Origin of the sequence: Solitalea canadensis DSM 3403 (assembly GCF_000242635.2) — a bacterium.
GTDB classification, from domain to species: domain Bacteria; phylum Bacteroidota; class Bacteroidia; order Sphingobacteriales; family Sphingobacteriaceae; genus Solitalea; species Solitalea canadensis.
Genome location: NC_017770.1, coordinates 2,825,900 through 3,748,645 on the forward strand (window position 1 = coordinate 2,825,900; position 922,746 = coordinate 3,748,645).

Below are 922,746 nucleotides of genomic sequence, written 5' to 3' on the forward strand. Positions count from 1 at the left end.
CTCCTTGTTGAAACTTTTAAAAGGCTATTATCCTAAAGTCAAATCTGTTAGTCTCATGATTTATGCGTTTAACACACCTGGTTATGATGATTGTGATGTAACGGTATCAACAAAAGATTTGCAAAATATTATTCGAAAAAGTTACCCTGAAAGTTCTCAAAGCAGTTTATCTCTTTTGCCAATTATAACTACAATTGGCCCTTCGGTAATTGAATGACATTGAGAAAAACAGTAGAAATCTTATTTCCTTTTTTTCTGTAAAAAATACCAAATAACCTTCTTACAAAGGGAAGTTGCAAAAGCTATAAAAAAATAGGAATTTACAAACTCGCAAAGCCTAACATTTTAAGTGTTGGGCTTTGTTTTTGAAGATCAAACTCAAAAAAATTTTTTTTATTCTGCGCGTCCATCCAGTACAGACATAAGCCCCCGCCTTCTCTTTGATGGAAAGTGTTTTCATTTGTGTGAAGATCACAAGGAGGTTCAAGCAGAAATCAAGAAGTCAGCTTTTTAAAAAGTAGGGCTGTGAACTTTTGAACACTTCTATAAATAGTGCCTCTGCATCTCAAAAAATCAACTTTCGCTGCTTAAATCCTGATTTTTTAAAAAGCAAAAGCTTCGTCACTCACTGTAATTTTCCACTTAAATTTCTTCACTTATAGTTTAATTCATAATTTGTTTCAATATGAAAACAATTATACAATCAAAAATAATAGCTTGTGGAATTAGCTTCATTATATGTTTGCTTTATTTAGTCCAACAAGCATCAGGACAATCTAAAATTCAAAGTGAAGAGGATTTTTATAAACAATTCTATAAAGGTGTAACAATTCCTCCTATAGATTCATGCGCTATAAGTTTTCTAAAATTGATTTTTGTCACAAACTCATCAGGTAAAGTAATAAAGACAGATGTAGTTGGAAAGTCAATAGTACAAAAAAAAGCTTTTTGGAAATTTATAAATAAAAAGGACTCGACAACTATAATAACGAGCGATACATCATTTAAGAAAATAATAAAATTAGATATCTCATGGCTAAATACATTGGCCAAAGAAAAAAAACTATACAATCATTCAATTGTATTACCTGTTTTTATATCTACTTACAGTGATTTTAATGATTGTCAACTGAATATAAGCTTAAATACTTTATCCAATGATTTAACTCTATTTGACGCATCTACAGGGTCAGAATACAGATTAAAACCATTGTTTTTCAGGCGTCTGAAATCTCAGAGATAGCGCCAAATTAGGAGTAACATGCTTGAATTGCAGATTTTAAATGACAACGAGGCAGCTTTTAAATTACCAGAAAAACTTAAAGAAGCAAATAAATCCATCGGAGTTTTTAAATTTAGTGCCTTATGAAGATGCAGTTAAGACTAACTAATAATATCGATAAGCTTGGTACAACTGGACTTTTCATTACTGCCATATTTTCTCCTTGTTGTTTCCCTCTTTTTGCCTTTGCAGCTTCAGCATTGGGCCTAGGTAGCTTTGAGTTTTTTGGAAGCTGGACAATGTTGTTTTTTCAATTAATGGTTTTAGTAGCTTTAATTGGGCTATATAAATCGTATCAGAAACATCAGTGCTTGTACCCACTATTACTTGCATTGTTGAGTGGGCTATCCATGTTTTACGCAATCCATTTTATTGACAACGAATCTTTCGTCTACACCCTTTACGCAGGAATGTTTGGATTATTAATAGCAACGATTTGGAATTATAAAAGAAACAAAATGAATAGAAATTGGGAAAATTGCACTACATACAATGGTAAGATAGTTGAACTAAATTCAACCATCTCTTGTCCAGAATGTGGATACAAGAAAAATGAGATTATGCCAACAGACTCTTGTGTTTATTTTTACGAATGTGAAAATTGTAAAGCTCAATTAAAACCTAAACAAGGCGATTGCTGTGTTTATTGTAGTTATGGAACGGTAAAATGTCCACCAATACAAGCTGGGGAAACCTGTTGCTAATAATATCACAAATCATCACTTAGTATTTTAACAGAGATAGCTGCATTTAATAGTTATAATTGGAAGAGCCCTGTAGGGACAGCATAAAAAAATGCTCAAATAATATTTTGAGCATTTTTTATTGAAGAAACTGCGAGACAGCCTCAATAATTAACTTCTATTGTAAAGTATTAGGGTAGCTTGGTCAAGGGCTGTTTAAATAAGCCCAATTCAGAAATAGTAGGATTTAAACGCGATTGTTCAATTCTTAACCTTACTTTTTTAGCGGTTATAGGTTCAAATTTAATCAACCGCTTATATCCAATTGTAGTACCCTCAGTTGCCTGTTTCCAATCTGTACCATCCCAATATTCGAATACAAATTTCTCAACACGCTGACCAATCGTAATGTTTTCCTGAAGAGATAGCACATCAAAAGTTTGTGCTGTTTTCCAATCCAGCTCAATTACAGCAGTGGTGTCATTCCCTTTTGTAGTCCAGTTTGTTTTGAAATGACCGTCAAGTAAAAATTTAGTATTTATTCCATTAGCAGATGTAATAACAGCCTCTTTGGCATAGTTCACCTTAAATGTTTCTTCTCTAAGTTTAGTCCACGCTTTTAAACTGTTCAGATCACTTTCATTAATCAATCCTTCCGTATCCGGTGGAATATTTAAAAGCAACACTCCATTTTTACCTACAGAATTGTAATAGATGTCGAGTAGCTTTTCTGGAGATTTAACTTTGTTGTCTTCATCAGGATGATAAAACCATCCCGGTCTGATGGATACATCAGTTTCTGCCGGGTACCAAATCAACCCTTTAGCATCTTTTATCTGCGCTCTTCCGCCAATATCTTGTCCCTCTAAATAGCCGGAGGGCTTAATGCTGATTTCTTTTTGTGAGTTTGCTGATATTTCAGCCTGGTCAAGGTTATCAACTGGAAGTACACTCCATTCTGTTTCTCTGCCGTAGCCTGTTTCAGTACCCACCCAACGTACGTCAGGCCCCATAATGGCGATCGTTGCTGTAGGTTGTAATTTACGGATAAGGGCATACCATCTATTAAAATCATACACCTGTTTTTTACCATTGGGGCCTTCGCCGTTTGCTCCATCAAACCATACCTCATCAACTCTCCCATATTGGGTAAGTAATTCGGTTAACTGAGCTATAAAAAAGTCGTTGTAAGCATCGGTTCCATAAGCAGCTGCGTTCATATCCCATGGAGAAAGGTAAATTCCAAAGCCTATGTCATACTTTTTACATGCATCTGCTACTTCTTTTACCACATCGCCGTTACCATTTTTCCATGGACTGCTTTTTACAGAATGGCTGGTAGTTTTTGTTGGCCATAGGCAAAAACCGTCATGATGTTTGGCTGTTAATATCACTTGTTTAAAACCTGCAGATTTAGTTGTTTTTACCCATTGTTCAGCATCCAGCTTTGTAGGGTTAAATATTTTAGGGTCTTCTTTTCCGGTTCCCCATTCTTTATTGGAGAAAGTGTTTACACCGAAATGAAAAAAAGCAGTTAGTTCAAGCTGCTGCCAGCGTAATTGCCTTGGAGTAGGTGTAATATTGGCGGCTTTTTTAATAATTTCTGTTGGTGTTTCGTTGGGTTTAATGATGGTATAGTTTTGCTGGGCCTGAGCCAAGCTGCTCATTAATATAGCCGGTAAAAGCAGTTGATATGACTTCATGTGAGTTCTTAATTTAATCGCTCAATATCAAAATTATCCAATTGATTTTTGCAGGAAAAGAAGTAAAACCTAATAATTACGAACGCCATCCCAAAAAGCACGTGAGTCTTCGAAAAATTCTGCTAGCTACGCTTAGGGGTTTCTGATTTTACGAATCAATGATTCATTGATTATATGTTTTTAAAGTCGATCCAAATCATGATTTGAAAATATCTGAATTGCGTTTATTTTAGTCAAAGCATACTTTTTAAAAATGATACGTTTTACGACAATATTGATTCTTTTGATAGCCTCTCTTTCTTGTAAAAACCAATCTATTAATGAGATAAGAATAAAGAAAATTGGGCAAGCGCTTATTCAAATTGACGCTACTACCGACAGATCTTCAATTCATGATATTACTTATGTCGGCGAAGGGCTCTTAAACGAAATTTCCCAATTAAAGATTCATTCAAATAATAGATATGAGCATAGCGTCCGTTCAGGAGACATTATCAAACCTTTTGGTGATAATACAGCCGACTGTATTTTAACAATAGACACTGACTATAAGGACATTGAGATACGTTTAGTATATAACCCAGACAACAACAAATACGATATATTAGGCTGGAGGGCTTTAGCTAAAAATAAATAACTGAAACATCTGCAAACTAAATTTTCTCTTTCATCGCCCATTTTTTACTAATAAAATTTAAAAGTTTCCGCTCAGACATTTTCACATCTCAAAAAACTTTATAGTTTTGATATATACAAAATGGCCATGCAACCCTATTTGCTCTAATTCGTCTTTACAGTACTATCTGCTATCAAAAATGATTCATCAATTTGACATACAAGCATTTATTAAAAACTGTATCGGTCTTATTAGTATTTCATTTATTTGTAGTGCACTTTCATCCATCAAAGGCGGTATCATCTTTACACCACTTATTTATGGTTTTTACCTATGTTTCACGTATCCTGAAAAACTTAGGTATAAAAATGTTTCTTTGATTTTACTCCCACTCCTATTTCTTGCATTATTCTTAACCGGAGGGGGAATGTTCTTTGTTATAGACCTTCATGTAAAGTCGCCGGATAAAGATCCTTTACTATTCGCCATCATTGGTATTTGGACCTCGCAAGTTTTACTGGTACTTATTTGGGCTTTATTAAAAATCAAACTAACCATTGGTGGGTTAATTCAGATGGCAATTTTGGTACTTCCCCCCTATCTACTAAAACTACATCCAGTTGAAACCGCAGATAATTCTATCTTCTTGTTTTATTTCCTCTGGCAATCGGGCTTTTCAATCGGATTGTCTACAATACTATCCTTGGCAACAAATAGTAAACAATCCCTAAATTCTAATCATTCTTAAACTATATACTCCCTAAACACTCAAATGAAGAAACAAATCATTCTAACTATCCTTTCTGTTTTAATTAGCAATTTTATAACAGCTCAACCTCAGCCATTTTGGAAATTTAAAACTGCCGGAAAAATTGCCGGATCTCCCTGCGTTTCTAACAATAAAATAATAATCGGCAGTGAAGATGGCTTTTTATATGCCATTGATAAAACTAATGGACAGCAACTTTGGAAATATCAGGGCGATGCTCCAATAAAATCAACTCCTGCGACGGTAAACGGTACAGTGTTTTTTAACAATGCCAATGGCAATATGTATGCTATTGATGCTACTTCTGGTAAAATGTTGTGGAAACAACAAATGCCGGGCGAAAAAATAGTGGATTTTTGGGATTATTATTTATCATCTCCTGTTCTGCATGATAATTTAGTTATCGTTGGAAGTGGCAATGGCGCAGTTTATGCGTTTGACCAAAAGACAGGAAAGCAAGTATGGACGTTTAAAACAGATGGCGTTGTACATGCTGATCCGTTGATTCAAAATAATACTGTGTATGTAGGCAGTTTTGACGGCAATTTTTACTCATTAAATGCTACTTCCGGTCAGTTGTTATGGAAATTTAAAACTGTTGGAGATATGTTTTTCCCTAAAGGAGAAATACAAAACGGTGCTTCATTTTTTAACAATACTGTTTACTTCGGTTCGAGGGATTTTAATATTTATGCTTTAAACGCCGAAAAAGGCACTGGCGCCTGGAATATGAAAGAGCGTGGCAGCTGGGTTATTGCAACACCCGCGATTGCAGATAGTTTAGCATTTTTCGGTACGTCAGATACTCATACTTTTTATTGCCTTGGTGCATTGTACAGTGAAGTAAAATGGAAAATTCCATTGAATATGCGTGTTTATGGAAAGGCCGCATTTTACGAAAATCTTGTTTTGTTTGGTTGCTTTAATGGTAAACTTTACGCAGCCGACAAGAAAACCGGAACAATTAAATGGGAATATCAAACGGAGGCCAGTAAACAAAATTGGCTGACGATATTTGATGAAACCGGACATATCAAAAAAGGGTTTGAGCTCTATGGAGATGATGTCCATATTGCTAACACTGAAAAGATAATTATGAACCTTGGAAGCATTCTTTCATCTCCAATTGTAGAACAAAATATGGTTTATTTTGGCAGTACTGACGGTTATGTATATGCGCTAAAAATGTAACTCTTTTTATGAAAGCATCCATTATAACCCAACCTGGCGGTCCTGAAGTTCTTGTGCTTCAGGAGCGGGAGAAACCTTCTATAAAAGCAACGGAAGTGTTAGTGAAGGTGATTGCCGCCGGAGTTAATCGTCCGGATGTAGCACAGCGAGCGGGACGGTATCCCGCTCCTCCTGGAGCTCCTGCTGATATACCAGGATTAGAGTTAGCAGGTATTATTGTTGAAACCGGAGCCGAAGTAACTACATTGAAGATCGGTGATGAGGTTTGCGCCTTGGTTGCCGGTGGTGCTTATGCTGAATTCTGTACTGTTCCTGCTGAACTTTGTTTACCTGTTCCAAAAGGACTTACAATGGTTGAAGCAGCCTCCCTTCCTGAAACCTTTTTTACGGTTTGGAGCAATGTGTTTGACAGGGGTTCCCTTAAATCGGAAGAATCTTTATTGCTTCATGGTGGCAGTAGTGGAATTGGAACAACAGCAATTCAAATGGCTAAAGCTTTAGGTAATACAGTTTATGCAACAGCAGGATCCGACGAAAAATGCTCTTATTGCGAATCCTTAGGAGCAGACAAATGCATCAATTATAAAACTGAAGATTTTGAAGAAGTAATCAAAACCATTACAAACAATAAGGGTGTCGATGTGATTCTGGATATGGTTGGAGGAAGTTACATTCCTAAAAACCTTAACATTTTAGCCGACGATGGGCGTTTGGTTTTTATAAACGCCATGAAAGGCTTTAAAACGGAAGTTGATTTCCTAAAAGTAATGCAAAAGCGCTTAACAATTACCGGAAGTACTCTTCGTCCTCGACCTAATTCTTTCAAAGCTCAAATTGCTCAAAATCTTATCAAACATGTGTGGCCACTAATTGAGCAAGGCCAAATTAAACCTACTATATACAAGACTTTCCCGCTCGAAAAAGCCAATGAAGCACATGCATTAATGGAAAGCAATGAGCATATGGGGAAGATTGTTTTGAAGGTATCTTAACCCCTAGCCCCTAAAAGGGAATCCATATCGCTAGAAAAAACTAATCTCTGCATTAATAAATGACAGGTAACTCTAACATATGAGAGCGAGCAGAATCCCCTTTAGGGGTTAGGGGTACCCTCCTACAAACTCATTACTTTCTTCATCTCAATGGTAATCCGATCTTGCTCGCGGAGGCGTTTGCAAAGTGTTCGCATAATTCCCTTTAAAATATCGGAGTTAGTGGCAATAACGTCGTAAAATGTCTCTTGTTCTATTTTCAGGAACGTGCAATCAGTAAGAGTGGTTACACTTGCCGATCGTGATTCGGTATCAAGAAGCGATAATTCGCCAAAGATTTCATTTTCAGATAAGGTTACTATTTCATGCTCTTCATCATGAATTAGCACCTTGCCGGAATAGATAAAATACATGCAATTTCCCCTATCCCCTTTATTAAACACTCTTACTCCCTTATCAACCAAATACTCCTGACAGATCGAAGCAATTTCCATTAAATCGGTTTCCCTGCAATTCTTAAAAATTTCCGAATTCTTTAATAATAAGACCTTTTCAATAATTAACATTTAAAATCAGGTTAAAGCGTTTAAAACATATGTGGTTGTTTCCTGCATAACATACGATTGAGAAGGTGTTTCATTTACAGAAAGCTTTCTAATAAAGTCATAATCCTTGTTTTTCCACAAGCTGTAAATAGAAACGGCTTTTGTCCATGGTGTAAACTCATTTGCATTAGTAAAAACGATCTTATCAAACAAATGATTAATCTCCTGTTTCTTATGGATTTTGCGCGTATCATCCGGATCAATAAAATGATCAAACAGCATATTCAATTCCCTTATTACCCGTTGAGGCAACACCATCTCAAGCATTTCCATAGCATTGTAAAGCTTAGAACTATCTTCGGTTTCAAACAATTCTAATATGCGGTTGATTTCCTGCTTATCATATAAAAGGCAGCAAAGCCGTAGACAAGTTTCCAGGTCATTTTGTATTTCGGATCGAAGAGAGTTTTTTACCAATACATGGTTTTTAAACGGCTGAATCGCATAAAAACAATCGATCTTATCCTTGGCACTTAAGAAGCGATCATCCAAAACATGATTAATTAAACCGCTTTCATTGGAGGTGGATGGTCGGTACTCTTTCCTCCATAAAGCATGCACAATTTTATTAATCCAATCAGGAGAGGTACTCAGATGCATTAACAGAAAATTAGTGGACTGCATTCCTTTCATTTTGCCAGCTAATCCAACCAGTTCTGAAGTGTGGTTATTGATAACGGATGGCTCTATATCATCAAACAAATCATCTCCATATTGCAATAGTCCTTGCAAGGCGATGTATTTTCCGGAAGAGTTGGACAGCATTCCCAATATGTCGGGCAAAATGCTCTTTATCTTTAACTTACAGGCCACCATAATAGCATTCCGCTTAACCGAAATATCCTCATCATTAATCAGTTGCTCTATTGCATCGGTAAAACGGACATTTTTAAGTTCACTGATGATATGAATGGCCAGATCACGCTCTTCCGGAACGGTTGACTGAATGAGATTATTCAGTTCATTTCCGGCCTTGAATAAATGGTTAAACTCATCTTGATTGAGTAAACTAATGATCACTACTTTTCGCACGGCATATTCAAGGTGCTCAATTTGTTCGGAAAGCATTTCGAGGTAACCTTTATCGTTACGACAAATTATGGAGGTAAGACTTTGTTTAATTTCACTGTCGCTTTCATGCGCAACCAGTTGCTTCAACAAATCAATATCGGGCTTTTTTATTTTGCTAATTTCAGAAAGCACATACAATTTAACCTCTTTATCCTCTTTATAGAGCTGCTGATAAAGCAGATTCATAATGTCGGGATGGTTTGCTTTTCCCAATAATTTCAGCGCATAGATGATCTCAGATTTCTTACCATTAGCGATTTTATTCAGCAGGATATCAATTGATTTTTGGTCATTCAGATAAACTTCGTCACTATTGAAAATCCCCTTGCTGATAGATCGATGGAGCGTTCGTAAATAGGCCCGTTTTACATACATAATCGCAGCAGCCCAGGCTACCAAATTGATCAACACAATTTTGATTGTTAACAGAATGGTGACCTCTATTCCCATTTTATTTAAAATGATCAGCGATAAACCGACCATGATTAATGATGGAGGCAACATGTATCCTTTCGTGATCAAATGTCCATGTAAACGAACTTTTTCTTTTAATGGCTGAAAAAGGATAAAGAAAATCGGTTCCTGCATGGCCGACCGCAATACTTCGGTTAGCAACACCATCATCCCGAAAACATAAAGAATATATTCGGATTGCTGATCCATTGCAAAAAACACCAAGCTAAACAAGAACAATATTACAGGGGTGATAAAAAGACAAATAACAATCCCCCATCGCTCTATCACTCTACTGGTAATCATCAGTTTAAACACCAGAGCAATGATTCTACCTACTGCAAAAAATGCTGCAATAAAAGCAGCCAGCGAGCCAATATCTTCATATTTTAATTTAACGTGTGATAGGAACGTAAAATCAATAAGATTGAACACATTATAACTAAGAATGGTGAGTATGGAAATGGCAAAAATCAACTCGTTTTTAAAGAGCGAATCCATCAATCCTTTTTTGCGCTTATCCTGCTGCAGATCAATTACCTGATGATCGGCATTATTGCTACGCTTAATGGCTTCCCAATTTGTTTTCTGGATAGCAACATGAAAAAACCATAATCCAATAAGCAGCGATATTACCGACATCCATAGTAAATTGATTAACCCGAAAAATGCAATTAATATAGGGGCAGAAAGGTAGCCGATAAGTTTTGCAGGAATATCTCCCGCGCCAACAATCGAAAACACCCTTTTGCTCTCCCGGATATTAAACAACAGTGATACAATACCCCAGTAAGCATATCCATTTAACATGTAAAAAAGCACTGACCATACCATTAGGGCGAAAATGAAATACTGTCGGTGCCCCCACGATAAACCCAACCATAAACAGATCAGAATTACCAAGGAGAAAAGGATAATATACTTTAACTGACGTAGCGGGGACGACCGATGCTCAAGCTTTTCGTAAGCCACATTCAGCAATAACAGAAACGGTGCAATTGTGAGGTAAGCATAGGGTAAAAGCTGTATGGAAAGCGCCTGCAGAAATAAGGTATAGGCAATAATATTTACATACGAAATTGCCAACCCAATAAATATTTGCACTCGTAGGAGATCAAAAATATAAGCCGATTCTGACGCCTTAATATTAAGAGCATTTAACACCCTGTTTTTCATTAAATTAAATATACAAAACAGAGTTGAGCAATTAATTTATTAACTGTGCTTTTTTGAGAGGTATTAGTGTGGATAAAATGGGAGATGGAAGGTTGAATGCTACAAGATTTATTATTTGATTAGGAGATAGTTGTAGATAGATAGACATCAATCAGCCTAATAAAAAGGAAGACTCTATCTGGCGAGAGCTTAAAAGAATGAATCATCATGCTTTCTGCCTCTGTATTATATTTACTCGAAAGTGACGCTTAACTCCATATCTATTCTTTTTTACTTTTTACCTTGTTCTTGAAGTGTTCATCTAACCGGTCACTTCAAAGCTTTAATAAAATGGTAGACTCTGTCTGGCCCAAAGCTTAAAAGAATCATTATGCTTTCTGCCGGACAGAGTCCTCTGTACTATATTTACTCGAAAGTGACGCTTCGCTTAACATTTTCGAGAACGGAGAACCACTCCACAAGACTTTTACTAACTAATTGTTTAACACCACTTTCTTGTAAGTAAATAAATACTTTGCTGAAACAACCGGAGATTCATTTCCGGAACCAATTGACACAGTAGTTTCTATTGGGTAGGAATCCTCATTGTATTTACTCTCAAAATAATAATTATATTCTGTAGGGACTGTTGCCCCTCCTAGTAAATTCATTATCTGCATTCTTGTTAAATCCTTTTGGAATACGCCTCCAAAAGGCAAAGAACCAGCTATAAAATATTGATTTTTAATATCTTTCATCCAATGATTTTTATCGTTATGAAAATAATGTTGATCTGTGTAGGTAGGACTATAACCATCGAACATATGACTCAGTAGCATATTAAACTCATCGTACTCGTAGTTATAACAATCACGGGTACTCTTTCTCTTAATAATCCAGTTACTATTCCATGTAAAACTAGATACATCATTTGTTACTAATTCCCATACTAAATCAGAGTCTTGATAGTGTCCATTCTGATCAGGTACAGCCCCGGGCTTTGGACTCGCTTCCCATTGCTTAGATATTGATCCAACAATTTTGTTATTTAAATAGGTATATGTTGCAAAGGCATCACCCAGTGTTGACTGATAATGATCCCAAGAGCTTTGAGTTTCACTCAATTTTCCATTAGTGTATGAAAAAATATGATCATAGGTTCTTGGAACGGTGGTTACTTTTTTCAAATCACCTTCATCATTTTCATATTCCAAATAGTACTTAATCGTACGACCTCCAGGGAACTGTATTTGATCAATTTGAATTGGCAAATAGATGGTTTTACTTATTTTATTTTCCTTTTTTATGTCTTCTTCGGTTGGAATATCTTTCTGACAACCATAGACAATCAAAGCCAATAAGGCTAATAGATAGAGAGAGAGCGTTTTCATAGATTTATATTTTAAATATTTGTATAACAGCTATTTAAATATAACTATTTAATTTTATAATGTATTTATGTAACGTACTTGATAACTTATAATCATGATAACCTTGTTCTTTTGAAGCGTTCGTCTAAGCAGTCTCTTCAAAGTTTTAATGAACTGGAAGACTACTAATGAACCGAATATTAAAAAGTAAATCGTCGGTTCATTTACTATTATTTTGGAAGATGTTTCATTGGTGGCTCTGTCTGGCCGAGAGCATAAAACAATCATTTTGCTTTCTGCCGGACAGAATCATCTGTATTATATTTACTCGAAAGTGACGTTACTGATCATTCCGAGAACGGGGAATTAAACAAAGTCGATCATTTGATTAAGTGATAGTTGTAGGCAGTGAACCTACCTAATGTCGGATCATAGAACCTGGCGCCGTAATCGTACCAACCAATTTCCGCTTGTAACTCCTTACCGTTGTAAAGATATTTATTTGTCGGATTAAATGACTTACCCGGTATCTGCATTCCAAAAGCATAATAACTGTCTTCCTGTAAAACTGCTCCTGCTTCACTAATTGTTACACGGGTGTTGCCCAAATGGTCTTTGAGATCATAGTGATAATAGTATGGACTAGTAGTTCCGTTCCAATTGGCTCTGCCTTCTTCTGTTGCCATGAACTTGATCGTAGTGGTAGTTCCAACAGTTTGCAGTTGTAAACCATCCACATAGTCGTCAGTGGTTGTACCTACGGTCTTACGCAGCTTCCTGCCACTTGCATCGTACAGGTAATTGATGGCAGTACCTTCTTTCACTACCATTTGCGGCAAATTCAGGTAATTATATAGGATATTGGTGGTAATGCCTGCATTCTTATCGATCAGCATATTTCCATTAACATCGTAACTGTATTCACCTACCTGTTGGATATCATTTACCTCTTTAAAGCCCTGACTTTTATACGGGATAGCCGCATTGGACTTTTCATCCACATGATCCAGTTGGTTGCTCAGGTTCGGTACCTTGTATAAGGCTGGCTTTATGCTTTCGGCCAGACACAGTCTTCCCTTTTATTTATACTCCGAGGAGACGCTGCGCTTAACTCCTCGGAGAACATCCGTCCGAACACCTACAACAACGGAGTGCTGTAATTGGTTTCTAACTTTTTGCAACTCCCCTTGTTGTTTCTTAATTTGACTTTGTATAAGGGGCAGACCTACAAAACTGTATTTGGTATTGATCACATCTGGGTTTATTAAATGCCTCAGATTCATATAAAGTATCCATTTTTAACATTTTGACTTTATTTAAACTATCAACCATATATAAACAGAAGTCTCTTTAATTGTTTTTGTATGCATGAAACCTCATAGCTCCGCTCCTAACATACTGTTTAAATTTCTTTGTGATTTTGGATTAATATAAAGTTTCTGTATAAAAAACATTAACAATGGAATGAACAACAGAGCTATTATTAGATAAAACTTTTTCATAAGACAGTTCAGATTGATATTCATAGCGATAAAGAAAGATATCAATTTGAAGGGAATTGAATTTTCATTTAATGAAAATTATTGGGAAATCAAGTAGAGTTTTTCAGACTGACTCAGATATTTTAGGTATTCAGCCTAATGTCATTTAGGACTACATACAATAAAGTCTCTGACTGGGTAAAAAGCGTAAAATCGTTATCTTGAATATACGATTCATTGATAATGCTTTATTCCAGTCAGAAACCTCTGTTTTATTTGAAGTTGAAGTCTCTCTTAGGCTAAGACTTTCAACAATAAATGGATTAAATCAAGCTCTTAATTACTTAAGTCAATATCTCTAACATTCCTCAATAAATCCTTTTCATCAAATAAATGTTTATTACTTGATTTAATATTATAAAGTATATTTTGAAAAATATCTGAATAATTAACTCTATCTCTTTCATTGACTTTTAATGTGATATCATAAATAAAACTATTATATGTAAGAAAAAATGAACGTGTAAAAAATGATCTTCCATGTTTTTTCGAAAAGAATTCTCCATAATATGCTTTTCTATTATTTTGAAATGTTAATTCTTTTAGCGTATAACCTTCACAAAGTTCAATCGTATCAGCTGTAAGTTGTCTGTATACCTCTTTTAAATAACCATTTACATCCATTTTTATTTCTTTTTCGTTCAATCTATTCACTACAAAAAATGTCTCGGAATCATTATTATTCAAATAAGAAAAGAAAAAAAACTTATCCTGATTTAATTCTTTCCAATTATTTGGATAACAAATAACATCAGTTGAAATTACTTTACATTTCCATTTAGTTGAATCTAAAGTAATACCTTTTTTGATAGTATGGTCAGTAACATTTCCTGATTGAGAATTTGGAGAATTATTACAACTTACTAAACTCATTATACCTACAGTTACTAAACTTAAATATTTATTACAACTCATTTCGTATTAGTTTTTTCTTCATAAACTTTAGCACCCGCTTTAATTCCGATTGAAAAACTAAATCCTCCAAGATCTAGATTAAAATCTGATTTTATTCCAATGTCAACTTTTGAACTTGTTGCAGTATTTTCATTAGACAAAAAGAATCCTATTTTCTTCTTTCCTACTGTCACTTCAGATGACTGAGAAGTTTGACTTGTTTGTAAATCTTTACTTTTGGTACCAGTTGCTTTAGTATCTACTAAGTTTATTTTTCCTGAAACTTCATATTCTGTTTCATTCGTAATTTTTGTTTCATTACTGAATTTAAAAAGCGGGCCCGCTGGTTTATTATCAACATTTTGCATAAACTCCTTAAAGTTAAACCGTGCCTCTGTTGTATTACTTATTTTCTCAGTATTTGTAACTGTACCTTCTGCTAATCCCAATGAGACTTTTACGTTCGAAATTACATGGGACCCCGTTAAAGTTACACTAGTATATAGATTATCAAGTAAACCAAGCCCCGCTTGCATATATTGTCTCACACCTTCAAGTACGGGATACATAGGGTTTCCTATGTTGGGAACAGGTCCTGGCCCACCAGTTGGTGACATTCCATCCGGATCAATAAACCTAATCGGATTATCGAAACAATAGTTATATGGTGAATGCCTGCGCATCTTTTCTGCAAGCGGATCAACTACACTCCACCTACCCAATGTTGGATCATAGAACCTAGCCCCATAATCATACCATCCTGTTTCCGCTTGTAACTCCTTACCGTTGTAAAGATATTTATTTGTCGGATTAAATGACTTACCCGGTATCTGCATTCCAAAAGCATAATAACTGTCTTCCTGCAATACTGCTCCAGCTTCACTAATTGTTACACGGGTGTTGCCCAAATGGTCTTTTAAGTCATAGTGATAATAATAAGCGCTCGTTGCTCCATTCCAATTGGCTCTTCCTTCTTCTGTCGATATGAACTTAATCGTAGTGGTAGTTCCAACGGTTTGCAGTTGTAATCCATCCACATAGTCATCAACCGTTGTGCCAACCGTTTTACGTAGTTTTCTGCCACTTGCATCGTACAGGTAATTGATGGCAGTACCTTCTTTCACTACCATTTGCGGCAAATTCAGGTAATTATATAGGATATTGGTGGTAATGCCTGCATTCTTATCGATCAGCATATTTCCATTAACATCGTAACTGTATTCACCTACCTGTTGGATATCATTTACCTCTTTAAAGCCCTGACTTTTATACGGGATAGCCGCATTGGACTTTTCATCCACATGATCCAGTTGGTTGCTTAAGTTTGGTACCTTATAGGTGTATATGAGCGAATCAATTAAATTGTTGTCATTCCAGCGTCTTAGCTTTAGGATATTACCCATTACATCATAGCTGTCCACTCGTTCTTCATAATTACCACCTTGCATACTTTGGGCTCTTAACAAACGATTCAGCTTGTCATAAGAAAAGGCATACTCCATCATCGGGGCGCTGAACTTGGTTCCACGCCATAGCATGTTGGAAATATTACCATTGAATTGTGGCGTGCTGCTATTATCGTACTTCAGCTCCATCCCGAATTTATCCGCTTTATCAGCAGATGTAGCCGATATCTGTGCCGGGTCATTGATCTTTTTCAGCCAGCCCCGAATCGTGTACTGGTAATCCAGCACCTGGGCATAGCTTTGTCCCTTATCAATTGAATGCAGCTTTTTAGCCGTCAATTGCCCCAATTCATTGTAGGCATAATCGGCAAGAATCACTGGTTGGGCGGCAGCATTCACCGTTCCGTTGATCACCTTGTGCAGGACTCTTGTTTTTCTTCCCATGTGATCATACTGATACCAGTACAAAAAGGTTTGGGTCCCTGTTCCCTTGTTATTGGTATGTACCCGTTTGACTACCAAAGGTTGTCCAACGAAGCTGTATTTGGTATTGATCACGTCCTTACCACCCACGTAATTCTGGTTATGTTGCTGGATCACCCTTCCTTCCTTATCGTAATAATTCACCGTCCAGAGGAAATCGGCACTACCCAACACATTTACCTTCGTTCCGGTTAACAGGCCGCGAACTATATCACTCCTGGTATTTAAGGTATCGGTCTGGGGTGGATAGGTACTGGCTTGAGGAAACGAATAATCATCGTAATAATTAACCGTATAGACCTGTGCTACGCCGCTGGTTGGGAAGGCAGCATTGGTATAATCGCTGCCAACAGGTCTGCTTTCCCATAGAGTGGTGCTGGCATTCACCGCTGTCACCATCTGGGGTTGGGTTACAACCGTTGCATGAACATATTTACCCGTACTGGTGATCCTGCCCAACGCATCGTACTTAGTATAGGTCCATTCCTTGGCTGCCCGCTGGTTACCATCCTGGGTTAGTACCAATTGATCCAGTTTGTTATACACTAGGTATTCCCAATCTTTGCCCGGGATCTTCTTTTCCACCACCCGCTGGCGGCTGTCATAATGATAACCGTACATCAGGTCTTTGAACAGAGCATCAGTCTCAATAAAGCTGCTAACCGTTACAGCCGGAGGAAGCACGTAACGCAGGTTGCCAAAATCATCGTAGACGTAATAAGTCGAGAGGGTTTCGGTGGTTCCGGCTGGATTCTTATTGAATGTTCGCTTTAATACTACTTTTCCTTCTTTGTCCTTGAATTCTTCTACTTTTCCGGGCAGTCCATCAGCAGGCCTCCAATTCTCATCCATCAGGATGGTTTTGTACAACTGATTAGCCGCGTAATTGGTCGTTCCGGTAGCTCCACTCGCGGTGACCGTCCAGAGTTTCACCTCCGTGGCGGTATTGGTGCCGTATTCAGTCTTTACAGTATTACCTAAAAGCGTACTGGCTCCTGAGGCATTTTTTAAAACCCTGAAAGCTTTGCCCGGAGCGCCTTGTTCGGTCGCCCGGTTTAAAGGTGAAGCTTCCAGCATGGTTTCTGCAAACGGGAAACTGGTCGTATCAATGCTTTGGGTGGCCAGTTTATAATGCGCCCATACGCCTTGACCCGCAGTTAAGGCATTGGTTTTATAACTGCCATCCTGTGATCCGGTGATATTAGAATAAGGCAGGTATTTCTTTACCTCCCGTCCAAAAGCATCGTATTCAAAGGGCTGTACGATATCCTTGGCATTGGTAGTTGCCTGTTTCTGTACTGTTTGTAGTGGTCGACCCAATCCATCATAATATTGGATGGAGGTTTGCTGCTGGGTATAGGTGAGTGCATTTTGCGCTGCTGCCGTGGTTACCGGAACCAGCGGCGTACGGGTTTGCACATAGTTCTGATTGCTGCTCTGGGCATAAAGTCCGAGGCTACAAAAGGTCAATAAAGCACTTAACGCACCTTTACTAGAAAAATGTTTTTTCATATGGCTGGTAGGTTTATTGTTTGTAGTTATAGGTATGGTCTTTTAAAATGAAGCCATCGGCATCCTTAATGTATTTCAACCGCCCAAATTCATCATATTCGTAAAAGGCTGTTTGTCCTTTGACATCCGTAGCACTGGTCATGCCCACCAACGGATCATAGGTATAGCTTGTCATTTGGGCATCAAACGGATACACACGTATATCATCCACATATTGGGTAGTCGTAAAAGCTTTGCTTCCGGTATAGGTTTCTTCTTTATATACCCATTTACTTCCGTCAAATTCAAACCAGCTGATCAGGTAGCTACGGGTATTGGGTTTTGTAAACGAAACTGTAAAATTGCGATTGTAATTACATTTCTTTCCGGTATGAAATTTTACTATTGAAGCGGCTGCATCTTCCTCGAAGCTTTCAAAATAAAACTCATTCTCTGCGGCATTTTTACACTCAGCAAGCAATGATTGATTGGCAGCAGACCATTGATAGCCTATTTTGGCTCCATCCGTAAGCGATTGATTTAATAAATTACCGTAAGTATTATAATTATTGAACTGAACCCGTTTCTCTAGTTCTGCACTTCCTGATTGGGCTTCTATAGTTTCTGGTAAACACAAATTGCTGCTAAATACTTTGTATGATGTTCTTATCTGTTCCAGTTTGGTAGCACCAACATATCTGCTACTTTCCATTAGTGCTGTAATATTGTTTTTAGCAACTAATTGTTGTCTTGCTGTTTCAGCAGTAGCTGATAGTCCGGTAAACGAATCCTGCGGGTATTTAAACTCTGTTGAATACTTAATTTTGTTACTCGCTAATACAGTCTGTTTTGTTTTAAGGAAATGTGCAGGATTTCCATATTCAAACAATTGGCTTGTACTTACGGAATCCGTACCATAATACTGGCGAGTTACAGTTGAATCCAGTCTTAACCATTTAGACTCCAAATGATAATCATTAAAACTAAATGTTGCCGGCGTAAATGATAAACCGGAAGTTCCCGGAGGATTTTTATAAATAATCCTAATGGCCCATCCTCGTAAATATTCATTTGCTTTTAAGCTTTGTGCTGAATAATGAGCATTCCAGAAGTCTTCTTCCTTTTTATCACTGTAATAATTGATCGTTTGACCGATCAATGAAAAATCGTTTGGCGAATTATACTTATACGACTTTTCATTGAGCAATAATCCATTATGCCAATCCTCATTTGAAGTAGGTACTAAAGGGAAGGAATTCTGTATGTTATACGGGGGAAAGAATGAATAATTATAAACTATTTTGCCATTCTCACCGTTTTCACCATTTAATACAGTTACTGTTGTATAGGCAACACTTCCACCTTTAATACTCCCTAATGGAAATATAGAGCTTGTTGCCTGTTTCCAATAATTTGTAAAAGAAATCACATCCTTCATATTGGCATGTGTATACAAATAAGTATACTGAGGCTGAAAATTAATCTTGCCAGTTGAAAGTCCTGTTTTTTCATCTTTGTACAGATATCTTGTCACTTTATTATTAGAAGTAATCGCATCATAATCTGTTTTTCTCTTTACTCTTAAGCCGCCTATTTCCCTGTTTTCAGTAACATTAGTGGATGTTCTTTCTACCACTGTAATGCTAAAATAACCGGACGGATAACTACCGGTAGTAGTTAAATCCATGGTATAAGTGCCTGCAGCAAGCCCTGTTAGCAACTCACCTTGACTAAGTGAACCCCCCTGAAAGCTACTAAAATAGCCATTCGGGCCGCTTAAAGAAATACTGCAAGGCGCATCCATCGGGATTTCATCTCCCGGATTCATCGCAACCGCATTATAAAAAGCCCGGACTGAAAGAACTTGCGCCGGAGCAGGAAGAGTAAACTGTTTAGTTACTGTTTGATCTGCCACACTGTACAGGTTGTTATATTTTTCAACATCAACATTCTTTACCCCCGAATAAACATAATCATTAGGCTCATATTCTAAGATGGTGTACCCTTTGGTAGGATAAATCACTTTCTTTAAAATGGCCATTTTTGCATAATTGAAATCAGGTGAACGATCTGCGCCAGTTGTAAAGCCATATTCAGTGTCTAAAGGCAGTAAGGTATTGTTGGATTTGTTATTATAATAACCCCAATGATCCTGAGAAAAAGACAGGCGTGACGGCAAGCTCACACTTGTTTCATACTCAAACTCATAAGTTTGATTGGTATTACAGATAACTTTATCCAGCTTTAAGCGACTCTCTGTTCCTGAAAAATAGGATTGTCTGAATTCATATGTTTCCTTAGTTTGTCCCTGGTACAAAACTGCGATAGAGGCTAAATTTTTCGTTCCGGGTAGATCCAAACGATCTGTTCCATAGTTGAATTGAACTGTAGTGCCTGTGCTTGACTCAATTTTTGTAATTACCCGTTCTCTGATGGTAATCGTATTAGCCATGTTGCTACATTCCAGAATGGTTGGGCCATACTGCCCGGCAGCTAGTTTGGTTCTGGTTTCAGGTTTCGCTGTTAGTAAAGAATATTGATTATTGACATAGGTAAATGTAATCCAGTTATTATCCGGTAATAGGATTTTTGTAAGTAAAAAATTACCTGTAACAGTTCCTACATTACATGTATTATCATAAACACTCTGATCAACATCTTCAAATGAATAGATAATACCTTTCTCATCCGTAATTTGATACTTACCATCAAAATGTTGAATTTTTAGTGCACTCATAGGAATTGTATGAGCCTGATCATATTGGTCAAAGTAGAATTTGCCTGAATTTCCAGGTATACTGTAATAATGTAGATCAGGTTCTGTATCAGTTGTTCCCTCAGCTGCGTCTACCGCAAATTTATAAAGATCCCCTCCCCCATCGGCGTACCAGTTATAAACATTGTTACTCGGGAAAGGCTGATCCGGAAGTCGCTTCAGTGGATCACTAATTACATTGCAGAAGCCATTCGACTCAAAGTCATTCAAACCATTGACTGAAACAGAAATGTTTCCGCCATAGCTGAGTGCCCACCCTAAACCCACATTAGTGGCTGTTTCTTCCACTTTAATTCCTCCAGTATGATAAGAAATTGCCACAGGGAGTGTGAAATCTTTAATTTTTAAACTATAAATTGGAATTGAAATATCAGCAGTACCTGTAAAGTTACCGACAGGTATGTCTCCATACTTTCCTAAAGCAGAAGCCTGTGGAGATGGCGGCGTTACCTGCCGCAATTTAACTTGTGATTCTTCAGGTTGTTGAGCCCTAAGTATGTATGGAATCAATACAATCAGGCTTACTAAGAAAAATTTATTCATAAAAATACTTTAATAATAAGTAGTGTTTGGATTAATGCTTTATAACTGCAGTTCAAACTCAGCTATAATTGCTGATTATCATTAGGATAGATATTGGCGAATAATTGTGTTGTATAATTACTACTATTTTGTTCAGATTAATTCTTTCATTTTAGTTATAGTCCATTTACTAAGGAAGGTATAAAAGGATCAAAAAAATACTCGAAAAAAACTAATAGGTATTTAATTAGTTTTTAGTTTCACTTTAAAAAAAGGAAATTATTTCAAAAACGGCATGAAAAAGTTAGGCACATGATGTCAAATAGTTATTTAATAATAAAAAAATAGGCTTTGATATTGTTTCATAGATAGATCCAAAGATGTCAAATATTATTTATAATTACTATTCGTAACATTTAATTAAGTACCTACTTTTTGTTTTTAAGAAAAAACTGAAAACAAAAACACAATACTGTATCCTAACAAATAAATACGCAACATTAATGGGGTATAATCGAAAATCCTTTAAACTTATTAATGTATAATAACCTTAAATCCTTGTTTCAACATTTTTTTGAACTTCCTATTTCATAAACTCCATAAAATTGTTAATTTAATATAGTTGTTACCATTTATATCCTTCTAACTACCATTACGTTACAAACGTTATATATTTTTCCTGATTTTCCCGAATTAGCTCTTACCTCCGTACCAATAAATAGACTAGACAAGAATCAAAAAGATTCTGTTAGCACACTTTTAATATTCAATTCTTATGAAAAATTCACCTGGAGGTAGTATTTTATTTAATGTAGGCGTTGTTTGTATTCATTTTTTGTTGTTAATACCCTTTAACCTATTGGGTCAACAACTTGAGGTTAAAAACTTTGTCGTATCGGGAGGTTTCAATCAAAGCTCTCCTCAAACTTATTCAGCTACTCCTTCCCATGCGGTTGTTATCGGAAAAGGCTCCAGTATAACTGGCGGCTCGATTGGTAGTGATCAACTCATTAAAGTACTTGGAAAAGCGTCGATATATAGCAATTTATACAGCAATGGCACTATCTATCTTGGTGATTACACGTTAGTAAAGGGGACAATTGCTGCAGCCAATTCAGGAAAAGAATCTGGAAACGTTTTAAAAACCGGAATTTCGCAGCAATTAAAGGGAAATATTGATGTTAAAGGTTCAGTATACATCCGAAGCGGAAGCGTATTGGGGACGGTAACTATACCGAAAGGAAGTTCATATTATGGCCCTTCACCTTCAGGAGGAAAGAGGTACGCGAGTCCTAAGCTTCCCATATTACCTCAGATGCCTGCAATTACTGAATTTCCAAAAGCAGGAGATAAAAAGATAACCGAAACCCAAGAACTTACTCCGAATTGTTACGGGCCCATGGAATTAACGGGAGGTAAAACCATTACTTTTTCAGGGACCGGAACCTATGTTTTCAGTTATATTAAGAATTCAGGCGCTAGTCCCAACAAGTTTATTTTTGATTTCAAAGGTGATAAAACCGGTGTTATTAAACTATACATTCATGGGGATGTTGACTTAAATATCAGCAATGTAGATATCATTAATGGAGGTGATGCGTCAAGAATTTATGCAGAAACACATGGAACCGGTAATAGTTGCAAACTAGGTAATTATGCATGGACCATGACCAATTATCTTGCAAATAATCGTTGTTCAGAGTGGTTTGGAACAATCTGGGCTCCGTACGGCGGCATTAATATTGGAAGTGGTTCCAGTTCTTCAAGTGTAAAAGGTGCATTACTAAGTGGTACAGTTGTTAATATTCAATGTGGAGTAAAAATAACCTATTGTCCTTTTACTGAATGTACTCCGCCAAAGGTAAATGCAGGTGATGATGTTGAATTTACGTGTCCACAAACTCAAGTTACCTTAAACGGATCCTGCACTACAGCTCCGGTACAAATTAAATGGACTGCATTAAACGGTGGACATATCGTTACGGGAGAAAACACTTTATCGCCAACGGTCAATTCAAAAGGAACATATGTATTAACAGCAACTAAAGATGGCTGTTCGGCTTCAGATACTGTAATCGTCACTTATAAATCTTGTATTTTACCATTCTATCCTCCTCCTGTAAATGGCAAAGATAGTAGTCTTATAGGTGCCGAACTGACGTCGCTGGCAGTATATGGCGACTCGATTCAGGATCCTGAACAGAAAATATTTGTACTTAGTGGTGATAGTGTTTGGGTAGAAGTAATTGCGATTGAGGGGCAGTTTCAACAACTACAGTCCTTATTGCAAACAAACGAATACGGCCTTACCAACCTTATTGACAATGGTGAGTCTCAATTCATTGTTTCGGGTCGCATACCGATTGATAATCTCACTAAATTAAATCAGTTACCGCAACTGATTAATTACTGTCGCCCGTTATTTCCTCCAGTAGGTAGTGCAGGAATTACCACTTCCCAAGGAGATATAGTGATGCGGACCAATTATCTCCGAAATGGATATGAGCTCGATGGAGATAGTATAAAAGTTGGTGTATTATCTGATAGCTATAATACTCGTCCGGGCAACCCGGCACAAACAGATGTAGCCAATGGCGATCTTCCTGGATTAAATAATTCAGCCTATCCTGTACCGGTACAAGTTTTAATGGAATTTCCTTTCGGACGCAGGGTGGATGAAGGAAGAGCTATGCTCCAGATTATCCATGATATTGCACCAAAGGCACAGCTGGCATTCAGAACCGGATTTATTAGTCCGGGAGATCTGGCGCAGGGAATACTTCAACTTGCAGCGACTAACTGTGATGTTATTGTTGATGATGTGACCTTCATCACCGAACCGTTTTTTCAGGATGGGGTGGTCTCCCAAGCAGTAGATCAGGTTAGTGCACAAGGGGTCGCCTATTTTACTTCAGCGGGTAATTTCGGCAACAAATCCTATCAAAGTGTTTTTGTTCCTGCTACCCCTCCGGCTGGGGTTTCGGGACAGGCACATAATTTTAGCGGAACTGGAGACGTGCTGCAAAACATCTCGTTGCAACCTGGAGATTATACGATTGTATTGCAATGGCAAGACGCATTTTATTCGCTTGGACAAACACAAACCGGAACCGTAAACGACCTGGATATTTACCTCACAGACGATAACGGCTCCACCTTATTTGGCTTTAACCGCAATAATCTTGGCGGTGATCCTATCGAAATACTGCCTTTTACCGTTATCTCTCCAACAACCACTAACATTCTGATTACTCGTCCGTCAGGCACGGGATCGGTTTCGTTTAAATACATAATATTTAGAGGTGATGGTACCATTAATGAGTATAATTCAGGCAATTCCACCATTGTCGGACAAGCAAATGCTGCCGGAGCTTTTAGCATTGGTGCGGTTCGTTATACTCAAACTCCTGCTGCAGGTGTAAACCCTCCTTTGATTGAAAGTTTCTCTTCTTGGGGAGGTACTCCTATTAATGGTCAAACCAGGCAAAAACCGGATTTTACTGCTCCCGATGGCATTAACACATCCATTAATTTTGATGCACCTGATCTTGAGAGCGACAGAATCCCAAATTTCTTCGGAACATCGGCCGCGGCTCCACATGCAGCTGCTGTTGCTGCACTCCTCAAACAGGCTCGTAAAAAATACTATAATCAACCCTATAACAACACTGAATTAAGAGAATTACTCAGCAGTACCGCTCTGGATATGAATACTCCCGGATTTGATTTTATAAGCGGTAATGGCTTTATACGAGCCGATGTAGCTATTCAATCTTTAGCGGCGGCTAAGCCAGAACTTATACGATTATTGGTTCCTGAAAATGTGGCTCCCGGAAATGAGCCTTTTACCCTAACGCTGAGGGCCAGTTATTTGAGCGCTACTACAAAGGTGTTGTTCAGAGATGATACGCTTGCCACCAATTATGTGAATGATAGTACCGCAACAGCTCCTATCCCTGAATTTACAGGCAACCCGTCCATCAGGGCGTATACTCCTTCCAAATCGCCAACGGGCAGAGATGGTGGTGTTTCCAATTCCATAACTTTCTTTGAGATTCAGAAAAAGAATGTCAAAATCAAAGCGGAAAACAAAATTATACGTTATGGTGAACAACTACCCGTATTTACGTCAATAATCACTGTGGATAATAAGCCACTGGACAGTTCAGGTTTAACACTTACTGACCTTGGTTTGGATAGTATTACCTACAACACTCCGGCAACAAGTACCAGTAATGTTAACAATTACATTGTAATACCACAGAGGATATTCGATCTCAATAATCCTGTAGATGCGGGGTTCACGGAGTTGTATACTTATACTTTTGAAAACGGTGTGCTCTCTATCGAAAAAATGCCTTTGACCATAACTGCAAGAGATACCACGCTTACCTACGGTGAGAAAATTGGCGATATCAGCTATACTTACCAACTGCCGGATTCAATTAATTTAGACGATTCAATTGATCTTCTCGACAGCATCTATACTTTTCATCATAATCAATTAGCAACAGATGTTATAGGATTGGTAAACGGAAAGGCTGTGACGATTGTAAATGGTAAAGCGGTACCTATCGTAAATGGTCAGGCGGTAACGATTGTAAATGGTCAGGCAGTAACCATTGTGAACGGAAAAGCTGTGCCAATAGTAAATGGACAAGCTATCACAATTGTGAACGGGAAAGCTGTTCCTATTGTTAATAACCTTTCTGAAAGCGAAGTACAAAGCCTAAGTTTTCTTGCTACAGAAAAAACATTACAGGGCGCACGACAAATAACCAATAAAAAGCTGGTAAATGGCAGTGTTATTACCCAAACCAGTAATGTTGTTGATATTACACAAGAGTCGGTGTTAGATTTTAATGTCAATTCGGCTCAAACTTCCATGTTAACCTCAATTACGGCTGTTAGTCCGCGGGGACTTATTGATGATGAGTCTTTCGCAAATAAACAGGCTGTGACGATTGTAAATGGAAAGGCCGTTGCAATTGTAAACGGAATAGAAATTACTCAAGTAAATGGCCAGGCCGTTACTATTGTGAACGGCAAGGCTGTGACGATTGTAAACGGTCAGGCAATTCCGATTGTGAATAGCCAGGAAAAAAATGCAGTTATAATTGATTCGACCGAAATCGGACAAGGATTAACAAGTCCGCTTAAATCATTAAATATGATAACCGGTTCAAGTATCGGCCTTAACTACATTATCCCTGGATCATTACAAAACGACAACTTTGACATTACTTACGAAGTCGGAAAGCTTACCATTTTACCTGCCGCACTCAGCATAAAGGCAAATGATACCAGCAAGGCTTATGGAGCAGCACTAAAACTGGATTCACTGGCCTTTACGATTAGCAGTGGAATCCTAATGTTTGAAGATTCGGTAAAATCAGTTACGCTGACCAGCAACGGCGCCTCTGCATCAGCCGGGGCCGGACAATATCCAATTGTTCCGAGCACTGCTATCGGAGGTGCAAATACGGATTTGAATAATTACCTGATAAACTATGAAAACGGAACATTGACGGTAGGTAAAGGATTGCTCACTGTAAAAGCCAATAATGTAACCAAAGTATATGGCGATCCAAATCCACCATTTACCGCCACATTTACCGGATTTTTAAACGGAGATACTTTTGAAACCAGCCAAATTTCAGGTCAACCGGATTTTACTACAACGGCCGATTTGCTTAGCGATGCTGGTAAATATCCAATCACGGTATCATTGGGATCATTATCGTCGCCTAATTATGATTTTACTTTTATTAATGAAAACTGTTTGCTTACTATCACACAAGCCCCTCTAACAGTTAAGGCACTTGATGAAACGATTACTCAAAAGGACCCTTTCCCTGAATTTAAAGCAGAATTCATCACCCTAAAAGCAAATGAAAGTCCGAAAGTAAAATTTACGGTTTACCCTTATTATAAAGGTAATCCTGGCGAATATGCTATTATTCCATTGCTGGTTGATTTCTACAATGCAAAGAACTATACCATTAATTATGAGAACGGAACACTTTATGTAAATCCGGATTGTCCTCAAACTAAAAAGTTAAGAATATACCTCGATTGTGTTGAAGAGGTAAAAGGTTCAACCTATAAATACATTGCACACTTCTCGTGTATCAACCCAAATAGTGAAACTGTTTACCTCGATAAAGGAGAAGACAATGTGCTGACATCAAGCGGTTCATTTGATGACACCCAGTTACCGGTTGTATTTGTATCAGGAACCACTCGCTTTAGTGTTCCATTTGATGGAAAAACACTGACATGGCAAATTAAAACCATAGAAAGTGGTAAGAAAACGGCTGTAGCTTCAAATGCAAGCGCTACTTCCGCTAGATGTACCAAAGTTTATAACAATACAACAGCTCAACAATCGAGCGGAGCTGACATCTTTAAAAATGATGTTTCAGCAGGGGAAAGCCTATCCGTTTTTCCAAATCCGGCTGCAAGAAATGTTACAGTAAAAGCAATAAACGGCACTTTAACCGTCAGCAGTTCTAATTGCTTATTGTATGATTTATACGGTCAGTTTTATCCTGTTAGAATTACAAAGAAAATATCTGATTCGGAGTTTGAACTGGATGTGTCGGATTTAAGGAATGGGTTGTATTATATTCTTGTAAAGAATACTGATGGTTACAAAACAGGAAGGATTATTAAGGAGTAACACACCTCATCCCCGGCCCTTCTCCTGAAGGAGAAGGGAGTCCTCGGAATAGTCCCTCTCCTGAAGGAGAGGGATTTAGGGTGAGGTATAACTAAACAACTTTGCACTGTCTAAAAGTCCCTCTTCTTAGAGGGATTTAGGATGAAGTATAACTGAAACAACTTTGCACTGGCCCAAAAGTCCCTCTCCTTGAGGAGAGGGATTTAGGGTGAGGTAGGTGAGGTAACTAAATATTATATGAAGTTTAACAAGATCATCATTTGCGCATTACTGATTAGTGTTCCTTACTATGGAATTTCACAAACTGAAAACACTAAAAATCTTGCTGACACCGTTCAGGTTAATAACTATTTGCAGCAAAGCAAGGAACGATTTAATGATAACCCTGCAAAAGCAATCAGTTTAGCCATTGAAGCAAAGAAACTGGCTGAGAAGATAAAATTCCCTAAGGGGCGGGCTTATGCGTTGAAAAACATCGGAATCGCCTATTATTTCCAGGGTAAATATGTGGAAGCATTGGACAACTATACCCAATCATTAAACCAGTTTAAAGAAATAAAAGACAATGTGGGTATTGCCAATTTGTATAATAACATAGGCGTTATTTATTATGATCAGGGGGATGATGCCAAAGCACTCGAAAATTATCTTCAATCATTAAAATATGCTGAACTATCAAAAGATAAACTACGGATTCTTTCTGCTTTAAATAACGTGGGAGGTGTTTATAATATTAAAGATGCTACTTACGATAAAGCATTGCATTATTATTTACTTGCTTTACCCTTATGTGAAGAGTTAAATCGTACGGAAGAGTTGGGGGCTATTAGCGTAAATATTGGCTCTATCTATTTTGATAAAAATGACGACACTAAAGCCTTACATTACTTTAACAAAGCATTAAAGGCTTATGGAAATTCCGAAGGCAGCCTAAATGCCTACAATGCGATGGGCAAGTTGTATAAGCGTGAAAAGAAATATGACCAAGCATTAGAAAATCACCAAAAAGCATTGGCGCTGGCCGAAAATCTGAATATTAAGATCTCCATCATTCAGTCATTAATAGGAATGGGAAATGTGTACCTTGATAAAGGTGATTTTAAAACGGCACTGTACTTTTTTAACCGTGCCAAAATTCCGGCGCTAGAAATCCAGGCCAAGCATGAGATAAAAGATATTTACCAGGTGCTTTCAAAAGTGTATGCAAAAACCAATAACTATGAGAAAGCATTTGAATACCAGTCTCTTTATGCCAACATTAAAGACACTCTTTATAATATTGAAAGTGATAAAAAATTAGGCAACCTGCAATTTGATTTCGATTTGCAAAAAAAACAAGGCGAGATCAATCTTCTTACCAAAGATAAGGCATTACAACAGCTAGCACTGGAACGACAAAAAATTGCTAAAAACTCGTTAATCGCTGTTCTAGGTCTGATCTGCATTATTGGTTTAATTTTGTACCGTGATTACCGCAATAAAATCCGTCTAAATAAGCTACTCGACCAGCAGAAGGTTGAAATTGAAAATCTGTTAGCTAATATTTTACCGGAAGAAGTAGCTAAAGAACTCAAGGAAAAGGGACAGGCAACACCTCGCTATTACGAGAGTGTTTCCGTGTTATTTACAGATTTCAAAAGCTTTACAGCCATTGCCGAAACATTATCTCCACAACAGGTGGTAGCTGAACTTAGTGAGTGTTTTACGATGTTCGATACGATCATTGAACGGAATAATCTTGAAAAGATAAAAACAATCGGAGATTCTTATATGTGCGCCGGCGGTATCCCTACAGTTAATTCAACGCACCCCATCAATATCATGAAGGCTGCTTTTGAAATACTTGGCTTCATGAACGAGATCAATAACAGACGAAAGTTAAATGGTGCCACACCATGGGAAATTCGCATTGGTATTCATACCGGACCGTTAGTAGCCGGTGTTGTTGGCAAGAAAAAGTATGCGTATGATATTTGGGGCAGTACGGTAAATATTGCCAGCCGGATGGAGAGTAATGGAGAACCCGGCCAGATCAATATTTCAGCAGCACACTATGAACTTATTAAACATGAATATGAATGTGAGTACCGGGGAAAAATTCTTGCTAAAAATGCTGGTGAAATAGATATGTATTTTGTTAAGCAGAAAGTCACAGTGCGAAACATTGAAGTTTCTGCCTAAAACCTATCCCAGTTGAAGCAAATACTGATGCTTAATGGGTTCCCGTAATTGCTGAGATGAAATTGTATGGTAATGATGATTTTGCAGAAATTTGATCTGTAATGTCTCCCATTCCTCATCCGAATTTACAATGGAGTAATGCAAAAACTCCTTTCGCAAAGTTTCCCCTATCTTATAAAAATCATCCCGGCCTAAGTAATCAAGATCGGCATCACAAATAATCTGTTCCAATAAATTATGGGGTTGCTGCGGAATTTTAGTCGCCATAATCAACGATGTTATCTGCTCCTTATCTTCCTTACTAAAACCAAAACGATCTGCATCCATTAAAAAAAGGCTACAGCTATAAGTCTCATGGTCTTTATAGGTATTTAAAAAACCAGAATCATGATACAAAGCGGCAACTTTTAGCAAATGAAGTTGATGCTTATCGGTTACACCTTCCCGTTTAGCGATCTGTTCACTTTGAGTTAATACATCGGTTGTGTGCTCTTTGCAGTGATAAGTTAAATGCTCGTCCAGTTTCGAAAGTTTATCAAAGACAAGCACTCGTAACTCCTCAAAAACTTGATCATACATAGCTGTTAGTACAGATTACCTACAATTTATTGATTTTTAATTGGATATTATCCATAATGGAGTAGAAATTATGGTTTTACTTAAATATACTTACATTTACTTTAATAAACATCCTGAAAACATCAATTTTAACACATCAATGAATAATCAACTTGCTGAAAAACTCCATGCTGAAGGCTTGATTAATGATGCGTCTTTTAGCAAGATTAATGAACGCAACAGTAATCCCCTATTTTCAGTTCACTGGGAATTAAAATCCTTATTGTATATCGGGGTAATGTTATTGAGCTCCGGACTTGGAGTTTTGGTTTACAAAAACATTGATACCATTGGTCACCAGGCCATTTTAGCTTTTATAGCGATGGTATGTGGTACTGGTTTTTGGTATTGCTTCAAAAAGAAAGCGCCATTCTCCACAGAAAAAGTTAACTCACCCAACTCCTTTTTTGATTACGTATTACTGCTATCATGTCTGACTTTTTTAACCTTTGTCGGCTATCTTCAATATGTATATACTGTATTCGGCACTAACTACGGAATGGCCACATTCATTCCGATGGTCGTATTGTTTTTTGTGGCTTATTACTTTGATCATTTAGGGGTTTTAAGTTTAGCCATAACCAACCTCGCTTTGTGGATGGGCCTATCCATCACTCCTACCCGTTTTTTGCAAGACAATGATTTTGATAGTGAACGTATTATTTATACTGCTTTACTTTTAGGGGTGATTTTACTATTTGCAGCCTATTTTTCTGAGCGGCAAAACATCAAAAAACACTTCAAATTTACCTATCAGAATTTTGGACTACATATCACTTTTATAGCCTTGCTGGCTGGTTACTTCTATTACTATTTATCAGTTTATGAAGTGGAACTTTCCTATTACCAACCTTTTGCTTTTGCCTGGCTGTTAATTTTAGGTGCTCTTGCTTACCTATATTATATAGATTCAGTAAAAAGCAAATCGTTTTATTTCTTATTGATTATTACCCTCTATAGCTATATTGCTATCAGTTGTTTAGCGGTGCGAGTATTTATGGCAATGGACGACATTGGAGCTGTGTACATGGCGTTTATGTACTTTATTGGATCAGCAGTAGGTATTGTTTTATTTCTAATTAACGTTAACAAAAAACTTAAATCAGCATGATCGTCTACAATAAAACCTGGCTTGATAACTTAAAAATACAGCAGGAAGCTGAACAAGCCAACGATAACGGATACATATCTGCTGAGGAACTAAAAAACATTCAACAGAAATATCCGGTTGGGTTTTACACTCCGAATTTATTTATCAGAATAGGCTTATTTATTCTGACCTGCATCATCATACTTTTTTCCTGCGGCCTGATCGGGTTGATACTGGCTGATGCCATTGACTCTGAAACTGGTTTTGCTGTGTTAGCTATTATTGGAGGTATAAGCATTTATGCAATTTTAGAAAGAGTAATGATAAAAGACAAACATCATTATCGCTCAGGGGTTGATGATGCTTTACTCTATTGCAGTGCGATACTAATTTCATCAGGTGTTTATATTTTGCTTTATAAAATGATGAATGATAATCTGGATGTATATCCGGAAATACCTGCCTTTTTGCTGTGTGTTTTTGCGGCACTTCTCACGCTCAGATTTGCCGATTCATTAATGTGTACGATCGCCTATTTATCTTTTTTCTTTTGCTGTTATAGCATTATCATAAAGAGTTCATCATGGGGAATAGCAATCGCTCCTTTCTTTTTAATGTTGATTTCGGCCTTGGTTTACCTTTGGGCTGCTAAAACAGATAAAAAACAAAAGGCAATGAATTACAGCATTTGTCTTATCATTTTACAAATTGCAAGTTTAACCACCTTATACCTTTCCGGAAACTATTTTATAGTCCGCGAATTAGGAAGCAGTATTTCCGGACTACCTGAAGAAGCTCCGTTACCATTAGGCTGGTTCTTTTGGTTATGGACAATCGCTATTCCTTTTGTTTATATCGGTTGGGGAATTAAGAAAAAGGATGTGGTTTTAATCAGGATGGGATTGTTATTAATAGCCATTGCAGCATTTACGTTCAGAAATTACTACCACGTTATGCCAATTGAAGTTACGTTAACCCTATGCGGAATAGCGGCCATAGGCATTGCATACAGTATTATAAAGTACTTAACACCGTCTAAAAATGGTTTTACTTACGAAGATTCAGATGAGAAGCATTTTATGGATAAGTTAAATGTGGAAGCAGTTGTTATCGCTCAAACGTTCGGTCCTGCCCAAACACAACCATCCGGTGAAACAGGCTTCGGCGGCGGCGATTTTGGCGGCGGCGGCGCCGGAGATAAATTCTAGAATCAACCGCAAAGACGCTAAGACACAAAGAAATAAACTTTGCGCCTTAGCGTCTTAGCGGTTATTTAAATTATTAATGTAGTATTTTCCAAACCAGTTCTTTCATCAGCTCACCTTCTTCCGTGTTGCCGGTACTTCCAACGCCTTTACTCTTTAAATCGTATTGACGTAAAAGACTGATAATCTGCATGGTTTTACCTTGTGGATAATTTCGGGCAGCAATTTCATAGTCGCCCACAAAAAAAGGATTTACTCCCAATGCCGAAGCTACAGCGGGTTTTGACTTATCTTTTAAACAATGGTAAACAAATATCTTACTGAAATATCCGGCTAACGTAGCAAATACCACCACTGCAGGATTTTCTTTTTTATTAGCCGCAAAGTAGTTAACAATGCGGTTTGCTTTAAGAACATCTCGTTTACCTAATGCATTCTGAAATTCGAAAACATTATATTCTTTACTGATACCAATATTTTCCTCGATCTCTTTTGTACCGATTTCAGTTCCTTTAGAAATGTTGATCATCAGTTTTTCCAATTCATTGGAAATCTTTAACAAATCATTTCCTAAATATTCTGCAAGTAAGGCGGTTGCCTGAGGACTTATTCGTACGCCTTGCTCCTGAACGTGTTCCGTGATCCACCCTGGAACCTGGTTGTCGTAAAGTTTTTTGGATTCAAACAGGATACCGTTTTTTTCAATGTTTTTAAACATTTTCAGACGACCGTCGATTTTACCGTGTTTGTAACAAAAAACCAAAACAGTAGATCGTAAAGGATTCTCAATATATGCCGCAAATGGGTCCTGATCCTTATCTCCTTTATCCTTCCCGAACTTTATATTTTGTGCCTCTTTTACAATTACCACCTGATGTTCGCTCATCATCGGATAACGTTTCGCATTATTCAAAATAGTAATGATATCAGTGTCTTTACCGTATAAAACAGTTTGATTAAAACCTTTTTCGGCCTCAGAAAGCACATTATTTTCAATATAATTACCGATTAGGTCGATATAATATTCTTCCTCCCCATGTAAAAAATAGATCGGACGGTATTTTTTGGCTTTTAATTCTTTTATGATTTCCGAAGCAGTCATTTCGTAAAAGTAAGATTTATAAGGATGCTCGCAAAGTCGCGAAGACGCAAAGAAAAAAGATTAAAAATTGCGTGTTTCGAGTTACGAATTATAACAAATTAAACTAATAAGATTCCCTGAAATGATCGGGAATAATCTTAGCGTTTTAGCGTCTCTGTGGTATAAACCGGCACTTCCTGTAAAAACTGGTAGGTTTTGTTTTCGTGATCAATTTCACAGCAATAATGCTCCAACCCATTTGTTAGTACAATGATTCTCGCCTTATGAGTGATATTATATTGCGCCAGTTGATCAAAGGCTTTCTGGGTCAATTTTACCGTATCGGCTTTACATTCTACCAATAAGTATTTTTCTCCTTGTGTGTTAAACAACAAAATATCAGAACGTTTTGCCAGTTCATTCACTTTTAAACCTCCTTCAATATTGATTAACCCCTTTGGATAATTACGTTCTTTAATTAAGTATTGAATAAAATGCTGACGCACCCATTCTTCCGGCGTAAGAATCAAATGTTTCTTGCGGATCTCATCAAATATGTACAGCTTCCCTCCTTCTTCTTTTAGCTGAAAAGGAAATGGAGGAAGATTCAATGCAGGTAATTGAGGCATGGCGCAAAGGTAGGTATTTGACATTTTTGATTTATATCAGTCCGTACTTTTAAATATCATCAAAACAAATATCTTTGCCCGACAACTAATCAGCTACACTAAATTAATGACGAGCTATAAGCCCGGCTTACACATTATTGCCGAATTTTCATCTGCCAAAAACAATCTGCTCTCTGACCATACTTTTTGTAAACCTTTTTTTGATGAACTGATCAACCGTTTTGAACTTTCAAAAGTGGGCGAAGTGTATCATAACTTCGAAAACGGAGGGTTTACAGCTGTAATTTGCTTAACTGAATCACATCTTTCAATCCACACATGGCCTGAGTTTAACCTGGCAACGTTTGATGTTTTTCTCTCCAATTTCAAACAGGTAAACAACCATAAGGTAAAGGCGATCTATGCTGAAACACTTGATTTTTTTGGTGGTTCTGAAATGAATAAACATGAAATTGCACGCTAATGGGAGATTTACTGAATCATAAGCATTTAACCAGCACCGGGTTTGTAAATTGTCCTGATTGCGGCACCCAGTTTAAGGTATTTGATTATACCAATAGCAATCATTTCGGATGTGCAAACTGCCATACCTTTTTCACTTTCCGTATGCAGATCAGATCCTTTAACATAAAGGATTTTGAGGCAAAACCTGCCATACCGATAGGCAGTATCGGAACATTTGAAGGCAATTCGTATACACTTGCCGGATTTATGGTAAAAAAGGAAAAAGGAAATAATTATAAATGGCGCGAATACCTCTTAATTAATGCCGAAAAAGGATATGCGTTTTTATCAGAATTTGACGGGCACTGGAACTTTATCGCTGGTACTAATCATTACCCTGATTTAACTTCAGTAAAAGGCAATAACTATTCGGTTACTTATCAGGACAAGGAATATAAGCTGTTTAATAAATATGAGCCACAGTTGCTTTATGCAGCAGGCGAGTTCGATTGGGATGTTGTTAATGAGCATATTAATGCACGAGAACTGATTGCGCCTCCTTGTATGCTTGTTCGCGAAAACCAGGGAAAGTCAGGCGACTGGTTCCTCGCAACTTATAATACTCCTTCAGAGGTGGCTGAGGCTTTCAAAATTAAGAGAAACGTACTCCCTACCCGTTTTGGTGTCGGAGCTAATCAACCTGCAGCATTTGAAAGACAATTCAACGGCTTAATGATGGTAACTACATTTACAGTTATTCTGATGTTTGCGATCTTATGGGCGTTCAATTTTAATAAGCCCGAAAAAGAGGTCTTTCATGAAAACTACATTCCTCAACGTGATTCTGCCGGTTGGGGAGGCGGAAGTTATAAGACCATTAATACAGGCAGCTTTAAAGTAGATGGCCCTACAGCTTTGAATGTTGAGTTACGTTCGGATGTGAGTAATGAATGGATGGAAGTTCCAATAACACTCATCAATGACAAAACCGGTCAGTTTTATGATTTCAGCAAAGCCATTGAATTTTATCATGGATATGAAGATGGCGAATCATGGACGGAAGGCAGCCGTGATGCCAATGCTGTACTAAGTAATATTCCTTCTGGCTATTATCACCTAAGCATTGAACCTGCATCCGATGGACGCGGAGATGAAGGACTAGAAGTGGTGATCACTCAAAACACCATACTGTGGTCTAACTTTTTCATTTTCTTACTCCTCATTGCAGTTTATCCTATTTTTCAATTTGTAAGAAGGGCCTATTTCGATCGTCAACGCTGGTCGAACAGTGATTATTCTCCTTATGATAGAGACAATTAGATTATGCTACAAAATTTAAAAGAACTAAAATATTACATCCTGCTGCTTATGATCGCATTGGGAGGCTATACGTGGTTAACACTTAACGGAATTAAGCTATTGGGCGACGATAACCAAAGCAAAGAAAACCGGAGTGGCTATACACGTAGTTATTATCACAAATAAAAAACTTAAACTACTACTAATATGACTTTATCTGAACTTATTAACGTAAAATATGTTGTGGCTTCCATTTTATATTCGGGCCTGGGTATCTTAATTTTATTAGTTTCATTCTGGATAATTGAAAAAATCACTCCAGAAAATCTTTGGAAAGAAATCCTTGAAAAAAGAAATATGGCGCTGGCTTTAATGGCTTCTGCCTACATGATCGCATTGGCAATTATCATTGCTTCGGCAATACACGGTTAAATTTTCATCGAAATGAAAAGAATACTAGTGCTCGGAATTCTATTAACAGGAGGTTTCTTTGCCAAAGCGCAGGAAACCGCTGTTCGAATAGCCGAAAATGCCTGTAAATGCATTGAATCGGTGCGCACAATTGAACCCGATTCTTTACAGGCTCAAATCAACCAATGCATTAGTAGCGCATCTGCTTCCGTAATTCTGAATGGACCTGATGAAGAACGAAAGAAATACACCACAGTTCAAGGGATACAATCCTTATTGCAGTCATCGATGGAGGTACTCTTTGAGCAGTGTCCAAATTATCGCAACGCCGTTATAAATATTAAAACGGTGGAGTATTATACCCTTTCAAAGGACGAAAATGCGAACAAGGCCTACTTGAAAGGAAATACATATGCCGAAGTAAAGGAATATGGAGCAGCTATTAAAGAGTACTTAAAAGCAATTGCGATAGATTCTCTGTTCATTTTTGCCCTTGACAATACAGCCATCTGCTATCGGAAAACTTCGGATTACACCAATGCAGAAAAGTATTACAAAAAATCACTGCAGGTTTTTCCACAGGGAGATGTGGCCTTGTTAAATATTGCAGGCATCTGTTTGTTTAAAAAACAGAATGAAAAAGCCCTGGAATATTTTAAACAGTTGCGATTTTATCATCCTCATAATGCTGAGGGTTATTTTGGCATTGCTAAAGTATCTTTTGAAGCTCAAGAATATGAAGAGGCTTTGGATAACGCATTCAGGGCTTACCGGATCTACAGTGAAAACAAATCACCTTATGTGGAAGATGGGAAAAAATTGATTGCCATAATCTACAATACACTTAAAGAGAAAAATAAACTCGACTTATTTAATCAAAAGGCCAAACAATACAATATTTCATTTGAAGGATCTAATTGATCTTTCTGTTAAGCATTAGTTAATACAGTGAACCAAAACCGATTTCACATTTTATTATTACTGTCTGTTTTTGTAGTTGCTACATGCGGCCTCATTTATGAGCTGGTGGCAGGTACATTGGCAAGTTATCTTTTGGGCGACTCCGTAACCCAGTTCTCAACAATTATCGGGGTTTACCTTTTCTCCATGGGAATTGGTTCATGGTTATCAAAACATTTTGAGAAGAATCTGCTATCATGGTTCATTCAAATTGAGTTATTGGTTGGGTTGGTTGGTGGCACCAGTTCTACCCTGTTGTTTTTTTTATTTGAACAAACCGAATCGTTCCGACTGTTATTGTACATGATGGTTATGCTTACCGGAACATTTGTAGGCTTAGAAATACCATTGCTGATGCGGATTCTCGAAAACAGGTTTGAATTTAAAGACCTGGTTTCTAAAGTATTCACATTTGACTATATCGGTGCTTTATTGGCATCAGTAATTTTTCCTTTACTGCTGATTCCCCATTTAGGAATTATCCGTACCTCTTATTTCTTCGGATTATTGAACATTGCTGTGGCAATAATTGTGTTGTGGCAGTTTAAGAAAGAAATTAGCTGGCAAAAACAACTTAAGGTGCAGGCCATTTTATGCATGGTTGTTTTGCTGGCTGGCTTTGTTTATGCGGATAAGATCATGAGCTTTACCGAATCGATGGCTTACCCAGATAAGATCATTTACTCAAAAACCACTCATTATCAGCGCATCATAATCACTAAAAACCAACGTGAATTACGACTTTTCCTGAACGGAAACTTACAGTTCAGTTCGGCAGACGAATATCGTTATCATGAAGCATTGGTTCACCCGGGATTGGCAGCGCTTCCCTACGCAAAAAAAGTATTGGTTTTAGGAGGTGGCGATGGACTTGCTGTACGTGAGATCCTGAAATATCCGAATGTTCAATCGGTAACTTTAGTTGACCTGGATAAAGAAATGACCTCCATGTTCACCAATAACAGCATGTTGTCGGCTTTGAATTTACATTCATTTTCTTCTCCTAAAGTTAAAGTAATCAATACTGATGCTTTTACCTGGGCGAAAAAACAACAAAACGAGCAATATGATTTTATAGTGATCGATTTCCCTGATCCTTCTAATTTCTCAATCGGAAAATTATACAGCAATCGATTTTATTCAGAAATCGAGAAGTTGCTTTCACCCGAAGGTATTGTGGTTATCCAGTCTACCTCACCGTATGTTGCACCAAAATCTTTCTGGTGTATCGATAAAACGTTACAATCGGTTGGATTAAATACAGTTCCTTACCATGTATATGTTCCCTCATTTGGAGAATGGGGATACGTAATGGGCATGAAAAAGCCTTCGTACAATTTACCGGGCCAGTTTCCGGCGGGATTAAAGTTTGTGAATCAGGAAAGCCTTAAACAGATGCTGTATTTTCCCGGAGACATGGCAAAGGTTCCTACAGAAATCAACAAACTGAATAATCAGGTATTAGTGCATTATTTTGAAGATGAGTGGGCAAAGTTCTTATAATAAACCTCGCAATTTGTTAAGTCAGTTAAACCGAAAAGCATTTTTATTAAGGGCCGGAATCGGTTTAACCGCGGCTATTGCCGGCGGATACTTTTATAAAAAAAAACGCTCAAAAAATACCAGATATATTACAGGAAGTATGGTTGGGGCTAATGCCAAAATCGGACATTTACTGCGCGACAAGCTTTCCATTCCTGAGCCATCTGTTAAAGAACAAATTGACTACCTGATTATCGGAGGTGGTATTTCGGGTCTTTCGGCTGCGCGTGAGTTAAAGAAGCACGGCATCTCTAATTTCAAACTTATCGAACTGGATAAGCATATAGGTGGCAATTCTTCAAAAGGGCAAAACGATGTTTCGGCTTATCCCTGGGGAGCCCATTATCTTCCGATTCCTGATCCCGAAGATGCTGAATTGATCCGTTTCTTACAAGAAATCGGAACGATTACAGGTTTTAATCCGGAAGGTCTTCCTGTATTCAATGAATATCAATTATGTTTCGATCCGGAGGAGCGTTTATACATCCGTGGCCAATGGCAAGAAGGAGTCATTCCCTCCATCGGAATAGATGAAAAGGAGAAACAGCAGATAGAACGCTTTTTAAAATTGATGGAAGCTTTTAGAACTGCCAAAGGGAATGATGGCAAATTTGCTTTTACGATTCCTCTTAAAAACAGTTCTCAGGATCAACAGTTTATCCAACTCGACAAAATCAATTTTGCCACTTATTTAGATCAGGAAGACTTTACATCCCCACATTTGCGCTGGTATTTAAATTATGGGTGCAAAGACGATTATGGAAGTACAATTGAGCAGACATCTGCATGGGCTGGGATTCATTACTTCGCCGCACGAAAAGGTAAAGCGGCAAACGCAAAAAATGGCGATCTGTTAACATGGCCCGAAGGCAATGCCTGGCTGGCCGAACAATTGCGCAAACAAGTCGCTGAACACATAATTGTTAATTCGCTGGCATATCATATTGATCATAATGAAAACAATGTAACGGTAAGTGTTTTTGATCCTGTGGCCAACACGAGTAAAGTCATTGAAGCAAAAAAAATCCTATTGGCTTGTCCCCAGTTTGTTAACCAACGTTTATTAAAAACCGTAAAAAGCAACCGGACAGCCGAATTGTACAATCACTTTAATTATGCACCATGGATGATTGCTAACATTACTGTTAATCAATTACCGGAAGCAAAAGGAATTGGTCTTTGTTGGGATAACGTATTATTTGAAAGTGAATCGGTTGGCTATGTAAATGCCAATCACCAACATATCAACCAAAACGAAAAGAAACGCGTACTGACGTATTATTTACCCTTAACTGGTCGTGAGCCTAAAGTACAGCGTTTAGCTGCCTTTATACGCAGTTATGATGATTGGGTACAAATGGTTTGTGATGACTTAGAACGGTCGCATAAGGGCATTACAGCCTTTATTGAGTCGATTGATATATGGATATGGGGACATGGGATGATCCGGCCTGAGCCGGGTTTTATTTGGGGTGAAGAAAGACAAAAAGCAGCCAAACCAATTAACGGACAAATCTTCTTTGCGCATACTGATCTAAGTGGCGTTTCTATTTTTGAAGAAGGATTTCATCAGGGAATAACCGCTGCACAGCAAATGATAGCTACTATATGAGTACAATAACTAATAAACAATCGTGGATATACTCAGCAAAGGCAGATCTGCTTTTTATCCTATCACCACCATTTGTTGCATTATTGGCTATCCTACTTTTCCCAGCTGTGTTTCAACAGGCTGGAAGTATTCCCCTGCTCTACTGGGTGTTTTTAATATTGCTGATTGATGTGGCCCATGTATACACCACCTTATATCAAACCTATTTTAATCCACAGCGATTAAAAAAACATTATTCACTATACATGGCCATACCGGTTGTTTGCTATGTAGTCGGAGTTTTACTGCACAGTATTGATGGAATGTTATTTTGGAGGATTTTGGCCTATCTGGCAGTTTTTCACTTTATCAGGCAGCAATATGGTTTCATGCGACTTTATTCACGTACTGAAAACCAGTCGCCTGATTGGTGTAAAACTATTGACGTAATTAGTATTTATACAGCAACACTTTATCCTTTAGTGTACTGGCATTTATCAGATGATCGTAATTTTAATTGGTTTATTGATGGAGAGTTTTTTCAATTTCATTCCGATCTTTTATTGAGTTTAGTCACGGTCTTGTACTTTCTTGTCCTATGCATTTACCTTATCAAGGAAACGTTCATCATTCTTAAGTATAAACAGTTTAACATTCCCCGCAACCTTATCATCGGTGGCACTTTTTTGTCATGGTATTTCGGAATTGTTTATTTCAATGGAGATATGGCCTTTACAACGCTAAATGTCGTTTCGCATGGCATTCCGTATATGTCCTTGGTTTGGTTTATGCAAAAGAAAGAACGTCCCGATTATAAAGGTTCATTATTAATCCATTTGAAGCGTTCTTATGGCATTCTCATCTTTCTGGGAATAATCGTCGTTCTGGCCTACCTTGAAGAGGGTCTATGGGACGGATTTATATGGAAAGAGCATCAACCCTTTTTTGGAATTTTCAAGCAGCTTCCGACTATTACAAGCAAGGAAACGCTGGCATTGATTGTTCCGTTGCTTTCCTTACCCCAATCAACTCATTATGTTTTAGATGGATTTATTTGGAAGAAAAGTCATGCATAAACATTTTTAAAGTAATTCCCTTTCTTCATCATTTCTTCATATCCTAACAAGATCTTAGTATCATCAAAAAAACAATAAGCATCATGAAAAAGCTATTATTATTTATTGCTGCTTTGGGATTAGGAACAGCAGTAAGTTTTGCTCAAACCGCTCCTGCAACAACTGTAAAAAAAGATACTAAAACGGTAACTGCTTCAGCTAAAAAAACAACATCAGCAACAAAAACAGCAGCTAAAGCTACTACCACAAAAGCCACCGAGACAACCACTAAAACTGCTGCCAAAGCGCAAAAAGATACAAAATCTACTGTTTCGGCAACCGCTCCCGTAAAAAAAGACGGTACTCCAGACATGCGCTACAAAACTAATCAGGAAGCTGCAAAAACTGCAGGACCTAAAAAGAAAGATGGCACTCCTGATATGCGCTATAAAACCAATCAGCCTGCGCCTAAAAAAGCAAACTAATACGTTTTTCTTATATATTTGGTTAGGTCAGAAGCCACTTCTTTTTCGGAGTGGCTTCCTTTTTTTCTACTTCTCACCTGATTAAAATAGCGCAAACGATTGCGTTTCTTTTGTTATTATTCATTCATTAAATAAAATATATCTTCGTCATACAACAACGTAAACTATTTGATGAAGAAGATTTTATTGTTGGGATTATCGCTTTTAGTAGCGGTTTCAACACAGGCACAAAAAACAAAACATACTTTTAAAATTGAAAACGGTGCATTTGTCTACGACGGAAAACCTGTTCAGATTCATTCCGGAGAAATGCATTTCGCACGGGTTCCACAAGAGTACTGGCGTCACCGTTTAAAAATGATGAAAGCAATGGGGCTTAACTCAGTGGCTACCTATGTTTTTTGGAATTACCATGAAACGGCACCTGGTGTTTGGGATTTTAAAACCGGCAATAAGAACATTTCTGAGTTCATTAAAATTGCCGGAGAAGAAGGTTTAATGGTCATTCTTCGTCCCGGTCCATACGCGTGTGCTGAATGGGAATACGGCGGTTACCCATGGTTTTTACAAAACGTAGAAGGCTTAGAAGTAAGGAGAAACAATCCTAAGTTTTTAGCTGCCTGTAAAGAATATATTGATCACCTGGCAAAAGAAGTAAAGAACCAGCAAATAACGAAAGGCGGCCCCATCATTATGGTGCAGGCTGAAAATGAGTTTGGTTCATATGTTGCACAACGCAAAGACATTCCGCTGGCTGAACATAAAGCATACAGTTCTGCCATTAAAGCTCAATTATTAGCAGCAGGTTTTGATGTTCCACTTTTTACTTCAGATGGAAGTTGGTTGTTTGAAGGAGGATCGATTGAGAACTGTTTGCCAACCGCTAATGGAGAAGACAATATTGAAAACCTTAAAAAAGTAGTAGACCAATATAACGGTGGCAAAGGACCGTATATGGTGGCCGAGTTCTATCCTGGATGGCTTGATCATTGGGCCGAACCTTTTCCTAAAGTTCCTACCGAAGATGTGGTAAAACAAACTGAAAAGTATCTTCAAAATAACGTTTCTTTCAATTATTACATGGTTCATGGTGGAACAAACTTTGGTTATACATCCGGAGCTAATTACGATAAGAATCATGATATTCAGCCGGATATGACCAGCTATGATTATGATGCCCCTATCAGTGAAGCAGGTTGGGCCACTCCAAAGTATATAGCGATCCGTGAGTTGATGAAGAAGCACGTTAGCTACAAAATTCCGGAAGTTCCTCAACCTTTACCTGTTATTGAAATTCCGGAAATCAAGTTAACTCAAACCGCTGCTCTATTGGATCTTAAAAATACGATTCAACCCGTTGTGAATGATAAACCATTAACATTCGAAGAATTAAATCAAGGACATGGTTATGTTTTATACAGCAGAAAGTTCAACCAACCAATCTCAGGAAAACTGGAACTAAATGGCTTACGTGATTATGCGCTCGTATACGTAAATGGAGAGAAAGTGGCTGAATTAAACCGCTATTACAAGAATTACTCTTGCGAAATTGATGTTCCTTTTAATGCGACGCTGGATATTTTTGTTGAAAACATGGGCCGTATCAATTATGGAGCAAAAATAACGGAGAACAATAAAGGCATTATTAGTCCGGTTGTGATTAATGGCACTGAAATTTCCGGCAACTGGAAAATGTATAAAATGCCACTCGAAAAGCAGGAAGAAGTGGCCAGCATTAAAGCGAAAGAAGTAAAAAGCCAACCAGTTGTTTTAAAAGGCACGTTCAATCTTACGGAAACAGGAGATACCTTTTTAGATATGGAGGCCTGGGGAAAAGGAATTGTATTTGTAAATGGATATCATTTGGGTCGCTATTGGAATGTGGGACCGCAACAAACATTATATTTACCGGGATGCTGGCTAAAAAAAGGTGCTAATGAAATAACAATCGTTGAATTCAACAAAGTTCCATCAGCAACAGTAAAAGGGGTAAAAACACCGGTTTTGGATAAACTGAAAAGTGCAGATTAAGCAATACAACTAACCATAAAAATAAACTCCCCGATAGCTATTCTATCGGGGAGTTTATTTTAACTATAGTTTATCTAACGAATAATTCAATTTTGATTCGATCATTTTCCGCTCTTTATCAAGCATCACCAACTTATTGCCCTTATTAGTAAATCGTACAAAATAACGTTCTTGTCCGGGTTTATCATAATTCAACACATAAACCGTAGCGTCGTTATCTTTATCATATCCACGTTCAGTATTAATCTTGCCAGTTGATTCAAATGGTTTTCCGTCACCCTTTCCCAAATAAGTTTCCTTTAGTACATAAGTATTGTCCAGATAGATAAATAACTCAGTTTTAATTCCTTCACAATCGGCACAAGGAAGGGTTCCTGAATAAGATCCCATCAGTTTCTTATCCATAACCTCTTCGGTATTTGACGAGTCTGACAAAGCAGAATCAATACTGGCAGCTATACTATCTGCGGCGCTTTCTGCTGCTTTTTGTTTCTGATTAGATTGGCAAGCTGCAAGTAGCATTATGGCTAGCCCTAAGTAAAATATCTTTTTCATAAAGTTTTCGTTAGACTATTATTTAGAAATATAACGAAATGGATATATATAATCATATTTCCATTCATTACATAGTTCTGAAAAATCGCACTAACAAACAGATTGTTACATAGTTACATCAAAAAGAATACCTAGTATCCATATTGATACATCTTCTACAATTGCATTGATACAGCAAAAAACAACTTATTTACAAGCTATTCTATAATTTTCCCTTACCAACAAAAGCTAAAAATTCAGTTCTGTCAAGCTCCTTTTCCTCGGTTATATTGCTGCTTTTGTTTCAACTATTTCCAGACAAATAACTAATTATTATAACCTAATTCTAACATCATGAAAAAGCAACTAATTTCTAAAATCTGCGGATGCATGATATCAGTATTTTTTGCAACTACCGCCACTGCACAAGTACAACTTCCTGAAATTACGGTTACGGAAAAAACTACCAGCACTGTAGTAAATCAAAAAGTTAATGTTGCTTTTGAAACTGCTTTTAAAGGTGCAACCGAAATGAGATGGGTGGAAGTGAACAAACGGTATATTGTCAATTTCATCCTGAATGATCAAAGAAATCACGCCCTGTATTCAAAAAATGGTAAACTACTTTATCATATTATTTACGGCAGTGAAAAACACCTACCAGCACCAATTAAAACACAGGTGATGAAGCAATACACTGATTACAGTATTACTCAGGCGATAAATATAAAGCAAAGTCAACGAGATATGTGGGTGGTAAACCTGGAAAATAAGAACGACTTTATATTGGTAAAAGTACTTGAAGGGGAAATGGAGCAAATGAAGATGCTTAAGAAAGCAAATGAGGCTTTGGTGAGACAGTAGATTAGTTGAGAGTCCGGAGTCTTGAGTTCTGAGTCTGTTTGTCCATATTTATTTGGACCATTGATTCCTTACTCAAGGCTTTGAACTCAAGAACTAAATAAAAAAATAGTCCACAGACCACGCAAATGCTATGGACTATGGACTATCGACCATGGACTCCCGATTCAGGACTCCGGACTAAAAACTTACACCAACGCCGCCAAACTCTCTTCTAACGCTTTGATTTTAGATTCGGCGTCGGCTTTTTTATTACGTTCGTTTTGGATGATCTCAGGTTTTGCATTCTGAACAAAACGCTCATTACTTAATTTCGCATCAACTGACTTTAAGAAACCTTTCAGGTATTCTAAATCTTTATTGATTCGTTCACGTTCAGCTTCAACATCAATATTTGATCCCAGGTCTACAAAAAATTCATCTGTACCAACATGGAATCCTGTTCCAGCTGCCTTTTCGGTTACAAAATCAATTGATGAGGTATTGGCTAATTTACTGATCAAGCCGGTAAACAATTGATAAGTAATTTCACTATTGATCTTAATTGCTAATGGTAATGCCTCTTTCGGACTAATTTGTTTTGAGTTGCGGATATTACGCATCTGTGAAATCACATTCAAAACAGCATCCATTGATTTTAACACTTTAGCATCAAAAGGAACCGATTGTGGATAGTGCGATACAATGATACAATCCATTTCCGAACGCTCTGCGATTTCATGCCATAGTTCTTCTGATAAGAATGGCATAAACGGATGAACCAACTTCAATAAACGCTCAAAAATATCGATGGTTGCATCATAGGTTTCTCTATCGATAGGTTCACCATAAACAGGCTTAATCATTTCGAGATACCACGCACAGAAATCATCCCAAACCAATTTATACGTTGCCATCAATGCATCCGACAAACGGAAAGCATTAAAGTGCTCTTCAATCTCTGCTAATGAAGCATTGAATTTATGCTCAAACCAGGCAATTGCTATCTCATTATTATCGTCGCCACCTTCTTTAATTTCCCAACCTTTTACTAATCGGAATGCGTTCCAGATTTTGTTAGCAAAGTTTCTTCCCTGCTCACAGTAGGCCTCATCAAACATCAGGTCGTTACCTGCCGGAGAAGAAAGTAACATCCCCACACGTACGCCATCGGCACCATATTTTTCAATGAGTTCTAACGGATCTGGCGAGTTACCTAATGATTTGGACATTTTTCGGCCCAATTTATCGCGAACAATTCCGGTTAAGTACACATTTTTAAATGGCACTTCTTTACGAAACTCATTACCCGCCATGATCATACGAGCTACCCAGAAAAACAAGATTTCCGGTGCTGTAACCAAATCATTTGTTGGATAATAATATTGAAGGTCGGCATTACCTTTACTTTCGGAATTTCCGAATACAGAAGGATCAAAAACCGAAATTGGCCATAACCATGACGAGAACCAGGTATCAACTACATCTTCATCTTGTACTACATTAGAAAATGCCTGATTAGCGGCTTTAAACTCAGCTTCTGCTTCTCCTTTTGTTTTAGCAACTACGTATTCCCCATTCTCATTATACCAAGCCGGGATTTGTTGTCCCCACCAAAGCTGACGTGAAATACACCAATCTTTTACATTCTCCATCCAGTGACGGTAGGTATTGATGAATTTATCAGGAATTAACTGAACTTCACCATTTAAAACTACTTCCAAAGCTGGTTGAGAAAGCTCACTCATTTTACAGAACCATTGTAATGAAAGTTTAGGTTCAATAACGGCATCGGTACGTTCCGAAAAACCTACCTGGCTTTTATATTCTTCAACTTTCTCTAGTTGTTCTGCTTCTTCTAATAATTTGGCGATCTTTTTACGAGCAATGAAACGATCTTCACCTACTAAAATTTCGGCTTTTTCGTTCAATGTTCCATCATCGTTCAAAATATCAATAACAGGCAATTTATGTTTAATACCTAACTCGTAATCATTTAAGTCGTGAGCCGGAGTAACTTTTAAACATCCTGTACCAAATTCCATATCCACATATTCATCCAAAATGATCGGAATCTCACGATTAATCAATGGAATGAATACTTTTTTACCATGAAGATGAGTAAAACGCTCATCATTAGGGTTGATACAAATTGCCGTATCTGCCATAATGGTTTCAGGACGAGTGGTTGCGATCATTACAAAACCATCTTCACCTGAAACTTTATACTTGATATAATATAATTTCTGGTTTACTTCTTTACGAATTACTTCTTCATCCGAAACCGCCGTTTTTCCTTGCGGATCCCAGTTTACCATACGCACGCCACGATAGATCCATCCTTTTTTATACAAATGAATGAATGTATCAATAACAGCCTCAGAAAGAGGAGCATCCATGGTAAAGCTAGTGCGATCCCAATCGCAGGAAGCTCCAAGTTTTTTCAACTGGTCAAGAATAATACCTCCGTATTTTTCTTTCCACTCCCAAGCGTATTTCAGAAAATCTTCGCGACTAAGGTCTTTTTTGTTGATGCCTTTTTCTTTTAACATAGCAACTACTTTGGCCTCAGTAGCAATAGAAGCGTGATCGGTACCGGGCACCCAGCATGCATTCTTATTTTGCATACGAGCACGGCGGACCAGCACATCCTGGATGGTGTTGTTTAACATGTGTCCCATGTGTAATACGCCAGTAACGTTTGGTGGCGGAATTACAACTGTGTAGGGTTCACGTTCATCTGGAACTGACTTAAAAAACTTTTTTTCCAGCCAATAGCTGTACCATTTGTCTTCTGTCTCGCGCGGGTTGTATGTTTTTGAAATACTCATTTTGGGATTACACCGATTTATTTAATATACTGATTACCACCGATTCTAAAATGATACAAAATCATTTAGTTCAGGTTTAATCAGAAGTTTGCAAAAATAGGAAATTTAGGGCAGAAATACACCTCATCCCCGGCCCTTCTCCTTGAGGAGAAGGGAGCGCTCGGATCGCTGTTATGTTACTTCAACTCTTTAAAACGTTCTGAGGTTAGCTCCCAACGATTTACTGGCTGCTCAAAATTCAGGAATCCGGGAGTGGTTATGTATTCATTTATAAACCTGAATCCTACTTTGCTTAGTGTTTTATTAGGTGCCAGATTAAGGGCATAAGGTTCACAATAGAGCGTCTTTAGCTTTAGATTTTTAAAGAAATAGGGCAAAGATTTTTTTACCAACTCCACTCCTGCACCATGTTTTCGGTCATGGTTATTCCATAAGTGCAAATGCATGAATGCTTCTTCTCCAAAAATGATCTTATTTACATTGGAATGGCCGACAGGCTTACCGTCGATCTGCCAAATCACACAGTAAGCTTTCTTTTCCTCATAGCTTTGACTCAGCTGTTCTGAAAGCATTCCTCTCCATTGTTCTTTAGTTGGTAGTTTGCTAAGCTCCACACCCATTCCTTTTAAAAAAGCTTCATCAGCTGTTGTCCAGTAGTTTATAATTAATTCAATATCATCGGAGCTTAATTCCCTAACCGATAAGATGTTTTCCATATGAATAAAATTTATACGGTCGAAGTTAGTTTTTTTACCACGAAGACGCTACGGTACAAAGCTTTTCATCCATAATTCTTTGCGTCTTGAAGCCTTAGCGGTTTTAAAAATGCTTAAATTCGCAGTCCAAACAGAAATTACATGCAATTCAGCAACGTTCAATTATTAAAAACCGCGGATGGAAGTTTTACCCTTTTGCAACAAGATCTGATGCAGACTTACCATTCTGTAAACGGGGCGTTGCAAGAAGCTAAGCATGTATTTTTAGAAACGGGCCTCAAGCATTTCAGGATGCAAAGTCAAGTGCAAAAACTAAGCATTCTGGAAGTTGGTTTTGGTACCGGTTTAAATTTTTTAGTTACAGCAGATTATTGTTCAAAAGAAAACATCCAATTGAATTATGTTGGGGTTGAAGCCTTTCCGGTTAAACCAGAAGTAATGCAAAAAATTGAGTTTGAAAATGTAATAAGTGCTGAAATATGGAAGAATTTCCTTACCAATTACCACTTACTCATCGAAGGCAACAACATTGAAATCAACAAAAATACCAGTCTCAGGATGGAGCAAAAAACGATACTTTCAACTTCCCTACCTCCCATCTTCGATATAATTTATTATGATGCCTTCGCTCCCGCCATTCAACCCGAAATGTGGTCGCAGGAAACGATACAGCATGTGGTTTCCTTTCTAAAACCGGGAGGTATATTTGTTACCTATAGCATTACCGGAAACTTAAAACGTATTTTAAAAGGATTAGGGTTTACTATCGAAAAACCTAAAGGAGCTGCAGGAAAACGAGAAATGTTACGAGCAACCTTAAAGCAAGAAGCCTAAATTTAACTAAACAACGTATTAAAAGCCTCCTATCTGCTGATTAAAGCGTTTTACTAAATCATGTTCCTCATTTAATCCATACAGATGCAAATAGATTTCACCAACAGCCTGTTTTAATAGTTCTGCAGAAATCTTAACTGGAGGAATCGTCATTAAAAGCATTTCTTTGGGCGCCCCCTCAGCCAGATTTGGTAAATAATAAATCAGTTTTTCTATTTTCTTAGCTCCATATCGTTCATAAAAAACTAACCTTTTTAAACGCTGTTCAGTATTAGTACCATAGTCAGGATGTTCAATCTCAAATAGAAGTATTTTGTTATGCTCAAGAACCCATTGATTAATAAACTCCATGAACTGCCCACCAATTCCTTGTCCCCGCGTAGAACTTGCAACGGCCAAATAATCTAAGACGATAAAATCAGTACCTTTTAAATCCCAAACCAACGCCATTAGTCCAACCGAATTATTTTCATCAACAGCAACAAAAAGCAGTTCTCTTCCACTTACAATCCGGTCTTCGATCACCTGTTGAGCATGCCTTTCATAGTCGGGAAAAGCCTCCCGGTAAATATCCATAGCTGCTAGAAATTCGCGGCTTCCTACATCCTTTATTTCATAAAATCTGTTCATAACTGTAAGATACATATTTGTATCTCCAAGATTAAAAACAACACAAATTTTAAACAAAACCGAACGAATAATTGTTAACATTATTACACATTACAGTATAATACTTTGACATTTTAAAAAACAATAGAATATTATTTTGAAAAAATATCAAAGTATTTATATTTGCAATGACAATTTAAAACAATCCGGAAAAAGATGGAAAAGCCTCAATTTGATTTAGAAAACAGCAGATATTTTCACCAACTATTGCTTCAATTACCATTGTTTTATTTTCAGGGGCAGTACTATTGTTTTGATGATATCCGTGACATTCCGAATGAGCCTGGACGTTTGCGTTTTGCAGACCCGGAAGAATAATTCTATATTTTCCATCTCCGCTATCATTCTCTCCAAAATCTCCCTTAAATTCTTAATCACGCAAGGTAAAAAGCTTACCTTTGCAGCATACCTGATTAACTAAGTATGCTCAACGATCGCAAAATTACCGCTAACAATCCACAGGAAGCTTTTCAACGTTTACTTAATATAATGGACGATTTACGTGCCGGTTGCCCATGGGATATGAAACAAACCCATGAAAGCCTCCGCCACTTAACCATTGAAGAAGTTTATGAATTAGCCGATGCCATCCTGGAAAAAGATACTGTAGAAATCAAGAAGGAACTTGGTGACATCATGCTTCATTTAGTATTTTATGCTAAAATAGCTTCAGAAACTAGTGACTTTACCATCATTGATGTATTAAACGGAGCTTGCGATAAAATCATTTCAAGGCATCCACACATTTATGGAGATGTTACAGTACAAGATGAAGCAGAAGTAAAGCGGAACTGGGAACAATTAAAACTAAAAGAAGGAAATAAGTCCGTTTTAGAAGGCGTACCTGTTTCTTTACCTGCGTTAGTAAAAGCTTCTCGCATACAAGAAAAAGCGCGTGGCGTAGGATTCGACTGGGAAGAAAAACATCAGGTTTGGGAAAAGGTGGAAGAAGAAATGGCTGAATTTCGTTCTGAGTTCAACGAAGAAGGACCTATCGATAAGGAAAAAGCAGAAGCCGAATTTGGTGATCTATTATTCTCATTAATCAACTATGCCCGTTTTCTGGACATAAACGCTGAAGATGCCCTTGAAAAAACAAATAAAAAATTCATAAAACGCTTCCAACACCTTGAAAAAAGAGCAAAAGAAAATGGTCAACAGCTAAAGGATATGTCATTAGCAGAGATGGACGTTTACTGGAACGAAGCAAAGAAATTATAATTAAATTTAATTAGGCTCATTACATCGAATGAGCCTAATTGCTAAATTAAAATCCTACAAATTCTGTAGATTTTATATTGTAACATAAAGTTTACATTAACTTCATTAAACCTTCACAATCGGTTGATATATAGTGAAATATATTGACAATTCCAATAGTAAATATCATCATATTCGTTACAATGTAATTTGTTTTGTAAAAATACAGATATATATTGCCCTCTCTTAAACACTGTTAAGAAAAGTTATATGAAGAAAAGTTTACTTAGTTTAATTGCTGTGTTGCTCATAGTAGCAAATTCAGCAATGGCGCAAACTCGTACCATAACCGGTACGGTTACTGCGAAAGAAGATGGGCTTCCAATCCCCGGAGTTAACATTCTTGTTAAAGGAAGTTCGTTAGGTGCTCAAACAGATGCATCCGGAAAATACTCCATTGCCCTTCCGGAAGGCAGCAAAATGTTAACCTTCAGTTTTATTGGTTATTATACCAAAGAAGTAACAGTAGGTTCTACTAGCACCGTTAACATTTCACTTGAAATGAACTCAAAACAACTTGGTGAAGTTGTTGTGGTTGGTTACGGTATTCAGAAACGTCAGGAATTCACAGGTTCAGCCGCCACTGTCAAAGGCGACCTATTCAAAGAAATGCCTGTACAAAGTTTCGGACAAGGTTTAACCGGTAAAGCTACCGGTGTTAGCATCGTTCAGCCAAACGGTTTATTGAACAACCCTCCGGTTATCCGTATCCGTGGTGTGAACTCTATTTCATTGAGTTCGTTCCCATTAGTTGTTGTTGATGGTATTCCTATTTCGACCAGTGATTTATCAGTCAACTCTTCAACCAACAATCCATTAGGTGACATAAATCCTTCAGATATTGAAACTGTCGACATCTTAAAAGATGCTGCATCCACCTCAATTTATGGTTCGAGAGCAGCTGCAGGTGTTTTGATCATTACTACAAAAAAAGGTAAACAAGGTAGTGTAAAAGTTAACTATGATGGTTGGTATGGTGTAAACAATGCCGTACGTTTACCAGAAGTATTAAATGCTCAACAATACATTGATCATAAAAATGCTGCTTTAGCAAGAGCTTTAGTATTAAATGCAAATGCGGTTCCTGCTGCTCAACGAGATGCTAATGGAAAAAGTTTTTTCCCTGCTTTTAATGCAGATGGATCACTAATCGATACTAAATGGTACGATCAAATTTATCGCACTGCTTATTCACAAAACCATAACGTTAACGTGTCTGGTGGAACTGATAAAACCACCTACTTTTTATCGGCTGGCTTTACAGATCAGGATGGTTTCTTAAAATCAAATGAATTTAACCGTAAAACCGGAAGGGTTACCTTATCTCATAAAGTTACAGACTGGTTAAAATTATCAACTGGTTTAAGCTATGCAAACAGTTATAATGCTTCACCTAACAGTGGTTCTTCTCCTGGTAGTTCAGCAACTTCTAGTTCTGCTTTTAACTCTTCAGGTTTAGGACGTATTGCTGTTGCAATGGCTCCAAACGTAGCTCCTTATAATGCAGATGGCAGCTATAGTGTGTCTAATAATACAATTGGAAAGGGCAACAACCTGGTGCCAATCACTTGGTCAAATCCATTGGTATTAATAGATAAAGACAAAAATAGCTCAGAATCAAATCGTTTCATTGGTAATTTAGCTGGTGAATTCAACATCTTAAAGGGATTAACATTTAAAACATCTTATTCATTAGATAGAGCTAGTATTGAAAACATTCAATTCTGGAATCCTTTAAACGGTGACGGTTATGCTTATAGTGGTCGTGCTTATAATAATACCGCTAACAGAAATAACTGGAACTGGGTTAACACCTTACAATACTTATTTGCTCTAGATGGCAAACATAATTTCAACATTTTAGTAGGTTCTGAGGCTCAAAAAACAAGAATTGAAAACTGGGGTGCTGCCCGAGAAGGTATTGCAGATCCTTTCTTTGATCAATTTCAAGGCACCTATTCTTCTAACGTATCAGCTGGTAATGACATCAATCAACGTATGCTAGAGGGTTACTTCAGTAGCGTTAGTTACAACTATGCAGGTAAATATTTTGTAAGCGCAAACTTACGAAGAGATGGTAGCTCTGCATTAGCTTCAAACAACCGTTGGGGTAACTTTGGCGGTGCTTCATTAGGATGGACATTATCTGAAGAAGATTTCTATAAAAACTCTTCATTATCGAAAGTTATGTCTTCCGCTCGTTTAAAAGCAAGTTGGGGTAAAGTGGGTAATGCTAATATCAGTAACGATTATGGTTCATATACTACTTATGCTGCAGGTAACTATGGAGGTAATTACACTTGGGCTTTCAACCAAGCAGGGAACAACGAGTTGAAATGGGAAACTAGTAACCAAACAAACATTGGTTTTGATCTAGGTTTCATGAATGATCGTGTAACTTTAGAAGCGAATTACTATTATAACAATGTTTCTAATTTGATTCTTGGAGTACCTCAATCTCCTTCAAAAGGGATTCCTGATAACAAAATCTTATTGAACGTAGGTTCAATGTATAATAAAGGTTTTGAATTTGGCATCAATGCTGTGCCAGTAAGAACCGCAAAATTCTCATGGACTGCCAATCTGAATGTTACACTAAACAAGAACGAAGTTACTGCATTAGTTGATGACAATACACCTATTACACAAGCTACTGGTAACTTAGAAACCTCAAGTATTACTAAAGTGGGTTATCCTGTTTCTAGTATCTATGCAGTTAAAACTGCTGGGGTAAACCCAGAAAACGGTCGTAGAATTTTCATCAATAAAGCCGGTGAAAAAGTACAATACTTACACCATGGTGGAGCTAATGCATGGACTTATTTAGATGGAACTAAAGCAAATCCGGTAAACAGCAATGATGCGCAAATATTAGGGGGAACTCTTCCTACCTGGTATGGAGGATTCAATAACACCTTCCAATATGGAAACTTTGATTTAGGTGTAAACTTCACTTTCTCTGGTGGTAATTACATTTACAATGGTTCGAGAGCAGGTTTATTGGATCAACGTCAGTGGAATAACTCTGTTGATGTGTTAAATGCTTGGTCAACTCCTGGACAGAACGCGGAAATTCCACTTGCTATTTATGGTGACAATGTTTCTAATGGTTCATCTTTCCCAATTGATGCTAACGTTGAAAAAGGAGATTTCTTGCGCTTACAAAATGCTGTATTAGGTTACCGCATTCCTCAAAATGTGTTTGGCAAAATCGGTATTAACTCATTAAGAGTTTATGCACAAGTATCTAATGCATTTATTCTAACTAAGTATTCAGGTGCCGACCCTGAAATTTCAACAAACGGTAACGATCAATTGGCTGCCGGTGTTGAAAGAAATACTATTCCACAAGGCAGATCCTTCACCTTTGGTTTAAACTTAGGTTTTTAATTAATTAATTGAAAAACGATGAAATTATTCAACAATAAACATACATCATATCTTTTGAAGGTGGCATTAATTGCTCTACCTTTAACGGGTACCCTTTCTTCTTGTAAAGAAGATTTCCTTGAAGCTAAGCCTGAGCTTAACTTACCTGCAGATCAAGCTTTTGATACTCCAGCTCGTATTTTATTACAGGTTAATGGCCTTTATAGCTCGGCAAAAAATGGCTCTTTGTTTGGTGGTCGTTACATGATTTATAATGATATCAGAGGTGAAGAATTTGTAAATAACAGAGCAAATGGTGTTACAGGTTACTCTGTATGGCAACAAACTCAAACTGCTGATGACAACTACATAACTAATATTTGGTCTCAAGGTTATCTAACCATTAACCGTGTTAATCAATTTTTAGAAGGCTTAGAGGCTAACTCTTCAAAAATAGAAGCAACTTTAGCTACCAACTACAAAGGAGAAGCAAAATTTATCAGAGCATTAACTTATTTTTCTTTAGTTCAAGTTTTTGCTAAGCCTTATCAATTAGATCAAGGGGCATCAAAAGGATTACCATTGCGACTAAAAGCAGAAACTACAACAGCCAACAATGCACTGAAAAGAAGTTCCGTTGCTGAAATCTATGCTCAAATCTTGAAAGATCTAGATGAAGCAGAAACTGAACTTCCTGACAACTATGGCACTGACGCGGAGAGAAGAACTACCAGAGCTCATAAGAATTCAGCAAGAGCATTAAAAACGCGTGTATACTTGGCTAAAGGAGATTATGCAAAAGTAATTACAGAAGCGAACAAAATCGTACCTGCAACTGCTCCATTTGTTTCTCCGATAGGAGTTTCTAATGCCTTAAACCCATCTGTAACCACAACGTATACTTCATACACTACATTGGAGTCTATTTTCTCATTTCCAATGGCTGTTACAAACGTACCTGGAACTCAAAACCAGTTAGGCTACTATTTTAATACCGGTGGAGGTGCTAATCTTGAATACTTTTTAAACAAAAGTAGTAATGGTATTTGGGGCAATGCTCAATTTAGAGCATCAGACGATAGAAGAACAAAGTTAATCGGTGGTACAGCAGCAAGTCCATGTTTAATTAAGTATTCTAACGTATCTCCGTTCCTTGATTATACCCCAATGATCAGATATGCAGAGGTGTTATTGAACCTTGCTGAGGCTGAGGCTGAAGTTGGAGATCAGGTTCGCGCACGTGCATTATTAGATGCCGTTCACAAACGTTCTGATCCAACTTACGATTTCGGAACCCTTGATAAAGACGCATTAATCATCTCGATCTTAACTGAAAGACGCATTGAGCTCTTAGGTGAAGGTTTCAGAGCTAACGATGCGGTAAGAAGATTACAACCTATTAAGTCACTTGGTGCTGGTGCTGACATTCCGCCTTCGGATGCACGATACAACTTTGCTATTCCGGCTCTTGAAGTACGCACTAACTCTGCTATAAACGACTAAGAAAACTTCTAATTCACTATCTATATTTTAAGAGGAAGGTCCCCCAACGGGGACTTTTCTTTTTTCATTTACCGCTATAATTCTATTAAACACCGCAATTAATTGGCTTTTTAATAAAGCCGTACCCAAAGCCGAACAAAACGTCCCTTACAAAACAGCTTTCGCAATTGGGTTATATATTAAGAACTTAAATGAAATTATTCCGGGCTTGGTTGATCGACAGGGAGATTCTCTTTATTTTAAAACGTACAAATTACAAATAATCGAATCTGACTTTAACCAACGAAATAAACATAAGATTGCGTTAATCTATACCACTGATACTCTTGCTTTAATCGATGCGATAGGCGATTACCTTATTCTTGCTACCACAACTAAAATAACCGCCGAGCCTATCCCTACTTTTATGCTGAAACTGCAACCCAACTTATCCTTTACAAGCTATATTGCAAATAAAAGTTAGGTAAGATAAGTGAAAGATTGATAGAATGCCTTATATTTAATTTTATCAATCTTACTCATTATGAAAACGTTAAAGACTTTTATTCCATTATTTATAGTGTTATTAGCACTCTTTAGTGCATGTGTAAAGCAGTCCAATACCGAAAAATCAACTTCATTAAACGCTGATTATTTTAAATCAACAGATACCGGAGTTCAGACAGGTGGCATTAAAGTAATTCCGATACAAACCAGTAAAGGAAAATTTAACATCTGGACCAAAAGGATTGGAAACAACCCTTCTATAAAGGTTTTGCTGTTAAATGGCGGTCCGGGTGCAACACATGAGTATTTTGAATGTTTTGAGAGCTTTTTTCCCGGACAAGGAATCGAATTTATTTATTATGATCAATTAGGTTGTGGTAATTCTGATAATCCGAAAGACACTACACTCTGGGACCTACCTCGCTTTGTTGAAGAAGTTGAACAGGTTCGTTCTGCTCTTCACCTCGATACAACTAATTTTTACCTATTAGGACATTCATGGGGAGGGATTCTAGCTATGGAATATGCCCTAAAGTATCAATCAAACTTAAAAGGACTGATTATTTCTAACATGATGTCTAGTTGTCCTGATTATGGAAAATATGCTGAAAGTGTTTTGGCCAAACAAATGGACCCAAAAGTGTTGAGTGAAATAAGAGCAATGGAGGCAAAAGGCGATTTTAGCAATTCTCGATACATGGAGTTATTAATGCCCAACTTTTATGCAAAACATATCTGCAGAATTCCATTGGATCAATGGCCGGAGCCGGTTAACCGCTCTTTCAGCAAGCTTAACCAATCACTATATGTAACGATGCAAGGACCAAGCGAATTCGGGCTTTCGGGTAAGCTGGAAAAATGGGATCGTAAGGCTGACCTCAAAACACTTACTGTTCCAACATTGGTAATTGGGGCCACTCATGACACTATGGACCCTGAGCATATGAAATGGATGGCAACCCAGGTACAGAACGGGAGCTTTCTTTTATGCCCAAATGGTAGCCATATGTGTATGTATGACGATCAGAAGACGTATGTGAATGGTGTAATCAAATTCCTTAAGGAAACGAATGAAGGCAAGAAAAAAGTTGAGTTATAGTAAACATCAGCTTACTTCATCAAGTATAATTTTACAAAGAGGTTGTGCGATTCCCACAACCTCTTTATTATTTTGCCAAACTAAAAAACAGGTTATATGAAGAAAAAATTACTTGTTATTGCTTTATTATTAGGAACTGCCCAGTTAAGTTTAGGGCAGACAAAAAAAGCCATAACACATGAAGATCTGTGGCTGATGAAGCGCGTTGCAGCGCCAGAAATTAGTCCGGATGGCAAATGGGTGGTATTTAATGTTACAGACCCTTCTTATGATGAAAAGGAGCAATCAACAGACTTATGGATAGTGGCGTCTGATGGCAGCACCAAACCTCGCAAATTAACTTCAAGCAAAGCAGGAGAATCTGGGTATAAATGGAATCCGGATGGATCAAGCATTGCCTTCTCAGCTAAAAGAGATGCAGATGAAACTGCCCAGATCTATATTTTGAATTTAAAATCAGGTGGTGAGGCACAACGTTTCACGAATCTTTCAACGGGTGCTTCAAATCCAAACTGGAGCCCTGATGGTAAGCAAATTGCATTCACCAGTCGTGTTTACGCCGAAGCACTTACCGATTCTGCTAACAAGAAAATCGCAGAAGAAAAGAAAAAACTTAAATATAAAGCCCGTGTTTACACCTCCTTCCCTATCCGTAGTTGGGATCAATGGGTAGATGAAAAACAAACGCACTTGTTTGTACAATCAACTGATGTCAATGCAAAGGCGAAAGACCTCTTTGCCGGTAAGGAACTGATCAAAAACAAAGGCTTTAATTTTGGAGGCGGTATTGCATGGACGCCGGAAGGAAATTCAATTGTTTTTGTGGCAACCACTAACAGAACTGCGGCTGCATACGAAGATGTGTATACAAACTTTTATAGGGTAACTATTAAAGGCGAAGAACCGGCTCAGATTACCACATCAAAAGATGAAATCGGAGACCCGCAATTCAGTCCGGATGGTAAATACTTGTATTGTACCTATACTAATTCAATCTCCACTTCGGGCAAAGTGTATAATCTTACCCGCCTGGCTCGTTATGATTGGCCATCAATGACTAACTTTAGTATCAGGACACCTGACTTTGACCGTCCCGTTGGAGCTTTCAGCTTTTCTTCAGATGGAAAAACTATTTACCTGAATGCACAGGATCAGGGACACGAACGGGTATTTAGTCTTTCTTCAACTGGAGGTACAGTAAAACCATTAATGGAAAACGCTAAGGGTTGTTATGGTAATGTAAGTGTTTCATCACAAGGAAAAGAGCCTGTAATTGTTGCTGCTTATGAAAGTGCCGTAATGCCAGCAGAAATTGTACGCATTCCGTTAAAAGGTAATCAACATCAACAATTAAGTTTCTTTAATACGGAAAAACTTACCTCACTTGATCTTCCTGAAGTTAAAACATTATGGATGACCAGCAGTCGTGGTAAGAAGATTCATAGTCTGATGGTATTGCCTCCTAACTTTGAAGCTAATAAAAAGTATCCATTGTTTGTGGTAATGCATGGTGGCCCGGCAAGTGCCTGGTTAGATAATTTCGGTTACCGCTGGAACTACCATCTATTAGCAAAGCCTGGCTATGTATTATTACTAACCAACTATACGGGATCAACAGGTTTTGGTGAAAAATTCGGACAGGAAATTGACGGTGATCCGTTCAAAGGCCCTGCTGATGAAATCAACGAAGCCGCAGCAGATGCTATTAAAAACTTCTTGTTTATCGATGGTAGTAAACAAGCTGCTGGAGGTGCAAGCTATGGAGGTCACCTTGCTAACTGGATGGAAGCTTCCACCACTCATTATAAATGCCTGATCAGCCACGCAGGTTTGGTAAACTCCGAATCACAGTGGGGAACCAGCGATGCGATTTATCACCGCGAAATAGGTGCCGGAGGCCCACCATGGTTGCAAGGAGATATATGGAAAACTCAAAACCCTATTCGTTACGCTGCACAGTTTAAAACGCCTATTTTGGTGACTGTAGGTGAACAGGATTTCCGTGTACCTTTAAACAATTCAATTGAGAACTGGTCAGTTTTACAACGCATGAAAATACCTTCGAAACTGATTGTTTTCCCGGAAGAAAATCACTGGATTTTAAAGGCCGAAAACAGCAAATTCTTTTACCAGGAAGTGCAGGATTGGTTGAAGACCTACCTTAATTAAATGGTTCACACAAAGCCACTAAAACGTAAAGGTTTCAAGGCTTAATAATAAAAAAGTAAAGGAGTGTTGAATTTTAGAATTCAACACTCCTTTTTACTTTTATGCCATGTAAAACTTATATTCTTTGCGTCTAAGCAGCTTTGCGTGATTATTTAATCCTTTGCTACTTATGCGCTTTCAAATTGATTTTATCGAGTGTTTCGGTGTATAATTTTTCAACCTGTCGAAGAATAACAACATCCGGTTTTATCTTTCTAAACTCTTCCACCAATTTTTCGGCTTCATTATTTTCATCCTCATACTCTATCACATCTTTAAACTTATCTTCAAGAATTGAAGCAAGTACAAGATCTCTTGTTTTACCTTCATAAGTGTTCAAGGCAATCTTAAATCGTTCTGTGAACGAAGCAAGCTTCGGATTTACATTTACAATTTCGACAAAATCACCAGACAATAGATTTATATACTGTACAAAATAATTACGATAGTTTTGTATAGGCAAACAAGCGTCTGAAGGCTGCAAGCTTTTTTCTTCAAACTGTTTATAATAATGCACATTAATATCCGACCAGGGCATTTCCAGCTCATGTGTAATTAAAGCATTTTGAGTAGGATACTTTAATAAAACCAAGGCCTTTGAAAAGCGACAATCTACCTTTTCCATCATGTCAAAATAACGGATAGAAATATCACCCGGGTCTATATTTTCCATGAAATAAGACCTGGCGTACTCTTTTCTCCTGTCGTAATACCTGAATACAGAATCGTCAAAACTGGCTTCGGGAAGTAATACAGCTTGCGTATAATTTAAATTATACATCTGTATTCTTCTATTTTCCTTCATAAACGGCTTTTGCCTTTCATTATAAGGCTTTATGATCGTAAAATCCTCAATATCAAATGTAAATCGCTTTTCACGCTCCAGTAAATAATTGTTTACTATAGATCCGCAGTTATAATACTTCAACGTGTTGGTGAGTCCTTTCTGAACATCACCGGTCATGTACAAACTATAATCAGGAAAAAGAAATGAACGGATATTCGTATTCTGCCATGCAGGTTCATTACTTATGCTGAAACGAGCCAATGTTGCTTCATGAACAGTTTTTAAGGTATCCTCAAAATGACCGTCATCATGCAGACAAATGCTGTCTCTAATAGGCTCCTTCCCAAAATAACTGTCCCTATCAATAATAAGAAAAGTTCCTGGTTTAGTATTTGAAAATTGACCGCTAATAATTACATATCTCTGTTGAGCATAAATATTTAGAGACAAGAGCGTCATTACAAAGCACAAAATCTTACTCATCATGGTATTTTGGAAACTGCTTCTTTTTACGAGATTACAGTTCAAAGGTTTAGGTTTTTTAAGTTAATCGAACAAAACTTATGCAAAAAGAATGTTATATACTTACGCTAAGCGCGTTTTGTTACTTAATAGTAATTAATATTTCATAATAGATTCGTATTGTAATTAACGATAAAATACAGGCACAAATTGTGGCATTAAAAAAATCTTTACACAAATGTTAATATCATCTCACTAACAATCATTTAACGTCTTAGTTCATCTGGGTAAAATGGATTTAAAACAAAAAAGCCGTATGAATTAAATCATAACGGCTCAGTTAAAACTATGAAGAAAGATTTTTAAATGCCCAGTGCCTTATTTAAAGCAGCTTCAATTGCTTGAGTAGCGCTGGGACGAGGAGCATTGGCATCAATAAATTTTCCATTTTTATCAATAATGACGAAACGAGGTATAGAATTAATACCGTATGATTTAGCAAATAACCCGCCAAATGCGCCCTCTACATACAGAGGCGTTCCTGCAGGATTATTTTTCTGCAAACCAGATTTCCAATCATCCGTTTTCTTATCAATGGAAACGGTAATGAAAATAATGTCTTTACGGTCTTTATATTTTTCTTCCAACGTTCTTCCAAATGGAATTTCACCCACACAAGGCTTACACCAACTTGCCCAAACATCCATGTATACCACTTTTCCTTTATAATCAGATAACTTTATCGGTTTACCATTAATATCGATAGCATTAAAATTATAAGCAACTTTTCCTGCTCCAAACTCATTTAGGTATTCACGCAAGGATAGTAATTGCTTTTTAACAGGCTCAAAAAGTGACGACTTAGTGGCAACTGCAAGGGATTTGCTTAGCAATGCTTCAACTTCAGCAAATTGTTCTTTGGTAATAGTACGTTTATAAGCTTCATTCTTTTCAAACAACGAAGAAGCTCTCACAATATCTCCACAAACTCCTGTCCATGTCGTTTCCGCGTTACTATCTTTTTTTCCAACCAGGTAATTATAATAATTGACCATAAACAAGCGATAGGGCTCTGCAGCAATTTCATTTGCTTCAGATCTTACTATTGCCGGGGTTAAAAATCCATACCAATCTTTGTCAACCTGCACTTCTTCAATTTTCATATGCTTAGCATAGTCATTGTGCTGGCTTTCATACATTAGTTTTGCATCAGCTTCACCATAATTTATTGCAGCTAATTCAGCTTTCTTAAAATCATCAAAATACTTTGCATCAGCCTTCTTAGCAAATTCATTAAGCATGACACGCTGTGCTGAGTAATACTTTGTTACAGTATCATTATAAACTTTGGGTTGTTGCAAAAAAGCCTGAGTATTACCTTTCTGAAGAAGAGAATAATTCTCTCCCTCTGCGTTTTTCCCCTTAAATCCGCCTAACATTGAAACAAAGCGAATTGAATAAAAATCTGTTGAGTTGAAGAAAAACTGCTGCTGTTTCTGCTGCAGATAGGTATTGGCATCAGCCCCAATTCCTGAAAACGAAACATTATCTAAATACAAAGTTCCAAATTTTGCTTTCCCTGTAATTTTAAGCTCATAGCCAGGAGCCAGGAAAAGTTGAGTTCTGGTAACTCCGAATTTACCTTTTTCTGTACTTGTAAGTGTACAATAGGCAGCTTCTGATAGAGAAATCGTTTTATTAAATGATCCATCGGCTAATACAGCAATTGTATCTACCGAAAAAGTCATTGTGCCAATAAGGTCTTTCCGGTAAAGAAATAGTTTGTTGTTTTTTAAACTATCAATTTTTCCACTAATGGTAGCTTGTTGTTGGGCATATGTAGTACATGTACCCAACAAAATAATTACTATTCCTAAAAGGAGCTTTCTCATAAATTGGTTCAGCATTAAATCTGACACTAATACAGAGAGACTGCCCAATTTACCCCAATACCAACCGTAATATAGCTGTTACAATAATTATTTAAATCGAAGGGCCTTTATTGGCGTGATACGGGTTACTAACATTGAAGGAATTAAAAGCATTAGCACACAAGCAATTAATGTTCCGGCATTTAATAGAATAACAACGCTCCAATGAAGTTCAATAGGAACAAAATTCATGTAATACGATTGCTGATCGAGTGTGATAATTCGAAAATGTTGCTGAATCAGACAAAAGCCAATCCCTAAAATATTCCCAATCAGCATACCACGTAAAATCAAGTAGGATGCTTTATATAAAAAGATTTTACGGATAGAAAGATTTTCAGCCCCCAACGCTTTTAACAAACCGATCATATTAGTTCGTTCAAGAATTAAGATTAATAGCGCTGATATCATATTGATTCCGGCAACGAGCAGCATTAGTACCAAAATGACAATTGCATTCACATCTAACAGTGCCAGCCAGTCGAAAATGGCCGGATAACGTTCACGAGCAGAATAAGCGGCCAGGTCTTCGCCGGCATTCTGGAAGATATAACTAGAGATCGTATCTATTTTCTTATAGTCATTAACCGCAATTTCGTACCCACCTACCTCATTCGCTTTCCAGTTGTTCAGTCGCTGAATTACTTTAAGATCACCTAAAACATACATTTTATCCAGCTCTTCGATACCAAGATCAAAAATACCGGAGATTTTGAATTTACGGCGGCGAAGTGGCTCCTGTACAAAATACATCAGAATATTGTCGCCGGTTTTTAACTTTAGTCGATCAGCTAAAAACTGAGAGATCATTACTTCATTGGCAATGCTGTCGTTATTTAAGGTTAGGGTTTTACCGGAAACAAGTTTATCCTTATAAAATTGCCAGTTAAAATCAGTTCCAACGCCTTTTAGTACCACCCCTTCAATTTCATCATTAGCAGAAATAATTCCAGTTTTGGTAGCAAATGATTGTATATGTCCTATTCCAGGAGTTTTGCTAAGCAGTTGAGCTGCATGATCATTTAACTGAATCGGATTGTTTTCAAGAGATGTATTGAGATCATATTTTACCAATTGAATAGCGCCCGAAAACCCGGTAATTTTACTTCTGATTTGTCCCTGAAAACCTGTTACGATAGCAAAAGCAGCGATCATTACGGCAAGGCCAAGTGCGATCCCTGTAATTGCAATAGTGACTATAACTTTTGAAAATGTTCGTTGTGCGGAGGAAGAAATGCGTTTAGCAATAAACAGTTCTAAGTTCAAAATGATCGTTTTTAGCTTTCTACAAATGTGCTTTAAATTGGCGGTTTGTGCAAGTAAATATGTTCAGACAACTTCAACATGTTGCTTTACAATTTCATTTTTTAGCAGTAATTTAACTTCTGCCATACTTATCTGAAGATCCGGAAGTTATCCGGCAAATTACCTTGAACATAAAATGATTTTAAGCTCGCTCTTATGGATTACAAAGATTATTACAAGATTTTAGGGGTTGATAAATCCGCAACTGAGGCCGAAATTAAAAAGGCTTACAGGAAACTTGCCATTAAATATCATCCTGATAAAAACCAAGGCGATAAAGCATCTGAAGAAAAATTTAAGGAAGTAAGTGAGGCTTATGAAGTGCTGGGTGATAAAGAAAAACGTACAAAGTATGACCAGTTCGGTGAAAACTGGAAATATTATGAACAGCAACAAGCTCAAGGTAAGGCTCAGGGTGGTTTCGACTGGTCTAAATGGCAAGCACAGAACCAGGGTGGTGCTTATTCGTACCAGGGCAATATGAATGATTTCTTTGGAGAGAGCGGACAAGAAGGGCATTTTTCTGATTTCTTCGAAAATTTATTTGGTGGCCGATTCACTGGCTCCCGACAACAGCGAACAAGGGCTAGAAAAGGCCAGGATCTGCAGGCAGAAATGGAAGTTAGTCTGGAAGATGCTTATAATGGTTGTGCGAAGCAAATTGAACTCAGCGGGACTAAACTTAATCTAAAACTAAAACCTGGATTATACGACGGACAAGTAATTCGTCTGAAAGGCAAAGGTGCTCCCGGCCTCAATGGTGGCGAACCCGGGCATTTGCTGATTACTTTACATATTACTCCTCACCCTAAGTTTGAATTAAAAGGCAGGGATATTTATACCGATATAGATATTGATTTATACACGGCTGTTCTTGGAGGAAAAGCAACGGTAAAAACTTTAGGTAATAATGTAAACATTACCATTGCTGAACATACCGATAGCGGCAAGGTCTTCCGCCTTAAAGGAATGGGAATGCCGGATTATGATCACCCTGAAACTAAAGGCGACCTGTATGTTAAAACGATTATAAGACTGCCGAAGCACTTTAGTGTTAAGGAAAAAGAACTGTTTCATCAATTATCCACACTAAAATCCGAAAACCATGCTAAAACTGTATAACTATCTGGATGAAGTTATTTTAACTCAGAAAATTACGCAACAAGCGCATCCTCCCTTACAGTATTCATTAAGTGAGCTAATGGAATTACTGGAAATTGAACAACCTAATGAACTTTTAGAACCATTAAAACGCGCCATTAATGTGTGCGTTTCATTACATATTTCGGTAGAAGACAATTTTAAAAAGGTGTACAAGTATGTAGATGGGGAGATGAAACCAGATTGGGAGCTTTCACCTCTGGCAGGTTATTTATTGATGATCAATTGTGATCCAAGTAATCCGATTATAGCTAAAGCACAATTACTGTTTATCCTTCAAAAAAAGATATGAGAAGTAGGCTATTAGCCGTTAGCTGTTGACTATTACTTAGCTAACGGCTAAATGCCAATAGCTAATTCCACCTATCCATATAGGCAGTTGAAAGGTCAACCCGATAACGATCAGGCATTTTATCATTTAACATCCCTCCGGGTTCAACATAAGGGAAGATATCTTCATACGTTCTGATCTCATTCATAAACACACGACGATAAATATGTGAACGAGTAAGATCCCTGTAGTTATCAATACCAGCTGCTCCTATCAATTCAACAAAGTTCTTAACTGTTTCTGCATGATAATTCGCTACACGTTGTTTTTTATCATCAACCACTAAACCAACAGTTAATGATGGATCTTGAGTAGCAACTCCTGTCGGACATTTATTCGTGTTACATTGTAATGCTTGAATACATCCTACAGCCATCATCATTGCACGTGCAGAGTTACAAGCATCTGCTCCAATTGCGATAGCTCTTACAATACTGAAACCAGATAATATTTTCCCTGAAGCAATAATCTTGATATGATGACGGATATTGTAACCCACCAGCATATTATGCACAAAAGCCAAACCATCTAATAATGGCGCTCCTACATAATTTGAAAACTCTTGCGGTGCAGCTCCTGTTCCACCTTCACCACCATCAACGGTAATAAAATCTGGATAACAGTCGAGCTCGATCATGGCTTTACAAATACCGATAAACTCGTTTCCGCGACCAATACACAATTTAAAACCAACCGGTTTTCCACCTGATAGGTCACGTAATTGCTGGATGAATTTTACCAGTTCGAGTGGATTATTAAATGCAGAGTGAAACGGTGGTGATGCCACGGTTGTTCCTGGCTTAATATGACGAATTGCTGCAATTTCAGGTGTATTCTTAGTTGCCGGTAAAATACCCCCGTGACCAGGTTTAGCACCTTGGGAAATTTTAAGCTCAATCATTTTTACTTCCGGACGAGTTGCGTTCAGTTTAAATCCTTCTGCAGAGAAATTACCATTCTCATCACGACAACCAAAATATCCGGTACCAATTTGCCAAATTAGATCGCCACCTTGTCTTAAGTGGTGTGGGCTAACTCCTCCTTCTCCCGTATTATGAGCAAACCCTCCTATTTTGGCACCGCCATTCAAGGCCTCAATCGCGTTTGAACTTAAGGCACCAAAACTCATCGCAGAAACGTTTAACAAGCTTGAAGCATAAGGATGTTTACAATCCTTATTACCAATTACAACTTTAGGATTACGATCTAACTTTGTAAAATCTTTTGGCGCAATTGAATGACTCATCCATTCGTAGCCTTCAGCATAAACATCCATTTGAGTACCAAATGCCATTGAATCAACCTCGTGTTTAGCACGCTGATAAATGGTAGAACGATCAATACGGTTTATCGGGCGTCCATCGATATCAGATTCAATAAAATATTGGTAAAGTTTTGGTCTGAGCGCCTCCATCCAATAACGCATACGGCCAAAAACCGGATAGGTACGCATGATTGAATGTTTAGTTTGGGACATATCATAGATACCAAGGATAGTAAGTGCCACTATCACAATTAATGGAATGTACCAATTTACGTTTACAAAGGCACCTAAGAGTGCACATACAATAATACCTGCTATTGAACTAACTATAAATCCCTTTCGCATATTATTTACTTTCTTTTTTAACAGTTTAGACAAATTGCACTAAGGCCGACGTTTGTTTATTTTTTCAAACGGCAAAATTAGCTTATTCTATATGGAAAGAAAGTTTTTGAATAGTGATTCAAAACGAATGCTTCTAAAAAAGAGTAAATTATCACCTAAACCTGATCAAAATCATGAATTATTCAATAAAAAAGCTTTTGCTTACATTATTTCTCATATTTGTATGGAAAATTTAGCAACCCCTCAAAAGCATGCTTAAACTCAATAAGATTCACCATATCGCTATAATTTGTTCCGATTATGAAAAATCTAAATCTTTTTATTGTGATGTTTTAGGCCTAAGCATTATTCAGGAAACTTTTAGAGCTGAAAGAGAGTCCTATAAATTGGATTTGGCGTTGGGGAGTAATTACGTAATTGAACTATTTTCCTTTCCCGACCCTCCGGTTCGTCGTTCTTTCCCCGAAGCTTGCGGATTGCGTCACCTTGCATTTGAAGTGGATGATATAAAAAGTGCAAAGGAAGAATTAATATCAAAAGGAGTAACTGTTCAGGAAATAAGGATGGATGAACTTACCGGAAAGCAGTTTGCTTTTTTCGATGATCCGGATGGGTTGCCACTTGAGATTTATCAAAAGTAGGCAAATAAAAGATCTGCCGGGTTTTACCCCGGCAGACCTGCAATCAATTATTACAACTATAACTATAGAACCCACTTACCAGCCAGAATAAGCAGGTTAACTAAATAGAATTATTTACAAGTGTAAATGTAGGAGGTTACAGAGGTGTCTGTTCCAACTTTTGAAGTTTCTTTGGTTACTTGTTTATCACCATTAATTTCGTAGGTGTATTCAATAGAATTAGAGCCACCCTCACTAGTGTGAGTTTCTTTTTTTACCAAATTTTTAGAGCCTTTACCCAGGAAGAATCTAATATTTGATCCTGAACCTCTGTTATCTTCTTTATCCGTATAGTACTCGTAGGTACTGTTAGAAACAGATGTGAATGGCATATCTCCAAGTATTTCATTGGTATTTTTTGAAGCAGTAAGATTACCCCCGGTGTACGTATTTTCGGTGGTTAAACGCGACTTAAAAGGTCCAGGGTTTTCAGGATCAGTACTTGTTACGGTTGTTTCCATTACTGATTTAGCCAAGTAACCTGCTCCATCGTATTGGTAAGTTACCACAATTACACCTGTGTAAGTAAAGCCATCTTCTTCGTAGGTTTCGGTCCACTCACCTTTAGAAGCATAACCATTAGCTCCAATGGTATAAGTAAATTCACCTTCTTTTGAATTATCGTCATCAAAATTGGTTACAACTACCTTATCTGTATTATACGCAATCGTTGAGTATTCATCTAATTTTCCGGCATCATCAAAATCTGAAACTTTAGTTAAGCGGTTCTTTGAGTCATACTCGTACTTAATTTCAACATGACCATCACCATCATTTTCCTGTGTAATCAAACAGGTTTTTCCTCCAGGATTTGGATTTGGATTTGGCCCATCACCATCATCATCATTTGAACATGAACCAGCTATCAATAAAAAGCTTAGAGTCAGTGCAGAGAGTGTAATTTTAGAAGTTTTCATTTTTGTGATTTATTTTATTTTAGTTATTAATGTTTCATATTATAATTCACGTAGATATCAGTTGACTGCGCTTAAATAGGTAGTCTGTTTTTGACGATAACAAAACTAAGTCAGCAAAAGCAGGTTCAATTAAGTATAAATACCTAATTTTCAAGATACTGATTAACAGTAATTACGCATCAATTGATAAAAATGCTACAAAAAGAAAATAAAATATTGATTACGTTCATTTAAACATTATCCGGCTTACTACCTTTGCAGTTCATTTATAATATATGAAGATCGTTTTTATGGGCACACCCGATTTTGCGGTAGCCTCACTTAATACATTAGTTGAAAATAATTACGAAATAGCAGCAGTGGTTACTGCACCTGATAAGCCGGCAGGGAGAGGTCAGCAATTGTCGCAATCGGCTGTAAAAAAATATGCAGTTGAAAAACAACTGAAAGTTTTACAACCCGAAAAACTTAAAAATGCAGATTTCCTTACCGAATTAAAGGCCTTAAATGCTGATCTGTTTATTGTTGTCGCATTCAGGATGTTACCTGAGGTAGTTTGGAATATGCCTCCAAAAGGTACTTTTAATCTTCATGGATCATTACTTCCGCAATACCGTGGCGCGGCTCCAATTAACTGGGCGGTAATCAACGGAGAAAAGGAAACGGGAGTCACCACTTTTTTCCTACAACACGAAATTGATACAGGGAACATTATTTTCAATGCTAAAACGGCAATTACAGATGAAGATAATGCAGGCTCAGTTCATGATAAATTAATGAAAATTGGGGCCAATCTTGTTCTGAAAACAGTTAGAGCGATTGAAAACAATGAAGTGAAACCAATTACGCAAGATTTGGTTATCGCTGATTTAGGTATATCTCCTGATGGACTTAAACACGCTCCGAAAATTTTTAAAGATGATTGTAAGGTTAACTGGAATCAGCCTACGGAGCAGATTTTTAACTTAATCAGAGGTTTGAGTCCCTACCCTACAGCTTTTACTGAGTTAGATGGACTCACTTTGAAACTTTTCACAATAGAAAAAGAGATCGTTCAACACAATGAAATGCCAGGAAAAGTGCTTTCCGACGGCAAGAAATTCCTAAAATTCACTACCCAGGATGGCTATATCAATGTTCTTGAATTACAGTTGCAAGGTAAAAAAAGAATGAAGGTGGATGAATTTTTAAGAGGCTATCGGTTGAGTTGAGTTTTTGAATTGCGGATTGCTTATTACGGGTTGCAGATTGCGGGTTACGGATTAAGGGTTGCGGATTACGGGTTGCGTGTTACGTGTTACGTGTTACGAATTCTTGAAAACCAAAGTTCTCTCAAAAAACCCGTAACACGTAACTCGGAACCCGAAATTTAATAATGCCCAAACAAAAACCCGTAACTCGAAACACGCAACTCGTAATCTCAAAAAAAAACTCGTAACACGTAACTCGGAACCCGAAATTTAATAATGCCCAAACAAAAACCCGTAACTCGAAACACGCAACTCGTAATCTCAAAAAAAAACTCGTAACACGTAACTCGAAACCCGAAATTTAATAATGCCCAAACAAAAACCCGTAACTCGAAACACGCAACTCGTAATCCCTAAAAAACTCGTAACACGTAACTCGAAACCCGAAATTTAATAATGCCCAAACAAAAACCCGTAACTCGAAACACGCAACTCGTAACCCCTAAATACGCAACTCGCAACCCGTAATTCAATTCGTAATCAATACTTATAAACTACGTTATTGATCTTAACTTCTGAGTAAGGCTCTTCAAAACCTAACCCTTTTCTGAAGGTAATCGTATGGTCTGCAATAGAACTATACTCCGGATAATCATATTGAAAGACCATAATATCATCTGTCTTTTCCAACACAAGAATCTTTAAATTATTGGGGCTATTAGGACTAGTGGTGCTATAAAATACATCTCCTTTTTTCTTATTGAAAGAAGCAATATGAATTTCTGAAACGAGAGCAAGTGGAGAATCAAAAGCTTGATAAAGGTTATTTTGATCATCAAGACGATAAAATTCACTCCAAGTAACATCACCTCCAACCAATCCATCAAAGTGGAAATATTCTTTTCCTCCTATGGTCACCTTTTCTTTTATATTATAAAAAGTGTGTTCACTAAACTTTTTGTAGTCTCCAATATGCATAGGAAAGAAACCCAAACTCTTATCAAAACTTGGAATAACTTTTTCATTACCCTTATCCTTTTTACAGGCAGATAAAGTGGTGATAGATAGAATAACCAGCGAATAAGCGATGATCTTTTTCATTGTAGTATTTTTAATGATAGATTAATCTTTTATCGCCTATACGTAGTTAGATTATCAATTGTTAATCAATTTCTTACTAAAAATGATCGTTCCTCTTTAATTGCCGATTCAACCAATCTATCTATATTTTGTATGGGTTCTTGCAATAAATAAACGCCAGTCCCTTTTTCTCTTGCGTAGGGATTGGTAACCTCTCCCATCTTCTTTACCGATTTAAATAGATGAAAAGCGTCTTCATCATTATTTCTAACGAAATCAATATAAATCATCGTTTTAAAGGTCGGGTTTGGTGGCATCCATAACATAAAACTGGCATTTAAACTATGAATCTCAGGTAAATTATATTGTTTGCGATAATGATGTAAGGCGCCTGCAAACCCATAATTGCCACAAAAAATGATTGTTTGTTTTTGTTCTTCAGGAGGTAATGAATGATAAACTTTTGCGGCTTTCTCTGCCATCTCATCCCAGCCAAACATATCTGCATAATCCTGTGGAAGTTCATGTACATTTCCATCTTCCCAACGAAACGGACTATCAATACCTTTGCTCACCATTTTATTCTTGTATTCGATCATTTTAGGTAGTGACAGATAGGGTACAGTTATGGGCAGTAACGGATACAACAGCAATAAAACACTAACAAGTAATGCCGGCCGGAACCAAAATGCAAGTTTCGATGAGGTAATTTTCTCAATAAATACTGCCCCACCAGCCATTACCATTGGATAAACCCCAATTGTATAATAACTTTTTCCGCTTGTAATAAGCAACAAAAGGATAACAAACAAAGCTGTAAGTCCAATTAGCTTATAACGTGACCGTGTAAAAATCAATGCATAAAAACCCAGAAGAACAACGGGTAGCGCCGTTATATTCATCAACAATTGATCAACAAAGAAATTGATCGGCTTAACATTTACCAATTGGGTTTCGCGCAGTTCCTTCATGTGATGGACCACCGGAAAATTATAAGAATATTGCCAAAATAAATTGGGAAGGAAAATCAGAAAAGCAATCAAAGCGGAAATCCAAAAGTACTTATTGATCAACAGCTTTCTTTCATTGGTAAACAACATCGCAACACCCATTGAAAAAATAAAAAATGCTGATGAATATTTGTTCATCATTCCTAAGCCAAAAGCTATTCCCAGGTAAATAAGCCATTTTGTTGTTCCTTCATTAATATAGCGGATCAATAAGTAGCCAAATAAAGTCCAGAAGAACACTTCAATAATCACGGGCTGGAATAACAAGCTTACCCTTAGAAATACTAAAGAGAATAAAACGGTAAAACATGCCAAAAATTCACCAAATCGCTTTGCTCCCATTTCGCGAGCCATTAAACCACTTAAGGCTACTATTGCAGCACCAAATAAAGTGGGAAATAACCTAACAGCCTCAATTGAGCTTCCCAATACATTGTTTACTATAAAGGCTAAAATTGATATAAACGGTGGTACTTCCAGATATCCCCAATCCAGGTGATCACCTTCAGCTAGGTATAGAAACTCATCTCTATGAAAACCATAATTATGATTAGTTAGCAAATGAATAAGCAGTTTAAGAACGACAAATGTTAGAATGATAGCATTTCGCTGTAGCCAGGTTGTTTGTTTGTTTTCCATTTTAATGATTGATCGATCACGAAAGATATTAATTTTTGCAGCAATATTATTAAGGCACATTACTTAAAATCGCGCTGGAAATAATCAAAAAAACAATGCTCTCAATAAATCGATAACGACACCCTTCCATTATGTCAATTACCCTGATACATCTACTCAATAACAGTTAACAAATTGATAATTATTAAATTAATCACTATATTAATTGTATACAATTTTTCTTACTATGAAAACATTTCTTCTATTTTTAGCCATGATATTTTTAACCGAGCCTATCTTACTTGCACAGATAGACACGCTTAGCAAATCTTCAAATTACGAATTGGGTGCTAAATACCTGAAGAAAAGCAAAAGTCAGAAGACCATCGGATGGGTTATGGTTGGAGCCGGAACTGCATTAATTATTGCAGGAGCTGCCACCAATTCCAGTTCTTCAGATACCGGTTGGGAAAGCTTAAATACAGATGTTAATCAAGGGATATTAATTACTTCAGGATGTCTTGTTGGTTTGGGAAGTATTCCATTATTTATAGCAGGAAGGAAGAACCGTAAAAAGGCAGAAATATATTTAAAACCTGCAACTGCACTTAATTACATACAACAGAAACCTGCGTACTCAGCCCAGTTAGGTTTAATTATTCGCTTATAAATAAAACTATAGGTAACTCGCAACACGAAACTCGTAGCCATAATCCACACTAAACAGAAAATCTGTTCAGCATTTCGGTAAGCATTTTTGAATAACTATTGAAGAAACGTTTCTCCTGAAAACCAACTACCCAACGGATTCCTTGAGTCGCATTAGTTAAAAATATTTCATCTGCATTGCGTAAAGCTTCTGGCTTAATCTTTACCTCATGCATTTTTAAGCCCGTATGCAAACCCATTTCCAAAATCACTTTGCGCATTACTCCCGCTACACAACCTTCTGTTAATGCAGGGGTGTAAAACTCTCCGTTCTTTACTAAAAACAAATTTGAACTTATGCCCTCTACCAAATACCCTTCATCATTCATCAGAATGCTATCGTCAATTCCCGAATTTTGTTTATGAATAGCTGCTAAAATATAAGGAAGACAATTGCTGGTCTTAATACCCGAAAGCGTATTGTAGTTTTTTCGAACATCCGGAAACACATCAATCAGTACCCCTTTTTTATTAGTTTCATAAACCGATTCGTCTGTTTTCTGCATTTCTACCACAAATAAACCATTATTGCTTTTGGGAGTATACAGACCCTCTCCTTCCCGAAAAACACTAAAACGGATCCGGGCATTGTCAAATATCTTATTGCTTTTGGCTAACTGATGAATTTGTTCATTTAAAAATTCAGCAGTGAAAGATTTATAGTTCTTGTAGCAAAGTGTTTTCATCCCTTCACGCAAACGCTCTGCGTGATAGCTTAAAAACTTCAACTCACCTTTTACCATTTTGATACTCTCAAAAAGACCGTCTCCATATCTGAAAGCACGGTTTTTTGTCGTAAATAAAGGCTCATTTTCAGTAAGTATATTCCCGTTATAATTAATAAAATGATTATGCATTTGTAGTTAAACAGCTTTAGTTCACGATAGTTACAGAGTAGTTATCATAATCAGTCTTCTAATTCTTCTTTTTGCGAAGCATACTTTCTCCATTTTTCTAAACCTTGCTGAAAATCTTCAGGAAGTTCAGTTTCAAAATGGATATATTCTTTTGTTGTCGGGTGAATAAAACCCAACGTTTTAGCATGTAAAGCCTGGCGAGGCAATAGTTCGAAACAGTTTTCGACAAACTGCTTATACTTTCCGAATACAGTTCCCTTTAGGATTTTGTCGCCGCCATAGGTCTCGTCATTAAATAACGGATGACCGATGCTTTTCATATGTGCACGTATCTGATGTGTTCGTCCGGTTTCAAGTTGACACTCAATCAACGTTACATAACCTAAACGCTCCAGCACTTTATAATGTGTTACACTCCATTTACCTTTTTCTTCAGTTTCATAAACATCTTGCACTCTGCGATCCTTCATACTGCGACCAATATAACCGGTTACGGTACCATCTTCCTTTAAATCACCCCACACCAATGCAGTATATTTTCGCGTAATGCTATGATCAAAAAACTGACGGGCAAGGTAGGTCATCGAACGCTCATTCTTTGAGATCAATAATAGTCCTGAAGTATCCTTATCTATCCGGTGAACTAAGCCTGGACGACCATCGTTTCCAGGTAAAGTTGGTAGTTGCTGAAAGTGAAACACCAATGCATTCACCAATGTTCCTGTATAATTCCCGTAACCCGGGTGAACTACCATTCCGGCAGCTTTATTCACTACCAAAAGGTCGTTATCCTCATAAACAATAGAAATCGGCAGATCTTCGGGATAAACTTCCGTATCGCGCGGCGGATGAGGCATCACGATGGAAATCACATCTGCAGGCTTTACTTTGTAGCTAGCCTTTATGGGTTTATCATTTACCAGTACATTATCTGCCTCAATTGCATTTTGAATACGGTTACGTGATGCATTTTCAATTTTATGCATCAAAAACTTATCAATACGCAGCAGCGACTGGCCTTTATCAACAACTATTCGCAGATGTTCATATAAGTCACTCGCGCCTTCGGGTTCATTGTACTCTTCTTCGCTAAATTGGTCGTTTTCCAACATGAGCGCAAAGATAATTGATTTAACATGTTGTGCGATTTAAAATAATTCAAAAAAAGCCTAACAGTGCATAATCAGTTTGATGAATTATTTTCTTCCGCCACTTTCAGCAGGACTCACTTTTTTCATGCAGTGTTTTATTTTAAAGGTATTCAAGAATGCTGCGCATGTTTTTCTTCAGCAAAAAAAGTAAGCAAAAAATGCTCTCGGCTCAGCCGAGAGACTGCGTACAGTTCTCCGACAGTTAATGCGAGTATTTAAATCATCTCTTCCGAACTGCACGAGGCGATTTTGGCTTATATGATAACTTAGGCTTTAAATTCACATATGTGTGGAATCAAATCGCACAACGGGTTGATTTAGCTATATAACTCATTCCTATCAGTAAAGAGCTTCTTCGCTTTTTACAATTAAGGAAAACTTAAAAACGGATAAGTCGTATACAATATACTAAACCAAAAACCATTAAAATTTCACCAAATCCTCAATGATTAATTTTTCATTTATGAACCAAACCCTTACTAAACTTTTCCTTTCTTCGTTACTATTTCTTTCAACATTCACAGCTGTTGCTCAAAGCGATATTGCTGAAATTGTTAAAGCCGGACCACAAAATGCCACAGCTTTAGCCAATGCCTATATTGAACCTGCCTACAAAGGTTTTGGGATGGGATTAAACAGTGGATGGTTTAACACCGCCAAGCCTCATAGTTTAGGTGGTTTTGACATAACCTTTACCGGAAATATTGCTTTTGTTCCTACTGATCAACATTCTTTTGATGTAAGAAGCTTAACATTAGATAACCGCTATATTCAGCCAACGGGGCCAAATTACACAGCTCAAACAGTTGTTGGTAAAGATGAAGAAGGAGCTCATTTTAACGTTTACAACCCTAATGATCCTATTACTGCCAGCAGAATACCGGTTGGCTCATTTAATATGCCGGGGGGAACTGGAATTGGTTTTGTTCCAACTCCTACAGCCCAAATCAATGTTGGTTTAATTAAAGGAACAGAAGTTTCGGTTCGCTTTATTCCTTCTTTCCGCTTTGATAGGGATGAGGGTAAAGTAAATTCATATGGATTCGGACTAAAACATGATATCAAACAATGGATCCCGGTTGTTAAAGATATTCCGTTTGACTTGTCAATTGCCGGATACTATTCATCCTTAAAATTAACCTATAACCAAGAGTTGAATCCTGATATGGGAACTACCCCCGAGAACAGCAATCTTCCAACCGACTTTTCCAATCAGCGTTTAGAAACCCGCTTTAATGCTTATAATATTAATGCTATTATATCTAAAAAGATCTCTGTGATTACTTTCTGGGGAAATGTTGGGTATAATCACATTCATTCAAAAATCGGTTTGTTTGGTAATTATCCAGTAACTACTCGTTTAGTTCCCACTCCGCAGTACACAGTTTATACCGATCCGGTTGTAATTGATAACACAAAAGGCAGTGGAGTTACTGCTCAGGCTGGTTTCAGACTAAAACTCGCATTCTTCACCCTACAAGGAAGCGGAAGCGTTGGTCAGTACCCGACTGTAAATGCAGGTTTCGGATTTAGTTTCAGGTAGAAAAATACTAATTTGCAGACTTTAAACAGCAGTGATAGTCTGTATATATACATAAACTTGTCATGTTGAGGAACGAAGCATCAGGTAGTTTTTAGTTAGTGCTGATGGAACAGATACTTCATTCGTCAACATGACAAACATTGATCTCAAAATTCAATCAATTTGCAACTCTCCATCCATAGTCCGGTTGAACCTATAGAAAATGAGCTATTTAGGCAGAAACAGATCGAAATTTTCATTAAACGTGATGATCTTATTCACCCGTTTATTTCGGGCAACAAATGGCGCAAACTGAAATACACCCTAGCAGACGCCCGAAGTTTGGATAAAACCCATTTAGTAAGTTTTGGCGGTGCATTTTCCAATCATTTACTTGCCTTTGCCTCCGCCGGGGCCAAATTTGGTTTCAAAACTACGGGTATCATCAGGGGCGATGAACCACGCGAATTAAACCATCAGCTTTTTCTTTGCAAACAATTTGGGATGAATTTCGTATTCGTTGCCAGAGATGCTTACAGAAATAAAGAACTGCTTTTTGAAGAATACTTTAAAAATGACCGCAATGCCTATTTTGTAAACGAAGGCGGTTCTGGCCCGTTAGCCCTGCCCGGATGTGCTGAATTACTGGATGAATTACATGAAACTTACGATCACATTTTTTTAGCCTGTGGTACCGGTTCAACCTTGGCAGGCATTGCTCAAGGCGCAATACAAAGAAATCTTAAAACTCAAATCAATGGCATTCCTGTTCTTAAAGGAGCTCATTTTTTAGAAAACGATATCAAAGCACTTATTGGCGATCAAGTTCCATTTACATTGCATTTTGATTACCACCAAGGAGGCTATGCGAAAACGAATCCTGAGTACCTTGAATGGCTTTCCAACTTTAACAGAACAGGCTTATTACTGGATCATGTATACACAGGAAAAATGATGAAAGCTGTTTTCGATCTGGCTGAAAATGATTATTTCCAACCCAACTCAAAAATCCTTACCATACATACCGGCGGACTCATCGGGTTGTTGGGATTGAATAAATGATTTCGGGTTTCGGATTAGATTATAAATTGAAGATTTAAAAGCAACCCTGAATTATTACGATCTTAACACTTCAAAACCAGTAATCTAAACTCAAGAATCCGTAACACGTAATCCGAAATCCACAATAAAACCCTACATACCAAAATTAATTGTAGTTCAAAAACCAACTTTAAACATTTTAAACCAATTTTTATTTCGGTACAAAAACCTTTAATAAAACATTATTTGGCGGTTTTCGAATTGTTTTTTAGATTTGAGAAAACCAATCTCTTATGTATCATTTGAAAATTACGCCTAATGATGTTCATGAAACATTAGGAAAACACATTTTGGCCGACGGCTTCGATTTGATCTTCGACATGCAGAAAAGTCACGGTTGCTACATCTATGATTCAAAATATGACCGTACGTTTCTCGATTTCTTTACTTGCTTTGCATCCGTTCCTTTAGGTTACAATCACCCTAAAATGGTAAACGACGAGGAGTTTAAGAAAAGTTTATTAATGGCTGCCATTACCAATCCTTCTAACTCCGATGTTTATACCCAACAATACGCTGAGTTTGTTGAAACGTTTAGCCGTGTGGGTATTCCATCTTATTTACCTCATGCATTTTTCATTTCGGGAGGTGCTTTAGCTGTTGAAAATGCATTAAAAACGGCAATGGATTGGAAAGTGCAGAAAAACTTTAAGAAAGGACATCGCGTTGAAAAAGGATTTAAAGTAATTCACTTTGAACAATCGTTTCACGGACGTTCAGGATATACATTAAGCTTAACCAATACACTTCCGGATAAAACCAAATGGTTTGCACAATTCGACTGGCCTCGAATAGTTAATCCAAAACTTACGTTCCCTTATACAGATGATCGTCATGAAGCCGTGATTGAAAGAGAATTGCTTGCCATTAATCAAATAAAACAAGCGTTTATTGATAATCCGGATGATATCTGCGCGATTATTATTGAGCCAATTCAATCGGAAGGTGGCGATAATCATTTTAGAAGAGAATTCTTAGAAAAACTACGTGAGTTGTGTGATGAAAATGATGCTTTACTCATATATGATGAAGTGCAAACGGGTGTTGGTTTAACCGGTAAATTCTGGGCTCACGAACATTTTGGTGAAAATGCTCGTCCTGATATTTTAGCTTTTGGTAAAAAAATGCAGGTATGTGGAATTTTGGCGGGAGGAAAAGTTGATGAAGTTGAAACCAATGTATTTAATGTTCCTTCGCGTATTAATTCTACCTGGGGTGGTAATTTAGCCGATATGGTTCGTTCAACTAAAGTGCTGCAAATCATTGAGGAGGATAATTTGCTTACCAATTCAACAATTGTAGGTAATTACCTGCACGAAAAGCTATTCAATATTGCTGAACATTCTGCTATTGTTTCAAACGTAAGAGGACGCGGCTTAATGAATGCGTTTGATTTTCCAACTAAAGAAATGCGTGATAAATTTATTAAACAGGGCATGGAATACAATACCATGTTCCTAGGCTGTGGCGATCGCTCTATACGCTTCCGTCCGGCATTAATGATGGAGCAAAAACATATTGATGAGGGAATGGAAACTGTTGTAACCATCCTTAACAACATGTAAACATACTTACTAAATGGTAACCCCGTTCCGATTAAACCGGATACGGGGCTTTGCTTTATTTAGGAAGAGAGAAGAGAATAATTCATTCTCTAAAGTTCTTAATTACGCTATTGCAGTTGTTGTTTTCCCTTTAGACCCTTCTTTTGATTTTTTCCTTCTACCCCACCAAATCATAAATCCGGTTATCGGCAGACTTGAGGCGACAAGTGACGCACAGAAAGCTAAAATTTTCCCGGGCAAACCCAAAACAGCTCCCACATGAATATCATAGTTCATCCGTTGTATTTTGTCGGCTATGGTTGCATTTTTGAACCGACCATACATATGCTTTACCTCCACCTCTTGTAAGGTATACTGATCGAAATAACGATAATCTCCCTTCCAGTAAGTTGAAGGATCAGGATTAGCCGTTGCGCCAATTGCTGTTGAATCATTTTCAGGAAAATGAACTTCAATAAGTTTTGCATCCTTGTGTTCGACATTCATTTTATGCCATATCAGATCGATTACGGGTGCATCAAGAGTTGATTGCTTTTGTTTTGCTGATAATGGTTCGTAAAAATCAACAGGTTGCTTTCCTCCTGATGAAACCCAGTAAACACTTTTAGCAAACCATTGGAAACCCCAAACTAAACCTGTAATGGCAATAAAAATAGCAATCCAAGTCATGTAAAAACCCAGCACATTATGAAGGTCGTAGTTAACCCGTCTCCATTTTGCATCCCATTTAACAGAAAAACGTTGCTTTCCTGCAGCTTTATTTTTAGGCCACCAAAGCACTAAACCGGAAATCATCATTACCAAAAAGATCAATGTAGCTGAAGCCACAATTGGCTGACCAATTGGTGGAGGTAACCATAAGTAAAAATGACCCATGATAATGATTCTGAAAAAATCACTATTCATATCCTTCACTTTTAATACCTCGCCTGAATACGGATTAATATAAGCGATATAGTAATACTCCGGATCTGCATTATAAAAAGCCACTTGCACTGCATCTGTAGCCGATTGATACGTAACACTATGCGGATGTTTATCGGGTAACGCCTTTTCTGCAATCTTCTGAATTGCAGAAGGCGTTAACACCGCTTTTTGTTCTGCCTGAACAAATCGATATGATTGGGTAAGATCTTCAATCTCACGCTGAAAAGCCAGTATACAGCCTGTAACCCCAAGAAATACAACCAGTAGCCCTGATACAAGCCCCAGCCAGAGATGAAATTTTCCGATCAGTTTTTTAAAGGTCATCTGTGATGATTAGAATTTATAACCAATGCTTAAACGGAAGTTAGTTCCCGGTTCTGTTTGCCAGTAATATTCAGATTTACCGTCAAAATTAACATCGTATGCGGCACCAGAATATAGGTAAGCGTTTAGCAGATTATTAACATTCAGGTTAACATTAAACTTAGTATTTTGCCAAGACAGACCACCGTCTAAACGGAAGTAATTAGGCAGCCCTTGTAAATCGTTGGCTCCCCAAGTCCAGGTTGAACGGTCAATTTGCCATTGGTAACCAGCTGAAGCTCCAAAACCTTTTAACAAACCGTTTATGAAGCGATACGACAACCATGTATTTGTCAAATGCTTTGCGTAACCAGGGATGCGCTGACCTACTAATTCAGGCGTAACATCTTCCGTAATCTCATTATTGGTAAATGCGTAGTTAAACACGAGGTTTAGACCTTTTACAACTTCACCTTTTACATCCAGCTCAACACCTTTTGCACGTGTTTGTCCTAGTTGCAAATAAGTTGGCTTGTTTGGATTTGCAGATGAAGGATCTGCTTGGGCAACTCCTTTTTTCGTAATCTGATATACAGATGCAGTAGTATTCCAACGGCCACCAAACCAGTCTCTCTTAATACCGAATTCAATATTATTACCAGTGTACGGAGTTACAGCTCCTCCATCAGTTTTTGTACCTGATTGAGGAACAAATGCTTCATCATATAAACCATAAACTGAAGTATTTTTATCAATAGATCCACTTAAACCAACACGAGGAGTAAATTTGTTATCATCAGTTGAATGAGGTCCGCTCCAGTCAGTAATATCTTGTTTTACGATTGTATATCTACCGGCAAGTGTTAAACGCAAAATATTATCAAAAAAGCCCACTTCATCTTGCGCATAAAAACCAGCATAACGTAGCAATTCATCGTCACCGGCACGGTCTTTCAAAGGTTTTGATCTATCGAAAGCCGGGAATTGAGCAGTAGTTCCGTACACCGGGTGGTAAATATTAAATATCTGTGAACTGGTTAACTCAAAACTTTGTCCCCAGTCGGCCATATAACTTTTACGACCTAAATCGACACCTCCTAAAAATCGGTGAGAAACCGAACCCGTTTTTACATCTCCATTTACAAAAAATTGCCCTACCGTATTATTTCCCTTAGCATCCCAAATACCAACACTTCTTGTTAAATCTCCATTGGCAGCTAAATTAGAAGGCCACATAGAGCTACCTTGCTGGCCAAAATTAAAATAGGCCAATTGCGTTGTAAACTTCCACTTCGGACTAAATTTATGCTCAAATGTTAAAAAGCTGCTGTGGTCATTAATAGAAGTTGTAGGCAAGTTCTTTTCTGTTGTTGTAAAATCACGAGGCAAATCACCGTAGGTATTCGGAGAGAATACATAAGCAGCACCAATCATTGCCATTTTAGAATACTGATAGGTATATTCAGCAGTGATTGATGTATTATCGTTGAATGAATATTTTAATACAGGGGCAACTGTGTAGCGATCGTTCCAATCAAACTGACGGTGCGATTCTTTTAACTGTCCCATTACATTTAAGCGATATTGTAATTTACCATTCTTGGTAAGATTGCCATCTAAGTCAACTGTTGCACGATAAGTATTAAAGCTACCCAAACTAATATTAGCTTCACCTTTGTTTACTCCAGTAGGTTTTTTGGTAACCACGTTGTAAAATCCACTTGGTTCGCCATTAGACATCATAAAGCCTGCAGGCCCTTTAACAAACTCAATACGATCTACAATACTCATATCCTCAGTTAACGGTCCCCATGGCATTTGTACATTCATACCATTACGAAAAGCGGCAATCTGAGAACCACGCATATTAATAAGAGCATAATTATCCCAATGTTCTAGTTTTAAAGCACCTGAAACGTTGCGGGTAACCCCTTCCAACATATCGAAAATCTGCTGGTCGGAAATTACTTTATTGGTTACAACCTGAATATTTTGTGGTAGTTCTTCTAATGGGGTTTCCAAACGTAATGAAGCCGAAGGATTTTTTACCTTATACTTGTTTTTGTTACCAGTTACCACTACTTCACGTAAAGCACTTGCGCTTTCTTTAAGTGTAAAGTTTAATGTCGCTGTTTCTCCTACTTTAATCGTTACTTCTTTCTCCTGAGTTTCCAAACCCACATAAGAAGCTATAATGGTGTATGTACCCGGTTGAACTCTTTTTAGCTCAAACCAGCCATTTTCATTGGTACTTGTTCCTTTTGTTGCTCCTTTAATTCCTATGCTTACGAAATCTGCAGGCTGACCGTCAGCGGTCTTTACATGTCCTTTGATTGATCCAAAGTTAGCTTGTGCCAGCGCTAATATCGGTAAGATCAGTAAAAGATTAAGTGCTAAAATCTTGTGTATAAGATATTTCATTTCGTTAGTTTATTTAGATTTATTAAAAATAGATCGCAAAAATACTATTATTTTAAATTATTCTAAATAAAAATAGGTTTTGTGATTAATTTTTAGTCAAGCTTAAAACAAGAGAGTTGTTTAGAATTAATCTAAATAAAATACTTAAGTTTGTGCCATTTCCCAAAAGCACACGTTTCGTTTGAAATCGCGCGCTTTCAGGTAGTCCATTAAAAACCTCTTCATAACTAACCTAACTGCCGCCTAACCTTTAATAGCCGGCAGTTTAAACACTTTATCCATGAGCAATAACAGAATGTGTGAAACAAGAAATCTTGCTAAAAGAGAAAATATACTGATTAATCAATGTATAGATTGCAAAACGGTATACCTGTGGTGTAACAACTTGGTTCTGACTTTTACGGAGGAGGAATTTATGGCTTTCGGAGAAGTTATCAACTCTTTTGATTTCAAAAGTCATTCAGTTTTATTTCCTGATAATATTACAAGGGCAATGATCTTCTCTCCTAATCCTGACATCAGCTTTACTTTTACGAGTGAAGAATTATCGGCCTTGAACTCATCCTTAGCAGAAGCTTTTTATATGCTGGAAGTTTATAAGCTGATAGAATGTTAATTTCTATCACTTAAGGACTGTTAGTAATTTATTCCTCAGCTTCTGAGTTTCTGTAAATCGATCAACAATGATTCCATTGGGATCTATAAGAACTTGTGTTGGCAAAGCTTTAACGTTATAACTTACAGCAATTTTGCCATCCTTATCTTTATAGAATGCATTGATTTGCGGCCAGTTCAATTTATCAGCTCTGACAGCTTGCAACCACTGATCAAGATCCTTATCTAACGACACACTGATAAACTCAACACCTTTATCTTTATAAGTATCATACATGGCTTTTAACTGCGAATTATCCGTTCTGCAAGGAGCGCACCAGGAGCTCCAAAAAGTAAGTACGACATATTTACCACGGTAGCCACTTAAATAAATATCCTTGCCATCTATTCCTTTGCGAACAAAATCAGGGGCTTTTACTCCATTTTTTTGCGTTTTATTAGCACTCACCTGCGTTCCCAGCTTTTTACCCCATGATGTTTGTTTTATTTCTGGCATTAATACATTATAACACTCTTCCTGGGCTGTTATTCTTTCTTTCAAAATGTTTCCGGCAAGCCATACACTTAACATATCACCCGGATTTTGCTTGATAAATCGTTCGGTTTGTTCTAGCAGTTTATTGTTAATTCTCTTTTGTTCTTCCTGCAATTCTTTCATTTGATTTGCATCTGCTAGTTTCATTTTATCAACCAATACTTCAAGTTGGTTATTTACAATTTGAATCGCGTTAAGATAGCGGGCATAATCTGCATTGATCATCCCTCCACTCACTTTTGCCTTATCAAGTGAGCCGTATCGACCATCGATGTTAATATTGTACCCATTTTCAATAAAGAATTGAAGGCGGGGTTGTTTTTTAAAGTTGGTGGAGCCAGGAGAATAGTATTCAGATTTAGCCAATAAGTAGGCCATAACAGGTTCAGCAACAACACTGGAAAACACAAAATCACCATTAACTGTATCGGTAGAATCGATCCTTAAATCGCCCGAACGACCTTTATCATAGAAATAAACATAAACTTTGCCATTTCCCACTCCATCTAAATGGCCTTTTATTTTATAGGGGTACACAACCGTTTGAGCAACGGAAAACAGGGACAATAAACAAGTGGTAAATAGAAATAAGAGACGTAAAAGCATAAATTTCTGTAAGAGATTATCTTACAGAAATTTACAATTTTATATTTAGTATAAGAAATAGCGATTAACTCAGATCGAAAAGATTGCTGACACCAATGAATTTTTCTGTCTCAAATCCTTCTCCGTACGCAGCTCCGATTGGTTTACCCAACTCTCTCCCTCTTCCGATTACTGATTCAAAAAATTCTGGTGTAGATATATAGGTTTGAGGTTCTCCTGATTGATCTTCAGGATTATAAAACTGGGTTTTAAATGCCTTTAATGAGGCTATTTTAATATCCATTTCTTCCTGTCCGAAACCAACCACTAAATCAGGTGTAAACAAACGATCCTGCATATAATGGTAAACGGCTTTAGGTCTCCATTCATGTTGAATTTCACCTTCCAAAGATGTATTTACCTTTCTTAAACCAGAATAAAAAATAGCATCACGAACCAGTTGTCCACCACGTCCATGATCGGGATGACGGTCCGCAAGCGCATTAGCTAAAACAATATCAGGACGATATTTACGAACCATTTTTATTATTTCGAGCTGATGTTCTTTATCATTCATAAAAAAACCATCTGCAAAACCCAAATTTTCACGAGCAGACAGACCCAATATTTCCGATGATACTTCTGCCTCAACCTTACGTGTTTCAGCAGTTCCACGAGTTCCCAACTCGCCTCGTGTAAGGTCAACCACACCTACAGTTTTACCCAGTCGAACATGTTTTGCAATTGTACCAGAGCAACAAAGCTCGGCATCATCCGGATGTGCAGCAAAAACTAATATATCAAGCTTCATATGTTGAATTAAGACCCCTAAATCCCCTAAAGGGGACTTTACTAATCTGTTAAATGTTTTTTATTTTTTCTTTATTTCTTCTAGAACTTACTCATGGGTTAAACCCCTAAATCCCCTAAAGGGGACTTTACTAATCTGTTAAATGTTCTTTATTTTTTCTTTATTTCTTCTAGAACTTACTCATGGGTTAAACCCCTAAATCCCCTAAAGGGGACTTTTATTGATCTGATAAATGTTTCTTTATCTCTTTTACAACCAGTTCAATATTTTCAAGTACCTGATTGTTTGAGAAACGAATTACTTTAAGATTACAAAATTCTATATCTTCTTGTCTTGCAACATCGTACTTTACATTTTCAGGCAGCTGATGTATTTCACCGTCTTTTCGACTACTAGTTTTGCTGAATGGCAATAGAAGTCAGCAATATAATTGGCAATTGGATGTTGACGTCGAAACTTTACCCCTAATTGTTTTTTTGAAATCTTCTCCCATATAATCTTCTCGGCAATAGTCATATGTTCCCTAAGATATTTTGCTCTTTCAAAAATTAATGGCCCTGCACCAAAAAACATATCATCTGCCAGTCCCCAGTATTCATTTTTCATAAGTTTTATTCAATACACACAGTCCTTAATGTCTCAAATGCATAGACCATTAAGACACTGCTCATTCAAATTTCTTTGCAATTCCCACGGTCCCAAAGTCCCCTTTAGGGGATTTAGGGGTTATCCTCTCAGAAACGCTCTAATCCCCATCTTAACCCTTGTGTTCAATGGAACGGCCATGTAGCAAAAAACATGTCATCTAATTTGGTTCAATTCCCATGGTCTCAAAAGTCCCCTTTAGGGGGATTTAGGGGTTATCCTCCCAGCAACGCCTTTATCCTCTTCTTCACCCTAGCATTCAATGGTTTTGTTACAGGTAGAAAATAATCTACTACAAACCCTTCTTTATTGACAAGGTATTTATGAAAGTTCCACAGTGGTTTAGAGCTTACTTTCCCATTTTTAGCTTTGTCGGAAAGGAATTTATATAATGGATGAGCATCTTCTCCCTTAACAGCAATTTTTGAAAACAAAGGAAAAGAAACACCATAGTTCACCTGACAAAACTCTTCGATCTGATCTTCAGAGCGAGGCTCTTGTCCGCCGAAATCATTGGATGGAAATCCTAAAATTTCAAAATCTTCCTGTTTAAATTCTTCATGCAATTGCTCCAGGTCACTGAGTTGAGAGGTTAAGCCACATTCGGTGGCGGTATTCACAATAAGCAAAACCTTGCCTTTGTATTTTTCCAGAGAGATCTCTTCACCTTTAATATTTGAGACCTTGTGATGATAGATATTTGTAATACTCATTATAAGCCTGCATATAATCGGGATCACCGACAGATTGAATAATATTTTCTATTTCCCAATCCTCCTTCGGATCATAGTTTTCTTTCAAACTATTGCCAAACACGCTTGCTATCGATTGCCAGAAGAAAGCGGTTAACCCATTTTTTAAGTCTTTCAATAACACATAACTGGTGCGTCCTGTTTCACGGTCAATCAATTTTATTAAAATAGCACCTTGTTTTATGGTCATATTGCGAATATCACGCTCAAAATTTCGCTTAATTTCATCTTCACACTGCTTCACCAACACCTTTCTTTCAGCATCATTCTTTGCCGACTTTAACTGCAATTCAAGTTGCTTATAACGGTACCCAGCATATTTTGCATAAGGCAACACTTTCAGCACGTCACGTTTAAGCTTGTTATATTTCTCTCGCTGACGGTCATTTTTCCAAATACGCAAGTCTGAAACCAGTACTTCTTTCAACCACATATGCGGAATAGTATCACCATTCATGATATAGGCCTGCATTACAATGGTATCATTCTTACTTTTTACCCACTGCTGTTGCGCATTCGCTGTTTTCACAGCGAAGAATAACAAGATCAATACCAGTGGTTTTAACAATTTCATTCGATTTAGAATATCAGCAAAGATAAGAGGATTGCCCTCTAACTTCAATCATAGATTACTTATACGATGTTTAATTCAACAAGTTCAATTATTCAGCCAAAAAACATTACAACGCATCGCCCATTAACTAAAGTATGTTAGGTTAATGATTGTGATTCACATTAAGGTTAAAAACAAGTTAAATTCCGTAAAAAATGAATAACTTTACCCATCCAACAACCCATGAGTTTAGTAACTTTTTTAGGATAAGTTTATCAACTAACCTCGGATCAATTTAAAACAAAAATCCGTTTAAAAACGTATAACTTATATAACTAATTACTAATAACTTACTTAGCCTGTGTTTACCACACACTGTTTAATTTTTTTATTCGATAACCATTGACAGGTTAATTCATTTATGAAGGAATTGGTAATAGACCTTGAAGCAGAGAAAACCGAGATTATTAAACGATACAGAGCTCTTTTACGCGCCTGCAAGCCCACTATGCAAAAAGGTGATAAAAGGGAAATTCGTAAAGCATTTGATATGGCATTGGAAAGCCATAAAGATATGCGACGAAAATCCGGAGAGCCTTATATTTATCATCCCATTGCCGTTGCCCAGATTTGCGCTGAAGAAATAGGTTTAGGTACTACTTCTATTGTTTGTGCTTTATTGCACGACACGGTAGAAGATACACACATGACGCTCGAAGATATTGAGCGTGAATTTGGCAAAAAAGTAGCTTCCATTATTGATGGACTTACAAAAATTGCCGGCGTTTTTGATCACACCAGTTCTATACAAGCAGAAAATTTCAGAAAAATGCTGCTTACCCTTGCTGATGATGTGAGGGTGATCTTAATAAAACTTGCCGATCGTTTGCATAATATGCGTACGATGGAGCATATGCCGCGCGACAAGCAATTAAAAATTTCTTCGGAAACAATTTATTTGTACGCTCCTCTTGCCCACCGTTTAGGTTTATATGCTATTAAATCTGAGCTGGAAGATCTGGCAATGAAATATACCGAAACGGCTACCTACAAATTTATTGCTCAAAAACTTGCGGAACGAAAAACCGAACGCAGCAAATACATAAAAGAATTCATCGACCCAATTAAAACAGCATTAACCGAACAGGGGCTGGTAGCTGATGTGGTGGGTCGCCCTAAGTCTATTCATTCCATTTGGAATAAAATGCGTTCAAAAGGCGTTCCTTTTGAAGAAGTGTATGACCTTTTTGCCATCAGAGTAATTCTTGATAGCACTCCTGAAGTAGAGAAAGCCGATTGCTGGAAAGCCTATTCAGTTATTACTGATCTGTACCTTCCTAACCCAGATCGATTGAAAGATTGGATCTCCAGTCCCAAAAGTAATGGTTATGAATCTCTTCATACCACAGTTATGGGCCCAAAAGGACGCTGGGTTGAGATTCAGATCCGTACGCAACGAATGAACGAAATTGCAGAGAAAGGATTTGCAGCTCATTGGAAATATAAAGAATCATCCAATGAAAGCGGGCTTGATCAATGGATTCAAAAGGTAAGAGAAACCTTGAATAGTACGGAGTCTAATGCGCTTGACTTCCTCGATGATTTCAAGATGAATTTATTTTCTGATGAAGTCTTTGCTTTTACTCCTAAAGGTTCGTTAATAAAACTTCCGAACGGGGCCACAGCATTAGACTTTGCTTTTGAAATTCACACCGACGTTGGCAGCAGATGTATAGGAGCCAAAGTAAATCACAAACTGGTTCCGCTGAGTTACAAGATCCAAAACGGTGATCAGGTAGAAATTCTGACTTCGGCAAAACAAAATCCTAAAGAAGATTGGCTGAATATTGTTATCACAGCTAAAGCCAAGTCAAAAATAAAATCACAATTAAAGGAAGAAAAAAGGAAGGTTGCTGAAGATGGAAAAGAGGTTTTAGAGCGAAAAATGAAATCGCTAAAAATTCCTTTCAATCATGACATGCTTCATAAAATCGCCAACCATTACCGCATACAAAGTATACAGGATCTTTATTACCAGGTTGCCGTTGGTAAATTCGATCAAAACAATCTAAAAGAATATTTAGAGTCCGAGCGAACTCCTGAGAACAAGCCAGTTGAAAAAATTGAACCTCAATCTCTTGAAAATTATGTAAAAAGTATCAAGAAAAAGGTTGATGACACGCTTGTGATCGGTGATGATTTGACAAAAATTGATTATAAACTAGCCCCATGCTGTAATCCGATTCCGGGTGATGATGTTTTTGGCTTTGTTACGGTTAGTGATGGTATTAAGATTCACCGCACTAATTGTCCGAATGCCGTAAAATTAATGTCGAAATTCGGTTACAGAATTGTAAAAGCACGGTGGACTAATCAACAGGAAATTGCATTCCTTGCCGGAATCCGGATCCGAGGAATTGATGATGTAGGTGTAATTAACAACATAACGAAGGTTATTTCTAGCGATTTCAAAGTAAACATTCGTTCAATTACTGTAGATAGTAATGATGGTGTTTTTGAGGGATCGATAATGGTGTATGTGAATGACACCGATCACTTAAATAATCTTATCAAACAACTAAGTGAAGCCAAAGGTGTTTTGAGTGTATATAGGTTTGATCATATGCAGTCATAAAACTTAGTAATCAATACACTGTTTTATAAGTAAAATTAGTATAAGATCGGCTCATTATGTGCCGACAAAAAAGTTATTTACAAGTAACAAATAGCAAGTAACTGATATTTAATTCATAAAAAATTAACTTTAATCAGATAAATACGATATTTTTGGACGCTTTTAAGGAGTATTATGCCATCAACAGCTGAAACAACGCAAACCGTAAGGAAAATTTTTGAAGGATATTTAGAAAAAAACAGCCTTCGTAAAACTCCTGAACGCTTTGCAATCCTCGAAGAGATCTATTCCCGAAACGATCACTTCGATGTGGAGTCTTTATATATCCACATGAAAAATAAAAAATACCGGGTTAGTCGCGCTACCGTTTATAATACATTAGAATTATTGGTTTCGTGCGATTTAGTAACCAAACACCAGTTTGGTAAAAACATGGCTCAGTTTGAGAAGTCATATGGTTACCGTCAACATGATCATATCATATGTTTGGACTGCGGAAAAGTGGTTGAATTTTGCGACCCTCGCGTACAACAAATTCAGGCTATGATGGGTGACCTTTTAAAATTTGAAATCAAACACCATTCATTGAATTTATACGGTGCTTGTACCCGCTTACATGAAGGCGGACAATGTGATTCTTATACAAACAAAACAGCTTAATTTTAGATTAGTTCATAGCTATACATCATTGTTCACGGAAAATCTGTGAGCAAGTACATTCATTGTTAGCTAAAGTAAAATGAACTATTAACCACGAACAATTAACTATTAAAATTTTCAAATAACTATGCGCGTAGATGTGTTATTGGGCCTACAATGGGGCGATGAAGGTAAGGGTAAAATTGTAGACGTACTAAGTCCTGAGTATGATTTGATCGCTCGTTTTCAAGGCGGTCCTAATGCCGGCCACACACTTGAATTTGATGGTAAAAAGTATGTATTAAATACCATTCCATCTGGAGTTTTCAATGAAAACACTTTAAATCTTATTGGTAACGGTGTTGTTATCGACCCTGTTATCTTTAAACGCGAAATTGAAAATTTGCAAAATAATGGCTACGATCCTATTAAAAATGGCAAATTAATGATCGCTAAAAAAGCACACTTGATCTTGCCTACTCACCAATTACTTGACGCTGCTTATGAAAGCAATATGGGCGACAAGAAAATCGGTTCAACATTAAAAGGTATCGGCCCAACTTATACTGATAAAATCGGTCGTAAAGGTTTACGTGTTGGAGACACAACCTTACCTGACTTTGATCAAAAATATCAACGCATTAAAGAACAACATATTAAAATTCTTGACCAGTATAAATACGATTATTCGGATTTAGCTGAGCGCGAAGCTAAATTCTTTGAAGCCGTTGAATTATTAAAAAATATGCCTCAGGTAGATGCTGAACACTTAGTTAACAACTACTTAAAATCGGGCAAAAAAGTACTTGCAGAAGGTGCACAAGGAACATTGTTAGATGTTGACTTTGGTTCTTATCCATTTGTAACTTCTTCAAATACCATTACCGCAGGTGCTTGTACAGGTTTAGGGGTTGCTCCAAACCGTATTGGTGAAGTAATTGGTATTTTCAAAGCATATTGTACCCGTGTTGGCGGAGGTCCTTTCCCTACAGAATTGGATAATGAAGTAGGTGAAGAATTGCGTAAAATCGGACATGAATTCGGTGCTACTACCGGTCGCGCACGTCGTACCGGATGGATCGATCTTCCAGCGTTGAAATATGCGATCATGCTAAACGGTGCTACTGAATTAGTAATGACTAAAGCAGATGTATTAAGTGGTTTTGAGAAGATCTATGTATGTACTCATTATGAATACATGGGAGAAAAGATTGACTATATGCCATATGATATTAATACAGTTGCAGCAAAACCAGTATTAAAAGAATTAGAAGGATGGCACGAAGATCTGACAGGAATTACTAAACCTGAACAAATTCCTGCTAAGCTGAAAACTTATATCGAATACCTGGAAAAAGAACTGGAAGTACCTATTAAATACTTATCTGTAGGTCCTGATCGTGTTCAGACTTTAATATTAAAATAGTTGTCAGATTTGAGATATGCGATTTGAGAAAATTTAATATCGATAACTTGAATTTGTTTAAAACTAAACATATAGAACTTTTTAAAGAAAAAGCCCTTCATTGGGCTTCTTCTTTTAGTACGTGTTGCTATTTGGATTCAAACGGTTATGCTGATCCATATGGTTCGTCCTATAATTGCATTATTGCCATTGATTCAATCGATGAATTAACGGTGACCCATGAAGATGCTTTCGAAGCGTTAAGAACTTTTCAGGAAAAGGTGAAGGGCACTATTTTTGGCTATCTCACCTACGATATTAAGAACCAGCTTGAAGAGTTGGAATCGAACAATCCAGATCATTGCCATTTTCCTTTACTTTTCTTTTTTCGCCCAAGAATAGAACTTTTGATTACAGATGCTACTGTTGAGATAATTTGCAATGACTCATTAATAGAGGCTTCATTCATTTTTGAATCAATCGAAAACCTGGTTATTCCCGCTACGAATCCTTTGCCTAAAACGGTTCACATTGAATCACGAATGGATAAGCAAACCTATCTTAGCAAGGTAGAAAAAGTAAAAGAACATATCCACAGGGGTGACATTTACGAATTAAACCTTTGCCAGGAATTTTATGCTGAAGATTGCAGTATTGATCCCGTACAAACGTGGGAGAAACTCAATATGATTTCTCCTACCCCATTTTCTTCTTTTTTTAAGCGCAAGGATCAATATATACTTTGTGCCTCACCAGAGCGCTACTTGCGTAAACAGGCGGCAGTTGTAATTTCTCAACCCATCAAAGGAACTATTAAAAGAAGCAGTGATGCTACTGAAGATGCCAACCTAAAGGAACAACTTTACAACGATCCTAAAGAACGGTCAGAAAATGTCATGATTGTAGATTTGGTAAGAAATGATCTTACCCGCTGTGCCAGTCCGGGAACTGTAAAAGTGGATGAATTATTTGGAGTTTACAGCTTTAAGCAAGTACATCAGCTTATTTCAACTGTTTCAGCTAGCTTAAATCCAAAATTTACCTATTTAGAGGCGATCAAAGACACGTTCCCCATGGGCTCAATGACAGGCGCCCCTAAAATAAAAGCAATGCAACTGATCGAACGATACGAAGAAAGTTTGAGAGGTGTTTATTCCGGTTGCATTGGATATATTACTTCAACTCAGGATTTCGATTTTAACGTAGTTATCCGAAGTATTGTTTACAATGCAGCTGAGCAGTACTTATCGTTTCAGGTTGGGGGGGCAATTACTACTAATTCTGATCCAGAGAAAGAATATGAAGAATGCTTACTCAAAGCACAGGCAATAAAACAGGTTTTATTAAACCAACGATAATACAACGTTCTTTATTGGTTTTTTATTTTAACTTTAAAGAACGTTGAAAATCTTTACTGCCATATTGCTTGTTACCCTTTTTTCCGTACAACTTACCGGAAGGATAGCTGCTTATATTTATTGTAGTATAAATGCTATTCAATATGTGCATACTACCAATAGCTTTTCTGTTAGGGATTGTGATTGTTCGAAGTACCTTATGGACAATTCTGATAACAAAACCATGGAAAGCCCATTGGCGTTATTGATCCATAAGGATAAAACGGAAGACCTAATAAGTTTCACATTCAAAAGCTACCAAGCACTGTTAACACTTCAATGCATAGCATTTAAAGAACTTAATACGCTCTACAATTACTGCGTATCCGGCTTCGTTTTCCAACCTCCACAGTAAGCCTTTCCTCTCAATTCTGTTTTAATTATTCAACGTTCGTTATCATTTAGATAATTGAACTGCTATTGGATTAACTATCCTATTCTTAACATCAATTTACAATCATTATGAAACTAAACATATCTTTTGCTTTAGCGTGTACCGCTATGCTTATTTCTTGTGCTTCAAATAAACCAGCTTTAAATAAATACAGCTCAACAAAAATGCTTTTGGGCGAATGCCACAGATCAGCCCTTGAAATGCAACCTTATAAAACCTGGTTCGACAGTATTTATGTCAATTATAAAGTTGATACAATCACAGCTAATGAAATCAGCCATAAATGGAAATCAGAGAAATTGGAAATATTTATGGGAACCTGGTGTGGTGACAGTCGCCGGGAAGTGCCGCGCATCTTCAAACTATTAGACTATTGCCGTATCGACCCATCCAAAATTAAGCTCATCATGGTAAGCAATACGGATTCATTATACAAACAAAGTCCGGAACATCAAGAACGAGGTAAGAATATTTTCAGAGTTCCTACATTTATTGTTTACGATAACGGAACAGAAAAGGGACGAATTATCGAATACCCTGTCATATCGCTTGAAAATGATTTAATAAGCATTCTTACCGATACTACCTATCAACCTAACTACAAAGCCGGAACTTATTTAATCAACACGTTAAACAAATCATCAGCATCACTTTCTGATGATAAATTGAATAGTCTTACTGAAAAGCTCAAACCAATGTGTAAAAACGGCGCTGAATTAAACTCATTAGGCAGAATGCTTGCTGCCAATAACGACTTTCCAAAGTCAATAACAACACTCAAGATCAACACAGCGCTGTATCCACAGGTTTCACCTCTATTTGAGACCCTGGCAGATGTATACCTTAAAAACAAGGAAACCGATAGGGCCATCAAAGTCTATCAACAGGCATTAAACCTTACGCCCGACAATACCCGGTTAAAAGATAAACTAAATGCACTGGTAACTACAAAATAGATTTTGATATATTAAACAAAGAAGGGCATCCAAATTGAATGCCCTTCTTTGTTTCTAAGAGATAAACTCTTTATTTTTTATAATACGACAATGCTTCAGGTAAATATTTTTGTATACCTGCAATACGAGTTTCATCACTAGGGTGCGTACTTAACCATTCAGGTGGACGTTGTTGACCCTGACTTGAAGCCGACATACGTTGCCAGAAATCTACAGCTTTACGTGGATCATAACCTGCAACAGCCATAAAGCTTAATCCTAAACGATCGGCTTCTGACTCTTGATTACGTCCGTATTTCAATAAAACAATAGGAGCTCCTACGCCATACAACTGGTTAAATACCTGTTGATTTTGTGTATTCTTAGATAATGCGGTGGAACCGATTGCTGCACCATACTCTACAGCCATTTGCTGCGACATACGCTCAGCTCCGTGGCGAGCAATAGCATGAGCAATTTCGTGACCCATTACTGTTGCCAATCCTGTTTCATCTTTTGTAACCGGGAGAATACCTGTATAAACAACGATTTTACCACCAGGCATACACCAGGCATTTAATTCCTTGCTTTCAACAAGATTTACTTCCCACTTATAATCCTTAATCTGATCGCCATAACCTTTTTCATTCATGAACTTTTTTACGGCTTCGATTAGGTTATTACCTACTTTCTTTACAAAAACTGCGTCTTTACTAGTGTTAGCCACCACCTTGTTCTCTTTTAAGAACTCCGTATAGCTACTTTGTGCTAAAGACAGCATTTGTCCTTCGTCTACTAAGCTGATTTGAGATCTGCCTGTAAGTGGTACCTGAGAGCAAGCTTCCAATATGGTAACCGCAACTACCACTGCAATGATTTTTAACTTCATGGTAAATTTAAACTAACTATTAATTCCGAACCTTTTTCCTAAAGAGATAAGATTTGCTTTCTTTTCCTTTTAATAAGCGTTCTATATTCTTTTGATGAGTAACTAATACCAGTACTGCAACACACACGCCAAATAGTATTACTGATTTGTTTCCTACGTGAAAAGCAAAAATCATTAATACCGGATAAGAAAAACTTGCAACCATTGATCCTAGGGATACATAATGACTGAAAATCAGGATCACCAGGAAAATTATGCAACAACAAAGTGCTGCCTGTAAATGTATGGCCAAAACCATTCCAAACAGTGTAGCAATACCTTTTCCGCCCCTGAACCCAGCAAAGACGGGGAAAATATGACCAACAATAGCAATTATACCCAGTGATAACTGAAAATTGGCAAACTGAATAGAATCAGGATTGTAATTAGAGAACCAATGTGCAAGATAACAGGCAAGCCATCCCTTAAATACATCGATGAGCATTACCGGAATACCTGCCTTCTTTCCTAAAATACGGAAAGTGTTAGTAGTACCTGCATTGCCGCTTCCATACTCCCTTACATCAATTCCGTAAAAAATTTGTCCGATCCACACCGCGGTGGGAATCGATCCAAGTAAGTAGGCGATAAGAAGAGCTATTAACGATTGAGTTGAAATCATCAGAATCGTTTTCTATACAAATTAACTTTAACTAAAATATTAAAAAACGTTGAGTACACAAATTACATTGCTTTTAAGCTCATGTCAAGACTTTTGACAGAATGTGTTAATGCACCCATCGAAATATAATCAACACCACACAAAGCATATTCACGGGCATTTTCCATAGTAATACCCCCTGAAGCTTCGGTTACAAAGTGCTCGTTGATTAGTTGTACAGCTTTGCGCAAATTATCAAAACTGAAATTATCGAGCATAATTCTGTCGACACCCCCAGTATCTAATACTTGCTGTACCTCCTCTAAATTACGTGTTTCAATTTCAATTTGAAGCTTTTTTCCTGTACGATTAAGGTAATCCTGTGCATTTTGAATGGCGTTTTTAATTCCTCCGGCATAATCAACATGATTATCCTTTATAAGAATCATATCATACAAGCCAATGCGATGATTTACTCCCCCTCCTATTCTAACTGCCCATTTTTCAAGGAATCGAATATTCGGTGTTGTTTTCCGTGTATCGAGTACTTGTGTACGAGTTCCTTTTAGCAACTCTGTAACCTGATTGGTTACCGTTGCAATGCCACTCATTCGCTGCATGGTGTTCAACACTAATCGTTCTGCTTTTAAGATAGCATGCACACTACCCGAAACAATTAAAACAATATCCCCATGTTTAACATGAGCACCATCATTAATAAAAACTTCGAGAGTTAAAGTGGGATCTACAGTGGCAAATATTTGTTTAGCAAGCTCAACACCTGCCAAAATTCCATTATCTTTTATAAGCAAACGTGCAGCGCCTTGAGTTCCCGCCGGAATACTTGAAAGTGAAGTATGGTCTCCATCGCCTACATCTTCGGCCAATGCACTAATTATAAACTGTTTAACTACGTCTTGTTCCAAAACCACGCACATTTTAATGCGCCAAGATAAAAAAATGTTCTCATAATTGAGGTAAAACTCATTTTTCTTGCTCTACCCTTAACTCATTTATAAGTGTGGAACCGCCGTTTTGTTTCATATAAAAAAACAGGCGATAGGTATTCGTGGAAGTTTTGTAAGAGCAGATTGCATATTGCATGCCTTCTGGAGAGGAACCAGTATGTTTTAATTTTACCTGAATTGGAGGGTACTTAGAAAAGAAGTTTTTCAAAATCATTTCCGACTGTGTTTTACTATATACATTCTCGTCATTTAAAATGGATAGTATTACCGTAGAGTTTAGGTATTTTGAAATTTCGCGGGTATTAGCTGATTCAATAGATTTTGTAATAGCCTCAACCGTATCGTCCTGATTGGCAGCACCACAAGGCAAAGCAAGGAAAAGAACAGATACTATTAGAAGTATTTTACTCACGAGGCTGACTGAATTTTATTTTTTGCTGTGCAGGAACACAAATAGTGCCAAATATTAACAAAAAAGGCTATTTTTTTGAAAATCATAACATAAATCATACTATTATTATTGCTAAAAAAATATATTTGCAAGGTGGAAAATAACAAAAAAATCGCCCTGATCATCCTGGATGGGTGGGGCTACGGTCGCCAAGACGACTCTAACGCCATTTTCAAAGCAAACACTCCTTTTTTTGATGAAATTATAAAGAAATATCCCAATTCAAAATTAGAGGCTTCTGGTGAGGCTGTAGGGTTACCAGAGGGTCAAATGGGAAATTCTGAGGTTGGCCACATGAACTTAGGGGCCGGACGTGTTGTATATCAAGAACTTGTGCGCATTAACAAAGCCGTTCGAGAGCATGAAATTGACAAAAATCCGGTTTTAGTGGAGGCTTTTAACTATGCCAAAGAAAAAAACAAAAGTGTTCACTTTATCGGACTAGTGTCTGACGGTGGTGTGCATTCACACATCAATCATCTTAAAGGATTGCTTTCAGTTGCTGCTGAACAGCAATTAAAAAATGTATTTGTTCATGCATTTTTAGATGGCCGTGATACCGATCCTAAAAGTGGATTAGGATTTATGAACGACCTTGAACAGCATATCGCTAAAACTACAGGAACTGTGGCAAGCGCTGTTGGACGTTATTATGCGATGGACCGCGATAACCGTTGGGAGCGCGTGAAATTAGCCTATGATGTAATGGTTAAAGGGGTTGGAAAACCTGTAAGTAATATTGAAGCAGCTATTCAGGAATCATATAGTAATGATGTAACTGATGAGTTTTTGAAACCGGTAGTTAAGGTTGATGCAAATGGACAACCCGTTGCAACAATCAAAGAAGGCGATGTGGTTATTTGCTTTAATTTCCGTACCGACCGTGGTCGCGAAATTACCAAAGCACTTACACAACAGGATTTCCCTGAACAGGACATGAAAAAACTTGACTTGTTCTATGTGACCATGACTACTTACGACGAAACTTTCAAAGGTGTTAAAGTGATCTTTACTAAAGATGATCTTGCAATGACCTTGGGTGAAGTTTTGGAGAAAGCCGGTAAAACTCAAATCCGTATTGCTGAAACCGAAAAATATCCTCACGTAACATTCTTTTTCTCGGGAGGTCGTGAAGCTCCTTTTGAAGGTGAAAAACGTTTACTTTGTCCTTCTCCTAAAGTGGCAACTTACGATTTGAAGCCAGAAATGAGTGCTAATGATATCAAAGATGCCATTATTCCGGAGTTACAAAGCAAATGGCCTGATTTTATCTGTCTGAACTTTGCAAACACGGATATGGTTGGACATACAGGTATTTTCAGCGCTGCTATTAAAGCTGCAGAAACAGTAGATGCATGTTTAAAAGCAGTTGTTGAAACTGGTATCGAAAACGGATATTCATTTATAATCATTGCAGATCATGGAAATGCTGATTATATGATCAATGAAGACGGAACTCCAAATACTGCACATACCACTAACCTTGTTCCATGTATTGTAATTGACAATGAGGTTACTGCTGTTAAAAATGGTAAACTGGGCGACATTGCTCCTACTATTTTAAAAATGATGCACGTTCAAAAGCCTGCTGAAATGACAGGTGATGAATTAGTATAGACCCTAACGGGACTTTTCCTGAAAATTATAATTGCGGTTGGTGAAAAATCATCAACCGCTTCTTATTTTTATGGCATGAACAAACTTTCTTATTTACTGATCACTGGTTTAATCCTCATTTCTTTTTCTTGTTCAAATACTGGCAATCGTCAAACCAGCCAAAATGCTTATTTCGACTTAAAGAGTTATTTTGAACAGGAAGCTCATCGTTTAAATGCTGAAAATCCTAAGCTTAGCAAAACAGTAAATGACAATGGTAAAACAGAAACTAAAACTGTTCGGGATACACTTTGGACAAAAGAATTAAGCGTTTTCATTAATTCGAATATCAATAAACCGGCATGGAGTAAAAGCTATAAGGTTGTTAAAACCGATACCTCAGAACTTTATACAGCCATTGACTCTGCATTAAAAACTAAAAGCATTGCTATTCTTCGAGACACTAATGGCCATATCCGCAACATTAAAATTGTAAACAGAACAAGCAATGAGTTGTATGATCTGGATGAATGGTTAACATATGACCCTAATCACTTCTATAAAATTGAAAGAAAACAAAAGGCGAAGCTATTGAAGGAAAGTCATTTTGAGATTGAGGGTAGATTTTTATAGAGGGATTACACCGATTTAATTGATTACATCGATTATTTTTTTGATTATAATTACACTGATTCATGTATAAAAGAAATCAGTGTAATCAAATCATCGGTGTAATCCCCTAAATATTTTATCGGGGTTCGAATTTGTAAACCGGGAAGCTATAGTTATTGTTTTCACTAAAGAAATTGGCACCACAATTCTCCGGTAACGAAGCTAATCCAAAAAGCATGGTTGAATAATCAATTCCCTGTACTTCGTTTGCACGCCATGATGTATTTGATAAGCTATATCTCCACAATATTTTATTTGATGAACCAGGAAGTGTATAAACCCCTTTATTAGCAACATATAAACTGATCAGGTCTTTTTTAGCGCCTTCATTTATCGGAATAAAACCTGCTACGATATGAGGTGAAACAATTTTGCCATTATTGTCGCTAATTCGATCTGCATGATACCCATCAATTGAACTACCTGCTCCTAATCCCCATTCGTATGGCGAAATACCCGGAGTTAAAGACCACCATTTTTTATCGGACTGCATTGAGTTGGTCATAAAGCCTTTATATTGTGAGCTAACAGCATATGGATGACATAAATAGTAACAAAACTGAGGAATAAAATCTGACAAGAATGAACCCGGATTATCTGTTAATACTGAATAACCCAAATAAGTAGACTGTGGTAAATTTGTCGGATTAGCATAAAATTTATTCCACAATGCTGTTGCCGGACCAGCAGTTCCATTTTCAGCTTTGTAAGCTAAGTATGCAACCAACATATATTCATTGTAAACAGCGGTTGTACTACTCCCTTTTCCATCAGCATCAAGAGACAAATAGATGGCGCCCGTTTCCGGATTCGCAATTGCTTTTGACCAGTCAATCGATTTAAACAACTGATCAGCAAGTGAGGCAATTGTTGTATTTTGTTTGAAATAATTCTTGCAGAAGAATGCCCCTGAAACCATCAAAGCAGCGTCTACTGTACTGTACTCAGAATTCCAAGCTCGTGCACCTGTCTCCATATCAACAAAATGGCGTGGGAAGCCTGCTGCATTTACATCCAATTGAAACGAGCCGCTTTTACCCAGCACAGAATTAAGTGTTGTTATTGCTTGCTGCTGGGCATCGGTTGTCCAACCCATTTTATCAGCAACACAAAGAGAAACTAATCCAATTCCTATATTGGCAACAGATGCAGGATGATAATCCGTACCGTTGAATACTTTCGAATCTCTGTAAATACCGTTTGTATTTCGTTGCATTTCATATACCCGAAAGGAATTTCTAAACAGATCAGAAATTATAAGCACTGTGTCAACTGGCTTAGGAGGCTCTGGTGTTGGCTTTACAGTAACTTGCGTAGGGTCATCATTCTTAGAACAAGAAGTAACAATAAGAAATAAGAAAGAAAAAATGATAAACGGGCTCAGTATTTTTTTCATGGTGCTCAATAAAATAATATATCAATGCGAATTAGTTACACTTTAATTCAGCATCAATTATTACTTGTATAATCGACTTAATTCAACCTCAATTAATAGTATTTAATAACCAGAAATGACAACAACAGAAAGTTACTACATAAACTGATTGGTTCAGGTTTGCCTCAAAAACAGAATATAAGGCTGCTAAAGGTATAATTTGTTTACTTCGAGAGCAAATATATTTGTAAAAAATACACTAAGTTAACTTAAGCAGTATTGCACAATAAAAAAAGCTTTAGTGAAGCAAATCACTAAAGCTTTTTTATTTTATTATTTTCAACTTACTTAGTTGAATAGTTTGGAGCTTCTTTCGTTACGGTAATATCGTGCGGATGGCTTTCGCGCATTCCGGCAGCGGTAATACGAACAAACTTTGCTTCTTGTAAATCTTCAATAGTACGCGCACCGCAATAGCCCATTCCTGCTTTTAAACCTCCTACGTATTGATACATTACTTCTGCCAATGTGCCTTTATAAGGAACACGTCCAACAATACCTTCAGGAACCAGTTTTTTGATATCATCTTCAACATCCTGGAAGTAACGGTCTTTTGAACCTTGTTCCATCGCCTCTACAGAACCCATTCCACGATAAGATTTGAACTTACGTCCTTCAAAAATAATAGTCTCACCTGGTGACTCCTCAACACCTGCGAACAATGAACCCGCCATAATAGAACTAGCACCAGCAGCAATCGCTTTTACAATATCTCCTGTTTGCTTAATACCACCATCGGCAATAACCGGGATACCTGTACCTTTTAATGCCTTCGCAACCTCGTAAATAGCTGTTAATTGAGGAACCCCAACACCAGCAATAATACGGGTAGTACAAATTGATCCTGGACCAATACCAACCTTTACTCCATCAACACCTGCATCTGCTAAAGCCAATGCAGCATCTGCTGTAGCAATATTACCTGCAATAACCTGAAGATTAGGGAAAGTAGTTTTTACTTTCTTAACCATATCGATAACACCTTTTGAGTGTCCATGTGCAGTATCAACAGTAATTACATCAACTCCGGCATTTACCAAAGCTGTAACACGCTCAATAGTATCGGCAGTAACGCCAACAGCAGCACCTACTCTTAAACGGCCATGCTCATCTTTACAAGCTGCAGGAAATGCTTTGAATTTCTGAATATCTTTAAAGGTGATCAGTCCGGCTAAAGTTCCATCAGCTTTAGTTACCGGAAGCTTTTCAATTTTATATTTCTGAAGAATTTCTTCCGCTTTTAACAGATCTGTTCCTTCTGGAGCTGTAATCAAATTTTGAGTGGTCATCACCTCTTCAACAGGTAATGTTACATCTTTTTGGAAGCGAAGGTCGCGGTTGGTTAAAATACCTACTAATTTATTCTGACCATTGATAATTGGAATACCACCAATTTTATTATCCTTCATCAGTTTTAAGGCATCGCTCAGTTTAGCCTCAACTGTTAACGTAACAGGATCGATGATCATTCCACTCTCTGAACGCTTAACTTTACGAACAGCAGCAGCCTGATTTTCAATGCTCATATTTTTATGGATCATACCTAAACCACCCGCTTGTGCAATAGCAATAGCCAAGTCAGCATCGGTAACGGTATCCATAGCCGCCGAAATAATAGGAACGTTAATTTTAATTTTGCGGGTTAAATAAGATTGGGTATTTACTTCACGAGGTAAAACTTCCGAATAGGCCGGAATCAACAACACGTCATCGTATGTAAGGCCTTCTAGAACAAATTTTGATGGATCTAAATGCATGGCAAATAATTTTAGGAGTGATTATTTGCCGGGCAAAGGTACTAAGATTTTCTTAAAGTAACAATAGAAATCTAAAAATTATCCTCTATCTTAGTTAGAAACAATATTTCATAGTCAAAAGCAGTATAAACACCGTCCGCATTTTGCTAATCCAATGTTAGCAATAGTTTATTTTTTTCGTCCGACAAACCTTATAACAGAGCCTTCTCCATTATGAAATAGCCCTTCTTTCAATTCGATTTCTTTTTCTTCCAATTCTATAATTTCATATTTATCAAAGTCTGATTTTATTTCATCAATTGAAAATAACATCTCTATATCTTTAGGTCCGCCTACTTTTTCGTTTTTGGAAATGTAGCTAAGGTGGTTTTTACTAAACGCTTCAAAAATAACTAGTCCGCCCTTTTTCAAATACTTGTCAAGCGTCTTGTGATAAAACGATTTAATATCTGCGGGAAAGTGTGCATAAATTAATGCAATTGCGTCAAATTGTTCAGTATTAAAATTCAACGTTTGTAATTCGCCAACTTGATAGTCAATTGACACGTTGTTACCTTCGGCAAGTCGAAAAGCTTTATTCTTTCCTTCAACGCTTATGTCAAAGGCTGAAACTGTCCAACCAAGCTTAGCAGCAAAAATGGCATTGCGTCCTTCACCTTCTGCCGGAAAAAGTATTGTCCCCACACTTAGCTTCTCCAGCTGTTCTTTTAAATAATTGTTAGGTTGTTCGCCATACGCAAATTCTTCTTTACTATATCTGTCATTCCATCTGTCTGTCCAAGCGTCATTCATATTTTTTTGTTTACTGTTAAATAGTCATTTACGGATTCTTTAAATAAAGTTTCAAGTTCATCAACTGAACCTTCTTCAAATACTACACCTCACCCTGTCCTCTTCTTGAAGAATGGACAGGGTGAGGTTACTCGCCTCCTTTAGAAGGGTTGGGGAGGTTACTTCTTCCCTACTACCACTTCAAAAAACTCATCAGCAAAGTACTTATTGGCTAATTGCTGAAGTTGTTGCGGGGTTATTGTTCTAACCGTTTCGAAGAAACGATCATAGTAATCGTAATCTAAACCATAGAATGAAATTCCTTTGAATTTATCGGCGTGCGAAAATGCATTTTCAAGACTTCCTAAAAATGAACCTAACATATAGTTTCTTACCAGACTTAGTTCTTCTTCTGGGATTAGTTCATTTTTTAAAATATTGATTTCTTTATAGATCTCTGTCAACGCATTGGCACAAACATCTGCACCTACTTCCGTGGCTACAAAGAAGTATCCGGCATCTTTCAAGGAAACGATAGCTGAACCAATTCCGTAGGTATATCCTTTATCTTCACGTATGTTCGACATTAACCGAGATCCAAAATATCCGCCTAAAACGGTATTCAATACCTGCATACCCTGAAAATCAGCATGAGTTTTATTGAACAATGGTTTCCCTAAACGAATTGCCGATTGTAATGCTTCCTTCTTTTCAATCAGGTGATTGTAGGATGTAGAAGCAACGAAATTTGGCTGAGATGCTTCAAGCAAGTCATTTTTTAACCAATCCTCACCCCCAAATAATTCAGCGATCAGTTTGCGTTCTTCTTCTTTTACTTTGCCTGAAATAATGATCGTACAATTGCTAGCTGTATATTGCAAATTACGAACAAGCTCCAGTTGACTACGCGTTAGGTTATCGTAATCTTTCACATTTACATTATAACCGTAATAGGCATTGCTGCCAAAGAGTATTTCATTAAATTTTTTACGCGCCGAAAAATCATTCTTTTGTTGATTTACCTGCAATTTCTGTTTGCTGTTTTGAATATAAGTCGAAAGCTCCTGGTCAGGAAAAGAGGCCTCTGTTATGATCTCTTTTATGATTGGCAATGTACTTTTTAAGTGCTTATTTAAGCTATACAGCGTAACACTTGAATGATCAAATCCCGCTTCATGCTGATAAAATGCGCCGTAAAAATCAATTTTATCAGCTAGTTGTGATGCAGTGTAATGAGTAGTACCCTCGTTTAGCATTGAATTGGTTGCACCGATTGCCAAAGGCTGGGAAGCATTCCATTGCGGATTCTTGAAAATGAATTCAACACGAACCAAATCGGCCTCTGACGCATCTATATAATGCAGGCTAATTCCGTTTGAAAGTTTTTCAGTATGTGGACGAATAAGGGTTATATTATCAACAGCCTTAAAATCAGGCTCATTTAATCGGTCTAAAATTTCCATATAAATAGTTAGGTAAACAGATAGTTTAGTATTATTCGCTTAAATAATACAGGGTAGAACAATTGGTGTCAGCAAAAATTGCATTGGCTTGTTCCTGGATCTGTAATGCTGTTACTGCCTGGTATTTCTCTTTCTCCTTATTGTAACTGGCAGCATCACCCATTAACTCATAGTAGGCAAGGTTCATTGCACGATCCAATAAGTTCAGTTCAGAAAATACCATTGTCGACTCAATTTTATTCTTCACTTTTGTTAATTCATCAGCCGGCAATAACTCTGCTTTCATTCTTTCAAGCTCTGTATCAATGGCTTTTTCAGCGGCTTCTATAGTAACACCCTCTACCAATTTACCCTCAACGATAAATAATCCCGGATCCATATCGCCCGATACATAGGCATTTACCTCACTGAACAGTTGCTGTTCTTTTACCAGTGAACGGTATAAACGTGAAGAATCTCCACGGGATAGTATATCCGAAATCAGATCAGTTGGATAGAAGGTATTGCTTTTTCTATCTCCAATATGAAAAGCTTTATAGATAGCATTTAATGGAACTTTGGCTTTTATCGTTTGTGAACGGCCTTCGGTTTGAGTTGGTTCCTGAGGCAAACTGCGTTGATACTTTTCGCCGGCCGGAATTGGGCCAAACCATTTTTCTGCCAGTCTTTTCACTTCATCCAACGTCACTTTTCCTGCTACTACTAAAATAGCGTTCTGCGGATTATAGTGTTTTGCAAAAAATGCCTTAACGTCTTCTAAAGTGGCATCCTCAATATGAGAAAGCTCTTTTCCGATGGTTGCCCACTGATAAGGGTGTTTTTTGAACGCCAAGGGACGAAGGTTTAACCATACATCTCCATAAGGCTGATTTAAATAACGTTGCTTAAACTCTTCACAAACTACATTACGCTGTACCTCAAGGCTTTTTTCTGAAAATGCAAGACTTAACATGCGATCCGACTCCAGCCAAAAAGCTGTTTCGATATTTACAGCCGGAACCTGTATGTAGTAATTGGTAATATCGTTGGTGGTAAAAGCATTATTCTCTCCTCCTACGCGCTGCAAAGGCTCATCGTACGATGGAATATTAACAGATCCACCAAACATCAGGTGCTCAAACAAGTGAGCAAAGCCGGTTTTGGAAGGGTCTTCATCTCTTGCTCCCACATCATACAATACATTTAATACCGCCATAGGCGTAGCCGGATCTTCGTGAACCAACACACGAAGTCCATTATTTAAAGTAAATCTTTCGAAATTTATCATCAGGGTTATGTTTAAACCGGGGGTACAAAAGTAAGATTATACCACTTTAATTTACTAAACAATATTTTAAAGTCTTTGTTGTTCAACAGAAAGAACGAAAAACTGCTAACAAAGCTGGCTTACCGATGGATTATTAGCTGCCTGATTCTTTCATTAGTGAGCTAAGGTTTATATTTGCAGCATTCTTGTCTAACGGTTGAAATTGAATTAACCGAAGTTTTTACCCGGTTGATCAATCGCTTCGTAAGAAGATTATTTTCATTGGAATGAATATCGAGAAATTATTAGAAAAGGCCTTAAATTTTGAATTTTTGACAGCTGAAGAAGGCTTGTTCTTATTCAAAAACGCTTCTACAGCACAATTAATGCATGTTGGCCATCAACTTCGCATGATCCAAAAACCGGATAATATCGTTACATGGATTATTGACCGAAACTTAAATACAACCAATGTTTGTATAGCCAACTGCAAATTCTGTAATTTCTTCCGTCGCCCAGGGCACGAAGAAAGCTATATAACCGATATTGAGACCTATAAAGTTAAGATCGAAGAAACGTTTAAATACGGTGGAGAACAGTTGTTGTTACAAGGTGGTCACCACCCTGATTTAGGCTTAAGTTATTATGTCGATCTTTTTAAAGAACTTAAACGCTTATACCCTACTTTAAAGCTTCATGCTTTAGGCCCGCCTGAAATTGCCCATATCGCTAAGCTTGACAAGCTATCTCATACAGAGGTTTTACAAGCATTAATTGAGGCTGGATTAGATTCATTACCTGGAGCCGGTGCAGAAATCCTGAACGATCGGGTTCGCCGGTTGATTTCTAAAGGAAAATGTAGCGGTCGCGAATGGTTGGATGTAATGCGTGCAGCCCATCAATTGGGGTTAACAACCTCTGCTACCATGATGTTCGGACATGTGGAAACTCTGGAAGAACGATTTGAACATTTGGTATGGTTGCGTGAAGTTCAGTCTGAAAAACCCGCAAATGCAAAAGGATTCTTAGCTTTCATCCCTTGGCCATTCCAGGATGATGGAACATTGCTTCGCAGAATCAGAAATGTAAGAAATACTGTTACAGGCGATGAATACGTACGCATGATTGCATTAAGTCGTATCATGTTGCCAAACGTTAAAAATATTCAAGCATCATGGTTAACCGTAGGTAAACAGGTTGCACAGCTATGCTTACATGCAGGAGCAAACGATTTCGGCTCAATTATGATTGAAGAGAATGTTGTTTCAGCAGCGGGTGCACCACACCGCTTTACTGCAAACGGCATACAGGAAGCTATCAAAGAAGCCGGCTACGAACCTCGCCTACGAAACCAGCAATACGAATTCAGGGAAATGCCTGAAATGGAAGAACAGGTGATTAACTATTAATAAAATCATAAGAAGCTTTTAATTGGTGTCATCCTGACGAAGAAGCATCTGTTTGTGTTGAGCTTTACCATAACAGATGCTTCGTACTCAGCATGACACTTTTTTTAAATTAGCTTTGCGTGATTTTATTCTTCTCTCCTTAACTTATTTATGAAAAAACGTGTTTCAATTATAGGTGGCGGACCCGCTTCATTAATGCTTGCTGCTGAGCTGGATGAACAGAAGTTTGATGTAACTATCTATGAGCGAAATTTTGCTGTTGGACGGAAGTTTTTGGTAGCCGGAAAAGGTGGTTTTAACCTTACCCATTCCGAGCCCGTTGATCAGTTTGTAACCAGATATACCCCTTCTGATTTTCTTGAAAAACACATCCGGACCTTCTCCAACGCTGATCTTATTAATTGGCTAGCGGAAATTGGTATTCCAACGTTTGTTGGTAGTAGCAAACGTGTTTATCCAATAAAAGGAATTACTCCTATTGAGGTTTTAAATGCTGTACTTTTCGTATTAAGAAAGAAACAGGTAAACATCCTAACCCGCCACTATTGGTCGGGGTGGAATGAAAACAATGAACTCATTTTCGAAACAAAAGAAGGGACTCAAACGGTTCAATCAGACCTTGTAGTTTTTGGTTTGGGAGGAAAAAGCTGGAAAAAAACAGGATCTGATGGTAGCTGGAGTACTCGTTTTGAAGAAAAAAGAGTTGAGATAAAACCTTTTCAGCCTTCAAACTGTGCTTATGAAATAAAATGGCCGCAAGCTTTGTTAGCACAAATTGAGGGCGAATCGGTAAAAAATATAGTTATCCGTTGTGCTGATAAAGAGGCTAAAGGTGAGGTGGTAATAACTACATTCGGTTTGGAAGGAGGTGCTATTTATGCTTTAAGTCCACAAATTCGTGAACAATTAAACCATAATCAACATTCCGAAATAGAAATCGATTTAAAACCTACTTTTTCGCTTGAAGAAATCAAACAAAAACTTTCGACAACTTGTAAAAGCTCATGGACAAAGCATATTGAGGGGCAATTAAAACTCAACAAAACCCAATTGTCTCTTTTAAAGAATTGTTTAGGCAAAGAGGAATTTACCAACCTTGAAGTCCTTGCAAAAAAGATTAAAGGGTTGCCTTTAACCGTTGTAAGTGCTGCACCAATTGACGAAGCTATTTCAACTGTTGGGGGAATTGCATTAACTGAAATTGATGATTGTTTTCAACTCAAAAAGTTGCCTAATCATTTTGTTATTGGCGAAATGCTTGACTGGGATGCACCTACAGGAGGTTATTTATTACAGGCCTGCTTTAGCATGGGAAAGTGCCTGGGAAGTTATTTGAATCAGATCTAATCGTAAAATAACGGCAACTATTTAAGCTTTGCTAAAAAACGTATCTTCATTTATTAAACTTTTATATTATGGCTGAATACACCGGAACCTTAACTATAACAGAAAATGCAGATAAAAAACGCTTTGAGACTGAAGTTAACGGTCATTTGGCGTTTGTAGAATACATCAGAACTCAAGATAGTATTTATCTAACCCATACCGAGGTTGCCAAAGCATTAGAAGGCCAAGGCATTGCAAAAAAATTAGTTGAGTCTGTTCTCGATATTATTGAGAGAGAAGGTAAAAAACTGGTTCCACTTTGTCCGTATGTAGCAGCTTACCTAAAGCGTCATCCTGATTGGAAACGCATTTTAGCTGCAGGATATAATGTATAACAAAAACCGCGGGATGTTTTAACTCCCGCGGTTTTTGATTTTATTTCTTTGGAGTGTTGTTGTAAGTATCAATGATTGACTATCAAGTGCAATTCAAGACTAAATCGATATATCTCCTTTTAATCTTTTTTTTCAAACCAAATCACAAAACCATTCCTTTCAATTGTTAAAGAATCAACAATTTTACGAAAGGCAATATCAAGATTTCCTTCAAATACTTCATCTATACGGTCGTAATCTGGTTCAAAAACTATAACCCATTTTTTTTTCAACTCCAGCCAGAGAAGAAAATAGATTAAACAAAATATTATTTTCCTGGAGAATATTTGAATCTATGGAAAGTTCATCTATCAAATTATCAACTCCATCAATTATCGCAACACATTGCCATTGTTCTTTTTGAAAATTATTCGGCAGTAATGAGATGATATGTTCAGGAACATTTGATTTAATTAGCTTAAAATAATTAAACCAAGCTTCTTCCGGACCTTGAGGAAATTTTTCTCCCTGCCCACTCATAAACGGCTGCTCAAACTTGATAGCTGATAGTTTTGACTCTATCGGCAATAAAAACTCAAAACCTACATCCATAGAACTATTCCCCCATTCGCCAATAATCAAGAACCACATCACTTATTTACAAGTTAGAGTTACTAACTTCTTCATTGGGAAAAACATAAAGATCTAAATCAAATTCTATGTTTAATTCTTTTATTAGTTCATTATATCTGGAATCCAAATGAACCCAAGGCGTACTTTCTTCATTACCCAAATACATAAATATTGCACAAGAAAATTCACAGTAATACATTTTACATAAAGCTCGAAAAATATCAATTTTAGATTCAATTATATCTAAGAGAGAATTCATTTGATCTTCAAACGAGGCATATTGACCTAATGGTGAATCTATCATCCATCCATTTTGCTTTATCAAAGGAGACTCTGGATTCTTAGGGTTTCTTCTTTGACCTTTGACACATATTTTTGTAGGATTTACATTCAACAATTGTGTGATTTCCTCAGGAGTAATATCGTTAAAGTCTAATAAAGAAAAGCTTAATATTATTTTATTTTTTTTCATTATTCTTTTGAATTTTAAATATAAAAGGTCGTTTAACATTATTAATATCCATCAACCTTATGGACTTTAATCCTTCCATCTTTGTAAAGAAAGCAATCTATTAATATACTAAACCTCAAAACAATTTTATTACTTAATAATTAAGGCAAAACTGAGGCTCCTGCTAATGAAGCACCTCCTGTTTCAGGCGCTAAAATAATAGCTGCACCCCATTTAAATACTTCATATACAACGACAGCTACTGTAACTCCTACAGCTGTCTTAACAACAGTACTTTTAAGGTCTTTTAGATTATATCCAATTGGTTCCCCAGGACCCTTATTACCTTTTGGTTTTTCGTATACATTTCCTTCTCCATCCTTCCATAAATCTAACCTTCCTCCTCTTTTACCATTCATGGATTTATCACGATGATTAAATCCATTTTTCTCAAGCAATTCAATTTCACCATCACTTAATGGTTTATCCTGAGCGGGATTTCTATCTTTTTCTACTTCTTTTCCTTTATCCTTCTTTCCTCCATCACCACCAGCTTTATAAATAACAGATTTATCATTATCAATCTTAGAAATAATGTCTGGGATAATAATATTCAGACCATTGTCATCGATTTGTGTTCTATCAAAAAATCTTCGATCATGCGGAGATAATCCACAGGAAATAGATCGATCATCATAGTCATTTCTTCTATCAAAAAAAGAACCTGGAGCCATACCATCAGGATCAAGAAACCTAACGGGGCTATCAAATCCGTAATTATATGGAGAATATCTCCTCATTAATTCAGCCAACGGATCTATTATATGCCACCTGCCCAGCACCGGATCATAAAACCTTGCACCATAATCATATTGATTCAGATCAAAGTCATCCTGCTGTTCCTTACCATTGTAAAGGTACTTATTTTTTGCTCCTGACACCCATTCCGACTGAGACATGCCAAATACATAATAACTGCTTTCCTGAATGGTTTCCACGCCCTGAGATCCTTTGATAATGGTGGCTCGGACATTACCCAGATGATCCGTCAGGTTATACTGATACTGATAACTGGATGTAAGGTTTCTTGCAATGCCTTCTTCTGTCTGAATAAACTCCAAAGCTCCGGCCTTATAATGGATACCTCCCACATAGTCAATCGTAACGCCACCACTAACCTTACGTAACTTTCTTCCGATTGCATCATAGGTGTAATCGATAGCCTGATTATTCACCTTAATTTGTTTCGGCAGATTCAGGTAATTATAGGTAATACTTAGATTCCTTGTCTGGTCAGTAGTATTGGAGCTTGCAATCAGGTTACCATTCGGGTCGCTGTAATCATAACTCGTCAGCCCTTTTCGTTGCCCAAAACTGTTAGCTGACTGGTCGTCTACACTTTCCAAGCGGTTCGATAGATTGCCGTTTTTATACGTATAGGTCAGATCATCGATTAAGGAAGTCGATCCTCCGTTACGTTTCAGGGTTTTGATATTCCCCATTACATCGTAGGTTAACACTTCATTAAAGTTACTGCCAATAGTGGAAGTAGCTAACAACAGCCGATTCAGTTTATCATAACCGAATTGATACGCTTTTTGGGTAGTAGCATTGGGATTACGGTTCTTCCAGGTCATTTCAGAAATATTACCATTATACTGAGATGCAGCACCGTTGCCATTATACTTCAACTCCAGACCAAACTGGTCAGTAATATCTGTTAAATTGGCATCATTGATTTTTGTCAGCCAGCCGCGGATATTATAGGCATAATCCACCGTTTGCAGGTAGGAGCTGCCGTTATTTTCGGAATGCAGTTGTTTTTTAATCTGTTGACCCAGTTCATTGTATTTATACGAAGCCAGTAATACTTCTTTGGTGGGGTCAGAACCTATCAGTTCATAAGTATTGATTCTGCGTCCCATGTGATCGTACTCATAACGAGTGGTGATCTCCAGTGGTGCTTTACCTGAAACGATATGGGTACGTTTAGATATTTTGAGCTGTCCAGGAAAATCATAAGTGTTATCCACCACATCTTGCCCCGAAAGGTAATTGGTACTCTTGCTTTGAATCACCCTGCCTTCCTTATCGTAGAAATTCACGGTCCATAAATAGGTAGTGCCGCCATCTAATACTTTTACCTTCGTTCCTGTCAACAGGGTTCTGGTCATCAAACTTTGCTCACCTGTTGGTGCACCAAATGGATTACCGGGAAAGGAATAGTTATCGTAATAGTTAACTATTAATATGTCCACTCTTGAATCACTTGTTAAAGGATAAGCTCTTTCCGTGTAGCCTAACGAGCTACCATCACGATCTTCCCATAGGTTCACTGTTTGACCGTCTACGGCCGGTTGCAAGGTGGCTCTGGTATGGCTACTGTTATTCACCAAGCCAGTCAGGATAACCCTCCCTATAGCATCATACTTGGAAAAGCTCCATTGATTTTTGCCACGTTGAACAGCATCCTGGACTAACACCACCCGGTCCAGTTTGTTGTATACAATGAATTCCCAGCCTTTGGCAGGAATTTTCTTTTCCACAACCCGCTGACGACCATCGTAATGATAGGCATAGACGAGTTCATTAAAAGTCGCATCGTTTTCAGTGATGGTAGTGGCTGTTACTGCCGGAGGAATAACATAACGCAAATTGCCAAAATCGTCGTACACATATTGCGTCGATAATACGGTACCTGCATCATCATAGGTGCGCTTAAGGACCACTCTACCTTCCTTATCCTTGAATTCTTCTGTTGTGCCTTTGGTTCCATTTGCATTTACCCAATTGTCTCTTTTAAAGAATTGTTTAAGCAAAGAGGAATTTACCAATCTTGAAGTCCTTGCTAAAAAGATTAAAGAGTTGCCTTTAACTGTTGTAAGTGCTGCCCCAATTGATGAAGCCATTTCAACTGTTGGGGGAATTGCATTAACTGAAATTGACGATTGTTTTCAACTCAAAAAGTTGCCTAATCACTTTATTATTGGCGAAATGCTTGACTGGGATGCACCTACAGGAGGTTATTTATTACAGGCCTGCTTTAGCATGGGAAAGTGCCTGGGAAATCATCTGAATCAGATCTATCCGTAAAACAGCGGCAACTATTTAAGCTTTGCTAAAAAACGTATCTTCATTTATTAAACATTTGATATATTATGGCTGAATATACCGGAACCTTAACTATAACAGAAAATGCAGATAAAAAACGTTTTGAAACAGAAGTGAATGGACATCTGGCATTTGTTGAATACATCAGGACACAAGACAGTATATATCTTACACATACCGAAGTTGCAAAGCAACTGGAAGGCCAAGGCATTGCAAAAAAATTAGTTGAATCTATTCTCGATATTATTGAGAGAGAAGGGAAAAAACTGGTTCCTCTTTGTCCGTATGTAGCAGCTTACCTAAAGCGTCACCCTGACTGGAAACGCATTTTAGCAGCAGGATATAATGTATAACAAAAACCGCAGGATGTTTTAACTCCCGCGGTTTTTGATTTTTATTTTTTTGGAATACCGTTGCAAGTATCAATCACACATTTATATTCTCCGTTGGGTTGCAACTTCTAAACGTTTACATATGTATGTACGCATATTCTATGCATTGTTTATTTAATTAACTTCCTTTCTCTAAGCAAATTAATATAAAATTCACCTATCAAAGAATCAGGTTCATATGTAATTATTTTAGGCGGAGGCACTCCCGTTAACTTTCTTAAAGCTATCATTTTTGCTTGATAAACGGATATTCCTTTAAATTCTAAGTTGTTTGTAACACGTGAATCATAAGGATCTTTAACCAGCTCTCTAATAAAGGAGGTATCTCTACTTTCTCCTATTAAATAGTAAGCTTTTATATTGTCGCCAACATATGTACTGTTAAGTAATTCTACAATTTTAACTCTATCATTTTTATGACTACAGTTACAAAATATGATTAAAGTTATGATTAACATTATTCTGCTTATTATTATAATATTTTTCATTGTCCAACGATAAAATTAGTCTTTTTTTCAATTAAATCATTGTTTAAAGGGTGACTTAAAATTAATTGAAGTTGATTAGGAGAAATACCTAAACCACTTCTAATAACATTTCATCCGTAGATACAGGTGCTTTAATAACAACACCTACATTTATCAAAGAATTATATTTTAACTCCCGCTTTTTGTTTTTTATTTATTGAAAGAAGCAATGTGAACACTTAAATAATCATAAAACTACTTACAGTACTTTCTCATCAAATTTTGAATTCGTTTTACCTTTTCAATTGGTAGGTTCGAATAAATTCTACATACATTTTTTTTATTTCTGATTATAATGTTTTCCAAATTATCAAAATAACCATCTGCATATTCACCGTCAACAAATTGATTAAGCATTAAATATTTAGGCAAAAAACCATACTTATTATCGGCAGCATTTTTCACTATGACACTATCAATAATTGAAAAATATTTATATGTAGAATCATTAAATGTCAAATTATAATATTCCAGCATTTCTTCACCTGTGGCAGGTATAATAGCTTCTATTGATCTAACAGAAATATTGGCATGACTACTGATACTATCAACAACTTTTGTTAGTTTTTGTAAATAAGTTGGGGGTGTTTCGCCAGAATATGACTTAACTATTAAACTATCTGAATGGTCAGAATATTTTGTCAACCTTGAGTCAGATTTTTGAGGTTGGCACACCAAGGAAAAGATCGATAATAAGAAGATTGTTAATTTGAAATTAATATTTAACATGGATTGATAATTTAAATCTTGCGCTGCCTTATCCATAATACTCAACATCGTCTTTATGCCATTGGCCAGAAAAAATTTTCTGTTTTATTTTGCAGTTAAAAATCCCACTTACGCAAAAATTTTCAACAACAAGCGCAAATTAATTAATGATAAAATATTATAGCCTTCAAATTGAAGGCTATAATACTCGAGATATTGAATCAATCTTGTTAATTTCCTCTATATTCTTTGGTAATAAAATATGAGGAATTTTCATTTACAAGTTCTTTCAGAAGTTCTTTATCTGTACTCAGGAAATCAAGACACAAATGACCTGATATTTTTATAATAAAATATAATTCACTGTGTGAAATATTCAAATCTTTATACAAAAACCATCTTTATTCAATACAGAATATGGATATGAAATTAAATCCTTTGAAAATTTCAACAAATCATCTTTCGTGAAAATTATAGCCCCTTTAAATGTATTTGGAATACCTCTTTCTTTGAATAAGGTTCGTAAACTGATTAAATTATCCTCGTTATTTGGAAGCCACTCTAGGTCTTTGTCCTCATGATTTACAATCCACAAAGAACCATTATCTAATTTTGAAACTACATTTTTAAGCAGACCTTCAAATATTTCAACACTCTTCGCCCTTTGATGCTTGAATGATATCCCATACCATTTTATTGTTGACTCAAAATCTTCATCAAAAAAATCAATATATTCCTGTCTATCATAAGGAAGTACTTTTTCAAATCTCTTTTTAACTCAATCATAATCTTTTACTAACACAATTCAGGGCTATTTCCATAAAAATCACCAAATACAATGAAAAAAAAGTACAAAAGGCAGTAGCCCCGAAATTCAGGGCTACACAAAATGAACTTCCGTCCGTTCTGTCGGTTAGAGTTTTCTTTCAGGTCTTATAAAATTAATCAGTTTTTCTTGCTTTTTAAGGCAGTAATCTTTCAACAACATAAATTACTCGTTCTTTATTTCACAATGCAAAGTTTAATTTGCTCTACCGCTTAAAATAATGGTTTATTTTATTAATCCTAGTGTAACAGAATAAAATGCAACTAAAGATGCAATGATATATAAAATAAAAAAAAACTTACCTTTTCTCCGTCTATCTTTTGAATATTGTTCAACAATCTGAAATATATCTTTTCTTCGATGATAAGTTATAAAATAATTTAGCGAAATAATAATAATTGCACCCAATATAGTCCACATTAAAACAAGATCTTTTGCAATTCTGAAATGAAAAATACAAAATAAAATACGCCCCAAAACAATGAGGTTAAGGTTTTGAAAAAACACTATCCCAAGAAAAGCGTCAACAGCAGGATTTTCATCTTTTCTTATCTTTTGTAAACCTTTATACATCCAATAATAGGCCTCTTTAATCATGTACTTTATAGTTCTTTATATTTGGTAAAATAATATTCGTATTATCAGCTAAATGTTTAATCGGCGTTTCTTGATGAGGCATGTCAGGTAATTCTGTTGTAATTAAAGACCAAAGAGATGCCATTAAAAAATTTGCTTTGGGTCCTAATCTCATTAAGTAAATCCCAATACCGGCAGTTACATTAGCAGCAGTTTTCTCTCCTGATTGATTTCCAGAGATGTACATGGCTCCATCAACCATAAATCCAGTAACTAAAACTCCTTTTCCAACATTTTCAATAACTGCAGTAACTTTGCTCAGAGGTATTGCTGTTATCACACCCTTTGCATTAGTGAAATATAACTCAGAACCTTTGTATGTCGCTAATATTAAAGTTGATCCATCTGCAGCCCAACCAAGTGCCGTCCCTGTTGAGGCTACAGCTTCTATTTGTGCTTTACTTTCTTTATCAGCATGTCGTTTTTTCCTTTTTCCATTTCCCCCATCAGTTGCTATCACATTGGTGGGAGGATAGATATAATTCTTGAGTTTTCTAAATTCGTCATTATTATCTCTTTTATCCATAAGAGACCTTAGAAATGGAGATGATCCAAAAAGAAGAGATTCTTCATCCGAATCATTTTTTCTATCAAAAAAAGGGCTAGGAGCCATACCATCAGGATCAAGAAACCTAACGGGACTATCAAACCCATAATTATATGGAGAATATCTCCTCATTAATTCAGCCAACGGATCTATTATATGCCACCGGCCCAGCACTGGATCATAGAACCGTGCCCCGTAATCATACTGATTCAAATCAAAATCTTCCTGCAGTTCCTTACCATTGTAAAGGTACTTATTTTTTGCACTGGATACCCATTCGGACTGAGTCATACCAAAAGCATAGTAACTGCTCTCCTGAATGGTCTCCACGCCCTGAGATCCTTTGATAATGGTGGCTCTGACATTACCCAGATGATCCGTCAGGTTATACTGATACTGATAGCTGGATGTAAGGTTTCTTGCAATGCCTTCTTCCGTTTGAATAAACTCCAAAGCTCCGGCCTTATAATGAATACCTCCCACATAGTCAACCGTAACGCCACTACTAACCTTACGTAACTTTCTTCCGATTGCATCATAGATGTAATCAATAGCCTGACTATTAACCTTAATTTGTTGTGGCAAATTCAGGTAATTATAGCTAATGTTGAGGTTCCTTGTCTGATCGCTAGTATTGGTACTTCCGAGTAGGTTCCCATTCGGGTCGCTGTAATCGTAACTCGTTAGCCCTTTTCGTTGTCCGAGACTGTTAGCAGACTGATCATCTACGCTTTCCAAGCGGTTCGATAGATTGCCGTTTTTATACGTATAGGTCAGATCATCGATTAAGGAAGCAGATCCTCCGTTACGTTTTAAGGTTTTAATATTCCCCATTACATCGTAGGTTAACACCTCATTAAAGTTACTGCCAATGGTGGAAGTAGCTGACAACAACCGGTTTAGTTTGTCATAACCGAATTGATAAGCTTTTTGGGTAGTTGCATTAGGATTACGGTTCTTCCAAGTCATTTCAGAAATATTACCATTATACTGAGATGCAGCACCGTTGCCTTCATATTTCAACTCCATACCAAACTGGTCAGTAATATCTGTTAAATTGGCATCATTAATTTTTGTCAGCCAGCCGCGGATGTTATAGGCATAATCCACCGCTTGCAGGTACGAGCCGCCATTGTTTTCCGAGTGCAGTTGTTTTTTAATCTGCTGACCCAGTTCATTGTATTTATACGAAGCCAGTAGTACTTCTTTGGTGGGGTCAGCACCTATCAGTTCATAAGTATTGATTCTGCGTCCCATGTGATCATATTCATAACGGGTAGTGATCTCCAGCGGTGCTTTACCTGAAACGGTATGGGTACGTTTAGATATTTTAAGCTGTCCGGGGAAATCGTAGGTGTTATCCACCACATCCTGACCTAAAAGGTAGTTTGTGCTCTTACTTTGAATTACTCTACCTTCATTATCGTAATAGTTTACCGTCCATAAATAAGTATTGCCACCATCCAATACTTTTACTTTGGTCCCGGTTAAAAGGCTTCTGGTCATTGGACTTTGATTTCCAGTTGGCACACCGAAGGGATTACCAGGAAATAAGTAATTATCATAATAGTTAACAGTTAAAACATCGATGGTCGCACCGTCTGTTTTAGGATATGAGCGAGTGGTATATCCCAATGTGTTACCGTCGCGGTCTTCCCATAAAAAATTTATTTGATCATCTACAGCTGTTTGTACTACAGTTCTAGTTTGATTGTCATTATTCACTAAACCTGTGATAATCAATCTACCCATGACATCATATTTGGAGAATATCCATTGTTTTTTATTACGTTGATTGGCATCCTGAGTTAACACTACCTGATCCAGCTTATTGTACACAATGAACTCCCAACCCTTAGCAGGGATCTTTTTTTCCACCACCCGCTGACGATCATCGTAATGATAGGCATAGATCAGCTCATTGAAGGTGGCATCGTTTTCAGTAATGGAAATAGCCGTAACAGCCGGAGGAATTACATAACGCAAATTGCCGAAATCATCGTACACGTACTGAGTCGATAACGCGATACCTGCATCATCGTAGGTACGCTTAAGTACCACTCTACCTTCCTTATCCGTGAATTCTTCTGTTGTGCCTTTGGTTCCAGTTGCATTTACCCAATTTTCATCTTTAATAATGGTTTTATACAACTGATTGGCTTCATAGAAAGTAGCCGTAGCTCCGGAGCCGTCCGCTTTAACCGTCCACAGTTTTACTTCATTGGCGACATTGGTGCCATATTCTGTTTTTATCGTATGGCCCGATTCGGTAATGGATGCATTTAATAACTGCCAGGCTTCGCCTGCAGCTCCCTGTTGCTCTACCCGATTTAATGGCGAGGCTTCAAACTGGGTTTCTGCAAAAGGATAACCAGTACGGGCAATATTGGCAGCTAAAGTGCTGGGATTCGTTGTAGCATAAAAGCTACTCACAGTTGTGCCCGGCACAATGTTTTTATAACTGCCGTTGCCTGTTGCATCCACGTAGGGTAAATACTTCTTCGCTTCCCGGCCAAAGGCATCGTATTCAAACGGCTGGACAATGTCGTTAAGCAAAGGGCTGCCCTTAGTTTGTACTGTTTGCAGCGGACGGCCTAGTCCATCAAAGTACTGGATCGTCTGGCTGATCTCACAGGTACTGCGGTTGGCCAGACCCGTTTCATCTATAATGCCCGGTACTTTAATCGTGTTGGTAAGAATGTAATTCTGATTGGCGCTCGGTGCTGCCGCCAGTGGCACACAGTAAGCAGCTGCTCCACTGATGTAAATCCTTACATTGCTGCTTGCCGGAATGTTCACTCCCGGTAGCAAAGTAACACTTTGGGTCGCCATAATCTCCGACTGACCAGAGTAAGTGGATAAACTCACGTTCGCCTGCTGGGCAAATGTGCTGATACAGGTTATGTTCAGGATAGCTACTAATAGTAGCGTCCTTTTGTTTAAAAATCGTATCATTCGTATTCTACTTGGTAAATGTTATTGGTTTTGGTAATGATAATCCGTTGTTTTCAGGATGTTGCCTTCCTGATCCTTGATCCATTTCAGTCGCTGAAAACCATCGTACACGTAATAGGTAGTCTGTCCCTTGGCATCGGTTGAACTGGTCATACCTACTAACGGCTCATAGGTATAGGTGGTTATTTGAGCATCAGATGGGAATATCCGAATGTCATCTACATAAGCACTTGCTAAGAAAGTCTTAGTACCCGTGTACGTTTCTTCTTTATACTTCCAAAGATTTCCCTCTAATTCAAACCATCCAATGGTGTAAGTACGGGAATTAGGTTTGGTAAATGACACCGTGAAGCTACGACCATAATTACATTTTAGCCCTGTATGAAATTTAACTATTGATGCCGCAGCGTCTTCTTCAAAACTCTCAAAATAAAACTCGTTCTCTGCTGCATTTTTGCATTCAGCAACTGGGTATTGCTGGTTATAACCCCATTTATAGGTGGTAGAAGGTCCCTTTTGTGGAGTAACTCCAAGTAAATTACTTTTAGTATCATACCCATTGAAATTATACACCTGACTGGGGGTTAAGCTACCGTTGTTAAACTTTTCTATGCTTAAAGGAGCAATGAGTGTATTGTTATTCCAAAAACCATAATTGTTCCTGACTTTTGTTAACTCCTTGGTGCTATTAAAGTTGGTTTGCTCAATTACAGAAGCAATTCGATGCTGCTGCGTCATCTTATCATACACCAAAATGCCTGCATAATCTTGCGGATATTTATATTGCTGAGAAATCGTTTCCTTTTTACTATTTATTGCTTCAGATTTGGACAACTGATAGTTTACAGGTGTTTTTTCATAGTAGTACTTTTCGGTCGTCACTGATTCACCGCCATTATCATCGTATAAAGTTGTTGTTTTGGACAATGGTTTATTAAAGCCGGTAAAACGTCTGATATTAGGAACTGTATTTCCATCAACATAATCAACACCATATAGAAAAGAAGCCCGAGTGCCTAGTTCAGGATAACTTTGAGAATAAAAGTCAGGGGGGAGTGTGTCATCAAACCACATAACACTCCTATCACTATAACCCTGCTCGCGCAAATCTTTCATATATAATGCCAACAGTATAGGGTTTGCATAACCCCAGGTAAGTGCCCCGAAACTGATTATATCCGTATTAATTTCATCAACCCAATCTTCTTTATTTATATCCGTTAACGCATGAGGTGACCGATAGTAGTAAGAATAATCTTCCTGCTTGATTATTTTTGAGCCCTTATAATAAGTTTTCTTCAATAGTTGACCTTGTAGCCACTCATCCGGTTCTTGCAATGAAAGTAGCATGTATTTATAAAAACTTGTAAAATAAGGCATGTTGTACCTAAACTGATAAGTGATTTTATGACGATCAGTTGTGTTGAGTACATTCTCATCATACTCAGTTACATATTCATAACCTACATATGAACCTTCTGTGGTTAACAGTGGTAACACGGAATTGGAAAAGTAATATCTATAATGTGTGTGTGGTCTGCTGATATAACCACCCTTCCACTTATTTTGAATATACAGCGGTAGAGCAGCTATTGTCCCCGAACTTTTACCATCAACCGGATTCGTATAATCGTAAGACTTTGCTTTAATTTTGGCCCCGTTATTATCAAAATAGTCAATTTTTTTGATCCGCAATCCTCCGGCATTAACAATATCATCCTCACCTATTTCACGCCAGCTTATTTTAAAATAAGTAAAGTGCGATTGTAAATTATACTCGTGATCGACAGGTATACCTTGATAAGTTATTTTTACTGTCATCTCATATTCTCCTGGAAGCAACTCTAAATATGTTTTATTTTCCTTTACTCTAATAGGGGCATTTTGTGCATTATTAAAGCCTTTTACAGTAACTCTTCCTTCAGGTTTTATTTGCTCTAGTAAAAATTCTACATTACATTGGCCATATGGAATATCATATTTTTTATCGATGTCTCCTTTCACGCCAAAATCAGAAGAACATTCCCATCCATAACCAGGATCAACATAACTATTATTACTAACGGTAAAACGTTTTTTATAACAACGTGCCTTGGTTACAGGATCAATATAATCGGGATCAGGAGCAAAACTACTACGAGGATAACCGCTGATCTGAATTTCTGCTTTCTTCAGCGCCAAATTATCATCAACTAACATATTTATCAGTTCTCTGGAACCTTGAGGGATGTTTTTAACTCTGAAGTTATTGTTCTCATAGGTATATTCAGTTTTTCCTCCTTCCGGCCAAACAATACTTTTCAAGGAGAAAACATTACTTTTTTCGGGTTTTACCGACCGATCTCCTCCATCATACAATGAAGGATCGACACCATCCTTTACAACTATAGATGGAATCATTGAATGGTTCATAATTCCATTAAAATACCCCCAATGATCTTGTGAAAATGAATATTTAGAGGGCATCATATCAAACGTATTGTAATCAAACTTATATTTGATTGGTGAGGTACTTGTTTGTCCCACAATACGCACGGAGTCTAAACGCAAACGTTTAAATCTATAATTATCAGCATAGTTCCAAATTACCGGTGCTGATCGTCCAAGATTTACATCATAATCTTTTCCAAGAAAATAACTGTAATCAAATATGATTTTTCTAATCAGTTGTTGCGCATTATTTAACACCTGAACCTCTTTTAATGCCTTACCTTGCATATCTTCTCTTTCCATGGTGATAAATTTGATTATTCCTTCCGGAAAGCTGATAGTGCTCACTAATGCTTCATCATAGGTATTATTTTCTGACACATAGGTACTTCCAGGATTGGTTAAATTTTCAGTATAAGCGCCTGTTGACTGGATATAATTTTGTCCTGAAATTTTAGGTATTTTGTACGAACTGTTAGTATAAGAATAATTAATCTCCTCATTACTGGTATTTTGTATTTTTTTTACTAACCAGCTATTTCGAGTAGCTCGCATAACGCCTGTTGGATCTGATTGAAAACTGGCTCCATCGGCTCCCAAATCAACAGCAACACCATTATCCAGTAAAAACGAAAAAAGATTTGTGTCTGATAACGAAATATTTATATCCTCTTTGGGAAAAGTCACAAATTTTTTTAGTTCCTGATTAAACATGAATTTTCCTGACTGCCCTACTACGGAATAGTAAAACTCATCCGGCATAAAATCTCTTTGTCCGTTGATTGCAAGTTTTGCCTCAAGCATATTTTGGGTCCTTTCCTGTAAACCTGGATCTTGCGAATAATGTGGTAATGCATTAAAATCTTTAATGGTAGTAAATCCAGTATTTCGGGTAACAGCAGGAATAAAATAATGCTCATCTGGTGCTCCTCTTACATTTCTGGTTACTTGTCCTCCGTAAGAAAGATTCCAGCCTAGACCCACCCAAGAGGCTTCCTGATCAACTCTTATCCCTCCTGCATGATAACTCAAAGTTATTGGAACCATAACATCCTTTATCTTAATCTCATATAAAGGAATACTTATTTGTGGAACGCCAGTAAAGTGTCCAACCGAAGTTTCTATAAAGCGATTAATTGCCGCAACCTGTGGTGAAGGTATATCAACTCTAGTTGGTATTGTTTGACTATGCACGGTGAAATGGCACAGGCATAATATCAATGATAAAAATTTAATTGTTTTCCTTTTCATAAGGCCCATAATCATTTATTATAAATATTGTTGCAATTCATTAAATGCAACAAGCATTTGAATGAGTTAACTTTTCTTTAAATACTTCTGTAGTATTCTGGGATAAGAGATTAAGTTGAATTAAAAACTCTATTTAAGTTTTTTCAATTCAGTTAATTGTGATTCTATTTTCTTGTAGTGCTCTCTTAATTCTATTATTTCATCTGTCTTAGTTTGCAACTGTTTATTCTGTTCTATCAAATGCAACGTCAACTCCTCAATTTTCTGAAGCAATTTTGCATTCATCTCCCCTAAATCAACTCCATTATTTTTAACCTCTTCTGCTGAAGGAATACCAGGGAGGTGTCCTTTTTCTTTGATGTGCTGTTCGGTTTCTTGCAGAGAAGGCAGATTGTAGTTTGGCATGAAAACGTAGTCTGGCCAAGGAGTAGCCTCTACTTTGATTTCTGTCGCACGAATTTTTCCTACAACTGCTAATTTGTAACCTTTGGGATCATTGGTTCCAATTCCAATATTTCCATCTTTCGTAGCAACCATTGATGTTCCGTGCACAGATTGATAGGATTTATAAATACTTACATCTGACAATTGAGTCTCGTAAACTAACTGTGGTTTTGTTCCGTCTATTGCATTCCACCAATCCCCTCTAAAAGTAACTCTTCCTCCTGATCCGGTGATTTCAGCAGTTTTAATGGCTAAGTATGCTTGATTATTATAAGTAACTTTATAAACATTTACGCTTACTGTATTATCTGTAAGCGGAACAACCGAAACATAATTATTTGAATATGCCGCCTGAATTATAACTCTATACTCGGCATTAATATTTCCGGCGGAAGTTGTCCCTCGGTATAACGACAAAGTCCCGCTTAAACCAGCTTGCGGATTAGCGACTCCACTTACAATCATAGGACTCAATAAAATATAGTGAGGAGTATAGCCCTGACCAATATCACTCGTCATCCCTAAGTTATAGGGAGTAACAAATGTTGAACTGGTTAAAATCATGTCAACACCAGATTTGACTTCCAATTTAGTTGCAGGTGTTGTTGTACCGATACCAACATTGCCATAACCTTCAGGAAGTAAATTCATATGCAATCCATCATATTCGAAAACTCGACCGGAAAGCGAAGTACCATCTCCTCGGCCTAAGCCTGAGTTGAATAAAGCAACTGAACGAGCACCTGAGTTCTGATTATCAAAAGAGGATCCTTTGGGTTTATAGGTTAATGCCAAGTGATTATATGTCAACCAGCCACTTCTTACGGACACAGCTTCCGTTCCGTTCCCAAATTTTAAATTTCCAGAAACTGTAAGAGATCCTGTGTTGATAGCGTTTGTAGTTGTATTTCCATTGTCCGTAACAGTTTGAAGAGTTTGAGCAAATGCTCCATTAAACCCAACCATGGCAACTAGTAGAAGTAATTGTTTTCTCATTATTTTAACTTTTGATTTTTTAATTGGTTAATAACATTCCATATTCAGTCAGCTATTCTCTCGATTAGCATCAACTTCATTCTTTCATTTTTTAAAGAATTACTTAGTTTTCTCTCATGTTTGATAGTTTTTACTCTTGGAATAGGTGCAACAGAATCCATAAATCACTGGAGTGGTTGAAAGTTGGTCGAATAAGGTGATGCATCAGCAAATAATTGCTGCACTTAAGAAAACAATCTAAACATAAGATTAATAGGCTTTTATTTAGTTACTTATAGATGCTCATTTATTGAAAAATACATACTATTAGTTATACATTTTTCCATCGGTAATGTTAGATTTAATGCATAGAAATTCTATGATTTTAATCACTTAAGGTAGATTTCAAAAAGTTCAAGCCAACTTTACTCAACAACCAACTGAAACCCTGTATCAAACGCAATCTTTCCGTCAACCTCTGCTTCACTAACTAGTAAGCCTTTGATTTTACCAGTTTTGCCTTTGGTGATTAAGTCAGTTAGGTGTTTGTCGGTTAGTTTTTTGCCGAATGCTTCAAAAGGTAATTTAAAACCACAAACCTGGAAATTGCTACATCCATAGGCTGAATTCCCTTTTTTAAGTGGGTGCTCCTTGCATTTCGGACAGCTCATTTCTGCTATGGAAAGAGTCTCTTTAGGGGCTTTTGGCTTTGGCTCTTTTTTAGGTTTTTCTTTTTCCTTAGGGGCTTCTTGTTCAATTGTAATAATTCGGCCGGTATTATGAATTACTTCGCGTGTAAGCTCCACCACCATTTGAATAAGCTCCTGCTTGAAAGTATCAAGCACGTACTCCCCTTTTTCGATCAGGCGAAGTTTACGCTCCCAATCACCGGTTAATTCGGCACTCTTTAATAATTCATTTTGAATGGTGTCGATTAAGTCGATGCCTGTTTGTGTGGCGAAGATGTTTTTCTTTTTCTTCTCGATGTATTTCCGTTTAAACAACGTTTCTATGATGTTAGCGCGAGTCGACGGTCGGCCGATACCGTTATCCTTCATCAATTCACGCATTTCTTCATCATCGACTTGCTTACCCGCAGTTTCCATAGCGCGCAACAAGGTTGCTTCTGTATATGGTTTTGGAGGTGATGTTTTCCCTTGATGAATGCGTGGTTCATGCGGACCACTCTCTCCTGCTTCAAAAACAGGCATTATTTTCTCTTCTTCCTCCCCTTCTTTTTTCTCTGTTTTATCGTTAGCGTAGAGTTCTTTCCACCCTGGTTCCAATATTTGTTTTCCGCTTGCTTTAAATTCTATCTGTCCAACCTTACCTAAAACTGTTGTGTTAGAAACCTTACATTCAGGATAAAACGCTGCAATAAAACGACGTGTTATTAGATCATAAATGCGCTTTTCATCCGTACTTAGTCCGACAGGCAAAACACCTGTTGGAATAATCGCATGGTGATCTGTTACTTTTTTATCATCAAAAACAGCCTTTAACTTGGGAATAGGTTTCGCCAGAATTGGTGCCGTAAACTGACTGTAATAGGTCAGTTGCTCCATTATTCCGGCTATTTTTGGATGCAAATCTTCCGAAAGATAAGTGGTGTCAACCCTTGGGTAGGTCACAAATTTCTTTTCGTAAAGGTTCTGAATGTATTTTAGCGTTTCATCGGCCGAATATCCATATTTTTTATTCGCATCCACCTGTAACGACGTTAAATCATATAGCCGGGGATTCCCTTCTTTTCCTTCCTTTTTCTCAAACGATGTTACTTCAAAAGGATATTGCTTTAAATATTCAAGCCCTTTTTCTGCTTTTTCAATATTCTTAAGTCGATCGATTGTTGCCGTAAATTCTGTCTCTCGATAAATGGTTTTTAGCTCCCAATATTCTTCAGAAACAAAAGCATTGATCTCTTTTTGTCGTTGAACGATCATCGCCAGGGTCGGAGTTTGAACCCTTCCGATCGATAAAACTACTTTTCCTTGGCCAAACTTCTTAGTGAACAAACGAGTAGCATTCATGCCCAACAGCCAATCGCCAATTGCCCTTGCACTCCCTGCGGCATATAAATTATTGAATTGTTCAGCGTTCTTAAGCTTTTGAAACCCTTCTCTAATCGCTTCTTCGGTTAATGATGAAATCCATAATCGTTTAACCGGAGCTACGCATTTTGCTTTCAAAAGTACCCAGCGCTGAATAAGTTCTCCTTCTTGTCCAGCATCACCGCAGTTAATCACTTCTTCACATTGCGAAATAAGATGCTCAATTACCTTAAATTGCTTTTGAACACCACCATTATCAATCAGCTTTATCCCGAAATTTTTAGGAATCATGGGCAGATCTTCCAATCGCCAGGCTTTCCAACGCTCAGTATAATCGTGAGGTTCTTTTAAGGTACAGAAGTGTCCAAAAGTCCAGGTTACCTGGTATCCATTGCCTTCATAGTAGCCATCTTTGCGCTGCTTAGCACCAATAACTTCTGCAATATCTTTAGCTACACTTGGTTTTTCGGCAATGCAAACTTTCATCTTACTGGATAACGCGTTTTTTTAATTAAGGGCAACAAAAATCGATATTTTTTTAATGTTTAATTAAATAAACAACAATACTCGGCAATAAACAACTAATTACCAGATTTATATGTTTACGACTAAACCTGAATTTAACGTCCATGCGGTTTTCGGTAATTGCTCACTAGTAACCGCTCAATCCTCTGTAAATTGCACATCAATGCATTTAGCTAAAATTCACTTAAACTTTTATTCTTAAAAAACAATACTCCTATCCCAGAACAACACACAATTAACTATAAATAAGCCAATTATAATAATTTCAGATTTTTTTTTGCTGCATAAAGAGATATTCTATTTTTGCGAAAGATGGAGCACATTCAACAACATATTGAAGCACTGATATTTGCCTCTGAACAAAGTATCACTTCTGCGGAAATTGTAGCCTGCTTAAGTTCTGTAGCCGGAACTGACATTGCAGAGAAAGCCGTAGATGAGGCTATTGAAACGATCAGCCAGAAATATGAAGGTGAAGAGCATTTCTTTGAATTAATTGCCCTTAGCGGTGGTTATCAATTTATGACAAAGAAAAGGTTTGCTCCCACTGTTAGTTCATTGATTCAACACCGTAACAAAAAGAAACTTTCTGCTGCTGCGATGGAAACATTGGCGATCATTGCTTATAAACAGCCCATTACTAAAACAGAGATTGAACAAATCAGAGGGGTAAACTGTGATTACAGTGTACAAAAGCTGTTAGAAAAAGAATTAATAACGATTGAAGGAAAAAGTGATGCTCCCGGAAGACCGCTACTGTACGCAACCAGTAAGCTCTTTATGGACTATTTTAGTCTGAATTCTTTAAATGACTTACCACAACTTAAAGACATTCAGACCACTAATGAGAATGAAATTGGAGAGCAAACAGAAAATTAATTTCAAGCTTTCTTTTTTGATTTTAAAAACTTTTTAATTTTGCATAACCAGATTATTTTAAAATAAGTATTCAAAATAATCGAAAAAACTTAGCAAATTCGATCTAAGAATCTATAAGTAGAAAATTTAAATTTGAAGAGGTAAATGAAAACGCCAAAAAAACCAATTAAAAAAACCAGTGGCAAAAGTGCTTCAGAAGATGCGAAGAAAGGCATGAAGCCTCTTAACCCAAAAGATGCGAAAAACGCAAAAAGCCGTTTTGTAGATGACGATGACGACGATGATCTGGGTCTGCCTATGGATGACTTCGGTTCATTTGATGATGTAGAAGATTTTGATGATGACGATAGATTTTAATCTTACTCTATAAAACAAGAAAACCTGCTTTGTATAAAGCAGGTTTTTTTATGTATTTTTCTTACTAAACCGATAATTCAATCCAAACCGGAGCATGATCGCTCGTTTTTTCCCAACCTCTTACATGTCGGTCTACTCCTGCCTTAATTAGTTTACTTTGTAACTGAGGACTTAAAAGAAAATGATCTATACGCAAACCTGCGTCGCGTCCATAAGCATTCCTAAAGTAATCCCAAAATGTATAGATCGTTTCCTCCGGATATAATTTTCGTATTGCATCCGTCCACCCCTGAGCCATTATTTGATGAAATGCATCTCTTGTTTCCGGACGAAACAATGCATCGTCCACCCAACGCTCTGGTTTATAAACATCGTTTTCTGTCGGGATAACATTATAATCACCCGCTAAAATAACCGGTAAATCTTGTTTCAACAGATCTGACGAATGTAAGGCAAAACGCTTCAACCAATTTAGTTTGTAATCAAACTTTGGTCCGGGAGCAGGATTACCATTGGGTAAATACAAGCACCCTATCCTAACATTGTGAACATTGGCTTCAATATAGCGGCTATGTTCATCTTCCGGGTCTCCGGGTAACACTCTGCATATCTCTGTTATTTCTGCATTCCTGGCCAGAATAGCTACTCCATTCCAACTTTTTTGACCATGCCAGATAACATTATAACCGGCATTTAAAATGGCTGTTTCCGGAAAATTTTCTTGTGGAGCCTTTAATTCTTGTAAACACACGACATCGGGCTGAGTTTCCTCCAACCACCGAAGTAATACCGGAAGTCGGCCATTTACACCATTGACATTATAGGTTGCTATTTTAATTGATGACTTATTGTTTAGCATGATTGCAGAAGATTTACAGAAAAGATACCATTTTAATTGAAATAGAAAAAGGTTGACAGTTATCCTATCAACCTTTCCAATCTTATTAACTGTTCAGATTAATTCCAAACCATATCACAACCAACCGGAGCCACTTCTGGATAATCTACATCAATGCCATCTAAAGCAGCTTCTATTGCGTCTTCAAGATATACACGAGTAACCATATTTTCATTCTCCCAGCTGTCGTCAATTGCACCTTTATAGACCAATTCACGTTTTGAGTTGAATAAAAATGCTTCTGGAACTTTGTTTGCTCCAAACGACTTAGCCATTTGTTGATCTTCGTCCATCAAATACAGATGCTCCAATTTTAGATCATCATACATTTTCTTCATTTCCTCAAGTGATTCTGATTCACTGTTTTTGGCCATTGAATTAATACGTACAATCCCTAAATTATCCTCTTCGTATCTCTTTAACAGATTTTTAATGCGATTACGGTAAGCTACCGCAACCGGACAAGAATTATTGGTAAATATTACCAGTAATGCGTAACGATCGGCATATGCATATTGGTTATACATTTCGCCGTCTATTCCTTTAAGGTTAAAAGCAGGAAGTTTATCACCTATGTTCATAAGATTATTGAATGGTTATTTTTGACAAATCTCTGTTTTTTTCACTTAGCCACAAGTCAAATTTTATATTTTTGGCAACACAAAAATTAACTATGCAAATTACAGAGGTAAAAGACACTAAAACAAGAAAAGAATTTTTAGCTGTTGCTCCTATTATCTATAAAAACGATCCTGTTTGGGTACAGCCATTAGACAATGATATTGAAAGCATTTTTGATCCAAAATTCAATAATTTTCATTCTTTTGGTGAAGCCACACGCTGGGTATTAAAAAACGACCAAGGCGAACTTATTGGTCGCGTTGCTGCTTTTATCAACAAAAAAAAGGCATACCACTATGAGCAACCAACCGGAGGCATGGGATTTTTTGAATGTATTGATGATGAAAAGGCTGCTTTTCTATTGTTCGATACCTGCAAAAAATGGTTATTTGAACGTGGAATGAAGGCCATGGATGGGCCTATTAATTTTGGTGAAAACGATGCATATTGGGGTTTATTGATCGAAGGGTTTATTCACCCGTCATTTGGAATGCAATACAACCCTCCATATTATCAAAAATTCTTTGAAAACTATGGTTTTAGTCAGGCGTATCAGCAATTAACAAATATGCTGGCAGTAAAAAATGACCTGCCAAAACGTGTTGAAAAAATTGCTGACTGGGTAATTAATAAACCTGGTTATTCATTTGAACATTTGTCGGTAGCAAAATTCGACAAATTCGCTGCTGATTTTGAAGAAATTTATAACGATGCTTGGTGTGACTTTGAAAACTTTGTTCCTATCACTAAAGAAATATTGTTAGACAGTTTTAGAAAAATGAAACCCATTATGGATGAACACCTGATATGGTTTGCATACATAAATGGAGAACCTGTTTCGTTTATCATTTGCCTTCCGGATGCCAACCAGATTATCAAATACTTGGGTGGTAAAATGAACTTATGGAGCAAATTAAAATTTGTTTATTATAAATGGCAAGGTAAAATGGATAGGATCCGTGTAGTTGTTATGGGTACTAAACAAGCTTATCAAAATCACGGTCTGGAATCTGCTTTATTCAGAAAACTTCAGCATTATGTAATGCCTCAGAATCATTACACGGCAGTTGAGCTTTCATGGGTTGGTGACTTTAACACCAAAATGCAGGCTGTTCATGCCGCTTTAGGGGCAACTAAAGGCAAAGTACATGCAACATACAGAATTATTTTTCCTGACTAACAGGCACTTAATTTAAATTTAAAAAAAGCTGAATATTTAGTTTGGATTAAAAAGTAAAGCCTGTATATTTGCAGTCCCAAAACAAACCGCTCCAAGCGCTTTAAAAGGGGAATGATTCCGTAGCTCAGCTGGTAGAGCAATACACTTTTAATGTATGGGTCCTGGGTTCGAATCCCAGCGGGATCACTAAAACTGAAGTTAAACAGTTCAAAAAAGTAACTAAGATTCCGTAGCTCAGCTGGTAGAGCAATACACTTTTAATGTATGGGTCCTGGGTTCGAATCCCAGCGGGATCACTAAAACTGAAGTTAAACAGTTCAAAAAAGTAACTAAGATTCCTTAGCTCAGTTTGTAGAGCATCCCGATTTATCGGGAGGGTCCTGGCGAAGAATAAGAATCATTGAAATACAAAAAATACTAGATTCCGTAGCTCAGCTGGTAGAGCAATACACTTTTAATGTATGGGTCCTGGGTTCGAATCCCAGCGGGATCACAATACAAGTGATCAAATTCACTAAAACCTCACTAAACGTATGATTAGTGAGGTTTTTATTTTTAAGTTAGCTCCCAAAAATACAGCTACTCGCAATGTTCAGGGGCGTAATTAGGGAGTCATTTTTGAACAGGTAAAAGACGCCCCTAATTTCAATTACCTCACTCCTAATACTTGTGTTAACTGCTAAACATCTTGATTTCAACAAGGGTCAATCTTAAATTAATTAAGGTTTAACCAGTAAAATTGATCTGTGATGAAGCAGCTATTTAATCAAATCTTACTGTTAAAGAAATCCAAGAACAAACAGAATTCGCTGGCTACTGTTTACCTGTTGACGGTAAGCGTACCGAGATTTCCACAGGAAGGCAGTGTGAGATTCAGAAATGGTCACCCAAATCTGGACGACTTTCCGACAAGACCGAAGAAGTTACCAAACATAAAAAACCCTGATCAGTTCGAAACTGAACAGGGCAATACTAACATAAACTATAACTTACTTAACTACAGTAGCTTTGTCAACCAAATAAACGATATAAGTACGGTGAGCTTTTGTCTGCTCATCAGGTGAAGCAGCGGTGGCCATACTTGTTTTAATTTTTTTCAATGTATTGAAAGCAGCAGCTCTTGATGCATTATCAAACCCTGCAGGATTATTTACCACATTGGTTAATCCTTTAACATATTCTGTTTGCAGATTTTGTCTGTATAAATTCACCGAGCTATGTAAATCAGCATTGAAGATAGATTTGGTAAGATCGTTCATTACCTCTGCAACAGAATAAGAATTTCCATATAAACCAGAGTTGTTAATACGACTTAATGTGGTAGGATGAAGGAATTGTCCTAATAAAGCCTGATGTAAAAGAAGCGTAGTATTTTGAGGCTTATAATCTTCGGTATTACCAAAGAAATTAAAACCACGACGCTGCAATTGCATATACGAAAACAAATAACTATCCGTTGCAAAAGCATTCGGAGCAAAAACGTTAGCCGCAATCACTTCCATAGCTTTTTTCTGTTTCTCTTTAGGAACCACAGTAAATGGTTTTGCCTTCGCTTCTTGTCCATAGAAACTTCTATCTACATAAACACCTCCCACATAACGGCTTAACGAAGAAGCCATGATCATACGCTGATTCATCAGTAAACCATAGCGGCTTCTCAACTCATTGAACGACTGATTAGGTTTACTATACCTGTCTTTCAATTTGCCCATCATGGTGTTTACCAGTTTAAAACGATCTTCGGCGTAGGTAACCATGTCATTACTCATATCATTGATCATCACACGAGGATCGATACCATTACCAGGCGAACGCATATCATCGGCATCATTACCAAAAGCCAATTGAGGATCGGTACTTCTGCTTAAGATTTTATCCAAACCCGCTTTCTCTTCAGATGGCGCAAACGGAGTATAGCCAAACTGAATTGCCCAAAGATCATAAGGGCCCGCTTTAGTGGTATAATAATCACCTTGTTTACTTCTGTCGCTTGCCACGTTAATAGCCGGATAATCCATCACCGAACCCTGTAAACCTATTTTGCGGGTAATTTCTTTATTATTTACTTCAGATGGGCTTAACATGATGCTTGCCTTCATGTTGTGATTCAGACCAAGCGTATGGCCCATTTCGTGTAAGATCAGGTAATACAAGAACTGCTTATGCATTTCCTTAATTTCTGAATTTCCGGCACCCATCATTTCAGCCATACTTGCACCAGCGCCCAACTGCATTTTCAACTCGTTAGCCATCGTACAGTGATTAGCACAGCCTTTTACATTTAGAGGTAACTGCTGAGCTTGTTCTGTTCCCGGTACTGAATTGAACAAATCATCGAAAACAGGAGTTGAACTACCTGAACGCCATTCAACAGTAATATCAGCACCAAGAATTTGCCCTGTTTTAGGATTTACGAAACTTGGACCAATAGCACCGTATTGCGGATATGCAGATGAAACCCAACGAATAACGTTATAGCGAATATCAGCAGGATCCCATTTAGCGTCATCTGGCATTATTTTCATTACCACAGCATTTTTGAAACCTGCTTTTTCAAAAGCTTCGTTCCATTTCTCACCTGCTTCAACAATAGTTTGACGATACTCAACCGGAGTAGTATTTTCTACCCACCAAACAATTGGTTCAACAGGTTCACTAATTGCCGCATTTGGATCTTTCTTTACCAGATTCCAACGGTTAATAACATCTTTAAAGTCAGCTACTTTTACAGAGGTAAGATTATCAACCTCTTGTGTAAAGTAACCAATACGTGGATCGTCATAACGTGGACGGTAATCGTTCTGAGGCATTGCAAGGAAGCTGTGCTGCATGCGGATGCGTGTGTAACGAGCATCGGTAATGTCTTTTCCACCTCCATTTAGCGGAGCCGGATTGTCATATGCAAGATCCACCACTACATCGGTATTATCAGGATATGAACGCAACTTCGAATACTTAGATTTGCCTGCATTAAAATTACCAAGGTTAAATATCGCACCCGGAGGAATAGTTGGAGGTAATACTGGTTTTACCTGATCCAATTTATCACTTAGGAATAAACCATCAACCGCAACCAAATAACCGTTGGCATCTTCGGCAACGATTTTATCCGAGAAGAAAACCGACTCAGCCACATCGACATTTTGAGCTTTGCTCACCGCATTATTTGGGTCGTACCAAAAGCTAGTGTTCACCTGTGAAAACTCTAGCTTGTCAAATGCTTTTTGTACTTTGAACACCCATGTGGTACGAATCATGTTTTGGTTAAGGAATAGCGAAGTGGGTCCGCCCATTGAAAAGCTTTGATAGATAAACTCTTTCCCTAACTGATCTTTACGGATATATAGCTGTACAGTACCTTTTGTTGTGTCCTGATAAAGCGTAAATAGTCCTTCGTTTTTTGAATTCCCCTTTACTTTATCATCAATACTGGCTTTAGGAGCTGCTTTTTTTACGGAGTCGGCAGACGCGACGGCACCTTTCTTATCTTTCTTGCTTTGTGCAGCGACATTAATGCTACAACAAGCCGACAATAAGATCAGTCCGACAAGACTTTTAGTAAGTTTCATAGTGGTTGAAGCTGATTGAATTAATAACTAATACTTATATTATAAAAATTTAAGTTAGATATTAGATTTAACAAAAAGAAGTAGTTAAGTAGATATAAACAACCTTGTTACAAGACTTATCTAATTTGCTAAATAAACAGGAGAATTTCCGAATATTATTTTGCTGCATAACATTAATGATCATATATCTTTTCACTAATCAACACTAAGCAAAATCTGAAAAACAATATAAAACCTTGCACGTAGATTAAAAAATTCCGTTCCTATTATCATACACCCAGCCATACTTAAGGCATGCCCCGATCAAAACCTTTACTCCTGCGGGGAGTAAGTCACAATATCAATCCCAACTCCGTTTGGATCCTGGATGGCGAAATGGCGGTCGCCCCAAGGCTCATTTCATATATTAATTTTAATATCCACTCCTTTTTCTTTTAAATCCTTATACACTTTGTCAACGTCGTCTACTTCAATGGTAAAGTACATCCCCTGACCCTGAAATGGCTTTTGAAATAAAGATTGCTGTGATGCATGCTCGGGCAGAAGAAAACTTATTTCCCTTGTTCTTTGAAGTGTTCGCCTAAGCGATCAATTCAAAGTTTTAATAAAATGAAAGACCCTATCTGGCCGAGAACATAAAAGAATCATTCTGCTTTCTGCCGGACAGAGTCATCTGTATTATATTCACTTGAAAGTGGCGTAACGCTGAACACTTTAAGTAACAGAAAGGCTTTATAATACAAGCTCCGCACTATTTAGCTGTGCTATTTTTTTTTCCTCTTTGTTTAGTTCTATTTGTTTTAAAAACTTGTCTCTGTTAGATATGAGTTCTTGTAATTCTTGACGCCACTTGTTTATATCTACATTACAGGCTTTAAAATGACTTATGTCCCAATCTCTTTTATTGATTTGTCCCAATACATTTTGCGCTTCTTCAACACTTTTAAATAGAGCTATTTTGAGTTTTACTTCTTGAATTACGGCCTGCAAATATGAATTAGGAGCTGCGCTCAAAGGTGGTTTTTTTGAATACTCATCTATTACGTTTAGTATTTTCGTTAAAGAAATATTACTATCAAAAGGCAATGGTGATTGCTTTTTCACACTTTCCACTACTTCCCTAAAAAAAGTACTATGTTTTGTATAAGGAATGTTATATTGAAAACCCTTTTTATTGGAATATTCTTGTAACAATATTGGACCAGCAAAACAAGCCTTGACATCATTGCCCATTTTATTTCCGAACAAAGGATAGATAACAAAATGAGGTCTATACTCATCCGTTCTCGGCAGTTTTATTAACTCTAAACCAATTATTATCGGACCAACTATCTTATATAGCCTGTCTTGTGCATACAAAGTCAACTGAGGAAAAGTATTTTGCCAGTCCTCAATCACTTTCTTTTTTATTTCTTTATCTATTGCCATATTAAATTAAGGACTAACTACGTAAGTATGCTTGTATGTTCGCAAAAGCCTTCCTTTTCCTCCTATTGCAGCTTCAGCTTTCTGTACAGCCCTTTGTCACCAACTGAAAATTGGGTAGCAGGAGCCATTGGAGTTCACCTAAGGTCACTTCAAAGTTTTAATAAAATGAAAGACTCCTAGCAATCAGAGCAGGTGACTTTCTTAATAAAAAATCTATATTTTTGCTTCTATACTTTGTTTAAAAAGCTTATTCATACAAGTTGATCAACTCCATACTTTTCTTATAATTAAATATTCTCAATGAAAAATAGCACCATAAGAAATTGATCTCTAAAATGAATAACTCTAGCACTCTTTATGGTTACATATATTGAACACGGAAACATCTTCGATTTATTTGAGATTTCAAATTATGCACACGGTTGTAATTGTGCGGGAGCTATGGGAAAAGGGATTGCATTACAATTCAAAGATAAATTCCCCAAAATGTATCTCGAATACAAAAGACGGTGTAAGGAAGGCCTTTTTTATTTAGGAGATGTTTTTATTTATAATTATAACAATGGCACAGTTTTTAATCTTGGAACTCAAACATCTTGGAAAACCAAGGCTGATATTGTCGCTATTGAAAGTGCTTTAATCAAAATGATGTCATATGCAAATCAAAACGGCATTTTAAAAATTGCATTACCAAAAATAGGAGCAGGCTTAGGTGGTCTAAATTGGAATGACGTAAAATGTGTAATTGATAAAGTTGCACAAAAATTTCCTGGTATTGATTTATTTGTTGTAGAAAATTATAAAAACATATCAATCTAAAAAGCCCTAAAATTAGGGCTTTTAGATTACCGTTCGTTCCAAATCTTATTAAAATGATCTTCCGTAATAAAATCTGTTTCTTCTAAGTCGAGTTCATCAATTGATTGATCATACAGCATTGAATTGTCCTTTTGAGGACTACTCGATGTTAGAAATAATTTTGCATTAGATGTTATTTCAATTTGTCTTATTGCTACACCATTTTGAAAATGTAAGTAAAACAACACATCTCCTTCCTTCCAGTATTTCTTTATAAAAACCTCTTTCATATTATTTAAAATCCTGTTTTTCCTCCTCCTAAAATCCTACCCTTTAAATTTAATGGGGTAGGGGAAGGGTTTAAAAAATTAAATGGTTTATTCTGAATTATATTTAACCCAGAAGTTTCTATTTTAATAAAGTGCGTTAAACGACTACCATTCCAAGGCACCCCAAAAAGTCTGTAAGAAGTTTGTCCTTTTGTAAACATGCCTGGAGCTATATCAGTAAAATACTGTCCTGAACCAAATCTTGCATTTTTTAGGCCAATTGAAGGATTGAGAACCTTTGTATCCATTATGGCATTATATCCAGCTTCACTTGTATAATGATATAATGGAGTACTAGTCTTAGCAATCGCATTTCCAAGCTTTTTAAACAAATACAACTCTACTACCTTTTCGAAAGCATATCCGGCACCATATTCATAATCCGCGGCTGTATAGTTAGGAATATTAGAAGCCAAATCAAATACTTTTTCCCCTAATTGAATGCTCCCATGTGTGCCAAACGTAAAAGTATTTGCAAGGCCATTCAAGTATCCGTTTAGAGTAAATTGGCTTTTTATTCCCTCCCAAGTTCCCAATGCTCCATCTCCAAATCCACTTGCAACATTTGAAGCAGCACTTTTTTCACCCTTTTTCTTTGGGTCATCACCCCCAGAGCCTCCTAAGCTATATTCTTGTTGAACTTGATCCCATTCTACATTTTTTTCCTTTTTACCTTGTTTTCCATCTCCATCTTTATCATCATAATATTGATTAGTAGCCCAATTATAGCGAGACATCATCCCATCCGGATCAATCATTAAGACCGGATTATTATTCCCATATACATACGGACTAAACCCACTTGACATTTCCGCCAAAGGATCCAGCACATGCCACCTGCCTAAAGTTGGATCAAAGAACCTTGCTCCGTAATCATACCAGCCAAGTTCCTTTTGTAACTCTTTGCCATTGTAAAGGTACTTATTATCTCCGCTCGGAGTATAGGATTTTCCCGGCATTTGTAGTCCAAAGGCATAGTAGCTGTCTTCCTGTTCCGATGTTCCGGATTCGTTAACCGTGGCCCTGACATTGCCCAAATGATCGGTCAGGTTATACCGGTAATAATATGGATTACTCGCACCGTTCCAGCTGGCGCGGCCTTCTTCGGTGGCAATAAAGTTTATTGTGGTGGTACCGTTAAAGGTTTGCAGCTGCAGACCGTCCACGTATTCTTCACTGGTGGTGCCGACCGTTTTACGAAGCTTACGACCTGTGGCATCGTACACATAATTGACCGTTGTTCCGTTTTTGGTAATGCTTTGGGGCAGGTTCAGGTAATTATAGCTTATGGCCGTTATCAATCCGTTTTTATCGGTCGAGAGGTTCCCATTGACATCGTAGGTATACTCCCCAGCCTGCTGCATACTTACCGGTTCACTAAAACCCAGATTTTTGTATATGGTGGCTGCATTGGAAAACTCATCCACCTGGTCCAGCTGGTTACTGTTATTACTATTTTTATAACTGTACACTAAAGAATCAATCAGTACATTCCGGCTTCTCCGGCTCAGCTTTTTAATATTTCCCATCAGATCATACTCGTCAATTCGCTCCTGGTAATTATTGCTTAAACCTCCCTGCATGCTTTGGGCTTTGAGCAGGCGATTCAGTTTGTCATACCCAAAGGAATATTCCTGCAAGGTATCCCGGTAGGAGCCTTTCCAGATTATATCGGAAATATTGCCGTTGAACTGGGGTACAGGTCCATTATCGTACTTCAGTTCCATCCCGAACTTATCGGCCGTTCCGGTCAATACACCTGTAACAGCGGCCGGATCATTGATCTTTTTCAGCCAGCCCCGGATGTTGTACTGATAGTCCACCGTTTGAGCATAAGTACTCGCCCCGCTGGCCTGATGCAGTTTCTTGGTGATGAGTTGCCCCAGCTCGTTATACACGTAATCTGCTAGCACGACGGGCTGGCCGCTGGCATTCACCGTTCCGTTAATGATCTTTTCCCGGGTGCGGGTTTTACGGCCCATATGGTCATAGGTGTACCAGGTAAGGAAAGTCTGGGTGCCTGTGCCTTTACTATTGGTATGGATCCGTTTGACGACTAAGGGCAGGCCGGTAAAACTGTACCGGGTGTTCACCAGGTCCTTTCCACCGATGTAATTCTGCCGGTGCACCTGTACCACCTGGCCTTTGGAATCGTAATAGTTCACCGTCCATAAGGAGTCATTGCTGTTGAGTACTTTGACCATGCTGGCGGTAAGCAGGCCTCGGGTCATCAGGCTTTGGGTGTTGAGTGAGTCAGCTACATACGTGTAACCTGTAGGCATGGCAAAGCTGTAATCATCGTAATAATTGGCAACCAGCACTTTCATGGCGGTGGTGGGCAAGGCCCCTTTGGTATAACCATAATGGGCACTTCCCTGGCCCTCCCATAAATTGGCCGTTTGGGCATTTACCTTGGCTTGAAGGGTCGAACGGCGGGCTGTATCGGTATAGATCCCTGTTAAGATCACCCGGCCCATGGCATCGTACTTGGTAAAGAGCCATTCCTTGTTTTTACGCTGGACAGAATCCTGGGTAAAGACCAGTTGATTGATCCTGTTGTACACCAGATGTACCCACCAGGCGCCTGGTATTTTCTTCTGAATCACTCGTTGACGATTGTCATAACGATAGGCGTATATAAAATTATTAAAGACATTATCGGTCACACTTTCGCTGAAACTGGTAGCACTGACGGCAGGTGGGATCACGTAGCGCAAATTGCCAAAGTCATCGTACACATAATAGGTGGACAATGTTTCGGTGGCACCCTGCTGATTTTTGTTAAAGGTGCGCTTCAGCACCACCCGGCCTGCTTTGTCCTTGAACTCTTCAACAGTACCATGCTGCAAGTCAGTCGCTTTCCAGTTTTCGTCCTTAGAGATGGTTTTATACAACTGGCCTGCATTGTAATTGGTAGTTCCCGTGGCACCGTTAGCAGTCAGTTTCCAGAGTTTTACCTCTGTTGCAGTATTGGTACTGTATTCAGTCTTTATGGTATTGCCCAAACTGGTTGTTTTACCTGTTGCATCTTTCAATACCCGAAAAGCTTTACCCGGAGCGCCTTGTTCGGTCATGCGGTTTAGCGGCGAAGCTTCCAGTATGGTTTCTGCAAACGGGAAACTGGTGGTGTCAATACTTTGGGTGGCCAGTTTATAATGGGCCCATACGCCTTGACCCGCAGTTAAGGCATTGGTTTTATAGCCGCCATCCTGTGATCCGGTAATATTAGAATAAGGCAGGTATTTCTTTACCTCCCGTCCAAGGGCATCGTATTCAAAGGGCTGTACGATATCCTTGGCATTGGTAGTTGCCTGTTTCTGTACCGTTTGAAGTGGACGGCCCAATCCATCATAATATTGAATGGTCGTTTGCTGTTGTGTATAAGGCAAACTACTAAGCGTAGCAGGGTCGGTAACAGCAACCATTGGCGTCCGTGTTTGAACGTAATTTTGGTTGCTACTTTGGGCATGCACGTAAATGCTCAACGGCATCAACATACCCAACAATACTATTTTCTTTAAAAATTGATTTTTCATGTTAACGATAGGTATCGATCAATAGCTGTTGTTTATGGCTTATAGTTATAGGTGGACTCTTTTAAAATATTTCCATCGGCATCTTTAATGTATTTCAATCGTTGAAAATCATCGTAGATATAATAAGAAGTATAACCTTTAACGTCTGTTGTACTGGTTATGCCTATTAATGGATCATAGGTGTAGGTGGCCATTTGTGCTTCTACCGGATACAACTTTACGTCATCTATGAATCCGGTACCAAAGAAATTAATAGTTGAAACGTTATTAATTGTTCGTTCGTATAAAGTCCATCCGTTAAGCATTTTCACGGTTACCGGAGTACCTAAAGTTGCTCCAGTAATTTGAAGTGATGTTCCGTTCTTTACCCAATACGAAATAATGTATTGTGCAGATGTGCTTAATGCTCCTTTGCTTATGTATTGAGTAGGAGTAGTACTAAGGGGATAACATTTTTTACCAACCGGCGAGGTTACATCAGTAACTGTTCTTGTAGCGTCAAATATCCAATTTCCTTTTCCGTTCGCCTCAAAACTACTATAAGCTATTGCCGTTGTGTCAGCATTTTTTACTTGAGCTATTGGATATTCATTGTTATAATCCCAGATATAACATACTTTTGGCCCTTTTTCTAACGATAAACAAATTGGATTTCCTTTTGTATCATATTTATAAAACTTTACCCGGGGTTCAAAAATTTCAACTCCATTTTTTACTTCAATAAATTGTGGTAAAAACAAATTCGGATAGGGTTCATAATAATTAACTCTTGTTTGAGCTAACTGTATTCCATTTTCAATTTGTGTTTCTTCAATTTTCAGCGCAATAATATTACGGGTGATCATTTTTTGATAAACACCGGAAGTATCCTTCCCTGTACTTACCATCTCATGAGGATAGGTATATTTCGTTTGTACTATTTTATTGTCACTAGTGCTGGTTTGAGTCAGCGACAACTGAAAATTTAAAGGATTTGAATAAATATATTGTGTTTGGCTCAACAATGGCGACAACCCATTTAAATCATATTCATAAGTACTGGTAGAATCTAAATACACCCATTTTGAATGAAAGCTATAGCTATTCACTTCATATCCTTGAAGCTTTAATGAAGGAAGACCTGTATCAGGGTAATCAAAGTTTTTACTTATAACATATCCTTTTAGTTCATCGCTTGCGGATGCATCAACTTTGTAATGATTAACAATTTCTTTAAGCTTGATGAACGATTCTCCATTTTTTCTAAAATACAACGTGTAGTTCTCTAACCCATTCAACCATCCCGTATTCGTTGCTTTGAGTCCTATCATCAAGTCTTCACCCATTAGCGGTCTTGAATAAGAATCTCTCTGAACAATGTAATTATGCTCAATACCTCCATTTTCAAAATTATCTCCTCCAAGACTTTCCACCACACTTTGATATGATATATTACTTTGTGAGAATTGGTAGGTATTTACTAATGAATTAGAATATGCATTTCTTTGTTTAAAAGAGGTATAATAATGAGTACCGGTAGGTCCTCCACATGCGATAGAATATTTTATATAGGTACTCTTAAACAAAACTGGCTGTAAAGCTATTGTGCCCGATGTTAGATTGAGATTATCTTTTGTGCTGTAATAAATCCTTTTAATTATAGTCTTGCCATTGCCATCATTGGTAATAAGTTTCTCTACACGTACTCCTCCGGTATTTTCATTTACTAAAGTTTGAGATGGAGGACCTGTTACATAAATTACTGAACCTGTGCATCTAACATCAGGATACAATGATTCAATCTGCAAATAATACAGCACTCCTTTGGTTAAACCTGTAATGGGAAAGTTTAGCAATGTTTCTGACAGCTTTAAATTTCTGGTATACATGACCTGATTATCACTTTGTCTTATTACACTTACTGTCATTAAATCTACACTAGGATCTACAGTAGTTGAGCCGTCACTTCCAGTGGCCCACTAAGGTGCCGGCATTTATTTTAATATCGGGTAAAGTTGAATAGTTATCTGAAAATGAAGCTGACGTTCTTATAACATTAATACTCGACTGAGGTAGAATCGATAATGATTTTGTTTGAGTCGGCGGAGGAATGGTTTGGTTTTTAAGGTATGTATTAAGCCCATAAATAATACTGTCGCTTCCTCCTGTAGGATAATTAATTTTAACTAGTATTCCTTTCTTAGTTCCAATTAAATCTACTGTTCTATCTGCATTTGCATCTTTAAAAAGTTGCTTATCTAGATCATTATCGGGAACAGGAACAATATTGGTATTGATTTTCCTGTTATAGTATCCATATAAATCTTGAGAAAAAGATAACCTCTGTGGAAGCCCATTAATATCTTCATATACAAAAGAATGTTTCCTCTGACTCAGTAAATTTGCATCTTTCTCTGTGATATCCATCAAGAATGGTCTTTTCTTTAATTCATCATATTTAATAAAAATATGCTCTAAAGAATTATCAGCAGTTGAGTAGGTGTAGTTAAAATCGATTTGACGAAGCTTCTTGTTATTATCAGTAATGATAATATTTGAAAGAAGTTGTTCAGAGATAACATCTAAACGATTGGTATAATTAAATGAAATAGACGAAGATTTATAAGTAATAGTTCTTAATACTTTTGCCCAAGAACTTAATTCTGTTTTGCACAATCTGTTATCATTCAGTGCTGGAGCAACGGGCATATCGCAAGATCCAGGATCATAAATGTAATTATAAGGCATTGTTAAAACCTGACTTACACCAGCATAGTAGCCTATATATATATCATCATAAGTAAATGAAATTATATCTGTACTAGGCAGCTGAATACTAGATAAATACCATGATGTTGGAATGCGGGATGCAACAGCTCCGTTAGGACTTCCAAAACAATACGCATTAGATGAGGTTAACTCAACTGTTGCAAAAGTGTAAATACTCCCATCAGGAGTGGTGATTGTAAAAGATGAAGTTTCTTGGTCAACAACATTGAACGCTATCTTTAACCCCGTCTTTTGAATTAAAACCGGATTTCTGTTTGCATCTAAAATAAATCTTCCTGAATATCCATTAAAGTTAAATGAAAACTCATCCGGCTCAGTATCCAGAGACTGAGATGCAATAGTATTATCTAGAAAAGTTAAAAAAGATTGATCCATTGCTTGCCAATTAGCCGGAAGACCAGTCCTTGTTGAGCGTTCATCAACCTTTCCATTTACACTTCTTGTAATAACTCCACCCGCGTTTAAAGTCCATCCCATTCCCACCCTTGATGCTATTTGGTCAACTTTTATTCCCGTGGTCGAATATTGTAATTCAATAGGAACGTTTGCCTTACCTGTCGAGAGGGAATAAAGAGGCACTTTAAAACTCAAGGTTCCAGTTTGTAAACCAACGTCTAGCCCTCCGTATTTACCCAATTCTGATGCATTGGGACTTGGTGGTAAAATTTCAGGTAACTTTAAACTAATTGGTTGTTGGGCATACACCCTTACCGTCATCAAACTAAAAAGTAAGATTAATTTTAAATGTTTCATAAATAGATAAATGCACTAAAAATATTTAATATAGAGTAGGCGAGGTATAGATTTTTTTATTAAAGAGCGAGGTAGACAGTTGTGATACTATTGATTTAGATGGCCTCAATATATGATTTTTATTATCACGTCGCAATTTTTTTTCACAAGAAATTCAGCGGTTATTTACAAACTCTACATAATAAATTAAATATCAGCTAATTATTTTTTTAATAGCAGATTCTTTACTTGGTGATTTATTATCCAAAAAATGAATTCATATTTAACCACAGACTCAGTGTTTCCATAAACTGCTGCTATCTTTGACATAATCTAATATTCCCACCGTATTTAATAGGACAAACAGTGGGAATATTTATATTTTATATCAACCATAACAAAAAAGAGCATACCCTCCCAGGCATGCTCTTAATCAGAGAAATAATGAAAAAATCTATCTTATAAATCACCAACCACCTCTTCAGTTAATCCAAATGACAAAGTCATTCCGGCACCTCCCGGGGCGTTAATGATGGTCACTCCTTGTTCCGGAGAATGAATGAACTCTGTTGCTCCATTCGTCATTTTCGCATAGATACCATTCCAGCTTTGCTGCAGGTTCCAGTTTTTAAAATCCGCAAAGGTTTTCAGGTAATCCATAATGTACTGATTGATTTGCGCGCTGTCGAAAGGATCAAAAGTTAATCCGTATTCATGGCTATCACCAATCGTCAATTCGCCTAAATGATTCTGAGAAACCATTACATGGATTCCCCATTTAACCATTTCGGGATACTGATTAGCAATCCGTTCTTTTAAAGCTGCTAATGACGGTGCTATTTTGAATGATTGGTAATGTGTTAAGCTAAGTGCTCCACACAGTGCCGGACCAATACGCCAGTTTTCATCCTGAGCCTCCAAACGCATCATTTGCAGTTTACATTTGGTAATTGGAGCCTGACTGAATGTTTCCGGGTAGAGTGTTTCAAAATCGACGCCGTTACAGATAAAAATATGATCAGCTGACCAGCTCTTTGTTCCACTTATTACTGTTGGGTAGGTAATTGAAGAGATTGCTGTATCCCAATAAAATTCAACATCAAATTTCTTCTGCAGGTAGGCCGCTACCTGATGAACAGCCACTCGCGACTCCACGATCATTTCATCAGCAGAAAATAAGCCACCTAACAATCCTTGCTGAACTGCTGCTGGAGAGTATGATTTAACCTCTTCGGGAGTAAGCATTTTTAACGGTCTATTGCCCTTTTCTGCAGAAACGAATTCTTCTATTACGGCCAATTCATCCTTTTGATAGGCTACGTGCATACTACCAACTTCATCGTACCATATACCGCCTTCTCCGGCAATTTCCTTCCAAATGCTTTTGGTACGAAGTGCACGTTCATAAAGGGTATCCTGAGGCTGACCGACAGGCCAGATCATCCCGAAGTTACGAACAGATGCCCCGGATGCAAATGATCCGCGTTCAAATACTTTTACTTTATATCCTTTTATTGCAAGCGCTCTTGCGGTTCCTAAACCAACAATACCCGCTCCAATTACAATAGCTGTTTTCATTTGTTAAATTAAGTTAAAGAAGCTCAGCCTCTACTTTAGCGTGATGCATATTATTAAATAAATCGGAATCTTCTTTCTTATTTCGTTGATACTTATGATTGAAATAACGCATGGACGCTAATCCCGCTATAAATCCGATTACACTGAATACAATTATGGCTTGTATAAAAAACTGCCCCCAATTGATCGATCCTGCGCCAAATTCTTTCCATGTTAAGACGGACACGCTTCCTAAATAGCCAACAGAATCTGCTATGTAAATCAGAAAACCAACATTGCCCTTTACTTTGAATGCGGCGATCAGGCGATCAAAAAATATAGCGTTATAAGGAATATAAGACAGAAATAATCCGAAACTCACCGTTATCATCCACCAGACCGGATTAGCTTCACCATTTAAGAAAAGCAAGGTGGATAGTCCGGTTAACAAACTACCTCCAATAACAAACAAATGGATAATATTAAGGGCTCGTAAGTTTTTCTTCACCAGGAATAGAAAAGCTACCAACAGCAAAACCGCTATCGTAATGCAGCCATCCACCCATACAAATATGTTGTAATTAGTTACACCGAGCCAATGCCAAATCTCGACTTCGAAATTGTCTCTTACGTCGCGAATTACAGTAAGGATCATGTAAACAAATACGGTTATTACTATACCGGGAAGGAATTCTTTTAAAAAGTCTTTTCGCTGTGTTTTATTCATCGGCCCTCTATCGCTTCTTAGCGCTTTGTCTTCTGCTGTTGGAGGAGGAAGCAGATTCAGCAGAAACAGCGAAATAATTAACGGAACAAAGAACAATGCTCCTACTAAAAATGGCATCCAAAACTCTGAAATAGGTAAGGAAAGCATCCATCTGCCTACCGATTTCACCAATCCCGAAGCAAAAATTAAGGATGAGGCTAAAATGGCTCCTAACACTTCGGTTGTTTTTCGTCCTTCGAGAAAACTAAAAACCAAACCCCAAACCATCCCCAGAGGAAATCCATTTATTAACAAAAATGGGATATTATAAGGAGCTGGAATCAGCGCAAAACCCAAAAGAGCAATCCAGGCTATAACAATACAGGCGATGATCTTTTTGATCCGGCTTTCAGGCTTTACTTCTGCAATATACCTGATTCCATAAAACTTACTGGCTGCATAACCAATTATTTGGGCGAACACCAACCAAACTTTATAATCAATATCCAGGAATTGTAAACCTTCAAAAGTGCCAGCTGTAAAGGATTTTCGGTAGGCATACATAAAAGTATAGGTGCCTAAAGCTCCTAATGCAGCAATGATCGATACCAGCCACGCCGGGGCATCCGGTTTTAACTTGAGCGTTCTCATCCTCACTCTTAATTAAAAAATATCTGCTCCAGCTCTTTCAGACTGTCGATAATATGGGTTGGCTTATAGGGTAAAAGTTCTTCCCTTGTAAAGGCACCCGTAGTTACGCCAATAACATACAAACAACCCGTATTAATTCCCTCATTAATATCAACCTCCGTATCACCAACTTTTGCTACTTCGTTTTCCTTAACACCAGCATTATCCATCATTTTCCGGATCATGTACGGATAAGGCCTCCCCTGTTCCACTTCATCACTAGCCACCAGGTAATCAAATAAATTACGCTCTTTCCACCCTAAACGTTCAACAATTACATCGGCTACTTTTCGAGAAAAACCAGTGTTTAATCCTGCCTTGATTCCCTTTCCTTTTAAGGTATTGAATAAATCTTCTGCGAAAGGGAGTGCATGCAAATCGGGAGTGGTTGCATAAAAATCAACCATGTACTTTTCAAAAGCCTCATGAATTGAATCGATCAATTCAACCGTGATTTTATCCGGATTTGTTTCGTGGATATTAAGCAACTGCAGGATGGCAGTCGTTTTTTTATAACCCATTAAAGGATTAACTTCAGCTAACGTAACGTTATAACCAAAGTCGGCCATCGCTTCTATGAAGGCGGCATGTACATTTTGCCTGTCGACTACTGTAGTCCCGGCCATATCAAAAACACAAAGCTTTAACGACATATTTAAATTTGTTTTAACCTGCCCTTATAAGGCAAAAAATAACATACTTATTGTTTAGCAATACTAAACAAAGTATGTTATTTATAAACAAACTTAGTATTAAGCTTTTGTTAAATAGCTGATAGATTAGACCTTACTCCTGAGGCGAGTAGGTGACGATGTCAATCCCAATACCATTTGGATCTTGTATCGCGAAGTGTCTGTCGCCCCAAGGTTCATTGCGGAGATCGATTTTGATTGCAATTCCTTTTTGCTTTAGTTCTTTATATACCTTGTCTACATCTTCTACTTCAATAGTAAGATACACTCCCTGACCCTGGAATGCTTGTTGAAATAATGGTTGCTGAGAGGCGTGTTCAGGTAGCAGGAAACTTATTTCTGCCTGCTTATTGGGTGTATGTAATAACAGGTAAAACTCATTTTCAAATGTTACCCCGAAGTCCAGAATACTGGTGTAAAAAGCCTTGTTTTCTGCCAGTTTTGTCGTTATTATTCCTGCGTTTAATTTCATGTTGAAGCTTTTGTTAGATGGATTTGATTGTGCGTAATTAGTTAACGATACACCTAGTATTGTTAAGATGATTAGTAATCGTTTCATGATTGTATTGATTTAACAATACAAAAATCGCACTGTTGAGGACCTTAAAATTGTAAAAATCGGACAACTTAATTCAGAAGGCTTTTCCTGGGGTAATGCCGTACAGGTTTTTAAACTCTTTAATAAAATGGGCCTGATCATAATAGCCATTTTCTAAGAACAGCTTATTACCTTTCAAACTTTGCTGGGAGGGTTTAGCTTGAAGAATTTGCTGAAATCTAACAATCTTATTAAATGTTTTAGCGGTATCGCCAATATAAAACTCAAAAAGTCGTCGCAACTGACGTGGACTGATCCCTGTATCCAGCTCCGTTTCTATATTTATTGCTCCTGATTTATTCAGTATAATTTCAATTGCTCCGTACAAGCGGATGTCATTATTGAAAGTTATCTCCGACAAACGTTTCAAAAAATAACGATCAAGTGTTTCTTTTATCTGCTTTGGAGATAATTTTTCCGTAAGGTTATTAGCAATAAATATAGAGGTGGAAGGAATAACCGATCTCAACTCTTCAAACCGGTCACTCAATTCAATTGCACTAATACCAAACAGCTGAGGAAACATGGTTGGCAGAAACCTCACTCCAACATAATTAAACGAATTTTCAAGTGGAAATTCGGTATACTGCTTACAAAATCCCATCACATAGCTGTTATGCGGATTATCCAGCTCAAAATAGATATCAATACAACCATCAGCCACTACCCTGTAAATAAACTCTTCGTTTAGTTTTTCGGTCGTTTTAAGCTGCCAATAGCAATAGATAAGTGGCTGTAATTTAGCATCCGGCAGAAACTCGACGTAACTCACATTGCTGGCTGTTTGCTTAACAGTTGGCTGAACAGGGGCATAAAGTGTCCGGATGTTTGTTATCACTTTCAGAGGTTGCGTTGTGGTAACAAAGGTAAGAGAAAATTAGGTTGATAGTTCATGGTTCATAGTTGAAAATGGTCCATGGTCCATAGTCCATGGTGATTGTATAGTTGCATTACTTAACTTTTTATCTGGATAGTCTCAAAAATAAAATTGATACTCTAGTCTATAGAAAAACTTCTATGGACTATGGACTATGGACTATGAACTATGAACTATGAACTATGGACTATGAACTATGGACTATGAACTATGAACCATGAACTAAAACCCATTCAACTCCCTCAATTTCTCCCGAATGTACTTCCCGGCATCTGTTAACTGATCTGTTGTCCAGTTTCCATTAACAGGGGCTCCCGGCATAAGCAAGGCTGTGGTTTCTTTTTTATCTGTAATGTTCCAGTTGGCCCAGCTGAGTTTATTCGACTCCATCCAATTAAGCCATTCGTTGGTTTTTACTCTGTTGAACTCACCATCGCCGTTTGCTTCGCCAACCCCCCATTCGGTTACAAATAAAGCCAGACCATTTTTAATAGCCAGATCGGCACGGGCCCTTAACATTTCATTATGATTTGGGTCAGAAGCATAAAAGTGAAATGAATAGGCAGTGTTATTAAAACTCGTTATAGGATCTTTGGAGGCAATATCCACATCCTGATCCCAACTCGAGCTTCCCACAACGATCAGCTTATTGGGATCGTTTTTCCTGATTGTTTTGATCACATCCACTGCATACGCTTTAATAGCAGGCCAGGTTTGACGTTCAGGCTCATTCCAAATCTCATAAATGATATTTGGTTTATCGGCGTAACGTTTCGCTACTTTATCAAAAAAGCCTTTAGACTCTTCCAGGTGCTGTTCGGCATTATGGTCATGCCAGTCGATCAATACGTAAATTCCTTTCGCTAAAGCATGATCAATCACTTTGGTTATCAAGGCATATTGTTGTTCGGGCTGCTGAAGATAGCCTCCATCATGCTGAATCGCCATTGATACTCTCAGTAATGATATTTTAAAGTCTTTGATCAACCAGTCGATCACTTCTGTGTTGTAATACTTCTGCCCCTGCCAAATGCTCCACGACAAGCTTATTCCTCTTAATTGAGACGGGACATTATTTACATCAACTATTTTTCCGTTTACAACTTTTAGTGCTCCGTGGTTCTTAACCGGAGCTACCCATTGTGCATTGGAACTACCTATTATGGAAATTAGAAGCAGCAAAGAAACCAATGCTTTTTTTGATATTGATTGAATTACCATTTTTTTAGTTTTTTAAGATAAGCTGTAAGTTCATTGGCGATTTGTAAGTGGTCCTCCAAATCCGGATGATCACCACAGCCGTTGTGATAGCGTTTAGAAAAGAAATAAGAATCGATATTCTCATCTCCGGATTTTTTCACCGCCGCAACAATACTTGTTAGTTGATTTTTAAGTACAGCTACCAGTTTTTCATCCGCCATAGGACTGGTCAGGCAAACGATTGTTGCTTTGGGATAATGAGAACGGAGCTGTGTTATAAATTTCACGTAAGCACTGCAAAATGTAGCTGAATCCTGAATACCATCATTCTGGCCCAGACAAACAGTAACTACATCAGGAACATAATTCTTGAAGTTCCATTTTATGCTATCCTCCCGCATATATATTTTGTCAAACACTTGCGGCATCTTAATAGTGAGGTTGCAACAGCTATGAATAAGTCCAATGCCTGAAACGGAACTTAATTGCCACTGTGCATTTAAAGACCGCGCTGTTATTGCTCCATAACTCAGGTAAGCATTATGCTGATCATACCACTCGCCTTTGTCGCATTTAATTACCGATTCGTCGCTACCCATACCACAGGTTATTGAATTTCCAATAAACTCAATTTTCCGTGAAGGAGCTGGTGCTAAAGGAAGCAACTTTTCACATTTTAAGCCTAAAAACTCCAGATAACCGATCCCAGATTCAGTGGTTTTACAAATAAGAATCTTGTGCGTTTTTTTATTCGTTTTTGCAGTAATAGTTAATGCATTTGTTTTTCCGGTTAGTTTAATCCGTTGTGGCTGCTCATCATCAATAACCACTGTGATGTAATTATGATACTTTCCGTAAAGCATTTCATCATTTAACTGTATTTCACAGCTTTTACCTTCAAAAGCTGCCTCAATATATACGCCGGACGCCCAGAAACGAGGTAGTTTTTCATTGGAAAAATCGATACGACCAGTATATCGGAATAATGAATTATCGGCGGGATAAAAATGTGGGGGTGTTGCCTTTGAACTAAAAGAAATCAACAGGCAAACAAGAATGGGTAGTATTCTTTTCACTGTTCGAGAAGGTTTAATTGTTTATACTTTAACCCAACCCTGTCCCCTCTCAAAAAGGGGAAACCTCATTTCAGAGCAGGGGATTAGGGTGAGTTACCTATTATTACATTACAAACTCGTTATTTTATTAATTCAAGCCTCAATACCACCACGTCACGTGCAGGTACTTTTGTGCTAAAAGGTTTCTTGGTTGTACCTGTTTTTTTCTTCGTCCATAAATTTTTTAGTGTATAGGTTGAAGTCTGCCCATTCAATTCCTTTCCAGAAAGTGAATCCTGAATAATCACTTTTTTCCAATCCAATGAAACTACTTTTTCACTTTTACTTCTGTTGAGAAAACAAATAGCCCAGTCCCCTCCTTTTAGCGGCTTTAACCATGTTTGCAGGCTATCTACAGAAGTATGCTTAAATCCTTGGATACCCAACGAATCTTGGTTAATGGCAATTATGTCTTTATTGGTTAATACTTCAACCGTTTCCTTATCCATGTTACGAATATCATTACCGGCAATCAGTGGAGCAGCCAGCATGGCCCACATGGTAAAGTGTGCCCGATCTTCCCTAGGGGTTAGTTTTCCGTTACCTACCTCCAACATATCAGGATCATTCCAATGGCCAGGCCCGGCATATTTACGGAGGCCATCCTGCATATCTAAAATTTGCATGGTTCCAAACGATTTCCAGGTTCCATGATCTTCGATGCAATCAAAACAGTTATAGATATCACCGGTGGTACGCCATAAATGCCCAACCGTTTTACCCCATTCCCATGGCTTATCATTACCCCACTCACAAATACTCAACACAATTGGACGGCCCGCACGACGCAATGCAGCTGTAATTGTTTTATAAGCACCTTCAGCTTTTAACCCTTCGGTATTACACCAATCGTATTTTAAATAATCAATTCCCCATGCAGCATAGGTCATTGCATCCTGAAATTCATAGCCACGGCTACCAGGTCGGCCTCCACAGGTCTGCGAGCCGGCATCTGAATAAATACCGATTTTTAACCCTTTGGAATGAATATAATCGGCCAGCGCTTTCATGCCCGAAGGAAAACGTTTAGGATCAGGGTGAATAAAGCCTAAACTATCACGATCACCATGCCAGCAGTCATCAATGTTAATGTAGGTATAACCCGCGTCTTTCATTCCCGAGCTTACCATAGCATCAGCGATTGATTTAATCAGGTTTTCATCCACATTACAAGCAAATTTGTTCCAACTGTTCCATCCCATAGGTGGAGTCAGCGCAAGGCCTTCATACTTGGTATAATTCTGAACGTAGTTATTGCCTTGTCCGAAAGCAAAACAGGTTAGGCTTAGCAAGCTGAAGAGTGTAAGAAGTTTTTTCATTATCTATTTATTTTTCTAATGATTATAAAGGGACACACCTCTAACCTCTCTCGATAGGAGAATCAGGTTGTAGTTTCCCCTCTTGAGAGGGGTTGGGGGTGTGTTCTCAACTGTTCTTTCAAATCAGTATCCTATTTCAATTTATACATGCTTCCTATCTTATCTCCAAACATGATATAGGCATCATTCTTAAACTTTATAAAGTCGGATTCAGAAGCATGGCCCTTGTATGGGGTCCAAAATGCATTAGGCGTGTTAGTCCACACCATTGCATAGGCAAGTTCCACCTTTTGTTCTTTTAGTGCCTTTAAAAGCGTTTGGGTATACCAATCCTTTTTTGTTAGGTTTTGCAACCCTGTTTCTGTTAAAGCCGCCAGCTTATTCTGTTTTTTGGCATAATCCGAAATGATTTTAAGCTTATTTGCTGCAATTGATACAGAACCGTCCACCTTCATATCTTCATAATTATCCATTCCGACAAGGTCTACGAAGGCATCACCAGGATAACGCTCCAGGTATTCAGCTTCAGTGGTAAAGTTTCTGTCGGGCGACCATGCATATAGGAAATTATGTACACCTAACTCATCCCGCAGGTAAGTTACCGTAAACTGATACAATGATTTATAATCAGCAGCAGTGCAATGTGCTTTCCCCCACCAGAACCAATCGCCGTCGAACTCATGAAATGGCCTGAAAATAATGGGGACAAGCTTGCCATCAGCTCCGATAAGCGTTTGGGCAAAATCAGCTATTTCTTTAAGGGATTTTTTATAAACTTCATGGTAGGCTCCACCTGGTAATATCTGACTTACTGCCTCTTGCGGCGAATCATTCCAGTAAAAGCTTCCCTTTGAAACCGGATTAGCATAATGCCAGCAAAACGTATTAACTCCGCCTCTGTTATAGGCCTGTACAGCACAATCACGGGCTATTTGCTTCTCATAATCGAACCAGACCCCATCCGCAAAATTGGCTATATGAATAAAATCATGACCATAAACTGCGGGATAGGCTCCGGTAACTTCTTTCACATCCGACCGCGAAAGATCATATGGCATGTTATCTTGTTCATTTTCCCAAGAGTATCCTCGTTTGGTATCATCCTGATGGCCAAATAATACCTTGGTTTTTGAGCTTACTTTCAATTTATAAAACAGTGCAGTAGTTTCTTCTGTAGCTGATTTATCAACCAACCACGTACGAACGGTTGTTAAATCAGGAATTTCTTCAGGTACAACAACCTCTCCTCCATCACCCTCTGGTTTTGGTGAATCTTTTTTACAAGCTCCTAAAACAGTAAAGATGATTAATGGCAGTATCACAATTGCTTTTATCCTCATGATCTTACTTTGGACTTACTGCAAATTGCTTGATTATATTCCAAGTACTTTTATCACTGTCGAAGACCGTATTAAGTCCTTGTTCTTCTTGTGGTGGATCACCCATAAAGTCATCTCCTTCTTTCCAAAATTCCTGATGCGGAACTGGACGGGCGGTACCTCCAAATGCCCAGAAATTACATCCGGCAATTGAATGGTTTTGGAGTACACTGTTTTTCCATTGTGTAAACACGACAGAGTAATAACCATCACGTGCCGCAGTGGTAGTAGTAGGGTCAAACGAATGTTGATCTCTTGGTAAGCCAAATTCCTCTATCACCAATGGCTTATTAAGCTTATCTGCAATTTGTTTTTGTGTTTGAATGTAGCGGACCGTTTTGGCAATTACAGAATCAAGTCCTTGTTCAATTTCTTTACCCTTAAACCAACTCCAGTTTTTTGGCCAGATATGTAGGGTGAGGTAATCAATCTGTGAAGGACGATGAACCTCTTCAAATAATTCGGCTGATTCTTCTGTTCCCATTATCCCTTCTGTACCCAAGGTTACGAGGTGATTTTTATCCAATGATTTAATAAAAACAGCCATTTCTGAGGTCCATTGCTTATAGGCATCTACAGCTGTTGGACGCATTGGACGAGGCTCATTTGCCAACTCCCAGGCCATAATAGCGGGGTCGTCTCTATAGGCTTTTTTAGTATAGCTATTAACCCGGTTCACAATCAATTGAACCTGTTTTTTATAATCTTCAATGCAAGGCTGACATGAGTAAAATTTGCTGGTGTTATCACGCAAATCATCCCAATTCAATTTTCTTTGCATGGTTGAGTCGGTAATAATCTTGTTCCAGCTTAAATATTGAAGAAAACCACCGCTCCACTCCCAATTATTACTCAGAAATAAAACAGCATGCATCTTTCTTTTTCCTATCTCGAACAGCAGAAAATCAAGTCCTTCTAATAATGACTCATCAAATTGTCCTTGCTCTGCTTGTAAAGTCGGTTTTACACGCTCCACTCCATTAACCAACCCTTTACCTTCAGATCCGGCTAAGACACGAAGATTGGTTACTCCATGTGCTTTCAGAAAGTCCAATTCTTTTCTCAGCCTGTCTTTGCCATGTTTTTTATCTTTTACCAACGCCAGCAATCCACCATACCAATAATTAGTACCTATATAATAGTAAGGTTTGTTATTAAGAATGAATTGATGGTTTTTTACGCTGACAAAATTGGATTGAGCCTCGGTTTTGGAACCAAATAATAGCAATGTAAAGAGAAGTATACCAGAAAGAGTTATTTTCATTACAATAGATCATAAAAAAGCCTGATCAATACAGCTGTTGGTAGTTGATCAGGCTTTTAGTTAGTTAATTATTTCACAAAAATCACATCATCAAAATAGAATGACTCGTTTTGTTTATCCGGACCTTCTATCCAGAAACCTAATTGTTTAAATGTATTTCCTTTAGCCCATAGTCCTAATGACGAAAGAGGAATCTTGAAATAAGTCCAAACGTTAGCAGGAATAACTATCGGAGCTGATCTGTCAGAGTTACCATATCCACCCGCACGTTGATCGCCAGTAATGTATAAAACATAGTCAGCTGAAGCGCCTTTTACCCAAAATGATAAGTACTTAAAGTCTGGTGAATAGGCACAACCGGCATTCCAATTAGCAAAACCGTCTGCACTCCAATTTCCTTTGTTATAGGTTGCTTTGAATGATTTGCTACCAGATTTTATGTATTCAGAAGATACCTCCGCAGGGCCCCATGAGCCATTTTCAAAACCATTTTCATAGTTATCGGCGAATATTTTGAATGCTTTATCAAGGTTAACAAATTCCTGAGTAGTGGTTATCGGACCTGTAGGATTGGTTATCACTAAGGAAACAGTGTTTGCGTTTGATGCAGGCATTTTAATTACCAATTGTTTCTTATTTTTTGAAACAATAGTGGCCTCATCACTGCTACCGTTTAAAACAACTGAACTAACATCTTCCAGGTTATTTCCTGAAAGTGTTATTTGAGTACCCTCAACAAAGTTGTAGTTAGACACTGTTGAAACTAATGGCAACGCAATTACATTGAAAGGTACTGAAAACTGCTTACCGATTTTATTGGTAATAATGATATTTTGTTCACCTCCATTAGCAGTATCCGGAACTCTGAAAATAAGTGATTTATCAGTATTGTAAACCGGATTAAACGGTGCAGGAACATCTCCTTTATCAAAAACAATACTGGTAATTTCACCCAAACCGCTACCGGTAAGTGTTAACACTTCATTTCCTTTTGCCGATCCCGGATCTAATTTGTCTGCCTTAGGATTAGCAGAAGCTTCTGCCGCCGGTTCTGCTTCCTGCGTACATGATTGCATAACTGACACACTCGCTATTACAATCAGCAGGTTTCTTAAATATTTCTCTATTTTTTTCATAATCGTACGTGATTAGAATAGTGTGATCAATTATTTATAATAAGGTACTGCAGGTTCCAACAACGCAGGGTCTGATACCGTTTCCGACTGAGGAATAGGCAAGAACAACTGCGATGGAGAAGAAATAGACGCTTTGAAGCTTGTCAATTTTCCGTCTCCGCCAAGTGTACCGCGCTCTTGAGCAGCAATCATCTGCTGTGCTTTCGCAAAACCCTGACGCTGAATATCAAACCAATAATCACCTTCAAAAGCAAACTCTACTTTTCGCTCATGCAAAATGTTGTCAATTGTTAATGAAGTTTTATCTGCTGACACTCCAAAGCCGGCGCGATGGCGTACCATATTGAAATATTTAAGTGCATTTGCATCAGAAGTTGAACCACCTCCTGCTAATATTGATTCAGCATAGATTAATAACACATCTGAATAACGAAGAATGTATGTACACATACTGTTATGGCTATCAGGTGTTACAACTTCACCACTTCTGTTTGGACCAACCACATACTTTTGGATATTGGTACGTGTTGGAGTGAAGATGAAATGGTCGTTGGTAACTTTTCCTGTGGTGTCATAAGTAAATCCTTCAGGGAAGTTTTCATTTACCCATTCAGACTTATGAAATCCATGTTCCATAATTGACCAGCTACGTCTTTTATCGCCAACTTCATAACCTGTTGAAGTATTCAACACATCAAATGAAGGTACTGCCGCCGAATAACCATTACCTCCGGTTGGAAGCGGCTTTAACAAAGGCTGAGGTGCAACGTATAACTGGTAACGGTTTCCACCGTTCCAACCCATTGCTGCTAACCACCTTAATGAGAATAAAGACTCTTTATTATTATAGTTACCAATTACAGATGAGGTGAACATACCGTTGTAATCAGTCAGCAACCCAATTCTTCCGGTAGCTTCAGCATAATCAATAACTTCTTTAGCTTTTGCTTTGGCGTTCTCATAGTCTTTACTGTATAAGTAAATTTTTGCCATCATACCTTTAGCAGAATACCTAGTCACACGACCATCCTGGTAAGCTACTTCAGGTAAGTTTGCTTCAGCATATTTAAGATCTTCCAGTGCAAAACGAAGAACATCTTTCTGAATATAACGAGGAACGTTTCCGTTGCCAGGTTTTGTCAAATCCAAGGGATTATCAACAATCGGAGCATCGCCGAATGTACGTGCGATGTAGAAGTAGGCAAAACCACGAATAAATCTTGCTTCAGCAATACCTAAATTGAGGTACCCTGCATCCACTGCGGTTTTCTTTTTCTCCTCAAACGCCTGAATTAATACAGATGCTTGTCCGGCAGCTTTGTAACATGACTTCCATGTATCCATTACCAAACCATCCGTACTTTGAATATTAAAATTGTAGAATGAGTTATACTGAGCATTACCCTGCATACCGGTAACCGTTCCTCCTAATACGTCACCTACCGATATAAAGGCTTTATCTGACCAATCATTCCATACTGAATTGTACAACAATCCGGTAGCTCCGTTTACTTCCTCAGCATTGGTATAGTAGGTATCAATAGTTGGGTTAGTGGTTGATGGATGATTCAGAAAATCGTCCTTACAAGCACTGCCCATGTATGCTATAACTCCTAAAAGGAATATGATTTTTGCTTTCATGTCTTAATTTTTTCTGATTACTAAAACTCAATATTAGCACCGATTGTATAGGTACGAGGTACCGGATAATGACCGTTATCAACATTTTGGAAAGTAACAGAAGTGTTTACCAAACCAAGCTCAGGGTCATAACCCGAGTAATTAGTGAATGTATACAAGTTCTGAGCAGAGAAGTATACCCTTGCAGATGCTACTTTAATCTTATTCAGCAAATTTGTTGGCAAATTATAGCCTAACGATACATTCTGAATTCTCAAATAAGAACCATCTTCTATAAAACGATCAGAAATCCTAAGGTTATTATTGTGCCATTGGTTATAGCGAGGTAAGGTTCCATTTGGATTAGAAGCAGAATATCTGTCAAGAACAGTAGCAACCTGATTATTCCATGGAGAGTTCATTGCCTCTGTTGAACGACGAGTATAGTTGAAGATGTCGGCTCCGTAACTTGCGTACAAGAATACTGACAAATCAAAACGTTTGTAGTTGAAATTATTGGTAAATCCGGCAGTGAATTTAGGATTTGGGTTACCAATTACAGTTACGTCTTTATCATCAATTTTACCATCATTGTTTAAGTCTTTAAACTTAACATCACCGTAGTATAAGCTACCAGGACCAACAGCTAAACCATAATCAAGTGCATGTAAATCCTCTTCCGTTCTGATCAGTCCATCAGTTACATAACCGTAGAATGCACCTACCGGTTGTCCGGCCTGGCTTAATGCAACCAGCGTTCTGGTTCCATACTCATCATACTCGCCTTTAATAGTAGCGGTTGGGTTATTCAAACGGTTAAGAACGTTTTTATAATGGCTAAATGTTAAAATAGATTTCCAGATAAAGTCTCTTTTTTGGATGTTGTAAGTGGTTAATCCAATATCAAAACCGGTGTTGGTCATTTGACCATCATTTGTTACTGGAGTTTTAATATCATTCCATGCGGTTCCCAAACCTGAGAAGGCCGGTAACTGAGTAGGAAGCAACATTTGAGTAGAAATCTTTTTGTATAAATCTACAGTCAGTTCCACTTTACTATTGAACAGGGTTGCATCAAAACCTCCGTTATAGGTTTCAATGGCTTCCCATGAAAGGTATGGATTGGCAACATTTGCAGGTAAACCACCTCCACCAAATGGAGCTGTCGCAATAAGGTTAATATTTGAAGTATATAAGTTATTACCCGTTACCTGCTGACCACCTACTTTACCATAACCGATACGTAATTTTAAGTAATCAAGGTATTTGATATCTTTCATGAATGCTTCATTGGTAGCGGTCCATGAAGCAGAAACTGCAGGGAATGTACCCCATCTGTTATCCGGACCAAAGGTTGATGAACCATCACGTCTTACTGTTGCGCTAATTGAGTATTTACCATCATAGGTATAACCCACACGACCAAAGAATGAGGCCATACTCCAAGCACCTGCACCGGCACCAATATCCTGAGCATCATCTTTTGCTCCTGCATTTAATGAAGGAAGATTTAATACCAGGTTATTTCTGTTGGCATTGATATAATCATAAGTTGACTCCTGCGCTTCGTAACCGGCAACTGCATTAACTGCATGCTTACCAAAAGTACCATCATAGTTCAGGTAGTTTTTCCATGCCCAGTAAATGCTGTTATTTCTTTGTTCCCTTAATTTACTCGGACTTAAGATAACTGCGCCTGTTTCTGAATTCTTAAGGAAAGGTTGATAAGCTTTACCACTTGTAAGGTTAAAGTTATAGTTACCTTCTGTTCTGAATGTAATTCCTTTATAAATCTTTAAGTCGGCGTATAATGAACCTAAAGCCTGAGTTGCTACCGACTCTACATTACGCATAGTAGTCAACATCACAGGGTTATTGGTTAACGCCACCGAGTTTACCCCAATATTGGTGGTTTGCACAAAGTTTCCGTATGCATCTCTAACCGGAGATACAGGCGTGTTATACAATACGGTACTTGTTACTGCGTCAAAAGCATCGGTTAAACCAACGGTTTGATTGCTACGCGATAAGTTAGCACTAAAACCGGCTTTGAACCAGCTTTTTACTTGCTGATCGATGTTTGCACGCAATGTATATCTTTTAAAGCCTGTTCCGATAAGTGTACCTTTTTGATCTAAAAAGCCACCCGAAAAGTAGTAAGAAGTTTTTTCAGCACCTCCAGAGAAAGCCAACTGATGGCTATTCATTGCACCACTTTGGTAGATTTCATCTTGCCAGTCGGTACCATGACCTAATAACGTCGGATTTCTAAACTCACCAACACTATCAATATAACTACCCGGAACAGCTCTTATCTCATCTACAATTGAATTTGAATATTGCGCATACTGATTCAGGTTCATCACATCTAACTTTTTAGGAATGGTTTGAATACCATAATAAGTATCGTAAGTAACCTTACCTTGGCCCTGACGGCCTTTTTTGGTATTGATTAAAACAACACCATAAGCACCTCTTGAACCATAAATAGCCTGAGCAGATGCGTCTTTTAAGATATCGATGGATGCAATATCCGCAGGGTTTATCGTAGCCAGCACACTTTGTCCGGTCTGACCACCACCACCGCCAAGGAAATCCTGAGAAAGGGTAGTTTTGCTGGTAGCGTCTACGGGAACACCGTCGATAACATATAACGGCTCATTACCATTTACGGTACTGATACCACGCACCCTTACCGAAACACCACCACCAGGTTGTCCACTGTTACTTGTAACTGTAACACCGGATACTTTACCCTGGATAGCCTGGTCGATACCGGCTACCGGTACGTTTTTAAGTTCTTTTTCGCTAACGGAAGCAATTGAAGATGTTACGTTAGCTCTTCTTAGCGTTCCGTAACCGATCACTACAACTTCATCCAGTTTTTTTGTTGCGGGGTTTAGGCTGATATTGATTGTTGTTTGACTACCTATTGTTACTTGTTTCTCTTCCATTCCAAGGAAAGTAAATACAAGTATTGAGTTAGGGGCAGCTTTGATTGTAAACCTACCGTTTACATCAGTTGCGGTAGCCGTTTTGGTATTTTTCACCAAAACTGTGGCACCCGGAAGTGGTAAGCCTTTTTCGTCAGAAACACTACCTGTTATAGTGAGGTTCTGAGCGAATATGAAAGACTGAAAACTCACAATCAGGGATGCGGTAAGCATGACTGCTAGTAGAAATTTTCGCATGTTAATAATAAATTGGTCTAATCAAATATAGAATGCTATCTATCTCTTTTTATAATACTTTTTTATCAATTACTTATATACAAATTTCAATTTACTATGAAATTATTACCTAATAAACTGTATATAAGTCAATAATGAGAGATTGTAAATTCAATATATTTTTTACCATAATTAGAATACTTAATTATCATTATAATTATGCTATTCTTCTCATGATTTCTATACAGGCCCTACTGTTATGATATGGACACTTCCAGAAACCTGCCTTATCCTCGTGTTGCATTAACGAATAATCGCTATGTACTCCCCAGTACCACTCGCCTTTGTCAACATCAAGAATGTATTTTTCAATAAAATCCCAGCTCTTCTCAAATCTTTCAAGAAAAACCTTATCTCCCGTAAGTTGAAATGCATTATAAAAACCCACCAATGCTTCTGCCTGCACCCACCAATGCTTTTCTTCAATGAGATGACCGTTTTCAAATTCATAATTTAACCCGCCATCACCTGACAATCCTTTGGCTGCAGCATTGGCCATTTGGACTGCTATTTCTTTGATTTTGGCGATTAACTCTTCATCATTCGTTACCTCTGCTGCTTCCAGCAGTAACCAGGACGCTTCAATATCATGACCATAAGAAATGATCGTTGATTTTGATTTCCAGTTTTCATCGAAGAACAACTGAAGATGTGCTGTTTCCTTATGAATGATGTGATTAATGAATACGTCGATGAGTTGCTTAATCTGTTTAAGTACCGAGCTTTCCGGCCAAACTCTGTACAAATTGGTATAAGCTTCCAGAATATGCAGGTGCGTGTTCATGGTCTTCTTCTCATTGGCATCTTTAGCACTCAACCTTAAGTCACCTGCAGATGACCAATCGCTGTTAAATGCTTCCAGGTAACCCAATTGAACAGGATCAAAACTGTGTTGCTCTATCAACATATATAAACCAATTGCCACATCAAGCGCTTTTTCTTCCTTACGAACCATGTAATACTCCGTAAGACCGTAAATCGCAAACGACAATGCATAAATCTGTTTTTTAGTATCAAGAGGCTCCCCATTCGAATCCAGCGACCAGTAAACACCTCCGTATTCTTTATCTAGAAACTTATCGATCAGGTATTCATAAGCTTTATCGGCAAACTGTAGATAATCTTCATTTTGGGTCGCTTTGTATCCCGCACAGAACGACCATAATATGCGGGAATACAAAACCGAACCTAACGACGCAAACACATCAACTTGATTTTCATTACCAATCTTACCATAAAACCGGTCGTTCGTTTTATCAAAGGCTACTGTACTCCAATAGCTTAGGATTCGTCCTAATTCTTTTTGATATTTTGCGGCATCAACCATCATTAACAATTAACTTTTACCGTTTTATTTTTATCAATCAACTGATAAATCTGCTGAACAGAAGCTGCAGAGCGAAGACCGTCTTGCGGAGTGTTCACTACATAATCAATCAGTTGATCGACAGTTGTTGTAGCTACATGCATACGTGTATCTGACGAGGCGTAATAAATAAATACATCACCATTATCATCAGCGATCCATCCATTACTAAACACCACATTTGAAACATCACCAACACGCTCTTCACCAACAGGAGCAATAAAGTAACCTGCCGGCTTGTGAATGATTTTGGTGATATCTTTTAAATCTGTCATGAACATGTATAAAACATAACGCAAGCCTGCAGCAGTATTCCGAACTCCATGAGCCAAATGCAGCCAACCTTTTTCCGTTTTTATCGGAGCTGGCCCTTGCCCGTTTTTAGACTCATAAACAGTGTGATACTGCTTTTTATCCAGCAGTTGATCTTCCAGGATTTCTGCATTTTCAATTGAATCAGATAAACCGAACCCAATCCCTCCTCCTTTGCCAGCTTCGATAAAACTATCTTGCGGACGGGTGTAGAAGGCATATTTCCCATTCACAAATTCAGGATGCAACACTACATTCCGTTGCTGTGGTGAACTTGTTTTTAAATCGGCCAGACGCTCCCATTTTACCAGATCCTTAGTCCGCGCAATACCGCATTGAGCTAATGCAGCCGACTGGTCACCCTCAGGAGCCGACGGATCACGACGTTCTGTACAGAATAATCCATAGATCCACCCATCTTCATGAGCAGTTAAACGAATATCATAAACATTGGTATCGGGATTCGCTGTTTCAGGCATATTTACCGGATACTCCCAAAACCGAAAATTATCGATGCCATTCGGACTTTCAGCAACAGCAAAAAATGATTTACGGTCAGCACCTTCTACACGGGCCACCAACACATACTTTCCATTCCATTTTATTGCACCTGCATTAAACGCTGCATTAATACAGATGCGCTCCATTAAATAGGGATTGGTGTCCTGATCCAGATCAAACCTCCAAACCAATGGAGCATGAGCAGCGGTAAGTACCGGATACCTGTACCGTACAAAGATTCCGTTACCCAACTCCTGCTGACTATTTGGCCGACTCACAAGAGCTTCGTGAGCTGCTTTTAACTCCTGTAATCTTGTTTCAAAATCTATCATTACTTTTATAAGTTCGGTTCTAAAAACATATCATTGATCATTGCTATTAATCTTCCAACTTATCCCACCAGGTTCTTTTCAGGATCAACACAATTACTGTAAGAATCAGAATGGTTACTAATAATGGAAGTTTCATCATTAACACGAGGTACATAGGCAAAATGGTTAAGCACAATTGTGCAGTTACGCCTAAAACCACGTTGAACATATCTCTGCCAAAGTTTTTATTGCCCACAAAAGAAGGATCATCGGCTACTACCAGATCATGAATAGGCTTCCAGAAACCCCATGGACGAACAGTGCGGTAAAATTTCTTTAACACTTCGATATCTGTAGGAGGAGCTGCCAGCGTGCCAACAATTGACCCGGTAAGTGACAATAAGAATAAAACAGGGAAGAAATAAAGGAATTCGATTCCTTCGAAGAAGCGGGTAAATACCAATGCGGAAACAATACCGGTTAACATTCCCCAGAAGAATCCGTTGGCATTAAATCGCCACCAGTACCATTTTAGTACGTTTGCAGCAATGTATCCACCATATAAAGCTGACACTATCCATTGAAGGATACTGTTTACATCCTTTGCAAAGAATCCTAAAAACACTCCAACAGCAACTACTAACACCCCTACCAGGTAGTTCATGGAGATTACCTTTTTGGTTGAAGCGTTTGGATTAATGTATTTCAGGTAAATATCATTTACGATGTAAGCTTGTGCTGCATTTAACGTACCGCTGAAGGTGCCCATAAATGCGCCTAACAAACCTGTTAACACCAAACCAATTAAACCGGTAGGTAAGAAATTATTGATGGTAGCGGGAAGAATACGTTCAAAATCAATTACTCCATCAACACCTTTTAAGTTCATTTGGTGGTAATGAAGCAAACCTAAAACGGTTAAACCAATTACCAACGAATAACGAATCGGCAATAAAATAATGGAAACAAAACCGCTCATTTTACTAGCCTCTCTTGGCGAGCGCGTTGACAGGATTTTTTGCATATCGTAATTCGGAGCAGGACCAGCTAGTGCGGCAAAAATCCCTTTGAAGGTCATCATCATAAAGAAAATACCGAACAATGAATAGCCGTCACTTTTTATTTTTTCATTCACATCGGCAATGATCTTCGACCAGTCCATGTCGAGGTGCGCTCCAAAGAATGGGCTATACCACTCTTGTGGTACGTTTAATTCGTTTCCTCTTAAATTGATAACGGCTATAATGGCAATTGAAAAACAAGCAACAGTCATAATTGCGTATTTTATCATATCACCCAACACAATGCTGTGCATACCTCCAAGAATGGAATAAAACATAGCAAAAAGGGTAAATACAATTCCATAAAAATGAGCGACATACTGCGGTGCTACTTCAAAAGGAACATAGGGTCTTACCATATCCCATGGAAGAAATATCTCCACAAACTTTCCTAATCCAACAAACCCGTAAGCAAGGAAACCCAGACAACTTAACAAGGCAAATGCGATTACCACCTTATGTGATAGGCCTACACCTTTGCCAACAGATCCAAAACGTGTTGCCAGCCATTCAGCACCCGTATTGGCATTTGATCTGCGTAGCCATTTTGATAAGAACATCATTAAAAACACCTGGTTAAACACCGGCCATAGCCAGGGAATCCAGATACTTTTCATACCGTACACAAAACAAAGGCTCACCATCCACATGGTACCGCTGATATCAAACATGTCTGAGGCATCGCTTAGCCCCAACTTGTACCATGGCAGCGACTTACCGCCCATTAAATAACTTTCTTTGTTTTCTCTCGCTTTTTTTCTGTACCACAGCCCGATAACCACCGTAGTAAGCAGATACACAACGATGATTGCTATGTCAATGAATTGAAGTTTCATAAAAATAAATTGGTCAATAGAGAGCGAGGGTTTATTTTAATTGTTACTTATAAATTTTTAACGGCGTTAGTTTATCCTGAAACATTATTTTGGGATGATTATAAAACCGAATAAAATCATCAGCACTTACCTGGCCGGGATAAGGTGCATAAAAATGCTCTTTACGGTCGTTCCTCCACATTAATGCATACGCCATATTGTATTTCGAAAGAACTGGCAACAAAGTTTCTGTCCACCAGTTTGCCATCGGAACACGTTCGTAACCGGTTTCTGTTAATGCCGGAATTTTATGATGTTCTTTTGCCACCTCCTGCAGAATCGCCAGTTGCTTGTCTAATTTTGCCTTAAAGAACTCCTGATTGTCGAAGCAATAGATATCAAAACCTACTACATCTATATATTCATCACCAGGATAATACTCCAGGAAATCTTCTTTGGAATTAAAATCAGCCGAAGAGTAGGAGAAAAGCAGGTTATTCAGCTTCTTTGTTTTCGTTAAATAGTCAACAGTAAATCTCCAGAGCGACTTAAACTCTTCGGGAGTACAAGTATTCTTACACCACCAAAACCAACTTCCGGTATGCTCGTGAAAAGGGCGGAAAATTACAGGAACCATCGTTCCGTCAGCAGTTTTTAGGCTGACTAGGAATTTGGCAACTTTATCAAGGCTATTTTTAAAAGCTGTATGTTTTGCTCCGCCAGGGATCAGTTGCTTAACCGAGTGCTCGGTAGTGTCCCAAGCTGATTTTCCATTTACCGGATTCGTTGAATGCCAGCTGATGGTATTAATACCGCCGCGTTCATAAACTTGAACCATAAATCTCCGGCTCATTTCAAAAGGAACACCATCCAGTTCTTTGAGACTATCCAGTTCTATATGTCCGATATCCCAGCCATAAACAGCTGGATAGGAACCTATGACACTTTTCACATCAGAGCGGCCATTTTCAAATTTCCATCCAACACCGTAAGCAAGATCATCCTGATGACCAAATAATGTATAAGTATCCGTCAATTTTTGAAGATTAGCATACAACGCTTGCGTTTTAGCACTTGCTTTTTTATCGGCCGTAACCACCTTTTGAGCTGTGCATGAAGCACTTAACACTGAAGCAGCAATTACAGATAAAGCTATTTTTTTTAGGTGTTTCATTAATACATAATTCGGATCTGTCCGATAAATTGGTTGCATCAAAACTAAATTAGTTTTCAAATAATAATTAATATTTTTTTAACATTTATTTGTATTGATATATCATTTTATGCTGATATTTAGTAGATAATCACAATATATAGGCTATACTATTTTTACCATGTACTATTCATATATTGACAAATAGTATTATATTTATTTACCTTTATACTATGAATAATAACATCATCAGAGAAATAACACCGTTAACGCAGAACGATTGCTTCACCATTTTCTCACGGACTAAGAAAGAATTCGACTTCCCGTTGCATTATCATGAGGAGTACGAGCTAAACTTAATATTAAATGCAAAAGGTGCAAAGCGAATAGTTGGCGATCACATTGATATTATTGATGATGCCGAACTGGTTTTTGTGGGATCAAACCTTTGTCATGCCTGGTTTACTCATCAATGTGAGAGTGAAGAAATTACGGAGGTAACCATTCAGTTCCATAAAGATCTGTTTGATGCTAAACTGATGAAACGTAACCAGCTTAGTTTAATACGAAATATGTTTGAACGTTCTCAAAAAGGCATTTTGTTTTCACCTGAAACTATTGAACGCTTAAAACCCCGAATTTTAACGCTTAATCAAAAAAGTGGATTCGACTCGGTGTTAGAGTTATTGTCTATCCTGCACGATCTTTCTTCATCAAGAAACATGCGCACATTATCGGATGCCAGTTTTAGTAATGAGCAGTTTAATTACAACAGCCGCCGAATTGAGAAAGTGTTTGAGTACATGAATAATAACTACAATAAGCAAATTACGCTTGCGGAGGTTTCAAAAATTGCAAGCATGCCGGAGGTTTCATTTAGCAGGTTTGTTAAAAAACGGACAGGGAATACCTTTATAGACAGTTTGAACGAAATCCGCCTGGGACATGCCACCCGTATGCTGATCGACAGTACCCAAACAGTTGCAGAAATTGCTTATAAATGCGGGTTCAATAACATATCAAACTTCAACCGTATCTTCAAGAAAAAGAAAAACTGCACCCCTAAAGAATTCAGGGATAGTTTTTCAGGAACCAGGATATTTATTTAGGTTCATTTCTGAAGCGATGTGCAAGACTAATTGTCTATCAATTAATAATTGGCAATGCTAAGAATAGGAGCTTTTATCTAAAGTTCCCCTTTAGGGGTTAGGGGTATTTTTCTCTATGCAAATTCCCCTCTTGAGAGGGGCTGGGGCTGTGTAACATAATTTTCTTAAGCACACCTATCACAAACTCCCGAAATCCAACAATTAACATTTTGCGCTGTATAACCAGCAGGCAGTTTAAAAATAACATGTTCGCTCATACATTCCACTTTATTGCATTTCAGGCACCTGAAGTGAAAATGATCATGATCGTGATGGCCTTCCTTGCATTCGGTACATAAGGCAAAGTAGTTTTTCCCTTCATCCGAAACGATTTTATGCACAATACCATCTTCACAAAAACTATTTAAAACCCGATAAATAGTAACCCTATCCACTGTTCCTTTCATTTGCTGCTCAATCATATCCTGACTTAATGCCGAATGGGCATCTTGAAGCATCAACAATATTTCTTGCTTAGCAGGTGTGTTTCTTCGTTGCATAATGATTTATTCTTTAAGCCCAACCAATCCCTGCAACAAAATTGCATTAATAAAATAATACTGACAAGTATTAGTGATTTGCCGAATTTCTTAATGCCAATATTAACTTTCTGTAACATATTTCTTAGGGGAGCGATTATGCTGTTTTTAAGCTCTATTTTTGAATATGACTATGAATAAACAAGAGGAAAACTATCTCGACAATCCGTTTATACATTTCCTGATTGGCTCAAAATGGCGTATAGTACGACATAGCTTATTGATACTTGTGCTGGCCAATATGTTTTTTCTGCAAAATGGAGGTATACAGGTAAAGGTCGGACTGTCTGAACAAGAGAGTTCAACCATCAATTTTTATCTTAATATCCTGTTTTTCATTTTCTTCACTTCCATTATTTACCTGAATATCTATGTGCTGGTTCCTAACTACCTGACCATGAATAAGTATGCTGCGTATCTTCTTGTTTTATCCGGAATCATACTTAGTTTTTTTTCACTTATTTATCTTTTCGACAGATTTTATGTTGCTACCACATTTTCTGAAGGAGACAATCTTAATTTATCTTTTTGGGATTTAATCGGCTTCAGTTTTTTTATTTGCTTGTTCCTTGCAGCTGTAAGCAGTATTAAATTATTTCAGCTGTGGATCGTTAACAATTACAGGATCGGTCAGCTGGAACGCAACAGCCTACGCTCTGAACTGGCTCATTTAAAGAGTCAGATTAACCCACATTTTTTGTTTAATACACTAAATAATATCCATGTACTCATTCGCCGGGATACCGAAAAAGCTTCAGATTTATTATTGAAACTTTCTGAGTTGCTGCGTTATCAACTCTACGATAATACACAGGATAAAGTATTTCTTTCAGCCGATATCAGATTTCTAAAGAATTTGCTTGAATTAGAAAAAACACGCCGCGATCAATTCAATTACTCGATAGAAATTGATGGAAATAGTAATGAAATAATGCTCCCTCCTTTTCTGTTTATTCCCTTTGTTGAAAACGCGATCAAGCATAATGTAACAACAAGTGAAATACCTTTTGTAGCTATTCGTTTTAGGGTAGAAAGTGACGAATTGCATTTCGAATGTATTAACCCGGTTGGAGCTTCAAACAATATAAAACAAACTGTTGGAGGTATTGGCCTTACCAATATAAAAAGGCGTTTAGAGCTTATTTATGCGGATAAGCACACCCTTCAATCAACGAACCAAACTAACCAGTACATTGTTAATCTTGAATTACCTTTATGAATTATATAATTGTTGACGACGAACCAATAGCTCGGGATGGCATACAAATGATGGCTGATAATTTTAATCAGCTCACGTTTTCCGGCTCCTTTAACAATCCGTTGGCGGCGGCAGAGTTTATCAAATCGCATAAAATAGACCTGGTATTTTTAGATATTAATATGCCAGAGCAAAACGGGCTGGATTTTGCAGCCTTGCTGTCTGATAATGTATTAATCATTTTTACAACCGCTTATGCACAGTATGCGGTTGACAGTTATGCGCTAGATGCGATCGACTATTTGGTAAAACCCATTGAACCCAAACGATTTGAAAAAGCTGTCCAGAAAGCTGTTTCTTATTTCGGACTGATTCAATCTAGTGAAAAGCAGAATAGCGTTCAATCCATTGAAGATGATTTTATGTTCGTAAGATCAGATCGGAAATTCTATAAGATCATTTTGAAGGATATTCTTTTTATTGAAGGACTCAAAGATTATGTAATTATCCATTTAGAGGGACAAAATATCATAACTGCGATGAATATCAAAACCATTGGACAGCAGCTACCTGCTAATTTTTACCGGATAGCCAAATCTTTCATTGTTAATGCTAATCAAATAACATCCCTTGATAATAATTTTGCCTATATCAATGAGCATGAAATACCAATTGGCAACAGTTACAGAGATGCCTTTTTTGAGGAATATTTCAAAGGCAAGGTACTACTAAAATAAAGGGCGCCTTAACCAGAAGGCACCCTACTAACAACATTGAAAAACCGAAACAATTAAATTACTTAGCAGAGATACCTCTCGATATCAACTCATCAAGGAGCGAAATAAGATCATCCATAGATTCCTGATTTTTGAAATCACTGTTAACCAAAATAATAGCTCCGACATTAGTTTCTGCATTATACCACATAAAGGCATTGCTTCCGAACATGCTGCCATTATAACCTCCGAGTTTATATTTACCCGGTTTAAAATACTCCCATAGCAAAGCGTGAGCGCTAAGGTCCTTATCCGGACTACTGGGGAATGGTATTTTTTTCATTTCGGCAATGGTAGAGGCTGCATAAAGCTGTTTACCATTAGCCTTTCCGTCCTGAATAACAAGGCTTAATATTTTCGATAGATCAACTACATTAGTATTTAATCCTCCGCTCGGCAAATCAACTAATGAATATATTCCGTAAGGCTTTAGATCCTCATCATAAGGCATGGCCAATCGTTTTTTATCGTAGGATGAAATATGCCATGATGTATTTTGCAAACCCAATGGCCTAAACAACACTTCTTTGCTATAAGTCTCAAAACTTTTACCGCTAACATGTTCAACAACACACCCAACCAGTGAAACAGCTACATTGCTGTAATTGAATGTGGTTCCTGGTTTGTTTGCATCAAAGCTTTTTGGATCATAATATGATCCGTTGACACTGAGCATTTCTTTGCAAAATTCGGTAAGTGGCAAAGGATGATCTTTATCCAACACTACAAAATCCTCTAATAAACGCTCTCTGTAAACCAGATCATTTATTCCTGAGGTATGCGTAAGAATATGACGAAGTGTTATTTTTTCGCTAGGAAAATGAGGGTTGTGAACAGTAAACGACAGATAGTTGTTAATATCCTCATCAAGGTTAACTTTTTTCTCTTCTACTAACTTCAGTAAAACCAATGCGGTTACCGGCTTAGCCACTGAAGCGACTTTAAAGACGGTTTGTTGATCTACGTTGGTATTGGTTTCGATGTTGGCTTTTCCAAACTGCTGACTCCACTGGAGTTTATCATTTTTCACTATCCCAACTGATAATCCCGGGAACTTGTTCTTGTCAACGATCTTTTGAATCATTGCCGGAAGATCCTTAAAGTTATCCTTAGGAGGTTCAATGTCTTTATCATTTTTCTTACAGGCGGTGCTTGTCAGCACTAAAAAAGCCGACAACAAGAGTGCATTTGATACTTTCATGATTTAAATTTTAACCAAAAGTATCGGCGCTCTTCTTAGCGTTTTTTGATTTTATACCAAGTGCATTCTTTCTTATACCAAACTGTAAAAATTAGGTCTGTTTCAAACGAGCTTAAGCTTATAATAAGGCATCTTTTGCCACTGACACCCATTTTGGTGCATCATCAATCTTTTGTCGCAATAACAAATTTAACTGTGCGGTATGATGCTGAATATGACGCATGTTATAAAGTATAACTTCTAGGATGCTGTAATCTCTGTACTCATTAACAAATCGTTTGGCTGCGATTTCATCCGTTAAACCGCTAATCAGTTGTCGTCCTTTTTGACGACCATAGTGGAGATAATCGAGTAATTCTTGTTTGCTATACACCCGCTCGGGCATGGCGCCTTCAGGATCAAACTCCGACAATGTATAGGGTTCGGGAGGGGAAAAATATTGTGGCTCTTCTGTTGAATAGTAATCAAGGTAAAAAATACAGTGATAGGCAATGTACCAAAACTGACTTTCATCATCCCAAACCGTCTCAGGACACATACTAATGGCATTTTCAAGCATATCAATGGCTGCACCTAGTTGCTGCCAGATTACTGTTTTAAAGGAAATATTCATCGTCATTAAAGTTGAATTTCATAAATGAACATTTTACCAGTTAGCGAATCGATATAATAAACGGAACCTTGGTCATCATCAGGTGATTTCCAAGCAATACAATTTCTGCCAGGTTTAAACCATTTAGGAGCATCGCTAGGGATATTTTCGCCTCCGTTACTTTTCTTCAATTTATTGTCGCTTACAAATTTTTTCCGCCATTGCTTTGTAGTTTGTAACTCAAGATAAACAATATACTCTTTTGACCAATGTGCTGATTCCCAAAAGCTACCTGCAATAACTTTTACATCAGTAGGAGGATGAGTTCCTGTCCAAAATTTATAAGCTTTAGCAGCATTATCAGTTTTACGTTCACTACAACCCGTTAATACAATAAACGGGATAAAGAAAATCGTTAGAAGCAAATAGAGAATACTTTTCACGAGCTAATAGATTTTATGCTGAATATAAAGATTAACGTTTTGCACTTGTGATGCAAGCTTTTGCATATCACAATTGATATTTTTCGGGTTTAGTAGAAAGCCAACGTTAGTAGCCATCGGAAAGTTTAGCCCCTAAAGGGGCTATAGATATTATTGAGGTCTTTTTTGTTACCGATCTTTTGTCCCGATGGGACATTAACTCTTCAAGATGTCGACTTATGGGGACATTAATTATTCTGGAACGACTAGCTAATCTTTAACACTGTTTTTATCAAACCCTTATCATTACACTGCCTGATAACTCATCATGAATTGCACGTCTTTCGTTATTACTAAAAACAGTAATAAATGACAGCCATCCCAACGATAATTTAATTATCTGACGAAGTATGGCTTTCACAAAACTTATTTTTTGTGTATTGTCGGCGTGCTGTCTTACTCTGATTTTCTTTACATAATTACCTAATGTACAGCCATTAGCAACACAAATGGGTTCGTAACCAATAATAAGGATAATGAAAAGCGTGCCGCGAATCCATCCTGGTGTATCTTCAAATTGCTCTAATAATGAGAACATACAGATCATTACGATCACAACAAAAATTGCATCAACAAAGGTTGATTGAAATCTGTCGATTAATCTTGGGTATTTGTCGGTCATACTTTTTTAATTAATAAACTTCGAAATTAGAGCTCCTGAAACTAAAAGTCAAATTAATATATTATTAGTTAAATAAATTTTGACCTTGTAATTAAATCTTTTACATGTTGACTTATCGCCTTAGTAGAACGAAGGGTATTCCCTTAAACCAAGGAAGGCAGAAGTTTCTAAACTTCTGCCTTCCTTGGTTTGCTATAAATTATAATACTCCCCGAATATTAACTTTGTGGTAATTGGCTCATGTCTGCGAACATAATTTCCCAATGGTGACCATCAAGGTCGTAAAAACCTCTTGCGTACATCCATCCGTGATCTTGAGGATCACCCGTAATTGCTCCACCTGCTGCTACTGCTTTATTGATCATTTCATCTACTTCTGCTTTTGTTTCAACAGAGATTGTCAGAATTGCCTCAGTGCTTTTTTTAGCGTCGCAGATTTCTTTTTTAGTAAATGTTTGGAAGAATTTCTCTACTAAAAGCATGAAGAAAATATTCTCGCCAACAATCATACATGTTGCTTTTTCATCGGTAAACTGTGCATTAAAAGTAAAGCCAAGTTTGGTAAAGAATTCAACTGTCGCGTCGAGATTCTTAATAGGTAAATTAACGAAAATTTGAGTTGCCATAAGTTTATCTGTTAAATTGTCTAATGCAAACTTACGTTCAAATAGTGAAAGCTGCATTGTATAAATCCGACAAACTCAGGGGTTATTTCCGACAAATTAGGTTGTTGACGAACGTGTTTTATGATAGGCAAGTACAGCTTTAATATCAGCATAAGAAAAATCGGCTCCTAACTTCTCTTTTAATACTCCTAACGAATTACTTCCGACTTCATTAATTGCATTTAATATGACGGGAAGCTTTTCTGCCGCCACCAATTCTTCTATGGTTATTTCTCCTGTTGCAATAAAAGAAGCAAGATGCCCTTCTATCGTGCTTTCAGCCATTTCGCGTTCTGAGGCTATTTCTGTTATTGCTTTTCCGTTTTTATACAGCTCCAGACTTATGCGATGTGAATCACCCTTTTTCTTTTTCTCAGGAGTTTCAGGCTCCGGCTCAACTTTAACCGGATGCTTCACTTGAGCCGCTTCAATCAACTCTTCAGTTTCCTCGCCTGAAGCTAAACCATGTGCAATGCGTTGGGCAGCTTTGATCAATTCAGCTTTTCTTATTAGAAACACCTCCAGCTCCTTTAGCGTTTTCACATACTTTGTCGTACGCTTTTTCTTCCGGGTAACATTAATATGATCTCCGAGTGTGGAGATGATCTCATCCAATGAAGTATTGAAATACTGTTCAGCCTTGTCAATTCGCTCTTTTAATCGCTCATAACCTGCCGATTGTGCTTCGGCAATCAAATTATTCAATTGGGCGATAAATTTATCCGCCGTATTTTTCTGTTCAACACTTATTCGGTACCACTTTTCGGCTAGGGATGCCGCCTCCGACTTATCTGGAACTAATCCCCTGGCAAAATCATTATAATGATATTCCAATCGATCAGTCACTTTTGCCCATTCAAAAGTCTTTACTAACAGACTATGAACAAACTGTTTCCGGTCTTCTTTAAATTGTTCTTCCAGCAATCTTTCTTCAACGCCACTTTTACAAAACTCCAATACCGAACGATCGGCAGTTATGGAACCAGGCTTTATAGGTGATAATAAAACCATTCCTTCCATATTGGTAAGCCTACTCAATGCAACATACACCTGGCCGGAAGCAAAAGAGGCGCCTGCATCAATAACTGCTTTTTCAAATGTTAATCCCTGACTCTTATGAATGGTAATTGCCCACGCTAACCGCACAGGGTATTGTTTAAACTCACCTATTATCTTTTCTTCAAAACTATCATCGTCATTATTGAACTGGTATTTAATATTCTTCCAACTCTCTTTCTCCAACTCAATATCCGTTCCGTCGGCAAACTGAACAACGATACTTTCTGCAGCAATACTTTTAACAGTTGCTAATTTCCCGTTGTAATATCGTCGATTATCTCCTTTATCATTTCTGATAAACATAATCTGCGCATTTTCTTTCAACTCCAGGGCTTCTTCAGCAGGAAATGACTTTTCTCCGAAATCGCCAATAATTTCAGCTTTGAAAGTCCGGATTTCTCCTGATAATTGCTCCAATTCAGTCCGGTTGATTGTATCTGCTTTGGCCGTATGAGAAGTTAACGTAATATAATTTTCTTCTCTGGGTGCTTTAAAATCAGGTTTGTAGTATTTGTGCAATAGATCCAGATCAGACTGCAATACAATACTATTTCGGATATTGTTCAGAATATCAATAAAAACATGATCCTTTTGACGGTAAATCTTGGTAAGCTCAAGATAAAGCGGGGCTGTTTGCTCAATTACCCTTGCGTCAAAAAAGAAGGGTGTTTTATAGTATTGTCTCAATGTTGCCCATTCACCGTCTTTTACCACCGGCGGAAGCTGAAATAAGTCACCAATGTACAATACCTGCACACCACCAAAGGGTTGAGGGTTCTTTCGGATATGACGTAAAGCAGCATCAATGGTATCAAGCAAATCAGCTCTAACCATACTTACCTCATCAATGATCAGTAATTCCATTTCCTGAATCAATTCCCTTCGCTCTCTGCTCACTTTTGCATTTTTCAAAAAGGAATGAATCGTATGAAACTGGCCATTCTCACTACCCCAAAAAGGTTTATTTACCGGAAGGAAAGCCCCAAATGGCAACTGAAAAAAAGAATGAATGGTTACACCACCGGCATTAATGGCAGCAACTCCTGTAGGTGCCACAATAATGGTTTTTTTGGATGTATGATCATGAATATAGCGCAGAAAGGTGGTTTTACCTGTCCCCGCCTTTCCCGTTAAAAATAAATGTCTGTTGGTTTGATTTACAAATTGAACAGCAAGTTTAAAAGTGGAATTCTGATGATCGTACATTGACTGTTATAACCCGTAAAATGTTTCTGATGGGGATGCTAAAATACGGCAATCGACTTACTTTTTTAGTGTTTCAAGATTATTTATACCCAACATAGTTGGATCACTGGCAAACTATCGTTGATCGTCTTGGCACCTGGTTTAAACGCTGTAAAAATAGGTGCAAGTTGAGCATGGACTGAAATTGCTATAAACTGAAAAAAGCATACGCCTATAATGACCTTATAGGTGATGCGCATGTAAATGACATAGGTTTAATAAACAGTAGAAATAGATAATTATAAGCCCCATTTAACGTAAGCCAATAGTTTATCGCATCTTAAGAAATGTAAAACTCTTGTATTGTAGGAGAAATAATTGCTCCAACAATAAGCAGTACATAAAATCAATTGACGTATTAAAAAGATCACAAATAACCCATAGGAGCATACCAATAATTACTGTAGATAATAGTGCTGGTGATAGAAAAAGAAAGAATGGTACGGTATTGTGCCTTCAGTTTTTCAAAATCAGTGCGTAGTGAACAGCCAACACCATAAAACATAACACACTTGCATTAGCGTTTTACCGAATCAATTTCACTTATCATCCCTTTTACCAGAGAAAACGTTTGAGTAAACACTGCGTGAGTAATAATCAATAGCAATGAAAAACAACCGAATATAAACATTAACCCAATCGCCTAAGGAAGCTTGAGGTACTTTACATTGATAAAAGCAAAAATCGCTGAGATGAGCAATAAGAAAGCGATGATGCTAAAAATATCCATAAGTGGTATATATATCCTTAAAATAGCATTTTAATCTATTCTTTTTTGAAGAAAATTGTAATTTCGCCCCCGCATTTATTTAATCGGCTCTCATGAAATCAGTTATTTCTATCACGACTCGAAACCTAATAAAGGCTCAACCGGAAAAAGTTCCAATTCAACTGATTGTTTTTTCAGATACGGAGCCAGTTGGGATGTCATTGGTGAAATTGTTTTTGGGGTATAATGGCATTTATCTTTAGGTGTTTCTAAAAAATTCTAATTCAAGGCTTTAACCTTTGTGAAACTTCTTTACAAAACGGTTAATTTTTGTTAATCACAACATCAATCAATAAACCCTTATTTTAGTTTTTAATTTTTTTTAAAAATATTTTCAAAAATATTTGGAGTTAGTGTATTATTTACACTATCTTTGAGACATATTCATAATACATAAATTGGTTGTGAGGAACTTCGCATCTCCCCGGTCGAAGTTCCTTGTTTTTTATACCTACCTGATCTATTTAAATTCCCATTAAATTATTTAATTCGATTTTTTACATATGCTATTGTATATTATTCAGTTTTTACATATATTTAATGAATAATATTCTGTTTTACTCATGTTTGAATTAGATGATATTGATTTAAAAATTCTCGCTCTTAAACAAGATAATGCATGCATGTCTAATGCAGATCTTGCAAAAAGTTTAGGAATGGCTCCTTCTGCCATGCTGGAACGGGTCCGTAAACTCGAAAAAAGGGGAATAATTCAATCCTACACTACACGGATAAACCCTTTAGCTCTCAATCAACGATTATTAGCCTTTGTATTTATTAAAACAAGTTCGGCACCATGCGACTGTAACCAAGATGAAGCTATTGTTCAGCTTCCAGGAATTCAAGAGGTGCATCATATTGCCGGCGACGACTGTTATTTAATAAAGATCAGGACTGAAAATTCGCAATCGCTGGTTAAATGGATGCGAGAAGAACTGGGCCGAGTCTCCGGTATTTTATCAACCCGGACCACCATCGTTCTGGAAACACTAAAAGAAACAACTCAACTAACAATACCAAATCTTCAAAATGAAAACGATCGACAACAACTATGAGCCATCGAAAGCGCTTGTTATAGCTGCCTTCGCTGCAATTTATATCATATGGGGATCAACCTATTTGGGAATTATGGTTGCCATACAAAGCATTCCTCCTATGTTAATGGGTGGCTTGCGCTTTCTAGTTGCGGGCCTGTTATTGCTTTCGTGGTGTATTTATAAGAAAGAAAAATTCCCCCCCAGATCTACCATTATTAAAAGCGGAATCACAGGCTTAATCCTCTTATTATGGGGTAATGGGGCTGTAATTTGGGCTGAACAATATATTCCAAGCAATATTACAGCAATTGTGGTAGCCGGTGCACCACTATGGATGACGTTATTAGATAAACGCGAATGGAAGAATTCATTCACCAATATGGCAATCGTAGCTGGATTGCTCGTTGGTTTTGCAGGGGTAATTCTTTTGGTTTCGAGTGGAGGTAAGGAAGCTCACTTTTCGTTAAGCGACCCTAAACAGTTTATGGGTTTACTCGTATTACTAAGTGGATCTATCGCATGGGTTGCAGGCTCTTTATTTACCAAATACTCACCTACAGAAGGCTCTACATTAATGAAAGTTAGCATTCAAATGCTGGTAGCAAGTGTAGCATTTTTACTTGTTGCCTTTTCCCGTGGCGAATTCCATACGTATGACTGGTCACAAACCACCACAAAATCATGGGTTGCATTGGGTTACTTAATTACCTTCGGATCATTAATAGGCTATTTATCTTATGTTTGGCTGCTTTCTGTAAAAACACCCGCACAAGTGGGTACCTATGCGTATGTAAACCCTTCTGTTGCTGTATTATTGGGATGGTTGATTATTGATGAACCGATCACAATGATTCAGATATTTGCACTAGTCATTATTTTATTTGGGGTGATGCTGGTAAATAAAGGTAACCAGGTTAGAGCAAAGAAAAATTTAGCAAAGGTGCAAGAACCTACAATAATGGAAAAAATTGAACATGAACGCTCCTTTGTTACGGCAGATAAAGGAATGTTATGTACTGAAGATAAAGCCTGATTAACTAAAAAATGCCTGAAATAATCAGGCATTTTTTTTATCCATTGAGTTTTACTGCTTGCAATCGTCTACCCAAATCATGAACAGCATCCTCTATTTTTTGAACCTGAATAGCTGTTGCCGTTTTTTCGCCTAAAGCGTATTGATGAACAAGTGTAGGATCCAAGCCCGTAATGTGGGCAATTTCTATTGTTTTCAATTCTTTAAACTCATCGAAAAATGCTTCCAGATCGTACTCTACATCAAATCTGACATGCTGATATTCCTGACCGTGAAAGTCGATGGCAAGATTGTGTATTTTAGTTTTTAACTCTTCTTTCGTGTCAGCATAATCTGTTAACAGGTCGTCTTCAATAATTGTACGCCCCCAAAATTGCCCCCCTTGACGCTCTATAACCAGGTTAATCGTTTTCATAGTTATTACAATAAGGTACTTAGCTGACTCCAGCCTGTTTTAATATTAAAAAGTGTACCCAAAGGAATGTCCCCCGAATGAACCGGAATGGTAATTTTTCCAATTTTGGCGGGATGTTTCAACTGTAAATAACTTCTTTTTTGTGTTATTTCTTCCCAACCATGAGCCTTTAGCGTTTCAAGTAATTCTTTACAAGTCATCGGATTACAATTAACAAACAAGGGCGGCAAAAATGCCACCCTTGCCAACTGTGTTTAATGATAAATTTTATCCAAAGGACAGGATTTTATCATATATCTTTTATGACCAAAATCATTTCACTGCTTTCCAAACGTTATTTTCTTTAAATTTATCCGGCGTATAAATATTTCCAACTTCTACAGACGCAATGCCCGAAGCGTATTTATCACTGATAACAAATTCTTTATTTCCTTTTGCCCATACTTCCGCGGTATAATGCTTCTCAATTTTCTTTCCGTCAGAAAGAACTATGGTCAAATAAATAGGAACTGGTAGTCCGCCTTTATTCTCAATAATTACTGAACTTTCAGCATTAGCAGTTGAAACATTCTTGATTGCCAGATCGGGATAATCCCAGCCAAAGAACCAAGCTTTCCAAAACCAGTTTAAATCCTTTCCGGTAGCTGCATTAAAACTATTAAAGAAATCATAAGGGATCGGATGTTTACCATTCCAGTTGTCCATATACTGATGTAACGCTTTAAAGAACAGTTTATCGCCCAACATATTCTGCAATGTATGATAACACAATGCCCCTTTACCATAAGAGTTAGTTATGTAAGCCCGTTCATCATAATATTTAGTATTGGTGATCAATGGCATATCTGCATCAGTACCGGATATATTTTCATATCGGGTTTTACTGTAAATCCCATCATCTTCAGCCTCTCCCATCATAGGAGATAATATCGATTCGCCAATTGTTGCCCAACCTTCATCCATCCATGCATAGGCTGTTTCATTAATTCCCATGTAAAAAGGAAAATAGGTGTGAAACACTTCATGAGAAACTAATTGAACCGCATCCTTACGTGTTTGAGTTGGGTTATCATTTACCATCATCGGATACTCCATCTGATCGGTTCCGTCAACAATAGTAATTTGAGGATAAGGGAATGGAATCGCCGGATAATGATGACTCATTAACTCCACGGATTTATTGGCAATATCCTGCACTTCAAAATAATCATGGTGTTTTTTATTATAAGCAGTATGCACCATTACCCTGCGCTTGGTTACCGAATCAGCAAGTACGCTACTTGCATCCCATAAATAATGATCGCTAAGCGCAAAGGCAAAGTCAGGTACATACTTAGCTTTGAACTTCCAGCTACCTGTTGGATTAGCCGCAAAAACGTTATTTTTTTTATAATCTGTTGAATCAATTACATGAACATTTTTATTAGTAATGGCTGCTGATTTTAAACGTTTTAAAACGGTTGCACTCAAATTATCTGTAGCATTTTGTAATTCGCCGGTGGCCCAAACCACATAGTTTTTAGATGCTGTAATTTCTACATCAAAATCGCCAAAATCATTATAAAACTCCTGGGTTCCTTTATAACTCCAATAATCCCAACCATTTACATCATCATAAACAGACACTCTCGGAAATGAATAAGCAATAAAATAAGAAGTTTCATCAACCGCCCCGGTTCTCATTTGCGAGCCTGTATTTACTGTATAATGCCATTTAATATAAATAGTTTGAACACTTTTTGCCTGAATTGCTTTTGCGGGTGTCAAATACATATTGGTTCCACTACGAACAATTTTCCGTGTATTATTAAATTCATTAATCTCCTCGTTACCAATCCTAACCGCCTCTATGGTAACACCATCATTTTCATCTTTTGGGTCGATAGTTACATTTCGCTCTACTCCTTTTTTATATAGATCAGAATACAAACGAATAGCAACATTATTTAGTGAATCCGGACTGTTATTGTAATAGGTGATGGTTTCTTCACCGCTTAACACCTTTGTTTGAGGATCAAAATTGATCTTCATTTTATAGTCAGCCTTGTTTTGCCAGTAGTTCGAACCCGGTTTTCCATTTTCTGACCGTGTGCCTTTTTCTATCGCAGCCTTCACATTGACCGATTTATAGAGTTCCTGACTATAGGAGTAAAAAGAGAAGAACGTACCCAGACTAAACAAACAGACTTTAATTAGCTTCATAAATTAGTATTGAAATGAATCGCTTAAATTAGCTAATAGCTTTTAGGTTTTAGCTATTAGGCTTTCGCTTTTAGTGAGTTTTTACTTGTAGTATTTTAAATGCAGTTAAATATGTACTATCAAACAAACAGCTACCAATGTGGGTATATCTATTAGGGCTAAGAGCTAATGGCTAAAAGCTAATGACTGATGAACATCAAAGAAGTACATATTTTAACTAACGATTTAAAGAAAACAGCGGCTTTTTATAGTGATTTGTTAGGTTTTACCATCATTGAAAAAGATCTGCAACATGTTTCATTTTCGGTTAACCAAACTATCCTTCGTTTTTCTCTTACGACATCAATTATCAATCCTGTTTATCACCTGGCCTTTGATATTCCTAACAACACTTTTGATGAGGCTTTTACGTGGTTAGCCCCAAAAGCTGAAATCCTAAATGTTACTCCGGAAAGTAAAATAGCGGATTTTGTACGTTGGAATGCCAAGTCGTTCTATTTTTTTGACAGCAATGGAAATATTCTTGAGTTTATTACCCGATACGATAATCATGTTGAAACCACAGCAGCATTTAACGCTTCGGCGGTGCTTTCTGTAAGCGAGGTTGGTATTGTAACAGATAACGTAAACGATACCAGTAACAAGCTTGTTGCTAAATATGATTTACAGTTTTTCTCTAAACAGCCTCCTCTGCCGGATTTTACAGTACTAGGCGACAATAACGGATTATTTATCATCGTTCAGAAAGATAGAGCCTGGTATCCTACCGATAAAAAGTCGTCAGTTTTCTATACAAAAGTTATTTTTGAGGATAAAGGACAACTACAGGAATTTGAATTAACATAGTATCATGATCTTACATGTAAAAAATATGGTTTGTAACCGCTGCATTAAAGTGGTTAATGATGAATTGAATAATCTTGGTTTAAACCCTAAAGAGGTTAAGTTAGGTGAAATTGAGTTTGAAGAAGAATTACAGCCTCAGGCTTTGCAAAAAATAAAATCTGCCCTAGAAGAAAATGGATTTGAACTTTTGGAAGACAAACAAACGCAGTTAATTGAGCGTATTAAAGCTTTAATCATTGAATTGGTACAGGATGAAAAAGGAATTAACCTTAAGACAAACCTTTCGGAATATCTTTCATCAGCTTTACACACGGATTACAGTGCATTAAGTAATTTATTTTCTTCTTTTGAAGGAATCACCATTGAGAAATACCTGATTCTTCAGCGCATCGAAAAAGCAAAGGAGCTTTTGTTATACGATGAGCTTACATTAAGTGAGATTTCATACCGCTTAAACTATAGTAGTGTTGCTCACCTTTCATCACAATTTAAGAAGGTAACTGGCTTAACACCCAGCGAATTCAAAAAGATGCTTGCTCCCAAGCGTTTGCCTTTGGATAGTGTTATCTGATTGTTGATCATATTCCCATTTATACATGTCCGTTGACTGAAGTCAACGGACATGAAGTCTCTGCTTACCGATAACTTTTATCAAGAGCTTCATTTCTCTGTTGACTGAAGTCAACGACAATGAAGTCTTTTTTTATCGATCGCTATTATCAATCATGACAAGAGCTTCATTTCTCTGTTGATTGAAGTCAACGGCAATGAAGTCTTTGCCAACTGATTATTACTATCAATCTTAAAAAGAGCTTCAATAAATTCATTATCAATCATAACAAGAGCTTCATTGCCGTTCCGCTTTAGCGAACGGAAAGAGTAGTTTAGTTTATTATAATTCCTTCCCTTTTAGGATTTTATTCATTTGGCTTTAGCCCCAATTTTCAAAGCTTATAAACCTTTTCCAAAATTATGTAAGTCCCAGGCATAGGAGTGATAGTACATTTGTAATGTAATAATTAATCATAAAGCAATGACAGCTATCACACATACATCAGGAACGAACAAACTTCTAAAACAGATTTTTCCAGTAGATGGGATGACCTGTGCGTCGTGCGCCGTAAGCGTCGAGAGCATGTTAAGGAATACTCCTGGAGTAGCCAAAGCAGATGTAAACTTTGCAGCAAGTTCTGTTACTGTTGAATACGATAACCATAAGACGAATCCTGATCTACTAAAAAAAACAGTACAGTCTATCGGATACGACATACTGATAACAGAAAAGGCTTCGGAAGAACAAGCCGAACAGCAGGAACTGAAATATGAACAGTTGAAAAAGCGAACCATCTGGGCCGGCATCTTTACATTTCCGGTTTTTGTAATCGGTATGTTCTTTATGCATTGGCAACCCGGCAACTGGATTATGATGGTACTTACCGGAATCGTACTGTTTGTTTTCGGAAAACAGTTCTTTATTAATGCTTACAAACAGGCAAAAATTGGCGCAGCTAATATGGACACCCTGGTAGCACTAAGTAGTGGTGTAGCTTACATTTTCAGTGCCATCAATACCCTGTTTCCACATTTATTACATCGTATAGGACAACATACACCGGTTTATTATGAATCCGCAGCCGTTGTGGTAACGTTTATCCTCGTTGGTAGATTACTGGAAGAACGCTCCAAATCAAAAACTTCTTCAGCTATTAAGAAATTAATGGGATTGCAAGCTAAAACGGTAACTATTGACGATAATGGAACGGAAAGAGAGATCTCTATTGATGATGTTCACCCGGACCAGATCATCATTGTAAAACCTGGTGAAAAGATTCCTGTTGACGGAACCCTGATTTCAGGATCGTCATTCATTAATGAAAGTACAATTACAGGAGAATCATTACCTGTAGCCAAAACCATTGATGATAAGGTTTTTGCCGGAACTATTAACCAGCAAGGCAGCTTTAAGTTCAAAGCAGAAAAAGTAGGAAAAGAAACGTTGCTGGGCCAAATTATCCGACATGTAGAAGAAACAATGGGTAGTAAAGCCCCTGTTCAAAAGCTGGTGGATAAAATATCCGGCATTTTTGTTCCTATTGTGATGTTGATTGCTATCACTTCATTTGCTGCATGGATGTTCTTTGGACAAAAAGACCCGTGGTACCATGCCATTACAGCCTTGGTGGCTGTATTAGCCATTGCTTGTCCTTGTGCTTTAGGTTTAGCAACCCCAACTGCACTAATGGTTGGTGTTGGTAAAGGTGCAGAAAATGGAATCTTGGTTAAGGATGCTGAAAGTCTTGAAATTGCCCGTAAGGTGAATGCAATTGTACTTGATAAAACAGGAACAATTACCCGAGGAATGCCTGAAGTAACCGACTTCATTTGGTTAAAAAAGGATGCTGAACAATATGCATCATTTGTTTTAAGCCTTGAGCAACGGTCAGAACACCCGCTGGGTAAATCAATTGTAGAATACTTAAAAGCAAAGGATGTTTCATCCATCGATCCCGATGACATTGAAAATATCTCAGGTAAAGGACTTAAAGGACTATTTAACGACAAAACAGTATTAGCAGGAAATAAGGCTTTGCTGGATCAGTTTTCAATTGCAATAACAGCTGAAGTATTGAATCAGGCTCAACAATTACAGCAACAGGCCAAAACCGTTTCTTACATCGCTGTAGATAAAGAGGTAGTAGCTCTTGTTGCCATTGCCGACCAGATAAAAGAAGGTTCAAAAGCAGCCATTAGTGAATTGCAGGCATTAGGTGTGGATGTTTATATGTTAACCGGTGACAATATGGAAACAGCCCAGGCTGTTGCTAAACAAACTGGCATTCAGCATGTAAAAGCAGGTTTATTGCCGACTGATAAAGCCGCGTTCGTAAAACAATTGCAGTCTGAGGGTAAAATTGTAGCCATGTCGGGTGACGGTATTAACGACTCTCCTGCCCTTGCTCAAGCCGACTTAAGTATAGCAATGGGTAAAGGTGCAGACATTGCCATGGATGTTGCTAAAATAACCTTAATCTCTTCTGACTTACGTCAGATTCCTAAGGCATTACACTTATCAACATTCACCGTTCGAACCATACGCCAAAACTTATTCTGGGCGTTCATCTATAACCTGGTTGGAATTCCATTAGCAGCCGGCTTGTTCTATCCAATTTTCGGATGGCAATTAGACCCAATGTTTGCCGGAGCAGCAATGGCTTTAAGCTCAGTGTCTGTGGTGACTAATAGTTTAAGATTGCAGCGGAAAAGGATTTAATCTTGTTAGGTGTGAGATTTGAGATTTAACTAACTATAATCGCATATTTCAAAATTTAAAATCAGCAGTCGAAGCCTAACATACGCTTATCATCCTGACGCAGGAAGGATCTGTAAGCTAAGTGCTTTAATCTACAGATGCTTCGTTCCTCAGCATGACACAAATCAAAAAAGTCAATCAATTAATAACAATACATATAACACGGGATATAAGAAGTCTCAAATCCCATATCTAAAATCTAAATAAAATGAACACGTTAAAATTTAAAACCAATATCAAATGCAGTGGTTGTATTGCAACCGTAACTCCAAAATTAAACGCATTAACAGCTGAAGAAAACTGGCAAGTTGACTTGACTAGTCCCGACAAAGTTTTATCGGTTGAAGGAGATGTAACTCCTGAACAAGTTGAAAAAGCACTTGCAGAAGTTGGCTACAAAGCAGAAATACTTTAATCTGCTTTAACCATACCAAAACGGCAATGATCTTTGTTTTTAAACAAATAAATCATTGCCGTTATTTGATTGATAACTAATAATCAACTATATTGTTACCAATACAAGGGTAGCAAGTATTGTTTTACCGAAAAGAAATTTTCTATTTTTGTAGTTATGACGAAACGAGTGCTCATATTATGCTTTACCTTCTTATTTCTGCTACTGAATGCAGGAATACCTGTGTATGCGCATTATTGTGGCAAAAAGGTAACGTCGACTGATTTTCAAGAACAAAAGAAATGCTGCTGCAATAAACCGGAAGAAAAACCGATGAAAGATTGCTGCAAGGATGAGGCTAAACTGGTAAAGGTAGAAGATAACTTCCTTAAAATTCATCATGAGTTTAAAGCACCTTTATTAAGTGTCCATTTTGCGATTTCTTTTGTAATTACTTCATTAGGGATACTGACAGATGCTAATGAGCAGTCTGTTTACCTGAACACCTCACCACCCGACCTCCCCGTCGCGCGGTTTATTCTGCTTCAAAACTTCCGTATTTAAATTAATTTCCCTTACTCAAATAAGGATACCTTCCTTATTGTGATTAATTAAGAATTTGGATCATTTCATATCCAAGTTTTCAAATTCTCCTATTCTAAAATTTTCAAATTTAATACATGATTTCAGCCATTATTTCGTGGTCTATGCGAAATCGGTTCATTGTAATCATTGCAACGATAGGATTAACCATTTTCGGTTGGTTCTCCATGCAGGATACACCGATTGATGCAATCCCTGACCTGTCGGAAAATCAGGTTATCGTTTATACAGAATGGATGGGCCGAAGCCCGCAAATTATGGAAGACCAGGTAACATTCCCCTTGGTCACCAATCTGCAAGGTATGCCCAAAGTAAAAGATGTGCGTGCTGCATCCATGTTTGGAATGAGCTTTATCTACGTAATTTTTGAAGACAACGTGGATATTTATTGGGCTCGTACACGTGTGATGGAGCGTCTTAATTCTGCTCAACGTTCACTTCCAGAGGGTGTAACTCCAACCCTTGGTCCCGACGGTACTGGTGTCGGCCATATTTTTTGGTATACATTAGACGCTCCAGGTTATGACTTGGGTGAGCTGCGTGCCTTACAAGACTGGTATGTGAAATTTGCGCTGCAAAACGTACCTGGTGTAAGTGAGGTAGCCTCTTATGGTGGCTTTCAAAAACAATATCAGGTAACTATCGACCCTAATAAAATAAACTACTACAAACTAACACTGATGGATGTGTTAAACACCATCAAAAACAACAATAATGATGTTGGAGGCCGTGTATTCGAAATGAATGGAACCGGCTACATCGTGCGCGGATTGGGTTATGTAAAAAACATCAGTGACATCGAAAACATGACCATTGCCACCAGAAACACTATTCCGGTAAGAGTAAAAGATATTGGCACTGTGCAAATGGGTGGTGATGCCCGTTTAGGAATTATTGAAGAAAACGGTAATGGTGAAGTTGTAGGTGGAATTGTTGTAATGCGCTACGGAGAAAATGCCGATGCCGTGATCAACAGAGTGAAAGAGAAAATGAAAGAGGTGGAGAAAGGACTTCCTAAAGGGGTGAAGTTTAAAGTAGCCTACGATCGTAGCGATTTGATTGAAGCAGCCATCAACAGCCTTAAAAACACCATGATCGAAGAGATCATACTGGTATGTATTGTCATTATCATTTTCTTGTTCCATTTCAGTAGTTCACTGGTGGTAATGATCAATATCCCAATCTCAATCTTATTAAGTTTTATTGCAATCAAATACTTCGGTATTACTTCAAATATTATGTCATTAAGCGGAATCGCAATTGCCATTGGGGTTATTGTAGATGATGGAATTGTAATGGTAGAAAATGCCTACCGTCATTTAACAGAGGAAGGAGGAGATGATCATGCGTGATGTTCGTAAACTTTCAACAGAAGAGCGTATCTCAATCATTGAAAAATCTGCCCGCCAGGTGGGTAAACCAGTGGTGTATTCAACCATTATTATTATTGTATCGTTCCTTCCGGTTTTCCTGTTAACCGGACAAGAAGGTAAACTGTTCCATCCGTTAGCATGGACCAAAACATTGGTAATGCTATCGTCTGTGGTGTTGGCTATTACTTTTGTTCCGGTAATGATGACGTTTTTCCTTAAAGGAAAAATGAGACCGGAAAGCCAAAACCCGATCAGTAATTTCTTTAACCGCATCTATGAGCCCATCTTAAAATGGTGTCTGGAGTGGAAAAAAACCGTTTTAGGAATTAACATTCTGGCGTTAGGCATCTCTGTTCCGATGATTATGGGATTGGGTCGAGAATTTATGCCTCCATTGGATGAAGGATCGTTGCTCTTTATGCCTGTTACACTTCCTGATGTTTCTAACTCGGAAGCTAAACGAATCTTACAGGTTCAGGACAAGATCATTATGTCTGTACCTGAAGTAAAAAATGTATTAGGAAAAGCTGGAAGAGCGAATACCGCTACTGATAATGCTCCTATGAGTATGATCGAAAGTATTATCCTGCTTAAACCACAAAGTGAGTGGCGCAAGGGCAAAACAAAAGATGATATTATTGCAGAGCTTAACGCCAAGCTTCAAATTCCGGGTGTAACCAACGGTTGGACTCAACCTATTATCAACCGCATTAACATGCTTTCTACCGGAATCAGAACGGATGTAGGTGTAAAAGTATACGGGCAAAACCTGGATACGATCTATACCATTTCGCGTGAAATCGAAAAAGCGTTGAAAGATGTTGAAGGTATAGCAGATCTGTACCCCGAGCAAGTTACAGGTGGTAAATTCCTCGATATAAAAATCAAGGAAGCTGAACTGGGACGCTATGGTTTGAGTGTTAATGATGTTAACATGATCGTTGAAAGCGCCTTGGGAGGAATGAATATTACCAATACCGTTGAAGGTCGAGAACGCTATAGTGTAAGCGTGCGTCTGGCTCAGGATTTCAGAAGCAGTATCGAAGATATTAAGCGTACACTAATTCAAACCGCTAACGGACCTATTCCACTTTCTTCGGTAGCTGATGTAGCCATTAAAAATGGCCCTGCCATGATCAATTCGGAAAATGCCATGCTGCGAGGAACGGTATTATTTAACGTTCGCGGTCGCGATTTGGGTAATACAGTTAACGATGCCATCCAAAAACTGAATGAAACCCTTACCCTTCCTAAAGGTTACTACATCGATTGGAGCGGACAATGGGAAAATCAGCTGAGAGCCACTAAAACATTATCGATAATTGTTCCGATCGTGTTAGTGATCATCTTCTTCATCCTGTACATGACCTATAACCAGATGAAAGAAGCCATAATCACCATGTTAAGCGTTCCTTTTGCTTTAATCGGAGGTGTTTTCCTGGTGTATTTCTGGGGAATGAATATTTCTGTGGCTGTTGCCGTTGGTTTCATTGCCTTGTTTGGCGTTGCCGTTGAAACGGGTATGCTGATGGTAGTTTACCTTGATGAGGCTATGCAGAAAATGGTAAAAGAAAAAGGCGCTTCGGTTTCAATTTCAGAACTACGTCATTATGTAATCGAAGGCTCTGCAAAACGTCTTCGTCCTAAATTAATGACTGTTTCGGTTACCTTATTCGGTCTTATTCCTATTCTTTGGAGTCATGGTACAGGTATCGACCTGATGCTCCCAATTGCTTTACCGATGATCGGTGGTATGATCACATCAACAATTCACGTGTTATTGGTTACTCCAATCATTTTTGAGATGACTAAAGAACATGAGTTAAAAAAACATGGAAAAGTGGAGGTGCTCAATGTTAAACATTAAATACAATCGCAAAGGCGCTAAGACGCAAAGAAATTTAATAATGCAGTGTCATCCTGAGAAACGAAGAATCTGTAAGTTCCCGGGCATTTTTGTTAAAGATGCTTCGTACCTCAGCATGACAAGCATATGGTTATTCATCATTTTAACAGGATTTGCTTTAACTGCAAATGCTCAATCGGTTGTACCGTTAAGAGCTGTGCTTGATAGTATTACGGCTAACAATCCCGGGTTACAGAAGTTTGAATATAGCACCAAGGCTAATATTGAAATGGGTAACATGTCAAAGGCTTGGGACGCTCCTACTATTGCAGTGGGATTAGATGAATTCCCATACCCTAGCGAAATGCAAATGGATGGCGCTGCACGAAAAATGTTTATGGTCAACGTCGATCAGATGTTGCCTAATTTCGCTAATCAAAAAGCTAAGTCTGAATATTATAAATCATTCAGAAATCAAAATCAGAACGATTACGAAACACTTAAAAACAAGCTTTTTGCTCAGGCTAAAGCAGCTTACTATACTGAATTAATTAGTGTTAAGCGCTTAAAAGTTATTGAGGAACAGTCTAAAATGTTGGAGTTGCTAATAAAAATTGCGGAGGCACGACTACAATATTCTCAATCAGATTTGCCAACGATTTATAATGCAAAAGCCAAAATAAGCAGTCTTGAATCCATGAAGATCAAGGAAGAAAGTATGATCAAACAATCTCGATCAACGTTGAATTATTTAATGGGCCGGCCATTAACTGATGATTTTAAGGTAGATACTTCGCTTGCATTAAACAGGTACACCGAGCAAATCAGTCAGTATGATACATCCTTTGTAATGCATAACCGAAGTGATATTCAACGTATGAGCAATGATATTGCCAGTATGCGTTTAAACCAAAAAGTGGCACAAACAATGGCTAAACCTATGTTTGGCTTTGGCTTCAAGAACATGCGTATGCAGGATGGCACTTACATGTATAGTGCTATGGCCAGCATGAAACTTCCAATAGTTCCATGGGCATCTAAAGGCTATAAATCAGAAGTAAAAGCCATCGATTATGAAATTAAAGCAATGGAACGAGAACGTACAAATATGGTTCGTGAAACCAGCAGTATGATTAAAAATACAATGCTCGATCTTCAGGCTCAATACAGAGAAGTTGATGTGTACGAAAAGCGTATTCTTCCTGATTATAAAAAGACTTTCGATGTTAACCTGAATGCTTTCGGCGAAAACAAAGGAGATATCTTCCGTACACTTATGGCTTGGGACGACCTGCTTATGAAGCGTATGGATTATTTAAATGTTTTGGATCAAACCTATAAAATGGAGGTGATGTATGAAGAAGCTATTCAGAAATAGGCTTGGTAACCACCAAAACGCAAAGGCGCAAAGAAATAACCTTAGTGTGATTGCGACTTTGCGTACCTCTTCTTTTCGTTGGTTATTCCTTGTGATTGTTGCGCTAGGACTCTTCTCATGTAATTCAAAAAAATCTACAGTAAGCGAAGCCGCTGCCGTTTATACCTGTCCGATGCACCCTCAGGTAGTTCAGGACCATCCGGGAACCTGTCCAATGTGCGGTATGGATCTCGAAAAAAAGGTGGAGGCTTCGGATGTAAGTGATAAGGAGAAGCAAGAATTAGCCGCTCTGGCTCAAGAAGTAAACGAAACAGTTGTAGGAAACTTTAAAACAATCTATCCACGTAAAAGGTCTGCAACTGACACCATCCGCTTGAAAGGATATTTAGGCTTAGATGATCGTGCCAAAAACAAGGTTTCTTCTCGTGTTAGTGGTCGCATTGAAAGGTTATACATAAAATATGAAAACCAAACGGTTAAGAAAGGACAAAAACTATTTGAGATTTATAGTCCGGAGTTATTAGCTGCGCAAAGAGACTTGCTGTATGTGATCAAGAATGATGACCAGCAGCTGGTTTCAGGTTTAAAAAACAGATTAATAAACCTTGGGATGACGTCAGCCGAAGTTAACCAGGTAATTAAAACAGGTAAGCCGATTCAATACATTAGCATATACAGTGCATATAATGGCATTTCACACCAAATTACATCAGGTACTTCAGGTGCTGCTGCCACATCCGGAGGTGCTGCGATGGGAATGGGTGGAGGTTCAGCTGGTGCTACTCCGGCTACCTCTTCTGCCCCATTAAGCAGTATCCGGGAAGGAATGTATGTTAATAAAGGTCAAACACTTTTTGAACTTATGGGACACGGACAAGCATGGGCGCTATTTTCTGCCTATGATAAGGACTTGCCTTTTATTAAAGAAGGAGACAACGTATTGATTACTATACCATCAGAAAAGGGCCACCAAATGAGCGGTAAAGTTGATTTTATACAACCTTACTATGGAGAAAATGAACAAACGGCAACAATCAGGGTATACCTTCCTAATCATCATGAATTAAAAATAGGAACATTGATAGAGGGTGAGATTAGTGGCAAAAATGCCGCTGATGGCTATTTTGTTCCGAAAACAGCTGTTTATAACCTGGGAAAAACAACCATTGTATGGGTTGCCGATAAAGCCGATAAGGTTTTTAAAGCCAGAAAAATAACTATCGGCGCTGCTGCTGGCGATTGGGTTGAAGTTAAAACAGGCCTAAACGCTAGTGAAAAAGTAGCTGTAAATGCAGCCTATCTGGTAGATAGTGATTCGTTTATTCAAGTAGAGGAAGGAGGAACAAAATGAGTAACTATAAAATCTCTCGCAAAGACGCAAGGACGCAAAGTAATTTAAACCTTGGCAGCTTGGCGACTTGGCGTGCAATTTCTTTTTCGCTCTTATTTTTTCTTGTCTCTTGTACTCAAGAGAAACCAAAGGAGCATGATCACGCTGCCGAAACCAAAAATAAAGCTGCTGAAGTATATTCATGCTCAATGCACCCTAATGTACGATCAGACAAACCGGGTAATTGTCCGATTTGCGGTATGCCATTAACAAAGATTGCAGGTTCAGAGGCTAAACATGAAGAACGAACACTTCACCTTGCTCCTGTTCAACTGGTAACTGCCAATATCAAAACCGATTCGATAAGAATGGGAAATCTGAATGCGAATATCACTCTAACGGCTAAAACCAACTACAATCGTCAGGCGCAAGATGTAATAAGTGCACGAGTAGCAGGTCGTATAGAACGAATGTTTGTCCGCAATCCGGGTGAGCAAATTTCCGCAGGTCAAAAATTATATGAGTTGTATAGTGAAGAATTGCAATCGACCCAACAGGAATACCTGATCAGTTTAAAACAGCAAAAAGCTTTTGAAGCTGTTTCAGTTGATATGAGTCGCGCCATTAATTCTCTCGAACGCAAAATGGAGTTATGGGGAATGAGTAAAAGTCAGATCCACCAAATTGCCACATCCGGAAAGGTAAGTCCAACCATTACTGTTTACAGTAAACAATCGGGTACGGTTACCGAAATCCTTAAAAACGAAGGTGAATACGTAGCAGAAGGTGATGCTGTACTTAACCTTGCAAAGCTTAATGAAATTTGGATTGAAGCAGAGGTATTTGACAATGAACTAGCCGTTTTAGCTAAAAAACCTAAAATAGAAGTTGAGCTAGAGGCATTTCCGGGTAAACTCTATCCTGCGAGTGTTGTTTTTGATAACCCTCACATGCGGGGTGTGTCAAATGTTAATTTGTTAACACTAAAAATCAACAATAACCTCGACCTAAAACCAGGGATGTTGGCAAGCGTTCACCTTTCCACAGGAGAAAATAATGAAATAACTGTTCCTAAAAGTGCAATCGCATTTGGAGAACACATGAACCATGCCTGGATAAGGCGCCCGGATGGCAGTTTTGAGCGACGTGAAGTTAAGCTTGGCAAAGAGAACAAACGCAGTGTTCAATTAATCAGTGGAGTGCATATTGGAGAAGTGATCGTTACCTCCGGAGTATACCTCCTAGACAGTGAATACACGTTAAAATTTGGAACAGCAATGGGTCATCAACACTAAAACTAAACTCAATCTCAACTTAAATCAACAATGTTCAATACATTTTTCAGACATATATTAACAGGGCTTTTTCTCCTGTCTCTGTTTTCATTACCGGCTCAGGCTCATAATGGAGAAGATCATGTAAAAGACACTTCAAAAAAAGAAGAAGTCATTAAAAATGACCACCAGCATCAGGGTGAATTGCATGCTAAACATGAGCACTCTCCGGCAGCAGCATCAGAAGCAGCTGCACCAGGCGAATTCCCTCATCTTCATCCATTATTTGTACACATACCGATTTCCTTTATATGCATAACCGCCTTAGTTGTGCTTGTAAACCTATTGTTACGAAAACGTGAGTTTGATTGGCTAATTTTAGGGTTTATAGCAATTGGGGTTATCAGTGCATATATAGCAGGTAAATGGTTCCACCCACACACACGTGGAATAAGTGAGCAGGCAAAACATTTGCTTACTGAACATGATTTTTGGGCCGACTGGACCATTTATCTTGGTTTCGTTGGATTGATCATCCAAATTGTTTATCTGTTCGTCCTTAAAGGAAAGCGATGGGTATCGGCAATTGCCTACTTGTTCATACTAGGTTCGGCTTATGCTATTTTCCATGCCGGACATTACGGAGCCGCATTAGTACATATTGAAGGTGTTGGCCCACAAGGGAAATACCTGGAACAGCACCACAATCATTAATTATAACTATCAATAGAAACCAAAAGAGAATATGAAAACCAAGTTTTATATCGCCGTAGCTCTTGTAGCAGGAGTATTGGCAGCTTGCGACGGACAAGCAAAGAAAGCTGAAAATCACGAAGGTCATGATCATTCGTCGCACGATGGACACAGTCATGAGGCAACTGTTCAAAACACATCTCCAACAGGTCCAAGCTTTAACAGTGATGCATTGAATAATGTATATGGTCATTACATTCACTTAAAAAACAATTTAGTGGCCTCTAATGAAGCTGAGTCAAAAACTGCCGCTGCAGCATTAAAAACTGCTATTGCTGATTTAAAAGATGCAGAAGTATTAAAAGCTGCTGAACAAACAGCCGCTGCTACCAACTTAGAAGGTATCAGAGCGTCATTCAACGATTTGAGCAAGCAAATTGAACGTGTAATAAAAAGCACCGGTGTTAAATCAGGCGAAGTATATGTAGAGTTTTGCCCAATGGCCAACAATGATAAAGGTGGCTTTTGGTTATCAAATAGCAGCGAAATTCAAAACCCATACTATGGTGATCAAATGATGAAATGTGGATCAGTTGAAGAAACATTGAAATAAGAAAATTTCACAAAAGAATGTAAAAAGGCTGCCTTCGGGCGGCCTTTTTTGTTGGTAATTATATTTTAGTATGTTTGAATGATTTTTAATACTGCAACTCACCTATTGATCTTAAAACGTAACAAAAGTTTTCCATTAGTAAACTTTTAGTATTATTTTTGTATGTTTAACATTATTACCAGAAGAACATTAATTGAATATTATAATTTATATCCAGAAGCAAAAAATGCTTTAATTGAATGGTATAACGAATTGATAAAGGCCGATTTTAATAATTTTAATGAGTTAAAGATAGTTTTTGGAAATGCTAGCATAGTAGCTGATAACAGGGTTATATTTAATATAATGGGAAATAAATATCGGCTGATAGTTCGAATCGCATTTGAATTTAGGGCAATTCAAATAAAATGGTTTGGAACGCATAAAGAATACAATGAAATTGATGTTGCAAAAGTTAACTATATACGAAAATGAGACTAAAACCTATTTCAAATGAGTCAGAATATGATTATTGGTTAAACTGGGTTGACGAAGCTTTTGACAAACAAATTAAACCTGGTACCATTGAGGGCGATAAACTCTCCGTTGTTTTACTGTTGATAAAGGATTATGAAGACAAGAATTATTCTATTCCTTCTGCAGATCCAATTGAGGTAATTAAATTAAAAATGGAAGAAAAAGGACTCAAAAACAAAGATCTTACACAAATTCTTGGGCTTGACAAAAGTTATATTTCAGCTATTCTTAATCGCAAAAAACCACTAACACTAACAATTGCTAAACAGTTACATAAACAATTGGGAGTTTCTGCCGAGGCTTTATTAGTTTAAAAACTGTTCTAAAAGCAAGCTATCAAAATCAGGTAGCTTATTTTTTGAAATAAATTTAATCAAATGATTAAATCTTTTGTTTAAATCATTTTTATTTACAACATTTGCCTTATCAAGCACTTAATCATAAAATGAGCAAAAAAAATTCAAAAGAATTAGATAATTCAACGGAAGAAAAAATTAAGGAGGCGGCTAAAAAGCTCTTTATGCAAAAGGGGTTTGCCGCAACCAAAACCCGCGATATTGCGATGGAATCCGGGATTAATTTGGCTTTGCTCAATTATTACTTCCGCAGTAAAGAGAAACTCTTTGAAATCATTATCAGAGAGCGTTTGCAACAGTTTATTCAAGGAATTAAGCTAGTGTTTAACGATGAGTCTACCACGTTCTATGAAAAAATTGAAACACTGGCAGCTCATTACATCGATATGCTTTCTGAACAACCCGATCTACCTTTATTCATTTTAAGTGAACTTAGAGCTCAACCTTTGCAGGTACTAAATAAACTGGGAGTCAAAGATTTTCTTATGAGTTCAGTTTTCATAAAGCAACTGTTTGAAGAAATGAAAACAGGCAATATAACACAGGTACATCCACTTCATTTCATGGCAAATCTTATGGGTTCACTCGTATTTCCATTTGTTGCCAGTCCGATTTTAAAAGGTATTACCGAAATGGATCAGGATACATTCAATAAATTGATGCAGGAGCGAAAAAAACTGGTTCCACAATGGATCATTAAAAGCTTTAGACCCTAATTAATCAGTGCAATCAAAAAATCAGTAAAAATCGGTGTAATCAAAAACTAATCCGTGTAATCCAAAAAAAATGAAAACAACCATCATATTTGCCTCATCCCTCCTTCTACTTGTTTCGTGCAAGCAAAAGGATAATATCTCTGATGCTTCCGGAACATTTGAAACTGAAGAAACGATTATATCAGCTGAGGCGACAGGCACATTAAAACAATTTGACATTCAGGAAGGTCAGACAATACCGGCGGGAACAATGATTGGCTATATCGACAGCCTTCAATTATATCTTAAGAAACGTCAGCTGGAAGCTCAAATAAAGGCCACATTAAGTAAAAAACCGGATATTTCAGCTCAACTTGCAGCTTTGCAGGAACAATTAAAAGCAGCTGAAAGAGACCAGGTAAGATATACCAACCTGTTAAAAGACGATGCAACTACAAGAAAGCAAGTGGATGACATCAATTCTCAGGTGGCCATCTTAAAAAGACAAATCGCTGCACAGCAATCTTCTTTAGCCATCTCAACAGGAAGTATTTCAGAAGAAACCAATCCGCTTAAAGTACAGATTGCACAAACAAATGATCAGCTTGAAAAATGCAGAATCATTAATCCAATTACAGGAACTGTGCTAACCAAATATGCTGAACGTAATGAAATGGCTTCACCGGGGAAAGCACTTTATAAAATTGCAGATCTTTCGTCACTTAATCTTCGCGCCTATGTAACAGGCGATCAGCTTCCTAAAATCAAGTTAAATCAAAAGGTTAAAGTATTAACGGATAACGGAAAAGACAGTTACAAAGAGCAGCAAGGTACTATCATCTGGATTAACGATAAAGCCGAATTTACTCCTAAAACCATTCAGACCAAAGATGAACGCGCTAACCTTGTCTATGCAGTAAAGATCAAAGTACCGAATGACGGTTCTCTTAAAATTGGAATGTATGGTGAGGTGAAGTTTTAGGGGAATTGCGGGTTGCGAGTTAAGGGTTGCGAGTTCTTATTAAATGTTACAATTATTTTATTAGAGATTAATAATGAAGTTTTGAACCCTAATGCATTATATATGAACCAGTAACGCGCAACACGAAACTCGTAATATCAATAAACAACCCGAAAATCGTAAATACAAAAAAATGGTAAACCTGAAAGAACTTACAAAAACATATAACAAAGGGAGCCTGACTGCGGTTGATAAGGTTTCGTTTGAGGTATCCAAAGGTGAGCTATTTGGATTAATAGGTCCGGATGGTGCCGGAAAAACCAGCATATTCCGCATGCTAACCACCCTGCTACTTCCGGATGGCGGATCAGCTACTGTAGATGGTTTTGATATAGTTAAGGATTATAAACAGATCAGGAATACAGTTGGTTATATGCCCGGACGGTTTTCACTGTACCAGGATCTAACTGTTGAGGAAAACCTGAAGTTTTTTGCTACCGTTTTTAATACCACAATTGAAGAGAATTACCATCTCATAAAAGATATTTACATTCAAATAGAGCCTTTTAAAACTCGAAGGGCAGGAAAATTATCCGGAGGGATGAAGCAAAAACTGGCGCTTTGCTGTGCCTTGGTCCATAAACCTACTGTTCTTTTTCTGGATGAGCCCACAACCGGTGTTGATGCTGTTTCAAGAAAAGAGTTTTGGGAAATGTTGAAAAAACTTAAGGAACAAGGCATTACCATTCTTGTTTCAACCCCTTATATGGATGAAGCTACCTTATGTGATCGGATTGCACTAATCCAATCAGGGAAAATTTTATCTATAGATACCCCAGAACAAATTATAGGTAGTTACAAAGGAAATTTATATGCTATTAAGTCGAATAAAATTTATCAACTATTAAAAGATGTTCATCAATATGCAGAAACATTAAGTTGCTATGCTTTTGGCGAATACCTTCATATTCAATTTAAAAACAACAATACTGAAAATGAGACGCTGTTGATAAATTACCTTAAACAGAAAGATCACCGTAATTTGACACTTAAGCAAACCATTCCTACAATTGAGGACTGCTTTATCAAGTTGATGACAAGTTAAATTAACTAGATCATGGATCATAGTTCATTGTTCATAGAATAAACAGCTGACTATCAGCTATGAACCAAGATCTATGATCTATAAACCATAAACTAAACATTATGCAAACAGTAATCCACGCAGAGAAACTAAGTAAGCATTTCGGCGACTTTAAAGCGGTAAGTGAGATTAGTTTTAATGTACAGACTGGTGAGATTTTTGGTTTTCTGGGTGCTAATGGAGCCGGAAAAACGACCGCCATGCGCATGCTTTGTGGCTTATCCATTCCAACTTCGGGAAAGGCTTCTGTGGCAGGTTTTGATGTTTTTAAACAAACCGAGCAAATCAAAAAGAACATCGGTTATATGAGTCAGAAGTTTTCTCTTTATGAAGACCTGACAGTAACGGAAAACATCAGATTCTTTGGAGGAATCTATGGACTTTCCAATGCTGAACTTAAGGAGAAAAGCGAACTTCTGATCAACCAATTAGGGCTACAAAATGAAACCAAAAAGTTAGTTGGTGCTTTACCATTAGGCTGGAAACAGAAACTATCGTTCTCAGTTGCTGTATTACATAATCCTAAAATCGTATTTCTCGATGAACCTACAGGCGGTGTTGACCCTGTAACTCGTCGGCAGTTTTGGGATTTAATATACGAAGCCGCAGAACGTGGAGTAACCATTTTTGTAACCACGCATTATATGGATGAAGCCGAATATTGCAACCGGGTTTCCATTATGGTCGACGGTAAAATTGAAGCATTGGACTCCCCTACTGGACTTAAAGAACAATTTAACGCCGATTCAATGAATGAAGTGTTCTTTGAATTGGCCCGGGGAGCAAAACGAAACGGAGATTAATGAATTGGCTATTAGGTTTTAGCTATTAGCTCCTAAAGATTTACTAATTGATGCTTTAACCTAGTTGCTAAGACTAATTGCTAATAGCTAAAAAACAAAAAAATGAACCAGTTTCTTTCATTCGTAAAAAAAGAGTTTCTGCACGTTTTCCGCGACAGGAAAACACTACTTATGTTATTTGGCTTACCAATAGTACAGATTGTACTCTTTGGGTTTGCTTTAACCAATGAAATCAAAAATTCTAAAATTACGGTGGTTGATTATGCAAAAGATTTAACCTCCCAGGAGCTGATTACCAAAATTGCAGCCAGCAATTATTTTGATATCGATAAATCAGTGCTAGGACCGAAGGAAATTGAAAAAGCGTTTCAGGAGGGGAGAATAAAACTGGTTGTCATTTTCCCTAATAACTTTGGCTCGGATTTACAGCATTTGAAAAAAACCCAGATACAGATTCTGGCAGATGCATCCGATCCCAATACGGCCACTACATTAACAAGCTACGTTTCAAACATTGTTGCAGATTATCAAAAGGAACAACAGGCTCTTCAAGCATTACCTTTAAGTATAACACCTCAAATCAGAATGTTATACAACCCGCAGCTAAAAGGAGCACCTAACTTTGTTCCGGGTGTAATGGCACTCGTTTTAATGTTGGTTTGTGTTATGATGACTTCGATTTCAATTGTTAGAGAAAAGGAATTGGGAACAATGGAGATCTTGTTAGTTTCCCCATTTAAACCCGTCTATGTTATTCTGTCTAAAGCAATTCCTTACTTAATACTTTCACTGGTTAACCTTACAGTTATTTTGCTTTTGAGCAGGTTTGTACTCGATGTTCCCGCAAATGGCAGTGTGTTTTTATTGGTAGCTATCAGTACTTTATTTATTATCACAGCACTTTCATTAGGTTTATTGATATCCACAAGTACTGCTTCACAGCAAACGGCTATGTTACTCTCCTTAATGGGAATGCTATTGCCAACAATGTTATTTACCGGCTTTATGTTTCCGATTGAAAATATGCCATTACCATTACAGATCCTATCTAATGCAGTTCCGGCTAAGTGGTATTATATCATAGTAAAGGCAATTATGATAAAAGGTTTAGGTTTCTCAGCGATCTGGAAAGAAACATTGATTTTATTGGGAATGACACTGTTTCTGCTGGCATTGAGTCTTAAAAAGTTTAATGTAAGATTAGGATAAACCGCTAAGACGCTAAGTCGCAAAGAAAAAAGGCGTACACCTGAGTGACTTTGCGGTAAAAAATACATTATGAGAACGATCTTATTTTTATTGCAAAAGGAATTTAAGCAGATATTCAGGAACAAGGCATTGTTACCTGTACTGTTTGCTGCTCCAATTATACAGTTGATCATTTTACCTTTGGCAGCCAATTATGAAGTAAAGAATATTTCAATTGCGGTTGTAGATCATGATCGTTCACCGTATTCACAAAAGCTGATCTCTAAAATAATAGCTTCCGGTTATTTCAAATTGACAGGATATAATTCATCATTTGCAGAAGCAGATGAATTAATTAAGGCAGATAAAGCCGACTTAATATTAGAAATTCCGGCAAGATTTGAACGCGATTTGGTGAGAAATAATCAACAACAGCTTTTTGTTGCCGTAAATGCCATTAACGGTACAAAAGCTAATTTAGGAGGGGCTTACCTGGGCCAGATCATTGCAGCTTTTAATAATGACATTCGTATCGACTGGATTCAACCATCAAGGGTTAGCCAACAACCAACGATTGAAATTGCAAGCTCCAACTGGTTTAATCCGTTATTAAATTACCGTTTTTTCATGGTTCCGGGCATTCTGGCTGTTTTGGTAACAATGATTGCCGGCTATATGTCGTCGCTAAATATTGTAAAAGAAAAAGAAATAGGAACCATCGAACAAATTAATGTTACCCCTATCCGCAAGCATCATTTTATCTTGGGTAAACTTATTCCATTTTGGGTTCTGGGAATGTTCATTTTTTCATTTGGACTATTTATTATCGCCCGCTTTATTTACGGCATTATTCCGGTCGGAAACATCTTGCTACTTTACGCATTTCTTGCTGTTTATTTGCTGGCATTGTTAGGCTTCGGATTATTAATATCCACTTATTGTGATACCCAACAACAAGCTATGTCAGTAGCCTTTTTCTTTGTAATGATCTTTATGCTAATGAGTGGATTATTTACTCCTATTGAAAGTATGCCCGAATGGGCAAAATGGATTAGCAGATTTAGTCCGGTTACTTATTTTATCGAAGTAATGCGTATGGTTGTTTTAAAAGGAAGTGGATTCAACGACATCAAGTTTCATTTTCTGAAAATTATCGGATTCGCTATTGTATTAAATAGTTGGGCAATATGGAATTATAGAAAAACATCGTAGACGACCTCATTACGGATTGTGAATTTCGTGTTACGAGTTTTAAATTAATGATAACGGATCGATCGGAAAAAGTTGGGAAGGATCGAATTGTATACTCAGAATTTATGACGCTTAAATTATTTAAATCTCTGGAGGAGAATAGCCTTAGTAGATATACATCAGTCTAATACATAAGCCCCGAATGGGCGAAACTAATTCTCGGTTTAGTTTCACTCCATCCGGAGTTAACTTTTCTAATCTTTTATTTTAAAGATGATATTATGGTAACTCATAACACGAAACATGTAATCACCAATTATAAATTTTCAATTCTTTTTTAGCTTATATTCATAAATGGTACTTCCTCCATCATATTTTACCTCTTTTTTAAGGTTCAGATTCTTTCCATCAAATGAATACTCATACTCTCCAGAGAGAATCAGCCCCCAGTCGAAATCGGCTGTCCAGTAATTTTGATCAGCAAAAGCCATTTTACCGAGATTTATAGTACAGGAGCCTGAACCACCGGCTGGAAACCTGTTCGCTCCGGCAGTTGAAGAAAACCGGTTACCTTCAATAGTCAAACTTGTTTTTCCAGTGTGAACAGTTGAGCCATAACTCACTTTAAAATCACCGGAATAAGAACCTTCTTCTACTCTATTCTCCTCTTTTTTACTGCATGCGATAAATGAAACGACAGCAACAAAAACTATTAATGTAAGTAGTGTTTTTTTCATAACTAAACATGTTTAACAACAATACGATACTATAACTAATTATGCTACAAACAGTTTTATCCTTCAAAACCATTTTTCACATGACTACCATCGCAATAAGGTTTATTATGAGAGCCTCCACATCGACAAAACGCTGTTGTTTTATTCTTTATACTTTCATTTCCATCTCTATCTCTCACTTTCAAGGTACCATAAATCAACAAAGGTCCATTCTTTAAAACCTCGACCACTGTTTCCAGCTGTTCGGCCTCTTTGTTTTCTTCACCGTTTATGTAATAACTTAAGGCTCCCGACGGGCACCGCTTCACCTGTTCAATAATTTCTTTGGTTGAGCCTCCTTCAATAGCTATCCAAGGTCGTTTTGTTGGATTAAATACAGATGGTAAACCTGTAAAGCAAATACGTGAATGAATGCATTTGCCACTTTCCCACACTACCGTTACCTCTCCATTGCTATATTTCTTTTTAACATTTTGCTTATCCATGATATTTTACATTAAGGTTAAGAGGGTGTTATAAATTTAACAGTTCTATGTTATCTTTTTGTAAGATTTTTAAAAATCTACCAATAAAAGAAAGCTTAGTATTATATTTGATAGACCCCATAAGCAAAAACTCCTGCTTTTGGCTCGATTTGTGATATTAATTGATATCATAACCAAAACATTCCTTTCGGAATGAGTTAAGAACACGACCTGGATCTACACTCTTAACAATTTTTTACCTGCAATTAATCGTATTTATAATCAAATAACGCTTATCCGTATGAAAATTCATTATTTCCAACACGTACCATTTGAAGGATTAGGTTTTATAGAAAGCTGGATTAAAGAAAAAGGCTTTGAACTAAGCAGCACACATTTTTTCGAAAATCATACACTTCCCGACCTTAATGATGTTGATTGGTTAATAGTGATGGGCGGACCAATGGGCGTTTATGATGAAGATAAATATGAATGGCTAAAAGCAGAAAAGGAGTTTATTAAAAAAGCTATTGAAGCTGACAAGGTTGTTTTGGGTATATGTCTTGGCTCACAATTAGTTGCGGAGGTGTTAGGAGCCAATGTATTTCCGAATAAATTCAAAGAAATTGGATGGTTTCCGGTGGAAGTTTTTGAAGCTACTCACAAATTCAATTTTCCACAAAACAGAATAACAGTATTTCATTGGCATGGAGATACATTTGAATTGCCTGAAGGAGCTACTTTGGCAGCAAGCTCAAGAGCTTGCATTAACCAGGCTTTTAGATTTAAAGACAAAGTGGTGGGACTGCAATTTCATTTAGAAGCGACCCCTGAATCAATTGAACAAATGATCAAACACTGCGGCGATGAATTAGAACCTAATGCTTTTATTCAATCAGCCGAGCAGATCAGAAATAATGCTTCCAACTATTTTGAACAAAACCATACAGCTATGCGACTGATTCTGGAATATATGGAATCATTGGAAGCTGTTAATACCATTTAAAAAGAAACGGGTTCAGTTAATTACTCTGAACCCGTTTCTTTTTTATTGTTTTTCTCTTATTGCCTTAAATTCTGATCCTTCTTTCCATTGAGGCATTCCCTCCTGGGCTGCTAAATGTTTACCCACTTTAAAGAGGAGCTGCAAATCCTCAATTGCGCCCACCAGATTCCATGTGTCATTAAATTCATCTGATGGTCGATGGTATCGTTGAGAAGTGTATTCATCTGATTTCTGCTTTCCAAACTCCTTACCTTTGCCAACCACATCAACACCACTATTTACATACAGAGCAGGAACTCCAACTTTAGCAAAGTTAAAATGATCGCTGCGATAATAATGGCCTGCCTCAGGGTGTGATTCATATGCAATATATCTACCTGAATCTTTTGCATATTCCATTACATAATCTTCCAGATCACTTTGTCCTTTACCCACAACCACTAAGTCGTTGGTTTTTCCATAACCATTCAAACAATCCATATTGATATTGGCCAGGGTTTTATTTAAAGGATAGACAGGATTTTGAGCATACCAAGCTGAGCCCCATAACCCCTGTTCTTCGGCTGTAACTGATAAGAAAACGATTGTACGTTCCGGTTGTTCTTTCATGCTTTTAAAACCCCTTGCCAACTCAAGCAAACCAGCCGTCGCACTAGCATTATCTAATGCGCCGTTATAAATTGAATCTCCCTTTTCATCAGCCTTTCCAATGCCTAAGTGATCCCAGTGAGCAGTATAAATTATGCACTCATCAGGATGCTTTGATCCAGTAATCTTAGCGATCACATTATGCGATTTATTATAAGTGGCTTTCACCTTCAACTTAGCAGAGAGCTGCATATTTAATGATACAGGCTTAAAATCCGGTTTATTGGCTGCAACTAATAAGCTAGAATCTTTACCTGCTGCAGCAAGTATTTTTTTCGCCGCATCTGCCGAAACCCAACCGATCATGTCGCATAGTTTCTCCGATTTTCCGCGATTATCTAATCGCAATCGTGACGTATTCCAATTGTTCTGCACCACTTTAAACGGGTAGCTTGCCGCTGCAGTGTTGTGAATAATTAAACAACCTTTTGCACCTTGCCGGCCTGCTTCTTCAAACTTATAAGTCCAACGACCATAATAAGTCATTGTTTTACCCTTAAACAACGTTGTATCAGCAGAACCAAAACCTGGATCATTTACCATCACCATTACTACCTTCCCTTTTACATCTAACCCTGCATAATCATTCCAGTTATATTCCGGAGCAACTACACCATAACCGGCGAATACGATTTCTGAGTTTTTCAGTTCAATAACAGAATCCGTTTTATCGGTCCAGATAACATAATCATTCAAGCCTTTAAGATCGAACTTGCCCTTACTACTGCTAATTTGCATAATAGGATCTGCCTTGGTCGCAATATTTACCATGGGAACTTCCTGTAAATAACTATCACCATTACCAGGCTCCAATCCTAAGGATTTGAATTGTTTTTCGAGAAATTCAATGGTTTTTGTTTCTCCTTCAGTAAAGGGTTTTCGTCCCATAAACTCATCAGAAGCCAATACCTTAATATTACCGGCTAAACTGTCTGCATTAAAGGCCGACAAACCATCGTCATTATTTTGCTTTTTGCTCTGGCATGCAGTAAACAACAACACCGCTGCCGCAATGAGATAATAATTTGATTTTTGCATATTGGTTTTTAAAGATTGTGGCCAAAAGATAAGGAAAAAGTTTACATCATTTCATTTGCCAAATTGCCAACCACTTCAATCGCATGTTCTACTTGCTGATCAAACGGATAACAACATCCTATTCTGACAAAATGCTGGTGACGTTTTTGAGCCGAAAAAATTGATCCCGGTAAAATTGCCACACCATTTTCTATTGACTTTCGCTGTAATTCAACAGCGTCTAAGTTGGGCGGTAATTCAATCCATAGCACATGACCTCCATGAGGATCCGTGACTTTGGTTCCGGTTGGAAAATACCTGAATATGGCCTCTCGGTATTTTCGCATTTGAATATGATAAGTAAGTCGTAAACCCTTCAGGTGGTTATTATAGCGGCCATTTTCAAGAAAATGAGCAACCGCCTGCTGCATAAGTGAAGGGGCTGCTATATTGGTCATAAATTTTAATCGCTCAACTTTTTCTTTATAACGGCCGGGGGCAGTCCATCCTACGCGCATTCCGGGAGCAATGGTTTTAGAAAATGAAGAGCATAATAAAACTAACCCCTCTTTATCAAATGTCTTTGCGTTCTTAGGCCGATTCTTCCCAAAATAGAGGTCGCCAAGGATATCGTCCTCAATCAAAGGAATCTGACGTTTTGCAAGTAATTTAACCAGACGTTCTTTATCAACATCAGACGTGCAACTTCCCAACGGATTATTAAAATTCAACGTAAACAAACAAGCCGCTATTTTCGTTTTGCCCAACGCTTTTTCCAACTCATCCAAATCAATTCCTTTCTCAGGATGTGTGGCTATTTCCAAAACCTTCATCCCCAAACTTTCAATAGTTTGCAACACACCATAATAAGTTGGCGATTCAATTGCAATGGTATCGCCCTGATTGGCTACCGCACGTAAACAGAGATTTACAGCTTCTAAACAACCATTGGTAATAATGATTTCATCGGGAGACAATGAACCTTGCCAGTTTAGCGACAAACGCGCTATTTGTCGTAAGAGATTTTCATTTCCCGGTGGAAACTCATATTGAAATGAATTGCCCTTATTAGTCCTCAAAACAGCTTGAATAGACTTATTGAGTTTCGCAACAGGCAACATTTCAATCGAAGGTCCGGCAATGGTAAGGTCTATAAATGTGCCTTTATGGGTGGTCTTCACAAAATCCGACACTAAACTATCTACCCGAACATTGATAGGCATTTTCCAGGTAGTGGTTGCTGCGGGTTGTGCTGCTACCCGTTTATAAGGTTTTCGCACATAATAACCTGAACGCGGCCGCGCTTCAATTAAGCCTTTTTTTTCCAGCAGGTAATATGCCTGAAACACTGTCGACATACTTATTTTTTGCTCACGGCTTAAGGTGCGAACAGATGGCATTTTATCTCCTGTTTTTAAAACTTCCTGCTCAATAAGCCGTTGAATATTGAAAGCAATTTTTTCAAAAAGCGTTTCTTTGACGAGTAACACGTTTTCTTGCATGACACCAAACTGATATGGTCAAAAATACAAAAACTGAATCTGTTTTGTTTTTAATTTTTTCTTGACTTTTGTAATGAAGGAAACAGAATATCTAAATGCAGAATAATAATACCAAAGCCTATATCGCCCTTGCCATTATTTGTGTAACATGGGGAACCACCTTTTTAGCAACTCGAGTGGGCATTCAATCGATACCACCGATTTTGTTTGGAGCTATTCGCCAAACAACTGCTGCAGCGTTCTTCTTTACGGTGTTCTTTTTCAAGGATGGAAGATTACCTGCCTGGAAAGACATGCGAATGCAGGTGTTGGCGGGGATGTTAATGATTGCTTTGGGAAATGGTGTTGTTGCCTGGGGGGTTAAATATGTTAGCAGTGGATTAGCCACCATTATTTGTTCGATGATGCCGATCTGGGTTATTATTATTAATCTTTTTACCAATGGCAGTGAAAAGTTGAACTGGAAAATCGGATTAGGCACGCTACTGGGATTTGTTGGTTTGGCATTAATCTTCAGTGATCATCTTGCCGACTTTGAAAACCGCGACTATCTGTTTGGTATTATTGTAATTGTTTTTGCAAGTATTTCATGGACAGTAGGAACAATGATTGCGAAAAAGAACTATAGTGAGAAGGTAAGTCCTTTTTTATCGTCGGGTATTCAGACATTAACAGGTGGCCTTATGCTGTTTCTGGTTAGTCCTTTCCTTGATGATTATAGCTATTTAAGGTTTGACCAAAGCGGCTTGTTGGCTTTAGCGTACCTGGTTATTTTGGGTTCGGCTGTTTCATACACCTGTTATAGTTATGCACTATCCAAGCTTCCTACCTCGGTAGTGGCTATGTATGCCTATATAAATCCGGTTATTGCAGTTATTATGGGCTGGCTCATTTTAGATGAAAAACTGAACAGCATTATTGGTGTTTCTGCTGCAATAATATTATCAGGATTGTATTTAGTGAACCAAGGTTTTAAAACTCAAAAAGTAACTGCGTAATGGAAACGATGATCGTAAATATTATTGACTACACGCCTGCTCATCAGGCTGCTTTTGAAGCGCTCAATAGTGCGTGGATTGAGAAATATTTTTACCTGGAGCCTATCGACAAAGAGGTTTTACGTAACCCCGAAGAACATATTTATGCTCATGGTGGCGTTATTATCATGGCCGAGATTGATAAGCAATCGGTTGGAACGGTTGCTTTGAAACGGGTTGATGATCATGTGTTTGAAATGACTAAAATGGCGGTAGACGAAAAATATCAGGGACATCATATTGGGTGGCAGTTAGGCCAGGCTGTTTTACAAAAAGCCAAAGAGATGAATGCTCAAAAAGTGATACTTTATTCTAACCGGAAATTAGCTCCGGCTATAAGCATGTATCATAAACTAGGCTTCGTTGAAGTTGAATTGGAAAAAGGTTTGTATGTGCGGTCAGATATTAAAATGGAGATTACCATATAGTATATAATTAAACCATATAAGACATATAAGGACATTGAAGGTATACGACTTAAACTTATAGGTCGTATAATTAATAAACCATATAAGACATATAAGAACATTAAGATATAACGACTTAGACTTACATGATCTTATATGTCTTATATGGTTTAAATATTTTTGGACATTGAAGATTATAACCCTTTAGACACTTACATGATCTTATATGTCTTATATGGTTTAAACCCTTATATGGTTAATCACAATTCACTTCCACAAAACTTGCAATACTTTGCATCCACTTCATGGCCTTCCTTATTACAATTTCCACAAACTCTTTTCTCCCCTAACTTATTCCGGTTTCTGAACGCCATTTCAGTTGTCACAATTCCTGTTGGAACAGCAATGATTGCATAACCACAAAGCATCAGCATTGTTGCCAATAATTTACCCACGGCTGTTGCCGGAGAAATATCACCGTAACCAACCGTTGTAATAGTTACTACTGCCCAATAAATACTTTGCGGAATGCTGGTAAACCCATTCTCTCCTCCTTCAATCAGGTACATTAATGAACCTATAATGATGGTGAGGATGATAACAAACAACATGAAAATACTAATCTTACGTAAACTGGCGTAGATGGCTGAAATCAAGAAACGACTTTCATCCATAAAATGCCAAAGTTTAAAAATTCGGAAAATCCTTAACAGTCGTAGAGCTCTAACTACCAACAAATATTGAGAACCTACAACAAAAAAACTGATATAAGTAGGCACAATTGCTACCAAATCAATTATTCCTATAGAACTTACTGCATACGCCATTGGCTTTCGAATGCAGATTAATCGTAGAATGTATTCTATAGTAAATAAAATGGTGAAGAACCATTCAAAACTGTAAAGTAAATTGCCATATTTCTGATGAATACCCGGAACACTATCCAACATCACCACTACAACACTTAAACAAATAGCAATCAGCAAACAAACATCAAACAACTTTCCCTTAAAAGTTCCCGATTCGTAAATAATTTCATGAAGTTCGTATTGCCAGTTTTTGAGTGTTCTCTTATTTTCAGGGAGCATAGTGAGATATAGAATTGCCGTAAATTTATTGTTTATTTATGTTATTTCAATCAATCTATCCGCTAACACCTAACAAGCTAGTTACAAAGCCCGATTGGTTTATTCAGGATTTGATCGCTATTTTCGGAACATAATCAAGCATTGCAATGATCAGCATACAATCAGTTAAACAACAGTATAACGGCTCTGTACAAATTGACTTCCGCAATTGGGAAATTAACTCCGGAGAGCATTGGCTTATGTTGGGAGGCTCGGGAACAGGCAAAACTACTTTATTACACATCATCAGTGGTTTGTTAAAGCCTACTAGTGGAAGCGTTAATATTGAAGGTACCGACCTCTATAATTTGAGAGGAGCCGAACTTGATCATTTTAGAGGAAAAAATATTGGTGTTATTTTTCAGCAACCACACCTGATAAAAAACCTTTCATTGTTAAACAATGTAATGGCAGCGCAGTATTTCGCCGGATTACCGCAAGATAAAAAACGGGCATTGACAGTGCTAGATTCTCTTGACTTGGTCGCTAAAGCCAAATCAATGCCTTCCGAATTAAGCCAGGGACAAATGCAGCGAGTGGCAATTGCACGTGCAATGATTAATCATCCTAAAATTGTTATTGCAGATGAGCCGACATCAAGTTTGGATGATGCAAATACGGAAGCCGTTTTAAAATTATTGGAAGAACAGGCTGATTATAATAACGCAACATTAATTATTGCCACACATGATGAACGTGTAAAAAAACGTTTCGAGAAGCAATATGTACTTTGAGAGTTTGGGAATTTGTGAATCAGATAATTTGAGCATAATAATTCAACAATCCGAAACTCGTAACCTGAAACCCTTAATTAAAAATGAATCTTATCAAGCTAAGCTGGTACAATCTTAAAGCCAATATACTCTCTACTCTATTAAATGTGCTGCTGTTATCTTTTGGTATTGGCATCATTGCATTATTAATGTTGGTTTCAGATCAAATTGGAAAGAAACTGGAAAACAACTCAAAGGGAATTGACGTTGTTGTGGGTGCAAAAGGGAGTCCTTTACAGCTTATTTTATCAAGCATTTATCATATTGATTTTCCTACAGGTAATATAAAACTTTCGGAAGCAGAAGCAATTATGCGCAATCCGTCTGTTAAAATGGCTGTTCCTGTTGGCTTGGGTGATAGTTTTGAACAGTTTCGAATTGTAGGAACCAATCCCAAATTTGCTGAATTATATGAATTAAAGCTTGCCCAGGGCAAACCATTCGACAGCTTGTTTGAAGTTAATATTGGTGCTAATGTAGCCCGTGTAAAACATTTAAAAGTTGGCGATACGTTTCATGGCTCACACGGCTTAAGTGCAGGTGGAGAAGAACACCATGAACATGATTATAAGGTTACAGGAATTTTTGAAGAAAATGGATCAGTGGCGGATAATCTTGTTTTAACTTCAATGGAAAGTATTTGGGGAATGCACGAGTCGGTAGAAACGGCTGATCATGATGCGCACGGACACAAGCAAGGTGAAATTGAAACCGCTAAAAAAGATACAGAAGAGGTCGACGAGATGAAATTGGTTCACGATCAGTTTCATGGTGAAGCCCCATTAACACAAACACCAACACCACACTCGGATGAACCGGAAACTGACGATCATGAAATCACAGCTTTATTGATCAAATACCGATCTCCAGTAAGTGTAGTTACTTTCCCTCGATTTATAAATAATGAAACCAATATGCAGGCCGCCTCTCCTGCACAGGAAAGTGCACGATTATTCTCACTTATCGGTGTTGGCGTAAACGCTTTACAATGGTTCGCAGGCTTAATAATTGTTATTTCAATATTTAGTGTATTCATCAGTCTTTACAATTCATTAAAAGACAGAAAATATGATCTGGCTATTATCAGGACAATTGGAGCTTCCCGTTCTAAAGTATTCCTTTTAATCATCACTGAAGGCTTGCTTTTAGCAGCAATTGCCACAGTTATTGGCTTGTTGTGGTCGCACGGAGCGTTGGAAATCATTGGGAAATATCAGGATGCCGAACAAACTAAGTTAACAGGTTTAGCGTTTGTAAAGGATGAATATAAATTAATAGCCGGAGGATTGATCATCGGATTGATTGCTTCTGTTATCCCAGCGATACAAGCATACAAAACAGATATTTCAAAAACATTGGCAGAGAATTAAATCAGTCCATAGTCAATTGACCATAGACCATAGCTAAAACTGGATAAAAATACCATGGACTATCGACTATGGACCATGGACTCAATCAAACTAAAATGACAAAAAAGAACATATTCACACTCACTTTCATTGCAGCGGTAACAATTGCCAGCTTATCTGCTAAAGCCCAAAAAGCGGAGCGACCGCCAGAGCATTTGGCAATAAAATCAGCTAGCTGGGATATCATAAATGATCTTAGCTATAAGATGGATAAAAGCGGCGATTTTGCACCTGTGTTCAGTGATCGGCTTAAAGATGCCAATGGCAAACTGATGGAGCTAAAAGGTTATATTGTTCCTTTTAAAATGGGAGCAAAACATAAGAATTTCGCGATATCCGTATTACCCATCAGTCAATGTTATTTTTGTGGTACCGGAAATATACCTCCAATGGTAGAAGTGATCATGAAAGATGCGTTGCCTTATACAGATAAGATCATTACTGTTAAAGGGAAGATAAAGCTAAATGCTGATGATTCCACACATATGGAAATCATTCTGGAGCAAGCCGAACAAGTAGATTAAACGGTTAAAGATTTAATAGTGCCGTTAAACATGAACTTTTTAGAACAACTGAAGAAAAATAAGTCTGTATTCCTGTATCTACTAGGGTTACTGGTCATACTCCTTTTGTTTTCAAAAGTGCAATGCAGTTCAATGGGCGAAAACACTTCACCTATTGCCGCATCTTACAATAAAACAATAAGTGAAATTCCTGTTCCGAGAGACACTGCTGCTCTACCAGCACACGAACTCCATAATTTGATTACAAGTGAAATCTGGACAAAAATAGCCTCGTTAAAGTACCGGACTGATACAATTGATGGACAACTATGGCATATTCCTATTTTTACTCCGGAAATTAAAGCATTGGAAGGATCAATTATTCAACTGAAAGGTTATCTAATTCCATTACAACCGGGAAAGTTCCAGCAACATTTCCTTATTTCTGTTTTACCATTTAGTCAATGTTACTATTGTGGTAAATCTGCAGGAATACCGGAAATGGTTGAAGTTGAAATGAATAGTCCGATTAATTATACAGATAAAGTGATTACCGTTAGTGGCATACTCCAGTTAAATGAGTTGGATGAAGAACATTATGCGCTTCGCTTGGTAGGTACGGAGTATATCGAAAAGTAAAATGAAAAAGCTATTAATCCTGACTACCTTACTTTCAAGCAGCTTTATGGTAAAGGCACAACATGTATCTGACATGATTAAATCTCCTGTTTGGGATATCATCGGAACATTGAAAATAAATACCGTTAACCAAAGCAAACAGGTGGCTGTATTTCCCCCACAACTTAAATCTCTTGATAATAAGAATGTCACTCTACAAGGTTATATAATTCCTACAGAAGAAGGGATTAAGCACAAACGATTCCTGCTTTCGACATTGCCTATTAACCAGTGTTATTATTGCGGTAAAAATGGGATTCCGATTATGATTGAGGTGGAAATGGGAGAAGCCATCGATTTCACTTATAAACCGGTAATGATTGCAGGCATATTAAAACTTAACTATGCCAATGCAGCTGAAAATATTCCAATTTCATTAGAAAAAGCGAGCCAGTTAAACTAACTGGCTCGCTTGCTTACTAATTAAAGTTGTTTATAATGTTATCCCGGTTGCAATCAACATTAAAGTATCAGCAACCAGTCTTACCCTCAATAAAACACGTTAATCTTTTAACACCAGTTTATACTCGCGTTTAAAGCTTTTAGGATTCAAATCCTCTAATTCAAAATGATCGGGGTTCTTCACAAACTTTTTAAAGGCTTCTACAGCTTCTACAGTAGTTATGTCAGAAGGTAAATAAATACCTGAGAACTTAACGTTATTAACAAGTGTTTTAAAACTGTGATTAAATTCATAATCGCCTCCGTACGTTAAGGCAATACGGCCATTCCATTGAATGTTAAAACTACCATCTGTATTTCTGTCGGCAAAATTAATCTCATGTTCAGCGCAGGTATCATGTCCTAACAGGTAAATATGGAAAGCAAGCTCATCGTCACTCCAGTCGTCAGGCAATATATTTACACCTTCGGGCAGTTTATCAGCAGTTAAAACAGTAGAGGTAAGTGAATCAAAATCTAACAGCGTATTTTCGGTCGCTATTAATACCCCTCCATTATCCCAATTAGTCGAAGATAGTGTACATTTATGGTAATTACTCCAAACGCCTTTTGAAGTCCAGTCTGATTCAGGATCACTTACATCAGTGCTGTTATCTTCAGCGTAGTAATTTTCAGTTTCAAGATGGAAGTCAAAATAAATCCCTTGACTAGGATCTAAGCGGCCGGACCACACAAATTTCTTTATCGTATGTCCTTTTGGGTAAGGATTCCCTTCAAAAAATATTCTGTTTACAGTTTCCATATTAAAGCAGAGCGTTAGCTATGTGAAATTATTAAAGATTTATGATATTGCTGCTAATAACAAGGCAAATGCATGTCTGCATTTGCCCGTCATTAAAATGAATTTTATAAAGTAGCATTTAATTTCTGGCAGTTTGCGGGGATCCGACGGTGATCATAATACCAATGATCCGTGTTGGAAGTGGTAAACGATCAAGATTCATTTTACGGTACCAACGTTTTGGTATGTCAGATGTGTCCATTACAAAATCTATCCCTTCCCGATTACGTACTATTAAATTTTCTTCCTCCCAACGCGACTCCAGGAAACCATATGCCAGAATCAAATCATCCAGCATCATTCCCACTTTGATGTCGCGTTCCGTTTTGAAGTAAACATTCTTTGCCACAATTTGCCTGATGCTACAGATCGAATCACCGTCGCATTCAGGGTTAATCAACAAAAACTGGCTCGATTTATCTGCAGCTGTAACCTGGTATTGTTCGTATTTATCTTTTGCATCATATACATACACACGATACACGCGATCCTTGGGGAACAACTTTTTGATCGTATCAATCCGCATCCCCAATTTTAATATCCCTACCGAATTCGGCTTGATAAGATCGGGGGCCAATTTAACTACAACCGGTTTCACAGGTGTTTTCTTTGGGTCGACCACAGTTTTACCATCAGGGGTCTTCTTTCCCGCAGCAGCAGCCGTTTTCTGATTAACGGCCGTTTTACCTTTTGCTTTTGATAATGAATCAACCGGTTTAACTGCTTTTTTAGCAGAATCTTGTACAGCTGGCTTCTTAGCAACTCCTGTTTTCTGAGAAGCAGTAGAAGTAGTTTTACCCGTTGATGTAGATTTAGTATCCTTTTTTACCTGAGCAAATGCAGGACCTACACCCAATAACATTACCAGCAAAAAAATTGGCAACACACTATATAACCCTTTCACTTTCATTGCAACACCTTGCTCAAAAACCATTCCTTATATTTACCATTAATTACAAATTACGGCTAAAAAAAGTAATCCTTATTCTTTTTGGCTATAATTTTTGATTTAGTTAGTACGTGTCCAAACGTCGGTTCTTCCAATTATAGAAACACCAATGAAACCACGTACGTTTAAATTGTTCTTATCTTTTAGGGTTAACTTACAATCATAAGTTTTTCCGCTTTTAGGATCATAAATTGTTCCTTCCGACCACTTCTCATCAGACGTATCATATTTAAACGACTTTAAAATCTCAAGTCCGTTTATTGTACGTTTCTTTAAGTTATCATCTGGGTTTTTATCGTCTTTTTTATCCTGTCCTTGTTCATTTTTAGGATTTTTTAACCAGATAATCTTTCCGAAATATTCATTTCCCTTTTTAAAAATCTGAATTTTTGCGTCTTTATCTTTATTAAACCACGTTCCGTTAATAGCATCGGCTCCACTTTGAGCAAAACTTGCTACCGAAAAAAAGCAGGCAACAAGTGTAAATAACAATAGTTTCTTCATAAAAATATTTCAGTAAATCGATTATGTTTTACAAAACTATAATAAAACGCGAGTGTTATGTAATTTTACCACAAAACGTATAAAGTAATATGCAAACGCTATTTATCATTATGACCTTATTCTTTGGAGCCTGTAACAGCCAGGTTGTTAGCAACGATGGCAATACTCCTCCAAAAACCAGTTTTTACGACTTGAAATTTACTTCCATTGATGAAGAGCCGATAAATTTCAGCAAATATAAAGGTAAAAAACTGCTGATTGTTAATACAGCATCAGAATGTGGCTACACGCCTCAGTATGCAGATCTTGAAAAATTAAACGAAGAGTATGGCGATAAGATTGTAATCCTTGGATTTCCGGCGAACAATTTCGGTGGACAAGAACCTGGTTCAAATACTGAAATCAAAGGTTTTTGTAAGAAAAATTATGGGGTTACTTTTCAGATGTTTGAAAAATCATCAGTTAAAGGTGACGACAAGAATGTGGTTTATCAATGGTTAACTGATAAAAATAAAAATGGATGGAATGATCAGGAACCTACCTGGAACTTCTGTAAATACCTAATCAATGAAAATGGGGAACTGGTGAAATTTTTCCCCTCTAAAATTAAACCTACTGACCAGCAGATTCTTTCTTTATTATAAGAAATAGCACATACAACAAAGCCGCTTAAGTTTTTTAAGCGGCTTTTGTCTTTAGTAGAAATTTTGATGTGCCCATTACAGTCAATTACTTTTTCTTGTATGTAAAAAATTTATACCTTAAGTTATCCAATTTAACAATTTATCTTAGTGTATCTATGACTGCATACTTGTATGAATTTATCGGAACAGCAATTTTAATCTTATTAGGCAATGGTGTTGTTGCAAATGTACTATTAGCAAAATCGAAAGGTCAAAACGGAGGATGGATTGTTATCACCTTTGGTTGGGCGATCGCCGTTTTTGTAGCGGTAATTGTAAGTAGCAAAAACAGTGGAGCGCATTTGAATCCGGCTGTTAGCATTGGGTTGGCTATGGCAGGTAAATTTTCATGGCAGCTTGTACCAGCTTATGTATTGGCACAAATTTCAGGAGCATTTGCAGGTGCCGTATTGGTTTGGCTTACCTACAAAAAGCATTATGATGAAACCACCGAAGCCGGGTTAATTGAAGCTACTTTTTGTACCGCACCAGCTATTCCACATACCATCAATAATCTGTTTACTGAAATTGTTGGCACATTTGTCCTAATCTTTACCATACTATACCTAGCCTCTCCACAAGTTGGAATAGGTTCTGTTGATGCTTTACCAGTAAGTCTTGTTGTTTTAGGAATTGGTTTATCGCTCGGCGGACCTACAGGTTATGCTATTAATCCTGCCCGCGACTTTGGCCCTCGTTTAGCACATGCTTTTCTTCCTATTAACCATAAAGGAATGAACAACTGGAACTATTGCTGGATCCCTATTATCGGACCCATTATAGGCTCAATACTTGCCGCACTGGTTTTTAAAGGATTATAAAAAAAGCCTGAAAGATTTACTTTCAGGCTTTTTAATCGTTAATTTAACTTATAATTCTTTTCGTAACCTGGCTACCGGAATGTTCATTTGCTCCCGGTATTTCGCCACCGTTCTACGAGCAATATTATATCCTTTATCTTTTAAGATTTCTGCCAGTTTCTCATCAGCCAATGGACGGCGCTTATCCTCATTGCCAATGCAATCTTCCAAAATTTTCTTTACCTCACGGTTAGAAACCTCTTCCCCACTTTCAGTTTGTATTGCTTCTGAGAAAAATGATTTTAACAAAAAGGTACCAAATTCAGTTTGAACATACTTGCTGTTAGCCACACGCGAAACGGTTGAAATATCCATTCCGATCTGATCAGCAATATCTTTCAAAATCATTGGCTTCAGTTTACGCTCATCCCCTTCCAGAAAATAATCATATTGATAATGCATAATAGCATTCATCGTTTTGATGAGTGTTTGCTGACGCTGCTTTATTGCATCAATAAACCATTTTGCTGAATCAAGTTTTTGTTTTACAAACTGTACGGCTTCTTTCAGCTTTTTATCTTTATTGGTTTGCTTATCGTAGGTCTGAAACATTTCCTTATAATCACGACTTACGCGCAATTCGGGAGCATTTCTTGAATTTAGGGTTAGTACAAGTACTCCGTCGTTGTTTGCTATATGAAAATCAGGAATAACTTGCATTTGCTTTGAGTTCCCGTCGGCATTTGAATCACCTGGTTTTGGATTTAACTTCAGAATCTCATTAACAGCCATTTTTAATTCTTCTGAAGAAATATTTAATGACCGTTCCAGTTTTTCGTAATGCTTCTTGGTAAACTCATCAAGGTAATTTTCTACAATCTCGGTTGCAAGATGTACGATTCGATTATCCTGATCTTTCTTTCGCAACTGGATTAATAAACATTCTTGCAGATCACGGGCACCGATACCTGGTGGATCAAAACTTTGAATGATTTTCAGCATTGCCTCAATCTCTTCTTCAGTGGCATCAATATTTTGAGAAAAAGCAAGATCATCTGTCAGTGAAATAATCGGGCGACGCAAATAACCGTCGTCATCCAGACTACCAATTATTTGCTGTGCGATCAGAAAATTACGATCTTCCAGCTCTACTAAACTTAATTGGAACTGAAGTAATTCAAAGAAAGAACGACTTTCTGCATAAGGCAGCTCTTTTTTATCATCCTCATCCTCTCCGTCATAAGCTAAAGAGGTGGCGTAATCCTTTTCACCGTCATCTTGCAAATAATCTTCTATACTAAACTCTTCTGATGACGATTCATTTTCAGATTCGTTATAATCATCACTATTATCATCATCAAAATTGTATTCGTCCTTTTCTTCGTTATGCGAAATTAAGCTAACATCCTCTAAAGCAGGGTTTTCCTCTAACTCCTCCTTAATTCTCGTGTCAAGCATCACAGTTGGTATCTGCAAAAGCTTAATAAATTGTAGCTGTTGCGGCGATAATTTCTGTAATAACTTTTGCTGTAGGTTCTGTTTTAGCATTATTCAGGCCTTTGGTTTTTGACAAATGTAAATGTAAAAAACGGAAATTTCTTAAAATTCCCGACGTTCTGCACGTGTATTGTTTTAAAACATTGCATCCTAATAACAAAAAATGCGTCAAAAAATTTCCTTTTGGCAATTTTTGGTAGAAAAGTTGCTTATACTTTGAAAAACAGCATTTTATTTAAAAAAAACACACAATACAACTACTTAAATTTGGTTCAGTTTTAAAATACACAATTTCTGGTATTCTACACACCTTGGATTTTTTTACTCAATAAATTTTCTGTTTGATAATATGTTTAAAGAATCATAAATTCAAGTAAATAATGGAAAGTAAACTTTGAATTAATTGTTATGAGCTTTATTAAAGAATTTAAAGAATTTGCCATGAGAGGCAATGTCATCGATCTGGCTGTCGGTGTTGTTATTGGTGGTGCATTTGGCAAAATTGTTACTTCACTGGTTGATGACATTATTATGCCTCCAATTGGTTATTTAATCGGTGGATTTGATTTTAAAGCCTTTAAAATAACCCTTAAAGAAGCAGTAGTTGATGCTGCAGGAAAAGTAACACCGGAAGTAGCTATAAATCTTGGCAATTTTATCCAGGTACTTATTCAATTTGTAATAATTGCATTTGCTATCTTTATCGCAATAAAAGCAATTAATACCTTAAAGAAAAAAGAAGAAGCTGCTGCAGCTCCCACACCTCCTACCGAGGCTTTGTTAGCGGAGATCAGAGATCTTCTGAAGAACAGACCACTTTAGTAAATCGATATATGGCGCCAACTGTTTTAAGTTGGCGTTTTTTGTATATTAAACTTTTATTTAACCAAACTACATGAAAAGTATTCCAACATTATATGAATGGGTGGGCGGAAACGATGCGCTTGAAAAATTAACCGAAGTATTTTATGATAAGGTTTTAAAAGATGACCTTTTATATCCCGTATTCAAAAATATGTCGGGCAATCACAGTAAACATGTTGCCCATTTCATAGCCGAAGTATTTGGAGGCCCTTCTTTATATACTCAGGGTGATAAAGGCAGTCATGCAACGATGGTTGCACATCATCTCGGAAAAATGCTTGATGAACAAAAAAGACAACGCTGGATACAATTGCTATTGCAAAGTGCAGATGAGATTGAATTAGCTAATGATCCGGAGTTCAGGTCTGCCTTGGTTGCTTACCTGGAATGGGGAAGCAGAATAGCCGTTATTAATTCAACCACTACTGAAAATCCTGTTAATGAAAATGAACCTATGCCATCATGGGGATGGGGAGAAACCAAAGGACCTTACATTCCGGATACCGATTAATTTTATTTTCAGACAAAACAACCTATATATAACATTATCAACCAAACATTTAAAACTAATAAAATACCTACTGTATTTCGCTTTTCTCTACGGATTTCATAACAAAAATAGGCTTCCAGTTTTTTTATCTTATTTTTGCGGCATGAGAAAACCGACCGTTTTATTAACTATCGTTTTACTTTTTTGCCTTAAAGCTTTCTCACAAGATGTGGATTCGACCCGCAAATGGACTTTAGGAGGAACCAATACTTTTCAGTTTAGCCAGGCAAGTTTTAGTAACTGGGCAGCCGGAGGACAAAACTCCCTTACCTTTATTACCGCATTCAAGGCTTTTGCCAAAAGAAACACGCCCAAAAATGATTGGGAAACTATTTTTGATGCTGCATTTGGTACGCAACGCTTAGAAGATAACGATTACAGAAAAACAGAGGACCGCTTTGAGCTTAACTCAAAATATGGTATTAAAGCCTCAGATAAATTGTATGCCACCTTCCTGATGTCGTTAAGAAGTCAGTTTTTAGTGGGCTACAAATTTGCGGCAGATGGCTCAAGCACCAAGGTTTCTAATTTCTTAGCTCCCGGGTATTTAACTGCTTCTTTTGGTTTGGACTATAAGCCTTACCAGGGTTTATCGTTATATATATCTCCTTTTGGTTCGAGGACAACAATGGTATTTGATCAAGATCTGGCTGATCAGGGTGCATATGGTGTTAAACCTGCTGATACGGCTAACGGACAAATCTTAAAACATGGAAGCAACATATTTCAGCAAGTGGGTTTAAATGCAAGTTTCCGTTATGATGGAAAACTGTTTGAAAATGTAAAACTAACCACCAAGCTCGATCTCTTTAGTACGTACGAAAATTTAAATGCAATGGACGTTTATTGGGAAGCTTTGTTTGATTGTAAGATCAATCGTTTTCTTACAGCAAATTTGTCTACCGGTTTGATATATGATCAAAAAGTCATGATCAAAAAACCTGAATACGTTAACGGTGTTCTAACAGATGTTTCTCGTCCCAGGGTTCAGTTTAAAGAAATTATAAGTTTAGGGGTTAAGTTCAGCTATTAAATTTTACTGGCTGTTAGTATTAGTTGTTAACCGTTAGCCATTAGAAATTAACTGAAATTACCAGTTCAATAAGATATCCCTATCTATAGGTAATAATAGTAATTAGCCGTTAGCTATTGGAAATTAACTGAAGTTATCAATTCAATAAGATATCCCTATCGGGACACTGGATCGGTAACAATACCTTGTTTGCACTATGTCTATAGCCCTTATGGGCTAAACAACAGCGCAAAAAGCTTCTTTTATAATCGAGGCATTACCGATCTTATACTCCAATGGATTATCATTTAGAACTAACAACTTAGCTTAATTAAAGTTATCAGGTTTTTAGTTTCATTAACTATTTGAAGTTCATAAAATATGAGCATAATCAACTTTCATTGTAGCTACAGCACCTATATTTGCCTCGCTCAAAAAATGAATTATGTTGAAAAGGAATAAATGGTTGATTGCATTGGCCGGAATGATGTTACAGCTATCAATTGGTTCAGTGTATGCGTATAGCGTTTGGATAAAACCAATAAACCTATCAAACGGATGGGATGCACATCAATTGAAACTAGCATTTAGTTTAGCCATTTGTTTTCTCGGGCTTACCGCTGCATTTATGGGCAAGTTCGTTCAAAAGATAGGTCCACAAAAAGCAGGTTTATTAGGCGCTATATTTTGGGGAGCCGGTTTATTAGGAAGCGGTTTTGCTGCTTCACAAGGTTCTTTACCTTTATTTTACTTCTTTTATGGTATAATCAGTGGTATCGGTTTAGGGTTCGGTTATATAACGCCGGTTTCAGTAGTTGTTAAATGGTTTACAGAAAAACCGGGATTCGCGAGCGGACTTGTCATTATGTCTTTTGCTGCTGGTTCCATTATTGCTTCCAAAATAATTCCATCGCTTGCCGCAACATATGGAGTTCCTAATGCTTTTTACATTTTAGGCATCACCTATTTCATATTGATGCTTTTAGCATCCATTTATCTTACTTTACCTGAAACTACAGTCAACAGTAGCTCAAATACAACAACAGTAAAACTTTCAGAACTTTTATCAGACCTTCGTTTTTATAGCCTTTGGCTAATGTTGTTTTTTAATACTACCTGCGGCATTGCCTTAATCGCTATTGCTGCACCAATGGCTAAAGATATCATCCACATAAATGATGCAGCAGCTATTACTTTTGTGGCAACAATAGGATTGTTCAATGGGCTTGGGCGACTTATCTGGTCGAGCATTTCAGATAAAATTGGCCGTTGGAATACCTTTATGGCTTTTTTCCTGATAGGAGCTATTTGTTTCCTTGTACTGAGTAATACACAAACTTCATTCATATTTCAGGTAACTGTATTTATTATCATCAGTTGTTATGGTGGAGCCTTTGCAACCATGCCTGCTTTTGTAAAAGATATTTATGGTACAGATAAGGTTGGTTCAGTGTTAGGCTATGTATTAACAGCTTGGTCAGCAGCTGCCTTTGCAGGTCCGTGGTTAATTACTGTTACCACCAACTATTCAATGATTTTTTACCTATTCGCAGGTTTATTAATCTTAATTGCAGCAATTAGCTTACTGGTTAAGAGTAAGTTACAAAACAAAATTGCCGTTTTAGTCATAAGCTAAGTGTAATTTTTACACATTATATGATTATAGTCATAATTTCAGAAAAATCGACAAGTTACCTTTGTGCTACGCAAACAAATTAAAATTGATTAACATGAAAGCGGATGTCGAAAAAGTTCCATTTACATCTGGCGAATGGAATACCAGCCTAAATGTTTACAACTTTGTTGTAAAAAATATTACTTCTTATACCGGAGATTCGTCTTTTTTAGTAGGACCATCCATTAAGACTACTTACTTATGGAATATCTGTCAAGATACCTTACGCAAAGAGAGAGAGAATGACGGCTGTCTGGGTATTGATACGGAAACTATTTCCACTATGACAGCTTTCAAACCTGGTTTCATCAACAAAGAAAATGAAGTAATTGTTGGGTTACAAACCGATGAATTGCTAAAAAGAGCAATGAAACCATTTGGAGGCATCAAATTGGTTGAATCAGCAGTAAAAGAAAGAGGCCTGAAGGTTTCTGACCGTGTTATAGATGTTTTCAACTATGCAAAAAACCATAATGAAAAGGTATTTGATGCATACGATCAGGAAATCAGAACTTTTCGCTCTAAACATATACTTACAGGTTTACCTGACAATTATGCACGTGGTCGTATTATCGGCGACTTCCGCAGAGTAGCACTTTATGGTATCGATCAGCTTATCAAATTCAAATGGGCTGATTATGATAAAGTTTCAGGTGAAATGACTGAACATAAAGTTCGTCTGCGTGAAGAAATTTCATTGCAGATATCAGCCCTTAAAGACATGCTTTTAATGGCTTCTGAATATGGGTATGATATCTCTCGCCCTGCTGAAACAGCACAAGAGGCCGTTCAATGGGTTTATTTTGCATACCTGGCAGCTGTTAAGGAGCAGGATGGTGCTGCAATGTCATTAGGTAATGTATCCTCATTCCTTGACATCTTTATTGAAAGAGACCTTGAAGCCGGCTTAATGACCGAAAGTGAAGCGCAAGAACTGATCGATCAATTTGTGATGAAACTTCGCATGGTTCGTCATTTACGTCCTGCAGCTTATGATGAGATTTTTGGTGGCGACCCTACCTGGGTAACTGAATGTATCGGCGGTCAGCTTCATGACGGAAGAACAAAAGTTACCAAAACTTCCTATCGTTTCCTTCAAACACTATATAACCTTGGTGCATCTCCTGAACCTAACTTAACTGTTTTATGGTCAGAACAATTGCCTGAAAGTTTTAAACGTTTCTGCGCACAGGTTTCAATTGATACTTCATCGATCCAGTATGAAAACGACGACTTAATGCGTCCTAACAGAGGATCTGATGATTACGGAATTGCATGTTGTGTTTCACATCAGGAAATCGGAAAATCTATTCAGCATTTTGGTGCACGCGCCAACCTGCCTAAAGCATTACTGATTGCCCTTAACGGTGGTCGTGAAGAACACGGAGGAACTCAGGTACTAAAAGATATACCTCAGATCGACGAAGGTGTATTAGATTACGATATCGTTCTGGATCTTTTCAAACGCAGTATGAAAGAGCTGGCCCGCGTATATAGCAAAGCCATGTATATCATTCACTATATGCATGATAAGTACTATTACGAAAGAGCTCAGATGTCTTTGATCGATACCGATCCGCATATTGATATTGCCTATGGGGCAGCTGGTATTTCGATTATTGCAGACTCTTTATCAGCCATCAAATATGCAAAAGTAACTGCTATACGTAATGTAAAAGGTCTGACTACAGGATTCAACATCGAAGGCGATTTCCCTAAATATGGTAACGATGATGATCGTGTAGATACTATCGCTCAGGAAATCACTTCTTACTTTATCGGTGAATTAAGAAAACACAAAGCATATAAAAATGCCACTCCTACCCTTTCATTATTAACCATTACATCCAATGTGATGTATGGAACTAATACAGGAGCAACACCTGATGGCCGTGATAATGGGGAGTCATTTGCACCGGGTGCTAATCCAATGCACGGAAGGGATTGCAGTGGTGCTATTGCATCATTAAACTCTGTTGCAAAACTAAACTATAATGATGCGCAGGATGGAATCTCAAACACCTTCTCAATGATCCCTAAATCATTAGGAGACACAAGAGGTGAACAGATCAACAACCTGGTAAATACGATGGAGGGTTATTTCAAACAGATGGCTCATCATTTAAATGTAAATGTACTTAACCGCGAAACATTGATGGATGCATACGAACATCCAGAAAACTATCCGCAATTAACGATCAGGGTTTCTGGTTATGCGGTTAACTTCGTAAGGTTATCAAGGGCGCACCAGTTAGAGGTAATTGCCCGTACATTCCACGAGAATATGTAACAACCAATATATGTATTATAAATAAAGTCGGGCCATTCCATGGCCTGACTTTTTCTTGTTAACCAATTTTGTAAATTTAACCATGTACTTTCCACTACAGGATATAGAGGCGGCCAAGTTAAACAAGGATGACCCTGAACACTTAAGGATTCATTCACTCGAAACCTTTGGCACACATGATGGCCCCGGCATCAGAATGGTCGTATTTGTTCAAGGCTGCCAGTTCAGATGTGTTTATTGTCAAAACCCTGACACATTAGATGTAACAGGTGGCACATTGGTAACAATTGAAGAATTGGTAAAAAGGGCGGTTCGCCAGCGTAATTATTTCGGCAAAGAAGGCGGCGTTACCGTTTCAGGTGGTGAGCCCTTACTACAAAGGAGTAAACTCACAGATTTCTTTCTTTTATTACATGAAGAGGGAATAAATACCTGTTTGGATACCAACGGACGATTAAATAATAAAGAGGTACACGAGCTGCTTGCTTATACTGATTTGTTACTGCTGGATGTAAAGCATATTAATAATGAAATTCATCACCGACTAACAGGTTTAACTAATAAAAACACACTGGGACTTGCTGAATACCGTGAATCTACAGGTAAACGTATGTGGTTAAGGTATGTACTGGTTCCAGGATGGACAGATCAGCCGGAACACCTTGAAGAATGGGGACAACATTTCGCCAATTATAAAACAGTTGAACGTGTTGAAATCATACCGTTTCATCAACTGGGAGCACATAAGTGGGAGTTGCTTAACATGAACTATCCATTAAAGGATACTCTACCTCCAACCGCAGAGAGTAAAAAGCAAGCATTGGATATATTTCAGAAGTACTTTAAAAATGTAATTCTGAAATAACGTTTAAAACGTTCGTTTTACGCTTGGGTCAGTAACTATAATAAAATCGGCCAATTGGCTAAATTTAGTAAAGTCAGGGTTCTTAAATGAATCATCTGAGAAGCAGCTTATTGTTGTGACTTTTAACCCGGCCTTCTTTAATCGATAGCAAACACCAAGGCATTCGTCAGAATGAAATCGGCCGTTTAACTGTAGTACTTTAAATTCTTTATTTTTAACAATAAATGATGTGATTACATCAGCCATTGATGCGTCCCAAAGATTTTGAGACTGGTATATCTGCATGCCAGGCATATTATGACCGCCTAATGTTTTCAGAAACTTATGGTAATAAGCCCCAGAAAGCGTATCAATTGGTAATGGAGGCAGGAATGTTTTAGATTGATCATTCAGTTCACTTAATGAAGCTAATCCGAGGCGAGTTACCCGGTTTACGTAACGCGATGGGGCATTAGCAGCGATAACAGGAATGGTATTCTTTTTAGCAAACTCAATTAAAGGTTTATAATCCGCATAGTTTTTCCAGGGACGAGCGTCATTCATGAAGTTTTTCTCCCTTATCATATTAGTTAAATATTCATTTATTACAGGCTGAATATCACGCTCAAACATTTCCAGAGATAAGGCAACTTTACCCTTTGACTGAAGAAATAGCTTTTCTAATACAGCCAGCTGAAGTACATGTCCCACTGAATCATTATGTTCTTCTCCAAACACAATTACTTGTGCTTTAATTAACTGTGCAGCCAGTTCATCAATCGTTAGCTGTTTATTTTCTGCTGATGAATAGATTTTGTACGGCAATCCTTTTGTTTGAGCACGACTTACAGCACTAAGCAATTGCACACAAAAACACACAACGGCTATTTTAATCAACAATGAGTAGTTCATATGTAAAGAAGATGGTTATTTTTGCTAAAATTTTTGTAACACAACAACACAGCTTATCAACAGCCGAACATGATTTGCCTTGTTGAAGTTTTGTAATGCAATTTTCATAATAAAAAGGATTTATCAAATTCATTTTGATTTAACAGAAAACAAGCCTATATTTGCAGCCCTGTTAAAATAGTTTATAAACAGCAAAGAAGCATAAAGAGATGAAAAGAACATACCAACCATCGAGACGTAAAAGAAGCAACAAACATGGCTTCCGTGAGAGAATGGCGAGTGCTAATGGCCGTCGTGTATTAGCTTCACGTCGTGCAAAAGGCAGAAAAAGATTAACCGTTTCTGACGAAAAAAGACATAAAGCGTAATTGATATTGGCCCAATGGCCTTCCTGAGGCCGGTTATTTCACTCGGATTTGCCATTTTAGTCCGCATAAAATCCGGTTCCTTATATCAATGAATACTTTCAAAAAAGAAGAACGATTGTGTAGTAAAAAGCTTATTGGTGAGCTTCTACAAAATGGTTCTTCTTTTTTAGTTTATCCCTTCAGAGTTGTATGGGTAAACCAGCCCGCCGACTTACCCCGCCCCTTCCCGGCTCAAATCCTAATCAGTGTTTCAAAAAAACGCTTTAAAAGAGCAAACAAGCGTAATTATATTAAGCGACTTGTTCGTGAAGCCTATCGTGTAAATAAGCAAGAATTTCTTTATCATTCTTTAGAAGAACAAAATATGGCTGTTGCTTTTATGTGCAGCTACATTGGGAACGAGATTTTTACATACACTGAATTAGAAAAAAAACTTAAATTACTGCTCGAACGTTTAAAGAAAGAAGTGGTAAAAAGTTTACCGAAAGTTTAATGCTGAACAGAGTTTTAAATTACATTTTCATAGCACTTATACGGTTTTATCAATACGCCATATCCCCTCTTTTAGGCCAAAATTGCAGGTTTACTCCTACCTGTTCGCAATATGGAGTTGATGCAATAAAGAAACACGGCCCATGGAAAGGTGGTTGGCTAACCATAAAACGTATATCTCGTTGCCATCCCTGGGGAGGACATGGACATGACCCTGTACCCTGAGTAAAAACTATTACAGAAAGGACCATAACTATCAAACGAATTAACTAAATTTAATCTCTCGGAATAATTTTTGAAGCTGTAGGCGAATGTTGAATCATCTTTTCCAATATGTTTAAAAGATATAAAAAAACGCTCTTAGTATTAGCTGTTGCAGCAAGTTCGCTGGGAACAATGGCCTTTGTAGATGATTTCTTTGAAATCTCTAAAAACCTCGATATTTTTTCCGCTCTCTACCGGGAAGTAAACACTAATTATGTGGATGAGGTTGAACCTGCAAAACTCATGCGCACCGGTATAGATGCCATGCTCAAATCACTTGATCCATATACCAACTTTTACTCTGAATCGGAGATCGAAGATGTAAGGTTTATGACCACCGGACAGTATGGAGGAATTGGTGCTACCATCGCTCAGCGAAAAGGTGAAATTGTTGTAAATGAACCTTACGAAGGTTCTCCTGCACAAACTGCCGGCTTACGTGCAGGCGATATTATTGTAGCTATTGATGGAAAATCAACCAAAGGAAAGAACAGTGGTGATGTAACTACTTTTTTAAAAGGCCAACCCAATACCCCGGTTGTACTTACATTACGCCGTCCGGGAGAAAACGCCGATTTTCAAAAAACACTTACCCGTCAGGAAATCAAAATCAAAAATGTACCGTATTTCAGTATGGTTACTGATAATATTGGCTACATCAAACTAACTGGCTTTACCCAAAATGCCGGCAATGAAGTAAAAGATGCTCTTGCCGAGTTAAAGAAAAACGGAGGATTAAAAGCTGTTATACTTGATCTAAGAGGCAATCCTGGTGGTTTATTAAATGAAGCGGTAAATGTTACCAATGTGTTTGTTGATCGTGGACAATTAATCGTAACCACCAAAGGAAAGGTAGCAGATAATAATCGTTCGTATAAGACTTTAAATACCCCAATTGATTTAGCAATCCCGGTAGCAGTACTAACAAACAGCCAATCGGCTTCTGCTTCGGAAATTGTTTCTGGAGCAATTCAGGACCTGGATCGTGGCGTAGTAGTTGGTCAACGTACTTTTGGTAAGGGATTGGTTCAGAACACCCGCCCATTGGCGTTTAACACCCAAATGAAAATCACCGTTGCTAAATATTATATTCCTAGTGGCCGATGTATCCAGGCATTGGATTATACACATCGTAACCCGGATGGAAGTGTCGGAAAGATCCCTGATTCATTGATCAGAGAATTTAAAACGACCAATGGCCGCAAGGTTTACGACGGTGGAGGTGTAACTCCTGATTTCGTTACGGATCAAAATTCCTTAAGCAGCATTGCTATCAGCCTGTTAAGTAAAAGCCTGCTTTTTGATTATGCTACCAATTATCGTAATAAAAATGCAACAATTGCACCTGCCAAAACCTTCACTTTAAGTGATGCAGATTACAACGATTTTGTTAAATACCTATCTGATAAAGATTATGATTATGTAACTGCAAGTGAAAAAACACTTGAAGAATACAAAAACGCTGCGATCAAGGAGAAATATTTCGATGCGATTAAACCTGATTATGAAAAACTTAAAAATTCGCTAAAACACGATAAACAATCAGATTTGGTGAAATTTAAAGATGAGATCAGCGGTTTACTTGAAAGTGAAATTGCCACAAGGTATTACTACCAAAGAGGCAAAATTGAGTCGACATTGAAGAGAGATAAAGATATAAAAAAAGCGGTAGAGGTGCTTACCAATACCAATCAGTATAATACCGCATTAGCAGTTAAAAACTAATCGTTAATACTAACTGATTTTATATTTTTGCAAATCCTTCATCATAAGTTATGGTGAAGGATTTTTTATGGATTACAGCCATAATTTCCGACTGTGATCTTAATCTGAAAATCTGTAAAAGTTAATGGCATTAATCTTAAGCTTAGAAACAGCCACCGCATGCTGCTCCGTTGCACTATCAGAAAATGATAGCATCATTAGTTACAAGGAAGAAACCAGTCCGAATATTCACGCAGGTTCTTTAACACTTTTTATTGAAGAAGTAATGAAAACACCGGGTAAACAACTAACCGATGTAGATGCTATTGCCGTAAGCATGGGTCCCGGCTCTTACACAGGTTTAAGAATTGGAGTCTCAACAGCCAAAGGATTATGTTATTCGCTCGACAAGCCGTTAATCGCAGTGAATACCCTAAAAGCGATGGCTAAAGGATTTCAGCTTACTATTAACAGCAATAAAACCACTTTACTCTGCCCCATGATTGATGCCCGCAGAATGGAGGTTTTCACTGCTATATTCGATCAGCAATTAGATGAGGTTATTCCTACCTCCGCAGTTATTATTGATGCCTCTTCATTTTCGGATATACTTAACGATAAGCAAATTACTTTCTTCGGAAACGGAGCTGAAAAATGTAGTTCAATCCTAACCTCTACTCATGCGCTATTCGACAATGGGTCATATAATTCTGCACGTTTTATTGCTCCACTTGCGTTCGAAAAGTTTTTACGCAACGAGTTTGAGAATGTGGCGTATTTCGAACCGTTTTACTTAAAGGATTTTGTGAGTACTCAGCCTAAAAAATAAGCTTACTTTAAGAAAGAGATTAATTCATCGTTTGGAAGATCGTATTCAAATATCTTTCTATTCTTTAGATCTATATAAATCCATTGTATGGTAGTTTGCATACCATCCAATTCATGGGTTAGCCTTATGGCATAATATTCAGTCCCGCCTCTTTCTTGAGACTCTGCTGTATAGTAGAAATGAGGATCATTGACCTGAGAGGCAATCCAATCTTTATCAACCTTTGTAAGGTAATGAATTACTAATTCGTGAATAGTATCAGCTAAAACATTTTCCGTTTCTTGGTCGAAGTAATAACCCTTCAACTTTTCTTTAAGGATATTTGAGGACTTACCGTCTCTTGTTTTAATAGAAACCATCGAATCCTTTTTCAACATTTCCTCGTGCTTAACCATGGATGTTGCCCCTGCCGAATTTGATGATTTACTAATTGTTTCTTTCTTTTTATCCTTTACACAAGAAATGAACAGTATACCTGCAAACAAAAAAATTAAATGGCTTTTCATAGAACTAGTTTACTCCCCCATCGATCTTGTTCGTGCAACTCGCCTTCTATCTCGTCTACTGATACTCTTATCATCCATAGGAATAGAAATAGCTGTTTCAGAGTAATAGCATTTTCCGAATTTAAATACCAGGCCAAAGTTTACATTCGCTGTAGTTCGGGAATCATAATAGTATTGAGTATCCTCATTGGCAGCCTTAGCTAGCTTAATAGAGCCTAACAAGTTGTCGGAGCCAACAACAAAATCAACTACTTTGGTTTTGATCATAAAATGGGTTCCGACCTGAAACGTATTGTGCGTATTGTATTGTGCTTGTAAAATGAAGTGGAAGTCTTCGTAGAAAAAATCATTGATCAGGGCAATATCAGTTTGCAGATTTTGCAAAGGCATCGAGAAAAACACTGCCGATCTTAAATAATGGGTAATATAACCACTCACTCCTCCTTCTAATCTTGCAGGCAATGATGTCCTGAAGTGTTGAGTGGTAGCTGTTGTGTCATTAAACTTCAAAAGGGTTTTTAAACTGTCAGAAGAATAATCCCGAAGTAATACACCGTTTATATACCGTCTACCGTCATAGACCTTTGCCTTATTATTCTCTTTCCAGTTAATAAACCCGGCATCTTTCAGATACAATGAAGCTTCCCAGTAATCATCTATTCTGGCATTTACTCCCGCGGAAAAAGTTAATCCCGGATTCTTAAAGTTGGGCATAAAATCTTTGGCTTCAAGCGATTCCGTTTTTCCTAAAAGCTTAGATGTTCCGGTAAGGCTAAGATATAATTGATTTTCATCAGGAGTACTCAGGCTTTGCTGAATATCCATACGGGTATTGGTAAATTTTAAGTCACCATAGTTGATCCCGCTTACATAACCTAATTTAATACCTGCCGACAAAAACTCATTAATATCTCTTCTGAAGCCTAAAGCTACCTGTGTGTATGAGCTTCCATAGCTATCGGTAAGAAACTGGTTTGGGTAACTTCCAACTTCTAAATTATTCTTATTGAAGGCACTGACTGCTTCGTTTTTCAAGTCAGCACTCCCATAACCTTTAGTAGATACATCAACTAACAACTCACTTCCTGTACGATAATTGAGTAAAACTTTTGCAGAAAGCCAATTGATTGATGCGATTGCTACCCCATAATTTATTTTTTGAGGATCGTCCAATGGGGGGCGGTTATAAATGGCCCGACTTCCATTTAGTCCATAATTCCTTAGTAAGGTGTCGGCATCGCCAAAATATCTACCATCTGCATTAATTGAAGGTATAAAGCAATTTAACTGAACCGTATTACAGTTTCTGTTCAAAACACCAATTGCCGGATTTTCCAGAGCTTCAAACATAGTCCCTGTTCCGAAAACAGAAATGCGTTGAGCCGAAACGTAGCTACATACTAAGATTAGCAGCGCAAGGAGAGCAATTGGTTTACGATTCATAGATCAGACAAGTCGATTTTATGAGCTCTTTAGGTTACAGTTAATAGGTTGTTATACTATTTCAGCTAAGGATTGTTACAATCCTCAACAGATTAGATTCATCTCCCGATTAAATATAATACAACATCAAAGCATCTACAAACTTGCTAATTCTTTCTGTATATCAACAATTTATACGATGAACCCGTAATAAGGTAATCAGCGTGGTTAGTTGTTGAATAATACTTTATAAATGATGTATTTCCCTTTATCGGGAATCCCGTCGCTACTTCCCCATTTTCATTTAAGATAATCAATTGATCGGCAATTGTTAAATGTAATCCGATAACATTTTTGCCCGAACTATCTTCAAAGAATTGAATCTGAGAAGAAGCTTCACCATCAGGCACATAATCGTAAACCAGTGAACCATTACTAGTATATACGTACAGGTGATTTTTATCGAAGTAAACATATTCAGGAATGGCATCCCCTGTTATATTTTTTAATGCAAAAAAATGTTCGCCTGACCAAGTTCCAAAGCTCTTTGACCGCACTCTGCCGTCAAAAAACACCGTAACAATATTTCCGGCAGTATCGGCGCTTATATATCGGGAATCGACAGCTTTAGTTCCTAAAACAGGATAAAACTGATTATTGACCATTACCGGAAGCTTGCCTGATGCTAACTGATTCCCTTTGCGATCAAAAAAGCTAAACTTATTCTTATCTGTAATTGTAAAAAGAAAGGTTATACCCGACACTTTTGCCATTTGAATCGGATGAGAAACTAATCCAACATTTTGCTTTGGTCTCCAGCCTTCCATACGGTTAGCATCCAGGTCAAAAATAGTAACAGATTTGTCGACCAGCGGAACAACCAATCGGTATTCACCGGCTGAATCATAATCAAAAACGGAAACTGGTGCACTTATTTTCCTTTTAAAACTCAATGGAAATTTAGGGTATGGTTTACCGTTTTCGTCAACAACAAATACCTTAGTGGTTGTATTAAACACCATGTATGGTTTTCCATTAATCTTTATCGGATTAATTAACCCCATCATTGGCTCGGTTAATTTAACTTTCCACAGTAATCTTCCTGTATCATCCAGGTAATATAAACGATTTTGCCTATCAGTTACCGCAAAAGAATGAGTTCCATTACCGTTTTCAATCAAAACCGGATTCCCCGTTAGCTCAGTGTCAAGATCAACAGATTTAATTAATGCATAGGAAGTTGTGTCTTTTAGCTGATCCTCTTTCTTAGGTTCATAAAGGAAGTTCAGATTACTAAAAAATTGCCCTCCACTGGCATTTAACTGAAAAGTTAGACCGTAATAATTAGCAATTCCATGCTTTTCGGATGTATAATCAATTAATCTTTTATTTCCATTATCCGACAGCATAGTATTGCTGTTTGCAAAATTGAGATAGAAATAAACATTCGATTCCGGATTAATATATTGTTTATACTTTTTGTAATTATCAGATTGTTCCAAATTTTTTGAAACTAACAAATCATCAATAAACTGATGTAAAACCGGTTGATACGAAGCAGCTATCAGGTAGTTGTTAACCACTGCCATATATGGCCATTCAATATTCTTATAAACGGTTCCTAATGTTGAACTTAACAGATCAGGATATCCGCAATAAAACATTGAAAAACCTTTATAATTTGCAAGATTACCTCTACTTATTCCTTTCCTTTTATCTGCGATTACAATTTTTTGTAAAAAATCCTTTGCCTTACTGGTATCGCTCAAGGCAATTATTGCTATTTGACTAGCTTTGGCCGTAACACCTTGTGTGTCATAAGCGGCCAGTGCAAATTCGTTACCCATAAACTGTGTCCACTCAGTTTCCAGGTCGAGATTATAATTTTTCTTAAAAGATGACAGCCATTTCTCATGAATATCCGTTCTTTTACTTTGTCCCAAAAATACTTTATGATCTTTTTTAAACTGCTCATAGTCGCTGACACCAAAATCAACAAAAAAAGAAGTTCGATCAGCAAGCAAAGCTGGAATTCTGACCGGCTGAGGCTTTTGATTTATAAACATTGCAAAGTAATCAGCTGAAGAAAGATCTGCATGGGTAATACCGTTAAACATCAATGCATCACTCTTGTAATTCAAATTAAGGGTACTCCATTTGGCTACCCCTGTTAAGAACCCTAAACCTCCTTTATTTTTATCGTCCAAAAAGGCATCAGTTAGTATCCCAAGTTGTTTATAATTGATATATAAAGTTGCTTTTATAGCGGTAGACTCCACATTTTCAACTTTAATTAAAGAACCTACAGAAATATCTGTTGAACTGTGTTGCACATTAATGCTATTTTTCAAAAGTTCTACATCAAAACTTCCAAGTAACAAACCTTTGTAGGAAGTAAATGAAAACGCTTTATGATTATTGCCCAGCCCAACTGTATAAACCTCTGCATCTTCAATTTTAGTAAGTCTGTATTTCAGGGTATTATCCTCCCCTTTCAAATTATTAAAAAACCGATTAAGACGGTCAGTGTTTTTAAGAGGAATGATGAATAAAAGGGATGGTGATTGTTGGCTATTGATATGAACGGAGGTTAAGATTCTTTCGTCTTTTAGTACATTTCGCAAATCTGCATGCTGCAAAAACGAACTATTCAACGATTTAATATCAGCTATTAATTCGGAACTGAATAAATCATCCAGCATTCTATTTTTCTGAAATAGTGATAAAAATTCTTCGGAGTTTCTGAGATCAATAACAACTGCAGCTGATGCAGGAACTGCTTTAAATGGCTGAGACTGGTATCTGCTACTATTTAAGCTTTTAAAATAAAAGAAAACAACCGTGGCTACTGCTGCAACCAACACCACCACTGCCGCCAGGAATTTGTTCATTTAACAATATTTATAATGTTCTCATTTTTAGAGAAACGATCTGATTGATGCTTACTATTAGAAACTTACAGCTCAAAAGAGTTTTTAAAACAGTTTTAAGAGTGTAGGCGCTTTAACAAAAATATAATTTTACTCTTTTGTTTCGTTTAATTGTTGTAAACAGTTGTTAATTTAGATGCTTATTTCGTTATAAGATTAAACTTCCGTTAAATGCAAAAACAAGTATTAATGATAGCATCCATTTGCGGTGCTTTGGCCGTAGCTTTGGGTGCTTTCGGAGCACATGGTTTAAAACCTTTGCTTAATGACTATCAGCTTTCTATTTGGGAAAAAGGCGTTCAATATCAATTTTACCATACTATCGTATTATTAGTTTTAGCTTTTTATCCAAAGCTATCTGTAAAGAAATCTTTTTTAAGAGCCGTATGGTTCTTCCTTGCGGGTATTATCTTATTTTCCGGTTCATTATATTTATTGGCAACACGCGAAGTTATCGGATTTCATAACGCAACCTGGTTAGGAATCATCACTCCTTTTGGTGGTGTAGCTTTTATAATTGGATGGTTATCTGTATTTATTGGAGCGCTTAGAGAACGTTTTTAATAATAAAATGCCCTTTAAGTTTTTTTTTATTAATTTCTGAACCGGTTCAAAAACTTATACCTTATTACCTGTTTACTGGCATCAACAATTGCTAATTGATAAACTATGCTTAAACTTCATTCTGGTGATTATAACGACAGAGTAACACTGTTCGCAGAGGTTGTGCTGCCCTTAGCAATTTCCAGAAACTATACTTATCGCATTCCATTTGAACTCAATCAAACTATCAGGGTTGGGCAACGGGTAATCGTGCAATTTGGAAAGAATAAAGTATACACTGCATTAGTTTATCAGATTACAACTGAAGCTCCAACCCTATACGAGGCAAAGTATATTATTTCTGTATTAGATGATGTGCCACTGGTAACGGAGAATCAGTTAAGATTATGGCAATGGATTTCATCCTATTACATGTGCTACATTGGAGAAGTGATGAATGCTGCATTACCAGCAGCCATGAAACTTGCCAGTGAGACTAAAATCACCTTGAATCGTGAACACGAGTTTGATAAAAGCTTATTGAATGATAAAGAGTTTTTGGTTGTAGATGCATTGGAACTAAAAGAAGACCTCAGTATTAGTGATATTATGAAGGTATTGGGTCAGAAAACCGTAATGCCAGTAATTAAATCATTAAATGAAAAAAGAATCGTTTTAATTTCGGAAGAACTAAATGACCGTTATAAACCCAAGCTCGAAACATTTGTTAAACTACACAAGGTTTATAATAATCCTGATCAATTAAAAGAGCTTTTTAGCATATTAGAAAGGGCCCCAAAGCAGGTGGATCTTTTAATGGTTTACCTACACCTTTCGAAGCTCCGACCGGCACTAACAAAAAAAGAGTTACTGGAAGAAAGCGGTGCTTCTAATGCCATTTTTAATGCTTTGGTAGAAAAGGACATTTTCAGAACCGAAAAAAAAGAAATCAGTCGCTTTTCACAACCTGAAATTGAACTAATAAAAAACTTTAGTCTTTCTGCTGCACAAGAAAAATCGTTGGATGAAATTAAGGACGGATTTGAGGCTAATCTTCCGGTTCTTCTTCACGGAGTTACAGCCTCCGGGAAAACGCAGATTTATATAAAACTCATTGAAGCTTGTCTAAAAGAACACAAGCAGGCTTTATACTTATTACCTGAAATTGCCCTTACGGCTCAAATGATTCAGCGTTTGCAAGCACATTTTGGTGATAACGTAGGAATTTATCATTCAAAATACAATGACAATGAACGGGCTGAAGTGTGGCAAAAAACGCTTAAAAATCAATACAAAATAATTTTAGGCGCACGATCTTCTGTTTTTCTGCCCTTTGCAGATTTAGGGCTAATCATTGTTGATGAAGAGCACGAAACTTCCTTTAAACAATTTGATCCGGCACCTCGCTATAATGCACGAGACACGGCTTTGTATCTCTCCCATTTGCATAAAGCTTCCATTATTTTAGGATCTGCAACACCTTCTATTGAAAGTTATTATAATGCAACCAGCAATCGTTATAAACTGGTTACGTTGACAGAGCGTTTTGGCGGAGTTCAATTACCAGAAATACAAGTAGCCGATTTACAGCAAGAACGCAAGCAAAAAAGCATGAAATCTCATTTTTCGAGCTTGTTGTTCAATGAAATTGAATTAGCACTTAATAAAAAGGAACAGGTAATCTTATTTCAAAACCGCCGTGGCTACGCTCCTATGCTAATGTGTGGCACTTGTGGATTCACTCCCAAATGCATCAATTGCGACATTAGCTTAACATACCATAAACATGATAATAAATTGCATTGTCATTATTGTGGCTTTAAAGACGAGTTGTTTTATCGTTGCCCGGCATGTGGTAGTACCCAAGTAGAACAAAAAGGTTTTGGAACGGAAAAGATCGAAGATGAACTGGCAATAATCCTTCCAACAGCTAGAATTGCGCGAATGGATTTGGATTCAACCCGCAGCAAATACGGGTATCAGCATCTGATCAACGATTTTGAAGACCGAAAGATTGATATCCTGGTAGGTACCCAGATGGTTACCAAAGGACTTGATTTTGAAAATGTAAGTTTAATCGGTGTGCTGAATGCTGATGCAATGCTGAATTTCCCTGATTTCAGAGCTTTTGAGCGCAGCTTTCAGTTAATGACACAAGTGAGTGGCCGGGCAGGCAGAAGAAGCAGCAGAGGCAAGGTAATCATACAAAGCAACCAACCTACTCATAAAGTTATTGAATGGGTTATGTACAATAAATATGAACCTTTCTTTAAAGCGGAGTTAGCAGAACGGAGTGGGTTTCATTATCCTCCATTCTATCGGCTTATACAAATTGATATTAAAAATAAAGACCAAAACCTGGCAAACCAATCTGCCGAGTTTTTAGCCAAAGAGTTAAGAAATCAGTTAGGAAAACGAATATTGGGTCCGGAAATACCACTAATATCTCGGATACGAAACTATTATATCAAAACAATTATGATCAAAATTGAGAAGGAAAATGTCTCAATTGGGAAGGTAAAGCAAGTTGTTCAGGCCGCTATCGATCACTTTTATACACAAAAAGAGAATCGTAACAGCCTGATCAAAATTGATGTAGATCCTTATTAATCTTCGAGTGAACCGAAATTGTACAACAGGGTTAAACCACCCAATGGGTTAAAATAGGTTTCATACCTGGTAGTAGCCGGTACAGATGTTTTAATCATTGTTGCACCTAAAGTATTCTGAATCTTTTCATGGAACCAAATCCCATTAAAGTTAGCCGTTGCAGAAATGGTAATTCTATCCATAGGATAAATTTTTACACCAATGAATGGAGTAAATCCAGCTCCATTGCGAATATTTTCCACAGAACTCAGCACACCTGATGGCGGAACAATTTTCCCATTATACTCTGACCTGAAATAAAAAACGTCAAGTCCGATTACAGGTCTTACGTTGTAATAAAAGAATTCTCGTTCAAAACCAACGCCTACTTTCAGTTGCTCATTAGCTCCTGTATAGCCGGGACAAGTCGGACAATCAGGTGCGGAATTATTGTCTTTTTGCTTAAGATAATCTACTCCGCCGCGAAAAGAGTACATGTTATTTCGTACCTTGAATATAATTCCGGTTACGCTATTTAACTGATAATCATTGTTGTTGAAATCAGAATTAGGTACAGCCATTTGTTCATTGTAACTCAAAATTTTGGCTCCAAGACTGAACCTGTACGGAGAAATGTTTTGTGCTTTCAGGGTATTGGCAAACAACACTGAAAAGAAAATTAATAAGGGAAACTTTAGTTTCATTTTTTTGGGGAGTAATTTTTGATTTAGCTTTTATTTAGATAATTGAACAAATATGCATAATTATTCGACGCCCTTATCAAATATTGAGCCAATTTTATTGTATTTTTGACATTTAATAACTATAATTTAAAATTAATGCTCGATTCGTATAAACATAAAGGATTAAGAAAGGTTTTAGTAAAGCAACTTAAAGAGAAGGGCATTAAGGATGAGGCTGTTCTAAAGGCAATTGAAAAAATACCGCGCCATTTTTTTGTTGAAAAATATGCTGCTGAAGTTGCTTATGCAGATAAAGCTCTGCAAATCGACGCGGGGCAAACGATTTCTCAACCATACACCGTGGCCTACCAAACCGAGCTTTTACACATACAAAAAGGTGAAAAAGTACTCGAGATCGGAACAGGCTCTGGCTACCAAACGTCCATTTTAGTGGAACTTGGTGCTAAAGTGTATACAATAGAACGACAAAAAGAATTATTTGATAAGACATTAAAGTTTCTGCCTACTCTTGGCTACACTGCAAACTTTTACTTGGGTGATGGTTCTAACGGTATTCCTGAAGAGGCTCCATTTAATAAAATACTAGTAACAGCCGGTGCTCCAAGCATTCCGGACACGCTGTTAAAACAACTGGCCATTGGTGGGATTTTAGTTATACCTGTTGGTGATGAAAAAGTACAAACCATGACAACCGTATTGCGGGTGTCTGAAAAAGAATACGAAAAGGTAGAATTCGCTCAGTTCAGGTTCGTTCCTCTGATTGGGGATAAAGCCTGGTAGTTTAGCTACTGGCTATTAGCTGTTAGCTGTTAGAAGTTTCTAATGGCTAAAGGCTAACGACTAAAAGCTAATAGCTAACCTAAAATTTCCTCGCTCTACCCAACTCCACTTTCGCGTCGCGCTCTTTTATACTATCTCGTTTATCGAATTCTTTCTTACCCTGAGCCAAACCAATTTCTATTTTGGCAAATCCACGTTCACTGATAAACATATATAAAGGTATTATGGTTAAACCTTTTTCCTTTGTGCGTTGTAACAGTTTTTTAAGCTCTTTTTTTTGCAATAGCAAAGCTCGATCTCTTTTTGACTCATGATTATAAAATGAACCATGAGAGTATTCTGCAATGTGCATGTTTCTAACATACAATTGTCCGTCAATAAACGCACAAAATGCATCACTAATATTTACTTTACTTTCACGGACAGATTTTATTTCTGTTCCTAACAATTTTATCCCTGCTGTATACTTATCAAGGATATGGTATTCAAAATAGGCTTTCTTGTTCTTTATATTTACGTTATTACCCGACATATTCAAAAAATGTTAGAACAAAGTATTTTGTTTAGATTAATATAAATACTCTTGTTCACTGATTATCTTTCACAATTAATACCGGCACTTTTACTTTGTGCCTTACGGTATCTACAGTTGCCCCAAAGATAACATCTTTTAACGCTTTATGTCCATGTGCACCCATCACTAAAAAATCAATTTCACTATTATTTACAATTTTAGCGATTGCCTTTGCCGGATTACCATATCCAATCTTCCCTTCTACCTTGTACCCCATCTTTTTGATTTCACTCACATACTTGTCAATATTTCGTTCATCACTACGCGTTTCAAAATCATTGATTGATTGTCCCAAATATTGGGCTCCTGCACTCTCTACAATGTGTATAAGTGTGTAATCAGCATCCTTTCCCCCTTGAACTAACGCATTTCTGATAGTGTGGCGATCCATCGCTGAAAAATCAATCGTGATAGCAATATTTTTATATTCGATAAAATCTGGTGAATCAATAGATAATGCAGTTCCATGAGGCACAAAATCATCTTTAGGACTTTTCCTTCTGATAAACGGAACAACTATTACATACAAAAGCAGGCAACCTGTTAAGATGGTTACCGGAAGAACAAGAATGTAAATATAAATTACATTGTCTCCTGCTGATACTAACCAGCCTGTTATTTCTTCGTACACCAGTTTCACGTTTAATGAAATGATTAAAGTAGCACTTATCCACGCCAGCACCTTTACCCAATTTTTAATGGCAAAACCATTCATCTGAGATTTATCACTGCAGAAATGGATTAATGGGATGATGGCAAATCCTAACTGCAGACTTAACACCACCTGACTTAAAACCAGAAGTTCTCCAAGTTTATCCTCCCCAAACCAAATAATTGTTATCATGGCTGGAGCTATTGCAATGATACGAGTGATCAAACGACGCAGCCACGGACGAATACGTAAATTTAAATAACCTTCCATTACAATTTGTCCGGCCAACGTTCCAGTTATAGTTGAACTTTGTCCAGATGCAATCAAGGCAACGGCAAATAATGCAGGAGCTAACGATCCAAATATAGAGGTAAGCAATTCATGAGCATCTTCAATATCTGCAATCTCAAAGTATCCGTTATTATGAAAAGCTGCTGCGGCCAGGATCAAAATTGAAGCATTAACCAAAAATGCAAGATTCAGCGCAATTGTGGTGTCAAAGAAATTGAATTTCAACGCTTCTTTAAGACTCCTTTGTTCATTTTCTATTTTCCTTGTTTGTACCAACGATGAATGAAGGTACAGATTATGAGGCATTACCGTTGCACCAATAATACCGATAGCAATGTATAAAGCTTCGCCACCTAAAATAGAAGGTTTAAAACCTCTAGCAATTTCCTTTACATCCGGCTGCGCAATAAACACGTCGACTAAAAATGCCATTCCAATAATAAAGACCATCGAAACAATAAACACTTCCATTGTTCGAATGCCTTTATTCATGAGGAACAGAATGATCAACGTATCCAATACCGTAATAGATACACCCCATATTAATGGCAAGCCAAACAGCAATTTTAACCCAATGGCCATACCGATAACTTCGGCTAAATCACAGGCAGCAATCGCTATTTCGGCTAATATGTATAATGGAATATTAATAAAGCTTGGGTAAGTTTTACGAGATGCCTGGGCAAGATCCAATCCACGTACAATTCCTAAACGGGCACTTAAACTTTGAAGTAACAAAGCCATTAAATTCGACATCAATAACACCCATATTAACTGATAGCCGAACTTACTTCCTCCTGCAATATCTGTAGCCCAGTTCCCGGGGTCCATATAACCAACGCTTACCAAATAAGCCGGGCCAATAAATGCCATAAACCGTTTCCATGGACTCTTTGATACTGGAATACTTACGCTTGAATGAACTTCGGCTAACGAACCGGAACTGTGTGCCTGTGACATAATTTTATTTTGCTACCAGAATATTATTTGCTACTTCCTTACTTAGAAAAAGCGTTCTACCATCGGCTGTTGAAACAATAACCGATTGATCGTATTCATTTTTTTCTTTGATTGTGATGGATGCGCCTAATCCGAGTTGTTGTTTTTCGAGGTATTGTAGGAAGGTATTGGTGTGGTCAGAAACACCGGCTATTTTTCCGGAATCTCCTTCATCAAGTTTTAACAGCTTATGAAAATTGGTTATGGAAAACACCCCATTTTTAGTAGGAATTGGGTCGCCATGGGGATCATATTTAGGAAAACCCAGGTATTCATCCAATCTATTTATCAATTTATCGGAATTAATATGTTCAAGTTCTTCCGCAATATCATGAACCTCGTCCCATTTAAAATTAAGCTTATTCACTAAAAAACACTCCCATAACCGGTGTTTTCTAATAATTTGAACGGCTATCTCCTCACCCTTTTTGGTAAGGCTGACTCCTTGGTAGCGTTCGTAATTTATTAATTTCTTATCCGCTAGTTTTTTTAACATATCTGTTACCGAAGCTGCCTTAGTATTCATCACTTCTGCAATTGCATTTGTGGTTACATTCCCTACAATGTGCTCGGTAAGCTTATAAATGGCTTTTAGATAGTTTTCTTCTGTAAATGAGTTCATAATTAAAGTCTGTCAAATCTAATATTTTTTTTAGACTAACCTAAATTTTCCAAATTTTTTTTCGGCAGAATATTGTTTGGTGGCAAATAAATTTGCTACTTTGTAGGAAATATAAAACAATGAACGGACATCATCTCGATAAGATAGACCTACACATTATCAAATTACTACAAAAAGACGGACGAATTACCAATTTGCAATTATCCAATGAGATAGGCCTTTCTCCCGCTCCCACTCTTGAGCGTGTTCGTAAGCTTGAAAATCAGGGATACATTAAAAGTTACCATGCTTCAGTTGATGAAGAGTCGTTAGGTTTTGGCGTAAAATGCTTTATTCAGATTACTATTAACCTAAATATTCCTGATGCCAGAAATAAATTCATTCAAAAAATCAATGCGATTGAGGATGTAGTAGAGTGTCATCACGTAACCGGTTCGTCAGACTTTGTTGTAAAGCTGGTTGCTAAAGACATGAAGGGTTACGAACGTATTATTTTGGAGAAACTAAGTAAAATTGAAGAAATTGGTCATCAAAGCTCAATGATGATTTTATCAAGCACCATTAAGCCTTCGTTGCCTATTGTTCTTGAGAAGTAATTTGCCAATCTATGGGAGCTAAACCTTCTTTGGTTAGGATCTCATTTGTTTTTGAAAAATGTCTGCAGCCTAAAAATCCATTATATGCCGAAAACGGTGATGGATGGGCTGCAGTCAAAATAAAATGCTTGTTTGCATCTATTAAAGCTGTTTTAGCTTTTGCATAATTCCCCCAAAGGATAAACACCAATCCTTTTTTCTTTTCAGATAACTTACGGATAACTGTATCTGTAAATTGCTCCCATCCTTTATTTTGATGCGAACCTGCTTGACTTGCCCTTACTGTAAGTGTTGCATTTAATAACAATACTCCTCTTTTGGCCCATTCTGTAAGTGTTCCATGATTGGGCGCCTGAATATTAAGATCTGCATCTAATTCTTTATAAATATTCTTTAATGAAGGTGGAACTGCTACTCCCTTTTGTACCGAAAAACATAGACCATGTGCCTGACCTGCTCCATGGTAAGGATCCTGGCCTAAAATAACTACTTTCACCTCATCGAACGGGGTATAAGTAAAGGCATTAAATATATCGGAGTTACTAGGATAGATTACAGCTCCATTGCTTTTCTCTTCTTGTAGGAAAGCCTTAAGCTTAACCATGTAATCTTTTTCAAATTCATCTTTCAATACAGCAAGCCATGAGGGCTCAAGCGAAACTGACATATAAAAAATTGTTATTTGACGCCAAGATAGTAGTTTTGGCCAAAAATTAATAGCAAAAAAAGGATATCTGCTTTGTCAAGCGTTTTTTATTGCAACTATTCCAACCATTTTTACGTATTAAGTATTGAAAAACAACCGAAGGTCATTTTTCACTTACTGACAATTAAAAACCGAATCTTTCATGAAAAAACTAAGCACATTATTCATAATTCTTTTAGGAGTTTTCAGCATTGTGACATCCTGTAAGGATAATGATGATCCGCAACCATCATTAGATGGTAAATGGTCATTGGTAAAAGCAGATGTAAAAGTTACTGATGGAAATGGAAACGTTGTTAATTCCTTTAATATTCCTATTTCGCAATTTGCTGAAAAAGATAAACTAGAGTTAGAATTTAACAATGGAAAAATCATTTCGCAGGTTGATGCAAATGGAAATGCTGTTGTTTCTTCGGTAAATTACCGTGTTGACAATAACACCCTGTTAGTAAAAGCTAATGATGCCAGTCCGGAAGAGCTCTTTGCCATTTATTCATTATTTAGCAAAGAACTTACACTTACATTTGTTGAAATAAACGATGATGGCAAAATTGAGACTAAGCTTGTCTACAATCGTAAATAAAACATAAGCTCATAAAAGAAAAGCGTCCCTTCTTAGGTTCAACCAAGAAGGGACGCTTTTTTTATTCTAAGTTTGATCTATTCAAACCAAACTTTTACTTCTTCTAATGACGGATTTTTAAGTTCGAGCTTCATTTTCTTTTTCATTCCGCCCATATCATTAAATACTTTATTCGGATTTGCCGCTTTTAACTCTTCTACTGTATTGAATCCCATTTTACGAATTACCTGAACCCAATCAATAGGAATTCCAATAGCAACAAAATCTTCGTCAGTGCTTGCTGTTTGCTTTTTCTCAGGGCGCATTTGGGGGAAAAACAATACTTCCTGGATGGTGCTCTGATTGGTCATCAACATCACCAAACGGTCAATACCGATTCCTAAACCAGCAGTTGGAGGCATACCGTACTCTAATGAGCGTAAGAAATCCTCATCCATTGCCATTGCCTCATCATCACCGCGTGCTGCTAATTTTAACTGCTCCTCAAAACGCTCACGTTGATCAATTGCATCATTCAACTCTGAGTAAGCATTAGCGATTTCTTTTCCGTTTACGAACAATTCAAAACGCTCTACAAGTCCTTCTTCGCTACGGTGCTTTTTAGCCAACGGAGTCATTTCAATTGGATAATCCGTAATGAAAGTAGGTTGAATAAGGTTATGCTCTACTTTTTCACCAAAGATCGCATCAACCAATTTCCCTTTACCCATTGTTTCATCCACTTCAATACTCAATTGTTTACATACATCACGTAATTGAGTTTCGTCCATTTTTGAAACATTTATACCGGTGTATTTCTCAATTGAGTCATACATACTCAAACGTTCATAAGGACCCTTGAAGCTAATATCATTACCCCAGGCATGTACTGTAGTGGTACCATGAATAGCCAAGGCTGTTTTTTCAATAACTTCTTCGGTCATGGTCATCATCCATTTGTAATCTTTGTAAGCTACATAGATCTCCATAGATGTGAACTCGGGATTATGAGTGCGGTCCATTCCTTCATTACGGAACATTTTACCGAACTCATAAACACCATCAAAACCTGCAACGATCAAACGTTTTAAGTATAACTCGTTAGCAATACGCAGAAATAATGGCATATCAAGCGTATTGTGGTGTGTATTAAACGGACGAGCCGCTGCACCACCGTGTATTGCCTGTAAAATAGGCGTTTCAACCTCTAACCAGCCATGCGAATCAAAATACTGACGCATTGTGCTGATTATCCTTGAACGGGTAATGAATATATTCTTGAACTCTGGATTTACCGTTAAGTCAACATAACGCTGACGGTAACGCAATTCAGGATCAGTAAAACCGTCAAAAACATGTCCTTCTTCATCACGCTTAACGATTGGAAGAGGTTTTAATGACTTACTAAGAACAGTTAAAGAACTAACGTGAACAGAAATCTCGCCAGTCTTAGTTAAAAATGCATAACCCTTAATTCCCACAAAATCACCAATATCCAGAATCTTCTTAAATACTGTGTTATAAAGCGTTTTATCTTCACCCGGTGCAATCTCATCACGAGCAATATACACTTGTATACGTCCGGTTGAATCCTGAATTTCGGCAAAAGAAGCACTACCCATAATGCGCTTGCTCATAATACGGCCAGCTAATGACACGTTAGCAAACTCAGTACTTCCTTCTTTGAAATTATCTTTAATTTGTTTGGCGTGGGCATTAACTTCGAATAATTCAGCCGGATATGGATTGATGCCTAACTGGCGTAACTCTTTCAACCCTTCACGTCGTTGAATTTCCTGTTCGTTTAGCATGTTTAAAATCTATCTATTTCTTAAAAAATGGAGTGCAAATATAGGAATTTGAACATTAAGACTGTGAATATGTAGAAAATCAATATTTTTAGGACTTGACCGCTAATCTAATGATCATTAAAAAATTACTTTACCTTTCACTGGCATTGATAAGTTATGCCGCAAAAGCGCAGGAGTACAGTGTTACTTCGCCTAATCAAAAACTTAAACTCGCAATTACTGCGAGCAAAAACTTAAGTTACAGAGTTGATTTTAATAACAAAACTATTATTCAACCATCAGTCCTCGAATTGCAACTTGTTAATGGAAAAACATTTGGTCATTCAGCGGTAACTAAGAAAACTGCAAAATCAGTAAACAACGAAATCAAGCCACTCTATGGAACTAGCTCTTCTTACAAAAACAACTATAATGAGTTGATTATTGATTTTAAAGGTGGTTATTCACTTGCCCTTCGAGCCAATAATGAAGGCGTTGCATACCGGTTTATTGCCTCCTTAAAAGATTCGATTACCATCAAAAATGAACATTTCGAACTAAATTTAGACAAAGATTATAGTTTCACGACATTAGGAAGAAACAAGGATTATCATGGTTATGAAACTGTTTATCAAACTAAAACCATCTCCAAACTCGATTCTTTTTATGCTTGCTTGCCAAGTGTAATAAATGTAGACAATAACATTAAGGTGGTGGTTTCAGAAACTAATTTATACAGTTATCCGGGCATGTACCTGATAAAGAACAATGCAAAAGCCAATTCTTTAATAGCAAAGTTCCCCCAATACCCTTTGGAAACAAAACCAGGAGGTTATAGTAATTTTAATCTCCATGTAAAGAAAACTGCAGATTACATAGCTCATACTGCTGGTACACGAACTTTTCCATGGAGAGTAATTTCGATCACCGATGATGAAAAATCATTATTAAACAATCCGATTGTTTACTTATTGGCAGATGAAAGTGCTAAAGATGATTATAGTTGGGTAAAGCCTGGTAAAGTGGCTTGGGATTGGTGGAATGCAAATACCTTGCAGGGCGTTGACTTTAAATCGGGAGTTAATACAGAGACGTATAAATACTTCATTGATTTTGCAGCAAAAAACGGGATTGAGTATGTAAACCTTGACGAAGGTTGGTCTGATCAGTTTAATTTATTCAAACTTTCAGATAAAATAAACATGCCTGAAATTATAGCGTACGCCCGCCAGAAAAACGTAAAATTGATTTTGTGGATGGTTTGGTATACGTTGGACAGGCAGCTTCCTGAAGCGTTGGATCAATTCCAAAAATGGAACATTGCCGGTATAAAAGTTGATTTTATGGACCGGGACGATCAACCTGTCATGGAGTTTTATGAACGTGTTGCCCGTGAAGCGGCCAAACGTAAATTATTGGTTAATTTTCACGGAGCCTGCAAACCAACCGGATTGGAGCGAAAATACCCGAATGTGATTAATTACGAAGCGGTTTATGGTTTAGAACAAAGCAAATGGGACACCGTAAAACCTAACCATGACACTCATTTGCCTTTTCTTCGGAATTTTGCGGGGCCAATGGATTATACGCCTGGAGCAACCAGAAATGCTTCAATTGAGAATTTCCGTCCTGTTTACCAACGACCAATGAGCATGGGCACTCGCTGTCACGAATTGGCTAAATTTGTTTGCTTCTACGCTCCTTTGCAAATGCTTGCAGATTCACCTACTGATTATGAGAAAGAAACTGACATGTTGAATTTTCTATCTCAGGTTCCGACTGTTTGGGATGAAACCATACCTTTAGAAGGAAAATTGGGTGAGTATCTTGCTGTTGCCCGCAGAAAAGGCAATACCTGGTACATTGCAGCTTTAACAAACGAAAAAAGCAAAGAGTTTGATCTTTCTTTACCTTTTCTAAAAGGCAATCAATACACCATCACCTATTTTGAAGATGGAATAAATGCAGATAGAGTCGGTACCGATTATAAAAAGAAAACTGAAGTAATGACCATCAACCAAGCAACAGTATCTGACACCAACTTACCTTCTGCAAACAAGACTTTACATGTAAAAATGCAGCCTGGTGGTGGTTTTGTGGCTGTTTTAAAAAATGAAAATTAACCCTTATATTAATACATGGCAACAGAAGAAAAAAAATATAAAACGTTCCAGGAGTTTTATCCTTTTTATCTTTCCGAACACCAAAATTCTACAAGTCGCAGATTACATTTTGTAGGAACAGGATTGGTATTTGTGATTTTACTGGCAGCTGTCTTATTCCATAAACCCATTTGGCTATTGTTAATACCAGTTGTTGGTTATGGATTTGCGTGGGTTGGTCATTTTTTCTTTGAAAAGAATAAACCAGCCACTTTTCAGTATCCACTTTACAGCCTAGCAAGCGACTTTAAACTATTTTTTGATATTCTGGGGGGAAAACAACGGTTGTGAGTCTCTTTAGTTCTGAGTCTCTTCTTTAATTTTGAGTCTTGAGTTCTGAGTTTAGCGTTTGAAATATTAGCCTTAATTCCATTAACGTTAGGCTTTACTCAAGACTCAAGACTAAAAAACTACTTCACTTCCTGATCAACTTCAACGCGAAGCACTTTTAAACTCTTCTGAAGATCGTGATATTGATTAACCAATTTTTTCTGGGTTTGATCAAGCATGATTTGATCTGATTGTATTTGCCTTCTTCCTACTTCCAACACCGGAATTTTACTTAAGAATTCTTTATGCTGCTTAACTACCGTTTCCATTGAATCAATTAGTTCACGATGGCGCAACAAGCCTGATTTTGCCCGATTACGCAAAGCCAAATAAGAACTGTCGTTCTCGCTTTTAACTAATTTAATTAAAGAATCCCGTTCTGTAATAGTTCTTACTTGTTGTGTAATCATGAGATTATAAAGAGAATCCATAGAAGCAACCTTAGCTTCGGTAATTTTATGTGCAGCAGCAATCTGTTCTTGGTTCTCTCCACGTGAACATGCTGCCGCTATTATTAATGCAGGATAGAAAAGGAAATGTATTTTTTTCATAAGATATCGGGTTTACTTACTTAAATATAAATTAAAAATTTCTCAAACAATAGAATTTCAATTCATTATAAGTCAGTTTATTTATCAGTCCGACACAAAAAAAGCTGCACGTTTCCGTACAGCTTTTCAAACTATTCTCAATTCTCCATTAAATTCTTCTGCGTTGCTTCTCTTTTACAATCAAACCCAGCTCCCGGCCCATTTGTCCGGCTATAGCTGTATTCTCTTGTGCACGACGGAATAAATAAGGCAATACGGATTTTACCGGTCCATAAGGCACATATTTTACTACGTTATAGTTTGCGTGCGATAAATTGAAGCTTAAGTTATCACTCATACCTAAAAGCTGAGAGAAATACACTTTAGGATTCTGACCTTCAATATTATGTTCTTCCAATAAATTAACTAGGTTCCTACAGCTATTTTCATTATGTGTACCCGCTACAAAAGCAATTCTATGCAAATGCTCCACACAGAATTTCACAGCTTCATCATAATCACAGTCAGTAGCTGCTTTATCCGGCTGAATTGGTGATTCATAACCCATTTCAGCAGCACGTTCACGTTCTTTTTCCATATATGCACCACGAACCAATTTAGCACCTAAATAGTAGTTATTTTCTTCGGCTTCTTGTGCATTTTCCTTTAGGAACGCTAATCTGTCGTGACGATAAATCTGGTAAGTATTATAAACAATAGGATCGATACGATTATATTTTTTCATCATATCAATTGTCATATTATCAATAGGATCCTGAATCCAGGTTTCTTCCGCATCAATCATCACAGGAATACCGGCCTGAAAAGCTGCATGACAAATCATGTCAACGCGAGATTGTACTCTTAACCACTCCAGATTTTCCTTTTCTGACAATTGATCACCTCGTTGAATTTTCTCCAACAACTCCAAACGAGCTAAACCTGTTACTTTAAATACTGAAAATGGAACTTTGTGATCTTTGGTAGCACGGTTAATTGTGGAAATGATTTCATGGCAGGTTTCATCAAAGGCTTTTTCATTATTCTCGCCTTCAATTGAATAATCTAAGATTGTACCAACCTTATAGTTAGCAAGCTGATTAATTGTGTTCTCACAATCTTTGATACTTTCTCCACCGCAAAAATGACTGAATATTGTTTTTCGGATAATACCTACAATGGGTAATCCCAATTTCAATGCAAAATTTGTTATTGGTGGGCCAATTTTCACTAGAAAATTAACATTGATCACTTTAAATAGCCAATAGGCTTTTTTCAGCTCGCTATCCGACATATGCGAGAATGCAATTTCTGTATTGTCGAAAGATAGAGCTGATGGTTTATTGATGGGGCGGCTCTCTATCATGCCCCAAAGATACATTTTTTACAATTTTAGAAACAAATACAATTAAGTTTTAATCAACTAAATGACAGATCGTTAACAAATACTTTTACAATTGAGGGTCGTATCTTCTTCCGATACAACGTCGAATAATTTCATCGGGAAATTGTAATTTGGCCTCATGAATTTACAAGCTATTCAAAGTTCGGGGTATGAAGTTGTTTTTGGCGACGCTTCTGAACTGTTGATCGATTTTCTGCAAAAAAGAAATTATTCAAAAATATTTTTCCTTGTTGATACTAATACCAGCGAACATTGCTATCCGGGTATTGCTTTAAATATTGCAGGTGATATTCCTCATGATATTATTGAAATTGATAATGGGGAGGAAAACAAGAACATCGACATATGTATTGGCATTTGGAAAATGTTGCTTGATTTTGGTGCCGACAGAAAAAGTCTTGTAATCAACTTAGGTGGCGGAGTAGTAACAGACATGGGAAGTTTTGCTGCTGCAACTTATAAACGAGGAATTGACTTTTTACAAATCCCTACTACCCTTCTTTCACAAGTTGATGCATCTGTCGGGGGTAAAACAGGAATCGATGTAGATGCGGTAAAAAATATGGTTGGTACCTTTACCAATCCACAGACCGTTATTATTGATCCATCTTTCTTGTTAACGCTTCCAAAAAGAGAAATTATATCGGGTTTTGCAGAGATCATCAAGCATGGATTAATTGTAGATAAAGAGTACTTTAATGCGATTAAATTCATCATTTTTGATGATATAGACCCGCTTATTATTCATCGTTCTGTAGCGATTAAAAATGAAGTGGTAACAGCTGATCCACACGAAAAAAATATACGTAAAAAATTAAACTACGGACATACGATCGGACACGCTATTGAAAGCTATTCCTTACAGCATGACAAAAATCCTTTGTTACATGGTGAAGCCATCGCTATCGGAATGATTGCCGAAAGTTACTTGTCTCATAAATTTGCAGACTTGCAACAAGAAGAATTAAATGAAATCTGCGATTTCATTTTATCCGTTTACCCAAGCTATAAGGTTGATGAAAATAGCTTTGATGACCTGCTTGCCTTCATGAAAAATGACAAAAAAAATGAGGACGATAAGATCAATTTCACTTTGCTCAATTCCATTGGAACCTCCACAATTAACTATTATTGCAGCGAAGAAGAGATATTAGAATCGATAAAATTCTATAATAATCTTATCAAATAATCAACAAAACATATTTAAGTTTAAATTTTTTACAATTTTTCACAAATATTTTTTGTTTTACACAAAAAGACTTTTACATTTGTGCAAACGCAGACAAAGAAATAACAATGATATTAAACAACGCATATTGGTTCTTCGGTTACTTTTACTTTTTTAGTGAAAGCCGGGACTAGTATGTAGATACTTTAAGATATACTTACATAAAAAGTCCCGGCGCGAAAAGCGACGGGACTTTTTTGTTTACAATGTTTTATGAGCAAAAAAAGAGTAGCAATTCAGGGTACAAGAGCGTCGTTTCATGAGGAAGCCGCTTACAAATATTTCGGTGAAGACATTGAAATTGTGGAGTGTGTGACCTTTAAGCAAACATGCGAAGCTATTAAGAAAGGAACTGCTGATTATGCAGTTATGGCAATTGAAAACTCAATTGCGGGCAGTTTGTTACCTAATTATGCATTGCTGCAAGAGTTTAACTTCCCTATTATCGGTGAGGTTTACTTACACATTCAGCTGCATTTGCTGGCATTACCGGGTGTAAAATTTGAAGATATCAAATACGTTCATTCACACCCTATTGCGATTCGCCAGTGCAATGATTTTTTTGAAGACTTCCCTCATTTACAAGTTTTAGAAAAAACCGATACGGCAGCATGCGCAAAAAATATCAGAGAAAACAACCTGACAGACACAGTAGCCATCGCAAACCTAACGGCAGCTAAAATGTATGATCTGCAGGTGCTTGAGCGTAGAATAGAAACTAACAAAAAGAATTTCACCCGATTCCTGATTCTTGCAAATGAAGCAGTTGAATCATCCAAAAACAATAAAGCTTCAATTTGCTTTCAGGTTGGCAATACAATCGGATCATTAGCTAAGGTGTTGAACATTTTTGTTGAAAACAACATCAACTTAACCAAGATTCAATCAATGCCAATCATCGGAAAACCAAACGATTACAATTTCTACGTAGATTTAGAATGGGGTAAGGAAAGTGATTATGACCACTGTATGCGTAAGCTATTAAAAGCAGTTGTCAATTTAGCCGTAATGGGTGAATACCTGAAGAATCCGATGAAATAATCGGTGTAATCCAAAAAAGTAAAAAACAAACAAATTATAAAAGTTAAACTAAAAAGGACACAACAACATGAAAGCATTCGATGTACTTCCATTAAACGAATGGTTCCCAGGCGGTAACGAGCCATTAATAATTGCCGGACCATGCAGCGCCGAGAGCGAAGACCAGGTTATGGCTACTGCACGTGAATTAAAGAAAACCGGTAAGGTTCGCGTTTATCGTGCAGGCATTTGGAAACCACGTACTCGTCCGGGTGAATTTGAAGGGCACGGTGCTGAAGCTTTGAAATGGTTACAACGCGTTAAAGAAGAAACAGGTTTTCCTGTTACTTGTGAAGTTGCCACTGCAAAACACGTTGAAGAATCATTAGAAGCAGGTGTTGATATTCTTTGGGTTGGTGCACGCACAACAGTTAACCCTTTTTCAGTACAGGAAATTGCTGATGCTTTAAAAGGTGTTGACATTCCGGTTATGATCAAAAACCCAGTAAACCCTGATCTTTCTTTATGGATCGGTGGCATTGAACGTTTATACCGTGCTGGCATTAATAAATTGGTTGCTATTCACCGCGGATTTTCTTCATTCGAAAAATCAGCTTTCCGTAATGAACCAATGTGGGAAATGGCGATCAACCTAAAAACTCAACACCCTGAGTTGCCTATTATCGTTGACCCAAGTCACATTTGTGGTAATCGCGAATTGCTTCCATATATTTCACAAAAAGCGATGGACTTAGATATGCAAGGTTTAATGATCGAAAGTCATATTAACCCTGCAACTGCTTGGACCGATGCAAAACAACAAGTTACGCCAGAAGCATTAGCTCAATTAGTTGGCAACCTTACTTTGCGTAAACCTGAATCACAAAACGTGGAGTTTGTTAGCAAATTGGAGCAATTACGTCAGAATATTGACAAATTGGATGATCAGATTATCCAAAAAATGGCTGAACGTATGCAAATCGTTGAAAAGATTGGTGAGTATAAACGTGATAATGATGTAACAATCCTTCAGGTTAACCGTTGGGAAGAAATCATGGAGAAACGTACTTCATTTGCAAAAGCATTAAACTTAAGTGAAGCCTTTACTCACCGCTTATTAGATCTTATCCACAGCGAATCAATTCGTCGCCAAACTGAGATCATGAATACAAAACCGGTTGAACACGCATAATAGCAAATAGATATTAGTTCATGGATCATGGTTTCAAGGTAGAACTATGATCTATGAACTATCAACCATTAACTATAACATGAACATTCAAATTAAAGCTTCAACCAAAAACATAAATGGTGAAATAATTCTTCCGGGATCAAAAAGCGAAAGTAACAGGGCTTTAATTATGAGGGCATTGTGTAAACAACCTTTCGAAATAAAAAATCTTTCGGTTGCCGACGACACTGTTACATTAGATCACCTTCTTTCCACACAAATACTTTCTTCTTCTCACAATAAAGCAACAATAGATGTAGGGCCAGCCGGAACCGCTATGCGTTTTCTTACTGCATTTTTAGCGGTAACTCCGGGTGAGTGGTTATTAACAGGAACTGCTCGCATGTTAGAGCGCCCAATTAAACTTTTAGTTGATGCGCTGCAAGAGCTCGGAGCTGATATTGAATTTGCTGGTAACGAAGGCTTCCCTCCTTTGAAAATTAGAGGTAAAGACTTAAAGCTGACGAATGAAATTGCTATTGATGGAAGTGTAAGTAGTCAGTACATTTCAGCATTATTGATGATTGCTCCTACCCTGCCTCAGGGTTTGATCCTGAATTTGACTGGTGTTGTTGCTTCAAGGCCTTATATTGAAATGACGCTGGCTATGATGGCTGAATTAGGCATTGAGCATACTTGGTCGGAAAACACAATCATTATAGAAAAACAGGATTACACATCGAATGATCTGTTCATTGAACCAGATTGGAGCGGCTCGTCATATTGGTATTCATTAGCGGCATTATCTGATAAAGCGGATATCAAACTTACCGGGCTAAAAACAAATAGTCTGCAAGGAGATAGTGTAATTTCGGGAATGATGGAAAACTTTGGTGTAAAAACTGATTTCCTAAAAGATGGAATTCGCCTGTCAAAAGTATCTTCCACCGTAACTATTAATTTCATTGATTTTGAGCACTGTCCGGATATTGCACAGACTTTAGCTGTAATTTGTGCAGGGTTAAACCATAATTGTACATTTACAGGACTTGAAAGCTTAAAAATTAAAGAAACCGACCGTGTTGCTGCTTTACAAAACGAATTGGGAAAATTTGGAGTGACGATAAAGCAAGATGGCCTGAATTATCAGTTGGATTGCTCAGGTAGTACAATTGGCAAATCCGACGATGCAGAACCAGTATTTATTAATACTTATCATGATCATCGGATGGCAATGGCCTTTGCTCCTTTAACGTTAAAAGTTGATCAACTTGAAATTGAAGATCCTAAAGTAACGGGTAAATCGTATCCTCATTTTTGGGATGATTTAGATAAAGTAGGAATTCATCAGATTTGAGATGTGAGATTTCAGATTTGAGACATATTTAATTAACAATAATCAGAGATTTATGCAGGATGTAATAATCACATATCTCCTATCCCAAATCTCATATCTAAAATAAAAACATGGCTGGAAATACTTTTGGAGAAGCATTCAGAATAACGACTTTCGGCGAGTCGCATGGCAAAGCTATAGGAGTTATCATTGATGGTTGTCCTGCAGGTTTGGAAATTGACCTTGAGTTTGTTCAATCTGAATTAGATCGGCGTAAACCCGGACAATCAAAAATAACTACCCAGCGTAAAGAATCGGATATCGCACAGTTATTGTCTGGAGTTTTTGAAGGACAATCGACAGGCACTCCGATCACTTTTTTAATTCCGAATGAAGATCAACGTTCAAAAGACTACGATCATAATGTAGGCCCATTTCGACCTTCACATGCCGATTATACCTATCAGGCAAAATATGGCATCAGAGATCACCGTGGTGGGGGGCGTTCATCGGCGCGTGAAACTGCAGCCAGAGTAGCTGCCGGAGCTGTTGCTAAATTATTTCTGAAACAGACAGCTGGCATTGAGATAACTGCTTATGTAAGTGCAGTCGGTACTATGAAAGTTGAAAAACCTTACACTGAGCTGGATCTTTCAACTACCGAAAACAATATTTTGCGCTGTGCTGATCCTGAAAAGGCAGAAGAAATGATCGCTTATATTGACAGTGTAAGAAAGGCAGGTGATACCGTTGGTGGTATTATTACCTGTATCGCCAAAAAAGTTCCGGTTGGGTTAGGCGAACCTGTTTTTGATAAACTGCACGCCGACTTAGGAAAAGCCATGTTATGCATTAATGCTGTACATGGTTTTGAATATGGATCAGGATTTGAAGGAGCTACCATGCTAGGTTCTCAGCATAACGATCTTTTTGAAACCGACTTCTCCACCCGGACCAACAACTCAGGAGGTGTTCAGGGAGGAATTTCAAATGGTCAGGATATTTACTTCAGAGTAGCATTTAAACCTGTTGCAACCATTATGCAAGGACAGGAAACAGTAGATAAAGAGGGGAATAAAGTAGAACTGCATGGAAAAGGTCGACATGACCCTTGTGTAGTTCCGCGTGCCGTTCCTATTGTTGAATCAATGGCGGCACTTGTTTTAGCTGATCATTTCCTTCGAAATAAAAATGCAAAGATTTAGAAAAGAGGCGAAAGCCTCTTTTTTGTTTAAGATCCTTTTATCATAAAAAAAAGTAACTATTAATTATATTTTTGCGCCTCATCAAAATTCAAAAAATGAAGAAACTCTACTTTTTAATTATCTGCCTATTAACTGCAGGAACTTCAATGGCACAGAAGGCTCAGTTTGGTTTAAAATTGGGTGCGAACTTCGCGAACCAACATGCAACCTATCAAAATTTAAGTGCGAATGGATCTACACTCACCAGCATTTACCTAGGTGGGTTTGTAAATACAGGGATTGGAGGAAACTTTTCCTTTCAACCAGAATTCTTGATTTCATCACAAGGAACACAAACGAATTACAACGGTAACACAATTAAGTTTAATACAGTGAATATTAACATTCCGTTGATGATTAAAGTAAACGCAACAGAAGGCCTTAATTTTGAAGCAGGACCACAGTTAGGTTTTTTAGTTAGTGCGAAAGCAAGAAATAAAGGAAACTCCATTGACATTGCAGATGGTTACAATACTGTTGATTTGGGTATAAATGCTGGAGTTGAGTATGTATTCCCTAGCGGTTTCCTTTTAGGCCTCCGTTATTCACACGGTATCACGGATATTCTTAAAGACGATGAAGCTACAACGACTAACAGAGTTATTTTATTAGGAATTGGTTATAGATTCTAAAATCTCTAATTATTTAAATAAGACAAAGAAAGAGCCATTCACCGGCTCTTTCTTATTAAGTAAATGTACTTAATATACAATACCTTGTTATTAACTAATAATTATTGTTTTATATTTGAACCATCAACGTAAAACAAAAAATCGAAAATGAAAAAATTCTACGTATTAATTGCTTCTGTAATGATTGCAGGTGCAGCTATGGCTCAATCACCAGTAAAATTTGGTTTAAAAGCTGGTGGTAACTTTGCTAACATCAACACATCAGTAAGTGGATTTGGTTCTTCAGTTTCACAAAGTGCAAGCTCTGTAACAAGTTTCTATGTAGGTGGTTTAGCAACTATTCCACTGGGTACAAAACTTTCTTTCCAACCTGAGTTATTATTATCATCTCAAGGAGCAAAAGGAGAATCTTTTGACCTTGACGGCAATAGCTATGAAGGAAAATCAAGTACATTGTATTTAAATTTACCATTAATGGTTAGATATAATATTGTAGCTGGCTTACATGGAGAATTAGGTCCTCAAGTTGGTTTTTTATTAAGTGCTAAAGATAAATTTCAAGGAGAATCTTTTGATAGCAAAGATGGCTACAAAAGCTTAGACTTTGGCGTAAATGTTGGCGCTGAATATCAATTCCCTATGGGCTTATTTTTAAATGCACGTTATAACTGGGGATTATCAAACATTGCTAAAGGTATGGAAGAAGCAGAAGACTTCGGTGTTAGTGCAAAAGTAACTAACCGCGTATTATCTTTAGGTTTAGGTTTCAGATTCTAATCCAAAAAGAACTAATATTCTTAAAAAGACTGCTCAATGAGCAGTCTTTTTTTGTTTACAGCCCTCCTATTCAATTTCCATTTATTCTGGCTATATTTAATAAACTACTTATTAATCAATAGTTTACATCAAACCTTATTCATAAGCACATGGATGATCAAAAAACCTTTCACCTGGGCCTGTGCATGGCAGGGGCGGTTTCTGCAGGTGCGTATACAGCCGGAGTAATGGATTATTTAATCGAAACGCTTGAACGTTGGGAGAAAGCCAAGCAGTCTGGAGACCCTTCAATTCCTACTCATACTATTATTATTGATATTATTGGAGGAGCATCAGCCGGAGGAATGACATCCATCATTGCAGCTGCCGCTATGCAAACACAGATTAATCATATTCAACCAACCAATAGGGATGATGAGATTTATAAAAAGAGTAATAAATTTTATGACTCTTGGGTTAATCTGGCTGCTGACGATATGCTTCCGTTAATGTTGAGTAATAGTGATATTGAAAAAAATGGAAGTGTTATATCCTTATTCAACTCTGAGTTTATTGATGACATAGCCGATAAGGCTGTAACAGTTTCAACGGACACACCTTACCTTCGCCCCTATATTTCCCCTGACGCTGATCTTTTAGTCACATTAACCAACTTACAGGGCATTCCATATTCCTTGGGATTTCTATCGTCCAGCAACCCATTGAACTTATATAAAACTGCCTCTCACCGGGACTTTGGTCATTTTGCTCTTTCCGGAAATCCTTATAAAAATGACGGACGCATCCCCCTTTCTTTTATACAAAAAATAAATATTGATATAGCTAAAGCATGTGCTAAGGCTACCGGAGCTTTCCCGGTTGGATTAGCCGCAAGAGAGATTGTAAGAGATAAACAACAGGTTTTTGATAATCCTTTTATCAATTTAATCAACACCATTGAAAAAAATTACAATCAAAACGAAGCCCCTGTAAACAGTTCTGTACTCAAAGACAAGTCGTATCTAAGTGAACTACTTACTCATTTACAGAATGAGGATAAATACACCACATTAAATGTTGATGGCGGACTTATGAATAATGAACCTTTTGAAATAATCAGGGATGTACTTTTAAGAAAAACAGGTGAGAACAAACCAGATAATAATGATTACGACAAATGTAGAAGCAGTATTTTAATGATCGATCCATTTCCATGTGAACCTCCTGCCACAGATTTTAATAATAGCAGTGGATTAACCAATATCGTTACTAAGACATTCGGGGCTATGCGGGGTCAATTATTATTTAAACCTGAAGATATTGAGAAGGCACTTGATCCTAAAAACATCAGTCGCTTTCTGATAGTACCTGAACGAAATGAGGATGGACAAAATATAGCAGGAAGTATGGCGATTGCCTGCGGCTCGTTTGGAGGCTTTGGAGGATTCTTTGATAAATCATTCCGAGTTCATGATTATTTCCTGGGCCGCCGTAATTGTCAGTATTTTCTTCAGGAATGGTTTACTATTCCAGCTGATACCACCAACCCAATTTTTACTCAAAATTATAGTCCTACAGCAATTGAACGTTTTAAAGCTAAAAATGGACATTTGCCAATAATTCCGGATACCAACCGAAAAATTGATGGAACTGAAGAGAAACCATTATATTGGCCAAAGATTGAAGAAAGCAAAGTAAGGAGTTGGGAAAAACTATTTAAAGAACGTCTTAAAGAAGTGTTGTTTAAATTAGCTGACCTGAGAAACCTGGATAAGTTCCTATTAAAGGTCGGTTACGGAATATTAATCGGACGAAAACTAACTGATGCGATTATGAAAATGATCATTAACGACTTGAGAAACCATAATTTAATTAAATAACTAATGAAACGAGTTACCGGTATAGGCGGCATTTTTTTCAAATGTGACAATCCTGAAAAGCAAAAAGAATGGTATCAAAAACATTTAGGTATTAACTCCGGAGATTTTGGTGGCACTTTTGAATGGCGATTAAAAGAAGACCCAGATCATGTAGCTTATACAGCATGGAGTCTTTTCAAATCTGATACTCGTTATTTCTCTCCAAGCGAAAAACCTTTCATGCTTAATTACAGGGTAGAAAACCTTGTGGAACTATTAGACGCACTAAAAAAAGAAGGAGTGCAGGTATTTGATAAAATTGAGGAATTTGAATTTGGGAAATTTGGCTGGATAATGGACCCGGAAGGCAACAAAATTGAACTTTGGGAGCCAAATGACGAAAATTATTTCAACGAATCGAAATAACAAATACGCTCTCCCCTTTGATCGATATTGAACAGATTTTGTATATTAAGGCAATTGAATGCCTTACCTGATATTAGTTACTTTTTATCAGGTAATTATTGTCGTAATTGTTCTTATTAATCTTCTAAACAAAATCAAAGGCTGATACTATGAAGATCATTGTTTTCGGCGCCACCGGGCGCACCGGCCGTAAAATAGTTAAACAAGCTTTAGAGCGGAATTACCATGTAACAGGTTTTGCGCGCAATCCATACAATATCCATTTTCAACACCCTCTTTTAGAAATATTTATGGGTGATGTACTGGATGCAGAAAAAGTGAAGGAAGCCATGCAAGGTCATGATGTGGTTCTTTCAGCCTTAGGCATTCCAGATTCCCAACAACGCTTCCAAGCCTATCAAAACATTATTTCGGCAATGAATGCCTATGAAATGAAACGCATTATTGCAATTGGCGGAATGGGCGTTTTGATGGCTGATGAACATACTCGCGTTGCGCACACGCCTGAATTTCCGGAGCAGTACAAAGAAGTATCAGAGGCTCATTTCAAAGTTTATGAGGAATTAAAAAAAAGCGGCCTTGATTTCACGTTTGTTTGTCCACCTAATATTATCGAAAACGAAAAAACAGGATTGTATATAGTAAAAACTGACCATCACCCCGGAAAAAATTCGATCTCAACCGGAGATTTAGCCGACTTCATGCTAAATGTAATTAATGACGAGACCTTCTTTCGCACCCGAATTGGGATTTGCAACAGTTAATTGAGCTTCTGTGAAAACCTATATTGCAATATTAAGAGGCGTTAACGTAAGCGGGCATAATAAGATCAACATGAAAGAGTTGAAGTCTTTATTAGAAGAACACGGCTATGAAAATGTAACCACCTATATCCAAAGTGGGAATATTGTATTTACTATCGCTAAAGACGTACGACAGCTAGAAAAGAATCTTGAAAAGTTGATGACCGATAAATTTCAACTGACAATTCCTGTCATCGTCAGAACGGCTGATCAGCTAAAATCCATCATTAAAGAAAATCCTTTTTTAAAAGAAACTAATCTAGAAGAATCTAAGCTATATTTTACGCTTTTAGCAGAACCTCCTTCTACAGAAAATATTAAAAAAATAATCGAATACAATTACGAGCCCGACAAATTTGAGGTTACTAAATCGGTTGTTTATGTTTTCTGTCCCAATGGTTATGGAGTTACCAAACTAAGTAATAATTTCTTTGAGAATAAATTAAAAGTGAATGCGACCACACGAAATTTAAACACCCTGAATAAACTTATTGAGCTGGCCGAAAAACTATAAAAAGGCAAAATCACTATAACAATTTTTCAATCCTTTCTCTAACAAATCACGGCGAAGATTCTTACCTATAAAAACAATTTTGCTTGTTCTAACCATTCCCTCTTCCCAATCACTTCCTGGAGTGTACGTAGCATTATTCATCACCGATTGAACTATGTGACGTTCATCTAAACCAGCAAAATTTAAAACACCTTTAATCCGATAAAAACTTTGTCCTTGTATAACCAGCAGCACATTTAACCAATGTCTGAATTTTAATAAATCAAGTGGATGATCGAAAACAAAACTTTGAGAAACCACTTCATCATGAGCAACTTGCTGTCCAATTGGGAAAAACTTAAAACCCTGTTCAACCATTTTTGTAGTGTACGCTTCCATATTCAGCAAATTCACTTCATCCTGCTCACCTTTTACCGCAGTTATTATTTTTGCGTAGTTATTGATTTTTTTAACGATTTCAACAACTCGAGTTAATTGCTCTTCAGTAATTAGATCTGTTTTATTAATGATAATAACATCTGAGAAAGCAATCTGCTTACGAGCCTCTTCCCTTTCCTTTAGCAGTGTCTCCATATTTTGGGCATCAACCAAACAAATAACGGCATCCAATCTAAGATGAGACTGGATGATTTGATCGCCAATAAAAGCGGCAGCAACAGCAGAAGGATCAGCAATACCTGTACTCTCCACTACTAAATGATCAAATACCGGAACATCTTTTATAAGCTGTGCTAAAACATCATTGAACTCGCCACTCATCGAGCAGCAAATACACCCATTAGATATCTCGAATAGTTCATTATCACCTTTAAAAACCAAATCACTATCTATACTTACTTCTCCAAACTCATTTTCCAAAACAATCAACTTTTTATCGGTATTTTTTCGGATAAGATTATTTAATAGAGAGGTTTTACCGGCGCCTAAAAATCCGGTTAGAACAGTTACGGGAATTGGATATTGCATTGCTTAATTACTAGGCCACAAAGGTAGTTAAACCATATAAGACATATAAGAACATTTAAGATTTAATCCCTATTTACTGGCTCACTAAATAGATAGTTATGATACAGACACGATAAGCTTTATATGTTAAAATATATCTTATATTGCATAGACATTTATCTTTGCCCAAAAACAACATATATATGTCTGATCCTATTCTCACAGGAATTTGTTCATTTGGCTATTCAACAAAAGTATTTCACGGGCCTCTGCTTGCTGCAAATCCGAATTTTAAATTTAAAGCCGTAGTTGAACGAAACAAACAAGAATCAAAAGATAGCTACCCTGAGCTTACGATCTATAAAAGTATTGATGAGCTGGTTAACGATGGTTCTCTTGAGTTAATCATTGTAAATACGCCCAATCAGACTCATTACGAGTTTGCAAAAAAGGCGTTATTAGCCAACAAGCATGTAATAATCGATAAGCCTTTTGCCGCAACGGTTGAAGAATGCCAGGAATTAATTACACTGGCAAATGAAAGGAATAAATGTCTAACAGCCTTTCATAATCGTCGTTGGGATGGCGATTTCAAGATCGTTAAAGAAATAATTGAGTCGAACCGACTAGGGCGATTAGTGGAAGCTTCTTTCAGTTTTGAGCGTTTCAGAAGCAAATTAAACCCTAAAAAACATAAAGAAGAACCCGCTCCTGCAACCGGACTCGTGTATGAAATAGGCACACATATTATAGATCAGGCCATTGTATTATTTGGTATGCCCGAAGCTGTTTTTGGGGATATTCGAAAAATGCGGGATGGTTCGCAAGTAGATGATTTCTTTGAACTATTACTTTACTACCCTAATTTTCGTCTTAAGTTAAAAAGTACCATTCTTGCTAAAGAAGAGCTTCCGGGATACATTCTACATGGTACCAAGGGTTCATTCATTAAAAAAAGAATGAACTTACAGGAAGATCAGCTAAAAGTAGGAATGTTTCCTACAGATAACGGCTATGGAGTAGAGCCACCTTCTGAATGGGGTGTACTTTCCATTGAAGAAAACAACGAGTCTTTCCGTAAAATGATACCAACTCCGCATTCAAATTATGGCGATTTCTTTGAGTTAGCCTACCTTCATTTAAGAAAAAACGGACCAATTCCGGTTAATCCGTTTGATGCATTAAATGGGATTAAAATAATCGAAGCTGCATATAAAAGTAATACAAACAAAATCGTTATAGCAATACAATAATTGCTATATTTAGCGAATTTATGTAGAGATTTATTAATAGCGCTCAATCGTAGTTGCGCTCATTTTTTATAATCAATTATGAATAAAAAATTTGCTATTGGTGTAGATATTGGCGGGTCACATATTACTTCTGCAATCATTGATCTTGAAAGTAAAAACATTTTTCAATCAAGTCATAGTCGAATGCGCGTAAATGCGCATGGAACTTCCGAAAATATTATTGACGTTTGGACGGAAAGCATTCAAACCTCCATTGATCATATCGGAAAGGATCATATAATTGGAGTCGGTATTGCTATGCCAGGACCGTTCGATTATGACTTGGGAGTTTCCTTTATAAAAGGTCAGAACAAATACGACGAATTGTATGGTTTAAATGTTAAAAACATGCTTGCTGCATCTCTTGAAATCTCAACCGACAGGATCAGATTTATGAATGATGCAGCTTGTTTCCTTAAAGGTGAGGCATTTTGTGGTGCTGCTGAAGGAGCAAAAAGTGCTATTGGTTTTACATTAGGAACAGGATTGGGCTCCGCCTATTATTTTAATGAAAAAGCTGAAGATGCTCAACTATGGTGCAGCAGATTCAGAGATAATATTGCAGAGGATTATATTTCTGCCCGCTGGTTTGTTAGGCGATACCAGGAATTATCAGGTAGAGAGATCGTTGATGTTAAAGCATTAGCCGATCTGGTAGACACAGATGGTACGGCATTTATGGTTTTTAGTGAATTCGGCGAAACATTAAGCGAGTTCATGATGCCCATTTTAATGGATAAAAAACCTGAATATGTTGTAATCGGAGGAAACATCGCAAATGGATGGAATCTTTTCATCAATAAATTACAAGATGATGTTCACCAGCAACTTCCAGACATTAAAATTGTGAAAGCTCAACTATCTGAAGAAGCCGCTTTAATTGGAGCTGCCTCTTTGTTTTTATAGTAAGAGCAAGGCACATTAATAAAGGAGCTAAGACAAAAGACATCTTTTTGAATCTTCGCTCCTTTATTCTTTGTTCTAAGCTGGGAAGTATTTTTTCATTCGCTCAACTATCTCGTAAACAGCGGGACAAATGGTTGTATTTTTTAGCGTGATATCCAATATTTGTAACATTGGCGAATGGTCAGTATGGGGGTATTCTCTGCAGGCTTTGGGACGATCTTCATATACTGAACAATAATTATCATCACCTAAAAAAGGACAAGGTACCGATCTAAGTACATAATCATTATCCTCATCAATTCGTAAATATCGCTCAACAAAATCACCTGGTTTCAGCTTTAATCTGGAAGCCAGTCTTTCAATATCTCGCTGTGTAAATAAGGGACCGGTTCCTCTGCAACAGTTGGCACAAGTAAGACAATCAGTTTTTGCAAAAACAATTTCATGTTGTTCTGCGAAAGCAAGGTCAACCTCTCTCGATTTTTTATTCTTTAATCGTTCGAAGTATTTTTTATTCTCTTTTTTCCGCTTTTGCGCCTCACCTTTGAGCTGATTTAAATCTATCATTCCAATTCCCCCTAAAACACCTTTACCCCACTATTGTGAGGTAAAGGCAACTATTTTTAATAAATAAGCATGAAATTACGCTCATGCAAAATTTATACTTACTTGTTTTCTTCCTGGTAAGGAGCAAGGACACGAGCAATCGCCATTAAACTCATAACAGCTCCAATTGCAATTAATCCCCAGCAAACCATTGACAATAAATGAGAATCAATGATAAAACGGGCAAAAGTACCAATCATAATGATGATGATAGCCACTGCTAAAAATGCGAAGTCTTTATCTAATTTGCTTTCCATGCTCTTAAAATTTTGCCAAAAATAGGGTTTATAGTGTATTGATGCAAATCATTCAAACTGTTATAAGAAATTTTTCATCAGGAAGACCAACGCCTTTTTTGTAAATCTCACTTATTTTATTGATTTTACAGATAAAGCCTTGATTCTGAAAATAAAAACAAGGTTCATTCGTTTATTTTTAAGATTATTGTAAAGATTTGAAATTAACATTAATAAACAGGCAACATAAACAACAAATTTGCGTACAAAGGGAAAATACATTTAATTACAATCGATTTATCGTTATTAGTAAAAATGAAGCAAGGAATCAACTCAATTAAAGGAAAGTTTACTCTATCGATACTTTTTTCAATCTTTTCAGCAATCAGTTGTCTGACTACAAATGCTCAGGCACCAAAAACCAAAACAATTAAGACCATTATCATAGATCCCGGGCATGGGTACCCTACCCTTAATGCTAAAGGGAGGTATAGCTATGAGGCGGACCTTACATTGAGTTTCGGACAACTTCTGGCAAAAAAAATCCAGGATTCATTACCTGAATGCAAGGTATTGATGACAAGAAACGACAGATATGATGCAGGGGGATTAAGTAGTCCACGTGAGGCTAACCGTTACAGGGCTAAATTTGCAAATGAAAATCATGGCGATCTGTTTATAAGTATCCACTGCAATTGGGCGCCAGGTAGAAGAAATTCTGAAATCGTAAGTTATAAAACATCAACTTATTATACAGGCAAAGGCAAAAACAGGAAAAAGCACACTAAAAAGGTTCCTGTTTATCGTACTTGGTCGAGCCCAAGTGAAGTTAATGGTGTCGAAACATTTATTTGGGCAGTTAACAAAAATGATTCGAAAGTACAATTTGTACAAAGTAATAAGAATGTTGTTGCAGATTCAACAGAGTTACATGGAGAGCATGGTGGAGATGCTCCGGTAGAAGAAATGTTTGATTCTCCCGAAGCTAAAATAATGGCTTCTCTTACCACCCGTAAATTCTTTGATCAAAGCCTTATGCTTGCTGATATGGTTCAAAATGAATTTATTAAACAAGGCAGGGTTAACCGTGGTGTAAAACAACGCAATAACGAAGGTATTTGGGTATTACAGGCCACAGCAATGCCTAGCATATTGGTAGAAGCAGGTTTTGTCTCTAATCCGGAGGAAGAGGACTATATGAACAGTGATAAAGGCAAAGATGAGATTGCCTCTGCTATTTTAAATGCAATTATGGGGTATAAGAAAAACCTGGAATCAGGTTTAATCAAAACAGCTGCAACAAACTTAGCTGAATAACTAAATAGCTATTAGCTATTAGTTGTTAGCATAAATACTATCGACTAATTTTTAATAACCAACTGCTTAATAGCTTGAAATTAAAAAGCCGTTAGCATTACTTTCTAAGAAACTAATGCTAACGGCTAATAGCTAACTACTAACAGCTATCTACTTCCATTTATTTTTCAATGCAGCTAGCATCGAATTCATATCCTGAGGTTCTTCTTTTTCTTTAGGTTTACTTTGCGAAGGTTTGATGGCTCTATCGTTACGCATCTTTTCCTTTTCAGCTTTTGTTCGCTGAACCGGTGCACTTTCATCCTTCATCGTTAGTGCGATACGTTTTCTGTCTACATCCACATCAGTAACTGTTACCCAAACTTTCTGAGCCACTTTTACCACTTCATTTGCATCTGTGATAAAACGGTTTGAAAGTTGACTTAAATGCACTAAACCATCCTGATGAACTCCAATATCGACAAAGGCGCCAAAGTTGGTTACGTTGGTTACAATACCTGGTAAACGCATACCGATTTTCAAGTCAGCAATTTCGTTTACATCATCAGCAAACTTAAATGCTTCAAACTCTTTACGAGGGTCGCGACCTGGTTTATCCAATTCCTGAATAATATCATTTAAGGTAGGCAAACCAACTTTTTCACTAACATATTGTTTCAGATCGATCTTCTTACGCAAATCACGATTGGATAACAAATCTTCCACTTTACAGTTATGATCTGCAGCCATTTTTTCTACAATATGATAGGATTCAGGGTGAACAGAACTTGAATCTAAAGGGTGTTCTCCATTCAGAATGCGCAAGAAACCTGCCGCCTGCTCAAACACCTTCTCGCCCATTCTCGGAACATCCATCAAATCCTTACGGGTTTTAAATGCTCCTTTTTCATTACGGTAATTGATGATATTTTGTGCCAATGCCGGACCTAAACCTGATACATAAGTCAACAATTGTTTACTTGCTGTATTCACTTCAACCCCTACGGCATTCACACATGAAGCTACAACTTCATCTAATTTATTTTTCAAAGCAGCCTGATCAACATCATGCTGATATTGCCCGACACCGATTGATTTAGGATCGATCTTTACTAATTCGGCTAATGGGTCAGCCAAGCGACGGCCAATAGAAACTGCACCACGAACAGTTACATCATAGTCGGGGAATTCTTCACGCGCAACCTCTGACGCTGAATAAACAGAGGCACCTGCTTCATTCACCATTACGACAGTAATAGCTTTCGGAAGATCTTTAATACCATTTACAAAAGCTTCTGTCTCACGACTTGCCGTACCGTTACCAATGGCAATTGCTTCAATTTTGAAACGCTGGCAAAGTGCAAGTACAACAGCCTCAGCCTCCACAATCTTAGCAGCCGATGAAGCAGTAGGATAAATAACTGTATTCTCCAATAATTTACCCTGTGGATTTAACACCACCACTTTACAACCAGTACGGAATCCCGGATCGATTGCCAGAATGCTTTTTTGACCCATTGGCGATGCTAACAACAACTCACGTAGGTTATCCGCAAAAACAACAATGGCTTTCTCATCTGCACCTTTTTTGGTTAACAGACGCATTTCTGTTTCAATAGATGGTGACAATAAACGTTTATAACAATCGTCAATTGCAATTTTAATTTGTTCGGCAGCATCTCCTCTGCTCTTCACAAATTGGTTTTCTATAATATTGATAGCGTCTTCTTTTTCAGGAGCGATATCAAGACTCAGGATCATTTCTTTTTCACCACGACGTAATGCCAGTAAACGGTGTGAAGGAATATTTTTCAGTTGTTCAGACCATTCAAAATAATCACGGTACTTAGCACCTTCTTCTTCTTTTCCTTTCATTACCGATGAAGTGATAACAGCTTTATCTGTATATAAAACACGCATTTTATCACGACAAACAGCATCCTCATTGATCCACTCAGCAATAATATCACGTGCACCTTGTAATGCTTCGCTTTCACTATTGACTTCTTTTTCAGCATCAACAAATTTTGTTGCCTCAGTGTCGATATCTTTGGTATCCTGGGCAAAGATCAATTGCGCTAGTGGCTCTAAACCACGTTCACGTGCAATCGTTGCTTTGGTTCGGCGCTTAGGTTTATAAGGAAGATAAAGGTCTTCCAATCTGCTCATAGTTTCAGCAGAAAGAATATCTTTTTCCAATTCATCAGTCAGCTTTCCTTGCTCACGGATAGAATTCAGGATAGTTTCCCGGCGTTTATCAAGTTCTCTCAAACGCTCTATCTCATCGCGTATAGCACCAATGGCAACCTCATCCAAACTGCCTGTTAATTCTTTACGATAACGAGAAATAAACGGAATGGTAGCACCTTCATTCAACAGCGCAACTGTTGCTTCTACCTGCTTACTACCAATACCCAAATCGTGGGCAATCTTCAGAAAATAGTTTTGTTCTGACATGACTAAAAATTGAGGCTGCAAATATAAGCTTGCGTTTTTAGCAAAGGGAGAGTTTTTTTAAAAAGATAGATAACGATTTTAGTATGAATCATTTGGAGTAAAACTGCAAAAACAGAAAGTGATTCGACTTTGTTTTTGGTATTATTTAAGAGTCAATCCATCGTTTAAATTGGCAAGGCAAATCTCCCCCAGAGCGAATCAGCCCTGTTAAATATGTCCGGTCCTGTTTCAAGAATCGAGTCGTTATGTTTTTTATAGTTTCCGGAACTGCAATGAATTACTTTTATCATAGTTCCATCCTCCACTTCTGAAACAATTCCAACATGTCCAATTCCTGAACCGGCGCCATATACAACTATACAACCCTCTTCCGGAATCGTAATTTTCTCAAAAATCCCTGACTGGCTATTTACATCAGCTACCATCGAATCGGTATAGATCCAACCTCCATGTTGTTTATAAAACGGAATATCCGATTTTCGTGACAACCCTAAAACCCAACAAACAAATCCACTGCAATCACATTCATTGCTATCAGAAGCCGGAAGTGGTGCTCCAGGTTTCATACCCCCTTTACCTAATTTGTATTTTATTTTCTTACCCGTTGCCGAACCCGCCCGCTCCAACAGTTTATTGATTTTCATGGGTTTTACCAGTTTACCATCGTCAGGAATATCATCAAGATTCGGAATAAAGATTAGCTGCCCCGCATAAATATGATCAGGATTCTTAATCTGTTTGTTAAATGACAATATTAAATCAACAGGAATTGAGAATTTCTTCGAAATCTTCGAAAGAGAATCTGCCGCTTTAATTTTGTAATACATACTCCCTATTTTTTAAGTCTTTTATATTGAGATTTTGCTAAATATCTATTCCAAATGCCTGCCGCGCCTTATTCTCATAGGTTTAAATTTGAGATGAGCTAAAAACGTCAAGTATGTTTCTCTGTGAATTGTAACAACTATAATGCTCCAGAATTATTTGGCGGTTTCTGAATTAGCCAAAACTGAATAATAATACCTGGTATCAGAAAAGAAAATTGAGTTAAAAAGGCAGTAGTATGCTAAAAAATTGACCGTAAATTACTAATAAAGAGATACATAAATTCATTTAATTTATAAAAAAATCTATTCATTTAAAAGATTTCAGTTCAATCTGTATTAATTAATTAGTCGAGTTAATTTCAAACATTTTGTCCCTTAAGTACCTTATCTTAGAAACAATATTTAAACCAAGTGGAAACACAACAAACCGGTTCTGTAACAAAAAGTTTTATCATTAGCTTTTACCTCGTACTTGTATTATGGGTTGTTAAATGGGTAGAGATCAAATATGGCTTAAGTTTTGCCAATTTTGGTATAATTCCCCGAACCTATAAAGGCCTTATTGGCATTTTTACAGCTCCATTTATTCATTCCGACCTTGGCCATTTACTTTCTAACTCATTTCCCTTACTAATAACCGGAACTATGTTATGGTATTTCTTCAAAGACCTTGCAATTAAAGTAAGCTTTGGGGTTTATATTTTATCAGGATTAGGTGTTTGGCTATTTGCCCGACAAGCCTATCATATCGGAGCCAGTGGAGTTTTATATGGCCTTGCCGGTTTTCTGTTTTTCAGTGGCTTTTTTCGTCGTGATCATCGCTTATTAGGAGTATCATTCTTAGTGCTATTTTTATATGGAGGATTGATTTGGGGGATGTTTCCCATCATTCCGGAAATTTCATGGGAGTCGCATTTAATTGGAGGAATTATCGGTGCAGCTTTTGCGTTTTTCTTACGCAATAAAGGTCCTCAACGAATGATTTATCCTATTGAAATTAATGAGGATGAGGAAGAGTTTGAAGATGAATATTGGAAGATTGATAACGAAAACGAGGAAAATGAATCTCAGCAAAATAATACTGCGGAAGATCCACATCCACGAGAAGTATTGTAACTTGACTGTTTTAACTATGCTGATAAAGCCTGCCCTAAGCAAGCCTTATTCAGCATTATTTTAACTTATCTTTAGTTACTCTTATACTTTTCAATTAAGTCAGCGGTAACTGTTAGTCCTTCATTTTTAATGAAATCAGTTTCTATTTTTGGTCGTTTTTCATTTTGAGCTACAGGGGCCAATCCCATCGCAGCACGATGGGCAATATAGCGCTCAAAATCTGATTCTTCTTGTTCCTCCTGCTCACTTTTAATCGACCTTTCATCTAAAAGAATCTTTTTGTTTCCTTCTTTCTTTGTAATTAATGATTGATCTTCCAACCAATATTTATAATCAATATTAGTGTGCAAACGTTTTAAGTGATGCTCGTTTAACTTGGGAAGAATTCTCTCCAAATTACTTACCGAAGTAATACTCACCGCTTGAATCTGATCAAACGGCAAAGCATTTTGCATCGTCTTTTCTCCGTATTTTATTTCAATAGTTGTCGGAAATGCAATATCAGGAGTTACACCTTTTAACTGGGTACTGCTCCCATTAACACGGTAATACTTAGCAATTGTAAATGTTAGAAGTCCTAGGTCAGCATCTTTTTGTTTTAAAAGCTCATTAATTGAATAAATACGTTGAACACTACCCTTACCAAAACTCTGCTCTCCAATTAAAACGCCCCGCTGATAATCCTGCATTGCGGCTGAAAATATCTCTGATGCAGATGCACTGTTCCGGTTTATAAGAATTGTAAGCGGACCATCATAGATCTGTTGTGCATCCGGGTCATTCTGAATCATCACTTTATTGTTTGCATCCCGAACCTGCACGATGGGGCCACTGGTAATAAACAACCCTGAAAGTTCAACGGCCTCTTTAAAAGAACCTCCTCCATTATTCCTTAAATCTATCATTACACCGGAAACCCCTTGATTCTTAAAATCAGCTAAAACCTTTTTCACATCATTGGATGTAGAAGCATAATCCTTTTCTCCTTTCTGCATAGCGTCATTATCGAGGTAAAAGTTCGGAATAGAAATGATCCCGACTTTATAATCTCTGTTATTATAATGAACACTATTTATTTCACTCTTTACTTTCTGATCTTCAAGCCTGATTTTATCCCTGATCAGGATAACTTCCTTCATTTGGTTTGCCGGAGAATTGACCGAAGAAAGCATTTGCAAACGTACTTTAGAACCTCTTACACCTCGTGTTTTAGCAACAACTTCTTCTATACTCCATCCAACTACATCTTCAAAACTGCCCTCGTCGCCCTGTGCAATAGCCACGATTCTGTCATTAACTTCAATCTGACCGCTATTAGCAGCCGGACCTCCTTTTACAATTTGCTTAATTACCGGATAGTCATTTTCTATCCCAATTGTAACCCCAATACCATCCATTGATTTGCATAGCGCAGCCATATATCCAACCGCATTTTTAGGAGAGAAATAATTACTATGAGGATCAATGCTCTCAGTAGCGGCATTCATGAATGATTCGAAAGCATTTTCGCTTTTAAACGTCTCAATATTTCGCTTTAACTTTTGATAACGAGCAGTAATGATCTTTAAAGCTTTTTGCTCATCACCATGTTCGTTGATCTTGGATAAGATCAATTCATACCTGATTCGCTTATTCCAGTATTCATCAGCCTCACCTTCGGAGGTAAACCATTTTTCATTCTCCCTACTTCTTAAAAAAGTTTCTTCGGTACTTAATGATTGTGTTTTCTTAAGCTCGTTAAGAGCGAAAGCAACCCGTTCATTCAGTCGGTTTACAAAAGTTGAATAGATCTCAAATACACCATCCAAATTGCCGCTTTGAAGTTCGTCATCAAATTGATAGCGATATTGTTCAAATGCTTTAATATCATTCTCCTGTAAAAACACATGTGATTTATCCAGTTTATTAAGATATTTTATGTAGATACGATTGGATAGGGAGTCGTCAATTCTGGTTTTCTTATAATGATAATTGGCAATTGCATTAGCAATCATCTTCGCAACATTGGCTTGTTGAGGCTCTTGTTTAAAGATGTATTTATCAGGACCTTCAGTTGATAAAGCCATACACTGGCCGGCAACACCTGCCAAAACGGCCGTAATAATTAGTTTAAATTTCATGATTTGTAATCAGGAACATTAAATTCAAAAAAGGTCTTCTCTCTCGAGAAGACCCTGCGTTATATGATTCAGGTATAAATCAAAGGGGCCTTGATTTATGTTTTCAAATATTCAAAGAAGAGCCGTGTACCCTTTACGATTGGAAGTCGACAGAGACACGGTCTTCTTATCTTTTTAGAATTTCTGGACAATATATCCAACAGCTTTTTCCGGAGCCTGTTGATATATGATCCATACTTTCCCGCTTTCAACTTTAATTACTTCTGCTTTTGCACAATCAACTCTAACTGGCTCTATGTTAACATCTTTCGAATAAATAGTAGCTGATTTTTTAGGGCCAACAGAATCAGGACGGCCTTCAAACTCTAAAAAAAAGAATTTCATTCCATCCATTGTTGACCAACCAAATTTCTGTTTAGCATTTCCAAATAACATCCCTTTATCACGATAAGTGAAAAGTGAATCGTTATTATTTTGAAAGTCGATACGACCTCCACCCGAATAACGTAGTGTGCCATCGGCTTTTACTGATTCGTAAGGATCAACAACAGGAGTTGGACCGTCGACCTCCTTACGACAAGAAGCAAACAACATAATACCTGTTGTTACCAGAATCAATGATTTTAATATATTCTTTGTTTTCATGACTTAGGATGATCAAATTATTCAACAATTGTTACCGTTTTCTCAAGAATAAGTTTGCCGTCTGCACTTTGTGCACGGATAACATGTTTCCCGATTTCGTAATTAGCAGGATAAAAATAAATACCACCTTCAATAGCTTTTAACTCTACATCGTCTACAAACCATTTCGTTACCCCTCCACTGCCTTTTCCTTTGGCAACCAGCAATACTCTGGCACTCATTTTTGCATACTGACGGTTTAACCCAAAAATAATTGGCATTAATGACTCCTGAGCAACTGATAGCACTGCTTGACTAGATGCTATGCTAGCGTTAGTATTACTTACCACGCAAGTATAAGCGGCAGCATCAGTCAACGAAATATTCTTTATTTTCAGCTTAGGTAAATTAGCCCCTTCAATATTCATATCACCCTTTTTCCACTGATAATTCAAATTTGTTCCTATAGCTTTCACAGAGAAAATTACTGAGTCTTTTTCAACTACACTTTTACTTTCAGGTTGAGCCGTAATAACAGGAGCCAATAGACTAATCGAAAGTTGAGCAACATCTGAGGTAACAGAACCGGCTGAATTGGTAATTATACAAGTATAATTACCCTGATCTCCAGCCTGCAAATTACTTTTGCTGTAAGCTGTGGTAGTTGCTCCGGCAATGTTTACACCATCCTTTTTCCACTGATAAGTCATATTAGTACCGGTTGCAACAACTGTTAAGACAACATTGCCGCCTTCAGTTATTAATTGGCTCCCAGGTTGAGTCGTAATAACCGGCATTACAATATTCACTTTTAAGGCAGCAGAAGAAGAGGTTAATGTTGCCAGATTATTGGAAATTACACAGCTATAAGAACCGCCATCTGTTAACGCCGCATTTGATTTCGTATAAGTTGAGGATGTGGCACCAGGAATATTAACCCCATCTTTTTTCCATTGATAAGTTAATTCACTTCCCGTTGCTGTAATGGAGAAAGAAATAGTTTCATGCTCATTTAGAGTTATATCTTGTGGTTGTGCCGTAATTGTTGGAACAAGCATACTTACTATTAAAACAGCCGGATTTGAAATGACACTGCCAGCAGAATTAGTTACTACACAGGTATAAGTTCCCGCATCAACTATAGCAGCATTTGATTTAGCATAAGTTGCGGTTGTAGCACCCTGAATGTCAACATCATCCCTTCTCCACTGATAAGTTAAATTACTTCCGGTTGTTGCTACTGTAAAGCTAAACGCCGAATTATCACTAATAGAAATATTTTTAGGTTGCTCAGTTATGGTTGGAGCCAGTATACTTACATTAATTGTAGCGGATTCTGAAGTTACCGTTCCCTTTGAATTGGTAACCACACAGGTATAATTACCTGCATCAGATAGCTGGGCATGGGCAACTGTATATGTTGTAGCGCTTGCTCCTGCTATATCAGTTCCATTTTTTTTCCATTGATAGTTTAGGTTCCCTCCTGTTGCAGTAACACTTAAATTTAAAGCAGCACCTTCATAAATATTCTGGCTTTGAGGCTGTCCGGTAATTACTGGAGTAACTGCTAATGCAATAACTGTTACTGTTATATCATTACTGCTAATAGTAGTACCTCCATTGTAAGAGTTACTTATTTCACATTTATATTTACCCCCATCGCCATCTGCCATTATTTTACTATAAGTTGGAGTTGTCGCCCCAACTATTGCAACACCGTCCTTATACCATTGAAAATTTGAACCATTTGAAACGATCGACAGGCTCAACAATTGCCCTTCATTGAGTATAGTAGTTAAAGGAGGATGACTGGTAATTTCCGGAGGGACTGCTGATGTTATTACATTTAACGGTCTGGCATTTGAGGTAATACTGCCAAAAGAATTTGAAATAACACATCTATAGCTTCCTTTATCAGAAAGTTTTACGTTGGATATTGAAAAAATGGATTTTGTTTCGCCCGGTATACTAACAAAAGGAGCAATTCCATCTGGTGATTTTTCCCATTGGAAACTGGTTGCGCCGGAAACGATTAAAGTATTTAGAGAGAAGCTTCCTCCCTCAGGTATGTTTTGTGTTGAGGTAGGAAAGTTTGTAATAATTGAGGGTACTCCGACAGGGGTATCAATTATTAAATTAGCTTGTCCACTCGGTACACTACCTTTGGAATTTGCGACCAAACAATAATAAGATCCTGCATCCGAAACCGAAACATTATTGATGATGAAGTCGCTTTTATTGCCAGCAGATATAATATTCGCATTTGGGATCAATGTACCATTTGGGTAGTCACCCTTATACCATTGAACGTTAGATGCTCCAGAGCCTGTAGCAGGAGGATTAGGAGCGCCGCTCCACTTTACCGTTAATGTTAACTTTTGCCCTAGACCTAATGATTGACTCGCTATTGGAGAAGCTGTTATTACAGGAGTTCCATCTGCTGGATTTATGATAACATTGCAAGGCGTAGAATACACCGGTGAAGACACATCACTATTAGATACTCTACAACGCCATAAGCCATTATCATTAAGACTAACACCAAACCTGGTAAAGGCGTTTGAAGTTAAACCCGGGATATCCGTATAGGTAAGTCCATTATCTTTGGATATTTCCCATTGGTAATTCAAATTTGTACCTGTAGCAACAATATTGATCGCCAACGTTCCACCTTCATTTTTGATCTGAGGAGAAGCCGGATTGGATGTGATCACAGGCGGAGTATCTGTAGCATTGATGCTAACAGATTTATCTGCTGCATTAACCACTTGCCATTGGACCGATGCAAGCGTTAACATTAGCAGAAAGATAGTTAAATAGTAATTTTTTTTCATGTGGATTAGCTTTCGTTCTGTTTAGAAAATCATATCATTAATTGTTAAAAAGTACTGAAAGAGAGGCATAACCGGCTATACTTTATATAACCCCTAACGTATTCCGGTCAGCCTTCAAAGCTATGAACCTATTAATATTTTATAATAACATACCCCTTCTTCTTGCTTCCGTTTGGTAACTCAAGTACATAGTAATAAGTTCCTGATGGTAATAAATTACCTTTATAAGGGCCAACCGTAGCAATTCCATTCCAGCTATTATTATAATCGACTACTTCATAATGGATTTGTCCTCCTGCATCCAAAACAGTTAGTTTATTACCCGGAAAACGATCTATATTCTGAATATAAAACACATCATTGGAACCATCATTATTCGGAGAAAAACCATTAAAAACATGAATACCTTCATTATCATATGGGGTATCTAAAATCTGAACGGGAATTTGTATGCTTTGAGCTCCATTAAATGCGCTGACAGTGATTACTGCTTCGCCATAAGCATTGGCTTTCACTGCTCCATATTGATCAACACTTACCAGGTTGGGATAATTGCTTTTGTAAGTTGCATTTAAACTGATCCCTTCCGGTTGCAGGATAGATTTAAGATGAAGGGTATCTCCAACTGTTAAAATAAGCCTACCAGGAATAACTTCAAGAACTCCTTTATTTCCAATAAAGCCATCTATTTGCAGGTTTTGTGCATAAACATCACCTGAAAAAATGGTCGAGATCCGCTCATCTCTCCAAGCCATCACAACCTGGTTTCCGGCAATGTCACCTACTGTAAGGCCTGTTTTAACACTGGTTTTGCCCAAATCTGGATGATAATTGGCAACTATTTTTCGCCATACTTCTCCATAATTCATATCAAAACGCACTGCCCTTATTTTACTATTTACATCCAGCGTTTGATAGATCAATAATGAGTGCCCATTTTCAAGTAGAATAGCTTTATTACAGACCAGACCTGTTTCGACAGGATAATTCATCACTGTTTTTCCTACTACATCAGTAACAAAACCGGATTTATTAAACTCCTGTACATCTATGGTTTCTGTTTTCTTAACATTTTCCAATGAAGCATAGAAAACGGTAAGACATCTCTTCTGTTTATTAAAATAGCCCGTTGGATTTGAGTATTCGTAATGCACAGTATCATTCGCAACAAACAATGGTTCCGAATAACTGGCAATTCCTTTATTATTAAAATGTTGAACTTTAATAGCAGATTTACTGGCACGGGTCACATAGGCAAATAACACATATACACCTCCTTCATCATCAGCCACCATCTTCATATCTCCGGCGTTGGGAACTCCTGTTTTAGCATAAACTACCGAATTAAAAGTTCGTTTCAGATTCTCGTCATGTCCAATAATGCCTAACATTCTCGGCACATTACCCCCTGTATTGGCGAAATAACTCGTTATTGTTGATCCTCCAACAGTTGTAATGGTATTCATTTTTAAGTAAGTAGTATCTGTATTGGCAGGCTTGATAGAATCAGTAGCCAGGATAGTCCCTTCTTTTGTAGAAACCTTCTTAAAAACAAACGCCGATGGATTTTTTGCACCGTCGTACAATGTTTCCGACCAGGTAGCAAGCACAGAACCATTATCCAGTACCACGAATGAAGGCAAAACACATCCAACCTTATCTCTTGAGTTATTTAACTGAATACCTTCGCTGTCCCAAACAGACGTCTGATCAGGCGACACTTTATAAATAAACACATCATTTAAAGGCTGAATAGCCGTTTCTGAATACTTAAAGACACGCTGTTTCCTAAGATCTTTGGTAAATAACAGCATATTCCCATCAGACAATCCCTCCATAGAATAGTTATCAGAAAAGGATAAAGAGGGTTTGTCGCATACAATCATCCCATTGCCCGGCCATTGAGGTAAACCGGTTGCAGAAAATTTCTTCAGATAATAGCGTTGTGTTACCTGTCCTCCATCATTTTCAAAAGACAAGCAGGATATATAAGTGGTTCCATCCGGAAATGTATAAACAACCGGACTCGATTGATTACTATAACCCGTAAAAATCGGGGTACTATTAACAATATCGTCTGTCCATTGTGCATTGGCATTAAATGCTATGAAGGCTGTTATGAACAGTAGTATAATTCTTTTCATGTGAATATAATTAGCTTTAAAAGATCAAATGGAATTTGCATGTAGTTTTACTCAGAATATTGCTGAGCCATGCACATTTAATTACTTCTAACAATTATTGACTCTTTTTATGTTGCAAAGCCATACGAATTCCTATCTCGTGAGTAGTTCCGGCTTTTTGTTGCAATTGACCCACTCCTGCCCCAAAAGAATAATTGAAGCTTATCATTTTCTCAACTCTTAACCCCACATTAAATCCAACTTCCTTAGAAGTTCGATAAGCCAGTCCTGTCCAGAAATTATCTTCAAAGAAATACCCTGTTAATGCAGCCTCTGCATTAACGGCTGATGATGTTTGATAACATAACAAAGCTGATGGACGAACTTTTATATTAGTCAGTTCAAAATCATACCCTGCAACCAAATACGTTCTGAACATATTGGCATCAAATAATTGGGATTTAACCGCATCTCCATCAAAGTAATTGTAAAAGAACTGCGGGGCCGATAAGCCAACATAGTACTTATCTGTAGCGTAATAAGCTCCAAAACCGACATTGAACCCATAGGCCCTTCCTGTATTTGCGAACAGAGCTCCTAATTCCTGATCTTTCAACGAAAGTTCATCGTTGTTTTCTTTTAATGATTCAACACCAGTCTGCAAACCAAATAATAGTTTTCCTTTACTTAATGGCAAACTATATGAATATTGTCCCATCAGGTCTACCTTGCTGGAAACGCCATAAGTATTATTAGTTATAAGAAAGCCAATTGCACTCTTTGTATCATACAACGGTTGTCCGATTTGTAAGCGTTGAGCGGCAGGTGCTCCATCGATTCCCATTGCTTGTTTTCTGGCTATTATACCTGCTGTAAATCCTGTATAAGTTCCCATAAAGGCGGGATTTACTACTGCCTCATTATAGGAATAGTTTAGTATAGGAGCATTATTCTGTGCTATACTCTTCAATGCAGCACAGATTATTACCCCAAGAATGAACAAACGTTTCATATTAAAATTCTTAGTACCTGAATTAATGACTTTTTACTTCCAACCTATTCGTCTTTAGCTACATTGTCTCTGCGGGTAGTTTGAAGAACAGTCATGTAATAGCGACTATCTGCTCTTGAAACCAATGTAAATACCGGCTGGTTTAATGAATTATAACCTAATGGAACAATGGTGAAACCTTTAGGATTGGCTAATACATCGTTTATGAACGGATCAACAAATGAGTTTACAGCCAAATTAGCAGACCCTTTAACATATTCATAATACAGTTGATCTTCATTTTTTATAGTTGGCTTTAGGGTAAAGTCGTTATAATCATATATACCGGCATTCACACTTTGGACCATTACATATAAGTTTTGGTCTTTTTTGCCGTTTCTATCCGTCCAGTTTAGGTACAATTGCGATAGATAATACCCATTTAACAGCTTTATTCTTCGCATATACTCACTATCCAGTTTCGGACTAAAGGAGATGATTTCATATTGAACTTCTCCGTCCGTATAAACTTTACCGGAATTCTTATAAATGTAAAGTGAAGTATCAGCCGGTGTGAAAGAGCCCGATAAATGTTCGTTGCCGGAAGTAACAGCCGAAATTGGCAACACATTATTAGCAAGATCTCCAACAACCAATTTGCTCAAATCATCATTACCAACTTTAAAAGGTTTAAGTAACTCGATACCATCTGTAAGCATTTTATAAGGGTAGGTTTCTGTTTTTACCACACCATTATCACGGTAGATAAAAATCATAGTGTTGGTGCTGGCATTAAAAACAGCCGTTCCACTCAGTTTTTTATCAGTTCCGGCATACAGGTCTAATTGCTTAAAATATTTAAGATCTGAGTTCGTAATAAAACCATTAATTACCTTTTGTCTGTCTACTTTTGCATTAAATTCAAGTACATCCTGAGCTGTGGCTTTTTTTAAATGAAAGCGAATGTTTTTATCAACCAAATGAACAGGGTTCAACCAAAATGAACCACTACTATCCGGTTTAATTTCAAACTCAAAGTGTCCTCCTGCATTTTCATATAGCTTTTCAAAAACACTATAGGTAGAAAATGTCAGTTCAGGAAAGATCACTCCTTTCACATCGTACTTAACATTTGCCTGATCCAAATAATTATTAGTTGCAGAAACGTTATAATCAGACTTAATATGCACTGAATCACCGCTAAATACTAAATGCATATTGAATGATCCGGAATTAGCAGCTGGTTTATATTCTATTACCCACCCTAATTCAGCATCAGCTAATGTTTTTTTATACTGAGCGCACACTTCTTCCATGCGAGGCGTGCCGGCCAGAATCAGGTTTTCGGCTTCCTTTGCACAGGAAGCTACTATCACACCCATACCTATGAACAGCAAATACTTATATATATTCTTCATTTCGTTGAATCTCTATTAGTTAACAAACTGATATCCTGTGATTGCCTGACTGATCTGTTCCTGCAACGTATGCACGTCAATACCCATCTTATAGTAGTATTGAAAAACAAGAGCATATTTTTGCTCAAGCTTTGCATTTCCTTTGATTGCTGCCAGGTATTCAGTTTTTGGTACAGAAAGAATACCTTCAACAAACGTGGCAAAATCCTCTTCCTCATTCGACATTCCATAAGGAATCCAGAAACCTCTGCTCCGGGCTACTTCTGTAGAAAAACTTCTGAAACTGGTACTTCCGGCATATAATCCTTTGGAAATATTATCAAAACCCTTCGGACGTCCGTATTTCTTATCCAAAATGTGAGCAAATTCGTGGTGCATCGTTTTGGCCTGCTCTTTCATCCAGGGCTTTGAACCACCTGCAGAAGTCAGCCAGTATGCGTCACTCCATTTAAAATTATTAAGGTCTGTAAGGATGATGCGCGATGCCGAAATAGCCTGTCCGGCTGCATCAAATCCCGATTCCCCCCCTTCATCATATTTAATAGTTGTACCTACCAGTATTATTTCACGAGGCATGTTTTCACGCATAAAACCATTTACCTGGAACTCATAAGGTTTAACCCAAACCTTCTCCATGAAATCAATGTATGGTAAAACGTTCTCAAATTTTGGTGGAGCAACTATTTGTTCTGTTCCAAAAAAACGACGATCCCATCGGTAAATAATATTAGATTGATATTCTCCATTTAGTTCAAAAATCCTTAACGCAGTAGGATCTGTAGGAATTTCTGTCGGTACAGGTTCATCAAGCACAATAGGATCTTCCTTTTTACATCCGGTAAAGATTGCTGTCAACAATAATCCTATAACTGTAAATTGTTTAAATTTCTTCATCTTGGCTTACACTAATTATCGTGGATTTTTGACCATTGCTTTATTTACTGCCAACTCCATGAACGGAATCTGGATCGCATATCTAAGATCATCCGACTGTAATGTCTCTGTTCCTATTTGGGTAGTGTGCTCAACTGATAACTTAAGACGCTTAATATCAAACCACCTCAGTCCTTCATAAGCAAACTCCAAACGACGCTCTGTTATAATACGATCTGATAAAACTTTCTTCAAATCACCTGCTTTTGACATTTCAGTAGCAGTAAGTGCAGTAAACGGACTATATCTTTTTGCCAAAATCTTATTAATATTGGCAATTGCAGCATTGTAGTTAGGTGCTTTAGCCTTCACATAAGCTTCTGCCTGGTTAAGTAACACTTCCTCTACTGAAAACTCAATAATAGTAGAGGCCCGCTGACCGGCACCGATGAATTTTAAAACACCCCAGTTTGGAGTAGTATTCGTAGTGAATGCATAGATTTTTCCGCGATAATCATCAGGTAGGAATAATTCCTTAAACTCATTCGCATAAAATCCCGAACTGTTATATGAATTATATTCAACAGTTTGACTCATTAATAAAATGTTGGATTTAGCATTAGAAGCATAATCGTATCGGAAACCAACAAAGTCATTTTTACCGGGAAGGAAGTTATTGTAATCTGTTACCAGATCCCTTACCGACGAATTTAACACCAATGCTTTATCGGATGCTTCGATACACGCTTCCCACTCTCCTTTGTATAATTTCACGCGTGATAAAAAAGCGTAAGCAGCTGCTTTAGAAAAGTGATATTTCTTGGTATTTCCTTCAACCGATGTTGACGTTGAGATCAAATCATCGTTAATTAATTCAATACCACTCTGAAGGTCGCTCTCTATATATTCATACACCTTAGCAACTGTTTCGCGTGGAAAATCTTCTTGCTGAGCATTTCCAACCTCCTGTTTATAAGGAACTCCTAAATCTGTTGAAGCTGTTGCCGGGTCATAATGCTTTGCAAACAAGTTCACCAACATAAAATGGCAGTACGCTCTAACCAAATAAGCTTCACCTAGAACTGATCTCTTAAGAGGAGAATCTTTGGTGATATTATTTAAGCCTTCAATGGCTACATTGGCAACATTAATATTATTATAATAACTCTGCCATGACTTCTCAGGACCAATTGGTAAGTTCAGATCATAACCGTCTGACCATGTATAAAAAGGTTTGAGCCATGAAACCAATGTAGGCTGATTGAATGAAGGATAATCGTAATATTTAAGATTATCAGTCATTAACTCTGTAAAAACATAGTTGGCCTGTGGATATGCCGGCACGATCATCGCCTGGTAATCTTCAACGGACTGAGGACTTACGCGTGAATCTGGTAATTCATTCAAAAAATCTTTACACCCGGTGTTTCCGATCATCAAAGCCAGTGAAAAGGCAATAATTTGTATATATTTCTTTTTCATTTTTTTCTGATTAAAAGTCAACGGATAAGCCTAATGACACAGTTTTAGGCAATGGTACACTTGTTCCGCTAACTAAAGCTTCCGGATCTTGTCCTTTCAGTTTCTGATCTGCCCATACATAAATATTCTGAGCCAATGCCTGAAGCGATGCTGATTTTACACCAATGCGTTTTAACACATAGGATGGCAATGCATAGCTTAAAGAGATATTTTTCAGACGGATAAATGACCCGTTCGCAACTCTGATGTCGCTACGGTTATAATTAGCAATAGGGTCTGCATTTTTCAAACGCCAGTAGTCATAAGTTTCCTGATCTAAAATGCGAGGAATTGTAGTGTACTGTTCGTCACCCGGGGTAGTCCAACGACTTGCCAGATCTTTGCTTAACGCGGTTGCATCATCATAATATGGTGCATAGAAAGGCAGCAGGCGAATTTTGTTTCCGTATGCGTAAGTAAATAGTACAGAAAGACTTAAAGACTTGTACTTAAAACTATTAGTAATACCACCGGAACCTAAAGGGTCACGGCTACCTTCATATTTTAACGTACCGGTACTGGTTTCATACTTATTGATAAGAGTTGTTACATTACCATCTTTATCATAAAATGTAGGTAAACCCTCATTGCTCAAACCGGCAAACTGAAACGAGTACAAACCATTTAAAGGTCTTCCAATCATAGCACTTCCGGCATCACCCGTTGCTTGCATCACTGTTTGATTGAAATAAGCATCCAACACTTTATTCTTATTATAACCCCAGGTTACGATCGCATTCCAGCTTAAGTCTTTCACAATCGATGCACGATAATTAAGTGTCACCTCGAATCCTGAGTTACGCATACTCGCCCAGTTAACTACTTTTTGAACATAACCTGTTACATATGAAGATGGAACGGTACCAATCAGGTCGAAATTCTCACGATCATAATACTCGATCGTTCCTGTTAAACGATTAAAAAATCCAAAATCGAGGCCCACGTTATAAGCATGCTCTTTTTCCCATTTCAAATCAGGGTTATCCGGAGAGGCGATATTAAGCGTACTTTCATTGGCTTCATTATCAAAACGATTAGTTTTGCCGTAATACACCAACATCTCAGAACTACCAATGTTATTCACGTTACCACGTAAACCATAAGAAGTTCGAAGCTTCAACAAGTTTATCCATGTAGCCTGTTCAAGGAAATTCTCTTTATCAATATTCCATGCAGCACTTAACTGCCACGTTGGGAAAAATTTAAAACGTTGAGATTTACCCATTTTATTGGAACCATCTGAACGCAATGATGCAGAAAAGTTGTACCTGTCGTGTAATGTATAATCAGAATTCACAAACCATGAAAATTCATTATTGATACTTTGATTAGCAGAGTAATAAGAGCCCCCTGCTAACAGGTCACGCTGTACTGCACGATAATCAGGTGATGCAACTTTTCCTCTGTAATATTCATATCCATAACCGTTTGTTGTGCTTGATTCATACTTGCGGTGACGAACTTCTGTACCAACTAATATATTAAAGGCATGTTCTGTTCCAATTGTAGGCTTCCAATTAAAGGAATTTCTGAAGGTATAGAAAGTACCCTGCGTCTCATTCATATACAATAAACCTCCACGTGGCATTACCGAAATCGGATATTGGTCGTCATCGTTCGGGTCATTATATAAGTATGGATTTGAGTTTCTGATATCATTGTTATCCATAGCTCTATAAGCCTGGGCTGTATTGGAAAGCTCAGTAACAATATGATCACTCGCAGCAGTAGTTAAACGACCTGATACTAATGAATTGAAATTCAGATTTTTTAATACTTTATATTCCAGATCACCCTGAACTTTGATTTCACGGGTTTTCATATTAAAAAAGTTATTCTGAAGCTCATGAATGATATTAAACGGAGCGTAATTACTTAAGTAATATTCTAAGTCACCCGTTTTATCATAAGGACGCATTGCACGGCTTGTACTCATTGCGTATGAATATGGGTTTAGATCATATTCACGGGATACAACGCCATTATCACTCGATGCATTGGCTGCACCAAATACTTTTTGATCACGAGAAGAACCAAATAATGTGGTGGTGATCTGTAACTTCTTATTTATATTATAATTGGCTTTAATATTACCTGTATAACGATTGGTATTTTGCCCTTCAGTTTGCCCGTTATCTTTATAGAATGACAATGAAGTATAATACTGAGCCTGATCATTACCTGACGAGAAGCTTAAACTATGCTCCTGAGTAATCGAATTATGAAACAATTCTTTAAACCAATCAGTATTCTGCATTTTATATTCGCGCATCAATTGGTTATAGCGATCATCAGTAATGTCTTTTCTCGCCCACTGCGTATAAAGCTTTCCGAAAGCTCCGTAAGAATTATTCATTGAAACCAGATTAATCTGATTTTTAGCATATAACTCTTCCGAAAACTCGAGCCGCTCTTTAGAATTCATTACATTGAAATCTAAGATCGAGGGAATCATCGACAGTGTCGTATTGTTACGGTAATTAATGCTTATGTCGCCCTTTTTACCTTTTTTAGTGGTAATTACGATCACACCATTTACCGCCTGTGTACCATACATGGCTGTTGCCGAAGCATCTTTCAGGAATTGAATATCTTCAATATCATTTGGGTTTAATCCACTGATGGCAGAACTTAACAGATTGTTAGCGTCACCACTATATAGCTGATTAGGATTTACATTAACAATATCGTCCAAAACAACACCATCTACTACCCAAAGAGGTTCTTTATTGCCAATAATTGATGAACTTCCACGGATACGGATCTTGGCCTTTGATCCGAATGTGCCTGAAGTGTTTTCTACCGAAACGCCGGCAACTTGCCCCTGAAGCATTTTCCCTACATCAGGCATTGCCAATTCTTTGATACGATCTGAACTGATTTTACCAACTGAACCTGTAAACGTGCGTTTGTTCATATTTTGGTAACCGGTTACAACAACATCCTTCAATTGTGTAACCTCTGTTGCTAACGATATATTAAATTCTGATTTTGAACCTATTGCAATTTCTTGTTTTTGAAACCCGGCCATTGAAAAAACAAGAGTTTTAGCGTCATCAGGAATACTTAACTGAAAAAGACCATTTCCGTCGGTTGAAACACCTACCGATGGTTTCTCTTTCAGAAACACACTTACACCAGGTAATGACTGTCCGTCATCTTTGCTGGTAACTTTACCCTTAATAATCCTGTTTACTGCATTCTTTTCAGTCTCATTTACAGTTATTGACGTTTCAGTACTACGTTTCAGCACAATCAGATTGTTTTGAACCGTGTACGATAAATGATAAGGACTTAACAAAGTAGTAAGCACTTGTTCTAATGGCTCGTCCTTTACATCAATGCTGACGGTTTTGGTTGAATTAATGTCATCAACACTGTAAAAAAAACTATACGATGAGTTTCTTTGAATCTTGTGTAAAGCAGTTTCTAAATCTGCGTTTTTAAGTTTTAAACTTATGTTTCCTGTTTGTGAGTACACATTTGCCGAAAGCTGCATTGTCGCAATCAGGATCAGCAAGAAGGATAGTTTCATTGTTCGAAATAAAAGTTTACTTCTTCCCGTGGAAGGGAAAAACCATTTTCGTTTTTTATTCATACTTTCGTATAGTTAAATAGTGTTAACAATGCGCATAAATCCCATTGACCGATGGGCATGCGTGTACTTAGCTCGAACGGAGAGTGTGACCGCACTTTCCGTTTTTTATTGCACGTTTATTTTATTCTGACTGATTCTGAATTTTACTTTCCCTGTATTTTCCAACACCTGAATTATTCGATCATAAGGCTCACTTTTGCTTATCGTTCCGTTAAACTCAAGCTTCTTTAAGCCTTCATTGGCAAAGTCTATTTCGAGACCGTACCAACGCGATATATCATTCATAATATCTTCTAAACGCTGGTGTTCGAATACGAACTTTCCTTCTTTCCAGGCGATTACCGGATTTATCTCAACTGCCTTCACATCTATTTGACCGCTAGATACATAATATGCAGATTGATAACCCGGTGACAACATTGCCGACTGAGATGCATCAGTAGTACTAACCACCTTTGCTTTACCACTAACCAATGTTGTAAGCACCTTTGAGTCTTTTTGATAAGACTTAATATTAAATGAAGTACCTAAATCTTCTACTGCAACCCCGTTAGTTTTTACAAGAAACGGTTGTTGGGCGTTATGCTTAACTTCAAAAAAAGCTTCGCCATCCAATGTTACTTCCCTGTTTTTTCCTGAGAATTCAACCGGATAGGTAAACGTTGTCCCTGCGTTTAACCAAACAATTGATCCGTCTGAAAGAACGATTTTAAAATCTCGTTGCGAAGGCACTACAATGGTGTGCATTTGAGTAGCATTCTCTCCTTCTTTCGCATAAACCAACTCCTGATCGTCACTTGTAGAAACGATAGTTCCATTATCTACCTTCTGAACTTCGTCCAGATTGATCTTCTTTCCTTCAGAAGTAAGAAGGATCACTCCATTGGGAGTTTTTGATACTGCCACGACACTCTCCTTTGGATTCTTCTGCTTACTTTTAAAATAAAAAACAACTCCAATCATTAAAGGAATAGCTAAAATGGCTACATATTTTTGCCATGAATACATTTTACGAATCGATTGACCGTCAATCTGGATACGTTCCATTAATTCATTTAAATGATATTCTGTTTCGAGAGCATCAGCCTGCTCGAGCCGTTTGTTCAGCCCCGCTTGCTGCATAAATTGTTGGTAGAACTTCTGATTCTCTGCATTGACAGATCGCCATTGTTCTAATTCCAACATTTCCTCGTCAGTAATTTCGCCCAACACTTTACGTGATAAAAGCTCACTTACCCGAAGATTTGTGAAAGTTTGGTTTGTCATTTCTTACTTTTATGGTCTTTACAGATACAAGACACTTAGGGATAAAAAACGGGTAGTATTTTTTTTAAATAAATTTCATCTTATCTTAACCCAACCAAACAATTAATCACCCTACGAAGGTTTTACCAAAATAAATTTTATGCTGTGTACTTGTAAATTTTAAATTTATAGTATCTTGGCGCCCTATTTTCTGCTCTCGAAATAGATGATCTTCCCGAAAGATCAGATCGACCAAAACAAAAAAAGTGTAATTAACAGCGTGAGCAGGAAAGAAGAGACAATTAATTTTAAGGAGATTTATAGAACGTATTTTAATTCATTAGTAAACTTTACCCAACGTTTTATTGGTGAGTATGATGCTTCTGTTGATATTGTTCAGGAAACTTTTATCAGTTTATGGAATAGAGGTGAAGAGTTAAGTGAGGTGGAATCAGTTAAATCCTTTTTATATACAACTGCCAGAAATAAATCACTTAATCACTTAAGGCATCTAAAGATTCGCGACAAGTACTATCAGGAGGAATTGTTAGAAAAAGAAAACAACGTTTTTTACGAACATTCTTTAATAGAAGAAGAAACTTATCGTTTGATTATTAAGGTTATCCAAGAAAACTTGAACGAACAATGCCAGAAGGTATTAAAGCTTAGCTTAAAAGGAGCCAAAAACCATGAGGTAGCTGATCTTCTTCACATCTCAGTTAACACCGTAAAATACCACAAAAAGAATGCTTACAAGGTGTTGAAATTAAAACTACAGGATATTTATCTATGGGGAGCTTTTATTTATTTGTTCACCCGATCATAGTTTCACAAAGAGACATAAAGCAAAAAGAGCTGTCCCGGTTAAACCGGGACAGCTCTTTTTGCTTTGTTTTCCTTTTTCAGAAATTACATTCTCTTGCGGCCTTGGTAGCTTTGCATACCAACTTTTTGCATACCCACCATGCCCATTTGTTGCTGCATCATTTTGATCTGCTCAGTCAACATTTTATTTTTATCAAGTTTCTTAGCTTCCGCTAATAAATTTTGGGCCTCACGCTTATTTCCTTTACTCATTGCAACTCCGGCTAAACTTAATTTTGCCATTGCAATATCATGATCCATTCGTAAACCGATAGCCAAGGCCTTCTTATAGTATTTTTCTGCCTGGAAAATGCTTTTCTGAGATTCACATGTTCCAACTAAAAAGTAATAATAAGCTTGCTGTCCTTTCAACAAAACAGATTCCGGATTTTTAATACGCTTTAAAAAATAATACGCTTTATCAAGATTGTTTTTTCTCAGATAGAAAAATGCGGCAACCATGTTCTCATTACGGAAAAACACTAAAACAAAAATCGCTGAGAATAAAATAGCCAAAAGGCCCCACGCAATCTGTCCGATAACAAAAAGATAAATTGCAAGAATAAACGCGATAACGCCTAAAGCTAAACGAGAATACTTTAACATGTATTAATAAGTTACTAAATTGTAAATCACCAGTTTTAAGTTGTACCCTAAAACGAGGTGCAAAATTAATAAAAAAACTAAAGTCCTTCAGTGTTTTGAAGGACTTAGTTAATATTTTGTTTATAAGCATTAAATAAAGCCTTATCCCTTAACTAACGGGACAAAAACTTGCTTAAAATATGTTAGGAAAACGAACCGGATCCACTTCACTCATCATCTCATAAACCGTTTCAACTACATCTTCAATATTAGGTTTTGAGAAATAGTCGCCATCCGAACCATAAGCCGGACGGTGTTCACGAGCGGTAAGTGTACGAGGTTCTGAATCTAAATAACGGAATCCTTTCTGCTCCTCAACCACTTTTTGCAACATAAATGCAGTAGCTCCTCCAGGCATATCTTCATCTAAGAATAATACGCGGTTGGTTTTCTTCAATGATTCAACAATTGAATGATCAATATCAAACGGCAGCAATGTTTGTACATCGATTAGTTCCACTGAAATACCTAATTCTGCTAACTGATGAACAGCTTCATCAGCCACACGAACACATGATCCGTAAGTAACCAATGTAAGATCTGAACCTTCACGCAGCACCTCTGGTTTACCTAATGAAACTGTGAATTCGCCAATATTAGCTGGTAACTTTTCTTTCAAACGGTAGCCATTTAAACATTCAATTACAATTGCAGGTTCATCAGCACGTAACAAAACGTTATACATACCCGCAGCTTGCATCATATTTCGAGGCACACACAAATGCATACCACGTATAGCATTAATCAATACACCGATTGGAGAACCTGCATGCCAGATTCCTTCTAAACGATGCCCACGTGAACGAATGATCAACGGCGCTTTTTGACCACGTTTAGTACGGTATGTTAACGACGAAAGATCATCTGCCAACGGCTGTAATCCGTAATAAATATAATCCAGGTACTGAATTTCAGCAATTGGACGTAAACCACGCATTGCCAATCCAATTCCCTGACCTACAATAGTAGCTTCACGAATACCGGTATCAAAAATGCGGTGCTCTCCAAATTTTTCCTGTAATCCGGCAAAACCCTGATTCACATCTCCGATCTTTCCTACGTCTTCGCCAAAAGCAACTAAACGAGGGTCACGAGAGAAATTAGCTTCAAAGCAAGCCTGTAATACTTCACGACCATCAACAGTTTTTGGCGTTTCAGGAAATTCGGCTTTAACCTCAACAATGTTTAACGGAGATTCGGCAGTATTGCTGAATAAATACGTATTGTATCGATCGTAATTTGCTTCTTTAGCCTCATTGAACCAATTGATCAATTTATCTCTACCCGAGATTTTTTCATTGCGAACAATGCGCAGTACACGACGCAATGCCGACAACACATCTTTACGTGATGGATCGATTGCAGATCGTAATGCATTTTTATAATACTTCACATCTGCCGAATATTGGCTTTGTGATTCAATTTCTTCGAAAATTGTCACTACTTCAGCAATCTCTTGCTTAATAGGTGCGTTAAATTCAGCCCAAGCTTGTTTTTGGATTTCACGTATGTAGCGTTTTGCTTCCTCTTCAATGCCATCTAACTCTTCATCGGTAGCAACTGCAGATTCCAGGATCCACTCACGCATTTTTTTAATACAGTCGTGATTAGCTTCCCACTCCAAACGCTCTTTACTTTTATACCGTTCATGCGAACCAGAGGTTGAGTGTCCCTGAGGCTGAGTAACTTCCTGCACATGCACCAACACCGGAATATGATGTGTACGGCACATCGAAGCCGCTGTTTCGTAAGCTTCAACCAGGCCAGCGTAATCCCAACCTTTTACGCGAATGATCTCAAAGCCTTCGCCTTTTTCATCGCGCTGAAATCCTTTTAATAATTCGGAAATATTTTGCTTTGTAGTCTGATATTTCTGGCTTACTGATATCCCATAACCATCATCCCAAACAGACATTAACATAGGTACTTGCAACACTCCCGCAGCATTTAACGCTTCAAAGAAATGTCCTTCTGAAGTACTTGCATCACCAATGGTTCCAAAAGCGATTTCGTTACCATTATTGGAGAAATGCGTCATGTACGACAACTCTTTGTTCTCGCGATATAGTTTTGAAGCCTGTGCCAAACCAACCAAACGAATCATCTGTCCTGCTGTACATGAAATATCAGCCGAAGAGTTTTTCATTTGGGTAAGATTGTTCCAGTTTCCATTGTCATCCAAACTGCGTGTTCCGAAGTGGCAAGTCATACCACGACCTGCTGTTGAGCTTTCAGCTTTTACATCGGCATGTGCGTATAACTGAGCAAAAAATTCCTTGATGGTGTACATACCTGCCGCAAAGTGGAAGGTTTGGTCACGATAGTATCCCGATCGAAAATCGCCTTCTTTGAAAACTTTCGCCATCGCAATTTGAGCAAGCTCTTTGCCATCACCAAAAATTCCGAATTTAGCTTTACCGGTAAGCACTTCTTTCCGGCCCAACAAACTTGCCTGACGACTCTCCTGAGCCAGTCTGTAGTCGGTGAGAACTTCGCGCTTAAACTCTTCAAAGCTAAGCTCCTTATTCTCTAATAAAGATGTAACCATGTGTTCTTTCTCGCTAATCATCATAAGGGTTAAATTGGAGGGCAAAAATAAGAAAAATCAACGGCTTAAAGTATAATGATCATCAGACCGCAATTTTTATCTTCTTTTAATGCCCTGATATGAATATAACGCGAATTATTTATTCTTCGCTTGTTGAATCTGCTATTTCCTCAAATTTCCTGCAGTTTAATTAATCATTTTTTTAAGTTATATTAGTAGATACAATTGCTATTCTTTCCTTTCTCCCGGTAAATTAAACAGCTATTGAAGATAAAAAGACTCACTAACGACAATTTTCACCATGTTTAAATGATTGCGAAATGTGCTTTTAATAAGTCGGAAATGCATTTTTGTGCATTTTCATAATTAAACTGTTACAATTATAAACCTGATACAATGCAACCATTTGCAAAAGACCAGCGTTTAAACATTAAAATACGTTGGTATTATATTTGAACATTTTTGTATAATTACGACGTTAATACAACTAAAGAGACAACAAAAAAATCGACAACATGAAAAAGTTATTATTGTTAGGTTTAATACTTTTTGCAGGTGCTAACCTTGCAAAAGCGCAGTCAGCAGAGTTTAAATTTGAGAAAGAAGTACATGACTTTGGTAAAATCAAAGAAGGCGTTGTAGCTACTTATGATTTCAAATTTACCAACGTAGGAGATGAGCCATTAATCATTACTAATGTTACTGCTCCTTGCGGATGTACAGTTCCTAAATGGACTAAAGAACCTGTAAAAAAAGGTGAAACAGGTATCGTTACTGTTTCTTACAATAGTGCAGGTCGTCCAATGCCATTTAACAAAAACGTAACTATTACTTCAAATACTAAAACACCTACAAAGGTGCTTTACATTAAAGGTGAAGTTGAACCAGCGACCAAACCTGCCGGAAAATAATTCCAGCATTTGGATTTCGTATTTAATATTAAAAAAATCCTCTGCGGTGCAGAGGATTTTTTATTTTTGGGGCAATGCCAAAAATATCATCCAAAGGGCTGCAAATGCCTGCCTCTCCCATTCGCAAATTGACACCTTATGCTGAGAAAGCTAAGCGTGATGGAAAAATTGTATACCATTTAAATATCGGACAACCCGATATCGAAACTCCCGCCGGAATGATCGATGCCATAAAAAACATCGATTTTAAAGTTTGGGCCTATACCCAATCTGAAGGAACTCCAGAATACCGTAAAAAACTTACAGAATATTATGTAAAAAATGGTTATTCCATCACTCCTGAAGACATTCTGGTTACAGACGGAGGCTCTGAGGCCCTTACGATCGCAATCAGCGCCTGTATGGATCATGGAGAAGAAGTAATTGTTCCTGAACCCTTTTATGCCAACTATAACGCGTTCACTTGTTTAGCAGATGTAGTGGTAAAACCTATTCGTTCAACGATTGAAACTGGTTTTGCCTTACCTCCTATCAGTGAGTTTGAGCGCATGATCACACCTAAGACCAAGGCCATATTGATCTGTAGTCCGAATAACCCTACCGGATATCTTTACTCACGTGAAGAATTGGAAGAGTTAAAACGATTAGTATTGAAATATGATCTGTTCCTAATTAGTGACGAAGCCTACCGTGAGTTTTGCTATGACGGAAAAAAATTCATCTCCCCTGGTCATTTAGAGGGTTTAGAAGATCATTTTATTATGATTGATACCGTTTCTAAACGCTATAGTGCATGCGGTGCTCGCTTAGGCGCTTTGGTAACCCGAAATAAAGAAGTGTTTGCCTCTGCTTTAAAGTATGCTCAGGCTAGATTGGCTCCTCCTGCGGTGGCTCAAATTGCAGCAACAGCGGCTGTTGACACCCCTCAATCGTATTTTGATGAGGTTATTAAGGAATATACTGAACGCCGTAATTTACTGGTTAGTTCATTAAATAAAATGGAAGGGGTTTATTGTCCTAACCCTGGTGGTGCATTCTATGCAGTAGTGCGCTTACCAATTGACGACAGTGACCGTTTTTGTGAGTGGATCCTCGACAAATTCTCTTATGAAAATCAAACGGTAATGATGGCACCTGCCACAGGATTTTATTCAACTGCCGGCGGAGGAAGAAATGAAGTTCGCATGGCTTACGTCATCAATCAGGAGCATCTCAAGAAAGCTATGATTTGTTTGGAAAAAGCACTATTGGAATATCCAGGTAGAATGTTAGATAATTTGAAAACAAACACTATACTTGCATCATAATTATCTATAAAATCTACTTATGAACTTTAAAAAAATCTTAGCTTTTTTGCCTATTGCATTGTGTTTATTAATTGTTTTCGGAGGTCTTTCAATGAGTGGTTGTAAACAGGATACTGTTTACGTAACCAAAATAGATACTCTTGTTTCCTATAAACTTCCAAATGAAGGTCCCGGAAGTACTGCTACTATTGCTGGTAAATGGATGTGTAATACCGACTTTACTGTAGATGGTGTTTGCACCAATTTTACCGGTTGGGATTTTATTAACCATGGCTTACCCTATGGTGTAGAAATTAATCAAAAAGGTGAAGGTCAGTATTTTGACCTAGCGCAGTTCAGTGGTTATAAATTATTTGATATTGCATACGATAAAGAGTCTGGCACAATTGCCATGATTCAAACAAACCCACCTTATAAAGCCGTTTATGCAGGAAAAGTTGTCGAAAACAGAATCAAGGGTACTTGGTACGATGGCAGCGGAAATCAAGGTGACTTTGAATGGATTAAGAAGTAGCCTGAATTACACCAAAATTCATAAAAAAACGTCCTTGTAGAGTCATTACAAGGACGTTTTTTTATTATCCCTGCATTTCTCCCCAAAAGATTTGTTTTTGTTTTAATATATTAGAGTTTACAAAGGACATTCTACCCAAAAACTTAAGGAAACAGACAGTTTATCACTACGACCAATTTTCTTGTAAAATCAATACTACTAATTATGGAGTCAAAAAATAAGATTGCAAGAATTGCCGGACTACTTTATCTGATCGTTGTACTTGCCGGCATATTCAGCTTAATGTATGTTCCATCTAAGGTTATTGTCTGGAACGATCCGTCAGCAACTTATACCAATATTTTAAATTCTGAATCTCTCTTCAGATTAGGTATTGTGGCTGGTGTAATTTGTTATACAGCTTTTCTGGTTTTACCCCTTGTACTTTATAAATTACTTAGTTCGGTTAATAAAACCTATGCTGTAGCAATGGTGGTACTGGCTATAATAAGCGTACCATTATCGTTAGTAAATCTATTGAATAAGGTGAACATCTTGACTCTAATTCGAAGGGCTGATTACATGAAAGTATTTGACACTAGCAAAATACAAGCAGAAGTATTACTCTATCTGGATTTCTACAACAATGGACTTAAAATCACCTCCATATTCTGGGGTCTTTGGCTACTTCCCTTTGGTTATTTGGTATTCAAATCAGGTTTTCTGCCTAAAATAATAGGCATTTTATTGATGGTGGGTTGTTTCGGCTATTTGATAAATTTCTTAGGTGGATTTCTATTTCAACATTATAAGGATCTCGGAATTTCTACTTTTATTTCACTACCCGCTACAATTGGAGAAATTGGAATTTGCTTTTGGCTTTTAATAATAGGAATAAAGCATAAAAAAGAGCCTCAAGTATCAGTTAATAGTCTACCTACACTTTAAATGTCCATGAAAAACCCTACGATCTTAGAAGATTTCAAAATTAATGTAAAGTTTAAACTATCAGCATTATGGGTTTCTGTAATGTTTTGCTATATATATGGTGATTTCTTTTCCTTATTTGTTCCGGGGCGTATCGAAAATTTAATGAATGGTAATTCGGGAGCGGGCTCAACTACTCCGATAAAGATACTGATGTTTGCCATTCTAATGACACTACCTTCTCTTATGGTATTCCTTTCCCTGGCATTAAGACCTAAAATAAACCGATGGATCATCATCATAATGGGTTTATTTTATACGATTGTTATGATTTTGGTAGGATGATGTTTCTGTTGAACAATTTGAAGTGATCGCAGGTGCAATCACTTCAAATTTATACTAAACCTATTTAAATTATTAACTATTGGATACACATTTAAAAGCCGCCGTAAATGGTTCCGGTTCGTATTCCAATGTTCCAGGTATCAGAAAATAAGCTGTACCGCTAATCGTACCTTCTATTATTGCAAATCCTTCATTGGTTTCGGACTTCTTAAATGAACTGATTTTGACCTCACCATTACTAAAGTGCTTGTTGCCTTCCTCATCAAACCAGTATGTTCTACCAAGAGTTTTTCTGTTAAGGTTGTCAAAAAAGGCTCCTTCAACATCTTCATTAAAACTGAAATTATAAGAACCTTCTGCTCCGGTAAAACCCCTATTAACATTTACAATTAATCCTTGAGCATAATTTGAAGGATCATTTTCATCCAAAAAGTCAATCATAGAAATATGGAGCGAATTTGGAGATGTATTCGCAGTAGCTTGTGCAGAGTTTGCTCCTAATGCCGATTTTATATAATTATCCTGAATTATCTTAACCGATTCACTTAAGCGGACTGTTTTTGTTCCAAGCTTAACGTTTACAGCTAATGACACAGGATTTTCTGAAGGTAGGTAGAGTGGGGCCTGATACATTCCGGAATAAGCAGGATCAGAATGGGCAGCGTCAGAAATGTTGCCAACCTCCTCATCTCCTCCTTCTATGTCGTTTGCAAACCAGGCAATAATACCACCTTCTTCAAGTTTTAATGGTCTTAAGCCTCCGACTGCCAGCCAGGTATCTTCCGGATAATTGTTTTTCATTAATGTTTCTACTCCCCAAACCTGGATCTTTATGGGCTGTAATGGCACAATATGGTTGTCGGTTGGAGAAATTACCAGATTCATTTCTACCGAAGCAATAACGGAAAAGTCTCTTTTTACGTTAAACTTGCCCATTGTTATAGAAACAGTCCGGTTAGTTTCGTCGATCTGAGCACCTGATTTTGCAATCCAGATTCTATTACTCAGATCCTGGTAGGCAAGTTTCGGGCCTGCCATTGTAGCAAATTCTTTTTCGCCGAGTTTTAGCTTAATGGTGGAATTGCCTATTTCCTTTCCGGTAACAACACGATAGGCTTTTGCGACACCATTAGGAGATTTATTAGTTATAGGCTGAATGGTTATTTCAGTTGATTCTGAAAGTGCACCAGCAGGTATGACCAAAGAAAAAGCCTTGTCCTCTGATTGTATCGTCCCACCGTCTTTTCCAATTGTTGCTGTAACCCCAGCTCCATTGGGTGCGCCAATTTCTGTGGGATCACCTGTACCTACAGGTTCCTCAACTTCGGGTTCTTTATCAATAATTTTGTCATCGTCTTTTTTGCAAGCATTAAATAAGAGCGAGCATAAGACAAGTAGCCCAAACAGGAGGGTCTTGTTAAGTTTGTTGTTCATGGTGTTTAGTTATTTAGATATTAATCAGGTAGTTAACGTTGTTTATACGTCAGGTTTCTGTTAAAAATCAATAACGTAGCTCCAAGCATAAAAAGTATGGACTCTATTATAATCCATTGACTCCCAAACCCTCCAAGTGGACCGTTAACAAGAATGGTAATTAGTCTCGACAGTGCGTATGAAAACCAAAACAGGGTCAGAAATTGCACCGCAACTATCGCTCTATGAATTAAAAGATAACCTAAACTAATTACGATTGTTAAACCAACACCACCATAAATACCTCTTATAGAGCTTATTGCATCATTGTTTGTTAAACTTACACGCACAAGATCCATAGTAGCCTGCGGGTTAAAAAGTGACAAAAGGCTTACAGAGGTTAAGCCCAGAATTGAAATACCAACAAAGAGATTGTTGCCGATTTTAATTGCTTTTTGTGTTGTCATTGTCTTAAAATTTTTACTTAAGACAAAGCTAGGTCGGATGTAAAAGATAAAACTTGGTAATTACCAAGATTAAATTTTAACTGTGTTCATGAGTTTGCTGAAGTTAGTAGGATCGATACCCAGGTAGTTGGCTAAATATTTCTGCGGAACATATTGCAGGATGTGAGGACTACGTTTTAACAGTTTCCTGAATTTGTCTTCCGACGAAAAACATTGAAGCTCAACAAGTCTTTCTAAAAGTCCACTTATTACATAATTTGTGGCTCTTCTTGTGAACTCTTCAAATTCCGGAAATTGTTTTACCATTGCATTATACTGGTTGTAAGTTGTTTTTAAGAGTACTGAATTAGTCAGTGTTTCAAAATAGTACTTTGAGGGCGATTGAAGTAAAAAAGAATCCAACACACCGGAAAAAGAATAAGGGTAGGAAAATATAAGGGTGGCTTCTCTGTTATGTTCATCAAAGTAATATACCCGTTGAACCCCATCAACAACAAAATAGAGATGTTTCTCAACCTGTTCTGGTTCAGAAATAATCGTTTTCCGTTTAATATCTACCACTTCCCAAATACCTGCAATAGCATTCCAGGTTTCATCTGGTAAGGTAATATTTTGACTAAGTATAATCTTCTTTATATGTTGTGTAAACGCTGAGGCTCCCATCTTTCTTAGGTAAAGGTTTTTATCTATGTTATTTCAATTTAGTGCTGCTAATTTCTTCTTTGCTAACTTTTGCTTCCAACTCGTTAGTATCAATTTCTTTATAAGCATCATCCATATCTTTAAATGCCCATGAGGCCATCGCTTCTATTACCGGAAGCAAACCTTTTCCGGCTTTGCTAAGTTTATAGGTAACAAAGGGAGGTACAACAGGTTTAGCTTCTCTGATGATTAACCTGTCTGCTTCTAATTGCTTTAAGTGTTGTATAAGTACTTTTTCAGTAATTGCAGGAATGGCTCTTTTCAATTCACCATAGCGCTTATCGCCAGTTGATAAATGATAAATAATGATTGGTTTCCAATAACCACCAATCTTTTCCATAACATAGGTAACCGGGCAATTGGCTAAAGCATATTGCTTATTTTCCTGTATGGTCGAAGATTCTTTAATTGCTGTCATTGTACATACTTCAGGGTAAGTACTTGTTAAAAAGTAAGTACAAATATACTTTTGTTTTCATCAACAAAACAAAAATAAAATGAAATTTACTATAACAGGCTCTTTAGGAAACATTGGGAATCCGTTGACCCAATTATTAGTAGCTGCAGGACATAAAGTTATTGTAGTTAGCAGTTCGGCGGATAGAACAGCTGCCATAGAAGCGTTAGGTGCACAGGCAGCTATCGGCTCTGTTAGCGATGCGCTGTTTTTAAAGGATGCATTCAATAGGGCTGACGCAGTTTTTGCGATGACTCCTCCAAATATGGGCGGTCAGGATGTAATTGCCAACACAATACAAGCTGGAAAAGCGCTTGCCTCAGCTATCCGAGAAGCTGGTGTAAAACGGGTAGTGATGTTGAGCAGTGTTGGCGCCGACCTGCCTGGCGGTAACGGCCCTATCGCAAGCTTGCACAACATCGAAAAGCTTTACAACGAACTACCCAATGTGAGTATTACCTTTTTGCGTGCGGGTTACTTTTATACTAATTTTTACAATGATATACCATTGATTAAAGGAATGGGCATTATAGGTTCCAACTTTCCGGCAACTACGCGTATCCCTCTCGTACATCCCAATGATATTGCTGCTGCCGTGGCAGAAGAATTGCAAAAAACGACCACAGGCAAAAATGTTCGCTATATAGTAAGTGATGTTCGTACACCTGCGGACCTTGCAAAGGTTTTGGGTACTGCTATTGGCAAATCTGAATTGCCGTGGGTGGAGTTTACTGACGAGCAGTCGTTACAAGGTTTGATGCAAGCTGGATTGCCTGAAGAAATCGCCAAACTATACACCGAAATGGGTACAGGATTCAGAAGCGGAAAAATTCAGGCCGATTTTGAGCTTAATGATTCACCCGTAACGGGAGCAACCAAACTGGAGGAGTTTGCTCAACAATTTGCCTCAAAATTTTAAGACAAAATCAAAGGTTATTTAACTGAGCTTAAGATTTTTCGCAACAAAAAGCCTCATTCTACATGAATGGGGCTTTGGAATGTCCATATTCAAGTCCTCTCAAAAACAATTACAAGAGAATACTCCAAATCATGAGGAGATTTTAATATAACTCGCGGATGTATTTATAAGGATAGTCGGGATCTACATAATTTCCAGGCTCCTGTCTTTTAGGCAATTTTACCTTTGCATGGTGGATACTTTTATAGGGCACCATACTTAACAGGTGGGTAATAATATTCAGCCTTACTTTCTTTTTATCATCCGAATGCGCTACAAACCAGGGTGCGTGATTGGTATCGGTCGCCAAAAACATTTCATCCCTGGCACGGGAATAATCATACCAACGACTGTATGATTTTAGATCCATTGGTGAAAGCTTCCAGGTTTTTCTTCCATCTCCGATACGTGATTTGAGCCTGATCGTTTGTTCTTTCTGGCTAACCTCCATCCAGTATTTTATAAGAATAATACCTGAATCAACAATGGCCTTTTCTACCAGAGGAACCACTTTTAAGAATTTTTTTGAGGCTTCTTCCGTACAAAAACCCATCACACGCTCAACTCCTGCACGATTATACCAGCTGCGATCGAATATCACAATCTCCCCTGCTGCCGGCAAATAGGGAAGATAACGTTGAATATACATCTGGCTTTTTTCCCGCTCTGTGGGAGCTGTTAATGCAACTATCCGGAAAACGCGCGGACTTACCCGTTCAGTGATGGCTTTTATCGTGCCTCCTTTACCGGCTCCGTCACGACCTTCGAAGATAATGCATATTTTAAGCCCTTTGTCTTTAACCCAGTCTTGCAGTTTAACAAGTTCAACATGTAGTCTGGAGAGCTCCTTCTCATATTCCTTAGCCTTCATCTTTTCCGTTTCCGGTACACTTTTCCCTTTTTTTTCGTCTTCCTCGTTTTTCGATTTCTTTGTCTTAGTTTTCATAAGTTCATCTATTAAAATGTCTTGAAAATTTAATATCTGTATTCAGAATTTAACCATTGGTGATTTCCTGGTATTTCTTTACAGCGAGCTCAACATTAAAGTACATTCGTTCCCTTCCCAACTTCTTTCCCAACTCCGAACGATTGATAACATTTAACACTTCCGTATTAAGCCCAGCCAACCAAACTGATGTTCCTTCACTGCTAAGCCTCTTCTCTGCTTCAATCAACATTTTTAATGCCGTATACTCCAGGTCTGGTACACCACTGAAATCGAGAATTAGCACACGAGGACTAATATTTGCAAGAAATGGCCGGATTTTTTCTCCAAACTGAGCGGCATTTAAAAAGAACACACGCCCTTCAGGCCGCAGAATCAACAATCCCGGAAAAGTTTCATCTTCCGGATGCTCCTTTGATTGCGGACGAAAAACATTGGTACCCGGTTTTCGTCCAAGTACGTGAAGTGCAGGATCAACAATTTGTTGAGCCAAAGCAATAAGGGAAACAATAATGGCCACAATAATGCCTTTAAGTGTACCTAACAGCACAACTGCTACCAGTGCCGACACAGCCCAAATGAACTCAGTCCGTCTTACATTAAGAATTACTCGAAAATCTTTAGGTTGTATCAGTCCGATTGAATACACAATAACAACAGCAGCGAGTGTTGCTTGCGGCATCAAGCCCAGAAGGGGTGCAAGTAGAATCATTGTTAATAATGTTATGCCAGCTGTTACCAGGGAAGCCATTGGAGAGCGAGCGCCAGCAATACGGTTTACTGCTGTTTGCGATGTTCCTCCACCCGAAGGCATTGCACCAAAAAAGGAACTACCTACATTTGCCAAACCCGTAGCTAATAGCTCTTTGTTTGTATAAATAATTGGCTCCTCCCCTTTAGCAAAAGCCCTTCCTGCCGCAATTGTTTCAGTGAAACTCATCAAGGCAATACCTAAAGCTCCAGGCCATAATTGTTGAGCAAGTGCAAAATTGGGCAACTCAATATCTGGCAGTCCACGAGGAATAAAACCCACTTGTTCAATACCATAATTATACAAATGAAAGATACCCATTCCGGCAATACCTGCCGCCACTACAATAAGGGGTGCCGGGGCCTTTGGAAGATAATGTTCTAAACCGATTAGTAAAAAAATCATAACTACCCCTATTATAATGGTAGCTAATGAACTGTGCGGTATGAACTCAACAATGGAGACTAAATTATGTATGAATGTACCTTTAATGAAGTGAATGCCTAGTAATTTCGGGATCTGATCGAGTATAATAACAAGTCCTATTCCTGCTTTAAATCCAATTAATACAGGCTCTGAAATAAAATTAGCAATAAAGCCCAGGCGTAGCAGTGAGGCCAGTAAAAGGATGAAACCGACCAATAATGTTAACGTAACTAACACTGTCATTACTGATAGATTTGCAGCATTTATATTCGAAAGTTCCGCACCGGTAAGAATAGCCAATGTTGTTGTTGTACTTACGCTCAATACACGTGAACAGCCGAATAATGCATAGATTATCATCGGAAACAATACTGTATACAAACCAATCTGAACAGGTAAACCGGCAACGGTAGCATAAGCCATAGCCTTGGGTATTACCACCGCAGCAGTAATTGATCCGGCTGTGAGATCATATTTGAGGTACGCTTTACTATAGGATGAAATCCATTCGGGTACCATATTTACTTTTTGAGCATTACCGTTAATTGCGGACTCTTTCCTTGTGTTCATACTTTTATAAACGCATACTAGTAAAGGGAAGAATTATCTTTTTGTAGGACGGATAGTCCTTATAATTTAACGAAAAAAGGAATAATTAGCAAGAGTGGTATTCTTGTCTCAAAAAGGCAGATAAGGAAGTTGAACAACTAAATTTTCAACGTCATAGAAATTATCACGCTGAAGGAGTAAAATGTATTATCAAATAAACCAGAAGTGCGTTTGACCTCAATTAATTCTTGTCCATATTTCTGTTCTTCCAAGCCAGCTAAATCCAATATATCCTCTCAATTTTAGAGTTTTCTTGTCTGTAAGCGAAAGAATACAATTGTATGTTTTCCCATTGTTGGGGTCATACACCATGCCCCCTTTCCATTGATTCTCACCATCAAATTTGAATTCTTTGAGGATAATTAATCCGATTAATGAGTTTTTCCTTCTAATGGGTTCCGGATTATTAATATCATACTGTTCTTTGCCAGTTCCTCCTTTAATACTTCCATAATATTTATTGCCTCTTCTATAAATAACTATTTGACCTGATTGGTCAGCTGTTAGCCAGGTACCCGTGATAGTGTCATCAATAAGTGATTGCGCATTTATGTCTATGGTCAGACATACCAATATTAAGAGCAGAATCTTTTTCATATTTTTTAAATATTAAATTATCCCAATCTACTGATGGAGAATCAGGTATCTACTGCCTGTAACAGCAACATGTAATACCCTGCACTCTGCCTATTAGGAGTGGGTAATAAACTTAAAATCGCATTTACTACAGCCCGTGACTAAGGTGTTTTCTCTTTTAAATACTGTACTCCATTGGGCTGCCAGTTTATAATCGGCATTGCAAAAGGCTACTGTGCATAATTGAGCGGCGTTGTTTCTTTTAAGGTAGTCACTTACCGGACATTGAATTACATCAAATGAGTACACACCACCCTTTGATTTTATATTTTCCCGTTTGAAGGGTGCTGTCCACAAAAGATTCCAAAGAATTTGATTGATGTAAGCAATTCTTTTTGCCGGTGTAGAACGGACAAAATACGTCAGCTGATTGAGTGCAATTCCCAGAGGTTGAGCTATTTTCCATACCACGTTTTCAGTGAGCTGATAGGCTTCATCTTTTGTGAGTCCAGCTTTTTGAGCCGCCATGAAAAGTAGAAGGCTTTTTTTCGTCAATCTCATCATAAACCAATGCCCAAATGATTGTATCCGTTGACTGCCTTTAATTTTTTTCATCAATTGGTATTCTTTTATCAAACGATTCCCGTTTGCATCCGGAAGATTTCTTGCAGCTATCAGAATCGCTTTTTTAAACGAGTAATTGAAGAAGAAAATAGATTGAATTAACTTAAGTGAAATCATAGCAGGATACTCCTTATTGTGCGATTTAATATTCGAATCAGCATGCTGAGCGGAGTCGAGGTGTTTAGCACTTGCTCGACTTCGCCCATTACTGTTATTGATAATCCGCAGATTTGTTTCTTATCAATTTCTAAATAGTTCTTAATCCGTTACCCGAAGCGAAATGAACTCAGTATGAATATTAACAGGAAGAAAAACAATTGCAGCCCGTTAAAAGACAGTAATCGCTTCTTAACCTTCATTATTGTTGATTGATCAACCTGTTGCAGCGAAAGTATTTTTCGAAAATTAATCATTGCGGGTCTGCCGATGAGCAGTTGGTTTAAAATAATAAGCGCAATCAGTATGAGCTTCAGCGTAAACCAAGGCAGGTGCATCACTGTGCCGTGATAGCCAATCATCATGACAACACCTCCTATGATGACTACTATTGCTCCTATGATTGCAACATAGGATACCTCGCAGTAGCTTCTAAGATCATCTTTGCTTGATCTTTTTTACAGGACAATAATTCAAAAGAATGCAGGTAAACAACAAGACTTGCTATTGTAATACCTATCATCAGGGTAATACCTGCCAGATGCAGGACAAGCCCGCTTTTTATCATTATATAAGGTTCCATTATTGACAGTTTTAATAGTGAATGTGAAAATTTATTAAAAGCAGTTTAGCACAGGTTATACTGTAGCCTTTGCAGGCATTTTATACACTCTAATCAAGTAGTAAATTAGGGCAGCAGCTACAAAAAATTGAAGGACGCCTGTACTTTCAAATATGAAATCATTAGGGGTTTCATAAGTAGGAGCAGGAAAAAAGTGCCTCCATGTATCGAATGGCATTCCTGAAAAGTACAAAATGTCTTTTAGTACATGATTGTATAAGCCCTCAAATATTCCTATGACTAATCCAAAAAAGATGAAGTCGATTAAGGTGTAAAGAATAAGAAAAATCCGTTTCTTATACCGGTTATACAAATACAAGAAAATCAGACAGATCAAGAGAGTAATACCTCCATTTACACCAACATCCTTTCTCCATGGGGTATTATAAACTTCAGCCCCGTAGAAATGATGAAAGGCAGTAACAATAAAGACTGCTGATGTAGCAAAGAAAGAAGTTCGTATAAGACTGCTTTGAGAGTTTGCGGTTGCTAATTGATAGTCCATAACTAAATTTGTTTTATTGAACAATTGTTCGTTAATGAATAAATGTTTACTTTGGCAAATATAACGATGATCTATTGGTACAGACAAGACACAAAAACGATGATCTGTCTGAAATTGTACAAAACCTATTAAAGAGTTCAGAAAATGAAAAGCTATAGCAATGTGCCCTCGAGAGAAGATCGGCGTACACAGAAAACAAAAAAGTCGTTAGCAGATGCGATAAAAGAATTGATACTGGAAAAAGAATATGATGAAATCACGATCCAGGAAATTATTGACCGGGCAAATGTGGGCCGCAGCACATTCTATACGCATTACGAAAGTAAAGAGCAACTTTTAGTAGGAAACATTAATTTTCAGGAGACACTTAATAACACACCGGATGATGATGAGAACTACCCCTTGGGAATTAATATTTCGTATTTATTTAACCATACCAAGGAGCATATACTTCTTTATAAAGCAATGTCAGGCAACAGGAGCATTGATATTCTGGGCAATTATTTTATGGAACTCTGCTCTACTAAGATCATTGACCATTTGAATCGACAACCTTCTTTTAAGGAAAAAAATCAACAAATGCTTCATTATAAAGCAGAAGCTGCTGCTGGTGGTATTATACGCATGATGTTTAAATGGCTGTCGGATGGAGCAACTATACCTTCCGAGGAAATGATTACTTATTCGAAAAAAATTCTGAGTGATTTTTTTGCAGAGGAATAATAAAAATAATTATCTGAAAGATGGTCCGTAAAACAAAACACCCTTGTAAATAACTGATTTACAAGGGTGTTTTTTGTTTTATTGTGGAGCTGGAGGGTATGAGGTCGAACTTTTATTGAGTATTGAAGTTAATAAAGACAATTCACGATCCTCAACTATTAATTTATAAGCATTCCATTGGCTATTTGAGATAACGCTGAGAAATCATTTCAATCATAATAGTAAATAAATTGGAGTAAAAGTATTGCTATCTTCGCCTGAAGAAAAGCCAACTAATTGCACAAATCCAACCCCAAAAAGTTGTATTGAAGCAATTTTATGTCTGACGTAAAGGAGCTTCAATAATTATAAACCTTACTAATTACCAAAAGAATTAGAATGAATGGATAAGATTAATTTATTAATTATTGTGACTGTGATCTCCTTGTTCATTTCATTATTTCTTGCATTTTTTCTGCTTACAGTTAAAACAAAACACAAGATAAGTAATTCTCTTTTTGCTATTTTTCTAATAATAACTGCTATAGATGTTAGCGGAACTTTATTCAACTTAATAGCTGATAGTCCTTCAAATCTGGGAATGCTAAGAAATTCATTTGCTTTCTTACAACTTCCTGTTTTTTATCTATATATATTATCTGTTTGTTATTCCGATTTTAAGTTTAAATCCCAATATTTAATACATCTGCTTCCATTTTTAATTGCGAATGTAATTTTATTACCTCGTTTTTATACTGTAGATGTCGCTTCTAAAATTAAATTTCTTAAAAATTATCAAAGTATGATAGAACTGCAGTTCAATCATATTCTTTTTCATATTCAGGTAGTTGTATATATTATTGCTGTCTTTATGTTATTAAGGAAAGCAAAAAAACTATATCTTGAAAATTATGCAGGCGCGTGTGTTAATTCCTATAATTGGTTGTTTCAATTTACGGTTGTACTCACTATTTTATTTTTAGTCGCCTTTTTAAAAAACATCTTTAAATTTTCTGATTACCCATACATCTCTGAATGGATAAAAATTGGACTTTTGGTATTTCAGCTCCTTATTTTTTGTTGGTATTTATTTAAAGCATTAAACAATCCCGGTTTATTTAGGAATATCGATTCAAAACTAAAACTTGTAAAGGATATAATTTCTGAAGAAAAAAAGAGTGAACAATTAGCAGTAAATGATGAAGAATTGTTGAAATTAAAGAAGTATATGGTAGAAGAAAAGCCATTTCTTAATCCTTCTGTAACAATTCAAGATATTTCGAATGACCTTGAAATTCCTGTTCGAGAATTATCTCTTTTAATTAATCATAAATTAGGGCAGCATTTTTACGATTTTATTAATGCCTATCGAATAGAGAGTGCTATGGATATTTTAAAAGATGTTACAAAAAGTAAGTTAACTGTTTTAGAAATTCTATATCACATAGGTTTTAATTCAAAATCTTCTTTCAATACGGCTTTTAAAAAACATACGGGTAATACACCAACTGCTTACCGTAAAAGTTTGTAAAACAATAGTTTGTAATTATTCGTACTTCTTCTTTAAATTACTCGTACTCATTTTTTGAAACAAATGCGTTCGACTATTTTTATTCGGTCGCATAGCATTTATACCCTCCACATATTTGTATCGAAATAAAAAACACGATACAATGAAAACTTCATTAAACTTTTTAGCAGTGCTTTTATTAATAAGCACCTTTTCTTTTGGACAAGACATCACCAAAAAGATTGATTCAATAATAAAGGATAGTTATCAGAAAAATCCTGATATAGGTATTAGCGTCGGGTTTATTAAAAATAGTGAAGAATACTATACAGCATACGGTAAGTTGAATGCAGAAAGTCAAATGGAAATTAATAGAAATTCCCTATTCGAAATTGCCTCTATCACTAAAATTTTAACCTCAAATTTAATTGCACAAGCGGTTATTGATCATAAAATAAAAACAGATGATTATATAGACGACTTTCTTCCCAAAGCGTATGTATTACATGCAAATCTTAAAAACAAAATAAAAATTTCGGACCTGGCGTCTCATCAATCAGGTTTACCTGATATAGATTTTGGAAAGTTAATAGAATTAGATCCGCAACAGCCAGTAAATAGCGTAACTGAACAAACACTGGCAGCTATTATCAATAATTGTATTGAACTAAAAGATTATGGCAAATATCGTTATTCAACGATTGGATATACTTTGCTAGGACAAATATTAGAAAAGGTGTATGGCAAGAGTTATGATGAAATTATCAGAAGCAAAATAATAAAGCCGCTAAATATGACTAATACATTAACAAAAGATTTTAATGTAAAAAACAGAACAGTTGGTCATAATCCAAATGGTGGTATTCAGGAGTTTTTTAAATGGAATATTACAGCATCTGCCGGACTAGTAAAATCGAATGCTTCTGATATGGTTACCTATTTAAAAGCAGTCTTAAATAACGAAACAGCAATAGGTAAAGCAGCCGTTATTACGGAAAAAATCTTTTATAAAGATGAAAAGAGAGAAATGGGATTAGGAACAAACATCGTAACGGATGAGAAAAATACAATTTATTTAAAAACAGGAGATTCTATGGGACAATCTTCGATTATATGTTACAATAGAACTCAAAATTGGGGTATTATAATACTTCTGGACCAGAGGAACTCAAAAATGAGACAAAACCTGTTGAATCAAATTTATGATACAGTCTTGAAATAAATCCACGAAATAATGAAAAGTACTATTTGCTAATTCTTACGTACAAGCCCTGATAGCTTTAACGCTGTCAGGGCATTTTATTTTTATTGAGTTGTGTAAAATGTCGGAAAGCATAATAAAGACATTTTTTGGTGGATTAAGACTTAACTACTGTTCCAGATAATCGACCGCAAATGCTGCCCAGTCATTACTGATATTCCGTTTCAACTTTTTGTATCAGTTGCTCAAGTGCCTGATTGCAATTACAGTTAGGTGTTTGTCCCTATGATGAATAGGGTGTTATTAAGGCTATAACTAAAATTATTCTTTTCATTGAAAATGTATTGCTGGGAAAAGTGCTAAAATTATAAAAATGTAAAGCCTAAAAGTCACTATGTCATTTCTACCTGGCTCTGCTATTTTCATTTTCCAGAGATGAATTTCTACTCCGTGGTCCTTTCACCGCACTATCCGCAAACCTGTAGGTAAAGTTAAGCCTCACCTGGCGCGATTCATAATAACCATAGTTCCTTAAGTAAAAGCCTTCATAGCTTTGCAAAGAGTTCGATTGGTTTCCTTTATAAATATCATTTACAACCATTCTAAATGTTGCCCTTTCTTTCATGAACTTTCGTTGGAGCCCGATATCCACCTGGCTGACCGCACGGGCTATTTCATTAGCCCCAATAAGCCTTTTACTATTAAAAGATCCTGAAAGTTCTGCCGTGAATTTATAAGGTAATTTAAATGTCTGCTGTAGATTCATACGAGAGGTAGTTCGCTTCAAATTGAAATTTCTGAACTGGTCAAACGCGACGATGTTATGTACCCGATAAACAGTACCGTTAAAACTCAGATTCCACCAGTTATTCACAGTCAAATTTTGCGTCAGGGATAGCGCAATGTTTTTTTGAATTCCCAGATTTAATGGTCTAAAAATAACTATTGAACTACCAGGAAGGCCATCATTTACACGAGTGCTGTATTGGTCGGTATGAGCATATGTAAGTCCGACGATGGATGAGCTTTTATAAACATATTGTAGGGTCGCTCTATGAGTCATTTGAGGCAGAAGGTCAGGATTTCCCTGCCAGTAAGAGACATCATCCAACAAGTAAACAAACGGATTCAGATCCGGATAAGAGGGACGATCAATTCGTCTGGAGTACGCAAGGGAAACTCCAGAGTTTTTATTTGCTTGAACCGATACACTAAAGGACGGGAAGAAATTGGTATAATTTCTTGGAATTTTTTCCATGTTCTCTATCTCGCTTTTCCTATATCGTAATACTCCGCCTGATGATGTGTTCTCCACACGTAAACCTCCCTGAAGGGCCCACTTCCCTAAACTCTTCTTATAATTAATATAGATACTGGTAACTCGTTCAGTATATTTAAATGTGCTGGTCCTGCCCTCATCCACTACGTCACCGGTTGGCGTCCTACGATAAAATCGAGCGTCGTTATCAGACACTATATCTGAATATTTAGCTCCGGTCTCAAGTTTTCCATTAAATAAATTGGTATTGTAATCAAACTTCAAACCTTTGAGATCTATGTCGATATCATTTAATGAGTGGTAAAGATTCTCGCTTAAAACAATATCAATATTACTGGTGTAAACATTTGATTGTCGGTTAGCATTACCCTTATCAAACGTCCCATAATCCAAATCGAAATTAATTACGCGGCCAATGGTATCTTCATATTTATAGTTTACATTAGCAGTATACCGCATGGTTTTCTGTTGGTAATAGTCGTTTTCAGCATCTAAAACCTGGTCGATCTCCTTAACCGTACCCTGTCCAATATTCGTTTTGGTTTGAGTTAACCCTCCTCCAAAAATTGAGGAGGCATTTAATAATACCCCGATGGTGTTCTTTTTGTTGATGTCATAATCGAACCCTAAACGTGAGCCCATAGTCATGCGCTTATCGGTATCATCTGTATGGCTGTCAAACATCTTGTCTTCCTGGATTCGGTATGAATCATAGACATATGTCCGATATCCTAAAAAATGATTATAGCTTCCAAATACATTGGTTTTGTTCTTTCTGTAATTAAATGAAATGTCCTGAACATGTTTTAATGTTTCGCCATAGGTAAGTCCACTGGTTAACGTTCCGTTGAAACCTTTGAATTGTGTTTTAGTGGTTTTTATATTTATCATACCCGCCGCGCCAGATGCATCATACTTTGCGCTTGGGCTATTAATCATTTCGAAAGATTTGATACTGGACGATGGCATAGATTTAAGAAGGTCGATCAATTCTGCTCCTGACAGATAGGTTTGCTTGCCATCTATCGTAATCATTGTGCCTGCTTTACCATTCAGCATTATAGTTCTTTCATTGTCAATGTAGACGCCCGGTGCCTTCCTCAAGGCCTCGAATGCGCTAACGCCTTGAGCATCTATGCTTTTTGTTACGTTGTAAACAATGGCATTTGGTTCAATGGTTATCAAATCTCTTTGGCCTTGAACTACTACTTCTTTTAAATTATGGGTTGATGGTGCTAATGCAATCACTCCAAAGTCTTTATTTTGAAGATCAAATGGTGCTGCCGTAAAATCTTTATATCCAAAACAAGATACTTTTAAAGTATACTTCCCTGCAGCAGAATAAGACATTTTAAATTCTCCCAGGCTGTCTGTGTAAGCTTGGAAAACGCCTTTGTTTTCTGTGTTAAGTAAAGCAATAGTTGCGAATGTCAATGGAGCCTTTGTCTCATCTATGACACGGCCTTGTAAGATTTTTGTGGTCGGCTGGATGTTAGGGGCTGGTGCTAACTCAATCACGCCAAAGTCCTTATCTACCGAATCAACTATCTCTGAAATATAATTATTGTACCCGGAATGCGATATAAAAAGAGTGGAATTTCCTCTGATGGATTTTGACAGATTAAAATGCCCTAGGCTGTCAGTGGTGGCTTTCAAGACATCTTTTTTATCCTTGTCAATTATAGTAATACTGGCAGATCGCACCGGCGCTTTATGCTCATCAATAACCTGACCTTTTAAATTTCTAACAACCGCCTGACAAAAAGTGTCAGCGCTGTTAAAGAGAAATAATAAAACTAGAAGAGTAACTATTTTTTTCATGCTGTTTTTATCAGTTGGAATCCGATGCTCAGGCTTTTTCCAGGTAAAAGTTTTTGCTCTATTAATTCCGTTTATATTCTTATTCCGAATGTCCGAATTTGTTAAAAGCAGATGTATTTTGGCTGAATATAGATTGTGCTTAATTCTATTTTCAGTAAGTGTTGTGGACGCTGAAAGTAAGAAATTACGAACAAAAAACGGAAGCATGGGGAAATAAAAAAGCCTCATTCAGTTATGAACAAGGCTTTTAGCGTTTAAAACAATTCTTTTTTGTGGAGCTGGAGGGATTCGAACCCTCGTCCAAACATGGGACCTGATGCGCCTTCTACATGCTTAGTTGGTGTTTAATTTTCGATCGTAACCTGCCCGCCTACAGGCTAATTACAACTTAGCTTCTTAAATTGTCGGGTTAGCTGCGAAGCGTTACTAACCTTATTCCTTCTTTTCTGTGCCCCCGAGTCGGACGCGGAAGGCTTGCGCTTCCGGGGAACATCTTGCCTCCCACACTATGCGGGATAAAAGTGATCTTTACATCTGTAAAAATTACGCAGCAAGAGCGTAGTTATTTTCGCCGTTTATAGATTGAGGATTTTCTTTTACAGGCACTTCCCACAACGCCTGGCATGCTTACACACAAATCTTCCACCCTGTCAATTCCGGTCAGCCCCTGTGTATAAAGGGTTACAAAGATACAAAACTAACAATGCATTACAAAGTGTTTGTATTCCTTATTAGGACGAGGGTTCGAGTCCCTCCAGCACTACGTAATTTAAGAAATACGTAGTTCTACAGAGAAATTGGCCTTATGTATAAAGGAATTTTGTTCTTTAAATAAGGGCATATGAAAAAAATAACAACTAAAGGGAAGAGTATATATATAATTATCATACTAATTGCTATTTCGCTCTCTTCCTGTAAAAAACCAATTGATTCAGAAATCGAAAAACCGGAAGACAATTCTGGTGCAGTTTCCAAACCTGTGGGACGGTCAAAGGGTGAAACCTATTTTGAAGCCGTAGGTCCTGAAGGTGGAGTTATCAAAAGTCCGGATGGGCGCATCGAAATTACCATACCGCAGGGTGCATTAACTACTTTAACAGAAATTGGCATTGAACCTATTGAAAATACCAACCCGGGAGGCATTGGAAACGGCTTTCGCCTTACCCCACACGGTCAGCAGTTTAAAAAAAGTGTCACCGTTAGTTTCTCCTATAATGGCAGCGAAAGTCGAATAAGCTCAGAAAAAGCTATTCAGCTTGCTTACCAGGACGAAAAAGGTGTTTGGCGCTGTGCCGGTGATGTAACTCAAGATGCGGTAAACAAAAAAGTTTCTATAAAAACGACTCATTTTAGCGACTGGAGCTTTATCGCCACAATGGAGCTTACCCCTTCCATTTCAACAGTTGCACTGGGAGAAAAAGTAAACCTAAAAGCTATTAAGTATATATTTCCTGATACGGAAGATGGATTAGTTCCTCTTGGTTACCCTGAAACCGGTATGGGCGAACCTGATAAACTGGATTCCAAATACATTGTAAAGTGGACGCTCTCGGGCCCTGGCTCCTTAACAAGCAACGGAAATGAAGCGGTGTATACCGCTCCTACGACTAAACCTGCCAACAAAACGGCAACGGTAACGGTAGAAATTAATGTTAACGGGAAACAGGTATTATTGATCGGAACTATTTACATCATTGAAGGCGCACTTCAGTTAAGTTTTGATGATGGCCCATGGACCACTTACCCTGCAATGGCGGCAAAGATGGAGGAAAATAAATACAGTATTGGTAATATCATGCTCTCTACTGATCAACCTCAGATCTCTGTATTATTTTCATCATCAGCAGCCAAAGTTAACAACACCTTTTTCTGGGATATGCTTACCGGTGGTGATGAAGCTACCGTGTTCGAATATTTTGAACCAGGCCGGGAACATGTTTACGCTTCCGTTTATCAGAAGGCTGAGCATGAAACCATTGATAGCCCTGGAATCCTGACCGTTAAAGAAGAAACAATTGATGGAAAGAAATTCCTTACCGGCATGTTTGTTATAGCACGTGCAGGTTATTTTGAAATTTCTATAGATGGCGATCAATTAAAGACAAGTAAGATTGTGGGTGCATTTAAAGTTCCATTGAGTACTGTAAACATACCCTAATCTCCTCAGACTACCTATTAAAAAACGGTTTTAAAAAACCGGCAATTCTATACATCAGACGATCGGCAACAACGCTGATCGTTCTTTTTATTTTTAGACAACTTATTCAAACCTCCATTATTTATTGCACAACTTCTTTATTTCCTCCATTCATTTGTAACCAAAATAATATCCTAACTAACAAATACTAAGCATATTTTTGGTTCGATTTAATCTTTAACCAAATTTTATTCACTTTATGAAAGTTAGAGCACTGCTACTATTCGTAGCATTTGCCTGTACCTTTCAATTTGCCTTTTCGCAAGGTAACTATGAATGGAAACAGGCTTCGGCAGCCGGTTACGCGTACAAGTATGTAACCAATGATCCCATGCAAACACGCTTTTACACACTTAAAAATGGATTGCGTGTAATCTTAAGTGTCAACAACAAAGAACCTCGCATTGCAACCAAAATTGCAGTAAGGGCCGGTAGCAATACCGATCCGAAGGCTCATACCGGTTTGGCACATTACCTTGAGCATTTATTGTTTAAGGGAACTGATAAGTACGGTTCTTTAGACTGGGCTAAAGAAAAACCGTTGTTAGATAAAATTGAAGCATTGTATGAGCAATACAATACCACTACCGATGAAGGCAAGCGCGCAGAAATCTACAAAGAGATCGACCGTGTTTCAGGTGAAGCTTCAAAGTATGCCATTGCCAATGAATACGACAAATTAATGTCGTCAATGGGCTCTCAGGGTACCAATGCGCACACCTGGGTAGAAGAAACTGTTTACGAAGAAGATATTCCATCCAATGCGTTGGATAAATTCTTAACCGTTCAGGCGGAGCGTTTCCGTTATCCTGTATTCCGTATATTTCATACAGAATTAGAGGCCGTTTACGAAGAGAAAAACCGCGGTTTGGATAATGATGGTAATAAAATTAGCGAAGCTATGCATTACTATTTATTCCCTACCCATAACTATGGTCAGCAAACTACCATTGGTACTATTGATCACCTTAAAAATCCTTCGCTGAAAGCTATTCGTGAGTATTATAACAAATACTACGTGCCTAACAATATCGCCATCATTATGGCCGGTGATTTCAATCCTGATGAAGTAATCAAAAAGATTGATCAACAATTTGCTTACATGAAGGCGAAGCCAGTTCAGGAATATAAGCCTGCACCTGAAAAGCCTATGACAGCACCAATTGTTAAAGATATCTATGGACCCAGCGCTGAAAACATGCGCATCTGTTATAGAAGTCCCGCTGAAGGTACGCATGATGCGTTAATGCTTGATCTTATCTCCAGCATCTTAAGTAATGGCAAAGCAGGTTTAATGGACCTTAACCTTAACAAGCAACAAAAGCTGCAAGGTGCCGGAGCAGGAATGCGCCAGTACAAAGATTACGGTATTTTCATTTTATCGGGAAGTCCAAAACAAGGTCAAACACTTGAACAAGTAAAAGACCTATTAATCTCTCAATTAGCACAACTGAAAAAAGGTGATTTTGATGAGTCATTGATCAAAGCAGTAGTTGCTAATGCAAAACTTGGTGAAATTCAGGGTTTAGAAGGCAATGGAAACAGAGCTGAAGCCTTGATGACTGCATTCATCCAGAATAAAGGAGACGGCTGGGACAAAAGTGTTTCGTGGTTGGATGATCAGGCTAAAATTACCAAACAGCAGGTAGTTGACTTTGCCAATAAGTTTTTCACAGATAACTATGTGGCGCTTTATAAGCGTAAGGGAGAAGATAAGAACATCTTAAAAGTAGAAAAACCATCTATTACTCCGGTTGAAACAAACGCAGGTAAACAATCAGCATTTGTAACGATGGTTAACAATATGCCTGCTACAGTTGTACAGCCTCAGTGGATGGACTTTGATAAGGATATTGAAAAAAGCAAGGTTGGTACTGCAGAGGTATTGTACACACAAAATAAAGCCAACCAACTGTATCGCTTGTATTACAGATTTGATATGGGTGGATGGAATAATAAGTTGCTTCCACTGGCCTTCTCTTATCTTTCATTCCTTGGAACTGATAAATATTCAGCAGAGCAAATCAGCAAAGAGTATTATACCATTGCCAGCAACTTTAATGTAGGTGCCAACAACGAAGAAAGCTCAGTAACCATTACCGGTTTACAGGAAAACTTCGATAAGGCTGTTTCATTATTTGAGCATATCATTAAAAACTGTAAGGCTGATGAGAACGCCCTTGCCTCTTTAAAAGGTCGTATCCTAAAATCGCGTTCTGATGCCAAACTTAATAAAGGATCCATTTTAAAAGGTCTTTCGAGCTATGCTGCGTATGGTGCGAAAAATCCCTTCAATTACACATTAAGCGATCAGGAGATTGCAAGTATTACCGCACAACAGTTGGTTGATATATTGCATGACTTAATGAATTATAAGCATACCGTAATTTATTATGGACCTGAATCATTGGGTAAATTCACCACTACGCTGGCCGCACTGCATGCATTGCCATCGACATTTAAAGAGGTTACGCCGGCTATTAAGTTTTCGCGCACGGTGCAAAACAGCAACCAGGTATTATTTGCCAATTATGACATGGTACAGTCGGAGGTTTATTGGTTACGTAATACTTCAACCTATAATGCCGACAAACAACCGGTAATTGATCTATTCAATGGCTATTTTGGAGGAGGAATGGGTTCTATCGTTTTCCAAACCATTCGCGAATCAAAAGCATTGGCGTATTCAACTTTTGCCAGCTACAATACACCAGCTAGGAAGGATGAACCCTATACGGTTATGGCTTACGTTGGCTGTCAGGCTGATAAAATGAATGATGCCCTAAAAGGCATGAATGATTTATTGAACAATCTTCCGCAGGTAAACAAAAACTTTGAATCGGCAAAATTGAGTGAGAAAAAAGATATTGAAACTGAACGTATTACTCAGGACGGGGTTATTTTCTCCTACCTTGCTGCCAAGAAAAAAGGATTAAACTACGACCCTCGTAAAAAGGAGTATGAAGCTTTAGATAAAATCAGTCTGGAGGATATTACGAAATTCCATCAAGAAGAATTAGCCAACAAAGCCTACACTTATTGTGTGGTGGCTTCTGATAAAAAGGTTAATATGGACGACTTGAAAAGTACAGGAGAGTTGAAGGTGTTAACACTTGAAGAGATTTTTGGTTATTAATTAAATAACCGCGAATATCGTTATTATGTTATTGCAGCTGGATGTTAATATCCAGCTGCTTTTTTTTAATTAAAACTTGTTGATAACGCGTTAACCTAAATGGTAACTCCTTCATCCACAATCCGCAGCCATTCCTGATGTCTTTTTAGGTATGCTACTACAAGTGGACAAAGTGGAACTAGTTTGTAATTGTTCTTTTCGATGTAATCCAATGTTTTTTCAATGATGGCAGTAGCAGCACCTCTCCCTTCCAATTCTTTCGGGGCTTCCGTATGTATTAGCCATATTTTTCCGTTTTTTTCTTTATAATCGATAAATGCTGTGTAACCTTCAACAGTCATTTCAAACCGATGAGAAGTTTCATTTTTTACCAGCTCAAGGTTTATATATTCTTCTTTCATATTTATTGAAATTAAGAGAGGATTTATGGATATAAAATTAATACCGGAACAGGTGTGTTTCCAATAATATAGATTAAGAAAATTAAGTTAAGCAAATAAGGATAAATAAGCAGCCAATAACTAAAAATAGCCCTATTCATAAACAAATAAGGTTCTTTCGTTTTAAAAAAATCAACAGCCTAATAAAACACCCTTGTAAATAGTTGAATTTACAAGGGTGTTGTATTGCGTGACCATTCCTGTATCAAAATGTCTAATTCTTAACACTTAATCCAAATAGAAAAAGACGATAGAACGAGATTAAGTTAGCGCTGTTTTGGCTAATGAACCTGAATTTTGAGTAACACTTTGGGATAGTTTTGCCAAAGAAAAAGCACCTATAGCCATTGCCAAATCGCGTACAGCTACATCCAAATAGTTTCCACTGGCAAGCAAACTTAAAGCAATCAAAACCAACCAGGCACATACCAGGTAAGCTCCTTTTTGAGGGTTTATAAAAACAAGAATCCCTGCTACAATTTCTATCACCCCTACTATCATCATAAATACATGAGCACTAAAAGGTAGCATAGCTTCTAATGAAGGATGTAAGTATTTAGACCAGTCCGTTAATAAATTCGTAAATTTATCAGCCCCGGCTACAATTGGGATAATTCCATAACTGAACTTCAATAGCGTTTGAACTCCAGTTAATGTTTTGCTCGAATGTTCCATATTATTTTTGATTTATATCCATTAGAGAGTCGTAACCTCAAAAGGGTTACAAAATTTAATTGATAAATTGTTGTAACCTTTTAGCCATTTAATACTCTATAAGCATATTCCTATTTCGTTTTTTTATGATAACAAAAAAGCAAATCGATAATAACACCTTAAGCGATGAGGAAATTGTGAAAAGGATCGTAAATGGAGAAAGTTACCTATATGAGCACTTGATGCGTAAATTCAACCTTCGTTTATTTAGGATCAGCATGTCAATTATAAATGATGAAATGGAGGCTGATGACGTTATGCAAACTGCTTATATCAACGCTTATATGCAACTTTCCAATTTTCAACACAAATCAAGTTTTAGTACCTGGCTTACACGAATTTTGATCAACGAAAGTTTGTTGCATAAAAAGAGAAAACTAAAACAAACGCAACTATTGGCAGCTCAAACAGATAATGAATACAGTAATGATAATCCACTAAGAAGGCTCATGAACAAGGAACTGAAAGTAATTCTTGAAAAAGCTGTTTCTACCTTGCCCGAGAAATACAGACTAGTGTTTGTAATGCGAGAAATAGAAGAGATGAGTGTTAATGAAACAATGGAAATCCTGAACCTGGGCGAATCGAATGTAAAAGTCCGTTTAAACAGAGCTAAAGAAATGCTGCGAAGCGAGTTGAGCATCTATTATAAAACAAATGAGGTTTTCGAGTTTAATCTTATTCGATGTGACCGAGTAGTGAATTTTGTTATGAATAAGATTAATAAAGAAAGTTAACGTTTATAGCATACCCCTCCCCTTCAGACAGGATTAAAACTAAATCTGTCATCAATAGAAAGAAACTTCTTTCATCTGGTTATACCATCTATATAAACTCCAAATAATCAGCACCTACGGTTCAATCAGCAAAAAACCGTAACTTGTATTGAGGCTTTAAATACCATTTTCTTAACATAAAAATTCTTGCCTCCTTTTTACTGTCAGCTTATTCATCAAAAAAATATTCATTCATTTAGAATCAATCTAAACAATAGTTATAATTAAATGTTAAAGATTATAGATTACTGAATTACCTGATATGAGCACTAACAATAAAGATCTAATTACGGAAATCACCGGTTCGGAATATAAATATGGGTTTTATACCGATATAGAAATGGAATTTGCGCCAAATGGATTGAATGAAGACATCATTCGCTTTATTTCTGCCAAAAAAAATGAACCAGAATTTATGCTTGAATGGCGTTTAAAGGCCTTCCATTATTGGCAAACGATTGAAGAACCAAGGTACTGGCCTAACATTACCTATCCAGAGATCGATTACCAGGCCATCAGCTATTTTGCTGCTCCTAAACAACCGAAGAAATACAACAGTTTAGATGAAGTGGATCCTGTTTTAAAAGCAACCTTTGAAAAGCTGGGAATTTCTTTGGAAGAGCAAAAACGATTTGCAGGTGTGGCCGTAGACGCGGTATTTGATTCGGTTTCCATTGCTACCACTTTTAAAGAAAAACTGAAAGATGCTGGCGTTATCTTCTGCTCAATCAGCGAAGCAATTCAAGAACACCCGGAATTGATAAAGAAATACATGGGAACAGTGGTGCCGCTCACTGATAATTTCTTTGCTTCATTAAACTCAGCCGTATTTACCGATGGGTCATTTGTGTATGTTCCAAAGGGAGTACGCTGCCCGATGGAGTTATCTACTTATTTCAGGATCAACGCTGAAAACACCGGACAGTTTGAACGGACTTTAATTATTGCGGATGAAGGTGCTTATGTGAGTTACCTGGAAGGCTGTACCGCTCCTATGCGTGATGAAAACCAGCTTCATGCAGCTGTAGTGGAACTTATTGCGCTCGATAATGCGGAAATAAAATATTCAACTGTACAGAATTGGTACCCGGGAGACAAAGATGGTAAAGGTGGAATTTTCAACTTCGTTACCAAACGGGGAATCTGTTCAGGTAAAAACTCAAAAATCTCCTGGACACAGGTAGAAACCGGATCCGCTATTACCTGGAAATACCCTAGCGTTATTTTAAAAGGGGATAATTCTATTGGAGAGTTTTACTCAATAGCTGTAACCAATAACATGCAACAGGCCGATACAGGAACAAAAATGATTCACCTGGGCTCCAACACGCGTAGTCGCATTATTTCAAAAGGTATTGCCGCCGGAAAAAGCAATAATACTTACCGGGGACTGGTTAGAGCAGCCAAAAAAGCGGACAATGTGCGTAATTACACCCAATGTGATTCATTGCTGATAGGCGATAAATGTGGCGCTCATACTTTTCCATACATCGAAACTAAAAACAACACAGCTCATATTGAGCACGAGGCCACTACCTCCAAAATTGGGGATGATCAATTATTCTATTGCAATCAGCGAGGAATCGGCCCTGAAGAAGCTGTAGGGTTGATTGTAAACGGTTATTGTCGGGAAGTGTTAAATCAATTACCGATGGAATTTGCAGTTGAAGCCCAAAAACTATTAGCCGTAAGTCTGGAAGGAAGTGTTGGATAATGCTCAATGGGAGCTATGAGATCAGCAGTATTGCTTTAATTAACTAATCTAAAATCAGTTCTGAAATGCTGAAAATTAAAAATCTGAAAGCCGGTATTGGCGACAAAGAAATATTAAAAGGAATTAGCCTTGAAGTGAAGCCAGGAGAAATTCATGCCATTATGGGACCCAATGGGTCGGGAAAAAGCACGTTGGCTTCTGTATTGGCCGGACGAGAAACCTATGAAGTAACAGGTGGTTCAGTGTATTTTAACGATCAAAACCTGCTGGACTTGGCACCAGAGGAGCGGGCAAGAGAAGGGATTTTTTTGGCCTTCCAATATCCTGTTGAAATTCCCGGAGTAAGTTCTACTGTCTTTTTGAAAACTGCCCTGAATGAAGTACGAAAACATAAAGGATTAGAACCTTTGGATGCAGTAGAGTTTCTTAAACTACTAAAAGAGAAAATGAAATTTGTGGAGATCGACAAAGCATTACTTAGTCGTTCTTTAAACGAAGGGTTTTCGGGAGGTGAGAAAAAGCGAAATGAAATTTTCCAAATGGCCCTGCTCGACCCTAAACTGGCCATTCTTGATGAAACCGATTCTGGACTGGATATTGATGCTTTAAAATTGGTCGCGAATGGCGTTAACAAATTGCGTAATAAGGATAACGCATTCATTGTGATTACTCACTATCAGCGGCTACTGGAATATATTGTTCCTGATTTTGTACATGTGTTGCACCAAGGGAAAATTGTAAGATCTGGCACTAAGGAGCTTGCTTTAGAATTAGAAGAAAAAGGATATGACTGGCTTAAAGATGAAGTTCTAGCTGATCCTAAGTAACCCTTAATCTGTAATTTTTACTAAATATGATTACCACAGAGCTAACTGATATAAAATCGAAAGTAATAGCATGGTTTGAGTCTTTGCCTGTTGATCTGGCAAATGCAGAACAGCGTAAAACTGCTTTGTCTAATTTTCTGGAAGGAGGCTTCCCTACTATTAAAAATGAGGATTGGAAATACACGAGCGTCAACAAAATTGTAAACATTCCGTACGAGCTCACAACAACTTCAACTGGTAGTTTTACACAAAAAGAGCTGTCGCAGTTTCCGTTTACTAACCTTGATGTCTACTACCAAGTATTTATCAATGGTCATTATAATGCCCGGCTTTCCAACTTTCCTAGCACAGAGAACGGACTTACTATTTCTCATTTAAGTGATCCTGCAGCAAAGGAACTAGCAAACAAATATTTCAATACGGTGGCCAAAAATGATTCAGGTTTTGCATCACTTAACACCGCATTGACTACCGATGGTACCCTTATCCATCTTTCACCGGGAAAGAATTTAGACAAGCCTTTATTCCTGGTATTTATTGCCGATTCAAGGATTGAAACGCCCTTAATTCAGCCTAGAAATATAATTGTGGCCGAAAAAAATAATGAGCTGCAACTGGTTGAACTCTTTCTATCCATAGGCGAAAATCAAAGCCTGACCAATTCGATAACCGAAGTTCTTTGTGGAGAAAATGCACATATCGACTACACAAAAATTCATCTGGAGGGTGACAATAATTATCATGTTGCTACCACTCAATTCGAGTTGCTTAGGGATGCGTCTGTTTCTTCACATACGTTAAGTATTGATGGGGGCTTTATCCGAAATAACCTGAATTTTGTATTGAAGGATAAAAACTGCAATGTTTTACTCAATGGAATTTACCTTCCCAATAGGCAGCAGTTTATGGACAATCATACATTGGTTGATCATGCATCGCCCGAGTGTTATAGCAATGAACTCTATAAAGGTATTGTAAACGATAGTGGAACAGCTGTTTTCAATGGCAAAATCATGGTACGGCGCGATGCACAAAAAACCAACGCTTACCAGCGAAATATGAACATGTTGTTAAGTACGGAAGGCAGTGTGAACACCAAACCTCAACTGGAAATTTTTGCTGATGATGTGCGATGTACGCACGGGGCAACAACAGGACAAATTGATGAAGAAGCTGTTTTTTACCTTCGGTCGAGAGGACTTTCAGCAGAAAATGCCAAAACACTGTTGATGAATGCCTTTGCCGATGAAATTATAGAGCACCTTAAAGTGGAGGATATCAAAAAAAAGTTAAAGAAATTGATATCGGCTAAATTAACCCAATAGATGACATAAGTGAAGATGAAAGACCAGCTAATTGAATCTAAATTTAACGTGGAGGCCATCAGAAAGGTATTTCCGGTACTAAACCAGGAGATAAACGGTTATCCCTTGATCTATTTTGATAATGCCGCAACCTCTCAAAAACCCCAGCAAGTAACAGACGTGCTTCTGCGTTACTATCATACCGATAATGCAAATATCCACAGAGGCATACATACTTTAGCCGAAAGGGCAACCAGTGCCTTTGAAGAAACACGGGAAGCTGTAAAAGATTTTATTCATGCTGCGGAAGTTGAAGAGATCATTTTTACTAAAGGCACTACTGAAGGAATCAATCTTGTTGCACAAACATTTGGCAAGGCTAACCTGATAGAAGGAGATGAAGTGATTATTTCAACCATGGAACATCACTCCAATATTGTTCCCTGGCAAATGATCTGTAATGAAAAAGGTGCCAAACTCAAAATACTTCCTATTACCAATGAAGGTGAACTGATTTGGGAGACTGCAGAGCAATTGATTACGTCGAAAACCAAAATCGTAGCTCTAGTTTTTGCCTCGAACTCGTTGGGTTCAATAAATCCTGTTCAAAAAATAATTGAATTGGCCCATAATGCGGGAGCAAAAGTATTGTTGGATGCCGCTCAGGCAGCCGCTCACCTCGAAATAGATGTACAGAAATTGGATTGCGATTTCCTGGTATTTTCCGGACATAAAATTTATGGACCTACTGGTGTTGGCGTATTATATGGAAAAAGGGCGCTACTAGAGGCGATGCCTCCTTACCAGGGTGGCGGTGAAATGATTCAGGAGGTAACTTTTGAGAAAACCACCTATAATGAACTTCCTTATAAATTCGAAGCCGGAACTCCCAATATTGCCGATGTAATTGCTTTGCAAGCTGCCATCCATTTTATCAATAAAATTGGAAAGGAGGTGATTGCCAAACATGAGCACCGCCTGATGGTTCGTGCAACGGAAGGATTAAAAAGAATTCCTGAAATTAAGTTGATTGGAACAACCAAAAACAAAATAGGTATTGTTTCATTTCTAATAGAGGGTATGCATCACTTAGATGTAGGTATTGTGCTTGATGCCAAAGGGATAGCGATACGAACCGGTCATCACTGCACACAACCTCTTATGAATTTCCTTAAGATTGAGGGTACCTGCCGGGCTTCATTTGCAGTTTATAATACCGAACAGGAAGTTGATTTCTTTTTAGAAAGCGTAGCCCGAATTGTTGCAAGGAGGAAATGAAAATGCATAAAACCGTAAACGACATACAAGAAGAGATAATCGATGAGTTTTCATTTTTAGGAGACGATAGAGAAAGTGCTGTTTTCTACATGATGGAGCTGGGAAATAAGCTTGCACCTCTTGATGATCGCTATAAAACAGAGGAATTCATAGTGAAAGGCTGCCAATCAAAGGTATGGTTGACAACTGACTTTACGGATGGCAAAGTCATCTTTAAAGCCGACAGTAATACGGAAATCACTAAAGGTTTGATCAGTATGTTGATACGTATCTGGAGCGAGCGAACACCTGAAGAAATCATCAATACTGATTTATATTTTATAGATAAGATTGGGATGAAAAACATGGTGGGTTCGCAGCGCTCGAATGGGTTTGCAGCGATGATTAAACTAATGAAATCATACGCTCTGGCCTACCAAACCAAAGAACGGGTAAATTAGCCTTTAGGGATTAATCCACTTGTCATACTTTAACAAAATACTTTCGACATGGAAACCAATTCAAAAAAAACATTTGTGGAAGTTCAGCTCGAAGCTATTGCCGCTGTGCAAACCTGCTACGATCCGGAAATCTCTGTAAACATTTACGAACTGGGCTTGATCTATGAAATAAACGTCTCGGTAGATCTGGATGTTCAAGTGATCATGACATTAACCTCTGCTTTCTGCCCAGCAGCTCAAACATTGCCACTAGAAGTTCAACATAAGATAGAAGCTATTGAAGGTGTAAAAACTGTAACTGTTGAAATGACTTTCGATCCTCCATGGACACAAGATATGATGAGTGAAGCAGCTAAACTGGAGCTAGGTCTTTTGTAAAAGTAGCTATAATGAAGGACGATTGATATTGTTACCGATCTATTGCCCCGATAGAGACATCTTAAATTGGCAACTTGAGTCTAATTAAAAACGGAAAAGCCTTATTCAATAATGAATAAGGCTTTTCCGTTTTAATTAGGTGTAGATTTATTACCTGCTTTTTGTAAACAGAGAAATCTTCATGTTCAATGATAAGTTACCATCTGTATACGTTCTTAATGCTTTAGTTTCAGATGTATACAATGCAAGCAATTGTATTCTTGAAAGCATGTTAACGCCAAGACCTACCGTATAACTCTTTGTTGAGTGATAAATAGCCTGAATATCAGCCAGGTTACTAGCAACCTTAACATTTACGCCTGCATCCCAAATATCGGTATTGCCTTTTACCATGGTGTATGAAAGCTTTGGCTCAATACTGCTTAGCTCTTCTCCCATATTAATTTTATAGGATGCAGCTGAATAAAGAACCGAGCGATCGATGGTACTGTAGGTTTCTTTCACAATGTAATTGCGAATGGTAGGCATAGCCGCCTGCAGTGTTAATCCACTACCTGTGTAAGCAATACCAAAATCACCGTCCATATAAGCTCCTCTGGAGTTATACTCCTGTAGTGAAGGGTCGTTCTGATCTCCATCCACCTCGTTAATCGGTAAACTGTTATTTTCAACAGCTGCCGATAGACCAAAGTGTAATGTTTGTCCGTCACCACCTACAGGTAAGTGGTAGGCATATGATAATGCCACACGTGTTTTAGTTAACAGCCCCGCTTTTTGGTTCGATAAATTAAGACCTAACCCTACTCTTTTACCTAAATTATAATCGGCAGTAAGCAATTTATTCACCGAAGAGCCCGGCATATCATCATACTGTTTATTATATGACAGGTTTAAATTCAAACTTGAATCTATACCGGCCATTGCCGCATTTGCCTGGTATTGGTTAAAGAAAAATTGAGCCGGACCAGGGTTACGTTGTGCCTGGGCGGAATAGGTAATTCCGCCAAGTAACAAGGTTAGTAAGATCAGCTGTTTGCTTATATTTTTTGTTAATGATTTCATGTCTGATTCCGTTAGTCGCGAACAATGGTGATATAACCTTTATACAATTTTGAACCATTACCTAAATCAATGATATAATAATAGGTGTCTTCATGTAGAGGTTCCCCATTAATGGTTCCATCCCACTCATTTAAATACCCTGATTTAGTATAGATCATTCGTCCTGCTTTGTCAAATATTTTGACAAGGTTGTTAGGATAGCTTTCAATGTTTCTAACTAGCCATTTATCATTGTATCCATCGCCATTAGGAGTAATAACATTGGTAGCATTAAGTTTGAAATCTTCAACCACCTCAATTGTTATCGATTGCTCAACAACACATCCCTTAGCATTATATCCCTTCACTGAATAAGTTGTTGTTTGCATAGGGCGAACCTGTACCATCGGATCATTTTTACTACCTATAATTCCGTCCACGTTTGCCCACTCGTAAGTAGTTGCATTACCTACCGCAGAAAGTTCAACTATGTCTCCTTTGGATATTTTCAATGAGGACACATTGCTCTTAACCGTAAAGATTGGTAATGCATTTACCGTTAGCTTAAATGATTGTTCAGCAAGATCAACTCCCCCATTAGCTACACCTCCATTGTCTTTTACGCTTACTTTAACAATTGCATCACCAACAGCGTTTGGAGCCAACACATAGCGAATAGTGGCTTTTCCGTTACTACCCTTAACAATTACAAGCTTGTCAAAGATGTTTCTATCAGACTGGATACTTAAGGTATAAGTTTGACCAGATTCAGGTCCGGCACTAATTCCAGTAACCGCAATTTGTTCTTCACCGGTAGTATGACAAAGTTCTTTATCACTTAGCGGATCAATTGTAGGTTTTTCGTTCACATCGTTAATCGTGATTACGAAAGTTTTCTCTAACCAAATATTACTTTGCGTGGTTGATCGAACACGAATATTAAATGTTGATTTTTGTTCAAAATCAAAGCTTCCTACTGTATTGATCGCATTACCATTAATAACAAATAATGCATTATCGGTATCGCCAGAACCCGGTACTAACGAATAAGTATACGTTGCAGCAGGATTTCCTGATGTACTGCTCAATGAACCGGCAGATGATCCTGCAGGTCTGTTCTCATAAAGAGTAGCAGTCGCTAATATAATATCCGTTGGTGCCGCAGCTTTTACCTTCATCGTACCACCCACATAAGTAATGGTATAGTTGGTTGATACTGCTCCATTAGCTGTAATAGTGTAATCACCCGTCAAGCTTGCTGACGTTGCTGTGGTCGAAACAGCAGGTTGTGCTGTTAGGCTATTATTATCATCACCGTTTGCAAAGCCATTATAACTAACAGTTAAAGCAGGAACTGCATCACCTTCAAACATTTCTTTATTATCAGCAGTAATTGTCAACTGTTTAGGAGTGATGGCAAAATTATCACCAACATAACTAATAGCATAGTTAGCGCCTGCACTTAAGCTTCCCTGGTTAATTGCATAAGTTGCAACATTTTCACCCGAAGTTCTAGCTAAAGCTCCTGTAAATGAATCTCCGGCAGCTAACGGGCCACCTGTAGTAATGCTATAAGCTAAAACAGGATCAGCTGAGCCATACTCTTTTGTTTGTCCGGCTGTTGCAGTTACTGTAATTGCTTTGGCTGTAATATCTCCGGAAACAGTGAATGTATTAAGAACATAATTGTTATTATCAGCTCCAGATAAAACTAAACCATTAATTGTAACAGGCTTAGCAACACCTACATCCTTTGAATTATACCTAGCAGAAGCATACTGTACCTGAACATCATCCGTTCCGACTAAACCATTTGCTGCGGTGAAGCCATTAAAGTTAACTACCGCTAAATCAGTTCCATCGTACACTTTACTGATTATTCCTGCAGTCGCAGTAATAGGTTTTGCAGTGATTTCACCAGTAGTAGTTGCACTGGTAGTGGTTAAGGTATAATAGTCTTTTTGCAAACCTGAAAGAACAAAACCATTTACAGTTATAGTTTTGCCAGCCCCTGTATTTTTATTATCATACTGAGCTGTTCCGGTAACAGTTACATCATCTGCTCCTACTAAACCATTTAACTGATAATTTGTAACTACAAGACTAGCTTGAGCATCACCATTATATTGTTTTGTGATTACAGGAGCTGCATTTAACGATACTGTAATATCCTTACGGTTAATCGTTAACGTAGCTGTTGTAGATGCTGCAAGATGATTTGCATCAGCAGCCTGTGCAGCTGTTATCGTAACCACACCCGGTTTATGAATAGTAACGGTACTACCAGTTATCGATGCGATTGTGGCATCACTACTTGCATATGAAAATGCCCCTGTACTATTAGATGTTGGTGCATTTAGTGCAAAGTCAACATCTCCGTAGTTTTTGGTTAAAGTAGCAAATCCGCTTAATGTTGCTGGCTCGATAATACTGAATGTTTCAGTATGAATACATCCATTAGCATCGGTTACTGTTACCGTATAAGCTCCGGCAGCAAGACCTGATGCAGTTGCGCCAGTTCCACCGCTTGGTGCCCATGAATAGGTATAGGTTCCTGTACCACCTGTTACATTAACCGTTGCAGAACCATCATTACCACCTGCTGAACTAACATTATTTTGTGACGTACTTGCAGCTAATATAGTTGGCTCAGTAATCATGAAGCTTTGGGTTGTAAAACAACCATTAGCATCAGTTACCGTTACCGTATAAGTTCCGGCAGTAAGACCTGTTGCTGTTGCAGCAGTACCTCCGCTTGGCGCCCATGCATACGTATAAATTCCGGTACCTCCGGTTACATTAACCGTTGCGCTTCCATTTGAACCACCATTACAACTCACATTTGTCTGCGATCCGGCAATAGCCACTAAAGCAGCTGGTTCGGTAATTGTAAAGCTCTGGGTTGCTGTACAACCATTCGCGTCTGTTACCGTTATGGTATAGGTTCCAGCGGCAAGACCTGATGCGGTTGCAGCAGTTCCTCCACTTGGAGCCCATGCATAAGTATAAGTTCCGGTACCTCCTGTTACGTTTACGGTTGCAGAACCATTGCTTCCACCGTTACAAGATACATTGGTTTGTGATCCTGCTGAAGCAACTAATAAAGTTGGTTCGGTAATGGTGAAGCTTTGAGTGGTTGTACAACTGTTCGCATCGGTTACTGTTACTGTATAAGTTCCGGCTGCAAGTCCGGATGCGGTTGCAGCTGTTCCTCCGCTTGGAGCCCATGAATAAGTATATGCTCCAGTACCTCCGGTTACATTAACTGTTGCGCTTCCGTTTGACCCACCGTTACAGCTCACATTTGTTTGTGCTCCGACAGAAGCTACCAATGAAGCTGGTTCGGTAATGGTGAAGCTTTGAGTTGTTGTACAACTGTTTGCATCGGTTACCGTTACTGTATAGGTTCCCGCAGCAAGACCTGATGCAGTTGCAGCAGTACCTCCGCTTGGTGCCCAACTATAGTTATAGCCAGGAGTTCCTCCCGTTACACTCACCGTTGCCGTTCCGTTTGCTCCGCCGTTACAGCTTACATTCGTTTGAGAATTTGCCGTAGCCACTAACGCAGAAGGCTGAGTAATGGTGAAGCTTTGTGTATCGGTACATCCGTTTGCATCGGTTACCGTTACGGTATAAGTTCCGGCAGTAAGACCTGTTGCTGTTGCAGCAGTGCCTCCACTTGGTGCCCATGAATAAGTATAGGTTCCGGTTCCTCCTGTTACGGCAACTGTAGCCGATCCGGTTGCAGAACCATTACAAGCAATATTGGTTTGTGCACTAGCTGTTGCATTTAATACCGCTGGCTCAGTAATGGTGAAGCTTTGAGTTGTTGTACAACTGTTCGCATCCGTTACCGTTACTGTATACGTTCCAGCTGCAAGACCGCTTGCTGTTGCTGCAGTGCCTCCGCTTGGTGCCCATGCATAAGTATAAGTTCCGGTACCTCCTGTTACGTTTACGGTTGCAGAACCATTGCTTCCACCGTTACAAGATACATTGGTTTGTGATCCTGCTGAAGCAACTAATAAAGTTGGTTCGGTAATGGTGAAGCTTTGAGTGGTTGTACAACTGTTCGCATCGGTTACTGTTACTGTATAAGTTCCGGCTGCAAGTCCGGATGCGGTTGCAGCTGTTCCTCCGCTTGGAGCCCATGAATAAGTATATGCTCCAGTACCTCCGGTTACATTAACTGTTGCGCTTCCGTTTGACCCACCGTTACAGCTCACATTTGTTTGTGCTCCGACAGAAGCTACCAATGAAGCTGGTTCGGTAATGGTGAAGCTTTGAGTTGTTGTACAACTGTTTGCATCGGTTACCGTTACTGTATAGGTTCCCGCAGCAAGACCTGATGCAGTTGCAGCAGTACCTCCGCTTGGTGCCCAACTATAGTTATAGCCAGGAGTTCCTCCCGTTACACTAACCGTTGCCGTTCCGTTTGCTCCGCCGTTACAGCTTACATTCGTTTGAGAATTTGCCGTAGCCACTAACGCAGAAGGCTGAGTAATGGTGAAGCTTTGTGTATCGGTACATCCGTTTGCATCGGTTACCGTTACGGTATAAGTTCCGGCAGTAAGACCTGTTGCTGTTGCAGCAGTGCCTCCACTTGGTGCCCATGAATAAGTATAGGTTCCGGTTCCTCCTGTTACGGCAACTGTAGCCGATCCGGTTGCAGAACCATTACAAGCAATATTGGTTTGTGCACTAGCTGTTGCATTTAATACCGCTGGCTCAGTAATGGTGAAGCTTTGAGTTGTTGTACAACTGTTCGCATCCGTTACCGTTACTGTATACGTTCCAGCTGCAAGACCGCTTGCTGTTGCTGCAGTGCCTCCGCTTGGTGCCCATGAATAAGTATATCCAGCAGTTCCTCCGGTTACAGCAACTGTTGCAGTTCCGTTTGTTCCACCGTTACAAGATACATTCGTTTGTGCTCCCGCTGAAGCTACTAATGAAGCAGGTTCGGTAATAGTGAAGCTTTGAGTGGTTGTACAAGTGTTCGCATCGGTTACTGTTACCGTATAAGTTCCGGCTGCAAGACCTGTTGCTGTTGCAGCAGTGCCTCCGCTTGGAGCCCATGAATAGGTATATGCTCCAGTACCCCCGGTTACATTAACTGTTGCGCTTCCGTTTGCTCCGCCGTTACAGCTCACATTTGTTTGCGCTCCTACTGAAGCTACCAACGAAGCTGGTTCGGTAATGGTAAAGCTTTGTGTTGTAGTACATCCATTTGCATCGGTTACTGTTACCGTATAGGTTCCCGCAGCAAGGCCTAATGCAGTTGCAGCAGTACCTCCGCTTGGTGCCCAACTATAAGTATAACCAGGTGTTCCTCCTGTTACGTTAACTTTTGCAGTTCCGTTTGCCCCTGCATGACAGCTTACATTCGTTTGTGTACCAGCTGAAGCGATTAAAGCTGAAGGCTGCGTAATGGTGAAGCTTTGTGTATCGGTACATCCGTTTGCATCGGTTACCGTTACGGTATATGTTCCGGCAGTAAGACCTGTTGCGGTTGCAGCAGTGCCTCCACTTGGTGCCCATGAATAGGTATATGTTCCTGTACCTCCCGTAGCACTAACTGTTGCACTTCCGGTTGCTCCTCCATTACAAGCAATATTTGTTTGTGCTACAGGCGTTGCATTTAAAACAGAAGGCTCAGTAATGGTGAAACTTTGAGTTGTAGTACAACTGTTCGCATCCGTTACCGTTACTGTATACGTTCCGGCTGCAAGACCGCTTGCGGTTGCAGCAGTGCCTCCGCTTGGTGCCCAACTATAAGTATAGCCAGAAGTTCCTCCGGTTACATTAACTGTTGCAGTTCCGTTTGTTCCGCCATTACAGCTTACATTCGTTTGTGCTCCCGCTGAAGCTACTAATGAAGCAGGTTCGGTAATTGTGAAGCTTTGAGTTGTTGTACAAGCGTTACCATCGGTTACTGTTACCGTATAGGTTCCGGTTGCGAGACCTGATGCTGTTGCACCAGTACCTCCGCTTGGAGCCCATGAATAGGTATATGCTCCAGTACCACCGGTTACATTAACTGTTGCGCTTCCGTTTGCTCCGCCATTACAGCTTACATTCGTTTGCGCTCCTACTGAAGCTACCAACGAAGCAGGTTCAGTAATGGTAAAGCTTTGGGTAGCTGTACATCCGTTTGCATCGGTTACCGTTACTGTATAGGTTCCCGCAGCAAGGCCTGATGCGGTTGCTCCAGTACCTCCACTTGGTGCCCAACTATAGGTATAGCCAGGAGTTCCTCCCGTTACGTTAACTTTTGCAGTTCCGTTTGCCCCGCCGTTACAGCTTACGTTCATTTGTGTGCCAGCTGAAGCGATTAAAGCTGAAGGCTGAGTAATGGTGAAGCTTTGTGTATCGGTACATCCGTTTGCATCGGTTACCGTTACGGTATAAGTTCCGGTAGTAAGACCTGTTGCTGTTGCAGCAGTGCCTCCACTTGGTGCCCATGAATAAGTATAGCTTCCGGTTCCTCCGGTAGCACTAACTGTTGCGCTTCCGGTGGCAGAACCATTACAAGCAATGTTAGTTTGTGCTAAAGGTGTTGCTACTAAAGCTGCAGGCTCGGTAATAGTAAAGCTTTGGGTATCAGTACATCCGTTTGCATCGGTTACCGTTACGGTATACGTTCCCGCTGAAAGTCCTGTTGCGGTTGCTCCTGTGCCTCCGCTTGGTGCCCAACTATAAGTATAACTTGAAGTTCCTCCTGTTACATTAACCGTTGCACTTCCGTTTGTTCCGCCATTACAGCTTACATTCGTTTGTGCTCCGGCTGAAGCTACGAGTAAGGTTGGTTCTGTTATCGTGAAGCTTTGAGTGGTTGTACAACTGTTCGCATCGGTTACCGTTACCGTATAGGTTCCAGCCGTAAGACCTGTTGCGGTTGCAGCAGTACCTCCGCTTGGAGCCCATGAATAAGTGTAACCTGAAGTTCCTCCTGTTACACTCACTGTTGCCGTTCCGTTTGCTCCGCCGTTACAGCTTACATCCGTTTTTGATCCGACTGAAGCTACCAATGAAGTTGGTTCGGTAATAGTGAAGCTTTGTGTTGTAGTACAACTGTTAGCATCCGTTATTGTTACCGTATAGGTTCCAGCCGTGAGACCTGTTGCTGTTGCTGCAGTGCCTCCACTTGGTGCCCATGAGTAAGTATAAGTTCCTGTTCCGCCTGTTACACCAACTGTTGCGCTTCCTGTTGCATCTCCATTACAAGCAATGTTTGTTTGTGCGACAGGTGCTGCTACTAAAGCAGCTGGTTCTGTAATTGTGAAACTTTGGGTATCAGTACATCCATTCGCATCGGTTACCGTTACGGTATACGTTCCGGCAGTAAGACCTGTTGCTGTTGCAGCAGTACCTCCGCTTGGTGCCCATGAATACGTATAAGTTCCTGTTCCCCCCGTAGCGCTAACTGTTGCGCTTCCGGTTGCTCCTCCATTACAAGCAATATTGGTTTGTGAGACAGCGGTTGCACTTAATGCTGTTACTGGCTCTACAATAGTAAAGCTTTGAGTATCAGTACATGCGTTTGCATCGGTAACTGTAACCGTATATGTTCCGGCTGCTAGTCCTGTTGCTGTTGCAGCAGTTCCTCCGCTTGGTGCCCATGAGTAGGTATATCCAGCAGTTCCTCCTGTTACGCTAACTGTTGCAGTACCGTTTGCCCCACCGTTACAACTTACATTTGTTTGTGAAGCAGCCGTGGCTACTAAAGGTGATAAAGGCTGATTTACAGCAATAGATCTTGTAATCTGGCAAGAATTATTATCCGTTACTGTTACTGTATAAGTTCCCGTAGCAAGTCCTGATGCAGTTGCTGCAGTACCTCCACTTGGAGCCCATGAATAAGTATATGGTCCAGTTCCTCCTGAAGCCACTACCGTAGCAGTTCCGTTAGTTCCTCCATTACAGCTCACATCTGTTCGTGTAATGGTGCCATCCAATGCCGATAAAGGCTGATTTACAGTAACGGTTCTTGTTATCTGGCAAAGTTTGGAATCTCTTATTGTTACGGTATACGTTCCGGCTGCCAGACCTGTTGCTGTAGCATTTGAACCGCCACTAGGACTCCATGAATAAGTGTATGGGGGAGTTCCGCCTGATGCCAAAACTGTAGCTGTTCCGTTAGCTCCTCCAAAACAACTTACATCTGTTTTTGATGCTGATGCTGTTAAAGCAGAAGGTTCAGTAATAAAGAAACTTTGAGTTGTACTACAGTTATTCGCATCTCTAACCGTTACGGTGTAACTCCCTGCAGGTAAACCTGATGCAGTTGCAGCAGTTCCTCCGCTTGGGGCCCAACTATAAGTATAACCAGGAGTTCCTCCCGTTACATTAACTGTTGCTGTTCCATTTGCTCCTCCATTACAAGAAACATTGTTTATTGTTCCTGCAGAAGCAACTAAAGCTGTTGGTTGGTTGATTGTAAAGTTTTTAGTTATAGATACTGAAGCAGCATCAGTGATTGTTACTGTATAACTTCCTGCTGCAAGATTTGAAGCAGTTGCTCCAGATCCTCCGCTAGGAGACCACGAATAGGCATAAGGAGGAGTACCTCCGGATGCAACTACACCGGCAGATCCCGTGGTTGCTCCATTACACAAAATATCTGTTTGTGAGGTAGTAGCTACCAGTGGTGGCGCTGTTACAGTAAAGACCGGATTATTACCTGGAAACTCTGTTCCATTAGGGTTAAGGTCTTTTACAGCTGCTTCATCTCCAGACCAATTTGCTGTATTACTAATGGCACTTAACAGCTGGGCTTTTGTACCAGACAACGTACCAGTATATACCATGTTATCAGCATGCAATGATACGCCTGTTAAAGCAAGAGCCGTTGTTCCGCTTGTTAACGAGGCTGGCAAATAAGAGGTTGTAGCTGAAACAGTTGCTCCGGCAGTATTAAGCCAAACGCCATTTGTTCCGGTTGACCAGTTGGCAAATCCGTATATAAAAGAAGGAGATGCTTCTGATCCGGAATATATAAACCAATTATCACCTCCACTTGCAATAGGGGCACCAGACCATCCGGAAGGGGTTACTGTTCCATAGGAACTTAATCCACCAGTGACTGCTCCGCCTGCTGCAATGGTTATTTTAATCAATGTACCCGCAGGAACAGTTGTTGTTATGCCCCAGGTAATTAAACCTTCAGCTACTGTGTTACTCTGATTAAAACCACCTGCTTCTAGCCACCCTTTGTCTGTTATATAAACAGTTTGACCAGCAGTAATGCTGGCCAAAGTAACAATAGCTATCTCATCATTAGTTCCATCAGAGTTTACACCTACAATGGCTATATCCCCTGATGTTATTTGTGCATTACTTTCTAAGGCAAAACAAATTGCACATAGAAAGAACACTGTGCTAAAGACTATAGAAAATAGACTGTTTTTTTTCATAATAAATGTTAGGACAAAAACCAGGTTGTTAATTTCTAGAAGGATAGACTCCTTCAAGTGCAATACAGTAGTTCATTGCCAAATAAGGCTGCATATTATTATGTGGTTGACTTCCACCTGCTATTCCTATCGTACTAACTACTGAGCCATTATTTAGTTGAATAGTTGGATTTGTAGCTACAAAGCCATTAGAAGGATCGCCGTTAATATCCATAACCCCACCAATAGAATTACCGGCAACTGGTGTATGTACATTAGCATCTCCTGCATTAACATTAAGAACAGAAGTAGCCACATGATTATGTGCTGGCATTTCTGTTATAATTAAAGTGTGATGCTCTTCTCCACCTATTTCACCTATGTAATGATTAGACAAACCCGGGCCTTGACCTTGACCTATTGCCACCCTACCTTGCAAGTTCGGTAATGCAAAAGTTGTTTGGCCGTTTCCTCCATACGTAGTTCCTAATAAAGAGAAAAGTGCAGTGTTTGAAGAAATAGCTAAAAGTTGTCCATTACAAAGTGCCCATCCACGTGGTGCCCAAGGAAATCCAAAAAGTTGAATCTGTCCGACAAAAGGTTCCATATAATTTATTATAGTTTAAATAGATTTATTATTAATAGCCTAAGTAGAATATGATCACTTCACAACATTTTATTTCTGTTTTAAAAAAATGTGAAAGGCGATATAGTTTTCACAAGAGAGAGAGTAATTCATTGTAATTCAATACAATATTAAAACTTATTTTTTAGTAGGCAAAAAATTCCACATGGGAAATTTTATATACAATTAGTACCTATTTAATTACTGTCAGATAATCAGATAGTTAGACTAGTAAAATTTTATTAATAAAAAATAATAAAAGTCATTATTTATAAACAATTAGTAACTAAATCTTTAAAAACAAAAAAAATTATACTTTTACATCATAAAAATGAATATAACTTAATTAAAATGACTAATAATCGCAGAAAATTTCTTCTAAATAGCGCTCTATTATCGGGTACATTTTTCCTCAGCAATCCATTGAAAACTGTTGCTCAGATTACGAAACGAGCTAACGAATTGGAGAATATCCACGATACATTAACTATCTACCATACGAATGATTTACATGGAGAGTTAGGAAATCAATTAAGTTCAAAAAATGGCTTATCTTTTATTAAGGGGAAATTATCTCAGAATGAAGATTCGGGTTTGATGTTAGATGCAGGTGACTTTTTGAGTGGAACTGGTGATTTAAGTGCAGATAAAAAAATGATCGGTACTATGAATAATACCGGATACCATATTGCTACATTAGGTAATAAGGAACTTGAAAACGGAGAGGAATATCTATCTGATTTGATTTCTTTTATGAATTTCAATTTAGTTAACTGCAACTATTCATTTAATAATTCTTCACTTACATCAAAAGTTAACCCGTATGTAATTTTTAAGTCAGGGAGAATGAAGATTGGTGTAACCGGAGTTGGGGCTGAGTTAACTAATAACAGTATTCATTTTAACAATCCGTATACCAGCGCAACAAAAGTGGCTACCTTATTAAAAAATGAGAAGCAATGCGATATTGTAATCTGCCTTTCTCATTTGGGTATGAATTCAATGGGATTCAATAATAAAGATTTCGCTGCTGCCTCTGAAAATATAGATATCATCATCGGTGGACATGGTGAAAATGCACAACTAAATCCTTATGTATTAAGAAATAAACTTAAGGAACAAGTTATTTTACGCCAGGGATTATCTAATGGTTCTATGTTAGGAAAAATGACCTTTAAGCATAATGATCAGAAAGAAGTAAGGGCTGTGGATTTCAGGAAATTCTTATCTGCTCCTAAAGCTTCTGTTGAATCGATTGTACAGGCATAGCAGTTCGTATTTGAATGCATAAAGATATCACCACTTTATTTGTCGATTTTCTAAAGGAAATTGGCATTGGTGTTTCATTTAAGTCAATAACGGAGCCTACAATTGTACCCGGGGTTACTATTCAAAAGGGAAGTGTGGTTATTGATCAGGAGCAACTTCTTTATCCGGGTGACATTTTACATGAAGCCGGACATATTGCTGTAATGCCTCCCGAGATCAGACCTACTTTAGATGGAACTCTTAATGATTGTGATTTGCATCGTGGAGGTGAATTGATGGCAATTGCCTGGTCGTATGCTGCCTGCATCCATTTAAAAATTGATCCTCATATTGTTTTCCATGAATTTGGTTATAAAGATTCAGGTGCCAATTTAGTGGATAACTTCCAAAAGAAACAATTTGTTGGTGTTTCAACTTTACAATGGTGTGGCATGACGAATGATCCGACTTCTAATAAAGATCTTTCTCTTCCTATGTTTCCGATAATGAAATCATGGCTCAGACCTTAAAAGTTGCTGTATGATAATTATTCAGCTTACCGGACTTTCGGGATCAGGCAAAACTACTATTGCCACTTTAACAAAAGCTCAACTCACCTCGTTAGGTATAAAAACTGAAATTATTGATGGTGATACTTACCGGGAAACCTTGTGCAAAGATTTAGGGTTTTCAGAAGAAGACCGTAAAGAAAATATAAGAAGATTAGGGAACGTTGCTTATACGTTTGCCAAACAAGGGATTGTAAGTATTATTTCTGCTATTTCTCCTTTTGAAAGTAGCAGGCAGGAGTTAACCACCAACTATGGAGCCAAAATCGTTTGGATTAATTGTCCATTAGCATTATTGATTGAAAGAGACACAAAAGGCTTATATCGTAAGGCGTTACTACCACAAGGTAATCCGGAAAGAATTGAAAATTTCACAGGCATTAGTCAACAATACGACACACCCACAAAACCGGATCTGGTAATAACAACTGATTCCGAACCTAAAGAGGAATCTGCATCACGATTAACCAGCTATATTCTTAAAGAACTAAATTTGTTTAATTACCCAAATGTTCCTCTTTCAAAGGAGCTGTCATTATAATAATCAATGAAAGAACTTATTGCAGATACCTTAGAAACAGGAAAAATACCTGCCTATCACTTAAAACGTTTCTGGAGCAAAACCATAAAAAAACGTGAAGGAACTATTGCACAAGATGCTTTTCTTGACGAATGGCAATTAGATAGCTCTTTGTTAAATATTTTGAGCGTAGGAATTGAGCAAACGATTATTTATCTATACCACCATAACCCAAGCTTTGAAAAATTTGAGGATTGGATTTTGGCACTAAATAATAACCAGTTATCGAGTGCTAAGATTGAGCAATTTAATGCTTCTATCTCAAAAGATAACACGCTTGAAACATCAAACATTTTAACGGATTATTTATTAACCGAAGCAGATCTTGCTTTCTGGAGGGAAAATGGTTATCTGATTATTCGTAATGCCATTGCTAAAGAAGACTGCGATGCAGTGATAAGTGCAATTTGTGAATTTATTCAGGTTGATTTAACTAATCCTTCAAGTTGGTATTATGATCATCCGGCCAAACAAGGAATTATGGTTCAACTCTTTCAGCATCCCGCTTTGGAGAAAAATCGAAATTCCCAAAAAATCAGGTCTGTTTATGAACAGCTGTGGAACCGAAGTGATCTTTTTGTAAGTACTGACAGAGTAAGCTTTAACCCGCCTGAATGCGAATACTGGAAGTTTCCAGGACCAAAAATGCATTGGGATGTAAGTCTTGAGCTACCTATTCCATTTGGACTACAAGGCTTATTATACTTGTCGGACACCCAAGCAAATCAGGGAGCTTTTACATTGGTCCCTGGCTTTCAAAATAAGATTGAAGCATGGATCAATAGCTTACCAGCGGGAGTTGATCCAAGATTTCTGAATCTACATGCATTAGGATCTGTACCAATTGCAGCCAATGCAGGTGATTTTATCGTTTGGCACCAGGCTCTCCCACATGGAAGCAGCCCAAATACGGCTAACTTACCACGTATGGTACAGTACATTAACTACGCACCTATTGATGCTGAAATAAAAACTGAATGGAAATAGTTGAGTTAGCCGTTAGTGATTAACCGTAAGCTATTAGAGATTAATTGAAGTTGTAACAGGTTAATTAGCTGTTAGTAATTAGAAATTAACTAAAGTTGCCTGTTCAATGATTTCTCAGTTGTTCAAGCTTATGGTAAAGTTCCATAGCATCAGGTAATCCAGATATAGATAACTCGGTTTCTTGCTTTTCAGCAAATGGCTTATCTGGAAATTTGGAATGGAAACCACTGCGCTCGGTAACCTTTTGCAGAAAATCATCTTCAAGGGTTAATTGAGTAGCTTTGGCTATTTTTTGTACCAGAGTTACCGGACCCTCATCATAATTAACAAGCTGAACACGCGGATCTGCTGCAGCTATTTCAAGGTATTTTTGCTGATATTTAATCAAAACCTTTACTAAATAAGCGTCTAAATCTGCCGTTATAACATCATCCCGCTTAAACCCAAAAAGTTCGGGTTCAATAATGCCTGGTACCGCTTGCATTCCACGAAGTTTTTGATGCGATCTGATTACTTCATCAGGTTTCCGGTAAAGTAAAATAAATGGAACATCCGGATAGAGGGATCGATACATCTCGTAAAAAAAGATATGCCAGCTATCCGTTTTTACAAACAGGCATTCTTCATTAAAACGACGTTTTCCAACTAATGCAATATTCGCTTTTAATGCTTTTTTTACTTCTGGGGCAGTAATATGCGATTGTTTAAATGGGGATCGAAGTATTTCATCAAACAGAGGTACTTCTGCCAGCGATATCCAGTTTTCATTTAATCCCAATAATTGAGATAATAAAGTAGAACCGCATCGGGAAACATGAAAGATTATTGCCGTCGGATGAATGGCATCCACTGTTTCTCCCTGCCAAATCAAGCTCTCATAATCGCTAACCGTTCTTATATATTTGGAGTTATTTGCAAGACTTTTACACTTACCTACTGTCTCATCAAAAAAAGGCTCAATAAATCTTTTATTTTCAAGATAAAGCCATTCAAACATCCATTCTTGTTGCTCAAACCTTAGCTTATACGGTATCCAATCCGCTATCGGGCACTTAGAAATAACACTCATTTAAACTGCAGAACTACGTAATTGATCGATTAATTGCCTGGCTGTATCAGTATCCATACGTTCCAGTTCCGTTATCATTTTTGCCATCGTTTCCGGATCCTGTTTTTTTGATTGCATTTGCTTTTCTAAATCGAAGCAATAACCGCTTTCCGCAAAAACCTCATCAGACCAATTATTCCGTTTACAGTCAATCACTAAATGTATCCGGTTAATTGTCCCCCTGTTGGCTACACTATGTGGCAAGCTAAAATTTGCATACCAACATTCTCCGGGCTTCATTCTCAAATCATTACTATTTACAATAAAGTCAACATCCGGATTTGTTTGAATAGGAATATGAAGTCGAAAATAGCCATCCGAATAACCCAACTCCTGATCAACATGGGTTTTTATAATACTTCCGGGAGTTAATGATAATAATCGTATTGCTTCTTTTTCACAATTGATGGATTCGATCACTTCTGCAAAGTAGGAACACTGCTGTAGCAACGCTGTGTCTTTATACTCAGCACCCGGATGTGCATTAGCATCCGTTATATTTCCACTAATTGATCTTAAGGAAATGCTTTTCCAATCGCCATTATAATCCCTTTGATTAAAATGATCAGTCCAATTGAGCGAAAGGCACTTTTCCAAATCCTTAACTAATTTGTCTTCATCAAAGAAAAAAGGCAAACGAAAAAAGTCATTCATACTTTGAAATTGAAGACCTAAAATAGAAAATAAATCTTAGTACGAATCATAATTCTACAACACCAAAATTACCACTAAACCCACGGAAAACACCACTACCTGTCATAATTTGCTGGTACTTTTGTTATTAATAATAATTGATGATTGTATGGCTATTTCGAAAACACAAGCGATTTTTCAGCAAAAATGCCCTCGCTGTCACGAAGGACATCTATTTGAACATCCTACCTATAGTTTTGGGTATCAGAAAATGCATACCAATTGTCCGGTTTGTGGACTACGTTATGAAATTGAGCCGGGTTTCTTTTGGGGAGGTATGTACTTTAGTTATGCTCTTAATGTTGCACAGAGTGTAATTTTAGGCTTTGCTACTTACTTTATATTCGGTAACCCAACTGCCTGGGTTTACCTGACAATAATTATTGGAGGCATCTTTGTATTTATGCCGCTTAATTTCAGACTGGGACGAGTATTTATGCTACACTTATTCGGATCCATTGATTATGACCCTAAATACAGTAAAGGCAAGATCTTAAAACCCGCGGCAAATCAGTAACCGTTAAATGATTTTTTAAACTCTTCGGGTGTAAGGTTGGTATACTTCTTAAAAAACTTGGTAAAATAGGAGTTATCGGTAAACCCCAGACTGTAAGCTATTGTTGAAATACTTGCATCGAGGTTTACCAATTGCCTTTTTGCTTCCAAAACAATACGCTCTCTAATTATCTCTCCGGCCGATTTGTTTAACAGGTTTGAGCACAGCGTGTTTAAATGATTTGGAGTAATACTTAACATTTCTGCATAATCTTTGGGTAATTTATACTCACTATAATGCTGGTTTACCAACCTTCTAAATCTAAACAAAAGCTGCAGTCCGGGCTTCAACACATCCCCCGCTTTGTTTTTATTGTTTTCGGAACGTCCCGCGAGAATAAACAATGATAACATCAGCAATCGAACTTTATCCTTAGTAAATGGTCGGGTTACCTGTGTTTCATTTACTACCGACGAAAGCAGTTGAATAGCTTCTTTGAGTTCACTCTCATTAAAGGTAACGATATTCTCTCCTGTTACTCCTCCCAAAAAACTAAACCTTTCAAGGTAATGATCATCGGAAAGGAATGAATGAAACAGCTCTTCGGAAAAATTAACGACATACCCGTCCAATTCTCCTTCAAATTCCCAACTATGAACCTGTCCGGGTATCATAAAATAAACCTGTCCGACTTCAACCGGAAACCGCTCAAAATCAATTGTATGAAAGCCAGCTCCTTTGGTAAACAACAATAAATGATAAAATGAATGACCGTGCGGTCGATGCAAATTGGGGTGTTTTTGGAGGTACAGGGAAAAAGGCTCAGCCATAATATCATCATGAAAATGATCGGAGCCCTTAATTGTACAAATATTATAAACAGGAAGTGTGTCCTTAACTTTTTGCATTGTTTACAAATATACCGCTATTGAGGTATTATTTATGGAGGGTTTTAGGTTCTTATAATGGACTGCACTCGAACTATAACACACCCCCAGCCCCTCTCAAGAGGGGAACCTCTCTGCGTAATGGATCAACGTAGTTGATCAAGATTCCCCTCTTGAGAGGGGTTAGGGGTGTGTTACTACCTGAAAGTAATTACTGATTAGCAGTCGATTCCAATCTAAAGATTCAATGCTCCTTGTCCTGACGCAATCAAATAAGCTTCTTTTAATGCCTCTGAATAAGTTGGATGTGCGTAAGAAATCCTGAACATATCTTCATCAGTAGTCTCATAATGCATGCTGATTACAGGCTGAGCGATAAGATCTGCGGCTCTTGGACCGATGATGTGCACTCCCAGAATCTCACCATATTTAGGATCTGTCAGTACTTTTACAAAACCATCTGATTCCATTGCAGCTCGTGCTCTTCCGCTTGCCATAAAAGGAAATTTTCCGACATGATATTCGCTTCCCTGAGCTTTCAGTTCTTCTTCAGTAGCACCGACAGAAGCAACTTCCGGCCAGGTATAAACCACTCCTGGAATTAAGTTATGATTAATATGAGGTTTTTGTCCGTTGATGGTTTCAACTACAAACACTCCTTCTTCCTCTGCTTTATGTGCTAACATCGGCCCCTTAATTACATCTCCGATTGCATAAATATTTTCTTCAGCAGTTTGCAGTTTTTCATTGGTCTTGATTCGACCTTGTTCATCGGTTTCAATCTTCGTATTTTCCAATCCCAAGCCTACTGTATACGCTTTCCTCCCAACAGCCACTAAGCAATAATCAGCTGTAATTTCATTTGGGTTGTTCTTGCTGTCAAGGTATTTAACGGTTACATTTTCACCATTGTTCTGCGCTGATTGAACCTTATGACTTAGCTGTATATCGATACCCTCTTTGGCTAAAACCTTGTTTAACTCTTTCCCTAAGTCCCTGTCCATTGTCGGAATAAGACTATCTGCATATTCCAATATGGTTACCTTAACTCCTATCCGGGCAAAAACAGAGGCCATCTCCACACCTACTACTCCACCTCCAATAATAACCATCGAATTTGGTTTCTCTTTCAATGAAAGTGATTCAGTTGAGGTGATGATTCTTTGTTTATCGATCTCAACTCCTTTAATGCTTGAAGGCTTAGAACCCGTAGCAATAATAAACCATTTGGCGCTCACCTTATTAGTGGTTTCCCTATTAACTATATTGATTTCTTTGTTATTAATAAATGTGGCAGTTCCCTGTAGCACCTCTATTTTGTTTTTCTTCATCAGGTAATTAAGTCCGGAAACATTTTGTGCTACCACCTCACTTTTGCGGTTGATCATTTGCTCAAAATTCAAAGACATTGAGTTGATATCTATTCCATGTGCTTTAAATTTGGTAATAGCAGCATGATAGTGTTCGGTACTATCAAGTAATGCTTTGGCCGGAATACAACCTACATTTGTGCAGGTTCCTCCAAGCGTTTTATATTTTTCAACAATAGCTGTTTTATACCCTAGCTGGGCAGCTCTAATTGCTGCAATATAGCCACCCGGTCCTGAACCAATGACTATAATATCGTAAGTTGATTGAGATTCCATTTATCTAGTTTTTCAATAATTACTTTCGGATAAACAGTTCTATGAGTAGAAATGAATTATAGAATAAGATAGGATTTTTATCTGAAATTTGAGCCGACCCGAAGAACAAAGCGATAGATCTGAAACGGTTTCGATTCTACTTAACAGCGACTTTAATCATGGGTAGTAATGAGTGACGATAAAGATCATTATGAAAACAATAATTGGCACCATCGCCTTATCAATTGTATCATTAATAGTTGGAGCTAACGGCCCTAAATATAAATTTCAAGTGAAAGAAGTTGTGTGGGTGATTAAACTGAATTAAGCGACCTAAAAGATTATAAAATAGGAACGCCTCTTAATTAGGAGGTGTTTTTGATTCCTTATCCATCAACTGTTCCATCTCCTTAACAATAGCAGGATATTGCGCTGATAAATCAGTTGTTTCTCCAATATCTTTTAAAAGGTCGTACAACTCTGTACGAATCGGCTGTGAAGCTTTATAAAATCGAACAGCTTTCCAGTTTCCACTCCGTACAGCTTGCTTAAATCCCCCTTCATTAAACTCCCAATACAAACTTGAGTGTTGTGGTTGAGGTTTAGAAATTAATGCAGGGATAAAAGAAATACCATCTTTTGGAGAAACATTATCCAAACCACTTATCTCGACAACCGTTGGCAATATATCCCAAAACGCACCGGCATAGGAAGATATGGAACCAGGCTTTATGTGATTGTTCCACCTTACAATAAATGGAACCCGAATGCCTCCTTCATACAGATCTCTTTTAATGCCGCGCAATGGACCACTACTCTTAAAAAAAGTAGTGGCGTCCGTCATTTTGCGACCACCTTCTATATGCGTTCCATTATCGCTGGTAAAAACAACAATGGTATTCTTGTCGATCCCATAGGCCTTTAATTGTTGCATTATTTGTCCTACATAATCATCCATGCTGGTGATCATAGCCGCATAAGCTGCTTTGGGGTAAGGTTGTTGCCCATAATGCAGACCAGCTGGCTGCGCTATTTCAGGTGCAAACTTACTGCTACCATCCTTGTTCAAATAAAGTTGCAAGTACTTTTCCGGAACCTTGAGTTCGGCATGTGGTAAGGTGTATGACACGTATAAAAAGAAAGGATGCTTTTTGTTTTTTTGAATGAACTGCAAGGCCGACTGTGTGAATAACTCATTCACGTACACAGTTGAATCGATCATCTCTTTTTTTGATTCGCCATTTTCTATTTTCCAAAGATGATCTGTCTGTTGAAAATGGCCTTCCACATGGTGCAAATGACCTACAAAGAAATCCCAGCCTTTTTTCTCGGGCGCACCGGATGTTCCCTGTAAACCCAAGCCCCATTTACCCACCATTCCATTTACATAACCTGCCTGTTTCAGGTACTGCGACAGGGTACTATCTTGCTGACGCAATGGAAGTTCATCATTGCCTTTGATAAAAGCATGGCCTGTGTGTTGCCCCGTCATCAAACTGGCTCTGGACGGTGCGCATACTGTACTTCCGGCGTAAAAATCAGTAAAACGCATACCCTGGTTTGCCAGTTGATCAATATTAGGCGTTTTAATGAGCTGCTGACCATAACACCCTAAATCTCCATATCCCATATCGTCAGCTAGTATAAATATGATATTAGGTTTTTCTTTTGAGCGTAAATCTTGAGAGAAAAGACAGAAAGGTGAAAAGCAAGAAAAGAATATAAAGGTCCGAATGAGGTTTATCTTTAGTTTAAGCGTGATTACTTTCATGATAATTTTCTTTTACTAAGGTACTATAAGCGCTCTTTACTAACCTTTAACACCTAATAAGCATTGAAATCGTTGTGCGATTTAAAATAACTCAAAAAAAGCCTAATAGTGCAATAAACACAGTTTGGTGAATTATTTTCTTCCGCCGCTTTCAGCGCGACTCACTTTTTTTCTTCAGCAAAAAAAGTAAGCAAAAAATGCCGTCGCTGCGTACAGTTCTTTGACAGTTAGTGCGAGTATTTAAATCATCTCTTCCGAACTGTACGAGGCGATTTTAGCTTATATGATAATTTATGCTTTAAATTCATGTATGTGAAATCAAATCGCACAATGGGTTAAGCATTGAATATAATCCATATACTTTGTAAAAAAATCACGCAAAGGATTGTGTAATTTGTAAATTTTCATGAAGAGGTGACCTGTAAAAAACTGACGACAATTTCGATACACATAAAAAAACCCGGAGATACTCCGGGCCTACTTACTGATCACAAAAAAACTAAACAGGGTATATATATTTTACTGAGTAAACCGATAAACGAACAAAGCATCCTCGTGGTTAACATCATCTTCAGAAAACGTGTAAAAAAGATCTTCACCATCAACCCTTCTAATCTCCCAACGGTAAACATCTGGTAAAAGATCATCGCCTTCGGCCTTCCGTTCGCTTACCCCATTACCCGAAGAACACTTGTCTTTGATCGTTTTGAATGATCCTTTAACCGGATAAAAAGTAAACTTATCTCCTTCAAATACAACCGAACCCTCCATTCGTGTATAAATTTCAGTTACACAACTAGAATAGGTACGCATACCCAAGTATTGCCAGAATTTAATTCTGCCTTTACCGTCCTGGTTGTAAAACAAATACTCTCTGCCTGCCTCATAATCATTTCCGAGATTATGGCCATCACGATCCCAATAAGATATCGCCGAAAGCGTTCCACTAAACCATGAACCGTCAGCTAATTGATCCGAAACTTTGCTGGAAGGAACGTTTTTATACAGATCTTCTTCTTCTTTCTGAATTGGATCATCTTTACAAGCAAATAATCCCAATGTCATCACACATAATAAACCAATTAAATGTTTTTTCATTTTTAGATAATTAGAATAGATGTTTATTACTGATAACTTTTTTCAATTTTTAATTTCTCCTCATAAAACAATGCACTTTCATAAGTGATGTTTTTTGAAACATCCTGTAACTCCACAATTGCTTTCAGCAAACCTTGCTGATAACCTGCTAACTGAGCCAACTCAGCTGTTTCTTTAGCAGCTGCCAATCCTGCTCCATAATTAATTCTTGCGAAAAAATTATCTACAGGCAGCGCCGACCGCTTGTAAGCAGCTATCAACTCCAGCACTTTATCGTGATGGTATTTCAATTTGGCCTCGTAGGTAGTATTTCGGATAGCGTACTCTTTAAGGGTTACCTGCTTCAAGCGTTCACTTTGAGCAGCAGACATATTTGCACCCACCAACCTTTGCAATTTTGATTTTTCAGCAAGTACAGGAGCCAGTAGTTTCTCTTCCTTCTCGTCCAACACTTGCATTTTATTTTCTTTTTCAACTAAAAATCCGGTAAAAGCCTTGGTTTGGTACTCAGAAGTAAACTCACCCATTAGTGTACCAGCCTCAACAGAAGTTTTAAGAGCTTTTTGCGTGTGTGTCCGTTGATTTAAACTAATCGATGATTGCTGATAAGACATTACCAATTGCGCCTTTTGCTCATCGCTCATGGCATCAAACTTTTTCTTAAATGCAGGATCTTCCATCTTAGCTGCCAGGTCCATCATTGAGCTGCTAACCCCGGTCGTTTTTTGCATTTCAGGATTGTCTCTCATATACTGGGCTTTTTCAGCAGTGCTCATTGCGGCAAAATCATCATTATTCGCCTTGTAACCTGTCTTTTTAGCTTTATTAGTTGCAGCAATTTGCTTATCTGTCCGAACGCTTAATTCGTTAGCGATTTTATTTGCTCTATTATAAAAAACAGCAAACATTTGGTTTTCATCCGGACGACCCTCTTTCAAAGATTTAGCATAAGCTTCTTTGGGAGTAAGCGTAGGCAGAATTACAGCTTCTGCTATTTTGGTCATTTCATATTTTACAGGTTGCTGAGCAAAGCAAATGTTGCTCAGCATTAATCCTGATAGAACTATAATTGATTTTACTACTTTCATTTGTTTCGTTATTGTTTGTTGACAGACGTGTATTGTATTGAATCCACTTTTTCGGGATAATTATCCGCCAAAAAAACCTTTACAATTGCTGATGCATACGTCCGTACTTCTTTAGCACATTGTTGTTGCAATTCAATTGTTTTATAATCTACAGGACGCTTAGCTCCTGGAAATTCAACTGTTATTAATCGAATTGCCTTTCGTTTTCTTTCTGCGTAAACTGAATCGTTGACTGCTGTTGTTGCCCAACTTCCCAGAGACACCCCTTGTCCTCTACGACCGGGCAAAGTTGACCCATTAATATTCCGGGGTTGTTTGACTTCGGCAGCTACTGCTACCGGATCTTTCGGATAAGTAGCATTGGCCCGAATGGGCAGCCTGTTACCGTTTACATTTCCACATTGTTTATGTACAAACCGCGCCATATCGATGGCCAAGCAACTATCCGTGTCAAACCCTAATGAAAATCCATGATGATCAGTTCGAGGATCAGCAAAGAATCCCGCATTATTTATATTCCGAATCGCATGAAGATTTACTATTCTGTCTGGCTTAAACTCATCTATTATCTTTAACAAAAGTTGATTCTCGACTTCAATTGATCTGCCCAAATGATCTTTCCCATTACATCTTTCAAATGAAGTTCCTAACGTGGGCATCTGCCGATTAGGATCAACAGCTTGTTTGTGAGTATAGCGACCAATGTTCTCACCGCTTCCAATTTTTTCCGGTTTCGCCAATGCTTGTGCTGCATTATCAGGAAATAAGACAGGTAGCACAATTACATTGTAATATGGTTTTTCACCTTTATTAAGCTGATCAATTACTGATTTCGCCACCTCAATTGCCGACAATTCTGAGCCATGAACACCACCGATAATAAGTGCATTTTTATTACTCGTACCAGGAAAATAATAAGCTGATATCGTTCTATTCTTTACCGTTTTCCCAATAACAACTTTGGTAGCTTTAGTTGTATTTATTAATTGCTTAATGGAATCACTTCCTGAATACTTAGTTTCAGGTTGCCAACTACTGTTACCGTTGCTTAATGATTTTTCTGGTTTTGAGGCGAAAGTGAGGGCAATAAGCCCCACTCCCGCAACAATTTTTATTACCGGTATCATGCTCTCAGTAAGTATCTGATTATAACTTAATGAATTCTACTCTGCGGTTTTTAGCTTTACCCTCAGCAGTAGTATTTGCATCTATAGGTTGAGTTTCCCCTTTTCCATCGGTTTCAAGGCGGGAGGCATCGATTCCGAAATCTGTACTTAATGCTTTTTTCACGGCAGCAGCCCTTCTTTTTGAAAGATCCATGTTTTTAGCTTCATCACCATCGCTGTCGGTATGTCCTATCACTTTTACTTTAACAGTTGGATTCTCTTTTAATACTGTTCCCAGTTCTTTTAAAACCCCGTATGATTCAGGTTTGATCTTATCGGAATTTACATCAAACAGAATCCCGTTGGTAACAAACTTTCCTTCATTGATCAGCTTGTTTCTCATATCCGGAGATCCGATAGCGAATTTTATGTTAGAAAGATAAAGACCAATCTGGTTGTCTTCCTGAATGCCTGAGGTCACTTCCATGTCCATTCTGTTAAATGGAATGTCTGATGGAACTACTTGCGGAATGTCATATACTTTCTCTCCCTCGATCCACATACGCAAACGTTGTTTTTGTACCCAGATAGCCACATGAAATGGTCTGCCGTAATAGCTATCTAATTTTTTAAGACCTTTTTGATCGTTTACAAATTCATTTCTTCCATCACGGTTGCTTTCAAGTCTGATGGAAGAGCCACCCTCTTCTCCAGGACTGAACACAATAACTACATCTCCCTTGCTGTCAAAATTCTGAAGGTATTTTTTTCCGTTAGCATCATCCTTCGGAGAATTGAACAGTTTAAATCTCAATTCGGGATAAACCGATCCGTCGTTAGGAAAGGTTAAAACCATATCAAATTCTACAGTGTAATTTTCAGAGAGGTTTTTCATAGGAGGTGATACAAAATGGCTGGTATGGAACATCCGGAGCCACTTACCAGTCTGTCCGTTTAATGTTACCACTTCTCCCCTATTATTTGTGATCCACTTTAAAGGAAACTCTCCGATTACATCTTGTGAGAAATCTTCAGCATATACGATCTGTTCTCCCGGAACAAAATCATAGCGCGAAAAACTCTTTGCATCACGTGAGGCATAGCTTTGTGAAGCTGTGTTTTCTGAGGCAGTTGATTTTGATTCAGCAGAACCTTTTGACTTTCCGGTTCCTTTTTTAACCTCCCCTTCAGCAGTTTCTTCCGCTTTATCCAAACCTTTGTCCATGGATTCATCCACTTTCTGGTTGGCACGGTCTTTAACTTTTTGCTTTAACCTGTCGAAGACAGAGTTCTGAGCCAGGCTATATTGTGGTATGGCTAAGCATACCAGCGCACTTGCAATTAATAATTTGATCTTTTTCATACCCTTAACTTTGTGTAGTGTTAATAAGATCAAAGTAACCATGTATAAACAGGTAATACATCAGTAGTAAACAGGGTATATGTAATTACGTACTAGTACTTAGCAGGTATAAAACAAAAAAGCCCGATCCGCTCTTTGACCATAAAGATGACGGAATCGGGCCACTGTTAAGGGGTGATATGAAGACCTGAGTATATTGAACCTGTTGTTGTCCCTTACTTTATTATATCAACAGGCAATACTAAAACTGATTTTACCGGATGCCCGTTCATTATGGCGGGCAGCCATTGATTAGGCATTAGTCTGACCACACGGACCGCCTCCATGTTTAGCGCATGACTTGATCCTTTAATTATTTTGTAATCTTCGGTATTCCCATTTTCATCAACAATGAGACTGACGTAAATGCGATCTCCGTTTCTACCGCCGTTGTCGGCAATCATTAAATTTTTCTGAATAATTTGCTGAACCAAATCGTTGCCACCCAACAACATAGCAGCTCTTTCAACAGTAGTATTTATTTCACCCGAGCTTGTAACAACCTTGCACATAACCGGTGAACTATCTACAGCATTATCAGGATAGGTAAACTTGTTAAGCGAATGATCGTATTTATGAACCAACTTCCCTTTTAAATCATAATACTCCCAGGTTCCTTTCTTGATACTATTTTCATAATGGCCCTTACTCAATAATTGCTTTCCGGATGAATATTCGGTCCAACAACTATCGCGCAAGCCATTCTTAAGATACCCTTCAATTTTTAGTTGCTTTTTTTCGTTGTATGCTGCATAATAGCCGCTTTTGGCTTTCTCCTGACTACTTTGTGCACTCACTTTTAGAACTACACTGATCAATAAAAGCGTTATCACTATTTTAGTCATTACTCCTATAATTTGGTTAAAAAACGCCTGATTTGATTGCCCACCTAGATTACAGGCGAACCAAATTCAGGCGCCAATTGGGACGATCACCTTCTGATTATACCGACCAATCCCAATTATGATTAAACCGTGTTACTTTAAACGTTTCACCCTGATTACACCTTCAATACTTGCCACTTTAGGAGTAGCTGTGGATGATAACCACCCTGATTTATTCACTGTAAATGTTCCGATGACATAGTCGCCAACATTACCTGATTGTGTAATATCGAGAGAACCTGGACTAGCCACTGCATTTTCACCTGATATATAGAAATGGTGATATTCACTATCTTTATTAGGTTTATAACTAAAACCAATGATATCTCCCAATGCCCATGGTTTTTCACCTACCACCGGATCTTTCCAGAGAATGCTTACAAACGGGTAAGTAGTATTAGCTTGAGACGACATTATACTATTTGTCCCTTGAACAAACTGGGCTACAGCCGTCGGCATTGTAATCCATTCACCACCATTGACTCTTAGCGATACTCCTTCTGGTGCCACGTAAACTCGTGCTATTAACAATCCAATAGCTGTGGTTCCATTTTTTATCCGTACGCTAATAGTTGCAGGATTTTTTGCCGGAATTTTAGCAGGAGCGGTATATTCGGCCTTCACGCTTTGTGGGGTTAATGTACCCTCTCCTACTAACTTCCATTCATCAATATATTTGCTCTGCAATTCTTTTCCTTCTGTCAGAAATTTTTCTGTTCCGTCTGGCCACAATGGAACTAACATTAATTCTTCACTTTCACCCAGATAATGTGTGAGTTTGAGAGTAACCTTTTCTCCTGGATTTATAAAACTTTTATTAGGTAGTAACTCAAATGCTTCGAAGAAACTCCAGTCACTAAAGTGTGTAGTTTTGGCCGTAATTGTTTTATTAACAGCATCAACAGCTACACCCCCAACTGCTTTCCATCTACCTATATTATCCTGATAAGAAATACCTAGTGCCTCTACACAAGGAACCTGTTCATCTGTATAGTGAAATTTTATGATAGCCGGTTTATTGAACTGTTGTCCGTGCGGAGTAAGGCGGTAAGCCGTTCCTTCACCACATTGATTGGTATTGGTAATAGGTTGTACGGAGATAGTAGTATTAGTAGCTAATGCGCCAGCTGGAATAGTTACTTCTATACCACCATCAGCAGACACGATTGTTCCACCTTCGGCACCTATTATTTTAGATGTTGCTACTCCGGCAATTTCTCCAAGTGGCCTTATTACCCCCTGATTAGTAAAAGGAATCATGGGACCAGGATCGTCGCCAGGTTTGTCAGTACAACTACTTACTATCACCAGAAGCAATAAAAGGCTTCCATAAAATAGTTTTATTGTTGAGCGCGCCTTTTCAATTATTGAGACCATTTCTTTAGAAATTCTTAGATTTTAAGGTATAGTGCACAGGAAAATAGATAATTTCACCATCTTCTCCACCTTCCTCATACCCCATTCCTTCAATTTTTACAATTCCTGTTGCAGGATGAATGTAATGATCTATAACGAGCTCCGGATCATAGGTATTGGTTTGACGAACCTTTACACAATTAGAAAATGTTCCAGCCGGAGTAGTAACTGTTTCAGAGGTCGATATCACTTTATTGGTTATAGTAACATTAGCTCCTAAATCCGAGGCAATACCTTTTACGCTCCAGGAATCACCCACCTTACAGTTCTTTTTATAGATAACCAAACGAAGTTGTCCGAGGGGTCCGTCAGTAGTATTGGCAAAGGCACCATCTTTTTCGTGCCAGTAGATTTCAAAATCAACTCCAATAAACCAATTGACTGTGTAAAAGCCGTTTTTCTCTTTTGAGAGAATTTTGTATTTCACTTCACCAGATGCATCTGCAAGTTCGGATTTATAAACCCACTCATTACCTGCTTTTAAAAATGGTAAAGACTCCTCTGCTTTAGGTTCAGGATTATCTTTCCCTCCATTGCATCCGCTAAAAATTGCGGCAGACACTATTACTATTGCTACTATAAGTACAAAAAACTTTCTATTCATATCTTTAACTTTTAATTAAGAGAGACGTATTGACGTTTGATTACCGCGCCTCAAAAGTCAATACATCTGTAAGCGTTATATTTTGATTATATCCGGTTGCCCAAACATATTTAACCTTTAATAGGGTATTGCTTAATTCCAATATTTCCCAGGTTTTAACGTTCTTTGCGGCATCCGTTACTGAAACTTTAGCGTTCTTCGCATCGAGCACCCATGTCGCCATTGTTGTTTGAGGTTCTTCGTAACATTTAATCACACCAGCATTGCCTTCAAACACTTCCTGCTCTTTAAAAACAATAAAATCATCTTTCATACAATCCGCTCTGTGCGCATAAACATCCTGATCCGGAGTTCCATCTGCATCTAAATCGACTGCTGGTTCACGAGTCTGCGTTATTAGTACCCATTTTTTATTCATTAATGCAGCACTCATATCAATCTGATCAATTACCGGATCTTTTTTCTCACAAGAAGAGATACTAAGCCAGGCAATAGAAATCATCAATAACAGATTTAAAAGATTGTATTTGTTCATGATTAAAATGTTTGTTTGTTAAAACACAAATGCTACTCCTAATTGAAGTGGAGAAATACCGTAACCTAATTCTGCATGGACACCAATTTTATCTGTAAACAAATACCTTACACCAGCATGTAATGCAACATCAATATCCCCTCCCGAAGTAGCAGTTCCGTAATCTTCTAAATCACCGGTATACTTAATTTTGTAATGACGATACAATAACCCGGCACCACCATACACATCAAATTGCGGATTATTGATTTTTAGAAGTTCGTTGAAATGGTAAGATCCTCTGGCACCAAAAACGAGGTAAGAGTATTTAATATCGAAATCGTACTTTGTTTGTACATATGCCAGGTTTACACCTGCACTAATATTATCGGCAAATGTTCTTTCTACTGATGCAGTAAATGGTAATCCACCGTTTCCGGCAAAGCCAAAAGTTCCAACACCAATACCGGCGTTAACAGCATACTTACTTTTAAAAGTTTGTGCATTTGAATTACTATGCTGCAATACCAGCAACAATAACAAAGCAAATAGGGTAAAAATTCTTTTCATGGAAATGATAAATCTGAATGATTATTTAAATTAATTTCTCGACAGCAAAACTATAGGGAGGGCAAGCCTTATTCTTTAGCAGTAACACTGAGTTTAGGATATCAGTAGAAGTACTTAGTTTTAATTAAGTTAGTTGAAATTAAAACTAAAAAAAGCACATTTGTAGTTAATTGGAGAAAGCATTGTATAACTATTAATTAAGATTATTAAAGGAATGAAGTCTATGAAGCAATTCCTCTCCGGAGTTATTTTCCTTACCTTATTATTTCATTATACTGCATCATTTGCCATACCTACACCTGTTATAAAACCAACGCAGGATAGCAACACTGTTAAAAAACTACTGGATTCGGCTTACGTGTTGGAAAGTACAGATAAAGATGCTGCGTTAACTATCTACAGGAAAGCATATACCATCGGCGTACAAATCAATTATATTTTAGGGCAAGCAAAGGCGTTGCATTATAGCGGAATTGTCTATTCTGATAAAAGTCAATATCCGAAAGCTATAGATATGTATCGCAAAGCATTAAAACTATATCATAAGATAAATTATCCTAGAGGAATAGGAGCCTGCTATACTAACATTGGGAATATTTATCAATATGAAAGTAAACTAGATAGTGCGGTTGCCAACTATCAACAGGGTCTGAAAGTTTTTGAAGAATTCTCACTAACAAATGCGCTAGCTCAAGCAAGTGGAAACGTTGGTAATATATTTCAACAAGCAGGACAATTCGAAAAAGCGTACCATTATCATAATCAATCCATTAAATACGCTGAAATCACCAAAGACTCAAGTATTCTAGCAAATTCCCTGATTAATCTGGGGTCAATTCTTGATGCTTTAGACAAACAAGAGCAATCATTTGAAACCCATAAGAGAGCGTTAAAAATTGGAACGCTAACCAATAACTATTATGTCATTCAGCTTGCAAGCATCAATATTGCCGACTACTATAAGGATAAGCAACAATATACTGAAGCGATCAAATATGGACTTAGAAGCCTTCATTATGCCAATAAACTTTCTTCAACTTTTGACATTGCTGATATAAAAAATAGATTAGGTGATCTTTATCTTTTAGACAAAAACTACACTACAGCTGAGATCTATTTTAATGAAGCAATGGCATTGTCGGAACCTTTAAAAACCACCGGACTTACCAGTTCTATTTATAACTCCTTGAATAAATTGTATGCAGCTACTGGTGATTACAAAGAAGCGTACAAATACCTGTCGCTAGCAAAAAACTTAAATGATAGCATCCTTGGTGAAAAACAAATAAAATCTATCAGTGAGCTTGAAGTTAAATACCAAACCGCGCAAAAGGATCAGCAGCTTGTGCAAAAGCAACTGCAGATAGCTAAACAAGACCTTAGAATAAAGCAAAAGACACGCATACTGATGATTACCATTGCCGGAATTATCTTACTACTGATCGCATCTGCCTTCATCTTTATAAATTACCGGAATAAGATGAAATTGCAGACCCAGCACCTGATCCTACTGGAAAAGAAAAAGGAAATAAATATCCTGGAAGCGATGATCAAAGGTGAAGAAAAAGAGCGGAGTCGCATTGCCAAGGATTTACACGATGGCGTGGGAGGTTTACTTTCTGCAGCTAAAATGCAGTTTAGCGTTCTTTCAACTGAGATTTTCCAACTAACCGGAAAAGATCAATTTTCAAAAGCCTTAAATTTATTAGACGACTCTGCCGGAGAAATACGAAAGATAGCACATAACCTGATGCCCGAACTCCTAATCAATTACGGACTTGGCGAAGCGCTTTCGCATTTTGTTAACCGGATGAACAATACGCACCTCAAGATCAGCTTTATCTCTATTGGTGAACTTCCGGAGGTGAATCAGAACTATGAACTAACTATTTATCGAATTGTACAGGAACTAATCAACAACATTATAAAACATGCCGATGCATCTGAAGCGCTTGTTCAGTTAAGTTTTCAAGAGGATGTATTGTCGATTACTGTTGAAGATAACGGAAAAGGTTTTGATTTAACAACCGCCACCAACGGAGCAGGATTGAGTAGTATACAAACACGCGTTGCCGCCTTGGGTGGTTCATTTGAATTAACCGGTAGTATTAATAATGGCACTACGGTATTTATTGAATTTGATCTCGCTGTAAATAATTACGTGTAAGTAACCATTTGCCGATCTAAGTAGTACTACGTAGAAATAATTAGCCATCTTACTGTAAACTTGTTGATTGATAACGCTCTCTTCAGAACCTGATGATCATATCCGCTTTAACTAACACGTTTACAAAAAAAACAGGGAATAATCTGCTAAGTAGCTATCATAGTTGTTTACTGGTACTGTTATTTATTGCGAATAATGTGATTGCTAGTACTAAAATCCCACAAAAAGTTGATGGTTTAATACAAGAAGCAACCTCAAAAGAACAAAAGGGAAATTATAATGAAGCAATAATCTTTTATAAAAAAGCGCTTACTTCACTGCAAAAAAATCAGTCGGCAGAAACAGGGAAAATCTATTTTCTTTTGGGCAATAACTTTTTTTACCTGGGACAAAGCGATTCATCTATCAACTATTATTATAAGGCATTAGCGATCGGAGAAAAACTTAACAATGCTGAAATATTAGCCCGCTCGCATCAGGGAATAGGGAGTATTTATCATGAACAAAAGAAATATGCTGAAGCTTTATTGGAGCGTACCAAGGCTGTTCAGTGGGCTCGCTTAGTCGCTAATAATCCAAGTGTGCTTTCCTCTACATTGGTAGCTCAGGCTTTAAGTAATTTTTGGCTTAAAAATTATACTAAAGCCATGGAAATTTACCAGGAAGTTATTCCTATTGCGCTTAAAATCAATGATTATAAATCATTACGGACAGTTCACATGAATATCGCAGCTATTCATTTAGAATTGAATATCAGGAAACCGATTCTAGGGTATATTAATAAAAGCCTGTATTATTCGGCATTAATGAAAAATCCTTATTATGATTGTGAAACTAATATGCTGGTCGGGATTTTCTACTGGCGTTTAGGCGAACCAGAAAAAGCTATTGCGCAGTTAAAACAGTCTGTTAAAATGGGCAAAAAAATTAATGCCCGTTCGCATCTAAAAAGAGTTTATGACTCATTGGCTGTGATTTATACTAGTAAAAACGACTACAAAGAGGCACTGCATTATTTTAAGCAATCAGCGTCATTAAAAGACAGCATCCAAAGTGAAAAAACGCTAAAACATATAAAAGAGCTGGAGGTTAAGTATCATTCAGTACAAAAAGATAAAGAACTAGCACAAAAACAGTTAATTATTGCTCAAAAAGATCTGCAGTTAAAGCAAAAATCAAAGTGGATTCTTATTCCGGTTATAGGCATTGTTCTTCTGACGATCATATCTGTTTTCATCTTCTTCTATTATAAGAATAAGATGAAGTTTCATCAACAAACATTAATGCTTTTAGAAAAGGATAGAGAAATTAGTTTACTTGAAGCGATGATGCAGGGTGAAGAAACTGAACGGGGGCGAATTGCACGCGATTTACACGATGGTATTGGGGGCCTGCTTTCAGCAGCGAAGATGCAATTTAGTGTACTTAAGAACACAAATGGTACTACCAATCATAAAGCAGAATTTGAAAACGGCCTGCACTTGTTAGATGAGTCTGCCAGTGAAATACGTAAGACTGCGCACAATCTACTTCCTGAATTATTAAATAGATTCGGACTAGAAGAGGGTGTTTTTAATTACTGCCAGCGGGTTAGCACCAATAAGCTCCGGATAGATTTTGTGTGTATGAGTGAAATTCCACGTTTGAAGCAAAGTTTTGAATTAACCATTTACCGGATTATTCAGGAGTTGGTTAACAACTGTATTAAACATTCGGATGCAAGAGAAGCCTTGGTGCAGTTGAGTTGTTATCAGAATTTTTTGGTAATTACTGTTGAAGACAACGGAAAAGGTTTTACCTACCAATTAGGACAAATGGATGGAATTGGGTTGGATCAAATCCATTCAAAAATTAACTCTGTAAATGGTAACATTAAAATAGACTCAACGGAAAAAGGAACTACCGTTTATATCGAATTTGATATTGAAAAATTACTGATTACTAAAGAAGATATTAGCTAAAAATGATAAAGGTTGCGATTGCAGATGACCATATAATGGTTATTAATGGCTTAAAGATGATGTTGGAAAATAATTCGAACATGGAGGTTATTTCGAGCAGTATCAATGCCCGTGAATTATTAGAAACGCTGATTTCGGTACAGCCTGATGTACTATTACTTGATATTCAAATGCCCGGTATGAGTGGTTTGGATCTTTGTCCGATTATTACTAAACAATATCCATCGATCGGCGTGATTGCGCTTACCAATTTTGAACAATCTCATTATGTAAAGCAAATGATCAGAAATGGGGCAATGGGCTATTTACTCAAAAATACTGATCAGGAAACGTTAATTGCAGCTATTGAAGCTGTTCATAATGGTCAACAGTATATTGATCAGCATATTCAGAAACTATTGCTGGAAGAAAGTATTTCAGGACGTAAAACTTCTATTTATGAAATCCCTCTTACCAAACGTGAGAAAGAAATATTGAAATTGATCGCCGAAGAAAAAACGAACCAACAAATAGCCGACTCTCTTTTTATAAGCTTGCGAACGGTTGAGACTCACCGTTTAAATCTTACGCAAAAACTAAATATTAAGAATACGGCCGGGCTTGTAAAAGAAGCGATAAAACGAGGGTTAATTTAGTATCCAGTTTTGCTTTATTTTTAATTATTCAGGATGTCTTTGCTTTACAAGCTTTCATTCTTTTAATTTGCAGCGTTTACGAACGCATTATGATCAAGAAATATTTAAGTTATATATTATTATCAGGAACTGTACTTTTTTACACTTCTTGTCAACAAAATAAACCAGCTAAAGAAGTAAAATCAGGCTCGGATTCAACAAGTACAACTGCTTCTACAGATTCAACCTCCTCGTCTGCACCTACCGATAATACCGGAAAGAAACCTGCAAGTGTTGCAGAAATATTGGCCCGTAAAGAAGTTCCTATTCTTTGTTACCACCAAATAAGAGATTGGAAAGCTTCGGATTCAAAAGTTGCAAAGGATTATATCATTCCGATAAATGCTTTTAAAGCGCATGTTAAAATGCTTGCCGACAGTGGCTATCATACGGTTTTACCAGATCAAGTGTATAATTATTTGGTTTATGGAGATCCGCTTCCTTCAAAACCGGTGATGCTTACCTTTGATGATACAGACGACGATCAATTTGTTGTAGCAAATGAAGAGTTAAAAAAATACGGCTTTAAAGGTGTTTATTTTATCATGACCGTTTCTATCGGTCGCCCGAATTACATGACCAAAGATCAGATTAAGCAACTTTCGGATGAGGGCAATGTAATTGGCAGCCACACTTGGGACCATCATAACGTAAAAAAATACCAGGGTGATGATTGGGTAAAGCAAATTGAGAAACCAACCAAAACACTTGAAACCATTACAGGAAAGAAAATCGAGTATTTCGCTTATCCGTTTGGCTTATGGAACAAACCTGCTTTTCCTGAGCTAAAGAAACGAGGTTTCAAAGCTGCGTTCAGCCTTGCAGATAAAAAAGACCAGGATGATCCGTTGTTCACGATACGCCGCATTATTGCCAGTGGATATTGGAGTGCTAATACCCTGAATAAAGCGATGAATAATAGTTTTCATTGATTTTTGTAGCTATTGGCTTTTAGTTTTTAGCCGTTAGCACTTAGAAGTAGATATAAATAGAGGTAGCCTTCGCTGCCTTTGTTCATTTATGCAGGTTTCTTTCAAAAAACAAAGTAATCTGTAACGAATAATCAGTTTTGAAAAGATTGGCAAGCAGCATTTAGTAATTAGCCAGCTTATTGGCATTATGCATTTAATATAATTTACAAATCAAAGGCAGCTTAGACCGTTTTCTTTTTTAAAAGCTAACCGCTAACAGCTATTGGCTAACAGCTAACTAAACCAAAAAAGATTTCTTATACTGAGGAACAGTTCTGTTTTTAGAAGCTTGTTCATAAGCATAGCCAATACCAATCAACGTTGATTCGCTATAGGCTGGTCCAAAGAATGACAAGCCGATTGGTAAATCATAAACCATTCCACAAGGAACAGTTATATGTGGATAGCCACTTACTGCGGCCGGCATCGTTAAGAATACATTTCCCCAACGATCACCATAGATCATATCAATGCTGCAGGCCGGTCCCATTGTTAAACCGCAAATTGCATCCAGCTTGTTTTTCTGCATCACTTCGTCAAGTAGTTCTTTTACACCGACGTGTGTTTTTTCCAATGCTTCTTTGTATTCTTTAGAATCCAGGCCGCCTTTTTCTTCCGATAATTCAAGTGTTTCCTGTTTAAAATAAGGCATCGCCTTATCGGCATTCTGTTTATTAAAAGCAATCACCTCTTTTAACGATTTCACTTTTGCATTGCTTTTTGACAAGTACTTATTTAAACCAGCTTTAAATTCATACTGCATTACTTTAAACTCTGATTCTCCCAATGAATGAATTTTATCTAAGTAATCTATTTCGACAATTGTGGCGCCTTGAACCTTTAGCAAATCAATAGCTTTTTTTAGCAACGCGTGCATAAACTGGTTATCTCCCTGAGGTTTCTTTTCAATGCCAATTCGCTTTCCTTTAAGAGCATTGGCATCCAAAAATTTAGTATAATCCGTATGAAAATGCCCATTACTTTCATTAGTTATAGAATCATCCGGATCAATTCCTGTTAAAGCGCCAAGCAAAATAGCAACGTCAGTAACTGTCCGTGCCATAGGCCCTGCGGTATCTTGAGTATGCGAGATGGGTATGATTCCCGAACGACTCAACAATCCAACTGTTGGCTTTAACCCAACAACTCCATTGGTAGCAGCCGGACAAGTTATGGAACCATCGGTTTCAGTTCCAATAGCCACCACACAAAGATTAGCCGAAACGGCTACACCCGAACCGGAGCTTGAACCACAAGGGTTATGATCGATGATATATGGATTTTTGGTCTGCCCGCCCCTGCTGCTCCATCCAGAGCAAGAGCTCGTCGACCTGAAATTGGCCCATTCACTTAAATTGGTTTTGCCTAAAATAACAGCCCCTGCAGCCCGCAACTTTTGAATGATGAATGCATCTTTAGCAGCAATATGACCTTCCATCGCTAAAGAGCCGGCAGTCGTTTGCATTTTATCGGCAGTATCAATATTGTCTTTTATCAACACCGGAATCCCGTGCATCGGGCCCCGAACCCTACCTGCTTTTCGTTCACCATCCATTTGCCTTGCAATAGCAACTGCATCCGGATTCAACTCAATAACTGCGGTAAGCCTAGGTCCGTTTTTATCGATTTCATCAATACGTTTCAGGTAAAGCTCCGTTAACTGCTCAGCGGTATAAACACCGTCCGCCATCTTCTTCTGCAAACCTTGAATGGTTTCTTCGTTTAAAACAAATGCCAGCAAATCGTCTATAGCCTGTTTTTCTGGTGCTGCAGTTTTATTTGAATTACAGGAAGTTGAAAGCAAAGTGCTTAGTCCGGCTGTAGCAAGCGTTCCTTTAGTGATGAAATCTCTTCTTTTCATTGGGTTAGATCGATGATGATTAATCAGGCATAATCTACTACAATTTTAGATTTTTTGAAGAGTGTTAGAGGGAACTGCAAGTATTGTTTCTAAAGAAATTTAAAATAATCTGTAACGAAAAGATGGTTCTGCATACTTACTCTATGTAAAACTTAAAGAAACAACATTATGAAAACATTAATCGCAACCATCGTTTTATCAATTGCATCAGTAGTAGTTGGAGCTTACGGCCCTAAAGACAAGGCTCAATTGGAGGAAACAGTGCGCATTATCAGATTGAACTAAATACCTCTCGATTCATATAACGATGAGCACCTCCTTGTGGGGTGCTTCTTTTTACAAGAATCGTTTGCTAATTGCTGCTGGACACAAACAGATGCTTCGTGCCTCAGCATGACAAAGTATGCTGATACACTGATTTGTAATCATTAAAAAGCAGGTAAAACTAATCAATCCGTGGGAACGAAATACCTTTGATTTTACGGTATAGCTCTACCGCATACAAATCGGTCATGCCAGAAACAAAATCCAACACGCACTGTATTTTATCATACGTATTGGTACTTTTCGTGATGAATTGTTTAGGAATAAGCTCGATCAATTTCTTATGATAATGAGTTGTATTTTGTAGAAAGGCAGGCACAAATTCTTCCAACAAACCACCCATCACTTTATAACCTGCAATTTCAATTTCTACAACAGATGGGTAATTATAAATACGTTGAATGGATATCCGTTCAATTTCTTTTAAAGTAGCTTTTAAAGGATCCTCTAATGCATCTACCAAGCTCTTGTTAAAATTGCCATTCAACAGCACCTCTTCATTTTTCAGAAACACCTGCGAACACGCCCAGATCAATGCACTGATTGCTTTAGCCCTTAGCAGACTAATTTTTGCATCTGTATCTTCTATCCCTTTTAAACGGTCGGGTAATCCCGGATCATTACAAAGCTGTAAAAGCAACTCTTCAACTTCTTTGTACGAAAGTATTTTTAACCGATGTGCATCTTCCAGGTCGATAATGCTATAACAAATATCATCAGCAGCCTCAACTAGGTAAACTAAAGGGTGTCGTTTATAAACCAGCGGATCATCCTGCACTTTTATCAACAAAAGCTCATTGGCAATCTTTTTAAAAGCCTCTTGCTCTGATTGGAAAAAACCATATTTCTTGGTATAGATGTTTGTCTTATCGTGTCCGATGATTGAGGCACAAGGATACTTAGTAATAGAAGCCAGCGTAGTATAAGTTAGGGCAAAGCCTCCATCGCCTTTTCCATTATAAGGATGAATAAGCGTACGAAGTGCATTAGCATTTCCTTCAAAGTGCGTCAAGTCGGCCCACTGATCAGCTGTAACCTGATGCTCAAATAATTGCCCCTCACCTGCTGTAAAATAGCTGGAAATAGCCGATTCTCCGGAATGCCCAAAAGCCGGATTGCCTAGATCATGCGCAAGGCATGCTCCCGAAACAATATTCCCAATCTCACTTAAGAAAGGGAGCTTTTGATCAATATCAGTATCTTGCTTTAATTTCTGATCATAAAAAATACGACCTAAAGAACGGCCTACACTAGCAACTTCTAAACTGTGGGTTAATCTATTGTGTACAAAAATGCTTCCGGGTAACGGAAAAACCTGTGTTTTATTCTGTAATCTTCTAAATGGAGATGAAAATATAAGACGATCATAATCGCGCTGAAATTCTGATCGTGCCTCAATCGGACTCTTAGTAGCCCTATCTTCATATCCCCAACGTTTAGCCGACAGCAATTTGTCCCAGGTCATTGTCATACTGCTCATTTTTTAAAATGTAAAGGTAGTTTTTAAGGCTGAGTTTGAAAAAAGTCATTGCTGCTGTTTTCTTATTTAATTTTATTCAAACCTTAATTTTAATTATTAATATTTATTATATTTTATTTTAAGGTAATAATATAATTATATGAATCATCAGAAGTAGTTGCTGAAAATGATCTGTACATTCCGGCAGCAGCAGCACATATCGGATTTGCATTAAATACATCCGACAAGTTTTATCCCACTGTTGAAAATCATAATGCCGATGCATTAATGACCTTACTTGGAGCAGCTAAATCATATGGCAACTACGGACATAAATACAATGTAAAGTTTCACTTGTATAATAATAACTCAACCAATAAAACAGTGAAATTATACCTAGCGTCAAACTCGGTTGATGCTACCAAAACAAATGCAACATGGAACGGAGCAATAAAAATGAACGGATCGGTGGTTAATGTGTATACCACGCTAAATGCACCTCGTCAGCAACGCTCAACATGGACTGTTCCACCGGGTCTGTTCAACGTTACCCTCGACTTTTATGTACCCGGAATGATAACTTCTAATCAACAACTAATTTTCGAAACCAATTAAAATGAGCGGGTTAATCCCGCTCTTCTTATTTATTGCCTATACTTTTATTTTCGTATCTGGAATAAAAACAAAACATTTTAATTTTTTTATTAACTATTTTATTTTTATTAAAAAATATTTTTAATTTCACCGCTGTTATAAAATAAAAAGAATTCAACCATCCATTATAATGAGTTTACATACCATCGACATTGCCATTATCGGCCTTTATCTTTTCCTGACACTGTTCGTCGGGTTTTACATCTCTCAAAAAGCTTCCAAAGATTTGCAATCCTATTTTCTCGGTGGCAATAATATTAAATGGTATTATTTAGGTTTATCAAATGCTTCAGGAATGTTTGACATTTCGGGCATCATGTGGACTGTTTCAATTCTGTTTGTTTACGGATTGAAGAGTGCCTGGATTCCTTGGTTATGGCCGGTTTGGAATCAGGTTTTTGTATTTGTATTCCTGGCAGCCTGGATGCGTCGGTCAAATACGATGACAGGTGCACAATGGATAACGTTCCGTTTTGGTGAAGGCCGAGGTTCTACCCTCTCGCATATCATTATTGTAATCTTTGCTGTTATTAGCGTTATCGGCTTTATCGCCTATTTCTTTGAGGGTATTGGCAAATTCACCACTACCATACTTCCATGGGATCTATCCACCGATATGTTCGGTTTTCATCTTAGTTCAGAACACGCATACGCCTTAATATTATGTGGTATTACTACTGTTTATACCATTAAAGGTGGTATGTACAGCGTGGTAGGTACTGAAGTTGTACAATTTGTTATCATGACCATTTCATGTGTGGTTATTGGTTTTATCGCCTATAACTCAGTAACTCCAGAACAAATAAACGCGGTTATTCCTGCAGGCTGGAAAGATTTGTTCTTCGGCTGGCATTTGAATCTCGATTGGAGCAATACTCCTGTACCAAATGTGAACAATAAAATTGGTCAGGATGGATTCGAGATGTTTGGTTTATTATTTATGATGATGCTTTTCAAAGGTATCTTCTCAAGTTTGGCCGGACCAGTTCCGAGCTATGATATGCAGCGTGTATTATCAACTAAAACAGCTGCCGAAGCTTCTAAAATGAGTGCATCAACAATCCTTGTTCTTTATATGCCTCGTTATTTAATGGTTGCTGCCTTCGCTGTATTAGGATTGGTTTATATCGGTCCTGAATTAGGAAAAATGGGAGCTACCATTGATTTTGAAAAAATTCTTCCGGCAGCTATTCAAAAGTTCGTTCCGATCGGCTGGAAAGGACTATTATTAGCAGGTTTATTGGCTTCATTCATGGGTACATTCTCTGCCTTTGTTAATGCAGCGCCTGCTTATATTGTAAACGACATTTATAAAAAGTATATCAATCCTGATGCAAGCCAAAAGAAATATATACGTCTAAGTTATGTAGCGTCTATTGTATTGGTAATTATTGGTGTTAGTGCAGGTTTCTTTACTAAATCATTAAACTCGCTTACTTTATGGCTTACCTCTGCTTTATATGGTGGTTATGCAGCTGCTAACGTATTAAAATGGATTTGGTGGAGATTTAATGGCTACGGTTATTTCTGGGGAATGTTAGGCGGATTAATTGCGTCAACTACTAAATTATTCCTATTCCCTGAAATTGTAGATATCTATGTTTTCCCTATTATTCTGCTTTGTTCATTCATCGGTTGTTTCCTTGGAACGTTCTTAACAGCTCCGGAAGACGAAGAAACCGTTATGAATTTCTACAAACAAACCCGTCCATGGGGTTTCTGGGGACCAATAAAGAGAAAAGTAATGGAAGCAGATCCTTCATTCTCTCCTAATAAAGACTTTAAACGTGATGTATTTAATATTTTAGTGGGTATCGTATGGCAAATGAGCCAGGTGGTTATCCCTATCTATTTCATCCTCAGAGAAAATTATCATTTAGCAGTTTGGGCTGTCGTATTCTTTGTTACTACCTGGTTATTGAAAAAATACTGGTACGACAAACTCGACGAAACCGAAAACGCTAAAAAAGAAGCAAATGTTAAATTGGTTGACGAAAGCGTTCCCGTAAATTAATGCTTAGGTGTAAAATGAAGAGTACATTGTTAATATCGGCGGGAATTTTGTGTTGTAATTTGGCTGCCCGGGCTCAACAACCGGTAGCGGCCAAGTTCGACACTACTTTCCATACCACTTATTACGATCAAAAACGTTCATTATTCGAACTGTTGCCAGACACAAAAAATGAAATCATTTTTTTAGGAAACAGTATTACTGATATAGGTGAATGGGCAGAGTTATTTCAAAATCCGAGTGTTAAAAACCGTGGTATTTCTTCAGATATCACGTTCGGTGTAATTGATAGATTACCAGAGGTCCTATCCTCTAAACCAGCCAAGATCTTTTACATGATCGGCATTAATGATATTGCTAAAAATATTCCTGATTCGGTTATTTTGGCTAATCATCAGCGCATTGTTTCTATCATTAAGCAACAATCTCCTACTACCAAAATTTACATTCAGAGCCTTTTGCCAACAAACAACGAATTTATTGAATTTAAAAGGCATCAAAATAAAACAGAGCATATTATTGCTGTTAATGATGGCTTACGTGAATTGGCAAAAAGAGAACAGGTTACATTCATCGACCTGTATCCTAAATTCATAGATGAAAACGGAAAGCTGGATAAAAAATATACCAATGATGGTTTGCATTTAAAAGGCGCAGGCTACATCAAATGGGTAAACATTTTAAAGGAGTTGAATTACTGCTGTGATGACACTCCAACCTCGGCAAACGTTTCTGTGTCTGTTTCTTCTGATGTGAATAGAATTGATACCAGTTATGCCAACTCACATTACCGTCAGCGACTGGAATTCTTTAAGCACTTACCTAACACTAAAAATGAAATCGTTTTTCTGGGTAACAGTATTACTGAAATGGGTGAATGGCAAGAGCTTATTCCTAATAAAAATGTAGTTAATCGCGGTATTAGCGGTGATGTTACCTATGGCATTTATGCTCGTTTGGATGAAGTACTCGCATCAAAACCATTAAAACTATTCTTAATGGATGGTGTAAACGACATCAAACGCGGTACGCCTGTTCAGGCTATTGCCGACAATATTCAACGCATTATTGAAAAAATTCAAAAGGTATCTCCTAAAACTAAAATTTACCTTCAAAGTACATTACCTGTTAATGAGTCTGTTAAGAGTAGTGCATACGTGAAGGTTTCAAATGAGAAAATCCAGGAGCTAAATGAGCTGCAAAAAAAACTGGCGAATCAGCTTAACATCACTTACATCGATGTGCAGCACGTTTTATCAGACAGCTTTGGCCAGTTAAAGCGTGAGTATACCTCAGACGGAATTCATTTAGTGGAGATGGGTTATGTGTATTGGGTTAACTATCTGAAAGAACAAAAATATTTATAGCATACGTAACGTAATGAAAAGATCTGTATTAACATGTTTACTTTCCGCTGCTACGATATGGGCTTATGGGCAAGAAAAGCCCATTGACAGCAGCTACGCAAATTCACACTATTTGCAACGCTTAGAACTTTTTAAGCAAATGCCTAATCAAAAGAATGAGATTGTTTTTTTAGGAAATAGCATTACAGAGCAAGGTGAATGGCAGGAGCTTTTTCCGGGAAAACCAATTGTAAACAGAGGTATCGGTGGAGACAATACCTTTGGTTTATTTGCCCGACTGGACGAAGTTTTAGCATCAAAACCGGCAAAGATATTCTTGCTAATTGGTGTTAATGATTTAGGAAGAAATCTTCCTCAAGCAGTGACGTTAAACAATTATCGTCGCATTGTGGGAAAAATCAAGAAAGAGTCGCCTAAAACGCAGTTATATATCCAGAGTATTCTTCCGTTAAATGAAGAAATTCTTAAATATCCTTACATGAAAGGCAAAAACCCGCAGGTTTTAGCTTTAAATGAAAAATTGGTTGAGCTTGCGAAGGAGTTCAATGTACCGTTCGTCAATGTTTTCAGTGTATTTGCTGATGATAAAAATGAGCTTAAAAGTGAGGTTACCTTGGATGGAATTCATTTACGACAAGCTGCTTACTTACAGTGGGCCAATTACTTAAAGAGCAATAATTATTTGTAAAAGATAACGATGAAGATTACAGGAACTTTTTTGGATGAAATATCGCATGATATTCCACATCAGAACTGGGGCAGAAAAGAATGGGATGCCGATTTTCAACACATGAAAAATGTTGGTATCGACACCGTTATTTTAATACGGTCGGGATACCGGAAATTTATCACCTACCCTTCTGACTATTTAATAAAACAGTATGGCTGCTATCAACCACCAGTTGATCTTGTAGAACAGTTTTTGGAGTTGTCAGATAAGCACGGCATGAACTTCTACTTCGGTTTATATGATAGCGGACATTATTGGGACAGCGGTGATATGACTACCGAAATTGACAGTAATCGTCATGTGATTGATGAAGTTTGGCAAAAATATGGCAACCATGAAAGTTTCAAAGGTTGGTATCTGAGCATGGAAATCAGTCGCCGCACAAAAGGTGCCATCGAAGCATTCCAAAAACTTGGACAACAGTGCAAAGATGTAAGCGGAGGGCTTCCTACTTTAATTTCACCATGGATTGATGGTAAAAAGGCCGTTATGGCAGCTTCAGGGCAGTTAACCAAAGCGGATGCGGTTTCATTGAAGGAGCATGAATCGGAATGGAGTGAAATTTTTGATGGAATTAAAGGTGTTGTTGATGCAGTAGCTTTTCAGGATGGTCATATTGATTACCATGAATTGCAAGACTTTTTTGAGGTAAATAAAAAGATGGCGGACAAGTTCGGTTTGCAATGCTGGACCAATGCTGAATCTTTTGACCGTGATATGCCGATAAAGTTCTTGCCTATCAAATTTGAAAAACTAAGATTAAAACTAGAAGCAGCCAGAAAAGCAGGTTATGACAAAGCGATAACTTTTGAGTTTTCGCATTTCATGAGTCCTCAATCATCTTACTTGCAAGCAGGACATCTATATAATCGCTATCAGGAATACTTGAAAGAACTACTATAGTATTTGATTAAAAATCAATGCTTTATAAACGCAAACAATAAAGCAGGTTTTACCATAACAACGAGTTATGCAGGCCACGCCTTTGACTCAAAAAAACTAAAAAAATATGCAATACGCAGAACTATATAAAAATGAACTATTAGAAAACGTTATTCCGTTTTGGTTAAAACATTCTAAAGATGAAGAGGACGGAGGATTTTACACTTGCCTTGATCGTTTCGGAAATGTTTACGACACCGATAAGTTTGTTTGGCTTCAAGGCCGTGAGGTATGGATGTTCTCCATGCTTTACAACAATGTTGAAAAGCGTGCAGAATGGTTAGAAATGGCCGAACATGGTGCCAAATTTCTTAAAACTCATGGCAAAGATGATGAAGGCAACTTCTATTTTTCATTAACTAAAGAAGGAAAACCGTTAATTGAACCATACAATATCTTCTCTGATTGTTTTGCGGCAATGGCATTCGGAGCTTTGCATAAAGCCTCTCCAAATCCTGAGTATGAAAAATTAGCCCGCGATACGTTTAATAATATTGTGGCACGCCAATACAACCCTAAAGGAAAATGGAGTAAAGCTTATCCTGGAACCCGCAATTTGAAAGGTTTCTCATTACCAATGATCTTATGTAATCTTTCATTGGAATTAGAGCATATCCTTGGACCTGATAAAGTAAATGAATTTCTGCCAACAGTTATTCATGAGGTTATGGAAGTTTTCTATCAGCCTGATAAAGGACTTATTCTGGAGAATGTCTATGAAGATGGTTCGTTCTGCGACTCATTTGAAGGCCGATTATTAAATCCTGGTCATACCATTGAAGCAATGTGGTTCATCATGGATCTGGCTGTTCGTATCAATGATAAAAAGCTTATTGATCAGGCTATCAAAATTACCCTACGTACCCTTGAAAAAGGTTGGGACAACGAGCATGGAGGCATCTTCTATTTCCTTGATGTAAACGGACATGCGCCGCAACAGTTAGAGTGGGATCAGAAACTATGGTGGGTACATATAGAAACTATGATCACTCTTGCAAAAGGTTGGAAATTAACCGGAAATGCAGAATGTGAACGTTGGTTTAAAATCGTACACGATTATACATGGAAAAACTTCAGAGATGCTGAGTATGGCGAATGGTTTGGTTACCTGAACCGTCAGGGAGAAGTTTTATTAAATATGAAAGGTGGAAAATGGAAAGGTTGTTTCCACATTCCGAGAGGATTATATCAATTATGGAAAATCTTCGAAGACTTTAACCACGAAGTAGCTGACGAACAACAGTCCGTTTTAAATTCAGCCTCTTAATTTTGTAGCGAAATGCAGTTTTACACTGTTATTCCGTTAAAATGATTAAAGAATCTAATTAAAAAAGAATGAAAAAGTACCTATTACTGCTGTTTGTATCGGTAATTGCCTGTAAATCATTTGCACAGGCAAGATTTAATGTTGTTGAATATGCTGTAAAAAATACAGATACGCTTTGGATGCACCATTATAAACCAAAAGTTAGCAATGGTATCTCCATTTTATTTGTTCATGGAGGAGGATTTGAGGGTGGAAAACCTATAAACCAAGCCCCATTCGCTGAAAAAATGCAGGATTTGGGATACAATGTTTTTGTAATAAAATACCGTTTACTACAGGCAGGAAGAGGTTTCGGTTGTGATATTCCAACCCCTGAAAAATTAAAAGCCATCAGAGCAGCAATTGAAGATGCGGCTGATGCAACAAAATACATTGTAGCACATGCACAGTCTTTTGCTATTGATCCTTCAAAGATTTTCGTATCAGGAAGCAGTGCAGGTGCCGAGGTTGCTTTACAAATCGTTTACAATCCATTCGCAAAGGCTGATAAGGAGCGGTATGCTTTTTTTGACACATTTAAGTTTAAAGGCTTAATGTCATTTGCAGGAGCTGTAGTAGATATTAACCTGGTAACTAAAGAAAAATCAGTTCCGATGCTGCTTGCCCATGGTTCAAACGATCAGGTTGTTCCTTACGGAACCGCTCCGCACCGCATGTGTAATGCTACACAGCCAGGTTGGTTAATGTTCTTTGGAGATAAAACGGTGTATGAAAGAGCAGTGATTTTAAAAATTCCTGCAGTATTATATACTTATACAGGTGCAGGACATGAAATCGCAAGCTTTATGTTCAATGAATTTGCTGCTATGGATGATTTCATGAAAAAAGTAACCAAAGGTGAGACATTAAAAACTCACGAGATCATAAAAAAAACTAAGTGGTAGCAAACTTAGAGGAAATAATTAGTTAAATACTCTTATTAGTCAATTAGGTCAATCCGAGGCCATCTCGAATACCCTTCTTTTCGGAGAGGGGTTACGGGATGAGTTAACAAAAAGTTCAATGAAGAGATTATTTGTATGCTTACTATTGATAGTTCAGGGCCTTGCGACTAATGCTCAAAATGCTCAGCAACAACCTGAACCCATTAAAGGCGTTTGGCTAACAAACGTAGCAAGTGAAGCTTTAAATTCCCGGGAAAATATCCGCTCTGCTGTTGAGCTATGTGTCCAATCTGGCATCAACAATATTTACGTAGTTACCTGGAATAGAAGCCGCACCTTATACCCAAGTAAGATCATGAAAAAGGAATTCGGTATTCCAATCATGGAAAAGTTTGCAGGCAGAGATCCACTAAAAGAAGTCATTGAAGAAGCTCATAAAAAAGGAATTAAAGTGCATGCCTGGTTTGAATTTGGGTTTTCGAGTTCTTACAATGAACAAGGTGGAATGATCCTCAAAAAGCATCCTGAATGGGCTGCTATTGATCCGGATGGAAAACTTGTAAACAAAAACAAGTTCGACTGGATGAATGCTTTTGATCCAAAGGTTCAAAACTTTATGCTCTCACTAATCCTTGAGGTTGTTAAGAATTATGATGTGGATGGTATTCAGGGTGACGATCGTTTACCGGCCGTTCCTTCTCTGGCCGGATATGACAAATACACAGTTTCACTTTACAAGAAAGAACATAACGGACAAGAACCTCCTAAAGATTATAAGGATGCCGCATGGATCGACTGGAGAGCTAACCTGCTCAATCAATTCATGAAACGCTTGCATGATAAAGTAAAATCTGCTAATCCTAAGGTATTGGTTACGATGGCTCCAAGTATTTTCCCATGGAGTAAAGAAGAATACTTGCAAGATTGGCCTACATGGGTTAAGAACGGCTGGGTTGATTATATCATTCCGCAGGTTTACCGTTACAATATCAAAGCGTATGCTGAAACGTTGGAAAGCAATATCAGTTATATGCCTGAAGATAAGCGTTGGATGTTTTGTCCGGGCATTTTGCTTCAGGTAGATAGTCACACTCCGCAGGGAGATTTCCTGCAACAGATGATTGATGAAAATAGGAAGTTGGGATTTAAAGGTGAGGTTTTCTTCTTCTTCGAAGGCTTAAAAAAGCACCCTGATTTCTTCAAGACCTACAAAAATAAGTAGCATACGATTGGAAGTCTTAATTGCACTATTTTATGGGCGGACACAAGGTGTTCGCCTTTTTTTTACCTCATCCCCGGCCCTTTTCCTCAAGGAGAAGGGAGCGCTCGAAATGGCCGCATGGAATGGCTCAAGTAAAAACTTATCCGAGCGCTCGGAATGGCTTTATTAAAAACTTGCCCTAAGAAACTAAGAGGGTGAAACGCTCGGAATAGCATCGGTAGAAACTTATCCTAAAGAAATTAAGAGAAGGTATCGCTCAGAATAGCTTAAGTAAAAAACCTAAAGAAATAAAGAGGATATAAAGATGTAATAGCACTATCGTAAAAGTCCCACTCCTTTAGGAGAGGGACTTAGGGTGAGGTCTTATGTTCTCCAGAACCAACCCTTCTTAGTGGCAAATGAAGCAGTTGCTATTACTAAAATGGTAACAGAAAAAGCCCTTATAATTGCTAAATAAGGATTAATTGCTTTCAGGCTTTCAAACAAATCGGAAATATGAGTAATGGTAAAAATTGGGACAATAAAGAAACCGGCTGCTACATAGGCAACCATTGGGTTTTGACCACATTGAATCAGCGATTTCCATAGAATATTGTTCTTTACAAACTGACAAATAATGTCGAGCAGAATGTAGGTAAAAAACGCTAGTCCGCTGCTAAGGAACCAAAAGCTAAATGATGAAGGATCTTTCTTAATACCGCCTTCATAAGCTTCAAACGCTAGTCCTAGCAATACCCAAAATGTACCCCAACCAAACAGGATTTTATAAAGCTCCTCTTTTGCATTTGCAGGCGTTTTAAGCAACAAAGTACCACCAATACACAAAACTACATCGAGACCCAATGTTAGAAGGACCTGACGCGTATAAAGCCCGTACAGGTTAACAACTAAAAATGAAAAGCAAATCAGACTAAGTAGTACTGAACGAGTTTTATTTGACTCGGTAATTTTAGTTTTAGGTTTGAATGAATAAATAATATCACCCATAATAGAACCTACCAGTACAATGTTCAAATACTTCAAAAAGGCGAAATTATAAAACCAGGAAATTGCAGGATGAAAGTTCCATACCGCCTGATTCCAGCTTCCTTCAATATCATGAGTTAATCGCATCGCTGCAAAAAAAGCAAGAACCCCTATCCTAGCTAGCCAGTTCTTACGCGTGCAAATCCATATTAATGAGCCGATCAAAGCCATATTCGCTAAAACCAACATAATAATATCTGATTTGCCCTTGCTGAATTTAGTATCAGTAAAAGCGGTGTGCAGGCCAATAATAGTTGCTATGATCAAAAAACCGGCGATACGTAAGGCATAAAGCTTCCATTTCTGTTCAAAAGAAAAACGCATAAACACCAGGAAGAAACATCCAAAAACGATTACCCCACTGATCATATTTATCCATTGACCTTCGGCAGTTAAAGAAAATGGCTGAGCATTACGTAATACAATAGCGAAAAACACCAGCAATGCAAAACGCTTTAATACATTTAAAATAACACCTTTTTGATCCCCTTCCTGTATTTTCTTATTCATTGCTAAAGGAAAAGCGGCTCCCATTGAGAACAGGAAAAAGGGAAAAACAAGATCAACCCAAGTGATACCCGGAACTTCAGGAGTATATTTAAAGTCGGGCGGACCAACTTGTCCATGAAACATGTACCCCGGCCATAAGGCTTCATGAGGAAAAACTCCTGAAAAAACCATTCCTATTATGGCCAAGCCACGCAAAGCATCAAGTGCAAATGACCTTGGGGCTTTATCGATTTGTGCTTTTACAAAAGAAGCCTCTGGTTTAGAGGCTTCAATTTCAGTTATATAAGTCATTGGTTTGATTCGATTAGTTTTTGAATCCTTCTTTCAACTCATTCCACCAATTGTTATTGATGATATGAACAATATCAAAGATCATTACACCATCCGATTTCTTCTGACACATTTTCATCGCTCTTACAAACTGCTCTGGATGTCCGTTATACTGATCTACATATAAACCACCATACATAGGCGCTTTACCGTTCATTAACTTAACAGCCAATTCATTAGAACCTTCAACTGTATAGAAATCAGCTGTTCCTTTATGCTGACCAGCTTCTGTACGTTCTTTATTATTTTTGTCGATATGCTTCGATTCTGATTTATCTACTTCATAGTAGTAACAACCGCTTGTATATAAATCCAAAGCTTCTGCATAACCGAATTTATTATACTCAGGCGTTGCCTGGTCAAAGTAGTCTTTAGCGTTGATTTCTTTACTTGCCCAGTTTACACCAACTTCATAATAGGTTGGATACCATGAACCAGTATAATCACCGTAAGAAATTTTTGGATTGATTGCTTTTAATTCTTTGCGAGCCTCCCAGATAAAATCAGAGATAACTTTAGCACGGAACTCAACCCATTTTTTAAACTCTACACCTTCTTTACGAACAGGTTTATCGCCTTCTTTTTCGTATTTATAGATGTCATCAGGGAAGTTAGCCACTTTATGGCCGGCATATTTCTCATAAGCCTCACGTGATTCATTTGAGAAATCAGCTTCAATACCATCGTAACGTACACGGTCCAAAATGATACCATCTAATTTAGGGTACATTCCAATCAATTCTTTCAAGATAGAAAGTTCATATTCCTGCACATCTCTGCGAACCGGGTTCAGCATTGATGAATATTTTTTCTTAATACTGGTGATTGGTTTCAATCCATCAGGAGTATTGTTTAAACTCGCCCAGCTACGTTTGGTGCTATCACTGTAAACAACTCCGCGATCGAAGAAATTATGACCTGCAACAAAAACGTTAGTTGAAGCATGTACAACAAGACCTAATTTGTGGCCTTCTTCAATACACACTGTTAAAAGGTCAAAGTTTTCAGTTTTCTTAAAACCATCCCAATCCTGCATTACAGGAGCAATTTTACTTGGGTATAATACTTCACCGGTAATTGGTTTAACATCAATAACAACATCAGTAACACCTGCATCTTTAGATTTTTTCAGGTAATAGATTACTGAATCTTTGTAAGAAAATCTCTTAAAGTTCGCAGTAGCGTCAAACCAAAGAATGTTTTTACGAGGAAACTTCTTATCTGCAGTAGCCTTACTACCTGAGCCATCACATGACGCAGCAGTTAACATGGCAAATGCACATAATGCAATTACAAGTTTGTTCATTGTCTAAATTGAAATAAGGGTTGGAAATAAGGAGGCTGCCATGAACAGCCCCCTTTTATTTAATTCTACAGCCATAAACTACAGATTGGTTTGGCAACTTATTTTAGTAACCGTTTTGAGTTAGGTTAGGATTCAGGTTACGCTCAGCTTGTGGAATTGGCCACAAATAGAACTTATTATCCCAGAAACGTGAACGGTCACGAACTCTTAATTTACTTCCGTATGCCGAGTAATCTGCTATGTCATTTAAATCATGACGAGCTGATTTTTTGAAACTAGGAACCATATCAGCAGTAGCATTATCATAACCACCACCAACTGGATTACCGCTTGCATCATACACAATTGCCCCATTATTACGTGTTACATCGGGATAGCCATAAGTAGGTGAATCGTTTTCGATATCACCAGTTTTCCATCTGCGCATATCAAATAAGTGCAAACCTTCACGCGCTAATTCCACTTTACGCTCACGACGAACTAATTGACGAGTTTTATCAGCATTACCAATTACTTCAGTTGCTACATCAGGCATTTTAACACGTCTTCTTACAGTATTAATCGCATCATACAAAGTACCATCTAATTCACCTAATTCAGTTTTAGCCTCAGCATAGGTTAACAATACTTCAGAGTAACGCATTAATACCCAGTTATAAGTAGCCTGGTGAATAACTTCATCATCCCAGTTATTGTATTTTTTCCAAAGGAATCCAACACCACTGTTAGCCATACTAGTCCATGCAGCGGCACTGTTGATATCAGCATTTGCTTTACTAGCCCAAGTGTTAGTAGTGTAATTATAGAAAGGAGTGTTGGCTCTGTAAATATCAGCAATGAACTTCACTCTGCTACCACCGTTACCAATTACTGTATCACCATGCGCCCAAACAGTTGCTTTTAATCGAGGATCACGATTTTCAAATGGCTTTTTAGGATTGTACAGTGGAGATTCATCAATACGTTTACCGTCTTTACACTCATAAGTATCAACCAATAATTGAGTTGGAAAACGACCTGACTGTCCATAATTTCTTGAACACTCTCCATAAGAAATATAGTGCATGTTTTTAGACCCTTGATCAGAGAACATTACTTCAAACATGTTTTCACTTCTACTGGCTGCAGAAGCTTGTCCAGCCCTGGTAAATAAAGCATCAAAGTTTGGATTTAGTGTTCTACCTCCATTATCTATTACACTTTTAGCAGCATCACGGGCAATTTTCAAATAATCTGATGATTTTTCACCTATATTTAAACTACCAGCCAAAAGTGCATAACGTGCTCTTAACCCTTGAGCAACGGCTCTGTCTACCCTACCCCATTCTGTAGATTTCCAGGCAAGATCAGAAGAAGCTGACTCAAGTTCACTTAAAATAAAGTCAATTACTTCCTTTTGAGGAGTACGGGAAACTTTCAGGTCATCATTACCTGCAGCTTTTTTAAACAATGGAACATCTCCATAAAGAGATACAAGATTTCCGTACATAAAAGCACGCAGGACTCTCACTTCAGCAACATACTGCTTAGCTTTTGCCGTTAAAGTTGAGGTATATGGCTCTGATCCATCTAAAACTGAATTGCATCTAGCAATTGCTTTATAACAATTTGACCAAACAGTCAAGACAGTACCATTATCAGGGTTTAACCCACCCCCAGCACCTAGTGATGAATTTTCTGTACGTTCAATACCCATAGGTGTGTAATGGTCAAAGAAAACGTACTGCGGAACTAATGTTCCAGATATTTGACAACCAACTAATTGATACGCTCCTGTTGTTCCCTGCTTAATAGCAGCTTCGCTTTTATAGAAGCCCTCTTCAGCACCAGCAGGATAATCTGTTATTGATTCGCGGTCAAGATAATTCTGACAAGAAGACATTAATAGTCCTACAGCAATTAATCCTGTTATATATCGTTTCATGATTTTCGATCTTAAAGTTTACAATTAAAATTTAGCATCTAATCCCAAAGTGATGGTTTTCATAATTGGATAGAATTCACCACCATAGTTTCCGCTAACGCTAATCTCTGGATCATAGCCTTTATAGAAATTACTTAGTGTGAATAAGTTCTGTCCACTCACATAGAATCTTAACTTACTAACTTTAACACGATTAGTTAATGCTGCAGGTAATGTATAGCCTACAACAATATTTTTTAAACGCATGTATGAACCGTCTTTGATCCATTTGCTAGAAGCCTGATAATTAGGAGTAGAAGCTTCATTAATCAATAATAATGGATATTCAGCATTCGGATTTTCAGGCGTCCAGGTATCCAACTGATTGGTATAAATTGTACCACCGGTAAAGAATGGTCTAACACCCATACCAGCGATATATGTATCTTTTTTGCCAACGCCTTGAACAAATACGGTTAAATCAAATCCTTTATATTCAGAAGTTAAATTTAATCCATATTCATAACGAGGGAACGGATTTCCTAAAATTACACGATCTCTTGAGTCAATAACGCCATCAGGTACACCATTTGGACCACTGATATCTCTATATTTTACAAAACCTGGTTTTACTACAGCTCTGTTGCCGTATACAGGGGAAGCATTAATTTCTTCCTGAGTTTGAAAATATCCTTCAGCAATGTATCCGTAGTAAGCACCATAGGGTTCGCCTTCCTTATGAATTGTTGATCCGAAATCGTAAACCTGACCATTTAAATTATCAATTTTGTTCTTAACATCAGATAAGCTCAAAGTAACACCATATTTAAATTCATTAATACGGTTGTTATGTCCTATCGCAATCTCCCAGCCTTTATTTTCCATTGAACCAAGGTTTTGCCAAGATGGATCTAAACCAACGTATATCGGAATCTTTAATTTTTGTAATGAGCGTTCTATTTTACGTACATAATAGTCACCTGTAAATGTTAGCTTCCCATTAAAGAAATCTGCATCTAATCCAATATCCAGCTGAGTCGAACGTTCCCATGAAATAATAGGATTTGATAATTCTGTTGGAGCAAAACCTGAACTTAATTGTTTGTCAAACCAATAACTATATTGAGGATCGGCTATTAGCAAAGAAGTGTATGGATAAAAAGATTCTACTCCATTAAATGTAAGATCTTGATTACCTAATTCTCCATAAGAAGCTCTAAGTTTAATGTTATCAACATATTTTTTAGTAAACTCCATAAAGGGCTCATCACTTACTCTCCATCCAACTGAAGCAGATGGGTAAAAACCCCACCTGTTATCACTACCAAATCTTGAGGAACCATCATAACGTGCATTTAACTCTAATAAATATCTTCCTTTATAATCGTAATTTGCACGACCATATAATGAAGCCATAGCCCATTCAGATTGACCTCCAGAGTTTGAAGCAGTGCTACCCTCTCCATTATTCAGGTCTTCGAAACCAGGGAAGTAATACTTAGACCTACCGGCAGTTGTATACTTAATTGTATTATCCTCAGCTTGTCCACCAGCCATAACTTTAATATTATGTTTATCAATAGCTGTGTTGTATGAAGCTTGAACTCTGTATAAATTTCTTACGATTCTGTTGAATGACTCTGAACCTATTGCATCGCCAGGATAGGTTGAACGGAATGTACCGTTTTCATACGTATCATAAGGAGCGATGAATGTTGAAGTATTCGCTGTGAAAACTCTTTTTGCAAAATTACCTTGTAATTCTAACCCTTTAACAGGATTTACAAACAAAGTTCCATTAAAGGTAACATCAGGAGAGTTTTTCTCTTTTGCACCAGATGCAGCAACTATAGCAGCGGGGTTGTCACCATTTTGTCCATACCCCCAGGTACCATCATTATTAACACCTGAAAATACAGGAACAAAATTTAATGCTTTATTAAAAATGGTTTTCGGAGAAGATAAACCAGGTTCAACAGAGTTACCTTGTTTAACATTTACGTCAAATGTACTCTTAACCCATTTGTTAAATTTAACATCTGTATTTAAGCGTAAGTTAAAACGTTCGTAACTGTTATTATTGATCAAACCTTTTTGCTTCATGTAATTACCACTTGCAAAGTAAGTGATGTTGTCACTTCCTCCGTTTATAGTAAGCGCGTAGTTCTGTAAAGGAACATTTTTCTGAACCACTAATGAACGCCAGTCAGTATCAAAACGAGTCATATTATCAGCTCCTTCATTAATGTACTGATCTATTAATGCCTGAGAATACTGAGGGTTTTCCTTGTTATTTACTTTAGCCTGGTTAACCGCTCTCATATAATCAACTGCAGAAACAGGAGTAGGTAACTCTGTAGGATTCTGAACTGAATAATAAGAGCTAAACCCAACATTTAATCCCTGTTTACCACGTTTGGTAGTGATTAACACCACACCATTTGCTGCACGCGATCCGTAGATTGAAGCCGATGCCGCATCCTTAAGAATAGAGATCGACTCTACTGTATTCATGTCCACATCATCCATGTTGCTTTCTACTCCATCCACTAAAATCAAAGGAAATGTTTTAGAGAACATAGAGCTTTGACCACGAATTCGGATATTACCACCGTCAGCACCTGGCTGGCCAGAACCTTGCTGTACGGTAACACCCGGAGCAATACCTTGTAATGCAGCTGTAGCACTAGTAACAGGTCTTGTTAAAAGCTCTTCACCTTTAATGGCTGTTAAAGCACCGGTAAGATTTTCTTTCTTTTGTTTACCATAACCTACAACAACTACTTCACCCAATTCTTTGGAATCAATTTCCATTGCGATGTTGTAGATATTACCTGAACCAAGTTTAACCTCGCGTGCTTTAAAACCGACAAAGGTAAAAAGCAATGTAGTTCCACTTTCAGGCAACCTGATTGAGTACTTACCATTAGCATCGGTAACTGTACTTGCACTTGATCCTTTTACAATTACTGTAACGCCTGGCAATGGCATGCCATCCTCTTTATCGGTAATTGTTCCGCTGATGATGCGTGTTTGTGCAGACACAAACTGAACTTGACAGATGAGCGAAAACAGTAGGAGCATTAATCCTACAAGTTTCCGTTTTCTTGTAAAAATTTGTTTCATATTTAATTTGTTGGAATGGATGATAACTTAATTTTTTATCGTTCCGTTGAAATCAACAGGGATTTCAAATGGATTTAAATAGTGATCGAGTAATACTGATATGTTTCTTCTGTTTAAGATTAATGAATTGGAAAATTGTTCTTTTAATGATAATGATGACCAATCGGCCTTGATTTTTTCTAAGGATATAGTTGGATTAACTACTTGTAAAATAGCCACTAATGATTCAGGAGTTAATGATTCACCTGATGCCTGCCAGTAGTTTTTATACTGTGAGTAGATTGGTCTTAAGCCCGAAACTAACTCGTACTGACTAACACTGTTTTCTGGGTAGAACCAAGTTTGGTTTGCCCATTTATAAGGAACGCCTACTCCTTTAATAATACCGGTTGCACCGATTTTCTGGATGGTAGCAAAATGAGGATCAGTTGGTTTTACATCAAAAAACGGCATCAAGTAAGCATTTGATGCTAAAAGTGCTTCTTGCACTTTTCTAATGTCGATATCTTTAGGCTGAACATTAGTTTTTGCAGCGGTAGCTGCTAATGCTCCCGCTGCCTGGCCGATTCCTAAAACAACTGGCTGTAAACGAGAAGCCCCATTAACAATATTACTTACACTAATGCTTTTTTCTGCAACGATTAATCCATCCACACCTTGTGGCACTAATGAACCTAATGGAATATTATAAGCCGGAACTTTAATCCGGATAAAGTCGATTGAAGGAGCATCTGGACGCTTTAAGTGGTGGTGATCAATTGGATAATCTCCAACGGCTACACCAGTGCGGTAATAAGCGTCTTTCTGATTATAAGGATCAGCCACATGATTTACGGTTAAAAATGCCATTCCTTTTACTCTGCGCGATTCACGGTGATAAGGAATCATTGGAAGTTTGTCGGCAGTTGGATATTCATCATCCGCAATCCCCAAATTTTTATACCCTAATTCGGTTTGCATATAATAAAGGAAACGGAGGGTATGTAATTTAGCTTCTTTTAAAGCCGCCTCCCGTTCTTCTCTACTTTTCTCGATAATGTTTAAATAAATATCATTACCATCTCTAGGCCAGTTGATCATGTATTTATTATTTGGCAGATGACCATACTGCAACATTTTAAAGCAGTTATTATTCGGATCCTCAAATGACGAAGGATCTGAAACATCGCAACAAATTGCAAACGCCGCTTTATCATAGCCTGCTGGTTTTTTAATGGTTTTATCGGCTCCTTTACCATAATCTTTCAGAGTAACTACATAGGTAATGTCCTGAATAATGTCATTTGCTTTTTCAGGTGCTAATTCTTCACCGGTATCAAAGCGACTATCCATACCTATGGAGTATTTTGCGCCCGCAGCTGCCATTATATCACCAAGTTCGGTTGCATCAATAACTATTTTAGCTTCAATGATCTTAACTTTTTTCCCCTCAGTAACCTTTACAGTCCACTGATTATTCTGATAGATGGTCGATTGAACAATTGTTTTGTACCAAACAGAAAGTTTGGATTCTTTAGCTACCATCTCTTTAAAAATCTTGTTAGCTACAGATGGCTCAAAAAGTGTGTTACTTACCCAGCCTGTTTCTACAGCCTTCGGACCACCATAGTAGTTATACAATTTTTGACGGAACTCTCCCCATAAGCCAGAAGGCATATTATGATTACCATCAATTGCGGTTACACCTGCGGAAGTAAGCATACCTCCTAACCATTCGGTTTCTTCAACTATTAACGTTGAAGACCCCATACGTGCCGACTGGAGTCCGGCCATTGTACCACTTGCTCCTCCTCCAATTATTAAAACATCGGTCTTAACTGACTGTGCATTTGCAAATAATTGAGAAGCGACTAATGTAGTGCTGAGTATTATCCTTACCAGAGATAGCTTAATGTTCATTTTCAATACATAAATATGACACCACTAATTAAAAATTATTTTTATTAAAATAAAAATCTTTTTAATATTATTTTAAAAGTAAGAAATAGAAAATAAAATTATTGACTAACTGTGAAAACAGTTTGCCTGTAAAAGACACTATTGGTAGAATATTTAAGTGATGCTTAAGAAAGTGAGAGGAAAGACTCCGTAAATCTTTTTAATTTTTTTAAAAAATACAACTATCTTCGTCTTTTAAAACAAAAACTTTACATACTCAGGGTACTATAATAATAACGATGATTGCTGCAAACACCTTTTTTGAAGAACTTCACAATGAAAACATTTCAGGGGTAGCATATAAAAACCTTGATCTGAAGAAAAAAACCATAGCACATTTTGCGACTATTGGTAATGCTACCATTGCTGATCTATGCAAAGAACTAAATTCAAGTGCTCCCAAAGTCACTACCTTAATTAATGAACTGATAAAAGATAACCTCGTTCAGGATTATGGTAAAATTGACTCCACCGGAGGTCGCCGCCCTAATCTTTATGGGTTAGCTCCGGAAGCGGGTTTCTTTTTAGGTGTCGAAGTTCGCAAATATCATATTAATATTGGCCTGATTGATATTAAAAAGAACCTTGTAAAGTTATCAGAAAAAATTCCATACAGGCTAAATAATTCGCAAGAATCTTTGGATGAGCTCTGCAACGTTATTCAGCATTTTATAAATGAACTGCCTATTTCAAAGGATAAGATTCTTGGAATGGGAATTAACCTTTCAGGAAGGATCAATTTTGCGACTGGTTATAGTTATAGCTATTTCTATTTTAATGAAGAACCTTTAAACAAAGTAATAGAGGCTCGCATTGGCATTAAAACCCTTCTTGAGAACGACTCACGTGCTATGGCTTATGGCGAGTTTTGTTCAGGAGCGGTGAATGAAGAAAAGAATGTATTATTCATTAACCTGGATTACGGTATTGGTATGGGCGTTTTGATCAACGGTCAGCTTTATTATGGTAAATCTGGTTATTCGGGTGAATTTGGTCACATTCCTTTTTTCAACAATGAAATTATTTGCCATTGCGGTAAAAAAGGATGCCTTGAAACTGAAACTTCAGGAGAAGCGTTGGTTCGCATGTTTCAGAAAAAATTGCAAGAAGGTTCTTCCAGTATTGCCACTGTAACCAAAGCTCCCGAAGAAATTCAGCTGGAGGATATTCTGCAGGCAGCCATTAATGATGACGTTTTATCTATTGAACTTTTAGCTGAAATAGGTGAAAAAATTGGCCGTGGTATAGCTTTATTGATCAATATTTTTAACCCTGAACTGGTAATCATCGGTGGTAGTATTTCTTCAACCGGCAATTATATCCAATTACCAATCAGAAGTGCTTTGAATAAGTATTCGTTAAGCCTTGTAAATAATGATACGCAGTTAAAACTTTCGAAACTGGGATCAAAAGCCGGTATTATGGGCGCATCTCTCCTTGCAAGAAATAAAATATTGTCTTTGAATTAAAACTTATTAATTTTTATTAAAAAGATAGTTTAAATTCCCTGAGTAACTTCAATTTCTCCACCACGACTATTTTTTAAGGTCATGGTAATTGGCTTTTTATCTTTATTGATCTGTCCGGTAAAGGTGGTATTTTTCCTTCTATCATCTGATCCAACAGCATCATCGCTGGTAAAGGTAATAGCTGTATTTTTATAAGTTCCGTTGTACTGATAAAACTGAGAATTGCCATCAGCGTCGTCCCAATTTTCATTAACCGTAATGTTTCCTTCATTTACACCATCCTTCTCAGGAAGAAAAAAGAAGGTTCCCCCTTCCCCTTTGGTGGTGTTCCAATTTCTATCAAAATCGGTAATATAGGTCAGATCCGGAATAACATCCGATCCCGACGAGCAGGCTATCATCAGCAATAAGCCAACAATCCCTGCACTTTTTCTTACAAGATTAGTGTTCCTTTTCATGGCATCTTGTTTTAATTTTTAATTAACAAGCTCTGACTTTTTAATGAGGTCATGAGCGATTGATACTCTCTTTCCAGATAAGCAATCTTATCTGTCATTTCTTCATAATTATAATCCTCCTTCCAATTCTTAAGCTTATCAGCTGCATCTTCATGTTCTTTCTTAAGCATTAATCTGTTTAGCTGTGTTTTTATCGCAGTAAATCGTTTCCAATAATTTTCATGCACATCATGCAATGCAATTGCGGTAATCCGATCATAATTCTTAGCTAATTCCTCACTTTTCCAATACACTTTAATATCTCCCGATAGCGTATGATGTACTCTGTTAAGTTCACCATAAGCATTTCCACAAATCGTTAATGCAGTATTAATACTTATCCGGGCTTCGTTTATATTTTGGATAGCTAAAGGAATGTTCTTACTCAACGACTCTAAGAGATTATAAAAAGAATTAATGTACACTCCTAAAGTGGTATCGATACTTGGAAATACTTCTTCTCTCCCTTTTAGCATATCTGAGGCACTTTTAAGTTCTTTATCATTAAGGGAATACATGTTTTGGAGGTTAACCGCTATTGAATCCAGTCGTGCTTGCAAGTATTCGTTTTGATTAGTTGCAGAAGAAGAAGCCGCATTTAAAACTCTTTTCATCTCCTCCATATTCTTCTTCACACCTATCAAGCCTTCCACAATCTTTTTATCCTGGTTGGGTTCAATTATGATATCAACAATGTTTTCAGTATACTTTGGAGTGATCACCGTACCATTTCTTGGATATACTATTTTATAGGTTGAAGCATTTACCAAGGCCACTTTAAAAGTGGGTGCATTTTCTTTTATTACTGCATAAAATAATCCGTTTGCATCGGCAGGTGAGTCTGAGGCAATGGCATCGATACTAAACTGAAGCGTTTTAAACTGCTTCGCAATTTCTGCAGAAGATGAAATAAACTGGCATTTCACTCGTATTGTTTTTGACTGGCTACTTACCTCCGCAGGCATAAACAATAACAGGCAAAAAACTATTTGATACAAGCGTTTCATTTTACATACATATCAATTGAACTCAGTGGCGATAACCGAAAATGCTTCTGATAAATATTACTATCTGCATAGAAAATCTTTACCAATACCTCATCACCATCGTCAAAGGGAATAGTATGACTAAATAATCCATTGGATTTGACCGAATACAAGCTGTCGTTACCATCAAAATATACACGTACATTTTCCATTGACTTCCCTTTAGGTAATTGTACCTGACCATGTACTTTTAGTCCTTTTGGTATCTTTTTAAGCTGAATAGCTATGGGTTTATCACCGGTGACATCAACTAAAGAATCACCGGAAAACGTATATCCAACTACTCGTGGCCGAATAATCGCCTTGTTCAGGTCATCTGGTATTTGAGCTATAATCACTTGTCCTTTTTCAGAAATACCCTCTTTATAAACCTGTTCGCCAATCAATACATCCAACTGGCCACCGGATAGCAGGTTATTATTTTCATCAAACACATTAATTACTAATCGCTTCTCATTCCTAGAGAAATGGTTTCCCAGAAACATCATGATGATAAAAACTACAATCGGACCAGCAATTGATAATTTCCCTCCATAAACATTGCCGGTATATTTTGCATAGGATCGCATAGCACCCGACAAAAATGCGGTTACTATTAATGAGAGAATAACCAGAAGGATAAAATATTCTTTTGAATTAAAAGAAGTAGATTTATTGTAAAGGATGAATAGTATTAAGAAAACCATAAACACTACAAATCCACCCAATGTAATGTAAACCCATTGTAAAGACTTGTTTTGCTGGGATCTACTGGTGTTTTTCATTTCAGTAGTTATAAATTTACTAAAAATCCAAGCTAAAAACCACTTAATAGACTACAAATAAGATATTTACATGAAAGTCGATTTATAAAATTAATTCATTGTATATAATCCTTTTAGAAAAGAAATGTTAATTTACCGTTATTATTACCCTTAACTATTCTGATTCTGTCCTGATAGATGCAACGCGAAAAACTGCCAACAATAAAAGAGATTGCTAAACGATTAAAAGTTTCCACTTCAACCGTTTCAAGAGCTTTACATAATCATCCGAGTATTGGGTACACGACAACGATGCGGGTACACAAGATTGCACAGGAAATTGGTTATGAACCTAACAAAACTGCTATTTTATTTAAGCAACGTAAGACATTTACGATTGGAGTGTTGCTTCCAAATCTTTCGGAAGATTTTTTTTCAGCAGCAATAAGCGGAATTGAGGATTTTGCTGCAACAAAAAATTACAATGTGCTTCTTGGACAATCATTAGACGATCCTGAGCGCGAAAAACGTATTCTGGAAACGATGAAAACTCACCGGGTTGACGGCATGATAGTTTCTATCTCCAAAAACACCGATAATTATGAGCATTTTGAACAGTTGAAGAAATACCATATTCCAATCGTGTTTTTTGATCGTATTCCTGAGAAAGAAGCTATCAATTATGTTGCGTGTAATCTTGAATCGGGGATGTTGCAGGCACTTAATTTATTAATAGAGCAAGGTCATACCAGAATTGGTTTGATAACCGGACCTGAACAACTTATTGCCAGTGCTCAACGCCGCGAAATTTATATAAAAGGCTTGCAAGAGAAGAACATTCAACTGGATGAAAAATTGATTGTTTCATCGGGTTTATCCAAAGAAGAAAATCACAAAGCAACGAAGAAGCTTCTTTCAGCAAAAAAACGTCCGACCGCTATTATTACTTTTAACGACTACGTAGCATTAGATGCCATTGCCGAAGCAAAGAAACTCGGACTGACAATCAATAAAGATGTTTGTTTTGTGAGTTTCGCCAATTTACCGATTTGGGAATACATGGATAGTCGTCCGATCGCTTCCATTGAACAATTCCCTTATAAACAGGGCGAAAAAGCAACTGAAATTTTGTTTTCTGTTTTAGAAGGAGATGATTCTATGGATGAAGAGACTGAAACTCCCGAAAATCAGGTAATTTTTGATTCAGAGATGCGATTACATTTTTAAATAATTCAATCCTATATAGCTATTCAAATCCGTTGACTGAAGTCAACGGCAATGAAGCCCTATCAATTCGATAAATATTCCATAAGAAATGACTTCATTACCATCTGCTTTAGCTGACGGAACAGGGTGCAAGGCAATGAAGCTCTTATCAATTCGAAAATGGAATCTTCCATAAGGAAATGACATCATTGCCGTCTGCTTTAGCTTACGAGGCAAATAAATGCTTTATGGTAGCTTGCTAAAATCTATTTCCGGTTTTACTTTTTGGGGGACACGGTCAAACGCTTCATTCAATTTTACAAAATCACTAAAGAAGCCGCCATTACGTAAAAAGAAAGCATTTTTTGATGTGGCTAATCCTCCGGCATAGTCTTGTCTAAACCCTTTTCTTGCTGTAAGATCACCCGTAAACTTTGCATTGGTTAATTCATTCCAATTTCCTTTTGTATCACAAACCCATTGATTACCATAGTGAGCCATTCGGTCAACATTCCCCATTTCCGGATCAAAATTCTCCAGGAATGAGTGCAACCTTGTTAAATAAGTGTGAGTTTGCGGACGTTTAAAACTGGCGATTAATAACCATTTTCCTTTTTTAGGATCAAAGAAATAAGAGGTGTAAACCGTATGAGATGGATCTACAGGAGTAGCATGTGTTAAAAAGCGATAAGTTTGTCCGGCCTCCCAGTTATACACCAGATAACTTTGTCCACCCGAACCCTCATTACCAAACTCACCCGTTTTAACATTCGCGCCTTTCTTTAACAGTACAATTTTCATGCTATCAGGAATTGCCGTCGGATCATCGGTATGAAAAGGACTCCATACAGAAAAAAGTATCCTACGTTCCGTTGGTGAATTTACCTGTATGCCAAAATAGCCTTCCTTAAAGCCATTTGCCATAAAATAAGAGCCAATAGGGTCTTTACCTTTCGGAATCGTAATTTCATTATAAAACCATTCAATTTGCTGGCTTATCTTTTCCGGAACTTCATAATTAAGATGTACTGACGGCCCCCTGCGTCCCCAGTAAAAATAATTATCCTTATTATCCTGTGTATAAACAGCCCCTGATTCAACAGGCATTCCGCTGATTGCTATGGAAGATACATCAGCAAAGCATTTTCCTGTTTTGGAAATGCCCTGCAAACGAATGGCAAAGTAACCGGCTTTTTTAAGAACAAATGTGCCTACTTTCCGCATATCGTATGAAGAATTCTTTGCTTCCAGTATCGTTGAGGTGCCGGCAACCTCTACTTTTATTTTACTGCTACCTTTAAGTACTTTTAAATTTAACGCAACAGTTATTTCCCCAGCCTTTGGTGCAAAAACATAGGTACTTACAATACTTTCCTTCGATTGCCAATTTGAAAGCCCATTTTCATCTATCTGCGCTTTATTACCTGTTAAATTATTGGTAATCCAACTATTGCCACCGATTGGAACTGTAATGGCAGGAATAGTTTCTTTGGGGTAAAAGCTTTTTACCGCTCTACCTGGAGCCGCAAAGGTTAAAACCGGCAATAATAGAATTCCGGCAATCAAGGTTATTTTTTGTAAATACATTTGATTTAAGATTGAGAGAAGTGAATGGAAAACCTATATCTCCGGCTCTTTAGAGAGCCGGATCACATAGTCTGTTAACCAATTTATGGGGGGATTACTGATTAGAAACCGCTATCGTCTAACGCAAATGTATTTTTCTTAGTTTTCCATTTGCCGCGGGTAAAGTCAGGAAACTCTTGCGGAGTATTTCCTTCAAGGATTGATTTTTCAGACAGCGGTGTAATTACACTCATTGTTACTGAATCATAAACATCAATCGGGGTTTGTTTTTTCTGTTTTACAGCTTGGATAAATGCATTAAACACAAACCAATCCATACCACCATGTCCGGCACCTTCGGCTTCTGTTGAGTATTTCTTCCAAAGTGGATGATCGTATTTATCGAACCATTGCTGAGCAGGGTCCCAACCGTGAGCCTTGGACTCATGTTCAATATGAACTGATTTATTTACATCCATCCAAATTCCTTTCGTTCCCTGTACACGGAATCCAATTGAGTATGGACGAGGTAAGTGTGTATCATGGCTGATTAACACTGTTTCTCCATTTGCACAATTTAACATGGTGGTAACTACATCACCGTTTTTATAATTGATCTTCGAGTTTTTATGTCCCGGAGCTTGCTCTTCAACATAAGCAGCCAAACCTTTTGCTTTTGACGAGAAAGAAACAAGGTTAGTAAAACGGTTTCCACGGTTAATATCAATGTATTGCATCATCGGGCCTACTCCATGCGTTGGATAAAGATCTCCCTGACGATCCACGTTGTATTGCGTACGCCATTGAGCTTCACTCATTGAATTGGCCTGACCAAACTCTACACCGCCGCCATAAGGTTGTTTTCCATTATTGAATAACACCTGGCGAAGATCATGCTGATAACCACCTTCCAAGTGTACGATCTCTCCGAATAAACCTTGGCGAACCATGTTCAATGCTGCCAACACATCTCGGCGATAACAAACATTTTCAAGTGTCATATACGGAATGCCTGTTTTTTCTGAGGTATCAACTATATCCCAGTGATCTTGAACGGTTAAACCGGCAATAACCTCACAACCCACATATTTACCGGCAAGCATTGTATCGATTGCCTGATCGCGGTGAAACTCCCATGGAGTTGAAATGATTACTGCATCAATATCTTTTCTGGCGATCAGCTTTTTATAAGCATCTAATCCGCCTGTATATTCAACAGGAAGTTTCTTTCCTGCTTTTTTAAATAATTCACGACATCCGCTCAAAGCCCACTCCTGTAAATCACAAACTGCCACAATTTCAACATCATTACGAAGCAAACCCTCCTGGATATGATTTTGGCCTCTTAAACCAACACCAATATAACCCAGCCTTACTTTGTCATTATCCTTTCCGAAAAGCATCCCCGACGGAAGGATCGTTAGACCTGCGGCTGCAAGCGCAGTATTTTTTATAAAGTCTCTACGAAGCATATAATAAAAAAGTTTAGAGTGATAAGCCTCATTCCGAGGGCTCACAAACAAACATATAAAATTGTAAAGCGAAAAAAATTACGCAAACGTTTGTGTAAAAAAATAAAAAATTACGCAAACGTTTGCCTTGCTCCCACCCCCTTGCAGGTTTAATACAAATATGCATCTTGCTTAACAATCAGGACATTTTGGTTTTTATAACAGCACGAAATTGAAACCATAAGTCCTTAATAATGAAGAAGAAAAAAACAACCAACTATCAATATCATGAACAAATTATTGCTTAAACTAATTTGCCTTTGCCTCCTACTCTGCAGCTATGTTGCAAGCGGGCAAACTGTGCAATTGAAGGGAACTGTATCAGATGCAGCAGGTCCTCTTCCAGGAGTAACTGTTTCGGTAAAAAACTCGACAACAGGAGCTCAAACAGATAATAATGGAAAGTTTACGCTTTCTGTTCCGTCCAACGCAACATTAGTTTTTAAACTAATTGGCTATACAGAACAGGAAGTTGCCTTAAATGGTCGTTCTGAGTTAAAGATAACACTTAAGGAAGACTCTAAGCAACTCGAAGAAGTTGTAGTAATGGGTTATACAAGTACTCAATCCGGAAAGGTATCAGGATCGGTAGCGGTGGTAAAAGCAGAGGAACTTCGTGATGTAACCACTAGTGATGTAGATAAAATGTTGCAAGGTAAAGTGAGTGGTGTATTTGTAGGAAATGGCAGCGGCCAGCCGGGTGAAAAACCTACCATCCGTATTCGTGGTAATGGTACCGTAACTGCAGGAGCAGACCCATTATACGTAGTAGATGGTATTATTGGTGGTATTCCTAATCCTAATGATGTAGAATCAGTTACCGTACTGAAAGATGCAGCAGCCACAACATTGTACGGAGCCAGAGCTTCAAACGGTGTGGTTGTTATTACTACTAAAAGAGGTAAAGCTGGTAAAACCAACTTTGATTTCAGAATTAACGGTGGTTTTGCACAACTGAATAATGGAAAGTTTGAATTGATGAACTCAACGCAACTGTATGACACGTATGCAAAAGCTTTAGCTGCAGCGTATACAGGCAATCCATCTGGTTTAAATGCTTACATTGAAAATCTATTACCATCGTCGCGCAAAAACGTAAATACCGACTGGCAAGATGTTGCCTTCAGAAACGGTATTAATACTAACTATGAGCTTGGCATTAATGGAGGTAGTGAAAAAACTCGTTTCTACCTTGGTGGTAATTATTATAAAGAAGAAGGTATTGTAGTAGGTTCAGGGATTGATCGTTATAGTTTCCGCTTAAACATGGATCATAACATCAATGATAAATTTAAACTATCAGGAAATATTGCGAGCACATTTCAAAACAAAGAAAATAGCAGTCCTGATGCCGCACTTTATCAATCTTACACCAATTTACCTTGGGACAGAGCTTTTGACGACAATGGAGTTCCAATAGACCCTAATACTGCCCCTGAATGGTTTGGTCGCGATTTTTCAAATTTTGCGTTTGAACGTCAATACAATTACAACAAGAGTAGAGACCTTAATTTTGAAGGTGTAATTAAAGGTGAGTACTTCTTTACCAACTGGTTATCGTTTTCAACATCGAACCGTGCGGAGTTAGGTAATGGGTTCAATGAAAATTACAATGATATCCGCTCTACTTCAGGAAGTTACACCAATGGCTACTTATATAATTATAACAGTGATTACCGTACTTATTTAACGTCGAACTTGTTAAAGTTTAACCGTACGTTCAACAATCACCAGATCGACGCTTTATTGGGACAAGAGTATCAATATAATACCGATCAGTACAGTGATGTAACTATGAATGGTTTACTGCCAACGCTTGATGTATTAAGCACAGGAGCGCAAGTGGTAAACTCAACCGGATTAAAAAACACTAGCAAATTCTTATCATTCTTCTTACAAGGAAACTATAACTACAAAGGAAAATACTTCTTCACCTCGTCATTCAGAAGAGATGGTTCTTCTCGTTTCGGAAGTAACAACCCTTATGCTAACTTCTACGCATTTGGAGGTTCATGGATCGCATCGGAAGAAGATTTCATGAAAGATATTTCATTTATCAACTTATTAAAAGTTCGTACCAGCTATGGTACTACCGGTAACGCTGAAATCAGACAATATGTTAACGGGTCTTATTCGTTGAATAATTATGGAGGAATTGGATATTACAAGGTGGATGCATCTTACAATGACATGACTGCAGCCTACCCTTTCCAATTGGAAAACAAAGATCTTACCTGGGAAAAAACAGCGTCGTTCGACTTTGGTATTGACCTAGGTGTATTAAACAATCGCATCAGCTTTACGGCCGATTATTACAACAAAAACACCAGCGATTTATTATTTAATGTTTTACAACCATCAAATGTGGGAATTGGTTCAAAAACGTTAAACGTTGGCAGTGTTAGAAACACGGGTATCGAATTTGGTTTAGTAACCAGAAACTTTACCCGTGATTTTAAATGGGATACAGAGTTTAACATCTCATTCAATAAAAACAAGATCACCGAATTATATAACGACCTTCCTTTTGCGTCAAACCAGGCTATTGGTAACCAACGTTTAATTGTTGGTCAGGATATGCATACCTGGTATATGCGCAAATGGGCTGGTGTAGATCCTGCAAATGGCGATCCTCTATGGGAAGTTGTAACCACCGACCCTCAGACTGGCAAACAAACCGTTACCACCACTAATACATACAGTAAAGCAACCTTACAAACTGTTGGTACTTCAACTCCTGATTTCTTCGGAGGTTTACGCAATACCTTCTCCTACAAAGGCTTGGAACTAAATGCGTTCATCAATTTTGTATACGGTAATGATATCTATAATGGAAACCGTGCATTATTTGATAGCGATGGTGCTTACAACACTTATAACATGATGCAACTGCAAGATGGCTGGAATCGTTGGGAAAAACCAGGCGATATTGCTACGCATCCAAAATTGGTTAACGGAGGTAATAAAAATGCGCAACGACCTTCTTCTCGTTTCATTGAGGATGGCAGTTATTTACGTTTACGTAACGTAACACTCTCTTACGCACTTAAAGAATCAATATCTAAACGTATCGGCGTTCGTTCTGCTAAATTTTCTATTGGTGCTGATAACTTATATACATGGACCAAGTTTTCAGGAATTGATCCGGAGGTTGACGACAACGGTTCTGTTGGATTCAAATATCCATATTCAAGAAAATTCATTTTGGGCGTACAACTAGGTTTTTAACCATCTAAGAATTAAGACAATGAAAAAAATATATTTACATCTGTTCAGCCTTAGCGTCCTGTTAATGGGAACTACTGCTTGTTCATTAAATGAGTTACCAACCGATGGCTTGCAAGATAATCAGGTAACTTCAACCGTACAGGGACTCACAGCTGCAACTGCCGGTAATTACTCGTTTGCGTTAAAACAGCAGTTCATCCGTAATCTTTATTATATGAATGAACTTCCGGGAGATAATGTAAGTTTAAGTGGAACTACTACTGATGCCTTATTTTATTCTTATACATATGGCCATTTACCTAACCAGCTTAACTCGTATGAGATATGGCAAGAGTGTTACCGCATAATAGCGGGAGCCAATAGACTGATCCCTAAGATTGACGAAAATGCATCGGAAGAGTTTAGTCAATTAAAAGGCGAAAACATATTTCTACGGGCATGGGCTCACTTAATTTTAGTTGATCTTTTTGCAAAACCTTACACCTTACAAGGCGTAAACCCTGGTACTGAATTAGGTATTCCGGTAGTTTTGAGCTATAATCCTGATGAGAAGCCTGCACGTAATACATTGCAGGAAACCTACAATGCAATTGTTGCTGATCTCCTTAAATCAGCCGATTTAATGGGAAGTGATAAGAGTAGTGTTTACGCATCAAAAGAAGTTGCCTGGGCTTTATTATCGCGTGTGTACTTATACATGGGGCAAAATGATAAAGCAATCGAATACGCTGACAAAGTCATCAATTCAGATCGTTATGAACTGGACAATGCTGATAACTATAAAAAGTACTTCACCATTCAACCTGAAAACAACCCTGAGACCATTTTTGCCATTAAGTTTGCTCAGAAAAATGATTTAGGGTACGGAAGTATTGGCTCTATGTATAATGCTGATGGTGGATATGGAGAGCTGTACGCTTCAGTGCAATACATGAAGCTTTTAAACAAGCATCCGGAGGATTTACGTCACTCTTTCGTAGCTGTTCAATATAAAGCGGGTACTACAGATACTTTGAAAAGGAATGGCGATCCGAAAATTTTTGTTTTCAAATTTTCTAACCAGGGAGCAACCAGTTCTATGTCTTCGCCAGCTATTATCCGTTTAGCAGAAGTGTATTTGAACCGTGCAGAAGCTAATGCTAAATTAGGTAAGAATACTGAAGCTTTGGCAGATGTTAACACTATTCGTTCTCGCGCTGCGATTCCGGCGAGTGCATTATATACCACCGGCGATTTAAAAGGTCAGCCAAGTGTACTAGATGCCGTTTTAGAAGAACGTCAGCTTGAGCTTTCATTTGAAGGATTCCGCCCACGCGATTTGTTCAGAAACAACCGCACATTGGTTCGTGAATATCCTGGATTCCACCCATTAACAGACGGAACAAAACAAATAATTCAACCAACCAATCCACGAATTATTCACCTAATACCAGAACAGGAGATTATTCTAAATCCTAATTTAAAACCTAACTTATAGGGAGATTTAGAGTTTAAGGATTAAGGTTCTTTTGTAAATTTACTGCACAGAACCTTAGTCCTACTCTTGAAGTGTGTTAAAAAATTAATTACACCAACGTTTTCAGGACATCTTATTAACGCTCAATATTTATCAATAAATTCTGATTCATGACTAATAATCAACATACACCTCAACATTTAAGTGCTATTATTGATGCATTTAGTATTGAGGGTACTATTGCAACAATTAAACCGTATGGCTCTGGTCATATAAATGACACTTTTTACCTGAAAAACGAAGATCAAACCCATCCTGATTATTTATTACAACGCATTAATCACGCTATTTTTAAGGATGTTCCGGCCCTAATGGACAATGTAAAAAAGGTAACCGAACATCTTCGAAAAAAGTTAGCTGCAATACCCGACAGTAATCCTAAAAAACAGGTATTAACGATTATTCCATTAAAAAACGGACTGTTATACTTTAAGGACGTTGATGGTAATTACTGGAGAATGTACTTGTACTTAACTGATACCAACAGCTATGATCTGGTTGAAAAGGAAATCCAAGCATTTGAAGGAGGAAAAGCATTCGGCAGATTTCAGGCGCTATTATCGGATATGGATGCCACGTTATTAGCCGAAACAATACCCGATTTTCACAATATAGAAATGCGCTTATCGCGTTTTTATAAAGCATGGAGTACTGATATAGCCAAAAGAAGAGATGAAGTAAATGAGGAAACCGATTTCATTAATAAGCGGGTAGATGTAATGAAGTCGATACTAAATTTAGGAAAAGAAGGCCACCTGTCACTTCGAATTACTCATAACGACACTAAATTCAACAATGTACTGCTAGATGCAAACGATAAGGCTCAATGCGTTATTGACCTTGACACAGTGATGCCTGGTTATGTAGCCTATGATTTTGGAGATGCAATCAGGACTATCATCAATTCAGCTTCTGAAGATGAAAAGGACCTCAACAAAATAAAACTAAATATTCCTTTGTTTGAAGCCTACACTAAAGGCTACCTTTCTGAAGCCGATAAGTTTTTGTCGGCAGTTGAAGTGGATTCACTAATGATGGGAGTTTTGTTGATTCCGTATATGCAAGCAGTTCGTTTCTTGACTGATTATATAGAGGGAGATGTTTATTACAAAACTAATTTCGAAGGTCATAACCTCCAGCGTACACGAGCACAAATTCAGCTACTAAAAGAAATTGAAGCTGAGCATGATACATTAGTAGGAATAATTGATCGTGTTTATAATGAATTGAAAAATGCAACAACACTCATTTCATAGCATGATAAATAATAAAGCCTTCGAAAAGAATCGAAGGCTTTATTATTATTTATAGTCTCTTGCTTTTACTTTAAGAACCTCTCCTATTTTATTAAAAATTATGATTTCCTCGTTCATCTCTTTTGGCCTGTTCAATCCTTTTATCAATGGCTTTTTGAATACCTTTCATTACTTTTTCAGTAAGTTCACTCGTTGCGATTTGATTATAATTTTGTAAAACATAAATTATCATATGCACAAAATCGCCTTGTACAGTTCGGAAGAGATGATCTAAGTACTAGCACCAACTATTAAGAGAACTGTACGCAGCGACGGCATTTTTTGCTTACTTTTTTTTTGCTGAAGAAAAAAAGTGAGTCCCGCAGAAGGCGACGAAAGAAAAAAAACTCTCAAGATTAGGTTCAATGCATTCTAGCGAACGTCTTTCAATCGCACAACAGGTTATTAATAATAGCCCTATTTCGCTACACGAATCATTTTTAAACAAACAGGTTTATCTAACTCCAGCTTTACCTTAGTATCTTCCAATTTTCCTGTCACCTGGTTAATTCTGAAAACAATTATATTATTGCTATCCCGATTTGCCACTAACAAGAATTTTCCGGACGGGTCAATCATAAAATTACGTGGATGTAATCCTGTTTTAAAGTGACCAATTTCAGTTAATTTCCCATCTGCTCCAACTTTAAATGCCGCAATATCATTGGTAGTACCTCTGTTGGTTGCATATAAAAATTTGCCATTTGGAGTTAAATGGATATCGGCAGAACCCTTGTCGCCTGTACCAGGAGATTTGTCAGAGAAAAGCGTTTGAAGCTCCGTTAGATTTCCTTCAAAATAAGAGTAAACCATAATTTTGCCTGAAATCTCATTTAACAGATAGCAATACCTTCTATTAGGGTGAAACTCAAAATGGCGTGGACCGGCACCAGCTGGTAAACTATAAAAAGACGGGGAAGTCTGAGTTAAAACCTCTTTTGTACTTTCAGGATAAAACTTGTATTTATATAAACGGTCATTGCCCAAGTCGGCTGCAAAAAGGTAATCGCCATCAGGAGAAAAATTTGCACTGTGCACATGAGAACTTTCCTGACGACCCGCATATACGCTGCTGCCTTCGTGCTGAAGAGTTTGTACCGCCGGATTTAAATATCCTCCGTCATTCGTTTTAAAAACGACCAGATTACCACTGCTATAATTGGTGGCCACAACATTCTTTCCGGTTGCATCAAGTGTTACATAACAAGGATGATCTCCATTAGTAGGTTGCGTGTTCATAAAATTGATCGAACCTGTTTTATTATCAAAATAGAAAGAACTTACCGCACCCTTCCCTTCACCATTTTCATTTACGGCATATACTTTCTTTTTGTCAGGAGAAACGGCTAGGTAAGAAGGGTTTTCAGATTTCACCTTGCTCACATAAGTAAACTTAACCGTTGCAGGGTTAAAACGATAAACATAAATACCTTCACTGGTTCCGTTCGTATAAGTTCCTACCAATAAATAATACTCTGTCTGAGGCAGTTGTTGAGCTTGTGCTAACCCTGCAATCAACAGAAAAAATAATATGAATAGTTTTTTCATTATAAGAGATTTATGTGCCTCAAAGATAAATCATTTTGTCTGAAAATAGGATGATTAAAAACAGGTCAAAAAAAACAGCGGCTCAAACTTGATGCTTGAACCGCTGCTTCATAAATGGACGAAAATCACTTTTCATCATTCTCATGAATTATCTAACGTCTGGAGAGCATTTCTTCTAAAGCATTGCGTTCAGTCTGCAATTCGCGCGCTAAACGTTTTTCTTTTTCATTTGCTTTTGTTTTGAAGTTCTTAAACTCTTCTGTCAGTTCTTCAAACAAATGAATACGATAATAGGCTTCCTTCTTAAAACCTTTATTTATGAAAATAAAATAAGCTAATGCTCCGGCTAATCCTATTACCAACCCCCACATAATTGTATTGTAGGATTTTTTAGAAATATTGATACCCATCAAACTCAAATTATCAATAAGATTCTGGGTTTCTTGCAAATTCTGATTCTTAGCAGTTAGGTTATTTTGCAGTTCGCTAATTGTTTTCTGTTGAGCTGCAATTTTCACATGTGCTGTTGTTACATTCTTCTTTTCTTTGTTTAGCGAGTCATTCGCGTTGCGCCATAAGGCCCTTAAAGAAGCTTCCTTAATAACTTTGTACTCTTGATAATTATTTGCTTTTTCTACTATAGCAGTATACTGGCTTTGAAGATTAGGGCCACTTTGAAAACTTTCAGCATTAGCACTACTACATAAACATACACCTGCCACTAAAACACGGAAGATCATTCCTTTACTCATACTTAACTTGTTTTTGGATGGTTTAACTAATTGTTTCAAGAGAAACTGAATGAATTACACAAGTAAGTTGCCAAAGTAACCGAAGAGGTTTACCAAGCGTGTTTTTTAATTATCAAAAAGGGGAATGCAGGACAGTTTGCCCGATATTTATCCAATAAGAAAATAGTTATTTCATTAATACTGTGTATAAACTATTATTATAAATTGATAATCAATGAGGTAGATGATACCCAATCTTTGCAAAAAATTTCCTGTTGGTTATAAGAAAGCCCTATCATTTCTGATAAGGCTTATCTTTTATAATTCAATCTTGGTACCGAGTATCTTTAAAAACTCAGCTATCCATTTTGGATGCCCTGGCCAGGCTGGTGAAGTAACCAAATTTCCATCAACAACAGCATCTGTAGCAGCAACATCTACATAGGTTCCTCCGGCTAAGGTAACTTCCGGACCAACAGCAGGATATGCTGTTAGCTTTTTGCCTTTTACCACATTTGCAGCAGTTAAAATCTGTATGCCGTGACAGATCGCTGCAATTGGCTTGTTACTTTCCGCAAAATGCTTTACCAGTTCAATCACCTTTGGATTTAAACGTAAATATTCAGGAGCCCTCCCACCTGCTAAAACAATCGCATCATATGCCTTCGGATCAACATCCGCAAATGAGTAATTCAAAACAAAGCGATGCCCTGGCTTTTCACTATAGGTCTGGTAACCATCAAAATCATGAATAGCTGTTGTAATGTAATCGCCTTTCTTTTTATCCGGACAAACAGCATGAACTTCATGTCCTACCATCAACAGCATTTGAAAAGGCACCATTGTTTCATAATCTTCGGCAAAATCACCGGTGAGAAATAAGATATTCTTTTTCATAAGGAACACAAATTTGGAGTTAAAATCTATAATTATTATATAACGAAATTTCGTTGTGATATATTCTTATGATAGATATATTGCATGCCAAATTAATTAGTGTCTATGAATAACACTCTATCTACTTCACAAAAGCTGAATGCCTTAAAGTCTGAAAATTTCAATAAAAGCGTTAATAGTGCGGTTACTGCCATTATTCTGTTTATCCTAAGTTATGTCATCCTTGTTGGATTAGCAATCGGATTAGCCATTATTTGTGGCTTTGCCGGATTTATGATGATCTCCATGGGAATACATTTTCTTACCATTATGGTTGCCTTAGGCATTATTTGTTTGGGGGCCATGGTTTTCTTGTTTACCGTAAAATTCTTATTTGTTTCTAACAAGGATACTAATCCGCATAGAGTACAGCTTTTTGAAGATGACCACCCTAAATTATTTGCTTTAATAAAAGAAATTGCAAAAGAAACCGGAACATCATTTCCCCAAAAAGTGTTTGTTTCGCACCAATTAAATGCCTGCGTATTTTACAATTCAGGATTTTGGTCGCTTTTCTTTCCTATAAAAAAAAACCTGGAAATTGGTTTAGGATTAGTTAGCTGTATAAACGAAGCAGAACTTAAGGCGATTATTGCTCATGAATTCGGGCATTTTTCGCAATCAAGCATGCGGGTTGGCAACTATGTTTACCGGGTAAATAATATCATTTTCTCTATGGTAAACAGTCATGATAAATGGGACGATCTGTTAATACGTTGGGTCAATACAGGTGGTCTTTTTGCATGGTTTGCCGTTTTCACATCACATATTGCCAACTTCATACGTAAGCTATTAGCGAAAGCTTATCAGCCTATCAATATTCGCTATCTGGCGCTTTCAAAAGAAATGGAATTTCATGCCGACTTAGTGGCCGCGAATGTTGCCGGCAAAAGCGCTTCTATTTCGGCGCTCCGAAGAATAGAATTTGGAGCTATAGTGTTTGATGACCTTGTGAACAAGCTTGGAGAACTTGGAAATGAAGAAAAACGAACAGATAACCTATTTATCAACTTTAAGGAGTTTTTGAGATACCGTGCTCAAAAAAATAGCTTCCAATTAGAAAATGACCTTCCTATCATGGATGACAATAGTTATAGGACAAATATGGTTCATCGTAGAGTAACTTATAATGATAAATGGTCGTCACACCCTGATTTAAAAGAGCGTGTAGCTAACATTTTAAAAGCAGATATTGAACACGAAAATCTATACACTGATCCGTGGAATTTATTTGACAATGCTACATCACTGCAGCTTCAAATTACTACTCAATTATATACTTTGGGTTTCCCCGACAAAAAACTTTCCTGTAATTCCGCAGGATGAAGTTCAAAGCGCATTACTACAACAACCTAAAAACTATAACCTGCACGAGTTCTTTAGACTTTTCTACTTCAATCGTTCGCTAAGTAAGCTCAATCTTGATTCGCTAATTTGTAATCAACAATCGGTTGATAATTTTGAAGACATTTATCCCGTGAGATTTGAAGATCAGTTAAACTGCTTTTATCGTGATTCAAATGATCTCAACACTTTAAATTCCATCAAAGAAGGTCATATAATAGCTAACGAATTTGAATTTGATGACAAGATATATTCGCTTGATCAGGTGGACGACATTATAGCGGAATTACAAAAAGAAATCGATCAACAAACTGAATATTTCAACAGGAAAGATGAACAGGCTTTTTTATACAATTATAAAACAGCTCTCTTGGAAAGTATTGAAAAAGCTGAAGAGTATAAAAAGCTTTATAACAATTTTCAAAATGCAGAACAAGAGCTAAATAATTATAGAACACTTACAACTCGATTCTACGCTTATTCTTCTTACCTGTCCTCGTTCAATTATCTTTCGGACGAAGTATCCAAAAATGCTTGCGAAGTGCTCAATGAGTTGATTCATACACTTAGAACGAACGTTGAAATGAGTAAACAAACTTCGATTTTCGCCATTCAGGATGTTGATCTCTCTGATGGATACTCCAACTATCTACTGCACGATAAACCTACCGTTTCGTCAACTTTAAGCGAGTTTAATGTGCATGTTTATAATAAAACATTTGAAACAACAACCGCAATTTTGGATAAGGTATCAACAGTAAAACAGGAAACTGAACGTATGTTATTACAATTTCAGATGGAATTAGTAAACGAGAAAGCTACCTTTTAGTTCTAAAGAAAACGGCTTTGAGATTACTCAAAGCCGTTTTCTTTAGAATTTTATTAATAATTACTCCGCGATAAGCAGGAAATAATTCTTCTTACCTTTCTGAGCAACAATAAACTTGTTGTTAATCAAACTTGATTGATCGATCAATTGATCTACTCCACCAACTTTTGTTTTATTCAGGCTAACTCCTCCACCCTGGATCATTTTCTTTGCTTCACTTTTTGAAGGAAATACTTTGGCTTTATCACCCAGCAAATCAACAACATTTACCCCTGCCGATAGTTCTTCTTTTGATACCTGGAACTGTTCGATTCCGTCAAAAATACCTAACAAGTTATCATCGCTCAATCCGTTCAAAAAGTCAATTGAACCGTTTCCGAATAAAAATTCAGATGACTTTACAGCAGTCTCATAATCATCTTCAGAGTGCACTCTGATAGTAATATCTTTTGCCAAAGCTTTTTGTACAACACGTAAGTGAGGTGCAACATCGTGTTCTGCATCTAAAGCCTCTAATTCTTCCTTAGATTTTAACGTAAAAATGCGAATCCAGTTTTTAGCATCTTCATCACTGGCATTTAACCAAAATTGGTAAAATTTATATGGAGAGGTACGTGAAGGATCTAACCACACCGCACCGCTTTCTGTTTTACCAAATTTATTGCCATCGGCTTTCTTAATTAGCTGTGTGGTTAACGCAAAAGCTTCTCCTTGAGCCTTTCTACGGATCAGCTCAGTTCCGGTAACAATATTACCCCATTGATCAGAACCACCCATTTGAAGGAAACAGCCTTTATGTTTCCATAAGTAGTAAAAATCGTAACCCTGAATTAACTGGTAACTGAACTCTGTAAATGAAAGACCGCTATCACCTTCAAGACGTTTTTTTACCGAATCCTTAGCCATCATGTAGTTAACGGTAAGGTGTTTTCCTACATCACGGATAAAATCTAAAAAGCTAAATTCTTTGAACCAATCATAGTTATTCACCATTTCAGCACTGTTAGCACCACTGTTGAAATCAAGGAATTTCTCCAATTGTTTCTTAATAGCGGCCTGATTATGGTTCAAAATTTCAGCAGAAAGAAGATTACGTTCCTGCGATTTTCCTGAAGGATCACCAACCATACCGGTTGCTCCACCTACAAGCGCATAAGGCTTATGTCCTGCTTTTTGAAAGTGAATCAATGTCATAATTTGGGTTAAGTGACCAACGTGCAATGAGTCTGCAGTAGGGTCAAAACCAATATAACCGGCAATAACGCCTTCATTCAGTTTCTCTTCAGTACCAGGCATGATATCATGCAGCATGCCGCGCCAACGCAATTCTTCTACAAAATTCATAATTTCTACGATTACTCTGATTTCTAATTTGATTACACCGATTACCCTGTATTGATTACACCGATTTTTCGATTTAGATTACACCGATTAATAACCTAATCCTGAAATAAAGTGCGTTTAGATGAATGGTGAGTGCGCCAAAGATAATTAATTATGATTAATTTGCTTTCTACTTTAAAGGTTTTAACCACATCCCTCTCCTAAACGAGAAGAGTTTACGATCACTCACTCGCCCCGGAAGAGTTCAAGAATCAGTGTTATCAAATAAAAAATCAGTGTAATCAACAAAAGGTGTAATCCCAATAAATGAACTTTCTCTCTCACTATTATTTCGACCAGCAAGCACATGACTCCAACTTTGTATTGGGTTTAGTACTTCCTGATCTTACCAAAAACTTTAATAAAACCTGGAACATCCATCCTCATAAATTTCATGACAAACTTTCGGCAGACCAGTCTTTATTATCAATTTACAAAGGGTGGCAAAAGCACTTAATGGTCGACAAATACTTTCACTCATCCACTTTTTTTAAGAATGAAACTGATAAAGTAAAAGAAGTCATCACCCCACTGCTTGTGGGAACACAGGTGCGTCCGTTCATTCTTGCCCATATCGGATTAGAATTGATATTAGACAGTTTGTTGATTGAAACGCAAAAAATAGATGTTGCCAAGTTTTATACGCATTTAAAACAAGCTGATCGTTCAATCCTGCTTAACTATTTATCGATAAACAACATTCTAGAACCGGCAACGTTCTTCAGTTTCTATGATAAGTTTGTGGAGAATCAATATTTATTTTCTTATACTGATTATCAAAAGTTGGTTTACGCGCTTAACCGTATATGTTATGGAGTTTGGGGTACCCATTTTACTGAAGAAACTAAAGAAGAGCTACAACAGGTTCTTACAACCTATAAAGACACACTCATTGATCATTTTATGAAGATTTTCGATGAAATAGAATCAAAAATTTAATTAGCAATACCTAATTTCGCTTGCTATGCAAATCGAAGAAGCAAAAAAAACAATCGAGGCTTTAACTGCCGAACTCAATCAACATAACTATAACTATTACGTACTTGCTCACCCTACCATTTCTGACTATGATTTTGACCAGAAATTAAAGCAATTAGTAGATCTAGAGCGGGAATTTCCTGAATTGCAGGAACCTGATTCTCCTACACTGAAAGTGGGTGGCGAGATCACTAAAACATTTAAAACCGTACAGCATAAATATCCAATGTTATCATTGGGTAATACTTATTCTGAACAGGATCTAATTGACTTTGATAACCGGATCAGGAAGGCTTTAGGTGATGATTTTGAATATGTTTGTGAGCTTAAGTTCGACGGACTTTCCATGAGTCTGACTTACGAAAATGGCAAATTAGCGCGTGGGGTAACTCGTGGAGATGGCACTAAAGGAGATGATGTTACCACAAACGTTAAAACGATAAAAACCATTCCTCATAAATTAAAAGGAGAAGGTTTTCCTGCTGAATTTGAGATCAGAGGTGAAATATTTATGCACAAAGCAGCTTTTGTAAAGCTCAATGCCGAACGTGAAGAAAACGGAGAACAGCCATTTGCCAATCCTCGCAACTTTGCTTCGGGCACAATGAAAATGCAAGATTCTACAGAAGTAGCAAAACGTCCGTTAGACTGTTTCCTTTACTTTTTGTACGGCGATAATCTTCCTTACAAAACACATTGGGAAAGTTTACAGGCTGTAAAAAGCTGGGGATTTAAAGTATCAGAACACATTAAACTTTGCAAGAATATAAACGAAGTTCTTGACTTCATTCATCTTTTTGAAGATGAACGCTTTAAACTATCGTTTGATATCGATGGAATTGTAATTAAAGTAAATAGCTATGCTCAACAGCAAGAATTAGGGTTTACTGCTAAATCTCCTCGTTGGGCCATTTCTTATAAATACAAAGCACAAGAGGTTGAAACAAAGCTTCTTTCTATCACCTATCAGGTTGGAAGAACAGGCGCCGTTACTCCTGTAGCAAACTTACAACCTGTATTATTAGCCGGAACTACTGTTAAACGAGCAACACTGCATAATGCCAATGAAATTGAACGTTTAGATGTGCGCGAAGGCGATACCGTATTAGTGGAAAAAGGCGGAGAAATTATCCCGAAAATCATTAAAGTTAATTTGGATAAACGTCCAAATGGATTGCCTCCTACGCTGTTTACCACAACTTGCCCTGAATGCGGATCAACATTAACAAGAACTGAAGGAGAAGCCGCTTGGTACTGCCCTAATGATTCTGGCTGTCCACCCCAGATTATTGGTAAAATGCAGCATTTCACCGGACGAAAAGCGATGAATATCGACAGTTTGGGTGATGAAACCATTGTTCAACTCTACAACGCCGAATTGTTGCATAATATCTCTGACATTTATGCTTTAAAAGATAAACGAGACCAACTACGCCAAATGGAGCGTATGGGCGAAAAATCTGTCAATAACTTAATTGAAGGCATCGAGCAATCCAAGCAAATGCCTTTTGAAAAGGTACTTTTCGGATTAGGAATCAGGTATGTTGGAGAAACTGTTGCAAAAAAATTAGCACAACATTTTAAAAATATTGATAACCTTGCAAACGCTAGTTTGCTTGAATTAACTGAAGTTAATGAAATAGGTACACGTATTGCAGAGAGTGTTACCGAATACTTTGCTGAAAACAATCACCGTTTATTGATTGAGCAGCTTAAGCAAGACGGGCTTCAGTTTGAAGTTGAAGAAAAAGAAATTGTGTTGGCAAGCAACAAACTGGAAGGAAAAACTTTCCTTATCTCAGGAGTTTTTGAGGGATTTGGACGTGAAGAGCTGAAAGATCTTATTGAAGCCAATGGGGGAAAAATGTTGAGCAGCATATCATCTAAACTGAATTTCCTGGTGGCCGGAGATAACATGGGCCCATCCAAACTAAAAAAAGCAACCGATTTAAACATTCCGATTATTTCTGATAAAGATCTAATGAGCATGCTGAATTAAACCAACCAAATGAGAACTTTTTTAGCAAATTACTTTTTAAAACGCGAAGCAGCGAAGGTTGCACGCCAGGCAAAACAGTTGGGCCTCGACAAAGCCAACAGCTTCTTGATTTTATACAATGCGTCACAATTAGAAGAAATTAAAGCACTAAAGGAAATTTCTTTCAATTTAGCCCAGCAACAGAAAAAAACTGTTGCCTTATGCCTTATTAGCGAAAAGGATTTGCCTGAATTTCGAACAGAAGCAAGAAATTTTAATTTTATTACACCAAAAGAGCTAAATCTACTATCGTTACCTAAAAAAACGACAGTAAATGAACTTCAATCAACAACGTATGATGTATTAATTAATCTTTCTGCTCAAACTAATACAACTCTTTCGTATTTAGCATTAAAAGCGCATGCAAATTTTAAGATCGCACAATACCTACCCGAAGAAAGTTTTGTATATGATTTCATGATTGATTGTAAAAAAGACACAAGTATTGTTAATTTTACCGCCCAAGTATTACATTATCTTTCATTAATTAAGAATGACTAGAAGACTGAGCGGAACGGGCGTTGCATTGGTTACCCCTTTTAATCCGGATGGAAGTATTGATTTTCCGGGCCTGAGAAACCTGATCGAGCATTTAATTGCCGGAGGTGTTGAATACCTGGTGCCAATGGGTACAACAGGTGAAACTGCTACCCTTTCAAAGGAAGAAAAGCGAAAGATACTTGATTTTGTAGTTGAAGTGAATGCGAATCGTGTTCCTTTGGTTGCCGGAATTGGTGGTAATGATACAGCTGCTGTAGTTGAAGAAGTAAAAAACTTTAAAACTAACGGTTTCTCCGCAATCCTGTCTGTTAGTCCATATTACAACAAACCTACCCAGGAAGGGATTTATCAGCACTATAAACTAGTTGCTGAAAACTCACCTCTTCCTATAATTTTATACAATGTTCCGGGGCGCACTGGGTCAAACATGACTGCTCAAACAACCTTACGTTTAGCTGAACTTTCAAATATCATCGGTATAAAAGAAGCTTCAGGCAACTTTGAACAGTTTATGGAAATCATTAAAAACAAACCAAAAGATTTCCTATTTATTTCGGGTGATGACGGCCTTGCACTACCAATGATTGCATTAGGTGCAGAAGGAGTTATTTCGGTTGTAGGAAACGCCTTCCCAGCTGATTTCTCTTCAATGATTCGCAAATGTTTGGAAGGTAAATTTGACGAAGCTCGCCCATTACATTATAAACTTACTGACATTATAAGTATGCTTTTCGCAGAAGGAAGCCCTGCTGGTGTAAAGGCATTTTTAGAAGAGTTGAATATTTGTGGTAACACGGTTCGTTTACCATTGGTAAATATCAGTGCTGAACTAAAAGCAAAAGTAGTTGCTGCTGTAAAAAACTATTAATTTAAGCCGTCGCGGCTTATAAAAAAGAAATGTCCCGCTATAAGCTAACGGGACATTTTCTTTTAGGTTTTTGGATGAACTATGCTTCAGCCTTGTTTTTTGTTTCCTGGATTTCCATGCGGATTTCCTGAGCTAGGTTTTTCAAATCCTGCATACCTTTACGTACTCGAGTACCGGCAGCATTGTTACCTTTGTTGTAGAACTTATCTGCATCACCTTCTAATGATGACAACAAAGCTTTGAATTCATTAAATTTTTTCATTTTAAGATACTCCTTTTAATGTTTGGTAAATACTGATTAGGTTATTCCATAGCTAATGTAATAGCTTTTGTTTCATAAAACAAAAATTTCAACTACAAAAAAGCGCGTTTAAAGCTGTTTTTTTCCACATTTCCACCATTATAGTTCATTGTAACTGTCTGAAAATCCCCTCAATCAGAGTATAGAAAACATAGCAGTCAATTTCAAACCAAAACATAACAAATTGAAAATCAATACATTACATAATATACTAAAAAGTAATAATTATGCACTAAAATTAGTTCAATAAAACTTTAGTTAAATAACTGAACCATACAGATATATATTTTAATTATCGCTTAAAAGATCACATTAATGTAATTTTATGCATCTTTCATGATAAACTGACAAAAGTCATGAACTCTACTAAGTATTCTTACTAATTTTGTATCGTGGAGAACTGTGCTTAAAGCAGCTATATTATATGCAAATTATCAAAAATGATATAAGTAACTTTTCAGATATACAACTCTTGGTGGATACATTTTATGATAAAATCAAGAACGATAGCCTTTTGGGGCCAATTTTCAATGGTATTATTAAAGATAAGTGGGATGTCCATTTAAAGAAGATGTATAGCTTTTGGAATACTATCTTATTTTCTGAACCAGGGTACACAGGCAGTCCCTTCCCTCCCCATGCAAAACTCCCTGTACAAAAGGAACATTTCGATCATTGGCTCATTTTATTTTCCGGTACTGTAAACAGTTTATTTGAAGGAGAAAAGGCAAACGAAGCGTTATGGCGAGCTCAACGAATGGCAGAAATGTTTAACTTCAAGATTGAACACTTCCGTAATAACGGCAATCTTTCTATATTGTAATATGGCAAAACTAAAGCATTCGTTACCTATTGCAATTACTTTTATCTGGCTTGGATTTGTTTGTGCGATTAGTTTTATGGAAGCTCCTGCTAAATTCACTGCCCCACATTTAAGTTTACAAGTGGGTGTTGAAGTGGGCAGAATCGTTTTTATGGCACTCAATCGTGTTGAAATTATTTTAGCCCTCTTTACGCTTGGATTTGCCTTTATTAACGGATACGGTCGGAAAACCAACATTCTGATCAGTATTTTACTCGGCATCGTTGCCATTCAAACTTTTTGGTTGCTGCCTACATTACATCAACGGGTACAGTTGATCATTGATGGACAAACACCAACTCCATCCAAACTTCATTTATATTACATCAGTTCCGACGTGTTAAAAGTGATTTGTCTTATCGGCTTGGGTATTGGCCAATTTGGTCATTTCAGAGAAAAATGCCTTGAACGTTTTTTTATTAAGGAGAGTGAGTAAAATCGCTTCTCATCAAGATAAAGATTAAAATCGCCTAATTACACCCATAATTTGTCATTCTGAGGCACGAAGAATCTGTTACATCAAAGCACTTTCAAATTCCAACTCCTTCATTCCTCAGCGTGATACATGCTTACTGTCTTAAACTCTCCCTCACCAACTTTCAGATTGATCCAATCCAGCACCGAAGGTGTAATACCTCTGTAAAGAAAAATAATAGCTTAAAGCCGTAAAATTCCAAAATCTTTATTCGAGAATAATACAACTTTAAGCTATCACTTATAATTGAGAAATAACACGTAACCCTCAACCCATAATCAACTACTTCAAATCCAGCACCTGCGGTCTTTCTTTTAACATAGTGATAATTAATTCACCAAATAAGGTATTAGCCCAGGCAAACCACTTACGTGTAAATTTGGCAGGATCATCTTTATGGAAAGATTCATGCATAAAGCCGGTATCTCCATCAGTATCTCTTAATACCTTAATGCAATTTCTTATTTCCTCGTCACTTGAGCTTGTAAAGGCTCTCATAATGATACTCATCGGCCAGATATAATCTAAACCAACATGTGGTCCGCCAATGCCCTCAGCAGCCTTGCCTTTAAAGAAATAAGGATTATATTCAGACCATACCATATTCCGGGTATTGATATAGATGTTTTCATTCTTAGCACAACAGCCAAGATATGGGAGTGCTAATAAGCTAGGTACATTGGCATCATCCATACAAACGTAATTGCCAAACCCATCCACTTCAAAGGCATAGACCTTACCGTATTTCTGGTGATCAACAATTCCGTATTTATCAACTGCTGCTTCAACTTCATTAGCAAGGTTGGTGCATTTAGTAGCCATAGCTTCATCCTTGTACACCTCTTTCATTATCTCTGCAAGTTGACGTAAGGATACAATAGCGAATAAATTAGAGGGGATTAAGTAAGGATAAATTGTTGCATCATCCGAAGGACGGAAAATAGAAACAATTAATCCCACAGGCTTAATTGGAGCCCCATAACCAGCTCCGGCAACTGTATCACTCTGCCATCCGGTAACGCGCTGAAACTTGTAAGGTCCTCTTTCCGTTTTTCGCTGTTGCGCAATCATGGTGTGATAAACAAGTTCCATCGCCTTTTTCCATTCATCACCAAAAACAGCGACGTCACCGGTTGATTTCCAATAACCGTAAGCTAAACGAATAGGATAACAAATTGAATCAAGTTCATACTTACGTTCGTGCAACTCAGGTTTCATTTCCGTAAGATCTTTTTCCCATTCACTGCCCTTCGGGCCATCATTAAATGCATTTGCATAAGGATCTATCAAGATACACTTCGCCTGTCGGTTAATTACTCCAGCCAGTAAAGACTGAAGCTTCTTGTCATTTTTTGCTAAAGGAACATACGGCCACACTTGTGCAGATGAGTCTCGTAACCACATGGCATCAATATCACCTGTAATTACAAAAGTATCGGGCTTACCATCAATTGTTTTATGATAAACAGTAGTATCTAACGTATTAGGGAAACAATTTTCAAAGAGCCAGGCAAGTTTCTGGTCTTTAAGTTTTGAGGTTACCTCTTTAATCTTAGCTTCTACAGCTGGGCTTGTAAAATGTCTTTTAGCCAGCTCAGGCCTTTTAGAGGTGTAAACAGTAGGAATAAAAGAAAATGCATTATTTGCGCCTAATCCAATTCCGGCAAGTGCTAATCCACTTGTTTTTATGAAGTCTCGTCGGTTGGTCATGAATGTAAATATAAATCAACCTAAAATAAGGTGTATTTTGTTAAATCCATAACGAAATTAAAATGAATTTGAAACTTTTTAAATAAAATAAAAAGATATTTCCAAAAATTATAACTGAAAGATTATTAGGAGATTATCAATAAAGAAAGCCGAAATATTAATTTATGTTACCATAAATTAATATTCCGGCTTTCGATCATAGAGTAAGATGTGTATTTGTTTGCTTTCCTGATCCAAAGATAATGAGTAAGCAAAAGCCAACATAGCGTATAACTACGCATTTGTAAAAAAACAAGGCCAACCGTAATGGTTAGCCTTATACCGATTTCATAAAAGAAGCTTTTAAGGGCTTCAACTTATGGATTCTTATTTTTCTTTGTTTTTTAAATCTGTTACTTCTTTACGAATTTCAGAAGCCAGGTTTTTTAGGTCTTGCATACCTTTACGAACACGAGTTCCAGCAGCATTGTTACCTTTGTTGTAGAATTTCTCAGCATCTTCTTCTAATGATGCTAACAATTGTTTGAACTGATTGTATTTTTCCATGGTTAAAATTTTGTCTAACAAGTATAGAAAACAATTAGCGCATACTAAAGTATTTTCTTAAAAATTATCGGTCTATTTCTGCAATATAGTGCTTTTGAGCTGATTCAAGTTGTAAAAAAAGCCCTCGTTTCCGAAGGCTTATAGTAAAAATGAAAAAATTCAGGCACGTATTAAACGGCAGATTTTGTTAGAGGTCGAGAGCAGATTTGAACTACTGTATAGCGTCTTGCGGACACTTGCCTAACCACTCGGCCACCCGACCATTTGGAACTGTTTTAATCAAATAGTAAGCCAATTTTATGATTTGAGACATAGTATTTGATCTTTAAGTAAATTATTAACGGTTTTAAACTCTAAATTGTTTGTTCTTACAAATTATAAAAATTATAAACTATTGGTTTTGAACAGCTTTAATTTAAATCTACCATTAAGCAATATTTGTCTTTTAATAACACTTTTCTGTATATGATTCGCATAAGTGTGTCGAAATAACAGTACAAAAAACTCCTCATTGCTATACATTAAAGAATACAAAAAATCCCGTTCGGGGTAAAACCAGAACGGGATTCCTTATTATCATCAAATTATAAATTAGCGTGGAGCCGCAAACTCTTCTGTTTCTTTGTATTGACCTTCTGCTAATTTTTCTTTCACTTCACTAAATGCCGTTAATGTACGTTTTACATCCTCAAGACTATGAGCAGCTGTAGGAATTAAACGTAACATTAAAACACCTTTAGGAATTACCGGATACGTAACAATTGAACAGAAAATGCTGTAATTCTCACGTAAATCAACAATCAGGTTAGTTGCTTCAGTTAACGAACCATGCATAAATACTGGAGTAACCGGTGTGTTGGTTTTACCAATATCGAAACCTAATTCTTTTAAACCACCTTGCAAAGCATTAACAATTTCCCAAAGTTTAGCTTTTAATTGAGGATTTGTTTTTAGCAACTCTAAACGTTTACGTAAACCTACAATCATTGGCATAGGGATCGATTTTGCAAATGTTTGAGAACGCATATTGTAACGCAAAAACTCTACAACTTGTTCAGTACTTGCTACAAAACCACCAATACCTGCCATTGATTTAGCAAAAGTACCAAAGTACACATCGATGCCTTCAATACAGTTTTGCTCCTCATGAGTACCTGCACCGGTTTTACCCATTGTTCCAAAACCATGGGCATCGTCAACTAGTAAACGGAAGTTATATTTTTCTTTTAGTGCAACGATATCTTTTAAGTTACCTTGTACACCTGACATACCAAATACACCTTCGGTAATTACTAAAATAGCACCAGGAGTACCTTCAACTAATTTTTCTGCACGTTGTAATTGTTTCTCAAGGCTATCCATATCGTTATGCGTATATACATAACGTTTACCTTGGTGTAAACGAACTCCGTCGATGATACAAGCATGAGCCTCAGCATCATACACAATAACATCATGGCGATCAACTAATGTATCGATGATAGATACCATTCCTTGATAACCAAAGTTTAATAAGAATGCATCTTCAAAACCAACGAATTCGGCAAGCTCTTTTTCTAAAGCTTCATGATTATTTGAGTTACCCGACATCATACGAGCACCCATAGGAAGAGCTAAACCATATTCTGCTGCACCTTCTGCGTCTGCCTTACGTACTTCAGGGTGGTTTGCCAAGCCTAAATAGTTATTTAAACTCCATACTAAATGTTCCTTACCACGAAACATCATATGTGGGCCTATTTCACCTTCCAATTTAGGGAAAGCAAAATATCCGTGAGCCCATTTAGAATGCTGTCCAATAGGACCTCTCTTCTCCTTAATCTTCTCGAAAATATCCAATGCCTTAAATTTTAGTGTTTTAAAATCTTTGAAAGTCTGCAAAAATAAAAGTTAATTGCAGATTTATCAACAGGGTTATTTAATAATGGTTTGATTATTATTTCTTTACTTCTAGTAAATATGGCTGCGAAAGTTATAAAAAAATCCCGGTAATGCCGGGATTTTTTTATAACTTTCTACGATACCTAATCTACATTATCGTGCAGGAATGAGTTATTAGGGCGTATTTCTGTTCCATCATTGTCGTCCGACAAGGTAAAACGAGAAATATGTTGTTCCGACGAATGAGGCGTTTCCTTAAGCTTCATATTCTTACGAACATAAGCAGGCACACTCTCTAACTCATTCAACCCCCCATTACTATTCAAACGAATGCTCAGATTTTTGAGTTTCATAATACGTTCTCTCGAAATCTGAAGATTTCTTCTCATAATTTCTTCCTCCGACAGATTTTCGTCCTCCGGAACGTTTACTACTGAAACTGGAGTTTCTGGCTCTGCAATAGGCAAAGGTTCTTCCTGAGCTCTTTTAGAAACACTAAACTCAAATGTATTCGATGACGAATTGCTTTCATCATTAGTTTCAACCCCAAACAAGTCAAACATCGACACCTGGCGAATGTTAGGAGCCTGTTGAGGCTGTACATTTACCTGTGGTTGTTGTTCAACCTTTTTAATTGAAGGCTCCAGTGACTTATTTTTCATCACATTCACCTGCATCATATCTTGTTCAGGCTCTGTTTCCTCATGCAAGCTGATCACTTTTCGCTCAGGCTCTTGCGGAACTGGAGGCGTATCAACCACTTTTGCAGTGGCTTGAGCCGAATAACGTTCAGCTTTGGTATTAAAACCAGTAGCGATTAGCGTTACAGAAATAGCATCGCCCAATGAATCGTCGTTACAGTTACCCCAGATAATATCTGCTGTAGAACCTGCTTTTGACTGAATATAATCCGTTATTTCAGTTACCTCATCCATTAATACCTCATTTGTACCTGAAGTGATATTTAACAGAATATAGCGAGCTCCTTCTATTTCGTTATCATTCAATAACGGAGATGCCATAGCTCCTTCCACCGCTTTACGTGCACGATTTTCACCTTCAGCTGCAAAAGAACCCATGATAGCCACACCGCTATCTTTCATTACTGTTTTAACATCTTCAAAATCTACGTTAATATATCCCGGAACGGTGATAATTTCCGCAATACCTTTTGAAGCTGTAGTCAATACATTATCGGCTTCTGCAAAAGCATTTGACAGTTGCAGATTCCCACACATTTGACGCACTTTTTCGTTAGAGATAACCAAAAGTGTATCAACGCTCCTTTTAAACTCTTCTAATCCTAAATCGGCCTGAGCCATACGGCGCGGACCTTCAAACTTAAACGGTGTAGTTACGATACCAACAGTTAGAATTCCCATTTCCTTTGCCGCTTTGGCAATGATAGGGCTTGCTCCTGTTCCTGTACCTCCGCCCATTCCGGCAGTGATGAACACCATTTTTGTATTTGACCCCAGCATCTCACGGATCTGATCCACATTTTCAATTGCTGAGTTACGACCAACTTCAGGAATTGAGCCGGCACCACGACCTTCAGTTAAACTGGAACCCAGTTGAACCTTGTTAGGAATCGGACTTAATTCCAGCGCCTGGGCGTCGGTATTACAGATAATGAAGTCAACTCCTTTAATACCTTGACGGTACATGTGATTGACTGCGTTTCCACCTCCACCTCCAACACCAATTACCTTGATAATTGATGATTTTTCTTTGTACATTTCGAATTCCATTATCGTGATGTTTAAGCGTCGTAAATTTTTGAATTCAATTTCGCAATGTAATATTAGCTATTTCAATGCCCTTTTTTAAGCTCAGAACAGTTGAATGTGGAAAAACCCAGCCATTGTTGATAACTATTAACACTTTTTCCACCATTACCGTCGTATAAATATGTTTGTTTATTGAAATACTTATCGTTCGTTGTTCTATTTTAAGTAATCCTTGTCGTCAATATCCTCACGGATGAAATCTTTGATCGGATCAATGAATTTTTTAAGCCATTGTTTGCGATCTGCCTGTGGTTGGTGCACTTGTTTATCGGCAGAAACCACATTATCATTCTTCATCCTGTCTTCTTCTAAAGCCTGAAGTCCTTTTATAACCAAACCTATACCTGTTGCATACATCGGACTAACCACTTCCGTTTGGTTTGACTTCGCAATGTGTTCATTCGGATAACCGATACGAGCATCCAATCCGGTAACATATTCCACCAATTGAGGCAAATGTTTCAACTGTGCTCCACCTCCGGTTAATACAATACCTGCGATAAGTTTTTTCTCGTATCCTGAACATTGTATCTCATAATATATGTGCTCAATAATCTCCTCCATACGCGCCTGAATAATGTAAGCAAGATTTCTTACTGATACTTCTTTAGGCTGACGTCCTTTCACCGGACTTGGTATTGAGATGATTTCATTTTCTGCGTTTTCGTCTGCCAGCGTTGATCCGAAGCGAGTTTTAAGTACTTCTGCTTGTGCTTTAAGGATTGCTAAACCTTCAACAATATCATCGGTAACGATATTACCTCCTAACGGAATAACTGCCGTATGACGTATTAAACCACGATAGAAAATAGCTACGTCGGTAGTTCCGCCCCCAATATCCACTAACACTACTCCTGCTTCTTTTTCCTCTGGACTCAATACAGCTTCTGCTGACGCCAACGGCTCAAGAATGATATCATCGTAACCTAAGCTGGCTTTTGTTGCGCACTTAATGATATTTTGAACAGAAGTAACCTGACCGGTAATGATATGAAAGTTAGCTTCCATACGTACACCCGACATACCTACCGGATCTAAAATACCTGGCTCGTTATCAATCACGTATTCCTGAGGCAACACATGGATGATTTTTTCACCCGGATTCATTGCCAGTTTATGCATGTCAGAAATTAGCTTATCCACATCGGCATGGCTAATTTCATCTGTTGTATTGCTACGGGTTAGCATACCTCTGTGCTGATGGCTTTTAATATGCTGACCTGCAATACCAATATTTACTACATTAATTTCAACGTTTGATTTTAATTCTGCTATTTCCACCGCCTCACGAATACCACGTACAGTTTTCTCGATATTGGTAACAGTTCCACGGCTTACACCGGGAGAATCGGCTTTACCCATTCCCAACACCTCTATCTTTCCATGTTCAGTTCTGCGTCCAACAATTACGCAGATCTTTGTAGTACCAATGTCTAATCCAACAACTATGTCTGAGTTCTCCATAACTAATTTATTCTTGTGCTGTCTGTTTTTAATGTATCGGTTGATGTGACTTGCTTTCTTATCAAACTATCTCTGATCCCAATTACCTGGTTCTGGTATTTTATATTGATAATCTTGTATTCATTCCACCCCATTCTAGGTAATGCCTTTTTGTAAAACACCATTAGGTTGTTCATACGTTGCTCCAACCCTTCTGTATTTCCTAACAGGATACGATGATCTCCAACACGAGGTACCAACTCCAAATCTTCATTATCGTTTACATATACCTGCTCAATTTGTGCACTCCAAAACTCATTTTTTTCATTTGTGGTAAACTGAGCTAATTCAAATATTTGTTTTGCTGTAGCTGTTTTTAACGTATCGTTATAAGCAGGCAGCTCATCTATAAACCCGTTCGCAACCATTACCCGCGGCGAGAAATTCAGTGACAATGGCATTTTTCGCCCTTTTTTATCAATATAAAAGCTTTGATAGTTCTTATTGATGATCCGCACGATCGGCTCACGTTGCTGAACATTGATTCTTACTATTCCATCCAGGTCTATAAATATATCTGCACGTTCAACAAATGGATTCATTCGCACTACCTTCTCAATTTCCTCTACCGGAATTTCATCCAACGGGCGTGAAACAAATTGAGGCAACACTTTATTCATGAGTGTAAGAATATCTCCTTTTTCAACCAAAAAGTTTTTGCCCTCAATATTGATCTTAACTCCCTTACAGACCATCTTATCCTGACGATTGGAAACAAAACTCAAAAGAACCATCACTCCCACCAGACTGATCGCCCAGACAGACAGCATGAAGACTCGTTTCCAATTGATATTTTTCATTTGTTTTTTGTCGATAGACCATAGTCCATAGACCATGGTTTCTTATATAATTATTTTTACTAATCTATGGTCCATGGTCTATGGACTATAAACTTATCACACTATGCAAGCTTCTTTCTCAACGGCTCCACCAACGTATCAATGTCGCCGGCACCCACAGTTACCAACACTTCTGTTTCACTTTTATTGATCAGGTTAACCAGATCAGCTTTTGAGCACAGCTTTTTATTGCTGATGGTTACCATATCTAAGATCATTTGTGAATCCACGCCTTCTATCGGAAGTTCACGTGCCGGATAGATATCCAGCAAAATGAGTTCATCACAATTACTCAGGCTTTGTGCAAATTCAGTCGCGAAATCACGCGTGCGTGTGAACAAATGCGGTTGAAATACAACCGTTAGTTTTTTACCCGGATATAATTGACGAACCGAGTTTAAACATGCATTTAACTCTTCAGGGTGATGCGCGTAATCATCAATATAAATCAGATTATCTGATTTAATGATGTATTCAAACCGACGTTTCACTCCTTTAAATGAAGCTAGTGCTTTGCGAATTTTTCCTTCTTCAATTCCTAATTCTAATGCAACCCGAACAGCTGCAACCGAATTCTCAACATTATGTAAACCTGGTAAACCCAGATTTAAATCTTTAATAACACGACCGGCTGAAACATAATCGTAATAATAGTTTCCATTTTCAATGCGAACGTTTTCAGCATTTACATCAGCCGCTGAATTATTAACTGAATAGGAAACACCTTTACGTTGTAATGGCAGATCTTTCTTATGAATTAACAATCCCTTCTCACTTAGCTGAGATGCAAACAAATTGAATGATTCATGCAAATGCGAAGCATCTCCATAAATATCCAAATGGTCGGCATCCATTGAAGTGATAACGGCAATATCAGGATGCAAAGTCAGGAACGATCGATCGAACTCATCTGCTTCCACTACCATTACATTGTTTTCGCCCAACAACAAATTGGTGTTATAGTTTGAGCTAATGCCTCCCAAAAATGCAGAACAGTCATAACCAGTATCTTTTAATACATGTGAAATGATTGTTGAAGTAGTTGTTTTTCCATGCGTACCCGCAACAGCAATACAAAAACTCCCCTGGCTGATAATTCCCAGTACTTGTGATCTTTTTTGCAGATCATAACCTACCGTTCTAAAGAAGTTTAAGATTGAACTATCCTTAGGAATTGCAGGTGTATAAATAATAAGCGTATCAAGTGAAACTGTATGTGCATTAAATGGCTCAATAACGGATGTAGTATCATCAGTATAAGTAACCGGAATACCTTCATTCACTAATTCTTTTGTCAAAGGAGTTTCAGTGCGATCGTAACCCGCAACCACACACCCGCGATGCTTGAACCATCGCGCCAGGCCGCTCATACCAATACCGCCAATTCCAACCAGGTAAACCTTATTTATTGCTTCAAGTTTCATTCTTTTAGATTTGAGATTTGAGTCGTTAGGTTTGAGATAATGCCTCTCTAAACCTCTTTAGCTCTCCTCTTCTTTATTTTATAAGACTTAAAATGCAGACATTTGATAGTTCTCCTGTCTCACATCCCACATCTCCTATCTACTGTATTAATTTCAATATCTCGTTAGCTATCACCACTGCTGAATCTTTTAAACCTAATTCAGCTATGTTATTTGCCAGTTTTTGCTTTTTCTCTTCATTCGCGATTAAACGCATCGCTACCGGAACCAATTCCGTTTTCGCCACTGCATCTTTAACTAAAATTGCCGCTTGCTTGTTAACCAGTGCCATAGCATTTTTAGTTTGATGATCTTCCGCAACATTTGGAGAAGGAACCAATATTGCAGGTTTCTTTACTAAACATAATTCGGAAATAGTGCTTGCTCCAGCCCGGGCAACAATAATGTCTGCAAGAGCATAAGCTAAGTCGACGCGTGATACAAACTCCATCAGTTTTACGTTTGGATATTCCGCCTCGTTAAACTGTTGCTTTAGTGAATTATAATAGAACTTGCCACACTGCCAGATCAATTGTATCGATTGATCTTTGAATTCATGAAGGTGTTCTAAAATGCTCTCGTTCAGTGTACGGGCTCCCAAGCTACCGCCTGTAAGAAAAATTGTTTTTTTCTCTGGAGATAATCCAAAGAATGAAGCTGCTTCTTCCTTCTTCCCTTCTATTGCTAAAATATCCTTACGAACAGGGTTACCTGTTAACATCAGTTTATCAGCTGGAAAGAACCGATCCATGTTTTCATAGGCAACACAGATCTTAGCTGCTCTTTTAGCTAATAATTTATTGGTAACACCCGGATACGAGTTTTGCTCTTGAATAACCGTTGGTACTCCTTTTAAGCTTGCTGCGTATAATAAAGGACCTGATGCATAACCACCAACTCCTACCGCAACATCTGGTTTGAAGTTCTTAACAATGTTGAATGACTTGCGTAATGATTTAATCAAACGAATCGGGAACTTCAGATTTTCAAACGACAGGGAACGTTGCAACCCGCGAATATCCAAGCCGATAATCTCGTATCCAGCCGCAGGCACCCTTTCCATCTCGATTTTACCCAAAGCTCCAACAAATAAAATCTCTGTAGCCGGGTCAATCTTTTTCAATGCGTCAGCAATTGCCATCGCAGGAAATAAATGTCCTCCGGTACCTCCACCGCTTATTACTACTCTCGCCGATTTTTTTGTTTGTTCCACTACTATTTGTTTGATTACACTGATTATTTTTGATGATTACACCGATTACCTTTCACACTATTAGTTCCGATAACTATCGGGGTGATTACATCAATTTGATCAATGGTTAATTTTCACATTCTCCAATTCACAAATTCCCTAAGCTGTTTCTCCTTGTACTCCTGTTTCAGCTTCTTCCAGGTCTCTGCTCACACTCAGGATAATTCCGAATGCGGCACTGGTAAATAAGATGGATGTTCCTCCCATGCTGACCAGTGGTAAAGCAACACCCGTTACAGGGAACAAGTTGGTAGCTACAGCCATATTCGCGAAAGCTTGAATAACGAGACTAAAGCTCAAAGCTGCAGCCAATAATGCCCCGAAAGCCTTTGGACTCCGGGTTACTATTTTTACGCATCTATACAGAAAGACCAGATAGAGTGACAAAATTGCCAGTCCTCCAATCATTCCATATTCTTCGATAATAATTGCATATACAAAATCGGCATAAGGTGAAGGCAAATAGTTACGTTGTGTACTATTTCCAGGCCCTTTACCTGTTATTCCACCTGTTGCAATTGCGATTTTAGCCTGATCACTCTGATAATTTTTATCAGAATGTACCATCTCAGGATGTAAAAAAGCCTCTACACGTGCTTTATAAACCCCTTTACGAGGTCCAAAAAACACCACCATTGCAACCAATATGGCTCCGGCGATACCAACGATGGCCATCTGAGTAAAACTCACACGACCAATCAGCAGTAACAACATGCTGGTTCCGAATACCATTAGTGCTGTTGAAAGGTTTGCAGGTGCAATTAGCCCGCAAACCCCGATAACAGCTATAAAAATTGGCAAGAATCCTTGTTTAAAATCTTTGATCTTTTCCTGGCGTTTAGTTAACTCACGTGCCAGGTACATGAATAAAGCAAGCTTGGCTAAATCCGAAGACTGGAACGTTTGATTAATAATTGGTAGCGTTACCCATCTGCTTGCATTATTGATGCTATTACCGAACAACAATGTGTAAAACAACAACGGAATTGATAGCCACAACAGCAATTGTGCAATACGAGAATAATAACGATGATCAAGCAAATGAGCAAAATACATGATGGCTAAACCGGCCACGATCATAGTGCCATGCTTGATAAGGAAATGAAAGGGATTAACATCGTTTTTATAGGCAAGTGTTCCGGTAGAACTGTACACCGCCAATACCGATATCATCGATAACGCAAACACCACCAGCCATATCCATCGGTCACCACGAGTTTTTTGTAAAATCCAATTCATGAATACCTGTTAATCTATTGGTTCGTAAACAGGCCCGGTTTATTGTTGAGCCTTAAATTGTCAAATTATCTGTTGTTTATTCTAAAAAACTATTAACATTTCCACATTGCAGAGCCGTAATATATTGTGTCTCTACAGTTCTTTTACTGCAGCTTTAAACTGATCGCCACGGTCTTCATAACTTTTGAACAAGTCGAAACTTGCACAAGCCGGCGATAACAATACCGTATCCCCTTTAGTTGCTAAATGATAGGCAACATTTACAGCTTCTTCGGCCGATGCCGTATTTACAATAATTTCAACTTTATCATCAAAAGCATCGTGTATCTTTTTGTTGTCTTTTCCCAAACAAACGATCGCTTTAACTTTATCTTTTACCAACTCATAAAGCATCGAATAATCATTACCTTTATCTACCCCTCCTGCAATCCAAACCACCTTGGTATTCATACTTTCAAGAGCAAACCAAACAGAATTTACATTCGTAGCTTTAGAGTCATTGATGAACTCAATACCCTGAATTCTTGCCACATGCTCCAAACGGTGTGGCACATTTTGAAAATCACCTAAGCTTTCACGTAAACTATCGCTGCGGATCTCCAGGAGTTTTGCTGCAATACCAGCCGCCATTGAATTATTTACGTTATGCTTACCCTGCAATGCTAATTCTGAGATAGTCATGTTAAAATTATTTTTATTGGTTTGAATGTAAATTGTGTCTTCGGTTGCGTAAGCGCCTTGTTCAACTTTTTGTGCTAAAGAAAATGGAAATAACCGCGCTTCAAATTTGTTATTAGCCATTACTTTCATTGTTTCTTCATCGTCGAGGCAATAAATAAATGCATCGGCTGAAGTTTGATTTTGGGTGACACGAAACTTTGAATCAACATAGTTTTGCATCTTATAATCATACCTGTCTAAATGATCAGGCGTAATATTTAGTAGTATGGCGATATCGGCCTTAAACTCATACATATTATCTAGCTGAAAACTGCTTAGTTCCAACACATAATAATCGTAGTTATCTTCGGCCACCTGCTTGGCAAAGCTTTGTCCAACGTTACCAGCTAATCCCACATTTAAGCCCGCTTTTTGCAGAATGTGATAGGTAAGCATCGTAGTGGTTGTTTTACCATTACTTCCTGTTATACAAATTGTTTTTGCCTTGTTATATCTGCCGGCAAACTCAATTTCTGAAACGATTCGAATACCTTTCTCAATAATTTTCTTAACTATTGGTGCTTTATCCGGTATACCCGGACTCTTAATAACTTCATGAGCTGAAAGAATTTCAGCTTCAGTATGCTGCAATTCTTCAAAGCGAATTCCTCTGGCTGAAAGTTGTGATTTATACTTATCAGCAATAGCTCCGAAATCGGATACAAAAACTTCAAAGCCTAGCTTCAGCGCCAGAATTGCACTTCCAACACCGCTTTCACCGGCTCCAAGAATCACTATTTTTTGTTGTTCAGCCATTGATTATCTAAGCTTCAATGTTACAATTGATACGATCGCCAAAATGATCCCAATAATCCAGAAGCGGGTTACGATCTTTGATTCATGATACCCCTTCTTCTGGAAATGGTGATGTAAAGGCGACATCAGGAAAATCCTGCGTCCTTCTCCAAATTTCTTCTTCGTGTATTTGAAATAGGATACCTGCATGATTACTGATAAATTCTCTACTAAGAATATACCGCATAAAACAGGGATCAATAATTCTTTACGGATGATGATGGCGAACGTTGCGATAATTCCTCCTAATGCCAAGCTACCTGTATCGCCCATAAACACCTGCGCAGGGAATGCATTATACCATAGAAAACCAATACACGAACCAATAAATGCTCCTGCGAATACCATCAGCTCACCCGAATTTGGTATGTACATTATGTTCAGATAATCTGCAAAGATCAGGTTACCTGACAGGTAAGCCAGAACACCAAGTGCCACTCCGATAATTGCGGAAGTTCCCGTTGCCAATCCATCAATACCATCTGTAATATTTGCACCATTTGACACAGCAGTAATAATGATGATTACAGCCAGTATAAAAATGAATGGTGTATATTTTTCATAATCAGGAAGGAACTTTAATACCTTACCATAATCAAACTCGTTATTCTTATAAAAAGGCACGTTGGTTTTGGTCGACTTCATATCACTACCAAAATGACTTGAGCTGATAGTTTTAGCATCTGTTCCCAGCACTTGCTGACTCTGAATTTGTTGTTGTGGTAGCTTTTCGCGGATAACCACGTCTTTGTGAAAATACATGGTTACGCCCACAACAAGACCAATAATTACCTGACCAAGGATCTTAAATCTTCCAGCTAAACCTTCTTTATCCTTCTTAAATACTTTGATATAATCATCCAGAAAACCAATACCACCCATCCAAATAGTCGTAATGATCATCAGGATTACATAAATGTTGTTGATCTTCGCAAACAATAAAGTAGGAATCAAAATCCCCCCAATAATAATCAGACCACCCATGGTAGGAGTTCCCTGCTTCTCTTTTTGTCCGGCCAATCCCAAATCACGCACTGTTTCACCAACTTGCAGTCTCAATAAGACATTAATCAATCTACGTCCAAAAACAGTGGTAATGATCAATGAAAGAATAACCGCCATTGCTGTGCGGAATGAGATATATTGAAACACCCCCGCTCCAGGGAAGTCATATTCTTTATCAAGCCAGGTGAACAGATAGTAAAGCATCTACTTTTTGTATTTATATTTTGTTGGTTAACTGTATCCTAATATCCTTTTGTGTCATGCTGAGGAACGAAGCATCTGTTAATCAAAGCGAGTAACCTAAAGATCCTTTGTACCTCAGGATGACAGTATATGTTTAATTCCCAAATTGCGTGAGTAACTCTTCTTTATCATCAAAATGATGCTTAACACCATTTATGTCCTGATACTTTTCATGCCCTTTTCCTGCCAACAGAATAATGTCGCCTGGTTGAGCCAGCATACAGGCAGTTTTAATAGCTTCCCGACGATCAGTAATTGAAACAGTTGAGGTTTTCTTTGATACTGGAATACCCGCTTCCATTTCTTTAATAATGAACTGAGGATCTTCAGTGCGTGGATTATCAGAAGTAAGAATAACCTTATCACTGTATTCACAAGCAACTTTTGCCATAACAGGACGTTTAGTACGATCACGATCGCCTCCGCAACCAATTACTGTTATGATCTTTTCGGTAGGACGACGAATCTCAAGAATCGTTTCCAATACATTTTGAACAGCATCCGGAGTATGAGCATAGTCAACTATCCCAATCCTTTTATCCGGTGCAACGATATAATCAAAACGACCTTCAGCCCCATTGAGGGTACTTAAAACACTTAAAACCTCTTGCTTATCCTGATCAAGTAATGTTGCTGCTGCATAAACAGCTAATAAATTATAAGCGTTGAACTTACCTACCATCTTAAACCATACTTCCTGACCATCAATGTTTAACAACATTCCCGTAAAGTGATCTTCAATCAGCTTGGCCTTATAGTCGGCCATGCTTTTTAAGCTGTAGGTTTTCTTTTTAGCTTTGGTATTCTGCAACATTACCATTCCACGCTTATCATCCACGTTACTTAATGCAAAGGCAGCTGCTGGTAAGTGATCAAAAAATGACTTCTTAGCCTTAAGGTATTCGTCAAAAGTTTTATGAAAATCGAGGTGATCATGGGTAATGTTGGTAAACATTCCACCAACGAATACTAATCCCTCAATACGTTTTTGAGCAAGTGCATGAGAACTTACTTCCATGAAAGTGTAATCACAACCTTCGTTAACCATATCAGCAAGTAAGCCATTTAGGGCAATTGCATCAGGTGTAGTGTGCGTAGCAGGAATCACACGGTCTTCAATCTGATTCTGAACCGTTGATATGAGCCCGCATTTATAACCCAAACCTCTGAACAAGTTGAAAAGCAAAGTAGCACAAGTGGTCTTTCCATTTGTTCCCGTTACACCTATCAATTTCAATCTTGAAGAAGGATGTTCATAAAATGCCGCACCGAGCCAGCCTAAAGCAGCATGACTATCCTCAACTTTCACATAAGTAACATCAGGCAAAAGGGTTAAAGGGAACTCCTCACATAAAATAGCAGAAGCACCTTTACCTACAGCCTGTTCAATAAATTTATGGCCATCAACTGTTGTTCCCTTAACGGCAACAAATAAACAACCTTCATTTACAGCACGAGAGTCAAACGTAATGGAAGAAACCGTTACATCTAATGAACCCTTTATATCAAGTACAGTAATATTTTCTAATATGTTGTTAAGCTGTCTCATAGCCTATCTTAATTCTAATCCTATTGTATTTCCTTTAATGATCTGGGCACCGGCAGCAATTGATTGTCCGACAACTCTACCCTTTCCTCTTGCAACTGTTCTTAATCCAGCATTCTCCAATAAATAAATGGCATCCTGCAATCCCATTCCAATTACGTTAGGCACTGCATTTTCTGGTACATCCACTTCAGCCATCTTAACAGCGTTGTCATATTTGGCAGTATGTATCCATGTACTTTTAGTGTTTCCACTCATGGAAATACCTAACTTGTTATAAATATATTCAGTCTCTGTACGATAACCCACTTTAGCCACAGGCACCATGGTCGTATTTTTAACGTATTGCTTCTCGATACCCGGATTAATTTCCAATTGAGTTGCATATACTTTATCGGCCACTTCTTTAAATACCGGAGCAGAAACTGCCCCTCCATAGTATAATTTATTGGTTGGCTCATTGATCAAAACGATCATTGAATATTTAGGATTATCAGCAGGAAAATATCCACAGAATGAAGCCTGATAACGCAAATTTCCTCTGTAACCCAATTTCCCATTCGCAATCTGAGCTGTTCCTGTTTTACCCGCAATAGGAAAAACAGATGTTTTTAACACTTTAGCTGAACCCTCCTGAACAACGGCCTCCAACAGTTCCTTAGCCTTTCCGAGTGTTCTGTCAGAAACGATCTTATCCGCCAATACTTTGGTATCAAACGATTGTACTGTTTTACCTAAGTACCTGATCTCTTTTACAAATTTTGGAGCCACCATTGTTCCATTGTTGGCAATTGCATTATAAAGCGTTAATGTTTGTAAGGGCGTGATCGTTTGTTCATAGCCTATCGACAACCAAGGTAACGTTGTTCCATACCAATCTTTATCACCCGGATGCTTAAAATGAGGCCTGGCTTCTCCTGGAATTTGTAAACCCATACGTTTACCCAACCCCAATCGCTCCAAACCAGCCACAAACTTAGCAGGATCATTCTTATATGCTTTCCAGATGGCAACTGAAGTTCCTACATTGGAAGACTGCTCGAAAACGGTTTTCATCGTTACCCTACCCTCTTTCAGCGTATGAGAATCCTTCATTACACGTCCACGAAATACTCTATATCCTTTACTCACATCAACGGTATCATCCAGGTCAAATTTCTTATCTTCAATCGCTACTAAAAATGAAGCTAACTTAAATGTGGAACCCGGCTCTGTAGCCGCACCAATTGCTGTATTATATTTCTCTTCGTACTGCCCGGGAGCCACACGCATTAAATTGGCAATAGCCCTAATCTCTCCTGTCGAAACCTCCATTAATATTACCGTTCCACTGGCTGCATTTTGCTCTTTTAGTTGCTTTAACAGTGCATTTTGAGCAACGTCCTGAATATTTACATTAAGAGTTGAAATAATATCGCTGCCATCAACAGGTGCTATTTCCACATCATCATTTACAGGCATCCAGACACCACCGGCAATACGTTGCATCAACCGTTTACCCGTTTTACCTGAGATATATTCATTGTAGGCACCTTCTAAACCTACCGGCTTAACATCCTGAACGTAATACCCAATGGTACGTGAAGCCAATAATTTAAATGGAAGAATTCGTTTATTTTTTTGAAGAACAATTAAGCCACCTTTGTAACGTCCCATATTAAAAATTGGGAAGGTTTTCAGCTCCTTCAATTGATTATAATCGACCTTACGTTGAACCAAAAAATAGCGTTGACCTTCTGATCTCGCTTTCTTCAATGCACGGGTATATTCGGCAGAAGTTTTATCTCTAAAAAGATTGGACAACCGATAGCTTAAGGAATCCACCTTATCGCCAAACACTTCATCTGTAATAGGATCAGCGTTAACATCCATACGCACTTCGTATTCAGGCATGGAAGTAGCTATTAAGCTGCCATCCTCTGAATAAATACTACCGCGTACAGCCTCCACATTCACAAATTTGGTAGTAAGACTGTCGGCCATGCGTGCCCATTTCTTGCCTTGCACAAACTGCAACTGCCAGATACGGAAAACGATAGCAAAAGCGAATAGAAACAGAACAGCATATGCTACGTAAACACGAAGTAATATGTCGGTCTTAATTTTCATTCTTTTTTACAACTATCTTTTTAGGTGGTTCTGTTGATTCTTTTAATCCAAGTTTCTCTGCACGTTCAGCAACTTCCGTTTGCTTACTCAGGAACATCAATTCCGCTTTATTGGTCATGTATTCCCAGCGAAGCTCCTTCAGTTCCTTATTTGCTTTATCTATTTCCCTAACATTACGTTCGGCGAAATGACGGTTAGTTATGTAAAACATAGCGATACCGCCTAGAAAAATAAAGTAGGGAAGCCATGAAACTGCTGTTTGCTGTGATAAGTACTCACCTTTCATCAGCAGGGTAAAGAAATTTCGGGGAAGCTGTTTAGGCTCCTTCGATGATTCCTTCATCCGTGGTTCCAGTTCTTCTTTTAATGTATTTTGAGTCCGATCGTTCATGCTATAACTTCACTCCTATTCTGAGTTTGGCGCTGCGCGCACGATTGTTTTCTTTAATTTCTTCTTCTGTTGGAACAATTGCTTTGCGAGTTAATTGTTCAAAAGGTTTTATTTCATTACCAAAGAAATCCTTCTCCACCTCTCCACGAAACTTACCTTTATTAATAAAATTCTTAACCAACCGGTCTTCTAACGAATGATAAGACATCACTACCAGGCGACCTCCTGGTTTTAATATTTCAGCCGATTGCTCTAGCATTTCTTGCAAAGCCTCCAACTCCTGATTCACTTCAATACGAACAGCCTGAAACAACTGCGCATAATACTGATTCTCTTTGCCGCGCTTTACCAATGGTTTTACAATTTCCTTTAGCTGCGCAATGGTATTAATTGACTCACGTAAGCGAGCTACAACAATCGTTTTGGCAAGTGTCTTTGAATTATGAATCTCGCCATACATCCCGAAAATTCGATGTAGTTCAGCCTCGTCATACTCATTTATCACTTTCTTTGCAGTTAGGTCAGAAGTCTGATCCATACGCATATCCAATTCAGCATCAAAACGAATTGAAAATCCTCTCTTGGCACTATCAAACTGATGAGAGGAAACCCCTAAATCAGCTAATATTCCATCCACCTGTTTAAAACCATTCAGCTTACAGAATTTCTTCAGATAGCGAAAATTCTGAGCAACAAAAATCAATCGGTCATCCTCAGGTGCATTTTTAGCAGCATCCGGATCCTGATCAAAAGAAATCAAAGTACCTTTATCCAAACGCTCTAAAATAGCTTTTGAATGTCCGCCTCCTCCAAAAGTCACATCCACATATACACCGTTTGGATCAATATTTAATCCATCCAAACACTCTTTCAACATTACGGGGTTATGATAACTCATCTTCACTCCTTTCTCCTATTGCACCACCCATCACTTCTTCTGCCAGCATTGCAAAATCTTCAGGTTCTTCATTTAATAAATTATCATAAGCATCTTTCGACCAAACCTCAATACGGTTTGAGTAAGGAAACAATACAAGGTCATTAGTTATTCCCGCATATTCTAATAGCGACTTAGGCAATAAAATACGTCCGTTGGCGTCTAACGATAATTCGGTGGCTCCACGGAAGAAATAACGAGCAAAGTTTCTATTCTTCTGATTATAAAGGTTTAACTTATTTACCTCAGCACTGATCTTTTGCCACTCATTGTAAGGGTAAAGCACTAAACACTTTTCAAAACCTCTATTAATCACAAACTTATCAGCGGCCTCTTCAGGCAATTGCTTCTTAAGCCCAGCAGGGATCATAACCCTCCCTTTGGGATCAATTTTGCAATCATATTCACCGATAAATTGAATCATTTATTGACTTTTGTACAGTATTTCAATGTAAAGGTAGAGATAATTTCCACTTACTCCCACTTTTTACCACAAAAGTTTTCCACAGAAAAAGGCTTATTCACTGACTTTCAAAAACATAGATTTTCCACATTTTTGATATTAATTCGAGGTCTTTTTTATTACTATAGTATAGAAGAACTATTTATTACCCATTCATTTTTAATGCAAACAGGCTGATTTCAGGATGAAGTGGAGAAATGTGGGAGAGCTAAAACAGAAAAGAACAGTACCCGAAAAATAAGCTATCTATTTTTAGAATACTGTTCTTAATTATGAAATGAAGCTATTAGTTAGCTACAATACTAAATACTTTTAACAACCAGTAAAATCCGGCAGCAAACAAGCCTGAGATAGGAATGGTAAGCAACCAGGCCCATAACAGGTTAATGGTAACACCCCAGCGAACAGCTGAAATACGTTTAGTTAAACCTACACCGATAATTGATCCGGTAATAGTATGAGTAGTACTTACAGGAATACCCAATTCAGCGGTGGTAAAAAGGGTAATTGCACCTGCTGTTTCGGCAGCAACTCCCTCAAATGGCGACATTTTGGTAATCTTAGTACCCATCGTTTTTACGATTTTCCAGCCACCGAACAATGTACCAAAACCAATCGCTGAGTAACAGCCCATCACTACCCATGATGGAATATGTTTTATCTTACCTCCCACGCGAATTACTTCCATCCATTGAGGCACACTGTCGGGATGTTGATTAGCGTATACTACCAAAGCAGCGGCTATAATACCCATTACTTTTTGCGCATCATTACCACCATGTCCTAAACTGAATAAAGCGGACGATAATAATTGCAAACCTTTAAATGTATTATTGAGTTTGTAGGGATTCCCTTTCCGGCTGAGCCAGAGCATTATTACCGAAATAATATAGGACACCAGCATACCAATAACAGGAGCAGCAACAATAAACAACAAAATTGGAAGAACTACATCCATTTTTACAACTCCAAAACCAGCATGGGAAATTGCAGCACCTGCAAAACCTCCAATCAGTGTATGAGAAGAGCTGGAAGGAATTCCCATCCACCATGTAATTAAATTCCAGATGATAGCAGCGCATAATCCGGCAAAAATAACTTCAAGGGAAATGGCGTCAGTTTTAACGGTTTTGGCAATGGTATCAGCAACATGAAGTTCAAATATCCAAAATGCCATTACGTTAAAAAAGGCAGCCCAAATAACCGCCTGAACAGGCGTAAGGACTTTAGTAGAGACAATTGTAGCAATAGAATTTGCGGCATCATGAAAGCCATTGATAAAATCAAAAATCAAGGCTAAAACGATGATTATAATCAGCAGAGTCATTCGAAAAGCTTTTCGCTGTTAAGTTTATGAATTCTTTAATACAATTGATGAGATAACGTTGGCAGCATCTTCACACTTATCAGTTGCTAACTCCAACATTGAAAGTACTTCTTTCATCTTGATCAATTCTTTCACGTCTTCTTCATGTTTGAACAAATCTGCCAGAGCTTGGTCTAATACATTGTCAGCTTTGTTTTCAACGCTATGGATTTTAACGATAGCTTCATGAATCAACTTCACATTTTTTAGGTTTTGCAACTCCCTTACAGCAATTTGCAATTGTTGCGCACCTTCATGGATCAAATTAATAAGGTCTTTAATTGATTGTGAGTAATCCATGATATCATACAAAAGAAAATCTTTTGCTGAACCATTTAAGTAATCTGCAACGTCATCAATTTTCGACGCAAGATCATGAATATCTTCACGGTCGAAAGGAGTGATAAAATTGCGGCTAAGCTCAGTTAAAATTGCATGAGTAACATCATCACCAACATGCTCGAGGTCCTCGATTTTACGAATCAGCGCATTACGCTCTTCCACAGTTTTAGAATTTACCAGCTCAATCATTACAATTGACATGTTGGTAAGGTTGGCTGTGGCTTGCTCAAACAGAGGAAAGAATTTTTTGTCTTTAGGAACAAAAAATTGAAAAATTGAATTTAACGACATAAGACAGCTTGTTTTTTAACAGGCTCCGATTTGTTAATATTAAGATAATATAAAAATTCAGTGCAAAAAAAATAAGGAAAACGACCTTTTCGCCGCTTTCCTTACGTACTAAATATTATTCCAAAATTGCCTTTATACCTGGTAATTCCTTACCCTCCAGCGACTCAAGCATTGCGCCGCCGCCGGTAGATACATAGCTTACTTTGTTTTGATAACCAAATTGTTTAACAGCAGCAACTGAGTCGCCACCGCCTACTAATGAAAATGCACCGGCAGCAGTTGCATCAGCAATTGCATCACCTAACGCCTTTGTTCCGGCAGAGAAGTTTTCAAACTCAAAAACACCTAAAGGACCATTCCATAAGATAGTTTTCGATGCTTTTACCACTTCTGCGAATTTTGCTAAAGTTTTTGGACCAGCATCTAAACCTTGCCAGCCTTCAGGAATCGCATCTACATTTGCAACCTGAGTTTTAGCATTATTATCAAATGAATCTGCTGCAATAACATCAATTGGAAGATAAACGTTAACGCCTTTTTCTTTTGCCTGTTTAAGGATGTCAAGAGCAAGCTCCATTTTATCATCCTCGCAAATTGAAGCTCCAACTTGTCCGCCTTGAGCTTTAACAAAAGTATAGGTCATACCGCCACCAATGATGATGTTATTTACGGTATCTAGCATTTTATTAATGATGGTAATTTTTGAAGATACTTTTGAACCACCTAAAATAGCAGTTACCGGTTTTTCACCATCTTTTAATACCTTATTAATGGCTACAATTTCTTTAGCCATCAAATAACCAAAACATTTATCCTGAGGGAAAAATTTAGCAATAATAGCTGTTGAAGCGTGCGCACGATGAGCTGTACCAAAAGCATCATTTACATAAATATCACCTAGTTTTGCCAATTTGCCTGCAAAAGCTTCATCACCATCTTCTTCTTCTTTATGGAAACGAAGGTTTTCAAGTAATAAGATTTGGCCAGGTTTTAATGCTGCAGAAGCTTTCTCAGCTGCTTCACCTACACAATCTTCGGCAAATACAACCTCTGCACCCATTACTTTAGCCACGTGATCTTTTACATGCTTTAATGAGTATTTTTCTTCAGCACCTTTAGGGCGACCTAAATGTGACATGATGATTGGCATTCCGCCATCCGCCAAAATTTTCTTAATCGTGGGAGCCGATTCCTGGATTCGAGTGTCGTCAGTTATTTCAAAGTTGTCGTTTAGGGGGACGTTAAAATCGACACGGATCAACGCCTTTTTTCCTGAAAAGTTAAAATTGTCAATTGTCTTCATGTTTTTTGAATTAACTATATATGGAAAACACGACGCTGAATAACCTTTCATTGTCAATGATTTCCATGGTATGAGCACTAAAATTATGCCCTTTGAACCCCTCCCCGATAGATTCTGAGCGCTGCGAAATTACGATAATCCTGATAGTTTTTTTATGATGAAAGAAGATTTAGATAGTTTTTTCTTAAAATCTATTATTCAGTGCATTAAAACTTAATGTAAATCAGCCCATTTTACCACTAATTCGGCCAAACGGCTTGAATAACCAAACTCATTATCATACCACCCAACAACTTTTACCATGGTTCCAACAACCGATGTAAGTTGTGCGTCAAACACACAAGAGAATGAATTATCCAAAATGTCTACTGAAACAATCGGATCAGTAGTATACTCTAACACTCCATTTAAATTTCCCTTTGAAGCAGCTAAAAAAGCATCATTGATTTCTTCAACTGTAGGAATTACCTTCAATACACAGGTAAAATCCGTTAAAGAACCATTGGGAACAGGCACACGCACCCCCGCACCTCCCAGTTTACCTTCTAAATGAGGAAAGATTGAAGTAATTGCTTTTGCAGCGCCAGTAGTGGTTGGAATAATTGATTGGGCTGCGGCACGTGCTCTTCTCAAATCTTTATGAGGAGCATCATGCAATGACTGATCTCCGGTATATGAATGAACGGTAGTAATATATCCACTTTCAACACCCCATAGATCGTCCAGCACTTTAATCATTGGAGCAAGGTTGTTTGTAGTGCATGAAGCATTTGAGACAATCTGTTCATCAGTTGAAAGAATATGATCGTTTATGCCTAAAACAACTGTTGGAATTTCCTTATCTGGCGATGGTGCCGAAATAATCACCCTTTTTGCACCTGCTAGCAAATGCTTTTCGGCATTTATTTTTGAAGTAAAGCGGCCTGTAGATTCAATGACAATGTCGATCTCTAACTCCTTCCATGGAAGTTGCGAAGGATCACATTCCCTATAAATATTAATCGGATTACCATTAATAATAAGGTGCTTTTCATCTGCATTTACTTCTCCGTTGAAACGGCGATGAATGGAGTCATATTTAAAAAGATGCGCCATGGTAGAAGCATCAGCTAAATCATTAATTGCAACTACTTCGATTTCGTTTTTTAACAAGGCTCTTCTCAAAAACACTCGTCCAATACGACCGAAACCGTTTATTGCCACTCTAATTTTTTTCATACATGTTGGATTACACGGATTTAGTCCCACTCCCAAATAGCTATCGGAATTGGGTTGATTATACTGATAATGGCGATCCATTCTCTTAAAAGAGATTAAAACCTAAAGTGATTTTCAGTTTATTTTAGATTTATTGGTGCTCAAAAATATCTTATTAAAGAGTAAAAACGATTTTTTAAAAAAAGTTTTTATCCTATAATTTTTCTTTTATTTTTGCAGTCCGTTAAAAAAACGACGGCCCATTCGTCTATCGGTTAGGACGTTAGATTTTCATTCTAGAAAGAGGGGTTCGATTCCCCTATGGGCTACCAATTTTAGCTTTTTAACTAACGATAAATTAGCTATTAAAACAATAAATGGCCCGTTCGTCTAGGGGTTAGGACGCAAGATTTTCATTCTTGAAACAGGGGTTCGATTCCCCTACGGGCTACTAAAAACGCAAACCTAAACAGTTTGCGTTTTTCTTTTTTATACCCATCTCGGAACAGGAACAAAAGTTGTGGAGTTTAGGCTAAAAGCTGATTTTTGTGGATCAAAAAAAGAATAATGCACGATTCCTTTCAAGCCCTTCTTCACTTGGTTATTCCCGAAGGTGTTTCAGATTATTTCAAACTGGTTGACCATAAAACGCAGGCCAACTCCATTCATATTTACCTGGAAGAACTCAATAGTATTCCCCTGGAGTACCAGTCCAACCGGCTTCAATCCAAAGGTTTTTTCGATGAAGTGATTTTACAGGATTTTCCCCTCCGTGGCCGGGAGGTGTTCTTGCACGTGAAGCGTCGCCGATGGCTGAATTTAGATAGCAACAAAGTGGTTTTCCGTAACTGGGAGGTGGTGGCCAAGGGAACGCGAATCACCCAGGATTTTGCCGCTTTTTTAAAAGCTATCAGCCGATACCAAGGCACATAGCCTGCAAACGATCGGTTCATTTTACGGCATTAGCGGTAAAAAACTGCAACGCTATTATCGGGATAAGCTTAGTGACTACTCCCTTTGGGAACATAAAGAGAATGCTCGCAAGGGACTTGTTTTTGAACAGAATATGGGACCTTTTCTATCGATTGATGAAACCTCGCTCTCTCACGGAGAGCTCTATACGGTGGTGACCAACAAACAGGCAAAAGGGAAGGCAGGAACTTTAGTGGCCATTATGGAAGGCACTAAATCGGAAACGATCATCCCTTTGTTGCAAAAGCTATCGCCGAAACAACGCAATAAGGTACAGGAAATAACCCTGGACCTGGCGGGCAACATGAGCCTGATTGCCAAGAAGTGTTTTCCCAATGCCACCCGGGTGATCGATCGGTTTCATGTGCAGCAGTTGGCCACAGAAGCCTTGCAGGAGATAAGAATTAAATACCGCTGGCAAGCAATCGATGCAGAAAATCAAGCAATAGAAGATGCTAAAACAGCCCAAGTAACCTACTGCCCTCCGGTTCTCTCCAATGGAGATACGCTCAAGCAACTGTTGGCCAGAAGCAGGTACCTCTTGTATAAAAAAGAGGATAACTGGACTGCCGAACAGGCCCAGAGGGCCGCCTGTTATTTGAAAAATACCCCGATCTAAGAAAAGCCTATGAACTCACTCAAAAACTATCCTGGATCTTTAGTACTACCACAGATAAATTATATGCTTTTGCAAGATTGGCCAAATGGAACGAACTGGTGGAACAATCGGGATTCAAGTCGTTCAATACCCTCTCCAGAACAATTATTAATCACCACCAACACATACTCAACTACTTCGACAACAAAAGTACCAATGCTTCGGCCGAATCGTTCAATGCCAAGATCAAAGCGTTCAGAGCTCAATACAGAGGGGTGGGAAATGTGAATTTTTTCCTTTTCAGGCTGGCTAAATTATATGCTTAGTCCACAGATTTTGGACCTGATCCCTTTATATCCTCCCCAACAATAATTCAAACATCAACAGATCAATTAATTACTAATTATTTTTTAGTAAATTAAATCATCTCAAAATAGAAAAGTCTATGAAAACTAAATTTACGCTACTAACTGTGTTGGGTATTTTCCTTTCATTTACTGTAAAAGCCCAGACATCAGATGCTGAGGCGGAAGCCATGGCTAATTTATTAGGTGTACAAAAAAAGGAAGCTGTAAGTAAACTAGTTCCTGTTAGCGGAAAAGACTCCATTAATTTTTGGAAAATTTATGATGAGTATCAACGCGCCAATATGAATACGATTAAAAAAAGGATTAAATTATATGAAGCAACTGCCAAAGCTTATCAAAACATGACACCTAAAACAGCTGATTCATTAGCACTTCAATATTTCGCTAATCGTGAAGATCAGGAGAAAAGCATTGAAACGTATTATCATAAAATAAAAAACTCCACTAATGCAATTACGGCATTTGAATTCTATCAAGCCGAAACCTATTTATTGACGCAACTTAGAGCTTCCATAATGCAACAAGTTCCTACTTATGGTGAGTTGCAAAAAGCGTTAAAAAAGCTATAAACAAATACGAACCTTCGGTTTAAACCTGTTTCATTTGCTGATCATTGCTACATTGGCTAACAGTGGGAAGATGGCCAGGAAACTTGTTCAAATTAAAGTATTACACTCACCCAGTCATGTCATCATTAGACCCGATCGTTATGATGAAGCGTACTATAAAGTAAATAATTATACCACAAAGTATAACCAATAGGATTACTGTCAAAAGTTCACCTAAAGAGATGCCTTTTAACATGGCATACCCGTAAATAATTAAGACATTAAAGCTGTCTGCTATTATCTTCATACAATAAAGTCCTCACCTAAATTTAGGAAACAACATTGTATACAACATTTTTTTTCAGGAAGATTAATTACTACTTTTCCTCTCAAACCAGAAAGGCTTTTTGATTTCACTTATCAACAACGCTCATTTAACTGCTTTTTACTAATTTTATTTCTGTTAACAACTGTTGAATGAAAATTGAAAAATATACTCCATCACAGGTATTGATACCTTATATAAAGGAGTTTATTCTTATTGAAAGTGGTTTGGAATTCAGTAGCCGAACCATTCCCGACACATCAGTTGTTCTCTCATTCAGGTTCAGAGGTAATGTGTTAAAAATCGATGGCGAACAACAAGATTCTCTTCCAGTAAGCGCCATTGCCGGATTAAGAAAATCATCCCGCCAGTTTATTTATTCCTATCATACCTCCAACCTATTAGTCATTTTTCAGGAAGGCGGAATCAAGGCCTTTTCAAAAATTCCTGCCCATGAGTTATTTGAATTGAGCATATCGACCGAAAACTTGTTTGCCGTTAATCAATTAAATGACTTATTAGAACAATTAGCTGAAGCTCCAACCAACAAACACAGGATAACGATTATTGCATCATTTTTATTGAAAAAGCTCTTATTTAACAAGAAAGATCAATTGGTTATTCAAGCAACTCAATTAATCAGGCAACAATATGGAAATATCCGGATAAAGGAACTTGCTTCATCCCTACATATTAGTCAGGACCCATTTGAAAAAAGATTCAGAGCATTGATTGGCTCTACTCCAAAACAGTACGCATCAATTATTCGATTAAGAAACCTGATAAATAAATATCCTTCCTATCCTTCTCTAACCGAAGCTTCACTGGAAGCTGGTTATTTTGATCAATCACATTTTATAAAAGATTTCAGTCTATTCACCGGACAAACTCCCAAAGATTTCTTTAAATCATCCTTGTATTGGTAAATCAATGATTTTTTTTCAATTCCTGGCTATTAGTCGGAAGCAACGGTTAATAAAAATATCGTATGAATTGGAGTTCGTCTGAGAATTTGCTCTCGTTGAAAACAAAAAAGTTATAAATAGAAGGGAGACAGTACTATTTGCCTTAGCTTTATTAGAAATCTCATAGGCAAGCTTAACGTACAATTTGATAAAGCTTTGCTGAATTTGGTAGCGGTGGAAGCCGACATCCTGTAAACGAACATCCAGCCTGCCGCTTTCCAATCGTATTTCATTATGGTTCTAGAACCATACATTTGGTTTGCATATTACTGGATTCTGCCTCCACCACAAGTGGAGGCAATCCAGTCAATCTACCATTTATAATTAACCATTTAGTTCACAAAATGGGCTATACTAAAATTTAATTTGCTGATTAATTTTTGTCCCACCAAACACGACCAAACATGTCACTTGCACCTTGGCCAAATCCAGGATCCTTTTGCATTTCTTCTAATGCTGACTTATAGTTGTTATAGTTTCTACTAGTGGCATCAGGAACAGGTAACTGAGCTCTTCTCGGAATCTGTTGAACAATACCATCCGATTTAAATATTTCAAATGCTAAAACTGTATTATTGTTAGGCATACCTGTACGCTTATATAATGCCCAAGCCTCATTTGGTTGTTTGAAGTAATTCAAGAACATTTGAACTCGAATTTGCTGAATGGCAATTGCCGGATCAAATGCTACACCTGTGCTTGTAAGATAAGCGTCTATATCAGCAGGTTGAACCGCAGCATAGTTATGAATCCCTGCTGTTTTCGCCATAGCATCATAACTTTGAACTGAAGCTCTGATACCTTTCTCATACCATTCTTTAGCAGAACCAGTACCAATACCATATAACTGTAATAACTCAGCTCGCATGAAACAAACTTCAGCATAGGTTATAACATTGAAGGTTGTTCTTCCATTATCATTACGTTCAAACTCAGATTGCCATAAGCGCTGTTGAACACGAGATAAAGTATCAACAGTGATATCTGCACCACTCGCATCTACAATTCTGATGCTTGCAAATAACCTTGGATTTTGCGAAACTGCATCAGGACTGGCAACGGCGCCAACATATTGGCGAGAGCTCCGCACTGCTGCAGCAGGAAGTTTACCTTGCGCTTTTGCCAAGTCAAAATTCTCTTGACTATAAGCATTCTTGCGGAAGAACAAGGCAAGACGTGGATCCTTTTTATCCCACATAAAATCAATAATAGATTTTGAACCAGCAAAGCCGGTTGGATCGTAATTTCCGTGTGAAGTAAAGCCTGGCCCACCAATAAATGCCCACTCTTCATTAATTCCTGCAAATAAATCACCTGAATTCAAAACTTCGGTAGCAACATCCTTCAATTTTTGCTCATTACGTTTTTGCAATCTGAACGCAATTTTCAAACGAAGTGCACTAGCTGCTTTAGCCCAGCGAGCTGCATCGCCACCGTAATAAAGATCAAATTTTGCAAGTGAAACCTGATTTGCATCCGGGGTGTTTTTCAATGTTGCTGATAGTACTTTAAGCCTATCGATCCATGCATTGAATAATTGTTCCTGAGTGTCATATTTTGGTTGATCAGTTCCTCCATAACGCACTTGAAAAGCTTCATTATATGCAATGCTTCCGTTAATATCCGAAACATAAAATGCCTGGTAGATTTTCAGAATCTCAGCAATAGCTTTCATGTTAGCATATTTTCCTTGCTGATCCTGAGGCATTTTATCAACCAAAACAATCAGGTTTGTTAAATTATTCCCAACATTTCCGTAAAAGGTTCCATAACGGGAATTCATGTTTCCTGAATTGGTTATAAAATCGGTCGTATTACCTGTAATAGGTACTTGTAATTGCATCCATGGCATTATACGACGATAGTTATCATAGAAAGCCTCAAAGCTATTTTCATGGATACCGATAACAGCATTTGTGAAAAATGTTTCTGGAGAAACATCAAGTATAGTTTCAGGGTTAGTGTTTATTTCTGCAAACTCGTTGGTGCAGGAAACCATCATCAACGAAGAAACTGCGATGGCTATATATTTAAGTTTTTTATTCGTCTTCATATTTAACAAATTTTGAATAGATTTCTTAGAGTCCAACATTAATCGAGAAACCAAGTGATCTGGTAAATGGCATTCCTCCGTATTCAAAGGCTGAACCGGCTCTGTTATTGTACAGTCCTTCAGGATTAACATTGCCAGGAGCGCTGTTGTATAAATAGAACAAATTACGGCCAATCAAACTCAAACGAAGATTATTCAACCTTAAACGGTTAGTGATAGATTTAGGGAACGTATAACCCAATGAAAGTTCACGCATTGCAACCCAGGTAGATTCAAATACAGCATGTTCACGAATACCGGTACCCCAAGAAGCTAAATTTCTGTAGTAGTTTTCAGTAGTTATTGGTTGAACAATACCTTGCTTATATGCCTCTTCAAAAGACATACCGCTTACATCATGTTCAACACCTTTTGGATCCTTGATTTTGATTCCCTGAGCAAATACTCCTTCCGGGATCATACCATCATAAAAGGTACCGGTTACATTTCCACTTGCATCAAATGTCTTACGTTCTAAACCGCCAGTTTCTTTATCACGTCCTTTTACGGTTTCTTGTAAAACACCATTCCAAATTCCATAATTATAGGTAGCTGATAGCATGTCTCCTCCTACGCGGGCATCCAACATAAATCCTAAATTGAAGTTTTTGTAGTTGAAGCTATTGGTAAGACTTGATAAGAAGTCTGGCTGCATGTTACCTACCGGAAGATATCCCTGACCCATTGCTTCAGAACGCATATAATATCCATCAGCCTTTAGCACCTTTTGACCATTGCTTGCGTGACTTACAGGATTACCATTAGCATCTTTTTGCTGATATCTTGCATAAGCGTATTTGGTTTTAATTTCACCGTAAGCACTTCCCACCTCAGCAACAGTTTGCACATCATTTCCCATACCCCATTCTAATACATATTGAGATACACCTTCGGTTAATTCAATAATTTTGTTACGGTTTCTGGTAAATGTAAGTGTTGCGTCCCACGAGAATTCCTTCGTTCTAACCGGAGTACCACGTAATAATACCTCTATACCTTGATTTTGAATATTACCGGCATTAATAATTTTTGAAGTTGCTCCACTTTCTTGAGGTATATCCAATTTCATGATTTGGTCATAGGTATTACTCTTATAGTAAGATACATCTAAACCCAGTCGATCATTAAAGAATCTTACATCAGCACCTACTTCAATTGACTTAGTAATTTCAGGTTTTAGATTAAGATTACCGATACCAGGTGAATCAAATCCGTAGCGAGGAATACTATTATCTTCTCTATCTTTATAATTATCTATAAAAATATAGTTACCTATGTTGGTATCGTAAGCTTTGGTATCCTTACCAACTTTAGCCCAAGAAGCACGAAGCTTACCAAATGAGAAATAGGTTGGCAAATGGAATGCTTCCGTAAATACCCATGATAAACTTGCTGATGGATAAAAATAAGAGTTGGTCCCACTACCATCAGTATAGGTTAAGGCCGAAGACCAATCATTACGGGCAGTAAGATCAAGGAAAAGCATTTTTTTATAGGCAAGGTTTGCAAAACCAAATACCGCATTCATGCGTTTTTTTCCATCAACCTTCTCTTCAACCTTCGCATTTTTTACAGAATTTGATAAGGTAAACTGGAATGGAGCTTTTAAACCGCCATCAGAATAAGCCCGAACATGACGGTCATCGTAATTCCAAATTTCGCCGCCGAGACTTGCGCCAAAATCCAAATCATTTGTAAGCTGTTTGTTTGCAGTTAAAATACCCTGAAGTTGATACTGTTTTTTCTCAGCCTGATATTTTTCATAGTAACCGTCTGAAAAGCCAATTTTGGGACCTAAGGTTTGTGTTTCTGTATTTGCATAAAGATTAGCAATATTACCTTTTAGGTTTAAAGTTAACCAGTTTGTTAAATTGCCGGTAATACCCAAGTTGGCCCGAAGGTTATCTTCTTTTTGGAAATTATTATTTTCAAAGAGCTCGAACCAATAATATGCAGCATATGGGTCATTCTCAATTACTCCCCCTTTAGGATCAATATATTGATCACGTTGTAGCCAATAGTTTGTTTGGTAGCTTCTTGGCAACTCATAGGCATATTTAAACATGATGTTATCATTCCCTCCCTGGCGAGCCGGATTGTCGGCCTGACTTCTTACATAAGTGATACCAGCGTCTAATGAAACATATTTAGAAAGTTTATGGGTAGCACGAAGGTTAAAATTGTTCCTATCGAAATTATTCTTAGGAGTAATACCACTCGAGGCAAGGTTTGAATAAGAGAAACGGAAAGTTGTATTCTCATTTCCTCCTTCCATTGAAAGGTTGCTGTTGATTACTTTACCTGTTTCATAAGCGTCCAAGTAATTGTTAGGCTGAGGAGAAAATTTGATGATACTTCCATCTGTTTCACGAACTTCGCGACCGTCCATGCGAGGTCCCCAACTTCTCCAGCTATTATTTGGATCAATTTCATCCATTCCATCAGTACCATTAGCAAATTTTCCTTTTGATCCTGATCCATATATATTTTGAAAATCAAGACCACTGTAGGCATTTTCAAATGATGATGTATTGCTAAAGTTTATTCCAAGACCTTTTCTTGCGCTACCTTTTTTGGTAGTAATTACAATTACACCGTTACCTGCTCTTGATCCATACAATGCTGTAGCTGCAGCTCCTTTAAGAACGGATACTGATTCAAAGTCATCAGGATTCAGGTTCTTCATTTCATTACCAAAATCAGAAGCTCCACCCCACTCTCCAGCACCTGTGGTTACATTATCAATAATAATTCCGTCTACAACAATAGTAGGTTGATTATTACCAGCTAAGGATGTATTACCACGAATATTAATTCTTGAGCTTGACTGAGGACCACCAGCACCCATGTTAATATTCACACCTGCAACTTTACCTTGCAATGCAGCAATTGGGTTAACTTGGTTTGATTTTGCCAACTCATCACCTTTAACTTCAGTAACAGAGAACCCAAGTTTTTTGGTTTCCCTCTTAATGCCCAAAGCTGTAACAACAACTTCACCTAAAGTCTTTTCATCTTCTTCGAGTATAACATTCATTGAAGTCTTTTGGCTTACAGTAATAACCGTTGTTTTGAATCCTATGAAGCTGAAGCTCAATTTTCCATTCTCCGGAACTGAAATAGTGAATTTTCCATTCTCATCACTTACTGTTCCTTGTGCTGATCCTACAACCTGAATACTGACTGCAGGAAGAGGCTGGTAGTTTTTGTCAGTTACCACACCGGTAACTTTCTTGTTTTGTGCCATTGCAAATGTGGAGCACAAGAGCAATGTCAAAAACATCAAGCTTTTTTTTAACGTAAAGGTTGATTTCATAATTTGATAGTTTCGTAAAAAAATTGGTTAAAAATCGATTTAGCTAAGTTGTGAAAGCTCATAAAATGAATTGTTTATAATTAAATTTTCGTTTGGGTTATTTTATTCAAATTGGTTGACAAGGAGCGTCTGGTTTTATAATTTAAAATTTCAGGAAATCAAAACAATATTCGGTTTTGTATTCTGTATACAATTCAAAACAAATAAAACACTTTTTAATTGATTAAAAAAGTTTTTGTAACTTTTTATTTACACAGAATATATGAACAATTGATTTCAATACAGCAAACTATAATTTGACTCAATCTCTTCATAAGAATTTAAATTTTGCAAACACTGCATCAAGCAACACTCCTTCAGCAGAAAAAAATGTGACCAAGTAATACCATTCTTATTTTTCTCCTTGAAATAATCTTTACTCTGAATCTGTATTTACCCGGAAAGTCCACGCCGGTTGTCCTTTTAATTTTGTTACCGCCACCGCAGGAATAGCAATCATCACACCCTCCTCTGCCGGTTTCCAACTCAACGGTTTATCATAACCCAGCAAATAGATTGCTGATTTAGATTTTGGCTTTAAAACAGGGAGAATAATTTCTTTCGGCATTAATTCTTCTTTCTCATCTGCTAAATAAAATGCATAAGCCTGATTACCCTTTTTGCTTTTTGTAAATCTCCATTTTGCAGACTGGTTAATACTGTAAGGAACTGTTGCATAAATGCCTTCGTTGTTGATATCCATCCATGCTCCAATACCTTTCAATCGGTCATAAACTTCCGGAACCAAATCGCCACTTTTATCAGGCCCAATTCCTAACAGAAGATTGCCCCCTTTAGCAACAATTTCGATCAGTGTATGAATGGCCCAATTCACTGATTTGTATTTCTCATTAGGCCCGGTACTGTACCAGTTATCTCCCAGTGTAATGCAGCTTTCCCATGGATAATTTGGAACTGTTGTTGGAATTTGTTGCTCTGGGGTACGGTAGTTTTCAAAATCACCGTGCACAGTTCTGTCGACCATCAAAATACCGGGCTGGTTTTTTCTTGCCATTTCAGCAATACGAGGCATGTTAACATCCTGAATCCAGCGTTTTTTGCCCAACCAAGTTTTGGTTTCTTCAGTTAATGATGACTCCGGACGAACCTGTCCCCCATCTAGCCAAAGAATATCTAATTTGCCGTAGTTTTGCGTTAACTCTTCAAGTTGATTGTAAGTATACTGTTGAAAGCTCTTCCAGCGTTCCGGATACTTTGCCGGGTCGTAATTCACGTTTCTATCCAAAGGAGGAAAATATGGCCACCAGTAATTTTCGTTATGCCAATCAGGTTTTGAAAAATATGCTCCAATGCCAAGACCTTGACTTCTGAATGCACTAAAAACTTCTTTGGCAATATTGCTCTTAGGATTCTTACTGAAAACGCTTCCCTTATCCGTGATTTTATAATCAGTGTACTTAGAATCGTACATACAGAAACCATCATGATGCTTTGTGGTAAACACCACGTATTTCATTCCCGCTTGCTTTGCAGCTGCGGCCCATTTTTGAGGGTTAAATTGAACAGGATTGAACGCTGACCTTATATTTTCATAAGCCTTTTTATACTCGTTATAATTCTCTGCATATGGACCACGGCGAATACACCAATCTTCATCCTCCGGACAAAGACTCCAGCTTTCTACCACTCCCCACTGGCTATATGGCCCCCAGTGAATGATGATTCCAAATTTCCAATCTTGCCATTGCGTCAATTTTTTACTCACTAACGAATCGCCAGGCCAATGGTAGGGAAACTCCTTCTCTTGTGCACGCAACCCACTGATCTGAAAAGCCAGTACAGCGACGAGTGAAAATTTAAGTAAACTACTTCTCATATATAATTTTGGATTTTGGATTGATCAATTTATTGTAAAGCAAACCTGTGATAACGTTTAATTCCCAACTGTAAGAATATCCCTAAGTCTGATGTCTTTTGAAGATGCTCCTATCATAATTCTAAACTCTCCCGGTTCAACCACCCACTTCATTTGTTCGTTCAGCATTTTTAAAAGGTCGGGAGTAATCGGAAAAACAACTTCCTTTTCTTCTCCTGGTTTCAGAGAAATGCGTTGAAAACCTTTTAATTCTTTCATCGGACGAGCAACCGAGGCTAACAAATCACGTACGTACAACTGCACAACCTCTTCTCCTGCCCGGGTTCCGGTATTCTTAACGGCACAATGAACTACGGTTGATTCATTTTTGGCAATCTGCTTTTTATCAAACTTCAAATTAGTGTACTCAAATTTGGTATAGCTTAATCCAAAGCCAAAAGGAAATAAAGGCTGTCCGGTAAGATTTACATAATCATCGGTTCGGCCGGTTGGTTTATGATTGTAAACTAAGGGTAGCTGACCTTCAGCAATAGGAAAAGTAATCGGCAAACGTCCTGCAGGATTATAATCACCGAATAACACATCTGCCAATGCATTCCCACCTTCTTCTCCTGGGTACCAGGCATCAATTACTGAAGAAACATTATCGATCCATTTCGTCATGGTGATGGCGCTTCCTCCAATTAAAACCACAACCACCGGTTTACCGGTTGCCGCAATTTTATTAATCATTTCTTCCTGGTGACCAGGTAAATTTAAATAGGCCCTATCGAGTGATTCACCTTCTTCAATACCAGCAACAACAACAGCAACATCACTATTTTTTGCAATTAATACAGCATCATCAATCTTCTTCTGCCAATCATTGGCCTCTATTACATTCCAAACCAGCTTAAACCATGCAGAACCAGAAGACTCAAAAAACTCTACCTTGATATCATACTCTTTATCCTTTTCAAAATAGTAGTCTGTTAACTTTGTGCTGTACGTTTGGCTCTTCCAATTATCGATCACCAGTTTCCCGTTCAAATACAGTCGATACCCATCGTTACCATCCAAACCGATTTTAAACTTACCAGTAGCTGGCGCTTTTAAATTACCTACCCATCTAACTGAATAGAAATCATAATTGATATCAGGGTGTGGGGAGTATAAAGTCCAACGGAAATTTAATTCCCTATCTACCCTTGTTAATACAGGCTTACCATTTAACCCTATATTATTGAAATACTCAGCGACTAAGCCGCTCTCTATTTTTCCATTTACATTACTAAATAGGTTTTCTGAAGGAATGACAGCAAACTCCGGAGATTGACGACCACAACCGGGAGCATAGTTAACCTTCGTTGCTTTGCCTAGTTTATTTTTGATGCCGTCCAGTATGTTGATTTTTCCATTACCTGGACCACTGTACCCACCTAACCGGGCTTCCTCAGCATCGGTTCCAATAAGAGCTAAAGACTTTATTGATTTTTGCAATGGCAATACATCGTTTTCATTTTTAAGCAAAACGATTGATTTTAGTGCGGCTTCTTTTGCCAAACTTTTATGAACAGGATTTCCATTCCATTTATTTACCTCGCTTTCATTTACATACGGATGTTCAAAAAGCCCCAGTTGAAATTTCACAGTCAGCACTCTCCTTACCGCTTCATCAATAATCTTCTCACTGATTCTTCCATCTAAAAAAGGAGGAATAAACAGTTTATAATGCTCATAGTCCGTTTGAAATATTACATCTAAGCCATTATTAATGGCGTTTGCTGAAGCGTCGGGATAGTCTTTTGCAGTAAAATGTAAAACATTCGCACCACCTACTGCTGAAGCATCTGAAATAACAAAGCCTTTAAAATTCATTTGTTGCTTTAGCTTCTTATTAAGCAGCCAATCATTTGCAGTACATGGGCTTCCGTTTAAAGAGTTATAAGAAGTCATTACACTGCGAGAGCCGCCGCGGTCAAAACAAGCTTTAAAAGGTGGCAAGTACAGTTCTTCCAGCAAGCGCTCATTAAAATCAATCGGATAACTATCGCGACCACCATCGCCACTATTCGCTAAAAAATGCTTTGGGGTAGTAATCACATCCATTTTTTCAAACGCCGAAACAAATGCCACTCCCATTTCTGATGACAAATATGGATCTTCTCCATAGGTCTCTTCCACCCTTCCCCAACGCACATCACTAGCAATATTGACAACCGGAGATAATATTTGCCGAATACCTCTGCTTTTTGTTTCTCTTGCAATGGCTTCAGCCACACGATTCATCATTTGCGTATCCCAAGTTGCAGAAAGGCCAATTGCCTGTGGGAAAGCAGTAGCCCCGTCCCGTACCAGGCCGTGCAATGTTTCATCAAACGCAATGATGGGAATGCCTAAGCGCGTTTCTTCAACAAAATATTTCTGGATAGAATTAATCTTTTTGGCTGTTTCCAATGCAGTTGTTGGAGAACTGTAATTGAGTAATTGGCCTGCGGCATCCGCATTTCCTTTTGAGCTTACCTGAAACCCAAACAAGCCATTTGTATATTTTTCTTTCCCTTCATCCAAGTCCCCGGGTATCATAAACATTTGCCAAAATTTTTCCTCCAGGGTCATTCTTGACAACAGGTCTTTCACCCTTTCTTCAACAGAAAGTTGAGGATTCTTATACGGAAATTGGGTTTGGGAAAAAGAGGAAAGTGAACATGAGCATGCAATCATAAAAACAAAAGATTGTATACCAATTATACTTGTCAAAAACTTATTCATAATCAATGGTTTACACGGCTATATTGTTAATATAATCAACCGAATGAAATTGACAGAATTTTATGAATGAGTATGAAAATCCTGACGATTAGACTATAAATTAAAGTTTATTTAAGCATAAAAAATTTTGTCTAATTGGCCAATTATTAAGCAATATTAACCTGATTATAAGGAAATATTATTTTATGATAAATAAATCGAGTTATAAGCAAAAATTGCTTAATACATTAATAACAAAGACCCTATTACAAGCTTTTTTTCATTTAACAATCGCTTAACTCAACCATTTTTCTTGCTACCTTACCTTTTAAATATCCGAAACTTTAGTATCCATCAATTTTTCAATATTGTGCTTAACAGGAAGCGGAGAAAAGCAACCTATCTTCTAAAGGCATTTTATTAACTCCTACCCTTCTTACGATTCACTAACTGAAGCTTCATTTTATTTGATCAATCACATTTATAAAAGATTTCCGGTTGTTTATCGGACCCAACGCAAAGACTTCTTCAAATCTTCTTTGTACAGATAAATCAATGATTTTTTACAATTCTACCCGCCTTTGGGATTATAGTTTTGATAAAAAATCACACAGATGAAAACAGTTTATTTCTTGTTGGGCATTAACATGATCGGAGTAATCACTTATGCCCAAACAGTTAGTAAAAGTAATTCCGTAACAATAAACAAGGAGGTAGAAATGTCAACTATTGAAAACAACAAAGAGGACCTTTGGGATTTGCAGAACCTATAAAACCATTATTTAAAGCATTTCCCGATATCCACTGGAATCTTGAAGACTTAATCGCAGAAGATAACAAAGTAGTAGTGAAATGGGATTGGAAAGGAACGCATTCGGGTAAGTTTACAACTTTTGTTGCTACTGGCAAACAAATAACGGCCAGCGGAATCGCTATTTATCATTTAAGTCATGGAAAAATAATAAGTACTACTATCCATACCGACAGACTTGGCTTTCTGCAACAGATTAATGCTTTGCCAGATGATCTCGCTTCACTATCTAATGATCCTGTTAATGAAGTACAGTTTATCGATAAATTTCTTGTTCCTGCAGCTGCAAAAAAAGAATTTTATGATAGGCTGGATATTAACAGAAATTTCATCAAAAAATTGCCCGGCTTCATAAGGGATAATGCTTACGAATACACTGATGAAAATGGAAACACCGTTTGTATAACAATTGCCTTATGGAAGGACAAAGAAGCACTATCAGCTGCTAAAACGGCAGTACAGGAAGAATATAAAAAACGGGATTCGATCCGGCTGAATTGTTTAAATGTTTAAATATAACTGCCGACAGAGGCGTATACAAAGCGTTAATAACGGAATAAATAAAAGGCTGCGGTGTTTGCGTCGCAGCCTTTAGTTTAGTTATTATTAGTTATAGAAGTTTTCAGCTTTAACACTTTGTTTTACTCCCGAAGGTGATTCATATTGCAATTGCAATGTGTAACCTCCTCCTCCTTCAATAAACAGGAGTTCAAAAGGATGACAACCTTTCTTCAAGGCTATTTGAGCAGTTTTTTCAGTCGCTGTATGAAATCCATCATTATCAACCAATGTATTACCGCCGATTTTCAGCACACTGCCATCATCTGACCGTAAAAAGAAAGTGTAAACACCAGTTTCAGGGGCATAAAAATAACCTGTGTGTTTAGTTGCAAAACTACCTGCCGTATTGGCAACCGGGATTTCAATTCCTTTAGTAATGTCTTGCTTATCTCTATCTGTCTCTTTTATCTCTTTAACTGATTTATATAGACCAGGATAATAAGAAAACTTCAAACCATTTTTCATCCCCTCCGTATTACCTACAGGCTCCAAGTAGTTTTGCTGTTGGTAGTCAATCGTGTACACGTCGCCATGCCTGCCAGTTGAACTAAAGGCAGCTACCTTAAATTGTGCTGATTGAGTAATATCTATTTTGGCTGGCATCAATTGCGATGAAGCAGTTGGATTTGAACCATCAGTCGTGTACCTTACTTTAAAAGCACTTACAGGATTTATCACTTTTAGTTCAGCTTTATCTACAAAAGCACTTTTCGTGCTAAAACCTCGTAACCCCGGAAATCTGTAATTAATATGCATAGCGTCCAGTAACGGCAACTGGCCGATAAATCGATTCTCAAAATCATTCCAGTCTTTAGAAGAGTTTGACCACGCATTTTCCGCTAAGGCAAGCATTCTTGGGTAAACCATGTACTCATACCTGTTCTCGGTAGAAATGTACTCAGTCCAAACGTTGCCCTGAATTCCACTTACAAATTTCTTATCATCTTCAGTAAGGTTATAATTTAATGGATCAAATGAGTATACTTTTTGAAGTGAATTATCGTCTTGCTGAGCATCAAAATAGCAATACTCCCCAGGAGTCATAATCATGTAATTTCCCTTTTCAGCAGCCATTTTAGGAGCTTGAGGCACCCAGGCTCTCCAATACATTAATGTTGCGGTTGGTGATATACCACCTTCTAAAATTTCATCCCAGCCTATCATTTTCTTCCCTTTGCTGTTCAGAAATTTCTCCATTCGGTGAACAAAATAGCTCTGAAGTTCCTCAACGCCTTTAATTCCTTCCTTTTTCATTAGCTCTGCACATTCCGGACTTTTTTCCCAACTTGTTTTTTCAACCTCGTCGGCGCCTAAATGAATGTACTGACTTGGGAAAAGTGCAGCAATCTCGGAAAAAACATTTTCAGCAAATTCAAAAGTGGTTTCCTTGCATGGACAAAGGGGTTCTGAAAACGTTTTTCCGAAAGCCGCTTGTCCGGATGAGGTTAACCATGGCATTAACTTAGTGGCAGCCATCATGTGGCCGGGCATATCAATCTCCGGAATAATCTCAACTCCTCTGTCCTGTGCATATTTAATCAGGCCTTTCATTTCTTCCTGAGTATAAAATCCACCGTACAATTTAACTCCATTAATTACCTTAAAATGTTTCTTTGGCAATTCATAATCAGGATTATCCTTTGCAAGAGTTAAACAAACCGAATCATGTCTGCTATAAGTTCTCCAGGCTCCTTTCTGAGTTAATTCAGGGTATTTCTTAATCTCAATCCGCCACCCTTCATCATCGGTAAGATGTAAATGCAATTTATTAAGCTTAAAATAAGCCATTCTGTCGATCGTCTTACGTAGATAAGGTAAATCAAAAAAGTGACGGGAAACATCAAAATGCATTCCTCTCCATTGAAAACGGGGATTATCTGTAATTGTAACACAAGGCACCTCAAGCGCCACGACTTTAGTCAAAAACAACGGAGCTCCTGTCAATTGCTTTATTGTACTAACTGCGTTTAAAGCTCCTTCTTCAGTGTTAGCTGAAATAATAATCTGGTCTTTCTTTACAGAAAGTTTATATCCACCCTCCAGAAGAGGCTTCGTTTCATTTTTGAATATAATTGAGCCTGGTTTAGTTGCAGATTGTGAGCATAAACTACTCATACGTTTAAGTTCAGCTATAGCTGCGTTTGCCTCTTTACCAAGGTTATTATTGACAATAGTATTTTTTCCCAATGAGAAAATACCGTCCTGAGTTTCCATACTCTCCGGTTTGGGAATAAGGTAATAATTGGGGAATGATTGCGCATTAGCTTTTGTTACAAACAAAAGCATTATAAACAGAAGGGAGATAGTACCTATTGGCTTTAGTTTCATAATGATCAATTTAGCTTAAGTACAAATTAGTAATCCTTTATGATTTGGTAGCGGTGGAGGCTGACATCCTCTGATGAATATCCAGCCTGCCGCTTTCCAATCGTATTTCGTAGTCTTTTTATTAAAGGATCAAATAAAAAGTAAGTTGACCCAAAAGAGTCGTTTCCTGTAAAATAAGGCAGGACCTCCTGCTACCAGAGGCCTGCCTTTATTATCAACCGTATTTAACTATGAAAAACATTATTACTACTGTTTTTTTAGCTTATTGCTGTTTTGCCCACCATAATGGGGTAAGCACTGCGTCATCTCCGTTCAGGAATGATTTTGCCTGTTCGTACCCTTTAACGTTTGCATTTGGCAAGCTTGAAGGATATTTAATGCGTTGAGGGAAGAATTTAATATTACTTGTCATATAATTTGACGAGTTCAATGCAGGTAAATTCACTAAAGGAGTTTCGATCGCAGGATTTTCAAAGAATGGTAAACCTAATCTTCTTTGATCATTCCAAGCTTCCAATGGTAACCATGGATTCTGAGCGATGAACTTTTGAGTGATAATTTTTGTTAAATGATCATTTCTAACGGTACCGTTTTTATAAAGATCATTTTTAGGGTAAGAAACAGTAACCGTACCATTTGCACCAGTATAACCATTCTGATAGTTCATGGTATAAGTAGCATTTGGTTCAGTAGTATGATCCCAGTTTACTGAAGTTCCAACTCTGTTAAAATCTTGCGAAGCAAGGTAAGTTCCTAAGTAAGACGAAACGCCCCAATAGTCGAAACTTGATTTGATACCAGCTTCATATGCAGCTTTTCCTGATACAGGAGTACCCCAACCACGTTCAGCAGCCTCTGCTAATAAGAAATAAGTTTCCCAAGCAGCAAAGAAAATACGTTTGTTCTTGCTATCTCTGAATTTATTTGATAGACGAGGCATAGTACCTTCATAGGTTACTACCTGGTTTTTGGTACCTTTAGCACCCCAGCTACCTGCTACGCGTGCATTCCATGTATACTTAGCATCAATGGTTTTAACTTTATTACCTGCATCATCCACTAAGTCTCTTACTGTGTTTACAGCATCACCTCCTGAATTGGTGAAATCAGGGTTTGATACATCACCTGGGATAATGAAAGCTTTGTATGCACGAGGATCGATACTGTATGGTAAACCATCGAACCAATAGCCTGCTGAAGGATCATTAGTTTTAGTAGTAAAGTGATCATCAAATTTCTGGCCCATCCAGTTAGCTGGTTTTATGTATGAAGAGAAATCAGCTGACAATTGATCCTGAGATTTAACACCTCCTAAACCTAAATACAGATTGTTCATTGAAGCTGCAATTGGCTGAGTGTTCCAAGGACGGCTCATTACACCTGTTAAGGCATCCCATCCATCTTTCTCTTGCACCTGGAAAGCTTCAATTGGAGTAATAATAAGGTTATCAAGAGTAGTAGCTGCCGCTTCAAACTCTATTTTAGCTTTATTAGCATCCACTTCTGACAATCTCATTGCCAAACGTAAACGCATAGAGTTGGCATATTTTTTCCATCTCTTGTAATCATAACCATATGCAGGATCTAAATCTTTTAATCCGGCAGGGTTAGATACAGTCACATCAAGTTTTTCACTTGCATCTTTTAACTCTGCTAATGCGAAGTAATACACATCTTTTACGCTTGAAAACTCAGGATTTTCTCCTTGGAATGCATTAATTGGAATCGGACCAAAGTTATCTGACATTTCACTCATCAAATAAGCTCTCCAGATACGTGATACCTGAATTAGGTTACTTGTATATGGTTTAGCCTGACCTTTTGATACCTGCTCATTTGCAACTTGAATAGCTGTATTAATTGAATTTAACCAGCCTGAAACCTGGTCATAATAAGCTGAAGTCCAGCCATCGTTATATGTACCACCCGATATGGCAGTTACACTATGCTGGTGGCCAGCTGTTTTCCAATATAAAATGAAAGATCTTTCCGCAACATCAGGATTCATTTGAGCACCAATAATTGAATTATTGATAAAATACTCAACCTGAACCTGATCCGGACTTGCTGCCAAAGGATCTTTGGTATAATCATCAAATTTACTGCATGAGGTTGCAAGCATACCAGCTGCTAACAACACACATGATTTCATTAATATATTTTTCATTGTTAATCTCAGTTAAATTGTTTAGAAACCTAATGTTACGTTAAACAAGAATGTACGGGTTGTAGGAGCACTTGCATTTTCAAATCCAACAGCGTTGGTACCTGTTGCATAAACAGACTCAGGATCAACACCATTCATGTGGCTCTTAATTAACCACACATTGTTACATGTTACACCAAATTTAGCTCTCTGAATAGGTGTTTTAGATAAGAATTTGGCAGGAAGATCATAGCTTAACTGAACGTTTCTCAAACGGATATTTGATGCATCATATAAGTTAGCTTCGGTAATACCTAAGTTACCGCCTGCAACTCTATCCCAGTATAATTGAGGAGTAACAGCTTTAGTATTTGCTTCGTATTTGTTTGTAGTTGGATTTAATACAGCTCCACCTACAACCATGTTATCTCTTGCCCCGTTTACCACAGTTGCAGCAGCTGTTCCTGTTGCTTGCATTGCAGCATTAGTTCCTGAGAAAATTTTACCACCAAAACGACCGTCAAACATAAATGATAGTCCAAAACCTTTGTAGTTGAATGTATTGGTGATACCTACAAGATCAGTTGGTTGCTGATTTCCAAGTCTTACGATCTGCTCATCTCTTTGAGGCAAACCGTTTTCGTCAACCAGTAACTGGCCATTAAAAGGACTTGATGCATCGTTAACGCGTTTGAAACGGCTACCATAGATATCTCCGTATTTCTCTCCTACTACTGCAACAATCTGTACATCATCATAACCACCCAAAGGATAAAGATTAACATCCTGGTAAAGCTCTTTAATAATGTTCTTATTAGTAGAGTAGTTAACCATTAAGTTCCAGTTCAATGACTGTGGATTAGTTAAAATCTTAGCATCAGCAGTTATTTCAAAACCTCTGTTTTCGATATTACCAGCATTGATTTTTTTGTATTTGTAACCACTTAATGGGTCCATTGGAAGGTTGATCAACTGATTGGTAGCATTTGATTTGTACCAGGCAACGTCAAATCCAAAACGACCTTCAAAGAAGCGCATATCACCACCCACCTCAAACGATTTGATCAACTCATTTTTAACACTTGAATCAAACAAAATCTCATTTCTTGAAGCTGTAGTATTTCCGTTCGGATCTTTATCGATTTTATAGGTATTGTATAACTGATATGCATTCATATCGTTACCTACCACTGCATAAGAAGCTCTTAACTTACCATAGCTGATCCAGCTTGGCATATTCGCTCCCATTTTCTCCATCATATCAGTAAATACATTTGAAACGCTTATAGATGGATAGAAGAAAGAACGGTTCTCTTTACTTAATGCTGTAGTCCAGTCATTTCTGAAAGTCGCATCAACAAATAAGTAAGCATCATAATTTACTTGTAATGAACCATAAACAGAGTTGATCTTCTTTTCAGTTCCTAACTGGTCAACAACTGCATTGTTTTTACCGTTACGTAGTGAGAATAAATCTCTTGCATTTAACTCACCAACACTATTGGTTAACGAGCTGAATTTCTGAGACATTAAGTTACCGCCCAAAGTAGCCACACCTCCTACTTTACCGAAAATATTATCCTTTTTCGCGGTAAATAATGTACTGAAGTTAGTTTCCTTAAACGTTTGTTTACCCATACTGTATCTACCTGTAGGAGTAATAGGGCTTCCTCCATATAGTTTTGCTTCGAAATTAGTAGTGTACATATCTGCACCGCCTTTAACCTCAGCATTTAACCAGTTGGTAAATTCATATTTCAAAGATCCATTCATCATCAAACGATCACGAATATCTTGATTGTTATTATATTTACTTGTCCAGTAAGGGTTTACCTGTGAAGTATTACCTCTGTACCAAAGCATATTGTTATTGGCATCTAAAGGATTACTGAACTGAGTAATATCAAGGGATCTTGGAAGCAGATACGAAGTATAGAAAGCATTATCACCACGTGGACCACCTTGAGGTCTGTTTTGTGCATTGCTATTAGTATACTGAACTTTGGTATCTACTGTCCAACGATTTTCCGGTCCAAAATGACTTACTGCTTTTGCCATTAAGTTTAATTTATTCAACTTAACTCCCGGGATCATGCTTTTATCATCCAGATAGTTTAATGAAGAATAAATGGAGGTTTGGTTATAAACTTGTTGGAAGGTTACGTTTTGGTTATATGATACCCCTTGATCAAGATAATTGCCTACGTTATCATAAGAAGCCATAGGTGTGTTTTTCCCATCCCAGGTTTGAACTGACTGACCTTCAATTTTTGGTCCCCAGCTTAGATTTGATTCTTTATTATAGATGTTGTTTTCGCCCTGACCAAAGCTGTTTTGCATTTTAGGATTAGTAAACACATTTTCTAATCCAACAGATGAATTTACAGTGATACCAAGACCATTTTGTTTTTTACCTGATTTAGTAGTAATCAAGATAACACCATTACCAGCTCTTGATCCGTAAAGTGCAGCAGCAGATGGGCCTTTTAATACTGATAGACTTTCAATGTCTTCAGGGTTAATATCTGACATACCATTACCCATATCAAGGGTAGGGTTCCAGAAGTCATTGTTAGTAGCACCGGTGAAGTTATCAACCGGAACACCGTCAACTACTACTAATGGCTGGTTAGAACCAGTTAGAGAGTTATTACCTCTTAACACAATTTTAGAAGAACCGGCAGGACCATTACTTGAACGAACAACCTGTAAACCTGCTACTTTTCCTGAAAGCGCATTTGCTATGTTGTTTTCTCTTGTTTCAACAAGGTTCTCTCCTTTTACTTCCTGTACTGCATAACCAAGAGATTTTTTCTCTCTCTTAATACCTAATGCAGTAACCACAACTTCACCTAAGCTTTTATTCTCAGCTTCAAGTACAATGTTGATAGTTGATTGTCCGGTAAAGGTTACTTCTCTTTTAGCAAAACCAAGGAAGTTAAATGAAATTACTGACTGAAGTGGTACGTTAAGCGTGTAATTACCATCAACATCCGTAGTTGTTCCTTTTGTCGAATTTTTAACACTTATAATAACACCTGGCATCGGCAACCCGTCGGGTGCGGATGTAACTTTTCCTGTTACTTTATTTTGAGCCATAACAACTGTGGAGAACAGCAGCAAAGCAAACAGTAACAAGGCATTCTTTTGAGTAAAGATTGCTCTCATAATTTTAATAATTGATTTTAAATGGTAAGAATTGGATTTTATATTAATAATGGTTGTGTTTCGAAAGCTCGCTTTGGTCATTGTACAAAAATTGGTTTTCTAGTATTTTATTTCGTCCAACCCACATTCCGTAGAACTTCAAAGAAGTGCTATAACGTTTTAGCTAAATATATGTTCGCTATAAGCAATCTTTCAGTATCTTTATAAAACAAAGAAAGTACTTTTTAATTATTTAAAAAAGTTTATTTAACTTTTATTTTACTTTTTTATGTTTACGGCGGTTATTTCAATTAGATGGGAACACTTACTAAAAAAGATAAAAAACAATAATCTGAAAAATAAGATCCTTAAACAGCTGTTTTTCAACCAGTCTCTCTCCTGCCTTGATTTAAGTGAACAGGTTAATAAAAGCATTCCTTTTGTAACCAAGGTCATTAATGAAATGATTGAGGAAAATATAGTAATTGAAGATGGCTACGCTCCTTCCAGTGGTGGAAGACGACCATTGATGTACTCATTGAAGCCGAATGAAATGTTTATTGTTTCGGTTGCAATGGATCAACTCACTACCCGAATTACGATAATAGACTCCTTAAATAATTATGTAAAGCCACTTGAAACCTATGAACTGTTGCTTAAAGATAATGATAATGCTATTCCTCAGCTTATAGAGTACATAAAGGATTACATCCAGCGATCAGGCATTCCTGAGAAAAAAATTATTGGAGTAGGAATTGGAATGCCCGGATTTATAGATACTGAAAAAGGTGTTAATTATACTTTCCTGCCTACTTCGGATAAAAGTTTACAGGAACAGCTTAGCGAAGCTTTGTCGCTGCCTGTTTTTATTGATAATGACTCAAGCTTAATTGCGTTAGCTGAGCTTAAATTCGGTATGGCTAAATCAAAGCAAACAGCATTGGTAATTAATATGAGTTGGGGCGTTGGGTTGGGAATGATTTTAAACGGAGAACTGTTCAGGGGACATACTGGATTTGCGGGTGAATTTAGTCACATCCCGACCTCTGAAAACGACACACTTTGCAGCTGTGGTAAACGAGGCTGCCTTGAAACAGAAGCATCATTGCTACTGGTAGCTCAAAAAGCACTGGATGAAGTTAAGAGCGGAACTGTTACCAGCTTGAGTACTATTTTAGAAATGTCTCCTAAAAATGCAGCCAAGGCTATAATGGAAGCTGCAAATAAAGGCGACCAGTATGCAGTTGAATTGTTTCTGAATGTGGGTTATGCCTTGGGAAAAGGTGTTGCCATATTGATTCATATTATTAACCCAGAGGTTATTATTATTAGTGGCCGTGGTGCTGAAATTGGAAAGATTCTCCTTCCTTCCATTCAACAAGCGTTGCATAAATATGCCATCCCAAGATTAGCTGATAGTACAGCCTTAAGTATTTCATCAATGGGTTTTGATGCTGAAATAATTGGAGCAGCAGCTCTTGTTATTGAAAATCTTGACAAAGCAACCTCAGAGCCTGTGCAAGAACTAATGGATTAAGCTATTTCAATCAACAAAACATAAAAAAATGGCGCTAATAATCAATCAATTAATTAATAGCGCCTATTTTTTAAAATAAAAATATTGATTTTTTGCTTAATAACTTTACCTTTGCACCTCGTTCAAAAGAAATCAATTTTCATAGGAACGAAAGATTGGTTAGTTGAACTGATTTAATCTGAAATAATTAATGCCATTATGGCCCATTCGTCTATCGGTTAGGACGTTAGATTTTCATTCTAGAAAGAGGGGTTCGATTCCCCTATGGGCTACTTTTTTAGCTAATAGCTGTTAGGTTGTTAGCATTTAGGATACCGTTATGGCCCATTCGTCTATCGGTTAGGACGTTAGATTTTCATTCTAGAAAGAGGGGTTCGATTCCCCTATGGGCTACAAAAATCCTGTAAGTAAATACTTGCAGGATTTTTTTGTTTATACACTTTAACAGCCTTACGTTATTTATTCCACCTTATTCTGTAAATATCATAAAGCTGATTTACCTCTATAGTTTCACCACCACCCTTTCAGTCAGGCGTTCAATTTATGATATTCTCAAATATTTTTTTTGAATTGGTTCTAAGTACACTTATTCTTATAAACAATTGTATTATTAGAATAAATGCAAAAATGAATATGAAATAATCTAGGGTAAAACCACACAAAATAAAAGTTGGAATTAAAACAACTTCAACTAGGGTATCTATATAATAAACAAACCTGAGTGTTACTCCATTATTCAAGTCCAAAATTTCAAACTCGCCTTTATCTATTTTCCCAAAAGCTTTTATTCTTGAACCAAACTTCCATACGTTGTTTTCAAAAAACAATTGATTACCAGATAAATAAACAACTTCATACCCATCTTTTTTTACTAATGAAAGTAATCTATCAAACAAAACATAAGGACGAATATTTGTAGGTTTTGAAATCTGATATTTAAACTAAGGTTGACTCTCATAGTTTCTTATATATTTTACCCTAAAATTAAGGCTACCCTTTGCTTACTAATTTCACCATCAATATAATATAATTCACAGCAAGAAACTAAACTTAATCATTAATTATTTTTACACTAACAAAACTTTAGGCTGGTGCATTTATGAAATATATTCTTACGTGTCTTTCTCTAACTTCGCCTAAAATCTCCCATTATGAATACCCATAAAATAATGCAGCTCATCACTCCTATTGTGTCGCTTAATAATCACGAGACAGATAGCTTTATCAGTTGCCTTGCTGTAAAACACTTAGAAAAGAATCAGCATTTTCTACAAGAGGGAAACATCTGTGATGCAATTGGATTCATAAACTATGGAACTATGATCTATTATAAAACGTCTGAAAAAGGCGATGAGATTACAATTGATTTTGCTTTTGAAGGAGATTGGATAACTGATAACTTCAGTCGACTAAAGCAGGCTCCTTCCTTAATTAATATTAAAGCAATCGAAAACACCGAATTACTCGTTCTTAAAAATGACAAGTTAACAGCTCTATACGATGAAATGCCGAAACTTGAGAAACTGGGAAGAATACTCACGGAGCAAGCGTTTCTAAGAATTACACAACTCAGTATAGACTTACAGGTATTATCGGCAAAAGAAAGGTACATTAAACTTCTTCAGCAGTATCCTACAGTTTTTCAAAAAATCTCCCTCTATCATATCGCAAACTATCTTGGAATAGCTCCAAAGTCCTTAAGTAGAATTCGCAATGAAATTGTAAGCAACAAGTAATTTGGTAACAAATGCGGAGTAGTTTCACTGCTTATAATCGGAGTTTTGCTTATGTATTTAAACTCAATGATTATGAAAAGTTATTTTGTGGTATTGATTTTACTGCTGTATACTGCTAAAGTGTTTGCACAAACAGATACCTTAAACACGCAAAACACCAGACTGGGAAATTATAATGTTAAACAAGCCTTTGAAGTGGAAAGTTTGGTACCAATGTTTCTTACCAATGGTTACCATTTTGCGATTGGTTATCGATATCATCAGTTTAGGATCAGGGCCAGCGTAATAAATGGGGGCTCTTATAATGCGGAGCCGGCAGGACTTAAGAATGCTTCAGATGATTTTAAAAGGTTCTATAAAACTTCGCCTGGGATTTTCTTAGGCTATAATATTTGGAAAAATCTTGAACTATATACATTTCTGGAAATGCACACCTTCGCAATTGAACAAAAAAGCACCGGAATTCAACATAACATACGAAGTAATGACTTTGGAGGAGGAATAAGCTACCAATTCTTTATCGGAAGGTATTTTTATGTTCAACCAGGTGTTCATCTTTATCTGAGAGGCAATGAAAGCATGGATTTCAACGGAATTAAATACAACATACCAACTGCGGATTTCTCTCCTGTTTTACGCTTGGGGGTACGTTTATGGAGAAAATATTAGGCTACTAGCAGGAATAAAAGAGTGCATTTTACACACTCTTTTATTCTAACAAACTATAAATGATAGCCTTGTGCTTTCATTTCAGTTGCCGTATAAAATCCATACATTTCATCATTTAGCGGATAATCCCAACAGCCCATTCCATGATGCAAGTCTCCTCCAAATCCGGTTTTAAACTTATACAATCCATACATAGGATGTGATGGATCTGGTCGCGGTGCTACACCAAATAAATCATACTCCGTACACCCTCTTTTTTTAGCAATGTTCATGGCTTCCCATTGCAGTGCATACGTAGCCATATAATTTCGATTCTCGGATGATGATGCCCCATACAGATAAGTCCCCCTATTGCCTGCAATAACCAAAAACATTGCAGCCAATGGTTGTCCGTCGATTTCAGCCAACAAAAGTTCAACATCTGCCGGAGATGAAGTGTCATTTGCCTGTGCGGTTAATACTGTTCTGAAATATTCTAGCTCATTCAAGTGAATATGATTCCGTTTAGCAGTCTCTTTATATAATGCATACCAAACCGAAAGATCCTTTAAGCCAATTTTTCTTACGGCAACTCCCCTTCGGGTCGACAAATTAATATTGTACCTGGTTTTGGGTTTCATTCTTCTCAATAGCGCTTCTTTGTCTTTCCTGAGGTCCAGAAAAACGGTATTAGAAGGAAGAATATCTGAATTCGACTTTTTCAGATTCCAGTTTTGTGTATTAAAGTTAACGCGGAATTCCTGATATCTCTTCGCTGGTGGACCAACCCATACGCCATTCTCATCATAACTATCCTTTTCATGTGCCCATTGAGACTCCCAAGCCAAGTCATACCTAATCATAATGCATTTCTTTGGAAGATATGATCTTAATGATTCGGATAATTCTTCCAGAAATAAGCCTTGATTTTCGGTACATGGCTCAACTTCAGGACCATATGGTACATAAGCAATAGAATGCTCGTTGTCTATTTGTTGAATAAGCACCAACAAATCGCCAACAATTGAAGATTTACTATCTGCATTAAAAAGCGCATCCTCCTTAACTTTAAAATCAAACGCTTTTGAACTGATTCCCTGCTGTTGTTTCACTTTTGACCAAAATGCAGTTTGCTGAATTATAGCCGTTTTGTAAACATCTCTTATTTCTTTCTTTTCAATCTTTACGATCATGTCATTTATAACCTTATTTATAGTCGTTTTAACCCTGATTTATAACCCCAAAATCCTCGAAGATAGCCAACCTAAAGTCAAAAGGAGAATTAGAGTGCAACTGTAATGACAATGATATAAACACAAAGCGCATCGACCTTATAATGGCCAATGCGCTTTTTATATCTTTATTTCAGCTATTATTTAATTTCGGAGGAGGATGCCGCCTGAACTTCTAATCTAACAGTGTCAGCTCTTTGATCAACCAAACGAACCATATCACCCTCTATCTTAAACTTTCCGGTTCCTGCAATTTCCCATCTATCGGATTTACTCATATCACAATCGAAGTAAGCATAATTAACTGTTATCGAATCTCCATTATACATCATATTAATGGAGTCAAACTGGCGGAACCAACTTGTACCATAGGAAACGAAATAACCGTTATTAATTTGTTTCAACAAACCAGGTTCTTTTCTGAACCAATGTTGTAAATAATTCAACTGCTTCTCTGAGCCTTGGTATCCAAAATCAAGTGCATCAATCAACAGGTTTTTGAAACCTGAATAATTGGAGTTGCCTTCCACCTCAGCTATAGCATAATCAGCCCCTGCCATGCGACTATAATATCCGAGCACAGCTCGCACTTCTTTCGGACAAGTATATACGTACTGGCTATTAACAGTAATGGCAACTACAGAATCATTTGATTCTTTCTCAAAATTATTCTGCAACCACAATATCTTAATAAAACCTTCAGGTGTAGGCCCCGGGTCTTTAACCCAAATCAACCCTTTATCAGGAATGGTCGATCTGAAAGTTTCCTTAAGATTTATCGAATCAACTCTTTCAGTTTTTGGGTCAATAAATCCACCTTTCATTTCCCCATTTTCAATATCAGCCTGAACGATGTGTTTTAAGCCTTTTTCAAGTAGTGCACTAGCTTTTAAATGACCTTCTTTGGAGATTTCACCTTCCAAAGGAATTCTCTTACCACTTTTTTTAACCACGGCAAAGCCCTTAACTTTACCATCTTGCGCAGTAAGATTCACAACCACATCTTCCCTGTGGTTAATTTTCCCCGAAAAGGAACGTTTGAAATTTTGATTTTTATCACCCTGTTTTCCGGCAGAGCCCGTCTTTGGTTTATCTATAGATTCTTCATTTTCTTGAGTAACAGCGTTAGATTTATCATTTTTACAAGAGAATAGCGTAAATGTTAGAACGATCGTTAATAATATGTGAGCGTTCTTCATAAGAAATTAGTTTTAAAGAGCTTTAGTTGCACGAATATACACAAATTATATTCCTATTTGCAAACACCTCATTTAAAACATTTTACAATATGTTATAACACATAAATGTAGAGATTATTTCCCATAACAATTAATTAGTTTAATTTCTAAGTAAATATTTAATATTCATTATAGTTATAAAAACTTCATCAATTATTTTCCCTTATAAAATTTCAATCATTTAGGTATCTATGACCTAAATGATAAGTAAATAACCTTTTTCCTCATCGGTCAAAAATCGCAAAAAATCGCTTGGCAACTTACATAAAACCTAACATCCAACTTTAAAAGTATTGATTTACAGACGTACATTGCTATACATAGTACATTGTTGTAACAAATACATTGTATAGCACTTTTGTTACGAAAAAATTTCAGATCGTCTGCAACCTCACTATTACATTTGACGTCAGAAACTTCAAAACAACTGCAGCTCCGGAACTGCAGGATGTGAAAAACAGAAAAATCGATACTAACACTTAACAAAACTAAAATGAAAACACTATTTGCCTTTGCGCTCTCTATCCTAAGCTTTGGCGCATTTACAGCAGTTGCTCAAACAAAGCCTGCATCTACCGGAGTATGTAAAGTAGTTGGTGCTATTAAAGCTCCAGATCAAAAACCTGCAGAATATGTAACTATAGCATTGTTGCGTGCTAATGATTCAGTTTCTGTAAAGGGATTAACTACTGATCAAACCGGAACATTCGAATTTTTTCAGGTAAAAGAGGGTCAATATATACTTTCTGTTACTTCATTTGATTACAAACCTTTTTATACTAAACCCTTTGAGGTTAAAAGTGGCGAAACCAGCAAACAACTGGAAACTATAACATTAGCTGCTTCAACAAAAACACTTAAAGAGGTAACTGTTGTGGGCAATAAGCCTTTAATTGAACAGAAATTAGATAAAACTGTACTAAATGTTGAAAGTAGCATTGTAAGTAGCGGCGGAACTGCCATTGAAGTTTTGCAAAAAGCTCCTGGTATTACAGTTGATAATGATGGTAACATTAGCTTAAAAGGAAAAAGTGGTGTAACTGTATTAATTGATGGTAAGCCTACTTACATGTCGAATGCTGAAGTTGCAGACATGCTAAAAAACATGTCATCGGCAAGTATCAGCCAGGTGGAGATTATGACGAATCCTCCTGCAAAGTATGATGCTGCTGGTAATGCCGGTGTGATCAATATAAAGCTTAAAAAAGGTTCTAATACAGGCTTCAATGGCAGTGTAAATGCTTCGTTTGGACAGGGTATTTATGCCAAAGGAAATGGTGGAATTAATTTAAACTACCGTCAGAAAGCCTATAATGTTTTTGGTACCTACAATTACAGTCAACGTAAAAACATGCAGGAATTAGACTTATCTCGAAGTTTCTTTGCTGCTGGTACTGGAAACCTAAGCCATTCAATGTTGCAAAACGCTGATATGAAAATGCCTTCGCATAATAACCGCTTCAAGGCTGGGATTGATTTATTTCTTAATCCTAAAAGCACATTAGGTTTTATGGTAAACGGTAGCATTGGTACTTGGGAAAGTTTGAATCCTACTTACTCACAAAAAGTAAATCCGGCTCATCAAAGCGAAGGTAGCTCTTACTCACAGAACCATATTACCGAAGATTGGAATAACTTTACTTACAACGTAAATTATAAACTTACACTGGATACAAGCGGCCGTGAATTAACTGCTGATGTGGATTATGCTCAAAATAAGTACGGATCAAACCAGCTTTACAACACCACCTTTTACAACTCACAAGGACAGCAAGATCCTGGAAATCCTCAGTTAATCCAGAAAGGGGTTATTCCTTCAACAGCAACTATTGTAACTGCTAAAGTTGATTATACTCATCCGTTCGGCAAAAAATTAAAGATGGATGCTGGAGCTAAAACAAGCTATGTAAAAACTGATAATGCTATTGATTATTACAATCAGGTTAATGTTAATGAGTGGGCTCATAGCGACAGCTCTTCTAACCACTTTAAATACACTGAAAATATCAATGCTGCTTATATTAATTTTAGTAAAGAATACAAAAAATTCAGTTTCCAGGTAGGATTACGCGGTGAGCAAACCCGTACAGAAGGTGATCAAAGAACAATTGATTCGGTGGTAAAACGTGATTATTTCCAATTGTTCCCTACTGCTTATGTTAAATACGAGATCAATAAAAGCAATACGATACAATTATCATATAGTCGTCGTGTAAACCGTCCTGATTACGAGAATCTAAATCCATTCCGTAATGAGATAGATCCGTATACTTACCAGATTGGTAACCCGTATTTACAACCTCAGATTAGCAACGCTGTTGAATTTAGCCATGTGTTAAAAGGTAAATATACAACAACAGTTAATTACAACCGCACTTCTGATGTAATGACGATGGTTACAGCGCCGGGAGTACGTCCTAACTCAGTGTATGTTACCAACAAAAATTTAAGTACACAGGATAACTATGGTATCAGTTTTAGTACACCAATTACTTTTGCCAAATGGTGGAATGCAAATGCTTATGCAAGCGTTTTTCACAATGGATTTAAAGGAAAATACCTAAATGACGACGTAAACCGTCAGCAAACTTCATTTAGTTTTAATGCACAAAACACGATCACTTTTGGAAATGGCTTTACAGGAGAAGTTAGTGGTTTCTACAATTCTAAAATGATCGATGGTATTCTTGATATTTATCCTATGTGGATGGTTTCAGCAGGTGTTCAAAAATCTATACTTGACAAGAAAGGCACTATTAAGCTAAATGTTAACGACATTTTTAACAGTCATAAATTTAAGGGAGCCATTAAATATTCAGGAATGGATATCGATGTTAAAAATAGATGGGATAGCCGTGTAGCAACATTGTCGTTTACTTATCGTTTTGGAAACAGCAATCTTAAAGTTTCGCAACGTACTAGCAACAATGAAGAAGCAAACAGAGCAAAACAAGGTAAAGATTAATTAATCACCCATTCATTCCCTATTAATCTAGTTAACTCTATCATATATCAGGAAGGCTGTCATTTTTCAACGACGGCCTTCCTTTGTTTTAAATAAAAACATCAAATTTGTATACCCAAACGCAATAATCAACAATAAACCAACTGATTATCTTGATTTTACAAAGGTTTTATCTTATCTTTTTTCTACTAAACAATAAGACCTACGTATATGAAGAATTTTCTACTGCTTATTAGTGCTCTCTTTATTACCAATATTGCGGCTGCGCAATTTACACTTAAAGGCAAAGTAACCGACCTTCAGGGTAACCCTCTTGCCGGAGTCAGCGTTCGAGAAAAAGGAACAACTCACGGAACCACGACAGATAATACCGGAAATTATTCTTTTAAATGTGGCTCGAAAAATGCAACCATCGTTTTTGCTTTTTTGGGTTACATAAGTCAGGAAATACCATTAAGTGGTCGAGAAACCCTTAATGCAACAATGGAAGAAAGCCAAAGCTCTTTGTCGGAAGTTGAAGTGGTGGGCTCAAGAAATCTTAAACGTTCGGTAACCGATTCGCCGGTTCCTGTTGACTTGATTCCTGTTTCCAAAATTGCTAATGCTACTGGAATGGTTGATATCAACTCCGTTTTGCAATACGCTGCCCCATCATTTAATGCGAATCGCCAAAGCGGTTCAGATGGAGCAGATCATATTGAACCCGCTACACTGCGCGGAATGGGCCCAGATCAAACATTGGTGCTTATTAACGGTAAGCGCCGCCACCAATCTTCTTTGGTTAATCTTTATGGCACACGTGGCCGAGGTAATACCGGAACAGATTTAAATGCAATCCCCTCCTCTTCTATTGAACGAATCGAAATTTTAAGAGATGGCGCAAGTGCTCAATATGGCTCTGACGCTATTGCAGGCGTAATCAATATTGTGCTGAAACAAACTGTTGAACAACTTGACCTGAATTTTACAGCGGGTGCTAATAGTACCGGTTATGGTGGTTCATTAGAATCTACTTCAGGCAAATTACTGGCTACGGAGTGGGATGGACAACAATACAGCGGAAATGCTAATTATGGCATTAAAATTGGCACGCAAGGAGGATTCTTTAATATTACAGGAGATGTGGACCATAAAGAAAAAACTAGCCGACCAAATTACACTTCGCTTTATCCTGATAATTACCGTGCTCAATTTGGTGATGCTTCTTACACTAATTATGCTTTAATGCTTAATAGTCGTGTTCCATTGAAAAAAAGCAGTGAGTTTTATTTTTTCGGTGGATTTAATAAAAGAAATGGCGATGCATTTGCCTGGACGCGTGAACCAGAAAGTGAGCGAAATGTTATATCAATTTACCCAAATGGCTTTGATCCTCATATTCAATCAAGTATCAGTGATTATTCTGCATCGGCAGGACTACGTACTATAGTTGGTAAATGGAACGCTGATTTTAATGCCACCTATGGACGCAATCGTTTTGAATACGATGTAGACAGAACCATAAATGCATCATTGGAGACGGCCTCCCCTACCAATTTTGAGGCCGGCGGATTTGCCTTGGGTCAATTGAATTTGAGTGCCAACTTTACACGGTCGTTTGACAATAGCCTTAATGGTCTTAACCTGGCCTGGGGGGTGGAGTACCGGAACGAGCAATATAAAATCTTTGCAGGTAATGAAGATTCATGGAAACAGTATGGTCCTGTAATATTTAGCATAGATACTACTTATGATGATGCAGGTGAAATTGCTTCCATAGATACAACCTTTCGTCCTGGAGGATCACAAGGTTTCCCTGGCTTTCAACCTAAAGACGAAACCAATCAAACCAGAAATAATATAGGAGGATATATTGATGCAGAGTTCGACATTACTAAAAATATGCTGGTAGCGGCAGCTGTTCGACTTGAAAATTATAGTGATTTTGGTTTTACGGCCAATTTCAAGCTCGCCACTCGCATAAAAGTATCCGACAAAATAAACATCAGGGGATCATTAAGTAGTGGATTCAGAGCTCCATCATTACCCCAGATCTATTTTAGTTCAACATTTACCAATGTGGCTGCCGGAAAAATTGTAGACCAGGTGATTGCACCTAATAATAGTCAGCTTGCGAAAGAAGTGGGTATTCCCGAATTAAAAGAAGAAAAATCGTACAATGCGAGTTTAGGTTTCACCTTACGACCTATTAATGAACTCTCATTTACCGTGGATGGCTATTGGGTGAAAGTACAAGATCGGATTGTATTAACCGGCTTATTCGGAAACGATGATGATGTTATTGGCCCTACATTGGAACAAATGAATGTTGGAGCGGCACAATTCTTTACCAATGCCGTTGATACCCGAACAATAGGGCTTGATGTAATTGCGGCATATACTACTCCTATTGGTACTGGTAATCTAAATACAACACTAGCGGCAAACTTTAATGATATGCAGCTAGACAAGGTTCAAACAACTGCTAAACTAGTTGGTAAGGAAGATATCTATTTCGGACCGCGTGAAAAGTCTTTTCTTCTGGCTTCTGCCCCTCCTTACAAAATCAATTTAAGTTTTGATTATAGTATTAAGAGGTTTAATGCCTTTTTACGTTTTAACCAGTTTTCGGGCATAGACCTTACCAACTGGAATGACGAAGTTGACCGTTATTCAGCCAAACTTACAACAGACCTTTCCATCGGATATAAATTCAACAAGTATGTTAATATGACTGTTGGTGGAAACAATATTTTTGATGTTTATCCATCTCATCATGATCCAGGATTAACTGAAAGCGGTGGCATGTGGGATGCTGTCCAGATGGGTTTCAGCGGAGCCTATTTCTTTGGCCGACTCGGTTTTACGTTCTAAAGCCTAAAAACAAAAAGAAGAAACGATAAGCTCGTTTCTTCTTTTTGTTTTTAGAGACTTTCTTAATTTAGAAAGTCCTACACTTATTTATTTGGTTGAGGAGTATAACGCAAATATGGTTTTACAATGCGGTGTCCCTTTGGAAATTTAGCAGGAACATCTTCCGTTGGAATAGAGTTGACGATAATACAATCATCACCGTCTTTCCAATCTACCGGTGTTGCTACACTGTGATTAGCAGTTAACTGAAGCGAATCAATCACCCGCAAAATTTCATAGAAATTTCTACCTGTTGATGCAGGATAAGTTAACGTAAGCTTAATTTTCTTATCAGGTCCGATTACAAATACAGAACGTACAGTTAACGTATCCGATGCTTTAGGATGAATCATTCCGTACAGATTAGCGACATCTTTGTTGGGGTCAGCAATAATTGGAAAATTGACTTCAGTATTCTGTGTTTCGTTAATATCATTAATCCAACCAATATGTGACTCAAGCGGATCAACACTAATAGCAATTACTTTGACGTTACGTTTGTCGAATTCCGATTTCAATTGAGCAGTTCTGCCAAGTTCGGTTGTACAAACAGGCGTATAATCAGCCGGATGCGAATAGAAAACACCCCAACTATCACCTAAATAATCATGAAAATCAATCTCTCCTTCTGTTGTCTGAGCCTTGAAATTAGGAGCAATATCACCAAGTTTTAATTCCATAGTATTTATATGTTTTTGAATTTCAATATAAGCAAATTTAAAAAAATAAACTATAAAAATAGTTAATCTATAAACCAACTATTTTATAGACATCTTTCTTATAGTGTACAAAATACACTATTAAATTTCGTTACAAAATTTTATTTGGCTGCCTCCTTCCACGAAAGTGCAAACAAAAACAATTAATAATCAATATATTAACGTATTTTAATAGTATAATAAACGGCTAATTTTTTCCCGTTTTTGTAACCCTGACGAATATCATTTATTAATATTTATAATAGAATCATCTTTGATACCACAGAATAACTATTAGAAATATGAATTGGTTTGAGTCGTTATTGTTTAAAGATTCAGTTGCTCATGCAGCATTAATATATTGCTTAACAATAGCGTTCGGAGTGCTACTTGGTAGGGTAAAAATATTAGGCATTTCACTAGGTGTAACCTGGGTATTATTTGCCGGAATATTTTTCTCTCACTTCGGACTTATTATTAATAAAGATGTTGAGCATTTTGTAAAAGAGTTTGGACTTATTTTATTTGTTTATACCGTAGGGTTACAAGTAGGTCCAGGTTTTTTCTCTTCACTAAAAAAACAAGGATTAACTTTTAATTTATTAGCAGCCAGTATAGTAGGGCTTGGTGCCTTAGTTACTCTCGCCCTACATTTTTTAACCGGACAACCATTGCATATTCTTGCCGGTGTAATGTCGGGAGCGGTAACTAATACGCCGGGATTAGGAGCGGCACAAGAAGCATTGAGAGATGTTCACGGACCAGCTGCAGCTGCCATGATAAATGAGCTCAACCTGGGTTATGCAGTAGCCTATCCGTTTGGTGTTATTGGTATAATTCTGGTGCTCATTATTATTCAGAAAATTTCAGGCATAAATCTTAAGAAGGAGCTTGAGAACTATAATCAGAAACTCACAGAACATTCGGATTCACTGGCCATATTAAATGTAAAACTTGAAAATCCCAACCTATTCAATCAGCCACTGAGCATACTTTTCAAGACACTAAATCTGCATTTTGTTGTATCAAGAATCCGAAAAGGAAATGAAGTGATAACGCCTAATAAAGAAACGCTGATGCAACAGGATGATGTTCTCATGATTGTAGCATCCAAATCAGATTTTTCGAAACTGAAATTGCTTATCGGCCAGCAAACAGGCGAAGACCTTACTCAAAAACAAGGCAATACAATTGTACAACATATTGTTGTAACGCATGATGAAGTAACTCACAAACCGATCAAAGAATTGGTGTTGAAAGAGAGAGGATATTACAACATCACCAGGATTAATCGTGCCGGGATAGAATTCATTGCCACCGGAAGTTCAACCTTACAAATTGGTGATGTACTTACTGTGGTTGGCGAAACGGAAGCTGTAGGAAGGTTTGCTAATTTATTAGGTAATTCTTTAAAAAGACTGGATCATCCACAATTAGCACCTATATTCTTTGGTATACTCATCGGTATATTATTCGGCAGTATTCCAATTGCCATATCGGGTATGCCAGCTCCGGTAAAGATAGGACTTGCAGGAGGCCCACTAATCGTTGCATTAATCATCAGCCGTTTTGGTTCCCGTTTCCATTTGGCAACCTACGTTACACACAGTGCAAATCTTATGCTTAGAGAAATTGGGATTGTTTTATTCCTCGCAAGTGTAGGTCTTTCATCGGGTGAACATTTTGTCGAAATCCTTTCTAATGGTGATGGACTTACCTGGATGGGTTACGGAGCCATCATTACTGCTGTTCCATTACTGGTCGTAGGATTTGTTTCCAAGTATGTATTCAAGAAAAGTTACTTTGAAATTTGCGGATTGCTATCCGGAGCATCAACAGATCCTCCTGCACTGGCTTTTGCTACTCATGCATCCGGCTGCGACGCTCCTGCTGTAACGTATGCAACAGTATACCCGCTTACAATGATACTCAGAATATTGATTGCTCAATTTATCATTCTTCTTTTCGGGTAAACAATATAATAACCATTAATTGTCCTAATTATAAACACATATAAAACTATTATAAAATGAACACCAGAGTATCTTATCTCAAACATGAGAAGCTAAAAAATTGGATCAAGGAGGTCATTGATCATGTACAGCCAGATGATATTTATTTATGTGACGGATCGAAGGCCGAATATGACCTAATGTGTGATAAACTTGTTAAAAAAGGAACCTTTATAAAACTAGATGAAAAAAAATGGCCTAACAGCTATGCTTGTTTTTCAGACCCGAGCGACGTTGCCCGTGTAGAAGACAAAACGTTCATCTGTAGCAGAACAAAGGAAAATGCTGGTCCAACTAACAACTGGATGGAGCCTAAAGAAATGAAAAAAATCTTAAGTGGCTTACTAAAAGGTTGTATGAAAGGACGTACGCTTTACATTATTCCATTCTGCATGGGTCCTCTTGGCTCTCCTATTGCTAAAATTGGGGTACAATTAACCGACTCTGAATATGTAGTTACAAACATGCATATTATGACTAGAGTGGGTGAAAAAGTACTTGAGCAATTAGGTACAGAAGGAGACTTTGTTAAATGTTTACACACCGTTGGCGCTCCTTTGACAAGTGGACAGGAAGACGTTAAATGGCCTTGTAATCCTACTACTAAGTACATCGTACACTATCCGGAAGAAAGGTCAATTGTATCTTATGGATCTGGTTACGGAGGTAATGCCTTACTAGGTAAAAAATGTCTTGCCTTGCGCATAGCTTCTGTAATGGGTAAAGAAGAGGGTTGGTTAGCTGAACACATGCTGATCTTAGGCTTAGAAGACCCTAATGGAAGGAAAACTTACGTAGCAGCTGCATTCCCAAGTGCTTGTGGTAAAACAAACTTTGCAATGCTTATCCCTCCTGCTGAATTTGAAGGATGGAAAGTAACTACCGTTGGCGATGACATAGCATGGATAAAACCTGGAGCAGATGGAAAACTATATGCAATTAATCCTGAATATGGTTATTTCGGTGTAGCACCAGGCACTAATACCAAAACTAACCCTAATGCGATGAAAGCATTATCTAAAAACTCCATCTTTACCAACGTGGGAGTAACTCCTGATGGCGATATTTGGTGGGAAGGTTTAACAGATAAAGCGCCTGATAATTTAACTAACTGGCAAGGACAAAAACATGATCCTGCAAGTGGCAAACCTGTAGCTCACCCTAACGCAAGGTTTACTGCACCAGCATCTCAATGTCCTTCTATTGACCCAGATTGGGAAAATCCTAATGGAGTGCCGATTGCTGCGTTTGTATTTGGTGGCCGTCGCGCAACTACAGTGCCGTTGGTTTATCAAGCGTTTAACTGGAATTTTGGAGTGTACCTTGCTTCAACAATTGGTTCTGAAATGACAGCTGCAGCATTTGGTGAAATCGGTAAAGTTCGCCGCGACCCATTTGCCATGCTTCCATTCTGTGGTTATCATATGGCCGACTATTTTAACCACTGGTTACAATTTGGTCGCAACCTGCCTAACGCACCGCGTATCTTCTGTGTTAACTGGTTTAGAAAAGACAATGACGGCAAATTCTTATGGCCAGGATTCGGCGATAACATGCGTCCGTTAAAATGGATTGTAGACCGTGTAAATGGTGATGCAAGTGCTGTGGAAAGCCCGATCGGATGGATGCCTCGCTACGAAGACATGGATTGGAAAGGTCTTGACTTCTGCAGAAATGATTTTGAAAAGATTATGGAAGTAGACAGAGAGGCTTGGAAAAAAGAAGTAGCTAACCATGAAGATTTGTTCTTACAGATGTATGACAAATTACCTAAAGAGTTCTTCTTTATGCGTGAGTTGTTACTATCATCATTATGGCGTTCTCCTGAGCACTGGGGATTACAACCAGAAGAAGCTTAAAAATTTTTCATACAATAATAGATTTAGATTTTAATACAGAAAGACTGTTTCGCCCGAAACGGTCTTTTTGCTATTAAGGATTCTAAACAGGAAAGCATGCACGAAATTTCGTATTTTTCGTTTCTAAAATTATCGAATATCTTTTGGAAAAATATTTACAGCTAAACCCCTATGAGTTACGACTGGCACTGGCTTTTTTATTAGGTGCTGTTATCGGAACCGAACGTCAACTTAGGCATAAGATGGCTGGTATGCGGACTAATGCACTGGTAGCAATCGGTGCCGCTATGTTCGTTATTCTTGGAGAGAAAATTATGGGCGACCAATCAAGTGCTGCTCGCGTGGCCGCACAGATAGCTTCAGGTATCGGTTTTTTAGGTGCCGGAGTGATCATGAAAGATAGCTTTAACATCAGCGGTTTAAATACCGCAGCTACAATTTGGTGCTCAGGAGCTGTTGGAGCATTATGTGGTATGGGTTACAGCTATGAAGCTGTTTTGGGGAGTTTTTTTGTTTTAGTCTCGCACTTACTATTACGACCCTTAGGCAAAAAAGTGGTCAACAGATATTCTTCCTATGAAGAAGGTGAACACCGATACACCTTGAAAGTTAACTGCAGTAATCAGGCAGAAAAGAGAATCCGGGAAGAGATATTGATCTACATCAAAAAGTACAATATGCGGGTTATTAATATGAATCTTGAATATGATAAGGTAAAAAATGAGTCCATTATTTCTTTTGCTGTATTAAGTGATAAGGCCGGAGGTAAAGAAGTTATGGAGATGATGCAAACAATTAATGACGATGACGAAGTTTCATCCGCCTTTTGGGAAGTGGAGGTTGAGAATCCGTAAGACTAAAGGCTCGCAAAGTCGCAAAAAAGTATTATAAAAAAAAAAGGTCCTTGTATGCAGATATGCAAGGACCTTTTTATGTAATTAAAACTTTGCGTCTTAGCGAGGGTGGAAAATAAACTGTGTCAAATGTTAGAAAGAATTAAGACCTTTAACACAGTTTTTTATGGAAACACCAGAATTTGATTTAGAGTTTATTAAGAAGAAAGCCTTGGAGCAGTTTCGCTCAGGTAAGTCTCTGTACGGCAAAGAAGGGGCATTCGCACCATTGCTGAAACATTTTTTAGAAGCCGCCTTGCAAGCAGAGTTAGAGGGCCATTTGGATGAGGAGGAACGCAACTCGGGCAATCGGAAGAATGGCAAAGGCCAAAAGCAACTCAAAACGTCCGATGGAACGCTGACCATCGAGACTCCCCGCGACCGAACCGGCACCTTTGAACCCGAACTGATCCGAAAACGGGAAACCATCCTGGCCGAAAGCCTAGAGTCCAAGATACTGGGGATGTACGGCCTGGGGATGAGCTTCCGGGACATCTCCAAACACATCAAGGATATGTATGACACGGACATCTCCCACGCCACCCTGAGCGCCATTACCGACAAGATCCTCCCGCAGATAAAAGAATGGCAAAGCCGTCCTTTGGAAGAACTGTACACTATCGTTTGGCTGGATGCCATGCATTATAAGGTGAAAGAAGATAACCGGGTGGTATCGCGGGCTGTTTACAACATTCTGGGCATCAATCGTTATGGTAAAAAAGAGCTATTGGGCATGTACGTCTCGCAAAGTGAAGGCGCCAATTTCTGGCTGGGCGTACTGACCGATTTAAAGAACCGTGGAGTCAGCGACATCCTGATCGCCTGCATTGATAACTTAAAAGGCTTTGCAGAAGCCATTAACGCTGTTTTTACCGAAACAGAAGTACAAACCTGCATCGTTCATCAAATCCGCAACAGTCTGAAATACGTGGCCTCTAAAGATCAAAAAGAGTTCATGAAAGACCTGAAGCCTGTTTACCAGGCTGTAAACAAAGATCTGGCCGAATTACGGCTGGAGGAACTGGAGGAGAAATGGGGCAGGAAGTATCCGGTGGTCTTGCAGTCCTGGCGCCATAACTGGGAAAAGCTTAGTACGTATTTCAAATACGATGTGGCTATCCGACGTTTGATCTATACGACCAATACCATTGAAGGCTTTCATCGGCAGGTACGCAAAGTGACCAAAACCAAAGGCGCCTTCACCTCGGACACGGCCCTGATCAAATTGATTTATCTGGCCCATGGCAACATCAGCCAGAAATGGACCATGCCGCTGACCAACTGGGCCCAAACCGCCTCTCACCTGGCCATTTGGTTTGATGGAAGAATGAAGTTAGATTTGAACTAACAAACAAAGGTGTTGAAATATGGAAAACTCGAAAAGAGTTTACCACATTCCAACTCCTCAACAATAACAATAATAATGGTTGACACAGTTTATTTTCCACCCTCAAAAGTATTATAAAAAAAAAGGTCCTTGTATGCAGATATGCAAGGACCTTTTTATGTAATTAAAACTTTGCGTCTTAGCGGCTTTGCGTACTGCTTTTTAGTCGTTAATAGCTTTCCACAGCAAATCCTTTAACTCAACAATACCTTTTTGTGCTACGGATGAAATAAACTGATGTGGAATGCCTTTTGGCAGTTCTTTTTCCATTTCAGCAATGAGTTCCTCATCCAACATATCAGCTTTAGTAATTGCCAATACACGTGGTTTATCTAATAATTCCGGATTGAACTGCTTGATCTCATTTAATAAAATCTCATATTCTTTTTTAATGTCTTTACTATCTGCTGGAACCATAAATAGTAAAACCGAATTACGTTCAATATGACGAAGGAAACGAATTCCTAAGCCTTTACCTTCCGCTGCTCCTTCAATAATTCCAGGGATGTCAGCCATTACAAATGAACGATTGCCGCGATAAGCTACAACCCCTAAGTTTGGAACCATCGTAGTGAAAGGATAATCCGCTATTTCAGGTTTTGCTGCTGAAACCACCGACAATAGCGTTGATTTTCCGGCATTTGGAAAACCCACTAAGCCTACATCCGCCAATAGTTTTAACTCAAGCACTTTCCATTCTTCTTTACCAACTTCACCAGATTGTGCAAAGCGTGGCGTTTGATTAGTTGGAGATTTAAAATGCCAGTTTCCCTGCCCACCACGACCACCAGGAGTGATAATTTTTGTTTCACCATCCTGTGTAATCTCTAATAATACCTCATCTGTTTCAGCATCTTTTATAACTGTTCCCAAAGGAACTTCTAATATCTCATCTTTTCCCTGAGCACCGGTTTTCAATGCACTTCCCCCACTCTCACCATTTTCTGCAATAACATGCTTACGATATTTTAGGTGTAGAAGCGTCCATAGTTGGCTGTTACCTTTTACAATAACATGTCCACCACGACCGCCATCACCACCATCAGGACCACCTTTTGCCGTCTTTTTATCACGGTGTAAATGAGCAGAACCTGCTCCTCCAGCTCCAGAACGGCAGCATATACGAACATAATCAACGAAATTGGAACCCTGACTCATAAGATTTCAGATTGTTTGGAAATTAAATTACTTATAAAAGAACAAAGAGTCAAAAGCCAAGATGAATTGCTCATTCCTGACTCTTGACTCTTTAATTTATATTTTAAAAAATTAGTATTTATCTACTACAGCACAAAGATCATTGAAGATCACATCAATCTCACCAATACCGTTTACTTTACTTAACTTGTCTTGAGTTTCATAGTAAGGTAAAACGTGGATGGTTTTCTGAAAATACTCATCAATTCTCTTTTTAAGTTTTTCAGCATCATCATCAGCTCTGTTAGAAATTTTCTTACGTTCTGCGATACGATTGGTTAATTCCTCTTCAGTAACATCTAACGCAATAACACCTGTTATTTTGCTTCCTTTACTTTCTAAATAGGTGTCTAACGCCTCTGCCTGAGCTACTGTACGTGGAAACCCATCAAAAATAAATCCTTTAGCATTCGGATTTTTACCCACCTCTTCTTCCAACATGTCAATAGTAATTGAATCAGGAACCAATTGTCCATCTGCAATTAACTGACTAACTTTTTTACCTAGAGTTGTTTCATTTTTGATGTGAGCTCTAAATAAATCACCCGTCGAAATATGCACCAACTGGTATTTGTCAATTAACTTTTGAGATTGAGTTCCTTTGCCAGCTCCCGGAGGGCCGAATAAAACTAAGTTCAGCATGTCTACGTTGGTTAAAAACTAAAATAGCCTGCCAATTTTGCTGACAGGCTATTGATTGAATTTTTGTGGACCCAAAGGGAGTCGAACCCCTAACCTTCTGATCCGTAGTCAGATGCTCTATCCAATTAAGCTATGGGTCCTTCTTTTTAGTGAAGGCCGCTATCGTTGTAACGGGAGTGCAAATATAAGGACGTTTTTAAGTTTGTCAAAAGTTTTTTCAAAAAAAATAAGGAGCCTTCACTATCTATATTCATTATCAGCCAAATAAATTTAAAATATTTTTCAAAGCATATGAAAAAACCTGCTAAAATCGGTCTTTAGGACTACTCCTAAAGCAACTCTTCTACTATTTTTTATTCAAAAACAGTGAAAATTTAGCAATACACTCCATTCCTTGCTTGAAAAACACATCATCTTTGACTTTCTGTTTTATTAGTCATCATGTATTTTAAATTAAACGATTATTGTTTAACTTAATATTTATTGAAGAAAACAATCATTTCTTAACACCTTACGAAACACATTATGAAGAAGCTCTCTCTAATTTTCCTTTTTTCCCTGTGCCTTACCATAAGTGCAATGGCTCAGAATGTCCGGCTAAATGGTTATGCAGCTTATGTATTTGACGATGCCGTGGACTCCTATTATAGTGAAACTGATTATTTTAGTGGAACAATAAAAGGCGGATTTCAATGGGGGGCTGGAATTGAATACCTGCTACCCTCTCAATTCGGAATTGAACTTACTTACCTTCGACAAGACACAAACGCTCCAACTGATTATATATCTAATCCTGTACAAGGTTTGCAATTTGCCAATTTCGATCTGGGAATAAATTATATAATGCTTGGAGGAAATAAATACGTTAAGGTAAAACCACAAATAGAGCCTTATGGCGGACTTCAGGCTGGTGTTGCAATATTTGACCTTTCCAACCCGGTAAATAACAATAAATCGAATTCTACGAAGTTTGCATGGGGGCTCAAAGGTGGTGTAAACTTTTACGCTTCTCCTAAAGTTGCTATTAAAATACAGGCAAGTCTATTATCATCCGTTCAGGCCGTGGGAGGCACCTTTTATTTTGGCACTGGAGGAACAGGAGCTGGAGTAGGGAGCTATTCATCAATGCTCCAATTTGTAATAGGTGGCGGCTTAACCGTTAACTTGAATTAATATAATTACATGTTACGAGCCGTAAGAATTTATATAACTCGTAACATGTTAATAAGCTTAATGAATATAACTTTCTAAAATTTTAAATGCTGCATTCGTTTTTAATTCAACAATTTGAGTTGATGCAGGTATTAAAATACAATCCCCTTTTGCTACAGCCAATACTTGATCATCAAATTGTAATACGTATGAACCTTCTAAACATACATGAATAACAAAGCTATCTAAGTTACTGTAATCTCTTACTACATTTTTATTGTAGGCCAATACATTAGTAGTAAAGTAAGGGCAATCTACTAACTCCACTACTTTGTTATCTGCTGCAACGTACTGAGTTTTATAATTATCATAGTAATTATAATCAATAGCTGCTAATGCTTCCTGCACATGCAGTTCACGTTTATTACCTTTATCGTCAACTCTGTCGAAATCGTAAATACGATAAGTGATATCCGAAGTTTGCTGAATTTCTGCGATCAATAAACCCTTACCAATAGTATGAACTCTACCAGCCGGTAAAAAGAAAACATCATCAGCTGTAACTGCTTCTTTATTGAGAATATCGTTCAATTTTCCTTCATTAAATTTTTGAACATATATTTCCTCATTTACAGGTTGATTAAACCCTGATATTAGGGAAGCCCCTTCATCGGCTTGGATCACATACCACATTTCCGTTTTACCGAAAGAATTATGACGTTTTCTTGCTAATTCATCATTGGGGTGAACCTGAATAGAAAGGTCGTCATTAGCATCAATAAATTTCACTAATAAAGGAAACTCATTCCCAAATCGTTCATAAACCGACCTCCCTACTAATGCTGCTTTTTTTTCTTCCAATAATGCTGATAAAGAATTTCCCGCCAAAGGACCATTTTCGACAATCGAAACATCACTTTTAACTCCGGAAATCTCCCATGTTTCACCACAGTTAGAAAGCGGAGAAAAATCTTTTCCTAATACTGTTTTTATCTTGCTGCCACCCCAGATCTTATCTTTAAAGATGGTTTTAAATTTTAAGGGATATAATTTGTTCATGGTTCAAAATTAATAAAATAAGCAAAAACGATTTAGCATAAATATATTAATTAATATCTGTTTCGTTTTATAATAGTACAATAAAAAAGCAGTTTATCATTGCATGAATGCATACAATAATAAACTGCTCTAAAAATACTTATTTATTGAGATTTAAAAGCTATTTCTTATCACCTTTAGGTTTTGAAATCGACTCGCGCATTTCAGTGTCCGCTTTCATATTTTGCATGCGGTAGTAATCCATAATTCCCATATTACCAGATTTAAATGCATCTGCCATGGCTTTAGGAATCTCTGCTTCTGCTTCAATAACTTTTGCACGAGCATCTTGTGCTTTAGCACGCATCTCTTGCTCTAACGCAACAGCCATCGCTCTGCGCTCTTCTGCACGTGCATTAGCTACCTTTAAATCTGCTTCTGCCTGATCTGCTTGAAGTTTTGCACCAATATTTTCTCCGATATCAATATCAGCAATATCAATAGAAAGGATTTCAAAAGCAGTTCCAGAGTCCAGACCTTTTCCTAAAACTACTTTAGAGATACGATCAGGATTTTCCAATACTTCTTTATGATTAACAGCAGAACCAATTGTTGTTACGATACCTTCTCCTACACGAGCCAAAATTGTTTCTTCACCGGCCCCTCCTACCAATTGATTAATATTGGCACGAACAGTAACACGCGCTTTGGCCACCAATTGAATACCATCTTTAGCCACGGCTGCTACCGGAGGAGTATTAATTACACGAGGGTTTACTGATAATTGAACCGCATCAAATACATCACGACCAGCTAAGTCAATGGCTGTAGCCAATTTAAAATCTAACGGGATGTTTGCTTTATCGGCTGATATTAATGCTTTAATTACATTATTTACATGTCCGCCAGCCAGAAAGTGAGTTTCAATATCATTACTGGTAATTTTTAATCCGGCTTTAGTTGATGTAATCATCGCATTAACCACCAACGCAGGCGGTACTTTACGCAATCGCATCAATACTAAATTGATCAAACTTACAGGAGCTCCAGATAACCAGGCTGTAAACCATAAGTTAACTGGGAATAAATAAAGGAATACAAAAAGTGCAATTACTGCACCAACTACAAACAATACAATGGTAATTGGTTCCATAGATGAATAATTAATTGTAAAAAGAAGTCTGGATACTGAAATCTAAACTTTAATAAAATAACCCGAAAGTAATAAAATTAATTATGGTTCAATTGATTATTTACAATCTTCAGGCCTTCCTCAAAAGAATGGGGATTATATCCTAATTCCTTAACAGATTTATCTAAAATAAACTCTGTTTTAACAGGTCTTTTTGCAGATTGATTTAAGGTTTCAGCAGAAATTGGAGTGATTAATGATTTGTCGAGGTTCCAAAAATCAGCGACGCGCTCAACAATTTCAAGAATACTCATAAAATCCTTTCCGGATGCATTATAAATACCTTGTGCACGCTTTTCCATTGCTAACACGCATATATCGGCTAAATCTTCGGCTAACGTTGGATTTCTATATTGATCATTCACTACATTAATCTTTTGTCCTTTTTCCAAAGCACCTTTAGCCCATAGAATTATATTACTACGGCTCATATCTTTTACCACACCGTAGACTATAATTGTACGCAGAATTGCATAAGCAATATCGCTATTAATTAAGAGCAGTTCTGATTCCAATTTTGTTTGTCCGTAATAGCTCAATGGATTAGCCACTGCGTTTTCATCATATGGACCATCAGCTCCATCAAAAATGAAATCGGTAGATAAATGAATAAAATGTGCTCCAGTTTGCTTGCACGCCTCAATAAAATATTGAACAGCATCAACATTTAGTTTTTTGCAAAGTTCTTTATCCGATTCACAAGCATCAACATTTGTCATTGCTGCGGTATGAATAACATGATCGGGTTTATGCTTTTGCATAATTGCAATTACTTCCGCATGATTAGTCACATCTAAACTCTCATAGCTATAACCTTCTTCAAGATATCGATCAACGCCCTTTGCAGTTGCAATAACTGTATAAGTTGAATTGTTGCGTAATTTATCTAATAGCTTTTGACCTAATAAACCGTTGCTGCCGGTAATTAATACTTTTTTTGTCACTGTGCTTATATATTCTAAAAATGAAACCTGTGTTGCCTGATTATCTTTTTTATTGGTAAGGTGATAGGTGAATCCCATTGCAGAAATATTTACTATACTTTTTGATCCGTCTTTATAAAAAAATTAAGGTAAACTGCCTCAAAGATACACTTTAATCTATTTTACTAAAGTGTATTAACTGTTTGACTTAGTAGTTTTAACTAATTCGCTATTCTACAATATTTCAACTGAAAAAGAGGTGCAAAAAGAATGTTAAAAAATGATGTAAAAATGGGTTTGATTTTCTTTTAAATAAATTATCTTTGCGACACTTATAATTCAGCCTTAAAACGCTTAATAACAAAGAAAAAAGTTCAAAATTATGCCAAATATTGGGAAAATTGCTCAAATCATCGGACCTGTAGTAGACGTTAGTTTTGCTAATGATGCTACGTTACCTAAGATTTACGATGCATTGGTTGTAACAAAAGACAACGGACAAAAAATTATTTTAGAGGTTCAACAGCATTTAGGAGAAGACCGTGTACGTACTATAGCGATGGACTCAACCGACGGTTTAGTTCGTGGCATGGATGCAGTTGATACTGGCTCGCCTATTAAAATGCCTGTTGGAGACGCTATTAAAGGACGTTTGTTCAATGTTGTTGGTGAAGCGATCGATGGTATTGATCAAGTTTCTAATGCTAATGGCTACGAAATTCATAACAAACCCCCTAAGTTCGATCAATTAAGTGTTGATACTGAAGTATTATTTACTGGTATCAAAGTTATCGACTTATTGGAGCCTTATCCAAAAGGTGGTAAAATTGGTTTATTCGGTGGTGCCGGTGTAGGTAAAACCGTATTGATCATGGAATTGGTAAACAACATCGCTAAAGCTTACTCAGGTTTATCTGTATTTGCCGGTGTAGGTGAGCGTACCCGTGAAGGTAATGACTTATTACGTGAGTTCATTGAATCAGGCGTAATTAACTACGGTGAAGAATTCTTACATTCAATGGAAGCCGGAGGTTGGGACCTTTCTAAAGTTGATAAAAATAAACTTAAAGAATCAAAAGCTACATTAGTGTTCGGTCAGATGAACGAGCCTCCTGGTGCACGTGCTCGTGTTGCGTTATCAGGTTTAACTGTAGCTGAATATTTCCGTGACGGCGATGAGCAATCAGGTGGCCGTGATATCCTTTTCTTCATTGATAACATTTTCCGTTTCACTCAGGCAGGTTCTGAGGTATCAGCGCTTTTAGGTCGTATGCCTTCAGCGGTAGGTTACCAACCAACCCTTGCTACAGAGATGGGTTTAATGCAAGAGCGTATCACTTCAACTAAACGTGGTTCAATTACTTCAGTACAGGCTGTATACGTACCTGCCGATGACTTAACTGACCCTGCTCCTGCTACTACTTTCGCCCACTTGGATGCTACTACGGTATTGAGTCGTAAAATCTCTGAGTTAGGTATCTATCCTGCGGTAGACCCTCTTGACTCTACTTCACGTATCTTAAGTCCTGCTGTATTAGGAGATGCTCACTACGGAACTGCTCAACGAGTTAAGAATATCTTACAACGTTACAAAGAGTTACAAGATATCATCGCGATCTTAGGTATGGATGAGTTATCTGAAGAAGATAAATTGACTGTATCTCGTGCTCGTCGTGTACAACGTTTCTTATCACAACCATTCCACGTTGCTGAGCAATTTACTGGCTTAAAAGGTGTATTGGTTGATATCAAAGATACAATCAAAGGCTTCAACATGATTATGGATGGTGAAGTGGATGAATATCCGGAATCAGCATTCAACCTTGTAGGTACTATCGAAGATGCTATCGAAAAAGGTAAAAAATTATTAGCTGAAGCAAACGCATAATTTTGATTTGAGATATGGGATATGAGATTTGAGACCACTGTCTTCAATTTCATATTTCACGTCTCACATCTCAAATCTTAATACTATGATTTTAGATATTTTAACACCTGATAAAACAGTTTTTTCCGGTGAAATTCTTTCAGTAACCGTTCCAGGCAAAGGTGGTTCTTTCCAGATTTGGGAAAATCACGCTGCTATTATTTCTACATTAGAAAACGGTTTGGTAGAAATCCGCTTGAAAGATAAAACTCAGGAGCTATTCAACATTAAAGGTGGTGTTGTAGAAGTACTTAAAAATAAAGTGGTTTTACTAGCTGATGGTGTTGTAGAAAAATAACAGAGAACATTTCTTGTTAATTATAATAAAAAAGTCCCGTCTCGGTTTAACCGGAACGGGATTTTTTTATCTGATGAATTAATGCTGCTTCAATTCAAAAACTTCTGCTAGCAGCTCATAAGACCGTAAACGATCTTTAAAATCGAGCGTGATATTAGCCAGTATCAGTTCATTCACTTTATAATCTTTTGCCAACTGCTCCAATCGTATTTTTAACTGATCGGGTGTGCCGCATATTAATCGCTGACGATTAAACTGAATTCGCTCCTGTTCAAAAGGTGTATAAACTGCATTTTTTACATCATCATAAGATACCGGATCAAATTTGCCCTTAGTTTCCAGCTGGATAAAACGGTAATCCATGACTTCAATTTGTTGGCGTACTTTTTCTTCATCCTCAGAACAGAATGCAAAAAAAGCTGCATTAGCTTCTGGTTTAGCATTATTTCCATTGGCACTAAAACGTTGTTTATATAATTCAACTGCTTGCGGCCCCCCTATCGGATTAATAAAGTGAGCAAATGAAAATCCTAATCCAAAATGAGCAGCAAAAACAGCACTTTGTCCACTCGAACTTAATATCCATTGCTCGGGTGAAGACTGCGAGTTGGGTGTAACATGAATATTTGCCAAATACGTTCCTGCTTCAGCAGTATCATGCAAATAATGCTGCAGATCTGAAAGTTGCTCTATAAAGTCTTGTTCGCTAAAGTTATTTGAAGGATTTAAAATAGATGCAGTAATACGATCGGTTCCGGGAGCTCTCCCCATTCCCAAGTCAATCCTGCCAGGGAAAATTGTTTCCAACATCCTGAAGTTTTCTGCTACTTTCAGTGCACTATGATTAGGAAGCATAATTCCACCTGAGCCCACTCTTATATGTTGTGTTTGTCCGGCCAGATGGGCTATCAATACTTCTGGTGTTGACCCTGCCAGACTTCTGGTGTTATGATGTTCTGATACCCAAAAACGGGTATATCCTAACTTGTCAGTTAGTTTAGCTAATTCTACGGTTTCACTTATGGCTTGTTCGGCTGTTCCACCCTTTTGTATCGGAGATTGATCTAAAACACTTAAACGTAAAGTCATTCTATTTAAATTAAAATAACATATAGCTTATCTACTATATATCCATTAATGACAACCAAATTGACTATTTTGTTTTAAGCATTCTATAAAGCCTTCTATCCTTTAATTACTTTTGCAATAATTATGAGTAGCATACAGCCCAATAATCCCTTACATGGAAAAACACTTGAAATGATCCTGACAGAACTTGTTAATAGGTTCGGATGGGAAGAATTAGGATACCAGATCAGGATAAACTGTTTTATCAGCAATCCGAGTATTAAATCAAGTTTGACATTTTTAAGAAAAACACCTTGGGCCCGACAAAAGGTAGAAGAATTATATATTAAGAAAATCAAAGCTTAATAACTTCCCTATTCGTTCACCTCAGCATAAGACATTATGCTGACAAATACCTGATCTTCTTTTTTGAAGCGTCCGATATGTGGATAACTAACCTGTAATTTCCTGTTCAATCCCTCAATTTCAACTATTAATAACTCAAAACCACCATTGTATTCTGCTTTTAACACTTTTGCAGGTGTTCCGGAAACGGATGATAGGGTAATTTCATGAGGATGAATCAACACTTTATCTGAGGTATTTACTTCTCTGTTAAATGTGGTAGCAAATGACGAAGCATCAACAATATTTACAGCTCCAAATAAACGAGCTACGTAGGTAGATTGTGGCTGATTATAAATTTGTTTCGGTGAGCCTTCCTGAACAATACTACCGTTTTGCATTACTACAATACGATGAGATAAAGATAAGGCATCAGTTGAATCATGAGTAACCATCAAAATTGAAATACCAGTTTTCTCTACTAATGCTTCCAAATCACGCTTCAAATGGTTCTTAAGAATTACATCCAGATTACTAAAGGGTTCATCCAAAAGCAGTAAATCTGGTCCAGAAGCCAAGGCTCTGGCAATAGCTACGCGCTGTTGCTGTCCTCCGCTCAAGTTAATAGCCTGCTTATCTTTTAGATCAAGGATATTAAGTAGCTCTAAGACTTCATGGATACGTTTCTTTTTATAATCCAGATCAGTATTAGGAAGTACGGGAGCAATATTATCATAAACCTTCGCATAAGGATTAAGATTATAATCCTGCTGCACAAAGTGCATTCCTTTTGTACCAGGCAGTAAGTTTACAGAAGGACCATAGATTGGTTTTTCGTTAAAGGTAATTGTTCCTTCATCTGCATCCAAAATACCATAAATGAGTTTAAGTAAAGTACTTTTTCCACTACCACTTGCACCGACTAAACTAACTATTTCACCCTTATTGATTTGAAGGTTTATATTGCTTAAAAAAAACTGCTCGTTACCGGGATATTTCTTAGAAATGCTATTGATTATTAACATAGGCATTAAAAATAAGCATGCAATTTGATTTTAGCCAATGCTAATTGAAAGTATTATAAAAAAAGAGAAGCCCATCTCACGACGGGCTTCAACTTTTTCGAAACCGGATCCAAAATATATTATTGTCAGATATCGTTAATTCACCGGTTTCTTTCGATTAAACCAAACCATTGTTACAAAAAATCTTTATAGTGCTCAGTTCTGTGCATATAACTGGGGTTCACTTATATATTTTCCTTTCGATAATTTTCTGGCGACTCTTCGCGCCATCGTATTGTTTAATGTTTCATAACCAGCATACAACATTCCGCTCACAACTGATTTTGCCATCCACACTGTTTTGTTTGATTTAACATCATACAAGTAGCTTAAAAACGCTGCGTTAGGATCTTCCGAGACTGATGGTTGACCAAAAATATCAGTCTTTACACTTTTCGAATACCAGTAGTTCTTCATATTAATAATGAGAATGGCATCTACCTCTGCGTTCTGTATTTTAGTCTTAAATTCACCATAGGGTATGTCTTCATTAACTTTGAATATCTCAGTCGACTTAACAATTCGTGTTTGATTGCCGTTAAGGTTTCTACGAAGTGTTTTTTCCAGTTGTTTACGGTAGTCATAATCGCTTAGGTTATTAATTTTTCTTCTAAAATTTTGTTCATATGTAACTGAATCCAGTTGATAAAAATCAAACTCAGCATCAGTATATAAGGTTAAAATCTGGTTATACGGACTGATCGCTTTATCATTTGAAACAGTGCTGATAGAAGACGTTGCACACCCCGATAATAAAAAGCATATTCCTAATGCTCCAATAATTGTTTTCATGTTTTAGATAGGTAGATGTTATTTATGACCCTTAATAGTTTATAGAGAGCGAAATGCTAATCTTAATAGAAACCTGTTAATGAGATACCGAATGAAATATTATTCAACTCAGGCCCCTGATTGGGAGCAAAAACATCATTGAAATAATACTTACAATAGATCGATGCATAGTCATATCCAATACGACCAATAACACCATATCTGAAAGGTTTGAAGTTAAAATCGTCACTTACCTTTACTTTTCCATTTTCATCACTAATCTGTTTGGTACGTGCCCCTAGCAGGTAACCGAAATCCATCCCTCCCTCAACAAAGAATCCTTTATTTCTATTTGCCGATTTAGGTTGAAAATGCAATACCACAGGCATAACCAGGTACTTAGACATTAATTTATTCTTACTTAATGCCACTTCAGAAGGTACATAGGTAAACTGAGGTTGGTTGGCTACAGGAGTAATGTCAGATTTAAAACGATAATTCTGCCAATCGATTCCTAAAGCCGCGTTAAGTTTGAATTTTTTCTTATAGATATTTAAACTTCCTGATACCAGGTTTAATGTAAAGTTGGACGACTTTCCTGTACTTAGTTCAAGATTAGGATCAGAAGTAGTAAAACTTCCATTATCTAACCAATTGGTAAATCCAAAATCAATTCCTCCGAAGAAGGTAAAACGAAAAGGGTTTTTCTTCTCAACATACTGTTCTTCATCGCCAGAACGAATAATAACTGTAATATTATCCTTCGGCCCCATCTTAATAATTGTAGAATCGGCCTTACGCTTTATCGTATCCCGGGCTGTTTCCTGAGCAGCAACAGTATCCATTGCGGCACTCAGAAAAGCAATCATTGCAATTGCAGTAATTATAGGTTTCATCTGTTTATATATGTTTAGTAATAGCACAAGACATCCTTCTCCTTGTTAAAGAACAAGGACATCTCCATTCATTTCAGTTCTGTTTAAAGCTTATTTGCTGGTCTGTTCTTCCTCCGAATCAGTTGGACGTTTACGCTCTAATTTTAATAGCCCCAGGTTAAGAGAGAATGTACGGGCATTTTTATCAACCGCCACAAACTTTTTATCTCTTTTATCCACTTTATCAGCGATATAATTTATCGCATCACCAATTGTTGGTATTCCTTTGCTATTAGCCGGATCGTTTGTATTAACCAATGCCTGATGTAACAGCTTAGGTTGTACTTCCGGAGAGCATTGATCATAGGCAAGAACTTTTGCTCTTGATTTTGATTCCAACGTTGCAGGTTCAGCTACCATTGCAAGACGTGTGTCTTCTGACTCCTCCAACGTTACTGTTGGTTTCACTTCTTTAACCGATTTTTTCTTCACCGGAACTTTTTTCGATTCTTTAGGCTGTTCTACTGTTTGCACAGATTCATTACTTACTTGTGCTTTAGGCGACTGAATCACTACTGCCCTACTTCTGGTTTCCTTGTCTTTTTCCATGCCGTGATCGTTATCAACAGCTACGGCAATTTGCTCACCTGCAAGTTTTTGCTGACGACCCAAATACAAAGCAACAGAAGCCATGCATAATACAACAGAAGCAGCAACCGACCATTTAGCCAGTTTGAGTTTTCTACCGGCAATGCGCTGACGTTCCAGATCATTTTCAACAGCAAACCAAACCTTTGCTGATGGTTCAACAGTGAAATCTTCGAAAGCGTCACTGAAGAGTTTATCCAAATCTTTATCTGATAGTTGCGACATTATTGCCTCCCTCCATATTTAATAACCATTCTTTTAATTGAGTACGGGCTCTTGCCAACTGTGATTTTGATGTGCCTTCACTGATTCCCATCTGTTCAGCAATCTCTTTATGACTAAAGCCTTCTATAGCATACATGTTAAACACCATTCTATATCCGGGTGGAAGTTGTTGTACCAACTTCAAAATATCTTTTGCATTTAGTGTTGAAAGCGGCAGATCATAGCTGGATTCATTTACTGCTTCCTCAATATCTACCACAGGGTACATTCTTGAGTTACGACGATAGAACTCTATTGCCGTATTTACCATAATCCTTCTCACCCAACCTTCAAACGATCCATCACCTTTAAACAAATGCAATTTTTCAAACATTCGGACAAAGCCCACCTGCAACACATCTTCCGCCTCATCTCTGTCCTTAGTATATCTCATGCAAACCCCTAACATCTTTGATGCAAAATGATCATATAGGCCTTGCTGTGCCTTTCGGTTCCCCGATCGACAGCCTGCGATAAGTTCATCAAGCCCTATTTTATGCATCAGTTTCATTTGGTTCATTTATAAGATGATCATGAGCGCTCCATGGTTGCATCTTATTCAAAATTTTGTGTACTTTTTTTCTCATTACTTTCATTTTCCTCTCACAATTAACATAACTACCTAATTATCAACAAACAAAAAAGAAGGATACTAAAATACTTTTTATAATATTTTTCATAATTCTTATTTTTCACCCTACCCATCTTATCTTTAGGGCAGTTAGCCATTATTTATGAAGAAATTATCACTTAAAGATATTGCCAGACTAGCCGGCGCATCACCTTCAACCGTATCCTTTGTTTTAAACGGCAAAGCTAAGGAAATGCGTATCAGCGAAGAATTAACAGCAAAAATAATTGCAGTTAGTCAGGAAGCCGGATACCAGCCTAACCAGATTGCAGTATCCTTAAGAACCGGCCGGTCAAAAATGATTGGAGTGCTTGTAGAAACGATTACCGGCGCATTTTTCAGCACTTTAGCTAAGCTAATCGAAGATGAAATGAATGGCACCGGCTATAAAGTTGTGCATAGTAGTACAGATAATGATGGAAAAAAAGGCTGTGACATCATCAACATGCTTTCTCAGCGACAAGTAGATGGATATTTAATCACTCCTGCTTTGGGTATGGAAAATTCAATACAAGATCTTATTAACCGTAAAAAGCCTGTTGTTTTTATGGATAGTAATTTGCCCGGCTTCGATGTACCTTACGTTTCTGTTGATAATTATTCGGGAGTAAAAGAAGGTATTGAATTATTGATTAGCAAAGGACATAAACATATTGGGTTTGTAACTGTCGACATTGAACTGGATCAAATGGAGCAACGTACCCAATCCTACAAGGATACTTTACAAAACAACAAACTTTCCGGAGATGCGAAATTACTCTTGAAACTCCCATATGGATTTGAAAGAGATGAAGCAGTCGATAAGATAACAAGCTGGATTAAACGTACACCGGAGCTTGATGCCATCTTTTTTGCCACCAACTATTTGGGCATAATGGGACTGGAAAGTTTAATGACACTGAAGAAAAAAATCCCTGAAGATATTGCGGTTATCTGTTTTGACGATCATGATTTGTTCAGACTGTATCCACCGGGCATTACCTGTATTCAGCAACCTATGAAAGATATTGCTAAAACGGCTACCAAATTATTGATGGATCAGATCAATCAAACATCCACTTCTACCGCATCAAAAAGCCCCGTAGTTCAGTTGCCAGTAAAACTGGTTAAGAGAGGCTCAGTATAAAAATGAAAAATTTAACTCAATCGAGTTAATTAGTATTGCAAAATCGGTTTAGCTTTACTATTATTGATTTTCTAAGTATTGCTCTTAAAATCCGGAATATTAATAATTAACTTCCGGATAGCATTAATCCATAACATGCCCGAAAGAGGTTCTTTCGAGCCATTTTTAGTGTTAATACTAAACAGAAAATGAGAAAAGCAGCTTTATTGATTACATCAGTTTTGTTTTGTTCAACTTCGTTTGCGCAAACTCTACCCTCTCCGTCAACAGATCCTGTTGAGTGGATAAACCCGTTAATGGGTACGGACTCGAAAGTAAGTTTATCTAATGGAAACACTTATCCGGCTATTGCGGTTCCATGGGGTATGAATTTTTGGATGCCGCAAACCAACGTTATGGGTGATGGTTGGGCTTATCAATATACTGCTGATAAGATCAGAGGGTTTAAGCAGACACACCAGCCGTCTCCGTGGATGAATGATTACGGACAATTTGCCATCATGCCGGTAACAAAGCGTCTGAAATTTGATCAAAATGCAAGGGCTAGCTGGTTTTCTCATAAAGCAGAAGTTTCAAAACCTTACTACTACAGCGTTTATTTGGCTGATGCTGATGTAACAACGGAAATTACTCCTACAACACGAGCAGCACAATTCCGTTTTACATTCCCTCAAACGGATAGTTCATTTATCGTAATAGACGCGTTTGATAAAGGTTCTTCCATTAAAATTCTACCAAAGGAAAGAAAGATAATCGGATACACTACGCGTAACAGCGGAGGCGTACCCACTAACTTCAGGAATTATTTTGTCATTTATATAGATAAGCCATTTAGTATAGCTTCAACCTGGCATAATAAACAATTAGCCAAAGACACACTTGAATATACAGCCGATCATGTTGGCGCTGTTATTGGCTTCAAAACCCAAAAAGGCGAAAAGGTTAATCTTCGAGTAGCTTCTTCTTTTATTAGCTATGAACAAGCAGCATTAAATCTTAACCGTGAAATTGGTGCCGACAGCTTTGAACAAACCAAACAAAAAGCCAAGGCTTCCTGGAATAAAGAATTAAGCCGTATTACTGTTGAAGGTGGTACTGTTGATCAGTTACGTACTTTCTATTCGTGCATGTATCGGACGTTACAGTTCCCGCAAAAACACTATGAACTGGATGCTGATAACAAAACGGTTCACTATAGTCCATACAACGGAAAAGTTTTACCGGGGTACATGTTTGCAGGAACCGGTTTTTGGGATACATTCAGGGCCTTATATCCTTTCTTAAACCTTATGTATCCTTCTATTAATAAGGAAATGCAGGAAGGTTTGGTAAATGCCTATAAAGAAGGAGGCTTTTTACCGGAATGGTCGAGCCCAGGATTCAGAAATGTAATGGTGGGTAACAATTCGGCCTCGGTGGTTGCTGATGCTTATTTAAAAGGCTTACGTGGTTATGATATTAATACCCTGTATGAAGCCTTACAACATGGAGCCAATAATGAAGGACCAATGTCGGCAGTTGGGCGCGCCGGAGTTGAATATTATAACAAACTTGGCTATGTTCCTTATGATGTTAAGATCAACGAAAATGCGGCCCGTACGCTTGAATACGCTTATGATGATTTTACCATTTATAAATTAGCAAAAGCATTAAATCGTCCAAAAGCAGAACAGGATTTGTATTCCAAACGTTCACAAAACTACCGTAACCTGTTTGACAGTGAGACAAAGTTAATGCGTGGTAAAAATCAGGATGGAACATTCCAATCGCCATTTAATCCTTTTAAATGGGGCGATGCTTTTACTGAGGGTAACAGTTGGCATTATTCATGGAGCGTTTTCCATGACATTAACGGCTTAGCAACTTTAATGGGAGGAAGAGCTCAGTTTGCCAAAATGCTTGATTCTGTATTTGCCATGCCTCCTGTATTTGATGAAAGTTACTATGGAAGTGTAATCCACGAGATCAGAGAGATGCAGATCATGAACATGGGACAGTATGCTCATGGTAATCAACCGATTCAGCACATGATTTACTTGTATAATTATGCTGCTCAGCCTTGGAAAACACAATATTGGACTCGCAGAGTGTTGAATGATTTTTATAAAGCAACTCCTGATGGTTACTGCGGCGATGAAGATAATGGCCAGACTTCTGCCTGGTATGTTTTTTCAGCAATGGGCTTCTACCCTGTTTGTCCGGGTACAGATCAATATGTATTAGGTGCTCCGTTATTCAAAAAAATTACGCTGAAATTGGAGAATGGGAAATCCTTTGTTATTGAAGCGCCTAAAAACAGTGATAAAAATATCTACGTAAAAGCTGCGCTATTAAACGGGAAACCGTATGCTAAGAATTGGTTAAACCATTTTGAAATGCTTAAGGGTGGATCTTTTACAATAGATATGAGTGAAACTCCGAATTTAACTAAAGGTATTCGTCCTGAAGACGAGCCTTATTCATTTAGTAAGGACGAAAAATAAATTAAACTTAAAGCCGCTAAGGAACTACAACTTTAGCGGCTTTATTCTTTCAACTACTCATGTTATGAAACCACTTAGATTCATATTATTTATACTGTTAACAGTATCCACTATACCTTCAAAAGCCCAATGGAAAACCCCTGTATGGCTAAAGGAGGCTATTTTCTATCAGTTATACCCGCAAAGTTTTAAAGACACAAATGGTGATGGTGTTGGAGACCTAAAGGGCGTGGAACAAAGGTTAGATTATTTGCAAAATTTGGGTATTACAGCTATCTGGATGAATCCAATTTTTGAATCTCCATTCAGAGATGCTGGTTACGACGTTAGCAACTTTTATAAGATTGCACCACGGTATGGAACCGATGAAGATTTAAAAGAACTTTTAGCAGCTGCACATAAAAAAGGGATTAAGATCTGCCTGGATTTAGTTGCCGGACATACATCTGATCAGCACCCTTGGTTTAAGGCTTCAGCACTTGCCGATTCAAATGAATATACACACCGATACATTTGGACTCCATCAAAAGAGATAGTTCCGGGTAGTTTTTTCATCAAGAATAACTACCCTCGCAATGGAAGCTACCTGAAAAATTTCTTTGATTATCAACCGGCACTTAATTATGGTTATGCTAAACCGAATAGAGATAAACCATGGCAAGAACCTGTTGATGCACCAGGTCCCAAAGCAACACGTGAAGAACTTAAAAAAATCATTGCTTACTGGATGGATAAAGGTGTTGATGGTTTCAGGGTTGACATGGCATTTTCATTGATTAAAGACGATGAAAACTTAGTAGAAACTAAAAAGCTTTGGACTGAAGTAAGAAGCTGGTTCGAAAAAACTTATCCTGAAGGAGTCTTAATTGCTGAATGGAGCAAGCCGGAGTACTCTATTAGTGCAGGCTTTCATATTGATTTTATGATGCATTTTGGAGTTTCGGGCTATCCATCCCTATTTTTTAATGAAAACGGCACTTTTAAAGGAACAGATGCCTTCTTCGACAAAAATGGGAAAGGAGATTTTCAGCTGTTCTGGCAAAACTATAACCAGCAGTTAACTGCTATCGAAGGCAAAGGTTATATTGTTATCCCTTCAGCTAACCATGATTTTCAACGTCCTAACTGCGGAAACAGAAATTCTACAGAAGAATTAAAAACCGTTATGGCATTTTTGTTTACCTGGCCGGGGATTCCATTTATTTATTATGGTGACGAAATCGGAATGCGATTTATTGAGGATTTACCAGATGTAGAAGGCAGCGTGTTACCCGATGGAAACAATCGTGCCGGCACCCGCACCCCTATGCAATGGAATTCAACTGCACATGCAGGCTTTTCTTCGTCCTCAAGACTTTATTTACCAATCGATCCCGATCCTAACAGACCTACTGTTGAAAAGGAACTTGCCGATAAAGCTTCATTATTGAATTTCGTAAAAAACATCATTGCTCTGCGAAAGGCAAATCCGGCACTTGGTAATGATGGCAAAGTGCAGGCGCTATATATTCATGAGAAAACCTACCCTGTAGTTTACTTACGTACTTCAGGCCATCAACGCTTTGTCATTGCTATTAATCCGTCAGCTACAAAAGTTAAAGCAAAATTCGATCTTCGAAATGTTCGGAAATTACATCCAGTATTTTCTTCAAAATGTTCCTTTAAGAAACAAAATGATGGTTTCGAAATAGAAATGGATGGAGTAGGTTATGGCATTTTTAAAGTTTTATAATTCAGGTTTGTTATTACTTTAGCAGGCTAATGATATTAAGCACATAAGAGCTATAAAAACTGTTCAACCAACGAAAATCCATGAGAAGATTACTACTTGCTATTCTATTATTACCTGTTTTTGCTTTTTCACAGCAAAAGGATCTGATTAAGTATGTAAACCCATTAATTGGTACTCAACGAATGGGGCATACCTATCCGGGAGCAACAGTTCCATTTGGTATGGTACAGTTAAGTCCTGAGACTGACACAATCAGCTATGAAAAAAACGGCAAGTACAATGGTGATGTGTATAAGTATTGTGCAGGTTATCAATATGACGATAAAACTATTACAGGTTTTAGTCATACTCATTTTAGTGGAACCGGACATGCTGATTTAGGTGATTTTCTTATCATGCCGACTACTGGACCTCTTCAATTAAATCCCGGTACTGCAGACCATCCTGAAAGCGGCTACCGTTCTACCTTTTCTCATCAAAATGAATTCGCACAGCCTGCCTACTACAAAGTAAAGCTTGATGAGTATAACATATTGGCAGAACTTACAGCGAGCAACAGAGTTGGATTTCATCAATATACATTCCCTAAGTCTGATCAAGCGCATATTATTTTAGATCTGATGGCTGGAATCTATAATTATGACAATAAAAACGTTTGGACTTTTGTACGGGTTGAGAATGATACATTGATAACCGGATTCAGGCAAACAAACGGCTGGGCCCGTACCCGTACTGTTTATTTTGCGATGAGTTTCTCGAAGCCATTTGTCCAATACGGTCAGCAGAATTTCTCTAACAATGTTTACAAAGGTTTTTGGAGGAAATTTGATCAAACTAAGAACTTTCCAGAGATGGCCGGAAAACAACTTCGAGCCTATTTTGATTTTAAAACGGAAGAAGGTGAAAAGATAAAAATAAAATTTGCCTTGTCTCCGGTTAGTACGGAGGGAGCCCTTCATAACCTGAGAACAGAAATCCCCCATTGGGATTTTGATAAAGTTAAAGAAGATGGTCAGGTATTGTGGAATAAGGAATTGAATAAAATTGATGTTGAAAGTCTCTCTATGGACGAACAAATCAATTTCTATACAGCAATGTACCATGCATTCTTAAGTCCGACTACGTACATGGATGCCGATAGAAAGTATAAAGGTTTAGACCAGAATGTTCACTTGGCTGAAAACTTTACCAATTATACCACATTCTCGTTGTGGGATACTTATCGAGCACTCCATCCGTTTTTTAACATCATCCAACCAAAGCGTAATAGTGATATGATTAACTCTATGTTGGCTCATTACGATCAAAGCGTTCATAAAATGCTGCCAGTGTGGTCGCATTATGCAAATGAGAATTGGTGTATGATCGGCTATCATAGCGTTTCTGTTATTGCAGATGCTGTTATGAAAGGGAATGCTGATTTTGATGTTAATAAAGCGCTGGACGCTTGCATTACAACAGCAAGAAACAGGTATTATGATGGCCTGGAATATTACATGCAGTTAGGCTATATCCCGGAGGATAAAAATTCATCTTCTGTTTCCAAAACCCTGGAATATGCCTATGATGATTGGTGCATTGCCCAAATGGCCCAAAAGCTGAACAGAAAGGATATTTATGATGAATTTATTAAACGATCAGAAAATTACCTGAATGTGTACGATGCGTCAACAGGCTTTATGCGTTCGAAACTAAGTGACGGCACCTGGAAACCCGGTTTCGATGCCTTAAGTACACACGGACAGGGATATATTGAGGGAAATGCCTGGAACTATAGTCTTTATGTTCCACACAATCCTTCAAAAATGATTGAATTAATGGGAGGCAAAACACGCTTTGTAAAGCATCTTGATTCGTTGTTTTCTATGCATTTGCCCGATGAATTCTTTGCTGAAACTGAAGATATTACCAGGGATGGGATTATTGGTAACTATGTACATGGTAATGAGCCGGCTCATCATGTAGCTTATTTATACAATTGGACCAATGAGCCCTGGAAAACACAGGATAAAATCAGGATGATTTTGAAGAAACAGTATCGTCCGACACCTGATGGATTGGGAGGCAACGATGACTGCGGACAAATGAGTGCATGGTATATTTTTAGCTCATTAGGCTTCTACCCTGTCGCTCCAGGATCTACGGAATACTCCATTGGAAGCCCGGCAGTAAAATCAGCTGTTTTACACTTAGAGAATGGAAAAACGTTCAAAGTGGAGACCAAAAATCAAACTGACAAGAATGTGTATATTCAGAAAATTGAGTTGAACGGAACTCTGCTAAACCGCAGATTTATCACTCATAAGGATATAATGGATGGAGGAAAGATCACATTTTATATGTCGGCGAAGCATCCATAATGTTTCTGTTACTGCTGTGCTTAACACTGTAATGGATTAATTTCTGCAATAAAACACACCCCTAACCCCTCTCCAGAGGGGAACTTCCCTGCATAATGCATTAATATCAGCGTTGCTGATACGAATTCCCTTCTAGAGAGGGGTTAGGGGTGTGTTCTATTCTTCAAAAACCTTTATTTTCTTTTTCAACCTAAAGTTACCTCTATAACTGATATACAGCGTTTGAGAATAATCTAATTTCTTTGAGTTGTTCAAATCTATATAAGGCTCAATGCGGGCAGTTAGGTATAGGCTTCCAGCTAATTTGTAATCACCCATAATCCTGAAAAATAACAGATTCCTGTTTTCCTCCGTAAAGCCTTTATCAAGTGTACTCCTGGAAACCGAACTATATAATGGCGCTCCCTCTACATTAATGAATTTATTTCCATTGAAATAACTGGTCATAAACTTGAAATACTTAAAGTCTGCGCCAATATTAAGGTATACAGCAGAGCCAGTTTGGAAAGGCAATAAGTCCCCCGACATTTCCCTTGATATGACAAAATAGTTCTCTGCATATAACCGTTTCAGGAAACTGTCGAATTTATACGATGTCTTAACCCCTATGGCAGCATTATTTATCGTTTGAACGGGTGTGTTTAACGTATCTAACTGCCCTCCGGTATGAAATAATATCAACTGAGCAGGTACACTTAAATTAAACCGTTTTTTAGGATTCAATAGTTGAAACTCCGAAGATATTCCGCCGGTAATTTTTTCGGATGACTCATCTCCCGGGTAAATGAATTTCTCCCAATTAACCCAAGTATCCAAAAATACACGCTTGCTATTGATATGAAATTGGGCACCGTATTCCAGGGATGGATAAATCAAACGTTCGTAATCATACAAGGGTTCAATATACCGGTGATTGATGTTTCCTTCAATTGCACCGAAAACAAAATCAATCATATTCTTCTGATACTTTAATGAAAACACAGGGGCTACCTGACGGTATTTCCCTGATCCAAAATCTCCCTGAACTAAAATACCCGCCCTTAGTGACAGATTTTCATTCGGATAGTAAATCAGCGTTGGTGTAAAACGGGTGCCGAATAAGGTTTGTCCATCAGCAAACTTGTCAAAGTATTCATAATTACGGAAGTAATTGAAACTATTAATATTAAGGAATAAACTTTGAGCTTTTGAGCTGTCGTGCTTAATGCGTTCTTCAAAATTGGAATGGTCTATTTGTGCAAAGGAAGAAATAGATGCCATGAATAAGGCACAAAAAAAGGCGATTTTTTTCATCGCCTCTAAAATACAATTCTGTTGAATGATCTATTCAGATAAGTTCAAAAGACTTTCCAATAGTGAAAATGGAAGAGATCCGTTGTTGAGTATCTTATCATGAAAATTGCGAATATCAAAGTTGACTCCTTCTTTTCTTTGCAACAGTTGTTTCCATTGCAATATTTCCCCTGCGCCATATTTATAAGTAACCACCTGTGCAGGCCACCTTTTTATCCGGTTAATTTCCCGCATGGCAATTGCATCCTGGTTTTTAATATACTTTTTCCAGAATGCCAGCGCTTGCTCATCAGACCAACCATAATAATTAATTCCAACATCTAATGGCACCCGAACCGAACGCACAATATCCCACTCCCATTTTCCCAATTCATCATAAATAGTTTTATACACACCTAACTCTTTACCTAGCTCCTCGGTGTAGGCTGCCCAACCTTCACTGTAACCAGGATACCAGAAAAGCTGCTGTATCGCAGATTCTTTTAAAGCTCCTTCAATAGAAATTTGATAATGATGTCCAGGTATACCTTCATGAATAAAAAGCCAGTCAATTTGTCGTTTACAGTAAGGTTTATCATAAAAATTGAAGTAGAATGTATTTTCATCATAATAACCGGGAGCCTGAACCAACGCATTATTCTTCCCTCGTTCAATCTTTAGATCGGGTATTGATTGCTGGTTAAAAATAGTACTTAAATTGCCTTGAATTGTTGTTTTTGCATGGTCAAACAATTTGGCGATAGTAGCCTCATCATTTACAAAAAACGAAGAGTCATTAAGGTAATTATAAAACTGTTCGTCTGAATATCCTGTTTTCAAGCGTATTACCTCAATTTGATTATTTACACGATCAATTTCCGCAAGTCCCAACTTGTAGATCTGTTCAGGTGTAATAGCTGATGCAACCCATTTCTTTAGAAAATAGGCATACCATTCTTTACCGTTCTTAAGTTGATTAAGTCCGTTCTTCGTAATACTATCAGGTTTATTAGCCACCCACTTTTTCTCCAAAGCCAAACGCTCCAAATTCAAATTGGTCTCATATTGCATTAATTTATAATCAATGAGCTCCTTTTTCCCCAATTCTTCAATTTTTACATGTGAAAGTTGTTTACTTACATTTTTGAAAAAAGAAGTCTGTCTTTCAATAGCCGATTGGTTTGATATTGCTTTCAAATTTTCAGTGTAAGCTAACTGGAGTGGCGGTAATTCAAATGCTTTTACACTATCAACAAACTGCTGTCCAATCTGTTGAAATGTTAGCCTTTGCTGAGCTGAAATAGTTTTTACCCAAAAAAATAAGGCACAAAAAAGGGCGATTTTTTTCATCGCCCTAATATAAATAAAGTGTAATACGTATGCTATTGCTTCGATCTGTATCGTTTATAAATCTTCACAGCCATCATAATAATCATACTGAACAAAATGAGTCCCACGAAGCCCCATATCCACGACACCGCGCTCTTAAGTATGACGATAAAGACAATGGCAAAAAGAAAAATGGTGGCCACTTCATTCCATATACGCAATTTGGTTGAGCTCCATTTATAAACCCCATGTCTAAGCTGTTTCATGATCACCTGGCACTCGAAGTGATACCATAATAAACCCAAAACGAACATAAGCTTGACGATCATCCAAGGCTGATGAAACCATTTATATTCGATCATCATCCATAAGCCGGAGATAACAGTGAGGATCATTGCCGGCGTTGTGATAATATTCCATAATTTGGATTCCATTACCTCAAACTGTTTTTGCAATATTTTCCGTTCCGATTCTTCACGCTCATTTGCTTCCGTATGATAAATGAATAACCTCACCATGTAAAATAAGCCGGCGAACCAGCTTACTACGAAAATGATATGAATAGCTTTGATGTATAAGTACATTCCTACTGCCCCCTAAAGGGGGAATTTAAATTTAGCAATTTCCCTTAGCCTCTTTTAGAGGTTGGGGTTAATACCTGAACTCTTTAATTACTTCAACAGCGTACTTCACATTATCAAACGGAAGATCAGGCATAATTCCATGACCAAGATTGAAAATGAATCCGTTTTCACCACGCATGCGCTCAAACAATCGTAAGATACGTTCTTTAATTACCTTCTTATCAGCATAAAGGATATGTGGATCGAAGTTACCCTGAACAGCAATGTTCGAAGGAAGTCTTTTCTTTATATCTAATAGATCAATATTCCAATCGATTGAGATCACATCCGGATTTGCTTCAGCCATTAAAGGAGCAAACACCGAACTTCCTTTACAGAATGAAATAACCGGGATATCCTTACGATTAAGCTTAGAAATAATTTCAGCAATATAGAAATGCGAAAACTCTTTGTAATCATCCCATGCCAATGCCTGCGCCCAGCTATCAAAAATCTGAATAGCATCAACACCGGCTTCAATCTGCATGTTTAAATAGTCAGCTGTTATAGTAGCTAACTTCGATAACAATGCTTTAGCGGTTTCTGGATCATTATGCAACATTAATTTGGTTAGCTTAAAATCCTTTGAAGATTTTCCCTCTACCAAATAACTCATTACCGTAAAAGGAGCAGCGGCAAAACCAATCAACGGAGTTTTATGAGGTGCCAAACGCTCTTTAATGATTTTAATAGCGTCAGCAACATATTTTAATGATTCCTTAGCAGGTGGCACTTCAAGCGCTTCTACATCTTTCATCGTACGAACAGGGTTGGCAAATTGAGGACCAACACCTTGCTCAAATGAAAGCTCTCCTCCCATTGCTTCTGCAGTAACCAAAATATCTGAAAAGAGAATTGCTGCATCGATTCCTAAAAGATCAACCGGTAACATGGTTACATCAGCTGCAATTTCAGGAGTTTTGCACATCTCAAGGAATGTATATTTATTCTTGATTTCCCAGTATTCTTTCATAAATCGTCCAGCCTGGCGCATCATCCATACCGGCGGACGTTCTGTTGGCCGCGAAAACGCAGCATTTATAAATAGAGAATTTTGCATACAAATTGATTGCTGATTGCGTTAATTAATTTCAATAACAACTTTTCTGAAAACTCGTAACACGCAACCCGAAACACGTAATCAATAAAAGTTAGTCAGTGAACTTATATCCTACTCCCCTCACAGAATGAAAGTAACGAGGTTCTTTAGGGTTTGGTTCGAAATATTTACGGAAAGAGAGAATAAAATTGTCGATAGTTCTCGTTGAAGGAAAAACATCATAGTTCCACACGGTTTCAAGAATCTGTTCCCGCGAAACAACTTCTCCTTTTCTTTCAATCAATAACTTTAATAACATCGCTTCCTTTTTAGTCAGCATGGTAGTAGTGCCATCATCCGAGGTTAGTTCGAAACTGGTAAAATTAATCTCTTTATCCCCAATTTTATAGGTATTCAGCATTTTACCTTCCTCGGTATTTCTTAGGCTACGTTTCACCAGTATACCTACACGAAGAATTAATTCTTCAAGGTTAAATGGTTTGGTAAGGTAGTCATCAGCACCTTTTTTCAATCCCATTACCCGGTCTTCGCTGGTATTCTTTGCAGTTAAAAACAAAATAGGAACATCAAAATTTTGTAGCCTTATTGTTTCAGCCACTTGAAAACCATCAATCTCAGGGAGCATTACATCCAGTAAAACCAGGTTAAAGCGCTCTTCTTTGATTAATTTCAATGCTTTTTTACCATCCATTGCTGTGGTTACATGATAACCTTCCAGCTCAAGATTAAGTTTAATGGCTTCAAGCAAATGCTCTTCATCTTCAACCAATAAAATGCGTGATTGACTCATTTGACGGATGTTTTAAAGTTGTGCAAGTTTATGAATTTTATTGACGCTTTTCTGTAACGCCAATGTCATATCTGGTAATTCCTTAACCTTTAATTTAAGAAAAATAAGGATGATGTGCTATTTATTCAACTTCATCAAACAATTCGGTAAGATCGAGCTGAAAACCTGGTAAAATAGGAGTTTCGATAACATCTCCGGTAATCATGAGTTTTGAGGCCTGATAATTACCATCAACTAACGTATACCTGAAAAAGGTTTTATTTTGAGGAGAAATAATCCAGTACTCCTTAACTCCGGATTCTTCATATACTTCATACTTATTACGAAGTTCCTTATCGTTATTTCCGGGAGACAGAATTTCAATAACTATATCAGGAGCACCGATGCAACCCCTGTCATCTAACTTCTTCGGGTCACAAATCACACAAACGTCGGGCTGAACAACTGTAATTACATCTTTATCATTCTTGGATTTCCGTGGCAGGCGGACATCAAATGGGGCTGAAAACACCTGACAAGACTGATGTCGGAGAAAGTTCCATAATTGTCCGCTGATATTCATTGATAGTTTTTGATGAGCGCGGCTCGGAGCCGGACTCATTTTAAAAACTTTGCCTTTTATAAGCTCAAATCGTGCTTCTATCGTCCATTGAAGGTAATCTGCATAGGAGTAAATACCTCCATAACTCATGTCCGGTTCTTTTACTTCGTTTTCCATGTTATCTGAAACTGTTGGATAATATAATCAATTCTTAGTTTTTAGAGAATAAGAATTGACTGACAGTTACCTATTATTAAACGATGTAATAATTAAAAAGTCACTTCGAATTCACTGCCAACCGGCTGGTTGTTTCTTACTTTAATGGTAGCACCGTGATTATCCAGAACTTGCTTAACAATAAACAATCCTAAACCGGTTCCCTTGGTTTTACGGGTATCTTCTTGTCCGATACGATAAAACTTGTCGAATATTTTAGGTTTTTCTTCATCAGGTATTCCTACTCCCTGATCATTAACCTTTAGAATGACTCTATTATTCTTCTTAAATAGCTCAATATTGATCTCAGTACCTTCTGCAGAATACTTTACAGCGTTTTCTAACAAATTAGAAACAACCAGTAATAGGGTAAATCTATCTCCCCTTATCAATATATCTGGGGTGATATCCGATTTTACAATCCGTTTTTGCAAAATATTCTGATGGCGTTCAACTACTTGCTGAACAGCTTCCGACAGATCAAAGTTTTCTTTAGGATAACTATATGAATTATTCTCAATCTTGGTGGCCATCAACATGTTCTCCACCAGATCATCCAAGCGTTCAATGTCTAATAGTGAATTCCGGATAAATCCTTGTTGTTTTTCTTTATCCAAATCGCGTTTTAAGATGGTTTGAAGGTAGAGTTTGATGGAAGCCAGTGGCGACTTCAACTCATGCGTAACGCTTAACAGAAAATTTTTCTGACGTCGATTTAAGGCAATCTCTTCCTGAATCAGTCTTTTTAAAGAAAAGGCCCCCCAAAAGAGTATGATTACAAAAACAGAAAATTCGCCTATAACCATGGATGTTTTATTAGGCTGCGCCTGAATAAGTAGTTGTCCCCACCACATTAGCTGAAACAACACATACGCAATCAATACATAAAACAGGGTTAACGGGCGAACTTTGCGTTTCATTATATTTTAGATTGAATCCCGATAATTATCGGGATTAACTTTATCTATTTCTTAAAAGCCAGATCCAAAGCTTCAAAAATAGCACGCTTAGCCACTTCAAGATCTATTTTGGTATGAGCCGATGAAATAAAGCCTACTTCATAACCCGATGGACCAAAATAAATACCTCTGTTCAAGCATTCGCGATGGAATATTTTGAATTTTTCCATACTTGTAGGATCGATCTGTTCGGCTGATTGGATTTTTTCAAGATCTGTAAATGCAATCCAGAAAATCGAACCAATCTGTTGCACACGTATCTTATAATTACGAGCAGAAGCAAAACGTTGGATAGACTCAGCAAATTCATGCGTTTTGTTATTGAGCTCTTTATAAAATCCTGAACGGCTTAACTCAGTTAACTGAGCAATACCTGCCGCCATAGCAATCGGATTACCAGACAATGTTCCAGCCTGATAAACAGGACCCTCAGGAGATACATTAGACATGATTTCAACGCTTGAACCATAAGCCCCAACAGGCATACCACCACCAATAATCTTACCGTAGGTAATGATATCCGGTTGAATTTGATAGTAGCCTGCAGCTCCTTCAAAGCCAATGCGGAAACCAGAAATTACCTCATCAAAAATTAATAAGGCTTTTTCTTTTGTTGTGATATCTCTTAATGCTTGTAAGAACTCTGGCTCTTGTAATAATAAACCATTATTAGCAGGTACCGGTTCAATAATTATTGCAGCTATCTGATCTTTATGTTCTGCAAAAGCTTGTTTAACAGCATCAATATTGTTTAACGGAACTACGATAGTTTCTTTTGCGAACGACTCAGGAACACCGGCAGACGTTGTTTCTCCGAAAGTAACTAAACCTGAACCCGCTTTTACCAATAAACTATCAATATGCCCGTGATAGCAACCTTCAAATTTTAAGATTTTATCGCGTTTGGTATAACCTCTGGCTAAACGGATAGCACTCATTACAGCCTCCGTTCCCGAACTTACAAAACGTAATTTCTGGATATATTTGTTGTTCTTAAGAATGAGTTCTGCCAATTCATTTTCAATCGCAGTAGGAGCTCCGAAAGTCATCCCTTTTAAAGCTGTTTCGGCAACTTTTTCACGAATTTTAGCATTATTATGGCCTAAGATCAACGGACCCCATGAAGCACAGAAATCAACAAATTTATTTCCATCAACATCCCATAAATAGGGTCCATCTCCTTTTTCAATAAATAAGGGAGTACCATAAACTGACTTAAAGGCACGAACAGGTGAGTTTACGCCACCAGGGAAATACGTTTTAGATTTTTCGTATAACTCTGCCGATTTTTCTCTTGAAATATCAGGTTTACCCACTGTTGCAACTGCCTGATCACCCTCTGAACTTTTCTTAAACAATCCAAACATAACTGAAACGTAAAATTATTAGATAACTATCCTTTTGAAAGCCCTCGAGCGCTCAAATCTTATACCAAATGACTACAAAAATTTATATCCACTTATTACTTAACATATCCTTAATATGATAAGTAATAATAATGTTGGCCCCTGCGCGAGCAAAAGCATACATATTTTCCATTACCACTTTTTGTTCATCGATCCAACCTTTTGCCGCAGCCGCCTTGATCATTGAGTATTCTCCTGATACATTATAACAAGCTACCGGTAAGTTGGTATTGTCGCGTAAATCACGGATTACATCCAGGTATGCCAAAGCTGGTTTTACCATCAGGATATCTGCACCTTCAGCCTCATCTAGTTCTGCTTCATGCATCATTTCACGGCGGTTGCGGAAATCCATCTGGTAAGCTTTTCTATCTCCTTTATTTGGAGCAGAATCAGCAGCTTCCCGAAACGGACCATAATACGCTGAGGCAAATTTAATAGAATAAGACATTATTGCCGTATTTACGAAACCATTCTCGTCCAATAGCTGGCGAATTGCACCAATACGTCCATCCATCATATCTGAAGGAGCGACCATATCTGCACCTGCCTGTGCATGGCTCAAGGCCATTTTGGCTAAGACAGCTACCGTTTCATCGTTCTGCACATAATCATCTTTCATGATACCGCAGTGCCCGTGAGTAGTGTACGCACACGTACATACATCTGTAGCAACGTAAATATCATCTTTAAATTTTTCTTTTAAAGCTTTTACTGCTGCAAATACTACTGAATCATGTGAATGAGCAGAATGTGCATCCTCACATTTCTCCTCTCCCACACCAAATAATAATACTTTATTAATACCCAGTTTCAAACCCTCTTCTACATCTTTCAATAAGGTATCTACTGAAAAATGACTGATTCCAGGCATTGCATCAATTGGGTGAACAATGTTTTTTCCCGGAACAACGAAATAAGGATACATAAACATATCAGCCGAAATACGAGTTTCAGCGATCATTTCTCTTACAACCGGATTTTTTCTTAATCTGCGAGGACGGTGTAGCATCTTTCTAATTACAATTACGAGTTACGGGTTGTGAATTATGCATTAGTTAAGCTTAACGCATAATCCGCAACCCGTAATACTCAATATTACAATAACCCGTAAACTGCCTCCGAGAGGCCAATTTCATCGGGTGAATAAGGAATTACATAATTGGTGTAGCCAAATTCTTCCAGCTTATTACCAGTTGATGTTCCAATAGCTACTACTTTTTGGTTTAAATAAATGACATTGTCGTTGGAAAGGTAAGCCTCTACATTTGACGGACTGGTAAATACCAAAATATCAGCTGATGATTGCCCGATTTCCTCTTCCTTAATGGTTTCATAAACTGGCAAATCGATACTATTGATCTTTTCCCCTAATTGAACCTGAATAGTACGTAGCGAATCTTTGGCCTGTGGAAATAATACAGTTTGATCTATAACTAACGGTAATAAATCCTCAGCAACTTCACGAATATCGCCTGATTCTCCAACAAAATCAGCAACACGGTTGAAGTGACGTAGTTCATTTTCTGATCCGCGTCCCATTACACCAATTTTCACTCGCTTAGGAATAACAGGTTCTAAACGGAAAAAGTTCTCTACTCCGTTCTTACTGTTGAAGAAAATCCAGTCTACTTTTTTAAGTATATAAGAATCGAAAGTATTGATGATCGGGAATGTTTTGATCAATGAGCGATCTTCAATATCTAAATCGAATTTTTCTAATGAACGACGGAAATAGCTATCTTCATTTAACTCACGCGAAATAAAGATGGATTTAGTTCCGGATTTCTCTTTTTTGAAATGTTCAAAGATTTTTTCGGCCAAGCCTTCAGCAGATCCAGAACGAACAAATAAGCGTTCAGGAAAATCGTCTTCATCCTCCGCTTTTGAAGTCCAAACCTCAAATTTACCGTCTTCTTTCTTACAGAAAACACCTAAAGGCATATGACAGCCGCCATCAAATAAATTAAGCACTTTACGCTCAATTGCAATGGCTTCCGCAACCTCTTTACTGTTTAATTTCTGCAATGCTTCAATCAAGGCAGTATCGTTCGAGCGGGTCTGTAAAGCCAAAACTCCTTGAGCAGGAGCCGGAACCATTTCTACAGGATCGATTTCTTCCACATGAAACTCACTTAAATCAAGTTTCAAACGCTCAACACCTGCTTTCGCAAGGATAATCGCATGAAAATTTCCATCTCGTAATTTTTGAATACGTGAAGGAACATTTCCACGCAATTCTTCAAACTCCACATCCGGACGCAAGCTTTTGAACTGTGCTTTACGACGGTTAGATGAAGTTCCAACAATACCATTATAGCGAACCGAAAACTGCAAACTCAGGTCAACACAATCTTTCAAAATGATCAATAATTCCTTAGGGTCTTCACGTTCAGAAACAGCAGCAATAGTTAAGCCTTCCGGAGATTCGGTTGGAAGATCCTTATGGGAGTGTACTGCCATATCGATCTGGCCCTGTAACAATTCTTCCTCCAATTCTTTCGTAAAAAAGCCTTTCCCTTCAAGTTTGCTGAAAGAAAAATTAAAGAAATTATCACCTTGATTTTTAATGATTTTGATCTCTGATGACACACCTATAGCTTCAAGCTGAGCCTTAACATGGTTGGCCTGCCACAAAGCAAGGTCACTGCCTCTTGAGCCTATAATGATTGTTTTATTCATGCTATATGATTAGAGATGTTAGAGCGAAAATCCCACTTTTTTACTGTTGCATCAATATTTCTTTGGCCATTACCATCGGAACACTGATATATTTTTTTTCAACGTAATTTAGCACTTTTTCAAGTACTTCTCGTGAATTTTCGTCTAATGAATTGATCTCATTAGCAAAAACCGATTCAACAGCTTTTACTTTGATTTCTTTTATTTTTTCCGGAACCTCTCTCATTGCCAATTCTACCCTACGTTGTTTTAGAATTGGAATGAACTCAAGGATATTTTCTTCAATAATTCGTTCGGCATGCACTAACTCTCCTCTTCTCTCTTCAAGATTGCGGCTAGCTATTTCTTGTATCTGTTGAACTGAGATAAATACAGGATTAAACTGTTCTATAACTTCAGGAGCAGTGTCATTAGGAAGTGCCAGGTCTAAAATAATCTTTTTGTCAGTTGAACCATTTACCAATCCTTCAAATATTTCCGGTGTAATAATCGGTTCAGTTGCACCTGTACATGTCAAAATAACATCAAAACCTCCCTTGTAATTTTTCAATTCATCCAAAGGAAGGGCCTTGGCTTTTAGCTCATCAGCCAAAATTTGTGCTTTTGAAAGTGTACGATTAAAAATCACACAATTTTTAAGGTTGTGTTTTTGAAGATATTTAGTAATCAGCTGAATGGTTTCGCCTGCTCCGATGATCAGGAATTTTGCATCCATGTTTACCTGGTGCATGCGTAAACTACGGCATGCTAATGAGGCTACAGAAACAGGTTTTTCAGCAATTTTGGTGTTGGTATATACTTCCTTTGAGGCCTTAACAACTCGGTTCATGATCAGTCGGAAAGAATCTCCGGTCAATCCCCAATCACGACATTCTTCATACATTTCACGAATTTGAGCCAGGATCTCTTTCTCCCCTACCACCAACGACTCTAATGAACACGAAATACGCATTAAGTGTTCCAATGCAGCCATGTTAGCGTACATTGCGGCATTTATAGAATAGTAATCGTGCTGTTCAGCTGTGAAATCAGGAAATAATGATTTGATTATTTTTTTGGCGAAAGACGAATCAAGTTCTTTTTCAGAAGAAAAAATAAATTCAACCCGGTTACAGGTGGCAATGTAAAAAAGCTCACCGAAGTTAAATTTTTCCTTTAATGCTTTTAGCCGCGTCGGACGTTCGCTCTTATCGATAACTAAACTTCCAACCTCGTCTAACGTACAATTTCTAAATGTATAAGCAATAACTTTAAGATCTTTCAAAACAAACACTTTTTTACACTGCAAATATGCCAATAACTGCGTTTTTTATTTGTCACTAGATTGTAAATCGATTTATTTAGAAAGAATTTAAATAACAACAAAAAAACACTTATTTTATTGATAATCAATTACGGGCAACCGGATCAACCCAGTCGCCGTTTTCTTTGATCAGATTGATCAACTCGTCTACTGCGTGTTCGGCCGCTACATTTCGCTTAACCACTTCTTTTTCTTTGTAAAGTGTAATCACTCCTGGGCCTGTTCCTACATAGCCATAATCTGCATCAGCCATCTCACCAGGACCGTTTACAATACAGCCCATGATCCCGATTTTAATTCCTTTTAAATGATCGGTACGGCTACGGATAAGCTGGGTTGTCTCTTGAAGGTCAAACAATGTTCTTCCACATGAAGGACAAGAAATATACTCGGTTTTCGAAATTCGTGTTCGCGTTGCCTGTAGAATCCCAAATGCAGTTGAATTGATTACTTTCGAACTTACAGAATCACACTGAATCCAAAGTCCGTCGCCCAATCCATCTGTCAATAATGCTCCTACATCCGTAGAAGCCTCCAACTGAAAATCTTCTTCTGAAACATCTGCATAGATACGCTTGATAATTACCGGAATATCCAACTGCTGAATCATCAGGTCAAAGATAAACTGACGTTGCTCAGCCATTCCGTGGATACTGTTGGTCTCCAGTATCAGAACAAGTGTTTTATCAGCTGAAAGTGCTTTAATAAACGCATTGTAAATCTGTTCCGTCGACTCAAACAGCACGCTTATAGCTGCTTTAATAAAATTTAACTGGGTGTCTCGTTCTTCGGCATTGATATATTCTTCAACTGAAAAAACCGGATGAGCATTTTGCTGATCCTTCAGTGATTTCCAGGTTGAATAGTTATACAGTTGCTTAAGGTTACCCGGGAATGAAAATGAAGGTAAGGAATCACCCAGATACGCAAAATCGGCGGTTTGTTCAGTCAGATTGTATTTATCCAATACTGCTGAATAATTATAACCAATAGATGAAAGCACAAACGGATCTTTAAGATTTTGCTGAGAAAGATCAACAATTACACGCGGCACATTATGTCCGCCTATATTTTGTACTTCATGCGTTTTTCTCCGCTGATAAGAATATGGGTCGAAATTAGATGGGAACTGAACATCTGGTATAAATTCACTTGCTGATTGATCAATCAGGTGAGTTCGTTTTGCATAACGATCAGCCAATGCTTTTGCAACCGGAGCTTCATATTCAGGTTCTTCTGTTAAAGAAACGCGAATAGTGTCGCCTAGTCCATCTTCAAGCAAGGTTCCAATCCCTACAGCCGACTTAATTCGCCCATCTTCACCGTCTCCTGCCTCGGTAACACCAAGGTGCAATGGATAATTCATTCCTTCTGCAACCATTTTTTCCACCAGCATACGATAGGCTTGCACCATCACTTTAGGGTTGCTGGCTTTCATCGATATTACCAGGTTATGATAATCCAGATCTGAGCAAATGCGGATAAACTCCATTGCCGACTCTACCATACCGATTGGAGTATCGCCATAGCGACTCATGATACGATCGGATAACGAACCGTGGTTAGTCCCGATTCTCATTGCTGTACCGTATTCCTTACAAATAGAAACTAATGGCGAAAAACGTTTACGTATCCGCTCTACTTCCTGTTCGTATTCAAGATCGGTGTAATCTATTTGTTGGAATTTCTTTTTATCTATATAATTTCCAGGATTCACACGCACTTTTTCCACAATACGGGCGGCCAGTTCTGCAGCATTAGGAGTGAAATGAATATCTGCAATCAAGGGAACATTGTACCCTCTGTGACGTAACTCTTTCTTTATCTCTGCCAGGTTTTGCGCCTCTTTCATGCTTGGCGCTGTAATACGAACATATTCACAACCTGCATCTACCATTCTAATGGTTTGCTCAACAGTTGCAAGCGTATCCATTGTATCGGTTGTGGTCATGGATTGGATACGAATGGGATGATGGGCCCCCATTGCAATATCACCGATCGTAACTTCACGCGTTATAAAGCGCGAATAAGTTGTTAACGAATTACAATATTTCCCTTTTAAAGCTTTGATCTGATTAATATCAACTGCAGAATTCATGCTGCAAAGTTAATATTTACCAGAGATAATATGATGTTTACTATAAATGGTATTTTATCGCAACAAAAAGCGCTTCAGTCGTAATGATTGAAGCGCTTAAAAAAATAAGTTTCTGATAGTTAATCAACTCAAGTGCTAGTTCAATAGGATGTCCCCTTTGCGCTATCGATCTTTTACTCCGATGAAATATTCACTTTATAATTAACTACGGGAATTATTCGATCATTTTAGGTTTCTCAGGCATTACCACCCATAAAATAATATAGATTAAAACACCGGTACCTAATCCAAAGAATAAAATCAGAAATATAATTCTTACGATAGTTGGATCAAGATTAAAGTATTCACCCAATCCCGAACAAACACCGCTTATCACTTTATTGTCTGTATTTCTGTAAAGTCGTTTTTCCATGATGATTTTTGATTTTTTATTTAGGGTTATTTGTTATTAAACTTCACCAAGCATTGGTCTGATTAAAATTTCATCTACTACAGCCCCTTCGCTCATTTTACAGGCATTTATAATGGCATTTGCGACATCTTCAGGCTGTACAAATCTTGATTTAGGCATACTTGTTCCCGACCATGAAGCTGTAAGTGTTGAGCCCGGTAATACCGCTGTTACTTTAATTCCCTGATGCATTAATTCTTCTCGCAATACCTTAGTTAAGCCCATTAGTGCAAACTTTGAAATACTGTAAGACCCTGCAGCTACAACCGGTTTTACAGATGCTGTTGAACAGATATTAAAGATATGACCTTTACGTTCTTCTATCATTGCTCCTGCGAAATATTTTGACAAATAATAAGCTGAATACAAATTAGTATTGATCATCTTTTCCAGGTTGCCATCTTCTTCATCCATTATTGAGCCTGGGACATAAAGACCTACATTATTAACCAACACGTCAATCGTTTCGAACTGCTCAGTAACCTCATCTACAAAATCAAGCAAACTTTCTCTATCAGCACAATCAAATGCACTGTAGAAAATGCTGATATTCGGGTAAATAGCTAATAATTGTTCGGATAATTCCGATAAGTCTTGTTCATTTCGAGCACAAATGGCAAGGTCAAACCCCTCTGCTGCAAAAGCTTCAGCTACGGCTTTTCCAATTCCTTTTGATGCCCCTGTTATTATAGCCAACATAACGTAAAAGTAAGTTTTATAGTTAATAGTTTAAATATACAATGGATTTTAATTTTAGCCATTAGCTATTAGGTTTTTAGCTATTAGCGTCCTTAACTAAGGATAGCTAACGGCTAAAATGCCAAGAGCTAAGTAGCTAATGGCTAACGGCTAAAAACCTAATAGCTAATATGTAATATTATATTTAGATTAGCTAAACGACGGCTATCCAAACTTTTCGTTATTTTCGCAAAAATTATTTTATGCTGTTCTACCATTTAGGAAAGTACGTATTATTGATGAAGGCGGCGCTGAAGCGTCCGGAAAAATGGAGTTTTTACTGGAAAGAGATTGCACGTGAGATGGTTTCCATCGGTGTAGGATCTCTTGGAATTATCAGTATCATCTCTGTATTTATGGGGGCAGTAACCTCGGTTCAAACTGCATTTCAGTTAGTTAGTAATCTGATCGCTCCTTCTGTAATTGGACAGATCACCCGTGACAACTCTATACTGGAATTAAGTCCGACAATCGGGGCTCTGGTATTGGCGGGTAAAACTGGTTCAAACATTGCATCACAAATAGGAACAATGCGGGTAACCGAGCAAATTGATGCCTTAGAAGTAATGGGGGTTAATTCTCCGGGATATCTGATCATGCCTAAAATTCTTGCTGGGGTAACTATGATACCGCTGTTGGTTATCATTTCGATTACACTAAGTATCGTTGGTGGTATGGTGGCTGGTTCATTATCAGGTGCTCTTACAGCTTCTGAATATATTAATGGTGTTCAGTCTGAATTTAACAATACAATGCTGGTTGCTGGTATGGTTAAATCTGTGGTTTATGCATTCATTATTACTTCTGTTTCGGCCTACCAAGGTTTTTATACAGCGGGTGGTGCATTGGAGGTTGGTGAGTCCAGTACCAAAGCAGTAGTTGTTAGCTGTATTTTGATTTTATGTGCTGATTACATTGTTGCCCAACTTTTATTATGATCGAGATCAAGAACATTAGAAAATCATTTGATGATAAAGAAGTGTTGAAAGGCATTTCTGCCACATTCAAAGCAGGGGCATGTAATATGATTATCGGCGGAAGTGGTTCAGGAAAAACAACGCTTATTAAATGCATGGTTGGGCTTCACGAAGTAAATTCAGGTGAAGTGCTGTATAACGACCGTGATTTTACGAAATTAAGCTTTGAAGATCGTATTCCTATCCGTAAAGAAATCGGAATGCTATTTCAGGGATCGGCGTTATTTGACTCTTTAACTGTTGAAGATAATGTAATGTTTGCCCTGAATATGTTTACTGATATGGGATATAAAGAAAAACTCGAGCGTGTAAACTTTTGTTTAAACAGGGTTAACCTGGAAAATGTAAACCAAAAATTCCCTGCTGAATTATCGGGAGGTATGAAAAAGCGCGTCGGTATTGCACGAGCGATCGCCATGAAGCCTAAATATCTTTATTGTGATGAACCTAACTCTGGTCTCGACCCTAAAACGTCAATCGTAATCGATAATCTGATTCAGGAAATTACAGACGAGTTTGGTATCACCACTATCGTAAACACCCACGATATGAATTCGGTTATGGAAATTGGAGATAATATCCTGTTTCTTCATAAAGGTGAAAAATGGTGGGAAGGTAGTAATAAAGAAATCAAGCATACCGATAACCCTGAATTGAACGATTTTGTATTTGCATCAAAACACTTCAAAGAGATGCAAAAATAAACAGCTAATAGATTATAGTTAATAGTTCATAGAATAAGTAGCTATGATCTATCAACTATTAACCATGAACAAGATAAAAATGATAGACCTCCTTACTCCTACGCACTGGAAAGATTATGAGTTGATTGACTGCGGTAATTTTGAAAAACTGGAGCGTTTTGGAAAATACATACTGATCAGACCTGAGCCTCAGGCTGTTTGGGACAAACAACTTAGCGAAGGCGAATGGCAAAAGCTTCACCATATAAAGTTTAAAGGTCGTTCCGCTACAAGTGGAGACTGGGTGAAAAAAGGTAATGCACCCGACAGATGGCACATTGAATATAAAACGAAGGACCTGGATTTAAAGTTCCGTCTCGGACTTACTTCATTTAAACATGTTGGGATATTTCCGGAGCAGGCTGCAAACTGGGATTATATTGCGGAGTCTATCAATATGATGAAAACACCGCAACCTAAGTTTCTCAATATTTTCGCCTATACCGGAGGAGCTTCTATTGCTGCAAAAAATGCGGGAGCTGATACTACTCACGTCGACTCGATTAAACAGGTAGTTACCTGGGCCAATGAAAATATGGAGCTTTCAGGATTGAAAGACATCCGTTGGGTTGTTGAAGATGCCCTAAAGTATGTAAAACGTGAAGTTAAACGCGGTAAAAAATATAACGGCATCATTCTCGATCCACCGGCCTATGGAAACGGTCCAAATGGTGAAAAATGGAAACTCGAAGATCAGATTAATGAAATGATGAAAGATATTGTTCAACTACTTGATGAACAAGAACATTTCTTAATTTTAAATACTTACTCCTTAGGTTTTTCATCATTAATTGTAGAAAACCTGGTGAATACTGCATTTCCAAAGGTTAAAAATCTGAGTATTGGAGAATTGTATCTTCAGGCCACGACCGGATGCAAGCTTCCGCTCGGTGTCTGGGGGAAATTCAGATCGTTTTAATCATTGAATACCATTAGGGTTGACCAAAAGTCAACCCTTTTTTATTACACTCAAAATCAATATATTCTACATAACTTCTTAACTATAAAGCTACTTACCATCTAACCTAAACCTCTTGATATTCAACATCAATAGACCTGAAAATCAATCTCAATTCATAGAATAAGAGTATTACTCTGACTAACCTTGGAAGATATTTTTTTATTTCATGAAATCGATGTAACAATATACTCTTCATTTCGTAAAAGTCTATAAACCATTCCAAAAGCCAGACTTTTCATCAGTTTATCAGCGCTTCTCCTGAAGATGCATGAAACAGTTACAGGTTTGCGATAATAGTTTAAACCTCGAAACATGTAGTTAACAAAAAAAACATGCAGTTAAAAAAAATTACTCTCCTTACTTTATTAGTTGCTTCCGCAACTTCACTAGTTTTCTTCTCAAGTTGTGATCGCTCAGGAAAAGTTTCAGCAGCATCAGCATCAGTAAATGGAAAAGCATCAGCAAATGCCGATGCAGAAAATCTTCAGGGTTCATCGGAAGACGAACCGGTTAAAAAAATCGATCCGGAAGCCAACATTCCTTACGAACCAATTAAAATTGATACTAGTGGCAAATGGATTGTTAAAGGTCCAAAACCATTAGAAGGTGCAATTTTACCAGATAAACGTATTATTGCTTTTTACGGCAATTTGTATTCAAAGAAAATGGGTGTTTTGGGTGAATATCCTACACAGGAAATGTTAACCCGTTTAGACACTGAAGTAAAAAAATGGGAAGCAGCAGACCCTAAAACTCCTGTTCAACCCGCATTACACTTAATTATCGTTACTGCCCAGGGTCAACCTGGAAAACAGAATCGTTATAGCTTAAGGATGCCGTACAAGATGATTGATAGCACATTATCAATTGCAAAGAAACGTAACGCTATTGTTTTCCTGGATATTCAGGTAGGTCATAGCACACTGAAAGATGAAATTCCATTATTGGAGCCTTACTTAAAATTACCTAATGTTCACTTAGGTATTGATGCTGAGTTTTCGATGAAAGATGGTTCTGTACCAGGCAAGAAAATTGGAACTTTTGATGCAGCTGATATCAACTATGCAACTGAGTACTTACAAGGATTGGTTAAAGCTAACAATATTCCTCCAAAATTATTGATCGTACATCGTTTTACTCAACGAATGATCACGAACTCAAAAGATATTAAATTAAGACGCGAAGTTCAGGTGGTAATGCACATGGATGGTTGGGGACCTTCTTCGTTGAAAAGAGATACCTACAGAAGATATATTTACAAAGAGCCTGTACAGTATACTGGTTTCAAGTTGTTCTTCAAAAATGATATTAAATGTGGTAAACCAATAATGACACCATCACAAGTGTTAACTATTTATCCACAGCCGCTTTATATTCAATATCAATAATAGTCCAAATCTGAATGAGAGCTATAACTGCTAAAACTCTTTTCAGTTAGATATGAACTTTTGCCGCTTTCAGCGGGACTTACTTTTTTCTTTAGTAAAAAAGTAAGCAAAAAATCTATCGCTTCGTACAGTTCTACAGCAGTTGGTGAGTTAACTTAATTGACGCGCCCGAACTGTACAAGGCGATTTTTCGCATTGATGTTATTTCTAAACATGCAATCGTGCCCTATTGAATTCAATCGAATAATCTTTGTAAGTAAACATTCAAAACGTTTTTCTTAAATTTCAGCAAATTTAAAGCTGATGAGCAAAAAACTATACTTACTTTTTTTTCTCCCTCTCTTCTCTTTTTCTTCCTTTTCTCAGTCTAAAATCAAATTTGACCTTGTTTTAAAGAACGGCCGCATTGTTGATGGGAGCGGCAATACGTGGTTTAGAGGTGATGTGGGTATAAACAAAGGAAAAATAGTTGAGGTTGGTAATCTAAAGTCTGTTAACTATCATAAAACGATTGATGTTCAGGATTTGATTATTGCTCCCGGCTTTATCGATATCCACACTCATATTGAAGACGACGAAAAAAAAACACCTACTGCCGACAATTTCATATATGATGGGGTTACATCTGTTATCACAGGTAACTGTGGCAGCTCCAACATTGATATAAAAGCTTACTTGTCATTTATTACAACATTAAGAACCTCCATAAACATCGGAACCTTTATTGCGCAAGGAAGTGTTCGTTCAGCAATCATGGATGATTCGAACCAAGCTCCTACTGTTGAACAACAAAAAGCAATGGAAAAGTTGGTGGAACGTGGAATGAAAGATGGTGCCATGGGACTATCAACCGGACTTATCTATGTACCTGGCACTTACTCAACCACCGAAGAAATTATTGGATTGGCTAAAGTTGCACAGCGTTATGGAGGTATTTATGTTACCCACATGCGTAGTGAAACTGCGAAGATATTTGAAGCGATTGATGAAGCGATAAATATTGGTAAGTCTGCCAATATTCCTGTAGAGATATCACACCTTAAAATTGGCCGTCCAAATCTTAATCGTTCAGCCGAAGCACTACAACTAATCGCCAAGGCCCGTAGTGAAGGTTATGATGTTACTTGTGATCAATATCCATACACAGCAAGTAGTACTTCTTTGCGTGCATTGATTCCTACTTGGGCACTAACAACCAAAGATAGCACCTATCATGAGAGGCTAACAGATACGGTCTGCCGAAGAAAGATCGTAAATGAGATGCTAGCTGATGCTGCCAAACGAGGCAATAAAGATTTTTCTTATGCTGTAGTCGCTTTTTTTAATGCCGACACATCTTTAAATGGCAAAAGCATTACTCAGATTAATAAACAATACGGCAGGCCCCAAACACTCGAAGCTGAAATAAATACGATGCTGGATATGGTTGATCGTAGTTGGGTACAAATGGTTTTTCATGGTATGAACGAATCTGATATTGAGATTATCATGAAGTATCCGTTTACCATGTTTGCAAGTGATGGAAGTATCCGTGAGTTCGGCAAAGGAATGCCTCATCCAAGAAGCTATGGAACCAATGCCAGAGTATTGGGAAGATATGTTCGGGAGAACCAATACATTACATTGGAAGATGCGATAAGAAGAATGACATCCGCGCCAGCACAACGGTTTGGCCTTAAAAACAAGGGCTCAATTAGAGTTGGCATGGATGCAGATATTGTAGTTTTTGATGATAAAACGGTAATCGACCAGTCTACTTACGATCAACCACATGCTTATTCAACTGGTTTTTCGTATGTGATCGTAAATGGCGCTTTAACGCTTTCAAGTGGAAAACATACTGGAGTAAGAAATGGAAAAGTTCTTTACGGGCCAGGATTAGGACGATAACCTATAGATTCACTATAAAAAATAAGGGTTAAGAAAAATCTTAACCCTTATTTTTTAGTTCTTTTTGGTGGTTTCAGATGCTACTTTTATCACTGAATAAGCAAACAATAGGATTAATCCCATGAGTAAAACTGTGCTTATCAGGATCAGCATATTTGCCCCTGGCAATCCTAAATATTTCAAAAACGACCCGGTTATTAGAGAGAGCAAACAAGCTAATGCTGGAAAAAGTAAAGCATGTTTCATGTTTTTGGTTTTAACTGGTTTAAGATTCCAATTAAGAAATAAAAACAATCAAAAGCAATAGTCAGCAAAACTTTTTTTCAGTTTTTTAACCCTGAATAAAATTTATCTCTTAGCCTTTGAGCTTACTGCAGCAGGTTTTCGGGCTGATTTTTTAGCAGCTTTTTTCTTTACTCGGGTAAATAATCTTAATACCACGAAGATTACACCAAATACAAATAGAAATACCAGGCAAATTCCCCACAATCCGAAGATCAAATTACCGGGGAATCCCATAAAAAGTAACAACAAACTCAACAGCACCATTCCGGCAACTGTTAAAATTGCTGTTTTCTGAATACTCATTGTCATTCTCCAGATTATTTACCGTCTTGTTTCGAAAACACCTTTTTCAACAAATCTGTTGTTCGGTTAATTGGGTCTTTGCGAATTGCCAACTCTTCCTGCTCTACTTTATAAAACAGTCCGTCCATGGCTTTATTAGTTACATAATCTGTAAGGTCTGGATTAACTTTGGTTACCATTGGAACCTGATTATACCGTGTAATAATCTGACTCCAAACTTTTGCAGCGCCTACCTGGTCAAGTGAGTTCTTGATAATAGGATTAAACTCGCTATATAATTGCTGTGATGTGGTTCTTTTCAGGTATTGAGTAGCCGCATTTTTATCACCCATTAAAATACCCATGGCATCTTGAAAGGTCATTTGTTTGATGGCATTTACAAAAATGGTTTTACCTTTTCCTGCGGCATCTTCAGCTGCACGGTTCATTAATTTTAAACCCTCATCAGCCAGTTTACCCATTCCCAAATTACGAAGGGTTTTATCCACCTTTTGTAATTCAGCAGGTAATAAGATTTTAATAGCCTGATCTTTAAGAAAACCATCCGGTTTCGCAACCTGTGCTACAGCAGTATCAATACCTTTATTTAATGCTTGTTTTAAGCCATTTGCAATATCAGTATTAGTTAACTGTCCGTTTGCTGTTGTTTGATTGTAGATATCGGTTACTTGTTTCAGTAAGTTTTGCGATTCACATGATGTGAGTGTTACAGCTAACACAATTGTTAAAGCTACTTTTTTTATCATTTTGGGTTTTGGTTTTGCTTTCTTTAAACTATCTAAACAAGTAATTGGTTATATCAACTTTAAATTATTTTTAAAATAATCCCAATTGAGTATCATCTTCAAGATCGGTGTCTTCCGGATTAGTTATCTCAAAGTCAATCTTCTTGGCAGTCCCATTCTCATTAGTCGGTTTTTCATTGCTTTCGGTTGCATCGTCATTATCATTTTCTTCTTCATCCACCTCCTCTTCCTCGGTAACCAACGGTGCTAATAATTCAACTTTCACAATTTCAAACTGACTTAACCTGTTTCCGTTTGCTTTTAAACCTTTGACATCGATAAACTCCGAAAGGTTTATTTCAGACTGTTCTTTATCTTTCGCTTTACCTTTTAAAATAGTCAGCGAGATCATCGGCTGGTCATCTATACTGATCAGCACTAACTTAGAACCAGCTTCATCGCTTATAAAACTAACCTTTTTACCTACAGCTACATTGTCGGGTACAAAGCGTTTTACAAAGAAGTTTTTTGCTTTTCCTTCATAATGAACAGCTGACAGTACCATCTCCGGATCAAACTTATCAATTACCAATAATCCTTCATCAAAGTGATTACTTAAATCGAAATTAGTGAGTTCGTATTCTCCGGATTTGTAAACCGCTATGATTTTATCTTCGCCACTGAAAGAGCCTAAATACTTACCTCTTCCATCAGCATTTAGTCGTTGCAATACTTCATCGAACCAAATTTTACGTCCGGCCAGCGTTGAAACTCCCGCCGATTTAAGCAAGATTTTTTTGACCGGATACTTGGTTACCACATTTCCTTGTGATCCACGACCTTTAATGGCCAGTTCAGCAAAATTTATATCGAATTGTAGTTTGCGTAATTTAGAATGAGGTTTTAACTGAATGTTAATAGTTTCTGCTTCACCATTTGGATTGGCAGTAAACCATAAAACAGCTGACCCTTTAGCCCCTTTACTAAGGTCATATTCCTTATCTCTGGTAATACCTCCAACAGGGAATCGTTTCATATAGGATGCACCGCTTGCTCCATCGCGATAGATCATGTTATAGATCGTACGGTCATCATTTTTCTTGAACACACCTACATGTACAATTCCTTTACCCATGAAGGCCTTTTCGCTCACTTTAGAAACCAGGAATTTACCATCAGCCCTGAAAGCAATAATATCATCTATATCCGAACAATCGCAGACATACTCATCTTTTTTGAGCGATGTTCCAACGAAACCTTCTTCCTTATTAACATACAATTTAACGTTTGCTAAAGCAACCTGAGCCGCCTGTACGGTATCAAACGTACGCAATTCAGTTTTACGCTCACGACCTTTACCATACTTAGCTCTTAGCTTTTCATAGTAATCAATAGCGTAATCCGTTAAGTGTACTAAATGATGTTCAACCTCGTCAATCTCATCTTGTTGAGCTTTCATTTGCTCATCGGCTTTCTTAACATCGAAGCGAGTGATTGAGCTCATCGGTTTGTCAATAAGCCTTTTATAATCTTCCGGCAGAATTTCACGATAAAACTGAGGGAAGTATGGCTCAAATAGTCGGTTTAAGACTTCAACAACAACATCAAAATTCCCTGAGTTTTCATAGTCAGGGTGTTTATACATCCCCTCTTGAATGAAGATCTTTAATAATGAACTGAAGAAAATCTTTTCTTTTAACTCATTAAGCCTGATCTCTAATTCTTGTTTAAGAAGGTCTTTCGTATGGAAAGTACATTCTTCAAGAATATCATTCACACTCATAAAATGTGGCTTGTCATTTTTAATCACGCAGGTATTAGGTGATAACGACATTTCACAATTGGTGAATGCATATAATGCATCAATGGTAATATCCGGTGAGATACCCGGTGCCAGATGAATGACAATTTCTACATCTTTAGCCGTGTTATCTTCGATCTTTTTAATCTTGATCTTACCTTTATCATTTGCCGTTATAATGCTATCGATCAGTCCGGTAGTTGTGGTACCGAATGGAATTTCATTAATAACAAGCGTTTTTTTGTCTTTTTCAGTAATTTTAGCGCGTACACGTACTCTACCGCCCCGCTGACCATCATTATATTTTGTTGCATCTGCATAACCGCCTGTCGGAAAATCAGGAAGTAAATCTGGACGTTGCCCGCGCAGTACTCCTATGGATGCATCAATTAATTCGATAAAGTTATGCGGAAGAATTTTAGTAGCTAAACCCACGGCAATACCTTCGGTTCCTTGTGAAAGAACCAATGGAAATTTTACAGGAAGTGTAATTGGTTCCTGGTTACGACCGTCATATGATAACTGCCATTCTGTTGTTTGCGGATTAAAAACAACTTCGTTGGCAAACTTACTTAAACGTCCTTCTATGTAACGTGCAGCTGCTGCTGAGTCTCCTGTTACTGGATCTCCCCAGTTACCTTGGGTATCAATCAGCAACATTTTCTGCCCCATACCAACCATGGCATCGCCAATTGAAGCATCACCGTGCGGGTGATATTTCATTGTATTACCAATAACGTTCGCTGCTTTATTAAAGCGACCATCGTCCATTTCTTTCAATGAATGCAGAATACGACGTTGTACGGGTTTTAATCCGTCATACATATTTGGTACCGCACGATCCAGAATTACATATGATGCATAGTCGAGGAACCAGTTTTCATACAGTCCATCAACCTTTATAACATCGTCTAAGTGACCTTGTCCCTGGTTTTCTTCGTTTGGTAAATCGTTATTATTAATTGTCATTTAACCTCCTAAAGTGGGCTTCTATTTTATTAAACCATATGAGACATATAAGAAATATATAAGCTTTATATGACTTGCATGGTGGCTATTTTTATTAAACCATATAAGACATATAAGAAAAATATAAGCTTTTACGATTATATATTAGTCTTATATGATGGCTATTTTTTATTTAAACCATATAAGGCATATAAGAAACATATAAGCTTTATATGACTTGCATGGTGGTTATTTTTATTAAACCATATAAGACATATAAGATCATATAATTTTTTTCGATTATACCTTAAATGTCCTTATATGTCTTATATGGTTATATATTTTTTATTAAACCATATAAGACCTAAGATCATACAAGCTTTTCGATTATACCTTAAATGTCCTTATATGTCTTATATGGTTTAAATTTTTTATGGTTATAATTTCTTAATGGTTTATGCTTCAACCAGTTCTTCTTCCAGGTCTTTCTCGACTCTCAGATTATCGATGATAAATTCCTGACGCTCCATGGTATTCTTGCCCATATAATATTCAAGGATGTTTTTTATATGAGAATCTTTCAGGATAACCGGATCAAGACGCATATCTTCACCAATGAACAACGCGAACTCATCAGGAGAAATCTCTCCCAAACCTTTAAATCGTGTTATCTCAGGTTTATTACCCAGCTTGGCAATTGCAGCTTTTCGTTCCTCGTCACTGTAGCAATAAATAGTTTCTTTCTTATTACGAACACGGAATAAAGGCGTTTGCAAAATATACAAGTGCCCGTTTTTAACCACATCCGGAAAGAATTGAAGGAAGAACGTCATTAACAACATACGAATGTGCATACCGTCCACATCGGCATCGGTTGCAATTACAATATTGTTATAACGTAAACCATCCAAACCATCTTCAATATTTAAGGCGTGTTGAAGAAGATTGAATTCTTCATTTTCGTATACGATCTTTTTTGTTAAGCCAAAGCAGTTTAGCGGCTTACCTTTTAAACTGAATACCGCTTGAGTAGCAACATCCCGGGACTTGGTAATAGAACCCGATGCCGAATCACCCTCGGTAATGAAAAGCGTGGTCGAAAAGCGTCTTTCATCTGCCGATTTAGCATCATCATCGAAGTGAACCTTGCAATCGCGGAGTTTTCTGTTGTGTAAAGAGGCCTTTTTTGCCCGTTCATTCGCTAATTTCTTAATTCCTGCGATGTCTTTACGCTCACGTTCAGATTGCATAATACGCTTTAACAATCCATCAGCGGCATCGGCATGTTTATGTAAGTAATCATCAAGTTCCTTTTTAAGGAAGTCATTGATAAATGTACGAACGGTTGGCCCATCTGGGCCAATATTTAGTGAACCTAGTTTAGTTTTCGTCTGCGATTCAAAAACAGGTTCCTGAACTTTAATACTAATGGCAGCCACAACTGAAGCACGAATGTCAGTTGCATCAAACTCTTTTTTAAAGAACTCACGAACAGTCTTTACCAAAGCTTCGCGGAACGCAGCCTGGTGAGTACCTCCCTGGGTTGTATTTTGTCCGTTTACGAACGAGTAATACTCTTCTCCGTAATGATTGTCGTGTGTTAGTGCAACCTCAATATCCTGACCTTTCAGGTGAATGATTGGATAACGAATAGTTTCTGCATCTGTATTCTTCTCTAATAAATCGTATAAACCTCTTTCTGAAAAATACTTCTTCCCATTAAAATTGATGGTTAAACCCGAATTTAGGTACACATAATTCCAGATCATGTTTTCCACAAACTCCGGAATAAACTTGAAGTTGCGGAAAATATACTCATCAGGAATGAAGTTAATTGCGGTACCGTTTCGTTGAGAGGTTTCCTTTTCCTTCTCTTCCTTAACGATAACACCTTTACTAAACTCGGCAAATTTGGTACGGCCCTCACGATAAGATTGTACGGTAAAATTGGCAGATAAAGCATTAACCGCTTTGGTACCCACACCATTTAATCCTACAGATTTTTGAAAGGCCTTTGAATCGTATTTACCACCCGTGTTTATTTTTGACACACAGTCGATTACCTTACCTAAAGGTATACCACGACCATAATCCCTGATAGAAACCTTGTGATCCGAAATAGTAACATCAATTGTTTTACCCGCTCCCATCACAAATTCGTCGATCGAGTTATCAATAATCTCTTTCAACAAGATATAAATACCATCGTCGTAAGCCGAACCATCTCCCAGCTTCCCAATGTACATCCCCGGACGTAACCGGATGTGTTCCTTCCAGTCAAGGGACTTAATATCGTCTTCGCTATAACCAATTTTTTCTTCAGCCATTGTTGAATGTAATTATTATGTTGAATGATAAATTATCAAATGCACGGCATTCGGGCATCAAGTTAGATTTATAATTCACAATTTCATAGTATGAACTTACAAATCTACTCTTTCTGAGTTGTGCAAGAATGCTAAAAATTTCAACATTTTCACAACTTTCTGATCATCTGATTACTATAATTTTGAGATAATAAAATGAGTTCAGCATAAACAAGTTAAATTTGTTGCAATCTTAAAACGGTATTTTTTATCCGCATCAAGATTGGTATATTTAATAGTATCATCATTTCACCTTAAAAAAAATTAAACGCTTATGAAACGAATATTATTCATCGTAGCAGTTTTATCATGTATTTTATTTTCTTTCCAGACCAGCTCTGCCCAGGAAATAAAACGCAAAACAATAATGGGCACCTGGCGACTTGACAGCATCCTGTATGATAACATCAAGGCTTATTCAACCATCAAAGTTTTTGGCGACGTTGACGCTGGCTGCATGATCAATAGTATATGGACCTTTTATGGTAACTGGGATGGAAAAATTCTTTCTCCGATGGCTGAAGGATGCCCAACAACACCGCAAACCTTAGTTTGGTCGACCGTTAAAGATGGTGATGGCAATGTTTTCGGAATTAAACCTTTACTTGCCGGACAAAAAGGAAAACAAATTACACAAGGGTTCAAAATACCAATTCAATCCATTGACGGAAAAAACATGGTTTGGCATGAAACCGTGAACTTAAACTATAAAACTTCACACGTTACTTATTTCTTTACCAAAACAAGTAATAAGGCGAAATAAGCTTATGGTTCATAGATCATAGTTCATGGCTCAAATTCTACTATGAACTATGATCTATGAACCATGATCTCCTATTTAACTAAAAACTTATACAGCGTTGCGGCTGCCAACTCGTTGCCTTTGGCTGTAAGATGCACCTTATCTGTGGTTAATACTTTTGATTCTTTATTCTCCGTATTGTTAATGAGGTTATATTCCAGGAATGTTTTACGAAAATCACATACCGGAATATTGTTGGCCGCTGCTAAATTTCGGATGATTTGCGAATACTTATTTAAGTCACCATCGAACTGATTGGTATAATCTGTTTTTTCTCCGATAACAGCAGGTGTGCAAACAATTATTTTGATATTTCTCTCTTGCAGTTTCTTGATGATGGCTTTATAAAAGGTTTCAAATTTGTCGGCATCGGTCCCGGTTCCCCATATTTTATGCCATACATCATTAACCCCAACCCAAATAACAACTACATCCGGATTTTTAGCCAGAATGTCATTATCCATCCTTAAATATAAATCGTAAACTTTATTGCCGCCAATTCCGGCACCTATTAATTCATAATTATCTTTTAGGCCATTGCTTTCCAACATTTTTCCTAATCGATTGATATACCCACCTGAATCAACCCCCAATTGTGTAATTGAATCACCAAAGAAGACCACTTTTTTCTTTGGTTGTAAAACTGCAGAACTCATTATAATTAAGATAGACAACAACAAAATGATAGTAACGTGCTTTTTCATATATTTATTTACCTGAGTGAATGATCAGTTGTTTCCTGTAACTATTTAAAATCGCCGATTTTGAGACCAATCCTTTATATTTTCCATTATCGACCACTGGCAGATGCCAGGTTTTAGTTTCATCAAACTTATGCATAATACTCTCCATAGATTCATAAATATTGATGACTGCTGCCGGCTTTTTCATGTACTCTTTAAGCAGTAAAGTGTCTTGATTATCATGGCTAAAAATCTCATCCCTTATATCATCAAAACTTATCATCCCCTCCAATTCCCCTTTTTCATTTACAATTGCAAACCGCTCCTGACGGTTAGTTCTGAACAAGCGAACAAGTTCAGCCAAATTATTGTCAGGGGTTAATGTTTTTTGGCTATTATCCAGAAACTCGGCCATTTTAATAGAAGTAAGCAAGTTACGATCCCTATCGAATGTGAAAATTTCTCCCTTTTCTGCCAGCTTGCGTGTATCCATTGAATAATGATGCGTAGATCTGGCAATGAGATAGGCTGAAACCGAAACAATCATTAAAGGAATCATCAGATCATATCCTCCGGTTGCTTCGGCAATAAGAAAGATTCCGGTTAAGGGTGCATACATTACACCGCTTAAAATACCAGCCATACCAACCAACGTAAAATTGGAGACCGGGAGCTGCCTGTCGAAGCCTAAAAGGTTGAAAAAAGAAGAAAAGAAATAACCCACATACGCTCCCATAAACAATGAGGGAGCAAAGTTGCCGCCGTTACCACCACTACTAATAGTTACTGAAGTGGCAAAAACTTTTACCAAACCTACAATACCTACAAACAAGGTAACTATCCAAACCGTTGAAGGTAACTTAGTTCCCATCCAACTGGTTGCAAATACATCAATTGCTTCCTGATTGGCAAGTTTTTTAACACTTTCGTACCCTTCTCCCATTAGTGGTGGGAAAACAAAATACAAAGCGATTAATATTAAGCCACCGGCAATTGCTTTTAAATAAGGTTTACTATTAGTTTTTTCAAATGCATGCTCAATCTTTCCGGACATGAAAGCATAGTAAATGGATAATAATCCGCAAAAAACACCTAACAATACATAAAAAGGTACATTCCAGTAATTAAATTCCTGAAGTTCTTTAAACTGAAAAAGGATATTCTCGTTAAAAATGATTTTTGTACATAATGCTCCGCAAACTGAAGCAATAATTAACGGTATAAACTCAGTGATTCCAATTCCAGCCAATAAAACTTCTACAGCAAACATAATTCCTGTAACCGGAGCATTAAATGCGCCCGCAATACCAGCAGCTGCCCCTGATGCCAATAATAATGTTCTATCTTTATAATTAAGTCCGTAAACTTTGCCAAAATTTGAACCGATCGCTGATCCGGTAACCGCTATAGGACTTTCTAACCCTGCCGAACCGCCTAACCCAATGGTTAATGAACTTGTGATTATTTGTGAGTACATTTTTGTTCGGTCGACAAGGCTTGAGCGCGTGGCTATATCGTTCAGGATGTTTACAATACCACGGCCATCACGTCCTTTAAAAAAATAAATAGTGATGAAAACACAAGACAGAATACCTAAAAGAGGAAGAAAATAAACCAGGTATCTGTCAGAATTATAAGGAAGGTCAATAGTGAAAAAACGATGCAGGTAATGAACCAGGGTTTTAAGAATAACCGATGCCATTCCGGCAGTTAATCCAACCGCAATACCAGCGAAGATTAAGAATTGATTTCGTGTTAGTTTTTGTTTTAACCAAAGGATTGGCCTGTGGAGCCATTTAATACTAAACATGCTTTAAATTATGAACTTTTGATTTAAAATCTTAAAACAAAATGTCTAAACAGAGAACACTTAAGTCGACAAGAAACTTTAGAAACGATATCATTATAGCAAACCAGGATATCGGACATCAAGGATTAATCACTATTAATCAACCACTTGAAAACATAATCTAGAGAAGAGTTTTTATTCTGAACGGTATTTTGGGCATTGCTGCATAAAATACAGCGCAATTTACTTGTATCAGGATATTTTATGAAATAACTTTGTTAATATTTTTTTGTCGACTTAAACTATATTTTAACTATAAAATAACCAAATAATACAATTAATCATCCTCAAACTGTTTGCAACCATCTTATTTTCAACAGAAAATAAATAACACTTAATTTTAAACAAGGTTTGCCTGATAATTGTATGAATATATAAGATGGATAAGCAATTTCTTGAAATATTATTAGAAAACCACCGCAACACCGGCACCTACCCTTCCAATACGGAGATTTGCCGATTGGCTAAACAATTATTGCGGTTGATGTTTCCGGAGAAAACAAACAAGCATTATATCAGCACAAACGATCTGGCTTCAAAATTCCAAAAACTTGAATTACAATGGATTGAATTGCTAGGTCAGATGCAACATGTACTGCCCGATACTGCCGAAACATTAGTAAAAAAATTTATGTCGCGCCTACCGCTCGTTCATTCGGTTTTATTAACCGACATGAATGCGATCTATATCGGCGACCCGGCTTCTAAGAGTGAATTTGAGGTAATACGAACTTACCCCGGCTTTTTAGCCATTTCGTACTATCGGATTGCACATGAATTGCACAGGCTGCAAATTCCGCTTGTACCCAGAGTTCTTACCGAACATGCGCACTCTAAAACGGGTATTGACATTCACCCCGCAGCAAAAATTGATACACACTTTTTCATTGACCATGGAACAGGAATTACCATAGGCGAAACCTGCGAAATTGGAAAACATGTGAAATTATACCAGGGAATTACATTGGGAGCCCTAAGCGTGAGCAAAGACCTCGCCTCGGTAAAACGTCACCCAACAATTGAAAACAATGTGGTTATCTATTCAGGAGCCACCATTCTGGGTGGTGACACAATTATTGGCCATGATTCTATAATAGGTGGTAATGTGTGGCTAACCTCCAGCATTGCTCCATATTCAAAGGTTTATCATCAAAGCCAGAACAAATACATCGAATTGGGTATGGATGAATAACCATTCGATTGATGAGTATATTTAGATTATAAATGAAAAAAGCTATCGTATTATGTCAACTCATATTAAATCAGAATACATGGAGTCTTCAGCTTTTGGAAGTATTAAAGGTGCCTATACTTTAATAGATCAAATTGGGAATACTCCTCTCGTTGAACTTACCCGTTTAAATCCTAATCCTGATGTAAGGATATTTGCCAAATTAGAAGGTGACAATCCAGGAGGAAGTGTTAAAGATCGTGCTGCATACGGTATGATAAAAGGCGCATTAGACCGTGGAGAGTTAAAACCTGGCATGAAACTTATTGAAGCGACAAGTGGAAATACCGGAATTGCCTTAGCCATGATGGCTCGTTTATTTGATATAGAAATCGAGTTGGTAATGCCTGAAAACTCTACCCGTGAACGGGTATTAACGATGGAAGCTTTTGGCGCCAAAGTTACCCTTACTCCTGCTGAGGGTTCGATGGAAGCGGCAATCGACTATGCGCATGCTCAAGTGGCAAAAGGTGGTTTTTTAATGCTGAATCAGTTTGCTAATCCTGATAATTACGGAATGCATTATAAAACTACCGGACCAGAAATCTGGAAAGATACACATGGTGCCATTACGCATTTTGTTTCGTCGATGGGTACAACAGGAACTATTATGGGCGTATCACGCTATTTGAAAGAGCAAAACCCAAGTATTGAGATCATTGGTTGTCAGCCAACAGATAATTCAAGAATCCCGGGTATCCGTAGGTGGCCTACAGAATATTTACCCAAAATATTTGAACCAGAGCGTGTGGACCGTATCATGGATATTTCGCAAGAAGAAGCGACTGATATCACCCGAAAATTAGCTCGTGTGGAAGGTATATTTGCCGGAATGAGTTCAGGAGGTGCGGTTTCTGCTGCATTACGATTAGCCGAGGAACTTGACAACGGAGTAATCGTATGTATTATTTGTGACCGCGGTGATCGATACTTATCGTCAGATTTGTTTGGCGTATAATCAGTAGTACACAGTTTTGGTTTAATTTCGTAGATTTATAAGAATAACTATCCTAAACATGTTATTGGTTTAGGTTTTCGAAATTTCACCTCTTTGACTATGAAACTAAACTTATTATTTACGCTATTAACAGCTTCGTTCATTTTCTCAGCAGTTGTTTCTAAAGCTCAGGCTGATCCTAAACTTTTAGGAAAATGGCAGGTATTAACCAAATCGGAGAATGAGAAAGACGGGCCGATTGTCATTGAGTCTAAAAACAAAATTTACACTGCTGGACAAAAGACTTATGAGTTTTCAGACAAATCTGTAGTGATTAGTGAAACCGGAGATGAGGTTAAGACTAAAGCTGTGACTTATAGCAATAATTCAATCACCATTGGTGATAACAAGTATACCTACTCTATTGATGGGAAGAAGCTTACTCTGACCGAGGTAGAAACAAAGACCAAGAAAGGTAAATCAATTATTGAAACAGAAGAATATGTTCTTGAAAGAGTTCAATAAATGATACTTTATAAAAATAAATCTACCCGCCTAAAAACCGGGTAGATTTATTAATTTGCTATTTTAATAACGTTTTATGGTTTTTTCGGATAATCCGCCGGCTGCAGTACTACTTCTCCATCGACCTCTTTTTCGAATTTTATTAAGCCTGTTATTAACATTCATTGCTTTTATTCTGTGCAGTTTCACAATTGATAATTACCTGGTAACGGCCGTAATATCCTGGGATGTATTTGCATTTACGTATGTAGGCGCAAGTTGGCTGGTGTTTTTTACTCATTCCATCCATCACATTAAAACAGAAGCCCGGACAGAAGACGGCAGTCGTGTATTTGTTTTTGCCATTATACTTATCACATCATTTGTAAGCATGTTTACAGTGTTAATGCTAATGCTTGCAGACGTATCTAATAGTATGCCTATAGTTTATTACTTACCACTTGTTGTTTCTGCAATTTTGTTATCATGGTCGCTGGTACATACGGTGTTTACCTTTCATTATGCAAATATGTATTACGATGGAGATAAGGAGGATCATAGCAAGCATTTAGGAGGCTTGGATTTCCCTAATGAAACGCATCCGGATTATATCGACTTTGCTTATTTTTCTTTTGTAATCGGGATGACATTTCAGGTTTCTGACGTACAGATCACTTCAAGGGCTATCAGACGCACTACTCTTTTTCACAGCTTATTAGCATTCGGTCTGAATACGTTTGTAGTTGCGCTAACTATTAATATTGTGGCTGGATTAACTAAGTAAGTTGGGCCTACTAAGGCTTGCCCTATTGATTACCCTTTCGGCCCGACTAAAAATCAATTCATTTTCATCAATTTTCTTCCTTTAATCAACACCTTAATTTGCTGTCTTTTTAACGACAGGTTAGCCTTGATTTCCTGATTTTCAGCAATACGGCTTTTATAAGCAGTAAGTACGTCTTTGAAAGAAAGTACACCAATCACGGTGTTTTCTTGCGCAGAAGAAACTACAGGAATTAATTCCTCCTCCCCTTTAGACATTAACTCAAGCGCTTTTGCTAAATTATCAGTGCTTTTTACAAATAAAGAACCCTTTCTTAGAATGGTTGCGAGTGTTGATTCGGAATCAAATTTAGTATTAAAAATAGCTGATAACGCAACCGTCCCGTTAAAATGCCCGTGTCGGTCAACTACAATAAATGTATTTTCTGATTGAACAGTAGTTTCAAAAAAAGACCTGATTTCTTTAATAGAATTCTCGGCACTTAACATTAATGCATCAGCTTTAACAATTTGAGCAACTGTAAGCTTCTTTAAAATATCCGGTTCATAAGAATCAGGAGTGGATACTCCTCTCCTTGAAATCTTTTCGGTCATAATGGTATTTTTCATAAAGAAAAAAGAAACCATGTAAGAAGCAGTACAAGCTCCTAATAAAGGTAGCAATGCATGCGATTGCATAGTAGATTCTAATGCAAAAGCGATGCTTGTTAAATAAGCTCTGGATGCCCCGGCAAACATCGCCGACATACCAATTAAAGCCGCCATAGATATGGATATATCTGATTCAGGAAAAATTCTTAAAATCAATATGCCTAAAATTGCTCCAGCAGCCCCACCAATTGTTAACAAAGGAGCAAGTGTTCCGCCTGAAGTACCACTCCCCAAGGCAACAGACCATGAAAGAAACTTGAAAAAGAATAAACTTAGAATAAGAGCAAGAGGTAAACTGCCTGACAAAACATCGGTTATATTACTGTAACCAACGCCTAAAGTAGCAGGTACAAAATAGCCTACAATGCCAACGACTAACCCTCCTATTGCCGGCCACCACATCCAATGGATAGGTAGTTTCTCAAATTGATCTTCAATAAAATAAACAATTTTTGTAATGGCTAATGATAAAAAACCAACGATAATACCTATAAAGCTATAGGTTCCTAATGCTATATTTGAAGAAATTGACAGATCAGGCATCGGAAAAACAGGGCCTGCTTCAAACAACAAATGATGACCGGCAGCTCCCGTTATACAGGCAAGAGCAACAGGCAAAATCGCCCTTGGAGAAAATTCAAATAGCAACAGTTCGATTGCAAGGAAAATAGCTGCAACCGGAGTTCCAAATATAGCCGACATTCCAGCTGTAGCTCCGGCAGCCAGCAAAATCTTCCGTTCATTAGAGGTAATGTGCATCAACTGGCCAAAAGTTGATCCCAATGCACCTCCGGTAGCGATTATCGGTCCCTCAGCCCCAAACGGCCCTCCTGTTCCTATAGCGATCGCTGATGAAACTGGTTTTAGATAAGTAATAGATGGTTTAATATTACTTTGGTTAACAAGAATCTGCTCCATTGCTTCAGGAATACCATGTCCTCTGATTGCTTTTGATCCGTATAAGGCCATTAATCCAACCAAAACACCACCAATAACTGGAATCAAAATCACCCAAACACCTAAATGGTTAGCTGCGGGAGCGTGTTGAATCAAACTAAACGATCCGAAAAATGAAATATTGGTGACCAAGTTAATAAGGTTGATAAGAAATTTTGCGATAATACTTATGGCTACTGCCACAACCACTGCCAAAAGTGAAATTTTTAAAAGACGCTTTTTTACCCAAAAGCCTCTTTTAAGGTCATCACCTGCATTCGTCATGTAATTTAAGGATGGTGAAATTGGAATCCCGTTGTTAATAATCGTTCTTTTCATGTTTTGTTAAAATTTGATCTTCAGCGCCTTATTGCATTGTAAAATCAGTTGCAATGATACAAATATCGAATCAAATAATATTGTATAAACAATAATAAATTACAATTAAAATGATTAAAATCATAAATTAATATTGTTTATACAATAATTTATTTACTATAGGGCAGGATTTAACTTCTGAAACATGAAACAAAAAACCGGGCTAATTAAGCTTTATTTGTTTTTTTATGTGGCCGGGTTGAGGGCAGATATTAAACAGCATGGCAGCAAGCCAACCTTTTTAAGAATCATACAATTTAATATGTATGTAGTATTATTGCACCTTATTGATATTGCGTTGAGGAATGAAAGAATGTAAAAACAAATGCGATCTGAAAACCTGTTTTTTATGCACGAAAAGCTTGCAGGATTGGCTTCCGGCAATAGATATTCACAGAAAAAACTTCGAAGTAAAAAAGGGGCAAACTATATTTAGCGAGGGTGATCCGGTTACCGGAATTTACTTTATATACAATGGGACCGTAAAAGTTCATAAGAAGTGGGATAAAGAAAAGGAACTTATCATCCGGTTTGCCAAACAAGGTGACATTCTGGGGCACTTAGGACTAGGAAATGATTCATTTTATCCGGTTTCTACCACTGCACTGGAGCCTGTAACGGTTTGCTACCTTGATCTTGCTTTTTTTGAAACGACCTTAAAGGTTAATAATGGTTTTACGTATGATCTCATGCGTTTTTTTGCTAATGAACTGCAAGAGTCGGAAAAGAGAATGCGTAACCTCGTGCATATGTCTGTAAAAGCCCGTATTGCACAGTCGCTGATTACTTTAAAAAATCAATTTGGTGTAAATAAAGACAACACGCTAAACATTGAAATTAGCCGGCAAGATTTAGCTTCTTTTTCCGGTTCTTCTTACGAAACACTTTTTAAAGTAATGAATGAATTTACACAGCAACAGCTCGTTAATGCTGCGGGTAGAGAGATTACCATTATAGACGAAGCTTCTCTTTTAAATCTGATTTTGCAAGACAATCTGTAATCTTTACTTAAGCCGTTGCGCGATTTAAATTGACTATTTACATCAACTCACAATGGGTTAATAAATTAAGTCCTGCGATTAGCTAATTCGCAGGACCTAATGTACCAGCCCTACTGCAAATCGGCTGTATTTACTCTTGATGGTGTATCTTTTCCTTGTATTATGGTTTTAGAACTTAAGGCAATTGCTTTGATAATCTCTACCATATTATCCATATCAAGTGTGCCGATTTCATCACTAAGTTTATGGTAATTAGGTTCTACATCCATTTTAGAAGTTGAAATGGTATGAGCAGGTACGCCCAAACGTGCCAAGGTAGCATTATCGGACCGATAAAATAAGTCTTGGTCGGTATATGGATCTGGGTAGAACTTAAAGTTGGTACCTGTAAGGTTTTTTTCCAATATTTTACCCATATCTGTTTTTTCATACCCAGTAATATAGGCTGAGTTTTTACCCCATTTACTTTCCGTCCCAATCATCTCTATATTAAACATTCCCACCACTTGATTCGGATTAAATTGCTTAGAGAAATACTGGGAACCAAAACCACCAATTTCTTCGGCATCAAAAGCTGCAAAAACCAGTGTTCTTTCGTTATTATTTAATGCTTTAAAATACTTACTCAACATTAGAACGGCAGTAGTTCCGGCGGCATCATCATTGGCGCCATTATAAATGGAATCGATTCCCTGAGGCTGGTTAGTGATACCTAAGTGGTCATAATGTCCTGAGAAAATAACATATTCATTGGGTTTAGATTTTCCAGGCAATACAGCAACTACGTTTTTCATTTTCTGCTCTTTGGCATCCTGGCTAATGGTGAAGCTATAAGTATCCGGAACATCGGAAGTTAAAACGAAGATTAGATTTGAACGTTGTTCAAATACCGGCATCGACTTAAGTCGGCTTAACCTTGGAAATAGTTTGTAGAAAGAAGTATCTACCCAAACAATGTAATTTTCTTCAGCAGAAAGGTATTTAAAGATAATCGATCGGGCATCATCACCCGCTTTTATTCTGGCGGTTTTATAACCGCTTTTCTCTGTAATATTAAGTTGTTTTGCCGGACTTATTACGATTATTTTATCTGCCTCAAGCTTATTATTGTTAAGGGTTAGGTCACTGCTCACAACCTGTGTGGTGAACATTGAAAAGCGTTGAAAATAATCGGCTTTCCCTTTCTCAGGTTTTAAACCTGCCGACTTAAACTCACCGGCTATGAAAACAGAGGCCTTGTCGGCCCCGTTTGTGCCTGCAGCCCGACCTTCCATAGCATCGTCTGAAAGTACTTTTTCGATACGCTCTACTTCGTTCTTATTAATAATCTTATCAATTGACTGTGCAAATGAACCGCCGCAAATGGCTATAAATGAAAATAATAGGGTTAGGTGTTTCATACCAACTAAGATAATAGAATGCTTGAAAAAAACACGCGCTATCTTAGTTGCTCCTTTTTACTTCAACAGGTCAATTAATGCTAAAACACTATCTTTTATCCCCAAAAAGTACGCCCCGCTTTTTAATTGAGGTGTTGCTTTACTAGCTACAATTTCATTGATCTGGGTGTTATTCAAACGATTGGCAATCCCGCTGCCTCCTCTCATAATTAAAGTGCGATGACCTAAAGAAAGTAAAATAATTACTCCATTATCCTTTTCAGGTTTACCAAGTCCCCATTTTTGAGCAACTTTAAGTGCATAACCGTCTAGATCATCTTTACTAACCATTGTGGCATCGACAGTGATAACGGCAATTTCAACTGTTGTTTTTCCCTCAAAATCTGAAATAATTTTATTTAACTCTTTCTCTTCCGAATCTTTAAAGAGATTTTCATAATCGCTTACAAAATTTATGGGCTTGGGCACTCCATCTTTGTAAGCAATCTGCGTGTTTGTGGCTTTAACGTATCCTTCATCCTTTTCGACTCTGGCCAAAAAGTCAGCGGATTGTGCTAATAAAGATTGACTACTAACTAAGGTAACAAGCAACAGTAAATAGGTTGCTTTAACAATTCGGTTCATTTGTGTTAATGGTTGAGCAAGCATACGATCACGACCAAACAGGCAAGATAATATGCAGTAGTGGTTTAATTGTTAATTGGTTTTTCCTTGCGAGAAAATTTCATGCAAATATAACAGTTAGAAACACACTAACGTTTAACACATTTTAACTATTGATTAAAAAAATATCTTTTATAGCCTCATCTACCGTGGAGCTAATTTATGATCAAAGCTGATTGCCCGCCTCTCCTTCCGTTAATGTACATTCTAGTAGTCGATGAGCTGTTTTAAATGATGTTCCAAATGTTCTACGTAGTCGTTGAAGATCCATTCCAATGTATGTCCATTACAAACTTTGGTAAGATTATCCGGCGACATGTGCTTTACAATCTCCAACAAATGTTTGTTGTAAAGGGTCCAAAAACCTATCAGATCCTTACTATTTCGCTCATTATAAAAACTTAACGCATCCATTGATTCTGATCATAATAAAATGATAGATCGTTCTCATATTGTGCGCGGATAAGACGTTGATGATTATTCGTTGCACTATCAATCAGGTGTCCCAAAATTTCTTTCTTACTCCATTTCGTCGGACTAGATTTTTCACTGAAATGTTGTTCTGATATCGATGATAATAACGAAGGAACAATTTCACACAAATAGTTAAGACGTTCTAATTGTTGACTTGGCATGTGGTGAATATTGATAAAAACGAATATAAGCTTTTCATAAGCTAACGTTGGGTATTTGATAAAGATAGGTATCTCTTGCTTCCGTTGCACCTTCAAGAACGATCCGGCCGTCAGGCTCAACAACATGAATGGGGCGCGAATTAAAATTAAGCAAACGAATGTCTAATCGGTTCATGTATTCTCTCCGATTCTGTTTTATTAATTCCGGAAGCATCCGCTGCTCTGCTAATGACAAATCATAAAGGCTCCGATTTTCCAATCCATATCCACGGGGAATAAACGGCAAAAAACTCACTTTCTTCATGCTATTTTCTAAACAAAATTGAATGATCCAATCCATTGCATCCAAATGATTGTGTACAATAGTTGTTTGAACCGAAGTTCTAATACCGTTTCTGATTAATCTTAAAATGGATTCGGAGGTTGAATGAAAAGCATTTTTACCCACTATGTTATTATGATGAATCTCATTGCCATGTAAACTCACTTTAACTTCAGTTTGTGCGAACTTTAATGCATGAATCAATTCATCTGAAACTAAAATCCCATTGGTTGTTAATTTCGACTTCCCTCCTATCATTTTTGTGTAGCTTATTAATTCAGGAAGTTGGTGATGAATAGTTGGCTCACCGCCACAGAAATGCATTGTTTTTACCCCGTTAGCCAGCAACCAATCGACACGATTTTTCAGTTCACTGATTTTAGGATGATTACCACCGTCGGGAGGCGCCAGACAGAAGCCACAACGTGCGTTGCAAAAACGGGTGACCCTGAAACAGATCATTAAAGGCAGATCAAGTTTTGATGCTAAGCTTGCAGGATACCGGGCAGAACCATATGAATTCGCTTGTATATTCATGATCTGTGTTCCAGGTTATTCATAAAATTACGCAGCCAAAAAGTAACGACGGCTGCTCCGCGCTTAACAAGTGCAGTATTCCAATCTTTGCAATGATGAGGAGGAATAATACGATAACAATTAGCGTTTTTCAGTAGGCTTTGATAGTGTTTAACATCTGCTTCACCGGGTTTATTGGCATCAAAGCCTAATAACACTTTTTTTCCGGCACATATGTCTGCCAGCCAAGGAGCGTGTCTTCCAACTGTTGCCAGAGATCCATATCCGCAAACCGCGAGTGATAAGGCATCAAATAACCCTTCAACAATAATGATGGGATCATTCTTTATGCCACCCAACACTTGCACCATTCCACCTCCAGGACCTATGGTAAACATTTTATTTTCATTACCCAGCTGTTGCAAATAACGTCCGTGAACGGAACATAAATTACCATTTAGATCATACATGGGGGTTATTACAGCAGGTCGTCCCTGCCAGTCGGGATCAAAACGTACTCCGGCCTGATCTGCGACTGCTAGTGGAATACTTCGCCGTTCAACATACAATTCCCCCGGGCTTCCTGCTAAGGGTAAGCCTCTGGCCAATCTTTCATGAGGAGTTTCAAGGGTTATTGGCATCAACAACGGATCGTTGAAACGAAGCACTTAGATGTATTTAATCTTTAGATTTCCAAAGATATTATGACAGAAAAATACTAATTAAATTACTGGACTACAATGAATAAACTAAATTATAAAGCTTCTGCAAAATCCAATTTAATGATTTCCCAATACTTTCCTCTCAGGCAGGTAGGATTAAAATCCGATTCTGCTTGTTCAAAATCTTTTAAATTATTAAGTATTAATAGCCGATCATGAGAATAGGGGTATCGAATCTTGTGCAAGTCAAGCATTCTATGTATAGAATAATTATCCAGTAATTCATGTAAATCCCAAAAATCCTTTTTTCGACCACCTCTTTGCACAACATCCATTTTCATCGCAACTATTTCATCTATTGTCGCCATTCGTACATTATCTATAACCAATGCTTCCTGGATAAAGCTATCCGTATAAAAGACATCCAGCTTAATTAAGTTGTACTTGTTATCACCAATGAAATAAGCTCTTCCCATCCCTGGCAGCATTCCCAGAGAACCCTCAACATATTTAAATTGCTGTTTCAAAAAAACATCAATTGCATCAAAATCAATTGATCCATACGTAGCATCTGTAAAAAGATCAATATCAATCGATATACGATGCCCCAACTGAAGACTTAAGGATGTTCCACCAACTAATCTAAAACTAGAAAACTCTTCTGCATTCATTAATAGCATTAAGTATTCTTTCAACAGCTCATTTACTGTATTCCAATGTAACATACAGCTTTTTCATAGATGTAATTTCTTATTTTAATTTGCCAATAACTGATTGAACTGTTTCCAACCCGTAAAATCGAATAATCTCCTGTTTTTCTTCTTCATTACCACGTTCAAAAATCCGTTTAATAACCGCTAATTTTTGTTTTTCCCAGTCTATCTTATCTATTTGAGTATCCCAAAAAATGACAGGGCGAATCAATGAAAGATCCGGATGATTAAAGGTCGAAAAACTTTGCTTTTGTTTTTTAATATCATAATGCAATTGCAAAGTCATTAAAAAACCTTCTTCCATTTCAAGTCTCTCTTCTATTTTAAGAGAGAGTCCTAAATTCATATCTCTTTTTCCTTTGATAATAGCATTTATGGTCTGAGGATATTCATTTAAAGACAAAGCAAAAGGCCCTTGTTTAAGATTCTTTTTCTTTAACTCCCTCTCAAGAATTGCCCCAGGATGGATACCTTTTAAAATGGATATGCTTTCATTCATACCGCAAATATAAACAAATTTGTTTACACAAATCTATTTACAATGTTCTCCTACTTTAACTTTTCTTCCTTATTGGCACCCAAACCTCTTCTTCAGAATCAGGATCATTGTTTTTGTATTTCTCGCCCAATATTTCGAAATGAGGCCTATTATTATCCAATTCAAATTCGGAGTTAGGCAACCATTCATTGAAAATATAATTAAAGGTTGGAGCGAAATCACTCGGCTTTCCTTTATAAAGAAATACCGCGTATAACCCGCCTGCTAACTCAAGGGATTCCATTTCAACCGGAACATTATCCAAGTCGGAAACTTCAATAGCTGCCCATTTATCAAATAATGTGGAGGGATTAAAATCCTTAATATCGAGCTTGCTATCATATACTTGCAATGAATATAAGTTTGAACCGATCGCATTTTCAAGCTCCTTTCTTCTGGGCATAAACCTACTCCATAATTCAAAAGTTAGATTTTTGGCAATGGACATTTGAAGTCGTTGTCCAATAAGTTTTTTAGGCGATAATGTTCTTATTTGAGGTTGCATTTAGAATTAATTTGATTTCAACTTTTTCTGATGTTCATTAATTTTATCCCAGGCTTCCTTGGTTATTACGTTCAATTCATTCTTTGAACAATCCCAAATAGAGATGTATTTTTTTGACATAACGAGATGTTGTTTCCATTTTGCAAAATTTCCATAAAGCATCAGCGTACAAATATCTGTTGATGTTATGTAGTCGCCCGTTTCAGGAAGATGTGAGTGCATCGATAATTCAACATTATGCTCTTCATCTGGTTTAAAGTTTATAGGAATAATATTTTTATGTAAACTTTTCTTTTCGGTTACCTTATTATTTTCATCAAATGAGATTAGGTAATCATTTCCAAAAATTACCACTCCGTTCACTTTAGGTCCGGTGAGAATAAAAACTTTTTTCTGCCCATTCCTTATTAAGGGAATCAGATTTAGGGAAGTATTGCTATAAGATTTAAACAACGTGTCAGCATCAAGAGTTTCAATAGCTTTTTTCCGCAATGCAAAATACTGCTGTTCTCTTGAGGAGAGTGCTCTGTCTTTTCCAATAACCTTTGCATTTTCCACTGAAAAGGTGCTGTCAAAAGAAATTGTTGCCAGAACCGTAGGTTTTTCGCCTTTAGACACAAACACACATTTCGTTATATTTTCTTCATCATATGAAAAATAGCCTCCAAAATTTGCCGTTTTGTCCTTAAAATTTTCAAAAAAGATATCGGTTCCATACCAGGAAGCCATTTCTGATCGGTAAAGTGCTTTCCCTTCATCAACAATGGCGGAAGTAACTTTTTTATCTTGAGCAAAAACATTGATGACGATAAAAAAGGAAAAGAAAAAGGTTAATGTATGTTTCATGTTAACTTTTTTGTTTTCAAGTAATTAATAGATCATAAAAACAAATAACACTATTAAATTAATAGCCCCACTATTTTAATTATTGTAAGCTTCTCAGCTATAAATGATAAACTACTCCAATCAAAAAATTAGTAGAATTAGTCATCACGCTGCCTGAATACTTATTGATATCTACAAGTCCAAGGTTATTTCTTCCTTCAAGTGAAACAGAAAATCTTTCGTTCATCGGAACTGATAATCCTACCCCTGCAGTGATACCAGCATCAAGACATTGATATAAACTTGTGTAATCAATTTTAGAAGTCGGAAATCCAGAAGCTTTTGTTGTTTCTTTCTGACTAATCAAAAAACCAACAAAAGGTCCGGCATTAATGAAAAACTTAACTTTGGAGCCGAATGTTGCTCTGGCAAGTAGTGGAATGGTAAGATAATCAAAGTTTGAATGCGCTTTAAATCCCTGTCCTTCATAAGCCCCTTGAGAGTTAGTTCCTTCAACATTTAAAACAGCACCCTTTCTTTCAAATGATAGATCGGTCTGTAATGAAATAGTATTGTTAATAGTATAATTAAACGATGCTCCAATTAAATACCCCAAAGTTTTCTCATAGTACTTAGGCAGAAAATTTGTACCTCTGATATTTGTTAAACTTGGACTAATAACGACTCCAACACTAATTTTTTGCTTCTCTTGACTAAATGATAAAAAAGGAATGATAATAAGTAGGGATAGTAACGCTTTTTTCATATTCATAAATGTTTGTGTTCGAAGATAGAGTTATTTAGAACCGGACGAAAACACTTTCATCAATCTGATGTTAAGCTCCTGTGTATAAATACTATATTTGTTAAATACACGACCTACTATAAAAATGCTGTTTAAAGAAATTATTCCGGGCGAAAAGTTGCAACCATATGTGAAATGTTTTTGGATATTGGAGTCGGAAACAGATGCAGCATTGGAAGACACCCTATTTCCAAGCGGCTTTATGGAAGTGGCGTTTAACAAAGAACTTCTTTACTTTAAAAAGTCCTGAAGTCGGGACTTTTTAAAGTGTTAACAACCACATTCACCATAAAAATTTAGGAGTATTGTTGAGCCCTTTTTATTCTTTATAATTATTCTACCTCTTTTTAACCAGGTTTCATCACTATTTCGGCCTTCATCTTTGCCTTTAATTATCATTTCGAAGTTGTCACTTTTATAGTATTCAATGAGGCTATTGTCATCATTTTCTTTAACATCAACTTGAGTAAACTTTACTAAACTTCCATTTACTTTCATGTAAGAGGTTTGTTCATAATTGTTTACATAAATGAACCTATTATTCTTAAAATCATTCGTATCAATAGAAAAAACGCAAGAACAGCCATCTATTTCTGGGGGAAGGGTTGAAAATGAACCTATTCTAATTGTATTTCCAGATGAGTCGGTTACTCTCCATTCTTTAACCCTTTTAGAATCATTAGTCGAATAGCTAACTTTGGGTTGGAGTAGTTCAATTTTAGTGAGAACGGAATCAACCTGGATAACATAGTTATGATCATTCCTGGAATATTCATCGGAAATCACAGTTGTCAGATTCAAACCATCCCCCAAAACATTAAAATTGAGATAATTTGATACTGACTGTCCACCATCCCCACCGTTAACAGCAATTAAATCAACTCGTTCTAATTGTTCAGATGATTTATTGTATGTGATATTATAAAAAAGATTGTAGCCAGTTTCATCCATCCATATAATTGAAAATAAAACAGTTTTTCCAGCATCTTTAAAGTCAAAAAAATAATATCTTGAAAATAGATCAAATTTAATCGGATTGCTATTATCATTATCAACCGTTCTTTTATCAAACCATTTTTTAAAGAAACTGGAATCTATGGGAGTTAAGGTTTGGGCATCTAAAGAATCAAGGTTATAGTACTTCCTACGTTCCATCGAAACTTTACGAATATAGTCGATAGGGAATTTTTCTTCAATTGCGTTATTTTTAGCTGCACTTGCTTTTTCATTTTTGCTTGAACATGCAGAAATAACAAACAATAGAATAATACTGGCGATTTGTAGATATTTCATAAGTAGGTTGAAAAAGCATCAGCCCAAACAAGTCTTAAGTTTCCACTTAAAGTTTTGGATATTATCTTTTACTTATCCACATGAGAAAAAGTTTCTTGTGTACAGAATAATCATAGAACTAACTTTTATACTCAAGTGCTCTAGTCAAAGTAACTTCTACCCAATGCATATTGTATCAATCAATACCCAAATCATTCGTAAAACTTTTTTCTGGGGTTATTTCGCTTAATCTAATGCCAGTACAATCGGAAATAATATGATTAATGATTAGCTCAACTTCTCGACGACTTATTTAAACACTCTTATTTATATTCCTATAATTTAACGCCAATACTCTCCGTACAAAATCCCTTATCGTTGCCGGATTAAATTCTGTTCGTTTGAACCTAAGTAAATAAGACAGAACAATCGTAGCTACTATTCCGATAATAGGAAATAGAGTAACTTCGACAATTAAACCTCTGTAAATAATACCAACAATCGCACTACCAAAGATAGAAAGTGAGCTAAAGGTGAATAATGTATAGGACCAAAATTCGGGGAGTACAAGATTCGGAAATTCTAACTCTAAATCCTGCTGAAGTATTTTCCAATTCTCTCTTCTGTTCAATTGGGGAATAATTTTATTCAACTGTACATTAGGATGAAAGTGTTCTTGGTTGATCTTAAAAGTTTCTACAAAGGAAGACCTTAACCGATAAAATAGACTCCTTGATAAACACGATTCGTTTATCTTATTTTCGACGTACTTCCAAACCAGGTCGTGCAAATCGCCAACAGTATAAACTATTTCGGCTTCACGATCAGGTATGGAGATATCAAATGCATTCTCAACTTCAACTAATATTTCTACGCTATCAAGCCCCATGGAGTGTGTTATTATATTGCTAAAAGTAATGTATGTCAACAAAAATTCCTGAAAGAGCAGTTTATCGGACACGGATAGACAGCTATTCTTCCTTAACCGTTTCTAACAACTCACTCTCGAAAATACTGACTGGAGAAATTACTTTTTCATCTTCAGGAATGTTATTTCCATAACGCTCTTTCATCTTTAATTTCAACGCTTTACTGCTTAGGTCAAAATCTTTCAATCTTTCGAGTTTACCAATTTCAATGCTTGTCGCTCGCTGGTAGACTTTCCAAATCAGCTCAGAACAATAAATACGATCGTCTGACCAACCAAAATAAATGTCATAATCCTTTCCTTTTAGCTGATTGCCGACAGCTTTCATTTTTTTCAGCACTTGAGGTGTCAAAATCTGATCAGCATTTTTCAAACGCTTAACTACATAATGCCCGTCCCTTCCTCTTGCAACCCACTTATCTAAAGGCGTTAATTTAACCGGTTGAATGGCCTCAAATACGAAGCAATTTTTACCCTCTTTATAAATCAACCCGCAATGACTGTACTTAGAGTGGGTAGCAGATTGAATTGCCTTGCTTTGCGATGATAAAGAGGTTTGAAAGATGAGATCACCATCTCGCAGATCATTTGTAAATGAATTTTCTATCGGCATTATTTTTTTCTGCCCAGAATCATACTTTCTGCTAACTGTAAATGCTGCAATAAGGATAAAGCCGACAACAATAATTAATTTAAACTTAGTTGAATCTGTCATAGTAATTGATTTTAAGCCGACGTAATAAATAACAAGCAAAATTTACAATCAGACCGTTACTGTTAACAGATGTTTTATAAGCTGTTTTCCGTCAGATCCTAATAATCGTAAAAACTCCATGCTAAAAGGATGATGTGATTTATTTACAACAATATAATAAGGTATTTATTGCAACTAAGAACATTTCTCCATTACCCATGTGCCTGCATGCATAATTGTGATAATATTTCCATCATGATCTTCAAAAGACATATCCATATCCCACTCACCTACAAACTTTCCATCCTCAAATACACCTGAGTAATGTATTTTCTGAGATGGAAATTCAGGGAAGACCTTTCGTTGCATATGCTCATCAAATTGCATTAAGCAAGGATATTCTTTTATGAAACTGGTAAAGTTATCTTCAATAAAACCGGTAATTACAGCTGTATCCTCAAAAACATTGGTACCAAAAATATCTTCGCATGTACCTTTCAGGTTACCATTAATGACAGTCATATTTATTATAAAGGGGGTTGAAGTATGCCGGATTCCATCCGGATAAGTATCACCATACATATAATGTCCTGACCATTTGCCAGAAAAAAATTGATCGTTCACAGGTAGATAAACTAAAAATGCATAATAATTAAAGCGGAGCACTTTATTGAATTACGCAATATTAAAATAAAAAACCGCAAACCTATTAAACAAGACCTTATTTAGATTCCTTCTAATCAGGTAGTTAAAGAAATTACAGTCATTTGATTCGCAACCGTTTGATTTCAATAATAATGCAAAAATCAGAATGTTTATGTTGAAGGCTTGCAGGAATCTGGAATGTACCAGCACCTTTATTTGGAGTTATGAGGCAACTATTACTCTTAATTGTTGAAAGTAGTAAGTGATGAACTATAAATAGAAGGCCAGGAATCTTCTTCATTAAATTTTTTAAATGATCACGAACCCCTTAAAAAAACGAATGACTCTTTTGATTATCATCCAATGTAATTTAGTTCATGCTATTTCGAAAATCATTCTATCTATAATTGAAGTTGCTTAACAAATAGCCTTTTCAACTATAGATAGAATCTTATTCCATTTAACTATTTATTTATAACCGGCTTGAAATCCTTTGGATTAGGCTGGCCTTTACCCGTGGTGATCAAGTTAAATAAGCTTTCTTGTACATAGTGGGTCCATGCATTTGAACAGATATTGAAACACTCATATTCTGGAACTAACCCCTGATGAGTGAAACGGAGTTGAGCTTTATTATCCTTTTCCGAGATCTCAAAGCTGATTTTTGTACCTGTCCACTCAGTTTTATCTTCAATAAAGCTAAAGTAGTTTTCCATTACCAGCCAAACGACTTTTTTATCAGGTACAACCTCTATTAATTTCATTCGGCATTGATGAATATCTTCGACAGAATAAATAAACTCATCATTGAGCTTGTCTGTTCCTCCTTCAATTGCTACTGACCACCATCCGCGCACATTATTGATGGCCTTGAATACTTCTTGTGGAGTTTGGTCTACCAACAGTGTAGTAGTAAAATCTGATGTAGTCATTTTCTTAAGGTTTTAGAAGTTTATACCTCAAAGATATTGTCCAAATACTACTTAATTAGGGTGCAAAATAGACTATTTAACAGGTTTGTTTGGACAGGATTTTAGTACGAATGCTAAAAATGAAAGCTTTAATGAAGTTTAAATGCTTTATATACCAGACAAAGTTTCCCTATTCTAACGTTTTAACAAAAGAATATTGAATTCTTCTAAAAAACCCCAGCTTACATCATAATGCTCTTTAAAAACATCTTGAGCATCTTTCTAGGAATGAATCATTTGTCAGTTCCAACCTTAACCCTTGGATTATACCCCCATTTCGCAAAACCAATGAAAAGAATAGATGATTTTTTATGTTGGCATCATATATGCGCCTTTTTAATTAAATAAACATTTCTATATCAGCCAATTAAAAACAAACAAAATGAAAAAGAACCTAGTTATCTCACTTGCAAAAGCAATAATGATTTTTTCCTCATTATTATTAATCGCAAATACAGCAGTAGCTCAATCTGACAAGGACAAACAAATAATTGCTGATTGTGACAGCGCCAAGGCAGATTTTCTTCATACGGATGCCTTATTGAAAAGTGTATTTGCTGACGCTTATGGGTATGTGATCCTTCCCAATGTTGGCAAGGGAGCTGTGGGGGTGGGTGGAGCCTCTGGAAATGGTATCGTTTATGAAAAAGGCAAAATTACAGGAAAAGCGAAGATGTCACAGGTAACCATTGGTTTTCAATTTGGCGGACAGGCTTACAGGGAGCTCATATTTTTTGAAAACAAAGAAGCAATGGATCGTTTCAAGGCGAACAAACTTGAATTTTCAGCACAGGCTTCAGCTGTTGCGATCACTGCTGGCGCTTCTGCAGATGCAAAGTATACCAACGGTGTCATGATATTCACCCACACCAAGGGTGGTGCGATGTATGAAGCATCAGTAGGCGGTCAAAAGTTCAAGTATACCTCATTTTAAAAATTGGTGAATACTTGTCGCCATTCGGGTACCGGAAAGGTTCAAAAAAAGATAATTTCATCTTTTAGGTGAATTTTTCGAGAATTCTAACCTTAATAGAAATAAAAAAGATTTGAAATGTTAACAGCTCCGGATGGAGTGAAACTAAACAAAGAATCCGTTTCGTTGGGGTAGTGAGCGAATATGGTAAACAAATTAGAATGGGTTCTAGTCTATTTTGAAGGGAGGGTTTATACTGGAGTGTTGCAATATTTTTAATATCCAGATGAAATTCATTTAAAAGATTCTGATCCTAATCGGTTATTGTAAACCGCAAGTTGGAAGGCAGATTTCCAAATAATGCACTGTGTGGTTAATCCTTATTTGTTTCATAATCCGAAATCAAACTGTTCAACAATTCAACTTCATCTGATGAAATTAAACCCTCTTGTTGATAGGGTACTAATGTATCAATCACAAAATCGTATTCAGTATGATCCTTTATTTTTTTCCTTTTTAAAATTTTAGCGAGCCTATTTTCTCTTCTAAAATCCAGCTTACTTTCATTGATCTTATCCCAAAAAACATTAACAGTGTTTCCATGACCCTCTTGGAAGTAGGTAAACACTTCATATGTCGATTGCTTTAAGCCTGATTTATTTCGAAATCTTTTCTCTGGAGACAATATTTCTGTTTTATATTCTTCATAGACATTAACAAAGTGAGCTAACTGTTTCTCATCAAAACCATCAGGTGGATGCATCTTAAAAGCTTGAATAGCAATATCTATAGCAAGCGCTAATTTATCCGCTTCGCTATCATAATCAAATTTTGTCATTGCTTTTTGTTTATATACAAACAGAGGTTCTAAAGTTGTTGATTCTTAAATAACCTTCAATGAAAAACCTGCATAGTTTATGTTTGAATCTAAACAGCAGTTTTCAAGAATAGAGATATAAAAGATTAAATCAATCTAATGTAGCTACTTGAAGGATATATTTTCATTTTTAATACCTAGTACATGTTGATGACTAATTTATAGATGTGCCTGCCGTGTGTCCCTAAAAATAAAAAACAGCCTTTAAAAGGCTGTTTTCGATGTTTGTGGAGAATACCGGATTCGAACCGGTGACCCCTTGCCTGCCAGGCAAGTACTCTAGCCAACTGAGCTAATTCCCCTTGGTTATGTGTGTTCCCGAATCTTTTAAAAGTAAATTCACCTTCAATCAATTGGGACTGCAAAACTATAATTCCGATTAAATTATCCAAAAAAATCTTGTAAATCTTAACCGATATTAGTCCAAATTACTTACCCATTGAGCTGTTTCAATCGTTAGCAAGACATAAACATCTAATAATCAAGTATTAAAATTTTAAAATAAGAAAATTTCTTATTAGTTTATGTCAATACAATTCTATGAAAAGAAATTATCCTTTACTAAGCATGGCCATACTAGGTGTTGTTGTGCTTACCCATTTTGCCTGTAAAAAAACTACAGAACTAACAGATTTATCCGTTCAACCTTCTGAAAAGGTCTTGGAAGCCTCCTCCAATCCTAAATCGTACTTGACAGGAAATGCTGCTGATGTTACCACCTCTACTACAGGAGGCACTATCCTGATGGGCGGAAGTACAGATGTTGATGCGGCTATGCTGTGGATGTTGAATAAAAGTGGCGGAGGTGATATTGTAATTATCAGAGCCAGCGGTGCCGACGGCTACAATGATTATCTGTTTAACATGGCTCCGGTTAACTCAGTTGAAACATTGCTGATTAATACCCGTGCAAAGGCCAACAACGCTGATGCTGTTCAAAAAATCAGGAATGCAGAAGCATTGTTCATTGCAGGTGGAGATCAATATGATTATGTCAATTATTGGAAGGATACCGGTGTGGAAGATGCGATCAATTACCTAATTAATACCAAACATGTACCTGTTGGAGGCACAAGCGCTGGATGCGCAATTCTGGGAAAATCCTATTTTTCGGCACAGAATGGAACGGTTTATTCAGCTGATGCTTTGGCAAACCCTTATAATACGGCTGTTCAATTAGGCCACAACGATTTTGTTAATCATCCGTACCTAGGTAATACCATCACTGATTCACATTACAATAATCCCGATCGCAGAGGGCGCCACATTACTTTTATGGCTCGCATCATGACCGATTTAGCAGCTACCACTGCAAAGGGTGTAGGTGTTGAAGAGCAAACAGCTGTTTGTATTGATCAAAATGGTATTGCAAAGGTTTTTGGTATCAATAAAGCTTATTTCTTGCAAAATAATAACCTTGGACCAGAAACCTGTGTATCAGGTAGTCCATTAACCTGGAACAGAAGCCAGACTGCCGTAAAATATTATGCAATTCAAGGCTCTTCCACAGGAGCAGGTTCTTTCGATTTTACCAACTGGACGAGCTATTCCGGAGGAACAGCTGGATTTTTCTTTGTGAATAATGGAGTTTTAACTCAAAATTAATATTAGTCCACCCAAATAATTTAGTCGTGCCCTTTTCCATTGCTTCATTGCATTAGCCAGCCTAAAAATGAAGCAATGAAAAGTACGACACTTATGATGAAGAAACTTCTATCATATTAACAACCACTTGGATTGCTTCAACAGTTGAATGGGTTATCCTTCAATTATAATTACAACCATCCTTTTCCTTACTGACTTCCCTCCTCTTTAACTTTTTTTACATTTCTATTTTGATTTTCAAAATCTTTATTATATTTGCCTATATAATCTATAGACTAAGTATTGTTTATGAATTAAATCTATATAATCATGTACAACATCAGCATCCTAAAAACCCAAACATCTAAACGCTACCTCTTTTGCACTACACTAACTTGTATGCAACGCTGCTGTTGCATGTAATTTTTCCACCCCACTTTAGGACTTAACAGTACGCCCTGGTTTCTAATCATTTTTGACTTTAAGTCTTAAACTATTGTGGCATGCCGGAAAACAGATCTTAACTAATAGTTGCACCTACAAACAGCGACATTAACAGAAAACTTAAACAACTTCTGACAATGAAAAAGTTTAAACACTTCATCGCCATATTGGCATTGGCAGGCCTTTGGCAAACTACTGCTGCTCAAACACCATTTTCAGAAAATCAGATTGTAATCACCGGAACACGGTTCACCTATCCATTGGTTGAAAAATGGATATGGGAGTTCAAGCAAGAACATCCCGAAATTGCTATCAAAATAGTTTCAAAAGGAACGAAAGCAGCTGATAGTGCCAACTTTTTTATCAATGCCCATACGTTATCGGTTGATGAAAAGAAAAACAGAGAGTCGGTAGCTATTGCTCGTTACGCACTTCTTCCAGTGGCTAACAGTAAACACAAAGGGCAATCCTATAGTCATCAGTTTGGGTTTGCTGTACTAAATGAAAAGGATCTGATCAGTAATTCCGATACAAATCACCAGAAATCTATTGCTAAACAGGAATAGCCCCCATAGACATTTTGAACGGACGAGGTTAACTTACGCGCTTATCTCATCCTGGTTTCTTCGTCCTTCAGAATGCATTTTATTGATTATTACTGACATACAATCATAGCTCATGATATCAGCACTAACCGAAATTGCATTTACCGAGCCTGGAGAATTTAACTCCGTTTATAATCAGATGATCACTGTACCAGGAGGAAAAATGATCAGGCAAAGTGATGATGGGAGAACCCGTGTGATTTCACTTAATACCTTTCTGATGGATAGGCTTTTGGTAACAGTTAAGGAATTTGATGATTTTGCAAAAACAACAGGATATATCACTGATGCTCAGCGATCAGGAAACGCTGCAGTTTTTGATGCTGAGAACAATGGTTGGCAGATGACCGATGGCGCAACTTATTTTTATCCTAAAGGCTTAGATAAAGAAAAAGCGCCATTAAGTCATCCTGCAACGCAGGTATCATGGCTGGATGCGCAGGCTTATGCTGCTTGGATTGGAAAACAGTTGCCTACCGAAAATGAGTGGGAATGGGCAGCACAAAACGCATCAAATATTTGCCTGCAATACCGATATAATGAAGAGCCAATACCCGACAGTTTAAAAAAACAGTACGTGGAGCTTTTGCCAGCCGGTTCTTTCGGTAAAAATCAGCTTGGCTTCTATGATATGGATGGCACGGTTCGTCAGTGGACCACTACTTCCCTTTTTGTTAAAGACCAACAAGAACTAATTACAAAAGGAGGATTATTTACAGATGATATGCATAACGTCTATCATTACAAACGATTCAATAGTGTTTCAGCTGTAGCTGATCAGGGTTATTCACACATTGGTTTCCGGTGCGTACTAAAATATAAAAGTCTTTAAAGATAAAGGATGCAAACTCCCTCCACTTTAGAGAAAGGTCGGGGATGAGGTAGTTCTTATTCAACAACGAATTAAATTAAACTAAATGGAATCAATAGCGCTTGCACTACCTGTCTTACTGCTAGCAATTGGCATCGAATATTATGTTGCCAGAAGAAAAAAGGTGGATGTTTACAAATTCAAGGATACAATCAGCAACTTGAGTATAGGTATTCTCGACCGGGTGGCTGGTATGTTTACTGCGGGATTCTTTTTCTTTGTCTATGATTACCTGCATAAACAATTTGCTCTATTTACAATTGAGCCGAATTGGATTACCTGGATCCTGTTATTTTTCTTTGTCGACTTTCTGTGGTATTGGTATCACAGGAGCAGTCATGAGATTAATATTTTCTGGGCCGTGCATGTTATCCATCATTCGAGCGAGGAGTTTAACTATTCGGTTGGAACAAGGATTACCATTTTTCAATCGCTTGCACGTTTGCTTTTTTGGGCTTTCTTGCCCATTATTGGTTTCCCTGCATTAATGATCATGCCTGTTTTATTGATACAAGGAGTTTATCCGTTCTTTGTACATACCCGGCTAATTGGCAAATTAGGCTGGATCGAAAAGGTATTGGTAACTCCGTCACATCACAGGGTGCATCATGCTAACAATGAAGAGTACCTGGATAAGAACTATGGTGGTGTGTTTATTTTCTGGGATAAATTATTCGGCACATTTAAAGAAGAAACAAATGAAGTCCATTATGGCTTAACCCATCAATTACATACCCATAGTTTGTTATGGCAGTTTTTTCATTTTTTCCTTGAGCTTTACTATTCGGTTAAGCTAACCCCGGGATTCAGGAATAAACTAGGGGTCCTATTTGGAGGGCCCGAACAGATAGATCCTGCCATTCGCGAAGAACTGGAAGAAATCTTTCTATCACGATCAAGACGCAAGCCGGTTCCTGCTCCCTTTAAAAGATATGTAATTATACAGCTTGCAGCCATTATTGTGGTGTTGATAGGCATGCTATATTTCTATGATAAGTTAGATTGGATCGGAATGAGTGGCACTTCATTGATCATTTTAATTACCCTTATCAACTGCGGCGCGATACTGGAACAAAAGCGATGGGTATTTAACCTGGAGTTTACCCGATTTGTATTAGCGACTTCAATGATCGCCTTGTTTACAAAGCAACCGCTTATCTGGTTAGTGGTAATAACTGCGCTTGAAACAGTGTTGGTCAATTACAGTTCTCTCAGAAATATCTATATGAAAAACCTGATACCAACAAAAAAAATTATCAAATAAAACTACTTAATCTATATGCAATATATTTTACTAAACAAAAAGCATTTACTAATGAGATTACAGGAACTATAGCCTTTATTTCTACCGAAATTGATAAGCTAGGCAACAAAGACTTCATTTATATATAGGTTGGTTACTTCTCAACGGCCGGAGAGACGCTCTGGCCGGGTGAGAAGATTAAAAACAATATCTCATTAGATCAACGATATGCACAAATGCTTTATCCAATTTTTAAATCAAACAAAGAAAAGCAGTGATCTTGTAAAAAATAATTTCAGGAAACTGAAACCTGCACACTTTAAATACAGTCTTACCTATGTAAAAACATCGTTCACTAGAACGTATCTACAAAAAACGTCTATTCCAGCGGAAGTAGAAAATTGGTCAATGTCGTCACGGCTCAAGCCGGGCGACATTTTTTCTGACTATAAGGCATTAGATTTTGAATTAATTGCTAAGAGCTAATGGCTAACAGCTAAGAGCTCCCATTAGCCTTTTCCATATCCAGCAACCATTTCTTTCTCCAAATCCCACCTCCGTAACCTGTTAAATTACCATCCGTACCAATTACTCTATGACAAGGAATAAGGATAGAAATACGGTTCATTCCGTTCGCATTTGCTACTGCACGCACAGCATCCGTTTTTGATAAAGCAATGGCTTGTTCTTTATAGCTTTTGGTAGTCCCGTATGGAATGTTTTGTAACCCGTCCCAAACTGCGTTTTGAAAAGCAGATCCCGGAGTAAACAACTTTACAGTAAAAGATTTGCGCTTGCCTTCAAAATATTCAGTCAATTGCTGCTCTAAATTATCAAAATGCTTATTTTCCCCCTGAATAATTGTGGCATTTAATCTTTTAGATAGTGTTTTAAACTCCGTTTCGAGCATTTTTCTATCTGTAAACTCTAACAGACAAATACCTTCTTTAACAGCGCAGGCATACATGGTACCTAATGGCGTTTCGATTCTTTTCAGGTCGATAATAGTTTGTGCTTTGCTGTTTTTAGGAGATACACCGAAAATATTTTTAAATGAATCATTAAATCCGCTTAAGGATTCATAACCAGATTCAAATGCAGTGGAGGTAACAGCTTCTCCATTTTGTATTTTTTTGAATGCACTATTAATTCTAAACATTCGTTGATAGGCCTGAAAAGTAACTCCATGATTTTTTAAGAACCAGCGTCTTATCTTACTCGGTTCAATACCCAACGCTATCAAATCTTCATCTTTAAATTTCCTGGATGGATCATCAGCTAATCCGTTTAGAATGGCCTTTATTAAATCTGGCGTTTCATTTAGTTTCTCCATTGGATTACAAACTTTACAAGGTCTGTAACCTTTTGAAATAGCCTCTTTAGCGGTGCTGAAAAACTCAACATTTTCTTTTTTCGGTTTTCTGGCAGTGCATGAAGGCCTGCAAAATATTCCCGTTGTTTTTACTGCAGTAAAGAAAATACCTTCAAAAGAAGTGTCTTTATTTACTATAGCATTGTACATAAGATCAATTGAGAGTTGCATAGTTATATAATATCAGTGTTATACTACAAAACTAGCTGCAGGAAGTTAACACCGCAACCGAAAACTTAACAAGTATTTTTTAAAAATGATGAACAAGTAGCCATTTAACATCCTGATCTACTGAACCAACTGCATACTATTTACTGTTCAGCCATTTCTTTTTTGCTAAAATACTTCCTAACTTATACATTTGCCAACCTTGATAAATATATTATCTATATACTAACTATACTAATCCATAATGTATAAAAAACCTTTAGCCTGGCTGCTACAAGAAGCCGGAGAAAGTGATGCTCATTCTTTAAAACGCACTTTAGGCGGGTTCAACCTGATTCTAATTGGTATCGGGATTATCATCGGTGCAGGATTGTTTTCGCTCACCGGAATTGCAGCTGCCAATCATTCCGGACCAGCAGTTACGATCTCGTTTGCCATTGCTGCCGTTGGGTGTGCATTTGCGGCTCTTTGCTATGCTGAATTTGCTTCAATGATTCCTGTTGCCGGTAGTGCCTATACTTACTCGTATGCTACCATGGGTGAGTTTCTGGCCTGGATTATTGGATGGGATCTGGTATTGGAATATTCCGTTGGCGCTGCTACAGTTTCAATCAGCTGGTCGCAGTACCTGGTCAAGTTTTTGGCTTCTTACGATATCCACCTTCCTCCTCAACTAGTCTACTCTCCTTTTGAATCAGTAACAATGGCTACCGGTGAAGTGGTTCATGGTATTATCAATCTGCCTGCTGCTTTAATTGTTGTCCTTATCTCTATCGTTTTGATTCGAGGAACCAAAGGTTCTGCCATAATGAACGCCATTGTGGTTGCCTTAAAAGTGGGTGTAGTATTGGTATTTATTGCTTTGGGATGGCATTACATTCAACCAACAGAATTATGTACCCTATATTCCCAATAATACAGGTACGTTTGGTGAATTTGGCTGGTCGGGGATTATCCGCGGGGCCGGTATTGTTTTCTTTGTTTTTATTGGGTTTGATGCCGTTTCAACAGCGGCTCAGGAAGCGAAAAATCCTAAACGTAATATGCCTATCGGGATCTTAGGCTCATTGATTGTTTGTACCATTTTATTTATGCTTTTTTCGCATGTGATGACCGGAATGGCCAATTACACTGAATTTAAAGGCAGTGCAGCTCCTGTTGCTATCGCCATAGAAAAAACACCGTACAAGTGGTTAAGTCAGGCTATTATTTTAGCCATTTTGATCGGATACACTTCGGTAATCCTGGTTGACTTATTGGCACAATCACGCGTATTCTTCTCCATGAGCAGGGATGGATTATTGCCAAAAGTATTCTCTGAGGTACATACCAAATTCAGAACCCCATGGAAATCAAATATCTTATTTGCAGCTTTTGTTAGTCTTTTCGCTGCATTTGTACCGATTAGGGTTGTTGGTGAGATGACGAGTATAGGAACCTTATTGGCATTTGTAATTGTGTGCGCAGGGGTATTAATCATGCGTAAAACAATGCCAGATGCACCAAGAAATTTCAAAACACCGCTTGTTCCATTAGTGCCAATTTTGGGTATTTTAACCTGTGTAGGTATGATGGTTTTTCTCCCACTAGACACCTGGATTCGTTTATTTGTCTGGATGGCATTGGGAATAATTATCTATTTCTTTTACAGTAGGAAAAATAGTATCGTGAGAAAACATTATGAAAATGAGAAGGGGTAATATCTTAGTAATTTACCCCTAACCCCTAAAGGGGGATTGATTATGTAACTGTAAATATCAAAACCTTTATAACGGGAGGCATGCTAATTCTTCCACCGGATAGTTGCTTCATTGCCGTTGACTTCAGTCATTAGTAATTTACCAAAGGGGGATTGACTATGCAACTGTAAATATCAAAACCTTTATAATGGGAGGCATGCTAATTCTTCCACCGGATAGTTGCTTCATTGCCGTTGACTTCAGTCATTAGTAATTTACCCCTAACCCCTAAAGGGGGATTGATTATGTAACTGTAAATATCAAAACCTTTATAACGAGAGGCATGCTAATTCTTCCACCGGATAGTTGCTTCATTGCCGTTGACTTCAGTCATTAGTAATTTACCAAAGGGGGGATTGACTATGCAACTGTAAATATCAAAACCTTTATAATGGGAGGCATTCTAATTCTTCCACCGGATAGTTGCTTCATTGCCGTTGACTTCAGTCATTAGTAATTTACCCCTAACCCCTAAAGGGGGATTGATTATGTAACTGTAAATATCAAAACCTTTATAACGAGAGGCATGCTAATTCTTCCACCGGATAGTTGCTTCATTGCCGTTGACTTCAGTCATTAGTAATTTACCAAAGGGGGGATTGACTATGCAACTGTAAATATCAAAACCTTTATAATGGGAGGCATTCTAATTCTTCCACCGGATAGTTGCTTCATTGCCGTTGACTTCAATTATTAGTAATTTACCCCTAACCCCTAAAGGGGGATTTACAATGCAACTGTAAATATCAAAACCTTTATAACGAGAGGCATGCTAGTTCTTCCACCGGATAGTTGCTTCATTGCCGTTGACTTCAATTATTAGTAATTTACCCCTAACCCCTAAAGGGGGATTGATTATGTAACTGTAAATATCAAAACCTTTATAACGAGAGGCATGCTAATTCTTCCACCGGATAGTTGCTTCATTGCCGTTGACTTCAGTCATTAGTAATTTACCCCTAACCCCTAAAGGGAGATTTACTATGCAACTGTAAATATCAAAACCTTTATAACGAGAGGCATGCTAATTCTTCCACCGGATAGTTGCTTCATTGCCGTTGACTTCAATTATTAGTAATTTACCCCTAACCCCTAAAGGGAGATTTACTATGTAACTGTAAATATCAAAACCTTTATAACGAGAGGCATGCTAATTCTTCCACCGGATAGTTGCTTCATTGCCGTTGACTTCAGTCATTAGTAATTTACCCCTAACCCCTAAAGGGGGATTGATTATGTAACTGTAAATATCAAAACCTTTATAACGAGAGGCATGCTAATTCTTCCACCGGATAGTTGCTTCATTGCCGTTGACTTCAGTCAACGGATTCTTAAAAACAGTATGTGCATTTTTCAGATTTTATTAACTAACAATAATACTCTCCAAAACAATCAGCTCTCTGATCGCAGAGACACCCAAAAGCCATAATCCAAACAGCAGGCTCAATGGCTGCATAAATAATTTCTTTTTATTTTCACTCGGCACAAAACCATGATAATTTTTAAATGCTGTACTAAAATATGCCGGGTTTTTATATCCCAGTTTGTAGGCGATTTCTCTCACGGAGTAATCTGTTTCATTCAAAAGAATCTGGGCTTTCTCCATCCGTAATTTTACTACATAACAATGAACCGTTGTATTAAACAATTCCTTAAAACCCTTCTTAAGCTTAAATTCATTAAGCGAAACAATTCTAGCCAACTCACACAATGACGGTGGACTAACATAATCCTTTTCAATGATTACCTTCGCTTCTTCCAGCTTTTCATAATCATCTCCTCTAAGCACGCTTTCTGCTAGGTCAACTTCATTTTTTGTTTTAAAGTCTTCCAGTTGCAACACTAAAAGTTCTTTAAGTTTCGCTTCAAGGAATAAGCGTTTTAAACAACCCTCTCTTTTACAATTTCGGATGTCATTAATCACCCATTTCATCTGCGGACTAATGGTTCCGTGTTGTTCAGAAAAATAGCCTGATTTTTTATTACGGATTTTAAGCTCGAAACCTTTATGCAAGCACGAATCATGACTGATCAACTTAAAATAAAGGTCAGTTGAAAGAATTATAGTATAATAATTCACTGCTTGATCAACGGGTAGCGTAACTTTAAATCCGGGTGTATACATCAATGAGTGTGTTCCTGAAGCTATTTTCATTTGGTAATCCGAATCCTCGACAGCTCCAATTGTATTGCCTTCGTAAACAAAATCCATTACAATACAATCACCGATTATTTCATAGGTATCGATTACAGCTTCAGAAAAACACATGTAGGTATCTAAAATAATTAGTCCGTCTGTAACCAGCTGCTTGCTCCTGAACTCCTTCAAAACTGCATGCTCCAAGCACACTTCTACTTCTTGTAAAACACTGTTTACATTATAGTTATCTGGCACTGTTTTATTGCATACCGGCTGATCAAGAATATCAATTTTAGAAACTACCTGCATATATAATCCGTTTTTGTAAAGAAATAATCCGTTTTTCAATAACGCCCTATGGCTGGCCGTCCTACTTTTGCATCCAAAGTTATTTATAATTAGTCTAAAGAAAATATGATAAAACACATTACTCTCTTACTCCTTGCAGTATTATCGCTGCAAACAACGTGGGCCCAATCCACAAACACCTCATTATTAAAAGGTAAAATAACAGGAGATGCTTCAAATAAGGTAGACGTGGCAACTGTAACAATTATAGGAACAAAGTATAAAGCAGTTACTGATGCCGAAGGTTTCTTCGAAATAAAGAACATTCAACCGGGAAATTATACTATTCATATCTCAGCCCTGGGATTTGAACCGTTAAAAGAAAGTATTACCGTTTCAGATAAAGAAACGACTGAAATAAGCTTCACGCTGAAAACCGCGAAAGGCACATTAAATGAAGTTGAAGTATTCGGCATGCGCGACAAACAACCTGAAAAACTGGATGCGATTACTCGTTTACCCTTAAAACCAAAGGATCAAATCCAGTCGATTTCAGTTATTTCTGATAAACTGATTACCCAACAAGGAAACCTGACCGTGATTGATGCTACACGCAACGTAGCCGGTGTTTACACGTATTCACGTTATGGCAATAGTTCTGAAAGCATTTCGTCAAGAGGTTTCCGTGGTATTCCGATCTATAAAAATGGTGTAAGAATGCATTCTGATTTCCGTGGGTTCGGTTTTATTTCAGATATGGGAACTGTTGAAAGTATTCAGGTATTGAAAGGTTCAGCAGCCGTTACAATGGGTGCCGCTACTGACTTAGGTAGTCCAGGTGGGTTGATTAACGTGGTGACCAAAACACCTAAGTTTACCAATAACGGTGTGGTTTCTTTACGTGCCGGAGGGTTCTCTCAATTCCGCCCTACTTTTGATATTCAGGGGTTATTAAACAAAGAGCAAACTTTGGCATTCCGCTTAAACGGTGGTTACGAGAACTCAAGAACCTTTCATAACATTGAGGGTATTGGAACCGAAAAGCTATTCATTAACCCATCATTGGAGTGGCGACCTGACTCTAAAACAGCCATTACTTTCGAGCTAGACTACCTTGATGATAGTCGTTCTTTGGATGTAGGAACCGTAAATATCGACCCTAAAAATATAAGCAATCGAATTTTAGAAATGCCTAAGGATAAGTTCCTAGGTTTTGATACCGACAGACAATTGGCAACTAACACCAATGTTACAGCCCGTTTTAGAAGAGATATTACCGACAATTTATACGTAAGAGGTGCTTTCTATCGCTCTAATTACGATACTGAAGGTTATATGGCCGGATTGAAAGCGGTTAAAACGAATGTAGAAAAAGATATCAATGTTGATCAATTAAACGTTTACAGTCGATCAATTGGCAGCCGTGGCGGTCACCTGGAAAAAAACAATGTATTGCAGTTTGATTTGATTGGAAAAGATATTCAGACAGGTAAGATCAAACATACGTTTCAGGCTGGTTTAGATTACCGAACTTCCTATGTAAAAGACCTTTCTTATGCATCAATTGTGGTGGATACGATTGATGTTTTTCAATCGGTGTCTAACAAATTAAAAAATGGCGTTCCGAGTAATTTCACTAAAACCGGAGAAACCGAATCGAATAACAGAAGTGCGGGATTCACAATTCAGGATGTTGTTCAGTTAACTGCGTGGGCGCGTGTTTACGGCTCGATCCGTTTCAGCACGACTGAAAGTAGTAACCCTGCGGGAACAACTGTGGTACGAGAAAGCTATTGGAACCCACTGGGCGGTGTGATGTTCAGCATCAACAAAAATATTAACCTGTTCGGTTCTTATACTAATAGTACAAATCCAAGAACTGCTCAATATTTAGATATTAACGGCGATCCGTTAGGTAATGAGCGAATTGACCAATTTGAAGCAGGTTTAAAAACGGAATGGTTCAACGAGCGTTTGCGTTTCAACTTCACAGCTTATAAGATCAACAACAAAAATCAAAATATCAGAGCGGCAGTATTAAATCCTGCGACTGGCTTTATTGAGTTACAGAATTATTATTTCAAGGGTGGAAATGATGAGCGGACTGGTATCGAAACTGAAATCACCGGACGTATTTTACCAAACTTAGAAGTAATTGCCGGTTACGCTTATATCAACGCCAAATATAAAGAGCACACGACTTTTGTACCTGGCTCGGCTCCAAATAATACGCCTAAACATACCTTTAATGCGTGGGGTAGCTACACCATTGATCGCGGACCATTAAAGAGTTTAAACTTCAGCGCAGGTATTTATTACTTAGGTGATCGTCCTTACAACGATTGGACTCAAGCCAATGCTGAGTTCCACGGTATAACTCCAAACCAAGAGCCTTGGAATAATAAGGCTTACACGGTGGTAAATGTTCAGTTGGGTTACGAGTTCACTAAAAACTGGAGTTCAAGGGTATTTGTAAACAATGTGTTTGATGCAATTGGTTACGATGCTTACCGTACCAGCTACATCGACAGAATTGACCCTAGAAATGTTTCGGTTTCGGTTTCTTATCGTTTCTAACAATCAAAAAGACTTTTAAGCACTAATTAACATATAGTTTTCGTAAGTCGTGAACGGTCTTTTAATCAAGACCGTTCTTTTACGTTTTATAAAATCTATTCACTATTGATAATGAAATACACTTTTAAGAAGTTTATTAACGATGTTCATCTCTGGCTCGGCATTGCCAGCGGATTGATCTTATTTGTTGTTTGTTTAACCGGAACGATTTACACGTTTGAAGCTGAAGTTGATGAATTTTTCAACGCTGAAAAGTTTGAAGCAGCTTATACCTACGGAGCAAAACCTTTACCTGCGGAAGAACTTGTTTCGATTCTGACGGCAAAGCATGAAGGTAAACTCACTGCTATTAATATTCCTGAGGATAAAACCAGAACCTACACAATTAGCTTAAAAAAGTCAGAAAAAGAACGTCGTGGAACACCTTATTACATTGATCAGTATACAGGTGAAATAAAAGGAACAGCGAAAAGTAAAACAGGTGATTTTTTCTTGGTTGTCATGCGCATGCATCGCTGGTTGCTGTTGGATGACAGTGGAGGCCGGATTATCGTGGGAGTTTCAACCATTATTTTTGTTGTGCTGGTTATTTCAGGTTTAGTACTTTGGTGGCCATCTAAACTTCGCTTATGGAAACAAGGTCTGAAGATAAAAATGAGCGGTAATTGGAAACGGACCAATCACGATCTGCATAATACGTTGGGGTTCTATTCATTTATCCTATTGTTGATCATGTCGCTCACCGGACTTTGTTGGTCGTTCGACTGGTATAGAAATGGGTTGAGTACTGTGCTGGGTGATGAAATATTTAAAGGTCGAAAAGAAAAGCCAATGATCTCTATTGCCCCATCTCCCGATGCTAAAATTATAACCGTTGAAAAGATCATCGCAGCCACTGATAAAGAACTTCCCTATAAAGCCGATTATCAGATTTCTTTCACCAAAGATTCAGCTGCTATTGTAGTTTATAAAACCAAAATGGGATTTTTCGCGCTGGCTGCCTCGGATAAAATTCAGCTGGATAAATACAATGGGAAAACTTTAAAAGTGGAACGCTTTGAGGACAAAAAATTCAATGAGCAAATAGCTGCCTCGATCCGTCCGCTACATACAGGTGAGATATTCGGGACGTTTTCGAAAATATTGTATTTTATTTCTTGTTTAATTGCTACCAGTTTGCCTATTACGGGTACTATTATCTGGTTAAATAAACTGAAGAAGAAACCGGCGAAAACAGCAAAGAAAACAGTGGTAAGTGTGGAGGGCTAATGAGGTGAATCACCCCTAGCCCCTAAAGGGGAATAACTTAGAAACTGCCAATAATTTAAGTCCTCTAAAGGGATTAATAAAGACGGGCCTTGGAACAAAATTCCAAGACTCGTCCTTATTAGTTAAATCAATATCTATTTCAGAAACTGAATCGTCAGTGGATATTTGTAAAATTCTCCATTAGCCGCCTTTACAGCCCCTATTATTGGAAAAATTACAGTAAGTAAGGCAATTACAAATAAGAAACCGATTCCAATCAATAAAATAATCAGAATGGAAGAAATGATCGCATAAATAGCAAAGCTGATCTGAAAATTCATAATTTCCTTTCCATGATCTTCCAAACCAATAATCTCATCTTTCTTCATTTGCCATAGTAAAAGAGGTGCTAGTAATCCTCCAAATGGAAATACAAAATGAGCTAACTGACTTAAGTGAGTTAACATCAGAAATTGGTTATCAGTCTTTTGCATAGTTTATGTTTTTTTTAGCTTATAGCTATTAGGTATTAGCATTGATATTTTTAGCAACTTGTTCATACCAAAAGCTAATAGATAATAGATAACTGCTAATAGATAGCTATTGATCCATTTCCAAATAATCAATGATCAGTTTAGCAGTTCGTTCTGAAGCTCCGGGTTCCCCCATTAAGCTATGAAGTTCTGCATAATTTTGCAACATTTTACTTCTATAAGTAACATCGTTTAAAATTAAATCCAATTCAGCGTTTAAAGCCTTCTCATTACAATCATCCTGGATCAATTCTTTAACCACTGTTTTTTCTGCAATAAGGTTTACCAAGGAGATATACTTGATTTTCACCAGCAATTTAGCAATGGCAATACTTAAGGGATTACCTTTATACACCACCACTTGAGGAACATTTAACAAGGCCGTTTCTAACGTTGCGGTTCCGGAAGCAACAATGGCAGCTTCTGAATTTTTAAGCAAGTCATATGTTTGGTTAAAAACAACAGGAACGTTGGCTCCATGCTTATACTGATCATAATAATCAGCAGTAAATGTTGGTGCCCCTGCAATTACAAATTGGTTCTCCGGAAAATGATCGATCATTTTTATCATTTCCGGCAACAAACGTTCAATCTCTTGTTTACGACTACCCGGCAATAATGCAACTATCGGACGGTCGTCAAGGTTGTTCTGTGATTTAAAGTCCGTATTAAATGAATAATTTGAAATAGCATCCAATAGTGGGTTTCCAACATAATCTACCTTCATCCCCCATTTGTCGTAAAAGGATACTTCAAATGGTAAAATGCAAAACATGTGATCAACTACTTTCTTGATTTTCAGTACTCGTTTTTGATTCCATGCCCACACTTTAGGTGAGATGTAATAATATACTTTAATACCATTCCGTTTTGCAAACTCCGCTATTTTAAGGTTAAATCCCGGAAAGTCTACTAAAATCAATGCATCCGGACGGTTTTCCAACAGGTCATGTTTACAATCCGAAAGATTGCTTAAAATTTTGCGAAGGTTAACAACCACTTCCACAAAACCCATGAATGCCATTTCCTTATAATGCTTGCGAATATTCTCGCTTTCATGTAACATTAGATCACCACCCCAAAACCTGAATTCAGCATTTGAATCATCATCTTTTAATGCTTTCATTAGGTTAGAGCCATGCAAATCACCGGAAGCCTCTCCAGCTATGATATAGTATTTCATTCGAACAAAATGAATTGATTCAGCATCAAAAGAGATGCTGAAGATTGATTATTCTTTTCCTTAGACAGCTGTTTTATTTCTTGATAAAAAACACTGCTAACACCACAATAAAGGATACAAGGAAAACTCCCTTTCCAGTATTATTTATTTCCTTTTTAAAGTAATAACGAACAAGAAAGAGATTTACTATAAGTCCCAACAAGTATACTTTTGAATCGCTAAGTCCCATTTTGTCGCCAAGACGAAAACTCTCTACTAAAACACAGGTGATAGCAGGCGAAATAATGCCTAAAAATACGCCTAACAAGAAGCTATCTTTCTTAAAAATCCCCGAAGGTTTATGATCTGAAGGCAATTGAATATTCTCACTCATACTAACAATCTAATTCTTATAAGTTAAAATTCCAATTTTTTAATGTAGGAATTGCATTGTATGATGTGAAGTCAAAATGCACAGGCACTACTGAAGCATAACCTTCATTTAGCGCATACTCGTCGGTATCTTCTCCCTTATCATTCAACAGGAATTTACCTGTGAGCCAGAAATATGGACGGCCGTGCGGATCTACTCGTTCATCAAACTCTTCGCTCCACTTAGCAATTGCCTGACGACAAACCTTTAGCCCTTTAATCTTGTGACCTACCGGGAAGTTAACATTTAACAAGGTACCCAAAGGCAAACCATTTGCCAGTACTTCTTTAGCAATAGCGCTTACAAATGGACGCGTAGCACTAAAATCTGCATCTTGCTTGAAGTCACCCAATGAAAATCCTACCGACGGAATTCCTTCAATGGCCCCCTCCATCGCAGCCGACATGGTTCCTGAGTAAATAACGTTTATTGATGAGTTAAAACCGTGATTAATGCCCGAAACCAGTAGGTCTGGTTTTTTATGCAGCACTTTGTTAACAGCGAGTTTCACGCAATCTACCGGCGTTCCGGAACATTGATACATTTCTACTCCATCATAAACATCCACTTTATCTAAGCGAAGTGGCTTGGCAATGGTTACTGCATGCCCCATCCCCGACTGAGGACTATCAGGAGCTACTACTACAATGTCTCCCAATTCACCCATCAATTCAATCAGCACTTTTATACCCGGTGCTGTAATTCCATCATCATTTGTTATTAATATAGAGGGTCTGTGCTTGGTCATTCTTTTCTTTTTAATGTCACGAAAATAAGGATAATTGGATTGTTATAGCTGACAAAAAACAATAACGAAACAATTCCGTTTTGTCTCGCTAAAACAAATTAGTAAACATAGAAAAGGGCTCTACGGAGCCCTAATAAACCAAGAGTATAATTATAAAGAATGTTCTTTTTAATTATCTAAATAATATAAGCTATTAAATGCTTCGTCCTCTGATAATATTTAATAATATAGCCACAACCGCTAATACTAGTAAAATATGAATCAAACCACCGGCCGAATAAACAAAGAATCCCAGTATCCACCCGATTACCAGAATTACTGCCACGAGATATAATAAACTGTTCATATATTTTGCTTTAAGTGAAATAAAATATCATTTCATATAATGAAATAATAATGCCATCTGTAAATAACTGTTATTTATAGCTTTTTAACCTGTTACCGCTCATGAGCAACTATAAACCACACTAATCATGAGAAATTTATTCCCCATTATTATTAAATGTAATTTAAATCGCCCTTAAACTCAGGGCAAGAGAATAGCTATAATCTAATCGATATTATAAAAAACTATTGTAAATAAGAAGAAAGTAATGAAGAGTAACGCTAATTAAGATTCTAGCATAAGCGATTTTTTCAGAAACGTATATAAATAATAAAGAAAAAGGAATTCCGTGGTTTTTGAAAAATAATCCAGTCTTATTTTGCTAAATTGTATTTCTTAATAACTGTAGTAACCTTCTTTTTCCAAGTTGCTGGTTGAGTTGAATAACCCGTTTTACTTATAGCATCCACCCACTTCGCATAGTTCTTACTTCCTTTCATTTTTTTATAGAACGATTTACGGGTGATAACTTTACAAAAGTCGATATACGAGGCATTAACTGTTGGATACTGTTTATACTTCGTATATATCCCTTTTTTTCTTAAATTATTCTTACCTGCAATGCCGAAGTGATTTTTCAGTAGCTTACTGTTACGATTCTGTCCTGACGAAGATTCCACAACTGCAACTCCCAAGATAACAGAAGAGGGAATTCCATATTTAACTGAAAGTGATCTGGCTGTGCTTTTGTACTTATTTATGTATGTCTTTTGTCCAAAACTTAGGGAACTAATGGATAAAAAAAGACATACAACTACAACTTTTAAAACTGTACTTCTCAAAATATTAGTTTATGGGAGATAGATGATTCAACCTGCACGATTTCACTCTACGTTGATTTTTCTTAAAAGAAAAAAATCTATCAGTTAGTATATTTTATTGCGCAAAGTTATTCAAACTTCCCTTAAAACAAACAACTTGTTCAATTTGTGACAATTACCGAATGGTTTTCCGTTTTGGAATAAAATTAACAACAGACGCAAAGGACATAAAAAAGGCAGCCAAATCAACGGCTGCCTTTTCGTATTTTATAAATGTGTATTACATGATAACACCTGCTTTTATTTCGTCTACTACTGCAGGGTCTAATAATGTTGAAGTATCACCCACGTTGGCTAGATCTCCTTCAGCAACCTTACGTAAGATTCGACGCATAATTTTGCCTGAACGAGTTTTAGGTAATCCACTTACAAATTGAATTTTATCAGGTTTTGCAATCGGGCCGATAATGCGCGAAACTGTCATCAAAATATCCTGTTTCATCAGGTTAGGATCTGCCGGTGATTTTTCAGTGATAACATAAGCATAAATACCTTGTCCTTTGATATCATGAGGGAAACCTACAACCGCCGATTCAACAACACCTGTATGCATATTAATTGCATTTTCAACTTCTGCAGTACCAATACGGTGACCAGAAACGTTAATTACATCGTCTACACGGCCGGTGATTCTGTAATAACCGTCTTTATCACGTAAACATCCGTCGCCTGTAAAATACATATTATCATAGGTTGCGAAATAGGTCTTACGGCAACGCTCATGATCTCCATAAGTGGTACGGATCATACCTGGCCAAGGGAATTTAATACATAAATTTCCTGAAACCCCGTTTCCTTCAATGATGGCACCTTTTTCATCTACCAAGCATGGTTGAACGCCCGGTAAAGGCAAGGTTGCATACCCAGGTTTTAATGGAGTTATATTGGCAATCGGCGAAATTAAAATACCGCCGGTTTCTGTTTGCCACCAGGTATCAACAATCGGACAACGACCTTTGCCAATATGTTCGTGGAACCAGTGCCATGCCTCTTCGTTGATTGGCTCACCTACCGAACCTAATTTTGTTAATGAAGAAAGGTCTTTTTTCTCCACATATTTAAGTCCTGAAGCCATTAATGAACGAATAGCCGTTGGAGCTGTGTACAAAGTAGTTACACGGTGTTTCTGAACAATGTCCCAGAAACGTCCCGGATCTGGCCAGGTTGGTATGCCTTCAAACATTACCGAAGTAGCACCCGACAATAACGGACCATATACAATATAAGAGTGGCCTGTTATCCAGCCAATATCGGCAGTACAGAAAAATATTTCGGGCTGCTCATACTGGAATACATTTTCAAATGTATACTGGGCAAATACCATATATCCGCCACACGTATGAAGAACACCTTTAGGCTTTCCTGTTGACCCTGATGTATATAATATAAATAAGGTATCCTCTGCATCCATTGGTTCTGCAGGACAATCAGCACCTACAGTAGCCTGTTCTTCCTCCCACCAATAATCGCGCCCACGAAGCATGTAAACCGGCGTTTTAGTTTTAGTGAAAACGATTACCTTTTTAACAGAAGGGCAAAGTTCCAAGGCATCATCCATTACAGATTTTAATGGAATCTCTTTATTACCACGAACTCCTCCATCTGCAGTAATGACCAAAGAAGACTGTGCATCCTGAATACGATCGGCAATTGAATGAGCAGAAAATCCACCGAATACAACAGAGTGAATTGCTCCAATACGCGCACATGCTAAAACAGCAATAGCTAATTCGGGGATCATTGGCATATAAATACAAATGCGATCCCCCTTTTTAGCTCCATGCTTTTTTAAAACGTTGGCAAAACGGCAAACTTTCTCATGAAGCTCACGGTAAGTATATTTTATTGTTGGATCATTCGGATTATTAGGCTCCCAGATATAAGCTATCGTGTTCGCATTTTTTTCCAAATGACGATCCAGACAGTTCTCAGTAATATTTAGTTTGCCACCCACAAACCATTTAACATTTGGCTCGGTAAAGTTCCAGTCCAGAACTTTATCCCATTTTTTTTGCCAGCGAAAAGTTCCGGCAATATCCGCCCAAAAACCTTCAGGATCATCCACACTTCGCTTGTAAATTTCCTGGTATTCTTCAAACGAATTGATTTTAAAGCTACTCATAAAAACAGAAATTAGGTTGTGATTTTTCTAATCTTCACAATATTATTTTACGACAATAAAAGTATACGCAATAATATATTATCAATTCCTAAAAGTAAAAAGAAATTCCATTTATATTTAAACTCCATATTAAAGTTACCTATAAAATGGTTGTGTATCTTATTATAAATATAGCTAAACCTTGCCTGTTCAGGAATTGGCACATTTCAAAAAATGGGTTTGACTGTAAGTGAAAGATTTGTATCTTTGCCCTTTCAAAAAAGGGGCTGAATCGGTTTTTATGGAGGCACAGGATGATTTCAACTAATAATTGAAATTCATTTTGTTGTTTTGATAAATAATTCCGATATTTGCAACCCATTTAATAAAAGACTAATAATTAGCATAATAATACTTTAGAGCAATGTCGAGAGTTTGTGATTTAACCGGAAAAAGCGCCATGAACGGTCACAACGTTTCTAACTCAAACGTTAAAACCAAGCGCAAATTCTATCCTAACCTTCAGTTGAAGAAATTTTATATTCCAGAAGAAGATCGTTGGATTACCTTGAAAGTGTCAACTTCTGCAATTAAAACTATTAACAAAAACGGAATTTCATCTTGTATTCAGAAATTCTTGAAAAAAGGTTACATATAAGATTTTAAAAGAATTTAGGCGATGGCTAAAAAAGGAAACAGAGTACAGGTTATTCTTGAGTGCACAGAGCACAAAGAAAGTGGTATGCCTGGTACTTCAAGATATATTACCACCAAGAACAAGAAAAACACAACTGAGCGTTTAGAATTGAAAAAATTCAATAACATCTTACGTCGTGTTACTGTTCACAAAGAAATTAAGTAATTTCAGTTAACGTTTTAAGGTTTTTGTTGTGATAACAAACTACCTGACAACAGATTACTAACAAAAAGAATTTAAAAAAATGGCTAAGAAAGTAGTTGCAACCCTCAAAACCGGTACAGGTAAAGAATATTCAAAAGTAATTACCATGGTAAGATCACCAAAAACCGGTGCATACAGCTTTAAAGAAGTGGTAGTTCACAACGACCACGTTAAAGACATTATCGCTAACGCTAAATAATATAGCATAAAGTATAATATGGAGCTTCTTTCTACGGAAAGAAGCTTTTTTAGTTTATTAGTAGTCTTAAAGAAAAGTACCGGACGGGAATTATGGATTATCCTGGCTTAATTAATGTTCTGTTAACAGCTATTCTCCTACTCTCTCATTCATTTATCCTATCTTTGCAGATATTTCAATAAACGCGATACAAACCACTGAAAATTACATATAATGGGATTATTTGATTTTTTCAAACGCTCAAAACCTGAAGAAGTAAAAGCCGAGCAGGAAGCTTTAGATAAGGGTTTGGAGAAAACTAAGGAGAACGTTTTCTCTAAACTTACCAAAATGATTGCCGGTAAGTCAACCGTTGATGATGATGTGCTTGATGAACTGGAAGAAATTTTAGTAACATCTGATGTTGGTGTTTCTACCACGCTTAAAATTATTGAACGTATTGAAGACCGTGTTGCCCGCGATAAATATTTAGGCACTTCTGAACTGAATGCTATTCTTCGTGAGGAAATTACCGGATTACTTGAAGAAAACAATTCTGCTGATTTTGATAAATTAAACATCAACGATAATGCCCGCCCTTATGTGATTATGGTTGTTGGTGTAAATGGTGTTGGCAAAACTACCACTATCGGTAAACTGGCGCATAAATTTAAACAGTCAGGAAAAAAGGTTGTTCTGGGAGCTGCCGATACTTTTCGCGCTGCTGCTGTTGACCAACTACATATATGGGGCGACCGAGTAGGGGTACGTGTGGTTTCGCAACAAATGGGTTCAGACCCTGCTTCTGTTGCTTACGACACCTTACAGTCGGCTGTGGCAAATGGAGAAGACGTAGCTATTATTGATACTGCCGGACGTTTACATAATAAAGTGGGTTTAATGAACGAATTAACGAAGATCAAAAATGTAATGCAAAAGGTTGTTCCCGATGCACCGCATGAGATCCTGTTGGTTCTAGACGCTTCAACCGGACAAAACGCAATTGAACAATGTAAACAGTTTACGCAAGCAACTGATGTTAACGCATTAGCGCTAACCAAGCTAGATGGAACTGCAAAAGGTGGCGTTGTGATAGGAATTTCGGATCAGTTTAAAATCCCAGTAAAATATATAGGCGTAGGTGAAGGTATAAACGATCTGCAACTCTTCAATAAAGTTGAGTTTGTGAATTCTTTATTCAAGAATTAAATAATTACGAGTTAAGAGTTACGAGTTGGTCAGATGTAGATTGGTTAACCCGTAACCCGCAACTCGGAACCCGTAATTATGCACATGAGAACAAAATCATTAAAATCTGAAATTAAAGCACAACCCAAAGTAAATGTAATTACCCTTGGTTGTTCTAAAAATATTGTGGATTCTGAAGTGTTGATGGGCCAGCTGAAAGGCAATAGCTTTGATGTAGTTCACGAATCAGAAAAAGTGGGTAAGGATGATATCGTTATCATAAATACTTGTGGTTTTATTGATAATGCCAAACAGGAATCTATTGATACCATTTTGCAGTTCAGTGACCTGAAAGAAAAAGGCAAAGTTGGCAAGGTGATCGTTACCGGGTGTTTATCAGAACGATACAAACCTGAGCTGGAAGCTGAAATTACAAACGTTGATGCCTTTTATGGCACAAATGATTTGAAGCAAATGCTTAGCAACTTAGGTGCTGATTACAAGCATGAGCTGATAGGAGAACGTTTGCTTACTACTCCAAAACACTTTGCGTTCTTTAAAATTGCTGAAGGCTGTAACCGCCCTTGTTCATTCTGTGCTATTCCTTTAATGCGTGGTATGCACGTATCGAAGCCAATTGATGAATTGGTGAAAGAAGCGAAAACACTAGCAAAAAATGGAACGAAAGAGCTGGTTCTAATAGCTCAGGATCTTACCTATTACGGCCTCGACCTCTACAACGAGCGTAAGCTGGCTGATTTACTTCGTAATTTATCCGATGTAAATGGTATTGAATGGATCCGCTTACAATATGCCTATCCTTCACAGTTCCCGATGGACATACTTGATGTGATGAATGAACGCGAAAACATTTGTAACTATCTTGATATGCCTCTTCAGCACATTACCGATAACATGTTGAAGTCGATGCGCAGGGGAATATCTAAGCGCAGAACCATTGAGTTGGTAGATCAAATTCGCCAGCGTGTACCTGATATTGCATTACGTACCACATTGATCTCTGGTTACCCTGGTGAAACACAACAAGACCATGATGAATTATTGGCTTTTGTTGAGCAAACTCGTTTCGACCGTTTAGGTGTTTTCACCTACTCCCATGAAGAGAAAACTCATGCCCATACGCTGGAAGATGATGTAAATGAGGAAGTTAAACAAGAACGACTGGAGGAGATCATGGATATTCAACAAGGTATATCTTTTGAAAAAAACCAGGAACGTCTCAATAAAACTTATAAAGTTTTAATTGATAAAAAAGACGGAGACTATTTCGTTGGTCGTACAGAGTATGATTCACCGGAAGTAGATAATGAAGTTTTGATAGATGCTCGTGAACATTATGTTACTGTTGGCGATTTCTGCAAAGTTAAAATTGATCGCGCAGAAGACTTCGATCTCTACGGAACTCCTGTAAAATAATTGTTAATATTAAGCCGGACGGAAACTTTCGCCGGCTTTTTTGTTTCCATACATTGTAACTTTGTACAATTATGGTAACTCTTTCTCGTGGCAACCTGCTAATAACAGTTGTTGTGCTTACTTTCACCATAACGTTGGTGGAAATGATTTTTAGCTATAAAGAAAATAAACACCTTTACAAGACCAAAGACACACTTACTAATATTTACTTTGCTGTATGTGCCTTTATTGTCAATCTGAGTGTAAAAGCCGCAACATTTTTCGTTCTCAATTTTTTCTACGGTTTTCATCTCTTTAAAATCGAAAACGTATGGGTGTATTGGATCGTTTTATTCGTGGCTCAAGACTTTCTATACTGGCTGCTACATTATGTGTGTCACTATAGCAGGGTTTTCTGGGCAGCCCACATCACTCACCATTCGTCGGATTATTTTAACCTTACCACCGGGTTTCGATCATCGGTATTAGAACCCGTCTACCGTGTATTCTTCTATGTTCCATTGGCATTTATGGGTTTTAGCGCTATTGACATCTTGTTTATGTACCTGATTACCCAAACCTGGGGTAACCTGGTTCATACGCAAACCATTAAAAAACTCCATCCGATTATTGAGTATATTATGGTAACACCTTCACATCATCGTGTTCATCATGCATCAAACCTTATCTACCTCGATAAGAATATGGGCATGGTGTTCATTATCTGGGATCGGCTATTCGGAACATTCCAGGAAGAACTCGATCAAGAGGAATTACGATTCGGCATCACTAAAAAACCCGATGAACAAGGTCCTGTGGATCTGATCTTTCATGAGTTTTCAGCTATTCAAAAAGACATAAAAAAAAGTACTTCATTTGTCGATAAGCTTAAGTATATTTTTTATCCTCCAGGATGGAGTCACGACAACAGTACGCAGATCGCATCTGTCATGCAGAAAGAATATTGGCAAAATAAAGTCAACTGATCAACAACTATTTAGTATTTTCGGGCCTGTCTAAGACAAAATAACTAAACAAATCAGCTAATTAACTGTTGGCTGATTTGTTTACTATTATTAACCTGTATCTATAAATGGATTGTACACAGATAAATTACTCTACTACGGGATTTTTTTCAAAAACCCTTACAGATTATCTTTCCAACTCGCCTGCCCTTTCAAAATTTTATAAGTATCAACCTCATATAACTTCTTTCCAGCAAGTAATTGCCGACCGCACTAAATCGCCGATAAATAGAAAGGTTTTGGTTGATATGTTGAAACTGCAATACCAAAGTTTAGGCAGTGGCATTTGGACTGAAAATATTGATGCTCTTTTAAATGCAAATACATATACAGTAACAACTGGTCATCAACTTTGCCTCGGTACCGGACCATTATATTTCATTTACAAAATAATAACTACCATCAATCTTGCTAAAGAGATTGAAATGGCCAATACTGGGATTAAAGTTGTTCCTGTTTACTGGATGGCTACAGAAGATCACGATTTCGAAGAGATCAATCACTTCAGTATCTTCAGTAAAAAGTTAACATGGGAGTTAGAAGCAAAGGGTGCAACCGGACGTTTGTCGACAGAAACCTTGAGTTCTGTTTATGATGAACTAAAAACCATTTTAGGTGATTCAGAACAAGGGCAAAAACTTGCTTCGTTGTTTGAAAAAAGTTATTTAAAACATGGTAATCTTGCTGATGCAACTAGAGCTTTTGTACATGAACTATTTGGTGAATATGGATTGGTGGTCATTGATGCAGATAATCGAGAGTTAAAACGAGAATTTGCATCTGTTATGAAAAAAGACATAACCGAGCAACATAGTTTTAAACTGGTAAATGAAACCATAAAACAATTAGAAGAAGTTGGTGCTAATGTGCAGGTTAAACCGAGAGAAATCAATTTCTTTTACCTTGACGACCAGCTTCGCGAACGTATCGTTTTTGAAAATGGCAAGTACACAGTTTTAAATACCAACATCAACTTTACCCAAGAAGAACTTGAAGGGGAAATTGATAATCATCCTGAAAAATTTAGTCCAAATGTAATCATGCGTCCTTTGTATGAAGAATGTATTTTGCCTAACCTTGCTTACATAGGCGGTGGTGCAGAGGTAAATTACTGGATGGAACTTAAATCAACTTTCGACTTTTATAAGATATTTTTTCCGGTTTTAGTACTTCGTAACTCCGCATTAGTAGTTGACGAAGCTTCAAAAAAGAAACTACAACACCTTAACCTTGACGCAAAGAACCTGTTTACTGATACCAACAAATTAGTTGACTTCTTTGTAAAGCAACAAAGCACCAACGAATTGAATCTGGATGTAGAAGTGCAGAAGATTGAAAAAGCCTTCACTCAAATTGCGTTAAAGGCCCAAAATATCGACCCCACTTTGTTAGGCAGTGTAGAAGCTGAAAAAACTAAGTTTTTCAATTCATTAAAAGGTTTAGAGAGCAAACTGTCTAAAGCTGAAAAGAAAAAATTTGAACAACAAACCAATCAGATTGTTAAAGTAAAGGAGAAGTTATTCCCGAATGGTTCCCTACAAGAGCGCAGCGACAACTTTATGCCGTTTTACTTAAAACAAGGAAATTGTTTTATTGATATGTTACACCAAAAATTTGATCCTTTGGAGTTTAAATTCTCCATTTTCGAGTAAAAAATAAACTTTATCTATTCATTTGTCATTAGTGCAAAAACTTAATGACAGACACAAAAAATAAAAAATAAAATGGCCGAAGTAAGCTACAGTACTTTTGATGTTGAGAGATTACGAACATTTACTATTGATATTTTCTTAAAAATGGGGGTTCCGCTCCATGATGCAGAACTTGCCGCTGATGTATTAATCAAAGCTGATTTACGAGGTATTGATTCACATGGTGTCGCTCGCTTAAGCGGATACGTTCGCTTATGGCAAAAAGGCCGTATCAATCCGACCCCAAATATTCGTATAGTGCATGAAACACCAAGTACTGCAACTATTGATGGAGATGCCGGACTGGGCTTAGTTGTTGCACCAAAAGCCATGCAAATTGCCATTGAAAAAGCTGAAAAAGCTGGCTCTGGCTGGATTTCCGTTAAAAACTCCAATCATTTTGGTATCGCTGCCTATCATGCAATGATGGCTGTTGAAAAAGATATGATTGGCATGTCGATGACAAATGCTTCTCCCCTCGTTGCCCCAACTTTCTCCACAGAAAGAATGCTAGGTACCAACCCGATTTGTTATGCATTTCCAACAGGAAAATATGCGCCTGTGGTAATGGATATGGCCACATCAGCAGCTGCGAATGGCAAATTAGAAATTGCTCAGCGTAAGGATGTGGAAGTTCCTCATGGCTGGATTCAGGATAAAGGCGGAAATGACACTACTGATGCTAACGGTTTAAAAAAAGGAGGTTCACTTTTGCCTCTTGGTAGCGATCGCGATCATGGTAGTCACAAAGGTTTTTGTCTGGGTTCTGTAGTAGATATCTTATCAGCTGTACTTTCTGGCGCAAGCTATGGACCATGGGTTCCTCCTTTCGTTGCTTTCTTAGATCCATTAGATAATCAACCCGGACAAGGCTTAGGTCATTTTTTGGGTGCTATGCGTGTAGACGGTTTCCGTCCGGTTGATGAATTTAAACAGCATATGGACAACTGGGTACATCGTTTTAAAACGGCTGAAACCGCTCCTGGATACGATTCAGTAATCATCCCCGGTGAACCTGAAACAGCAGCAGAGAACGAACGCATAACAGCAGGAATTCCATTAATTTCCTTAGTAGTAGAAGACCTTCGTTGTCTGGCCACAAAAATGGAAGTAACGTTTCCGAAAAGTATATAGACCATAGTCCATGGACCATAGTTGATAGCTTAATTATTGACTATGGTCTATCGACCTTGAACGATGAACTCTGGACTATCGACTCTGGACTATTGACTCTGGACTAACTTTACTACCTTTACGATTCACACAAATTATAATGAAATTAACCGTTATTGGATTGGGTCTGATCGGAGGCTCACTCGCTAAAGATTTACGTTCTAAAGGAATCGCAAAACATATTATTGGTGTTGATAAGAACGAAAAACATTGTGCTGAAGCTAAAGAGCTTGGCATTATTGATGAATATCAACCTCTCGAAAAAGCGGTAAGTGATGCTGACCTTGTTATTGTATCCGTTCCAGTAAATGCAACACTAAAGGTACTTCCTCTGGTTCTGGATGCTATTAATGAGAAGACGGTTGTAATGGATGTAGGTTCTACCAAGTCGGAGATCTGCAAGGTAGTGGAAAACCATCCTAAACGCCGTAATTATGTTGCCAATCATCCGATTGCCGGTACTGAAAACTCAGGACCGTCTGCCGCCATTGATGGTTTGTATGATAAAAAAACAACCATTATTTGCGAAGAAGAAAAATCAGACCCGAAAGCTGTTTTATTAGTAAAGGTTATTCATGAGGCTATCGGCATGCATGTGATTCACATGGGAGCCGAAGAGCACGATCGCCATATTGCTTATGTGTCACATCTTTCGCATGTTATTTCATACGTTTTAGGAAAAACCGTTTTGGAGATTGAAAAAGACGAAACTAACATTTTTGAGTTAGCAGGTTCGGGGTTTGCTTCTACAGCCCGTTTAGCCAAAAGTTCCCCAGAAATGTGGACACCGATCTTTATTCAAAATAAAAAGTCGCTTTTAAAATCGGTAGACGAATACATGAAAAATCTGCAGGATTTTCGTGATCTTATTGCCAACGATGATGAAAGTGCCTTATTCTCTGAAATTGGCAAGATCAATGATATCAGAAGAGTACTGGAAGGACTCGCTTTAAAACGAGCAAAAGGAAATTAAGGATAAAAGAATACAATCACGGAAAGCCGCCAAGTCGCAAAGTTTATTATTCTTTGGGCTTGGCGGTTTTTCTTTTTATCCCCTAATCAATTGTTTTTTGTTTCTGAACGACCTCTATTTAAGTTTAATTTTTTTCCCTTTATGATATAAATCATTTTTTAATGGCTTTATCTGCTTCTATTTTTGCTAAAGTCTTAAGCAAAATCATATTTACCTCTCCTCCTAAAAATATTAAAACCGGAGTATTAAATATTAGAAAACTAAATGAAGATTAAAGCATCCACAATAATTAATAAATTAACATACTTTTTTAGTATTCAATAAACCCAAATACCATAAACTTACCAACTATGAAAATAAAACGACTTAGTATTTTAGTCTTTTCAGTACTATCTGGATTATTAATGACCGAGTGTCAGAACTCAGGTACTAAAGGAACAACAAATGAGACAAGTAAAATTGAAGGTCAGGAAGTTGCCGTCTTAACAGATGCACCAAATGTTCCTCCGCCAATTACAAGGAAACATGCTACTAAAGTAATTGTTAACCTTGAGGTAATCGAAAAGGAAATGGAGCTAATGGACGGTGTTAAATACAATTTTTGGACATTCGGCGGAAGCGTACCTGGTAAATTTATCAGGGTTCGCCAGGGTGACCTAATTGAGTTTCATTTGAAAAACAATCCAAATAATAAGCTACCACACAACATTGATTTACATGCTGTATCAGGACAAGGAGGAGGTGCAGGAGCCACTTTTACAGCACCAGGTCATGAAACTCAGTTTTCATTTACAGCTCTGAATCCGGGTCTGTTCATTTACCATTGTGCCACTGCACCCGTAGGTATGCACATTGGCAATGGTATGTACGGATTAATTTTGGTTGAACCTAAAGAAGGATTACCTAAAGTAGATAAAGAATATTACGTTTGTCAGGGTGAGTTCTATGTGAACGGTAAGTATGGCGAAGCTGGCTTACAGCAGTTTGATATGGAAAAGGCAATCAAAGAAGAAGCAGATTATGTAGTATTTAATGGTAAAGTGGGGGCACTAACCGGAGATAAAGCGTTGAAAGCAAATGTTGGAGACCGTATTCGCTTATTTGTCGGAAACGGTGGACCAAACTTGGTTTCAAGCTTCCATGTTATCGGTGAAATATTTGATAATGTATATGTGGAAGGTGGATCAACTTTGAATCATAATGTACAAACCACATTAATTCCTGCCGGTGGCTCAGCAATTACAGAATTTAAATGTGACGTTCCGGCTAATTTAATCTTGGTTGATCACTCTATATTCCGAACCTTTAATAAAGGTTCTTTGGGCATGATAAAAGTAGAAGGAGCTGAAAATAAAAACATTTACTCCGGCCAACAAGATGATCGCATCTACCAGCCAGAAGGGGCCCCACAGGCAATGCCTGATGAGCCTGCGGTAGCAGCAAAACCATTATCCAAAGCGGAAAAATTAGAACAAGGTAAAGCCATCTATGCAAGTACCTGTCAGGCCTGTCATCAAGCCGATGGTAAAGGTATAGAAAAAGCCTTCCCTCCTCTTGCTGCATCAGATTTCTTTGCAGCTGACCCTAGTCTGTTGTACAAAACAATCGTACAAGGACGCTCAGGGAAAATCAAGGTTAATGGTAAGGAGTATGATGGTGTAATGCCTAAACAAATCTTAAGTGATGCACAGGTAGCTTCAGTTGCTACTTATATCTTGAATAATTTCGGCAACAAAGGAGGCGAAGTTTCCCCTTCTGATGTAGCTAAAGCAAGAAAATAAAATGAGGAATTTCTCCATCATATTGATCTTCTTATTCAGTTATTTATCTGCAATAGGTCAAGGACAGCGTCCAATGGCTAAAGTTAATGGCGGCACTTTTGTGCCGCCGTATTCATTAGACAGCCAAAAGGTAATTGTCAAGCCTTTTATGATGGATGTGTATCCGGTTACGAATGCAGACTTTAAGAAATTCATCCTAAAAAATCAGCAATGGCGAAAAAGCAATATCAAATCTATTTTCGCCGATAAAAATTACCTTCAGCATTGGAATACAGATACTTCATTTGCTGCTAGCCTTGCACTAAGTCCGGTTGTAAATATTTCCTGGTTTGCAGCAAAAAAATATTGTGAATGCGAGGGAAAACGATTGCCTACTGTTGCTGAGTGGGAACTTGCTGCAAAAGCTAGTAAAACAAAACCGGATGCTTCTAAGGATCCTACTTTTAATCAATGGATATTGAGTTGGGTGTCCAAACCAAATTCAAAAACGATGCCTTCTATTGGCTCCACATTTAAGAATTATTTCGGAATTTATGATCTGCATGGTTTAGTTTGGGAATGGACCTATGACTTTAACAGTGCTCTAACTACCGGTGAATCCAGGGAGAATAGCGGATTAGATAATACGCTCTTTTGTGGCGGAGGCTCCTTTTCATCTAAGGATGTAAACAACTATGCGTCCTTTATGCGATTTGCTATGCGGTCAAGTTTAAAAGCAAAGTTTACTGTTTCTAACATTGGCTTTCGGTGCGTGAAGTAATTGCGATTACCGTGACTAATTATTCAGAAACTCAAATAGAATTAAGTTAATATGATTATTAAGATAAACGCCATAATAGCGGGTCTTGTTATTCTTTCTTTAGGAGCCTGTAAAGAATCCAAGGACAAGAGTTGCTGCAAAAAAGACGACGCTAAAGAAAAAGTTACTGAAACGATTATTACACCGGAATCTGTTTTCAATTTAGACTCAAGATGGATAAAGCAGAATAAAGACAGTATATCATTAAAAGATTTATCACCCAAAATTACCATTGCCGCAATGGTTTTTACACATTGTCAATCTGCATGTCCGAGAATAGTAGCAGATATACAACGCATTGAGAAGGCTTTCACGAAAGAGGAGTTGCAACATATACAATTCTTATTAATCAGTATGGACCCGGAAAACGATACTCCGGAACGTTTTGTTGAATTTGGTCATGAATATAAACTGAATGATAATTGGATATGCATTTCTTCTTCTGAGGATGCAACCATGGAATTAGCAAATGTTTTAAACGTAAGAATTAAGAAACTATCAGACGGAGGTTTCGATCACTCCAATGCTATTCATTTAATAGACCATACCGGAACTATTGTATATCAACAAAATGGTTTAGCACAGGAACCAACTGAAATTATTGCAAAGACCCGAAACCTAATTAAATTATAGCTATCAAAATCACACAAAGCCACAAAGGCGCAAAGAATTACTTTAAACTTTGCGTCTTAGCGGCTTTGCGATTAATATCCCTCTTCTTTCCCTTTTACCCTCATTAAAATAAATGTTTAGCAACTATTTCGTATTTAGAATAGTATAACTATTAGTTAGCAGATCATTATAATTAAGCATCTTATACTTTCATTTTTAATGCGTTTTTACATCATACCTTTAGTCGTTATTCTACTTTTATTTAATTGTGAATATTTACTTGCACAGAAAAGACTATCAGCAAGTAGCAGAAGCAGTGCACATACACTTGTTTTCAAGCTCAATAATGAGCAGTTGCAGCGACTTAAAAAAGTAAAAACCAAGAAACGAACTCCATTCGATGAAACATTCCTAGGTAAGCCAGTTGACTCCTTTTTAACCAGTAGGGGTTTAAACAAACAATTGAATCCGGGAACTTATGCATTTGTAAATGCTAAATTCCAGTACCTTAATTATTCATTGGTTCAGGTAGCTAATGTTCAGCCCTACTTATTTAATGGCAAAAAGGAATTCGTTCTGCGATTAACGAGTCCTGGTAATTTAACTGAAATAACTAATGCAGAAGTTTCTTTAAATAATAAGCGTATTCCCTTTGATTCAAAGAACCAGTCTTACAGCAGGAGGTTGAACAAAACGCATGGGTTATTAAAAATAATCCATGAAGGCATTCCTAACTTTTTTAACATTCAAGGGCCTAATAAGATAAAGCCCTATTCCTATTATTCTCCTTCTTTCATCACCCGTAATGTGGTAAATCCATTTAAGAAACACATCTGGAATCCTATCACAAAAAAAAGATATAGATATGACGATGATATAAACTTCCTAAAAATGCACACAGGCTATCTGGTAGTTAGTAAGCCTAAATATCGACCAAACGATACGGTAAAATTTAAAGCCTTTATTACCGATAAAAAAGGAAATCCGATAAGCGATAACCGAGTTATTGTAAAGGTGGGAGTTCGATATGATGAGTATGATGAATTAAGGATTTTAGGAACAACAACTGCTTACCGGAAAGGTGCATTTGAGTTTAAATTTGTACTTACAGATTCTTTAGATCTTGATCTGGATGATCAGCAATTTATCTACCTTGAAAAGTTTAGCGAGAAAGCTAAAACAGTAAGTGAGGATGAGGATGATGACTATTATGAACTTTCCCATAAAAAGTTCTTCATAAAAGGTGAATTTGAATATGAAGATTATGAATTGAAAGACCTTAGTTTTTCGGCACATGCAGAAAAACGATTCCAAATTGGAGAACCAGTTGCATTGTACATGAAAGCTGTTGACGAGAATGACATGACTGTTCCGGATGGAAAAGTTAAAATTCTTATAAAAACCTTAAATGTTTCAAATCTGAGTTCGAAAAATCATTTTATTCCTGATACATTGTGGTCGCACACCCAAACACTTGATCCGGTTGGAGAAACTCGTATTGAAGTCCCTGCGGATAAATTCCCAGAGGGTGACTTTTATGGACAAGCTACAATTGAGTTTACCAATAGTGACAATCAGCGCTTTGATCGTTCTTTATCATTTGAACGAATACAAAAGGTTTGTAAACTTGTTACGAAGTGTGATAATGATACGATAAAACTTTCCTGGTTAATAAGAAACAAAGAAAATAATGTAACAGCTACAGTTACAGGATTTTCAAATGATGGCGACACTATTTCAACCACACCGTATCAGATTCCAGGAGCATTTAAGATAAATTCTGCTGTAAGTTTTTATAGCGTGAAAGTTGATTCGTCCGAAGAAAAAATTCTTGTAGCTGATCTGCTAAAGGAGCCCACGATTTCAGCCCAAAGAACTGGAGATTCTCTATTCGTTTTTATTGATAATCCTCAAAAGCATGAGTTCCATTATTCAATTCTTGCTAACAAGAAAATAATTGCTCAGGGAAAATCTTCTGAATTTTCTTTGGCAACATCAATTCATACACCAAAGAATTGTAAAATACTGTTACATTATTTCTGGGGCGGAGAACCAAAGATCATTAGCCGGGATGTCCCAGCATTAAAAAAGAGGCTTAATATTCAAACCAATTTACCAGCCCTTGTTTATCCAGGACAAAAATTGGATGTTGAAGTAACAGTGAATGATGCAAACAATAAACCAGTCGAAGAAGCTGATCTTACAGCATATGGATTTACCTCTAAATTTAAGGAAAATTCAACACCCTTTGTGCCTTACTTTGGAAAACAGTATTTCTCTTATCAGCCTATTCCTCCTTCATCAGTAGAAACTACAAATGAAAGTGGCAATCTTCTGATTAATTGGAAACGCTGGGCAAAAGAATTAAACCTTGATACGATTGAATATTATCGTTTTTTAAATACTCCTTCTGTTTATAAGAATATTGAAACAACCCATGACGGCACCTCGCAATTAGCTCCTTTCACAGTTAAAAAAGGGCAGATAACACCAGTACATATTCTATATGTAGATGAAATACCTGTTTATTTTAGCAAAACAACTCAGTTAAACCGTTATAGCTTTAACGTCGGATCGGGCTATCATTCCATCAGATTAAGAACCAGCAGTAAAATGATACGGCTTGACTCTGTTTTTGTTCCTGCAAGCGCTAAGCTAATTTTGAGCATTAACATTGATAGTTTAAGGTCGTTTAAAAACACTAAGGTTATATCTGTTACTGATACGCTAACCGATTATGAAAGTAAATTATTGAATAAATACCTTATCGTTGTCGACAATAATTTCAATTCAAACCCTGCTTGGATAGATAATTGTAATCGCATTTTCTTCCTTAATCCAATTTTTAATAAGAAACAGCCGGCTATTCTGGCAGGTCCTTTAAATGGATTGGGTGCAAAGTTTAACTTATACAAAAAGTTTGATCGCCATTTTTCAATAGAACCTGATTATACCTACACGTTTGAGTCTGACTTGTTAAAAATGAAATCTATTGAAAGAAAGTTTCCTTTTAGCAATAAACTAGATTCAATACCTTTTGAACCTGATTTTGAAGAATTTGAGGTAACAAAAACGGAGATAGACAGCCTATGGCAATACTATCTTGATATGAGATCTCATACAACACCGTTATTTCAAAACGCAAATCTACCTTACAATGCGTCAGCAACTTTACAGATTAATTTAGGTAAACAGGAAAACGGAGTTATTCCTTTTGTAAAAAACATTATCCTGTACAATTACACTAATCCTGATTTTATTCGGTTCTATCCGGGCAATCGGCTTAATATTGGCCGGCTTGAAGCTGGTGAATACCGTATTTTCTTTCTACTCAAAGAAAACAGGTATTTTATGATTGAAAATGTAATTATCAAGCCAAATGGGTTTAATTTTATAACTACCGGAACTGTAAAGCCATTAAAACGAGATTCCACAAGTTTAAAAATTGCCCGGTTAATTGAATCGAAAGACAATGACAAAGCGCTTTCCTACTATGATAATACAAAAAAACAGATAAGCGAGGCTTTTAATGAATCATATTTCAGCAATAAACAACTAACCAGAAGTATCTCAGGACTAGTAGTTGATGAAACGGATCAAGGCCCCTTACCAGGTGTATCCATCCGGGTTAAAGGAACGCCATACGGTACAATGTCAGATGCCAACGGCCACTTCTATCTCCGGATACCTCCTAATGGAACATTACTGGTAACTTTTGTAGGTTATCAAACGCAGGAAATACCTATAGATAATAGTTCTTTTATTAATGTAACCATGCATGCTGATCTCAAAATGCTTCAAGAGGTTGTTGTTACAGGCTATGGCGTACAGCAGCAAAAAAAATCATTGTCGTTATCTGATGTCCAAATGGAAGGTTCCTTTCAGGGAAAAGTTGCAGGAATAGCGGTTGGTTCTTCTAACACTATAAGGATTAGAGGCCTGTCAAGTATATCTGGCAATGCATCTCCTATGATATTGGTCGATGGCTTACCATTCTCCGGTAAGCAAAGCGATATCGATCCTAATACAATTCAGGAGGTAAAGCTAATTAATGGAGAAGAAGCTATTAAACTATACGGGGCTATGGCTTCCTCGGGTGTTATATTAATTACAACTCAAAAACCATCAAATAACACCCACTCTGAAAATAGTGTGGCAACTGCCTCAGTTGGTTTAAGAAAAAACTTTTCAGATGAAGCATTTTGGCAACCTCATTTAACTACTGATAAAAATGGCAAGGCGAAATTTAAGATGACAATGCCGGATGACATTTCTAAATGGAATACGTATGTTATAGGAATGGGCGGCAACAAACTGACCGGTTTTCTAGAGAAATCGATTAAATCATTTAAATCTTTAACCGCATCATTAGCAGTACCTCGTTTTGCTATTGAAGGTGATAGTATTAATATTCTAGGCAAAATCAGTAATTACACATTTGATGAAACTACTGTAGAGAGAAGAATAAGCCTGAATGGGAAAGCGCCTTTTACAAAAACAATTAAAGTAGTTAATGCCTTTATTGATACCATTCCTATAATGGTAAATACAAAAGATAGCATCAATGTTTTATATAGTCTTGTACAAAGCTCTACAGACTACAGTGATGGGGAAGAACGAAAAATACCTGTATACGATCAGGGTGTCAAAGAAACCAATGGCGTTTTTTATGCATTGGAGGGTGATACAAGTATTCATATCAAACTTAAACCAGACGGTGGTAAAATTACTTTTAGAGCAGAAGCTTCTGCTTTACCCGTATTATTAAGTGAAGCGAAGCACATCAGAAACTATGAATACTACTGTAATGAACAGTTAGCATCAAAACTAAAAGCGTTAATAGTCGAGAAAAAAATAAAGACATTATTAAAAGAACCCTTTGATGGAGATAAAGACATAAACGAAATCATCAAAAAATTAAACGCAAATCAACAACCTACTGGCCATTGGGGATGGTGGCCTAATTCAGCTGATCAATCCTGGATTACGAATCATGTTGTAGGTGCCCTTAATGACGCCAAAAAAGCGGGATTTAAAGCTGATAATTTTAACAAACAGGGTCTTATCGATGAGTTAATGTATAGATTTACCAGAGAATCTGTTGAAGAAAAGATCAGAACGGTAAAACTATTACAAGCATTAGAGGCCAAACCCGATTTCAATAGAATGATTAGCCAAATTGAGGATAGCATAAGTACGATGAAGTTTAAACCGAGTGATTATACTTTATTGAACTTAATGCACATTAAGCAATCCTTGGGTTTAAAAGTTGATATAGAAGTCTTAAAGCAAAAGCATAAATCAACTATGTTTGGCAACTGGTACTGGGGCAACAATGGCTATCATATGTTTAACAATAGCATACAGGAAACACTCTTAAGTTATAAAATATTGAAATCTGCCAATACAGATGATCACCTACTAACTAAAATAAGAAACTACTTTTTTGAACAGCGTAAAGATGGAAAATGGCGAAATACTTATGAATCGTCATTGATACTTGAAACGCTTCTGCCTGATCTGTTAAAAGACTCTAGCAGTTTAAAGCCTGTTAAACTTGTACTCAATGGCAATAAAAATGAAACTGTTGAGAAGTTCCCTTATGAAACTTCTTATGAACCATCTGCAACAATTACAGTAAATAAAACCGGAACTTTACCTGCTTACATAACGGCTTATCAGCAAAACTGGAATAAAAATCCGATGAAATCAAACAAAGACTTTGAAGTAAGGACGTGGTTTGAAAAAAACAACAAAGAGATCAGCTTCCTCGCTGCAGGAGATAAGGTTGTTTTACAAGCAGTGGTTAAAGTTAAAGCAGATGCTGAATATGTGATGATTGAGATTCCTATTCCGTCCGGCTGTTCTTATGGCGATAAAGAAAACTATAGTTATTACAGGAATTCTTCAGAAACGCATCGCGAATACCTTAAAAATAAAGTTTCTATCTTTTGTACAAAACTTACACAAGGTACTTACACCTATACAATCAATTTAATCCCTCGTTTCGGTGGTCGGTATATTCTAAATCCGGCAAAAGCCGAAATGATGTATTTCCCAGTGTTTTTTGGACGCGAAGAGATGAAAAAAGTTGACATTAAATAACCAAAAATTATGAATTACGTGTTACGAGCTGCTATTTTAAAACTCGTAACACGTAACTCGCAATTAATAAATATCTTTGCGGCTCAAACCACCCATTTTTTCATGCAGTTGCAATCAGAGCGAGAGCCCTCTATTTATACATTTAACTTTATTTTAGTTTGTTTAAGTTCCTTTCTGTTCTCAGCAAGTTTTAATATGCTGATTCCCGAGCTTCCTGCTTATTTAAGCAGTTTAGGTGGAGCTCAGTACAAAGGATTGATCATCGCATTATTTACACTTACTGCAGGTATTTCGAGGCCTTTCAGCGGAAAGCTGACTGATAAGATCGGAAGAGTCCCCGTAATGGCAATTGGTTCCTTGGTGTGCTTTGTTTGCGGCTTTTTGTATCCTGTTCTTACATCAGTAGCAGGATTTCTTTTTTTACGACTTATACACGGATTCTCTACAGGTTTTAAACCCACCGCAACTGCTGCTTATGTAGCCGACTTGATCCCTCCTAATCGTTGGGGCGAAGCTTTGGGGTTTCATGGATTGTGTTTCAGTACCGGAATGGCCATCGGTCCGGCTATTGGAAGTGCCATTACAAGTGCTTATTCCATCAACGTTCTCTTCTACATTTCATCCGTATTCGCATTTCTTTCAATCGGCATACTGCTTAACATGAAGGAATCACTGAAAAAGAAAGAAAGATTTCAGTTTTCATTCCTTAAGATCAGCAAAGATGAAATATTAGAAAAGTCAGCAATGCCTGTATTCTGGGTTACATTGTTGAGTTATTTAGCTTATGGGGCCATTGTTACCTTGGTTCCCGACTGGACGGAACACTTAGGAATAAAAAATAAAGGTTTATTCTTTACTGTATTTACCATAGCCTCTTTGGTGGTTCGATTCCTGGCTGGTAAAGTTTCGGATAAATATGGTCGAATACCTGTTATGAAAGTTTCTCTGGTTATTTATGTTGTTTCTTTAATCTGGATTGCCAGTATACATACTGTTTGGGGTTGGTTGTCGGGGGCCGTTTTATATGGAATTGCTGCAGGAATGTTATCCCCTGCAGTTTCAGCATGGGCAGTAGAATTAGGTCCAGCTCATTTAAGAGGAAGATCTGTTGCCACCATGTACATTGCGTTGGAAATTGGCATTGGCTTAGGTGCCTTCTTTGCAGGATGGATCTTCCAGGATATTATCAAAAATGTGCCGTTGGTATTTTATTTATCAGCAATTGGAAACTTACTAGCTCTGGTTTATCTGCTGTTTATTTATAAACCGGGCGCTGTAATCCAAAAAGAAATTATATAGATAGATTTTCAGTGTCATGCTGACGAAGGAAGCATCCCTTTGTTAAAAGCTCGTATTGAAAAGGTCCTTCGTTCCTCAGGATGACACCTAAATCAATCTTTTCCTTAAATCTTAACCGTCTTCCAATTCCCTCTCCGGAAAACAAGTATCGCAGCTGTCGCTAATAAGGACTCTGCTACAGCAATCGCAATAAATACTCCTTTAGGGCCCATATTTAAGTGTACCGCCATCAAATAAGCGATCGGAATTTGAATTGCCCAAAATCCGAACAAGTTCAAAATAGTAGGAGTTTTCGTATCTCCTGCCCCATTAAATGATGAACTGATCACCATTCCGTAAGCATAGAAGATGTAACCCAAACACACATACTGCAGACATTGCTTCCCGTACATAATAATGCCCGGATCATGTGTAAATAAACTGATTACCCTCTCGGCTGTAAAGAGAAATAAAATCCCTAACGATCCTAAAAATAGCATGTTAAAAAACGCTGTTCTCCAAACTGATCGCTCGGCTCTGTCAGGGAAACCGGCACCCAGATTTTGTCCGACCAATGTGGCAGCTGCATTCGCCATTCCCCAGGCAGGCATGATGGCAAAAATTACTACACGAATAGCAATTGTATAGCCAGCTAGTGCCTCACTTCCAAACATGGAAATAATACGAACTAGGAAAATCCAGCTTGCAGAAGCGATCAAAAACTGACCAGCACCTCCTGCTGCTACTTTTAGTAAACGACTAACAATATCAAATCGAATTGCAATATTATCTAAGTGCATTTTTATGATTCCTTTGCCTTTGAACAAGTGATAGACCTGGTAACAGACACCGATGCTACGTCCAATAGTTGTTGCAATTGCTGCCCCTGTTACCCCGAAAGCCGGAATAGGTCCTAATCCAAAGATTAATATCGGACCTAACATAATATTAGCAATATTGGCAATCCAGAGTGAACGCATTGCCAAAGAAGCATCTCCAGCCCCTCTAAAAATTCCATTGATAAGAAATAGCAGTGTGATCGAAAAGTTGCCACCAAACATTATGCGAGTGTATAAATGACCTTCTTCAATTATGGCAGGAGATGCTCCCATTAATCGAAGAATATCCTCAGCAAATATGACTCCCGTTATACTGACAATAGCCGATAATCCTAATGCAATATAAATTGCCTGCAAGGCGGCTGCAGAAGCAGATTTCTCATCCTTTTCTCCTATCCGACGTGCAATCATTGCTGTCGCAGCCATACTTAACCCCATTGCAAGTGAATAAATGATCGTCAGCACAGATTCTGTTAATCCAACAGTTGCGACCGCATTTTTGCCAACTTTGCTCACAAAAAACACATCAACCACTGCAAACAATGATTCCATAGCCATTTCCAAAACCATAGGAACAGATAGCATTAAGATGGCCTTATCAATACTACCTGTGGTGAACTCTGTTTCGGTACCTTTTACAGCTTTCTTCACCAATGAAAAAAACGTACGTATTTTATGCATAAACGTCATAAAAACAAGAAAATAAACTAATTAAATAAGATAAATAGAAGCTGTGAGCCACATTTACAATGCAGCAAGCTTAAAAGATGGGGCGTATTATAATTTCATAGCACAATAAAAGTAAGAAGAATTTTAAAATCTAGCACCTATTTTTTTATTCTTACCATTATTGACTATTAAAAACAGAAAACGGCCGGTATAATGCCGGCCGTTTCCATTTAAGTATTTTCTATTAGTGGATACCTCTGAATAAGCGACTCCAACGAATCTTACTAAAGAAACCGCCATCGGCATCCCAGCTCATCCAAATAAACAATGCTTTTCCTACAACATGGTCTTCTGGTACAAAACCCCAGAAACGAGAATCTAAAGAGTTATGACGATTATCTCCCATCATAAAGTAGTAATTCATTTTGAAGGTATAGCTATCTGTTTTCTGACCATTAATGGTAAAACCTGTAGCATCTTCTTTAAAATCATTCTTTTCATAGAACTGGATAACTTTGCGATAATAACCAATATTTTCTTTCGTCAATTTAATGGTCGCTCCTTTTTTAGGAATCCAGACAGCTGAGAAGTTATCTACGTTACCCGGATGTAAAGGATCCTGAGGATAAATTCCAGGATCAGGAATTGAATCAGGGTAAACGAATTTATTTACACTCTTCACACTGCTGAATTGCTTTATTTTATCCGCGTTTTCAGGAGTCATGGTAAGATCGTAAGCCCGTTCAGTGATTTTATCGCCACTTACACCCATTTCCTGCAAAGTTTTGCGATTAAAGTCTGTTCCGTCCGTTTGAACAGTATAATCAGTTTGACCTTTTGGTTGATCAGGAACCAGTTTTCCGTTTATATAAACCTCGCCTTTAACCACGCTGATGGTATCACCTGCAATACCGATACAACGTTTAATATAGTTTTCCCGTTTATCAACCGGACGAGGTTGTCCTGTTGCCGGATCAACATCAGCAGGATAGTTAAACACTACAACATCTCCATTTTTAATATCCTGAAAACCAGGAATACGATGGTAATCCCATTGAACAGCTTCCGAATAAGCCTTCATACCCAAGATAGTATGATGAGCAAAAGGAAATGCCAATGGCGTCATCGGTGTACGGGGACCATAATTTACTTTGCTTACAAACAAAAAGTCGCCTACTAACAATGATTTTTCCATTGAAGGAGTAGGAATTGTATAAGCTTCAATAAAGAAAGTACGGATAATTGTTGCAGCAACAACCGCAAAAATTATAGCATCTGTCCATTCACGGGCAGCAGATTTCTTTTTAGTATTCTCGGCAGCAGCAGTGCCGTTCTTTTTCCAAAATTTCAAATTCATGGTTTCTGGTTTATCACCAATGATTTTTATTGGTTTTAAGTTTCGATGTTAGTCGCGCTAAATATCTATTTTTTCTAATAATTATCAATTATTTTCTGACAATTATTATACGTAAACCTAAAACGATAAGAGATCCTTCATTGTAAAAATCCCTTTTTTATCTTTAAGCCATTCGGCGGCTATTACAGCTCCAGTGGCAAATCCTTTACGGTTAAAGGCTTCATGTCTAAGGTCAATGCGATCGATTGAAGAGATATAACTTACAGTATGTGTACCTGGAACAGCCTCCTGACGAAGAGCCTCGATCAATAACGTATCTGCTGATACTTCCGGTTTTGCTTCTGTTCCATCATTTAACCAAGCCTGAAAACCTTTCTTACGCTCCATATGCTCAATAACTCCTTCTGCCAACGTAATTGCGGTACCACTTGGATGATCCAGTTTTTGCGTATGATGAATTTCTTCCATTTCCACCTCATACTCGTTAAAACCGTTCATAATTTTAGCAAGCACCTTATTAATATGGAAAGTGATATTAACACCAATACTGAAATTGGTAGCATGGAAAAGCGTTTTCCCTTCTTCTGCACAACGAGTCTTTATATTTTCAAATTGATCATACCAACCGGTTGTTCCAACCACAATAGGAGTTCCTGCTTGAAAACAAAGATCAATATTACCCAATACAGTTGATGGCATACTGAATTCAATAGCCACATCCGCCTTTCGAAGGTTTTCAACGGTTAATTCATCCAAATTAGTATCGTTGATCTTCAAAACAATTTCGTGACCTCGTTGCAAAGCTATCTGTTCGATTTCTTTGCCCATTTTTCCGTAGCCTAATAATGCAATTTTCATATTTGAATTGTGGTTACACCGATCCTGCGTTCGCCGTCGGTAAGATTACGCAGAATAATTATTCAGAGTTAACTATTTCTTCAGGGTAAATTTAAGGCTTAAGCCTACACTATAATTTGGCGCACCATTAAATGCAAAACCTTGATTAATTGAAGGTCCGATCTTTAATGACAGATCATCACTCACATCAAAATTAGAAAGTTCAGCATCTACATACGCATCAATAACTTGTGCAGCATATAACGCAACCGTGCCTATGATAGAAATCTCACGGTTCCGCTTATAGAAATCTTTCGCACTAATGATTTGCTCATCTCGGGCATCTCCGTATTTTTCGGTATTTGGTTTTGTATTAATATCTCCATCAGTACGGGCTATGTATTCGTTCAGAGTTTCTGTATAGTACTTCTGATTGAAATTAATTGCATAACCGAGTGCTGCAAATCCACCATATACAATTGGCAGTTTCCAATAACGTTTATTGTAAATCTGTCCTAAACCAGGTACCACTGCAGCCCTAAACAAAGCTATATTAGGATCTTTAGGAGTACGAACCCGTTTTTGCTTTACAACCGATTCTATTTCTACTGTATCCTTAGCTTTCTTGCTTGCCTTGATCGAATCGGATTTAAGTATAGATGTAGCTTTTTTAATAGAATCAGCAGGTGTTTGTGCTTTTACGAAGGTAACAGCCACAAACACTAATAACGCCGTAAAAACACAGCGAAACGTATTTATATAATTATTTGAGTTTAAATGACTCAATACTTTATTCACCTATTAATTCAAGAATTCTGTTCAAATCATTGGTAGACAGAACAGGGATTTCAATTTTACCTTTTCCATTATCATCGATTCGTAAAGCTACTTTAGTGCCGAATCTTGAAGAAAGCCCATCCTGAACTTTTTTCAAGTGGAATGACATCGTAGTTGGTTCTTTACGTTCCACAGGTTCTGTTTTCTTACCCAGATCACGAACTAACTCTTCTACTTTACGTACAGAAAGTTCTTTTTCAATGATCTGACGATAGATCCATAACTGTTTATCGATATCGCCTACGTTGATGATTGCCCTTGCGTGGCCCATAGAGATCCGTCCATCGCGAATACCCGCCTGAATAACAGGAGGCAACTTCAACAAACGAAGATAGTTGGTTACAGTAGAACGATTCTTACTTACACGCTCGCCCAATTCTTCTTGTTTCAGTCCTACTTCATCAACCATACGCTGGAAACTGATAGCGATCTCAATTGCATTCAGGTCTTCACGCTGAATGTTTTCGATCAGACCCATCTCCAACATTTCCTGATCGTTGGCTGTACGGATATAAGCAGGAACCTCTGTTAAACCTGCAAGTTTAGATGCACGTAAACGACGTTCACCCGAAATCAACTGATACTGGTCATCATTCAGCTTACGTAATGTTAATGGCTGAATAATGCCTTGTAATTTTATTGATTCTGAAAGTTCACCTAATGCCAGTTCATCAAAATCTGTACGTGGTTGGAATGGATTCGTATCGATTTTATCAACAGGAATAAACGAAACCGAACCAGCGGCATTAACTACAGGAGCAGGAGCTGTTGCAGTGTTTGCTGTCGGTTTGTGTAAATTTTCGTGAATTTCAGTAGTGTCATTTTCCGCCAACAAGGCGCCCAATCCCTTCCCTAAAGCACTTTTTTTAATGGCACTCATTTGTATCTGATTTTAAGTTTTGAATAAAAAGTAAATTATCAATCGGTAAAATCAATAATAACTTTTGCGTCTTTTATAGTATGTCTAATTTTCTTGCAAGCTTAAATATTGCATAACCCCAGCCATAATGGCTGGGGTTAGCTATTTTCTCAGAAATTATTTACCGATAATTTGCCGCAAAGGTAATAAAAAACCTTTTTTAGTGAATTCGGTCAATAGTTGTTTATTCGGCATCGTGTCCTACTTCAACTCCGGCGTCAATTGCGACCCCATTTTTACGAAGCATTTCACGTGCAAGATTTAAATAGTTAACCGCACCTTTACTTGATGCATCATGCATAATGGCCGAAACTCCAAAACTTGGTGCTTCACTTAATTTAGTGTTACGCGCAATGATTGTATCAAACACTAAGTCTTGGAAGTGTGTTTTCACTTCTTCCACCACCTGGTTCGACAAACGTAAACGAACATCATACATTGTTAATAAAATACCTTCAATCTGTAAATTAGTATTTAAACGAGATTGAACGATCTTAATTGTATTTAACAATTTACCTAATCCCTCCAAGGCGAAATATTCACATTGAACAGGAACTATTACTGAATCTGCTGCTGCCAATGCATTGATAGTGATCAAACCTAATGAAGGCGAACAGTCAATAATGATAAAATCATACTGATCACGAACTGAATCAAGTACTTTTTTCATTTTAAACTCACGCTCTGGCAGATTGATCATCTCAATTTCAGCGCCGACAAGGTCGATGTGGGCTGGTAATAAATCAAGATTAGGAGTTGTGGTTTTAATAATCGCTTCTTTTGGATCAAGATCATTAATGATACACTCATAAACACTTGACTTAATACTACGTGGATCGTAGCCTGTACCTGAAGTACTATTTGCCTGCGGATCGCCGTCGACCAACAAGGTTTTAAAATCAAGCACCCCTAAGCTGGCAGCAAGGTTGATGGCTGATGTGGTTTTACCTACTCCGCCTTTCTGATTGGCAAGCGCAATAATCTTACTCATTTAGCTGGTATGTTTAACTGTTTAAATTGCTCTATTAGGCTTATTTAGCGGCATTACAGTAATTTTAATTAGCTTTGCTGCCGTTTTTAAAGCGCCTAAAGATACAATTTAAACAAAACAATTAAAGAACTGTTACCACGATAAATTTCAACATATGATTTCAATTATTGCCGGCACCAACCGTCACGATAGCAAAACATTATTAATAGCTAAATTTTACCAGCATTTACTCACTCAAAGAGGTGTTGAAGCAAATTTAATTTCACTCACAGATTTACCCGATAATATGATAAAATCTGATTTGTATGGTAGAAGAAGTGAACAGTTTCAAAAAATACAGGACCTGGTAAGTGCAACTCAAAAGTTTGTTTTTGTAATACCCGAATATAATGGCAGTTTCCCGGGAGTATTGAAAACTTTTATTGATGGTTGTAAATTTCCGGAAAGCTTTTCGGGAAAAAAAACGGCGCTGGTTGGTCTTGCCGACGGAACCTATGGAAATATCCGCGGAGTAGAGCACTTTACCGGTATTTGTAATTATATCGGCCTTACCGTTTTACCAATGCGCATTCATATCCCAAGAATTAATACGGTGCTTGATGCAGAAGGACATGTTACCTGCCAAACTACATTAAAGTTTATGAATGATCAGGCGGATAAGTTTTTGACTTTTTAGATTACACTTATTATTGATGGGATTACACCGATTATTTTTTAAGATTGATGTAATCCTATTTTAATCGGTATAATCCTCCTTTAAATCAGTGTAATTATATACTTAATTTAACCCATCCATTACCCTCAAAACCAAAATAGAATTGCTTCGGATTGATAATTTCGGCAACAAGTTCGAGGTGATCAACTAATTTCTCTCCTGATACATTATAAAAGTTTTCTGATTCGGCGATAAATACACGGTTGCTTTTCATGGCAAACAATTCGCCTAAAAGCTCCATTGGTACTTTTTCAAAAACAGCTGAAAGCGTTTGAGGAATTGAGTTTCCTTTTATTGCAAAAATCAAAATTTCAGGATCAATCGTTTTCAGATCATTCCATAATGATGCATCCTCTGCCTTTATTGCTGTTCCGCCTGCTAAACCTAGTAACTCTTCATCTACAGTTGCCAATTTCAACGGATCCAGGCTTTCCACAATGGCAATGCTAGGTTTATCGGTTACATACTTAAGTTTATGTTCAATAATATCAATACGGGTTTCAAGGTCTTCACGTAGTTCGGCAGGAACATCTGCCAATAGTTGCGAGCGGCTATGCATATTTTAAATGAATTAGCTTATTTTCGTTGCAAAAGTAGAATATAATTAATTATGAAAGTTGAATAATGAATTATTAATACCGATTCTAATTCGTTATTCTCTTATAAAAATCCCTATCAGCATACATGAACTGTTTTAAAAAGTCTGTTCTCATTCTTTCTATTTTCTCCTTTACCATTTTAACCATTTCGTGTTCAGGCAATAAGGATAATGCTGATAAAAAGGTTTTCAATATAAACCTGGATCAGGGAATTACTTCTCTTGACCCTGCTTTCGCCCGAACGCAATTTAATTTGTGGGGAGTAAATATGCTTTTTAACGGTTTGTTGCAGTTGAATGACAGTTTAAAGGCTGTTCCGGCAGTTGCAAAAAGTTTTGAGCTGGATAACGAGGGTCGTACTTATACATTTCACTTGCGAAATGATGTCTATTTCCACGACAATGAACATTTTATTAATGGCAAAGGGAGAAAAGTAGTTGCATCCGACTTTGTTTATAGTTTTAATCGTATTGTTGATCCCAAAATTGCTTCTGCCGGAGCATGGATATTTAATGATAAGATTAACCACCAGAAACCTTTTGAGGCGGTAAATGATTCTACATTTCGTATCAATCTTGAAAAACCATTCCCTGCATTTCCAAGTTTATTAACGGCTCAATATTGTTCAGTAGTGCCTTATGAAGTGGCGGAGTTTTATGGTAAAGATTTCAGAAATCATCCTGTAGGTACGGGGCCTTTCAAGTTTAAATACTGGAAAGAGGGTGAGATTATGGTTTTTCTTAAAAATGAACGCTATTGGGAAAAACTGGGTAATGACCGACTCCCCTATTTAGATGCAGTGAAAATCACTTTTATTGCCGATAAACAAACGGCCTTTATGGAGTTTCTGAAACATAACCTTGATTTCTTTAACAGCATTGATGGCAGCTATCGCGACGATATTTTAACCAAATCCGGAAAATTACAGGAAAAGTACAACGGCAAATTCAAGCTGATAAAAGGCCCATACCTAAACACAGAATACCTGGGGATGTTGGTAGACAGTTCAATGGCTATTGTAAAAAACAGTCCGTTTAAAGACAAGCGTTTTCGTCAGGCGGTTAATTATGCAATCGACCGCAAACAAATGGTGAAATATTTAAGAAACAGTATTGGTACTCCCGGACATCAAGGATTTATCCCTAAGGGAATGCCGGGATTTGATGAAAATGAGGTAAAGGGCTATCAATATAATCCCGAAAAGGCTAAGCAATTATTGGCGCAAATGGGACATCCGAATGGGGAAGGTTTGCCTGAAATTACACTGCATACTTCAACCACTTATCGTGACCTGATTGAATATGTACAAGGCGAGTTAAGTGAAATCGGCATCAAAACCAAGGTTGAAGTGCAACCAATGGCCAGCCTTCGGGAAATGATCGCTAAGAAGAATGTGAATTTTTTCAGGGGCTCGTGGATTGCCGATTATCCGGATGCAGAGAATTATTTATCAGTTTTCTACTCCAAAAATTACGTTCCGATTGGGCCAAACTACACAAGTTTTAAAAACAAGAAATTTGATGTGCTATTTGAGCGTTCTTATTTTGAAACCAATGACTCTATCCGTTATGAGTTGTATCGCGAGATGGATAATTTGGTAATGGAGGAAGCGCCTGTAGTGATACTATTCTACGACCAGTTGGTTAACATGTACCAGAACAATATAACCGGATACAGAACCAATGCCCTAAACCTGCTTAATTTAAAAACGATTAAGAAGAATTAGCGAATAGCGGTTAGCTATTAGCTATTAGCAGTTGGCTTTTAGCTAATGACTAATACGCATAAACCTTACGGCTAATAAGAATATAAATAAGCGGTTAGTATTGGCTATTTAGAAATCAGCTAATAGCTAACCGCTAAAACCTAATAGCTAAATGAGTAAAGCATTTTTATTTGATATGAATGGCACAATGATCAACGATATGCCATTTCATTCTGTTGCATGGTTTGATATACTGAACAATGATTTGAACGCAGGCTTAACCAAAGCTGAAGTTGATAAGCAGATGTACGGTAAAAATGACGAATTATTAGTTCGTGTTTTTGGAGCAGGCAGATTTACACAAGAGGAGATGGATGCCATTTCTCTGAAAAAGGAAAAACGTTATCAAAAGGCATTCCTTTCACATTTAAAATTAATTGACGGCCTTGACAATTTTCTTCGAACTACAGAGGCTGCTCAGGTTAAAATGGCCATCGGGACCGCTGCTATTCCTATTAATATCGATTTTGTATTAGACGGACTTAACATTCGTCATTATTTTTCTACTATCGTAAGTGCTAATGATGTTGCTGAAAGTAAACCCAATCCGGAAGTGTTTTTAAAATGCGCTGCACTTTTGGATGCCAAACCCGAAGATTGTATTGTTTTTGAAGACGCTCCGAAAGGTGTTGAAGCGGCCAGGAATGCGGGTATGAAAACAGTTGTTATCAATACGGTAATGCATACAAAAGATGAGTTTGAGCAATATGATAATGTTATTGCTTTTATTGATAGTTATAACGAGCTAGATGTTGAAAAGCTATTAGCATAATAAATTCTACTTTAATGTATGTCATTCCAAGGCAAAAACAACTGCCTGTGCATTATTTGTCATGCTGAGGAACGAAGCATCTATTTGTTTGGAGGCATTAAACATCCAGATCCTTCGTTCCTCAGGATGACAATATTATGTTAATATTCACTATAGCTCAAATTAAATTTCTCAATGCAACCGGAATGGTCGGATAACTAAATTCAAATCCGCTTTCAACAAGTCGTTCAGGGACCACCCTCCTGCTTTTCAAAATCAGCTCTGTTTCAGTTCCTATTAATACTGCTCCGATTTTAAGCATCCATTCTGGTGAAGGCAAACCTATCGAACAGTTCATCGCTCTGCGGAATTGATGCATCAGGAAACGATTAGTAACAGGCGCAGGTGCTGTAATGTTAAAAATCCCAACCTGATCCTCATGATCAATTAACCACTCCACACTCCTGCAAAAATCCTCTACATGTATCCAACTAAAAAACTGTGTTCCTTTACCTTGCTTTCCCCCTAAGCCAAATTTTACCAGGTTTTTAAAACGGATAAACACACCATCGTCTTTGCCCAAAACAATTCCAATTCGCAAAGCAATTTTCCTTATTGAAGGGATACTTGCGCTTAAAAAAGCATTCTCCCAGGCAGTACAAACGTTTACAGAAAAACCTTCTCCATATTCTCCAGTCGCTTCTGTCATATCCTTATCTTCAGCATGCCTGTAAATAGTTGCAGAAGCTGCATTTAACCATACTTTCGGCTTCTGAACCAGGTTGGAGATGGCAATTGTTAATGCCCCCGTTGCATTAAGCCGGGAATACAGTATTTTCCGTTGATTTTCCCGGTTATACCGGCAGTTCACACTTTTGCCCGCCAGGTTAATCAACACCGCAGCTCCCTCCAGTTCTTTACTCCATTCGCCTTGAGAAACACCATCCCATTGTACAAAACGAACATTTACATTTTCCTTTGAACAGGATATCTTTCGTGAAAGAATCACGATCTCATCAAACTGCTCTTTAAAGTGACTTGCCAGGTTTTGTCCCAGAAAGCCACTTCCTCCGGCTATAATCATTTTTTTCATCGAGATAGCGATTAGTCATTTACAGGTATTTGCTGCTGAACAAAGTTTTTATAGTGAGAAACCGTACGTTTACGAAGTTTATAAAGCGCAATAATGTTGGTAAAGTGTACCACCCCTAAAACCAAAATGATGGCTCCAATTTTCTCACTTAACACCTCAATTACCCCTTGCGTGGTTACAATATTGTCAAAAACCTTCATTGCCCACACGGCATAACCAATGTTCAATAAATAAAAGCCAACCAGTAATAGCTTATTAACAGCATCTGCCAATTCCTTATTCTGCTGAAAGATATCTACGAGAAATACTTTACCGTTTTTAAACAACGTATTTCCTACCCAAATAGTTAAACAGGCAGCGATAGGAAGATAGATCAGGTAGGTTAAAACAATGTAGTTCATATTATTAGATTTTAAAAGTTTGAAATGATTTTATATTCAGTAATTTCAATAATTTTTGAAAGTTTATATTAAAAAAAAGTGCTCTATTTGAGCATTTTCATAAAAGTGGACAAAAACCAACTCTCATCCGCTTTCAAGAAGGTTTCGAGAGCAGAATCGGCTTTGTTTGAAAATTGGGTAATCCCTTTTATGGTCTGGCTGTAAGCTTTATATTCATCGCTGCTTTTATCACCTTCCACATTATTCAATTCAAGCATTACTTTTAGCACCGGATCCAATTCTCGTTTTTTACGCTGTTTCACAATCTGCATGGCCACTTTCCACATGTCTTTTTCAGCTTCAAAGAACTCTCTGCGCTCTCCAGATTTAATCACTTTGCTAACCAACCCCCAATCGATCAAATCACGCAAATTCATATTGGCATTACCACGAGAAATGTTCAACTCAGTCATTACATCTTCTGTACTCAAGGCCGAAGGCGAAACCAAAAGAAGTGCGTGTACTTGTGCCATACTTCTATTAATTCCCCAGTTAGAGCCTAATGCTCCCCAGGTTTGTATGAACTTTTCTCTTGCTTCTTTTAATTCCATGTACAAATGTAATAAACTTTCTAAACTTTCAAAATATTTTGAAAGTTTTATTTTTATTGAGAAACCCCCTGCCACCTAAAGGGGAACTTCCTTGCAAAAGTGACACTATACAACATTTTCAAGAACTAAGGGCTTCAGGAGATCTGATTAGTCTTTTCATCCTGAGGAACGAAGGATCTGTAAGTTCAATGTATGAAAAAAACAGATGCTTCGTGCCTCAGCATGACAAATTTTGTTCTACTGTCTCCTCTCTACAATGAGAATTCTACAATAAACCAAACTGTTTAAAATGGTGAGTAAAGTGCTTTCCATGAAACACGAGCCATTCTTCAAATGCAAGCTCACCGGTTAATGGGTTTACAGGTTTTGCATCCGGGTTATCTTTAAAGTACTGATCGAACTGTTCCAACTCAATTCTTAACTGATTAATAGCAGTTTGCAAATCGACATATTGAAGCGTAGCAAGTCCGTCCTTAGGTAGCAAAGGGCTTTTAAAGCCTTTAGGAAGTTCGTTATCCGTATAGATTACGCCTGTCTTTATCTGTCCGGCTTTAGTTGATTCATACAAAAGAGAAATAGTATCCGTTCCGTTTGAGTACCTGATCGTTTGAATCAAATGTTCAATCATATGTTGAGGCGTCATTGATCCAAAAACAGGAGTTGCATCTGGCGACAGTTTTAACAATAAATTAAATACTTTACTTCTATCGGTAATGCTAATAAATAGCGAGTCAGTTTTTTCCATTTCTAAATGTTCAATAAAATAAATAGGTATACTAAGATAGACTTACCCCGGAAAACTGATTCAACAAAAAACCTCAGTCGGATTAACGACTGAGGTCTATTTATTTAAATGATACAATTATCAGATCGCATCAACATTAAAGCTATAGCTGTAAATAGCAGATTTTGTTTTGAAAACAATGCTGAATGAGTTATCAGTTAAATAAGAAACTCTGAATTTCGTAGTTTTTTCACCATCAAGTTTTCCGACTAAGAAGATCAGACCTCCCTCATTTAAAACCTCCTGAATTTCTAATGCTACATTAGTTTGCGATTTTGTATAATCAGGATCAGAATCCCCTAGTTTATACATTACGTTAGCAACAAATATTTTCTGTCCTGCAGTTAATGTTTCAAACTTCTTTGCATTTGGCAATTTATTAGAATATGCTACTCCGGCAACGTTTGTTTCTGTTGAAGAGCCTGGTGTATACTGACTTCCGTATCTATTTCCTTCGGTCAGATTCTGTGTTAAATAAATAAGGTTGGCACCGTTCATTGCCCCGCAAATTTTGAGCTTTTTATAAGCTCTTTCTTTTACCCGGGTCATACTCGAGTAAACTGTTGTTCCTTTTGCCTTTGCACTAACAGCATCTAACTTAAAAAGTCCGTTGGTTTCCGCCTCAACATGGGCAATCGCAATCATATCGAAATCCTCTACACTTTTTAACTCCTTAAAATTTGTTTGTTCGGCGAAAGTCTGGGTCCGACCCGATTTAAAAGCTATTTTATAAATAGTATTTTTATAAACAGTATTTATAACGTCCTCATTAGGATATACGTACTTCACTGCATCGGCAGTAACTTCTTTAACATTGCAAGCAATTTTTTCATTATTGGTAAAAATTGTATCAACCTGAGCATGGGCTGCTGTTGCAAAAAACAAGCATGCACCAATCAAATAGGTAATTTTAAAATTCATTAGATATGTATGTGTTTTTATAATTGGGGACAATATTACACTATTCTATTTTAATAGAAAGTAACTTATATGCAACAAAAAACCTCAGTCGAACTAACGATTGAGGTTTACTCCTGAAATCAGGGCGATGAAAGTTTAACTGCTGTAAAATACATTACATTCCGCCTTGCTGTTGAGCATCGCCATCTTGTTTTATATCGTCATTATTAACACCCGATTTCTTGCTTCCAGGCTTTCCTTTTTTCTGTTGAGGATTAAAATCAACCTTACCGAAACGATAACTGAAGGAAATACCAATTGAACGGAACGGCACAGAAGTCTGGCTCGACTGATCAAATCCGTTTCCACTGATTTTGCTGGTAAAGTCACGATACTCATTGAACGGGTTCGATAAGTTCATACCTATGCTTGCACGTTTTTCCATGAAATCCTTCTTAAAACCAATATTAAACATTGAAAATGAAGGATTTTCTCCCTGAATTGTTCTACGAGGGGAGTTAAACATTCCAAATGCTTCAATTGCAAAATCTTTTGGCAACGACCATGAAGCATTCGCATTAACACTATACAAAATACTGTTGCTGCTGTAAGTAGTCTTTACATTCGGATCATCGACATTGTAGGTGTACACATTCACATTTCCTCTCAACGTTAAGCGCTGACCGATCTGCAATGAACCAAAAAGATTTAAACCGACAGATGAGCTACTTGCAATATTCATATAAGTGGTAGCCGAAATTCTTCCGCTATCTAACGTAGACACAACACTTTCAATTACATCATTGGTCTTTTTATAATACAATGAGGCATTGATCGAGCTTTTACCCATAAACTTTGAATAACCTAACTCAAATGAATTGGTTTTTTCAGGTGATAGAAATGGATTACCAAATGAAATATTCTGCGGGTCAGTTGCATCAATAAATGGATTAAGTGTTCTTAAACCTGGTCGTTGGATACGACGGCTATAACTCACCTTAAGCGAAGACATATCTTTAAAAGAACGCTGTAAGGTTATGCTTGGCACAAAGTTATTATAGCTGTTATTTACCCTGGTACCTTCAGTTGATGTAAAATCACCGGTGATTTCAGTACGTTCTAAACGACCACCTGCTTTTAATGAATAGCTTTTGTTAAAAGTTACATTAAATGATGCATATCCTGCATACACATTCTGGGTGTAATCAAATTCATTATTACGGGAAGCTACTGGCTCGTAATTGCCCTGAGGACTTAACACTTCATAAGCGTATTTACTTGTAATATCACGGAGGATAGTTTTTCCACCTACTTCAAGCAATACCTTTTGGGATAACGGTTGAGCGTAATCAGCCTGAAAGGTTAGCTCACGGTTTTTACCTTTATTGAAGCTTCTTTCTGCACTGTCAGGAAATGCAACAATACCATCAAATAATGAATTGGTAATGGTATTATTATCATCATTACTCATCTGGAAACTCAGGCTAAGTTCCTGTTGAGGTTTGGCAAACGTTTTACGGTAATCTGTACTCCAGTCAAGACCTGAACGTTTGAAATTATTCTCTGAATTACGGTTGTATTGCTTCCGCAATCCATCAAAATTGTCAGAGTTTGATACCAACACAACATTCTCATTATCGTTTTTCCATTGGCTGTATTTGATACTACTGCTTAATGTACTGGTTTTGGTAAGATCATAATCAAATCCAAAGTTCATGTTGCCACCATTTCTTCCGCTCCTGTTCGAACCATTCTGATTGTTGGTTCTTACGGTATCAGCAATAAAGCTATTCCGTAAAAACGTAGTCGACCCGTCAGCAGGAATAAAATACATACCACTGGCACCGGCATTTAATCCCAGTTTGCCTTTACGGTAATTGATACTTCCATTTCCGCGATTAAAACGAGTACCACCATTTAAACTGATATTTCCTGTAACTCCAGCAACTTCCGTTTTCTTGGTTACAATATTGATAATACCTGCGGTTCCTTCCGCATCATATTTTGCTGAAGGATTAGTAATTACTTCAATGTTCTTAATTTGATCGGCAGGAATCATTTTCATCGCATCAGCAACGTTATTACTTACGATAGTTGAAGGTTTTCCGTTGATCAATACTTTTACATTTGAACTTCCGCGAAGTTCAACATTTCCGTCAAGGTCAACACTTACCATCGGTACTTTACGAAGAATATCACCTGCATCGCCGCCTTTAGAAGTAACATCCTTTTCGGCGTTATATACCATTTTATCTATCTTATTCTCCACCAACTCCTTCTGCCCTACTACAGTAACCTCGTCCAACTGCTTTCCGGAAGCCTGCAGCAAAATTTTGCCTACTTTAATATCATTATCCTGATCTGTAATGCTTATTTTTTTGGTGGCTGTGGTTTTATATCCAATAAAGGTTACCACCAATTTATAATCACCGTTGGGGATTCCGGTTAGTTTAAAAACACCCTTATCATCACTTAATCCGCCATTAATCGATTTAGCATCAGCTATCCGCATTAAAGCAATAGTGGCAAAATCAATCGGCTGCTTGCTTATTGAATCGATAACAACTCCACTGATCTTCCCGGTTCCTTTGGAGGATTGTGCAAAAGCACTGGCAGCCAACAGACCGCATAACACTGTTAGTAAAACTTTCTTCATGGATTTTTTCGTAGGTCTCAAAGTTAATTTTGATAATCATATAGCATTGTAAAAACATTGTTATACCTGAGCTATATCATTCATATTTTCAATTACTTTTCAACCGTTATTTCTTAATAGTTTTAAAATGGAAATTCAACCATTCTTATTAGAGAATCGTTATTGCCGACCGCAGTCAATAGGCATTAAATGAGAATAAGAACTTGAATTCCTTATTACGGTAAAAACCCCAATGCTAATGAGATTGATCAAAAGCAAAAGGGTTTAAATCAAAACAGAAAAAAAGTTATATCCTGATTAATTAACCAGCTCTACTTTAAATTTCAATTTGGTTTCTTTTGATAACGCATCCATTTGCCCACGCATTCCATTTTGAGGTGGCATTCCCTGACCATGTCCACCATGCGGACCACCACCCATTTCTCCTCTTCCTCCTGGCATCCCTCCTCCCATTCCTCCAGAACCACCGGGTCTTCTTCCACCACCTGGAGGGAATCCATTCCCTGTTCCACGTTCAGGTTTTGAATCACTCATTTTAAATCCGTTAATATTAAAACCGATAGTCAGTGTTTTTTTATTAGGAGTTACGTCCTTCTCATACAAGTTAGCCAATGGAATAGCGGCCTCATAAACTAAACTTTCATCATTATTGATCAGTAGTTTCAACTGAAATTCTCCAATACTATCCAAGGCCTTTTCGCCTTGAGGAGTCTTGATAAATCCACTTATTATTGACTCTCTTTTCTGAAGAAGAAGATCTTCCATCATGATTGCCCTGTTTTTTTCATGATCAATAGGAGGCGGCATCCCATTTTTTTAAAGGAAATTCAATTGTATTATGCTCACTCGTTCCTCCATTAGCATCAAACCATAATCTAGCTCCAGAAACAAGCATTTTCATTTCAAGTTGAGGATTGATAATACGAAAAATGAGAAATAAATAACGATCATTATTAGCCATCGCATATTCAATTCCACTATCTGTATCCGTAAAACGGATAGGCTGTCCCCACTCAGTCGGAATGCCATCTACCTGATTATTTTCTGTTGCTTTTGAGCTGGTTGCCTGTTTACCTGAAGAACACGCTGAAAACAGTACTAACGCGGTTATGGCACATTTCACTATCGATTTCATACATTTTTATAACTAGTTCACTTTCAATGACAATGTATCGGCATTGATCCCGGTGAAGATGCCTAAGCCGTTTTTAATATTTGTGGATGGATTTTTAAGATTTAGAGAACTGGACCCTGATTGCTGATATAATGCAGCGTATTCAGGATTGATCCGATAAAGAATTAACTTATGATTACCATAATAACTAAAACTTTGAAGATTCAGATCATAAGTTCCCCCTTGGTCAGGTTGATTTCGGAAGATCGGCCGCCGGTCTGTTGACGAACTTCCACCTCCGGGAAATCCAAAGCTTATTGCTGTTGGAGCAGTTTCTATATTTTGCACTACGATCAAATGATAATCATGGGCAGGATTTGTCCATGTTAATTTTATTGGATCAGGGAACTCGGGGCGTACGCCACTACCCATATCAAACACAGGAACAGTAAACGTGGTTGCCGATGCTGCAAAATTTTGTGGTTTGGTTGGAATTGTTGTCTCAGCACTTACTATATTATCTTTATAATTGAACCTTAAAGTGTACGTTTTCCCTTCAGAAATTGCCAGCTCTGAGCCCGATTGATAAATACCATCCGACACATCTACTAATGGATATTCATTAGTGCCGTCAGCTATAAAAACAGATAAATCATTTATGGGAACCTGTGCGGTATCTGCCGTTCCGAAACCAATTTGCTGAGTAATATGCACATTTACTACCTGGCCGGGAACAAGATAGGCTTCAACAACTGGTTTATCAATTGCAGCAAGATCGGTTGTTTCTTCCGTTTCACAGGCTGAAAGTAGAGCCGTAATAATCAGTATAAAAACAAACTTCAGCTTATATGTATACCGTTTCAGTATGCCCAGATCATACTTAACTAACTGTATGTTCATGTTATCTTAATTTAAGTGTTAGGGTTAGGTTTGGTGTAAGGCCGAGGTAATTCACATTGGTTTCAACAACCTGGTTATCGGCTATCTGAAATTCTTTGTACCAAACATTCTTTCGGTTGTAAACATTGAAAAAAGAAAGACCAATAGAACCAATGTTGGTTCCGGAGTCGGCTCCGCGTAACTCGTAATTAATAGCCAGGTCTAACCGGTGGTAATCAGGCAAGCGCGAGCCATTCTTAGCCCCTATATTGATAAAACTTTGTGTGGTTCCATCAAGCAAAGTAATTTCATATCCTCCTTGCGGAGCTGTATATGGTCGTCCAGTAGCAAACACCCAATCTCCTGAAAAATTCCAACGGCCAAGTTTATAGATATTCACGATTTTTAACTCGTGACGCACATCCTGACTAGCAGCATAATAATTAGGCGAATAGGCCTCAATCTTATTTCTGGCTTCGCCAATTGAATAACTGATCCAACCGTTATAATGGCCTATTTTTTTCTGCAATAAGAATTCAATTCCCTGGGCATACCCAATACCATTGAGAAAATTCTCCTCATAAGAAACACCTCCTCTCGACGGATTAAAACGTAATGAATATTCAGTTACTCCCTTTAAATCTTTATAATAATATTCAGCACTGAATATGTATTGATGTGTTTCATACGAAGCCCCTAAAATATAATGTGTAGCTGAGCTAACCGGAACATTATTATTATCGGATAATATCCAGAAATCACGGCTTCCGGAAAGTACATCCTCACGTAGCACACGGTTTGCAAACTGATAATATTTACCCGTGGCCGCTTTAATCATCAACTTGTTATTAAGTTTATAATTGATAGTTAAACGAGGCTCGGTATATGTTTTTGAGGTTTGATCAAAATAAGAGAAACGCAGGCCGGGTTCAAGAGAAAGCTTATCACCTAACAAAAATTGCTGATCTTGAATGTAGATTCCGGCCACGTTTCCGGATGTATGCCTGTCTAGTACTGTAGATGTATCATTCTGGCTGTAAGTATATTTTATAGCGTAATTGATACCGTAAGCTCCAAATTTCAACTTATTATCCTTTCTCCAGGCATATTCAAAATCCGATTTAAAAGTGATGTCTTTCAGGTCATTATTTTCCAACGTTCCGGTTTTAATATCCCGACTATTACCGTCTTCATCTGTTATCGTGTTGGAATTCGAACGATCACGATCACTATAATAATTAGAATAACCTAAAACAGTAGTATTGAAAAAGCGTTCCGACCATTTGCGTGCCCAGCGTAAACTTCCACCTAGATTACCATAATTGGTCACATCATTTACATTAAATCCGAATCCGCGGCCTCCCCCTCCTCCTCCAAAACTTGGGGCGCTTGATTCTTGTGAATTATCAAGATTGTCGGTTCCATTGTAAATACTCAATGAAAGCACGTCCTTTTTTGATGGTTTATAGGTAAACTTTCCATTAAAATCATAGAAATAAGACGAAACAGTTGTGGCATTATCAAATGCATTTCCCCGACCTCCCGGTCCGCCTCCCATAGGAGCTCGTTGCTGAGCTGTTGAACTATTACTGCTATTAAACTTATTGAAAATCTTGTTGTACAACGGTCCTTTATAAGAACGTCGAGCCGCCAAAAGCAATGTTACATTATCTCCTAACGGCGACTCTACGTATGCATTCAAGCTTAGCAGACTAATATCGCCACCGATATTAAAACCTCTGCTATTGCCTTCTTTTCCGGTAATTTCGGTAACACTTGAAAGCCTGCCACCATATTTAGGTTCAAACCCGCCTTTAAACAACTGCACATCTTTAATGGCGTTGGAGTTAAAGGCACTGTAAAAACCATATAAATGATCTACCTGATAAACTGTAAATCCATCGTAAACAATAAGATTTTGATCCGGTGTTCCTCCTCGTATATACAAACCAGATGAGGATTCATTACTGGCAGAAACTCCAGGCATTAGCTGAAAAGACCGCATAATATCCTTTTCACCTACATTGGGCAACATAGCCAGCTTTTGAGGCGACATTTTGATCATACTCACTTTTTCCGAGACTTTCATCAGCTCTTCTTTATCGGCAACTACAAGCACTTCTTCTAATTCATTATCGGGTTTTAATTCGATGATAAAACCTGTTTTAGGAAGATCCGGATTAAGGTGTACCGAGGTTTTATTATAGCCTAAATAATTGATGGCCAGCGTTGATGTATCTGAAGGCACTTTGTTCAAGGTAAAATAACCATCAGCATTGGTGGCTGTTCCCAACTTGGTTCCACTAATTCCAATACTAACATAGGGCAGTGATTCGCCGCTGCTGGCGTCAATTACTCGTCCGGTTAAAATGTAATTATGCTTTACAGCAGCAATGGTTGCTTTTTCTCCAATTTGCTGTGTGGCACTGGCCATCGTTATCGGATCGATCTTTTGCTTCTTATCAAGCACAAAAATGACATTATCAGCGCCTACGTAGTACTTGAGTCCATATTCCAGACAAATGTATTTCAATGCCACATCAAGAGGCATATCGGCATAGCGTTCGGCAAAGGAATACCGCATACGCTCACGATCAAAAGAAAATTTCAGATTATGATCAACAGCTATACTGTCAAAAACTGAGGCAAGTGATCCCCGGTAGTATTTAGAGAGCAATACGTCTTTGAGTCGTGTTTGGGCTTTCAGCGCCTTAACACATAGCAACGTCAAAACGAGGCATAAAATTAATTTTCTATTCATTCAGGTCTGTTTACTTTCCAAAAATGACCTGAATAAATAAACTCCTAAAATGAAATAGACGCTATGACTTCATGTGACGACAAAGTTCGGTTATGTGCCGATTTTAACTCTTGTCGGGATGAATGTATTTCATCAGTTCATCTTTAAAATTATCGCTTAACGGAATTTCCGCTTCACCAATTCTGATGCGGTTTTTCCTGATGGAATCAATTTTATTAGTGGATATAATGAATGATTTATGCACCCTGATAAACTTACCTGTCGGCAGCTTTTCTTCTATCGCTTTAATGTTCATTCGCGATAAAATGGGGCGTTCCTGTTTACTGATGAATATTTTTACATAATCTTTCAACCCCTCCACATATAAAATATCACCCAAATTAACCTTAACTAAATTGTATTCAGAATTGATAAATAGATAATCAGGTGGGCTCGTTATAGCAGCATTATTCTTATTCTTAAGATTGAATAGATCATACGCTTTATTTACGGCTTTTAAAAAGCGATCAAAAGCAACTGGTTTCAGCAAATAATCGACAACGTTTAAGCTATAACCTTCTAACGCATATTTCTCATAGGCTGTAATAAATATCACCAACGGGCTTATGGAAGTCGATTGTAAAAACTGGACACCAGTTAAGCCAGGCATTTGAATATCCATAAAAATGAGATCAACCTGCTCGTTGTTCAGCACTTCCATCGCTTCAAAAGGATTTCGGCAGGTGGCTATCAGGTTTAAGAAAGGGATTTTCGCAATGTTATCTGCCAGCAACTCTAATGCTAATGGTTCATCATCTACAGCAATGCAATTCATGTTATGAATTTGACTTTAAAATTTAGTTATGCAGTGTTTTTGAGGGCTTATTCAAGTTCAATTTTCAAATCAACTTTAAACCACTCTTCATCTTTTGATAAACGTAATTGGTGGCGTTTATCATACAATATTTTTAGGCGCCTTTCCACATTTTTCAGACCAATGCCAGAGCTAACATCTTTCTGATCGTTATCGTTAAAACGGTTTTGAACAGTCAATGCTAATTCATTCCCCTCGGCTCGCAAATGGATGTCAATTACAGGATTATTAATCAGTCCAACACCATGCTTAAAAGCATTTTCAATATATGGAATCAATAACATGGGTTCTATCATTTTATTGCCTGCATCATTATAAACAGAGAAATTAACCTTTACCATATCGCCGAATCGTAGTTTTTGTAGGTCGATATAATTTTCCAGGTATTCTATTTCTCTTGCTACACTCACTTTTCGTTCATCGTTCTCATAGAGCATGTAACGCATCATATCGGAAAGTTGAATAATAACCGGTTCCACTTGTTGCGGACGTTTACGAGATAACGCTACCAGGCTGTTTAGAATATTAAAAATAAAATGCGGACTAATCTGTGATCGTAAAAAAGAAAGCTCTGTTTTAAGGTGAATATTTTCTCGCTCCTTATTTTCTCTGTCGGTTTTTAGCTGATCAATAAAAAACCGATAGCTGGTGCTAACTGCCCACATAAACAGCAGAGGAAAGGTGAAGAACATTCGCATTTCGCCATGGCCACCACGCGGTGGTCGCATTCTGCTCGGTGAAGGTATCCCGCTCTTAACCAATGAATCTGCATATACCATGCAGATTATAATTACTAAAACTGAAATTATGTACACATAAGGCGGTCTATTCCTTAAAAGCTTCGGAATAAGAAAATACGCATTTAAATAAAAGAAACCTATAAGAGGAAGATTGAAGGTAAGAATGTGATGAAGAGAAATAAATTTGGATTGCAGCCCCGGCATATCAGGTCTTAACAACTCCGGAATAGTAAAAACTCCTATCCACGCAATCACGTGAATTAAAATGACACGAATATTCTTTAACTCTCCCAATGCAGTTTTAGTATAATTAATAATTTCAAAAATAGCTTTTAAGCTGTTATTTTAATCCTTATGCCGACCAACAACATGGTTTTGTAGACAAGCATTGACTCTTGATGCCAGATTCCCATTTATTATGAAAGTACCATTAATAAATTATTGCTGTTTTAATTGACAATTTGCTGAATATCAGAATAAATGTTAACTTATAGTTGAGTTCTTGTTCGGGTAAACCAACTTCCATACAAGACAGGTATTATTTATTGTGTCGCACTTTTGTAACTTGACTTAAACTTACCCTTCGCAACTCAAAACATTGTTTCTTTCATTCAAGGCACGCTAATCCCCATCATTGTGAACCCTCTTCATTTTTAAAGCATCTTAAACATTTCAATATGAATACAGAAGACTATCTAAATTTCGAACGCTACAAAAACAAACCCGCCTCATCGGTAGCCGGTTTTTCTGCTTTTCAAGACGAACAAACCAACTTGTATTATTTTGCCATGCAGGATGAAAATGCTAATGTTTTATTAATCAGTGAAGGATATCCTTCAGAAATAGCCCTTAATAATGGCATAAATTCAGTAGTTAACAACCGGGATCTTGACGAACGTTATAAACTGAGTACGACTAATGACGGTAAATATTACCTTAGTCTTACCGCTGCCAATTATCAGGAAATTGCCATTACCGATTTTTTTGATACAGAAGCTGAAGCTATGGCGCTTTTACCTTCGGAAAGAAAAAAAGCCGCAGCCGCATTACAAACACTAACCACGGATACTAATGGCGAAGACAATTACTTGTCATGCAGTGCTTACCGGGGACATCCAAAATCTAGTTTCGAGGGCTTCACCACATTTACTCATTCCAACGGACAACACTATTTTGCCATGGTCGATAATGAGGACAATGTAATTTTAAGAAGTGAGGGTTACGGATCAATGCCTGCCCGGGATAATGGTGTTCAGGCTGTCATAAATAATAAAGATATACCTGAACGCTATAAAACCCGTCATTTTACTAACGGCACCCGTATTATATCATTGCTGGCTGCGAACCGAAAAGAAATTGCCCGAAGCTGTCCGATTGATGATGAACAAGGATTGTTTGGTTTGTTCCCATTACTGGCACCGCCGGCACTTGCATTAACAGGTAGCAAAGAAGACGATTACCTTGCGTGCCATGAATATACCGGCTTTGAACCAGATGAAAATGGAATAGCCCAATTTGAAAAAAATGGTCAATATTACTTTGTGTGGTATAACAATGAGGGCAAAGTTTTACTCCGCTCAGAAGGATTTGATAAGGAAGTTAATTTGCAGGATGAACTTGCAATGGTCTTAAAACATCGCAATGACGAAAGCAAATATGAATATATTGATAAAGCTGGACACCGCATTAAAATACTAAAAGATGAATCAGGAAGAGAAGTTGGTCGTTCTTGTGCTGAAAAATATGTGGTACCAATAGCCGCTGCTTCAGTGGCCCCAGCAGCAACGACAATTCCTGTGGCAGCTCCCATTGTTGTTCCCAAGGCGGCCGAGGCTGAAGGCAAATTCAAATGGTGGTGGATAATACTCCCATTGCTGCTATTAGCGCTATTCGTATGGTGGAGAGGTTGTGAGAAGAAAAGTGAAGAAGCCAATGTGCCTGTAATTAAGCCGATTGATTCGGTAAAAATTTCATCAACAGATACCATGACTGCACCTAGAGTTGATACAGCCATGAAAGAAGCTGTTCCGGTAGCAACTGAAAAAATAAAATCGATCTTCTTTGATTTCGATAAATCGGATCTAACTTCACAAGCAACCGCCGACCTTGACCGGGTAGTCGCTGTTTTAAATACAAATCCCGAATATAAGGTTAAACTTAATGCCTACACAGATGCTAAAGGCTCTGATGTTTATAATGCTGCACTTTCACGAAGAAGAGCCGCAGCGGCCAAAAACTATTTGGAAAGTAAGGGTATAAAATCTTCACGAATCCAGACTTCAACCTTTGGAGAGAAAGATCCTATTGCTAAAAACACACTAGCAGACGGTTCTGACACCGAAGAAGGAAGGCGTTTTAACAGACGTGTTGAAATCTCTGTATTGAAAGATGGTGTTAAAACAGGCATTGTAGAGGAAATTGAAGTTCCTGCAGAATTAAAGAAATAAATTTTAAAAATGCTTTGTAAAAGGCTTTAGTGAGACTAATAAAAGTTGTACTAAAGCCTTTTTTGTATCTTTTTATTTCGTTAACTGATGTTAACCGGTCGAAAAGCAGTTATATACATCTCCTTTGTTCCATCAAAAACAGAAAATTCTAAAAATATTTCATAAATAAACAAACGTTCACTTATATTTGCTTCTGAATGAGGACAAGAGACGAAAACAAAGAAGAAGCGATCCGTCAGAAAGCGATTGAATTGATTGTAACGAACGGTTTAGAGGGTTTTAGCATCCATAAATTAGCTAAAGCTGCTAATGTTTCTCCTGCCACCATCTACATTTATTATAAGGATAAAGAGGATCTGGTGGTCAATATTACGGCTGATGTTTTTAATAAGATGCAGGAGCATAGCCTGAGAAATTTTAGTTCTGATATGTCTTTTGAGGAAGGATTAAGAATTCAATGGAAAAACAGGGCCACTTTTTTTCTGGAGAATCCTGTTGAAGTTCAGTTTGTTGAACACCTTCGCTATTCACCGGTTTACAATAAGATTGCCCAGTGCATAAAAAATGAATTCAAAATGATTATGGGCAAGTTTGTTCATAATGCTGTTGAAAAGAAACAATTAGTACCACTTCCATTTGAAGTTTACTGGTCGGTTGCCTTCGCCCCTCTGTACCAGTTAATGAAATTTCATACACAAGGATTCAGTTACGTATCACCTGGATTTACCCTTACCAATGAAATTATGGAAGAAACCCTTCAATATGTTTTAAAAGCATTAAAGCCCTAAATGCTTTTTAATAATTTATTAATAAACAATCATTCATTTAATAATGAAAGACTATGGACGCTCTACCTCAAAAAACAGTGTTGATATTTAAGACAAATATCAAACATCATGACGACGTCAGTGTTGTTACTCCACTATTAAACCAAACCCATGGGATACATCAATGGAATGTAGCTACAGATGATGTAGACAAAGTGCTTCGAATTGAGACCTTTCAATTACAAGCCGACGAGATAATTAACTTAATTAACAGTGCAGGTTATCACTGCGAAGAATTTTTATATTAAACTAAATGACACAACAACCTAAAGAACAGCTCTTTTCAAAATACCAGATTTTTATCATCGCAATTTTAGCAATACTACAGTTCACCATAATTCTTGATTTCATGGTATTGTCGCCTTTAGGCGCAATACTAATGCCTAAACTGGGTATGAAAACTGATCAGTTCGGATTAGTAGTTTCAGCTTACGCATTTAGTGCAGGTGCATCGGGATTGCTGGCTGCCGGATTTGCCGATAAATTTGACAGAAAACGTTTATTAATGTTTTTCTATACCGGTTTTATAATGGGTACTGTTTTATGTGCAGTCGCACCTAACTATCAATTCTTATTAATAGCTCGTATCGTTACCGGCTTATTCGGGGGCGTTATTGGCTCTATAAGTTTTGCTATTATAACTGATTTATTTAAAATGGAAGTCAGAGGACGAGTTATGGGATTTGTACAGATGGCTTTTGCTGCAAGTCAAATCTTGGGTATTCCAATTGGCTTGGTGCTGGCAAATCATTTTGGCTGGCATGCTCCTTTCTGGATGATTGCCGGTTTCGGGGTGCTACTAGGATTTGTTATATTAATGTATATGCGACCTGTGAGTGATCATTTAAGCATTCAGAACGATAACAATGCCTTTCGCCATTTAACTACCACCATTTCAAAACCTGAATATATCAGAGCATTTATCGGAACAACCTTGTTAGCTACCGGTGGATTTATGTTGATGCCATTCGGTAGTGCTTTCGGCATTCACAATATTGGATTAACCATGAAACAACTACCTGTTTTGTATGGTGTTACCGGGATATTTTCAATAATTTTCGGACCATTAATTGGAAAACTGAGCGACAAGATCGGGAAGTATAAAATGTTTGTGATTGGCTCTATCATTAGTATTATTATGGTGGCCATCTACACCAAATTGGGAGTTACTCCTTTATGGATCGTTATCGCACTTAATGTTTTGCTATTTGTTGGGATCTCATCCAGAATGATTTCGGCTTCGGCCCTAATGACGGCTATTCCAAAATTACAAGACAGAGGTGCTTTTATGAGTATTAATGCAGCCGTACAGCAAATTGCTGGGGGTATTGCAGCATACATCGCTGGTAAAATAGTGGTTGAAACATCAACCGGCAAGATTGAACATTACGACACATTGGGCTATGTGGTAATGGTATCAATGCTAGTGGCTATTGTTTTACTTTATTTCATTAATGCTTACGTGATGAAACAGCCTAAAGTAAACTTAAGCGCGACTCCTTCATCTGAAGCTTTAGCAGAAGCATAAAATAAAAACAGCCTCAGAATAAATTCTGAGGCTGTTTCATTTAACACATATTGGTTGTGAGTTGACTTACAACAATTAAGTTTCTCTTTCTTCAGACTTAACTATTTAAGTCAATACTCCCCTTATAACGCAGTAACACGAGACCCTACGTTAACATTTAAACTTAATGGATTAATTGTTAATAACACTTTCCTTCTCTAAATCTTTATCCACTAAATGCATTTCACTACGATCTGTTCTGCTTTTACGTTTAAAGATCAGATCTAACACGAACCAGCATAAAGCCAGCGTTCCGATTCCGAAAATAGAGTCACCGATAGCTCTCATCCATTTTAGGGTTATCATTTGAGGCTGTTGCATTAACTCTGCAGAGCGGGCATACCACATTCCTTTCTCAATACTTTCAATAGCCTGCCATACTCCAACTGGTAGTAAGCTCAACACAGCCATCAGGAACAAACCTATATTAATCGACCAGAATGTGAATTTTAACAATTTATCATTCCAGGTAAGATCACGGTACATGCTTCTTAAAACGAACAACATAAGTCCGATTCCAAGCATACCATATACACCAAACAATGCTGTGTGACCATGTAAAGGTGTTGTATTTAAGCCTTGCACATAGTAAAGGGCGATTGGAGGATTGATAATGAAACCGAAAATACCTGCACCCAAAAAGTTCCAGAAGGCTACAGAGATCATAAAACAGATTGGCCATTTATAATCAGCAATCCATTTAGACGATTTTGTTAGTTGAAAATTATGATAGGCTTCATAACCCATTAACACCAAAGGAACAACTTCTAATGCACTAAATGTTGCACCAAGTGCCATTACTGCTGTTGGTGTTCCGGTAAAATATAAATGGTGGAATGTTCCGATGATACCTCCCGACATAAATACTACAGTTGACATCAGTACACTTAACGTCGCGGTTTTAGTTTTTAATAAACCCAGACGAACAAAAAGAAATGCGATTACGACTGTGGCAAATACTTCAAAAAATCCTTCTACCCATAAGTGCACTACCCACCATCTCCAATATTCAGCAATGGCCAGGTTTGTTTGTCTTCCCCACATTAATCCTGCTCCATAGAACATGGCAATAGCCGTACAAGAAATCAGGAATAAAATGATCAGGTTTTTCTCCTCCACTTTCCTTTTCAGTAATGGAAGCAATGGTCTAACCATTAAGGCAAGCCATAAGAAAAGTCCAACTAACAAGAATATTTGCCAAAATCTTCCAAGGTCTACGTACTCATAACCCTGATGTCCGAACCAAAAATTGTCAATAAGATTTAGTTTTTGCATTACACCCATCCACTGTCCTATCATAGAACCGACAACAATGATCAATAAAGCTATGAACAGGAAGTTGACGCCAAAAATCTGAAATTTAGGATCTTTACCACCAACCGCAGGGGCTATGTACAAACCAGTTGCAAGCCAAGCCGTTGCAATCCAGAATATCGCTAATTGTGTATGCCATGTACGAGTAACTGAATAAGGAATAATTTGTCCGAGTGGAATACCAAAAAAGCCGTTTCCTTCGACTCCATAGTGAGCTGTAATCACACCTAAAACAACCTGCAGTACGATAAGCAAGCTTACTACAAAGAAATACTTTTTAACAGCAATCATTGAAGGTGTAAGTTTTTCTCTTATCAGAGGATCTTGTGCAGGAACAGGCAATGATTCCTCTTCTCCAGATCTTACATGATAAAACACCATTACACCTACAAAGAATAATAACAGAATAATACTTACACCCGACCATGCTAATAAGTCTTTAGTTGGACCATTCCCAACCAAGTCATCTGCTGGCCAGTTGTGCGTGTAAGATATTTTGGCGCCTGGCCTTTCAGTAACCGTAGCCCAGGTAGCCCAAAACAGGAATGCATTTAATTTTTTAAGTCGACCTTCTTCTTTAATTGAGTTTTTAGGAATAGCATAGTGCTCACGTAATTTATCAAATTGAGGATCATTGGTAAACAAGCGAGAATAATAATCACTTAATGCTTTTACAGCACTTTCCCTGTCACCGGAAATACTGATGACTTTACTTTGTGGGTCATACGTATTTTTCCTTATGTCTTTTTGTAGCCTTGCTTTTAGGTAGGCTTTATTTTCTTCATTTAAATCGTCGAAGTTTACTCCATAATGTTTCTGAGCCCATGAATTAAGAATAAATACTGCTTCACGGTGTAACCAATCTGCAGTCCAGTCAGGTGCCACGTAAGCACCATGCCCCCAAATAGACCCAACTTCTTGTCCCCCGATACTTTGCCACACATTTTGTCCATCCTTAATTTCCTCACCGGTAAAAATGACCTCTCCTTTTGAATTGACGATTTTTTCAGGGATTGGAGGAGCTTCCTGATAAATTTTTACGCCATAATACCCCAGTACGGAAAAGGAAATGACCATAACTAAGGCAAATAGGAGCCATAATCGTTTTGTGCTGTTCATTGTTGTTTTAGCTTATGATTTATTTATATATTTCGGACAAACTTGTCCTTTATTGGTTTAAATTTTTTTACATCAAAAAAGCTTCCCCCTCGCCTACCCTTAATACGAGTTCATAAATGGTTGTTTTTTCGATCATTTCTTTCATTTCGGTTCTTATACTCTGGAATTTATGATGCATCGGACATGGTTTTAATTCAGAACATTCCTTTAGACCTAATCCACAGCTATTAAAAGTTTCAGTTCCATCAATTGCATACACTACATGACTTAAAGTTATTAACCGGGCTGTATCATTACTTAAAAAGAAACCTCCTAATGGTCCTTTTAACGACTCCACTACATGGCACTTCACTAGTATTTGCAATACTTTAGCAGTAAAAGCCTCCGGAGAATTAATATGAGCGGCAATATCTTTAAGGCTAGACCGTGTATTTTTACCCGACTGAACCGCAATGTAAATTATTGCCTTAACTCCGTATTTGCAAGCTTTTGAAAACAATTGATGTATGTTTTGATAATGCAAATGTAAAAACGAAATAATAAAAGACAAAAATATCTTTTATTATTTTGTGATTTTATAGTAAAACAGCTGTTATCTATAAAATCAAGGGGTATTTTAGTGAGTTGCTAACTGCAACTTCAGATTGTATTTAATAGCTTCAGTGAATATTTCATTCTCATCGGCAGCAGGATTTGGCAAACCTCCCTGAACTCCTCCATAACTACCGGCATTGCCTCCTCTCCTGTTTTGCGGGCGCATCATGGTAAATTGCTTTTCCGGAAGCAGGGCTTTATCGATACCGTTTATTCGTAATCCTACTGTTAATTCATTCTTTTTACTCTTAAATGCTGATGCATAAAATGTATTAAACGGGATAATTACTTCATAAATCAGCGCATCATCTTCATCCCAATCGAAACCCACTTTCACACCGCTGCTATTGTCATTAATATTCTGTTTTCCATTTGCAAAAGCATAAAAACCCGCCAAGTTCATTTCTTTATTTTCCTCTTTGGCTTTTTTGTGGAGATCTTTAATTCCGGTGCGCTCACCTGATTTAAAATCCCAGCGCGGTTTCTCTCCTGGTTTAAGCTTAGCTACAATAGGAAACTCAATAGCAGTATTTTCTTGCTTTTTGGCGGCTGTATCCAGGATCATTTTCATACCTCCAAAGAACACTTTTGCTTGTGTGGTTTTATCAAAAATGCGGAGCGCTATGTATAAATTTTCTTTATCGTTAGCGATTGCATACTTGAGGTGTCCACTTCTATCAACATTCTCATCATCAATGGCATAACTCCAGTCATTGAGCAAACCATCGGCAACAACGGGTTTTGTTCTGAAAGCACATTTGAATGTTTTTTGAGCGAAAGCTTCTACAGAAGAGAGGGAAAGAGCTACTAATAATGGAAAGACAATTTTTTTCATGGATTCTAAATCAAATAAAGAGACGTAAAAACTTTAAAATGGTATAGTTAAATCGTAAACAACTTTCTGAAATAAGAATAAACTAAAACTTCTGACACCAAATATCCGTTATGGTTTACTCTCAAAATAACTTTTTTATAATGCGTTACGCGACTGAAAAAACGTCCCTTAAATCATTGAATCCAGCTTTAAAAGTATTTTCTTTCGTCGCCTTCAGCGGGACTCACTTTTTTTCTTCAGCAAAAAAAGTGAGCAAAAAATGCCGTCGCTGCGTACAGTTCTCCTAAAGTTGATGCCTGTACTTAAATAATCTCTTCCGAACTGTACGAGGCGATTTTACTCATATGATAATTTATGCTTTACATTCACAAAGGAAAGCAAATCGCATAACGTTTTTTCTACTTTAGAAGATACGAATTTTGACTGCCAAAAATAACAGTTGAGCAAAAAATATCTTCAGCTACATTTTATTAACAATTCTCCGACCAAAGAGATTGTAATTATAACGCTTTAATCCAAATTTCTTATTCCTAACTTCGCAATCTTAAACAAAGTATTTTAATGAATTTCCTTTCAGTAGAAAATATTACCAAATCATTGGGTTTACGTGTATTGTTCAGCAACCTTACTTTTGGCATTAATCAAGGCCAAAAAGTAGCGTTGGTTGCTAAAAATGGTACGGGTAAAACCTCCTTATTAAAAATTTTAGCAGGAAAAGACAGTCCGGATACGGGCGTTGTTTCTGTACGAAAAGATATAAAAATTGCCTTCCTGGATCAGGAGCCTGATCTTCCTTTAGATAAAACCATTTTTGATGCGGTTTATGATGCAGAAAATCCATTATTAAAAACGATCATGAGCTATGAACTGGCTCTTGAGCATCCGGATGACGCTAAAAAGCTTCAGAAAGCTATTGATCAGATGGATGCGTTGCAAGCCTGGGATTACGAGATCCGTATTAAACAGATTTTAGGGGAGCTTAAAATCTACGACTTACATCAGGAAATGGGTTCACTTTCGGGCGGACAAAAGAAACGCGTTGCCATGGCAATGGCTTTGGTACAGAATCCGGACCTCTTGATTATGGATGAGCCTACCAACCATTTGGATTTTGATATGATTGAGTGGTTGGAAGAATACCTTGAATCTGAAAAAATGACCTTGCTAATGGTTACTCACGACCGTTATTTCCTTGACCGTGTATGTAATCAGATTATCGAGTTGGAAAATGGGCAGATTTATTCTTACAGCGGTAATTACAGTTATTTTATAGAGAAAAAAGCGGAACGTCAGGCAACTCAGGCGGCTAGCATTGATAAAGCAAAAAACCTATACACTACTGAACTTGAATGGATGCGTCGCATGCCTAAAGCGCGTGGCACTAAATCTAAATCTCGTATCGATTCATTTTATGATTTAGAAAAAGTTGCCAAGCAACGACTAGAAGATAAGAAAGTGCAACTTGACATTCAAATGAATCGGTTAGGAGGAAAAATCCTTGAGCTTCATCATGTGCGCAAGAGCTTTGGCGACAAGAAGATGGTGGATGATTTCAGCTATGTGTTTAAACGGAATGAGCGAATCGGAATTGTTGGTGTAAATGGTGCCGGAAAATCGACTTTTCTAAAATTAATTACGGGTGAGTTGGAAGTTGACGGAGGAAAAATTGTTACCGGAGAAACGGTTGTTTTCGGTTATTATAACCAGGATGGCATGAAACTTCCGGAAGATAAACGGGTGATTGAAGTAGTAAAAGATATTGCTGAATTTATTCCATTAACAAAGGGCAAAAGTTTAACGGCAGCTCAACTGTTAGAGCGTTTTCTGTTTTCAGGTGACCAGCAATATACTTACGTATCCAAACTTTCGGGAGGTGAACGCCGACGATTGTATTTATGTACCTTGTTGATGAAAAACCCGAATTTCCTGATTCTAGATGAGCCTACCAACGATTTAGATATTATGACGTTGCAGGTTTTGGAGGATTTTCTGGAAGATTTCCCGGGCTGTTTGCTGATTGTTTCTCACGATCGTTACTTTATGGATCGGTTGACACAGCATCTTTTCATTTTTGAGGGTGATGGAATAATTACTGATTTCAATGGAAATTACAGTGATTATCGCGATTACATGTTGATCAAAGAAGCTGAAAAATCTCGCCAAAAAACGGAAAACAAAGTCATTGAAGCTCCAAAACAAGAAATTCTGGTTGTTTCAACTACTGCTGCTAAGACTAAAAAGATGTCGTTCAAAGAGAAGCAAGAATTTGAACAATTGGAAAAGGAGATAGCACAGCTGGAGAATCGTAAAGCTGAAATTACTTCTATTTTCGAGAATCCTTCTGTAAACCCGGATGAACTTCAGAAACTTTCAGCAGAAATGGAACAGGTTGTAAATTCTCTGGAAGAAAAGGAATTGCGCTGGCTGGAGTTAAGTGAGTTGGCCGGATAAATTCGGATAAATATTTTAAGATAGCTGCGAAGTGTATTGTTATTTTTCATAAATTGACCGCATGTCTTCGTAGCTCAGTTGGTAGAGCAACAGACTCTTAATCTGTGGGTCGAGAGTTCGAGCCTCTCCGGGGACACTGTAAAAGAAAAGCTTAATCATAGTTGATTGAGCTTTTTTTATGTGTGTATAGCAGATTTGCGTTTTAGCATTCTATTTCCTATTTCCAACATAAATAAATTTTAAGACTCTGCAAGCATAGTAGTAGTATAATACTGATTAACAGCCAAAAACTTAAGAAAAGTGGATATTTTGAATAAAATGTTTGCTTCTCTAAAAGCGATGCGATAGCAACAGCTGTGCAAGCTTTGTATGGTGACAAGGACTTAATAAGGTTACCTTTATCCGTGATTAAGCAGGCAATGCCTTGATTGGAAGATTTAATGATATAACGACGGTTCTCAATGCTTCGAATACGTGCCATGTCGTTATACAAACTGATAGCAAACCTCGAACCTTTAAAACAGCGTTCACTCGCCTGAATAGTAATAATATTGGACTTAGCACTATTTTTTAAAAAGAAAAAGCTGTTTAATAATTCACTGCAAATTGCAGGGAAGATCTTAAGGTCACCACTAACATACAAGTCATTCTTTTCGTTGTTAATGGTGAAGAGATCTTTTTGGTTAAGGTATTTCGATAAATTATAAGGAGTTCGCTCGCTGAACGGTACTAATATTTTTTTGGTTCTGTAACCACGAATACCCTCATTGGTAATGAAGGATGTGGCATTATAGCAATGATAATAAAACTTAAACGTGCTGTCATAGTTTGCATTATCTGTTTTTTCAGCAGCTTCATTAATGGTTATACCCCACATTACTGTACTCTTAGGATATTTTTTCAGTAAGCTTTTAATGGTTGCAACTTCATACGAATTATCAATCGAGTTTGTCCATACCGGAGTGACATAAGGTGTTTCAGTTGAAACAACAAGATCTATTGTGGAATCTAGTCTTGATTTTATCAATTTGATCAGCTTATTTGTTAATGCTTTTTCAGACTGGTTGTAATTCAATGATGGTTGCATAAACAATACTTTGATATGGCCAACTGGTACCGGGTTCTTGTTGTAAAGATAATTTGAGATGATTAACGGCAAATTGATAATGAACAGTAAACAAACACCAAGAAACACGTAAATACGTTTGAATTTAATGCATTGACAACCGATTAGAAATAACACCAGATTTATAGACATTATCCAAAGTGTACCGCCCACAACACCCGTGTATTCATACCATTGTATTAATTTAGGATAAGCACCCAGCAAATTACCAACTACAGGCCATGACCAAATAACATTTGTGCTTATCCAACCTGTTTCCAACAAAGCCCACAGACAGATAAAGAACAGCAATGTTTTTATTACAGACATGTGCTTTCGTAAAAGTTCAGTAAGTACAAAGGGTAACAGCATAATTAGCGAAGCGAGAAATAAAATGAAGGTGGACCAAAACAAATTCTCACTGATCATCCAATAGCCGACACATATGTTCCAAAGCAGCAATTGACAAAAAAATACTGATAACTTACACCAATAGCTAACACAGCTAAGTAATTGGAAGAAAACAGGAATGAATACCACGAATCCAAAAATGAAATGTACGTGCCAAGTAAGAACGGTTAATATAATATTGATAACGAATGAAATCAGAAAAGTAAAATTTCTGTTCATATTAAATAACAGGAGTAATGAAAAAGGGATGGCATTGCCTTCCCTTAATTAAAAAATTATAAAGAAAAAATAATGTATTTCTTATTGATACTTAGCAAAATTACCAATTGAAGTGATAGCCTGTAAGTCCATTATCTGCTGCTGGCCATCCACTTCAACCGTAACGATTTTAAAGTTACACCTTCCTATACTAAATGAAAGAAATGCACCTTTAGGAATACCTTTGAAGTCTTCTTCGGAAAAGGTATATGTTCCTGTATCTTCAGTAATAATTGGGTTGTAAAAAGAAGTTTTATAGCCACCCTCAACAAACTGTTGATTATCAGAAGAAGCCGTATAATCAATGGTCATAACTACACCTTTATCATTTTTTGGGTCAGCATTCCATGTTACTGTTGCTCCTGGTTTAATATATGAACGACTTCCTTCATCAGCTGGTCCCGTTGGAATAGAAAGTATACGAATTGCTTCCGGCACGTACATTTCTTCAGTGTTCATATCTCCGGTCGTACTGTTTGTTATTTTTCCATTTAACGAAAACTTTACTGTTTTACCGTAAATGTTTTTACCATCTGTATCTAAATTGTAACTATTATAATTGGGATTGCCTCCACTACTTTCAATCTTTTTATTCTTAACCAAAGAAATGTTATTTACATGTATGGCTTGAACTGTCTTATTATTAAAAGAATAATAATCCATTTGAAAACTACGGTCTTTATAATCTTGTGATGTTTGTGTACTAAAAGTCTGAATTATTACACCTCCGTCAACCAATATGTTGGCATGACCAACATATTGAGCAATTAATGAATTGTTTGCCTGCTTTTTTTGACTGGGATTAACACCTTCATTTTGACAAGATGCTCCTAACAATGCAACTGCTGATAATACTAATAAACGCTTTTCCATATTTCTGTTAATTTTTACTTTAAATTATTCACATACTTCATATCCAAAATAATTCATCTTTATTTGGGTATTATAGCCACCAAAACCTCGACTTGTTACGCTACCCTTATAGTTAGTTCTTGCAGATTTACCTTTGGTCAACTGATACAGATCATTGCGTATTGAACACATATCAGAAAATTCAACACTGATTTCATATTCATAATTGTACAAGAAATTCGGAATAGTTAACGCATAACTACCATTAGATGAAGAGATGTAATACATATCTGTTTTATTTGTGTTTAAATTTTTCACACTAACCCTACAGAAAAATTTATTTACATCACCTTTCACAGTAGCACCAACAGTTCCAAAAGGATTAGCTTTATTCCCATTTGGAAACTTGGCTTCCAAAAAATCAAGTAAGATGGTGCCACTTTTAGGCTGGTTGGTATAAGCGTTTCCAGTATTCATTGGATGACTTTTTAAGCCAAATCCACCGCCACCCCCTCCTGCTGTTAAGGTCATAAAACATATCAGTACGAACCCTAATAAGCTAATTGGTTTAAGAAAATTTTTAATCATAATTCATTCAGATGTTTTTAAAGTGATATTATGACTTGAAAATTATTAGAAAAACAAGCAAAATTCTATTCGAAAAAAACTTAAAATCATCCAATATGTGCTTTTTTTCACAGGCGCCATTAAGGGGACGGCAACAGTTAATTAGAGGTGTAAAACAAACGATTTACATAGCCAAAAATGCTTTTCTTCTGAAGAGAGTTTCACTTAAACTATTTTGGTAAATGCATTACAATTTATTTATGAGGTATGCAAAGTGGGTACAGACTATTTACTTATAGCTGTAAAGTGTATATAATTATCCAAATAGTCCATCTGGTTTATGACTGAGATATTTATTACAGAAACGATATAGGTAGAGACTTATATGAATACAAATATTAACAATTGCTAAAGGTTAATTACTATGACGTAGGCATCTTGCAACTATTTAATAGTTCGAACCTCTCCGGGGGCACTGTAAAAGAAAGCTTAATCTTATTTGATTGAGCTTTTTATGTGTGTAGAAAACTTTTTAAACGATTTTTAGAGACACTCCTCATACCTTGATAATTTACATTTTCAAATTTCTCAAAAATTAGAACATCCTTTTCATGATTTGTGAGATACTCTGTGGCTCTTTAACCTTTCTAATCAGACTAAAATGACAGCCTCTTTTCCCTCCTTCATAAGTAATCAACCTTAGGTCCCTCATACGATTTTCCAGAATAGTTGTGCTTACTTTAAACTCATCTGCTAACGAAGTAATCATAACTTGAAAATCTCGAATATTACAAGGTTGATTATCTAAAAAAACAGATCCTAGTTTACTAATGCCCTCTCTCATTTGCCAGGCCTCTAATTTACCAAGAACACATCGATATGGCATAATCAGTGCAGCTGCGAACTGATTAGCTTGCCATTCAAGCCAATGCTTTTCGTTAGTTAACAAATATTTACCTGTAGCAGAATCATAAGCGGAATCATTCAAATTATCATAAATCATTTGTGACATTTGTACATTTGTGTGCAAAAAGAAATGAGCAATTTCATGGGCACAAACAAATGCAAATTGCTCTGTATCTCTTAAAGACACATCAATGAAAATCTTTTTATTTTCAATATCACAATAACCGTTAAGTTTCTTGCCTTTATCAATAGGTATGATTTGATCCGTTATAGTTTCAAGGTTAAAATTTTCCTTAAGGTAAATTATAAAATTATCGATAGGAAAATATTTAAAATCAGAGAGTATTGATGGATTAAAATCCTGTATAATACTAATAGTTATATTTTCAATTAATTGATGAGATAACTTTTGCAAACCAACTGCATTGACACCTGGCTGCTCCCAATCAACTGAGAAAGATAGTTGCCTTATTAAGAAATCTTTTATGTTATTGTCCCAATCTGGCTCCAAGCCATTGCAATCATCATAAATGTGATTAATTTCCTTTAATTGAGCAATCTGTTTTTCAGATGAATCAACATACTTATCAAAAATATACTTTCCTTTCTATTCTTATTGTGCAGAACTATCTTGGATTTTTGATTTTTATCAACTTCGATAAGCATTAGATCCTTTGATCTAGCCAAATTTGTAAGCAGATTCTTGTAATTTACCCGTTGTTATAAAAACACCTTTAACTTTTTTTCCTGCAACTTGGTCTATTTTACTTACAAATTCTTCTATATCATTTATTGGAACTGAAACGCTATAATCTTTACATTCGATAAGGTATAATATATGACATCTTTCAGCACTTTCTGGCCAGACCTCTATACTTAAGTCAAAAACAATATCATTTTCCCTATCTCTCGAATAATAGGGTCGCTTACGAAAAAACTCTACAACATGTTGGTATTAAACCAAGTTGACCTTCATTGATGGCTGAAATAATTATTTCATATGCTTTTTCTTCAAATAAATCGCCTTTTAAGGTAGTATTCATTATCCGCTAATTATTTGAGCAAAATAATAAAAAAACACTGAGTATATGTATTAAAAGTTTTTATCGGCTAACGTTTTTAGTAAAAAACTTCCTAAAACGGCAGCGTTGCCAGATCAACATTACCCCCTGAGATAATAATCCCAATTCTCTGACCTGCAAACCGCTCTTTGTTTTTGATAATAACAGCCAAGGCAACTGCCGAAGATGGTTCAACAATTATTTTCATTCGTTCCCAAATGAGTTTCATGGCAGCTGCGATTTCTTCGTCATTCGCTAACAAAATCTCGCTCACATGTTCACGAATAATTGCTAATGTCCTTTCACTTAAAGTAGTTAACAATCCATCTGCAATGCTTGAAATATAAGGAGGTTTCTCCACCTTGCCGCTTTTGAATGATAAAACTGCATCGGCAGCACCTTCGGGTTCTGCGCCTACTACTTTGGTAGATGGGGAAAAATAATGTGCGGATAAGGAGGTACCACTTAAAAGTCCGCCGCCTCCAACAGGCGTTATTATAGTATCGAACGTAAACGTTGAATCTTCAATCAATTCCTTTGCAGCGGTAGCTTGCCCGGCAATTACCCGGTCGTTGTCGAATGGATGGACTAAAACTGCTCCACGAGTTTCAATTATTTCCTTTACACCTGCTTCCCGTGCATCTAACGTAGGTTCACATTCAATTACTTCGGCTCCATAACCTAATACTGCATTTTTCTTTACAATCGGCGCTGTTTTAGGCATTACAATATAGGCTGGAAGCCCCACCTTTTTTGCCGCGTAAGCAACGGCTTGAGCATGATTACCAGACGAATGGGTTGTTATTGCCTGCGCTTCATTATTGGCAGCTACTTGCAATACAGCATTTAACCCTCCCCTAGCTTTAAAAGCCCCAATTTTCTGAAAGTTTTCACATTTAAAGTAAATCGCTGCTCCGGTCAATTCATTAATTGTATGGTTGGTAAAAACGGGGGTATGGTGTATATGGTCACGAATTCTTTCGTGCGCTTTTTGGATATCTTCTACGGTAATCATTTTATATTTACAATTGAATTCAATGCAAATTATCAGAAAAATTTCAGATCTCTCATGAATAATATAACAATCCGAAAAGTAACCTTAGTCGATTTACCCGAACTTCAGAAAATTGGAATACAAACCTTTAGGGAAACCTTTTCAGCAGAGAACAGTGATGAGGATATGCAAAAATACCTGGACGAAAAATTCAATGACATTCAGGTATCAAAAGAGTTGAATAACCCTGATTCTGAATTTTACTTTGCGATTTTAGAAGGTGAAATCGTCGGTTACTTGAAAATGAATTTCAAAGACGCTCAAACAGAATTGAGGCATAATGATTATGCTGAGATAGAACGTATCTATGTATTAGAAGATTTTATTGGCAAAAAAGTGGGTCAGTTGCTCTTTGACAAGGCGTTGGAAGTAGCAGACTCTTATAAAGTTAATTTTGTTTGGCTGGGTGTTTGGGAAGAAAACTATCGGGCTATTCGCTTCTATGAAAAAAACGGTTTCGAGACGTTTGATAAGCATATTTTCAGGTTGGGAAATGATGAACAAACTGACCTTATGATGAGAAAACAGATTACCCACTGAAGAAATGAAAAACATAACAATAGAAACAATTACAAATGGTGATATTGAACAATGCCGGGATTTATGTAATGAACTGATGGCTTTTCAAAAATCGAAGGCGTTTATTGCACCTGAGAAATTTGACCTGATGACTTTCGACACGAGGATGAAGAAGAGTTATGAAAGTTCAATGGCTAGTCAGGTTGTTGTTATTAAAGATGATGGCTTTCCTGTCGGTTATGTTTTTTCTACAATTGATGTAATCGATAGTAGTAAAAATGGATTCCCTGAATGGGCGCCGAAGGTTGAAAATGGAAAGAGTTTTTATCCCGATTGGGTAGAATTGCCACAGAAAATAGGTTGTCTCAATAACCTGTATCTACGTGATGAATACCGAGCGTTAAAATTTGGCTCAAAACTAGTTGAAATGTCTATGGAGTGGCTTGAAAGCTTTTCGGATGTGAATTTGATATTTATCTATATATCAAATGGAAACGATGCCGCGTTGAGTTTTTATCTCAATCGTGGTTTTACCTTTAGCCATGATGTTTTTGGTGGTTTTATTAAGGCTGTTTATAAACTTAAGGAATAGAAAAAAATCTATCACTGTTCAGAAAATTTAGCTCCTAAATGCTCTAATTTTTTATTACATTTAAGCTATTAGGCTTATTTGTAATTAATTAACATTAGAATAATGTAATTATGAAAAACATAATTTTAAAAGGAGCATTAGTAGGATGTGTAATAAGTTTATTATTCGCCTGTAAAGAAAAAAAGGAAGAGCCTGTGGTGATTGATAAAGAACAAATCAAAAAAGAAATTCAGGCCAAAGAAAATGAATTTGCAGAGACCTATAACAGCGGAGTATTAAAAAACATTGGTTATTATGCCGATGATGCGACAAGTTTTTTCCAAAACAGGGCTCCATTAGTTGGCAAAGAAGCAATTATAACCTTTTTACAATCCGACTTAGCTGCAAATACCGACAGAATTACATTTACAACAAATGAAGTTTTTGTATCAAACGATGGAAATCTAGTGGTAGAAATCGGTTCTTTTAAAGTTGTTGATTCTGTAAATGTTCCGATTAATACAGGAAATTACATGACGATGTTTGAGAAAAGAAATGGCAAATACGTTGCCGTACGTGATATGAGTACATCAGATGGCATGTCGGTTCAATAAGAACAAACATTAGTAATGTAACAAGTTCCTACTTTTTAATCGTTCTTTTCGGAATACCTTATTTGTAAAGTATTTTGAGGGCATCACTCCTTTAAAAAAAATTATTAACGCCTTCTTCCGCCTCCTCCTCCTCTGGAACCGCCACCACCCATTGAACGACCACCACCACCCATTGAACCCGACCTTGACGATGGAGAGGAATAGCTTGGTGATTGCCTATTAGATGTTGATGGAGATTGGCGATTTGATACAGACGGAGACTGACGATTAGACGTAGAAGGAGACTGCCGGTTCGACATAGAAGGAGATTGACGATTCGATACAGAAGCTCCATTTCCAGGCCTGTTCGATGGCATGGTTGATGCACGAGCTCCGCTTCCTTGTCGATTACCTGATCCATTACCATAATTACCCCTGGCCCTATTATCCGACACGGTATTAGATCTCATTTTGTTGTTATTGTAATTATTAAAATTGTTCCTATTCCCATTATTAATAATTACGTTATTATTTCCCCCGTAATGACCTCCATAATAACCGTGGTGATGGTAATAATGATTACTACGATAGATGCCTACTGCCATAACCGTTGCAAATCCAAACCATGGTGGATAATAGCCGTAATAATAAGGAGGTGCATAAGGTACATAAGCTGGTGAATACACATATTGTACAATTGGTGCCGACTGCACAACTACAGTGGTTGCAGGTACATCTACTGTAACGGGGTTGTCGCCGGTATACCCTGGGTTAGCGGTAACTGATGAATTTCCTTTAGGCTCAATAATATAATCTTTACCATATAGTTCCTCGTCACCAACAATCTGCAAACTAACTTTTTTATCCTTATCTCTGTCTAATAAGATTACTGCAACATCTTGTGTTTCTTTTTTGGTGACATCAACCTGAAGTATAAATGTGTAGGAATCATCCTTTTTTTTAGTCACTACTTTGATAAAATCAACTTTTTTATCCAGGTTTAAATCCAGGTTATTGATCTTGGTTTTCTCATCATTCAATGATTTTTCAAAGCCTTCAATCGTTTTTGACTTTTGAAATAAATCCAAAACGGCATAAAGATCCAGATTATCTCCAGCTAATCCTAACGTCGGGATAGAATCTGCCTTATCTTGAGAAAAAGTAGGCAAGCTTAATAGCATACATAATACGGTTGCTAAACATGACATCAAAAACTTTTTCATAACAAGTTAATTTACAACACCATATACAAGTTAAGAAATATTAGGAACACTTTAAGTACTATTTTTTCAAGTAAGCTTTCGTTAAAATAAGACAGTAAAGCCCCTTCCGCCAATAAAAGTTACATCCTTATTTCTCCTATCCGGTAGTAAGCCTCCATATTGTATATTTTATAGCTTTTCACAAGACAAGCTATAAAACAAAAAAATCCTTCCAGTAACCGAAAGGATTTTAATAATATCACCTATTGTAAGACTACTTCACTTCGTAACTCAACAAAACCACCCCACTTTTAAACACCCTTGATCCAGTTAACTTTAAATTCAGTTGATGTTTTAGGCCTTTAAAAATTGGTGTTCCCTCACCTAATGCTACCGGATCAATCATAATTTCATAACCGTCAATTAAACCTGCATCAGCAAATTGAGTGATGATGCTTCCACTACCTAAAATTGTCAAATCTTCTCCGGAAGTCTTCTTTAGTTCTTTTATCCGGGTTACAATATCTCCATTGATTATTTGGGTATTGCTCCAATCGGCTTTTTTTAATGTAGTTGAAAAAACTATTTTCTGTGCATTATTCATTCCTGCCGCCACGTTTGGATCATTTTCAATAGCAAATGGTGTTGGCCAGTAGCTTGCCATTAGTTCATAGGTTACACGACCAAACAACAGGATATTCTCAGACTTAAGCGATTGGCTTGCGTACTCGTTTTCTTCAGAACCGTGCTTATGCCAGCTGGTATCATTACCCGGACCTTTATAAAACCCATTTAATGTTAAAAAATTATAGGCTGTTAACTTTCTCATCGTATTACCTTTAATTGTTTTTCAATCAATAAGTTACTCCTAAATCTGCAAAGAGTCAATTTTACTGCTTGTGGACTGATTTGTAAATATTTTTTAATTGGTTACAGTGTCGTTGAAGATGAACATTAAAAAAGTGCAGCCATTCATAACGAGTAAGAAAACCCATAAAGGGAACTTCAAAATCAAGACACACCTCTTCTAAATCTCTTGACGTTATAAATTCAAGATTTTCATGCTTAAGAGCTGCTAACCTTTCCAATTGGCTTTTGATAGCAAATGGACCGTCTGAAGGGTGAACAAATTCAGGAGCATTCATTTTAGTATTAAAATCAAGAAATAACCCCTTCAATGTTTCAACATGCAGATCAAATGGTCGCTCTGCTTTGGTTGTTGAGCCATCCGGCAAGCCGTCTACAGCTTTACTAATATGATCAGTAACCTGTCCGGCAGTCCAACCTCCGAACACTGGTTTCCTATTTAATTCTTGCTCACTAAACATAGAGAGTTGTTGAGAATATACATCGAAAGCATTTTTAAGTTCCTCTCGTAATTCTGTTTTTAGGTCGATTAATTCCATAGCGTTTAAGTTATTTACTCAAATTTAGCGCCTCTTTTACAAATAGATACGTGTCAAATCCGACATACTCAGGGGCTGTTTGCGACAATCAAATTATTGTCGCATTAAACCCTTTAAAATGTCGTGATCAACCCAACTTTGCTTATAATTCCATCAGTATATTTGTTATAACCAATTGATTTAAAACAACAAGCATATGGAAACTATCAATCAAAAGATCACTCCTTTTTTATGGTTTGATAAGAATGCTGAAGAAGCTGTTAATTTTTACATCTCAGTATTTAAAGATGCCAAGATTAAAACTGTTCAACGGGTTAACGGAGCAGTATTAACAATAGCATTTGAATTAAACGGACAAGAATTTGTTGCCTTAAACGGAGGGCCAATGTTCAAGTTTACTGAGGCTGTTTCTTTTGTAATTTATTGCAAGGACCAGGGAGAAATTGACTACTTCTGGAAATCGTTAGCTGAAGGCGGACAGGAACAACAGTGTGGCTGGCTAAAGGATAAATTCGGTTTATCATGGCAAGTGGTTCCGGCTAACATTGATAAATTACTTAATCCCGGTGACCCTCAAAAAACCGACAGAGCTATGCAAGCCTTAATGAAAATGGTTAAGCTTGACATTAAAGCATTACAAGAAGCTTAAACTTAACCAGTTGTGCGATTTAAAATAACTCAAAAACGTCTAATAGTGCAATAAACACAGTTTGATGAATTATTTTCTTCCGCCGCATTCAGCGGGACTCACTTTTTTTCTTCAGCAAAAAAAAGTAAGCAAAAAATGCCGTCGCTGCGTACAGTTCTTTGACAGTTAATGCGAGTATTTAAATCATCTCTTCCGAACTGTACGAGGCGATTTTGGCTAATATGATAATTTATGCTTTAAATTCACATATGTGAAATCAAATCGCACAACGGGTTAAATTTAAGCAACAAACGGAGGTACAAATAATTTGTACCTCCGTTTGTTGTTTAGCCTTAAAACTCATTAGGCAGCTTTGGATCATACAATAGAATTCTGTACGCCGTCGTTTTGTACATATTACCTGTTTGAATTATTATGAAATCAGAGAAAGAAAAAATGATTGCCGGTGAATTGTATCTCGCCTATGACCAGGAACTAGTAAACGACAGATTTAATGCAAAACAACTACTCCGTAAATTAAACGTTGATGAGTATGTTGTTTCTGAAAAATCCAACGCTCTCCTGAAACAACTCATCCCAAACTCACTTACCAATTTATACATTGAGCCTCCGTTTCATTGCGATTATGGTTATAATATTTATTGCGGAGAGAATGTGTACTTCAATGTAAATTGTGTGGTGCTGGATACAATGCCAGTAAAAATTGGTTCCAATGTGTTTTTCGGTCCGGGTGCGCATATCTATGCAGCTTCTCACCCATTGAATGCGATTGCCAGGAGAACAGAGGAATTTTCGAAACCGGTAATTATTGGCGACGATTGCTGGATTGGAGGCGGCGCTATTATTTGTCCGGGTGTTACAATTGGCGACCGCTGCGTAATTGGTGCCGGAGCGGTTGTCACCAAAGATATTCCTGACGATTCTCTTGCTGTCGGGAATCCTGCCAAAGTGATCAGAAAATTATGAGTTCGACCGATTAGCAAAGTAATATTTAATCACAACCTTCTTTAGCTCACGCTCAAGAATCATTTCTGTGAACTTTTCGGCCGGTGGAATTGTTAAATCATCCATAAGTACTTTTTTAGTTTGTACTTCAGGAATATCAATCCGGTACAATAAATTGAAAAATTTATCTGGTTTGGTTTCCATCAGCGCTTTAACAACCGGCATCAACCGGCTTTTCAGTTCATCATAAAAGGTGTCTGGCAAATTTGAAAGATCAAGCTGAACGCTGATGTCATTAAAATCTTTTTCGAGTTGACTGATCAATCCGCTTAAGAGCTTTTTCTCCAACTTTGCCTGATCAATATTAGCCAGGTAATGATTCAATTCATTCATCCTCAAAGTTTGGATTTATCTTTCAATAAAAAGAATCAACGTCTTATTTATTGATTAAGTTCTTTAAATTTAAGAGAAGCGACTTTATAAATCATTTATTACCAATGGATATTATTTCTCCCTCTTTTCAACTCCTCTCACTGCTCGACAATGATTTCTATAAATTTACGATGCAGCATGCTGTTGTAAAACAGTTCCCCAATGCTAAAGCCCGCTATCAATTCATCAACAGAGGAAAACATGAATTCCCCATTGGTTTCGACAGTGCTTTACGACAGGCAGTTGATGCCATGGCTGGTTTACAACTAAGCAAAGAGGAAAAAAACTTTCTTACCCAAACTTGTCCTTATTTAGATCCGGCTTACCTTGATTTCCTGCAGGGCTATCGTTATGATCCCAGTGAGGTGATCATACAACAAAATAATACAGCTATTTCCATCTCCATTGAGGGTTACTGGTACCGGACTATTTTATGGGAGGTGCCCTTGTTATCGCTCGTCAGTGAACTTTACTATCGATTAACTAATCAGCAACGTGTTAATGACGAACAGGTTATTGCTATCACAAAAGATAAGATCGAGAAATACAATAAATTAGGAGTAACTGTTGCCGACTTTGGTACCCGCCGCCGACATTCCTACCAGGTACAACGATTGGTGATCGATACGTTGAGAAGAAGTGAAGGCAAAAGTTTCATTGGAACAAGCAATGTTCACATGGCCATGTTGTATCAAACAAAACCAATTGGCACACATGCGCATGAATGGTTTATGTTTCATGCCGCACGCTATGGCTTTAAAATGGCTAATTCATTAGGGTTGGAACATTGGGTGGATGTTTATCGCGGAGATTTAGGAATTGCGCTTTCAGACACCTACACCTCGAACGTTTTCTTTGAACAATTTGATAAGAAGTTTGCCAAACTTTTTGATGGTGTGCGACATGATAGCGGTGATCCGGTCGAGTTTGCGGAGAAAACCATCCGTCATTATGAAAAACTAGGAATTAACCCACTCTATAAAACCATTATTTTTTCAGATGCCCTGAATTATGATAAAGTGGAAGTTATTGCAAACTATTGCAAGGGAAAAATTGGCGTTTCTTTTGGAATTGGTACCAATTTAACCAATGATGTTGGTTTAAAGCCCATGAATATGGTGATTAAATTAACGGAAACCCTGCCTCAAAATAAAGAATGGACACCCGTTGTAAAACTTTCGGATGAGAAAGGAAAATATACCGGAGAACCGAAAATGATTGAATTAGCAAAGACTATTTTAAGTATTCCATATTGATCATATAAATGTCATTTCACCCTTAATGTTCAAAAAGTACCATATTGTCGGCAAATAATACCGCATAAACACCCATTAATCTAATATTTTTGTGAATACCACAAGTAAGAGTACTACACTGTTAGCGATTAGCAAAAGTATTACCTGCCGCAGTTTAAATTTTCCAAGTTTTCTTACTGTTTAAATTCACACTTAATATAAATGCGTATGTAGCATCAGTACTTAACAAATTTTCTTTTACTTAAATAACAACATCATGAAAAGATTAGTAGGAAAAGTAGCAATTATTACCGGTGGAGCCGGGAGCATTGGTAAAACAACTGCAAAACAATTCTTGAATGAAGGAGCCAAAGTTTTTTTGGTAGATATGAGTAAGGAAGCTTTACAAAAAGTAGCTGATGAATTGGGTGAAAATGTAGCTTACACTGTAGCTGATGTTACTAAAGCAGCCGACGTGGAACGATACGCAAAGGAAGCCGTTGATAAATTTGGTAAAGTCGATATATTCTTTAACAATGCCGGTATTGAGGGTGTTGTAAAACCTATCATAGATTATCCAGAAGACATATTTGACAAGGTGATGGCCGTTAATGTGAAAGGCATGTGGCTGGGTTGTAAATATGTTCTTCCGCAAATGAATGACGGAGGAAGCATGATTATTACTTCATCCGTTGCGGGTATTGCAGGAACTCCAGGTGTAAGTGCTTATGTAACCAGTAAACATGCTGTAATTGGTTTAATGAGAACTGCAGCGCTTGAAGCTGCATCGCGAAAAATCAGGGTAAATACCATTAACCCTTCACCTGTGGATAACCGTATGATGCGATCTCTGGAAGATGGTTTTGCGCCGGGTCATAGCACCGAAGCAAAAAAAGGCATGGAATCCGGAATTCCATTAGGCCGATATGCTCAACCCGAAGAAATTGCTGATCTGGTAGTATTCCTAAGCAGCGATGAAAGTAAATTTATTACGGGTACCGTTCAGGTGATAGCTGGCGGCATGGGAGCTTAATTATCTGCTTACTCACTCAAAAAGAAAGGATGTTATCATGAAATTATTAGAAAATAAAGTTGCATTGGTTACAGGTGCAGGTTCAGGTATTGGTAGGGAAATAGCCTATTTATACGCAGCAGAAGGTGCCAAAGTAGTTGTCGCCGATATTGATGAAAAGGGCGGCAACGAAACGGTATCCGAGATTCAAAAGAAATCGGGAGAAGCATTTTTCATTAAAGCTGATTCTTCAAAACCTGAAGAAAATGAACACCTTGTTTCCGAAGCCGTTAATAAATACGGCGCTTTACATATCGCATGTAACAATGCAGGTATTGGCGGACCATCCGCGCCTGTTGGCGAATATCCGATTGATGGTTGGGATAAAGTAATTGCAATTAATTTATCGGGTGTGTTTTATGGAATGCGTTACCAATTACCCGCTATTATTAAGTCTGGTGGTGGTGTAATTATCAATATGGCCTCTATATTAGGCCAGGTTGGTTTTAGAAACTCGGCTGCCTATGCAGCTGCAAAACATGGAGTTGTCGGCTTAACCCAAACCGCAGCATTGGAATATGCTCCTCAAGGAGTAAGAGTAAATGCAGTGGGTCCTGGATTTATTTCAACTCCTCTTATTGAGAAAAATATGGATGAAGCTGCCCGCAGCGGATTAGTTAGCTTGCATCCGATAGGTCGATTAGGTAAACCGGAAGAAGTAGCAGAATTAGTCTTATGGCTGAGTTCTCCAAAAGCTTCATTTGTAACCGGTTCTTACTACAATGTCGATGGTGGTTATCTTGCCCAATAATTAATTTAATATATAGTTTAAAGACCGTTCTTAACTTAATAGGCGGTCTTTTCTTTTTAACTTGAATTACCATCAGCTAAAGCACAGTGAACTTAGCAGGATTCGCCCTATCTTATCCAATGACTGAAGTTCAACAACAACGTCGTCATAATTAAATGACATTGAGCTAAGTCAACAGTCAATGAAAAACTCATTTGCTTGTTCTATGTTTTTTTAGTCAATTTGGCCATCAATCAATACAAATGCAAACAGGACCTATCGGAGTTTTTGATTCAGGATACGGGGGATTAACCGTTCTTAAAGAAGTTGTCAAACATTTACCTCAATATGACTATCTCTATTTGGGAGATAACGCACGTGCACCTTACGGAACCCGTTCGTTTGAGACCGTTTACCATTATACATTAGAGTGTGTAAACCATTTGTTCAGCATGGACTGTTCACTAGTGATCCTGGCTTGCAACACTGCTTCGGCAAAAGCGCTCCGTAGTATTCAGCAAAATGATCTTCCTAAAATGGATGGTAACAAACGTGTATTGGGTGTTATTCGCCCGACAGCTGAGATCATCGGACGATTTACAAAGAGCAATGAAGTAGGTGTTATGGGAACTGCCGGAACCGTCGCTTCTCTATCCTATCCTATTGAAATGGAGAAATTTTTCCCGGAAACAAAAGTTTACCAGGAAGCTTGTCCGATGTGGGTACCATTGGTTGAGAACGATGAATACGACAGTCCGGGAGCAGATTATTTTGTTAAACAACATATCGATCGGATATTAAGCAAAGGAACATCAATAGATACCATTGTGCTGGGTTGCACACATTATCCATTACTAATCGGTAAAATATTAAAATACCTTCCTTCTAACGTTAAACTGCTTTCACAGGGAGAAATTGTGGCCAATAGTCTTGTCGATTATTTAAACAGGCACCCTGAAATTGAAGAAAAATGCAGTAAAGGTGGTGGCCGTCGATTTCTAACAACCGATTCAGCTGAATCATTTGATAAACATGCTAGTCGCTTTTTCGGTAAGCCGATACAATCGGAACATCTGGCACTTTAGTAAGTAAACTATGCAAAACTCTATTTGTCAAACTCCTAAAAAATTAACAGTTTTTCAATTCATTTCATTTACTTTAAGGCTTAGATAATAGTAGACCGTATTTAGCATTGTTCCATGAAACACCTGTTTACCTTTTTTGCGCTTCTGTTTTCATGTAATTTAATCTTTGCCAATGGAGTACCTGATAGTACACTGATAAAATTGGATGCTGCAATAGATAATCACCAGTTTTATGAGGATCAAAAGATTAAACAGCTAAAAGTTTTAAAAGAACGGGCTCAACGATCAGAAAAACTTAGTCTGGAACAACAATACAAACTTTACTCAGCATTGTATGATGAATACCGTTCATACAGCTATGATTCGTCATTTGTATACATCAATAAGCTTCGTGCAATTGCCGACAAACTTAACGATCCGGTAAAACAGGAGGCTGTTAAAATTAAATTGGGCTTTATATTATTATCGTCGGGTATGTTCAAAGAAGGTTTTGACACTTTGCGAGTTGTAAAAACCAAACTGTTGCCCACTCCACTAAAGCAAGAGTTCTTCTCATTAATGGGAGCATCTTATTACAATTTGGGCGATTACAATAAAGACAATTTTTATACAGCAAAATATAACCAATTAGGTAGTCGCTATATTGATTCAGCATTGGCGATAAGTGACCCTAACTCATATGAATACTTATCCTCACAAGCTTTAAAATTCCTGAAAGAAAACAAAACGGATAGTTCTCTGAAGCAATTTCAAACAGTTTTGGAGAACTTTAAACTTAGTAAACATCAATACGCAATCGTAACTTCTACATTAAGCGATATTTATATCCGAAAGGGAGAAACAGATCAGGCGATACAACTTTTAGCTGAAGCTGCAATAGCAGATATTCAGTCTTCAACAAAAGAAACAACGGCCATATTAATTCTCGCCAACCTACTTTATCAGAAAGGAGATGTAAAACGTGCTTATGATTATATAAAATATGCATCTGAAGATGCAGCATTTTATGGAGCCCGTCAGCGTAAAATTCAGGTAAGCGCTATTATGCCAATTATTGCCGGAGAGAAATTAAACAGTATTGAAGCTCAAAAAAGGGCATTGATTTTATACTCTTCTATTATTACCCTCCTTTCCTTATTGGTAATTGGTTTTGTAGTGATCATCTTTAAGCAAGTTAAAAAACTGAAAGAGGCTGAAAAAACGATTAAAGCATCGAATACCTCACTACAGGCGATGAATCACTTATTAATGGAAGCTGAAAAAATCAAGGAAGAATACATTGGTTACTCCTTCCACATTAATTCTAAGTACATTGATAAGATCGAACGATTCAAGAAAAATATCGATCAGAATCTTACTGCAAGAAAATTTGATGAAATTAAGTTGCACGTAAACCGGATCGACCCTAAAAAAGAGCGGGAAGAATTGTATCATGGATTCGACAAAGTTTTCCTGCGATTATTCCCCCATTTCATCACCGATTTTAATTCGTTATTCAAAGATGATGATCAGATCAAACTTTCAGGTATTGAGTTACTAAACACTGAACTCCGCATTTTTGCACTCATTCGATTAGGCATTACGGACAATGAGAAGATTGCACAGATCCTTGATTTCTCCGTTAACACCATTTATTCCTATAAAACCCGTATAAAGAACAGATCATTGGTTCCTAATGAAGCGTTTGAAGACCGGATAATGGCCATAAAAGCCATTTAAAAGCCTTTATTTGTTCATATTTCGTTAATATTCAATCTCACACTTATCTTTAGTAACAATCTAATTATCAACTAATTAAAAACTATAACTGACTTTATTTTCTATATTCTGTTTTAGTTTATTGCGCTATCCTCTTTTTCCTACTTCTTTTGTCTTATCCACATGCTATCGTTGGCATGGGAAACAATCAGTTTATAGAACGACCAGTTTTTATTAACCAATTTATTCAACTAAGACAAATGAAAACAAGAAGTCAAAAAGCTCTTTTTGGCTGTCTGCTGATGTTCATTATTGCTACATCTGTGGGCTGTGAAAAGAAAGACGACGGAAGCTACGTGGCCCCTATTACCCGTTACGAAAAAATCAATGGTAAATGGCAGCTTACCAACCTGACCCAAACAGACGAACTTGCCAAAGCTACAGGAGGAACCTTAACCCAGGTTGCTTTATTCTCAAAATTTGGTTTTAAAGATTTGCAAATGACCTTTAATGTCGATGCACAAGGTGAACCTACCAGTTACTCGGTTAGCGGAACAGCTCCTGAACTTTTCGCAAAATCAGGTTTTTGGAGTATGGATTCTCCATTTACTACCGGAAAAACTGCCAAAATGTATTTGTATGCAGATGAGGCGAAATCACAAAAAACGGATGAATTGGAGGTAACTACCGTTCCGGGAGCAACCAATGTATTAGAGCTTCGCCTCGTACGTTCATCAGAAGGTACCCCTTTCCTATCCTATCAATTTTCTTTAAAACCTGTTGAATAGCATCTAAACACTATAAAGATGAAACGACTTTTACTCTCGATAGCATTATTAATGCTTCCATTCATAGGTATGTGTCAGAATACGATCAAAGAGATCTGGACACAACCCGCAATTTTCAAGGCTGATGAACCAGTTACCTTATTTTTCGACCTGAAAGGAACCCAATTAGAAGGTGAAACCACTGCTGTTTATTTATGGTCATGGTTTCCATCTGAACCAGATGCCGGCAACTGGCAAAGCTCTTCTGAATTTGCAAAACTTACTCATGTAGATGCGGATGTATGGAAAATTACCATGACTCCAACCGATTATTACCATGTGGCTACAGATCAGATTGTCGCTTTATACGGTTTGTTGAAAAACAAAGACGGATCAAAGGTTACAGATGCCTTTGCTCCTGATAAGGGCAATGCCATCAACCTGTACAACTTTACTGACATTAAGAGTACTAAGATCAGTGATTTTTATCCTAAAACCATCAAAGGTGACCGCCCGTTCTCGATCATCATCAACGCTAATAAAACCTGGAGCGACTGTGCTACCAACGCAACTCAGGGAGCATTAGCTACAGCTTCTGAGGTTCATATTCACTCCGGATTAAACGATTGGAAAGTTATTGTAGAAAACAATCCGGCTAATCTTTCTAAAACCAAACTTACCCACTTAGGTGATGGTATTTACCGCATGGATATGATTCCATGGGAATACTACGGCCAGCAGATTGCGATTACTAAAGTGAATGCAGTTTTCGCTAATGACACCTGGTCTAAACTAGGGCTTAGCACCAATTGCGCCGACTTCCTGTTCAACAGCACCGGTATCGAAATAGTAGTTCCAAGCTATAATATCTTCCCTCAGAAAATAACTAAGAAAGATATCCTTACGCTTGTTGCCGTAAACGGTGATTTAGATGCATCAGATTTGAATTACGAGGTAACAATGGGTAATCAGAAAGCAACCGGAAAGTTTGAGGGAGTTAAGCCAAATTATCGCGCTTACATCGATCTGGTAACTCCTTTAAAAGGTCAATCGGTCGACAAGATTCATGTTACCATTAAAACCAACACGGGAAATAATCTGCTTGATACAGATGTTGCCCTAACTCCAATTGGTAATTAATCTATAAGAACTACTACAATGAACGTACATAAACTATTAAAATATAAACTGGCATTGCTCCTGTTCTTATGCATGAGCATCATAGCCAACGCAAATAGTAACAGTTATCTGTTTGCAGACATTACCGTTAAAGGATCTGTATTAGATAATAAAGGAACACCACTACCCGGCGTTTCGGTAACGGTAAAAGGATCAAGTACCGGCACTACTACTGATGCCGATGGAAAATTTAGTTTAAAGGTGGATGACAAGGCTGTTTTGCGCTTTGCATTCATTGGGTTTGAAGCGGTAGAATTACCTGCCAGTTCTTCTGCCATGAGAATTGTATTACAAGAAAGTGTAACTAACCTTTCGCAAGTAACTGTGGTGTCTATCGGATACGGTACAGCCCGTAAAAACGACCTTACCGGTGCTATCAACTCTGTAAACGCTAACAAGTTTAACAAGGGAGTAATTACTTCTACTGAACAGGTATTACAGGGTCGCGTTGCTGGTTTAACCGTTAACCGTGCAGGCGGTGATCCGGTAAATGGTTCATCTATGCGCTTACGCGGAGGAACTTCGTTAACTGCCAGCAGTTATCCTTTGGTGGTAGTTGATGGTGTTTTAGGAGCTGATATTAATACAATTTCTCCTGATGACATTGAGTCGATGGATGTATTAAAAGATGCTTCTGCGGCTGCTATCTATGGAGCCAGAGCTGCTAATGGTGTAATTATCGTTAATACTAAGCGTCCTGCTAGCGGTCGTGTAAAAATCGACTATACAGGTTATGCTTCTTTTGGTTATGCAGCAAACACGATCGATATGTTATCTGCCAACCAGTGGAGACAATATGTGAGAGACAAAAATATTGGCGGAGCAGTGGATTACGGAGCATCAACCGATTGGCAAGATGCTGTGACTCAAAATGCATTTTCGCAAAACCATAGTCTTTCACTTTCAGGAGGAACAGAAAAAAGCTCTTACCGTGCTTCAGTAAATTTCCTTCAAAACAATGGCGTTGTTATCACCAGCAAATTGAATCGTATTAACGGAAAAATTAACGTAACTCAGAAAGCGATCAAGGATAGGCTAAACATTGATGTAAGCTTGAGTTCTACTTATGATGAATTCAATCCTATTGATTATAGTGCATTGCGTTACATGTACAATGTAAACCCAACAATGCCAATTTTCGATGCTGATGGTAATTATTTTGAGGCAAGAGGAAATCTTGATTATAACAACCCTGTTGCGCAACTTAAACAACGTAGAAATGATCAGACTCGTAATCGCTTTTTAGGAGTTACGAAGTTTGATTTTGAAATAATTAAAGGATTAAAGGCTGTTGCCAACCTTTCATACATCAACAACTCATTTGAGAATTTATTTTATGTACCTTCAAACTCCATGAGTGGCCAGTCAGATCAAGGGTTTGGTCAGCAAGACGGTAATACCGTTAAGGAAAAACTGATGGAGCTTTACATGAACTATGATACCAAGTTTGGTAATGATCATGTGCTGAATGTGGTGGGTGGTTATTCTTACTTCGACAGTACTAATGAATGGTATGGCTTACAACGCAGAGGTTTTGACTCAGACATCTTTGGTTATTATAACCTAGGTTCTGGTCAGGATTACCGTGTGGGCGATCTGTGGAACGGAAAAGCAAACTGGAAACTGATCTCTTTCTTTGGTCGTGCAAGCTACAACTACAAAGGCAAGTACATGATTTCTGGAACATTACGTAATGACGGTTCTTCGAAATTCGGCTCAAACAACAAATGGGGACTATTCCCCTCAGGTGCGATCGGCTGGAACATGGCTGACGAAAACTTCATGAAAGACGTTCAGTGGTTAGATCAATTAAAATTAAGAGTTGGCTATGGTTTAACCGGTAACCAGGAGGGTATTGCACCTTATACTTCATTAGCTTTAACCGGCCCGCTTAATGGCGAGTTGTATTATGATTCGGCAAGCAACAGCTGGAAAAACGCCTATGGACCAATTCAGAATCCTAATCCTAACTTAAAATGGGAAACAACTACTCAGCTAGATATCGGTGCTGACTTCACTCTATTCAAAAGATTAACCGGTACTGTTGATTTCTACAATAAGAAAACTAAAGACTTGTTGTATACCTATCGTGTTCCTCAACCTCCTTACTTGTATAGCACTATCCTTGCCAATGTGGGTAACTTAACCAATAAGGGTGTTGAGTTAACGTTAAGTGCCAATGTTTACAATACTGATAATTTCAAATGGAACATCGACTTTAACGTGGCTAAAAATAAACAAGAAATCACCAAACTGTCTAACCAGGTTTATACTACCGAAGCTGTTTACAGTGGGTTATTGGTTAACCGTGGTTTCTCAAATATCTATACTCAAGTTATCAAAGAAGGTTATGCTCCTGGTACTTTCTGGGGACCAAAATATCTTGGACTTGACGAAAATGGCAAATTCATTCTGGAAGATTTGAATGGTGACGGACAAATAACTGAAGCTGACGGACAGTTTTTAGGTGATTCACAACCTGACTTTAGCGGAGGTTTAGGTATGAGCTTCAACTACAAAAACTGGGATGCTGGTTTCTCGATGTATGGCTTATTTGGTCAGAAGTTATTAAACGCAACCGGAATGAGTATTACTGACGATAATCGTTTGCCTTCAAATAACGTACCTGATGAATCATTAAAAGATCAATTAACTGACCAGGCTCGTTTCTCAAGTTACTGGATCGAAAACGGATCATTTGTTCGCTTACAGTATTTAACCTTAGGATACAAGTTCAACACTAAAGCTACTTCATGGTTACGCAATGCACGTGTTTACGTAACTGGTGAAAACCTGTTCGTGATCACTAAATATAAAGGTGCAGATCCCGAAGTTAGTCTGGATGGTCTTTCAATGCCTGGTATTGACAACTTCATTACACCAGCCGGAAGCAGCAACCCTGGTTCATATCCTAAAGCAAGAACATTCTCATTAGGATTAAGCTTATCATTCTAATCTCAAAAATGATCGTCATGAAAAAGAAACTATTATATCTACCATTAATACCACTATTGTTAACGGTTAACAGTTGTACGAACCTTGATGAGAAGTTATACAGTACCATCCCTACCGATGAGTATGGTAAAACCCCTCAAGAAATTGAAACTATTGTGGGCCGTGCCTATGCCTCATTACGCGGCTATGCAGGTCACTTCCCACTTGATTATACTTATGAGTTGAATGAAAATGCTTCTGACGAAGCAGTAATCCCAACACGTGGTACAGACTGGTATGACGGTGGGGTTCACCAACGTGTTCAGCGCCACCAGTGGAGAGCCGATGAAAACCTTATTCAGGCTACCTGGGAAATGCTTTATTCAGGTATCACTATTGTTAACTCAATTATTTATCAGGTAGACCAGTCTACCCTTACAGATGCTCAAAAAGCAAATGTAAAAGCCGAATTAAGAGGCATCAGAGCTTATTACTACTACCGCCTGTGCGATATGTTCGGTAATGTTCCTTTACAAACAGATTACACCGATCAGGAATTAAAAGCAAAATCACCACGTGCAGAAGTGTATGCTTTCATTGAAAGTGAACTGAAGGACATCGTAGGCAAATTACCTGCTACCGGATATGGTAAGTTCACTAAAGCTGTTGGTTATAGTTTACTGGCTCGTTTATACCTGAATGCTGAGGTATTTGCAGGAACTCCAAAATGGCAGGAATGTATTGATGCCTGCGATCAGGTAACCGGATATTCGCTTCAACCTAATTTCCTTGATAATTTCTTAACAGAAAATCAGGGCTCGGTGGAGAATATCTTTGTTATTCCTTACGATGCTACTGTAACCTTGGGTAACTATAAACAATCACTTGCATTGCACTATCAGGCAAGAGTAGCATTCCAAACAACTGCTGATTTTGTAAACGGTTATTGCTGCGAACCTGGTGTGTACGGAAAATTCGAAGAAACTGATGCTCGCCGTAAAGGTTTGCTGCAAGGTCCTCTTTTAGCTCCTGATGGTTCTCAATTATTACAATCAGATGGTAATCCGGTGAACTTTACAGATGCGGTAAGCCTTGAAAGCGCTACCCAAAGTGATGGTGTAAGAGATGTTAAATACCAGATTTCTAAAGGTGATAAATGGGAAAGGAGCAACGACTATGTGTTGATCCGTTATGCAGAAGTGACGTTAATGAAAGCTGAAGCGTTGGTCAGGTTAGGCCGTGCCGGACAAGCGCAGCCTTTGGTTGCAGCGGTAAGACAAAGAGCTGGCGTTACAACACCTGAGACAATTGATATCGACTTCCTGTACGATGAGTTGTTAAGAGAGTTCTTATTTGAAGAACACAGAAGAACTGATCAGATTCGCTTTGGCAAATTTGGTGTGCCAGGTTGGGAGATGAATGTAACAGAAAAAACCCGTGAGATTTACCCGATTCCAACTTCAGCTATTCAAACCAATAATAAGCTAATTCAGAATCCGGGATATTAATCCTAAAAGGATACACACCCCCAACCCCTCTCAAGAGGGGAACCCTATCGCGTGCAATAGGAAAATCCCCTCTTGAGAGGGGTTGGGGGTGTGTTCTAAAAGATGTTGACACTCCCTCATTACAAGGGTAAAAGCAGATAACATGAAAAAGACTTTATTGTTAATTGGTACGACTCTATCGTTATGGGCTTGTGGAAAGTCTTCGGATGATTCACAGCCCAAACAAGAGGAGTTCAAGGTAACCGCCCACGCACCTATCCCGGTTCAAAAAACCGTAGCTAAAAAGGTGTATGTGCATTTGATGCCTTGGTTCGAATCAAAAGAAACCAGTCCGGATGGAAAATGGGGCCAGCACTGGACCATGCAAAACAAAAACCCTGATATTATTGATGGCAGCGGTAAAAGACAAATAGCAGCTCATTTTTATCCTCTTACAGGCCCTTATGCTTCGGGAGATGCTTCTATTATTGAATACCAGCTGTTATTGATGAAACTTTCGGGAATCGATGGTGTGTTTATTGACTGGCCCGGAACAACGAACCTTTACGATTATCCTTTACTGGTAAAAAATACCGAGAAATTGATTGCCAAGTTGGATAAAGTAGGTTTAACCTTTGCCATCGTTTATGAGGATCAAAACATCAATATTGCTTACAACGCCAAGGTTATCACAGATAAACTTGCTGCAGCACAGCAAGACATGATCTATCTGCAGCAAAATTATTTCAACAAATCTTCTTATATCAAAGCTGATCGGAAACCGTTACTATTGGTTTTCGGTCCGCAAACATTTGGTTCTGAAGATGAGTGGACCAATGTTTTCAACCCACTTAATCCAAAACCTTCATTTTTTACTTTATGGAACACTTCCAGTAAGGCAGGAAAAAATGCGGTCGGTGAGTTCGCCTGGGTTTATCAAAACAATCTTACAGATCTGCAAAACTTTTACGGTAACAGTTATAAGGGAATTAAAATCGCCTCAGCCTACCCTGGCTTCAAAGATTTTTATTCTGAAGGAGGCTGGGGATCTAAACTGTTTACAATTGATCATAACAATATCAGTACATTTAATTCAACGCTTGACCTTGCTTTACAAAGCGGATCAAACAGCATTCAACTGGTAACATGGAATGATTACGGAGAAGGAACTATGATCGAACCTACCAAAGAATTTGGTTATGGCTTCTTGACTGCGTTGCAATCAAAACTGGGAGTTTCCAATTCACAGACTGATCTGGAACTTATTTCTAAGCTCTACGAACTCAGGAAAAAATTCCCTAATGCTGCCGAGAACCAGAAAAAAATGGATCAGGTGTTTTATAACCTGGTTTCCGGAAGAATCAATGAAGCTAAAATCTTAATTCAGAAAATTAACTAATCATGAACCAAGCTTAGCTCGCCCAACTATTTATTCACGTCATCCCGACACCGTATGATTCTCATTTAATGATGAGCAGGATAAATTCTACGTGTCAGCAAATTAAACATGATCGTAGAATAACAACACTGCAAACACAAACGAGAATTATATAAATCTTTCAAAAATGAAAAAAATCGCATTGCTCTGTCTCTTTCTCATTGCATGTACAACCTATTCAAGTTGTCAGAATAAGGCGCAGTCATTATCGGTAAAATCACCGGACGGAAACATTCAAATTGCATTCATACTCAAAGATGGAGTTCCTTATTACTCGGTGACGAAGAAAAACTTAACACTGATAGCCGAGTCTCGCTTAGGTTTTACCATAAAAGATCAGCCGGCTCTTGATAAAGATTTTAAGGTTGTATCTTCTAAAAATGACTCTTTTGATGAAACCTGGACTCAACCTTGGGGAGAGGTAAAAGACATCCGGAATAACTATAAAAGCTTAACAATCGCTCTTCAGGAAAAAGGTGGTAAAAAACGCAAAATGAACATTGTGTTTAAAGCTTACAATGACGGTATTGGTTTTAGGTATGAAATTCCTGAACAAGCTTCATTAAAAGAATACCAAATAACTGATGAGCTTACAGAGTTCGCTATGACTCGCGATTATGATACATGGTGGATTCCTGCGTATGGCGACGAACAAGACTCTGAATACCTTTTCACAAAAAGCAAACTATCAGCGCTGAATCAAAACGTTCATACTCCGCTTACAATGGAGCTTAACGATAGCTTATTTGTAAGTATTCATGAAGCAGCCTTAGTAGACTATGCTTCTATGACATTAAAGCCGGAAGGATTAAAGCTTAAAGGAGATTTGGTTCCATGGTCAGATGGTATTAAAGTAAAAGTTTCAGGCGCATTAAAAACACCTTGGAGAAGCATTCAGATTGCCGATAAACCTGGCGACTTAATTACTTCTTACCTGATTTTAAACCTGAATGACCCAAACAAGTTAACTGATATTTCTTACATCAAACCAGGAAAGTATACCGGAATCTGGTGGGGCATGCACCTTAAAACTCAATCATGGGGCTCAGGATCGATACATGGGGCTACCACAAAAAATGTGGAAGAAATGATTGATTTCTCTAAAAAACATAACATTCAGGGTGTATTGGCAGAAGGCTGGAATACTGGTTGGGATGGCGACTGGGTAAAGGATGGAGGATTCAGCTTTACTCAATCGTACCCTGATTATGACTTAGCTAAACTAAGTAAATATGCACAGGAGTGTGGTATTACCCTAATTGCACACCATGAAACAGGCGGAAATGTTGCTAACTACGACCGTCAATTGCTTGATGCTTATAAACTATTACAGGATAATAACATCCATGCTGTTAAAACAGGTTATGTTAATAAACGTATCAATGGCAAAGAATACCACCAGGGACAATTTATGGTGAACCATTACAACCGTGTAATGCAGGTAGCTGCTGATCATAAAGTAATGCTGGATGTTCATGAGCCAATAAAAGATACCGGTTTACGCAGAACTTACCCTAACATGATGACACGCGAAGGTGCTCGTGGAACTGAATATGAAGCATGGAGTTCAGGCAATCCTCCTGCCCACACTACAATTTTACCTTTCACCCGTGGCTTAGCCGGACCAATTGATTATACTCCTGGCATCTTCGATATACTGTTTAAAAATGACAGTAATTTCAGGGTTCACACTACACTTGCCAAACAACTGGCGCTATATGTGGTAATTTACAGTCCGCTGCAAATGGCTGCTGATCTTCCACAGAATTATGTTAATCAACCGGCATTTAAGTTTATCGAAGATGTTCCAACAGATTGGGATAACACCAAAGTTTTGGATGCCAAAATCGGACAGTTTATTACCGTTGTTCGCAAAGACCGCAAAACCAACGATTGGTACTTGGGTAGTATTACCAATGAAAACAGCCGTTCAATAAATATAAAACTTGATTTCCTTACTCCAGGCAAAAAATACATAGCCGAAGTTTATGCAGACGGGGCCGATTGTAATTGGGAAACCAACCCATTACCTGTCTCAATTACTCAGACAGAGGTTAATGCTGATTCTACTTTAAAACTTAACCTGGCTTCAGGTGGTGGACAAGCGATCAGGTTCAAAGCAATAGATTAATTTCTTCTCATAATATATTGGTTTTTTTATCATTTGCAGTCCCGGCTAAGCCGGGACTATTTTTTAACCTATTGGGTGGTGAACCCCTAACCCCTAAAGGGGAATATGTATCGCTTGGACAATTCGCACTATCAGCACTAGATAGTGCGAATTGTACGCAGTCTCGACTTAGTCGAGAGCATTCTTTCACTTACTTTTTTCCCAATTAATAATCTTGCCAAATTGTAAAAATTGTTTTTTTTATCTCAAGCGACAAGAATTCCCCTTTAGGGGTTAGGGGTATTTTTTAAAGAGATAACGTAATGGTTACACTAAGCTGCCCAAAAACTAAGCATCAATTTTTATATTGCGGACCGTATTAATTTTTCGACTTATTATGAGATTCCTTTATTTACTAGCCTTTATCACCGTATATGCATCCTCTGCCTTTGCTCAGAAAAACACCTGGAACGACAATATTGTAATTGCCCATCGTGGTGCGTGGAAGAAGAATAATTTACCGGAAAACTCTATTGCTGCATTAAAGCAAGCAATAAAATTAAAATGCTATGGTTCTGAATTTGATGTTCACATGACATCAGACAGCATACTTGTAGTTAATCATGATCCCGAATTCTTAGGTATTAAAATCGAAACATCAACTTATGATGAGCTTTTGCAAAAAAGCTTATCAAACGGTGAAAAGATCCCTACCCTTTCAAATTACCTGAAAGCCGGAATGAAACAAAAAAAGACCAAGCTTATCTTAGAAATAAAACCATCCGTTATCAGTCCAGAAAGAACTCTTGCTTTAACTGAAAAAGTGGTAGCGATGGTAACTAAATTAAAAGCAGATAAGTGGATTGAATATATTAGTTTCAGCTACGACGCCACCAAAAAAGTAGTGGAGTTAAAACCTCAGGCAAAGGTTTACTACTTAAAAGGTGATGTTTCCGCAGAACAGTTAGCAGCAGATAAATTGTACGGTGCCGACTATCATTTCTCTGTTTTCAAAAAAGGAGACTGGTTTGCTGACGCTAAAAAATACAAATTACACCTGAATGCATGGACGGTAAATAAAGAAGAAGATATGAACTGGTTGCTGGATAATAAAGTTGATTTTATTACCACCAATGAGCCGGAACTGCTTTTTGAGTTGATTGGAAAAAGGTAGTGACTATATAGCTGTTAGCCGTTAGCTATTAGCTGTTAGCATTGTTAACCGATGTATAAAGGGCCAATAATTAACAGCTAAAAAAACATAAAAGGCTTCAGCCAAACAACAATGTTTGGCTGGAGCCTTTTTAATTTGCTAATGACTCACTACTAACAGCCAAAAACTAATGGCTAAAAGCTAATAGCTAGCAGCTAATAAAAAACCGTACCTTTGCAGCAGTTACACTCCGCAAACAGGAATGTACTTAACCCCAGACTGCTGAGTTTTATTTATAAACAGCATTCTGCCATACAACATTCATGACATTTAACGAATTAAATTTAATAGACCCCATATTAAAAGCCCTGCAATCAGAAGGTTATACACAACCCACCCCTATTCAGGAACAATCAATCCCAGTTGCCCTAAAAGGCCAGGATTTATTGGGTTGCGCACAAACCGGAACCGGTAAAACAGCGGCCTTTACCATTCCCATTTTACAATTATTACATCCGATTGTTCGTCACGAACAAGGAACAACTCCAATAAGAGCCCTTATTCTTACGCCAACTCGTGAGTTAGCCATTCAAATAGGAGAAAGCATTGCAGCCTACGGGAAAAATCTGAAGCTTAAACACCTGGTTATCTTTGGAGGCGTTAATCAACTAAACCAAACGGTAGCGCTAAGCAAAGGAGTAGATATTTTGGTAGCAACTCCAGGACGTCTGCTTGATCTGATGAACCAAAAATTCATTCATTTACATAAGGTTCAATTCTTTGTACTAGATGAAGCCGACCGTATGCTCGATATGGGCTTTGTGAATGATGTGAAAAGGGTGATTGCCAAATTGCCTGAAAAACGTCAGACACTATTCTTCTCAGCTACTATGCCTCCCGTTATCCAACAATTGGCCGACAGCATTTTAAGTAAGCCTGTTAAGGTTGAAGTAACTCCGGTGTCATCAACTGCAGAAACCATTAATCAGTCTGTTTACATGGTTGATAAAGGCAATAAACGCGCATTATTGACCCATTTACTAGAAAACGATGGAATTGGTTCTGCATTAGTCTTTACCAAAACTAAACATGGCGCGGATCGTATTGCTCGTGACCTCAACAAGCACAAGATCAAAGCCGAAGCTATTCATGGTGACAAATCGCAGAACGCACGTCAACGCGCCCTAAGCAACTTTAAATCAAAAGATATCCGGATATTGGTAGCCACAGATATTGCTGCCAGAGGAATTGACATTGATGACCTGTTACATGTGATCAATTTTGATATTCCTTACGAAGCAGAAACATATGTGCATCGTATTGGCCGTACAGGAAGAGCCGGAGCCAGCGGAACAGCTTTAACCTTTTGTGATCCGGAGGAAATGACCTACCTGAAAGATATTGTTAAACTGATAGGTAAGTCTATTCCTACTGTGGAAGATCATCCTTTTCCAATGACTATTCAACGTTACCTGGAGGTTCAACAACAAGCAACCGACAAGAAAAACGATAATCGAGGAAGTAAAAGAGGATTTTCTCATAATAAAAACCGCGGAGGAGGTCAGGGACATAGCAGTAAAAAACAGCAACACCGAAAAGGTCAGTCAAAATCCACCTCGGCATCTAAAGGAGGTCCAAAAAGATAATATAGAAAGCCTTGCTTTGAGCAAGGCTTTTTTGTTTTTACTAGTGCTCACTACTGGCAAAAATGTATACAATATAAAGTTGAGACAGAAATGTTAGGCTATCTGACCCTATTGCAGCTTAAATAAATAGTTGAAAAATAACATTTTACAGTTATCTGTAAGCATAATCAATACTTAATCAAGTTTTACCATCAATTTAACAATGATTCTAATCAGAGTTTATCATTACATAAATCGCTCAAGACCTGACTATTATCATGTTTGACATAAAATTAGTAAGTTACCTTTGTATCATAATAAAAATGGAACACTAATTGACATTAGTGAATTGTTCATCTAAAATTCTTTGTTATGAAAGCTCCTGCTTCAACTTCGATATTAAACTCGAAAGAAATAACTGCTAATAAGGCAACTCAAAAATATACCCTTCAGAATTATGACTACCAAAAATATTTGGGTGGAAGAAAATCACGCAAATATGGCTCGTGCTCAACGTTAGTCTATGATGAGAGTTATGAACATTGCTATTATTGTAACGCCGACTAACTATTTTTAATGCTCTATATCTTTCATACTAGAAAGCGTCCTGATTAAAACAGGACGCTTTTCACATTATGGAGTTTTGTTACAATTCTCTCCCAATAAAAATATTATATTAGTAGTAATTACGCATTATTCGTTACTACAGTATGAAATATCTTTCCCTTCTGGCATTACTTTTCATTTTAAGCAGTTGCGGTGGTTCTGATCCTAATTCGGTTTCTCCAGTGGGAACTTTAACAGCCTACGTTGATCTTTATGATGAATTTGGCAATAAACAATCCTCTTCAGATGGTGCAAAAGTAACGCTTAACAACATTAGTCCTAAAAAATCCGGTATCACTGATAAAAATGGGCGATGTGAGTTATTAAATACCAACCCAGGTAAATATGACATTGTATTTAGCAAATCAGGGTATGGCGACTTTTGGATGTTCCAGGTAAATCATAATCAACGCCATACTTCATTAGACGCAATTGATTTAGTGCAAACATCGGGTACGGTTGCCAGTAATATAAAAGTCAGCTTTAATGCTGCAACAACTCAGTATGAAGTGGAAGGCACAATTACTCCTGTAACTGCCGACAATAGATGGATTCGTTTATTTATTGGTGAATCAAACAACGTTTCATCATCCAACTATAAATACTCTCCACAAAGTGTTTATACCGTAAATAACGGAGCTTTTAAAATCCTAATGAATAAAGAGGAAATCACTTCACTAGGAATCGCACAAGGCACTAAATTTTATGCGATTATATATGGATCTCCGTTTAAATATTCATCCTATTTTGATCCAGGTAAAAAGTTGAATCTCTATCCTTCTCTGTCAGCAGCTTCAAATGTTGCAGAAGGAGTTGTGAATTAGTAGTTAGCTATTAGCAAATAGCTGTTAGCTGTTAGGCTAAAGCCTTTCTTATTTTATCTCATCAACCGTTGACTGAAGTGGCTAATAGCTAAAAAAGCTCTAGCCGCTCACACGACTAAAGCCTTTTTATTTATCCTGCGTTGACTTCAGTCAACGGCAATGAAACTAATAATATCAAATAGCTAATGGCTAACTGCTAATAGCTAAAGAACAACATTCACAATCCGGCCTTTTACTACAATTACCTTTTTAGGAGTTTTTCCATCCAGGTATTTAGCTACATCGCTACTTTCTAAAACTGCCTTTTCTACATCTGCTGCTTCCAAGGTTAAAGGAAGATTTAATTTGGTTTTAACCTTCCCATTAATTGAAATAGGATAATCAAATGCATCTTCAACCAGGTATTCAGCTTTAAATTCTGGGAAGGACGTATGGATAATTGAACCCGCTTCATTGCCAAGTAGAACCCATAATTCTTCCGTAATATGAGGGGCATATGGAGACAAAGCAATTACCAATGGTTCCAGTATGGTCTTTTTATTACACTTTAATGCTGTTAACTCATTAACACAGATCATATAACTAGATACCGAGGTATTGAATGAAAAACGCTCAACATCTTCTTGTACTTTTTGAATGATCTTATGCAGTGCTTTCAATTCAGCTTTGGTAGGTTCTTCATTAGAAACAAAGAAATTTCCCTGTTCATTGTAGAACAAGTTCCAGAATTTACGCAAGAAATTATAAACTCCTGAAATACCGTTAGTGTTCCATGGTTTTGATTGCTCTAGAGGCCCAAGGAACATCTCATACATACGCAATGTATCAGCACCATATTGATCAATAATATCATCTGGGCTTACAACGTTGTACTTAGATTTCGACATTTTCTCCACCTCATGACCGCAGATGTATTTGCCATCCTCTAAGATGAATTCTGCATTAACATAATCAGGAGACAGATTTTTGAATTTATCCAAATCCAGCACATCGTTAGTAACAATGTTTACATCTACGTGCAACGCTTGCGTATCATAGTCTTTGCGAAGGCCATAAGAAACAAACTTGTTGGTACCGATGATTCTATACACAAAGTTCGAACGTCCCTGGATCATCCCCTGATTGATCAGCTTTTTGAAAGGTTCTTCTTCCTTCACATAGCCAAGATCTTTCAATACCTTATTCCAGAAACGAGAATACAGCAAGTGACCAGTAGCGTGTTCAGAGCCACCAATATAAAGATCTACATCTTTCCAATAATCAATTGCTTCGGTTGATGCAAAAACATTTTCATTTTTTGCATCCATATAGCGATACCAATACCAACTACTTCCGGCCCATCCAGGCATGGTACTGTGTTCGTATTCAAATTCATTTTTATATTTCCAGTTTGCAGCACGAGCTAAAGGAGGCTCCCCTGTTTCGGTTGGCAAATATTTATCAACGTCAGGTAATACCAACGGTAAATCATTTTCATCGATCAGGTATGGTAATCCATTTTTAAAGAAAACCGGAACTGGTTCACCCCAATAACGCTGGCGAGCAAAGATTGCATCGCGCATACGGTAATTAGTTTTTGCCTTTCCACTGCCGTCTGCCTCGATCTTTTCAACTAAGGCTTTCATTGCTTCAGCGTAAGTCATTCCGTTGATCATACCTGAGTTCACATATTTACCCTCTTTAGTGGCATCAGCTGTTTCGTCCAAAATTTGGCTGTCCAAAATCTGAACGATAGGTAAATTGAAATGCTTCGCAAAACGATAATCACGCTCATCGCCCGAGGGAACTGCCATTACAGCCCCGGTACCGTATCCGGCCAAAACGTAATCAGCGATCCAAACTTGTACTTTTTCTCCACTTAACGGATTTATAGCATAAGCACCAGTAAAAGCACCCGAAACTGTTTTTACATCAGCCATACGATCGCGTTCACTTTTCTGCTTGGTTTTAGCGATGTACGCTTCTATATCAGCCTTTTGGCCTGGTGTCGTAATTTTCTCAACAAGTTCATGCTCCGGAGCCAGTACTAAAAACGTAACACCGTAAACAGTATCTAAACGTGTTGTAAATACTTCAATCTTATCGACCCCTGCACTTAAATAAGTCTCAGGATCAACATCATGATGAGCATCTAACTCCATCAAACCATGTTCATTCTCCGGAGCAGACATAAGCTCAAAACGTAAAAGAGCTCCAACTGATTTGCCAATCCAGTTACGTTGCATTTCACGTACAGGTTCAGGCCAGTCGATCGTATCAAGTCCGTTTAACAAACGTTCAGCATATGCGGAAATGCGCATGCTCCACTGTTTCATTTTTTTCTGTTCAACCGGATGACCGCCGCGCTCAGAAAAACCTCCTATTACCTCATCATTAGCCAAAACAGTTCCCAATGCAGGGCACCAATTTACAACAGATTCAGACAAATAGGTTAAACGGTATTTTAACAACTCTTTTTGTTGTTGTTCCTCACCAAACAACTTCCATTCTGCTGCCGTAAAAGAGCGTACATCTTCATCGCAAGCAGCTTTAACATTTCCTGTACCGTGTGCCTCAAACATCGAAACTAACTTACTGATAGGCTCAGCTTTGTTAGTATCGTTATTATACCAAGCATCGAATAGCTTCATGAAAATCCATTGCGTCCATTTATAATAATCGGCATCACAAGTGCGAAGCTCTCTGCTCCAATCATATGCAAAACCAATGCGATCTAACTGTCCGCGGTAACGTTTCGTATTCTGATCTGTAGTAATTGCAGGGTGCTGGCCCGTTTGAATTGCATATTGCTCGGCAGGCAATCCAAAAGCATCGTACCCCATTGGATGAAGCACATTAAACCCTTTCAGTTTTTTGAAACGTGTAAAGATATCAGAAGCTATATAGCCCAGTGGGTGTCCAACATGTAATCCTGCTCCTGACGGATATGGGAACATATCCAACACATAATACTTTGGTTTATTTGAGTCGATGTCCACCTTAAAGGTTTTGTTATCGGCCCAGAACTTTTGCCATTTCTTCTCAATTTCTCTGAAAGAGTATTCCATTTAACTTTTTATTTATAAATAGCGTTCTGATGCGTATGATCTATTCACCGCAATTAACAGCTTTAATCGTTTAACTTTTTGCGAAAATAGGGTTTTGTTTTGCCTTAATAAAAAAAGCGACGAAATTTCGATGCTTTTTAAAAATATAAGAACTGAAGGGCCCTTACTTTTTAATCACAATTCGTAGATTCTTCTAAACAATCGGTAAGAGGTTGAATAACTTTTATCTATAAATGTAGAATCCCTAACTTATATCTCGAGATAATTAGTTGCTGTAAACGTTCATTTGTACTATAGTTATTTGAAGAAGACACCCCTTTATTATCATTAATTACCAGCCATCCATCCGGCTTAAATGCCCAGAATAATTTACCATTGAACTTATTGTCGAATGATTTTATCGGTTTATTAGATGATTTATAATAAATTCTCACGGTACTTACAAAATACCATGTACCTATTAGGCGTTTATCAAACTGTTTATCAGCAATTTCATTTTCTTTTTTGCATGCTAATAGGGTTAATGGTATTGAAGCGAGTAATAAAAACTATATATAATTTCATTTTCATAAGTAGTATTTTCTTTGATTCAACTAAAAAACATAGCTGTTGTTACCTGAATCTTTAAAATATTCCATCCTGAGCTAATGATATATTTGCACACTTTTCATTTTTTATTTACGTTTAATTAGAGAGGTTTCCTATTTTCGCAAAACCTATACAAAATTCTTATGCAGGAGTTTGAAGAAAGCAACGTATCGAAAAGAACAAAAAGAGTTTACATCACTACTGTAATCAGTATTGCGATGGTATTATTAATGGTAGGTCTTGCCGGACTGCTAATTTTACATGTCCGCAAAATATCAGATTATGTTAAAGAGAATATCGTTGTAAACGTATACCTGAATGAAGATGCCAAGGAAGTAGATATTTTGGCGCTGCAAAAAGAAATTGAAAAAAATCCGGCTGTAAAATCTACTGTTTATGTAAGTAAAGAGTTAGCCGCTGAAAATCTTTCAAAAGATTTGGGAGAAGATTTTATTAAATTCTTAGGTTATAATCCGCTGCTTTACTCCATTGATGTTTACATGAAAGCAGATTTTGCGGATAATGCAAGTATTGATAAAGTAACCAAAGAAATTACCGGAAAGCCTATTGTTAAAGAGGTTAAGTACCAGCCATCATTAGTTGATAGCATGAATCGTAATATGAAAGCTATCAGTCTGGTTATCTTATGCTTCGGTGGCTTATTATTATTCATTGCACTAGCATTAATCAACAATACGATTCGTTTAGCTATCTATTCTCAACGTTTTCTGATCAAGAGTATGCAATTGGTTGGCGCAACCAAAAACTTCATACGTAAGCCTTTCTTAACCATGGCTATTTTGCATGGTATTTTAGCTGGCTTATTAGCTACGTTAATGGTAATGGGTGTTTTATACCTGGCACGCAATGAAATCCCTGAATTGATCGTTATGCAAGATTATGCTGAATTCGGTATTCTTTTCGCAGGACTGATCATTCTTGGAATTTTAATTTCATTGTTCAGTACCTATTTTGCTGTAACCCGTTACTTACGTCTGAAAATCGACGCTTTATACGTTTAAAACAATCACAATTAGTTATCGGATGATGAGTAATTCAATTATGACGATAACAACTAACTGATAACTTAAAAAAATTAATGAGCACTCCTTTAAAACCAACAGAAAATAAAACCGATAAGAACGTAACGTTTCTTTTTGGTCGTCAGAATTATATATTAATGCTTGCAGGCCTAGCTGTTATTATACTTGGCTTTGTTTGCATGAGCGGCACAACCGATATTATGAGCAACACCAAAATCGTAGTTGCTCCTATTTTGGTTCTGGCAGGATTTGTAATTGAATTTTTCGCGATCTTCAAAAAACCTGCTGAATAATATAGATCATGGTTCATAGATTATAGTTCATAGCTCTTTTATATTCTATGAACCATGATCTATGAACTATTTGCCCATCACCACATAACCTCCATCCCCTTCCTTACAAATGACCCTTATTCAAGCTATTATCCTTGCTATCGTTGAAGGATTAACTGAATTCTTACCTGTTTCATCTACCGGACACATGATCATTGCTTCATGGTTGATGAAAGTTCCGAACGGTGATTTTACTAAATTCTTTACGGTTGGTATTCAATTCGGAACCATACTTTCAGTGGTGGTTTTATATTTCAAACGTTTCTTTCAAACCTTAGACTTTTATTTCAAGCTATTTGTTGGTTTTATTCCTGCTGTTGTATTTGGAGTTTTATTCTCTCACCAGATTGATGCTTTGCTAGAAAGTGTATTAACGGTAGGTATTATGCTTTTAGTCGGAGGAGTAATTTTTATTCTTCTTGACAATTGGTTTAAAGCGTCTGAAAACAATCCTGATAAAGAAATTAAATATAATAATGCATTTGTTATTGGCTTGTTTCAATGTATTGCCATGATTCCTGGTGTTTCTCGCTCAGCATCGACAATCATTGGTGGTTTAACTCAAAAACTAAACCGTAAACAAGCTGCTGAATTTTCATTCTTCCTTGCCGTTCCTACTATGTTTGCAGCAACAGCAAAAAAGATGTACGACTTCTATAAAGACGGAGGCATTAACCTTAGTGGTGAAGAATGGAAGCTTTTCGGTATTGGAAACCTGGTAGGGTTTATCGTTGCAATCATCGCGATCCGCGCATTTATCGGTTACCTAACAAAACACGGTTTCAAGGTATTCGGTTGGTATCGTATCGTGGTAGGGGCTGTTATCATTATTTTTTATTTCCTTGGGTATAATCTTCAACTGATCTAAGAGAAACTACTATTGATTTTTATACTTAAGGCTGTAAAACAGAAACTAATGAATAGTTATTATCTTTGCAGCCACCGGGAAACGGATAGTGAGAACAGATGACAAATATTTCGATCGAACAACAAGAAGAATTTTCAAAGGAAAAAGGACCTGTCTCTAATACCAACAAGGATATGGAAGGTTCTTTTTTACATAATTTTGCCGAAGGAGAGGTTTTGTTGGTAAACAAACCTTACAAATGGACTTCTTTTGATGTGGTAGGCAAAATCAGAAATGCTTTTAAGCCTGCTAAGATAAAAGTGGGACATGCGGGAACTCTTGACCCTTTAGCAAAAGGTTTGTTGATCATCTGTACTGGTAAATTCACCAAAAAAATAGATGACTACCAGGCTCAGGAAAAAGAATATACCGGTACATTCGTTTTAGGAGCTACTACACCATCATACGATATGGAAACGGAGGTTGATGTTCGATATGATATCCGACACATTACACCAGCTCATATCCTTGACACCATACCACATTTTCTGGGAGAAATCGAACAGGTTGCTCCTGCTCATTCGGCCTTAAAAATCAATGGAGAACGTGCTTATGAAAAAGCTCGTCGTGGAGAAGAAGTTCAGTTAAAATCCAGAAAAGTAACCATCAGTGAATTTGAAATAACCAGAATTGACCTTCCAGAGGTTGATTTCAGAGTGGTTTGTTCAAAAGGCACTTATATTCGTTCATTAGCCAATGACTTCGGAAAGAAATTACAGAATGGTGCCTATTTATCCGCACTACGCCGCACCCGTATTGGTCAATTCTCTGTAGACAATTCATGGGAGATCATGGAACTGGTGAATAAGATTAAAAGTCAGAAGGAAATTTAAAGCCTATAGTTCATAGATCATGGTTCATAGCCGTCAGTTTAGTCCCTATGAACTATGAACCATTAACTATTATCCAAACAAGCAATTAAACAATGAACATATACAGAAGTCTTGAAGAATTTAGAACACTCGATAAACCGGTTGTAACACTTGGAACATTTGATGGTGTACATTTTGGGCATCGTAAGATTATTCAACGACTTCTGGAAGTTGCCCACACAATTGAGGGAGAAACGGTTGTATTAACATTCTTCCCTCACCCTCGCATGATTTTGCATCCGGAGGCCGATCAGCCAAAAATGATCAATACCCTGGATGAAAAAATGGATCTCTTGAAAAAAGCAGGTGTTCAGCATTTGATCGTCATTCCGTTTACACGTGATTTTTCCAACCTAACTTCGTCTGAATTTATTGAAGATATATTGGTAAAAAAGATTGGTACTAAAAAACTGGTGATCGGTTATGACCATCGTTTTGGTAAAGATCGCGAAGGTAGTTTTGAGCATTTAAAAATGTACGGACCTCAATATGGATTTGATGTGGAAGAGATTCCGGAGCAGGATGTAAATGATGTGGCTGTAAGCTCTACAAAAATAAGAGAGGCACTAATTAAAGGCGATATCGCTACCGCCAACAAATTCTTGGGTTATAACTTTTGCCTAAGTGGAAAGGTTGTTAAAGGAGATCAAATAGGCAGAACTATCGGGTTTCCTACTGCCAATCTATATGTTGAAGAGGGCTATAAGTTAGTTCCTGCAGATGGAATTTATGCTGTTAAAGTTCATATTGAAGATGACATCTTTGGAGGAATGCTTTACATTGGTCACCGACCAACCATAAACGGCATGACTCACAACATAGAAGTTAATATTTTTGACTTCGATACAGATATTTACGGAGAAGTGATCTCGTTAGAGTTCCTTGAATACCTACGAGATGATGAGAAATTTAACGGATTAGATGCATTAACCACACAATTAAAACTTGATGAGATTAATGCCAGGAAGATTTTGCAACAGATTTGATCAACACTTAATTATTTAGCCATTTTTGAGTGACTCATATAATAAGTATGAGTTTGCTTGATTGTTAGTCCTTTTGCTCCGGAAGAAATTTCTTTATATCCCATAAAGTTACCTTGCTGATCTAAGAAGCCAAGAAGACACGACATTTCTTTCTTCCCTTTTTTAAGAACGGGTTTTATTTCAACACCCAAATTTGGGAAAACCACTGTATCATTTACAGCAAGTCCACGGTCTTCGATAGCCATTCGGTACCAAAGTGTTTTTGGAGTTTCGTAAATCCTAACTGAAAAACGGAAATCATTCAGATCATCTTTGTATTTTTTCTCAAAAACGGCTATTGGCTCTTTAGATACCTCTTTTCTTTCAAGTGAAAGTTTTTCAGAATCTTCCACTTGCTTTTGAACCACTGGCTTGCAGGAGAATGTTAAAACAGATAATGTTAAATACAGGAGTAGATTGATTTTCATAAGCAGCAATTAATTCTTGCCACAAAAATAGTATCATTTCAGAAATTTAGGTGTACAATCCACATCGATTAGACTATACACCTAAAGATCTTTTTATTTATTGATTAGAAGGAGGAACATCAGTGGCAGCCACACCAAACTTTTTATTTGGAGTTTTGCCCATATTAAATACTAAAACTCCACCCTTGAGCAATTGATTATGCGTAATATAGGTTTTAGTATAAGGTTTGCCATTTAACGTTACCGACTGTATATAAACGTTCTCTTTCGAGTTATTTACTGCTTTAATCGTAAATGATTTACCACCCGCAACACTAATTTTAGCCTCATTTAACACAGGACTTCCGAATACATAAACTCCGCTCGCCGGATTAACAGGATAAATACCCATAGCACTCATAATATACCAAGCACTCATTTGTCCACAATCTTCATTACCCGACAATCCATCAGGTTTATTGCTGTACATGCTCGACATAATTTCACGAACGCGTTGTTGCGATTTCCACGACTGTCCGGCATAATTATACAAATACGCAATATGGTGACTTGGTTCGTTTCCGTGTGCATACTGACCAATGAAACCCGATACATCAGGAGATTTATTCTCACCGGTCATCTCTGAACTTACTTTGAATAATGAGTCAAGCTTAGCGGTAAATGCAGCTTTGCTTCCAAATAATTTGATTAATCCCTGTGGATCTTGTGGTACAAACCAACTGTGTTGCCATGCATTTCCCTCAATATATTGTCCGCGTTCATCATGTTCAGAATAATAAGGATCGAAATTAGAAATCCAGTTGCCATCGGATGTTCTGGCACGCATAAAACCGGTTGATTTATCGAATAGGTTTGCATAATAACCGGCACGCTCCATGTAGACTTTATAATCCTCGGTTTTGCCTAATTTCTTTGCAACCTGTGCAATACACCAATCATCATAAGCATATTCAAGCGTAATAGTCACACTCCAACCGTGCTTATCTTGTGGTAAATATTTATACTGACGATAAGCATCTGTTCCTCTAATGTTTTGCATTGAACTTTTCTTCATTGCTTCAAAAGCTTTTTCTTTATCAAAGCCTCCAAAACCTTTTAAAATAGCATCAGCAATTACCGGAACAGCATGGTATCCTGTCATACAATTGGTTTCACTGCCTACTAATGGCCATACCGGCAACAAACCAGACTGATCATAAAATGCAAGGAAAGAGTTAATAAAATCAGGAACTCTTTCTGATTGTGTAATCGTATAAAGTGGATTAGCCGCTCTAAATGTATCCCATAAAGAAAACGTAGTGTAATTGGTAAAACCTTTCGCTTGGTTTATTTGTCCGTTCGGACCTTTGTAATTACCATTTAAATCGCTGAATGTAGTTGGTGCACAGTAGGCGTGATAAAGAGCGGTATAAAATATAGTTTTGTCTTTATCAGTTCCCTGAACCGCAATTTTCGAAAGCTCTTTTTCCCAGGCTTGTTCAGCATTTTTTCGAGCTTGATCAAAATTCCATCCTTTTTCTGCATCCAAAGCCTTTACAGCTCCTTCAATATTAGCAGAAGAAATGGCCACTTTCATTAGCACTTGCTCATTATCTTGGGTTTTAAAAATAAGAGATGCTTTAATATCTTTTCCTCTTTCAGTTTTATATCCACTTGCTACACCATTTTTTGCCATTGAAAAACCAATAACTTTTTTCGATAAGCGAGCCGCGAAATAAACCCATTGATCACTCGACCAGCCCTTTGACTTGCGATAACCGACAACCGTTGAATCATTTTCTATTTTGATATAGGTTTCTACAGGAGCATCCCAGTTAATGGCAAAACCAAGATCAAAACGAATGGTTGCTATTTCTGCTGCCGGAAAAGTATAACGATGCCAACCTACATTTTTGCTGGCTGTTAATTCAACTTTAATTTTTGACTTGTCTAATAAAACTGAATAATAGCCCGGACTCGCTTTTTCATTTGCATGTGAAAACTTTTCGCGAATCTTTGCTGTATCTAAAAGACTAACAGTTGGCATAACAGAAATATCTGCAAGATCACCAATACCTGTTCCACTCAAATGTGTGTGGCTAAAGCCTGCTATTACAGAATCAGAATAATGATAGCCCGAGCACCAGTCCCAGCCTTGCGTACCATTATCAGGACTTAATTGAACCATACCAAAAGGCACAGTAGCCCCTGGATAAGTATGCCCATGCCCTCCTGTTCCAATAAAAGGGTTAACGTACTTTGTGTATTGTTGAGCAAATGAGAACTTACCAACAATCAAGAGCGCTACTAACAATGAAATTCTTCTCATACTATTGGATAAAAGATTGAATTGCTAAATGTAAGTATTTATTATATTGCATTTAAATAATATTAAAACGATTTAGCAATTAATTTTAACAACATCGTGAACTAAAAAATACGATTCTGTCAATATTGTTGATTAACATCCGATTTTCACTAGTAACGGACAGACTATCGCAATTTACATTGCAAATTTCCCTCTTAAGAGAGTAAAACGCTTAGCTATTGACAGTAGGGTCAAAAATGTCTAATTATAGCATTCAACCGTGCTTTATTTCACTTAGTCGCTTTCCGCGAGACTTACTTTTTTCATGCAGTGTTTCATTTTAAAAGTATTCAAGAATGCTTCGCATGTTTTTCTACGCTCTCGACTTAGCCGAGACTACGTACAGTTCTCCCGCAGTTTCTGCAAAAACTTAATTTATCCCTACCGAACTGAACAAGGCGGAATTGAACATATGGCAGAGTTAACGGTCATTTATTAATGCAGAGAGTGATTTTTTTAAGCGATATGGATTCCCCTTTAGGTGTTAGGGGTGTATCCATTTTTTACAAAAAAGGCGACTTGGGATAAATCCAAATCGCCTTGTTAATTATTTAAACCGTTCCTTCAGGAATTTCCCGGTATACGAATTTTCACATTTTACGAGATCTTCCGGCAAACCTTCGAACACGAGGGCCCCTCCCTTGTCGCCTCCCTCCGGACCAATATCAATAATCCAATCGGCACATTTAATCACATCCATATTATGTTCAATAACAATAATGGTATTTCCTTGTGCAATAAGTGCATCAAATGACTTCATTAATTTATTGATGTCATCAAAATGTAACCCGGTTGTTGGCTCATCAAATATAAATAGTGTATGATGCGGATTATGTCCTTTTACTAAGAATGAAGCTAACTTAATACGTTGAGCTTCACCGCCAGACAAGGTATTTGACGATTGCCCAAGCTTAACATAACCCAAACCAACATCTTGCAATGGCTGAATTTTAGTTAGGATTTTCTTATCATCAGCAAAGAATTCCAGTGCTTCATCAATACTTAAATCCAATACCTCAGCAATATCCTTCTCTTTGTACTTAACGTCTAACACATGTTGTTTAAAGCGTTTACCACCACAAGTTTCACAAGGCAGATAAATATCAGCCATGAATTGCATTTCAATTTTCACTTCCCCTTCTCCCTGGCAAGTATCGCAACGACCACCTTCTACATTAAATGAAAAAGCTGATGGTTTTAAGCCCGAAGCTTTAGCTGCAGATTGTGCTGCAAATAGATTACGGATTTCATCATAAGCTTTTACGTAGGTAACCGGATTTGAGCGGGAAGAACGGCCAATCGGATTTTGGTCGATCATCTCAATTTGCGCTACTTTCGAAATATCTCCCGAAATATTATTAAACGCTCCGCTTTGTTCTCCGGTGAAATTCCCAATTGCTTTTTGCAGCGCCGGATATAAAATACGTTTTACTAAACTGGTTTTACCGGAACCACTTACACCGGTAACGCAAGTCATGGTATGAAGAGGGAACTTTACATCTATATTTTTGAGGTTATTCTCCCGGGCTCCTTCAACTTTAATAAAATCAGACCATTTACGACGCTGTTTAGGTGTGGCAATTTCTTTCTTTCCCGAAAGATATTGTCCGGTTAAACTTGCTTTATCCTTAATGATTTCTTCGAAATTACCTTCAAAGATCAACTCTCCACCATTCACACCTGCACGCGGGCCAATATCAATCAGGTGATCGGCAGCGTGCATAATCTCCTCCTCGTGTTCAACTACTAGGACTGAATTTCCGGCATTTCGCAATGACTTTAACACTCCCACCAATCGATTAGTATCACGAGGATGCAAGCCGATACTTGGTTCATCTAAAACATATACAGAACCCACCAGGCTACTGCCTAAAGAAGTTGCCAGATTGATTCGCTGAGATTCACCGCCGGATAGCGTATTTGATAAACGGTTTAGGGTTAGATAACCCAATCCTACATCATTTAGGAAACGTAAACGATTTTGAATTTCGATCAGTAACCGTTTTGCGATCTGAGTATCGTGTTCATTTAATTGAATTTCATTAAAGAATTTAGACGCTTTTTCCAGCGGCATAAGAACAATATCCGTAATTGATTTATGAGCAATTTTTACATAGCTGGCATCTTTTCGCAAACGACTACCTTTACAATCAGGACATACCGTTTTACCACGATAACGCGATAAAATAACCCGATACTGAATTTTATAAGTCTGTGTTTCCAGATCTTTGAAAAAATCGTCTAGTCCACCAAAATACTTATTACCAGTCCAGAGTAACTCCTTTTGCTCTTCGGTTAGTTCAATATAAGGTCTATGAATAGGAAAGTCAAATTTAGCAGCATGCTTAATCAGCGTTTCATTCCACTCCTTCATTTTTTCTCCACGCCAAGGTGCAATCGCCGTTTCATAAATTGACTTTGATTTATCCGGAATAACCAAATCAGGATCAATACCAATTACATTCCCGTAGCCTTCACAGGTTTTACAAGCACCAAAAGGATTATTAAAACTGAAGAACTGTGGGGTCGGCTCCTCAAAACGCAGCTCGTCTAACTCGAAACGGTCACAGAAATGCGTTTCAACAGATTCACCCTCTTCATTAGCGTATTGCACGTAAGCATCTCCTTTACCCTCAAAAAATGCTGTTTGAACTGAATCCGAGATACGATTCAACGTATCATCTTCCCTATCGATAATAATGCGGTCCACTAAAATCCGAAGCTCTCCTTCGCGCAACGGATGATTAGCATCAATAGACTTATCATCCAAAATATCTTCAATTTTAGATACATTACTATGATAAGCTACACGCTTAAACCCTTTTTGCAATAAAACAGCTAATTCCTCTTTTAATGATCGGTTATTGTGCGGTTGCAAAGGGCAATAAATATTCACAGCCGTATCATCAGGTATTGATAATACGAAATCAGTAACGCTGGTAACTGTATCTTTTCTTACTTCACGACCCGAAACCGGAGAAATAGTTCTTCCTATGCGGGCAAAAAGAAGTTTCAGGTAATCATAAATCTCAGTTGATGTTCCAACTGTTGAGCGAGGGTTTGTTGCGTTTACCTTTTGTTCAATGGCAATTGCAGGAGCAATACCTTTAATATAGTCGACATCAGGTTTATTCATTCGCCCCATAAATTGGCGTGCATACGCAGATAAACTTTCCACGTATCTGCGCTGACCTTCGGCATATAACGTGTCAAAAGCCAGGCTCGATTTACCCGAACCCGACAAACCTGTTATCACTACCAGCTTATTTTTAGGAATTGCTACATCAATATTTTTAAGATTATGTACACGAGCTCCTTTTATGACGATATGCGATTTCGCACTTACCTCATCTATGTTCTTATTCAAAATAGAGTTTGATTATAGATAATTTTAAACCATTAGTAATCAATAGCTTTAGCTAAATAATCACTATTACCACCCGACCGTTTGATTTACTACAAAACTGCACAATTTCAAAGGGCAATAAAAATATTTTGAAGTTAAAATGGCAGATGTAACAAAAATATATTTTTGATTTTTTGAAAATAGTTGTTTATTTGTGAAAATAACCCACTAAAAAAAAAGGAGAACTATAGGCTAAAAATCTACACGACTTAAACATTTCATTAATTAAGAGTTAATTAGATAGAGGCCCATGAACTGCCATCAAGAAAGCGATCAATCCCTGATTCACTCGTACCTTATAGGTAACGAAGAAGCACTTGAGATTCTTATAACCCGTCATAAAGCTAAGATTTACACCACTATCTATTTGTTGGTAAAAGACAGTTATCTGGCTGAGGATATTTTCCAGGATACTTTTATTAAAGTTATTAATACACTTCGTGCAGGCAAATACAATGAAGAAGGTAAGTTTTTACCTTGGGTATTACGTATTGCCCATAACCTGGTAATAGACCACTTCCGTAAAGACAAGCGTACTCCAATTGTTACGACGATAGACGGTTACGATATTTTCAATGTACTTCATTTTGTAGACGAAAATGCTGAAGACCGTATTATTCGTGAACAATCGACTTCAGATCTTCGTAAATTGATATTAATGCTTCCGGAAGAACAACGTGAAGTTTTAATCATGAGACATTACGCCGATCTTAGTTTTAAGGAAATCGCCGATATTACAGAAGTAAGCATTAATACTGCTTTAGGTCGGATGCGTTATGCATTGAATAATCTTCGGAAGATGATGAGTGTAAAAGAAGAAAGCCTTAAACAATAAGCTTTTTGTCTTTTCAGTGATATATAAAGGCGTCCGGGTTTAACCGGGACGCCTTTGTTTTATTAATCATTCTCCTTTACTGCCACTATCCGAAGTCGTTTATAATCGCCGTACCACTTCCCGTTCCGGTGATTTGTTTTCCACAGCAGTTCAACAGCCGCAGCGATTACCTGCTCTGTTTCACTATCAGATAATCCTACAAAATAGTTACCGCCGAACATCTTTATCCAGTCATACATACCCGTTTCCGGATCAGCAAGTTCTGTTTCGCGATCAAAATGAGCTGCAAGCAACACTCGAAAACCAGTTTTTTCCAGTAAATAAGTGTACTCACTGAGTGATGGAAAATACCAGAAATTAATTTCAGCATTTTTTAAATATCCCTTTTCAGTCAGAACCGTTTTAATTGCATCGCATATCTGCTGAACATTACCTTTTCCACCCATTTCCAGTACGAGCTTCCCACCTCTTGTCAAATTTCTGAACATGCATATGGCAGCTTCTTCTTTATTTAAAATCCAATGAAGTGTTGCATTAGAAAAAACAGCATCGAACGGCTGGATGAATTGAAAGTTCGCGGCATCCTGCACCTCAAACAAAAGGTGAGGGAACAGTTTTTTTGCCTGTTCAACCATTGTTGATGATTTATCAATACCCACTATATCAGCACCGGATTCAGCAATTTTGGCCGTAAGATGTCCGGTTCCACAACCAATATCTAAAATCCGCATACCTGGCTCTGCTTCAAGAAGACCGAGAAGATCTTCTCCATACTTATAAACAAATGAGTGAGACTGATCATACAAGTCGGCATTCCAGATTTTTGTGGGTTGTTGCATAGTTTTAATTTTTAAAGTTGTACGTTAATTTTAATTGAGAATTAGCCCTTTATTATTGGCTTACTTCCTCATTCAACATAAAAATCAATTGTAAGATTGATTTAATGATTGGTAGATCAATGTGTTTCCGATCGGTTCATTAAAAATACGTTTGTTTCGCTACAACCTAATAGATATTTTTGATATCATTACGACAGCAAAAACACCAACCATGATTATAAAACCGAATTTAAAAAACTTAAAACCTATTGCTGCATTTGTTTTAGCAGCGTTTATTGCAATTGCATGTAAAAACGGAAAAAACACCAACCAAACAGGAGATGCTTTTGATACAATTGTGGTAAAAGGCTTGTATATTCATTCTGACAAACTTGACAGCTTAAGAGATTGTGTTGATACCTCTAAAGTATTTTATATAAAAGATGAAACCGGGACTCTTTCTCAACGATATGATAGTTTGCCGGGATTACAACATACTGATGAGGCTGTTTTGGTAGAATTAAGGGGCACTGTAGAAAAAACTAAAAATGACTCTATCGCCAAGACACTTCCACATACGCTAAAAGTGCACGGGATTCAACGCATGGAACGTAAAAACTTTCAGAACACTTGTATCCCTTATGAATTCTGGGCATTAGGTAATGAACCAAATTGGAACGTACAGATTTCTCAAGCGGAAAACCTGATTTCATTTGAAGACTTTAATTCTGAGAAAACCTATCGCTTCAATTATAAAGAGCCTAAAATAAGTAAAGATACCACCTCATGGACCTATGAAACCCGCAACACTAATGAAAGGGCAAACATTAGGGTGATTATCCGTAAGCAGGAGTGCGACGACACGATGACCGACATGAAATATAAATACAGCGCTGAAGTATTGATCAATGGTCGAAACTATAGAGGCTGTGCCATTTCATGGAAATAATTTCTTTATAAAATAGAAAGTTTAGGATGGAAAAAATTAAAACAATACGAGTAACAAATTGTCGTATTAATAGAGTCCAATCATTTCACTCTAAACTATTTAGAATATTTATAAATAAGCAAAATATGGTTTACGGATCAATTTAGAATTGATTTTTCGTAAATTCGCATTGCTTAAATTATGAAATTCGTAAAAGTCTTTAATAAAGATTTCTGAATTTCCTAAGCTATCTAAACTCTTTAATTGATGAACTTCTGCCAAACAGAAGTGCTGTTTTGTCCATTATTAATAAATAAATACTCATAAAAATGGCGTTTGACATAGAAATGATTAAAAAGGTTTATGAGCGCATGCCTGCCCGTGTTGAGGCGGCACGTAAGCTTGTAGGCCGACCGTTAACCTTAACAGAAAAAATCCTTTATTCACACTTATGGGATGGAACTCCTGCTACTGTATTTGAACGTGGAAAATCATACGTTGATTTTGCACCAGACCGTGTAGCTATGCAGGATGCAACTGCTCAGATGGCATTATTGCAGTTTATGCAAGCTGGTCGTCCTAAAGTTGCGGTTCCTTCAACTGTACACTGTGATCACCTTATTACTGCAAAAGTTGGTTCTGCTGAGGATTTACATACTGCAGAAGTTACTAACAAAGAGGTTTACGACTTTTTATCATCTGTATCAAACAAATATGGCATCGGTTTCTGGAAACCAGGAGCTGGTATCATCCACCAGGTTGTATTAGAAAACTATGCATTCCCGGGTGGTATGATGATAGGTACCGACTCACACACTGTTAATGCAGGTGGTTTAGGTATGATCGCTATCGGTGTTGGCGGTGCTGACGCTTGTGACGTTATGGCTGGCTTACCATGGGAGTTAAAATTCCCTAAATTAATCGGTGTGAAATTAACCGGTAAATTAAGTGGTTGGACCGCTCCTAAAGACGTTATTTTGAAAGTAGCCGGTATTTTAACTGTAAAAGGTGGTACTGGTTGTATCGTTGAGTATTTCGGAGAAGGTGTAACGTCAATGTCGTGTACTGGTAAAGGTACGATCGCTAATATGGGTGCTGAAATTGGTGCTACCACTTCAACATTCGGTTACGACGAATCAATGGAACGTTATTTACGTTCAACAGGGCGTGCTGACGTTGCTGAACTGGCTAATGGCGTTAAATCACATTTGACTGCAGATGCTGAGGTTTATGCAAACCCTGAAAAATATTTCGATCAGTTAATTGAGATCAATCTCGATGAATTGGAGCCACACTTAAATGGTCCTTTCACTCCAGACTTAGCTACTCCTATTTCTAAAATCAAAGAAGTTGCTGAAGCAAACGGTTGGCCAACCAAAATTGAAGTGGGATTGATCGGTTCTTGTACCAACTCTTCATACGAAGATATTTCTCGCGCTGCTTCATTAGCTAAGCAGGTAGCTGCTAAAAATCTTAAAACTAAAGCTGAGTTTACTATCACTCCAGGTTCTGAGCAAGTTCGCTATACTATCGAGCGTGATGGTTTCTTAGATACTTTTGATCAAATCGGTGCTAAAGTGTTTGCTAACGCTTGTGGTCCATGTATTGGTATGTGGGCTCGTGTGGGTGCTGAGAAACAAGAGAAAAACACAATCGTTCACTCATTCAACCGTAACTTTGCTAAACGTGCTGATGGTAACCCTAATACGTTTGCATTTGTTGCTTCTCCTGAGTTAGTAACTGCCTTAGCAATTGCCGGCGATCTTACTTTTAACCCTGCAACTGATTACCTAACAAACGAAAAAGGTGAGAAAGTTAAATTAGATGCTCCTTCTGGTGATGAATTACCTACAAAAGGCTTTGCAGTAGAAGACGCAGGATACTTAGCTCCCGCTGAAGATGGTAGCGGTGTTCAGGTAGTTGTATCTCCAACTTCTGATCGTTTACAGTTATTGGATCCATTTGCAGCTTGGGAAGGCACCGACCTAAAAGGACTTAAGCTTTTAATTAAAGCTAAAGGTAAATGTACTACTGACCATATTTCAATGGCTGGTCCTTGGTTAAAATACCGTGGTCACCTTGATAATATTTCAAACAACATGTTGATTGGTGCGGTTAACTTCTTCAATGAAAAAACCGATAATGTTAAAAACCAATTAACAGGTGAATACGGACCAGTTCCTGCTACACAACGTGCTTATAAAGCGGCCAATATTGGTTCAATCGTTGTTGGTGACGAAAACTACGGAGAAGGTTCTTCAAGAGAGCACGCAGCAATGGAGCCTCGTCACTTAGGTGTTCGTGTAGTTTTAACTAAATCATTTGCTCGTATCCACGAAACAAACCTTAAGAAACAAGGTATGTTAGGAGTAACCTTTGCAAATCCGGCAGATTATGACAAAATCCAGGAAAATGACGTTATCGATATCCTAGGTTTAACTGATTTTGCTCCTGGTAAACAATTAACAGTTGTTTTACACCATGCTGATGGTACTACTGAACAATTCCTTGTAAACCATACTTATAATGAACAACAAATTGAGTGGTTCAAAGCAGGTGGTGCATTAAATATCATTCGTAAACAAGCAGCGGCAAACTAAATAGTCGTTTCTTAAACTATTAAAAGCTGTTCTGATTACCCAGAACAGCTTTTTTATTTCCAAACTGAGGAAAATGCTCCACTTAATTATTGACTATTTATTAACTGATAAGATCAAATGTCAACCATGAGTAAATTATGGAATAAATACTGCAAGTATCAATTTTATGTATTAAATTGGTATAGTTTTATAGGGATTATAAGTATATAATCGCTCTCCATAAATTAAACTTTATAAAATTATGAAGAAATTCATTCAGTTATTCCAATACCTTACCGACCTCACAAAAAAGGGATACAATTATACATTTGAACTAAAAGAAAACGGACTCCGTTTAATTGAAAAAAATCTCTTTTTTACTCCAGAAAGCTTTACCATTAAAGAATATTATAAATTAGACGGAATTAAAGATCCTAAGGATGCTTCATTAGTTTTTGCTATCGAATCAAACGATGGCTTATTTAAAGGAGCACTAATTACAGCTTATTCTGCTTTTAACGAATTGATCTCAGCCGATCTTATTAAAAAGCTGGCCATGCATCCGCATCCAGTAAACAATTAAAATATAAATGCTCCTTTTAAAGGGGCATTTTTTTTATCCCCTCTCTTAATCCAAAATAACTTCCTAATAATCAGTAACTCATACCTGTTTTTTAAGATAAGTTTCTTAAATTAAAGTATGGCTCTCAAGTTTTACGTTACTCTATTCTTAGTGCTATTTTTACATTCTTTCTTGGTTTGTAATGCACAATCCATACCTAATGACGAGTGTGCAAATGCTACTCCTCTACTCAATATCATTAATTATTGTTCAGCAGATGGAGCATTCAACAATGCAAATGCCACACCTAGTAATGTACCACAGCCTCAGCAATGGCCCTCTATCGGAAAGGATGTATGGTTTAAATTCACTGCGGTTGCATTAGATATCAATATTACAGTTTCAGGAGATGTAAATGGGATGGGCGGAAGCCTGATAGACCCATTAATTCAGCTGTACAGCGGCAATTGTACCACTTTCAATGAGTTGTTTTCTTCTAACTTAAAAAATGGAAATGTTAGCACACTTTATAAAGGCGGATTGTCTATTGGTCAGGTTTATTATATCCGGATAAGCGCAGAAAACAACAATGATGGCACATTCAAACTATGCGCAAACAATTACAATCCTATTTTAAAAGCTGGCCAGGATTGTGGTTCTGCTTCAGTTTTATGTAATAAAGATGCTTTCACTCAAACCAATGTGGTTGGTGCAGGTTTAAACAATAGAGAGGCAGCAGGAACATGCCTTGATCCACGGCCAAATGAACCATCTGAATCAAACGCAGCCTGGTACAAATGGACAGCTGCCAATTCTGGTACTTTAACATTCACCATCACCCCTACAGTTGCTAATGATGATATAGATTGGGTATTATATGATTTTGGATTTACCGATGATTGCTCTTTGGTTAGTCCGGCAAATGCTATTAGATGCGCCGCGGGCAGCGGTGTTACTTGTGACCCATTCTACAATAAAACCGGCATGAACCTAAATTCAACAGATTTAAGGGAAGAACCTGGTTGTCCCCCCGGACAGGATGGATTTGTAAAGTATATTGACATGGAAGAAGGACATATTTATGCACTGCTCGTCAACAACTTTTCCAGTGGCAACAATGGTTTTACTATTGAATTTGGAGGAACCGGAGAATTTCAGGGGCCAGAAGCGTCCATTAAGGTAACGGCTTTAGATCCTCCTTGTGGCAAATCTCAGCGTTTTAAGTTGGAAGCTGATGTAAAAAATGGCATTTCATACAAATGGACCTTTGGTGAGGGTGCTTCAATCGACTCCAGCAACACAATTGGTCCGCATACAATAACTTATAATACTGCAGGTATAAAAACGGCTGTATTGCAAGTTTTAGGAGAGAAGGGTTGCAATGTTATTGCCTATCAAACATTTACAGTTGGACTTAAACTTCCAATACCAAAGGTTAGAACACCCAATAAAGGATTATGCGTTTTAGATACCCTTCGACTAAATGCTGATCCAATTCCAGATGCTACATACTTTTGGACTGGTCCAAATGGCTTCACTTCCAAATTACGCAGCCCTCGCTTAATCGTCAGGGGGCCACAAACATTAGGTGAATATGTATTAAGGGTTACAAGATACGGATGTGTGAGCGATCCCGTTTCCTTAGTTTTTGATGAGCTAATTACCACACCGCAAGCTGCATTTACTACAGATCCAATAATGCCTGTAAAACTGTTTCCTCCGTATACGGTAAAATTCACCAATTTATCACAAAATGCCGATTCCTATATTTGGGATTTTGGAGATGGCAGTACTTCAACAGAAATAAATCCTCAACATGTTTATGAAAAAGATGGGGTGTATAACATCACATTAACCGCATTCAACCAGAAAAGCTGCAAGAACACAATTATTCAGGGAACCATTACAATTTCATCAGAAAGCGAGATATTTGCGCCCAATGTTATTACCCCCAATGGAGATGGACTGAACGATTCGTTTCAGGTTATCATTTCTTACTTAAAGACTTATAAAATAAGTGTTTTTGACCGATGGGGGGCAAAAATTTTTGAGTCGATAAACATAGATGACCGTTGGAATGGCACTTGCAATAACAAGCCAGTACCTCCTGCCACTTATTATTATGTTATCGACGGATTTAACTTAAGTGATAAGCCTGTACAAAAGGCCGGAGCTATTACTGTGATTTATTAGTTGATTTAATGAAAATAACCCTTATCCAGATAGGTAAAACCGAAGACAAGTATTTATTGGAAGGTATTGATAAATATGAAAAACGCCTGAAACATTATATTAACTTTTCCACAGTTACTATCCCTGCTCTAAAGAACACCAAGAATCTGAATTTTGAAGAACAGAAAAAGAAAGAAGCTGAATTGATTCTAAAGAGTATTAACAATACGGATTATGTAATCTTATTGGATGAAAAAGGTAAAGTATTTACTTCTGTCCAATTCGCCGACCAATTAAATAAGCACATGAACAGAGCTGTTCAAAATCTCGTATTTATAATTGGGGGACCATACGGGTTTGATGAAAAAATATATGCCCGTGCAAATGAAAAATTAAGTTTATCCACAATGACTTTTTCGCATCAAATGGTTCGTTTGTTCTTTATAGAACAAATATATAGGGCAAACACCATTTTAAAAGGAGAACCTTATCATCACGAATAATTTTTTTAAAAATTATCCAAATATCATTGTTAATAATATTTTTTTTGATTTAATTGTAATCATGTTACTTTAAACGTTACGATGTCATTCTAAACATGATTAAACCATGAATCTAGATCTAGAAACCAAAAAAGAAGTAAGTCTGATTTTACTTTTTTTATTGTTGATTCTGACGATCACGATTAACTTTATTGATCATTGGAAAAATGATCGATTATCGTTGCCGGTGTCGACAGAACAGCAAACCACAAAAACCATTGGCACATTAAAAAATTAAAAAAAAAGCGGAAATTATTCCGCTTTTTTTGTTTTTCTGGTCTTTTTAGGAGCTGGCTCTTCAGCTACTACAGGTGCTTCTTCTACCACAGGAGCTTCAACAGGAGATTCTGCATCCGGATCTGCTTCATTCCATAAAGGAAGCACTGATAATAATTTTACCCAGCTCACAATTTTCTTAATATCTGAAACATACACACGCTCATCATCATGATCAGGTGCTACAGATTTAAAATAATCTTTTAATATTTTATTGTCAGCTTTAGGATCAGGAACAGTAGACAGGTTTTCACCCATTTTAGCCAATATACCTTTCAACTGTAAATCGTCACTCTGACCGTATACTGTAATTTCCTGTAATGCTGCTACCTTAGCATTTCCATTAATAACGGTTTTATTTTTTGCCTCGTCTAACGATTCAAGAACAAAACCAGCTTTATTCTGGCCAATTACTTTATATAATCCTGGTTTTCCCGAAACCGCAACAATTCCTCTTAAATTCATTCTTTTAGATTTTTAATACCGATAATTACCGGGGATAAATTTGAGTACTGATCAGTGGTCAATACCTGAATCCGATTTATGCTTCTATTACTTCTACTGATAAAATTTTGTCACCCTGACGGATATCATCAACAACGTCTACATTCTCAACTACTTTACCAAAACAAGTATGATTACGGTCTAAGTGAGCTGTGTTTGCACGACTGTGACAAATGAAGAACTGAGAACCTCCGGTATTACGACCAGCATGAGCCATCGATAATACACCACGATCATGATATTGGTTATCACCATCAAGCTCACAGTTAATTTGATAACCTGGACCACCAGATCCGGCTCTGAATGCAGTTGCTTCATCCTTTGAGAACGGACAGCCAGCCTGAACAACGAAATTTGGAATTACGCGGTGAAAGGTTACACCATCATAAAAGCCTTCTTTAGCTAGCTTTACAAAGTTAGCAACAGTGTTTGGAGCATCTTTTTCAAAAAATTCCACTGTCATATCACCTTTTTCGGTCTTAATTATTGCTTTAACCATTTCTAAGCGTTTGTTGAATAAATGAGGGTCAAAAGTACGAAAAAGATATTAGTAAGCATTAGCATTTAGTAGTTTCCATTGAACATCTCAAACTCTATTGTTACTTTCATTAATCACCTGCATTAGTTAAATTTGAACATGAAGAAGGCCTTTCTCACAACTCTGCTTATTTGCATCAACTTTATTTCTTTTGCTTCATCCGTGCTTATTCCTATGGACGAAGGACAGAAAAATCATTTAAAAGCGTACGGTATAGCTTATTGGGTATTAAGCAAGCAATTAACTGTTGACTGGCTGCTGAATTATAGAGGAGGAAGCTTCCTGATTCAGAATAATGAACAAATCCAAAATGAATGCCGGATAAGGGGTGTTTCCTTTGAGGTGATTCCTGATGTACAGGTTACAGCTATTCTAAAAGAAATAAGTGATCCTGAATCAAATACTGACGTGGTTAAGCTGGAGAAAATGCCCAAAATTGCCGTTTATTCTCCAAAGAATAAATTACCGTGGGACGATGCTGTAACACTGGTTCTTACTTATGCGGAGATTCCATATACAACTTTATACGACGAAGAAATTCTTAAAGGAGAATTACCTAAATATGATTGGCTGCATATGCACCATGAGGATTTTACAGGCCAATATGGTCGTTTTTATGCACAATTTAAAATGACAGCCTGGTATCAGCAGGATGTTGCATTACAGGAACGTACAGCTCAGTCATTGGGCTATAAAAAAGTTTCTGAGATGAAATTAGCTGTTGCTAAAACCATTCGCGACTTTACTGCCGGTGGAGGTTTCTTATTCTCTATGTGTTCAGGAACTGACAGCTTTGATATCGCATTAGCTGCAGAAGGTATTGATATTTGTGAATCAATGTTTGACGGGGATTCAGCCGACCCCAATGCTAATTCTAAACTTGATTATAACAAAACATTTGCCTTTCGGAATTTCAGACTTGATATGAATCCGTATAATTATGAATTTGCCGATATAGATGTACCTCCATTAAGGGCAGTTGACGAAGCGAATGATTTGTTTACACTTTTTGAATTTTCAGCAAAATGGGATGTGGTTCCAACTATGCTTACTCAAAATCATACCCGTATTATTAAGGGTTTTATGGGCCAAACAACTGCGTTTCGCAAGTCGGTTATAAAACCTGAAATTCTGATTATGGGTGAAAATAAGGGTATGAACGAAGCTCGTTATATTCATGGTGAATATGGACAAGGCACGTGGACATTTTACGGTGGGCACGATCCTGAAGATTATCGTCACCAGGTTGGTGACCCTCCTACTGACCTTAATCTTTACCCCAATTCACCAGGTTATCGGTTAATACTAAACAATGTGCTATTTCCAGCTGCTAAGAAAAAGAAGCAGAAAACGTGATGTGAGATTTGATGTGAGATGTGATATTGTCTTATTACTCATATACAGGAAAGGGTGTTCAGAAGATTATTCTGAACACCCTTTGTTTAATTGATTCGTTAAAGTTTCTTACATCTCACATCCCATATCTCATATCTATCTAACCTTAATCATAAAATCTCCAACCTACACCAAACTTAAACGTAGCATCAGGCATTGCATATTTATCAACGATGTAATAACCTTTCTTATTAAGTCCTTGATTTAAATAATCATACTTGATCAAAAAACGAGTTCGTCGGAGTCCTGCAGTAATAAATAGATCTGCAATTGGATAATTACCAACTTCCATCATACCGTTTCCAACATAAAACTGACCTAGCTCAGGTGCATATCCCATCGACTTGAATTTGGTAAAATACCGAACATCTAATCCAATCTGAAAATCTAAGGCTTTAAACAATTTATTTTGATAATAAACGCTTTGATAGGTGTAAAAATCAGGTGCAGGCAATATATCCTTTGCATTATTTGCCTGATAGGTGAAGCTTCCCGACCAACCGAAGTGACCAAAGTTAATAGTTTGATCGGCTTTAATTCTTAAAATACTTATCAAATCGCCAGTTTGCTGGGCAATTGTTTCCGATTGAGGTGTTGCTCTATAGAAATAGGTATAATTATTAATCAGGTTATACTCTGCCGATAACCGGGTTCTTGTTAACTTATTTTCATAAGTGAATGATAGCAAATTGCTATTAATCTTTGAGAAACTATTATCGTACCTGTGAAAATTTGAACGATTCTTAGTAAAGATTATCCCAGGTTCAACATTTTGAAGAAGGGCCCTCAAATAAATATTCCCCACCTTACCCATCGATACGGTTGCTACTCCATCCAAAGACACATCGCCAATATTATAACCGGCAAAAATATAATGCCCACGTACATCTAAATCAACATTTGAAGCAATAGAGAGGCCAATACGTCCTTTTAACAAAACGTTATTTGTATTCCTCGCAAAAACCTGCATTGAATCTTGCACAAACTGCGTATAGTTAATACTTTCATAGGCAATACCTCCACCCAATGTAAACCGTTCAGCACGCCCTCTACCATATAAACTTAAATCTAAATCTGTTCTGAAATGCTTTTGTTTAATTCGATCAGCTGCATGAAGTGAGTCTAAATAATAAACTTTTCCAAAATAAGCAGTAGGTGATACTTCGTCATTCTCTCCGGAATAATCGAACTTATAATCACGCTGATCATACTGTATAGTATTTGTAACCTTAGAGTAAGGGGATTTAAATGCCTTTGCCTGGTAAACTGCATTTGTATCTCTTGCCCCCACCACATAAGACTGCTTTAAGTATAGCGACATATTACTCCAGGTAGTTAGTGAATTATTGAGATAAACACTCTCAAATTCATGCTGTTTATTAGTTGGTTCTGTAAAAAGCGTTGCATTTGTTTCGCCACCATTTTCAGGAGATTTCAAGCTGTTAAACAAGACATTTCCAAGTATGTTATATTTAAGGTTTCGCGATTGATACCAGCTCCAGGCCGAAAATAAATTATGCTTTGGTCGTTGACGAGGGTAATAGCCCTGAGATCCAATCGATTCATATTCAACACCGATATTTAGATTAGGCTTAATATTTTGTGTATGAATGAAATTAATAGAACTCTCCTTTCCCAAACCGCTAATCCAGGTAACATCTGTATATGGAGAATAAACGCGATAATAATTAACACGTTCAGGTCTGAATTCATATAATGACAAAGCTGTTTGGCCGTCATTAAAACCAATCCGGTTTCCAAATCCAGGATACATTGCACGACTGGCTAAGCCAAGATTACCAATGCTTAGATAGTAATTGTTTTTAGCGTACAGCGGACTATAATTCTGGAAATTATGAATAGAAGTATCTAGTCTCGAAAAAGCAATTGTATCCAGATCAAATTGACGAGGTTCTGCAAAACGAATCGACTTAGCGTAGAATTTCTTCACCGAATCTTTTCGGGTAAAAAAGTCTTGTAGCTTTTCCTCTTTAGCCGGTTTCTTAGTAATGGTATCTCTTCCAAAAGGGTCGCGTGCCGGGTCGTTAGGATTTACGATTTGCCCTTTAGCAACAACCGAAAACAACAAACAACAAAAGAGTAATAGAGTAAAATTTTTCAATGTTAAAATGATGAAATCAGTTCTTTCAAAATTAATGTCATCTTTGGCTCTGCCTCTTCTGCAACCTTAACAATTTCTTCGAAGGAAACTTTATTCAAAACATCTTGAAATCCTTCGTCAGTAATTACTGAAATAGCAAAAACAGGCAGACTCATGTGATTAGCCACAATTACTTCAGGCACAGTTGACATACCAACCACATCACCGCCAATAATACGTAAATAACGATATTCGGCCCGAGTTTCCAAATTAGGACCTTGTACGCTCACATAAACTCCGGTATGTGCTGTAATATTATGTGTTGCCGCAATCTCTTTGGCTTTTTTTATGAACTCAACATCATAAGGTGCTGACATATCAGGGAACCGCGGACCAAAAAAATCAAGATTGTGACCACGGAGCGGATTATCAGGCAACAAATTGATATGATCTTCGATGATCATCAGATCACCTTTTTTATAATCAGGATTCAAACTCCCACATGCATTTGATACCACTAAATGTTCAATACCAAGCAATTTCATTACTCGTACAGGAAACGTAATTTGTTGCATTGAGTAGCCTTCATAATAATGGAGACGACCCTGCATGGCTACTACATTTTTCCCGTTTAACGTACCAAATATTAGCTTACCGGCATGAAATTCAACCGTTGAAATTGGAAAATTGGGAATGTTTGAATACATCAACTCGTATTTAACATCAATGTCATCTACAAGTTTGGCTAAACCTGTTCCCAGAATAATACCTATTTCAGGTTTAAATCCTTCAATTCGTTTTTCAATATGATCTACGGTAGCACGTAACTTATCCAACATAATTTAATATCTTATTATCAAAATCTTCTTTAAAGCGATCGCAAATTTCGGCTTTAATAGGAATATAATGAATAGGTAATTGTAATACTTCGGTTTCTAACTCAGGCGCCATCAAGCGCATTGCATCCTTTTCGGTAGTAATGATTACTTTTTGCCCGCCATGAGCAGCCGATACAGAATTGTAAACATCAGCCAGTTTCTGCACATCCTTTGCCGTGAACTTGTGATGATCAAGATATTTCAGATGAGTAATATTTTTGGTCTTAACTTCCAGAAAATCAGTCAAAGGCTTCGTTTTGGCAATTCCTGTCAATAAAATTATTTCTGTTTTCCTGGTTATATCGCTTAAAGTGAATTGCTGAACGTCTGAGTTTTTATTAAGCAGTTGTAATTCACCATAATGAATATAGGAATAGAAAATTTCTTTATCGAAATAAGGACGAATTTTAGCTTCAACGACACGTTGATCTAAAGGGGAAAATATTTTAGGTGCTTTAGTAACAACGATAACATCCGCTCTTTTCATTCCTGCTTTAGATTCACGCATATTACCGGCTGGTAATAAAAATGAGCGTTCTCCAACTCTGTTATAATCTAATAACAAAATGGTGAAACCTGCTTTCACTTTCCGGTGCTGAAACGCATCATCCAACAAAATAACCTGCTGATCATCCTTAACAGTATTTATCGCCTTTACCCTGTTTTCGCTTGCAACTACAGTTACCTCAGGAAATTTCGTATTAAATTGCATCGGCTCATCACCAATTTCCTGTGCAGATGAATTTTCATCAGCAATGATCATCCCTTTAGTTTTTCTTCCATACCCACGGCTTATGGTAGCTATTTTTTTTTCAGGAGATAATAATCTAATCAGGTATTCAATCATTGGTGTTTTTCCGGCCCCCCCTACTTCGAGATTTCCAACAGCAATCACTGGGATATCGAACTCGTGAGAATGAAAAATACCTTTGTTGTAAAAGTTGTTTCTCAACTTTACAACCAAACCATAAATAAGAGAAAAGGGAAGAAGTAATAATCGAAATGCTGACATAAAATAACGCTGATTCCCGGCGGCACAAAAAAAGAGAACAGTCGACAATACCCTATATCATCGACTGTTGTAGCTAAATAATTCTATTAATGATGGTGGCTGTGACCAGGACCGTGTACATGTCCGTGATCGATCTCAACCTGGGTTGCGTCACGCATTCCTTCTACTTTAACATCAAAATGTAAAGTTTCGCCAGCTAAAGGATGATTGCCATCAACTGTAACTTTATCACCATCAATATTTACAATACGGATAACCATTGGACCAGCTTCGCCTTGAGCCTGAAACTGCATACCTACTTCTAAAGGAGCATCAGGAGGGAAATTTTGGCGTTGAGCATCAAAAACAAGCTCATTGTTAAGTTCACCGTATCCATCAGCAGGAGCAACAGTTACCTTTTTAGCATCTCCAATAGTTAAACCTTCCAATTCTTTTTCTAAACCAGGGATAATATTGTAGCTACCATGAAGATACTCAAGAGGTTGGTTTGGCTGTGATTGGTCCAGCACTTCATTCTTATCATTGGTAAGAGTGTAAGAGATACTTACAACTTTGCCGTTTTTAATTGTTTCCATCTACTTTAAATTAGTAGTGCGAAGGTAACAAATACTGTTGAAAATATCAGAAACCTTGTATCATAGACTTATGCTTCCTATTCTCCAAGTATTTTCTTGCGGCCTGCGACATGGTAACAATACTAGCCCCGAGCATAATGACATCCTTTAGTACTAACCGACCAGCTGCACTTAAATAAGGAAAACCATGCTGAGAATCACCCAGCGCAGGAACCCAAGTTTCGGGTGTTGTGATTAGAAAAGAAAGTGTAACTAATGACATGCCGAAACTTAAAAAACTTCCAAATGCTGAAACACCCGGAAAAACCGGATAAAGCCCAATAAGAATACCCATTAATACAATAACACCTCCTAAACCATAAGAAAACTCATAAGTATTATTTGCTTCATGCCATGCAATATTTTCAGGTTTGTATTCTCCCTCTTTATTCATGTGCTTTTTATACTCAGGGGCATCATACTGATAGAAAAAATTCATTACAGGACTATTTGCAACAAACGGAACAATGCCGACGGCTTCATACCTGAAAGCTTTTAAACCTCCTATCCATAGTAAAACAATGATTAATCCGATTCGGCTAAGGTGACTTCCTAAATTTTGCAAGGATGCAGCATACGCGAATATTTTGTCCATCATATCTATATTTTTCACAAAAATACCCGCATGCTTATTCATAACTAATGGACAAATGCCACTATGGAATGGACAAATACCCCTTTCGTATCTCCCATTCTTTTTCACGGAACAATTTTGGAGATAATCCTATGTGTTTTTTAAAAAATCGACTGAAATAATACTCATCCTTAAAACCCAAACTATCAGCTACCTGTTTAACTGGTTTATCAGTATGTAACAATTCCCATTTTGCCTTTAGTAATAACTTTTCACTGATTAATGCTGATATCCCTTTACGAAAATGTTTTCGACATGTATTACTTAACGACTTTATAGAAACATTTAACTGATTTGCATAAAATGCAGCCTTATGCTCTATAGTGCAATTCTCATTGATCAATCCAATCAATTTTTCTAAACTACCAGGAGTAGCCTTTGAGGTGCCTGTTAATGGGGATTGTGTGGTTTTAAGCCGGGTTAATTTGACCAGGAAAATTTTGAGGTAGGAGAAAACCAGTTCATTGGTTGCGATTCCTGTTATCTCTTTTTCTTGTTCAATACTTCGTAATACTGTTAACAGTTCGTGGCTTTCCGATTCTTGAATTGATATCGGACCAATATCAAACACTGAATTAAATAAAAGCCCATTGCAGCCTACTTCATGTTGATAGGTTTCAATACAGAAAAAATTAGGATGAAACTGAAGTAATAAACCTTCGGTTTTTACTTGTGGATGTAATACAAAGGGTTGGTAGTTATTAAAGCAATAAACTGTATCTGCACTATAATCAGTTTTTATGAAATCAGTCTCAATCATACCATCTCCTTTCCGTATCCATAATACACTAAAGTAGTTGGTATGATTTTGCCAGATTCCGTCTTTAAGAAGCGTCTCCAATAATACCGGAGATATATCCTTACGAGCCTTATGAAATTGCAAGCCTGTTTTTTCTGTCAACATGAATTAACTTTAACCGTTTCCTCTTGAATTTTGAGTTTATAAATTTAACGCGACTTATCGATATTTAATATCAGTTTAACCCATTATGCGATTTGATTTCACCTATGTGAATTTAAAGCATAAATTATCATATAAGCCAAAACCGCCTCGTACAGTTCGGAAAAGATGATTTAATACCCCTCACTAATTGTCAAAGAACTGTACGCAGTCTCGGCTCAGCCGAGAGCATTTTTGCTTACTTTTTTTGCTGAAGAAAAAAAGTGAGTCCCGCTGAAAGCGGCGGGAGAAAATAATTCATCCAAACTGTATTTATTGCACTATTAGGCTTATTCTAAATCACACAACGCATATCAGTTTATAAAACATAAGGGGTGGATATTCATCATATCCACCCCTTATAAGTATCCCTGCTCAAGCAATTTATAACTTGATCATAATTATAATAGTAAAATTTAAAGCATAAACGAAGATTAAGTAAGTGGATATTCATCCACAATTAATTTGTCTATTTTTTGAAGGTATAATAAATACCAATGTTAAATACCGGACCTAATGAATTTACATTAAGACCTAAATCAGAAACTTCATTTTCGAAATCACCAATTGAAGTTTTAGTTGACTTATAGCCAAAGAAACCATATTGACCTACAGCTGTAAAACGGCTACTCAATGCATATGCAGCTCCTAACGATAAGTTAGCGCCATAACCACTTAAGTCGTATTTTACATCATTAGCCTTAGTTGAACCTGTAGTGAAATTACCTACAACTCCTACAAAAGTTGAGAAGTTTTCGCTCACTTTGAAGAAACGACGTAAGTAAACAACAGGTGAGAATTTAGTTACAGTTGAATCAAAGCTGCCGAATTCCATTTTATTACCGCTAAGATTAACTGCAACACCTAATTGCAAATTATCTTTTAAGAATGTACCTACTTCAGGAGCAAAAGTCCATTCGTTATTTTTGAACTCAGTACGACCAGTTACTTTTTCGGTTTTTGAGTTATAACCTCCTTGTCCTCCAATATACCAGCTACCTTTTTGCGCAAAAGCAGAACCTGAAAGAAGAAGCATAAAAACAAGAGCGAAAAAGCTAAATTTTGATTTTGTCATGTGTTGATTTGTTTGGTTTGTTTGATCAAAACAGTTATAAAGCCAGGGAATACTTTGCTGAAAACATCGATTTAATAATATTGTTATTTTCAACAGGGGCGCAAAGATCATTTTTAAACTTCTTTAAACAAACTATTGACAACTTTTAATTAAAAAAATTACTCAACAGTTACATTTATAACATTTTTGTCTTATTAGGTTAGAATGATGAACCACCCGATCAACTTCATACTCTTGGCAGTTTTTCCTATCTTTGCGGCTCGAAATAAACCTTAGTTTTCAATTACTTAAATCATAATAAGTTATGCTTAAAGGATTTTTCACAATTCCTAAACCTTACAATGAACCAGTTTTAAGTTATGCCCCCGGTACTCCGGAACGTAAAGCATTAAAAGCCGCTCTGGCAGAAGCTCGTTCAAAACAATTAGACATACCAATGTATATTGGTGGCGAAAAGGTATTCACAGAAAAGAAGTCATCGCTTCGCCCACCTCATGATCATCAACATATATTAGGTCATTTCTCTCAGGGAACCAAAGACCATGTTAAACAAGCAATTGATGCTGCTTTAAAAGCGAAAGCTCAATGGGAAAACCTGGCTTGGGAACACCGTGCTTCTATCTTCTTAAAAGCGGCAGATTTATTGGCAGGTCCATACCGTGCCAAAATCAATGCAGCCACCATGCTTGGACAGTCGAAAAGTGCTTATCAGGCAGAAATTGATTCAGCATGTGAGTTAATTGACTTTTTACGTTTCAATGTGAGCTACATGACTGAAATTTACAGTCAGCAGGTTGATTCAGCAAAAGGTATTTGGAACCGTATCGAACAACGTCCTTTAGAAGGTTTCGTTTTTGCATTAACTCCATTTAACTTCACAGCTATTGCAGGTAACTTACCTACCTCTGTTGCTATGATGGGTAACGTGGTAGTTTGGAAACCAGCCAATACTCAAATTTATGCAGCTAACGTAATTATGGAAGTGCTTCGTGAAGCAGGCTTACCTGATGGCGTTATCAACCTGGTATATGTAAGCGGACCTGACGCTGGAGATGTTATCTTCAAACATCCTGATTTCGCTGGTATTCACTTTACCGGTTCAACTGAGGTTTTCCAAAACATTTGGAAAGAAATTGGTAACAATATCCACTTATTCAAAACCTATCCACGTATTGTGGGTGAAACAGGTGGTAAAGACTTTGTAGTTGTTCACCCTTCGGCCGATGTTAAAGCATCTGCAGTTGCTTTAGTTCGTGGTGCCTTTGAATACCAGGGACAAAAATGTTCAGCAGCCTCACGTGCCTATGTTGCAAAATCAATATGGCCGGACATTAAAAAATTAATGCAAGAAGACATTGCTTCATTCAAAATCGGTGGTACTGAAGATTTCGAAAACTTCTTTAACGCGGTTATTGATGAAAAATCGTTTGATAAATTGGCAAAATATATTGACAACGCTAAAAACGACTCTTCTGTAGAAATCATTGCCGGAGGTGCTTATGATAAGTCAAAAGGTTACTTCATTAATCCTACTGTTATTGAAACAAAAGACCCTAAGTATGTAACTATGTGCGAGGAGCTTTTCGGCCCTGTATTAACAGTTTATGTTTATGAAGATGCCAAATTTGAAGAAACATTAGATATCGTTGACCAAACTTCAATTTATGCATTAACAGGTGCAGTACTTTCTCAAGATCGCTATGCAATTGAGTTAGCATCAAGAAAACTGCGCAATGCTGCTGGTAACTTCTATATCAATGACAAACCAACAGGAGCTGTTGTTGGACAACAACCATTTGGTGGTGCAAGAGGTTCTGGAACTAATGATAAAGCAGGTTCAATGATCAACTTATTACGTTGGGTTTCTCCACGTACTATTAAGGAAACGTTTAACCCTCCGCACGATTATCGTTATCCATTCATGGACAAAGAATAATCTTATTCGGCATAATGAGAAAAGCCGTCCCGGTTGAACCGGGACGGCTTTTCTCATTAAAAGTAGCTGATTTAACTTGTTAAGTTATTGTAAACCTCCAATTTTCATTATACCCTATATATCTCTCTTGTAGCCATTTAATTGCCCCAAAATTTCATATCTCATTCACAATATCTTAACATTGATTTAACCTTGAGCTCTCATTTAAGTAATATGTTTGCAGCGTTAATTTAACTGTAATTAAACACACGGTTAACAAAGAAAAAACATAACAGTTAAAGGATTATTAATAATCATTTAATAAATTATCAGAACCGAACGATATTATAATGAGACGCAAAGTAGTGCTTAAGACAACCTTATTAATTCTTTCACTGTGCCTTACATCTGTAATTGCCAATGCCCAGGTAACTATTTATAAAGATTCGGTCAGAACTTTATTTTTAACAGGCTATATACAAGCACAGTACGAGAAAGCTGATTCTGCAGGCATTCCATCATTTGATGGAGGAGACTTCCCTCCTAATGTAGACTCACGATTTATGATTCGTAGAAGTCGTTTAGCTATAGGGTATGCTGAGAAATTCATTTCCGGAAACTTAGAGATTGATTATATCCAGAATAACATAAGAATGACTAATGCTTATGTGCAATTCACAGAGCAAAAATTTAAGACTTTTTCTGCTGGCTTAGGACTTGCAACTGTTCCATTTGGATTGGAGACACCATATTCAACTTTTAACCTTGAATCTTCGGAACGAAGCCGCTTAATTCAAACACTATTTCCGGATGAAAAAGATTGTGGAGCACAGTTAACTATTGCTCCACCAAAAGATTCGAAATGGAACTTTATATCCGCAGGATTCGCTATTTTAAATGGAGCTGGACGAAACTTTAATGACTATGACAGTAAGAAAAACTTCTCAGGAATGATTCAGTTTAATGCGGCCAGAAAATTAAATCTTAAACGCATTCCTATATTAGGTGCGGGTATTTCTTACTACAATGGAAAATCTCGCTCAAATACAACCACCATGCTATACAATGGATATAATAATGGCATAAAAGGCTTTGTATTAAATACGGATGCAAAGAATGAAGGCGGATATGCCAACCGTATCTATAAAGGTGTAAATGCACAGGTTGGAGTATCCTCTAAAATTGGACTTTCAAGATTAAACTTTGAATACATTATGGGTGAACAGCCTGGAGTAGCATCTTCGGCCACCATCAACGGACCGCAATCTTCAAGGAGCTTTGGAGCTCAACCTTTAACAAATATCTACAATCGTGAATTTAATGGCTATTATTTTACTTTTAATCAGACGATCGGAACTACTCCATTAAATTTAATGGTTAAATATGACTGGTATGATCCTAACACATTTGTTAACGGTAAAGAAATTGGAGCTCAAAATAGTAATACCACAGAAGGAGATATTGCTTATTCAACCTGGGGATTGGGAGCCTATTTAAATCTCATGAAAGGGAACGCCCGTTTAGCCCTTTATTATGATATTGTCAAAAATGAAAGTACTTCAATAGCCAGCTATGCTAAAGATATCAAAGATGATGTATTAAACCTGCGCTTGCAGTTCAGATTTTAACTAACCCTGGAGTAAAGATTACTGTACAATAGCTATCCTCCTGATCTCCAAAAATCTTGCAGGATAGTTACTGGTTTTATAGGTCGTAATTTTTGTACACGCATAAAAAAATGATGATCTGAGAAATCACCATGCTGGCTGGCATCAGTAATCCACCCTCCCAAATTAGCAATGAAACTAGTTACAGCGGCTACAATTCCCGTTCTATCGGGACAAGAAAGTGTTAGTGTATAAAGACGTTTTTCAGAAACCATAAATATTATTGCAAATAGAATAACAAGATTGCATTTTTTATTTCAAAATATCAACAAAAACATTGTTTTATTAAAAATAATATCAAATATATAAACTCTCCAATTCTAACTATTTTTAAAGGCTATATTTCCTTTATTTTCTGTATATTTTTAAGAAAACAGATTGGCTATGGTTATGCTAAGAAATCTGACAAACTTCGTTTTTCTTGTGGCCTTCTTTTACTCATGTGGTAACGTATCTGAACACAATGCTACTGATGATAAAGGCAAATCTTTTTATGGAAAAGACGAATCCTTTTATGAAGGGATTGGAGTAGGTCCGATCAAGTCGGTCCAACTTTCAGATACATTAAATGAAGAATGGGTTAAGAAAGGGCAGACTATTTATCAGCAAAAGTGTATTGCTTGTCATAATCTCACTACCGAAAGGCTAATTGGACCGGGCTGGAAAGGCGTTACTTTGAGAAGAAGACCTGAATGGATAATGAACATGGTAATAAATCCGGATGAGATGGTAAGCAGTGATTTGATGGCGCAGCAAATGATGGAGGAATACAAAACTAAAATGCTTAACCAACACCTAAATGAAATAGATGCTAGGATGATATTGGAGTTTATGAGGAAAAATGATGAAGGGCTTTCCTCTTCAACAAAATAAGAAGGGCTCCAAAAACGGAGCCCTTTCTATTTTTAATCTCATTAAGAGGATTATTTCACTTCTTCGAAATCAACGTCTTTAACATCGCCGCTGTTGTTATCACCTGAAGATGACTGACCAGCATCCGGACCTGGTTGTGCACCTGCATCCTGAGTGGCTTTGTACATTTCTTCAGAAGCTGCATTCCAAGCATTTGTTAAAGCAGTTGAAGCGGCTTCGATTCCTGCAAAATCTTTAGCAGCATGAGCATCTTTCAATTGTTTCAATGCATCTTCAATTGCTGTTTTATTTCCTGCAGAAAGCTTATCTCCATACTCTTTCAACTGTTTTTCAGTTGAGAAGATCAATGAATCAGCTGCATTCAGCTTTTCGATTTCTTCTTTGGCTTTTTTATCTGCCTCAGCATTTGCTTCGGCTTCTTTTTTCATCTTTTCGATTTCAGCATCAGATAAACCTGAACTTGCTTCAATACGAATCTTTTGCTCTTTACCGGTAGCTTTATCTTTAGCTAATACATGCAAGATACCGTTAGCATCAATATCAAAAGCTACTTCAATCTGAGGAATACCACGTGGAGCAGGTGGAATACCATCTAAGTGGAAACGACCAATTGTGCGGTTTTGGTTAGCCATTGGGCGCTCACCTTGCAATACGTGAATTTCTACTGATGGCTGATTATCAGAAGCTGTTGAGAATACTTCACTACGTTTAGTAGGAATGGTTGTATTCGACTCAATTAAGCGAGTCATAACGCCACCCATTGTTTCAATACCTAATGAAAGTGGGGTTACATCCAATAATAATACATCTTTAACTTCACCAGTTAATACACCACCTTGAATTGCTGCACCGATCGCAACAACTTCATCAGGGTTAACACCTTTTGATGGAGCTTTACCGAAGAATGACTGAACAGCTTCTTGAATAGCAGGGATACGAGTAGAACCACCTACTAAAATCACTTCATCAATATCACCTACCGATAAACCGGCATTTTTCAATGCAGTTCTGCAAGGCTCAATCGTGCGTTTGATCAGAGAATCTGCCAATTGCTCAAATTTAGCACGACTTAAAGTACGCACTAAGTGTTTTGGCACGCCATCAACAGGCATAATGTATGGTAAGTTGATTTCGGTTGATGCTGCGCTTGACAACTCAATTTTAGCTTTTTCAGCAGCTTCTTTCAAACGCTGTAAAGCCATTGGGTCTTTGCGAAGATCTAAACCTTCATCATTTTTAAATTCTTCCGCCAACCAGTCGATAATAACTTGATCAAAGTCGTCACCACCTAAGTGAGTATCACCATCAGTAGATTTAACTTCGAATACGCCATCTCCTAATTCAAGAATTGAAACGTCATGTGTACCACCACCACAGTCGAACACTACGATTTTCATATCCTTGTGAGCTTTATCCATACCGTAAGCTAATGCAGCAGCAGTAGGCTCATTGATAATACGTTTAACTGTTAAGCCCGCAATCTCTCCTGCTTCTTTAGTAGCCTGACGTTGTGCATCATTAAAGTAAGCCGGTACAGTAATAACCGCTTCTGTAACTTCAGTACCTAAATAATCTTCAGCAGTTTTTTTCATTTTCTGAAGAATCATAGCTGAAATTTCCTGAGGAGTGTAAGTGCGGTCGTCGATTTGTACGCGTGGAGTGTTATTATCTCCTTTTACAACCGTATAAGGTACACGGGCAATCTCTTTATCAACCTCACCAAAGCTATTTCCCATGAAACGCTTAATAGAGTAAATCGTTTTCTTAGGGTTTGTGATAGCCTGACGCTTAGCAGGATCACCTACTTTACGCTCACCGTTCTCAACAAATGCAACAATTGAAGGAGTTGTTCTACGTCCCTCACTGTTTGGAATTACTACCGGTTCGTTACCTTCCATAACGGCAACGCATGAGTTGGTAGTTCCTAAGTCTATTCCTATAATTTTTGACATAATATATAATTCGTTTTATTGACAAACTACATTATCAAGGCTTATGCCAATAGCGACCTGACATTATTTATTGAAACTATGACAGTGATTATGGGTAATAAATTTCATGTCATGTAACCATCGTATGACAAAAAGACATAACCCTTCTTTCCTGAAATAAACACTTAACAATCAATTTTTATCAAATAATAATTAGGATTAGATTAATTTTATTAGTTTCGTCGCTGCCAAACCGCTCTCTTTAACCGGTTCAACTTTTTTAATTCTATAATTCATTACGCTAAATGAAGTTTAACTTCTATAAATCTTTTATTGCTCTTACATTGGGTTTATCAATCTTTTGCAGCACCTCCTGCGTAAACAAAAAAGAGATAGTTTACTTTCAACCCAAAGTCGGTGAAACAGAAATTGAACATCAACTTATAAAGCAAAAATTTAACGCTAAAATTCAATCTGGTGATATATTAGGCATAATGGTTAACAGTATTAGTGCTGAAGCTAATGCTATGTTTAACCCTTATGCTTCTGTACCCACAATGCAACAGGTTGCACAAACAACGGCACCATTGCCAGCAGTTGGCTACTTAACCGATAATAATGGCGAAATCACTATTCCTTTAGTTGGAAAAGTTAAAGTGACTGACTTAACTACACAAGAAGCAGCTGATGTTTTAACAGAGAAGTTGAATAAATATTTGGTTGAACCAACTGTAAACGTAAGAATACTAAATTTTAAAGTTTCAGTTCTGGGAGAAGTAAACCGGCCTGCTGTTTATACTGTGTCTAATGAAAGAATTACATTACCTGAAGCTATTGCATTAGCTGGTGATCTATCAATTTATGGACAACGTAAAAACATTATGGTTATTCGTGAAACGAATGGCGAACGAATATTTGCTCATGTAGATCTCACCAAACGTGATGTATTTAATTCTCCTTACTATTATCTACATCCAAATGATGTGATTTATATTGAACCAGGAACTGGCAAAATTACCTCCACAGACCGAACGTATCAATTAGCACCAATGATTATTAGTGCACTCTCATTATTGACCGTTATAATCACAACAATAGCCAAATAAACCATAACCAACCATTAAAGTAATTACTGCCTAACCCACAATGAGCACACCAAGTATAGATCCTTTCTTTTCTGAGCCGGATAAACTTACTGACTTTAACCTTAAAGCTACAGTATTAAAGTACGTTGCCTATTGGCAGTGGTTTACAATATCAATGATCGCCGCTCTGGGAGTAGCCTACTTCTTTATGAATACCCAAAATCCTGAGTATGCTATTCGGACAAGTATCATGATCAAGGATGAAAAAAAGGGACTGGGACAGGATGAGCTCATGAAACAGTTGGATATTTTTGGATCTAACAAGGTGGTTGAGAATGAAATTGAGGTGTTGAAATCATATACCTTAATGGAAAAGGTAATAAAGGATCTGAATCTTAATATTGTCTATAGTCACGTGGACGGATTAAGACAAGTTGATCTTTATAAACAAAGTCCAATTATCATTGATCTGATTCAACCCAACGACGCAATATACGCTGAACCCTTAGAAGTAAAGATTCTTAATAAAACAAGTGTCGAAGTAAATGAAAAGGAGTTTCCTTTAAATAAAATTATAAAAACTCAATATGGAATAATCAGGTTTACAACAACGGGATCAAATCCTGCTATTACCCATCTTACAGTTGCTGTTAAGCCATTAAACGCTCAGGTCGAAAAATACTTGTCAATAATAAATATAGAAGCTGCGAGTAAAATGTCTTCTGTATTAAACATTAGCTTAAGTACTCCCGTTCCTCAAAAAGGAAAAGATCTACTTAATAAACTTGTCGAGGAATACAACATAGCATCAATTGCTGATAAAAACGAGGTAGCCCGCATAACCCTTGATTTCATCGAAGAAAGATTAAAGCTAATTTCAGGAGATCTTAGTACCGTTGAAAAAAACGTTGAAGATTTTAAAACACGTGAAGGTATAACCGATATAAGTGCGGAGTCTAAGCTATTCTTAGAAAGCGTAAAAGAAAATGATGCACAACTAAATCAGGTCAAGATTCAACAAAGTGTTTTAAATAATATTGCTGATTATGTTCGAGGAAAGGCCAATGGTAGTAATACAGTTCCTGCAACATTGGGAATTTCAGACCCTAATCTGCTTAAAACTATTGAACAATTAAATGAACTGGAACTCAAACGTAAAAGTGCGGTAAAATTAGTTAGGTCTGACAATCCCATTATTATAGGCTATGATGAGCAAATTCAAAGTTTAAAACTTAGCCTGAAGGATATTCTGATTACATTAAACAATAGTTTAAATATTACTCGGGCAAAACTTGAGAATGAGAATGCTCGAATGGAAGCTGTTATTCGTACTGTTCCACGAAAAGAACGACAATTAGTTGATATTAGCCGACAACAAGCTATTAAAAATAATCTATACCTGTTTTTATTGCAAAAAAGGGAGGAGACTGCTCTTTCTTATGCATCAACGGTTCCGGACAGCCGTACTATTGATACAGCTAGAAGTAGCACAAAACCGGTAAAAATTATTAGCCGGAATATTTATTTACTATTTGCCTTATTAGGATTATTATTCCCAGTTGTTGTAATCTATATTATTGAGTTACTTAATGACAAAATAACAACACGTAAGGAGATCGAAAGGCAGACACAGGCTCCGATTATGGGAGAAATATCGTTAAGTGAGCAAAACTCACTCATAACCTCAAAAAATAATCGCTCAGTACTTGCAGAACAAACCAGAAGTCTGCGAACCAGCCTTTCATTTTTAGCACCTAAAACAAAGCTCAAGTCATTACTTTTTACCTCTAGTATAAGTGGTGAAGGAAAAAGCTTTGTATCATTAAATCTAGGAGCAAGTTTGAGTTTAGCAAATAAAAAGACTATCATTTTGGAATTAGACCTACGCAAACCTAAACTTCATAAATATCTTAACTTAAATAATAGTACCGGATTAAGTAATTATTTAGCTGGCTATACATCTCTTAATGAAATTATCCAGAAAGTACCTGGACATGATAACTATTTCATCATAACAGCCGGGCCATTGCCGCCTAATCCTGCTGAATTATTAATGTTTGGTAGTTTAACCGAGCTATTTATTCAATTACGAAAAGACTTTGATTACATCATCATTGATGCTCCTCCGATTGGATTAGTTACCGATGCTCAGATATTAGCAGAACAAGCGGACGCCACGCTTTTTGTGATTCGCCATAATTACACACCTAAACTTCAGTTAAAACGGTTAAATGAATTATTTAAGGAGAGACGTTTTAAGAATTTTGGGTTGGTATTCAACGCAATTAACGAAAGTGCCCGTTATGGATCTGAGTACGGATATGGGTATGGTTATGGAAATGGCTATTATATTGGCAACAATACAGTGGAGAGTAGGACAGAAAAGGTTAGAGCATAACGCTGTTAATCGTAGAATAAAATTGAAATGACTTCGACTTTATTATTAAAGGTTAATAAAAACCTGCTTAAAAGCTCGTTTGCCATAAACTCATTATGGGCAATAATGAGTCTGTTTGTTTCGAAAGGATTAAATTTTATTACGATTGCTTATGTAGCCAAAACGCTAGGTCCTAAGCAATTTGGTGAATTTAATGTCATTCAAACAACTGTCGGTCTGTTTGGAACAGTATCAGGCTTGGGGCTTGGCCTGGCTGCAACTAAATTAATAGCAGAATTTAAAGATGTTGATCAAAAAAAAGTAGGTGAAATAATTGGCTCACTATTCTTATTATCAAATCTCATTAGCGTATTTGTCTTTATTGTCTTTTTTATATCATCCACTTGGATTGCAGGTGGTTTATTAAACAATGAAAATCTTTCTATTTTACTTAAAATCACATCCTTTATTGTCGTGCTCGATGCGATGATTGGTGTCCAAAATGGCATTCTATCGGGTTTCGAATCATTTCGAGACATTACTTTTGTCAATACTATTGTAGGTTTGGTTGGTTCTCCATTGATGATAATTGGAACCCTCTACTTTGGATTAACAGGGTTAACTGTAATGCTATTAACCTCAAGAGTAATTAATGTTTGGATAAATAGCACCTATCTTAGAAAGAATTACAAAAACTTCAATATTACGGTTAAAACCCACCTAACAAAGGATAAATTAAAACCCATTTTTGGCATTAGCATACCCTCATTTTTAAGTAGTATGACTACAAGTCCTGTTAATTGGGTTAGCACTACAATTTTTGTTAATCAGCCTATGGGATTTAGTGCTTTAGGAATTTATAATGCGGCGAATCAGTTACGGCAGTTCGTTTTATTTCTACCTGATAGTGCAGGGAAAGTCTCAATTCCTGCTATGGCAAATGCATTCGGCAATGGCAACTTTTCAAAATTTAAATCCACAGTCTTAACTACCTTTTTATGGAATTTGGTTCTCTCATTAGGTCCAGCAGTAGTTATCTTCCTCTTTTCTGGAATATTTAAGAATTTCATAGGCAAAGAATATACAATTAGCACTAATCTTATAGTCATAATATTAGCAACAGGCGTATTGGTTGCCTTAAATAACGCTATTGGTTATATATTCATTTGCTCAAACCTTATCTGGTATGACTTTGTTCTTAGAATCTTTTGGGGGGTAACATTAATAGTTTTATTGCTTATATATGGTAGATACAATGGGGTTACTGGTTATGCAATCTCCATTCTTGGGGCTACTATAGTACATATGATTATACAAATTTTCTTATTAATAATAGGGGTTGGAAAGAAACTTCTTAAGAGTACAATCAGGTAATAAAAATTAATGAATACTATTGTAGGGCGGGTATTTCCCTTAATTATTACAGTTATAGCTGTTTTTTTGCTTAGGCCAATGGCGTTAGGATATGCATATACTCCTATCGGCTTAGCTCTACTTGTAATTGGAGCCATTTTACATACGGTCAATAATAAAACATTGCATATTACTCCCGAAAATAAATACGTATTGAAATGTATCTTATTTTCATTTCTTCCAGTATTAATAGTCGGGGTAATTTCAGGAAAAGTAAACCCGCTTCAAGATGTAGCCATCATTCTAATTAGTACCTTTTCATTTGCAATACAATTTTCCATAAAAGGTAACAGAAGGATTTTTATAACCATATTATCGCTGATATTCTCAGTTCTTATTGTTTCCGCATTAATTACCCTCATTGTAGGATACCCGGATAAATATCAACACCTTTTAAAATATGAAATCCCAATAAGAAGTAGATCAGATTTTACTTCAATTGAAATTTATTACCCTTTCTCCACAATTTATTCATTTTTCTGGACTGAGTTATTTGTCTTTCCTCGTTTTAATCTCTATTTTATTGAAGCGGGCATTACGTCAGGGTTCTTAGCTGCGTTGTTTGCAATTCATATATTGAGAAACAACAGCATTTATAAGTATATCATATTAGCTGTATTGATTTTAGGTGGATTTCTGACCTTTTCAACATCATTCGTTCCCGCGTTCGGAATCGCAATGCTGGTAAACTACATTTCCAAATCCACTCTTACTGTTCCGAAGGTTATTGTAATTACCGCTTTGGGAATAATCGTTTTTTGGTTATTCTCTCACATACCTTATATCGGATTAAATGACAAAAGTCAGACTCATGGTAGTTCATTTGATGACAGGGTTGACTATTATGCATTCAGTACAAAGAATATAAACCAATATGTTACACTTGTATCGTCCATTTTAATGATCTATTTCATTCAAAAAAGAAAGAAGCATAATCTTATATTCTTAAGCTTTTTTGCCCCCATTTTTTTTACAGGCTTAATAAATGTTGTATTCTTTAGCCCATTATACATCGCGTTCAGCTTTCTTGATATGGGAGTTATTCAAGTAAATAAAAGTAAACCTGTTTTTGAACTGTATTAATATGCCAAAAGTAAACATAATCACGCCCTTCCTTTCTAACGAGTTTAGTCGGCAGTTATCAACAAAATGGGATCAGGATTTTATGTTTTTTGAAAATGGACCTTCTGAAGAAAAATATGATTTAATTATCGTCTATGAAGGTCTGAATTCGGAAACTAGAATAAACTGTAATAAGGGAAATATAGTATTTATTTCAGGAGAACCACCAATGAGCAGAAGGTACACTAAAGGTTTCCTATCTCAATTCGACATGGTGATTTCATCACATCCTAACATTCAGCACCACAACAATATACATTCACAACAAAGTTTGCCGTGGCACTTTGGGTTAAATTTTAAAACACGTGAATATATTTATTCATTTGACGATCTGCAATCATTAGTACCACCACAGAAGACGAAAAAAATGTCCATTATCGCTTCAAGCAAGACAATGATGCCTGGACATAACAAAAGAGTAAAATTCATAGATAAACTAAAGGACGCATTTAGCGACTCGATTGATTTTTATGGAAAGGATACCAACCCTGTAAATGATAAAGCAGATGCCATTTTACCATATCAAATGAGTATATCTATCGAAAATTCAGCAATTAAAAACTATTGGACTGAAAAAATAGCTGATGTACTGCTTGGTTACTCTTTACCTATTTATCATGGATGCCAAAACATTAGAGATTACTTCAACGACAAATCATTAATATCATTAGATATAAATGACGCAAAAAAAGGAATAAAACAAATAGAAAACTTGTTAAATAATAGTGATTCGATATATAATGAAAGACTTCCTTTTATTATAGAAGCAAGAAATCTATTACTTAACAAGTATAATATTTATCCAAGCATTATTGATTTCTATACAAAGAATGATCTTAACCAAAATACCCATGAGGCTTCAATAGATCTGCAGCCTAATCACTCTTTTAAGTATTATAAGCTTTCCATGAATCTTTTGAAATTGGAGAGATTTTCTAATAAATGGTTTGTCTAACCCATTGAAACAACACATGAATAATAGCCCTTTAATATCAGTTCTTATCTTAAATTGGAACAGACTTGAAGATACCAAACGAGCAATAGATAGTGTATTAACTCAAACTTATTCTAACATTGAGATTATCCTAATTGATAATGCTTCAACCGAAGTTGGCACCAATACATTAAAAACACTTTACCCTCAAATCGAATATCATCAATTAGATAAAAACTACGGTTGTCCAGGAGGAAGAAACATTGGAATTAAGCTTTGCAAAGGGGAGTTTATCTTTTTTGTTGATAATGATGGCATCTTGGAAAAAAATGCTATTAAAAACGCATACAATATTTTTACAGCAAGAAAAAATGTAGGAATTGTGGCTGGTAAAGTAGTTTATCAGCAATCACTGGATGGGGAGCTAAAAACTCCAGAAATAAAAGGAATATCTTATTATAAAGCTGCTTTTTCGGGAGGCGTAACAATGCATCGAAAGTCCATTTACGATAAGATAGGAATGTTTAATGATGATTTCATGTATGGTCATGAAGAAACTAATCTCAGTATGCGTATTATAACTATCAACCAATATGTTTATTATTCAGATAACATTATTTTATGGCATAAAGAAGCTGATTCCGCAAGAAATAAATCTGCTAATTTTGTCAGTACTTATTCCAATAAGTTGGTCACTTACTGGGAATTGCTACCTCCTAAGCAATATCTTATTTTCACTTTGTATTATTTACTAAAATACCCTGTTGATTGTTTCAAAAATGACTGTTTGTTACTTTTTATAAAAAAGCTGCCTGATACTTTTATGCGCGTAATCAGAGCAAGAAAAAACAGTAAAATAAAGCTTACATCCAAAGACCACAAAACGTTTAGGCATTTACAATTAAATACACCTTCTGAAATATAACTATTTAGTAAATCAGTTTAACAAAGGTTTAATCAAAAAATGTTAATCAAAAATGCAGAAGGAAATACTTTCTACTAATGAAGCCGGAAACTTTTTTTTCGGATTTCATGATACTTTGGCCTGGAATGATAATGGAACCCGTTTGGCTGCTTTAAAAATAAAGCATATTAATATCCCCCCTTCTTTGGATAACCCTTGTTCATTTGGTTTTATAGATGATGAACAACGATTCCATGAAATTGGGATTACTTATGCTTACAATTATCCGCAAGGTGCCCGTCAGCAATGGTTACATGCTTCAAATAATTTAATTATCAATGATAAAGTAGCTGTTACATGGGGATCAAAAGTCTATGATACAGATGAAGGAAAACTTATATCAGAACTTCCCTACCCTTGTCATGTAATAACCAAAGAAGGTTGGGCTTTTGGATTGGATTATGCTAGATTGCATAGAGTTGGAGGGTATGGCTATACTGGTATTAAGGATAAAACTGAAGGCCAAAATGCTCCGGATACTATAGGAATTACAAAACACAACATTTACACAAATGAAAATTCACTACTAGTATCAATAAAAGAGGTGGCTAATTTTGAGATGTCAGAAAACATAGGTGTTCACCATTATATTACTCACTTGGTTTTAAATCCTTTACAGGATAGAATAGCATTTCTACATAGATTTAAACTTAAAGATGGAGGAGAAACTACAAGATTGATGACAATTGGTAGTGATGGGAATAACCTTCGCTGCCTTGCTACAGGATTTCTAAGTCACTTCGACTGGAAAGACAACTCTACAATATTGATATGGGGCCGTATTGGCAGCAATGTCGAAAAACTTCGTAACTCGAAACTATATAGTCTATTACCTAAAGAGTTAATCTTTTATGCAAAGAAAGCATTAAAGCTAATCTATTATTCTTCAAATAACAGCTTTGTTAAGAGTGATTTCAACTGGATGTTATTTTCAGATGATGACACGAGTAAGCAGGATTTCTTTGCTAAAGATATAATGGTTGTGGATGGTCACCCAATGTTTTGTCCAACTAACAGAGACTGGCTGATTTGTGATACCTATCCTAACGAAGCCGGAATCAGAGAATTATTTCTTTTCCAAGAAAGCACTCAAAAAAGAATTTTGTTGGGCCAATACAAAATGATTGACTCCAAACCAAATATAGAAGATGCCAAGCCTACACTGACAGATGTTGAACCATCCGTTTTAAAATCGTTCTCAATTGAAATGATGGCCTTTTATAGAAGCGGACTTCATTGTGACTTACATCCGAGATGGAAACCGGACGGTTCAACGGTGGCATTTGATTCCATTCACTCTGGCGAAAGGAAAATTTACAGCTTTGATGTCAGAAATTATCTACAATAAGCTCTTCAACTGTACATTATGATTTCTTTTTTACAACCTTTAATACCACATTATAGACAGGACTTCTTTCACAATTTGAATAAACGCTGCCCTATCCAAGTTTATTGCTACGAAGATCAGAATGAGATTGCTAGTAATAACTTCCATGGTTCATCTGTTTCTCATACAAAGATTAAATCGCTTTCGTGGAAGGGCTTCTTGGTGTTTAATCCATTTACCTTATTAAAGGAAAAATCTTCCATAATGGTCTTAATGTTACATTTTGGACATTTGACTACTTGGTTTTTGCTCTTTACAAAATTATTACACAGAAAAAAAATCATTCTGTGGGGGCACGGTATTTCTGTTAAAAGATATATCAAAGAAGAGAAAAAGCCTGATTTTCTGTTAAAACTGATGATCAGTTTAGCTGATGGCGTTTGGTTCTATACAGAAGCCGAATTAAAGATATGGAAACAAACTTTTCCTGAGTTAAATGCAATTGCCTTAGGTAACACGATATCAGGAATTGAAGATATTCTTTCTCTTAATGATCAAAACAAGATTGTATTAAAAGAAAAATATAAAATAAAACAGAATATCATTTTTATCTTCTGTGCCCGATTTAATACCCCTCATCGAAGATTGGACTTATTATTAGAAATAATTGAACGGTCCGACAAGGCAAAGTATGGTTTTATTATTATCGGAGATGGAAAATTAAAACCCGACTTTGGAGCATATTCTAATGTATATGATTTTGGGAGCATTTATGATACTCAAGTAAAAAATGAACTTTTCATTATTTCTGACATTTATCTTCAGCCTGGTTGGGTTGGACTTTCGATTGTAGAAGGAATGGCTTATGGAAAACCAGTTTTTACATTCAGAAGAACCCAAGATATCCTTCAATGTGTTGAATACAGCTACATAATTGAGAATTTTAATGGAAGAATGTTCAGTTCTGTGGATGAATTTAATGAAGGGGTAGAGTCATTAGACAGCCAGGAAATAAAACGCATGGGGGCAAATGCTAAACAATTTGTATCAACACAATTACGAATGGATCTTATGGTCGGGAATGCTGCTAGCAGTTTAATCCATTTTCACAACTAATCACTCCTATGATGAAAATTTTGCATGTTATTACCGGAATGGATCCTCAGCTTGGAGGTGTTTGTCAGGCTGTTCGTACAACAATAAAAGGGTTAGGTAAGTTAGGAGTTCATAATGAAGTGGTATGTTTGGATGCATTCGACTCACAATTCATCAAAGAAGATTCCTTTATCATTCATGCTTTAGGTCCTTCCAAAAGTTCATGGGCATACGGTCCGACTTTTCTTAATTGGATGATGGCTCATGCTTCTAATTTTGACAAAATAATTATTCATGGGTTATGGCAATATCCGACATACGCTACGATTAAAGCAATAAAAAAGCTTCGCAAAGTAAAGTCATTACCCAAAGTCTTTATTATGCCACATGGCATGTTAGACCCCTATTTTCAGAAAGCTAGCAGTCGGAAACTGAAAGCAATTCGGAACTGGATATATTGGAGATTAATCGAAAAGAACACTATTAATAATGCCCAAGGACTCCTATTTACTTGTCAGGAGGAAATGGAGTTAGCAAGAATACCATTCCATCCATATCAACCAAAAAGAGAGGTTATAGTAGGACTTGGCGTTGAAGCACCTCCAATATACACTGAGGAGATGAAAAATGCTTTTTTAGCCCTTTGCCCTTCATTGCAACAACACTCTTATCTACTTTTTTTGAGTAGAATACATGAAAAAAAAGGCATTGATTTACTATTAAGTGCTTATAATAAAATACTTATTGAATACCAACAAATTGGAAAACGATTACCCAAATTGGTTATTGCAGGTCCTGGCTTAGAGACCAAGTTTGGTCAGCAAATGCAAGAGTTTGTAATTCAACATCGTCTTCAGGAGGATATCCTATTCACTGGAATGCTAACTGGATACGCTAAATGGGGAGCATTTTATAATTGTGAAGCATTTGTTCTTCCAAGTCACCAAGAGAATTTTGGAATTGCAGTGGTAGAATCACTAGCCTGTAGTAAACCCGTATTAATATCTAATCGGGTTAACATTTGGAAAGAAATTGAAGCTAACACCGCTGGGTTCATTGGGGATGACACATTAAATGGTACAATTCAACTCTTAAAACAATGGTTTTTACTTTCCACTGAGGATAAAGAAAACATGAATCTAAACGCCCTCAGCGTTTTTAAGAAACACTATGCTGTTGAATCTGCTGCAAGAAAATTTCTTGGAGCAATTAAGTAATAATAGATTAAGCTTAATACCAAAGAAAATTCTACACCCAATGATTACTAATTATCTAAGCAATAAATTGAAGTTTTTTTCTTTCCTATTAATCGTAATGGTTGTTGTTTTACACAGCCAAAACGTATATAATAGAATTGGAGGATTTAATGAAACAGAGGGACTTAATTATATTCTTCAAAATATAATATCTGGAGGAATTTGTGCTGTAGCTGTTCCTATGTTCTTCTGTATTTCTGGTTTTCTTTTTTTTTATTCAGGAATAGCCTCCCCTATTGACTACATTGATAAAATTAAAAAAAGATTCAAGACCCTTGTAATTCCTTATGTTTTAACATCAGCTTTTGCAATCATCTTTTATTTCCTTTTGCAAATACCCGAAAGCACGAGAAAATTCTTTTATAACAAATTAATAATTAATTATAGCATTTCTGAGTTATTAGAAACGCTTCTTTTCAACCCACTTGCTTATCAATTATGGTTTCTTAGAAACCTAATCATAATTATTTTATTAACTCCTTTAATCTACTTTTTAATAAAAAAGCTTAAGCTTATTTATATCATACCATTGACGTTATGCTGGATTATATTATCAAATAAAACTCCTTATAATATTTTACCAACGCTTTATTTTTTTTCAATTGGGGCATACTTTGCCATTAATAACTTAAAAGCCATTCCTTTCATTGACAATTTAACTTTAAAAAGAACACTATTAATTATTTCTATTACTGGCTGGATTGCACTAATACTAATCCGCGTAATATTTCTTTCTGAAACTCATGCAGAGCTAATACTAAATAACTTGTCTATTTTGTTTGGCATAATAGCTCTTTGGTTGCTTTACGATCTAAGCATTAATAGTTCTCTTCAAAAAATTAAACCAATTATAAAACCATTGATCGCCTACTCTTTTTTCATTTATTTATTTCATGAACCAATTCTTACCATGACTATTAAGCTAGCATTCGCCATATTGGGCAAGAATACCAGAACAAGTATAATTTGTTATTACTCGTTACCTCCATTGGTTATCTATCTTACCTATTATATAGGAATGCTAACAAAATATAAACTTCCTTTTCTTTATAATTTACTCACAGGGAATAGATAACTATTCGTTGTACCTATTAAATGACCAACGTTATAATTTTTGAAATGGAACCTAATATTGACTTATCTAAATATAAAAATCATTTTTCCTTAAAGAATAAGGTTGCAAGATGTATATGGAATATTTCTTATCTCTTATTATTTAAACCCTTTTTTTTGAACTTTTTCAATAAATGGAGAATCTTATTACTTAAGATATTTGGAGCCAAAATAATGTGGAGTACGAATGTATATTCATCAGCAAAAATATGGGCTCCATGGAATTTAGAAATGGGGGAATATGCGTGCCTAGGGCCCTATGTCGACTGTTATAATCAAGGAAAAATTAAGATAGGGGCCAATACAACAATATCTCAAAAAGCCTATTTGTGTGCTTCTAGCCATGATATTTCAGACCCTAGCAATCCCCTGATCTTGAAACCAATAACAATTGAAGATCAGGCATGGATCGCGGCCGATTCATTCATTGGCCCGGGAGTCTTTATCAGACAAGGAGCTGTTGTTGGAGCCAGATCTGCTGTTTTTAAAAATGTCGACGCATGGACCGTTGTTGGAGGTAATCCTGCAGTGTTTATTAAAAAAAGAGAACTAAAGAGTTTTTAAAATGAATGGACAGGCGTACCTAACAACATTACAAGCCATTTATAAATATTTTATTGTTAAAAACGAAGAATAAGAATTAAAATAATGATTTCTGTACTAATTCTAACTAAAAACGAAGAGCAAGACTTACCAGGTTGTTTAGCCTCTGTTTCATGGAGTAATGATATTCACGTTTTTGATTCATACAGTAGCGATAAAACTGTAGAGATTGCTAATTCTGCAGGTGCTAAAATCACTCAAAGAAAATTTGATAATTGGGCAGCCCATCAAAATTGGGGGCTCAATAATATAGCATTCAAAAATCCTTGGGTTTTATATATTGATGCAGATGAAAGGGTTTCTGAAAGCTTAAAACATTCATTATTACATTTTAACCCTGACCTTAATAATACCGTGGCTTATGAAATTCAGCGTCGTGATTTTGCATGGGATGGGTCATGGTTGAAGCATGCGCAAATATCACCCTATTATTTACGATTGTTCCAACCGGGAAAAATGCGTTATGAAAGATTGGTTAATCCAATTTCAATACCAGATGGCCCGGTAGCCCGTCTAGATGGATTTCTTGATCATTATCCTTTTAGCAAAGGTTTTAGAGCCTGGTGGCAACGACATTTGGGTTATGCTGATATGGAAGCTGCAATGAGGTTAACAGATCTTGAAAGCAAAACCGATTTCTCAATAAAAAAAGCTCTGTTCAGCAAAGACTTCACAGAAAGAAGGTATCATCAAAAAGGGTTATTCTATAAAACACCTGGCAGACCGTTCATTAAATGGGCATATATGATATTTGCTCGAAGGGCCTTTTTAGATGGGAAAGCAGGAATTACTTATGCAACGCTTCAATCTATATATGAGTACTTTATCGTACTCAAAACAAAAGAATTATTGAGTAACAAGTCTAAATAATTAATGAACATTCTAATTTACGGTATTAACTACGCTCCTGAACTTACTGGTATAGGAAAATATACCGGAGAAATGGCTGAATGGATGGCTTTACAAGGACATAAGGTCTCTGTAATCACCTCAATGCCCTATTATCCGGAATGGGAAACTCATAAAAACTATAAAGGAAAATGGTGGCATACAGAGGTGATAAATAACGTAACTGTTTATCGTTGCCCAATGTATGTACCGTCAAAAGTTACCGCTAGCAAAAGAATAATACATGAATTTTCATTTGTATTAAGCTCACTTGTTTATTGGTTTAAATTTTTCATCACACAAAAGACGGATATAGTAATAACTATTGCCCCTCCTTTTCACCTAGGCTTTATTTCTGCTTTTTTTGCAAAACTAAAGAAAGCAAAACTTATTACTCATATACAGGACTTGCAAGTTGATGCAGCAAGGGACTTGGGAATGATAAAAAATAAGTCATTTTTATCACTCATGTTCAAGGCAGAAAAATACTTATTAGATAAAAGTTCAGCTGTTTCGACTATTAGTGAGGGAATGATAAAAAAAGTTTATGCCAAAAAAATAAGTAAAGAAAAAACTATTTTGTTCCCCAACTGGGTTGATGCAACAATAATTTACCCTTTAAAGAAAGATTTGTCATTAAAGAAATCTTTTGGTTTTGCTGATCAGGATCGAATCATTCTATACTCCGGAAATTTAGGAGAAAAGCAGGGCTTAGAAATATTAATAGAAGCTGCTCAACACTTTTCAACTCAAAAACATGTTAAGTTTCTTATTGTGGGTTCGGGAGGAGGAAAAGCAAAACTTGAGTCAGCCGTTGAGAAAAGACAACTGCAGAATGTTTATTTCAAACCTTTGCAACCTTATTTGCAGCTATCATCCTTGTTAGCTACAGCTGATATCCATCTTGTGCTTCAAAAGAAGTCTGCAGCAGATCTTGTAATGCCTTCAAAATTGACTAGTATCCTGGCAGCAGGTGGATATGCCCTAGTAACAGCTTTACCAGGAACCTCTTTATATGACATAGTTGCGCAGCATCAAATGGGGCAACTTGTAAAACCAGAATCATCTGAAGATTTAGTAAAAGCAATTGACTTTGCGTTATCAAATGATCTTGAGCCAGTAAAAAAGAATGCTCGTAATTATGCAGAAAAACATTTATCAAAGGAGTACATTTTAAAAAGCTTTGAAAATGAGCTCATAAATCGTTAGACTAAGGAATATTTTTATTGGCGTAGGAATGCATACTGCATATGATAACCATTTTTCATCAGACTGCTTTCTGCACGAATTAAAGATTAAGCCACTATAATGTTTTGAACCAATATCCAGTATGAAAAAAGGAGAAGTAAACCAATGCTTACTTCTCCCTTATATACCTTGATTATATCAGGTTCTAAGACCTCGACGTATATTATCTATAACTTGAGTAGTTCTGAGATGAACCAAAACTGTATCTAACACCAAATGTTAATATACCGAAAGCATCTGAGAACTTATTATCAAATGAAGGATTGTACCCATCTATATTCTCCGTAAAAGTGAAATCATATTGGTAATTTATGTTCAATGACAATGGTTTAAGTTCTTTAAAAGAATCAAAGAATTTGATATTTGCACCAATATTAACTGGGATAAAAATATTAGTTCCAGCGTATTTAACACCTCCTACCCGGCCAAATTTTCCATCGGGTGCTACTAAATTAAAATTGCTCATACTGCTTCTCACAACTCCAACTCCAACGCCTACATAAGTATTATCAAACAAACCACGGGTATATTTCCAGTTAGGTTGAGTTATCTCACCTAAACTAATATTGATGATACCAGAAAAAGAAGTTAGATTACTTTCAAAGCCTCTACCATATTGATCAGGACTTTTTCTTGAAAATTTTCCATTATTTACTCCAACACTTAAATAGGTAAAAGGTGAAAAATGAAAATCTCCAGATAGCCCAATATTAACATTCACATCAGGCTGATTAGCATCCATAAACGCAAATCCTGCCCCTGTGTTTAGTGTTACCGAAAATGGTCTATAATTAAACTGAGCCTGAGCAGAAAGACAAGTAATAATAAATAAACAAAATGAGAATATATATTTCTTCATTGTTTGAACTAGGATAAGTGGTTTGATTGTAATTTAGTTACCAAGAAGCAAAAACACTTCCAGCCTTTATACTGCTATTTGCTAATATAAGTTTGGTTTTTTTTCAATAATATTTAATTAAAAATTATCCTTTTAAACTATGAATAGTTATTGGTTTATATTGTAGAAGCTGTTGCACATATTGTGGAAATAATAAAATTTTTAAATTAACATTAAACCCCAACTTTCTTTAATAATTTTTCATAGTTTCGGGAATCTAAAAATCAAACCAAACTTCGCGCTCTCTCAAACCAAACTTATCAAATGACTTACAAATATTCCTCTTATTTAAAGGGGTTAAATATTATGATAGATTTCATTCTCGTTAATCTATCATTTTATCTTGGTTATGCTACATGTCTTAGTACATGGGAATGGAAAAGTACGTCTGACCATAATTGGCTCCATATTATAACGATCAATCTTGTTTGGTATTTATCATCCCATATCTGCAGATTATATAATAACATTTTTATCAGAGAAGCAATTCCAACTATAAAGGTTACTATTAAATCCCTTTTTGTTTTTGGTACAATAATGCTGTTGTTAGTAAATAATATCAAGGAGTTCACATTATCTCCTTATCTCTTTATTATTAGCTATATTATCTTTAATGTACTTCTTATAAATTGGAAACTCTTCTTTTTGATAAAGCGTAGGCCTCGTCGAAATTCACTTATTGATCACAAACCTGTTGTTATTGTTGGTGCAGGAAAGAATGGAATCGAACTTTTTTCCTATTTAACAAAGAATCCTAATCTTGGGTATAATGTTGTTGGTTTTTTTGAAGATGACCCATTACTTCTAGGAAATTTTGACATCCCAATCATTGGTAGTGTAGATGATTGCATTTCCTATGTAAAACGTCGCAATATTGGAGAAATATTTTGTGCTTTACCTGATGAGGCTGATCAAAAAATCTCTAAGTTAATGAGAGATGCTGACAAACATATGATTCGCTTCAAACTCGTACCAGATGTAAAAGATCATTTCCGGAAAAACGTGATGGTAGAATTGTATGGTCACCTTCCTGTGTTAAGTCCACGATCTGAACCATTGGAAAGTAAAGCTAATCAATCTCTTAAAAGAGCTTTTGACATATTATTTTCACTAATTGTAATAGTAGGAGTTCTTAGTTGGTTATTCCCTATATTGGCACTATTAATCAAAATTGAATCTAAAGGTCCTGTACTTTTCCGTCAGATTAGATCAGGAAGAAATAATAAACCTTTTTATTGTCTAAAATTTAGAAGTATGAAGGTAAATAATGAAGCTAACACAAAGCAAGCAACAAAGAATGACAGTCGAATCACCAAAATAGGCTTATTCTTACGCAAAACTAGCCTGGACGAGTTGCCTCAATTTTTCAATGTTTTACGTGGCCATATGTCAGTTATAGGCCCACGTCCACATATGCTTAAACATACTAAAGAATACTCTGCCATAATTGATAAATTCATGGTTCGCCATTTTTTAACACCTGGTATTACTGGATGGGCTCAGGTAAATGGATTGAGGGGTGAAACAAAAACTAATGCTGATATGAAAAACCGTGTAGAAGCTGATATATGGTATTTGGAAAACTGGTCCCTTATGCTAGACCTTAAAATCATATTCATGACAGTGTATAAGTCTATTTTTGGAGATAAAAATGCCTATTAGTTCTAAACTGGCAGGAAGAAATAAATAGATATACAAAAATAGCTATAGTAGTTCATTATTCTGTTTAATAACAGAATTGAGTAATTCAGAGTAAGCAGTTATTTTAAGGGAGCGCAATGTATTTAAATGCCTCTCATGATGCAAATCTGTACCCAATAAGTCAACTAATCCTTCTTTTAAGAGAATTACTCCTAATTCTTTTTGTTTGCTTCCGTAATACCCTGTCAAAGAGTTAATATTCAACTGAAACTTACAACCAAGCTCTTTAAACTTAAACAAACGATCATAATTTCTCAAATAATAATTATACCGTTCAGGATGTGCCAACAACGGTGTATATCCCTTTGAAAGAAGTTCAAAAATTACTCTTTCGATAGCTAGAGATTCTTGCATAAAAGACATCTCAAAAAGCACATACTTGTCTTTGCCAAAATGAAGTAATTCATTTTGCTTAATAAGATAAATAAATTGCTCATCCAGAAAATATTCAGCAGCAGCATCAAAATCTATCTTAAGGTCTTTACTGGTTATGGCTTCTCTGACTGCATCTCTTCCATATAGAATTATTTCCTTATTATTTTGATACTGATCAATCATTACGTGAGGTGTAGTAATAACCTTCTCATAGCCAAGCTCCTTAAGTGCCCTTAGATAACTAATCGTTGTATCCATATCAGGAGAACCATCATCAATGCCTGGTATCAAATGAGAATGAATATCAACTTTTGGGAATACAAATGGGGTCTCAGATTTAACCTTCTTTTTAAATAAACCGAACATATTTACAACAAACCTGTGAATATAAGAAAAGGGAATGCCAAATGACATCCCCTTTAATATTTAAAGATTGAATCTTTGCTAAATTATTCAGCTGATTCAGCAGCAGGAGCTTCTGTAGCAGGAGCCTCAGTAGCGCCTTCAGCTTTCTTAGCTTTAGAACCTGCACCACGACGACGGGTAGCTTTAGCTTTAACAACTTCAGCTTTACCAGCAGTGTAAACAGTATTGTAGTCAACTAACTCAATGAAACACATTTCTGCGTTATCACCCATACGATTACCAGTTTTGATAATGCGAGTATAACCACCATTGCGTGTAGCAATTTTAACTGCAATTTCGCGGAACAATTCAGTAACTGAATCTTTATTTTGAAGATAGCTAAATACAGTACGACGATTGTGCGTAGTATCAGTTTTTGCCTTAGTCATTAAAGGCTCTACATATGTACGCAAAGCTTTAGCTTTGGCCAGAGTAGTAGTGATTCGTTTATTTAGAATCAGAGAAGAAGCCATATTTGACAACATCGCTTTGCGGTGTGCATCGGTTCTTCCTAAGTGATTAACTTTTTTACCGTGTCTCATTGTTTTATTCTTTGAAGTCTGATGGCTGGCCGAATCTTATCTTCGGAGAAGTCTGAAGCTGATTGATCCTTAAAGTGATAACTCAAACTTCGGACCCCCGACCCCGGACCTCTAGCATCGGTTCTATTATAAATCCTCGTCTAATTTAAATTTAGAAAGGTTCATGCCGAAGGTTAAACCTTTCGACTTAACTAATTCCTGAATCTCAGTGAGTGATTTCTTACCAAAGTTTCTGAACTTTAACATATCAGCAACATCGTAAGTAACTAACTCAGCAAGTGTTCTGATATCGGCTGCTTTTAAGCAGTTCAATGCGCGAACTGAAAGATCTAAATCCTGAAGTTCTGTTTTAAGGATCTTACGCATGTGTAAGATTTCCTCATCAACTTCTTTAGATTCCTCTTTTGCCTGTGTTTCAAGCATAATACGCTCGTCAGAGAACAACATGAAGTGCTGAATCAGAATTTTAGCTGCTTCTTTAAGCGCTTCTTCAGGGTGAATTGAGCCGTCGGTAGCAATATCCAAAACTAATTTTTCATAGTCAGTTTTTTGCTCTACACGATAGTTTTCAATAGTATACTTCACATTTTTAATAGGAGTATAAATTGAATCAATCGCGATTACACCTACAGCAGCATCTGCTGATTTATTTTCTTCAGCCGGAATGTAACCTCTACCCTTGTTAACTGTAAGTTCAAGTTCAAGAGTTACATCACTATTCATGTTGCAAACTACTAGGTCAGGATTTAATACCGTGAAGTTACTAGAGAACTTGGTAATATCACCTGCAGTAAAAGCATCTTGTCCGCTGATTACTACAAAAATCTTTTCAGAGTCACCAATTTCCCCGGTTTTTTTGAAACGTACCTGTTTCAAATTGAGGATAATTTCGGTTACATCTTCTACAACGCCTTTAATGGTTGAGAATTCGTGCGAAACGCCTGCAATTTTAACACTGGTAATTGCGTAACCTTCTAAAGATGATAATAAAATCCTGCGCAAAGCATTTCCGATTGTTACGCCAAAGCCAGGCTCTAACGGACGGAATTCAAAGAGACCTTGAAAATCGGTCGCTTTTTGCATGATTACTTTGTCAGGTCTTTGAAACGCTAAAATTGCCATTTGAGATTTTTAAACGTTATATATAATTAGTTAAGCGTTAATTTACAAAATTGATGGTTATTTGCAATATATTATATTTCTAAACAAATAACCATCAATTATTAACTACTATTTAGAGTACAACTCTACGATCAGTTGTTCTTTGATATTTTCAGGAATCTGATCACGCTCAGGTAATGTAAGGAAAGTACCTTGCATCTCTGATTTGTTCCACTCTAACCAGTTGTATTTAGATACTCTGTTAGCAGATAATGAAGTAGTGATAGCTTCAAGAGATTTAGATTTCTCACGAACACCTACTACATCACCAGCTTTCAATGAGTAAGAAGGAATATTTACAATTTTACCATTTACAGTGATGTGTTTGTGACCGATCAACTGACGTGCAGCAGCACGTGATGAAGCGATACCAAAACGGTAAACAGCATTATCTAAACGAGACTCTAAGAATTTCAATAATAATTCACCTGTAACACCTTGTTTACGTGAAGCTTTATCAAAAATCAAAGCAAACTGTTTTTCTAATACGCCGTAAGTATATTTAGCTTTTTGTTTTTCAGCTAACTGAATTGCGTATTCAGATTTTTTAGCACGTCTTTTTGAAGCGCCATGTTGACCCGGAGGATAGTTTTTCTTTTCTAAAACTTTATCAGGTCCAAAGATAGGTTCGTTAAATTTACGAGCAATCTTTGATTTTGGTCCTATGTATCTAGCCATTTTGTTGTCTTTAAAGTATTAACACCCTTTAGGTGTTAAATCTTAGCTTTAAAACCTATAAATAAAATTAATTAAACTCTTCTGCGTTTTGGAGGACGACAACCATTGTGAGGAAGCGGAGTGATATCCTTAATAGATGAGATCTCCAAACCTACAATCTGTAAAGTACGCATTGCTGATTCACGACCAGCACCTGGGCCTTTAACAAATACTTCGATTTTACGTAAACCAAGGTCGTGCGCAACTTTACCGCAATCAGTAGCAGCTTGTGCAGCAGCGTATGGGGTATTTTTCTTAGAACCTTTGAAACCCATTTTACCAGCTGAAGACCAAGAAATAGTTTGGCCCGAATTGTTGGTAAGGGTGATAATAATGTTATTAAAAGTAGCGTTAATGTGAGCTTGGCCTTGCGCCTCAATCACTACAATACGCTTTTTAGTAACCTTTTTTGATGATTTAGCCATTCTTATAGTTAAACTTAAAAGTATACCCTTAGTAATTCTCTCTAAGGGAGGTGATCAGTTATCAAAATCACTTCAATAACCCTAACTTGCTAACCTACTATTATCTAGTAGCTTTTTTCTTACCTGCAACAGTCTTACGTTTACCTTTACGGGTACGTGAGTTGTTTTTGGTACGTTGACCACGAAGAGGCAAACCTTTACGGTGACGAACACCACGGTAACAACCAATATCCATCAAGCGTTTGATGTTTAACTGCACTTCTGAACGTAATGCACCTTCAACTTTAAAACGTTGATCGATAATTGTACGAATTGCTCCCAATTGATCGTCGTTCCAATCTTGTACTTTAGTATTCCAGTCAATACCAGCTTCAGTTAATATATCCTGAGCTGATTTACGACCAATACCAAAAATATAAGTTAGGCCGATTTCTCCGCGTTTGTTTCTTGGTAAATCAATACCTGCTATCCTTGCCATATTTAATTCAATCTATTAAGTTCTAAATTAACCTTGACGCTGTTTGTACTTAGGATTCTTTTTGTTGATAACATAAAGTTTCCCGTTTCTGCGAATGATTTTGCAATCAACGCTGCGCTTCTTAATTGATGCTTTAACTTTCATTTTATTTATACCTATAAGTTATACGCCCCTTGGTTAAATCATAAGGCGACATTTCTAATTTAACTTTATCACCAGGCAAAATTTTGATGTAATTCATTCGCATTTTACCTGAAATATGAGCAATAATTTCATGTCCGTTTTCAAGTTCTACACGAAACATTGCATTTGATAATGCTTCTCTGATAATTCCGTCCTGCTCAATTGAGGATTGTTTTGCCATTTAGTATATTAATTATTTAATACTTCTTCAATAAATGAGAAAGTTGATAATATATCCGCCTTTCCTTTAGATACAGCTATTGTATGCTCAAAATGCGCAGATGGCTGACGATCTTGTGTAAAGATTGTCCATCCATCATTTGCTTGTTTTACGCGATGAGTTCCCATATTGATCATCGGTTCAATTGCAATAACCAGTCCTTCTTGTAATTTAAGTCCTGAACCACGTTTACCATAATTTGGCACTTGCGGATCTTCGTGCAAATGTTTACCAACTCCATGACCAACAAGCTCTCTCACTACACCATATCCATGCTTTTCAGCGTGTTCCTGTACGGCAAAACCAATATCACCCAAACGCATTCCGACAACTGCCTTTTCAATTCCAAGAGTCAAGGACTCTTTTGTAACTGTTAACAATTGTTGAACTTCAGGAGCAATTTCGCCAACGGCAAATGTATACGCCGAATCACCGTAAAATTTATTCTTTAAAACTCCACAGTCAACAGAAATAATATCGCCCTCTTTTAATTCCGCTTTTGATGGGAATCCATGCACCACTACTTCATTAACTGAAATACATAGTGATGCAGGGAATCCTTCATATCCTTTAAAAGCTGGGATTGCATTATTATCACGGATAAATTGTTCCGCAATCTGATCAAGCTTAAGAGATGTAACACCCGGCTTGATATATTTAGCAACCTCGGCTAATGTTTTTGAAACTAATAAAGAACTTTCACGGATAAGCTCAATTTCTTCTGCTGATTTGTAATGTACCATCCCGGCTTGCCTCTTTCAAATAATAAATTATACAGCTGAAGAAGTTACAGGAGTGCGTCCTTGAATTCTTCCGGTTTTCATCAATCCATCATAATGACGCATCAACAAGTGACTTTCTATTTGTTGTAAAGTATCAAGAACTACACCTACGGTAATTAGCAATGAAGTACCACCAAAGAAGTGAGCAAATCCTGAGTTAACACCTGCCATCATTGCAATTGAAGGCAAAATGGCAATTAATGCTAAAAATACTGAACCAGGGAATGTAATACGAGATACAATCTGGTCAATAAACTCTGCTGTTGGACGTCCAGGTTTAACGCCAGGAACAAATCCTCCGTTACGTTTCATTTCATCAGCCATCTGTACAGGGTTAACTGAGATAGCAGTATATAAGAAAGTAAACAGGATGATTAAAATAGCAAATGAAGCATTATAAGTAACTGAAGTAAAATCACGGAACTGAGCCAACAAACCAGAATCAGCTGCACTCGGGAAGAATGAGCCAATAGTTGAAGGAATGAACATGATTGCTTGAGCAAAAATGATTGGCATAACACCAGCTGCATTCACTTTTAAAGGAATGTATTGGCGAACACCTCCATATTGCTTGTCACCTACAATACGCTTAGCATATTGTACAGGAATTTTGCGTGTACCCTGAACAATCAGGATTGCAAACATTACAATACCTAAAAGTATTACGTTTTCAATGATAAAGGTAATAATACCACCTGCACCATTTAAACGAGTTGATAGTTCTTGTACCAACGACAATGGCAAGCGAGCAATGATACCTACCATGATAATGATAGAAATACCGTTACCTATACCTTTGTCAGTAATCTTCTCTCCTAACCACATTACAAACATGGTTCCAGAGGTAAGAATTAGCACTGAAGATATTGTGAATAATGTAGAATTCACTAAAACAGCATTAGCAGGAACCATGGTTTTCAAATAACCAATAGCCTGCGCCGCGGTAATAACAACCGTCAATATACGAGTGATTTTATTGATCTGCTTGCGACCACTTTCACCCTCTTTCTGCATCTTCTGGAACGAAGGAACAGCGATAGTTAAAAGTTGGATAACAATGGATGCAGAGATATATGGCATTACACCCAGTGCAAACACTGATGCACGGGAAAATGAACCACCCGCAAACATATTAAGCAACCCAAGAATACCTTCTTGGGCGCTTTGTTTTAAATGCGATGGGTCAACTCCCGGTAATACGATATAAGAACCAATACGGTAAATCAACAGGAACAAGAGCGTATTAAGGATACGAGTTCTTAAATCCTCGATATGCCAGATGTTTTTAAGAGTGCTTACCAGTCGTTTCATTTGATTACAGCTTTACAACTATACCACCTTGTGCTTCAATCGCTTCTACTGCCTTAGCTGAGAAAGCATGTGCTTTAACTTCTAATTTAGCTTTAAGTTCGCCACGGCCTAAGATTTTCACTAAATCAGATTTAGATACTAAACCATGAGCTTTCATAGCTTCGTTATCAATAACTGATAAGTTGAATTTCTCCGCTAACCCTTGAAGAACATCCAGATTTACACCTACATACTCAACACGATTAATGTTTTTAAAGCCTACTTTAGGCAAACGACGTTGTAATGGCATCTGACCACCTTCAAAACCAATTTTGGTTGAAGTACCAGAGCGAGATCCTGCACCTTTGTGACCACGAGTAGAGGTTCCACCTTTACCAGATCCGGTACCGCGACCAATACGCTTGCCATTTTTTACAGAACCTTCTGCAGGTTTTAAACTACTTAAGTTCATATCTTAAATATTTTCTATTGCTACCAAATGTGACACTTGTTTAACCATTCCGATAATTGCCGGAGTAGCTTCAACTTCTACACTCTTATTTATCTTGGTCAACCCTAAAGCTACCATCGTTTTCTTTTGGCGCTCTGAACGGTCGATAACGCTCTTAATTTGGGTAATTTTAATCTTAGCCATCTTCTTAACCGTTAAATACTTTATCCAAAGAAACCCCACGTTGTTGAGCTACAGTAACCGCATCACGCATTTTAGTTAATGCGTCAATAGTAGCTTTTACTACGTTGTGAGGATTTGATGATCCTTTTGATTTTGCTAATACGTCAGTAATACCAGCAGACTCAAGAACTGCACGCATCGCACCACCTGCAAGTACACCAGTACCGTGTGCAGCTGGTTTAATCAATACATAACCACCTGAGAATTTACCATGCTGAGCATGTGGAACAGTTCCTTTTAATACAGGAACTTTTACTAACGATTTTTTAGCATCGTCAACACCTTTAGAAATAGCCTCGGTAACTTCTTTTGCTTTACCTAAACCATATCCAACAACGCCATGCTCATCACCTACCACTACGATAGCTGAAAAACTGAAGGTACGACCACCTTTAGTTACTTTGGCAACACGTTGAATAGAAACCAAGCGATCTTTCAACTCGATTTCACTAGATTTAACTCTTTTAATATTTGCAGTTGACATCCTTGTTCAATTAAAAGTTTAATCCGCCTTCTCTCGCGCCTTCAGCCAATGATTTAACACGACCGTGGTACAGGTAACCATTACGATCAAATACTACAGAAGTAATACCTGCCGCTACAGCTTTTTCAGCGATTAATTTACCTACTAATTTTGATTGCTCTGATTTGGTTACAGTTGTAGCCACTTTATCAATTAATGATGAAGCTGAAACTAATGTTTTACCTGCAACATCATCAATGATTTGAGCATAGATACCTTTATTGCTACGGAATACAGTTAAACGTGGACGCTCAGTACTGCCGGCAATATTTTTTCTGATACCTTTTTTTATTCTGTCTCTACGAGATAATTTACTTGCCATGGTTCAATTATTTCTTACCAGCTGATTTACCAGCTTTTCTACGTAAAACTTCACCTTCAAACTTAATACCTTTACCTTTGTATGGTTCAGGAGCACGTAAAGAACGAATCTTTGCTGCAACCTGTCCTACCAACTGTTTATCAATACTTTCAAGTATTACAGTTGGATTCTTACCTTTTTCTGAAGTAGTAGTTACTTTAACTTCAGCTGGTAATTGGAATACATAATGGTGAGAGTATCCTAACACTAAATCAAGGGTGTTACCTGTGTTTGAAGCACGGTAACCAACACCTACTAATTCTTGTGTAATTTTATATCCTTCGGTCACACCTTTAACCATATTGTTTAACAAAGCGCGGTATAAACCGTGTAATGCTTTGTGACGTTTTTGGTCTGTAGGGCGTTGAACGACTAATTTTCCATCTTCAACAGTAACAGTGATATCGGTATCAACGGCTTGAGTTAACTCGCCTTTAGGACCTTTTACAGTTACTACGTTATCAGGAGAAACAGTTACCTGAACGTTCGAAGCTAGTGCGATTGGTAATTTACCTATACGTGACATTTCTTCTACTTCCTCCTAATTAATAAACGAAACATAATACTTCACCGCCAATGTTGTGCTTACGCGCTTCTTTGTCGGTCATAACACCTTTTGAAGTAGAAAGAATTGCAACACCTAAACCATTCAATACTCTTGGCATACTGTCTGTACCCACGTATTGGCGATGGCCTGGTTTACTAATTCTTTCAATCTTTGTAATTGCAGAAAGATTATTAATCGGGTTGTACTTCAACGCGATTTTAATAACTCCCTGAGGTCCAGTCTCTTCAAACTTAAAGTTTGCGATGTATCCTTTATCAAAAAGTACTTTTGTAATTTCCTTTTTGATATTAGATGCAGGAATTTCGACAACCCGGTGGTTGGCCTTAATGGCATTCCTTACTCTGGTTAAATAGTCTGCTATTGGATCACCTAACATTTTATAACAATTAATTCATAAAAAACGAGGCGCAAAGATACAAAGTATCCTTGTGCCTTGAAAATATTTTTGTATATTTTTTTGATTACCAGCTTGATTTTGTTACACCTGGGATTTTACCATGTGACGCCATCTCGCGGAATAATACCCTTGAAATACCGAATTGACGCATATAACCGCGTGGACGGCCGGTAATTTTACAACGATTGTGTAAGCGAACCGGAGATGAATTCTTAGGTAATTTATCTAAGGCAGCATAATCACCGGCAGCTTTCAATGCTGCACGTTTCTCGGCGTATTTATCAACGAGTTTCTGACGTTTAACCTCGCGTGCTTTTACTGATTCTTTAGCCATTATACTTATTTTTTAAATGGTAAACCGAATTCTTTTAACAGTTCAAACGCTTCAGCATCTGTTTCAGCCGAAGTTACAAAGGTAATATCCATACCCATGATCTTATTGATTTTGTCAATGTTGATCTCTGGGAAAATGATTTGTTCAGTAACACCTAAAGTGTAGTTACCGCGTCCATCAAAACCTTTATCGTTAACACCTTTGAAATCACGGATACGAGGTAATGCAACAGCGATCAAACGATCAAGGAATTCGAACATATTATTGTCGCGAAGCGTAACACGAACACCGATAGGAACGTTTTTACGTAACTTAAAGTTCGAAATATCTTTTTTCGACTTTGCAGCTACTGCTTTTTGACCAGAAATGATAGTCATTTCTTCAACAGCATTATCAATAAGTTTCTTATCTGAAACTGCTGAACCAACACCTTGGCTCAAACAAATTTTAAGAAGCTTAGGAACTTGCATGCTGCTTTTGTAAGCAAATTTCTCTTTCAAAGCAGGTACTACATCGGTAGTATACTTTGCTTTTAATCTTGGTTCGTATGACATTACTTGATAACCTCCCCTGAAATTTTTGCGTAACGTACTAATTTACCATCAACCAATTTACGACCAACGCGAGTTAATTTACCTGATTTAGGATCAACTAATTTCAAGTTAGAGATATTGATTGGTGCTTCCATCTTAACGATACCACCGTTAGGATTTTTAGCATTAGGTTTAGTATGCTTAGAAACCATATTTGCACCTTCTACAGTAGCACGGTTTCTTGCGATATCTACAGCTAGTACTTTACCTTGAGTACCTTTCGCATCACCTGCGATAACTTTAACTAAATCTCCGGTGCGGATTTTCAGCTTAGGCTGTGATTTAACAGTTTTTTTCATATTATAACACCTCCGGAGCTAATGATACAATTTTCATGAATTGTTTCTCTCTCAACTCTCTGGCAACAGGACCAAAGATACGAGTTCCACGTGGCTCGTCCTGGTTGTTTAACAACACAGCAGCGTTATCATCAAAACGGATATATGAACCGTCTTTACGACGTACTTCTTTTTTGGTACGAACTACTACAGCTTTAGATACAGTTCCTTTTTTAACGTTTCCTGAAGGAATAGCGTGTTTTACAGAAACAACGATCTTGTCACCAACAGAAGCGTAACGCTTGCCGGTACCGCCCAGAACTCTAATACATAATACTTCTTTGGCACCACTGTTATCAGCAACAGTAAGCCTGCTTTCTTGTTGTATCATTATTTAGCCCTCTCAATAATTTCGATTAATCTCCAGTTTTTATTCTTACTCAGCGGACGAGTTTCCATAATAGATACAGTATCACCGATACCGCACTCGTTTTTCTCGTCATGAGCCATAAATTTGGTAGTTTTCTTGATAAACTTACCATAAATCGGGTGTTTTACTTTACGTTCAACAGTAACCACAACAGACTTGTCCATTTTGTTACTGACTACTTTCCCGATCCTAACTTTTCTTAAGTTTCTTTCCATTTTGCTAAAAATGTATTTATTACTGGTTAGAAGCAGCGTTATTGCGCTGAGTCAACTCAGTGTTTAAACGAGCAATGTCCTTACGAAGAGCCTTGATTTTAAGAGGATTTTCAAGAGCTGAAACTGCCTGGCTGAATTTAGCTTTCGTTAAATTCGATTTTTCCTCGGCAATACGCGCTTTGATTTCTTCTGTTGTTAACTCTTTAATTTCTGCGTATTTCATTGTTTTAAATTTTTACCGGTTCAACAATAGATTAAGCTTCAACGTAATCTCTACGAACTACGAACTTAGTTTTTACCGGAAGTTTCTGAGCTGCTAAACGCAATGCTTCTTTCGCAGTTTCCAGTGATACACCTTCTGCCTCGAACATGATACGACCAGGTTTAACTGGAGCTACCCAATATTCAGGAGCACCTTTACCTTTACCCATACGTACTTCGGCAGGTTTTTTAGTGATTGGCTTATCAGGGAAAATACGGATCCAAACTTGACCTTCACGTTTCATTGAACGTGTTACCGCGATACGAGCAGCCTCAATTTGGCGTGCAGTAATCCAGCATTCTTCAAGAGATTTGATTCCGAATGAGCCGAATTCTAGTTCGAAACCACGCTTGGCATTGCCTTTCATTTTGCCTTTGTGCGCTTTTCTAAACTTAGTTCTCTTTGGCTGTAACATATTATTATTCTTTAATAATGTTCTCTAAAAATAAATTATCGTTTTCCGCCACGGTTTTGACCGCCTTTGCCACGGTTATCGCCACCACGGTTTCCGCCACGGTTATCACCGCCACGACCACCACGGTTATCACGACCACGACCACCTTTGTTATCGCGTCCGCCTCTTTCGTTGAATGAAGAAGCACCTTCGCCACGGCCTTTACCAGCAGCTTGTTGTGCGCCTACATTTGGAGAAAGATCACGTTTACCGTAAACTTCACCTTTACAGATCCAAACTTTAACACCTATTTTACCATAAGTAGTTTGAGCTTCTGCTAAAGCATAGTCAATATCAGCACGGAATGTATGCAAAGGCACACGTCCGTCACGATATTGCTCAGTACGTGCCATTTCAGCACCACCTACACGACCAGATACCATTACTTTGATACCTTCAGCGCCCATACGCATAGTAGCAGCGATTGAAGTTTTCATAGCACGACGGAAAGAGATACGAGCCTCTAATTGTTTAGCTACGCTTTCAGCTACTAAAGTAGCATCCAACTCAGGACGTTTGATCTCAAAAATGTTGATTTGAACATCTTTCTTAGTGATTTTCTTCAACTCTTCTTTGATCTTATCAACTTCCTGACCGCCTTTACCAATCACGATTCCCGGACGGGCAGTGTGAATAGTAATAGTGATACGTTTTAAAGTACGTTCAATAACAACTTTAGCAACACCACCTTTAGCGATACGAGCTTTTAAGTATTTGCGGATTTTATCGTCTTCAACCAGTTTATCAGCGTAGTTATTGCCACCAAACCAATTAGAATCCCATCCACGGATGATGCCCAAACGAGCACTAATCGGATTAATCTTTTGTCCCATGTTTTTTCTAATTAGTTTTTAGTTAGCACTGTTTTTACTGTCTACAACTAACGTTACGTGGTTTGAACGCTTTCTGATACGGTAACCGCGACCTTGAGGTGCAGGACGTAAACGTTTCAACTGACGGCCTCCGTCAACGAAAACAGTTTTTACATACAACTCAGCGTCTTCAATGCGAACACCTTCATTTTTTGCCGCCCAGTTAGCTACAGCAGATAATAAAAGTTTCTCAACTCTTACTGAAGCTTCCTTGGTGTTATATTTCAAAATATGTAAAGCATGTTCTACCTTTTGACCTCTGATCAGGTCAACTACCAAACGCATCTTACGAGGCGAGGTAGGGCAATCATTTAATTTTGCTACTGCTTCCATTTTTTATTATTTCTTTTTATCGCTTCCATGACCACGGAATGTACGTGTAGGAGCAAATTCACCTAATTTGTGTCCAACCATGTTTTCGGTTACGTACACAGGAATAAATTTATTACCGTTGTGTACTGCGAATGTATGACCTACGAAGTCTGGAGAGATCATTGATCTGCGAGACCAGGTCTTAATAACCGATTTTTTACCTGCTTCATTTTGAGAAAGCACTTTGCTTTCCAAGTGATGAGCGATATATGGACCTTTTTTAATTGAACGAGCCATTATTTTTTCCTTCTTTCAATAATGTAACGATTCGATGCTTTTTTCTTTTCGCGGGTTTTGAAACCTTTCGCTAATAAACCTTTGCGTGAGCGAGGGTGGCCTCCTGAGGCTCTACCTTCACCACCACCCATAGGGTGATCAACAGGGTTCATTGCAACACCACGTACGCGAGGACGTTTACCAACCCAACGATTACGACCAGCTTTACCTTTTCTTTCAAGCTGATGATCTGAGTTAGATACTGCGCCGATTGTAGCTAAACAAGTTAACAAAATCATACGAGTTTCTCCTGAAGGCATTTTGACAACGGCATATTTACCGTCACGAGCTGCCAACTGAGCATATGATCCTGCTGAACGAGCTAACGTTCCGCCTTGTCCAGGGTGTAATTCGATGTTATGAATTACTGAACCTAAAGGAATATTTTTTAATGGTAATGCATTACCGATTTCCGGTGCTGCACTCTCTCCCGATACAACTTTTTGTCCGGCTTTTAAGCCTTCAGGAGCGATAATATAACGTTTCTCACCATCAGCATAGTGCAATAATGCGATAAATGCTGTACGGTTAGGATCGTATTCAATTGAAGCTACTGTAGCAGGGATTTCAGCTTTATTACGCTTGAAATCAATGATACGATAGGCTTTTTTATGACCACCACCGATGTAGCGCATAGTCATTTTACCATCGTGGTTACGACCACCAGATTTTTTAATACTGGTTACCAGTGACTTTTCAGGTTTGTTGGTAGTGATTTCAGAGAAATCAGCACCAATTCTGAAACGAGTTCCTGGAGTAATTGGTTTATATCTTTTAATAGCCATTTCTCAAATCAATTAAACTGTTCCGTAAAAATCGATGGTTTCGCCTTTAGCTACTGTTACCACCGCTTTCTTGTATGACGGGGTTCTACCCACTACAAAGCCACGTTTTGTACCACGCGATTTAACTTTACCGCTATAACGCATTGTGTTTACTGATTCAACAGTAACACCGTACATTTTCTGAATGGCGTCTTTAATCTGTATTTTGTTGGCATTTTTGTCGACAACAAAAACGAAGCGATTTAACTTTTCAGTTAAGCCCGCAACTTTTTCTGTCAATACCGGTTTTTTTAAGATTTCCATTGTTACTGTTACTTAGCAAATGACTCTTCGATAGTTTTAACTGAACTCGTAGTAAGCAAAAGCTTCGAAGCATTCAATAAAGCGTAAGTGCTCAATTCAGAAGCGGTGATTACTTTTGCTTTCGGTAAATTACGGCTTGATAAGTAAACGTTTTTGTTAGCATCAGCAATAACTAATAAAGTTTTAGTGTTTGCTAATTTTAAACCGCTTACTAAGCTTGAGTAATTTTTAGTTTTAGGAGTATCGAAAGAAAAATCTTCTAAAACCACGATGTTACTTTCAATAGCTTTGTAAGTCAATGCTGACTGACGAGCTAAAGATTTGAGTTTTTTGTTTAGCTTAAAGCTATAGTCACGAGGTTGTGGACCAAAAATACGACCTCCACCACGGAACAACGGGTTTTTGATGCTACCTTTACGAGAACCACCGGTACCTTTTTGCTTATGAAGCTTGCGGGTAGAACCTGAGATTTCGTTACGTTGTTTCGATTTGTGAGTACCTTGACGTTGGTTAGCTAAATATTGCTTAACGTCTAAGTAAATAGCATGGTCATTAGGCTCGATGCCGAATATATTGTCAGCAAGAGTAACGGTCTTGCCTGTTTCTTTTCCTGTAATATCTACTACTTTTACTTCCATGGCTATTTCTCCAAAATTACATAAGAACCTTTAGCACCAGGAACTGATCCGCTGATAACTAATAAATTCTGCTCAGTGAACACTTTTAAAACTTGTAAGTTTTGAATTTTCACGCGGTTACCACCCATACGACCAGCCATACGCATACCTTTGAATACACGTGAAGGCCATGAAGATGCACCTAATGAACCAGGAGCTCTCAAACGGTTGTGCTGACCGTGAGTTTGGCCACCTACCCCTGAGAAACCATGACGTTTAACTACGCCTTGGAAACCTTTACCTTTTGAAGTACCTACAACTTCTACGTAGTCGCCTTCTGCGAAAAGGTCTACGGAAATTACTTCACCCAATGCTTTCTCTTCTTCAAAGTGCTTGAATTCCACCAGCTTACGCTTAGGAGAGGTATTAGCCTTTTTGAAGTGACCTAACAACTGTTTAGAAGTGTTTTTCTCCTTCTTCTCGTCGTAGGCCAACTGGATCGCTGAGTATCCGTCTTTTTCTAAAGTTTTTACTTGCGTAACTACGCAAGGACCAGCTTCGATAACTGTGCATGGAATGTTTTTTCCATCGGCACCGAAGATGCTGGTCATTCCAACTTTCTTACCTATAATACCAGACATTCTAAAAATTGATTAATTAATTAATTTTTCTCTCTCCTTTATTGCTTCTGCTTCACAAACTGCAAACATTTTGGTTTTTAGAATGTTACACTTCACGCGTTAAAGGACCGCAAAGGTAGAAAACTGTTATCTAATTTCAAAGAGTTAATCAATTAATTTTCAATATTTTTTATCATTCAAATAAGTCCACTTTCTGTTCTTGATTTTCATTCCTGAAAAATGAAAGTCCCGGATATTTCTACCCGGGACTTCGATCCCAAAATGAATGAATAGATAATTATTCAATTATTATTTTCATTATTTACCCATGCTAAACAATAATGAAATATCGTGAGCTCCTGTATTTAATCCGGTCTCTCTTCCTATACTAAAGTTATAGGCATATCCAACTTTTAAAAATTGATTATTCTTGCCAGTATTTAATTTAAACCTGATCATTGGTCGAAATGATGATTGACCATTCCCGTTTTCATCTGTTGTTACATTCTTAATTTCACTCAGATAACGGTAACCAATCCCTGCATCAATTCCTTCCGTTAATGTTGCCATAACATTGAGATCATATGCATTCATTCCTTTAAATGTTTTCATTATTAATAGGCCCGATTCAAGCTTATTGACATCATTAAGTCGAATCTCTCCCCCTCCTATTATATACATACTGATCTTCCTAAACATTGGAGGTATTTGATTTTCGAGATCTTGCTTATTGGTGTAAAAGGATAATATATTGTCAAAGGAAACCCCAACATAGTAGTTATTATTGAAGGTGGCACTAAGTCCATAGCGCGCATTCATTTTAGAGCTATAAATGTTTTGCTTTTCTAAAGGATCATTGGGATTTACTGTTGTTAGGTCGGCCAGATTAATTTGAAATTGCTGTAAACCCAAACTTAATCCTGACGATAAACCAACTTTTTCCGAAACCTGAAGATGATAGGCATAATTAATATATGCAGTAGTATAATGATCATTTCCAAATACCATACTCATAACATTTACTCCTATTCCTGATTTAATTTTAGATAGGTAGAAATTTCCTGCTGCATTAATATTATATGATTTACCCGGATTCTGACTTATTTCTTTTAGCTGGAAGTTCGCACTAGCAGCGATCAATCCACTGCTTCCTGAAAAAGCTGGATTAACATAGGTTTTATCAAATAAGTACTGGCTCCCTTGCATTTCCACTTGTGCAAAAGCCGGCATAGTAAAACTTAACAGTATTACTGTTATCCTTACTGTGCTATTATATATAGTTTTCATAATAATTTTTAAGGTTTAATAAATCAACAATCACCCATTCAAGTTTTGCTGATTTAGTTTTTAATAAACAATTGTTATATATCCCTTAAATACCTGTTCAACTCCATCCTTGCCTTTAACCTTAAGAATGTAGCCATATGAACCCATTGGTAAATTATCGCCAGTCCAATCATTCTGATAATTATCCTTCTTAAAAATCTGGTTATAGGCTTTATTAAAAATGATTAAGGTATTAGATGCATAAAACTCATTCACTCCAACAATTTCAAACAGATCATTTATGCCATCTCCATTTGGAGTAAACAAAGAAGGTATCAATAGCTTAGCACTATTTGATCGGTTATCAATCACCCTTAGTGATTGAGGTTTCAGTGAGTTATTACTAAGGTTTACATCATTATTAACAACTATATTTCCTTTACCGAGGTATGTATCACCTATCTTGTTCGCCTTCAACACTAGAATGATCTCCTGTTCAGCCTCTGCTTCTAATTTTGCCAGTTGAATCTCCATAACATTCTCGACATCGTTAAAAGAGGTATTAGCAAATGAAGACGATATGTAATTAATGCTTGCGTCAAGTGTATCTTTCAAGATTGCATTAACAGCTAGATCTTTACCTACATTTTTAATCCTAATGATGTAGTTAAAGTTTTCACCCTTATTTACTTCCGAAGATTCAACTATATTTTCCACCTTCAAATCTGCATTTCCTTCTAATACTAATATTACAGGATGGTCAATATTTCCGGTGATTTGATCTCCTTGCTGTTTTAGAGGTTCTTCTACTTTGGCTGTGTACTCTTTCTTTTCCACTTTATCATAAACCTTAATTTCCACTGTTTTGCCATCATCTGTTTTATCACCATTCACCGGAATAAATCCAACCGATTTTCCATCCGGCAGCACAACTTGGTTTACAATATTTACCAGTTTATTTTCTACATATACATAAGTTTCATAGCGGTTGTTGGTGTTGTTTATAATCTGTCCACCTTGATTTATCACCGAGGTAACCGACATGTTATTTTCATAATTAACCGTATTTACCGATGTATTTTGATAAACTGTACTGGTAACTGTTGTATTGTTATTATTGATGATCGTTGGCGCTGCTGGATTATAAACTGGGGCCGTCTGGATATTTCCTTGATCTTCGCCTGGATTTGGAGCATATGGAATAACTGGAATAGTAAAGGTGTCGGTTCCACTGTAAATCTTGTACCCTTTGCCTGGTCGTAAATATTTCAAACTACCCGACCATGTTTTGGTTACCGCATTATATTGAGCAAATTCCTCCTGACTAACTACCTTTAATCCGTCTGATGGGTTAAAATTTTTCAAGTATGTACCCAATTCCATATTTATAGCCATAGGATATCCTGTCCAGTTCCAACCTTTATTTAATACCACGTTGGCCGGTTGAGTCATGAAATTACCCAGCACTCGTAATGTATCAGGTTTAGCTACATAAATCATATAACTATTATATAAGTTGATTTTATCGAACGTTCCAACCCAACCTAATTTTGATGAATACTGACTGTATGTATTATTATTGCTGAGTGTTTTAATAATATCACCTTCTGTGGGCTTCAATGAGCTTAAAATCTTTTTCAAACTCATATCCGAGTTCTCCACATTTAATGAAATCCAGGTCCAACCTTTCTTTAAAGGAATTGTTTGAATTACGCCTTCCGGATGTAGAATGATGGGGTTTGTTAAATTACCTATTGTACCATTGGCCACAAAGGAAAGTAGTTCCTTGCCTTGATACTCAACTCCTGGGTAAGCATCCCAAAAACGAATAGTTAGCTCCTCTCCTGCTGTATTCGAATAAGCAGTAATATACGCGATGTATTTATTTGCATCGCTATCATATTCTATAGGTGCGATGCCTCTACATTCATTTCCTACGAAAACACCTATTTTGTCTCTAATGTCTTTTGAAGTAAGCGTATCAGTTTGATTAAGACTAAACTGGGCAGTCACGGCCATATTGTATTTGAACGCGGAAGGATTCACCGTCCAGACAGGGGGAGTTTTCGAAACATTTACTTTTACATACAGGAACTGTCTTTTACCATCAATTAATGCAATAACTGTATCTGCATAAGTTCCGGTATTAAGATTTTTGTTCAACTCAAAGTCGATGTTTTCCTGACCCTGTGCCACAATTTTGCTTGATTTAATTGTTGGACGCAGCCATTCGGGGTATTTAATTAATGAAAAGTTTTGGGGTGTGCCCGATTTGTTTATCAACTTAGCTCCAAAACTAGTTTGCTGGTTTTCTATTGCATTGATTGTAATGTTAGCGGGCGACCAATAAACAGGACTTAAATTGACTACAAAGCTCCAGCTTATGCTGTCTGCCACTTTATTTCCTATTACATCGGTTAAATTCTTAATGGTTGCAATCAGTTCAACATTTTCATAATCGTTAATTGCATTGGCGGGAATAGTCCTGATCTCAAAGTTTTTACCGTCACTTAAAAAAGTAGCAGGAATAAGCTGACCATTATCTTTACGCTTCAGTGTGACCTTCACCGGATTTGAAATATCTGCATACACGATATCTTTATTAAAGGTTATTCCGATAATATCGGCTACCGTTAATATTCCATTCTTCGGACTTGGTACACCAAATGCTACGGCCGACTTTCGATCTATTTTGCCCTTATACACTGGTGAATAATTTACATCCACACCCTGGCAAATAGCGATTGCTCTTAGCTCATAATTACCATCCGGCAATCCGCTAACATCGAATGTATAATCATAATACTTGTCTTTTAAATTAGCTTTAGGAACAGTAATAACAGTTTGCCATAATCCATTTTCATAATCAGTATTTATTTTGCGGTACTGCAAACCCACGGTGGTAAGTGGCGATGATTCTGAGGCATCATACTTACTAAAGGCAACAAATAATTGATTATTGTTTGACTGATTTACCACCCAATTATCTCCAGGCACAAAGAGATCAACATCACTGCATCTATTTTGGAAATAGGCGTTAAATTTAACTTTTGGTTTAGCTAGTGTATCAAATTCTGAAATATCATCTAAGGTGTTATCACAAGTTGAGAAAATTACCAATGTTAGATTTTCATAAGTGCTTGTTAACGGACCTCTATACACCTCAACAGGAAGTTTAAAGCTTTTGCCTGTTGGAATATAATAAGTAGCTGCCTTATTGGTTACATCCTGACCACCCACTAAAACTTTTGCTCCATCCAGATTAGATAATGGATCTAATTTAATGGCATACTCAACAGTTTCATCACTTTCGCTTCTGTTAGAAATTAGAATTTCAAATTTCGCAGGTTTATCAGAAGGAACATTTCGCTGTTCACTCACACCGGCAATTTGCATTGCAGGTAAATGCCTGAACTGCGTATTATTTTCATGAGGACAGCTTGAAGAGCCCGAAACGGTTTTAAAAACAGGGGTTCCATAAACCTGATCCTCTGCTAATCCTACTGAGAAGAAATCACCTATATCATTATCTTCTAAATGATAACTGGTTGTGGTGCTGGTGGTAGTACTGTTTTCCTTATTCTTGCTATGGTTAAACCTAAAAGTGACTAACCCTCCGGCATTAGTTTCATTTGCCTCACCTCCATGCATTGAAATACCTACTTTAACATATCCATTAAGGTAAACTGAAACTTCATCAAACGTTGTAGTATCAGCATCAATGCTTATCGTATTATCATAGATCGCACCAGAACTAAAAGAAATATTACCTCCAACAACACCCTTCACCCCATCAGGCAGTTTTCGATCCTTAGCATTTTTTCTGTTTGCTTCATTTTTTACTAAGGCGGACTTCCAGGCATCAATATTAGCTTTATACTCCAACTGCTGTTGGTTCATTTTCTCCAACACTTCATTACTAATACTGTTGTCTCCACTTTTCACTTTCTGGTAAGCTACATCATAATCTGATTTTGAAATACTATAAAGCGTACTCAGTTGTGCCAGTAAAGTATTTTTAATATGTTTCTCGGTGTATAAGAAAGTGGTATTGAAACCATCATTATTTACAGCTAATGAGGTATCTCTATCCATATCTTGTTTGGATTCATTGTAGTATAACTTATCCGTTAAAGCATAAGTCATATTAAGAGAGGCACCCACATATAAATCACCTTCATTGCCAACCAATGTTTCCTCTCCTGAAGTAGAGAAATCTTCCGTAAACGTAATTGTTCTATTAGTAGTAGTGCCTGAGTTTTTGTCGGCCCCCGCTTCTACTTCACTCTGTATCTGTATAGCTGCTCCTATTTTACCAATAATAGGTAACACCACCCCTTTACCAGTTTTTACATCAGCATAAGCTCCTCCCCCTGCTCCACCGCCATACTGAGTAGTGCTTGTGGTTGAAATGGTTGTCCCTTTAGATATTTTTGAAAAGGATTTATCTCCCGGAGGATCATGTAATACAAAGAATGGTATTTCAGGAGTTTTTGTAACAAAAGTTTCTCGTCGGGGTCTTTCACCTTCAACAACAGCTTTTACAATAACACTTGTTTGTCGGCCTCCAACCTTACCTACAAATTGAATTGATTTTTCATAAGGAGCTTCTAATACAGGTTGTCCGACTTTGACAAAGTACTTTACAAACCCAGAATCCATTTTTAACTCCTGGCGATCAGTACTATCAGAAATAGCATCATAAATATATACGGTACCGGTATCAAGTGCACAATTGTATTGAACGCCATCATACTCATAAGTTTCTCTTATTTTAATGTTTACCGGGTACTTATCATTTTGAGCCACTAAAAATTTATCCTGACCAGTTGGCCTGAATTTCTTTTTCTCAGAGAAGATGTCATTACCGTTATTTAATAGAACCTCAAGGTCTTTATGATAAATAAAATCAGCTTGTCTAATTACTGCTTTTCCATCAATGGTATCTCTTTTTCCTAAATCTGCACTTTGTACATTGTACTCACGTGTAAAATATTCAAGCTTATTGCTATTAATCCCATTGAGCTCCCTTACCTCTACTACCTGAACATTAAACTGGGTTGCAGGTAAAATTAAAGAGGTTATGCCCGGTTCCTTTTGGCCGAATGTAGTTCCTCTCGAAAAGGCTTTTGAACTAATCTTAATGGGTTTTCCATAAATCAGCTTATCTCCTGTAGGTGTTACACCAGCAACTGCGGAAGTCAACTTTACCAACGCATACTCACCAATAAAGGCATCACAACTTGCTGCTACATGTATATTTAAGGTATCTGTTGTTAAATCTTCAAAGTCAACTCCATTAACCAAACTATAAACGCTTACTCTTTTACTGCTTACTATTTCTCCAACTGCTTTTATAGTATGATTCTTAAACTTTGCTTCAACTGTATAAACACCTCCATTTATAATTGTAGTGCTATAGCTACCATCAGGACTGGTTTTTGTTTGCGTATTTTTACCATCTACCCATATTTCTGCATCCTTCAATGGAAGTTTAATACTTACTCCATTTGAATCTATCAAACTCGAAAAATAAACCTTTCCACTAATTGCAAAGGAAGCTGTGTCAGAGAAATTTACCTGGCTTTGATTAAAGTTATCAATATCTAGTTTACGAATTAGGCTGTCCGGATCAAACCGAGGCTTATCGTAACCAGGCATTTTAGGTTTTACAATATATTCAGCAGATGCTGCAAAAAAGATATTGCTAATTTCATAATAGCCATCAGCCCCTGATGTTGTTGTATAAGAATAGGTTTGAGCTGTTTCTTTATCAGACAAGTTGGTTTTAGAGGTTACTGTAATTTCTACTCCTGGTACACCACCATTAGTCTTTCCTTTAACATAACCGCTTATTTTCCCTTTGGGTAAACTTCTCCCCTTGGCAATATTGGATGTCCAGTTGTTAACATCAATTGCTGGTGTATTAGGATCTTCATCCTCAATTAAACCCAAGCGATAGGAATAATACATGCCTGGCATAACATCCGGATCATTATAAGTTTTTGTTGTTTTAGTAAGCTCAGTTATTACTTCACCATCCCTAAAAATAGCAATGCGCTCTAATCCCTTAATACTACTTAGCGTTGGCCATGTTAACTTTATTCTACCAACATCTGTTTGGGTTGCCGTTAACTGAAATGATTGGGAAGAGATTGTTGTAGAAACAGCATCTGAAACATCTCTAATCCAATCTCCGGGAGCATTAGGACCAACAATTGTTTGAACCGTATAAGAATAACCCATCCCTGGCAAAATCCCGGTGTCAACAAACTCAACAGATCCACCACTCGCTCTGGCAATCTCGGTTCCATTACGCTTAATGAGGTATTGGATGTTATTGTTATCGATAGACGTACCTTTATTCCAAGTCAGTTTAACGGAATAATTTGGTGAAGTTTGAAAGGAAGCTAACAGGTTGACTGGCGCTTTGATTTTAGCGGTTGTTCCCGAAAAAGATGAATACCCCCAATGCAAATTACAACCGGTAGAGTTACTTCCGGTTTCGTATTTGAAAACGATTGTATACGGCATACTTGGGCCTAATTGTATAGCCCCGTTTCCGGCTCCGGCAGAAGCAGAACTTAATGAACCACTATCAAAACCGGCCCATCCGGGAGACGTTCCAGACCAAGTTTTCAAAATGTGACTGTTCTCACTATCTACATTATCACACCACACCTTACCGTCGGTATCGTAACGCGCAAAGCCCCACCAGTTGAAGTGAAAATATTGATCATCTACAGAGCTCGACATTTTACCCTGAATATTCAGGTCACCTTGAGCTAATGTTTTCTGATTTGTTGCGAAAAGCAGTAACATAAGTAAAGGAAGAAAACGAAATAGTCGCTTCCTTAATTGAAACCGTTTAAGGCAATTACAATTTTTAAGTAAATGTGCAATCATAGTTTAAGTGGTGAATGATTTAGATTGAATAGTATATAGAACCACCAACAAGGCCTATAAACCAAACCCAAACCTAATCATCACTACTTCTTAACTATTAACAATGTATGTGAAAGGAATACTTTAGCATGTGAACAGCAAAATTATTGCTGTAAAGAATAATGATTAACCTTACTTTTTAAGTATCTTATAGAGAGGAATGATTAACGAAAATCAAAACATTTGAAAAATTCATCTTTATAATTTCTACCTAATGGAACCTCATTTTTCCCAATATTTAAGAAGACATCATTAAATGTGGTTAAATGATCGAGATTTACTGCATAGGATCGATGGACACGAATAAGTCCGGGCATTTCAAGTTTCTCAAGAATAGCATTTAATGATAAACGAAGCGAATATTGCTTATCGACAGTATATATATTGGTGTAGTTATTTTCAGCTTCCAGATAGTATATGTCTTCGAGTTTAATCTTTAAAAAACGATAATTCTGTTTAATAAAAACATGTCCATTAAAATGCAAGATAGATTCTTTCCCGCTCTGCTCCTTTTCTTTGCCTTGCAGCGTAAAAACAGGAGTTGAATCCACCTCTTTCCGAACTGCAAAATTATTGAGAGCCATCTCAATTGCTATTCTCAGGTTTGCAATTTGAAAAGGTTTTACCAAATAGGCTGATGGGAAGGTTTCCTTAGCTCGCTCAATAGTCGCTGCATCCGTAAATGCAGTTAAATAAATAAACGGAACTTCTCGCATTGATAAAATTCTCTTTATTGTTTCGATGCCGTCACAATCACCTTTAATACTCACATCCATTAATAAAAGGTCAACCGCATTATTTTTGAATATTGATAATGCTTCATCTGCATTATCGGCAACTCCGGCAATTGTAAAGCCCTCCAACAATAGTTTCTCTTCCAAATCCATCGCAAGAATGGCCTCGTCTTCCACTATCATTACATTAATATTGTCTTTCATAAGAATGATAAATGAGGAGAGCTTAATAGAAATAAATGATATTTAAATATTTTTACAATTGCGAAAATAAATAAAACAACAGACTTAAACGCTTAACTCATTCGCATTATTTATTATTTTTGTTTGACTATTAACTAGTTATTACTGCTCTCCTTAAGTTATCAACCTAAATCTATCCAATGAACCATTGCTCAGTCAGGTACCCAATATTGGCATTTTGCTTTATTTTAACAGGATTTATGATTGCCTGCAAAAAGGAAAATCCACCATTTAATGAATTCAAAAAGGTTTTATCTCCTATAGCAATTGAAGAGTTATATAAAAAAGGAAATAGAACTTCATTAAGCGATTCCATTAATTATTATTCAAAACATTTGCTAGAGGTTTCAACAGATAATAACGATGCTTATATCAAAGGGAAAACTCTTGAAGCCAAATATTTATGGAGAACGGGGCAACATCAAAAGGCGATTACCTCAGCAATGGAAGGATTAAAAGAGGCACATCTAAATAACAATACAAAGCAAATTCCTTGGTTACATGCCATTTTAGCTAATGTTTTCAAAGAGAAAGAGAGCTATTCATTAGCAATGGAAAATGCAAAAAAAGGTCTTGATCAGGCAATTACTTCAAAAGACACTGTAAATATTATTTACCTGATGAGGGTAAATGCTATGATCTGGAGGGGTTATGGTATGGTGACAAATAATGAAAACTATATTAATAAATCTATCACCACACATCTTGAAGGATTAAAACTTGCAGAAAGCTCACCTAAGTATAAACTTGAACGTCCCGGATATTATAGTAATATTTCTCAGTTTTATCTTGAACATAGGAATGATTTTGAAAGTGCTATATATTATGGATTAAAAGGTCATGAAATAAGTACCAAGAATAACGACTTTAGTAACCTGTCATACATAAGTAGTTGGTTAGGAATTGCTTATTACAAGAAAGGTGACAATAAAAGAGGTGAGCATTATTTAAATGAAGCACTAATTGCTTCACAAAAAACCAAACGTATTTTCAGGGAGATGGAGATTTATAGGGAATTCTCAGAATATAATGCCCTTAATGGTAACTATAAAGCTTCATTAGATTATCTGAAAAGATACAACTCCATCCATGATTCACTTGGTGTAGTTGATAATCTTAAAGCAATTAATGAGTTGGAAGTTCAATATAAATCAGAACTGAAGGACAAACAAATTGCGCTGTTGAATCAGATCGAGAAGAATAATACTGCTAAGTTCACCTTAGCAATTGTAGTACTTTCCATTGTAGTAATATCTATCATCATATTAAGTTTTCAATATCGCCAGATTAGAAATAACAATAAAAAAATTGTTCAACAGGCAGATAAACTTCAGTTACTACTTAAAGAACTTCATCATCGTGTAAAAAACAACCTTCAAATCATATCAAGTCTGCTCAGCTTGCAGTCGAACCGACTGGTGGATGAGGATGTAAAAAAGGTTGTGCAAACCGGACAGCAACGTATTGAAGCAATGTCGCTTATTCACCGTAATCTCTATCAGCTCAATAATCCCGGAATGGTGAACATGAAAGAATACATTACTGATTTATGTGAGAGTTTGTCCAAAAGCTTCGGTTTTTCATTAGATGACCTTCAACTAAAAATTGAGATTGATCTGGATGAACTAGATGTTGATAAGGCCATTCCTTTAGGTTTGATTATTAATGAATGGATTACCAATGCATTTAAATATGCTTATGAAGATGTAAAAAGGCCGGAATTAACCATAAGTTTGACGCTTGAAGAAGGAATTAAATTATCAATTGAAGACAACGGACCTGGTTTACCAACGGAAAAATGGGAGAATCCTCAATCATCATTTGGTTTAAAACTGGTTAAAGTGTTAAGTAAACAACTAAATGGACATTTCAAACTTGATAATACTAAAGGAACATTGTTTAGTTTAAATATTCCAATGGCTAGCTAATTCAGCATAAGATGAATTTTCCTGAACAGTCTGAATGGTCCTGAAATAAGTTGACAGATTTTATACAGATCCCAGTTGCATAAGTAGCTGGGATTTTTGTTTATAAACACACTGAGGTGTTTGCATTTGCAAAGATAAATGCGGACGATAGTTGTTGTATAAATTTACGGCTTCTTCTGCTAATAATTTTGCATGAAGCTTAGATTTCAGCCTATTCCCTAAGCCAAATTCTTCTTTTAACGTTCTGTTCATTCGCTCTGCCAGCGCATTTTCATACGGATCGGACTGTTCGGTCATGCTCATGGTAATTGCATGTGAACTGGCAAGGCCCACGTATTCTGCACTACAGTATTGCAATCCTCTGTCTGAATGATGAATCAATCCATCCGTTTTTGTTTGGCGGTGTTTAATGGCCATTTGAAGGGCTTGCTTCATCTGGACTGCTTCCATGCTATCTGCTACTACATAACCCATAATCTTTCGGCTATAGACGTCGGTCACCAAGTTTAGATAGCAGTTGCCCTCATCCGTTTTTAAATAGGTGATATCACTTACCCAAACCTGATCAGGCTGATCAACCGTTCTGTTTTTAAGCAAATTGGGATATTTCCTGAGCCAATGTTTGGACATAGTGGTTTGCACATACCGCCGTTTAGGCCAAATCAACAACTGATGATTACGTAAGAAGTCAAAGAGTTTATCCCTGCCCATTTTGATCTGCTGAGCCTGAAAGCTATCCCGAAGCTGATGATGCAATTTCCGTCCACCTAAGCGTGATAAAACTTTCCGTTCTTTTTCAACCAGTTTCTTTACGGCAGCTTCTTGCGCTGCTTGTAAAGCCTGCTCTTTACAGTGCTTGTAAAAGTATTGTCGGCTATAACCTAAAGTGTTTGCTACAAATTTGACGGGATATCCTCCTCTGACTGAGCCTGCTTTGTAGCTTCGGATAACAGGCTCAAATACTTTTTTCGAATATCGGTATGAAACTGGCTGTCGGCTATATCGATGGCCCGGTTCAGTATTTCCTTTTCCTGTTCCAGCCGTTTGAGCTTTTTCTCCAGTTCTTTTATTTTTTTACTAGGCGTATCGCGTTTCATGAGCTCTGATTCTTTCCAGTCTAATCTACCATGTTTTCGCAACCAAACCAAAACAGTGCTTCTTCCCTGGATTCCGTAACGAAGCTGCGCCTGCTTATATGTAAGTTCGCCTTTTTCTACCGCGTCCACAATCTCCAGTTTAAAGGCTAAACTGTAATCTTTTTGAGTCCTTCGATGGTAACTCTTAATTTCCTGATCTTTCATATAGTTAACTCTTGTTGTGTCAACTTATTTCAGGACGGAACAGTCCAAAAACAAAAAAGGCCGACATAAGTCGGCCTTTTCTTTTCAGTATCTACTATCACACTTTGATCTCAACTTCAACACCTGAAGGTAATTCAAGTTTCATCAACGCGTCAACAGTTTTAGCGTTAGAGCTATAGATATCCAATAAACGTTTGTAAGAACATAATTGGAACTGCTCACGTGCTTTTTTGTTAACGTGTGGAGAACGAAGTACAGTGAAGATTTTTTTCTCTGTTGGTAACGGAAGTGGTCCGCTAACTACTGCGCCAGTAGGCTTAACAGTTTTTACGATTTTATCAGCTGATTTATCAACTAAGTTGTAATCGTAAGATTTTAATTTAATACGAATTCTTTGGCTCATCTTTTTGTTTTATTAAATTTTCGCACCGTAAGAGCTATTTACTACGGATTGAAGTTTATCTTTTTGGATATGAGAGATGAGATTTGAGAAGTGAGAAAAGTCTCAAATCACAAATCCCAATACTCACATCTTAAATTTATGCGTTAGCTTTTTTGCCTTTTACTTTAGCAATTACTTCTTCAGCTACGTTTTTAGGAGCTTCTGCATAATGCGAGAACTCCATAGTAGAAGTAGCACGACCAGAGGTAATGGTACGTAAAATGGTTACATAACCAAACATTTCGCTCAATGGAACTTTAGCTTTGATTACTTGTGCACCAGCACGAGTATCCATACCTTCAAGTTGACCACGACGTTTGTTCAAGTCACCCATAACATCACCCATATTCTCTTCAGGTGTAAGAACTTCTACCTTCATGATAGGCTCCATTAACACAGGACGAGCTTTTGGTAATGCTTCACGGAATGCAGAACGAGCACAGATCTCAAATGACAAGGCATCTGAATCGACAGCGTGGAATGAACCATCGAACAAGCGAACTTTCATATCTGTAACTTCGTAACCAGCTAATACACCATTCGCCATTGCTGATTTGAAACCTTTCTCAATTGAAGGGATAAATTCACGAGGAATTGATCCACCCACAATTTCGTTAACGAATTGTAAGCCTGATTTACCTTCTTCAGTAATTGGAGAAATTTCAATTTGGATATCAGCAAATTTACCGCGACCACCTGATTGTTTTTTGTAAACCTCACGGTGAGTAACTGAACCAGTGATAGCCTCTTTGTAAGAAACTTGAGGAGCACCTTGGTTACACTCAACTTTAAACTCACGTCTCAAACGGTCAACGATGATTTCTAAGTGAAGCTCACCCATACCTGAGATAACTGTTTGACCAGTATCTTCGTCAGTTTGAACACGGAAGGTAGGATCTTCCTCAGCTAATTTAGCTAAAGCCATACCTAACTTATCAACGTCAGCCTGAGTTTTAGGCTCAATTGCTAAACCGATAACTGGCTCAGGGAAATCCATCGCTTCAAGAACGATTGGGTTTTTCTCATCACACAAAGTATCACCGGTTTTGATATCTTTAAATCCAACGATTGCAGCAATATCACCTGCTCCTACATTAGGAATAGGGTTTTGCTTATTAGCGTGCATTTGGAAGATACGAGAAATACGCTCTTTATTCTCTGAACGAGCATTATAAACGTAAGAACCTGCTTCTAAGTTACCTGAGTAAACACGGATAAAACACAAACGACCTACAAATGGGTCAGTTGCAATTTTAAATGCTAAAGCTGCAAATGGCTCTTTAACATCTGGCTTACGAGAAATTTCTTCACCGGTATCAGGGTTAGTACCTTTAACGGCTTCCTGATCCATTGGAGAAGGCAATAATTCCATTACGTAATCCAACATGGTTTGTACACCTTTATTTTTGAAAGATGAACCACAAACCATTGGAACGATTTTAGCATCCAATACAGCCTGACGTAAAGCGTCTAATACTTCACGCTCAGTAATTGAATTAGGATCTTCGAAGAATTTCTCCATCAAAGTCTCATCGTATTCCGCAACAGATTCTAATAATTTCTCTCTCCACTCAGCAACTTCATCAAGCATATCTTCAGGAATAGGCACTTCAGTAAAGGTCATACCTTTATCGTGCTCATTCCATACAAGACCACGGTTGTTGATCAAGTCAACTACACCTTTGAATGATTCTTCCGCTCCGATAGGTAACTGCAAAGGAATTGCGTTGCTACCTAACATATCTTTAACCTGTTTAACAACTTTTAAGAAGTCAGCTCCAGAACGATCCATTTTGTTAACGAAACCGATACGAGCTACATTATAGTTGTCAGCCAAGCGCCAGTTAGTCTCTGATTGAGGCTCAACACCATCAACAGCTGAGAACAAGAACACTAATCCGTCCAATACACGAAGTGAGCGGTTTACCTCTACGGTAAAGTCCACGTGACCTGGGGTATCGATAACGTTTACCTGGTATTTGTTACCTCTGTACGGCCAGAAAACTGTAGTAGCCGCTGAAGTGATAGTGATACCACGTTCTGCTTCCTGTACCATCCAGTCCATTGTTGAAGCACCTTCGTGTACCTCACCAATTTTGTGGTTCACACCTGCATAATAAAGGATACGCTCAGTTGTTGTGGTTTTACCAGCATCAATGTGAGCTGCGATCCCGATGTTTCTTGTGTATTTTAAATCTCTTGACATCGTCTTATGATTTCTCTTTTGTATTAGTTCTTAGAAACGGAAGTGTGAGAATGCTTTGTTAGCCTCAGCCATTTTGTGAGTATCCTCTTTTTTCTTAACTGCCGCACCTTCACCTTTAGCTGCTGCAATGATTTCACCCGCTAAACGCTCGTTCATAGTTTTCTCACCACGACGACGAGCATAAAGGATCATCCATTTCATTCCTAAAGCCGTTTTACGACCAGGACGAACTTCTGTAGGAACCTGGAAGTTAGCTCCACCTACACGGCGGCTTTTAACCTCTACAGCTGGCATAATGTTAGCCAATGCTTTTTTCCAAGTCTCTAATCCGTTTTCACTTGTTTTTTTCTCTACTAACTCAACTGCTTTGTAGAAAATATCGTACGCAATACTCTTTTTACCATCCCACATCATATGATTAACGAAACGGGTTACCATTACGTCATTGAATTTAGGATCAGGCAAAATAATGCGCTTTTTAGGGGTTGCCTTTCTCATTTTGTTTTCTTAATGTCTTTGTTGCCTTGAATTAATTACTTCTTCTTTTTACCGGCTGCTGCTGGAGCTTGACCTGGTTTAGGACGTTTTGTACCGTACTTCGAACGACGTTGGTTACGGCCATCAACACCTGAAGTATCCAATGCTCCACGAACGATGTGGTAACGTACACCTGGTAAATCTTTCACACGACCACCACGAATCAATACGATCGAGTGCTCTTGTAAGTTGTGACCTTCACCTGGGATGTATGCGTTAACCTCTTTACCGTTTGTTAAACGAACACGGGCAACTTTACGCATTGCTGAGTTAGGTTTTTTTGGGGTAGTGGTATATACACGGGTACATACTCCTCTTCGCTGTGGACATGAATCCAACGCTGGCGACTTACTCTTGTCAACCAGAGCTACTCTACCTTTTCTTACTAATTGCTGAATAGTAGGCATTTTTCTCTTTAAATAATTAAATACTACACCCAAATTTGGGGTTTGCAAAGGTAGACACAATATTTATATTTCACAACACTAGGTAGAAATTTAATTCTCAGATAATTATAGATTGATATTCTTCACTAAAAGGTAAGTGATTATGTATTATTTCTTAATAAAGCATCTTCCCTGTTGTTGGTAATTTTATGGGTTGAGAAAACCTGATCAATTTATCCTGATCCGAAAAAACAATTCCGTAAGTTTTCAGATCACTTGAAGATAACCTGTTTAAGTCAATAACTTTATAACTAGAATTTCTGTTAAAAATACATATGGCTTCAGGCAACTGAGGTTTACTATCCTGAACCGGCACTCTCATCAATACTTTAAACCGACCGGTTGAAAAAACCTTAGCTTCCCCATCATCGATAAAAAACTTGGTTTGCTCAACCGAATTTGTTTCCAGTTGACCTTCCATAGTCCAAACTTCTGATGCTTTTTCAAATGAAATAATCCGCTCCTTTAATGCTGAGTTTTCACTTAATAATGAATTATTTGCATAAGTAAAGCCCATTAACGATATAAACAATAGGAAATAGGCTGCAAATGCTCCCGACAAATTTAAGGTTAATCCTTTAAAAGGTCCTGCAACTGAAGTTTTAGAAGGAAGTGTTTTATATAATATATAGGAAGGAACAAGTGGTAGAATAGTTATTACAATTAAGTAAATCAATTGAGTATTCATAACAAAAAACGTTTATCCTACTTAAATTTACAAAGATTTATCGTGTATTTTCGTTATCATAACTTTCAATTAAACTATACAAACATTAACTTCTAAAGTTTCCTTTACATTTGGGTTTAATTATACATTCAATATGAGAAAAGCTATTAGACTACTTATTGCCGTTCTTTTTATTATCGGCGTTGTTTATTTCCTTGGACCAACACCTGAGAAACCTGTGTATAACGCAAGTTTACCTATCGTTCCGGCAGACACAGAACAATTGCAGTTGTATGTTAAGAACATTGATAGTCCGCATAAAATAAAACCCGGTAATGAATCGCAAATTATCTGGAATGATAGTACTAAATCAAAAACGACGTATGTTATTCTTTATTTACATGGATTTTCGGCCAGCCAGGAAGAAGGAAATCCGGTACATAAGGAATTTGCCAAGCGATATGGTTGCAATCTTTACCTGGCTCGTCTTTCAGAACATGGAATCGATACCAGTGATGCACTGGCAAATCTAACTGCTGAAAAATACTGGAGAAGCGCTGTACAAGCTTATGCAGTTGCTAAACAACTAGGTGAAAAGGTTATTATACTTAGCACTTCAACAGGAGGTACGTTGGCATTAAAATTAGCAGCAACTTACCCGGAGATTTATGGACTTATAAATCTTTCTCCCAATGTTGCAATTAATGATCCTGCGGCTTTTATCACCAATGATCCCTGGGGATTGCAGTTAACAAAACTTGTAACAGGAAGTGATTTTAAAAGCTCCCCTGTTGATAATCCTGAATTAACAAAATACTGGTATTACTCTTATCGCTGTGAGGCCGTTCCTGCTTTAGAAGAATTGGTAGAAACTTCAATGACCAAAAAGACTTTTGAAAAAGTAAAATGTCCTGTGCTGATAGTATGTTATTATAAGGATGAAAAAAATCAAGATCCTACGGTAAAAGTATCAGCTATGAAAGAAATGATGAGCCAGCTGGGAACACCCGATTCAGAAAAAGAATTTAAACCTTTACCTGGACCCGAAACGCATGTCATTGGCAACCACATAAGAAGTAAGGATGTAAAAAGTGTTCAATCAGCCTGTTATGAGTTTGCTGAAAAGGTATTGAAACTTCATCCACAACCAACTGTTTAATTGTGTATTTTTGACACTTAGAAAATAACACAAACAATTATAATGGCACTTAAAAGTATTAATCCAACCTCAACTCAGGCATGGAAAAAGCTTGAGAAACACTATGAGGAATTTAAAAACGTCAGTTTACGTGATCTTTTTGCAAACGATATCAATCGTTTCCAAACTCACCATATTCAATTTAATGATCTGTTAATAGATTATTCTAAGAATAGAGTAAATGATACGACGTTAGCACTTTTGTTTGAACTTGCTACAGAGTGTGGCTTGCAAGAGGCTATTGAAAAACAGTTTTCCGGGGATGTAATTAATGCAACTGAGAACAGAGCTGTATTACATACTGCCTTACGTAATCGCAAAAACTCACCTGTTTTAGTAGATGGAAAAGATGTAATGCCTGATGTTAATGCTGTACTTTCTCAAATGAAAGCATTCTCTGCTCAGGTTATCTCAGGCGAATGGAAAGGTTTTTCCGGCAAAGAAATTACTGATGTAGTTAACATCGGTATTGGAGGCTCAGATCTTGGTCCGTATATGGTTTGTGAAGCATTGAAGCATTACAAAACCCGCCTGAACCTTCACTTTGTTTCTAACGTTGACGGAGCACATCTTGCAGAAACTGTAAAAACGTTAAATCCGGAAACTACTTTATTCATTATTGCTTCAAAAACATTTACAACTCAAGAAACTATGAGCAATGCGTTAAGCGCACGTGACTGGTTCTTGAACATTGCAAAAGATAATGCTGCGGTTGCAAAACACTTTGTCGCCTTATCAACTAATAAAACAAAAGTTACTGAGTTCGGCATTGATGAAAACAATATGTTCGGTTTTTGGGACTGGGTTGGTGGTCGCTACTCATTATGGAGTGCCATTGGTTTATCCATTTGCTTAAGTGTCGGATTTGAAAAGTTTGAAGAATTATTGAGTGGTGCTCATGCAATGGATGAGCATTTCAAAACTGCTGACTTCTCTAAAAACATTCCGGTTGTTTTAGCTTTGTTAGGTATTTGGTATAACAACTTCTTTGGAGCCGAAAGTCATGCATTACTCCCTTATGATCAATATTTACATCGTTTTGCAGCCTATTTCCAACAAGGGGATATGGAGAGTAACGGTAAATATGTAGACCGTTCGGGTAATAAAGTTAGTTATCAAACCGGACCTATTATTTGGGGTGAACCTGGAACTAACGGACAACATGCATTTTATCAATTAATTCACCAGGGCACCAAATTGATTCCTGCTGATTTTCTTGCTGCTGCCCAGCCTTTAAATGACATGGGTGATCATCATGAGAAATTACTGTCCAACTTTTTTGCTCAAACGGAAGCATTAGCTTTTGGAAAAACTGAAAAAGATGTAAGAGATGAGTTCTTAGGCTCAGGTAAATCACAGGAAGAAATTGACTTTATTACTCCGTATAAAGTATTTGAAGGCAACCGTCCGACCAACTCAATTATTTACAAGCGTTTGACTCCTTTTAATTTAGGTGCGTTGTTAGCAATGTACGAGCAAAAGATCTACGTTCAGGGTGTTATCTGGAATATCTTCAGCTTTGATCAATGGGGTGTTGAATTAGGTAAGCAGTTAGCCAATGTTATTTTACCTGAATTAAAATCATCTGATAAGATCACTTCACATGACTCATCAACTAATGGGTTGATTAATGCCTGGAAAGAGATGAGATAGACAAAAAAAGTCCATGGTTTCCATGGACTTTTTTTATGCTTATTTATTCGCTGTTACAGGAGCAGAACTCATGGTTATTAAGTATTTCATAATGGCTTCCTGTGTTTTCGGGTTAATCACGTCACTTCCGGCCTTACGATTTGCCTTTTTGACCATTTTTGGAACGATCATACTCCACTGTGTTTCGCTAAAATCTTGTGGATTCTTTAACGCATGACATCCACTGCAAAACTTTTGGTTAGCAGCATTACCCTCTTTATACTCTTCCAAAGTATATCCGGGAAATTTCAAAGCACCTCTTTCAACATCTGCATTTTTGGTAGAAGCAACTTTAGATGTACCACATGCTACTAAAACAATGGCACTAATAACAATTAAACTTTTATTCATTGATTTTTGGGTTTGGAAATCTTATTTTTTTCGAATCCAATATAAAATTAAATCTTTCATAAAAGTTAAAAGTTTATCAAATTATGCAAGTAAACAAAAGAGCGGCTATTAAAAATTTAATAGCCGCTCTTTATAATTACTTAAAAATATTCCCGCTTAACTTACTTATTCAACCGCGTCATCGCCAATTCAATTCCAATGGTTGAAAAGGCTTTGATCATTTCAATGCTTTTATCAATTAATAAGGGCAATTGAGGACTTTCATCATCATCAAAGCCACTTAATACGTAATCGACCTGTCTACCCCTTGGAAAGTTATCGCCAATACCAAAACGGATACGTGGATAAGCCTGAGTGCCGATCATAGATTCAATATTCTTTAACCCGTTATGTCCGGCGTTACCTCCCTTTGGTTTCAATTGAACGCGACCAAATGGTAATGCAAGCTCATCAACGATAACCAACGTATTTTCAACAGGAATTTTCAGTGTCTGCATCCAATAATTAAGTGCCTTACCACTTAAATTCATGTAAGTTGTGGGCTTTATTAAATGCAATGTTCTACCCTTAAAGTTTACTTCAGTGTAATATGCATGACGTTCTGTGGTAAATTTCACACCTTCTTCCTTTGCAAATTGGTCTAAAACCATAAAGCCTATATTATGACGGGTATCTGCATATTCAGGACCTATATTTCCAAGTCCGGCAATTAAGTATTTCATTTATTAAGATATGATTCGGGGCACAAATCTAACAAAATAAAAAAGCAGTCCCGGGTTTAACCAAGACTGCTTAATTTTTTAAAGGAGTGTTCCGTCCTGAAATAAGTTGACACAACAAGAGTTAACTATATGAAAGATCAGGAAATTAAGAGTTACCATCGAAGGACTCAAAAAGATTACAGTTTAGCCTTTAAACTGGAGATTGTGGACGCGGTAGAAAAAGGCGAACTTACATATAAGCAGGCGCAGCTTCGTTACGGAATCCAGGGAAGAAGCACTGTTTTGGTTTGGTTGCGAAAACATGGTAGATTAGACTGGAAAGAATCAGAGCTCATGAAACGCGATACGCCTAGTAAAAAAATAAAAGAACTGGAGAAAAAGCTCAAACGGCTGGAACAGGAAAAGGAAATACTGAACCGGGCCATCGATATAGCCGACAGCCAGTTTCATACCGATATTCGAAAAAAGTATTTGAGCCTGTTATCCGAAGCTACAAAGCAGGCTCAGTCAGAGGAGGATATCCCGTCAAATTTGTAGCAAACACTTTAGGTTATAGCCGACAATACTTTTACAAGCACTGTAAAGAGCAGGCTTTACAAGCAGCGCAAGAAGCTGCCGTAAAGAAACTGGTTGAAAAAGAACGGAAAGTTTTATCACGCTTAGGTGGACGGAAATTGCATCATCAGCTTCGGGATAGCTTTCAGGCTCAGCAGATCAAAATGGGCAGGGATAAACTCTTTGACTTCTTACGTAATCATCAGTTGTTGATTTGGCCTAAACGGCGGTATGTGCAAACCACTATGTCCAAACATTGGCTCAGGAAATATCCCAATTTGCTTAAAAACAGAACGGTTGATCAGCCTGATCAGGTTTGGGTAAGTGATATCACCTATTTAAAAACGGATGAGGGCAACTGCTATCTAAACTTGGTGACCGACGTCTATAGCCGAAAGATTATGGGTTATGTAGTAGCAGATAGCATGGAAGCAGTCCAGATGAAGCAAGCCCTTCAAATGGCCATTAAACACCGCCAAACAAAAACGGATGGATTGATTCATCATTCAGACAGAGGATTGCAATACTGTAGTGCAGAATACGTGGGCCTTGCCAGTTCACATGCAATTACCATGAGCATGACCGAACAGTCCGATCCGTATGAAAATGCGCTGGCAGAGCGAATGAACAGAACGTTAAAAGAAGAATTTGGCTTAGGGAATAGGCTGAAATCTAAGCTTCATGCAAAATTATTAGCAGAAGAAGCCGTAAATTTATACAACAACTATCGTCCGCATTTATCTTTGCAAATGCAAACACCTCAGTGTGTTTATAAACAAAAATCCCAGCTACTTATGCAACTGGGATCTGTATAAAATCTGTCAACTTATTTCAGGACCATTCAGAGATTAAAATTATTTTTTACCACCTTTAGTTGCTGCCGCAGCTTCAGCATCAGCCTGACGTGTAGCACGTGAAGCAAGAACTGAAACCATAGTATCAACTTTCGCATTTAAGATTTCAAGATTTTCTAACTTGATTTCTCCAACACGGATGTTCTTTCCTAATTCTAATTTGCTGATATCAACAGGAACATAATCAACGAAGTTTTTAGGTAAACCTTTAACTTTCAGTTTGCGGTATTTTTGATTCAATTTACCACCGATACGTACACCTGGAGAAGTACCCTCCAAACGAATTGGCAATTCCATAACAACTTCTTTGTCATCAAATAACTCTAAAAAGTCAACGTGAACAACAACGTCAGTTAGTGGGTGGAATTGAGCATCTTTTACAATTGCAGTGTGTTTTGCACCTTCGATGGTCAATTCAACGAACATTGCATCTGGAGTATACAACACTGGACGTAAATCTGCAGCGGATACAGAGAAGTGAGTTTGTTCTTTACCACCGTACAATACAGCTGGTACTAAACCCTCATAGCGTAACTCCTTAGCATCACGTTTCCCTACGTTCGATCTTTTCGAACCGCTAATAGCTATAGATTTCATTTGCTTAAATATAAATTATTAAAAAATTAAAATTTCACTGTTGCTTGCACACCGTCACCCATACGGAACAAATCGCTGATTGAGCCGTGCTCGTATACGTTTGCGATGGCTTTTGAGAATAAATCAGCTACTGAAAGTACTCTGATTTTGTCAGAAGCACGTTTCAAAGGAATTGTATCACAAATGATCAACTCTTCCAATACTGAATTCTCAATATTCTCATATGCTTTACCAGAAAGAACTCCGTGAGTACAAACAGCACGAACACTGTTTGCTCCCTTTTCTATTAATAAAGCAGCTGCTTTAGTTAAAGTACCTGCAGTATCACAGATATCATCAACCAAAACAATATCTTTTCCTTTTACGTCTCCAATAACCGACATTGACTCGATTTCATTGGCACGTTTACGTTGTTTATCACAAATTACTACTTCAGCGTTTAATGCCTTTGCAAAAACACGAGCACGAGCGGTACCACCCATATCCGGAGAAGCAATAGTCAGGTTCGGTAGCTTCAATGATTTGATATACGGAACCATGATAACAGAAGCGTCAAGGTGGTCAACCGGAATATCAAAAAAGCCCTGAATCTGAGCAGCGTGCAAATCCATCGTCATAATGCGGTGAGCGCCGGCCGCTGCTAATAAGTTAGCAACCATTTTAGCACCAATTGCAACACGAGGTTTGTCTTTACGATCTTGACGTGCCAATCCGAAATAAGGGATCACAGCAGTAATGTAGTGTGCGGAAGCACGTTTAGCTGCATCAATCATCAGCAGCAACTCCATTAAATTATCTGACGGTGCATAAGTTGACTGAATCAAGAACACATCGCAGCCGCGAACCGATTCATTATAAATAGGTTGGAATTCACCATCGCTGAAACGCGAAAGTGTGCTATCACCTAGCTCACGAGCACTGGCTTGAGCAATTTGATCTGCCAGGCCACTCGAAGCTGAGCCGGCAAATAACTTAACGGGATTAAAACGAGAAGGCATTTTTTTTAGCTAGCTTTAAAACTAAAATTGCGAAATACGAAATCTTTAAAACTCGTATTTCGCAATCACTTGCTTTTTTTAAGTAGCCCGACCTGGATTCGAACCAAGACTAAATGAACCAAAATCACTTGTACTACCCTTATACTATCGGGCTATCTCCTTTTAAACAACTCTCCGTTTAGGGATCGTTGTCGTTTGGGACTGCAAAAGTAGAAATCAATTTTATTTATGCAAAAACTTTTTTCACTTTTTCTGAAGGCTTTTTAAAACCTTCTGATTGTCAGTCTCAAATTTTTTTATTTCAAATTTTAAAAGAAGCCCTTCTGGCCTCTAAGCGGGTGCAAAGATAGTATTTACCTCCATTTTAAGAAATTGTTAATTAAAAAAACTAATAAAATTTACAATATCCCCGATCCTCCATACCATGAGCTACTGTTTAAGCGTTATTTAGAAATCTTCATCACGCCTACTGACTATCAACCTTTTAACTATGACAAACTACGCTAAACTAAACAATGTGCTTGGCTGGCTTGCTTTTATGATTGCAGCCATCGTGTATTCGCTAACCATGGAACGAACTGTAAGTTACTGGGATTGTGGAGAATTTGTAGCTTCTGTTTATAAACTCCAGGTTTGCCATCAACCGGGCGCTCCGCTCTATTTAATAATCAGCAAAATACTATCATTGTTATCGGGAGATTCAACTCAAGTTGCCTGGTGGATCAATTTAGGTTCCGTTCTTGCGAGTGCCGCAACAATTATGTTTTTGTTCTGGACCATTACCCACCTTGCAAAGAAACTCCTAAAAACCGATCAACAACTAGGCACAATTCAGTTAATCACCATATTTGGGGCTGGTTTTACAGGTGCCCTTGCATACGCCTTTTCCGATACTTTCTGGTTTTCTGCAGTGGAGGCCGAGGTATATGCCCTGTCATCGCTATTCACAGCCATTACTTTCTGGGCAATCTTAAAATGGGAAAACGAGGCAGATCAACCCAGAGCAAATAGATGGTTACTATTTATTGCCTACTTAATTGGGCTATCAATTGGCGTGCATTTACTCAACTTGCTGGCTATTCCGGCAGTTGGAATGGTTTATTATTTCAAAAAAATAAACAAAGGCTGGAAGGGAGCCTTGTTAACATTTGTTATATCCTGCCTAATATTAGTTTTCATTCAATATGGAGTTATCCCTGGTACAGTTTCACTCGCTGCAAAATTTGAGCTGCTATTCGTGAATGGAATTGCCCTTTCATTTGGAAGCGGGGTAACGTTTTTTATCATTTTACTAGCTGTTAGTTTTGCATGGATACTCCATTATTCATTCAAAAAGCAAAAGGTTTGGTTAAACACCGCTACATTATGTTTATGCTTTATTTATATCGGCTATGCTTCATATGCATTGATCATTATCAGGGCAAAAGCTGATACAAGTTTAAATAACACATCTCCGGACAATATATTCTCTTTTTTAGACTACCTGAACCGTGAGCAGTTTGGGGCCGGAGACGAGTTGGTTGTTGGGCCGACTTTTACTAGCAAAATTTATTATACTAAGTCTGACCAGAATATATACGTTAAAGGGGATAGCAAGTATGAAGTTGTGGGTAAAAAGTATGAGAAAAAAATCCCGGACGGACAGAAAATGCTTTTTCCAAGAATTGCCAACCAGAAGTATGAGAGTTTTTATCGTTCATGGCTAAATAAACCTTCAGGTAATCCCAACTTTGGAGATAACATCAACTACTTCACCACTTATCAGCTAGGTCATTTATACTGGCGCTATTTTATGTGGAATTTTGCAGGTCGACAAAATAACATTCAAGGTGAGGGCGAACCCAACAAAGGAAACTGGGTAAGTGGGGTTAAGCCAATTGACGCCATCGCATTGGGAGACCAAAGTCAACTCCCTCCTAGCATTGCTAATAATGAAGCCTATAACAGGTTATATTTTCTTCCTTTGCTATTAGGTATTGCAGGGCTTATCTATCAACTTAAAAAGAATAATAAAGACTTTATAGCCACTGCATTGCTATTTCTTTTTACAGGTATTGCAATAATTATTTACCTCAATCAAACCCCGCAGCAGGTACGTGATCGGGATTATGCTTATGCTGCTTCATTTTACGCTTTTGCCATTTGGATTGGATTAGGCGTTTTATTTATAAAAGATTTCTTGAGTAAGCGATGGAACAATGTAGCGATAGCTAGTCTTAGTTCGGCGATCTGCATGGTAGCGGTTCCGATTTTAATGTTGAACCAGGAATGGGATGACCATGATCGTTCTCAGCGTACACTTGTTCGCGATATTGCCAAAAACACACTCGACAGTTGTGCTCCCAATGCAATTCTTTTCGTTGCCGGAGATAATGAAACTTTTCCATTGTGGTATATGCAGGAAGTTGAAAACTATCGTCCGGATATCCGTATTGTCAATCTGCAACTAATTGGGATGGGATGGTATGGCAAACAACTATTAAAACCGGTAAATAAAGCTGCCGAAGTAAAGTTGTCATACACCTACAAGCAATTTGCCAACAGTAACAGAGACTATACCCCTTTATTTGATCAGCATATTAAAGATCCGGTTGAACTGCAGGAGTTATTAGATTTTATAGGAAGTGATGATGAACGAGCTAAAGCACAATTAGACTCAGGAGACTTTATCAATTACTTGCCAACAAAACAATTGAAGTTAACAGTTAATAAGCAAAAGATGGTTAACAATGGAACCGTACCTAAGGCCGATGAAAATAAAGTTGTTAATGAAATGGTTTGGCAATTACCGCAGGATATGTTACTAAAAAATCAATTGTTAACGCTAAACATTATCGCTAATAATATAGAGAATCGGCCGATTTACTTTCACCAGTTCCTGGGAGAAGAAGATTTTTGCGGACTCGATAATTACTTCCGCAAAGATGGAATCGTTTATCGTTTGGTACCAATTAAGGATGATGGAATAAACCATGGTATTGCCGAGAAAGGCAGCGTAAATACTTCGATCTTATATAGCAACCTGATGAATAAATATACCTGGGGTACTATAAACAATGGAAAAACATACATTGATCCTACTTTTGCGCGCAATGTAAGTTGGTATAGAGATTCCTATAATGTATTGGCAAAGGCACTATTAAACGAAGGCAAAGTAAAAGAATGTGAAAAGATACTTGATCGGATGGAACATGATCTACCCGTGAGCAATACTGGAATAGGTTTATCCCAATTTACCCGTCTTGATACCTCTACCTTATACTACAACTGCAAAGCTTTAAAAAAAGCAAATGCTATAGTACAGGACACCAGCGAGTATATTACTAAAGAATTAAATTACCTGTATGCTATCCGTGGCAAAGACAGCAAGTTTGTTGCTAATGAAGTGCAGACTGGATTATATATTTTGCAGTTATTAGCTGAAGAAAGCCGCAAACACGGACAAACTGCACTTAGTAACAAGATTGAAACAAGACTGGGTGAATTTGTTCAAAAGTTTGGCCTTAATGGATAAAACATAATCACAAGCGTTTTTTATCCTGTTGATTACTGCATTTAGTAATTTGAAAAAACTGAATAATATTCAGGAAACAACAAATGAGTCGTAAAAATCACTTGCGACTCATTTATTTTTCCTTACACCACAAAATAATTTCTAAATTCGGCGTTTTGAAATAGAGTAAAAATAAAAACCTTAGGTTGAACATAAATTATGACAAATTACACACGGTTAAATAACCTGTTTGGATGGATTACCTTCCTCATTGCAACTACCGTTTACACATTAACCCTTGAACCTACCGGAAGCTTTTGGGATTGCGGAGAGTTTATTTCATCAGCATTTAAATTACAAGTTTGCCATCAACCGGGAGCTCCTTTGTTCCTGATGATCTCTAAAGTGCTTTCTTTATTTGCCGGTGACGTTACTCAGGTTGCCTGGTGGACCAACTTTGGTTCTGCTGTATCGAGTGGTGCAACTATTATGTTCTTGTTCTGGAGCATTACACACCTGGCTAAGAAACTAATTTTTACTGAAGGCTCAACAATCAATGGCGGACAAACACTTGCTATTATTGGAGCTGGTTTGGTTGGCTCATTAGCTTACACTTTTTCAGATACATTTTGGTTTTCGGCAGTTGAGTCGGAGGTGTATGCCATGTCTTCATTATGTACAGCAATTGTTTTCTGGGCTATTTTAAAGTGGGAAAATGAAGCTAACGATAAACATGCTGATCGTTGGTTGATATTTATCGCTTACATGATGGGATTATCAATAGGTGTTCACTTGCTGAACTTATTGGCCATCCCTGCTCTTGCATTTGTTTATTATTTCAAAAAACACGAAGCAACAACGAAAGGTGTACTATTCACATTCATTATTTCTTGTGTCATTTTAGTTTTTGTACAATACGGACTTATACCGGGTACTATTTCATTTGCTGCTAAGTTCGACTTATTCTTTGTTAACAGCTTGGGAATGAACTTTGGTACCGGAGTTGTTGTGTTTGGAATTTTGTTTGTTTTACTATTAGTAAGCCTTCTTCTTTATAGCATTTCAAAAAGCAACATTCAACTTTATATTGCAGCTATCAGCTTAGGCCTTATTTTATTTTTGGGATGGGGAATTATTGCTGGCTTTTTATATTTAATCGCAGCTGCCGTTACACTATTCTATTGGAAACCAGCTGTTAACCAATACATTTTAAACACCGCTGTACTTTGTACAATGTTTATTATGATTGGTTATGCTTCTTTTGCAATGATCGTTATCCGTGCAAAAGCAAATCCTAACTTAAACAATAATGATCCTTCAAATGCCTATAGCTTCTTGAGTTATTTAAATCGTGAGCAATATGGCGATCGCCCGTTAGGTTTCGGTCCTTATTACTCTGCCGAAATGACTGGTCAGGAAAAAGGTGATATGATCTACCGTAAAGGCGATCATAAATATGAAGAAGTTGGTCAAAAACCAATTCCTGTTTATGATAAAAACAAGACTATTCCTTTCCCTCGTATTTATAGTGATGATGCAAATCACGTTCAGTTTTATAAAAGCTGGTTAGGAATTAAAGGGGAACCAACTTACTTTGACAACATAAGCTTCTTTGTAAGTTACCAGGTTAACTATATGTACTTCCGTTACTTTATGTGGAACTTCGCCGGGCGTCAGAATGATGTTCAAGGAGCAGGAAGTGTGCACGAAGGGAACTGGATCAGTGGAATAAAACCAATAGATGCTGTTCGCTTAGGCAACCAGAATCAATTGCCTAAGAGTATTACGGAAAACAAAGCTTACAATAGATTATACTTCTTACCATTGATTTTAGGATTAGTTGGTTTATTCTTCCAGTATAAACGTAACCTAAAAGATTTCTCAGTAGTATTTCTACTATTCTTTATGACAGGGTTAGCTATTGTACTTTATCTAAATCAAACTCCTTTACAGCCACGTGAGCGTGATTATGCTTACGCAGGATCTTTTTATGCTTTCACCATCTGGATTGGACTTGGTGTATTAGCAATTTATGAGTTCTTAGCTAAACGAATTAACTTAATGGCTTCTGCCGGAATCGCTACGGTGATTTGCCTGGTTGCAGTTCCGTATGTAATGGCAAAAGAAGAATGGGATGATCATGATCGTTCTAATCGCTACACTTCACGTGATCTTGCGGCTAATTACCTGAACAGCTGTGCTCCAAATGCCATTATCTTCACTTACGGTGATAACGACACCTATCCTCTTTGGTATTGCCAGGAAGTTGAGAATATCCGTCCGGATATCCGTATTGTAAACTTAAGTTTATTAGGTACAGATTGGTATGGTCGTCAGATGAAAGGTAAAATGAATGAATCTGCTCCAATAAAGATTTCATTAGATAATCATCAGTTTGCAGCAGGTATTCGTGATTATACACCTTTGTTTGAACAAAACATACAAGGTAATGCCGAATTAAAAGAGGTAATGCAGTTTGTGGGAAGTGATAGTCAGGATGCAAAAGCGCAGACCCAAAGCGGCGAGTATATCAATTACTTACCAACTAAAAACTTTAAAATTACAGTTGATAAAGATGCTGTGATCAAAAACAAAGTGGTTGATCCGTCTCAGTATAACAAAATTCTACCTGAGATTGACTGGACCTACCCTTCAAATGGTTTATACAAAAATGACCTATTAGCATTAGACATTATTGCTAATAACATATGGGAACGCCCTATTTACTTTGCTATTACTGTTCCAGACCGTAACTTCTATGGGTTACAGAAATTCTTCCAAAATGAAGGCTTTGCTTATCGTTTAGTTCCAATGAAGAGCGATTCAACAGAAGCTGTTTTAGGTCGTGAAGGAAGCGTTAACAGCAACATTCTTTATAATAACATTCACAATAAATTTAAGTGGGGTAATTATAACAGCGGTAAAATTTACGTTGATCCGGAAAGCTCACGCATGACCACAACTTGTAAGAGCACCTTCACTATTTTAGCTCAAGCCTGTTTAAATGAAGGCAAAATTGATTCTTGTGTGAAGACATTGGATAAAATGAATGAATCTATTCCATTCATCAATAATCAAATTGGCTATAATCTAGTACCAGATTTAATGGCAGCAGATCTTTACTATAAATCAAAAGTCCCTGCCAAAGCCAACAAACAGATTGAACTGGTAAATAACTTTATCACTAATCAGTTGGATTACTATCATTCATTAGGAATGCCTCGAATGGGTCGTTTTGGTGAAGAGATCAATTTCGGACTCAGTTTAATCCATGAACTTGCTGATATGGCTTCGAAAAATAACCAGCCAGCATTAGCTCAGAAATTACAAAATGAATTAAAAACACTAGAAGGTAAATTTAGCGCAGTGCTAGAAGAATAAACCTGACAGATAGATTTATAAAGAGAAAGGCCATACAGAAATTCTGCATGGCCTTTCTCTTTTATTTGTTTTGAAGTATTAAAAAGTTCTCAATGAAAATGTTTTTACGGTCTTGTATAGAACACATTCAATCTTAACTAAGCTCTCTTAATAAGATTAAAAACTTAATTTACAAACAACCGGAAAGTGATCTGATGGAAAACGTTGCTCTTGTGTATCAGTAAGAACACCGTATTTCAATACATCAAACAAACTATTTACAAAAACGAAATCGATACGTTCTTTTATCGGATCATTATATTTAAATGCATTAAATGTTCCATTCGGACCATAAGGTTTTGTTTTAGAGATCAGTTTTGCATCATTAAATCGCTCAGTAATTGTTCCGTAAGCTTTAGTTTCAGGACTTGAGTTAAAATCACCAGTAACAACTACCGGAATATTCCCTGAAACCAATTCTTCAATTTTTTCAAGAATTAATTTAGCAGAGTTTTCTCTCGCCTTCTCACTTATATGATCGAAATGAGTATTAAACATGAAGAATGATTTCCCAGAACTAATTTCTTTAAAATAAGCCCACGTACAAACTCTAGGATAAGCAGCGTCCCATCCTTTTGAAGGTTTCTCAGGAGTTGGTGAAAGCCAGAATGTACCTGTTTTGATTACCGAATATTTTTTAGTGTTATAAAAAATAGCCGAATATTCTCCACCATGCTTCCCGTCATCACGACCAGCACCCACATAATCAAATCCTGGAATTGAATCCAGATCCATCATTTGATCATATAAAGCTTCCTGTACTCCAAAAATATCAAAACCGTGATATTGAATAAGACCCATTACCCATTCTTTACGGTTTGGCCATGCATTAACTCCGTCAGATGCGATATTCAGCCTTAAGTTGTAAGTAGCTAAGGTAACTTCGCTCTTACCCTGACCGAACATAAACAAAGGATTAAGCAATAAAATAAGTAGAAGAAAGCGTTTAAGAAAGATAGTTTGTCTCATTATATGGAATATTAAAAATTACAAAAACAATATTCAGTTATTTTTTTATAAGTATAAGTATATATACAAATATATTACAACGCTCAAACTTAAAACATGACATTAAACTAAAAAAGCTACTCTACGTTAAATAGAATAGCTTTTTAGTCTGGCTGAACTATGATTTATTTAGTTATGGGCAAAACTGTGTTCATGACTACTTTTGTAGTAGGGCTGAATTTTCGATTTATGGTCGCCATACGATTATCATCACTAGGGCGCTTAAACACAAACTCATTATCGGTTAAGCTTACAATTTGAATTTCTTCACGAATTGAATCTCTGTGATCTGGAAGACCAACCGGGTAAGCAATATAAAGCTTGTTGTTGGTTTTCAAACTCCACTTGCCTTTATAGTTATAGACGGTGTCACGACTATTGATCATCTGTTTGGTACATGTAAAATCTTTAGAGAAATTGTAAGTCACTCTTGTAGTAATCATATATCCGTTTGCATTTCCACTATACTCCTCACCTTTCCAGATATAATTTGTTAATTGGTCAGCATCAACAATACCATCGTTATCATCACTTTTTTTACATGATGCAGCTACTGTAATTCCAATAATAAGCAGCAACACCCACTTAATTTTTTTCATTTGTCGTTTAAATTTAAGAGCCTAATCTATTTGATTGAGAGGTTTCTATTTTATACGCTGAGCAATGAAACTAGTTACATAATTTTTATAATAATCTAATTATCAATACTATATATAATCAATGGTGTTTTTTATTGCTTAATAAAAAATAAAAATTATTAATAATAAAACTTAAAACTATAGCATCTTTCCAAAAATGTTGGTAGATTGAATTAGTTAAATCATTATAAACTTATGCGCTCTAAAATCTCAAACTGGTTACCATCAGTATTGATACTGTTGTTAACAACCGCTATTTTAACCTCCTGTGGACCAAAAGATTCTGAAATTTCTTCAGAGGTAAATAAAACAATTACTGCTTATGGCCCCAACGTTAGTGCTACCGTTGAAAAAGGTGTAGTAACTCTAATCGGAGAAGTGAATGACGAAAGCAGTAAGACTGCCCTTGAAGCCTCTGTAAAAGGAATTAAAGGAGTTAAATCCGTTGTCAACAATACTACTGTAAAACCAGCTCCTGCTCCAGAACCAACAGTAACGATCAATCCTGACGATGTGCTAAAAACTACTATTGAAAATTCCTTTACACAAAAAGGAATTACGGGTGTTTCGTTTGCAATTGCCGATGGCGTAGTTACACTCACAGGCAAAGTAAAGAAAGACGATCTGATGAAGGTTATGCAAGCTGTAAATGAGGCAAAGCCTCGTAAAGTAGTTAATCAACTTACAATTGTTAAATAATAGAGACATGGCACTACAAGATAAATATAAAGAGCTGATAGATTTCGCCCAAAGTAATGGAGTAAGTGATTTATCGGTACAAGAGCAAAACAATGTTTTGTATGTTACAGGTACCGCTCCGGGAGATGGAATAAAGCAGCAGATCTGGAGTATTTATGAAAAACTGGATCCGGAAATGCGATCAGCAGATATGGTTCTAAACATCGGAGTTGCGGCAGGTGCCAGTACTACCTACACTGTACAACCAGGCGACAACTTGAGTAAGATAGCTCAAAAGTATAGTGGATTAACCTGGCAGAAAATATTTGAAGCCAATAAAGATCAGATTAGTAATCCGGACCTGATAAAACCCGGTCAAGTACTTAAGATACCTCAATAACAATTAAAAGCCGGCTTTAGTTCGCAGGGGCGGCTTGGCTTATTTATCATGGCAGTTATAACGATTAAAAAGATATATGCTCCTATTAACAAAGCTGACGGTTTTCGTGTATTTGTCGACCGACTTTGGCCCAGGGGTCTAAAAAAGGAGAATGCCCATTTTAATATATGGATGAAAGACATTGCTCCTACTCCTGAATTAAGAAAATGGTTTAACCATGAACCTGAAAAGTTTAATCTATTTGGGATTAAGTATAAGGAAGAATTACAACGTAACCCAGTAGTTCAGGAACTTTTGGATGATACACAAAACCATGCAACTGTAACACTGCTTTATGCCGCAAAGGATGAACATTGTAATCACGCGTTGGTATTGAAAGAATATTTGGAAGGATTGCAAGGTTAAAAATTACAAATGGAACCTCCTGAAACAAAGAGAGCCTGGATAAAAACCCAGGCTCTCTTTGTTAGTATAAATTTATAGCTAGTTCTTAATGCTCATTAACAACTCCCATTGACGAGAATTTATCGATACGTTCAGAAACTACTTTTTTAATATCTTTTTTAGTTAACGTTTCCAGATCTGAAACGATTTGTTGTTTTAAAGTAGACGCAATTGCAGCCGGATCATTTTGAGCTCCACCCAATGGTTCTTTGATGATACCGTCGATAAGTTTGTTAGCATACATATCATCTGCTGTTAACTTTAATGCATCTGCTGCCTTCTCCTTATAATCCCAGCTTCTCCACAAAATAGAAGAACATGATTCAGGAGAAATCACCGAATACCATGAATATTCCAACATGTAAACTCTATCGCCAATTCCTATACCTAATGCACCACCAGAAGCTCCTTCACCAACGATGAAACAAAGAATCGGAACTTTTAGTACCGACATTTCAAGTAAATTACGTGCAATAGCTTCACCTTGTCCACGTTCTTCGGCTTCAAGGCCTGGGTATGCACCCATTGTATCAATTAAGCAAACAACAGGAACATTAAATTTCTCTGCCATGCGCATTAAACGCAATGCCTTACGATAACCTTCCGGATTTGCCATGCCGAAGTTTCGGAATTGACGCTCCTTTGTATTTTTTCCCTTTTGATGACCAATAATCATTACTGGTTTACCATCAATCGTTGCAAAGCCCCCTACAATAGCTTTATCGTCCTTTACCGTACGATCACCGTGTAGCTCAATAAAATCTTCACACATCATCGCTATATAATCAAGCGTTTGTGGACGCTCCGGATGACGCGACATTTGTACTTTCTGCCAACCTGTTAAGTTATTATACACGTCTTTTTGTGTTTGATCTATTTTTGCTTCTATTTCACGTATGGTTGCCGAAAAATCTACTTTGGTTTTTTCTTGTGCCTGCTTAACCTTTTCCAGCTCTTCCATCAATATGGCAATCGGCTTTTCAAAATCAAAAGTTGGTTTCATTAATTTTCTTTAGTCTTTTAATGCTGTAAATCATTTATGGAAAGCGCTATTCTAAGATTTACTGTGGTTAAAATTGAGGGGTAAAAGTAAGAAACATTTTTAAAATCAATGTACTACTAACCCCCTAACAATCGTCTTAACTCATTACTTCAGATTAAACAGCTGACTATCAATGAGTAGAATCATACATTATGATTGCTTTATATTTTGATTGCCCTTGTGGTGATTTAAATGAATTAATGATGGTTGAAAGTTGATTACTCGTAACTTGGTTAGCTACAAAAGATATTTGCGCAGTATTTAACTCATAATTAACCTGAACTTTTACTACTCCTTTTTGCTTCTGCAATTCGCTGGTGAGCTGCTGAGCCTGTTTTCGTGTTAACCTGTCACCACTTATCTTTACAGACAATGAATCGGCACCTTGCGTTTTTTTGAATTTTACAGGATGAAGAACAACTACCCCTTTTCTCGACTGTTCGGGATAATAGCTATTAGCGGCTGACTGAAAACATATTGTTATCAGGATAACGAATGTAATGATGCTCCTAAATGTTTTCATAGTACGGAAGTTTAGTTTTCTGATAAATTAGTTTGTGCATTTATGATTATAATTAAACGAATTTATCCCTTAACTATTACATAGTTAATCTACTAAATATCTATTTAATTATTGTGGGATAGCTGCATATGTTTTGTTAGGCATCAGGTTTTTGTTAGTTTTGATTTTCGCGCTTTCTTCCGCCCACATTTTTAAGCTATAAGGATGACATCAGACAATGAAAATGGAGCATTATCCGATGAGCAAATAGCAGAAAGATTATTAGAAAGAGATCATTCGGTATTTACAAGCTTATACCGCAATTACTTTCAAAACTTATTAATGCTGGCTCATAAATATGTTAAGGATCAATTACAGGCTGAAGAAATCATTCAAGATGTATTTTTGCGGCTCTGGGAGAGTCCTATTGCCCTTGAAAATCCTGCAGCAATGCGCTCCTATTTATATAGAGCTGTTATCAATCAATCTATTAATCATATCAACAAGCAGAAAAACATTTCAAAACATCATTCTATTATTGCTGAACAATTAACAGAAGAATATATCGATACCCTTCATGAGGAAAATGAACTAAAACTGTTAATACACCGTGAAATAGAACTTTTGCCTGAGCAATGCAAAAAGGTATTCAAGATGAGTCGTTTTGATCATATGAAATACCGTGAAATTGCACAGGAACTTAATATTGCAGAAAAAACAGTAGAAAATCATATTAAAAATGCACTTAAAACCTTGCGTGAGCGTTTATTTATTGATACCGAGAATGGTAATAAACATTACTCTGTTCGTTTAAAAATGTCGATTGCATTTCTATTGCTTTGCGAAAAAACTCGAAACTAACTCCCTCCCACTTCTCCTCAAACCGAATAAAATAGGGCATTCTGAAAAAAAATAAAAAAATTATACCGTTTCTTTAGTGGTATGCCTACCCATTGTTTGTCTATATACTAAACACCAAAAGTTATATGGATATAAACAATAACATGCTGGATAAAATAGTGCAGTGGTTTAATGCTCCAACAAATAAAGAATTAGAGCAAGCGATCGCGAACTGGAGGAATGAATCAAAACAAAACGAAGAGGCCTTCCAGCAACTGCTAACCGTTTGGCAATTTTCAGAAAAAACCAAAGTTCTCGATCAAGTCCCTGTTCAACAGTCGACCGATACATTCTCGTTATTGCTTGAAGAAAACAGTTTATCACGTCAAAAAAGAACAAGAATTATCAGCTGGATTCGCAGTGCAGCAGCCGCAGCTATTATTAGTGGTGTTGGCTATTGGGCATACACTTCACAGGAAGTTAACTACCTTGAGAAAAACACATTGGCAGCTATAGATTCAGTTAGACTTAGCGATGGCTCAATGATCTATGTTGCGGCCAATAGTTCGATAAAATATCCTGAAAAACTTAAAGGAGGATTTCGTAAAGTCTACCTCAATAAAGGTGAAGCCTTTTTTAAGGTTGCTAAAGATTCATCACACCCTTTCATTGTACAAATGCATGAGGCAAGCGTAAAGGTATTAGGAACATCTTTTAATATAAATACCGAAGCAAGTTCAATTGTATTAAGTGTAAAAACCGGAAAAGTAGGTTTTACGCCCTCTAAAAGTTCTACCCAAACTATCCTGATAAAAGGGAGTGGCTTAGTATTTAATAAGGCAACCGGAACAATCAGTCCTTTTCAAACACAAAACCGTAACGAAGAAGCTTGGTTAACCCAACAACTTGTCTTCGAAGATGCACCGTTAGCAGATGTTTGCAAAAGCCTTGAATCCCACTACAATGTTAAAATTATCATCAAAGCCAACGTTTCTGACTATAAAAAGCTAAATGTAAGATTTGATAATAGTTCATTAACAGAGGTACTTGAAATACTCGAAGCAACTTATCCTATTACTATTTCAAAGGAAGGAGATAGTGTAATCATTAAAGGTATCCATTAATATAATAAAGAAGAAAAGAATCAGATTTAATAACCCCAATCTAATCCATGTAAAAATGTACAAAAACCAGAGAGCAAAGTTAAAATTGCTTTTGTTCTTATCTGTTCTGGCACCTTGCACAGCTATGGCAAAGCTCGACGAACCGATACAGGCAAAAGTCGACTCATTTGAAAAACTTCCTGACTTCCTTAAAAAGTTAGAAAAAAAACACAATGTAAGTTTTGTTTATGATGCTTCTGAAGTATCAAAAGATATAGATGTATCAGAAAGCAAAAATTTAAGCTTAGAATCAGCTTTAAAGCAATTAGAAAGTAAAGGCATTAGCTCAAAAATTATTGGAAATAAAATTATACTTAAAAAAATAGTAGTGCAGCCGGCTGAAGCTCACAAAGCTGATGTAATTATTATTAAAGGTAAAGTTACATCAAGCAATAAAAACGCAGAGCCGTTGGCAGGAATCAGCATTCTGGAAAAAGGTACTACAAATGGCACTTCAACAGATGGTGAAGGTAATTTCTCTATTAAAGTAAAAGAAGGAGCTACACTTGTTTTTTCAAGTATAGGTTTTAAAACGAAGGAAATAAAAGTTACTTCGGCAAATATCAACCTTAATGTTCAACTGGATGAAGATGTCAATAAATTAACCGAGGTTGAGGTTGTTAGTACCGGTTATCAACAGATTGATCGTAAATTATTTACAGGTTCGGCGGTTAAACTAAAGGCTGAAGATGTAAAAATTGCCGGGGTAACAGACGTTAGCCGTATGCTTGAAGGTAGAGCGGCTGGCGTATCGGTTCAAAACGTTTCCGGAACATTTGGATCTGCTCCAAAAATCCGCGTGCGTGGGGTTACCTCAATTACCGGTAACAACAAACCATTATGGGTGGTAGATGGTGTTACCCTTGAAGATATAGTTGATATCTCAATGGACCAGCTTACCTCCGGTGATGCCAATACACTTATTGGTTCAGCAGTAGCCGGCATCAACTCTGATGACATTGAAAGCTTCCAGATTTTGAAAGATGCTTCGGCAACTGCATTATACGGAGCCCGCGCAATGAACGGTGTAATTGTAATTACTACTAAAAGAGGAACCAAAGGCAAACCGTTGTTTTCTTATTCAGGAAATTATGCGATGAGTACTAAACCAAATTACTCTTCATACGATTTAATGAACTCTGCGGACCAAATGTCTGTTTATCTTGAACTTGACAGAAAAGGATGGTTGGGTATGAACCGCCTTACCAATAGTGGAAACTCAGGTGTATTTGGTAAAATGTACGATCAAATCAATGCCTATGATCCCGCCACCGACACTTATGGGTTAGCTAATAACTATGAAGCAAAAACCAACTTTTTGAAGCGTTATGCAATGGCAAATACGGATTGGTTTGATTTATTATTTCATAATTCATTAGCTCAGGATCATTCAATTTCACTTCAATCAGGGACCGAACAATCTCAATATTACGGTTCATTAGGTTTTTACGATGACAATGGATGGACTGTAGCTGACAATGTGAAGAGATACACCGCTTCAATGCGTGCAAATTATAAACTTTCTGAAAGAGTAAACCTCGGTTTAAACACTGTGGGATCAGTTCGTCAGCAACGTGCACCTGGTACTCTATCTCGTTTAAGCAATGTGGTGGAGGGCTCATATGAACGTAAATTCGATATCAACCCATTCAGCTATGCGTTAAATACAAGCCGCACTTTAACAGCTTATGATGAATACGGCAATTTGGAATACTTCAAACGCAACTTTGCTCCTTTCAACATTCTGAATGAAATGGATAACAATTACATCAATCTGAATGTAATGGACTTGAAATTCCAGAGTGATTTAGGTTGGAAAATCAACAAGAATATCCGTTATGATGTAATTGGTTCAGTGAGATATGTTAAAAGCAGTAGAAAACACAATGTTACTGAAAACTCCAACATGTCTGCTGCTTATCGTGCTGATGAAACTTCAACGATTCGTCAAAATAATCCTTACTTATATTCTGATCCGGATGATCCGAATGCAGAACCGTACAGTGTTTTACCCCAAGGAGGTATTTATTATCGCTTTGAAGATGAAATGACCAGTTATTACCTGCGAAACTCATTTAACTGGGACAAAACTTTTAACGACAAACACATGACCAACTTCTTACTTGGTCAGGAGATCAAATCTGCCAACAGAGAAAAAATGAACTCTAATGGCTATGGATACCAGTATAATAAAGGAGGAGTTCCTTATACTGACTATCGTATGCTTAAAATGCTTTCAGAAAACAATATTGATTATTATGGCTTAAGCCAGAATTATGACCGTGCTGTATCATTCTTTGCAACCGGTAGTTACTCATATAAAGGCAAGTATACATTTGGTGCAACAGGTCGCTATGACGGTTCAAACCAATTAGGTAAATCAACTAGTGCCCGTTGGATGCCTACCTGGAACATTAGTGGATCTTGGAACTTAACTGAAGAAAACTGGATGCAAAAACAGAATATTTTCAATCAGTTAACTCTTCGCGCTACTTATGGATTAACAGCATCTATGGGTAATGCCAACAACTCTGCTGTATTGTTAAAGAACATTGTTACCGATCGTCCTTTCTTAACTGAAAAAGAAAGTGCCATTATTATCGACGCACTTGAAAACTCAGACCTTACCTGGGAAAAGCAATACGAAACAAACGTAGGTGTAGATATGACTGTATTGTCTAATCGCTTAAACATTACAATGGACTACTATACCCGTAAAGGTTTTGACCTAATCAGCCCTATACGCACTGATGGTATTAGCGGTGAAACCATTCGTTTAGCTAACTATGCTGATATGAAATCTCATGGTTTTGAATTTGCATTCGGTTACACAGTTGTTAAAAACAAGAACTGGGATTATCGTGCTAACTTCACCTTTGGTTTCAATAAAAACGAGATCACAAATCTAAAGAGCCAGCCACGAATCTTCGACCTTGTACGTCAGGAAGGTGGAGCTAAAGAAGGATATCCGGTAAGAGGTCTTTACTCAATCGTTTCAAAAGGTTTAGACCCGGATAATGGAGTTCCGTTGTTTGTTAATGAAGAAGGAAAAGTGTCTAATGACGTTTATTTGCAATCTAAAGAAACTAGCTATCTTAAATATGAAGGCTCTGTCGACCCTACAACTACCGGTGGTTTAAGTAACAACATCCGCTACAAAAACTTCACATTAAATGTATTTTTCTCTTATCAGCTTGGCAATAAGATTCGTTTGAACCCTTATTACAGAATCGGAATGAACGATTTAGATGTAACATCCAATGAATTCTTTGATCGTTGGATGCAGCCTGGTGATGAGAAATACACTAACATCCCTGCTATTGCATCTAACATGCAAAATGAACAACTAGAGGGAACATATCCTTACAATAACTACAACTATTCAGATGCACGCATTGTTGATGGTGGTTTTGTAAGACTTAAATCGGTTTCATTAGCCTATAATCTTCCATCTCACTGGATGAAAAGATTCGGTATGAATGCAGTGTCTATCCAATTATTAGCAATGAATCCATGGTTAATCTATGCTGATAAAAAACTTAACGGACAAGACCCTGAATTCTTTAGTGCCGGTGGTGTTGCGCTACCAGTTGCAAAACAATACACCTTGTCTTTAAAAGTAAGCTTATAATACTAATTGATTTGCGTAATGAAAAAAACACTCATATATACTTGCATCCTTAGCACTTCAATGCTATTTAGTTGCAACAATTTTCTGGATCAATTGCCTGATAGTCGCTCTCCTTTAAATAATAAAGAACAAATTGCTGAATTATTAACGTCTGCATATCCAAAAGCAAGCTACATTGGATTTTGCGAGGTGATGTCTGATAATGCCGGAGAGGCTTCTGAAGGTTCATTTTATGATTCTAATGCCAGAGCCTTTGCCTGGAGCGATAATTATCAACCAGATGCTTATGATTCACCTCAAACCTATTGGAGTGCCTGTTATGCGGCAATAGCAGTAGCTAATCAAGCGCTTGAAGCAATTCCGGAGAACGATAAACTATACAATGCACAAAGAGGTGAAGCGTTAGTTGCCCGTGCTTACTCACACTTTATGTTAGTAAACTTATTCTCAAAGTTTTATGATCAGGCAACAGCAGGAAACGACCCTGGTATTCCCTATCTGACCAAGCCTGACACTAAAATGCTCACGAAGTATGATCGTAAATCAGTTGCTTACGTGTACGAAATGATTGAAAAGGATCTTGTTGCTGGGATGCCTTTGATTGACAACAATGAGTATAAAGTACCTGGATTCCATTTTAATAGGTCTGCGACTTATGCTTTTGCTACACGTTTTTATCTTTTCAAAAAAGATTATGATAATGCGCTGAAGTATGCACAATTAGCATTTCCGGGCAATACAATTGGAGATTATATGCGTCCTACAAAACTTTACAGGTCAAAAGATGCAGCTTATATCCGCGAAAACTTTACCCGTGCAAGCGAACCATCTAATCTTTTGTTAGGTGAAGCAGCTTCAATGTGGTACAGAATGAACAGAGCGTACACATTTGGAGTAAACAGCGAGAAAATTTCGAACATAATTACCGGTTCAAACGTTAATGGAGCCGCTTGGGCTATCAGTACTTATCAGGTATATGGAGATGGGGTAAAATTTGCGATCAAGTTCAGAGAACATTTTGTTACTACATCTATCGGCGCCACCACCGGAGAGCCTTATATTATGGCCCCATTATTTGTTACCGATGAAGTATTATTCAATAGAGCTGAAGCTAAAATCTATAAACAGGACTACGACGGAGCTCTTAATGATCTAAACATCTTCGTGGCAAAAAACAGTAATGCGACAAGCCCATTGACTTATCAGAAGATTGAAAACTTTTATGGCTCTGATCTTTCAAAAGAACAGGGATTGCTGGCTACCTTGTTAGATTTTAAACGTGTTGCATTTATTCATGAAGGTATGCGCTGGTTTGACAATATTAGATACAATATGCCAATTGAGCATGTTTATTATAATGGCTCCAGAATTCAGTTAGCTACTAATGATCCAAGAAGAATCATGCAGCTGCCTCCAGAAGCTACCTTATCAGGTTTGGAACTAAATCCACGGTAACATCTATTAAATTATTTAAGAAATGAAGAAACTATATAATTATATCTATCTCCTGGCTTTCTCAACAATCATTGTAACTGGTTGTCAAAAGGAGGATGATTTAGTAATGCCAAGCTTTGAACAATTGGAAGGTGAAACCTGGACTAAAACGGATCTGGATATATGGATTGAGCAACAGTTGGGGATCCCTTATAACATTGAGGCAAAATATCGTTGGGACAAGAATGAAGTTAAGCCAAACAAATCATTTATCCCACCAGATACAGCATCTGTACGCGAGGTATTTAATGTATTAATCAATGGAATGATTGACCCTTACGTTGAAAACGTAGGTTCTTATTTTGTAAAAACCTATTTACCAAGACAGTATGTTATTGTTGGCAGTTACGAATGGAACTCTAATCAGACAATCACATTAGGTACTGCCGAAGGTGGAAGAAAAATCACCTTGTATGGCATCAGAAATTATGTTGCTGCTAATGATCAAGGGTTAACCAGACAACTATTACATACGTTGCATCATGAGTTTGCTCACATCCTGCATCAGAATATAATGTATCCAAAAGAATTCAAGACCATTACCGGTAGTGAATACAGTGCCGATTGGAACAATTTATCACTTGCTGAAGCTTATCAAAAAGGGTTTATCAGTCAATATTCGCGCAGTAATCCGGATGATGATTTTGTAGAAATGGTGTCTATAATGCTTGTAAATGGAAAAGATTGGTTTGAGGCCCTATTGGCAAGCGATAAAACCAATGCGGATTCAAGAGCACTGCTTAGAAGAAAAGAAGCTATTGTAAGAAACTATTTCAGAGATGTTTATAAAGTCAACTTTGACGACTTACAAAATTCAGTGCAAAAAGGAATTAATGAAGGTATTTTTTAGACTTTAAGAAATTAACATGAAAAAACTAGCATTACTAAGCATTGCCGCCCTTTTTGCGATCTCTGCTTGTAAAAAAGACGACCATATATTTGATAAATCACCCGACGAACGTGTCAATGAATCATTGAAAGGTTATAAGCAAAAGTTAACCGAATCTGCTCATGGCTGGAAAGCATTTCTGTTTCCAAAAGAAGGAGGAGGCTACACGTTTATGATGAAATTTAATGCTGAAGGAAACGTAAGCATGACAATGGATTTCAGTGATGCATCTCTTTACAATCCGGAGGAAAGTACTTATCGCTTGCGTGCATTGGAAGCCCCTGCATTAGTATTTGATACCTATTCGCCGTACATACACCTTTTAAGCAATCCGGATAACTTCGAATCTCCTTCTGCTTACGAAACGGATTTTGAGTTCATCTTTAAAGAATCAAAAGGCGATACCATTAAACTGATTGGAGTACACTACAAGAATGAGTTATTGTTAGTTAAAGCAAATCAGGAAGATGATAACAAGCTGAAAAAGACGCATGAAGTGTTTGGCAATATGAATGGCATCACAACATACTTTAAAGATCTAGATGTAGACGGACAAAAGTATCAGATCACCTATTCAACTACTTTGCCAAGAAATATCAATTTCTCCTATATTGAAAATAGCCAGGTTAAAACATTTTCGACGGGGTATTACTTTAACGAAAACGGCTTGCAACTGGTTGAGCCTTTCAATACAGGAAAATCTGCTATAGCAGGATTAAACTTCACTGAATTCGATCCCACTACTCAGATTGTTAGCTTAATCACTAATTCTGGAAAAGCAGGTACCATAAAGGGAGGAACAGCACCATTACAGTACGATCTTAATACAGCTAAAGAATTCTATAATAATCCTTCAAATGGTTCTTACTGGATTTCGACCGGGGGATTTACAATTGACGGAGTAGCTGACGCTTATAATGTGCAATCAATCCCAGGCTTTAATTTTCTGTTGTTCTGGCCTAAGTACAACCCTGCATACAGCCGTCTTGGCTACATTGTAAATGGAGGCTGGGCTTCATACGGACCTGCTCCTATTGCTAAGTTCACTGAAGATGGTCTTATTTCATTTACAAGTGCCGGATCATTCGGAACTCCTCCTGCCACAATTAAACCAATTGTAGACAAGGTAACGGCTAAATGGATTGATCCGAGTGGATATTATGTTATTAAGACTGGTAACAAAACCTATGACCTTGTAAGCGCAAAAGACGCCAGAACATGGATCTCATTTGAATAAAGCTTTTATTATCTAAAAACCCTCTTCATACTCCTAATACGCAGTTAAGTTCCGGGCCGATTGTTGGTCGGCCCGACTTAGTTAGTGGTTAAAGAAAAAGTGCGGTACTGAATGATCAGTACCGCACTTTTTTTAAGATATCAATCTATTGGAACAGTTTTCCAAAGAAACCCTTTTTATTTTTTGCGGCAAGCTCCTTGGCGCCTTCCACATCTGCTGCTAAAGCTTCTTTCAGGTGTTGACGCGCCTTCACTTCATTTTTAACTTCAGGATGAGCAAAATAAAGCCGTGCTAACAACAAGTGACTTTCACTATCGTCCAAGCTTAAAGCCTTATTATAATAGTCAATCGCTTTATGTACATTTTCCTTACAACCTAATCCTAAAGCATAAAATTCTCCTACACGTTTGGTTGCATAGTCATAGCCATTGTTTGCATCCTCAAGGTAATACCTGAACGCATTGTTAAAATCGCCTTTTTGTTCATAAGTATAACCCAATGGTGTTACAGCCTCCTTATCTCCCGCTGTGTATACTCTTAACCATAAGTCCAATGTTTTTTCTGCATCATACTCATTATTTACATCATAATAGTAATAATAAGCAAGATTTTTCAACGCTTGCGTACTACCGTTATTAATGGCCAGGTTATACCAGTACTTTGCCTTGGCGTAATCAATATCGATACCAGTGCCTTTTTTATAACACTCAGCAAGATTATTCATAGCATCGGCACTACCTGCATCGGCTCCCTTTTTATACCACTGAACCGCCAAGGCCTCATCCTTATAAACTTCTTCAAATTCATATAAGTAGCCCAGGTTATTCATGGCATCCTTATTCCCCATCTCAGCAGCTTTACTATATAACTCAATAGCTGTATCAAAATCTCTTGCATCATTGGCATCCCATGCTTTTGTAAAAATATCCTCCGATTGCCTCAGCGGACTACTATTATTAGTTAAAATTTCTATTTCAGCAGCAGTGTAGTAATTAGAAGCAATGTCAAGATAACGGATTTCAGATTCCGCCTCGGCCTCTGTCAACAACCTAACTTCTCCATCATTTTCTATTATAAAAGCTTTGTTATCCTTAAACCCGATGCCAATGGCTGACTCAATATATCCCATTCTATTACTCATACTCTCAAATTCAGCTGGCAACATTAGCTTGTTATCACTCCTTATTACCCCCCATAAATTATCCTGTTTAAAGCTAAAGAAGTTGTTATTCAGCCAGGAAATCAATTCATATTCACATGGAATTCTCCAATCCGGATTCTTACCTGTATAGTATAGGCCATACATTTTCCCTTTTTTAACTATTGCGTAACCTCCGTTTGCTCGGGTTGAATTATAATGTGTTACTGTTGTGATCTTATCATAATCACAATCTAATAAAAACCCTTCATCGGCTTTATAGAAACCGGCTTTTTTACCATCCCGTACAATGAAGCACGCAAGAAGGTAGTCAAACGTTATTTTTGTGTACTTAACAGGCAGTAATTCATTCCCTTTGCTATCCTTTACTCCAAAAAGTTTACTCTTTTCGGTCTTTTCACTTACAATGTAAAATGTTGCCTCATTATAGGTAATCGCCTCAACCTCTTCAGATAAATAGGTTCCAATTGAAAAAAAATCTTTTGAAAGATAAATGGTCTTTTCTGCACCTGGTGCTAATGCGGTATAAAAATCAGTTCCATAATTATCGCTATCATCCAATTTTTCGTATTGAAAGTCGAGCTTAACTGTCCCTTCATTGTCAATAATTCCCCATAGGCCATTCAATTTCATCGCCCAGTACTTTCCAATCGGGACTAGGTAATGGGAATCTTCATAAATACATTCAACGACAATCTCTCCTTGCTTATTAATCAATCCACGTTTACCATTAATGCCAACTTGTGCATAATTAACATCAAAGTCGTAAGCATCATCAAATTTGCATTCTATTACTTCCGTACCTAAACGATTAATGTAACCAAACTTGTTATTATTATTAACAACTGCCCATCCTGAGTTGTCATCAAAGCCGAACATTTCGGTATATTGTGGAGGGAGGATAATGGTTCCCTCAGTATCTTTCAATCCCCAAAGCCCATTTTCTTCGAATTGTATGAGGTCATCTGTTTCATCCGGAAAGTACCCCGACTCAATTACTCCCCACCCGTAGTCATAAACCTCATAATTCAGCAAATCACGAAACTCTTTAAATGCACTAAACTTATCATTGAACATCGGCGTCAAGTTCAGAATTGCAGGATTATTTGCTTCTATGGCTTGCTGTATAATAGAATTGCTTAATGAAATTTCTTCCAATAAATCTTTTGCTTGCTCATGATGGGACTCATCACTCATGTTAAAAACATCCCAGGCATCAAGGTGGAAATATTTTTTATTGGCTTTATTATCGAGAAAGTTAAAAACCTTTTCTTTCGCAATCTCATAAGCTTCCACATTCGTAATCAGTTTATCTTTATGCGCATCTATAAACTCATAGAATCGTTTTAAAGCTTCTATCCCCGATTCTGTATCAGCATACAACCCTCCCTCTACACCATTATAAACAGGGGCCTGAATTTCAGGAGTATTCATAAACAGTGGATGGAAAAACAAAGGGAATTCGTATTTCCATTCCATCATCATTAAATCATCATGATTCTGCTCTGCAACTGTGGAAAGGTTGTAGAGATACATTCTATGCGACATAGTAGAAAAGAGGTTTGTTTAAGTGCAATTACAAACTAGCGTCTATAATTACTCAAAGTTAATCATACACTACTTTTATGGAAGAGTTGTTAATTATTTAGCAAGTTTTCAACAACTAATAATACTTGATAAATAAATTTTCGGGGGATATAAAAATGATAATCAGAGATTACAATCCAATAAAAATAAACGTTGAACCATATTTAATCAGGGTTGCAATGAGCCATAAGAAAGCCGCCATACCTAATAGTCCCCATGTTTTATAATCTTTCCAATACCAGTTCCAGAAACCTGGTAGTTCCCAGTACTTTATTATAGCAAAGACCACCAGAAATAATACCCCAATTGTAGAAAGCAACTGCATTGATAAAATTGCTCCTGCAAACATGCATCCTATAAAATAAAGCATACTAACTAGTTGTACATAAACATAATTACTAATGAGATCGCCGGAAGCTTCTTTGGAAGAAATGATCAATAGCCAACATGCCGATAGTACTCCCAAAGTTAACGGAATTGAACGGTGGATATTGGGGATAAACAAACTGATCACCCCTAAAATAATTGTTAGTGTTATATAGGGAAGTATTCGTGGATTTATCTTATTTAATTCATACGTAACGGGAAGGATTAAACGTCCGAGCGGACGACAAACTGAATAGACTAAAGGAATTGTATAAAATGTAATAAGTCCGATTATCACCAATTCGTAATAATACCATTCATCCGCTATTTTAGTTGTAGTTATAAAAAGAGCAACTGCAGTTGTAAAACATGGCACACAGATCTGAATAAATGTACTTCGGTTTGGAATCCATTCGGAACTACTATTAAATACCTTTTTATAACAAGCTTTAAAGTTCAATTCAGCCGCTACCAATTCTGTTACCTGGCTCCACAAAAGAAACAAGCCCACATGAATAATAATTGTTCGGATAGTGACATCCTTAATTGATGGACCAAACCATATTCCCGCAGCACCCAATAGAAGCAGTTCAAACGTAAGCATTCGAGGTGCAAACAGAATTTTAAATAATGGGGCAAATATCCGGAGGAAAAACACGGAAATAACACTCCAGTATTTATAAATAAGCATGATAATGGCGTATGCAGCAATAAGCGATGCAAAGCTTAGAATTAACCCTGTTGCAGTAAACAACCTCTCCAAAAACCGGAATGAAGAAGGTTTCTTTACCTTATAAACCAGTTCAACATTCATTAGCAATTCATTGGCTAATGAATCTCGCTGAGCATTAGCCAAATGAGGCATTAATTGTTTATGTTGAGTCCAGAAGTTTTCAGCCTGAGGTGCTGATGCAAGTTTTTTGAGTGTTCCGTACTGATATAGAACCGTTTTCTGATCAGCTGATAACGAATCGATTAATTGAGGCCGATCATTGGAAAAAGTTCTCGTTGAAAGGCATAAAAGGACCAAAATTAACAATAGCGATCTCATGGACATTTACTTATTGAACAAAGTAGGATTATACTTTTTTAAGACTGTATACGGAACAACAGACCACTCCGGATTATCACAAGGACGCGCAGCACGGTAAAAATAAGCTCCAAGGTATAAGCCTTTATCTGTTAAGTACCAAACGCCAAAATCCCATACTTCCGGATCAGTATAATCGCAGTAATCATCTTTATCTGTGGGCTTTTGCATCTCAACAGGATAAAGCTTCTTAAATAGTTCAACCACTTTGGGAGCGAAAACATCGCTCCTGTATTTATACCATCCGTCTGAATCTCTCTTTGGCTTAACGCCTTTGCCAAACCATAAAACATCTTCCAATTCCATTTCCTTTCCTGTTTTTGCATTAATCGTTGTTCCCGATTCACCAAAGTCAGGATGAGCAGCTCTATTACAATACCAACTGCTGTTAATGCAGTAACTGATAAACTGGTCATTAAGAAAACAACTTGAGACCTCCATTATGTCAAATCCAGAGCTGCCATTTCCTCCTGCACAAGAAAAGTAAGCTTCTATATTAGCGTAAAAATCTCTATCGATTATCTGATTAACAGATTTCAATATATTCTCCGGATAACCGGCAACCACTTTAAACATCGTTAGTTTTGAAGTAGGCTCTGAATACCACTGTAGGGTATACTTTTTACTAACGACTTCCTGTTTACCGGGAACAAGTTTAACCTCTGCTAGTCGAAGTTTAGAGTAATCAGAAAGCGCTCTTTCAAATTTTAGATGAGGAAATGGATTTTTTACACTTCCTCCATTCACAATAGTTAACTGAACGGCTAAAGAAGCACCTTTAGCGTTTTTATAGGTTCCCACATAAGTATCTCCGTTTTTTGTCAACGAAAATTTATCGCCTGTATCTTCCGACGCTAATCGAATTAAATTTCCTGAAACAGACCCTGTTAATGGGATATCTTGTTTAAATTTCTTATAGAAATAAGTACCATATAGCGAACTTTCATCTCCTTCAAACTCCATTACAATTGGATATTTCCCAATTGTTCCCTGAAGCGTAACAGATTGACCGCTAGCATTAAAAACAAGTATTGTAAAGCAGAAATACAGGAAAAGTTGTTGAACCAGTTTTTTCATAAATGGAATGAATAGCTTGATTAAATGAAGAGGTCAATAACCCGTTCGTTATCGACCTCTTCAGATAAGTATTATAATGTACCTGCTTTCATTTTTTGCAGATCACCTTTCATATTGGATAACATATCTTCTTGGATATAGTATCCCGATTTTTTATCCGCTGCTTTCGCTACTGCTAATTGCTGTTGCTTTAAAGCCTCTACCTTGTTACCTAAACGATATAACAGATGTGCATAAGTATCGAGATAGTATGGATTATTTTTCTCCAATACTAATGATGATTTCGACCAGTTTAAGGCTTTTTTCAGCAGCTCATCATTTACTTTATTCTCAAAGAAACTCCATGCGGCAGTATTTAATGTAGCTGCCATTACCTGATCAAAGCAAGCTTTATCGCCTTTTTCTGAATTACAATATTCGCCCAGAATCGCATAATGATTATCACTTAGTGAAACATCAAAAGCTTTCTTTTGAAAACTGGCTAGCTTAGTGTAAACCCCATCAACGATACCTCTTACGGCCTCCGGATTTTTAGCAATTGCTTCACAGTAATTAATAGCCACCTCTTCAAACATTGGTTGAAGGCTTAATTTACCTGCGTAAAAATTCAGGTTGTTTATCAAAACAGGTGTTTCAAAATGCTCTACTTCGGGAGTTTGCCTGATAAATTCTTGTTGAAAGGCGAGCATTTTACGTTGGCCTTCTTCTGTTTCAGCCGCATATAGCGCCCGTTTGATACGCTCACTGATAATTTCATATAATGAACGACCTTCATCATCATAATAAGAATCAGCTGAGGTTTTATACTGATAATTTTTCAACTCCGCATAGTTTTTCAATAAGTATTGCATTGCCGGAGAAACCTTCATTTGTCCATCTACTGAAGCAATGTACTGACTGGTCATTAGCGGACAGTAGGTTTCATCGGTATTTATCATTACCTCTGCGATCAGGTTAACTGTTGCAGTGTCGGGCGGACTGTTCAACTTATATTTTGCGATAAGCGTATCCAGATAGTGTACCACTCTTAATGTATCATATGCGGTTTCAAGCGGAGAAGAAAAATTATTCAGATCTTTTTTAGCTGATTCAGCATGGTAACCATCATAAGCAGGAGTTGTAGCATCTGCATACTGCTCACTTTTAACTAATGCAGATTCTTTTAGATAATTCACTAACTCTGGTTCACTGTATCCAGACTTTTCAACTCGCGCGGGTAGTACTACATTAACCTGTTGCATTTTTAGGTTGTTAACAAAATCAGTATAATAGGTAAATACCTTATCCAACTGCGTTTTGTTATCCGGACCGTAACCATAGTATAGTAATTCTTCTTGCGGAGTCAGAATTACCATAGCCGGAAATTTCTTTATCGTATATTTTTTGAATCTGTTCTTATCTGCTTCCGGAACTTGATAAAAAACATAGCTTTTATTTACAGAACCGGCAATATATGAATAAGCCGATTTAGCTTCTCTTAACACTTCATTGATTGTTGAAGTACATCCGGAACAGTCTTTAGGCTCGTAATACATTACCAGGTATTTACCTGTATTCTTCGCTTCTGTTAATGCTTTGCTGTAATCGGTAAATACACTTATTGAGTCCGCAGAATAATCGTACGCAGCTGCGACTGTATCAGCTACAGCAGCATCCGAATAATTATATTCAAACGTGGAGTCCAGAAACAAGCTTTGCTTTGTTAGTGTAGTAAAGCCTGATTTTACTGGCTTTACAAAAGTAGGTTCCGCCTTTTTATCATCAGCTTTTTCTATGGAACGAATAAAAAAGAAGGAAAGCGGACTTCTTCCATCAGTAATCACTATTTCATTCGCTTCCTTTCCTTTGTAAGCATACAACTGATTGAAAACATCCAAAATATCACCCCTGTTTTGACCGATGTATAACTCATTTATTTGATTATTCAATGCATAATCATAAACGTAAGACTTGCTCCCTCCCAATGAGTTTACGATGAACAAATGATCATCAGCATTTATTTTCTGAGAAAAATAGTACACAGAGTCCTTTTTTTCAAAAGTTGAAACGGCCTTTAATTTTTCTTTATCATACTTATCGCCGATCATGAGCTGTATATAATCAGCATAATAAGTATCTTCTTCTCCCAATACAATGGCAATTTTTGTAACTGGAACTTCGTTGGTTGTCATTTTCTGATTGACAACGAAACGATCAAAAACATTATCCGTACTAAATCTAAGAGTGTCATTCTTAAGTGTAAACACCCCTTTTATGTCAGACTGATGCTCTTGTTGATTAAGAGATAATTGAAAACGCTGATTCTCGAACAAGAATAGCTGAAAGTTTACTTCTGAAAAACTGGATTTATAATAACCAGAGAGCCCTTTAGAAGTTGATTGTGCAAAAGATGTTAATGCGAGTGCGCTAAATACAAGCGGTAAAATTAGTTTTTTCATGACGTGTGTAAATTCATCACTATTAGTGTTCGGTAAATTTTCAGAAGTGTTAAGTGCAACTTTGATTTTTAAAGGAGATTAACAGAAGGTCAGACCTACGCGACAGTGTGATGTTTTAAACCGTAAAATTAATAAGCTTTGTTTATGTTTTAACTCTTTTTTTAAAGAAAAGTTATAAAAAGAAAGCAAGTAAACTTAGTCACCTGCTTTCGATTAGTTATTTTTAATCTATAGTTAACAATCAATTCCCTGTATTTTAGTTGAGTGAAGAGTATAACATCTCAACTACTGCACTAATGACATAAAGGATTATGACTAAGACAAGCAGAACATTAAAAGAAAAATCCCGACTTCTGTCGGGATAGAAAAAGTTAGTATTTTGCAATCCAATCTAAAATATAGTCTGCATCTTCTTTCCAGATGGGTTGACCCAGTATGTGATGATTCCTTCCTTCAAATTCTTTATATTCCAATACTGAACCGTTCTTTTTATAGCGTTCAAAGTTGCGGTGATTTAAATGAGGAGGAATAATATTGTCTTCGCTGCCAGCGGTTATCAGCAATGGCGGATGGCTTTTCTCGAAATCGACATGAGCCGCGCTTGTTAATCCACCTCGTGCCACTCTCTTAGATTCAGGAATGGTGTATTTCTCATAAGCAGCTCTTTGCTCTTCCAGCGGCATACCGTTTACAAAAGCATATTGCCAGTCTTCAAAAGACATCAAGTATGTTTTATCAAGAGATGTAAGGAACCCCAAGGCTTTCCAACCTGCCTTTAAAAAAGAAAACTCATAAGGAATAACGCCTTGAGGAGGCACCGGATGAATGGCCACTGCAGCAACTGCCAGATCTTTGTTTACAATTATTTGGGTAATTAATCCTCCCAATGAATGACCGATAACGATCGGTTTCTCAGGAAAACTACTGGCAATCTTTACATAATGATCTACCAACTCATCTAATGTAAGATGAGCGAGATCGGTATCATTAGGCCTACGAGCCCTGAGCTCTGCTGCAGGAGCATCCTTAAAAGGCCAGGCAGGAGCATGCGTTTCATATCCCTTGCTATTAAAATAGGTTTGCCACTCATCCCAGCAGGTGTTACTTACAAAAGCACCCGTAACAAATAATACTGTTTTAGTTTTCATTTGAAAGATAGTTATGGTTAGTTATCCAAGATATTTCTTTAAATACGCTGCAGCATGAATAAAAGCAGCTTTTGTTTGAGGAATTGTAGCAAGTACGTTTAATAATCCGAAATCATGGATTACATCATTATATCGAACTGTGGTTACATCCACGCCCGCTTCACCTAACTTACGACCATAGGCTTCTCCTTCATTTCTGAGGATATCGTTTTCTGCAGTTTGAATCAGTGTTGGTGGCAAGCCCTTCAATTCATCCACAGTAGCTTGTATTGGAGCTGCATAAATTTCATTTCGTTGGGAGAGGTCAGCATACTGATCCCACATCCATTTCATTAGGGAAGTTGTCAGGAAACGATCTACTCCGAACTTGTGATAAGAACTTCTTTCAAAATCGGCATCGGTTACAGGCCACATTAATAGCTGTACTTTAAACTCCGGACCTCCTTTGGCTTTTGCCATCAAGGTGGTTGCCGTAGATAAATTACCTCCAGCACTATTTCCTGCTATTGCCAACTTTTTACCATCTACACCAATTTCTGTACCGTTTGATGCCAACCATTTGGCAACCACATAAACTTCATTTAATGCTTGAGGATACTTTGCTTCAGGCGAACGACTGTAGTTGACAAAAACACCCGTATATCTGGTTAATACGACCAAGTCGCGCACCATTCTTATATGGGTTGGATAGTCTCCCAGAACCCAGCCGCCTCCATGAATAAACATGAATACAGGCGTTACGTCGGTTTTACCTTCGGGTTTTACGATGTTGATTTCTACAGCATTGCCATCCTGCTTAATGGTTTTCACTGCTTCTGAAATACCGCTTAAATCAGCGTTTACAGAGGATTGTGCAGCAACAAGAACATTTCTGATAGCATCAACTGGCAAACTTTCAAGAGGAGGGCCTCCGGCGTTCAACGGTTTCAGGAATTCTTTTACGAGGCTGGATAAATGTGGATCTGTTGCATAATCCTTAGGAAGATGCTGAGTTTGTGTGTGAGTGTTCATTAGGTATTTTGTTTGTAGGTTATTTTTAAGTAGACTTACTGCTGTTCGCCATTTTTTCTTACATAACACCAAAACCTTTTTCTCTATCTGGAATTAATATCAGAGAAAATCAAAATCATTCAAAACTCAACAATACCAAACAGTAGATGTCAAATAAAATTCATCTCAACTGTAATTTACTTAAAAATATATCAAAACCACGTCCATCAAACAATTAAATTATATCATTTATTGACACTATTTTGCCAAACAGTTACAAACAACAACTATTATTCACTTAAATACCAGTAAATGTTAACTAATAAAACTATCACATTACTCAAATTGATTAAAAACAAAAATCATTTCATAAATTAAGCTACATAAACAAACCAATCATGCTCTTTGCCGCTTTTATAGCAGAAACACTTCCTATTTTAACTTGATTTTCAACATAATTAATCTGCTCTTTAACTGATCCATGATTAAAAAACGAATAATGTAAATAGTAACTAATTACATCATGCATCCATCTCAGATTCTGTCCTTGCCTGTTACTATAAAAATGACCGGATTCCTTCGTCACAATTTCAAACTCACCTATAACTTTCCATATTTCGTTCAAACCACTTTTATTAAGAGCCGAAGTTGTAAGCACCTTAGGATACCAGCCATTAGCTGCGGGAGGAAACATGTGCAATGCATTCTGATACTCGCGTTTTGCTATTTCACATTTTTTGACATTGTCACCATCAGCCTTGTTAATGATAATAGTGTCTGCCATTTCCATAATGCCACGCTTAATTCCCTGCAACTCATCACCTGCCCCTGCCAGCATTAACAACAGGAAGAAATCAACAATTCCTTTAACATTAGTTTCACTTTGTCCCACCCCAACTGTTTCAATAAGAATAATATCAAAGCCTGCGGCTTCACACAATAACATAGTTTCTCGTGTTTTTGAATGAACTCCACCCAATGTATTCCCAGAAGCTGAAGGCCTGATAAAAGCATTAGGATCATTAGCCAGCTCCTCCATTCGCGTTTTGTCGCCCAAAATGCTTCCATTGGTTCGCTGACTGGTAGGGTCAATAGACAGTACTGCTACTTTTTTGCCTAATGAAGTAAGGTGTTTTCCGAAGGATTCAATGAAAGTGCTCTTACCGGCACCTGGCACACCCGTTATTCCAATACGTAACGACTGCCCGGTAAAAGGCAATATTTTTTCCAATATGAACTCCGCTATCTTATCATCAGATGACAGCTTACTTTCAACTAATGTGATCGCTTTGCTGAGTAAAATCCGGTCGTGATTAAGTATGCCCTGTACATACTCTTCGGCTGTATGTCGCTGTTTTTTAAACATAATACATCAAGGTTGTAGCGCTTATTATTTCAATAAACGCCCTAAATGTAGATTTTTTGAGCACTTAAAAACATGATTAATATTGAGAAAACCATGTTTAACCAATCGCTGACAATTTTGTTTGCAACTTTATTGTTACTAAAACCAGACTGACTAACCTACTGATAATAATCATTTTTCACGCCTTGTTTTCCCAATTACTTTAACCCAATCAAAAACAACCAATGATGTATTAACGCCACGTTCTCAGGAACCTATTTTTTAGTGCATTAATCCTTCATAATTCGGTATCGAAACTCCCATTTCTATATCGATCTATTCAAAGCAATAACTAATTGAAGTATTATGATTTCGATTGTATCAATTATAGCCAATGTCATTTTTGTCATTGGGTATATCAATGGCTCTAGAGTGCCCTCTAGTTGCTACCGTCGAATATTCTATCTGAAAAACGGCAGCTACTCTGTCAAAATTTTCCATCGAAATCTTACTTGTTACTGCATCCCACTCTTTAATTGATGATTATTTGACTCTACTACAAACACCAACCATTATGAACTTAAATTATATCGAACACATTGGCATAGCAGTAAAAGATCTCGACACTGCCATCAACTATTATGAAGATGTTTTAGGCCTGAAATGCTACTCAATAGAGGAGGTTGCAGACCAAAAAGTAAAAACAGCCTTCTTCAAAATCGGTCAAACCAAAATTGAATTACTGGAAAGCACTTCTGCCGACGGCCCTATCGGAAAATTTATCGAGAAAAAAGGTGAAGGCATCCATCACATTGCGTTTGCAGTGAACAACATTGAAGAGCAACTTCAGGGTGCAGCCTCAAAAGGAATTCAACTTATTGACGAAAAACCAAGAAAAGGTGCGGAAGGATTATCCATCGCATTTCTACATCCCAAATCAACACTAGGAGTTTTAACAGAACTCTGTGAAAACAAAGCAGATAAAAGCATTACACAATAATAAAACTGCATAAAAGAGAGGTTATCAGTCTATTTAAACTAATTGAATTATCAAAAAAGAAATAACGTATGTCTATACATTCTGAAAAAATTAATGAACTAATGACCAAGCGGGAAGAAGCTCGCTTAGGAGGAGGCCAGAAGCGCATTGATGCTCAACACAAAAAAGGAAAACTAACGGCCCGAGAGCGTATTGATTTATTACTGGACGAAGGCAGCTTTGAGGAATTTGACATGTTCGTAGCTCATCGTTGTGGTGATTTCGGCATAGATGACGACAGACCTTTAACTGACGGAGTGGTAACCGGTTTTGGCACTATTGACGGCCGTTTGATCTATGTTTTCTCTCAAGACTTTACTGTTTTTGGCGGCTCATTAGGAGAAATGTTTGCAAAGAAAATATGCAAAGTAATGGACCAGGCAATGAAGATGGGAGCACCAGTTATTGGAATTAACGACTCTGGAGGCGCACGTATTCAAGAAGGTGTTCAAAGTCTGGCCGGCTATGCTGAAATTTTTGAACGAAATATTTTGGCATCGGGAGTGATTCCACAATTGTCAGCGATATTTGGCCCATGTGCAGGAGGTGCTGTTTATAGCCCCGCACTTACCGATTTCATCTTAATGTCGAAAACAAACAGTTATATGTTTGTAACCGGACCGAAAGTGGTTCAAACTGTAACCGGAGAAAATGTCACGGACGATGAGCTTGGAGGTGCGATGATACATGGCTCTAAATCCGGGGTTTCACATTTTATTACGGAAGATGAGCAGGAAGGCATATTGATGCTTCGCAAATTGCTCAGCTATCTTCCGCAAAACAACATGGAAGAACCTCCCGTAGTTACCTGTACCGACCCTATTGACCGCCTAGAAGAATCCCTCAACAACATTATCCCTGAAAATCCTAATAAACCTTACGATGTTAAAGAGGTAATCCATGCAATTGCTGACGACCATGAATTCATGGAAGTATCCAAACATTTCGCCCCTAATATAGTAACCGGCTATGCCCGATTTGATGGTATATCTGTTGGTATAGTAGCCAATCAGCCTAATTATTTGGCGGGTGTTCTCGACATAAACGCATCACGCAAAGCCGCCCGGTTTGTCAGATTTTGTGATGCATTTAATATCCCTATTCTTACGCTTGTTGATGTACCGGGCTTTTTGCCAGGAACAGCGCAAGAGTATGGAGGAATTATTATTCACGGAGCTAAACTTCTGTATGCTTATGGAGAAGCTACCGTTCCCAAAATCACAGTAGTATTACGCAAAGCGTATGGTGGAGCTTACGATGTGATGAGCTCTAAACATCTGCGTGGAGACATTAACTATGCATGGCCAACTGCAGAAATTGCTGTAATGGGAGCCAAAGGTGCTACAGAAATATTGTACAATAAAAAATTAGCGCTTATAGAGGACCCTGCTGAAAGAGCTAAAGTGCAGCACGACTTTGAAGAAGAATACAAAAATAAATTCGCCAACCCATACGATGCAGCTTCATACGGTTTTATCGATGATGTGATTGTTCCTCGAAACACACGTTTCAGAGTAATCAGAGCGCTCCATGCATTGGCGACTAAAAAAGATACCAATCCAGCCAAGAAACATGGCAACGTTCCATTATAACTAAAGCAGCTATGAACTTTTTCCTTAGAAAGAAGCCGAAAACTGAATTTTCTGAAACACCGGCTATAACGGAATCTGCAGCTACTGCAAACGACGAAGTAGCTGCTGTGATTGCCATTGCACTTCATATGTATGTTAAACAAATGCGTGAATATGAAAATGCAGTAGTCACTATTCAGAAAGTAATTAAACCATACTCTCCATGGAGTTCCAAAATATACGGGCTCAGACAACAACCAATTCGTATCCCAAACTTAAAAGCAAGAATCAGGTAAATCACTAAACTAAACACAATGAACAATTTTTGTTTCAAAATAGAGGATAAGCAATACGATGTAGATATACTCGGCATTGCTGATAACATTGCAAAGGTTAGCGTAAACGGCGAAACCTATGAAGTTGAGGTTAACCAGCAGCTAAAAACCACTAAAACACCTACTTTAAAAATAGAACCGGCGGTAATTCCAACCGACAGTTCGCCATCAACCGCCAGAACGGCCAATCCTTCAGATCCTAAAGGAACGGGAATGATTAAGTCTCCATTACCCGGCAAAGTGCTCGACATTTTTGTAAAGCAGGGTGACCAGATATCTAGGGGACAAACAGTTATCTGTCTTGAAGCAATGAAAATGGAAAATAACATTATCAGCGATCGTGACGGTGTTGTGGTGGCCATTCATACACAAAAAGGCGATACCGTTCTGGAAGGACATAAATTAATCGAAGTAAGCTAAACATCTGCTTAATCATATACATGGGGGTGATGCATTGATTTGCATCACTCCTTAATTACTAATCTTAGCAAAATTAACCCGCTATGGAATCTATAACAATCTTTTGGCTGGCTTTTGTTGTTCTCTTTCTTACTGTTGTAATTATTGATCTTTATGTAACGAACCATCGTCAAGGTGAAATAAGCGTTAAAGTTGCTCTACGCTGGACCGGACTTTGGATTTCGTTAGCATTGCTTTATGGAATTGCCATCTATTGTTTCTTCCCGCAGAATCCGGAAAGTGCTGGAAAAACATCAGAAATTATGGCCATAAAATTTATTTCAGGTTACCTGACGGAATATTCACTTTCTGTAGATAACCTCTTTGTATTTGTCATGATCTTTTCTTTGATGGCAGTACATACAGACAACCAACCTAAACTACTGAAACTGGGTATTCTGTTATCCATTGTATTACGCATTTTATTTATTGTGGCCGGAATGGGACTTATTCAGAAGTTTCATTGGGTTATTTACATTTTCGGAGCTATCCTCGTTTGGACTGCCTACAAAATGGCCTTTACCAATGATGAGGACCATGTAGATCCTTCAAAAAACATTTTATTCCGCATAGCTTCCAAGCTATTCCCTATTGATCCGGACAAAGATCATTCGGGTTTTATGCATAAAATAGATGGTAGATGGCATGTAACGAGCATATTCCTTGTATTTCTGGTAATAGGCTCCACAGATGTATTGTTCGCCATCGATTCTATTCCTGCCATTATTGGAGTAATAAAAGAGGGCACGGTAAATACACTTACCCATAGCGAAGAAGACTTTATCGCTATTACCTCAAATGTATTCGCCGTAATGGGGCTTGTTTCCTTATTCTTCGCGTTGAAGGGCATCATGGGTATGTTCCGTTTTCTAAAACACGGTGTAAGCTTTATTCTGTTCTTCATCGGAGCAAAGATGCTTCTATCTTACTTCCATCCTGTTGAAGCTTTTTTCTCCGCTCACACATGGGTATCACTTACTGTCATCATTTCTACACTGGCCTTTTCAATCCTACTGTCCTTAATTATTGCAGAAAAACAGGAAATAGACCTATTGGAAGAAGAGGTAAAAGAATTAGAACAAGAAGTGGAAGAACTGAGAGGACATTAATCGCTACGAACGGAATCTATCATCAAACAGATAAATGATCACTGTTCATTGAAAAAATTAAACATAACAACATGAATATTCAAGATTTATTACCCGTATTATTCAATATAACATGGCAACATCTTGTCATGATTGGGGTAGGAGCTTTACTTATTTACCTTGCTATTGCCAAAGAATATGAGCCTACTTTATTACTGCCGATGGGCTTTGGCGCTTTGTTGGTAAATATCCCATTATCAACCGCAATAACACAGATTGATCCAGCCACCGGAAAAGCAGTGGAAGGTGCTTTAAGTGTACTATATGAAGCCGGTATCTACACGGAACTATTTCCCTTACTCATATTTATTGCCATTGGAGCAATGATCGATTTTGGTCCGTTGTTCAGAAACCCCTTCCTGTTACTCTTTGGAGCAGCAGCGCAGTTTGGTATATTTTTCACCATGGTAGCAGCTACATTATTAGGCTTTGGCTTAAAAGAAGCTGCATCTATCGGCATTATCGGGGCTGCAGACGGACCAACATCTATTTTTGTTGCGTCTAAATTTGCCCCGGATTTACTTGGACCCATTTCAGTTGCTGCCTATTCTTATATGGCGCTTGTTCCTATTATACAGCCACCGGTAATAAGAATGCTTACCAGTAAAAAAGAACGTCTGATCCGTATGGAGGGACAATCGAAACCTGTTTCACGTACAGCCTTAATTCTATTCCCAATTATTGTTACGCTTATCGCAGGAATTATTGCTCCTTCATCAATTGCCCTTATTGGATTCCTGATGTTCGGAAACCTGATCCGTGAATGTGGTGTATTAAACAAACTCTCTCTATCCGCCCAAAATGAATTAGCAAGTCTGGTTACAATTTTATTAGGTATCAGCATCGCCAGTACAATGACAGCCGAACGGTTTGTAAAAGTTGATACGCTTATGATCATTGGCCTAGGGCTAATTGCTTTCATTTTCGACACTTTTGGCGGAGTGATGTTCGCAAAACTTATTAATGTGTTCAGGCCTGAAGGCAAAAAAATGAACCCAATGATTGGGGCCTGCGGAATCTCTGCGTTTCCAATGTCGGCACGTGTGATTCATAGCATGGGACAAAAAGAGGATCCGTACAATTATTTGCTTATGCATGCTGTAAGTACAAATGTTGGCGGACAAATAGGATCGGTTGTAGCAGGTGGTCTCATCCTGGCATTAATTCCATTATTCTTTTAAACAGGAGGATTTCATTATGACACTTTTAACAATAAGCACTGCAACTAACAATGCCTTAACAGTTTCAGCAGTAGGTATAGCAGCAATCTTCGTGTTCATGTTTATTTTCTACATCTCCATCCGGTTAATTGACAAGTTCTTTCCCGGGGAATTTTAGAAAACAATTCATTAATCCAGTCACTATAAAATTGATGTAAAATGGCAAACTATATATCTCCACAGGAAGCAGTCAAATTAATAAAATCGGGCGATCGCATTTTAGTGCAAGCTGCGTGTGCGACTCCAGAAATATTATTGAAGGCGATGGTTGAACGAGCAGAGGAGCTACGAAATGTAGAGCTTGTTCATCTTCACACCGATGGTTATTGCGACTATGCAAAGCCTGAATATAAAGACAGTTTCAGAACGAGTTGTTTCTTTATTGGTGGCAATATCAGAAAATACGTTCAAGCCGGAACGGCTCAATATAATCCAGTATTTCTAAGCGACATTCCCCTACTCTTCCGAAACGGCACACTCCCGCTGGATGTGGTACTGGTTCATGTTTCGCCACCCGATAAACACGGCTATTGTTCATTAGGTACTTCGGTCGATATAGTTGTGGCCGGCATTGAAACAGGTAAAACGATTATTGCACAGGTTAATCCGAATATGCCACGAACGATGGGCGATGGAATTGTTCACATCAGCAAATTTGCTGCCTGTGTTCAGGTCGACACTCCTATTTACGAGATGCATCTTGGTGAACCTACAGAACAGGAAAGACTCATCGGCCAACACATTGCGTCCATGATTGAAGATGGTTCTACTTTACAAATGGGCATTGGAGGAATTCCTAACTCAGTACTATCCTGCCTAACCAACCACAAAGACCTTGGTGTTCATACCGAAATGTTTTCCGATGGCATATTGCCATTGATCGAAAAGGGAATTGTGAATGGCTCGAAGAAAGTCGTGATGCCGGGCAAAATTGTTTCTGGCTTTGCGATGGGAACAAGAAAGCTATACGATTTTATGGATGACAACCCCGAAGTATTGATGATGGATATTTCTTTTGTCAATGACACTTCGGTTATCCGCAAAAACCCAAAAGCTATTGCCATTAATTCTGCATTGGAAGTCGACCTTACAGGTCAGATTTGCGCAGATAGCATCGGCACCCAAATGTACTCCGGTGTTGGCGGGCAAATGGATTTTATGCGTGGAGCTGCTTTATCAAACGGAGGCAAAGCTATTTGCGCATTGCCTTCTATCACCCATAAAGGAGTTTCAAAAATCACCGCCACTTTAAAACAAGGTGCCGGTGTGGTTACCACCAGAGCTCATGCCCAATATATTGTTACCGAGTATGGAATAGCAGAACTCAAAGGAAAAAACCTATCTCAACGTGCGAAAGCACTTATAAATGTGGCTCATCCGAGCGTAAGGGAAGAGTTGGACAGAGAAGCCTTCGAGCGTTTCGGTCCCAGCTTTATCTCTTTTAACAATTTAACTATGGCTTAAGTAAAGGGCTTGCAAGCAAGCCCTTTACTTTCATTAACAAAGAAATGCTTAAGCAATGAATTCAACAGAAAAATTGTTTGCTGACTTTCCGGGACTTACTCAAAAGCAATGGAAAGAAAAGGCTATTGATGACCTAAAAGGAGCCGATTATGAAAAAAAGCTGGTCTGGAAAACAGATGATGGCTTTTCGGTGCAGCCTTTTTATACAACTGAAGATATAGAAAGTGATTTCCTTAAAAATCAATATAAATTCTTTACCGCTTCATCAGAAAGGACATGGATCAATTATACTGAAATCAAGGTAGAAGATGTTCAAAAAGCCAATAAGCTTGCCGTAGAATTACTGAACTTCGGAGCCGAAGGTTTTCTGTTCAAACTGGAAGGTAATGATATTCCTGATTTCAATACTTTACTTAACGGGATTGATGTAAATAAATACGCCATTTCATTCTCGATCTATAAACCTTCAGTTGCCTTTCTATCAAAATACCTGGCTTATCTGATTGAAAAGAACATCAAAGCAATGAATGTAAGAGGTTTCATAGAAGCCGACATTCTTGAAAATTTGGTTCTTCGAGGATGCAAGATCGATATCACTGAACTCGCCGAAATTATTCACTTAACCAAATCGTATCCTAATTTCCAATCACTGACTATCCGTTCGCATGCTTTCGTAAATGCAGGAAGTAATACCACTCAAGAACTTGCTTTCACGCTTAACAAGCTGGTTGATTATATCGATCTTCTTTCCGAAGCAGGCTTAACGCCAGTCGAAGTTATCAACAAACTTCAGTTCCATATGGCCATCAGCGGGGATTATTTCTTTGAAATAGCAAAACTGAGGGCAATGCGAATATTGCTGAATAGTTTGATGAATTTATACGGATGTAATGCTTCGGTGAAAATCCTCAGTTCCAACTCCGTCTGGTCAAAATCATTCTATGATCCGAATGTAAACATGCTAAGAAATACCAGCGAGGCCATGTCTGCTATTTTGGGGGGATGTGATGCTTTACTCACCTACCCTCATGATTATAGTTTTCAGGAACCGTCTCCTTTTAGCCAGCGGATCGCACTAAATGTTTCAAACCTGTTAAAGTCGGAGTCATATTTTGACAAGGTAAATGATCCCTCTGCAGGCTCTTACTACCAGGAATCGCTAACTAAAAACATTGCAGATACCGCACTGAATCTATTCAAGGAAACAGAAAATGCAGGAGGTTTTATAAATGCCTATAAAGCGGGTTTGATTACAGAAAAAATAAACAAAATCAGAGACCTGAAAGAAAAGGAAATAGCAGCGCGAAAACGTGTATATGTCGGAGTAAATAAATACCCTGACCTACAGGAAAAAACTCCTTTGGACTCACATGTGACATCGGCCCATGTACTCAGGCCTCAACGGGCGACGAAGTTGTTTGAAGAGCTGAAAAGTAAAACTATTGTTGACGCTCAAAAATCCGGAAAAACGCCATCGGTTTACCTTGCTTGCTTTGGAGACCTCGCCATGCGAAAAGCCAGAGCCTCCTTTGCCAGCGAATTCTTCGGAACTGCAGGATTCGATATTATAGAGGAAGCTTTCTTTAAAACTTCTCAACAGGCAGTAGAAATAAGCTCCATAAGTGAAGCTGATATTGTAGTAATATGCTCATCCGATAGTGAATATGAAACCGAAGCTGCAGCATTTGCCACAAAGTTCAAATCATTATCGAAAGGCAAGTTGCTGGTATTAGCCGGTTATCCAGAAAGCATTGTTAACGAACTAATGAATTCCGGAATTGACGGATTTATTCATCTCCGGTCAAATGCAATAGATGTGTTAACGGCTTTCCAAAAAATGATTAATCCTTAGTTTTTGAGCTTTCAAACAGAAGAATTATGAAACCGAATTTCTCTAAACTCCATATCGATCTGAATGACAACCCTCAGATTAAAGAAATAAAACAAACCACAACTGAATGGGAAACTGCGGAGGGAATACCTGTAAAGCCCTTATTTACTCCTATCGAAATTGAAGGAGCTGAACATTTGCAGTTTGGAGCTGGAATCCCTCCGTTTTTAAGAGGCCCCTATTCTACCATGTATGTTTTGCAGCCCTGGACTATCCGTCAATATGCAGGTTTCTCTACAGCTAAAGAATCAAATGCATTTTACCGGCGCAACCTTGCTGCAGGACAAAAAGGGTTATCTGTAGCCTTCGACCTCGCTACCCACAGAGGTTATGATTCTGACCATCCACGCGTTGTTGGTGATGTTGGAAAAGCGGGAGTTGCTATCGACTCTGTGCTTGACATGAAGATATTATTTGACCAGATTCCTTTGGATAAAATGTCGGTGTCGATGACGATGAACGGAGCCGTAATTCCGATCATGGCATTTTACATTGTTGCAGCCGAAGAACAGGGTGTTCCTTTGGAAAAACTAAGTGGCACTATTCAAAATGATATTTTGAAGGAGTTTATGGTTAGGAACACTTATATATATCCGCCTAAACCTTCTATAAAGATTATTGGTGATATATTCAGGTTTACCAGTAAACATATGCCTAAGTTCAATTCCATTTCGATCTCAGGCTATCATATGCAGGAGGCCGGAGCAACGGCCGACATTGAATTGGCATATACTTTAGCTGACGGACTGGAATATTTAAGAACGGGTATAGAAGCAGGCCTTTCCATTGATGATTTTGCACCGAGACTTTCCTTCTTCTGGGCTGTAGGCATGAATCACTTTATGGAAATCGCTAAAATGAGGGCCGGCAGATTATTATGGGCTAAACTGGTGAAACAGTTTAATCCTACTAATCCGAAATCAATGGCCCTCCGAACTCACTCACAAACATCAGGATGGAGCTTAAGTGAACAGGACCCTTATAACAATGTTGCACGTACCTGCATTGAAGCAATGGCGGCAGCTTGCGGGCATACACAATCGCTTCACACCAATGCACTCGATGAGGCTATTGCCCTGCCTACAGATTTCTCGGCACGTATTGCACGCAACACACAATTATATCTGCAACATGAAACCAATATTTGCCGTGTAGTTGATCCTTGGGGCGGATCATATTATGTTGAATACCTGACGCAAGAGCTTGCCCGTAAAGCATGGAAACACATCCTTGAAATTGAGGAGCTAGGCGGGATGACTAAAGCTATTGAAACAGGCATTCCTAAATTGCGAATTGAAGAAGCTGCAGCCAGAAAGCAAGCCCGTATCGATTCTGGCAAGGATATCCTGGTGGGTGTTAACAAGTATCGCACCGATGAGAAAACAGCTATTGACGTTCTGGAAGTTGATAATGCAGCTGTAAGGAATGAACAAATAGAGCGCCTGAATCAATTAAAAGCAGAAAGAGATCAGGATGCTGTAGCCAATGCGCTTGAAAAAATAAAAAAATGCGCAGCTACAGGAGAAGGCAATTTGTTGGAATTAGCAATTGATGCAGCCAGAAAGCGTGCCACTTTGGGAGAGATTTCAGATGCGATGGAAGCTCATTTCGGCCGTCACAAAGCTACCATAAGAACAATCTCGGGAGTTTACTCCAAAGAGTCGGCAGATGATCAGGAATTCAGAGAAGTCCTGCAACTAACCAATCAGTTTGCAGAAGAAGTTGGCCGAAGACCCCGGATAATGATCGCCAAAATGGGTCAGGACGGTCACGACCGCGGTGCCAAGGTAGTCGCTTCTTCATTTGCCGATATGGGTTTTGATGTCGACATGGGCCCTTTATTTCAAACTCCGGAAGAGGTTGCAAAACAAGCAGCGGAAAATGATGTCGATTTTGTTGGTGCATCATCACTGGCGGGAGGACATAAAACATTGATCCCACAACTGGTAGATGAATTGGAAAGAATAGGGAGGAAAGATATTATCGTTTTTGCAGGCGGTGTAATACCGCAGCAAGACTATAACTATCTTTTTGAAAAAGGCATTACAGCAGTTTTTGGCCCCGGAACTAAAATTCCAAGTTGTGCCAAAATCATACTACATAAATTAGTGGAAAATCAACCTACTAATTAATGCTACATATATGGTGATAAAGCCTCCGACTGGGGGCTTTTTCTTTTTTATCTTAATCTGTCATTTTTAGGGGGAAAGTAAATTTTAGTTGAATCCCATTTCACCTTCGATGAATCATAGAATGTTCCATTCTTTTTGTAGGTTAAAACGACCTTAGTTTCTATAGGTATTGGCGCAACAACTACATTTAAATGTACAGATGTATCTTTTTGCAGTTGGAGTAAATGGTTTAAGAAATCATTCCTGATTGTATCTTTCGCTGAGCCAATAAATACAAGCCTTCTATAAGTCGATTTATCCTTCAGCACATTTTCTTCGAAAAAATTGATCTCCTCTCCTCTCGGTATAGCGAAAATATGATTAGGCATCAATCCCATAAAATGAGGAATAAACGGGCCTTCACAATAGAAGTTTCCCTTTTCAATCGGCTTCTGAAAAGAATAAAAGTAAGTGCTGTTGCTTGAGTCTATAATGAAATTATAATTGGCAAAATAAACCGTTGGGGGGACAAGTTTTAGAGATCCCATTTCTACCCCTTGCTCTGAGATGATATACTTATTATTATTTGTACAAGAACTAAGTATCAGAAGGACAAGTAGAAGTTTATGTTTCATTTAATTATTCATAGGTTCAATAATGCCTGTAAGCTACTTAATATTTCTTCAAATTGTTTCTTCTTGAGTCTTGATTTTCATATAAATTACCGCATCTCCAAATTCATGGTATCTTCTTTTATTTCTTCAATCATAACTTTTAAATTATTGTCCAATAGGCTTGGATGGTACATTTTACTTTAAGTAATTGACTCTGTCTGACTGAGAGAGTCTGAAAGAAACTATATTCACTTGAAAATGACATTTTCTTAACACGTTCGTGAACGGAGAAGTTGCAAGTATAATTTTGATTAGTTTCGTGAAACAAATAGTCCGGTGTTTTTTTGTACCGGACTATTCAGATACTAAAGCAAAGTGCCTTTAAAACCTTAGCGTATCTATCACTTTATTTTTATTTTGTAAGATCAGTTTATCATTGGCGAGAACAATCCTGAAATCTTCGAATTTATTGTCGCTGTCATCAAATTGATACACCCAGTTAAGTTTTAATTTATTTGACTTTATAGCTAATAGATGTAAGTTATAACTTCGGCAATTGGTTCCATTACAGTATGGATTCTCTCCTTTAATTAAATAAACAAAACTATTCCCATAATTAATTTTCTGGGCCACCAAATTGCTATCTGTATATTTGGGCATAATAGAATATGTGAACTCATATCCTTTGTAGTTTTTAAATGAAGAAGTTTCATAGACGATTCTATTAAAAATAAATAAGGACTTTAATACTTTATTATCTCCATTTTTGATTTCAACTGTATAATAAGGTTCATTTGATTCTAATTTTCCGAATCTGCTATTGATTTGTAGAGAACTATCCGTTTTAATTGTATCACAAAAAAAATTATAGTATTTTTCGTTAGCTAAAGTTTGTTCTTTATTATCACAGCTCGTTATCACAATTAAAAAGCTAGAAATCATTACTACATTTCTAAAAAAATCTGTGTGTTTTGCCATCACCTCTCCAATTTTTTGCTCCATTAACTTTGTCCTTTACAACTAATAAGCCTCGCATTTTTCTCCTTTGAAAAAAAGCTCTTCATTCTGTTGTATTAATGATGGTTTTTTCCATAAAAAAATTGAATCCCCTTTGACCGTAAAGCTTTAAAAAGTCATCTACATCTCCCGATCCTCTACATAAAATGAAGCAACAAGTCTTAGGAACACTTTCGAACTGAGGATTAATTATAACTTGAAAAATAATAAAGCTCGGATAATCCGAGCTTAGAAAATATAAAACAGATCAATTTCTATGCTCTGTTATGCAAGAGATTATTTTCATCTCTTTAAATCATAACTAATTGGAGATTTCTCATTTGTAACCAAACGCCAACCTTTATTTAATTTCTGTTCAGCATTTGGACCAACATAAAATTCACCAATTTGTTTAAACTCTTTTTTTATTTTTTTACTAAGATTATTAAATAATGTATTCGAATAGATATCATCAGAAATTGTTCCAATTGCGCCTGCTACTAAAACTCCTTCCTTAAATACACCTCCTGTTTTTAACACAATACTTCTTGGATTGATCATTTGATCAATTGCATATTTAATTCCTCCTTTTCTCTGTGGAACTTCTCTAAATTTAACCGAGTCATCCTTTCCAATAACTAAAAGATTTAAACAAAGGTTCCAATCACCTACATTAGCTACTCTTAAATTACTTACATCAAAAATCGAAGAATATTTAAGTATTTCTGAATAATCGAACAAACCTGTAGCGTAATACTGTACGTTATTATTTGTTTCAAAATCTTGTAAAATGGATTTTAAGTCCTCTATATCGGAAAAAATAAAAATTTGCTTACTCTTCATTGGTTATATAAATACTGTACAAACTCTATCATATTGTTCCCACAGAATTCAATTGGATCTGTATTAAAATTTGACCTAAGGCCAAATGAATGTATGTTAGTTCCTGTTTGTGAAATGCAAATCCAGTATCAGCTGAATCTTTTCCGAATAAATAATAGTCAGGGATTTGTTCCATTAAAATTTTATAATCCTCATTTATCTCGATCAATTCTTCAATAGGAAATAAACAAAGCCAACTATTTTCACCAATTTCACCTTCTCCACCGTCAAATGCCTTCATCAAATCTATATAATCATTTGGCTGTACAAAATCTAATTGATCTTGAACAGTTTTAATTAATTCATCTGATGCCCTATGTTCATTTTTCTCAATATCATTCAAATAAAAATTTATTTTTTCGTTCATTAAAGATTTATAATGATATAATGACTTCGTTTAATTATAGCTTGAAAAACAATAAACCCGATAAATCGGGCTTTATTGTTTTTATTAGTTAGTAGGTTATACTACTGCTGTTGTTTCAAATCAATATCTGTTAATTTTCTCTTTCTGCATTGATTTTTAGTACGAAATTGGAGAATTATGCATTACTCAGGTATTCTAGAAATTCCTTAAAATCATCTCCACATTTTTCAGATTCCTCAATGGACATCCCAATAAAAGGAACTTGTACAAACGTTCCATCAATCTTTCTAATTGCGTATGCAGTACCACCTCCATCTGATCCTATTAAAAATAATTCTGGAGCAAATTCATTAACCATATAACCATGATTAAATTCAATAAGATCACTTGTTTTCCAAAGTATAACGTACGAGTTCTCCCCAACAAACCCTTCACCTCCGTTAAATTCATTCAGAAATAATAGAAACTCTTGTGGTAATGAAAAATCAATTTGTGAGGTCAATTTTAATACATCATCATCATTCGGTTTTTCGTTTCTACTTACTTTATGAAGTAATTGTTCTATTTCAGTTTTCATAGTTATTTCAAAATTTGTTTGTATCTCTCATTAATTTATTCCAAAAATTAGTGTATTGCTGATGTTCTTGAGGCGATAAAATAATCTTATTTGCTTGATCGGTTGGACTTCCTCCAAATTTGACAGGTTTTATTTCATGTATTTCTTTCCCAGCATACATTGAAGGATTTGCTTTCCTCATAGCCGCATTGGCTGAATTAGCTGTTTTTCTAGCCGCTGTTTGCTCTGTTCCTTCAAGTAATCTAAAGGTACCAGAAGGTTTAACTCCGCCTTGAGGATACCCAGTCCAGTCTACTATTGAAAATGATCCATCTAACTTAGAAGCATCGCTTGCTACCTTTTTCGTTACGTTTCCTGCCCCTGAAGCAAAGCTTTTTTCGAGCTCAGCTCCAAGAAGTACAGTAGCAACAGCTGTACCCCAATCCCCAACAACTTCTCCTTTTTGTGTTACATCTCCATTTTTTAATGTATTAACATCCCTTTTTACGCCAGCTTTAATGTCTTTAATTATTTTCCCTGGATGTGCAACAGTCGATGCAACATTTTTAGTAGTGCTAACAGGATCAGATGCAAAACTTGTTACCAGGTTCGTTGCTCCATTTACTGTACTATTAACATTTTTTGTAATACCCCATCCAACGCCATTTAAGAACTTTAACCAATCATCACCAGGACCTCCGGCAGGAGACATACCATCTGGATCAATAAACCGAATTGGGTTATCAAAGGCATAATTGTACGGTGAATGCCTGCGCATCTTTTCCGCTAGCGGATCGATAACATTCCATCTCCCCAAAGTCGGGTCATACTGTCTTGTTCCGTAATCATACCATCCTGTTACATCCTGTTCCTCTTTACCGTTATAAAGATATTTATTCTGAGGAGAAGAATAAATATTGTTTGGCAGATTCATCCGCATACCAAACGCATAGTAACTATCTTCCTGGAAAACCGTTCCATCTTCATTGACCGTTACCCGTACGTTACCTAAATTGTCTGTCAGGTTGTAGCGATAGATATATGGACTCGCTCCATTCTTATAAGCTATACCTTCTTCAGTTTGCATAAACTCAATCGAACCGTTCTTATACTGAATACCATCGACATATTCCAGAGAGTCAATTGTTCCTACCAATACCCGTCGTAGCTTTCGTCCTCCGGCATCATACACATACCGAACCGTTTGGGTGCCTTTCTTAATCAACGTTGGTAGGTTCAGGTAATTATATTGGATCGTATCCAGCCCCGCATTAAAATCGCGGGTTATGTTGCCATTTAAGTCATAGCGGTATTCAATGGACTGTGTTTTACCGTTCACAAAGCCTGCAGTGGTTCCTTTATCTTCTACTGCTAGCAAACGGTTACCGCTATAGGTATAGGTCAGGGAATCAATCACCAAATTGCCTGTTGTTCTCCTACTTAATTTTTGAATATTGCCCATTAAATCATAGCCATCAATCCGTTCATTAAAACTGCCTCCGGCTGTACTTTGGGCATTCAACAGACGGTTCAGTTTGTCATAGCTAAAAGCATAACTTTGCTGCAGGTTCACCTTAGCTCCTTTCCAGTCCATCCCCGAGATATTGCCGTTGTACTGCGGAACTGTTCCATTCTCGTACTTTAAGGTTAGTCCAAACTTATCAGTTCCCATTGATGCAGGGTCATTGATCTTGGTCAGCCAGCCGCGAATGTTGTAATTGTATTTAACCGTTTGCGTATACGTGCTGCCATTGTTGCGGGAGTTCAGCTTTTTAGTCACCTGCTGGCCCAATTCATTGTAGTCATAGGCTGCAAGGATAATCCGCTGCTCGCCGTTGATCTTCTGCAAGGTGCGTTTCTTCCGGCCCATGTGATCGTATTCATACCAGTTGATCACGGTAACAGCATTGCCATTACGTCCAGTATGCACCCGTTTTACCACTAAGGGTTGTCCAGTAAAACTGTACTTGGTATTGACTATATCTTTACCACCTACATAGTTTTGTTCTTGCTGCTGAATCACCCTTCCCTCCTTATCATAATAGTTAACTATCCAAAGTGAGTCATTGCTATTGAGCACCTTCACCATCGAACCGGTCAACAGACCATGGGTCATGTTGCTTTGAGTATTCAAGGTGTCAGTAACATAGGTATAGCCAGCAGGTTTTGAGAAATTATAATCATCATAATAATTAGCCGTAAGAACCTTCATGGTTGTTTGCGGCATGGTATTGTTGGTGTATCCGTAATGAACAGCACCTTTGCTTTCCCATAGGATAGTTTGTCCGTTGATGTAATTTTGTAATACATCACGCGTGCCATTGGCCTGCATGATACCTGTCAGGATCACCCTGCCTAAGGCATCATACTTATTAAAGCTCCATTCTTTATTAGGTGTTTTTAAACGCTGGTTGCCATCCTGGGTATAAACCACCTGATCGAGCTTGTTATAAACGATATATTCCCAATCTTTCCCTGGGATTTTCTTTTCCACTACCCGCTGGCGGCTGTCATAATGGTAGCCGTATATCAGGTCTTTGAATTGGGTATCGGTTTCAGTAAAACTACTCACTGTTACTGCAGGAGGAAGTACGTAACGCAGGTTACCAAAATCATCGTACAGGTAATAGGTTGAGAGCGTTTCGGTTGTTTCCGCATTGTTTTTATTGAAGGTTCGTTTTAAAACAACTTTACCTTCTTTATCTTTAAACTCCTGAACCGTTCCGTGTACACCATCGGCTGCTTTCCAGTTCTCATCTTTCAGAGTAGTTTTATACAACTGGTTAGCTGCGTAATTGGTAGTACTTGTGGCTCCGGTAGCGGTGATTGTCCAAAGTTTGACTTCAGTTGCGGTATTGGTGCCGTATTCAGTCTTTACGGTATTGCCTAAAAGCGTACTGATTCCTGTTGCATTTTTCAAGACCCGAAACGCTTTACCCGGAGCGCCTTGTTCGGTCGCTCGGTTTAAAGGCGAGGTCTCAAAGATGGTTTCCGAAAACGGGAAACTAGTGGTATCAATAGACTGGGTTGCTAGTTTGTAATGAGCCCAAACGCCTTGCCCTGCGGTTAAGGCATTGGTTTTATAGCTGCCGTCCTGCAATCCGGTGATATTACTGTAAGGCAGGTATTTTTTAGTTTCTCGTCCCATATTGTCATATGTAAATGGTTGTACAATGTCTTTAGCATTGGTAGCAGCCTGTTTTTGCACCGTTTGCAGTGGTCGACCCAGACCGTCAAAATATTGAATGGACGTTTGCTGTTGCGTATAATTTAAACTATTTAATGCATTAGGATCTGTTACCGGAATTAGTGGTGTACGACTTTGTACATAGTTTTGGTTGCTGCTCTGCCCCAAACTGATAAAAGGCAGGCAGAACAATAACCAGGCTATCAGCTTGGGAATGCTATTCATAATGATTAATTTTTTCATTCTCGTTAAATCGATTAGGATATTCTGTTTTCATAGTTGCAGGTTGACCATGCAATTTTTAGGATAGATTTATCACTTTCATTAATAAATTAGTATATTCTTAGGTAATACATTCATGAGGGTTACCCGGTCATTACTTATACCGCCACCAACTCCTATATAACTGCCTCCATATTTAACAGAAAAGGAGCCTTGTGTATTTTCCCTACTAAAAGCTACTGTGTATAGCCCATAAGGTAGATAGAATGCATCTGAAGCACCGCCTATTATTACTTTGGAATAAACAATCTGTCCTTGCTGATTGGTAAAAGTGAATTTCACCACTAAGGCTTGAGTAGTGTTTGAGGCTGAAACCAAAATCATTTGTTGGTCGCAGGTGCCTATATTATTGGCATTGGTTTTACCGTTTTGCAGGATCTCTTCAGTTGCCATACGGTTAGCGTCCGCTAGTGAAATAGTAGACGAATATTTTCCAGCCGGCACCGTGTAAGTAACATTTGATCCGGTAAAACCAACAGCACAATCTTTTGTAAATACCTGGCTTTGCTCCGTATTATAGTAGAGTGTAGCATTACAGTTTGTTGGTTCTCCCGTTACACTGTAACAAAACGAACTAGTAATATTTCGATCGGCATCTCTGATTAATTTTAACCGTTGATTTTCGTCGTATTCATAATAGAATGTTTCACCTTTTTCATTAATCGTAGAGATGATTCCTACTGCCGGTTCATAATTATAAGTGTTCAATTTTGAATCAGCAGGATATACGCTGATATCATCCACACTTACAGTGGATGCAAAGGTTTTATCTCCGGTATAATCTTCGACATAGTATACCCACTGTGATCCGTTCCATTGAAACCAACTGATCTTATAGGCTCTGGTGTTAGGTTTTGTAAAGGGAACTTTAAAGGTCCGGTTGTAATTGAGTTTTTCTCCGCAGTGGGCCTTAATGGGAGCTGTTGGGGCGGTTACATCTTCTTCAAATCCTTCATAATAAAATTCACTATCTAATGCGTTTTCACAGACTGCAATCGGGAATAGATTCTTGTATCCCCATTTATATCCTTTAGCAGGAGCTGAGGTGGGTTTCAGTGTGGTTAAGTTAGCTGTAGCATTATAGTTATAGGTGAAACGCTCTGACATTCGGGTGTCATAAATAAAGTCTTCGGGAGCAGTGCTACTAGTGATCTGAAATGCGCGAAAATCTGTTAACGGAGTTGATGTTTCCAATTGATATTCCTTGTAAGGAGCTAAAAAGAAAGAGCCGTCCGGTTTATTAAATGAAAACTTTTTATAAGTTGTTAATTCAGCATTCATTACTTTTTCTACACCACCGAGTTTTTTGTATGTAATCGTTTGAACTGGTGTTCCAACCATATTTTTTTCTAAAAGCGCCTGGATTTGATAACTAAACGGATAATTGTACCTTAAAATGCTTTCGACGCCGTCACTATTTGAGGTTCGGTCTTCTACCATTTTATTGTAAACAGGGTCGTATACATAGGAACGAATCGATTGTACTGTATTAATATCGTTATTGAATTCAGTAGTAGTCTGCTTGGTAAGATAGGTTTGATAAGTAAAAGTCTTAATGGCCGTGGCTCTAAAAACAATCAGATTATTAAACGTTCTTCCACCGCAGACAATGGCCCTTACATGGTTGTCGAATCGGTTAGGATCATTGTTGTATTCATTAACAACCTGCTTTACCAGTTTTTTGCTGCTATCATAAAAGTATTGACCCAATAATTTACCTCTTTCCAGTGCCAGACTGTTAAAGGGCTCTGTTTTTAAAACATCACGCGTAGAATAAACAGCTCCTGCAAAGGGCTGATCCCGGTAGCGAGCCTGGTCATGATTGGAAAATTTATTGACCACAAAGCTTCCGTCAGTGCTTGTTTAGTGACTTCTGTATAGGTAACATGATTACCATTGGTATTATTAAGCGGACCGATGAACTGATCTCTCCAAAACCAATAATTAATCCAATCTGAACCGTATAAAAAAGAACCTTCATCCAAATACTGCGGATAGCCCGCAAGTATTCCACTTGATAAAGAACCACCACTCTTATAGTTCTTGACATATGAATAGGTTTTCACAATCAAACTATCCCGGTTACTATCCTGGTGGGTGATTTTCTTTATCCTTAATCCACCTGCATATTTGTTTATCAACAAGGTGTCCAGGCCAAACGGATGCTTGGTGGCTATAGTAGAATAAGTATTGGCTTCATAATCAAATTTTGTATAACCACCTGTTGGATATTTGATCTCTTTTAGAATACCCGCCTGCATGAATGCAGGATTAGGTTCCCTACTCAATGTATAAGGGACGACATCACTTTTGGTATAGCTGGTCGATGGTCTGGTGTTATCAAAATAATCAGCCCCGCCATGATAATAGCCCCAATGATCTACCTTTCGTGAATTATAGGAAGGCAAAGGTGTCGGGTCATAAACAAAAGTGTAGCTGTTTTTATTGGATTCTTTAAGAGAGGTCAGCATTAATCTTTTAGTTACATCATTGGTATAGGTAAATTTTACCTTCTTAAGTAATCTGTTATTAAATACCGAATTAATAGCTATACTGTCCAGTTTAAGCCATCTGTCAAAATTCTTGGTTTCATAACCTCCATATCCGGCAATATCAGCGTAATGGGTATAGTCGGTGTTGGCAAGTCCTGCTGGGTGATCAAATTTCAGCTCTGTGCTTTTAGACCTGTAAAACTTGATTTTTTCAGTTGGAGTTTCAATTTCACTTAGGTAAGAAGGGTTTGTGATGCTTATCGTTACATTTTTAAGGTCAATAGTTGGTTTTCTCTCCACTCCTCCCATGGTATAGGATGCCAAAATAGAGGTATTAGTGAATGAAATATTTATTCCATCCCGCTCATATTTTAAGCTAATCTCCTTTCCGGAAGGAGTTATTACTTTAGTTAACTGCCAGCTATTGGCAATGATGTTTTCATTATAGTTTCCGGCAGTTTCGTATTGCCCCCTTGTAAACTCAATCGATTCAGGAGTTCCACCAAAAAAATACTTCGTGCCATCATCAGCAGTAATTATAAATTCATGAAATATTTTTTTTAGCACAACATCCGGGCAATTTGTTTGACCCTTTAATACAAAGTTGTCTTTTAAAGTGACCTCAATTTTAAAGTAATCGGGCTGAGATGTTCTAACCCGCCAATGACCTGTATGATCCCAAAAGAAACTGCCGGAAAATGGACCGAAACTAAAAATAAATTCATCTGGGTTAGGCAATACTGAAGGTGGGGTAACTGAGGTATACCTTACCAGGTTTCCGCTGCCACTAAACCAATCAGCCCTGTCAATATCTGAATAATGGTAGTAGTAACTCCGTAAATCATTCTCTGTATAAAACTCATCAGTACCATTATTAATGACGCGGGTAATTGTTCCGCCTGACGTAAGATTCCAGCCTAATCCCACCCATCCCGGGTGATTATCAGGTTTTATTCCACTTGCGTGATAGTTAAGCTCTATAGGTAAGGTTACATTGTCAACCTTGATAGTGTAAAATGGTATTGAGGTTTGTGCAAGACCATTAAATAATGATACAGGGACCTGTCCATACTGGCCCAAACTTGCTGCATTTGCTGATGGTAAATTGATTTTTGGAACGTTATCCGATTGTATATACTGGGCGTTTGAAGTCAAAGGAAATAACGCAAGAAAAACAAGGAGTTTAAGCTTTATTAATGTGTTTAAAAAATGAAACATCTTAGGGTTTATTTTACAATTCATAACCACTAGTAATTTTAAAATGTGTATTGATTAGCAATAGAATTTGCTTAAAAGGGATGTAGATGTGTTGTAGTAAATAGATTATGCTATGGTTGGTATAAATAATTTCATGGTAAAGCATTTACAAATTAACACTTCCTTAAATCTTTTACTTGCTTTAAGGTTTTAACAAGTTTCTATAAATGCAATCTATGTTTCATTTTTATTAATAAATATTCGCAAAAATCATTTTACCACTCAATTTGTCCTTTTTTATTGCAAGAGATCATAGAGAAAAAATTTGTTTCTTGGAGAAAATAGAAAAACAAAAAAAGCCGCCCTGTATCTTAAAGGCGGCTTAATCCAATCAGCGCTTTCCAGGACGCTTTATGATATGGACGGTTTCTACTAAAACAAAATCGAAAGAATAACCGTAATTTTACTATTCGTAAAACACAAACTAACATTCAAATTGTATTAATCTGTTTCATCTCATTTATAGGAAAACAATAGCGAAACTATAACAATAAATTTGTTCATGAATTAACACACAGGCTTTCTTCTGGAATTGAAAGTGTTTTGGATTTTTATGGATCAGGTCCAAAATCTGTGGACTAAGCATATAATTTAGCCAGCCTGAAAAGGAAAAAATTCACATTTCCCACCCCTCTGTATTGAGCTCTGAACGCTTTGATCTTGGCATTGAACGATTCGGCCGAAGCATTGGTACTTTTGTTGTCGAAGTAGTTGAGTATGTGTTGGTGGTGATTAATAATTGTTCTGGAGAGGGTATTGAACGACTTGAATCCCGATTGTTCCACCAGTTCGTTCCATTTGGCCAATCTTACAAAAGCATATAATTTATCTGTGGTAGTACTAAAGATCCAGGATAATTTTTGAGTGAGTTCATAGGCTTTTCTTAGATCGGGGTATTTTTCAAATAACAGGCTGGCCCTCTGGGCCTGTTCGGCAGTCCAGTTATCCTCTTTTTTATACAAGAGGTACCTGCTTCTGGCCAACAGTTGCTTGAGCGTATCTCCATTGGAGAGAACCGGAGGGCAGTAGGTTACTTGGGCTGTTTTAGCATCTTCTATTGCTTGATTTTCTGCATCGATTGCTTGCCAGCGGTATTTAATTCTCATCTCCTGCAAGGCTTCTGTGGCCAACTGCTGCACATGAAACCGATCGATCACCCGGGTGGCATTGGGAAAACACTTCTTGACAATCAGGCTCATGTTGCCCGCCAGGTCCAGGGTTATTTCCTGTACCTTATTGCGTTGTTTCGGCGATAGCTTTTGCAACAAAGGGATGATCGTTTCCGATTTAGTGCCTTCCATAATGGCCACTAAAGTTCCTGCCTTCCCTTTTGCCTGTTTGTTAGTCACCACCGTATAGAGCTCTCCGTGAGAGAGCGAGGTTTCATCAATCGATAGAAAAGGTCCCATATTCTGTTCAAAGACAAGTCCCTTGCGAGCATTCTCTTTGTGTTCCCAAAGGGAGTAGTCACTGAGTTTATCCCGATAATAGCGTTGCAGTTTTTTACCCTAATGCCGTAAAATGAACCGATCGTTTGCAGGCTATGTGCCTTGGTATCGGCTGATAGCTTTTAAAAAAGCGGCAAAATCCTGGGTGATTCGCGTTCCCTTGGCCACTACCTCCCAGTTACGGAAAACCACTTTATTGCTATCTAAATTCAGCCATCGGCGACGCTTCACGTGCAAGAACACCTCCCGGCCACGGAGGGGAAAATCCTGTAAAATCACTTCATCGAAAAAACCTTTGGATTGCAGCCGGTTGGACTGGTACTCCAGGGGAATACTATTGAGTTCTTCCAGGTAAATATGAATGGAGTTGGCCTGCGTTTTATGGTCAACCACTTTGAAATAATCTGAAACACCTTCGGGAATAACCAAGTGAAGAAGGGCTTGAAAGGAATCGTGCATTATTCTTTTTTTGATCCACAAAAATCAGCTTTTAGCCTAAACTCCACAACTTTTGTTCCTGTTCCATTTTTATTAAAAAGTAGGAATAGGGAAAAGTTTTTAAAACAAATGAAATATGTGGGTCCAGCTGACCGAACTGTTTTATACTTACCACAAATAGCCATAAACAAAAAAAGCCTCACATTTCTGTGAGGCTTTTCTGCTCCTGAGGCTGGGCTCGAACCAGCGACCCTCTGATTAACAGTCAGATGCTCTAACCGGCTGAGCTACTCAGGAGTTTGAGAAGTGGGAGTCGTCCCTTTTTCGTATTGCAAAGATTACTCTTTACAATAGCGCTCCTGAGGCTGGGCTCGAACCAGCGACCCTCTGATTAACAGTCAGATGCTCTAACCGGCTGAGCTACTCAGGAGTATTGAGTATTTTTATTATCCCGAAACTATTCGGGACCGGTAATTTTTGTTTTCAAATTTACAGCAAAAAATGATCTTTTAAACTGCATTCCCTGTATTTTTTCGATGGCGTTCCATCGATTTGGGAGTGCAATATTCGGGATTTAAAATTAATTATGCAATCTTTGCGGTGAAAAATTTTAAAAAAAAATAAATGAGCTTATTGGCAGTTGGCACGGTGGCATTCGATGCCATAGAAACCCCTTTCGGCAAAACCGACAGAATCGTCGGAGGCGCAGCAACTTACGTTTGTTTGTCGGCTTCTTACTTTACTAAAAATGTAAATTTAGTAGCCGTTGTTGGAGACGATTTCCCTCAAGAAGAAATTTCAGATTTAAACAAACATGGCATAAGTACCGAAGGCTTACAGATCAAAAACGGTGAAAAATCTTTCTTTTGGGCCGGTCGTTATCACAATGACATGAACAGTAGAGATACATTAGCTACTGAATTAAATGTACTGGCTGATTTTGATCCTGTAATTCCTGAAAGCTATCAAGATTGTCAGTACCTGATGCTGGGGAACCTTACTCCAATAATTCAGCAAACAGTAATTAAGCGTTTAAAAAATCGCCCTAAGCTAATTGTAATGGACACCATGAACTTTTGGATGGATATTGCAATGGACGATTTAAAAGAAACATTGAAGATGGTAGACGTTCTTACCATAAACGATGCAGAGGCGCGTCAACTATCGGGTGAATTCTCATTAGTAAAAGCCGCTAAGAAAATTCATGCAATGGGGCCTAAATACCTGGTAATTAAAAAAGGTGAACACGGGGCTTTATTATTTGGAGAAGGTCAAATCTTCTCAGCTCCTGCCCTTCCTCTTGAAGATGTATTTGATCCTACCGGTGCAGGAGATACTTTTGCAGGCGGATTTATTGGCTATCTAGCAGGACAAAATTCTATAAGCTTTGAAAACATGAAGAAGGCTGTTATATATGGTTCAGCTCTTGCTTCTTTCTGTGTTGAAAAATTTGGGACAGAAAGAATTAAAAACTTATCTGAACAAGACATTAATGCCCGAGTAATAGAATTCTCTAAGTTAGTGCAGTTTTAAGACACTAAACATATTGGTTATTATAGTTTTTGAGTTACTAAATTATTGAGCTCAACAACTATAATAACTGACTACGAAACATTACCTTTGAGCGCTTAATATTTATTTAAATGGATACAGTTTATAACGGATTTATGGCATTGCTATCGTTTTGTGTTGTAGCAGCTATTTTATGGTATGGAATTCGTTTTTTGAAAGCTCAAACAGAATTGACTGAACTTAAAATTGACAAAATTAAAAGGGAGATAGACATCTTGGATAAAGAGAAGCATAACACTCCTTTATAATAGCTTTCCAACAGTTTTAAATTTCTCAAAAACCTTTTCACTGTGCGGAGCATCTTTTAACTCATCTGTTAGATCCTGTCCCGCCCAGTGTTCATAATGCTTCCCGTTTCTCCACAATTTACTTTCTGAAACATCATAAATAACACCTTTAAAAGCTACCCAAATCTGTGGTTTATCCTGCCCGTTTCGTAATGCTAACTGCCCACGGGTATATGTTTGCAATTCATCCATTGGGTCAAAAATAGCTTCCACACCTGCTACTTTCTCTGTTTTTTATCATTTTTATTTTATTGGCTTAACATTAAAACGCATTTAGCACTGTATCTTTCGGCTTAATCATTTGAAAATTATTAACTTAATACAATAATTAGTATACCATGGACGAAAACAAAGCAGGCGAATTAGCCGACAACTTAAAAAACGAAACATCTGAAGTAAAAAAGGATGTTAAGAATGCTGCCGAAAATGTCGTAAACGATGCAACCGAGAAAGCAGAGGGTATAAAGGACGAGGCAGAAGAAACAGCAGCAGAAGCAGCTGATGCCACTAAAACAGCAACCTCTGAAGCCTCAGACACACTGGGTGAAATAAAAGAATCTGTTTCAGCAGCAACCGCAAGTGCTACTGCTTTTGCAAGCGAAAAAATCAATGATTTGAAGGAAACTTTCAGTCCGGAAAACCTTCAAGAGATGAAAGCAAAAGCAAACGAAAAAATCGATAATCTTTCTGAAGAAGCGGCAGAAACATTTGAAGAGTTAAAAGCAAATGAAATAAGCGGCGATATTAAAGAAGGTACTGCCGAAAAACTTGAGGAATTAAAAGAAACGTTCAGCAAAGAAAATATAGATGAGTTAAAGGCCAAAGCCAATGAAAAATTGAGCGATTTTAAAGAAGAAGCTGCAGAAGTTGCTGACAATCTTAAAAATAAAGCTGAAACACTCCTGAATGTTGACTTAGATAAAAAAGCCGAAGAAGCTTCTGTGGCAGCAAAGGGTTTTTGGGGCAGAGTTAAAGGTCTGTTTGGCAGCAAATAACTTTTAAACAAAATGCTGTCTTACAGTGTTCAGGGTCAACAAAAACACTATAAGACAGCATTTTTAATTTTAAAAACACAAAACTACATTAACTATCTCTCAAGAGATTAATCTTCGTAAACAACTTTACCCGGACGACCAGCCGAATAATCTTTAAGTTGATTTTTAAGCAGCTTACGGGCAACGTGAATGCGGGTTTTTACTGTACCAATCGGAATATTCAAGTCCTCTGCAATCTCATGATATTTATAACCTTCAAAATACATAGTGAACGGTTTATAATATTCTTCAGAGAGATTGTCTAATGCTTTATTAACATCTTCCAGAATAAATTTCCCTTCGGCATTATTGCTGGTTGCACTATATAATAAACTTGAAGAAAGGATTTCATCCGATTGAGTAACCACGTTATTTACTTTTACCAATCTGCGATAGTTATTGATAAAAGTATTTTTCATAATGGTATACAACCATCCTTTAAGATTTGTGCCTTCCTTAAACTTATTATAATAGGTGATTGCTTTTAAAAGTGTATCCTGAACAAGGTCATTTGCATCTTCAGAATCCTTTGTAAAATGCAACGCATATAGTTTTAATGACGAAGCCTGGCGTAGGACTAAGGTATTGAATTCAATGCGAGTCATATTGTTTAACCTTTCAATTGTTTAGTTAAACAAAGTTACGTATCTATTTAATAAGTACAAATTTTTTGTTTAATATTTTAGTTACATAGATAAACAAAATGTTGCAACACCAATACAGCGCAGCGTATGCTCATCTTAACTAAGTGAGGTAGTTATCAAAGGCAGAAAAACTGTATAATATTTTAAAAATCAATTTTTTAACAACAAAAATGTTTAATGCTCAAGTTTACAGATTTTGAAAGCTACAACAACAAAAACAATAAAAATAATCAAACTGCATTATGACAATAGTTAAACAAATCTATATCGACCAGTTACTTTGTTTAACTTTTAATGAAAAAAACTAATCATTACTAATAGCTACCACAAAAACACTTAAACAAAATACCCGCATTTGGGCGGGTATTGTTTATATTTTATTAGAAAATATTAACCTCTCTTTCCAAGGTAACTTCAAATTTTTCTTTCACCGATTGGATAATCTCTTCCGAAAAATCAAAAATCTCTTTTCCGGTTGCTTCACCATGATTTACTAGAACCAGCGCTTGATTTTTCCATGTTCCAGTATTTCCTACAACTTTACCTTTCCACCCACATTGCTCGATTAACCAACCCGCAGCAAGTTTAACTTTACCATTGCCGGCAGGATAGTTAACTACTTCAGGATGCGATTTTTTCACTCTTTCTGCAATATCTGCACTTACAATCGGATTTTTAAAGAAGCTACCGGCATTTCCTATGGTAGACGGATCCGGGAGTTTAGAAACACGAATATGAGAAACTACCTTACTGATATCCTTTATGGATGGCTCATTTATTCCACGCACATTCAATTCAGTTTCTATTGCGCCATAAGACGTATTTAAATTCGGTTTCTGAGAGAGTTTAAGCGTTACTGACGTAACAATATATTTCCCTTTTAAACGTCCTTTAAAAACGCTTTCACGGTAGGCGAATTCACATTCTTCTTTGGTGAATTTTCTAATGGTTAATGACGAAACATCAAAAGCTTCAAGTGAATAAAACACATCTTTAAGCTCAACTCCATAAGCACCAATATTTTGAATGGGAGATGCTCCAACCGAACCTGGAATCAAACTTAAATTCTCAATTCCCGCAAACCCCTTATCAACACAATAATTTACGAGATCATTCCATACTTCTCCGGCTCCGGCTTCAACAAAAACATGATCACCTTCAACATGAGCGCTAATCCCTTTAATGCTCATCTTAATCACCAATCCTTCAAAATCATGCGTAAATAACATATTACTCCCACCGCCAAGGAATAGCAAAGGTTGATTTACCACCTCTTTATTTAAAAAAAGATTAATTAATTGATCAGGATGAGAGATTTCTACAAAATTGCGCGCATTAATGTCTACGCCGAAAGTGTTTAGTCTTTTTAGAGATTTATTATGATGAATTACCATGTGTATAGCAATAAAATAGGTATGATTTATACTGTCGCGAAATTACTCTTTAGTTCCTTAAAAGCCTAACGACAACATTATCAATGTTACCGAGTTTTTTTGTAAATTATCTACTGATATACATCTATCGTTTCCTGTTACTTATTAATTATGGCCAAAATTATTTTTGACATTTATCCTGCTATCAGCCATCTGAATATGACCCTTGGTTTAGCTCAACTATATGCTAATCATGGTCATGATATAATATTTTTATGTGAGCCGGAATTTGAAGATCATGTAGTTAAGCATCGGTTCAGATTTATTTCACTTCCCAATTTCCTTTTTAGAAACCCTCCTGCTTTTAGTTTCAATGGAAAACTCCATTTATTAATCAAAAGCTTTCAATTATATAAATCAGGAGAAAAAAGAAAAATGATTCTGGAACGCGCTAAGTTGTATGAAAAAACAATAGCATCCTTGCAGCCAGACATTGTTTTTATTGATCATCACAATATTATTAATGTAATCATCACTCATTCACTGCGATTGAATACGGTTATTTTACATTCCAAATTATCTACCCGAAAACGGAAATATGTTCCTCCTTTAAACTCTTATTATTTACCCGAAAACTCTTGGATAGATCATCTAAAATCAGAATTCATATGGCAAAAGTTGCTAATCAAAGAATCTTTCAAGAGATTATTATTTATGACGTTGTGTTTCAAGCAAGACTATTTCTCTATGGCCAAAATGCTTGCCTCCAACTACAACTTTCCATTTAATAAATACCTGGATACAAAACGATGTTTCGACTACAGTTTCAATCATTTAAAAGAATTAATGCTCTCACCGCATGAATTGGATATATTTCCGGAACATTCTGCGAATGAACTCAATATTGGCCCTATACATTTTGAAGAACGAGACAGATACCTCAAGACTCCTTACTTCGAATCGCTAATCGATGAACTTGATCAGCTTAAGGGTAATAAAGCTGTGATTCTGGCTTCAATGGGTAGTATTTCTTCGTCAGAACCTCATCTCTGTGAGCACTTCTATAAAAACATGATTCTTGTTGCTAAAGAAATGACTGAACATTTTTTCATCATGACAATTGCCAAAGAATTTGACATAGAGAACTATCGAAACATTGCCCCTTCTAACATGCAATTATTTCAATTTGTACCACAAATGGAATTATTAAAGCACGTTACCTTAATGATTAATCATGGTGGACTACAAAGTATTTGCGAGTGTATTTATCAGAAGGTTCCAATGCTCAGTTACCCATTAACCAAACACTGGGATCAGCGAGGCAATAGCGCTAGAGTTGAATATCATCAGATTGGTGTACGTGGAAAAATAATGGAAGACAATCCTAAGATTATTGTGAGAAAGATCAATAAAGTGCTGGAAAATTACTCGCATTACAAGAACAATCTTTCTAAAATGAAAGAACGGATTTATAACGGACAAGGTAAAACTACTGCTCTTAATATATTAAATGATCTATTGAAAGAAAAGCATCACTTAACCATTGTATTGTACATAACAATGCAAAAGTCGTCTCGGTTTAATCAAGACGACTTTTATCTATTATTTATCGAAGTATTTCGGTACTTAAATATGCAATGCTCTGTTTGCAGTTGCAGCTAAAGCTGCTTCTTTAAACGATTCAGTATACGTTGGGTGAGCGTGACAAATACGACCGATATCCTCTGCAGAAGCACGGAACTCCATTGCAACAACCGCCTCAGCAATCATATCGGCAACGCGAGGACCAATCATATGGACTCCTAATATCTCATCTGTTTGCGCATCAGCCAATACTTTGATTAGGCCGTCAGTATCCATACTTGCACGTGCACGACCACTTGCTTTGAACGGGAATGAGCCTGTTTTATATTTTACGCCAGATGCTTTAAGTTCTTCCTCAGTTTTACCTACAGAAGCTACTTCTGGCCACGTATAAACTACTCCAGGAATTAAGTTGTAATTCATGTGAGGTTTTTGTCCGGCAATTAATTCAGCAACAAATACACCTTCTTCTTCAGCTTTATGTGCCAGCATTGCACCACGTACTACGTCGCCAATTGCATAAACACCTTTTACCGCAGTTTCTAAGTGATCATCAACCGTAATTTTCTTACCACGCTCTTCAACTGTTAAGCCAATATTTTCTAAGCCTAAACCTTCAGTATATGCTGAACGTCCAACAGCAACTAAACAGTAATCACCTTTAATTTCAATAGGCTCGCCTTTTGAATTCTCTGCTGCCACAGTTACTTCTTTACCTTTTACAGTAGCACCTGTTACTTTATGACTTAATAAGAATTCAAAACCAATCCCTTTTAATGAGCGTTGTAACTGTTTACCAAGCTCTTTATCCATAGTTGGGATAATACTATCCATGTATTCAACTACAGTAACCTTTGCACCTAAACGTGCATAAACCGAACCTAACTCTAAACCAATTACTCCACCACCGATAAGCACTAAATGTTTAGGAACTTCCTGAAGATTTAAAGCTTCGGTTGAGGTAATAATACGTTTTTTATCGATTGAAATAAAAGGCAAAGTTGCTGGTTTAGAACCGGTAGCAATAATTACTTTTTCAGTTTCTATTGTTTGTTCAGAACCGTCGCCTTTAGCGATCTTAATGGTATTTTTATTCACAAATGAACCATGACCGTAGTAGGTATCAATCTTGTTTTTCTTCATCAAAAACGTAATACCGTCAGTAGTTTGTTTAACTACCTCACTTTTACGTTTAATCATTTGCTCAAGATTAACTTTTAAATTGCTAAGCTCAATACCATGAGTTTTAAAAGTATGTTCAGCATTATGATAATGCTCTGATGAATCAAGTAATGCTTTTGAAGGAATACATCCAACATTTAAACAGGTTCCACCAAAAGTGCTGTAACGCTCAACCATTGCCGTTTTTAAACCCAACTGAGCGCAACGAATTGCCGCAACATAACCACCCGGACCGGAACCGATTACTACTACGTCGTATTTCATGTTTATTATTGATTTATTATTATGTGCTGATGATAGTGTATCAGTATTGTATGTAACACCGATTTCTTGCTCTAGGTTCTCAATTCTATTGTATCGTTTTGGTTGCTTTAAATAACCAAAATTAAAAACCGGCGTAAAAGTAGGGATTTGATTTATAGGATAAAACCTAAAAATGGTATAATTCAACAATTTATTCCATAAATAAATCACAGGTTAAGTTTGATTTTAAAACAAAAAAAACTTATATTCATATTAATAGGATCAGTCAATAAACCTTATTTACTTTCTCAATAACCAACCTTTATGGGAAAAGTTAGATCTATACTCCAGCTCAAAGGCAATGCGGTTTTTACCATCAGTCCTTCTCATACTGTTTATGATGCACTCGAACTTCTGGTTGAAAAAAACATTGGGGCATTAATGGTGGTAGACAACGAGAGGTTTGTGGGTATATTCACCGAACGTGATTATGCCAGGAAAGTAATTCTAAAAGGTCGGTCTTCCAAAGAAACTCTTATTGGAGAAATAATGACCTCCACCCCTGTTTCAGTTACTATTGATGATTCAATTGAACATTGCATGAAGCTGATGACCAATAAATTCATTAGGCATTTACCGGTGGTCGAAAATGATAAATTAGCTGGTTTGATTTCTATTGGCGACGTAGTGAAGTATATTATTGATGAACAAAAGTTCATTATAGAAAATCTTGAACATTATATATCCGGACAGAAATAAACCTTGAGCAATCGGGCCCTGTTCATATTTATCAATTTGTTAAGACCATTTCCAGGTTCAGGCAAATTAACTTTTATTCCGCATCCAGATTTTAACTGATGCGGTTTTTTAGAGTTCTATTCGCAAGGAGGCGAACTGCATGCAGAATTCAACACTTTCCATCGGTGTTTTATGGCCATTTATGGCTTATGCAGCTATTGTAGTTGTACTCGTTTCTGTTATTCTTCTGCTTTCTTACTTATTGGGCCAGCATCATAAAGAGCAGGCTACGGATCAACCCTATGAATCGGGTATTGAAGAAACCGGTTCTGCCCGCTTACGTTTTTCAGTTCAATTTTATTTAGTGGCGATGTTATTCGTCATTTTTGATGTAGAAACGATATTTATCGTTTTGTGGGCATTGCACTTTAAGGAATTAGGCTGGGTTGGCTATGCAGGAATAAGTCTATTCATAGGAGTACTGATAGCCGTATTAATTTATGAGTGGAGTATTGGCGCTCTCGACTTTGGACCAAGTGGAAAGAAAATATTGAAGGCATACAGGAAACAACAAAATGCGGCGAAAGAAGCACTGTATCAACAACTTTTCAATCAAAATAATCCAAGATAAGTAATATAAACTGGTGTAATCTAACTTTAAATCAGTATAATCCAAAAAACAAAAAAATGAAGTGGTGGCTAACACATGCTGACGATCCAACCGGAAAAGTTTCGGGTGAAAGTTCTATGATTGAAAGTATGGGACAAAGCATAATGCTAACCACTGTTCAGGATCTTGTAGCCTGGGGACGAAAAAACTCCATGTGGCCCTTTCACTTCGGACTCTCATGTTGTTTTGTTGAAATGGCCACAAGCATTACCAGTAAATATGATGTGGCAAGATTTGGGGCTGAAGTAATCAGGGGAACCCCGCGGGAAGCGGATGTTATGGTTATTGCCGGAACGGTTTTCATTAAAATGGCCCCGGTAATAAAACGATTGCATGAACAAATGATGGAACCTCGATGGGTAATTTCAATGGGATCGTGTGCAAATTCAGGAGGAATGTATGATATTTACAGTGTGGTTCAGGGTGTCGATAAATTTCTACCTGTCGATGTGTATGTTCCTGGTTGTCCTCCTCGTCCCGATGCATTTATGCAAGGCTTAATGCTTTTAAGCAACTCCGTTGGAAAAGAGCAACGTCCATTAAGTTGGGTAATAGGTGAACAAGGGGTCATTAAGCCTGAAAAAATATCAATGAAAGAACTCAAACGTGAAGAACGCGCTCAAATGGTAAACTTTCGTTCTCCGGATGAAATATAATGGTTAAATCAAAATTTTTATGCTAAGTATTCAGAAACACTATTTACGAAAAAACACCTTATTGAAATTCTGTTCGTTACTGCTTATATTTCTAAGCAGTTGCAGTCCTTTGATTGCGCCCTATAACGAACATATTTACCGTGAACTGGTCTCCCTGAAAGTTGAAACCACCACCCTTGTGGGCAAAAGCAATGAAGAATACAGCAAACATGTTACTGAAGTTGAGGATGTAGACAAAGACATGAATAAGCTGTATGAATACATGAAAGGACTTCCCAAAAACACCGAGTCAGCAAGCATGCTGAAAAAGATAATTGATGGCGATGGCATGTGGAGCGGGATTAAAAATCACTGGAAAACTAAAGGACAGTTGCAACCGGAGCTTGCTGGTGAACTCCAAAAAGCTATTGGAGAGGGATTTGATGAACTGATTGAGCTTGAATCAAAAAAACTAAAATAATCCATTTAACTAAACAATAACCAACATATAGCTCACTATGGCTGACTTTGAAAAGATATTTGATGAATTAAAAGAAGATGTAATAAATCTGGCAAAGCTCACTTTTAAAAACTTCAAAGATGATGCAGAGAAAGATATGAATGCATTTCTGGATTCGTCTAAAGAAAAACTACAACGCTGGACCTTACTATTATCGCAAAATAAAATAGATAAAGACGACTTTGAACTCTTAGCTAAAGGTTTAAAAGATATTGCAGAGTTGAAACTGATTAAACAAAAAGCATTGGCTAAAATTCGGGTGGACGAATTTAAAAATGCGCTAGTAAATCTTATTACCGATACTGTTTTCAAATTTTTGTAATGAAGTTATAACCCATGTATGCCCCCGAAAAGTTGGCACCCGAACTGACGCTGAAATTCGGCGAATCAGTTTTAACACCACAACAGACCGCTGATGATGTTGCCACTTTTTGGGTTCACTCAACCAAGGTTATAGAAGTATTAACCTACCTTAAAACAGGCTCTCCTGAACCTTTTCCAATGCTTTATGACTTGTTCGCGATCGACGAGCGCTCAAGAGCAAACCGAAATAATTACCCTTCCAAAGACTTTACTATAGTTTATCACCTTCTGTCATTTATACGCAATCAATTCATCCGCCTAAAGATTGCTCTGGACGGCGAATATCCTTCGGCTCCTACTCTTACCCATCTGTGGCCTTCAGCTGCCTGGTATGAGCGTGAAGTATATGATATGTTCGGAATTCGTTTTGACGGCCACCCCCATCTGCAACGGATACTTATGCCATTAACCTGGCAGGGCCATCCGCTCCGTAAAGAGCACCCTGCCAGGGCCACAGAAATGGGTCCGTTTAAACTTTGGGATGAAAAAGTGGATACTGAACAAGGGGCATTGCGTTTTAAACCTGAAGAATGGGGTTTAAAACGTCATAGTGAGGATGCTGATTTTATGTTTTTGAATATTGGCCCTCAGCACCCCGGAACTCATGGGGTATTACGCATTATTTTGCAGCTGGACGGAGAAGATATCATCGACGCAGTTCCTGATATTGGCTTTCATCATAGGGGTGCCGAGAAAATGGGTGAGCGACAATCGTGGCACACTTACATACCTTATACTGACCGTATTGATTATTTAGGCGGTGTAATGAACAATCTTGCGTACCTGCTTTCTGTTGAAAAACTGGCAGGCATTGAAGTTCCTGAACGTGTAAAGGTTATACGGGTGATGATGTGCGAATTCTTCCGAATTGCCAGTCATTTAGTTTGGTATGGAACCTTTGCGCAAGACATTGGCCAACTATCTCCTGTATTCTACATGTTTACTGACAGGGAAAAGATATTTGACATAGTTGAAGCTGTTTGTGGAGGAAGAATGCATCCGAACTGGTTCAGAATCGGTGGTGTTTCACAAGACTTGCCAAAAGGTTGGGATAAACTAGTTGCCGACTTCATCGCTTATTTCCCTAAGAGAGTAAAGGAATACCATAACATGGTAATGAAAAACAGCATTTTCAAAGCCAGAACTGTAGGAATAGGCATTTACACATTACAAGAAGCGATTGAATGGGGAGTTACAGGTCCTGGATTACGGGCTTGTGGCTTTGAATGGGATATGCGCAAAAAACAACCTTACTCAGGTTATGAAAACTTTGACTTCGAAATTCCTATCGCCCAAAATGGCGATTGCTATGATCGTGCAGTTGTTCGTGAACTTGAGATGTTGCAAAGTCTAAGAATTATTGAACAATGCTTAAAGCATATGCCTGAAGGCGCCTTCAAAGCGGATCATCCGCTTACTACACCTCCTCTGAAAAAATATACAATGCAAGACATCGAAACACTTATCAATCATTTCTTAAATGTTAGTTGGGGACCGGTTATTCCGACTGGAGAAGCGATGAGTTGTATCGAAGCCACAAAAGGAAATAATAGTTATTATATGGTGAGTGATGGAAACACATCGCCCTACCGCTCAAGAATAAGGACACCTTCTTTTCCGCATATGCAAATGTTGCCCTATATAAGCAAGGGGTACACGGTTGCCGATTTGCTTTCAATTTTAGGAAGCATGGATTATGTGTTGGCGGATATAGACAGGTGATCGCGTTAACCTGCTTAAGGAGGAGATATTGAAGGCACTAGCCATTTCCCCTCAAAGTGGTTTAGCTGTGTGTTTAATAGCATCTGTTATTGGCAGACTTATAACGAAAGACTAATTAATAATGGCCTTAGATATTCAAAATAATACAAGTAATGGTTCTCCTCCTTTGGAGGGGTTGGGAGATACTGAACGTCATGCTATTGATCATGAAATAAGCCTTGTTCCTTACAAAAAGGCGGCTTGCATTGAAGCGATGAAAATTGTGCAAAAACAGAGAGGTTGGATTTCTGATGATTCATTAAAAGCTATTGCAGATTATCTTGAAATGTCGACAGCAGAATTAGATAGTGTGGCTACTTTTTACAATTTGATTTTCAGGAAACCGGTTGGCGAGCACATTATTCTTCTTTGCGATAGCATTACCTGTTGGGTGATGGGTTATCAGTCGCTTTATACTGCTATAAGAAATAAACTGGGGATCAGTTTCGGAGAAACCACTTCGAATGGTCAGTTTACATTATTACCCAATGCGTGTTTGGGTTGCTGTGATCACGCCCCAGCTTTAATGATAGATAATGACTTATACAGAAATACAAAGGTGGAGGAATTGGAGGGGATTCTCGCAAGATATAGCGCACCAAAGCCCTCAGCTTAAGGAGTGGGAGTGCTTGACTGGATGAGAAATTAGCACTCTCTTATTCCCCTTTTGAGAGGGGTTATACATACGGGATTTTATTAAAATTCAGAAATCAATGGAAAGACCGCTTACTAAGAATATAAATCCTAACAGACCTCCTCTAAATCTAAAGGAATATGAGATGACTGGAGGGTATTTGGCTGTTAGAACGGTGATGAAAATGGAGCCCAAAGAGGTTACTGAATTGGTTAAGGAATCTAATTTAAAAGGCAGAGGAGGCGCGGGTTTCAGCACCGGGATGAAATGGAGTTTTGTACCGATGAATGAACATGCACCTCCTGTTAAATATTTGGTTGCTAATGCCGATGAGATGGAGCCCGGCACGTTCAAAGACAGAATGCTTTTAGAGGGGAACCCTCATCAATTAATCGAAGGGATGATAATTGCAGCTTATGCCATTCAGGCCTCAACCGCTTATGTATTTCTTCGGTTTGCCTATAAACAAGCTGCCGAATGCATTATTAAAGCAATTGAAGAAGCTTATGCTGCTAACTATTTGGGTGAGAATATTCAGGGTTCAGGATACTCGCTTCAAATGTATTTGCATACTGGCGTTGGAAGGTACATGTGTGGAGAAGAAACAGCTTTATTGAATGCATTGGAAGGAAAAAGGGCAACACCAAGGGCTAAACCTCCTTTTCCTCAAGTGAGTGGTTTATTTGGCAAACCCACTATTGTAAATAATGTTGAAACGCTTTGTAACCTTCCTCACATCATTAATAATGGGGCCGATTGGTACAAAAGTTTAAGCTATAGTGAAGATGGCGGAACTAAATTATACGGAGTAAGCGGACATGTTAATAAGCCTGGCTGTTGGGAATTGCCTATGGGTGTTACTATGCGGGAGTTAATTGAAGATTATGCCGGTGGTATGAAAGCTGGTTATAAATTCAGAGGTGTTTTACCTGGCGGTGCGTCTACTGACTTTTTGGTTGAGCAACATATGGATATTAAAATGGATTTTCGTTCAGTGGCAACAGCGGGTAGTCGCTTAGGAACAGGAACAATGATCGTTCTTGACGATCGAACTTGCCCTGTTGGTTTTGTCCACAACCTTGAATTATTTTTTTCACGCGAATCATGCGGTTGGTGCACACCTTGTCGCGAAGGACTACCTTGGATCGAAAAGATTTTATTATCCATCGAACGAGGAAACGGAAGCATAAATGACCTTGAAATACTTGATCAGCACACAAAACTATTGGGTCCGGGAAATACATTTTGCGCCTTAGCTCCCGGTGCTGTAGAACCGCTGCAAAGCGCTTTGAAATATTTCAGAGAGGATTTTGAACGGCATGTATATGAGAGGAAATGTCCGTACGGATAAGACCTCATCCCCGGCCCTTCTCCTTAAGAAGAAGGGAGCGCTCGGAGTGACTGGGAGCGTGCTCGGAGTGTCTTAATGGATATTAGAAAGTATAATAGATGATGATTAAATGGAATAATTAACAATAAGCACTGGCTCAAAAGTCCCTCTCCTTCAGGAGGAGGATTTAGGGTGAGGTAAAATGAAGGGAGCGCTCGGAGTGACGGGATGGATTTATTAGATAATGTAAAAGGATACTGATAATTAAATGGAATAATTAACAATTAGCAATGGCCCAAAAGTCCCTCTCCTTCAGGAGAGGGATTTAGGGTGAGGTAAAATGGCAACGCTCTACATTGATAATCGACCGTATGAAGTAAAAGAAGGTAAAAACCTTCTGGAGATCTGTTTGTCTTTAGGGATTGATCTTCCTTATTTCTGCTGGCATCCCGCAATGGGATCAGTTGGGGCTTGCCGTCAGTGTGCTATAAGGGTTTTTAAGGATGAAAATGATAGCAATGGCCGTTTAGCAATGGCCTGCATGGAGCCGGTTAATAATGAACTAAGAATTTCTGTTGATCATCCTACTGCCAAAGCATTCAGAAAACAACTCATCGAATGGTTGATGACCAATCACCCTCATGACTGTGCGGTCTGCGATGAAGGTGGTTCTTGTCATTTGCAGGACATGACGGTAATGACTGGACATAATTATCGCCGCTTCGAATTTCCTAAACGAACCTATACCAATCAATATTTAGGACCACTGATTAATCATGAAATGAACCGTTGCATTCAATGTTATCGTTGTGTTCGTTTCTATAAGGATTATGCGGGAGGTAATGATTTGGATGTTTTTGCAGCGCATAATCATGTTTATTTTGGAAGAGCCGAAGATGGCGTGTTGCAAAGTGAATTTAGTGGCAATCTTGCCGAAGTTTGTCCAACGGGTGTGTTTACTGACAAAACACTTAAGCAGCATTATACCCGAAAATGGGATTTTACTTTTGCGCCTTCCATTTGCCAACATTGCAGTTTAGGCTGTAATATTATTGCCGGAGAGCGATATGGAGAACTCCGTCAGATCACTTCGCGCTATAACAGCGAGGTAAATGGGTATTTTATGTGCGACCGTGGACGATTTGGTTATGAGGCTGCTAATAGTGATCAACGTATTCAACAAGCCGCTATAAAGACTCATCATTATCCTATCGATAAAAAAATACTCTTAGATCATATTTCAGAATTGCTTATCAAACATCAATTCATTGGAATCGGATCACCAAGGGCTTCTCTGGAATCCAATTATGCACTGATGAAACTGGTTGGAAAAGAGCACTTTTTCAACGGCATTTCAGAAACTGAGCATCAACTCAACACTACTGCTTTAGCACTTTTACAAAGTGGAGTAGCACATATTCCTTCATTAAAAGAGATCGAAGAATACGATGTGGTCTTGATTTTAGGTGAGGATATAATCAATTCAGCGCCAATGGCTGCATTATCAGTACGGCAAGCCATCCGTCAGGTTCCGATCGACACAGCACATAATGCGATCAATTTACCAGTATGGCATGATGCTGCATTAAGAGAATACATCCAAAATAAGCATAGCGCTCTTTTTATTGCCCATCCTTATGAAACTAAATTAGATGATATAGCAACGAAAACTCATTACCTAACACCAACAGAAATTGCTGCATTAGGATATGCGATTACCCAGCACATCAATAATGGTTCTCTTTCTGAACATTCATTTAACGAGGAGGCCTCGCTTATTGCCTCCGAACTCTTAAAGGCAGAACGCCCTTTAATTATTGCAGGAACCAGCCTAATGAATGAACCTACTCTGAAAGCAGCCGGAAACATTGCAATGGCGCTTACCAAGAATGGAAAAACGGCTGGGTTGTTTCTGATTATGCAAGAATGTAATTCACTTGGGCTAACAATGATGCAATCCACATCTCTTAATGAGGCTTTAGCTAAAACTAATGAAGAAGACTTTGCCGTTATCATTCTTGAGAATGATATCTATCGCCGTGTACCTGCTGAGCATATTGATTTGTTTTTAACGAAATGCTCAGAGGTAATAACCATTGATCATCAATATACCAAATTAGCCGAAAGTTCGACTGTTATCATTCCTTCCGGATTCTTTTCAGAAGCAGACGGAACGATCATAAATAATGAAGGAAGGGCTCAACGCTACTTCCAGGTGTTTACACCTGAAAATCCGATGATACGAGAAAGTTGGCGTTGGTTAACTGATATGTATTCGTTAAAAAACGGTATCGCCATCAATGATGCACTTTCTCTCAACGATCTGCAGCGTGAGTTAATTGAAAGTTTACCGCAATTCAAAGGTGTTGAAAAAACAGCTCCTGAAGATAGTTTTAGGGTAAATGGACAAAAAATTCCACGTGAACCACATCGCTATAGCGGCCGCACTGCAATGCAGGCCAATAAAAATGTGAGCGAACCTAAGCCTCCTGAAGATCTGGACTCTTCGCTTTCATTTACGATGGAAGGTTATCAGGGCATTCCACCATCTTCATTAACACCATTTTTCTGGTCGCCCGGATGGAATTCTGTTCAATCGATCAACAAATTTCAGATCGAGATTGGAGGTCCCTTGCATGACGGAGATCCCGGAGTACGGCTAATTGAACCCTCAATTAATACTTCGTCGTCATTCATTACCACTTCACCAGAAGAAGAGAAAAAGTCCAACGATTGGACGGTTGTTCCAATCCACCACATTTTCGGCTCGGAAGAGTTGAGCAATTTATCAGCACCAATAGCGGAACTAAGTCCGGCACCTTATGTGGCCCTGAATGAAACAGACCTTAAAGAACTTGGATTAAATACTACAGACAGACTGATTATCACGCTAAATAACAATGATTTCGAATTGCCGATTCAACTAAAATATGGATTGCCACCTAAAACAGTTGGCATCCCATATGGCTTAAAGGATTTTGCTATTAATCCTTTCCCTATCAATTGTATAGTTAGAAAAAAATGAACGAGACACTAACCTACTGGCTTATTATTGTCGGCGTACTTTTTAGTTTGCTTACGCTTGCCGCTTTATTAATATGGGTAGAGCGACGTATGCTTGCATTGTGGCAAGATCGTTTGGGGCCAAACCGCGCCGGGCCTTTGGGTTTATTTATTGTGGTTGCTGATTCACTAAAATTATTTTTCAAAGAAGACTGGATCCCTCCATTTGCAGACAAGCCTGTTTTTATCCTGGCTCCGGCGGTGGTAGTTATCAGTGTGCTGTTAAGTTTCAGCATCATTCCCTTTGCTCCAAATATTCAAATTGCAGATCTAAATATTGGTTTGTTGTTTTTTCTTGGAATGTCGTCTTTGGGTGTTTATAGCATTGTTTTAGGAGGCTGGGCTTCCAACAACAAATATTCATTATTGGGTGCTTTACGGGGAGCTTCACAAATGATTTCTTATGAAGTTTTCATGGGCTTATCCCTAATGGGGGTTGTGATGCTAACGGGTTCGTTTAGTTTGCAAGCCATAGTAGAGGCACAAAAAGATTATTGGTTTATTCTTTTGCAGCCTGTCGGTTTTGTCATCTTTTTTATTGCCGGAATTGCAGAAACACACCGATTGCCATTTGATATACCAGAGGCTGAAAGCGAGTTGGTTGCAGGATTTCACTCTGAATACTCAGGCATGAAATTCGGTATGTTCTTTATTGGAGAGTATTTGGGAGTCACCTTAATATCGGCCATGACAGTAACCTTATTTTTCGGCGGGTGGCTGGGGCCTTCATTCCTTCCGCCTTTGGTTTGGTTCGTTTTAAAAACGTTTGGGTTTATCTTATTCTTCGTGTTGCTAAGAGCTTCATTACCACGACCACGATACGATCAGCTAATGGAATTCGGATGGAAAACGCTTTTACCAATTACATTATTGAATTTATTGATTACTGGGGCTGTGGCTTTATACCTCACCCCTAGCCCCTCTCCTTAAGGAGAGGGGGACACAGACAGTGCAGTACAATAGCGTACTCAAATTATGTAAAATAGAATCATTTTTTAAGTACTGTCTTCTCACCCTTCTCCTTTAGGAGAAGGGTAATAAGCATTAATTAACAAGAGGTAACATGCTAAGTATTATTCGAAGTATATGGCTAACCTTTTTGCATTTGTTCAGGAAAACGGAAACAATTGAATACCCTGAGCAAAAGGCTCCATTATATCCGCGGTGGAGGGGCCGCATTGTACTTACACGAGATCCAGATGGTGGTGAACGTTGTGTCGGGTGTTACTTATGTGCAGCGGCCTGCCCTGTTGATTGTATTGCCTTGCAGGCAACTGAGAATGACGAGGGCCGTCGTTATCCGGAGTTCTTCAGAATAAACTTTTCGAGGTGTATTTTCTGTGGATATTGTGAAGAAGCTTGTCCGACTTACGCCATTCAGCTTATTCCCGATTTTGAAATGGCGGAATATTCACGTCAGAATTTGGTTTACGAGAAAGAGGATCTATTGATAAACAGTGAGGGCAAATATCCTGGTTATAATTATTACAAAGTGGCAGGGTTAGATGCGGGTGTAAAAGGGAAAGGAGAAGGTGACAATGAGGAACCTCCGATTGATATCCGGAGTTTATTACCATAATATATTAAACCGTAAAGTCGCGATGAAGCAAAGAAGAATAAACTTAGCAACTCTGTGCCTTGGCGGTAAAAAACGACACACCATGGCTATACTATTTTACATAGCATCATTAGTCGCCATTCTGGCAACATTACTGGTAATCACCAGGAAGCACCCGGTTCATGCACTGCTCTATCTTGTGGTGTCATTTCTGTCCGTATCTATAATTTTCTACCAACTTGGAGCTCCATTTATTGCTGTGTTAGAAATCATTGTTTATGCAGGTGCAATTGTAGTATTCTTCATTTTTGTGGTGATGATGCTGAATTTAGGAATTGAAACAAAAATGAAAGAAAGCGAATGGCTCCGCCCTCAAACATGGTTCGGACCAACAGTTTTATCAGGAATACTTCTAATTGAATTGATTTACATGGTTGGTATTGCTAAAAATGAAGTGTTAGCAATTACCGAAATCGGTCCAACGCAGGTTGCTGCATCATTGTTTGGACCTTACTTAATAGGAGTGGAATTGGCTGCAATGCTTTTAATGGCGGGTGTTGTTGGAGCAGCCCATATTGGTCAGCATAAACGAAAACATTGGCATCGATTTTTAAAGGAATAATTATGATAAGTACTGTTGAAATCAATCATGTTTTGCTTCTTGCTGCTATCTTGTTTGGGCTGGGGGCCATCGGTGTTGTGATAAGACGGAACGTATTATTCATGCTTATTTCTGTAGAAGTTATGCTCAATGCTGCAGGACTAGCATTTATCACAGCTGGAGCCAAATGGGTACAAGCAGATGGACAGGTAATGTTCCTTTTCATCCTAACAATGGCAGCAGCGGAAGTTTCGATCGGACTTGCACTCATCATGCAAATCTATCATCAACATAAAACCTTAGATATAGATGAACTCGCCAACTTGAAAACAAAAGTATTTGACAATGAGAAAATCACATAGCATAAACGACGGATTAAAGTCCATGGATTACTAAACAACATAATATGCAACTCGCCCTCCTACCGGCATTTCCGTTTTTAGGTTTTCTGCTGCTGGCTTTTTTTGGCAGAAGATTACCCCAATCAGCCATTGCATTCATCGGAACAGGAAGCGTTAGCATTTCTGCATTATTAGGCATCTACATTGCTGTCCATTACATCACTAGCCCTCCATCCTCAGGATACGTGATCCAAACATTATGGGAATGGATACAGGTCGGAAACTTTTCCAGCGGCATTACCTTTTATTATGATGCCCTTTCATTGGTATTTGTCTTTGTAATCACCTTTGTTGGAGCGCTGATCCATCTTTATTCGACTGAATTTATGGAACACGATAAAAGCTATGCTCGTTTTTTTGCCTATATGAACTTATTCGTTTGCTCCATGCTCCTTTTGGTTTTAGCAGATAACCTGGTTTTACTTTATTTAGGATGGGAAGGTGTTGGTTTATGCAGTTATCTTTTAATTGGTTTTTGGTATGAAGAAACCCAAAATGGACAGGCAGCACAAAAGGCTTTTATTATAACACGTATTGGAGATACTGCTCTTGCCTTGGGTTTATTTCTTCTATTCTATCAGTATGGCAGTTTACAAATCCTATCTATTAATAACGTTATTCAACATCAACCAACTCATGATAGTTCATTAACTACCCTGGCCGCCTTATTGTTATTAGGAGGAGCTGTAGGAAAATCGGCTCAACTGCCGCTGCAAACATGGCTTCCCGATGCTATGGCGGGTCCTTCACCTGTTAGTGCGTTGATCCATGCTGCCACAATGGTTACAGCAGGAGTTTATTTAATAACACGAATGCATTTTGTTTTTGAATTATCGCCTACCGCAATGACCACAGTTGCAGTTGTAGGGGCTTTAACCTTACTTATTGCTGGTACCTCTGCATTAGCTCAATATGATATAAAACGAGTCTTAGCTTACTCAACAGTGAGCCAATTGGGTTACATGTTTTTGGCCTTGGGGGTAGGCGCCTGGACTGCTGCTATATTCCACTTCATGATTCATGCTTTTTTTAAAGCGTTGTTATTTCTGGCTGCCGGAACCGTTATTGAAGCACAACACCACGAACATAATATGTTTAAAATGGGAGGGTTGAAAGATAAACTACCTGTTGTTTATAAAACCTTCATTATTGGAGCCGCCGCCTTAGCTGCATTACCTTTAATAAGTGCCGGTTTTTACAGTAAAGATGCCATTTTATGGTATTCAATCAGCTCTCAAAATGGCTCAATCCTGCTTTGGCTTGCAGCAATAGTCGGTTCGTTTATTACGGCCTTGTATTCTACCCGTATGGTTGTACTAACGTTTTTCGGTGAATCAAAAACCGAAGTCAGTTACCTGCCAAAGTGGAAAATGATCATTCCGCTTATTATTTTGGCATTTCTTTCAATTGTTGGCGGATTTATTGAACTACCACACAACTTCGGTCATGTTACCTTATTTTCTGATCTTTTATCGAACATGCTACCCTCCGTGCAACTATCTGAAGGGTTTTCTGAACTAACCTTCCAGCTCCTGGCAGCAGTTATTTGTTTGCTTGGAATATTTTTGGGATGGAAGCTATATACTAACAACCAACTGCTTCATAATAAGCTAAAAGACAGTACTTTTTTTGAATCCATTCATAATTTTCTCTTAAGTGGATGGAAGTTTGATGTGCTCTATAATGCCTTATTTCAACAGCCTTATCGTCTTTTAGCAAAAGCCAATAAAAATGATATTGTAGATCAACTCAATACAATAATTGTTGACTTCTGTAATTGGCTATATCAAATGCTTTCATTTACTCAGTCGGGATCACTTCGATGGTATGTGATGGGAATTATTGCCGGAACAATCATGATTTTAACCTTACAGCTATTACTATGATACTGCTATGGCTCATTGTTACATTACTTTCAGGAGGGCTACTTGCATGGATTGCTGGATATTTTATACCTGCTTTGCCTAAGTGGATCGCCCTGATAAGCTGTTTTATATGCTTTGTTATTTGTCATAATATATGGCATGAGCAAAGTGTGGCCATTTCAACTGTAGCCAATAGTCAATGGATCATTGAATATAAAACTCCCTGGATTCGCCAATGGAATATCACTTTTCACCTCGGACTCGATGGACTCAGCTTAACTATGCTGTTGCTGACTTTTTTTATTGGAACGGTTGCCATACTGTGTTCGTGGACAGAGATCAACTTAAAAACCAATTTCTTCTACTTTAATTTATTATGGGTTCTTGCTGGAATAACGGGCGTTTTTGTTGCGCTAGACCTATTCCTTTTTTACTTTTTCTGGGAAGTAATGCTTATTCCGATGTATTTTCTCATTGGCATTTGGGGAAGTGAAAAGAGGATCTACGCGTCATATAAGTTTTTCATTTTTACTCAGGCAAGCGGGCTGTTAATGCTGGCAAGCATTATTACGATTTATTTTACAAGTAATTCAACTTCTTATGATTACGAACAATTAATTGGCATTGAAATCAGAACTCCTTATTCACTTTTAATCATGCTTGGGTTCTTAATTGCATTTGTTGTTAAGCTGCCCTTATTCCCATTTCATACTTGGTTACCGGATGCACACTCGGAAGCTCCAACCGGAGGAAGTGTGATTTTAGCCGGACTAATGTTAAAAACGGGGGCTTATGGGCTGCTACGATTTATATTACCGCTCTTCCCTCAAACCATGCATCAAATTTCGGAGTGGGCCATTATTTTAGGGGTGATTTCCATTTTGTATGGGGCCTTACAAGCCTTCGGGCAAACCGATTTGAAAAGACTTGTTGCCTATACAAGTGTAAGCCATATGGGTTTTATCATTTTAGGCCTATTTGCATTTAATGAATTAGCCATTCAGGGAATTATCCTCCAAATGATTGCTCATGGAATAAGCGCTGCCGCATTATTCATTCTTGCCGGGATGCTTAAGGAACGTTTGCATACACGAAATATTAATGAAATGAGCGGACTTTGGAGTTCAGCTCCACAAATGGGATCAGTGGCATTGTTATTTGCGATGGCAGCCTGCGGGCTACCTGCTTTAGGTAATTTCATTGCTGAATTTTTGATTTTACTTGGCTCATTTGAAAAACATCCGGTTGCAACTGCATTAGCCAGTGTTGGTCTCATCTTGTCTGCCATCTATTCCGTCAGAATGATGCAGAAAGTATTCTTCGGACCCACGCACACTCCGGCTCCTTCAACGTACGATCTTTCTATGCGAGAAAAACTGATTATGGGTTTATTAACTGTAGCGATAGTAGTTTTGGGCTTATTCCCTCAACCGGTAATTGACCTGCTCAAACCTTTAGCTCAACGCTTATCTATAACCACAATTCAACATCCTGATACGAATGATCTAACCGATTCCCAAGATGCCAATAATTGATCTATATAATTGGATGCCATTGCTAACTACTGCCGCAGGATCAGTACTGCTGATGTTGCTTATTGCCATAAAATTATCACATAGAGTTATTGAAATCATTTGCTTGATTATTTACCTGCATGCAATTGTTGCCTTATCGGAGTCGCATTACATGCTAAATAACCTGTTTATTTTTGATGGTTTTCAGGCTCTTTTTCAAGCTATACTATTATTTTCCGGCTTAGCGGTAACCTTGCTTTCTTACACTTACTTTAATGAAAAGGAAGAAAACCCCAAAGAATATTATGTGCTATTATTGCTTAGTACTTTAGGAGCACAAGTACTTTGTATTAGTCATCATTTTATTAGCCTATTTCTGGGACTCGAAACCTTAACCATTGGTCTGTATGCACTTATTGCCTATTTACGAACTCGTAATAATGCAGTAGAAGCAGGAATCAAGTATTTAATCCTTGCTGCATTTTCTTCAGCATTTTTATTGCTGGGAATGGCTTTTATTTATTTCGAAGCCGGCACTATGGAATTCAGCAAAATCGCTGAAGTAGCTAAAGACAATCCTTCATCTGTTATCCTGATAACAGGAGTAGGTTTATTAGTAGTAGGCGCTGGTTTTAAACTTTCCTTGGCGCCTTTTCACTTATGGGCTGCCGATGTATATGATGGTTCCCCTACTCCGGTAACAGCATTTATTGCAACCGTTTCAAAAGGTGGAATGCTGATTATTTTATTCCGCTTTTTGGCCATCACCGGGTTGTATCAATATGAACCCACATTTACTATTCTAACAGTATTAGCTTTAATTTCGATGCTAACAGGAAGTTTCCTGGCATTAAAGCAGCGAAACCTGAAGCGTATCATGGCGTTCTCTTCGATTGCTAATATGGGCTATTTACTGGTGACAATACTTGCGGTTAAAAACGGTGGAATTCAAGCTGCTACCTTTTATACACTTATTTATTTTATTGCACTATTAGTGATTTTTGGAACCATCTGTACTTTATCAACTAAAACTCGTGATGCCGATTCGATAGATGATGTTAAAGGGCTCTTTTGGTACCGGCCCGTTCTGGCAATGCTATTAACCGTTGCCTTACTTTCATTAGCAGGGATTCCCTTAACAGCAGGCTTTATTGGAAAATTCTACATACTGCGTACAGGTATAGAAGGGAAACAATGGGTACTAATATTCACCTTAATCTTCACCAGCATTGTAAGTCTGTTTTATTACCTGAGGATCATTGTATCAATGTTTTCGGCAGGTGATAAAGTTATTACTGAAGCTTATCAGCTTCATCCCGGATATTATTACATCAATGGGCTTCTTTTAACAGTTTTAACTGCGGGACTCATCATAATCGGTGTGTACCCTCAACAGATAATTGCCTTTTTACAGACACTCATTCACTGATGTAATGTATTCATTATCAGTACATAATTGATTAACTTTATAAACCAATGCATTTGTCAAACAACCAAACACTTATGAGTTATGAAAAAACTAATCGTTCTCACAGTTTTGCTTTTTATTGGAGCTGCAGCTTATGCCCAGGATACCATTAAAAACAAACAAACTATGAAATGGTCGCCGATGTACATTTGTCCGAAATGCGATCACACTTCATCAACTCCTGGAAAATGTCCGGGCGATAATATGACAATGGTAAAAGAAGGAATGTATTATTGCAAAATGGATGACGGCCAAACTTCTGAAACCGAGGGAAAGTGCCCAAAATGCGGAATGGACATGGTTAAAATGGAACGTCCAAAGGAAAAAATGAAGGATAAACCTAAATATTAAAAGAAAAGCTGTCCCGTTGTTACGGGACAGCTTTTTTACACTAGTTCAAAGAATGTTTTATTGTGGATTCGTTACCGATTTCTGAACAGAAGTTTCATTGGTTTTGCCTGCAATAATCAATAAAACTGCACCTGTCAACAATACCAACCATCCCCAGCTGAAATGAACGATTCCTGTCGCTAAAGTTGCCAATTTTTTCAACGGAATAAATGCAAAAGAGTCAGCGACTTTCCATTTTGCTGCCATAAAGATGAAAACAGTAAGCCCCAAACTAAACCAACCCGATAATCGAATCAATAAATTTCGCTGAGTAAATAACGCAAACAGGGCGATTACAGCAATTGTAACTAACAATATCCCTAAAGCTACATGAATCCAAAAGAAGTTCATCGATCCGTATAACGGCACCCGCATCACAGGCAAACAGCCCCTATCCCTAAAGCTAATGCCCCTGCAATTCCTATTACTTGTTTCATTTTATATGCAAAAATTTATGCGGCAATAGTACAATTATAATCCTAGTAGGATACTTAAAATCTCCCTAGACATCTCATAATTGACTATACCACTTCAATTACTCGTTCTACATTTACCTGATCCAGAAAATATTGATCGTGCGATACCACAATCAATGTTCCTTTATAGTCATTAATCGCTGAAGTCAAAATCTCAATATTTTGAATGTCTAAATTATTGGTAGGCTCATCCAAAATAATAAGATCAGGAGCCAAGTTGCTTATGGTTAGACAGCAAAGCATCAGTCGCATTTTTTCACCACCACTAAGAACGTTGCAAGGCTTGTCCCAATAGTCTTTGGTAAATAAAAAACGATTTAACCGGATTTTGATTTCATGCTCTTGTAATGCTGAATGATTGAATTGCTGAGCCTGTTCATAAACATTAAGCTGATTATCAATTAATGAATAGTCCTGGTCAATGTAAATCCCTTTATTGATTGCTCTATAAACGGAACCCATTTCAGATTCAATTTCACCTAAGATTATTTTTATCAAGGTTGTTTTACCCGATCCATTTGATCCATTAAGCACAATTCGTTCCCCACTTGTTATCTGAAAATTCAATGATTGGCTCCAGAGGAAATATTCATTATATCGATAGTTAGTTTCCTTAGCAGAAAACAATATTTTACCCTTATGAAGTGCCGAGTCATAAAGACCAAGTTTCATTTTATCGGTATCAGGTAACTCCTTTCTTAATTCACTCAGCTCTTTCGAAATAGATCCCACCTTTTCAGCATGAACACCCTTCATACGGGAAGTACTTTTCTCCGCACTATTCTTTAGCGTATTCATCATAATGGTTGGAAGTCCTGCTTTTTCTTGTTTTTTCTTTCCGCGGGCATCCAACTTTTGTTGCCGTTCCATCGCCTCTTTCTCTACTTCCTGTGCTTTTCGTAAAGCTTTCTCCTTACTTTTTAAATCAAGATTTAAGGCATTGCTTTCAATTTGTTTTTGTTCCGCGTAGAAATCATAATTTCCTCCGTAAACAGTTATCCCTCGTTTACTTAATTCATAAACAGCATCTAGCAGATTTAGCAATTTTCGATCATGGCTCACCACAACAATCGTTTTTGAGCTTGACGTAATAAAATTATAAAGCAATTGCCTTCCGGCCGTATCTAAATGATTACTTGGCTCGTCCATCAAAATCATTTCGGGTTGATGAATAGAAATTCCGGCTAGAAACACCTTTGTTTTCTGTCCGCCACTTAGATTTTTCATTTGTAAAGACCAATCGAAGCCATCCAATTTCCAATAAGCCAAGGCTTCACGGCAACGCTCTTCAATCGTCCAGTCATCATTCAATAAAGTGAGGTTCTCATCCGTTACATTACCGTCCAGAATTTCAGTTAAGGCATTTATCTTAGCATCTACCTGAAGCGCCTGAGCAATAGTAAGGTGATTGAATTGACCAAAAAGTTGGGGTATATAATAAGGTTTCGACTGAGATTTTACGAGCCCGGTTGAGGGTTGTAAAACATCAGCTATGATTTTTAACAGGGTTGATTTCCCAGTTCCATTATTACCAATTAGGGCAATTTTATCTTGTTTTTTGATAGTAAGATTTATGTTTTCGAACAATAAATCTTTATTAGGATGTATATAGGTCAAATTTTGTATAATAAGCATAGAATCTTTCTTTTAAGGTGAATAACTATAGCCACCACACATGGGGGCTAACATTTATATTTCCTGAAAGAAACTATCTATTACATACTTTGTCCTTTAATTTTGGTGTGCAAACTTAATAATTTTCTTGTAAATGCAAGAAATCAGCGAAACATCTCAATGATATTTCTAATTTGTTCTTAATTACCCTTCACAAAAACAGTACAATTAAAAGAAGATACCTTTCGCTTGCCATTCTCCTCAACACCCGAAATAGTTGAAAAAATAAACTTAACAGTCGCTTTTTGTTGAGTATCAATCAACGTCATCTTCTCCTTTGGTAATGAAAAACTGTAGTCATTGGTTAGTGTTATCTTTTTTTCCTTAATCAACCTATTAACTAACGCAACAGTATTTACAGAATAGATTTCTGTGTTATTTTTTATAATAGTTAACCTATCTGCAAGGTCACAATCGATCTCAAGGGTATCATTATCCAGTTCATACTTCAACTGTCGCTCGCTTGCTCTGCTAAAATCAAGTCCTTCAAACATGTAATCAAACCCTTTAACAGATAGTGCATTGGTTGAATAATAGTCAGCCCGAAGTACAAAATTTTTCTGGCTTGTACTTGCAGCAACCGGATAATAATCACTAGCCATTTCAATGTTCATCAACGTCATCACTTCACCGAGCCGGTAATCATATTTTCTGATTTCATCAAAAGAAAAATCAGTTTTTCCAAACCAGGACTGAATACTTTTTAATCCGTGATTAGTGTTCAGATACCTCAACGTTTCAGTTACTTCCCTTCGATCTTTCAGCGAAAGCTCCTTATGATTCTTGGTAATCTTATTATTTACCAATACAGCATTTTTTATTAAGATCTTCTTTAATCGCGCTAGCTGACTATTCTCGGAGATGGCAAAAGCTCCCCATGGACCGAAAGAACAAAATAGAGCCAGTAAACAAAGGGAAACGGGAATTAGCTTGATGTTTTTAGAACGACTAAATAAAAAATAGGTAGCAACGCTAAAAAGCCATAGGGCTAAAGCAATAATAAAATACCTATTTTCTGTAATTCCATACTGCCGTACGCGCTGATAGATTGCAACTCCTAATAATATGATCAACGGATAAATTGCCAGATAGAACCACTTTGCATACGACTTTATCCAAGTGTTGCCCTCCTTCTCCCGAATTGGCCAGACAAATAATAATGCTAAAATTCCCGCCACTGAAAACCCAATCACCAAATAGGCAACCCAACCTTTGGGTAATTCCCATTGATATATAATCTTAATTAAATAAGCATATAAAATAACGAGGTAAATGGTTACCAGGGGAAGTAATACATATTGAGTAAAGACTTTTACACTTTCAGGATAATGCGTATTGTCTTCTAATTCCTGATAATCGTCCGGCAATCCTGAAAGAAAAAACCACACGTTAAAGATCCAACCCATAATAATGAAGAGTTCGAAATAACGTTTTTCATTTACGTTGAGATCAAAAAGCTGGTTAACGGCTGCAATTGCCAATACTAAACCGATATACAATACGCCTGCATATAATGCTGCAGAGCATACACGGGAAAATAAGGCTAGGTTAAATTGCCAGAAACCATTACCGAAACCCTTACCAATATAAGGAGCGAAAGCCACCAGCATGTGTATTGCAATGAAGAACAATCCATAACGCGAATAATCAACCACCCGGAAAAGTTTAAGTTCGGGAAGGAAATAGAAATAAAAACCGAGCAGTAATGCTCCAAATAGATTAATCAGCAGTTTTTTCCATGCTTTGATTTTCTTCGACTCTGCAAATAAGGCAAGCGCAGTAAACCAACCAATTCCCAGCAAACAAACCATCGATAATTTTCCCATCCATACATCATCTCCATTATGCTCTACAATATACAAGTGGCAAAACGCTCCAATAAATGAACTGATCATCACAAATGGAAAACGACTTAAGCTAATAGCAGCAGAATCAATAATGACAGCAATGGATGGAAACTTAAATTTCATGAATCGATGTTAAATAGGACTGCAAATTAACAAGATGCATGGAGCCTGCAAAGGCTATTCATTCCTATGTCTTTATTTAAAATTTAATGTGCTGAAAATCAAATGATTAATATATGTAAATAATCTTGTCGGCATTTTTCATCCTGTTTTCATATTCCCATTACACTTTTGAGTCAAACAATTTAAAACTATTACCATGAATAAGAATTTAAGAATCATTGCAGTATTGCTAACTGCTCTTGTTGGCTTCTCGGCATGTTCTAAAACAGAAACAAACGGAACAACTCAACTTCAGGTTCGCATGACTGATGCTCCTGGTAACTATGAGGAAATTAACCTGAACGTTAAAGAAATTGTCGTTAAAGTAGACGATACTATTTCAAAAGGTTATGTTTTAGAAGCTGATAAACAATTTAACATCCTTGACTTCCGTGCTGGTACAGCAACTCCAGATATTTTGGTTGCAAACGAAGAAATACCATCAGGAAAAATTAAAGAAGTAAGACTTGTATTAAATGAAACAGGTAATACCATTAAAGTTGACGGCCAATTGTACGATTTAAAAGTACCAAGTGGCTATTCATCAGGATGGAAAGTTAAACTAAGCGAACAACCTACCTTAACCCCTGGAATCGCTTATTCGTTGGTTCTTGACTTTGATGCAGCAAAATCAATCGTAAAAACCGGAAACAGTAAATTTATCTTAAAACCGGTTGTTAGAGGCTTAGCTGTTGCTACTTCTGGTATTTTAACAGGTACTATCAATCCGGTGGCTGTTCAAACTAAAGTGTATGCTATCAATGCTAATAATGATACAGTAGGAACTATTTCAGATGTTACTACCGGAGGATTCTCAATCGGTGGATTAAAAACTGGTTCTTATAAGCTGTCATTAGATGCTCAAGATACCACTTACAAAGATTCAACCATTAACAGTGTTGCAATTGTAGCTGGACAAACTACTGCACTTGGAACAATTACTTTAAAGAAAAAATAATAATTTCGGCCAATGATGGGTTTTGCCTCACTATGTGGGCAAAACCCTTTTTTCATTTTAAGCCGTTGCACAGATGTTTGTCTTTTTGGCAACAAACTTATTATGTTTGCAATCATGATCAGGAAATATTTAAATCGATTCCTTTATTCGTTTATTATAATAATAGCAGGCTCACATGTATCGTTCGCCGCCACTGTTGGGTCTAGTGATTATTTGAATGAAGACGTATTCTCTATACCTGATTCAACTGGAAGGCAACAAAAAAAGCCTGATCCAAAAAGCAACAATGGGAAAAAGGGTGATATTAAAGAGGTGCCTAAATCTCGTAAACAAGCCAAGCCTGCTGTTGTAAAGCAACAACCAATTAAAATTAAACCAGTTAAAATTGCTAAGCCAAAAGTTAAGGTCAACATGCGTAGGTTCTAAAATGATTAAGTATATATGCTTAAGCATTTTTTTTTGTTTAATAAGAGTGATAGGATTTGCCCAAGCCGATAGCAGCAAAACCACACTCACTGTTGCAGCTATGTACATCAGCAATGCTAACTATTACGGTCAAACAACCGATCAAAAGTTTCCATTGGTTTTAACAAATGCTACTGTGAGATTGCCTATGGGGTTATACTTCGCCTCAAGCATCTATCAACTAATAAATACTGAAGGAGGTACTGTTGTTGCCTTAGGCGCAGGTTACGATTATAGCCTAACTGAAAAGTTGACTGTAGGTCTCGGATTTAATCATACATTTTTTCCTACAAATTCTCCTCTTCTGCAAGCTTCAAATGCAGAAAATATCAACGCATCTGTAACGTATAATTACTGGCTAACCTCTGCCCTAAGTGCTGATTACGCTTTCGGTAAAGAGCAGGACTTCTTTATCACGCTAACGAACTCCAAAGCATTTAGCCTCGGAAGTTTATTTAGTGATGAGGATTATATATCCATTGAGCCCGGAGTTGAAATAGTTGCCGGAACTCAACATTTCTACGACACTTATATCACCAAGAAAAATAATAAAGCGAACCCTGGTGGCAAACCTAATGTTCAGCAACAGCCTGTTAATAATGGCAATGGAAGTATTGTATCGTATGTTCCTGCCTCAAAATTCAGTTTGTTGTCTTATAACCTTAAAATGCCCTTAGCCTATAATAGATCAACTTATTTAATAGAAGCTGCTTATCAGCTATCAATACTAGGAAAACAAGTGGATGCAGTATCAACAACTCCAAAATCATTTTTCAATTTAAGTTTTTACTATCAATTCTGACCAGATGAATGTATTGATCATTGAAGATGAGCATAGTTTAGCTTCGGAAATGGAAGATTTTCTAAAGAAAGCTTTTTACATCTGCGACAAAGCATATACCGCCAAAGAAGGTCTGGAAAAAATTGCTGTCAATCTTTATGATTTTATACTACTAGACCTTGGGTTACCAGATAAAGACGGATTAACATTACTGCAAGAGGCAAAAAAACACAATCCGGAAGCAGCCTATATTATTCTGACTGCTCGCGGTAATTTGGAAGATCGTATTAAAGGACTTGATTTGGGAGCAGATGATTATCTGCCTAAACCTTTTTCTTTGCTGGAATTACAATCAAGAATGCATGCTATCTCCCGCAGGAAGTCAGGACTTAGTGATTCCTTAGTTTCGCTGGGCGATTTTAAAATAGATCTCAAGAAAAGACTGGTACTACATAATCAATCGGAAATTGAGCTTTCACGTAAGGAGTTTGACTTACTTAGCTATTTACTATTACACAAAAACCGTCCGTTAACAAGGATGCAGCTAAGTGAACATATATGGGGTGTTTTTGCAGATGATGATTATGATTCAAATTACATCGATGCAACCATCAAAAACATCAGAAAAAAACTTGGGTCTTTTGCGGCAACAGAATGGTTGGAAACGATCCGTGGAGTAGGTTATAAAATAAAATCGCGATAGTATCTTTTAACTTAATATTAAAGTGAAACTACTAACAAAGCTTACCCTTTTTATTACGTTATCAAAACTGGCAGTTGTGGTGCTCTTTGTCACCCTGCTCCCTTCTTTAATAGAGAGAATAGCTTTTCAATACACCACCTATTACTTACGCGAACAACAAAAGAAAGTATTAAAGGTAATTGCACATAATGGTGTCGACTTTTATTTACAGGGCGATAGCAGTTATGGTAGTTACACTATGCTCAAAGAAGAATATATTTCACTTGAGCCTGCCGATCGTAATAGTAAGCTGGACACTATACAGACAGCGAAACGTGTGGTTGAGCAAGATACACTGACTTATCGTGTGCTTAGCTATACTTTCAACCATGGCAATCGAAACTATAACCTCGAAATTGGGAAAACTACTGCTACTATCAATCAATACAATAGCGCTTTGCAGAAAGTGGCTCTGTATGTGTTAATTGGTCTAGTAGTGATAACCTTGTTAATTGACCTGGTATTTACCCGTTACCTGTTAAAGCCTTTAGGGCAGATTATCAATACCAAACTCTTAAATAGAAAATTCCCATTCAATGAGGAGATTCCTCCAATAAAGACCTCCACTTATGATTTCAAGTATCTTGATACTGCTTTTATCCAATTGATGGATCAGATTCATGAAATCTTTGAAAAAGAACGGGAATTTACTGCAAATGCTTCTCATGAGTTAATGACTCCTATCAGTATTCTACAAACCAAAATTGAAAATCTGATGATGGAAGAATCAATTGATGAGCATTTGCAAGGCAAACTAATGGAAATGATGAAAACCTTGAATAGGTTAAAGAAAATTGTCAGGTCGCTGCTTCTTATTTCACGAATTGAGAATGAACAGTTTGCCAAAGTTGATACAACCAGTCCTAAAACATTAATTAATGAGGTAATACAGGACTTACATCACCGAATGGCTGAAAAACAACTCATGCTATCTGTCAATGTATCTTCGTCAGTTACCTTGAAGAAGCTGAACTATGATCTGCTTTTTCAACTGTTTTACAATTTAATAAATAACGCGATCAGGTATAATAAACAAAAAGGCATTATCCAGATAAACGATGAAAAGATAGACGGAAGCTACTTAATAAAAATTTCTGATACGGGCATCGGCATTCCTGCTGAAGAAATTGCTTCCATCTTTAACCGTTTTAAAAAAGCCAGTCAAACCAGTGTTGGGTTGGGTCTTGGTTTGTCTATCGTCAAAAGTATTGTAAACTATCACCAGGTGGAACTTAATGTAAACTCGGTTATCAACGAGGGAACAACCTTCACCATTGTATTTCCTAAGGAGATGATTGGATAATTGGAACCATATAAGACATTTAAGACCATTTAAGCAGTTTCACTTACCTATGTCTTATATGGTTTATACTTTAAGAACCTTTAATGCTTTAAGAACCTTTAATGCTTTGCAAATTCATTAGTCCTTTTTGCAAATCTTCAGCGTTCATTACCGGACTGAGGTCTACTTTAGCATTTAATTGCATGAAAAAGGGTTCTGCAATAGCCGGAATTTCGGAAACATCTTTCAAATCAAAAACGAAAAAACAAGATCGACTACCGTCAACAGTGTAAAAATAACTCGCTTCAGGCTTAAGTTTTTCTATGGTAGATTGCATGATTTTGGGTAAAGAACCTTCCATTAAAGCTTTGTTTGCTGCTGCAACATCCAAAGTTACTTTCAGTAGTGTTCGCATGGCTTTCAATATTTAGATAGATTAAAGTTCAAGCTTTTTTTCTTCAATTGGAAATTAAAGAATGCCCCCTCATAAACTTATTTTTCAATGAAGCGAATCATAAAAAAGCCCGGCAATTATTGCCAGGCCACACTAAAATTAAGGCTATGATAATTTGTGTTTGTTCAATTAATTCCACCCTCCTCCTAAAGCCTGATAGATATTTACTACCGCATTCAATTGCTGTTTTTTTGTTTCCACCAATTCCAATTTGGCATCCAAAGCATCACGTTGAGTCATTAGTACTTCCAGGTAATCAGCTCGTGCCGAGCGGAATAGATCATTAGAAATATCAATTGAATGGGTAAGCTCATCCACCTGTTTTGACTTTAATTCATAGCTTTTTTGTGAATTACTAATAGTAGACATCTGATTAGCCACTTCCACATAAGCATTTAAAATGGTGCGTTCGTAATTATAAATGGCTTGTATTTGTTTTGCATTAGCACTTGCTAGTTCTGCTTTTAAGCCATTCCTATTAATCAGCGGTGCCGCCAATTCACCCGCCAGAGAGTAAAGCATCGATTCGGGGAATTTAACCAAATAGCTCGGATCAAAAGCCTGTAATCCGATTGAGCCGGATATACCTAATGAAGGATAAAACTCTGCTCTTGCAGCCTTCACATCCAATTTTGCTGCTGCTAGTTCTAATTCTGCCTGCTTAACATCTGGTCGGTTAGCTAACAATTGGGATGGAATACCGACATGTATATCCGCGGGAATTAAATCTGTAAAATTGGTTGAGCTTCTCGCAATAGGCTGAGGATACCGGCCCAATAAGAAATTAATTCTATTTTCCGCTTCTGTGATCTTCTGTTGAATTTCGTATTGCAAACTTTGAGAGTTCAATACTTCGGCCGAAAATTTCCGTACAGCTAACTCTGTAACTCTGCTCGCTTCTTTTTGGATTTTTATAATCTCCAACGCATTGTTTTGCAGTTCAATGTTCTTTTTAACGATGGTCAACTGCGTATCTAATGCTACTAATTCATAATAAGAGTTGGCTATTTCGGCCACAAGATTAGTTACAACGAAGTTCTTACCTTGTACACTTGCTAAATAACGGCTTACCGCTGCTTTCTTTTCATTGCGTAATTTATGCCAAATATCTACTTCCCAATTACCGTATACACCTAATAGATAATCAGGTAGCGGATCTGGCATTTCTTTACCAGCCGTAATTTCTGTAGAAGCATCACCAGCTCCCTGACTGGTATATCTCCCTATTTTTTCTATCCCAACTCCAGCCCTAACTTCAACAGATGGCAACAATTGACCTTGTTTAAGCTTGATCTCGCTTTTAGCGATTTCCAATTCCTGTAAAGTAATTTGCAATTCCTGATTGCGATTCAGTGCTGTATCAATCAAACTATTCAAGTTCGGGTCTGTAAAGAATGACCTCCATTGAATCTTACCCGAATTTAGCGAATCGGTTGCGCTTACATAACTTAACGGAACCTCTTTATTTTCTACTTTTTGAGTTGCCGCAGGAACTTTACAGCTTGCCATCGCAAAGCAAATTCCAGCCAGTCCTATACCCAGATATATTTTCTGTTTAAACATTACCTTTAAAATCTTCAGTTCAACACTTCTTCAATTTCTGCCATGTGACCCTCGACTAATTTGTTCTCAAGCTCTTCAGTCAGCGGTTGTTCATCCTCAATCCGGATCAACTTATGTTTTTCAGCTATTTTACCGAAGATGTAATACAATCCAGGTATTACGATTACTCCGAACACGGTACCAAACAACATGCCTCCTGCAGCTGCAGAACCAATAGTTCTGTTTCCAATTGCACCCGGACCAGTTGCCATAACCAATGGAATCAATCCGGCAATGAATGCAAATGAGGTCATTAAGATTGGCCGGAACCTTACCTTCGCTCCTTCCATTGCGGCCCTGAATACGGATGCACCCTCGCTATGTCGTTGAACAGCAAATTCTACAATCAACACTGCGTTTTTACCTAACAATCCGATAAGCATTACCATGGCTACCTGTGCATAAATGTTATTTTCCAGTCCGAATATTTTTAAGAACAAGAATGCTCCAAAAATTCCGGCAGGCAATGAAAGAATAACCGAAAGTGGTAAAATGAAACTTTCATACTGCGCAGCAAGGATCAGGTAAACAAAGCCAAGGCAAATAAGGAAAATGTAAACAGCTTCGTTTCCTCTTGAAACCTCATCTTTAGAGATACCAGCCCAATCAATACCGAAACCTCTGGGCAATGTTTTAGCAGCCACCTCAGTAATTGCCTTAATGGCCTCACCACTACTATATCCCGGAGCTGAAGAACCACTGATCTCTGATGAGTTATACATGTTATGACGAGTGATTTCAGACAGACCATAAACTTTCTCCATTTTCATGAAGGCCGAGAACGGTACCATTTCACCTTTATCATTTTTAACATACAGCTTTAACACATCTTCAGGCAAAGCGCGATATTGAGGTAAGGCCTGCACCATCACTTTATACTGCCGATCGAATTTGATGAAACTGGTTTCATAGTTACTACCAATTAAGGTAGAAAGCGTATTCATTGCATTATCAATAGTCACACCTTTTTGCTGTGCAATGTCATTATCGATTCGCAACATGTATTGAGGGAAACTCGCACTGTAAAAGGTGAATACAGAGGCTAACTCTGGTCGCTTGCTAAGTTCTTTCACAAAATCACGACTCACCGTTTCCATCTTTTTGTAATCACCACTACCGGCTTTATCCAATAAACGTAACTCAAAACCACCTGCAGCTCCATAACCAGGCACTGCCGGCGGTTGGAAAAACTCAATACTGGCCCCGGTAATGTCTTTTGATTTCTCTTCCAACTCATTGATTATATCCTGAGCTGATTCCTTACGATCTTTCCAATCTTTAAGGTTGATCAAACAAGTACCAGAGTTAGCACCGGTACCCTCGGTTAAAATCTCATAACCCGCTAATGAAGAAACCGACTTAATTCCATCAATTCTCTCCGCAATCGACTGTAGTTTTTCTGCAACCTGATTGGTTCTTTCCAAAGATGATCCTGGAGGAGTTTGAATAATGGCATACACCATTCCCTGATCTTCATTTGGAATAAAACCGCTCGGTACACTATTATTTAAAATCCCTACTCCAATACAAAATGCCGCCAACACACCAAAGGTTACTATTCGTCTGCTCACCACCTTATTAAGCACCAGTTCGTACTTAATGGATAGCTTTTCAAACAATCGGTTGAATCCATGTAAGAAACGATCTACAAGAGTTTTCTTTTTAGCTTTCCCATGGTTATTCTTTAACATCATGGCACACAATGCAGGTGTTAAAGTAAGCGCCACCAATCCCGAAAGAATAATGGCTGTTGCCATAGTGATTGAGAACTGACGATAGAAAATACCTACCGGGCCCGACATAAAGGCTACTGGAATAAACACTGCCGCCATCAGGAAGGTAATTGCGATAATAGCCCCACTGATTTCCCGCATGGCGCGTTGTGTAGCTTTTAATGGGGAGAGATGATATTTCTCCATGTTAGCGTGAACTGCTTCGATTACCACAATCGCATCATCCACAACTACACCAATGGCCAATACCAATGCAAAAAGCGTGATCAGGTTTAAAGTAATACCAAAAAACTGCATGAACACGAACGTACCCACTAATGATACCGGAACCGCAATTGCCGGAATAATGGTGGAACGCCAGTCGCCTAAAAAGATGAATACTACTATACCTACCAAAATAAAGGCTTCGACCAGGGTATGAATTACTTTTTCAATAGAAGCATCTAAGAATTTAGACACATCATAACTGATTTCATAGTCCAGCCCCTTAGGAAAATCTTTTGATTTTAGTTCCTGCATTTTGGCCTTTACATCAGCAATAACCTGACTTGCATTACTTCCGTATGCCTGTTTTAATACAATGGCAGCAGATCCTCTTCCGTTAAGATTGGAGTACAAATCATACATTGAGCTACCAAATTCAATATCGGCAACATCTTTTAATCGAAGTAACTCGCCATCAGGACTAGAACGTAACACTATATTTCCATATCCATCTTTGGTGCTATACCTACCTGGATATTTTAAAACATATTCGAAAGCCTGTGAACGTTTGCCTGAACTTTCCCCTGTTTTACCCGGAGATGCTTCAATACTCTGTTCATCCAATGCTTTCATAACTTCATCAGCAGAAATTTTATACGCCAGCATGCGATCAGGTTTTAGCCAAATCCTCATTGCATACTCGCGGTTACCTAAAATATCGGCAAAGCCTACTCCATCAACCCTTTTTAACTCCGATAAAATGTTTATATCAGCAAAGTTGTAAAGGAAGTTTTCATTCATTTTAGGATCCTTGCTATAAAGGTTGATATACATCAACATATTCGACTCTTCACGACTAATCTTTACCCCTTCTCGAATTACTAACGGCGGCAATTTATTAGTTACCGCAGCTACACGGTTCTGCACATTCAGCGAAGCCTGATTAGGATCGGTTCCTAAGTTAAAAACCACTTGAATGGTTGCTTCTCCATCATTACCTGCATCAGAAGCGATGTATTTCATTCCTGGTACACCATTCAATGCTCTTTCCAACGGAATCACAACTGATTTTATTAAAAGCTCATTGTTTGCTCCCGGGTACTCAGCAGTGATATTCACTTTTGGAGGAGAAATGGATGGAAACTGTGTTACCGGCAAATGAGCCATTGACAACACACCCAAAAACACGATGATGAGCGATATTACAATAGAAAGGACGGGCCTTTGTATGAACTTGTTAAACATAAAATTAGGTTTGGCGTGTAAATTATTCCGCTTTTAATTTTAACTGGCCGATCACGTTTTTAGGATCTTCAAAGTTGCAAGCGATCTTATCATCGTCTTTCACTTTCTGCACTCCTTCAATCAAGATTTTATCATCAGTTTTAAGGCCATTACTTACAATGTAGATATCAGGAAGCTCTGTCGCTACGGTAATTTCTCTTGATTTTACCACATTGTTTTTATCTACGATAAATACATATTTTTTATCCTGTAACTCGTAAGTAGCTTTTTGAGGTATTACCAGTGCATTTTTAATAGGGACTACCATTTGTACTTTCCCGGTTTCACCATTTTTTAACAATAAGCCTGGATTAGGGAATTTTGCTCGGAAAGCAATATTTCCGGTTTCATTATCGAACTCACTTTCAACAGTTTCTACCTCACCTTTTGCTTTTAACATTTCGTTATTGGCCAGGATCAGACTAACCTTTTGCTTTTGGCCTTTATTAGCGGTGCTTTGATAGTTCAAATATTCCGGCTCCGATACGTTGAAATAGGTATAAACCTGGCTATTGTCCGAAAGACTAGTTAACAATTCGCCTTCATCTACTAAACTTCCCAGTTTTAAAGGGATGCGATCGATCGTTCCATCAAATGGCGCCCTGATTTCTGTAAATGAAAGATGCAGACTTGCCAATGATGCTTCAGCTTTAGCCTGGTCAAGCTTAGCTTTCGCCATCGTCAATTCGTTTTTAGAAACGATATTTTTGTCAGCTAACGTTTTCGTATTTTCATACTCAATTTCCGTTGCTTTAGCTTCTGCCTGAGCCTTTTGTAATTCTGCCTCATAAACCTTCGGCATAATTCTGAATAATAACTGACCTGCTTTTACTGATTGCCCTTCGTCTACATAGATGTTTTGCAGGTATCCTTTTTCCTGAGCTCTGATTTCAATATTACGAACTGAGCGTATCTGAGAAACATACTCCTTTGTAAAAGAGGTGTCAATAGCTAACGGACTTGTAACCGCGTAATTACTTACCTCTTTCTTTTCTTCTTTATCGGTTTGTTGGCAACTAGTATTGTATAGCAGGGCACAAAAACCCGCAAGCACTACAATCTTCTTCATCATAATGAGCTCTATTTGGTTATTAAGTATCTTTTAGATTATGCAGGAAAATTGAACAGTGCGAGAGCTATCTTTTTTGAATACCAGAAATGATTCGATTGAATCTGCAATCAAAAATGAAGCATAATGAAATGAAAACTGCTCCTTCCATGATACAAAACAAAGGCAGTTTTATGAATTTTTTATGAAGTTACCAGGGATAGTAAGAGAGATAACGCTAAGATGATAATTGCTTAACGAAATTGGAAGGTTTGTCTCCATTCATTAAAATGATTTAAATGAAACTAAAAACGGCCCTTCTCTTTAAGGAGAAAGGCCGCTTCAAAATTATCATTTTAAAAGACTAAACACCTAATAATAAGCGAGTAGGATCTTCTAATAATTGTTTAACACGTACTAAGAAACCAACAGACTCGCGACCATCAATAATACGGTGGTCATAAGAAAGGGCAACATACATCATCGGACGAATTACCACCTGACCATTTACAGCAACAGGACGCTCAACAATATTGTGCATACCTAAAATAGCTGATTGAGGAGCATTGATAATCGGCGTCGACATCATTGAACCAAATACACCACCATTCGTAATAGTGAATGTTCCACCTGTCATTTCTTCAATTGAAAGTTTGTTCTCTCGAGCTTTTAACGCTAGGTTAAGAACTTCTTGTTCTATTTGAGCTAATGTCATAGAATCAGCGTTACGGATCACCGGAACAACTAAACCTTTAGGAGCAGAAACAGCGATAGAACAGTCTACAAATTGATTGTATACAATTTCCTCACCATCAATACGTGCATTAACAGCAGGGAATTCTTTCAAAGCCTCACAAACTGCTTTGGTAAAGAATGACATGAAACCTAAACCAACACCGTGTTTTTCCTTGAATTTATCTTTGTATTTAGAACGGATCTCCATGATTGGCGACATATCTACCTCATTGAAAGTAGTTAACATTGCCGTTTCATTTTTAACAGCTACTAAACGTTTAGCAACAGTTTTGCGAAGATTCGACATTTTTTCGCGTTTCTCAGCACGAGGACCAGCAGGTGCAGCGGCCGCAACAGGAGCTGCAGTTTTCGCAGGTGCAGCAGCAGCTTTAGCTTGCGCTTTTTCAGCATCCTCTTTGGTAACACGACCATCTTTACCTGTACCGTTCACATCTTTTGGATCGATACCTTTTTCTGCTAAAATTTTACCGGCAGCAGGAGATGGATGACCCGCAGCATAAGAATCACCTGACGATGCAGGAGCGGCAACAGCCGCAGGAGCTGAAGCAGCTACAGTTTTTTCTTCTTTAGCAGGCGCGGCAGCTGGAGCTCCGGCACCTTCTTCAATAGCACAAATTACAGCGCCAACAGGAATAGTATCACCTTCAGCAGCCATTGTTTTTAACACACCTGATTTCTCAGCAGTTAATTCAAAAGTTGCTTTATCCGATTCTAATTCGGCAATTACCTCGTCCATTTCAACAAACTCACCATCATTTTTAATCCAGCGAGATAAGGTTACTTCGGTTATCGATTCGCCCACAGCGGGCACTTTCATTTCTAAAGCCATTGTTTTTTTATTACGGATTGCGAGTTATTATTTTTATTTCGGGTTGCGGGTTACGGGTTTCGAATTGCGTATAACAAGTACTGTTATATCTACGATTTGAGTTCGTAATTCGTAACCCGAAACTCGTAATTCACTAATTAATCTACTTTTACTGCTTTCTCAGTTGTTTTCTTCACGTTCTCTTTTACCTCTGATTTCACTTTGCTGGCAAAAGCTTTTGCAATAATATTTAATTGCTGCGCTACGTGCAGTTTCGAATAACCGGTAGCTGGAGAACTTGCTTCTAAACGAGCAATTACATCTAATGGTTCTCTGCGTAAGTGACGAACTAACCAAGGCCATGCTCCCATATTCTCAGGTTCTTCCTGTACCCAAATCCATTCTTCTGCATTGCTGTATTTCTCTTTAATCGCATTGTATTGCTCATAAGGGAATGGATAGATCTGTTCTAAACGAACAACAGCCACGTCCTTACGGCCATCTTTTTGTTGCTGATCAAGTAATTCATAATAAATCTTACCTGAACAGAACAATACGCGTTTAACGTCTTTTGCTTTTACGTAGTTATCGTCGATGATCTCTTTAAAGCCACCTTTAGTAAAGTCGGCCAATGGACTCACACATGCAGGGTGACGCAATAAGCTTTTAGGCGAGAATACTGTTAATGGTTTACGGAATTCATTCTTTAACTGACGGCGCATAATGTGGAAGATCTGTGCCGGTGTAGTACAATTAGCTACATACATATTGTACTCTGCACAAAGCTCCATCATACGCTCGATACGAGCTGATGAGTGCTCAGGTCCTTGACCCTCAAAACCATGAGGTAATAACATTACCAATGCATTACTGCGTTGCCATTTGGTTTCTGCAGCAGCAATGTATTGATCGATAACGATCTGTGCACCGTTAACAAAATCACCAAACTGAGCTTCCCAAATTGTTAAAGCATTTGGAGAAGCCATCGCATAACCATATTCAAAACCTAAAACGCCATACTCTGAAAGGTGTGAGTTATAGATTTCAAATGGAGCTGCAGGTGAAGTAGCTACTTTTTCCTGAATTGGATTGTATTCCTCATCCGACTCTTCTACCTTAATGATAGCATGACGGTGTGAGAATGTACCACGTTCAACATCCTCTCCTGAGAAACGTACTCGGTGGCCTTCATTAACCAAAGTAGCGTAAGCTAATAATTCACCCATCGCCCAATCCAACGATTTAGTTTCGTTGATCATTTTCTTGCGATCGCCAAATAGCTTTTCAATCTTGTTAATGAATTTTTTATCTGAAGGAAGATCGGTGATCCTATTTCCTATATCAACTAATGTTTTCTCGCTTACCGCGGTATCAACTGATTTTACAAAGTCTTCAGGGGTAGCAAAACGCATACCTTTCCATGGACCTTGCATGGTTGGTTTTGTAAACTTAGGCGCTTCTTGTTTTACTTCATCCAATCGTTCTTGCAACATTTTACGGAAGTTCTTATCCATTTCTTTTGCAAGATTGGCATCCACATCACCTTGTTTCAACAATTTTTCATTGTAGATCTCACGTGGATTTGGATGTTTCTCAATCGCTTTGTATAAAGTAGGCTGAGTGAAGCGAGGCTCATCTCCTTCATTGTGACCGTAACGACGGTAACAAAGAATGTCAATGAACACATCATTATGGAATTTCTGACGGTATTCCATTGCCAGGTTAATTGCATAAACAACCGCTTCCACATCATCTCCATTTACATGGAACACAGGAGAAAGGGTTACTTTAGCAATATCTGTACAATAAGTACTTGAACGAGCATCACGGTAGTTGGTAGTAAAACCAACCTGGTTATTGATTACCAGGTGAATAGTTCCTCCAGTTTTGTAAGCATCAAGCTTAGCCATCTGAAGTACTTCGTAAACAATACCCTGACCTGCTACAGAGGCATCACCATGAATTAATATTGGTGCAAGCTGCTTATAATCATTATCGTATTTCTGATCGATCTTAGCACGAGCAATACCTGTTACTACACCATCAACAGTTTCAAGGTGTGAAGGATTTGGACAAAGGCTCAAGTGAACATCTTTACCATCTACTGTTTGTACATCGGTAGAGAATCCCATGTGATATTTTACATCACCTCCAAATGGCGCACTTTCATCGTAGTTTTTACCTTCAAACTCTGTGAAAATATCTTTGTAGGTTTTGTTCATGATATTGGCCAATACGTTCAAACGACCGCGATGAGCCATACCAATAACAAACTCTTTAATGCCTAATTCTGCACCTTTCTCAATAACTGAGTCTAAAGCAGGAATAACTGTTTCAGCTCCTTCTAAAGAGAAACGTTTTTGTCCTAAGAATTTTGTGTGAAGGAAGTTTTCAAAAACAACTGCCTGATTCAGTTTATGAAGAATACGTTTTTTCTCATCAGAAGTAAATTTTTGCTTATTTCTGCTGCTTTCCATACGCTCCTCAAACCACTTCATTTTTTCAGGGTTACGGATGTATTTGTATTCAGCTCCTACTGATTCACAATAGGTTTCTTCAAGCAGCTGACGAATGTTTCTCAAAGTTGTAGCGCCTAATCCAACTTCGATACCTGCATTGAATACAGTATCCATGTCAGCTTCGCTTAAGCCGAAAGTTTCCAGTTCTTTACCTGGGAAAAACTTCATGCGTTCGCGAACAGGATTAGTTTTAGTGAACAAGTGGCCGCGTTGTCTGTAGCCGTTTATCATGTTCAACACCTTCATTTCTTTTTCAAAATGCTCATTTGTTGCAGGCACATCGGCTCCTGCTTCTGAATTTTTGCCTAATTCAAAGCCTTCGAAAAATTTCTGCCAGCTGAAATCAACTGACGTCGGATCACTTTTATATTGTTGATAAAGAGATTCGATATACGAGGTGTGCGCGTTGGTAAGATACGTGAGATTATCCATTCTACTTACTTATTTTCCAATAAAATCTGTCGGGTAGCAAAAGTAGTTATCTTACCTGTTATATGGAAAGAAAAAAAGGAATTTTGCGTTTATAGAAAATGATTTACATCAGTTAATCATTCTGATGCAATTTTAACCTTTCTGACCATTTAACAAGTAAAATACAGTCGTTGCACTTCGGCATTGTTATTAATAAAATCGATTAGTTCAGGTACATTTTTAATCACTGTTAAGCGATCTTGAGGAGTAATGGCAGAATTTAATGCCAAATGCCCTGAAACAGCTAATGGCCATTTTGGTAAATTTTCAAGCAATTTAGTAACCATGATATTTACATCTCCAAATACAGTATCGGTAATAAGGAATGTAATTGCATAATCAGGATCATAATAACTGGCTACCTGAAAAAGGTCTTCATACGGCAAGTTAGCTCCCAGGTACAACACATGATGACCACGAGACTTAATCAAATAATTGGCAAAAAGCAGACTTAACTCGTGAGCCTCTCCTTCTGGTAAAAAGAGCATATATTTTTTAGCAAGCTCAGGGTTAGGAGTTTCAATCTTACTAATTGCGGTGATAAGCTTTTGCTTGATAAGGTGAGTGATAAAATGCTCGTGCGCAGGATTAATAGTACCGGCCTGCCACATCATTCCTATCTTATGAAGAAATGGATAAACAACTTCCAACATAGTACGCTCCATACCCATCGACTGAATACTTGTTTCCATTGTTTCTTCAAAAATGGCTTCATCAAGGGTAAGCATAGCATTGCACATAGACCCAATGGTACATGAACAACCATTAATTTCGCAGTCGGCAAGCTTATTTATTTGATTGGAGATATCATTCTCACTCATTTTCGCCACTTCAGAAATTCTCATCCCTGAATCGAGCAACAATGAAATATTCAGAAACTTTTTCAGATCACAATCATCATAGTACCTGATATTGGTATCTGTTCTTTTGGGGATAATTAGGTTATATCGTTGTTCCCAAACCCGGATGGTATGTGCTTTAATACCTGTCAAACACTCTATATCACTTATCGAGAACTTTTTCACTCTTTTATTATTTCTGCAAGTTTAACAATTGTTAACGCATTGTTGTTTGTAAGTTAAACGTAGTACTACAAAGAAAATAAATTCACTTAAATTCTTCGCCAGTCCTTCAATATACTATGTATTGATTTAGCGTCTTCTTAATATTTTATTCTGTAGCTATAACGAGTAAAAACGATAATTGTTTAAACTTCAACGCAATTCATCTTTAAACTTAAACTAAACAATTTTTGTTACCATCAAGTTAATTATTTTTAGTTTAGGTTATACCTGTCTAACCAATGTTTTTTTGTTTGTTTTGTTTATAACCTAACCTTGTTGCTTAGCTCATTTTTGATTTCATCATATGAAAATTGCCATTCTAGACGACTACCAAAATGCTGTAAAAGATCTTAACTGTTTCCAGTGGTTAAAAGACTACGATGTTACCATTTTAACTGAAACGGAGAAGAACACCATTCTACTGGCCGAAAAGCTTAAAAACATTGAAATTCTGGTGTTGATAAGAGAACGTACTCAAATCAATGAAGATTTGTTAAGTAAGCTGCCTGATTTAAAGCTCATTAGCCAAACGGGTAAAATCGCTAATCACTTGGACTTGCCCGCTTGCACACAACACAAAGTTGCGATTGCGGAAGGCATTGGTTCTCCCATCGCACCGGCCGAGCTAACATGGTCGCTCATTATGAATACGGTTCGACAAGTTCCTGCTGCCATTGAAGATTTCAAAAATGGTAAATGGCAAACCAATATCGGATCAACAATTTACGGTAAGACAATTGGTATCTGGGGTTATGGAAAAATTGGAAAAATGGTTGCCGGTTATGCTAAAGCGTTCGGCGCTAAAGTATTGGTATGGGGAAGTGAAAACTCAAGGATAAATGCTGTAAATGACGGTTTTGAAAGTGCTAAAAGTAAAGAAGATTTTTTCAGATTGGCAGATGTGGTTTCGCTGCACTTGAGGCTTAACGATAAAACAGCTGGAATTGTCAAAGAAACTGATCTACTATTAATGAAACCTACAGCAGCTTTAATAAATACCGCTCGTGCCGAATTAATTGAAGAAGGAACTTTACTTAAATGCTTAAAAACGGGTCGTCCAGGTTTTGCAGGGGTGGACGTTTATGAAAACGAGCCCATCTATGATAGTAACTATGAACTTTTGCAAATGAAAAACGTTGTTTGTACACCTCATTTAGGCTATGTAGAAAAAAGCGGATATGAACTGTACTTTGCCAAAGCCTTTGAGAATGCAATCAACTATATTAATGGCAATCCTACCAACATTGCCAATCCTGAAGTATTGTAATATTGAACAGTTAATTAAACTCAGGTTGCCAGTTATAATATGTACTCCATCCGAGTAAAAGATTGCTAATGTTGCGATTATAAAAAAGCTTTTTGCGAGGCAACTAACGTTAATTAGTTAGTATTCAAAACATAAACATAGCAAACGCGTTATGTAAATAAGTAGTCAAAAGCTTACATCTAAACTCATAAATTTATGGACGCTCGTGAGAAAATTAAAACCGCGTATATGGACTATGTTCTTACTAACAATGAACAGCCCAAGTCGGTATACGCTTTTACCAAGTCTTTAAAACTGAAAGAAGAAGACTTTTACAAACATTTTAATTCATTTGATGCTATTGAAGGTAGTTTCTGGAAAGATTTGTTTAACGAAATAGCCCTTAAAGTAAAGTCTCAAGAGGTTTATCCTGATTATTCTGCAAGAGAACGTATCCTCTCCTATTTCTTCACTTTAACAGAGGAAATGAAATCAACCCGAAGCTTTATTACGTATTCAATTAAACATGCCGGAAAAGGCTTTTCGACACCTAAGATCTTAGTAAAAGCAAAACTTTCTTTTGAAGAGTTTATCTCGGAAGTACTTCACGAAGGAATCGATAAAAGTGAGATTATCGACCGTAAATTCATTTCTGACAAATACAAAAATGCGCTATGGCTGCAATTGGCTTTCATTATCAATTTCTGGATCAATGATGACAGTGAAAACTTTGAAAAAACCGATGAAGCAATAGAAAAAGGAATCAACGTTACCCTCGACCTTATGAGCCGTGGCCCAATCGACAATTTGCTCGAATATGGAAAATTCCTCGTTCAACAAGGAAAAGGCAAAGTAAAATTCACGTTTTAAATCGGTCAATCAGAACAATCTAAAACGATCGGTGTAATTCCTCTATAATCGGTGTAATCCCTCTTAAAAATAATGAAAGAGCAAAGCAGTATCCCCGTGTCAAAAGTAGAACGATCTGTTAAGTTCGTTACTACAGGTGCTAAAGTGGGAGTCAATTATATAAAGCATTACTCAAAGAAATTAGTCAATCCTGAACATACAAGAGATGAGCTAAATGAGAACAATGCTGCTGATATCTATAATGCGTTGAGTCAGTTGAAAGGCAGTGCCTTAAAAATTGCACAGATGTTAAGCATGGATAAAAATATTTTACCCAAAGCCTATTCAGATCAGTTTTCACAAGCTCAATATAGCGCCCCACCTCTTTCCGGACCGCTGATTATTCGGACATTCACTAAATTCTTTGGAAAAACACCTGATAAGATTTATGACTCCTTTAATCTTAAATCAACACATGCTGCCTCCATCGGACAGGTGCATAAAGCAAGCTTAAACGGAAAGAAACTTGCAGTAAAGATTCAATATCCGGGAGTTGGCGACAGCATCAGTTCTGACCTTAAAATGGTAAAACCTTTTGCATTCAGGTTACTGGGAATGAGCGAAGCCGAATTAGCTGTTTACATGAGGGAGGTTGAGGAGAAGCTCTTAGAAGAAACCGATTACGAATTGGAGGTTAATCGTTCACAATATTTTGCACGTGAATGCGCGCACCTGGATAACATTGTATTTCCGACTTATTATCCACAGTTCTCGAGCAAACGCATAATTACTATGGATTGGATAGAGGGTCTTCATTTACGCGAATACCTTAATACTAACCCCTCTCAGGCAGAACGTAACATGATTGGACAAGCACTGTGGGATTTTTATAATTTCCAGCAACACGAGCTGAGAGCAGTCCACGCAGATCCACATCCCGGGAACTTTCTTATTACACCAGAGAAAAAACTTGGCATTATTGATTTTGGTTGCATCAAAGAGCTACCTGATAATTTTTATTATCCTTTTTTTGCTTTCGTTGCCAACCCGTTTGAAGATCGAGAGTTAACGATCGATTATTTTAAGCAGTTGGAAATGATTTTTGAAGATGACACCCCAGAAATGGTGGATTTTTATTATGAAAATTATCGGGAAATGATTGGCCTTTTTGCGAGACCTTACGTGCAAAAAGAGTTTGATTTTAGTAAACCGGGGTATTTTGAAGAGTTATTCATATTAGGTGAAAGAGCATCAAAAATGCCAGAATTTAAACAAGCTCGCGGAGTAAAGCATTTTATTTATACCAACCGTACCAACTTTGGCCTTTACAATATTTTGCATGAACTGGGTGCAAAAGTAAAAACGGATACCTATAAACCTCACGTGATAAAAGCTTAGGATTACATGAAAGTACTTTTTTCAGGTGTTAACGGATATATAGGAACGCATTTATTGCCATTACTAATCGAAAAAGGACATGAAATATTCTGTTTCGTTCGGAACAAGAAACGTTTCCATGAAAAAAATAAGTTTAGCGATCAGCTACATATTATTGAAGGAGATCTTTTAAAAGCAGGTTCATTAGCAAATCTCCCGACCGATATTGACGCCGCTTATTACCTTGCCCATTCTACAGGTGCCATTCATGAAGATTTTCATCACATGGAAAATCTTTGTGCTCATAATTTTATTTCCATACTTAAAAATACGTCGTGTCAGCAACTGATATTTCTAAGTAGCCTTGTTAATAGTGATACCGGTCCAGCGTTAAATCTTGAGAACAGACTAAAATCCAGTTCAATTCCTCACACCATTTTAAGAACAGGTCCTATTATAGGCACGGAAAGTACTTCAGTTGAAATTATCAGAACCTTGGCAAAAAAAGCCCCTGTTATCATTACTCCTCAGTGGTTCAATAATAATTGTCAGCCGATAGCGCTTCAAAACGTACTCCAATACTTAGAGGGCGTTTTAGGCAACAAAAAAACATTCAATCAACAATTTGATATTGGCGGACCAGATATCCTTTCGTATAAGCAAATTCTGTTAACTTATCTTCAATTGGCCAAACTCCATCGTCCGGTTATATGTGCTCCTGTTTCTGCCACCCAATTATCTGCATATTGGTTATTTGGTTTAACCGACATTTCGCTTTCCTCTGCTAAAAAGTTAATCAGCAGTATGAAAAACGGACTTGTTTGTGCCGATAACAGGATACGTGAAATCGTAAAAGTACCCTTGCTTAGCTATGATGAAGCATTAAAACAAGCAATAAACTAACAGCGCATCAAGCGTTAAAATCACGCTCAATTAATCTTGTTAAACATTTAATTATCTGTGTAATAACCGTTATATTTTTTATATTTAAGTAAACTGTACAAGTATGCTTAAGGTAAAAGACATTTTAGCCAAAAAGGGCAATACGGTTTACACCATTGATGCAGAAGAAACCGTATACGATGCTTTAGAGGATCTAATAGAAAAGAACATTGGGGCATTAGTAGTAACAGATCATGGGCGTCATATTGGCATCTTCACCGAACGCGACTATGCGCGCAAAGTAATTTTGAAAGGACGAGCATCGAAAGAAACCCGTGTAAGAGAAATTATGAGCGACCACCTATTTACCACTACTCCAAATGATGAGGTGGAAGAATGCATGGAAGTTATGACCTGCAATCGGCTTAGGCATTTACCAGTAGAAGATAATTTTGAACTAGTTGGGATGATATCGATCGGAGATGTTGTTAAACACCTCATCGAAGTACATGAGATGATTATTGACGACTTAGGACATCAAATCAGGGATTGTAAAACTGATTTTTAGGTTTACATAGAATACACCCCTAACCCTTCTAACTGAAATCGGGAGAGGTTAGGGGTGTAAATATGAGGTAATATCAACACCCCATTAGAGGGTGGAAAATAAACTGTGTCAAAGGTTAGAAAGAATTAAGACCTTTAACACAGTTTTTTATGGAAACACCAGAATTTGATTTAGAGTTTATTAAGAAGAAAGCCTTGGAGCAGTTTCGCTCAGGTAAGTCTCTGTACGGCAAAGAAGGGGCATTCGCACCATTGCTGAAACATTTTTTAGAAGCCGCCTTGCAAGCAGAGTTAGAGGGCCATTTGGATGAGGAGGAACGCAACTCGGGCAATCGGAAGAATGGCAAAGGCCAAAAGCAACTCAAAACGTCCGATGGAACGCTGACCATCGAGACTCCCCGCGACCGAACCGGCACCTTTGAACCCGAACTGATCCGAAAACGGGAAACCATCCTGGCCGAAAGCCTAGAGTCCAAGATACTGGGGATGTACGGCCTGGGGATGAGCTTCCGGGACATCTCCAAACACATCAAGGATATGTATGACACGGACATCTCCCACGCCACCCTGAGCGCCATTACCGACAAGATCCTCCCGCAGATAAAAGAATGGCAAAGCCGTCCTTTGGAAGAACTGTACACTATCGTTTGGCTGGATGCCATGCATTATAAGGTGAAAGAAGATAACCGGGTGGTATCGCGGGCTGTTTACAACATTCTGGGCATCAATCGTTATGGTAAAAAAGAGCTATTGGGCATGTACGTCTCGCAAAGTGAAGGCGCCAATTTCTGGCTGGGCGTACTGACCGATTTAAAGAACCGTGGAGTCAGCGACATCCTGATCGCCTGCATTGATAACTTAAAAGGCTTTGCAGAAGCCATTAACGCTGTTTTTACCGAAACAGAAGTACAAACCTGCATCGTTCATCAAATCCGCAACAGTCTGAAATACGTGGCCTCTAAAGATCAAAAAGAGTTCATGAAAGACCTGAAGCCTGTTTACCAGGCTGTAAACAAAGATCTGGCCGAATTACGGCTGGAGGAACTGGAGGAGAAATGGGGCAGGAAGTATCCGGTGGTCTTGCAGTCCTGGCGCCATAACTGGGAAAAGCTTAGTACGTATTTCAAATACGATGTGGCTATCCGACGTTTGATCTATACGACCAATACCATTGAAGGCTTTCATCGGCAGGTACGCAAAGTGACCAAAACCAAAGGCGCCTTCACCTCGGACACGGCCCTGATCAAATTGATTTATCTGGCCCATGGCAACATCAGCCAGAAATGGACCATGCCGCTGACCAACTGGGCCCAAACCGCCTCTCACCTGGCCATTTGGTTTGATGGAAGAATGAAGTTAGATTTGAACTAACAAACAAAGGTGTTGAAATATGGAAAACTCGAAAAGAGTTTACCACATTCCAACTCCTCAACAATAACAATAATAATGGTTGACACAGTTTATTTTCCACCCTCCCCCATTACTTTGCCTGCAACTGATCAAGCAGTTCCATATCCATTACCAAGCGTTCTACTACTCTATTGTTTAGGATATGCTCATTAACGATTTCTTCCACGTCCTCTAATTGTACCTTACCATAAAAGATACCTTCGGGATATACTACTACCGATGGTCCAAGCTCACAGGTTTCTAAGCATCCGGCCTTCTGCGCCCTCACTTCTGTTGATAATCCTTTATCTTTAATTACTTTTTTAAATGCGGCTACCAGTGCTAAACCGTTCTTCTCCCCACAGCATACCCGTGTACCTGGTGCGCGCTCATTGGTGCAAACAAAAATATGTTTGCTGTATCTTAACTTATGCTCCATACAATTTGAAATCGCTTAATAAAAAAAGCAAACAAAAGTAATTCTTAATAGTTTTAAAACCGTAAACAATCAGGGATATTACACTTTATCATTTTCATCTTGGCCCGATATTTTCTTTATCTGAACTATGGCAAAAAATATTCTCATAACCGGAGGTAGTGGTTTGGTTGGCAAACGTTTAACAACCATCTTGCAAGAGAAGGGCTATAACGTAGGCTGGCTTTCAAGATCCGACTCTGCTATGGAGGGAAACATAAAAGTTTTTAACTGGGATATCCCTAAAGAAATAATAGATGAAGCTGCCATTGAGTTTGCTGATGTTATAATCAGTTTAGCTGGTGCCGGAATTGCAGATAAACATTGGTCGGATAAACGAAAAGAAGAAATTATTCATAGCAGAGTTGATGGGATAAACCTGCTCTATTCTAAAGTAAAAAATTCAGCTAAAAAATTGGATTGCTTTGTCTCCGCTTCAGCAGTTGGATATTATGGAGATCGAGACAACGAACTTCTAAACGAAAGTGCTCCCCCAACGAATGAATTCCTAAGTCTTTGTTGTCAGAAATGGGAACGTGCAGCAGATAAATTTAACCAATTAAGCATTCGAACTGTAAAAATAAGAACAGGAATGGTGCTTGATAAAAATGAAGGCGCTCTACCTCAGATTACTAAACCCATAAAATTAGGTTTAGGAGCAGCATTGGGAACAGGAAAACAATGGATCAGCTGGATTCATATCGATGACCTTTGTCGCTTATACATTACAGCATTTGAGAACAATACAATGATTGGCGTCTATAATGCCTGTTCTCCTTTGTCTGTAACCAATACTGAATTTACTAAAACAGTTGCTGCAACACTGAAAAAAAAGTTATGGTTGCCAAATGTTCCTGCATTTGCCTTAAAGCTTGTATTGGGAGAAATGAGTAAAATAGTGCTGGACAGCACTAAATGTTCTGCCAACAAAACAATTCAAACAGGCTTTAAATTTGAATACGGTGAATTGTCAAATGCTTTACAAGCAATTTACCGCTAATTACAAATTCTCCATTTATGTGTGATTCAATAACTGTTTGCTGGCTTCGTCGCGATTTACGTCTGGAGGATAATGCAGCCTTATATCATGCCTTGAAACAAGCCTCACCTGTTCTGTTACTTTTTATTTTTGACACTACTATTCTTAATCAACTTGAGGACAAGAATGATGCACGGGTAACTTTTATACATGACCAATTATGTGCTCTTAACGATGAATTAGTAAAATTAGGAAGTAGTTTATTGGTAAAACATGGCACTCCGTCAGCCATATGGACCGAATTAATACAAGAATATCCGATCAAAACCGTTTACGCAAATCATGACTATGAGCCTTATGCCACTCAACGAGACCAATCAATAAAAGAGTTATTACAACAATCGGGGATAGAGTTTATTACATTTAAAGATCAGGCCATCTTCGAAAAGAAAGAGGTATTAAAAAATGATGGATCACCTTATACAGTGTTTACCCCCTACAAAAACAGGTGGATGCAGCACCTTAAGGATTTCTATTTGAAACCATACCCATCCGAGAGATATCTGCAATTCTTATATAAAACAACTGCATTTAAGTTACCTACTTTGAAAGCAATCGGTTTCAACAGAGCAACAATTGACTTTCCTAAAAAAGAATTTGAACGTATCCTCGAAAATTATACTCAACATAGAGATTTCCCGGCAATCAATGGTACTTCAAGAATAAGTATACACCTCCGTTTTGGAACTGTTAGCATCCGAAGATTAGCCCGTAAGGCCTATGAAGCTAATTCTTTAGCCTGGTTAAACGAGCTCATTTGGCGAGATTTCTATTTTATGATATTGTGGCATTTTCCGTATGTGGTTAGTAAAGCTTTTAAGCCTGCCTATGATCATATTCAATGGCGAAATAATGAAGAAGAGTTTAGACGGTGGTGTGAAGGAAAAACCGGCTACCCAATTGTTGACGCAGGAATGCGCCAATTGAATACAACGGGTTTTATGCATAACCGAGTTCGAATGATAGTTGCCAGCTTCTTAACCAAGCATTTATTGATCGACTGGCGTTGGGGTGAAGCTTACTTTGCGAAGAAGCTATTAGATTTTGAGTTGTCTAGTAACAATGGAGGGTGGCAATGGGCTGCCAGTTCCGGATGCGACGCCGCACCGTATTTTAGGATATTTAACCCTGATGAACAAACCAAAAAATTTGATCCGCAATTGGAATACATAAAAAAATGGGTACCTGAATTTAGAGAGCTCAACTACCCATCTCCTATCATTGAACATAAGTTTGCCCGTGAACGTTGTTTAAACGTTTATAAGCAAGCGCTGCGTAAATAACTCCTAAATCGCCTGCACTAATTCGAGTTCAAATATAAAGTTGGAGTTTGGCGGAGCTATCTGCTTTCCGGAGTTATCAACTATTGCCCGCGTGCCGAATACATAACCGGACGGTATATACAGAATAACTTTACCACCAGGCTGTATTAATGGAACGCCAATTTGAAATCCTGCAATCAGATCGCCCAGTGTATAGGTAACAGGCGTATCCTTTGCACTTTCATCAATCACTGTACCGTCTAACAACAAGGCTCTAAATTTAACCTGGATTTTTGTAGTCGCATTATAAACGATTGAACCTACTCCTGGCTCAACAATTTTATAGTATACGCCTTCTTTGCTCCGTTGATAGGGTAGTTCGTTCTGTTTTAAGAAATTAGAAATGATCACAGTATCCTTCGCCAACTGTTCATTGAACTTACGTTCTTCCTCTCGTTGTTGTGCAAGAGGATCGTAGTTGTCTTTTTTGCAAGATGTAACCAGTACAAGAGCTAAAAATGAGAAGAGAAGTAGGTTTTTCATAATGGGATTATTAGGTTATTATAATTTACCGAATAAATTCCACTTATTTATATATGTAACACTTTATTTATCAACTTTTTTGGGGTTTACAGGAAACAAAACGAGCAATAAAAAAGCAAGGCCCGTTAAACGGGCCTTGCTACTTGTCTTTTGATTATTAGTATTTTGCTATTTCAACTAATCTTACATCAAATACCAGTGGTGTATTTGGAGGAATGGAACCACTTCCACAGCTGCCATAAGCAAGATGAGACGGAATCATTAAACGAATTCTGCCGCCTGCCTTTATTAACTGTAAACCTTCGGTCCATCCTTTAATAACCTGATTCAATCCTAAAGCGGTATGAACACCTGAAGAGTCAAATGCTTTTCCTGTTGTATCTGAAACCATAGATCCTCTATAGTCTACTCTAACAACGGAAGTTGGGCGAGGTGATTGACCTTCACCTTCTTCATAAATAAAATAAGACAATCCTGATGATGTAGTTTTAACACCTGTCATACCTTTACGCGCAACAAATTCACGAATGGCTTTACGGTCAGCCGAATCTTGCGCTGCCGAATATTCATTCGAACATATGGGAGCATACGGATCTTTTCCACAAAAACTCAAAAACAAACCCGCAGCTACTAAAAAAATGGGAAACAGTTTCTTCATACTTAATCTTACTCTATTTAAATCGAATCTCTAAAACAAAAGTATTTAAACGCAAATATGCTCTGAATCGGCTACTTATAAAAATCTTTTTTTTGTGGGATTACCAATAAAGAACGGCGAAATAATACTATTTCGCCGTTTCTGTATTCCAATCGCACTTTTTTGTAGATTAAAAAGGATATTTATTTTTTTCAATAACAACCTTTGCTACTCGTTGACGAGCATCTTTTACATTGAAAGGCTCCGTTTTAGTGAAACGTTTCAAGCCCATCATCATCATGCGTAACTCATCACCTTCTGCAAATGAATTCAACGCTTCTTTACCATGTAACCAAACCTGATCCATTGCTTCGTTCAAATAAATACGAACCATGTCGATCTGTGTAGCACACGCTTCTTCGCCACGAATACCGATTAATTTTTCGGTACGTAACAACGCTGATTCTGCCACGTAAGCTAATGAAGCCATATCGGCAATATTCATCAAGATCTCCTGCTCTTTACCTAATGTCATCATTAGTTTCTGAACAGCAGCACCTGCAGCCATTAATGTGGCTTTTTTAATGTTTTTGATCAGGCGTTTTTCATAAGCGAATAATCCCTCATCCTCCTGATTAAAGTCAGGTATCGACATTAATTCCTGCGCTACAGCCTGAGCAGGTCCCATTAAATTAAGTTCGCCCTTCATTGCGCGCTTCAACATCATATCAACGGTTAACAAACGGTTAATTTCGTTTGTTCCTTCGAAAATACGGTTGATACGTGAGTCGCGGTAAGCACGGTCCATAGGAGCCTCGGCAGAGAATCCCATACCACCGTAAATCTGCACCCCTTCGTCGGTTACATAATCCAAGGCTTCGGAACCATAAACTTTCAAAATTGCACACTCAACAGCAAATTGTTCAGTACTTTTCAATTTAGCTTTGCCTGGCTCCATTCCATCTGCTACTAATGCATCATAAGCATCGTCGATGTTCTGACCGGCACGATACATTGCGGACTCAACCGCATAGATTTTAGTGGCCATTTCCGCTATTTTATAACGGATGGCGCCAAACTTAGAAATAGGCAACTTAAACTGAATGCGCTCATTTGAATAATTAACCGCTTTATCAACCACTGCCTTAGATGCACCAATTGCAGCGCCGGCTAATTTAATACGGCCAATATTAAGGATGTTTACGGCGATCTTAAAGCCATTACCTCTTTCAGAAAGCAAATTCTCAACAGGCACATGACAGTCATTGAAGAAGATCTGACGGGTTGATGAACCTTTGATACCCATTTTGTGCTCTTCAGGGTTCATGGTAATGCCACCAAAGCCACGTTCTACGATGAATGCGGATAAGTTTTCGTCATCATCGATTTTTGCAAATACGATGAAAATATCAGCAAAACCACCATTGGTGATCCACATTTTCTGACCATTGATCACATAATGTTTACCATCCGGACTTAAAACCGCTTTGGTTTTACCTGAGTTAGCATCCGAGCCTGAATTTGGTTCTGTTAAACAGTAAGCAGCCTTCCACTCACCTGTTGCTAACTTCGGAACATATTTAGCTTTCTGCTCAGCATTACCGTAATATAAAATTGGCAGTGTACCAATGCCAGTATGAGCAGACATAGCAACTGCAAAAGAATGACCTGCACCAATCACTTCAGCAACTAACATTGAAGTGTTAAAGCTTTTGCCAAAACCTCCGTATTCCTCAGGTACAGAAACCCCTAAAATACCCAACTCACCTGCCTTATCCATTAAGCTCTCCATTAATCCCTCTTCATGGTTGTCAAGGGCATCTAATTTTGGATAAACCTCTGCTTCCAGGAAATCAGCACACGTTTTAGCAATCATTAATTGTTCCTCATCCCATTGCTCCGGAATGAATATATCAGCAGCTTCCGTTTCTTTGATTAAGAATTCGCCACCTTTAATTTTGTTTAGATTTGAGATTTGAGACATAAGATCTTAGTTTTATTATTGATTGATTTGAGACCTGAAATCTGAGATAAGAGCAATCTATTGATTAGTTGGTTCTCCTATCTCAAATCCCATATCTCACATCTCTTTACATTAATTCAAAAATTCCTGCTGCACCTTGCCCTGTACCTACACACATGGTTACCATACCATATTTTTGCTTACGCTCGCGAAGTTCATTTAACACTTGAACGGTTAATTTTGCGCCAGTACAGCCCAATGGGTGACCTAATGCAATCGCTCCTCCGTTAACATTCACGATATCAGGGTTTAATTCTAATTTACGGATAATCGCTAAAGATTGTGATGCAAACGCTTCGTTCAACTCAATCAGCTCGATATCTTCTTTCTTCATTCCGGCTTTTTTCAAAGCAACTGGAATAGCTTCAATCGGACCAATACCCATGATACGAGGTGGAACACCTGCAACTCCATAACTAACCATACGAGCTATCGGTTCTACATTTAATTCCTTCAGCATTTTCTCTGAAACAACTAATACAAATGCAGCTCCATCTGAAGTTTGTGAAGAGTTACCTGCTGTAACACAACCATCTGCAGCGAATACCGGCTTTAGCTTAGCTAACTTATCTAGTGCAGTATCTGCACGCGGACCTTCATCGGTATCCACCACATACTCGCGGGTTTTCTTCTTCATGTTCGCATCCAGGTAGTTTTCCTTTACAGTAATAGGAACAACACCCGCTTTAAGTGAGCCACTCTGCAAAGCTTTAATCGCTTTTTGGTGTGAGTTAAAGGCAAAAGCATCCTGATCTTCACGCGATACATTATATTCTTTTGCCACTGCTTCGGCTGTTAAGCCCATACCCCAATAGTAATCAGGGTTATTTTTAGCCACATCAAAATTTGGAACGATCTTCCACCCGCCAAATGGCATGCCCGACATTACTTCAACCCCTCCGGCAACAATACAATCGGCCATTCCTGCTTTAATCTTAGCAGCTGCAATAGCAATGGTTTCTAAACCCGATGCACAATAACGGTTAACAGTCATCCCCGGAACCTTATCTGTCTTTAATCCCATTAAAGAGATCATACGACCAATATTTAAGCCTTGCTCAGCTTCCGGAGTGGCGTTACCTACAATAACGTCATCAATTTTTTCTTTATCTAAATTAGGAACAGACGCAACCAGATGATCTACCACTTCGGCAGCCAAATCATCAGCACGCATGAAACGAAATACTCCACGAGGAGCTTTTCCAACGGCGGTGCGGTATCCTGCTATAATGTATGCTTCCATATTTCTTTTAGATTTCTTTAAAGTAATTCCCCTTTTCTTGTCATCCTGAGGCACGAAGGATCTGTTAGTTTTTAGCACTATTTCGACATGCTTCACTCCGACAATCAGGGCTATTCTTTATACTCAATTAACATTTCTCTACTTGGTGGCCATGCCTCCATAACCAGTTCATTCCAGAAGTTCCAATCAGAATTTTCATTCTCTATCAAACTCTCTTTTTCAGCTCGAGTCCATCCTTTCAGTTCTTTCTCTCTATTTATTGCGTCTTCTATGTATTGAAAACGCTCGTAATAGATAAGAAAGTGAACGTTGTATTTCTTAGTAAAAGAATGCTTTCCGAAATAATGCTCAACCAGGCGTCTTTCTAAATTGTTAGTTACACCTACATATAAAACAGCCTTGTTCTTATTTGTAAGGATGTAAACAAAATATTGATGGTCTCGCATATGCTATTCTTTCAAGTAATTCTTCGGAAAGAGATCCTTCGTTCCTCAGGATGACACGCTTATGAACTTTTTTAATTCCTCAACGGTTTACCTTTCGTTAAAATACTTTGAATACGTTCCAGGGTTTTCTTTTCGCCGCAGAGAGAAAGGAATGCTTCACGCTCTAGGTCTAACAGGTATTTCTCCGTAACGATAGTCGGAGCAGAAAGATCTCCGCCACACATTACCCAGCCTAATTTCTCTGAGATCTTTTTATCGTGCTCAGAAATGTAATTACCTGAATACATAGTATTGGCACCTGCGTAAACCATACCTAAACCAGATTTTCCTAACACTTTGATATCCTTGCGCTGAACTGGCTGAACATAACCTGCCTCAGCTAATTCGATTGCTTTTGCTTTCGCATCGGCAATCAGGCGACTGCGATTCATGGAAATATCAAACTTGTCTTTTTGCAAATAACCAAGATCATAAGCCTCTAATCCTGAGGTTGAAACCTTTGCCATTCCTATAGTTAGAAAACGATCTTTCAGTTCGTTTTGTTCTATTTGTCCTTCACCAAAAGCGTCAGAAGCACGTAAAGTAAACTCTTTCGTTCCTCCTCCTCCTGGGATTAGTCCGACACCAAATTCCACCAATCCCATATAGGTTTCGGCATTTGCCTGAACAAAATCGGCATGCAGACACAGTTCACAACCGCCGCCTAAGGTTAAGTTATGAGGAGCGGCCACGACAGGAATCGATGAGTAACGAACACGCATCATGGTATTTTGGAACTGACGGATGGCAAAATCAACTTCATCCCAATCTTGCTCTACAGCCATCATGAAGATCATTCCTACGTTAGCTCCGGCCGAGAAGTTACCACCATCATTACCAACAACTAATCCACGGAAATCTTTTTCGGCTAACTCAATTGCTTTGTTTAATCCCGAAAGCACTTCACCGCCGATGGTATTCATCTTTGTGTGGAACTCAACGTTCAAAATTCCGTCGCCTAAATCAGTAACAGTAGTTCCTGCGTTTTTCCATACTGTTTTGGTCGGGCGAATGGTATCTAACACAATGTATTCGGAAGTACCAGGAATTGCTTTAAATGATTTTGATGGAATATCATAGTACAATTTCTGTCCGTTATCAATTTTGTAGAATGAAGCATTTCCGGCTGCAAGCATTTCAGTTACCCAAGCTGCAGGTGCATGACCGTATTTTTTCATCATTTCAACACCTTCGGCAACGCCTAAAGCATCCCAAACCTCATACGGACCTAATTCCCAGCCGAAACCTGCACGCATTGCATCGTCAATGCGATATAACTCATCAGAAATTTCAGGAATACGATCCGACACATATTCAAATAAACCGGCAAATGAATTACGGAAGAACTCACCAGCTTTATCGGTTCCCTTTGAATAGGCTTTCATACGGGCACGTAAATCCTCAATTGGTTTCAACATCTCCAATGTTGCTGATTTAACCTTTTGTTGTGGCTCGTATGCTAATGTTTTAAGATTTAACGAAAGAATCTCTGATCTGCCATTTGCTCCTTTGATCTTCTTATAAAACCCTTGACCGGTTTTATCGCCTAACCAATTGTTCTGTTCCATTTTTGCTACATAATCAGGCAATTTGAACAGCTCACGAGCTTTATCGTCCGGACAGTTATCATAAAGTCCTTTGGCCACTTTGATCATAGTGTCCATACCAACAACATCTGTAGTACGGAATGTTGCCGATTTCGGGCGACCTAAAACAGGGCCTGTAAACTTATCAACTTCATCTACTGTCAGCTCCATTTTTTCTACCAAATGAAGCATGGCCATGATACCGTAAACACCTATACGGTTAGCGATAAACGCAGGAGTATCTTTACACAATACAGTGGTTTTTCCAAGGAACTTATCACCGTAATGCATTAAGAAATCAATTACTTCAGGGTTTGTATGTGGAGTTGGAATAATCTCCAATAAACGCAGGTAGCGTGGTGGATTAAAGAAGTGCGTTCCGCAGAAGTTTGCTTTAAAATCATCACTCCTGCCTTCAGCCATCATATGAATTGGAATACCTGAAGTATTTGAAGTGATCAGCGTACCCGGTTTACGGAACTTTTCAACTTGTTCAAACACCTTCTTTTTAATATCCAAGTTTTCAACAACTACTTCAATTACCCAATCACACTGAGCAATATCCTTCATGTTGTCGTCGAAGTTTCCTGTACTGATTTTATTAAGAACCTCTTTATTGTAAACAGGAGAAGGGTTGGTTTTTACCGCTGTTTCCAGGGAGCTGTTTACAATCCGGTTTCGAACAGCCGGACTTTCTAAGGTCAATCCTTTCGCTGCTTCCTGAGGCAAAGGTTCCTTAGGAACAATATCAAGCAAAAGTACCTCAAGCCCGATATTGGCGAAGTGGCAGGCGATACGGGAACCCATAATTCCCGAACCTAACACCGCTACTTTTTTAATTATTCTTTTCATATCGATTTATTATTTCTTGATTGATTTCACAGATTATTTTTTAGGATTACACAGACTAATCGTTGATTGATCGGATTATCTTCTAATCTTCTTCAGGTTGATAGTCTTGGGCTAACCTGTTTATTTTTTGTAAAGCCTCAATGCAAACCATTTTTTCCGATTCGGTGAGGTTTTCGGCCAGGTATTCGTTAAATTTTTTTACAACTCCGCTGGCGACCTTTCTCTTTTCAATACCTAACGGTGTTAAAAAAATCTTCACTAAGCGCTTATCATGGATATCAGTTTCGCGATAGATCATTCCCATTTCTTCCATACTGTTTAACAGACGAGACAAACTGGTTGCTTTTTGACCTAATAAACCAGCCAATTGAGAAACTGTTGTTCCCTCTTTAGCAACATTCATTAGCAAATAACCAAAAGCATGGGTAATACCGTATTCAGCTGCTATCTGGTTGTACTTATTGGCTATGCTTTGCCAACTGATTTTCAGATAGTAATCAATTGTATCGAGCTCTTTCAATTATTAACGGTTTATTGATGATTAAAATATTTTATTTATATTGGTCGAAGCGGCCTAACTGGTTTCTTATGCACGCATAGCGAATTTATACAAAAGAAAATTACTATGCAAGCATAAAATACAAAAATATATTCTGACAAATCCCTAATAGGGAAACAGCCATAAAAAAACGCTCTGGTTTTATAGAACCGGAGCGTTTTGCTTTAAAAAATTAATTCTGATAAAGACTCAGTGCTACCAACCAAGAGCAGCATCATCTCCTCTTTTATCTGCACCTGAAGTGTAATAACCCCAACGAGTTTTTAAAATTGCATCCGTCCGTCCGATTGCAGTTCTCACTTTAAAATTATATCCTTTGGTTTTCAATTTTTCAACCACCACACTGTCGATCGCCTTTTTTTCATATTGAATAGTATCAGGGAACCACTGAAAGTGCACTCGACCGGCATCCACAGCATCCTGCATACTCATATCATGATCTATTACATTTACAATTGTTTGGAAAACTGTTGTGATAATAGTAGAACCTCCCGGAGTTCCTACAACCATAAATAATTTCCCCTTATACTCAACAATAGTGGGAGTCATTGAACTGAGCATCCGCTTACCTGGCTGAATTGCATTTGCTTCTCCCCCTGTTACACCGTATAAATTAGGCACTCCAGGTTTTGCACTAAAATCATCCATTTCATCATTTAATAAGAAGCCAGAACCCTGTACGAATACATGAGAACCATAGCTGTTATTAAGAGTAGTTGTAATGGACACAGCATTTCCTTCAATATCAACAATTGAAAAATGGGTGGTTTGCTCACTTTCTTTCGTATTAAATACAGGAGCTACCGGACCAAACTCTCCTGGTTTTATTTTACTGCTTGGAGTAGCCTTTTCAAATGAGAAATCATTCATTCGTTTATTCAGGTAAACCGGATCCAATAACATTTTAACAGGCACAGGAAAATAATCTGGATCTCCCAAATAGGCAGAACGATCAGCATATACCCTACGTTCGGCCTCTGTCATTATTTGGACGCTTCTTTCGGTATTCCATCCGGCATTTTTTACATCGTAGGGCTCCACCATCTTTAACAGTTGCAATAAACACACACCTCCGCTCGATGGAGGAGGCATAGAGATTACTTTATATCCACGATATCCCCCTTCCAACGGTCTGCGCCAAACGGCTTTATAATTTCTAAGGTCATCTTTATTAATCAAACCTTTACCATACTGCATCTCACCAACGATATTATCTGCAGTCGTTCCTTCGTAAAAACCAGCTCTACCTTTATCTCTGATCAGTTCAAGCGTTGTTGCTAAATCTTCCTGTTTTAGGATATCATCTGCTTTCCACTCTTCATTCTTAATCAGGTACGTATTTGAAGGGTGATTATATTTAACAAAATCCGATTTATGCTTATTCATCTCACGAGCCTGCATAGCTGTGATTTTAAATCCATTTTTTGCTAACTCTATTGCCGGAGTAACTAAATCGGCCCACTTTAACTTACCATATTTTTTATGTGCCTGTACCATTCCATCAACTGTACCCGGCACACCGGCTGACAAATGTCCATAAATGCTTAAATCCGAAATAACATTACCTTGCGCATCAAGGTACATATCTTTACTTGCGTTAGCCGGAGCTGTTTCGCGAAAATCAAGAGCATCAGTAGCTCCATCAGCAGCACGATAAACCATAAATCCACCACCACCAATATTACCGGCATTTGGGTAAACAACAGCTAGCGCAAACTGTACCGCAACTGCCGCATCTACAGCATTGCCACCTTTCTTCAAAATTTCAAGACCAACTTTGGAAGCCACTGGATGCGCTGTTACCACCATACCATTATGGTATTCACCATCAACATTTTCGCCTAACTGACCTTTTACACAAGAAGACGTTTGAAGAACCGTAATGAATAAAAAGAAAGCGTATAAAATTTTATTAGATGTGTAAAAAATGTGCATAAGCATATTCGTTTGGATTCTTTCAAATATAACCGCTAACTGCAAAGTTCAAAAACTTTATTCAATCTATTTTAAATTAATAAGGCATTTATCTTAAAAAAAATATACCCCCGTAATTTCTCACGGAGGTATAAACAAACACAAAACAAACTATTAATAAACTTATATAGCTACTTCTTCATCACGAGAGTAAATCTGTTCAACTAAACTTTTATTTTTCTCCAAGATCACTTTTCGTTTCAGGCTTAATTTTGGTGTCATTTCACCACCGTCAATCGACCATTCTTTTGGCAATACGATGAATTTTTTAATCCTTTCCCATTTGCCAAAATCTTCATTGTATTTATCTACTTCTTGCTGATACTTAGCAATCACCTCATGATGATTAACCATTTCCTCATTTGACGTATAATTAATATGATGACGCTCGCACCACTCTTTCAACACTGTGAAAGCAGGAACGATAAAGGCCGAAGGGAAACGCTGATTTTCACCCATCACCATTATTTGTTCAATAAAAATGGATTCCTTGAACTTATTTTCAATTAACTGAGGAGCGATGTATTTACCTCCGGCAGTTTTAAACATTTCTTTTTTACGATCGGTAATTTTAAGGTATTTTTCATCTACCAACACTCCGATATCACCAGTATGGAACCATCCATCTGTAATGGCCTCGGCCGTTAGTTCCGGACGTTTATAATAGCCTTTCATTACATTCGGACCCTTACATAAGATCTCGCCATCTTCAGCAATTTTAACCTCTACCCCATCAATCACTTTACCAACAGTACCAAAGTGTTTACCTCCCGACTGCAGTGTATTAACAGCAATAACCGGCGAGGTTTCGGTTAACCCATATCCTTCTACAACAGGAATACCGGCTCCAAAAAAAACTCTTGCCAAACGCTCCTGAAGTGCCGCACCTCCCGAAACAATAACTTTTACATTGCCTCCTAATGCCGCCTGCCATTTAGAAAAGATGAGTTTACGAGCAAGTTTCAGCTGAGTATTATACCACCAGCCATTTTTGTCGTCGTGCTCATAGTTCAACCCAAGGTCAAGGGCCCAGAAGAATAGTTTCTTTTTAATGCCTGTTAGCTCTTTACCTTTTGCAACGATACGATCGTAAACTTTTTCGAGCAAACGAGGAACTGTTGAGAAACAATCCGGTTTTACCTCACCAAGGTTAACCACAATAGTATCCATGCTTTCAGCATAATAAACCGAAACACCTATTGATAAATACATGTAAACGATCATTCGCTCAAATATGTGCGACAAAGGCAAGAAGCTTAATGCCTTGTGGGTTCCTTGCGGACAAATTTTATTACAGGAAACCACATTGCTAACCAGGTTGCTGTGCGTTAACATAACACCCTTAGGATTTCCGGTAGTGCCCGATGTATAAATTAAGGTTAAAAGATCATCCGGGGTAACTTTATCATTCCATTCTTTCAATGAAGATCGATCCCCTTTTCGCCCCATGTCTTTAACAGCTTCCCATGAGAGGGCTCCGTCAACATCATCATAGGTATAGATCGCTGTTAATGAAGGAACCTCATGCTGAATTCGTTGAACCTTTTCATATAATTCTTTGGTAGCAACAAATAATACCTTTACCTCTGCATCATTTAAAATGAATTTCAGATCGTTTTCTGCAAGTGTTGGATAAAGCGGAACATGCGTGGCATCAATTTGCAAAATCGCAAAATCTACAAAATTCCATTCGGGACGATTAGCCGACATGTTACCCACACGATCGTGCTTGTCAATTCCTAATTGTAACAATCCGAGGCTCAACAGGTCTACATTCTCTCTGAATTCTTCAGCAGAATACTTAACCCAAACTCCGTTTTTTTTCCCGGCAACGACCTCTCTGCCCTTATATATTTCAGGCAAAGAATTGAGCAGGTCGACAATGGTGTTCACTTGCTTCATAAGGTTGGTTAAAAAGGTTATTTATTGAAAATTGGTTGCTCTATATAGTTGATTCGTTTGCAACAGATGATTATTATTTTTTATAGACAAGCCAATTTTCCGGCCCTTTTAATAAACCCTATACCGAATCAGTATTTAGTACAAATATATTTTTATCGTTTATATTTCCAATACACCAATTAAAATTTTTCAAAATATTTATTACGCTAAATATTATTCTGAACTCCCCAAGCACTTAATTAAAAAGCACTGTCTTTACTTTTTAGGAAGATACTCAAAAAACGAGCCATTCGGAAATTTATGTGCAAGATTTTGAGGACACAAAAAAGGGGAAGATTGCCTGCAATCTTCCCCTTTTTTGTGTTTCTATTTTGATCCGTTTTATTGAACCTGGGCGTATATTTTTTCGATCAGGGATAAGTTATTATTAACAATAACTTTTCGCTTCAAACTTAATTTAGGGGTCATTTCTCCTCCCTCAATCGTCCACTCTTTAGGAAGTAATTCAAACTTTTTGACTTGCTCCCATTTTCCAAAGCCATCATTATATCTTTCGGCTTCACTCGTAAACTTAGCTATCACCTGATCATTACGAATCATTTCTGCATTGGTGGTATACGGAATGCTGTGACGCGAGCACCATTCTCTTAAATTATCAAAATTGGGAACGATTAAGGCTGCCGGGAAACGTTGATTTTCTCCAATAACCAAAACCTGTTCGATCAATAATGATTCTTTAAATTTATTCTCAATTGCCTGAGGCGCAACATATTTACCTCCTGCTGTCTTAAACATTTCTTTCTTACGATCGGTAATGCGTAAAAAACCATCGCTATCCATTTCTGCGATATCTTCCGTATGAAACCAGCCGTCGGAGTCGATCAACTTTTCGGTAAGATCAGGACGTTTATAATATCCGGCAAAGATATTCGGTCCTTTACAAAGTAATTCTCCGTCTTCTGCTATTCTTACATCAACACCACCAATAGGTCGGCCAACGGTGTTAAATTTATAGCGTCTGGTATCAAAGTGATTTGCTGCAATAACCGGTGAAGTTTCTGTTAATCCATAACCCTCAAGAGTAGTTATCTGAGCCGACATAAATACTTTTGCCAAACGTGGTTGTAGGGCAGCTCCTCCGGATACGATTAATTTTACATTTCCACCTAAAGCTTCACGCCATTTGCTAAAAATCAGCTTATTTGCCAATTTCAACTGCATCTCATACCACCAGCCGTTAGCTCCATTCAGTTCATATCTGAGTCCGAGATTTAACGCCCAATAAAATAACGCTTTCTTAATCCCGGTTAACTCTGAACCTTTGATCGTTATTTTATCATAGATTTTTTCAAGTAAGCGGGGAACCGTAGTAAAGAAATGTGGTTTTACTTCAGCCAGGTTAGAAGAAATTGCATCAATACTTTCGGCATAATAGATACTGATTCCTATATCCAGGCATAGGTAATTGGCTACGCGTTCAAATACATGCGAAAGCGGTAAAAAGCTTAAAGCGCGTTCAACTTCCTGTGGAATGTATTCTCGCAAAGCCTTTAAATTGCTGACGATATTTTTATGTGTAAGCATTACACCCTTAGGTGTTCCCGTAGTTCCAGATGTATAGATGATGGTTAATATATCTGATTCACTAACCGTTGATTTGCGTTTATTAATCTCATCCCAGTTTATTTCATCCTGACCAACAAGAAGCTCTTTCCATGATTTTGCACCCGGAACGTCGTCATAAACGTAGATTTCTTTTAATAATGGTAATTCCGAACGTAAGCTATTGATCTTATCATAAAGCTCTTTTCCTGAAACAAAAATCACTTTTACTTCGGCATCATTTAAGATGAACTTTATATCATGATCAGCTAATGTGGGATAAAGCGGAATATGAATGGCGTTTGTTTGTATAATCGAATAATCAACAAAGTTCCATTCTGGTCGATTAAAGGCCATATTGGCAATTTTATCATCCTTTTGAATCCCCAGATTGATTAGTCCAGAACTTAATCGGTTAACATTATCTGTAAATTCATCAGCTGAATACCCTCGCCACTTACCGTTTTCCTTTGCAGAAACTACGGGTTTATTTATAAATCGCTGCTTAATTGAGTCAAATAAATCAATTATAGTGTTTATATCCATTGATTATTGTATTGGTCGTTACTTTAATAAAAAACGGGAAACGCTAACTGCAGATATGCATGCTAAACAAAAGATTTGATTTTGCTTTAAACTTGTATCGACACAGGTTAGCGTAGCAAGGATACGACTTTTCGGTTGATTATCCCTTTTTATTAGCCTTTAAAGCACCTAATAACAGATAAGTTACTATTATTCAAAGCACAAATTAATTATGCATGCATAATTTTTTGAGTTTATCTATCCTTTACTTATCTTGCATAATACAATCAATAAACCTTTCAGTAACACTGAACAACCAGGATAAAATGAAAATAAGCAATAAAATGACCAAGGAACTTGGAATCGAGCATCCAATTATAATGGCACCTATGTTTTTGGTTTCCAATGAGGCCATGATGCGAGCTGCGATTGAAAGTGGAATAATGGGTGTTTTTCCAAGCTTAAATTTCCGAAATGATGGCGAACTGGAAAAAGTGCTAAAGAACTTGAATAAATACAAAAGTGAAAATAGTGGTTACACCGGAAACTATGGGGTTAACCTTATTGTTCAACGCTCAAATCCTTTATTTGAAAAGCATTTGAAAATTTGTGGAGAACAGAAAGTACCATTTTACATCACGTCTTTGGGAAACCCTAAACCTGTTATTGATATTGCTCATTCGTATGGAGCAAAGGTATATTGTGATGTTACCAATATTGAACATGCGGCTAAATGCGCCAGTTTAGGCTGTGACGGCTTTATCGCTGTTGGACAAGGAGCCGGTGGACACGCGGGACCAAGTCCTTTGCATCTGTTAGTCCCCTCTCTTCAACATCATTTCCCCGACATTCCCGTAATTGCAGCAGGAGGTATAGCAAATGGTGAAGGTATTCTTTCTGCATTATGTTTGGGGGCGCAGGGGGTATCAATTGGTACGCGTTTTATAAATTCAACAGAAAGCACAGTTAGTGATGCTTATAAACAAGGAATTATTGATGCCAAAATGGAGGATATTGTTCTAACAGAAAAACTCTCAGGAACTCCCTGTAACATCATTAACACGCCTTACGCTAAAAAAATAGGTTATAAGCAAAACTGGCTTGAAAAACTACTTTCAACCAATAAAACCACCAAGAAATACTTTAAAATGTTAGTGCAGGTAAAGGGCATGAAAAAACTAGAAGCTGCAATTCATCCAAATAATTATAAAACGCTTTGGTGTGCAGGACAATCAGTTGAATTGATCAACGATGTATTGCCATCAAAAGCTATTACCGAACGGTTGATAAATGAATTAACTGAAGCAAGAAAAAACCTATTGCTAACCCTATCCGGAGAAGAAAAAGCTCCCATCCTAGGCGAAATCAATCAATAATCGGTGTAATCCAAAATTAAAATCTGTGTAATCCCAAACAATGAAACAATTAAACAACCTTATCAATAAAGCTAAAGGCTCCCCTTTTAACCTTTGGATGCTCAATCAGGTATTATGGCGAGCAATTCCATTTAACAGTCCACATAGATTTAAAATAACAACTGTAACCGATGAAAATGTGGTAATAACGATGCCCTATATCCGTAGAAACCTGAATCATATTAAAGGGCTACATGCATGCGGACTGGCCACACTTTGTGAATATACTTGTGGCATGCAGTTAATGAATGTATTGGGAGCTGCCAATTATCGCATTATCATGAAGGATTTACACATGGATTATCACTTTCAGGGCAAAACTGACGTAAGTGTTGATTTTAGATTTACACCACAGGATGCTGCACAAATCAATACTGAATTAGAAAGCACTGATGCTGTTTTTAAAACATTTAAACTTCCTGTTTTTGATAGTCAAAAGAACCATATCTGTACAGCTACAGTAAACTGGCAGATTAAGAAATGGGATAAGGTAAAGACAAAGATTTAGTTAATTCATTTAGTATTTCCTGTTATCATAAATCTTGTTTGGTTTATGATAACAGCCCTTTCATTAAGATATCATCCATTCGTTCTTTCAAAATTGCAATTAATTCAGGTTGCATATAATCGTACTCATCTTTTATATACAAGCAAATAATCTTTTTTGAATTATATATTTCGCGATAGTTCTTTTGAATAAAATTCCTATGAGATTTTTCCATTACAACTATTGTATCTGCCCATTTCAACATCTCATCATTTAATACATTGTTTGCATGTGCCGAAGTACCTGCAGACTTAACGTCAAACCTGTTGTCTTCTTCAAAAATTGTGTGTGCAGTTGCACTTCTCATCCTGTTAATAGTACAAACAAAAAGAAGTCTTATTTTGGATTCTTTCATGAAAAACGACATCACTGATAATACAGAAATTAAGTAAATTTATAAAAAGTGATAAAAGGTTCATTTAACATAAACTTATTCTGTTTCGCTTATGGAGAATTCTGCGTACTCAAACCACAAGCCTGTAACTATTGGATTTGCAGGTGATGTCATGATAGGAAGATCTGTGAATGATAAAATCTCGACAACAGGTTATTCTTATCCATGGGGCAATGTCTTGCCTCTATTTAAAAGTACAGATTTAAACCTTATTAACCTGGAAGCTCCCCTAACTCAACATAAAACTCAGCAGCAAAAAAAGATGATAAATCTAAAAGCTGACCCTAATAAGATTCAAACATTAATTGACGCAAGAATTGATGTGGTTAATTTAGCCAATGATCATATACTTGATTTTTGGGAGGAGGGCATGCTAGAGACAATAGACCTATTAAATAAGTCGGGGATAAAGCATGTTGGAGCCGGAGTTACCATACAGCAAGCGGGGCTACCCGTGATTCTTTCACTGAATGATATTTCCATTGGCATTTTAGGCTTTACCGATAATGAACCTTACTGGATTGCTCAGGACAAGCCCGGAACGAATTACGTTGAAGTTGGAGATATTGAAACCATTATAAGAGCTGTTTCTGCAATCAGAGACCGTGTTGATGTGATTATCTTAAGTATTCATTGGGGAGATAAAATGACACATAAACCAATACCTGATTTTGTTTCATTTGCTCATAGGATCATAGACGCAGGTGTGGATATTATTCATGGACATGGAGCCCATGTTTTTCAGGGTGTTGAAATTTATAAGAACAAACTGATTATGTACGATACTGGTGACTTAATCGATGACTTCGAAGCGGTTCCAGAATACAGTAATGACCGTACTTTCTTTTTCTCCTGTGAGTTGAATAAGACAGGCATCAAAAAACTGAAGCTTACGCCATTAATCATCAAGGATTTTCAGGTTAATATTGCAGCTAATGGAGAATATGATTCTACCCTCCAACACATGCAGCAATTATCTGCAGATTTCGGAACACGAATAAGTTCAAATGGGGAAATTGCGATTAATTAATATTCACGCCAAGCCGCAAAGACGCAAAGCTATCTCTAAAAAATCTTTGCGCCTTTGCGGCTTGGTGTGCTAATTAACTTAGCCCTTCAATAAACCCATTTTTTAAACCGATTTGCAGAGCTGCAGGTTCTTTTGGCAAACCAGGCATACGCATAATATCTCCGGCAATAGCCACAACAAAACCGGCTCCTGTGTTAACCACCAGATCTTGTACCTCAAAAACAAAGTTATCAGGTACCGGACCCATTTGTGGATCATCGGCAAACGAATATTGTGTTTTCGCAATACAAACAGGCAAATTGTTCCATCCGTTATTGCGAATTGAAGTTAATTTTTTCTGAGCCTTTGCACTAAACTTTACACTGGCAGCCCGATATATTTTAGATGCTACTTTTGCTATTTTAATAGAAATATCGTCATGCAGATCGTAAGTAAAATTAATTGGCGTTGAATCATACTCATCGATCACTTTAATCACCTCAGCAGCTAATTCAAGTGCTCCATCACCACCATAAGCAAAACAATTACTTACTGCAAAGGCTACATTGTTCTGTTTACACCATTCCTTTACATAATTTATTTCCTCTTCGGTATCAGTATTGTGCTGGTTCAGCGCTACAACAATGTTCTGTCCAAAATTCTGCATGTTTTCAACATGGCGTTTAAGATTTGGCATTCCACCTTTTAAAGCTTGCAAATTAGGTTGCTTCAATTCTTTTTCATTTTGACCACCATGTAGCTTCAATGAAAGTGTTGTTACTGCAATCACGGTTGCTTTAGGCTTTAGTCCGGCAATTCGGCATTTAATATCCAGGAATTTTTCAGCCCCCAGATCAGCTCCGAAACCAGCTTCTGTTACCACATAATCGGCATGACTCATAGCCATTTTTGTGGCCAGAACAGAGTTACATCCATGAGCAATGTTTGCAAATGGTCCACCGTGAATAAAAGCAGCGGTATTTTCGGTAGTCTGAACCAAGTTAGGAAGCAACGCATCTTTCAATAAAACAGTTATGGCGCTGCCAACTCCAAGATCTTTTACATAGAATGGCGTTTTATCTCTCCTGTAACCTAACAAAATAGAATTAACCCGGTTTTCCAGGTCTTCAAGACTTGATGCTAAACAGAGTAAAGCCATAATTTCAGAAGCCGTTGTAATGTCAAAACCAGTTTCCTGAGGAATTCCATTGCTACCCAATCCAGATATGATTTGACGCAATGACCGGTCATTAATATCTAAAACGCGTTTCCAGACGATCTCTGCAAGTGCATTACCTGTATTACGGTTTTGGTACTGGTAATTATCCAACAGGGCCGCAATCATATTATTCGCCGAAGTGATCGCATGAAAATCTCCGGTAAAGTGCAGGTTAATATCTTCCATCGGTAATACCTGTGAAAAACCACCACCTGCAGCACCTCCTTTCATTCCGAAACAAGGACCTAAAGAGGGTTCTCGAAGTGCAACCACTGCATTTTTACCAAGCTTACTAAGACCTAATGATAAACCCACTGAAGTCACTGTTTTTCCTACCCCTGCTTTATTGGGAGTGATTGCAGTTACCAAAATTAGATTAGCTCGTTTAACTCGTTCTTCATCAATTTCACTTAAAGCAACCTTTGCCTTATATTTTCCATAAGGTATTATGTTATCCTCATCTATATTAATTTGTTCGGCAATTGCATAAATACTCTTTAATGGGGTTGACCTTGATATCTGAATATCTGTTTCCATAAATTATTAATTCTAATATCCTCACGCTAACTAAGGCCTATTTCTCAAAAAAAAGAATGATAAAAATTAGGTTATCGTCCAATTCAGTCACGGAATTGCAATAAAAAAGGAGCAATTAAGAAATTGCCCCTTTAATTTATGTTTTAGCAGAATTTAAGATTAACTGCCCGATTGATCGTTAAATTTCATCCAGTAGTTATAAGCTTTGGCTTGATCTGCAGTTACCGATTTGATCGCCTCAAAACGGTAACGAACATTGGTATTCGCTTTAAAAGTTACCGGAATTGCTTGCAATGCGCCTTCGCGGCTTACCAGCACAGTTACTTTATCACCTACTTTCTTATAACCTACCCATTTAGCCAGGTCATCAACACGATAGTTATCAAAAGCAATGATCTCATCATTTACGTTAATTCCGGCCTCATAAGCGGCACTTCCTTTAACGACTGATGTCACCATGATTTTTCCGTTATCAACTTTTGTATTGGCTCCAAAAAACACCTCTTTACTACTACCATTTTGATCTACTAACTTAAGACCAACAGCAGCGAAATAATCATTATAAGGAATCCCCTGTGTACCATTAACATATTTCGCCCAGAAATCATCCATATTTTTACCTGCTATTTTTTCTACCGCAGCTTTAAACTCACCATCTGTGAATCCACGATTTTTACCTAAATAGTATTCGTTGTATAAATATTTCATCAAGGCATCAAGATCTTTGGCACCTTTGCTGTTTTTAAGAATTTCCATATCAAGCATCAATGCAAGCAATGATCCTTTGTCATAATAGGAAATTGAACTGTTTGCCGAGTTTTCACTTGGACGATATAATTTGATCCATGCATCGTAACTAGCCTCAGCAACCGGTAATACATAATTTCCAGGCTGATTTGTTACTTTATTAATATCGGCAGAAATTACGTCCAGGTACGCTTCCGGAGTATAGAAACCTGCGCGGCGGGTTAATAAATTATCATAATACGCGGTAAAGCCTTCTGAGAACCAAAGCATTGTTGTATAGTTCTCATTATCATAATCAAACGGACCTAATGCTTCGGGACGAAGACGTTTAACATTCCACAAGTGAAAATACTCATGTGCAATAAGCGATAAGAACCCTTTATAGGAAGTTTCGTTAGTAAAACTGAATTTAGAAGCCTGTACAGTTGTTGAATTCAAGTGCTCTAAGCCTCCGCCGCCAGATGGCATGCAATGAACTATGAATGTATAATGCTGACAAGGGTGAGTATCAAAAACTTTAAACGCTTCTTCACAAATACGTTTCATATCTGTTTTCAAGCGCTCTTTATCATAGTTACCCCCACCGTATAATGCAACTTCATGTGGCACACCTGCTGCTTCAAATGAGATAATTTCCTGATTACCGATCTCAATTGGTGAATCAGCAAGGATATCATAATTAGGCGAGCTTAAAGTCCATTTATCGCCATTAACTTTTTCTAAACCGGTAGAGATTTCTTTCCAGGTTTTGTATGGGGTAATTTTTATCGTTGAAGGAAGTTCTTTTTTCCCATCAACATACATAAAAATGCTGGTTCCGTTTAAATATCCATGAGCGGCATCAATAAAGCTAGTACGCACTGTTAATTCAAAAGCATACACTTTATAGCTAATGCTAATGTTGGCTGCTTTATTTGCACTTATTTTCCAGGTATTTTTACTGATCTTTTTAACAGCCAATGGTTGTCCGTTTGAAAATGCCTGAAATTGTTCAACATTCCGTGCAAACTCACGAACCAGGTAAGATCCAGGTGCCCAAACAGGCAATTTAACTACAAGATCTTTTCCATTCCAGTTATTTACATCCATTTTTACATCCACATAATGTTGTGGAGCATTGTCAAAAGAAAGCTGATAACTCAACTTTGGGTCTGCCGCCGAAGCTGTGCTCATAAAAAATACTGATAATAAAATTAGCGTACTTAATCTCTTCATTATTTAATCGGTTCTTTCGTAAGGGCGCAATAATACGAAAATGTTAAGGGTCTTCATACTCTCGATTTCGTAACAAAAAAGTGACTCTTCGATATTTAGGTAAAGTCAATTAATACTTTGTATTACAGGTTAAAAACTTTTTTAACTCTCTATAATCGGATACCTTCAAAACATACTTTTACTAAAATAATACTACTTAAGGTTAACAAAAATTTTTAATCGTAGTATAAATTATTATCAACAAACTTGCTACTATTTGCATGGAGAACCTAGACGCTATTATTGAAAATTACAAAAAACTCTCTACCGATAAATTAATTTCACTTGCAGAAAAGCCGTCTGCATTAAGAATTGAGATAATTCCTTACCTGCAATCTGAACTATTAAACCGCGATAAGAAAGAAGAAGCTCTTTCTCTTAGTGAGTTCCTAGTTAATAAACCCCGATCATTTAAGGATATGTCTGAAAAGGAGCTGGAAGAAATGATCAGAGAAAGAATGAATTCAGGTGAATCGATTGAAAGTATAAAATTAGATCTTAAAGATAATGGGGTTGATTTATTTGAGGTTTTAGCTACTGAAACGAAGTGGAAGGACGAAACATTCGACTATATCGTACACCTAAAGGAAGAAGGTTGGGATGAAACTTCTATTAATGAGAAAATGGAAGCTACTTATGGTATAACTGAAAATGAAACCGAAATTTTAAAAAGTCAATTAAAATCTAAAGGCAAACAAAATTTAATAATCGGCTATTCCATTGTTGTTATAATGATCCTTTTTGCAACCGCTTCTTTTGCTGTGGGTGGAGGCTTCGGAATTGGTTTAGTACTATTAACCGGAGTAGGTGTATGGCGGATTGCAGAGGGATACCGGCAAAGAAAATAAGGTACTTAGTTTTTTGATCGTATTTTAATAGAACGAATCAACCAAAAAGTTGTCACAATTAGCCGTGAGCAAAAGACAAGTGACGGAATTATAATAAGTAAAATTAAGCGGTTCATAGCTATAGATTTCTTATCTATAAGTTACGATTTTTTGAGGATTTTTTCTGATGATAACTGAAGTTTTACGATATTATACTTACTCAAATCTCCCTTCCTTTTAGAAGGGAAATGGTGAAACTACATAGTTTTTAACAGCAGTGTATCTTTTTCATTTCCTTGTTTCAAATGAACATAATAGACTCCATCAGAAAGGCCATTTCTATGCAAAGTAACTTCATGCTGACCTTCATTAATTGATTCTTCTAATAAAACCCTTACTGTTTTACCTGCTGTATCAATTAATGATAATCGGGCTTTACCATTTCCCGAGATAAACCGGATGGTGGTATAATCAGTAAATGGATTCGGGAATACTGTTATTAGTTTTAGTTTTCCCTTACTATTGTTATCTATTTGATCTTTTGTCCTAAAAATTGCCAGCTCTTTATTCAAGTCGGGCTTATTATCCATTACTCGCTGAATTTCTGATTCAGTTACTCCAAACCATTGATTCAAGACAGTAGCATAAATATTCCTGAAATCATGATTAGGATCGGCAACAACGCTGTCTCCGACTTTTGTATTTTGAGGAATCTGAGGATTGGAGCCTAATATTCCCGGAATTACACCTGATCCAAAAACGATCATTGGTGCAGCAGCACCATGATCGGTACCATAACTTGCATTAGACCTAATTCTTCGCCCAAACTCAGAGAATGTGAACCCCGCCACCCGATGATCTTGTTTCATTAATTGAAGATCGTCCTGAAATGCAGCAATTGCTTCGGATAAATTCTTCATCAAGTTGGCATGCGTTCCGGTCAATGTACCGAACGCATCTTTATTGGTCTGATCGGCATGGGTATCAAAACCACCCATACTTACAATAAAAATCCTTGTTTTCAATCCACCTGCCAATAATCTGGCCACTACTTTTAGTTGAGCCGCCAAATAATTCTTTGCGGATGAAGGAGGATATTTTGAAGAAAGATTAGCTCCTTTTTGGATTGCTTGCCTAAGTACATCCGAATAATCACCCGAAACCACCGACATATTCCGGATATATTTCAACTCTAATTCCGCTGCTGTTTTAGGAATTGAAGTATCAGCCTGCCCCTGTGCCAGGTACTCAAATACTTCAGGACTGCTTACAGAAATCCCCATCGGGTTACTCAACTCACCCATTAATCCCAGCGAAAGAATTGCTCCTATTTGTAAAGCCGGTGGATGATCATATTTAGTTTCCGGATAACCGGGATAAATACCTTGAAGATATCTCCCAATCCATCCCGACTCTATTACACGGGTTACATTATTCGGTGCAGTCCACCAAATGTCTGTTGAACGAAAATGAGATTGGTTGGCAGGATAGTACCCGGCATTTTGAATCACACGCACCTTTCCATCCTGATATTGACCATGTAATGCGCCCATAGATGGATGCAACCCCGTACTATTGGTCATTCGGAGAATCTTTGTTTCAGGCAATAAGATATTGGCCCGTGCAGCTGCCAGATTCGAATATTGATCAAGAGGTACAACCATATTTAATCCGTCGTTTCCTCCGTTCAATTGCACTACCACCAATACTCTATCATTATCAGCCTGGGCTAGAAGATCTAATAATTGAGTATTTGCAAATGCTTTCATCTGAAAGCCTCCGGCTAAGACGGGAACGGCCGCAGCTGAGCTATATCGTAAAAAGTCTCTTCTTCTCATAACTTGGATTTCACTGATTTTTAGGGATTACACTTTCTAAGACAAGTGATATTCTGGCATGGCCAGCAAGTAGGTGAAAAATGAATTCAGCATTTGGGTTACTTCCATTGTAGAGCCATTAGCCGTGTACTTGGACCAGTTTGTTGTCCAATAGTTTGGATCTGTTGACAAGCCCATTAACAAGGCGTCGAATAATAATATATCTTTTTGTGCTTGGGTAAGCGGCAAAACAGCAGGTAACAGAAAACCTGTTATTTTATCAATCATTACCCTAGCATCAATGATTTCTGCCTGAGACAAGTTCTTTTTGAGAAAATCCAACGGATGTATACTCAACATTAATCCGTTTGCATCTACGCCGGTAACGATATGGTCTGTAAATCCTTTACGTTGATACATCGTATCCGAATTGATCCAATACTCATGGTAGGAAGGCTCTTGGCCGTAACCCGCCCAACCGGAAACACCGGGAGGATCTAACAGATTTAATTGCATCTCCATTGCCTCCTCGTATAATTTAAACCACGCATTGTATTTTGCCTGAGGAGTGTCGACGGAACCATTCGTATCAACATCAAACTCTTTGCAAACTCCTGCTACATAATCAATCGGATTTTTAATTACACAGCCCCTGTTCAGCACATCATAAAAATGCTGACTTAAAAACAACTGCTGCAACACAGGTTTAAATTCAAAGTTGCTGTTAAATAACGTTTGGGCAAGCGGAGCAATAATGTTGTCTTCGGTAAACTGGTCTATCTGATAGTAAACAAAATACCGGTATAATCGTCGGCAGATAAACTTAGCGGCGGCCAACGGATCCTCTGATTGAGTAAGAATCATATCAACCAGCGTTTTATATTCAGTTTCTCCTGCTGGCTGGATAATGTAGTTTTTAAAACGTGCTGAAAACTGTTTTGCTTTCTGATCGTGGAATTGTGGTGTAAAATAAGATGAAATGGTATTGTCTGCTTGCACCTGATGCCGCCAACCCGTTAGCACACGTGTTGCGGCCTTTACATCATCTTCATTATAAAAAGTATAATCACCTATCGGATCAGCCGTTTGCGGGCCTTTTCCAATACTAAATAACTCTAGCAACTCTCTGCCATAATTCTCGTTGGGATTAAATGCGGTATTACTATCTCCATTCAGGTAACGCAGCATTGCAGGATTTACGGTAATTTCTTCCAACAACGTACGATAACTACCAATCGCATTCTTTCTTAATAAAGCATTATATTGATAACAATAGTGGGCTTCATCAACTATTTGCGACTCGGTTACAAAATGGTTGTGCCAAAACAAGGTCATTTTTTCTCTGACATTAAACCCTTCCGGTTTTGAATAGTCTTGTTCTAACATGAGTCCAAACCACCATGCCCTTAAACTATTTAATCGCTGACCATTTGATTCTCCGTTTGCATTGGCTTTTATAGTCCAGGAGTCGGTAGGATTTGAGAAGTTATCTTCAGTAGCATTTTGTGGAGGATTTGGAGCCGACAAACTGATTAGCAATTTGTTAACCGCACCTTGTAAACCCAAACCTTGCACATAGTTTACAAGCTTTTTGGAGGCACCAAACGTTGCCCTTCGAACTAAATGCTTGGCTTCCTCTTCTCCCCATACCGTTTGAGGAGCTAAAGTTGAAGTTGGTCGTTGTATATCAGAAACAGGAGGAGCAGCAACTCTGGCAGATGAAGGAACAAAAAAATAAGAATCGAACGCTGAAAGAAATGACCGTCGGTTCATAGTTGATTTTGGTTTGTTATGGTTGTACGAGTAACAAGGTTGTTGGGTTTCAAATGAATGTTTTTTGATAAATTTATACAGGCTTAAAAAACCTAAAAGATCAGAAAACGGAATAAACTCTTTGATTAATTGAAAAGAAGCATAGTAAAAACGTTGATACAGTAAAAAGTTTTCAAGTAAAAACAACTTACTTGCGAAAAAATTGTTATCACATATAATTTAATTAACCCTTATCTGTCAATGAAAGTAAAGTACATTATTTACGCTTTAATAGTTGTGGTTTTAGGCTACCTGATCTATAACAGAGTTACAGCTCCTTCACCTGGCAAGGAAAAAGGTGCTGCCGGAAAAGGTGGAGGCAAACCAAACGGTCCTATGGCGGTAAATGGTGTGATTGCAAAATCCGAAAACTTTACCGACAAGCTAAATATTACCGGAAATATCGTTTCTAATGAAGAAGTCTCTATAAGAAGCGAAGCTTCAGGACTGATAACCAACATCTATTTTAAAGAAGGAAGCAATGTTGCAAAAGGTGCTTTACTTATCAAAATAAACGACAAAGATTTACAGGCGCAGCTCACCAAAGCGATTACCATGCAAAAGCTGGCCGAAGAAAAAGAATATCGAGCCCGCATCCTTTTAGAAAAAGAGGCTGTTAGCAAAGAAGATTATGACGCTACTCTTGCCGACGTCAATGCCTTAAAAGCTGAGACTCAACTCATCAGAACTCAAATTATTAAAACCGAGATAAGAGCCCCATTCAGCGGTACTATTGGATTGCGCTCTGTTTCAGTTGGAGATTATCTTACTCCACAAACAGATATTACCACATTGGTAAATGTAAATCCTGCAAAAATCACGTTCACTGTTCCTGAGAAATATATTCAGTTAATTAAGAGAAATTCAGCTGTTGATTTTACTGTTGAAGGAAATAAACGGGTGTACACGGCAACTGTTTATGCTATTGAGCCTAAAATTGATGAAGCAACGCGTACAGTACTGCTCAAAGCTACTGCACCTAATAATGATGGAAGCTTATTACCTGGCTCATTCGCTAAAGTTGAATTAGCCTTAAAAGAGGTAAAAGATGCTTTGTTTGTTCCAACACAAGCGGTAGTACCTTTGTTAAAAGGTAAGAAGGTGTTTTTATGCAAAAATGGAATTGCAAGAGATGCAATTATTGAAACTGGTGCTCGTACAAGTGATCGTGTGCAGGTTCTTTCCGGCATTAGTCCGGGCGATACCATTATCACAACTGGTATCATGTCATTAAAGCCTGAAACACCAGTAAAAGTTAGTATTAATTAAGTTTTTAGGTCGAATAAAGGTGTGAGTAAAGTGTTGACACAGATTAGTAACACTTCCGGCAAAACTAACTAACGATCAATTGAGGCCTTTTAGAACTATAAAAAATGAGTAGTTTATCAACCACCAGCATTAAGCGTCCGGTATTAGCGATTGTGATGAATATCATCATTATACTGTTCGGATATATTGGTTTTAAATATTTGGGGGTTCGCGAATACCCTTCTATCGACCCTCCTATTGTTAACGTGCGTACCAATTATCCCGGTGCAAACGCTGATGTTATTGAATCTCAGATTACCGAGCCGCTTGAAAAAGCAATCAATAGTATTGATGGAATTCGAACCATATCTTCATCAAGTAACCAAGGGTCAAGTAATATTACCGTAGAGTTTAACCTGAGTAAAGATTTAGATGATGCTGCAAATGATGTGCGCGACAAGGTTTCTCAGGCAGCCAGGAGCTTACCTAAAGATATTGATGGATTACCTGTTGTAAGTAAAGCAGATGCCAACTCTGATGCGATCATCTCGATGACACTGCAGAGTAATACACGAAACCAATTAGAGGTAAGTGATTATGCTGAAAACGTATTGGCTGAACGCCTGCAAACTATACCGGGTGTAAGTTCTATCCAGATTTGGGGGCAAAAGCGCTATGCAATGCGTTTATGGATAGACCCTATTCGTTTATCTTCTTACGGACTTACCACACTTGACGTAAAAAATGCACTGGACAGGGAAAACGTTCAGTTACCTACTGGAAAAATAACCGGCGACAATACTGAACTGACAGTAAATGCAGCCGGCAATATGTCAACAGAAGAAGAGTTTAACAATCTTATCATTAAAAATGATGGTGCTAACATCATTCGCTTAAGCGATGTTGGGCACGCCATTTTAGGTCCTGAAAATGAAGAAACCATTCTTCGCGAATCAGGTGTTCCGATGATCGGTTTGGCATTAGTTCCGCAGCCAGGAGCTAATTATATCGATATATCCAATGAGTTCTACAAACGATACGAACAAATCAAAAAGGATCTTCCTAAAGATTATAAAACCGATATAGCGGTTGATAATACCTTATTCATCAAAAAATCCATTAATGAGGTAGCCGAAACGCTTATCATCGCATTGATTCTGGTTGTATTAATCATTTATATATTCTTCCGTAACTGGGGAATTGCATTTCGTCCACTGATCGATATTCCGGTGTCCTTAATTGGCACCTTCTTTATCATGTACCTGATGGGCTTCTCCATCAACGTATTAACTTTGCTGGCCATTGTACTGGCAACGGGTTTGGTGGTTGACGATGGTATTGTAGTAACGGAGAATATTTATAAAAAAGTAGAAGAAGGCTTTTCTCCTTTTGAAGCGGCCATTAAAGGCTCAAATGAGATTTTCTTCGCTATTATCTCCACGTCCATTACACTTGCGGCGGTATTCTTACCGATTATTTTCCTGGAAGGTTTTGTAGGCCGTTTATTCCGAGAGTTTGGTATAGTAATATCGGCGGCGGTATTGATCTCCGCATTTGTGTCGTTAACATTAACGCCAATGCTAAATGCGAAGCTAATTCGTAAGAATAGTAAGCAAAGCCGTTTTTATGAGTTGACGGAGCCTATGTTTGTGAACATGGTAGAAAGCTACCGTGCTTCTTTAAACAAATTCCTGACGAATAGATGGTTTGCCTTCCCACTGATTGCGCTTTGTATCGGCATGATCGTACTTTTCGGAAAGAGTCTTCAATCAGAGCTAGCTCCTTTAGACGACCGTAGCTTTATTAGTTTAAATGTGACGGCTCCTGAAGGTGCTTCTTATGACTACACTGATAGTTTTGTTAAGAAAATAACGCAAACAGTTATTGATTCCATTCCGGAAAAACAAGTATTGCTAACGGTAACAGCTCCGGGATTTGGTAATTCTGCTACCAACACGGCTTTTGCCCGCTTACGTTTAACCGACCCTGCGAACAGAGAACGCAGTCAACAACAAATTGCCGATTATCTGACCAAAATAACAGGTAGAATGTCGGAGGCCAGAACTTTCGTAATCCAGCAACAAACCATTTCTGCAGGAGGTGGCCGTGGCTTACCGGTTCAGTATGTGTTACAAGCACCTAACTTCGACAAACTAAAAGAAATATTGCCTAAGTTTATGGATGCGGTTCAGCAAAGTCCGACATTCACCATGACGGATGTGAACCTGAAATTCAATAAACCAGAACTTAACATCACCATTGATCGTGATAAAGCTAAGGCTTTAGGTGTTTCCTTTGTAGATGTGGCACAAACTTTACAGTTAGGTTTAAGCGGACAACGTTTTGGTTATTACATTATGAATGGTAAACAATATCAGGTAATTGGCCAGTTTGACCGTTCAGACCGCGAAGATCCATCCAATCTGACTTCCATCTTTGTGCGTAACAATCAGAATCAATTGATTCAGATGGACAATCTTGTAAAAATTCAGGAAAACAGTTCTCCGCCTCAATTGTATCACTTTAATCGTTTTATGTCGGCTACTGTTTCGGCGGGTTTAGCTCCGGGTAAAACCATTGGTGATGGAATTGCAGAAATGGATCGTATTGCCAAAAAGGTATTGGATGATTCATTCCAAACCTCTTTAACAGGTGCCTCACGTGACTTTGCAGAAAGTTCGTCAAATATTCTTTTTGCTTTCGTTTTAGCATTAGTATTGATCTATCTGATCCTGGCTGCCCAGTTTGAAAGCTTTATCGATCCGTTTATCATCATGATCACGGTTCCATTAGCAATTGCAGGTGCAGTGTTTTCATTATGGTTATTTAACCAAACGATCAATATTTTCAGCCAGATCGGTATTATTATGCTGGTAGGTTTGGTAACTAAAAACGGTATCCTTATCGTTGAGTTTGCAAACCAACTGAAAGAACAAGGAGTTCCGTTGCAAAAAGCAATTCGTGACGCATCAGCGGCTCGTCTTCGCCCAATCTTAATGACCAGTTTAGCAACTGCTTTAGGTGCATTACCAATTGCGATGGCCTTAGGAGACGCTGCAAAAAGCCGGATGAGCATGGGTATTGTTGTTATCGGAGGTATTTTATTCTCGCTTGCGTTAACACTGTTTGTTATCCCTGCCGTTTATTCTTACTTATCACGCGAACATAAGCCGCATCCTGATGAAGTAAAACCAACAAGTGAAGAATCTGAGCCGAAATTTATTCCGGCAGAAGCATAAAAAAACAAGGTATTCAACCAAAAATGATTGAATACCTTGTTTTTAACAACGAACCGTAACCATATATAACACTATAGATAAAATTCTGAATGAAAAAAGTAACTGTCGCTTTTATACTAACTGTTGTATGTACAATTAGTGCTAAAGCACAAGATATTTTAGCTATAAACCAGGCTATTGAAATTGGTCTTGAAAATAACTATTCAATTAAAATTGCCCGAAATGATGCTACCATCAGCACCAATAATGCGCGGGATCTATACACTACATTACTACCTGTTGCAACCGCTGGCGGAGGCTTAAACGGAAGCAGAGTTAATTCAACTCAAGAATTCAATACAGGAGCTACGCAAGAACGAAACTGGGCCGAGTCACACAGCATTAATGGAAATGTTGCGTTGAACTGGACCGTTTTTGATGGGTTGAGAATGTTTGCAACCTATGATAAAGTAAAAGAGTTGCAAAAACTTGGTGATGTAAACGCACAGATAACTGTTCTTCAAACTGTGTATGATATTGTTTCTACTTATTATACTATAGTTAGTCAGCAGAACCAAACAAAGAGCTTGCTTGAAGCACTTGAGTTATCTCGCAAACGTGTGAAGGATGAAAAAAATAAATATTCAGTAGGAAAGGCTTCAAAGTTGGACGTATTAAATTCTACTGTAGACCTAAATGCGGATACAACCAATTTAATGCGCCAATTGCAAGATTTACAATCAACCAAAATACGCTTAAATCAATTAATGGCTCGTGATGTAGCTACCAATTTCTCTGTTACAGACACTATTATCATTGATTATGCCCTAAAATATGACGAAGTGCGTCAGCGTATTTTAACAAACAACCCCCAGTTAAAAGCAGCCCAATTAAACAAAAATATTGCTTCATTAAGTTATAAAGAGGTTCGTGGCGACAGATTTCCGGTTGTTAAACTAAACACTAACTACAATTACACCAAGTCTGAATCAAGCTATGGACAGGTGTTGTCAAATTTAAATTCTGGGGTAAACTATGGGGCAACGGCGACCATTAATCTTTTTAATGGATTAATACAAAACAAACGTGAGCAAAATGCGAAAACGGAGATTAATACAGCAGGCATTTTATACGATCAATTAAAGCAAGATCTGGATGCTCAATTAAGTACAGCTTATATTAATTATCAAAACAGCATTTCTTTGGTAAAAGTTGAAGCAGCTAATCGAGAAGTTGCTCGCCAAAATCAGGATATCACTTTTGAAAAATATCGTTTGGGTAGTGTAACAGCTCTTGAATTACGACAGGCACAACAAAATTATATTATCGCCGACTTCAGATATATTAATGCCCAATACGATGCAAAAACCGCTGAAATTGGCCTAAAATTGCTTGCAGGAAATTTACAGTAGAAATACTTTGGTTTTTTTTGTTTTTTTTTCCTAATATCGAACTTCGTGGAGATAATCTACGTATAACCAGTACCAAGACTTTGAATTTTGAGTGGATGGAGAACTTTATCTACAACTCAGCTCTCATTATAGACGATAGTACTATCGACAATCTAATACACAAGAAAATTCTTGTGAACTATCACTTTGTTAAAAATGTACATTGTGTGGTTTCCGTAAAAGACGGCTTAGATTATCTTCAGACCCAGTTCGATAAGAAAGCTGATTTACCCGAATTAATTTTTTTAGATATCAGAATGCCTGATATGAATGGCTTTGATTTCTTAAAAATGTTTGAACAGTTAGAGCCTGCAATTCTTGAGAAGTGCAAAATCTATATGCTTTCTTCGTCATTAGACCCTGTTGATCATGAACGGATTGCCAACTACAAATTTGTTAAGAAATTTTTAGGCAAACCACTTACACGTCAAATTTTGGAAGAAGAGTTTTCGGCTCAATCTGAAGTTGATCAGTAAGCCGCTGCATAGTCCACAACAAGATCTAATTTTGTCATTTTACCCTTCTCAACTGCAACCGGATTAATGTTATTATCTCCGTCGGAGATGTTAGCAAATAACCCTTTGTCTTCTTTTACCAACACAGAATATTTCCCCGGAGGTAACGTAACTGAAAATGTCCCTTTTTTATCCGATTTAACCCTCTTTATCTCCCTGGTTTTTAACGACCTAAAAAACGGACCATCTGATTCGGCATCGCTCATTTTAGTCAATTCATAGATCACAATCTCACGCACAACTGGCTTTCCTGAATTGCCGCCTACCCCTACCCCAATATCTGGAGATGGCATTAAATTGCCGGATTTAAAGACTATAGTTCCACAAATGCCTGTGCACTCTTTACTGGTTTGAGCAAATGCCATATTTAGATTATTTGGCAAGATAATGGTTAACAAAAAACTGTATATCAACAAGATACTTTTCATTTGTAATTTATTTAAGCGATATTAATTAGCTACAATTAGGCATACATTTATTAAGCCATAATTTAATAATGATTTGTGAGGATATATAACTAATTGAATAACAAAAAAGAATAACTTTAGAGGCTAAAGTATCCAAGAACACACACTTTATCGGAATTAGTACATGAATAGACGCATTACATTTTTATTGGTAGTTCTTTCGTTTTTTTCTATACAGACTGCGTTTAGTCAAACTTACAATGAAACCATAAAAACTCAGAAAAAAGCATTAAAGCTTATCGCAAGTGAGCTAAAGAACGATCATGATAAAAAGTATAAAAAAGCAACCCTTTTAGCCAAAGAAAAAGGATGGGAGCTTTTTAGAGTAGATAAAAAGGGAACCATTATCGCTTTACAGGGAATCGATGAGAGAGGGTTACCCATGTATCTTATCACCACCAATAATATTCGTTCTGCAGCCACCATTAGCACCGATAAGCTTTGGCCCGGCGGATCGACAGGACTTAGTCTGAGCGGCTCAAAAAGTGCCTTAAAAGACAAATTAGCCTTATGGGATGGTGCAATTGCTCGCTTAACCCATCGTGAGTTTCAAAGTAGAGTAAAAGTTGGAGACAATGGCTCAGGAACTCAAGATCATTCCACGCATGTTGCAGGAACAATGATTGCCGCAGGGATAAATTCTGTAGCAAAAGGCATGGCTTTTAAAGCTCCTTCTTTAATAAGTTTCGACTTTGATAATGATGATGCTGAAATGGCTGAAGCCGCTACCAAATACAACCTTCTTGTTTCTAATCATTCCTATGGCAATATTGCCGGATGGCGTTACAATGACAGTCGGGCCGGAACTGCAACAGACCCCAACTGGGAATGGTGGGGTGAAGAAGGAAAATTTGAAGATTACAAATTCGGTATTTATAATTCTTCAGTAGCAGCCTGGGATCAGATCGCATTTAATGCCCCTTACTACCTGATCGTTAAATCGGCAGGAAACAATCAGGATCAAAATGGCCCTGCAATTGGGTCTCCTTATTACCAGCGCAACTCAGCAGGTGTATTCACTTTGCATCCCCAACGAGTAGCAAATGCTATTTCTAGCAATAATTCTTATGATAATCTTTCAACAAACTGTAATGCCAAAAATAGTATGGTTGTTGGAGCTGTAAGCGCATTAGCAAACGGATATACGAGAGCTTCAGATGTGATATTAGGTTCATTTAGCAGCTGGGGGCCTACCGATGATGGACGGATAAAACCTGATGTTGTTGCCAATGGAGTTAATGTTCTGTCAACATTTTCGGGAAGCGATGATGCCTATGGAACTTTAAGCGGTACCTCTATGGCCGCTCCATCAGTTTCTGGATCGGCCCTATTATTACAGGAACATTACTCAAACCGCAATAATGGAAATTATATGCGTTCAGCTACGCTGAAAGGGTTAATCATACATACAGCTGATGAAGCGGGCATTGCTCCGGGCCCAGATTATAAATTTGGATGGGGGTTAATGAATACTGCGACAGCTGCGAAGGTTATTTCCGAAAATGGCACTTACAGTCAGATTTCAGAACGCACCTTAAATCAGAATGAAACATACGAATTTAAAGTTACTGCTTCAGGAAGAGAACCATTATCCATTACTATTAGCTGGACAGACCCGGCCGCCACTGCCACCCCAGACGGAACTGTTGATAGCCCGAATCTTAAACTGATCAATGATTTGGATATACGCATCACGAAGAATAATGAAACCTTTTCTCCATGGGTTTTAAATCCGGCTATACCTGGAGACGCAGCAACACGAGGAGACAACTTTCGTGATAATGTAGAGAAGATAATTCTTGATAATACGGAGCCTGGTGAAATTTATACGGTTAAGGTAACTCATAAAGGAGTACTAAAAAATGGATCTCAACCCTACTCTATTATTGCAACTGGAATTGGCGGCAGTAACTATTGTGCATCCAGTGCAACCACAACTTCCGGTTTAAAAATAAGCGAAGTCAAAATTGGCACTCTTGTAAGTTCAAGTACTGACTGCGCTGGTTACAGTAATTTTCTAAAAAATGCTATTGCAGCAGAGCCCAACAAAGCCTTGCCTTTAAGTATTACTTTGGGAAATTGTACTACTTCTGCAAACGGCTACATTAAAGTATATATTGATTGGAATGGAAACGGAAGCTTTACTGATGCTAACGAAACAATTAGTGTTAGCCCTTTATTAAACGCATCCTCTGTATATAATACACAAATTCAAATTCCTTCTACAGTAAATAAAGACGACATACTGCGTATGCGGATTATCGTTCAGGAAACCAACCAAAGTGATTTGATTACGCCTTGTGGGACTTATAACAATGGCGAAACAGAGGATTATTCATTAAAAATCAACGCCCCATCTAATGATGTAGGTGTTACAGGCTTAACTTCGCCGGAAAACACTTCTTGTGGCAACAGCACTCAAAAAGTAGCTATTAAAGTTAAAAACTACGGAACAGTTGCACAAAATAGCATTCCGGTTAAAGTTGATATTATTTCCGGTGGGACTATCATAAAGACGTTAAATGGAACGTTGACTCAAACCCTACAGACTGGACAAGAAGGTATTTTTACATTTGTCGATTCTTTCTCAACCACTCCTGGAGCTAGTTATACATTCAATTGCAGTACAAATCTTGCTGCCGATCAAATCAGCAGTAATAATAACTTCAGTACAAGTGTATCAATAGCAACAAACCCTGACGCTCCACAGATAAGTGCCACCTATTGCGATGAAGATCAAATACTCTTAAAATCTAATACCACAGATGGGACTGTTTTTTGGTTTGACTCGGAAAATGCGACCATACCAATTGCTGTTGGAAACAATACGTCCGCATTTACACCGATTACCAAGGTATATGGAGCTTTAAACGATTTTAAAGGAAAGCTGGGACCATCGTCAAAAACAGAATTTGAAAGTGGAGCAAATGCTTATAATCAGTTCACCCCATCTGTAAGCCTTACTACCTATGCTCCTATTGTATTAGACAGAGCACGATTATATATAGGCAATTCGGGAACGGTAACATTTAGCGTTACTAATGAGGAAACTGGAGAAGAAGTATCGTCGGTAACAATAAATGCTAGTGCTACACGATTTCCGGAGGCAGCAGGGTCGCAGGATAACGATCCTAATGACACTGGCAAAGTATATGACCTTGGTTTAAAAATCCCGTCTCCAGGAAATTACCTGATTAACATATCCTACGGAGATGGTGCTACTATTTTCAGAAATAAATCCGCAAATACGCTTAACTATCCATTTGTTATTCCGAATGTGATATCAATAACAGGAAATACTGCAAGTATAAGTAACAACACAGGACCGCTAAATTACTGGTATTATTTTTACGATCTTGAAGTATCAGCATTAGGTTGTAAGAGCCCAAGAACATCGGTAGACGTACAAAAAACTACTATTACCCTAAACAACAATATATTGTATTCGAGTTCGGTGAGCTCAAACCAGTGGTATTTGAATGATATAGCGATCCCTGGAGCAACAGAGCCCACCTATAAACCACTACATTCCGGAGTTTATACAGTAAAATTAACCGACGCTTGTGCAGCAACTTCTAATGAAATTGACTACAAACTTCCTGTAATTCCTGAAAATATTGGATTGAAGCTTTACCCTGTTCCGTCAACAGATAAAATCTCAGTTGAATTTAATGTCTGGGAACCTAAAAAGGTTAAACTTTCAGTTATAAATTCTTTGGGCCAATATTTTGTAGATGAAACAGTTGAAAATTTTAGTGGAATTCTTACAAGAGATTATTTACTATATGGCTACAGTTCGGGCATGTATTTTTTACGTGTTATAATTGGAAAAGAAGTGTATACAGGCCAGTTTAGCGTAATCAAGTAGTAGATAGGATTTTAGGAAACGAATCTAAAATGTATTTAGTATACTAACTTTTAAAAAAATAAATTAAATAAATTTTCAAATTCATTATAATTAAACTATTTAACTCTTTTAGCAATTGGAAACAAAAGATCGTTGGTTGAACAACAATTTATAATTAAACTCATTGCCTTTTAGTTAATATTAATGCGCATAAGTTATTAAGTATCAGTTAATTAACCAATAATTAATGTAACTTTTGAATTGGTTTATCGTACACCATTGGGAATTTAATTATTAACCCAATAAAACAATGATCAGACCAGTTCAATTAAAAAAACAGACTTACATGTTGTCAGTTATTGCTGCTGCCTTATTAACCTTCAATACTTCCTGCCAAAAGGAATTAATTGAGCCTGTAAAAGAACCACAGGAAGAGGCAAGTGCACCTGCTGCCAACGAAGCTACCACTGACCCTGCTATTAAATACAATTATTTGGTAACAAATGCTAAAGAACTAATAGCTGCTACCAAAAATGCGACAGCAGGACAAGTAATTTATGTTGCAGATAATGCAAAAATTGACATGTCCAACCTTGGTACACTTACCATCAGAGGCAAAGTAACCCTTACCAGTAACAGAGGTTTAACCAAGAATGGTAGAGTTTCTCAAGGAGGATTGATTTTCACTAAACAAGAAGATCACTACCCATTAATTAGAGTTGCAGGGGATTATGCAAAAATTAGCCGCATAAGAATTATTGGACCTGATACTTTAACCAGAGCTGCTGAAGTTGCAAGATTAACAGCTTTAGATAAACAGTATGGTACAGGCAACAAATACTATTACACACTTAAGCTTTCAAGAGGTGTTGAGGTAAAAGGAAATTACTTCGAAGTTGATAATTCAGAATTAGCAGGCTGGTCACATGCTGCACTTTTATTCCCTCCGGGATCTCAAAATGGCTATGTTCACCACAACTATATTCACCACAATCAGAGAGCTAGATTAGGCTATGGTATCTCATTAACAGGTGTTTATGCAAGAGTAATGTACAATACGTTTAATTATAACAGACATGCTATTACTGGCTACGGAACTCCAGGTACTGGTTATGAGGCTGCATTTAATACCATATTGGATGTAAATACAAGTCATGCTTTTGATATGCATGGTGGTGTAAACAGAAATGACGGAACCAATATCGCTGGTACAGTAATCAACATCCATGATAACACTTTCTATAATACCAAAACCAAAGCGTTTAAAATTATGGGATATGTTCAAAAAACATTGATTATTAAGAACAATAAATTCGTTCAAAGTCAAGGTATCAATTCAATTGATCTGTATCCTGGTTCTAAAATTTATTCTATAAGTGGTAACCAGTTTAGCATTCCTTACAAAAAAGTAACTGTAAGCTTGAAAACTTTCTAATTCAAATTTGAGTGTCATACTCTTATTAAGAATTGAAGGGTACAACATTAATCCCGGCTCGTAAAGAGCTGGGATTTTTTTATTATAGAATATTGAGGATTTGAAATTGGGATATTATTGCTCGACCAGCATCTTCTACATGTACCCTTGCTAATTCACCTTTTTACAGCAACGGGACTAACTCCCCTTCTTTAAGCTTTCAGAAAGCGTTTCAGGCCTTATGTAGATGAATCATTTTTTTGCAGTCTCTTACTATTAACTATTTGTTTATCAATTCGTAGATTAAGCTTACCCATGGAACAGACTGAAAGAATTTTATATGCCTTTAATTTACCTTTTTTAATTTACAATTAACTGATTTTCAAATAGATAAAATCCACAAATGGGGATAATTTTGCCTCAATGCAGAAAAGATTCCTCTCACAGTTAATAATTGTTTAATTAAATAATCCTCATACAAGCTGTATTTAAACTTTTGTTCTTTTTGGCATGATATTGACCTATAATGCAGCGTAAGTTAACAAATTAGTAAAATTTTAAAACCAGAGATTTCTATGCTTTCCTTTACTAGTGTTCGCCGAGCGGGCATCAGAATGGTAATGTTATGTTCACCATTTTTAATTTTTTCATGCAGCAAAGAAACCGATAACTTTGCGCAATCTGATTCAACGTTGGATCAGGTACAAAAAACAGAAGCATTAGCTGCAACGTCAATCAGCGCTACTGGAGTACAATACAATTACCTAGCCCGAAATGCAGCCGAATTGCAAAACGGTTTAAAATACGCAAAACCAGGAGAAGTTATTTACATTCCTAGCAATGTAAACATTGACGTTACCAATGAGCGCATCCTTTATCTTAATACTGGTGTTACTATCACAAGTGACCGCGGATTAAAAACATCAACCGGAGCTTTAAGCAACGGAGGTTCTATTTTCACTAAAAACAAAGGTCATCGTCCATTAATTAGTGTTAAAGGTAACGATGTAAAAGTGCTAAGAATCAGAATTCTTGGACCTGATACTTTAGAACAAAAAGAATTAGTGAAAAAACTAATGAGCGAAGGTCGTTTAGGCGAACTTGCAGCAAGTAGAGGTATCGATTGCGCTTATGCAAACTTAACAATTGATAATTCAGAGTTTTGTGGTTGGTCACATGCGGCTATTTACTTTACTCCAGGTGCAACAAAAGGAAGAGTTACCAATAACTATATTCACCACAACAGACGTTGGTTAACCGGATACGGTGTAAACTTCTACACTGGCCAGGGTCTAGTGGCTTATAATATTTTTGATAAAAACCGTCATGCGATTGCAGGTTGGGGTACACCGGGTACAAGCTATGAAGCAGCTTACAATACGGTAATCAGTTCAACAAGTCATGCTTTCGATATGCATGGTGGTGCTAACAGAGGAGACGGTACTAACATTGCAGGAACCCGTATCTATATTCATCATAATACATTTTATAACACTGGTCAGAGAGCCATCTTTATTAATGGTGTAGCACAAGAATTAATGTCATTCCAGTACAACAAATGTGTTCAGGCTAATGATCCAAAAACAGGAGTATATTATTACCCTGCTCCAAATGCATACAATAGATACAACACTTTTAGTATTATTAAAAAGCCTGTATCTATTGCTCTTAAATCATACTAAGTTAGCTTTTACAACAATAAAGCTTTCCTAAAACCTGAGGCTGTCTTTAATATAGACAGCCTCTTTTTTTATTATAAGATTTTTAGAAAACTAGTTAAACACTTAAATTATCCAATACTTCTATTAGTAATTTAGCACCAATACAGTAATGGTTTAAGATTAAGTAAGCTGGTGAATACTTGTATTGGAAACCACGCTTCTTCTACCTACACTAAAATAATTAAAACCGAGTTCACTCATTTTAATCAGATCGTACTGATTTCGTCCATCAAAAATAACCTTCGATTTCAATTTTCCTGCGATCGTATCAAAGTTTGGATTTCTGAAACACGACCACTCTGTTACTAGAATTAAAGCATCTGCATCTGTTAATGCTTCATACTGGTCATCTGCAATTGAAACACGATCACCAAACATCGATTTTATGAAAGGCCCGGCAACAGGATCATAACCAACAACACGAGCTCCCGCTGCTGATAATTCATCAATAATGTAGATGGATGGAGCCTCCCGAATATCATCTGTTTCCGGCTTAAAAGATAACCCCCAAAGTGTTATTGTTTTACCTGCCAAATCACCTCTGAAAAACGACTTTATTCGGTTAACAAACTTTTTGCGTTGAGCCTGATTGATCTTAATAATTGACTCAACCATCTCGTGCTCACAATCATTATCGCTGGCAATCTTATTTAAGGCAAGCACATCCTTAGGGAAACAACTTCCACCATAGCCAATACCCGCATATAAGAATTGTTTTCCGATACGGTCGTCTGTTCCGATGCCTTTTCTTACATCTTCGATATTAGCGCCAAGTTTCTCACAAATGCCTGAAATTTCATTCATAAAGGAAATTTTGGCCGCTAAAAATGCATTTGCTGCATACTTGGTGATTTCCGCTGAACGTTCGTCCATAACAATCATCTTATCACTTTGCCGCATGTAGGGTTCATACAATTCCCTGAAAACTTTTTTAGCGTATTCAGATCGAGTACCCACTACTATACGATTAGGCTTCATAAAATCATTTATGGCTACCCCTTCTCGTAAAAACTCAGGATTTGAAACTACATCGAATTCTGTATCAGTATATTTTCTGATCGTTTTTCTTACCAATTCAGTTGTTCCAACAGGCACTGTACTTTTATTTACGATGATCTTGTAGTCATTCATGCAAACTCCAATCCCTTCACTCACTTTTATAACATAGGAAAGATCTGCTGATCCATCTTCAGCAGGAGGTGTTGGTAAAGCAAGGAAAATAATCAACGATTCATTAACACCATGAGCTAAATCAGATGTAAAGGTTAATCGACCTTGCTCTATGTTTCTTTTGAACATACTTTCAAGACCCGGCTCATAAAATGGTATGATTCCATTTTGCATGGATGCTACCTTCTCAACGTTATTGTCAACACAAATAACATCATTACCGGTTTCTGCTAAACAAGTTCCGGTTACAAGTCCGACATAACCTGTACCTATAATTGTAATTTTCATAGAGCGTAAACTTTAGATTTTCAAAGAGTAAACAAACAGAACTCTCTATACTATTTTTATGTTAAGCGTATACTTGTACAAATTCCATAATGCACTGAGCAGCATACTCAATTTGTTCAGAAGTTAGTTCTGCATACATTGGAAGTGATAATATCTCATCCTGATATTGACTAGCAATAGGAAAATCATCCTTTGTATGTCCCAAATATTTATAACAAGCCATATTAGGCAATGCTGTAGGGTAATGAACTGCGGTTTCTACCCCCTTCTCATGCAAAAAACGTTGTAACTCATCACGTTGTTTGGATCTGATCACATACAGGTGATAGGTGTGTTTTGTATGCTCACGTTCTGTTGGAATAATAACTCCTCCAACATTTTGCAATGCTTCGGAATATGCCTTGGCATTTTGCCTGCGTTTCTCCGTCCATTCCAAAATATACGGAAGTTTAGCACTTAAAATACTGGCCTGTAAACCATCTAGTCGGCTATTAATCCCTTCCATTTCATGCTGATGTTTTTTCAATGCTCCATGTCTCGCAAACATTTTGCAGCGCAGGGCCAGATCACTATCATTAGTAATAATACATCCGGCATCACCATAGGCACCCAGATTTTTTCCGGGATAGAAGCTAAATGAACCTGCAATTCCTATTGTCCCAGCTCGCTTTCCTTTGTATTCAGAAAAATGAGACTGTGCACAATCTTCAATTACATATAAGTTATGCTCCTGAGCGATACTCATTATTTTATCCATTTCACACATTTGTCCCTGCAAATGAACGGGCAGAATAGCTTTTGTTCGTGCCGTAATTTTAGAGGCTAACTGCGCTTCATCAATGGTGTAATGAATCGGATCAATGTCTACAAAAACGACACGGGCACCTGTTTGAGTAATAGTTTCAGAACTTGATATCCAACTATTTGCCACAGTAATTACCTCATCACCAGGACCAATACCCAGCATTTTCATAATAACATAGATAGAATCAGTTCCATTTCCTACTGCGATACAGTGCTTAACACCGTACAATTCGGCAAAGGATTTCTCAAATTCTTCTACATAATGCCCGCCAATGAAAGCAGTTTCTTCAATAACACGGCTTATTGCATTATCAATATCTGCTTTAATACTTAGATATTGACTTTTAAGATCTACAAATGGGACTTGCATATTTGTTTTTTTAGTTAGATTGATAATTTTCGAATAAGACGAGCAGGATTTCCTGCATAAATTCCCGGTTCAATAATATCTTTAGTTACAACTGCACCGGCTCCAATAACAACACCAGAACAAATGTTTACACTTAAAATTGTTGCATTACTTCCAATGGAAACATTGTCGCCAATGGTGGTGTATTGCCATAATTCTTTTTTTCCACCTGCTGGGGCCCCAGTCTGAAACAGGTCGTTTATAAACATAACACCATGGCCAATAAAGCACGAATTACCTATTGTTACCAACTCACAAATGAAACTATGGGATTGAATTTTTGTATTATTTCCAATGGTAACATCCTTTTGAATTTCTACGAACGGACCAATGAAACAATTATCACCAATCGTGCATCCATAAAGATTTAAAGGTTCAACAACTTTAACATTTTTGCCGAGGGTTACATCCTTTATCCCTACCTGATAACGAATTACATCATTAGCTATGGTTTCCATATATTGATTATTGACAGATTTAGAACCACCTTATTAATATCAAGAGCTGATCTTAATAAAATGTACAAGACTAATTATTGAACTAATGATTAGGATACTTTAACTACGGGAATAGGATTGATTGGCACAAGAACATCTTTCCTGAACACTTCCTGTTCTTTCACAGGAATAGTTGATAACTGATTTGCCGATCTATAGATCTTATCAATGATTTCAACTGTTTTTAATCCTTCAAAGGAATTAGTACTGATTATGCCACCTTGTGTAAGTACATTAATGACATTTTCGTAAACTTTATCGTGGTTTGACATGGAGCCCTGGTAGGTGCCGTAATTATTCGCCTTATTACCTTCTGGTAAATCTTTGAATTCGAAACCATCAATATTTTGGTATTCCAATTCGTTAAGATATTGTCCTCCAATTTTCACGGTTCCTTTTTCACCAAAAATGGTTAACGAGCCTTCCATGTTTTTACCAAAACTATTTACGGTATAATTGATGGTACCTAATGCACCGTTGTTGAACTCTAAAGCCACTACTCCTGTATCTTCAAATTCAATTATATCATGATGAGCAAAATTTCCGGTTAAGGCGTAAACACGTTTAACATCACCGATTAACCAATACAACAAGTCTACAAAATGGCTAAACTGTGTGTAGAGCGTTCCTCCATCCAGCAACCTTGTACCTTTCCAAGAATTAGCATAATAATCAGCATTACGATTCCAGAAACAACTTAATTGTACACTGTAAATCTTACCCAGAACTTTTTGGTCCAAAGCAGCTTTTACTGCAGCAACAGGAGGGTTAAAGCGATTCTGTTTTATTACAAACAAGCGTTTATTTGCTTGTTCAGCTGCCTTAATCATCTCTCCACAATCATCCGCATTTATGGCAAGCGGTTTCTCGCACAGTACATTAATACCCGCTTGTAAACAAGTAATTGAATGCTCTGCATGCAATCCATTAGGACTACAAATGGCCATTAAATCTAAGTGAGGTTCGTTTTCTAAGAGTTCAGATAAGGAAGAATACGCTTTGCAGCCATATTGCTGGCTAAATTTCAAAGCTTTTTCATAATCGATGTCGCAAACAGCTGTTAGTTCAGCCTTTGCGTGAATGTGTTCTGCATGACGTTGACCAATACGGCCACAACCAATCATGCCTACCTTTAAGAGCGTCATATGTTGTTTTGTTTATTTTAGCTTAATTCATTTTTGATTCAATTTTGTTACACGGTTTTCATTTAACAATAAACAGACCAAATGTTAGGAATAATCACAAAATAGTCTATTGTATACAATAACAGTCTAAAGAGAACTGTTTGCGGTCAATCCTAAATAAAAACCGAACAGTTTTCCCTCTTCTACTGTCCAGTTATATTTCTCAATAACAGAACGTTGTCCATTCGCACCCATTCTTATAGCTTCCTCATCATTTGCTAATAAATAGTTAACTGCGGAAGCAATTTCATCAGGGTTTAACGGATCAATGCAAATTCCACATCCTTTATCTTTTACCACATCTTCAATAGCAGGAAAATTTGATGCTACAACAGGAATTCCGGCAAGCATGTATTCAAACATTTTAACAGGCAGTCCTTCAATGTAATTTTTATTTGGCAGCAGCGTCACCAATCCTACTTTTGAAACAGCTAATACGCTATTTACACCTGTTCTGTTTAAAAATCCATGTTCATTTACCTTACTCCAACCATCTATCTCGATAGTTTCATTATAAAGTTGTTTAGATTCAAATTCTCCGACCAGATTTAAAATAGCATTATCTACCTTATCCATTGCCTTAACAATGTTTTTTATTCCACGTTCTTCGGCGATTGTTCCTACATAGCATACTTCATTCTTCTTATTTTGCCAGTCAAATGAATGAATATCTCCATTTAAAATAGGAAAGTTGTTGACATCCAATGAATTAGAGTTAAATTTCAGAAATTTATTTCGAATAAAGGGTGTTGCAGTAACAATACCTGACATTCTTTTTGAAAAGTAAATTTCTAACAGATTAACCACACGCGATAATGGCATTCTAAAAATAGCCGGCACATACTTTTTCCCTTTAATTTGCTCTGGCAAATCTTCATGGGCATCGTAAACAACTATTTTTTTCTTATTACGTAAAAAGTAACCTATGATCAGAAGTTCAGGATCATGAAAGTGGTATATCAGAGCATCTTGCGCCAAAGCCGTTTTATATGCCCTAACAGCATACATAATAAACCGTTCGAAACGAGATTTGGGTTTACCTATATCAATAATCTTAATGCCATTTTTGGTTTCATTTCCTAATCCATCAGCAACTATTAATACAACTTCATATCCTGCTTTTGAAAGGCTTCCACATTCCTTGTAAAAAATACGAGAGTCATAACGCTGATGAATAGTTGAAATATGGCAGACCTTTGGTCGAGAACTATTCATGTATTTGTGTTTAATTGTTTATTTCTTGAGTATATTTTTCTTCATAATTATGGAATAATTCCCTCTACAATCTTTTTATAATTAGACTTTTGTCTGTCAGATATCAAGTAATTATTATGAAATAGCAATACCATATTACCATTAAAGTGCCTGCATACACTTGCCAGCTTTATCGATTGTTTAATAAATTGATCATAATTGGCAAAAGCAGCATGAGAAACATCCATCACAATTAAAGGCCTTTCGATTAGATTCAAAATTTTTCTTTCCTGTAAATCATACACCGGGTACTCATAACAGGTGCCAGATCTAAATCCGGTTATCGTGCTCCATCCAATTGATGAATCAAAATTCGCACCCATTTTATCCCATATTCTCCAGGTATCCGGATTTTTCCACCGTAAGAAATGCTGCCGCCCTCCCCATTTATCTTGTTTTATACCCAATTCGTCACAGATCTTTCTAAGTTTTGAAAACTCTTGCTGGGTTTTATCATAATTACAAAATGTAAAAAAGCTTGGATGAAACCCTACCTGATGATTTCTGGAACTTATAACAGAAAGCATCTTCTTATAAAAGGGACTATTTAATTCATAGTTACCATCAATCGTATTATTGCCTTTGGTAACAATGAAATAAAACTCACTTTTTAACCCATAATGCTCACTTACCCCCATTATAAACTCAAAGGTGTTATTAGGATCAATCGTATCTAAACTGTCTGTCGAATAGAACTTCGACATTATTCTCTTAGTCATCACCTTTGGCGACTTTCTACTAACCAAATCTCCAACACACGCCTTAACAAAAATCCAGCTACTTGCATAACTGCTTAAAGGGTGATCTACATCATGAGTTAAATAAAGTTTATACTTTCTTTCTTTTCTTTTTAACTCCGGATCTATGGATGCTAACAAATACCAAAGAACTTCCAGGTATTCATTAACCACTGCCCGGTCATACAATCCATGCTGAAAAAGAATCGATTTAGAATAATCGAAACGACCATATGCATCATAAGTATTCAACGCATATTCTTCATATAAGGTCAGGTAAAAGAACATTCCCCCAATCAAATCCACATTAAAAAAGGTTGCAGATTCATCTAAATCGTCCGGCGGCAGTCCTTCATACAATACAGGAATATTTGGCGCGTAAAATTGATTTTCTGGAGCAATGGTGGTAAGGTCAAAGAACTTAATTGGAGAAACAGGTAAGCTGCTTTTTTTCAACCACTTACGTTCATGCGTTTGAAATAAGGTATCGGGTAATACTAACAGGTTAGTCTTAAAATCCTTGTCAGTTGATATTTTAATATGCGATGAATTATCAACAAAGCTAACCTCATTCTCAATCCCTAAAAAATGATCAAAAATTACATGAGAAATGTATATTTTCTCATTAATAAACGTCAATGGATACTGAATAAACAACTTTTTCACTAAAATCGATTTTTTTACCCCTATCTTTTAAAAAGAAAGGTGAAAAGATTGAGAAATATAGAATTAGACTTGGTAATGATAAAATAGGGAATTTGCTTAGCTCCAAAATTCCGATAAGCTGCTTCAACACCTTTTATCATACTTCCTTCAAAATCAAAGCGAGTTACTCTTTTGGATGAAGTCTTTATTGCTTCGTAAAACAAAAGACTTAATGAATTACTACTGCTATGATCGGGGTGTATAACGCTAATTAGTGAGTAGGCCGACACATTATCCCATACGTAAAATAAGCCACTATGCATTTCACCCTTTTCATCCACTGCATAAAAAATTTCTCCACGCCCTTTTTTAATCGTTGCATCATAAATTCTTTCAAACAGTTCATATGAATAAGAGACTTTAAACCCTTCCTTTTCAAGAGATTGTTTATGAAATTTATAAAACTCTTCACAACTTAAGCCTTGCTTAACTTCCACAAGTTTTTGAGCTTTTCGAATATTATTTCTTTTATTCTTTGAGAAACCTGCAAATGTTTGATCGATATCAGAAATATCCTCTAGTACATAGGAATATCTAATCGTTTGACTAAAACCTCTCCAATAAAAAGCAAGCCAATTCTTAAATGAATAATTAAACCCTTGATAGAAGTAGTCGTGCTTAGGCAGCATTTCAATGAGCGCACTACACAGCTCAATTTCATATCCTAACTTATTGGTATAATTTTGATTAGATGGATATTTAATCCAAATGCCTGTAAAAGGGGTAAATTTGGGAGTTGTTATTAGGTTAAAAATAAAGCGTTTTTTCTTGTATACAGGCCACGATGCTACGATCTGTCCGTCTGATTCAATAAAATTTACATCCCAATTATTTTCACCACAAACCGCATCCAACCACCAGTATTGGGAGTACACGGGGATATCATTCGTGAGACACAATTCTCTGTATTTTTCCTTATTGCTAATAAAGGAATTGTGAATATCCTTTGACGCTTCTTGGGCAATATATGCCGTAATTGCAGTGTCAGTATTCATAGGAGGCGATTGATAATTCATAATATTTTTTTTGTTAATGCATGGAAAGTACCATGAGTATTATATTATTTATATCTATTAGATTAATTACCCTTAACGACAGTATTTTTAACACGAACGAGTGTTATATTACTAATATATAGCTAATTAACTATCTTTAATGACAGTTTTTTAAACATTTTTTATGCCAGAAAACAGCATTTAATTAATTAAAAAGCTCAGAATAAGACAATGCCAGCTTATCAAAGGTTCTATTTTCAATAATGTATTTTTTACCTCTAAGACCAATTTCATTAAGCTGATCATTAGACATAAAAAGATAGCTTTGCAATGCATTTTTTAATGCTTCAACGTCCTCTGCCGGAACTACTAAACCACAATTTGCCTCGTTTATCATACTTACATATCCTGTATAAGAAACAATAATCGGTCTTCCGCTTAGCATGTAATCAACCCACTTATTTCTCGACAACCCAAACTGATATAATGGAGTAGATTTAACTCCATCATACAACACGTGACACTTTTCAAGGAATGGTTTAACATCTTTTTTTGCCACTTTCCCTAAAAATGACACATTACTTAATCCAGCAGCAGATTGTTGCAACTCCTCTTTTTTATATCCATCACCCAGAATTAAGAAATGAAACTGACGCAAACCAGATTTTTCAAAGCATTTTGCAGTCTCAATCAGTGTTTCAAGATTATTGGCAGCCCCAATGGTTCCTGCATAACCGATAATAAACTTATCCTTAGGAAAATTCTCTTCGAAGGAAGGATTTAACACGGATTGAGTCTCTTTAAGAATTTCTTTATCTATTCCCTGTGGGATACATTTAAAATTAAAATCATTGTTTACCACTTCTCTAACATGTAAATCGGCCTTAGGCATTGTTGATACAATAAAGTCTGATTTTGAATAAGCAAATTTTTCAAGCCACGATAAAACAACGATCAACGGATGTCCTTTAGGATATTTTCCAATTGTTGTTAATGTTAGGGGCCATATATCCCTGATTTCCATTATGAGCTTCGATTTAAATTTTCGTTTAAATAGATAACCATTGATAATTGGAAAAATTGAAGGAGATGATACAATTATCACATCTGGCTTTTTAACCTCATCCCCTACTCTTATCCAAAGCATTCTGAGTGAGAACAATAACCAACTAAAAACACGGCCTAACCCTGATGGTTTTCTGTATGTATTGCCCTTAACCCAGCAAACCGTTATATCATTAATTTTTTCGTAAGTATAATTTCCATTTATTACGGGTTTTGTATGAATAAAATGATTAAATGATGAAGTAAATATCGTTACTTCGTACCCCTGCTTAATCCATTCTTCAGCCAAATAAAAGTGTCTGCTACCGAATCCATATTTCAATGGAGCTGCGTATTGACAAATAATCCAAACTACTTTTTTAGTCATTTCGTAATCTTAATATCACTCCTTATAAATCTCTCAGAGTTAGTTTCAAAATAGATTTGATGAAGTGCTAATGACTTCTAAAAAGTGATGCATTCTTAATTGGTCTCTGCTTTAAAAAACGTGGTACATCCATAAATCAACAATCAGACCATGAAGGATATTGTTTTAATTTTTAATGTGATACACTAACTACTTAAAGCACCTGAAGTTGGTTATTTACACCTTTTTCCGTAGGAATTCTATAAAATATCACTGATAAAAATATCCAGGTAACTTGCGTTTTTAAATATGTTGAGTTTTGAGCTGACAATAGCATAAATGCAATTGTCGTAATAAGTATACACACCCCCCAAGTTGTTTCAGTGTCTGTGTTACGCAGCGATGCAACGATAAATACGACTAGTAGCAATCCTACATAAAAACCATAATTTACAATCACTTCAATTACCAAATTATGCGGACTCTCATTGCCATAAGTATAATAGGGTTTATTAAAGGAACCTATACTTTCATAAGTTCCAGGACCTAACCCCAGACCTCCGGTTTGTATAGTATAATAAACACAGTTTTTAAAGTGATTAACCCTTATCTGGAAGGTCTCTTTACTTGATGTTTCCTCACTAACCTCCAGTTTTTCCTTGAAGCCCTCCGCCAAAAATTTCCAACCACCAAAAATCAATACCAGACATAGTAAAACTGCTGAAATAGAAACTGCATACAAGTTAAATCTCCTTCTAAGCATGAACCATCCAAAGAGGCCAACATTCACCAAGAATACCACTATCGAGAAACGAGCATCGGTGAAATAGATCAGATAAGGTGTAATTAAGCAAGTAAGAATAATGACACTTTTTAAAAATTTGCCCTTAACAATGGTGTACAGGTAATATAGAAATGGCTGGCTTAATACCATAAAATAGGCGTAGCCATTAGGATTTTCCAGAAAGGCAATAGCTATCTGTCTATCCAGTGCGTAATCAGGAAGATTGGTTATGTATGAACCTTTAAGGTGGTTAAGAGTGGACAACTCCCATAATGCTACCGGAATAGAAATAATATTTGCCAATAATAAGCCCAAGCAAAAATAATAGGGCATCTTTTTACCTGTCATTAGCATTAATTGGCAAAACATCAAAAAGATTACTACACCCCAAACTAAAGCCATCCATGCTTTAAAACCTTCCATGAAATCTTTGATAAATAACAATGACACTAACCCATAGACAACCCAGAAGAAACAAAAATGTATAAACCAAAAATTTGGCGTGTTGTAACGAAAGTTAAGCAATCGGAAGTTCCGAAACACAAATGGAGCGAACAGAATTAACAGCAGCCTAAAAAAGAACAGATTAATCCCTCCAATATTAATTGGTAATAAATGACTTCCAATAATTCCCGTTACTACAAAAAGGACTAACAGCAAACCACTTTTATCAGACTCTTGAAGACTTTTCTGCATACTTATAATTACTTATAGTTTCCTTATATATATCAATCATATTGGTTGAAACCACATTATCACTGTAATTGATTATTGCGTGAGTTCTGAGTTCGACAGGGTCATACTTATTATAATTCTGATAAACAAAAAGCATTGCCTGGGCATATTCCTCTTCATTATTGTTTTCAACCAATACCCCCAAATTATCTGTAAGTATATATTCCGGTCCTCCGCATTTAGTGGCAATTACTGGCAATCCCATTGATAAGGCCTCAATAACTACTACACCAAATGTTTCAAAGAAGCTAGACACCACAAATACATGAGCTTTATTTAATTCCGTTACAACTTCTTCTCGACTTAACTTACCTGGAAATAACACTTTGTCTGCTAAACCGTATGATTCAACCAACAATTTTAAATCCTCCAGGATATCTCCATCTCCACCGATTATTAATTGAACATCACTCACTTTTTCAGTTAGGCTTTTAAAAGCCTTAATCAATAATGGAATATTCTTTATTTCTCTTAATCCTGCCACAAATAAGAAAGTGAATATCTCATACTTTTTAATATCCGGATCTGGCTCAAAAAAATCTGTATTAATAAAGTTTGGCGTCACCACAATCTCTTTGTTGGTGTATTTCTGCATTTTTAATGCTAATGGTTTGCTTACAGCTGTTAACACATCTGAATTATTAAATGCTTCTCTTACAAATGGAGCCTGACTTTCCTTAATTGAATCGCTTAGAAAAGTGGAAGAATGCTCCGTTAATACATAGGGTATATTGTAACGTTTCTTTAATTGGTAAGCTACATACCCCGACATGTATGCATGGGCTTGAACAACATCCGGCACACCAAATCTTTCAACATAGTCATCATATAACTTCAATGTGAGGTAAGTCCAAAACCGTTTACCTAATGCGTACTTAATATTTAATATATTAATACCATTAATCCTGAATGTTGGTATATTATCATTTACCTGGTACTTTCTTAGGAACAGAAAATCCTTAAGCTTTATTTGTCTAAAGGAACTAAGCGGTTTAAAGTCTGTGTATATTAAAGAAGCATCTATTTTATTAGTAATCAGAGCCCTTGTTTGTTCACCAAAAAAGTTACCTGCCAATGGCCTTATGTCACTATTATACCATGCTGGTATCACTAACACTTTCATATAGTAAGAGTCTTTTATTTAATACGAATTACTTGTTTATTTAAGCTCAAGCAGTATACAATATATCATTATTTTCAAGATAAATATCTATATTTCAAGAATTTAAACTTATCAATCATAATAAAAACAAAAGCAACAATAAAAATCAACACGGCATAGCTTGTACCCCCAAAATATTGAGCTGTTAATACGATGATTACAAACAAAAGATCATACCTAAAATATCCAATATTTCTTTTTATAAAATCTATCAGGCTTGAGTTCAGTAGTCTAAGAATCCAATTAATGTAATAGATATAAATTATTGTACAGGCAATTGCGTACAAGCTGATTGATAACATTGGAGAATTGAGGAAGTAATAACCAAGATACAGAACTATAAACCTGGTAATTGTTTCAACAATTGTAATAACTGTAGCCGTTTTCTGGTTCTTGGAAACAAGTGCATATGAGCTTATAGGACTTGATACCATTGAAAACAAATAACTAATTGACATAACTCCGGCAAATTCAGCCGTCAGGCTCCATTGTTTGCCTAAAACAGCCAGAATAATAGGCTTACTGTAAAAAATTACCGGAATAAAGAAGAGAAATGAGATACCATACAGATAAATTATGGACCGTTCAACTAACCGACGTCTCCCCTCCAAATCATCGATCTTTGCCACTCGCGGAAAAAACACTTGAGCAACTGCGGCCCCTACTAAACCTAAGGGAAAGCCTACAGTACTTGCCAGCATACCGTACTGTCCGGTTACATTGGTTGAATAAAGAATTGTTAGTATAACCGGAACAAAATTGGTCCCTAAGGTGGTAATTAATACTGCGGGTAGATTATATAAGGGAATTTGCTTGTGAATTATGATCTGTTCGATATACTCCGCCTTGCTGAATACTCTTTTTTTCTCCAATTTCACTGACCAGAGCAATACAATAACACTAATGGCGTAGGCTATTAAAAACCCATAAATTAATCCATCATATTTATTAATAAGTATTAAACCAAGGCAAAGCTGTAATATCGCTTGAAAAAAGGGTCTCAAAAAATTGGATAGTCCTACATTTCTGAACTTCTCATGATCCAGATTCCATGCTCTGAACACATTGTAGCAACCCATAATTAACACAGATACCCCCAGATAATTTCTAAATTCAGGGTATATGTTAATTCCCAAACAAATAACTACTACAACGATTGATATTACAACGACGCTAATCAGGGCTATTCCTAGCACCTTATATTTATCCTCACCTTTAGACAAAGGGATTGCAGATTCCATTTTCAGGGTGGCAACATAGGATAAGATAAAGGATATTGAAATAAGGTTAGCCTGAACACCAAAAACATCTGGGGTATATATATCTTTAAGAAACAGCACGGTGATACCCATTAATACCACTTGTCCCAAAACAGTTCCAAGCGATATTAATGCCGCTCCTTTAAAATATTTACTCGAACTTAAATTTTTTAATACATGCAACGAGTTGCGCAACGGACCTGAAATTTGTTTACTCAAGAGCATAATACGAAGGCAGTGATCAATAAGTTTTAATCAGTAATTATTACTAATTCAATTTCAGGCGCTTATTAAGCTTCTTATTCACATGATTGTGAGTATAATAACCATGATCATTGTACATGTATTCTTCAGATGCTTCTAGATCCACTGCATTAAATACAATACTCATGTTTTTGAATTTACCTTTGCTGTGAAGGTCTGAGATCATTTTCAAGTGTGGCACCAATGTATAACCATATCTTACCACATAAATGGATGCCTGAGCATATTTTTCGAGTAATAATGCATCCGTTACTAAGCCAATTGGAGGTGAATCGATAATAACCTGATCAAACAAAGCAGAAACTTCCTTAAATAATTCATCAAGCTTGTCGCTCAGCAACAGTTCTGCGGGGTTAACAGGAATTGCACCACAAGGCAATAAGTAGAGATTCGGTTGATTTTCAACCGGAACTATGATCTCATCAATGGTAACAAGACCGTTCAAATAATCTGATAAGCCCAAACGCTTATTTGCATTAATCTTATTACCGATATCTGGTTTACGGAAATCCATTTCAAGAATAACCGTTTTCTTCCCAGTAATCGAAATGCTTGAACCTAAATTCAATGAAATAAAGCTCTTTCCTTCATTACTGATACTAGAGGTAACCAAAATAGTTTTGTAGTTTTTCCCTTGATCAATGTATTGAAGATTAGTTCTTAGGAATCTGAATTGTTCAGAGATTGCGGTTCTACTTCCTTCTTTAACAACCATTACTTCTTTTGAGTGATTTTTTCCAATAACTCCTAAAATTGGTGCATTGGTAGCATCCTCGATCAGTTGCTTATTAAGGATTTTGTTGTTAAGAATTTTTCGTCCCCATATTGAACCAATTGGAATCAACCCACCTAATAACATGGCAATTGCTAAGGCTTTTGTTTTGGATGGACGAACAGGTATAGTTGAGCTTTGTGGAGGATCTACCACCTGACTATCAATTACCATTGCCGCATAAGAAAGAGCAGTTTCTTCCCTTTTCTGTAATAGATAGAGGTATAAATCCTGTTTAATATTTTTCTGACGCTCAATATTGATTAATGAGCGCTCTTTTTGAGGAACAGCCCGTATTGCAGAAGAATACTGAGAATTATTACGTTCAAGCGTATTTTTAGTGGTTGATAATCCTGTTTTAATATCCTGAATTGAATATAAAATACTGCTTTTAGTATTAGCTATCTGCTCATTAACTCCTTCTACCAATGGGTTGCTTTCTCCGGTTGTCGACAATAATTTAGTACGTTCAAGTTCCAGATCGTTCAGTTTATTTAGCTTATTTTGAAGTACGGGATCAGCTGTAAAAACATTTGGCGGAGAGTTTCGGCCCCCACTTTGAATAAAATCGCTAACAGATTCTAAGGTACCCAGTTGAATATTTACCTGGTTTAATTGTGAATCATTCTCTTTCATTTGTTGTAGCAACTGAGCTGATTGAGTGCTTATATCAGTAATTTCTTTGCTGGTTTTATAGGCTTGCACATCTTGTTCAACAGTTGAAAGTTCACCTGTTATAAGTTTTAAGCGATCATCAATAAATGCTAAAGCTTTAGATGCTTCACGATTTTTCTCTTCAATTGCAGATTTATTGTATTCTTCAATAAGTGCATTTAGCAGATCAGTACCACGAACAGGTACTGCATCTTCTAACTGTAAACGAAACACAGTAGCATTTTTACCTCTTACAGAAACTTCAAGGCGTTCCATCAAGGCGTCCACTTTTTTATCAACGCTTGTTACGTTAACCTTAATCATTTTGCCTTCTTCCGTTGGCTCTCCCACTAAGTGAACTGTAAATTTCCCATCCTCAGTGTTA

778 protein-coding genes, 14 tRNA genes, 1 other RNA gene and 3 pseudogenes (2 of these 796 only partly in view) are annotated in these 922,746 nt (G+C 37.5%); 369 read left to right on the forward strand and 427 right to left on the reverse strand.

What is annotated here, in order from left to right; genetic code table 11:
* From SOLCA_RS11620 to SOLCA_RS24000, 3 genes are all read left to right on the forward strand, one after another.
* Window positions 1-217, forward strand: partial view of a hypothetical protein gene (locus SOLCA_RS11620; protein ID WP_014680645.1) — the end only. Its footprint begins 284 nt before the window's first position; the window shows 217 of its 501 coding nt (coding positions 285-501); its start codon lies off the left edge, out of view; its stop codon occupies window positions 215-217.
* A gap of 468 nt (window positions 218-685) precedes the next feature.
* Window positions 686-1,243, forward strand: coding sequence for a hypothetical protein (locus SOLCA_RS11625; protein ID WP_014680646.1), 558 nt, complete (start codon window positions 686-688; stop codon window positions 1,241-1,243).
* A 128-nt stretch (window positions 1,244-1,371) separates the two neighbouring features.
* Window positions 1,372-1,986, forward strand: coding sequence for a MerC domain-containing protein (locus tag SOLCA_RS24000; protein ID WP_157604559.1), 615 nt, complete (start codon window positions 1,372-1,374; stop codon window positions 1,984-1,986).
* 170 nt (window positions 1,987-2,156) lie between these two features.
* On the opposite strand, the gene SOLCA_RS11635 is transcribed toward SOLCA_RS24000, so the two are convergent.
* Window positions 2,157-3,668: an alpha-L-fucosidase gene (locus tag SOLCA_RS11635; protein WP_014680648.1), complete on the reverse strand. Its 1,512-nt coding sequence runs from the start codon at window positions 3,666-3,668 to the stop codon at window positions 2,157-2,159.
* 253 nt (window positions 3,669-3,921) lie between these two features.
* Between SOLCA_RS11635 and SOLCA_RS11640 the strand changes: the two genes are divergently transcribed.
* The 4 genes from SOLCA_RS11640 to SOLCA_RS11655 all read left to right on the forward strand — a co-directional run bounded on the left by SOLCA_RS11640 (window position 3,922) and on the right by SOLCA_RS11655 (window position 7,236).
* Window positions 3,922-4,305, forward strand: coding sequence for a hypothetical protein (locus tag SOLCA_RS11640; RefSeq protein WP_014680649.1), 384 nt, complete (start codon window positions 3,922-3,924; stop codon window positions 4,303-4,305).
* 178 nt (window positions 4,306-4,483) lie between these two features.
* The gene (locus tag SOLCA_RS11645; RefSeq protein WP_014680650.1) at window positions 4,484-5,032 is read left to right on the forward strand and encodes a hypothetical protein; all 549 of its coding nucleotides are present in this window, start codon (window positions 4,484-4,486) and stop codon (window positions 5,030-5,032) included.
* A 24-nt stretch (window positions 5,033-5,056) separates the two neighbouring features.
* The gene (locus tag SOLCA_RS11650; protein ID WP_014680651.1) at window positions 5,057-6,244 is read left to right on the forward strand and encodes an outer membrane protein assembly factor BamB family protein; all 1,188 of its coding nucleotides are present in this window, start codon (window positions 5,057-5,059) and stop codon (window positions 6,242-6,244) included.
* Between the two features lie 8 nt (window positions 6,245-6,252).
* A complete protein-coding gene (locus SOLCA_RS11655) occupies window positions 6,253-7,236 on the forward strand; it encodes an NAD(P)H-quinone oxidoreductase (protein ID WP_014680652.1) in 984 nt (327 codons plus the stop codon).
* Between the two features lie 122 nt (window positions 7,237-7,358).
* Here SOLCA_RS11655 and SOLCA_RS11660 read toward each other — a convergent pair whose 3' ends face one another.
* From SOLCA_RS11660 to SOLCA_RS11695, 7 genes are all read right to left on the reverse strand, one after another.
* Window positions 7,359-7,730, reverse strand: a complete 372-nt coding sequence (locus SOLCA_RS11660; RefSeq protein WP_217166122.1) for a Crp/Fnr family transcriptional regulator — start codon at window positions 7,728-7,730, stop codon at window positions 7,359-7,361.
* A 78-nt stretch (window positions 7,731-7,808) separates the two neighbouring features.
* Window positions 7,809-10,541: an MFS transporter gene (locus SOLCA_RS11665; RefSeq protein WP_014680654.1), complete on the reverse strand. Its 2,733-nt coding sequence runs from the start codon at window positions 10,539-10,541 to the stop codon at window positions 7,809-7,811.
* 473 nt (window positions 10,542-11,014) lie between these two features.
* Window positions 11,015-11,911, reverse strand: coding sequence for a hypothetical protein (locus tag SOLCA_RS11670; RefSeq protein WP_014680655.1), 897 nt, complete (start codon window positions 11,909-11,911; stop codon window positions 11,015-11,017).
* A 359-nt stretch (window positions 11,912-12,270) separates the two neighbouring features.
* Entirely contained in the window at window positions 12,271-12,891 is a 621-nt protein-coding gene (locus SOLCA_RS11675) for an RHS repeat domain-containing protein (RefSeq protein WP_014680656.1), read from the reverse strand.
* Between the two features lie 816 nt (window positions 12,892-13,707).
* Complete coding sequence (locus tag SOLCA_RS11685) at window positions 13,708-14,346, reverse strand: hypothetical protein (protein WP_014680658.1); 639 nt, start codon at window positions 14,344-14,346, stop codon at window positions 13,708-13,710.
* On the reverse strand, window positions 14,343-17,726 hold the full coding sequence (locus tag SOLCA_RS11690; RefSeq protein ID WP_014680659.1) for a DUF6443 domain-containing protein: 3,384 nt from the start codon (window positions 17,724-17,726) through the stop codon (window positions 14,343-14,345). The genes SOLCA_RS11685 and SOLCA_RS11690 overlap by 4 nt, the downstream gene beginning before the upstream one ends.
* Before the next feature lie 13 nt (window positions 17,727-17,739).
* Complete coding sequence (locus tag SOLCA_RS11695) at window positions 17,740-21,024, reverse strand: hypothetical protein (protein ID WP_014680660.1); 3,285 nt, start codon at window positions 21,022-21,024, stop codon at window positions 17,740-17,742.
* 754 nt (window positions 21,025-21,778) lie between these two features.
* Here SOLCA_RS11695 and SOLCA_RS22385 point away from each other — a divergent pair.
* Both SOLCA_RS22385 and SOLCA_RS11705 read left to right on the forward strand, forming a co-directional pair.
* Window positions 21,779-27,685: an MBG domain-containing protein gene (locus SOLCA_RS22385; protein ID WP_014680661.1), complete on the forward strand. Its 5,907-nt coding sequence runs from the start codon at window positions 21,779-21,781 to the stop codon at window positions 27,683-27,685.
* 237 nt (window positions 27,686-27,922) lie between these two features.
* Window positions 27,923-29,866, forward strand: coding sequence for an adenylate/guanylate cyclase domain-containing protein (locus SOLCA_RS11705; protein ID WP_014680662.1), 1,944 nt, complete (start codon window positions 27,923-27,925; stop codon window positions 29,864-29,866).
* Between the two features lie 3 nt (window positions 29,867-29,869).
* Here SOLCA_RS11705 and SOLCA_RS11710 read toward each other — a convergent pair whose 3' ends face one another.
* Complete coding sequence (locus SOLCA_RS11710; protein ID WP_014680663.1) at window positions 29,870-30,445, reverse strand: HD domain-containing protein; 576 nt, start codon at window positions 30,443-30,445, stop codon at window positions 29,870-29,872.
* A 139-nt stretch (window positions 30,446-30,584) separates the two neighbouring features.
* Here SOLCA_RS11710 and SOLCA_RS11715 point away from each other — a divergent pair, with 139 nt between their 5' ends.
* Both SOLCA_RS11715 and SOLCA_RS22390 read left to right on the forward strand, forming a co-directional pair.
* Window positions 30,585-31,595, forward strand: coding sequence for a DUF2157 domain-containing protein (locus SOLCA_RS11715; RefSeq protein WP_042481197.1), 1,011 nt, complete (start codon window positions 30,585-30,587; stop codon window positions 31,593-31,595).
* On the forward strand, window positions 31,592-32,782 hold the full coding sequence (locus SOLCA_RS22390) for a hypothetical protein (protein WP_014680665.1): 1,191 nt from the start codon (window positions 31,592-31,594) through the stop codon (window positions 32,780-32,782). Before SOLCA_RS11715 ends, SOLCA_RS22390 begins: the two co-directional genes overlap by 4 nt.
* Window positions 32,783-32,855: 73 nt before the next feature.
* Here the strand turns inward: SOLCA_RS22390 and holA are convergent, their stop codons facing one another.
* Window positions 32,856-33,881: a DNA polymerase III subunit delta gene (gene holA, locus SOLCA_RS11725; protein WP_014680666.1), complete on the reverse strand. Its 1,026-nt coding sequence runs from the start codon at window positions 33,879-33,881 to the stop codon at window positions 32,856-32,858.
* A gap of 137 nt (window positions 33,882-34,018) precedes the next feature.
* Window positions 34,019-34,513, reverse strand: coding sequence for a type I restriction enzyme HsdR N-terminal domain-containing protein (locus tag SOLCA_RS11730; RefSeq protein ID WP_014680667.1), 495 nt, complete (start codon window positions 34,511-34,513; stop codon window positions 34,019-34,021).
* Between the two features lie 82 nt (window positions 34,514-34,595).
* Between SOLCA_RS11730 and SOLCA_RS11735 the strand changes: the two genes are divergently transcribed.
* The 10 genes from SOLCA_RS11735 (at window position 34,596) to SOLCA_RS11775 (ending at window position 44,307) form a co-directional block, all read left to right on the forward strand.
* The gene (locus SOLCA_RS11735) at window positions 34,596-34,952 is read left to right on the forward strand and encodes an S-adenosylmethionine decarboxylase family protein (RefSeq protein WP_014680668.1); all 357 of its coding nucleotides are present in this window, start codon (window positions 34,596-34,598) and stop codon (window positions 34,950-34,952) included.
* The gene (locus tag SOLCA_RS11740) at window positions 34,952-36,253 is read left to right on the forward strand and encodes a DUF4178 domain-containing protein (RefSeq protein ID WP_014680669.1); all 1,302 of its coding nucleotides are present in this window, start codon (window positions 34,952-34,954) and stop codon (window positions 36,251-36,253) included. Before SOLCA_RS11735 ends, SOLCA_RS11740 begins: the two co-directional genes overlap by 1 nt.
* A 3-nt stretch (window positions 36,254-36,256) precedes the next feature.
* On the forward strand, window positions 36,257-36,418 hold the full coding sequence (locus SOLCA_RS23165) for a hypothetical protein (protein ID WP_014680670.1): 162 nt from the start codon (window positions 36,257-36,259) through the stop codon (window positions 36,416-36,418).
* Between the two features lie 21 nt (window positions 36,419-36,439).
* A complete protein-coding gene (locus tag SOLCA_RS11745; protein ID WP_014680671.1) occupies window positions 36,440-36,664 on the forward strand; it encodes a DUF350 domain-containing protein in 225 nt (74 codons plus the stop codon).
* 12 nt (window positions 36,665-36,676) lie between these two features.
* A complete protein-coding gene (locus SOLCA_RS11750) occupies window positions 36,677-37,564 on the forward strand; it encodes a tetratricopeptide repeat protein (protein WP_014680672.1) in 888 nt (295 codons plus the stop codon).
* 27 nt (window positions 37,565-37,591) lie between these two features.
* Window positions 37,592-39,106 carry a polyamine aminopropyltransferase gene (locus tag SOLCA_RS11755; protein WP_014680673.1) on the forward strand — a complete coding sequence of 505 codons (1,515 nt, stop codon included), beginning with the start codon at window positions 37,592-37,594 and terminating at the stop codon, window positions 39,104-39,106.
* On the forward strand, window positions 39,084-40,757 hold the full coding sequence (locus SOLCA_RS11760) for an NAD(P)-binding protein (protein WP_014680674.1): 1,674 nt from the start codon (window positions 39,084-39,086) through the stop codon (window positions 40,755-40,757). The genes SOLCA_RS11755 and SOLCA_RS11760 overlap by 23 nt, the downstream gene beginning before the upstream one ends.
* Window positions 40,754-41,812 (forward strand): hypothetical protein, encoded by a 1,059-nt coding sequence (locus tag SOLCA_RS11765; RefSeq protein ID WP_014680675.1) that lies wholly within the window; start codon window positions 40,754-40,756, stop codon window positions 41,810-41,812. Before SOLCA_RS11760 ends, SOLCA_RS11765 begins: the two co-directional genes overlap by 4 nt.
* An 83-nt stretch (window positions 41,813-41,895) precedes the next feature.
* Window positions 41,896-42,276 (forward strand): hypothetical protein, encoded by a 381-nt coding sequence (locus SOLCA_RS11770; protein ID WP_014680676.1) that lies wholly within the window; start codon window positions 41,896-41,898, stop codon window positions 42,274-42,276.
* 171 nt (window positions 42,277-42,447) lie between these two features.
* Window positions 42,448-44,307, forward strand: a complete 1,860-nt coding sequence (locus SOLCA_RS11775; RefSeq protein WP_014680677.1) for a glycoside hydrolase family 35 protein — start codon at window positions 42,448-42,450, stop codon at window positions 44,305-44,307.
* A 63-nt stretch (window positions 44,308-44,370) separates the two neighbouring features.
* Here SOLCA_RS11775 and SOLCA_RS11780 read toward each other — a convergent pair whose 3' ends face one another.
* Window positions 44,371-44,862, reverse strand: a complete 492-nt coding sequence (locus SOLCA_RS11780; protein ID WP_014680678.1) for a copper resistance protein NlpE — start codon at window positions 44,860-44,862, stop codon at window positions 44,371-44,373.
* Window positions 44,863-45,195: 333 nt separating this feature from the next.
* On the opposite strand from SOLCA_RS11780, the gene SOLCA_RS11785 reads away from it, so the two are divergent.
* Window positions 45,196-45,705, forward strand: coding sequence for a hypothetical protein (locus SOLCA_RS11785; protein WP_014680679.1), 510 nt, complete (start codon window positions 45,196-45,198; stop codon window positions 45,703-45,705).
* A gap of 185 nt (window positions 45,706-45,890) precedes the next feature.
* Here the strand turns inward: SOLCA_RS11785 and SOLCA_RS11790 are convergent, their stop codons facing one another.
* Together SOLCA_RS11790 and SOLCA_RS11795 are read right to left on the reverse strand one after the other, a co-directional pair.
* Entirely contained in the window at window positions 45,891-48,512 is a 2,622-nt protein-coding gene (locus tag SOLCA_RS11790; protein ID WP_014680680.1) for a valine--tRNA ligase, read from the reverse strand.
* A 176-nt stretch (window positions 48,513-48,688) separates the two neighbouring features.
* Complete coding sequence (locus SOLCA_RS11795) at window positions 48,689-49,228, reverse strand: GNAT family N-acetyltransferase (protein ID WP_014680681.1); 540 nt, start codon at window positions 49,226-49,228, stop codon at window positions 48,689-48,691.
* Between the two features lie 141 nt (window positions 49,229-49,369).
* Between SOLCA_RS11795 and mnmD the strand changes: the two genes are divergently transcribed.
* On the forward strand, window positions 49,370-50,062 hold the full coding sequence (mnmD, locus tag SOLCA_RS11800; RefSeq protein ID WP_014680682.1) for a tRNA (5-methylaminomethyl-2-thiouridine)(34)-methyltransferase MnmD: 693 nt from the start codon (window positions 49,370-49,372) through the stop codon (window positions 50,060-50,062).
* Between the two features lie 18 nt (window positions 50,063-50,080).
* On the opposite strand, the gene SOLCA_RS11805 is transcribed toward mnmD, so the two are convergent.
* Window positions 50,081-50,692, reverse strand: coding sequence for a GNAT family N-acetyltransferase (locus SOLCA_RS11805; protein ID WP_157604560.1), 612 nt, complete (start codon window positions 50,690-50,692; stop codon window positions 50,081-50,083).
* Between the two features lie 195 nt (window positions 50,693-50,887).
* Between SOLCA_RS11805 and SOLCA_RS23170 the strand changes: the two genes are divergently transcribed.
* The 6 genes from SOLCA_RS23170 (at window position 50,888) to SOLCA_RS11835 (ending at window position 60,617) form a co-directional block, all read left to right on the forward strand.
* The gene (locus SOLCA_RS23170; protein WP_014680684.1) at window positions 50,888-51,049 is read left to right on the forward strand and encodes a hypothetical protein; all 162 of its coding nucleotides are present in this window, start codon (window positions 50,888-50,890) and stop codon (window positions 51,047-51,049) included.
* A gap of 105 nt (window positions 51,050-51,154) precedes the next feature.
* Window positions 51,155-51,952, forward strand: coding sequence for a nucleoside triphosphate pyrophosphohydrolase (mazG, locus tag SOLCA_RS11810; RefSeq protein WP_014680685.1), 798 nt, complete (start codon window positions 51,155-51,157; stop codon window positions 51,950-51,952).
* Window positions 51,953-52,201: 249 nt separating this feature from the next.
* Window positions 52,202-55,381, forward strand: coding sequence for a SusC/RagA family TonB-linked outer membrane protein (locus SOLCA_RS11815; RefSeq protein WP_014680686.1), 3,180 nt, complete (start codon window positions 52,202-52,204; stop codon window positions 55,379-55,381).
* A gap of 18 nt (window positions 55,382-55,399) precedes the next feature.
* Window positions 55,400-56,863: a RagB/SusD family nutrient uptake outer membrane protein gene (locus SOLCA_RS11820; RefSeq protein ID WP_014680687.1), complete on the forward strand. Its 1,464-nt coding sequence runs from the start codon at window positions 55,400-55,402 to the stop codon at window positions 56,861-56,863.
* 523 nt (window positions 56,864-57,386) lie between these two features.
* Window positions 57,387-58,448 (forward strand): proline iminopeptidase-family hydrolase, encoded by a 1,062-nt coding sequence (locus SOLCA_RS11830; RefSeq protein WP_014680688.1) that lies wholly within the window; start codon window positions 57,387-57,389, stop codon window positions 58,446-58,448.
* A 96-nt stretch (window positions 58,449-58,544) separates the two neighbouring features.
* On the forward strand, window positions 58,545-60,617 hold the full coding sequence (locus tag SOLCA_RS11835) for a S9 family peptidase (protein ID WP_014680689.1): 2,073 nt from the start codon (window positions 58,545-58,547) through the stop codon (window positions 60,615-60,617).
* Between the two features lie 163 nt (window positions 60,618-60,780).
* Here SOLCA_RS11835 and SOLCA_RS11840 read toward each other — a convergent pair whose 3' ends face one another.
* From SOLCA_RS11840 to SOLCA_RS11850, 3 genes are all read right to left on the reverse strand, one after another.
* A complete protein-coding gene (locus tag SOLCA_RS11840) occupies window positions 60,781-61,971 on the reverse strand; it encodes a hypothetical protein (protein ID WP_157604561.1) in 1,191 nt (396 codons plus the stop codon).
* A 296-nt stretch (window positions 61,972-62,267) separates the two neighbouring features.
* On the reverse strand, window positions 62,268-63,797 hold the full coding sequence (locus SOLCA_RS11845) for a TlpA family protein disulfide reductase (protein ID WP_014680691.1): 1,530 nt from the start codon (window positions 63,795-63,797) through the stop codon (window positions 62,268-62,270).
* Window positions 63,798-63,884: 87 nt separating this feature from the next.
* Window positions 63,885-65,102, reverse strand: a complete 1,218-nt coding sequence (locus SOLCA_RS11850; RefSeq protein ID WP_014680692.1) for an ABC transporter permease — start codon at window positions 65,100-65,102, stop codon at window positions 63,885-63,887.
* A gap of 195 nt (window positions 65,103-65,297) precedes the next feature.
* Between SOLCA_RS11850 and SOLCA_RS11855 the strand changes: the two genes are divergently transcribed.
* Entirely contained in the window at window positions 65,298-66,263 is a 966-nt protein-coding gene (locus SOLCA_RS11855) for a DnaJ C-terminal domain-containing protein (RefSeq protein ID WP_014680693.1), read from the forward strand.
* Entirely contained in the window at window positions 66,247-66,594 is a 348-nt protein-coding gene (locus SOLCA_RS11860; protein ID WP_014680694.1) for a hypothetical protein, read from the forward strand. The genes SOLCA_RS11855 and SOLCA_RS11860 overlap by 17 nt, the downstream gene beginning before the upstream one ends.
* Window positions 66,595-66,655: 61 nt before the next feature.
* On the opposite strand, the gene SOLCA_RS11865 is transcribed toward SOLCA_RS11860, so the two are convergent.
* A complete protein-coding gene (locus tag SOLCA_RS11865) occupies window positions 66,656-68,242 on the reverse strand; it encodes an FMN-binding glutamate synthase family protein (RefSeq protein ID WP_014680695.1) in 1,587 nt (528 codons plus the stop codon).
* Between the two features lie 91 nt (window positions 68,243-68,333).
* Between SOLCA_RS11865 and SOLCA_RS23175 the strand changes: the two genes are divergently transcribed.
* Window positions 68,334-68,501: a hypothetical protein gene (locus tag SOLCA_RS23175; RefSeq protein WP_014680696.1), complete on the forward strand. Its 168-nt coding sequence runs from the start codon at window positions 68,334-68,336 to the stop codon at window positions 68,499-68,501.
* Window positions 68,494-68,883: an SMU1112c/YaeR family gloxylase I-like metalloprotein gene (gloA2, locus tag SOLCA_RS11870; protein WP_014680697.1), complete on the forward strand. Its 390-nt coding sequence runs from the start codon at window positions 68,494-68,496 to the stop codon at window positions 68,881-68,883. Before SOLCA_RS23175 ends, gloA2 begins: the two co-directional genes overlap by 8 nt.
* 110 nt (window positions 68,884-68,993) lie before the next feature.
* On the opposite strand, the gene SOLCA_RS11875 is transcribed toward gloA2, so the two are convergent.
* The gene (locus tag SOLCA_RS11875; RefSeq protein WP_014680698.1) at window positions 68,994-69,839 is read right to left on the reverse strand and encodes a DUF4595 domain-containing protein; all 846 of its coding nucleotides are present in this window, start codon (window positions 69,837-69,839) and stop codon (window positions 68,994-68,996) included.
* A gap of 275 nt (window positions 69,840-70,114) precedes the next feature.
* On the opposite strand from SOLCA_RS11875, the gene fmt reads away from it, so the two are divergent.
* On the forward strand, window positions 70,115-71,050 hold the full coding sequence (gene fmt, locus SOLCA_RS11880) for a methionyl-tRNA formyltransferase (RefSeq protein WP_014680699.1): 936 nt from the start codon (window positions 70,115-70,117) through the stop codon (window positions 71,048-71,050).
* A gap of 519 nt (window positions 71,051-71,569) precedes the next feature.
* On the opposite strand, the gene SOLCA_RS11885 is transcribed toward fmt, so the two are convergent.
* Together SOLCA_RS11885 and SOLCA_RS11890 are read right to left on the reverse strand one after the other, a co-directional pair.
* On the reverse strand, window positions 71,570-72,130 hold the full coding sequence (locus SOLCA_RS11885; protein WP_014680700.1) for a hypothetical protein: 561 nt from the start codon (window positions 72,128-72,130) through the stop codon (window positions 71,570-71,572).
* Window positions 72,131-72,195: 65 nt separating this feature from the next.
* Window positions 72,196-73,758 carry a glycosyltransferase family 39 protein gene (locus tag SOLCA_RS11890; protein WP_042481206.1) on the reverse strand — a complete coding sequence of 521 codons (1,563 nt, stop codon included), beginning with the start codon at window positions 73,756-73,758 and terminating at the stop codon, window positions 72,196-72,198.
* Between the two features lie 226 nt (window positions 73,759-73,984).
* Between SOLCA_RS11890 and SOLCA_RS11895 the strand changes: the two genes are divergently transcribed.
* Entirely contained in the window at window positions 73,985-74,407 is a 423-nt protein-coding gene (locus SOLCA_RS11895) for a hypothetical protein (RefSeq protein WP_014680702.1), read from the forward strand.
* Between the two features lie 49 nt (window positions 74,408-74,456).
* Here the strand turns inward: SOLCA_RS11895 and SOLCA_RS11900 are convergent, their stop codons facing one another.
* Window positions 74,457-75,302 carry an aminotransferase class IV gene (locus SOLCA_RS11900; protein WP_014680703.1) on the reverse strand — a complete coding sequence of 282 codons (846 nt, stop codon included), beginning with the start codon at window positions 75,300-75,302 and terminating at the stop codon, window positions 74,457-74,459.
* A gap of 50 nt (window positions 75,303-75,352) precedes the next feature.
* Window positions 75,353-76,414, reverse strand: coding sequence for an RluA family pseudouridine synthase (locus SOLCA_RS11905; RefSeq protein WP_014680704.1), 1,062 nt, complete (start codon window positions 76,412-76,414; stop codon window positions 75,353-75,355).
* A 502-nt stretch (window positions 76,415-76,916) separates the two neighbouring features.
* On the opposite strand from SOLCA_RS11905, the gene SOLCA_RS11910 reads away from it, so the two are divergent.
* From SOLCA_RS11910 to lat, 3 genes are all read left to right on the forward strand, one after another.
* Window positions 76,917-77,996 carry a DUF6588 family protein gene (locus SOLCA_RS11910; RefSeq protein ID WP_014680705.1) on the forward strand — a complete coding sequence of 360 codons (1,080 nt, stop codon included), beginning with the start codon at window positions 76,917-76,919 and terminating at the stop codon, window positions 77,994-77,996.
* Between the two features lie 162 nt (window positions 77,997-78,158).
* Complete coding sequence (locus SOLCA_RS11915; RefSeq protein ID WP_014680706.1) at window positions 78,159-79,037, forward strand: 1-aminocyclopropane-1-carboxylate deaminase/D-cysteine desulfhydrase; 879 nt, start codon at window positions 78,159-78,161, stop codon at window positions 79,035-79,037.
* Window positions 79,038-79,309: 272 nt separating this feature from the next.
* Window positions 79,310-80,641, forward strand: a complete 1,332-nt coding sequence (lat, locus tag SOLCA_RS11920) for an L-lysine 6-transaminase (RefSeq protein WP_014680707.1) — start codon at window positions 79,310-79,312, stop codon at window positions 80,639-80,641.
* Between the two features lie 102 nt (window positions 80,642-80,743).
* Here the strand turns inward: lat and SOLCA_RS11925 are convergent, their stop codons facing one another.
* A complete protein-coding gene (locus SOLCA_RS11925; protein WP_014680708.1) occupies window positions 80,744-81,892 on the reverse strand; it encodes a PepSY-associated TM helix domain-containing protein in 1,149 nt (382 codons plus the stop codon).
* A 9-nt stretch (window positions 81,893-81,901) separates the two neighbouring features.
* Window positions 81,902-84,292, reverse strand: coding sequence for a TonB-dependent receptor (locus SOLCA_RS11930; protein WP_014680709.1), 2,391 nt, complete (start codon window positions 84,290-84,292; stop codon window positions 81,902-81,904).
* A 280-nt stretch (window positions 84,293-84,572) separates the two neighbouring features.
* Here SOLCA_RS11930 and SOLCA_RS23350 point away from each other — a divergent pair, with 280 nt between their 5' ends.
* The gene (locus tag SOLCA_RS23350) at window positions 84,573-84,908 is read left to right on the forward strand and encodes a DUF6686 family protein (protein ID WP_014680710.1); all 336 of its coding nucleotides are present in this window, start codon (window positions 84,573-84,575) and stop codon (window positions 84,906-84,908) included.
* 6 nt (window positions 84,909-84,914) lie between these two features.
* Here SOLCA_RS23350 and SOLCA_RS11940 read toward each other — a convergent pair whose 3' ends face one another.
* The 6 genes from SOLCA_RS11940 to SOLCA_RS11960 form a co-directional block, all read right to left on the reverse strand.
* Window positions 84,915-86,048 (reverse strand): TlpA disulfide reductase family protein, encoded by a 1,134-nt coding sequence (locus SOLCA_RS11940; RefSeq protein WP_014680711.1) that lies wholly within the window; start codon window positions 86,046-86,048, stop codon window positions 84,915-84,917.
* 64 nt (window positions 86,049-86,112) lie between these two features.
* A complete protein-coding gene (gene bshB1, locus SOLCA_RS11945; RefSeq protein WP_014680712.1) occupies window positions 86,113-86,838 on the reverse strand; it encodes a bacillithiol biosynthesis deacetylase BshB1 in 726 nt (241 codons plus the stop codon).
* A gap of 217 nt (window positions 86,839-87,055) precedes the next feature.
* Window positions 87,056-87,250, reverse strand: coding sequence for an endonuclease domain-containing protein (locus tag SOLCA_RS23980; protein WP_217166123.1), 195 nt, complete (start codon window positions 87,248-87,250; stop codon window positions 87,056-87,058).
* Window positions 87,187-87,444, reverse strand: coding sequence for an endonuclease domain-containing protein (locus tag SOLCA_RS23770; protein ID WP_217166126.1), 258 nt, complete (start codon window positions 87,442-87,444; stop codon window positions 87,187-87,189). The genes SOLCA_RS23980 and SOLCA_RS23770 overlap by 64 nt, the downstream gene beginning before the upstream one ends.
* Before the next feature lie 254 nt (window positions 87,445-87,698).
* Window positions 87,699-88,196 carry a glutathione peroxidase gene (locus SOLCA_RS11955; RefSeq protein ID WP_014680713.1) on the reverse strand — a complete coding sequence of 166 codons (498 nt, stop codon included), beginning with the start codon at window positions 88,194-88,196 and terminating at the stop codon, window positions 87,699-87,701.
* Window positions 88,153-88,809 carry a DUF4294 domain-containing protein gene (locus SOLCA_RS11960; RefSeq protein WP_042479729.1) on the reverse strand — a complete coding sequence of 219 codons (657 nt, stop codon included), beginning with the start codon at window positions 88,807-88,809 and terminating at the stop codon, window positions 88,153-88,155. The genes SOLCA_RS11955 and SOLCA_RS11960 overlap by 44 nt, the downstream gene beginning before the upstream one ends.
* A 400-nt stretch (window positions 88,810-89,209) precedes the next feature.
* Here SOLCA_RS11960 and SOLCA_RS11965 point away from each other — a divergent pair, with 400 nt between their 5' ends.
* From SOLCA_RS11965 to SOLCA_RS22395, 6 genes are all read left to right on the forward strand, one after another.
* A complete protein-coding gene (locus tag SOLCA_RS11965) occupies window positions 89,210-91,423 on the forward strand; it encodes a RelA/SpoT family protein (RefSeq protein ID WP_014680715.1) in 2,214 nt (737 codons plus the stop codon).
* A gap of 174 nt (window positions 91,424-91,597) precedes the next feature.
* Window positions 91,598-92,083, forward strand: coding sequence for a Fur family transcriptional regulator (locus SOLCA_RS11970; RefSeq protein ID WP_014680716.1), 486 nt, complete (start codon window positions 91,598-91,600; stop codon window positions 92,081-92,083).
* 127 nt (window positions 92,084-92,210) lie between these two features.
* The gene (locus SOLCA_RS11975) at window positions 92,211-93,488 is read left to right on the forward strand and encodes an adenylosuccinate synthase (RefSeq protein ID WP_014680717.1); all 1,278 of its coding nucleotides are present in this window, start codon (window positions 92,211-92,213) and stop codon (window positions 93,486-93,488) included.
* 47 nt (window positions 93,489-93,535) lie between these two features.
* Window positions 93,536-94,825 (forward strand): anthranilate synthase component I family protein, encoded by a 1,290-nt coding sequence (locus tag SOLCA_RS11980; protein ID WP_042479732.1) that lies wholly within the window; start codon window positions 93,536-93,538, stop codon window positions 94,823-94,825.
* Window positions 94,826-94,868: 43 nt separating this feature from the next.
* On the forward strand, window positions 94,869-95,219 hold the full coding sequence (locus SOLCA_RS23180; RefSeq protein WP_157604562.1) for a hypothetical protein: 351 nt from the start codon (window positions 94,869-94,871) through the stop codon (window positions 95,217-95,219).
* Between the two features lie 107 nt (window positions 95,220-95,326).
* Window positions 95,327-96,214, forward strand: coding sequence for a thioredoxin family protein (locus tag SOLCA_RS22395; protein ID WP_014680719.1), 888 nt, complete (start codon window positions 95,327-95,329; stop codon window positions 96,212-96,214).
* A gap of 70 nt (window positions 96,215-96,284) precedes the next feature.
* On the opposite strand, the gene SOLCA_RS11990 is transcribed toward SOLCA_RS22395, so the two are convergent.
* The 4 genes from SOLCA_RS11990 to SOLCA_RS12005 all read right to left on the reverse strand — a co-directional run bounded on the left by SOLCA_RS11990 (window position 96,285) and on the right by SOLCA_RS12005 (window position 99,102).
* Entirely contained in the window at window positions 96,285-97,082 is a 798-nt protein-coding gene (locus SOLCA_RS11990) for a M48 family metallopeptidase (RefSeq protein ID WP_014680720.1), read from the reverse strand.
* A 19-nt stretch (window positions 97,083-97,101) separates the two neighbouring features.
* A complete protein-coding gene (gene plsY / locus SOLCA_RS11995; RefSeq protein WP_014680721.1) occupies window positions 97,102-97,743 on the reverse strand; it encodes a glycerol-3-phosphate 1-O-acyltransferase PlsY in 642 nt (213 codons plus the stop codon).
* A gap of 62 nt (window positions 97,744-97,805) precedes the next feature.
* Window positions 97,806-98,660, reverse strand: coding sequence for a carboxylating nicotinate-nucleotide diphosphorylase (gene nadC, locus SOLCA_RS12000; RefSeq protein WP_014680722.1), 855 nt, complete (start codon window positions 98,658-98,660; stop codon window positions 97,806-97,808).
* A gap of 46 nt (window positions 98,661-98,706) precedes the next feature.
* Complete coding sequence (locus SOLCA_RS12005; protein ID WP_014680723.1) at window positions 98,707-99,102, reverse strand: DUF4783 domain-containing protein; 396 nt, start codon at window positions 99,100-99,102, stop codon at window positions 98,707-98,709.
* Window positions 99,103-99,234: 132 nt separating this feature from the next.
* On the opposite strand from SOLCA_RS12005, the gene gpmI reads away from it, so the two are divergent.
* Both gpmI and SOLCA_RS12015 read left to right on the forward strand, forming a co-directional pair.
* Window positions 99,235-100,758 (forward strand): 2,3-bisphosphoglycerate-independent phosphoglycerate mutase, encoded by a 1,524-nt coding sequence (gene gpmI, locus SOLCA_RS12010; protein ID WP_157604563.1) that lies wholly within the window; start codon window positions 99,235-99,237, stop codon window positions 100,756-100,758.
* 75 nt (window positions 100,759-100,833) lie between these two features.
* The gene (locus SOLCA_RS12015; RefSeq protein ID WP_014680725.1) at window positions 100,834-101,370 is read left to right on the forward strand and encodes a hypothetical protein; all 537 of its coding nucleotides are present in this window, start codon (window positions 100,834-100,836) and stop codon (window positions 101,368-101,370) included.
* 115 nt (window positions 101,371-101,485) lie between these two features.
* Here SOLCA_RS12015 and SOLCA_RS12020 read toward each other — a convergent pair whose 3' ends face one another.
* From SOLCA_RS12020 to SOLCA_RS12040, 5 genes are all read right to left on the reverse strand, one after another.
* A complete protein-coding gene (locus tag SOLCA_RS12020) occupies window positions 101,486-102,805 on the reverse strand; it encodes a hypothetical protein (RefSeq protein ID WP_014680726.1) in 1,320 nt (439 codons plus the stop codon).
* A gap of 323 nt (window positions 102,806-103,128) precedes the next feature.
* Entirely contained in the window at window positions 103,129-104,601 is a 1,473-nt protein-coding gene (gene guaB / locus SOLCA_RS12025) for an IMP dehydrogenase (protein ID WP_014680727.1), read from the reverse strand.
* A 168-nt stretch (window positions 104,602-104,769) separates the two neighbouring features.
* Window positions 104,770-105,393 carry a class I SAM-dependent methyltransferase gene (locus tag SOLCA_RS12030; protein ID WP_014680728.1) on the reverse strand — a complete coding sequence of 208 codons (624 nt, stop codon included), beginning with the start codon at window positions 105,391-105,393 and terminating at the stop codon, window positions 104,770-104,772.
* A 158-nt stretch (window positions 105,394-105,551) separates the two neighbouring features.
* Entirely contained in the window at window positions 105,552-106,835 is a 1,284-nt protein-coding gene (locus tag SOLCA_RS12035) for a M16 family metallopeptidase (RefSeq protein ID WP_014680729.1), read from the reverse strand.
* Window positions 106,836-106,866: 31 nt separating this feature from the next.
* Window positions 106,867-108,102, reverse strand: coding sequence for a M16 family metallopeptidase (locus tag SOLCA_RS12040; protein ID WP_014680730.1), 1,236 nt, complete (start codon window positions 108,100-108,102; stop codon window positions 106,867-106,869).
* Window positions 108,103-108,368: 266 nt separating this feature from the next.
* Between SOLCA_RS12040 and mqnC the strand changes: the two genes are divergently transcribed.
* The 3 genes from mqnC to SOLCA_RS12055 all read left to right on the forward strand — a co-directional run bounded on the left by mqnC (window position 108,369) and on the right by SOLCA_RS12055 (window position 111,211).
* The gene (mqnC, locus tag SOLCA_RS12045) at window positions 108,369-109,490 is read left to right on the forward strand and encodes a cyclic dehypoxanthinyl futalosine synthase (RefSeq protein ID WP_014680731.1); all 1,122 of its coding nucleotides are present in this window, start codon (window positions 108,369-108,371) and stop codon (window positions 109,488-109,490) included.
* A 150-nt stretch (window positions 109,491-109,640) separates the two neighbouring features.
* Window positions 109,641-110,837, forward strand: a complete 1,197-nt coding sequence (locus SOLCA_RS12050; RefSeq protein ID WP_014680732.1) for a BaiN/RdsA family NAD(P)/FAD-dependent oxidoreductase — start codon at window positions 109,641-109,643, stop codon at window positions 110,835-110,837.
* Window positions 110,838-110,905: 68 nt separating this feature from the next.
* Entirely contained in the window at window positions 110,906-111,211 is a 306-nt protein-coding gene (locus SOLCA_RS12055) for a GNAT family N-acetyltransferase (protein WP_014680733.1), read from the forward strand.
* A gap of 243 nt (window positions 111,212-111,454) precedes the next feature.
* Here the strand turns inward: SOLCA_RS12055 and SOLCA_RS12060 are convergent, their stop codons facing one another.
* The 3 genes from SOLCA_RS12060 to SOLCA_RS12070 form a co-directional block, all read right to left on the reverse strand.
* Window positions 111,455-111,832 carry a hypothetical protein gene (locus tag SOLCA_RS12060; protein ID WP_157604564.1) on the reverse strand — a complete coding sequence of 126 codons (378 nt, stop codon included), beginning with the start codon at window positions 111,830-111,832 and terminating at the stop codon, window positions 111,455-111,457.
* Window positions 111,833-111,848: 16 nt separating this feature from the next.
* On the reverse strand, window positions 111,849-112,295 hold the full coding sequence (locus tag SOLCA_RS12065; protein ID WP_014680735.1) for a DUF4279 domain-containing protein: 447 nt from the start codon (window positions 112,293-112,295) through the stop codon (window positions 111,849-111,851).
* A 140-nt stretch (window positions 112,296-112,435) separates the two neighbouring features.
* The gene (locus SOLCA_RS12070) at window positions 112,436-115,108 is read right to left on the reverse strand and encodes a polymorphic toxin type 33 domain-containing protein (protein WP_245536711.1); all 2,673 of its coding nucleotides are present in this window, start codon (window positions 115,106-115,108) and stop codon (window positions 112,436-112,438) included.
* A 31-nt stretch (window positions 115,109-115,139) separates the two neighbouring features.
* Between SOLCA_RS12070 and SOLCA_RS12075 the strand changes: the two genes are divergently transcribed.
* Both SOLCA_RS12075 and SOLCA_RS12080 read left to right on the forward strand, forming a co-directional pair.
* Entirely contained in the window at window positions 115,140-115,367 is a 228-nt protein-coding gene (locus tag SOLCA_RS12075) for an NAD(P)/FAD-dependent oxidoreductase (RefSeq protein ID WP_456154232.1), read from the forward strand.
* A 65-nt stretch (window positions 115,368-115,432) separates the two neighbouring features.
* A complete protein-coding gene (locus SOLCA_RS12080; protein WP_014680737.1) occupies window positions 115,433-115,738 on the forward strand; it encodes a GNAT family N-acetyltransferase in 306 nt (101 codons plus the stop codon).
* A gap of 149 nt (window positions 115,739-115,887) precedes the next feature.
* Here the strand turns inward: SOLCA_RS12080 and SOLCA_RS12085 are convergent, their stop codons facing one another.
* From SOLCA_RS12085 to SOLCA_RS12120, 7 genes are all read right to left on the reverse strand, one after another.
* Window positions 115,888-116,265, reverse strand: coding sequence for a hypothetical protein (locus SOLCA_RS12085; protein WP_042479739.1), 378 nt, complete (start codon window positions 116,263-116,265; stop codon window positions 115,888-115,890).
* 234 nt (window positions 116,266-116,499) lie between these two features.
* A complete protein-coding gene (locus SOLCA_RS12090) occupies window positions 116,500-117,069 on the reverse strand; it encodes a hypothetical protein (protein WP_042479741.1) in 570 nt (189 codons plus the stop codon).
* 994 nt (window positions 117,070-118,063) lie between these two features.
* Window positions 118,064-118,435: a hypothetical protein gene (locus SOLCA_RS12100; protein ID WP_014680740.1), complete on the reverse strand. Its 372-nt coding sequence runs from the start codon at window positions 118,433-118,435 to the stop codon at window positions 118,064-118,066.
* A complete protein-coding gene (locus tag SOLCA_RS12105) occupies window positions 118,428-121,976 on the reverse strand; it encodes a DUF6443 domain-containing protein (protein WP_014680741.1) in 3,549 nt (1,182 codons plus the stop codon). Before SOLCA_RS12105 ends, SOLCA_RS12100 begins: the two co-directional genes overlap by 8 nt.
* Before the next feature lie 21 nt (window positions 121,977-121,997).
* Window positions 121,998-125,600, reverse strand: a complete 3,603-nt coding sequence (locus tag SOLCA_RS12110; RefSeq protein WP_157604565.1) for a hypothetical protein — start codon at window positions 125,598-125,600, stop codon at window positions 121,998-122,000.
* 186 nt (window positions 125,601-125,786) lie between these two features.
* On the reverse strand, window positions 125,787-127,097 hold the full coding sequence (locus tag SOLCA_RS22400) for a hypothetical protein (protein ID WP_014680743.1): 1,311 nt from the start codon (window positions 127,095-127,097) through the stop codon (window positions 125,787-125,789).
* A 404-nt stretch (window positions 127,098-127,501) separates the two neighbouring features.
* The gene (locus SOLCA_RS12120; protein WP_014680744.1) at window positions 127,502-129,613 is read right to left on the reverse strand and encodes a type IA DNA topoisomerase; all 2,112 of its coding nucleotides are present in this window, start codon (window positions 129,611-129,613) and stop codon (window positions 127,502-127,504) included.
* Window positions 129,614-129,964: 351 nt separating this feature from the next.
* Between SOLCA_RS12120 and scpB the strand changes: the two genes are divergently transcribed.
* On the forward strand, window positions 129,965-130,531 hold the full coding sequence (scpB, locus tag SOLCA_RS12125) for an SMC-Scp complex subunit ScpB (RefSeq protein WP_014680745.1): 567 nt from the start codon (window positions 129,965-129,967) through the stop codon (window positions 130,529-130,531).
* Window positions 130,532-130,675: 144 nt separating this feature from the next.
* Window positions 130,676-130,888: a hypothetical protein gene (locus tag SOLCA_RS12130; protein WP_014680746.1), complete on the forward strand. Its 213-nt coding sequence runs from the start codon at window positions 130,676-130,678 to the stop codon at window positions 130,886-130,888.
* 64 nt (window positions 130,889-130,952) lie between these two features.
* On the opposite strand, the gene xth is transcribed toward SOLCA_RS12130, so the two are convergent.
* Together xth and SOLCA_RS12140 are read right to left on the reverse strand one after the other, a co-directional pair.
* A complete protein-coding gene (xth, locus tag SOLCA_RS12135; RefSeq protein ID WP_014680747.1) occupies window positions 130,953-131,747 on the reverse strand; it encodes an exodeoxyribonuclease III in 795 nt (264 codons plus the stop codon).
* A gap of 98 nt (window positions 131,748-131,845) precedes the next feature.
* Window positions 131,846-132,367: a redoxin domain-containing protein gene (locus tag SOLCA_RS12140; protein ID WP_014680748.1), complete on the reverse strand. Its 522-nt coding sequence runs from the start codon at window positions 132,365-132,367 to the stop codon at window positions 131,846-131,848.
* Window positions 132,368-132,459: 92 nt separating this feature from the next.
* Between SOLCA_RS12140 and SOLCA_RS12145 the strand changes: the two genes are divergently transcribed.
* The 4 genes from SOLCA_RS12145 (at window position 132,460) to SOLCA_RS12160 (ending at window position 134,080) form a co-directional block, all read left to right on the forward strand.
* Window positions 132,460-133,587 carry a GNAT family N-acetyltransferase gene (locus SOLCA_RS12145; protein WP_042481223.1) on the forward strand — a complete coding sequence of 376 codons (1,128 nt, stop codon included), beginning with the start codon at window positions 132,460-132,462 and terminating at the stop codon, window positions 133,585-133,587.
* 113 nt (window positions 133,588-133,700) lie between these two features.
* Window positions 133,701-133,773 (forward strand) — tRNA-Lys (locus SOLCA_RS12150).
* Window positions 133,774-133,810: 37 nt separating this feature from the next.
* Window positions 133,811-133,883: transfer RNA gene (locus SOLCA_RS12155), tRNA-Lys, on the forward strand.
* 124 nt (window positions 133,884-134,007) lie between these two features.
* A tRNA-Lys gene (locus SOLCA_RS12160) sits at window positions 134,008-134,080 on the forward strand.
* Window positions 134,081-134,576: 496 nt separating this feature from the next.
* Here SOLCA_RS12160 and SOLCA_RS12165 read toward each other — a convergent pair.
* The gene (locus SOLCA_RS12165; RefSeq protein ID WP_014680751.1) at window positions 134,577-137,156 is read right to left on the reverse strand and encodes a zinc-dependent metalloprotease; all 2,580 of its coding nucleotides are present in this window, start codon (window positions 137,154-137,156) and stop codon (window positions 134,577-134,579) included.
* Window positions 137,157-137,888: 732 nt separating this feature from the next.
* Window positions 137,889-138,584: a hypothetical protein gene (locus SOLCA_RS12175; protein WP_014680752.1), complete on the reverse strand. Its 696-nt coding sequence runs from the start codon at window positions 138,582-138,584 to the stop codon at window positions 137,889-137,891.
* Between the two features lie 357 nt (window positions 138,585-138,941).
* Here SOLCA_RS12175 and SOLCA_RS12180 point away from each other — a divergent pair, with 357 nt between their 5' ends.
* A complete protein-coding gene (locus tag SOLCA_RS12180) occupies window positions 138,942-139,403 on the forward strand; it encodes a macro domain-containing protein (RefSeq protein ID WP_014680753.1) in 462 nt (153 codons plus the stop codon).
* Between the two features lie 26 nt (window positions 139,404-139,429).
* Here SOLCA_RS12180 and SOLCA_RS12185 read toward each other — a convergent pair whose 3' ends face one another.
* The 21 genes from SOLCA_RS12185 to SOLCA_RS12285 form a co-directional block, all read right to left on the reverse strand.
* Window positions 139,430-139,672 carry a hypothetical protein gene (locus SOLCA_RS12185; protein WP_014680754.1) on the reverse strand — a complete coding sequence of 81 codons (243 nt, stop codon included), beginning with the start codon at window positions 139,670-139,672 and terminating at the stop codon, window positions 139,430-139,432.
* 5 nt (window positions 139,673-139,677) lie between these two features.
* On the reverse strand, window positions 139,678-143,247 hold the full coding sequence (locus tag SOLCA_RS12190; protein WP_014680755.1) for a DUF6443 domain-containing protein: 3,570 nt from the start codon (window positions 143,245-143,247) through the stop codon (window positions 139,678-139,680).
* A gap of 32 nt (window positions 143,248-143,279) precedes the next feature.
* Window positions 143,280-145,115: a hypothetical protein gene (locus SOLCA_RS12195; RefSeq protein WP_014680756.1), complete on the reverse strand. Its 1,836-nt coding sequence runs from the start codon at window positions 145,113-145,115 to the stop codon at window positions 143,280-143,282.
* Between the two features lie 73 nt (window positions 145,116-145,188).
* Window positions 145,189-146,769, reverse strand: a complete 1,581-nt coding sequence (locus tag SOLCA_RS12200; protein WP_014680757.1) for a hypothetical protein — start codon at window positions 146,767-146,769, stop codon at window positions 145,189-145,191.
* Between the two features lie 438 nt (window positions 146,770-147,207).
* On the reverse strand, window positions 147,208-148,326 hold the full coding sequence (locus SOLCA_RS12205; RefSeq protein ID WP_014680758.1) for a TIGR03364 family FAD-dependent oxidoreductase: 1,119 nt from the start codon (window positions 148,324-148,326) through the stop codon (window positions 147,208-147,210).
* Window positions 148,327-148,339: 13 nt separating this feature from the next.
* On the reverse strand, window positions 148,340-149,662 hold the full coding sequence (locus SOLCA_RS12210; RefSeq protein WP_014680759.1) for a DUF5690 family protein: 1,323 nt from the start codon (window positions 149,660-149,662) through the stop codon (window positions 148,340-148,342).
* An 8-nt stretch (window positions 149,663-149,670) separates the two neighbouring features.
* Complete coding sequence (locus SOLCA_RS12215) at window positions 149,671-150,354, reverse strand: HAD hydrolase-like protein (RefSeq protein ID WP_014680760.1); 684 nt, start codon at window positions 150,352-150,354, stop codon at window positions 149,671-149,673.
* 133 nt (window positions 150,355-150,487) lie between these two features.
* A complete protein-coding gene (locus tag SOLCA_RS12220) occupies window positions 150,488-150,952 on the reverse strand; it encodes a VOC family protein (protein WP_014680761.1) in 465 nt (154 codons plus the stop codon).
* 73 nt (window positions 150,953-151,025) lie between these two features.
* The gene (locus SOLCA_RS12225) at window positions 151,026-151,829 is read right to left on the reverse strand and encodes an AraC family transcriptional regulator (protein ID WP_014680762.1); all 804 of its coding nucleotides are present in this window, start codon (window positions 151,827-151,829) and stop codon (window positions 151,026-151,028) included.
* Between the two features lie 261 nt (window positions 151,830-152,090).
* Window positions 152,091-153,089, reverse strand: a complete 999-nt coding sequence (locus SOLCA_RS12230; protein WP_014680763.1) for a glycoside hydrolase family 5 protein — start codon at window positions 153,087-153,089, stop codon at window positions 152,091-152,093.
* Window positions 153,083-154,144 (reverse strand): SGNH/GDSL hydrolase family protein, encoded by a 1,062-nt coding sequence (locus SOLCA_RS12235; RefSeq protein ID WP_014680764.1) that lies wholly within the window; start codon window positions 154,142-154,144, stop codon window positions 153,083-153,085. The genes SOLCA_RS12230 and SOLCA_RS12235 overlap by 7 nt, the downstream gene beginning before the upstream one ends.
* Before the next feature lie 119 nt (window positions 154,145-154,263).
* Entirely contained in the window at window positions 154,264-155,502 is a 1,239-nt protein-coding gene (locus SOLCA_RS12240) for a glycoside hydrolase family 27 protein (protein ID WP_014680765.1), read from the reverse strand.
* Window positions 155,503-155,633: 131 nt separating this feature from the next.
* Entirely contained in the window at window positions 155,634-156,842 is a 1,209-nt protein-coding gene (locus tag SOLCA_RS12245; protein ID WP_014680766.1) for a glycoside hydrolase family 26 protein, read from the reverse strand.
* A 4-nt stretch (window positions 156,843-156,846) separates the two neighbouring features.
* On the reverse strand, window positions 156,847-158,145 hold the full coding sequence (locus SOLCA_RS12250; RefSeq protein WP_014680767.1) for a glycoside hydrolase 5 family protein: 1,299 nt from the start codon (window positions 158,143-158,145) through the stop codon (window positions 156,847-156,849).
* A 68-nt stretch (window positions 158,146-158,213) separates the two neighbouring features.
* On the reverse strand, window positions 158,214-159,281 hold the full coding sequence (locus SOLCA_RS12255) for an IPT/TIG domain-containing protein (protein ID WP_014680768.1): 1,068 nt from the start codon (window positions 159,279-159,281) through the stop codon (window positions 158,214-158,216).
* Window positions 159,282-159,311: 30 nt separating this feature from the next.
* Window positions 159,312-160,922 carry a RagB/SusD family nutrient uptake outer membrane protein gene (locus SOLCA_RS12260; RefSeq protein WP_014680769.1) on the reverse strand — a complete coding sequence of 537 codons (1,611 nt, stop codon included), beginning with the start codon at window positions 160,920-160,922 and terminating at the stop codon, window positions 159,312-159,314.
* Between the two features lie 20 nt (window positions 160,923-160,942).
* The gene (locus SOLCA_RS12265) at window positions 160,943-164,092 is read right to left on the reverse strand and encodes a SusC/RagA family TonB-linked outer membrane protein (protein ID WP_042479752.1); all 3,150 of its coding nucleotides are present in this window, start codon (window positions 164,090-164,092) and stop codon (window positions 160,943-160,945) included.
* Window positions 164,093-164,288: 196 nt separating this feature from the next.
* Window positions 164,289-165,461: an AGE family epimerase/isomerase gene (locus SOLCA_RS12270; protein ID WP_014680771.1), complete on the reverse strand. Its 1,173-nt coding sequence runs from the start codon at window positions 165,459-165,461 to the stop codon at window positions 164,289-164,291.
* Entirely contained in the window at window positions 165,461-166,642 is a 1,182-nt protein-coding gene (locus SOLCA_RS12275) for a glycoside hydrolase family 130 protein (RefSeq protein ID WP_014680772.1), read from the reverse strand. The genes SOLCA_RS12270 and SOLCA_RS12275 overlap by 1 nt, the downstream gene beginning before the upstream one ends.
* A 46-nt stretch (window positions 166,643-166,688) precedes the next feature.
* On the reverse strand, window positions 166,689-168,518 hold the full coding sequence (locus SOLCA_RS12280) for a sodium:solute symporter family protein (protein ID WP_014680773.1): 1,830 nt from the start codon (window positions 168,516-168,518) through the stop codon (window positions 166,689-166,691).
* Between the two features lie 43 nt (window positions 168,519-168,561).
* The gene (locus tag SOLCA_RS12285) at window positions 168,562-169,671 is read right to left on the reverse strand and encodes a glycoside hydrolase family 26 protein (protein ID WP_042481233.1); all 1,110 of its coding nucleotides are present in this window, start codon (window positions 169,669-169,671) and stop codon (window positions 168,562-168,564) included.
* Between the two features lie 212 nt (window positions 169,672-169,883).
* Here SOLCA_RS12285 and SOLCA_RS12290 point away from each other — a divergent pair, with 212 nt between their 5' ends.
* Window positions 169,884-170,759, forward strand: coding sequence for an AraC family transcriptional regulator (locus SOLCA_RS12290; protein WP_014680775.1), 876 nt, complete (start codon window positions 169,884-169,886; stop codon window positions 170,757-170,759).
* Window positions 170,760-170,923: 164 nt separating this feature from the next.
* Here SOLCA_RS12290 and SOLCA_RS12295 read toward each other — a convergent pair whose 3' ends face one another.
* Window positions 170,924-171,298, reverse strand: coding sequence for a Fur family transcriptional regulator (locus SOLCA_RS12295; RefSeq protein WP_014680776.1), 375 nt, complete (start codon window positions 171,296-171,298; stop codon window positions 170,924-170,926).
* 172 nt (window positions 171,299-171,470) lie between these two features.
* Between SOLCA_RS12295 and SOLCA_RS12300 the strand changes: the two genes are divergently transcribed.
* Together SOLCA_RS12300 and SOLCA_RS12305 are read left to right on the forward strand one after the other, a co-directional pair.
* Complete coding sequence (locus SOLCA_RS12300) at window positions 171,471-172,556, forward strand: sensor histidine kinase (RefSeq protein WP_042479755.1); 1,086 nt, start codon at window positions 171,471-171,473, stop codon at window positions 172,554-172,556.
* Window positions 172,553-173,272 carry a LytR/AlgR family response regulator transcription factor gene (locus SOLCA_RS12305; RefSeq protein ID WP_014680778.1) on the forward strand — a complete coding sequence of 240 codons (720 nt, stop codon included), beginning with the start codon at window positions 172,553-172,555 and terminating at the stop codon, window positions 173,270-173,272. Before SOLCA_RS12300 ends, SOLCA_RS12305 begins: the two co-directional genes overlap by 4 nt.
* Before the next feature lie 58 nt (window positions 173,273-173,330).
* Here SOLCA_RS12305 and SOLCA_RS12310 read toward each other — a convergent pair whose 3' ends face one another.
* The 7 genes from SOLCA_RS12310 to SOLCA_RS23185 all read right to left on the reverse strand — a co-directional run bounded on the left by SOLCA_RS12310 (window position 173,331) and on the right by SOLCA_RS23185 (window position 179,682).
* The gene (locus SOLCA_RS12310; protein ID WP_014680779.1) at window positions 173,331-174,512 is read right to left on the reverse strand and encodes a serine hydrolase domain-containing protein; all 1,182 of its coding nucleotides are present in this window, start codon (window positions 174,510-174,512) and stop codon (window positions 173,331-173,333) included.
* 118 nt (window positions 174,513-174,630) lie between these two features.
* On the reverse strand, window positions 174,631-175,125 hold the full coding sequence (locus SOLCA_RS12315) for a DinB family protein (protein WP_014680780.1): 495 nt from the start codon (window positions 175,123-175,125) through the stop codon (window positions 174,631-174,633).
* A gap of 5 nt (window positions 175,126-175,130) precedes the next feature.
* On the reverse strand, window positions 175,131-175,547 hold the full coding sequence (locus SOLCA_RS12320; protein WP_014680781.1) for a hypothetical protein: 417 nt from the start codon (window positions 175,545-175,547) through the stop codon (window positions 175,131-175,133).
* 271 nt (window positions 175,548-175,818) lie between these two features.
* The gene (locus tag SOLCA_RS12325; RefSeq protein ID WP_014680782.1) at window positions 175,819-176,208 is read right to left on the reverse strand and encodes an RDD family protein; all 390 of its coding nucleotides are present in this window, start codon (window positions 176,206-176,208) and stop codon (window positions 175,819-175,821) included.
* Between the two features lie 218 nt (window positions 176,209-176,426).
* Window positions 176,427-176,891, reverse strand: a complete 465-nt coding sequence (locus tag SOLCA_RS12330) for a VOC family protein (RefSeq protein WP_014680783.1) — start codon at window positions 176,889-176,891, stop codon at window positions 176,427-176,429.
* 39 nt (window positions 176,892-176,930) lie between these two features.
* Window positions 176,931-179,138: a helix-turn-helix domain-containing protein gene (locus SOLCA_RS12335; protein ID WP_014680784.1), complete on the reverse strand. Its 2,208-nt coding sequence runs from the start codon at window positions 179,136-179,138 to the stop codon at window positions 176,931-176,933.
* 406 nt (window positions 179,139-179,544) lie between these two features.
* Window positions 179,545-179,682, reverse strand: coding sequence for a hypothetical protein (locus SOLCA_RS23185; protein WP_157604566.1), 138 nt, complete (start codon window positions 179,680-179,682; stop codon window positions 179,545-179,547).
* Window positions 179,683-179,999: 317 nt separating this feature from the next.
* Here SOLCA_RS23185 and SOLCA_RS23190 point away from each other — a divergent pair, with 317 nt between their 5' ends.
* The 3 genes from SOLCA_RS23190 to SOLCA_RS12345 all read left to right on the forward strand — a co-directional run bounded on the left by SOLCA_RS23190 (window position 180,000) and on the right by SOLCA_RS12345 (window position 182,016).
* Entirely contained in the window at window positions 180,000-180,149 is a 150-nt protein-coding gene (locus SOLCA_RS23190) for a hypothetical protein (protein WP_157604567.1), read from the forward strand.
* A 360-nt stretch (window positions 180,150-180,509) separates the two neighbouring features.
* A complete protein-coding gene (locus SOLCA_RS12340) occupies window positions 180,510-181,001 on the forward strand; it encodes an Lrp/AsnC family transcriptional regulator (protein ID WP_014680785.1) in 492 nt (163 codons plus the stop codon).
* Entirely contained in the window at window positions 180,976-182,016 is a 1,041-nt protein-coding gene (locus SOLCA_RS12345; RefSeq protein ID WP_014680786.1) for an EamA family transporter, read from the forward strand. Before SOLCA_RS12340 ends, SOLCA_RS12345 begins: the two co-directional genes overlap by 26 nt.
* Window positions 182,017-182,053: 37 nt before the next feature.
* On the opposite strand, the gene SOLCA_RS12350 is transcribed toward SOLCA_RS12345, so the two are convergent.
* The 3 genes from SOLCA_RS12350 to SOLCA_RS12360 form a co-directional block, all read right to left on the reverse strand.
* Window positions 182,054-182,431 (reverse strand): hypothetical protein, encoded by a 378-nt coding sequence (locus SOLCA_RS12350; RefSeq protein ID WP_014680787.1) that lies wholly within the window; start codon window positions 182,429-182,431, stop codon window positions 182,054-182,056.
* Window positions 182,432-182,436: 5 nt separating this feature from the next.
* Entirely contained in the window at window positions 182,437-182,631 is a 195-nt protein-coding gene (locus SOLCA_RS12355) for a type II toxin-antitoxin system HicA family toxin (protein WP_014680788.1), read from the reverse strand.
* Window positions 182,632-182,743: 112 nt separating this feature from the next.
* Window positions 182,744-184,633: a M1 family metallopeptidase gene (locus tag SOLCA_RS12360; protein ID WP_014680789.1), complete on the reverse strand. Its 1,890-nt coding sequence runs from the start codon at window positions 184,631-184,633 to the stop codon at window positions 182,744-182,746.
* Window positions 184,634-184,822: 189 nt separating this feature from the next.
* Here SOLCA_RS12360 and SOLCA_RS12365 point away from each other — a divergent pair, with 189 nt between their 5' ends.
* The 20 genes from SOLCA_RS12365 to SOLCA_RS12460 all read left to right on the forward strand — a co-directional run bounded on the left by SOLCA_RS12365 (window position 184,823) and on the right by SOLCA_RS12460 (window position 205,168).
* Window positions 184,823-185,479 carry a VOC family protein gene (locus SOLCA_RS12365; protein WP_014680790.1) on the forward strand — a complete coding sequence of 219 codons (657 nt, stop codon included), beginning with the start codon at window positions 184,823-184,825 and terminating at the stop codon, window positions 185,477-185,479.
* A 4-nt stretch (window positions 185,480-185,483) separates the two neighbouring features.
* A complete protein-coding gene (locus tag SOLCA_RS12370; protein ID WP_014680791.1) occupies window positions 185,484-186,050 on the forward strand; it encodes an AraC family transcriptional regulator in 567 nt (188 codons plus the stop codon).
* A 462-nt stretch (window positions 186,051-186,512) separates the two neighbouring features.
* Window positions 186,513-188,750 (forward strand): heavy metal translocating P-type ATPase, encoded by a 2,238-nt coding sequence (locus tag SOLCA_RS12375; RefSeq protein ID WP_014680792.1) that lies wholly within the window; start codon window positions 186,513-186,515, stop codon window positions 188,748-188,750.
* Window positions 188,751-188,997: 247 nt separating this feature from the next.
* Window positions 188,998-189,204 (forward strand): heavy-metal-associated domain-containing protein, encoded by a 207-nt coding sequence (locus SOLCA_RS12380; protein WP_014680793.1) that lies wholly within the window; start codon window positions 188,998-189,000, stop codon window positions 189,202-189,204.
* Window positions 189,205-189,360: 156 nt separating this feature from the next.
* Window positions 189,361-189,747, forward strand: a complete 387-nt coding sequence (locus SOLCA_RS12385; protein WP_042479758.1) for an HYC_CC_PP family protein — start codon at window positions 189,361-189,363, stop codon at window positions 189,745-189,747.
* A 116-nt stretch (window positions 189,748-189,863) separates the two neighbouring features.
* The gene (locus SOLCA_RS23775; RefSeq protein ID WP_014680795.1) at window positions 189,864-191,138 is read left to right on the forward strand and encodes an efflux RND transporter permease subunit; all 1,275 of its coding nucleotides are present in this window, start codon (window positions 189,864-189,866) and stop codon (window positions 191,136-191,138) included.
* Entirely contained in the window at window positions 191,125-193,026 is a 1,902-nt protein-coding gene (locus tag SOLCA_RS23780; protein WP_014680796.1) for an efflux RND transporter permease subunit, read from the forward strand. The genes SOLCA_RS23775 and SOLCA_RS23780 overlap by 14 nt, the downstream gene beginning before the upstream one ends.
* A 40-nt stretch (window positions 193,027-193,066) precedes the next feature.
* Window positions 193,067-194,383 carry a TolC family protein gene (locus SOLCA_RS12400; protein ID WP_169313289.1) on the forward strand — a complete coding sequence of 439 codons (1,317 nt, stop codon included), beginning with the start codon at window positions 193,067-193,069 and terminating at the stop codon, window positions 194,381-194,383.
* A complete protein-coding gene (locus SOLCA_RS12405; protein WP_014680798.1) occupies window positions 194,361-195,734 on the forward strand; it encodes an efflux RND transporter periplasmic adaptor subunit in 1,374 nt (457 codons plus the stop codon). Before SOLCA_RS12400 ends, SOLCA_RS12405 begins: the two co-directional genes overlap by 23 nt.
* The gene (locus tag SOLCA_RS12410; protein WP_014680799.1) at window positions 195,731-197,008 is read left to right on the forward strand and encodes an efflux RND transporter periplasmic adaptor subunit; all 1,278 of its coding nucleotides are present in this window, start codon (window positions 195,731-195,733) and stop codon (window positions 197,006-197,008) included. The genes SOLCA_RS12405 and SOLCA_RS12410 overlap by 4 nt, the downstream gene beginning before the upstream one ends.
* A gap of 30 nt (window positions 197,009-197,038) precedes the next feature.
* Window positions 197,039-197,701: a hypothetical protein gene (locus SOLCA_RS12415; protein ID WP_014680800.1), complete on the forward strand. Its 663-nt coding sequence runs from the start codon at window positions 197,039-197,041 to the stop codon at window positions 197,699-197,701.
* A 31-nt stretch (window positions 197,702-197,732) separates the two neighbouring features.
* Entirely contained in the window at window positions 197,733-198,293 is a 561-nt protein-coding gene (locus SOLCA_RS12420) for a DUF3347 domain-containing protein (protein WP_014680801.1), read from the forward strand.
* A 162-nt stretch (window positions 198,294-198,455) separates the two neighbouring features.
* Window positions 198,456-198,767, forward strand: a complete 312-nt coding sequence (locus SOLCA_RS12425) for a type II toxin-antitoxin system HigB family toxin (RefSeq protein WP_014680802.1) — start codon at window positions 198,456-198,458, stop codon at window positions 198,765-198,767.
* On the forward strand, window positions 198,764-199,123 hold the full coding sequence (locus SOLCA_RS12430; protein WP_014680803.1) for a helix-turn-helix domain-containing protein: 360 nt from the start codon (window positions 198,764-198,766) through the stop codon (window positions 199,121-199,123). The genes SOLCA_RS12425 and SOLCA_RS12430 overlap by 4 nt, the downstream gene beginning before the upstream one ends.
* 131 nt (window positions 199,124-199,254) lie before the next feature.
* A complete protein-coding gene (locus tag SOLCA_RS12435) occupies window positions 199,255-199,881 on the forward strand; it encodes a TetR/AcrR family transcriptional regulator (RefSeq protein ID WP_014680804.1) in 627 nt (208 codons plus the stop codon).
* A 70-nt stretch (window positions 199,882-199,951) separates the two neighbouring features.
* Window positions 199,952-200,842 carry an HlyD family secretion protein gene (locus SOLCA_RS12440; protein ID WP_014680805.1) on the forward strand — a complete coding sequence of 297 codons (891 nt, stop codon included), beginning with the start codon at window positions 199,952-199,954 and terminating at the stop codon, window positions 200,840-200,842.
* Between the two features lie 172 nt (window positions 200,843-201,014).
* Complete coding sequence (locus tag SOLCA_RS12445; RefSeq protein WP_014680806.1) at window positions 201,015-201,926, forward strand: ABC transporter ATP-binding protein; 912 nt, start codon at window positions 201,015-201,017, stop codon at window positions 201,924-201,926.
* Window positions 201,927-202,027: 101 nt separating this feature from the next.
* Complete coding sequence (locus SOLCA_RS12450; RefSeq protein ID WP_014680807.1) at window positions 202,028-202,768, forward strand: ABC transporter ATP-binding protein; 741 nt, start codon at window positions 202,028-202,030, stop codon at window positions 202,766-202,768.
* Between the two features lie 102 nt (window positions 202,769-202,870).
* On the forward strand, window positions 202,871-203,977 hold the full coding sequence (locus SOLCA_RS12455) for an ABC transporter permease (RefSeq protein ID WP_014680808.1): 1,107 nt from the start codon (window positions 202,871-202,873) through the stop codon (window positions 203,975-203,977).
* A 69-nt stretch (window positions 203,978-204,046) separates the two neighbouring features.
* Entirely contained in the window at window positions 204,047-205,168 is a 1,122-nt protein-coding gene (locus SOLCA_RS12460) for an ABC transporter permease (RefSeq protein ID WP_014680809.1), read from the forward strand.
* A 305-nt stretch (window positions 205,169-205,473) separates the two neighbouring features.
* Here the strand turns inward: SOLCA_RS12460 and SOLCA_RS22405 are convergent, their stop codons facing one another.
* Both SOLCA_RS22405 and SOLCA_RS12470 read right to left on the reverse strand, forming a co-directional pair.
* Window positions 205,474-205,884 (reverse strand): hypothetical protein, encoded by a 411-nt coding sequence (locus SOLCA_RS22405; RefSeq protein WP_014680810.1) that lies wholly within the window; start codon window positions 205,882-205,884, stop codon window positions 205,474-205,476.
* Window positions 205,885-205,940: 56 nt separating this feature from the next.
* The gene (locus SOLCA_RS12470; RefSeq protein WP_014680811.1) at window positions 205,941-206,369 is read right to left on the reverse strand and encodes a (4Fe-4S)-binding protein; all 429 of its coding nucleotides are present in this window, start codon (window positions 206,367-206,369) and stop codon (window positions 205,941-205,943) included.
* A gap of 280 nt (window positions 206,370-206,649) precedes the next feature.
* On the opposite strand from SOLCA_RS12470, the gene SOLCA_RS12475 reads away from it, so the two are divergent.
* Window positions 206,650-207,354, forward strand: coding sequence for a type 1 glutamine amidotransferase (locus SOLCA_RS12475; protein ID WP_014680812.1), 705 nt, complete (start codon window positions 206,650-206,652; stop codon window positions 207,352-207,354).
* Window positions 207,355-207,396: 42 nt separating this feature from the next.
* Here the strand turns inward: SOLCA_RS12475 and SOLCA_RS12480 are convergent, their stop codons facing one another.
* Window positions 207,397-209,040, reverse strand: coding sequence for a M28 family metallopeptidase (locus SOLCA_RS12480; RefSeq protein WP_014680813.1), 1,644 nt, complete (start codon window positions 209,038-209,040; stop codon window positions 207,397-207,399).
* Window positions 209,041-209,081: 41 nt separating this feature from the next.
* On the reverse strand, window positions 209,082-210,521 hold the full coding sequence (locus SOLCA_RS12485; RefSeq protein ID WP_014680814.1) for an aminotransferase-like domain-containing protein: 1,440 nt from the start codon (window positions 210,519-210,521) through the stop codon (window positions 209,082-209,084).
* 95 nt (window positions 210,522-210,616) lie between these two features.
* On the opposite strand from SOLCA_RS12485, the gene SOLCA_RS12490 reads away from it, so the two are divergent.
* Both SOLCA_RS12490 and SOLCA_RS12495 read left to right on the forward strand, forming a co-directional pair.
* Window positions 210,617-211,519: a DMT family transporter gene (locus SOLCA_RS12490; protein ID WP_014680815.1), complete on the forward strand. Its 903-nt coding sequence runs from the start codon at window positions 210,617-210,619 to the stop codon at window positions 211,517-211,519.
* Complete coding sequence (locus SOLCA_RS12495; protein ID WP_014680816.1) at window positions 211,519-211,986, forward strand: GNAT family N-acetyltransferase; 468 nt, start codon at window positions 211,519-211,521, stop codon at window positions 211,984-211,986. Before SOLCA_RS12490 ends, SOLCA_RS12495 begins: the two co-directional genes overlap by 1 nt.
* Before the next feature lie 239 nt (window positions 211,987-212,225).
* On the opposite strand, the gene SOLCA_RS12500 is transcribed toward SOLCA_RS12495, so the two are convergent.
* On the reverse strand, window positions 212,226-213,053 hold the full coding sequence (locus SOLCA_RS12500) for an ion transporter (RefSeq protein ID WP_014680817.1): 828 nt from the start codon (window positions 213,051-213,053) through the stop codon (window positions 212,226-212,228).
* A 146-nt stretch (window positions 213,054-213,199) separates the two neighbouring features.
* Between SOLCA_RS12500 and SOLCA_RS12505 the strand changes: the two genes are divergently transcribed.
* From SOLCA_RS12505 to SOLCA_RS12525, 5 genes are all read left to right on the forward strand, one after another.
* Window positions 213,200-213,826, forward strand: a complete 627-nt coding sequence (locus tag SOLCA_RS12505; RefSeq protein ID WP_014680818.1) for an ABC transporter ATP-binding protein — start codon at window positions 213,200-213,202, stop codon at window positions 213,824-213,826.
* 83 nt (window positions 213,827-213,909) lie between these two features.
* Window positions 213,910-215,235: an ABC transporter permease gene (locus SOLCA_RS12510; protein ID WP_014680819.1), complete on the forward strand. Its 1,326-nt coding sequence runs from the start codon at window positions 213,910-213,912 to the stop codon at window positions 215,233-215,235.
* 95 nt (window positions 215,236-215,330) lie between these two features.
* Entirely contained in the window at window positions 215,331-215,798 is a 468-nt protein-coding gene (locus SOLCA_RS12515) for a hypothetical protein (protein ID WP_157604568.1), read from the forward strand.
* 30 nt (window positions 215,799-215,828) lie between these two features.
* The gene (locus SOLCA_RS22410; RefSeq protein WP_014680821.1) at window positions 215,829-216,416 is read left to right on the forward strand and encodes a hypothetical protein; all 588 of its coding nucleotides are present in this window, start codon (window positions 215,829-215,831) and stop codon (window positions 216,414-216,416) included.
* Window position 216,417: 1 nt separating this feature from the next.
* The gene (locus tag SOLCA_RS12525) at window positions 216,418-216,858 is read left to right on the forward strand and encodes a hypothetical protein (RefSeq protein WP_042479764.1); all 441 of its coding nucleotides are present in this window, start codon (window positions 216,418-216,420) and stop codon (window positions 216,856-216,858) included.
* A gap of 99 nt (window positions 216,859-216,957) precedes the next feature.
* Here SOLCA_RS12525 and SOLCA_RS23195 read toward each other — a convergent pair whose 3' ends face one another.
* The 3 genes from SOLCA_RS23195 to SOLCA_RS12540 form a co-directional block, all read right to left on the reverse strand.
* Window positions 216,958-217,659, reverse strand: coding sequence for a hypothetical protein (locus SOLCA_RS23195; protein WP_014680823.1), 702 nt, complete (start codon window positions 217,657-217,659; stop codon window positions 216,958-216,960).
* Window positions 217,660-217,777: 118 nt separating this feature from the next.
* Complete coding sequence (locus SOLCA_RS12535; protein ID WP_014680824.1) at window positions 217,778-218,632, reverse strand: hypothetical protein; 855 nt, start codon at window positions 218,630-218,632, stop codon at window positions 217,778-217,780.
* Window positions 218,633-218,707: 75 nt separating this feature from the next.
* Window positions 218,708-219,151, reverse strand: a complete 444-nt coding sequence (locus SOLCA_RS12540; protein WP_014680825.1) for a DUF2147 domain-containing protein — start codon at window positions 219,149-219,151, stop codon at window positions 218,708-218,710.
* 89 nt (window positions 219,152-219,240) lie between these two features.
* Between SOLCA_RS12540 and SOLCA_RS12545 the strand changes: the two genes are divergently transcribed.
* Both SOLCA_RS12545 and SOLCA_RS12550 read left to right on the forward strand, forming a co-directional pair.
* On the forward strand, window positions 219,241-219,795 hold the full coding sequence (locus SOLCA_RS12545) for a glutathione peroxidase (protein ID WP_014680826.1): 555 nt from the start codon (window positions 219,241-219,243) through the stop codon (window positions 219,793-219,795).
* Window positions 219,796-219,950: 155 nt separating this feature from the next.
* Entirely contained in the window at window positions 219,951-220,655 is a 705-nt protein-coding gene (locus SOLCA_RS12550) for an MIP/aquaporin family protein (RefSeq protein ID WP_014680827.1), read from the forward strand.
* Between the two features lie 48 nt (window positions 220,656-220,703).
* Here SOLCA_RS12550 and rpoN read toward each other — a convergent pair whose 3' ends face one another.
* Entirely contained in the window at window positions 220,704-222,182 is a 1,479-nt protein-coding gene (rpoN, locus tag SOLCA_RS12555) for an RNA polymerase factor sigma-54 (protein ID WP_014680828.1), read from the reverse strand.
* A gap of 357 nt (window positions 222,183-222,539) precedes the next feature.
* On the opposite strand from rpoN, the gene mscL reads away from it, so the two are divergent.
* From mscL to pflA, 6 genes are all read left to right on the forward strand, one after another.
* Complete coding sequence (gene mscL / locus SOLCA_RS12560; RefSeq protein ID WP_014680829.1) at window positions 222,540-222,953, forward strand: large-conductance mechanosensitive channel protein MscL; 414 nt, start codon at window positions 222,540-222,542, stop codon at window positions 222,951-222,953.
* Between the two features lie 73 nt (window positions 222,954-223,026).
* Complete coding sequence (locus tag SOLCA_RS12565; RefSeq protein ID WP_014680830.1) at window positions 223,027-223,506, forward strand: group II truncated hemoglobin; 480 nt, start codon at window positions 223,027-223,029, stop codon at window positions 223,504-223,506.
* 142 nt (window positions 223,507-223,648) lie between these two features.
* A complete protein-coding gene (locus SOLCA_RS12570) occupies window positions 223,649-224,578 on the forward strand; it encodes a DUF3078 domain-containing protein (protein WP_014680831.1) in 930 nt (309 codons plus the stop codon).
* Window positions 224,579-225,002: 424 nt separating this feature from the next.
* The gene (locus tag SOLCA_RS12575; RefSeq protein ID WP_014680832.1) at window positions 225,003-226,193 is read left to right on the forward strand and encodes an L-lactate MFS transporter; all 1,191 of its coding nucleotides are present in this window, start codon (window positions 225,003-225,005) and stop codon (window positions 226,191-226,193) included.
* Between the two features lie 94 nt (window positions 226,194-226,287).
* The gene (gene pflB, locus SOLCA_RS12580; protein WP_014680833.1) at window positions 226,288-228,522 is read left to right on the forward strand and encodes a formate C-acetyltransferase; all 2,235 of its coding nucleotides are present in this window, start codon (window positions 226,288-226,290) and stop codon (window positions 228,520-228,522) included.
* A gap of 82 nt (window positions 228,523-228,604) precedes the next feature.
* Complete coding sequence (pflA, locus tag SOLCA_RS12585; RefSeq protein WP_014680834.1) at window positions 228,605-229,387, forward strand: pyruvate formate-lyase-activating protein; 783 nt, start codon at window positions 228,605-228,607, stop codon at window positions 229,385-229,387.
* 3 nt (window positions 229,388-229,390) lie between these two features.
* Here pflA and SOLCA_RS12590 read toward each other — a convergent pair whose 3' ends face one another.
* Window positions 229,391-230,278: a ChaN family lipoprotein gene (locus SOLCA_RS12590; protein WP_014680835.1), complete on the reverse strand. Its 888-nt coding sequence runs from the start codon at window positions 230,276-230,278 to the stop codon at window positions 229,391-229,393.
* Window positions 230,279-230,487: 209 nt separating this feature from the next.
* Here SOLCA_RS12590 and rpmH point away from each other — a divergent pair, with 209 nt between their 5' ends.
* From rpmH to tsaB, 5 genes are all read left to right on the forward strand, one after another.
* A complete protein-coding gene (gene rpmH, locus SOLCA_RS12595) occupies window positions 230,488-230,646 on the forward strand; it encodes a 50S ribosomal protein L34 (RefSeq protein WP_014680836.1) in 159 nt (52 codons plus the stop codon).
* Window positions 230,647-230,734: 88 nt separating this feature from the next.
* The gene (locus tag SOLCA_RS12600) at window positions 230,735-231,139 is read left to right on the forward strand and encodes a ribonuclease P protein component (RefSeq protein WP_014680837.1); all 405 of its coding nucleotides are present in this window, start codon (window positions 230,735-230,737) and stop codon (window positions 231,137-231,139) included.
* Window positions 231,139-231,363: a membrane protein insertion efficiency factor YidD gene (gene yidD, locus SOLCA_RS22900; protein ID WP_014680838.1), complete on the forward strand. Its 225-nt coding sequence runs from the start codon at window positions 231,139-231,141 to the stop codon at window positions 231,361-231,363. Before SOLCA_RS12600 ends, yidD begins: the two co-directional genes overlap by 1 nt.
* Before the next feature lie 108 nt (window positions 231,364-231,471).
* Complete coding sequence (locus SOLCA_RS12605) at window positions 231,472-233,127, forward strand: S41 family peptidase (protein WP_014680839.1); 1,656 nt, start codon at window positions 231,472-231,474, stop codon at window positions 233,125-233,127.
* Window positions 233,128-233,251: 124 nt separating this feature from the next.
* The gene (gene tsaB / locus SOLCA_RS12610) at window positions 233,252-233,935 is read left to right on the forward strand and encodes a tRNA (adenosine(37)-N6)-threonylcarbamoyltransferase complex dimerization subunit type 1 TsaB (RefSeq protein WP_014680840.1); all 684 of its coding nucleotides are present in this window, start codon (window positions 233,252-233,254) and stop codon (window positions 233,933-233,935) included.
* A 2-nt stretch (window positions 233,936-233,937) separates the two neighbouring features.
* Here tsaB and SOLCA_RS12615 read toward each other — a convergent pair whose 3' ends face one another.
* The 3 genes from SOLCA_RS12615 to SOLCA_RS12625 all read right to left on the reverse strand — a co-directional run bounded on the left by SOLCA_RS12615 (window position 233,938) and on the right by SOLCA_RS12625 (window position 238,754).
* Window positions 233,938-234,441, reverse strand: coding sequence for a hypothetical protein (locus tag SOLCA_RS12615; RefSeq protein ID WP_014680841.1), 504 nt, complete (start codon window positions 234,439-234,441; stop codon window positions 233,938-233,940).
* 9 nt (window positions 234,442-234,450) lie between these two features.
* A complete protein-coding gene (locus SOLCA_RS12620; protein ID WP_014680842.1) occupies window positions 234,451-235,884 on the reverse strand; it encodes a DUF5723 family protein in 1,434 nt (477 codons plus the stop codon).
* 146 nt (window positions 235,885-236,030) lie between these two features.
* The gene (locus SOLCA_RS12625; RefSeq protein ID WP_014680843.1) at window positions 236,031-238,754 is read right to left on the reverse strand and encodes a DUF3352 domain-containing protein; all 2,724 of its coding nucleotides are present in this window, start codon (window positions 238,752-238,754) and stop codon (window positions 236,031-236,033) included.
* Between the two features lie 210 nt (window positions 238,755-238,964).
* On the opposite strand from SOLCA_RS12625, the gene SOLCA_RS12630 reads away from it, so the two are divergent.
* Both SOLCA_RS12630 and priA read left to right on the forward strand, forming a co-directional pair.
* Window positions 238,965-239,357, forward strand: a complete 393-nt coding sequence (locus SOLCA_RS12630) for a DUF423 domain-containing protein (protein ID WP_014680844.1) — start codon at window positions 238,965-238,967, stop codon at window positions 239,355-239,357.
* A 105-nt stretch (window positions 239,358-239,462) separates the two neighbouring features.
* Entirely contained in the window at window positions 239,463-241,946 is a 2,484-nt protein-coding gene (gene priA / locus SOLCA_RS12635) for a replication restart helicase PriA (RefSeq protein ID WP_014680845.1), read from the forward strand.
* On the opposite strand, the gene SOLCA_RS12640 is transcribed toward priA, so the two are convergent.
* Window positions 241,943-242,629 carry a hypothetical protein gene (locus SOLCA_RS12640; protein ID WP_014680846.1) on the reverse strand — a complete coding sequence of 229 codons (687 nt, stop codon included), beginning with the start codon at window positions 242,627-242,629 and terminating at the stop codon, window positions 241,943-241,945. The two genes, priA and SOLCA_RS12640, sit on opposite strands and share 4 nt — an antisense overlap.
* Window positions 242,630-242,764: 135 nt before the next feature.
* On the opposite strand from SOLCA_RS12640, the gene SOLCA_RS12645 reads away from it, so the two are divergent.
* Complete coding sequence (locus tag SOLCA_RS12645; RefSeq protein ID WP_014680847.1) at window positions 242,765-243,409, forward strand: protein-L-isoaspartate(D-aspartate) O-methyltransferase; 645 nt, start codon at window positions 242,765-242,767, stop codon at window positions 243,407-243,409.
* 79 nt (window positions 243,410-243,488) lie between these two features.
* On the opposite strand, the gene smpB is transcribed toward SOLCA_RS12645, so the two are convergent.
* Genes smpB through SOLCA_RS12660 form a run of 3 tightly spaced genes read right to left on the reverse strand, consistent with a single transcriptional unit; the run spans window position 243,489 to window position 246,547 of the window.
* Window positions 243,489-243,941 carry an SsrA-binding protein SmpB gene (gene smpB / locus SOLCA_RS12650; RefSeq protein WP_014680848.1) on the reverse strand — a complete coding sequence of 151 codons (453 nt, stop codon included), beginning with the start codon at window positions 243,939-243,941 and terminating at the stop codon, window positions 243,489-243,491.
* Window positions 243,942-243,996: 55 nt separating this feature from the next.
* A complete protein-coding gene (locus SOLCA_RS12655; RefSeq protein WP_014680849.1) occupies window positions 243,997-245,886 on the reverse strand; it encodes an Nramp family divalent metal transporter in 1,890 nt (629 codons plus the stop codon).
* A gap of 4 nt (window positions 245,887-245,890) precedes the next feature.
* Complete coding sequence (locus SOLCA_RS12660) at window positions 245,891-246,547, reverse strand: metal-dependent transcriptional regulator (RefSeq protein ID WP_014680850.1); 657 nt, start codon at window positions 246,545-246,547, stop codon at window positions 245,891-245,893.
* Window positions 246,548-246,666: 119 nt separating this feature from the next.
* On the opposite strand from SOLCA_RS12660, the gene SOLCA_RS12665 reads away from it, so the two are divergent.
* A complete protein-coding gene (locus SOLCA_RS12665; RefSeq protein ID WP_014680851.1) occupies window positions 246,667-247,143 on the forward strand; it encodes an Lrp/AsnC family transcriptional regulator in 477 nt (158 codons plus the stop codon).
* Here SOLCA_RS12665 and ung read toward each other — a convergent pair.
* A complete protein-coding gene (gene ung, locus SOLCA_RS12670) occupies window positions 247,124-247,810 on the reverse strand; it encodes a uracil-DNA glycosylase (RefSeq protein ID WP_014680852.1) in 687 nt (228 codons plus the stop codon). The genes SOLCA_RS12665 and ung overlap by 20 nt on opposite strands.
* A 181-nt stretch (window positions 247,811-247,991) precedes the next feature.
* On the opposite strand from ung, the gene SOLCA_RS12675 reads away from it, so the two are divergent.
* Window positions 247,992-248,432 carry a lipocalin-like domain-containing protein gene (locus SOLCA_RS12675; protein WP_014680853.1) on the forward strand — a complete coding sequence of 147 codons (441 nt, stop codon included), beginning with the start codon at window positions 247,992-247,994 and terminating at the stop codon, window positions 248,430-248,432.
* 77 nt (window positions 248,433-248,509) lie between these two features.
* On the opposite strand, the gene lysS is transcribed toward SOLCA_RS12675, so the two are convergent.
* On the reverse strand, window positions 248,510-250,222 hold the full coding sequence (lysS, locus tag SOLCA_RS12680) for a lysine--tRNA ligase (RefSeq protein ID WP_014680854.1): 1,713 nt from the start codon (window positions 250,220-250,222) through the stop codon (window positions 248,510-248,512).
* Between the two features lie 110 nt (window positions 250,223-250,332).
* Between lysS and SOLCA_RS12685 the strand changes: the two genes are divergently transcribed.
* The gene (locus SOLCA_RS12685; RefSeq protein ID WP_014680855.1) at window positions 250,333-252,324 is read left to right on the forward strand and encodes a glycoside hydrolase family 97 protein; all 1,992 of its coding nucleotides are present in this window, start codon (window positions 250,333-250,335) and stop codon (window positions 252,322-252,324) included.
* A 15-nt stretch (window positions 252,325-252,339) separates the two neighbouring features.
* On the forward strand, window positions 252,340-252,654 hold the full coding sequence (locus SOLCA_RS12690; RefSeq protein WP_014680856.1) for a DUF962 domain-containing protein: 315 nt from the start codon (window positions 252,340-252,342) through the stop codon (window positions 252,652-252,654).
* Between the two features lie 119 nt (window positions 252,655-252,773).
* On the opposite strand, the gene SOLCA_RS12695 is transcribed toward SOLCA_RS12690, so the two are convergent.
* Both SOLCA_RS12695 and SOLCA_RS12700 read right to left on the reverse strand, forming a co-directional pair.
* A complete protein-coding gene (locus tag SOLCA_RS12695) occupies window positions 252,774-253,244 on the reverse strand; it encodes a hypothetical protein (protein WP_014680857.1) in 471 nt (156 codons plus the stop codon).
* A 148-nt stretch (window positions 253,245-253,392) separates the two neighbouring features.
* On the reverse strand, window positions 253,393-254,589 hold the full coding sequence (locus SOLCA_RS12700) for a proline dehydrogenase family protein (protein ID WP_042481258.1): 1,197 nt from the start codon (window positions 254,587-254,589) through the stop codon (window positions 253,393-253,395).
* Window positions 254,590-254,746: 157 nt separating this feature from the next.
* Here SOLCA_RS12700 and aroB point away from each other — a divergent pair, with 157 nt between their 5' ends.
* The 11 genes from aroB (at window position 254,747) to SOLCA_RS12755 (ending at window position 265,617) form a co-directional block, all read left to right on the forward strand.
* On the forward strand, window positions 254,747-255,817 hold the full coding sequence (aroB, locus tag SOLCA_RS12705) for a 3-dehydroquinate synthase (RefSeq protein ID WP_014680859.1): 1,071 nt from the start codon (window positions 254,747-254,749) through the stop codon (window positions 255,815-255,817).
* A gap of 252 nt (window positions 255,818-256,069) precedes the next feature.
* Complete coding sequence (locus SOLCA_RS12710) at window positions 256,070-256,897, forward strand: prephenate dehydratase (RefSeq protein WP_014680860.1); 828 nt, start codon at window positions 256,070-256,072, stop codon at window positions 256,895-256,897.
* 67 nt (window positions 256,898-256,964) lie between these two features.
* A complete protein-coding gene (locus SOLCA_RS12715) occupies window positions 256,965-258,068 on the forward strand; it encodes a chorismate mutase (protein WP_014680861.1) in 1,104 nt (367 codons plus the stop codon).
* Window positions 258,069-258,147: 79 nt separating this feature from the next.
* Window positions 258,148-259,404, forward strand: a complete 1,257-nt coding sequence (gene aroA, locus SOLCA_RS12720) for a 3-phosphoshikimate 1-carboxyvinyltransferase (RefSeq protein WP_157604569.1) — start codon at window positions 258,148-258,150, stop codon at window positions 259,402-259,404.
* 110 nt (window positions 259,405-259,514) lie between these two features.
* A complete protein-coding gene (gene aroC / locus SOLCA_RS12725; RefSeq protein WP_014680863.1) occupies window positions 259,515-260,588 on the forward strand; it encodes a chorismate synthase in 1,074 nt (357 codons plus the stop codon).
* A gap of 95 nt (window positions 260,589-260,683) precedes the next feature.
* A complete protein-coding gene (locus SOLCA_RS22415) occupies window positions 260,684-261,259 on the forward strand; it encodes a porin family protein (protein ID WP_014680864.1) in 576 nt (191 codons plus the stop codon).
* A gap of 147 nt (window positions 261,260-261,406) precedes the next feature.
* Window positions 261,407-262,036: a porin family protein gene (locus SOLCA_RS12735; RefSeq protein WP_014680865.1), complete on the forward strand. Its 630-nt coding sequence runs from the start codon at window positions 261,407-261,409 to the stop codon at window positions 262,034-262,036.
* A gap of 149 nt (window positions 262,037-262,185) precedes the next feature.
* Complete coding sequence (locus SOLCA_RS12740; protein WP_014680866.1) at window positions 262,186-263,895, forward strand: patatin-like phospholipase domain-containing protein; 1,710 nt, start codon at window positions 262,186-262,188, stop codon at window positions 263,893-263,895.
* Window positions 263,896-263,898: 3 nt separating this feature from the next.
* A complete protein-coding gene (locus SOLCA_RS12745; RefSeq protein ID WP_014680867.1) occupies window positions 263,899-264,300 on the forward strand; it encodes a VOC family protein in 402 nt (133 codons plus the stop codon).
* 149 nt (window positions 264,301-264,449) lie between these two features.
* A complete protein-coding gene (locus tag SOLCA_RS12750) occupies window positions 264,450-265,064 on the forward strand; it encodes an NAD(P)-dependent oxidoreductase (protein WP_014680868.1) in 615 nt (204 codons plus the stop codon).
* Between the two features lie 10 nt (window positions 265,065-265,074).
* Window positions 265,075-265,617 carry a DUF1697 domain-containing protein gene (locus tag SOLCA_RS12755; RefSeq protein ID WP_014680869.1) on the forward strand — a complete coding sequence of 181 codons (543 nt, stop codon included), beginning with the start codon at window positions 265,075-265,077 and terminating at the stop codon, window positions 265,615-265,617.
* Here SOLCA_RS12755 and SOLCA_RS12760 read toward each other — a convergent pair.
* Window positions 265,612-266,583 (reverse strand): CobW family GTP-binding protein, encoded by a 972-nt coding sequence (locus SOLCA_RS12760; RefSeq protein WP_014680870.1) that lies wholly within the window; start codon window positions 266,581-266,583, stop codon window positions 265,612-265,614. The two genes, SOLCA_RS12755 and SOLCA_RS12760, sit on opposite strands and share 6 nt — an antisense overlap.
* 182 nt (window positions 266,584-266,765) lie before the next feature.
* On the opposite strand from SOLCA_RS12760, the gene SOLCA_RS12765 reads away from it, so the two are divergent.
* Together SOLCA_RS12765 and SOLCA_RS12770 are read left to right on the forward strand one after the other, a co-directional pair.
* Entirely contained in the window at window positions 266,766-267,815 is a 1,050-nt protein-coding gene (locus SOLCA_RS12765; protein ID WP_014680871.1) for a Gfo/Idh/MocA family oxidoreductase, read from the forward strand.
* Window positions 267,816-267,893: 78 nt separating this feature from the next.
* Window positions 267,894-268,760, forward strand: a complete 867-nt coding sequence (locus SOLCA_RS12770) for an ROK family protein (RefSeq protein WP_014680872.1) — start codon at window positions 267,894-267,896, stop codon at window positions 268,758-268,760.
* A gap of 75 nt (window positions 268,761-268,835) precedes the next feature.
* Here SOLCA_RS12770 and SOLCA_RS12775 read toward each other — a convergent pair whose 3' ends face one another.
* Window positions 268,836-269,327, reverse strand: coding sequence for a YkgJ family cysteine cluster protein (locus SOLCA_RS12775; protein WP_014680873.1), 492 nt, complete (start codon window positions 269,325-269,327; stop codon window positions 268,836-268,838).
* Window positions 269,328-269,425: 98 nt separating this feature from the next.
* Window positions 269,426-269,623: a hypothetical protein gene (locus SOLCA_RS12780; RefSeq protein ID WP_014680874.1), complete on the reverse strand. Its 198-nt coding sequence runs from the start codon at window positions 269,621-269,623 to the stop codon at window positions 269,426-269,428.
* Between the two features lie 294 nt (window positions 269,624-269,917).
* On the opposite strand from SOLCA_RS12780, the gene SOLCA_RS12785 reads away from it, so the two are divergent.
* Window positions 269,918-270,919: an N-acetylmuramoyl-L-alanine amidase family protein gene (locus SOLCA_RS12785; RefSeq protein ID WP_014680876.1), complete on the forward strand. Its 1,002-nt coding sequence runs from the start codon at window positions 269,918-269,920 to the stop codon at window positions 270,917-270,919.
* 150 nt (window positions 270,920-271,069) lie between these two features.
* Here the strand turns inward: SOLCA_RS12785 and SOLCA_RS12790 are convergent, their stop codons facing one another.
* Window positions 271,070-273,355, reverse strand: a complete 2,286-nt coding sequence (locus SOLCA_RS12790; RefSeq protein WP_014680877.1) for a Tex family protein — start codon at window positions 273,353-273,355, stop codon at window positions 271,070-271,072.
* Between the two features lie 164 nt (window positions 273,356-273,519).
* Window positions 273,520-274,182, reverse strand: coding sequence for a LysM peptidoglycan-binding domain-containing protein (locus tag SOLCA_RS12795; RefSeq protein ID WP_014680878.1), 663 nt, complete (start codon window positions 274,180-274,182; stop codon window positions 273,520-273,522).
* Window positions 274,183-274,593: 411 nt separating this feature from the next.
* Here SOLCA_RS12795 and SOLCA_RS12800 point away from each other — a divergent pair, with 411 nt between their 5' ends.
* Window positions 274,594-275,298, forward strand: a complete 705-nt coding sequence (locus tag SOLCA_RS12800; protein ID WP_014680879.1) for a rhomboid family intramembrane serine protease — start codon at window positions 274,594-274,596, stop codon at window positions 275,296-275,298.
* Between the two features lie 71 nt (window positions 275,299-275,369).
* Here SOLCA_RS12800 and SOLCA_RS12805 read toward each other — a convergent pair whose 3' ends face one another.
* From SOLCA_RS12805 to SOLCA_RS12855, 10 genes are all read right to left on the reverse strand, one after another.
* Entirely contained in the window at window positions 275,370-277,418 is a 2,049-nt protein-coding gene (locus tag SOLCA_RS12805) for a carboxy terminal-processing peptidase (RefSeq protein WP_014680880.1), read from the reverse strand.
* 174 nt (window positions 277,419-277,592) lie between these two features.
* The gene (locus SOLCA_RS12810; protein ID WP_014680881.1) at window positions 277,593-278,063 is read right to left on the reverse strand and encodes a hypothetical protein; all 471 of its coding nucleotides are present in this window, start codon (window positions 278,061-278,063) and stop codon (window positions 277,593-277,595) included.
* Window positions 278,064-278,080: 17 nt separating this feature from the next.
* Window positions 278,081-280,876, reverse strand: coding sequence for an immunoglobulin domain-containing protein (locus tag SOLCA_RS22420; RefSeq protein ID WP_014680882.1), 2,796 nt, complete (start codon window positions 280,874-280,876; stop codon window positions 278,081-278,083).
* A 131-nt stretch (window positions 280,877-281,007) separates the two neighbouring features.
* Window positions 281,008-283,020 (reverse strand): gliding motility-associated C-terminal domain-containing protein, encoded by a 2,013-nt coding sequence (locus SOLCA_RS12825; RefSeq protein WP_014680883.1) that lies wholly within the window; start codon window positions 283,018-283,020, stop codon window positions 281,008-281,010.
* Window positions 283,021-283,114: 94 nt separating this feature from the next.
* A complete protein-coding gene (locus tag SOLCA_RS12830) occupies window positions 283,115-284,011 on the reverse strand; it encodes a PorP/SprF family type IX secretion system membrane protein (protein WP_014680884.1) in 897 nt (298 codons plus the stop codon).
* A 44-nt stretch (window positions 284,012-284,055) separates the two neighbouring features.
* A complete protein-coding gene (locus tag SOLCA_RS12835) occupies window positions 284,056-285,408 on the reverse strand; it encodes a DUF4302 domain-containing protein (RefSeq protein WP_014680885.1) in 1,353 nt (450 codons plus the stop codon).
* A gap of 15 nt (window positions 285,409-285,423) precedes the next feature.
* A complete protein-coding gene (locus SOLCA_RS12840) occupies window positions 285,424-286,302 on the reverse strand; it encodes a substrate import-associated zinc metallohydrolase lipoprotein (protein WP_014680886.1) in 879 nt (292 codons plus the stop codon).
* A gap of 15 nt (window positions 286,303-286,317) precedes the next feature.
* Window positions 286,318-287,763 carry a RagB/SusD family nutrient uptake outer membrane protein gene (locus tag SOLCA_RS12845; RefSeq protein WP_014680887.1) on the reverse strand — a complete coding sequence of 482 codons (1,446 nt, stop codon included), beginning with the start codon at window positions 287,761-287,763 and terminating at the stop codon, window positions 286,318-286,320.
* A 10-nt stretch (window positions 287,764-287,773) separates the two neighbouring features.
* Window positions 287,774-291,337, reverse strand: a complete 3,564-nt coding sequence (locus SOLCA_RS12850; protein ID WP_169313290.1) for a SusC/RagA family TonB-linked outer membrane protein — start codon at window positions 291,335-291,337, stop codon at window positions 287,774-287,776.
* Window positions 291,338-291,505: 168 nt separating this feature from the next.
* The gene (locus tag SOLCA_RS12855) at window positions 291,506-292,666 is read right to left on the reverse strand and encodes a FecR family protein (RefSeq protein ID WP_014680889.1); all 1,161 of its coding nucleotides are present in this window, start codon (window positions 292,664-292,666) and stop codon (window positions 291,506-291,508) included.
* 259 nt (window positions 292,667-292,925) lie between these two features.
* Here SOLCA_RS12855 and SOLCA_RS12860 point away from each other — a divergent pair, with 259 nt between their 5' ends.
* Window positions 292,926-293,471, forward strand: coding sequence for an RNA polymerase sigma-70 factor (locus SOLCA_RS12860; RefSeq protein WP_157604570.1), 546 nt, complete (start codon window positions 292,926-292,928; stop codon window positions 293,469-293,471).
* Between the two features lie 83 nt (window positions 293,472-293,554).
* Here the strand turns inward: SOLCA_RS12860 and SOLCA_RS12865 are convergent, their stop codons facing one another.
* Entirely contained in the window at window positions 293,555-294,115 is a 561-nt protein-coding gene (locus SOLCA_RS12865) for a tetratricopeptide repeat protein (RefSeq protein WP_014680891.1), read from the reverse strand.
* A 172-nt stretch (window positions 294,116-294,287) separates the two neighbouring features.
* Window positions 294,288-296,726 carry an alpha-ketoacid dehydrogenase subunit alpha/beta gene (locus SOLCA_RS12870; protein ID WP_014680892.1) on the reverse strand — a complete coding sequence of 813 codons (2,439 nt, stop codon included), beginning with the start codon at window positions 296,724-296,726 and terminating at the stop codon, window positions 294,288-294,290.
* Window positions 296,727-297,217: 491 nt separating this feature from the next.
* Between SOLCA_RS12870 and SOLCA_RS12875 the strand changes: the two genes are divergently transcribed.
* The 5 genes from SOLCA_RS12875 to SOLCA_RS12895 all read left to right on the forward strand — a co-directional run bounded on the left by SOLCA_RS12875 (window position 297,218) and on the right by SOLCA_RS12895 (window position 300,685).
* On the forward strand, window positions 297,218-297,613 hold the full coding sequence (locus SOLCA_RS12875; RefSeq protein ID WP_014680893.1) for a DUF1573 domain-containing protein: 396 nt from the start codon (window positions 297,218-297,220) through the stop codon (window positions 297,611-297,613).
* A 74-nt stretch (window positions 297,614-297,687) separates the two neighbouring features.
* Window positions 297,688-298,920, forward strand: a complete 1,233-nt coding sequence (locus SOLCA_RS12880) for a pyridoxal phosphate-dependent aminotransferase (protein WP_014680894.1) — start codon at window positions 297,688-297,690, stop codon at window positions 298,918-298,920.
* A 19-nt stretch (window positions 298,921-298,939) separates the two neighbouring features.
* Entirely contained in the window at window positions 298,940-299,434 is a 495-nt protein-coding gene (locus SOLCA_RS12885) for a hypothetical protein (RefSeq protein ID WP_014680895.1), read from the forward strand.
* 204 nt (window positions 299,435-299,638) lie between these two features.
* A complete protein-coding gene (locus tag SOLCA_RS12890) occupies window positions 299,639-300,361 on the forward strand; it encodes a DUF4386 domain-containing protein (protein ID WP_014680896.1) in 723 nt (240 codons plus the stop codon).
* Between the two features lie 6 nt (window positions 300,362-300,367).
* On the forward strand, window positions 300,368-300,685 hold the full coding sequence (locus SOLCA_RS12895; RefSeq protein ID WP_014680897.1) for a DUF6326 family protein: 318 nt from the start codon (window positions 300,368-300,370) through the stop codon (window positions 300,683-300,685).
* A gap of 72 nt (window positions 300,686-300,757) precedes the next feature.
* Here the strand turns inward: SOLCA_RS12895 and SOLCA_RS12900 are convergent, their stop codons facing one another.
* From SOLCA_RS12900 to SOLCA_RS12915, 4 genes are all read right to left on the reverse strand, one after another.
* Entirely contained in the window at window positions 300,758-302,119 is a 1,362-nt protein-coding gene (locus SOLCA_RS12900) for a hypothetical protein (protein WP_014680898.1), read from the reverse strand.
* 32 nt (window positions 302,120-302,151) lie between these two features.
* On the reverse strand, window positions 302,152-302,565 hold the full coding sequence (locus tag SOLCA_RS12905; RefSeq protein ID WP_014680899.1) for a DUF4345 domain-containing protein: 414 nt from the start codon (window positions 302,563-302,565) through the stop codon (window positions 302,152-302,154).
* Window positions 302,566-302,634: 69 nt separating this feature from the next.
* Window positions 302,635-303,228: a Crp/Fnr family transcriptional regulator gene (locus SOLCA_RS12910; protein WP_014680900.1), complete on the reverse strand. Its 594-nt coding sequence runs from the start codon at window positions 303,226-303,228 to the stop codon at window positions 302,635-302,637.
* 28 nt (window positions 303,229-303,256) lie between these two features.
* A complete protein-coding gene (locus tag SOLCA_RS12915) occupies window positions 303,257-303,685 on the reverse strand; it encodes a winged helix-turn-helix transcriptional regulator (RefSeq protein WP_014680901.1) in 429 nt (142 codons plus the stop codon).
* 79 nt (window positions 303,686-303,764) lie between these two features.
* Here SOLCA_RS12915 and SOLCA_RS12920 point away from each other — a divergent pair, with 79 nt between their 5' ends.
* On the forward strand, window positions 303,765-304,643 hold the full coding sequence (locus SOLCA_RS12920) for an NmrA family NAD(P)-binding protein (protein ID WP_014680902.1): 879 nt from the start codon (window positions 303,765-303,767) through the stop codon (window positions 304,641-304,643).
* Window positions 304,644-304,785: 142 nt separating this feature from the next.
* On the opposite strand, the gene ppk2 is transcribed toward SOLCA_RS12920, so the two are convergent.
* The 6 genes from ppk2 to SOLCA_RS12950 form a co-directional block, all read right to left on the reverse strand.
* A complete protein-coding gene (gene ppk2, locus SOLCA_RS12925) occupies window positions 304,786-305,628 on the reverse strand; it encodes a polyphosphate kinase 2 (protein WP_014680903.1) in 843 nt (280 codons plus the stop codon).
* A gap of 49 nt (window positions 305,629-305,677) precedes the next feature.
* Window positions 305,678-307,375, reverse strand: coding sequence for a SulP family inorganic anion transporter (locus SOLCA_RS12930; RefSeq protein WP_014680904.1), 1,698 nt, complete (start codon window positions 307,373-307,375; stop codon window positions 305,678-305,680).
* Between the two features lie 216 nt (window positions 307,376-307,591).
* Window positions 307,592-308,011, reverse strand: coding sequence for a DUF2147 domain-containing protein (locus SOLCA_RS12935; RefSeq protein ID WP_014680905.1), 420 nt, complete (start codon window positions 308,009-308,011; stop codon window positions 307,592-307,594).
* A 93-nt stretch (window positions 308,012-308,104) separates the two neighbouring features.
* Window positions 308,105-308,731, reverse strand: coding sequence for an L-2-amino-thiazoline-4-carboxylic acid hydrolase (locus SOLCA_RS12940; protein WP_014680906.1), 627 nt, complete (start codon window positions 308,729-308,731; stop codon window positions 308,105-308,107).
* A gap of 436 nt (window positions 308,732-309,167) precedes the next feature.
* A complete protein-coding gene (locus tag SOLCA_RS12945) occupies window positions 309,168-309,353 on the reverse strand; it encodes a hypothetical protein (RefSeq protein WP_014680907.1) in 186 nt (61 codons plus the stop codon).
* A 55-nt stretch (window positions 309,354-309,408) separates the two neighbouring features.
* Window positions 309,409-309,897: a hypothetical protein gene (locus tag SOLCA_RS12950; protein ID WP_014680908.1), complete on the reverse strand. Its 489-nt coding sequence runs from the start codon at window positions 309,895-309,897 to the stop codon at window positions 309,409-309,411.
* A 144-nt stretch (window positions 309,898-310,041) separates the two neighbouring features.
* Between SOLCA_RS12950 and SOLCA_RS22425 the strand changes: the two genes are divergently transcribed.
* The 3 genes from SOLCA_RS22425 (at window position 310,042) to SOLCA_RS12965 (ending at window position 313,331) form a co-directional block, all read left to right on the forward strand.
* Window positions 310,042-310,620 (forward strand): TetR/AcrR family transcriptional regulator, encoded by a 579-nt coding sequence (locus SOLCA_RS22425; RefSeq protein ID WP_014680909.1) that lies wholly within the window; start codon window positions 310,042-310,044, stop codon window positions 310,618-310,620.
* A gap of 382 nt (window positions 310,621-311,002) precedes the next feature.
* On the forward strand, window positions 311,003-312,130 hold the full coding sequence (locus SOLCA_RS12960) for a helix-turn-helix domain-containing protein (RefSeq protein WP_014680910.1): 1,128 nt from the start codon (window positions 311,003-311,005) through the stop codon (window positions 312,128-312,130).
* 142 nt (window positions 312,131-312,272) lie between these two features.
* Window positions 312,273-313,331 (forward strand): serine hydrolase domain-containing protein, encoded by a 1,059-nt coding sequence (locus SOLCA_RS12965; RefSeq protein ID WP_014680911.1) that lies wholly within the window; start codon window positions 312,273-312,275, stop codon window positions 313,329-313,331.
* Between the two features lie 382 nt (window positions 313,332-313,713).
* Here the strand turns inward: SOLCA_RS12965 and SOLCA_RS12970 are convergent, their stop codons facing one another.
* Together SOLCA_RS12970 and ssrA are read right to left on the reverse strand one after the other, a co-directional pair.
* Window positions 313,714-316,410 carry a TonB-dependent receptor gene (locus SOLCA_RS12970; protein WP_169313291.1) on the reverse strand — a complete coding sequence of 899 codons (2,697 nt, stop codon included), beginning with the start codon at window positions 316,408-316,410 and terminating at the stop codon, window positions 313,714-313,716.
* Between the two features lie 270 nt (window positions 316,411-316,680).
* Window positions 316,681-317,078, reverse strand: a transfer-messenger RNA (tmRNA) gene (ssrA, locus tag SOLCA_RS22905).
* A 173-nt stretch (window positions 317,079-317,251) separates the two neighbouring features.
* Between ssrA and SOLCA_RS12975 the strand changes: the two genes are divergently transcribed.
* Complete coding sequence (locus SOLCA_RS12975) at window positions 317,252-318,568, forward strand: hypothetical protein (protein WP_014680913.1); 1,317 nt, start codon at window positions 317,252-317,254, stop codon at window positions 318,566-318,568.
* Window positions 318,569-318,806: 238 nt separating this feature from the next.
* Window positions 318,807-321,743: a M16 family metallopeptidase gene (locus SOLCA_RS12980; RefSeq protein ID WP_014680914.1), complete on the forward strand. Its 2,937-nt coding sequence runs from the start codon at window positions 318,807-318,809 to the stop codon at window positions 321,741-321,743.
* A gap of 95 nt (window positions 321,744-321,838) precedes the next feature.
* On the opposite strand, the gene SOLCA_RS12985 is transcribed toward SOLCA_RS12980, so the two are convergent.
* Both SOLCA_RS12985 and SOLCA_RS12990 read right to left on the reverse strand, forming a co-directional pair.
* Complete coding sequence (locus SOLCA_RS12985; protein ID WP_014680915.1) at window positions 321,839-322,144, reverse strand: GNAT family N-acetyltransferase; 306 nt, start codon at window positions 322,142-322,144, stop codon at window positions 321,839-321,841.
* Between the two features lie 300 nt (window positions 322,145-322,444).
* Window positions 322,445-322,858, reverse strand: coding sequence for a hypothetical protein (locus SOLCA_RS12990; RefSeq protein WP_014680916.1), 414 nt, complete (start codon window positions 322,856-322,858; stop codon window positions 322,445-322,447).
* 125 nt (window positions 322,859-322,983) lie between these two features.
* Between SOLCA_RS12990 and SOLCA_RS12995 the strand changes: the two genes are divergently transcribed.
* The 7 genes from SOLCA_RS12995 to SOLCA_RS13025 all read left to right on the forward strand — a co-directional run bounded on the left by SOLCA_RS12995 (window position 322,984) and on the right by SOLCA_RS13025 (window position 329,614).
* Window positions 322,984-323,634: an RNA polymerase sigma factor gene (locus tag SOLCA_RS12995; RefSeq protein WP_014680917.1), complete on the forward strand. Its 651-nt coding sequence runs from the start codon at window positions 322,984-322,986 to the stop codon at window positions 323,632-323,634.
* Window positions 323,635-323,935: 301 nt separating this feature from the next.
* Window positions 323,936-325,387 carry a Fe-S cluster assembly protein SufB gene (gene sufB, locus SOLCA_RS13000; RefSeq protein ID WP_014680918.1) on the forward strand — a complete coding sequence of 484 codons (1,452 nt, stop codon included), beginning with the start codon at window positions 323,936-323,938 and terminating at the stop codon, window positions 325,385-325,387.
* A 65-nt stretch (window positions 325,388-325,452) separates the two neighbouring features.
* A complete protein-coding gene (gene sufC / locus SOLCA_RS13005; protein WP_014680919.1) occupies window positions 325,453-326,214 on the forward strand; it encodes a Fe-S cluster assembly ATPase SufC in 762 nt (253 codons plus the stop codon).
* A 26-nt stretch (window positions 326,215-326,240) separates the two neighbouring features.
* Window positions 326,241-327,539 (forward strand): Fe-S cluster assembly protein SufD, encoded by a 1,299-nt coding sequence (gene sufD, locus SOLCA_RS13010; protein ID WP_014680920.1) that lies wholly within the window; start codon window positions 326,241-326,243, stop codon window positions 327,537-327,539.
* 15 nt (window positions 327,540-327,554) lie between these two features.
* Entirely contained in the window at window positions 327,555-328,796 is a 1,242-nt protein-coding gene (locus tag SOLCA_RS13015) for an aminotransferase class V-fold PLP-dependent enzyme (protein ID WP_014680921.1), read from the forward strand.
* A 2-nt stretch (window positions 328,797-328,798) separates the two neighbouring features.
* The gene (locus SOLCA_RS13020) at window positions 328,799-329,236 is read left to right on the forward strand and encodes a SufE family protein (RefSeq protein ID WP_042481283.1); all 438 of its coding nucleotides are present in this window, start codon (window positions 328,799-328,801) and stop codon (window positions 329,234-329,236) included.
* Window positions 329,237-329,284: 48 nt separating this feature from the next.
* On the forward strand, window positions 329,285-329,614 hold the full coding sequence (locus SOLCA_RS13025; protein WP_014680923.1) for an iron-sulfur cluster assembly protein: 330 nt from the start codon (window positions 329,285-329,287) through the stop codon (window positions 329,612-329,614).
* A 150-nt stretch (window positions 329,615-329,764) separates the two neighbouring features.
* On the opposite strand, the gene SOLCA_RS13030 is transcribed toward SOLCA_RS13025, so the two are convergent.
* Genes SOLCA_RS13030 through SOLCA_RS13040 form a run of 3 tightly spaced genes read right to left on the reverse strand, consistent with a single transcriptional unit; the run spans window position 329,765 to window position 340,654 of the window.
* Window positions 329,765-330,676, reverse strand: coding sequence for a PorP/SprF family type IX secretion system membrane protein (locus tag SOLCA_RS13030; protein ID WP_014680924.1), 912 nt, complete (start codon window positions 330,674-330,676; stop codon window positions 329,765-329,767).
* Window positions 330,677-330,687: 11 nt separating this feature from the next.
* A complete protein-coding gene (locus SOLCA_RS13035; protein WP_014680925.1) occupies window positions 330,688-340,068 on the reverse strand; it encodes an MBG domain-containing protein in 9,381 nt (3,126 codons plus the stop codon).
* A gap of 28 nt (window positions 340,069-340,096) precedes the next feature.
* On the reverse strand, window positions 340,097-340,654 hold the full coding sequence (locus tag SOLCA_RS13040; RefSeq protein ID WP_014680926.1) for a phage tail protein: 558 nt from the start codon (window positions 340,652-340,654) through the stop codon (window positions 340,097-340,099).
* Between the two features lie 369 nt (window positions 340,655-341,023).
* Between SOLCA_RS13040 and SOLCA_RS13045 the strand changes: the two genes are divergently transcribed.
* Genes SOLCA_RS13045 through SOLCA_RS13060 form a run of 4 tightly spaced genes read left to right on the forward strand, consistent with a single transcriptional unit; the run spans window position 341,024 to window position 344,056 of the window.
* Complete coding sequence (locus SOLCA_RS13045) at window positions 341,024-341,941, forward strand: metallophosphoesterase (protein WP_014680927.1); 918 nt, start codon at window positions 341,024-341,026, stop codon at window positions 341,939-341,941.
* A gap of 14 nt (window positions 341,942-341,955) precedes the next feature.
* The gene (locus tag SOLCA_RS13050) at window positions 341,956-342,450 is read left to right on the forward strand and encodes a hypothetical protein (protein WP_014680928.1); all 495 of its coding nucleotides are present in this window, start codon (window positions 341,956-341,958) and stop codon (window positions 342,448-342,450) included.
* 10 nt (window positions 342,451-342,460) lie between these two features.
* On the forward strand, window positions 342,461-343,030 hold the full coding sequence (gene cysC, locus SOLCA_RS13055; RefSeq protein ID WP_014680929.1) for an adenylyl-sulfate kinase: 570 nt from the start codon (window positions 342,461-342,463) through the stop codon (window positions 343,028-343,030).
* 6 nt (window positions 343,031-343,036) lie between these two features.
* Window positions 343,037-344,056, forward strand: a complete 1,020-nt coding sequence (locus SOLCA_RS13060; RefSeq protein WP_014680930.1) for a phytanoyl-CoA dioxygenase family protein — start codon at window positions 343,037-343,039, stop codon at window positions 344,054-344,056.
* 103 nt (window positions 344,057-344,159) lie between these two features.
* Here the strand turns inward: SOLCA_RS13060 and SOLCA_RS13065 are convergent, their stop codons facing one another.
* Together SOLCA_RS13065 and SOLCA_RS13070 are read right to left on the reverse strand one after the other, a co-directional pair.
* Window positions 344,160-345,125, reverse strand: coding sequence for a sulfotransferase family protein (locus SOLCA_RS13065; protein ID WP_014680931.1), 966 nt, complete (start codon window positions 345,123-345,125; stop codon window positions 344,160-344,162).
* Window positions 345,126-345,818, reverse strand: coding sequence for an aspartyl/asparaginyl beta-hydroxylase domain-containing protein (locus SOLCA_RS13070; protein ID WP_014680932.1), 693 nt, complete (start codon window positions 345,816-345,818; stop codon window positions 345,126-345,128).
* 148 nt (window positions 345,819-345,966) lie between these two features.
* Here SOLCA_RS13070 and SOLCA_RS13075 point away from each other — a divergent pair, with 148 nt between their 5' ends.
* Window positions 345,967-346,374: a DUF983 domain-containing protein gene (locus SOLCA_RS13075; RefSeq protein WP_014680933.1), complete on the forward strand. Its 408-nt coding sequence runs from the start codon at window positions 345,967-345,969 to the stop codon at window positions 346,372-346,374.
* Here SOLCA_RS13075 and SOLCA_RS13080 read toward each other — a convergent pair.
* From SOLCA_RS13080 to SOLCA_RS13135, 12 genes are all read right to left on the reverse strand, one after another.
* Entirely contained in the window at window positions 346,368-347,261 is an 894-nt protein-coding gene (locus tag SOLCA_RS13080) for a helix-turn-helix domain-containing protein (protein ID WP_014680934.1), read from the reverse strand. The two genes, SOLCA_RS13075 and SOLCA_RS13080, sit on opposite strands and share 7 nt — an antisense overlap.
* Before the next feature lie 215 nt (window positions 347,262-347,476).
* On the reverse strand, window positions 347,477-348,886 hold the full coding sequence (lpdA, locus tag SOLCA_RS13085; RefSeq protein WP_014680935.1) for a dihydrolipoyl dehydrogenase: 1,410 nt from the start codon (window positions 348,884-348,886) through the stop codon (window positions 347,477-347,479).
* Window positions 348,887-349,226: 340 nt separating this feature from the next.
* Window positions 349,227-350,636 (reverse strand): arylsulfatase, encoded by a 1,410-nt coding sequence (locus tag SOLCA_RS13090; protein WP_014680937.1) that lies wholly within the window; start codon window positions 350,634-350,636, stop codon window positions 349,227-349,229.
* A gap of 519 nt (window positions 350,637-351,155) precedes the next feature.
* Complete coding sequence (locus SOLCA_RS13095; protein WP_014680938.1) at window positions 351,156-351,734, reverse strand: hypothetical protein; 579 nt, start codon at window positions 351,732-351,734, stop codon at window positions 351,156-351,158.
* A 26-nt stretch (window positions 351,735-351,760) separates the two neighbouring features.
* Window positions 351,761-352,822: a hypothetical protein gene (locus tag SOLCA_RS13100; RefSeq protein WP_014680939.1), complete on the reverse strand. Its 1,062-nt coding sequence runs from the start codon at window positions 352,820-352,822 to the stop codon at window positions 351,761-351,763.
* Between the two features lie 8 nt (window positions 352,823-352,830).
* Window positions 352,831-353,949, reverse strand: coding sequence for a M14 family zinc carboxypeptidase (locus tag SOLCA_RS13105; protein WP_014680940.1), 1,119 nt, complete (start codon window positions 353,947-353,949; stop codon window positions 352,831-352,833).
* Between the two features lie 19 nt (window positions 353,950-353,968).
* Window positions 353,969-355,291 (reverse strand): OmpA family protein, encoded by a 1,323-nt coding sequence (locus SOLCA_RS13110; protein ID WP_042481295.1) that lies wholly within the window; start codon window positions 355,289-355,291, stop codon window positions 353,969-353,971.
* Between the two features lie 215 nt (window positions 355,292-355,506).
* The gene (locus SOLCA_RS13115) at window positions 355,507-356,175 is read right to left on the reverse strand and encodes an energy transducer TonB (protein ID WP_014680942.1); all 669 of its coding nucleotides are present in this window, start codon (window positions 356,173-356,175) and stop codon (window positions 355,507-355,509) included.
* Window positions 356,176-356,307: 132 nt separating this feature from the next.
* On the reverse strand, window positions 356,308-357,591 hold the full coding sequence (locus tag SOLCA_RS13120) for a hypothetical protein (protein ID WP_014680943.1): 1,284 nt from the start codon (window positions 357,589-357,591) through the stop codon (window positions 356,308-356,310).
* 4 nt (window positions 357,592-357,595) lie between these two features.
* Complete coding sequence (locus SOLCA_RS13125; RefSeq protein ID WP_014680944.1) at window positions 357,596-358,234, reverse strand: hypothetical protein; 639 nt, start codon at window positions 358,232-358,234, stop codon at window positions 357,596-357,598.
* Window positions 358,235-358,274: 40 nt separating this feature from the next.
* Window positions 358,275-358,769: a lipocalin family protein gene (locus SOLCA_RS13130; protein ID WP_042479793.1), complete on the reverse strand. Its 495-nt coding sequence runs from the start codon at window positions 358,767-358,769 to the stop codon at window positions 358,275-358,277.
* Between the two features lie 18 nt (window positions 358,770-358,787).
* The gene (locus SOLCA_RS13135) at window positions 358,788-359,318 is read right to left on the reverse strand and encodes an outer membrane beta-barrel protein (RefSeq protein WP_014680946.1); all 531 of its coding nucleotides are present in this window, start codon (window positions 359,316-359,318) and stop codon (window positions 358,788-358,790) included.
* A 223-nt stretch (window positions 359,319-359,541) separates the two neighbouring features.
* Here SOLCA_RS13135 and SOLCA_RS13140 point away from each other — a divergent pair, with 223 nt between their 5' ends.
* The 4 genes from SOLCA_RS13140 (at window position 359,542) to SOLCA_RS13155 (ending at window position 365,052) form a co-directional block, all read left to right on the forward strand.
* Window positions 359,542-361,485, forward strand: a complete 1,944-nt coding sequence (locus SOLCA_RS13140) for a tetratricopeptide repeat-containing sensor histidine kinase (protein WP_042479795.1) — start codon at window positions 359,542-359,544, stop codon at window positions 361,483-361,485.
* A 197-nt stretch (window positions 361,486-361,682) separates the two neighbouring features.
* A complete protein-coding gene (locus tag SOLCA_RS22430; protein WP_169313292.1) occupies window positions 361,683-363,446 on the forward strand; it encodes a tetratricopeptide repeat-containing sensor histidine kinase in 1,764 nt (587 codons plus the stop codon).
* A gap of 2 nt (window positions 363,447-363,448) precedes the next feature.
* Window positions 363,449-364,081, forward strand: a complete 633-nt coding sequence (locus tag SOLCA_RS13150) for a response regulator (protein ID WP_014680949.1) — start codon at window positions 363,449-363,451, stop codon at window positions 364,079-364,081.
* A gap of 89 nt (window positions 364,082-364,170) precedes the next feature.
* Window positions 364,171-365,052 carry a polysaccharide deacetylase family protein gene (locus SOLCA_RS13155; RefSeq protein ID WP_014680950.1) on the forward strand — a complete coding sequence of 294 codons (882 nt, stop codon included), beginning with the start codon at window positions 364,171-364,173 and terminating at the stop codon, window positions 365,050-365,052.
* Between the two features lie 277 nt (window positions 365,053-365,329).
* On the opposite strand, the gene SOLCA_RS13160 is transcribed toward SOLCA_RS13155, so the two are convergent.
* Window positions 365,330-366,952 carry an amidase gene (locus SOLCA_RS13160; protein ID WP_014680951.1) on the reverse strand — a complete coding sequence of 541 codons (1,623 nt, stop codon included), beginning with the start codon at window positions 366,950-366,952 and terminating at the stop codon, window positions 365,330-365,332.
* Between the two features lie 445 nt (window positions 366,953-367,397).
* Complete coding sequence (locus SOLCA_RS13165; RefSeq protein ID WP_014680953.1) at window positions 367,398-368,747, reverse strand: deoxyguanosinetriphosphate triphosphohydrolase; 1,350 nt, start codon at window positions 368,745-368,747, stop codon at window positions 367,398-367,400.
* A gap of 207 nt (window positions 368,748-368,954) precedes the next feature.
* Here SOLCA_RS13165 and SOLCA_RS13170 point away from each other — a divergent pair, with 207 nt between their 5' ends.
* The 8 genes from SOLCA_RS13170 (at window position 368,955) to SOLCA_RS13210 (ending at window position 377,872) form a co-directional block, all read left to right on the forward strand.
* On the forward strand, window positions 368,955-369,350 hold the full coding sequence (locus SOLCA_RS13170; protein ID WP_245536784.1) for a DUF3370 domain-containing protein: 396 nt from the start codon (window positions 368,955-368,957) through the stop codon (window positions 369,348-369,350).
* 169 nt (window positions 369,351-369,519) lie between these two features.
* Window positions 369,520-371,403, forward strand: coding sequence for a sodium:solute symporter family protein (locus tag SOLCA_RS13175; RefSeq protein WP_014680956.1), 1,884 nt, complete (start codon window positions 369,520-369,522; stop codon window positions 371,401-371,403).
* A 14-nt stretch (window positions 371,404-371,417) separates the two neighbouring features.
* The gene (locus tag SOLCA_RS22910) at window positions 371,418-372,767 is read left to right on the forward strand and encodes a GDSL-type esterase/lipase family protein (protein WP_081479998.1); all 1,350 of its coding nucleotides are present in this window, start codon (window positions 371,418-371,420) and stop codon (window positions 372,765-372,767) included.
* 13 nt (window positions 372,768-372,780) lie between these two features.
* Entirely contained in the window at window positions 372,781-373,455 is a 675-nt protein-coding gene (locus SOLCA_RS13190; RefSeq protein ID WP_014680958.1) for a GDSL-type esterase/lipase family protein, read from the forward strand.
* Between the two features lie 9 nt (window positions 373,456-373,464).
* On the forward strand, window positions 373,465-374,400 hold the full coding sequence (locus SOLCA_RS13195) for a DUF4434 domain-containing protein (protein WP_014680959.1): 936 nt from the start codon (window positions 373,465-373,467) through the stop codon (window positions 374,398-374,400).
* A 106-nt stretch (window positions 374,401-374,506) separates the two neighbouring features.
* The gene (locus SOLCA_RS13200; RefSeq protein ID WP_014680960.1) at window positions 374,507-375,706 is read left to right on the forward strand and encodes an AGE family epimerase/isomerase; all 1,200 of its coding nucleotides are present in this window, start codon (window positions 374,507-374,509) and stop codon (window positions 375,704-375,706) included.
* A gap of 68 nt (window positions 375,707-375,774) precedes the next feature.
* Complete coding sequence (locus SOLCA_RS13205) at window positions 375,775-376,650, forward strand: alpha/beta hydrolase (protein ID WP_014680961.1); 876 nt, start codon at window positions 375,775-375,777, stop codon at window positions 376,648-376,650.
* A gap of 118 nt (window positions 376,651-376,768) precedes the next feature.
* Window positions 376,769-377,872 carry a glycoside hydrolase family 10 protein gene (locus tag SOLCA_RS13210; protein ID WP_014680962.1) on the forward strand — a complete coding sequence of 368 codons (1,104 nt, stop codon included), beginning with the start codon at window positions 376,769-376,771 and terminating at the stop codon, window positions 377,870-377,872.
* Between the two features lie 363 nt (window positions 377,873-378,235).
* On the opposite strand, the gene SOLCA_RS13215 is transcribed toward SOLCA_RS13210, so the two are convergent.
* The 5 genes from SOLCA_RS13215 to SOLCA_RS13235 form a co-directional block, all read right to left on the reverse strand.
* Window positions 378,236-379,699: a DUF5009 domain-containing protein gene (locus tag SOLCA_RS13215; protein WP_014680963.1), complete on the reverse strand. Its 1,464-nt coding sequence runs from the start codon at window positions 379,697-379,699 to the stop codon at window positions 378,236-378,238.
* Window positions 379,700-379,712: 13 nt separating this feature from the next.
* Window positions 379,713-381,044 (reverse strand): alpha amylase family protein, encoded by a 1,332-nt coding sequence (locus SOLCA_RS13220; protein WP_014680964.1) that lies wholly within the window; start codon window positions 381,042-381,044, stop codon window positions 379,713-379,715.
* Between the two features lie 103 nt (window positions 381,045-381,147).
* Window positions 381,148-382,968 (reverse strand): RagB/SusD family nutrient uptake outer membrane protein, encoded by a 1,821-nt coding sequence (locus tag SOLCA_RS13225; RefSeq protein WP_014680965.1) that lies wholly within the window; start codon window positions 382,966-382,968, stop codon window positions 381,148-381,150.
* Between the two features lie 24 nt (window positions 382,969-382,992).
* A complete protein-coding gene (locus SOLCA_RS13230) occupies window positions 382,993-386,073 on the reverse strand; it encodes a SusC/RagA family TonB-linked outer membrane protein (RefSeq protein WP_014680966.1) in 3,081 nt (1,026 codons plus the stop codon).
* 27 nt (window positions 386,074-386,100) lie between these two features.
* Window positions 386,101-387,972, reverse strand: coding sequence for an FAD-dependent oxidoreductase (locus tag SOLCA_RS13235; RefSeq protein WP_014680967.1), 1,872 nt, complete (start codon window positions 387,970-387,972; stop codon window positions 386,101-386,103).
* 278 nt (window positions 387,973-388,250) lie between these two features.
* On the opposite strand from SOLCA_RS13235, the gene SOLCA_RS13240 reads away from it, so the two are divergent.
* Window positions 388,251-389,480, forward strand: a complete 1,230-nt coding sequence (locus SOLCA_RS13240) for an ROK family protein (protein WP_014680968.1) — start codon at window positions 388,251-388,253, stop codon at window positions 389,478-389,480.
* A 29-nt stretch (window positions 389,481-389,509) separates the two neighbouring features.
* On the opposite strand, the gene SOLCA_RS13245 is transcribed toward SOLCA_RS13240, so the two are convergent.
* From SOLCA_RS13245 to SOLCA_RS13255, 3 genes are read right to left on the reverse strand one after another with little or no spacing between them, the layout of a single operon-like run.
* Window positions 389,510-389,938 carry a hypothetical protein gene (locus tag SOLCA_RS13245; RefSeq protein ID WP_014680969.1) on the reverse strand — a complete coding sequence of 143 codons (429 nt, stop codon included), beginning with the start codon at window positions 389,936-389,938 and terminating at the stop codon, window positions 389,510-389,512.
* Window positions 389,939-389,949: 11 nt separating this feature from the next.
* Window positions 389,950-390,984, reverse strand: coding sequence for a hypothetical protein (locus SOLCA_RS13250; RefSeq protein ID WP_014680970.1), 1,035 nt, complete (start codon window positions 390,982-390,984; stop codon window positions 389,950-389,952).
* Window positions 390,981-391,787 (reverse strand): hypothetical protein, encoded by an 807-nt coding sequence (locus SOLCA_RS13255; RefSeq protein WP_014680971.1) that lies wholly within the window; start codon window positions 391,785-391,787, stop codon window positions 390,981-390,983. The genes SOLCA_RS13250 and SOLCA_RS13255 overlap by 4 nt, the downstream gene beginning before the upstream one ends.
* 177 nt (window positions 391,788-391,964) lie before the next feature.
* Between SOLCA_RS13255 and SOLCA_RS13260 the strand changes: the two genes are divergently transcribed.
* Window positions 391,965-392,993: a LacI family DNA-binding transcriptional regulator gene (locus SOLCA_RS13260; RefSeq protein ID WP_014680972.1), complete on the forward strand. Its 1,029-nt coding sequence runs from the start codon at window positions 391,965-391,967 to the stop codon at window positions 392,991-392,993.
* A gap of 42 nt (window positions 392,994-393,035) precedes the next feature.
* Here SOLCA_RS13260 and SOLCA_RS23200 read toward each other — a convergent pair whose 3' ends face one another.
* The 3 genes from SOLCA_RS23200 to SOLCA_RS13270 form a co-directional block, all read right to left on the reverse strand.
* On the reverse strand, window positions 393,036-393,209 hold the full coding sequence (locus tag SOLCA_RS23200; RefSeq protein ID WP_157604571.1) for a hypothetical protein: 174 nt from the start codon (window positions 393,207-393,209) through the stop codon (window positions 393,036-393,038).
* A 9-nt stretch (window positions 393,210-393,218) separates the two neighbouring features.
* A complete protein-coding gene (locus tag SOLCA_RS13265) occupies window positions 393,219-394,559 on the reverse strand; it encodes a DUF3472 domain-containing protein (RefSeq protein WP_014680973.1) in 1,341 nt (446 codons plus the stop codon).
* Window positions 394,560-394,660: 101 nt separating this feature from the next.
* Window positions 394,661-396,010, reverse strand: coding sequence for a Gfo/Idh/MocA family protein (locus SOLCA_RS13270; protein ID WP_014680974.1), 1,350 nt, complete (start codon window positions 396,008-396,010; stop codon window positions 394,661-394,663).
* Between the two features lie 267 nt (window positions 396,011-396,277).
* Here SOLCA_RS13270 and SOLCA_RS13275 point away from each other — a divergent pair, with 267 nt between their 5' ends.
* From SOLCA_RS13275 to SOLCA_RS13285, 3 genes are all read left to right on the forward strand, one after another.
* Window positions 396,278-399,277: a SusC/RagA family TonB-linked outer membrane protein gene (locus SOLCA_RS13275; RefSeq protein WP_014680975.1), complete on the forward strand. Its 3,000-nt coding sequence runs from the start codon at window positions 396,278-396,280 to the stop codon at window positions 399,275-399,277.
* A 19-nt stretch (window positions 399,278-399,296) separates the two neighbouring features.
* Window positions 399,297-400,754 (forward strand): RagB/SusD family nutrient uptake outer membrane protein, encoded by a 1,458-nt coding sequence (locus SOLCA_RS13280; RefSeq protein WP_014680976.1) that lies wholly within the window; start codon window positions 399,297-399,299, stop codon window positions 400,752-400,754.
* A 149-nt stretch (window positions 400,755-400,903) separates the two neighbouring features.
* Entirely contained in the window at window positions 400,904-402,049 is a 1,146-nt protein-coding gene (locus SOLCA_RS13285; protein ID WP_014680977.1) for a phosphotransferase enzyme family protein, read from the forward strand.
* Window positions 402,050-402,505: 456 nt separating this feature from the next.
* Here SOLCA_RS13285 and SOLCA_RS13290 read toward each other — a convergent pair whose 3' ends face one another.
* The 3 genes from SOLCA_RS13290 to SOLCA_RS13300 all read right to left on the reverse strand — a co-directional run bounded on the left by SOLCA_RS13290 (window position 402,506) and on the right by SOLCA_RS13300 (window position 405,264).
* Complete coding sequence (locus SOLCA_RS13290) at window positions 402,506-403,636, reverse strand: lactonase family protein (RefSeq protein ID WP_014680979.1); 1,131 nt, start codon at window positions 403,634-403,636, stop codon at window positions 402,506-402,508.
* A gap of 152 nt (window positions 403,637-403,788) precedes the next feature.
* Window positions 403,789-404,388 (reverse strand): hypothetical protein, encoded by a 600-nt coding sequence (locus SOLCA_RS13295; protein WP_052308593.1) that lies wholly within the window; start codon window positions 404,386-404,388, stop codon window positions 403,789-403,791.
* Window positions 404,389-404,685: 297 nt separating this feature from the next.
* The gene (locus SOLCA_RS13300) at window positions 404,686-405,264 is read right to left on the reverse strand and encodes a DJ-1/PfpI family protein (RefSeq protein WP_014680981.1); all 579 of its coding nucleotides are present in this window, start codon (window positions 405,262-405,264) and stop codon (window positions 404,686-404,688) included.
* A gap of 105 nt (window positions 405,265-405,369) precedes the next feature.
* Here SOLCA_RS13300 and SOLCA_RS13305 point away from each other — a divergent pair, with 105 nt between their 5' ends.
* Together SOLCA_RS13305 and SOLCA_RS13310 are read left to right on the forward strand one after the other, a co-directional pair.
* The gene (locus SOLCA_RS13305; RefSeq protein WP_042479809.1) at window positions 405,370-406,629 is read left to right on the forward strand and encodes a M48 family metallopeptidase; all 1,260 of its coding nucleotides are present in this window, start codon (window positions 405,370-405,372) and stop codon (window positions 406,627-406,629) included.
* 151 nt (window positions 406,630-406,780) lie between these two features.
* On the forward strand, window positions 406,781-407,476 hold the full coding sequence (locus SOLCA_RS13310) for a hypothetical protein (protein ID WP_042479812.1): 696 nt from the start codon (window positions 406,781-406,783) through the stop codon (window positions 407,474-407,476).
* 60 nt (window positions 407,477-407,536) lie between these two features.
* On the opposite strand, the gene tyrS is transcribed toward SOLCA_RS13310, so the two are convergent.
* On the reverse strand, window positions 407,537-408,820 hold the full coding sequence (gene tyrS, locus SOLCA_RS13315; RefSeq protein WP_014680982.1) for a tyrosine--tRNA ligase: 1,284 nt from the start codon (window positions 408,818-408,820) through the stop codon (window positions 407,537-407,539).
* A 306-nt stretch (window positions 408,821-409,126) separates the two neighbouring features.
* Here tyrS and SOLCA_RS13320 point away from each other — a divergent pair, with 306 nt between their 5' ends.
* Genes SOLCA_RS13320 through dapA form a run of 4 tightly spaced genes read left to right on the forward strand, consistent with a single transcriptional unit; the run spans window position 409,127 to window position 413,244 of the window.
* A complete protein-coding gene (locus tag SOLCA_RS13320) occupies window positions 409,127-409,798 on the forward strand; it encodes a hypothetical protein (protein ID WP_014680983.1) in 672 nt (223 codons plus the stop codon).
* Window positions 409,799-409,823: 25 nt separating this feature from the next.
* Entirely contained in the window at window positions 409,824-411,836 is a 2,013-nt protein-coding gene (gene ligA, locus SOLCA_RS13325; RefSeq protein WP_014680984.1) for an NAD-dependent DNA ligase LigA, read from the forward strand.
* A 9-nt stretch (window positions 411,837-411,845) separates the two neighbouring features.
* Complete coding sequence (locus SOLCA_RS13330; protein WP_014680985.1) at window positions 411,846-412,376, forward strand: DUF6913 domain-containing protein; 531 nt, start codon at window positions 411,846-411,848, stop codon at window positions 412,374-412,376.
* A complete protein-coding gene (gene dapA, locus SOLCA_RS13335; RefSeq protein ID WP_014680986.1) occupies window positions 412,369-413,244 on the forward strand; it encodes a 4-hydroxy-tetrahydrodipicolinate synthase in 876 nt (291 codons plus the stop codon). Before SOLCA_RS13330 ends, dapA begins: the two co-directional genes overlap by 8 nt.
* A 79-nt stretch (window positions 413,245-413,323) precedes the next feature.
* Here dapA and SOLCA_RS13340 read toward each other — a convergent pair whose 3' ends face one another.
* The gene (locus SOLCA_RS13340) at window positions 413,324-413,506 is read right to left on the reverse strand and encodes a histone H1 (protein WP_014680987.1); all 183 of its coding nucleotides are present in this window, start codon (window positions 413,504-413,506) and stop codon (window positions 413,324-413,326) included.
* Window positions 413,507-413,969: 463 nt separating this feature from the next.
* Here SOLCA_RS13340 and SOLCA_RS13345 point away from each other — a divergent pair, with 463 nt between their 5' ends.
* Together SOLCA_RS13345 and SOLCA_RS13350 are read left to right on the forward strand one after the other, a co-directional pair.
* Window positions 413,970-414,368: a group III truncated hemoglobin gene (locus tag SOLCA_RS13345; RefSeq protein ID WP_014680988.1), complete on the forward strand. Its 399-nt coding sequence runs from the start codon at window positions 413,970-413,972 to the stop codon at window positions 414,366-414,368.
* A gap of 1 nt (window position 414,369) precedes the next feature.
* Window positions 414,370-414,843 carry a hypothetical protein gene (locus SOLCA_RS13350; RefSeq protein ID WP_014680989.1) on the forward strand — a complete coding sequence of 158 codons (474 nt, stop codon included), beginning with the start codon at window positions 414,370-414,372 and terminating at the stop codon, window positions 414,841-414,843.
* Between the two features lie 321 nt (window positions 414,844-415,164).
* Here the strand turns inward: SOLCA_RS13350 and SOLCA_RS13355 are convergent, their stop codons facing one another.
* The 21 genes from SOLCA_RS13355 to gap all read right to left on the reverse strand — a co-directional run bounded on the left by SOLCA_RS13355 (window position 415,165) and on the right by gap (window position 439,825).
* On the reverse strand, window positions 415,165-416,592 hold the full coding sequence (locus tag SOLCA_RS13355) for a glycoside hydrolase family 125 protein (protein WP_014680990.1): 1,428 nt from the start codon (window positions 416,590-416,592) through the stop codon (window positions 415,165-415,167).
* A gap of 366 nt (window positions 416,593-416,958) precedes the next feature.
* A complete protein-coding gene (locus SOLCA_RS13360; RefSeq protein ID WP_042479816.1) occupies window positions 416,959-417,138 on the reverse strand; it encodes a histone H1 in 180 nt (59 codons plus the stop codon).
* Window positions 417,139-417,329: 191 nt separating this feature from the next.
* A tRNA-Cys gene (locus SOLCA_RS23205) sits at window positions 417,330-417,400 on the reverse strand.
* Between the two features lie 329 nt (window positions 417,401-417,729).
* Window positions 417,730-418,977, reverse strand: coding sequence for an aminotransferase class I/II-fold pyridoxal phosphate-dependent enzyme (locus tag SOLCA_RS13365; RefSeq protein WP_042481317.1), 1,248 nt, complete (start codon window positions 418,975-418,977; stop codon window positions 417,730-417,732).
* 185 nt (window positions 418,978-419,162) lie between these two features.
* Window positions 419,163-420,770: a cell division protein FtsZ gene (gene ftsZ / locus SOLCA_RS13370; protein WP_014680993.1), complete on the reverse strand. Its 1,608-nt coding sequence runs from the start codon at window positions 420,768-420,770 to the stop codon at window positions 419,163-419,165.
* 195 nt (window positions 420,771-420,965) lie between these two features.
* Complete coding sequence (ftsA, locus tag SOLCA_RS13375) at window positions 420,966-422,273, reverse strand: cell division protein FtsA (protein WP_014680994.1); 1,308 nt, start codon at window positions 422,271-422,273, stop codon at window positions 420,966-420,968.
* Window positions 422,274-422,275: 2 nt separating this feature from the next.
* Window positions 422,276-423,148 (reverse strand): cell division protein FtsQ/DivIB, encoded by an 873-nt coding sequence (locus SOLCA_RS13380; RefSeq protein WP_014680995.1) that lies wholly within the window; start codon window positions 423,146-423,148, stop codon window positions 422,276-422,278.
* A 65-nt stretch (window positions 423,149-423,213) separates the two neighbouring features.
* Window positions 423,214-424,575 carry a UDP-N-acetylmuramate--L-alanine ligase gene (murC, locus tag SOLCA_RS13385; RefSeq protein ID WP_014680996.1) on the reverse strand — a complete coding sequence of 454 codons (1,362 nt, stop codon included), beginning with the start codon at window positions 424,573-424,575 and terminating at the stop codon, window positions 423,214-423,216.
* Window positions 424,576-424,714: 139 nt separating this feature from the next.
* Window positions 424,715-425,827 carry an undecaprenyldiphospho-muramoylpentapeptide beta-N-acetylglucosaminyltransferase gene (gene murG, locus SOLCA_RS13390; RefSeq protein ID WP_014680997.1) on the reverse strand — a complete coding sequence of 371 codons (1,113 nt, stop codon included), beginning with the start codon at window positions 425,825-425,827 and terminating at the stop codon, window positions 424,715-424,717.
* A gap of 138 nt (window positions 425,828-425,965) precedes the next feature.
* Complete coding sequence (locus SOLCA_RS13395; RefSeq protein ID WP_014680998.1) at window positions 425,966-427,105, reverse strand: FtsW/RodA/SpoVE family cell cycle protein; 1,140 nt, start codon at window positions 427,103-427,105, stop codon at window positions 425,966-425,968.
* A 132-nt stretch (window positions 427,106-427,237) separates the two neighbouring features.
* The gene (murD, locus tag SOLCA_RS13400) at window positions 427,238-428,581 is read right to left on the reverse strand and encodes a UDP-N-acetylmuramoyl-L-alanine--D-glutamate ligase (RefSeq protein WP_014680999.1); all 1,344 of its coding nucleotides are present in this window, start codon (window positions 428,579-428,581) and stop codon (window positions 427,238-427,240) included.
* A 3-nt stretch (window positions 428,582-428,584) separates the two neighbouring features.
* Window positions 428,585-429,829 carry a phospho-N-acetylmuramoyl-pentapeptide-transferase gene (gene mraY / locus SOLCA_RS13405; protein WP_014681000.1) on the reverse strand — a complete coding sequence of 415 codons (1,245 nt, stop codon included), beginning with the start codon at window positions 429,827-429,829 and terminating at the stop codon, window positions 428,585-428,587.
* A gap of 133 nt (window positions 429,830-429,962) precedes the next feature.
* Window positions 429,963-431,417 carry a UDP-N-acetylmuramoyl-L-alanyl-D-glutamate--2,6-diaminopimelate ligase gene (locus SOLCA_RS13410; RefSeq protein ID WP_014681001.1) on the reverse strand — a complete coding sequence of 485 codons (1,455 nt, stop codon included), beginning with the start codon at window positions 431,415-431,417 and terminating at the stop codon, window positions 429,963-429,965.
* Window positions 431,418-431,420: 3 nt separating this feature from the next.
* Window positions 431,421-433,523 (reverse strand): penicillin-binding protein, encoded by a 2,103-nt coding sequence (locus SOLCA_RS13415; RefSeq protein ID WP_014681002.1) that lies wholly within the window; start codon window positions 433,521-433,523, stop codon window positions 431,421-431,423.
* Window positions 433,513-433,914 carry an FtsL-like putative cell division protein gene (locus tag SOLCA_RS13420; RefSeq protein WP_014681003.1) on the reverse strand — a complete coding sequence of 134 codons (402 nt, stop codon included), beginning with the start codon at window positions 433,912-433,914 and terminating at the stop codon, window positions 433,513-433,515. The genes SOLCA_RS13415 and SOLCA_RS13420 overlap by 11 nt, the downstream gene beginning before the upstream one ends.
* 1 nt (window position 433,915) lies before the next feature.
* Window positions 433,916-434,812, reverse strand: coding sequence for a 16S rRNA (cytosine(1402)-N(4))-methyltransferase RsmH (rsmH, locus tag SOLCA_RS13425; RefSeq protein WP_014681004.1), 897 nt, complete (start codon window positions 434,810-434,812; stop codon window positions 433,916-433,918).
* The gene (mraZ, locus tag SOLCA_RS13430) at window positions 434,799-435,275 is read right to left on the reverse strand and encodes a division/cell wall cluster transcriptional repressor MraZ (RefSeq protein ID WP_014681005.1); all 477 of its coding nucleotides are present in this window, start codon (window positions 435,273-435,275) and stop codon (window positions 434,799-434,801) included. Before mraZ ends, rsmH begins: the two co-directional genes overlap by 14 nt.
* A 325-nt stretch (window positions 435,276-435,600) precedes the next feature.
* Window positions 435,601-436,641, reverse strand: coding sequence for an inorganic phosphate transporter (locus SOLCA_RS13435; protein WP_014681006.1), 1,041 nt, complete (start codon window positions 436,639-436,641; stop codon window positions 435,601-435,603).
* Window positions 436,642-436,665: 24 nt separating this feature from the next.
* Entirely contained in the window at window positions 436,666-437,313 is a 648-nt protein-coding gene (locus SOLCA_RS13440) for a DUF47 domain-containing protein (RefSeq protein ID WP_014681007.1), read from the reverse strand.
* 115 nt (window positions 437,314-437,428) lie between these two features.
* On the reverse strand, window positions 437,429-438,616 hold the full coding sequence (locus SOLCA_RS13445) for a phosphoglycerate kinase (protein ID WP_014681008.1): 1,188 nt from the start codon (window positions 438,614-438,616) through the stop codon (window positions 437,429-437,431).
* Window positions 438,617-438,829: 213 nt separating this feature from the next.
* On the reverse strand, window positions 438,830-439,825 hold the full coding sequence (gene gap, locus SOLCA_RS13450; protein WP_174270032.1) for a type I glyceraldehyde-3-phosphate dehydrogenase: 996 nt from the start codon (window positions 439,823-439,825) through the stop codon (window positions 438,830-438,832).
* A 245-nt stretch (window positions 439,826-440,070) separates the two neighbouring features.
* On the opposite strand from gap, the gene SOLCA_RS13455 reads away from it, so the two are divergent.
* The 6 genes and pseudogenes from SOLCA_RS13455 to SOLCA_RS13480 all read left to right on the forward strand — a co-directional run bounded on the left by SOLCA_RS13455 (window position 440,071) and on the right by SOLCA_RS13480 (window position 443,550).
* Window positions 440,071-440,145: transfer RNA gene (locus SOLCA_RS13455), tRNA-Glu, on the forward strand.
* 47 nt (window positions 440,146-440,192) lie between these two features.
* A tRNA-Glu gene (locus SOLCA_RS13460) sits at window positions 440,193-440,264 on the forward strand.
* Between the two features lie 116 nt (window positions 440,265-440,380).
* Window positions 440,381-440,746, forward strand: a complete 366-nt coding sequence (locus SOLCA_RS13465; RefSeq protein ID WP_042479065.1) for an ISAon1 family transposase N-terminal region protein — start codon at window positions 440,381-440,383, stop codon at window positions 440,744-440,746.
* Between the two features lie 43 nt (window positions 440,747-440,789).
* Window positions 440,790-441,709, forward strand: a pseudogene (locus SOLCA_RS13470) (ISAon1 family transposase).
* Window positions 441,710-441,828: 119 nt separating this feature from the next.
* Entirely contained in the window at window positions 441,829-442,320 is a 492-nt protein-coding gene (locus SOLCA_RS13475) for a hypothetical protein (protein WP_014681010.1), read from the forward strand.
* A gap of 456 nt (window positions 442,321-442,776) precedes the next feature.
* Window positions 442,777-443,550, forward strand: a complete 774-nt coding sequence (locus tag SOLCA_RS13480) for a helix-turn-helix domain-containing protein (RefSeq protein ID WP_014681011.1) — start codon at window positions 442,777-442,779, stop codon at window positions 443,548-443,550.
* A 412-nt stretch (window positions 443,551-443,962) separates the two neighbouring features.
* On the opposite strand, the gene SOLCA_RS13485 is transcribed toward SOLCA_RS13480, so the two are convergent.
* The 4 genes from SOLCA_RS13485 to SOLCA_RS13500 form a co-directional block, all read right to left on the reverse strand.
* Complete coding sequence (locus SOLCA_RS13485; RefSeq protein WP_042481323.1) at window positions 443,963-445,642, reverse strand: SusD/RagB family nutrient-binding outer membrane lipoprotein; 1,680 nt, start codon at window positions 445,640-445,642, stop codon at window positions 443,963-443,965.
* 25 nt (window positions 445,643-445,667) lie between these two features.
* Complete coding sequence (locus SOLCA_RS13490; RefSeq protein WP_052308595.1) at window positions 445,668-448,997, reverse strand: SusC/RagA family TonB-linked outer membrane protein; 3,330 nt, start codon at window positions 448,995-448,997, stop codon at window positions 445,668-445,670.
* Between the two features lie 415 nt (window positions 448,998-449,412).
* Window positions 449,413-450,873, reverse strand: coding sequence for an alpha-L-fucosidase (locus tag SOLCA_RS13495; RefSeq protein WP_014681014.1), 1,461 nt, complete (start codon window positions 450,871-450,873; stop codon window positions 449,413-449,415).
* A 57-nt stretch (window positions 450,874-450,930) separates the two neighbouring features.
* The gene (locus SOLCA_RS13500) at window positions 450,931-453,576 is read right to left on the reverse strand and encodes a glycoside hydrolase family 3 C-terminal domain-containing protein (RefSeq protein WP_042479826.1); all 2,646 of its coding nucleotides are present in this window, start codon (window positions 453,574-453,576) and stop codon (window positions 450,931-450,933) included.
* Between the two features lie 641 nt (window positions 453,577-454,217).
* Here SOLCA_RS13500 and SOLCA_RS23210 point away from each other — a divergent pair.
* Together SOLCA_RS23210 and SOLCA_RS22435 are read left to right on the forward strand one after the other, a co-directional pair.
* Complete coding sequence (locus SOLCA_RS23210) at window positions 454,218-454,376, forward strand: hypothetical protein (protein ID WP_014681016.1); 159 nt, start codon at window positions 454,218-454,220, stop codon at window positions 454,374-454,376.
* The gene (locus SOLCA_RS22435) at window positions 454,355-454,927 is read left to right on the forward strand and encodes an ester cyclase (protein ID WP_014681017.1); all 573 of its coding nucleotides are present in this window, start codon (window positions 454,355-454,357) and stop codon (window positions 454,925-454,927) included. The genes SOLCA_RS23210 and SOLCA_RS22435 overlap by 22 nt, the downstream gene beginning before the upstream one ends.
* Window positions 454,928-455,020: 93 nt before the next feature.
* Here SOLCA_RS22435 and SOLCA_RS13515 read toward each other — a convergent pair whose 3' ends face one another.
* The 3 genes from SOLCA_RS13515 to SOLCA_RS13525 all read right to left on the reverse strand — a co-directional run bounded on the left by SOLCA_RS13515 (window position 455,021) and on the right by SOLCA_RS13525 (window position 462,617).
* Window positions 455,021-457,303 carry a family 20 glycosylhydrolase gene (locus SOLCA_RS13515; protein WP_014681018.1) on the reverse strand — a complete coding sequence of 761 codons (2,283 nt, stop codon included), beginning with the start codon at window positions 457,301-457,303 and terminating at the stop codon, window positions 455,021-455,023.
* 262 nt (window positions 457,304-457,565) lie between these two features.
* Window positions 457,566-459,470, reverse strand: a complete 1,905-nt coding sequence (locus SOLCA_RS13520) for a SusD/RagB family nutrient-binding outer membrane lipoprotein (protein WP_014681019.1) — start codon at window positions 459,468-459,470, stop codon at window positions 457,566-457,568.
* 21 nt (window positions 459,471-459,491) lie between these two features.
* Window positions 459,492-462,617 (reverse strand): SusC/RagA family TonB-linked outer membrane protein, encoded by a 3,126-nt coding sequence (locus tag SOLCA_RS13525; protein WP_014681020.1) that lies wholly within the window; start codon window positions 462,615-462,617, stop codon window positions 459,492-459,494.
* A 268-nt stretch (window positions 462,618-462,885) separates the two neighbouring features.
* Here SOLCA_RS13525 and SOLCA_RS13530 point away from each other — a divergent pair, with 268 nt between their 5' ends.
* From SOLCA_RS13530 to SOLCA_RS13555, 5 genes are all read left to right on the forward strand, one after another.
* Window positions 462,886-464,133 (forward strand): ROK family protein, encoded by a 1,248-nt coding sequence (locus tag SOLCA_RS13530; protein WP_014681022.1) that lies wholly within the window; start codon window positions 462,886-462,888, stop codon window positions 464,131-464,133.
* Between the two features lie 200 nt (window positions 464,134-464,333).
* Window positions 464,334-464,405: transfer RNA gene (locus SOLCA_RS13535), tRNA-Glu, on the forward strand.
* A gap of 49 nt (window positions 464,406-464,454) precedes the next feature.
* A tRNA-Glu gene (locus SOLCA_RS13540) sits at window positions 464,455-464,526 on the forward strand.
* 758 nt (window positions 464,527-465,284) lie between these two features.
* Window positions 465,285-465,869, forward strand: a complete 585-nt coding sequence (locus SOLCA_RS13550) for a Crp/Fnr family transcriptional regulator (protein WP_014681024.1) — start codon at window positions 465,285-465,287, stop codon at window positions 465,867-465,869.
* Between the two features lie 72 nt (window positions 465,870-465,941).
* Window positions 465,942-466,538, forward strand: coding sequence for a hypothetical protein (locus SOLCA_RS13555; RefSeq protein WP_014681026.1), 597 nt, complete (start codon window positions 465,942-465,944; stop codon window positions 466,536-466,538).
* Between the two features lie 53 nt (window positions 466,539-466,591).
* Here SOLCA_RS13555 and SOLCA_RS13560 read toward each other — a convergent pair whose 3' ends face one another.
* Window positions 466,592-467,710, reverse strand: coding sequence for a lipid II:glycine glycyltransferase FemX (locus SOLCA_RS13560; RefSeq protein WP_014681027.1), 1,119 nt, complete (start codon window positions 467,708-467,710; stop codon window positions 466,592-466,594).
* A gap of 179 nt (window positions 467,711-467,889) precedes the next feature.
* Window positions 467,890-468,948, reverse strand: a complete 1,059-nt coding sequence (locus SOLCA_RS13565) for a hypothetical protein (RefSeq protein ID WP_014681028.1) — start codon at window positions 468,946-468,948, stop codon at window positions 467,890-467,892.
* Between the two features lie 532 nt (window positions 468,949-469,480).
* Between SOLCA_RS13565 and SOLCA_RS13570 the strand changes: the two genes are divergently transcribed.
* Both SOLCA_RS13570 and SOLCA_RS13575 read left to right on the forward strand, forming a co-directional pair.
* Complete coding sequence (locus SOLCA_RS13570; RefSeq protein ID WP_014681029.1) at window positions 469,481-471,952, forward strand: TonB-dependent receptor domain-containing protein; 2,472 nt, start codon at window positions 469,481-469,483, stop codon at window positions 471,950-471,952.
* A gap of 210 nt (window positions 471,953-472,162) precedes the next feature.
* Window positions 472,163-474,805: a TonB-dependent receptor gene (locus SOLCA_RS13575; protein ID WP_014681030.1), complete on the forward strand. Its 2,643-nt coding sequence runs from the start codon at window positions 472,163-472,165 to the stop codon at window positions 474,803-474,805.
* A gap of 83 nt (window positions 474,806-474,888) precedes the next feature.
* Here the strand turns inward: SOLCA_RS13575 and SOLCA_RS13580 are convergent, their stop codons facing one another.
* Window positions 474,889-475,524, reverse strand: coding sequence for a peroxiredoxin (locus SOLCA_RS13580; RefSeq protein ID WP_014681031.1), 636 nt, complete (start codon window positions 475,522-475,524; stop codon window positions 474,889-474,891).
* 320 nt (window positions 475,525-475,844) lie between these two features.
* Here SOLCA_RS13580 and SOLCA_RS13585 point away from each other — a divergent pair, with 320 nt between their 5' ends.
* The 4 genes from SOLCA_RS13585 (at window position 475,845) to SOLCA_RS13600 (ending at window position 481,654) form a co-directional block, all read left to right on the forward strand.
* Window positions 475,845-477,515, forward strand: coding sequence for a putative transporter (locus SOLCA_RS13585; RefSeq protein WP_014681032.1), 1,671 nt, complete (start codon window positions 475,845-475,847; stop codon window positions 477,513-477,515).
* A gap of 56 nt (window positions 477,516-477,571) precedes the next feature.
* Complete coding sequence (locus SOLCA_RS13590; RefSeq protein WP_014681033.1) at window positions 477,572-479,413, forward strand: phosphoenolpyruvate carboxykinase (GTP); 1,842 nt, start codon at window positions 477,572-477,574, stop codon at window positions 479,411-479,413.
* A 143-nt stretch (window positions 479,414-479,556) separates the two neighbouring features.
* Window positions 479,557-480,267 (forward strand): MgtC/SapB family protein, encoded by a 711-nt coding sequence (locus SOLCA_RS13595; RefSeq protein WP_014681034.1) that lies wholly within the window; start codon window positions 479,557-479,559, stop codon window positions 480,265-480,267.
* A 166-nt stretch (window positions 480,268-480,433) separates the two neighbouring features.
* Complete coding sequence (locus SOLCA_RS13600) at window positions 480,434-481,654, forward strand: IS256 family transposase (protein ID WP_014681035.1); 1,221 nt, start codon at window positions 480,434-480,436, stop codon at window positions 481,652-481,654.
* Window positions 481,655-481,855: 201 nt separating this feature from the next.
* Here the strand turns inward: SOLCA_RS13600 and obgE are convergent, their stop codons facing one another.
* The 3 genes from obgE to SOLCA_RS13615 all read right to left on the reverse strand — a co-directional run bounded on the left by obgE (window position 481,856) and on the right by SOLCA_RS13615 (window position 483,672).
* Entirely contained in the window at window positions 481,856-482,851 is a 996-nt protein-coding gene (gene obgE, locus SOLCA_RS13605; RefSeq protein ID WP_014681036.1) for a GTPase ObgE, read from the reverse strand.
* A 111-nt stretch (window positions 482,852-482,962) separates the two neighbouring features.
* Window positions 482,963-483,532 carry an adenylate kinase gene (locus SOLCA_RS13610; RefSeq protein ID WP_014681037.1) on the reverse strand — a complete coding sequence of 190 codons (570 nt, stop codon included), beginning with the start codon at window positions 483,530-483,532 and terminating at the stop codon, window positions 482,963-482,965.
* Between the two features lie 66 nt (window positions 483,533-483,598).
* Window positions 483,599-483,672: transfer RNA gene (locus SOLCA_RS13615), tRNA-Arg, on the reverse strand.
* Window positions 483,673-484,057: 385 nt separating this feature from the next.
* Between SOLCA_RS13615 and SOLCA_RS13620 the strand changes: the two genes are divergently transcribed.
* Window positions 484,058-484,705, forward strand: a complete 648-nt coding sequence (locus SOLCA_RS13620) for an outer membrane protein (RefSeq protein ID WP_014681038.1) — start codon at window positions 484,058-484,060, stop codon at window positions 484,703-484,705.
* Between the two features lie 57 nt (window positions 484,706-484,762).
* On the opposite strand, the gene SOLCA_RS13625 is transcribed toward SOLCA_RS13620, so the two are convergent.
* From SOLCA_RS13625 to SOLCA_RS13635, 3 genes are all read right to left on the reverse strand, one after another.
* Window positions 484,763-485,743, reverse strand: coding sequence for a type I phosphomannose isomerase catalytic subunit (locus SOLCA_RS13625; RefSeq protein WP_014681039.1), 981 nt, complete (start codon window positions 485,741-485,743; stop codon window positions 484,763-484,765).
* A 160-nt stretch (window positions 485,744-485,903) separates the two neighbouring features.
* Entirely contained in the window at window positions 485,904-486,875 is a 972-nt protein-coding gene (gene floA, locus SOLCA_RS13630; RefSeq protein ID WP_014681040.1) for a flotillin-like protein FloA, read from the reverse strand.
* Window positions 486,876-486,952: 77 nt separating this feature from the next.
* The gene (locus tag SOLCA_RS13635) at window positions 486,953-487,936 is read right to left on the reverse strand and encodes an SDR family oxidoreductase (RefSeq protein ID WP_014681041.1); all 984 of its coding nucleotides are present in this window, start codon (window positions 487,934-487,936) and stop codon (window positions 486,953-486,955) included.
* Between the two features lie 283 nt (window positions 487,937-488,219).
* Here SOLCA_RS13635 and atpD point away from each other — a divergent pair, with 283 nt between their 5' ends.
* Both atpD and atpC read left to right on the forward strand, forming a co-directional pair.
* Window positions 488,220-489,725 (forward strand): F0F1 ATP synthase subunit beta, encoded by a 1,506-nt coding sequence (gene atpD / locus SOLCA_RS13640; protein ID WP_014681042.1) that lies wholly within the window; start codon window positions 488,220-488,222, stop codon window positions 489,723-489,725.
* Between the two features lie 85 nt (window positions 489,726-489,810).
* A complete protein-coding gene (gene atpC / locus SOLCA_RS13645; protein ID WP_014681043.1) occupies window positions 489,811-490,062 on the forward strand; it encodes an ATP synthase F1 subunit epsilon in 252 nt (83 codons plus the stop codon).
* A gap of 78 nt (window positions 490,063-490,140) precedes the next feature.
* Here the strand turns inward: atpC and SOLCA_RS13650 are convergent, their stop codons facing one another.
* Window positions 490,141-491,151: an LLM class flavin-dependent oxidoreductase gene (locus tag SOLCA_RS13650; RefSeq protein WP_014681044.1), complete on the reverse strand. Its 1,011-nt coding sequence runs from the start codon at window positions 491,149-491,151 to the stop codon at window positions 490,141-490,143.
* Window positions 491,152-491,274: 123 nt separating this feature from the next.
* Here SOLCA_RS13650 and SOLCA_RS13655 point away from each other — a divergent pair, with 123 nt between their 5' ends.
* The gene (locus SOLCA_RS13655) at window positions 491,275-491,496 is read left to right on the forward strand and encodes a VF530 family protein (RefSeq protein WP_014681045.1); all 222 of its coding nucleotides are present in this window, start codon (window positions 491,275-491,277) and stop codon (window positions 491,494-491,496) included.
* A gap of 8 nt (window positions 491,497-491,504) precedes the next feature.
* Here SOLCA_RS13655 and SOLCA_RS13660 read toward each other — a convergent pair whose 3' ends face one another.
* From SOLCA_RS13660 to SOLCA_RS13680, 5 genes are all read right to left on the reverse strand, one after another.
* Window positions 491,505-492,500, reverse strand: a complete 996-nt coding sequence (locus SOLCA_RS13660) for an ABC transporter ATP-binding protein (RefSeq protein WP_014681046.1) — start codon at window positions 492,498-492,500, stop codon at window positions 491,505-491,507.
* Between the two features lie 195 nt (window positions 492,501-492,695).
* The gene (locus SOLCA_RS13665) at window positions 492,696-493,331 is read right to left on the reverse strand and encodes a putative periplasmic lipoprotein (RefSeq protein ID WP_014681047.1); all 636 of its coding nucleotides are present in this window, start codon (window positions 493,329-493,331) and stop codon (window positions 492,696-492,698) included.
* Between the two features lie 62 nt (window positions 493,332-493,393).
* Window positions 493,394-494,206, reverse strand: coding sequence for an outer membrane beta-barrel protein (locus tag SOLCA_RS13670; protein ID WP_014681048.1), 813 nt, complete (start codon window positions 494,204-494,206; stop codon window positions 493,394-493,396).
* A gap of 90 nt (window positions 494,207-494,296) precedes the next feature.
* The gene (locus tag SOLCA_RS13675; RefSeq protein WP_014681049.1) at window positions 494,297-495,058 is read right to left on the reverse strand and encodes a hypothetical protein; all 762 of its coding nucleotides are present in this window, start codon (window positions 495,056-495,058) and stop codon (window positions 494,297-494,299) included.
* Entirely contained in the window at window positions 495,039-495,608 is a 570-nt protein-coding gene (locus tag SOLCA_RS13680) for an RNA polymerase sigma factor (RefSeq protein WP_014681050.1), read from the reverse strand. Before SOLCA_RS13680 ends, SOLCA_RS13675 begins: the two co-directional genes overlap by 20 nt.
* Window positions 495,609-495,831: 223 nt before the next feature.
* Between SOLCA_RS13680 and SOLCA_RS13685 the strand changes: the two genes are divergently transcribed.
* From SOLCA_RS13685 to SOLCA_RS13700, 4 genes are all read left to right on the forward strand, one after another.
* Entirely contained in the window at window positions 495,832-496,854 is a 1,023-nt protein-coding gene (locus SOLCA_RS13685) for a LacI family DNA-binding transcriptional regulator (RefSeq protein WP_014681051.1), read from the forward strand.
* 188 nt (window positions 496,855-497,042) lie between these two features.
* Window positions 497,043-499,337, forward strand: coding sequence for a GH92 family glycosyl hydrolase (locus SOLCA_RS13690; protein WP_014681052.1), 2,295 nt, complete (start codon window positions 497,043-497,045; stop codon window positions 499,335-499,337).
* Between the two features lie 64 nt (window positions 499,338-499,401).
* Window positions 499,402-501,069 carry an alpha-amylase family glycosyl hydrolase gene (locus SOLCA_RS13695; protein ID WP_014681053.1) on the forward strand — a complete coding sequence of 556 codons (1,668 nt, stop codon included), beginning with the start codon at window positions 499,402-499,404 and terminating at the stop codon, window positions 501,067-501,069.
* Window positions 501,070-501,149: 80 nt separating this feature from the next.
* A complete protein-coding gene (locus SOLCA_RS13700; protein WP_014681054.1) occupies window positions 501,150-503,429 on the forward strand; it encodes a GH92 family glycosyl hydrolase in 2,280 nt (759 codons plus the stop codon).
* 156 nt (window positions 503,430-503,585) lie between these two features.
* Here SOLCA_RS13700 and SOLCA_RS13705 read toward each other — a convergent pair whose 3' ends face one another.
* The 14 genes from SOLCA_RS13705 to SOLCA_RS13770 all read right to left on the reverse strand — a co-directional run bounded on the left by SOLCA_RS13705 (window position 503,586) and on the right by SOLCA_RS13770 (window position 518,858).
* Window positions 503,586-504,722 carry a hypothetical protein gene (locus tag SOLCA_RS13705; protein WP_014681055.1) on the reverse strand — a complete coding sequence of 379 codons (1,137 nt, stop codon included), beginning with the start codon at window positions 504,720-504,722 and terminating at the stop codon, window positions 503,586-503,588.
* Between the two features lie 30 nt (window positions 504,723-504,752).
* On the reverse strand, window positions 504,753-506,051 hold the full coding sequence (locus SOLCA_RS13710; protein WP_014681056.1) for a DUF885 domain-containing protein: 1,299 nt from the start codon (window positions 506,049-506,051) through the stop codon (window positions 504,753-504,755).
* Between the two features lie 32 nt (window positions 506,052-506,083).
* Entirely contained in the window at window positions 506,084-506,614 is a 531-nt protein-coding gene (locus SOLCA_RS13715; protein WP_014681057.1) for a CopD family protein, read from the reverse strand.
* A 67-nt stretch (window positions 506,615-506,681) separates the two neighbouring features.
* Complete coding sequence (gene hemE / locus SOLCA_RS13720; RefSeq protein WP_014681058.1) at window positions 506,682-507,713, reverse strand: uroporphyrinogen decarboxylase; 1,032 nt, start codon at window positions 507,711-507,713, stop codon at window positions 506,682-506,684.
* A gap of 91 nt (window positions 507,714-507,804) precedes the next feature.
* Window positions 507,805-508,503: a response regulator transcription factor gene (locus SOLCA_RS13725; RefSeq protein WP_014681059.1), complete on the reverse strand. Its 699-nt coding sequence runs from the start codon at window positions 508,501-508,503 to the stop codon at window positions 507,805-507,807.
* Between the two features lie 121 nt (window positions 508,504-508,624).
* Window positions 508,625-509,221 carry a Uma2 family endonuclease gene (locus tag SOLCA_RS13730; RefSeq protein WP_014681060.1) on the reverse strand — a complete coding sequence of 199 codons (597 nt, stop codon included), beginning with the start codon at window positions 509,219-509,221 and terminating at the stop codon, window positions 508,625-508,627.
* A gap of 92 nt (window positions 509,222-509,313) precedes the next feature.
* Window positions 509,314-510,180 carry a sensor histidine kinase gene (locus SOLCA_RS13735; RefSeq protein ID WP_014681061.1) on the reverse strand — a complete coding sequence of 289 codons (867 nt, stop codon included), beginning with the start codon at window positions 510,178-510,180 and terminating at the stop codon, window positions 509,314-509,316.
* Between the two features lie 44 nt (window positions 510,181-510,224).
* Window positions 510,225-511,586, reverse strand: a complete 1,362-nt coding sequence (gene hemL / locus SOLCA_RS13740; protein WP_014681062.1) for a glutamate-1-semialdehyde 2,1-aminomutase — start codon at window positions 511,584-511,586, stop codon at window positions 510,225-510,227.
* A gap of 82 nt (window positions 511,587-511,668) precedes the next feature.
* Entirely contained in the window at window positions 511,669-512,637 is a 969-nt protein-coding gene (gene hemB, locus SOLCA_RS13745; RefSeq protein WP_014681063.1) for a porphobilinogen synthase, read from the reverse strand.
* 86 nt (window positions 512,638-512,723) lie between these two features.
* On the reverse strand, window positions 512,724-514,307 hold the full coding sequence (gene hemC, locus SOLCA_RS13750) for a hydroxymethylbilane synthase (RefSeq protein ID WP_014681064.1): 1,584 nt from the start codon (window positions 514,305-514,307) through the stop codon (window positions 512,724-512,726).
* Window positions 514,308-514,347: 40 nt separating this feature from the next.
* Entirely contained in the window at window positions 514,348-515,571 is a 1,224-nt protein-coding gene (hemA, locus tag SOLCA_RS13755) for a glutamyl-tRNA reductase (protein ID WP_042481349.1), read from the reverse strand.
* A gap of 124 nt (window positions 515,572-515,695) precedes the next feature.
* On the reverse strand, window positions 515,696-517,708 hold the full coding sequence (gene ispG, locus SOLCA_RS13760; RefSeq protein WP_014681066.1) for a (E)-4-hydroxy-3-methylbut-2-enyl-diphosphate synthase: 2,013 nt from the start codon (window positions 517,706-517,708) through the stop codon (window positions 515,696-515,698).
* 214 nt (window positions 517,709-517,922) lie between these two features.
* On the reverse strand, window positions 517,923-518,120 hold the full coding sequence (locus SOLCA_RS13765; protein WP_014681067.1) for a PspC domain-containing protein: 198 nt from the start codon (window positions 518,118-518,120) through the stop codon (window positions 517,923-517,925).
* Between the two features lie 36 nt (window positions 518,121-518,156).
* A complete protein-coding gene (locus tag SOLCA_RS13770; RefSeq protein WP_014681068.1) occupies window positions 518,157-518,858 on the reverse strand; it encodes an SDR family oxidoreductase in 702 nt (233 codons plus the stop codon).
* Between the two features lie 242 nt (window positions 518,859-519,100).
* On the opposite strand from SOLCA_RS13770, the gene SOLCA_RS13775 reads away from it, so the two are divergent.
* The 5 genes from SOLCA_RS13775 (at window position 519,101) to SOLCA_RS13795 (ending at window position 524,856) form a co-directional block, all read left to right on the forward strand.
* The gene (locus SOLCA_RS13775) at window positions 519,101-519,835 is read left to right on the forward strand and encodes an MlaE family ABC transporter permease (RefSeq protein ID WP_014681069.1); all 735 of its coding nucleotides are present in this window, start codon (window positions 519,101-519,103) and stop codon (window positions 519,833-519,835) included.
* Window positions 519,832-520,578, forward strand: coding sequence for an ABC transporter ATP-binding protein (locus tag SOLCA_RS13780; protein WP_014681070.1), 747 nt, complete (start codon window positions 519,832-519,834; stop codon window positions 520,576-520,578). Before SOLCA_RS13775 ends, SOLCA_RS13780 begins: the two co-directional genes overlap by 4 nt.
* Before the next feature lie 79 nt (window positions 520,579-520,657).
* Window positions 520,658-521,536 (forward strand): class I SAM-dependent methyltransferase, encoded by an 879-nt coding sequence (locus tag SOLCA_RS13785; protein WP_042481352.1) that lies wholly within the window; start codon window positions 520,658-520,660, stop codon window positions 521,534-521,536.
* A 374-nt stretch (window positions 521,537-521,910) separates the two neighbouring features.
* On the forward strand, window positions 521,911-522,966 hold the full coding sequence (locus SOLCA_RS13790) for a hypothetical protein (protein ID WP_014681073.1): 1,056 nt from the start codon (window positions 521,911-521,913) through the stop codon (window positions 522,964-522,966).
* Window positions 522,967-523,269: 303 nt separating this feature from the next.
* A complete protein-coding gene (locus SOLCA_RS13795) occupies window positions 523,270-524,856 on the forward strand; it encodes an N-acyl-D-amino-acid deacylase family protein (RefSeq protein WP_014681074.1) in 1,587 nt (528 codons plus the stop codon).
* A 54-nt stretch (window positions 524,857-524,910) separates the two neighbouring features.
* Here the strand turns inward: SOLCA_RS13795 and SOLCA_RS23215 are convergent, their stop codons facing one another.
* The 5 genes from SOLCA_RS23215 to SOLCA_RS13820 all read right to left on the reverse strand — a co-directional run bounded on the left by SOLCA_RS23215 (window position 524,911) and on the right by SOLCA_RS13820 (window position 531,245).
* The gene (locus tag SOLCA_RS23215; protein WP_157604573.1) at window positions 524,911-525,102 is read right to left on the reverse strand and encodes a hypothetical protein; all 192 of its coding nucleotides are present in this window, start codon (window positions 525,100-525,102) and stop codon (window positions 524,911-524,913) included.
* Window positions 525,103-525,204: 102 nt separating this feature from the next.
* A complete protein-coding gene (locus SOLCA_RS13805; protein ID WP_042479829.1) occupies window positions 525,205-525,444 on the reverse strand; it encodes a hypothetical protein in 240 nt (79 codons plus the stop codon).
* Window positions 525,445-525,458: 14 nt separating this feature from the next.
* Window positions 525,459-526,190 (reverse strand): DUF4197 domain-containing protein, encoded by a 732-nt coding sequence (locus tag SOLCA_RS13810; protein WP_014681077.1) that lies wholly within the window; start codon window positions 526,188-526,190, stop codon window positions 525,459-525,461.
* 70 nt (window positions 526,191-526,260) lie between these two features.
* Entirely contained in the window at window positions 526,261-528,939 is a 2,679-nt protein-coding gene (locus tag SOLCA_RS13815; protein ID WP_014681078.1) for a DNA gyrase/topoisomerase IV subunit A, read from the reverse strand.
* Between the two features lie 434 nt (window positions 528,940-529,373).
* Window positions 529,374-531,245 (reverse strand): DNA topoisomerase IV subunit B, encoded by a 1,872-nt coding sequence (locus SOLCA_RS13820; RefSeq protein ID WP_014681080.1) that lies wholly within the window; start codon window positions 531,243-531,245, stop codon window positions 529,374-529,376.
* Between the two features lie 313 nt (window positions 531,246-531,558).
* Between SOLCA_RS13820 and SOLCA_RS13825 the strand changes: the two genes are divergently transcribed.
* Complete coding sequence (locus SOLCA_RS13825) at window positions 531,559-532,047, forward strand: hypothetical protein (protein ID WP_014681081.1); 489 nt, start codon at window positions 531,559-531,561, stop codon at window positions 532,045-532,047.
* Between the two features lie 71 nt (window positions 532,048-532,118).
* Here the strand turns inward: SOLCA_RS13825 and SOLCA_RS13830 are convergent, their stop codons facing one another.
* On the reverse strand, window positions 532,119-532,790 hold the full coding sequence (locus SOLCA_RS13830; protein ID WP_014681082.1) for an SGNH/GDSL hydrolase family protein: 672 nt from the start codon (window positions 532,788-532,790) through the stop codon (window positions 532,119-532,121).
* 4 nt (window positions 532,791-532,794) lie between these two features.
* Window positions 532,795-534,579, reverse strand: a complete 1,785-nt coding sequence (locus tag SOLCA_RS13835) for a chloride channel protein (RefSeq protein WP_014681083.1) — start codon at window positions 534,577-534,579, stop codon at window positions 532,795-532,797.
* 41 nt (window positions 534,580-534,620) lie between these two features.
* Between SOLCA_RS13835 and SOLCA_RS23785 the strand changes: the two genes are divergently transcribed.
* From SOLCA_RS23785 to SOLCA_RS13855, 5 genes are all read left to right on the forward strand, one after another.
* Entirely contained in the window at window positions 534,621-534,743 is a 123-nt protein-coding gene (locus SOLCA_RS23785) for a hypothetical protein (RefSeq protein WP_014681084.1), read from the forward strand.
* A gap of 254 nt (window positions 534,744-534,997) precedes the next feature.
* On the forward strand, window positions 534,998-535,810 hold the full coding sequence (locus SOLCA_RS13840; protein ID WP_014681085.1) for a serine O-acetyltransferase: 813 nt from the start codon (window positions 534,998-535,000) through the stop codon (window positions 535,808-535,810).
* 79 nt (window positions 535,811-535,889) lie between these two features.
* Window positions 535,890-536,807, forward strand: coding sequence for a cysteine synthase CysM (cysM, locus tag SOLCA_RS13845; RefSeq protein ID WP_042481355.1), 918 nt, complete (start codon window positions 535,890-535,892; stop codon window positions 536,805-536,807).
* A 99-nt stretch (window positions 536,808-536,906) separates the two neighbouring features.
* Window positions 536,907-537,311, forward strand: a complete 405-nt coding sequence (locus tag SOLCA_RS13850) for a lipocalin family protein (RefSeq protein WP_014681087.1) — start codon at window positions 536,907-536,909, stop codon at window positions 537,309-537,311.
* Between the two features lie 76 nt (window positions 537,312-537,387).
* Window positions 537,388-538,074: a DUF1345 domain-containing protein gene (locus SOLCA_RS13855; protein ID WP_014681088.1), complete on the forward strand. Its 687-nt coding sequence runs from the start codon at window positions 537,388-537,390 to the stop codon at window positions 538,072-538,074.
* Window positions 538,075-538,127: 53 nt separating this feature from the next.
* On the opposite strand, the gene SOLCA_RS13860 is transcribed toward SOLCA_RS13855, so the two are convergent.
* Entirely contained in the window at window positions 538,128-539,999 is a 1,872-nt protein-coding gene (locus SOLCA_RS13860; RefSeq protein ID WP_014681089.1) for a chloride channel protein, read from the reverse strand.
* Window positions 540,000-540,400: 401 nt separating this feature from the next.
* Here SOLCA_RS13860 and SOLCA_RS13865 point away from each other — a divergent pair, with 401 nt between their 5' ends.
* The gene (locus SOLCA_RS13865; protein ID WP_245536713.1) at window positions 540,401-541,039 is read left to right on the forward strand and encodes a Crp/Fnr family transcriptional regulator; all 639 of its coding nucleotides are present in this window, start codon (window positions 540,401-540,403) and stop codon (window positions 541,037-541,039) included.
* A gap of 110 nt (window positions 541,040-541,149) precedes the next feature.
* Here the strand turns inward: SOLCA_RS13865 and SOLCA_RS13870 are convergent, their stop codons facing one another.
* The 11 genes from SOLCA_RS13870 to SOLCA_RS13915 form a co-directional block, all read right to left on the reverse strand.
* On the reverse strand, window positions 541,150-542,439 hold the full coding sequence (locus SOLCA_RS13870; RefSeq protein ID WP_014681092.1) for a M28 family metallopeptidase: 1,290 nt from the start codon (window positions 542,437-542,439) through the stop codon (window positions 541,150-541,152).
* 57 nt (window positions 542,440-542,496) lie between these two features.
* Complete coding sequence (locus SOLCA_RS13875; RefSeq protein ID WP_157604574.1) at window positions 542,497-543,063, reverse strand: TPM domain-containing protein; 567 nt, start codon at window positions 543,061-543,063, stop codon at window positions 542,497-542,499.
* Window positions 543,064-543,309: 246 nt separating this feature from the next.
* Complete coding sequence (locus SOLCA_RS22440) at window positions 543,310-543,516, reverse strand: hypothetical protein (protein ID WP_052308598.1); 207 nt, start codon at window positions 543,514-543,516, stop codon at window positions 543,310-543,312.
* On the reverse strand, window positions 543,504-543,737 hold the full coding sequence (locus SOLCA_RS22445) for a hypothetical protein (RefSeq protein ID WP_052308599.1): 234 nt from the start codon (window positions 543,735-543,737) through the stop codon (window positions 543,504-543,506). Before SOLCA_RS22445 ends, SOLCA_RS22440 begins: the two co-directional genes overlap by 13 nt.
* A gap of 34 nt (window positions 543,738-543,771) precedes the next feature.
* Complete coding sequence (locus SOLCA_RS13885; RefSeq protein WP_014681094.1) at window positions 543,772-544,596, reverse strand: radical SAM protein; 825 nt, start codon at window positions 544,594-544,596, stop codon at window positions 543,772-543,774.
* On the reverse strand, window positions 544,593-545,243 hold the full coding sequence (locus tag SOLCA_RS13890) for a toprim domain-containing protein (RefSeq protein ID WP_014681095.1): 651 nt from the start codon (window positions 545,241-545,243) through the stop codon (window positions 544,593-544,595). Before SOLCA_RS13890 ends, SOLCA_RS13885 begins: the two co-directional genes overlap by 4 nt.
* A gap of 86 nt (window positions 545,244-545,329) precedes the next feature.
* Window positions 545,330-545,962, reverse strand: coding sequence for a nucleotidyl transferase AbiEii/AbiGii toxin family protein (locus SOLCA_RS13895; RefSeq protein WP_014681096.1), 633 nt, complete (start codon window positions 545,960-545,962; stop codon window positions 545,330-545,332).
* Window positions 545,963-545,987: 25 nt separating this feature from the next.
* A complete protein-coding gene (locus SOLCA_RS13900) occupies window positions 545,988-546,449 on the reverse strand; it encodes a helix-turn-helix transcriptional regulator (RefSeq protein ID WP_014681097.1) in 462 nt (153 codons plus the stop codon).
* 55 nt (window positions 546,450-546,504) lie between these two features.
* On the reverse strand, window positions 546,505-546,993 hold the full coding sequence (locus SOLCA_RS13905; protein ID WP_014681098.1) for a GyrI-like domain-containing protein: 489 nt from the start codon (window positions 546,991-546,993) through the stop codon (window positions 546,505-546,507).
* Window positions 546,994-546,999: 6 nt separating this feature from the next.
* On the reverse strand, window positions 547,000-547,839 hold the full coding sequence (locus SOLCA_RS13910) for a hypothetical protein (RefSeq protein ID WP_014681099.1): 840 nt from the start codon (window positions 547,837-547,839) through the stop codon (window positions 547,000-547,002).
* A gap of 97 nt (window positions 547,840-547,936) precedes the next feature.
* The gene (locus tag SOLCA_RS13915; RefSeq protein ID WP_014681100.1) at window positions 547,937-548,590 is read right to left on the reverse strand and encodes a porin family protein; all 654 of its coding nucleotides are present in this window, start codon (window positions 548,588-548,590) and stop codon (window positions 547,937-547,939) included.
* A gap of 118 nt (window positions 548,591-548,708) precedes the next feature.
* Between SOLCA_RS13915 and SOLCA_RS23220 the strand changes: the two genes are divergently transcribed.
* On the forward strand, window positions 548,709-548,873 hold the full coding sequence (locus SOLCA_RS23220; RefSeq protein ID WP_014681101.1) for a DUF6597 domain-containing transcriptional factor: 165 nt from the start codon (window positions 548,709-548,711) through the stop codon (window positions 548,871-548,873).
* 20 nt (window positions 548,874-548,893) lie between these two features.
* Here the strand turns inward: SOLCA_RS23220 and SOLCA_RS13920 are convergent, their stop codons facing one another.
* The 5 genes from SOLCA_RS13920 to SOLCA_RS13940 form a co-directional block, all read right to left on the reverse strand.
* A complete protein-coding gene (locus SOLCA_RS13920) occupies window positions 548,894-549,916 on the reverse strand; it encodes a hypothetical protein (protein WP_014681102.1) in 1,023 nt (340 codons plus the stop codon).
* 292 nt (window positions 549,917-550,208) lie between these two features.
* Entirely contained in the window at window positions 550,209-550,784 is a 576-nt protein-coding gene (locus SOLCA_RS13925) for an acyl carrier protein (RefSeq protein ID WP_014681103.1), read from the reverse strand.
* Between the two features lie 82 nt (window positions 550,785-550,866).
* Window positions 550,867-551,538 carry a YiiX family permuted papain-like enzyme gene (locus SOLCA_RS13930; RefSeq protein WP_014681104.1) on the reverse strand — a complete coding sequence of 224 codons (672 nt, stop codon included), beginning with the start codon at window positions 551,536-551,538 and terminating at the stop codon, window positions 550,867-550,869.
* A gap of 174 nt (window positions 551,539-551,712) precedes the next feature.
* Window positions 551,713-552,141, reverse strand: coding sequence for a hypothetical protein (locus SOLCA_RS13935; protein ID WP_157604575.1), 429 nt, complete (start codon window positions 552,139-552,141; stop codon window positions 551,713-551,715).
* 485 nt (window positions 552,142-552,626) lie between these two features.
* A complete protein-coding gene (locus SOLCA_RS13940) occupies window positions 552,627-553,094 on the reverse strand; it encodes an SRPBCC family protein (protein WP_014681106.1) in 468 nt (155 codons plus the stop codon).
* 421 nt (window positions 553,095-553,515) lie between these two features.
* Here SOLCA_RS13940 and SOLCA_RS13945 point away from each other — a divergent pair, with 421 nt between their 5' ends.
* On the forward strand, window positions 553,516-554,067 hold the full coding sequence (locus SOLCA_RS13945) for a lipid-binding SYLF domain-containing protein (protein ID WP_014681107.1): 552 nt from the start codon (window positions 553,516-553,518) through the stop codon (window positions 554,065-554,067).
* A gap of 352 nt (window positions 554,068-554,419) precedes the next feature.
* Here the strand turns inward: SOLCA_RS13945 and SOLCA_RS13950 are convergent, their stop codons facing one another.
* Both SOLCA_RS13950 and SOLCA_RS13955 read right to left on the reverse strand, forming a co-directional pair.
* A complete protein-coding gene (locus SOLCA_RS13950; RefSeq protein WP_014681108.1) occupies window positions 554,420-554,884 on the reverse strand; it encodes a hypothetical protein in 465 nt (154 codons plus the stop codon).
* A 267-nt stretch (window positions 554,885-555,151) separates the two neighbouring features.
* Window positions 555,152-555,225: transfer RNA gene (locus tag SOLCA_RS13955), tRNA-Ala, on the reverse strand.
* A gap of 238 nt (window positions 555,226-555,463) precedes the next feature.
* Here SOLCA_RS13955 and SOLCA_RS13960 point away from each other — a divergent pair.
* The 4 genes from SOLCA_RS13960 (at window position 555,464) to SOLCA_RS13975 (ending at window position 559,691) form a co-directional block, all read left to right on the forward strand.
* Complete coding sequence (locus SOLCA_RS13960; RefSeq protein ID WP_014681109.1) at window positions 555,464-556,528, forward strand: cyanophycinase; 1,065 nt, start codon at window positions 555,464-555,466, stop codon at window positions 556,526-556,528.
* 560 nt (window positions 556,529-557,088) lie between these two features.
* Window positions 557,089-557,517 (forward strand): hypothetical protein, encoded by a 429-nt coding sequence (locus SOLCA_RS13965; RefSeq protein ID WP_014681110.1) that lies wholly within the window; start codon window positions 557,089-557,091, stop codon window positions 557,515-557,517.
* Between the two features lie 112 nt (window positions 557,518-557,629).
* On the forward strand, window positions 557,630-558,388 hold the full coding sequence (locus SOLCA_RS22450) for an SUMF1/EgtB/PvdO family nonheme iron enzyme (protein ID WP_014681111.1): 759 nt from the start codon (window positions 557,630-557,632) through the stop codon (window positions 558,386-558,388).
* Between the two features lie 85 nt (window positions 558,389-558,473).
* Window positions 558,474-559,691 (forward strand): sterol desaturase family protein, encoded by a 1,218-nt coding sequence (locus tag SOLCA_RS13975; protein ID WP_014681112.1) that lies wholly within the window; start codon window positions 558,474-558,476, stop codon window positions 559,689-559,691.
* A gap of 475 nt (window positions 559,692-560,166) precedes the next feature.
* Here SOLCA_RS13975 and SOLCA_RS13985 read toward each other — a convergent pair whose 3' ends face one another.
* Window positions 560,167-561,213 carry a bifunctional transcriptional activator/DNA repair enzyme AdaA gene (locus SOLCA_RS13985; RefSeq protein WP_014681114.1) on the reverse strand — a complete coding sequence of 349 codons (1,047 nt, stop codon included), beginning with the start codon at window positions 561,211-561,213 and terminating at the stop codon, window positions 560,167-560,169.
* Between the two features lie 238 nt (window positions 561,214-561,451).
* Between SOLCA_RS13985 and SOLCA_RS13990 the strand changes: the two are divergent.
* Window positions 561,452-562,910: pseudogene (locus tag SOLCA_RS13990) on the forward strand (amino acid permease).
* A 1,402-nt stretch (window positions 562,911-564,312) separates the two neighbouring features.
* Here the strand turns inward: SOLCA_RS13990 and SOLCA_RS22455 are convergent.
* A complete protein-coding gene (locus SOLCA_RS22455; protein ID WP_014681115.1) occupies window positions 564,313-565,398 on the reverse strand; it encodes a helix-turn-helix domain-containing protein in 1,086 nt (361 codons plus the stop codon).
* A 105-nt stretch (window positions 565,399-565,503) separates the two neighbouring features.
* On the opposite strand from SOLCA_RS22455, the gene SOLCA_RS14000 reads away from it, so the two are divergent.
* Both SOLCA_RS14000 and SOLCA_RS14005 read left to right on the forward strand, forming a co-directional pair.
* The gene (locus SOLCA_RS14000) at window positions 565,504-567,954 is read left to right on the forward strand and encodes a TonB-dependent receptor (RefSeq protein ID WP_014681116.1); all 2,451 of its coding nucleotides are present in this window, start codon (window positions 565,504-565,506) and stop codon (window positions 567,952-567,954) included.
* 111 nt (window positions 567,955-568,065) lie between these two features.
* The gene (locus tag SOLCA_RS14005) at window positions 568,066-569,223 is read left to right on the forward strand and encodes a PepSY-associated TM helix domain-containing protein (protein ID WP_014681117.1); all 1,158 of its coding nucleotides are present in this window, start codon (window positions 568,066-568,068) and stop codon (window positions 569,221-569,223) included.
* A gap of 134 nt (window positions 569,224-569,357) precedes the next feature.
* Here the strand turns inward: SOLCA_RS14005 and SOLCA_RS14010 are convergent, their stop codons facing one another.
* The 7 genes from SOLCA_RS14010 to acs form a co-directional block, all read right to left on the reverse strand.
* On the reverse strand, window positions 569,358-569,696 hold the full coding sequence (locus SOLCA_RS14010) for a DUF4870 domain-containing protein (protein WP_014681118.1): 339 nt from the start codon (window positions 569,694-569,696) through the stop codon (window positions 569,358-569,360).
* Between the two features lie 106 nt (window positions 569,697-569,802).
* Window positions 569,803-570,918, reverse strand: coding sequence for a lipid-A-disaccharide synthase (gene lpxB / locus SOLCA_RS14015; protein WP_014681119.1), 1,116 nt, complete (start codon window positions 570,916-570,918; stop codon window positions 569,803-569,805).
* A gap of 73 nt (window positions 570,919-570,991) precedes the next feature.
* On the reverse strand, window positions 570,992-571,291 hold the full coding sequence (locus tag SOLCA_RS14020; RefSeq protein WP_014681120.1) for a hypothetical protein: 300 nt from the start codon (window positions 571,289-571,291) through the stop codon (window positions 570,992-570,994).
* 16 nt (window positions 571,292-571,307) lie between these two features.
* Window positions 571,308-572,078, reverse strand: a complete 771-nt coding sequence (surE, locus tag SOLCA_RS14025) for a 5'/3'-nucleotidase SurE (RefSeq protein WP_014681121.1) — start codon at window positions 572,076-572,078, stop codon at window positions 571,308-571,310.
* A gap of 193 nt (window positions 572,079-572,271) precedes the next feature.
* Window positions 572,272-572,424 carry a lmo0937 family membrane protein gene (locus tag SOLCA_RS23225; protein ID WP_014681122.1) on the reverse strand — a complete coding sequence of 51 codons (153 nt, stop codon included), beginning with the start codon at window positions 572,422-572,424 and terminating at the stop codon, window positions 572,272-572,274.
* A 353-nt stretch (window positions 572,425-572,777) separates the two neighbouring features.
* On the reverse strand, window positions 572,778-573,245 hold the full coding sequence (locus SOLCA_RS14030; protein ID WP_014681123.1) for a glucosaminidase domain-containing protein: 468 nt from the start codon (window positions 573,243-573,245) through the stop codon (window positions 572,778-572,780).
* Window positions 573,246-573,504: 259 nt separating this feature from the next.
* Window positions 573,505-575,406, reverse strand: coding sequence for an acetate--CoA ligase (acs, locus tag SOLCA_RS14035; RefSeq protein ID WP_014681124.1), 1,902 nt, complete (start codon window positions 575,404-575,406; stop codon window positions 573,505-573,507).
* Between the two features lie 403 nt (window positions 575,407-575,809).
* Between acs and rpmB the strand changes: the two genes are divergently transcribed.
* The 14 genes from rpmB (at window position 575,810) to SOLCA_RS14100 (ending at window position 594,526) form a co-directional block, all read left to right on the forward strand.
* The gene (gene rpmB, locus SOLCA_RS14040; protein WP_014681125.1) at window positions 575,810-576,043 is read left to right on the forward strand and encodes a 50S ribosomal protein L28; all 234 of its coding nucleotides are present in this window, start codon (window positions 575,810-575,812) and stop codon (window positions 576,041-576,043) included.
* Window positions 576,044-576,064: 21 nt separating this feature from the next.
* Window positions 576,065-576,247 (forward strand): 50S ribosomal protein L33, encoded by a 183-nt coding sequence (gene rpmG / locus SOLCA_RS14045; protein ID WP_014681126.1) that lies wholly within the window; start codon window positions 576,065-576,067, stop codon window positions 576,245-576,247.
* Between the two features lie 79 nt (window positions 576,248-576,326).
* Entirely contained in the window at window positions 576,327-576,485 is a 159-nt protein-coding gene (locus SOLCA_RS22915; protein WP_014681127.1) for a DUF4295 domain-containing protein, read from the forward strand.
* Between the two features lie 213 nt (window positions 576,486-576,698).
* The gene (gene ftsY, locus SOLCA_RS14050) at window positions 576,699-577,673 is read left to right on the forward strand and encodes a signal recognition particle-docking protein FtsY (protein ID WP_014681128.1); all 975 of its coding nucleotides are present in this window, start codon (window positions 576,699-576,701) and stop codon (window positions 577,671-577,673) included.
* 84 nt (window positions 577,674-577,757) lie between these two features.
* Window positions 577,758-579,089 (forward strand): 30S ribosomal protein S12 methylthiotransferase RimO, encoded by a 1,332-nt coding sequence (gene rimO / locus SOLCA_RS14055; protein WP_014681129.1) that lies wholly within the window; start codon window positions 577,758-577,760, stop codon window positions 579,087-579,089.
* A 71-nt stretch (window positions 579,090-579,160) separates the two neighbouring features.
* Window positions 579,161-580,054 (forward strand): sterol desaturase family protein, encoded by an 894-nt coding sequence (locus tag SOLCA_RS14060; protein ID WP_014681130.1) that lies wholly within the window; start codon window positions 579,161-579,163, stop codon window positions 580,052-580,054.
* Window positions 580,055-580,161: 107 nt separating this feature from the next.
* Window positions 580,162-581,745 (forward strand): bacillithiol biosynthesis cysteine-adding enzyme BshC, encoded by a 1,584-nt coding sequence (gene bshC / locus SOLCA_RS14065; protein ID WP_014681131.1) that lies wholly within the window; start codon window positions 580,162-580,164, stop codon window positions 581,743-581,745.
* Between the two features lie 72 nt (window positions 581,746-581,817).
* Complete coding sequence (locus SOLCA_RS14070; RefSeq protein WP_014681132.1) at window positions 581,818-582,918, forward strand: Ldh family oxidoreductase; 1,101 nt, start codon at window positions 581,818-581,820, stop codon at window positions 582,916-582,918.
* A gap of 139 nt (window positions 582,919-583,057) precedes the next feature.
* Window positions 583,058-583,930 carry a prephenate dehydrogenase gene (locus SOLCA_RS14075; protein WP_014681133.1) on the forward strand — a complete coding sequence of 291 codons (873 nt, stop codon included), beginning with the start codon at window positions 583,058-583,060 and terminating at the stop codon, window positions 583,928-583,930.
* Between the two features lie 350 nt (window positions 583,931-584,280).
* Window positions 584,281-585,711 carry a copper-containing nitrite reductase gene (gene nirK / locus SOLCA_RS14080; protein ID WP_014681135.1) on the forward strand — a complete coding sequence of 477 codons (1,431 nt, stop codon included), beginning with the start codon at window positions 584,281-584,283 and terminating at the stop codon, window positions 585,709-585,711.
* Between the two features lies 1 nt (window position 585,712).
* Entirely contained in the window at window positions 585,713-586,471 is a 759-nt protein-coding gene (locus tag SOLCA_RS14085) for a formylglycine-generating enzyme family protein (protein WP_014681136.1), read from the forward strand.
* A 51-nt stretch (window positions 586,472-586,522) separates the two neighbouring features.
* Window positions 586,523-587,143: an SCO family protein gene (locus SOLCA_RS14090; RefSeq protein WP_014681137.1), complete on the forward strand. Its 621-nt coding sequence runs from the start codon at window positions 586,523-586,525 to the stop codon at window positions 587,141-587,143.
* 198 nt (window positions 587,144-587,341) lie between these two features.
* The gene (locus SOLCA_RS14095; RefSeq protein ID WP_014681138.1) at window positions 587,342-593,227 is read left to right on the forward strand and encodes a carboxypeptidase-like regulatory domain-containing protein; all 5,886 of its coding nucleotides are present in this window, start codon (window positions 587,342-587,344) and stop codon (window positions 593,225-593,227) included.
* A 9-nt stretch (window positions 593,228-593,236) separates the two neighbouring features.
* Window positions 593,237-594,526, forward strand: a complete 1,290-nt coding sequence (locus SOLCA_RS14100) for an MFS transporter (protein WP_014681139.1) — start codon at window positions 593,237-593,239, stop codon at window positions 594,524-594,526.
* Between the two features lie 104 nt (window positions 594,527-594,630).
* Here SOLCA_RS14100 and SOLCA_RS14105 read toward each other — a convergent pair whose 3' ends face one another.
* The 6 genes from SOLCA_RS14105 to SOLCA_RS14130 form a co-directional block, all read right to left on the reverse strand.
* Window positions 594,631-596,025: an MATE family efflux transporter gene (locus SOLCA_RS14105; protein ID WP_245536714.1), complete on the reverse strand. Its 1,395-nt coding sequence runs from the start codon at window positions 596,023-596,025 to the stop codon at window positions 594,631-594,633.
* Between the two features lie 232 nt (window positions 596,026-596,257).
* On the reverse strand, window positions 596,258-597,370 hold the full coding sequence (gene lepB / locus SOLCA_RS14110) for a signal peptidase I (protein WP_014681141.1): 1,113 nt from the start codon (window positions 597,368-597,370) through the stop codon (window positions 596,258-596,260).
* 117 nt (window positions 597,371-597,487) lie between these two features.
* Window positions 597,488-598,228 carry a 4-hydroxy-tetrahydrodipicolinate reductase gene (gene dapB, locus SOLCA_RS14115; protein ID WP_014681142.1) on the reverse strand — a complete coding sequence of 247 codons (741 nt, stop codon included), beginning with the start codon at window positions 598,226-598,228 and terminating at the stop codon, window positions 597,488-597,490.
* Window positions 598,229-598,300: 72 nt separating this feature from the next.
* Entirely contained in the window at window positions 598,301-599,005 is a 705-nt protein-coding gene (locus SOLCA_RS22460) for a DUF5683 domain-containing protein (protein ID WP_014681143.1), read from the reverse strand.
* Window positions 598,998-599,924 (reverse strand): ParB/RepB/Spo0J family partition protein, encoded by a 927-nt coding sequence (locus tag SOLCA_RS14125; protein WP_014681144.1) that lies wholly within the window; start codon window positions 599,922-599,924, stop codon window positions 598,998-599,000. The genes SOLCA_RS22460 and SOLCA_RS14125 overlap by 8 nt, the downstream gene beginning before the upstream one ends.
* 223 nt (window positions 599,925-600,147) lie before the next feature.
* Window positions 600,148-600,954: a ParA family protein gene (locus SOLCA_RS14130; RefSeq protein WP_014681145.1), complete on the reverse strand. Its 807-nt coding sequence runs from the start codon at window positions 600,952-600,954 to the stop codon at window positions 600,148-600,150.
* 154 nt (window positions 600,955-601,108) lie between these two features.
* Between SOLCA_RS14130 and SOLCA_RS14135 the strand changes: the two genes are divergently transcribed.
* Window positions 601,109-601,630: an NADPH-dependent FMN reductase gene (locus tag SOLCA_RS14135; RefSeq protein ID WP_014681146.1), complete on the forward strand. Its 522-nt coding sequence runs from the start codon at window positions 601,109-601,111 to the stop codon at window positions 601,628-601,630.
* Between the two features lie 94 nt (window positions 601,631-601,724).
* Here the strand turns inward: SOLCA_RS14135 and SOLCA_RS14140 are convergent, their stop codons facing one another.
* Window positions 601,725-602,228 (reverse strand): substrate-binding domain-containing protein, encoded by a 504-nt coding sequence (locus SOLCA_RS14140; protein WP_052308600.1) that lies wholly within the window; start codon window positions 602,226-602,228, stop codon window positions 601,725-601,727.
* Between the two features lie 125 nt (window positions 602,229-602,353).
* Here SOLCA_RS14140 and SOLCA_RS14145 point away from each other — a divergent pair, with 125 nt between their 5' ends.
* Complete coding sequence (locus SOLCA_RS14145) at window positions 602,354-603,994, forward strand: ABC transporter substrate-binding protein (RefSeq protein ID WP_014681147.1); 1,641 nt, start codon at window positions 602,354-602,356, stop codon at window positions 603,992-603,994.
* A gap of 151 nt (window positions 603,995-604,145) precedes the next feature.
* Window positions 604,146-604,805: an HAD family hydrolase gene (locus SOLCA_RS14150; RefSeq protein ID WP_014681148.1), complete on the forward strand. Its 660-nt coding sequence runs from the start codon at window positions 604,146-604,148 to the stop codon at window positions 604,803-604,805.
* Between the two features lie 157 nt (window positions 604,806-604,962).
* Here the strand turns inward: SOLCA_RS14150 and SOLCA_RS14155 are convergent, their stop codons facing one another.
* The 12 genes from SOLCA_RS14155 to SOLCA_RS14210 all read right to left on the reverse strand — a co-directional run bounded on the left by SOLCA_RS14155 (window position 604,963) and on the right by SOLCA_RS14210 (window position 617,543).
* Window positions 604,963-605,877: a TIGR01777 family oxidoreductase gene (locus SOLCA_RS14155; protein WP_014681149.1), complete on the reverse strand. Its 915-nt coding sequence runs from the start codon at window positions 605,875-605,877 to the stop codon at window positions 604,963-604,965.
* An 11-nt stretch (window positions 605,878-605,888) separates the two neighbouring features.
* Window positions 605,889-606,278 (reverse strand): hypothetical protein, encoded by a 390-nt coding sequence (locus SOLCA_RS14160; protein ID WP_014681150.1) that lies wholly within the window; start codon window positions 606,276-606,278, stop codon window positions 605,889-605,891.
* Window positions 606,279-606,361: 83 nt separating this feature from the next.
* The gene (locus SOLCA_RS14165; protein WP_014681151.1) at window positions 606,362-606,868 is read right to left on the reverse strand and encodes a GbsR/MarR family transcriptional regulator; all 507 of its coding nucleotides are present in this window, start codon (window positions 606,866-606,868) and stop codon (window positions 606,362-606,364) included.
* Window positions 606,869-607,133: 265 nt separating this feature from the next.
* Window positions 607,134-607,613 carry a hypothetical protein gene (locus SOLCA_RS14170; protein ID WP_014681152.1) on the reverse strand — a complete coding sequence of 160 codons (480 nt, stop codon included), beginning with the start codon at window positions 607,611-607,613 and terminating at the stop codon, window positions 607,134-607,136.
* Between the two features lie 120 nt (window positions 607,614-607,733).
* Window positions 607,734-608,573 carry a hypothetical protein gene (locus SOLCA_RS14175; protein ID WP_014681153.1) on the reverse strand — a complete coding sequence of 280 codons (840 nt, stop codon included), beginning with the start codon at window positions 608,571-608,573 and terminating at the stop codon, window positions 607,734-607,736.
* A 154-nt stretch (window positions 608,574-608,727) separates the two neighbouring features.
* Complete coding sequence (locus tag SOLCA_RS14180) at window positions 608,728-611,208, reverse strand: outer membrane beta-barrel family protein (protein WP_014681154.1); 2,481 nt, start codon at window positions 611,206-611,208, stop codon at window positions 608,728-608,730.
* A 297-nt stretch (window positions 611,209-611,505) separates the two neighbouring features.
* On the reverse strand, window positions 611,506-612,015 hold the full coding sequence (locus SOLCA_RS22465; RefSeq protein ID WP_014681155.1) for a hypothetical protein: 510 nt from the start codon (window positions 612,013-612,015) through the stop codon (window positions 611,506-611,508).
* Entirely contained in the window at window positions 611,999-612,343 is a 345-nt protein-coding gene (locus tag SOLCA_RS14190) for a hypothetical protein (protein WP_014681156.1), read from the reverse strand. The genes SOLCA_RS22465 and SOLCA_RS14190 overlap by 17 nt, the downstream gene beginning before the upstream one ends.
* A gap of 12 nt (window positions 612,344-612,355) precedes the next feature.
* On the reverse strand, window positions 612,356-613,222 hold the full coding sequence (locus SOLCA_RS14195; protein WP_014681157.1) for a DUF4249 family protein: 867 nt from the start codon (window positions 613,220-613,222) through the stop codon (window positions 612,356-612,358).
* A gap of 1 nt (window position 613,223) precedes the next feature.
* Window positions 613,224-615,962 (reverse strand): TonB-dependent receptor, encoded by a 2,739-nt coding sequence (locus SOLCA_RS14200; RefSeq protein WP_014681158.1) that lies wholly within the window; start codon window positions 615,960-615,962, stop codon window positions 613,224-613,226.
* Between the two features lie 103 nt (window positions 615,963-616,065).
* Window positions 616,066-616,776: a LytR/AlgR family response regulator transcription factor gene (locus tag SOLCA_RS14205; RefSeq protein ID WP_014681159.1), complete on the reverse strand. Its 711-nt coding sequence runs from the start codon at window positions 616,774-616,776 to the stop codon at window positions 616,066-616,068.
* A gap of 47 nt (window positions 616,777-616,823) precedes the next feature.
* Entirely contained in the window at window positions 616,824-617,543 is a 720-nt protein-coding gene (locus SOLCA_RS14210) for a sensor histidine kinase (protein WP_157604576.1), read from the reverse strand.
* Window positions 617,544-618,232: 689 nt separating this feature from the next.
* Here SOLCA_RS14210 and SOLCA_RS22470 point away from each other — a divergent pair.
* The 4 genes from SOLCA_RS22470 (at window position 618,233) to SOLCA_RS14230 (ending at window position 622,357) form a co-directional block, all read left to right on the forward strand.
* Window positions 618,233-620,002, forward strand: a complete 1,770-nt coding sequence (locus SOLCA_RS22470; RefSeq protein ID WP_014681161.1) for a DUF1508 domain-containing protein — start codon at window positions 618,233-618,235, stop codon at window positions 620,000-620,002.
* Between the two features lie 197 nt (window positions 620,003-620,199).
* Window positions 620,200-620,790 carry a TetR/AcrR family transcriptional regulator gene (locus tag SOLCA_RS14220; protein ID WP_014681162.1) on the forward strand — a complete coding sequence of 197 codons (591 nt, stop codon included), beginning with the start codon at window positions 620,200-620,202 and terminating at the stop codon, window positions 620,788-620,790.
* Between the two features lie 53 nt (window positions 620,791-620,843).
* Entirely contained in the window at window positions 620,844-621,077 is a 234-nt protein-coding gene (locus SOLCA_RS14225; protein ID WP_014681163.1) for a hypothetical protein, read from the forward strand.
* Window positions 621,078-621,082: 5 nt separating this feature from the next.
* The gene (locus SOLCA_RS14230) at window positions 621,083-622,357 is read left to right on the forward strand and encodes an MFS transporter (RefSeq protein WP_014681164.1); all 1,275 of its coding nucleotides are present in this window, start codon (window positions 621,083-621,085) and stop codon (window positions 622,355-622,357) included.
* A gap of 171 nt (window positions 622,358-622,528) precedes the next feature.
* On the opposite strand, the gene SOLCA_RS14235 is transcribed toward SOLCA_RS14230, so the two are convergent.
* The 3 genes from SOLCA_RS14235 to SOLCA_RS14245 all read right to left on the reverse strand — a co-directional run bounded on the left by SOLCA_RS14235 (window position 622,529) and on the right by SOLCA_RS14245 (window position 626,258).
* Window positions 622,529-624,829: a nitric-oxide reductase large subunit gene (locus SOLCA_RS14235; RefSeq protein ID WP_014681165.1), complete on the reverse strand. Its 2,301-nt coding sequence runs from the start codon at window positions 624,827-624,829 to the stop codon at window positions 622,529-622,531.
* 67 nt (window positions 624,830-624,896) lie between these two features.
* Window positions 624,897-625,328, reverse strand: a complete 432-nt coding sequence (locus SOLCA_RS14240) for an RrF2 family transcriptional regulator (RefSeq protein WP_042479846.1) — start codon at window positions 625,326-625,328, stop codon at window positions 624,897-624,899.
* 117 nt (window positions 625,329-625,445) lie between these two features.
* Window positions 625,446-626,258 carry a hypothetical protein gene (locus SOLCA_RS14245; RefSeq protein WP_014681167.1) on the reverse strand — a complete coding sequence of 271 codons (813 nt, stop codon included), beginning with the start codon at window positions 626,256-626,258 and terminating at the stop codon, window positions 625,446-625,448.
* A gap of 561 nt (window positions 626,259-626,819) precedes the next feature.
* Between SOLCA_RS14245 and SOLCA_RS14250 the strand changes: the two genes are divergently transcribed.
* Together SOLCA_RS14250 and SOLCA_RS14255 are read left to right on the forward strand one after the other, a co-directional pair.
* On the forward strand, window positions 626,820-628,709 hold the full coding sequence (locus tag SOLCA_RS14250) for an ABC-F family ATP-binding cassette domain-containing protein (RefSeq protein ID WP_014681168.1): 1,890 nt from the start codon (window positions 626,820-626,822) through the stop codon (window positions 628,707-628,709).
* 63 nt (window positions 628,710-628,772) lie between these two features.
* Window positions 628,773-628,845: transfer RNA gene (locus SOLCA_RS14255), tRNA-Lys, on the forward strand.
* 81 nt (window positions 628,846-628,926) lie between these two features.
* Here the strand turns inward: SOLCA_RS14255 and SOLCA_RS14260 are convergent.
* From SOLCA_RS14260 to SOLCA_RS14280, 6 genes and pseudogenes are all read right to left on the reverse strand, one after another.
* On the reverse strand, window positions 628,927-630,144 hold the full coding sequence (locus tag SOLCA_RS14260) for a hypothetical protein (protein WP_042479849.1): 1,218 nt from the start codon (window positions 630,142-630,144) through the stop codon (window positions 628,927-628,929).
* A gap of 381 nt (window positions 630,145-630,525) precedes the next feature.
* Window positions 630,526-631,356, reverse strand: coding sequence for a hypothetical protein (locus SOLCA_RS14265; protein WP_042479853.1), 831 nt, complete (start codon window positions 631,354-631,356; stop codon window positions 630,526-630,528).
* 24 nt (window positions 631,357-631,380) lie between these two features.
* Complete coding sequence (locus SOLCA_RS14270; protein WP_014681170.1) at window positions 631,381-631,923, reverse strand: hypothetical protein; 543 nt, start codon at window positions 631,921-631,923, stop codon at window positions 631,381-631,383.
* Between the two features lie 574 nt (window positions 631,924-632,497).
* Window positions 632,498-633,319: an ImmA/IrrE family metallo-endopeptidase gene (locus SOLCA_RS14275; RefSeq protein WP_014681171.1), complete on the reverse strand. Its 822-nt coding sequence runs from the start codon at window positions 633,317-633,319 to the stop codon at window positions 632,498-632,500.
* A gap of 168 nt (window positions 633,320-633,487) precedes the next feature.
* Window positions 633,488-633,709, reverse strand: a pseudogene (locus SOLCA_RS23985) (restriction endonuclease); the annotation flags it as partial.
* A 233-nt stretch (window positions 633,710-633,942) separates the two neighbouring features.
* Entirely contained in the window at window positions 633,943-634,884 is a 942-nt protein-coding gene (locus SOLCA_RS14280; RefSeq protein ID WP_014681172.1) for a threonine ammonia-lyase, read from the reverse strand.
* Between the two features lie 54 nt (window positions 634,885-634,938).
* On the opposite strand from SOLCA_RS14280, the gene SOLCA_RS14285 reads away from it, so the two are divergent.
* The 3 genes from SOLCA_RS14285 to SOLCA_RS14295 all read left to right on the forward strand — a co-directional run bounded on the left by SOLCA_RS14285 (window position 634,939) and on the right by SOLCA_RS14295 (window position 636,627).
* Window positions 634,939-635,463, forward strand: coding sequence for a GNAT family N-acetyltransferase (locus SOLCA_RS14285; protein ID WP_014681173.1), 525 nt, complete (start codon window positions 634,939-634,941; stop codon window positions 635,461-635,463).
* A 4-nt stretch (window positions 635,464-635,467) separates the two neighbouring features.
* Window positions 635,468-636,034 (forward strand): GNAT family N-acetyltransferase, encoded by a 567-nt coding sequence (locus tag SOLCA_RS14290; RefSeq protein WP_014681174.1) that lies wholly within the window; start codon window positions 635,468-635,470, stop codon window positions 636,032-636,034.
* A 110-nt stretch (window positions 636,035-636,144) separates the two neighbouring features.
* Window positions 636,145-636,627: a YybH family protein gene (locus SOLCA_RS14295; protein WP_014681175.1), complete on the forward strand. Its 483-nt coding sequence runs from the start codon at window positions 636,145-636,147 to the stop codon at window positions 636,625-636,627.
* A 104-nt stretch (window positions 636,628-636,731) separates the two neighbouring features.
* Here the strand turns inward: SOLCA_RS14295 and SOLCA_RS14300 are convergent, their stop codons facing one another.
* The 3 genes from SOLCA_RS14300 to SOLCA_RS14310 all read right to left on the reverse strand — a co-directional run bounded on the left by SOLCA_RS14300 (window position 636,732) and on the right by SOLCA_RS14310 (window position 639,214).
* A complete protein-coding gene (locus tag SOLCA_RS14300; protein WP_014681176.1) occupies window positions 636,732-637,829 on the reverse strand; it encodes a hypothetical protein in 1,098 nt (365 codons plus the stop codon).
* A gap of 253 nt (window positions 637,830-638,082) precedes the next feature.
* Window positions 638,083-638,637, reverse strand: a complete 555-nt coding sequence (locus tag SOLCA_RS14305) for a dihydrofolate reductase family protein (protein WP_014681177.1) — start codon at window positions 638,635-638,637, stop codon at window positions 638,083-638,085.
* Window positions 638,638-638,698: 61 nt separating this feature from the next.
* A complete protein-coding gene (locus SOLCA_RS14310) occupies window positions 638,699-639,214 on the reverse strand; it encodes a DinB family protein (protein WP_014681178.1) in 516 nt (171 codons plus the stop codon).
* Between the two features lie 196 nt (window positions 639,215-639,410).
* On the opposite strand from SOLCA_RS14310, the gene SOLCA_RS14315 reads away from it, so the two are divergent.
* Together SOLCA_RS14315 and SOLCA_RS14320 are read left to right on the forward strand one after the other, a co-directional pair.
* Window positions 639,411-639,863, forward strand: coding sequence for a VOC family protein (locus SOLCA_RS14315; protein ID WP_014681179.1), 453 nt, complete (start codon window positions 639,411-639,413; stop codon window positions 639,861-639,863).
* A gap of 414 nt (window positions 639,864-640,277) precedes the next feature.
* The gene (locus tag SOLCA_RS14320) at window positions 640,278-640,829 is read left to right on the forward strand and encodes a sugar O-acetyltransferase (protein ID WP_014681180.1); all 552 of its coding nucleotides are present in this window, start codon (window positions 640,278-640,280) and stop codon (window positions 640,827-640,829) included.
* Here SOLCA_RS14320 and SOLCA_RS14325 read toward each other — a convergent pair.
* Entirely contained in the window at window positions 640,824-641,201 is a 378-nt protein-coding gene (locus tag SOLCA_RS14325) for a hypothetical protein (RefSeq protein ID WP_014681181.1), read from the reverse strand. The genes SOLCA_RS14320 and SOLCA_RS14325 overlap by 6 nt on opposite strands.
* 104 nt (window positions 641,202-641,305) lie before the next feature.
* Between SOLCA_RS14325 and pncB the strand changes: the two genes are divergently transcribed.
* The 15 genes from pncB (at window position 641,306) to SOLCA_RS14395 (ending at window position 661,183) form a co-directional block, all read left to right on the forward strand.
* Window positions 641,306-642,496, forward strand: a complete 1,191-nt coding sequence (pncB, locus tag SOLCA_RS14330) for a nicotinate phosphoribosyltransferase (protein ID WP_014681182.1) — start codon at window positions 641,306-641,308, stop codon at window positions 642,494-642,496.
* Between the two features lie 256 nt (window positions 642,497-642,752).
* Window positions 642,753-643,508 (forward strand): SDR family NAD(P)-dependent oxidoreductase, encoded by a 756-nt coding sequence (locus tag SOLCA_RS14335; protein WP_014681183.1) that lies wholly within the window; start codon window positions 642,753-642,755, stop codon window positions 643,506-643,508.
* A 37-nt stretch (window positions 643,509-643,545) separates the two neighbouring features.
* Window positions 643,546-644,298 (forward strand): SDR family NAD(P)-dependent oxidoreductase, encoded by a 753-nt coding sequence (locus tag SOLCA_RS14340; protein ID WP_014681184.1) that lies wholly within the window; start codon window positions 643,546-643,548, stop codon window positions 644,296-644,298.
* Window positions 644,299-644,540: 242 nt separating this feature from the next.
* Entirely contained in the window at window positions 644,541-645,362 is an 822-nt protein-coding gene (murI, locus tag SOLCA_RS14345; RefSeq protein WP_014681185.1) for a glutamate racemase, read from the forward strand.
* A gap of 114 nt (window positions 645,363-645,476) precedes the next feature.
* Window positions 645,477-647,081, forward strand: a complete 1,605-nt coding sequence (locus SOLCA_RS14350) for a DUF6377 domain-containing protein (RefSeq protein ID WP_014681186.1) — start codon at window positions 645,477-645,479, stop codon at window positions 647,079-647,081.
* A 239-nt stretch (window positions 647,082-647,320) separates the two neighbouring features.
* The gene (locus SOLCA_RS14355; RefSeq protein ID WP_014681187.1) at window positions 647,321-647,848 is read left to right on the forward strand and encodes a DUF5004 domain-containing protein; all 528 of its coding nucleotides are present in this window, start codon (window positions 647,321-647,323) and stop codon (window positions 647,846-647,848) included.
* An 18-nt stretch (window positions 647,849-647,866) separates the two neighbouring features.
* On the forward strand, window positions 647,867-648,967 hold the full coding sequence (locus SOLCA_RS14360) for a hypothetical protein (protein ID WP_014681188.1): 1,101 nt from the start codon (window positions 647,867-647,869) through the stop codon (window positions 648,965-648,967).
* An 18-nt stretch (window positions 648,968-648,985) separates the two neighbouring features.
* Entirely contained in the window at window positions 648,986-651,961 is a 2,976-nt protein-coding gene (locus tag SOLCA_RS14365) for a SusC/RagA family TonB-linked outer membrane protein (protein ID WP_014681189.1), read from the forward strand.
* Window positions 651,962-651,978: 17 nt separating this feature from the next.
* Window positions 651,979-653,448, forward strand: a complete 1,470-nt coding sequence (locus SOLCA_RS14370) for a RagB/SusD family nutrient uptake outer membrane protein (protein WP_042479865.1) — start codon at window positions 651,979-651,981, stop codon at window positions 653,446-653,448.
* Window positions 653,449-653,590: 142 nt separating this feature from the next.
* Complete coding sequence (locus tag SOLCA_RS14375) at window positions 653,591-654,826, forward strand: glycoside hydrolase family 71/99-like protein (protein ID WP_014681191.1); 1,236 nt, start codon at window positions 653,591-653,593, stop codon at window positions 654,824-654,826.
* A 166-nt stretch (window positions 654,827-654,992) separates the two neighbouring features.
* Window positions 654,993-656,996 carry a glycoside hydrolase family 97 protein gene (locus SOLCA_RS14380; RefSeq protein ID WP_014681192.1) on the forward strand — a complete coding sequence of 668 codons (2,004 nt, stop codon included), beginning with the start codon at window positions 654,993-654,995 and terminating at the stop codon, window positions 656,994-656,996.
* Between the two features lie 376 nt (window positions 656,997-657,372).
* A complete protein-coding gene (locus SOLCA_RS14385; RefSeq protein WP_014681193.1) occupies window positions 657,373-658,149 on the forward strand; it encodes a glycerophosphodiester phosphodiesterase in 777 nt (258 codons plus the stop codon).
* A gap of 302 nt (window positions 658,150-658,451) precedes the next feature.
* Window positions 658,452-659,774, forward strand: a complete 1,323-nt coding sequence (locus tag SOLCA_RS14390) for a DEAD/DEAH box helicase (RefSeq protein WP_014681194.1) — start codon at window positions 658,452-658,454, stop codon at window positions 659,772-659,774.
* Window positions 659,775-660,125: 351 nt separating this feature from the next.
* Window positions 660,126-660,320, forward strand: coding sequence for a hypothetical protein (locus tag SOLCA_RS23230; RefSeq protein ID WP_014681195.1), 195 nt, complete (start codon window positions 660,126-660,128; stop codon window positions 660,318-660,320).
* Between the two features lie 143 nt (window positions 660,321-660,463).
* The gene (locus SOLCA_RS14395) at window positions 660,464-661,183 is read left to right on the forward strand and encodes a carboxypeptidase-like regulatory domain-containing protein (RefSeq protein WP_014681196.1); all 720 of its coding nucleotides are present in this window, start codon (window positions 660,464-660,466) and stop codon (window positions 661,181-661,183) included.
* 203 nt (window positions 661,184-661,386) lie between these two features.
* Here the strand turns inward: SOLCA_RS14395 and leuS are convergent, their stop codons facing one another.
* Together leuS and SOLCA_RS14405 are read right to left on the reverse strand one after the other, a co-directional pair.
* The gene (leuS, locus tag SOLCA_RS14400) at window positions 661,387-664,230 is read right to left on the reverse strand and encodes a leucine--tRNA ligase (protein WP_014681197.1); all 2,844 of its coding nucleotides are present in this window, start codon (window positions 664,228-664,230) and stop codon (window positions 661,387-661,389) included.
* Window positions 664,231-664,457: 227 nt separating this feature from the next.
* Window positions 664,458-664,664 (reverse strand): hypothetical protein, encoded by a 207-nt coding sequence (locus tag SOLCA_RS14405; protein ID WP_042479869.1) that lies wholly within the window; start codon window positions 664,662-664,664, stop codon window positions 664,458-664,460.
* A gap of 297 nt (window positions 664,665-664,961) precedes the next feature.
* Between SOLCA_RS14405 and SOLCA_RS14410 the strand changes: the two genes are divergently transcribed.
* The 5 genes from SOLCA_RS14410 to SOLCA_RS14430 all read left to right on the forward strand — a co-directional run bounded on the left by SOLCA_RS14410 (window position 664,962) and on the right by SOLCA_RS14430 (window position 668,958).
* A complete protein-coding gene (locus SOLCA_RS14410) occupies window positions 664,962-665,840 on the forward strand; it encodes a cell division protein FtsX (RefSeq protein ID WP_014681198.1) in 879 nt (292 codons plus the stop codon).
* A 77-nt stretch (window positions 665,841-665,917) separates the two neighbouring features.
* Window positions 665,918-666,154 carry a DUF3098 domain-containing protein gene (locus SOLCA_RS14415; protein ID WP_014681199.1) on the forward strand — a complete coding sequence of 79 codons (237 nt, stop codon included), beginning with the start codon at window positions 665,918-665,920 and terminating at the stop codon, window positions 666,152-666,154.
* A gap of 109 nt (window positions 666,155-666,263) precedes the next feature.
* A complete protein-coding gene (locus SOLCA_RS14420) occupies window positions 666,264-667,061 on the forward strand; it encodes an undecaprenyl-diphosphate phosphatase (protein WP_014681200.1) in 798 nt (265 codons plus the stop codon).
* Between the two features lie 173 nt (window positions 667,062-667,234).
* Window positions 667,235-667,933, forward strand: a complete 699-nt coding sequence (truB, locus tag SOLCA_RS14425; RefSeq protein ID WP_042481386.1) for a tRNA pseudouridine(55) synthase TruB — start codon at window positions 667,235-667,237, stop codon at window positions 667,931-667,933.
* A gap of 92 nt (window positions 667,934-668,025) precedes the next feature.
* Window positions 668,026-668,958: a bifunctional riboflavin kinase/FAD synthetase gene (locus SOLCA_RS14430; protein WP_014681202.1), complete on the forward strand. Its 933-nt coding sequence runs from the start codon at window positions 668,026-668,028 to the stop codon at window positions 668,956-668,958.
* Window positions 668,959-668,969: 11 nt separating this feature from the next.
* Here the strand turns inward: SOLCA_RS14430 and SOLCA_RS14435 are convergent, their stop codons facing one another.
* From SOLCA_RS14435 to uvrA, 3 genes are all read right to left on the reverse strand, one after another.
* Window positions 668,970-669,425: a hypothetical protein gene (locus tag SOLCA_RS14435; RefSeq protein WP_014681203.1), complete on the reverse strand. Its 456-nt coding sequence runs from the start codon at window positions 669,423-669,425 to the stop codon at window positions 668,970-668,972.
* A gap of 97 nt (window positions 669,426-669,522) precedes the next feature.
* A complete protein-coding gene (locus SOLCA_RS14440; RefSeq protein WP_014681204.1) occupies window positions 669,523-671,733 on the reverse strand; it encodes a GH92 family glycosyl hydrolase in 2,211 nt (736 codons plus the stop codon).
* A 586-nt stretch (window positions 671,734-672,319) separates the two neighbouring features.
* Complete coding sequence (uvrA, locus tag SOLCA_RS14445) at window positions 672,320-675,139, reverse strand: excinuclease ABC subunit UvrA (protein WP_014681205.1); 2,820 nt, start codon at window positions 675,137-675,139, stop codon at window positions 672,320-672,322.
* A gap of 289 nt (window positions 675,140-675,428) precedes the next feature.
* Here uvrA and SOLCA_RS14450 point away from each other — a divergent pair, with 289 nt between their 5' ends.
* Window positions 675,429-676,013: an RNA polymerase sigma factor gene (locus SOLCA_RS14450; protein WP_014681206.1), complete on the forward strand. Its 585-nt coding sequence runs from the start codon at window positions 675,429-675,431 to the stop codon at window positions 676,011-676,013.
* 62 nt (window positions 676,014-676,075) lie between these two features.
* Here SOLCA_RS14450 and SOLCA_RS14455 read toward each other — a convergent pair whose 3' ends face one another.
* Window positions 676,076-676,852 carry a class I SAM-dependent methyltransferase gene (locus SOLCA_RS14455; RefSeq protein ID WP_014681207.1) on the reverse strand — a complete coding sequence of 259 codons (777 nt, stop codon included), beginning with the start codon at window positions 676,850-676,852 and terminating at the stop codon, window positions 676,076-676,078.
* Between the two features lie 211 nt (window positions 676,853-677,063).
* On the opposite strand from SOLCA_RS14455, the gene SOLCA_RS14460 reads away from it, so the two are divergent.
* The 6 genes from SOLCA_RS14460 (at window position 677,064) to SOLCA_RS23235 (ending at window position 683,852) form a co-directional block, all read left to right on the forward strand.
* Window positions 677,064-677,780 (forward strand): COG3650 family protein, encoded by a 717-nt coding sequence (locus tag SOLCA_RS14460; RefSeq protein WP_157604577.1) that lies wholly within the window; start codon window positions 677,064-677,066, stop codon window positions 677,778-677,780.
* A 308-nt stretch (window positions 677,781-678,088) separates the two neighbouring features.
* Entirely contained in the window at window positions 678,089-680,359 is a 2,271-nt protein-coding gene (locus SOLCA_RS14465; RefSeq protein ID WP_014681209.1) for an aconitate hydratase, read from the forward strand.
* Between the two features lie 241 nt (window positions 680,360-680,600).
* Entirely contained in the window at window positions 680,601-680,921 is a 321-nt protein-coding gene (locus tag SOLCA_RS14470; RefSeq protein WP_014681210.1) for a hypothetical protein, read from the forward strand.
* A 117-nt stretch (window positions 680,922-681,038) separates the two neighbouring features.
* Window positions 681,039-683,093, forward strand: coding sequence for a T9SS type B sorting domain-containing protein (locus tag SOLCA_RS23790; RefSeq protein ID WP_014681211.1), 2,055 nt, complete (start codon window positions 681,039-681,041; stop codon window positions 683,091-683,093).
* Window positions 683,094-683,101: 8 nt separating this feature from the next.
* Window positions 683,102-683,575, forward strand: coding sequence for a 23S rRNA (pseudouridine(1915)-N(3))-methyltransferase RlmH (gene rlmH, locus SOLCA_RS14480; RefSeq protein WP_014681212.1), 474 nt, complete (start codon window positions 683,102-683,104; stop codon window positions 683,573-683,575).
* A gap of 106 nt (window positions 683,576-683,681) precedes the next feature.
* Window positions 683,682-683,852, forward strand: coding sequence for a hypothetical protein (locus SOLCA_RS23235; RefSeq protein WP_014681213.1), 171 nt, complete (start codon window positions 683,682-683,684; stop codon window positions 683,850-683,852).
* Window positions 683,853-683,866: 14 nt separating this feature from the next.
* Here SOLCA_RS23235 and SOLCA_RS14485 read toward each other — a convergent pair whose 3' ends face one another.
* The gene (locus tag SOLCA_RS14485; protein WP_014681214.1) at window positions 683,867-684,355 is read right to left on the reverse strand and encodes a DUF5606 family protein; all 489 of its coding nucleotides are present in this window, start codon (window positions 684,353-684,355) and stop codon (window positions 683,867-683,869) included.
* Window positions 684,356-684,431: 76 nt separating this feature from the next.
* On the reverse strand, window positions 684,432-684,893 hold the full coding sequence (locus tag SOLCA_RS14490) for a peptidylprolyl isomerase (protein ID WP_014681215.1): 462 nt from the start codon (window positions 684,891-684,893) through the stop codon (window positions 684,432-684,434).
* Between the two features lie 138 nt (window positions 684,894-685,031).
* Between SOLCA_RS14490 and SOLCA_RS14495 the strand changes: the two genes are divergently transcribed.
* The gene (locus SOLCA_RS14495; protein ID WP_014681216.1) at window positions 685,032-686,288 is read left to right on the forward strand and encodes a hypothetical protein; all 1,257 of its coding nucleotides are present in this window, start codon (window positions 685,032-685,034) and stop codon (window positions 686,286-686,288) included.
* Between the two features lie 145 nt (window positions 686,289-686,433).
* On the opposite strand, the gene SOLCA_RS14500 is transcribed toward SOLCA_RS14495, so the two are convergent.
* From SOLCA_RS14500 to SOLCA_RS14530, 7 genes are all read right to left on the reverse strand, one after another.
* On the reverse strand, window positions 686,434-688,449 hold the full coding sequence (locus tag SOLCA_RS14500; RefSeq protein ID WP_157604578.1) for a putative porin: 2,016 nt from the start codon (window positions 688,447-688,449) through the stop codon (window positions 686,434-686,436).
* A gap of 2 nt (window positions 688,450-688,451) precedes the next feature.
* Window positions 688,452-689,267: a purine-nucleoside phosphorylase gene (locus SOLCA_RS14505; RefSeq protein WP_014681218.1), complete on the reverse strand. Its 816-nt coding sequence runs from the start codon at window positions 689,265-689,267 to the stop codon at window positions 688,452-688,454.
* Window positions 689,257-690,318, reverse strand: a complete 1,062-nt coding sequence (gene lpxK / locus SOLCA_RS14510; RefSeq protein WP_014681219.1) for a tetraacyldisaccharide 4'-kinase — start codon at window positions 690,316-690,318, stop codon at window positions 689,257-689,259. The genes SOLCA_RS14505 and lpxK overlap by 11 nt, the downstream gene beginning before the upstream one ends.
* 86 nt (window positions 690,319-690,404) lie before the next feature.
* The gene (locus tag SOLCA_RS14515) at window positions 690,405-690,893 is read right to left on the reverse strand and encodes an FKBP-type peptidyl-prolyl cis-trans isomerase (RefSeq protein ID WP_014681220.1); all 489 of its coding nucleotides are present in this window, start codon (window positions 690,891-690,893) and stop codon (window positions 690,405-690,407) included.
* A gap of 46 nt (window positions 690,894-690,939) precedes the next feature.
* Complete coding sequence (locus SOLCA_RS14520) at window positions 690,940-691,569, reverse strand: DUF417 family protein (RefSeq protein ID WP_014681221.1); 630 nt, start codon at window positions 691,567-691,569, stop codon at window positions 690,940-690,942.
* A gap of 19 nt (window positions 691,570-691,588) precedes the next feature.
* Window positions 691,589-692,470 (reverse strand): helix-turn-helix domain-containing protein, encoded by an 882-nt coding sequence (locus tag SOLCA_RS14525; RefSeq protein ID WP_014681222.1) that lies wholly within the window; start codon window positions 692,468-692,470, stop codon window positions 691,589-691,591.
* A gap of 505 nt (window positions 692,471-692,975) precedes the next feature.
* Window positions 692,976-693,581 (reverse strand): outer membrane beta-barrel protein, encoded by a 606-nt coding sequence (locus SOLCA_RS14530; protein WP_157604579.1) that lies wholly within the window; start codon window positions 693,579-693,581, stop codon window positions 692,976-692,978.
* 304 nt (window positions 693,582-693,885) lie between these two features.
* Between SOLCA_RS14530 and pruA the strand changes: the two genes are divergently transcribed.
* Window positions 693,886-695,517: an L-glutamate gamma-semialdehyde dehydrogenase gene (gene pruA, locus SOLCA_RS14535; protein ID WP_014681224.1), complete on the forward strand. Its 1,632-nt coding sequence runs from the start codon at window positions 693,886-693,888 to the stop codon at window positions 695,515-695,517.
* 329 nt (window positions 695,518-695,846) lie between these two features.
* Window positions 695,847-697,124: a hypothetical protein gene (locus SOLCA_RS14540; protein WP_014681225.1), complete on the forward strand. Its 1,278-nt coding sequence runs from the start codon at window positions 695,847-695,849 to the stop codon at window positions 697,122-697,124.
* 32 nt (window positions 697,125-697,156) lie between these two features.
* Here the strand turns inward: SOLCA_RS14540 and SOLCA_RS14545 are convergent, their stop codons facing one another.
* Entirely contained in the window at window positions 697,157-697,378 is a 222-nt protein-coding gene (locus SOLCA_RS14545) for an ACT domain-containing protein (RefSeq protein WP_014681226.1), read from the reverse strand.
* A gap of 175 nt (window positions 697,379-697,553) precedes the next feature.
* On the opposite strand from SOLCA_RS14545, the gene SOLCA_RS14550 reads away from it, so the two are divergent.
* Window positions 697,554-698,036 carry a c-type cytochrome gene (locus tag SOLCA_RS14550; RefSeq protein ID WP_081480034.1) on the forward strand — a complete coding sequence of 161 codons (483 nt, stop codon included), beginning with the start codon at window positions 697,554-697,556 and terminating at the stop codon, window positions 698,034-698,036.
* 50 nt (window positions 698,037-698,086) lie between these two features.
* Here SOLCA_RS14550 and dnaK read toward each other — a convergent pair whose 3' ends face one another.
* Complete coding sequence (gene dnaK, locus SOLCA_RS14555) at window positions 698,087-699,988, reverse strand: molecular chaperone DnaK (RefSeq protein WP_014681228.1); 1,902 nt, start codon at window positions 699,986-699,988, stop codon at window positions 698,087-698,089.
* 284 nt (window positions 699,989-700,272) lie between these two features.
* Here dnaK and SOLCA_RS14560 point away from each other — a divergent pair, with 284 nt between their 5' ends.
* The 13 genes from SOLCA_RS14560 to SOLCA_RS14620 all read left to right on the forward strand — a co-directional run bounded on the left by SOLCA_RS14560 (window position 700,273) and on the right by SOLCA_RS14620 (window position 715,353).
* Window positions 700,273-701,073 (forward strand): polysaccharide biosynthesis/export family protein, encoded by an 801-nt coding sequence (locus SOLCA_RS14560; protein WP_014681229.1) that lies wholly within the window; start codon window positions 700,273-700,275, stop codon window positions 701,071-701,073.
* A gap of 40 nt (window positions 701,074-701,113) precedes the next feature.
* Window positions 701,114-703,450, forward strand: coding sequence for a GumC family protein (locus tag SOLCA_RS14565; protein ID WP_014681230.1), 2,337 nt, complete (start codon window positions 701,114-701,116; stop codon window positions 703,448-703,450).
* Between the two features lie 27 nt (window positions 703,451-703,477).
* On the forward strand, window positions 703,478-704,803 hold the full coding sequence (locus SOLCA_RS14570; RefSeq protein WP_014681231.1) for an oligosaccharide flippase family protein: 1,326 nt from the start codon (window positions 703,478-703,480) through the stop codon (window positions 704,801-704,803).
* 9 nt (window positions 704,804-704,812) lie between these two features.
* On the forward strand, window positions 704,813-705,925 hold the full coding sequence (locus tag SOLCA_RS14575; RefSeq protein WP_014681232.1) for a hypothetical protein: 1,113 nt from the start codon (window positions 704,813-704,815) through the stop codon (window positions 705,923-705,925).
* Window position 705,926: 1 nt separating this feature from the next.
* Window positions 705,927-706,919 carry a glycosyltransferase family 10 domain-containing protein gene (locus SOLCA_RS14580; RefSeq protein WP_014681233.1) on the forward strand — a complete coding sequence of 331 codons (993 nt, stop codon included), beginning with the start codon at window positions 705,927-705,929 and terminating at the stop codon, window positions 706,917-706,919.
* Between the two features lie 16 nt (window positions 706,920-706,935).
* Window positions 706,936-707,823, forward strand: a complete 888-nt coding sequence (locus SOLCA_RS14585; RefSeq protein WP_014681234.1) for a glycosyltransferase family 2 protein — start codon at window positions 706,936-706,938, stop codon at window positions 707,821-707,823.
* 52 nt (window positions 707,824-707,875) lie between these two features.
* Window positions 707,876-709,210, forward strand: a complete 1,335-nt coding sequence (locus SOLCA_RS14590) for a TolB-like translocation protein (RefSeq protein ID WP_014681235.1) — start codon at window positions 707,876-707,878, stop codon at window positions 709,208-709,210.
* 18 nt (window positions 709,211-709,228) lie between these two features.
* Window positions 709,229-710,305: a glycosyltransferase gene (locus tag SOLCA_RS14595; protein ID WP_014681236.1), complete on the forward strand. Its 1,077-nt coding sequence runs from the start codon at window positions 709,229-709,231 to the stop codon at window positions 710,303-710,305.
* Window positions 710,306-710,313: 8 nt separating this feature from the next.
* Window positions 710,314-711,501 (forward strand): glycosyltransferase, encoded by a 1,188-nt coding sequence (locus tag SOLCA_RS14600; protein ID WP_245536715.1) that lies wholly within the window; start codon window positions 710,314-710,316, stop codon window positions 711,499-711,501.
* Between the two features lie 40 nt (window positions 711,502-711,541).
* Complete coding sequence (locus SOLCA_RS14605; RefSeq protein WP_157604580.1) at window positions 711,542-712,615, forward strand: acyltransferase family protein; 1,074 nt, start codon at window positions 711,542-711,544, stop codon at window positions 712,613-712,615.
* Window positions 712,616-712,770: 155 nt separating this feature from the next.
* Window positions 712,771-713,217 (forward strand): putative colanic acid biosynthesis acetyltransferase, encoded by a 447-nt coding sequence (locus SOLCA_RS14610; protein WP_217166130.1) that lies wholly within the window; start codon window positions 712,771-712,773, stop codon window positions 713,215-713,217.
* 84 nt (window positions 713,218-713,301) lie between these two features.
* Window positions 713,302-714,126 carry a glycosyltransferase family 2 protein gene (locus SOLCA_RS14615; RefSeq protein ID WP_014681240.1) on the forward strand — a complete coding sequence of 275 codons (825 nt, stop codon included), beginning with the start codon at window positions 713,302-713,304 and terminating at the stop codon, window positions 714,124-714,126.
* 3 nt (window positions 714,127-714,129) lie between these two features.
* On the forward strand, window positions 714,130-715,353 hold the full coding sequence (locus SOLCA_RS14620; RefSeq protein ID WP_014681241.1) for a WcaI family glycosyltransferase: 1,224 nt from the start codon (window positions 714,130-714,132) through the stop codon (window positions 715,351-715,353).
* A gap of 202 nt (window positions 715,354-715,555) precedes the next feature.
* On the opposite strand, the gene SOLCA_RS14625 is transcribed toward SOLCA_RS14620, so the two are convergent.
* Window positions 715,556-716,251 carry a hypothetical protein gene (locus SOLCA_RS14625; protein ID WP_014681242.1) on the reverse strand — a complete coding sequence of 232 codons (696 nt, stop codon included), beginning with the start codon at window positions 716,249-716,251 and terminating at the stop codon, window positions 715,556-715,558.
* 303 nt (window positions 716,252-716,554) lie between these two features.
* Here SOLCA_RS14625 and SOLCA_RS14630 point away from each other — a divergent pair, with 303 nt between their 5' ends.
* The gene (locus tag SOLCA_RS14630) at window positions 716,555-717,952 is read left to right on the forward strand and encodes an undecaprenyl-phosphate glucose phosphotransferase (RefSeq protein WP_042479885.1); all 1,398 of its coding nucleotides are present in this window, start codon (window positions 716,555-716,557) and stop codon (window positions 717,950-717,952) included.
* A gap of 42 nt (window positions 717,953-717,994) precedes the next feature.
* On the opposite strand, the gene SOLCA_RS14635 is transcribed toward SOLCA_RS14630, so the two are convergent.
* From SOLCA_RS14635 to SOLCA_RS14795, 33 genes are all read right to left on the reverse strand, one after another.
* Window positions 717,995-718,780 carry a tyrosine-protein phosphatase gene (locus SOLCA_RS14635; RefSeq protein WP_014681244.1) on the reverse strand — a complete coding sequence of 262 codons (786 nt, stop codon included), beginning with the start codon at window positions 718,778-718,780 and terminating at the stop codon, window positions 717,995-717,997.
* Between the two features lie 35 nt (window positions 718,781-718,815).
* Window positions 718,816-719,313 (reverse strand): 50S ribosomal protein L17, encoded by a 498-nt coding sequence (rplQ, locus tag SOLCA_RS14640; RefSeq protein ID WP_014681245.1) that lies wholly within the window; start codon window positions 719,311-719,313, stop codon window positions 718,816-718,818.
* Window positions 719,314-719,439: 126 nt separating this feature from the next.
* A complete protein-coding gene (locus tag SOLCA_RS14645) occupies window positions 719,440-720,435 on the reverse strand; it encodes a DNA-directed RNA polymerase subunit alpha (RefSeq protein WP_014681246.1) in 996 nt (331 codons plus the stop codon).
* A 108-nt stretch (window positions 720,436-720,543) separates the two neighbouring features.
* On the reverse strand, window positions 720,544-721,152 hold the full coding sequence (rpsD, locus tag SOLCA_RS14650; RefSeq protein ID WP_014681247.1) for a 30S ribosomal protein S4: 609 nt from the start codon (window positions 721,150-721,152) through the stop codon (window positions 720,544-720,546).
* A 71-nt stretch (window positions 721,153-721,223) separates the two neighbouring features.
* Window positions 721,224-721,616 (reverse strand): 30S ribosomal protein S11, encoded by a 393-nt coding sequence (rpsK, locus tag SOLCA_RS14655; protein ID WP_014681248.1) that lies wholly within the window; start codon window positions 721,614-721,616, stop codon window positions 721,224-721,226.
* Window positions 721,617-721,716: 100 nt separating this feature from the next.
* Window positions 721,717-722,094: a 30S ribosomal protein S13 gene (rpsM, locus tag SOLCA_RS14660; protein ID WP_014681249.1), complete on the reverse strand. Its 378-nt coding sequence runs from the start codon at window positions 722,092-722,094 to the stop codon at window positions 721,717-721,719.
* Window positions 722,095-722,121: 27 nt separating this feature from the next.
* On the reverse strand, window positions 722,122-722,238 hold the full coding sequence (gene rpmJ / locus SOLCA_RS14665) for a 50S ribosomal protein L36 (RefSeq protein WP_014681250.1): 117 nt from the start codon (window positions 722,236-722,238) through the stop codon (window positions 722,122-722,124).
* Window position 722,239: 1 nt separating this feature from the next.
* A complete protein-coding gene (infA, locus tag SOLCA_RS14670) occupies window positions 722,240-722,458 on the reverse strand; it encodes a translation initiation factor IF-1 (protein WP_014681251.1) in 219 nt (72 codons plus the stop codon).
* An 8-nt stretch (window positions 722,459-722,466) separates the two neighbouring features.
* On the reverse strand, window positions 722,467-723,240 hold the full coding sequence (gene map, locus SOLCA_RS14675) for a type I methionyl aminopeptidase (RefSeq protein WP_014681252.1): 774 nt from the start codon (window positions 723,238-723,240) through the stop codon (window positions 722,467-722,469).
* 27 nt (window positions 723,241-723,267) lie between these two features.
* Complete coding sequence (gene secY / locus SOLCA_RS14680; protein WP_014681253.1) at window positions 723,268-724,590, reverse strand: preprotein translocase subunit SecY; 1,323 nt, start codon at window positions 724,588-724,590, stop codon at window positions 723,268-723,270.
* Window positions 724,591-724,594: 4 nt separating this feature from the next.
* On the reverse strand, window positions 724,595-725,041 hold the full coding sequence (gene rplO / locus SOLCA_RS14685; RefSeq protein ID WP_014681254.1) for a 50S ribosomal protein L15: 447 nt from the start codon (window positions 725,039-725,041) through the stop codon (window positions 724,595-724,597).
* A gap of 3 nt (window positions 725,042-725,044) precedes the next feature.
* Window positions 725,045-725,224, reverse strand: a complete 180-nt coding sequence (gene rpmD, locus SOLCA_RS14690) for a 50S ribosomal protein L30 (RefSeq protein ID WP_014681255.1) — start codon at window positions 725,222-725,224, stop codon at window positions 725,045-725,047.
* Window positions 725,225-725,228: 4 nt separating this feature from the next.
* Entirely contained in the window at window positions 725,229-725,747 is a 519-nt protein-coding gene (gene rpsE, locus SOLCA_RS14695) for a 30S ribosomal protein S5 (RefSeq protein WP_014681256.1), read from the reverse strand.
* Window positions 725,748-725,757: 10 nt separating this feature from the next.
* Window positions 725,758-726,108: a 50S ribosomal protein L18 gene (rplR, locus tag SOLCA_RS14700; protein WP_014681257.1), complete on the reverse strand. Its 351-nt coding sequence runs from the start codon at window positions 726,106-726,108 to the stop codon at window positions 725,758-725,760.
* A gap of 7 nt (window positions 726,109-726,115) precedes the next feature.
* Window positions 726,116-726,673, reverse strand: coding sequence for a 50S ribosomal protein L6 (gene rplF / locus SOLCA_RS14705; protein WP_014681258.1), 558 nt, complete (start codon window positions 726,671-726,673; stop codon window positions 726,116-726,118).
* Between the two features lie 19 nt (window positions 726,674-726,692).
* Window positions 726,693-727,091 carry a 30S ribosomal protein S8 gene (gene rpsH / locus SOLCA_RS14710; RefSeq protein WP_014681259.1) on the reverse strand — a complete coding sequence of 133 codons (399 nt, stop codon included), beginning with the start codon at window positions 727,089-727,091 and terminating at the stop codon, window positions 726,693-726,695.
* 85 nt (window positions 727,092-727,176) lie between these two features.
* A complete protein-coding gene (rpsN, locus tag SOLCA_RS14715) occupies window positions 727,177-727,446 on the reverse strand; it encodes a 30S ribosomal protein S14 (protein ID WP_014681260.1) in 270 nt (89 codons plus the stop codon).
* 5 nt (window positions 727,447-727,451) lie between these two features.
* A complete protein-coding gene (gene rplE / locus SOLCA_RS14720) occupies window positions 727,452-728,000 on the reverse strand; it encodes a 50S ribosomal protein L5 (RefSeq protein ID WP_014681261.1) in 549 nt (182 codons plus the stop codon).
* Window positions 728,000-728,338 (reverse strand): 50S ribosomal protein L24, encoded by a 339-nt coding sequence (gene rplX / locus SOLCA_RS14725; protein ID WP_014681262.1) that lies wholly within the window; start codon window positions 728,336-728,338, stop codon window positions 728,000-728,002. Before rplX ends, rplE begins: the two co-directional genes overlap by 1 nt.
* Before the next feature lies 1 nt (window position 728,339).
* A complete protein-coding gene (rplN, locus tag SOLCA_RS14730; RefSeq protein ID WP_014681263.1) occupies window positions 728,340-728,708 on the reverse strand; it encodes a 50S ribosomal protein L14 in 369 nt (122 codons plus the stop codon).
* Window positions 728,708-728,962 (reverse strand): 30S ribosomal protein S17, encoded by a 255-nt coding sequence (gene rpsQ / locus SOLCA_RS14735; RefSeq protein WP_014681264.1) that lies wholly within the window; start codon window positions 728,960-728,962, stop codon window positions 728,708-728,710. Before rpsQ ends, rplN begins: the two co-directional genes overlap by 1 nt.
* 19 nt (window positions 728,963-728,981) lie before the next feature.
* Window positions 728,982-729,185: a 50S ribosomal protein L29 gene (gene rpmC, locus SOLCA_RS14740; RefSeq protein ID WP_014681265.1), complete on the reverse strand. Its 204-nt coding sequence runs from the start codon at window positions 729,183-729,185 to the stop codon at window positions 728,982-728,984.
* Window positions 729,186-729,216: 31 nt separating this feature from the next.
* Entirely contained in the window at window positions 729,217-729,639 is a 423-nt protein-coding gene (gene rplP / locus SOLCA_RS14745; protein ID WP_014681266.1) for a 50S ribosomal protein L16, read from the reverse strand.
* 35 nt (window positions 729,640-729,674) lie between these two features.
* The gene (rpsC, locus tag SOLCA_RS14750) at window positions 729,675-730,511 is read right to left on the reverse strand and encodes a 30S ribosomal protein S3 (RefSeq protein ID WP_014681267.1); all 837 of its coding nucleotides are present in this window, start codon (window positions 730,509-730,511) and stop codon (window positions 729,675-729,677) included.
* 18 nt (window positions 730,512-730,529) lie between these two features.
* Complete coding sequence (gene rplV, locus SOLCA_RS14755; protein WP_014681268.1) at window positions 730,530-730,883, reverse strand: 50S ribosomal protein L22; 354 nt, start codon at window positions 730,881-730,883, stop codon at window positions 730,530-730,532.
* A gap of 6 nt (window positions 730,884-730,889) precedes the next feature.
* Entirely contained in the window at window positions 730,890-731,159 is a 270-nt protein-coding gene (gene rpsS, locus SOLCA_RS14760; protein ID WP_014681269.1) for a 30S ribosomal protein S19, read from the reverse strand.
* Window positions 731,159-731,983, reverse strand: coding sequence for a 50S ribosomal protein L2 (gene rplB, locus SOLCA_RS14765; protein WP_014681270.1), 825 nt, complete (start codon window positions 731,981-731,983; stop codon window positions 731,159-731,161). Before rplB ends, rpsS begins: the two co-directional genes overlap by 1 nt.
* Before the next feature lie 12 nt (window positions 731,984-731,995).
* Window positions 731,996-732,286, reverse strand: a complete 291-nt coding sequence (rplW, locus tag SOLCA_RS14770; protein WP_014681271.1) for a 50S ribosomal protein L23 — start codon at window positions 732,284-732,286, stop codon at window positions 731,996-731,998.
* Between the two features lie 8 nt (window positions 732,287-732,294).
* Complete coding sequence (gene rplD, locus SOLCA_RS14775) at window positions 732,295-732,924, reverse strand: 50S ribosomal protein L4 (RefSeq protein WP_014681272.1); 630 nt, start codon at window positions 732,922-732,924, stop codon at window positions 732,295-732,297.
* 2 nt (window positions 732,925-732,926) lie between these two features.
* Window positions 732,927-733,544: a 50S ribosomal protein L3 gene (rplC, locus tag SOLCA_RS14780; RefSeq protein ID WP_014681273.1), complete on the reverse strand. Its 618-nt coding sequence runs from the start codon at window positions 733,542-733,544 to the stop codon at window positions 732,927-732,929.
* 297 nt (window positions 733,545-733,841) lie between these two features.
* Window positions 733,842-734,810 (reverse strand): PorP/SprF family type IX secretion system membrane protein, encoded by a 969-nt coding sequence (locus SOLCA_RS14785; RefSeq protein ID WP_014681274.1) that lies wholly within the window; start codon window positions 734,808-734,810, stop codon window positions 733,842-733,844.
* Between the two features lie 60 nt (window positions 734,811-734,870).
* Complete coding sequence (locus SOLCA_RS14790; protein ID WP_042479895.1) at window positions 734,871-741,611, reverse strand: T9SS type B sorting domain-containing protein; 6,741 nt, start codon at window positions 741,609-741,611, stop codon at window positions 734,871-734,873.
* A gap of 287 nt (window positions 741,612-741,898) precedes the next feature.
* Window positions 741,899-742,672 (reverse strand): LytR/AlgR family response regulator transcription factor, encoded by a 774-nt coding sequence (locus SOLCA_RS14795; protein ID WP_014681276.1) that lies wholly within the window; start codon window positions 742,670-742,672, stop codon window positions 741,899-741,901.
* A 179-nt stretch (window positions 742,673-742,851) separates the two neighbouring features.
* On the opposite strand from SOLCA_RS14795, the gene SOLCA_RS22475 reads away from it, so the two are divergent.
* Complete coding sequence (locus tag SOLCA_RS22475; protein WP_081480003.1) at window positions 742,852-744,639, forward strand: sensor histidine kinase; 1,788 nt, start codon at window positions 742,852-742,854, stop codon at window positions 744,637-744,639.
* A gap of 60 nt (window positions 744,640-744,699) precedes the next feature.
* Here SOLCA_RS22475 and SOLCA_RS14805 read toward each other — a convergent pair whose 3' ends face one another.
* The 7 genes from SOLCA_RS14805 to SOLCA_RS14835 form a co-directional block, all read right to left on the reverse strand.
* The gene (locus tag SOLCA_RS14805; RefSeq protein WP_157604733.1) at window positions 744,700-745,587 is read right to left on the reverse strand and encodes an IS3 family transposase; all 888 of its coding nucleotides are present in this window, start codon (window positions 745,585-745,587) and stop codon (window positions 744,700-744,702) included.
* Window positions 745,533-745,940, reverse strand: a complete 408-nt coding sequence (locus SOLCA_RS14810) for an IS3 family transposase (RefSeq protein ID WP_042479901.1) — start codon at window positions 745,938-745,940, stop codon at window positions 745,533-745,535. The genes SOLCA_RS14805 and SOLCA_RS14810 overlap by 55 nt, the downstream gene beginning before the upstream one ends.
* Before the next feature lie 97 nt (window positions 745,941-746,037).
* Window positions 746,038-746,343, reverse strand: a complete 306-nt coding sequence (gene rpsJ / locus SOLCA_RS14815; RefSeq protein ID WP_014681279.1) for a 30S ribosomal protein S10 — start codon at window positions 746,341-746,343, stop codon at window positions 746,038-746,040.
* A gap of 136 nt (window positions 746,344-746,479) precedes the next feature.
* Entirely contained in the window at window positions 746,480-748,588 is a 2,109-nt protein-coding gene (gene fusA / locus SOLCA_RS14820) for an elongation factor G (protein ID WP_014681280.1), read from the reverse strand.
* Window positions 748,589-748,618: 30 nt separating this feature from the next.
* Window positions 748,619-749,086, reverse strand: coding sequence for a 30S ribosomal protein S7 (gene rpsG, locus SOLCA_RS14825; RefSeq protein WP_014681281.1), 468 nt, complete (start codon window positions 749,084-749,086; stop codon window positions 748,619-748,621).
* 35 nt (window positions 749,087-749,121) lie between these two features.
* The gene (rpsL, locus tag SOLCA_RS14830; RefSeq protein WP_014681282.1) at window positions 749,122-749,532 is read right to left on the reverse strand and encodes a 30S ribosomal protein S12; all 411 of its coding nucleotides are present in this window, start codon (window positions 749,530-749,532) and stop codon (window positions 749,122-749,124) included.
* A gap of 154 nt (window positions 749,533-749,686) precedes the next feature.
* Window positions 749,687-750,259 carry a hypothetical protein gene (locus tag SOLCA_RS14835; RefSeq protein WP_014681283.1) on the reverse strand — a complete coding sequence of 191 codons (573 nt, stop codon included), beginning with the start codon at window positions 750,257-750,259 and terminating at the stop codon, window positions 749,687-749,689.
* 133 nt (window positions 750,260-750,392) lie between these two features.
* Between SOLCA_RS14835 and SOLCA_RS14840 the strand changes: the two genes are divergently transcribed.
* On the forward strand, window positions 750,393-751,397 hold the full coding sequence (locus SOLCA_RS14840; RefSeq protein WP_014681284.1) for an alpha/beta hydrolase: 1,005 nt from the start codon (window positions 750,393-750,395) through the stop codon (window positions 751,395-751,397).
* 42 nt (window positions 751,398-751,439) lie between these two features.
* Complete coding sequence (gene pgi, locus SOLCA_RS14845) at window positions 751,440-753,089, forward strand: glucose-6-phosphate isomerase (RefSeq protein WP_014681285.1); 1,650 nt, start codon at window positions 751,440-751,442, stop codon at window positions 753,087-753,089.
* Window positions 753,090-753,128: 39 nt separating this feature from the next.
* Here pgi and SOLCA_RS14850 read toward each other — a convergent pair whose 3' ends face one another.
* Entirely contained in the window at window positions 753,129-753,479 is a 351-nt protein-coding gene (locus SOLCA_RS14850) for a hypothetical protein (RefSeq protein ID WP_042479904.1), read from the reverse strand.
* A gap of 161 nt (window positions 753,480-753,640) precedes the next feature.
* On the reverse strand, window positions 753,641-754,201 hold the full coding sequence (pth, locus tag SOLCA_RS14855) for an aminoacyl-tRNA hydrolase (protein ID WP_014681286.1): 561 nt from the start codon (window positions 754,199-754,201) through the stop codon (window positions 753,641-753,643).
* A 129-nt stretch (window positions 754,202-754,330) separates the two neighbouring features.
* Here pth and SOLCA_RS14860 point away from each other — a divergent pair, with 129 nt between their 5' ends.
* Window positions 754,331-754,738 carry an IS3 family transposase gene (locus SOLCA_RS14860; protein WP_042479901.1) on the forward strand — a complete coding sequence of 136 codons (408 nt, stop codon included), beginning with the start codon at window positions 754,331-754,333 and terminating at the stop codon, window positions 754,736-754,738.
* Window positions 754,684-755,571 carry an IS3 family transposase gene (locus SOLCA_RS14865; protein ID WP_157604733.1) on the forward strand — a complete coding sequence of 296 codons (888 nt, stop codon included), beginning with the start codon at window positions 754,684-754,686 and terminating at the stop codon, window positions 755,569-755,571. Before SOLCA_RS14860 ends, SOLCA_RS14865 begins: the two co-directional genes overlap by 55 nt.
* Before the next feature lie 39 nt (window positions 755,572-755,610).
* On the opposite strand, the gene SOLCA_RS14870 is transcribed toward SOLCA_RS14865, so the two are convergent.
* The 3 genes from SOLCA_RS14870 to SOLCA_RS14880 all read right to left on the reverse strand — a co-directional run bounded on the left by SOLCA_RS14870 (window position 755,611) and on the right by SOLCA_RS14880 (window position 757,359).
* Window positions 755,611-756,207 carry a 50S ribosomal protein L25/general stress protein Ctc gene (locus SOLCA_RS14870; RefSeq protein ID WP_014681287.1) on the reverse strand — a complete coding sequence of 199 codons (597 nt, stop codon included), beginning with the start codon at window positions 756,205-756,207 and terminating at the stop codon, window positions 755,611-755,613.
* Between the two features lie 26 nt (window positions 756,208-756,233).
* Window positions 756,234-757,205, reverse strand: a complete 972-nt coding sequence (locus SOLCA_RS14875) for a ribose-phosphate pyrophosphokinase (RefSeq protein ID WP_014681288.1) — start codon at window positions 757,203-757,205, stop codon at window positions 756,234-756,236.
* Window positions 757,206-757,288: 83 nt separating this feature from the next.
* Window positions 757,289-757,359 (reverse strand) — tRNA-Gln (locus tag SOLCA_RS14880).
* 336 nt (window positions 757,360-757,695) lie between these two features.
* Here SOLCA_RS14880 and SOLCA_RS14885 point away from each other — a divergent pair.
* Window positions 757,696-760,719, forward strand: coding sequence for a glycosyltransferase family 117 protein (locus tag SOLCA_RS14885; protein ID WP_014681289.1), 3,024 nt, complete (start codon window positions 757,696-757,698; stop codon window positions 760,717-760,719).
* A gap of 198 nt (window positions 760,720-760,917) precedes the next feature.
* Complete coding sequence (locus SOLCA_RS14890) at window positions 760,918-764,079, forward strand: glycosyltransferase family 117 protein (protein ID WP_014681290.1); 3,162 nt, start codon at window positions 760,918-760,920, stop codon at window positions 764,077-764,079.
* A 156-nt stretch (window positions 764,080-764,235) separates the two neighbouring features.
* On the opposite strand, the gene SOLCA_RS14895 is transcribed toward SOLCA_RS14890, so the two are convergent.
* Window positions 764,236-765,087, reverse strand: a complete 852-nt coding sequence (locus SOLCA_RS14895; RefSeq protein WP_014681291.1) for an endonuclease/exonuclease/phosphatase family protein — start codon at window positions 765,085-765,087, stop codon at window positions 764,236-764,238.
* A gap of 164 nt (window positions 765,088-765,251) precedes the next feature.
* Window positions 765,252-765,725, reverse strand: coding sequence for a lipocalin family protein (locus SOLCA_RS14900; protein WP_014681292.1), 474 nt, complete (start codon window positions 765,723-765,725; stop codon window positions 765,252-765,254).
* Between the two features lie 234 nt (window positions 765,726-765,959).
* On the opposite strand from SOLCA_RS14900, the gene SOLCA_RS14905 reads away from it, so the two are divergent.
* The 3 genes from SOLCA_RS14905 to SOLCA_RS14915 are packed head-to-tail and all read left to right on the forward strand — an operon-like array spanning window position 765,960 to window position 767,247.
* Complete coding sequence (locus SOLCA_RS14905) at window positions 765,960-766,463, forward strand: BON domain-containing protein (RefSeq protein WP_014681293.1); 504 nt, start codon at window positions 765,960-765,962, stop codon at window positions 766,461-766,463.
* A gap of 7 nt (window positions 766,464-766,470) precedes the next feature.
* Window positions 766,471-766,842: a LysM peptidoglycan-binding domain-containing protein gene (locus SOLCA_RS14910; protein WP_014681294.1), complete on the forward strand. Its 372-nt coding sequence runs from the start codon at window positions 766,471-766,473 to the stop codon at window positions 766,840-766,842.
* 48 nt (window positions 766,843-766,890) lie between these two features.
* Window positions 766,891-767,247: a DUF488 domain-containing protein gene (locus SOLCA_RS14915; RefSeq protein ID WP_014681295.1), complete on the forward strand. Its 357-nt coding sequence runs from the start codon at window positions 766,891-766,893 to the stop codon at window positions 767,245-767,247.
* A gap of 85 nt (window positions 767,248-767,332) precedes the next feature.
* On the opposite strand, the gene SOLCA_RS14920 is transcribed toward SOLCA_RS14915, so the two are convergent.
* The gene (locus SOLCA_RS14920; RefSeq protein ID WP_014681296.1) at window positions 767,333-768,289 is read right to left on the reverse strand and encodes an acetyl-CoA carboxylase carboxyltransferase subunit alpha; all 957 of its coding nucleotides are present in this window, start codon (window positions 768,287-768,289) and stop codon (window positions 767,333-767,335) included.
* 169 nt (window positions 768,290-768,458) lie between these two features.
* Entirely contained in the window at window positions 768,459-768,851 is a 393-nt protein-coding gene (locus SOLCA_RS14925) for a hypothetical protein (RefSeq protein ID WP_014681297.1), read from the reverse strand.
* A gap of 204 nt (window positions 768,852-769,055) precedes the next feature.
* Between SOLCA_RS14925 and SOLCA_RS14930 the strand changes: the two genes are divergently transcribed.
* The 6 genes from SOLCA_RS14930 to SOLCA_RS14955 all read left to right on the forward strand — a co-directional run bounded on the left by SOLCA_RS14930 (window position 769,056) and on the right by SOLCA_RS14955 (window position 778,084).
* On the forward strand, window positions 769,056-769,691 hold the full coding sequence (locus SOLCA_RS14930) for an RNA polymerase sigma-70 factor (RefSeq protein ID WP_014681298.1): 636 nt from the start codon (window positions 769,056-769,058) through the stop codon (window positions 769,689-769,691).
* A 125-nt stretch (window positions 769,692-769,816) separates the two neighbouring features.
* Window positions 769,817-770,794, forward strand: coding sequence for a FecR family protein (locus SOLCA_RS14935; protein ID WP_014681299.1), 978 nt, complete (start codon window positions 769,817-769,819; stop codon window positions 770,792-770,794).
* A 55-nt stretch (window positions 770,795-770,849) separates the two neighbouring features.
* Window positions 770,850-774,464 (forward strand): SusC/RagA family TonB-linked outer membrane protein, encoded by a 3,615-nt coding sequence (locus SOLCA_RS14940; RefSeq protein ID WP_014681300.1) that lies wholly within the window; start codon window positions 770,850-770,852, stop codon window positions 774,462-774,464.
* Between the two features lie 18 nt (window positions 774,465-774,482).
* Window positions 774,483-775,919 carry a RagB/SusD family nutrient uptake outer membrane protein gene (locus SOLCA_RS14945; protein ID WP_014681301.1) on the forward strand — a complete coding sequence of 479 codons (1,437 nt, stop codon included), beginning with the start codon at window positions 774,483-774,485 and terminating at the stop codon, window positions 775,917-775,919.
* A 22-nt stretch (window positions 775,920-775,941) separates the two neighbouring features.
* Entirely contained in the window at window positions 775,942-776,808 is an 867-nt protein-coding gene (locus SOLCA_RS14950; protein ID WP_014681302.1) for a zinc-binding metallopeptidase, read from the forward strand.
* A gap of 16 nt (window positions 776,809-776,824) precedes the next feature.
* A complete protein-coding gene (locus SOLCA_RS14955; protein ID WP_014681303.1) occupies window positions 776,825-778,084 on the forward strand; it encodes a DUF4302 domain-containing protein in 1,260 nt (419 codons plus the stop codon).
* A 145-nt stretch (window positions 778,085-778,229) separates the two neighbouring features.
* On the opposite strand, the gene SOLCA_RS14960 is transcribed toward SOLCA_RS14955, so the two are convergent.
* The 7 genes from SOLCA_RS14960 to meaB form a co-directional block, all read right to left on the reverse strand.
* Window positions 778,230-780,791 carry an SEL1-like repeat protein gene (locus tag SOLCA_RS14960; RefSeq protein ID WP_014681304.1) on the reverse strand — a complete coding sequence of 854 codons (2,562 nt, stop codon included), beginning with the start codon at window positions 780,789-780,791 and terminating at the stop codon, window positions 778,230-778,232.
* A gap of 169 nt (window positions 780,792-780,960) precedes the next feature.
* Complete coding sequence (locus SOLCA_RS14965; protein ID WP_014681305.1) at window positions 780,961-782,247, reverse strand: hypothetical protein; 1,287 nt, start codon at window positions 782,245-782,247, stop codon at window positions 780,961-780,963.
* 6 nt (window positions 782,248-782,253) lie between these two features.
* On the reverse strand, window positions 782,254-783,363 hold the full coding sequence (locus SOLCA_RS14970; RefSeq protein ID WP_014681306.1) for a hypothetical protein: 1,110 nt from the start codon (window positions 783,361-783,363) through the stop codon (window positions 782,254-782,256).
* 71 nt (window positions 783,364-783,434) lie between these two features.
* Complete coding sequence (locus tag SOLCA_RS14975; RefSeq protein WP_014681307.1) at window positions 783,435-785,801, reverse strand: tetratricopeptide repeat protein; 2,367 nt, start codon at window positions 785,799-785,801, stop codon at window positions 783,435-783,437.
* Window positions 785,802-786,172: 371 nt separating this feature from the next.
* The gene (locus SOLCA_RS14980) at window positions 786,173-786,949 is read right to left on the reverse strand and encodes an alpha/beta hydrolase (RefSeq protein WP_014681308.1); all 777 of its coding nucleotides are present in this window, start codon (window positions 786,947-786,949) and stop codon (window positions 786,173-786,175) included.
* Window positions 786,950-786,970: 21 nt separating this feature from the next.
* Window positions 786,971-787,960 (reverse strand): alpha/beta hydrolase, encoded by a 990-nt coding sequence (locus SOLCA_RS14985; RefSeq protein WP_014681309.1) that lies wholly within the window; start codon window positions 787,958-787,960, stop codon window positions 786,971-786,973.
* 358 nt (window positions 787,961-788,318) lie between these two features.
* Window positions 788,319-789,305, reverse strand: coding sequence for a methylmalonyl Co-A mutase-associated GTPase MeaB (gene meaB / locus SOLCA_RS14990; RefSeq protein ID WP_014681310.1), 987 nt, complete (start codon window positions 789,303-789,305; stop codon window positions 788,319-788,321).
* 553 nt (window positions 789,306-789,858) lie between these two features.
* Here meaB and mce point away from each other — a divergent pair.
* From mce to scpA, 10 genes are all read left to right on the forward strand, one after another.
* The gene (mce, locus tag SOLCA_RS14995; RefSeq protein WP_014681312.1) at window positions 789,859-790,284 is read left to right on the forward strand and encodes a methylmalonyl-CoA epimerase; all 426 of its coding nucleotides are present in this window, start codon (window positions 789,859-789,861) and stop codon (window positions 790,282-790,284) included.
* A 68-nt stretch (window positions 790,285-790,352) separates the two neighbouring features.
* Complete coding sequence (locus SOLCA_RS15000; RefSeq protein WP_014681313.1) at window positions 790,353-791,915, forward strand: acyl-CoA carboxylase subunit beta; 1,563 nt, start codon at window positions 790,353-790,355, stop codon at window positions 791,913-791,915.
* 11 nt (window positions 791,916-791,926) lie between these two features.
* Window positions 791,927-792,190, forward strand: coding sequence for a hypothetical protein (locus SOLCA_RS15005; protein WP_052308604.1), 264 nt, complete (start codon window positions 791,927-791,929; stop codon window positions 792,188-792,190).
* Window positions 792,191-792,208: 18 nt separating this feature from the next.
* A complete protein-coding gene (locus tag SOLCA_RS15010) occupies window positions 792,209-792,649 on the forward strand; it encodes a biotin/lipoyl-containing protein (RefSeq protein WP_014681314.1) in 441 nt (146 codons plus the stop codon).
* An 83-nt stretch (window positions 792,650-792,732) separates the two neighbouring features.
* Window positions 792,733-793,797, forward strand: coding sequence for a TerC/Alx family metal homeostasis membrane protein (locus SOLCA_RS15015; protein WP_014681315.1), 1,065 nt, complete (start codon window positions 792,733-792,735; stop codon window positions 793,795-793,797).
* Between the two features lie 71 nt (window positions 793,798-793,868).
* The gene (locus SOLCA_RS15020; RefSeq protein ID WP_014681316.1) at window positions 793,869-795,017 is read left to right on the forward strand and encodes a sodium ion-translocating decarboxylase subunit beta; all 1,149 of its coding nucleotides are present in this window, start codon (window positions 793,869-793,871) and stop codon (window positions 795,015-795,017) included.
* 16 nt (window positions 795,018-795,033) lie between these two features.
* A complete protein-coding gene (locus tag SOLCA_RS23240) occupies window positions 795,034-795,174 on the forward strand; it encodes an OadG-related small transporter subunit (RefSeq protein ID WP_157604581.1) in 141 nt (46 codons plus the stop codon).
* 41 nt (window positions 795,175-795,215) lie between these two features.
* Window positions 795,216-796,520 carry an acetyl-CoA hydrolase/transferase family protein gene (locus SOLCA_RS15025; protein WP_014681317.1) on the forward strand — a complete coding sequence of 435 codons (1,305 nt, stop codon included), beginning with the start codon at window positions 795,216-795,218 and terminating at the stop codon, window positions 796,518-796,520.
* A 55-nt stretch (window positions 796,521-796,575) separates the two neighbouring features.
* Window positions 796,576-798,372: a methylmalonyl-CoA mutase family protein gene (locus SOLCA_RS15030; RefSeq protein ID WP_014681318.1), complete on the forward strand. Its 1,797-nt coding sequence runs from the start codon at window positions 796,576-796,578 to the stop codon at window positions 798,370-798,372.
* Between the two features lie 26 nt (window positions 798,373-798,398).
* Complete coding sequence (gene scpA, locus SOLCA_RS15035) at window positions 798,399-800,543, forward strand: methylmalonyl-CoA mutase (protein ID WP_014681319.1); 2,145 nt, start codon at window positions 798,399-798,401, stop codon at window positions 800,541-800,543.
* A gap of 47 nt (window positions 800,544-800,590) precedes the next feature.
* On the opposite strand, the gene SOLCA_RS15040 is transcribed toward scpA, so the two are convergent.
* From SOLCA_RS15040 to SOLCA_RS15095, 12 genes are all read right to left on the reverse strand, one after another.
* Window positions 800,591-801,157, reverse strand: a complete 567-nt coding sequence (locus SOLCA_RS15040) for a hypothetical protein (protein ID WP_014681320.1) — start codon at window positions 801,155-801,157, stop codon at window positions 800,591-800,593.
* A gap of 360 nt (window positions 801,158-801,517) precedes the next feature.
* Window positions 801,518-802,138 carry a hypothetical protein gene (locus SOLCA_RS15045; protein ID WP_014681321.1) on the reverse strand — a complete coding sequence of 207 codons (621 nt, stop codon included), beginning with the start codon at window positions 802,136-802,138 and terminating at the stop codon, window positions 801,518-801,520.
* A 297-nt stretch (window positions 802,139-802,435) separates the two neighbouring features.
* A complete protein-coding gene (locus SOLCA_RS15050; RefSeq protein ID WP_014681322.1) occupies window positions 802,436-802,975 on the reverse strand; it encodes a hypothetical protein in 540 nt (179 codons plus the stop codon).
* A 28-nt stretch (window positions 802,976-803,003) separates the two neighbouring features.
* Window positions 803,004-803,381 carry an SMI1/KNR4 family protein gene (locus tag SOLCA_RS15055; RefSeq protein ID WP_014681323.1) on the reverse strand — a complete coding sequence of 126 codons (378 nt, stop codon included), beginning with the start codon at window positions 803,379-803,381 and terminating at the stop codon, window positions 803,004-803,006.
* A 175-nt stretch (window positions 803,382-803,556) separates the two neighbouring features.
* Window positions 803,557-803,958: an SMI1/KNR4 family protein gene (locus SOLCA_RS15060; RefSeq protein ID WP_014681324.1), complete on the reverse strand. Its 402-nt coding sequence runs from the start codon at window positions 803,956-803,958 to the stop codon at window positions 803,557-803,559.
* 7 nt (window positions 803,959-803,965) lie between these two features.
* Window positions 803,966-807,367 carry a DUF6443 domain-containing protein gene (locus tag SOLCA_RS15065; protein ID WP_014681325.1) on the reverse strand — a complete coding sequence of 1,134 codons (3,402 nt, stop codon included), beginning with the start codon at window positions 807,365-807,367 and terminating at the stop codon, window positions 803,966-803,968.
* 81 nt (window positions 807,368-807,448) lie between these two features.
* Complete coding sequence (locus SOLCA_RS15070; protein WP_157604582.1) at window positions 807,449-809,248, reverse strand: DUF5977 domain-containing protein; 1,800 nt, start codon at window positions 809,246-809,248, stop codon at window positions 807,449-807,451.
* On the reverse strand, window positions 809,161-811,116 hold the full coding sequence (locus SOLCA_RS15075; RefSeq protein ID WP_157604583.1) for a hypothetical protein: 1,956 nt from the start codon (window positions 811,114-811,116) through the stop codon (window positions 809,161-809,163). The genes SOLCA_RS15070 and SOLCA_RS15075 overlap by 88 nt, the downstream gene beginning before the upstream one ends.
* 617 nt (window positions 811,117-811,733) lie before the next feature.
* On the reverse strand, window positions 811,734-812,654 hold the full coding sequence (locus SOLCA_RS23640) for an ISAon1 family transposase (protein ID WP_042479917.1): 921 nt from the start codon (window positions 812,652-812,654) through the stop codon (window positions 811,734-811,736).
* A gap of 42 nt (window positions 812,655-812,696) precedes the next feature.
* On the reverse strand, window positions 812,697-813,062 hold the full coding sequence (locus SOLCA_RS23645) for an ISAon1 family transposase N-terminal region protein (protein ID WP_042479920.1): 366 nt from the start codon (window positions 813,060-813,062) through the stop codon (window positions 812,697-812,699).
* Between the two features lie 202 nt (window positions 813,063-813,264).
* Window positions 813,265-813,338: transfer RNA gene (locus tag SOLCA_RS15090), tRNA-Asn, on the reverse strand.
* A gap of 59 nt (window positions 813,339-813,397) precedes the next feature.
* Window positions 813,398-813,471, reverse strand: a tRNA-Asn gene (locus tag SOLCA_RS15095).
* Between the two features lie 194 nt (window positions 813,472-813,665).
* Here SOLCA_RS15095 and SOLCA_RS15100 point away from each other — a divergent pair.
* Together SOLCA_RS15100 and SOLCA_RS23245 are read left to right on the forward strand one after the other, a co-directional pair.
* Complete coding sequence (locus SOLCA_RS15100) at window positions 813,666-814,574, forward strand: PfkB family carbohydrate kinase (protein WP_014681328.1); 909 nt, start codon at window positions 813,666-813,668, stop codon at window positions 814,572-814,574.
* 110 nt (window positions 814,575-814,684) lie between these two features.
* Complete coding sequence (locus SOLCA_RS23245; RefSeq protein ID WP_014681329.1) at window positions 814,685-814,861, forward strand: hypothetical protein; 177 nt, start codon at window positions 814,685-814,687, stop codon at window positions 814,859-814,861.
* On the opposite strand, the gene SOLCA_RS15105 is transcribed toward SOLCA_RS23245, so the two are convergent.
* Window positions 814,856-815,092 carry a cytochrome b5 domain-containing protein gene (locus SOLCA_RS15105; protein WP_042479923.1) on the reverse strand — a complete coding sequence of 79 codons (237 nt, stop codon included), beginning with the start codon at window positions 815,090-815,092 and terminating at the stop codon, window positions 814,856-814,858. The two genes, SOLCA_RS23245 and SOLCA_RS15105, sit on opposite strands and share 6 nt — an antisense overlap.
* Before the next feature lie 146 nt (window positions 815,093-815,238).
* On the opposite strand from SOLCA_RS15105, the gene SOLCA_RS15110 reads away from it, so the two are divergent.
* Window positions 815,239-815,895: a hypothetical protein gene (locus SOLCA_RS15110; RefSeq protein ID WP_014681331.1), complete on the forward strand. Its 657-nt coding sequence runs from the start codon at window positions 815,239-815,241 to the stop codon at window positions 815,893-815,895.
* Between the two features lie 107 nt (window positions 815,896-816,002).
* Here SOLCA_RS15110 and SOLCA_RS15115 read toward each other — a convergent pair whose 3' ends face one another.
* A complete protein-coding gene (locus SOLCA_RS15115) occupies window positions 816,003-816,539 on the reverse strand; it encodes a sigma-70 family RNA polymerase sigma factor (RefSeq protein WP_014681332.1) in 537 nt (178 codons plus the stop codon).
* A 419-nt stretch (window positions 816,540-816,958) separates the two neighbouring features.
* Window positions 816,959-817,972, reverse strand: a complete 1,014-nt coding sequence (gene murB / locus SOLCA_RS15120; RefSeq protein ID WP_014681333.1) for a UDP-N-acetylmuramate dehydrogenase — start codon at window positions 817,970-817,972, stop codon at window positions 816,959-816,961.
* Between the two features lie 150 nt (window positions 817,973-818,122).
* On the opposite strand from murB, the gene SOLCA_RS15125 reads away from it, so the two are divergent.
* Window positions 818,123-819,613: a glycosyltransferase gene (locus SOLCA_RS15125; RefSeq protein WP_014681334.1), complete on the forward strand. Its 1,491-nt coding sequence runs from the start codon at window positions 818,123-818,125 to the stop codon at window positions 819,611-819,613.
* Here SOLCA_RS15125 and lpdA (SOLCA_RS15130) read toward each other — a convergent pair.
* Window positions 819,578-820,981 carry a dihydrolipoyl dehydrogenase gene (lpdA, locus tag SOLCA_RS15130; protein WP_042481424.1) on the reverse strand — a complete coding sequence of 468 codons (1,404 nt, stop codon included), beginning with the start codon at window positions 820,979-820,981 and terminating at the stop codon, window positions 819,578-819,580. The two genes, SOLCA_RS15125 and lpdA (SOLCA_RS15130), sit on opposite strands and share 36 nt — an antisense overlap.
* Before the next feature lie 303 nt (window positions 820,982-821,284).
* Here lpdA (SOLCA_RS15130) and SOLCA_RS15135 point away from each other — a divergent pair, with 303 nt between their 5' ends.
* The 17 genes from SOLCA_RS15135 (at window position 821,285) to SOLCA_RS15215 (ending at window position 838,432) form a co-directional block, all read left to right on the forward strand.
* A complete protein-coding gene (locus tag SOLCA_RS15135; protein WP_014681336.1) occupies window positions 821,285-821,719 on the forward strand; it encodes a CBS domain-containing protein in 435 nt (144 codons plus the stop codon).
* A gap of 139 nt (window positions 821,720-821,858) precedes the next feature.
* Entirely contained in the window at window positions 821,859-822,329 is a 471-nt protein-coding gene (locus SOLCA_RS15140) for an NADH-quinone oxidoreductase subunit A (protein ID WP_014681337.1), read from the forward strand.
* Between the two features lie 56 nt (window positions 822,330-822,385).
* On the forward strand, window positions 822,386-823,024 hold the full coding sequence (nuoB, locus tag SOLCA_RS15145; protein WP_014681338.1) for an NADH-quinone oxidoreductase subunit NuoB: 639 nt from the start codon (window positions 822,386-822,388) through the stop codon (window positions 823,022-823,024).
* A 19-nt stretch (window positions 823,025-823,043) separates the two neighbouring features.
* The gene (locus tag SOLCA_RS15150; RefSeq protein WP_014681339.1) at window positions 823,044-823,484 is read left to right on the forward strand and encodes a hypothetical protein; all 441 of its coding nucleotides are present in this window, start codon (window positions 823,044-823,046) and stop codon (window positions 823,482-823,484) included.
* A 37-nt stretch (window positions 823,485-823,521) separates the two neighbouring features.
* On the forward strand, window positions 823,522-823,845 hold the full coding sequence (locus SOLCA_RS15155) for a hypothetical protein (protein WP_014681340.1): 324 nt from the start codon (window positions 823,522-823,524) through the stop codon (window positions 823,843-823,845).
* Window positions 823,846-823,859: 14 nt separating this feature from the next.
* On the forward strand, window positions 823,860-825,608 hold the full coding sequence (gene nuoC, locus SOLCA_RS15160; protein WP_014681341.1) for an NADH-quinone oxidoreductase subunit C/D: 1,749 nt from the start codon (window positions 823,860-823,862) through the stop codon (window positions 825,606-825,608).
* A gap of 121 nt (window positions 825,609-825,729) precedes the next feature.
* The gene (gene nuoE, locus SOLCA_RS15165; RefSeq protein ID WP_014681342.1) at window positions 825,730-826,263 is read left to right on the forward strand and encodes an NADH-quinone oxidoreductase subunit NuoE; all 534 of its coding nucleotides are present in this window, start codon (window positions 825,730-825,732) and stop codon (window positions 826,261-826,263) included.
* A gap of 97 nt (window positions 826,264-826,360) precedes the next feature.
* A complete protein-coding gene (gene nuoF / locus SOLCA_RS15170) occupies window positions 826,361-827,632 on the forward strand; it encodes an NADH-quinone oxidoreductase subunit NuoF (protein WP_014681343.1) in 1,272 nt (423 codons plus the stop codon).
* Window positions 827,633-827,951: 319 nt separating this feature from the next.
* Window positions 827,952-830,636: an NADH-quinone oxidoreductase subunit NuoG gene (nuoG, locus tag SOLCA_RS15175; protein ID WP_014681344.1), complete on the forward strand. Its 2,685-nt coding sequence runs from the start codon at window positions 827,952-827,954 to the stop codon at window positions 830,634-830,636.
* Window positions 830,633-831,604, forward strand: coding sequence for an NADH-quinone oxidoreductase subunit NuoH (nuoH, locus tag SOLCA_RS15180; RefSeq protein WP_014681345.1), 972 nt, complete (start codon window positions 830,633-830,635; stop codon window positions 831,602-831,604). Before nuoG ends, nuoH begins: the two co-directional genes overlap by 4 nt.
* 133 nt (window positions 831,605-831,737) lie before the next feature.
* On the forward strand, window positions 831,738-832,253 hold the full coding sequence (gene nuoI / locus SOLCA_RS15185; protein WP_014681346.1) for an NADH-quinone oxidoreductase subunit NuoI: 516 nt from the start codon (window positions 831,738-831,740) through the stop codon (window positions 832,251-832,253).
* A gap of 82 nt (window positions 832,254-832,335) precedes the next feature.
* Window positions 832,336-832,854 carry an NADH-quinone oxidoreductase subunit J gene (gene nuoJ, locus SOLCA_RS15190; protein ID WP_042479931.1) on the forward strand — a complete coding sequence of 173 codons (519 nt, stop codon included), beginning with the start codon at window positions 832,336-832,338 and terminating at the stop codon, window positions 832,852-832,854.
* 2 nt (window positions 832,855-832,856) lie between these two features.
* Entirely contained in the window at window positions 832,857-833,195 is a 339-nt protein-coding gene (nuoK, locus tag SOLCA_RS15195; RefSeq protein ID WP_014681348.1) for an NADH-quinone oxidoreductase subunit NuoK, read from the forward strand.
* Between the two features lie 44 nt (window positions 833,196-833,239).
* Complete coding sequence (gene nuoL / locus SOLCA_RS15200; protein WP_014681349.1) at window positions 833,240-835,120, forward strand: NADH-quinone oxidoreductase subunit L; 1,881 nt, start codon at window positions 833,240-833,242, stop codon at window positions 835,118-835,120.
* Window positions 835,117-836,634, forward strand: a complete 1,518-nt coding sequence (locus SOLCA_RS15205) for a complex I subunit 4 family protein (RefSeq protein WP_014681350.1) — start codon at window positions 835,117-835,119, stop codon at window positions 836,632-836,634. Before nuoL ends, SOLCA_RS15205 begins: the two co-directional genes overlap by 4 nt.
* Window positions 836,621-838,042 carry an NADH-quinone oxidoreductase subunit N gene (locus tag SOLCA_RS15210; protein WP_014681351.1) on the forward strand — a complete coding sequence of 474 codons (1,422 nt, stop codon included), beginning with the start codon at window positions 836,621-836,623 and terminating at the stop codon, window positions 838,040-838,042. The genes SOLCA_RS15205 and SOLCA_RS15210 overlap by 14 nt, the downstream gene beginning before the upstream one ends.
* Before the next feature lie 81 nt (window positions 838,043-838,123).
* Window positions 838,124-838,432: a heavy metal-binding domain-containing protein gene (locus SOLCA_RS15215; protein ID WP_014681352.1), complete on the forward strand. Its 309-nt coding sequence runs from the start codon at window positions 838,124-838,126 to the stop codon at window positions 838,430-838,432.
* A gap of 57 nt (window positions 838,433-838,489) precedes the next feature.
* Here SOLCA_RS15215 and SOLCA_RS15220 read toward each other — a convergent pair whose 3' ends face one another.
* The 3 genes from SOLCA_RS15220 to SOLCA_RS22480 form a co-directional block, all read right to left on the reverse strand.
* Window positions 838,490-838,822 carry a hypothetical protein gene (locus SOLCA_RS15220; protein ID WP_042479935.1) on the reverse strand — a complete coding sequence of 111 codons (333 nt, stop codon included), beginning with the start codon at window positions 838,820-838,822 and terminating at the stop codon, window positions 838,490-838,492.
* 170 nt (window positions 838,823-838,992) lie between these two features.
* Window positions 838,993-840,582 (reverse strand): ribosomal protection-like ABC-F family protein, encoded by a 1,590-nt coding sequence (gene abc-f / locus SOLCA_RS15225; protein ID WP_014681354.1) that lies wholly within the window; start codon window positions 840,580-840,582, stop codon window positions 838,993-838,995.
* 179 nt (window positions 840,583-840,761) lie between these two features.
* Window positions 840,762-842,591 (reverse strand): DUF4153 domain-containing protein, encoded by a 1,830-nt coding sequence (locus SOLCA_RS22480; protein WP_014681355.1) that lies wholly within the window; start codon window positions 842,589-842,591, stop codon window positions 840,762-840,764.
* 196 nt (window positions 842,592-842,787) lie between these two features.
* On the opposite strand from SOLCA_RS22480, the gene SOLCA_RS15235 reads away from it, so the two are divergent.
* The 5 genes from SOLCA_RS15235 to SOLCA_RS15255 all read left to right on the forward strand — a co-directional run bounded on the left by SOLCA_RS15235 (window position 842,788) and on the right by SOLCA_RS15255 (window position 846,879).
* Window positions 842,788-843,588 carry a DUF4382 domain-containing protein gene (locus tag SOLCA_RS15235; protein ID WP_014681356.1) on the forward strand — a complete coding sequence of 267 codons (801 nt, stop codon included), beginning with the start codon at window positions 842,788-842,790 and terminating at the stop codon, window positions 843,586-843,588.
* A gap of 114 nt (window positions 843,589-843,702) precedes the next feature.
* Complete coding sequence (locus SOLCA_RS15240) at window positions 843,703-844,014, forward strand: hypothetical protein (protein WP_157604584.1); 312 nt, start codon at window positions 843,703-843,705, stop codon at window positions 844,012-844,014.
* A gap of 46 nt (window positions 844,015-844,060) precedes the next feature.
* On the forward strand, window positions 844,061-844,855 hold the full coding sequence (locus SOLCA_RS15245) for a hypothetical protein (protein ID WP_014681358.1): 795 nt from the start codon (window positions 844,061-844,063) through the stop codon (window positions 844,853-844,855).
* 4 nt (window positions 844,856-844,859) lie between these two features.
* Window positions 844,860-845,537 (forward strand): response regulator transcription factor, encoded by a 678-nt coding sequence (locus SOLCA_RS15250; RefSeq protein ID WP_014681359.1) that lies wholly within the window; start codon window positions 844,860-844,862, stop codon window positions 845,535-845,537.
* A 22-nt stretch (window positions 845,538-845,559) separates the two neighbouring features.
* Window positions 845,560-846,879, forward strand: a complete 1,320-nt coding sequence (locus tag SOLCA_RS15255; RefSeq protein WP_014681360.1) for a sensor histidine kinase — start codon at window positions 845,560-845,562, stop codon at window positions 846,877-846,879.
* Window positions 846,880-846,967: 88 nt separating this feature from the next.
* On the opposite strand, the gene SOLCA_RS15260 is transcribed toward SOLCA_RS15255, so the two are convergent.
* From SOLCA_RS15260 to SOLCA_RS15290, 7 genes are all read right to left on the reverse strand, one after another.
* A complete protein-coding gene (locus SOLCA_RS15260; RefSeq protein ID WP_014681361.1) occupies window positions 846,968-847,273 on the reverse strand; it encodes a hypothetical protein in 306 nt (101 codons plus the stop codon).
* A 168-nt stretch (window positions 847,274-847,441) separates the two neighbouring features.
* Window positions 847,442-848,875: a TolC family protein gene (locus SOLCA_RS15265; RefSeq protein WP_014681362.1), complete on the reverse strand. Its 1,434-nt coding sequence runs from the start codon at window positions 848,873-848,875 to the stop codon at window positions 847,442-847,444.
* Window positions 848,876-848,889: 14 nt separating this feature from the next.
* Window positions 848,890-852,096 (reverse strand): efflux RND transporter permease subunit, encoded by a 3,207-nt coding sequence (locus SOLCA_RS15270; RefSeq protein ID WP_014681363.1) that lies wholly within the window; start codon window positions 852,094-852,096, stop codon window positions 848,890-848,892.
* A 22-nt stretch (window positions 852,097-852,118) separates the two neighbouring features.
* The gene (locus tag SOLCA_RS15275; protein WP_042479941.1) at window positions 852,119-853,204 is read right to left on the reverse strand and encodes an efflux RND transporter periplasmic adaptor subunit; all 1,086 of its coding nucleotides are present in this window, start codon (window positions 853,202-853,204) and stop codon (window positions 852,119-852,121) included.
* A 343-nt stretch (window positions 853,205-853,547) separates the two neighbouring features.
* Window positions 853,548-854,768, reverse strand: coding sequence for a 2-oxoglutarate dehydrogenase complex dihydrolipoyllysine-residue succinyltransferase (odhB, locus tag SOLCA_RS15280; protein ID WP_014681365.1), 1,221 nt, complete (start codon window positions 854,766-854,768; stop codon window positions 853,548-853,550).
* A gap of 137 nt (window positions 854,769-854,905) precedes the next feature.
* On the reverse strand, window positions 854,906-857,698 hold the full coding sequence (locus SOLCA_RS15285) for a 2-oxoglutarate dehydrogenase E1 component (protein WP_014681366.1): 2,793 nt from the start codon (window positions 857,696-857,698) through the stop codon (window positions 854,906-854,908).
* A gap of 149 nt (window positions 857,699-857,847) precedes the next feature.
* A complete protein-coding gene (locus SOLCA_RS15290) occupies window positions 857,848-858,762 on the reverse strand; it encodes a MerR family transcriptional regulator (protein ID WP_014681367.1) in 915 nt (304 codons plus the stop codon).
* A gap of 343 nt (window positions 858,763-859,105) precedes the next feature.
* On the opposite strand from SOLCA_RS15290, the gene SOLCA_RS15295 reads away from it, so the two are divergent.
* The 6 genes from SOLCA_RS15295 to SOLCA_RS15320 all read left to right on the forward strand — a co-directional run bounded on the left by SOLCA_RS15295 (window position 859,106) and on the right by SOLCA_RS15320 (window position 865,093).
* Window positions 859,106-860,068 (forward strand): D-2-hydroxyacid dehydrogenase family protein, encoded by a 963-nt coding sequence (locus SOLCA_RS15295; RefSeq protein WP_014681368.1) that lies wholly within the window; start codon window positions 859,106-859,108, stop codon window positions 860,066-860,068.
* A gap of 228 nt (window positions 860,069-860,296) precedes the next feature.
* Complete coding sequence (locus SOLCA_RS15300; protein WP_245536718.1) at window positions 860,297-860,917, forward strand: TetR family transcriptional regulator C-terminal domain-containing protein; 621 nt, start codon at window positions 860,297-860,299, stop codon at window positions 860,915-860,917.
* A gap of 72 nt (window positions 860,918-860,989) precedes the next feature.
* Entirely contained in the window at window positions 860,990-862,294 is a 1,305-nt protein-coding gene (locus tag SOLCA_RS15305) for an ABC1 kinase family protein (protein ID WP_014681370.1), read from the forward strand.
* Between the two features lie 6 nt (window positions 862,295-862,300).
* Window positions 862,301-863,176, forward strand: a complete 876-nt coding sequence (locus SOLCA_RS15310) for an NAD(P)H-binding protein (protein ID WP_014681371.1) — start codon at window positions 862,301-862,303, stop codon at window positions 863,174-863,176.
* 103 nt (window positions 863,177-863,279) lie between these two features.
* Window positions 863,280-863,723, forward strand: a complete 444-nt coding sequence (locus SOLCA_RS15315; RefSeq protein WP_014681372.1) for a CBS domain-containing protein — start codon at window positions 863,280-863,282, stop codon at window positions 863,721-863,723.
* A gap of 149 nt (window positions 863,724-863,872) precedes the next feature.
* Complete coding sequence (locus tag SOLCA_RS15320; RefSeq protein ID WP_014681035.1) at window positions 863,873-865,093, forward strand: IS256 family transposase; 1,221 nt, start codon at window positions 863,873-863,875, stop codon at window positions 865,091-865,093.
* A 109-nt stretch (window positions 865,094-865,202) separates the two neighbouring features.
* Here SOLCA_RS15320 and SOLCA_RS15325 read toward each other — a convergent pair whose 3' ends face one another.
* Window positions 865,203-865,550 (reverse strand): (2Fe-2S) ferredoxin domain-containing protein, encoded by a 348-nt coding sequence (locus tag SOLCA_RS15325; RefSeq protein WP_014681373.1) that lies wholly within the window; start codon window positions 865,548-865,550, stop codon window positions 865,203-865,205.
* A gap of 127 nt (window positions 865,551-865,677) precedes the next feature.
* Between SOLCA_RS15325 and SOLCA_RS15330 the strand changes: the two genes are divergently transcribed.
* Complete coding sequence (locus SOLCA_RS15330) at window positions 865,678-866,586, forward strand: TIGR01777 family oxidoreductase (RefSeq protein ID WP_014681374.1); 909 nt, start codon at window positions 865,678-865,680, stop codon at window positions 866,584-866,586.
* A 17-nt stretch (window positions 866,587-866,603) separates the two neighbouring features.
* A complete protein-coding gene (locus SOLCA_RS15335) occupies window positions 866,604-867,908 on the forward strand; it encodes a cryptochrome/photolyase family protein (protein ID WP_014681375.1) in 1,305 nt (434 codons plus the stop codon).
* 3 nt (window positions 867,909-867,911) lie between these two features.
* Here SOLCA_RS15335 and SOLCA_RS15340 read toward each other — a convergent pair whose 3' ends face one another.
* From SOLCA_RS15340 to SOLCA_RS15385, 10 genes are all read right to left on the reverse strand, one after another.
* Window positions 867,912-868,430, reverse strand: a complete 519-nt coding sequence (locus tag SOLCA_RS15340) for an FKBP-type peptidyl-prolyl cis-trans isomerase (RefSeq protein WP_014681376.1) — start codon at window positions 868,428-868,430, stop codon at window positions 867,912-867,914.
* 157 nt (window positions 868,431-868,587) lie between these two features.
* Window positions 868,588-869,088: an FKBP-type peptidyl-prolyl cis-trans isomerase gene (locus SOLCA_RS15345; RefSeq protein WP_014681377.1), complete on the reverse strand. Its 501-nt coding sequence runs from the start codon at window positions 869,086-869,088 to the stop codon at window positions 868,588-868,590.
* A gap of 169 nt (window positions 869,089-869,257) precedes the next feature.
* Window positions 869,258-871,051, reverse strand: coding sequence for an acyl-CoA dehydrogenase family protein (locus SOLCA_RS15350; protein WP_014681378.1), 1,794 nt, complete (start codon window positions 871,049-871,051; stop codon window positions 869,258-869,260).
* A 106-nt stretch (window positions 871,052-871,157) separates the two neighbouring features.
* Complete coding sequence (locus tag SOLCA_RS15355; RefSeq protein ID WP_014681379.1) at window positions 871,158-872,333, reverse strand: acetyl-CoA C-acyltransferase; 1,176 nt, start codon at window positions 872,331-872,333, stop codon at window positions 871,158-871,160.
* A gap of 110 nt (window positions 872,334-872,443) precedes the next feature.
* On the reverse strand, window positions 872,444-872,779 hold the full coding sequence (locus SOLCA_RS15360) for a GIY-YIG nuclease family protein (protein WP_014681380.1): 336 nt from the start codon (window positions 872,777-872,779) through the stop codon (window positions 872,444-872,446).
* A 71-nt stretch (window positions 872,780-872,850) separates the two neighbouring features.
* A complete protein-coding gene (locus tag SOLCA_RS15365) occupies window positions 872,851-875,256 on the reverse strand; it encodes a 3-hydroxyacyl-CoA dehydrogenase/enoyl-CoA hydratase family protein (protein ID WP_014681381.1) in 2,406 nt (801 codons plus the stop codon).
* Window positions 875,257-875,338: 82 nt separating this feature from the next.
* Window positions 875,339-875,776 carry a MarR family winged helix-turn-helix transcriptional regulator gene (locus SOLCA_RS15370; RefSeq protein ID WP_014681382.1) on the reverse strand — a complete coding sequence of 146 codons (438 nt, stop codon included), beginning with the start codon at window positions 875,774-875,776 and terminating at the stop codon, window positions 875,339-875,341.
* Window positions 875,777-876,010: 234 nt separating this feature from the next.
* Window positions 876,011-877,750 (reverse strand): gamma-glutamyltransferase, encoded by a 1,740-nt coding sequence (gene ggt / locus SOLCA_RS15375; RefSeq protein WP_042481437.1) that lies wholly within the window; start codon window positions 877,748-877,750, stop codon window positions 876,011-876,013.
* A 162-nt stretch (window positions 877,751-877,912) separates the two neighbouring features.
* Entirely contained in the window at window positions 877,913-879,691 is a 1,779-nt protein-coding gene (locus SOLCA_RS15380) for an AMP-dependent synthetase/ligase (RefSeq protein ID WP_014681384.1), read from the reverse strand.
* A 381-nt stretch (window positions 879,692-880,072) separates the two neighbouring features.
* A complete protein-coding gene (locus SOLCA_RS15385; protein ID WP_014681385.1) occupies window positions 880,073-881,839 on the reverse strand; it encodes an AMP-dependent synthetase/ligase in 1,767 nt (588 codons plus the stop codon).
* A 305-nt stretch (window positions 881,840-882,144) separates the two neighbouring features.
* Between SOLCA_RS15385 and SOLCA_RS15390 the strand changes: the two genes are divergently transcribed.
* Window positions 882,145-883,194 (forward strand): NAD(P)H-dependent flavin oxidoreductase, encoded by a 1,050-nt coding sequence (locus tag SOLCA_RS15390; RefSeq protein WP_042479945.1) that lies wholly within the window; start codon window positions 882,145-882,147, stop codon window positions 883,192-883,194.
* 40 nt (window positions 883,195-883,234) lie between these two features.
* Complete coding sequence (locus SOLCA_RS15395) at window positions 883,235-883,741, forward strand: PaaI family thioesterase (protein WP_014681387.1); 507 nt, start codon at window positions 883,235-883,237, stop codon at window positions 883,739-883,741.
* A 43-nt stretch (window positions 883,742-883,784) separates the two neighbouring features.
* On the opposite strand, the gene SOLCA_RS15400 is transcribed toward SOLCA_RS15395, so the two are convergent.
* Window positions 883,785-884,087, reverse strand: coding sequence for a low molecular weight protein tyrosine phosphatase family protein (locus SOLCA_RS15400; protein WP_052308606.1), 303 nt, complete (start codon window positions 884,085-884,087; stop codon window positions 883,785-883,787).
* Window positions 884,088-884,226: 139 nt separating this feature from the next.
* On the opposite strand from SOLCA_RS15400, the gene SOLCA_RS15405 reads away from it, so the two are divergent.
* Complete coding sequence (locus SOLCA_RS15405) at window positions 884,227-885,204, forward strand: CapA family protein (protein ID WP_014681389.1); 978 nt, start codon at window positions 884,227-884,229, stop codon at window positions 885,202-885,204.
* A 73-nt stretch (window positions 885,205-885,277) separates the two neighbouring features.
* On the opposite strand, the gene SOLCA_RS15410 is transcribed toward SOLCA_RS15405, so the two are convergent.
* Both SOLCA_RS15410 and SOLCA_RS15415 read right to left on the reverse strand, forming a co-directional pair.
* Window positions 885,278-886,939 carry a formate--tetrahydrofolate ligase gene (locus SOLCA_RS15410; protein ID WP_014681390.1) on the reverse strand — a complete coding sequence of 554 codons (1,662 nt, stop codon included), beginning with the start codon at window positions 886,937-886,939 and terminating at the stop codon, window positions 885,278-885,280.
* Window positions 886,940-887,098: 159 nt separating this feature from the next.
* Window positions 887,099-888,901, reverse strand: coding sequence for a M61 family metallopeptidase (locus SOLCA_RS15415; protein WP_014681391.1), 1,803 nt, complete (start codon window positions 888,899-888,901; stop codon window positions 887,099-887,101).
* Between the two features lie 260 nt (window positions 888,902-889,161).
* Here SOLCA_RS15415 and SOLCA_RS15420 point away from each other — a divergent pair, with 260 nt between their 5' ends.
* Window positions 889,162-889,788, forward strand: coding sequence for a hypothetical protein (locus SOLCA_RS15420; RefSeq protein ID WP_014681392.1), 627 nt, complete (start codon window positions 889,162-889,164; stop codon window positions 889,786-889,788).
* Between the two features lie 236 nt (window positions 889,789-890,024).
* On the opposite strand, the gene SOLCA_RS15425 is transcribed toward SOLCA_RS15420, so the two are convergent.
* The gene (locus tag SOLCA_RS15425; RefSeq protein WP_014681393.1) at window positions 890,025-891,605 is read right to left on the reverse strand and encodes a DUF1501 domain-containing protein; all 1,581 of its coding nucleotides are present in this window, start codon (window positions 891,603-891,605) and stop codon (window positions 890,025-890,027) included.
* A 36-nt stretch (window positions 891,606-891,641) separates the two neighbouring features.
* Complete coding sequence (locus tag SOLCA_RS15430) at window positions 891,642-893,357, reverse strand: DUF1800 domain-containing protein (protein WP_157604585.1); 1,716 nt, start codon at window positions 893,355-893,357, stop codon at window positions 891,642-891,644.
* A 240-nt stretch (window positions 893,358-893,597) separates the two neighbouring features.
* Here SOLCA_RS15430 and SOLCA_RS15435 point away from each other — a divergent pair, with 240 nt between their 5' ends.
* The 4 genes from SOLCA_RS15435 (at window position 893,598) to SOLCA_RS15450 (ending at window position 899,789) form a co-directional block, all read left to right on the forward strand.
* On the forward strand, window positions 893,598-894,665 hold the full coding sequence (locus SOLCA_RS15435; RefSeq protein WP_014681395.1) for an efflux RND transporter periplasmic adaptor subunit: 1,068 nt from the start codon (window positions 893,598-893,600) through the stop codon (window positions 894,663-894,665).
* Between the two features lie 104 nt (window positions 894,666-894,769).
* Complete coding sequence (locus tag SOLCA_RS15440; protein ID WP_014681396.1) at window positions 894,770-897,883, forward strand: efflux RND transporter permease subunit; 3,114 nt, start codon at window positions 894,770-894,772, stop codon at window positions 897,881-897,883.
* Between the two features lie 89 nt (window positions 897,884-897,972).
* Window positions 897,973-899,274 (forward strand): TolC family protein, encoded by a 1,302-nt coding sequence (locus SOLCA_RS15445; RefSeq protein WP_014681397.1) that lies wholly within the window; start codon window positions 897,973-897,975, stop codon window positions 899,272-899,274.
* Window positions 899,275-899,354: 80 nt separating this feature from the next.
* Window positions 899,355-899,789, forward strand: a complete 435-nt coding sequence (locus tag SOLCA_RS15450) for a response regulator (protein WP_157604586.1) — start codon at window positions 899,355-899,357, stop codon at window positions 899,787-899,789.
* Here the strand turns inward: SOLCA_RS15450 and SOLCA_RS15455 are convergent.
* The gene (locus tag SOLCA_RS15455; protein WP_014681399.1) at window positions 899,783-900,256 is read right to left on the reverse strand and encodes a hypothetical protein; all 474 of its coding nucleotides are present in this window, start codon (window positions 900,254-900,256) and stop codon (window positions 899,783-899,785) included. The two genes, SOLCA_RS15450 and SOLCA_RS15455, sit on opposite strands and share 7 nt — an antisense overlap.
* 163 nt (window positions 900,257-900,419) lie before the next feature.
* On the opposite strand from SOLCA_RS15455, the gene SOLCA_RS15460 reads away from it, so the two are divergent.
* The 3 genes from SOLCA_RS15460 (at window position 900,420) to SOLCA_RS15470 (ending at window position 907,238) form a co-directional block, all read left to right on the forward strand.
* Window positions 900,420-904,163, forward strand: a complete 3,744-nt coding sequence (locus SOLCA_RS15460) for a S8 family serine peptidase (RefSeq protein ID WP_014681400.1) — start codon at window positions 900,420-900,422, stop codon at window positions 904,161-904,163.
* A 289-nt stretch (window positions 904,164-904,452) separates the two neighbouring features.
* On the forward strand, window positions 904,453-905,577 hold the full coding sequence (locus tag SOLCA_RS22485; protein WP_014681401.1) for a polysaccharide lyase domain-containing protein: 1,125 nt from the start codon (window positions 904,453-904,455) through the stop codon (window positions 905,575-905,577).
* A gap of 554 nt (window positions 905,578-906,131) precedes the next feature.
* On the forward strand, window positions 906,132-907,238 hold the full coding sequence (locus SOLCA_RS15470; protein ID WP_014681402.1) for a right-handed parallel beta-helix repeat-containing protein: 1,107 nt from the start codon (window positions 906,132-906,134) through the stop codon (window positions 907,236-907,238).
* Window positions 907,239-907,397: 159 nt separating this feature from the next.
* On the opposite strand, the gene SOLCA_RS15475 is transcribed toward SOLCA_RS15470, so the two are convergent.
* The 12 genes from SOLCA_RS15475 to SOLCA_RS15530 all read right to left on the reverse strand — a co-directional run.
* The gene (locus tag SOLCA_RS15475) at window positions 907,398-908,735 is read right to left on the reverse strand and encodes a UDP-glucose dehydrogenase family protein (protein ID WP_014681403.1); all 1,338 of its coding nucleotides are present in this window, start codon (window positions 908,733-908,735) and stop codon (window positions 907,398-907,400) included.
* Window positions 908,736-908,796: 61 nt separating this feature from the next.
* The gene (locus tag SOLCA_RS15480; protein ID WP_014681404.1) at window positions 908,797-909,909 is read right to left on the reverse strand and encodes a DegT/DnrJ/EryC1/StrS family aminotransferase; all 1,113 of its coding nucleotides are present in this window, start codon (window positions 909,907-909,909) and stop codon (window positions 908,797-908,799) included.
* 14 nt (window positions 909,910-909,923) lie between these two features.
* Window positions 909,924-910,406: an acyltransferase gene (locus SOLCA_RS15485; RefSeq protein WP_014681405.1), complete on the reverse strand. Its 483-nt coding sequence runs from the start codon at window positions 910,404-910,406 to the stop codon at window positions 909,924-909,926.
* 89 nt (window positions 910,407-910,495) lie between these two features.
* Entirely contained in the window at window positions 910,496-911,590 is a 1,095-nt protein-coding gene (locus SOLCA_RS15490; protein ID WP_014681406.1) for a Gfo/Idh/MocA family protein, read from the reverse strand.
* A 126-nt stretch (window positions 911,591-911,716) separates the two neighbouring features.
* Complete coding sequence (locus tag SOLCA_RS15495) at window positions 911,717-912,844, reverse strand: glycosyltransferase family 4 protein (protein WP_014681407.1); 1,128 nt, start codon at window positions 912,842-912,844, stop codon at window positions 911,717-911,719.
* A gap of 47 nt (window positions 912,845-912,891) precedes the next feature.
* On the reverse strand, window positions 912,892-914,286 hold the full coding sequence (locus tag SOLCA_RS15500) for a polysaccharide deacetylase family protein (RefSeq protein WP_014681408.1): 1,395 nt from the start codon (window positions 914,284-914,286) through the stop codon (window positions 912,892-912,894).
* Window positions 914,287-914,306: 20 nt separating this feature from the next.
* Window positions 914,307-915,341 (reverse strand): GNAT family N-acetyltransferase, encoded by a 1,035-nt coding sequence (locus SOLCA_RS15505; RefSeq protein ID WP_014681409.1) that lies wholly within the window; start codon window positions 915,339-915,341, stop codon window positions 914,307-914,309.
* Between the two features lie 184 nt (window positions 915,342-915,525).
* Complete coding sequence (locus SOLCA_RS15510) at window positions 915,526-916,752, reverse strand: glycosyltransferase family 4 protein (protein WP_014681410.1); 1,227 nt, start codon at window positions 916,750-916,752, stop codon at window positions 915,526-915,528.
* 193 nt (window positions 916,753-916,945) lie between these two features.
* Window positions 916,946-918,211 carry an O-antigen ligase family protein gene (locus SOLCA_RS15515; protein ID WP_014681411.1) on the reverse strand — a complete coding sequence of 422 codons (1,266 nt, stop codon included), beginning with the start codon at window positions 918,209-918,211 and terminating at the stop codon, window positions 916,946-916,948.
* Window positions 918,186-919,373, reverse strand: a complete 1,188-nt coding sequence (locus SOLCA_RS15520) for a glycosyltransferase (protein WP_014681412.1) — start codon at window positions 919,371-919,373, stop codon at window positions 918,186-918,188. Before SOLCA_RS15520 ends, SOLCA_RS15515 begins: the two co-directional genes overlap by 26 nt.
* A 74-nt stretch (window positions 919,374-919,447) precedes the next feature.
* Entirely contained in the window at window positions 919,448-920,890 is a 1,443-nt protein-coding gene (locus SOLCA_RS15525) for an MATE family efflux transporter (RefSeq protein WP_157604587.1), read from the reverse strand.
* A 49-nt stretch (window positions 920,891-920,939) separates the two neighbouring features.
* Window positions 920,940-922,746, reverse strand: partial view of a GumC family protein gene (locus tag SOLCA_RS15530; RefSeq protein ID WP_014681414.1) — the 3' portion only. The gene runs 554 nt beyond the window's last position; the window shows 1,807 of its 2,361 coding nt (coding positions 555-2,361); the start codon falls outside the window, past its right edge — the gene reads right to left on this strand; it ends in the stop codon at window positions 920,940-920,942.

What these genes read in the sequence shown, in the direction of transcription:
- SOLCA_RS11625 (WP_014680646.1), top strand. Translation starts at nt 686, where the DNA reads ATGAAAACAATTATACAATCAAAAATAATAGCTTGTGGAATTAGCTTC.
- SOLCA_RS24000 (WP_157604559.1), top strand. Translation starts at nt 1,372, where the DNA reads ATGCAGTTAAGACTAACTAATAATATCGATAAGCTTGGTACAACTGGA.
- SOLCA_RS11635 (WP_014680648.1), bottom strand. Translation starts at nt 3,668, where the DNA reads ATGAAGTCATATCAACTGCTTTTACCGGCTATATTAATGAGCAGCTTG.
- SOLCA_RS11640 (WP_014680649.1), top strand. Translation starts at nt 3,922, where the DNA reads ATGATACGTTTTACGACAATATTGATTCTTTTGATAGCCTCTCTTTCT.
- SOLCA_RS11645 (WP_014680650.1), top strand. Translation starts at nt 4,484, where the DNA reads ATGATTCATCAATTTGACATACAAGCATTTATTAAAAACTGTATCGGT.
- SOLCA_RS11650 (WP_014680651.1), top strand. Translation starts at nt 5,057, where the DNA reads ATGAAGAAACAAATCATTCTAACTATCCTTTCTGTTTTAATTAGCAAT.
- SOLCA_RS11655 (WP_014680652.1), top strand. Translation starts at nt 6,253, where the DNA reads ATGAAAGCATCCATTATAACCCAACCTGGCGGTCCTGAAGTTCTTGTG.
- SOLCA_RS11660 (WP_217166122.1), bottom strand. Translation starts at nt 7,730, where the DNA reads ATGGAAATTGCTTCGATCTGTCAGGAGTATTTGGTTGATAAGGGAGTA.
- SOLCA_RS11665 (WP_014680654.1), bottom strand. Translation starts at nt 10,541, where the DNA reads ATGAAAAACAGGGTGTTAAATGCTCTTAATATTAAGGCGTCAGAATCG.
- SOLCA_RS11670 (WP_014680655.1), bottom strand. Translation starts at nt 11,911, where the DNA reads ATGAAAACGCTCTCTCTCTATCTATTAGCCTTATTGGCTTTGATTGTC.
- SOLCA_RS11685 (WP_014680658.1), bottom strand. Translation starts at nt 14,346, where the DNA reads ATGAGTTGTAATAAATATTTAAGTTTAGTAACTGTAGGTATAATGAGT.
- SOLCA_RS11690 (WP_014680659.1), bottom strand. Translation starts at nt 17,726, where the DNA reads ATGAAAAAACATTTTTCTAGTAAAGGTGCGTTAAGTGCTTTATTGACC.
- SOLCA_RS11695 (WP_014680660.1), bottom strand. Translation starts at nt 21,024, where the DNA reads ATGAATAAATTTTTCTTAGTAAGCCTGATTGTATTGATTCCATACATA.
- SOLCA_RS22385 (WP_014680661.1), top strand. Translation starts at nt 21,779, where the DNA reads ATGAAAAATTCACCTGGAGGTAGTATTTTATTTAATGTAGGCGTTGTT.
- SOLCA_RS11705 (WP_014680662.1), top strand. Translation starts at nt 27,923, where the DNA reads ATGAAGTTTAACAAGATCATCATTTGCGCATTACTGATTAGTGTTCCT.
- SOLCA_RS11710 (WP_014680663.1), bottom strand. Translation starts at nt 30,445, where the DNA reads ATGTATGATCAAGTTTTTGAGGAGTTACGAGTGCTTGTCTTTGATAAA.
- SOLCA_RS11715 (WP_042481197.1), top strand. Translation starts at nt 30,585, where the DNA reads ATGAATAATCAACTTGCTGAAAAACTCCATGCTGAAGGCTTGATTAAT.
- SOLCA_RS22390 (WP_014680665.1), top strand. Translation starts at nt 31,592, where the DNA reads ATGATCGTCTACAATAAAACCTGGCTTGATAACTTAAAAATACAGCAG.
- holA (WP_014680666.1), bottom strand. Translation starts at nt 33,881, where the DNA reads ATGACTGCTTCGGAAATCATAAAAGAATTAAAAGCCAAAAAATACCGT.
- SOLCA_RS11730 (WP_014680667.1), bottom strand. Translation starts at nt 34,513, where the DNA reads ATGTCAAATACCTACCTTTGCGCCATGCCTCAATTACCTGCATTGAAT.
- SOLCA_RS11735 (WP_014680668.1), top strand. Translation starts at nt 34,596, where the DNA reads ATGACGAGCTATAAGCCCGGCTTACACATTATTGCCGAATTTTCATCT.
- SOLCA_RS11740 (WP_014680669.1), top strand. Translation starts at nt 34,952, where the DNA reads ATGGGAGATTTACTGAATCATAAGCATTTAACCAGCACCGGGTTTGTA.
- SOLCA_RS23165 (WP_014680670.1), top strand. Translation starts at nt 36,257, where the DNA reads ATGCTACAAAATTTAAAAGAACTAAAATATTACATCCTGCTGCTTATG.
- SOLCA_RS11745 (WP_014680671.1), top strand. Translation starts at nt 36,440, where the DNA reads ATGACTTTATCTGAACTTATTAACGTAAAATATGTTGTGGCTTCCATT.
- SOLCA_RS11750 (WP_014680672.1), top strand. Translation starts at nt 36,677, where the DNA reads ATGAAAAGAATACTAGTGCTCGGAATTCTATTAACAGGAGGTTTCTTT.
- SOLCA_RS11760 (WP_014680674.1), top strand. Translation starts at nt 39,084, where the DNA reads ATGAGTGGGCAAAGTTCTTATAATAAACCTCGCAATTTGTTAAGTCAG.
- SOLCA_RS11765 (WP_014680675.1), top strand. Translation starts at nt 40,754, where the DNA reads ATGAGTACAATAACTAATAAACAATCGTGGATATACTCAGCAAAGGCA.
- SOLCA_RS11770 (WP_014680676.1), top strand. Translation starts at nt 41,896, where the DNA reads ATGAAAAAGCTATTATTATTTATTGCTGCTTTGGGATTAGGAACAGCA.
- SOLCA_RS11775 (WP_014680677.1), top strand. Translation starts at nt 42,448, where the DNA reads ATGAAGAAGATTTTATTGTTGGGATTATCGCTTTTAGTAGCGGTTTCA.
- SOLCA_RS11780 (WP_014680678.1), bottom strand. Translation starts at nt 44,862, where the DNA reads ATGAAAAAGATATTTTACTTAGGGCTAGCCATAATGCTACTTGCAGCT.
- SOLCA_RS11785 (WP_014680679.1), top strand. Translation starts at nt 45,196, where the DNA reads ATGAAAAAGCAACTAATTTCTAAAATCTGCGGATGCATGATATCAGTA.
- SOLCA_RS11790 (WP_014680680.1), bottom strand. Translation starts at nt 48,512, where the DNA reads ATGAGTATTTCAAAAACATACAACCCGCGCGAGACAGAAGACAAATGG.
- SOLCA_RS11795 (WP_014680681.1), bottom strand. Translation starts at nt 49,228, where the DNA reads ATGGAAAACATCTTATCGGTTAGGGAATTAAGCTCCGATGATATTGAA.
- mnmD (WP_014680682.1), top strand. Translation starts at nt 49,370, where the DNA reads ATGCAATTCAGCAACGTTCAATTATTAAAAACCGCGGATGGAAGTTTT.
- SOLCA_RS11805 (WP_157604560.1), bottom strand. Translation starts at nt 50,692, where the DNA reads ATGAACAGATTTTATGAAATAAAGGATGTAGGAAGCCGCGAATTTCTA.
- SOLCA_RS23170 (WP_014680684.1), top strand. Translation starts at nt 50,888, where the DNA reads ATGGAAAAGCCTCAATTTGATTTAGAAAACAGCAGATATTTTCACCAA.
- mazG (WP_014680685.1), top strand. Translation starts at nt 51,155, where the DNA reads ATGCTCAACGATCGCAAAATTACCGCTAACAATCCACAGGAAGCTTTT.
- SOLCA_RS11815 (WP_014680686.1), top strand. Translation starts at nt 52,202, where the DNA reads ATGAAGAAAAGTTTACTTAGTTTAATTGCTGTGTTGCTCATAGTAGCA.
- SOLCA_RS11820 (WP_014680687.1), top strand. Translation starts at nt 55,400, where the DNA reads ATGAAATTATTCAACAATAAACATACATCATATCTTTTGAAGGTGGCA.
- SOLCA_RS11830 (WP_014680688.1), top strand. Translation starts at nt 57,387, where the DNA reads ATGAAAACGTTAAAGACTTTTATTCCATTATTTATAGTGTTATTAGCA.
- SOLCA_RS11835 (WP_014680689.1), top strand. Translation starts at nt 58,545, where the DNA reads ATGAAGAAAAAATTACTTGTTATTGCTTTATTATTAGGAACTGCCCAG.
- SOLCA_RS11845 (WP_014680691.1), bottom strand. Translation starts at nt 63,797, where the DNA reads ATGAGAAAGCTCCTTTTAGGAATAGTAATTATTTTGTTGGGTACATGT.
- SOLCA_RS11855 (WP_014680693.1), top strand. Translation starts at nt 65,298, where the DNA reads ATGGATTACAAAGATTATTACAAGATTTTAGGGGTTGATAAATCCGCA.
- SOLCA_RS11860 (WP_014680694.1), top strand. Translation starts at nt 66,247, where the DNA reads ATGCTAAAACTGTATAACTATCTGGATGAAGTTATTTTAACTCAGAAA.
- SOLCA_RS11865 (WP_014680695.1), bottom strand. Translation starts at nt 68,242, where the DNA reads ATGCGAAAGGGATTTATAGTTAGTTCAATAGCAGGTATTATTGTATGT.
- SOLCA_RS23175 (WP_014680696.1), top strand. Translation starts at nt 68,334, where the DNA reads ATGGAAAGAAAGTTTTTGAATAGTGATTCAAAACGAATGCTTCTAAAA.
- gloA2 (WP_014680697.1), top strand. Translation starts at nt 68,494, where the DNA reads ATGCTTAAACTCAATAAGATTCACCATATCGCTATAATTTGTTCCGAT.
- SOLCA_RS11875 (WP_014680698.1), bottom strand. Translation starts at nt 69,839, where the DNA reads ATGAAAACTTCTAAAATTACACTCTCTGCACTGACTCTAAGCTTTTTA.
- fmt (WP_014680699.1), top strand. Translation starts at nt 70,115, where the DNA reads ATGAAGATCGTTTTTATGGGCACACCCGATTTTGCGGTAGCCTCACTT.
- SOLCA_RS11885 (WP_014680700.1), bottom strand. Translation starts at nt 72,130, where the DNA reads ATGAAAAAGATCATCGCTTATTCGCTGGTTATTCTATCTATCACCACT.
- SOLCA_RS11890 (WP_042481206.1), bottom strand. Translation starts at nt 73,758, where the DNA reads ATGGAAAACAAACAAACAACCTGGCTACAGCGAAATGCTATCATTCTA.
- SOLCA_RS11895 (WP_014680702.1), top strand. Translation starts at nt 73,985, where the DNA reads ATGAAAACATTTCTTCTATTTTTAGCCATGATATTTTTAACCGAGCCT.
- SOLCA_RS11900 (WP_014680703.1), bottom strand. Translation starts at nt 75,302, where the DNA reads ATGCATAATCATTTTATTAATTATAACGGGAATATACTTACTGAAAAT.
- SOLCA_RS11905 (WP_014680704.1), bottom strand. Translation starts at nt 76,414, where the DNA reads ATGTTGGAAAACGACCAATTTAGCGAAGAAGAGTACAATGAACCCGAA.
- SOLCA_RS11910 (WP_014680705.1), top strand. Translation starts at nt 76,917, where the DNA reads ATGAACCAAACCCTTACTAAACTTTTCCTTTCTTCGTTACTATTTCTT.
- lat (WP_014680707.1), top strand. Translation starts at nt 79,310, where the DNA reads ATGTATCATTTGAAAATTACGCCTAATGATGTTCATGAAACATTAGGA.
- SOLCA_RS11925 (WP_014680708.1), bottom strand. Translation starts at nt 81,892, where the DNA reads ATGACCTTTAAAAAACTGATCGGAAAATTTCATCTCTGGCTGGGGCTT.
- SOLCA_RS11930 (WP_014680709.1), bottom strand. Translation starts at nt 84,292, where the DNA reads ATGAAATATCTTATACACAAGATTTTAGCACTTAATCTTTTACTGATC.
- SOLCA_RS23350 (WP_014680710.1), top strand. Translation starts at nt 84,573, where the DNA reads ATGAGCAATAACAGAATGTGTGAAACAAGAAATCTTGCTAAAAGAGAA.
- SOLCA_RS11940 (WP_014680711.1), bottom strand. Translation starts at nt 86,048, where the DNA reads ATGCTTTTACGTCTCTTATTTCTATTTACCACTTGTTTATTGTCCCTG.
- bshB1 (WP_014680712.1), bottom strand. Translation starts at nt 86,838, where the DNA reads ATGAAGCTTGATATATTAGTTTTTGCTGCACATCCGGATGATGCCGAG.
- SOLCA_RS23770 (WP_217166126.1), bottom strand. Translation starts at nt 87,444, where the DNA reads ATGAAAAATGAATACTGGGGACTGGCAGATGATATGTTTTTTGGTGCA.
- SOLCA_RS11955 (WP_014680713.1), bottom strand. Translation starts at nt 88,196, where the DNA reads ATGAGTATTACAAATATCTATCATCACAAGGTCTCAAATATTAAAGGT.
- SOLCA_RS11960 (WP_042479729.1), bottom strand. Translation starts at nt 88,809, where the DNA reads ATGAAATTGTTAAAACCACTGGTATTGATCTTGTTATTCTTCGCTGTG.
- SOLCA_RS11965 (WP_014680715.1), top strand. Translation starts at nt 89,210, where the DNA reads ATGAAGGAATTGGTAATAGACCTTGAAGCAGAGAAAACCGAGATTATT.
- SOLCA_RS11970 (WP_014680716.1), top strand. Translation starts at nt 91,598, where the DNA reads ATGCCATCAACAGCTGAAACAACGCAAACCGTAAGGAAAATTTTTGAA.
- SOLCA_RS11975 (WP_014680717.1), top strand. Translation starts at nt 92,211, where the DNA reads ATGCGCGTAGATGTGTTATTGGGCCTACAATGGGGCGATGAAGGTAAG.
- SOLCA_RS22395 (WP_014680719.1), top strand. Translation starts at nt 95,327, where the DNA reads ATGAAACTAAACATATCTTTTGCTTTAGCGTGTACCGCTATGCTTATT.
- SOLCA_RS11990 (WP_014680720.1), bottom strand. Translation starts at nt 97,082, where the DNA reads ATGAAGTTAAAAATCATTGCAGTGGTAGTTGCGGTTACCATATTGGAA.
- plsY (WP_014680721.1), bottom strand. Translation starts at nt 97,743, where the DNA reads ATGATTTCAACTCAATCGTTAATAGCTCTTCTTATCGCCTACTTACTT.
- nadC (WP_014680722.1), bottom strand. Translation starts at nt 98,660, where the DNA reads ATGTGCGTGGTTTTGGAACAAGACGTAGTTAAACAGTTTATAATTAGT.
- SOLCA_RS12015 (WP_014680725.1), top strand. Translation starts at nt 100,834, where the DNA reads ATGAACAAACTTTCTTATTTACTGATCACTGGTTTAATCCTCATTTCT.
- SOLCA_RS12020 (WP_014680726.1), bottom strand. Translation starts at nt 102,805, where the DNA reads ATGAAAAAAATACTGAGCCCGTTTATCATTTTTTCTTTCTTATTTCTT.
- guaB (WP_014680727.1), bottom strand. Translation starts at nt 104,601, where the DNA reads ATGCATTTAGATCCATCAAAATTTGTTCTAGAAGGCCTTACATACGAT.
- SOLCA_RS12030 (WP_014680728.1), bottom strand. Translation starts at nt 105,393, where the DNA reads ATGAATGACGCTTGGACAGACAGATGGAATGACAGATATAGTAAAGAA.
- SOLCA_RS12035 (WP_014680729.1), bottom strand. Translation starts at nt 106,835, where the DNA reads ATGGAAATTTTAGACCGATTAAATGAGCCTGATTTTAAGGCTGTTGAT.
- SOLCA_RS12040 (WP_014680730.1), bottom strand. Translation starts at nt 108,102, where the DNA reads ATGATAAATTTCGAAAGATTTACTTTAAATAATGGACTTCGTGTGTTG.
- mqnC (WP_014680731.1), top strand. Translation starts at nt 108,369, where the DNA reads ATGAATATCGAGAAATTATTAGAAAAGGCCTTAAATTTTGAATTTTTG.
- SOLCA_RS12050 (WP_014680732.1), top strand. Translation starts at nt 109,641, where the DNA reads ATGAAAAAACGTGTTTCAATTATAGGTGGCGGACCCGCTTCATTAATG.
- SOLCA_RS12055 (WP_014680733.1), top strand. Translation starts at nt 110,906, where the DNA reads ATGGCTGAATACACCGGAACCTTAACTATAACAGAAAATGCAGATAAA.
- SOLCA_RS12065 (WP_014680735.1), bottom strand. Translation starts at nt 112,295, where the DNA reads ATGAAAAAAAATAAAATAATATTAAGCTTTTCTTTATTAGACTTTAAC.
- SOLCA_RS12080 (WP_014680737.1), top strand. Translation starts at nt 115,433, where the DNA reads ATGGCTGAATATACCGGAACCTTAACTATAACAGAAAATGCAGATAAA.
- SOLCA_RS12085 (WP_042479739.1), bottom strand. Translation starts at nt 116,265, where the DNA reads ATGAAAAATATTATAATAATAAGCAGAATAATGTTAATCATAACTTTA.
- SOLCA_RS12090 (WP_042479741.1), bottom strand. Translation starts at nt 117,069, where the DNA reads ATGGATAAGGCAGCGCAAGATTTAAATTATCAATCCATGTTAAATATT.
- SOLCA_RS12100 (WP_014680740.1), bottom strand. Translation starts at nt 118,435, where the DNA reads ATGATTAAAGAGGCCTATTATTGGATGTATAAAGGTTTACAAAAGATA.
- SOLCA_RS12105 (WP_014680741.1), bottom strand. Translation starts at nt 121,976, where the DNA reads ATGATACGATTTTTAAACAAAAGGACGCTACTATTAGTAGCTATCCTG.
- SOLCA_RS22400 (WP_014680743.1), bottom strand. Translation starts at nt 127,097, where the DNA reads ATGAGAAAACAATTACTTCTACTAGTTGCCATGGTTGGGTTTAATGGA.
- SOLCA_RS12120 (WP_014680744.1), bottom strand. Translation starts at nt 129,613, where the DNA reads ATGAAAGTTTGCATTGCCGAAAAACCAAGTGTAGCTAAAGATATTGCA.
- scpB (WP_014680745.1), top strand. Translation starts at nt 129,965, where the DNA reads ATGGAGCACATTCAACAACATATTGAAGCACTGATATTTGCCTCTGAA.
- SOLCA_RS12130 (WP_014680746.1), top strand. Translation starts at nt 130,676, where the DNA reads ATGAAAACGCCAAAAAAACCAATTAAAAAAACCAGTGGCAAAAGTGCT.
- xth (WP_014680747.1), bottom strand. Translation starts at nt 131,747, where the DNA reads ATGCTAAACAATAAGTCATCAATTAAAATAGCAACCTATAATGTCAAT.
- SOLCA_RS12140 (WP_014680748.1), bottom strand. Translation starts at nt 132,367, where the DNA reads ATGAACATAGGTGATAAACTTCCTGCTTTTAACCTTAAAGGAATAGAC.
- SOLCA_RS12145 (WP_042481223.1), top strand. Translation starts at nt 132,460, where the DNA reads ATGCAAATTACAGAGGTAAAAGACACTAAAACAAGAAAAGAATTTTTA.
- SOLCA_RS12165 (WP_014680751.1), bottom strand. Translation starts at nt 137,156, where the DNA reads ATGAAACTTACTAAAAGTCTTGTCGGACTGATCTTATTGTCGGCTTGT.
- SOLCA_RS12175 (WP_014680752.1), bottom strand. Translation starts at nt 138,584, where the DNA reads ATGGCAATAGATAAAGAAATAAAAAAGAAAGTGATTGAGGACTGGCAA.
- SOLCA_RS12180 (WP_014680753.1), top strand. Translation starts at nt 138,942, where the DNA reads ATGGTTACATATATTGAACACGGAAACATCTTCGATTTATTTGAGATT.
- SOLCA_RS12185 (WP_014680754.1), bottom strand. Translation starts at nt 139,672, where the DNA reads ATGAAAGAGGTTTTTATAAAGAAATACTGGAAGGAAGGAGATGTGTTG.
- SOLCA_RS12190 (WP_014680755.1), bottom strand. Translation starts at nt 143,247, where the DNA reads ATGAAAAATCAATTTTTAAAGAAAATAGTATTGTTGGGTATGTTGATG.
- SOLCA_RS12195 (WP_014680756.1), bottom strand. Translation starts at nt 145,115, where the DNA reads ATGTATACCAGAAATTTAAAGCTGTCAGAAACATTGCTAAACTTTCCC.
- SOLCA_RS12200 (WP_014680757.1), bottom strand. Translation starts at nt 146,769, where the DNA reads ATGAAACATTTAAAATTAATCTTACTTTTTAGTTTGATGACGGTAAGG.
- SOLCA_RS12205 (WP_014680758.1), bottom strand. Translation starts at nt 148,326, where the DNA reads ATGAAAACAGCTATTGTAATTGGAGCGGGTATTGTTGGTTTAGGAACC.
- SOLCA_RS12210 (WP_014680759.1), bottom strand. Translation starts at nt 149,662, where the DNA reads ATGAGAACGCTCAAGTTAAAACCGGATGCCCCGGCGTGGCTGGTATCG.
- SOLCA_RS12215 (WP_014680760.1), bottom strand. Translation starts at nt 150,354, where the DNA reads ATGTCGTTAAAGCTTTGTGTTTTTGATATGGCCGGGACTACAGTAGTC.
- SOLCA_RS12220 (WP_014680761.1), bottom strand. Translation starts at nt 150,952, where the DNA reads ATGAAACGATTACTAATCATCTTAACAATACTAGGTGTATCGTTAACT.
- SOLCA_RS12230 (WP_014680763.1), bottom strand. Translation starts at nt 153,089, where the DNA reads ATGGTAATTCAATCAATATCAAAAAAAGCATTGGTTTCTTTGCTGCTT.
- SOLCA_RS12240 (WP_014680765.1), bottom strand. Translation starts at nt 155,502, where the DNA reads ATGAAAAAACTTCTTACACTCTTCAGCTTGCTAAGCCTAACCTGTTTT.
- SOLCA_RS12245 (WP_014680766.1), bottom strand. Translation starts at nt 156,842, where the DNA reads ATGAGGATAAAAGCAATTGTGATACTGCCATTAATCATCTTTACTGTT.
- SOLCA_RS12250 (WP_014680767.1), bottom strand. Translation starts at nt 158,145, where the DNA reads ATGAAAATAACTCTTTCTGGTATACTTCTCTTTACATTGCTATTATTT.
- SOLCA_RS12255 (WP_014680768.1), bottom strand. Translation starts at nt 159,281, where the DNA reads ATGAAAAAAATAGAGAAATATTTAAGAAACCTGCTGATTGTAATAGCG.
- SOLCA_RS12260 (WP_014680769.1), bottom strand. Translation starts at nt 160,922, where the DNA reads ATGAAAGCAAAAATCATATTCCTTTTAGGAGTTATAGCATACATGGGC.
- SOLCA_RS12265 (WP_042479752.1), bottom strand. Translation starts at nt 164,092, where the DNA reads ATGCGAAAATTTCTACTAGCAGTCATGCTTACCGCATCCCTGATTGTG.
- SOLCA_RS12270 (WP_014680771.1), bottom strand. Translation starts at nt 165,461, where the DNA reads ATGATGGTTGATGCCGCAAAATATCAAAAAGAATTAGGACGAATCCTA.
- SOLCA_RS12275 (WP_014680772.1), bottom strand. Translation starts at nt 166,642, where the DNA reads ATGATAGATTTTGAAACAAGATTACAGGAGTTAAAAGCAGCTCACGAA.
- SOLCA_RS12280 (WP_014680773.1), bottom strand. Translation starts at nt 168,518, where the DNA reads ATGAAACTTCAATTCATTGACATAGCAATCATCGTTGTGTATCTGCTT.
- SOLCA_RS12285 (WP_042481233.1), bottom strand. Translation starts at nt 169,671, where the DNA reads ATGAAACACCTAAAAAAAATAGCTTTATCTGTAATTGCTGCTTCAGTG.
- SOLCA_RS12290 (WP_014680775.1), top strand. Translation starts at nt 169,884, where the DNA reads ATGAATAATAACATCATCAGAGAAATAACACCGTTAACGCAGAACGAT.
- SOLCA_RS12295 (WP_014680776.1), bottom strand. Translation starts at nt 171,298, where the DNA reads ATGCAACGAAGAAACACACCTGCTAAGCAAGAAATATTGTTGATGCTT.
- SOLCA_RS12300 (WP_042479755.1), top strand. Translation starts at nt 171,471, where the DNA reads ATGAATAAACAAGAGGAAAACTATCTCGACAATCCGTTTATACATTTC.
- SOLCA_RS12305 (WP_014680778.1), top strand. Translation starts at nt 172,553, where the DNA reads ATGAATTATATAATTGTTGACGACGAACCAATAGCTCGGGATGGCATA.
- SOLCA_RS12310 (WP_014680779.1), bottom strand. Translation starts at nt 174,512, where the DNA reads ATGAAAGTATCAAATGCACTCTTGTTGTCGGCTTTTTTAGTGCTGACA.
- SOLCA_RS12315 (WP_014680780.1), bottom strand. Translation starts at nt 175,125, where the DNA reads ATGAATATTTCCTTTAAAACAGTAATCTGGCAGCAACTAGGTGCAGCC.
- SOLCA_RS12325 (WP_014680782.1), bottom strand. Translation starts at nt 176,208, where the DNA reads ATGACCGACAAATACCCAAGATTAATCGACAGATTTCAATCAACCTTT.
- SOLCA_RS12330 (WP_014680783.1), bottom strand. Translation starts at nt 176,891, where the DNA reads ATGCAGCTTTCACTATTTGAACGTAAGTTTGCATTAGACAATTTAACA.
- SOLCA_RS12335 (WP_014680784.1), bottom strand. Translation starts at nt 179,138, where the DNA reads ATGTACGATCATCAGAATTCCACTTTTAAACTTGCTGTTCAATTTGTA.
- SOLCA_RS23185 (WP_157604566.1), bottom strand. Translation starts at nt 179,682, where the DNA reads ATGTTTTATGGTGTTGGCTGTTCACTACGCACTGATTTTGAAAAACTG.
- SOLCA_RS23190 (WP_157604567.1), top strand. Translation starts at nt 180,000, where the DNA reads ATGAAATCAGTTATTTCTATCACGACTCGAAACCTAATAAAGGCTCAA.
- SOLCA_RS12340 (WP_014680785.1), top strand. Translation starts at nt 180,510, where the DNA reads ATGTTTGAATTAGATGATATTGATTTAAAAATTCTCGCTCTTAAACAA.
- SOLCA_RS12345 (WP_014680786.1), top strand. Translation starts at nt 180,976, where the DNA reads ATGAAAACGATCGACAACAACTATGAGCCATCGAAAGCGCTTGTTATA.
- SOLCA_RS12350 (WP_014680787.1), bottom strand. Translation starts at nt 182,431, where the DNA reads ATGAAAACGATTAACCTGGTTATAGAGCGTCAAGGGGGGCAATTTTGG.
- SOLCA_RS12355 (WP_014680788.1), bottom strand. Translation starts at nt 182,631, where the DNA reads ATGACTTGTAAAGAATTACTTGAAACGCTAAAGGCTCATGGTTGGGAA.
- SOLCA_RS12360 (WP_014680789.1), bottom strand. Translation starts at nt 184,633, where the DNA reads ATGAAGCTAATTAAAGTCTGTTTGTTTAGTCTGGGTACGTTCTTCTCT.
- SOLCA_RS12365 (WP_014680790.1), top strand. Translation starts at nt 184,823, where the DNA reads ATGAACATCAAAGAAGTACATATTTTAACTAACGATTTAAAGAAAACA.
- SOLCA_RS12370 (WP_014680791.1), top strand. Translation starts at nt 185,484, where the DNA reads ATGATCTTACATGTAAAAAATATGGTTTGTAACCGCTGCATTAAAGTG.
- SOLCA_RS12375 (WP_014680792.1), top strand. Translation starts at nt 186,513, where the DNA reads ATGACAGCTATCACACATACATCAGGAACGAACAAACTTCTAAAACAG.
- SOLCA_RS12380 (WP_014680793.1), top strand. Translation starts at nt 188,998, where the DNA reads ATGAACACGTTAAAATTTAAAACCAATATCAAATGCAGTGGTTGTATT.
- SOLCA_RS12385 (WP_042479758.1), top strand. Translation starts at nt 189,361, where the DNA reads ATGACGAAACGAGTGCTCATATTATGCTTTACCTTCTTATTTCTGCTA.
- SOLCA_RS23775 (WP_014680795.1), top strand. Translation starts at nt 189,864, where the DNA reads ATGATTTCAGCCATTATTTCGTGGTCTATGCGAAATCGGTTCATTGTA.
- SOLCA_RS23780 (WP_014680796.1), top strand. Translation starts at nt 191,125, where the DNA reads ATGATCATGCGTGATGTTCGTAAACTTTCAACAGAAGAGCGTATCTCA.
- SOLCA_RS12400 (WP_169313289.1), top strand. Translation starts at nt 193,067, where the DNA reads ATGCAGTGTCATCCTGAGAAACGAAGAATCTGTAAGTTCCCGGGCATT.
- SOLCA_RS12405 (WP_014680798.1), top strand. Translation starts at nt 194,361, where the DNA reads ATGAAGAAGCTATTCAGAAATAGGCTTGGTAACCACCAAAACGCAAAG.
- SOLCA_RS12410 (WP_014680799.1), top strand. Translation starts at nt 195,731, where the DNA reads ATGAGTAACTATAAAATCTCTCGCAAAGACGCAAGGACGCAAAGTAAT.
- SOLCA_RS12415 (WP_014680800.1), top strand. Translation starts at nt 197,039, where the DNA reads ATGTTCAATACATTTTTCAGACATATATTAACAGGGCTTTTTCTCCTG.
- SOLCA_RS12420 (WP_014680801.1), top strand. Translation starts at nt 197,733, where the DNA reads ATGAAAACCAAGTTTTATATCGCCGTAGCTCTTGTAGCAGGAGTATTG.
- SOLCA_RS12425 (WP_014680802.1), top strand. Translation starts at nt 198,456, where the DNA reads ATGTTTAACATTATTACCAGAAGAACATTAATTGAATATTATAATTTA.
- SOLCA_RS12430 (WP_014680803.1), top strand. Translation starts at nt 198,764, where the DNA reads ATGAGACTAAAACCTATTTCAAATGAGTCAGAATATGATTATTGGTTA.
- SOLCA_RS12435 (WP_014680804.1), top strand. Translation starts at nt 199,255, where the DNA reads ATGAGCAAAAAAAATTCAAAAGAATTAGATAATTCAACGGAAGAAAAA.
- SOLCA_RS12440 (WP_014680805.1), top strand. Translation starts at nt 199,952, where the DNA reads ATGAAAACAACCATCATATTTGCCTCATCCCTCCTTCTACTTGTTTCG.
- SOLCA_RS12445 (WP_014680806.1), top strand. Translation starts at nt 201,015, where the DNA reads ATGGTAAACCTGAAAGAACTTACAAAAACATATAACAAAGGGAGCCTG.
- SOLCA_RS12450 (WP_014680807.1), top strand. Translation starts at nt 202,028, where the DNA reads ATGCAAACAGTAATCCACGCAGAGAAACTAAGTAAGCATTTCGGCGAC.
- SOLCA_RS12455 (WP_014680808.1), top strand. Translation starts at nt 202,871, where the DNA reads ATGAACCAGTTTCTTTCATTCGTAAAAAAAGAGTTTCTGCACGTTTTC.
- SOLCA_RS12460 (WP_014680809.1), top strand. Translation starts at nt 204,047, where the DNA reads ATGAGAACGATCTTATTTTTATTGCAAAAGGAATTTAAGCAGATATTC.
- SOLCA_RS22405 (WP_014680810.1), bottom strand. Translation starts at nt 205,884, where the DNA reads ATGAAAAAAACACTACTTACATTAATAGTTTTTGTTGCTGTCGTTTCA.
- SOLCA_RS12470 (WP_014680811.1), bottom strand. Translation starts at nt 206,369, where the DNA reads ATGGATAAGCAAAATGTTAAAAAGAAATATAGCAATGGAGAGGTAACG.
- SOLCA_RS12475 (WP_014680812.1), top strand. Translation starts at nt 206,650, where the DNA reads ATGAAAATTCATTATTTCCAACACGTACCATTTGAAGGATTAGGTTTT.
- SOLCA_RS12480 (WP_014680813.1), bottom strand. Translation starts at nt 209,040, where the DNA reads ATGCAAAAATCAAATTATTATCTCATTGCGGCAGCGGTGTTGTTGTTT.
- SOLCA_RS12485 (WP_014680814.1), bottom strand. Translation starts at nt 210,521, where the DNA reads ATGCAAGAAAACGTGTTACTCGTCAAAGAAACGCTTTTTGAAAAAATT.
- SOLCA_RS12490 (WP_014680815.1), top strand. Translation starts at nt 210,617, where the DNA reads ATGCAGAATAATAATACCAAAGCCTATATCGCCCTTGCCATTATTTGT.
- SOLCA_RS12495 (WP_014680816.1), top strand. Translation starts at nt 211,519, where the DNA reads ATGGAAACGATGATCGTAAATATTATTGACTACACGCCTGCTCATCAG.
- SOLCA_RS12500 (WP_014680817.1), bottom strand. Translation starts at nt 213,053, where the DNA reads ATGCTCCCTGAAAATAAGAGAACACTCAAAAACTGGCAATACGAACTT.
- SOLCA_RS12505 (WP_014680818.1), top strand. Translation starts at nt 213,200, where the DNA reads ATGATCAGCATACAATCAGTTAAACAACAGTATAACGGCTCTGTACAA.
- SOLCA_RS12510 (WP_014680819.1), top strand. Translation starts at nt 213,910, where the DNA reads ATGAATCTTATCAAGCTAAGCTGGTACAATCTTAAAGCCAATATACTC.
- SOLCA_RS12515 (WP_157604568.1), top strand. Translation starts at nt 215,331, where the DNA reads ATGACAAAAAAGAACATATTCACACTCACTTTCATTGCAGCGGTAACA.
- SOLCA_RS22410 (WP_014680821.1), top strand. Translation starts at nt 215,829, where the DNA reads ATGAACTTTTTAGAACAACTGAAGAAAAATAAGTCTGTATTCCTGTAT.
- SOLCA_RS12525 (WP_042479764.1), top strand. Translation starts at nt 216,418, where the DNA reads ATGAAAAAGCTATTAATCCTGACTACCTTACTTTCAAGCAGCTTTATG.
- SOLCA_RS23195 (WP_014680823.1), bottom strand. Translation starts at nt 217,659, where the DNA reads ATGGAAACTGTAAACAGAATATTTTTTGAAGGGAATCCTTACCCAAAA.
- SOLCA_RS12535 (WP_014680824.1), bottom strand. Translation starts at nt 218,632, where the DNA reads ATGGTTTTTGAGCAAGGTGTTGCAATGAAAGTGAAAGGGTTATATAGT.
- SOLCA_RS12540 (WP_014680825.1), bottom strand. Translation starts at nt 219,151, where the DNA reads ATGAAGAAACTATTGTTATTTACACTTGTTGCCTGCTTTTTTTCGGTA.
- SOLCA_RS12545 (WP_014680826.1), top strand. Translation starts at nt 219,241, where the DNA reads ATGCAAACGCTATTTATCATTATGACCTTATTCTTTGGAGCCTGTAAC.
- SOLCA_RS12550 (WP_014680827.1), top strand. Translation starts at nt 219,951, where the DNA reads ATGACTGCATACTTGTATGAATTTATCGGAACAGCAATTTTAATCTTA.
- rpoN (WP_014680828.1), bottom strand. Translation starts at nt 222,182, where the DNA reads ATGCTAAAACAGAACCTACAGCAAAAGTTATTACAGAAATTATCGCCG.
- mscL (WP_014680829.1), top strand. Translation starts at nt 222,540, where the DNA reads ATGAGCTTTATTAAAGAATTTAAAGAATTTGCCATGAGAGGCAATGTC.
- SOLCA_RS12565 (WP_014680830.1), top strand. Translation starts at nt 223,027, where the DNA reads ATGAAAAGTATTCCAACATTATATGAATGGGTGGGCGGAAACGATGCG.
- SOLCA_RS12570 (WP_014680831.1), top strand. Translation starts at nt 223,649, where the DNA reads ATGAGAAAACCGACCGTTTTATTAACTATCGTTTTACTTTTTTGCCTT.
- SOLCA_RS12575 (WP_014680832.1), top strand. Translation starts at nt 225,003, where the DNA reads ATGTTGAAAAGGAATAAATGGTTGATTGCATTGGCCGGAATGATGTTA.
- pflB (WP_014680833.1), top strand. Translation starts at nt 226,288, where the DNA reads ATGAAAGCGGATGTCGAAAAAGTTCCATTTACATCTGGCGAATGGAAT.
- pflA (WP_014680834.1), top strand. Translation starts at nt 228,605, where the DNA reads ATGTACTTTCCACTACAGGATATAGAGGCGGCCAAGTTAAACAAGGAT.
- SOLCA_RS12590 (WP_014680835.1), bottom strand. Translation starts at nt 230,278, where the DNA reads ATGAACTACTCATTGTTGATTAAAATAGCCGTTGTGTGTTTTTGTGTG.
- rpmH (WP_014680836.1), top strand. Translation starts at nt 230,488, where the DNA reads ATGAAAAGAACATACCAACCATCGAGACGTAAAAGAAGCAACAAACAT.
- SOLCA_RS12600 (WP_014680837.1), top strand. Translation starts at nt 230,735, where the DNA reads ATGAATACTTTCAAAAAAGAAGAACGATTGTGTAGTAAAAAGCTTATT.
- yidD (WP_014680838.1), top strand. Translation starts at nt 231,139, where the DNA reads ATGCTGAACAGAGTTTTAAATTACATTTTCATAGCACTTATACGGTTT.
- SOLCA_RS12605 (WP_014680839.1), top strand. Translation starts at nt 231,472, where the DNA reads ATGTTTAAAAGATATAAAAAAACGCTCTTAGTATTAGCTGTTGCAGCA.
- tsaB (WP_014680840.1), top strand. Translation starts at nt 233,252, where the DNA reads ATGGCATTAATCTTAAGCTTAGAAACAGCCACCGCATGCTGCTCCGTT.
- SOLCA_RS12615 (WP_014680841.1), bottom strand. Translation starts at nt 234,441, where the DNA reads ATGAAAAGCCATTTAATTTTTTTGTTTGCAGGTATACTGTTCATTTCT.
- SOLCA_RS12620 (WP_014680842.1), bottom strand. Translation starts at nt 235,884, where the DNA reads ATGAATCGTAAACCAATTGCTCTCCTTGCGCTGCTAATCTTAGTATGT.
- SOLCA_RS12625 (WP_014680843.1), bottom strand. Translation starts at nt 238,754, where the DNA reads ATGAACAAATTCCTGGCGGCAGTGGTGGTGTTGGTTGCAGCAGTAGCC.
- SOLCA_RS12630 (WP_014680844.1), top strand. Translation starts at nt 238,965, where the DNA reads ATGCAAAAACAAGTATTAATGATAGCATCCATTTGCGGTGCTTTGGCC.
- priA (WP_014680845.1), top strand. Translation starts at nt 239,463, where the DNA reads ATGCTTAAACTTCATTCTGGTGATTATAACGACAGAGTAACACTGTTC.
- SOLCA_RS12640 (WP_014680846.1), bottom strand. Translation starts at nt 242,629, where the DNA reads ATGAAACTAAAGTTTCCCTTATTAATTTTCTTTTCAGTGTTGTTTGCC.
- SOLCA_RS12645 (WP_014680847.1), top strand. Translation starts at nt 242,765, where the DNA reads ATGCTCGATTCGTATAAACATAAAGGATTAAGAAAGGTTTTAGTAAAG.
- smpB (WP_014680848.1), bottom strand. Translation starts at nt 243,941, where the DNA reads ATGTCGGGTAATAACGTAAATATAAAGAACAAGAAAGCCTATTTTGAA.
- SOLCA_RS12655 (WP_014680849.1), bottom strand. Translation starts at nt 245,886, where the DNA reads ATGTCACAGGCACACAGTTCCGGTTCGTTAGCCGAAGTTCATTCAAGC.
- SOLCA_RS12660 (WP_014680850.1), bottom strand. Translation starts at nt 246,547, where the DNA reads ATGAACTCATTTACAGAAGAAAACTATCTAAAAGCCATTTATAAGCTT.
- SOLCA_RS12665 (WP_014680851.1), top strand. Translation starts at nt 246,667, where the DNA reads ATGAACGGACATCATCTCGATAAGATAGACCTACACATTATCAAATTA.
- ung (WP_014680852.1), bottom strand. Translation starts at nt 247,810, where the DNA reads ATGTCAGTTTCGCTTGAGCCCTCATGGCTTGCTGTATTGAAAGATGAA.
- SOLCA_RS12675 (WP_014680853.1), top strand. Translation starts at nt 247,992, where the DNA reads ATGAAAAAACTAAGCACATTATTCATAATTCTTTTAGGAGTTTTCAGC.
- lysS (WP_014680854.1), bottom strand. Translation starts at nt 250,222, where the DNA reads ATGCTAAACGAACAGGAAATTCAACGACGTGAAGGGTTGAAAGAGTTA.
- SOLCA_RS12685 (WP_014680855.1), top strand. Translation starts at nt 250,333, where the DNA reads ATGATCATTAAAAAATTACTTTACCTTTCACTGGCATTGATAAGTTAT.
- SOLCA_RS12690 (WP_014680856.1), top strand. Translation starts at nt 252,340, where the DNA reads ATGGCAACAGAAGAAAAAAAATATAAAACGTTCCAGGAGTTTTATCCT.
- SOLCA_RS12695 (WP_014680857.1), bottom strand. Translation starts at nt 253,244, where the DNA reads ATGAAAAAAATACATTTCCTTTTCTATCCTGCATTAATAATAGCGGCA.
- SOLCA_RS12700 (WP_042481258.1), bottom strand. Translation starts at nt 254,589, where the DNA reads ATGATAGAGAGCCGCCCCATCAATAAACCATCAGCTCTATCTTTCGAC.
- aroB (WP_014680859.1), top strand. Translation starts at nt 254,747, where the DNA reads ATGAATTTACAAGCTATTCAAAGTTCGGGGTATGAAGTTGTTTTTGGC.
- SOLCA_RS12710 (WP_014680860.1), top strand. Translation starts at nt 256,070, where the DNA reads ATGAGCAAAAAAAGAGTAGCAATTCAGGGTACAAGAGCGTCGTTTCAT.
- SOLCA_RS12715 (WP_014680861.1), top strand. Translation starts at nt 256,965, where the DNA reads ATGAAAGCATTCGATGTACTTCCATTAAACGAATGGTTCCCAGGCGGT.
- aroA (WP_157604569.1), top strand. Translation starts at nt 258,148, where the DNA reads ATGAACATTCAAATTAAAGCTTCAACCAAAAACATAAATGGTGAAATA.
- aroC (WP_014680863.1), top strand. Translation starts at nt 259,515, where the DNA reads ATGGCTGGAAATACTTTTGGAGAAGCATTCAGAATAACGACTTTCGGC.
- SOLCA_RS22415 (WP_014680864.1), top strand. Translation starts at nt 260,684, where the DNA reads ATGAAGAAACTCTACTTTTTAATTATCTGCCTATTAACTGCAGGAACT.
- SOLCA_RS12735 (WP_014680865.1), top strand. Translation starts at nt 261,407, where the DNA reads ATGAAAAAATTCTACGTATTAATTGCTTCTGTAATGATTGCAGGTGCA.
- SOLCA_RS12740 (WP_014680866.1), top strand. Translation starts at nt 262,186, where the DNA reads ATGGATGATCAAAAAACCTTTCACCTGGGCCTGTGCATGGCAGGGGCG.
- SOLCA_RS12745 (WP_014680867.1), top strand. Translation starts at nt 263,899, where the DNA reads ATGAAACGAGTTACCGGTATAGGCGGCATTTTTTTCAAATGTGACAAT.
- SOLCA_RS12750 (WP_014680868.1), top strand. Translation starts at nt 264,450, where the DNA reads ATGAAGATCATTGTTTTCGGCGCCACCGGGCGCACCGGCCGTAAAATA.
- SOLCA_RS12760 (WP_014680870.1), bottom strand. Translation starts at nt 266,583, where the DNA reads ATGCAATATCCAATTCCCGTAACTGTTCTAACCGGATTTTTAGGCGCC.
- SOLCA_RS12765 (WP_014680871.1), top strand. Translation starts at nt 266,766, where the DNA reads ATGTCTGATCCTATTCTCACAGGAATTTGTTCATTTGGCTATTCAACA.
- SOLCA_RS12770 (WP_014680872.1), top strand. Translation starts at nt 267,894, where the DNA reads ATGAATAAAAAATTTGCTATTGGTGTAGATATTGGCGGGTCACATATT.
- SOLCA_RS12775 (WP_014680873.1), bottom strand. Translation starts at nt 269,327, where the DNA reads ATGATAGATTTAAATCAGCTCAAAGGTGAGGCGCAAAAGCGGAAAAAA.
- SOLCA_RS12780 (WP_014680874.1), bottom strand. Translation starts at nt 269,623, where the DNA reads ATGGAAAGCAAATTAGATAAAGACTTCGCATTTTTAGCAGTGGCTATC.
- SOLCA_RS12785 (WP_014680876.1), top strand. Translation starts at nt 269,918, where the DNA reads ATGAAGCAAGGAATCAACTCAATTAAAGGAAAGTTTACTCTATCGATA.
- SOLCA_RS12790 (WP_014680877.1), bottom strand. Translation starts at nt 273,355, where the DNA reads ATGTCAGAACAAAACTATTTTCTGAAGATTGCCCACGATTTGGGTATT.
- SOLCA_RS12795 (WP_014680878.1), bottom strand. Translation starts at nt 274,182, where the DNA reads ATGTATTACAAAATTAAAGCGGCAGATTCTCTTTCGAAGATTTCGAAG.
- SOLCA_RS12805 (WP_014680880.1), bottom strand. Translation starts at nt 277,418, where the DNA reads ATGAAATTTAAACTAATTATTACGGCCGTTTTGGCAGGTGTTGCCGGC.
- SOLCA_RS12810 (WP_014680881.1), bottom strand. Translation starts at nt 278,063, where the DNA reads ATGAAAACAAAGAATATATTAAAATCATTGATTCTGGTAACAACAGGT.
- SOLCA_RS22420 (WP_014680882.1), bottom strand. Translation starts at nt 280,876, where the DNA reads ATGAAAAAAAATTACTATTTAACTATCTTTCTGCTAATGTTAACGCTT.
- SOLCA_RS12825 (WP_014680883.1), bottom strand. Translation starts at nt 283,020, where the DNA reads ATGAAAAGAATTATACTACTGTTCATAACAGCCTTCATAGCATTTAAT.
- SOLCA_RS12830 (WP_014680884.1), bottom strand. Translation starts at nt 284,011, where the DNA reads ATGAAACGTTTGTTCATTCTTGGGGTAATAATCTGTGCTGCATTGAAG.
- SOLCA_RS12835 (WP_014680885.1), bottom strand. Translation starts at nt 285,408, where the DNA reads ATGAAGAATATATATAAGTATTTGCTGTTCATAGGTATGGGTGTGATA.
- SOLCA_RS12840 (WP_014680886.1), bottom strand. Translation starts at nt 286,302, where the DNA reads ATGAAGAAATTTAAACAATTTACAGTTATAGGATTATTGTTGACAGCA.
- SOLCA_RS12845 (WP_014680887.1), bottom strand. Translation starts at nt 287,763, where the DNA reads ATGAAAAAGAAATATATACAAATTATTGCCTTTTCACTGGCTTTGATG.
- SOLCA_RS12850 (WP_169313290.1), bottom strand. Translation starts at nt 291,337, where the DNA reads ATGAAACTATCCTTCTTGCTGATCCTGATTGCGACAATGCAGCTTTCG.
- SOLCA_RS12855 (WP_014680889.1), bottom strand. Translation starts at nt 292,666, where the DNA reads ATGACAAACCAAACTTTCACAAATCTTCGGGTAAGTGAGCTTTTATCA.
- SOLCA_RS12865 (WP_014680891.1), bottom strand. Translation starts at nt 294,115, where the DNA reads ATGTTAAAGTATTCTCGTTTAGCTTTAGGCGTTATCGCGTTTATTCTT.
- SOLCA_RS12870 (WP_014680892.1), bottom strand. Translation starts at nt 296,726, where the DNA reads ATGATGATTAGCGAGAAAGAACACATGGTTACATCTTTATTAGAGAAT.
- SOLCA_RS12875 (WP_014680893.1), top strand. Translation starts at nt 297,218, where the DNA reads ATGAAAAAGTTATTATTGTTAGGTTTAATACTTTTTGCAGGTGCTAAC.
- SOLCA_RS12880 (WP_014680894.1), top strand. Translation starts at nt 297,688, where the DNA reads ATGCCAAAAATATCATCCAAAGGGCTGCAAATGCCTGCCTCTCCCATT.
- SOLCA_RS12885 (WP_014680895.1), top strand. Translation starts at nt 298,940, where the DNA reads ATGAACTTTAAAAAAATCTTAGCTTTTTTGCCTATTGCATTGTGTTTA.
- SOLCA_RS12890 (WP_014680896.1), top strand. Translation starts at nt 299,639, where the DNA reads ATGGAGTCAAAAAATAAGATTGCAAGAATTGCCGGACTACTTTATCTG.
- SOLCA_RS12895 (WP_014680897.1), top strand. Translation starts at nt 300,368, where the DNA reads ATGAAAAACCCTACGATCTTAGAAGATTTCAAAATTAATGTAAAGTTT.
- SOLCA_RS12900 (WP_014680898.1), bottom strand. Translation starts at nt 302,119, where the DNA reads ATGAACAACAAACTTAACAAGACCCTCCTGTTTGGGCTACTTGTCTTA.
- SOLCA_RS12905 (WP_014680899.1), bottom strand. Translation starts at nt 302,565, where the DNA reads ATGACAACACAAAAAGCAATTAAAATCGGCAACAATCTCTTTGTTGGT.
- SOLCA_RS12910 (WP_014680900.1), bottom strand. Translation starts at nt 303,228, where the DNA reads ATGGGAGCCTCAGCGTTTACACAACATATAAAGAAGATTATACTTAGT.
- SOLCA_RS12915 (WP_014680901.1), bottom strand. Translation starts at nt 303,685, where the DNA reads ATGACAGCAATTAAAGAATCTTCGACCATACAGGAAAATAAGCAATAT.
- SOLCA_RS12920 (WP_014680902.1), top strand. Translation starts at nt 303,765, where the DNA reads ATGAAATTTACTATAACAGGCTCTTTAGGAAACATTGGGAATCCGTTG.
- ppk2 (WP_014680903.1), bottom strand. Translation starts at nt 305,628, where the DNA reads ATGAAAACTAAGACAAAGAAATCGAAAAACGAGGAAGACGAAAAAAAA.
- SOLCA_RS12930 (WP_014680904.1), bottom strand. Translation starts at nt 307,375, where the DNA reads ATGAACACAAGGAAAGAGTCCGCAATTAACGGTAATGCTCAAAAAGTA.
- SOLCA_RS12935 (WP_014680905.1), bottom strand. Translation starts at nt 308,011, where the DNA reads ATGAAAAAGATTCTGCTCTTAATATTGGTATGTCTGACCATAGACATA.
- SOLCA_RS12940 (WP_014680906.1), bottom strand. Translation starts at nt 308,731, where the DNA reads ATGATTTCACTTAAGTTAATTCAATCTATTTTCTTCTTCAATTACTCG.
- SOLCA_RS12945 (WP_014680907.1), bottom strand. Translation starts at nt 309,353, where the DNA reads ATGGAACCTTATATAATGATAAAAAGCGGGCTTGTCCTGCATCTGGCA.
- SOLCA_RS12950 (WP_014680908.1), bottom strand. Translation starts at nt 309,897, where the DNA reads ATGGACTATCAATTAGCAACCGCAAACTCTCAAAGCAGTCTTATACGA.
- SOLCA_RS22425 (WP_014680909.1), top strand. Translation starts at nt 310,042, where the DNA reads ATGAAAAGCTATAGCAATGTGCCCTCGAGAGAAGATCGGCGTACACAG.
- SOLCA_RS12960 (WP_014680910.1), top strand. Translation starts at nt 311,003, where the DNA reads ATGGATAAGATTAATTTATTAATTATTGTGACTGTGATCTCCTTGTTC.
- SOLCA_RS12965 (WP_014680911.1), top strand. Translation starts at nt 312,273, where the DNA reads ATGAAAACTTCATTAAACTTTTTAGCAGTGCTTTTATTAATAAGCACC.
- SOLCA_RS12970 (WP_169313291.1), bottom strand. Translation starts at nt 316,410, where the DNA reads ATGAAAAAAATAGTTACTCTTCTAGTTTTATTATTTCTCTTTAACAGC.
- SOLCA_RS12975 (WP_014680913.1), top strand. Translation starts at nt 317,252, where the DNA reads ATGAAAAAAATAACAACTAAAGGGAAGAGTATATATATAATTATCATA.
- SOLCA_RS12980 (WP_014680914.1), top strand. Translation starts at nt 318,807, where the DNA reads ATGAAAGTTAGAGCACTGCTACTATTCGTAGCATTTGCCTGTACCTTT.
- SOLCA_RS12985 (WP_014680915.1), bottom strand. Translation starts at nt 322,144, where the DNA reads ATGAAAGAAGAATATATAAACCTTGAGCTGGTAAAAAATGAAACTTCT.
- SOLCA_RS12990 (WP_014680916.1), bottom strand. Translation starts at nt 322,858, where the DNA reads ATGGAACATTCGAGCAAAACATTAACTGGAGTTCAAACGCTATTGAAG.
- SOLCA_RS12995 (WP_014680917.1), top strand. Translation starts at nt 322,984, where the DNA reads ATGATAACAAAAAAGCAAATCGATAATAACACCTTAAGCGATGAGGAA.
- sufB (WP_014680918.1), top strand. Translation starts at nt 323,936, where the DNA reads ATGAGCACTAACAATAAAGATCTAATTACGGAAATCACCGGTTCGGAA.
- sufC (WP_014680919.1), top strand. Translation starts at nt 325,453, where the DNA reads ATGCTGAAAATTAAAAATCTGAAAGCCGGTATTGGCGACAAAGAAATA.
- sufD (WP_014680920.1), top strand. Translation starts at nt 326,241, where the DNA reads ATGATTACCACAGAGCTAACTGATATAAAATCGAAAGTAATAGCATGG.
- SOLCA_RS13015 (WP_014680921.1), top strand. Translation starts at nt 327,555, where the DNA reads ATGAAAGACCAGCTAATTGAATCTAAATTTAACGTGGAGGCCATCAGA.
- SOLCA_RS13020 (WP_042481283.1), top strand. Translation starts at nt 328,799, where the DNA reads ATGCATAAAACCGTAAACGACATACAAGAAGAGATAATCGATGAGTTT.
- SOLCA_RS13025 (WP_014680923.1), top strand. Translation starts at nt 329,285, where the DNA reads ATGGAAACCAATTCAAAAAAAACATTTGTGGAAGTTCAGCTCGAAGCT.
- SOLCA_RS13030 (WP_014680924.1), bottom strand. Translation starts at nt 330,676, where the DNA reads ATGAAATCATTAACAAAAAATATAAGCAAACAGCTGATCTTACTAACC.
- SOLCA_RS13035 (WP_014680925.1), bottom strand. Translation starts at nt 340,068, where the DNA reads ATGAAAAAAAACAGTCTATTTTCTATAGTCTTTAGCACAGTGTTCTTT.
- SOLCA_RS13040 (WP_014680926.1), bottom strand. Translation starts at nt 340,654, where the DNA reads ATGGAACCTTTTGTCGGACAGATTCAACTTTTTGGATTTCCTTGGGCA.
- SOLCA_RS13045 (WP_014680927.1), top strand. Translation starts at nt 341,024, where the DNA reads ATGACTAATAATCGCAGAAAATTTCTTCTAAATAGCGCTCTATTATCG.
- SOLCA_RS13050 (WP_014680928.1), top strand. Translation starts at nt 341,956, where the DNA reads ATGCATAAAGATATCACCACTTTATTTGTCGATTTTCTAAAGGAAATT.
- cysC (WP_014680929.1), top strand. Translation starts at nt 342,461, where the DNA reads ATGATAATTATTCAGCTTACCGGACTTTCGGGATCAGGCAAAACTACT.
- SOLCA_RS13060 (WP_014680930.1), top strand. Translation starts at nt 343,037, where the DNA reads ATGAAAGAACTTATTGCAGATACCTTAGAAACAGGAAAAATACCTGCC.
- SOLCA_RS13065 (WP_014680931.1), bottom strand. Translation starts at nt 345,125, where the DNA reads ATGAGTGTTATTTCTAAGTGCCCGATAGCGGATTGGATACCGTATAAG.
- SOLCA_RS13070 (WP_014680932.1), bottom strand. Translation starts at nt 345,818, where the DNA reads ATGAATGACTTTTTTCGTTTGCCTTTTTTCTTTGATGAAGACAAATTA.
- SOLCA_RS13075 (WP_014680933.1), top strand. Translation starts at nt 345,967, where the DNA reads ATGGCTATTTCGAAAACACAAGCGATTTTTCAGCAAAAATGCCCTCGC.
- SOLCA_RS13080 (WP_014680934.1), bottom strand. Translation starts at nt 347,261, where the DNA reads ATGCAAAAAGTTAAGGACACACTTCCTGTTTATAATATTTGTACAATT.
- lpdA (WP_014680935.1), bottom strand. Translation starts at nt 348,886, where the DNA reads ATGGAATCTCAATCAACTTACGATATTATAGTCATTGGTTCAGGACCG.
- SOLCA_RS13090 (WP_014680937.1), bottom strand. Translation starts at nt 350,636, where the DNA reads ATGAAAGTAATCACGCTTAAACTAAAGATAAACCTCATTCGGACCTTT.
- SOLCA_RS13095 (WP_014680938.1), bottom strand. Translation starts at nt 351,734, where the DNA reads ATGAAAAAACATTTAATTGGTTTATTATGTGTGATGACATTGGGATTA.
- SOLCA_RS13100 (WP_014680939.1), bottom strand. Translation starts at nt 352,822, where the DNA reads ATGAAAGTAGTAAAATCAATTATAGTTCTATCAGGATTAATGCTGAGC.
- SOLCA_RS13105 (WP_014680940.1), bottom strand. Translation starts at nt 353,949, where the DNA reads ATGATACCGGTAATAAAAATTGTTGCGGGAGTGGGGCTTATTGCCCTC.
- SOLCA_RS13110 (WP_042481295.1), bottom strand. Translation starts at nt 355,291, where the DNA reads ATGAAAAAGATCAAATTATTAATTGCAAGTGCGCTGGTATGCTTAGCC.
- SOLCA_RS13115 (WP_014680942.1), bottom strand. Translation starts at nt 356,175, where the DNA reads ATGACTAAAATAGTGATAACGCTTTTATTGATCAGTGTAGTTCTAAAA.
- SOLCA_RS13120 (WP_014680943.1), bottom strand. Translation starts at nt 357,591, where the DNA reads ATGGTCTCAATAATTGAAAAGGCGCGCTCAACAATAAAACTATTTTAT.
- SOLCA_RS13125 (WP_014680944.1), bottom strand. Translation starts at nt 358,234, where the DNA reads ATGAATAGAAAGTTTTTTGTACTTATAGTAGCAATAGTAATAGTGTCT.
- SOLCA_RS13130 (WP_042479793.1), bottom strand. Translation starts at nt 358,769, where the DNA reads ATGAACAAATACAATCTTTTAAATCTGTTATTGATGATTTCTATTGCC.
- SOLCA_RS13135 (WP_014680946.1), bottom strand. Translation starts at nt 359,318, where the DNA reads ATGAAAAGAATTTTTACCCTATTTGCTTTGTTATTGTTGCTGGTATTG.
- SOLCA_RS13140 (WP_042479795.1), top strand. Translation starts at nt 359,542, where the DNA reads ATGAAGCAATTCCTCTCCGGAGTTATTTTCCTTACCTTATTATTTCAT.
- SOLCA_RS13150 (WP_014680949.1), top strand. Translation starts at nt 363,449, where the DNA reads ATGATAAAGGTTGCGATTGCAGATGACCATATAATGGTTATTAATGGC.
- SOLCA_RS13155 (WP_014680950.1), top strand. Translation starts at nt 364,171, where the DNA reads ATGATCAAGAAATATTTAAGTTATATATTATTATCAGGAACTGTACTT.
- SOLCA_RS13160 (WP_014680951.1), bottom strand. Translation starts at nt 366,952, where the DNA reads ATGAAAAGAAGAGATTTCATCACTAAAGGAACGCTTGCTACAGCCGGA.
- SOLCA_RS13165 (WP_014680953.1), bottom strand. Translation starts at nt 368,747, where the DNA reads ATGACAATGACCTGGGACAAATTGCTGTCGGCTAAACGTTGGGGATAT.
- SOLCA_RS13175 (WP_014680956.1), top strand. Translation starts at nt 369,520, where the DNA reads ATGAGTTTACATACCATCGACATTGCCATTATCGGCCTTTATCTTTTC.
- SOLCA_RS22910 (WP_081479998.1), top strand. Translation starts at nt 371,418, where the DNA reads ATGAAGAGTACATTGTTAATATCGGCGGGAATTTTGTGTTGTAATTTG.
- SOLCA_RS13190 (WP_014680958.1), top strand. Translation starts at nt 372,781, where the DNA reads ATGAAAAGATCTGTATTAACATGTTTACTTTCCGCTGCTACGATATGG.
- SOLCA_RS13195 (WP_014680959.1), top strand. Translation starts at nt 373,465, where the DNA reads ATGAAGATTACAGGAACTTTTTTGGATGAAATATCGCATGATATTCCA.
- SOLCA_RS13200 (WP_014680960.1), top strand. Translation starts at nt 374,507, where the DNA reads ATGCAATACGCAGAACTATATAAAAATGAACTATTAGAAAACGTTATT.
- SOLCA_RS13205 (WP_014680961.1), top strand. Translation starts at nt 375,775, where the DNA reads ATGAAAAAGTACCTATTACTGCTGTTTGTATCGGTAATTGCCTGTAAA.
- SOLCA_RS13210 (WP_014680962.1), top strand. Translation starts at nt 376,769, where the DNA reads ATGAAGAGATTATTTGTATGCTTACTATTGATAGTTCAGGGCCTTGCG.
- SOLCA_RS13215 (WP_014680963.1), bottom strand. Translation starts at nt 379,699, where the DNA reads ATGACTTATATAACTGAAATTGAAGCCTCTAAACCAGAGGCTTCTTTT.
- SOLCA_RS13220 (WP_014680964.1), bottom strand. Translation starts at nt 381,044, where the DNA reads ATGAACAAACTTGTAATTGCATTATGTGCATTTGCCATGTTAACTGCT.
- SOLCA_RS13225 (WP_014680965.1), bottom strand. Translation starts at nt 382,968, where the DNA reads ATGAAACGATATATAACAGGATTAATTGCTGTAGGACTATTAATGTCT.
- SOLCA_RS13230 (WP_014680966.1), bottom strand. Translation starts at nt 386,073, where the DNA reads ATGAAACAAATTTTTACAAGAAAACGGAAACTTGTAGGATTAATGCTC.
- SOLCA_RS13235 (WP_014680967.1), bottom strand. Translation starts at nt 387,972, where the DNA reads ATGAACATTAAGCTATCTCTGGTAAGGATAATACTCAGCACTACATTA.
- SOLCA_RS13240 (WP_014680968.1), top strand. Translation starts at nt 388,251, where the DNA reads ATGATTGCTGCAAACACCTTTTTTGAAGAACTTCACAATGAAAACATT.
- SOLCA_RS13245 (WP_014680969.1), bottom strand. Translation starts at nt 389,938, where the DNA reads ATGAAAAGGAACACTAATCTTGTAAGAAAAAGTGCAGGGATTGTTGGC.
- SOLCA_RS13250 (WP_014680970.1), bottom strand. Translation starts at nt 390,984, where the DNA reads ATGAAACGCTTGTATCAAATAGTTTTTTGCCTGTTATTGTTTATGCCT.
- SOLCA_RS13255 (WP_014680971.1), bottom strand. Translation starts at nt 391,787, where the DNA reads ATGAAAAACACCAGTAGATCCCAGCAAAACAAGTCTTTACAATGGGTT.
- SOLCA_RS13260 (WP_014680972.1), top strand. Translation starts at nt 391,965, where the DNA reads ATGCAACGCGAAAAACTGCCAACAATAAAAGAGATTGCTAAACGATTA.
- SOLCA_RS13265 (WP_014680973.1), bottom strand. Translation starts at nt 394,559, where the DNA reads ATGTATTTACAAAAAATAACCTTGATTGCCGGAATTCTATTATTGCCG.
- SOLCA_RS13270 (WP_014680974.1), bottom strand. Translation starts at nt 396,010, where the DNA reads ATGCTTCGTAGAGACTTTATAAAAAATACTGCGCTTGCAGCCGCAGGT.
- SOLCA_RS13275 (WP_014680975.1), top strand. Translation starts at nt 396,278, where the DNA reads ATGAACAAATTATTGCTTAAACTAATTTGCCTTTGCCTCCTACTCTGC.
- SOLCA_RS13280 (WP_014680976.1), top strand. Translation starts at nt 399,297, where the DNA reads ATGAAAAAAATATATTTACATCTGTTCAGCCTTAGCGTCCTGTTAATG.
- SOLCA_RS13285 (WP_014680977.1), top strand. Translation starts at nt 400,904, where the DNA reads ATGACTAATAATCAACATACACCTCAACATTTAAGTGCTATTATTGAT.
- SOLCA_RS13290 (WP_014680979.1), bottom strand. Translation starts at nt 403,636, where the DNA reads ATGAAAAAACTATTCATATTATTTTTTCTGTTGATTGCAGGGTTAGCA.
- SOLCA_RS13295 (WP_052308593.1), bottom strand. Translation starts at nt 404,388, where the DNA reads ATGAGTAAAGGAATGATCTTCCGTGTTTTAGTGGCAGGTGTATGTTTA.
- SOLCA_RS13300 (WP_014680981.1), bottom strand. Translation starts at nt 405,264, where the DNA reads ATGAAAAAGAATATCTTATTTCTCACCGGTGATTTTGCCGAAGATTAT.
- SOLCA_RS13305 (WP_042479809.1), top strand. Translation starts at nt 405,370, where the DNA reads ATGAATAACACTCTATCTACTTCACAAAAGCTGAATGCCTTAAAGTCT.
- tyrS (WP_014680982.1), bottom strand. Translation starts at nt 408,820, where the DNA reads ATGAATTTTGTAGAAGAATTGCGTTGGCGCGGCATGCTGCATGATATC.
- SOLCA_RS13320 (WP_014680983.1), top strand. Translation starts at nt 409,127, where the DNA reads ATGAACTTTCTCTCTCACTATTATTTCGACCAGCAAGCACATGACTCC.
- ligA (WP_014680984.1), top strand. Translation starts at nt 409,824, where the DNA reads ATGCAAATCGAAGAAGCAAAAAAAACAATCGAGGCTTTAACTGCCGAA.
- SOLCA_RS13330 (WP_014680985.1), top strand. Translation starts at nt 411,846, where the DNA reads ATGAGAACTTTTTTAGCAAATTACTTTTTAAAACGCGAAGCAGCGAAG.
- dapA (WP_014680986.1), top strand. Translation starts at nt 412,369, where the DNA reads ATGACTAGAAGACTGAGCGGAACGGGCGTTGCATTGGTTACCCCTTTT.
- SOLCA_RS13340 (WP_014680987.1), bottom strand. Translation starts at nt 413,506, where the DNA reads ATGAAAAAATTTAATGAATTCAAAGCTTTGTTGTCATCATTAGAAGGT.
- SOLCA_RS13345 (WP_014680988.1), top strand. Translation starts at nt 413,970, where the DNA reads ATGCAAATTATCAAAAATGATATAAGTAACTTTTCAGATATACAACTC.
- SOLCA_RS13350 (WP_014680989.1), top strand. Translation starts at nt 414,370, where the DNA reads ATGGCAAAACTAAAGCATTCGTTACCTATTGCAATTACTTTTATCTGG.
- SOLCA_RS13355 (WP_014680990.1), bottom strand. Translation starts at nt 416,592, where the DNA reads ATGACCAACCGACGAGACTTCATAAAAACAAGTGGATTAGCACTTGCC.
- SOLCA_RS13360 (WP_042479816.1), bottom strand. Translation starts at nt 417,138, where the DNA reads ATGGAAAAATACAATCAGTTCAAACAATTGTTAGCATCATTAGAAGAA.
- ftsZ (WP_014680993.1), bottom strand. Translation starts at nt 420,770, where the DNA reads ATGGAATTCGAAATGTACAAAGAAAAATCATCAATTATCAAGGTAATT.
- ftsA (WP_014680994.1), bottom strand. Translation starts at nt 422,273, where the DNA reads ATGGAGAACTCAGACATAGTTGTTGGATTAGACATTGGTACTACAAAG.
- SOLCA_RS13380 (WP_014680995.1), bottom strand. Translation starts at nt 423,148, where the DNA reads ATGGTCTATGGACTATGGTCTATCGACAAAAAACAAATGAAAAATATC.
- murC (WP_014680996.1), bottom strand. Translation starts at nt 424,575, where the DNA reads ATGAAACTTGAAGCAATAAATAAGGTTTACCTGGTTGGAATTGGCGGT.
- SOLCA_RS13395 (WP_014680998.1), bottom strand. Translation starts at nt 427,105, where the DNA reads ATGAATTGGATTTTACAAAAAACTCGTGGTGACCGATGGATATGGCTG.
- murD (WP_014680999.1), bottom strand. Translation starts at nt 428,581, where the DNA reads ATGGCTGAACAACAAAAAATAGTGATTCTTGGAGCCGGTGAAAGCGGT.
- mraY (WP_014681000.1), bottom strand. Translation starts at nt 429,829, where the DNA reads ATGCTTTACTATCTGTTCACCTGGCTTGATAAAGAATATGACTTCCCT.
- SOLCA_RS13410 (WP_014681001.1), bottom strand. Translation starts at nt 431,417, where the DNA reads ATGAGACAGCTTAACAACATATTAGAAAATATTACTGTACTTGATATA.
- SOLCA_RS13415 (WP_014681002.1), bottom strand. Translation starts at nt 433,523, where the DNA reads ATGAAAATTAAGACCGACATATTACTTCGTGTTTACGTAGCATATGCT.
- SOLCA_RS13420 (WP_014681003.1), bottom strand. Translation starts at nt 433,914, where the DNA reads ATGAACGATCGGACTCAAAATACATTAAAAGAAGAACTGGAACCACGG.
- rsmH (WP_014681004.1), bottom strand. Translation starts at nt 434,812, where the DNA reads ATGAGTTATCATAACCCCGTAATGTTGAAAGAGTGTTTGGATGGATTA.
- mraZ (WP_014681005.1), bottom strand. Translation starts at nt 435,275, where the DNA reads ATGATTCAATTTATCGGTGAATATGATTGCAAAATTGATCCCAAAGGG.
- SOLCA_RS13435 (WP_014681006.1), bottom strand. Translation starts at nt 436,641, where the DNA reads ATGACTCTGCTGATTATAATCATCGTTTTAGCCTTGATTTTTGATTTT.
- SOLCA_RS13440 (WP_014681007.1), bottom strand. Translation starts at nt 437,313, where the DNA reads ATGTCGTTAAATTCAATTTTTCAATTTTTTGTTCCTAAAGACAAAAAA.
- SOLCA_RS13445 (WP_014681008.1), bottom strand. Translation starts at nt 438,616, where the DNA reads ATGAAGACAATTGACAATTTTAACTTTTCAGGAAAAAAGGCGTTGATC.
- SOLCA_RS13465 (WP_042479065.1), top strand. Translation starts at nt 440,381, where the DNA reads ATGCACGATTCCTTTCAAGCCCTTCTTCACTTGGTTATTCCCGAAGGT.
- SOLCA_RS13475 (WP_014681010.1), top strand. Translation starts at nt 441,829, where the DNA reads ATGAAAACTAAATTTACGCTACTAACTGTGTTGGGTATTTTCCTTTCA.
- SOLCA_RS13480 (WP_014681011.1), top strand. Translation starts at nt 442,777, where the DNA reads ATGAAAATTGAAAAATATACTCCATCACAGGTATTGATACCTTATATA.
- SOLCA_RS13485 (WP_042481323.1), bottom strand. Translation starts at nt 445,642, where the DNA reads ATGAAGACGAATAAAAAACTTAAATATATAGCCATCGCAGTTTCTTCG.
- SOLCA_RS13490 (WP_052308595.1), bottom strand. Translation starts at nt 448,997, where the DNA reads ATGAAATCAACCTTTACGTTAAAAAAAAGCTTGATGTTTTTGACATTG.
- SOLCA_RS13495 (WP_014681014.1), bottom strand. Translation starts at nt 450,873, where the DNA reads ATGAGAAGTAGTTTACTTAAATTTTCACTCGTCGCTGTACTGGCTTTT.
- SOLCA_RS13500 (WP_042479826.1), bottom strand. Translation starts at nt 453,576, where the DNA reads ATGATTGCATGCTCATGTTCACTTTCCTCTTTTTCCCAAACCCAATTT.
- SOLCA_RS23210 (WP_014681016.1), top strand. Translation starts at nt 454,218, where the DNA reads ATGAAAACAGTTTATTTCTTGTTGGGCATTAACATGATCGGAGTAATC.
- SOLCA_RS13515 (WP_014681018.1), bottom strand. Translation starts at nt 457,303, where the DNA reads ATGAAACTAAAGCCAATAGGTACTATCTCCCTTCTGTTTATAATGCTT.
- SOLCA_RS13520 (WP_014681019.1), bottom strand. Translation starts at nt 459,470, where the DNA reads ATGAAAAATATATTAATGAAATCATGTGTGTTGTTAGCAGCTGGTATG.
- SOLCA_RS13525 (WP_014681020.1), bottom strand. Translation starts at nt 462,617, where the DNA reads ATGAGAGCAATCTTTACTCAAAAGAATGCCTTGTTACTGTTTGCTTTG.
- SOLCA_RS13530 (WP_014681022.1), top strand. Translation starts at nt 462,886, where the DNA reads ATGTTTACGGCGGTTATTTCAATTAGATGGGAACACTTACTAAAAAAG.
- SOLCA_RS13550 (WP_014681024.1), top strand. Translation starts at nt 465,285, where the DNA reads ATGAATACCCATAAAATAATGCAGCTCATCACTCCTATTGTGTCGCTT.
- SOLCA_RS13555 (WP_014681026.1), top strand. Translation starts at nt 465,942, where the DNA reads ATGAAAAGTTATTTTGTGGTATTGATTTTACTGCTGTATACTGCTAAA.
- SOLCA_RS13560 (WP_014681027.1), bottom strand. Translation starts at nt 467,710, where the DNA reads ATGATCGTAAAGATTGAAAAGAAAGAAATAAGAGATGTTTACAAAACG.
- SOLCA_RS13565 (WP_014681028.1), bottom strand. Translation starts at nt 468,948, where the DNA reads ATGAAGAACGCTCACATATTATTAACGATCGTTCTAACATTTACGCTA.
- SOLCA_RS13570 (WP_014681029.1), top strand. Translation starts at nt 469,481, where the DNA reads ATGAAAACACTATTTGCCTTTGCGCTCTCTATCCTAAGCTTTGGCGCA.
- SOLCA_RS13575 (WP_014681030.1), top strand. Translation starts at nt 472,163, where the DNA reads ATGAAGAATTTTCTACTGCTTATTAGTGCTCTCTTTATTACCAATATT.
- SOLCA_RS13580 (WP_014681031.1), bottom strand. Translation starts at nt 475,524, where the DNA reads ATGGAATTAAAACTTGGTGATATTGCTCCTAATTTCAAGGCTCAGACA.
- SOLCA_RS13585 (WP_014681032.1), top strand. Translation starts at nt 475,845, where the DNA reads ATGAATTGGTTTGAGTCGTTATTGTTTAAAGATTCAGTTGCTCATGCA.
- SOLCA_RS13590 (WP_014681033.1), top strand. Translation starts at nt 477,572, where the DNA reads ATGAACACCAGAGTATCTTATCTCAAACATGAGAAGCTAAAAAATTGG.
- SOLCA_RS13600 (WP_014681035.1), top strand. Translation starts at nt 480,434, where the DNA reads ATGGAAACACCAGAATTTGATTTAGAGTTTATTAAGAAGAAAGCCTTG.
- obgE (WP_014681036.1), bottom strand. Translation starts at nt 482,851, where the DNA reads ATGAGTCAGGGTTCCAATTTCGTTGATTATGTTCGTATATGCTGCCGT.
- SOLCA_RS13610 (WP_014681037.1), bottom strand. Translation starts at nt 483,532, where the DNA reads ATGCTGAACTTAGTTTTATTCGGCCCTCCGGGAGCTGGCAAAGGAACT.
- SOLCA_RS13620 (WP_014681038.1), top strand. Translation starts at nt 484,058, where the DNA reads ATGAAGAAGCTCTCTCTAATTTTCCTTTTTTCCCTGTGCCTTACCATA.
- SOLCA_RS13625 (WP_014681039.1), bottom strand. Translation starts at nt 485,743, where the DNA reads ATGAACAAATTATATCCCTTAAAATTTAAAACCATCTTTAAAGATAAG.
- floA (WP_014681040.1), bottom strand. Translation starts at nt 486,875, where the DNA reads ATGGAACCAATTACCATTGTATTGTTTGTAGTTGGTGCAGTAATTGCA.
- SOLCA_RS13635 (WP_014681041.1), bottom strand. Translation starts at nt 487,936, where the DNA reads ATGGGATTCACCTATCACCTTACCAATAAAAAAGATAATCAGGCAACA.
- atpD (WP_014681042.1), top strand. Translation starts at nt 488,220, where the DNA reads ATGCCAAATATTGGGAAAATTGCTCAAATCATCGGACCTGTAGTAGAC.
- atpC (WP_014681043.1), top strand. Translation starts at nt 489,811, where the DNA reads ATGATTTTAGATATTTTAACACCTGATAAAACAGTTTTTTCCGGTGAA.
- SOLCA_RS13650 (WP_014681044.1), bottom strand. Translation starts at nt 491,151, where the DNA reads ATGACTTTACGTTTAAGTGTTTTAGATCAATCTCCGATACAAAAGGGT.
- SOLCA_RS13655 (WP_014681045.1), top strand. Translation starts at nt 491,275, where the DNA reads ATGAGTAGCATACAGCCCAATAATCCCTTACATGGAAAAACACTTGAA.
- SOLCA_RS13660 (WP_014681046.1), bottom strand. Translation starts at nt 492,500, where the DNA reads ATGTTAATAATCAATAGCATTTCTAAGAAATATCCCGGTAACGAGCAG.
- SOLCA_RS13665 (WP_014681047.1), bottom strand. Translation starts at nt 493,331, where the DNA reads ATGAAAACAATTATTGGAGCATTAGGAATATGCTTTTTATTATCGGGG.
- SOLCA_RS13670 (WP_014681048.1), bottom strand. Translation starts at nt 494,206, where the DNA reads ATGAAACCTATAATTACTGCAATTGCAATGATTGCTTTTCTGAGTGCC.
- SOLCA_RS13675 (WP_014681049.1), bottom strand. Translation starts at nt 495,058, where the DNA reads ATGTCGCAACTATCAGATAAAGATTTGGATAAACTCTTCAGTGACGCT.
- SOLCA_RS13680 (WP_014681050.1), bottom strand. Translation starts at nt 495,608, where the DNA reads ATGAAACTGATGCATAAAATAGGGCTTGATGAACTTATCGCAGGCTGT.
- SOLCA_RS13685 (WP_014681051.1), top strand. Translation starts at nt 495,832, where the DNA reads ATGAAGAAATTATCACTTAAAGATATTGCCAGACTAGCCGGCGCATCA.
- SOLCA_RS13690 (WP_014681052.1), top strand. Translation starts at nt 497,043, where the DNA reads ATGAGAAAAGCAGCTTTATTGATTACATCAGTTTTGTTTTGTTCAACT.
- SOLCA_RS13695 (WP_014681053.1), top strand. Translation starts at nt 499,402, where the DNA reads ATGAAACCACTTAGATTCATATTATTTATACTGTTAACAGTATCCACT.
- SOLCA_RS13700 (WP_014681054.1), top strand. Translation starts at nt 501,150, where the DNA reads ATGAGAAGATTACTACTTGCTATTCTATTATTACCTGTTTTTGCTTTT.
- SOLCA_RS13705 (WP_014681055.1), bottom strand. Translation starts at nt 504,722, where the DNA reads ATGAAAAAAATCGCCTTTTTTTGTGCCTTATTCATGGCATCTATTTCT.
- SOLCA_RS13710 (WP_014681056.1), bottom strand. Translation starts at nt 506,051, where the DNA reads ATGAAAAAAATCGCCCTTTTTTGTGCCTTATTTTTTTGGGTAAAAACT.
- SOLCA_RS13715 (WP_014681057.1), bottom strand. Translation starts at nt 506,614, where the DNA reads ATGTACTTATACATCAAAGCTATTCATATCATTTTCGTAGTAAGCTGG.
- hemE (WP_014681058.1), bottom strand. Translation starts at nt 507,713, where the DNA reads ATGCAAAATTCTCTATTTATAAATGCTGCGTTTTCGCGGCCAACAGAA.
- SOLCA_RS13725 (WP_014681059.1), bottom strand. Translation starts at nt 508,503, where the DNA reads ATGAGTCAATCACGCATTTTATTGGTTGAAGATGAAGAGCATTTGCTT.
- SOLCA_RS13730 (WP_014681060.1), bottom strand. Translation starts at nt 509,221, where the DNA reads ATGGAAAACGAAGTAAAAGAACCGGACATGAGTTATGGAGGTATTTAC.
- SOLCA_RS13735 (WP_014681061.1), bottom strand. Translation starts at nt 510,180, where the DNA reads ATGAAACGCAAAGTTCGCCCGTTAACCCTGTTTTATGTATTGATTGCG.
- hemL (WP_014681062.1), bottom strand. Translation starts at nt 511,586, where the DNA reads ATGTTTGGATTGTTTAAGAAAAGTTCAGAGGGTGATCAGGCAGTTGCA.
- hemB (WP_014681063.1), bottom strand. Translation starts at nt 512,637, where the DNA reads ATGCTACACCGTCCTCGCAGATTAAGAAAAAATCCGGTTGTAAGAGAA.
- hemC (WP_014681064.1), bottom strand. Translation starts at nt 514,307, where the DNA reads ATGAATAAAACAATCATTATAGGCTCAAGAGGCAGTGACCTTGCTTTG.
- ispG (WP_014681066.1), bottom strand. Translation starts at nt 517,708, where the DNA reads ATGAATTCTGCAGTTGATATTAATCAGATCAAAGCTTTAAAAGGGAAA.
- SOLCA_RS13765 (WP_014681067.1), bottom strand. Translation starts at nt 518,120, where the DNA reads ATGGAAAAACGACTTTACAGAAATACAGACAATAAAGTGATAAGCGGT.
- SOLCA_RS13770 (WP_014681068.1), bottom strand. Translation starts at nt 518,858, where the DNA reads ATGTTGGCTATAATAACAGGGGCATCAAAAGGAATTGGAAAAGCCGTA.
- SOLCA_RS13775 (WP_014681069.1), top strand. Translation starts at nt 519,101, where the DNA reads ATGCTGTTCTACCATTTAGGAAAGTACGTATTATTGATGAAGGCGGCG.
- SOLCA_RS13780 (WP_014681070.1), top strand. Translation starts at nt 519,832, where the DNA reads ATGATCGAGATCAAGAACATTAGAAAATCATTTGATGATAAAGAAGTG.
- SOLCA_RS13785 (WP_042481352.1), top strand. Translation starts at nt 520,658, where the DNA reads ATGATAGACCTCCTTACTCCTACGCACTGGAAAGATTATGAGTTGATT.
- SOLCA_RS13790 (WP_014681073.1), top strand. Translation starts at nt 521,911, where the DNA reads ATGCAGTTAAAAAAAATTACTCTCCTTACTTTATTAGTTGCTTCCGCA.
- SOLCA_RS13795 (WP_014681074.1), top strand. Translation starts at nt 523,270, where the DNA reads ATGAGCAAAAAACTATACTTACTTTTTTTTCTCCCTCTCTTCTCTTTT.
- SOLCA_RS23215 (WP_157604573.1), bottom strand. Translation starts at nt 525,102, where the DNA reads ATGAAACATGCTTTACTTTTTCCAGCATTAGCTTGTTTGCTCTCTCTA.
- SOLCA_RS13805 (WP_042479829.1), bottom strand. Translation starts at nt 525,444, where the DNA reads ATGAGTATTCAGAAAACAGCAATTTTAACAGTTGCCGGAATGGTGCTG.
- SOLCA_RS13810 (WP_014681077.1), bottom strand. Translation starts at nt 526,190, where the DNA reads ATGATAAAAAAAGTAGCTTTAACAATTGTGTTAGCTGTAACACTCACA.
- SOLCA_RS13815 (WP_014681078.1), bottom strand. Translation starts at nt 528,939, where the DNA reads ATGACAATTAATAATAACGATTTACCAAACGAAGAAAACCAGGGACAA.
- SOLCA_RS13820 (WP_014681080.1), bottom strand. Translation starts at nt 531,245, where the DNA reads ATGGCTGAAGAAAAAATTGGTTATAGCGAAGACGATATTAAGTCCCTT.
- SOLCA_RS13825 (WP_014681081.1), top strand. Translation starts at nt 531,559, where the DNA reads ATGAAACGAATATTATTCATCGTAGCAGTTTTATCATGTATTTTATTT.
- SOLCA_RS13830 (WP_014681082.1), bottom strand. Translation starts at nt 532,790, where the DNA reads ATGAAAAAGCACGTTACTATCATTTTGTTGTTGTCTATCTTAATTATA.
- SOLCA_RS13835 (WP_014681083.1), bottom strand. Translation starts at nt 534,579, where the DNA reads ATGTTTAGTATTAAATGGCTCCACAGGCCAATCCTTTGGTTAAAACAA.
- SOLCA_RS23785 (WP_014681084.1), top strand. Translation starts at nt 534,621, where the DNA reads ATGTCTAAACAGAGAACACTTAAGTCGACAAGAAACTTTAGAAACGAT.
- SOLCA_RS13840 (WP_014681085.1), top strand. Translation starts at nt 534,998, where the DNA reads ATGGATAAGCAATTTCTTGAAATATTATTAGAAAACCACCGCAACACC.
- cysM (WP_042481355.1), top strand. Translation starts at nt 535,890, where the DNA reads ATGGAGTCTTCAGCTTTTGGAAGTATTAAAGGTGCCTATACTTTAATA.
- SOLCA_RS13850 (WP_014681087.1), top strand. Translation starts at nt 536,907, where the DNA reads ATGAAACTAAACTTATTATTTACGCTATTAACAGCTTCGTTCATTTTC.
- SOLCA_RS13855 (WP_014681088.1), top strand. Translation starts at nt 537,388, where the DNA reads ATGGTTTTTTCGGATAATCCGCCGGCTGCAGTACTACTTCTCCATCGA.
- SOLCA_RS13860 (WP_014681089.1), bottom strand. Translation starts at nt 539,999, where the DNA reads ATGAAAAGAACGATTATTAACAACGGGATTCCAATTTCACCATCCTTA.
- SOLCA_RS13870 (WP_014681092.1), bottom strand. Translation starts at nt 542,439, where the DNA reads ATGAAACACCTAACCCTATTATTTTCATTTATAGCCATTTGCGGCGGT.
- SOLCA_RS13875 (WP_157604574.1), bottom strand. Translation starts at nt 543,063, where the DNA reads ATGAACCGAATTGTTAAAGCAACCTATTTACTGTTGCTTGTTACCTTA.
- SOLCA_RS22440 (WP_052308598.1), bottom strand. Translation starts at nt 543,516, where the DNA reads ATGGATGCGTTAAGTTTTTATAATGAGCGAAATAGTAAGGATCTGATA.
- SOLCA_RS22445 (WP_052308599.1), bottom strand. Translation starts at nt 543,737, where the DNA reads ATGCCAAGTCAACAATTAGAACGTCTTAACTATTTGTGTGAAATTGTT.
- SOLCA_RS13885 (WP_014681094.1), bottom strand. Translation starts at nt 544,596, where the DNA reads ATGAATATACAAGCGAATTCATATGGTTCTGCCCGGTATCCTGCAAGC.
- SOLCA_RS13895 (WP_014681096.1), bottom strand. Translation starts at nt 545,962, where the DNA reads ATGTTACATTGGAATACAGTAAATGAGCTGTTGAAAGAATACTTAATG.
- SOLCA_RS13900 (WP_014681097.1), bottom strand. Translation starts at nt 546,449, where the DNA reads ATGAATGAAAGCATATCCATTTTAAAAGGTATCCATCCTGGGGCAATT.
- SOLCA_RS13905 (WP_014681098.1), bottom strand. Translation starts at nt 546,993, where the DNA reads ATGCAACCTCAAATAAGAACATTATCGCCTAAAAAACTTATTGGACAA.
- SOLCA_RS13910 (WP_014681099.1), bottom strand. Translation starts at nt 547,839, where the DNA reads ATGAAACATACATTAACCTTTTTCTTTTCCTTTTTTATCGTCATCAAT.
- SOLCA_RS13915 (WP_014681100.1), bottom strand. Translation starts at nt 548,590, where the DNA reads ATGAATATGAAAAAAGCGTTACTATCCCTACTTATTATCATTCCTTTT.
- SOLCA_RS23220 (WP_014681101.1), top strand. Translation starts at nt 548,709, where the DNA reads ATGCTGTTTAAAGAAATTATTCCGGGCGAAAAGTTGCAACCATATGTG.
- SOLCA_RS13920 (WP_014681102.1), bottom strand. Translation starts at nt 549,916, where the DNA reads ATGAAATATCTACAAATCGCCAGTATTATTCTATTGTTTGTTATTTCT.
- SOLCA_RS13925 (WP_014681103.1), bottom strand. Translation starts at nt 550,784, where the DNA reads ATGGGGCTTGATAGCGTAGAAATATTAGTTGAAGTTGAGAATGCATTT.
- SOLCA_RS13930 (WP_014681104.1), bottom strand. Translation starts at nt 551,538, where the DNA reads ATGACAGATTCAACTAAGTTTAAATTAATTATTGTTGTCGGCTTTATC.
- SOLCA_RS13940 (WP_014681106.1), bottom strand. Translation starts at nt 553,094, where the DNA reads ATGACTACATCAGATTTTACTACTACACTGTTGGTAGACCAAACTCCA.
- SOLCA_RS13945 (WP_014681107.1), top strand. Translation starts at nt 553,516, where the DNA reads ATGAAAAAGAACCTAGTTATCTCACTTGCAAAAGCAATAATGATTTTT.
- SOLCA_RS13950 (WP_014681108.1), bottom strand. Translation starts at nt 554,884, where the DNA reads ATGACAAAATTTGATTATGATAGCGAAGCGGATAAATTAGCGCTTGCT.
- SOLCA_RS13960 (WP_014681109.1), top strand. Translation starts at nt 555,464, where the DNA reads ATGAAAAGAAATTATCCTTTACTAAGCATGGCCATACTAGGTGTTGTT.
- SOLCA_RS13965 (WP_014681110.1), top strand. Translation starts at nt 557,089, where the DNA reads ATGAAAAAGTTTAAACACTTCATCGCCATATTGGCATTGGCAGGCCTT.
- SOLCA_RS22450 (WP_014681111.1), top strand. Translation starts at nt 557,630, where the DNA reads ATGATATCAGCACTAACCGAAATTGCATTTACCGAGCCTGGAGAATTT.
- SOLCA_RS13975 (WP_014681112.1), top strand. Translation starts at nt 558,474, where the DNA reads ATGGAATCAATAGCGCTTGCACTACCTGTCTTACTGCTAGCAATTGGC.
- SOLCA_RS13985 (WP_014681114.1), bottom strand. Translation starts at nt 561,213, where the DNA reads ATGCAACTCTCAATTGATCTTATGTACAATGCTATAGTAAATAAAGAC.
- SOLCA_RS22455 (WP_014681115.1), bottom strand. Translation starts at nt 565,398, where the DNA reads ATGCAGGTAGTTTCTAAAATTGATATTCTTGATCAGCCGGTATGCAAT.
- SOLCA_RS14000 (WP_014681116.1), top strand. Translation starts at nt 565,504, where the DNA reads ATGATAAAACACATTACTCTCTTACTCCTTGCAGTATTATCGCTGCAA.
- SOLCA_RS14005 (WP_014681117.1), top strand. Translation starts at nt 568,066, where the DNA reads ATGAAATACACTTTTAAGAAGTTTATTAACGATGTTCATCTCTGGCTC.
- SOLCA_RS14010 (WP_014681118.1), bottom strand. Translation starts at nt 569,696, where the DNA reads ATGCAAAAGACTGATAACCAATTTCTGATGTTAACTCACTTAAGTCAG.
- lpxB (WP_014681119.1), bottom strand. Translation starts at nt 570,918, where the DNA reads ATGAAATACTATATCATAGCTGGAGAGGCTTCCGGTGATTTGCATGGC.
- SOLCA_RS14020 (WP_014681120.1), bottom strand. Translation starts at nt 571,291, where the DNA reads ATGAGTGAGAATATTCAATTGCCTTCAGATCATAAACCTTCGGGGATT.
- surE (WP_014681121.1), bottom strand. Translation starts at nt 572,078, where the DNA reads ATGACCAAGCACAGACCCTCTATATTAATAACAAATGATGATGGAATT.
- SOLCA_RS23225 (WP_014681122.1), bottom strand. Translation starts at nt 572,424, where the DNA reads ATGAACAGTTTATTATATCTCGTGGCAGTAATTCTGGTAATCGGGTGG.
- acs (WP_014681124.1), bottom strand. Translation starts at nt 575,406, where the DNA reads ATGAGTAGCTTTAAAATCAATTCGTTTGAAGAATACCAGGAAATTTAC.
- rpmB (WP_014681125.1), top strand. Translation starts at nt 575,810, where the DNA reads ATGTCGAGAGTTTGTGATTTAACCGGAAAAAGCGCCATGAACGGTCAC.
- rpmG (WP_014681126.1), top strand. Translation starts at nt 576,065, where the DNA reads ATGGCTAAAAAAGGAAACAGAGTACAGGTTATTCTTGAGTGCACAGAG.
- SOLCA_RS22915 (WP_014681127.1), top strand. Translation starts at nt 576,327, where the DNA reads ATGGCTAAGAAAGTAGTTGCAACCCTCAAAACCGGTACAGGTAAAGAA.
- ftsY (WP_014681128.1), top strand. Translation starts at nt 576,699, where the DNA reads ATGGGATTATTTGATTTTTTCAAACGCTCAAAACCTGAAGAAGTAAAA.
- rimO (WP_014681129.1), top strand. Translation starts at nt 577,758, where the DNA reads ATGAGAACAAAATCATTAAAATCTGAAATTAAAGCACAACCCAAAGTA.
- SOLCA_RS14060 (WP_014681130.1), top strand. Translation starts at nt 579,161, where the DNA reads ATGGTAACTCTTTCTCGTGGCAACCTGCTAATAACAGTTGTTGTGCTT.
- bshC (WP_014681131.1), top strand. Translation starts at nt 580,162, where the DNA reads ATGGATTGTACACAGATAAATTACTCTACTACGGGATTTTTTTCAAAA.
- SOLCA_RS14070 (WP_014681132.1), top strand. Translation starts at nt 581,818, where the DNA reads ATGGCCGAAGTAAGCTACAGTACTTTTGATGTTGAGAGATTACGAACA.
- SOLCA_RS14075 (WP_014681133.1), top strand. Translation starts at nt 583,058, where the DNA reads ATGAAATTAACCGTTATTGGATTGGGTCTGATCGGAGGCTCACTCGCT.
- nirK (WP_014681135.1), top strand. Translation starts at nt 584,281, where the DNA reads ATGAAAATAAAACGACTTAGTATTTTAGTCTTTTCAGTACTATCTGGA.
- SOLCA_RS14085 (WP_014681136.1), top strand. Translation starts at nt 585,713, where the DNA reads ATGAGGAATTTCTCCATCATATTGATCTTCTTATTCAGTTATTTATCT.
- SOLCA_RS14090 (WP_014681137.1), top strand. Translation starts at nt 586,523, where the DNA reads ATGATTATTAAGATAAACGCCATAATAGCGGGTCTTGTTATTCTTTCT.
- SOLCA_RS14095 (WP_014681138.1), top strand. Translation starts at nt 587,342, where the DNA reads ATGCGTTTTTACATCATACCTTTAGTCGTTATTCTACTTTTATTTAAT.
- SOLCA_RS14100 (WP_014681139.1), top strand. Translation starts at nt 593,237, where the DNA reads ATGAATTACGTGTTACGAGCTGCTATTTTAAAACTCGTAACACGTAAC.
- SOLCA_RS14105 (WP_245536714.1), bottom strand. Translation starts at nt 596,025, where the DNA reads ATGCATAAAATACGTACGTTTTTTTCATTGGTGAAGAAAGCTGTAAAA.
- lepB (WP_014681141.1), bottom strand. Translation starts at nt 597,370, where the DNA reads ATGAATTTGAAATTTTGGAAAAAGAACGGCACTGCTGCTGCCGAGAAT.
- dapB (WP_014681142.1), bottom strand. Translation starts at nt 598,228, where the DNA reads ATGAAAATTGCATTATTAGGCTACGGAAAAATGGGCAAAGAAATCGAA.
- SOLCA_RS14125 (WP_014681144.1), bottom strand. Translation starts at nt 599,924, where the DNA reads ATGAGTGCCATTAAAAAAAGTGCTTTAGGGAAGGGATTGGGCGCCTTG.
- SOLCA_RS14130 (WP_014681145.1), bottom strand. Translation starts at nt 600,954, where the DNA reads ATGAGTAAGATTATTGCGCTTGCCAATCAGAAAGGCGGAGTAGGTAAA.
- SOLCA_RS14135 (WP_014681146.1), top strand. Translation starts at nt 601,109, where the DNA reads ATGATTTCAATTATTGCCGGCACCAACCGTCACGATAGCAAAACATTA.
- SOLCA_RS14140 (WP_052308600.1), bottom strand. Translation starts at nt 602,228, where the DNA reads ATGCATAGCCGCTCGCAACTATTGGCAGATGTTCCTGCCGAACTACGT.
- SOLCA_RS14145 (WP_014681147.1), top strand. Translation starts at nt 602,354, where the DNA reads ATGAACTGTTTTAAAAAGTCTGTTCTCATTCTTTCTATTTTCTCCTTT.
- SOLCA_RS14150 (WP_014681148.1), top strand. Translation starts at nt 604,146, where the DNA reads ATGAGTAAAGCATTTTTATTTGATATGAATGGCACAATGATCAACGAT.
- SOLCA_RS14155 (WP_014681149.1), bottom strand. Translation starts at nt 605,877, where the DNA reads ATGAAAAAAATGATTATAGCCGGAGGAAGTGGCTTTCTGGGACAAAAC.
- SOLCA_RS14160 (WP_014681150.1), bottom strand. Translation starts at nt 606,278, where the DNA reads ATGAACTACATTGTTTTAACCTACCTGATCTATCTTCCTATCGCTGCC.
- SOLCA_RS14165 (WP_014681151.1), bottom strand. Translation starts at nt 606,868, where the DNA reads ATGGAATTAAAAGAAGCAAGAGAAAAGTTCATACAAACCTGGGGAGCA.
- SOLCA_RS14170 (WP_014681152.1), bottom strand. Translation starts at nt 607,613, where the DNA reads ATGGAAAAAACTGACTCGCTATTTATTAGCATTACCGATAGAAGTAAA.
- SOLCA_RS14175 (WP_014681153.1), bottom strand. Translation starts at nt 608,573, where the DNA reads ATGAATTTTAAAATTACCTATTTGATTGGTGCATGCTTGTTTTTTGCA.
- SOLCA_RS14180 (WP_014681154.1), bottom strand. Translation starts at nt 611,208, where the DNA reads ATGAAGAAAGTTTTACTAACAGTGTTATGCGGTCTGTTGGCTGCCAGT.
- SOLCA_RS22465 (WP_014681155.1), bottom strand. Translation starts at nt 612,015, where the DNA reads ATGCCGCCTCCTATTGATCATGAAAAAAACAGGGCAATCATGATGGAA.
- SOLCA_RS14190 (WP_014681156.1), bottom strand. Translation starts at nt 612,343, where the DNA reads ATGAAATCGATAGTGAAATGTGCCATAACCGCGTTAGTACTGTTTTCA.
- SOLCA_RS14195 (WP_014681157.1), bottom strand. Translation starts at nt 613,222, where the DNA reads ATGAACATACAGTTAGTTAAGTATGATCTGGGCATACTGAAACGGTAT.
- SOLCA_RS14200 (WP_014681158.1), bottom strand. Translation starts at nt 615,962, where the DNA reads ATGAATAGAAAATTAATTTTATGCCTCGTTTTGACGTTGCTATGTGTT.
- SOLCA_RS14205 (WP_014681159.1), bottom strand. Translation starts at nt 616,776, where the DNA reads ATGAATTGCATTGCTGTAGATGATGAACCATTAGCATTAGAGTTGCTG.
- SOLCA_RS14210 (WP_157604576.1), bottom strand. Translation starts at nt 617,543, where the DNA reads ATGCGACCACCGCGTGGTGGCCATGGCGAAATGCGAATGTTCTTCACC.
- SOLCA_RS22470 (WP_014681161.1), top strand. Translation starts at nt 618,233, where the DNA reads ATGAATACAGAAGACTATCTAAATTTCGAACGCTACAAAAACAAACCC.
- SOLCA_RS14220 (WP_014681162.1), top strand. Translation starts at nt 620,200, where the DNA reads ATGAGGACAAGAGACGAAAACAAAGAAGAAGCGATCCGTCAGAAAGCG.
- SOLCA_RS14225 (WP_014681163.1), top strand. Translation starts at nt 620,844, where the DNA reads ATGGACGCTCTACCTCAAAAAACAGTGTTGATATTTAAGACAAATATC.
- SOLCA_RS14230 (WP_014681164.1), top strand. Translation starts at nt 621,083, where the DNA reads ATGACACAACAACCTAAAGAACAGCTCTTTTCAAAATACCAGATTTTT.
- SOLCA_RS14235 (WP_014681165.1), bottom strand. Translation starts at nt 624,829, where the DNA reads ATGAACAGCACAAAACGATTATGGCTCCTATTTGCCTTAGTTATGGTC.
- SOLCA_RS14245 (WP_014681167.1), bottom strand. Translation starts at nt 626,258, where the DNA reads ATGAAAAAAATTGTCTTTCCATTATTAGTAGCTCTTTCCCTCTCTTCT.
- SOLCA_RS14250 (WP_014681168.1), top strand. Translation starts at nt 626,820, where the DNA reads ATGAATTTCCTTTCAGTAGAAAATATTACCAAATCATTGGGTTTACGT.
- SOLCA_RS14260 (WP_042479849.1), bottom strand. Translation starts at nt 630,144, where the DNA reads ATGTCTGTAATAAAAACATTGCTGTTCTTTATCTGTCTGTGGGCTTTG.
- SOLCA_RS14265 (WP_042479853.1), bottom strand. Translation starts at nt 631,356, where the DNA reads ATGGAAAAGCGTTTATTAGTATTATCAGCAGTTGCATTGTTAGGAGCA.
- SOLCA_RS14270 (WP_014681170.1), bottom strand. Translation starts at nt 631,923, where the DNA reads ATGATTAAAAATTTTCTTAAACCAATTAGCTTATTAGGGTTCGTACTG.
- SOLCA_RS14280 (WP_014681172.1), bottom strand. Translation starts at nt 634,884, where the DNA reads ATGATTACCGTAGAAGATATCCAAAAAGCGCACGAAAGAATTCGTGAC.
- SOLCA_RS14285 (WP_014681173.1), top strand. Translation starts at nt 634,939, where the DNA reads ATGAATAATATAACAATCCGAAAAGTAACCTTAGTCGATTTACCCGAA.
- SOLCA_RS14290 (WP_014681174.1), top strand. Translation starts at nt 635,468, where the DNA reads ATGAAAAACATAACAATAGAAACAATTACAAATGGTGATATTGAACAA.
- SOLCA_RS14295 (WP_014681175.1), top strand. Translation starts at nt 636,145, where the DNA reads ATGAAAAACATAATTTTAAAAGGAGCATTAGTAGGATGTGTAATAAGT.
- SOLCA_RS14300 (WP_014681176.1), bottom strand. Translation starts at nt 637,829, where the DNA reads ATGAAAAAGTTTTTGATGTCATGTTTAGCAACCGTATTATGTATGCTA.
- SOLCA_RS14305 (WP_014681177.1), bottom strand. Translation starts at nt 638,637, where the DNA reads ATGAGAAAGTTAACAGCCTATAATTTTTTAACATTAAATGGGTTTTAT.
- SOLCA_RS14310 (WP_014681178.1), bottom strand. Translation starts at nt 639,214, where the DNA reads ATGGAATTAATCGACCTAAAAACAGAATTACGAGAGGAACTTAAAAAT.
- SOLCA_RS14315 (WP_014681179.1), top strand. Translation starts at nt 639,411, where the DNA reads ATGGAAACTATCAATCAAAAGATCACTCCTTTTTTATGGTTTGATAAG.
- SOLCA_RS14320 (WP_014681180.1), top strand. Translation starts at nt 640,278, where the DNA reads ATGAAATCAGAGAAAGAAAAAATGATTGCCGGTGAATTGTATCTCGCC.
- SOLCA_RS14325 (WP_014681181.1), bottom strand. Translation starts at nt 641,201, where the DNA reads ATGAATGAATTGAATCATTACCTGGCTAATATTGATCAGGCAAAGTTG.
- pncB (WP_014681182.1), top strand. Translation starts at nt 641,306, where the DNA reads ATGGATATTATTTCTCCCTCTTTTCAACTCCTCTCACTGCTCGACAAT.
- SOLCA_RS14335 (WP_014681183.1), top strand. Translation starts at nt 642,753, where the DNA reads ATGAAAAGATTAGTAGGAAAAGTAGCAATTATTACCGGTGGAGCCGGG.
- SOLCA_RS14340 (WP_014681184.1), top strand. Translation starts at nt 643,546, where the DNA reads ATGAAATTATTAGAAAATAAAGTTGCATTGGTTACAGGTGCAGGTTCA.
- murI (WP_014681185.1), top strand. Translation starts at nt 644,541, where the DNA reads ATGCAAACAGGACCTATCGGAGTTTTTGATTCAGGATACGGGGGATTA.
- SOLCA_RS14350 (WP_014681186.1), top strand. Translation starts at nt 645,477, where the DNA reads ATGAAACACCTGTTTACCTTTTTTGCGCTTCTGTTTTCATGTAATTTA.
- SOLCA_RS14355 (WP_014681187.1), top strand. Translation starts at nt 647,321, where the DNA reads ATGAAAACAAGAAGTCAAAAAGCTCTTTTTGGCTGTCTGCTGATGTTC.
- SOLCA_RS14360 (WP_014681188.1), top strand. Translation starts at nt 647,867, where the DNA reads ATGAAACGACTTTTACTCTCGATAGCATTATTAATGCTTCCATTCATA.
- SOLCA_RS14365 (WP_014681189.1), top strand. Translation starts at nt 648,986, where the DNA reads ATGAACGTACATAAACTATTAAAATATAAACTGGCATTGCTCCTGTTC.
- SOLCA_RS14370 (WP_042479865.1), top strand. Translation starts at nt 651,979, where the DNA reads ATGAAAAAGAAACTATTATATCTACCATTAATACCACTATTGTTAACG.
- SOLCA_RS14375 (WP_014681191.1), top strand. Translation starts at nt 653,591, where the DNA reads ATGAAAAAGACTTTATTGTTAATTGGTACGACTCTATCGTTATGGGCT.
- SOLCA_RS14380 (WP_014681192.1), top strand. Translation starts at nt 654,993, where the DNA reads ATGAAAAAAATCGCATTGCTCTGTCTCTTTCTCATTGCATGTACAACC.
- SOLCA_RS14385 (WP_014681193.1), top strand. Translation starts at nt 657,373, where the DNA reads ATGAGATTCCTTTATTTACTAGCCTTTATCACCGTATATGCATCCTCT.
- SOLCA_RS14390 (WP_014681194.1), top strand. Translation starts at nt 658,452, where the DNA reads ATGACATTTAACGAATTAAATTTAATAGACCCCATATTAAAAGCCCTG.
- SOLCA_RS23230 (WP_014681195.1), top strand. Translation starts at nt 660,126, where the DNA reads ATGAAAGCTCCTGCTTCAACTTCGATATTAAACTCGAAAGAAATAACT.
- SOLCA_RS14395 (WP_014681196.1), top strand. Translation starts at nt 660,464, where the DNA reads ATGAAATATCTTTCCCTTCTGGCATTACTTTTCATTTTAAGCAGTTGC.
- leuS (WP_014681197.1), bottom strand. Translation starts at nt 664,230, where the DNA reads ATGGAATACTCTTTCAGAGAAATTGAGAAGAAATGGCAAAAGTTCTGG.
- SOLCA_RS14410 (WP_014681198.1), top strand. Translation starts at nt 664,962, where the DNA reads ATGCAGGAGTTTGAAGAAAGCAACGTATCGAAAAGAACAAAAAGAGTT.
- SOLCA_RS14415 (WP_014681199.1), top strand. Translation starts at nt 665,918, where the DNA reads ATGAGCACTCCTTTAAAACCAACAGAAAATAAAACCGATAAGAACGTA.
- SOLCA_RS14420 (WP_014681200.1), top strand. Translation starts at nt 666,264, where the DNA reads ATGACCCTTATTCAAGCTATTATCCTTGCTATCGTTGAAGGATTAACT.
- truB (WP_042481386.1), top strand. Translation starts at nt 667,235, where the DNA reads ATGGAAGGTTCTTTTTTACATAATTTTGCCGAAGGAGAGGTTTTGTTG.
- SOLCA_RS14430 (WP_014681202.1), top strand. Translation starts at nt 668,026, where the DNA reads ATGAACATATACAGAAGTCTTGAAGAATTTAGAACACTCGATAAACCG.
- SOLCA_RS14435 (WP_014681203.1), bottom strand. Translation starts at nt 669,425, where the DNA reads ATGAAAATCAATCTACTCCTGTATTTAACATTATCTGTTTTAACATTC.
- SOLCA_RS14440 (WP_014681204.1), bottom strand. Translation starts at nt 671,733, where the DNA reads ATGAGAAGAATTTCATTGTTAGTAGCGCTCTTGATTGTTGGTAAGTTC.
- SOLCA_RS14450 (WP_014681206.1), top strand. Translation starts at nt 675,429, where the DNA reads ATGAACTGCCATCAAGAAAGCGATCAATCCCTGATTCACTCGTACCTT.
- SOLCA_RS14455 (WP_014681207.1), bottom strand. Translation starts at nt 676,852, where the DNA reads ATGCAACAACCCACAAAAATCTGGAATGCCGACTTGTATGATCAGTCT.
- SOLCA_RS14460 (WP_157604577.1), top strand. Translation starts at nt 677,064, where the DNA reads ATGATTATAAAACCGAATTTAAAAAACTTAAAACCTATTGCTGCATTT.
- SOLCA_RS14465 (WP_014681209.1), top strand. Translation starts at nt 678,089, where the DNA reads ATGGCGTTTGACATAGAAATGATTAAAAAGGTTTATGAGCGCATGCCT.
- SOLCA_RS14470 (WP_014681210.1), top strand. Translation starts at nt 680,601, where the DNA reads ATGAAGAAATTCATTCAGTTATTCCAATACCTTACCGACCTCACAAAA.
- SOLCA_RS23790 (WP_014681211.1), top strand. Translation starts at nt 681,039, where the DNA reads ATGGCTCTCAAGTTTTACGTTACTCTATTCTTAGTGCTATTTTTACAT.
- rlmH (WP_014681212.1), top strand. Translation starts at nt 683,102, where the DNA reads ATGAAAATAACCCTTATCCAGATAGGTAAAACCGAAGACAAGTATTTA.
- SOLCA_RS23235 (WP_014681213.1), top strand. Translation starts at nt 683,682, where the DNA reads ATGAATCTAGATCTAGAAACCAAAAAAGAAGTAAGTCTGATTTTACTT.
- SOLCA_RS14485 (WP_014681214.1), bottom strand. Translation starts at nt 684,355, where the DNA reads ATGAATTTAAGAGGAATTGTTGCGGTTTCGGGAAAACCAGGATTATAT.
- SOLCA_RS14490 (WP_014681215.1), bottom strand. Translation starts at nt 684,893, where the DNA reads ATGGTTAAAGCAATAATTAAGACCGAAAAAGGTGATATGACAGTGGAA.
- SOLCA_RS14495 (WP_014681216.1), top strand. Translation starts at nt 685,032, where the DNA reads ATGAAGAAGGCCTTTCTCACAACTCTGCTTATTTGCATCAACTTTATT.
- SOLCA_RS14505 (WP_014681218.1), bottom strand. Translation starts at nt 689,267, where the DNA reads ATGTTGGATAAGTTACGTGCTACCGTAGATCATATTGAAAAACGAATT.
- lpxK (WP_014681219.1), bottom strand. Translation starts at nt 690,318, where the DNA reads ATGTCAGCATTTCGATTATTACTTCTTCCCTTTTCTCTTATTTATGGT.
- SOLCA_RS14515 (WP_014681220.1), bottom strand. Translation starts at nt 690,893, where the DNA reads ATGGAAACAATTAAAAACGGCAAAGTTGTAAGTATCTCTTACACTCTT.
- SOLCA_RS14520 (WP_014681221.1), bottom strand. Translation starts at nt 691,569, where the DNA reads ATGAATAAGCATGCGGGTATTTTTGTGAAAAATATAGATATGATGGAC.
- SOLCA_RS14525 (WP_014681222.1), bottom strand. Translation starts at nt 692,470, where the DNA reads ATGTTGACAGAAAAAACAGGCTTGCAATTTCATAAGGCTCGTAAGGAT.
- SOLCA_RS14530 (WP_157604579.1), bottom strand. Translation starts at nt 693,581, where the DNA reads ATGACAAAATCAAAATTTAGCTTTTTCGCTCTTGTTTTTATGCTTCTT.
- pruA (WP_014681224.1), top strand. Translation starts at nt 693,886, where the DNA reads ATGCTTAAAGGATTTTTCACAATTCCTAAACCTTACAATGAACCAGTT.
- SOLCA_RS14540 (WP_014681225.1), top strand. Translation starts at nt 695,847, where the DNA reads ATGAGACGCAAAGTAGTGCTTAAGACAACCTTATTAATTCTTTCACTG.
- SOLCA_RS14545 (WP_014681226.1), bottom strand. Translation starts at nt 697,378, where the DNA reads ATGGTTTCTGAAAAACGTCTTTATACACTAACACTTTCTTGTCCCGAT.
- SOLCA_RS14550 (WP_081480034.1), top strand. Translation starts at nt 697,554, where the DNA reads ATGCTAAGAAATCTGACAAACTTCGTTTTTCTTGTGGCCTTCTTTTAC.
- dnaK (WP_014681228.1), bottom strand. Translation starts at nt 699,988, where the DNA reads ATGTCAAAAATTATAGGAATAGACTTAGGAACTACCAACTCATGCGTT.
- SOLCA_RS14560 (WP_014681229.1), top strand. Translation starts at nt 700,273, where the DNA reads ATGAAGTTTAACTTCTATAAATCTTTTATTGCTCTTACATTGGGTTTA.
- SOLCA_RS14565 (WP_014681230.1), top strand. Translation starts at nt 701,114, where the DNA reads ATGAGCACACCAAGTATAGATCCTTTCTTTTCTGAGCCGGATAAACTT.
- SOLCA_RS14570 (WP_014681231.1), top strand. Translation starts at nt 703,478, where the DNA reads ATGACTTCGACTTTATTATTAAAGGTTAATAAAAACCTGCTTAAAAGC.
- SOLCA_RS14575 (WP_014681232.1), top strand. Translation starts at nt 704,813, where the DNA reads ATGAATACTATTGTAGGGCGGGTATTTCCCTTAATTATTACAGTTATA.
- SOLCA_RS14580 (WP_014681233.1), top strand. Translation starts at nt 705,927, where the DNA reads ATGCCAAAAGTAAACATAATCACGCCCTTCCTTTCTAACGAGTTTAGT.
- SOLCA_RS14585 (WP_014681234.1), top strand. Translation starts at nt 706,936, where the DNA reads ATGAATAATAGCCCTTTAATATCAGTTCTTATCTTAAATTGGAACAGA.
- SOLCA_RS14590 (WP_014681235.1), top strand. Translation starts at nt 707,876, where the DNA reads ATGCAGAAGGAAATACTTTCTACTAATGAAGCCGGAAACTTTTTTTTC.
- SOLCA_RS14595 (WP_014681236.1), top strand. Translation starts at nt 709,229, where the DNA reads ATGATTTCTTTTTTACAACCTTTAATACCACATTATAGACAGGACTTC.
- SOLCA_RS14600 (WP_245536715.1), top strand. Translation starts at nt 710,314, where the DNA reads ATGATGAAAATTTTGCATGTTATTACCGGAATGGATCCTCAGCTTGGA.
- SOLCA_RS14605 (WP_157604580.1), top strand. Translation starts at nt 711,542, where the DNA reads ATGATTACTAATTATCTAAGCAATAAATTGAAGTTTTTTTCTTTCCTA.
- SOLCA_RS14615 (WP_014681240.1), top strand. Translation starts at nt 713,302, where the DNA reads ATGATTTCTGTACTAATTCTAACTAAAAACGAAGAGCAAGACTTACCA.
- SOLCA_RS14620 (WP_014681241.1), top strand. Translation starts at nt 714,130, where the DNA reads ATGAACATTCTAATTTACGGTATTAACTACGCTCCTGAACTTACTGGT.
- SOLCA_RS14625 (WP_014681242.1), bottom strand. Translation starts at nt 716,251, where the DNA reads ATGAAGAAATATATATTCTCATTTTGTTTATTTATTATTACTTGTCTT.
- SOLCA_RS14630 (WP_042479885.1), top strand. Translation starts at nt 716,555, where the DNA reads ATGACTTACAAATATTCCTCTTATTTAAAGGGGTTAAATATTATGATA.
- SOLCA_RS14635 (WP_014681244.1), bottom strand. Translation starts at nt 718,780, where the DNA reads ATGTCATTTGGCATTCCCTTTTCTTATATTCACAGGTTTGTTGTAAAT.
- rplQ (WP_014681245.1), bottom strand. Translation starts at nt 719,313, where the DNA reads ATGAGACACGGTAAAAAAGTTAATCACTTAGGAAGAACCGATGCACAC.
- SOLCA_RS14645 (WP_014681246.1), bottom strand. Translation starts at nt 720,435, where the DNA reads ATGGCAATTTTAGCGTTTCAAAGACCTGACAAAGTAATCATGCAAAAA.
- rpsD (WP_014681247.1), bottom strand. Translation starts at nt 721,152, where the DNA reads ATGGCTAGATACATAGGACCAAAATCAAAGATTGCTCGTAAATTTAAC.
- rpsK (WP_014681248.1), bottom strand. Translation starts at nt 721,616, where the DNA reads ATGGCTAAATCATCAAAAAAGGTTACTAAAAAGCGTATTGTAGTGATT.
- rpsM (WP_014681249.1), bottom strand. Translation starts at nt 722,094, where the DNA reads ATGGCAAGGATAGCAGGTATTGATTTACCAAGAAACAAACGCGGAGAA.
- rpmJ (WP_014681250.1), bottom strand. Translation starts at nt 722,238, where the DNA reads ATGAAAGTTAAAGCATCAATTAAGAAGCGCAGCGTTGATTGCAAAATC.
- infA (WP_014681251.1), bottom strand. Translation starts at nt 722,458, where the DNA reads ATGGCAAAACAATCCTCAATTGAGCAGGACGGAATTATCAGAGAAGCA.
- map (WP_014681252.1), bottom strand. Translation starts at nt 723,240, where the DNA reads ATGGTACATTACAAATCAGCAGAAGAAATTGAGCTTATCCGTGAAAGT.
- secY (WP_014681253.1), bottom strand. Translation starts at nt 724,590, where the DNA reads ATGAAACGACTGGTAAGCACTCTTAAAAACATCTGGCATATCGAGGAT.
- rplO (WP_014681254.1), bottom strand. Translation starts at nt 725,041, where the DNA reads ATGAACTTAAGTAGTTTAAAACCTGCAGAAGGTTCTGTAAAAAATGGC.
- rpmD (WP_014681255.1), bottom strand. Translation starts at nt 725,224, where the DNA reads ATGGCTAAGATTAAAATTACCCAAATTAAGAGCGTTATCGACCGTTCA.
- rpsE (WP_014681256.1), bottom strand. Translation starts at nt 725,747, where the DNA reads ATGTCAACTGCAAATATTAAAAGAGTTAAATCTAGTGAAATCGAGTTG.
- rplR (WP_014681257.1), bottom strand. Translation starts at nt 726,108, where the DNA reads ATGGCAAGTAAATTATCTCGTAGAGACAGAATAAAAAAAGGTATCAGA.
- rplF (WP_014681258.1), bottom strand. Translation starts at nt 726,673, where the DNA reads ATGTCACGTATAGGTAAATTACCAATCGCACTAGCTTCGAACGTTCAG.
- rpsH (WP_014681259.1), bottom strand. Translation starts at nt 727,091, where the DNA reads ATGTTAGGTGATCCAATAGCAGACTATTTAACCAGAGTAAGGAATGCC.
- rpsN (WP_014681260.1), bottom strand. Translation starts at nt 727,446, where the DNA reads ATGGCTAAAGAATCAGTAAAAGCACGCGAGGTTAAACGTCAGAAACTC.
- rplE (WP_014681261.1), bottom strand. Translation starts at nt 728,000, where the DNA reads ATGTCATACGAACCAAGATTAAAAGCAAAGTATACTACCGATGTAGTA.
- rplX (WP_014681262.1), bottom strand. Translation starts at nt 728,338, where the DNA reads ATGAAAAAAACTGTTAAATCACAGCCTAAGCTGAAAATCCGCACCGGA.
- rplN (WP_014681263.1), bottom strand. Translation starts at nt 728,708, where the DNA reads ATGATACAACAAGAAAGCAGGCTTACTGTTGCTGATAACAGTGGTGCC.
- rpsQ (WP_014681264.1), bottom strand. Translation starts at nt 728,962, where the DNA reads ATGGAAAGAAACTTAAGAAAAGTTAGGATCGGGAAAGTAGTCAGTAAC.
- rpmC (WP_014681265.1), bottom strand. Translation starts at nt 729,185, where the DNA reads ATGAAATACGCAGAAATTAAAGAGTTAACAACAGAAGAAATCAAAGCG.
- rplP (WP_014681266.1), bottom strand. Translation starts at nt 729,639, where the DNA reads ATGTTACAGCCAAAGAGAACTAAGTTTAGAAAAGCGCACAAAGGCAAA.
- rpsC (WP_014681267.1), bottom strand. Translation starts at nt 730,511, where the DNA reads ATGGGACAAAAGATTAATCCGATTAGTGCTCGTTTGGGCATCATCCGT.
- rplV (WP_014681268.1), bottom strand. Translation starts at nt 730,883, where the DNA reads ATGGAAGCAGTAGCAAAATTAAATGATTGCCCTACCTCGCCTCGTAAG.
- rpsS (WP_014681269.1), bottom strand. Translation starts at nt 731,159, where the DNA reads ATGGCTCGTTCAATTAAAAAAGGTCCATATATCGCTCATCACTTGGAA.
- rplB (WP_014681270.1), bottom strand. Translation starts at nt 731,983, where the DNA reads ATGGCTATTAAAAGATATAAACCAATTACTCCAGGAACTCGTTTCAGA.
- rplW (WP_014681271.1), bottom strand. Translation starts at nt 732,286, where the DNA reads ATGGAAATCTTAAAAAAACCGGTATTGACAGAAAAAGTTGCGGGCTTA.
- rplD (WP_014681272.1), bottom strand. Translation starts at nt 732,924, where the DNA reads ATGGAAGTAAAAGTAGTAGATATTACAGGAAAAGAAACAGGCAAGACC.
- rplC (WP_014681273.1), bottom strand. Translation starts at nt 733,544, where the DNA reads ATGTCTGGTATTATAGGTAAGAAAGTTGGAATGACCAGCATCTTCGGT.
- SOLCA_RS14785 (WP_014681274.1), bottom strand. Translation starts at nt 734,810, where the DNA reads ATGAAAACTATATATAATAGCACAGTAAGGATAACAGTAATACTGTTA.
- SOLCA_RS14790 (WP_042479895.1), bottom strand. Translation starts at nt 741,611, where the DNA reads ATGTTACTGCTTTTCGCAACAAATCAGAAAACATTAGCTCAAGGTGAC.
- SOLCA_RS14795 (WP_014681276.1), bottom strand. Translation starts at nt 742,672, where the DNA reads ATGAAAGACAATATTAATGTAATGATAGTGGAAGACGAGGCCATTCTT.
- SOLCA_RS22475 (WP_081480003.1), top strand. Translation starts at nt 742,852, where the DNA reads ATGAACCATTGCTCAGTCAGGTACCCAATATTGGCATTTTGCTTTATT.
- SOLCA_RS14810 (WP_042479901.1), bottom strand. Translation starts at nt 745,940, where the DNA reads ATGAAAGATCAGGAAATTAAGAGTTACCATCGAAGGACTCAAAAAGAT.
- rpsJ (WP_014681279.1), bottom strand. Translation starts at nt 746,343, where the DNA reads ATGAGCCAAAGAATTCGTATTAAATTAAAATCTTACGATTACAACTTA.
- fusA (WP_014681280.1), bottom strand. Translation starts at nt 748,588, where the DNA reads ATGTCAAGAGATTTAAAATACACAAGAAACATCGGGATCGCAGCTCAC.
- rpsG (WP_014681281.1), bottom strand. Translation starts at nt 749,086, where the DNA reads ATGAGAAAGGCAACCCCTAAAAAGCGCATTATTTTGCCTGATCCTAAA.
- rpsL (WP_014681282.1), bottom strand. Translation starts at nt 749,532, where the DNA reads ATGCCTACTATTCAGCAATTAGTAAGAAAAGGTAGAGTAGCTCTGGTT.
- SOLCA_RS14835 (WP_014681283.1), bottom strand. Translation starts at nt 750,259, where the DNA reads ATGAATACTCAATTGATTTACTTAATTGTAATAACTATTCTACCACTT.
- SOLCA_RS14840 (WP_014681284.1), top strand. Translation starts at nt 750,393, where the DNA reads ATGAGAAAAGCTATTAGACTACTTATTGCCGTTCTTTTTATTATCGGC.
- pgi (WP_014681285.1), top strand. Translation starts at nt 751,440, where the DNA reads ATGGCACTTAAAAGTATTAATCCAACCTCAACTCAGGCATGGAAAAAG.
- SOLCA_RS14850 (WP_042479904.1), bottom strand. Translation starts at nt 753,479, where the DNA reads ATGAATAAAAGTTTAATTGTTATTAGTGCCATTGTTTTAGTAGCATGT.
- pth (WP_014681286.1), bottom strand. Translation starts at nt 754,201, where the DNA reads ATGAAATACTTAATTGCCGGACTTGGAAATATAGGTCCTGAATATGCA.
- SOLCA_RS14860 (WP_042479901.1), top strand. Translation starts at nt 754,331, where the DNA reads ATGAAAGATCAGGAAATTAAGAGTTACCATCGAAGGACTCAAAAAGAT.
- SOLCA_RS14870 (WP_014681287.1), bottom strand. Translation starts at nt 756,207, where the DNA reads ATGAAATCTATAGCTATTAGCGGTTCGAAAAGATCGAACGTAGGGAAA.
- SOLCA_RS14875 (WP_014681288.1), bottom strand. Translation starts at nt 757,205, where the DNA reads ATGCCTTCTCGTTTTAATCCCGTTAAGTTATTTGCCGGCTCAGCTTCG.
- SOLCA_RS14885 (WP_014681289.1), top strand. Translation starts at nt 757,696, where the DNA reads ATGACAAACTACGCTAAACTAAACAATGTGCTTGGCTGGCTTGCTTTT.
- SOLCA_RS14890 (WP_014681290.1), top strand. Translation starts at nt 760,918, where the DNA reads ATGACAAATTACACACGGTTAAATAACCTGTTTGGATGGATTACCTTC.
- SOLCA_RS14895 (WP_014681291.1), bottom strand. Translation starts at nt 765,087, where the DNA reads ATGAGACAAACTATCTTTCTTAAACGCTTTCTTCTACTTATTTTATTG.
- SOLCA_RS14900 (WP_014681292.1), bottom strand. Translation starts at nt 765,725, where the DNA reads ATGAAAAAAATTAAGTGGGTGTTGCTGCTTATTATTGGAATTACAGTA.
- SOLCA_RS14905 (WP_014681293.1), top strand. Translation starts at nt 765,960, where the DNA reads ATGCGCTCTAAAATCTCAAACTGGTTACCATCAGTATTGATACTGTTG.
- SOLCA_RS14910 (WP_014681294.1), top strand. Translation starts at nt 766,471, where the DNA reads ATGGCACTACAAGATAAATATAAAGAGCTGATAGATTTCGCCCAAAGT.
- SOLCA_RS14915 (WP_014681295.1), top strand. Translation starts at nt 766,891, where the DNA reads ATGGCAGTTATAACGATTAAAAAGATATATGCTCCTATTAACAAAGCT.
- SOLCA_RS14920 (WP_014681296.1), bottom strand. Translation starts at nt 768,289, where the DNA reads ATGAAACCAACTTTTGATTTTGAAAAGCCGATTGCCATATTGATGGAA.
- SOLCA_RS14925 (WP_014681297.1), bottom strand. Translation starts at nt 768,851, where the DNA reads ATGAAAACATTTAGGAGCATCATTACATTCGTTATCCTGATAACAATA.
- SOLCA_RS14930 (WP_014681298.1), top strand. Translation starts at nt 769,056, where the DNA reads ATGACATCAGACAATGAAAATGGAGCATTATCCGATGAGCAAATAGCA.
- SOLCA_RS14935 (WP_014681299.1), top strand. Translation starts at nt 769,817, where the DNA reads ATGGATATAAACAATAACATGCTGGATAAAATAGTGCAGTGGTTTAAT.
- SOLCA_RS14940 (WP_014681300.1), top strand. Translation starts at nt 770,850, where the DNA reads ATGTACAAAAACCAGAGAGCAAAGTTAAAATTGCTTTTGTTCTTATCT.
- SOLCA_RS14945 (WP_014681301.1), top strand. Translation starts at nt 774,483, where the DNA reads ATGAAAAAAACACTCATATATACTTGCATCCTTAGCACTTCAATGCTA.
- SOLCA_RS14950 (WP_014681302.1), top strand. Translation starts at nt 775,942, where the DNA reads ATGAAGAAACTATATAATTATATCTATCTCCTGGCTTTCTCAACAATC.
- SOLCA_RS14955 (WP_014681303.1), top strand. Translation starts at nt 776,825, where the DNA reads ATGAAAAAACTAGCATTACTAAGCATTGCCGCCCTTTTTGCGATCTCT.
- SOLCA_RS14960 (WP_014681304.1), bottom strand. Translation starts at nt 780,791, where the DNA reads ATGTCGCATAGAATGTATCTCTACAACCTTTCCACAGTTGCAGAGCAG.
- SOLCA_RS14965 (WP_014681305.1), bottom strand. Translation starts at nt 782,247, where the DNA reads ATGAGATCGCTATTGTTAATTTTGGTCCTTTTATGCCTTTCAACGAGA.
- SOLCA_RS14970 (WP_014681306.1), bottom strand. Translation starts at nt 783,363, where the DNA reads ATGAAAAAACTGGTTCAACAACTTTTCCTGTATTTCTGCTTTACAATA.
- SOLCA_RS14975 (WP_014681307.1), bottom strand. Translation starts at nt 785,801, where the DNA reads ATGAAAAAACTAATTTTACCGCTTGTATTTAGCGCACTCGCATTAACA.
- SOLCA_RS14980 (WP_014681308.1), bottom strand. Translation starts at nt 786,949, where the DNA reads ATGAAAACTAAAACAGTATTATTTGTTACGGGTGCTTTTGTAAGTAAC.
- SOLCA_RS14985 (WP_014681309.1), bottom strand. Translation starts at nt 787,960, where the DNA reads ATGAACACTCACACACAAACTCAGCATCTTCCTAAGGATTATGCAACA.
- meaB (WP_014681310.1), bottom strand. Translation starts at nt 789,305, where the DNA reads ATGTTTAAAAAACAGCGACATACAGCCGAAGAGTATGTACAGGGCATA.
- mce (WP_014681312.1), top strand. Translation starts at nt 789,859, where the DNA reads ATGAACTTAAATTATATCGAACACATTGGCATAGCAGTAAAAGATCTC.
- SOLCA_RS15000 (WP_014681313.1), top strand. Translation starts at nt 790,353, where the DNA reads ATGTCTATACATTCTGAAAAAATTAATGAACTAATGACCAAGCGGGAA.
- SOLCA_RS15005 (WP_052308604.1), top strand. Translation starts at nt 791,927, where the DNA reads ATGAACTTTTTCCTTAGAAAGAAGCCGAAAACTGAATTTTCTGAAACA.
- SOLCA_RS15010 (WP_014681314.1), top strand. Translation starts at nt 792,209, where the DNA reads ATGAACAATTTTTGTTTCAAAATAGAGGATAAGCAATACGATGTAGAT.
- SOLCA_RS15015 (WP_014681315.1), top strand. Translation starts at nt 792,733, where the DNA reads ATGGAATCTATAACAATCTTTTGGCTGGCTTTTGTTGTTCTCTTTCTT.
- SOLCA_RS15020 (WP_014681316.1), top strand. Translation starts at nt 793,869, where the DNA reads ATGAATATTCAAGATTTATTACCCGTATTATTCAATATAACATGGCAA.
- SOLCA_RS23240 (WP_157604581.1), top strand. Translation starts at nt 795,034, where the DNA reads ATGACACTTTTAACAATAAGCACTGCAACTAACAATGCCTTAACAGTT.
- SOLCA_RS15025 (WP_014681317.1), top strand. Translation starts at nt 795,216, where the DNA reads ATGGCAAACTATATATCTCCACAGGAAGCAGTCAAATTAATAAAATCG.
- SOLCA_RS15030 (WP_014681318.1), top strand. Translation starts at nt 796,576, where the DNA reads ATGAATTCAACAGAAAAATTGTTTGCTGACTTTCCGGGACTTACTCAA.
- scpA (WP_014681319.1), top strand. Translation starts at nt 798,399, where the DNA reads ATGAAACCGAATTTCTCTAAACTCCATATCGATCTGAATGACAACCCT.
- SOLCA_RS15040 (WP_014681320.1), bottom strand. Translation starts at nt 801,157, where the DNA reads ATGAAACATAAACTTCTACTTGTCCTTCTGATACTTAGTTCTTGTACA.
- SOLCA_RS15045 (WP_014681321.1), bottom strand. Translation starts at nt 802,138, where the DNA reads ATGGAGCAAAAAATTGGAGAGGTGATGGCAAAACACACAGATTTTTTT.
- SOLCA_RS15050 (WP_014681322.1), bottom strand. Translation starts at nt 802,975, where the DNA reads ATGAAGAGTAAGCAAATTTTTATTTTTTCCGATATAGAGGACTTAAAA.
- SOLCA_RS15055 (WP_014681323.1), bottom strand. Translation starts at nt 803,381, where the DNA reads ATGAACGAAAAAATAAATTTTTATTTGAATGATATTGAGAAAAATGAA.
- SOLCA_RS15060 (WP_014681324.1), bottom strand. Translation starts at nt 803,958, where the DNA reads ATGAAAACTGAAATAGAACAATTACTTCATAAAGTAAGTAGAAACGAA.
- SOLCA_RS15065 (WP_014681325.1), bottom strand. Translation starts at nt 807,367, where the DNA reads ATGAAAAAATTAATCATTATGAATAGCATTCCCAAGCTGATAGCCTGG.
- SOLCA_RS15075 (WP_157604583.1), bottom strand. Translation starts at nt 811,116, where the DNA reads ATGTTTCATTTTTTAAACACATTAATAAAGCTTAAACTCCTTGTTTTT.
- SOLCA_RS23645 (WP_042479920.1), bottom strand. Translation starts at nt 813,062, where the DNA reads ATGCACGATTCCTTTCAAGCCCTTCTTCACTTGGTTATTCCCGAAGGT.
- SOLCA_RS15100 (WP_014681328.1), top strand. Translation starts at nt 813,666, where the DNA reads ATGAGCTTATTGGCAGTTGGCACGGTGGCATTCGATGCCATAGAAACC.
- SOLCA_RS23245 (WP_014681329.1), top strand. Translation starts at nt 814,685, where the DNA reads ATGGATACAGTTTATAACGGATTTATGGCATTGCTATCGTTTTGTGTT.
- SOLCA_RS15105 (WP_042479923.1), bottom strand. Translation starts at nt 815,092, where the DNA reads ATGGATGAATTGCAAACATATACCCGTGGGCAGTTAGCATTACGAAAC.
- SOLCA_RS15110 (WP_014681331.1), top strand. Translation starts at nt 815,239, where the DNA reads ATGGACGAAAACAAAGCAGGCGAATTAGCCGACAACTTAAAAAACGAA.
- SOLCA_RS15115 (WP_014681332.1), bottom strand. Translation starts at nt 816,539, where the DNA reads ATGACTCGCATTGAATTCAATACCTTAGTCCTACGCCAGGCTTCGTCA.
- murB (WP_014681333.1), bottom strand. Translation starts at nt 817,972, where the DNA reads ATGGTAATTCATCATAATAAATCTCTAAAAAGACTAAACACTTTCGGC.
- SOLCA_RS15125 (WP_014681334.1), top strand. Translation starts at nt 818,123, where the DNA reads ATGGCCAAAATTATTTTTGACATTTATCCTGCTATCAGCCATCTGAAT.
- lpdA (WP_042481424.1), bottom strand. Translation starts at nt 820,981, where the DNA reads ATGAAATACGACGTAGTAGTAATCGGTTCCGGTCCGGGTGGTTATGTT.
- SOLCA_RS15135 (WP_014681336.1), top strand. Translation starts at nt 821,285, where the DNA reads ATGGGAAAAGTTAGATCTATACTCCAGCTCAAAGGCAATGCGGTTTTT.
- SOLCA_RS15140 (WP_014681337.1), top strand. Translation starts at nt 821,859, where the DNA reads ATGCAGAATTCAACACTTTCCATCGGTGTTTTATGGCCATTTATGGCT.
- nuoB (WP_014681338.1), top strand. Translation starts at nt 822,386, where the DNA reads ATGAAGTGGTGGCTAACACATGCTGACGATCCAACCGGAAAAGTTTCG.
- SOLCA_RS15150 (WP_014681339.1), top strand. Translation starts at nt 823,044, where the DNA reads ATGCTAAGTATTCAGAAACACTATTTACGAAAAAACACCTTATTGAAA.
- SOLCA_RS15155 (WP_014681340.1), top strand. Translation starts at nt 823,522, where the DNA reads ATGGCTGACTTTGAAAAGATATTTGATGAATTAAAAGAAGATGTAATA.
- nuoC (WP_014681341.1), top strand. Translation starts at nt 823,860, where the DNA reads ATGTATGCCCCCGAAAAGTTGGCACCCGAACTGACGCTGAAATTCGGC.
- nuoE (WP_014681342.1), top strand. Translation starts at nt 825,730, where the DNA reads ATGGCCTTAGATATTCAAAATAATACAAGTAATGGTTCTCCTCCTTTG.
- nuoF (WP_014681343.1), top strand. Translation starts at nt 826,361, where the DNA reads ATGGAAAGACCGCTTACTAAGAATATAAATCCTAACAGACCTCCTCTA.
- nuoG (WP_014681344.1), top strand. Translation starts at nt 827,952, where the DNA reads ATGGCAACGCTCTACATTGATAATCGACCGTATGAAGTAAAAGAAGGT.
- nuoH (WP_014681345.1), top strand. Translation starts at nt 830,633, where the DNA reads ATGAACGAGACACTAACCTACTGGCTTATTATTGTCGGCGTACTTTTT.
- nuoI (WP_014681346.1), top strand. Translation starts at nt 831,738, where the DNA reads ATGCTAAGTATTATTCGAAGTATATGGCTAACCTTTTTGCATTTGTTC.
- nuoJ (WP_042479931.1), top strand. Translation starts at nt 832,336, where the DNA reads ATGGCTATACTATTTTACATAGCATCATTAGTCGCCATTCTGGCAACA.
- nuoK (WP_014681348.1), top strand. Translation starts at nt 832,857, where the DNA reads ATGATAAGTACTGTTGAAATCAATCATGTTTTGCTTCTTGCTGCTATC.
- nuoL (WP_014681349.1), top strand. Translation starts at nt 833,240, where the DNA reads ATGCAACTCGCCCTCCTACCGGCATTTCCGTTTTTAGGTTTTCTGCTG.
- SOLCA_RS15205 (WP_014681350.1), top strand. Translation starts at nt 835,117, where the DNA reads ATGATACTGCTATGGCTCATTGTTACATTACTTTCAGGAGGGCTACTT.
- SOLCA_RS15210 (WP_014681351.1), top strand. Translation starts at nt 836,621, where the DNA reads ATGCCAATAATTGATCTATATAATTGGATGCCATTGCTAACTACTGCC.
- SOLCA_RS15215 (WP_014681352.1), top strand. Translation starts at nt 838,124, where the DNA reads ATGAAAAAACTAATCGTTCTCACAGTTTTGCTTTTTATTGGAGCTGCA.
- SOLCA_RS15220 (WP_042479935.1), bottom strand. Translation starts at nt 838,822, where the DNA reads ATGAACTTCTTTTGGATTCATGTAGCTTTAGGGATATTGTTAGTTACA.
- abc-f (WP_014681354.1), bottom strand. Translation starts at nt 840,582, where the DNA reads ATGCTTATTATACAAAATTTGACCTATATACATCCTAATAAAGATTTA.
- SOLCA_RS22480 (WP_014681355.1), bottom strand. Translation starts at nt 842,591, where the DNA reads ATGAAATTTAAGTTTCCATCCATTGCTGTCATTATTGATTCTGCTGCT.
- SOLCA_RS15235 (WP_014681356.1), top strand. Translation starts at nt 842,788, where the DNA reads ATGAATAAGAATTTAAGAATCATTGCAGTATTGCTAACTGCTCTTGTT.
- SOLCA_RS15240 (WP_157604584.1), top strand. Translation starts at nt 843,703, where the DNA reads ATGATCAGGAAATATTTAAATCGATTCCTTTATTCGTTTATTATAATA.
- SOLCA_RS15250 (WP_014681359.1), top strand. Translation starts at nt 844,860, where the DNA reads ATGAATGTATTGATCATTGAAGATGAGCATAGTTTAGCTTCGGAAATG.
- SOLCA_RS15260 (WP_014681361.1), bottom strand. Translation starts at nt 847,273, where the DNA reads ATGCGAACACTACTGAAAGTAACTTTGGATGTTGCAGCAGCAAACAAA.
- SOLCA_RS15265 (WP_014681362.1), bottom strand. Translation starts at nt 848,875, where the DNA reads ATGTTTAAACAGAAAATATATCTGGGTATAGGACTGGCTGGAATTTGC.
- SOLCA_RS15270 (WP_014681363.1), bottom strand. Translation starts at nt 852,096, where the DNA reads ATGTTTAACAAGTTCATACAAAGGCCCGTCCTTTCTATTGTAATATCG.
- SOLCA_RS15275 (WP_042479941.1), bottom strand. Translation starts at nt 853,204, where the DNA reads ATGAAGAAGATTGTAGTGCTTGCGGGTTTTTGTGCCCTGCTATACAAT.
- odhB (WP_014681365.1), bottom strand. Translation starts at nt 854,768, where the DNA reads ATGGCTTTAGAAATGAAAGTGCCCGCTGTGGGCGAATCGATAACCGAA.
- SOLCA_RS15285 (WP_014681366.1), bottom strand. Translation starts at nt 857,698, where the DNA reads ATGGATAATCTCACGTATCTTACCAACGCGCACACCTCGTATATCGAA.
- SOLCA_RS15295 (WP_014681368.1), top strand. Translation starts at nt 859,106, where the DNA reads ATGAAAATTGCCATTCTAGACGACTACCAAAATGCTGTAAAAGATCTT.
- SOLCA_RS15300 (WP_245536718.1), top strand. Translation starts at nt 860,297, where the DNA reads ATGGACTATGTTCTTACTAACAATGAACAGCCCAAGTCGGTATACGCT.
- SOLCA_RS15305 (WP_014681370.1), top strand. Translation starts at nt 860,990, where the DNA reads ATGAAAGAGCAAAGCAGTATCCCCGTGTCAAAAGTAGAACGATCTGTT.
- SOLCA_RS15310 (WP_014681371.1), top strand. Translation starts at nt 862,301, where the DNA reads ATGAAAGTACTTTTTTCAGGTGTTAACGGATATATAGGAACGCATTTA.
- SOLCA_RS15315 (WP_014681372.1), top strand. Translation starts at nt 863,280, where the DNA reads ATGCTTAAGGTAAAAGACATTTTAGCCAAAAAGGGCAATACGGTTTAC.
- SOLCA_RS15320 (WP_014681035.1), top strand. Translation starts at nt 863,873, where the DNA reads ATGGAAACACCAGAATTTGATTTAGAGTTTATTAAGAAGAAAGCCTTG.
- SOLCA_RS15325 (WP_014681373.1), bottom strand. Translation starts at nt 865,550, where the DNA reads ATGGAGCATAAGTTAAGATACAGCAAACATATTTTTGTTTGCACCAAT.
- SOLCA_RS15330 (WP_014681374.1), top strand. Translation starts at nt 865,678, where the DNA reads ATGGCAAAAAATATTCTCATAACCGGAGGTAGTGGTTTGGTTGGCAAA.
- SOLCA_RS15335 (WP_014681375.1), top strand. Translation starts at nt 866,604, where the DNA reads ATGTGTGATTCAATAACTGTTTGCTGGCTTCGTCGCGATTTACGTCTG.
- SOLCA_RS15340 (WP_014681376.1), bottom strand. Translation starts at nt 868,430, where the DNA reads ATGAAAAACCTACTTCTCTTCTCATTTTTAGCTCTTGTACTGGTTACA.
- SOLCA_RS15345 (WP_014681377.1), bottom strand. Translation starts at nt 869,088, where the DNA reads ATGAAGAAACTGTTTCCCATTTTTTTAGTAGCTGCGGGTTTGTTTTTG.
- SOLCA_RS15350 (WP_014681378.1), bottom strand. Translation starts at nt 871,051, where the DNA reads ATGTCTCAAATCTCAAATCTAAACAAAATTAAAGGTGGCGAATTCTTA.
- SOLCA_RS15355 (WP_014681379.1), bottom strand. Translation starts at nt 872,333, where the DNA reads ATGGAAGCATACATTATAGCAGGATACCGCACCGCCGTTGGAAAAGCT.
- SOLCA_RS15360 (WP_014681380.1), bottom strand. Translation starts at nt 872,779, where the DNA reads ATGCGAGACCATCAATATTTTGTTTACATCCTTACAAATAAGAACAAG.
- SOLCA_RS15365 (WP_014681381.1), bottom strand. Translation starts at nt 875,256, where the DNA reads ATGAAAAGAATAATTAAAAAAGTAGCGGTGTTAGGTTCGGGAATTATG.
- ggt (WP_042481437.1), bottom strand. Translation starts at nt 877,750, where the DNA reads ATGCACATTTTTTACACATCTAATAAAATTTTATACGCTTTCTTTTTA.
- SOLCA_RS15380 (WP_014681384.1), bottom strand. Translation starts at nt 879,691, where the DNA reads ATGAAGCAAGTGAACACCATTGTCGACCTGCTCAATTCTTTGCCTGAA.
- SOLCA_RS15385 (WP_014681385.1), bottom strand. Translation starts at nt 881,839, where the DNA reads ATGGATATAAACACTATAATTGATTTATTTGACTCAATTAAGCAGCGA.
- SOLCA_RS15390 (WP_042479945.1), top strand. Translation starts at nt 882,145, where the DNA reads ATGAAAATAAGCAATAAAATGACCAAGGAACTTGGAATCGAGCATCCA.
- SOLCA_RS15395 (WP_014681387.1), top strand. Translation starts at nt 883,235, where the DNA reads ATGAAACAATTAAACAACCTTATCAATAAAGCTAAAGGCTCCCCTTTT.
- SOLCA_RS15400 (WP_052308606.1), bottom strand. Translation starts at nt 884,087, where the DNA reads ATGAGAAGTGCAACTGCACACACAATTTTTGAAGAAGACAACAGGTTT.
- SOLCA_RS15405 (WP_014681389.1), top strand. Translation starts at nt 884,227, where the DNA reads ATGGAGAATTCTGCGTACTCAAACCACAAGCCTGTAACTATTGGATTT.
- SOLCA_RS15410 (WP_014681390.1), bottom strand. Translation starts at nt 886,939, where the DNA reads ATGGAAACAGATATTCAGATATCAAGGTCAACCCCATTAAAGAGTATT.
- SOLCA_RS15415 (WP_014681391.1), bottom strand. Translation starts at nt 888,901, where the DNA reads ATGAAGAGATTAAGTACGCTAATTTTATTATCAGTATTTTTTATGAGC.
- SOLCA_RS15420 (WP_014681392.1), top strand. Translation starts at nt 889,162, where the DNA reads ATGGAGAACCTAGACGCTATTATTGAAAATTACAAAAAACTCTCTACC.
- SOLCA_RS15425 (WP_014681393.1), bottom strand. Translation starts at nt 891,605, where the DNA reads ATGAGAAGAAGAGACTTTTTACGATATAGCTCAGCTGCGGCCGTTCCC.
- SOLCA_RS15430 (WP_157604585.1), bottom strand. Translation starts at nt 893,357, where the DNA reads ATGAACCGACGGTCATTTCTTTCAGCGTTCGATTCTTATTTTTTTGTT.
- SOLCA_RS15435 (WP_014681395.1), top strand. Translation starts at nt 893,598, where the DNA reads ATGAAAGTAAAGTACATTATTTACGCTTTAATAGTTGTGGTTTTAGGC.
- SOLCA_RS15440 (WP_014681396.1), top strand. Translation starts at nt 894,770, where the DNA reads ATGAGTAGTTTATCAACCACCAGCATTAAGCGTCCGGTATTAGCGATT.
- SOLCA_RS15445 (WP_014681397.1), top strand. Translation starts at nt 897,973, where the DNA reads ATGAAAAAAGTAACTGTCGCTTTTATACTAACTGTTGTATGTACAATT.
- SOLCA_RS15455 (WP_014681399.1), bottom strand. Translation starts at nt 900,256, where the DNA reads ATGAAAAGTATCTTGTTGATATACAGTTTTTTGTTAACCATTATCTTG.
- SOLCA_RS15460 (WP_014681400.1), top strand. Translation starts at nt 900,420, where the DNA reads ATGAATAGACGCATTACATTTTTATTGGTAGTTCTTTCGTTTTTTTCT.
- SOLCA_RS22485 (WP_014681401.1), top strand. Translation starts at nt 904,453, where the DNA reads ATGATCAGACCAGTTCAATTAAAAAAACAGACTTACATGTTGTCAGTT.
- SOLCA_RS15470 (WP_014681402.1), top strand. Translation starts at nt 906,132, where the DNA reads ATGCTTTCCTTTACTAGTGTTCGCCGAGCGGGCATCAGAATGGTAATG.
- SOLCA_RS15475 (WP_014681403.1), bottom strand. Translation starts at nt 908,735, where the DNA reads ATGAAAATTACAATTATAGGTACAGGTTATGTCGGACTTGTAACCGGA.
- SOLCA_RS15480 (WP_014681404.1), bottom strand. Translation starts at nt 909,909, where the DNA reads ATGCAAGTCCCATTTGTAGATCTTAAAAGTCAATATCTAAGTATTAAA.
- SOLCA_RS15485 (WP_014681405.1), bottom strand. Translation starts at nt 910,406, where the DNA reads ATGGAAACCATAGCTAATGATGTAATTCGTTATCAGGTAGGGATAAAG.
- SOLCA_RS15490 (WP_014681406.1), bottom strand. Translation starts at nt 911,590, where the DNA reads ATGACGCTCTTAAAGGTAGGCATGATTGGTTGTGGCCGTATTGGTCAA.
- SOLCA_RS15495 (WP_014681407.1), bottom strand. Translation starts at nt 912,844, where the DNA reads ATGAATAGTTCTCGACCAAAGGTCTGCCATATTTCAACTATTCATCAG.
- SOLCA_RS15505 (WP_014681409.1), bottom strand. Translation starts at nt 915,341, where the DNA reads ATGAATTATCAATCGCCTCCTATGAATACTGACACTGCAATTACGGCA.
- SOLCA_RS15510 (WP_014681410.1), bottom strand. Translation starts at nt 916,752, where the DNA reads ATGACTAAAAAAGTAGTTTGGATTATTTGTCAATACGCAGCTCCATTG.
- SOLCA_RS15515 (WP_014681411.1), bottom strand. Translation starts at nt 918,211, where the DNA reads ATGCAGAAAAGTCTTCAAGAGTCTGATAAAAGTGGTTTGCTGTTAGTC.
- SOLCA_RS15520 (WP_014681412.1), bottom strand. Translation starts at nt 919,373, where the DNA reads ATGAAAGTGTTAGTGATACCAGCATGGTATAATAGTGACATAAGGCCA.